Annotated in this window: 862 protein-coding genes, 11 tRNA genes, 1 other RNA gene, 6 pseudogenes, 2 riboswitches and 1 other annotated feature (2 of these 883 only partly in view); of the genes and pseudogenes, 409 read left to right on the top strand and 471 right to left on the bottom strand. The window is 56.1% G+C overall.

The window, feature by feature from the left end:
• The 5 genes from urtC to KGP22_RS10620 form a co-directional block, all read right to left on the bottom strand.
• Positions 1-452, bottom strand: partial view of an urea ABC transporter permease subunit UrtC gene (gene urtC / locus KGP22_RS10640; protein WP_149366893.1) — the 5' portion only. 622 nt of this gene lie to the left of the window's left edge; only the first 452 of its 1,074 coding nucleotides appear in the window; the start codon lies at positions 450-452; the stop codon falls past the left edge of the window.
• Positions 452-2,026 (bottom strand): urea ABC transporter permease subunit UrtB, encoded by a 1,575-nt coding sequence (urtB, locus tag KGP22_RS10635; RefSeq protein ID WP_223582250.1) that lies wholly within the window; start codon positions 2,024-2,026, stop codon positions 452-454. The genes urtC and urtB overlap by 1 nt, the downstream gene beginning before the upstream one ends.
• Before the next feature lie 24 nt (positions 2,027-2,050).
• Positions 2,051-3,322: an urea ABC transporter substrate-binding protein gene (urtA, locus tag KGP22_RS10630; RefSeq protein WP_047958573.1), complete on the bottom strand. Its 1,272-nt coding sequence runs from the start codon at positions 3,320-3,322 to the stop codon at positions 2,051-2,053.
• A 203-nt stretch (positions 3,323-3,525) separates the two neighbouring features.
• Positions 3,526-4,629: a cobalamin-independent methionine synthase II family protein gene (locus KGP22_RS10625; protein WP_111964617.1), complete on the bottom strand. Its 1,104-nt coding sequence runs from the start codon at positions 4,627-4,629 to the stop codon at positions 3,526-3,528.
• A 156-nt stretch (positions 4,630-4,785) separates the two neighbouring features.
• A complete protein-coding gene (locus KGP22_RS10620) occupies positions 4,786-5,199 on the bottom strand; it encodes a rhodanese-like domain-containing protein (RefSeq protein ID WP_127730844.1) in 414 nt (137 codons plus the stop codon).
• Between the two features lie 73 nt (positions 5,200-5,272).
• Here KGP22_RS10620 and ftrA point away from each other — a divergent pair, with 73 nt between their 5' ends.
• Together ftrA and KGP22_RS10610 are read left to right on the top strand one after the other, a co-directional pair.
• A complete protein-coding gene (ftrA, locus tag KGP22_RS10615; protein WP_111964736.1) occupies positions 5,273-6,280 on the top strand; it encodes a transcriptional regulator FtrA in 1,008 nt (335 codons plus the stop codon).
• Between the two features lie 40 nt (positions 6,281-6,320).
• A complete protein-coding gene (locus KGP22_RS10610) occupies positions 6,321-6,857 on the top strand; it encodes a dihydrofolate reductase family protein (RefSeq protein ID WP_223582247.1) in 537 nt (178 codons plus the stop codon).
• 162 nt (positions 6,858-7,019) lie between these two features.
• Here KGP22_RS10610 and KGP22_RS10605 read toward each other — a convergent pair whose 3' ends face one another.
• Positions 7,020-7,382 (bottom strand): hypothetical protein, encoded by a 363-nt coding sequence (locus tag KGP22_RS10605; RefSeq protein WP_115875040.1) that lies wholly within the window; start codon positions 7,380-7,382, stop codon positions 7,020-7,022.
• A gap of 244 nt (positions 7,383-7,626) precedes the next feature.
• Here KGP22_RS10605 and KGP22_RS10600 point away from each other — a divergent pair, with 244 nt between their 5' ends.
• Entirely contained in the window at positions 7,627-7,857 is a 231-nt protein-coding gene (locus KGP22_RS10600; RefSeq protein WP_223582245.1) for a DUF2554 family protein, read from the top strand.
• Here KGP22_RS10600 and KGP22_RS10595 read toward each other — a convergent pair whose 3' ends face one another.
• The gene (locus KGP22_RS10595; RefSeq protein WP_223582243.1) at positions 7,858-9,822 is read right to left on the bottom strand and encodes a U32 family peptidase; all 1,965 of its coding nucleotides are present in this window, start codon (positions 9,820-9,822) and stop codon (positions 7,858-7,860) included.
• Positions 9,823-9,902: 80 nt separating this feature from the next.
• Entirely contained in the window at positions 9,903-10,430 is a 528-nt protein-coding gene (locus KGP22_RS10590; protein WP_149366887.1) for an XRE family transcriptional regulator, read from the bottom strand.
• 92 nt (positions 10,431-10,522) lie between these two features.
• Between KGP22_RS10590 and KGP22_RS10585 the strand changes: the two genes are divergently transcribed.
• On the top strand, positions 10,523-11,689 hold the full coding sequence (locus KGP22_RS10585) for a benzoate/H(+) symporter BenE family transporter (RefSeq protein ID WP_223582241.1): 1,167 nt from the start codon (positions 10,523-10,525) through the stop codon (positions 11,687-11,689).
• Here KGP22_RS10585 and KGP22_RS10580 read toward each other — a convergent pair.
• Positions 11,669-12,541, bottom strand: a complete 873-nt coding sequence (locus tag KGP22_RS10580) for a response regulator transcription factor (protein ID WP_111964624.1) — start codon at positions 12,539-12,541, stop codon at positions 11,669-11,671. The two genes, KGP22_RS10585 and KGP22_RS10580, sit on opposite strands and share 21 nt — an antisense overlap.
• Positions 12,542-12,715: 174 nt before the next feature.
• Here KGP22_RS10580 and KGP22_RS10575 point away from each other — a divergent pair, with 174 nt between their 5' ends.
• Positions 12,716-13,612, top strand: a complete 897-nt coding sequence (locus KGP22_RS10575) for an EamA family transporter (RefSeq protein WP_223582239.1) — start codon at positions 12,716-12,718, stop codon at positions 13,610-13,612.
• Positions 13,613-13,646: 34 nt separating this feature from the next.
• Here the strand turns inward: KGP22_RS10575 and KGP22_RS10570 are convergent, their stop codons facing one another.
• A complete protein-coding gene (locus KGP22_RS10570; RefSeq protein ID WP_111964626.1) occupies positions 13,647-14,321 on the bottom strand; it encodes a DUF3313 domain-containing protein in 675 nt (224 codons plus the stop codon).
• Positions 14,322-14,456: 135 nt separating this feature from the next.
• On the bottom strand, positions 14,457-16,052 hold the full coding sequence (locus KGP22_RS10565) for an ABC transporter substrate-binding protein (protein ID WP_223582424.1): 1,596 nt from the start codon (positions 16,050-16,052) through the stop codon (positions 14,457-14,459).
• Positions 16,053-16,163: 111 nt separating this feature from the next.
• On the opposite strand from KGP22_RS10565, the gene pepT (KGP22_RS10560) reads away from it, so the two are divergent.
• Positions 16,164-17,393, top strand: coding sequence for a peptidase T (pepT, locus tag KGP22_RS10560; protein WP_223582236.1), 1,230 nt, complete (start codon positions 16,164-16,166; stop codon positions 17,391-17,393).
• Here the strand turns inward: pepT (KGP22_RS10560) and tehB are convergent.
• A complete protein-coding gene (tehB, locus tag KGP22_RS10555) occupies positions 17,390-17,983 on the bottom strand; it encodes a tellurite resistance methyltransferase TehB (RefSeq protein WP_223582234.1) in 594 nt (197 codons plus the stop codon). The two genes, pepT (KGP22_RS10560) and tehB, sit on opposite strands and share 4 nt — an antisense overlap.
• Positions 17,984-18,116: 133 nt before the next feature.
• Between tehB and ydcK the strand changes: the two genes are divergently transcribed.
• Positions 18,117-19,097, top strand: coding sequence for a YdcK family protein (ydcK, locus tag KGP22_RS10550; RefSeq protein WP_223582232.1), 981 nt, complete (start codon positions 18,117-18,119; stop codon positions 19,095-19,097).
• Here the strand turns inward: ydcK and rimL are convergent.
• From rimL to KGP22_RS10530, 4 genes are all read right to left on the bottom strand, one after another.
• Positions 19,092-19,640 (bottom strand): 50S ribosomal protein L7/L12-serine acetyltransferase, encoded by a 549-nt coding sequence (rimL, locus tag KGP22_RS10545; RefSeq protein ID WP_223582230.1) that lies wholly within the window; start codon positions 19,638-19,640, stop codon positions 19,092-19,094. The genes ydcK and rimL overlap by 6 nt on opposite strands.
• 45 nt (positions 19,641-19,685) lie before the next feature.
• Positions 19,686-21,341: a glucan biosynthesis protein gene (locus KGP22_RS10540; RefSeq protein WP_111964632.1), complete on the bottom strand. Its 1,656-nt coding sequence runs from the start codon at positions 21,339-21,341 to the stop codon at positions 19,686-19,688.
• Positions 21,342-21,583: 242 nt separating this feature from the next.
• Positions 21,584-22,357, bottom strand: coding sequence for a transporter substrate-binding domain-containing protein (locus KGP22_RS10535; RefSeq protein ID WP_021242531.1), 774 nt, complete (start codon positions 22,355-22,357; stop codon positions 21,584-21,586).
• A 22-nt stretch (positions 22,358-22,379) separates the two neighbouring features.
• Positions 22,380-23,549: a pyridoxal phosphate-dependent aminotransferase gene (locus KGP22_RS10530; protein ID WP_111964634.1), complete on the bottom strand. Its 1,170-nt coding sequence runs from the start codon at positions 23,547-23,549 to the stop codon at positions 22,380-22,382.
• A 114-nt stretch (positions 23,550-23,663) separates the two neighbouring features.
• Between KGP22_RS10530 and KGP22_RS10525 the strand changes: the two genes are divergently transcribed.
• Complete coding sequence (locus KGP22_RS10525; protein WP_223582228.1) at positions 23,664-24,506, top strand: LysR family transcriptional regulator; 843 nt, start codon at positions 23,664-23,666, stop codon at positions 24,504-24,506.
• On the opposite strand, the gene KGP22_RS10520 is transcribed toward KGP22_RS10525, so the two are convergent.
• On the bottom strand, positions 24,493-25,998 hold the full coding sequence (locus tag KGP22_RS10520) for a carboxylesterase/lipase family protein (RefSeq protein WP_223582226.1): 1,506 nt from the start codon (positions 25,996-25,998) through the stop codon (positions 24,493-24,495). The two genes, KGP22_RS10525 and KGP22_RS10520, sit on opposite strands and share 14 nt — an antisense overlap.
• A gap of 43 nt (positions 25,999-26,041) precedes the next feature.
• Positions 26,042-27,385 (bottom strand): VOC family protein, encoded by a 1,344-nt coding sequence (locus KGP22_RS10515; protein ID WP_111964637.1) that lies wholly within the window; start codon positions 27,383-27,385, stop codon positions 26,042-26,044.
• A gap of 530 nt (positions 27,386-27,915) precedes the next feature.
• On the opposite strand from KGP22_RS10515, the gene KGP22_RS10510 reads away from it, so the two are divergent.
• From KGP22_RS10510 to KGP22_RS10475, 8 genes are all read left to right on the top strand, one after another.
• Positions 27,916-28,101, top strand: a complete 186-nt coding sequence (locus KGP22_RS10510; protein WP_004150795.1) for a general stress protein — start codon at positions 27,916-27,918, stop codon at positions 28,099-28,101.
• A 94-nt stretch (positions 28,102-28,195) separates the two neighbouring features.
• A complete protein-coding gene (locus KGP22_RS10505) occupies positions 28,196-28,690 on the top strand; it encodes a ferritin-like domain-containing protein (protein WP_111964638.1) in 495 nt (164 codons plus the stop codon).
• A 23-nt stretch (positions 28,691-28,713) separates the two neighbouring features.
• A complete protein-coding gene (locus tag KGP22_RS10500) occupies positions 28,714-28,917 on the top strand; it encodes a hypothetical protein (protein ID WP_111964639.1) in 204 nt (67 codons plus the stop codon).
• A gap of 25 nt (positions 28,918-28,942) precedes the next feature.
• Entirely contained in the window at positions 28,943-29,449 is a 507-nt protein-coding gene (locus tag KGP22_RS10495; protein ID WP_014883791.1) for a ferritin-like domain-containing protein, read from the top strand.
• 17 nt (positions 29,450-29,466) lie between these two features.
• A complete protein-coding gene (locus KGP22_RS10490) occupies positions 29,467-30,339 on the top strand; it encodes a manganese catalase family protein (protein WP_008502274.1) in 873 nt (290 codons plus the stop codon).
• Between the two features lie 67 nt (positions 30,340-30,406).
• Positions 30,407-31,810, top strand: a complete 1,404-nt coding sequence (locus KGP22_RS10485) for a cytochrome ubiquinol oxidase subunit I (protein ID WP_143345098.1) — start codon at positions 30,407-30,409, stop codon at positions 31,808-31,810.
• The gene (gene cydB / locus KGP22_RS10480; RefSeq protein ID WP_111964641.1) at positions 31,810-32,820 is read left to right on the top strand and encodes a cytochrome d ubiquinol oxidase subunit II; all 1,011 of its coding nucleotides are present in this window, start codon (positions 31,810-31,812) and stop codon (positions 32,818-32,820) included. Before KGP22_RS10485 ends, cydB (KGP22_RS10480) begins: the two co-directional genes overlap by 1 nt.
• A gap of 8 nt (positions 32,821-32,828) precedes the next feature.
• Positions 32,829-34,454, top strand: coding sequence for an alpha-amylase family protein (locus KGP22_RS10475; protein ID WP_111964642.1), 1,626 nt, complete (start codon positions 32,829-32,831; stop codon positions 34,452-34,454).
• On the opposite strand, the gene KGP22_RS10470 is transcribed toward KGP22_RS10475, so the two are convergent.
• The 4 genes from KGP22_RS10470 to KGP22_RS10455 are packed head-to-tail and all read right to left on the bottom strand — an operon-like array spanning position 34,455 to position 36,948.
• A complete protein-coding gene (locus tag KGP22_RS10470) occupies positions 34,455-35,441 on the bottom strand; it encodes an SDR family oxidoreductase (RefSeq protein WP_223582224.1) in 987 nt (328 codons plus the stop codon). It abuts the gene before it with no gap.
• 17 nt (positions 35,442-35,458) lie between these two features.
• Entirely contained in the window at positions 35,459-35,977 is a 519-nt protein-coding gene (locus KGP22_RS10465; protein ID WP_111964644.1) for a 2-oxo-tetronate isomerase, read from the bottom strand.
• 11 nt (positions 35,978-35,988) lie between these two features.
• The gene (locus KGP22_RS10460; protein WP_223582222.1) at positions 35,989-36,435 is read right to left on the bottom strand and encodes a YetF domain-containing protein; all 447 of its coding nucleotides are present in this window, start codon (positions 36,433-36,435) and stop codon (positions 35,989-35,991) included.
• A 9-nt stretch (positions 36,436-36,444) separates the two neighbouring features.
• Complete coding sequence (locus tag KGP22_RS10455) at positions 36,445-36,948, bottom strand: hypothetical protein (protein ID WP_111964738.1); 504 nt, start codon at positions 36,946-36,948, stop codon at positions 36,445-36,447.
• A 138-nt stretch (positions 36,949-37,086) separates the two neighbouring features.
• Between KGP22_RS10455 and KGP22_RS10450 the strand changes: the two genes are divergently transcribed.
• The 4 genes from KGP22_RS10450 (at position 37,087) to KGP22_RS10435 (ending at position 42,167) form a co-directional block, all read left to right on the top strand.
• Complete coding sequence (locus KGP22_RS10450) at positions 37,087-37,476, top strand: YdeI family stress tolerance OB fold protein (RefSeq protein WP_045910503.1); 390 nt, start codon at positions 37,087-37,089, stop codon at positions 37,474-37,476.
• 64 nt (positions 37,477-37,540) lie between these two features.
• On the top strand, positions 37,541-38,425 hold the full coding sequence (locus KGP22_RS10445) for an SDR family oxidoreductase (RefSeq protein ID WP_021242539.1): 885 nt from the start codon (positions 37,541-37,543) through the stop codon (positions 38,423-38,425).
• Positions 38,426-38,605: 180 nt separating this feature from the next.
• Positions 38,606-39,529 carry a LysR substrate-binding domain-containing protein gene (locus KGP22_RS10440; protein WP_111964646.1) on the top strand — a complete coding sequence of 308 codons (924 nt, stop codon included), beginning with the start codon at positions 38,606-38,608 and terminating at the stop codon, positions 39,527-39,529.
• Between the two features lie 256 nt (positions 39,530-39,785).
• Entirely contained in the window at positions 39,786-42,167 is a 2,382-nt protein-coding gene (locus tag KGP22_RS10435) for a glucose/quinate/shikimate family membrane-bound PQQ-dependent dehydrogenase (protein WP_223582220.1), read from the top strand.
• Between the two features lie 89 nt (positions 42,168-42,256).
• On the opposite strand, the gene KGP22_RS10430 is transcribed toward KGP22_RS10435, so the two are convergent.
• The 6 genes from KGP22_RS10430 to KGP22_RS10405 all read right to left on the bottom strand — a co-directional run bounded on the left by KGP22_RS10430 (position 42,257) and on the right by KGP22_RS10405 (position 49,050).
• Complete coding sequence (locus KGP22_RS10430; protein ID WP_223582217.1) at positions 42,257-43,951, bottom strand: methyl-accepting chemotaxis protein; 1,695 nt, start codon at positions 43,949-43,951, stop codon at positions 42,257-42,259.
• A 160-nt stretch (positions 43,952-44,111) separates the two neighbouring features.
• Positions 44,112-45,230: an S-(hydroxymethyl)glutathione dehydrogenase/class III alcohol dehydrogenase gene (locus KGP22_RS10425; RefSeq protein ID WP_021242543.1), complete on the bottom strand. Its 1,119-nt coding sequence runs from the start codon at positions 45,228-45,230 to the stop codon at positions 44,112-44,114.
• A gap of 30 nt (positions 45,231-45,260) precedes the next feature.
• Positions 45,261-45,536 carry a metal/formaldehyde-sensitive transcriptional repressor gene (locus KGP22_RS10420; protein ID WP_111964649.1) on the bottom strand — a complete coding sequence of 92 codons (276 nt, stop codon included), beginning with the start codon at positions 45,534-45,536 and terminating at the stop codon, positions 45,261-45,263.
• Positions 45,537-45,636: 100 nt separating this feature from the next.
• A complete protein-coding gene (locus KGP22_RS10415) occupies positions 45,637-46,407 on the bottom strand; it encodes an SDR family NAD(P)-dependent oxidoreductase (protein ID WP_223582216.1) in 771 nt (256 codons plus the stop codon).
• A gap of 55 nt (positions 46,408-46,462) precedes the next feature.
• Entirely contained in the window at positions 46,463-47,614 is a 1,152-nt protein-coding gene (locus KGP22_RS10410; protein WP_223582215.1) for an arabinose transporter, read from the bottom strand.
• Positions 47,615-47,727: 113 nt separating this feature from the next.
• A complete protein-coding gene (locus KGP22_RS10405) occupies positions 47,728-49,050 on the bottom strand; it encodes an amidohydrolase family protein (protein ID WP_223582213.1) in 1,323 nt (440 codons plus the stop codon).
• A gap of 169 nt (positions 49,051-49,219) precedes the next feature.
• Between KGP22_RS10405 and KGP22_RS10400 the strand changes: the two genes are divergently transcribed.
• The gene (locus KGP22_RS10400) at positions 49,220-50,125 is read left to right on the top strand and encodes a LysR family transcriptional regulator (protein ID WP_223582211.1); all 906 of its coding nucleotides are present in this window, start codon (positions 49,220-49,222) and stop codon (positions 50,123-50,125) included.
• Here the strand turns inward: KGP22_RS10400 and KGP22_RS10395 are convergent.
• Positions 50,038-51,009 carry a LysR family transcriptional regulator gene (locus tag KGP22_RS10395; protein ID WP_223582209.1) on the bottom strand — a complete coding sequence of 324 codons (972 nt, stop codon included), beginning with the start codon at positions 51,007-51,009 and terminating at the stop codon, positions 50,038-50,040. The two genes, KGP22_RS10400 and KGP22_RS10395, sit on opposite strands and share 88 nt — an antisense overlap.
• 90 nt (positions 51,010-51,099) lie before the next feature.
• On the opposite strand from KGP22_RS10395, the gene KGP22_RS10390 reads away from it, so the two are divergent.
• The 3 genes from KGP22_RS10390 (at position 51,100) to KGP22_RS10380 (ending at position 52,761) form a co-directional block, all read left to right on the top strand.
• On the top strand, positions 51,100-51,576 hold the full coding sequence (locus tag KGP22_RS10390) for a GNAT family N-acetyltransferase (RefSeq protein ID WP_223582207.1): 477 nt from the start codon (positions 51,100-51,102) through the stop codon (positions 51,574-51,576).
• 124 nt (positions 51,577-51,700) lie between these two features.
• Complete coding sequence (locus tag KGP22_RS10385; RefSeq protein WP_223582205.1) at positions 51,701-52,369, top strand: epoxyqueuosine reductase QueH; 669 nt, start codon at positions 51,701-51,703, stop codon at positions 52,367-52,369.
• 119 nt (positions 52,370-52,488) lie between these two features.
• Positions 52,489-52,761 (top strand): CsbD family protein, encoded by a 273-nt coding sequence (locus KGP22_RS10380; RefSeq protein WP_023311651.1) that lies wholly within the window; start codon positions 52,489-52,491, stop codon positions 52,759-52,761.
• Between the two features lie 29 nt (positions 52,762-52,790).
• Here KGP22_RS10380 and KGP22_RS10375 read toward each other — a convergent pair whose 3' ends face one another.
• Entirely contained in the window at positions 52,791-54,254 is a 1,464-nt protein-coding gene (locus KGP22_RS10375) for an EAL domain-containing protein (RefSeq protein WP_223582204.1), read from the bottom strand.
• 276 nt (positions 54,255-54,530) lie between these two features.
• Here KGP22_RS10375 and KGP22_RS10370 point away from each other — a divergent pair, with 276 nt between their 5' ends.
• Positions 54,531-55,415, top strand: a complete 885-nt coding sequence (locus KGP22_RS10370) for a MarR family transcriptional regulator (RefSeq protein ID WP_111964658.1) — start codon at positions 54,531-54,533, stop codon at positions 55,413-55,415.
• A 35-nt stretch (positions 55,416-55,450) separates the two neighbouring features.
• On the opposite strand, the gene KGP22_RS10365 is transcribed toward KGP22_RS10370, so the two are convergent.
• From KGP22_RS10365 to KGP22_RS10350, 4 genes and pseudogenes are all read right to left on the bottom strand, one after another.
• On the bottom strand, positions 55,451-56,626 hold the full coding sequence (locus KGP22_RS10365; protein WP_223582203.1) for an HlyD family type I secretion periplasmic adaptor subunit: 1,176 nt from the start codon (positions 56,624-56,626) through the stop codon (positions 55,451-55,453).
• The gene (locus KGP22_RS10360) at positions 56,623-58,803 is read right to left on the bottom strand and encodes a type I secretion system permease/ATPase (RefSeq protein ID WP_143345089.1); all 2,181 of its coding nucleotides are present in this window, start codon (positions 58,801-58,803) and stop codon (positions 56,623-56,625) included. The genes KGP22_RS10365 and KGP22_RS10360 overlap by 4 nt, the downstream gene beginning before the upstream one ends.
• A 177-nt stretch (positions 58,804-58,980) precedes the next feature.
• Positions 58,981-75,189, bottom strand: a pseudogene (locus KGP22_RS10355) (Ig-like domain-containing protein).
• A 121-nt stretch (positions 75,190-75,310) separates the two neighbouring features.
• Positions 75,311-76,648, bottom strand: coding sequence for a TolC family outer membrane protein (locus tag KGP22_RS10350; RefSeq protein WP_133294365.1), 1,338 nt, complete (start codon positions 76,646-76,648; stop codon positions 75,311-75,313).
• A gap of 742 nt (positions 76,649-77,390) precedes the next feature.
• Between KGP22_RS10350 and KGP22_RS10345 the strand changes: the two genes are divergently transcribed.
• The gene (locus KGP22_RS10345) at positions 77,391-78,134 is read left to right on the top strand and encodes a DeoR/GlpR family DNA-binding transcription regulator (RefSeq protein WP_111964663.1); all 744 of its coding nucleotides are present in this window, start codon (positions 77,391-77,393) and stop codon (positions 78,132-78,134) included.
• A 13-nt stretch (positions 78,135-78,147) separates the two neighbouring features.
• Positions 78,148-79,215 carry an oxidoreductase gene (locus KGP22_RS10340; RefSeq protein WP_223582202.1) on the top strand — a complete coding sequence of 356 codons (1,068 nt, stop codon included), beginning with the start codon at positions 78,148-78,150 and terminating at the stop codon, positions 79,213-79,215.
• A 44-nt stretch (positions 79,216-79,259) separates the two neighbouring features.
• On the opposite strand, the gene cybB is transcribed toward KGP22_RS10340, so the two are convergent.
• Positions 79,260-79,790: a cytochrome b561 gene (gene cybB, locus KGP22_RS10335; protein WP_111964665.1), complete on the bottom strand. Its 531-nt coding sequence runs from the start codon at positions 79,788-79,790 to the stop codon at positions 79,260-79,262.
• 189 nt (positions 79,791-79,979) lie between these two features.
• Here cybB and gap point away from each other — a divergent pair, with 189 nt between their 5' ends.
• Positions 79,980-80,981, top strand: a complete 1,002-nt coding sequence (gene gap / locus KGP22_RS10330) for a type I glyceraldehyde-3-phosphate dehydrogenase (RefSeq protein ID WP_023311641.1) — start codon at positions 79,980-79,982, stop codon at positions 80,979-80,981.
• Positions 80,982-81,036: 55 nt separating this feature from the next.
• Here gap and KGP22_RS10325 read toward each other — a convergent pair whose 3' ends face one another.
• Positions 81,037-81,831 (bottom strand): YdcF family protein, encoded by a 795-nt coding sequence (locus tag KGP22_RS10325; protein ID WP_282443089.1) that lies wholly within the window; start codon positions 81,829-81,831, stop codon positions 81,037-81,039.
• 328 nt (positions 81,832-82,159) lie between these two features.
• On the opposite strand from KGP22_RS10325, the gene KGP22_RS10320 reads away from it, so the two are divergent.
• From KGP22_RS10320 to KGP22_RS10300, 5 genes are all read left to right on the top strand, one after another.
• On the top strand, positions 82,160-83,479 hold the full coding sequence (locus KGP22_RS10320; protein ID WP_223582201.1) for an MFS transporter: 1,320 nt from the start codon (positions 82,160-82,162) through the stop codon (positions 83,477-83,479).
• Between the two features lie 158 nt (positions 83,480-83,637).
• Positions 83,638-85,290: an MFS transporter gene (locus KGP22_RS10315; RefSeq protein WP_064790983.1), complete on the top strand. Its 1,653-nt coding sequence runs from the start codon at positions 83,638-83,640 to the stop codon at positions 85,288-85,290.
• 22 nt (positions 85,291-85,312) lie between these two features.
• On the top strand, positions 85,313-86,392 hold the full coding sequence (locus KGP22_RS10310; RefSeq protein ID WP_111964667.1) for an HlyD family secretion protein: 1,080 nt from the start codon (positions 85,313-85,315) through the stop codon (positions 86,390-86,392).
• On the top strand, positions 86,392-87,771 hold the full coding sequence (locus KGP22_RS10305) for an efflux transporter outer membrane subunit (protein ID WP_223582200.1): 1,380 nt from the start codon (positions 86,392-86,394) through the stop codon (positions 87,769-87,771). Before KGP22_RS10310 ends, KGP22_RS10305 begins: the two co-directional genes overlap by 1 nt.
• A 75-nt stretch (positions 87,772-87,846) precedes the next feature.
• Positions 87,847-88,506 carry an O-methyltransferase gene (locus KGP22_RS10300; RefSeq protein ID WP_127730755.1) on the top strand — a complete coding sequence of 220 codons (660 nt, stop codon included), beginning with the start codon at positions 87,847-87,849 and terminating at the stop codon, positions 88,504-88,506.
• A gap of 70 nt (positions 88,507-88,576) precedes the next feature.
• Here the strand turns inward: KGP22_RS10300 and hrpA are convergent, their stop codons facing one another.
• Positions 88,577-92,479, bottom strand: a complete 3,903-nt coding sequence (gene hrpA / locus KGP22_RS10295) for an ATP-dependent RNA helicase HrpA (RefSeq protein ID WP_223582199.1) — start codon at positions 92,477-92,479, stop codon at positions 88,577-88,579.
• 205 nt (positions 92,480-92,684) lie between these two features.
• Here hrpA and azoR point away from each other — a divergent pair, with 205 nt between their 5' ends.
• Positions 92,685-93,290 (top strand): FMN-dependent NADH-azoreductase, encoded by a 606-nt coding sequence (gene azoR / locus KGP22_RS10290; protein ID WP_008502313.1) that lies wholly within the window; start codon positions 92,685-92,687, stop codon positions 93,288-93,290.
• Between the two features lie 90 nt (positions 93,291-93,380).
• On the top strand, positions 93,381-94,067 hold the full coding sequence (locus tag KGP22_RS10285; protein WP_223582197.1) for an RluA family pseudouridine synthase: 687 nt from the start codon (positions 93,381-93,383) through the stop codon (positions 94,065-94,067).
• 7 nt (positions 94,068-94,074) lie between these two features.
• On the opposite strand, the gene KGP22_RS10280 is transcribed toward KGP22_RS10285, so the two are convergent.
• Entirely contained in the window at positions 94,075-94,614 is a 540-nt protein-coding gene (locus KGP22_RS10280) for a DUF2058 domain-containing protein (RefSeq protein ID WP_111964672.1), read from the bottom strand.
• Positions 94,615-94,882: 268 nt separating this feature from the next.
• Here KGP22_RS10280 and KGP22_RS10275 point away from each other — a divergent pair, with 268 nt between their 5' ends.
• The 4 genes from KGP22_RS10275 to KGP22_RS10260 all read left to right on the top strand — a co-directional run bounded on the left by KGP22_RS10275 (position 94,883) and on the right by KGP22_RS10260 (position 98,349).
• Positions 94,883-95,404, top strand: coding sequence for a DUF2778 domain-containing protein (locus tag KGP22_RS10275; protein WP_111964673.1), 522 nt, complete (start codon positions 94,883-94,885; stop codon positions 95,402-95,404).
• A 253-nt stretch (positions 95,405-95,657) separates the two neighbouring features.
• On the top strand, positions 95,658-96,149 hold the full coding sequence (gene tssD, locus KGP22_RS10270) for a type VI secretion system tube protein TssD (RefSeq protein ID WP_111964675.1): 492 nt from the start codon (positions 95,658-95,660) through the stop codon (positions 96,147-96,149).
• A 173-nt stretch (positions 96,150-96,322) separates the two neighbouring features.
• On the top strand, positions 96,323-97,297 hold the full coding sequence (locus KGP22_RS10265) for a DUF1852 domain-containing protein (RefSeq protein ID WP_223582195.1): 975 nt from the start codon (positions 96,323-96,325) through the stop codon (positions 97,295-97,297).
• 23 nt (positions 97,298-97,320) lie between these two features.
• A complete protein-coding gene (locus KGP22_RS10260; RefSeq protein ID WP_223582193.1) occupies positions 97,321-98,349 on the top strand; it encodes a methionine synthase in 1,029 nt (342 codons plus the stop codon).
• A gap of 5 nt (positions 98,350-98,354) precedes the next feature.
• Here KGP22_RS10260 and KGP22_RS10255 read toward each other — a convergent pair whose 3' ends face one another.
• Positions 98,355-99,287 (bottom strand): LysR family transcriptional regulator, encoded by a 933-nt coding sequence (locus KGP22_RS10255; RefSeq protein ID WP_223582191.1) that lies wholly within the window; start codon positions 99,285-99,287, stop codon positions 98,355-98,357.
• Positions 99,288-99,382: 95 nt separating this feature from the next.
• Here KGP22_RS10255 and KGP22_RS10250 point away from each other — a divergent pair, with 95 nt between their 5' ends.
• Positions 99,383-99,817, top strand: a complete 435-nt coding sequence (locus tag KGP22_RS10250) for a DMT family transporter (RefSeq protein ID WP_143345074.1) — start codon at positions 99,383-99,385, stop codon at positions 99,815-99,817.
• A 3-nt stretch (positions 99,818-99,820) separates the two neighbouring features.
• Positions 99,821-100,279 carry a DMT family transporter gene (locus KGP22_RS10245; protein WP_223582189.1) on the top strand — a complete coding sequence of 153 codons (459 nt, stop codon included), beginning with the start codon at positions 99,821-99,823 and terminating at the stop codon, positions 100,277-100,279.
• Positions 100,280-100,281: 2 nt separating this feature from the next.
• On the opposite strand, the gene KGP22_RS10240 is transcribed toward KGP22_RS10245, so the two are convergent.
• Genes KGP22_RS10240 through KGP22_RS10205 form a run of 8 tightly spaced genes read right to left on the bottom strand, consistent with a single transcriptional unit; the run spans position 100,282 to position 106,156 of the window.
• The gene (locus KGP22_RS10240; RefSeq protein WP_111964680.1) at positions 100,282-100,809 is read right to left on the bottom strand and encodes a DUF3833 domain-containing protein; all 528 of its coding nucleotides are present in this window, start codon (positions 100,807-100,809) and stop codon (positions 100,282-100,284) included.
• Positions 100,806-101,330, bottom strand: a complete 525-nt coding sequence (locus KGP22_RS10235; protein WP_111964681.1) for a hypothetical protein — start codon at positions 101,328-101,330, stop codon at positions 100,806-100,808. Before KGP22_RS10235 ends, KGP22_RS10240 begins: the two co-directional genes overlap by 4 nt.
• Positions 101,327-101,812 (bottom strand): DUF2878 domain-containing protein, encoded by a 486-nt coding sequence (locus tag KGP22_RS10230; protein ID WP_008502325.1) that lies wholly within the window; start codon positions 101,810-101,812, stop codon positions 101,327-101,329. Before KGP22_RS10230 ends, KGP22_RS10235 begins: the two co-directional genes overlap by 4 nt.
• Entirely contained in the window at positions 101,809-103,029 is a 1,221-nt protein-coding gene (locus tag KGP22_RS10225; RefSeq protein WP_223582187.1) for a cyclopropane-fatty-acyl-phospholipid synthase family protein, read from the bottom strand. The genes KGP22_RS10230 and KGP22_RS10225 overlap by 4 nt, the downstream gene beginning before the upstream one ends.
• A complete protein-coding gene (locus KGP22_RS10220; protein WP_223582185.1) occupies positions 103,026-103,748 on the bottom strand; it encodes a DUF1365 domain-containing protein in 723 nt (240 codons plus the stop codon). Before KGP22_RS10220 ends, KGP22_RS10225 begins: the two co-directional genes overlap by 4 nt.
• 1 nt (position 103,749) lies before the next feature.
• Positions 103,750-105,009 carry an FAD-dependent oxidoreductase gene (locus KGP22_RS10215; protein ID WP_223582183.1) on the bottom strand — a complete coding sequence of 420 codons (1,260 nt, stop codon included), beginning with the start codon at positions 105,007-105,009 and terminating at the stop codon, positions 103,750-103,752.
• Positions 105,006-105,725: an SDR family NAD(P)-dependent oxidoreductase gene (locus KGP22_RS10210; RefSeq protein ID WP_223582181.1), complete on the bottom strand. Its 720-nt coding sequence runs from the start codon at positions 105,723-105,725 to the stop codon at positions 105,006-105,008. The genes KGP22_RS10215 and KGP22_RS10210 overlap by 4 nt, the downstream gene beginning before the upstream one ends.
• Positions 105,722-106,156, bottom strand: a complete 435-nt coding sequence (locus KGP22_RS10205) for a nuclear transport factor 2 family protein (protein ID WP_008502330.1) — start codon at positions 106,154-106,156, stop codon at positions 105,722-105,724. The genes KGP22_RS10210 and KGP22_RS10205 overlap by 4 nt, the downstream gene beginning before the upstream one ends.
• 257 nt (positions 106,157-106,413) lie before the next feature.
• Between KGP22_RS10205 and KGP22_RS10200 the strand changes: the two genes are divergently transcribed.
• Together KGP22_RS10200 and KGP22_RS10195 are read left to right on the top strand one after the other, a co-directional pair.
• Entirely contained in the window at positions 106,414-106,611 is a 198-nt protein-coding gene (locus tag KGP22_RS10200; protein ID WP_023311615.1) for a hypothetical protein, read from the top strand.
• A gap of 1 nt (position 106,612) precedes the next feature.
• On the top strand, positions 106,613-107,401 hold the full coding sequence (locus KGP22_RS10195) for a hypothetical protein (protein ID WP_223582179.1): 789 nt from the start codon (positions 106,613-106,615) through the stop codon (positions 107,399-107,401).
• A 67-nt stretch (positions 107,402-107,468) separates the two neighbouring features.
• Here KGP22_RS10195 and KGP22_RS10190 read toward each other — a convergent pair whose 3' ends face one another.
• Both KGP22_RS10190 and KGP22_RS10185 read right to left on the bottom strand, forming a co-directional pair.
• Positions 107,469-107,870: a VOC family protein gene (locus tag KGP22_RS10190; protein ID WP_223582177.1), complete on the bottom strand. Its 402-nt coding sequence runs from the start codon at positions 107,868-107,870 to the stop codon at positions 107,469-107,471.
• Positions 107,871-107,940: 70 nt separating this feature from the next.
• Entirely contained in the window at positions 107,941-108,279 is a 339-nt protein-coding gene (locus KGP22_RS10185; protein WP_115874985.1) for a winged helix-turn-helix transcriptional regulator, read from the bottom strand.
• Positions 108,280-108,369: 90 nt separating this feature from the next.
• Here KGP22_RS10185 and KGP22_RS10180 point away from each other — a divergent pair, with 90 nt between their 5' ends.
• A complete protein-coding gene (locus tag KGP22_RS10180) occupies positions 108,370-109,149 on the top strand; it encodes an SDR family oxidoreductase (RefSeq protein WP_223582175.1) in 780 nt (259 codons plus the stop codon).
• A gap of 49 nt (positions 109,150-109,198) precedes the next feature.
• Here KGP22_RS10180 and KGP22_RS10175 read toward each other — a convergent pair whose 3' ends face one another.
• Positions 109,199-109,777, bottom strand: a complete 579-nt coding sequence (locus KGP22_RS10175) for a TetR/AcrR family transcriptional regulator (protein WP_136194816.1) — start codon at positions 109,775-109,777, stop codon at positions 109,199-109,201.
• A gap of 103 nt (positions 109,778-109,880) precedes the next feature.
• Here KGP22_RS10175 and KGP22_RS10170 point away from each other — a divergent pair, with 103 nt between their 5' ends.
• A complete protein-coding gene (locus tag KGP22_RS10170) occupies positions 109,881-110,348 on the top strand; it encodes a nuclear transport factor 2 family protein (RefSeq protein WP_111964691.1) in 468 nt (155 codons plus the stop codon).
• A 39-nt stretch (positions 110,349-110,387) separates the two neighbouring features.
• Here the strand turns inward: KGP22_RS10170 and KGP22_RS10165 are convergent, their stop codons facing one another.
• The 3 genes from KGP22_RS10165 to KGP22_RS10155 form a co-directional block, all read right to left on the bottom strand.
• Positions 110,388-110,927: an ester cyclase gene (locus KGP22_RS10165; protein ID WP_223582420.1), complete on the bottom strand. Its 540-nt coding sequence runs from the start codon at positions 110,925-110,927 to the stop codon at positions 110,388-110,390.
• A 64-nt stretch (positions 110,928-110,991) separates the two neighbouring features.
• The gene (locus KGP22_RS10160; RefSeq protein WP_223582173.1) at positions 110,992-111,711 is read right to left on the bottom strand and encodes an SDR family oxidoreductase; all 720 of its coding nucleotides are present in this window, start codon (positions 111,709-111,711) and stop codon (positions 110,992-110,994) included.
• Positions 111,708-112,823 (bottom strand): alkene reductase, encoded by a 1,116-nt coding sequence (locus tag KGP22_RS10155; protein WP_223582171.1) that lies wholly within the window; start codon positions 112,821-112,823, stop codon positions 111,708-111,710. The genes KGP22_RS10160 and KGP22_RS10155 overlap by 4 nt, the downstream gene beginning before the upstream one ends.
• 99 nt (positions 112,824-112,922) lie before the next feature.
• Here KGP22_RS10155 and KGP22_RS10150 point away from each other — a divergent pair, with 99 nt between their 5' ends.
• From KGP22_RS10150 to KGP22_RS10125, 6 genes are all read left to right on the top strand, one after another.
• Positions 112,923-113,834, top strand: a complete 912-nt coding sequence (locus KGP22_RS10150) for a LysR family transcriptional regulator (RefSeq protein ID WP_223582169.1) — start codon at positions 112,923-112,925, stop codon at positions 113,832-113,834.
• Between the two features lie 133 nt (positions 113,835-113,967).
• The gene (locus tag KGP22_RS10145) at positions 113,968-114,582 is read left to right on the top strand and encodes a TetR/AcrR family transcriptional regulator (RefSeq protein ID WP_223582167.1); all 615 of its coding nucleotides are present in this window, start codon (positions 113,968-113,970) and stop codon (positions 114,580-114,582) included.
• Positions 114,583-114,656: 74 nt separating this feature from the next.
• Positions 114,657-115,766: an efflux RND transporter periplasmic adaptor subunit gene (locus tag KGP22_RS10140; protein WP_223582164.1), complete on the top strand. Its 1,110-nt coding sequence runs from the start codon at positions 114,657-114,659 to the stop codon at positions 115,764-115,766.
• Positions 115,763-118,852, top strand: coding sequence for an efflux RND transporter permease subunit (locus tag KGP22_RS10135; RefSeq protein ID WP_223582162.1), 3,090 nt, complete (start codon positions 115,763-115,765; stop codon positions 118,850-118,852). Before KGP22_RS10140 ends, KGP22_RS10135 begins: the two co-directional genes overlap by 4 nt.
• A gap of 34 nt (positions 118,853-118,886) precedes the next feature.
• Entirely contained in the window at positions 118,887-119,480 is a 594-nt protein-coding gene (locus KGP22_RS10130) for a TetR/AcrR family transcriptional regulator (protein ID WP_223582161.1), read from the top strand.
• A gap of 74 nt (positions 119,481-119,554) precedes the next feature.
• Complete coding sequence (locus KGP22_RS10125; protein WP_111964700.1) at positions 119,555-120,154, top strand: NAD(P)H-dependent oxidoreductase; 600 nt, start codon at positions 119,555-119,557, stop codon at positions 120,152-120,154.
• 114 nt (positions 120,155-120,268) lie between these two features.
• On the opposite strand, the gene KGP22_RS10120 is transcribed toward KGP22_RS10125, so the two are convergent.
• Positions 120,269-120,571 (bottom strand): hypothetical protein, encoded by a 303-nt coding sequence (locus KGP22_RS10120; protein WP_032651739.1) that lies wholly within the window; start codon positions 120,569-120,571, stop codon positions 120,269-120,271.
• A gap of 400 nt (positions 120,572-120,971) precedes the next feature.
• Between KGP22_RS10120 and KGP22_RS10115 the strand changes: the two genes are divergently transcribed.
• Positions 120,972-121,514, top strand: coding sequence for a cysteine hydrolase family protein (locus tag KGP22_RS10115; protein WP_223582159.1), 543 nt, complete (start codon positions 120,972-120,974; stop codon positions 121,512-121,514).
• A gap of 65 nt (positions 121,515-121,579) precedes the next feature.
• Here KGP22_RS10115 and KGP22_RS10110 read toward each other — a convergent pair whose 3' ends face one another.
• The 5 genes from KGP22_RS10110 to KGP22_RS10090 form a co-directional block, all read right to left on the bottom strand.
• Positions 121,580-122,056, bottom strand: a complete 477-nt coding sequence (locus KGP22_RS10110; protein WP_223582157.1) for a WbuC family cupin fold metalloprotein — start codon at positions 122,054-122,056, stop codon at positions 121,580-121,582.
• A gap of 140 nt (positions 122,057-122,196) precedes the next feature.
• Positions 122,197-122,874, bottom strand: a complete 678-nt coding sequence (locus tag KGP22_RS10105) for a DUF1963 domain-containing protein (RefSeq protein ID WP_149366831.1) — start codon at positions 122,872-122,874, stop codon at positions 122,197-122,199.
• 115 nt (positions 122,875-122,989) lie between these two features.
• A complete protein-coding gene (locus KGP22_RS10100; RefSeq protein ID WP_223579781.1) occupies positions 122,990-124,528 on the bottom strand; it encodes an IS66 family transposase in 1,539 nt (512 codons plus the stop codon).
• Between the two features lie 49 nt (positions 124,529-124,577).
• On the bottom strand, positions 124,578-124,925 hold the full coding sequence (gene tnpB / locus KGP22_RS10095) for an IS66 family insertion sequence element accessory protein TnpB (RefSeq protein ID WP_073001021.1): 348 nt from the start codon (positions 124,923-124,925) through the stop codon (positions 124,578-124,580).
• Positions 124,922-125,302, bottom strand: coding sequence for a transposase (locus KGP22_RS10090; RefSeq protein ID WP_073001090.1), 381 nt, complete (start codon positions 125,300-125,302; stop codon positions 124,922-124,924). Before KGP22_RS10090 ends, tnpB begins: the two co-directional genes overlap by 4 nt.
• Positions 125,303-125,574: 272 nt before the next feature.
• On the opposite strand from KGP22_RS10090, the gene KGP22_RS10085 reads away from it, so the two are divergent.
• Positions 125,575-126,045 (top strand): hypothetical protein, encoded by a 471-nt coding sequence (locus tag KGP22_RS10085; protein ID WP_149366830.1) that lies wholly within the window; start codon positions 125,575-125,577, stop codon positions 126,043-126,045.
• Positions 126,046-126,092: 47 nt separating this feature from the next.
• Here the strand turns inward: KGP22_RS10085 and KGP22_RS10080 are convergent, their stop codons facing one another.
• Both KGP22_RS10080 and KGP22_RS10075 read right to left on the bottom strand, forming a co-directional pair.
• Complete coding sequence (locus KGP22_RS10080; RefSeq protein ID WP_127730698.1) at positions 126,093-127,016, bottom strand: LysR substrate-binding domain-containing protein; 924 nt, start codon at positions 127,014-127,016, stop codon at positions 126,093-126,095.
• A gap of 24 nt (positions 127,017-127,040) precedes the next feature.
• On the bottom strand, positions 127,041-127,577 hold the full coding sequence (locus KGP22_RS10075; protein WP_223582155.1) for a MarR family transcriptional regulator: 537 nt from the start codon (positions 127,575-127,577) through the stop codon (positions 127,041-127,043).
• A 130-nt stretch (positions 127,578-127,707) separates the two neighbouring features.
• Here KGP22_RS10075 and KGP22_RS10070 point away from each other — a divergent pair, with 130 nt between their 5' ends.
• Both KGP22_RS10070 and KGP22_RS10065 read left to right on the top strand, forming a co-directional pair.
• A complete protein-coding gene (locus KGP22_RS10070) occupies positions 127,708-128,868 on the top strand; it encodes an MFS transporter (RefSeq protein WP_223582154.1) in 1,161 nt (386 codons plus the stop codon).
• A gap of 82 nt (positions 128,869-128,950) precedes the next feature.
• On the top strand, positions 128,951-129,388 hold the full coding sequence (locus KGP22_RS10065) for a VOC family protein (protein WP_149366826.1): 438 nt from the start codon (positions 128,951-128,953) through the stop codon (positions 129,386-129,388).
• A 119-nt stretch (positions 129,389-129,507) separates the two neighbouring features.
• Here the strand turns inward: KGP22_RS10065 and KGP22_RS10060 are convergent, their stop codons facing one another.
• The 5 genes from KGP22_RS10060 to KGP22_RS10040 all read right to left on the bottom strand — a co-directional run bounded on the left by KGP22_RS10060 (position 129,508) and on the right by KGP22_RS10040 (position 135,585).
• Positions 129,508-130,374, bottom strand: coding sequence for a hypothetical protein (locus KGP22_RS10060; protein ID WP_223582153.1), 867 nt, complete (start codon positions 130,372-130,374; stop codon positions 129,508-129,510).
• Positions 130,375-130,564: 190 nt separating this feature from the next.
• Positions 130,565-131,419 carry an ETEC_3214 domain-containing protein gene (locus KGP22_RS10055; RefSeq protein ID WP_223582152.1) on the bottom strand — a complete coding sequence of 285 codons (855 nt, stop codon included), beginning with the start codon at positions 131,417-131,419 and terminating at the stop codon, positions 130,565-130,567.
• Between the two features lie 174 nt (positions 131,420-131,593).
• Positions 131,594-133,084: a hypothetical protein gene (locus tag KGP22_RS10050; RefSeq protein ID WP_223582151.1), complete on the bottom strand. Its 1,491-nt coding sequence runs from the start codon at positions 133,082-133,084 to the stop codon at positions 131,594-131,596.
• Positions 133,084-134,736 (bottom strand): hypothetical protein, encoded by a 1,653-nt coding sequence (locus KGP22_RS10045; RefSeq protein ID WP_223582150.1) that lies wholly within the window; start codon positions 134,734-134,736, stop codon positions 133,084-133,086. The genes KGP22_RS10050 and KGP22_RS10045 overlap by 1 nt, the downstream gene beginning before the upstream one ends.
• A 366-nt stretch (positions 134,737-135,102) precedes the next feature.
• Positions 135,103-135,585: a glutathione peroxidase gene (locus KGP22_RS10040; RefSeq protein ID WP_223582149.1), complete on the bottom strand. Its 483-nt coding sequence runs from the start codon at positions 135,583-135,585 to the stop codon at positions 135,103-135,105.
• 137 nt (positions 135,586-135,722) lie between these two features.
• On the opposite strand from KGP22_RS10040, the gene KGP22_RS10035 reads away from it, so the two are divergent.
• Positions 135,723-136,964, top strand: coding sequence for a serine hydrolase domain-containing protein (locus tag KGP22_RS10035; protein WP_223582147.1), 1,242 nt, complete (start codon positions 135,723-135,725; stop codon positions 136,962-136,964).
• Positions 136,965-136,980: 16 nt separating this feature from the next.
• On the opposite strand, the gene KGP22_RS10030 is transcribed toward KGP22_RS10035, so the two are convergent.
• From KGP22_RS10030 to paaA, 14 genes are all read right to left on the bottom strand, one after another.
• Positions 136,981-137,724 carry an SDR family oxidoreductase gene (locus KGP22_RS10030; RefSeq protein WP_111964713.1) on the bottom strand — a complete coding sequence of 248 codons (744 nt, stop codon included), beginning with the start codon at positions 137,722-137,724 and terminating at the stop codon, positions 136,981-136,983.
• 102 nt (positions 137,725-137,826) lie between these two features.
• The gene (gene paaY, locus KGP22_RS10025; RefSeq protein ID WP_223582145.1) at positions 137,827-138,423 is read right to left on the bottom strand and encodes a phenylacetic acid degradation protein PaaY; all 597 of its coding nucleotides are present in this window, start codon (positions 138,421-138,423) and stop codon (positions 137,827-137,829) included.
• Positions 138,424-138,432: 9 nt separating this feature from the next.
• Positions 138,433-139,368, bottom strand: a complete 936-nt coding sequence (paaX, locus tag KGP22_RS10020) for a phenylacetic acid degradation operon negative regulatory protein PaaX (RefSeq protein ID WP_223582141.1) — start codon at positions 139,366-139,368, stop codon at positions 138,433-138,435.
• A gap of 102 nt (positions 139,369-139,470) precedes the next feature.
• On the bottom strand, positions 139,471-140,787 hold the full coding sequence (paaK, locus tag KGP22_RS10015) for a phenylacetate--CoA ligase PaaK (RefSeq protein ID WP_223582139.1): 1,317 nt from the start codon (positions 140,785-140,787) through the stop codon (positions 139,471-139,473).
• A gap of 27 nt (positions 140,788-140,814) precedes the next feature.
• A complete protein-coding gene (gene pcaF / locus KGP22_RS10010) occupies positions 140,815-142,020 on the bottom strand; it encodes a 3-oxoadipyl-CoA thiolase (protein WP_223582129.1) in 1,206 nt (401 codons plus the stop codon).
• On the bottom strand, positions 142,020-142,442 hold the full coding sequence (gene paaI, locus KGP22_RS10005; RefSeq protein WP_008502373.1) for a hydroxyphenylacetyl-CoA thioesterase PaaI: 423 nt from the start codon (positions 142,440-142,442) through the stop codon (positions 142,020-142,022). Before paaI ends, pcaF begins: the two co-directional genes overlap by 1 nt.
• Positions 142,432-143,856, bottom strand: a complete 1,425-nt coding sequence (gene paaH / locus KGP22_RS10000; protein WP_223582126.1) for a 3-hydroxyacyl-CoA dehydrogenase PaaH — start codon at positions 143,854-143,856, stop codon at positions 142,432-142,434. Before paaH ends, paaI begins: the two co-directional genes overlap by 11 nt.
• Position 143,857: 1 nt before the next feature.
• Entirely contained in the window at positions 143,858-144,646 is a 789-nt protein-coding gene (paaG, locus tag KGP22_RS09995; RefSeq protein WP_223582418.1) for a 2-(1,2-epoxy-1,2-dihydrophenyl)acetyl-CoA isomerase PaaG, read from the bottom strand.
• Positions 144,646-145,413 (bottom strand): 2,3-dehydroadipyl-CoA hydratase PaaF, encoded by a 768-nt coding sequence (paaF, locus tag KGP22_RS09990; RefSeq protein WP_223582124.1) that lies wholly within the window; start codon positions 145,411-145,413, stop codon positions 144,646-144,648. The genes paaG and paaF overlap by 1 nt, the downstream gene beginning before the upstream one ends.
• The gene (gene paaE / locus KGP22_RS09985) at positions 145,410-146,480 is read right to left on the bottom strand and encodes a 1,2-phenylacetyl-CoA epoxidase subunit PaaE (RefSeq protein ID WP_223582122.1); all 1,071 of its coding nucleotides are present in this window, start codon (positions 146,478-146,480) and stop codon (positions 145,410-145,412) included. Before paaE ends, paaF begins: the two co-directional genes overlap by 4 nt.
• A 7-nt stretch (positions 146,481-146,487) precedes the next feature.
• Positions 146,488-146,985 carry a 1,2-phenylacetyl-CoA epoxidase subunit PaaD gene (paaD, locus tag KGP22_RS09980; protein ID WP_223582116.1) on the bottom strand — a complete coding sequence of 166 codons (498 nt, stop codon included), beginning with the start codon at positions 146,983-146,985 and terminating at the stop codon, positions 146,488-146,490.
• An 11-nt stretch (positions 146,986-146,996) separates the two neighbouring features.
• Positions 146,997-147,743 carry a 1,2-phenylacetyl-CoA epoxidase subunit PaaC gene (paaC, locus tag KGP22_RS09975; protein WP_223582111.1) on the bottom strand — a complete coding sequence of 249 codons (747 nt, stop codon included), beginning with the start codon at positions 147,741-147,743 and terminating at the stop codon, positions 146,997-146,999.
• Positions 147,744-147,751: 8 nt separating this feature from the next.
• Entirely contained in the window at positions 147,752-148,039 is a 288-nt protein-coding gene (gene paaB, locus KGP22_RS09970; RefSeq protein ID WP_003857353.1) for a 1,2-phenylacetyl-CoA epoxidase subunit PaaB, read from the bottom strand.
• Between the two features lie 12 nt (positions 148,040-148,051).
• The gene (paaA, locus tag KGP22_RS09965) at positions 148,052-148,981 is read right to left on the bottom strand and encodes a 1,2-phenylacetyl-CoA epoxidase subunit PaaA (protein WP_245405365.1); all 930 of its coding nucleotides are present in this window, start codon (positions 148,979-148,981) and stop codon (positions 148,052-148,054) included.
• A gap of 285 nt (positions 148,982-149,266) precedes the next feature.
• Here paaA and paaZ point away from each other — a divergent pair, with 285 nt between their 5' ends.
• From paaZ to KGP22_RS09950, 3 genes are all read left to right on the top strand, one after another.
• On the top strand, positions 149,267-151,309 hold the full coding sequence (paaZ, locus tag KGP22_RS09960) for a phenylacetic acid degradation bifunctional protein PaaZ (protein ID WP_223582101.1): 2,043 nt from the start codon (positions 149,267-149,269) through the stop codon (positions 151,307-151,309).
• A gap of 608 nt (positions 151,310-151,917) precedes the next feature.
• Complete coding sequence (tynA, locus tag KGP22_RS09955) at positions 151,918-154,191, top strand: primary-amine oxidase (protein ID WP_223582099.1); 2,274 nt, start codon at positions 151,918-151,920, stop codon at positions 154,189-154,191.
• Between the two features lie 118 nt (positions 154,192-154,309).
• Positions 154,310-155,416 carry a GGDEF domain-containing protein gene (locus KGP22_RS09950; RefSeq protein WP_223582097.1) on the top strand — a complete coding sequence of 369 codons (1,107 nt, stop codon included), beginning with the start codon at positions 154,310-154,312 and terminating at the stop codon, positions 155,414-155,416.
• Positions 155,417-155,455: 39 nt separating this feature from the next.
• Here the strand turns inward: KGP22_RS09950 and KGP22_RS09945 are convergent, their stop codons facing one another.
• Positions 155,456-156,955, bottom strand: a complete 1,500-nt coding sequence (locus tag KGP22_RS09945) for an aldehyde dehydrogenase family protein (RefSeq protein ID WP_223582095.1) — start codon at positions 156,953-156,955, stop codon at positions 155,456-155,458.
• 241 nt (positions 156,956-157,196) lie between these two features.
• On the opposite strand from KGP22_RS09945, the gene feaR reads away from it, so the two are divergent.
• A complete protein-coding gene (feaR, locus tag KGP22_RS09940; protein ID WP_223582093.1) occupies positions 157,197-158,105 on the top strand; it encodes a transcriptional regulator FeaR in 909 nt (302 codons plus the stop codon).
• Here feaR and KGP22_RS09935 read toward each other — a convergent pair whose 3' ends face one another.
• The 4 genes from KGP22_RS09935 to KGP22_RS09920 all read right to left on the bottom strand — a co-directional run bounded on the left by KGP22_RS09935 (position 158,106) and on the right by KGP22_RS09920 (position 161,798).
• Positions 158,106-158,423: a YdbL family protein gene (locus KGP22_RS09935; protein WP_115874948.1), complete on the bottom strand. Its 318-nt coding sequence runs from the start codon at positions 158,421-158,423 to the stop codon at positions 158,106-158,108. It lies immediately after the preceding gene.
• Positions 158,424-158,430: 7 nt separating this feature from the next.
• Positions 158,431-158,622 (bottom strand): YnbE family lipoprotein, encoded by a 192-nt coding sequence (locus KGP22_RS09930; protein WP_014169918.1) that lies wholly within the window; start codon positions 158,620-158,622, stop codon positions 158,431-158,433.
• Positions 158,619-161,258, bottom strand: coding sequence for a YdbH family protein (locus KGP22_RS09925; protein WP_223582091.1), 2,640 nt, complete (start codon positions 161,256-161,258; stop codon positions 158,619-158,621). Before KGP22_RS09925 ends, KGP22_RS09930 begins: the two co-directional genes overlap by 4 nt.
• A gap of 216 nt (positions 161,259-161,474) precedes the next feature.
• Positions 161,475-161,798, bottom strand: a complete 324-nt coding sequence (locus tag KGP22_RS09920) for a hypothetical protein (RefSeq protein WP_223582089.1) — start codon at positions 161,796-161,798, stop codon at positions 161,475-161,477.
• Positions 161,799-162,124: 326 nt separating this feature from the next.
• Here KGP22_RS09920 and KGP22_RS09915 point away from each other — a divergent pair, with 326 nt between their 5' ends.
• Positions 162,125-163,114: a 2-hydroxyacid dehydrogenase gene (locus tag KGP22_RS09915; RefSeq protein ID WP_149366810.1), complete on the top strand. Its 990-nt coding sequence runs from the start codon at positions 162,125-162,127 to the stop codon at positions 163,112-163,114.
• Positions 163,115-163,133: 19 nt separating this feature from the next.
• On the opposite strand, the gene KGP22_RS09910 is transcribed toward KGP22_RS09915, so the two are convergent.
• The gene (locus tag KGP22_RS09910) at positions 163,134-164,342 is read right to left on the bottom strand and encodes an MFS transporter (protein WP_223582087.1); all 1,209 of its coding nucleotides are present in this window, start codon (positions 164,340-164,342) and stop codon (positions 163,134-163,136) included.
• A 456-nt stretch (positions 164,343-164,798) separates the two neighbouring features.
• On the opposite strand from KGP22_RS09910, the gene KGP22_RS09905 reads away from it, so the two are divergent.
• Positions 164,799-165,470, top strand: coding sequence for an MgtC family protein (locus KGP22_RS09905; RefSeq protein ID WP_111964732.1), 672 nt, complete (start codon positions 164,799-164,801; stop codon positions 165,468-165,470).
• A 245-nt stretch (positions 165,471-165,715) separates the two neighbouring features.
• Complete coding sequence (uspF, locus tag KGP22_RS09900; RefSeq protein WP_023292544.1) at positions 165,716-166,150, top strand: universal stress protein UspF; 435 nt, start codon at positions 165,716-165,718, stop codon at positions 166,148-166,150.
• 101 nt (positions 166,151-166,251) lie between these two features.
• Here uspF and KGP22_RS09895 read toward each other — a convergent pair whose 3' ends face one another.
• Together KGP22_RS09895 and dcp are read right to left on the bottom strand one after the other, a co-directional pair.
• Positions 166,252-168,834 (bottom strand): EAL domain-containing protein, encoded by a 2,583-nt coding sequence (locus KGP22_RS09895; RefSeq protein ID WP_223582085.1) that lies wholly within the window; start codon positions 168,832-168,834, stop codon positions 166,252-166,254.
• Positions 168,835-169,152: 318 nt separating this feature from the next.
• The gene (dcp, locus tag KGP22_RS09890) at positions 169,153-171,186 is read right to left on the bottom strand and encodes a peptidyl-dipeptidase Dcp (RefSeq protein ID WP_223582083.1); all 2,034 of its coding nucleotides are present in this window, start codon (positions 171,184-171,186) and stop codon (positions 169,153-169,155) included.
• A gap of 142 nt (positions 171,187-171,328) precedes the next feature.
• On the opposite strand from dcp, the gene ydfG reads away from it, so the two are divergent.
• Together ydfG and KGP22_RS09880 are read left to right on the top strand one after the other, a co-directional pair.
• Positions 171,329-172,075 carry a bifunctional NADP-dependent 3-hydroxy acid dehydrogenase/3-hydroxypropionate dehydrogenase YdfG gene (gene ydfG / locus KGP22_RS09885; RefSeq protein WP_023292548.1) on the top strand — a complete coding sequence of 249 codons (747 nt, stop codon included), beginning with the start codon at positions 171,329-171,331 and terminating at the stop codon, positions 172,073-172,075.
• Positions 172,076-172,166: 91 nt separating this feature from the next.
• On the top strand, positions 172,167-172,853 hold the full coding sequence (locus tag KGP22_RS09880) for a GntR family transcriptional regulator (RefSeq protein ID WP_014883681.1): 687 nt from the start codon (positions 172,167-172,169) through the stop codon (positions 172,851-172,853).
• A gap of 33 nt (positions 172,854-172,886) precedes the next feature.
• On the opposite strand, the gene KGP22_RS09875 is transcribed toward KGP22_RS09880, so the two are convergent.
• Positions 172,887-173,318: a universal stress protein gene (locus tag KGP22_RS09875; protein WP_111965759.1), complete on the bottom strand. Its 432-nt coding sequence runs from the start codon at positions 173,316-173,318 to the stop codon at positions 172,887-172,889.
• A gap of 287 nt (positions 173,319-173,605) precedes the next feature.
• On the opposite strand from KGP22_RS09875, the gene ydfZ reads away from it, so the two are divergent.
• Positions 173,606-173,809 carry a putative selenium delivery protein YdfZ gene (gene ydfZ, locus KGP22_RS09870; protein ID WP_014883679.1) on the top strand — a complete coding sequence of 68 codons (204 nt, stop codon included), beginning with the start codon at positions 173,606-173,608 and terminating at the stop codon, positions 173,807-173,809.
• Between the two features lie 43 nt (positions 173,810-173,852).
• Here ydfZ and KGP22_RS09865 read toward each other — a convergent pair whose 3' ends face one another.
• From KGP22_RS09865 to KGP22_RS09845, 5 genes are all read right to left on the bottom strand, one after another.
• On the bottom strand, positions 173,853-175,316 hold the full coding sequence (locus KGP22_RS09865; RefSeq protein ID WP_223582081.1) for a mannitol dehydrogenase family protein: 1,464 nt from the start codon (positions 175,314-175,316) through the stop codon (positions 173,853-173,855).
• 220 nt (positions 175,317-175,536) lie between these two features.
• Complete coding sequence (locus tag KGP22_RS09860) at positions 175,537-176,904, bottom strand: MFS transporter (RefSeq protein WP_149366805.1); 1,368 nt, start codon at positions 176,902-176,904, stop codon at positions 175,537-175,539.
• Between the two features lie 72 nt (positions 176,905-176,976).
• Positions 176,977-177,996 carry a Zn-dependent oxidoreductase gene (locus KGP22_RS09855; RefSeq protein WP_111965755.1) on the bottom strand — a complete coding sequence of 340 codons (1,020 nt, stop codon included), beginning with the start codon at positions 177,994-177,996 and terminating at the stop codon, positions 176,977-176,979.
• A gap of 14 nt (positions 177,997-178,010) precedes the next feature.
• A complete protein-coding gene (manD, locus tag KGP22_RS09850; RefSeq protein WP_149366804.1) occupies positions 178,011-179,225 on the bottom strand; it encodes a D-mannonate dehydratase ManD in 1,215 nt (404 codons plus the stop codon).
• A gap of 111 nt (positions 179,226-179,336) precedes the next feature.
• A complete protein-coding gene (locus KGP22_RS09845) occupies positions 179,337-179,663 on the bottom strand; it encodes a YnfA family protein (RefSeq protein WP_111965753.1) in 327 nt (108 codons plus the stop codon).
• Positions 179,664-179,815: 152 nt separating this feature from the next.
• Here KGP22_RS09845 and KGP22_RS09840 point away from each other — a divergent pair, with 152 nt between their 5' ends.
• Positions 179,816-180,154 (top strand): DUF1283 family protein, encoded by a 339-nt coding sequence (locus KGP22_RS09840; RefSeq protein WP_008502414.1) that lies wholly within the window; start codon positions 179,816-179,818, stop codon positions 180,152-180,154.
• On the top strand, positions 180,154-180,714 hold the full coding sequence (gene speG, locus KGP22_RS09835) for a spermidine N1-acetyltransferase (RefSeq protein ID WP_048030664.1): 561 nt from the start codon (positions 180,154-180,156) through the stop codon (positions 180,712-180,714). Before KGP22_RS09840 ends, speG begins: the two co-directional genes overlap by 1 nt.
• Before the next feature lie 17 nt (positions 180,715-180,731).
• Here speG and KGP22_RS09830 read toward each other — a convergent pair whose 3' ends face one another.
• Positions 180,732-181,442, bottom strand: a complete 711-nt coding sequence (locus KGP22_RS09830) for a YnfC family lipoprotein (RefSeq protein ID WP_111965770.1) — start codon at positions 181,440-181,442, stop codon at positions 180,732-180,734.
• 63 nt (positions 181,443-181,505) lie between these two features.
• Here KGP22_RS09830 and KGP22_RS09825 point away from each other — a divergent pair, with 63 nt between their 5' ends.
• The 4 genes from KGP22_RS09825 (at position 181,506) to dmsD (ending at position 185,973) form a co-directional block, all read left to right on the top strand.
• On the top strand, positions 181,506-182,294 hold the full coding sequence (locus KGP22_RS09825; protein WP_149366803.1) for a hypothetical protein: 789 nt from the start codon (positions 181,506-181,508) through the stop codon (positions 182,292-182,294).
• A gap of 131 nt (positions 182,295-182,425) precedes the next feature.
• Complete coding sequence (locus KGP22_RS09820) at positions 182,426-182,695, top strand: DUF1161 domain-containing protein (RefSeq protein WP_021241220.1); 270 nt, start codon at positions 182,426-182,428, stop codon at positions 182,693-182,695.
• Positions 182,696-182,826: 131 nt separating this feature from the next.
• Positions 182,827-185,265 (top strand): selenate/tellurate reductase subunit YnfE, encoded by a 2,439-nt coding sequence (ynfE, locus tag KGP22_RS09815; protein WP_223582079.1) that lies wholly within the window; start codon positions 182,827-182,829, stop codon positions 185,263-185,265.
• Between the two features lie 93 nt (positions 185,266-185,358).
• On the top strand, positions 185,359-185,973 hold the full coding sequence (gene dmsD, locus KGP22_RS09810; protein ID WP_223582077.1) for a Tat proofreading chaperone DmsD: 615 nt from the start codon (positions 185,359-185,361) through the stop codon (positions 185,971-185,973).
• Positions 185,974-186,015: 42 nt separating this feature from the next.
• On the opposite strand, the gene KGP22_RS09805 is transcribed toward dmsD, so the two are convergent.
• Positions 186,016-187,731, bottom strand: a complete 1,716-nt coding sequence (locus tag KGP22_RS09805) for a SulP family inorganic anion transporter (protein WP_223582075.1) — start codon at positions 187,729-187,731, stop codon at positions 186,016-186,018.
• Between the two features lie 478 nt (positions 187,732-188,209).
• Entirely contained in the window at positions 188,210-188,635 is a 426-nt protein-coding gene (locus KGP22_RS09800; protein WP_223582073.1) for a VOC family protein, read from the bottom strand.
• Positions 188,636-188,892: 257 nt separating this feature from the next.
• Here KGP22_RS09800 and KGP22_RS09795 point away from each other — a divergent pair, with 257 nt between their 5' ends.
• Positions 188,893-189,441: a hypothetical protein gene (locus KGP22_RS09795; protein WP_223582071.1), complete on the top strand. Its 549-nt coding sequence runs from the start codon at positions 188,893-188,895 to the stop codon at positions 189,439-189,441.
• Between the two features lie 107 nt (positions 189,442-189,548).
• Here KGP22_RS09795 and KGP22_RS09790 read toward each other — a convergent pair whose 3' ends face one another.
• The gene (locus KGP22_RS09790) at positions 189,549-190,385 is read right to left on the bottom strand and encodes a MipA/OmpV family protein (protein ID WP_223582068.1); all 837 of its coding nucleotides are present in this window, start codon (positions 190,383-190,385) and stop codon (positions 189,549-189,551) included.
• Positions 190,386-190,588: 203 nt separating this feature from the next.
• Here KGP22_RS09790 and KGP22_RS09785 point away from each other — a divergent pair, with 203 nt between their 5' ends.
• From KGP22_RS09785 to KGP22_RS09775, 3 genes are all read left to right on the top strand, one after another.
• The gene (locus KGP22_RS09785; RefSeq protein WP_223582066.1) at positions 190,589-191,266 is read left to right on the top strand and encodes a response regulator transcription factor; all 678 of its coding nucleotides are present in this window, start codon (positions 190,589-190,591) and stop codon (positions 191,264-191,266) included.
• Entirely contained in the window at positions 191,266-192,654 is a 1,389-nt protein-coding gene (locus tag KGP22_RS09780) for an ATP-binding protein (protein ID WP_223582064.1), read from the top strand. The genes KGP22_RS09785 and KGP22_RS09780 overlap by 1 nt, the downstream gene beginning before the upstream one ends.
• A gap of 137 nt (positions 192,655-192,791) precedes the next feature.
• Complete coding sequence (locus KGP22_RS09775) at positions 192,792-193,271, top strand: Rrf2 family transcriptional regulator (protein ID WP_029739386.1); 480 nt, start codon at positions 192,792-192,794, stop codon at positions 193,269-193,271.
• A 68-nt stretch (positions 193,272-193,339) separates the two neighbouring features.
• On the opposite strand, the gene oqxB is transcribed toward KGP22_RS09775, so the two are convergent.
• Together oqxB and KGP22_RS09765 are read right to left on the bottom strand one after the other, a co-directional pair.
• A complete protein-coding gene (oqxB, locus tag KGP22_RS09770; protein WP_223582062.1) occupies positions 193,340-196,495 on the bottom strand; it encodes a multidrug efflux RND transporter permease subunit OqxB in 3,156 nt (1,051 codons plus the stop codon).
• Between the two features lie 24 nt (positions 196,496-196,519).
• Positions 196,520-197,695: an efflux RND transporter periplasmic adaptor subunit gene (locus KGP22_RS09765; protein ID WP_115874927.1), complete on the bottom strand. Its 1,176-nt coding sequence runs from the start codon at positions 197,693-197,695 to the stop codon at positions 196,520-196,522.
• Positions 197,696-198,032: 337 nt separating this feature from the next.
• Here KGP22_RS09765 and KGP22_RS09760 point away from each other — a divergent pair, with 337 nt between their 5' ends.
• From KGP22_RS09760 to KGP22_RS09750, 3 genes are all read left to right on the top strand, one after another.
• On the top strand, positions 198,033-198,386 hold the full coding sequence (locus KGP22_RS09760) for a helix-turn-helix domain-containing protein (RefSeq protein ID WP_133294301.1): 354 nt from the start codon (positions 198,033-198,035) through the stop codon (positions 198,384-198,386).
• Positions 198,387-198,456: 70 nt separating this feature from the next.
• Complete coding sequence (locus KGP22_RS09755; RefSeq protein ID WP_059365166.1) at positions 198,457-198,774, top strand: YebG family protein; 318 nt, start codon at positions 198,457-198,459, stop codon at positions 198,772-198,774.
• Positions 198,775-198,869: 95 nt separating this feature from the next.
• On the top strand, positions 198,870-199,085 hold the full coding sequence (locus KGP22_RS09750; protein ID WP_223582053.1) for a DUF6500 family protein: 216 nt from the start codon (positions 198,870-198,872) through the stop codon (positions 199,083-199,085).
• 223 nt (positions 199,086-199,308) lie between these two features.
• Here the strand turns inward: KGP22_RS09750 and KGP22_RS09745 are convergent, their stop codons facing one another.
• The gene (locus KGP22_RS09745; RefSeq protein ID WP_223582051.1) at positions 199,309-200,205 is read right to left on the bottom strand and encodes a LysR family transcriptional regulator; all 897 of its coding nucleotides are present in this window, start codon (positions 200,203-200,205) and stop codon (positions 199,309-199,311) included.
• A gap of 129 nt (positions 200,206-200,334) precedes the next feature.
• Between KGP22_RS09745 and KGP22_RS09740 the strand changes: the two genes are divergently transcribed.
• Together KGP22_RS09740 and KGP22_RS09735 are read left to right on the top strand one after the other, a co-directional pair.
• Entirely contained in the window at positions 200,335-200,907 is a 573-nt protein-coding gene (locus KGP22_RS09740; protein WP_047174584.1) for a flavin reductase, read from the top strand.
• Positions 200,908-201,125: 218 nt separating this feature from the next.
• Entirely contained in the window at positions 201,126-201,536 is a 411-nt protein-coding gene (locus KGP22_RS09735; protein WP_223582050.1) for an SgcJ/EcaC family oxidoreductase, read from the top strand.
• Here the strand turns inward: KGP22_RS09735 and KGP22_RS09730 are convergent, their stop codons facing one another.
• Complete coding sequence (locus tag KGP22_RS09730) at positions 201,537-202,025, bottom strand: hypothetical protein (RefSeq protein WP_223582048.1); 489 nt, start codon at positions 202,023-202,025, stop codon at positions 201,537-201,539.
• A 426-nt stretch (positions 202,026-202,451) separates the two neighbouring features.
• Between KGP22_RS09730 and KGP22_RS09725 the strand changes: the two genes are divergently transcribed.
• The 7 genes from KGP22_RS09725 (at position 202,452) to clcB (ending at position 209,094) form a co-directional block, all read left to right on the top strand.
• The gene (locus tag KGP22_RS09725) at positions 202,452-203,075 is read left to right on the top strand and encodes a glutathione S-transferase family protein (RefSeq protein ID WP_039025385.1); all 624 of its coding nucleotides are present in this window, start codon (positions 202,452-202,454) and stop codon (positions 203,073-203,075) included.
• A gap of 159 nt (positions 203,076-203,234) precedes the next feature.
• Entirely contained in the window at positions 203,235-203,972 is a 738-nt protein-coding gene (locus KGP22_RS09720) for a YoaK family protein (RefSeq protein WP_223582046.1), read from the top strand.
• Positions 203,973-204,248: 276 nt separating this feature from the next.
• Positions 204,249-204,959, top strand: a complete 711-nt coding sequence (gene osmY / locus KGP22_RS09715; protein WP_223582044.1) for an osmoprotectant ABC transporter permease OsmY — start codon at positions 204,249-204,251, stop codon at positions 204,957-204,959.
• An 18-nt stretch (positions 204,960-204,977) separates the two neighbouring features.
• Positions 204,978-205,877, top strand: coding sequence for an osmoprotectant ABC transporter substrate-binding protein OsmX (osmX, locus tag KGP22_RS09710; RefSeq protein ID WP_223582042.1), 900 nt, complete (start codon positions 204,978-204,980; stop codon positions 205,875-205,877).
• Positions 205,878-205,885: 8 nt separating this feature from the next.
• Complete coding sequence (gene osmW, locus KGP22_RS09705; RefSeq protein WP_023311514.1) at positions 205,886-206,533, top strand: osmoprotectant ABC transporter permease OsmW; 648 nt, start codon at positions 205,886-205,888, stop codon at positions 206,531-206,533.
• Entirely contained in the window at positions 206,533-207,681 is a 1,149-nt protein-coding gene (gene osmV, locus KGP22_RS09700) for an osmoprotectant ABC transporter ATP-binding protein OsmV (RefSeq protein ID WP_223582040.1), read from the top strand. The genes osmW and osmV overlap by 1 nt, the downstream gene beginning before the upstream one ends.
• Before the next feature lie 102 nt (positions 207,682-207,783).
• A complete protein-coding gene (gene clcB, locus KGP22_RS09695) occupies positions 207,784-209,094 on the top strand; it encodes a voltage-gated ClC-type chloride channel ClcB (protein WP_223582038.1) in 1,311 nt (436 codons plus the stop codon).
• Here clcB and bioD (KGP22_RS09690) read toward each other — a convergent pair.
• From bioD (KGP22_RS09690) to KGP22_RS09680, 3 genes are all read right to left on the bottom strand, one after another.
• Positions 209,029-209,724, bottom strand: coding sequence for a dethiobiotin synthase (bioD, locus tag KGP22_RS09690; RefSeq protein WP_223582036.1), 696 nt, complete (start codon positions 209,722-209,724; stop codon positions 209,029-209,031). The genes clcB and bioD (KGP22_RS09690) overlap by 66 nt on opposite strands.
• A gap of 130 nt (positions 209,725-209,854) precedes the next feature.
• Positions 209,855-211,075 (bottom strand): sugar metabolism global transcriptional regulator Mlc, encoded by a 1,221-nt coding sequence (mlc, locus tag KGP22_RS09685; RefSeq protein ID WP_111965729.1) that lies wholly within the window; start codon positions 211,073-211,075, stop codon positions 209,855-209,857.
• Between the two features lie 94 nt (positions 211,076-211,169).
• Positions 211,170-212,102, bottom strand: a complete 933-nt coding sequence (locus KGP22_RS09680; protein ID WP_223582034.1) for a LysR family transcriptional regulator — start codon at positions 212,100-212,102, stop codon at positions 211,170-211,172.
• A 121-nt stretch (positions 212,103-212,223) separates the two neighbouring features.
• Here KGP22_RS09680 and KGP22_RS09675 point away from each other — a divergent pair, with 121 nt between their 5' ends.
• Positions 212,224-213,477 (top strand): MFS transporter, encoded by a 1,254-nt coding sequence (locus tag KGP22_RS09675; RefSeq protein WP_111965727.1) that lies wholly within the window; start codon positions 212,224-212,226, stop codon positions 213,475-213,477.
• Between the two features lie 75 nt (positions 213,478-213,552).
• Here the strand turns inward: KGP22_RS09675 and KGP22_RS09670 are convergent, their stop codons facing one another.
• Both KGP22_RS09670 and KGP22_RS09665 read right to left on the bottom strand, forming a co-directional pair.
• Positions 213,553-214,944, bottom strand: coding sequence for an APC family permease (locus KGP22_RS09670; RefSeq protein ID WP_045284883.1), 1,392 nt, complete (start codon positions 214,942-214,944; stop codon positions 213,553-213,555).
• Positions 214,945-215,300: 356 nt separating this feature from the next.
• A complete protein-coding gene (locus KGP22_RS09665) occupies positions 215,301-216,719 on the bottom strand; it encodes a glutamine synthetase family protein (protein ID WP_047075214.1) in 1,419 nt (472 codons plus the stop codon).
• A 214-nt stretch (positions 216,720-216,933) separates the two neighbouring features.
• On the opposite strand from KGP22_RS09665, the gene puuD reads away from it, so the two are divergent.
• The 8 genes from puuD to KGP22_RS09625 all read left to right on the top strand — a co-directional run bounded on the left by puuD (position 216,934) and on the right by KGP22_RS09625 (position 226,231).
• Entirely contained in the window at positions 216,934-217,698 is a 765-nt protein-coding gene (puuD, locus tag KGP22_RS09660; RefSeq protein WP_115876060.1) for a gamma-glutamyl-gamma-aminobutyrate hydrolase, read from the top strand.
• Between the two features lie 25 nt (positions 217,699-217,723).
• Positions 217,724-218,281 carry an HTH-type transcriptional regulator PuuR gene (puuR, locus tag KGP22_RS09655; protein ID WP_111965724.1) on the top strand — a complete coding sequence of 186 codons (558 nt, stop codon included), beginning with the start codon at positions 217,724-217,726 and terminating at the stop codon, positions 218,279-218,281.
• Between the two features lie 157 nt (positions 218,282-218,438).
• Positions 218,439-219,932, top strand: coding sequence for an aldehyde dehydrogenase PuuC (gene puuC / locus KGP22_RS09650; protein ID WP_111965723.1), 1,494 nt, complete (start codon positions 218,439-218,441; stop codon positions 219,930-219,932).
• Positions 219,929-221,209 (top strand): FAD-binding oxidoreductase, encoded by a 1,281-nt coding sequence (locus KGP22_RS09645; RefSeq protein WP_223582032.1) that lies wholly within the window; start codon positions 219,929-219,931, stop codon positions 221,207-221,209. Before puuC ends, KGP22_RS09645 begins: the two co-directional genes overlap by 4 nt.
• Before the next feature lie 25 nt (positions 221,210-221,234).
• On the top strand, positions 221,235-222,506 hold the full coding sequence (puuE, locus tag KGP22_RS09640) for a 4-aminobutyrate transaminase (protein ID WP_223582030.1): 1,272 nt from the start codon (positions 221,235-221,237) through the stop codon (positions 222,504-222,506).
• Between the two features lie 151 nt (positions 222,507-222,657).
• On the top strand, positions 222,658-224,145 hold the full coding sequence (locus tag KGP22_RS09635; RefSeq protein ID WP_223582028.1) for a carboxypeptidase M32: 1,488 nt from the start codon (positions 222,658-222,660) through the stop codon (positions 224,143-224,145).
• 610 nt (positions 224,146-224,755) lie between these two features.
• Complete coding sequence (gene asr / locus KGP22_RS09630) at positions 224,756-225,130, top strand: acid resistance repetitive basic protein Asr (RefSeq protein ID WP_032668244.1); 375 nt, start codon at positions 224,756-224,758, stop codon at positions 225,128-225,130.
• 279 nt (positions 225,131-225,409) lie between these two features.
• Entirely contained in the window at positions 225,410-226,231 is an 822-nt protein-coding gene (locus KGP22_RS09625) for a serine protease (RefSeq protein ID WP_223582026.1), read from the top strand.
• 1 nt (position 226,232) lies between these two features.
• Here KGP22_RS09625 and KGP22_RS09620 read toward each other — a convergent pair whose 3' ends face one another.
• The 3 genes from KGP22_RS09620 to mdtJ all read right to left on the bottom strand — a co-directional run bounded on the left by KGP22_RS09620 (position 226,233) and on the right by mdtJ (position 229,157).
• Positions 226,233-228,395, bottom strand: coding sequence for a bifunctional diguanylate cyclase/phosphodiesterase (locus KGP22_RS09620; RefSeq protein ID WP_149366785.1), 2,163 nt, complete (start codon positions 228,393-228,395; stop codon positions 226,233-226,235).
• Positions 228,396-228,478: 83 nt separating this feature from the next.
• Positions 228,479-228,808, bottom strand: a complete 330-nt coding sequence (gene mdtI, locus KGP22_RS09615) for a multidrug/spermidine efflux SMR transporter subunit MdtI (RefSeq protein ID WP_045910373.1) — start codon at positions 228,806-228,808, stop codon at positions 228,479-228,481.
• Positions 228,795-229,157 carry a multidrug/spermidine efflux SMR transporter subunit MdtJ gene (gene mdtJ / locus KGP22_RS09610; RefSeq protein WP_029739354.1) on the bottom strand — a complete coding sequence of 121 codons (363 nt, stop codon included), beginning with the start codon at positions 229,155-229,157 and terminating at the stop codon, positions 228,795-228,797. The genes mdtI and mdtJ overlap by 14 nt, the downstream gene beginning before the upstream one ends.
• 421 nt (positions 229,158-229,578) lie before the next feature.
• Here mdtJ and KGP22_RS09605 point away from each other — a divergent pair, with 421 nt between their 5' ends.
• A complete protein-coding gene (locus KGP22_RS09605; protein ID WP_111965717.1) occupies positions 229,579-230,613 on the top strand; it encodes an AI-2E family transporter in 1,035 nt (344 codons plus the stop codon).
• A gap of 3 nt (positions 230,614-230,616) precedes the next feature.
• Here the strand turns inward: KGP22_RS09605 and KGP22_RS09600 are convergent, their stop codons facing one another.
• Both KGP22_RS09600 and KGP22_RS09595 read right to left on the bottom strand, forming a co-directional pair.
• The gene (locus KGP22_RS09600; RefSeq protein WP_223582024.1) at positions 230,617-231,564 is read right to left on the bottom strand and encodes a zinc-dependent alcohol dehydrogenase family protein; all 948 of its coding nucleotides are present in this window, start codon (positions 231,562-231,564) and stop codon (positions 230,617-230,619) included.
• A 25-nt stretch (positions 231,565-231,589) separates the two neighbouring features.
• On the bottom strand, positions 231,590-232,615 hold the full coding sequence (locus tag KGP22_RS09595) for an LLM class flavin-dependent oxidoreductase (RefSeq protein ID WP_032651088.1): 1,026 nt from the start codon (positions 232,613-232,615) through the stop codon (positions 231,590-231,592).
• 178 nt (positions 232,616-232,793) lie between these two features.
• Between KGP22_RS09595 and yajD the strand changes: the two genes are divergently transcribed.
• Positions 232,794-233,141, top strand: coding sequence for an HNH nuclease YajD (gene yajD, locus KGP22_RS09590; RefSeq protein WP_023617218.1), 348 nt, complete (start codon positions 232,794-232,796; stop codon positions 233,139-233,141).
• Between the two features lie 35 nt (positions 233,142-233,176).
• Here yajD and KGP22_RS09585 read toward each other — a convergent pair whose 3' ends face one another.
• Positions 233,177-233,962: a MipA/OmpV family protein gene (locus KGP22_RS09585; protein ID WP_223582022.1), complete on the bottom strand. Its 786-nt coding sequence runs from the start codon at positions 233,960-233,962 to the stop codon at positions 233,177-233,179.
• Positions 233,963-234,085: 123 nt separating this feature from the next.
• On the opposite strand from KGP22_RS09585, the gene KGP22_RS09580 reads away from it, so the two are divergent.
• The 4 genes from KGP22_RS09580 to KGP22_RS09565 all read left to right on the top strand — a co-directional run bounded on the left by KGP22_RS09580 (position 234,086) and on the right by KGP22_RS09565 (position 240,275).
• A complete protein-coding gene (locus KGP22_RS09580) occupies positions 234,086-234,781 on the top strand; it encodes a response regulator (RefSeq protein WP_223582019.1) in 696 nt (231 codons plus the stop codon).
• Positions 234,778-235,974: an ATP-binding protein gene (locus KGP22_RS09575; RefSeq protein WP_223582017.1), complete on the top strand. Its 1,197-nt coding sequence runs from the start codon at positions 234,778-234,780 to the stop codon at positions 235,972-235,974. The genes KGP22_RS09580 and KGP22_RS09575 overlap by 4 nt, the downstream gene beginning before the upstream one ends.
• A 78-nt stretch (positions 235,975-236,052) precedes the next feature.
• Positions 236,053-237,201 carry an efflux RND transporter periplasmic adaptor subunit gene (locus KGP22_RS09570; protein WP_223582015.1) on the top strand — a complete coding sequence of 383 codons (1,149 nt, stop codon included), beginning with the start codon at positions 236,053-236,055 and terminating at the stop codon, positions 237,199-237,201.
• Positions 237,198-240,275, top strand: a complete 3,078-nt coding sequence (locus tag KGP22_RS09565; protein WP_223582014.1) for an efflux RND transporter permease subunit — start codon at positions 237,198-237,200, stop codon at positions 240,273-240,275. Before KGP22_RS09570 ends, KGP22_RS09565 begins: the two co-directional genes overlap by 4 nt.
• 22 nt (positions 240,276-240,297) lie before the next feature.
• Here KGP22_RS09565 and KGP22_RS09560 read toward each other — a convergent pair whose 3' ends face one another.
• Positions 240,298-241,065: an arylamine N-acetyltransferase gene (locus KGP22_RS09560; RefSeq protein ID WP_223582013.1), complete on the bottom strand. Its 768-nt coding sequence runs from the start codon at positions 241,063-241,065 to the stop codon at positions 240,298-240,300.
• A gap of 96 nt (positions 241,066-241,161) precedes the next feature.
• On the opposite strand from KGP22_RS09560, the gene KGP22_RS09555 reads away from it, so the two are divergent.
• Positions 241,162-242,616 (top strand): PLP-dependent aminotransferase family protein, encoded by a 1,455-nt coding sequence (locus KGP22_RS09555; RefSeq protein WP_149366777.1) that lies wholly within the window; start codon positions 241,162-241,164, stop codon positions 242,614-242,616.
• Here the strand turns inward: KGP22_RS09555 and KGP22_RS09550 are convergent.
• Positions 242,588-243,472 (bottom strand): LysR family transcriptional regulator, encoded by an 885-nt coding sequence (locus KGP22_RS09550; protein WP_223582012.1) that lies wholly within the window; start codon positions 243,470-243,472, stop codon positions 242,588-242,590. The two genes, KGP22_RS09555 and KGP22_RS09550, sit on opposite strands and share 29 nt — an antisense overlap.
• 135 nt (positions 243,473-243,607) lie before the next feature.
• Between KGP22_RS09550 and KGP22_RS09545 the strand changes: the two genes are divergently transcribed.
• The gene (locus KGP22_RS09545) at positions 243,608-244,588 is read left to right on the top strand and encodes a nitronate monooxygenase (protein WP_149366776.1); all 981 of its coding nucleotides are present in this window, start codon (positions 243,608-243,610) and stop codon (positions 244,586-244,588) included.
• Positions 244,589-244,628: 40 nt separating this feature from the next.
• On the opposite strand, the gene KGP22_RS09540 is transcribed toward KGP22_RS09545, so the two are convergent.
• Positions 244,629-245,684: an SDR family oxidoreductase gene (locus KGP22_RS09540; protein WP_223582011.1), complete on the bottom strand. Its 1,056-nt coding sequence runs from the start codon at positions 245,682-245,684 to the stop codon at positions 244,629-244,631.
• A 97-nt stretch (positions 245,685-245,781) separates the two neighbouring features.
• Between KGP22_RS09540 and KGP22_RS09535 the strand changes: the two genes are divergently transcribed.
• Both KGP22_RS09535 and KGP22_RS09530 read left to right on the top strand, forming a co-directional pair.
• A complete protein-coding gene (locus KGP22_RS09535) occupies positions 245,782-246,669 on the top strand; it encodes a LysR family transcriptional regulator (RefSeq protein WP_223582010.1) in 888 nt (295 codons plus the stop codon).
• Positions 246,670-246,752: 83 nt separating this feature from the next.
• Positions 246,753-247,022 (top strand): hypothetical protein, encoded by a 270-nt coding sequence (locus KGP22_RS09530; RefSeq protein WP_149366774.1) that lies wholly within the window; start codon positions 246,753-246,755, stop codon positions 247,020-247,022.
• A gap of 12 nt (positions 247,023-247,034) precedes the next feature.
• Here KGP22_RS09530 and umuC read toward each other — a convergent pair whose 3' ends face one another.
• The 3 genes from umuC to KGP22_RS09515 form a co-directional block, all read right to left on the bottom strand.
• Positions 247,035-248,297 carry a translesion error-prone DNA polymerase V subunit UmuC gene (gene umuC, locus KGP22_RS09525; RefSeq protein WP_115874895.1) on the bottom strand — a complete coding sequence of 421 codons (1,263 nt, stop codon included), beginning with the start codon at positions 248,295-248,297 and terminating at the stop codon, positions 247,035-247,037.
• Complete coding sequence (gene umuD, locus KGP22_RS09520) at positions 248,281-248,715, bottom strand: translesion error-prone DNA polymerase V autoproteolytic subunit (RefSeq protein WP_111965702.1); 435 nt, start codon at positions 248,713-248,715, stop codon at positions 248,281-248,283. The genes umuC and umuD overlap by 17 nt, the downstream gene beginning before the upstream one ends.
• Positions 248,716-248,874: 159 nt before the next feature.
• Positions 248,875-249,741 carry an aldo/keto reductase family oxidoreductase gene (locus KGP22_RS09515; RefSeq protein WP_223582009.1) on the bottom strand — a complete coding sequence of 289 codons (867 nt, stop codon included), beginning with the start codon at positions 249,739-249,741 and terminating at the stop codon, positions 248,875-248,877.
• A 144-nt stretch (positions 249,742-249,885) separates the two neighbouring features.
• On the opposite strand from KGP22_RS09515, the gene KGP22_RS09510 reads away from it, so the two are divergent.
• Positions 249,886-251,547: a methyl-accepting chemotaxis protein gene (locus tag KGP22_RS09510; RefSeq protein ID WP_115874892.1), complete on the top strand. Its 1,662-nt coding sequence runs from the start codon at positions 249,886-249,888 to the stop codon at positions 251,545-251,547.
• A 27-nt stretch (positions 251,548-251,574) separates the two neighbouring features.
• Here KGP22_RS09510 and smrA read toward each other — a convergent pair whose 3' ends face one another.
• The gene (smrA, locus tag KGP22_RS09505; protein WP_223582008.1) at positions 251,575-252,138 is read right to left on the bottom strand and encodes a DNA endonuclease SmrA; all 564 of its coding nucleotides are present in this window, start codon (positions 252,136-252,138) and stop codon (positions 251,575-251,577) included.
• Positions 252,139-252,494: 356 nt separating this feature from the next.
• Positions 252,495-253,406: a LysR family transcriptional regulator gene (locus tag KGP22_RS09500; RefSeq protein ID WP_223582006.1), complete on the bottom strand. Its 912-nt coding sequence runs from the start codon at positions 253,404-253,406 to the stop codon at positions 252,495-252,497.
• Positions 253,407-253,581: 175 nt separating this feature from the next.
• On the opposite strand from KGP22_RS09500, the gene KGP22_RS09495 reads away from it, so the two are divergent.
• The 8 genes and pseudogenes from KGP22_RS09495 (at position 253,582) to KGP22_RS09460 (ending at position 261,266) form a co-directional block, all read left to right on the top strand.
• A complete protein-coding gene (locus KGP22_RS09495; protein WP_223582004.1) occupies positions 253,582-254,892 on the top strand; it encodes a M20 family metallo-hydrolase in 1,311 nt (436 codons plus the stop codon).
• The gene (locus KGP22_RS09490; protein ID WP_223582002.1) at positions 254,892-256,337 is read left to right on the top strand and encodes a M20 family metallopeptidase; all 1,446 of its coding nucleotides are present in this window, start codon (positions 254,892-254,894) and stop codon (positions 256,335-256,337) included. Before KGP22_RS09495 ends, KGP22_RS09490 begins: the two co-directional genes overlap by 1 nt.
• A gap of 36 nt (positions 256,338-256,373) precedes the next feature.
• On the top strand, positions 256,374-257,900 hold the full coding sequence (abgT, locus tag KGP22_RS09485) for a p-aminobenzoyl-glutamate transporter (RefSeq protein WP_223582000.1): 1,527 nt from the start codon (positions 256,374-256,376) through the stop codon (positions 257,898-257,900).
• A gap of 10 nt (positions 257,901-257,910) precedes the next feature.
• A complete protein-coding gene (gene ogt, locus KGP22_RS09480) occupies positions 257,911-258,426 on the top strand; it encodes a methylated-DNA--[protein]-cysteine S-methyltransferase (protein WP_045401311.1) in 516 nt (171 codons plus the stop codon).
• A 183-nt stretch (positions 258,427-258,609) separates the two neighbouring features.
• Positions 258,610-259,362 (top strand): fumarate/nitrate reduction transcriptional regulator Fnr, encoded by a 753-nt coding sequence (fnr, locus tag KGP22_RS09475; RefSeq protein WP_006174991.1) that lies wholly within the window; start codon positions 258,610-258,612, stop codon positions 259,360-259,362.
• A gap of 146 nt (positions 259,363-259,508) precedes the next feature.
• Positions 259,509-259,691 (top strand): hypothetical protein, encoded by a 183-nt coding sequence (locus tag KGP22_RS09470; RefSeq protein ID WP_014883604.1) that lies wholly within the window; start codon positions 259,509-259,511, stop codon positions 259,689-259,691.
• Between the two features lie 322 nt (positions 259,692-260,013).
• Positions 260,014-260,685 (top strand): annotated as a pseudogene (locus KGP22_RS09465) (SOS response-associated peptidase).
• 275 nt (positions 260,686-260,960) lie between these two features.
• Positions 260,961-261,266 carry a transposase gene (locus KGP22_RS09460; protein ID WP_111965693.1) on the top strand — a complete coding sequence of 102 codons (306 nt, stop codon included), beginning with the start codon at positions 260,961-260,963 and terminating at the stop codon, positions 261,264-261,266.
• Positions 261,267-261,697: 431 nt separating this feature from the next.
• Here KGP22_RS09460 and KGP22_RS09455 read toward each other — a convergent pair whose 3' ends face one another.
• Positions 261,698-262,036, bottom strand: coding sequence for a hypothetical protein (locus tag KGP22_RS09455; RefSeq protein WP_111965692.1), 339 nt, complete (start codon positions 262,034-262,036; stop codon positions 261,698-261,700).
• 819 nt (positions 262,037-262,855) lie between these two features.
• Here KGP22_RS09455 and uspE point away from each other — a divergent pair.
• Positions 262,856-263,806 (top strand): universal stress protein UspE, encoded by a 951-nt coding sequence (gene uspE, locus KGP22_RS09450; protein WP_032640084.1) that lies wholly within the window; start codon positions 262,856-262,858, stop codon positions 263,804-263,806.
• Positions 263,807-263,870: 64 nt separating this feature from the next.
• Here uspE and pntB read toward each other — a convergent pair whose 3' ends face one another.
• Together pntB and pntA are read right to left on the bottom strand one after the other, a co-directional pair.
• Positions 263,871-265,259: a Re/Si-specific NAD(P)(+) transhydrogenase subunit beta gene (gene pntB / locus KGP22_RS09445; RefSeq protein WP_032668239.1), complete on the bottom strand. Its 1,389-nt coding sequence runs from the start codon at positions 265,257-265,259 to the stop codon at positions 263,871-263,873.
• A gap of 10 nt (positions 265,260-265,269) precedes the next feature.
• Positions 265,270-266,799 carry a Re/Si-specific NAD(P)(+) transhydrogenase subunit alpha gene (gene pntA, locus KGP22_RS09440; RefSeq protein ID WP_115874887.1) on the bottom strand — a complete coding sequence of 510 codons (1,530 nt, stop codon included), beginning with the start codon at positions 266,797-266,799 and terminating at the stop codon, positions 265,270-265,272.
• A 535-nt stretch (positions 266,800-267,334) separates the two neighbouring features.
• Between pntA and ydgH the strand changes: the two genes are divergently transcribed.
• From ydgH to folM, 3 genes are all read left to right on the top strand, one after another.
• A complete protein-coding gene (gene ydgH / locus KGP22_RS09435; protein ID WP_223581999.1) occupies positions 267,335-268,279 on the top strand; it encodes a DUF1471 family protein YdgH in 945 nt (314 codons plus the stop codon).
• Positions 268,280-268,465: 186 nt separating this feature from the next.
• The gene (locus tag KGP22_RS09430) at positions 268,466-269,848 is read left to right on the top strand and encodes an amino acid permease (protein WP_115874886.1); all 1,383 of its coding nucleotides are present in this window, start codon (positions 268,466-268,468) and stop codon (positions 269,846-269,848) included.
• A gap of 39 nt (positions 269,849-269,887) precedes the next feature.
• Entirely contained in the window at positions 269,888-270,610 is a 723-nt protein-coding gene (folM, locus tag KGP22_RS09425) for a dihydromonapterin reductase (protein ID WP_111965687.1), read from the top strand.
• Here folM and KGP22_RS09420 read toward each other — a convergent pair.
• The gene (locus KGP22_RS09420; protein ID WP_223581998.1) at positions 270,607-270,942 is read right to left on the bottom strand and encodes a GlpM family protein; all 336 of its coding nucleotides are present in this window, start codon (positions 270,940-270,942) and stop codon (positions 270,607-270,609) included. The two genes, folM and KGP22_RS09420, sit on opposite strands and share 4 nt — an antisense overlap.
• Positions 270,943-271,070: 128 nt before the next feature.
• On the opposite strand from KGP22_RS09420, the gene rstA reads away from it, so the two are divergent.
• The 4 genes from rstA to tus all read left to right on the top strand — a co-directional run bounded on the left by rstA (position 271,071) and on the right by tus (position 274,662).
• Positions 271,071-271,787 (top strand): two-component system response regulator RstA, encoded by a 717-nt coding sequence (gene rstA, locus KGP22_RS09415; RefSeq protein ID WP_111965768.1) that lies wholly within the window; start codon positions 271,071-271,073, stop codon positions 271,785-271,787.
• Positions 271,788-272,024: 237 nt separating this feature from the next.
• Entirely contained in the window at positions 272,025-272,285 is a 261-nt protein-coding gene (locus KGP22_RS09410) for a hypothetical protein (RefSeq protein WP_111965686.1), read from the top strand.
• Between the two features lie 75 nt (positions 272,286-272,360).
• Complete coding sequence (rstB, locus tag KGP22_RS09405; protein ID WP_111965685.1) at positions 272,361-273,659, top strand: two-component system sensor histidine kinase RstB; 1,299 nt, start codon at positions 272,361-272,363, stop codon at positions 273,657-273,659.
• A gap of 73 nt (positions 273,660-273,732) precedes the next feature.
• The gene (tus, locus tag KGP22_RS09400) at positions 273,733-274,662 is read left to right on the top strand and encodes a DNA replication terminus site-binding protein (protein WP_223581997.1); all 930 of its coding nucleotides are present in this window, start codon (positions 273,733-273,735) and stop codon (positions 274,660-274,662) included.
• On the opposite strand, the gene fumC is transcribed toward tus, so the two are convergent.
• Both fumC and fumA read right to left on the bottom strand, forming a co-directional pair.
• Complete coding sequence (gene fumC / locus KGP22_RS09395) at positions 274,663-276,057, bottom strand: class II fumarate hydratase (RefSeq protein WP_223581996.1); 1,395 nt, start codon at positions 276,055-276,057, stop codon at positions 274,663-274,665. It abuts the gene before it with no gap.
• Positions 276,058-276,194: 137 nt separating this feature from the next.
• Positions 276,195-277,841, bottom strand: coding sequence for a class I fumarate hydratase FumA (gene fumA, locus KGP22_RS09390; protein ID WP_024909338.1), 1,647 nt, complete (start codon positions 277,839-277,841; stop codon positions 276,195-276,197).
• A gap of 199 nt (positions 277,842-278,040) precedes the next feature.
• On the opposite strand from fumA, the gene manA reads away from it, so the two are divergent.
• Together manA and KGP22_RS09380 are read left to right on the top strand one after the other, a co-directional pair.
• Positions 278,041-279,216, top strand: a complete 1,176-nt coding sequence (manA, locus tag KGP22_RS09385) for a mannose-6-phosphate isomerase (protein ID WP_223581995.1) — start codon at positions 278,041-278,043, stop codon at positions 279,214-279,216.
• A 99-nt stretch (positions 279,217-279,315) separates the two neighbouring features.
• Positions 279,316-280,848: a YdgA family protein gene (locus KGP22_RS09380; RefSeq protein ID WP_223581993.1), complete on the top strand. Its 1,533-nt coding sequence runs from the start codon at positions 279,316-279,318 to the stop codon at positions 280,846-280,848.
• A 38-nt stretch (positions 280,849-280,886) separates the two neighbouring features.
• Here KGP22_RS09380 and KGP22_RS09375 read toward each other — a convergent pair whose 3' ends face one another.
• A complete protein-coding gene (locus KGP22_RS09375) occupies positions 280,887-281,741 on the bottom strand; it encodes an alpha/beta hydrolase (RefSeq protein ID WP_223581991.1) in 855 nt (284 codons plus the stop codon).
• A 15-nt stretch (positions 281,742-281,756) separates the two neighbouring features.
• Positions 281,757-282,737, bottom strand: coding sequence for an MBL fold metallo-hydrolase (locus KGP22_RS09370; RefSeq protein ID WP_223581989.1), 981 nt, complete (start codon positions 282,735-282,737; stop codon positions 281,757-281,759).
• A gap of 108 nt (positions 282,738-282,845) precedes the next feature.
• Here KGP22_RS09370 and KGP22_RS09365 point away from each other — a divergent pair, with 108 nt between their 5' ends.
• On the top strand, positions 282,846-283,742 hold the full coding sequence (locus KGP22_RS09365) for a LysR family transcriptional regulator (protein WP_223581987.1): 897 nt from the start codon (positions 282,846-282,848) through the stop codon (positions 283,740-283,742).
• A 2-nt stretch (positions 283,743-283,744) separates the two neighbouring features.
• Here the strand turns inward: KGP22_RS09365 and KGP22_RS09360 are convergent, their stop codons facing one another.
• On the bottom strand, positions 283,745-284,773 hold the full coding sequence (locus KGP22_RS09360) for a Mal regulon transcriptional regulator MalI (protein ID WP_111965676.1): 1,029 nt from the start codon (positions 284,771-284,773) through the stop codon (positions 283,745-283,747).
• Between the two features lie 178 nt (positions 284,774-284,951).
• Here KGP22_RS09360 and malX point away from each other — a divergent pair, with 178 nt between their 5' ends.
• The 3 genes from malX (at position 284,952) to add (ending at position 288,863) form a co-directional block, all read left to right on the top strand.
• Positions 284,952-286,544, top strand: a complete 1,593-nt coding sequence (gene malX / locus KGP22_RS09355) for a maltose/glucose-specific PTS transporter subunit IIBC (RefSeq protein ID WP_111965675.1) — start codon at positions 284,952-284,954, stop codon at positions 286,542-286,544.
• Between the two features lie 48 nt (positions 286,545-286,592).
• A complete protein-coding gene (locus tag KGP22_RS09350) occupies positions 286,593-287,765 on the top strand; it encodes a MalY/PatB family protein (RefSeq protein ID WP_149366759.1) in 1,173 nt (390 codons plus the stop codon).
• Positions 287,766-287,861: 96 nt separating this feature from the next.
• On the top strand, positions 287,862-288,863 hold the full coding sequence (add, locus tag KGP22_RS09345) for an adenosine deaminase (protein WP_223581985.1): 1,002 nt from the start codon (positions 287,862-287,864) through the stop codon (positions 288,861-288,863).
• 53 nt (positions 288,864-288,916) lie between these two features.
• On the opposite strand, the gene KGP22_RS09340 is transcribed toward add, so the two are convergent.
• Complete coding sequence (locus tag KGP22_RS09340; RefSeq protein ID WP_223581983.1) at positions 288,917-289,957, bottom strand: oxidoreductase; 1,041 nt, start codon at positions 289,955-289,957, stop codon at positions 288,917-288,919.
• 243 nt (positions 289,958-290,200) lie between these two features.
• Between KGP22_RS09340 and blr the strand changes: the two genes are divergently transcribed.
• The 12 genes from blr to gstA all read left to right on the top strand — a co-directional run bounded on the left by blr (position 290,201) and on the right by gstA (position 300,366).
• Positions 290,201-290,326, top strand: a complete 126-nt coding sequence (gene blr, locus KGP22_RS09335; protein WP_168112406.1) for a division septum protein Blr — start codon at positions 290,201-290,203, stop codon at positions 290,324-290,326.
• 231 nt (positions 290,327-290,557) lie between these two features.
• Positions 290,558-290,773 (top strand): transcription modulator YdgT, encoded by a 216-nt coding sequence (ydgT, locus tag KGP22_RS09330; protein WP_013096896.1) that lies wholly within the window; start codon positions 290,558-290,560, stop codon positions 290,771-290,773.
• Between the two features lie 86 nt (positions 290,774-290,859).
• Positions 290,860-291,300, top strand: coding sequence for a DUF2569 domain-containing protein (locus tag KGP22_RS09325; RefSeq protein ID WP_115874872.1), 441 nt, complete (start codon positions 290,860-290,862; stop codon positions 291,298-291,300).
• 76 nt (positions 291,301-291,376) lie between these two features.
• On the top strand, positions 291,377-291,958 hold the full coding sequence (rsxA, locus tag KGP22_RS09320) for an electron transport complex subunit RsxA (protein WP_063438368.1): 582 nt from the start codon (positions 291,377-291,379) through the stop codon (positions 291,956-291,958).
• Entirely contained in the window at positions 291,958-292,536 is a 579-nt protein-coding gene (rsxB, locus tag KGP22_RS09315) for an electron transport complex subunit RsxB (protein WP_149366757.1), read from the top strand. The genes rsxA and rsxB overlap by 1 nt, the downstream gene beginning before the upstream one ends.
• Positions 292,529-294,550 carry an electron transport complex subunit RsxC gene (gene rsxC / locus KGP22_RS09310; protein WP_223581980.1) on the top strand — a complete coding sequence of 674 codons (2,022 nt, stop codon included), beginning with the start codon at positions 292,529-292,531 and terminating at the stop codon, positions 294,548-294,550. The genes rsxB and rsxC overlap by 8 nt, the downstream gene beginning before the upstream one ends.
• Positions 294,551-295,603 (top strand): electron transport complex subunit RsxD, encoded by a 1,053-nt coding sequence (gene rsxD / locus KGP22_RS09305; RefSeq protein ID WP_032651036.1) that lies wholly within the window; start codon positions 294,551-294,553, stop codon positions 295,601-295,603.
• Positions 295,604-295,613: 10 nt separating this feature from the next.
• Entirely contained in the window at positions 295,614-296,234 is a 621-nt protein-coding gene (gene rsxG / locus KGP22_RS09300) for an electron transport complex subunit RsxG (RefSeq protein WP_111965668.1), read from the top strand.
• A gap of 2 nt (positions 296,235-296,236) precedes the next feature.
• Positions 296,237-296,923: an electron transport complex subunit E gene (locus KGP22_RS09295; RefSeq protein ID WP_023617347.1), complete on the top strand. Its 687-nt coding sequence runs from the start codon at positions 296,237-296,239 to the stop codon at positions 296,921-296,923.
• The gene (nth, locus tag KGP22_RS09290; RefSeq protein ID WP_008500570.1) at positions 296,920-297,555 is read left to right on the top strand and encodes an endonuclease III; all 636 of its coding nucleotides are present in this window, start codon (positions 296,920-296,922) and stop codon (positions 297,553-297,555) included. The genes KGP22_RS09295 and nth overlap by 4 nt, the downstream gene beginning before the upstream one ends.
• Before the next feature lie 591 nt (positions 297,556-298,146).
• The gene (dtpA, locus tag KGP22_RS09285; RefSeq protein ID WP_223581978.1) at positions 298,147-299,655 is read left to right on the top strand and encodes a dipeptide/tripeptide permease DtpA; all 1,509 of its coding nucleotides are present in this window, start codon (positions 298,147-298,149) and stop codon (positions 299,653-299,655) included.
• A 105-nt stretch (positions 299,656-299,760) separates the two neighbouring features.
• A complete protein-coding gene (gene gstA, locus KGP22_RS09280) occupies positions 299,761-300,366 on the top strand; it encodes a glutathione transferase GstA (RefSeq protein ID WP_223581976.1) in 606 nt (201 codons plus the stop codon).
• Between the two features lie 87 nt (positions 300,367-300,453).
• On the opposite strand, the gene pdxY is transcribed toward gstA, so the two are convergent.
• The 5 genes from pdxY to anmK form a co-directional block, all read right to left on the bottom strand.
• A complete protein-coding gene (gene pdxY, locus KGP22_RS09275; protein ID WP_149366754.1) occupies positions 300,454-301,314 on the bottom strand; it encodes a pyridoxal kinase PdxY in 861 nt (286 codons plus the stop codon).
• A 66-nt stretch (positions 301,315-301,380) separates the two neighbouring features.
• Positions 301,381-302,655 carry a tyrosine--tRNA ligase gene (gene tyrS / locus KGP22_RS09270; protein ID WP_080327312.1) on the bottom strand — a complete coding sequence of 425 codons (1,275 nt, stop codon included), beginning with the start codon at positions 302,653-302,655 and terminating at the stop codon, positions 301,381-301,383.
• A gap of 126 nt (positions 302,656-302,781) precedes the next feature.
• Positions 302,782-303,438: a pyridoxamine 5'-phosphate oxidase gene (pdxH, locus tag KGP22_RS09265; RefSeq protein WP_111965664.1), complete on the bottom strand. Its 657-nt coding sequence runs from the start codon at positions 303,436-303,438 to the stop codon at positions 302,782-302,784.
• Positions 303,439-303,495: 57 nt separating this feature from the next.
• Positions 303,496-303,819 carry a C-type lysozyme inhibitor gene (gene mliC, locus KGP22_RS09260; RefSeq protein ID WP_008500576.1) on the bottom strand — a complete coding sequence of 108 codons (324 nt, stop codon included), beginning with the start codon at positions 303,817-303,819 and terminating at the stop codon, positions 303,496-303,498.
• Positions 303,820-303,912: 93 nt separating this feature from the next.
• Positions 303,913-305,037, bottom strand: coding sequence for an anhydro-N-acetylmuramic acid kinase (gene anmK / locus KGP22_RS09255; RefSeq protein WP_223581974.1), 1,125 nt, complete (start codon positions 305,035-305,037; stop codon positions 303,913-303,915).
• A 254-nt stretch (positions 305,038-305,291) separates the two neighbouring features.
• Here anmK and slyB point away from each other — a divergent pair, with 254 nt between their 5' ends.
• Both slyB and KGP22_RS09245 read left to right on the top strand, forming a co-directional pair.
• A complete protein-coding gene (slyB, locus tag KGP22_RS09250; RefSeq protein WP_047348789.1) occupies positions 305,292-305,759 on the top strand; it encodes an outer membrane lipoprotein SlyB in 468 nt (155 codons plus the stop codon).
• Between the two features lie 198 nt (positions 305,760-305,957).
• The gene (locus KGP22_RS09245; RefSeq protein WP_223581972.1) at positions 305,958-307,319 is read left to right on the top strand and encodes a GGDEF domain-containing protein; all 1,362 of its coding nucleotides are present in this window, start codon (positions 305,958-305,960) and stop codon (positions 307,317-307,319) included.
• A 34-nt stretch (positions 307,320-307,353) separates the two neighbouring features.
• Here KGP22_RS09245 and slyA read toward each other — a convergent pair whose 3' ends face one another.
• Entirely contained in the window at positions 307,354-307,794 is a 441-nt protein-coding gene (gene slyA, locus KGP22_RS09240) for a transcriptional regulator SlyA (RefSeq protein ID WP_111965661.1), read from the bottom strand.
• A gap of 186 nt (positions 307,795-307,980) precedes the next feature.
• Between slyA and KGP22_RS09235 the strand changes: the two genes are divergently transcribed.
• From KGP22_RS09235 to KGP22_RS09225, 3 genes are read left to right on the top strand one after another with little or no spacing between them, the layout of a single operon-like run.
• Positions 307,981-308,217 (top strand): DUF1656 domain-containing protein, encoded by a 237-nt coding sequence (locus KGP22_RS09235; RefSeq protein WP_111965660.1) that lies wholly within the window; start codon positions 307,981-307,983, stop codon positions 308,215-308,217.
• A 2-nt stretch (positions 308,218-308,219) separates the two neighbouring features.
• The gene (locus KGP22_RS09230; RefSeq protein ID WP_223581970.1) at positions 308,220-309,080 is read left to right on the top strand and encodes an HlyD family secretion protein; all 861 of its coding nucleotides are present in this window, start codon (positions 308,220-308,222) and stop codon (positions 309,078-309,080) included.
• Positions 309,080-311,113, top strand: a complete 2,034-nt coding sequence (locus tag KGP22_RS09225; protein ID WP_149366751.1) for an FUSC family protein — start codon at positions 309,080-309,082, stop codon at positions 311,111-311,113. The genes KGP22_RS09230 and KGP22_RS09225 overlap by 1 nt, the downstream gene beginning before the upstream one ends.
• Here the strand turns inward: KGP22_RS09225 and sodC are convergent.
• The 3 genes from sodC to KGP22_RS09210 form a co-directional block, all read right to left on the bottom strand.
• A complete protein-coding gene (gene sodC, locus KGP22_RS09220; protein WP_223581968.1) occupies positions 311,092-311,610 on the bottom strand; it encodes a superoxide dismutase [Cu-Zn] SodC in 519 nt (172 codons plus the stop codon). The two genes, KGP22_RS09225 and sodC, sit on opposite strands and share 22 nt — an antisense overlap.
• 80 nt (positions 311,611-311,690) lie before the next feature.
• Complete coding sequence (locus KGP22_RS09215; protein WP_223581966.1) at positions 311,691-312,587, bottom strand: aldo/keto reductase family oxidoreductase; 897 nt, start codon at positions 312,585-312,587, stop codon at positions 311,691-311,693.
• 48 nt (positions 312,588-312,635) lie between these two features.
• Positions 312,636-312,875, bottom strand: coding sequence for a DUF1289 domain-containing protein (locus KGP22_RS09210; RefSeq protein ID WP_008500587.1), 240 nt, complete (start codon positions 312,873-312,875; stop codon positions 312,636-312,638).
• A 149-nt stretch (positions 312,876-313,024) separates the two neighbouring features.
• On the opposite strand from KGP22_RS09210, the gene eptA reads away from it, so the two are divergent.
• The 5 genes from eptA to rnt all read left to right on the top strand — a co-directional run bounded on the left by eptA (position 313,025) and on the right by rnt (position 317,698).
• Complete coding sequence (eptA, locus tag KGP22_RS09205) at positions 313,025-314,650, top strand: phosphoethanolamine transferase EptA (protein ID WP_149366749.1); 1,626 nt, start codon at positions 313,025-313,027, stop codon at positions 314,648-314,650.
• Between the two features lie 41 nt (positions 314,651-314,691).
• Positions 314,692-315,291 carry a TetR/AcrR family transcriptional regulator gene (locus KGP22_RS09200; protein ID WP_149366748.1) on the top strand — a complete coding sequence of 200 codons (600 nt, stop codon included), beginning with the start codon at positions 314,692-314,694 and terminating at the stop codon, positions 315,289-315,291.
• 54 nt (positions 315,292-315,345) lie between these two features.
• Positions 315,346-316,443, top strand: a complete 1,098-nt coding sequence (locus KGP22_RS09195) for an alkene reductase (protein ID WP_115874861.1) — start codon at positions 315,346-315,348, stop codon at positions 316,441-316,443.
• A 100-nt stretch (positions 316,444-316,543) separates the two neighbouring features.
• Positions 316,544-316,951, top strand: coding sequence for a lactoylglutathione lyase (gene gloA / locus KGP22_RS09190; protein WP_008500591.1), 408 nt, complete (start codon positions 316,544-316,546; stop codon positions 316,949-316,951).
• Between the two features lie 96 nt (positions 316,952-317,047).
• Complete coding sequence (rnt, locus tag KGP22_RS09185) at positions 317,048-317,698, top strand: ribonuclease T (protein ID WP_061098432.1); 651 nt, start codon at positions 317,048-317,050, stop codon at positions 317,696-317,698.
• A 44-nt stretch (positions 317,699-317,742) separates the two neighbouring features.
• On the opposite strand, the gene grxD is transcribed toward rnt, so the two are convergent.
• On the bottom strand, positions 317,743-318,090 hold the full coding sequence (grxD, locus tag KGP22_RS09180; protein ID WP_003832760.1) for a monothiol glutaredoxin 4: 348 nt from the start codon (positions 318,088-318,090) through the stop codon (positions 317,743-317,745).
• A 338-nt stretch (positions 318,091-318,428) separates the two neighbouring features.
• On the opposite strand from grxD, the gene KGP22_RS09175 reads away from it, so the two are divergent.
• Positions 318,429-319,202 carry a C40 family peptidase gene (locus KGP22_RS09175; RefSeq protein ID WP_133294243.1) on the top strand — a complete coding sequence of 258 codons (774 nt, stop codon included), beginning with the start codon at positions 318,429-318,431 and terminating at the stop codon, positions 319,200-319,202.
• A gap of 122 nt (positions 319,203-319,324) precedes the next feature.
• A complete protein-coding gene (gene sodB / locus KGP22_RS09170; RefSeq protein WP_223581964.1) occupies positions 319,325-319,906 on the top strand; it encodes a superoxide dismutase [Fe] in 582 nt (193 codons plus the stop codon).
• 38 nt (positions 319,907-319,944) lie between these two features.
• On the opposite strand, the gene KGP22_RS09165 is transcribed toward sodB, so the two are convergent.
• Positions 319,945-321,111, bottom strand: coding sequence for an MFS transporter (locus KGP22_RS09165; RefSeq protein WP_223581962.1), 1,167 nt, complete (start codon positions 321,109-321,111; stop codon positions 319,945-319,947).
• A gap of 163 nt (positions 321,112-321,274) precedes the next feature.
• A complete protein-coding gene (locus KGP22_RS09160) occupies positions 321,275-321,364 on the bottom strand; it encodes a YnhF family membrane protein (RefSeq protein ID WP_008500596.1) in 90 nt (29 codons plus the stop codon).
• A gap of 297 nt (positions 321,365-321,661) precedes the next feature.
• On the opposite strand from KGP22_RS09160, the gene purR reads away from it, so the two are divergent.
• Positions 321,662-322,687 (top strand): HTH-type transcriptional repressor PurR, encoded by a 1,026-nt coding sequence (purR, locus tag KGP22_RS09155; RefSeq protein WP_008500597.1) that lies wholly within the window; start codon positions 321,662-321,664, stop codon positions 322,685-322,687.
• A 17-nt stretch (positions 322,688-322,704) separates the two neighbouring features.
• On the opposite strand, the gene punR is transcribed toward purR, so the two are convergent.
• Entirely contained in the window at positions 322,705-323,616 is a 912-nt protein-coding gene (gene punR / locus KGP22_RS09150; RefSeq protein ID WP_045910323.1) for a DNA-binding transcriptional activator PunR, read from the bottom strand.
• A gap of 114 nt (positions 323,617-323,730) precedes the next feature.
• Here punR and punC point away from each other — a divergent pair, with 114 nt between their 5' ends.
• Both punC and cfa read left to right on the top strand, forming a co-directional pair.
• Positions 323,731-324,930 carry a purine nucleoside transporter PunC gene (gene punC, locus KGP22_RS09145; protein ID WP_149366744.1) on the top strand — a complete coding sequence of 400 codons (1,200 nt, stop codon included), beginning with the start codon at positions 323,731-323,733 and terminating at the stop codon, positions 324,928-324,930.
• Positions 324,931-325,228: 298 nt separating this feature from the next.
• A complete protein-coding gene (cfa, locus tag KGP22_RS09140; protein ID WP_111965647.1) occupies positions 325,229-326,377 on the top strand; it encodes a cyclopropane fatty acyl phospholipid synthase in 1,149 nt (382 codons plus the stop codon).
• A 33-nt stretch (positions 326,378-326,410) separates the two neighbouring features.
• Here the strand turns inward: cfa and KGP22_RS09135 are convergent, their stop codons facing one another.
• The gene (locus KGP22_RS09135) at positions 326,411-327,052 is read right to left on the bottom strand and encodes a riboflavin synthase subunit alpha (protein WP_095442481.1); all 642 of its coding nucleotides are present in this window, start codon (positions 327,050-327,052) and stop codon (positions 326,411-326,413) included.
• Between the two features lie 225 nt (positions 327,053-327,277).
• Here KGP22_RS09135 and mdtK point away from each other — a divergent pair, with 225 nt between their 5' ends.
• The 4 genes from mdtK (at position 327,278) to KGP22_RS09115 (ending at position 330,677) form a co-directional block, all read left to right on the top strand.
• Entirely contained in the window at positions 327,278-328,651 is a 1,374-nt protein-coding gene (mdtK, locus tag KGP22_RS09130) for an MdtK family multidrug efflux MATE transporter (RefSeq protein ID WP_111965646.1), read from the top strand.
• A gap of 153 nt (positions 328,652-328,804) precedes the next feature.
• Positions 328,805-328,881: transfer RNA gene (locus tag KGP22_RS09125), tRNA-Val, on the top strand.
• A gap of 4 nt (positions 328,882-328,885) precedes the next feature.
• Positions 328,886-328,962 (top strand) — tRNA-Val (locus KGP22_RS09120).
• Between the two features lie 119 nt (positions 328,963-329,081).
• Positions 329,082-330,677, top strand: a complete 1,596-nt coding sequence (locus tag KGP22_RS09115; protein ID WP_149366742.1) for an FAD-NAD(P)-binding protein — start codon at positions 329,082-329,084, stop codon at positions 330,675-330,677.
• 28 nt (positions 330,678-330,705) lie between these two features.
• On the opposite strand, the gene KGP22_RS09110 is transcribed toward KGP22_RS09115, so the two are convergent.
• Together KGP22_RS09110 and KGP22_RS09105 are read right to left on the bottom strand one after the other, a co-directional pair.
• Entirely contained in the window at positions 330,706-331,341 is a 636-nt protein-coding gene (locus KGP22_RS09110) for a carbonic anhydrase (protein WP_109844381.1), read from the bottom strand.
• Between the two features lie 72 nt (positions 331,342-331,413).
• Positions 331,414-332,196, bottom strand: a complete 783-nt coding sequence (locus KGP22_RS09105) for an MBL fold metallo-hydrolase (RefSeq protein ID WP_149366741.1) — start codon at positions 332,194-332,196, stop codon at positions 331,414-331,416.
• Between the two features lie 125 nt (positions 332,197-332,321).
• Between KGP22_RS09105 and KGP22_RS09100 the strand changes: the two genes are divergently transcribed.
• Entirely contained in the window at positions 332,322-332,462 is a 141-nt protein-coding gene (locus tag KGP22_RS09100) for a hypothetical protein (protein ID WP_003857665.1), read from the top strand.
• A 92-nt stretch (positions 332,463-332,554) separates the two neighbouring features.
• Here the strand turns inward: KGP22_RS09100 and KGP22_RS09095 are convergent, their stop codons facing one another.
• On the bottom strand, positions 332,555-332,722 hold the full coding sequence (locus tag KGP22_RS09095) for a hypothetical protein (protein WP_038419198.1): 168 nt from the start codon (positions 332,720-332,722) through the stop codon (positions 332,555-332,557).
• A 245-nt stretch (positions 332,723-332,967) separates the two neighbouring features.
• On the opposite strand from KGP22_RS09095, the gene KGP22_RS09090 reads away from it, so the two are divergent.
• From KGP22_RS09090 to KGP22_RS09075, 4 genes are read left to right on the top strand one after another with little or no spacing between them, the layout of a single operon-like run.
• On the top strand, positions 332,968-333,798 hold the full coding sequence (locus KGP22_RS09090) for an ABC transporter substrate-binding protein (protein ID WP_188035102.1): 831 nt from the start codon (positions 332,968-332,970) through the stop codon (positions 333,796-333,798).
• A 2-nt stretch (positions 333,799-333,800) separates the two neighbouring features.
• Positions 333,801-334,616, top strand: coding sequence for an amino acid ABC transporter ATP-binding protein (locus tag KGP22_RS09085; RefSeq protein WP_111965643.1), 816 nt, complete (start codon positions 333,801-333,803; stop codon positions 334,614-334,616).
• Positions 334,616-335,392, top strand: a complete 777-nt coding sequence (locus tag KGP22_RS09080; RefSeq protein WP_149366740.1) for an amino acid ABC transporter permease — start codon at positions 334,616-334,618, stop codon at positions 335,390-335,392. Before KGP22_RS09085 ends, KGP22_RS09080 begins: the two co-directional genes overlap by 1 nt.
• Entirely contained in the window at positions 335,376-336,062 is a 687-nt protein-coding gene (locus KGP22_RS09075; RefSeq protein WP_149366739.1) for an amino acid ABC transporter permease, read from the top strand. Before KGP22_RS09080 ends, KGP22_RS09075 begins: the two co-directional genes overlap by 17 nt.
• Here the strand turns inward: KGP22_RS09075 and fumD are convergent.
• From fumD to KGP22_RS09055, 4 genes are all read right to left on the bottom strand, one after another.
• Positions 336,043-336,252 carry a fumarate hydratase FumD gene (fumD, locus tag KGP22_RS09070; protein ID WP_008500615.1) on the bottom strand — a complete coding sequence of 70 codons (210 nt, stop codon included), beginning with the start codon at positions 336,250-336,252 and terminating at the stop codon, positions 336,043-336,045. The two genes, KGP22_RS09075 and fumD, sit on opposite strands and share 20 nt — an antisense overlap.
• Positions 336,253-336,362: 110 nt before the next feature.
• Entirely contained in the window at positions 336,363-337,175 is an 813-nt protein-coding gene (locus tag KGP22_RS09065) for a MetQ/NlpA family ABC transporter substrate-binding protein (RefSeq protein ID WP_008500616.1), read from the bottom strand.
• Positions 337,176-337,198: 23 nt separating this feature from the next.
• Positions 337,199-337,867, bottom strand: a complete 669-nt coding sequence (locus KGP22_RS09060; RefSeq protein ID WP_149366738.1) for a methionine ABC transporter permease — start codon at positions 337,865-337,867, stop codon at positions 337,199-337,201.
• Positions 337,860-338,882 carry an ATP-binding cassette domain-containing protein gene (locus KGP22_RS09055; RefSeq protein ID WP_045910313.1) on the bottom strand — a complete coding sequence of 341 codons (1,023 nt, stop codon included), beginning with the start codon at positions 338,880-338,882 and terminating at the stop codon, positions 337,860-337,862. The genes KGP22_RS09060 and KGP22_RS09055 overlap by 8 nt, the downstream gene beginning before the upstream one ends.
• A 400-nt stretch (positions 338,883-339,282) precedes the next feature.
• Between KGP22_RS09055 and KGP22_RS09050 the strand changes: the two genes are divergently transcribed.
• The 4 genes from KGP22_RS09050 (at position 339,283) to lpp (ending at position 344,155) form a co-directional block, all read left to right on the top strand.
• Positions 339,283-340,653 (top strand): cystathionine beta-synthase, encoded by a 1,371-nt coding sequence (locus KGP22_RS09050; RefSeq protein ID WP_133294231.1) that lies wholly within the window; start codon positions 339,283-339,285, stop codon positions 340,651-340,653.
• Positions 340,654-340,664: 11 nt separating this feature from the next.
• Positions 340,665-341,810 (top strand): PLP-dependent aspartate aminotransferase family protein, encoded by a 1,146-nt coding sequence (locus KGP22_RS09045; protein ID WP_149367123.1) that lies wholly within the window; start codon positions 340,665-340,667, stop codon positions 341,808-341,810.
• A 377-nt stretch (positions 341,811-342,187) separates the two neighbouring features.
• A complete protein-coding gene (gene pykF, locus KGP22_RS09040) occupies positions 342,188-343,609 on the top strand; it encodes a pyruvate kinase PykF (RefSeq protein WP_029739779.1) in 1,422 nt (473 codons plus the stop codon).
• Positions 343,610-343,918: 309 nt separating this feature from the next.
• A complete protein-coding gene (gene lpp, locus KGP22_RS09035) occupies positions 343,919-344,155 on the top strand; it encodes a murein lipoprotein Lpp (RefSeq protein WP_010430241.1) in 237 nt (78 codons plus the stop codon).
• 60 nt (positions 344,156-344,215) lie between these two features.
• Here lpp and KGP22_RS09030 read toward each other — a convergent pair whose 3' ends face one another.
• The 9 genes from KGP22_RS09030 to KGP22_RS08990 all read right to left on the bottom strand — a co-directional run bounded on the left by KGP22_RS09030 (position 344,216) and on the right by KGP22_RS08990 (position 353,295).
• Positions 344,216-345,229, bottom strand: coding sequence for a L,D-transpeptidase family protein (locus tag KGP22_RS09030; protein ID WP_223581960.1), 1,014 nt, complete (start codon positions 345,227-345,229; stop codon positions 344,216-344,218).
• 97 nt (positions 345,230-345,326) lie between these two features.
• Positions 345,327-345,743, bottom strand: a complete 417-nt coding sequence (sufE, locus tag KGP22_RS09025; RefSeq protein ID WP_111965637.1) for a cysteine desulfuration protein SufE — start codon at positions 345,741-345,743, stop codon at positions 345,327-345,329.
• A 14-nt stretch (positions 345,744-345,757) separates the two neighbouring features.
• Positions 345,758-346,978: a cysteine desulfurase SufS gene (gene sufS, locus KGP22_RS09020; protein ID WP_223581958.1), complete on the bottom strand. Its 1,221-nt coding sequence runs from the start codon at positions 346,976-346,978 to the stop codon at positions 345,758-345,760.
• Positions 346,975-348,246: a Fe-S cluster assembly protein SufD gene (gene sufD / locus KGP22_RS09015; protein ID WP_223581956.1), complete on the bottom strand. Its 1,272-nt coding sequence runs from the start codon at positions 348,244-348,246 to the stop codon at positions 346,975-346,977. The genes sufS and sufD overlap by 4 nt, the downstream gene beginning before the upstream one ends.
• Positions 348,221-348,967, bottom strand: a complete 747-nt coding sequence (sufC, locus tag KGP22_RS09010) for a Fe-S cluster assembly ATPase SufC (protein WP_029739774.1) — start codon at positions 348,965-348,967, stop codon at positions 348,221-348,223. The genes sufD and sufC overlap by 26 nt, the downstream gene beginning before the upstream one ends.
• A 9-nt stretch (positions 348,968-348,976) precedes the next feature.
• Positions 348,977-350,467 (bottom strand): Fe-S cluster assembly protein SufB, encoded by a 1,491-nt coding sequence (gene sufB / locus KGP22_RS09005; protein WP_111965634.1) that lies wholly within the window; start codon positions 350,465-350,467, stop codon positions 348,977-348,979.
• 8 nt (positions 350,468-350,475) lie between these two features.
• Positions 350,476-350,844: a Fe-S cluster assembly scaffold SufA gene (sufA, locus tag KGP22_RS09000; RefSeq protein WP_008500631.1), complete on the bottom strand. Its 369-nt coding sequence runs from the start codon at positions 350,842-350,844 to the stop codon at positions 350,476-350,478.
• 313 nt (positions 350,845-351,157) lie between these two features.
• Positions 351,158-351,886, bottom strand: coding sequence for a MerR family transcriptional regulator (locus tag KGP22_RS08995; RefSeq protein WP_127730503.1), 729 nt, complete (start codon positions 351,884-351,886; stop codon positions 351,158-351,160).
• 188 nt (positions 351,887-352,074) lie between these two features.
• Positions 352,075-353,295 (bottom strand): diguanylate phosphodiesterase, encoded by a 1,221-nt coding sequence (locus tag KGP22_RS08990; RefSeq protein ID WP_111965631.1) that lies wholly within the window; start codon positions 353,293-353,295, stop codon positions 352,075-352,077.
• Between the two features lie 337 nt (positions 353,296-353,632).
• Between KGP22_RS08990 and ycgZ the strand changes: the two genes are divergently transcribed.
• The 5 genes from ycgZ to KGP22_RS08965 all read left to right on the top strand — a co-directional run bounded on the left by ycgZ (position 353,633) and on the right by KGP22_RS08965 (position 357,704).
• Positions 353,633-353,872, top strand: a complete 240-nt coding sequence (gene ycgZ, locus KGP22_RS08985) for a regulatory protein YcgZ (RefSeq protein WP_029739771.1) — start codon at positions 353,633-353,635, stop codon at positions 353,870-353,872.
• A gap of 4 nt (positions 353,873-353,876) precedes the next feature.
• The gene (locus tag KGP22_RS08980) at positions 353,877-354,197 is read left to right on the top strand and encodes a hypothetical protein (protein ID WP_127730500.1); all 321 of its coding nucleotides are present in this window, start codon (positions 353,877-353,879) and stop codon (positions 354,195-354,197) included.
• Positions 354,198-354,226: 29 nt separating this feature from the next.
• Positions 354,227-354,505, top strand: a complete 279-nt coding sequence (locus tag KGP22_RS08975; RefSeq protein WP_023311323.1) for a biofilm/acid-resistance regulator YmgB/AriR — start codon at positions 354,227-354,229, stop codon at positions 354,503-354,505.
• A 191-nt stretch (positions 354,506-354,696) separates the two neighbouring features.
• On the top strand, positions 354,697-356,847 hold the full coding sequence (gene fdhF / locus KGP22_RS08970; RefSeq protein WP_223581954.1) for a formate dehydrogenase subunit alpha: 2,151 nt from the start codon (positions 354,697-354,699) through the stop codon (positions 356,845-356,847).
• 218 nt (positions 356,848-357,065) lie between these two features.
• Positions 357,066-357,704 carry a winged helix-turn-helix transcriptional regulator gene (locus KGP22_RS08965; RefSeq protein ID WP_149366732.1) on the top strand — a complete coding sequence of 213 codons (639 nt, stop codon included), beginning with the start codon at positions 357,066-357,068 and terminating at the stop codon, positions 357,702-357,704.
• Positions 357,705-357,840: 136 nt separating this feature from the next.
• Here KGP22_RS08965 and KGP22_RS08960 read toward each other — a convergent pair whose 3' ends face one another.
• From KGP22_RS08960 to KGP22_RS08950, 3 genes are all read right to left on the bottom strand, one after another.
• Complete coding sequence (locus tag KGP22_RS08960) at positions 357,841-358,035, bottom strand: YdiH family protein (protein WP_003857766.1); 195 nt, start codon at positions 358,033-358,035, stop codon at positions 357,841-357,843.
• Positions 358,036-358,120: 85 nt separating this feature from the next.
• Positions 358,121-358,531 carry a 1,4-dihydroxy-2-naphthoyl-CoA hydrolase gene (gene menI / locus KGP22_RS08955; protein ID WP_023311321.1) on the bottom strand — a complete coding sequence of 137 codons (411 nt, stop codon included), beginning with the start codon at positions 358,529-358,531 and terminating at the stop codon, positions 358,121-358,123.
• Positions 358,528-361,584, bottom strand: a complete 3,057-nt coding sequence (locus KGP22_RS08950) for an FAD-binding and (Fe-S)-binding domain-containing protein (protein WP_223581952.1) — start codon at positions 361,582-361,584, stop codon at positions 358,528-358,530. Before KGP22_RS08950 ends, menI begins: the two co-directional genes overlap by 4 nt.
• A 199-nt stretch (positions 361,585-361,783) precedes the next feature.
• Between KGP22_RS08950 and ydiK the strand changes: the two genes are divergently transcribed.
• Positions 361,784-362,899 (top strand): AI-2E family transporter YdiK, encoded by a 1,116-nt coding sequence (ydiK, locus tag KGP22_RS08945; RefSeq protein ID WP_223581950.1) that lies wholly within the window; start codon positions 361,784-361,786, stop codon positions 362,897-362,899.
• 208 nt (positions 362,900-363,107) lie between these two features.
• Positions 363,108-363,215: antisense sRNA RprA (gene rprA, locus KGP22_RS08940), an RNA gene on the top strand.
• A gap of 4 nt (positions 363,216-363,219) precedes the next feature.
• On the opposite strand, the gene KGP22_RS08935 is transcribed toward rprA, so the two are convergent.
• The 3 genes from KGP22_RS08935 to ppsA all read right to left on the bottom strand — a co-directional run bounded on the left by KGP22_RS08935 (position 363,220) and on the right by ppsA (position 369,611).
• Positions 363,220-365,595, bottom strand: coding sequence for a glycoside hydrolase family 3 N-terminal domain-containing protein (locus KGP22_RS08935; RefSeq protein WP_223581948.1), 2,376 nt, complete (start codon positions 365,593-365,595; stop codon positions 363,220-363,222).
• 3 nt (positions 365,596-365,598) lie between these two features.
• The gene (locus tag KGP22_RS08930) at positions 365,599-366,999 is read right to left on the bottom strand and encodes an MFS transporter (RefSeq protein ID WP_223581946.1); all 1,401 of its coding nucleotides are present in this window, start codon (positions 366,997-366,999) and stop codon (positions 365,599-365,601) included.
• Positions 367,000-367,232: 233 nt separating this feature from the next.
• On the bottom strand, positions 367,233-369,611 hold the full coding sequence (gene ppsA, locus KGP22_RS08925) for a phosphoenolpyruvate synthase (RefSeq protein ID WP_223581944.1): 2,379 nt from the start codon (positions 369,609-369,611) through the stop codon (positions 367,233-367,235).
• Positions 369,612-369,946: 335 nt separating this feature from the next.
• Between ppsA and KGP22_RS08920 the strand changes: the two genes are divergently transcribed.
• Positions 369,947-370,780: a pyruvate, water dikinase regulatory protein gene (locus KGP22_RS08920; RefSeq protein WP_023311315.1), complete on the top strand. Its 834-nt coding sequence runs from the start codon at positions 369,947-369,949 to the stop codon at positions 370,778-370,780.
• A 152-nt stretch (positions 370,781-370,932) separates the two neighbouring features.
• On the top strand, positions 370,933-371,979 hold the full coding sequence (gene aroH / locus KGP22_RS08915; protein WP_008500645.1) for a 3-deoxy-7-phosphoheptulonate synthase AroH: 1,047 nt from the start codon (positions 370,933-370,935) through the stop codon (positions 371,977-371,979).
• A gap of 19 nt (positions 371,980-371,998) precedes the next feature.
• Here aroH and KGP22_RS08910 read toward each other — a convergent pair whose 3' ends face one another.
• Complete coding sequence (locus KGP22_RS08910; protein WP_188035094.1) at positions 371,999-372,901, bottom strand: LysR family transcriptional regulator; 903 nt, start codon at positions 372,899-372,901, stop codon at positions 371,999-372,001.
• 140 nt (positions 372,902-373,041) lie between these two features.
• Between KGP22_RS08910 and KGP22_RS08905 the strand changes: the two genes are divergently transcribed.
• The 5 genes from KGP22_RS08905 to KGP22_RS08885 are packed head-to-tail and all read left to right on the top strand — an operon-like array spanning position 373,042 to position 377,816.
• On the top strand, positions 373,042-373,749 hold the full coding sequence (locus KGP22_RS08905; RefSeq protein WP_223581942.1) for a CoA transferase subunit A: 708 nt from the start codon (positions 373,042-373,044) through the stop codon (positions 373,747-373,749).
• Positions 373,750-373,751: 2 nt separating this feature from the next.
• A complete protein-coding gene (locus KGP22_RS08900; RefSeq protein ID WP_149366726.1) occupies positions 373,752-374,408 on the top strand; it encodes a CoA transferase subunit B in 657 nt (218 codons plus the stop codon).
• Between the two features lie 9 nt (positions 374,409-374,417).
• Positions 374,418-375,599, top strand: coding sequence for an acetyl-CoA C-acetyltransferase (locus KGP22_RS08895; RefSeq protein WP_223581939.1), 1,182 nt, complete (start codon positions 374,418-374,420; stop codon positions 375,597-375,599).
• Positions 375,600-375,643: 44 nt separating this feature from the next.
• The gene (locus KGP22_RS08890) at positions 375,644-377,035 is read left to right on the top strand and encodes a GntP family permease (RefSeq protein ID WP_223581937.1); all 1,392 of its coding nucleotides are present in this window, start codon (positions 375,644-375,646) and stop codon (positions 377,033-377,035) included.
• A gap of 10 nt (positions 377,036-377,045) precedes the next feature.
• A complete protein-coding gene (locus KGP22_RS08885; protein WP_136194717.1) occupies positions 377,046-377,816 on the top strand; it encodes a 3-hydroxybutyrate dehydrogenase in 771 nt (256 codons plus the stop codon).
• Positions 377,817-377,860: 44 nt separating this feature from the next.
• Here the strand turns inward: KGP22_RS08885 and selO are convergent, their stop codons facing one another.
• The 14 genes from selO to thrS form a co-directional block, all read right to left on the bottom strand.
• Positions 377,861-379,303, bottom strand: a complete 1,443-nt coding sequence (selO, locus tag KGP22_RS08880) for a protein adenylyltransferase SelO (RefSeq protein ID WP_223581935.1) — start codon at positions 379,301-379,303, stop codon at positions 377,861-377,863.
• Positions 379,304-379,364: 61 nt separating this feature from the next.
• A complete protein-coding gene (locus KGP22_RS08875; RefSeq protein ID WP_111965617.1) occupies positions 379,365-380,081 on the bottom strand; it encodes an EAL domain-containing protein in 717 nt (238 codons plus the stop codon).
• Positions 380,082-380,375: 294 nt separating this feature from the next.
• A complete protein-coding gene (locus tag KGP22_RS08870) occupies positions 380,376-380,840 on the bottom strand; it encodes an NlpC/P60 family protein (RefSeq protein WP_223581933.1) in 465 nt (154 codons plus the stop codon).
• A 74-nt stretch (positions 380,841-380,914) separates the two neighbouring features.
• The gene (btuD, locus tag KGP22_RS08865) at positions 380,915-381,670 is read right to left on the bottom strand and encodes a vitamin B12 ABC transporter ATP-binding protein BtuD (protein ID WP_127730480.1); all 756 of its coding nucleotides are present in this window, start codon (positions 381,668-381,670) and stop codon (positions 380,915-380,917) included.
• Complete coding sequence (locus tag KGP22_RS08860) at positions 381,670-382,221, bottom strand: glutathione peroxidase (RefSeq protein ID WP_111965614.1); 552 nt, start codon at positions 382,219-382,221, stop codon at positions 381,670-381,672. Before KGP22_RS08860 ends, btuD begins: the two co-directional genes overlap by 1 nt.
• A 22-nt stretch (positions 382,222-382,243) precedes the next feature.
• On the bottom strand, positions 382,244-383,224 hold the full coding sequence (gene btuC, locus KGP22_RS08855; protein ID WP_111965766.1) for a vitamin B12 ABC transporter permease BtuC: 981 nt from the start codon (positions 383,222-383,224) through the stop codon (positions 382,244-382,246).
• Positions 383,225-383,327: 103 nt separating this feature from the next.
• Entirely contained in the window at positions 383,328-383,627 is a 300-nt protein-coding gene (gene ihfA / locus KGP22_RS08850) for an integration host factor subunit alpha (protein WP_003857805.1), read from the bottom strand.
• A gap of 4 nt (positions 383,628-383,631) precedes the next feature.
• Positions 383,632-386,019 carry a phenylalanine--tRNA ligase subunit beta gene (gene pheT / locus KGP22_RS08845; protein WP_223581931.1) on the bottom strand — a complete coding sequence of 796 codons (2,388 nt, stop codon included), beginning with the start codon at positions 386,017-386,019 and terminating at the stop codon, positions 383,632-383,634.
• A 15-nt stretch (positions 386,020-386,034) separates the two neighbouring features.
• Positions 386,035-387,018 carry a phenylalanine--tRNA ligase subunit alpha gene (gene pheS, locus KGP22_RS08840; RefSeq protein ID WP_020884406.1) on the bottom strand — a complete coding sequence of 328 codons (984 nt, stop codon included), beginning with the start codon at positions 387,016-387,018 and terminating at the stop codon, positions 386,035-386,037.
• A gap of 62 nt (positions 387,019-387,080) precedes the next feature.
• Positions 387,081-387,205, bottom strand: a sequence feature (Phe leader region).
• Positions 387,156-387,200: a pheST operon leader peptide PheM gene (gene pheM, locus KGP22_RS08835; RefSeq protein WP_001386830.1), complete on the bottom strand. Its 45-nt coding sequence runs from the start codon at positions 387,198-387,200 to the stop codon at positions 387,156-387,158. (Overlaps the previous feature by 45 nt.)
• 117 nt (positions 387,206-387,322) lie before the next feature.
• On the bottom strand, positions 387,323-387,679 hold the full coding sequence (gene rplT / locus KGP22_RS08830; protein ID WP_000124850.1) for a 50S ribosomal protein L20: 357 nt from the start codon (positions 387,677-387,679) through the stop codon (positions 387,323-387,325).
• Positions 387,680-387,729: 50 nt separating this feature from the next.
• Complete coding sequence (gene rpmI, locus KGP22_RS08825; protein WP_003030583.1) at positions 387,730-387,927, bottom strand: 50S ribosomal protein L35; 198 nt, start codon at positions 387,925-387,927, stop codon at positions 387,730-387,732.
• Positions 387,928-388,024: 97 nt separating this feature from the next.
• A complete protein-coding gene (gene infC, locus KGP22_RS08820) occupies positions 388,025-388,567 on the bottom strand; it encodes a translation initiation factor IF-3 (protein WP_014069901.1) in 543 nt (180 codons plus the stop codon).
• A gap of 3 nt (positions 388,568-388,570) precedes the next feature.
• Positions 388,571-390,499, bottom strand: coding sequence for a threonine--tRNA ligase (gene thrS, locus KGP22_RS08815; RefSeq protein ID WP_008500657.1), 1,929 nt, complete (start codon positions 390,497-390,499; stop codon positions 388,571-388,573).
• A 322-nt stretch (positions 390,500-390,821) separates the two neighbouring features.
• On the opposite strand from thrS, the gene yncL reads away from it, so the two are divergent.
• Positions 390,822-390,914 carry a stress response membrane protein YncL gene (gene yncL, locus KGP22_RS08810; protein ID WP_021241082.1) on the top strand — a complete coding sequence of 31 codons (93 nt, stop codon included), beginning with the start codon at positions 390,822-390,824 and terminating at the stop codon, positions 390,912-390,914.
• A 98-nt stretch (positions 390,915-391,012) separates the two neighbouring features.
• Positions 391,013-391,120, top strand: a complete 108-nt coding sequence (gene yniD / locus KGP22_RS08805) for a small membrane protein YniD (protein WP_008500658.1) — start codon at positions 391,013-391,015, stop codon at positions 391,118-391,120.
• A gap of 80 nt (positions 391,121-391,200) precedes the next feature.
• Here the strand turns inward: yniD and KGP22_RS08800 are convergent, their stop codons facing one another.
• Positions 391,201-391,959, bottom strand: a complete 759-nt coding sequence (locus KGP22_RS08800; protein WP_111965612.1) for a YdiY family protein — start codon at positions 391,957-391,959, stop codon at positions 391,201-391,203.
• A gap of 295 nt (positions 391,960-392,254) precedes the next feature.
• Between KGP22_RS08800 and pfkB the strand changes: the two genes are divergently transcribed.
• The 3 genes from pfkB to KGP22_RS08785 all read left to right on the top strand — a co-directional run bounded on the left by pfkB (position 392,255) and on the right by KGP22_RS08785 (position 394,550).
• Positions 392,255-393,187, top strand: a complete 933-nt coding sequence (pfkB, locus tag KGP22_RS08795) for a 6-phosphofructokinase II (protein WP_127732767.1) — start codon at positions 392,255-392,257, stop codon at positions 393,185-393,187.
• A gap of 106 nt (positions 393,188-393,293) precedes the next feature.
• Positions 393,294-393,584, top strand: a complete 291-nt coding sequence (ghoS, locus tag KGP22_RS08790; protein ID WP_223581929.1) for a type V toxin-antitoxin system endoribonuclease antitoxin GhoS — start codon at positions 393,294-393,296, stop codon at positions 393,582-393,584.
• Positions 393,585-393,689: 105 nt separating this feature from the next.
• The gene (locus KGP22_RS08785) at positions 393,690-394,550 is read left to right on the top strand and encodes a fructosamine kinase family protein (protein ID WP_024909435.1); all 861 of its coding nucleotides are present in this window, start codon (positions 393,690-393,692) and stop codon (positions 394,548-394,550) included.
• A 36-nt stretch (positions 394,551-394,586) separates the two neighbouring features.
• On the opposite strand, the gene KGP22_RS08780 is transcribed toward KGP22_RS08785, so the two are convergent.
• Positions 394,587-395,123, bottom strand: a complete 537-nt coding sequence (locus KGP22_RS08780) for a YniB family protein (protein ID WP_023311291.1) — start codon at positions 395,121-395,123, stop codon at positions 394,587-394,589.
• A gap of 148 nt (positions 395,124-395,271) precedes the next feature.
• On the opposite strand from KGP22_RS08780, the gene hxpB reads away from it, so the two are divergent.
• The 3 genes from hxpB (at position 395,272) to KGP22_RS08765 (ending at position 398,154) form a co-directional block, all read left to right on the top strand.
• A complete protein-coding gene (gene hxpB / locus KGP22_RS08775; protein WP_223581927.1) occupies positions 395,272-395,943 on the top strand; it encodes a hexitol phosphatase HxpB in 672 nt (223 codons plus the stop codon).
• Between the two features lie 101 nt (positions 395,944-396,044).
• Positions 396,045-396,635: a metal-dependent hydrolase gene (locus KGP22_RS08770; RefSeq protein WP_014883483.1), complete on the top strand. Its 591-nt coding sequence runs from the start codon at positions 396,045-396,047 to the stop codon at positions 396,633-396,635.
• Between the two features lie 127 nt (positions 396,636-396,762).
• Complete coding sequence (locus tag KGP22_RS08765; RefSeq protein ID WP_111965608.1) at positions 396,763-398,154, top strand: L-cystine transporter; 1,392 nt, start codon at positions 396,763-396,765, stop codon at positions 398,152-398,154.
• Between the two features lie 49 nt (positions 398,155-398,203).
• Here KGP22_RS08765 and cedA read toward each other — a convergent pair whose 3' ends face one another.
• Positions 398,204-398,443, bottom strand: coding sequence for a cell division activator CedA (cedA, locus tag KGP22_RS08760; protein WP_024909438.1), 240 nt, complete (start codon positions 398,441-398,443; stop codon positions 398,204-398,206).
• A 203-nt stretch (positions 398,444-398,646) separates the two neighbouring features.
• Here cedA and katE point away from each other — a divergent pair, with 203 nt between their 5' ends.
• A complete protein-coding gene (gene katE, locus KGP22_RS08755; protein WP_111965607.1) occupies positions 398,647-400,896 on the top strand; it encodes a catalase HPII in 2,250 nt (749 codons plus the stop codon).
• An 87-nt stretch (positions 400,897-400,983) separates the two neighbouring features.
• Here katE and chbG read toward each other — a convergent pair whose 3' ends face one another.
• From chbG to osmE, 7 genes are all read right to left on the bottom strand, one after another.
• Positions 400,984-401,733, bottom strand: a complete 750-nt coding sequence (chbG, locus tag KGP22_RS08750) for a chitin disaccharide deacetylase (RefSeq protein WP_111965606.1) — start codon at positions 401,731-401,733, stop codon at positions 400,984-400,986.
• A gap of 11 nt (positions 401,734-401,744) precedes the next feature.
• A complete protein-coding gene (locus tag KGP22_RS08745) occupies positions 401,745-403,100 on the bottom strand; it encodes a 6-phospho-beta-glucosidase (RefSeq protein ID WP_223581926.1) in 1,356 nt (451 codons plus the stop codon).
• A 109-nt stretch (positions 403,101-403,209) separates the two neighbouring features.
• A complete protein-coding gene (gene chbR / locus KGP22_RS08740) occupies positions 403,210-404,028 on the bottom strand; it encodes a transcriptional regulator ChbR (RefSeq protein WP_029740446.1) in 819 nt (272 codons plus the stop codon).
• Between the two features lie 29 nt (positions 404,029-404,057).
• Positions 404,058-404,405 (bottom strand): PTS N,N'-diacetylchitobiose transporter subunit IIA, encoded by a 348-nt coding sequence (gene chbA, locus KGP22_RS08735; RefSeq protein ID WP_223581924.1) that lies wholly within the window; start codon positions 404,403-404,405, stop codon positions 404,058-404,060.
• Positions 404,406-404,452: 47 nt separating this feature from the next.
• A complete protein-coding gene (gene chbC / locus KGP22_RS08730; protein WP_032657878.1) occupies positions 404,453-405,811 on the bottom strand; it encodes a PTS N,N'-diacetylchitobiose transporter subunit IIC in 1,359 nt (452 codons plus the stop codon).
• A 79-nt stretch (positions 405,812-405,890) separates the two neighbouring features.
• Complete coding sequence (gene chbB / locus KGP22_RS08725) at positions 405,891-406,208, bottom strand: PTS N,N'-diacetylchitobiose transporter subunit IIB (protein ID WP_111965603.1); 318 nt, start codon at positions 406,206-406,208, stop codon at positions 405,891-405,893.
• 281 nt (positions 406,209-406,489) lie between these two features.
• On the bottom strand, positions 406,490-406,834 hold the full coding sequence (gene osmE / locus KGP22_RS08720; RefSeq protein ID WP_010430142.1) for an osmotically-inducible lipoprotein OsmE: 345 nt from the start codon (positions 406,832-406,834) through the stop codon (positions 406,490-406,492).
• 232 nt (positions 406,835-407,066) lie between these two features.
• Between osmE and nadE the strand changes: the two genes are divergently transcribed.
• Together nadE and cho are read left to right on the top strand one after the other, a co-directional pair.
• Positions 407,067-407,891 (top strand): ammonia-dependent NAD(+) synthetase, encoded by an 825-nt coding sequence (gene nadE, locus KGP22_RS08715; protein WP_149366713.1) that lies wholly within the window; start codon positions 407,067-407,069, stop codon positions 407,889-407,891.
• 180 nt (positions 407,892-408,071) lie between these two features.
• Positions 408,072-408,950, top strand: coding sequence for an excinuclease Cho (cho, locus tag KGP22_RS08710; protein WP_223581922.1), 879 nt, complete (start codon positions 408,072-408,074; stop codon positions 408,948-408,950).
• On the opposite strand, the gene ves is transcribed toward cho, so the two are convergent.
• From ves to KGP22_RS08675, 7 genes are all read right to left on the bottom strand, one after another.
• Entirely contained in the window at positions 408,928-409,485 is a 558-nt protein-coding gene (ves, locus tag KGP22_RS08705; protein ID WP_133294206.1) for an environmental stress-induced protein Ves, read from the bottom strand. The two genes, cho and ves, sit on opposite strands and share 23 nt — an antisense overlap.
• Positions 409,486-409,782: 297 nt before the next feature.
• Complete coding sequence (spy, locus tag KGP22_RS08700) at positions 409,783-410,277, bottom strand: ATP-independent periplasmic protein-refolding chaperone Spy (RefSeq protein WP_047651943.1); 495 nt, start codon at positions 410,275-410,277, stop codon at positions 409,783-409,785.
• A gap of 338 nt (positions 410,278-410,615) precedes the next feature.
• A complete protein-coding gene (gene astE, locus KGP22_RS08695; RefSeq protein WP_223581920.1) occupies positions 410,616-411,581 on the bottom strand; it encodes a succinylglutamate desuccinylase in 966 nt (321 codons plus the stop codon).
• Positions 411,582-411,591: 10 nt separating this feature from the next.
• Positions 411,592-412,917: an N-succinylarginine dihydrolase gene (astB, locus tag KGP22_RS08690; RefSeq protein WP_223581918.1), complete on the bottom strand. Its 1,326-nt coding sequence runs from the start codon at positions 412,915-412,917 to the stop codon at positions 411,592-411,594.
• Entirely contained in the window at positions 412,904-414,391 is a 1,488-nt protein-coding gene (gene astD, locus KGP22_RS08685; protein ID WP_223581916.1) for a succinylglutamate-semialdehyde dehydrogenase, read from the bottom strand. Before astD ends, astB begins: the two co-directional genes overlap by 14 nt.
• On the bottom strand, positions 414,388-415,422 hold the full coding sequence (gene astA, locus KGP22_RS08680) for an arginine N-succinyltransferase (RefSeq protein ID WP_223581914.1): 1,035 nt from the start codon (positions 415,420-415,422) through the stop codon (positions 414,388-414,390). The genes astD and astA overlap by 4 nt, the downstream gene beginning before the upstream one ends.
• Positions 415,419-416,639 (bottom strand): aspartate aminotransferase family protein, encoded by a 1,221-nt coding sequence (locus KGP22_RS08675; protein WP_111965596.1) that lies wholly within the window; start codon positions 416,637-416,639, stop codon positions 415,419-415,421. Before KGP22_RS08675 ends, astA begins: the two co-directional genes overlap by 4 nt.
• 433 nt (positions 416,640-417,072) lie before the next feature.
• Here KGP22_RS08675 and xthA point away from each other — a divergent pair, with 433 nt between their 5' ends.
• The 6 genes and pseudogenes from xthA (at position 417,073) to KGP22_RS08645 (ending at position 423,248) form a co-directional block, all read left to right on the top strand.
• Positions 417,073-417,879 carry an exodeoxyribonuclease III gene (gene xthA, locus KGP22_RS08670; protein ID WP_111965595.1) on the top strand — a complete coding sequence of 269 codons (807 nt, stop codon included), beginning with the start codon at positions 417,073-417,075 and terminating at the stop codon, positions 417,877-417,879.
• A gap of 6 nt (positions 417,880-417,885) precedes the next feature.
• The gene (locus KGP22_RS08665) at positions 417,886-418,569 is read left to right on the top strand and encodes a TVP38/TMEM64 family protein (protein ID WP_223581912.1); all 684 of its coding nucleotides are present in this window, start codon (positions 417,886-417,888) and stop codon (positions 418,567-418,569) included.
• 6 nt (positions 418,570-418,575) lie between these two features.
• Positions 418,576-419,745, top strand: coding sequence for an ABC transporter substrate-binding protein (locus tag KGP22_RS08660; protein ID WP_223581910.1), 1,170 nt, complete (start codon positions 418,576-418,578; stop codon positions 419,743-419,745).
• Positions 419,718-421,247 carry a thiamine ABC transporter permease gene (locus KGP22_RS08655; protein WP_223581901.1) on the top strand — a complete coding sequence of 510 codons (1,530 nt, stop codon included), beginning with the start codon at positions 419,718-419,720 and terminating at the stop codon, positions 421,245-421,247. The genes KGP22_RS08660 and KGP22_RS08655 overlap by 28 nt, the downstream gene beginning before the upstream one ends.
• Positions 421,247-421,867 carry an ATP-binding cassette domain-containing protein gene (locus KGP22_RS08650; protein ID WP_223581899.1) on the top strand — a complete coding sequence of 207 codons (621 nt, stop codon included), beginning with the start codon at positions 421,247-421,249 and terminating at the stop codon, positions 421,865-421,867. Before KGP22_RS08655 ends, KGP22_RS08650 begins: the two co-directional genes overlap by 1 nt.
• Before the next feature lie 73 nt (positions 421,868-421,940).
• Positions 421,941-423,248 (top strand): annotated as a pseudogene (locus KGP22_RS08645) (sulfurtransferase).
• Here KGP22_RS08645 and KGP22_RS08640 read toward each other — a convergent pair.
• Positions 423,245-423,862: a CDP-alcohol phosphatidyltransferase family protein gene (locus KGP22_RS08640; RefSeq protein WP_223581897.1), complete on the bottom strand. Its 618-nt coding sequence runs from the start codon at positions 423,860-423,862 to the stop codon at positions 423,245-423,247. The pseudogene KGP22_RS08645 and the gene KGP22_RS08640 overlap by 4 nt on opposite strands.
• Positions 423,855-424,424, bottom strand: a complete 570-nt coding sequence (locus tag KGP22_RS08635) for a carboxymuconolactone decarboxylase family protein (RefSeq protein WP_223581895.1) — start codon at positions 424,422-424,424, stop codon at positions 423,855-423,857. The genes KGP22_RS08640 and KGP22_RS08635 overlap by 8 nt, the downstream gene beginning before the upstream one ends.
• A gap of 75 nt (positions 424,425-424,499) precedes the next feature.
• On the opposite strand from KGP22_RS08635, the gene KGP22_RS08630 reads away from it, so the two are divergent.
• The gene (locus tag KGP22_RS08630; RefSeq protein ID WP_023292696.1) at positions 424,500-424,916 is read left to right on the top strand and encodes a pyrimidine (deoxy)nucleoside triphosphate diphosphatase; all 417 of its coding nucleotides are present in this window, start codon (positions 424,500-424,502) and stop codon (positions 424,914-424,916) included.
• Here the strand turns inward: KGP22_RS08630 and KGP22_RS08625 are convergent.
• Positions 424,876-425,154, bottom strand: coding sequence for a DUF1496 domain-containing protein (locus tag KGP22_RS08625; RefSeq protein ID WP_115874800.1), 279 nt, complete (start codon positions 425,152-425,154; stop codon positions 424,876-424,878). The genes KGP22_RS08630 and KGP22_RS08625 overlap by 41 nt on opposite strands.
• A 229-nt stretch (positions 425,155-425,383) precedes the next feature.
• Between KGP22_RS08625 and gdhA the strand changes: the two genes are divergently transcribed.
• Positions 425,384-426,727 carry an NADP-specific glutamate dehydrogenase gene (gdhA, locus tag KGP22_RS08620; protein WP_223581893.1) on the top strand — a complete coding sequence of 448 codons (1,344 nt, stop codon included), beginning with the start codon at positions 425,384-425,386 and terminating at the stop codon, positions 426,725-426,727.
• Between the two features lie 71 nt (positions 426,728-426,798).
• Here the strand turns inward: gdhA and KGP22_RS08615 are convergent, their stop codons facing one another.
• The 3 genes from KGP22_RS08615 to KGP22_RS08605 all read right to left on the bottom strand — a co-directional run bounded on the left by KGP22_RS08615 (position 426,799) and on the right by KGP22_RS08605 (position 430,422).
• Positions 426,799-428,706 (bottom strand): DNA topoisomerase III, encoded by a 1,908-nt coding sequence (locus tag KGP22_RS08615; protein WP_111965584.1) that lies wholly within the window; start codon positions 428,704-428,706, stop codon positions 426,799-426,801.
• 4 nt (positions 428,707-428,710) lie between these two features.
• The gene (selD, locus tag KGP22_RS08610; RefSeq protein ID WP_008500702.1) at positions 428,711-429,754 is read right to left on the bottom strand and encodes a selenide, water dikinase SelD; all 1,044 of its coding nucleotides are present in this window, start codon (positions 429,752-429,754) and stop codon (positions 428,711-428,713) included.
• Between the two features lie 116 nt (positions 429,755-429,870).
• Positions 429,871-430,422 (bottom strand): NAD(P)H nitroreductase, encoded by a 552-nt coding sequence (locus tag KGP22_RS08605; RefSeq protein WP_149366697.1) that lies wholly within the window; start codon positions 430,420-430,422, stop codon positions 429,871-429,873.
• A gap of 167 nt (positions 430,423-430,589) precedes the next feature.
• Between KGP22_RS08605 and sppA the strand changes: the two genes are divergently transcribed.
• The 3 genes from sppA to pncA all read left to right on the top strand — a co-directional run bounded on the left by sppA (position 430,590) and on the right by pncA (position 434,176).
• Positions 430,590-432,446 (top strand): signal peptide peptidase SppA, encoded by a 1,857-nt coding sequence (sppA, locus tag KGP22_RS08600; RefSeq protein WP_223581890.1) that lies wholly within the window; start codon positions 430,590-430,592, stop codon positions 432,444-432,446.
• Positions 432,447-432,508: 62 nt separating this feature from the next.
• Complete coding sequence (ansA, locus tag KGP22_RS08595; RefSeq protein ID WP_008500705.1) at positions 432,509-433,525, top strand: asparaginase; 1,017 nt, start codon at positions 432,509-432,511, stop codon at positions 433,523-433,525.
• Positions 433,526-433,534: 9 nt separating this feature from the next.
• Positions 433,535-434,176 (top strand): bifunctional nicotinamidase/pyrazinamidase, encoded by a 642-nt coding sequence (gene pncA, locus KGP22_RS08590; protein ID WP_223581888.1) that lies wholly within the window; start codon positions 433,535-433,537, stop codon positions 434,174-434,176.
• 45 nt (positions 434,177-434,221) lie between these two features.
• Here pncA and KGP22_RS08585 read toward each other — a convergent pair whose 3' ends face one another.
• On the bottom strand, positions 434,222-434,500 hold the full coding sequence (locus KGP22_RS08585) for a YeaC family protein (RefSeq protein ID WP_223581886.1): 279 nt from the start codon (positions 434,498-434,500) through the stop codon (positions 434,222-434,224).
• Between the two features lie 41 nt (positions 434,501-434,541).
• Positions 434,542-434,955, bottom strand: coding sequence for a peptide-methionine (R)-S-oxide reductase MsrB (gene msrB / locus KGP22_RS08580; RefSeq protein WP_008500710.1), 414 nt, complete (start codon positions 434,953-434,955; stop codon positions 434,542-434,544).
• Positions 434,956-435,295: 340 nt separating this feature from the next.
• Here msrB and gapA point away from each other — a divergent pair, with 340 nt between their 5' ends.
• A complete protein-coding gene (gapA, locus tag KGP22_RS08575) occupies positions 435,296-436,291 on the top strand; it encodes a glyceraldehyde-3-phosphate dehydrogenase (protein ID WP_014831506.1) in 996 nt (331 codons plus the stop codon).
• 73 nt (positions 436,292-436,364) lie between these two features.
• Positions 436,365-437,249, top strand: coding sequence for a D-hexose-6-phosphate mutarotase (locus KGP22_RS08570; protein WP_115874792.1), 885 nt, complete (start codon positions 436,365-436,367; stop codon positions 437,247-437,249).
• Positions 437,250-437,327: 78 nt separating this feature from the next.
• Here the strand turns inward: KGP22_RS08570 and KGP22_RS08565 are convergent, their stop codons facing one another.
• Positions 437,328-438,074 (bottom strand): MipA/OmpV family protein, encoded by a 747-nt coding sequence (locus tag KGP22_RS08565; RefSeq protein WP_115874791.1) that lies wholly within the window; start codon positions 438,072-438,074, stop codon positions 437,328-437,330.
• 431 nt (positions 438,075-438,505) lie between these two features.
• Between KGP22_RS08565 and yeaG the strand changes: the two genes are divergently transcribed.
• The 3 genes from yeaG to KGP22_RS08550 all read left to right on the top strand — a co-directional run bounded on the left by yeaG (position 438,506) and on the right by KGP22_RS08550 (position 442,397).
• Entirely contained in the window at positions 438,506-440,440 is a 1,935-nt protein-coding gene (gene yeaG / locus KGP22_RS08560; RefSeq protein WP_008500713.1) for a protein kinase YeaG, read from the top strand.
• Between the two features lie 74 nt (positions 440,441-440,514).
• Positions 440,515-441,798, top strand: a complete 1,284-nt coding sequence (locus KGP22_RS08555) for a YeaH/YhbH family protein (protein WP_032651499.1) — start codon at positions 440,515-440,517, stop codon at positions 441,796-441,798.
• Between the two features lie 98 nt (positions 441,799-441,896).
• Positions 441,897-442,397, top strand: coding sequence for a YbaK/prolyl-tRNA synthetase associated domain-containing protein (locus KGP22_RS08550; protein WP_111965576.1), 501 nt, complete (start codon positions 441,897-441,899; stop codon positions 442,395-442,397).
• Between the two features lie 20 nt (positions 442,398-442,417).
• Here KGP22_RS08550 and yoaI read toward each other — a convergent pair whose 3' ends face one another.
• Positions 442,418-442,522 carry a small membrane protein YoaI gene (gene yoaI / locus KGP22_RS08545; protein WP_111965575.1) on the bottom strand — a complete coding sequence of 35 codons (105 nt, stop codon included), beginning with the start codon at positions 442,520-442,522 and terminating at the stop codon, positions 442,418-442,420.
• Between the two features lie 144 nt (positions 442,523-442,666).
• Here yoaI and KGP22_RS08540 point away from each other — a divergent pair, with 144 nt between their 5' ends.
• Positions 442,667-443,113, top strand: a complete 447-nt coding sequence (locus KGP22_RS08540; RefSeq protein ID WP_024908579.1) for a DUF441 domain-containing protein — start codon at positions 442,667-442,669, stop codon at positions 443,111-443,113.
• Here the strand turns inward: KGP22_RS08540 and KGP22_RS08535 are convergent.
• Positions 443,097-443,888: a helix-turn-helix transcriptional regulator gene (locus KGP22_RS08535; protein ID WP_149367499.1), complete on the bottom strand. Its 792-nt coding sequence runs from the start codon at positions 443,886-443,888 to the stop codon at positions 443,097-443,099. The two genes, KGP22_RS08540 and KGP22_RS08535, sit on opposite strands and share 17 nt — an antisense overlap.
• A 99-nt stretch (positions 443,889-443,987) precedes the next feature.
• Between KGP22_RS08535 and KGP22_RS08530 the strand changes: the two genes are divergently transcribed.
• Positions 443,988-445,175 (top strand): CynX/NimT family MFS transporter, encoded by a 1,188-nt coding sequence (locus tag KGP22_RS08530; protein ID WP_223581884.1) that lies wholly within the window; start codon positions 443,988-443,990, stop codon positions 445,173-445,175.
• Positions 445,176-445,206: 31 nt separating this feature from the next.
• Here KGP22_RS08530 and KGP22_RS08525 read toward each other — a convergent pair whose 3' ends face one another.
• A complete protein-coding gene (locus KGP22_RS08525; protein ID WP_133294187.1) occupies positions 445,207-445,914 on the bottom strand; it encodes a CTP synthase in 708 nt (235 codons plus the stop codon).
• Positions 445,915-446,015: 101 nt separating this feature from the next.
• Here KGP22_RS08525 and KGP22_RS08520 point away from each other — a divergent pair, with 101 nt between their 5' ends.
• Positions 446,016-446,360, top strand: a complete 345-nt coding sequence (locus KGP22_RS08520) for a DUF488 domain-containing protein (protein ID WP_223581883.1) — start codon at positions 446,016-446,018, stop codon at positions 446,358-446,360.
• Here the strand turns inward: KGP22_RS08520 and KGP22_RS08515 are convergent, their stop codons facing one another.
• Both KGP22_RS08515 and KGP22_RS08510 read right to left on the bottom strand, forming a co-directional pair.
• Positions 446,361-446,666 (bottom strand): periplasmic protein, encoded by a 306-nt coding sequence (locus tag KGP22_RS08515; protein WP_045401563.1) that lies wholly within the window; start codon positions 446,664-446,666, stop codon positions 446,361-446,363.
• 80 nt (positions 446,667-446,746) lie between these two features.
• Positions 446,747-447,001, bottom strand: coding sequence for a DUF333 domain-containing protein (locus tag KGP22_RS08510; protein ID WP_223581882.1), 255 nt, complete (start codon positions 446,999-447,001; stop codon positions 446,747-446,749).
• A gap of 309 nt (positions 447,002-447,310) precedes the next feature.
• On the opposite strand from KGP22_RS08510, the gene KGP22_RS08505 reads away from it, so the two are divergent.
• Both KGP22_RS08505 and KGP22_RS08500 read left to right on the top strand, forming a co-directional pair.
• Positions 447,311-448,339, top strand: a complete 1,029-nt coding sequence (locus tag KGP22_RS08505) for a sensor domain-containing diguanylate cyclase (RefSeq protein ID WP_149367497.1) — start codon at positions 447,311-447,313, stop codon at positions 448,337-448,339.
• A gap of 45 nt (positions 448,340-448,384) precedes the next feature.
• Positions 448,385-448,483, top strand: a complete 99-nt coding sequence (locus KGP22_RS08500; protein ID WP_029739841.1) for a YoaK family small membrane protein — start codon at positions 448,385-448,387, stop codon at positions 448,481-448,483.
• Positions 448,484-448,614: 131 nt separating this feature from the next.
• Here the strand turns inward: KGP22_RS08500 and KGP22_RS08495 are convergent, their stop codons facing one another.
• The 3 genes from KGP22_RS08495 to KGP22_RS08485 all read right to left on the bottom strand — a co-directional run bounded on the left by KGP22_RS08495 (position 448,615) and on the right by KGP22_RS08485 (position 452,267).
• On the bottom strand, positions 448,615-448,863 hold the full coding sequence (locus tag KGP22_RS08495; RefSeq protein ID WP_008500746.1) for a GlsB/YeaQ/YmgE family stress response membrane protein: 249 nt from the start codon (positions 448,861-448,863) through the stop codon (positions 448,615-448,617).
• Positions 448,864-449,148: 285 nt separating this feature from the next.
• The gene (locus KGP22_RS08490) at positions 449,149-450,621 is read right to left on the bottom strand and encodes a sensor domain-containing diguanylate cyclase (protein WP_149367509.1); all 1,473 of its coding nucleotides are present in this window, start codon (positions 450,619-450,621) and stop codon (positions 449,149-449,151) included.
• A gap of 125 nt (positions 450,622-450,746) precedes the next feature.
• The gene (locus tag KGP22_RS08485; RefSeq protein ID WP_149367496.1) at positions 450,747-452,267 is read right to left on the bottom strand and encodes a cyclic diguanylate phosphodiesterase; all 1,521 of its coding nucleotides are present in this window, start codon (positions 452,265-452,267) and stop codon (positions 450,747-450,749) included.
• Between the two features lie 235 nt (positions 452,268-452,502).
• On the opposite strand from KGP22_RS08485, the gene KGP22_RS08480 reads away from it, so the two are divergent.
• Positions 452,503-454,002 carry a cyclic diguanylate phosphodiesterase gene (locus tag KGP22_RS08480; RefSeq protein WP_111965568.1) on the top strand — a complete coding sequence of 500 codons (1,500 nt, stop codon included), beginning with the start codon at positions 452,503-452,505 and terminating at the stop codon, positions 454,000-454,002.
• 288 nt (positions 454,003-454,290) lie between these two features.
• Here the strand turns inward: KGP22_RS08480 and KGP22_RS08475 are convergent, their stop codons facing one another.
• The 3 genes from KGP22_RS08475 to icd all read right to left on the bottom strand — a co-directional run bounded on the left by KGP22_RS08475 (position 454,291) and on the right by icd (position 456,286).
• The gene (locus KGP22_RS08475; RefSeq protein ID WP_223581881.1) at positions 454,291-454,536 is read right to left on the bottom strand and encodes a DUF2543 family protein; all 246 of its coding nucleotides are present in this window, start codon (positions 454,534-454,536) and stop codon (positions 454,291-454,293) included.
• A 74-nt stretch (positions 454,537-454,610) separates the two neighbouring features.
• Positions 454,611-454,958, bottom strand: a complete 348-nt coding sequence (locus tag KGP22_RS08470) for a DUF1304 domain-containing protein (RefSeq protein WP_111965566.1) — start codon at positions 454,956-454,958, stop codon at positions 454,611-454,613.
• 77 nt (positions 454,959-455,035) lie between these two features.
• Positions 455,036-456,286: an NADP-dependent isocitrate dehydrogenase gene (gene icd, locus KGP22_RS08465; RefSeq protein WP_045327001.1), complete on the bottom strand. Its 1,251-nt coding sequence runs from the start codon at positions 456,284-456,286 to the stop codon at positions 455,036-455,038.
• 117 nt (positions 456,287-456,403) lie between these two features.
• Here icd and rluE point away from each other — a divergent pair, with 117 nt between their 5' ends.
• From rluE to KGP22_RS08425, 8 genes are all read left to right on the top strand, one after another.
• Entirely contained in the window at positions 456,404-457,057 is a 654-nt protein-coding gene (rluE, locus tag KGP22_RS08460; RefSeq protein WP_111965565.1) for a 23S rRNA pseudouridine(2457) synthase RluE, read from the top strand.
• A gap of 9 nt (positions 457,058-457,066) precedes the next feature.
• Positions 457,067-457,540: an NUDIX hydrolase gene (locus KGP22_RS08455; RefSeq protein WP_111965564.1), complete on the top strand. Its 474-nt coding sequence runs from the start codon at positions 457,067-457,069 to the stop codon at positions 457,538-457,540.
• Between the two features lie 40 nt (positions 457,541-457,580).
• Positions 457,581-458,693 (top strand): tRNA 2-thiouridine(34) synthase MnmA, encoded by a 1,113-nt coding sequence (gene mnmA / locus KGP22_RS08450; RefSeq protein WP_021241033.1) that lies wholly within the window; start codon positions 457,581-457,583, stop codon positions 458,691-458,693.
• Between the two features lie 27 nt (positions 458,694-458,720).
• The gene (hflD, locus tag KGP22_RS08445) at positions 458,721-459,350 is read left to right on the top strand and encodes a high frequency lysogenization protein HflD (protein WP_013097081.1); all 630 of its coding nucleotides are present in this window, start codon (positions 458,721-458,723) and stop codon (positions 459,348-459,350) included.
• Positions 459,351-459,369: 19 nt separating this feature from the next.
• A complete protein-coding gene (purB, locus tag KGP22_RS08440) occupies positions 459,370-460,740 on the top strand; it encodes an adenylosuccinate lyase (protein WP_111965563.1) in 1,371 nt (456 codons plus the stop codon).
• 123 nt (positions 460,741-460,863) lie between these two features.
• Positions 460,864-461,535 (top strand): two-component system response regulator PhoP, encoded by a 672-nt coding sequence (gene phoP / locus KGP22_RS08435; RefSeq protein ID WP_028019015.1) that lies wholly within the window; start codon positions 460,864-460,866, stop codon positions 461,533-461,535.
• Positions 461,536-462,999: a two-component system sensor histidine kinase PhoQ gene (gene phoQ / locus KGP22_RS08430; RefSeq protein WP_223581880.1), complete on the top strand. Its 1,464-nt coding sequence runs from the start codon at positions 461,536-461,538 to the stop codon at positions 462,997-462,999. It abuts the gene before it with no gap.
• A 92-nt stretch (positions 463,000-463,091) separates the two neighbouring features.
• The gene (locus KGP22_RS08425; RefSeq protein WP_115874750.1) at positions 463,092-464,213 is read left to right on the top strand and encodes a cupin domain-containing protein; all 1,122 of its coding nucleotides are present in this window, start codon (positions 463,092-463,094) and stop codon (positions 464,211-464,213) included.
• Between the two features lie 41 nt (positions 464,214-464,254).
• Here KGP22_RS08425 and pepT (KGP22_RS08420) read toward each other — a convergent pair whose 3' ends face one another.
• Positions 464,255-465,478: a peptidase T gene (gene pepT, locus KGP22_RS08420; protein ID WP_133294179.1), complete on the bottom strand. Its 1,224-nt coding sequence runs from the start codon at positions 465,476-465,478 to the stop codon at positions 464,255-464,257.
• A 237-nt stretch (positions 465,479-465,715) separates the two neighbouring features.
• On the opposite strand from pepT (KGP22_RS08420), the gene potA reads away from it, so the two are divergent.
• The 4 genes from potA to potD are packed head-to-tail and all read left to right on the top strand — an operon-like array spanning position 465,716 to position 469,518.
• Positions 465,716-466,858, top strand: a complete 1,143-nt coding sequence (gene potA, locus KGP22_RS08415; RefSeq protein ID WP_181574049.1) for a spermidine/putrescine ABC transporter ATP-binding protein PotA — start codon at positions 465,716-465,718, stop codon at positions 466,856-466,858.
• Positions 466,842-467,699 (top strand): spermidine/putrescine ABC transporter permease PotB, encoded by an 858-nt coding sequence (potB, locus tag KGP22_RS08410; protein WP_045401925.1) that lies wholly within the window; start codon positions 466,842-466,844, stop codon positions 467,697-467,699. Before potA ends, potB begins: the two co-directional genes overlap by 17 nt.
• Positions 467,696-468,487 (top strand): spermidine/putrescine ABC transporter permease PotC, encoded by a 792-nt coding sequence (gene potC, locus KGP22_RS08405; protein ID WP_033145228.1) that lies wholly within the window; start codon positions 467,696-467,698, stop codon positions 468,485-468,487. Before potB ends, potC begins: the two co-directional genes overlap by 4 nt.
• Entirely contained in the window at positions 468,484-469,518 is a 1,035-nt protein-coding gene (potD, locus tag KGP22_RS08400) for a spermidine/putrescine ABC transporter substrate-binding protein PotD (protein WP_111965558.1), read from the top strand. Before potC ends, potD begins: the two co-directional genes overlap by 4 nt.
• A 46-nt stretch (positions 469,519-469,564) precedes the next feature.
• Here the strand turns inward: potD and KGP22_RS08395 are convergent, their stop codons facing one another.
• Positions 469,565-470,794 (bottom strand): HDOD domain-containing protein, encoded by a 1,230-nt coding sequence (locus tag KGP22_RS08395; protein ID WP_223581879.1) that lies wholly within the window; start codon positions 470,792-470,794, stop codon positions 469,565-469,567.
• A 237-nt stretch (positions 470,795-471,031) separates the two neighbouring features.
• On the opposite strand from KGP22_RS08395, the gene KGP22_RS08390 reads away from it, so the two are divergent.
• Positions 471,032-472,963 (top strand): methyl-accepting chemotaxis protein, encoded by a 1,932-nt coding sequence (locus KGP22_RS08390; RefSeq protein ID WP_223581878.1) that lies wholly within the window; start codon positions 471,032-471,034, stop codon positions 472,961-472,963.
• Positions 472,964-473,008: 45 nt separating this feature from the next.
• On the opposite strand, the gene cobB is transcribed toward KGP22_RS08390, so the two are convergent.
• Genes cobB through lolC form a run of 5 tightly spaced genes read right to left on the bottom strand, consistent with a single transcriptional unit; the run spans position 473,009 to position 477,947 of the window.
• Positions 473,009-473,830, bottom strand: coding sequence for a Sir2 family NAD+-dependent deacetylase (gene cobB / locus KGP22_RS08385; RefSeq protein ID WP_021240739.1), 822 nt, complete (start codon positions 473,828-473,830; stop codon positions 473,009-473,011).
• Between the two features lie 14 nt (positions 473,831-473,844).
• Positions 473,845-474,756 (bottom strand): N-acetylglucosamine kinase, encoded by a 912-nt coding sequence (gene nagK / locus KGP22_RS08380; protein ID WP_115874745.1) that lies wholly within the window; start codon positions 474,754-474,756, stop codon positions 473,845-473,847.
• Between the two features lie 53 nt (positions 474,757-474,809).
• Positions 474,810-476,054, bottom strand: a complete 1,245-nt coding sequence (gene lolE, locus KGP22_RS08375; protein ID WP_111965554.1) for a lipoprotein-releasing ABC transporter permease subunit LolE — start codon at positions 476,052-476,054, stop codon at positions 474,810-474,812.
• Positions 476,054-476,755, bottom strand: coding sequence for a lipoprotein-releasing ABC transporter ATP-binding protein LolD (lolD, locus tag KGP22_RS08370; RefSeq protein ID WP_008500772.1), 702 nt, complete (start codon positions 476,753-476,755; stop codon positions 476,054-476,056). Before lolD ends, lolE begins: the two co-directional genes overlap by 1 nt.
• On the bottom strand, positions 476,748-477,947 hold the full coding sequence (gene lolC, locus KGP22_RS08365) for a lipoprotein-releasing ABC transporter permease subunit LolC (RefSeq protein WP_024908607.1): 1,200 nt from the start codon (positions 477,945-477,947) through the stop codon (positions 476,748-476,750). Before lolC ends, lolD begins: the two co-directional genes overlap by 8 nt.
• A 256-nt stretch (positions 477,948-478,203) precedes the next feature.
• Here lolC and KGP22_RS08360 point away from each other — a divergent pair, with 256 nt between their 5' ends.
• The 3 genes from KGP22_RS08360 (at position 478,204) to KGP22_RS08350 (ending at position 483,986) form a co-directional block, all read left to right on the top strand.
• Positions 478,204-479,277 carry an acyltransferase family protein gene (locus tag KGP22_RS08360; protein ID WP_111965552.1) on the top strand — a complete coding sequence of 358 codons (1,074 nt, stop codon included), beginning with the start codon at positions 478,204-478,206 and terminating at the stop codon, positions 479,275-479,277.
• Positions 479,278-479,426: 149 nt separating this feature from the next.
• Complete coding sequence (gene mfd, locus KGP22_RS08355; RefSeq protein WP_223581877.1) at positions 479,427-482,873, top strand: transcription-repair coupling factor; 3,447 nt, start codon at positions 479,427-479,429, stop codon at positions 482,871-482,873.
• 147 nt (positions 482,874-483,020) lie between these two features.
• Complete coding sequence (locus tag KGP22_RS08350) at positions 483,021-483,986, top strand: L,D-transpeptidase family protein (protein WP_223581876.1); 966 nt, start codon at positions 483,021-483,023, stop codon at positions 483,984-483,986.
• A 74-nt stretch (positions 483,987-484,060) separates the two neighbouring features.
• Here KGP22_RS08350 and bhsA read toward each other — a convergent pair whose 3' ends face one another.
• Positions 484,061-484,318, bottom strand: coding sequence for a multiple stress resistance protein BhsA (gene bhsA, locus KGP22_RS08345; protein WP_023616599.1), 258 nt, complete (start codon positions 484,316-484,318; stop codon positions 484,061-484,063).
• A 244-nt stretch (positions 484,319-484,562) separates the two neighbouring features.
• Between bhsA and KGP22_RS08340 the strand changes: the two genes are divergently transcribed.
• Positions 484,563-485,198 (top strand): TetR/AcrR family transcriptional regulator, encoded by a 636-nt coding sequence (locus tag KGP22_RS08340; RefSeq protein WP_024909039.1) that lies wholly within the window; start codon positions 484,563-484,565, stop codon positions 485,196-485,198.
• 58 nt (positions 485,199-485,256) lie between these two features.
• Here KGP22_RS08340 and KGP22_RS08335 read toward each other — a convergent pair whose 3' ends face one another.
• The 22 genes from KGP22_RS08335 to yceD form a co-directional block, all read right to left on the bottom strand.
• A complete protein-coding gene (locus tag KGP22_RS08335) occupies positions 485,257-485,796 on the bottom strand; it encodes a glycine zipper 2TM domain-containing protein (protein ID WP_008500779.1) in 540 nt (179 codons plus the stop codon).
• Between the two features lie 192 nt (positions 485,797-485,988).
• Complete coding sequence (locus KGP22_RS08330; RefSeq protein ID WP_008500780.1) at positions 485,989-487,293, bottom strand: NAD(P)/FAD-dependent oxidoreductase; 1,305 nt, start codon at positions 487,291-487,293, stop codon at positions 485,989-485,991.
• A gap of 238 nt (positions 487,294-487,531) precedes the next feature.
• A complete protein-coding gene (gene ycfP, locus KGP22_RS08325; protein ID WP_008500781.1) occupies positions 487,532-488,074 on the bottom strand; it encodes an alpha/beta hydrolase YcfP in 543 nt (180 codons plus the stop codon).
• 34 nt (positions 488,075-488,108) lie between these two features.
• Positions 488,109-489,134: a beta-N-acetylhexosaminidase gene (gene nagZ, locus KGP22_RS08320; RefSeq protein ID WP_111965761.1), complete on the bottom strand. Its 1,026-nt coding sequence runs from the start codon at positions 489,132-489,134 to the stop codon at positions 488,109-488,111.
• Between the two features lie 11 nt (positions 489,135-489,145).
• Positions 489,146-489,970, bottom strand: coding sequence for a thiamine kinase (gene thiK, locus KGP22_RS08315; RefSeq protein ID WP_111965548.1), 825 nt, complete (start codon positions 489,968-489,970; stop codon positions 489,146-489,148).
• Positions 489,951-490,598 (bottom strand): penicillin-binding protein activator LpoB, encoded by a 648-nt coding sequence (gene lpoB / locus KGP22_RS08310; protein WP_047650878.1) that lies wholly within the window; start codon positions 490,596-490,598, stop codon positions 489,951-489,953. The genes thiK and lpoB overlap by 20 nt, the downstream gene beginning before the upstream one ends.
• Positions 490,599-490,608: 10 nt before the next feature.
• On the bottom strand, positions 490,609-490,983 hold the full coding sequence (locus KGP22_RS08305) for a YcfL family protein (RefSeq protein WP_111965547.1): 375 nt from the start codon (positions 490,981-490,983) through the stop codon (positions 490,609-490,611).
• 1 nt (position 490,984) lies between these two features.
• Positions 490,985-491,344: a purine nucleoside phosphoramidase gene (hinT, locus tag KGP22_RS08300; protein WP_014069796.1), complete on the bottom strand. Its 360-nt coding sequence runs from the start codon at positions 491,342-491,344 to the stop codon at positions 490,985-490,987.
• A gap of 247 nt (positions 491,345-491,591) precedes the next feature.
• Positions 491,592-493,025, bottom strand: a complete 1,434-nt coding sequence (gene ptsG, locus KGP22_RS08295; protein WP_023311158.1) for a PTS glucose transporter subunit IIBC — start codon at positions 493,023-493,025, stop codon at positions 491,592-491,594.
• Between the two features lie 297 nt (positions 493,026-493,322).
• The gene (locus tag KGP22_RS08290; RefSeq protein WP_111965546.1) at positions 493,323-494,117 is read right to left on the bottom strand and encodes a metal-dependent hydrolase; all 795 of its coding nucleotides are present in this window, start codon (positions 494,115-494,117) and stop codon (positions 493,323-493,325) included.
• Between the two features lie 10 nt (positions 494,118-494,127).
• A complete protein-coding gene (holB, locus tag KGP22_RS08285; RefSeq protein WP_111965545.1) occupies positions 494,128-495,132 on the bottom strand; it encodes a DNA polymerase III subunit delta' in 1,005 nt (334 codons plus the stop codon).
• On the bottom strand, positions 495,129-495,770 hold the full coding sequence (gene tmk / locus KGP22_RS08280; protein WP_111965544.1) for a dTMP kinase: 642 nt from the start codon (positions 495,768-495,770) through the stop codon (positions 495,129-495,131). Before tmk ends, holB begins: the two co-directional genes overlap by 4 nt.
• Positions 495,760-496,782 (bottom strand): cell division protein YceG, encoded by a 1,023-nt coding sequence (yceG, locus tag KGP22_RS08275; RefSeq protein WP_111965543.1) that lies wholly within the window; start codon positions 496,780-496,782, stop codon positions 495,760-495,762. The genes tmk and yceG overlap by 11 nt, the downstream gene beginning before the upstream one ends.
• 2 nt (positions 496,783-496,784) lie before the next feature.
• Positions 496,785-497,594, bottom strand: coding sequence for an aminodeoxychorismate lyase (pabC, locus tag KGP22_RS08270; RefSeq protein WP_111965542.1), 810 nt, complete (start codon positions 497,592-497,594; stop codon positions 496,785-496,787).
• 120 nt (positions 497,595-497,714) lie between these two features.
• Positions 497,715-498,956: a beta-ketoacyl-ACP synthase II gene (gene fabF / locus KGP22_RS08265; RefSeq protein ID WP_032639670.1), complete on the bottom strand. Its 1,242-nt coding sequence runs from the start codon at positions 498,954-498,956 to the stop codon at positions 497,715-497,717.
• 91 nt (positions 498,957-499,047) lie between these two features.
• The gene (acpP, locus tag KGP22_RS08260) at positions 499,048-499,284 is read right to left on the bottom strand and encodes an acyl carrier protein (RefSeq protein WP_003857954.1); all 237 of its coding nucleotides are present in this window, start codon (positions 499,282-499,284) and stop codon (positions 499,048-499,050) included.
• A 153-nt stretch (positions 499,285-499,437) separates the two neighbouring features.
• Positions 499,438-500,172 (bottom strand): 3-oxoacyl-ACP reductase FabG, encoded by a 735-nt coding sequence (fabG, locus tag KGP22_RS08255; protein WP_008500795.1) that lies wholly within the window; start codon positions 500,170-500,172, stop codon positions 499,438-499,440.
• A 12-nt stretch (positions 500,173-500,184) separates the two neighbouring features.
• Positions 500,185-501,114, bottom strand: coding sequence for an ACP S-malonyltransferase (fabD, locus tag KGP22_RS08250; protein WP_223581875.1), 930 nt, complete (start codon positions 501,112-501,114; stop codon positions 500,185-500,187).
• A 15-nt stretch (positions 501,115-501,129) separates the two neighbouring features.
• Positions 501,130-502,083: a beta-ketoacyl-ACP synthase III gene (locus tag KGP22_RS08245; RefSeq protein ID WP_115874729.1), complete on the bottom strand. Its 954-nt coding sequence runs from the start codon at positions 502,081-502,083 to the stop codon at positions 501,130-501,132.
• A gap of 6 nt (positions 502,084-502,089) precedes the next feature.
• The gene (gene plsX, locus KGP22_RS08240; RefSeq protein WP_223581874.1) at positions 502,090-503,124 is read right to left on the bottom strand and encodes a phosphate acyltransferase PlsX; all 1,035 of its coding nucleotides are present in this window, start codon (positions 503,122-503,124) and stop codon (positions 502,090-502,092) included.
• An 80-nt stretch (positions 503,125-503,204) separates the two neighbouring features.
• Positions 503,205-503,378: a 50S ribosomal protein L32 gene (gene rpmF, locus KGP22_RS08235; protein WP_003857964.1), complete on the bottom strand. Its 174-nt coding sequence runs from the start codon at positions 503,376-503,378 to the stop codon at positions 503,205-503,207.
• 16 nt (positions 503,379-503,394) lie between these two features.
• Positions 503,395-503,916: a 23S rRNA accumulation protein YceD gene (gene yceD, locus KGP22_RS08230; protein WP_223581864.1), complete on the bottom strand. Its 522-nt coding sequence runs from the start codon at positions 503,914-503,916 to the stop codon at positions 503,395-503,397.
• A 140-nt stretch (positions 503,917-504,056) separates the two neighbouring features.
• Between yceD and KGP22_RS08225 the strand changes: the two genes are divergently transcribed.
• Positions 504,057-504,641, top strand: a complete 585-nt coding sequence (locus KGP22_RS08225; RefSeq protein WP_111965540.1) for a nucleoside triphosphate pyrophosphatase — start codon at positions 504,057-504,059, stop codon at positions 504,639-504,641.
• A 64-nt stretch (positions 504,642-504,705) separates the two neighbouring features.
• Here KGP22_RS08225 and rluC read toward each other — a convergent pair whose 3' ends face one another.
• The gene (gene rluC / locus KGP22_RS08220) at positions 504,706-505,653 is read right to left on the bottom strand and encodes a 23S rRNA pseudouridine(955/2504/2580) synthase RluC (RefSeq protein ID WP_021240761.1); all 948 of its coding nucleotides are present in this window, start codon (positions 505,651-505,653) and stop codon (positions 504,706-504,708) included.
• A gap of 572 nt (positions 505,654-506,225) precedes the next feature.
• On the opposite strand from rluC, the gene rne reads away from it, so the two are divergent.
• Entirely contained in the window at positions 506,226-509,345 is a 3,120-nt protein-coding gene (gene rne, locus KGP22_RS08215) for a ribonuclease E (protein WP_223581862.1), read from the top strand.
• Positions 509,346-509,393: 48 nt separating this feature from the next.
• Here the strand turns inward: rne and KGP22_RS08210 are convergent, their stop codons facing one another.
• Positions 509,394-510,332 carry a LysR family transcriptional regulator gene (locus tag KGP22_RS08210; protein ID WP_223581860.1) on the bottom strand — a complete coding sequence of 313 codons (939 nt, stop codon included), beginning with the start codon at positions 510,330-510,332 and terminating at the stop codon, positions 509,394-509,396.
• Positions 510,333-510,441: 109 nt separating this feature from the next.
• Between KGP22_RS08210 and KGP22_RS08205 the strand changes: the two genes are divergently transcribed.
• Positions 510,442-511,656 (top strand): MFS transporter, encoded by a 1,215-nt coding sequence (locus KGP22_RS08205; protein ID WP_111965537.1) that lies wholly within the window; start codon positions 510,442-510,444, stop codon positions 511,654-511,656.
• A 75-nt stretch (positions 511,657-511,731) separates the two neighbouring features.
• On the opposite strand, the gene flgL is transcribed toward KGP22_RS08205, so the two are convergent.
• The 11 genes from flgL to flgB all read right to left on the bottom strand — a co-directional run bounded on the left by flgL (position 511,732) and on the right by flgB (position 521,628).
• Positions 511,732-512,685 carry a flagellar hook-associated protein FlgL gene (gene flgL, locus KGP22_RS08200; protein WP_033145208.1) on the bottom strand — a complete coding sequence of 318 codons (954 nt, stop codon included), beginning with the start codon at positions 512,683-512,685 and terminating at the stop codon, positions 511,732-511,734.
• Positions 512,686-512,699: 14 nt separating this feature from the next.
• Positions 512,700-514,340, bottom strand: a complete 1,641-nt coding sequence (flgK, locus tag KGP22_RS08195; protein ID WP_111965536.1) for a flagellar hook-associated protein FlgK — start codon at positions 514,338-514,340, stop codon at positions 512,700-512,702.
• A gap of 75 nt (positions 514,341-514,415) precedes the next feature.
• Positions 514,416-515,369, bottom strand: a complete 954-nt coding sequence (gene flgJ / locus KGP22_RS08190; RefSeq protein WP_111965535.1) for a flagellar assembly peptidoglycan hydrolase FlgJ — start codon at positions 515,367-515,369, stop codon at positions 514,416-514,418.
• Positions 515,369-516,466 carry a flagellar basal body P-ring protein FlgI gene (locus tag KGP22_RS08185; RefSeq protein ID WP_029740346.1) on the bottom strand — a complete coding sequence of 366 codons (1,098 nt, stop codon included), beginning with the start codon at positions 516,464-516,466 and terminating at the stop codon, positions 515,369-515,371. Before KGP22_RS08185 ends, flgJ begins: the two co-directional genes overlap by 1 nt.
• A 12-nt stretch (positions 516,467-516,478) precedes the next feature.
• Complete coding sequence (gene flgH / locus KGP22_RS08180) at positions 516,479-517,177, bottom strand: flagellar basal body L-ring protein FlgH (protein WP_023311139.1); 699 nt, start codon at positions 517,175-517,177, stop codon at positions 516,479-516,481.
• Between the two features lie 57 nt (positions 517,178-517,234).
• Positions 517,235-518,017: a flagellar basal-body rod protein FlgG gene (flgG, locus tag KGP22_RS08175; protein WP_008500810.1), complete on the bottom strand. Its 783-nt coding sequence runs from the start codon at positions 518,015-518,017 to the stop codon at positions 517,235-517,237.
• Positions 518,018-518,028: 11 nt separating this feature from the next.
• Positions 518,029-518,784 carry a flagellar basal body rod protein FlgF gene (locus KGP22_RS08170; protein ID WP_033145205.1) on the bottom strand — a complete coding sequence of 252 codons (756 nt, stop codon included), beginning with the start codon at positions 518,782-518,784 and terminating at the stop codon, positions 518,029-518,031.
• Between the two features lie 20 nt (positions 518,785-518,804).
• Positions 518,805-520,055, bottom strand: a complete 1,251-nt coding sequence (gene flgE / locus KGP22_RS08165; protein WP_111965534.1) for a flagellar hook protein FlgE — start codon at positions 520,053-520,055, stop codon at positions 518,805-518,807.
• 26 nt (positions 520,056-520,081) lie between these two features.
• A complete protein-coding gene (flgD, locus tag KGP22_RS08160) occupies positions 520,082-520,792 on the bottom strand; it encodes a flagellar hook assembly protein FlgD (RefSeq protein ID WP_111965533.1) in 711 nt (236 codons plus the stop codon).
• Positions 520,793-520,803: 11 nt separating this feature from the next.
• Positions 520,804-521,208 carry a flagellar basal body rod protein FlgC gene (flgC, locus tag KGP22_RS08155; protein ID WP_223581858.1) on the bottom strand — a complete coding sequence of 135 codons (405 nt, stop codon included), beginning with the start codon at positions 521,206-521,208 and terminating at the stop codon, positions 520,804-520,806.
• 3 nt (positions 521,209-521,211) lie between these two features.
• Positions 521,212-521,628: a flagellar basal body rod protein FlgB gene (gene flgB, locus KGP22_RS08150; protein WP_023311135.1), complete on the bottom strand. Its 417-nt coding sequence runs from the start codon at positions 521,626-521,628 to the stop codon at positions 521,212-521,214.
• A 157-nt stretch (positions 521,629-521,785) separates the two neighbouring features.
• Here flgB and flgA point away from each other — a divergent pair, with 157 nt between their 5' ends.
• The 3 genes from flgA (at position 521,786) to flgN (ending at position 523,262) form a co-directional block, all read left to right on the top strand.
• The gene (gene flgA, locus KGP22_RS08145; protein ID WP_111965532.1) at positions 521,786-522,445 is read left to right on the top strand and encodes a flagellar basal body P-ring formation chaperone FlgA; all 660 of its coding nucleotides are present in this window, start codon (positions 521,786-521,788) and stop codon (positions 522,443-522,445) included.
• A gap of 93 nt (positions 522,446-522,538) precedes the next feature.
• Positions 522,539-522,832, top strand: coding sequence for a flagellar biosynthesis anti-sigma factor FlgM (gene flgM, locus KGP22_RS08140; RefSeq protein ID WP_023311133.1), 294 nt, complete (start codon positions 522,539-522,541; stop codon positions 522,830-522,832).
• Positions 522,833-522,836: 4 nt separating this feature from the next.
• Positions 522,837-523,262, top strand: a complete 426-nt coding sequence (gene flgN, locus KGP22_RS08135) for a flagella biosynthesis chaperone FlgN (protein ID WP_008500818.1) — start codon at positions 522,837-522,839, stop codon at positions 523,260-523,262.
• A 59-nt stretch (positions 523,263-523,321) separates the two neighbouring features.
• Here the strand turns inward: flgN and murJ are convergent, their stop codons facing one another.
• The 4 genes from murJ to rimJ all read right to left on the bottom strand — a co-directional run bounded on the left by murJ (position 523,322) and on the right by rimJ (position 527,157).
• Positions 523,322-524,857, bottom strand: a complete 1,536-nt coding sequence (gene murJ, locus KGP22_RS08130; RefSeq protein WP_223581856.1) for a murein biosynthesis integral membrane protein MurJ — start codon at positions 524,855-524,857, stop codon at positions 523,322-523,324.
• 129 nt (positions 524,858-524,986) lie between these two features.
• The gene (locus KGP22_RS08125) at positions 524,987-525,910 is read right to left on the bottom strand and encodes a Gfo/Idh/MocA family oxidoreductase (RefSeq protein ID WP_223581854.1); all 924 of its coding nucleotides are present in this window, start codon (positions 525,908-525,910) and stop codon (positions 524,987-524,989) included.
• A gap of 2 nt (positions 525,911-525,912) precedes the next feature.
• Positions 525,913-526,563 (bottom strand): YceH family protein, encoded by a 651-nt coding sequence (locus KGP22_RS08120; RefSeq protein WP_223581852.1) that lies wholly within the window; start codon positions 526,561-526,563, stop codon positions 525,913-525,915.
• A gap of 9 nt (positions 526,564-526,572) precedes the next feature.
• Positions 526,573-527,157, bottom strand: coding sequence for a ribosomal protein S5-alanine N-acetyltransferase (gene rimJ / locus KGP22_RS08115; RefSeq protein WP_008500822.1), 585 nt, complete (start codon positions 527,155-527,157; stop codon positions 526,573-526,575).
• A gap of 236 nt (positions 527,158-527,393) precedes the next feature.
• On the opposite strand from rimJ, the gene mdtH reads away from it, so the two are divergent.
• The 9 genes from mdtH (at position 527,394) to KGP22_RS08070 (ending at position 534,070) form a co-directional block, all read left to right on the top strand.
• Complete coding sequence (gene mdtH, locus KGP22_RS08110; protein WP_149366324.1) at positions 527,394-528,602, top strand: multidrug efflux MFS transporter MdtH; 1,209 nt, start codon at positions 527,394-527,396, stop codon at positions 528,600-528,602.
• Between the two features lie 122 nt (positions 528,603-528,724).
• Positions 528,725-529,285, top strand: a complete 561-nt coding sequence (locus tag KGP22_RS08105; protein WP_223581850.1) for a lipoprotein — start codon at positions 528,725-528,727, stop codon at positions 529,283-529,285.
• A 127-nt stretch (positions 529,286-529,412) separates the two neighbouring features.
• Positions 529,413-530,459 carry a dihydroorotase gene (gene pyrC, locus KGP22_RS08100; protein WP_023311125.1) on the top strand — a complete coding sequence of 349 codons (1,047 nt, stop codon included), beginning with the start codon at positions 529,413-529,415 and terminating at the stop codon, positions 530,457-530,459.
• A 74-nt stretch (positions 530,460-530,533) separates the two neighbouring features.
• Positions 530,534-530,779 carry a DNA damage-inducible protein I gene (gene dinI, locus KGP22_RS08095; RefSeq protein ID WP_008500826.1) on the top strand — a complete coding sequence of 82 codons (246 nt, stop codon included), beginning with the start codon at positions 530,534-530,536 and terminating at the stop codon, positions 530,777-530,779.
• Positions 530,780-531,052: 273 nt separating this feature from the next.
• Positions 531,053-531,307, top strand: a complete 255-nt coding sequence (bssS, locus tag KGP22_RS08090) for a biofilm formation regulator BssS (protein WP_008500827.1) — start codon at positions 531,053-531,055, stop codon at positions 531,305-531,307.
• 116 nt (positions 531,308-531,423) lie between these two features.
• Positions 531,424-532,542: an N-methyl-L-tryptophan oxidase gene (gene solA / locus KGP22_RS08085; RefSeq protein ID WP_223581847.1), complete on the top strand. Its 1,119-nt coding sequence runs from the start codon at positions 531,424-531,426 to the stop codon at positions 532,540-532,542.
• Between the two features lie 60 nt (positions 532,543-532,602).
• Positions 532,603-532,716, top strand: a complete 114-nt coding sequence (locus tag KGP22_RS08080) for a YceO family protein (protein WP_032639612.1) — start codon at positions 532,603-532,605, stop codon at positions 532,714-532,716.
• A gap of 207 nt (positions 532,717-532,923) precedes the next feature.
• Positions 532,924-533,490: a cytochrome b gene (locus KGP22_RS08075; RefSeq protein WP_223581845.1), complete on the top strand. Its 567-nt coding sequence runs from the start codon at positions 532,924-532,926 to the stop codon at positions 533,488-533,490.
• 1 nt (position 533,491) lies between these two features.
• Positions 533,492-534,070, top strand: coding sequence for a YceI family protein (locus tag KGP22_RS08070; protein ID WP_149366323.1), 579 nt, complete (start codon positions 533,492-533,494; stop codon positions 534,068-534,070).
• 41 nt (positions 534,071-534,111) lie between these two features.
• Here the strand turns inward: KGP22_RS08070 and KGP22_RS08065 are convergent, their stop codons facing one another.
• Complete coding sequence (locus KGP22_RS08065) at positions 534,112-535,161, bottom strand: rhodanese-related sulfurtransferase (RefSeq protein WP_111965842.1); 1,050 nt, start codon at positions 535,159-535,161, stop codon at positions 534,112-534,114.
• A 221-nt stretch (positions 535,162-535,382) separates the two neighbouring features.
• Here KGP22_RS08065 and KGP22_RS08060 point away from each other — a divergent pair, with 221 nt between their 5' ends.
• From KGP22_RS08060 to KGP22_RS08050, 3 genes are all read left to right on the top strand, one after another.
• Positions 535,383-536,309 (top strand): Kdo(2)-lipid IV(A) acyltransferase, encoded by a 927-nt coding sequence (locus tag KGP22_RS08060; protein ID WP_223581843.1) that lies wholly within the window; start codon positions 535,383-535,385, stop codon positions 536,307-536,309.
• 140 nt (positions 536,310-536,449) lie between these two features.
• A complete protein-coding gene (mdtG, locus tag KGP22_RS08055) occupies positions 536,450-537,667 on the top strand; it encodes a multidrug efflux MFS transporter MdtG (RefSeq protein WP_223581836.1) in 1,218 nt (405 codons plus the stop codon).
• A gap of 97 nt (positions 537,668-537,764) precedes the next feature.
• A complete protein-coding gene (locus tag KGP22_RS08050) occupies positions 537,765-538,139 on the top strand; it encodes a MysB family protein (RefSeq protein WP_023311118.1) in 375 nt (124 codons plus the stop codon).
• Between the two features lie 6 nt (positions 538,140-538,145).
• On the opposite strand, the gene KGP22_RS08045 is transcribed toward KGP22_RS08050, so the two are convergent.
• The 3 genes from KGP22_RS08045 to mdoG form a co-directional block, all read right to left on the bottom strand.
• Positions 538,146-538,373: a YceK/YidQ family lipoprotein gene (locus tag KGP22_RS08045; RefSeq protein WP_032650824.1), complete on the bottom strand. Its 228-nt coding sequence runs from the start codon at positions 538,371-538,373 to the stop codon at positions 538,146-538,148.
• Positions 538,374-538,457: 84 nt separating this feature from the next.
• On the bottom strand, positions 538,458-540,986 hold the full coding sequence (gene mdoH / locus KGP22_RS08040; protein WP_223581835.1) for a glucans biosynthesis glucosyltransferase MdoH: 2,529 nt from the start codon (positions 540,984-540,986) through the stop codon (positions 538,458-538,460).
• On the bottom strand, positions 540,979-542,532 hold the full coding sequence (gene mdoG, locus KGP22_RS08035) for a glucans biosynthesis protein MdoG (RefSeq protein WP_223581834.1): 1,554 nt from the start codon (positions 542,530-542,532) through the stop codon (positions 540,979-540,981). The genes mdoH and mdoG overlap by 8 nt, the downstream gene beginning before the upstream one ends.
• Positions 542,533-542,786: 254 nt before the next feature.
• Here mdoG and mdoC point away from each other — a divergent pair, with 254 nt between their 5' ends.
• Positions 542,787-543,926: a glucans biosynthesis protein MdoC gene (gene mdoC / locus KGP22_RS08030; protein WP_115874712.1), complete on the top strand. Its 1,140-nt coding sequence runs from the start codon at positions 542,787-542,789 to the stop codon at positions 543,924-543,926.
• Positions 543,927-543,959: 33 nt separating this feature from the next.
• On the opposite strand, the gene ymdB is transcribed toward mdoC, so the two are convergent.
• The 5 genes from ymdB to csgB form a co-directional block, all read right to left on the bottom strand.
• The gene (ymdB, locus tag KGP22_RS08025; protein WP_111966170.1) at positions 543,960-544,502 is read right to left on the bottom strand and encodes an O-acetyl-ADP-ribose deacetylase; all 543 of its coding nucleotides are present in this window, start codon (positions 544,500-544,502) and stop codon (positions 543,960-543,962) included.
• 104 nt (positions 544,503-544,606) lie between these two features.
• A complete protein-coding gene (locus tag KGP22_RS08020) occupies positions 544,607-544,927 on the bottom strand; it encodes a type 1 fimbrial protein (RefSeq protein WP_111966171.1) in 321 nt (106 codons plus the stop codon).
• Between the two features lie 164 nt (positions 544,928-545,091).
• Positions 545,092-545,424 (bottom strand): curli assembly chaperone CsgC, encoded by a 333-nt coding sequence (gene csgC, locus KGP22_RS08015; RefSeq protein ID WP_111966172.1) that lies wholly within the window; start codon positions 545,422-545,424, stop codon positions 545,092-545,094.
• Between the two features lie 61 nt (positions 545,425-545,485).
• The gene (gene csgA, locus KGP22_RS08010) at positions 545,486-545,938 is read right to left on the bottom strand and encodes a curli major subunit CsgA (protein ID WP_008500842.1); all 453 of its coding nucleotides are present in this window, start codon (positions 545,936-545,938) and stop codon (positions 545,486-545,488) included.
• A gap of 41 nt (positions 545,939-545,979) precedes the next feature.
• Positions 545,980-546,435, bottom strand: coding sequence for a curli minor subunit CsgB (csgB, locus tag KGP22_RS08005; RefSeq protein ID WP_111966173.1), 456 nt, complete (start codon positions 546,433-546,435; stop codon positions 545,980-545,982).
• Positions 546,436-547,199: 764 nt separating this feature from the next.
• Between csgB and csgD the strand changes: the two genes are divergently transcribed.
• From csgD to csgG, 4 genes are read left to right on the top strand one after another with little or no spacing between them, the layout of a single operon-like run.
• Positions 547,200-547,850 (top strand): biofilm master transcriptional regulator CsgD, encoded by a 651-nt coding sequence (csgD, locus tag KGP22_RS08000; RefSeq protein WP_149366320.1) that lies wholly within the window; start codon positions 547,200-547,202, stop codon positions 547,848-547,850.
• Positions 547,851-547,854: 4 nt separating this feature from the next.
• A complete protein-coding gene (csgE, locus tag KGP22_RS07995) occupies positions 547,855-548,244 on the top strand; it encodes a curli production assembly/transport protein CsgE (protein ID WP_008500845.1) in 390 nt (129 codons plus the stop codon).
• A gap of 23 nt (positions 548,245-548,267) precedes the next feature.
• On the top strand, positions 548,268-548,681 hold the full coding sequence (csgF, locus tag KGP22_RS07990; protein WP_023311106.1) for a curli production assembly/transport protein CsgF: 414 nt from the start codon (positions 548,268-548,270) through the stop codon (positions 548,679-548,681).
• A 26-nt stretch (positions 548,682-548,707) separates the two neighbouring features.
• A complete protein-coding gene (gene csgG / locus KGP22_RS07985) occupies positions 548,708-549,541 on the top strand; it encodes a curli production assembly/transport protein CsgG (protein WP_021240792.1) in 834 nt (277 codons plus the stop codon).
• Between the two features lie 43 nt (positions 549,542-549,584).
• On the opposite strand, the gene KGP22_RS07980 is transcribed toward csgG, so the two are convergent.
• From KGP22_RS07980 to ghrA, 4 genes are all read right to left on the bottom strand, one after another.
• Positions 549,585-550,067: a DUF1097 domain-containing protein gene (locus KGP22_RS07980; protein ID WP_223581833.1), complete on the bottom strand. Its 483-nt coding sequence runs from the start codon at positions 550,065-550,067 to the stop codon at positions 549,585-549,587.
• Positions 550,068-550,163: 96 nt separating this feature from the next.
• Entirely contained in the window at positions 550,164-550,718 is a 555-nt protein-coding gene (locus KGP22_RS07975; protein WP_223581832.1) for a molecular chaperone, read from the bottom strand.
• A gap of 21 nt (positions 550,719-550,739) precedes the next feature.
• Positions 550,740-551,477, bottom strand: coding sequence for a phosphatase (locus KGP22_RS07970; protein ID WP_008500850.1), 738 nt, complete (start codon positions 551,475-551,477; stop codon positions 550,740-550,742).
• An 84-nt stretch (positions 551,478-551,561) separates the two neighbouring features.
• Complete coding sequence (ghrA, locus tag KGP22_RS07965; RefSeq protein WP_223581831.1) at positions 551,562-552,500, bottom strand: glyoxylate/hydroxypyruvate reductase GhrA; 939 nt, start codon at positions 552,498-552,500, stop codon at positions 551,562-551,564.
• 232 nt (positions 552,501-552,732) lie between these two features.
• On the opposite strand from ghrA, the gene KGP22_RS07960 reads away from it, so the two are divergent.
• Positions 552,733-552,820, top strand: a tRNA-Ser gene (locus KGP22_RS07960).
• Positions 552,821-552,954: 134 nt separating this feature from the next.
• Here KGP22_RS07960 and KGP22_RS07955 read toward each other — a convergent pair.
• A complete protein-coding gene (locus KGP22_RS07955) occupies positions 552,955-553,860 on the bottom strand; it encodes a LysR family transcriptional regulator (RefSeq protein ID WP_223581830.1) in 906 nt (301 codons plus the stop codon).
• Positions 553,861-553,969: 109 nt separating this feature from the next.
• On the opposite strand from KGP22_RS07955, the gene KGP22_RS07950 reads away from it, so the two are divergent.
• Together KGP22_RS07950 and KGP22_RS07945 are read left to right on the top strand one after the other, a co-directional pair.
• On the top strand, positions 553,970-554,830 hold the full coding sequence (locus tag KGP22_RS07950) for a pirin family protein (RefSeq protein ID WP_149366317.1): 861 nt from the start codon (positions 553,970-553,972) through the stop codon (positions 554,828-554,830).
• 228 nt (positions 554,831-555,058) lie between these two features.
• Positions 555,059-555,146, top strand: a tRNA-Ser gene (locus KGP22_RS07945).
• Between the two features lie 190 nt (positions 555,147-555,336).
• Here the strand turns inward: KGP22_RS07945 and phoH are convergent.
• From phoH to efeU, 4 genes and pseudogenes are all read right to left on the bottom strand, one after another.
• Positions 555,337-556,125 (bottom strand): phosphate starvation-inducible protein PhoH, encoded by a 789-nt coding sequence (phoH, locus tag KGP22_RS07940; RefSeq protein WP_024908976.1) that lies wholly within the window; start codon positions 556,123-556,125, stop codon positions 555,337-555,339.
• Between the two features lie 500 nt (positions 556,126-556,625).
• The gene (efeB, locus tag KGP22_RS07935; protein ID WP_149366316.1) at positions 556,626-557,909 is read right to left on the bottom strand and encodes an iron uptake transporter deferrochelatase/peroxidase subunit; all 1,284 of its coding nucleotides are present in this window, start codon (positions 557,907-557,909) and stop codon (positions 556,626-556,628) included.
• A 5-nt stretch (positions 557,910-557,914) separates the two neighbouring features.
• On the bottom strand, positions 557,915-559,042 hold the full coding sequence (gene efeO / locus KGP22_RS07930; protein ID WP_223581829.1) for an iron uptake system protein EfeO: 1,128 nt from the start codon (positions 559,040-559,042) through the stop codon (positions 557,915-557,917).
• Between the two features lie 41 nt (positions 559,043-559,083).
• Positions 559,084-559,916, bottom strand: a pseudogene (gene efeU / locus KGP22_RS07925) (iron uptake transporter permease EfeU).
• A 251-nt stretch (positions 559,917-560,167) separates the two neighbouring features.
• Between efeU and KGP22_RS07920 the strand changes: the two are divergent.
• Positions 560,168-561,352 (top strand): nucleoside transporter C-terminal domain-containing protein, encoded by a 1,185-nt coding sequence (locus KGP22_RS07920; protein WP_127730349.1) that lies wholly within the window; start codon positions 560,168-560,170, stop codon positions 561,350-561,352.
• Between the two features lie 72 nt (positions 561,353-561,424).
• Here the strand turns inward: KGP22_RS07920 and KGP22_RS07915 are convergent, their stop codons facing one another.
• A complete protein-coding gene (locus KGP22_RS07915; protein ID WP_032648964.1) occupies positions 561,425-561,844 on the bottom strand; it encodes a DUF3574 domain-containing protein in 420 nt (139 codons plus the stop codon).
• Between the two features lie 116 nt (positions 561,845-561,960).
• Positions 561,961-563,469, bottom strand: coding sequence for a sodium/proline symporter PutP (gene putP, locus KGP22_RS07910; protein WP_223581828.1), 1,509 nt, complete (start codon positions 563,467-563,469; stop codon positions 561,961-561,963).
• Positions 563,470-563,892: 423 nt separating this feature from the next.
• Here putP and putA point away from each other — a divergent pair, with 423 nt between their 5' ends.
• Complete coding sequence (putA, locus tag KGP22_RS07905; protein WP_223581827.1) at positions 563,893-567,855, top strand: trifunctional transcriptional regulator/proline dehydrogenase/L-glutamate gamma-semialdehyde dehydrogenase; 3,963 nt, start codon at positions 563,893-563,895, stop codon at positions 567,853-567,855.
• A 51-nt stretch (positions 567,856-567,906) separates the two neighbouring features.
• A complete protein-coding gene (locus KGP22_RS07900; protein ID WP_149366313.1) occupies positions 567,907-568,302 on the top strand; it encodes a lysozyme inhibitor LprI family protein in 396 nt (131 codons plus the stop codon).
• Here KGP22_RS07900 and rutR read toward each other — a convergent pair.
• Entirely contained in the window at positions 568,299-568,937 is a 639-nt protein-coding gene (rutR, locus tag KGP22_RS07895; RefSeq protein WP_008499819.1) for an HTH-type transcriptional regulator RutR, read from the bottom strand. The two genes, KGP22_RS07900 and rutR, sit on opposite strands and share 4 nt — an antisense overlap.
• A gap of 245 nt (positions 568,938-569,182) precedes the next feature.
• Here rutR and rutA point away from each other — a divergent pair, with 245 nt between their 5' ends.
• The 7 genes from rutA to rutG are packed head-to-tail and all read left to right on the top strand — an operon-like array spanning position 569,183 to position 574,617.
• Positions 569,183-570,274 (top strand): pyrimidine utilization protein A, encoded by a 1,092-nt coding sequence (gene rutA, locus KGP22_RS07890; RefSeq protein ID WP_223581825.1) that lies wholly within the window; start codon positions 569,183-569,185, stop codon positions 570,272-570,274.
• Complete coding sequence (gene rutB, locus KGP22_RS07885; protein WP_223581823.1) at positions 570,274-570,963, top strand: pyrimidine utilization protein B; 690 nt, start codon at positions 570,274-570,276, stop codon at positions 570,961-570,963. The genes rutA and rutB overlap by 1 nt, the downstream gene beginning before the upstream one ends.
• A gap of 11 nt (positions 570,964-570,974) precedes the next feature.
• Positions 570,975-571,361 (top strand): pyrimidine utilization protein C, encoded by a 387-nt coding sequence (rutC, locus tag KGP22_RS07880; RefSeq protein WP_010429508.1) that lies wholly within the window; start codon positions 570,975-570,977, stop codon positions 571,359-571,361.
• Between the two features lie 7 nt (positions 571,362-571,368).
• Positions 571,369-572,169 (top strand): pyrimidine utilization protein D, encoded by an 801-nt coding sequence (gene rutD / locus KGP22_RS07875; protein ID WP_223581821.1) that lies wholly within the window; start codon positions 571,369-571,371, stop codon positions 572,167-572,169.
• Positions 572,170-572,178: 9 nt separating this feature from the next.
• Complete coding sequence (locus KGP22_RS07870) at positions 572,179-572,769, top strand: malonic semialdehyde reductase (protein ID WP_223581819.1); 591 nt, start codon at positions 572,179-572,181, stop codon at positions 572,767-572,769.
• 9 nt (positions 572,770-572,778) lie between these two features.
• Complete coding sequence (gene rutF, locus KGP22_RS07865) at positions 572,779-573,273, top strand: NADH-dependent FMN reductase RutF (protein WP_111964498.1); 495 nt, start codon at positions 572,779-572,781, stop codon at positions 573,271-573,273.
• A gap of 21 nt (positions 573,274-573,294) precedes the next feature.
• Positions 573,295-574,617, top strand: a complete 1,323-nt coding sequence (gene rutG, locus KGP22_RS07860; protein WP_149366310.1) for a pyrimidine utilization transport protein G — start codon at positions 573,295-573,297, stop codon at positions 574,615-574,617.
• On the opposite strand, the gene KGP22_RS07855 is transcribed toward rutG, so the two are convergent.
• Both KGP22_RS07855 and KGP22_RS07850 read right to left on the bottom strand, forming a co-directional pair.
• Positions 574,605-575,528, bottom strand: a complete 924-nt coding sequence (locus KGP22_RS07855; protein ID WP_149366309.1) for a DMT family transporter — start codon at positions 575,526-575,528, stop codon at positions 574,605-574,607. The genes rutG and KGP22_RS07855 overlap by 13 nt on opposite strands.
• 116 nt (positions 575,529-575,644) lie before the next feature.
• Positions 575,645-575,815 (bottom strand): general stress protein, encoded by a 171-nt coding sequence (locus tag KGP22_RS07850; protein ID WP_023311077.1) that lies wholly within the window; start codon positions 575,813-575,815, stop codon positions 575,645-575,647.
• 391 nt (positions 575,816-576,206) lie between these two features.
• Here KGP22_RS07850 and wrbA point away from each other — a divergent pair, with 391 nt between their 5' ends.
• Together wrbA and KGP22_RS07840 are read left to right on the top strand one after the other, a co-directional pair.
• The gene (gene wrbA / locus KGP22_RS07845) at positions 576,207-576,803 is read left to right on the top strand and encodes an NAD(P)H:quinone oxidoreductase (RefSeq protein ID WP_023311076.1); all 597 of its coding nucleotides are present in this window, start codon (positions 576,207-576,209) and stop codon (positions 576,801-576,803) included.
• A gap of 20 nt (positions 576,804-576,823) precedes the next feature.
• Complete coding sequence (locus KGP22_RS07840; protein WP_008499832.1) at positions 576,824-577,051, top strand: YccJ family protein; 228 nt, start codon at positions 576,824-576,826, stop codon at positions 577,049-577,051.
• 33 nt (positions 577,052-577,084) lie between these two features.
• On the opposite strand, the gene agp is transcribed toward KGP22_RS07840, so the two are convergent.
• On the bottom strand, positions 577,085-578,326 hold the full coding sequence (gene agp / locus KGP22_RS07835; RefSeq protein WP_223581817.1) for a bifunctional glucose-1-phosphatase/inositol phosphatase: 1,242 nt from the start codon (positions 578,324-578,326) through the stop codon (positions 577,085-577,087).
• 152 nt (positions 578,327-578,478) lie between these two features.
• Between agp and KGP22_RS07830 the strand changes: the two genes are divergently transcribed.
• Complete coding sequence (locus tag KGP22_RS07830; RefSeq protein ID WP_223581815.1) at positions 578,479-578,922, top strand: helix-turn-helix domain-containing protein; 444 nt, start codon at positions 578,479-578,481, stop codon at positions 578,920-578,922.
• A 125-nt stretch (positions 578,923-579,047) separates the two neighbouring features.
• A complete protein-coding gene (locus KGP22_RS07825) occupies positions 579,048-579,842 on the top strand; it encodes an SDR family oxidoreductase (RefSeq protein WP_223581813.1) in 795 nt (264 codons plus the stop codon).
• Position 579,843: 1 nt separating this feature from the next.
• On the opposite strand, the gene KGP22_RS07820 is transcribed toward KGP22_RS07825, so the two are convergent.
• Positions 579,844-580,203: a helix-turn-helix domain-containing protein gene (locus tag KGP22_RS07820; protein ID WP_223581811.1), complete on the bottom strand. Its 360-nt coding sequence runs from the start codon at positions 580,201-580,203 to the stop codon at positions 579,844-579,846.
• 100 nt (positions 580,204-580,303) lie between these two features.
• Here KGP22_RS07820 and KGP22_RS07815 point away from each other — a divergent pair, with 100 nt between their 5' ends.
• Entirely contained in the window at positions 580,304-581,053 is a 750-nt protein-coding gene (locus KGP22_RS07815) for an SDR family oxidoreductase (RefSeq protein ID WP_111964504.1), read from the top strand.
• Position 581,054: 1 nt separating this feature from the next.
• On the opposite strand, the gene KGP22_RS07810 is transcribed toward KGP22_RS07815, so the two are convergent.
• A complete protein-coding gene (locus KGP22_RS07810) occupies positions 581,055-581,558 on the bottom strand; it encodes a DedA family protein (RefSeq protein WP_136194661.1) in 504 nt (167 codons plus the stop codon).
• 158 nt (positions 581,559-581,716) lie between these two features.
• Positions 581,717-581,886, top strand: a riboswitch (M-box (ykoK) riboswitch).
• Between the two features lie 60 nt (positions 581,887-581,946).
• Between KGP22_RS07810 and KGP22_RS07805 the strand changes: the two genes are divergently transcribed.
• Positions 581,947-582,948 carry a magnesium transporter gene (locus KGP22_RS07805; RefSeq protein WP_111964506.1) on the top strand — a complete coding sequence of 334 codons (1,002 nt, stop codon included), beginning with the start codon at positions 581,947-581,949 and terminating at the stop codon, positions 582,946-582,948.
• Here KGP22_RS07805 and hpxK read toward each other — a convergent pair.
• From hpxK to hpxU, 7 genes are all read right to left on the bottom strand, one after another.
• Positions 582,914-584,206, bottom strand: coding sequence for an allantoate amidohydrolase (hpxK, locus tag KGP22_RS07800; protein ID WP_223581809.1), 1,293 nt, complete (start codon positions 584,204-584,206; stop codon positions 582,914-582,916). The two genes, KGP22_RS07805 and hpxK, sit on opposite strands and share 35 nt — an antisense overlap.
• Complete coding sequence (locus KGP22_RS07795; RefSeq protein WP_115874686.1) at positions 584,173-585,414, bottom strand: alanine--glyoxylate aminotransferase family protein; 1,242 nt, start codon at positions 585,412-585,414, stop codon at positions 584,173-584,175. Before KGP22_RS07795 ends, hpxK begins: the two co-directional genes overlap by 34 nt.
• A gap of 13 nt (positions 585,415-585,427) precedes the next feature.
• A complete protein-coding gene (locus tag KGP22_RS07790; protein WP_008499843.1) occupies positions 585,428-586,165 on the bottom strand; it encodes an amino acid ABC transporter ATP-binding protein in 738 nt (245 codons plus the stop codon).
• Positions 586,146-586,802: an amino acid ABC transporter permease gene (locus KGP22_RS07785; RefSeq protein ID WP_164850651.1), complete on the bottom strand. Its 657-nt coding sequence runs from the start codon at positions 586,800-586,802 to the stop codon at positions 586,146-586,148. Before KGP22_RS07785 ends, KGP22_RS07790 begins: the two co-directional genes overlap by 20 nt.
• Positions 586,802-587,467 (bottom strand): amino acid ABC transporter permease, encoded by a 666-nt coding sequence (locus KGP22_RS07780; RefSeq protein WP_111964571.1) that lies wholly within the window; start codon positions 587,465-587,467, stop codon positions 586,802-586,804. The genes KGP22_RS07785 and KGP22_RS07780 overlap by 1 nt, the downstream gene beginning before the upstream one ends.
• A gap of 4 nt (positions 587,468-587,471) precedes the next feature.
• Entirely contained in the window at positions 587,472-588,254 is a 783-nt protein-coding gene (locus KGP22_RS07775; protein ID WP_023311064.1) for a transporter substrate-binding domain-containing protein, read from the bottom strand.
• Between the two features lie 191 nt (positions 588,255-588,445).
• The gene (gene hpxU, locus KGP22_RS07770; RefSeq protein WP_045334720.1) at positions 588,446-589,285 is read right to left on the bottom strand and encodes a MurR/RpiR family transcriptional regulator HpxU; all 840 of its coding nucleotides are present in this window, start codon (positions 589,283-589,285) and stop codon (positions 588,446-588,448) included.
• A 142-nt stretch (positions 589,286-589,427) separates the two neighbouring features.
• Between hpxU and hpxW the strand changes: the two genes are divergently transcribed.
• The 4 genes from hpxW to hpxZ are packed head-to-tail and all read left to right on the top strand — an operon-like array spanning position 589,428 to position 592,987.
• Positions 589,428-591,011, top strand: coding sequence for an oxamate amidohydrolase (hpxW, locus tag KGP22_RS07765; protein ID WP_223581806.1), 1,584 nt, complete (start codon positions 589,428-589,430; stop codon positions 591,009-591,011).
• A gap of 10 nt (positions 591,012-591,021) precedes the next feature.
• Positions 591,022-591,210, top strand: a complete 189-nt coding sequence (gene hpxX / locus KGP22_RS07760; protein WP_045334723.1) for an oxalurate catabolism protein HpxX — start codon at positions 591,022-591,024, stop codon at positions 591,208-591,210.
• Positions 591,207-592,604: an AtzE family amidohydrolase gene (locus KGP22_RS07755; RefSeq protein WP_223581804.1), complete on the top strand. Its 1,398-nt coding sequence runs from the start codon at positions 591,207-591,209 to the stop codon at positions 592,602-592,604. The genes hpxX and KGP22_RS07755 overlap by 4 nt, the downstream gene beginning before the upstream one ends.
• Positions 592,601-592,987 carry an oxalurate catabolism protein HpxZ gene (hpxZ, locus tag KGP22_RS07750; protein ID WP_032649007.1) on the top strand — a complete coding sequence of 129 codons (387 nt, stop codon included), beginning with the start codon at positions 592,601-592,603 and terminating at the stop codon, positions 592,985-592,987. Before KGP22_RS07755 ends, hpxZ begins: the two co-directional genes overlap by 4 nt.
• A gap of 48 nt (positions 592,988-593,035) precedes the next feature.
• Here hpxZ and puuE (KGP22_RS07745) read toward each other — a convergent pair whose 3' ends face one another.
• The 3 genes and pseudogenes from puuE (KGP22_RS07745) to KGP22_RS07735 form a co-directional block, all read right to left on the bottom strand.
• The gene (puuE, locus tag KGP22_RS07745) at positions 593,036-593,935 is read right to left on the bottom strand and encodes an allantoinase PuuE (protein WP_223582415.1); all 900 of its coding nucleotides are present in this window, start codon (positions 593,933-593,935) and stop codon (positions 593,036-593,038) included.
• A pseudogene (gene hpxA / locus KGP22_RS07740) lies at positions 593,853-594,724 on the bottom strand (allantoin racemase). Before hpxA ends, puuE (KGP22_RS07745) begins: the two are co-directional and overlap by 83 nt.
• Positions 594,724-595,440 (bottom strand): GntR family transcriptional regulator, encoded by a 717-nt coding sequence (locus KGP22_RS07735; protein ID WP_111964516.1) that lies wholly within the window; start codon positions 595,438-595,440, stop codon positions 594,724-594,726. Before KGP22_RS07735 ends, hpxA begins: the two are co-directional and overlap by 1 nt.
• Before the next feature lie 144 nt (positions 595,441-595,584).
• Between KGP22_RS07735 and KGP22_RS07730 the strand changes: the two genes are divergently transcribed.
• Together KGP22_RS07730 and guaD are read left to right on the top strand one after the other, a co-directional pair.
• The gene (locus tag KGP22_RS07730; protein ID WP_223581802.1) at positions 595,585-597,081 is read left to right on the top strand and encodes an NCS1 family nucleobase:cation symporter-1; all 1,497 of its coding nucleotides are present in this window, start codon (positions 595,585-595,587) and stop codon (positions 597,079-597,081) included.
• A 100-nt stretch (positions 597,082-597,181) separates the two neighbouring features.
• Positions 597,182-598,501 carry a guanine deaminase gene (gene guaD, locus KGP22_RS07725; RefSeq protein ID WP_111964518.1) on the top strand — a complete coding sequence of 440 codons (1,320 nt, stop codon included), beginning with the start codon at positions 597,182-597,184 and terminating at the stop codon, positions 598,499-598,501.
• On the opposite strand, the gene uraH is transcribed toward guaD, so the two are convergent.
• The gene (gene uraH / locus KGP22_RS07720) at positions 598,481-598,804 is read right to left on the bottom strand and encodes a hydroxyisourate hydrolase (protein ID WP_039266100.1); all 324 of its coding nucleotides are present in this window, start codon (positions 598,802-598,804) and stop codon (positions 598,481-598,483) included. The genes guaD and uraH overlap by 21 nt on opposite strands.
• Positions 598,801-599,301 (bottom strand): 2-oxo-4-hydroxy-4-carboxy-5-ureidoimidazoline decarboxylase, encoded by a 501-nt coding sequence (uraD, locus tag KGP22_RS07715; protein ID WP_039266099.1) that lies wholly within the window; start codon positions 599,299-599,301, stop codon positions 598,801-598,803. Before uraD ends, uraH begins: the two co-directional genes overlap by 4 nt.
• A 239-nt stretch (positions 599,302-599,540) precedes the next feature.
• Between uraD and hpxO the strand changes: the two genes are divergently transcribed.
• The 3 genes from hpxO to KGP22_RS07700 are packed head-to-tail and all read left to right on the top strand — an operon-like array spanning position 599,541 to position 602,694.
• Complete coding sequence (gene hpxO / locus KGP22_RS07710; protein ID WP_223581800.1) at positions 599,541-600,695, top strand: FAD-dependent urate hydroxylase HpxO; 1,155 nt, start codon at positions 599,541-599,543, stop codon at positions 600,693-600,695.
• A 14-nt stretch (positions 600,696-600,709) separates the two neighbouring features.
• Positions 600,710-601,747, top strand: coding sequence for a molybdenum cofactor-independent xanthine hydroxylase subunit HpxD (gene hpxD / locus KGP22_RS07705; RefSeq protein WP_181574024.1), 1,038 nt, complete (start codon positions 600,710-600,712; stop codon positions 601,745-601,747).
• An 11-nt stretch (positions 601,748-601,758) separates the two neighbouring features.
• Positions 601,759-602,694, top strand: a complete 936-nt coding sequence (locus KGP22_RS07700; protein WP_223581798.1) for a PDR/VanB family oxidoreductase — start codon at positions 601,759-601,761, stop codon at positions 602,692-602,694.
• A gap of 45 nt (positions 602,695-602,739) precedes the next feature.
• On the opposite strand, the gene KGP22_RS07695 is transcribed toward KGP22_RS07700, so the two are convergent.
• A tRNA-Ser gene (locus KGP22_RS07695) sits at positions 602,740-602,827 on the bottom strand.
• 277 nt (positions 602,828-603,104) lie between these two features.
• Here KGP22_RS07695 and KGP22_RS07690 point away from each other — a divergent pair.
• From KGP22_RS07690 to KGP22_RS07670, 6 genes are all read left to right on the top strand, one after another.
• Positions 603,105-604,241, top strand: coding sequence for a D-alanyl-lipoteichoic acid biosynthesis protein DltD (locus KGP22_RS07690; RefSeq protein ID WP_223582413.1), 1,137 nt, complete (start codon positions 603,105-603,107; stop codon positions 604,239-604,241).
• The gene (locus KGP22_RS24230) at positions 604,238-604,360 is read left to right on the top strand and encodes a hypothetical protein (protein ID WP_256371422.1); all 123 of its coding nucleotides are present in this window, start codon (positions 604,238-604,240) and stop codon (positions 604,358-604,360) included. The genes KGP22_RS07690 and KGP22_RS24230 overlap by 4 nt, the downstream gene beginning before the upstream one ends.
• 9 nt (positions 604,361-604,369) lie before the next feature.
• Positions 604,370-605,488, top strand: coding sequence for an MBOAT family O-acyltransferase (locus KGP22_RS07685; RefSeq protein ID WP_149366357.1), 1,119 nt, complete (start codon positions 604,370-604,372; stop codon positions 605,486-605,488).
• Positions 605,485-606,918, top strand: coding sequence for an AMP-binding protein (locus KGP22_RS07680; protein WP_223581795.1), 1,434 nt, complete (start codon positions 605,485-605,487; stop codon positions 606,916-606,918). The genes KGP22_RS07685 and KGP22_RS07680 overlap by 4 nt, the downstream gene beginning before the upstream one ends.
• A gap of 17 nt (positions 606,919-606,935) precedes the next feature.
• A complete protein-coding gene (locus KGP22_RS07675) occupies positions 606,936-607,154 on the top strand; it encodes an acyl carrier protein (protein WP_008499867.1) in 219 nt (72 codons plus the stop codon).
• 252 nt (positions 607,155-607,406) lie between these two features.
• Positions 607,407-608,243 (top strand): alpha/beta hydrolase, encoded by an 837-nt coding sequence (locus KGP22_RS07670; RefSeq protein ID WP_111964524.1) that lies wholly within the window; start codon positions 607,407-607,409, stop codon positions 608,241-608,243.
• Positions 608,244-608,349: 106 nt separating this feature from the next.
• Here the strand turns inward: KGP22_RS07670 and KGP22_RS07665 are convergent, their stop codons facing one another.
• The 3 genes from KGP22_RS07665 to KGP22_RS07655 all read right to left on the bottom strand — a co-directional run bounded on the left by KGP22_RS07665 (position 608,350) and on the right by KGP22_RS07655 (position 610,758).
• A complete protein-coding gene (locus KGP22_RS07665) occupies positions 608,350-608,607 on the bottom strand; it encodes a YjhX family toxin (protein WP_115874665.1) in 258 nt (85 codons plus the stop codon).
• Between the two features lie 290 nt (positions 608,608-608,897).
• Positions 608,898-608,985 (bottom strand) — tRNA-Ser (locus KGP22_RS07660).
• Between the two features lie 144 nt (positions 608,986-609,129).
• Positions 609,130-610,758, bottom strand: a complete 1,629-nt coding sequence (locus KGP22_RS07655; protein WP_133294121.1) for an ABC transporter substrate-binding protein — start codon at positions 610,756-610,758, stop codon at positions 609,130-609,132.
• Positions 610,759-611,028: 270 nt separating this feature from the next.
• Between KGP22_RS07655 and yccA the strand changes: the two genes are divergently transcribed.
• Positions 611,029-611,688 carry an FtsH protease modulator YccA gene (gene yccA, locus KGP22_RS07650; RefSeq protein WP_023335168.1) on the top strand — a complete coding sequence of 220 codons (660 nt, stop codon included), beginning with the start codon at positions 611,029-611,031 and terminating at the stop codon, positions 611,686-611,688.
• Between the two features lie 54 nt (positions 611,689-611,742).
• Here the strand turns inward: yccA and KGP22_RS07645 are convergent, their stop codons facing one another.
• Entirely contained in the window at positions 611,743-612,219 is a 477-nt protein-coding gene (locus KGP22_RS07645) for a hypothetical protein (RefSeq protein WP_111964528.1), read from the bottom strand.
• Positions 612,216-612,971 (bottom strand): winged helix-turn-helix domain-containing protein, encoded by a 756-nt coding sequence (locus tag KGP22_RS07640; protein WP_223581793.1) that lies wholly within the window; start codon positions 612,969-612,971, stop codon positions 612,216-612,218. The genes KGP22_RS07645 and KGP22_RS07640 overlap by 4 nt, the downstream gene beginning before the upstream one ends.
• Before the next feature lie 308 nt (positions 612,972-613,279).
• Between KGP22_RS07640 and KGP22_RS07635 the strand changes: the two genes are divergently transcribed.
• From KGP22_RS07635 to tusE, 6 genes are all read left to right on the top strand, one after another.
• Positions 613,280-614,023 (top strand): fimbrial protein, encoded by a 744-nt coding sequence (locus tag KGP22_RS07635; RefSeq protein ID WP_111964530.1) that lies wholly within the window; start codon positions 613,280-613,282, stop codon positions 614,021-614,023.
• Positions 614,024-614,098: 75 nt separating this feature from the next.
• On the top strand, positions 614,099-614,605 hold the full coding sequence (locus tag KGP22_RS07630) for a CS1 type fimbrial major subunit (protein WP_021240847.1): 507 nt from the start codon (positions 614,099-614,101) through the stop codon (positions 614,603-614,605).
• A 72-nt stretch (positions 614,606-614,677) separates the two neighbouring features.
• Positions 614,678-617,395: a TcfC E-set like domain-containing protein gene (locus KGP22_RS07625; RefSeq protein ID WP_223581792.1), complete on the top strand. Its 2,718-nt coding sequence runs from the start codon at positions 614,678-614,680 to the stop codon at positions 617,393-617,395.
• Position 617,396: 1 nt separating this feature from the next.
• Positions 617,397-618,554: a CfaE/CblD family pilus tip adhesin gene (locus KGP22_RS07620; RefSeq protein WP_223581791.1), complete on the top strand. Its 1,158-nt coding sequence runs from the start codon at positions 617,397-617,399 to the stop codon at positions 618,552-618,554.
• Between the two features lie 10 nt (positions 618,555-618,564).
• Complete coding sequence (locus tag KGP22_RS07615) at positions 618,565-619,116, top strand: LuxR C-terminal-related transcriptional regulator (protein WP_111964533.1); 552 nt, start codon at positions 618,565-618,567, stop codon at positions 619,114-619,116.
• A 69-nt stretch (positions 619,117-619,185) separates the two neighbouring features.
• Positions 619,186-619,515 carry a sulfurtransferase TusE gene (gene tusE, locus KGP22_RS07610; RefSeq protein WP_111964534.1) on the top strand — a complete coding sequence of 110 codons (330 nt, stop codon included), beginning with the start codon at positions 619,186-619,188 and terminating at the stop codon, positions 619,513-619,515.
• Here the strand turns inward: tusE and yccX are convergent.
• The 3 genes from yccX to KGP22_RS07595 are packed head-to-tail and all read right to left on the bottom strand — an operon-like array spanning position 619,512 to position 621,161.
• Positions 619,512-619,793, bottom strand: coding sequence for an acylphosphatase (gene yccX / locus KGP22_RS07605; protein WP_029739909.1), 282 nt, complete (start codon positions 619,791-619,793; stop codon positions 619,512-619,514). The genes tusE and yccX overlap by 4 nt on opposite strands.
• An 11-nt stretch (positions 619,794-619,804) precedes the next feature.
• The gene (locus KGP22_RS07600) at positions 619,805-620,593 is read right to left on the bottom strand and encodes an AraC family transcriptional regulator (protein ID WP_149366291.1); all 789 of its coding nucleotides are present in this window, start codon (positions 620,591-620,593) and stop codon (positions 619,805-619,807) included.
• Between the two features lie 10 nt (positions 620,594-620,603).
• A complete protein-coding gene (locus KGP22_RS07595; protein WP_223581790.1) occupies positions 620,604-621,161 on the bottom strand; it encodes a kinase inhibitor in 558 nt (185 codons plus the stop codon).
• Positions 621,162-621,334: 173 nt separating this feature from the next.
• On the opposite strand from KGP22_RS07595, the gene rlmI reads away from it, so the two are divergent.
• Both rlmI and hspQ read left to right on the top strand, forming a co-directional pair.
• Positions 621,335-622,525 (top strand): 23S rRNA (cytosine(1962)-C(5))-methyltransferase RlmI, encoded by a 1,191-nt coding sequence (rlmI, locus tag KGP22_RS07590; RefSeq protein WP_014883260.1) that lies wholly within the window; start codon positions 621,335-621,337, stop codon positions 622,523-622,525.
• A 60-nt stretch (positions 622,526-622,585) separates the two neighbouring features.
• On the top strand, positions 622,586-622,903 hold the full coding sequence (gene hspQ / locus KGP22_RS07585; protein WP_008499919.1) for a heat shock protein HspQ: 318 nt from the start codon (positions 622,586-622,588) through the stop codon (positions 622,901-622,903).
• Between the two features lie 36 nt (positions 622,904-622,939).
• Here hspQ and KGP22_RS07580 read toward each other — a convergent pair whose 3' ends face one another.
• Entirely contained in the window at positions 622,940-623,353 is a 414-nt protein-coding gene (locus KGP22_RS07580) for a CoA-binding protein (protein WP_008499920.1), read from the bottom strand.
• A 173-nt stretch (positions 623,354-623,526) separates the two neighbouring features.
• Between KGP22_RS07580 and KGP22_RS07575 the strand changes: the two genes are divergently transcribed.
• Together KGP22_RS07575 and mgsA are read left to right on the top strand one after the other, a co-directional pair.
• Positions 623,527-624,189 (top strand): DUF2057 family protein, encoded by a 663-nt coding sequence (locus KGP22_RS07575; protein WP_127730303.1) that lies wholly within the window; start codon positions 623,527-623,529, stop codon positions 624,187-624,189.
• An 80-nt stretch (positions 624,190-624,269) separates the two neighbouring features.
• Positions 624,270-624,728, top strand: coding sequence for a methylglyoxal synthase (mgsA, locus tag KGP22_RS07570; RefSeq protein ID WP_045330803.1), 459 nt, complete (start codon positions 624,270-624,272; stop codon positions 624,726-624,728).
• 59 nt (positions 624,729-624,787) lie between these two features.
• On the opposite strand, the gene helD is transcribed toward mgsA, so the two are convergent.
• The gene (gene helD, locus KGP22_RS07565) at positions 624,788-626,842 is read right to left on the bottom strand and encodes a DNA helicase IV (protein ID WP_111964539.1); all 2,055 of its coding nucleotides are present in this window, start codon (positions 626,840-626,842) and stop codon (positions 624,788-624,790) included.
• 123 nt (positions 626,843-626,965) lie between these two features.
• Here helD and KGP22_RS07560 point away from each other — a divergent pair, with 123 nt between their 5' ends.
• A complete protein-coding gene (locus KGP22_RS07560) occupies positions 626,966-627,412 on the top strand; it encodes a YccF domain-containing protein (RefSeq protein ID WP_149366288.1) in 447 nt (148 codons plus the stop codon).
• A 19-nt stretch (positions 627,413-627,431) separates the two neighbouring features.
• Complete coding sequence (gene yccS / locus KGP22_RS07555; RefSeq protein WP_223581789.1) at positions 627,432-629,594, top strand: YccS family putative transporter; 2,163 nt, start codon at positions 627,432-627,434, stop codon at positions 629,592-629,594.
• Here the strand turns inward: yccS and KGP22_RS07550 are convergent.
• Positions 629,551-630,177 carry a TfoX/Sxy family DNA transformation protein gene (locus KGP22_RS07550; protein WP_111964542.1) on the bottom strand — a complete coding sequence of 209 codons (627 nt, stop codon included), beginning with the start codon at positions 630,175-630,177 and terminating at the stop codon, positions 629,551-629,553. The two genes, yccS and KGP22_RS07550, sit on opposite strands and share 44 nt — an antisense overlap.
• 217 nt (positions 630,178-630,394) lie before the next feature.
• On the opposite strand from KGP22_RS07550, the gene sulA reads away from it, so the two are divergent.
• On the top strand, positions 630,395-630,904 hold the full coding sequence (gene sulA / locus KGP22_RS07545; protein WP_111964573.1) for an SOS-induced cell division inhibitor SulA: 510 nt from the start codon (positions 630,395-630,397) through the stop codon (positions 630,902-630,904).
• A gap of 354 nt (positions 630,905-631,258) precedes the next feature.
• Positions 631,259-632,314 carry a porin OmpA gene (ompA, locus tag KGP22_RS07540; RefSeq protein ID WP_023311028.1) on the top strand — a complete coding sequence of 352 codons (1,056 nt, stop codon included), beginning with the start codon at positions 631,259-631,261 and terminating at the stop codon, positions 632,312-632,314.
• A 65-nt stretch (positions 632,315-632,379) separates the two neighbouring features.
• Here ompA and matP read toward each other — a convergent pair whose 3' ends face one another.
• The gene (matP, locus tag KGP22_RS07535; RefSeq protein WP_008499929.1) at positions 632,380-632,832 is read right to left on the bottom strand and encodes a macrodomain Ter protein MatP; all 453 of its coding nucleotides are present in this window, start codon (positions 632,830-632,832) and stop codon (positions 632,380-632,382) included.
• 186 nt (positions 632,833-633,018) lie between these two features.
• Between matP and KGP22_RS07530 the strand changes: the two genes are divergently transcribed.
• Both KGP22_RS07530 and fabA read left to right on the top strand, forming a co-directional pair.
• Positions 633,019-634,779, top strand: coding sequence for a Lon protease family protein (locus tag KGP22_RS07530; protein WP_111964543.1), 1,761 nt, complete (start codon positions 633,019-633,021; stop codon positions 634,777-634,779).
• A gap of 68 nt (positions 634,780-634,847) precedes the next feature.
• Positions 634,848-635,366: a 3-hydroxyacyl-[acyl-carrier-protein] dehydratase FabA gene (gene fabA / locus KGP22_RS07525; RefSeq protein ID WP_008499931.1), complete on the top strand. Its 519-nt coding sequence runs from the start codon at positions 634,848-634,850 to the stop codon at positions 635,364-635,366.
• A 70-nt stretch (positions 635,367-635,436) separates the two neighbouring features.
• Here fabA and rmf read toward each other — a convergent pair whose 3' ends face one another.
• The 6 genes from rmf to rlmKL all read right to left on the bottom strand — a co-directional run bounded on the left by rmf (position 635,437) and on the right by rlmKL (position 643,362).
• Positions 635,437-635,604 (bottom strand): ribosome modulation factor, encoded by a 168-nt coding sequence (rmf, locus tag KGP22_RS07520; RefSeq protein ID WP_013097261.1) that lies wholly within the window; start codon positions 635,602-635,604, stop codon positions 635,437-635,439.
• Positions 635,605-635,858: 254 nt separating this feature from the next.
• Positions 635,859-636,425, bottom strand: a complete 567-nt coding sequence (gene pqiC, locus KGP22_RS07515; protein ID WP_008499932.1) for a membrane integrity-associated transporter subunit PqiC — start codon at positions 636,423-636,425, stop codon at positions 635,859-635,861.
• A complete protein-coding gene (gene pqiB, locus KGP22_RS07510) occupies positions 636,422-638,062 on the bottom strand; it encodes an intermembrane transport protein PqiB (protein WP_111964544.1) in 1,641 nt (546 codons plus the stop codon). The genes pqiC and pqiB overlap by 4 nt, the downstream gene beginning before the upstream one ends.
• 4 nt (positions 638,063-638,066) lie before the next feature.
• On the bottom strand, positions 638,067-639,320 hold the full coding sequence (gene pqiA, locus KGP22_RS07505) for a membrane integrity-associated transporter subunit PqiA (RefSeq protein WP_023335152.1): 1,254 nt from the start codon (positions 639,318-639,320) through the stop codon (positions 638,067-638,069).
• Between the two features lie 13 nt (positions 639,321-639,333).
• Positions 639,334-641,241 carry an ABC transporter ATP-binding protein gene (locus KGP22_RS07500; protein ID WP_223581788.1) on the bottom strand — a complete coding sequence of 636 codons (1,908 nt, stop codon included), beginning with the start codon at positions 641,239-641,241 and terminating at the stop codon, positions 639,334-639,336.
• A gap of 12 nt (positions 641,242-641,253) precedes the next feature.
• Positions 641,254-643,362: a bifunctional 23S rRNA (guanine(2069)-N(7))-methyltransferase RlmK/23S rRNA (guanine(2445)-N(2))-methyltransferase RlmL gene (rlmKL, locus tag KGP22_RS07495; RefSeq protein WP_223581787.1), complete on the bottom strand. Its 2,109-nt coding sequence runs from the start codon at positions 643,360-643,362 to the stop codon at positions 641,254-641,256.
• A gap of 98 nt (positions 643,363-643,460) precedes the next feature.
• Between rlmKL and KGP22_RS07490 the strand changes: the two genes are divergently transcribed.
• A complete protein-coding gene (locus KGP22_RS07490) occupies positions 643,461-644,570 on the top strand; it encodes a YcbX family protein (RefSeq protein WP_111964547.1) in 1,110 nt (369 codons plus the stop codon).
• On the opposite strand, the gene zapC is transcribed toward KGP22_RS07490, so the two are convergent.
• Both zapC and pyrD read right to left on the bottom strand, forming a co-directional pair.
• Positions 644,567-645,109, bottom strand: coding sequence for a cell division protein ZapC (gene zapC, locus KGP22_RS07485; protein WP_032651189.1), 543 nt, complete (start codon positions 645,107-645,109; stop codon positions 644,567-644,569). The genes KGP22_RS07490 and zapC overlap by 4 nt on opposite strands.
• Positions 645,110-645,274: 165 nt before the next feature.
• Positions 645,275-646,285: a quinone-dependent dihydroorotate dehydrogenase gene (gene pyrD, locus KGP22_RS07480; protein ID WP_111964548.1), complete on the bottom strand. Its 1,011-nt coding sequence runs from the start codon at positions 646,283-646,285 to the stop codon at positions 645,275-645,277.
• Between the two features lie 248 nt (positions 646,286-646,533).
• On the opposite strand from pyrD, the gene ssuE reads away from it, so the two are divergent.
• Genes ssuE through ssuB form a run of 5 tightly spaced genes read left to right on the top strand, consistent with a single transcriptional unit; the run spans position 646,534 to position 650,774 of the window.
• Positions 646,534-647,109 (top strand): NADPH-dependent FMN reductase, encoded by a 576-nt coding sequence (gene ssuE / locus KGP22_RS07475; protein WP_045352017.1) that lies wholly within the window; start codon positions 646,534-646,536, stop codon positions 647,107-647,109.
• Positions 647,102-648,064: a sulfonate ABC transporter substrate-binding protein gene (locus KGP22_RS07470; RefSeq protein WP_223581785.1), complete on the top strand. Its 963-nt coding sequence runs from the start codon at positions 647,102-647,104 to the stop codon at positions 648,062-648,064. Before ssuE ends, KGP22_RS07470 begins: the two co-directional genes overlap by 8 nt.
• Positions 648,061-649,206, top strand: a complete 1,146-nt coding sequence (gene ssuD / locus KGP22_RS07465; protein WP_223581784.1) for an FMNH2-dependent alkanesulfonate monooxygenase — start codon at positions 648,061-648,063, stop codon at positions 649,204-649,206. Before KGP22_RS07470 ends, ssuD begins: the two co-directional genes overlap by 4 nt.
• Before the next feature lie 9 nt (positions 649,207-649,215).
• Positions 649,216-650,007 (top strand): aliphatic sulfonate ABC transporter permease SsuC, encoded by a 792-nt coding sequence (ssuC, locus tag KGP22_RS07460; protein WP_115874645.1) that lies wholly within the window; start codon positions 649,216-649,218, stop codon positions 650,005-650,007.
• On the top strand, positions 650,004-650,774 hold the full coding sequence (gene ssuB / locus KGP22_RS07455) for an aliphatic sulfonates ABC transporter ATP-binding protein (protein ID WP_223581783.1): 771 nt from the start codon (positions 650,004-650,006) through the stop codon (positions 650,772-650,774). Before ssuC ends, ssuB begins: the two co-directional genes overlap by 4 nt.
• Positions 650,775-650,824: 50 nt before the next feature.
• Here the strand turns inward: ssuB and pepN are convergent, their stop codons facing one another.
• The gene (gene pepN / locus KGP22_RS07450) at positions 650,825-653,437 is read right to left on the bottom strand and encodes an aminopeptidase N (protein ID WP_223581782.1); all 2,613 of its coding nucleotides are present in this window, start codon (positions 653,435-653,437) and stop codon (positions 650,825-650,827) included.
• 254 nt (positions 653,438-653,691) lie between these two features.
• Here pepN and pncB point away from each other — a divergent pair, with 254 nt between their 5' ends.
• From pncB to aspC, 4 genes and pseudogenes are all read left to right on the top strand, one after another.
• Positions 653,692-654,894: a nicotinate phosphoribosyltransferase gene (pncB, locus tag KGP22_RS07445; protein ID WP_223581781.1), complete on the top strand. Its 1,203-nt coding sequence runs from the start codon at positions 653,692-653,694 to the stop codon at positions 654,892-654,894.
• Between the two features lie 165 nt (positions 654,895-655,059).
• On the top strand, positions 655,060-656,460 hold the full coding sequence (gene asnS, locus KGP22_RS07440; RefSeq protein WP_223581780.1) for an asparagine--tRNA ligase: 1,401 nt from the start codon (positions 655,060-655,062) through the stop codon (positions 656,458-656,460).
• Between the two features lie 606 nt (positions 656,461-657,066).
• Positions 657,067-658,169 (top strand): annotated as a pseudogene (locus tag KGP22_RS07435) (porin).
• 184 nt (positions 658,170-658,353) lie between these two features.
• A complete protein-coding gene (gene aspC, locus KGP22_RS07430) occupies positions 658,354-659,544 on the top strand; it encodes an aspartate transaminase (protein WP_033145106.1) in 1,191 nt (396 codons plus the stop codon).
• A 48-nt stretch (positions 659,545-659,592) separates the two neighbouring features.
• Here the strand turns inward: aspC and KGP22_RS07425 are convergent, their stop codons facing one another.
• The 7 genes from KGP22_RS07425 to cmoM all read right to left on the bottom strand — a co-directional run bounded on the left by KGP22_RS07425 (position 659,593) and on the right by cmoM (position 670,229).
• A complete protein-coding gene (locus KGP22_RS07425; protein WP_008499950.1) occupies positions 659,593-660,240 on the bottom strand; it encodes an MBL fold metallo-hydrolase in 648 nt (215 codons plus the stop codon).
• Between the two features lie 20 nt (positions 660,241-660,260).
• A complete protein-coding gene (locus KGP22_RS07420) occupies positions 660,261-660,812 on the bottom strand; it encodes a YcbK family protein (RefSeq protein ID WP_032639289.1) in 552 nt (183 codons plus the stop codon).
• 174 nt (positions 660,813-660,986) lie between these two features.
• Positions 660,987-662,810, bottom strand: a complete 1,824-nt coding sequence (gene ldtD / locus KGP22_RS07415; protein ID WP_223581778.1) for a L,D-transpeptidase — start codon at positions 662,808-662,810, stop codon at positions 660,987-660,989.
• 177 nt (positions 662,811-662,987) lie between these two features.
• Complete coding sequence (gene mukB / locus KGP22_RS07410) at positions 662,988-667,439, bottom strand: chromosome partition protein MukB (protein WP_223581777.1); 4,452 nt, start codon at positions 667,437-667,439, stop codon at positions 662,988-662,990.
• Positions 667,439-668,143: a chromosome partition protein MukE gene (mukE, locus tag KGP22_RS07405; protein ID WP_008499954.1), complete on the bottom strand. Its 705-nt coding sequence runs from the start codon at positions 668,141-668,143 to the stop codon at positions 667,439-667,441. Before mukE ends, mukB begins: the two co-directional genes overlap by 1 nt.
• The gene (gene mukF, locus KGP22_RS07400) at positions 668,124-669,446 is read right to left on the bottom strand and encodes a chromosome partition protein MukF (protein ID WP_041910621.1); all 1,323 of its coding nucleotides are present in this window, start codon (positions 669,444-669,446) and stop codon (positions 668,124-668,126) included. The genes mukE and mukF overlap by 20 nt, the downstream gene beginning before the upstream one ends.
• Positions 669,447-669,449: 3 nt before the next feature.
• Positions 669,450-670,229: a tRNA uridine 5-oxyacetic acid(34) methyltransferase CmoM gene (cmoM, locus tag KGP22_RS07395; protein ID WP_023311004.1), complete on the bottom strand. Its 780-nt coding sequence runs from the start codon at positions 670,227-670,229 to the stop codon at positions 669,450-669,452.
• 124 nt (positions 670,230-670,353) lie between these two features.
• On the opposite strand from cmoM, the gene elyC reads away from it, so the two are divergent.
• Positions 670,354-671,130, top strand: coding sequence for an envelope biogenesis factor ElyC (gene elyC, locus KGP22_RS07390; RefSeq protein ID WP_223581775.1), 777 nt, complete (start codon positions 670,354-670,356; stop codon positions 671,128-671,130).
• On the opposite strand, the gene KGP22_RS07385 is transcribed toward elyC, so the two are convergent.
• From KGP22_RS07385 to KGP22_RS07325, 13 genes are all read right to left on the bottom strand, one after another.
• Positions 671,110-672,003 carry a YcbJ family phosphotransferase gene (locus KGP22_RS07385; protein WP_111964561.1) on the bottom strand — a complete coding sequence of 298 codons (894 nt, stop codon included), beginning with the start codon at positions 672,001-672,003 and terminating at the stop codon, positions 671,110-671,112. The two genes, elyC and KGP22_RS07385, sit on opposite strands and share 21 nt — an antisense overlap.
• A 142-nt stretch (positions 672,004-672,145) precedes the next feature.
• Complete coding sequence (gene kdsB, locus KGP22_RS07380) at positions 672,146-672,892, bottom strand: 3-deoxy-manno-octulosonate cytidylyltransferase (protein ID WP_008499959.1); 747 nt, start codon at positions 672,890-672,892, stop codon at positions 672,146-672,148.
• Positions 672,889-673,071, bottom strand: a complete 183-nt coding sequence (gene ycaR / locus KGP22_RS07375; protein WP_014069589.1) for a protein YcaR — start codon at positions 673,069-673,071, stop codon at positions 672,889-672,891. The genes kdsB and ycaR overlap by 4 nt, the downstream gene beginning before the upstream one ends.
• 45 nt (positions 673,072-673,116) lie before the next feature.
• Complete coding sequence (locus KGP22_RS07370; protein ID WP_223581774.1) at positions 673,117-674,346, bottom strand: winged helix-turn-helix domain-containing protein; 1,230 nt, start codon at positions 674,344-674,346, stop codon at positions 673,117-673,119.
• Between the two features lie 44 nt (positions 674,347-674,390).
• Entirely contained in the window at positions 674,391-675,368 is a 978-nt protein-coding gene (gene lpxK / locus KGP22_RS07365; protein WP_223581773.1) for a tetraacyldisaccharide 4'-kinase, read from the bottom strand.
• Entirely contained in the window at positions 675,365-677,113 is a 1,749-nt protein-coding gene (gene msbA, locus KGP22_RS07360; protein WP_223581772.1) for a lipid A ABC transporter ATP-binding protein/permease MsbA, read from the bottom strand. The genes lpxK and msbA overlap by 4 nt, the downstream gene beginning before the upstream one ends.
• A 36-nt stretch (positions 677,114-677,149) precedes the next feature.
• Positions 677,150-679,414 carry a ComEC family protein gene (locus tag KGP22_RS07355; protein WP_223581771.1) on the bottom strand — a complete coding sequence of 755 codons (2,265 nt, stop codon included), beginning with the start codon at positions 679,412-679,414 and terminating at the stop codon, positions 677,150-677,152.
• Between the two features lie 214 nt (positions 679,415-679,628).
• Positions 679,629-679,916 carry an integration host factor subunit beta gene (gene ihfB / locus KGP22_RS07350; RefSeq protein WP_008499965.1) on the bottom strand — a complete coding sequence of 96 codons (288 nt, stop codon included), beginning with the start codon at positions 679,914-679,916 and terminating at the stop codon, positions 679,629-679,631.
• 170 nt (positions 679,917-680,086) lie between these two features.
• Positions 680,087-681,760, bottom strand: coding sequence for a 30S ribosomal protein S1 (gene rpsA, locus KGP22_RS07345; protein ID WP_008499966.1), 1,674 nt, complete (start codon positions 681,758-681,760; stop codon positions 680,087-680,089).
• A 110-nt stretch (positions 681,761-681,870) separates the two neighbouring features.
• A complete protein-coding gene (cmk, locus tag KGP22_RS07340; RefSeq protein ID WP_024907794.1) occupies positions 681,871-682,554 on the bottom strand; it encodes a (d)CMP kinase in 684 nt (227 codons plus the stop codon).
• A 185-nt stretch (positions 682,555-682,739) separates the two neighbouring features.
• Positions 682,740-684,023, bottom strand: coding sequence for a 3-phosphoshikimate 1-carboxyvinyltransferase (gene aroA, locus KGP22_RS07335; RefSeq protein ID WP_111964567.1), 1,284 nt, complete (start codon positions 684,021-684,023; stop codon positions 682,740-682,742).
• Between the two features lie 69 nt (positions 684,024-684,092).
• Complete coding sequence (gene serC / locus KGP22_RS07330) at positions 684,093-685,181, bottom strand: 3-phosphoserine/phosphohydroxythreonine transaminase (protein ID WP_111964568.1); 1,089 nt, start codon at positions 685,179-685,181, stop codon at positions 684,093-684,095.
• Positions 685,182-685,343: 162 nt separating this feature from the next.
• Positions 685,344-686,036 (bottom strand): DUF421 domain-containing protein, encoded by a 693-nt coding sequence (locus KGP22_RS07325; protein ID WP_111964569.1) that lies wholly within the window; start codon positions 686,034-686,036, stop codon positions 685,344-685,346.
• 127 nt (positions 686,037-686,163) lie between these two features.
• Here KGP22_RS07325 and ycaO point away from each other — a divergent pair, with 127 nt between their 5' ends.
• The 4 genes from ycaO (at position 686,164) to pflA (ending at position 692,466) form a co-directional block, all read left to right on the top strand.
• A complete protein-coding gene (gene ycaO, locus KGP22_RS07320; protein WP_111964570.1) occupies positions 686,164-687,924 on the top strand; it encodes a 30S ribosomal protein S12 methylthiotransferase accessory factor YcaO in 1,761 nt (586 codons plus the stop codon).
• 406 nt (positions 687,925-688,330) lie between these two features.
• Entirely contained in the window at positions 688,331-689,188 is an 858-nt protein-coding gene (focA, locus tag KGP22_RS07315; RefSeq protein WP_008499974.1) for a formate transporter FocA, read from the top strand.
• A 51-nt stretch (positions 689,189-689,239) separates the two neighbouring features.
• Entirely contained in the window at positions 689,240-691,522 is a 2,283-nt protein-coding gene (pflB, locus tag KGP22_RS07310) for a formate C-acetyltransferase (protein WP_023310992.1), read from the top strand.
• Positions 691,523-691,725: 203 nt separating this feature from the next.
• Positions 691,726-692,466 carry a pyruvate formate lyase 1-activating protein gene (gene pflA, locus KGP22_RS07305; protein WP_045630022.1) on the top strand — a complete coding sequence of 247 codons (741 nt, stop codon included), beginning with the start codon at positions 691,726-691,728 and terminating at the stop codon, positions 692,464-692,466.
• A 36-nt stretch (positions 692,467-692,502) separates the two neighbouring features.
• Here pflA and KGP22_RS07300 read toward each other — a convergent pair whose 3' ends face one another.
• The 10 genes from KGP22_RS07300 to lrp all read right to left on the bottom strand — a co-directional run bounded on the left by KGP22_RS07300 (position 692,503) and on the right by lrp (position 706,572).
• Positions 692,503-693,033 (bottom strand): anti-virulence regulator CigR family protein, encoded by a 531-nt coding sequence (locus KGP22_RS07300; RefSeq protein WP_111963925.1) that lies wholly within the window; start codon positions 693,031-693,033, stop codon positions 692,503-692,505.
• A 123-nt stretch (positions 693,034-693,156) separates the two neighbouring features.
• A complete protein-coding gene (locus tag KGP22_RS07295; RefSeq protein WP_111963924.1) occupies positions 693,157-694,305 on the bottom strand; it encodes an MFS transporter in 1,149 nt (382 codons plus the stop codon).
• Positions 694,306-694,581: 276 nt separating this feature from the next.
• Complete coding sequence (locus KGP22_RS07290) at positions 694,582-695,445, bottom strand: dimethyl sulfoxide reductase anchor subunit family protein (RefSeq protein WP_223581770.1); 864 nt, start codon at positions 695,443-695,445, stop codon at positions 694,582-694,584.
• Between the two features lies 1 nt (position 695,446).
• Positions 695,447-696,064 (bottom strand): DMSO/selenate family reductase complex B subunit, encoded by a 618-nt coding sequence (locus KGP22_RS07285; protein WP_021240882.1) that lies wholly within the window; start codon positions 696,062-696,064, stop codon positions 695,447-695,449.
• A 10-nt stretch (positions 696,065-696,074) separates the two neighbouring features.
• Positions 696,075-698,519 carry a dimethylsulfoxide reductase subunit A gene (gene dmsA / locus KGP22_RS07280; RefSeq protein ID WP_046092255.1) on the bottom strand — a complete coding sequence of 815 codons (2,445 nt, stop codon included), beginning with the start codon at positions 698,517-698,519 and terminating at the stop codon, positions 696,075-696,077.
• A 210-nt stretch (positions 698,520-698,729) separates the two neighbouring features.
• Positions 698,730-700,022: a serine--tRNA ligase gene (serS, locus tag KGP22_RS07275; RefSeq protein ID WP_008499983.1), complete on the bottom strand. Its 1,293-nt coding sequence runs from the start codon at positions 700,020-700,022 to the stop codon at positions 698,730-698,732.
• 92 nt (positions 700,023-700,114) lie between these two features.
• Positions 700,115-701,458 carry a replication-associated recombination protein RarA gene (rarA, locus tag KGP22_RS07270; RefSeq protein ID WP_111963921.1) on the bottom strand — a complete coding sequence of 448 codons (1,344 nt, stop codon included), beginning with the start codon at positions 701,456-701,458 and terminating at the stop codon, positions 700,115-700,117.
• A 9-nt stretch (positions 701,459-701,467) separates the two neighbouring features.
• Entirely contained in the window at positions 701,468-702,082 is a 615-nt protein-coding gene (gene lolA / locus KGP22_RS07265; RefSeq protein ID WP_223581769.1) for an outer membrane lipoprotein chaperone LolA, read from the bottom strand.
• A 128-nt stretch (positions 702,083-702,210) separates the two neighbouring features.
• Positions 702,211-705,942 (bottom strand): DNA translocase FtsK, encoded by a 3,732-nt coding sequence (gene ftsK / locus KGP22_RS07260; protein ID WP_149366265.1) that lies wholly within the window; start codon positions 705,940-705,942, stop codon positions 702,211-702,213.
• Between the two features lie 135 nt (positions 705,943-706,077).
• On the bottom strand, positions 706,078-706,572 hold the full coding sequence (gene lrp, locus KGP22_RS07255; protein ID WP_000228469.1) for a leucine-responsive transcriptional regulator Lrp: 495 nt from the start codon (positions 706,570-706,572) through the stop codon (positions 706,078-706,080).
• A 544-nt stretch (positions 706,573-707,116) separates the two neighbouring features.
• Here lrp and trxB point away from each other — a divergent pair.
• From trxB to infA, 5 genes are all read left to right on the top strand, one after another.
• Positions 707,117-708,085 carry a thioredoxin-disulfide reductase gene (trxB, locus tag KGP22_RS07250; RefSeq protein ID WP_032638969.1) on the top strand — a complete coding sequence of 323 codons (969 nt, stop codon included), beginning with the start codon at positions 707,117-707,119 and terminating at the stop codon, positions 708,083-708,085.
• 114 nt (positions 708,086-708,199) lie between these two features.
• Positions 708,200-709,966: a cysteine/glutathione ABC transporter permease/ATP-binding protein CydD gene (gene cydD / locus KGP22_RS07245; RefSeq protein WP_111963919.1), complete on the top strand. Its 1,767-nt coding sequence runs from the start codon at positions 708,200-708,202 to the stop codon at positions 709,964-709,966.
• Entirely contained in the window at positions 709,966-711,687 is a 1,722-nt protein-coding gene (cydC, locus tag KGP22_RS07240) for a cysteine/glutathione ABC transporter ATP-binding protein/permease CydC (protein WP_111963918.1), read from the top strand. Before cydD ends, cydC begins: the two co-directional genes overlap by 1 nt.
• A 45-nt stretch (positions 711,688-711,732) precedes the next feature.
• On the top strand, positions 711,733-712,437 hold the full coding sequence (aat, locus tag KGP22_RS07235) for a leucyl/phenylalanyl-tRNA--protein transferase (RefSeq protein WP_111963917.1): 705 nt from the start codon (positions 711,733-711,735) through the stop codon (positions 712,435-712,437).
• 284 nt (positions 712,438-712,721) lie between these two features.
• The gene (infA, locus tag KGP22_RS07230) at positions 712,722-712,940 is read left to right on the top strand and encodes a translation initiation factor IF-1 (RefSeq protein WP_002211347.1); all 219 of its coding nucleotides are present in this window, start codon (positions 712,722-712,724) and stop codon (positions 712,938-712,940) included.
• A gap of 195 nt (positions 712,941-713,135) precedes the next feature.
• Here the strand turns inward: infA and KGP22_RS07225 are convergent, their stop codons facing one another.
• Both KGP22_RS07225 and KGP22_RS07220 read right to left on the bottom strand, forming a co-directional pair.
• Complete coding sequence (locus tag KGP22_RS07225) at positions 713,136-714,662, bottom strand: aryl-sulfate sulfotransferase (RefSeq protein ID WP_111963916.1); 1,527 nt, start codon at positions 714,660-714,662, stop codon at positions 713,136-713,138.
• A gap of 22 nt (positions 714,663-714,684) precedes the next feature.
• Positions 714,685-716,238 (bottom strand): bifunctional UDP-sugar hydrolase/5'-nucleotidase, encoded by a 1,554-nt coding sequence (locus tag KGP22_RS07220; protein ID WP_111963915.1) that lies wholly within the window; start codon positions 716,236-716,238, stop codon positions 714,685-714,687.
• A 92-nt stretch (positions 716,239-716,330) separates the two neighbouring features.
• Between KGP22_RS07220 and KGP22_RS07215 the strand changes: the two genes are divergently transcribed.
• The gene (locus KGP22_RS07215; protein WP_146749028.1) at positions 716,331-717,623 is read left to right on the top strand and encodes a hypothetical protein; all 1,293 of its coding nucleotides are present in this window, start codon (positions 716,331-716,333) and stop codon (positions 717,621-717,623) included.
• Positions 717,624-717,925: 302 nt separating this feature from the next.
• Here the strand turns inward: KGP22_RS07215 and clpA are convergent, their stop codons facing one another.
• Positions 717,926-720,205, bottom strand: coding sequence for an ATP-dependent Clp protease ATP-binding subunit ClpA (clpA, locus tag KGP22_RS07210; RefSeq protein WP_223581768.1), 2,280 nt, complete (start codon positions 720,203-720,205; stop codon positions 717,926-717,928).
• A gap of 27 nt (positions 720,206-720,232) precedes the next feature.
• Positions 720,233-720,553 (bottom strand): ATP-dependent Clp protease adapter ClpS, encoded by a 321-nt coding sequence (gene clpS / locus KGP22_RS07205; protein ID WP_006174393.1) that lies wholly within the window; start codon positions 720,551-720,553, stop codon positions 720,233-720,235.
• A 267-nt stretch (positions 720,554-720,820) separates the two neighbouring features.
• Between clpS and cspD the strand changes: the two genes are divergently transcribed.
• The gene (cspD, locus tag KGP22_RS07200) at positions 720,821-721,042 is read left to right on the top strand and encodes a cold shock-like protein CspD (protein WP_008499993.1); all 222 of its coding nucleotides are present in this window, start codon (positions 720,821-720,823) and stop codon (positions 721,040-721,042) included.
• Between the two features lie 70 nt (positions 721,043-721,112).
• On the opposite strand, the gene macB is transcribed toward cspD, so the two are convergent.
• Complete coding sequence (macB, locus tag KGP22_RS07195) at positions 721,113-723,053, bottom strand: macrolide ABC transporter ATP-binding protein/permease MacB (protein WP_111963911.1); 1,941 nt, start codon at positions 723,051-723,053, stop codon at positions 721,113-721,115.
• On the bottom strand, positions 723,050-724,165 hold the full coding sequence (gene macA, locus KGP22_RS07190; RefSeq protein WP_111963910.1) for a macrolide transporter subunit MacA: 1,116 nt from the start codon (positions 724,163-724,165) through the stop codon (positions 723,050-723,052). Before macA ends, macB begins: the two co-directional genes overlap by 4 nt.
• Positions 724,166-724,324: 159 nt before the next feature.
• Here macA and KGP22_RS07185 point away from each other — a divergent pair, with 159 nt between their 5' ends.
• The gene (locus KGP22_RS07185; RefSeq protein ID WP_111963909.1) at positions 724,325-725,281 is read left to right on the top strand and encodes a VirK/YbjX family protein; all 957 of its coding nucleotides are present in this window, start codon (positions 724,325-724,327) and stop codon (positions 725,279-725,281) included.
• Here KGP22_RS07185 and KGP22_RS07180 read toward each other — a convergent pair.
• Positions 725,278-726,936 carry an ATP-dependent endonuclease gene (locus tag KGP22_RS07180; protein WP_111963908.1) on the bottom strand — a complete coding sequence of 553 codons (1,659 nt, stop codon included), beginning with the start codon at positions 726,934-726,936 and terminating at the stop codon, positions 725,278-725,280. The genes KGP22_RS07185 and KGP22_RS07180 overlap by 4 nt on opposite strands.
• A 288-nt stretch (positions 726,937-727,224) precedes the next feature.
• Here KGP22_RS07180 and aqpZ point away from each other — a divergent pair, with 288 nt between their 5' ends.
• From aqpZ to hcr, 4 genes are all read left to right on the top strand, one after another.
• On the top strand, positions 727,225-727,920 hold the full coding sequence (gene aqpZ / locus KGP22_RS07175) for an aquaporin Z (protein WP_223581765.1): 696 nt from the start codon (positions 727,225-727,227) through the stop codon (positions 727,918-727,920).
• A gap of 170 nt (positions 727,921-728,090) precedes the next feature.
• Complete coding sequence (locus KGP22_RS07170) at positions 728,091-728,990, top strand: lysine exporter LysO family protein (RefSeq protein ID WP_111963907.1); 900 nt, start codon at positions 728,091-728,093, stop codon at positions 728,988-728,990.
• Positions 728,991-729,134: 144 nt separating this feature from the next.
• Positions 729,135-730,787, top strand: coding sequence for a hydroxylamine reductase (gene hcp / locus KGP22_RS07165; protein ID WP_033145071.1), 1,653 nt, complete (start codon positions 729,135-729,137; stop codon positions 730,785-730,787).
• Positions 730,788-730,797: 10 nt separating this feature from the next.
• Positions 730,798-731,766, top strand: a complete 969-nt coding sequence (hcr, locus tag KGP22_RS07160; RefSeq protein ID WP_111963906.1) for an NADH oxidoreductase — start codon at positions 730,798-730,800, stop codon at positions 731,764-731,766.
• An 88-nt stretch (positions 731,767-731,854) separates the two neighbouring features.
• On the opposite strand, the gene KGP22_RS07155 is transcribed toward hcr, so the two are convergent.
• On the bottom strand, positions 731,855-732,289 hold the full coding sequence (locus KGP22_RS07155; protein WP_111963905.1) for a DoxX family protein: 435 nt from the start codon (positions 732,287-732,289) through the stop codon (positions 731,855-731,857).
• A gap of 151 nt (positions 732,290-732,440) precedes the next feature.
• Here KGP22_RS07155 and poxB point away from each other — a divergent pair, with 151 nt between their 5' ends.
• From poxB to KGP22_RS07135, 4 genes are all read left to right on the top strand, one after another.
• The gene (gene poxB / locus KGP22_RS07150; protein ID WP_041910648.1) at positions 732,441-734,159 is read left to right on the top strand and encodes a ubiquinone-dependent pyruvate dehydrogenase; all 1,719 of its coding nucleotides are present in this window, start codon (positions 732,441-732,443) and stop codon (positions 734,157-734,159) included.
• Positions 734,160-734,197: 38 nt separating this feature from the next.
• On the top strand, positions 734,198-735,199 hold the full coding sequence (ltaE, locus tag KGP22_RS07145; RefSeq protein ID WP_223581763.1) for a low-specificity L-threonine aldolase: 1,002 nt from the start codon (positions 734,198-734,200) through the stop codon (positions 735,197-735,199).
• Positions 735,200-735,209: 10 nt separating this feature from the next.
• Positions 735,210-736,646 (top strand): SDR family oxidoreductase, encoded by a 1,437-nt coding sequence (locus KGP22_RS07140; RefSeq protein ID WP_111963903.1) that lies wholly within the window; start codon positions 735,210-735,212, stop codon positions 736,644-736,646.
• Between the two features lie 92 nt (positions 736,647-736,738).
• On the top strand, positions 736,739-737,752 hold the full coding sequence (locus KGP22_RS07135) for an NAD(P)-dependent oxidoreductase (RefSeq protein WP_111963931.1): 1,014 nt from the start codon (positions 736,739-736,741) through the stop codon (positions 737,750-737,752).
• A 67-nt stretch (positions 737,753-737,819) separates the two neighbouring features.
• On the opposite strand, the gene KGP22_RS07130 is transcribed toward KGP22_RS07135, so the two are convergent.
• From KGP22_RS07130 to gspC, 15 genes are all read right to left on the bottom strand, one after another.
• Complete coding sequence (locus KGP22_RS07130) at positions 737,820-739,640, bottom strand: chitinase (RefSeq protein WP_223581761.1); 1,821 nt, start codon at positions 739,638-739,640, stop codon at positions 737,820-737,822.
• A 140-nt stretch (positions 739,641-739,780) separates the two neighbouring features.
• Positions 739,781-740,233, bottom strand: coding sequence for a type III secretion system invasion protein IagB (gene iagB, locus KGP22_RS07125; protein WP_111963901.1), 453 nt, complete (start codon positions 740,231-740,233; stop codon positions 739,781-739,783).
• Between the two features lie 132 nt (positions 740,234-740,365).
• A complete protein-coding gene (locus KGP22_RS07120; RefSeq protein ID WP_223581759.1) occupies positions 740,366-743,134 on the bottom strand; it encodes a glycosyl hydrolase family 18 protein in 2,769 nt (922 codons plus the stop codon).
• A 259-nt stretch (positions 743,135-743,393) separates the two neighbouring features.
• Positions 743,394-744,191, bottom strand: coding sequence for an A24 family peptidase (locus tag KGP22_RS07115; RefSeq protein WP_223581757.1), 798 nt, complete (start codon positions 744,189-744,191; stop codon positions 743,394-743,396).
• Positions 744,188-744,673 (bottom strand): type II secretion system protein M, encoded by a 486-nt coding sequence (locus tag KGP22_RS07110; RefSeq protein ID WP_223581755.1) that lies wholly within the window; start codon positions 744,671-744,673, stop codon positions 744,188-744,190. The genes KGP22_RS07115 and KGP22_RS07110 overlap by 4 nt, the downstream gene beginning before the upstream one ends.
• Entirely contained in the window at positions 744,670-745,815 is a 1,146-nt protein-coding gene (gspL, locus tag KGP22_RS07105; protein WP_223582411.1) for a type II secretion system protein GspL, read from the bottom strand. Before gspL ends, KGP22_RS07110 begins: the two co-directional genes overlap by 4 nt.
• A 15-nt stretch (positions 745,816-745,830) precedes the next feature.
• A complete protein-coding gene (gene gspK / locus KGP22_RS07100) occupies positions 745,831-746,850 on the bottom strand; it encodes a type II secretion system minor pseudopilin GspK (RefSeq protein WP_223581753.1) in 1,020 nt (339 codons plus the stop codon).
• Entirely contained in the window at positions 746,847-747,527 is a 681-nt protein-coding gene (gene gspJ, locus KGP22_RS07095; protein WP_127730217.1) for a type II secretion system minor pseudopilin GspJ, read from the bottom strand. The genes gspK and gspJ overlap by 4 nt, the downstream gene beginning before the upstream one ends.
• Entirely contained in the window at positions 747,520-747,903 is a 384-nt protein-coding gene (gene gspI, locus KGP22_RS07090) for a type II secretion system minor pseudopilin GspI (RefSeq protein ID WP_223581751.1), read from the bottom strand. The genes gspJ and gspI overlap by 8 nt, the downstream gene beginning before the upstream one ends.
• Positions 747,896-748,381 (bottom strand): type II secretion system minor pseudopilin GspH, encoded by a 486-nt coding sequence (gene gspH / locus KGP22_RS07085; protein WP_149366246.1) that lies wholly within the window; start codon positions 748,379-748,381, stop codon positions 747,896-747,898. The genes gspI and gspH overlap by 8 nt, the downstream gene beginning before the upstream one ends.
• A complete protein-coding gene (gene gspG, locus KGP22_RS07080) occupies positions 748,381-748,830 on the bottom strand; it encodes a type II secretion system major pseudopilin GspG (RefSeq protein ID WP_111963893.1) in 450 nt (149 codons plus the stop codon). The genes gspH and gspG overlap by 1 nt, the downstream gene beginning before the upstream one ends.
• 2 nt (positions 748,831-748,832) lie before the next feature.
• Positions 748,833-750,041, bottom strand: a complete 1,209-nt coding sequence (gene gspF / locus KGP22_RS07075; protein ID WP_149366245.1) for a type II secretion system inner membrane protein GspF — start codon at positions 750,039-750,041, stop codon at positions 748,833-748,835.
• Positions 750,041-751,519, bottom strand: a complete 1,479-nt coding sequence (gspE, locus tag KGP22_RS07070; RefSeq protein ID WP_223581750.1) for a type II secretion system ATPase GspE — start codon at positions 751,517-751,519, stop codon at positions 750,041-750,043. Before gspE ends, gspF begins: the two co-directional genes overlap by 1 nt.
• 12 nt (positions 751,520-751,531) lie before the next feature.
• Positions 751,532-753,457 (bottom strand): type II secretion system secretin GspD, encoded by a 1,926-nt coding sequence (gene gspD / locus KGP22_RS07065; RefSeq protein WP_223581749.1) that lies wholly within the window; start codon positions 753,455-753,457, stop codon positions 751,532-751,534.
• 13 nt (positions 753,458-753,470) lie between these two features.
• On the bottom strand, positions 753,471-754,202 hold the full coding sequence (gene gspC / locus KGP22_RS07060) for a type II secretion system protein GspC (RefSeq protein WP_223582409.1): 732 nt from the start codon (positions 754,200-754,202) through the stop codon (positions 753,471-753,473).
• Positions 754,203-754,502: 300 nt separating this feature from the next.
• Between gspC and KGP22_RS07055 the strand changes: the two genes are divergently transcribed.
• Entirely contained in the window at positions 754,503-756,077 is a 1,575-nt protein-coding gene (locus KGP22_RS07055; protein WP_223581748.1) for an ExeA family protein, read from the top strand.
• Complete coding sequence (locus KGP22_RS07050; RefSeq protein ID WP_223581747.1) at positions 756,077-756,691, top strand: hypothetical protein; 615 nt, start codon at positions 756,077-756,079, stop codon at positions 756,689-756,691. The genes KGP22_RS07055 and KGP22_RS07050 overlap by 1 nt, the downstream gene beginning before the upstream one ends.
• A 19-nt stretch (positions 756,692-756,710) precedes the next feature.
• Here the strand turns inward: KGP22_RS07050 and KGP22_RS07045 are convergent, their stop codons facing one another.
• The 3 genes from KGP22_RS07045 to KGP22_RS07035 form a co-directional block, all read right to left on the bottom strand.
• Positions 756,711-757,334: a helix-turn-helix domain-containing protein gene (locus KGP22_RS07045; RefSeq protein WP_111963886.1), complete on the bottom strand. Its 624-nt coding sequence runs from the start codon at positions 757,332-757,334 to the stop codon at positions 756,711-756,713.
• A 258-nt stretch (positions 757,335-757,592) separates the two neighbouring features.
• Positions 757,593-758,423, bottom strand: a complete 831-nt coding sequence (locus KGP22_RS07040) for an N-acetylmuramoyl-L-alanine amidase (RefSeq protein ID WP_149366241.1) — start codon at positions 758,421-758,423, stop codon at positions 757,593-757,595.
• Entirely contained in the window at positions 758,420-758,743 is a 324-nt protein-coding gene (locus tag KGP22_RS07035) for a heavy metal-binding domain-containing protein (RefSeq protein WP_008500028.1), read from the bottom strand. The genes KGP22_RS07040 and KGP22_RS07035 overlap by 4 nt, the downstream gene beginning before the upstream one ends.
• 97 nt (positions 758,744-758,840) lie before the next feature.
• On the opposite strand from KGP22_RS07035, the gene KGP22_RS07030 reads away from it, so the two are divergent.
• The 6 genes from KGP22_RS07030 to artJ all read left to right on the top strand — a co-directional run bounded on the left by KGP22_RS07030 (position 758,841) and on the right by artJ (position 763,361).
• Positions 758,841-759,359 (top strand): lipoprotein, encoded by a 519-nt coding sequence (locus tag KGP22_RS07030; RefSeq protein ID WP_059445567.1) that lies wholly within the window; start codon positions 758,841-758,843, stop codon positions 759,357-759,359.
• A 226-nt stretch (positions 759,360-759,585) separates the two neighbouring features.
• Positions 759,586-760,314: an arginine ABC transporter ATP-binding protein ArtP gene (artP, locus tag KGP22_RS07025; RefSeq protein WP_023310942.1), complete on the top strand. Its 729-nt coding sequence runs from the start codon at positions 759,586-759,588 to the stop codon at positions 760,312-760,314.
• Positions 760,315-760,333: 19 nt separating this feature from the next.
• Entirely contained in the window at positions 760,334-761,065 is a 732-nt protein-coding gene (gene artI / locus KGP22_RS07020; RefSeq protein ID WP_223581746.1) for an arginine ABC transporter substrate-binding protein ArtI, read from the top strand.
• Positions 761,066-761,071: 6 nt separating this feature from the next.
• Entirely contained in the window at positions 761,072-761,788 is a 717-nt protein-coding gene (artQ, locus tag KGP22_RS07015) for an arginine ABC transporter permease ArtQ (RefSeq protein ID WP_023310941.1), read from the top strand.
• Positions 761,788-762,456 carry an arginine ABC transporter permease ArtM gene (gene artM, locus KGP22_RS07010; RefSeq protein WP_023310940.1) on the top strand — a complete coding sequence of 223 codons (669 nt, stop codon included), beginning with the start codon at positions 761,788-761,790 and terminating at the stop codon, positions 762,454-762,456. Before artQ ends, artM begins: the two co-directional genes overlap by 1 nt.
• Before the next feature lie 173 nt (positions 762,457-762,629).
• Positions 762,630-763,361: an arginine ABC transporter substrate-binding protein ArtJ gene (gene artJ, locus KGP22_RS07005; protein WP_021240923.1), complete on the top strand. Its 732-nt coding sequence runs from the start codon at positions 762,630-762,632 to the stop codon at positions 763,359-763,361.
• Positions 763,362-763,441: 80 nt separating this feature from the next.
• On the opposite strand, the gene KGP22_RS07000 is transcribed toward artJ, so the two are convergent.
• From KGP22_RS07000 to nfsA, 11 genes are all read right to left on the bottom strand, one after another.
• A complete protein-coding gene (locus tag KGP22_RS07000) occupies positions 763,442-764,911 on the bottom strand; it encodes an ATP-binding protein (protein WP_223581745.1) in 1,470 nt (489 codons plus the stop codon).
• Positions 764,895-765,602: a response regulator transcription factor gene (locus KGP22_RS06995; protein WP_111963881.1), complete on the bottom strand. Its 708-nt coding sequence runs from the start codon at positions 765,600-765,602 to the stop codon at positions 764,895-764,897. Before KGP22_RS06995 ends, KGP22_RS07000 begins: the two co-directional genes overlap by 17 nt.
• Before the next feature lie 72 nt (positions 765,603-765,674).
• Complete coding sequence (rlmC, locus tag KGP22_RS06990) at positions 765,675-766,802, bottom strand: 23S rRNA (uracil(747)-C(5))-methyltransferase RlmC (RefSeq protein ID WP_149366239.1); 1,128 nt, start codon at positions 766,800-766,802, stop codon at positions 765,675-765,677.
• A 40-nt stretch (positions 766,803-766,842) separates the two neighbouring features.
• A complete protein-coding gene (locus KGP22_RS06985; RefSeq protein ID WP_024907853.1) occupies positions 766,843-767,316 on the bottom strand; it encodes a YbjO family protein in 474 nt (157 codons plus the stop codon).
• Positions 767,317-767,381: 65 nt separating this feature from the next.
• Positions 767,382-768,227, bottom strand: a complete 846-nt coding sequence (gene potI, locus KGP22_RS06980; protein WP_023310934.1) for a putrescine ABC transporter permease PotI — start codon at positions 768,225-768,227, stop codon at positions 767,382-767,384.
• Positions 768,224-769,177 carry a putrescine ABC transporter permease PotH gene (potH, locus tag KGP22_RS06975; RefSeq protein ID WP_115874590.1) on the bottom strand — a complete coding sequence of 318 codons (954 nt, stop codon included), beginning with the start codon at positions 769,175-769,177 and terminating at the stop codon, positions 768,224-768,226. The genes potI and potH overlap by 4 nt, the downstream gene beginning before the upstream one ends.
• Before the next feature lie 10 nt (positions 769,178-769,187).
• The gene (gene potG / locus KGP22_RS06970) at positions 769,188-770,321 is read right to left on the bottom strand and encodes a putrescine ABC transporter ATP-binding subunit PotG (protein WP_024907855.1); all 1,134 of its coding nucleotides are present in this window, start codon (positions 770,319-770,321) and stop codon (positions 769,188-769,190) included.
• Between the two features lie 98 nt (positions 770,322-770,419).
• Entirely contained in the window at positions 770,420-771,532 is a 1,113-nt protein-coding gene (potF, locus tag KGP22_RS06965) for a spermidine/putrescine ABC transporter substrate-binding protein PotF (protein WP_008503444.1), read from the bottom strand.
• Positions 771,533-771,883: 351 nt separating this feature from the next.
• Positions 771,884-772,360, bottom strand: coding sequence for a YbjN domain-containing protein (locus tag KGP22_RS06960; RefSeq protein ID WP_014169308.1), 477 nt, complete (start codon positions 772,358-772,360; stop codon positions 771,884-771,886).
• Between the two features lie 63 nt (positions 772,361-772,423).
• Positions 772,424-773,326 (bottom strand): 30S ribosomal protein S6--L-glutamate ligase, encoded by a 903-nt coding sequence (gene rimK, locus KGP22_RS06955; RefSeq protein ID WP_111963877.1) that lies wholly within the window; start codon positions 773,324-773,326, stop codon positions 772,424-772,426.
• 69 nt (positions 773,327-773,395) lie between these two features.
• A complete protein-coding gene (gene nfsA, locus KGP22_RS06950; protein WP_111963876.1) occupies positions 773,396-774,118 on the bottom strand; it encodes a nitroreductase NfsA in 723 nt (240 codons plus the stop codon).
• A gap of 184 nt (positions 774,119-774,302) precedes the next feature.
• On the opposite strand from nfsA, the gene KGP22_RS06945 reads away from it, so the two are divergent.
• Complete coding sequence (locus KGP22_RS06945; RefSeq protein WP_006809455.1) at positions 774,303-774,572, top strand: GrxA family glutaredoxin; 270 nt, start codon at positions 774,303-774,305, stop codon at positions 774,570-774,572.
• A gap of 30 nt (positions 774,573-774,602) precedes the next feature.
• Here the strand turns inward: KGP22_RS06945 and KGP22_RS06940 are convergent, their stop codons facing one another.
• On the bottom strand, positions 774,603-774,977 hold the full coding sequence (locus KGP22_RS06940; RefSeq protein WP_223581743.1) for an inner membrane protein YbjM: 375 nt from the start codon (positions 774,975-774,977) through the stop codon (positions 774,603-774,605).
• Positions 774,978-775,250: 273 nt separating this feature from the next.
• Here KGP22_RS06940 and KGP22_RS06935 point away from each other — a divergent pair, with 273 nt between their 5' ends.
• The 4 genes from KGP22_RS06935 to arsC all read left to right on the top strand — a co-directional run bounded on the left by KGP22_RS06935 (position 775,251) and on the right by arsC (position 779,282).
• A complete protein-coding gene (locus KGP22_RS06935; protein ID WP_111963874.1) occupies positions 775,251-776,936 on the top strand; it encodes an aspartate:alanine antiporter in 1,686 nt (561 codons plus the stop codon).
• A gap of 251 nt (positions 776,937-777,187) precedes the next feature.
• The gene (locus KGP22_RS06930) at positions 777,188-777,508 is read left to right on the top strand and encodes a metalloregulator ArsR/SmtB family transcription factor (protein ID WP_111963873.1); all 321 of its coding nucleotides are present in this window, start codon (positions 777,188-777,190) and stop codon (positions 777,506-777,508) included.
• A 40-nt stretch (positions 777,509-777,548) separates the two neighbouring features.
• Positions 777,549-778,838, top strand: a complete 1,290-nt coding sequence (locus KGP22_RS06925; protein WP_149366236.1) for an arsenic transporter — start codon at positions 777,549-777,551, stop codon at positions 778,836-778,838.
• Between the two features lie 12 nt (positions 778,839-778,850).
• A complete protein-coding gene (gene arsC / locus KGP22_RS06920; RefSeq protein ID WP_111963871.1) occupies positions 778,851-779,282 on the top strand; it encodes a glutaredoxin-dependent arsenate reductase in 432 nt (143 codons plus the stop codon).
• Positions 779,283-779,303: 21 nt separating this feature from the next.
• On the opposite strand, the gene KGP22_RS06915 is transcribed toward arsC, so the two are convergent.
• Entirely contained in the window at positions 779,304-779,855 is a 552-nt protein-coding gene (locus KGP22_RS06915) for a TetR family transcriptional regulator (RefSeq protein WP_111963929.1), read from the bottom strand.
• Between the two features lie 81 nt (positions 779,856-779,936).
• Here KGP22_RS06915 and KGP22_RS06910 point away from each other — a divergent pair, with 81 nt between their 5' ends.
• Positions 779,937-781,151: an MFS transporter gene (locus tag KGP22_RS06910; protein ID WP_149366234.1), complete on the top strand. Its 1,215-nt coding sequence runs from the start codon at positions 779,937-779,939 to the stop codon at positions 781,149-781,151.
• Positions 781,141-781,953, top strand: a complete 813-nt coding sequence (locus KGP22_RS06905; RefSeq protein ID WP_111963869.1) for a Cof-type HAD-IIB family hydrolase — start codon at positions 781,141-781,143, stop codon at positions 781,951-781,953. The genes KGP22_RS06910 and KGP22_RS06905 overlap by 11 nt, the downstream gene beginning before the upstream one ends.
• Positions 781,954-782,020: 67 nt before the next feature.
• Here the strand turns inward: KGP22_RS06905 and KGP22_RS06900 are convergent, their stop codons facing one another.
• Complete coding sequence (locus KGP22_RS06900) at positions 782,021-783,253, bottom strand: MFS transporter (RefSeq protein ID WP_111963868.1); 1,233 nt, start codon at positions 783,251-783,253, stop codon at positions 782,021-782,023.
• A 168-nt stretch (positions 783,254-783,421) separates the two neighbouring features.
• Here KGP22_RS06900 and KGP22_RS06895 point away from each other — a divergent pair, with 168 nt between their 5' ends.
• The 3 genes from KGP22_RS06895 to deoR all read left to right on the top strand — a co-directional run bounded on the left by KGP22_RS06895 (position 783,422) and on the right by deoR (position 785,592).
• Entirely contained in the window at positions 783,422-784,150 is a 729-nt protein-coding gene (locus KGP22_RS06895) for a phosphatase PAP2 family protein (protein ID WP_223581741.1), read from the top strand.
• 7 nt (positions 784,151-784,157) lie between these two features.
• Positions 784,158-784,766 (top strand): undecaprenyl-diphosphate phosphatase, encoded by a 609-nt coding sequence (ybjG, locus tag KGP22_RS06890; RefSeq protein WP_111963866.1) that lies wholly within the window; start codon positions 784,158-784,160, stop codon positions 784,764-784,766.
• A gap of 67 nt (positions 784,767-784,833) precedes the next feature.
• Complete coding sequence (gene deoR / locus KGP22_RS06885; RefSeq protein WP_008503427.1) at positions 784,834-785,592, top strand: DNA-binding transcriptional repressor DeoR; 759 nt, start codon at positions 784,834-784,836, stop codon at positions 785,590-785,592.
• Positions 785,593-785,659: 67 nt separating this feature from the next.
• On the opposite strand, the gene dacC is transcribed toward deoR, so the two are convergent.
• Positions 785,660-786,865, bottom strand: a complete 1,206-nt coding sequence (gene dacC / locus KGP22_RS06880; RefSeq protein WP_047653218.1) for a serine-type D-Ala-D-Ala carboxypeptidase — start codon at positions 786,863-786,865, stop codon at positions 785,660-785,662.
• 240 nt (positions 786,866-787,105) lie between these two features.
• On the opposite strand from dacC, the gene KGP22_RS06875 reads away from it, so the two are divergent.
• Positions 787,106-787,732 (top strand): glutathione S-transferase family protein, encoded by a 627-nt coding sequence (locus tag KGP22_RS06875; RefSeq protein ID WP_223581739.1) that lies wholly within the window; start codon positions 787,106-787,108, stop codon positions 787,730-787,732.
• Here KGP22_RS06875 and KGP22_RS06870 read toward each other — a convergent pair whose 3' ends face one another.
• Together KGP22_RS06870 and bssR are read right to left on the bottom strand one after the other, a co-directional pair.
• Positions 787,733-788,851 (bottom strand): PQQ-dependent sugar dehydrogenase, encoded by a 1,119-nt coding sequence (locus KGP22_RS06870; protein WP_136194584.1) that lies wholly within the window; start codon positions 788,849-788,851, stop codon positions 787,733-787,735.
• Between the two features lie 106 nt (positions 788,852-788,957).
• Positions 788,958-789,341, bottom strand: a complete 384-nt coding sequence (gene bssR / locus KGP22_RS06865) for a biofilm formation regulator BssR (protein ID WP_223581737.1) — start codon at positions 789,339-789,341, stop codon at positions 788,958-788,960.
• A 216-nt stretch (positions 789,342-789,557) separates the two neighbouring features.
• Here bssR and rimO point away from each other — a divergent pair, with 216 nt between their 5' ends.
• On the top strand, positions 789,558-790,883 hold the full coding sequence (gene rimO / locus KGP22_RS06860; RefSeq protein WP_008501203.1) for a 30S ribosomal protein S12 methylthiotransferase RimO: 1,326 nt from the start codon (positions 789,558-789,560) through the stop codon (positions 790,881-790,883).
• A gap of 63 nt (positions 790,884-790,946) precedes the next feature.
• Here rimO and gsiD read toward each other — a convergent pair whose 3' ends face one another.
• The 5 genes from gsiD to iaaA are packed head-to-tail and all read right to left on the bottom strand — an operon-like array spanning position 790,947 to position 797,169.
• Entirely contained in the window at positions 790,947-791,858 is a 912-nt protein-coding gene (gene gsiD, locus KGP22_RS06855) for a glutathione ABC transporter permease GsiD (RefSeq protein ID WP_223581735.1), read from the bottom strand.
• Between the two features lies 1 nt (position 791,859).
• Positions 791,860-792,780 (bottom strand): glutathione ABC transporter permease GsiC, encoded by a 921-nt coding sequence (gene gsiC / locus KGP22_RS06850; protein WP_111963862.1) that lies wholly within the window; start codon positions 792,778-792,780, stop codon positions 791,860-791,862.
• Between the two features lie 5 nt (positions 792,781-792,785).
• The gene (gene gsiB, locus KGP22_RS06845; RefSeq protein ID WP_149366230.1) at positions 792,786-794,324 is read right to left on the bottom strand and encodes a glutathione ABC transporter substrate-binding protein GsiB; all 1,539 of its coding nucleotides are present in this window, start codon (positions 794,322-794,324) and stop codon (positions 792,786-792,788) included.
• 23 nt (positions 794,325-794,347) lie between these two features.
• Positions 794,348-796,219, bottom strand: coding sequence for a glutathione ABC transporter ATP-binding protein GsiA (gsiA, locus tag KGP22_RS06840; RefSeq protein WP_223581733.1), 1,872 nt, complete (start codon positions 796,217-796,219; stop codon positions 794,348-794,350).
• Positions 796,220-796,230: 11 nt separating this feature from the next.
• The gene (iaaA, locus tag KGP22_RS06835; protein ID WP_115876043.1) at positions 796,231-797,169 is read right to left on the bottom strand and encodes a beta-aspartyl-peptidase; all 939 of its coding nucleotides are present in this window, start codon (positions 797,167-797,169) and stop codon (positions 796,231-796,233) included.
• Positions 797,170-797,356: 187 nt separating this feature from the next.
• Between iaaA and moeA the strand changes: the two genes are divergently transcribed.
• Both moeA and moeB read left to right on the top strand, forming a co-directional pair.
• On the top strand, positions 797,357-798,589 hold the full coding sequence (gene moeA / locus KGP22_RS06830; protein ID WP_223581731.1) for a molybdopterin molybdotransferase MoeA: 1,233 nt from the start codon (positions 797,357-797,359) through the stop codon (positions 798,587-798,589).
• A gap of 1 nt (position 798,590) precedes the next feature.
• Complete coding sequence (gene moeB / locus KGP22_RS06825; RefSeq protein ID WP_223581729.1) at positions 798,591-799,343, top strand: molybdopterin-synthase adenylyltransferase MoeB; 753 nt, start codon at positions 798,591-798,593, stop codon at positions 799,341-799,343.
• Positions 799,344-799,432: 89 nt separating this feature from the next.
• On the opposite strand, the gene fsa is transcribed toward moeB, so the two are convergent.
• Positions 799,433-800,095, bottom strand: coding sequence for a fructose-6-phosphate aldolase (gene fsa / locus KGP22_RS06820; protein ID WP_111963857.1), 663 nt, complete (start codon positions 800,093-800,095; stop codon positions 799,433-799,435).
• A gap of 128 nt (positions 800,096-800,223) precedes the next feature.
• Between fsa and KGP22_RS06815 the strand changes: the two genes are divergently transcribed.
• The 4 genes from KGP22_RS06815 (at position 800,224) to KGP22_RS06800 (ending at position 805,976) form a co-directional block, all read left to right on the top strand.
• On the top strand, positions 800,224-801,123 hold the full coding sequence (locus KGP22_RS06815; protein ID WP_223581727.1) for a glycyl-radical enzyme activating protein: 900 nt from the start codon (positions 800,224-800,226) through the stop codon (positions 801,121-801,123).
• 4 nt (positions 801,124-801,127) lie between these two features.
• Positions 801,128-803,560, top strand: coding sequence for a formate C-acetyltransferase/glycerol dehydratase family glycyl radical enzyme (locus KGP22_RS06810; RefSeq protein ID WP_223581724.1), 2,433 nt, complete (start codon positions 801,128-801,130; stop codon positions 803,558-803,560).
• Positions 803,561-803,753: 193 nt separating this feature from the next.
• A complete protein-coding gene (locus KGP22_RS06805; RefSeq protein WP_045417410.1) occupies positions 803,754-804,569 on the top strand; it encodes a Cof-type HAD-IIB family hydrolase in 816 nt (271 codons plus the stop codon).
• A 150-nt stretch (positions 804,570-804,719) separates the two neighbouring features.
• The gene (locus KGP22_RS06800) at positions 804,720-805,976 is read left to right on the top strand and encodes a DUF1479 domain-containing protein (RefSeq protein ID WP_149366222.1); all 1,257 of its coding nucleotides are present in this window, start codon (positions 804,720-804,722) and stop codon (positions 805,974-805,976) included.
• Here KGP22_RS06800 and KGP22_RS06795 read toward each other — a convergent pair.
• A complete protein-coding gene (locus KGP22_RS06795) occupies positions 805,973-807,046 on the bottom strand; it encodes a LacI family DNA-binding transcriptional regulator (protein ID WP_223581722.1) in 1,074 nt (357 codons plus the stop codon). The genes KGP22_RS06800 and KGP22_RS06795 overlap by 4 nt on opposite strands.
• Positions 807,047-807,334: 288 nt before the next feature.
• On the opposite strand from KGP22_RS06795, the gene KGP22_RS06790 reads away from it, so the two are divergent.
• Both KGP22_RS06790 and KGP22_RS06785 read left to right on the top strand, forming a co-directional pair.
• The gene (locus KGP22_RS06790; RefSeq protein ID WP_223581720.1) at positions 807,335-808,636 is read left to right on the top strand and encodes an MFS transporter; all 1,302 of its coding nucleotides are present in this window, start codon (positions 807,335-807,337) and stop codon (positions 808,634-808,636) included.
• Positions 808,637-808,653: 17 nt separating this feature from the next.
• Positions 808,654-811,017, top strand: a complete 2,364-nt coding sequence (locus KGP22_RS06785) for a glycoside hydrolase family 31 protein (protein WP_223581718.1) — start codon at positions 808,654-808,656, stop codon at positions 811,015-811,017.
• A gap of 89 nt (positions 811,018-811,106) precedes the next feature.
• Here the strand turns inward: KGP22_RS06785 and KGP22_RS06780 are convergent, their stop codons facing one another.
• Positions 811,107-812,702 carry an ABC-F family ATPase gene (locus KGP22_RS06780; protein WP_024908697.1) on the bottom strand — a complete coding sequence of 532 codons (1,596 nt, stop codon included), beginning with the start codon at positions 812,700-812,702 and terminating at the stop codon, positions 811,107-811,109.
• 222 nt (positions 812,703-812,924) lie between these two features.
• On the opposite strand from KGP22_RS06780, the gene ldtB reads away from it, so the two are divergent.
• Entirely contained in the window at positions 812,925-813,845 is a 921-nt protein-coding gene (ldtB, locus tag KGP22_RS06775; RefSeq protein ID WP_023335026.1) for a L,D-transpeptidase, read from the top strand.
• Between the two features lie 42 nt (positions 813,846-813,887).
• Here ldtB and KGP22_RS06770 read toward each other — a convergent pair whose 3' ends face one another.
• The 3 genes from KGP22_RS06770 to KGP22_RS06760 are packed head-to-tail and all read right to left on the bottom strand — an operon-like array spanning position 813,888 to position 817,370.
• On the bottom strand, positions 813,888-814,604 hold the full coding sequence (locus KGP22_RS06770) for a GntR family transcriptional regulator (protein WP_115874566.1): 717 nt from the start codon (positions 814,602-814,604) through the stop codon (positions 813,888-813,890).
• A 15-nt stretch (positions 814,605-814,619) separates the two neighbouring features.
• Positions 814,620-815,942: a PTS transporter subunit EIIC gene (locus KGP22_RS06765; RefSeq protein ID WP_223581716.1), complete on the bottom strand. Its 1,323-nt coding sequence runs from the start codon at positions 815,940-815,942 to the stop codon at positions 814,620-814,622.
• Positions 815,943-815,993: 51 nt separating this feature from the next.
• Positions 815,994-817,370 carry a glycoside hydrolase family 1 protein gene (locus KGP22_RS06760; RefSeq protein WP_223581714.1) on the bottom strand — a complete coding sequence of 459 codons (1,377 nt, stop codon included), beginning with the start codon at positions 817,368-817,370 and terminating at the stop codon, positions 815,994-815,996.
• A gap of 298 nt (positions 817,371-817,668) precedes the next feature.
• Between KGP22_RS06760 and KGP22_RS06755 the strand changes: the two genes are divergently transcribed.
• Positions 817,669-818,772, top strand: a complete 1,104-nt coding sequence (locus KGP22_RS06755; RefSeq protein ID WP_223581712.1) for a succinylglutamate desuccinylase/aspartoacylase family protein — start codon at positions 817,669-817,671, stop codon at positions 818,770-818,772.
• A 113-nt stretch (positions 818,773-818,885) separates the two neighbouring features.
• Here KGP22_RS06755 and KGP22_RS06750 read toward each other — a convergent pair whose 3' ends face one another.
• The 6 genes from KGP22_RS06750 to mntR form a co-directional block, all read right to left on the bottom strand.
• Complete coding sequence (locus KGP22_RS06750; RefSeq protein WP_223581710.1) at positions 818,886-819,926, bottom strand: aldo/keto reductase; 1,041 nt, start codon at positions 819,924-819,926, stop codon at positions 818,886-818,888.
• 102 nt (positions 819,927-820,028) lie between these two features.
• On the bottom strand, positions 820,029-821,552 hold the full coding sequence (locus tag KGP22_RS06745; RefSeq protein ID WP_223581708.1) for an efflux transporter outer membrane subunit: 1,524 nt from the start codon (positions 821,550-821,552) through the stop codon (positions 820,029-820,031).
• Positions 821,552-823,123: a DHA2 family efflux MFS transporter permease subunit gene (locus KGP22_RS06740; protein ID WP_111963845.1), complete on the bottom strand. Its 1,572-nt coding sequence runs from the start codon at positions 823,121-823,123 to the stop codon at positions 821,552-821,554. Before KGP22_RS06740 ends, KGP22_RS06745 begins: the two co-directional genes overlap by 1 nt.
• Entirely contained in the window at positions 823,120-824,214 is a 1,095-nt protein-coding gene (locus tag KGP22_RS06735) for an HlyD family secretion protein (protein WP_047742414.1), read from the bottom strand. The genes KGP22_RS06740 and KGP22_RS06735 overlap by 4 nt, the downstream gene beginning before the upstream one ends.
• Positions 824,215-824,315: 101 nt before the next feature.
• On the bottom strand, positions 824,316-825,425 hold the full coding sequence (locus KGP22_RS06730) for an anion transporter (RefSeq protein ID WP_223581706.1): 1,110 nt from the start codon (positions 825,423-825,425) through the stop codon (positions 824,316-824,318).
• Complete coding sequence (mntR, locus tag KGP22_RS06725) at positions 825,422-825,895, bottom strand: manganese-binding transcriptional regulator MntR (protein WP_023310887.1); 474 nt, start codon at positions 825,893-825,895, stop codon at positions 825,422-825,424. The genes KGP22_RS06730 and mntR overlap by 4 nt, the downstream gene beginning before the upstream one ends.
• Before the next feature lie 183 nt (positions 825,896-826,078).
• Between mntR and mntS the strand changes: the two genes are divergently transcribed.
• Positions 826,079-826,207 (top strand): manganase accumulation protein MntS, encoded by a 129-nt coding sequence (gene mntS / locus KGP22_RS06720; protein ID WP_111963843.1) that lies wholly within the window; start codon positions 826,079-826,081, stop codon positions 826,205-826,207.
• A 283-nt stretch (positions 826,208-826,490) separates the two neighbouring features.
• A complete protein-coding gene (locus KGP22_RS06715; RefSeq protein ID WP_115874560.1) occupies positions 826,491-828,074 on the top strand; it encodes a phosphoethanolamine transferase in 1,584 nt (527 codons plus the stop codon).
• A 94-nt stretch (positions 828,075-828,168) separates the two neighbouring features.
• Here KGP22_RS06715 and ompX read toward each other — a convergent pair whose 3' ends face one another.
• Positions 828,169-828,687 carry an outer membrane protein OmpX gene (ompX, locus tag KGP22_RS06710; protein ID WP_023310884.1) on the bottom strand — a complete coding sequence of 173 codons (519 nt, stop codon included), beginning with the start codon at positions 828,685-828,687 and terminating at the stop codon, positions 828,169-828,171.
• A gap of 354 nt (positions 828,688-829,041) precedes the next feature.
• Between ompX and rhtA the strand changes: the two genes are divergently transcribed.
• From rhtA to ybiO, 6 genes are all read left to right on the top strand, one after another.
• A complete protein-coding gene (gene rhtA / locus KGP22_RS06705) occupies positions 829,042-829,929 on the top strand; it encodes a threonine/homoserine exporter RhtA (RefSeq protein WP_223581704.1) in 888 nt (295 codons plus the stop codon).
• Positions 829,930-830,228: 299 nt separating this feature from the next.
• On the top strand, positions 830,229-830,732 hold the full coding sequence (dps, locus tag KGP22_RS06700; RefSeq protein ID WP_063408106.1) for a DNA starvation/stationary phase protection protein Dps: 504 nt from the start codon (positions 830,229-830,231) through the stop codon (positions 830,730-830,732).
• Positions 830,733-831,094: 362 nt separating this feature from the next.
• Positions 831,095-831,838 (top strand): glutamine ABC transporter substrate-binding protein GlnH, encoded by a 744-nt coding sequence (gene glnH, locus KGP22_RS06695; protein WP_013097464.1) that lies wholly within the window; start codon positions 831,095-831,097, stop codon positions 831,836-831,838.
• 83 nt (positions 831,839-831,921) lie between these two features.
• Positions 831,922-832,581 (top strand): glutamine ABC transporter permease GlnP, encoded by a 660-nt coding sequence (gene glnP / locus KGP22_RS06690; RefSeq protein WP_014169254.1) that lies wholly within the window; start codon positions 831,922-831,924, stop codon positions 832,579-832,581.
• A complete protein-coding gene (gene glnQ / locus KGP22_RS06685; RefSeq protein ID WP_014069454.1) occupies positions 832,578-833,300 on the top strand; it encodes a glutamine ABC transporter ATP-binding protein GlnQ in 723 nt (240 codons plus the stop codon). The genes glnP and glnQ overlap by 4 nt, the downstream gene beginning before the upstream one ends.
• A 125-nt stretch (positions 833,301-833,425) precedes the next feature.
• On the top strand, positions 833,426-835,639 hold the full coding sequence (gene ybiO, locus KGP22_RS06680; RefSeq protein WP_223581702.1) for a mechanosensitive channel protein: 2,214 nt from the start codon (positions 833,426-833,428) through the stop codon (positions 835,637-835,639).
• A 48-nt stretch (positions 835,640-835,687) separates the two neighbouring features.
• Here ybiO and rlmF read toward each other — a convergent pair whose 3' ends face one another.
• On the bottom strand, positions 835,688-836,599 hold the full coding sequence (rlmF, locus tag KGP22_RS06675) for a 23S rRNA (adenine(1618)-N(6))-methyltransferase RlmF (RefSeq protein WP_223581700.1): 912 nt from the start codon (positions 836,597-836,599) through the stop codon (positions 835,688-835,690).
• Between the two features lie 243 nt (positions 836,600-836,842).
• Here rlmF and mcbA point away from each other — a divergent pair, with 243 nt between their 5' ends.
• The 3 genes from mcbA to ybiJ all read left to right on the top strand — a co-directional run bounded on the left by mcbA (position 836,843) and on the right by ybiJ (position 838,044).
• On the top strand, positions 836,843-837,109 hold the full coding sequence (gene mcbA / locus KGP22_RS06670; protein ID WP_111963837.1) for a DUF1471 family periplasmic protein McbA: 267 nt from the start codon (positions 836,843-836,845) through the stop codon (positions 837,107-837,109).
• A gap of 122 nt (positions 837,110-837,231) precedes the next feature.
• On the top strand, positions 837,232-837,498 hold the full coding sequence (locus KGP22_RS06665) for a DksA/TraR family C4-type zinc finger protein (RefSeq protein ID WP_115874557.1): 267 nt from the start codon (positions 837,232-837,234) through the stop codon (positions 837,496-837,498).
• A 285-nt stretch (positions 837,499-837,783) separates the two neighbouring features.
• Positions 837,784-838,044: a DUF1471 family protein YbiJ gene (gene ybiJ, locus KGP22_RS06660; RefSeq protein ID WP_023310874.1), complete on the top strand. Its 261-nt coding sequence runs from the start codon at positions 837,784-837,786 to the stop codon at positions 838,042-838,044.
• 116 nt (positions 838,045-838,160) lie between these two features.
• Here ybiJ and ybiB read toward each other — a convergent pair whose 3' ends face one another.
• Entirely contained in the window at positions 838,161-839,123 is a 963-nt protein-coding gene (gene ybiB, locus KGP22_RS06655) for a DNA-binding protein YbiB (protein WP_111963835.1), read from the bottom strand.
• Positions 839,124-839,389: 266 nt separating this feature from the next.
• Between ybiB and KGP22_RS06650 the strand changes: the two genes are divergently transcribed.
• The 5 genes from KGP22_RS06650 to KGP22_RS06630 all read left to right on the top strand — a co-directional run bounded on the left by KGP22_RS06650 (position 839,390) and on the right by KGP22_RS06630 (position 844,750).
• On the top strand, positions 839,390-839,926 hold the full coding sequence (locus KGP22_RS06650) for a fimbrial protein (protein ID WP_111963834.1): 537 nt from the start codon (positions 839,390-839,392) through the stop codon (positions 839,924-839,926).
• 68 nt (positions 839,927-839,994) lie between these two features.
• Positions 839,995-840,669: a molecular chaperone gene (locus KGP22_RS06645; RefSeq protein ID WP_111963833.1), complete on the top strand. Its 675-nt coding sequence runs from the start codon at positions 839,995-839,997 to the stop codon at positions 840,667-840,669.
• Positions 840,670-840,735: 66 nt separating this feature from the next.
• Positions 840,736-843,237, top strand: a complete 2,502-nt coding sequence (locus tag KGP22_RS06640; protein WP_223582407.1) for a fimbria/pilus outer membrane usher protein — start codon at positions 840,736-840,738, stop codon at positions 843,235-843,237.
• 20 nt (positions 843,238-843,257) lie between these two features.
• The gene (locus tag KGP22_RS06635; protein WP_223582405.1) at positions 843,258-844,250 is read left to right on the top strand and encodes a fimbrial protein; all 993 of its coding nucleotides are present in this window, start codon (positions 843,258-843,260) and stop codon (positions 844,248-844,250) included.
• The gene (locus tag KGP22_RS06630) at positions 844,247-844,750 is read left to right on the top strand and encodes a fimbrial protein (protein ID WP_149366206.1); all 504 of its coding nucleotides are present in this window, start codon (positions 844,247-844,249) and stop codon (positions 844,748-844,750) included. The genes KGP22_RS06635 and KGP22_RS06630 overlap by 4 nt, the downstream gene beginning before the upstream one ends.
• Here KGP22_RS06630 and dinG read toward each other — a convergent pair.
• Positions 844,737-846,914: an ATP-dependent DNA helicase DinG gene (gene dinG, locus KGP22_RS06625; protein WP_111963830.1), complete on the bottom strand. Its 2,178-nt coding sequence runs from the start codon at positions 846,912-846,914 to the stop codon at positions 844,737-844,739. The genes KGP22_RS06630 and dinG overlap by 14 nt on opposite strands.
• A gap of 97 nt (positions 846,915-847,011) precedes the next feature.
• A complete protein-coding gene (rhlE, locus tag KGP22_RS06620; protein ID WP_133294033.1) occupies positions 847,012-848,391 on the bottom strand; it encodes an ATP-dependent RNA helicase RhlE in 1,380 nt (459 codons plus the stop codon).
• Positions 848,392-848,596: 205 nt separating this feature from the next.
• Here rhlE and cecR point away from each other — a divergent pair, with 205 nt between their 5' ends.
• From cecR to KGP22_RS06595, 5 genes are read left to right on the top strand one after another with little or no spacing between them, the layout of a single operon-like run.
• Positions 848,597-849,274: a transcriptional regulator CecR gene (gene cecR / locus KGP22_RS06615; RefSeq protein ID WP_223581698.1), complete on the top strand. Its 678-nt coding sequence runs from the start codon at positions 848,597-848,599 to the stop codon at positions 849,272-849,274.
• Positions 849,271-850,266 (top strand): secretion protein HlyD, encoded by a 996-nt coding sequence (gene hlyD / locus KGP22_RS06610; RefSeq protein WP_223581696.1) that lies wholly within the window; start codon positions 849,271-849,273, stop codon positions 850,264-850,266. The genes cecR and hlyD overlap by 4 nt, the downstream gene beginning before the upstream one ends.
• Positions 850,259-851,998, top strand: a complete 1,740-nt coding sequence (locus KGP22_RS06605; protein ID WP_223581694.1) for an ATP-binding cassette domain-containing protein — start codon at positions 850,259-850,261, stop codon at positions 851,996-851,998. Before hlyD ends, KGP22_RS06605 begins: the two co-directional genes overlap by 8 nt.
• On the top strand, positions 851,988-853,121 hold the full coding sequence (locus KGP22_RS06600; protein ID WP_223581692.1) for an ABC transporter permease: 1,134 nt from the start codon (positions 851,988-851,990) through the stop codon (positions 853,119-853,121). The genes KGP22_RS06605 and KGP22_RS06600 overlap by 11 nt, the downstream gene beginning before the upstream one ends.
• 9 nt (positions 853,122-853,130) lie before the next feature.
• On the top strand, positions 853,131-854,237 hold the full coding sequence (locus tag KGP22_RS06595; protein WP_039261395.1) for an ABC transporter permease: 1,107 nt from the start codon (positions 853,131-853,133) through the stop codon (positions 854,235-854,237).
• On the opposite strand, the gene KGP22_RS06590 is transcribed toward KGP22_RS06595, so the two are convergent.
• The gene (locus tag KGP22_RS06590; RefSeq protein ID WP_014883088.1) at positions 854,199-854,609 is read right to left on the bottom strand and encodes a YbhQ family protein; all 411 of its coding nucleotides are present in this window, start codon (positions 854,607-854,609) and stop codon (positions 854,199-854,201) included. The genes KGP22_RS06595 and KGP22_RS06590 overlap by 39 nt on opposite strands.
• A gap of 133 nt (positions 854,610-854,742) precedes the next feature.
• On the opposite strand from KGP22_RS06590, the gene KGP22_RS06585 reads away from it, so the two are divergent.
• Genes KGP22_RS06585 through KGP22_RS06575 form a run of 3 tightly spaced genes read left to right on the top strand, consistent with a single transcriptional unit; the run spans position 854,743 to position 857,701 of the window.
• Complete coding sequence (locus KGP22_RS06585; RefSeq protein WP_111963824.1) at positions 854,743-855,504, top strand: endonuclease/exonuclease/phosphatase family protein; 762 nt, start codon at positions 854,743-854,745, stop codon at positions 855,502-855,504.
• Entirely contained in the window at positions 855,501-856,739 is a 1,239-nt protein-coding gene (gene clsB / locus KGP22_RS06580) for a cardiolipin synthase ClsB (protein WP_111963823.1), read from the top strand. Before KGP22_RS06585 ends, clsB begins: the two co-directional genes overlap by 4 nt.
• Positions 856,739-857,701, top strand: coding sequence for a YbhN family protein (locus KGP22_RS06575; RefSeq protein ID WP_111963822.1), 963 nt, complete (start codon positions 856,739-856,741; stop codon positions 857,699-857,701). The genes clsB and KGP22_RS06575 overlap by 1 nt, the downstream gene beginning before the upstream one ends.
• Positions 857,702-857,805: 104 nt before the next feature.
• Here KGP22_RS06575 and KGP22_RS06570 read toward each other — a convergent pair whose 3' ends face one another.
• The 6 genes from KGP22_RS06570 to moaA all read right to left on the bottom strand — a co-directional run bounded on the left by KGP22_RS06570 (position 857,806) and on the right by moaA (position 861,285).
• Entirely contained in the window at positions 857,806-858,513 is a 708-nt protein-coding gene (locus KGP22_RS06570; RefSeq protein WP_069719576.1) for a Bax inhibitor-1/YccA family protein, read from the bottom strand.
• 64 nt (positions 858,514-858,577) lie between these two features.
• The gene (gene moaE, locus KGP22_RS06565) at positions 858,578-859,030 is read right to left on the bottom strand and encodes a molybdopterin synthase catalytic subunit MoaE (RefSeq protein WP_111963821.1); all 453 of its coding nucleotides are present in this window, start codon (positions 859,028-859,030) and stop codon (positions 858,578-858,580) included.
• 1 nt (position 859,031) lies between these two features.
• Positions 859,032-859,277, bottom strand: a complete 246-nt coding sequence (moaD, locus tag KGP22_RS06560; RefSeq protein ID WP_111963820.1) for a molybdopterin synthase sulfur carrier subunit — start codon at positions 859,275-859,277, stop codon at positions 859,032-859,034.
• Positions 859,270-859,755 carry a cyclic pyranopterin monophosphate synthase MoaC gene (moaC, locus tag KGP22_RS06555; RefSeq protein WP_223581690.1) on the bottom strand — a complete coding sequence of 162 codons (486 nt, stop codon included), beginning with the start codon at positions 859,753-859,755 and terminating at the stop codon, positions 859,270-859,272. Before moaC ends, moaD begins: the two co-directional genes overlap by 8 nt.
• A 3-nt stretch (positions 859,756-859,758) precedes the next feature.
• Positions 859,759-860,271 carry a molybdenum cofactor biosynthesis protein B gene (gene moaB, locus KGP22_RS06550; protein ID WP_115874539.1) on the bottom strand — a complete coding sequence of 171 codons (513 nt, stop codon included), beginning with the start codon at positions 860,269-860,271 and terminating at the stop codon, positions 859,759-859,761.
• Positions 860,272-860,295: 24 nt separating this feature from the next.
• Positions 860,296-861,285, bottom strand: coding sequence for a GTP 3',8-cyclase MoaA (gene moaA, locus KGP22_RS06545; RefSeq protein ID WP_223581688.1), 990 nt, complete (start codon positions 861,283-861,285; stop codon positions 860,296-860,298).
• Positions 861,273-861,406, bottom strand: a riboswitch (molybdenum cofactor riboswitch). (Overlaps the previous gene by 13 nt.)
• A 225-nt stretch (positions 861,407-861,631) precedes the next feature.
• Between moaA and yvcK the strand changes: the two genes are divergently transcribed.
• Positions 861,632-862,540, top strand: coding sequence for a uridine diphosphate-N-acetylglucosamine-binding protein YvcK (gene yvcK, locus KGP22_RS06540; RefSeq protein WP_223581686.1), 909 nt, complete (start codon positions 861,632-861,634; stop codon positions 862,538-862,540).
• 92 nt (positions 862,541-862,632) lie between these two features.
• On the opposite strand, the gene uvrB is transcribed toward yvcK, so the two are convergent.
• On the bottom strand, positions 862,633-864,648 hold the full coding sequence (uvrB, locus tag KGP22_RS06535; protein ID WP_008501138.1) for an excinuclease ABC subunit UvrB: 2,016 nt from the start codon (positions 864,646-864,648) through the stop codon (positions 862,633-862,635).
• 752 nt (positions 864,649-865,400) lie between these two features.
• Here uvrB and KGP22_RS06530 point away from each other — a divergent pair.
• Complete coding sequence (locus tag KGP22_RS06530) at positions 865,401-866,123, top strand: ATP-binding cassette domain-containing protein (protein ID WP_127730105.1); 723 nt, start codon at positions 865,401-865,403, stop codon at positions 866,121-866,123.
• On the opposite strand, the gene bioD (KGP22_RS06525) is transcribed toward KGP22_RS06530, so the two are convergent.
• From bioD (KGP22_RS06525) to bioB, 4 genes are read right to left on the bottom strand one after another with little or no spacing between them, the layout of a single operon-like run.
• The gene (bioD, locus tag KGP22_RS06525) at positions 866,086-866,787 is read right to left on the bottom strand and encodes a dethiobiotin synthase (protein ID WP_223581676.1); all 702 of its coding nucleotides are present in this window, start codon (positions 866,785-866,787) and stop codon (positions 866,086-866,088) included. The two genes, KGP22_RS06530 and bioD (KGP22_RS06525), sit on opposite strands and share 38 nt — an antisense overlap.
• Complete coding sequence (gene bioC, locus KGP22_RS06520) at positions 866,780-867,535, bottom strand: malonyl-ACP O-methyltransferase BioC (RefSeq protein WP_223581674.1); 756 nt, start codon at positions 867,533-867,535, stop codon at positions 866,780-866,782. Before bioC ends, bioD (KGP22_RS06525) begins: the two co-directional genes overlap by 8 nt.
• A complete protein-coding gene (gene bioF / locus KGP22_RS06515) occupies positions 867,519-868,676 on the bottom strand; it encodes an 8-amino-7-oxononanoate synthase (RefSeq protein WP_223581672.1) in 1,158 nt (385 codons plus the stop codon). Before bioF ends, bioC begins: the two co-directional genes overlap by 17 nt.
• A complete protein-coding gene (gene bioB, locus KGP22_RS06510; protein WP_223581670.1) occupies positions 868,673-869,713 on the bottom strand; it encodes a biotin synthase BioB in 1,041 nt (346 codons plus the stop codon). The genes bioF and bioB overlap by 4 nt, the downstream gene beginning before the upstream one ends.
• A gap of 68 nt (positions 869,714-869,781) precedes the next feature.
• Here bioB and bioA point away from each other — a divergent pair, with 68 nt between their 5' ends.
• Positions 869,782-871,089 (top strand): adenosylmethionine--8-amino-7-oxononanoate transaminase, encoded by a 1,308-nt coding sequence (gene bioA, locus KGP22_RS06505; protein ID WP_223581668.1) that lies wholly within the window; start codon positions 869,782-869,784, stop codon positions 871,087-871,089.
• 48 nt (positions 871,090-871,137) lie between these two features.
• Entirely contained in the window at positions 871,138-871,614 is a 477-nt protein-coding gene (locus tag KGP22_RS06500; protein WP_063143124.1) for a kinase inhibitor, read from the top strand.
• Positions 871,615-871,717: 103 nt separating this feature from the next.
• Here the strand turns inward: KGP22_RS06500 and hutH are convergent, their stop codons facing one another.
• From hutH to hutI, 5 genes are all read right to left on the bottom strand, one after another.
• Complete coding sequence (gene hutH / locus KGP22_RS06495) at positions 871,718-873,238, bottom strand: histidine ammonia-lyase (RefSeq protein WP_223581666.1); 1,521 nt, start codon at positions 873,236-873,238, stop codon at positions 871,718-871,720.
• Positions 873,238-874,923: a urocanate hydratase gene (gene hutU, locus KGP22_RS06490; protein WP_223581664.1), complete on the bottom strand. Its 1,686-nt coding sequence runs from the start codon at positions 874,921-874,923 to the stop codon at positions 873,238-873,240. The genes hutH and hutU overlap by 1 nt, the downstream gene beginning before the upstream one ends.
• Before the next feature lie 127 nt (positions 874,924-875,050).
• A complete protein-coding gene (locus tag KGP22_RS06485; RefSeq protein ID WP_223581662.1) occupies positions 875,051-875,785 on the bottom strand; it encodes a histidine utilization repressor in 735 nt (244 codons plus the stop codon).
• A gap of 19 nt (positions 875,786-875,804) precedes the next feature.
• Positions 875,805-876,743 (bottom strand): formimidoylglutamase, encoded by a 939-nt coding sequence (gene hutG / locus KGP22_RS06480; RefSeq protein WP_111963807.1) that lies wholly within the window; start codon positions 876,741-876,743, stop codon positions 875,805-875,807.
• Positions 876,740-877,963, bottom strand: a complete 1,224-nt coding sequence (gene hutI / locus KGP22_RS06475) for an imidazolonepropionase (protein WP_111963806.1) — start codon at positions 877,961-877,963, stop codon at positions 876,740-876,742. The genes hutG and hutI overlap by 4 nt, the downstream gene beginning before the upstream one ends.
• A gap of 224 nt (positions 877,964-878,187) precedes the next feature.
• Here hutI and KGP22_RS06470 point away from each other — a divergent pair, with 224 nt between their 5' ends.
• Positions 878,188-879,471 carry a putative acyl-CoA thioester hydrolase gene (locus KGP22_RS06470; protein ID WP_111963805.1) on the top strand — a complete coding sequence of 428 codons (1,284 nt, stop codon included), beginning with the start codon at positions 878,188-878,190 and terminating at the stop codon, positions 879,469-879,471.
• Positions 879,472-879,558: 87 nt separating this feature from the next.
• On the opposite strand, the gene pgl is transcribed toward KGP22_RS06470, so the two are convergent.
• Entirely contained in the window at positions 879,559-880,554 is a 996-nt protein-coding gene (gene pgl, locus KGP22_RS06465; protein WP_045909472.1) for a 6-phosphogluconolactonase, read from the bottom strand.
• Between the two features lie 140 nt (positions 880,555-880,694).
• Here pgl and KGP22_RS06460 point away from each other — a divergent pair, with 140 nt between their 5' ends.
• Positions 880,695-881,513: a pyridoxal phosphatase gene (locus KGP22_RS06460; RefSeq protein WP_223581647.1), complete on the top strand. Its 819-nt coding sequence runs from the start codon at positions 880,695-880,697 to the stop codon at positions 881,511-881,513.
• Here the strand turns inward: KGP22_RS06460 and modC are convergent, their stop codons facing one another.
• The 4 genes from modC to KGP22_RS06440 form a co-directional block, all read right to left on the bottom strand.
• Positions 881,514-882,572 carry a molybdenum ABC transporter ATP-binding protein ModC gene (modC, locus tag KGP22_RS06455; protein WP_223581645.1) on the bottom strand — a complete coding sequence of 353 codons (1,059 nt, stop codon included), beginning with the start codon at positions 882,570-882,572 and terminating at the stop codon, positions 881,514-881,516.
• A gap of 2 nt (positions 882,573-882,574) precedes the next feature.
• Complete coding sequence (gene modB, locus KGP22_RS06450; RefSeq protein ID WP_033144966.1) at positions 882,575-883,264, bottom strand: molybdate ABC transporter permease subunit; 690 nt, start codon at positions 883,262-883,264, stop codon at positions 882,575-882,577.
• Entirely contained in the window at positions 883,264-884,037 is a 774-nt protein-coding gene (gene modA, locus KGP22_RS06445) for a molybdate ABC transporter substrate-binding protein (RefSeq protein ID WP_111963802.1), read from the bottom strand. The genes modB and modA overlap by 1 nt, the downstream gene beginning before the upstream one ends.
• A gap of 178 nt (positions 884,038-884,215) precedes the next feature.
• Positions 884,216-884,365, bottom strand: a complete 150-nt coding sequence (locus KGP22_RS06440; RefSeq protein ID WP_008501118.1) for an AcrZ family multidrug efflux pump-associated protein — start codon at positions 884,363-884,365, stop codon at positions 884,216-884,218.
• 127 nt (positions 884,366-884,492) lie between these two features.
• Between KGP22_RS06440 and modE the strand changes: the two genes are divergently transcribed.
• The 7 genes from modE to gpmA all read left to right on the top strand — a co-directional run bounded on the left by modE (position 884,493) and on the right by gpmA (position 892,240).
• Positions 884,493-885,281, top strand: a complete 789-nt coding sequence (modE, locus tag KGP22_RS06435; RefSeq protein ID WP_223581643.1) for a molybdenum-dependent transcriptional regulator — start codon at positions 884,493-884,495, stop codon at positions 885,279-885,281.
• 67 nt (positions 885,282-885,348) lie between these two features.
• Positions 885,349-886,821, top strand: coding sequence for a molybdate ABC transporter ATP-binding protein ModF (modF, locus tag KGP22_RS06430; RefSeq protein WP_223581641.1), 1,473 nt, complete (start codon positions 885,349-885,351; stop codon positions 886,819-886,821).
• A gap of 201 nt (positions 886,822-887,022) precedes the next feature.
• On the top strand, positions 887,023-888,039 hold the full coding sequence (galE, locus tag KGP22_RS06425) for a UDP-glucose 4-epimerase GalE (RefSeq protein WP_048026980.1): 1,017 nt from the start codon (positions 887,023-887,025) through the stop codon (positions 888,037-888,039).
• Between the two features lie 9 nt (positions 888,040-888,048).
• Positions 888,049-889,095 carry a galactose-1-phosphate uridylyltransferase gene (gene galT, locus KGP22_RS06420; protein ID WP_223581639.1) on the top strand — a complete coding sequence of 349 codons (1,047 nt, stop codon included), beginning with the start codon at positions 888,049-888,051 and terminating at the stop codon, positions 889,093-889,095.
• Positions 889,096-889,098: 3 nt separating this feature from the next.
• Entirely contained in the window at positions 889,099-890,247 is a 1,149-nt protein-coding gene (gene galK, locus KGP22_RS06415) for a galactokinase (protein ID WP_223581637.1), read from the top strand.
• Entirely contained in the window at positions 890,241-891,281 is a 1,041-nt protein-coding gene (gene galM / locus KGP22_RS06410; RefSeq protein ID WP_223581635.1) for a galactose-1-epimerase, read from the top strand. The genes galK and galM overlap by 7 nt, the downstream gene beginning before the upstream one ends.
• A 206-nt stretch (positions 891,282-891,487) precedes the next feature.
• Positions 891,488-892,240 (top strand): 2,3-diphosphoglycerate-dependent phosphoglycerate mutase, encoded by a 753-nt coding sequence (gene gpmA, locus KGP22_RS06405; RefSeq protein WP_023310804.1) that lies wholly within the window; start codon positions 891,488-891,490, stop codon positions 892,238-892,240.
• A 61-nt stretch (positions 892,241-892,301) separates the two neighbouring features.
• Here the strand turns inward: gpmA and aroG are convergent, their stop codons facing one another.
• Positions 892,302-893,354: a 3-deoxy-7-phosphoheptulonate synthase AroG gene (gene aroG / locus KGP22_RS06400; protein WP_223581633.1), complete on the bottom strand. Its 1,053-nt coding sequence runs from the start codon at positions 893,352-893,354 to the stop codon at positions 892,302-892,304.
• 305 nt (positions 893,355-893,659) lie between these two features.
• Here aroG and KGP22_RS06395 point away from each other — a divergent pair, with 305 nt between their 5' ends.
• Together KGP22_RS06395 and zitB are read left to right on the top strand one after the other, a co-directional pair.
• Positions 893,660-894,040 carry a protein YbgS gene (locus KGP22_RS06395; RefSeq protein WP_133295411.1) on the top strand — a complete coding sequence of 127 codons (381 nt, stop codon included), beginning with the start codon at positions 893,660-893,662 and terminating at the stop codon, positions 894,038-894,040.
• Between the two features lie 105 nt (positions 894,041-894,145).
• Positions 894,146-895,084 (top strand): CDF family zinc transporter ZitB, encoded by a 939-nt coding sequence (zitB, locus tag KGP22_RS06390; protein ID WP_149366180.1) that lies wholly within the window; start codon positions 894,146-894,148, stop codon positions 895,082-895,084.
• Here zitB and pnuC read toward each other — a convergent pair.
• From pnuC to sdhC, 26 genes are all read right to left on the bottom strand, one after another.
• Positions 895,081-895,800, bottom strand: a complete 720-nt coding sequence (gene pnuC, locus KGP22_RS06385; protein WP_111963794.1) for a nicotinamide riboside transporter PnuC — start codon at positions 895,798-895,800, stop codon at positions 895,081-895,083. The genes zitB and pnuC overlap by 4 nt on opposite strands.
• A gap of 22 nt (positions 895,801-895,822) precedes the next feature.
• A complete protein-coding gene (nadA, locus tag KGP22_RS06380; RefSeq protein ID WP_008501105.1) occupies positions 895,823-896,866 on the bottom strand; it encodes a quinolinate synthase NadA in 1,044 nt (347 codons plus the stop codon).
• A gap of 191 nt (positions 896,867-897,057) precedes the next feature.
• Positions 897,058-897,133 (bottom strand) — tRNA-Lys (locus KGP22_RS06375).
• 31 nt (positions 897,134-897,164) lie between these two features.
• A tRNA-Lys gene (locus tag KGP22_RS06370) sits at positions 897,165-897,240 on the bottom strand.
• A 41-nt stretch (positions 897,241-897,281) separates the two neighbouring features.
• Positions 897,282-897,357 (bottom strand) — tRNA-Lys (locus tag KGP22_RS06365).
• A 3-nt stretch (positions 897,358-897,360) separates the two neighbouring features.
• Positions 897,361-897,436 (bottom strand) — tRNA-Val (locus KGP22_RS06360).
• 27 nt (positions 897,437-897,463) lie between these two features.
• Positions 897,464-897,539: transfer RNA gene (locus KGP22_RS06355), tRNA-Lys, on the bottom strand.
• 161 nt (positions 897,540-897,700) lie between these two features.
• Positions 897,701-898,495 (bottom strand): cell division protein CpoB, encoded by a 795-nt coding sequence (gene cpoB, locus KGP22_RS06350; RefSeq protein WP_111964366.1) that lies wholly within the window; start codon positions 898,493-898,495, stop codon positions 897,701-897,703.
• A gap of 9 nt (positions 898,496-898,504) precedes the next feature.
• Positions 898,505-899,026 (bottom strand): peptidoglycan-associated lipoprotein Pal, encoded by a 522-nt coding sequence (gene pal / locus KGP22_RS06345; RefSeq protein ID WP_003858578.1) that lies wholly within the window; start codon positions 899,024-899,026, stop codon positions 898,505-898,507.
• 35 nt (positions 899,027-899,061) lie between these two features.
• Entirely contained in the window at positions 899,062-900,354 is a 1,293-nt protein-coding gene (gene tolB, locus KGP22_RS06340; RefSeq protein ID WP_008501103.1) for a Tol-Pal system beta propeller repeat protein TolB, read from the bottom strand.
• A gap of 134 nt (positions 900,355-900,488) precedes the next feature.
• Positions 900,489-901,757 (bottom strand): cell envelope integrity protein TolA, encoded by a 1,269-nt coding sequence (gene tolA / locus KGP22_RS06335; RefSeq protein ID WP_223581631.1) that lies wholly within the window; start codon positions 901,755-901,757, stop codon positions 900,489-900,491.
• Positions 901,758-901,785: 28 nt separating this feature from the next.
• Entirely contained in the window at positions 901,786-902,214 is a 429-nt protein-coding gene (gene tolR, locus KGP22_RS06330; RefSeq protein ID WP_003858589.1) for a colicin uptake protein TolR, read from the bottom strand.
• Between the two features lie 3 nt (positions 902,215-902,217).
• On the bottom strand, positions 902,218-902,910 hold the full coding sequence (gene tolQ, locus KGP22_RS06325; protein WP_008501101.1) for a Tol-Pal system protein TolQ: 693 nt from the start codon (positions 902,908-902,910) through the stop codon (positions 902,218-902,220).
• A complete protein-coding gene (ybgC, locus tag KGP22_RS06320) occupies positions 902,907-903,311 on the bottom strand; it encodes a tol-pal system-associated acyl-CoA thioesterase (RefSeq protein WP_003858593.1) in 405 nt (134 codons plus the stop codon). The genes tolQ and ybgC overlap by 4 nt, the downstream gene beginning before the upstream one ends.
• 148 nt (positions 903,312-903,459) lie before the next feature.
• Complete coding sequence (ybgE, locus tag KGP22_RS06315) at positions 903,460-903,750, bottom strand: cyd operon protein YbgE (protein ID WP_014831116.1); 291 nt, start codon at positions 903,748-903,750, stop codon at positions 903,460-903,462.
• The gene (gene cydX / locus KGP22_RS06310) at positions 903,750-903,863 is read right to left on the bottom strand and encodes a cytochrome bd-I oxidase subunit CydX (protein WP_003858598.1); all 114 of its coding nucleotides are present in this window, start codon (positions 903,861-903,863) and stop codon (positions 903,750-903,752) included. The genes ybgE and cydX overlap by 1 nt, the downstream gene beginning before the upstream one ends.
• Positions 903,864-903,877: 14 nt before the next feature.
• Positions 903,878-905,017: a cytochrome d ubiquinol oxidase subunit II gene (cydB, locus tag KGP22_RS06305; protein WP_048226125.1), complete on the bottom strand. Its 1,140-nt coding sequence runs from the start codon at positions 905,015-905,017 to the stop codon at positions 903,878-903,880.
• A gap of 15 nt (positions 905,018-905,032) precedes the next feature.
• The gene (gene cydA / locus KGP22_RS06300) at positions 905,033-906,601 is read right to left on the bottom strand and encodes a cytochrome ubiquinol oxidase subunit I (protein ID WP_223582403.1); all 1,569 of its coding nucleotides are present in this window, start codon (positions 906,599-906,601) and stop codon (positions 905,033-905,035) included.
• A 732-nt stretch (positions 906,602-907,333) separates the two neighbouring features.
• Positions 907,334-908,203, bottom strand: coding sequence for a succinate--CoA ligase subunit alpha (sucD, locus tag KGP22_RS06295; RefSeq protein WP_008501094.1), 870 nt, complete (start codon positions 908,201-908,203; stop codon positions 907,334-907,336).
• The gene (gene sucC, locus KGP22_RS06290) at positions 908,203-909,369 is read right to left on the bottom strand and encodes an ADP-forming succinate--CoA ligase subunit beta (protein ID WP_006809579.1); all 1,167 of its coding nucleotides are present in this window, start codon (positions 909,367-909,369) and stop codon (positions 908,203-908,205) included. Before sucC ends, sucD begins: the two co-directional genes overlap by 1 nt.
• 83 nt (positions 909,370-909,452) lie before the next feature.
• Complete coding sequence (gene odhB, locus KGP22_RS06285) at positions 909,453-910,673, bottom strand: 2-oxoglutarate dehydrogenase complex dihydrolipoyllysine-residue succinyltransferase (protein ID WP_008501093.1); 1,221 nt, start codon at positions 910,671-910,673, stop codon at positions 909,453-909,455.
• A 14-nt stretch (positions 910,674-910,687) separates the two neighbouring features.
• The gene (sucA, locus tag KGP22_RS06280) at positions 910,688-913,495 is read right to left on the bottom strand and encodes a 2-oxoglutarate dehydrogenase E1 component (protein WP_115874512.1); all 2,808 of its coding nucleotides are present in this window, start codon (positions 913,493-913,495) and stop codon (positions 910,688-910,690) included.
• A 219-nt stretch (positions 913,496-913,714) separates the two neighbouring features.
• The gene (gene sdhB, locus KGP22_RS06275; protein WP_008501090.1) at positions 913,715-914,431 is read right to left on the bottom strand and encodes a succinate dehydrogenase iron-sulfur subunit SdhB; all 717 of its coding nucleotides are present in this window, start codon (positions 914,429-914,431) and stop codon (positions 913,715-913,717) included.
• Between the two features lie 15 nt (positions 914,432-914,446).
• On the bottom strand, positions 914,447-916,213 hold the full coding sequence (gene sdhA, locus KGP22_RS06270) for a succinate dehydrogenase flavoprotein subunit (protein WP_223581622.1): 1,767 nt from the start codon (positions 916,211-916,213) through the stop codon (positions 914,447-914,449).
• Positions 916,213-916,560 (bottom strand): succinate dehydrogenase membrane anchor subunit, encoded by a 348-nt coding sequence (gene sdhD / locus KGP22_RS06265; protein WP_008501088.1) that lies wholly within the window; start codon positions 916,558-916,560, stop codon positions 916,213-916,215. The genes sdhA and sdhD overlap by 1 nt, the downstream gene beginning before the upstream one ends.
• On the bottom strand, positions 916,554-916,958 hold the full coding sequence (sdhC, locus tag KGP22_RS06260; RefSeq protein WP_020684965.1) for a succinate dehydrogenase cytochrome b556 subunit: 405 nt from the start codon (positions 916,956-916,958) through the stop codon (positions 916,554-916,556). Before sdhC ends, sdhD begins: the two co-directional genes overlap by 7 nt.
• Positions 916,959-917,597: 639 nt before the next feature.
• Between sdhC and KGP22_RS06255 the strand changes: the two genes are divergently transcribed.
• Positions 917,598-918,881, top strand: a complete 1,284-nt coding sequence (locus KGP22_RS06255; protein WP_045909567.1) for a citrate synthase — start codon at positions 917,598-917,600, stop codon at positions 918,879-918,881.
• Between the two features lie 98 nt (positions 918,882-918,979).
• On the opposite strand, the gene nei is transcribed toward KGP22_RS06255, so the two are convergent.
• On the bottom strand, positions 918,980-919,591 hold the 3' portion of the coding sequence (nei, locus tag KGP22_RS06250) for an endonuclease VIII (RefSeq protein ID WP_223581620.1). It continues 180 nt past the right edge of the window; 612 of the gene's 792 nt are visible here — the last part of the coding sequence; its start codon lies off the right edge, out of view; the stop codon is at positions 918,980-918,982.

Genomic DNA, 919,591 nt, shown 5'->3' with positions numbered 1-919,591 from the left:
GAGCGGAAGGCAAACCAGCCAAACACCAGCGCCAGTAGCCCCGGCACCAGCACAATTAGCACCAGCGCCCAGGCAAAATGCTGGGTTCCCCACCAGAACCACGGCAGCTCGCTCCAGGAAAGAAACGACATAAACGCAGGCAGACCGTCACCCGCGGCCTGGCGCATCAGGTACATGCCCATCGCGTAGCCGCCCAGGGCGAAAAAAATGCCGTGCCCGAGAGAGAGCATCCCGGCGTAGCCCCATACCAGATCCAGCGCCACCGCAACGATGGCATAGCAGAGGATCTTGCCAGTCAGCGTCAGCATCCAGGTTGACAGCGCCAGCGGATGCGTTGCAGGCAGTAAGGCGAAAAACGGCAATATCAGCAAGCACACCACCAGAAGGCTGCCTACAATCAGCGTTGTGCGTGGCGCTTTGCGCGCCAGCGTTAAGGTCAGCGGCTGGCTCATCAGTCAATCACCCTCCCTTTCAGCGCAAACAGCCCCTGCGGGCGTTTCTGAATAAACAGCACGATCGCCACCAGAATCACGATCTTGCCCAGCACCGCCCCCATCTGGGGTTCAAGGATTTTATTAAAAATCCCCAGACCAAACGCCGCGGCCACGCTGCCTGCCAGCTGGCCTACGCCTCCGAGCACCACCACAAGGAAGGAGTCGATGATATAGCCCTGGCCCAGCTCCGGCCCGACGTTACCGAGCTGCGATAACGCCACGCCGCCTAACCCCGCAATTCCGGAGCCAAGCCCGAACGCCAGCATATCGACGCGCCCTGTCGGTACCCCGCAGCAGGCGGCCATGCTGCGGTTTTGCGTCACCGCCCGCACGTTAAGCCCCAGACGAGTTTTATTCAGAATGAGCCAGGTAAAGAACAGCACCAGCAGCACGAAGCCCAGCACCACGATGCGGTTCCACGGCAGCGTCAGGTTGGCAAAAACCTGCACACCGCCGGAGAGCCAGGCTGGGTTAGCCACCTCCAGGTTCTGGGCGCCAAAGGTCATGCGCACCAGCTGGATGAGCATCAGGCTGATCCCCCACGTTGCCAGCAGCGTTTCCAGCGGACGACCGTACAGATGACGGATCACCGTGCGCTCCAGCACCATTCCAATGCCCGCCGTCAGGCAGAACGCGACCGGCAAGGCGATAACGGGATAGAGCGCCAGCCACTGGGGCGCAAGCCCGGCCATCGCCTGCTGCACCATCCAGGTGGCATATGCCCCTAGCATCAGCATCTCGCCGTGGGCCATGTTAATCACCCCCAGCAGGCCGTAGGTGATAGCCAGCCCCAGCGCGGCCAGCAGCAGCACCGACCCGAGGGAGAGCCCCATAAACGCCTGGCCCAGTAGATCGCCCCACATCAGCCGATGCTGGATCTGGCTAAGACTCTCTTCTGCGGCCGCGCGCACGCCGCTATTTGGCTCAGTGTCTGGCTGGGTAAACGGAGTGAGCCTGGACTGTACGTCCGGATCGTCGGACTGACCTAATAGTTCGACGGCCTTGCGGCGCACTTCTGCCTGCGGGCTTGCCAGCTGGAGGTTCGCGACCGCCAGCAGCAGCGCCTGACGCGCCACGGCGTCCGTTTCATCGTTCACACGTTTTTCCAGAAAAGCGAGCATACCGGGCTGGGCATCGCGCTGCAGCTGACGCGCAGCCGCCCGCCGCTCGGTGACACTGTCACTCACCAGCTGATGGGTGGCGATGGCGGTCGCAGCCAGCACGCGCAGCCGGTTCGTCAGACGAACGGCTTTGGTTGGCCCTTCTGCCGCACGGGCGTCCCCAAGCGACACCATTTGCCCGTTACGCTGCGCAAAGGCGTGCTTTTGACTGTCGGCATACAGATTTTCCTTCTGCAGGGACTGAAGCAGCGGAAGCCTGGCGGCATCCGGCGCGGCGGCCCACTGCGTCAACAAATCCGCCTGCTGGCTGCGGCTGGCGGCAACAAAAAGATCGGCATCCGATGCCTGCACCATCCCTGGCAGCAGTCCGGAAAGCCATACAAGAGCGATGAACAGGCGCATGGCGTTCATGACGTTTCTCCCTGCGGTGATGGCTTAGTTGCTGGCGGTTTTCATCGGCTGGTCGGGCTTTTTGTCATTCCCGGCGATGAACGGGCTCCACGGCTGGGCGCGTACCGGCTGCTCCGTCTGCCACACCACGTTGAACTGGCCGTTACCTTCGATTTCACCGATCATGACCGGCTTATGCAGATGATGGTTGGTGGCATCCATAGTGAGCGTAAAGCCTGATGGCGCCTTAAAGGACTGGCCGGCCATCGCCGCACGCACTTTGTCCACATCGGTAGTACCGGCTTTTTCCACCGCCTGCGCCCACATGTGAATGCCCACGTAGGTCGCCTCCATCGGGTCGTTGGTGACTACGGTGTCGGCGTTCGGCAGCTTGTGCGCCTTCGCATAGGCTTTGTAATCCGCCACGAACGCCTGGTTAGTCGGGTTATCGACGGACTCAAAGTAGTTCCAGGCCGCCAGGTTACCCACCAGCGGTTTGGTGTCGATCCCGCGCAGCTCTTCTTCGCCGACGGAGAACGCCACCACCGGCACGTCGGTCGCCTTCAGACCCTGGTTAGCCAGCTCTTTGTAGAACGGCACGTTGGAGTCGCCGTTGATGGTCGACACCACGGCGGTTTTGCCGCCCGCTGAGAATTTTTTGATGTTGGCAACGATGGTCTGGTAGTCGCTGTGGCCAAACGGGGTGTAAACCTCTTCGATATCCTTATCCTCCACCCCTTTCGAATGCAGGAACGCGCGCAGGATCTTGTTGGTGGTGCGCGGATAAACGTAGTCCGTGCCCAGCAGGAAGAAGCGTTTCGCCGCGCCGCCGTCTTCGCTCATCAGATATTCAACCGCCGGGATGGCCTGCTGGTTCGGCGCCGCGCCGGTATAGAAGACGTTTGGCGACATTTCCTCGCCTTCATACTGCACCGGATAGAACAGCAGGCCGTTCAGCTCCTCAAAGACCGGCAGTACGGATTTGCGCGAAACCGAGGTCCAGCAGCCGAATACCACCGCCACTTTATCCTGGCTCAGCAGCTGGCGCGCCTTCTCGGCAAACAGCGGCCAGTTTGAGGCCGGATCCACCACTACCGGCTCCAGTTTCTTGCCCAGCACGCCGCCTTTGGCGTTGATCTCATCGATGGTCATCAGGGCGACATCTTTAAGCGGGGTCTCGGAAATGGCCATCGTGCCGGAGAGAGAATGCATGATCCCCACTTTGATGGTATCGGCCGCCTGCACGCCAAAACTCATTCCCATCGCCACGACGGACGCGGATAACGCAAAGGCTTTTAATAAGGTACGACGGTGCATATTTTCACTCCTGAAAAAGAACGCTGTGCGAAAACGTCCGTTACGGCGTGGACGCGGAAATAAATGTGTCAGCGAAGCAGGAGCAAAAAGAATGCCAGAATGGAGATAGCGCTATTTCCGGGAGGAGAGCGCAGGATGTAAAGAGAACGTCTCAGAATGGCACAGCGCTGCACTTTTATAATGCAGCGCTGAGGAGGAAGGTTTTACCAGACTTCGCTGGCGATCTGCGTGACCAGACGGACTTTGTCCCACTGCTGGGTTTCGCTCAGGCTGTTGCCCTCTTCGGTAGAGGCAAAGCCGCACTGCGGGCTGAGGCAAATTTGCTCTTTCGCCACGTATTTCGCCGCTTCTTCCAGACGGGCTTTGATTCCCTCCGGGTTCTCCAGCTCGCCGTTTTTCGTGGTGATAAGACCCAGCACCACCTGCTGCTTGCCCGGGCGAACAAAGCGCAACGGCGCGAAATCCCCGCTGCGGTCGTTATCGTATTCCAGGAAGAAGGCATCAACGTTGACCGTTCCGAAAAGCACTTCCGCCACCGGCTCGTAGCCGCCTTCGGAAATCCAGGTGGAGCGGAAGTTACCGCGGCAGACGTGCAGCCCGATGGTCAGATCGTCCGGCTTGCCCTCCAGCGCCTTGTTCAGGACGCGGGCATAGATACGTGCAAGCTCATCGGCATCGTCGCCGCGCTCGCGGATCTGACGACGCTGATCGTCCGAACAGAGGTAGGCCCATACGGTATCGTCCAGCTGCAGGTAACGGCAGCCTGCATCATAGAATGCGCGAATCGCGTCGCGCCAGGTGGTCGCCAGATCGTCGAAATAGACGTTCAGGTCCGGATACACCGTCGCATCAATGTCTTTGCGACCGCCGCGGAAATGCAGCACGCTCGGGCTGGGAATGGTCATTTTTGGCTGGGCGTTACCGCTGATGCTTTTCAGATAGCGGAAATCGTCCAGCATCGGGTGCTCGCCAAAGCCCAGTTTGCCGGTGACGCGCACGCCGTGGGCTTTGGTTTGCACGCCGTTAAACTGGATGCCCTGCTGGGAATCGTAACGCTCAACGCCCTGCAGACCGTCGAAGAAGTCGAAGTGCCACCAGGCACGGCGAAACTCACCGTCGGTCACGACATGCAGGCCGCACGCGCACTGCTGCTCAACGACGTGGCGAATGGCTTCGTCCTCCACCGCGCGAAGCTGTCTCGCGTCAATCTCGCCGCTGGCAAATTGCAGGCGAGCCTGCTTGATGGCATCCGGACGTAAAAAACTGCCGACTACGTCGGCGCGGTACGGTGCGTGGTGTCGTTGCATGGAAATCTCCTCTGTCTGCCGGCGATAATTGCCCGCAGTGATAATTCATCATATGAACTTTTAGACTTCTGGATGTCTAAATGTCCAAAAACAATGTCATACCTCCCCGGTGCCGGCAAACGAGAAAATTTCACGGGTGTTGAAAAAAATTCATCTTCACAGCGCGGCAGTGGTTTCGCTGCTGGCAAACGCGTAGCGTTCATCTTCCCAGCCGGTGACCCCACCGAGCATGATTTTGACCGGCAGCCCGAGACGCGCCAGCTTCAGCGCGGCTCTGTCCGCGCCGTTACAGTGCGGCCCCGCGCAGTAGACGACGAACAGCGTCCCTTCAGGCCATTGGGCCATGCGCTCAGCGGTCATCTGGCTCCACGGCATATGCAGAGCGCCCGGCACATGGCGACGGGCAAACTGCTCCGGGCTCCCCACCACGTGCAGCAAAACAAAGTCCTGCTCATTATTGGCGATGGCGTGATGCACATCGGCGCAGTCGGTTTCTACGCTCAGGCGACGCAGAAAATGGGTGACGGCTTCCTGCGGCTCGGCAGCCGGAAATTCAGTAACATAGCTCATGATCCTTCCTCATCTTTGGCGTTTGTGTTAACACTACTCTATCCAGAAATTCAGCACGTGAATGCGCTCGCTTATGCCAGAAAACAGCAAAAAGATGACAAACTTAAGACAAATTGCCCGCCCACAAGTGGTGGTGCTGGCCTATGACGGCCTGTGTACCTTTGAGTTTGGCGTAGCGGTGGAGATCTTCGGTCTGCCACGTCCCGAGCTGGGCGATGAATGGTATCGTTTTGCGGTGGCGAGCGTGGATAGCGGTGAACTTCGGGCAACAGGCGGGATCCGTATCGTCACCGATGGGGATTTAAGCCTGCTTGCGTCTGCGGACCTGATTGTGGTTCCCGGCTGGCGTGGGCTGGACTCGCCGGTTCCGGACGCGCTCTGCAACGCATTACGTCAGGCCAGCGCGCGAGGATGCCAGCTGCTGTCCATCTGTTCGGGCGTATTTGTGCTGGCCGCTACGGGGCTGCTCAACGGGCGCAAAGCCACGACGCACTGGCGCTACATTGAGACGCTTAAAGCCCGCTACCCTGACATCGACGTTGTTGAGGATGTGCTCTACCAGGACGAAGGCGATATCCTGACTTCTGCAGGCAGCGCGGCGGGGATCGATCTCTGCCTTCACGTTGTACGAAGGGATTATGGAATGGAAACCGCTAACAGCGTGGCGCGGCGGCTGGTCATTCCCCCACACCGGGATGGCTCTCAGCCGCAACAGCTGAGCCGCCCGGTGGCACAGCTGCGGGAAAGCCAGCGCCTCGGCCAGCTGTTTGATTTTCTGCACACGCATCTTACCGAGCCGCACAGCGTCGACTCGCTGGCGCGTCGTGTCGGTATGAGTCAGCGCACGTTTCTTCGTCGCTTCGAGGCGGCAACAGGAACGACGCCTGCCCGCTGGTTACTCAATGAGCGCCTGCTGCGGGCGAAAGATTATCTGGAAAGCAGTCGTTTAAGTATCGACAGCATCGCGGAACAGACCGGGTTTGGCCAGGCATCGACGCTGCGTCATCACTTTCGCCAGCAGTTCGCGATTTCCCCGGCCCAGTACCGCAAACAATTTTCTCATTCCGCTACAGCCCGCTGAGGCGTCAGTCTTTTGGTTTCGCAGGAATACGGAGAACCTTATGGTCACCACACACGTTTTTATCGCAACCAGTCTTGATGGTTACATCGCCCGACACAATGATGATATCGACTGGCTCCTGCAGCGCGATGATCCGACTGAAGATCATGGCTATGCGGCGTTCATCGCGGACAAAGACTGGATAGTGATGGGCAGAGGCAGCTATGAGAAAGTGCTGGTCTTTGACGCATGGCCTTATGACCGGCCCGTGCTGGTGCTCTCCAGACAGCTGGCCGACACGCCCGTGCCCGACGCGCTGAAGGGAAAAGTACAATTTTCAGGGCACACGCCTAAAGAGGTGCTCGACTACCTGGCGTTGCAGAACGTCCATCGCGTCTATCTCGATGGTGGGCAGGTGATACAGTCGTTCCTGCGAGAAGGACTGGTGGCCGATATGGTGATCACGACCGTTCCTGTCCTGCTCGGTTCGGGAAAATCGCTGTTTGGCGCCCTGCCAGAGGATATCGATTTGACGCTGGTATCCAGCCGCAGCTTCCCTTCGGGTCTGGTACAGTCGCACTATCGACTGCTGTCATAAAACGACGGTAAACACTGCGCAAAAAAAAACCGCCAAAAATGGCGGTAAATGCTTGCATGGATAGATTTGTATTTTGGTCTCTACGTCCCGACACTCCATGGCCGGGCTGCGGATCCCATACAACCTAACACCCGTTGTCTTAACGAAGGTTAAACAGTCTTATTAACCTGCATGAGTATTGATCTGTAAATAACGCATAAGGCCCTGTTCAGCGCTCTGTTTTGCGTCATCATTTATGGCTTCAAGATAAAATGACCGCGCCACTCCATAAGGTGCTTTATCAGAGGGGTACGCCGCAAACTGGAATGTTTTTCCTATCGTCTGCTGGGTGCAGTCTAATTCCCAACGCACATCGTTAATTTTTTTACTGTTACAGGTAACGGCTCCATAATCGCTGGTCAAATAGGAACCAACGCGAATTTCTGCTGATTGTATATATTCTGGTTTGTTATCACCAGCATAACGAATCCCTGCAACGGCCCCAACAGCAACCGCCAGAAGCGCAAGCGCAATTATTTTTTTCATTTATTAATGACCCGTTCCTTAGCCAGAGATTAACTATTATATAAGATTTATCCTTAATGCAAATATCCGATTATGGACCAGAAATGGCACTTTACAAACATTCATAACTTTTTAGGAAATGTCCTGGACAATTTTCCGGGCACACATTATTTGACAATCTCTTTTCACGAGTTTGAATTATTAAATAATAACACTAAAAAATAATCGGCATGATTACCCCGCAATGTCATTCGGCGGCTATCTCATGATTAAAAAAGGCTTATCTCTCGTCATGCTTATCTGTGCACTCTTTTCAGGCCAGCTTATGGCCGGGCACAAAGGACACGAATATTTATGGGTCAAGAATGTGGCGCATCAGCTTCGTCATGAAGCCGACAGCGATGAGTTACGAAGCGCTGCGGAAGAGTCGGCGGAGGGTTTGCGCGAACACCACCTGTGGCAGAAATCGCGCAAACCTAATACGCACGTTCGGTAATTAACTGCCCTTGCGTTTAGGCAGAGTTTTCATCAGATCGTCCGGACTGACGGACGCCACAATACTGCCCGGCTGCGGCATTTTGAAGATGTGGTTTTTCATCTTACCAATCACATGCATTTCGCAAGGACGGCAGTCGAACTTGAGAGTAAGAACTTCATCACCGTTTACAAGCTGCATGGGGGTTGCCTTCCAGCTCTTAATATTCCCTTTCGCCTGCTTAGGGCAAAGGTTAAACGCAAAGCGCAGGCAGTGCTTGGTGATCATCACCGGCACATCGCCCTTCTCTTCATGCGCTTCATAAGCCGCGTCGATCAGCTGCACGCCGTGGCGATGATAGAATTCACGCGCTTTATGGTTATAGACGTTGGCCAGGAAGGATAAATGTGTCTCCGGGTATACGGGTGCAGGTACGGCTTCCGCTTTACGGCTAGCGCGCGGATACTGCGCCAGGCGCGCGGCATCCAGCATCTCTGCCGTTTCACGACGGAACTGGTTAAGCAGGCTGTTCGGCACGAACAGGGCATCCGGCAGACTGACCTCAACGTTACGGGCGTAGTAAATCGTCTGGCCAAGCTTCGCCACCCCATCCTTCAGGCTGTTGAGCGCTTTTTCCGCGTTGTTTGCCACCTCGAAAAGGCCATCGAGCGTATGCGTTACGCTGATGCCGTCTTCACAGGTCATGGTCAGAATCAGCTGCTCTTCCCAACCGCCCAGCTCAATGTCCACAGCGATACGACGTTCGCTGGAGGTTTTCAGCAGCGCCTGCTGCCAGTTATGATCGAGGTTACGGTTAAGCGCCGCGTTCGGCCGCGCCTTGTAGAGATCGGCCGGCATCTCATTCGGCCAGACGCGGTAGCGGTTCTCGCCGGTTTTCTCGACCGTATTAGCCCGGAAGCCCACGACCTCACGCTTAATCATCACGTTAAGGCCATCGCCGTTCGCCAGCGGTTCCGTCACCTGGACATCAAGATGATCTTTCGCCACTTTCAGCACTTCACCCACCGGTAAACCGATAAACTTCGGTGAGTCAAACGCGCCGACATCCCCTTTACGGGCATTCACAAAATAGTCCGTGCTGCCGCGGTGGAACGTTTTGTCCGTAGACGGAATAAAGAAATGTTCGGTGCGCCCGGCCGACGCGCGTGCCAGGTCGCCGCGATCTTCAATGATGGCGTCCAGCATCTGGCGATAGTGCGCGGTGATGTTCTTCACGTAGCTCATATCTTTGTAGCGCCCTTCAATCTTGAAGGAACGCACGCCCGCGTCGATCAGCGCGCCCAGGTTGGCCGTCTGATCGTTATCCTTCATGGAGAGCAGGTGCTTTTCGAACGCCACGACGCGGCCCTGATCGTCTTTCAGGGTATACGGCAGACGGCAGGCCTGAGAACAGTCGCCGCGGTTGGCGCTGCGGCCCGTCTGCGCGTGGGAAATATTGCACTGACCGGAATAGGCGACGCACAGCGCGCCGTGGATAAAGAATTCAATCGTCGCGTCTGTCGCCTGGTGAATATCGCGGATCTGATTCAGGTTCAGCTCACGCGCCAGAACGATCTGCGAAAAGCCGACGTCAGAGAGAAACTTCGCCTTCTCTACCGTGCGGATATCACACTGGGTACTGGCATGCAGTTCAATGGGAGGAATATCCAGCTCCAGCACACCCATATCCTGAACAATCAGGGCATCCACCCCGGCCTGGTAGAGATCGGTAATCAGACGTTGCGCAGGCTCCAGCTCATCATCATGAAGAATGGTGTTCAGGGTCACGAACACTTTCGCCCCGAAACGGTGGGCGAACGGCACCAGTTCAGCAATATCGCTCAGGCTGTTGCTGGCGTTATGGCGGGCACCGAAGCCTGGGCCACCAATGTAGACGGCATCTGCGCCATGAAGGATCGCTTCACGGGCAATGGCGGCGTCGCGGGCCGGGCTTAAAAGTTCAAGATGATGGGATTGCAGGCGCATACTTCGTCGTTATCCGTTATGGTCAAAATGGCGGCTATTGTAGTCAGAAGTATGCGTCAGCGAAACAGTTTTGCGCAGCGTCAGCGGGGATAATGAATCAGGGAGTGAAAATGCACCGTCCGGTCGCTGCTGTTGCGGTAGGCGTGGGGTTTATCACCGGCAAAACGGATGCCCGAATCGGCAGAAATCATCTGCCATTTGCCGCCAAGCTTCATCTCCAGCTCGCCGCTTATTACGACGACATGTTCAATTACTCCGGCCTCATGCGGCGTGGATTCGCTCAGCGCGCCGGGTGCCAGCGTGATGGAGAAATAATCAAACCCGAGCGTCTCGTCCCACGGAAAGAGCGGCTTGACGACCATCGCCTGCTGCTGGGGGTCAAATACCGCCTGCCGGTCCGCCTCTGGGGTGATGAACGTGGAAAACGGCACGTTCAGCCCGGTGGCAATTTTCCACAGCGTCGACACCGTCGGGCTGGATTCATTGCGCTCGATTTGACCGAGCATGGCTTTTGACACGCCGGTCTCGTCCGCGAGCTTCGACAAACTCCAGCCGCGCGCCTGGCGCAGCGTTTTCAGCGTTGTTGCAAGGTGTAGTGTGATATCCATGTTCCCTCCTGGTGACGATCAGCATACCACTTGTACGCTATAGCGCACAGTGCTACCTTACTCCGGACGTTATAACGCACAATGGAGTTTTCATGCGCCCTTCCTCTCACTTTATTCCGGTCGCACTGGCTGGATTTGTCGCCGTTCTGGTTGGTTACGCCAGCTCGGCCGCCATCATCTGGCAGGCCGCCGCCGCGGCAGGCGCCAGCGCACAGCAGATTGCGGGCTGGATGACCGCGCTGGGAATTGGGATGGGGGTCAGCACGCTGGCGCTTTCCTGGTGGTACAAAGCGCCCGTACTGACCGCCTGGTCGACGCCCGGCGCGGCGCTGCTCGCCTCCAGCCTGCACGGCGTCACGCTGGCAGAAACCATCGGCGTGTTTATCTTTGCTAACGCGCTTATTTTGCTCTGCGGCATTACCGGGCTTTTCGCCCGTCTGATGAAGCTGATCCCTCATTCGCTTGCTGCCGCCATGCTGGCAGGGGTATTGCTGCAGTTTGGCCTCCACGCGTTTGCGCATCTTGAGGGGCACTTTCTGCTGTGCGGCAGCATGATTGCGGCTTGGCTAATCGCAAAAGCGCTGTCGCCGCGCTATGCCATCGTGGTCACGCTGCTGGTGGGCGGGATTGTGGCATGGGCGGCAGGTGACGTTGTCACGGATAAACTCACCCTTTCTCTGGTAATGCCCGAATTTATTGCACCCGCCTTCACCTTCACCAGCCTGGTGAGTATTGGCTTGCCCTTCTTCCTCGTGACCATGGCTTCGCAAAACGCGCCGGGGTTCGCCACGATGAAAGCCTCCGGTTACCCGCTGGCGGTCTCACCGCTCATCATCGTCACGGGAGGGCTGGCGCTGCTGTTTTCTCCGTTTGGCGTCTTTTCCATCTGCATTGCGGCTATAACCGCCGCCATTTGTCAAAGCCCGGATGCACACCCGGATGCGGGTAAACGCTGGCTGGCGGCCATCGCAGCGGGAGGATTTTACCTGCTGGCGGGAATTTTCGGTGGCTCCATTACCGGGCTGATGGCCGCACTGCCGCTCAGCTGGATCCAGACGCTGGCCGGTCTGGCGCTGCTGGGCACCATCAGCGGGAGTTTATATCAGGCGCTGAGTAACGAAGCGGAGCGCGACGCGGCTATCGTCACGTTTCTGATGACCGCAAGCGGCGTGACAATCCTGGGCATCGGTTCGGCATTCTGGGGACTGGTGCTGGGCGGGATGTGCTACGCCCTGTTTTCACGCGCTCGCCGCACGTAGCTGCGAAGGCGTCATGCCCGTCGCGCTGCGAAAGCGGTTGCTGAAGTGGCTGGCGGAGTTGAACCCGCAGGCAAGGGCGATGTCAGTCAGCGGCGTCGTCGTATGCTGAACGAGAGCCTTAGCTTTATCCATTCGCCTCTGCATCACGTACTGATGCGGCGCCAGCCCCGTCGACTGGCGGAACATGCGGGCAAAGTGGTATTCGCTGAGCGCGGCCTGCGCCGCCAGCTCGGCCAGCGTCAAGGGCTGGCCCAGGTTCTCTTCAATAAAGGCCAGCACGTTGCGCAGCACGAATGGCGATAGCCCTCCGGTGACGACCGGCAGCTTCCACTGCACGTTAGAGTAGTTTTGCAGCAGATGGGTCAGCAGCAGCGTAGAGGCCGTGCTCAGGGTGAGCTGGTTGGCGTGCTGCTGCCAGTCGCAGCCGAGCAAAAACTGCCGATACAGCGCGGTGATCTTCGGATCGCTACCAAAAATGCGCTCGTCAAGGGTCAGCGAAAGCGGACGCTTGTCCCAAATCTTTTCCCCCACGTCGCGCAGGTGTTCGTCGGTGCAGTAGAGATGCACAAACGACAGGTCATCGCGGATATCCCACGTCGATTCGCTCTCTTTGGGCATCAGACAGAAACGGTCCGGTCCCCCGCCGTTCTTCCAGCCGCCCGGCGTTTTTTGATAGCTTTCGTAACCGTCCGCCACGTACAGGCTGAGGGTATGATGGTTACTTTTTACCGTTATCGTATCGTGCTTGTTGTACCATGCTGCCAGCTGAATACCCGAATTCAGCGAGACGGTTTCCCGCAGAACTGCATTCTGTTGGCAAAGCGTTTCAAAGGTATCGTAAGCGTGAGACATAACCGTTAGCGCATAATTGATGGGAATATCAGTCTAAGAAGAGTTGCCCCCCGTTGCCAGTCCCGCCGGAAGAAAAAAGCGCAAGATTTTGCAAGTCACCCGCAACCCGGTGAAAGCCCGTCGCGAATTTCAGCGCCATACTGCGGGCTTCCGTGATTTGAGAAGAGAAAAAGTATGAACGCTATATTATACGGACTGGTGGTGGTCATCTGGGGAACCACCTGGATTGCGATTTTCCTGCAGCAGGGTCCCGTAGCGGCGCCGGTGTCGATTTTCTGGCGCTTCGCCGTCGCCAGCCTCACGATGATGGCGGTGTTAATCGCCCTGCGCCGCCTGCGCAAGCTGGCGCTGCGAGATCACCTTTTTTGCCTGCTTCAGGGATGCTGCGTTTTCTGCTTTAACTTCTGGTGTTTTTACACCGCAGCCTCGCACATTAATACTGGGCTGGAGTCGGTGATCTTCTCCATGGCCGTGCTCTATAACGCCATCAACAGCTTTATCTTCTTCGGGCAGCGCCCGCCCGCGCGTTTTTGGACGGCGGCGGCACTGGGCCTGATCGGGATCGTCACCCTCTTCTGGGACGATCTGCTTGCCAGCGGCTGGAGCGCGTCGCTCCTGACCGGGATTGGCCTCTCCGCGCTCGGCACCTACGGCTTCTCGCTGGGCAATATGATCAGCATGCGCCATCAGCGCAGAGGCCTGGAAACCATGACCACCAACGCCTGGGCGATGCTCTATGGCACGCTGGTGATGGGCTGCATTGCGCTGTTCATAGGCGATAGCTTCGCGCCAGAGTGGACCATCAGCTACATTGGCGCGCTGCTCTATCTGGCTGTATTTGGTTCGGTGATTGCCTTTGGCGCCTACTTCACGCTGGTGGGACGTATCGGTCCGGGCAAAGCGGCCTACAGTACGCTGCTCTTCCCGCTGGTGGCGCTGTCCATCTCTACGGTGTATGAAGGCTACGTCTGGCATATCAATGGTATAGTGGGGTTATTGCTGATTCTGGGGGGAAATATGGTGATGTTTACCAAACCAGAAACCTGGTTCAGACGCATACGAATGGCGTAAATAAAAAGGCCTGCATTACGCAGGCCTTTTTATTTTATTTCGCGGTCTTTTTCACATCAAACATGGTGGCGTCCGTCGCCATGTCATCAACAACCTGCTTCAGGGTTGCAAAGGTCATCGGCGTACTTTCGTTGTTCAGATCTTTACCTTCGCCTTTGCGCACCACCTTCATGACCGGTTTGTTGGTAGCCGCATCGATCAGTTCGCCTTCAAAGAAGAGATGCGTATCCATGGTGCGATGCCCGGTTGCCATCTGCGTACCTGCTACCACCAGCGCGACCGGCACCACTTCATAGAACTGCAGACCTTCTTTCTGCGAACTCACCCCGGTAATCGCGCCGCGGAAAATCAGGCTATGTTTACCCGGCGTGGTCACAATCGGCTTACGCGTGCCAATCGCCGTTTTCATTTTGGTATTGGTGTAGTTCAACAGCTCATCAAGCGTTTTTTGCCCAATTTGCGTGGTTGGTTTTGGCGTTGGATAATACGTAATCGGTGTCCAGAGAATACTGTCGTAATTAGCTTCGTTATAGGAAGGATCAACCCAACGCAGCGTTGGTTTACCCGTCGCAGACGTTGTCTGCTGCAATCCTGAATAGTCTTTTAAAAAGCCAGAATATTGTTCGGGAGCCGCGACTTTTGAAGAACAGCCCGCTAACGCCAACAGACCAGTAAGCACTGCAACTTTAAAAAAAGTTTGAGTACGCATGATAGTTTTCCATGTTATCTGCAAGTATGCATTTGAAGTTATAGCAAAAGACCGGCGGGTTTGTTGTGACAAAAAATGATGCGGAGAGCACAAATTGCGAAAAGACTGCCCGGAAGCGTGCCGGGCAGTGAAAAATTACTGATTTATATCCAGTTGCCAGAACAGATGTTTGCCAAACGGGTCAATTTCATAGCCCGTCACCTCCTTGCGCACCGGTTCGAAAATGGTTGAATGCGCAATCATCACCGCGGGCATCTGGTCATGCATCATCTGCTGCGCCTCTTTATACAGCGCCACGCGCTTATCGCGATCGGTCGTTGATTTTGCTTCCGCAATAATTTTATCAAAGGGCTTATAGCACCATTTCGCCGAATTTGACCCACCGTTTGCCGAGGTGCAGGTAAATAGCGGGCCGAAGAAGTTGTCCGGATCACCCGTTGCCGTCGTCCAGCCCATCAGCGCGGCCTGATGTTCACCGCCCTTCACACGCTTAAGGTATTCGCCCCACTCATAGGTAACGATTTTGGTCTGCACGCCTATTTTCGCCCAGTCCGCCTGAATCATCTCAGCCATGCGTTTCGCATTCGGGTTATAGGGACGCTGCACCGGCATCGCCCACAGGTCGACGTTCACGCCGCTGGCGAAACCGGCCTCTTTCAGCAGCGCTTTGGCTTTTTCAGGGTCGTAGTCGTAATCCTTAAGCTCGCTGTCTGCGCTCCATACGCCCGGCGGCAGCAGGTTCTTCGCAGCGGTGCCGGTACCGTGGAACACCGCATCAATAATGGCTGGTTTATTGATGGCCATCGCCAGCGCCTGACGGACCTTCACGTTATCCAGCGGCGGCTTTTGGGTATTGAAAGCCAGAAAACCGGTATTCAGCCCGGCTTTGCTCATCAGGTTGATGTCTTTGTTCGCCTTCATGCGCGGCAGATCCGCCGGGTTCGGGAACGGCATCACCTGACATTCGTTCTTCTCAATTTTGGCAAACCGCACGGAGGCATCCGGTGTGATGCTAAACACCAGCCGATCCAGCTTCGATTTCCCCTGCCAGTAGTCGGCAAACGCCGTAAACAGGATCCGCGAATCCTTCTGATACTGCGCCAGCTTAAACGGCCCGGTGCCTATAGGCTCCATATCCACCTTCTCCGGCGTGCCCGCTTTGAGCATCGCGTCGGCATATTCCGCGGACAGGATCGAGGCAAAATACCATGCCAGATCGGCGACAAACGGCGCTTCCGGGTGCGCCAGGGTAAAGCGCACGGTGTGGTCATCAACTTTATCAATGCTCGTTATCAGGCTGCCAAACTCCAGACTTTCAAAGTTGGAGTAGCTGCCGTTAGAGACGTTGTGGTAGGGATGATTCACGTCTTTCTGCCGCATAAACGAGAAGATCACGTCGTCGGCGTTAAAGTCGCGGGTTGGCGTGAAGGATTTATTGCTCTGGAACTTAACGCCCTTACGCAGAAAGAAGGTGTAGACCTTGCCGTCGTCGCTCACCTCCCAGCGCTCCGCAAGGCTTGGCACCAGCTCCGTGGTGCCAGGCTTGAAATCGACCAGACGGTTATAGACCGGCACGGCGCTGGCGTCGACGCTGGTTCCCGAGGTGTATAGCTGAGGGTTAAAGTTTTCCGGCGATCCTTCGGAGCAATACACCAGCGTTTTCGCAGCGACAGCGGAACTGACCGTGAGTGCCGCGAGCGCCAATGTGAAAGTTGTGAGTTTGCTTGTCATCATTTATTCCTGTCTTTTTAATTCGACGGCTAATTAATTCTTTTGCCATTTCATAAATAACATTAAAGTGATGTGGCAAACACCTGAAAAATAAATAAGGAATAAATCACTATGGGCTCGCCGCTTTCCAGACAATTAACGCACCGTTTTTTCCGCTATCTCGCTATCACCAGCCAGAGCGATCCCAAAGTCAAAATCCTTCCCTCAACGCCGGGCCAGCATGACATGGCGCGCGAGCTGGCGCAGGAGCTGGCACAGCTGGGGTTAGACGACATTGTGATTGATGAATTCGCCACGGTGACGGCGGTAAAAAAAGGCAACGTGCCCGGTGCGCCGCGCATCGGCTTTATTACCCATATTGATACCGTCGACGTGGGACTTTCACCGGATATTCATCCACAAATATTAACGTTTACCGGTGAAGATCTCTGTCTGAATAAAGAGAAAGACATCTGGCTGCGGGTTAACGAGCACCCTGAAATTCTGGCTTATCCGAATGAGGAGATTATTTTCAGCGACGGAACCAGCGTATTGGGCGCGGATAATAAATCGGCGGTCACGGTGGTCATGACGGTGCTGGAAAACCTCACGGCCGAGCATCGGCATGGGGATATCGTCGTGGCGTTTGTGCCTGACGAAGAGATCGGCCTGAACGGTGCCAAGGCGCTTGATCTTAAGCGCTTCGACGTCGACTTTGCCTGGACCATCGACTGCTGCGAGCTGGGTGAAATTGTTTACGAGAATTTTAATGCGGCAGCCGCGGAGATCCGCTTTACCGGCGTGACGGCGCACCCGATGTCCGCCAAAGGCGTGCTGGTGAATCCCCTGCTGATGGCGACTGATTACATCAGCCATTTTGACCGCCAGCAAACGCCGGAGTGCACCGAGGGACGTGAAGGCTATATCTGGTTTAACGGCATTCAGGCCGGACAGAACGAGGCCGTTCTTAAGGCCAATATCCGCGACTTTGACAAGGAGAGCTTTGCCGCGCGCAAGCAGCAGATTGCCGACGTGGCCGCACTGATTGCCGCCCAATATCCGACGGCCAGAGTGGACTATCGCATTGAAGATACCTACAGCAATATCAGCAATGCGATTGGTGAAGACCGGCGCGCTATCGATCTGATGTTCGAGGCGATGGAATCGCTCGGCATCACGCCGAAACCGACGCCGATGCGCGGCGGCACCGACGGCGCGGCGCTATCGGCAAAAGGCCTACTCACCCCGAACTTCTTCACCGGGGCGCATAACTTCCACTCGAAGTTTGAATTCCTGCCGCTCTCCTCGTTCGAGGCGTCTTACAACACGGCCCTGCAGATCTGCCTGCTGGCCGCCCGTTAAGCGGGCTTGCGTGCCAGCATCGTGGCAAAGCGCAGCCTGATGCGGTTGCCGTGTTCATCGGTGCGGTGCAGTTCGCCAACGTCTTCGTTGTATTTGAGCAACTCCCAACCTTCGTAGTAGTTGCTCAGCTCGCCGCTCATGAACGCAAACGGGAAGCCGACCGTGCAGGGGTAGTCTGACGTATCCATGGCGGCAACGATCAGATTGTAACCGCCCGGCTTCGTACAGCGCTGCATGTTGGCGATAAGACCCGGGATGGTTTTTGCCTCGAGGAACATCAGCACCACGGTGGAGAGAATAAAATCATACTCGCCGTCAAAACTCAGGTTGTTGAGATCTTTAATCGCCGCGTGGAGGTTATCGATCCCTTCTTCCGCCTTAATGCGCTCGATATTATCGATGCTCATCGGGTTCTTGTCCCACGCGGTGACATCGTGGCCGTTAGCTGCAAGATAGAGGCTGTTACGGCCGTTGCCGCAGCCCAGATCCAGCGTTTTACCGGGCTTCACAATCTCCGCGCTGTACAGCACTTCTGAATGGGTACGGGTTAAGCCATATTTCTCTGTGAAGTAATTCTCATCGACAGTCATTGTTTTTCTGCGTTCTCATAAAGTGAAAGTGCATCCTGGATGCTATTTTAAGGCGTTTACCGTCTGGTTGCCAGCCGCTCGAAAATCGAAAAATTTGCTACGTTTAGTTAAGACGCTTATCAGAGAAATAAAGATGAACAAATATCGCCTTAGCGACGAGACCCGCCTCTGGCAATGGAAAAATGGCGAAACCACCCACTCCGCTACGCTGCGGCAGATTATCGCCACGGCGGACTTTAACGACGTGACTGTCGGGACGAGAGGCGGCTGGATTGACGATGAGCGCGCCCTCGCGCAGGACGGCCACTGCTGGATCTACGATGAAAACAGCGTGGTGTTCGCCGGAGCGACCGTGTCCGGCAACGCGCGTCTTACCCTGCCGTGCGTCCTGAGCCATGATGCCCGTATCGGTGACAGCTGCTGGCTGGACGGCGCAGAGGTCAGCCACGGGGCGCGAATAAGTGACAACGTCACCATTCAGCAATCCTGCGTGCGGGGCGAGTGTCATATCTACGGCGAAGCGCGCGTGCTGCACCACAGCGTGGTCATTGCTGCCAAAGGGCTGACGCCGGACCATGAACAGATCCTGCAAATCTACGATAAGGCAACGGTGAGCCAGTCGAGGATTGTGCACCAGGCGCAAATCTACGGCGAGGCGATGGTTAATTTTGCCTTTGTTGAACACCGGGCCGAAGTCTTCGACAACGCGATCCTCGAGGGAAACGAACTCAACAACGTGTGGGTGTGCGACTGTGCAAAAGTCTATGGTAACGCCCGCGTGATTGCCGGCTTTGATGAAGATGCCATCCCAACGGTGCGCTACAGCTCGCAGATTGCGGAGAATGCCGTGGTCGAGGGAAACTGCGTCATCAAGCATCACGTCCTGATTGGCGGTCAGGCCTGGCTGCGCGGCGGGCCGATCATGCTGGATGATAAAGTTGTGATTCAGGGGCGCGCGCGCATCATCGGGGATGTGCTGATCGAACATCGGGTTGAAATCACCGGCGATGCGGTTATTGAAGCATTTGCCGGCGAGAGCATTCACCTGCGCGGCGAAAAAGTGATTAACGGCGACCAGCGCATCACCCGTACGCCGCTGCTGGGTGCGTTATAGGGTATAAATCCTGCCGTAGATATTCACGTCGTCAAAGCGGTCATTCAGGTATTCCGCTTCCCGCAGGCACCCTTCCAGCGTAAAACCGTTGCGCACCGCAACGCTGTTGCTGTGCTGATTCGCCACCCGACACTTGATCACAAAACGACGGATTTGACCGCGCTCAGCGTAGTAGCGCATAAACGCCTGCAGTGACCGGGAGAGGATACCCTGCCCCTGGTGGGCTTCATCCAGCCAGTAGCCGATGTACCCAGCCTTGTTGGTCGGTTCAATCGTGTTGAACGACAGTACTCCAACCAGCGCATCATCCTTGAAGATCAAAAACATTTTGGCGTAGCCGCGCTGGTGCAGCATCTGGTTACTTTGCACATTGCGGCGGGTATCCTCTTCGCTGCCTACGTGCTGCGCCCAGTCAAAGGCGGTTTGCAGAAAGATTCTGTTTTTGACGACGAGATTGTGCAGGTCGGCGGTATAGCGCTCTTCGACGGCGCGAAGCTCGAGAGCGTCAGATACCGGGATAATTTCGGATTTTACTACGGTCATTGCCCCTCACCCTAACCCTCTCCCGGAGGGAGAGGGAATCGATCGTTAACGCATTACCCTGTCGTCAACGTAGTTACGTTTATCCGGCGCCGGTGGGAAATACTGGTACAGCCAGGTTTCACTGATGGCGTCGCCCTGGCAGCGCAGGAACAGACGCATATCCACCGGCTCCGTCGAATCCGACGTCGGGTACCAGTCAAAGAGAATGCGATAGCCGTCAAACGGCTCAACGTAGAGGATCTCCACCTGCTTCGCTTCACCGCTGGAGAGCGTAATCACCGGCTCGATGCCTTTTGGCGCAGCGGCCTTCAGATCGCCGCCGACAAAATCTATCGCAAAGCGACGGGCCCACACTTTCGGGTAATTTTCGCCCGGCGCCCAGCCTTCCGGGAACCCGCCCATGCCGGTACGGGTGGCGAAGACGTTGGCCAGCGGAGAACGCACCGGCGGCATAGCGCTCCAGTAGAGGCGATATTTGAAGTCCAGCTCGTCGCCCGCTTTGACTGCTTTTTCCGGCTGCCAGAAGCAGACCACGTTATCCAGCGTTTCACCGGTGGTCGGGATCTCCATCAGGCCAACCGCGCCTTTCCCCCAGTCGTTACGCGGTTCCACCCACAGGCTTGGACGCTTGTTGTACCACCCCATCACGTCCTGATAGTGGGAGAAATCGCGATCGAGCTGCAGCAGACCGAACCCTTTCGGGTTTTTGTCCATATAGGCATTAAACTGCAGCTTCTGCGGGTTGTTCAGCGGACGACAAATCCACTCCCCGTTGCCGCGCCACATCGCCAGGCGGTCGGAGTCATGAATTTGCGGGTGAATGGTGTCACACATGCGGCGTTCGTTATTACCGCAGCTGAACATGCTGGTCATCGGCGCAATGCCGAGCTGCTTGATGTCCTTACGCGCGTAGAGGTGGTTTTCCACCTCCATGATCACCTGGCTCTTCTCGCAGTGGATCACGAATTTATAGGCACCCGTGATGCTCGGGCTGTCGAGCAGCGTATAAACGGTAAAGGTCGTGTCGCCTGGCTTGACGGTTTCAAACCAGAAGGAGGTAAAGTCCGGGAACTCTTCCGGCGTGTCGGTGAAGGTGTCTACCGCCAGGCCGCGGGCGGAAAGGCCGTACTGGTAGGTGTCGTCCACCGCGCGGAAGTAGCTCGCGCCCAGGAAGGAGACGATATCGCGACGCGCTAGCTCCGGCGCCTTAAACGCGCGGAAGCCCGCAAAGCCGAGATCGCTTTGCCCTTCCAGCTGTTTGGTATCCACACCCGTTTCACCGTAGCTGAACAGCTCCGGACGGAAGTGGATCTCGCGCGCCATAGAGGTCGACTGGTCCAGCGAGAACATCCGCACGCGACGGCGGAACCCCATTCCCATATGGAAGAACTGCACGTCCAGCTGACGCCCTTCAATGTTGTTCCACAGAGACTGTTTTTCATCGTAGCGGATGGCGTTGTAGGCCTGCGGGGTCATGGTGGCCAGCGTCTCCGGCAGCGGGCGCGGCGCGCCACCCCACGGGGTTTTTGCCAGGTCATGCGCCATGGATTGCAGTACGGAGAAGTCAAAACGACGGCTCTGGCCGTCAGCAATGTCAGAGTCGGCGGCGTATGCCGCTTTGGAAAACAGGGAGGCAAGGCCGGATGTGCCGCTCAGGGCTGCCACTGCCAGCGAGCCTTTTAGAAAACGTCTGCGATTCATGCCTGGAAAAACGTCCTTATGGTCGTGTGAATGTGTTCCGCGCTCGGCGAAATGACGGCAAGAAAGAACGCACAGCCTAAACAAAAATGGTTAAGAATCCAATTGTTGGCCGGTGATTATATGAACAAAGTGAGAAATATTTTCTGTCGACCAGAACGGCCCGAAAGTGGTGTAAAGAAAGCCTGGAAAATGTGTAGAAAAATGCCCCGGCGCGACATCGTTCACCGGGGCCAATGAGGCGGTTATTTTACGCTGACATCGATACCCGGGAAGTACTTATCAGCGAGTTTGGCGATCGTGCCGTCGGCACGTACTTTATCAATTGCGGCATCAAGCTGCTTTTTGGTGGCCTCGTCACCTTTACGCAACCCAAAGCCGATCCCACTGCCGAGGATAGTGTCGTCAGACACCGGCTTGCCGATGAAGCCAAACCCTTTCCCCTGCGGCTTGCTGAGGAAACCTGCCTGCCCGGCCGCGGACATGACCAGCGAGGCGTCGATACGGCCATTCAGCAGATCGCCCCAGGCCATATTCTGATCTTTATAAGACACCACGGTGACACCCTGCTTTTCCCAGTGCTCTTTGGCATAGGTTTCCTGAATGGAGCCCTGCAGCACGCCGATGGTTTTCCCCTTCAGCCCTTCAGGCGTCGCCTCTACCGCCGTACCGGCCTTGCCCACCAGCTGGGACGGAATACGGTAGATAGGCTGGGTAAAATCAATGCTCTTGCGGCGCTGCTCGGTGATATTCATCGCCGAGTTAATGGCGTCGAATTTCTTCGCCACCAGGCCCGGGATCAGCGCATCAAACGAGGTTTCCACCCAGCTGCACTTCAGCGCTGCCGCTTTGCAGATGGCATTCCCCAGCTCAACGTCAAACCCTTCCAGTTCGCCTGCCGCATTGCGGCTTTCAAACGGCGGATATTCTGCTTCCAGACCGTAACGCAGCTCGGACGCCGCGAAGGAGGAAAAGGTACACAGCAATCCCATGCCGACAACTAACGCGCGTAATTTCATCTCATACTCCTCAGAGCCTATCTCAGCGTGGTTTAACCCGACACAGGGCTTGAGCTCCTGCCCGTAACGTCGCCTCATCTTTCGCAAAAGAGAGACGAATCAATTTATTATCCGTACCGTCCGCATAAAACGCCGACAGCGGAATGGTGGCAACACCGTACTCAACGATCAGCCGTTTCACCAGATCGCTGTCGCGCTCGTCGCTGAACTGGCTGTAGTCCGCCAGCATGAAGAACGATCCGGCGCTGGGCAGCAGCGTAAACGGAGAATCGGCCAGCAGACTGTGCAGCAGATCGCGCTTGCGCTGGTAAAACGCCGACAGCGACAGCCAGGTTTGCGGGTCGACCATATGTTCAGCAAACGCGTGCTGCATTGGCGTATCGGCAGAGAACATTAAAAATTGATGGACTTTACAAATCTCGTCCATCAGCACCGCCGGTGCAACACAGTAACCCACGCGCCAGCCGGTGACGTGATAGGTTTTTCCGAAAGAAGAAATAATCACGCTACGCTCCGCCAGCTGCGGGTGCGTGGCCATCCCGTGGTGCGGCTCACCGTCAAACACAACGTGTTCATACACTTCGTCAGACAAAATAATGATGTCGGTATTGCGGGTCAGCGCCGCCAGCTGCTGCAGGTCGTTGGCCGAAAAGACCTGACCGCTCGGGTTGTGCGGCGTATTGATGATAATCATGCGCGTGCGCGGGGTGATAGCAGCACGGACCTCATCCCAGTTGACGGCAAAATCCGGCACGGTCAGCTTGATGGCAATTGGGGTTGCACCCTGCAGACGGACAATCGGCGCGTAGCTGTCAAATGACGGCTCAAAGTAAATCACCTCATCACCCGGGTGCACCAGCCCGCTAATCGCCGAATAGAGACCTTCGCTGGCGCTGGCGGTCACCAGGACCTCGCCGGCCGGGTCATAGCGCGTGCCGTAAAGCGTGGCAATTTTATCGGCAATGCGCTCTTTAAGCGGCTGCAGGCCGGTCATCGCCGCATACTGGTTATGCCCCGACTCCATTGCGCGGGTGACGCCCGCAATCAGCTTCGGGTCGCAGGAAAAATTCGGTGCGCCCTGAGAAAGGTTAATCGCGTTATGCTGCGCCGAGAGCTGGCCGATAACGGTAAAAATGGTGGTGCCCACATCGGGCAGTTTGGAGCGCGTCTGCACTGGCGTTCGTAAAGTCATCCTCTTTCCCTTCTCATGGACATTGCATAACTATTCAAACAACATCTCTGTTGTCGGGACAATCGAATTGTTGTCATAATAGCCATGAGAAAAATGCATAGCTGAGGGTTTTCCATGTCGCGCCGTTCGCTCCCGCTCAATGCCATCGACGCATTTTTAGTCACCGCGCGTCACCTGAATCTGACCCATGCTGCCGCAGAACTTTGCCTGACGCAGGGGGCCGTGAGCCGCAAGATCGCGTCCCTTGAAGCGTGGTTTGGCTTTCCGCTTTTTGAACGCCACGCGCGCGGCCTGCGCCTCTCTTCGCAGGGCAGCGCCCTGCTTCCGGAGCTGCAGTCTGCTTTTGAACAATTGCTGACCGTGGCCGACCAGGCCCGCAGCCAGCAGACCGTGATCCGGCTCAAGGCACCCACCTGCGCCATGCGCTGGCTGGTGCCGCGCCTGCTGGAGGTGGAGCGTGAGCAGCCGGATCTGCAGATCGCCCTGACCACCACTACCGATCACAACGTCAATTTCAAAACCGAATCTTACGACGCGGCCATCGTGTTCGGGACGCACATGAGCGCAGGCGACCTGCTGTTCGAAGAGGCGCTCACCCCGGTGATAAGCCCGGTGCGGTCGTGCGCAATGCTGGGATCGCTGACGTTCCTGCACCCCACAAGAGATAAGACAGACTGGTCGCTGTGGCTGACGAAACAGGAAGGTCCGGGCTTTGCTATGCACAAAAATCAACACTTCGACACGATGGATCTGGCCATCACGGCCGCCATTCAGGGGCTGGGCGTTGCCATTGCCGACGAAACGCTGGTGGCCGAAGATGTCCGCGCGGGGAGACTGATGCGGCCTTATGAAACCAGCATAAAAACCGGCGCCAGCTACCGGCTGGTGCTGCGCGAAACGCCAGGCGAGGAAAACGGACTGGCGGCGTTTCGCGCCTGTTTGCTTAATCGAGGCTGACGTGGTGCTTCATCACCCGTTTGAAGAGGCTCATGCGGGCGCGCATAAAGCGGTTTTCAAGCCGAAAACCTGCATGTTTATTCACGCCAATGCGTAACAAAACGTCCCGCCCTTTTCGGCATGCGGGCCAGTGCGTCGGCCCGGGCAGGATCTCGCGAGGACCAGCGTCACGCGCAAAGCTCACCCAGTAATCGGCCACGTGGGCAGCAAACTGCAGATCCCGTTCGTTGACGTACTGACGTGAAGGCTCTACCTGACCTAACGTATCAAAGACGTAGGGAACCTCGTTGCCGTGCCAGGCACCGTTGATATAGGTGGCATGTTCCGCTTCCGCGACATAGTCAAACCAGTAGCGCCAGCACAATCCGCCGACGCGCTGCTGAGCCTGCATCACGACGTAGCCCATCGTGGTGAACGCCATGTCGCGGCACACCTGCCTCCCCAGCTCTTCATCGCCTTTGACGCCAGGGTAGAGCAGCTTAATCAGCCCCAGTCCGAAGCGCCGCTCCCGGCGGAGCTTCTGGATTTGCCCGGCGAGATCGATGCCAAACACCGCCATTACGCTGGCCTCATCGCTGTTCGACCCAATCATCACCGGTACGGGATGCTGGCGGGCAGCGAAAAAGACGTCCAGCATCGCTTCGGGCAGAACGCAGTCCCCGACGATGGGCGCCGGTGCGACGTTCAGCGGCGCGGTTAACGGCCAGAACGCCTCGGGAGGAATGGCGCGCAGCTGCTCAGCAGTCGCCTTCTCCAGGCCAAAATGGGCGGCCAGCGCCTCCCCTTTTTGCAGCGCCTGCTCGCGCGGCGTGTCCGGCAAGGTGTACCCGCTTTGCACAATAGCCTTATGGAACAAGCCAGCCGCCAGGGGCGATGCCAGCAGAGAAAGCACGCTGCGCGCACCGGCGGATTCGCCAAACAGGGTCACGTTAGCGGGGTCGCCACCAAATGCGGTGATATTGTCCCTAACCCATTCGAGCGCGGCGATCTGATCCAGCAATGCAAAATTATGCACCACGCGATCTTCCTCGCCCTCCAGCGCGGGATGGGCGAAAAAGCCGAGATGGCCGAGACGGTAGTTGATCGTCACGACAACAACGCCTCGCGTAGCCAGCGCTTTACCGCTATAGGGCGGTAACCCCCCCGCGCCAATGGTAAAGCCACCACCGTGCAGCCAGACCATAACCGGAAGCGCCCCGGCGCGCTCTTTGGGGGACCAGACGTTCAGATAAAGACAGTCTTCCGAGAACTGACCGGGATCGCCCCCGCCCAGCTCCTGACAATATTCGCTGCTTTGCCAGCTTGAGGCCGAAAAGGCGGTGGCCTCGCGAACGCCATCCCACGGCTCAGGGGGCCGCGGGGAGCGCCAGCGCCACTCGCCCACGGGCGGTGCAGCATAAGGAATACCGCACCAGACGTGGACATTTTCATCGGTTAAACCAGAGAGTGCGCCCTGGCGCGTTTCAACCACAGGGGCGGAAGGATTTTGCATAACGACCTTATTTTTTCCATCACACCCCAGCAGAGTAACGATTTCAGAGCAAACCGCAACGCTGTTTGCTGCGCGTTTCAGCCTCCTGGTAGAGGGTAAACTCGTCATACACCGGGCAGCCCAGCGCGTCTTCAAACGCATCGCGGCTGGCGTTACCGTGGCTGCGGGCCTGTGTTTCATTCCCGAGATTGGACTGGAAAATCCCCGCGGCGCTAACCGGGAGGAAATCTTCGTAGGTGATCGGCTGGGCAACCACCCATCCGCGCTCGATCAGCGGCTGCGGATCGTCTCCCGGCCGGAACGCATGGCGATGCGCTTCACCCGCAGGCGTCAGGCGATAGCGGAAATACGCCAGCTCCTGACGGCGCATCAACAGTTCGCTGTCCGGGAAGGCGCTAAAGATCTCCTGCAGATGCAGCTGGTGGGTCAGGTTATCTTTGCCGGTGCCTGCCTGGGCAAGCAGGCTATCGTACAGTTCCCGGCCTTTCGGGGTCAGCGCCACGCCGCGCTGTTCAATCTCACCGAAGCGCGCGGTGTGGGTGCCCTTATGTTCCCCGGCAAACAGCACCGGCTCTTCCAGCGCCTTGAAGCTGGTTTGACGCAGCAGGACGGGCACCTCGCGACGCGGCGGGCCTTCTATCAGAATTTTCGGCTCGATACCGTACTTCGGCATCAGCTCCTGCACCCGATCAATATCCAGCGTGCGCGGCGTGAGGTGGTTAATGTGGCAGCCGGGGAAGCAGACCACGTCGGCAATCAGCCGGTGCTCGTTGTGGAGCGCAAGATAGGTTTCCTGATCGACCGTCGCGTGACGGTGCCAGCGGAAGGTTTCCAGCGCTTCCTGCACAAACTCGTGCGCCTGCTCGTCAGTAAAGTGCCCTTCTGATTCATACAGATCGAGAAGCGCCAGACAGCGCGGGGTGAAGATGTTCCGGTGAGACAGGATTTCCGCCGCCCGTTCGCGCAGCGCGACGTTTTCAATCAGCTCAAGGCGCAGCAGCGAAGTAAAGATGCGGAACGGATTACGGCACAGCGCCGCATCATCGATCGGGCGAAACGCCGTTGAGTGAACCGGCACCCCCGCCTGGGAGAGATCGTAATAGCTGACCGGGTACATGCCCATGATGGCAAACATACGGCGCAGGGTTGAAAGCTCTTGCGCACTGCCAACGCGAATTGCCCCGTGACGCTCCACGTTCAGGCGCGCAAGCTCATCGGCGTTTGCCAGTTGTTCATGTAATAGTGGGTTATTTTCCAGCACCGCCAGGTTTACGTCCGCTACCAGTTCAAGCAAGGTGCCGTACTGCGGAACTTCCTGCTGGTACATCGCCGACATAGCCTGCGAAAAGTGTTCCCGAATGTCATCAGCCGTGATGGTGTTCGCCATGATGTCATGCCTCCAGTGAATATTACCTGGAGTGTAGAGAAACCCGTTCCTTCCGGGGGGAAAGATTTCTGATTTGTGATCTTAAGACGACAGTGGTCAAACCGTGTGCGACTGGCCTCTTAACAAGCCTCAACGAAACCGCCATTTCGTGCCCGACGCTTTTTATCCAGGATTTTCCTTATAATTATTTAGGGTTTCGCTTTCTAGCTATAAAGGAGTATTTTTTTATTTTCCTCTGACGGCAAATCAACCAATTTTAACGCGTCATTATTTTTATCCTCAGCTTTCAAATTTTTAGCTCAAAGTTAGGAATAATCTGAACAGTTGTTTACAAGTCCTTCCTGTCTATCCATATTTCCAGCTCAAGCGAAGCGCAAATTTACAAATATTTAAAAATAACGCAACCGCAAATAGCCAAATGCATTTGACGGATGCCGCACAGCGACTAGAGTTATTACTCGAACGACGAGTGATACGGAAATATTTTCGTATCGTACTGACATAACCAATATATGACTATGAGGTTTAATATGGCAGAGCATCGTGGTGGTTCCGGTAATTTCGCTGAAGACCGTGAAAAAGCATCAGAAGCTGGACGTAAAGGTGGCCAGCATAGCGGTGGTAATTTTAAAAACGATCCGCAACGCGCATCTGAAGCGGGTAAGAAAGGGGGACAGAACAGTCACGGCGGAGGCCGTAAATCTGATAACTCCTGATCTTATTTAGTACTCTTTTAATAAAACCAGAGAGCATGCTGCGGGCTGAAAAGCTCGCAGTACCCATTCTTTATTTTACCGGAGCGTAATTATTATGAATATGAAAAGTGTTGAGGATGTATTTATTCATCTTCTCTCGGACACCTACAGTGCGGAAAAGCAGCTGACTCGCGCGCTTAGCAAGCTTGCCCGCGCCGCGTCCAGCGAGAAGCTGAGCGCAGCCTTTACCGCGCACCTTGAGGAGACGCAGGGTCAGATCGAACGTATCGACCAGATCGTCGAACAGGAAGAAGGAATTAAGATTAAACGCATGAAGTGCGTGGCGATGGAAGGCTTAATTGAAGAAGCCAACGAAGTTATCGAAAGTACGGAAAAAAATGAAGTGCGTGATGCTGCCTTAATTGCCGCTGCGCAAAAAGTCGAGCATTATGAAATAGCCAGCTACGGCACCCTTGCCACATTAGCAGAACAACTGGGCTATAAAAAAGCCGTTAAGCTTCTTGCCGAAACCCTGGAAGAAGAAAAAGAGACCGACCTGAAACTCACCGATCTGGCCGTAGGCAATATTAACCAAAAAGCGCAAAAATGACGCTATAACACAGGTTAAATAAAATGAGCATCAGTCCCAGGACAATTAAACGGTGCCATTTAGCGGCAGCAATAATATGGTTCATTCTCGCTATTCCTTCCGTAATATGGTGGAAGAACAGCGTGCTATGGGTCATTATCATCAGTATTTATGCCAATATTGTCGGCCATTTATCTGGCTACAGTGCCGCACGTGCCGATCAGGCTGCTGAAAGTGAGAACAAATAAGCGAACCCCTAATGAGGATACAATCATGAATCACGTAGAACACTACCATGACTGGCTACGCGATGCCCATGCAATGGAAAAGCAAGCCGAATCAATGCTGGAATCCATGGCCAGCCGTATCGATAATTATCCTGATGTTCGCGCCAGAATTGAGCAACATATTAATGAGACAAAACGGCAAATCACATTGCTGGAGGAAATCCTCGACCGTAATGATATTTCTCGTTCGGTCTTAAAAGACTCGATGAGCAAAATGGCGGCGCTGGGACAATCCATCGGCGGCATGTTCCCTTCCGACGAAATCGTGAAGGGCTCAATCAGCGGCTATGTTTTTGAACAGTTTGAAATCGCCTGCTATACCTCCCTGCTCGCGGCGGCGAAAAAAGCGGGCGATACCGCTTCAATACCCGCTATTGAGACGATCCTAGCCGAAGAGCGCGAAATGGCCGACTGGCTGATTCGTCATATCCCGCAAACGACGGAACAGTTCCTGCTGCGTTCAGACGCGTCGGGTGTCGAAGCGAAAAAATAACCCACAGGAGAGTGAGCATGTTTCGACACGTCAAACAGCTGCAATACACGGTTCGCGTCGCCGAACCTAATCCCGGCCTTGCCAACCTTTTACTGGAACAATTTGGCGGGCCGCAGGGTGAACTGGCCGCCGCCTGTAGGTACTTTACGCAAGGGTTGAGCGATGACGATCCGGGCCGTAAGGATATGCTGATGGATATCGCAACCGAGGAGTTAAGCCACCTCGAAATTATCGGCACCCTGGTCGGCATGCTGAATAAAGGTGCCAAGGGCGCGCTGGCGGAAGGGGTGGAAAATGAGGCCGAGCTGTATCGCTCCATGACCGAAAACGGGAATGACAGCCACATCACCTCCCTGCTCTACGGCGGCGGTACGCCGCTCACCAACTCAGCGGGCGTGCCCTGGACGGCGGCCTACGTCGACACCATTGGCGAGCCGACGGCGGATCTGCGTTCGAACGTGGCGGCCGAAGCCAGAGCCAAAATCATCTATGAACGGCTGATCAACGTGACCGACGATCCCGGCGTTAAGGACGCGCTGGCGTTTCTGATGACGCGTGAGGCGGCGCATCAGCTCTCCTTTGAAAAGGCGCTGCAGTCCATCCGTAATAATTTCCCGCCGGGAAAACTGCCGCCAATCGAGGAATTCACCAACAAGTACTACAATATGTCTGAAGGTGGAGAGGTTCGCGGAAGCTGGAACAGCGATAAACATTTCGATTACGTTGAGTCCCCCCAGCCTGCGGTTGACGGCGGCGATGGCAGTGCCAGCGTGACGCTCACAACCGAGCAGGCAACCCTGGTTAAGGCGATGTCTGCCCGCACGAAGTCCGATCCACATTCCGACCCGCTGACCGGTGCCGAGCTGGGTGCCGGTAAGACTAAACCGTAATCGGTTTGCCGGGCAGTCCTGAACTGCCCGGCAAGTCGCGTGCCCCATCGTCTCAGAGGTACGGACCATGTTCGAACTCGATGCATTTCATCTGGCCAGAATTCAGTTCGCTTTTACCGTCTCGTTCCATATCCTTTTTCCCGCGATCACCATCGGCCTCGCCAGCTATCTGGTGGTGCTGGAAGGCATGTGGCTGCGCACCAAAAACGACGTCTGGCGATCGCTATACCACTTCTGGCTAAAGATATTTGCCGTTAACTTCGGCATGGGCGTCGTTTCCGGGCTGGTTATGGCGTATCAGTTTGGCACCAACTGGAGCGGGTTCTCCCAGTTCGCGGGCAGCATTACCGGCCCGCTTCTGACCTATGAGGTGTTAACCGCCTTCTTCCTGGAGGCCGGATTCCTCGGCGTTATGATGTTCGGCTGGAACAAGGTCGGGCCGGGCCTGCACTTCTTTTCGACCTGCATGGTGGCGCTCGGCACGCTAATGTCGACCTTCTGGATCCTCGCCTCCAACAGCTGGATGCATACGCCGCAGGGTTTCACTATCGAAAATGGGCAGGTTATCCCGCAGGACTGGCTGGCCATCGTTTTTAACCCATCCTTCCCTTACCGTCTTATTCATATGGCTATCGCCGCGTTCCTGAGCAGCGCGCTGTTTGTCGGCGCGTCGGGCGCCTGGCACCTGCTGCGCGGGAACGATACGCCAGCCGTTCGCACCATGTTTTCGATGGCGATGTGGATGGCGCTGCTGGTCGCGCCCATTCAGGCGGTGGTGGGCGATATGCACGGCCTGAACACGCTTGAGCATCAGCCGGCGAAAATTGCCGCCATTGAGGGTCACTGGGAAAATCCCCCCGGTGAGGCCACCCCGCTGCTGCTGTTTGGCCTGCCGGATATGGAGGAAGAGCGCACCAAATACGGCCTGGAAATCCCCGCACTCGGCAGCCTGATCCTGACGCACAGTCTGGATAAACAGGTCCCCGCGCTGAAAGACTTCCCGAAAGAGGATCGCCCAAACTCGACCATCGTTTTCTGGTCGTTCCGCGTGATGGTCGGGATGGGGCTGCTGATGATTACCCTCGGTCTGGTCAGCCTCTGGCTGCGCTATCGTCATCGACTTTACCACTCGCGTCCGTTCCACTGGTTTGCCCTCTGCATGGGGCCTGCCGGGCTGCTGGCGCTGCTCGCCGGCTGGGTGACCACCGAAGTGGGCCGTCAGCCGTGGGTCGTCTATGGCTACCTGCGCACCATCGACGCGGTATCGCTGCACAGCACCCTGCAGATGAGCATCAGCCTGCTTGCGTTCTTCGTCGTCTACTCATCCGTATTTGGCGTGGGCTATGTTTATCTTATCCGGCTGATTAAGAAAGGTCCTCAGCCCGTCGATACGCTGACGTCAAACACCTCGGGCACGCCAGCCCGTCCGCTGTCTGCAGCGGAGTCTGTTCCGGAAGAGGAGAGAATCTGATGGGCGTCGATATCTCGGTGATTTGGTTTGCCATCATCGTGTTTGCCACGCTGATGTATATCATTATGGACGGCTTCGACCTGGGGATTGGCCTGCTGTTTAACTTCGTGGGCGATGCGAAAGAGCGCGATGTGATGGTCAACAGCGTGGCGCCCGTCTGGGACGGCAACGAGACCTGGCTTGTCCTCGGCGGCGCGGGGCTTTTCGGCGCGTTTCCGCTGGCCTATGCGGTCATTATTGATGCGCTGACGATCCCGCTCACCGCAATGCTGATCGGCCTCATCTTTCGCGGCGTCGCCTTTGAGTTCCGATTCAAAGCCACCCCCTCACACCGCAAATTCTGGGACTACTCCTTCGCCGGCGGCTCCCTGCTCGCTACCTTCAGCCAGGGCGTGGTGGTGGGCGCCGTGATCAACGGCTTTGACGTGGAGGGCCGACGTTTTGTCGGCTCGGCGCTGGACTGGTTCACGCCCTTTAACCTCTTCTGCGGCATCGGTCTGGTCGTCGCCTACACGCTGCTGGGCACCACCTGGCTCATTATGAAAAGCGAAGGCGCGCTGCAACAACGCATGCGCGAACTGACCCGCCACGTGCTGCTGGCGCTGATGGTGGTTATCGCGGTGGTCAGCGTCTGGACCCCGCTCGGCTGGCAGTACGTCGCCGACCGCTGGTTTAGCCTGCCCAACTTCTTCTGGTTCCTGCCGGTTCCGCTGCTGGTCGGCATTTTCAGCGTGCTGATCTGGCGCCTGACCCGCAATCCGGACAGCCACGCGCGCCCTTTCCTGCTGACGCTGGGGCTGATCTTCCTCGGGTTCAGCGGGCTGGGTATCAGCCTCTGGCCGAACATTATCCCGCCGCGCATCACCCTGTGGGAGGCCGCAGCTCCGCCTGCCAGCCAGCTGTTTATGCTGGTTGGGACGTTACTGATTATTCCGGTGATCCTGGTATACACCGCCTGGAGCTACTACGTTTTCCGGGGCAAGGTTTCGGATACTGAAGGCTATCACTGAGGCACGCTATGACGGACTGGCATACACGGGCCATTATTTACCAGATTGATACCGCACTCTTTTATGATCTGAACGGCGATGGCTGCGGGGACATCGCCGGGATAGCGGCCAAGCTGCGGTACATTCGCCGCATGGGGGCGACGGTTATCTGGATCACACCGTTTTACCTCACGCCCTTTCTCGATGAAGGCTATGACGTCAGCGACCATCTACAGGTGGACCCCCGCTTCGGAAAGCTGGCCGATATCATCGCCTTTATCGAACAGGCCCGCGAGCTGGGCATGCAGGTCATTATCGAGCTGCTGATCCAGCACACCTCCGACGCGCATCCCTGGTTCCAGCAGGCACGCCGCAACCCGGCATCACCCTACCGGGATTACTACCTCTGGTCAGATAACGACGAGGACGATACGCCCCCCATGTTTCCCGGCGTCGAAAAGAGCATCTGGAGCTGGGACGACGAGGCGGGACAATACTACCGGCACATGTTCTATCGCCACGAACCGGATCTGAATCTGACCTCGCCCGTGGTGCTGAAAGAGATTGAGAACATCATCCTCTTCTGGCTCAAGCTGGGCGTGTCGGGATTTCGACTGGATGCCGCATCTCACCTGACCACCCAGGCGGGAAACGGTGATGAAAAAAAGGGCCTGTGGATCCTCGAGCATATGCGTCGTCTTATCGAGCAACACAACCCGGACGCGATCCTGCTGGGTGAGGTCGACGTTGAGGTGGAGGCCTATCAGGACTACTTTGGCAATAATGACCGCCTGAATCTGGTGCTCAACTTCTGGCTCAACAAATATTTTTACGTCAGCCTGGCCCGCAAAAGCGCCCGTCCGCTGCGCAACGCGGTGAAGAAGATGATCGTCCCGCCCGATTCATGCTGTTTTGCCAACTGGCTGCGCAATCACGACGAGCTGGATCTGGAGGGCATCAGCCAGAAAGACAAACAGTTTGTCCTCGATACCTTCGCCCCTGAAGAGGAGATGAACGTCTATCAGCGCGGGATCCGCCGCCGCCTGGCGCCGATGCTAAACGGCGATCTGAAGCGACTGGCGTTCTGCCATGCGGTGCTTTTTTCCCTGCCCGGCGTTCCGGTGATGCGCTACGGTGATGAGATCGGCATGGGGGATGACCTCGAGCTGGAGGAGCGCTACGCTGTGCGCACCCCGATGCAGTGGGCGGGATCGCAAGGCGGCGGTTTTTCGGCAGCCGACCCGAAAGAATTTATCGCGCCGATTATCGACCGCGGCCCTTATCGCTATCAGAAAATCAACGTCGCCGATTCGCTCCTCCACCGCAACTCGCTTCTGCACCGGATCATTGATATCGCCAATACCCGCTCGGAGTTCCCCGAAATCGCCGTTGCGCCCTTTCGGCTCCTCACGATCGATCGTGACGCGGTACTGGGGATCTATTACGAGACCGAAGAACGCAGCATCCTGACCTTTGTTAACTTCAGCGACCAGCCGGTGCAGTTCACCGTGAAGGGGATCCGCAACGCCACCTGGACCGCCTGTCTTGCGGACAAACGCTACGATGACGCGCTGGTTTGCGGTAAAACCGTTGAGCTCAGCCTTGGCGGCTACGGCTATCGCTGGTTCTGGACGCACCGCAGCGCGCTGCGCTGATTACGGTTTCCGGCGGGTGAGTAAACGCGTCAACACAATACCCGCCACCGCAAGGGCCCCTAACGCCACTTTGCCCGGCATACCGGAGGTCACGGACGACGCGCGAGTTTTCGCTTCATCAGTGAAACGGCCATGGATTTTGTGCAGGTCGTTAACCGGCTGGTCGAGATAATCCCGACGGTCCGGCGCGTTCAGATCGTCGGTCATCTGGCCTTCCCAGGCTTTCTTGACCATCAGCCTGTCCAGAAAACCCGGGAAGAGGAACTGCCCGACAATCGACTGAATGGTGCTGCTGCCAACCCACAGCTCGCGCACCGGTTTTTGCGCCGCCCTGAAGATGGCGCTGGCGGCGACTTCAGGCTCGAACACCGGCGGTACCGGGCGCATCGCCCAGGCGAACTTGTTCCTTGCCCATTCGAACTGCGGCGTATTGAGCCCCGGCATCTGCACCATCGAAAGCTGAACCCGGCTGTTCTCATGCATCAGCTCGGTACGCACCGCATCGGTGAACCCGCGGATCGCCGCTTTGGCACCGCAGTAGGCGGACTGCAGCGGAATGGAACGGTAGGCCAGCGCAGACCCTACCTGGATAATCACGCCCCTGTCGCGCGGAACCATGAGCTCGAGAGCTGCGCGGGTGCCGTTCACGTAGCCGAGGTATGTCACCTCTGTCACGCGCCGAAACTCGTCCGGCGTAAGGGTACGAAACGGCGCCAGCACGGCCCCCATGGCGTTGTTCACCCAGACATCAATCGCGCCGAGGCGATACTCAATCTCGTTAGCCGCATCCACCACCGCCTGACTGTCGGCGACGTCCGCCTGCACGGCGTGCGCATTCACGCCGAAGCGGCGCAGCTCTTCCTGGGTTGAGTGCAGGCTGGCCTCATCGCGGGCGATAAGGCCGACATCGTAACCTGCTTTTGCGAAGCGCAGCGCCGTGGCTTTTCCCACGCCCGCCGTCCCACCGGTAATGACTATGACAGCCATAGAACCTCCACGTGAGTTTATCCGTTATTTCCGTCCGACAATGCTGTCACCAGCTCGGCCAGCGAAAAATGCACCGCTTTTTCCACCACGTCCTGACAGTCTCCGGAGAAAAGTACGGTGCGGGTTTGCGTCTCGCCGCGGATGTTCCACGCAAAGCAGACCGTCCCCGCCGCCGTGCCATCGTCACCCCCTTCAGGGCCTGCATAGCCGCTGATGGCGATGCTGATATCCGCCTGGGCGATGTCGCGGATGCTGGCAGCCATCTCGGTAACCGTCTGCTCACTGACGGCGGTGTAGCGCGCGAGCGTCTCAGGACGAACGCCAAGGATCCGCGCTTTGGCTTCGTCGCTGAAAACGACCAGGCCAACATCATAAAAATCGGCCGTGTTCTCTTCGGCACAGAGCGCTACCGATAGCTTTCCGCCGGTGCAGGATTCCGCCGTGGTTAAGCGAAGCCCGAGATCGGTTAATTTGCTCGCCAGTTTTTTCGTCAGTTCACCCACGGTATAATTGTTGTCGTGAAAAAGATTGCTCATCTTTGCGCCTCTTATTTCTCGAAGGGAATAATTGAAATATGTCCATTGCGCTCAAGTATGGCATATTTAATTTGGCTTATTTCGGTAATACCATTATTTTGACGCGCTGACACCAGAATATCATCGCAAGAGACATCGACCTTTTTGAGTTTATCAGCCAGGGGTACGCCGTTTTCCACCAGAATCACGGGAGTGCCGTCCAGAATATTCTCCACCGGGGTGGAATACTTCTTCATAAGTCCAAAAATAATATCCACCACCACCAGGGTGGTAATCGTAATCATCGCGCCGGTGACGGAAAAATCTTGTCCCAGTAGCGCCTGTTGCGTGGCTTCACTAATTATCAGGAGCAGAATGAGATCGAAGCTAGTCATCTGCAGCAGCGCACGCCGCCCGGCCACTTTGAAAACCACCACGAGGAACAGATAAATCGCCAGCGCACGAAAGACCATATCCATATCAGCCTCCTAGGGGTAAATAAATTGCCAGAAGGTTATCTCCGGCTCGCTGTTAATACGGATGGTTGTGTTCCATTTACCGGCTCTCGAAGGCGTGGTGAAGAATAACACAGAGAAGTTGTCTGATTTTTTCAAGTTGTTATAAACAAAATAGAGGGTCTTGCCCCGGCTGAACATGCTGTCAGGCTGCGGCCAGACGCTGCCAGGCTCGTAAACATCGCTGCTCTCGCTGGTCATGCTGAGAACATACTTACCCTCTGATTGCACCGGGAACGCCAGCTCCATTCGCGTCTCCGTCTCCCGTCGGCCAAACCGTTCATAGCTTATGGTCAGTGATTTTGCGGAATTGGTTTTGACCGTATCGCTGACCCACCCGCTTGAAAACAGACCGGCGATAGCCGCGATGATAATAGCCAGCAGAACAATAAAACCCACCTGACGAAACGCGTATTCAAACGTCAGCAAGCGAAAACTCTCATCTATCCCGGGCAACTTTTCATTTTCACGCTTCATGGTCATCGTCACCGTTTCGCTTATTATCCGATAAGTTTGATTTCCCAAGCGAATGTTTTTAGGACTTATCACATTTGCCACATAAAGGAATAGCAACAATACTTAATAAGTCAAGACACCCAAAATGAAGGATATCCGATGAAATTATCGCTTATTTCCGCTTTTATGATATTTCTTGTTCCGGCCGCCTTCGCAGATAATAACGGCGGGTTACAAAAAGGTGAAGCTCCGCCGCCACCCCATGCGCTGGATAGCGGATATCGCGGAACCGATGATGCGCGTATTATGACCATCGATCAGGCAAAACAACTGCACGACGGTGCGACCATTTCACTGCGCGGTAATCTTATTGACGGTAGCGGCGATAAGTTTGTATTTCAGGATAAAACCGGAAAAATCGACGTTATTATTCCCCAGGCAGTCTTTGACGGCAGAACGGTAAAACCCGATCAGATGATCAGCATCAACGGTTCGCTTGATAAAAAATCATCTCCTGCCGTCGTCCGCGTCGATCGTTTGCAGAAATAATTCAGCGAAGCGTTAACGCTGCAGTTATCCATCAAATCTCACCCCTTGGCTTAAGGAGTCAGCTATGAGTGATACCCAACAACGTACGAACGCTTATCCGCAGCCCCCGTTCCCGGAACAGCCACAAACGCCACCGGGACTGGCATCCGAAATGCAGCCTGTACCCGACCACGGGGAAACCAGCTACAAAGGGCATGGCCGCCTGGCCGGTAAAAAAGCGCTGATCACCGGCGGTGACTCGGGTATCGGTCGCGCAGTGGCCATCGCCTATGCCCGTGAAGGCGCTGACGTGGCGATTAACTATCTGCCTGAAGAGGAAAAAGACGCCGCGGAGGTCATCGACCTGATCAAAGCCGAAGGCCGGAACGCCGTCGCGCTGCCGGGGGACGTTCGGGACGAAACCTTCTGCCAGAACCTGGTCGAAGAAGCCGTCTCGAAGCTGGGCGGGCTGGATATTCTGGTCAACAACGCCGGTCGCCAGCAGTTCCGTGAATCCCTTGAAGAGCTGACTACCGAAGATTTTGACGCGACGTTTAAAACCAACGTATATGCCCCTTTCTGGATCACGAAGGCGGCCCTGCGGCACCTGAAGGCCTCGTCCGTTATCATTAATACCTCCTCCGTTCAGGCCGTGAAGCCAAGCCCAGTGCTGCTGGACTACGCCCAGACCAAAGCCTGTCTGGCGGTATTTACCAAATCCTTAGCCAAGCAGCTGGGTCCGAAAGGCATTCGCGTCAACGCGGTCGCTCCCGGCCCATACTGGACGGTGCTGCAGTCCAGCGGCGGCCAGCCGATGGAAAAAGTGAAGGAGTTTGGCGGAGATACGCCGCTGGGACGTCCGGGTCAGCCCGTCGAGATCGCCCCGCTGTACGTCACGCTGGCCTCGGATGAATGTTCGTTTACGTCCGGCCAGGTGTGGTGTTCTGACGGCGGTGACGGCGTAATCTAAACGCTTAACCCTTTCCCCTCAGCAATCAGCAATAAATGAACAAGGACGTTCGCTCTTATTCCCCGCCGAAAAACATGTTGTAACTCAAACAGATCAAATGTTAAAAATATTTTGCTATCAGGTTATCAAAATTAAATAACTTAACTTGTCACCCGCATCGCTCTGTTTTTAACATCGCCTATGGAAAAAAATGGTCTGTTCAGTCAGCGCATACGCTTGCGCCATTTGCATACATTTGTGGCCGTCGCTCAACAGGGAACGCTGGGGCGTGCGGCTGAAACCCTTAACCTGAGCCAGCCTGCGCTATCTAAAACACTCAACGAGCTGGAACAGCTGACCGGCGCCCGTCTTTTTGACCGCGGTCGGCTGGGGGCGCAGCTTACCATCGTGGGCGAACAGTTCCTTACACACGCCGTTAAGGTGCTGGATGCGCTAAATACCGCAGGCCAGTCCCTGCACCGTAAAGAAGAACACACCAGCGAGGTCGTCCGCGTCGGGGCACTGCCTACCGCCGCGCTGGGCATTCTTCCGCCGGTGATTGGCCAGTTCCACAAGCAGCAACGGCATACCACGATTCAGGTTGCCACCATGAATAACACCATGCTGCTCGCGGGGCTGAAATCGGGCGAGCTGGATATCGGTATCGGCCGCATGTCCGACCCCGAACTGATGGGGGGTCTCAATTACGAACTGCTGTTCCTGGAGTCTCTGAAGCTTGTGGTTCGTCCCGATCATCCGCTGCTGCAGGACACGGTGACGTTAAGCCGCGTCATGGAGTGGCCGGTGGTGGTGTGCCCGAAAGGGACCGTCCCGCGCCAGACCGCCGAAACCTTGCTGCAAATGCAGGGGTGTACGCTGCCCTCAGGGTGTATCGAAACGCTGTCAGCCTCGCTTTCACGCCAGCTTACGCTGGATTATGACTACGTCTGGTTCGTCCCTTCCGGGGCGGTAAAAGATGATTTACGCCAGGGAACGCTGATCGCGCTGCCGATTACCTCCCCTGGCCCCGGTGAACCTATCGGCATATTGACCCGCGTCGACACCCCACTCTCAACGGGTGCGCAGACGCTGCTGAGCGCCATCCGTAAATCAATGCCGGTTTAGAACCTTTTTGCCCCTCGCCCTGACCCTCTCCCCTTAGGGGCGAGGGGGTTGACCTGTGCGTTAATCAAATAATGCGGAATAAATCATTAACAATTGCTTAAAACAATTTAACAGTTTTATCATAGCGGCGAATTCACCAAATGGTTCGCAAATTATTTGATATAAACGAATTCACCGGTATCAACCATCAATCCCACCGCATTTATTACCCAACTGGTACATACCCGACACAGCGGGGGGAGCTAAGGAGACAGAAATGGCATTTGGCAGCGCGCCGCGCGGGATACCTCGTATTCTGCAGTGGCTTCTTGCCGGACTGATGATGCTCATCGGTCTGGCCGTCGGCGGGTTGGGCTTTAAGCTCGCCACCGTGGGCGGAAGTAGTTACTTCCTGATAATGGGCGTGGTAATGGTGATTGCCGCGATCCTGATTTTCCTCAACCGCACCAGCGGGATCGTGCTCTATAGCATTGGATTTATTGCCTCGCTGTTCTGGGCGGTAAGCGATGCGGGCTGGGATTTCTGGCCGCTCTTCTCCCGCCTGTTTACCTTTGCCGTACTGGCGTTCCTGTGCGCCATCGTCTGGCCCTTCCTGCGCACTGCAAACTACGCTGCACCGAACAAGACGCCCGCCTTTGGCGTCGCGGCCCTGCTCGCGGTGGCCATGCTGGTCAGCCTGGGCTGGATGTTTAAGCCTCAGACCCTCGTGGCTGCCAACGAGCCCGTTCCGGTGAAACCCGTCGCCCCTGGCGAGCAGCAAAAGAACTGGGAGCACTGGGGCAATACCACCCACGGCGACCGTTTCGCCGCGCTGGACCAGATTAACAAGCAAAACGTCAGCTCGCTGAAAGTCGCGTGGGTTGCACACACCGGCGATATTCCGCAGAGCAACGGCTCGGGTGCGGAAGATCAGAACACGCCTCTGCAGATTGGCGACACGCTGTACGTCTGTACCCCATACAGTAAAGTGCTGGCGCTGGACGTGGATTCCGGTAAAGAAAAATGGCGCTACGATTCCAAAGCCACGGCCCCTAACTGGCAGCGCTGTCGCGGTCTGGGCTATTTTGAAGACCACTCCAGCGTGACAACGTCACAGGCAGAAACACAGCCTGCGGCATGCCCTCGCCGCCTGTTCCTGCCCACTACCGATGCCCGTCTGATTGCCATCAACGCGGATACCGGCAAGGTCTGCGACGACTTCGGCGACCATGGCACCGTGGATCTGAGCGTCGGCATGGGTGAGATTAAGCCCGGATATTATCAGCAAACCTCCACGCCGCTGGTTGCCGGGAACGTTGTCGTCGTCGGCGGTCGCGTCGCGGATAACTACTCAACCGGCGAGCCGCCGGGCGTGGTGCGCGCCTACGACGTTCACACCGGTAAGCTGGCCTGGGCGTGGGATCCGGGTAATCCGAACCTGACCGGCCTGCCGCCGGAAGGCCAGACCTACACCCGCGGTACACCGAACGTCTGGTCAGCAATGTCTTACGACGCCAGGCTGAACCTGATCTACCTGCCAACCGGCAACGCCACGCCAGACTTCTGGGCGGGAGAGCGTACCGCGCTGGACGATAAGTACAGTTCATCCATCGTCGCCGTCGACGCGGCCTCCGGTCAGGTTCGCTGGCATTTCCAGACTACCCACCACGACCTGTGGGACTTCGACCTGCCTTCCCAGCCGCTGCTGTACGACCTGCCTGACGGTAAGGGCGGCACCACGCCTGTGCTGGTGCAGACCAGCAAGCAGGGCATGATCTTCATGCTTAACCGCGAAACCGGTAAGCCGGTCGCGAAGGTAGAGGAACGCCCTGTCCCGGCGGGTAATGTTGAAGGTGAACGCTATTCCCCGACCCAGCCGTACTCCGTCGGCATGCCGATGATTGGCAACCAGACGCTGACCGAATCCGACATGTGGGGCGCGACGCCTGTCGACCTGCTGCTGTGCCGCATTCAGTTTAAAGAGATGCGTCATCAGGGCGTCTTCACCCCACCGGGTCTCGATCGTTCCCTGCAGTTCCCTGGCTCACTCGGCGGGATGAACTGGGGCAGCGTCTCCGTTGACCCGAACAACAGCCTGATGTTCGTCAACGATATGCGCCTGGGCCTGGCAAACTATATGGTGCCGCGCGCGAACGTGGCGAAAAATGCCAGCGGCATCGAGATGGGGATTGTCCCAATGGACGGCACGCCGTTCGGCGCGATGCGCGAACGCTTCCTGTCACCGCTGGGTATTCCGTGCCAGAAGCCGCCGTTTGGCACCATGTCAGCCGTTGACCTGAAAACCGGCAAGCTGGTGTGGCAGGTCCCTGTCGGCACGGTGGAAGATACCGGCCCGCTGGGCATACGTATGCACATGCCAATCCCAATCGGCATGCCGACCCTGGGCGCGTCGCTCTCTACCCAGTCCGGCCTGCTGTTCTTTGCCGGCACCCAGGATTTCTACCTGCGCGCGTTTGATACCGCCACCGGGAAAGAGATCTGGAAAGACCGCCTGCCGGTCGGCAGCCAGTCCGGACCGATGACCTACGTGTCGCCGAAAACCGGTAAGCAGTACATCATCATTAACGCCGGTGGCGCCCGCCAGTCGCCGGATCGCGGTGATTACGTTATCGCGTACGCGTTACCCGATAAGAAATAAGATGTGAAAAAGGGACCGAAAGGTCCCTTTTTTGTAGGTCAGTTTTTGTAGGTCGGGTAAGCAAAGCGCCACCCGACGCGGCTGTCGACTCAGAACGTCTCCCAGTTATCCCCGCTATCTGCTACCGCCGGACGTAGTGCAGCCGGTTTTACCGCTGCGGAGTTCTGTGGTTGAGTGCGCCCCTGTGTCTTGCTGCTCAACCGAAATGCGCCGACCGCCTCGGTCAGACGCGCGCCCTGTTCTTCCAGAGACGCCGCCGCCGCGGAGGCTTCCTCCACCAGCGAGGCGTTCTGCTGGGTCACTTTATCCATCTCGGAAATCGCCTGGCTCACCTGCACAATACCGCGGCTCTGCTCATCGGACGCTGCGGCAATCTCCAGCATGATGTCGGTCACGCGTTTAACCGCTTCAACGATTTCATTCATAGTGTTACCGGCGGCGACAACTTCACCGGAACCCTGGTCGATCAGCGAAACGGATTCGTTGATCAGGCTTTCGATCTCTTTTGCGGCATTCGCACTGCGGCTTGCCAGAGTGCGCACTTCACTTGCCACCACGGCAAATCCGCGCCCCTGCTCGCCCGCCCGCGCCGCTTCTACCGCCGCGTTAAGCGCCAGGATATTGGTCTGGAAGGCAATGCTGTTAATCACGGCGGTGATTTCAGAGATCTTCTTCGAGCTGCTGGAGATATTGCCCATGGTTTTCACCACGCCGGAGACCATCTGGCCGCCGCGGGTGGCTTTACCGGAGGCATCTTCCGCCAGCTTGCTGGCGTGATGGGCGTTATCGGCGTTCTGCTTCACCGTCGCGGTGAGCTGTTCCATGCTCGCGGCAGTTTGCTCAATGGCTGCGGCCTGCTGCTCGGTACGTGAAGAGAGGTCGGTGTTACCGGCTGAAATCTCGCTGGTGCCGCGGTAGATCTCCTCCGCCCCCTGACGTACGGTGCCTACGGTGTTTTCAAGCGAGTGCTGCATGGTTTGCAGATCGCGCGTCAGGCGGCCAATCTCGCTGCGCCCCGCCACGTCGTCCGGCATCGTCAGATCGCCCTTAGCGATATTCTCGATACGTTTCGCTGCACGCTGCAGCGGATTGATTACAGTGCGGCGCAGCACGACAAAGGTCATCGCCGTCAGCACCAGCGCCAGCGCAAACGCGCCCACCATAAACATCAGGCCCAGCTGCGTGCGGCTGTGCGCCTGCGCCGTTAGCGCATTGGCACGGTCAGTACGGATTTTAATTGCCTTCAGCAGTACGGCGTTGTAAGCGTCGTCCAGCGGACGCGCCGTTTCGTTTTCATGGTTGATAATCGCCTCGAACATGCCGTTTTTGGCGAATTTCACCATCGGCTGCATGCCCGCGATATAGGCGTCATACCGGGTCTTAAGCTCCGCATCCAGCGCTGCGCCCTCGGCGGTACGCACGGCGCGATTCATGTAGGCGGTAAAGCTATCCTGAGACTGCTTAATGCGTGTTTCCGCCTCGCCGATGTTCTGCTTCATCGCATCCATCTCTGCGATACGGCTTGCCGCACCGGCGTGGATCAGATTGATACGCGCGGTTCGCAGATGGTTTGAGCTGTTCGACAGCCCCATACGCACCTGAATTTCGGATGTGACATCCTGCTGATCGTTATCGGCCTGCAGCAGGAAATACCCTGCCAGACCCGAGCTCAAGGCAAACAGAAGAATAATGCCACCGAGAATGGAGGAAAACAGCGGAACCAGCCTGATGTGATGCAAGAAGCCCAGCTTGCGCTGCGCCAGCATCGAAGTAGTGTTGTCCATGACCGTCGACTCTCTTGTAGGTAAGATGCGTAAAAACACGCCTGTTAAATAGTCATCGGCACGGCAGAGATTTAGATTACGGCTAAAAACGCCGCACTGGTCACACTTTCGAGAAGATTATTAAAGAAATGCCAGCGGCTAAAAACCGCTGGCAGAAGAGTTACTTGTCGCCGAAATGGATAACGGTACGGATGGATTTTCCTTCGTGCATCAAATCAAACGCCTCGTTAATCTGCTCCAGCGGTAAGCGGTGGGTAATGAACGGATCGAGCTGAATCTTGCCTACCATAGCATCTTCAACCATACCCGGAAGCTGGGTACGCCCCTTCACGCCGCCAAACGCGGAACCGCGCCATACGCGCCCGGTGACCAGCTGGAATGGACGGGTTTTAATTTCCTGGCCCGCTCCGGCCACGCCAATAATGATGCTCTCGCCCCAGCCTTTGTGGCAGCACTCCAGCGCGGAACGCATCACGTTGACGTTGCCGATACACTCGAAGCTGAAGTCCACGCCGCCGTCGGTCATCTCAACGATGACGTCCTGAATCGGCTTCTCGTGATCTTTCGGGTTCACGAAATCGGTCGCGCCCATTTCACCCGCCAGCCTGAATTTCTCCGGGTTGGTGTCGACCGCGATGATACGACCGGCTTTCGCCTGCACCGCGCCCTGAATCACCGCCAGACCAATGCCGCCGAGACCGAACACCGCCACGGTATCGCCCTCTTTAACTTTTGCCGTGTTGTGCACCGCGCCGATGCCGGTGGTCACGCCGCAGCCCAGCAGGCAGACTTTGTCCAGCGGAGCCTGCGGGTTCACCTTCGCCAGTGAGATCTCCGCGCAAACGGTGTATTCACTGAAGGTGCTGGTGCCCATGTAGTGATAAACCGGCTCGCCGTTATACGAGAAACGGGTGGTACCGTCCGGCATCAGCCCTTTCCCCTGGGTGGCGCGCACCGCCTGGCAGAGGTTAGTTTTGCCGGATTTACAGAACTTACACTCGCCGCATTCCGCGGTGTACAGCGGGATCACGTGATCCCCTGGCTTCAGGCTGGTCACACCCTCGCCCACTTCCACCACAATCCCGCCGCCTTCATGGCCGAGTACCGCCGGGAAAACGCCTTCCGGATCGTCGCCCGAGAGCGTAAACGCATCGGTATGACATACGCCGGTATGGGTAATTTTGATCAGCACTTCACCTTTCTTTGGCGGTGCCACGTCAATTTCAACGATTTTGAGCGGCTGGCCGGGGCCAAATGCAACTGCAGCGCGAGATTTCATATGTCTTCCCTTCTTGTCAGGTATGTGGATTTATTTTAGATAAGAGCGCAGTAAATGGCCGACTTCCGCCATGCGTACGGCACGCTGATCCGGCGTGGTTTCCCCCGCTACCAGCTCATCTTTGAGGTGAATTTCAACCATTTCGCCCATCAGGCCATTGGCAGCCCCGCGCACGGCGGCAATTTGCTGCAGGATCGCCAGACAGGGATCGCCCGCCTCCAGCGCGCGTTCAAGGGCATCAACCTGGCCGCGAATGCGCCGGACGCGGGTAAGAATACGTTTTTTATCTTCGGGTGAATGCGGCATACGCCCTCCTGATACTATAGGGGGGTATGGTACATTTATTATTGATATAATGTAAACACTCTGTTTTTATAGTTAACACACATTTTGTTAACGTTACGTATTACTCCGGCAGCGTTATCCCTGAAATCTCAGTACATATATCAATGAGACGATCCTGCAATGCCGCATTGAGAGCCTGTGGATTAGCGGCAATGCGCTTCATGTGGTAGAAATATTTGCCCGTCACATCAGCCGCAGAATCATGGCTGGCTGCGAGCCATGCCTGAGTGAGATGTGCCAGGTCCATATCGTCCGGAGCGTGCGGCCCACCCATTTTTGTCGGCACCCAGCCAGGCTCCAGGCTGTTGATCCGCACATTACGCCAGCGACGCGCCAGAGCAAAAGCCAGCATAGCGTCATGTAATTTGCTCTCAGCATAAGCGTCAGCACCATTCCAGCGACGTTTTTGCCAGAGAATATCATCCAGGTTTGCCCGGGCATGATGATGCATACCCGAACTCAGATAGACGAGGCGCTGCGGACGTTCAATCAACGCGGTAAGTATGTAAGCCGAGAGCGTGTTGATCGCGAAAACATGCGGCAGCCCGTCGCGGGTCACGCGATACGCTTCGTTGTAGCCAACGGCAGCATTGTGGATGACGGCATCGAAATGCCCCAGTTCGTTGACGCATAAAGCCGTTTCCCTGGCACCGGCAATGGTCTCCAGGTCACCTACAACGACAGCTTCAGCCTGGGGTAAGGTGCGCAGGGCATCTTCAGCACGGTTGGCATTACGCGCGTGCAATACAACCTGATGTCCTTGTTGAACCAGCAGTTCGGCTGCCATCAGGCCGAGGCCTGTAGACGAACCGGAGATGAAAATGCGTGACATATAATTTCTCCAGATTATTAAACCGACAGCAAGGGCTACCGGCTCGGATGTTTATTCAGGATTGCTGCATGCGAGACGCGCTCGCAATCAGCGCCCCCAGCAGCGCACAGACTGCACCAGACAGATATACAGCGGCATAACTAAACTGGCCGGCGATCAGGCCAGCTACAGGCCCGGCGATTCCATAAGCGACATCCAGAAAGGCAACGAATGCGCCCATTGCACTGCCGCGGTTGGCTTGTGGAACGCGTCTTAAGGCTTCAACGCCCAGCGCGGGGAATACCAGCGCACAGCCCAACCCGGTGACCAAAGCGCCGGCAAGCGCCACCCCTTCGTTTGATCCCAGCCACAACATTGCCTGACCGAGAGCTTCAACCACCAGGGACCATACCGCAACGCGGTAGCCGCCCAGCCGATCTGGCAGATGCCCGAAGGCGAGGCGAACAAAAATAAAACCGAGGCCAAAGGCAGTCATTACCAGTCCAGCGTTCTGCCAGTGATGTGATGCAAAGTACAATGAGGCAAAAGCGGTAAGCCCGGAAAGCCCGACCCCCTGCAGCATCAATCCCAGACCTTCGCGCCAGATGCGCCCTACTACGCGATGGAATGGCAGCCGCGGACCTCCAGGCGATCTATATGATGTAGCACCTAATGCAATCAGCGTGGCCAATAGCGGTGAAGCAATACAGGCAATCATCGCCGTCGCGAGGCTGTAATGCTGATATAACACCATTCCAACAGGAGCACCGATTGAAAGTGCCGCAAACATTGCGATGCCAGTCCACGACATAGACATCCCGGCGCGCTGAGGGCCAACGGAGGCAATTGCCCATGACACGCATCCCGTCACGAACTGGCTTTCGCCAAACCCTGCCATCAGACGCCCTGCTATAACAATGCAAAGTGTGGCTGTGGGTGAAAGGTCCGTTGCTGAAGCGACCAGATAGAGTCCTCCAGCCAGCGCCGAAAGGATCGCGCCCTGAAGCGCGGAACGTTTGCCGCCCTGCTGGTCGGTAACCCGTCCGGCGTAGCCGCGAGTGAGCACCGTTGCCAGGAACTGGATGCCTATTACCAGTCCCACCACGACGTTGCTAAAGCCGAGATGGCCATGGATGAACAAAGGAATCACCGGTAACGGCAGTCCGACGGCCAGATAGCCAAAAAATAGCGCGGCGATAACGCCCGTTGCCGGGCGGGGAAGAAGCACGGGCAGAGTATTATCCTCCGCTAGCCGCTTTATGACGTGGGCTTCCATCAAATTCTCCTTGATGATACAGGCGTGAGAGAGTTGAACGGCCGGAGTGTCGGGCCGCTCAGTTATCAAGATGCTGTAAAGAGATCGGCGTGATAGCCGCTGGCTTTGAGCAGGTAATCGCGAGAGCGGATGATATCCGCACTCAGCGACGCCAGATCGATGCCCGTTAATTTGCCCGCACGCTTGCGCAGCTGGCCAGCCACCATCACGGTATCCACATCAGACCGTTCAATCGCCTGCACAACAGTGCCGATCGCGTTGGTCACGGGGAAAACGGCGACGCCGTTAGTACGAATCATGATAATGTCGGCCTGCTTTCCTGGCGTAAGGGTCCCAATCTGGTTCTCAAGTCCAGCCGCTCGCGCACCATTCACAGTTGCCGCCTTAAGGACCGCCTCTGCCGTAATGGGAGATGGCACGTTCTCCTCGCCACGGAAGCGACGGTAGCGCATAGCCGATCGCTGCTGACCGAACAGCGCGTGCATTTCTCCGAACATATCGCTGCCAAACGCAGTATCCAGGTCGATGCCCAGCGCCGGGGTTAAGCCGTTATCAACAGCCTGCTGGTAAGCAAAGGTTTCATCGTCGAAACCAAATAACGCATCCGAACGTGGATTGACCGTGACGTTGACCCGTGCATCGGCCAGCAGCTTCCACGTATCCTGAGGAACTCTTGAGCAGTGATTGAAGATGTTATCCGTGCCCAGTACGCCCGGTCTGGCAAACTCAGGGCCGAGGTTAGCGAGATCGCCGATGAATTCAGTCAGAATGCGCATGTCGAGCTTGCGTGCGATCTCCCACAAGTCAAGATTGAGCTGACCAAACAGACCAACCCGCACAAGGCTGTCATTTGTATTCCAGCTTCGCGACAGTCGCTCCAAATCGGCAGGCAAATGCGCCGATGAAGCTTCTTTATCCATTGCCGCACCAACCATATGTAACGCCCGGATGCCGCTCTCCTTTAGAGCATCTAGTGCTGCATCAGTGTGCTCGGGGCTGCGCGAGTTGTGGCAGGCATCAATAATGGTCGTGATACCAGCGTCCAGTGAGGCAAGTGCCGTGAGCATGGTACTCAGGTACATGTCCAGTGGACGATAGTGTTTGCCCAGTTTCTCTGCGACGACATCAATGTAAGCAAAAAGATCGTCGACGTCCGGCATCATGCGGCGCATAACCCCAAGCCACGCGTGGTGATGGGCATCAATCAGGCCAGGCATAACAATATGATCGGTGGCGTCAATCACATGGGCTTCATCCGCATGCAGATCCGGGCCGATAGCCGCTATCCGGTCGTCCTGCACAAGCACATCGCCCACGGAGAGATTGGGTACGTCAGCATCCAGGGTCAGGATGATGCCGCCTTTAAAAAGTGTGCGCGTCGTTGTCATTTCATGTTCCTCAGGGTTAAGTGGTGCCGTTCGTTGCGCGGTTCGCCAGGACGACGATCGTGAAAATTGCTCTTCGCAACGAATTGGCTGACACAATAGGTTGCGCGCCATCTTTGATAAAGGTAGCTTTATTCAAATTATATTTGCATAAAGTCAAAGGTGAGCGGGAATGAGTTTTGACGGACGGTTACTGTCAGGATTAAGCGTGTTGGCCGCGGTGGTAGAGGCGGGCAGCTTCAGCCGCGCTGGCGAGGTACTGGGGCTGTCAGCGTCTGGCGTCAGCAGATCGATAGACAGGCTTGAAGAGAGGCTAGGCGTGCGCTTGCTGAACCGGACTACGCGTACCTTGAACCTGACGAATGAAGGTCGGGCTTTGTATGAGCGCGCCGCGCCACATCTGGAAGGTATCGAAGTTGCAGCAAGCTACGTCTCCGGTGCCGCCGTGGCTGTTCGGGGTACATTAAGGGTCAGCCTTAATCCAATATTTGCCCGACATATTTTGGCGCCGAACCTGCCGCTGTTACGCGAACGTCATCCGGAACTGGAACTGACAGTGGTCCAGCAACCGGACGTCGGGGATTTAGTGACGGAGGGAATTGATGTTGCGGTGCGTTTTGGGCCGCAACTCCCCTCGACTATTACGTCAAAATTGTTGTTAAAGACGCGCGTACTGACGGTAGCATCACCGGCCTATCTGGAACGGCACGGGCGACCAGGGCATCCTGAAGCGTTGAAGAGTCATGAGTGCATCCAGTTTATCGATCCTCGCCGCGGTAAGCCGTTCGAATGGGAATTCCGCCGTGGTCGGGAAGTTCTGACGGTTGAAACCCGTGGCCATCTCACCACAACCGATGTCGATCTGATGGTTCAGTCCTGCGTAAGTGGCGTTGGCATTGCCCAGGTGCTTTCACTCAGCGTTGAACAGCTGATCGCTGACGGAATGCTGGTCGAAATTTTTCCGGAATGGCCGGGCGAAACCTATCCTCTCTATATCACGCGGCCTTCACGTCGACTTCCTCCCGCCGCAGTCGAAGCCTTTATGGAATTTTGCGCCAGCATTTGCAGCTCGTCCTGAAGCCAGCGCGTTGCGCCCCGCTGGCCGCTGCGTTTATGCGAGTAAATTTTCACTTCAAACGTGCGTATCGAAAACGGTAAAGCAAAAATCCTCAGGTCTGCTGCCGCAACCAGCTTCTCAGCGGCGTAACGAGGGATCGCCATCAGCAGGTCGCTTTCCGCTACGATAAACGGTGCGCTGAGCATTGACGGCGTTTTGATCGCGATTTGCCGGGTATAGCCCAGCTGCTCAAGCCGTACGTCAAGAACGCCCTGCTTCTCATTCCATGGGGTCACCACCAGATGTCGGGCCGCGAGATAATCCTCCAGCGTCAGACGCGTCCGCCGCGCGTTGCTGATGACCACATACTCATCTTCAAACCAGTCGATCTCTTCCAGTTCCGGGTATCGGATATCATCCTGAGAGCTGAAGCCCAGCGCCAGATCCACCTCGCCCGCCAGCAGTTCCGTCAGCGCCGGACTGTGCGGCAGATAGCGCAATTCAAAGCGTAACCCCGGGGCAGTAAGCTGCAGCCTGTGCATCAGAGCCGGAAAAATGCAAAGCGCGGTAAAGTCCGTTATCGCAATCTGCAGGCTCTCCGTACTGCTGGCTGCATCAAACTCCGGCTGCGGGGTCAGTTCATGATTAAGGAACGAGAGTGCGGAAGCAATCGAAGGTGCGAGCTGAGAGGCATAAACGCTGGGGGACATACGATGCCCTTCGCGGAAAAACAGCGGGTCATTCAGGCTGGCGCGCAGGCGCGACAGCGCATGGCTGAGCGCGGATGTGCTCATCGCCAGCTCGTCAGCGGCCAGCCGAACGGAACGGTGGCGGTAGATCGCGTCGAAAACGGGCAGCAGGTTTAAATCAAGCCGTCTCAGGACCGGATGCATAATATTCATCATATGTTGATTTCATTGCACTTAATTCTTCGGACAATACTCCGTATGCTTAACGCCATCAATCAAGACGCACGCTAAAAAGCAGGAAAAACAATGAGCATCACCCTTCGTCAGGCCCGCCCCGAAGATGCGGCGGCCATTTACGCCATGATTTACGAGCTGGCGGTGTATGAAAAAGCCCCGGAAGAAGTAGTTACCACGCCGGAGGAGATCCGGGAAACGCTCTTTGGCGCAGGTACAAAAACCGAAGCGTTGATCGCGGAGTGTGAAGGCAAGATCGCCGGCTATGCCGTATTCTTCACCAGCTATTCAACCTGGCTTGGCCGCAACGGGATTTATATGGAAGACCTTTACGTTTCCCCGGAATATCGCGGTAAAGGCGCGGGAAGAGCGCTGCTGAAACATATTGCTCAGCTCGCGGTAAAACGGCATTGTGGCCGCCTTGAATGGAGCGTGCTGGACTGGAACCAGCCCGCCATCGATTTTTATCTGAGCATTGGCGCGCTGCCGCAGTCCGAATGGGTGCGATACCGTCTTGACGGAGAAGCGTTGCTCAAATTTGCCGAATAGCGGCACGTCATACCCGAGAAGATCCCGCCCCGCGGGATCGCTCTTTCTCGCGTCGATCCCGTCTCAACAGATTCTGAATTTATGCTACCCTTCCATAAATTTCATAAACATAGTGCAGAACGCCATGACGACAGCCCCTTTTATCCGCCCTCAACTCACCTTGCCAAACGGCGCTGACAAACTGCTGCTGCACTCCTGCTGCGCCCCCTGCTCGGGTGAAGTGATGGAGGCCATCCAGGCGTCGGGCATTGAGTACACCATTTTCTTCTATAACCCCAATATCCATCCGCAAAAGGAATACCTCATTCGTAAAGAGGAGAATATTCGCTTTGCGGAAAAACACGGCGTGCCGTTTGTTGATGCCGATTACGACACCGATAACTGGTTTGAGCGCGCGAAAGGCATGGAATGGGAACCCGAGCGCGGCGTCCGCTGCACCATGTGCTTCGATATGCGTTTCGAGCGTACGGCGCTCTATGCGGCAGAGAATGGATTCAGCGTCATCAGCAGCTCGCTCGGGATCTCCCGCTGGAAGAACATGCAGCAGATAAACGACTGCGGCCAGCGTGCGGCCGAGCGCTATCCGGGTATGGTTTACTGGGACTATAATTGGCGCAAACAGGGCGGCTCTTCACGCATGATTGAGATCAGCAAGCGGGAACAGTTTTACCAGCAGGAATACTGCGGCTGCGTTTATTCGCTCAGAGACAGTAACCTGCACCGTAAGTCACAGGGCCGCCCTCTGATCCGCATCGGGAAACTGTTTTACGGTCAGGATGACAATGAGAAATAACGGGTTCCGGATATAGAGATATATCCGAAAACCGCCCTTTCAGGTGCCGAATTTAGCCTTGCGTCTCCCGTATCCACAAAGAGCGGCTATCCTTTAATTATCAACAAAAGGAGGCAAAAATGTCTGATTTCGGTACTGATAAAAACACCCAGTTTGCTGAAGATAAAGCAAAAAATAAATTTGATGAACTAGCAGGCTCAGCGCAGCAGCAGTTTGGTGAATTCGTTGATTCACCAAAGCATCAGGTAAAAGGTGCAGCCAAAAAATATGCCGCGCAGGCCAGCGATGCCGTTTCCGATGTAACAGAAGCGGTCAGAAATAATCCCCTCACCGGCCTCGTCGCCGCGGGTGCTGTCGGTATTGTTCTCGGTCTGTTGCTGGGTCGAAAATAATAAAAGCCCCTTCGGGGCTTTATTTTTACCTAACTAAACAATCTTACCATACGGTCTAACTCATCCTCTTTCACAGCCCGCGATAAATAATACCCCTGAAAATTCTTGACGCCTAGCGCGACTAATTTCTCAAACTTTTCTTCACTATCAACCCCCTCTGCAATACAGTCCGTTCCGGTCATATCGCTATAAAGCTGTATCGCTTTAATCAGGTTATAGTCATTATCATTTGCCACAAAATGCTCAACGATGTCCCGATCCAGCTTAAGTCCATCAAAATGCACCTGGCGCACCGGGAACATAGTTTGATGATTTGAGAAGCAGTCATCCAGATACAATCGACACCCTGTATTACGTAAATGCCGCATGGTTTCAGGGATCCTTTTGTCCTTCGTCACGTCAATATCCTCCGCAAATTCAAAGACCAGCTTTTCGGCCCACTGCGGTTTGAGTAGCATATCGATGGCTTTGCGTGCCATATCAGGCAATGCATTCCCGGAAGCCAGGCGAGGCGGGATGTTCACAGAAAAATAATATTTCCCGTTATACTTATTAATACCCGAAACGGCGGCATGGATGACTAACGCTGTTATTTTTAACCATATCTCATGATTTGAGATGTCCGTGAGAAAACTGGCTGGCTTGACAATTTTACCATTTTTATTCCAGCGAATAAGTATTTCAAAACCTACGCCCTTTTTGTCACGATCGGTAATAATCTGATAGGCAGGGAAGATCTCTCTTTTAAGTAGCGCATTAAATATTTCTGTTTCCTTATCCGTGAATTCTGTTTTCTGGCTCTGATGTTTAATTCGCCCTTCCGCTTTTAAATTATGCGGATCGTGTAGCCATCGCTTAATTAAGTTTAATTTGAGCACACCCTCCTTCCGATGGGTATAAACCGTTTTATTCGATAAGCCCATTCTTTCGCACATTTCTTTTACTGACATGCCGCGATAGAAATTTAATAAAACATCAATCTCTCTTTTTGTTAGCCACTTTACGTTTTCCTGGGAAGAGTTATCCCGGTAACGATCGCGTAATAAGTACGAACGGTCCTTAAATACATTATGGTGCGTATGAATAAAGGTTATAATATCTGAAACGCGGGCTATACGAATCAATGATAACTGATAACTATTATTTAAAAGACTGCCCAGGGTGCGATACAGCCAGCCATCCGGTATGTCACCATACAGGGTGACGCGTCGAATAACGGGAAGTGTATTGAGCACGGATGCCAGACGCTTCAGGCTTTCCAGGAGATTCACGACCCCCTTACCAAGAAAGGCAACGATATGAGCATTTTGATTTATAAGGATATTTTCCATATCCCGCTCGGATATCTCATCCCCCTCAAAGTGCAGATGCGAAGCCTCTATTCCGTACTGGCTTAGGATCAGACGATATCCCTGGAACGTAAAACCGCAGGCTGAAATGACAAATTTTTGTTCATCGCACGCCCCATTTCTGTGAGAAATTTTGTGGGTCATAAACTGCTCCTGGGCACTAACGCACCTTTTCCATTTGTGAATACGTAAAATCTAACGCACCTTTTATAATCATTAATTTTACAATACAGCCACAGGGTACGAAACATTTATCAGTTGAACTTACAGGAACATCTTTGCGTTAATCACCGCGGTTTAAATATACTTTTCTTTTCAAATAACCCCGACAAAAATCTCATTCTCAGGGTATAATGAAAATTCCGAAAAAGAAGACTGGATACTTCATCTATCGGTTCATTCAAATACGAGAAAAATGCTATGGATAATCATATCTCATCCAGGGCCTTGCTACATCGAAGGGATGTTATAAAGAGCAATCCGCGATTCGGTGAGGCAATATCAGAGCACTACACAATTAATGACACCATCTACAAAAAACAACCTTTGTTCTACAAGACAATGCTGCAGGAATCACGATTCAATATTATTCTCTCCATGTGTTGCTTTATTTTTGGAAATCAGGCCGAGTCAGTTTCAGAGATTAAAGAGTTATGTTCTCGCTATAAGATAGCCAGCCCTAACAGCGTTATTGCGATCATTACGATACTTAGAACCACCGGGCGCATCAGGACCTGGCGCTGCACGGAAGACCGGCGTAAGACGAGAATCGCGCCAACTGAAAAAGGTCTCAATGAACTTAAGCGTTATATGTCCGGTGCTTTTTTGCCCGTCAGCATTCTTTACCCAGCATTTAACATTAATGTTAACCTGCTGGATAATGATATTTTGAGAAACAACTTTTTTCGCCGTGCGGCTGAATATCTTTTTCGGGGATTAACGTTCCGAAAGGTGCTGCCAGAAGTGGGATTATTTATCGATAAAGATGGCGGGCGTATGATTATGCTTTATCTTTACCTGCAGGCCATGAAAAACAAATCAGCCCATGGTGCCGTCATTGAATATTCAGCAAGCACGCTAGCAAAAGAATTTTTTGTTTCGCGCATTCACGTCAACCGAATTATTAAATCGGCACAAGAGGCGGGTTATCTTAAAGATCGTGGTGATGGTCGAATGTCGATATACCCGGCGTTTCTCGAACTTGTCGAAAATTATGCCGGATTATATTTTGCGTATGTTACCCATTACATCAACGTTGTACCTAAAGAGCGACGCCACGCTCAAAACATGACGTCAACCGTATAATTCACCAGGCGTTCGGTGTTCCGAACGCCCTTAACCTATCGTTCCCGCAGCGCCTCTTTTGCCTTGTTCAGCGGTTTCAACAGATAATCCAGAATGGTTTTGCTGCCGGTTTTAATGTCTACGGTAGCAATCATGCCCGGAAAGACCGGGAATTCCTGACCTTGCTTATTGGTCAGATGGTTACTGTCGGTACGGATATAGACGCGATAGTAATAAACATCTCTTTTCACCTCATCCTGCAGGGTGTCCGGCGAAATCATGGTCACTTCCCCTTCCAGCCCGCCGTAAATGGAGTAGTCATAGGCCGTCACTTTTACCAGCGCCTTCTGTCCGGGATGGATAAACGCCACATCGCGCGGCGAAATTTTCGCTTCAATCACCATCTGATCGTCAAGCGGAACCAGACTCATCAGCTTGCCGTTCGGCGGGATGACGCCTCCCACGGTCGTAACGTCGATATCCTTCACGATCCCGCGAACCGGGGCATTGAAGGTCAGCCGGGTCAGAGAGTCTTCCCGACCCTTCATCACCGAACGCTGGGCTTCAATCTCCACATTGGCTTTCGCCAGCTCTTCACGGGCGCGAACGTAATACTGGTTTTTCATCTCGGTGATTTTGTTCTCAAGCTCATTTTTCTGACGCTCAAGACGTAGCACCTCCACCTTGCTGGCCGCTCCCTGTGTCACCAGCGGACGGGTTAACGACAGTTCGCGCTGCACCAGCTCGGCCCCCTGACGCAAACCGGCCAGTCCTTTTTCGAGGCTTTCACGACGGGACTGGTAGAGCGCCGTTTCCTGTTTGACCAGCTCAACGTCGTCATCCAGTTCTTCCGGAAACGCGAGTTCCGTGTCGTTCACCTCGGCCTTCAGGCGCGCCGCCGTTGCCAGCGCCGCATTCAGACGAGACTCGCTCTCCAGCACGCTCGACTCGGTTTTCGTCCGGTCAAGCTGCGCGAGCTGCTGGCCGCGTTCCACAATGTCGCCTTCGCGCACCATCAGGCTATGGATAATGCCGCCTTCCAGGGACTGAATGACCTGCTCATGCGAAGACGGTATCACCTTACCGCTGCCGGTGGTCACCTCATCCAGATGGAACAGGCTTGCCCAGGCGATAAACACCGCAAGCAGGGCAAACAGCGACCATGCCACCAGGGTAGAGCGCGGCAGGCGAGGCTCCTTCAGCCGGCTATTGAAACGAGACAAATCATTCATGCCGCGCCCTCCTCTGCAACCGCCGCCGGCTTCATGGTCACGGTGCGCTGTGCTGCTTTTTGCGGTGCCATACCGTGCTGGTGCAGGATAGCGTCGCGCGGTCCGTCCATCACCACCTTGCCGTTTTCCAGCACGATGATGCGGTCGACCAGGTCCAGAATCGGCAGGCGATGCGTCGCCACGACCAGCGTCCGGCGTTTACCCAGCCATTTGTGAAGATGCTGAATAAACTGCTTCTCGCTCATTTCGTCCAGCCAGGCGGTAGGTTCGTCCAGCAGCAGGATATTTGGCGAGGTGATCAGGGCGCGCGCAAGCAGCAGCGCCTGACGCTGTCCGCCGGAGAGGCCCGTTCCGCCCTCGTTGATGACGGTGTTCAGCCCCATTTTCTGCTTGCGCACAAACTCCAGCGCGCCGCTGTTGACCAGCGCCTGATGAATTTCGTCATCGGTGGCGAGCGGGTTCCCCATCAGGATGTTGTCCCGCACGGAGCCAAAGAACAGCCGGGCCTGCTGGCTCAGCAGCTGCATGTCCCGACGCACGTCGGCCGGGTCGAGGTGATTGAGCGCAATATCGTCCAGCAGAATGCTGCCCTGCTGCGGCTCCTGCATGCCCGCCAGAAGCTGTAACAGCGTGCTTTTCCCGGAACCATTGCGTCCAAGCACCGCCACGCGCTCCCCGGCGCGGATCTGCAGCTTGCTGATGTTGAGCACGGTGAGTTTCTCTTCCTCGTCGTAGTAAAACCCAACGTCCTCAAGCGAATAGTCGCCGCGCAGGTGGGCCTTGTGCACCTTCTTGCCGTGCTGCGGATCGTCAATCGGACGCTGCATCAGATCGTCCAGCCCCTTGCGGGCCACTTTCGCCGACTGCCAGCGCGAGAGCACGCCTGAGATCTGCGACAGCGGCGCAATGGTCCGCGACGCCAGAATCGAAGTCCCGACCAGCGCACCGGTGGTCATATCGCCGCTGATGACCAGATAACACCCCACCAGCAGCACTACCGCATAAACGATGGACTGCACCTCCTGCGTCCAGGTGAGCAGCAGGCCCGTCAGCCAGCGCTGCTTCATGCCGACGCTGGCGGCGACGTCGTTGGTGTTATTCCACTGGTTCTGGAAACGCTGTTCGGCGCGCATCAGCTTGATGTCTTCAATGCCCTGCACCGCTTCCACCAGCGTAGCGTTACGGATGGCGGATTCGCGCATCCCTTCGCTGGAGAGTTTCCCCAGCGGGCGCTGTACCAGCAGGCCCGGGATGAGCAGCAGCGGCACGGCGAGCAGAACCACCAGCACCAGCGGACCGCCAATCATCCACAGAATGAAGACGAACAGCAGGAAGAACGGCAGATCGGAAATCGCCGCAATGGTGGTGGAAGTGATCAGCTCGCGCACCGACTCCAGCTCGCGGATCTGCGCGATAAACGATCCGGTTGATTTCGATCGCGCGCCGTTTTTAATCCGCAGCGCGTGGGCAAAAACGCGTTCAGAGATACGCAGGTCGGCGCGCTTGCCCACTACATCAGAAATATGCACCCGCAGCATACGCATGATGAATTCGAACACGATGGCAATCATCACGCCGCCAAACAGCACCCACAGCGTGGCCTCCGACTGCGACGGCACCACCCTGTCGTATACCTGCATGGAGAAGACCATGCCTGAGAGCGCCAGCACGTTAGCCACCAGCGCCACAAGCATAATGTCGCTGTAGCGTCGCCAGTCCTTCAGCGCCAGCTGCCAGAACCAGTTTTTCTCATACGGTTTGATGTAGTCATCCACGCGGGCATCCGGCGTGGATTCAAGCGGGCGCAGTACCATCAGGCCCTTTAACCGCGACCCGATCTCCTCGCGCGTCAGCGTCGTCTCCAGCCCCGCATCGCCGCTGAACTGCAGGCTGACGTTGCCTTCGTTGTCCATGCGGTTGATCACCGCAATCTGCCCGCCGGTAAATTCCGCCAGCAGCGGCAGACGCCACGGATCGAGGGATACCGCTTCCGCCGCCACCACACGCATCCCCAGCCCAAGCTGGCGCGCCATCTCCTCCAGCACCAGCTGGCGCGGAGACTGGCTTTCATGGTTAATTGTGACCCGAACATGCTCCGCGGAAAAATCCAGCCGGTAGTGCTTCGCGATGATGAGCATGCCCTGCAGCCAGGGTTCGTACAGTGGATGTGTCTTCATAAGGCTACGTCCTGTCCAGAGCGGTAATTCCGCCCTGAAATGATACCTTTACGGGATGATTAAAAAACGAACGCTTTCTAAACGAGCCCGCAAAATAATCTTGTGAAATATAGGGTTATGACTATTCGTGTAAAGAAATGCCAAAAGGCCGCGAGGATCGCTCCCCGCGGCGTTGTTTTACGCAATTAACAGCTGATGGTTCGCCAGCAGCGTCGCCAGATCCGTCTGCACGCCGTTCAGCGTCACCAGAGTGGTCGGCGAGAACTGGCCGCCCGTACCGTCCAGGTCAACCTGGATCTCGGTATTGCTGCCGTTCTGCACCACGCGGATGTAATCGCTGATATTGCCCGCGCTGCTGTCCAGCGTGGCCACGCCGTTCACATAGCTCGCCGAGCCCGTGCCGGTATAGCCGCTGCCGGAGAGCAGATCGCGCAGGTCAATACGATCCGTGTCCGCTGTCCCTTCCCAGGTCCCGACCGTAAAGCCGTTCACCACGTCGTGACCGTTACCGCCCGTCGCATCCGACGCGTTGATCAGCTTGTAGAGCAACGTATCGTGACCGCCGCTGCCAATGTTGAAGGTGTCATTTCCGCCGCGGCCTTCGAACTGGTTATCACCGCTGTTGCCGGTGATGACGTCGTCGAAATCCGAACCGTTAATCCCTTCAATGTTCAGCAGACGCGTGGTGCCGAACCCGGTGTCCTGCGCGGTTGAGAGGCGCAGGTCAACGGTTACGCCGGAGGTCGCATTGCGGTAATCCACCACGTCCATCCCACCGGTGTTGCTCCAGGTGTCATAGTCGGAATGGGTATTCCAGCCGCCGGAACCGTTGTAGGTATAGGTGCCGTTTTCCGCGATAAAGGTGTCGTTATACCCGGTCCCGGTGATAGTCCCGCTGTGGCCGCCGGTGGCGGCTTCGGCCGTCAGGACATAGCCCTCCTTGCCGTTGCCTGCTTCCAGACCGCTCCAGGTGACGTTATCCGACACGCCGTTGGTGATCTTCAGGATCTCAGCCGAATAGGTTTCATTCGGATCCAGCCCGTAGAAGCTCACCAGCGCAGAGGTATCGTTCGAACCGATACCGGACTGGGCGTTGATGATCTGCGAGGCCACCAGCACGCCCGCGGCGTTGTACAGATTGACCGTGTTGCCGTAGTAGGCGTTGATGCCCTCGCTGTCGACAATGTGCAGATGCATCGCGGTGCCGTCAGCAATGGTTTTGCTGTTTTGCACCAGCACCACCTTGCCGTTCTGCTGAGAAACCAGCAGGTCCTGCGCGCCGTCCCAGTTGTAGTCGACAGCCGCCACGCCGGTGACGTTCGCCAGGCCTGAAGCCAGCTGGCTTGAGGTCCAGGTAGAGCCGTAACCGTTGTTGGTGAACAGGGTCGCCGTTTGCGAGCCGCTGTAGGTGCTGAGCTTGACGATGTCCATCTGTCCGTCGCCGTTCCAGTCCACCGCCACAGACAAATAGCCCGCCGCTGCGTTAGAGGCTTCTACCGCGCTCTTGGTGGCCGAGAGCTTCCCGGTACCGTCGTTGTAGTAGATCACCCCGCCGTTGTTGTTGTAGCTGCTGCCCAGGTACAGATCCATGTAGCCATCGCCGTTGAAGTCCGCCCACGTCATGGATGCCGCCGTGGTGGTATTTGAAGCGTTTGCCACAAACACGTTCGTCAGGTTCTGACCGATGGAGAGCGTGCCGTTACCGTTGTTGTTGATCACGGTTAACGAGTACGCGCCGCTGCGGTTAGTGTGCTGGACAATATCTACCGTGCCGTCGTTGTTCAGATCGACGCCGGAGATTTCACGCATGGTGGTGAATTGCCCCCAGAAACCTGCTCCGCCATTGGTCCCATCCGGCGACAGTACGCCGTTCTTGTTGATCAGGTACGTAATGGAGTCCGCGCCGGAGTCACCGTAGGCCAGATCCAGATAGCCATCGCCGGTTTTATCGTACGCAATCACGCCGCCGTACCAGATGGTAGTGCCCATTGCCAGCTGGCTGGCGTTATAGGTGCTGCCATCGTAGGTCCACATCACCTGCGTTGACCCGGCGTAGGTATTTTCCGTCGCGAAAATGTCCTGCGTGCCGTTACGGTCAAAGTCGGCGGTGGTCTGGCTCACCACGTAGTAGTTACGGGTATTGGTCAGCGTATTGCCGGCATAGGTCGAGCTATCGCTGCTGGAGTATGACTGACCGTTAGCGATGATATTCCACAGACCGCTGCTGTTCATGCCGAGAGTCATGGTGGAGTTGTTGCTGTTCCCCGCCGCGGTTGCCCAGTCGGTATTCACCGAGGTGGTATCAATCACCAGGCTGCCGGTCGCCGTACCCGTGGTATTGCCGTTACCCGCGCTGCTCTTCACCTGCGCGGTCACGCTGTAGCTCGCCACGCTCAGCGCATCGCCGTCCGGGATCTGCAGATACCAGGTGTTGTGATCCGGGTCGACCACCACCGCACCGCCCGTCTGGGAGGTGTAGGTTTTGCCGTTCACCGTCACCACCAGATATTCGCCGTTCACCAGGTCAGCGGAGACGGTACCGCTGACGATCGGCGTAGTGTCCGACGTGGTCTGCGCGGTAATCGCCGCCGTGGTGGTCGGGATGCTGGTATCGACGTTCAGCACAAAGCCGTCGGATTCAGTGTAGTTTCCGGCCCTGTCGGTGACGCGCACGATGTAGGTGTGATTCCCGTCGCTCAGGCCGTTGTCCTGGAAGGACCAGCTCGCGCTGCCGTTCATGGTCACCTGGCCGAGCAGAACCCCGTCACGGTAGAGCTGCACGATCTCGCCGTCATCCGGGGCACGGTTCAGCGTCCCGTTGATCAGCGGCGAGTTATCGTCCGTTGCCACCGCGCTGCCAAAGGTGCCCTGACGCTCGCCTTCGCCGTCGGTGTAGCTCACGACCGTGCCAACCGTGGTCGGCGGCGTGGTGTCTACCGTGACGATCTGAGACGCGGTGGAACCCACGTTGCCCGCCTGGTCGATAATCCGCACCTGGTAGGTGTAGTCCCCGTCAGGCAGATCGCGGGTATCGGTGTAGCTCCAGCGCTGGTTGGTGACCGTGGTATCGAGCCAGGTATTCCCGCCGTCCAGGCTGATCTGTACGCGCTCGTCGCTGGCCAGCGCGCTGCCCAGCGAACCATTGATGGTCAGCGTGGTGTCCATGGTGATGAAATCACTGCCGGACTGGCCGGTATCTTCGCTGATGCTGTCGATGGTGACGCCGTACTGCGGCGCCTGGGTATCCACCGTCACCGCCTGCGAGGTGGTTGTCCCAACGTTCCCCGCCAGATCGACGACCCGTACCTGATAGTTATGGCTGCCGTCGGTCAGGGTACGCGTGTCGCTGTAGCTCCACTGCGTGCCGCTTACGGTGGCGTATACCCAGGTGCTGCCGCCGTCCATGCTCACCTGCACGAATTCACCCGCGCCGAGTTCTGCGCCGAGCGTTCCGTGCAGCGTGTACGAGGTCGAACTGGTCAGGAAGTCGTTATTGTCGAAGCCGGTATCCACGGTGATGTTATCCACGGTCACCGTAATCGCCGCATCCGGGGCGACCGTATCGACGGTCACCTGCTGATGGGCGCTGGCGCCCACGTTACCGGCCGCATCCACCACGCGAACGTAGTAGTCATAGGTCTGGTTACCCAGCGTGCGGCCGTCCACGTAGTACCAGCTGTTGCCGGTGACAATCACGTTCTGCCAGGTGACGCCGCCGTCGATGCTGATCTGCGCGTATTCGCCGTCGGCCAGCGTCGCGCCGAGCGAGCCGTGCAGCGTCAGGGACGTGTCGCGAGTGATAAAGTCGCTGCTGCTCAGGCCGGTATCGTCGCTGATGCTGTCGATGGCGATCGTTTTGCTGGCGTCCGGCGCAACGGTATCAATGGTCACCACCTGGCTGGCGGTGGCGCTGATGTTGCCCGCATCGTCAATCACGCGCAGCTGGTAGTTGTAATCCCCGTCGGCCAGCGTGCGGCCATCGACGTACGTCCAGCTCAGGCCGCTGACGCTGACGTCGGTCCAGGTGACGCCGCCGTCAAGGCTGATCTGCGCGTGGTCGCCGCTGCCCAGCGCCGCACCGAGCGTGCCTTTAAGGCTGATCTGGTTGTCGCTGGTGATAAAGTCGCTGCCGGACAGGCCGGTATCCTGCGTAATGGAATCCACGGTAATGGTGGTTGCCGCAGGCTTCGTCAGATCAATCACCACGTCCTGGCTGTCCGTTGCCCCCACGTTGCCCGCGTTATCAATCACCCGCACCTGGTACTGATACGTACCGTCCGTCAGGGTGCGGCCATCGGCGTAGCGCCAGATGGTGCCGGTCACGGTCAGGTCAATCCAGGTGACGCCGCCGTCGAGGCTGATCTGCGCCTTCTCGTTATTGCCGAGCTGCGCGGTCAGCGAGCCGTTGACGACGACCTGACTGTCGTTGGTAATGAAATCCGTTGCGCTCAGGCCGGTATCGTTTTGCAGCGAATCAATACTTATCCCCATCGACGGCGCGGTGAGATCCACCGTGACGGTATGGTTATCGCTGGCGCTGTTGCCGATGGTGTTGCTCACCTGCGCATTGATGACGTACGAGCCGCCGTCTGCCAGCGCGGTCACGTCAGCGCTGCCCACCGTATAGCTCCAGGTACCGTCATTCTGGACGGTAGCCGCATAGGTTTTACCGTTCAGCGTGATGGTTACCGTCTGGCCTGCAGGCGCGTCGGTGGTACCGCTGATAACCAGCGGCGTGCCGTGCTCGGCGGCGTTGACGATATCATCCTGCGCAAAGGTGTTGATGGTGATGGTTGGCACATCGCCGTTCAGCGTCACGTCGTGCGTTGCGCTGCCCGGGTTGCCCGCCTTATCGTTCACCGAAGCGGTGATGGTGTACTGCCCGTCGCTCAGGCCGAGGAAATCACGGCCCGGCACGAAGACCGACCACGATCCGTCCGCCTCGACGGTCGCCTGATAGCTGTGCCCGTTGAAGGAGACGGTCACCGTCTGGCCCTGTTCCGCCGTGGTCGTACCACGGATCGTCTGGCCCGCCAGCTGCTCCGCGTTGTTGACGATATCGTCATCGGCCACGGTGCTGATGGTCACGGTTGGCGCAACGGTGTCTACCGTTAAGGTGTGCGTGGTCTGGCCGTTATTACCGGCTTTATCGTTGACCGAGGCGGTCACCGTCAGCGCGCCCTGGCTCAGGACGGCCAGATCTGCCGCCGGCACGTCGAGCGTCCAGGTGCCGTCGCTGCCGACAAGCGCAGTATAGGTTTTGCCGCCCAGCGTCACGGTAACGGTCTGACCCGCCTCCGCGCTGGAAGAACCGTGCACGGTCAGCGGCTGCTGCGCTTCCGCGGCGTTCAGCATGTCGTCAACCGACAGCGTCCCAATGCTCACCACCGGCGCAGTGGTATCCACGCTGATAGTATGCGTTGCGGAGGCGCTGTTGCCCGCGCTGTCCTGTGCCGATACGGACACCTGATAGCTGGCGCCATCGGCCAGGGCGCTGACGTCTGCAACCGGTACGGTAGTCGTCCAGGTGCCGTCGCTCTGAATGGTGGCCGTATAGCTCTTGCCGTTCAGGGTCACGGTGACCTGAGTCCCGCTGGCGAACTGCGCGCTGGAGCCGTTAATCACCAGTGACGAACCGGCTTCAGCCGCGTTGATCACGTCGTCACCGCTAAGGGTGTTCACCGTCAGCGCCACGGAGGCGGTGTTGACCACCACGTCATGGGTCTGGGTGCTGCTGTTACCCGCGCTGTCGGTAATGGTCGCGCTGAGGGTCACGGTGCCGTCGGTCAGGGCGGAAATCACGCTGACCGGAACGCCCACGCTCCAGTTGCCGCTGGCGTCAACGGTGGTGGTGTACTGGTGCGAACCGAGGGTAATAACCACTTTATCCCCGACGTTCGCGCCGGTTGCCGACCCGCTGACGATCTGCGCCTGGCCGTGCTCCACGCTGTTAATGACGTCATCGCCCGCGACAACGTTAAAGCTGACGGTCGGCGGCGTGGTATCAAGCGTAATTGTTTTGCCCGCGCTGCCCGGGTTACCCGAGGCGTCGCTCACGCTAACCTGCACGGTGTAGCCGTTATCCGCCAGCGTGGAGAGGTCGCTGCCCGGAACGTTAACGCTCCAGATGCCGCCCTGCAGCACCTGCGCGGTATAGCTCTTACCGCCCAGCGTCACGGTGACCGTCTGACCGACTTCCGCCGTAGTGGTGCCGGAGATGGCAACGCCCGCAGCCGCTTCGCTGCCGTTAATCACGTTATCGCCTGCAACCGTATCAATGGTCACGGTTGGCGCAGTCGCGTCCACGCTGTACTCACGCCCCGCCGACGCGCTGTTGCCGTGCGCGTTGGTGACGTTCACCTGCACGCTGGCATCGCCGTCCTTCAGGCCCGCGAGATCCGCAGACGGCACGGTGGCCGTCCAGTTACCGTCAGCATCCACCTTCGCGGTGTACGTCCTGCCGCCAAAGGTAACAGTAACGGTCTGGTTTTCCTCCACGTTCGAAGTGCTGCCGGAGAGCACCAGATCCGCGCCTTTTTCCGCCGCGTTAATCACGTCGTCGGTGGCAATCGCATCGATGCTGATAGCCACCGACGCCAGGTCGACGGTCACGTCATGGCTGATGGTCACCGGGTTGCCCGCCGCGCTCTGGCCTGCAACGGTCACGGTGACCGTACCTGCTGCGAAGGCCGCGACGTCTGCCGCCGGGATCGCCGCGCTCCAGGAGCCGTCTGCCAGCACGGAGGCCGCATAGGTTTTGCCATTGACGGTCACGGTGAGCGTTGTGCCTGCCGCCAGCCCGTCGCTGGTGCCGGAGACGATCAGGTTTTGAGTATGTTCGATGCTGTTGATCACATCGTCGCCCGCTACCGTATCGACGCGCAGGCCCGGCAGGCTGGCGTCTATAACGACTTCGCGCTCGCCCGTTCCCGTGTTGCCATGACCGTTGGTGACGGATGCAGACACCGTCAGGTCACCGTTGCCCAGCGCCGTCAGGACGGACTCCGGCACGCTCACGGACCAGGTCAGATCGCTCTGCACCGTCGCGGTGTAGGTGTTGCCACCAATGGTCACGGTGACGGTATTGCCCGCCTCCGCGTTCGTTACCTTGCCGCTGAGGGTCTGGCCCGCGGCCACTTCCGCCGCGTTGATGACGTTATCGCCCGCCACGGTGTTGATGGTGACGGTCGGCAGCGCGGTATCCACCAGCAGGTTCGCGGTGTTGCTCACGCTGTTGCCCACGCCGTTGGTCGCGCTCGCGCTCAGGGTGTAATTCGCTTCGCCCAGACCCGCCAGATCCGCTGCCGGAACGGTCAGGCTCCAGGTGCCGTCTGCCGCCGTCGTGGCCGCGTAGTTTTTACCGTTCAGGGTCACGGTCACCACGGTACCTTCCGCCAGGTTGGCGCTGGTGCCGCTGACGCTCAGGTCCTGACCTTTCTCCACCGCGTTCAGCACGTTATCGCCGCTGATGGCGTTGAAGGCCACGGATGGCAGGCCGGTATCGACGGTCACGTTATGGCTGCCGGTACCGGTGTTGCCCGCCGCGTCGGTAACCGACGCGGTGACGGTCACGGTGCCGTCGCTGAGGCCGGAAATCACGCTCGCCGGGACGCCCACGCTCCAGTTCCCCGCCGCGTCAAGCACGGTGGTGTACGTCTGGCCGCCGATGGTGACGGTGACCTTATCGCCCGCTGCCGCGCCGGTGGCGGTGCCGCTGATAACGTGTGCCTGACTGTGTTCAGCCACGTTAATCACATCGTCACCCGCGATGGTGTTGATAGTGACTGCAGGAACGGTCACATCCACCGTCAGGTTGTGGTCCACGGACGCCGGGTTACCCGCCTTGTCGCTGACTGATGCGGTAACGGTGACGCTGCCGTCGGTTAATCCTGCCAGATCGGCCGCCGGAACGTTCAGCGTCCAGCTGCCGTCCGCGCTGACGGTTGTGGTGTAGTCTTTGCCGTTCAGCGATACGGTGACCGTTTGGCCCGCTTCGGCGGTGCTGGTGCCGGAAACCGTCAGATCGCTCTTCGCTTCGGTGGCATTGAGAATGTCGTCCGTCGCCAGGGTATTGATGGTCACGGACGGTGCGGTCGCATCCACGCTGTATTCGCGGCCCGCCGAGGCGCTGTTGCCGTTCACGTTGGTGACGCTCACCTGCACGCTGGCGTCGCCGTCTTTCAGACCCGCCAGATCGGCCGCTGGCACCGTGGTCGTCCACTTGCCGTCGGCGCCTACGGTCGCGGTGTAGCTCTTGCCGCCGAAGGTGATGGTGACGGTCTGATTTTCTTCGACGTTTGAGGTAGTGCCTGAGAGCACCAGATCCGCGCCCTTCTCGGCCGCGTTAATCACGTCATCGGCGGCGATGGCGTCAATGCTGATGGCAACGCTCGCCAGATCCACCGTTACATCGTGGCTGATGGAAACCGGGTTACCGGCGCTGCTCTGGCCCGCAACGGTCACGGTAACCGTGCCAGCACTCAATGCGCCGACGTCCGCGGCCGGGATCGCCGCGCTCTAGGTGCCGTCCGCCAGCACGGTCGCCGGATAGGTCTTGCCGTTTACGGTCACGTTCAGCGCCGCGCCTGCCATCAGCCCGTCGCTGGAACCGGTGATAATCAGGTTCTGCCCGTGTTCGATGCTGTTGATCACGTCGTCACCCGCCACGGTATCCACGCGCAGGCCCGGCAGGTTAGCGTCGATCGTGATATCGCGCTCAGCGGATCCGCTGTTGCCGACGCCGTTGGTCACGCTGGCTGACACCGTCAAATCGCCGTTGCCCAGCGCCGTCAGAACAGATTCAGGCACATCGACGGACCAGGTGAGATCGCTCTGCACCGTTGCGGTGTAGATGTTACCGCCAATGGTCACGGTCACGGTGTTGCCCGCTTCGGCATTCACCACCTTACCGCTGATGGTCTGACCGGCTGCCAGCTCTGCCGCGTTAATGACGTCGTCGCCCGCAATGGTGTTAACGATCACGCCCGGCAGAACGGACTCCACGTTCACGGTGTGAGACGCGCTGGTGCTGTTACCGACGCCGTCCGTCGCCGAGGCGGTGACGGTGTAAAGCGCCTCGCCCAGCTGACCGACTTCGCTCGCCGGAACGGTGGTGGTCCATTTTCCGTTATCGTCCACCTGCGCACTGTACGCTTTGCCGTTGAGCATCACGGTCACCACCGCGCCTGCCGCCAGGCCGGAAGCCGTACCGGAGAGGGTCAGATCCTGGGTTTTCTCAGTATTGTTGATTACATCGTCACCGGAAACGGTGTCAATGGTCAGCCCCGGCGCGGTCAGGTTCACCTCTACGCCGTGCGTGGCGCTGTTGCTGTTGCCGGCTTTATCGGTCAGCGCCGCGGTGATGGTGTAATCCCCGGCGGCCAGCGCGGTTACGTCCGCCGCAGGCACGCCAACGCTCCAGTTGCCGGAGGCGTCAAGAGTGGCGGTGTACGATTTGGCGTTGAGGGTGACGGTGACCACATCGCCCGCCGCCGCGCCGGTCACGGAACCGGTGACAATCAGGGCCTGCGCATGCTCGGCGCTGTTGATCACGTCGTCGTCGGAAACGGTGTGAATGGTCAGCTGTGGAACGGTGGTATCAACCAGCACGTCGCGATCCGCGGAGGCTGGGTTGCCCGCTTTATCCGATACGGCGGCGCTGACGGTGTAGTTTCCGTCGGCAATCGCGCCCAGATCGGCGGACGGTACGGTCACGCTCCAGCTGCCGTTAGCCTCAACGGTGGTGGTGTAGTCCACGCCGTTCAGGGTCACGGTGACGGTCTGACCCGCTTCGGCGTTGGTGACGCCGTTAATCACCAGATCCTGCTGCGCTTCGGCCGCATTGATAATGTTGTTGTCGCTGATGATTTCAATAGACACCGTCGGCGCGGTAGCGTCCACGCTGTACTCGCGGCCCGCGGACGCGCTGTTGCCGTTCACGTTGGTGACGCTCACCTGCACGCTGGCATCGCCGTCCTTCAGGCTGCCCAAATCGGCAGACGGCACGGTGGTTGTCCAGTTGCCGTCGGCATCGACCGTCGCGGTGTACGACTTACCGCCGAAGGTGATGGTGACGGTCTGGTTTTCTTCCACGTTGGTGGTGGAGCCGGACAGCACCAGGTCCGCGCCTTTCTCCGCCGCGTTAATCACGTCGTCAGAGGCAATCGGGTTAATGCTGATGGCGACTGCCGCCAGATCCACCTTCACGTCATGGCTAATAGAAACCGGATTGCCCGCCGCGCTCTGGCCGTCCACGGTCACGGTGACCGTGCCCGCATTCAGCGCGCTGACGTCTGCCGCCGGAATGGCCGCCGTCCAGGTCCCGTCCGCCAGCACGGTTGCGGCGTAGGTTTTACCATTGACGGTCACCGTTAACGCCGCGCCCGCTGCCAGGCCTTCGCTGGAGCCGGTGATAATCAGGTTTTGAGCGTGCTCGATGCTGTTGATGACATCGTCGCCTGCCACGGTATCGACGCGCAGGCCAGGCAGGTTAGCGTCTATCACGATTTCGCGCTCGCCGGTGCCGGTGTTGCCGTGGCCGTTGGTGACGCTGGCTGACACGGTCAGATCGCCGTTCCCGATGGCGGTTAAGATCGTGGACGGCACGTTGACCGACCAGCTCAGATCGTCCTGAACCGTCGCCGTATAAGTATTGCCGCCGATGGTAACGGTGACAGTGTCACCGCTCGCCGCGCCGCTCACTTTCCCGCTCAGGGTCTGTCCGGCAGCCACTTCCGCCGCGTTAATAACGTCGTCCGTGGCGACCGGGTTGATGGTGACCTGCGGCAGCGCGCTGTCGACCAGCACGCTGTGACCGGTGCTCGCGCTGTTGCCCGCGGTGTCGGTTACGCTCGCCGTCACCACATAGCTCGCTTCGCCTAGCGCCGAGACGTTTGCCGCCGGAACGGTCACGCTCCAGTTCCCGCTCGCGTCGGCGGTGGCCGTATAGTTGATGCCGTTCAGCGTCACCGTAATGGCGGTTCCTTCCGGCTGGTTGCTGGTGCCGGACACCTGCAGATCCTGGCCTTTCTCGGTCGCGTTGATCACGTCGTCAGCCGCCAGGGTATTGATGGCAATCACCGGCGCGGTGAGGGAGACGTCAAACTCGTGCGTCGCGCTGGTGCTGTTACCGGCTTTGTCGGTGAGGGTCGCGGAGATCGTCTGCTCGCCGTTTGCCAGCGCGCCCACGTCCGCCGCCGGAACGCCCACGCTCCAGCTGCCGGACGCGTCCAGCATGGCGCTGTAGTCTTTCCCGTTCAGGGTCACGGTAATCACGTCGCCCGCCTGCGCGCCCGTCACCTTACCGGAGACGATCAGCGCCTGGCCGTGCTCGGCAATATTCACGACGTCGTCGCCCGCAACGATGTTGAACGAAATCTGCGGTACGGTGGTATCGACCAGCACTGAAGAGCCCGCGCTGGCCGGGTTGCCTGCCTTATCTGACACGGTCGCCGTTACCGCGGCGCTGCCGTCGGTGATGCCCGCCAGATCCGCCGCAGGCACGTCCAGCGTCCAGCTGCCGTCCGCCTGCACCTGCGCGCTATATTGGTTGCCGTTGAAGGTCACGGTGACCGTCTGGCCCGCTTCGGCAGTAGAGGTCCCGCTCAGGGTCAGATCCTGCGCCGCCTCTGCCGCATTCAGCATGTTATCGCCGCTGATGGTGTTGATGGTAACCGTCGGCGCGGTGGTGTCGACGCTGAATGCCTGCGCCGAAGACGCGGCGTTGCCGTTCACGTTGATGACGCTGACCTGAACGCTGGCGTCGCCGTCTTTCAGGCCGCTCAGATCGGCAGCCGGAACGGTCCAGGTCCAGTCGCCGTTGCCATCCACCGTCGTGGTGTAGGTTTTCCCTGCGAAGGTGATGGTTACGGTCTGGCCCGCTTCAACACTGGAAGTGGTGCCGGACAGCACCAAATCCTGGCCTTTTTCCGCCGCGTTAAGCACGTTGTCGTCGGTCACGCTGTTGATGGTGATGGCGACCGGCGCGAGATCGACGTCCACGACGCTCCCGATGGTTACCGGGTTGCCAGAAGCATCCTGCGCGCTTGCCTTGATATCCAGCGAGCCATCCGCCCACTGGGACACGTCCGCAGCAGGTACCGCTGCCTGCCAGGTGCCGTCCGCCAGCACCGTTGCGGAATAGGCTTTGCCGTTGATGGTCACGGTCACGGCGCTGCCCGCCGCCAGATCGGTGCTGGTTCCGGATACAATCAGGTTCTGCGCGTGTTCAATCACGTTGATCACGTCGTCGCCTGCGACCGTATCAATACGCAGTCCCGGAAGCTGGGCGTCGATGGTGAAGTCGAGCGAAGAGGAACCGGTATTGCCGTGCGCGTTGGTGACGCTGGCCGATACGGTGAGATCCCCGTTGCCGAGCGCGGTGAACTGGCTCTCGCTTAACGGCAGGCTCCAGGTCAGATCGTCCTGTACGGTAGCCGTGTATGTCTGGCCGCCAAGGATAATCGTGACAGTGTCACCTGGCGCCGCGTTCGTGACTTTGCCGGACAGGGTTTGCCCTGCCGCCACTTCCGCCGCGTTAACGATATTGTCGCCCGCCAGCGTGTTAATCGTCACCACCGGCAGCGAGCTGTCTACCAGCACATCGTGTGAGGCTGAGGCGCTGTTGCCTACGCTATCGGTGACGTTCGCCGTCACGGTGTAATTCGCTTCGCCCAGCGCCAGCACGTTTGCCGCCGGTACGGTCACGCTCCAGTTGCCGCTGGCGTCAGCGGTGGCCGTGTACTGAATGCCGTTCAGGGTCACCGTAATAGTCGTGCCTTCCGGCTGGTTGCTGGTGCCGGAAATCTGCAGATCTTCGCCTTTCTCGGTCGCGTTAATCACGTCGTCCGCCGCCAGCGTGTTGATACCGATGACGGGCGTCACGGTATTCACCACCACATCCAGCGAACTGCTTCCGGTATTGCCGGATCTGTCGGTCACGGAGACGTCAACTGTCCAGGTGCCGTCAGCCAGCCCCTGCACGACGGACGCCGGCAGGCCAAGGCTCCAGTTGCCCGCCGCATCCACCACGGTGGTGTAATCGACGCTGTTAATGGTGATGGTCACCAGATCGCCCGCTGCCGCGCCGGTGACGGAGCCGCTCAGGACCTGCGCCTGTGAATGGGCGAGCTGGTTAACGGTGTTGGTGTCGGTGACAAAGCTGTTGATGGTCACCTGCGGCACGGTCGCGTCCACCAGACCCACGCGGTCGGCGCTGCTGGTGTTGCCCGCCACGTCGCTCACGGTGGCCGTCACGGTAACGATGCCATCGTTGAGGGCACCGACATCAGCCGCCGGGACGCTCAGTTGCCAGGTACCGTCCGTCTGGACCGTAGTCTGATACGTTTTGCCGTTCAGCGTCACGGTAACCGTCTGGCCGGGTTCCGCACTGCTGCTACCGCTTAACAGTAAATCCTGCTGCGCTTCAGCCGCGTTGATGATGTTATCGGCGGTCAGGTTATCGAGCGTAATCGCCGGTGGCTGCGTATCCACCGTGACTACGCGCGACGCGTCGGCACTGTTGCCGTTGACGTTAGTGACGCTGACGCTCACCTGCGCGCGCCCGTCGATGAGTGTTTCCATGGCGCTGGCGGGCACGGTCAGGCTCCAGGAGCCGTCCTGCTGCACCTGCGCGGTGAAGGTCTGGTCGGCGAATTTCACCACCACGGTCTGCCCCGCCTCCACGCCCTGCGTCTGGCCGGAAATTGTTAAATCGGCGCCTTTTTCTGCCGCATTCAGCAGGTCGTCGCCGGAGACGGTATCAATGGTGACCGCCACGGCGTTCAGATCCAGTTCAATCGGGTGTTCAGCCGCAACGGTGTTGCCCCAGGCATCTACCGCGCTGACGCTAACCGTGATGCCTCCCGCGCTCCAGGCCTGCAGGTCCGCCGCCGGGACGCCGATCTGCCAGTTGCCGCTGGCGTTAACCGCGGTAACGTAATCAACGTTGTTGATGGTAACGGTAATCTGCGTGCCGGCAGCCAGATGGGTGCTGGAGCCGGTGACGCTCAGATCCTGCTGCTGTTCGATCGCGTTGATGACGTCATCGCCGGAAATGGTGTTTACGCGCAGGCCCGGCAGTTCAGCATTGATATTGATATCGCGCTCGCCGGTGCCGGTATTGCCGTGCCCGTTGGTCACCGACGCGGTAAAGGTTAAATCCCCGTCGCCAAAGGCCTGAAGATCCGCTGACGGAATTTTCACGCTCCAGGTCAGGTCGCTGCCAACCGTTGCGGTGTAGCTCTTGCCGCCCACGGTGACAGATACGGTATCGCCCGCCGCCGCGCCGGTAACGCGACCGCTGAGGGTTTGATCGACGCCCGCTTCGGCGTTATTGACCAGGTTGTCGCCCGCAAAGGTATTGATAATGACCTGCGGAAGTACGGTATCCACCAGCAGCGTCGCCCCGGCAGAGCCGCTGTTACCCACGCTGTCGGTACCGCTGACGCTGACGGTGTAAAGGGTGTTCGCCAGATTCAGCACGTCGGAAACCGGCACCTGGACCGCCCAGATACCGTTTTCAACGGTGGCCTGATAGCTGACGTTGTTCAGCGTCAGGGTGATAGCGCTGCCGTCAGGCAGGTTGCTGGTGCCGGTGAGGCTCAGCGGCTGCATTGCCTCCTGAGCATTCAGCACGTTGTCCTGGCTGATGGCGTCAATCGTAAATTCTGGCGGGTTTCCGCTCAGCGTAATATCGTGCGTGGCGCTGCCGGTGTTGCCTGCCGCGTCGGTCACGGAAACTGAAATTGTATGGTTACCTTCTCCCAACGCGCCCAGCACGGACGCCGGAACGCCTACGCTCCAGCTGCCGTCCGCCAGCACCACGCCGGTGAAGGACTGTCCGCCAACGGTCACGGTGACCACATCGCCTGCCGACGCGCCGCTCGCCTGCCCGGAAATAATCTGCGCCTGCCCCTGCTCGCTGATATTGAGGGTATCGTCGCCCGCCACGGTATCGATAGTGACGACCGGCGCGGTGGTATCAACCGTGAAATCTCCCGTCACGGACGTACCGTTGCCCGCTTTGTCGCTAACGTTAACCGTCAGACTGTGATTGCCCTCGTTGAGCGCCTGCACGTCGTTCGCTGCAAGCGTGACGGACCAGGTGCCGTCGCTACCCACCGTAGCGTTATAGTTTTTACCGTTCAGCGTGACCGTGACGATCTGACCGGCTTCCGCATTCGTTTTACCGGTCAGGGTCAGCGGCTGATTGTGCTCAGCCGCATTAATGATGTTGTCCTGCGCGAGGGTATCGACAGAGAGGGTTGGCGCGGTGGTATCCACGCCAATCGTCTGGCTGCCGCTCACGGTATTACCCGCCGCGTCTTTACCGCTGACGTTAACCGTCCAGGTGCCGTCGCCCAGCGCCTGCGCGTCTGCTGCAGGCACGTTCACGCTCCACGCGCCGTCTGCCCCGACTTCAGCCGCGTAGGTTTTGCCGTTCAGCGTTACGGTAAGTAAGGTACCCTGCGCCAGGTTTTTGCTGGCTCCGGAAACCGTAAAGCCCGCGGATTGTTCGCTGGCGTTCAGCACGTTATCGCCCGCCGTGGTGGCAAGCGTAATGGCGGCATCGGCGGTTGAAACCGTCACGGTGATACTACCCGCAGAGGTGGTTTTACTGCCGTCGATCTGCACGACCGACCAGGTATGCTCCCCGTCCGTTTGCGTCGGTAACATTACCGTCCACGTGCCGTCTTTGCCGACCATCGTGCTCGCAATGGTGCTGCCGCTACTGTCTTTGACCTGGATGGTCGCGCCCGGCTGACCGGTACCGCTAAAGGTTGGGTTGCTGTCGTCCGTGATCTCGTTTGCGCTCAGCACGCCCTGCTTGTCACCCGCTTTATCCGACAGCAGGAAGGTTGGCGTGGCGCTTTCCACCTCTTTCGTATTATCAATAACTTTTGTCTTAGTTTCGCCGTCGCCGCCGTTTGCCAGCAGTGCCCCGATGGCACCGCCACCTAATGCAGCTCCCGCAATCCAGCCCCACGGCGCGTCGCTTAAGACGCTTTCCTGTTCAAGGAAAGGTTGAATGCTGCTAATCGGTGTGGCCTGCGCGGTTAACTCGGTCACCGCAGCGCCTGACGCGTCCCCGGCATCGGCAAAAGAAATATGCGTCAGTTCCTGACGATCGTTGAATACCAGCTCTGACTGAGTATGCGTTTCAGGATCTTCAACAAAATAGTTATTGCAGCGAATAACGCTGCCATCTTTCATATAAATAAGGAGGTCTTTACCCTGGCGGACATAGCGCACCACATCCTGAGCAGAACCCTGGATTTCAATCACGCTCGGGGATGAAATAGAGACCGACAGATTTCCTTCGCCGGTTAATTTCGTTTTCTCCGCCGTTTTGCGAATGATGACATCAACAACTTTTATGTTACTCATATTCTTCTCCTTGCAGGTGTACGGATTCCTGTGGATATGTCCACCAGATGGATGTAGCTATCCCTGGGAAAAAACACCCATTATTTTCAGTCTTACTTTGCGCAACACTGCGCGTCTTTTATTAACTCAAATCGGGTAATTTTGCGGCAGCGTTTTTCTCTATTCCAATAAGCGGCATTAAATTATCAACCGCGGAAGCATAATTAATTGCCGAACTCCAGCCATCATACTCAGCGATTATTTTCGCCGAAGTAGCCTGCCAGACATCCTGCTCAACGCTGAGCAGATCGTTAATGCTCCGCTTGCTCAGGGTGTACTCATTTTTATAAACATCCCGGGCGCGCAGGGCATTTTCCAGCTGCTGCTTCCCGGCCTCCATTCTTCCCCGTGCGCCGGTCCAGTCCGCCTGCGCGACGGAGGCTTTTTGCAGGACGTCGAAACGCGCCTGATCGACCTGAGAGGAGGCCATCGCCCGTGCTCCTTCAGCCTGCCGCACTCGTGCGGAAACTGCGCCCCCCTGATAAAGCGGTGCGTCAATATTGAGCTGGATCTGGTCGTCCCAGTACGAACGGTTGTCCGATTCATAACGGGTGCGCCCGCCCTTCAGGCTTAACGTCGGCCAGTGCTGGGACTTCGCCGTTTCCACGCCGTACTGGGCAGAGCGCTCCATGTTTTGCGCGGCCATAACCGCCGGTATCAGCGAGTAATCAATGCGGTTGAGCGAATCAGGTTCAACCGCGAGGTTTGCGGGTACAGGCGAATAGTTTTCTGCCTGCATACCGGTTAATACCGCAAGCCGCGCGCGGGCGCTGTTTAAGGCGGCCTGATACTGTGCGACCGTCGCCTGCATGCCGGCAATACGCGTGCGGGTCTGGAGCTCATCGGAGGTCGAACTCACGCCCGCGTCGGCACGCAGCTTTGCCAGCTGCTCAACGTTTTTCAGCGCCTGAACGTTCTCCTTTGCCGCCTGCAGCAGATCGGCATAGCGTTTGACCTCGACGTAGCTCAGCGCCGTTTTTTCCGCCACGTCAGAGAGCGTGCCCATCAGCTGATAGCGATAGCTATCGCGCTGGGCCGAAGACTGGCTGATGCTGTTATTGGTCTTGCCAAAATCGTACAGCAGCTGCGTCAGGCTCAGCCCCCAGGCGGCCGAATTCTTCAGCGACCCGCTGGAATCGGTGGTCTGGCTGTGCCCTGTACTCCCGTTCAACGATATTTGCGGCATCCAGCCGCTGCGCGCTTCATCTATTTGTGCCTGGCCAATACCTAATTGTGCGGCCTGCTGACTAATAGACGGATCGCGATCGATAGCAAAAAGAATGCTTTCTTTTAAGGTTGTCGTGGCAACCGGGGCAATGCCCACCTGACTGCTATTGGCGTACGCAGTATTTATGGCTAATGAAATGAATGCCAGTGCTGCTGTAAATCGGCGTAACATAGGCTTTCGTAATATCGTCATTGTTATCTCCCTGACTCTGAGTGACACTGAAGCAATTACCCAAAAAGAGGTATAGATAATTAGACAAATATCTTATTTAGCATCCTTGCCGTATTTTAGGTAAAACTCCCCCATACCCATTTCCTCTGGAGATGAGATCTGCCTGCGTCTTATTTAAATTAAGAATTTACTTATTTCCTAAAGTGGTTAGCAGCATAACAAAATGTGTTATAGGCCACTACACCCCCAATGTTAAGGCGGTGTTACAATTAAGAAAAAACATGGGGTTTCTGGACAAAACTCTTAAAATGACCTTTCAGATGAAACATATAAACCGACTGTTATTTAAGGAAAATTCTTAATTTGCTCCCTGTACATTTTTGCGTTAATTTCCGCGCGGGTCAGACACAAAGATTTTCAAAGAAGTGTCAATTTAAGTAGCCAAACAGGCTGAATTAAACTTTAATGCTATTAATAAACTAATTAAAGCAATTAAAAACCACACTAAAACGATTTAACAGAATTAAAACCCATTCAATGGTAGTGCAGTGGTTACATAACCCAAACCGTTAAATAAAACATAACAATAACATTGTGATTAACATTCAAAACGGCTTTCTTATACCTGTTTAATAAAATTTTAATAATCACACAACTGAATCATCCCGCTACTTCCCCCACATCAAAACGACATTGCCCTTCTCTCTGCGTTAAAATGCTGTATTATGCAAACTATTGCGACATTTTGCAGGAATGTACCCCCATGCACAAAACCGCTCGTCAACGCTACGTTCTGGATATCCTGAGCGAGCAAGGCCAGGCCAGCATCACCGAGCTGGCCGAAAAGCTGCAGGTTTCAGCCGATACCATCCGTCGGGATCTGACCGACCTGGAGAACCAGGGGCTGGCGCAGAAGAACCACGGCGGAGCCATCGCGTTGAATCTCTCCGCCATGAACCGTCAGGGCCGCAATACGCTGCTGCCGGAGACCAAACAGCGCCTGGGTAAGCAGGTCGCACAGCAGGTTCCACCGGGCTCCACCCTGTTTCTGGATGCCGGGAGCACGGTGATGGCCGTCGCCACCTTTCTTCAGGGGCCGCTCACCGTCATTACCACGTCACTGGATATCGCCCAGCACTTTAGCGACCGGGAAGACGTTGAGCTGATCCTGCTCGGGGGGAAATGGGACCACCAGCAGCGCCTGTTTGCCGGAAGCGCCACGTTATCTTTGCTGTCCCGCTATCGGGCAGATATTGCTATCCTCGGGGCGTGCGCCATTCATGCCGAACTTGGGTTGAGCGCCGGTAAAGAAGCGGATGCCGAGGTTAAACGCGCAATGCTGGACGCAAGCCACGTGCACTGGATTGTCGCCGATCATCTGAAAATTAACCGCTGCGAGCCGTATCTGGTTTCCGGGTTATCCAACATTCAACAACTCTTTTTAGATCGTCCCTGGCCTGAGCTTGGGGACTCTGGCGCATTGCAGGTCACGGTGTGCGCGAATTAACGTGGAGAAGGTCATGAGTAAAGTTCAAACAATCAACATTGCGCTGATCGGGTATGGATTTGTCGGGAAAACCTTCCATGCCCCGCTGATCCAGTCTGTGAACGGGCTTAAGCTGGCAGTTGTCTCTTCTCGCGATGAAGAGAAGGTAAAACGCGATCTGCCGGACGTACAGGTGGTCGCCACCCCTGAAGAGGCTATTCAGCATCCTGATGTTGACCTGGTGGTGATTGCCTCCCCCAACGCCACGCACGCCCCGCTAGCGACGTTGGCTCTGAACTCTGGTAAACACGTGGTCGTGGATAAGCCTTTCACCCTCGACATGCAGGAAGCCCGCGACCTGATTGCGCTGGCGGAGGAAAAGCAGCTGCTGCTCTCCGTCTTCCACAACCGCCGCTGGGACAGCGATTTCCTCGGCATTAAGCAGGTTATTGAGCAAGGCACGCTCGGCAAGGTCAAACACCTTGAATCGCACATTGACCGCTTCCGCCCGGAAGTGCGCGTGCGCTGGCGCGAGCAGAATGTCCCTGGGAGTGGCCTGTGGTTTGACCTGGGGCCTCATCTTATCGACCAGACGCTACAGCTCTTTGGCCTGCCGCAGTCGGTTCAGGGGAATATCGCGACGCTGCGCGACGGCGCAGAAATTAACGACTGGGCGCACGTGGTCTTAAACTACCCGGAGCATAAGGTGATTCTGCACGCCAGCATGCTGGTGGCAGGCGGTACGGCGCGCTTTGCCGTTCACGGGGACAAGGGCAGCGTGGTGAAGGCCAGAATCGATCAGCAGGAAGCACAGCTGCTCTCTGGGGTGATCCCAGGCAGTGAGTCCTGGGGCGAAGACAGCGACAGTATGGTGTTCTTCGGCGCTGACGGCGCGCCGCAGACGATCCCTACCCCAAAAGGCGATCAGCGACAGTACTATATTAACGTGCTTGATGCGCTACGCGGGGAAATCGCCAATCCTGTCCATCCTGTTGAGGCATTAGCGGTGATGGCCGTCCTGGAAGCGGCGGTGAAGTCGTCGGAGACGGGGTCAACTCAGGGGCTGGCGTTAACTGCCGAAGAGCGTGCTTTGCTGGGTTAAAAAACAAGCCGGGTGGCGCATCGCCACCCGGCAAGCGTTTAAGACTACGAACGCTTTTTCGGCATCATGCGCAGAAGGGTATTATCTTTCCAGAAATAGTGGTGCATCAGCGCCGCCGCGGCGTGCAGGCCAATCACAAAATAGCCCAGATTTGCCAGCGTTTCGTGCCACTCTTTCAGCACATCAACCAGGTCAAAATTTGACTCTGCCGCATGCGGCATCGCCAGGCCAAAAGCAAACCAGTCGCTGCCCCGGTTATACATCATCACAATTCCAATCAGCGGCAGCGCAATAAACAGCAGATACACCACCAGATGCCCCAGATGGGACATCCCCGTCACCATCGCTTTTGGCTTCGGTTGAATCGGTGGCGCGCGGAACTTCAGACGAACCAGAAGACGGGTCACCATCAGCACCAGGATACTGATACCGCATGAGACGTGGATCATGTTGATCGCCGGGCGCGCGGTGCGCGGGAAGAAACCTCTGAACTCCATGGCGCAGTAGGCGACGATGATTAACAGAAACACCAGCCAGTGGATGCCGATTTGCAGGCTTGTATATTTAGTGCGCATGTGATTTCTCGATTAAAAACAGTTACCGCGCCAACATAATCCCCTTTCCTTAAAAATTCATTAACTTTTCTGTATGGTTTTTCAAATACTTCCTCCCGCATGAAGCATCTTCAATTGCCGCCCTGCCCGTGATGGTCTAAGCCTGGATGAGTTCAAACTGTCGCATCGACACGTTTACAGGAGAACACCATGAGTAAAATTGGCATTAACGGCTTTGGACGCATTGGGCGCCTTGTACTGCGTCGCCTTCTTGAAACCCAGGACAGTAATACCGTCGTCGCCATCAACGACCTCACCTCCCCGAAAGTGCTGGCCTACCTGCTAAGGCATGATTCCAACTACGGTGGCTTCCCGTGGAGCGTGGACTTCACCGAGGATGCGCTGATTGTGGACGGTAAAACCATTGCGGTGTACGCCGAGAAAGAGGCGAAGCATATTCCGTGGAAAGCCGCAGGCGTGGATATCGTCGTGGAGTGCACCGGCTTTTATACTTCTGAAGAGAAATCACGGGCGCACCTGGACGCCGGCGCGAAGAAAGTGCTGATTTCTGCGCCTGCGGGTGACATGAAAACTATCGTCTACAGCGTTAATGACGACACCATTGACGCCAGTGATACCATCATCTCCGTCGCCTCCTGCACCACCAACTGCCTCGCTCCGCTGGCGAAAGCCCTGAACGATGCGTTTGAAATTAAGGTGGGCACCATGACCACCATTCACGCCTATACCGGTACGCAGGCGCTGGTAGATGGCCCGCGCGGGAAAGACCTTCGCGCCTCCCGAGCGGCGGCAGAGAACATTATTCCGCACACCACGGGTGCCGCCAAAGCCATTGGCCTGGTGATCCCTGCGCTCAGCGGCAAACTTAAGGGCCACGCGCAGCGCGTGCCGGTAAAAACAGGTTCGGTAACCGAGCTGGTGGCCATTCTGGGCAAGAAAGTCACCGTTGAGGAGATCAACGCCGCGCTGAAAAAGGCGACGCAGGGCAATAAATCGTTTGGGTATACCGACGAAGAAATTGTGTCGTCAGATGTGATTGGCTCGCACTATGGTTCGGTGTTTGACGCCACGCAGACGGAGGTGTCAGAGGCGGGAGAACTTCAGCTGGTGAAAGCCGTTGCCTGGTATGACAACGAATACGGTTTCGTCACTCAACTGGTGCGGACGCTGGATAAGTTTGCGGCGCTGTGATTTTTTCCCCTCATCCTAACCCTCTCCCCATTGGGGCGAGGGAATTGTTCCGTGCTCAGATGATTTTTCGCGTCACCTTCAGGACCGGATCCTGCTGCAGCTGTTTCCATGCGGCCATGACGGCCTCGGGGAATTCAACGTGAGCAATATAATCCCGCCCGGCCGGGCCATAGCCGTTGGCGTCATCATACATGCGCGGCAGTTCCCCAAGAACCAGAGAAAGATAGCGGTCAACGGGCCACAGCCCGGTGTTGCCCTCACCGAATTCCACGCCCTCTTTTCCGTTTTGCAGCGTTGGCGTAAACCCGGGATGGCTTGTCCACTCCGGTGACTCGGACTCATCCCGACAAACGCGGGCAAACGTCGCCATCGTGCGGCGCTGCATCGTCGGATCCTGCACCACCAGCACCCGCCCGGTCGTTCGATGACGCTGTTTCAGCATGTTCCAGCTAAAGCGCGCGTTTTCACCGCAGTTGGTGGATTGATCCTCAACCCACAGATGCCCCTGCGGGATCTGCCAGAACTCCCGCGCAATGTCGGCAAGAATGCTTGCTTCGGCCCGCCCTGCGACCGGTACGGTGTGGTAACGCGGATGACTGGCGATGGCAGCATATAAAAAGGTGGTCGAATGCCCGATGCCGCCGCTAATCAGGAGCGGGATTTCTCTCTGAGCGGCAATACGGCAGGCCGCGTCAATGGTTGGGATCACCGCGTTTCCAGCCAGAATCACCGCATCTATCTCCGGGGCCTGACGCGTCACGCTCAGTTCGTCCTGCGCCAGCCATACGCCGACAGTATTGATGGCCGCCAGCGTGGCATCCGCCAGAAGGGGAAAATGGGGCTGAACCATGATGAACTCCTCACGTTGTTGAAGCGCCGAATTTATCATTTTCTGAAATAACCAGAAACATCCAAAAATCATCGGGTTGCACCTGCCTATTATGCTTTTGATTTCCAGCCTTACAAAACATTGTATTGTGCAGACGTTATGTAAAAGCACCCGGCGCTGCTTATTTCACCGTGATCTGACCAGTTTTATCCCCCCTTCGATTGCCAAAAACAACATCCAAACCTAAGTTGCTTAACAATTTCACAACCTTTTTCATCATCACAGGTTGCACCTGAAGCGCGCCAGGTGACACCTCTCTCTCATCATCAACGTGGCGGGGTTTCAGGTCATGACAGAACATGAAAGTACGACGACGGTATTACGAAAAAATAAAAAGGTATTAATTGCCAGCCTTACCGGGAGCGCCATTGAATGGTTTGACTATTTTCTCTACGGTACGGCGGCCGCGCTGGTCTTCAATAAGATCTTTTTCCCGATGGTCGATCCGGTGATCGGTCTCATTCTCTCGTATCTCTCTTTCTCATTAACCTTTTTTATTCGCCCCATTGGCGGGGTACTTTTCGCCCATATTGGCGACCGCATCGGACGTAAAAAAACCCTCGTTCTAACCCTCTCACTAATGGGAGGTGCAACCGTCATGATTGGTCTGCTGCCCACGTATGAGATGATTGGCCTGTGGGCTCCCGCTCTGCTGATCCTGATGCGTATCATTCAGGGGATGGGCATCGGCGGTGAATGGGGCGGCGCGCTGCTGCTGGCCTATGAATACGCGCCAGAAAAACGTAAAGGCTTCTTCGGCAGCATTCCGCAGGCGGGCGTCACCATCGGCATGCTGATGGCAACCTTTATCGTTTCGCTGATGACCCTGTTCAGCGAGGAGGATTTTCTCTCCTGGGGCTGGCGTATCCCGTTCCTGCTGAGTTCGGTTCTGGTGTTGCTCGGCCTGTGGATCCGCAAGGATATTGATGAAACGCCCGATTTTAAGAGAGTCAAAGCGTCCGGTCAGGTGGCTAAGGCCCCGCTGCGCGATACGCTGAAGCATCACTGGCGTGAAGTGCTGATCGCCGCCGGTCTGAAGGTGGTTGAAACCGCCCCCTTCTACATCTTCTCTACGTTTGTTGTGAGCTATGCCACCAGCACGCTGACCTATCAAAAATCACAGGCGCTTGAGGCCGTGACGCTGGGAGCCCTGGTGGCGACCATTATGATCCCGCTGATGGGGCTGCTCTCCGATAAAATAGGCCGTCAGCGCATGTACGCAATCAGCGTCTTCTTGCTTGGCCTGTTTATCGTACCGTGGTTTATGCTGCTCAATACCGGTACAACCTGGGGCATCGTGCTCGCGACGGTCATCGCCTTTGGCGTGCTGTGGGCCCCTGTCACGGCGGTACTCGGCACGCTGTGCTCTGAAATTTTTAGTGCAAACGTGCGCTACACCGGCATTACACTCGGCTATCAGCTGGGTGCCGCGCTGGCCGGCGGTACCGCCCCGCTGATTGCCACCGGCCTGCTGGCAAAATATGACGGCGACTGGGTGCCGGTGGCCTGGTATCTTGCCGTCACGGTAACCATTTCCTTAATCGCGATTTTCTGCGCCTGCCGCGTTAAGCGTGCAACACTCATCCAGGCGCAGCCCGAACGTCTCTGACCGTTCCTGGCCCGTCCTGCGGGCCGCTCTTTTTCCTTAAATTTCCCTTCACCATTTGATTAACATGCGTAAATCATATTCACTTGAATTATCATTTGCGGCAGACGTAGAATCGCTAGCCCGCTAATTATTCAATCATTTCTAAGGTAAACGACGTTATGCGCCTGCCCGAACGCGACCCTTATGCTCCTCGCGAGTGGCAGCCACATGAGAAACCCGCCCTGCTGGGTTCGCCCTCCACGCCCGAACACAGTACGCCAAAACGCATTGCCTACGGCGTCGTGGGCCTGCTGGTCTGCCTGACGGGGGCGCTGGGGAATGCGGTGGTGACCGCCAACCTGCAAAATTTGCAGGGGACATTCGGCGCCTGGTCGACCGAAATCGCATGGCTGCCCGCGGTCTATGTGATGACCAACATCTCCATTAACCTGCTGCTGGTCAAATTCCGCCAGCAGTACGGTTTGCGCGCCTTCACCGAAGGTTTTCTGGTGCTGTACGTGCTGGTCACCTTTTTCCACCTGTTCGTTAACGATCTCAGCTCGGCGCTGATGGTTCGCGCCGCGCACGGCATGGTGGCCGCCGCGCTCAGCTCGCTGGGGATTTATTACCAGATCCAGGCCTGGCCTGCGAAGCACCGCCTGAAGGCGCTGACCATTGGTATCACCGGGTCGTCGCTCGCCATCCCGCTGGCGCGCCTGTTTTCAACCGAGCTGCTGCAGCTGGACGAGTGGCGCGGGCTCTATTTCTTCGAGCTGGGGCTGGCGCTGATCTCCCTGGCCTGCGTGATAGCCTTAAAACTGCCGCCGGGCGACCGGCGCAAGGTATTTGAGAAAAAAGACTTTATCACCTTCTTTTTAATGGCCCCCGGGATGGCCCTGCTCTGCGCCGTACTCTCGTTAGGCCGCCTTGACTGGTGGTTCGAAGCGCCGTGGATTGGCTGGTCGCTGGCGCTATCGCTGGTGCTGATTGTGGCGGCCATCGTCTTTGAACATAACCGCACTAACCCGCTGCTGAACACCCGCTGGCTGTCGAGCGGCAGCATCGTCCGCCTGGGGCTGATTATGCTGCTGATCCGTATCGTGCTGGCCGAACAAAACACCGGCGTCATCGGCTGGCTGCAGTACGTAGGCTTACAGAACGAGCAGATGACGCACCTGGCGTGGTCTATTTTCGCCGGGATCGTCTGCGGGATCGTCACCAGCTGTCTCACCATCAAGCCGACGAAACTGGCGTGGCCAATCATCACGTCTCTGGCGCTGATGATTGTTGCCTCGCTGCTGGACAGCCAGTCCAACAACCTGACCCGCCCGGATCAGCTGATGGTAAGCCAGTTCCTGCTGGGATTCGGCAGCGCCTTCTTCCTGGCGCCCGCCATGCTGGCAGCCATTGGCGGCGTGATCGCCGACCCGCGCAACCTGGTCAGCTTCTCGGTGATGTTTGGCATGAGCCAGAACCTCGGCGGCCTGCTGGGCTCCGCGATCCTCGGCACCTTCCAGACCTGGCGCGAGAAGTACCACTCCAGCCTGCTGGCGGACCAGCTCACCACGCTCAACCCGCTGGTCAACGAGCGAATTCAGCTTTATACCCAGATGTATAAAAGCCTGATTGGCGACAGCGCGCTGCTGGGAACGCAGGCGATAACGCAGCTGCAAACGGTCACAACGCTGGAGGCGAATATTCTGGCTTATAACGATACTTATCTGCTGACGGCGAGCATCGCTGCCGCCACGCTGGTCTGGATTTTATGGCGCTTGCTGCGCCTGCGCATCACTGCCCGTCTGGCGCTGAAGAACGCCACCGGCAACAAATAATTGAAAGAGTTCTGGAGAGTTTATGAGTCAGCAGGATGCCGCCAAAGAGCAGGCCAACACCCGCAAAAATGTGCGCATTGTTTCCGTTTTTACCGCCGCCGCCATCGGTATTGTTGGCGTGCTGGTGATCCTTTACGCGTGGCAGTTGCCGCCGTTCACCCGCCACGCACAGTTTACCGATAATGCCTACGTGCGCGGTCAGACGACGTTTATAAGCCCGCAGGTAAACGGCTATATCACTGAGGTCAAGGTTCAGGACTTTGAGCAGGTCAAAAAAGGCGACCTGCTGGTGCAGATCGATGACCGAATCTATCGGCAGCGCGTGCATCAGGCCGAGGCGCAGCTGGCGATGAAAATTGCCGCCCTGAATAACAACCTGCAGCAGCGTAAAAGCGCCGAAGCCGTCATCGCCAAAAATGACGCCGCGCTGAAAAATGCCCGCGCCCAGAGCCTGAAAAGCCAGGCGGATTTAAAGCGGGTGAAAGAGCTGACGTCCGACGGCTCGCTTTCCATTCGCGAGCGCGACGCGGCGCTTGCCAGTGCCGCCCAGGGCAGCGCCGACATCGACCAGGCGAAAGCCGCCCTTGAGATGTCGCGTCAGGATCTGCAGACGGTGATTGTGAACCGCGGCGCGCTGGAGGCGGATGTCGAAAACGCGAAAGCGGCGCTTGAGCTGGCGCAGATTGACCTGCAAAACACCCGCATCATCGCCCCGCGCGACGGCCAGCTCGGCCAGATCGCCGTGCGTCTCGGGGCGTACGTGACCGCCGGAACCCATCTCACCACCCTGGTGCCGCCTCAGCACTGGGTCATTGCGAATATTAAAGAGACTCAGCTCGCGGAGCTGCGCGTCGGCCAGCCGGTGAAGTTCACCGTTGATGCCCTGAACAACAAAGCGTATCAGGGCCGCGTCGAGAGCATCTCCCCGGCGACCGGCGTGGAGTTCAGCGCCATCACGCCGGACAACGCCACCGGCAACTTTGTCAAAATCGCCCAGCGTATTCCGGTGCGTATTGAGGTGCTCGGTAAGCCTGAGGACTCCGCCCTGCTGCGTCCGGGCATGTCGGTACAGGTGACCATTGATACGCGGGAGGCGAAGTAATGATCCTTCGTCCGATTGCCGCGCTGGCGGCGGCGGTCATGCTGGCCGGATGCCAGTCCGCAGACGTAAAACCGGCGCAGCCGACGCTGCAAATTCCTGCGCAGTGGCGCAACGTCTCCGGCCCTGCCAGCCCGGCGGAGCAGCTCTGGTGGCGCAATTTTCATGACAACCACCTCAACCGCTATGTGGATCAGGCGCTTAAGAATAACAGCGACGTGCTGATCGCCCGCGAACGAATTAACGAGTATCAGGCGCGGGTCTATGCAGCTGACGGGAGCCTGTTTCCTTCGCTTGACGCGGGCGTAACCGGGACGCGCGCCCGTTCGCAGTCCGCCGCGACCGGGCTGCCGGTCTACGGCACGCTGTACAGAGGTAGCCTGACGGCGAGCTATGACGTGGATATCTGGGGCGTCAACCGCAGCACGGCCAATGCCGCCGAGGCTTCGCTGGCGGCGCAAAAAGCCGCCGCCGCGGCCGCGGATTTGACCGTAGCCTCCTCCGTTGCATCCGGCTACGTCACCCTGCTCTCGCTTGACGAACAGCTGCGCGTGACCGAATCCACCCTGAAATCGCGCGAAGAGGCGTTTAACCTCGCGAAACGTCAGTTTGAGACGGGCTACAGCTCGCGCCTGGAGCTGATGCAGTCGGATTCCGAACTGCGCTCAACGCGGGCGCAGGTGCCCGTGCTGCAGCACCAGATCGCACAGCAGGAGAATGCCCTAAGCCTGCTGCTGGGAAGCAACCCCGGCGACGTGGCGCGCAGCGAAAACTTCGCGGCGCTGACGCCGCTGACGCTGCCGTCGCAGCTACCTTCTGCGCTCCTGAACCGCCGCCCGGATATCGTCCAGGCCGAACGCCAGCTGGTGGCGGCTGACGCCTCGCTCGCGGCGTCGCGCGCCAGCCTGCTGCCGTCGATCAACCTGACCGCCAGCGGATCGGTTCAGGATCGCACTCTTTCCGGCCTGCTGGACAACCCGCTTCAGCTCTGGAGCGTCGGGGGCAGTATTCTCGCCCCGCTGCTGAACCGCCAGGCGCTGAATGCGCAGGTGGATATTTCTCAGTCCCAGCGTAACCAGGTGCTCTACGCCTATGAAAAAACCGTGCGTAACGCGTTTGCCGAAGTGAACAACAGCCTTGATGCGATAAGTCGCTATCAGGAACAGCTGACGGAGCTGCTTGCCCAGCAGGAGGTGGCCCAGGAGACGCTGCGCATTGCGCAGAACCGCAATCGCAACGGCTACTCCTCGTATCTTGACGTGCTGGACGCCCAGCGCACGCTGTACTCGGTTCAGACCAGCGTCGTGCAGGTGAAAAACAACCTGCTGCTGGCGCAGATTGATTTGTATAAAGCGCTGGGCGGCGGCTGGAATAGCGCGTAAACCCGGTTTGGGCGCTTATGCCCTCACCCCGGCCCTCTCCCATAGGGCGAGGAAGAAAACCCAAGGAGTCAATCTATGCAACAAAAATGGTCTGCCGTAGATAATTACATGATTTCTTCTCTTATCCCTGACGATGACGTACTGAATCAGGTTCTGGAAAACAACAAACGCGCCGGGCTCCCCGAGCACGACGTAGCGGCCAATCAGGGGCAGCTGCTGGCGCTGTTCGTGCGCATGACGCAGGCAAGACGTGTTCTTGAGATCGGGACGCTGGGTGCCTATAGCTCAATCTGGATGGCGCGCGCCCTGCCGCCGGACGGTAAGCTGATTACGCTTGAGGCCGATCCCACGCATGCCCGCGTTGCGCGCGAGAATATTCAGCTTTCGGGGTTAAACGAACGCATTGAATTAATTGAGGGCCCGGCGCTGAGTTCGCTGGAGAATTTCGGCGACGTTCCCCCGTTCGACCTGATCTTTATTGATGCCGATAAGCCAAACAATCCCGGCTATCTGGAGTGGGCGCTGCACTATTCCCGCCCCGGTACGGTGATTATCGGCGATAACGTGGTGCGCGATGGCGAGGTCATTAACGGGCAAAGCGACGACGCGCGCGTGCTGGGGGTGCGGCGTTTTATTGAGATGATAGGGGATAATCCGCGTTTAACCGCCACCGCGCTGCAAACGGTGGGGGTTAAGGGATGGGATGGGTTTACGCTGGCGATTGTGAACGGGTGAAAATTGTGCGGGCTGATGCCCTCACCCCGACCCTCTCCCACAGGGAGAGGGAGAAAACCGGGCAAGGGTTTTAAGCTGAAATCTGCTCCATCGCCTGCAGGATACGCTTATCCGAAATCGGATACGGCGTACCGAGCTGCTGGGCAAAGAAGCTGACGCGCAGCTCCTCGATCATCCAGCGGATCGCCTGCACGTCTTCATCGTCGCGGCGGGCAGGCGGCAGTTTGTTGAGCCACTGCTGCCACGCCTGCTGCACGCTCTCCACTTTCAGCATCTGCGCGCGATCGCGGTGCGGATCGATGGCCATCTTCTCCAGACGTTTTTCAATCGCCTGCAGATAGCGCAGCGTATCGCCGAGACGATTGAAGCCGTTGCCGGTCACAAAGCCGCGGTAAACCAGGCCGGCCATCTGCGCCTTCACGTCTGACAGCCCGAGCGCCATGGTCATATCCACGCGCCCCTTCAGGCGCTTGTTGATATTGAACACGGTGGTGAGGATCTGCTCCACCTGCTTCGCGATGTCCACCACGGTGTCGTTCAGCTCCGCGCGCACCTTTTCATGAAGCTGGGCAAAGCCCTCTTCCGTCCAGACCGGACCGCCCGCCTCGTGGATCAGCTTGTCCACGCCGCAGGAGATGCAGTCGTCAATCAGATCCAGCACCTTGCCGTACGGGTTAAAGTAGAGCCCCAGCTTGGCCTTGTTCGGCAGCTTCTCGTGCAGATATTTAATCGGCGACGGGATATTAAGCAGCAGCAGGCGACGCAGCCCGCGCCACATCATCTGCTGCTGTTCCTGCGGGTTATCAAACAGTTTGATTGCCACGCTGTCGCGCTCGTCCACCAGCGCAGGCCAGGCTTTGACCTTATAGTTGCCGCGCTTCTGCTCGTAGCTTTCCGGCAGCTGACCAAAGCTCCAGATATGCAGCCCGCTCTGCTCGATGCCGTCGTCGGCCACCGCAGAGAGCGTCTCCTGGACTTTGCCTTTCAGCGCATCTTTCAGCTCGCTCAGGGAACGCCCTTCCAGCAGCTTTTTATTTTTATCGTCCACCACGCGGAAGCTGATTTTCAGGTGATCGGGCACCTGATCCCAGTTCCAGTCGTCGCGGTCGATGGTCGTCCCGGTCATGCGGCGGAATTCACGCTCCAGCGCGTCCAGCAGCGGCAGATCCAGCGGCGTGACGCGGCCCAAAAACGCTTCCGCGTAGTTTGGCGCAGGCACAAAATTGCGGCGCACCGGTTTCGGCAGGGATTTGATCAGCGCAATCACCAGCTCGCGGCGCAGGCCGGGGATTTGCCACTCGAACCCGCTCTCGTCCACCTGGTTTAACAGCGGCAGCGGAATGTGGACGGTCACGCCGTCCGCGTCTGCCCCTGGCTCAAACTGATAGGTCAGACGCAGCTTGAGGTTGCCCTGATGCCAGAAGTTCGGGTAGTCGAGCTTGCTGACCGACTCCGCGCCCTCTTTAATCAGCATGCTCTTTTCAAAGTTGAGCAGGTCCGGCATCTCTTTGCTGGCCTTCTTCCACCAGCTGTCGAAATGGCGGGCGGAAATCACATCATGGCTGATGCGCTGGTCATAAAACTCGAACAGCGCTTCATCATCCACCAGAATGTCGCGGCGGCGGGACTTGTGCTCAAGCTCCTCCACTTCCGCGCGCAGCTTCAGGTTTTCGCGGAAGAAGGCGTGGCGCGTCTGCCAGTAACCCTCCACCAGCGCGTGGCGGATAAACAGCTCGCGGCACAGGGCCGGATCGATCTGGCTGTAGTTGACCTTACGCGCGGCGACCACCGGCAGGCCGTAAACGGTCACTTTCTCGGTCGCCATCACCGCGCCCTGCGCGCGCTCCCAGTGCGGTTCACTGTACGAGCGCTTAAGCAGATGCTGCGCCACCGGCTCCACCCATTCCGGATCGATACGGGCGGCAATGCGTCCCCACAGGCGGCTGGTTTCCACCAGCTCCGCGACCATGGTCCACTTCGGCGGCTTCTTGAAAAGGCCAGAACCCGGGAAGATGGCGAAACGGGCGTTGCGCGCGCCGGTATACTCCTGCTTCTCGGCGTCCTTCATTCCAATGTGGGACAGCAGGCCGGTCAGCAGCGCGATATGGATTTCGCGGTACTCCGCCGGTTCGCTGTTCACCGGAATGCCCAGCTCTTTCACCACCTGGCGCAGCTGGGTGTAGATATCCTGCCACTCGCGCACGCGCAGGTAGTTGAGGAAATCCACGCGGCACTGGCGGCGGAACTGGTTCGAGGAGAGCGCTTTCTGCTGCTCGCCGAGGTAGTTCCACAGGTTCACGAAGGCGAGGAAATCGGACTCTTTGTCGTGGAAGCGTCGGTGCTTTTCGTCAGACGCCTGCTGTTTGTCCATCGGACGCTCGCGCGGGTCCTGAATGGAGAGCGCAGAGGTGATGATCATCGCCTCGCGCACGCAGCCGTGCTTTTGCGCTTCCAGAACCATGCGCGCCAGACGCGGGTCGACCGGGAGCTGGCTGAGCTGGCGGCCCAGCGGCGTCAGCTTATAAACCGCCGCCTGCTCGTCGGTGGTAATCGCCCCGAGCTCTTCCAGCAGACGCACGCCGTCCTGAATGTTGCGTTTGTCCGGCGCTTCGACGAACGGGAACGCCGCGATGTCGCCCAGCCCCAGGGCGGTCATCTGCAGGATAACGGACGCCAGGTTGGTGCGCAGAATTTCCGGGTCGGTAAACTCCGGGCGCGACAGGAAATCGTCTTCGGAATAGAGACGAATACAGATCCCTTCCGACACGCGGCCGCAGCGGCCTTTACGCTGGTTTGCGGACGCCTGAGAGACCGGCTCAATCGGCAGCCGCTGGACCTTGGTGCGGTAGCTGTAGCGGCTGATGCGCGCCGTGCCCGGGTCGATCACGTATTTAATTCCCGGCACGGTCAGCGATGTTTCCGCCACGTTGGTCGCCAGGACGATGCGGCGTCCGCCGTGCGGCTGGAAGACGCGGTTCTGCTCGCTGTTCGACAGGCGGGCGTAAAGCGGCAGGATCTCGGTATGGCGCAGGTCGCGCTTGCTGAGCGCATCGGCGGTATCGCGGATTTCGCGCTCGCCGCTCATGAAGATCAGAATGTCGCCCGCGCTTTCGTTACCCAGCTCGTCAACGGCATCGAAGATGGCCTGCAGCTGGTCGCGCTCGGTATCATCCGCCTCTTCCACAATCGGGCGATAGCGCACTTCCACGGGATACGTGCGACCTGACACCTCGATAATCGGCGCATTGTTGAAGTGCTTCGAGAAGCGCTCCGGATCGATGGTCGCGGAGGTGATGATGATTTTCAGATCCGGGCGGCGCGGCAGCAGCTCTTTCAGGTAGCCGAGCAGGAAATCGATGTTCAGGCTGCGCTCGTGCGCTTCGTCAATGATGATGGTGTCGTACTGCATCAGCAGGCGATCCTGCTGGATTTCCGCCAGCAGAATACCGTCGGTCATCAGCTTGACCATGGTGTTATCGCTAACGTGGTCGCTGAAACGGACCTTGTAGCCGATGCAGCCGCCCGGCTCCGTCTGCAGCTCTTCGGCAATACGGTTGGCAACGGTGCGCGCCGCCAGACGACGCGGCTGGGTGTGGCCAATCAGGCCTTTGATCCCGCGGCCCAGCTCCATACAGATTTTCGGCAGCTGGGTGGTTTTCCCCGAACCGGTTTCACCCGCGACAATCACCACCTGGTGGTCGCGGACGGCCTCAAGGATGTCCTGTTTTTTCTGGCTGACGGGCAGGTTTTCCGGGTAGGTAATCGCCGGTCGCGCGGCTTCGCGCAGCAAGACTTTCCCTGCCTCCTGTGCAATCTCTTTCGCCATCTCCTGGTAAATGGCCTGCTGAGCATCAGGATTTTTAACCTTCTTAACGCCGTGCAGACGACGGGCGAAACGCTGTTTGTCGCGCAGCATCAGAGAATCGAGCTGTTGCAGGAGCATCGGGAAGGTGAATTTTTGTTGTTCTGTCATAGCGTTAAAGGGCAGTACACGCCCTGATAAATTCTCTTTTTAATGATTGCTATAGAGTACCACACTGACGCCTTTCGCGCCTTATTCAAAAAATTCGAACATAGGCTTCGATATATTGCGCTATCTCTATGGCAGGATTGTGAATAGAGTGTCAATAAGCAACGGGGCAACCCCCTTCAATCAAATGCAAAAACAGGAATCACCCATGAGCAAAGTATTAGTTTTGAAATCCAGTATTCTGGCAGGGTACTCTCAGTCTGGTCAGCTGTCTGATTACTTCGTTGAACAGTGGCGTGAACAGCATTCTGCTGACGAAATCACCGTGCGTGACCTGGCTGCAAACCCAATTCCTGTGCTGGATGGCGAGCTGGTTGGCGCGCTGCGCCCAAGCGATGCGCCGCTGAGCCCACGTCAGCAGGAAGCCCTGGCGCTCTCTGACGAGCTGATTGCCGAGCTGCAGGCGCACGACGTTATCGTCATCAACGCCCCAATGTACAACTTCAACATCCCTACCCAGCTGAAGAACTACTTCGACCTGGTGGCACGCGCTGGCGTAACCTTCCGTTACACCGAGAATGGCCCTGAAGGTCTGGTGAAAGGCAAACGTGCGATCGTACTGACCAGCCGTGGCGGCATCCATAAAGACACCCCAACCGACCTGGTTGCGCCGTACCTGAGCCTGTTCCTGGGCTTCATCGGCATCACTGACGTGAACTTCGTGTTCGCGGAAGGCATCGCCTACGGTCCGGAAGTGGCGACCAAAGCGCAGACCGATGCGAAAGCCGCCATCGACAGCCTGGTAGCAGCGTAAGATTTTGCCCTCTCACCGCCCGGTGGGAGGGTTTTTCTTTTCTCCCGCATTTCGTTATCATCCGCTCCCACTCTCCAGCCGGGCGGCCTGATGTCTGCGATTATTGATTCTTTTATTGCCCCACCGTGTCACGATGACATTCAGATCCTCTGGCAGGATGAACATCTGCTGCTGATCGATAAGCCTTCCGGCCTGCTCAGCCTCTCGGGCAAAAATCCGCAAAACCTTGATTCCGTTCACTATCGTCTGGCCCAGACCTTCCCCGGCTGCACGCTGGTACACCGCCTGGACTTCGGCACGTCCGGGCTGATGGTGGTTGCGCGCAATAAGGCCATCAACGCGGCACTGTGCCAGCAGTTCAGCCAGCGTAGCGTGGAGAAAGTCTACAGCGCCCTGCTTTGCGGACATGTGGAAAATGACGAAGGTGTAATCGATGCGCCGATTGCCAAAGACCCGGCGCTGTTCCCGCTGATGTCGATCTGCGCCATCACCGGGAAACCCGCCCGCTCCCGCTATCGGGTGGTGGAACGGTTTTATCAGGAGACGGGACTGCCGTTAACGCGGGTTGAACTTACTCCGGAGACCGGGCGAACCCATCAGCTGCGTATTCACTGCCAGCGGCTGGGGCACCCGATTCTGGGCTGCGATCTGTATGGTGGTCTTGACGTACCGGGCGCTGAAGGAACGCCCCGGCTGATGCTGCATGCCAGCGAGCTGAATTTTATTCATCCCATGAGCGGAGAGCCGGTTAACGCCCGTCACGCCGCCCCGTTCTGAACGCGTTTTACCACATCAAATCGTCAGGGATTTTGAAGTCCGCGTACGGATCGTCTTCGTCCTGCTCTTCCTGGCTGAGCGCGCTGTTTAACACGATGCTGTCGGCATCGCGCTGGGCAATTTTATCGGCCACCACCGCCGGGATAATTGCGTATTCGCAGTCGCCGCTGGCGTTAATCACCAGACGGGCAATCGCCAGACGACCGTTGATCAGCTGAGCCTGGGTTTGCTTGTCGACTTCGATTTTTTTGATCAGATTACCGTCGGTGAAGTTAAAGGTGATGTTGCCTTTCGCCACGGTGATGCGATTCATCTCAATCAGCTGCTTCACCTGCGCCTTAAACTCTTTCGCCATCACGGCCTGCTTCTGCTGCTCGCTCAGCAGCTTGTCACGCTCGATCTGCGCCTTCTTGTTCTCTTCTACCGCTTCCCGAGCCTCACGCGCCTGAACGCGTGATTTCTTTGCCGTGCGCTGCACTTTCGCCGCTTTCTTGCTGCTGACCAGGCCCGCTTTCAGCATCTGCTCTTGTAAGGTGAGTTTTGTCATGATTGTTTCTAAACCGGTTGGAAATTTTGGGGATTATAGCGGGAATTGCGGAGCGTGTGCCAGAGAAGTAGGCATGGCGTTTTGTTGCCTGACCCTTGTTTATTATTTATTCAGCGTTTACTAACGTTACAGCCGCAAAAGAGATTAAAAATTGTCAGGTCATTATCTTAAAAAAAATTAGCAGCGCAGAAATATGATGTGAGTTGAATATCTGTACCCACATCAGGCGTAGGCTGCCTTTGTCTAATTAAAAGACTAAGGAGAAAATATGGCCTTAAAAGGAACAATGCTGCTTAACGGTGCTGACTATGCGCCTTTTAACCTGCACGGCGTTGGCGTGTTTATGGCGCATTCCGGGCAGGGAATTTACAGAAACAATGGATTATGTGGTGCTGTTAAAGGCTCAGGTCCAATTCCTCCAGGGAAATACTGGATTGTTGACAGAGGGACTGGAGGTTTCTTTTCAGGGTTAAAAGCGAAGGTTCAGGATCGGTGGAACAAGGTTAGATCCGGGGCAGAATTTGGCCGCGATGAGTGGTTTGCTTTATACAAGGATGACTGGGGAATCGATGATGGCACCTGGATTGATAACGTCTATCGGGGTTTATTTCGGCTGCATCCGGGTACGCTATCTGAGGGATGTATCACGATTGCCCATGATTCTGATTACGCATTGATCCGCAATGCTCTGATGAGTACGGACCTTATTCAGGTTCCCTGTATGCGTTCACTGATGGCACGCGGCTGGGTTGAGGTGATTGAAAGTGGCTACACCAACACTTGTCCGTAAATGGGGCATCAGGCTATTCAAAACGGTCTGGTTTCTATGCATCAGCATTATAGTAGGCCGCATATTGGGGCCCGCTGAACGCTATCTTGATCATGACGTGGCCTCATTTATATGTGATTTTATTTATGGCGACGTGAATGCTGAAACAATATATGACACATATGCCAATATCGATATTTTAATTGTACTGACCCTCGCGACTATTATTTATCGCTTAACAACACTGCTACTCAATAAAACAAGAAAATAAAGAATGCCAATTCCTCCCTACATGTGGCTAAAAGACGATGGTGGAGCAGATATTAAAGGTTCCGTTGATGTTCAGGACCGTGAAGGTAGCATTGAGATCATAGGGCTGAGTCATGGCCTTAACCTACCGGTAGACAGCGCTAACGGCAAGATCACCGGCACGCGACAACACTCATCCATGCGGATTGAAAAGGAGGTTGATAGCTCCACGCCCTATCTCTATAAAGCAGCATCTACCGGTCAGGCGCTTAAAAGCGCTGAAATCAAGTTCTATCATATTAATGATGCCGGACAGGAAGTCTGTTATTACACCGTGTTGATGGAGAACCTAAAGGTTACTGGTGTTAACTGCAGCGTGCCGAACGTGAAGATCGCTTCTAACGATAAAATAAACCATGTTGAAAGCGTAAGTCTGCAGTACGAAAAAATCACCTGGCGCATTGTCGATGGCAACATCATGCACAGTGACGCCTGGAACGAACGTCCTACAGCATAACGCTAAGGGGCGCGATGCCCCTTATTCTTACTATGCCAGCCTTTGCGCAATCCTGTTCATGAACTTCCCTCATGTTGCAGTGAAATTAAGTCACTTCCCCTGCGCCGCGGGCTCAGGCATAAATTATGCATTGGTAACTTCTTAGCAACATGAACTTAGGATGCATAACCACAATGAGCAAAGCTTTCACATATACCCTTAAGCGCAGTTGCTTCGATGAGAATTACAACCCGTCTGTAAATACGCGTACGACCACCAACTTTGCCAACCTGGCGCGCGGGGAAAAACGTCAGGAAAACTTGCGCAATACGCTGGTGATGATAAACAACCGCTTCAACGCCCTGGCGCGCTGGGATAACCCAAACGCCGATCGCTATGCGGTTGAGCTTGAAATCATCTCTGTCGATTTGAACATTGGCGCGGAAAAGCCATTCCCGGCTATTGAGATACTGCAAACCACTATTGTCGACAAGAAAAACAACCTGCGCATCCCTGGCATCGTCGGGAATAACTTCTCGTCTTACGTGCGGGATTATGATTTCAGCGTCCTGCTGCTGGAGCACAACAAGAACCAGCAGCACTTCAGCATCCCGGAAAAGTTTGGCGAACTGCACGGTAATATTTTCCGCCATTTTGTGCGTTCACCGGAATACAAAGAGAACTTCACAAAAGGACCGGTGATTTGCCTGAGCGTCTCCAGCAAAGATACCTATCGCCGCACCGGCAACCAGCACCCCGTGCTGGGCGTTGAGTATCAGCCGGACGGCGAATCGCTAACGGAGCAGTACTTCGCGAAGATGGGCCTGAGCGTGCGCTACTTTATGCCGGAACACAGCGTGGCGCCGTTCGCCTTCTTCTTCACCGGGGATTTGCTGAGCGACTACACCGATCTCGAACTGATCGCCACCATCAGCACGATGGAGACGTTCCAGAAGATCTATCGCCCGGAGATTTATAACGCCAACTCGGCGGCCGGGCTGTGCTACCGACCGGATCTGAACCAGCAGGATCACTCCTTAACCAAAATTGTGTATGACCGGGAAGAGCGAAGCCGTCTGGCGATTGAACAGGGTCGATTTACCGAAGAATACTTTATTAAGCCTTACAAACACATTCTTGAGCAGTGGTCTGATAACTACACGCTTTAATACATTAAAAAAGGTCTTTTATTATGAAAACATTGCTCCCGACTTCTACCGCTGGCAGCCTGCCAAAGCCGACCTGGCTTGCGCAACCTGAAACGCTGTGGTCACCCTGGAAATTACAGGATCAGGAACTGCTGGCGGGCAAGCAGGATGCGCTGCGCCTGTCTCTGGATGAGCAGATCCGTGCGGGAATCGATATCGTCAGCGACGGGGAACAGACCCGCCAGCACTTCGTCACCACCTTTATTGAACACCTGAGCGGCGTGGATTTTGAGAACCGCCAGACGGTGCGCATTCGTAACCGCTATGACGCCAGCGTGCCGACCGTAGTTTCTGCGGTTGCGCGCCAGAAACCGGTCTTCGTCGACGATGCCAGGTACCTGCGCCAGCTTACGGACAAGCCGATCAAATGGGCCTTGCCGGGGCCGATGACCATGATCGACACCCTTTACGACGCGCACTATAAAAGCCGCGAAAAGCTGGCCTGGGAATTCGCCAAAATCCTCAACCAGGAAGCGCGTGAGTTAGAGGCCGCGGGCGTGGATATTATCCAGTTCGACGAACCGGCGTTTAACGTCTTTTTTGACGAGGTCAACGACTGGGGCATCGCCGCGCTGGAGCGCGCCATTGAAGGGCTGAAGTGCGAGACCGCGGTACACATCTGCTACGGCTACGGCATCAAGGCCAATACCGACTGGAAAAAGACGCTCGGATCCGAGTGGCGCCAGTACGAAGAGGCCTTCCCTAAGCTGCAGACCTCTAACATCGACATCATCTCCCTGGAGTGCCACAACTCACGTGTGCCGATGGATCTGCTGGAGCTGATCCGCGGTAAAAAAGTGATGGTTGGCGCGATTGACGTAGCAACCAACACGGTTGAAACGCCGGAGGAAGTGGCCGATACGCTGCGAAAAGCGCTGCAGTTTGTCGATGCGGACAAGCTTTATCCGTCAACCAACTGCGGCATGGCTCCCCTCTCCCGTCAGGTGGCTAACGGCAAGCTGAAAGCGCTCAGCGCTGGCGCAGAGATTATCCGCAAAGAGCTTGGCGCGTAATCCCCTTACCTTTGCCAGTAAAGCGGCGTGCCAAAACGCTCAACGTAATAATCAATTACCGCCCTGACGTTCAGGGGCGGATGTCGGGCATCAGGATAGATCGCCGCGATCGCCTGCTGTTCCGTATTGATGGCACACTCCAGCGCGGGCAGGAGCGGAATCAGCTCACCGCGCTGGAGCGGCTCGCTCACCAGCCAGTCCGGGAACAGCACGATCCCCATCCCGCCAAGCGCCGCAGCCAGCAGCGCTTCCGCATTATTCGAGGTCATCAAAGGCGTTACGGGATAGTGTCTCCACGCCTCGCCCGCCCTGCGCAACAGCCAGCGGTTAGGCCCTGACGATCCGCGATAGACAAGACAGTGATGGCGATTCAGATCGTCCGGCCCTTCAGGCGCACCGTACTTACGCACGTAGCCAGGCGACGCGGCCAGATGATACACCTGCTGCCCGAACACCCGCGCGTGAAAAGATGAGTCCGTTAGCACGCCAATCCGGAAGATCACGTCGGCGGCATCGCGGTGCGGGTCGATAAAATCATCGGTCAGCGTCAGCTCTACGCTCAGGCGGGGATAGCGTTCCGACAGGCCGGGAAGTCCTGGGGCGATGTGCTTCTGGCCGAAAAACACCGGTCCGTTAATGCGGATCGCACCGGACGGTTCCACCGCACGCGCGTCCAGCTCCCGTCGCGCCTCTTCCAGGTTTTCCGCCATTGACCGGGCGTAGCGGACAAACAGATGACCGCTTTCCGTGGGAATGACGGCCCGCGTATTGCGATAGAAAAGCTGCTGCCCGAGCGCATCCTCAAGCTGGTGGATCACGCGCGATATCTGCGAGGCCGAAATGCCCTGCCGCCGCGCCACGACGGAGAAATTCTGCGCTTCATACACGTCGATGAAGATCAGCAGCGTGCGAATGTTGATATTGCTGGCGTCAACCATTAATGCATGTCCTGCAAAGGTGTTTCCAGCATTATGGCATTTTTCTCATTGCACAACCCACGTAATCTTCTTCGCCTGAAAACGGAGGAAGAAGAATGCAGTTGGTTTTGATTTTACTGGTGATTGCTGGCGGGATGGGCCTCTCCGTCGAGGCGGGGCTGCTGGGACCGCTGGGGGGAAAAGTCGGAGATTTATGGGCGACGTTCAGCATTTTTGGCGTCGGTGCCGCGCTAACCTTTCTGCTGATGCTGTTTTTCAGCCCGCGCAACAGCCCGTCATTTTTCGCACAGCCCGGCTGGCAGCTGCTCGGCGGCGTGCTCGGTCCGGTATACGTGGTCATCCTGACCGTGGCGACACCCACCATCGGCATCGCCATGACGATGATTGGCATTCTGGCCGGCCAGGTCTTTAAAAGCCTGATCATTGACCACTATGGTCTGCTGGGTTCGCCGCACAGGAAGATAAACGCAAAGCGCATTATTGCACTGGGGTTCATTATTGCGGCACTGGTTCTGGTCGCACAGGGGTAACGTATGACACTGATTATGATTCTTCTGGCCGTCTGCGGCGGCGCAACGCTGAGCATTCAGGCCGCCATTAACGGCCAGCTCGGCAGCAGCGTGGGGGTATTTAAAAGCGCGTTTCTGACCTTCTCCGTCGGCGCGCTGGTGACCGCCCTGCTGATTTTCTTCTTTGAGCCTAAGCAGGCCGTCAGCCTGCTGGACGTGCCGAAATGGCAGCTTCTCGGGGCAATGTTTGGCGTGCCTTATATTGTGATTATGGTCGTGGCGGTGCAGCGCATCGGCACCGCCGTCGCCACGGTGGCGGTCATATTCGGCCAGCTCACCATGAGCATGTTGATTGATAACTTTGGCTGGCTGGGTAATGCCGCTATTCCCTTTTCGCCGAGCCGTCTGGGGGCGGTAGTCTGCCTGGGGATTGCTCTCTGGTTCATCTACTCGAGCAGTAAAATTCACAGCCCCCGCGACTAGACTCATGTCTTACGGGTAAAGAACAGCGTTACCGTGGCGACGGTGACGCCCAGCTTCTTCATCTCGGTTTTATTAAACAGATGGTTCTCATCCTGCAGGTACATCCAGTCGTCAAAGTTCAGTAGCCAGGTGCTGCCGTTGGCCTTCACGTTCATGCTGTAATGCCAGTTGAACGCGTTGCCTGCGGCCTGCCCCGTCGCCACCCCTTCGATATCCCCCGCCGTGCCCTCGTAGCGATCGTTCCCCAGGCGCCGGATATGCCAGACCCGTTGCTGCTTCTCACCGTCGTCATAAACGAAGTGCTCGTTGAGCGTCAGCGTATCGCCAATCACATCCCCGGCAATCTCAACGTGAAAGCGACGGATCTGCTTGCCGCTGCGATCCTGCACCATCCCCCACGCTTCAGTTTTACCCTGGAAGTAGTGGAAGATATCCAGCCGCGGCTGCTGCTGGCGGTACTCGGTCACCTCCGTGCTACAGCCCGCCAGAAGCATCGTCAATGCCAGCGCCATCATCAGGAAACGTTTCATTTTTGGCCTCCGATTAACTGCTGACGCAGTTTAGGGTATTGCGTGCGGGGATCGAGCCAGATGGCCAGAAAGCGGGTGCTGAACGCTTCTGACTGGCGTGGTCCCAGGGGAATAAAGGTTTTCTGAAGGGTCGGATCGCGATACCAGAACTGCCCCTGCTTATCGTTGAGAACAAACGCCAGCTGTGAGCCCTGTCGGACATCAGGCCACAGCGCCTGGAGCATCCGCAGCCAGGCTTCGCTTTGCGCTTCCTGCGCCAGGATACCCTGCGCCTGCCACTGGTCGCGGGTCGCCTCGACCAGTTCATCGCGATCGATGTCGCGCGCATAGGTAATAATCAGCGCCTGATCCTGGTCCTCCCGACCGTAACGCCCATCCGGAGTACGCAACTGGGAGGTATAGACCGTGAACGGCCCCCAGGTAAGCGTGGCGTCGCCCACCTTCCGCCACGCCAGCCAGTCGGCGGCCTGGGCAACGGGAACAACCAGCGTCAGACAAAGCAGCAAAAATGCAGCTCTCATTTTTGTCTCCCCATCAGCAGGTGGAAAAACAGCATCAATACCAGCCACCCCGGCGCCATCCAGCTGACGACGATAAAGGTTGGCTCCAGAAACGTTATGGCACCCAGCCGCTCGCCAATCAGGTACGCCACCGGCCCTCCCACGGCGGCCAGCAGGGTGAGCAGCCAGCCGGGCAACGTGGTGGTGCGCGTAAGCTGCGTCCAGACGGTGGCGAACATCAGCCATAATGCCACCATCCATAGCGGCATCAGGGCATCACCCGTGAAGGCGATCAGCCCCGTCAGCGCCCAGAGCGTATCCAGCAAACTGCCCGCCGCGGCCAGCCCAATGGCGTAAAAACGATATACAGACGGCAAGAGCAGGCACGCCAGGATCGCCAGCCCGAGCCAGATAATCAGGCCCTGTTCGCGAAAGAGCACCACCAGCGCCCAGTAGAGATCGAACGCGACGGCCAGCAGGAAGACCTGAAGATATCGTCTCATACGCGCTCTGCGGTCAGCTGCACCACGCTAATGGTGCGGGCGTTAAACCCGGCTTCACAGTAGCCAAAGTAATAAAGCCACATGCGGCGGAACCGGTCATCAAAGCCGAGCTTTTCAATCTCCTGCCAGGCGTGGACAAAGCGCTGCCGCCAGTGCGCCAGCGTGCGGGCGTAGTCCGGCCCCATGTCGAAGAGATTGCGCACCACGAAATCGGTGTGGCGCGTCATCAGCTCGTTCATCGCGGTGATGCTCGGCAGGAAGCCGCCGGGGAAAATGTAGCGCTGAATAAAATCGACGCTTTTGCTGTAGTCGCGATAGCGCTGGTCCTGAATGGTGATGGCCTGAATCGCCATTCGTCCCCCCGGGCGCAGCCGCGCCTGACAGGTCCGGAAGAATGTAGGCAGATAGCGTTGCCCGACGGCTTCAATCATCTCTATTGAGACCAGCTTGTCGTACTGCCCGGTGAGGTCGCGATAGTCGCAGAGCAGCACCTCAACACGATCCTGCAACCCGGCGCGGGCGATCCGCTCGGTTGCCCAGACGTATTGCTCCTGCGACAGCGTGGTGGTAGTCACCCGACAGCCATAATGACGGGCCGCGTATTCCGCCATCGCCCCCCAGCCGGTGCCGATTTCCAGCAGGTGGTCGGCCTCGCTAAGCGCCAGCTGGTCGCACAGGCGCGCCATTTTGGCCTGCTGAGCCGTCGTGAGATCCTGCTCGTCTGCGGTAAAGAGCGCGCTGGAGTAAAGCAGTTCCCTGTCCAGAAAATGGGCATAGAAGGTGTTGCCCAGGTCGTAGTGGGCGGCAATATTTTCACGCGCCTGCGCGCGGGAGTTACGCCGCGTCCAGTGGCGCAAACGCTCCAGCGGTCGGCCAAGCAGCCGGAACCCTTTCTCAAGACGGCCAAGCACCTCGCCGTTGAGCGCCAGCAGTTCCAGAAGCGGCGTAAGGTGGGTGGTTTCCCATTCGCCGTCCATCCAGGCTTCTGCGGCAGCAAGGCTACCGCCCGTTAAGACGCGCCAGTATACGCCGGGCGTGAGGATTTGTACGTCGGCGTGCAGCGCGGAGGATGTCTCGCCAAAATGGAAGGTCTGCGCCCCTTCACGCAGGGTGAGCGAGCCGCCGCGGATACCGCTTAACAGACGAAAAAGCAGCCAGCGCGCGATGCGCACGTTGCGCGGGATATCGGGTTCTAACGCAAAGACGGGATCGGTCATGAGCGTTCACTCCTGCTGACGGGGTGGTTATACAGCGGCACGCGCTTGAGCCAGAGCCGCAGCGCCTGCCAGTAAATGGCAAAAACGGTTTTCAGGGTCATGAGCGGGATACGCACCAAAAGCCCACGCAGCGCGGGGCGCGTCAAAGGCTCCCGGCGCAGCGCCAGCGTGGCGTCAAAGACCTTCGCTTCCTGATGATTTTCAATGTGCATATGCAGCGTGTTATCCGGGTCGTTAAAGCGCCAGTGGTAGATCATGTCCATTGGATTGAAGGGGGAAACGTGAAACGCTTTTTCCGTGGGCTGTACATTCTGTCCGTTGACGGCATAGTAATGACGTTCATTCCACGGCGTGTTGCGGACCTCCGCCAGCACCCAGCGCAGCGTCTCCTTCTCGTCATAGCAGTAGTAAAAGTTGACCGGATTGAAATGAAAGCCGAAATAGCGCAGCTGCGTCAGGAGCATGACCCGCCCGTCCGGACGTTCTCCGGTCAGGCTCTCCAGCCTGCTGAGCACGTTCTCCTTAAGCGGCGTGCCGAGCGGATAGTCCGAGTCGTGGAACGAGGCGGCGGCAAAGCGATTGTGCCGTACGCCGACGGACGGCAGCAGCGGCAGTTCATCGAGATCCAGCCAGGCCATAAAGACGCTGTAGCTGAATTCGTGTTTTTTCGGCTGGAGGCGGCGGTGGCGTAATACGCCGTGGTAGAGGCAGCTGTTCATCTCACTTCCCCTCTCCGGCCGCTATCGCATTGACCACGTCCAGCGCACTGCGCACGCCATCCTCATGAAAACCGTTGTACCAGTAGGCCCCGCAGTACCAGCTCCGGTTATGACCGTTGATCTCGCCGCGCCGCGCCTGCGCCCGCCAGCTTTGCGGATTAAACAGCGGATGTTCATAAACGAAGCGTTGCAGAACGAAGCGTTCATCTACCGGCACGTCAGGGTTCAGGGTGACGCAGAAAAGCGGGCTGCCCGCAGGCAGCCCCTGCAGAATGTTCATGTTGTAGGTAACACAGGCGCTCGCCTGCTCCTGCGCGCTCAGGCGGTAGTTCCAGCTCGCCCACGCGCGCGGCCGCACCGGCAGCCAGCGCGGGTCGCTGTGCAACACGACCTCGTTGCGCTGCCAGCCGATATCGCCCAGCACCTCGCGCTCTGCGGTGGTCGGGTCGTCAAGCATGGCCAGCGCCTGAGCGGAGTGGCAGGCAAATATCACCCGATCGAAAGTATGGCTGCCGTTTTCGAGCTGGAGCGTGACCCCGCGCTCGTGGCGGCTCACCCGCTGAACCGGCGTATTGAGATGCAGCGTCAGCCGATCGCCCAGTTTGTCCAGCATCGCGCGGATATACTCTCGCGAGCCGCCCGGCACCACGTACCACTGCGGGCGATGGGTGATATCCAGCAGCCCGTGATTCTGGAAGAAACGTAAGAAAAGCGGCAGCGGGAAGCGCTTCATCTCCTGCAGCGAGGATGACCAGATGGCGGCTCCCATCGGCAAAATATAGTGGCGCGCAAAAAACGGCGTAAAGCCGTGCTGGTCCAGAAAGGTCTGCAGCGTGGCGTTCGGGTCCACCATCCCGTCCAGCGCCTGTTTTGCCAGACGATTGAAGCGGACGATCTCGCCAAGCAGACGCCAGAACGCCGGATTCACCAGGTTGCGGCGCTGGGCAAACAGCGACGTCAGGGTGTGACCGTTGTACTCCAGCCCCGTTTCGGGGTTGTGTACCGAAAAGCTCATCTGCGTTTTTTGCCCGCTGATGCCCAGCTCGCTGAGCAGGCCCATAAAGCGCGGATAGGTGCGGTCGTTGTAGACGATAAAACCGGTATCGATCGCGTATGTGCCCTGGGGCGTCGTCACGTCAACCGTTGCGGTATGGCCGCCCGGTGTGGATCCCGCTTCAAACAGGGTCACCTGATGATGCCCGGCCAGGCGCCAGGCGCAGGTCAGCCCGGCAATGCCGCTGCCGATAATCGCAATGTTCATGAACGCACCATCCTGCGCAGCAGCGCGCGCTGTAGAAACGCAGGCAGCCCGGAGAGCAGCCGCAAAATGAAGCCAAACCCGGACGGAAACGCGATGTGCATTTTCCCGGCCGCCAGACCGATACGGATCGCCTTCACCGCCTCGTCGACGGTCACCCTGCCCGGCATGGCAAAATCGTTTTTTTGCGTCAGGGGCGTATCGACAAAGCCCGGGGAAACAACCGTCACGGCAATGCCTTTTGGCTCCCAGTCCAGGCGCAGGCTTTCGGCAAACCAGCTCAGCGCGACTTTGGACGCGCCATAGGCCTCTGCACGCGGGAAGGGAAGCCAGTGGGCTATCGAGCTCACCAGCACCACGCGGTTACCGGCAACCAGCTGCGGCTGTAGCGCCTCAAGGCAGTTCACCGGCCCGAGGAAATTAGTGTTCATGACCCGCTCTACCAGCGCCGCGTCCACCACGCCCTGGTCGAGATATTCGCAGGTACCGGCGCAGAGAATAATCAGATCGGCGTAACTGCCGGTCAGCGCCTGGCGACAGGCGTCCCGGTCCGTCATATCGAACAGACGAACGGTGAGATTGGGGCAGGTCTGATGCAGTGCTTCCAGACGCGCCGGATCGCGCCCGCAGGCAATCACATGGTAGCCGTCAGCGGCAAAGGATTTTGCCAGCCCGGCGCCAATGCCCGAGCTTGCGCCGGTAATCAACACCGTCTTCATGATTTAACTCTCCGCTTCACGCCGCGTACCGCCCAGCCCAGCAGAGGGAGATGTTCGTAGATCATCTCTCCCGCATCGTAGTAGTCGCGCTGGTGCGTGATGAGATCGTTTTCCGTCTCCACCACCGAGCACCCCGGCAGATCGAGCGGCTCACCTCCGGCAATGCGCGGATGCGACCAGTGCATCACCCAGGTGACAACAAACCGGTTCCCACTGCACAGCGGCGGATCGATAGAAAAACGGCAATTCTCGACGTTGGCCAGCAAATGGGTGAAATAGCGCTGAAGCGCAAAGATACCGTCATGCTCGCCGAACGGATCTACAAGCGTGGCATTTGAATGGTAAAGCCCGACCAGCGCGGACGGCGGCTGGCTATCCAGTGCGGCGTAGTACTCAACAAACCGACTCACGACAGAGGGCAAAGTGCTCATGGGTCACATCCTGGCTGTAAACAACGTGGCGTAATCGCATACTTAAAACTTACACAATTAACGTTATTTGTCCAAGTTTGTGCAAAATTATTTTCTATTACTTATAAATATCAACAATTTGATAACTCAATCATTTGACGTTTTTGTATGCCGGGTAAGGCGTAGCCGCCACCCGGCTTTCACTTTCAGGTTATCCTTAAGGCAAATTCAGCGGCCATCTTCCAGGCTTATCCTTTTTATTCATAAGGATGCCTGACATGAAACGTTTCTTTCTCTCCCTTTTCTCCAGCCCGGAATCCTTACTGCAGGTGATGAGCCAGCAGGAAATTATTGAAGCCGTCGAAGATGGCGACCGCATCATTATCGACCAGGACGGAAACGCCTCCGTGAACTACAAAAGCAACGAGGTGCGGCAGGATTTTCTGCGTCACGTCAACATGCTGAAGAGGGCCTGATATGGGAACGGCGATATTTATGGTGCTGATGGTCTGCGGGTACTGGTACACCAGCCGCGACCTGTCGACCCGCTTTAAAATCAAGCGTTCCTTTGGCTGGGACGTCTATTTTCTTGTGGCGCTGTACGGCTGTATTTTCGTTCTGCAGGGGGTGATTGCCACGAGTCTGCTCTGGCTGCTGCTACTCGCCCTTTCCGCCGCCAATAACGCTTTTCACTTTGCCTCACCGAAATATACCGACTGGCAAATCGACTTTATGAACTGGAGTTTTTTAGGCATTCAGGCGCCGGTGGTCGTGATGCTGGCGTTCGCCATCCTGTTTTGCCTCTACCGCTCTAACTGGGCGGGCAGCGCCAGGCTGGACGGCGAAAGCCGGAAAAAGCTCTACAAACGGCTTGCGCAGGCGAGCGGGATTGAACAACTGCTCTATCAGTGTATGGAACAAGGCGAGCTGGCGCAGGTCACGCTCCGCTCGAGACGGATTTACATCGGCATGATCCACACCGCGACTCTTGAATATGAAAAAACGGCCAATATCGTGCTGATCCCGATGTTGAGCGGGTACCGGGATGCGAAGACGATGAACCTGCGCATCGAGAATAATTACAGCAGGTGGTATGCGGAGCATGACATTACGCTCGACTCGGAACCCCGCAGCGCCATGTCATTCCGCAAGGTGATTTTACTCAATCAGATTGAGAGCATCTCGCTGTTCGATCCCGCCAGCGCCAGCGCGCTGTCGCTGGCACAGCGGGACGAGGGCTCTGGCCCTAAAGAGACATCCCCATAATTTTGAGTACGCTCTGCTGGGAAGCGTACAGGACAAAAGGCGAATGACACATCATTTGCGGTGGTATTCACGGTTGCGCAGTCTGATAAAGATCCCAGCGGTTGCCGTAAATATCTTCAAACACCACCACCGTACCGTACTCTTCCTCACGAGGTTCTTCGCAGAAATGAACGCCTTTTGCCTTCATGGCATGGTAATCGCGCCAAAAATCATCAGTCTGAAGGAACAGGAAAACTCTGCCGCCGCATTGATTACCGATAAAACCTTCCTGCCTCTCGTTAGACGCACGAGCCAGCAAAATATTACAGTCGCTTTCCGGGTTGGGTGAGACGACTACCCAGCGTTTCCCCGGTTGCGGCGTATCCTCTACAAGGGTAAACCCCAGCTTATCTGTGTAGTACTCAATGGCGCGATCGTAGTCATCAACCACAATAGCTACGCAGCCAAGGCATCGTTTCTGTGTTCTCATTTTTTTCGTTTCCTTTGCACAAATGGGTTACGGATAACGCTATTCCATTGAAGCGTGCTGACCGCCAGGCTTACAGGCTTGCGTAAGCCTCACGTTTTTCTGCCCATTTCAGCATGGCATCAAGCGCCGGACATAATGCCTGCCCCCAATCGGTGAGGCGATACTCTACTTTCGGTGGCACTTGAGGGTAAACCATCCGCGAAACGATACCGTCGGACTCGAGTTGTCGAAGTTGCTGCGCCAGCATCTTTTGGGAAATACCGGGGATCAATTTTTCGAAATCAGAATAGCGCTGCACTTTTCCGTCGAAAAGATGAAAAAGAATAATTAATTTCCAGCGCCCTTCCAGCAACCGTAATACTTGCTCCACGCCGCTTGCGGCAGATTCCGGACTATATAACTTACTCATAATTTAGTAACTCACTTTTTCGTGCGTACTTGTCAATTACTCAGTCTATGTTGAATATACCTGTACTGTAAATAATGGGAGCGAAAGTCCATGTCATTAGATATTGATTTTAAAGGCAAGCGCGTGCTTGTTACCGCTGGCACGAAAGGGCTCGGCAAAGCAGTCGTCGGACTTTTAAAACAACTCGGTGCAACGGTATTTACCACGGCGCGCCACGATCCAGACGTAAATATCGCGGATACTTTCGTAGCCGCTGATCTTACTACGGTCGCTGGATGTGCCTCAGTCGCATCCGCAGTGCAGGAACAGATGGGAGGTGTCGACGTAATTATCCATGTTGCAGGCGGTTCAACCTCACCCGGTGGCGGTTTTGCTGCACTTGGCGAAGACGAGTGGCAGCAGGAGCTCAATCTTAATTTGTTACCTGCAGTACGCTTAGATCGCGCCCTGCTTCCCGGAATGCTTGAGCAGGGAAATGGGGTGATTATTCACGTGACGTCTATCCAGCGCGAACTGCCTTTACCGGATTCAACAACGGGTTATGCAACGGCTAAGGCAGCCCTCTCAACCTACAGTAAAAGTCTTTCAAAGGAAGTCTCGCCGAAAGGTGTTCGGGTGGTGCGCGTTGCCCCCGGCTGGATCGAAACTGAAGCGGCGGTGGCACTTGCGGAGAGACTGGCAAAGCAAGCAGGAACAGACTACGAAGGTGGCAAACAGATCATTATGAAGGCGTTAGGTGGAATACCGCTCGGACGCCCTGCCCGCCCGATTGAGGTTGCCAACCTCATCGTCTTCCTCGCTTCATCGCATGCTGCGAGTATCACAGGTACTGAATTTGTGATTGATGGCGGCACCATTCCAACAGTGTAACGCGGATGCTTAATCGACTTGGTGCAAGAGTTGATTAAGCACCGGAATCTCACTGGCCGGTCAGTTCCGCTAAGACCCTTTTTAACGCATTTATTATCGTTTCTGTATCCATGCCCATTTGCGCATGAATAATTGCGCCGTCAATGAGCAACATGATTTCATTGACGACGCGCTCATCAGCAATCTTCGTCAGCAACGCAATAATCTTCTTTGTTTCGATTTTATGATCGCGGCAAATCTCTTTTATTTCGCTTTCAATCTCTTCGGATTTGGCTTCCGCGCTGGCGTTAATAAACGCGCAGCCGTGGAACTCGGGCGAAATAAACCATTCATAAAGGGTTGCCGATAGAGCGTCCGCAGGCGTCTGGCCTTCAACGAGATGTCGACGAAGCGTGGCCTCAAACCAGTTAATCCATATTTCATGTCGATAGTGTAAATAGGCGAGAATAAGCAAGCTCTTACTCGGAAAATGGCGATAAAACGTCACCTTAGTCACTTTCGATGCTTTAATCAGCGTGTCCACCCCCGTCGCCCTGAAGCCAGTGGAATAAAAAAGATCGTGCGCCGTGAGTAATATTTTATCTCTGACGCTGATTTTTGTCTCGTTACCTGCGGGTTCGGTTTTCATTTTTTCGACAGCCTCAAAAAGAGTGTTGACAGCGTTATTTTTCAGGCATAGATTACCGCAAGTAGACAGACCTGTCTACATAAATCACACTGAGGTAATCGCCATGAACACTCGTCCTCCTTTACCGCCCTTCACTCGTGAAAGCGCCATCGAAAAAGTCAGGCTGGCAGAAGATGGCTGGAACAGCCGCGATCCGGCGAAAGTCGCGCTTGCCTATACGCTGGACACCCAATGGCGTAACCGCGCCGAGTTCGCCACCAACCGTGAAGAAGCCCAGGCGTTTCTGGAGCGGAAATGGAAAAAAGAGCTTGAATATCGTCTGATTAAAGAGCTCTGGGCATTTACGGATAACCGGATCGCGGTGCGCTATGCCTATGAATGGCATGATGATTCCGGCAACTGGTTCCGCTCTTACGGCAATGAAAACTGGGAGTTCGAGCCGGACGGCCTGATGAAGCGCCGCTTTGCCTGCGTAAACGATATGCCGATAAAAGAATCCGAGCGGCTGTTCCACTGGCCGCTGGGCAGACGCCCGGACGATCACCCTTCGCTGAGCGATCTTGGCTTATAGGGTTTTCGCATCACTCCGGGCCACCCCGGAGTGGTGACTTTACAGCGCGCCGAGCTGTTTCATCAGCGTCAGGTTGTCCTCAATGTGCCAGTTTGCCGCAATCTTACCGTCAGCGACTTCATAAATATCGGTGGCGATAAAATCTATTTTCTGCCCCTGTCCTTTCAGCTTGCCAAATGTCCCGGTGAAGGTGCCGTGAAAATGTAGATGCGAAACCACGCGATCGCCTGAAATAATCATTTGCTCAACGTCACAACGCAAATCAGGCACGGCTGTCCGAAACGCCCTGGAAGCTAGAATAGCGCCCTCGGGACCTTGCTTACGTCCTTCCGGGGGCGTTTTATCAATAAAGTTAACTGCCAGGGCATCACGCGCCAGAGTTTCATTACCGGTGTTCCAGAACGTGGCATATTTTCTGGCAGCAGCTTCATTCGCCTTTAATTGTGCCTTTGACAGACTGTTGTCCACAATAAGCTGTTTCGGCTGCAGCCATTTCCCCTGCGAGGAAATAGCATTGCCCGACAGACCAGCAAAAATAAGCGCCGCGATAGCGGGACGAAAACACGTCGTATATTTCATGTTGTTTCTCAATAGAGTATTACGCCACCCGCAGACGATGCCCTGCGGATCAAATTAATGAGGGTCAGTTAATTAACGCCCCGCCCTCAATATCAATAATCGATCCCGTGACAAAGGGATTATCAATGGCGAAAAGATACCCCTGCGCGATGTCCTCCGCCCTTCCCCAGGCCTTGGCTGGCAGGGTTTCCGCCGCGCCGACGAGCATTTTTTCCCGCGCGGCGGCGTCCATCCCCGCATACGCTTCCGTGTCGGTCAGCCCCGGACTGACGACGTTGACGCGCAGCGGTGAAAGCTCTTTCGCCAGCACTTTTGTCGCAGCCTCAATGGCGGCATTCATCGTTGTTTTTACGATGGCGCCCGCCACGGTGCGGCGCGCCACGAAACCGCTGGTGAACGTCAACGTACCGCGGGGGGCAATATTCCCGCTGAGATAGCGAGCGACATTGAGGCTTCCCCAGAATTTTGTATCAAAGGCCTGCCTTGCCGCACGGAGATCCAGTCCGGAAAGCAACCCGCCCGGCGCCTGTGAACCCGCCGTGACGACAATATTATTGACCTCGCCCAGCGTTTCACCGAGCGCAACAAGCTCTTCCTCACGGCTGATGTCCAGCACGAGGGTGTGAACGGACGCGGCGTGGGCGCTCAGCCGCTGTCGCGCGGCGTCCAGTTTTGCGCCGTCGCGTCCCGCAAGAATAATCTCCTCACCGCGCCCGGCAAGCAGGCTGCCCAAGGCGAAACCGATGCCGGAACCGCCGCCGATAATTAAAGTTTTACGGGTCATAATGTTTCCTCCTGTAGAGCGTACGTTGGGTAATCGGTGTATCCCGTGCCGGTACCGCCAAACAGCGTGGCGGGGTCGCGCACCTGGGCAAGAGGCAGCTGGTTTGCCAGCCGGTGGGGCAAATCGGGGTTGGCAATAAACGGTCGGCCGAAGGCAATCAAATCGGCATAGCCGGCAGCAAGGATCTTTTCTGCTTTATCAAGGTCATAGTTACCCGCGACGATAAGAGTTCCGCTAAAGGTCTCGCGAAGGGACTGACGGAAACGCTCGGGTACCTGAGGGGCATCATCCCAGTCGGCTTCCGCCAGGTGGATGAATGCAATATCTTTTTGTTCACACCAGGCCGCAAGCGCAAGTATGGCCTCCGAAACCTGCGGGTCGTTCATCCCGCGCTGGGTAATAAATGGGGAAAGGCGGATGCCCGTGCGCTCGTGACCAATGGCCTCGGCAATGGCGCTTAACACCTCCTGGGCAAAACGGATGCGGTTCACCAGCGTACCGCCGTACTCATCCGTGCGTTTATTGGAGGTTTGGCGCAGGAACTGGTCTATCAGATACCCGTTTCCGCCGTGGACCTCGACACCATCAAACCCGGCCTGAACGGCATTCAAAGCGGCCTGGCGATAGTCCGCGACGATGTTCTGAATGTCCTTGCGCGAGAGTGTTCTCGGCTGCGGGCAGTCAACCATCTGGCCTTCCCCACGCTCATTCACCACCCACACCTGCGCATCCGGGGCCAGCGCTGACGGGGCGACGGGCTGACCATCCTGGTGAAAACTGGCGTGCGACATTCGCCCGACGTGCCAGAGTTGCGAAAAAATCACTCCGCCCGCCTGATGCACGGCGCCCGTCGTGAGTTGCCATCCCGAAACCTGTTCAGGCGAATGGATGCCGGGTGTCCATGAGTATCCCTGGCCCTGAGGCGAAATCTGCGTGGCTTCCGTGATGATTAATCCCGCGCTGGCACGCTGCCGGTAATACTCTGCCATCAGCGCGGAGGGGATATTTCCCGGCTGAAGGGAGCGTGCGCGGGTCATCGGCGCCATGACGATACGATTTTTCAGGTCCAGCGAACCCAGCCTGTAGCGTTCAAAAAGTGAGGTACGTTGCATGATTTTATCCCTTATGGTTTGGATAAAATCACTTTACAGCCGGCATCTGATTTTGATAATTACGCTAAAAGCAGATGCACTTTTCGGAAAATATGAATAATGGGCAAACTCGAAGACATGGCTTTACTGGTGGAAGTTGCCGAGGCCGGAAGTCTTTCCGCCGCCGGACGACGCCTGTCGCTTTCCCCCGCTACCATGACGGCCAGGCTGAAGGCGATTGAGGAGCGTTACCAGACGCGCCTGTTTCACCGCTCAACGCGATCCCTCACCCTGACCCGCGCCGGGGAAGAGTTTTACCATGCCGCGCTGCGCGTGCTGGAAGAGATGCATCATGCCGAGTCGTTACTGACGCAAAAAGAGGGCGTGCTCAGCGGCAATATTCGCCTTTCCGCGCCCTCGGATTTTGGCAGACAGTATCTTAGCCCCGCCGTCATTGATTTTTCCCGGCGCCATCCTGACGTTAAATTTTTCATTTCGTTAAGAGAACACGTTGAGGATCTGGTCGCTAACCGGCTGGATATGAGCGTGCGTTTTGGCAACCTGCCGGACAGCAGTCTTGTTGTCAGAAACATCCGCCCGAACCGTCGGGTGCTGGTTGCCTCCGGGGCGTATCTTAACGACCACGGCGTCCCCGCCACGTTTGCCGATTTAGCCCGGCACCGGTGCCTGGCGCTGGAATCGCAGGGCGTGGTGATGAATGAATGGCGCTTTGAAACTAATGGTGAGGAAAGCATTGTTCGCGTTGAGCCCGCCATGGTGTGCGACGACGGAGCATTGCTTCGTCAGTGGGCGCTCAGCGGAGCGGGCATCGCGGGGAAATCGTGGTGGGACGTCAAAGACGACGTTGAAACCGGAAGGCTCACGGTGCTGTTTGCCGACAGCTTCACCGGGTTTAGCCGATACGATCGCAAAGATGTCGGGCTGCAGCTTGTTTACCCCCAGTGCAAACTGCAGCCGCTTCAGGTAACGGCGTTTAGCCAGTTTTTTCTCGACTGGCTTAAAAAACATTAACGTAAAAAACAGTGATACACTTACTCCACCTAGCCGATTGTCCCGTCTTTACGGCGTAAGGTAGCACAACTGTAACCAAAATACAAAATGGTCACTCGTTGCCAACCATGGCCCGTCACGCTAAGCTTACATAATGACTAAAACTATGAACGCCCCATCAATACGTGGTCCACTTGACCATTCTGTCAGAGAGCAAATCGTCGAAGCGGCCTTTGAGCACTTCGGTCACTACGGCTATGAAAAAACCACCGTCGCCGAACTGGCTAAATCCATTGGTTTTTCAAAATCCTACATTTATAAGTTCTTCGATTCCAAACAGGCTATTGGCGAAGTGATCTGCGCTAACCGCCTGGAGCTGATCATGGCGACAGTGCTTTCCGCCATTGAGGATGCGCCGTCAGCAAGCGAAAAACTCCGCCGTCTTTTCAAGGCGCTCACCGAGGCCGGAAGCGAGCTGTTTTTCCACGATCGTAAGCTTTACGACATCGCCGCCGTCGCCGCGCGCGAGCAGTGGCCGTCGACAGAGCGGTATGCAGAAAGTCTGATGAAGCTGATTGAGAGCATCATTATCGAAGGCAGGCAGGCCGGAGAGTTTGAAAGAAAAACGCCGCTGGATGAGGTCACTCAGGCTATCCACATGGTGATGTGTCCTTTTATTAATCCCGTTCAGCTGCAGTACAATCTCGAAATGGCTCCCACCGCGGCGGTGCTTCTCTCTTCACTCATTTTAAGAAGCCTTGCCCCCTAATCTGTGACCATTGACATTTTTAGTCACTAGTCAGAGAATGCGGAAACCGTCCTGTTACGTCGAAAAGGTTTCCCATGCTCAGGCTCACTTCAGCCCGCGTTGCCGTTTGTCTCCTGCCGTTTGCCCTGGTGGCATGCGGCGATATTTCCGCAAGTGACGATCCGCGTACAAAGCCACCGCTTGTCCGATCCGCATCCGTCGAGCTTGCGAACAATAGCGCCCGCGCCTTCACGGGCGTGGTGGTCGCAAGAACGCAAAGCGATTTAGGTTTCAGAGTTCAGGGCAAAATCCTTGAGCGACTGGTTGATACGGGCCAGACCGTCAAACAGGGTCAGCCCTTGCTGCGCCTGGATCCGGTTGACCTGAAATTACAGGCACAGGCGCAGCAGCGTGCGGTGGATGCGGCTCAGGCGCGCGCGCGAAAAGCCTCCAGCGATGAGGCGCGCTATCGCGGACTTGTGGCGTCCGGCGCCGTTTCTGCCTCGGAGTATGACCAGATCAAAGCGGCAGCCGATACGGCCAGGGCCGATCTCAGCGCCGCCCGCGCGCAGGCCAACGTGGCGCAAAACGCCACAGGATATGCCGTCCTGCTGGCGGATTCAGACGGCGTGGTCATGGAGACGCTCGCCGAGCCGGGTCAGGTCGTCAGTGCCGGACAGGTGACGATCAGGCTCGCCAGAGCGGGACAGCGTGAAGCGCTCGTGCAGCTTCCGGAAACATTGCGCCCTGCCGTCGGCAGCGAAGCGCAGGCCACGCTTTATGGCAATGAAAAACACCCGGTCACCGCAACGCTTCGCCTGCTGTCTGACTCGGCCGATGCCGCGACCCGCACGTATGAAGCCCGCTACGTGCTGGATGGCCTGCTGGCGAACGCGCCGCTGGGGGCGACCGTCACGCTGAACATTCAGGACAATAAAGCGGAAGGTCAGGTCATGCAGGTCCCGCTGGCTTCACTCTATGATGCAGGAAAAGGTCCCGGCGTCTGGCGCATTTCCGCCCAGCCGGCAAAGGTCGCATGGACGCCCGTCAAGGTGCTGAGCGTGGGTGAAGATGCCGTGCTGGTCACGGGCGGCGTGAAGCCCGGTGAGAAGATTGTTGCGCTAGGCGCACATCTTCTGCACGAAGGTGAGGTCGTCAGGCTCGCGAAACAACGCAATAACGCCCTGGCGGAGAACACGCCATGAGCAGAAGCCGCTTCAACCTGTCCGCGCTGGCCGTCCGCGAACGTTCCATCACGCTGTTTCTGATCGTTCTGGTCACGATTGCCGGAATTTACGCCTTCTTTGGGCTCGGGCGCGCGGAAGATCCGCCCTTCACGGTGAAGCAAATGACGGTGATAACCGTCTGGCCGGGTGCGACCGCGCAGGAGATCCAGGATCAGGTCGCGGAGCCGCTGGAAAAGCGCCTGCAGGAACTCAAATGGTATGACCGTACCGAAACTTATACCCGTCCCGGCATGGCATTCATCACGCTGTCGTTGCAGGACAAGACCCCGCCAGCCGAAGTGCAGGAGGAGTTCTATCAGGCGCGTAAAAAGCTTGGAGATGAATCGCAGCGTCTCCCGGCGGGCGTCATCGGCCCGATGATCAATGACGAATTCTCGGATGTCACCTTTGCTCTCTTTGCCCTGAAAGCAAAAGGCGAACCGCAGCGGCAGCTGGTACGCGATGCCGAAGGCCTGCGCCAGCAGCTTCTGCACGTTCCCGGCGTGAAGAAAGTGAACATTATCGGCGAACAGGCCGAGCGGATTTATGTCGCCTTCTCCCACGACCGTCTGGCGACGATAGGGCTCTCACCCCAGGATATTTTCAATGCCCTCAACAGCCAAAACGCGTTGACCGCGGCGGGTTCGATTGAGACCCGAGGAGCGCAGATTTTTATCCGCCTTGACGGCGCGTTCGATGAACTGCAGAAAATCCGCGATACGCCTTTTGTCGCTCAGGGCAAAACCCTCAAGCTGTCAGATGTGGCAACGGTTGAACGTGGCTACGAAGATCCCCCGACGATGCTGATACGCAATCAGCATGAACCCGCCCTTCTGCTGGGCATCGTAATGCGCGAAGGCTGGAACGGTCTGGCGCTGGGTAAAGCGCTGGATGCGGAAACGGCAAAAATTAATGATAGCCTGCCGCTTGGCATGTCCCTGACCAAAGTCACCGATCAGTCCGTCAATATTCGCTCGTCGGTCGATGAGTTTATGATCAAATTCTTTGTCGCACTGCTTGTGGTCATGGTGGTTTGTTTTGTCAGCATGGGCTGGCGCGTGGGGGTAGTCGTTGCGGCGGCGGTCCCGCTGACGCTGGCGGTCGTCTTCGTGGTGATGGAGGCCGCGGGAATAAACTTTGACCGCGTCACGCTGGGCTCCCTGATACTCGCCCTCGGCCTGCTGGTTGACGATGCCATTATCGCCATCGAAATGATGGTGGTGAAGATGGAGGAAGGTTACGACAGAATCAAAGCCTCAGCCTACGCCTGGAGCCATACCGCCGCGCCCATGCTGGCCGGAACCCTGGTGACGGCCATTGGCTTTATGCCGAATGGGTTTGCCCAGTCGACCGCCGGGGAATACACCAGCAATATGTTCTGGATTGTCGGCCTCGCCCTGATTGCATCGTGGTTTGTCGCGGTAGTGTTCACGCCCTATCTTGGGGTGAAGATCCTGCCGGCGATCCCCAAAGTAGAAGGGGGTCATGCCGCCATCTATAACACGCCTCGCTATAACCGTTTTCGCCAGCTGCTTGGCCGCGTTATCGCCAGAAAGTGGCGCGTGGCCGGGTCCGTGGTCGCCATTCTCATTCTGGCCGTGCTCGGCATGGGGCTGGTAAAAAAACAGTTTTTCCCGACCTCCGATCGCCCGGAAGTGCTGGTTGAAGTACAAATGCCCTACGGCACCTCGATTGCGCAAACCAGCGCCGCCACCGCAAAAATAGAAGCGTGGCTGGGCCAGCAGCCGGAAGCCAAAATCGTCACTGCCTATATTGGTCAGGGGTCGCCCCGTTTTTATCTGGCAATGGCGCCTGAACTGCCCGATCCCTCTTTTGCGAAAATCGTGATCCTGACGGACAGCGAGACGTCACGCGAGGCGCTCAAGTTCAGGCTCAGGGAGGCCGTCGCCAGCGGTCTTGTGCCCGAAGCCCGCGTGCGGGTGACGCAGCTGGTATTCGGCCCTTACTCGCCCTTCCCGGTTGCCTGGCGCGTGTCGGGCCCGGATGTCGAACAGGTGCATGACATCGCTGATAAGGTGAAAGCCGTGCTCCAGGCAAGCCCGATGATGCGAACCGTCAACACCGACTGGGGGTCACGCGTTCCCGTCCTGCATTTCACTCTCGATCAAAACCGCCTGCAGGCGACCGGCTTAACCTCCAGCGCCGTTGCCGATCAGCTTCAGTTTCTGCTTTCAGGCGTGCCAGTCACCTCCGTGCGGGAAGATATTCGATCGGTAGACGTCATTGCCCGCGCGGCGGGCGATATCCGTCTTGACCCGGCAAAAATCGAAGGCTTTACCCTGGTCGGCAATGCGGGACAGCGCGTGCCGCTGTCTCAAATCGGCAAGATAGAGGTCGGCATGGAAGACCCGGTCCTTCGCCGTCGCGATCGCACCCCGACAATTACCGTGCGGGGCGATATTGCCGACAATCTTCAGCCACCGGACGTGTCGGTCGCCATCATGAAGCAGCTCCAGCCGATCGTTGATGCGCTGCCGGCCGGATACCGTATTGACATGGCGGGTTCGATTGAGGAATCGGGCAAAGCGACGCAGGCGATGTTACCGCTGTTCCCGATCATGATAGCCCTGACGCTGCTGATCATCATTTTGCAGGTGCGCTCACTCTCCGCGATGGTGATGGTGTTCTTAACCGCGCCGCTGGGGCTGATTGGCGTCGTGCCGACCCTGCTGATATTTAATCAGCCGTTTGGCATTAACGCGCTGGTCGGTCTGATCGCCCTCTCCGGCATTCTGATGCGCAATACGCTGATTCTGATCGGTCAAATCGATCATAACCAGAAGGACGGCCTCGATCCGTTCCAGGCGGTGGTTGAAGCGACTGTCCAGCGCGCACGCCCGGTCTTACTGACCGCCATGGCGGCCGTGCTGGCGTTCATTCCCCTGACGCATTCGGTATTCTGGGGCACGCTGGCCTGGACGTTGATCGGCGGAACGCTGGGCGGGACGATTATTACGCTCGTCTTCCTGCCCGCGATGTATGCGATCTGGTTTCGGATCCGCCCCGCGGAACAACGCGTGCAGCACGTTGCTGAAAACGTGTAAACTACCATGAGTAGATAACATTTCTGAGGAAAGCATGGTTGTTAAGCGCTTAAGAAAAGAGGATCGCCGCGTGCAGCTGCTGGAGGTTGCGCGAGGGATCGTGCGTCAGCAAGGCACGGAGGCGCTGACGCTTGGCTACCTGGCCGAGCGGGCCAACGTGACCAAACCTATCCCCTACGACCACTTTGGCGATCGTGAAGGGTTGCTGATGGCGCTGTACAAGGATTATAGCGATCGGCAGCTGGCGAAATTCCGCGAGACGCTGGCGGTCGACAGCAAAACGCTGGAGAAGACGATCCGCTTTTTCAGTGCCGCCTATATCGACTGCGCCATTACTGCCGGGCCTGAAACCGGGCCAATCGCCGCGGCGCTGTCCGGTTCTCGCGCGCTGCAGACGTTTCGGGAAGCATGCGTGGCCGAATGTGCCGACTGCCTGCGCACCGCGCTTTCCCCTTTTATCGTCTTAAAAGGCGTTCAGGGGGAAGCGGTACTGACGGCTATTATTGGCGCGGCGGAGGCGCTCAGCACCGCGGCGGGCAACGGCGTGCTCGCCCGGAACGTGGCGGAAGATACGCTCAGCGGCGCTATGACCGGGGTGCTGGAGACCTACGCGAATAGCACAAAATGATCGCCGGGGGCGGATTGACACCTAAGTTACCAATAGTAATATAGGCGTTACTTCTCCCCCATCTGGAGGTCGCTATGTCTGCAACACATGCCATTAAAAACGCGCTGATCGTGACGGCACACCCGATCGACAATTCGTTATCCCATACGCTGGCAGCCCGTATTGCCGGGAAATTACGCGAGGAAGGTACGCAGGTTGAGTTCGCCGATCTGCATGCTGAAGGGTTTAATCCGGCGATGACCCGCGCCGATCTCGATTTGTATCACGGCAATCCGAGCGCCCTCCCCGACGATATTCTGCGCGAGCAGCAGCGCGTCGAGCGCGCGGATATGCTGGTATTCGTCTTCCCGGTGTACTGGTGGTCGGTTCCCGCGCTGTTGAAAGGCTGGTTCGATCGCGTGTTAACCCTGAACTGGGCGTATAAGGTGGCCGAAGACGGCCGGATTGTGGGCAACTTAAGGGATGTTCCCGTCCGCCTGATTGCCACTGGCGGTAGCGATCTGACCGGATTTGATAAACACGGCTATTCGACGGCGATTCAGACGCAGATTATCGAAGGCGTGTTTGGCTTCTGCGGGTTGAAGAACGTCAAGCTCGATATCCTTTACCAGGCAGACACGGCGACGCCCGAGCAGGTTGACGAATTCCTGAGCGAGATCGGCAACCTAAAATAATATCGGCTATCCAGCCAGCAACGGCGTGCCTCCTTCGCCATAAGGAGGCACGAGTTCTCGATGTTACTAACCGTCAGGGATCCTGCTGGCAAACCGGAACTCTCTTTCTTGTGATTATTCAAAAAATAACGAGAAAAGGCCAATCGTCATCACTACACTCATAATCACCTGAATCAAGATAATAAAAAAAGCGATCCCACCCAATACCGTGATTTTTCGACGCAGAATGAAAGTTATGCCGGAAAGTACAGCACTGAACAGAATGGCTTTTAGTATATAGGAAAGCGGCACCATGGCCGGGTGACCGGTCTGCACTCCAGCAAGCCCAATGAGACCCAGTAGAAAATTACCGCAAATTCCCCATCCCCAGAAAGTCATCGGTAAGCTCATCTGTCCCGCGACTAATCTTTTCAACATATGCACATCCTTTTTGTGATTTTTTATCGAAACACAACGGTTTTTATCCAGTCTCTCGCACAGTTGGATTGTGCAATAAGTCGAGCCGACAAATACGCAACTACCAAATATGCTGATATGATTTTGTTCATCTTTACATGCATATTGATGGTATTGAAAAGAACTATCGGCAGCAAATTTTTAAAGTTTAACGGCTCGTCCGGATATGATTTAAAAGATATATCAGCGAAGGTCATAACATGTTTACGTCAGTTCAGCCAACAACCATCCTCACCACCACCGGAACCTTCGGCGGTGCGAGCGTATCTGTAGTGAACGACTGACAAACAGAACCTCAATCCCCGCCGACATGGACGGGGAAATCTCTCTCCGTTCACCACCCTCTGAATGGAGAAAGAAAATGGTTTCATCTGACAGTGCTCTCTTGATTATCGACATGCAGCAGGGCCTCTTTCGGGGCCCAGTTTCCCCCAGTTCCGCCGATGCCGTTCTGGCCAATATCCGTCTGTTAATCACCAACGCGCGACACGCTCAGGCGCCCGTCTTTTTTGCCCGCCATATTGGACCAGATGATTCACCGCTCTCAGAAAATGGGCCGTTAACACAGCTCATACCCGAGCTGGACGTCCAGGAGCAGGATATGGTTTTCACCAAGCGCTATCCCAGCTGTTTTCGGGATACGGTATTGCTGCGAGAACTTAATCAGAGAGGCATCAAACAGCTGGTCATTGCCGGGATGAAAACAGAGTTTTGTGTCGATACGACCTGCCGGGCCGCACCGGGGCTGGTTTTCAGGACGGTATTGATTTCAGATGCGCATACCACAATGGATAATGACTATTTATCCGCCAGCGATATTATCGCCCATCACAACAGCACGCTGTCAGGCCCGTTTGTGACGCTGTCGACTGCTCGTGACTGGCTTTTTAGTACGGTGAGTTGACTCAGGTGATCGCTTACCTCATTACCCGGCTCGCCTTTCCGCGCGCCGGGCACATAAGAGAATAATTACAGGGTGAAACCACCGTCACCCACCTGTGCCTGAGCGTACCATTTCATCAGCTTCCCGGTGCCGGGCTCGTTTTCTGCAGGTGACCATGGGGCGGTATCGTGCTCGGGCACGGGCTGATAACCCCCGTGCTTAACCTCAAAAATGACGCCGCCTTTATCCAGCGACAGCACGGCATGCCAGATACCGGCATCCATCTCCAGCACCTTGCACTCTTCGCCTAATACGACGCGCCGGGTCACGCTACCGCTGTCATCAAAGTTCAGCACCAGAAAGCGACCGCTCAGCGCCGTCAGCAGTTCAAAGGTGTGTGGATGGCGATGGGGACGAACATAGGTGCCGGGCTCCATTGCAATGGCCAGGCGCTGCACCGGGTCGCTAAGCTCAGGATGTAAATTGCGATGCGCGCGTAAGCGAGGGGAATTAGCCGCCTGCTCGCTTTGCTGCTGCAGGTCACTGAAAGTAATCTGTTTCATATACGCCTTTAGTTATGTGGGCTGTCTGCGGCAACCCGGTTGCCGCAGGACGTTATACCATCCTGAACGGTCGAGGAGCGATGGGATTTGTGAAACAAATCACTGCCGGGCGAGTGGTCGATCCCCCGGCAGGAAGCTCATCAGTAGAACTGACATGAAAACCGCCATTCCCCTTCTGATGACCGGTGAAAGTAACCGATACCGTTATCCGCCCACATCCAGTTTACTTTTTCTTCGGACCCAACCTGAAAAACAAACTCTTCGATTCCCACACCGTGTTGTATCTCAGTCGGAAATCCCCCTACCTTGGTTCCCCTGTAGCGATTGAAATCTTCAAAAAAACTCTCACTGGCCTGCTCATCATCATTTACGCAAGAGAGATCAATAATATCCCAGGCATCTTCCCATCCAGGAGCATCGTCAATGACACTCAGCCATTGAACTGGAAACGGCCGATACGGCGTGTCCAATTCAGGCAATGGCTGAAGCCCTTCGAGGCTGGCATACTCGCGAATTAACCATCCTTCACCGTGCGGTTCGTCAAAGGGATGTTGTTCCACATTGTGAAACAACACCAGAAGGGCTATGCCCTTCAACTGGTCAGGAATAACAGGAAGCTCGTCGACCCTGATCTGAAGAAGTGGAAACATGGGTTTGCCCTTCCAGGTGGGTAATCCTTCATCTGCGCGAGAAACGCCCTTCAGAAACCATGACGTAATGGGGTCTTCAGGCGGCCGGAACCCACCGACCTGCGCGACCGATGCGGGTCTTAGCCTGGTCCGGAGTTCTTCTAAAACTGACGCACTCTCTAATCTCATGTCTGCTCGCCTCTGTAGACGGTTGTCGGACAGATATTCTGCTGATCATTGTAAGTTAATCATCACATCTGGAGAATCGTAAGCGTCCAGCGAGAACCGTATTGACGGGGATGTGTTATTCAGTTGGCAGTGCGACGCGCCAGGGGAGTAGTTCGCTGACCCGGTTTATCGGCCAGTCAGCAATGACGTCAAGGACATAACGGAGGTAGCTTTCTGGCTCCACGCCGTTCAGTTTGCACGTTCCGATCAGGCTGTACAGCAGCGCTCCCCGCTCACCACCATGGTCAGAGCCGAAGAACAGGAAGTTTTTACGACCCAGACTGACCGTCCGCAGGGCATTTTCAGCGATGTTGTTGTCTGCTTCGGCCCAGCCATCGTCCGCATAGTACGTCAGTGCCGGCCACTGGTTAAGTGCGTACGCGAACGCTTTTGTCAGTTCTGAGTGTCGCGACAGAGTCTTCATCTTTTCACGCAACCAGCTTTCCAGGGATCTCAACAGCGGTTTCGTTTTTCGCTGACGTTCAGCAAGCCGCTGCTCTGACGGCATTCCCCTTATATCCGCCTCTATGGCGTACAACTGACCGATCTGCCTCAGGGCTTCTTCCGTCAGGGCTGACGGGGTGCGGATGTGCACATCGTGGATCTTTCGGCGGGCATGAGCCCAGCAGGCGGCTTCCGTTATCCGGCCATTGCGGTACAGCTCGTTGAACCCGGCGTACGCATCTGCCTGCAACACACCGCTGAAGCCGGCAAGATGGGTCTGCGGATGGATGCCTTTTCTGTCCGGGCTGTAAGCGAACCACGCGGCAGGTGCCAGCTCTGACCCGGCATTGCGGTCATCACGAACATACGTCCACAACCGCCCGGTCTTCGTCTTCTTATTGCCCGGCAACAGCACCGGGACGGGCGTGTCATCGGCGTGGAGCTTGCCGTCAGTCAGCACATAGTTCCGAAGTGCCTCTTCCAGCGGTGACAGCAGCCGGCAACATGCATCCACCCAGCCCGACAGCAGTGAGCGACTCAGCTCCACACCCTGGCGGCCGTATATTTCAGACTGGCGATACAGCGGGGTGTGCTCTGCATACTTAGAGGTTAGTACGCGGGCCAGCAACCCCGGTCCTGCTATACCCCGTTCGATGGGCCGCGAAGGCGCGGGGGCCTGCACAATGGCATCGCACTGAGTACAGGCGTGTTTTTCGCGTACAGTCCGGATAACCCGGAAGGCACTGCGCATCATCTCCAGCTGTTCGGCGGCATCCTCACCCAGATAACTCAGCAAGCCACCACACTCCGGGCAGCAGGGTTCTGCGGGTAATAGCCGTTTTTCATCGCGGGGAAGTGATTCGGGGAACGGTCTGCGGGTGCGGGTCTGACGCAGCGGGCGCTGCACGGCCGGATCATCCACCCGCCCCGTCAGCGTATCGCTTTCTTTCTGAAGCCGGTTCAAGTCAGCTTCCATCTGTGCGATACGGCGGGATACCTTTTCGGAACGACTGCCGAAGTTCATTCGGCGGAGTTTATCCAGCTGCGCCTGCAGATGGTCTATTTCACGCTCCCGGTTGCTCAGCTTTTCCTGAAGGGCGTGGATCAACGCTTCCTGTTCGGCCAGGCGCTGTTTTAGCAGAAGGATATCGTCAGAAGAGGTGTCATTCATAGGCCCGTATTTTACCAGGCTTATTCTGCGACAACCAGGATAAAGAGGCCTACAGCATGGTCAGGGATGTCAGCAGCCGCTTTGGCTGTCTCCAGTCGATACCTTCCATCAGCATTGCCAGCTGCGCCGGTGTCAGGAACACTTTGCCATCGCGAGCTGACGGCCAGGCGAAGCGCCCGCGCTCCAGCCGTTTGGTCAGCAGGCACAGCCCGTCACCGGTAGACCACAGCAGTTTGATCTGACTGCCGCTTCGGCCCCGGAAGATGAAGACATGCCCGGACATCGGATCGTCTTTCAGCGTCATCTGCACCTTTGCGGCGAGGCCATTGAAGCCGTTACGCATGTCGGTGATACCGGCAACCAGCCAGATTTTGGTGCCTGTTGGTAACGGGATCACCGTTTGAGCTCCTGTATCAGCACGGTCAGGAGCTTTTCGCTGACAGTACCGTTGAGGCGGAGCGTTCCGTGCCGGAACGTTACCTCACAGCTGATACTGAGGGTTTCCGGGTCCTCTGCGAGTGGCTCTGACTGTACGGCAGCTGCATCGAGAGTCACAGGAAGTAGCTGAGGACTCTCTGAAGAAGGTAATAGCAGCTTTCCCTCACGCCATTGTTGACGCCATTTGAACAACAGATTGGCGTTAATGCCATTTTGAAGCGCCAGCTTTGAGATGGATATCCCGGGTTCGCAGGAGGCAGCAACGAGCTGCTGTTTAAACTCAGGAGAATAATTAGGGCAGCCTTTACGCCTGCCGGGAGTCATATTTTTCTGCATATCTGACACTTTGGTTCCCACTACTTATTTGGTGGACACCACTTTGTCGGATGCTTCAGATTATGACCAGACGGTTCACGCTGTACGCTTACGGAGAATCTCATTGAATAATAAAACCTATGTTGAGTAAAACTCACATTAATTCCCACTATTTCTCGTTTTTCAAACGTAATCTCATTGAAATACCATCCCTTCATTCCCGGTCTCTTCCTGACCTGGAACAGAGAGCGAAACTCAAATAATAAATACACCTGCATGCATATGGAGTACGTATGACACTCGATGTTTTATTTCATCTAATGAAAATGATCTCACCTGAAAAAAACATCGCGGGTGAAAATATTCATGCGTTAATAACGTTACTTTCGTCAGAAAACGATAGCGCTGAGATGCTTTCGCCCTTTATTCATCGACTGCATCTTCTGTCTTTCGCCCAAAGCAATCCGGGTAACGCTGAAGAGTTGCTCTCTGCGCATTTACCCAAAGACGACGGGATCCTTCCGCTGCTTGACTTTGCGGACTGGCCAAGGGTGCATTACGCCGCGTCAGGCGAAGTTCAGACGGCTGAATCTGAGGAGTACTTCCGTGAAATGACATCGGCTGCCAATCTGTTACGCTCTGCGCTGATCGACGCTGAACGCGCAAAGGGAACGCCTGCGCTTTATATACTGGATAAATTACTCAACCTGAACAGCGCCCTGCCGGATAGATATAAAAAGATGGCAAATATCCCCTACGCATAAACACGTTCAATATGCGGAATATCTCGCAATTAATATTCCGCTATTTATTAAACCCGCTTTTCATTGAAATCAAGACAGACGATATCCAAAGAAGGCACCACAGGCGCATTAAGGTTAAGCCAGGCCAGCAACCGTTCAATGCTCTCTCCTCTGAGCGAATTTTTGGGCCAGACAAGATAGTAGCCGTCACCGGTTGCGATGGCTTCCCTGAAGGGCAATGCGAGCAGCCCGCTTTTCAGGGCTTCAAGCGTGAGTCGAAGATCGGCTATAGCAACACCATGTCCGTGCATGGCCGCAAGGCTTCCCTGCTCCAGGGTGTCGAACACGATCCCGCCGCTCATGTCGAGTCCGGGGAATAAGCCCGTCCTTTTAAGCCAGCGTCGCCAGTCTCGTCGGTCCGGTGAGGGGTGGATAAGCTCGCACTGGGCAAGCTGATGCCGCGCAGACTCCAGCAAAGACGGGGTACAAACCGGAATAAGCCATTCACTGAAGAGCAGCCTGCTTTCTGTTGACTCGCCGAAATAGCCATTACCGAGGAGGATCGCACAATCGTAAGGTTCCCGGCTGAAGTCAACCGTGTCGAAGTCCATCCAGACGCTGGCAATTTCGATTTTCGGCTTCGCATGGTTCTCGCGAAAAGATTTAAGCACATTCAGAAGCCATCGCATCGTCAGGGAGCTTGGTGCTTTGAGTCGCAGAAGGTGGTTTTCACTTTTAAATGCGCGACAGGCCCACTCAATATTCGAGAAACTCTCGCTAAGCTGACCGGCCAGAATACGCCCGGCGTCGCTGACCTCCACTCTCGGCCCCTGTCGTTTAAACAGCTCGCAGTCGAACCACATTTCAAGCGTCTGGACATGCCTGCTGACCGCTCCCGGCGTGATATTCAGGACTTCAGCCGCTTTACTGAAGGAGTTCAGCCGTGCGGCAACTTCAAACGCGCGCAGCGCATACAGTGGCGGTAAAGACATACGTTCCCTTTCTGTAAGGTGTAATCATGCAGTTTTTGTATTATCGGCACACGGTGACGTTTCATCCCATTCCTCAGCCGGAAACGCCAGCAGCAATTCCCTCAGCAGGGACTCAAGCTGCGCGCGTTGCGCCTCAGAGAGGTTTCTTAGCAGAGCATTTTGCGTCTGTGTATGCACGAGCAGCGCCTGTTCGATACGAGCCTGCCCGCGCGGCGTCAGGCTGACGAGCGAGCTGCGCTTGTCATCGGGATCGGCAATCCGCGTGATAAGCCCTTGTTGTTCAAGACGGTTGAGCCGGTTCGTTATCGCCCCTGAGGTGATCAACAGCGATGTATACAGCTGCGTGGGCGAAAGGCAGTACGGCTCCCCGGCGCGACGCAGCGTGGCGAGCACGTCAAACTCGCCCTCGCGAAAGCCAAACTGCGCCATCGCCTCCGCCCATTCTTTTCCAAGATGCTTCATCAGCCGGAGCATTCGGCCAAAAATTTTCATCGACGAGGCGTCCAGCTCCGGCATGGCGCGGCCCCACTGGCCGACGACGAAATCTACATGGTCTTTCATTTTCACCTCTAATGGGGTGGGTATTTATCCTGTTGTGCGGTACATCTTACGCAAAAACACATTTTATCTTAACGTTAAGATAAATGCTCGCGGCGATTTGCCCGGGCAATTCACACCCGAAAAGGATTCCATGTTGAAACGCACATCGCCATTACTCTTCGCCATTATCGTTTTTATCGTCGGGCTGAACCTTCGCCCCATTCTGGCCTCGGTTGGACCACTGTTCTCCGTGCTGCAGCGCGAAGCGGGGCTGACCGCGACGCAATTTAGCCTGCAGACCACCCTGCCGGTGGCGATGATGGGACTCGCCGCCCTGTGTGGTCCCTGGCTTTTGGCCACACTCGGAGCAATCAGGGGAATTATGCTCGGGCTCTTCATCCTTCTTGCGGCCTGTTTGTTACGCGGGTTTAGCGCTTCACCGGCGAATCTTATGGGCACCGCGTTACTCGGCGGGGCCAGCATCGGCACTATCCAGGCGTTAATGCCTGCCCTGGTAAAAAAGGAGTATACGCAAACGGCCAGCACGATAATGTCGCTATTCAGCACGGGCATTATGGCCGGTGCGGCTGTCGCCGCCGCCAGCGCTGAGCCGTTGTTTTCATGGCTAACGCTGAAGCCCGCGCTGGCAATGGCAGGGCTGTTAGCGCTGCTGGCGCTGATGCTCTGGATAACGCTGGTGAAGCATCCTGGCGGGGAAAAAACAGCCCACGAAACCGTTACGCTCTCGTCCTCCCGTACGGCACTACTGTTGCTCTTTTTCGGCGTGGGAACAGGAGCCTATACGCTGGTACTGGCCTGGCTGCCCCCGCTCTATATTCAGGCGGGATGGACCGCACGCAGCAGCGGCTACATGCTGGCCTGGCTGACGTTAACCGAGGTTGTCGCCGGGTTTGTCGTCTCCGCGCTGATTGGTAAATTCCCCGATCGCCGCGTGCCGCTGATCGCCGTATTGTTGCTGCTGCTGGCGGGATTACTGTGCCTGGTCTTTTCGCCGGGTACAACGCCCGTCTTATCCACGCTGCTGCTTGGCACTGGGATCGGCGCCCTCTTCCCGCTGTCGCTTATCGTCACGTTCGATCATGCGCGAACGCCCGCGCAGGCCGGGAAGTTACTGTCTAAAGTTCAGGGAGGTGGATATATGATTGCCGCGCTTATGCCGTTAATTGCAGGGATCGTTCGCGACAGTTCGGTCTCGCTGACCAGCGCATGGTTAATCATGAGTGCGGGAGTCGTGCTGCTGATCGTCATCGCGCTGAATTTTAAACCCGTCATGGACGTTCAGGCACGGTGAATGCGATACCAGAATTGAGAGTCGTATTTCAGCCGATCGTGAGATAATTTCAGGGTGAATTTCACCTCATTCAGGAGTGGATATGTTGCAGACGTTACCGGGTATTAATGTCTTGTTCGTCGCCGGGTTCGGGCCCATATCGCGGGATACGGAGTCCAGCGCCGCGTTTTATGTCCAGACACTCGGCCTTCCGCTGAAGCCGATGGAGGGGAATAGCGAATATCTGCTCACTGAAGCGGGCCAGCTGGAAGGCGTGAAGCATTTTGCCGTCTGGCCGCTCGCACAGGCGGCTGCGTCCTGTTTTGGAGAAGAACAGTGGCTCACGGAGCACCCGATACCACAGGGATGGATTGAGTACGAAGTACAGGATCTGGACTCGGCTACCCGCGTTCTGAGCGAAAAAGGCTATCGGTTGCTGGTGGCTAACCGTATAGAGCCGTGGGGGCAAACCGTCACTCGCCTGCTCAGCCCGGAAGGTTTGCTTACCGGGCTGACGATTACGCCGTGGCTGCGGGGGTAATGGGGGTTTGCTTTGGGCGGATTTATTTAGGGGAATGTCTGCTTTGAGCAAGGAGCAGACATTATTAACTTCATTAGGTATGAATTAGCATTAGCAACTCAGCAGACGAATCATGGCGATCAGAATGACAAGGTCAGGTTTTCATTTTTCACGATAATTTTTTTGTTGTTGATAATCAGCAGAGAAGATGTTCCTACACCAGTAAATAGTGCGTCCCCTTTAAAGAAGGTCTGATCTTGTTTGCCGGTTAAATGTCTTGCCATTTCCAGATCGCTTCCTTTCAGAAGGATTGTCACATTGATTTTGCGCACGCCGATATACTTCATGCCTGCATCGCTAAGCACAGGCGCCATATCTGAAAGCATAAAAAATAGAACAAAAATTAAAACTAAAATTGATATAACGGTACTTCTTTTATCTTCTTTTTTTACCATTTTATCAATGCAAGTATAGATAATCAGTGTAATAAAAAATGCGGTGAATAGTAACGACAATAAAACAAACTTCCCATCAAACATTCCATTAGCGCCACCAATAAAAAGAATAACGCCACCCACAAAAGCAATAATTAAATGGGCATACAAAGCAACATAAACCCTCATTATCCTCCCCGCTTTGAGGGTTGCTTTCAGTTTTCCACGCCATTCTTTACGCTTTATTTTTTTATTGGGTGCAAGGAGTAAAATAAACATCGAGCAGTAATAAGAGGTTACAACCGACATTGAATACCATATTGCAAGAGAGAATGTAAGAAAAATTGAAAAAGAGATAATGACAAGAAGAAAAAATATGACATCAGAAAGTGATAATCCTGTAGGTAAGAAGCCAATTCTCATAGAGTAAATCATAAACACCACCACACCGCCCCCTATCAGGGAAAGGTAGATGTTTTTTGCTATGTTCATATTTAGAATGTTCTTTATAGAAATCACTTCCTGACTCCATTTATATGCCAAAGGTGTATAAAAATGAAAACTGTCGACCATCAGCAGATTCATGAACCCATTTGCTATGGATGAATACTTACAACTTACGCTCCTGTCACCATGCTGCTGAAGAAATGGATCGTGAGTCTGCTTCAAGCGAAAAGTGGACATCTGAACTGAATGGCTAATCTAATGATGATAGCCTACATTCAAGCGAAATAAAAAATTATACAATGTTTGATTACCACCACTAATCCTTATCTGGAATATCTCTCGCATCGTAATAATCAATCCCAAGTCTAAAGCTTAACTCAAGACCCTCGGGACCTCCGTTTATATCGCCTACACCAAATGTATTAGGAGCATTTTTGCTTCTGAACACTTCAACATCTTTTTTATTTGGAGAAAGCTCATCGTTATTATAAAAATCAGGGAGCGACTGCAACTCAACGTAATCAACGCCAGCAGGATTATAAGCGAGGTAAAAGTTTCTATAGTTACCAGGATTTCCTAAATAGTGCCCTTCTTCATATTGATAGAATTTCGAAGAATGGTCAAAATGCAAATAGTTAATATGATTTCCAAAGTCTTTAAACTTATGGCCAAGGGTTTTACCCAGATAAGGCACTTCAGGATGAAAGTCCTTATCCTTGCTGGTTACAGAATAGAGTATCACAGTATTCTTATTATCATAAACCACTTGTAGATAGAACTTCCTGAACGAGTAAATATACTCATTAACCTTGCCATCCTCAGAATGTTCTTCTTTCACAGGTGCGCCAAAAATTGATTCGATGTATTTTATCGATGCCCCGGTATAAATTACGTGGAGATTATCTTCCGCTTGTTTTTGGAAAAATTTATCTGCGATATTCTGATACAAGTCAAACACTGTATTTAGCGCTCCAAAGTATCCAGAAATGGCAAGAACACCGCTCAAAACAACAGCAATAAATGATTTTTTAAGTGTTTTTCCCGGGGTCATCAGTTTTAGTCGCTCATTCCATTTTTTTACTATTGTACGTATTGCTGACCATAAAGTAAAACAATGCGGCGTAAAAAAGCAATTATCAATGATGATTAAATTGAAACTTATCTTACGCATGATTTTAACTTTTAATATTAGAGCACCTTAAGTTGCTGGCACTGGCCTGCTTTTAGCAGTCATGCACCACAAAGGATATTTCTGCCTTGCAATGAAGGTCCTTTTTCTGCTTTGCATAGACAGATTCGCAAAGCTATGCACCCAGGCTTTGCGATATTCAATGAGGTCGTAACGTTAACCCGCTTTTAGCATTCGTCGAAGTTCATGTTCCATATATTCATCGACAGCACTGGCATCAATTCCACCGGCTTTATACCAGACATGGAGTTCTTTAATCGCCAGAGTTCCAAACCTTGCCCAGCCGATGAGGTTCGTTCTCAGGAGGAACTGAATAATTTCTCCTCCTGAACGAAGTGCCGCATCACCTGCATCCATCAAACACAAGGTTCCATGTGCAACCAGCAACATTCGCCTGAGTTCTGGGTTATTCGCAGAAGGGACACATTCACCCCAGCCCTTCTTATGGTAGCAACGTTGTTTCACCGTCCAGGTGATCCTCACAAGCAGTTCAGTAATCAGAACAGGGATCGCCATGGCTAATCCATGCCGTAAGTCGTATCCTTTCTCAAAAACCTGGACGGCGACGGTCGCGAAAGACTGGCGATGCTGACCAAATTCACCCACGTTTATAAACTGAAGTAATGAAAAGAAAGGTATAGGGATACCAGAGCCTCTCCCTTCAGCACCGGAAGAGCCTGCCATATCAGAGAAAAGATGGCCCATCCAGTTTACGAAACCACTGAATACCTTAGAGACAAGGTTATTCCCTTTAAGCTCAAAAGTTTCGGTATCTACGGAAATCAGTTTTCCGTCTGCCACAAAATGTGCCGTACTGGTAAATTGATCAAGGATCGAGAAAAATAAACCGACTAAGTCCGGAGAGTGGGCAAGATTTTTAATATGGTGATTCTTCGTGTTCATCCTGAACAGACCATCAACATCACCACCATGCCGATGGTCATAGTTAACCTTGAATTTTCTCTCCAGAAAACCGATAGCGCTTTTTGTGGGATCACTTCCTTCTGCGCCCCCTTTCCACCCAAAGGCAGAGGCGAATTTCTCGACTGCACCGTCCACCGCATTATCTGCAAGCTGGGTCAGCTTACCTTCACCCGGAGCACCTACCAGAAAAATATCGATAAGCCCGCCAATAACGCCACAGGTGCCAGCGATCATGTAATCATACTTGTCGCAGCGGGCAGTCTTTAAGGTGAAGTCTTCCTGAATGCGTTTCTCCAGAGCAATTTTCTGAGTTGGCGACATCAGGGCGCTAAACGGATCGACCGTTAAATCGATATTGTGCTTATGGGCATAGTGCGATACGGACTGGGAATAAGTTTCCCAGTCCGTATCGCTGGTGAACGCTATCGTTTCTATCATCGATAGTTTACTGATACTGGACAATGACGGGGTCAAACTGGATTCAAGGTAATCGCTGAATTCACTGGAAACCGTTATGTGGAAATTATCATCAAAAGTGATACCTGCGTGTTCCAGAACACCATCCATCGCAAGAATCATTTCATCTAAAGCAGCATCGGTATCAGTTTGCAAAGCGTTAAGGGCGTCAAGAGCGGCATCAAGGTCACTCAATTGTCTCTCGCTTTGTTCAAGCTGGTGCTTCTGCACCAGCAAGGCCGATACCTGAGTATCCGGTTTTTTCATTATGAGAACAACCCAGTCAGTTTGCCTTTGATAACGTCCCCCGCTCTGAAATAGCCGATGCCTTCAAAGATGGCGGCAAGCTTCTCTAATTGCTGAGTCGCTGTATCTTCTTTAATTTTACGTTTTTTCACTTCAACGATCTTACCATCGTGTTGCTCTTCGACAATACATTCTTCATAGAATGAAAGAACAATATCGTAGAATTGTTTTTTGATGGGTTCTCGGGTCAGAGAACTGAGTTTGGCCTCATCAAGATAGACAGGACACTTAAGTTTGAGTGCACTGTTTTGCATTTTATTCGATTTTTTATTTAATTCATCCGCCGCACCGGTCAATGCATTCATCATCTTCTGGAGCTTTTGAATTTTTTCACCTTGCCGGTTGTGCGCATCCAGAGCGTCGTTAAACTTGCCAGAAATATAATTGAGATCATTGATTAACGCGGACAATGTGGATTGTGTCTGCTTGATGACTTCATTGAGCATGAGTTCCCGGCGCTTGGATTTATCCAGTTCATTAGCACCCGTAAGATGACGAATCCCTTTATAGGCCCCGACACCTAATAACACCGCAACACCAATACCCGTTGCCATACTTGAAAAACCAAGCACACCGCCAAGTCCAAGCGTTGCGAGGCCTGAAGTGATGCCTGCAGCGGACATACCGATGACAGAACCAGAAAGATAGACTGCAGCGAGCGGCACACCTACCGCACCGGCTTTCGCCGTAAGTTCTTTCATGCTGCGTTTCAGTGCATCGTCAGAAAAATCTTCTCGTAACATCTTGAAGTCTTGCTGAATAGCCATCACCGCGAGCTCTATTTCTTCGTCAGTTACACCCAGCAAGGGTTGCATTTGCTGAAGAAATGGAAATTTTATATATTCACCATCATTAACGCTCATGAAAATGCTAATCAGGTCCTTAACAAGAGAGATCTTTATTGACTTGTTATGGCTAGGCACGCATTCACGATCAATTATCGCAATTAACTCTTCAACCGGTATCAGACTGGAATCAGTACCGATGTAACTTCGCAGTATAAATCGGGATTCGGTCGTTAACTCAAGTCGCGTCATCAGCAGGAGAATTTCGGCAAACTCTTTTTTATCAACCTGACCGTCATCTGAGAACGCCATGTTAACAATGGTTTTGACGTAAGCCACTTTCAGAGCTTCTGACATTTCAGCAAGGGTAATGAGCTGATCTTCTTCTTTAAACTCATCAAAGTCACTGATGGCATGCTCAAGAATGTCGCTCAGTTTCTTATAGTTGCACTCCATCAAACTTTTGAGTGGCTTTACCTCGCCATTTTTTAGTTTGAGTGAGACAAATTCTGTTCGTTTCTCCTTCCCTTTATCATTCACTGTAACGTCTTCTATATATTCTACGGCTTCAATATTGTTGTAGTACACGTCATAAGGACTTTCAAAAGCTTCTTTTATAACCAGTTTTTCGCCGGTAAAAACGATGCCATCTTTTGCACTACCAAATACCGTATTGTCATAAATGGCCAACACAGCATTCAGGTTGTCAGCGACATTGAATGCTTTAGCGACGTTATTTAGTTTTTTTTCAGGGATACCTGGAGCAACAAAAACATTCTTACTTACTGAAGATAAATTTTCCTTAAGGAAGGTATTGACGTTATTCACAACTTTCTCCTTATTCGTTGCAACGAATCGACGAACTATCGACCCCGTATTTTTACAAAGTGTGATTATCTCAACCTGGAGTGTCACATTTTGTCATTAGCTCATGGGATATGAGTAAAAATATAAAGAGGAGTATGCCATCCGGGCAAGTTAATCATTCACGAAATAGTCAAAAGTTTATGCTACTGTTCTACCGTTTGGGTGGCACCAAATGATAACATGCTATTAAATAAGTGACTTAAGTAAAACCTTATGTAGTCAACACAAGATGCAGCGTCTGCATTTGCGCATTCTACAGGTGTATTTAAGTGACATGTTGTTTATGCAGGGAACAGAGGTGCTCGATAATTCCTGTCACCAAAACTCTCACCTCCGCAAAGCCTCAACAATCGCCCCCTCCATTTTCTCTGGGGTAGTCATCGGAGCAAAGCGCTTCAGTGGTTTACCGTCGCGTCCGATAAGAAACTTAGTAAAGTTCCACTTAATTCGCTCACCCAGCACGCCGGGTAATTCGTTTTTCAGATAACGAAACAGCGGATGCGCTGCGCTACCGTTAACCTCAACCTTCTCGAACATCGGGAAACTCACGCCGTAGTTGATGTAACAGGTTTTCGAGATTTCGTCGGCGCCGCCGGGTTCCTGTTTACCAAACTGGTTGCAGGGGAAGCCCAGCACCACTAACCCCCGATCGGCGTACTTCTTGTACAGCGCTTCAAGACCAGCATATTGCGGCGTGAAGCCACACTGGCTGGCGGTATTCACGACCAAAACCACCTTTCCGGCATAGTCGGCCATAGAGGTAAGCTGTCCATCCAGACGGGTGGCGGTAAGTTGATAAAAGCGAGTCATACTAAAATCCCTCAAAGCTGGCCGAAAAGTCACGTTGACCACCCACAGGGCCGTCACCGTGTAGAAAGTTTACATTCAAGCAGGCTATTTGTGATACATTCCTGGCGCGCCAATGACCACCACACTCGCTATCAGGTATGCAGAACATAACAAAAAAAATTCGCTGGCTTCTGCTTACTCTCCCACTCCTCAGCGGTTGTGGCACACTTTCACAAATGTCCTCCCCGGAAGGTACTCAGGAACTTCTCACTCATGATTCGCTGGATGGCGACGTTGACAGCGTGGTGCGTCACTACATGGCGCAAAAATCCGTTCCAGGAATGACGGTCGCGGTCATTCATAATCACGGCTCACCGCAGTTTTACACCTGGGGCGTAACCGATGCGGTCAATCGTTATCCGGTCAGGCCCGACACCCTGTTTGCACTCGGCTCGCTCAGCAAAGGGATCACGGCGGAAGTGGTGGCTTGTCTGGTCAATGAAGGGCAACTGAACTGGAACGATAGCCTGGCAACATTGTTACCGCCGGGTACGCCGCTTAGCGTGGATGCACAAAAAATCACCCTGCTTGAACTGGTAACCCACACCTCCGGCCTGCCGCGTCAGAATATGGATGTTCCGATGCTTGGAAAATTCATCAGCTATTTAAGCACGGGCGATAATTTCTACGGCGAGCTGGATAGCGATAACGTGCTGCATTACCTCGCCGACTGGCAAGCGCCAAAGAGTAAAGTGCCGCAATACTCCAATACCGGCTACGCGCTGATCGGCTATATCCTGAAACACAAAACAGGCGTAGATATCCAGAGTTTAGCCTCGCGCTATATTTTCCAGCCGCTGCAGATGGCTAACAGCAGCTTTACGCCACAGCAGCTAAAAGGATACCCGCAGCGCGCCCTCGGCCACGCGGGCGATCAGCCGAAATTCATCCCGCGCGGACAGCTCACGCCGGACTGGCATTTTTCCAACAACATGGTGGCGGCAGCGAGCTTATACAGCAACGCCGAAGATCTGGCGGCCTATGCGCGCTATCACGTATCGACGACCCACAATCCCTTGCTGGACAGCGTCTTCGCCGAAGTCAGAAATACCGATATTCAACGTCCCGACGGGGTACAGGGTATTGCCTGGACCACCGACTTTATCGGTCTGGAAAAAATCACCTATCAGGTCGGCTATATCGGCGGCTACTCCAGCTTTATCGGTTATGACAAAGAAAAAGGCAATGCGGTGGTGGTGCTGCAAAATACCTTTAACTGGAGTAATTACATTGGCATCGCGCTGTTGATGGATATGGCGAAAAAAGACAGCCTTATTATCTCTGGCAACCGTTTTGCGAATAATGGGATGCCTGAACGCGTTTATCAGCAATTACGGTGAGCGCCCGCCGTCAGATTCAGGCCTGATGCGCCAGATCTTCACGAGTCGGCCCCTGAAAGTAGATGGTACTAATATGGCAACTTCGAGGCTGAGTCAGCACAAAACGCATCGTTTCCCAGATGGACCGTCCATTCACCAGACGCTCCCCCATTCTTGTTTGACGATCGACATGCGCATCTAAACCGGTCAGTTCAAAATCAGGCGGATATAACCCGGTTACCCGAATATTTTCTTTGGATAAGTGTGCTGACAGTTTCGTTAGAAAGCCGCTTAGCCCGTGTTTACTGGCAAAAAAAGCGGGATGGGCAATGGAATCTGTAAAGTTCGGAATACCGCATGCGGATATAATCGCAATGATGTCTGCGCCGTCTGAGCGTCGCAATCCTGAAAGCAGCGTCTGGGTGAGCAGGATTGAACCTGTCAGGCCTGAACTGACGGTATTGACGATTTCAGAGCTCGATTGTTCGTCTATTGTTCCTGACAGCCACTGAGCAGCATTCAGTATTAAAATATCGATTGGCCTGTCTGAATGTAAGACTTGCGAAGAGAACTGAGAAACGGATTCCGGCTGGGCTAAATCACAGAGATACCCTCTTGCCACACCCCCTTCAGCCGCGATGAGGGCGCAAGTTTTTTCTATATCCTCCTCGCGACGGGCGCTAAAATCAACGTCAACGCCCTCTCGCGCCAGCCAGACGCAAAGCGCCTGACCAAATCCCCCGCCGCCGCCCGTGATAACAGCGCGTTTTCCTCTCAGCATAACTCTGCGTCCTTTATCGTGATGAGTCTGTGTCGGAGGATTTATAGCATGATGAGGCGGGGTCACATCTTCCCGTTAGTGCCCTGGCGCAGACTTCCCGTCCTACACCGCCGACTTCGGCCTTAAATTCTCATCAAACGCCAGCCGCTTTCGTTCAGGCTCAACCTCGCGCAGCGGTTCAACCTGATGCATCGTCAGCTTGCAGCGCTCAACCAGCACCTGGTATTCCCGCGTGCCCTGCTGCTTCCAGGCGAGCTCCTGCTCGCTCAGCTCGCGAATCGCTTTGGCCGGGCTGCCGATAATCAAATGGTTGGCGGGCATCTCCGCTTTCGCCTTCACGAACGCAGCCGCGCCGACGATGCTGTTTTCACCAATGACCGCCCCGTCCATCACCACCGCGTTCATGCCCACCAGCGCATTGCGGCGGATCACGCAGCCGTGAAGAATGGCGCTGTGGCCGATATGCCCGTCCTCTTCCACCACCGTGTCCTGCTCCGGGAAGCCGTGCATCACGCAATTATCCTGAATGTTCGCCCCGTCTTTCACCACGATACGGCCAAAATCACCGCGCAGGCTGGCGTTAGGACCGACATAAACGCCTTTGCCCAGAATCACGTCGCCAATCAGCACCGCCGTTGGGTGAACGTAGCTCTCGTCAGGTACCACCGGCGTCAGGCCGTCAATTTGATAAACAGGCATCTTCCCTCCTTATGCGCTTGTAAGACCACCAAAGCGCTGATAGTAGAGCGTGCCGGGCACGGGCAGTTCGCCGACGGAGGTTTCGCCCTTCTCGCTGACAAACGTCAGCGCTCCCGGCGCGACACGCTGATAGATATTTATGCAGAGCTGTCGGGCGCTTTGCCCCGCCCAGTGCGCGGGCAGTAACTCTTCCGGCAGCAGCGGATCCTTCAGCACCACGCGACGATAAAAGTGAATCAGCAGCAGCTGGATCTGGAAGCAGCGTTCCGGCGTCAGCTCCTCGGGCGCGGCCTCTTTCAGCAGCGGCAGCAGCGGCCGGAACGAGCTGATAAACGACTCGTACATCGCGTTTTGCTCGGTTAACTGCCAGCACTCTTCCACGCGTGAACGCAGCGCGGCGCGGGAGAGCGCCAGCGGCGAGTGGGCTTCAAAGAAAATCACGTTTTCCGCCACCCCAGCATCGTGAAGCAGGGACTGCACGTCCGCAAGATGCTGCGACGGCGAGGCCATCAGGCTCGGCGCCAGCGTGCCAAACCCCTGCCAGATCAGCTGTTTTTTGACGTCGGCAAGGGTGGTTTTGTCCAGCCCTTCTGAGAGCAGCAATAGCCATTTTCCGTCCCAGGCGGGCAGTTCCGCGCGGTAGATCTTATTCTCCGCGCGACGCGTCAGGCGAAGCCCTTTATCGCTCAGGCGGTAAAAGCTACGTCGTCCGATGCGCGAGACGTCCAGCCAGCCCTCTTTGTTGAGGCGAAACAGCGCGGTACGCACGAACCGTTCGCCAAACCCCATGCCTTCCAGTAAGGCAGCCAGGCTGCCGAGCCAAATCTCACCGCCGCGATGGGAAAGCGCGTCACCGTATAACGAGGAGATAAGCGAGGTCCCGCTGACGGGAACGGAGCTGACCGCGTGCTGGATAAAGGCGTCGAGTTTATTCATGTGATTCATTCTGTTGTTATTTTTGTCCTGGATGAATCATAGCATAGGATTCTGGGATAGCCCTTCACCCTAACCCCCTCCCTTTGGAAGAGGGCCGGGGTGAGAGGAAACTTAACCGTTGGCCGCCGCTTTACGCAGGTCAAACACCCGGCAGGCTTTTCCCTCCGAGCGCGGGATGCTGCCGCAGTTAACGATCGTCACGTCGGTGGAAATCCCCACCATCGACTTAATGCGGTGGCGCAGCTGGTGGCACACCTGGCAACGCTGCTCGTGGGTCAGCGTGAGGCTGCTCTCTTTTAGCTCCACCTTCACGGAAAGTGAATCAAGATGCCCGCGACGGTTCACCTCCAGCTGGTAGTGCGGCGAAAGATGTTCGAACTTTACGATCTCCTCTTCCAGCTGCGACGGGAAGACGTTGACGCCGCGGATGATCAGCATATCGTCGCTGCGGCCGCTGATCCGGTCCATACGGCGCATGCTGCGCGCGGTGGCCGGGAGCAGGCGCGTCAGGTCGCGGGTGCGGTAGCGGATCACCGGCAGCGCCTCTTTGGTCAGCGTGGTGAACAGCAGCTCGCCCTGCTGACCGTCATCCAGCGGCGTGCCGTCGTTCGGGTTGACGATCTCAGGGTAGAAATGATCTTCCCAGATGGTCGGGCCGTCGACGGTTTCGATACACTCCATCGCCACGCCCGGCCCCATCACTTCGGAGAGGCCATAGATGTCCAGCGCCGTAATGCCTAAGCGTTTTTCAATTTCCCGGCGCATGGCCTGCGTCCACGGCTCGGCGCCGAAGACGCCCACGCGCAGGGAACAGGTGCTGGCATCGCCGCCCATCTGGCGTTCCAGCTCTTCAATCAGGTTGAGGCAGTAGGATGGCGTCACCATGATCATGTCCGGCTGGAAATCGCGGATCAGCTGCGCCTGTTTCTCCGTCTGGCCGCCGGACATCGGGATCACCGTCGCGCCTAAACGCTCGGCCCCGTAGTGCGCCCCCAGCCCGCCGGTAAACAGGCCGTAGCCATACGCCACGTGAATTTTGTCCTTCGCGCTGCCGCCCGCCGCGCGCAGGGAGCGGGCCACCAGATTGGCCCAGTTGTCGATGTCGCCCTGCGTATAGCCGACAACGGTCGGTTTGCCGGTGGTGCCGGAAGACGCGTGAATGCGCACCACCTGCTCCATCGGCACGGCAAAGGTATCGAACGGATAGTTATCCCGCAGGTCCTGCTTGGTGGTGCACGGGAATTTGCGGATATCCGCCAGCTCTTTGAAATCGTCAGGGTGAACGCCCGCTGCATCAAACTTGCGTTTGTACATCGGCACGTTGCTGTAGGCGTGATGCAGCGTACATTTCAGACGCGCGGTCTGCAGCGCCTGTAACTCGTCAAGAGAGGCCGTTTCAATCGGATCAAGCTTTGTTGTATTTGTCATTGTAGGGTACTCACATTGTTTTTATGCTCAAACACGCTCAAGGATCATGGCAATGCCCTGACCCACACCGATGCACATCGTACACAGCGCGTAGCGCCCGCCGCGTCGGTGCAGTTCATTACTCGCGGCCAGCGCCAGCCTGGCGCCGCTCATGCCCAGCGGGTGGCCCAGCGCAATCGCGCCACCGTTCGGGTTAACGTGCGCGGCATCGTCCGGCAGGCCCAGCTGACGCAGCACGCCCAGCGCCTGCGCGGCGAAAGCTTCGTTAAGTTCGATCACGTCCATATCGTTAATGCTGAGCCCGGCGCGCTCCAGCACCTTCCGGGTGGCGGGTACCGGGCCAAGCCCCATCAGACGTGGCTCCACGCCTGCCGTCGCCATCGCCACGATCCGCGTGCGCGGGACTAACCCCTGCGCCAGCGCCATCTTCTCGCTGGCGACGATCAGCGCCGCAGCGCCGTCGTTGACCCCGGAGGCATTTCCCGCCGTGACCACCCCGTTCTTACGGAACGGCGTTTTTAGCCCGGCAAGCTGTTCAAGAGTAGTGTCCGCGCGCGGATGTTCATCCACGCTGAACGCTGTGACCGCCCCTTTTTTACCCGGCACCGGCACCGGCACGATCTCCTGCGCCAGAATGCCGTTCTGCTGGGCCAGCGCGGTACGCTGCTGGCTGCGCAGGGCGAACGCGTCCTGATCGGCACGGCTGATATTTAACAATTCAGCTACATTCTCTGCCGTTTCCGGCATACTGTCAGTTCCGAATTGCTGATGCATGAGCGGATTCACAAATCGCCAGCCGATGGTGGTATCAAAGATCTCCGCCTGACGCTGAAAGGCGGCGGTGGCTTTGCCCATCACGAACGGCGCGCGGGACATCGACTCCACGCCGCCCGCGATCAGCAGGTCGCCGTCGCCCGCTTTAATGGTGCGGGCGGCAAAACCAATCGCGTCCAGCCCGGAACCGCACAGGCGGTTAATGGTGGTTCCGGATACCGTCTGCGGCAGCCCGGCCAGCAGCGACGACATGCGCGCTACGTTGCGGTTATCTTCCCCCGCCTGGTTGGCGCAGCCGAAAATCACGTCGTCGATCCGCTCCAGGTCGAGCTGCGGGTAGCGGGCCAGCAGCGCGCGCAGCGGAACGGCACCCAGATCGTCGGTTCGGACTGCGGAAAGCGCTCCGCCGTAGCGACCCACCGGGGTTCGAACGCCATCACAAATAAATGCGTCACGCATCAGGCTTCTCCTGTCACGCTGCCGCCGATGCGGTGAGATTTTCCGCGAAAAAGGGCGACTGTTTTCTGTTGTTGGTTCTGGATTTCAATGTCGTACACGCCGGTCAGCTTGCCCTGATGCTTCACCCGCGCGGTGGCGGTGAGCGTGTCCCCGGCGAAGCCCGGACGCAGGAAATCAATCGAGCAGCCGGAGGCCACCGCCGCCAGCCCCTGGCTGTTGCAGGCGTAGGCAAAAGCGGTGTCAGCCAGCGAAAACAGCTGGCCGCCGTGGCAGGTTTTGTGGCCGTTCAACATCTGCGGGGTGATGGTCATGGTGACAACCGCGTAGCCCTCGTCCATCTCGACAATGTCCATCCCCATCGCCTGAGCGCAGGCGTCCCGTTCGTACATGGTGCGGGCGTTATGCCAGGCGTTATGACTCATAGCTACTCTCCAGAAGCGCGCGCTGGCGCAACAGTGAACAGGGGCGATAGCGCTCTTCGCCGTAATGACGCTGCAGGTTCTCCAGCAGCGTCAGCAGGCGCTGCCAGCCCAGGCGCTCGCCCCATGCGATCGGCCCGCTCGGGTAGTTCACGCCCAGGCGCATGGCCGTGTCGATATCCTTCTCGCTGGCGACCCCTTTTTGCAGGGCATCCAGCGCCTCGTTGGCAATCATCGCCAGCGTCCGCCAGATCAGCAGGCCGGGATAATCGGCAATTCGCACCACCCTGTGTCCCTGCTGCTGCAGGTAGCGGATGGCTTTTTGCGTCGCGGTATGCGGGTTGCTGGCGGCGGCGGCAATGACCGCTACGTCACGCTCGATGCGGTCGACAACCACCACCGGGCCGTTAAGCCGCAGCGCCAGCGCCTGCGCGGTCTCTCCCTGCGTTTCAATCAGGTACACATCATCAATTTCCGTGACACCGTCACGTCTTTTTTCCACGCGCATCGGGCTATAGCTGTCGTTCACCGACTCAACCCACTGCACGTCAGGTTTGTCGCCCTGCCAGTCGTAAACGCCCTTCCCGCTTTTCTTGCCCAGCCTTCCAGCCAGCACCAGCTCCTGCTGCACCAGCGAAGGCAGAAAACGACGCTCCTGCCAGAAGGCGTTAAATACCGAGCAGGTCACCGCAAAGTTCACGTCCTGACCAATCATGTCGGTCAGCTCCAGCGGCCCCATCGGGAAGCCGCCGCCTTCACGCAGGGCGGCGTCAATCACCTCCGGCGGAGCGACCTGCTCTTCCAGCGCGCGCCAGGCTTCGGAATAGAACGGACGCGCGACGCGGTTGACGATGAACCCCGGCGTTGACTGGCAGCGAACGGGCTGTTTGCCCCAGTTCAGCGCCAGCTCGCACAGCGCGTCGGCCACTTCCGGGGAGGTCCCCAGCCCGCTGACCACCTCCACCAGCTTCATCACCGGCGCCGGGTTAAAGAAATGCAGGCCTGCGACGCGCTCCGGGTGGTGGACGTCCGCCGCAATCGCCGTGACGGAGATGGAGGAGGTATTGCTGGTCAGCACCGTCTGCGGCGGGCAGATCTCAGCCAGCTGGGCAAACAGCGTCTTTTTCACCTCCAGCCGTTCTGAGGCCGCTTCAATCACCAGATCGGCCGCGGAGAGCGCGTCGATCTCCGTGACGGGAACAAGCCGGGCAAGGGTCTGGCTCCCGGCATCGGCGGAGAGTTTTCCGCGCGTCACACGGGAGGCCAGACGCTGGCGGATCCCGTCGATGGCGCGTGATATCGCATCGCTGGAGATGTCATAGAGCAGCACCTGATGCCCGTGGCTGGCCGCCACTTCGGCAATCCCGGCACCCATCGTGCCGCTGCCAATCACGGCGACCGTACGTATGTTCAGCATCTTATTTCCCCGTAAAGTTCGGCGCGCGCTTCGCGAGGAAGGCGCTGACGCCCTCGCGGTAGTCGTCGCTGCGCCCGGCCAGCCGCTGATAGTCACGCTCCAGATCGAGCTGGGCGTCCAGGGTATTGGTTTCCGCAGCATTGATCGCCTGCTTGATCAGCCCCAGGCCGAAGGTCGGCTGCGACGCAAAATGCAGGGCCATCTGCTGCGCCGTAGTGGAGAGCTCTTCGTCATCGACCACCTGCCAGATCATGCCCCACGCTTGCGCCTGTTCGGCGCTGAGCTTGTCGCCGAGCAGCGCCAGCCCCATGGCGCGGGCGCGTCCGGCCACGCGCGGCAGCAGCCAGGTGCCGCCGCAGTCCGGCACCAGGCCGAGCTTGCTGAAGGCCATCACGAAGCTGGCGGAGCGCGCCGCAATCACCATGTCGCACCCGAGCGCCAGCGTGGCGCCCGCGCCCGCCGCCACGCCGTTAACGGCACAGATGACCGGCTTCGGCAGCTTTGCCAGGCGGCGCACGAGCGGGTTGTAGAAGGTTTCAACGGACATGCCCAGATCCGGCGCCGGGCCGTTAGGGTCGACGTTGCGGTCGTTGAGGTCCTGACCGGCGCAAAAGCCGCGTCCTGCCCCGGTGATCAGCAGGCAGCGAACGGTGTCATCGCGCTCGGCCTGTTTCAGGCACTCGGCCAGCTGCCGGTGCATGACGTCGTTAAAGCTGTTCAGATGCTCCGGACGGTTCAGCGTAATGGTCATCACGCCCTGTTCTACATGACTGAGAATAAATTCCACAATTAGCGTCCTTTAAAGTCGGGAGTGCGTTTTTGTAGGAAGGCGTTGATGCCTTCCCGGCGGTCTTCGGTGGCAGAAAGCAGCGTAAACAGCTGGCGCTCCTGGGCCAGACCGGCCTGAAGCGGCACCTCCTGAGACTGGCGCAGCGCCTGTTTGGCTGCCTGTAAAGCCAGCGGCGAGTGGCGCCCCATCAGGGCCGCCTGCTTCAGGGCATACTCCAGCGTCAGCGCCGCCGGGAAAACATCGCTCACCAGCCCGGCGCTCAGCGCCTGCTCTGCGGTAATGCTCTCACCGGTCAGCACCATTTTGCTGGCCAGCGATTTCCCGACGCTGCGGATAAGACGCTGGGTGCCGCCCGCGCCGGGCATGATGCCGAGCGTGATTTCCGGCAGGCCGAAACGGGCGTTGTCACCGGCAATCACCACGTCGCACAGCAGCGCCAGCTCGCAGCCTGCGCCCAGCGCGAAGCCGTTCACGGCGGCGATCAGCGGTTTACTGAACGTATTGATGCGTGACCACAGCTGCGGGCGAATATCGTTTAGCGTGGCGGGCAGGTCTTTCTCCGCCATTTCGTTGAGATCGGCCCCGGCGGCAAAGCAGCGCTCGCTGCCGTAAATCACGCAGACGGAAATCTCGGCATCCACGGCGGCGGCCTCAAGCTGTTCCGCAAGCTGGGTCAACAGCGCGTTGTTGAGAGCGTTGCGCGCCGCCGGACGGTTTAGCGTCAGCTGCAGCACGCGGCCATGACGGGTAACAATCAGTTCGCTCATGCCATCCCCTTCGCGTCGAAGTCGACGATCACGTCGGCGGTTAACGGCAGCGACTGGCAGCTCAGGACATACCCGGCGGCCAGCTCGTCCGGCTCCAGGCTATAGTTGGTCGCCATGTCCACCTTCCCGCGCAGCACTTTGCATTTACAGGTGGCGCAGACGCCGCCCTTACAGGCATAAGGCAGATCCGCCCCCTGACGCAGGGCGGCATCGAGAATGCTTTCGTCGTCCGCCGTCAGGGTGATTTCACGGTCGCGCCCGTCCTGGCGAACGGTCACTTTTTGTCCATCCACCTGCACGTGCGCCGCGCGCTTAACGGTGATACCGGAGGTGTTAAAGCGCTCAAGGTGAATGGATTTGTCCGGCATCCCCAGCGCCTTCAGCGTGGCTTCCGCGTCGTCCATCATTGCGGACGGGCCGCAGATAAACGCCTCGTCGTACTGGCGGAAGTTGATCAGGTTTTTCGCCAGCGCCTGCAGCTTTTCCCCGTCGATGCGGCCATAAAGCAGGTCGCTGTCCAGCCGCTCCTGGCTGAAGATGGAGACCAGCTGCAGGCGCTGCGGGTATTTGTCCTTCAGGTCCGCCAGCGCCTGGCGGAACATCATGCTCTGGCTGCTGCGGTTGCCGTAGATTAGGGTGAAATGGCTGTTCGGTTCGGTCTTAAGCGTCGCGGAGATAATTGCCAGCATCGGGGTGATCCCGGAGCCTGCCGCAATTGCCAGATAGTGGCCTTCGCGTTCGGCCCGCGGCTGGTAGCCAAACTGCCCCTGAGGAACCATTACCTCCAGCGCCATGCCCGCTTTGATCTCATCCCGGGCATAGCGGGAGAAGCGCCCGCCTTCAATCGCCTTGACCGCCACGCTGATTTCGCCCGGGGCGGCACTCCGGCAGATGGAGTAGCAGCGGCGCAGCTCGTCCCCGCCAAGCTTCGTTTTTAACGTCAGGTGCTGGCCGGGACGGAAGCGGTAGGCCTCCTGCAGCGCCTGCGGCACCGCAAAGGTGATGGTTACCGCGTCGCGGGTTTCGGGTTCCACTTTTGCCACTGTTAATGAATGAAACGTTGTCATGGCAGCCTCAAATGCATTTGAAATAGTCGAAGGGCTCGCGGCAGGTGTTGCAGCGATAGAGCGCTTTGCAGGCCGTCGAGCCAAATTCACTGATAAGGGAGGTGTCGGTGCTGGCGCAGCGCGGGCAGCTCACCTCCACCGGCGCGTGCGCGTGACAGCTATGCCCCACCGGCGGGCTGATGCCGTACGCCCGCAGGCGCTCGCGCGCGTCGGCGGTCATCCAGTCGGTGGTCCAGGCGGGTTCAAGCTGGAGCACGATATGCACGGGGGTGAAGCCGCGTTTAGTCATCGCCTCACGGATCGCCCCCAGCAGGTGCTCCGTCGCCGGACAGCCCGAGTAGGTGGGCGTGAAGCCGATGACCCAGCCTTCCCCCTGCGCCTTTACGCTGCGCACCATGCCTAAATCGGTGATGGTTAACACCGGCACTTCCGGATCGGGGATCTGGCCTAACAGCGCCCAGATCTGCGGGATTTGCGCAGGCGCGATGTCGACGAGGCGTTGCATAGCGTTCTCCTTTACCACTGCTGACCGGGATACGCGCGCTGGAGATACTGCATTTCCGCCAGCATCGGGCCCAGATGTTCGGTATGCAGCCCCCTCTTGCCCCCGGTGCGGTACGCCACCTCGGCGGGCACCTGCAGGCAGGCTTCATTCAGACCGGCAAAGACTTCGCTTTCCCACGGCTGGCGCAGGAGGCGCGGGTCAACCGCCACGCCGGGCTCAATCAGCGCCAGCTCGACGTCATCGGCTTCAAACAGCTCGGCCGTAAAACGCCACAGGCTGTCGATGGCCTGCTGCATTTTTTGCGCGGACGTTTCGGTCCCGTCGCCCAGACGCACCAGCCAGCCGCGGCTGAAGCGCAGGTGGTAGCGCGCCTCTTTAATTGCCTTGGCGGCAATGGCGGCAAGCTGGCCGTCGCGGCTATGGGTCAGGCGTTCGTACAGCGCCACGTTCCAGGCATCCATCAGGTACTGGCGGGCAATCGTGTCGGCGAAGCTGCCGTTCGGCTGCTCCACCAGCAGAACGTTGCGGAACTGGCGCTCGTCTCGGCCAAACGCCAGCGTGTCTTCATCGCCCTGGCCTTCCAGCTCCGCGGCATAGGTCAGGAAATTGCGCGCCTGCCCCAGCAGGTCGAGACCGATATTGGCGAGCGCGAGGTCGATTTCCAGCTCCGGCGCGTGGCCGCACCAGGCGCCGAGACGCTGGGAAAGCACCAGACCGTTGTCGCCCAGACGCAGGGCATAGGCAGTCACTGAATTCATTCTTTGCCTCACATATGCTCGATGCCGTCGGGAATGGTGTAGAACGTCGGATGGCGGTAAACCTTGCTCTCCGCCGGGTCGAAGAACTCGCCGCTCTCTTCCGGCTGGGAGGCGACAATCTCGCTCGCCTTAACCACCCAGATAGAACAGCCTTCGCTGCGGCGGGTGTAGGCATCACGCGCGTTTTCCAGCGCCATGCGATCGTCGGCGGCATGCAGACTGCCAACGTGACGGTGGGATAACCCCTGTTTGCTGCGTACGAACACTTCGTACAGCGGCCAGTAGACATTGCTCATGGTTGTTTCCTCTTACGCGGCCTGACGGGCGCGCTGTTTTTCGGCGTGCGCCAGCGCGGCTTCCCGCACCCACGCGCCCTCTTCCCAGGCTTTACGTTTCGCAGCCAGGCGTTCGTGGTTGCAGATGCCGCGCCCGTTAATGACCTCGTCAAACTCCTGCCAGTCGATCTCGCCGAAGCGGTAATGACCGCTCTCTTCATCAAAACGCAGGTCGGGATCGGGCACCGTCATGCCCAGCATTTCCACCTGCGGCACCGTGTTGTCGACAAAGCGCTGGCGCAGCTCGTCATTGCCGAAGCGTTTGATTTTCCACGCCAGGCTGCGGGCGCTGTTCGGCGAGTTGTCGTCGTTCGGCCCGAACATCATCAGCGCCGGCCACCAGAAGCGGTTGATGGCATCCTGCAACATCTGGCGCTGAGCCTCGCTCCCCTGCGCCAGCGCCATGCAGGCCTCAAAGCCCTGACGCTGGTGGAAGCTCTCTTCTTTACAGATTTTCAACATCGCGCGGGCATACGGACCGTAGGAAGTGCGGCACAGCGCCACCTGGTTGACGATGGCCGCGCCGTCCACCAGCCAGCCGATCACGCCGATATCGGCCCAGCTCAGGGTCGGATAGTTGAAGATGGAGGAGTATTTCATCTTGCCGTCGAGCATCTTCTGGTAGATGTCTTCCCGCGCGCAGCCCAGCGTTTCCGCCGCGCTGTAGAGGTAAAGCCCGTGTCCGGCTTCGTCCTGCACCTTCGCCAGCAGGATCGCTTTTCGGCGCAGCGTCGGGGCGCGGGCGATCCAGTTCCCTTCCGGCAGCATGCCGACAATTTCGGAGTGCGCATGCTGGCCAATCTGACGGATCAACGTCTTACGGTAGGCGTCAGGCATCCAGTCCTGAGGCTCAATCGCCGTCTCCTGCGCTATGCGCTGCTCAAACCGTTGTTCTTGCGTCACGTCATCACCTTTATGATTCGTTAGTTTGCAAATTAAAGCGTAATGTTGAATCATTTTGTTTTTTAAAAGTTACACAAAGGTTAAATACAACCCCAAGAATTGTTTCCTGATTCTGTGACGTTGCTCGCAGGCCTTTTGCTGAAAGCCTTGATAAGCGGACCTTCGTATTCTGTAATTCATCCAGTCAGATCACATCATTAACAATTCATTAAAAACGCCGCTTGATTTTTATGATTCATGATTAAACTATTAATGAGTAAATTACGTAACATTTGGAGATAAGCGATGCAGCAGTTAGCCAGCTTCTTGTCCGGTTCCTGGCAGTCTGGCCGGGGCCGCGAACGCACTATTCATCACGCCATCAGTGGCGAAGCGCTGTGGAGCGTGACCAGCGAAGGGCTGGATATGGCGGCCGCCCGCCGCTATGCGATTGATCGCGGCGGCGAAGCGCTTCACTCGATGACCTTTATCGAACGCGCAGCCATGCTGAAGGCGGTGGCAAAGCACCTGCTTAGCGAAAAAGAGACGTTTTATGCCCTGTCCGCACAGACCGGGGCGACTAAAGCGGACAGCTGGGTGGACATTGAAGGCGGGATCGGCACCCTTTTCACTTACGCCAGCCTGGGCAGCCGCGAGCTGCCGGATGACACCGTGTGGCCGGAAGACGAGTTAATTCCGCTGTCAAAAGAAGGCGGCTTTGCCGCGCGTCACGTCCTGACCTCGAAGTCCGGCGTGGCGGTGCACATCAACGCCTTTAACTTCCCCTGTTGGGGAATGCTGGAAAAGCTGGCCCCGACCTGGCTTGCCGGCATGCCCGCCATCATCAAACCCGCCACCGCCACCGCGCAGGTGACGCAGGCGATGGTGAAATCCATCGTCGACAGCGGGCTGGTGCCGGACGGCGCCATCAGCCTGATCTGCGGCGGCGCGGGGGATCTGCTCGACCAGCTCGACAGCCAGGACGTGGTCACCTTTACCGGCTCCGCCAGCACCGGGCAAAGCCTGCGCGTGCACCCGAATATCGTGGCGAATTCGATTCCGTTCACGATGGAAGCCGACTCCCTGAACTGCTGCGTGCTGGGGGAAGACGTCACCCCTGAGCAGCCGGAATTTGCCCTGTTCATCCGGGAAGTGGTCCGCGAGATGACCGCCAAAGCCGGGCAAAAATGTACGGCCATTCGCCGCATTATCGTCCCGCAGTGCCAGATTGACGCCGTGAGCCAGGCGCTGATTGCCCGCCTGGAAAAGGTGTTGGTGGGCGATCCGGCTCAGGAAGGGGTAAAGATGGGTGCGCTGGTCAACGCCGAACAGCGTGCGGACGTGCAGGAGAAAGTGGATCACCTGATCGCCGCAGGCTGCCAGGTCCGCCTGGGTGGCAAAGCGGATTTGCAGGCCGCGGGCGCGTTCTTCCCGCCGACGCTGCTGTTCTGCCCGCAGCCGGATGAAACTCCGGCAGTCCACTCAACCGAAGCCTTTGGCCCGGTTGCGACGCTGATGCCGTATCGCAATGCACAGCACGCGATGCAGCTTGCCCGCGCGGGCGGCGGCAGCCTGGCGGGCACGCTGGTCACCGCAGACCTGGACATTGCCCGCGAGTTTATTATCGGCGCGGCGCGCGCCCACGGGCGTATTCAGATCCTCAACGAGGAAGCCTCGAAAGAGTCCACCGGCCACGGCTCCCCGCTTCCTCAGCTGGTGCACGGCGGCCCGGGTCGCGCGGGCGGCGGCGAAGAGCTGGGCGGCCTGCGCGCGGTGAAGCACTACCTGCAGCGCACCGCGATTCAGGGCAGCCCGACGATGCTGGCCGCCATCGGCAAGCAGTGGGTGCGTGGCGCAGCGGTGCAGGAAGATCGCGTGCATCCGTTCCGCAAATACTTTGAGGAGCTGCAGCCGGGCGACAGCCTGCTGACGCCGCGCCGCACCCTGACGGAAGCGGACATCGTGAACTTTGCCTGCCTGAGCGGCGATCACTTTTACGCCCATATGGACAAGATCGGCGCGGCAGAGTCGATCTTTGGCGAGCGCGTGGTGCACGGCTACTTCCTGATCTCCGCCGCGGCGGGACTGTTCGTTGATGCGGGCGTCGGGCCGGTGATTGCCAACTACGGCATGGAAAACCTGCGCTTTATCGAGCCGGTCAAACCGGGCGATACCATTCAGGTACGTCTGACCTGCAAGCGTAAAACGCTGAAGAAACAGCGCAGTGCCGAGGAAAAACCGACCGGCGTGGTGGAATGGGCGGTTGAGATCTTCAACCAGCACCAGCAGGCCGTGGCGCTTTACTCCATCCTGACGCTGGTGGCGCGCCAGCAGGGAGATTTCAGCTAAGGTCCCCTCACCCTGACCCTCTCCCCAAGGGGAGAGGAATCCCTGTAATTTTTTTAACCAGAAGCGATAAATTGCTTCAGGAAAATTAATGGCTTACAGCGATACCCTGGTCCGGCTGTAAATCGCCGAAGCGTTTCCGTAAGGCCGGGGCGAGGCGCAGGGATGCGCCGAGAGGGCGTGGCCTGCAGGGATGCAGGCTCATGCCCGACCCGATAGCCTGAAGGAATAAGCTGAGGGCACCGCGAAGCGGCGATTTACCGCCGGGAGCCCGGGTCGCCAGGGCGGCGGCGACTGAGCCGCCCTGGCACGTTCACTGGTCATGTCGTGACAGAGTAGCAAGGAACATGAAGTGAACGGAATGACCACTACAGCCGTATGTTCCCCCTCACCCCAGCCCTCTCCCTCAAGGGAGAGGGGGTCGCCTGTGTTGACATCATTTGTGGGGAGAGGAAATGGCCCGGCATGTGATGTATCCCCGCTCTTTTTTTAACCTGGCAAGGCTGACAAATAATCTGGCAGATGCAGGCAAACGCTTTTCTCAGGCGCCTGTCAGGATAAGGCTGTCACAACACAATATACCCAAAAATCACAACAAGATGAGGTCTACGATGGGAAGCAATTCTTCTTTTTCTGCCCGTAGAACGGCGCTGGCTATAGCCGTTGCGCTGTGTTGCGCCTGGCAATCCCCTGTTTTCGCCCACGGCAGCGAGGCGCATATGGTCCCGATGGACAAAACGCTGCAGGACTTTGGCGCTGACGTGCAGTGGGATGATTACGCACAGATGTTCACCATTGCGAAAGACGGTGCCTTTGTGAAGGTCAAACCGGGTGCCAAAACCGCCATCGTCAACGGCAAAACCCTCAAGCTCGAGGTGCCGGTGGTGATGAAAGGCAAGAAAGCCTTTATCTCTGACAGCTTCATCAATGATGTTTTCCAGTCCGGTCTTGACCAGACCTTCCAGGTTGAAAAACGCCCTCACCCGCTAAACGCGCTGACGGCGGACGAAATTAAGCAGGCCGTTGAGATTGTGAAAGCCTCGGCGGACTTTAAGCCTAATACCCGCTTTACCCAGATTGCCCTTGCAGAGCCAGAGAAAGCCAAAGTGTGGGACTTTGTGCTTAACGGTACGGCGGTGGATGCCCCGCGTCAGGCAAAGATTGTGATGCTCGATGGAAAGCACGTTATCGAAAGCCTGGTGGATCTGAAGGATAAAAAAATCCTGCGCTGGGAGCCGGTGAAAGACGCGCACGGCATGGTGCTGCTGGATGATTTCACCGCGTTACAGCAGATCGTTAACGAGAGTACGGAATTTGCCGAGGTGCTTAAAAAACACGGCATCACCGACCCGAAAAAAGTGATTACCACGCCGCTGACCGTCGGCTATTTCGACGGTAAAGACGGCCTGAAGCAGGAAGATCGCCTGCTGAAGGTGGTGAGCTATCTGGATGTAGGCGACGGCAACTACTGGGCGCACCCGATTGAGAACCTGGTTGCCGTGGTCGATCTTGAGCAGAAAAAGATCCAGAAGATTGAAGAAGGCGCCGTTGTTCCGGTCCCTATGACGCCGCGCCCCTACGATGGCCGAGATCGTATAGAAACGCCGAAAAAACCGCTCGACATCATCGAGCCGGAAGGTAAGAACTACACCATTACCGGCGATATGGTGCACTGGCAGAACTGGGATTTCCACCTGAGCCTGGACTCGCGCGTCGGCCCGATGATTTCAACCGTCACGTATAACGACAACGGCAAAAAGCGTCAGATTATGTATCAGGGGTCGCTCGGCGGGATGATCGTCCCTTACGGCGATCCGGACGTGGGCTGGTACTTCAAGGCCTATCTTGATTCCGGCGACTACGGCATGGGCACCCTGACCTCCCCTCTGGTGCGCGGGAAAGACGTGCCGTCCAACGCGGTGATGCTCAACGAAACCATCCCGGATTACACCGGCGCGCCGATGGAGATCCCGCGCGCGATCGCCATTTTCGAACGCTACGCGGGGCCGGAATATAAGCATCAGGAGATGGGCCAGCCTAACGTCAGCACCGAGCGCCGCGAGCTGGTGGTGCGCTGGGTGAGTACCGTGGGCAATTACGATTACATCTTCGACTGGGTGTTCCATGAAAATGGCACCATCGGCATTGACGCCGGTGCGACGGGTATCGAAGCGGTGAAAGGCGTGCAGGCGAAAACCATGCACGATGCCACCGCCAAAGACGATACAAAATACGGCACGCTGATCGACCACAACATCGTGGGCACCACGCACCAGCACATCTACAACTTCCGTCTTGATATGGACGTGGACGGCATCAACAACAAGCTGGTGGCGATGGATCCGGAAGTGAAGCCGAATACCGCCGGGGGTCCGCGCACCAGCACCATGCAGATCAATCAGTATGATATTGATACCGAGCAGCAGGCGGCGCAGAAGTTCGACCCGGGCACGATTCGCCTGCTGAGCAACACAAGTAAAGAGAACCGCATGGGTAACCCGGTCTCGTACCAGATCATCCCTTATGCGGGCGGTACGCACCCGGTAGCGACCGGCGCGAAATTTGCCCCGGACGAGTGGATCTACCATCGCCTGAGCTTTATGGACAAACAGCTGTGGGTGACCCGCTACCACCCTGATGAGCTCTACCCGGAAGGTAAATTCCCTAACCGCTCCGTACACGACACGGGCCTCGGGCAGTACAGCAAGGATAACGAGTCGCTCAACGATCGGGACGACGTAGTCTGGATGACCACCGGCACCACCCACGTGGCGCGCGCGGAAGAGTGGCCGATCATGCCAACGGAATGGGTGCATACCCTGCTTAAGCCGTGGAACTTCTTCGACGAGACGCCAACGCTCGGGAAGAAAAAAGACGAAAAATAACCACCCGCCGGGCAATAGCCCGGTTTTTTTTGCCCTGGCGTTTGAGGATCGTCCTGGCTTGCTTATAGTTACAGATATCTCATCGACATGATTTATCCCCCGGACGGGAAAGGGCTTTATGGAAAAAAGAAAAAAACCGTCGCTGGAGCGGGCGACCTGGCCAACGCGCCATGCCATGGTCATGCACGGGCTGGCGATGAACCTGCCGTGGCTGGCCTTCGTCAATATCAGCTTTGCGGTGATGATTCTGCTGCGACACGTTCTGCTTAAGCCCAGCGATCCCCTTTATCCCCACTCGCCCCAGCTGACGAGAATGGTTGATGCCTCCATGCTCGGTATTATCATCCTCTCGGCCGCGCTGATCCTCATGGCCTGGCGGCGAATCGCCGGTATCAGCGTGGTGTTGTTTATCTGTAGCGCCATCTGGTCGGTCTCCTGCTTCTGGTTTATCACCGAGCTGCTGCTCCCGCACGTCTGGCCGCTGTGCGTTATTCTGTTACTCGCCGGTTTGACGGCGCTCTATTTTTACCCTGAAGGGCTGCTCGCCTTTGTGCTCCCGCTCTGGATCACCCTGCCGATAGCAAGCTGGATACGAAACGATGGCCTCAACCTACACTTCGTTGTTATCTGGAGCGTGTTTACGCTGATCCTTATCTGCGGGCGTTTCATTCTGCTGAGCTGGTTTGACGAAGCCTGGCGACGTAACCAGCAAAATCAGCTGCTGATTTCGCGGCTGGACGCGCTGGCGCATCAGGACCCGTTAACCAAAACCGCCAATCGCCGGAAAATGGAGGTGGTGCTGGAGAACGCGGTTGAGCAGAAAAAAACCTTCTCGGTGATCATGCTGGATATCGACTACTTCAAGCGCTACAACGATACCTACGGGCACCAGGCGGGCGACGACTGTCTGACGCGCGTGGCGCGCGTGCTGAAGCAGTCCGTGCGCACGCCTGACGATGTGGTGTCACGCTACGGTGGTGAGGAGTTCGTGGTCATCCTCTTCAATTGCCCGGCAAACATTGCGGAAAAGGTTGCCCTGCGTATTCAGGACGGCCTGCGTACGGAAGCCATCCCGCACGGCGCCTCGACGGTCAGCGACCATGTCACCGTGAGCATGGGGATTGCGAGCATGGCCGAGGGATTAGCGGGCACCGAGATCATCGCCCGCGCCGATGCGGCGCTGTATCGGGCGAAGGAGGCCGGGCGGGATCGGTGGTCGCTGTAGATAAAAGCCGGGTGGCGCTGCGCTTACCCGGCTTGCTTTTTAATACCGCACGCACACCGACTTGGTTTCACACCAGCCGTCCAGCCAGTCCGGGCCAAAATCGCGTCCGGTACCGGACTGCTTCATGCCGCCGAACGGCAGGTTGGCGTCGATCAGCGTATGGCTATTCACCCACACGGTGCCCGCCTGCAGCCGGTCGGTATACTCCAGCGCCTTGCTGATATTCTGCGTCCAGACGCTGGCCGTCAGGCCATATTCGGTGTCGTTTGCCAGCTGGAGCGCCTCTTCCCCGTCGGCGACGCGCACAAGGTTGACCACCGGGCCAAACACCTCTTCGCGGGTCAGGCGCAGCGAGGCATCCGGGTTGACCACCAGCGTAGGTGAAACGTAATAGCCTTTGCCTTCCGGCCCCCGGTTACCGACGATCAGCTCCGCGTGGCGCGACTTCGCCTCATCGAGGAAGGTCTGCACCTTGTCGCAATGCGCGCGCGACACCAGCGGGTTAATAAACGCCTCCGGCGACATGCCTGGCCCGACGCTCAGGGATTTCACCGCCTGCTCAAACCCGCTGACCAGCGTGTCAAACAGCGGCGCCTCAATGTAGATGCGCGAGCTCGCCGCGCACACCTGCCCCTGGTTCAGGAAGCTGCCGGTCATCAGGCCTTCGATCACCCACGCGGGGTCCGCATCCTTGAGCACAATTGCCGGGTTTTTCCCGCCCAGCTCCAGGGTCACGCCGGTTAGCGTGTCCGCCGCCGCGCGGGCAATTTGCTTACCCGTCGCCGTTGAGCCGGTGAAGCTCACCTTCGCGATATGCGGATGCGAGGTCAGCGCCGCGCCACACACCGCGCCGCTCCCGGTCACCACGTTGAACACCCCATCCGGGATGCCCGCTTCACTGGCCAGTTCCGCCACGCGCAGCATGGTCAGCGGCGTGGTTTCAGACGGCTTAATGACGATAGAGCAGCCAGCTGCCAGCGCTGGCATCACTTTCCACATGCCGATCATCAGCGGGAAGTTCCACGGCACAATCCCGGCCACCACGCCAACCGGCTCTTTACGCGTCCACGCCTGATAGCGGGCACCCTGCGGCAGCGGGATAGAAAGATCGAGAGTCTTACCCGAAATTTTGGTGGTCAGCCCGGCGGTATAGCGCATCCAGTTCAGGGTGCAGCCGACTTCAAACATACGGGAAATGTTGATGGATTTGCCCTGCTCCAGCGTTTCAAGCTGGGCCAGCTCCTCGCTGTGCTGTTCCACCAGATCGGCGAAATGGAGCAGGATCCGCTCGCGCTCCGCCGGAAGTTTTCCGGCCCAGGTGCGGGCCACAAAGGCGCGCCAGCCGGACATGACGGCACGATCAACGTCGTCGACGCTGGCATCGGCAGTTGAGGCAATGACCTCGCCCGTGGCCGGGTTGAAGACGTTCAGCCGCTTTTCACTGTCCGACGCGGCCTGACGCCCTTCAATCCACAAGCCATGCTGTCGGTCTAAAAACTGCTGCACGGCAGGCTGAATAGCCACCTGTGATTCAGACATAGGATACTCCTTCGTTATTCTTCGCAGGGTGTTCATCCAGTCTAAGAGGGGTTTTGCATTCTCGCTTTTGTCTCTGTGACATTCGCTTTGCCACCTGTGACAGGCTCCGCAAATCGCGATAATTGCCGCTTATATCGCTGTTACCGGTGAGTGTTCTTTCCTATAGTCAGCCTCATAGCTCTGACAAAATGCAACACAAATGCAACAATGCGAAAACGTTGATGGTGCAGTGAGAGAAACGATGGCGTGTGCAAGCGAGCAGGAACAGTATCAGCATTGGCTGGCGCAAATTAACCAGGTTTGCGGGCGTTTTAACGCGCAGCCCACCGGGGCTAAATTCTACGGCGAGCTGGAGACCAGCTATGCGCGCAGCCTGAAGCTCAGTACCGTGACCGCGGGTGGCGTTAACCTGTTCCGCTCCCGCCAGGAGATCAAACAGAGTAACGATGCCTGGTTCTATACCGTGTTCCAGCTCGACGGGAGTGCGGAAATTGAGCAGGATGACCGTCGCGCGCTGCTCAAAACCGGTGATATCACGCTGATTGACGCGTCGCGTCCCTGTTCAATCAACTGGCAGGAAAAATCCCGCCAGATTTCGCTCCTGGTTCCGCGTCAGATTATTGAGCAGCAGTGTCGTTTCCAGGAGATAAGGTGCGCGACCGCCCTTTCCCGCACCTTACCCACGGTGCAGCTGAGCCATCGCCTGTTGATGGAGAGTATGAGCAATGCCGACCTGAGCGATCGTGAAAGTGAAGCCGCGCTCGAAGCGATGATCTGCCTGCTGCGCCCCGCTTTCCAGCAGCGTGAAATCATTCAGCCGCGCAAGGAGCGCCAGTTCCAGCATGTGGTGGCGCTGATTGACGACCATATTCAGTCTGAATCGCTGCGTCCTGAATGGATTGCCGCCGAGAGCGGTATGTCCGTGCGCAGCCTCTACCGCATGTTTGCCGAAAAGGGGCTGGTGGTCGCGCAGTACATTAAAAACCGTCGCCTGGATCTCTGCGCGCAGGTACTGCGCACTGCTGGCGATGATGAAAAGCTGGCGGGCATTGGCTACAGCTGGGGCTTTACCGACCATAGCCATTTTTCAACGGCGTTTAAGCAGCGTTTTGGCGTCTCGCCGGGTGAATACCGCAGGCGCTACCGCTAGCTACTTTCTCAGCCATTTTCCGTTAATACCCTTCACGTACTCGCCCGGCTGCGCGCGGGCAACCAGTTTTTGCCCAGCCATTTTGGCCACTTCATCGACCGGCAAATTATTGCTGTCAGCCAGCTTCTGGTAGCTTTCCGTGCGCGCCGCGTTGATGCGATTGACCAGCGCCAGCGTTTCGGCATCCTGTTGAATCGGGGCCAGATAACCGCTGAGGGTTTCCCCCACGCGCCCCTGGGCCCGGGCATCGTTGAGGGTGAGCGTAGCCGCCTGTACGTTCATCCCCAGCGCCAGCAAAATCAGAGCTACTCGTTTCATGGCGTCCTCAGAACAGATCGCTGCGCGATTTCAGCAGGGTTTCGACGTCTTTATCGACCTTAATGTGGATCTCATGTTCGATTTTGACATTCATATTGATGGTAATCGGCTCCTTTGGCGCAGCGACTTCAATACGCGGCGTACAGCCGGTCAGTAGCGCGGCAACGGCAACGGTGAGCACACCAGCCATCTTTTTCATTGTTGTTCCTCACTTTCCTTGCCGGTCAAACTGCGGGGAGCAGGTATCGCCGCATGTTGCTCAAACCAGGTTTGCAGGTTGTCCCCAAAGCGCAGGCTACGCCAGAGGGTAAAGACATTCTCGTCATGGGTATAGTTCAGGTTGACGGAGCTGCTTTTGCCATCCACCCGGCTGTTCCCCTTGATGGTCGCCTGCATGGTCAACTCACCCAGATTATCTAAATTGATTCTCGTCCACGAACGCGAAATTTCCATATAGCGGAGCCAGTTAATCGCGGCACCCGCGACCATATTATCTTTGACGATGGCGTCGGCCGTATCTTTGTCGATGCGCAGCGTCATTGGGCCCGGGTTGGTGAGCCAGCCATCTTCAATGATCCATTTTTCATTGTCCAGCCAGAACGGCAGCGCCCCGCTGACTGGCCCCGACATGGCAAACTGTTTCGGATTAACGGCGCTAATCAGCTCGCTCGAAGAGATATTGTCCACCCGCAGCAGGGCCGGATCGTGCTGCGGCATCCGCAGCTGCTGCATGGTGATCTTCCCGCCGAGGGTTTCCACCTTCACGTTGGTGAGCAGCAGCGGATTGTCCTCCGTCCAGGGATAGTCCCCCTGTAGATCGGCAGTAATGTTTCGTGCGGTCACCAGGTTTACCACTTCGCCAATGCGCAGCGTCACCGGTCCGCGCGTGCCCAGAGACCAGGTTCCGTCGCTGAAGCGGAACGGCAGCACAAAATCGACGCCGTTAATCTGGTTATCCGGCATCCAGGCGCTGCCGGATTTCAGCACGCCATGCCCGCCCGCTTCAAAACCCTGATCGGCCGCCGCCGAGAAGGCGACCTGCGCATACAGTTCCCCGTCGCGCAGCGTCATTTTCCAGTCCGGCGGGATCAGCGGCTGGAATACGGTGAGAGACTGTTTCGGCCACCAGGCCTGCCCGCGAAGGCGCACGCCATCCCAGCGTCCGTTTACCTGTACCGGACCGATTTTGTCCGCGTGGAGGTCGCCCTTAAACTGAAAAATAGTCGGGTCGCTGCCGTCGACGCTAAAGGTCAGGACCGATGGCGGCAACACGCTGCCGCCGGAGAAACGGGTTTGCCCGGCGTTAAGTGAGAGCGCACCGCTGAAGGTCGGTTTTTCGGGGTCACGCAACCATCGCACCGGTTGTTCCAGCACCAGGCGAGGCTTGCTGACCTCCATCGTACCGTACTGGAGCTTGTCAAAACCGGTGGAGAGCGCCGTCAGCTCAATAAGGTTGTCGCGCCATTCGCCTTTCCCGGCGACATCCCAGCGGGCATGCATCGGCGTAAAACCGCCTTTCCCCCAGTAGCGCCACTGCCACAGGCCGTTATCGGGTAAGAAGTCGCTGGCCTGACCGTCCAGGTGGAGTTCAAAATCGCCCATCTCGTTTTCATGGGCGCGCAGGATAGCCTGCAGACGGCCATCCACGCCCTTCTGGGTGAGCTTCACGCCCGCCAGCGGCCAGCGGATTTCATCGATATCGAGTGAATCAATGATGCGCCCGCGCGAGCGGAGCAGCGCGCCCGGCTCAAAGGCCAGCTGCGGTTCATACAGGCTGCCGGTCAGCGTTGCGGGCAATTTAGCGTAAAGAATGAGATCGTTTTGCTTTGCCTCGCCGCTCAGGTGCAGAGGCATGTCGCTGTTTTCCATGCTGAGCCTGCCTGGCCCGATATTCAGTACCGCGTTCCCTTTCCCCGCATCACCGTGGGTAAGCACATTCAGCCGTCCGGTCAGGGTGGTTTTCTCCAGCCCCTGCTGCCAGTTGTCGGCGCGAAGGGACACCCGCCCGCTCAGCGGCATACCCGAGAGATCCCAGTTCCAGCGCCCGTCGCTGATGTTCAGCTGTTCCGCCGTGATCTGCCACGGCAGGTCGAGCAGCGGATCGGGATTGTCCCGCGCCATCACCACCAGCTGTCCCTGATTGTCTTCCCAGTCCAGATCGGCATCGACCAGAGACGTCAACTGTGGCACGTAAAAGGTCGCGACCGCGTGGCCTTTCACCGGTACGCCATCCGGTACCAGCGGCAGGGTAAATTCGCCCACCAGCTTAATCGGCTGCGGCTGGTCCGGGAGCTGTACATCGAACTGGCTGACCGAGAGCGTCTGACCGCGAAGCGTGCCTTTAATGCTGACCTGCTCGCCTTTATAGGCGATCTCCTGACTGGACGGGGTCAGCGACGCACGCAGCTCGCCCTGCCACTGCTGCCAGGGAGAGAGCGTCAGACGGTGAATCGTGAGCCAGGTATTGGGTAATACTGCCTGCCATTGCGCGAGCGTTTTCGGGGCGACCGTTGAAGGCGCTGACTGAGGAATTTTGCTCAGACAGACGGAATTTAAATCCAGCGCGCCGATATCCAGCTTCCAGCGGCTCGGATGTGACAGCGTCACGTTATCGATGCGGGCAATTTCGCAGTCTTCAACCAGATAGCGAAGATTGGGGATCACCAGCGCGTGGCGGGTCAGTTTCGGGCTCTCTTCGAACGCGATGCGCGTCCCCACGGGCAGCCAGATCCCGGCGAGCGTCGGAACCCACTGGGCAAGCGTCATCAGCAGCGTCAGCGGCAACAGTATGAACAGCAGTAAAAGCGCAAGAGCGGCTTTGTATTTACCCTTCATGGGCAGTTAATATCCTGATTTAGCGAAAGAATTAAGCCGGCAGTGCCGAGCATTGTCGCATGTTTAGCGGTTGAGTTGAAGTTAACGCCAGGATTAAGGATAGATGCTGGAAATAGTATGAGGTAACTTTTTTGCTATGCGTAACCTAAAGAACACATTTTATATTCAGTGGGTTACGCATCATTTCAGGCGTAAAAAAGGGAAAACACTGCGAAACTAATACCTGTTCCTGGGCATTGCCAGCAGGTAAAGCATAGCGAATATCAATGACCCCCAGTACACCGAATCGTACCGCCAGGGATCAAAATCGATATGTAAAAAACCGCGAACAAACTCATAGCCGTTGGCAAAAACGTTAATCTGGATGGCTGCAATGGCTATCACAAACAGCGTATAGGCTATGAACAGTGGGTATTTTCGTAGCCAGTTAACCTTCTGTTTCCCGATATATAACAAGAAAAAAACTACTATAGATACAATGAAATAGTACAAAGCGGGCAGCATTGGCGGAGATAAGGACAACCCCAGCTGTTGCGACATGCATCATTCTCCCTCTTTATCAGAAACTCACCCGGTTCCTGATATCGTCCCATCACATCCAAAAGGATTGCAGTTTTCACACCCTCTTGCCATTCTTTAACGTAATTCAGACAGGCTTTTTTCGCATCCTCAACCCACTGCATTTTTCTCTACATGCCCTGAGCAGATTCAAGCCAAAGATTCCTCGTAGCAACAATATCATGGAGTTAGGATGTAGATATGCTCTAAAATAATTCATAGAACTTATTGAATTCAATAATATTTTAGAAATTGTAAGATAATTTTAATCATGCTAACGTGAATGCAAAATCACTGGAGAAAGTCTTATGAAACTCGCGGTATATAGCACAAAGCAGTACGACAAAAAGTATCTGCAACATGTTAACGAGGCTTACGGGTTTGAGCTTGAATTTTTCGACTTTCTGCTGTCCGAAAAAACCGCCAAAACGGCGCACGGCTGTGAAGCCGTCTGCATTTTCGTAAACGATGACGGCAGTCGCCCGGTGCTGGAAGAGTTGAAAAGACAAGGGGTGAAGTACATCGCCCTGCGCTGTGCGGGCTTTAACAATGTGGATCTCGATGCGGCGAAAGAGCTGGGTCTGAAGGTGGTGCGCGTTCCGGCGTACTCCCCGGAAGCGGTCGCGGAACATGCGATTGGCATGATGATGTCGCTCAACCGTCGTATTCACCGCGCTTATCAGCGCACCCGTGACGCCAACTTCTCGCTGGAAGGGCTGACCGGCTTTACTATGTACGGCAAAACCGCGGGCGTGATCGGCACCGGTAAAATCGGCGTCGCCGCCCTGCGGATTCTGAAAGGCTTCGGCATGCGTCTGCTGGCGTTCGATCCGTACCCGAGCGCCGCTGCGCTGGAGCTGGGCGTGGAATACGTCGACCTGCCGACCCTGTTCTCCCAGTCTGACGTGATCTCCCTGCACTGCCCGCTGACGCCGGAGAACTACCACCTGCTAAACCAGGCGGCGTTTGACCAGATGAAGGATGGCGTGATGATCATCAACACCAGCCGCGGCGGGCTGGTTGACTCTCAGGCCGCTATCGAAGCGCTGAAAACCCAGAAAATTGGCGCGCTGGGAATGGACGTGTACGAGAACGAACGCGATCTGTTCTTTGAAGACAAGTCGAATGATGTGATCCAGGACGACGTGTTCCGCCGCCTGTCAGCCTGCCATAACGTGCTGTTTACCGGACACCAGGCGTTTCTGACTGCCGAAGCGCTGATCAGCATTTCGGAAACCACGCTGGGTAACCTGCAGCAGCTGGAAAAGGGCGAAGCGTGCCCTAACGAACTGGCGTAAGCGTGACGCCGGGTGGCGGCTATGCCCCACCCGGCGTACTGTCTGTTTCCCAGGTCCGGTGCGCAAAGCACCACCAGAGCAGGACGGCCACCAGCGCAATCGCGCTCAGGACACTGAATGCCGTGGCAAATGAGTAATGACCGGCAATCGTGCCGGTTAACGCCGGGCTCATGGATGCCCCAATCCCCTGCATCAGCATCACCACACTCTGCCCGGCATTGACGTGCCCGCTACCGCGCAGCAGCACCACGATAAACGACGGTACCACGACGCCCAGGATCCCTGCGGCCAGCCCGTCGAGAATTTGTACCGGGATCATCATGAGCGGCGCGTCCGTAGACGCCGCCAGCGCGGCGCGCACCGGCATCACCAGCAGCGCCAGCATAATCAAGCGCCAGTAGCCGTAGCGGTCTATTCGGTGGGCGACCCAGATGGCGACGGGGATCATCACGGCCTGAGAGATGATAACGGTGCCCGCCGCGTACAAACCGGGGTTGATCGATGCGGGTGCCGCAGCCACCCTCATGCTCAGCATCGGCAGCAGCGCGGCGTTCGCCAGATGAAACAGCAGCAGCGTCAGGCCTGTCACAAACAGCGCCCGTTTTTTAATCAGCACGGCAAAACCGGGAACCGGCAGGCTCTCCGAAGAGGACAGTCCTCTCGCCGCGTCGTTATCAATATCCCGGTTGCGAATGGCAAGCAGCGCGCAGAGCGTTAACAGCGTGGTACAGGTCATCAGCAGGAAAATCCCGCCGACGCCCCAGTACCAGGCAATGCCGCCTGCAATCAGTGCGGTAACAAAGTTGCCGCCGTGATTGAACGCTTCGTTTCTACCCATCTGCGCGCTGAACCCGCTCTGGCCGGTCAGACCCAGCGTAATCCCGGCGATCAGCGGGCCGACAAACGCCGCACAGATACCGGTGACGATTTGCGACACGGCGACAACAGCGCTCTGCTGGCTAAACCAGAGCAGGAGCGTGCTAAGGGTGATGAGCAGGCACACCAGCGCCAGCACGGTACGCTTGCTGCGTGAGGTGTCGGTGATGAATCCCGCCGGCAGCGTGGCCAGTAATCCCGCCAGCCCACCGGCCGTCATCAGGATGCCGATATCATCAGGGGTCCAGTGGCGTTCGGTCAGGAAAATACCGAGAAAAGGCCCCAGGCCATCGCGGACATCCGCGATGAAAAAACTTGTCAGGCACAATGCCCGCAGCGAACGAAGAGACATACTTCCTGCCTTTGTCTGTTATCGCCTGTAAAAAAGGAAATGTAGTATAGCGGGTATTTTTTAAAATCAGATGACGTCTTAAAAAATATGCCTTGCGAACTTAAACAATTCATAACGGAGGCTGTTTTTTCGCTTTACTCATTATTTCGCCTGACTATACTGGCAATAAATTTTCACAGGAGACCTTCGTTGGAAAGTCATTTTATCGTCGATACGAAGGTAAGCTAGCGCAATTTTCTCGCTGCTTACCTGAAAGGGTGGGCAGCAATCCTCTTTAAGCGATTGTATCCCGAAATAGTAAAACCACTCATTTTGTGGGGCATCGCATGTTCATGTTTACACATTCACTCTTTCCGCCACCGTTGTCCTGACACGTTTAGCATTTAAACGGCGTTATGATGTGCTTAGCAAAGCACTGACGCTTATTATTTAATAACGTTAACAGGCGACAGGCTGATGTTCCCTTATATCTCTCATCTGCTCGCAGCGATGCTGCTGGGCGCAATTATTGGCGCGGAAAGACAGTGGCGCCAGCGTATGGCCGGACTTCGTACCAATGCACTGGTTGCCACGGGTGCCGCAGTGTTCATTTTAAGTTCGGTATCGACTTCTCCTGATAGCCCGGGGCGTATCGCAGCGCAGATCGTCTCCGGTATCGGCTTTCTTGGCGCAGGCGTCATTATGCGTGAAGGAATGAATATTCGTGGTCTGAACACCGCCGCCACGCTGTGGTGCTCGGCCGGAATTGGCGTGCTATGTGGTTTAGGCCAGTTCTGGAATGCCGCCATGGCCAGCTTAATTATTCTCTGCGCCAACATATTGCTTCGCGAAGCCGCGCAGCGGATTAATCAGCTGCCCGTGCTCCATGAAGGCGAAAAAAGCTATGTTCTGAAAATCACCTGTGCTGACGAGCATGAAGATGCGGTGCGGCAGAGCATCGTTAATATGGCGAAAGAGTTGACGTTAAGTCTGAAAGCGATTTATTCCGCCACGGCTCAGGCTGAGGGAAAAACCGAAATTCGGGCTGAGGTGATGACCCGTGAAGAATACCGAAAATTACTCGAACTGATTATGGGCAATATGGGCGGGAATAAAATTATCGCGTCCGTCAGCTGTCACGCAATATGAACAAGGTACCGGGCATTGCGCCCGGTTGAGGCTTTGGCGTTTTGCAGAAAACGGACCGTGACGCGGAGAGATTCATCCCCGGATGTCCCTGTTCGTTGTCACGCCACGTTGGCAAGGTCACGGACAGGTTCGACTGTACGCCTATCACATAACCGAAATTTGTCCCCGTTATGACACCCTGCTCTCTGTTTTCCTGAAATTAACGGTCTACCCTGAATTGTGTGAAAAACACTCAGGAGGGACAAATGTACAACTCAATTTTAGTTCCAATTGACATTTCGGAGGATAGCCTGACGCACATGGTTATCCCCTTCGTTCAGGCACATACAGCACTTAACACAGCTAAAGTTCACTTTCTTACTGTCATTCCATCGCTTCCGTATTATTCATCATTAGGCCTGGCCTACTCGGTCGAAATGCCGAAGCTGAAAGAGTTCCAGCACGCGGCCTTAGCAAAGCTGGATGAAATCGTTAAGCAATTCAAAATTCCTCCAGACAAGATACAGACTCACGCCGTGACGGGCTCTCCAAAGGATCAAATCCTTAAGCTCGCTGACACGATCGATGCCGACCTGATTATCATCGCTTCCCACAAACCTGACATATCTACTTATCTGTTGGGTTCGAACGCTGCGGCAGTGGTTCGGCATGCGAAATGCCCTGTCCTGGTCGTAAGATAGAAAGCGGCGTTTACGATCGTGGATACGAACGGAGAGCGAATAACAAAAACCGGGCGAGAAGCCCGGTTTTTCATTTACGCTTCCCTGAGTGAAAACGCGATTTAGAGATTTACTCTGCTTGCGTTTAAATTTAAGTCCGTAATGGCGACCGGTTTTCCAAGCAGGTAGCCCTGAACCTCATCACATTTATTTTCTTTAAGAAAAGCGAGCTGTTCGACGGTCTCCACCCCTTCTGCGGTTACCGCCATGGAATAGGCTTTCCCCAGGTCAATAATTTTCTCCACGACTGACTGGTTCTGCGGCGAGTCACCCAGGGTAAAAATAAAGCTCTTGTCGAGCTTAAGCCCATCAAACTGAAACTTCCGCAGATAGCTCAGAGAGGCGTAGCCGGTTCCGAAATCGTCAATCAGAATGCGGACGCCCATTTTTTTGAGAGACTTCATGGTCTGCAGCGTTTTTTCAGGATCGGAAAGCGTGACGTTTTCCGTCACTTCTATTTCCAGCCGGTTGGATTCAAGCCCTGTTTCGTGAAGTAACTCTTTTATCCTTTCAGCAAGATCGCTTGCCTGGAATTCGATAGCAGAAATATTTACGGATACCGATAATCCCGGCAATTTATCTTTCGTTTCCGCACACGCTTTGCGTATGACCCAGTTGCTCAGGCTAATAATAAGCCCGGTTTCTTCTGCCAGCGGAATAAACTGGTCGGGCATTATGGTCCCCCGAGTCGGGTGCTGCCAGCGTACCAGCGCTTCGACGGCCTCTATTTTAGAATACCGGAGGTTATAACGGGGTTGGTAAACCAGGTAGAGTTGTTCTTCGCGAATCGCAGTCTTCAGCTCTAATTCCAGTTTCCTGCGTTCGGTCAGCTTTTCCGACATATCCGGGCGATAATAGACCCATCGGTTTCTGCCGGATTGCTTTGCCTGATACAGCGCAATATCTGCATAGCGTAGAAGATCGTTTGCGCTGATGCTATCCCGGGGAGCCTGTGCAATGCCCATGCTTACGCCTATCGCTACCTCATTTCCTTCAATGGAAAAAGGTCGGTTCAGTTCTTGCACGATGCGGCGACACACCTCTTCAATCTGGTCTTGCTGGCTGGTGTTGCCGAGGAGAATCATAAATTCATCCCCTCCCTGCCGTGCGACAAAATCACCTCGTCGAACGCAATATTTAAGACGTGAAGCGACCTCACCGAGCAGAGCATCCCCAGTAGAGTGCCCAAAAATATCATTGACGGGTTTAAACTTGTCTAAATCGAGACAAATCATGGCAAAGGGATAATGGTTAAGGTCTTCTTTAGCCAGCTGGCCTGCCAGAAATTCCTTAATATGATAGCGGTTCGGCAGACCGGTTAATTCATCATGACGTGACAGAAACTCCACACGTTTTGTTGCTTCAACTTCCTGAGAGACATCGGTTGCCGCGCCTCGCAAAACCACCGTTCCATCAGGCTGAGCAGAAAATTTTGCCAGGAGCGTGCAATATGACGTGGTTTGATGCGCGTGAGTATAAGGACAGTTTTTAAATTCAAAGCGCTCAGTTAAGTCCCGCTGGCTGGCACAGGCATGTGATAACCCGCTTGTCGACGGAAAGAGTTCATCCAGGCTGCGGCCTATCCATTTGCTATTTTCATATCCCGTTATTGTAGTAAAACGACCTGACAGCCATGTTATCTTTAACGATAAATCTGTTTCCCAGAACCAGTCGCTGGTTGTTTCACTGACGTCCCGGAATCGTTTTTCACTCGTAATTAGATTTAATCGCGCCTGCTCAAGGAGAAAGCTATTTTCGTCAAGCATTCTCGCCTTGTGCATAATATGACGCATTAATATTAGCGTCATCGATACCGTCAGAACGACTGAAAGAATGAGTAATGGCAAAAAATAAATTATCAACGCCTGGCCGGGATTTTCACCGTCCCAGATAATTTGCACATCACCATTCTGGGTGCTTAAGGTAAATTCCGTCTGATTATTTATTTGAGAAGTCACTGTAGCCGGTGAGGTACGAACATTCAGAATGCCGGCATCCTGCCCAATCGTGAGGAGTTTTTTAGCCGTTAACTTATCTATAAACACCATTGTCGAAGATTTCCCCGGTAAGGGTTGCACGCTCGTATCATCACCGGTCGTTATCCATTCAGCAGAAACAATGGCCGGGACCGAATTGATAAGCGTTAGCACAGAAACCGGCAATCCATTTTTAATGCTTATCTCACGCAGTAAACGGTCTTTGGTTGATTTGTCTAACCAGCGCTCCAGATCCTGAAGCTTCAGTTTCCCGTCAACCACGCTGTATCGCGTGCTCCCTTCAGGAGAGAGAACAAACACCCCTTCGTAGCCAAAGTTGTCATACAGGGACTTGCCCAGATTCTGCTTATCCCATACCCAGTGAACGTCTGTGGTCAGATGAAGATGTTTGTAGGCATCTCCCCACTCGGCATTGTCTTTCAAATGACTTCGCATGTTTTCCTGGCGGGTATCCAGGGCCTTCCTTAACAAAAATTCATCGTGCTTGTCGCTGATTTTATTAACATTATCTTTTATTATGAGCAGGGAAATTATTGCTGCAATAAAAATACTTATCAACAACGTTACTATATAGGTAAAAGTTTTATTTATCAGGCCTTTAGAAGGCTCGGTATCCGTGAAGCCCGGATTGTTCAAAGGTAGGGTCATCTTTCGCCTTCTTGACTGCTACTGCGTCGATTCTTATGCCATTTTCATTTATCGGCACAAAATAATAAAAATTTATAGCTAAAAATTGGCAGTTAAAAGATTTTTTATTTTTACAATCCAGATCAAAGTATTAATTACTCACTCATTTACAGACTACTCTCGGTAAATTATATATACCGGTAGAAGCGCGTTTTAATCTCACATTTTTTATTTATAAAGAACGCCTGTAAAAATTTTTTTTTGCTGAAGCATTTACCAGCAAGATGAAATTAAAAAACCGGGCGTAAAGCCCGGCTCTTTTTTCTGACGAAACTGTCGCTATTCGCTCAACCCGCGATTCTCCAGCATCGGTTCAATCTTCGGATCGCGCCCGCGCCAGCTGCGATAAAGTTCAGCCAGATCCGTGCTGTTACCACGAGACAAAATCGCCTCGCGGAATTTTTGCCCGTTTTCACGAGTTAAGCCGCCCTGCTCGACAAACCATTGATAGCCATCATCCGCCAGCATCTGCGTCCACAGGTAGGCGTAATACCCCGCCGCGTACCCGCCGCCGAAAATATGGGCAAAATAGCTGCTGCGGTAGCGCGGCGGTACGGCGGGCAGATCCAGCCCCTCTTTTTTCAACGCTGCCGCTTCAAAGCCTTCAACGTCCGAAACGGCCTCGCCGATGCCGTGCCAGTTCATGTCCAGCAGCGCGGCAGCCAGCAGCTCCGTCATGTCATAACCCTTGTTGAAATGGGTAGCGTTGAGCATGCTTTCCCGCAGCGCGTCCGGCATCGGCTCCCCGGTTTCGTAATGGCGCGCATAATGGGTAAACACCTGTGGATGGCTGGCCCAGTGCTCGTTGATTTGCGACGGGAACTCAACGAAATCACGCGGCGTATTGGTGCCGGAAAGGGTGGCGAAACGCTGGCTGGCAAAAAGACCGTGCAGCGTATGGCCAAACTCGTGGAACAGGGTGATCACGTCATCCCACGAGAGAAGCGCGATCCCGCCATTCGTCGGTTTTTGGTAGTTACAGACGTTGTAGATAACCGGACGGGAAGCAAACTCGAAGGATTGTTCGACGAAATTCCCCATCCATGCCCCGCCCTGCTTGGAATCACGGGCAAAGAAGTCGCCGTAAAACAGCGCCATGCCCTCACCGGTGTGGTCGAAAATTTCCCATACGCGGACGTCCGGATGATACACCGGGATATCAAAGCGCTCGACGAAGCGAATGCCAAACAGCTGGCTGGCGGCCCAGAAAACGCCATCCTGCAGCACGGTATTGAGCGCAAAGTAGGGCCTGATCTGCGACTCATCAAGGGCATATTTTGCCTGGCGCACGCGCTCGGCATAAAACGCCCAGTCCCAGGCCTGGACGGTGAAACCGCCCTGTTCGTCGTCAATGACTTTCTGAATATCGGCCTGCTCGCGTTCCGCGCGGGCACGGGCGGCAGGCACAATGCCGCGCATAAATTCCAGCGCGGCGGCCGGGGTTTTCGCCATCTGATCGGCGATACTCCAGCTGGCGTAATCCTCAAAGCCCAGCAGGCTGGCCTGCCGGGCGCGCAGCGCCGTCAGACGAAGGATCAGCTCGCGAGTGTCGTTTTCATCCCCTTTCTGGGTGCGCGTCCAGCCTGCGTTGAAAAGGTTTTCGCGGGTCTGACGATTGCGCAGCGCGGAAAGCGCGGGCTGCTGGGTGGTGTTCAGAAGCGGGATCAGCCAGCGATCTTTTAGCCCTCGCTCCGCGGCAGCCTGCGCGGCGTCCGCGATTTCACCGGCGCTGAGCCCGTCAAGCTGGTGCGCGTAATCCACCACCAGCCCACCCGTCTTATCGGCAGCCAGCAGGCGCTGGTTAAACTGGCTGGTCAGGGAGGCAGCCTCGGTATTCAGTGCCTTCAGCTCGGCCTTTTCTGTCTCATTCAGACGCGCACCGGCCAGAATAAACCGCTGATACGTCTCCTCGACCAGACGACGGGATTCGGCATCCAGCGCGGCACGATCCTGCCAGACGCTTTCCACGCGGGCGAACAGCACGTCATTCAGCCAGATATCGTTTGCCAGCGCGGCAAGCTCGGTGGAGAACTGTTCTTCCAGTTCCTGTAAATACGGATTGGTGTGAGCGGAAGTCATAGCGAAGAACACGCTGCTGACGCGCGCGAGCAAAGCGCCGCTTTTCTCCAGCGCCAGCACGGTGTTCGTGAAGTCAGGCGCAGCGGCCTGAGAGACAATCGCGTTAATGTCCGCCCGCTTCTGGCGAAGGGCTTCATCGAAAGCTGGACGATAGTGACTGTCGTCGATCTTATCAAAAGGGGGTGCCTGGTAAGGAAGCAGGCTGATTTCAAAAAAAGGATTCGTTGCCGTCATCTTTCACTCCTGAGTACGGGTATCCTCCCAGAGTAGGCCAGGCCGCCATCCCCTGCAACGCCGTCATACAAATGTTGCCTTAACGCACCCTCTGCCGCCGTGCTATGTTAGTAAAACACAAAAAGCGTTGAGGAACAGTGAGATGATTATTTTAGTTACCGGGGCAACGGCAGGTTTTGGTGAAAGCATCACGCGTCGCTTCGTCGCCAACGGACACAAGGTTATTGCGACCGGCCGTCGTCAGGAACGTCTGCAGGAGCTGAAGGACGAATTAGGCGACAGCATCCTGACCGCGCAGCTGGACGTGCGTAACCGCGCGGCGATTGAAGAGATGATTGCTAACCTGCCCGCCGAGTGGCGCGCCATCGACGTGCTGGTCAACAATGCCGGTCTGGCGCTGGGCATGGAGCCCGCGCACAAAGCCAGCGTTGAAGACTGGGAAAACATGATCGACACCAACAATAAAGGGCTGGTCTATATGACCCGCGCGGTGCTGCCGGGCATGGTTGAACGTAATCGCGGCCACATTATCAATATCGGCTCCACCGCCGGAAGCTGGCCTTATGCGGGCGGCAACGTCTACGGCGCGACGAAAGCGTTTGTGCGCCAGTTCAGCCTTAACCTGCGGACCGATCTGCACGGCACCGCCATTCGCGTCACCGACATCGAGCCGGGCCTCGTGGGCGGCACCGAGTTTTCCAACGTGCGCTTCAAGGGCGATGACGCGAAAGCAGACAAAACCTACGAAAACGCTAACGCCCTGACGCCGGAAGATGTCACCGAAACGGTCTGGTGGGTGGCGACGCTGCCAAAACACGTCAACATCAATACCGTAGAAATGATGCCGGTCAGCCAAAGTTTTGCCGGACTTAGCGTCCATCGTGGCTAAATCTGCCCTTCCCGGCCTGCGGGCCGGGTCTGTTTTGGTCTATAAAAGAATGGTAGTATGTTCAGGCTAACTCTCTGAGAAATGACAACTCATGGCCGCTGAATCGCAACTCAACCCCACCCAGCCCGTAAACCAGCAAATCTATCGCATTTTGCGACGTGATATTGTCCATTGCCTGATCCCACCAGGAACGCCGCTTTCTGAAAAAGAGGTGTCCGTGCGTTTTGACGTTTCCCGTCAGCCGGTGCGTGAAGCGTTTATTAAGCTTGCAGAAAACGGTCTAATTCAGATCCGCCCGCAGCGCGGCAGCTACGTGAACAAAATTTCTCTCTCTCAGGTGCGCAACGGCTGTTTTGTTCGCCAGGCCATTGAATGCGCGGTGGCGCGTCGTGCCGCAACGCTCATCAACGACAACCAGTGTTATCTGCTGGAGCAAAACCTGCATCAGCAGCGAATTGCGATTGACCGTAAGCAGCTGAATGATTTCTTCCAGCTTGATGATGAATTCCATCAGAAACTGGCGCAGATTGCGGATTGCCAGCTTGCCTGGGACACCATCGAAAACATCAAGGCCACCATCGACCGCGTGCGCTACATGAGCCTCGATCACGTCTCCCCGCCGGAAATGCTGCTCCGACAGCATCATGATATTTTCAGCGCGCTGGAAAAACGCGACCCGGACGGCGTGGAAAAAGCGATGACGCTGCATCTGCAGGAAATTAGCGAATCCGTGCAGCTGATTCGTCAGGAAAATAGCGAGTGGTTTAGCGAAGAGTAATATTCGCCGCCCCTTTCGGACGCGGCGATGGGTTTAGCGAACGACTAACACCGGAATAGTGGCGTAGCGCAGGATAGATTCCGCATTTGACCCCAGCAGATGGGTGCTGATGCCCGGATTTTTCGACCCGATGACGATCGCGTCATATTCCCCTTCTTTGCTCAGTCTGATAATTTCATCGCGGACGTTGCCAAAGCGAACAAGGCTGTCAATTTTCTCCGGCGAAATATCGAAAAGTCTTTTTAACGCGTTCATTTTCTTACCGGATTCCTCCGTCATATACTCTTCGAACTTTTTAATATCGGCGTTAAATCCACGCAGCAGGGATCGGCTGCTGGCCGGCAGAATATTGACCAGGGTAATCGAGGCGCCCTCAGCCTTCGCAAGGTTTGCCGCGTGGCGAACCGCTTTGTCGCTCAAATCCATTTCAAACACATCAACAGGCATCAAAATCTTCTTATACATAAGCCTGACTCCTTATTCCGATGAAAGGGTTATTTCCTGTACCCAGAATGGCATCAGGAATATAAACCAACCCTCAACGCTTCCCTGCTGAAACTATCAGCTAATGAAAATAACGGTCTGCTTTGTAAATTGCTGTAGTGAACCGTCAGCGCCCGACACAATAAAGAAAAAAGTGTGAGTTTGATCAAAAACAAAAACATGTGATGCAGACAGGCGTATTTATATGCTCCGTGAACGGCAACCCTGGAATAACGCCGTAACGAACAGGTTAGAGAGGAGAAAATACCATGATGACATACGACCGTAACCGCAATGCAATCACCACCGGCAGCCGCGTCATGATTAGCGGCACGGGCAAAACTGGCGTGATTAAAGCAATCCACAGCGACGGGCTGGATGCCGCGCAGGTGCGCCGCAGCAAAACGGTTGAAGTGGAAGGATGCGAAGGTAAGTTCGAACCGATTGAGCTGATTCGCCTGGGTATGCACTAAGCGGTGCGCGGACATGCCGCCGCGAACGGCGGCATGTGCTGAATTACCGTTGAGACACGTACTGCTCCACGGTCGCTTTCGCTCCCTTTTGCAGCAGCGTCAGGTAGGCCTTCATCACCGCATCAACAAAGACGGCTTCACGCGGTAACTCCTTGCCAAAGATGGCTTCAATGCCGAGAAGCGCCCTGACCCGGCTTTCCCCTTCCGCACTGCCCTTCACCGCCGCCTGAATCACCGCCAGCTGCGGGTCGCTTACGTCAATCGCGTTACCCTGCTCGTCCACGCCGCCGACATAGCGCATCCAGCCTGCCACGCCCAGCGCAAGCAGCGGGAAAGGCTTCTGATGCACCAGGTGCCAGCGCACGGAATCCAGCATGCGCTGCGGAAGCTTCTGGCTGCCGTCCATCGCAATTTGCCAGGTCCGATGGCGCAGGGCCGGGTTACTGTAGCGGGCAATCAGGAGATCGGCATAGCGCCCTAAATCGACGCCTTTGACCTTCAGCGTGGGCGCCTGCTCGTTGAGCATCAGCGCGTGCGCGGCAAGACGGTAATTCTTATCTTCCATGCAGTCGTTGATATGCTGATAGCCCGCCAGATAACCCAGGTACGCCAGGAACGAGTGGCTGCCGTTGAGCATGCGCAGCTTCATCTCTTCAAAAGGGATCACGTCCGACACCAGCTCGGCTCCGGCTTTTTCCCACGCAGGACGACCCGCCACAAAGTTATCTTCGATCACCCACTGACGGAACGGTTCACAGGCCACCGCCGCCGGATCGCGCACGCCGGTCAGCCGTTCGATTTTATCCAGCGTATCGGGAGTGACCGCGGGCACGATGCGATCCACCATAGTTGACGGGAAGGTGACGTGGGATTCAATCCAGTCCGCCAGTTCACCGTTTACCGCTCGGGCGTACGCGCAGGTGACATTGCGCATCACGTGACCGTTCTCTGGCATGTTGTCGCAGGACATCACGCTAAACGCCGGCAGACCCGCCGCCTTACGGCGCGCGAGCGCTTCCACGACGACACCCGGCGCGGATTTTGGCTGGTGCGGGTTTTGCAGGTCTGCGACGATAAACGGATGATCGAGCATCAGTTGCCCGGTCGCCGGTGAGTGACAGTACCCTTTCTCGGTGATGGTCAGCGAGACAATCGCCACCTGCGGTTCGCACATCGCCGCCAGCACCGTTTCCAGCCCGTCAACCTGCGCATGCAGCGCCTTTTTGACTACGCCAACTACGCGGGAAGTCCACGCATCGGCAGACATCTCCGCCACGGTATAGAGATTATCCTGGGCCTTCAGATCGGCAATCTGCTGCTCGCCGCCAATCAGGTTAACTTCACAGTAGCCCCAGTCGCTGCCGTGTTCAGCGGCAAGGATGTCGGCGTACACCGCCTGGTGCGCCCGGTGAAATGCGCCGAAGCCTAAATGTACAATGCGTGCTTTGAGGCTGTCGCGATCGTACTGAGGCAGCGTCGCGTTGGCCTGTAATAACGTGTTTTCCATGATTAAGACTCGTTAATTAGAAAGCTGTGGATCGCTGCCGCTCTTTCTGAAGCGGCAGCGCCTGCTGACTACACCAACTAGAATGGCAGCTGGAGTAAAAAGAGAACTGCCATCAACCATACCGATACTGCCGTTTGATTTTTTGATATATATTAACTTTTGCTCATCTGGTGTGACATAAAAATAAAGTTGTGTGACAGGTCACGCAGGCTGTAAACCACTAGCGTCGCGAAGAGACAGCGCCGTAACCCACACTCTCTTCTGGCGCAGACTCGGCTGCGTCATGCGCCGCGCTCAAATCACGGTCGCGCACTTCCGGCATCAGGATCGCCGAGACCAGTCCAATCGCGGAATAGGCCACCAGCATGGCAACAATGGGCCACCAGGAGCCGGTCATATTGCAGAAGATCCCTGCCAGCACCGGACCAAAGCCCACCGCCACCAGACCGCCCGCCTCTTTGGAGATGGCCATACGCGTAAAGCGATTTCGCGAGCCAAACATCTCCGCCATAGTGATATTTTCCAGCGCGAAGAGCCCCAGCACGGCGAAGTTATGGATAACGATGATAGAGAGCATGATCGTCCCCGGCGCATAGCTCTTATCGACGATGATCGACAGCATCGGGTAGGCGAGCAGAATGGCGGAGATGTTGAGGATAATATACGGCAGACGGCGCCCCACTTTATCGGAAAGCCAGCCCAGCAGCGGGATGGAGATAAACCCGAGAATGGAGCTGATCATCAGCGCATCGGTCGGGATGGCCTTATCGAACAGCAGCGTCTGGACCAGATACCCGGCAAGGAACGTCTGGATCAGACCCGAATTACCCGCCTGACCAAACCGCAGGCCGGTCGCCAGCCAGAAGGATTTGTTCTTCACCATGGAACCCAGCGAGGTATCCGGCTGCACGCTTTGTGCATCGTTTACTTTCTCAAAGACCGGGCTCTCCTTGAGATTCATACGCAGCCAGATGGCGAAGATCATCACCACGACGCTGGCGAGGAACGGCACGCGCCAGCCCCAGGCAATCAGCTCTTCACGATCGAGAGCAAAGAACATCACTGCCCAGATCGCCGTGGCGCTGAGCGTTCCGCAGTTCGTGCCCATCGCCACCAGCGAGGAGATGATGCCGCGTTTCCCTTTCGGCGCGTACTCCGCCAGCATGGTCCCCGCCCCGGAGATCTCAGCCCCAGCGCCCAGGCCCTGAATGATGCGCAGCGTCACCAGCAGAACCGGGGCAAAAATCCCGATCTGCGCGTAGGTCGGCAGGACGCCAATCAGCGTGGTGCAGATCCCCATCATGGTGATGGTGATGAACAGCACCTTCTTACGACCAATGCTGTCGCCCATTCTGCCGAAGATAAAGGCGCCGACAATGCGTGCGATATAGCCTGCGCCGTAGGTCCCCATCGCCAGAATCAGCGCCATCGCGGCAGACTGTTCGGGGAAGAAGATCTCATGAAAGACCAGGGCGGCCCCCAGCGAGTAAAGCTGAAAGTCCATAAACTCCAGAGCGGTGCCCAGCCAGCCGGAAACGGCGGCTTTCACCAGATCGGAGGTGGTTCTTTGAGGTTGTGCTTGCGTCATAATGGCTATCTCTGAAAGGTAAGATGCGTACCACCAGAGCCTGTCTGCGCAGGCTCTTAACCGCGTATTTAATTATTGACCGAACGTCAGTAAGACTTTGCAGCACTGCCGCTGGTCTTTTTCAAACAGTTCGATGGCGTCTGTTACATGGTGATAGTCAAAGGTATGGGTGATCAGTTTTTCCGGGTCGATCAGCCCTTTCTTCAGCCAGTCGATGACGACCGGGAATTTATTGGCATTGAGGCGGGAGGAGAATATCGCCAGCTCTTTGCCGGTGATGCCCTGCTGAACAATCTGGCTCGGCTCGCTGGAAAAGCCCATCAGCACGATGCGCGCCGCCGGAGAGGCCAGGGTTATCGCTTCCTGCAAAATAGCTGGATGGCAGGCGGCATCAATGATTAACGTCGGTTTGATGCCCTTTTCGTCCAGCGCGGCCTGCAGCGACTGCTCGCCGTTATTAAAGACCCAATCCGCGCCGCTGCGCCGGGCCATCGCCAGGCGCTCGTCTATGCGGTCAACCACGATAACCTGCTTCACCTGATAGACGCCTTTCAGCGCCTGCACGGTGACCAGCCCCATCGGGCCTGCGCCGTAAATCAGCGCGACGTCCTGCCCGGTGGGACTGGCCTGCCCCGTCACGTTGGCGGCGATGGTGAAGGGCTCCACCATAACGGCGTGTTTATCAGGAATGTCATCCGGAATGGGCCAGGCATTTTGTGCAGGTACTGCCGCATATTCGCTGAAGCCGCCGTCACGGTGAACGCCCAGCACCACCAGCGAGGTACAGACGTTCGGTTTTCCCACCGAGCACGGGTAGCAGTGCCCGCAGCTGATCACCGGGTCAACCGAGACGCGCTGGCCCAGGCGGGCAGCATCAACGCCCTCACCCACGGCGTCGATCGCGCCAAAAAACTCGTGGCCAATGACGCGTGGGTACTTAGCAAACGGGTTATGCCCGCGGTAGATGTGGCTGTCTGAACCGCAAATCCCGGCCAGTTTAATCTTGACGCGCACTTCGCCTGCGCCTGGTTCCGGGCGTGGCCGCTCTTCAATCACCAGTTCGTTCGGCTGCTGAATCACTACGCTTTTCATCGTTCTCTCCTCGCTTACCAGTTCCACAGCGTGCCGTCTTCGAGACGGGCCACCGGCAGATAGGCCGGATCGTACGGGTATTTCGCCGCCAGCTTTTCATCAAACTCGATGCCCAGCCCCGGCTTATCCCCAGGATGCATATAGCCGTTATCAAAGCGCCAGCTGTGCGGGAAGACCTCCAGCATCTGTTCGGAGTAGCCCATAAATTCCTGCACGCCAAAGTTCGGCACCCACAGGTCGAAATGCAGCGCGGCGGCGTGGCACACGGGCGAGAGATCAGACGGACCGTGCGAACCGGTACGCACCTGGTAGAGCGAGGCGAAGTCCGCGATGCGACGCATCCCGGTGATCCCGCCCGCGTGGGTAATGGTGGTGCGGATATAGTCGATGAGCTGCTCTTCGATGAGCTGCTTGCAGTCCCAGATGCTGTTAAACACTTCCCCCACGGCAATCGGCGTGACGGTGTGCTGGCGGATCAGTCGGAAGCAAGCCTGGTTTTCCGCAGGCGTTGGGTCTTCCATCCAAAACATGCGGAATTCCTCGATGCTCTTGCCGAAGCGCGCCGCTTCAATGGGCGTCAGGCGGTGGTGCATGTCGTGCAGGAGATGCTCATTGAACCCGAATTTACTGCGCACCGCGTCGAACAGCTTCGGCGTGAAATCGAGGTATTTTTCGGTGGACCAGAGCTGTTCTTCCGGCCAGTCGCCTTTGGTCGCAGGCTCGTAGGCCAGCCCCTTCCCTTTGGCCATGCCGTAGGTGGTTTTCATGCCCGGCACGCCGCACTGCACGCGGATCGCCTTGAAGCCCATCTCTTTATGGCGAGCGTAATCTTCCAGCACGTCGTCAATGGTATGGCCGGTGGTATGGCAATAGACCATCACTCCTTCCCGGGAGGCGCCGCCCAGCAGCTGGTAGAGCGGCATGTTGGCCGCTTTGGCTTTGATATCCCACAGCGCCATATCTACGGCGGAGATGGCCGACATGGTAACCGGGCCGCGACGCCAGTAGGCGCCTTTATAGAAAAACTGCCAGATGTCTTCGATGCGGTGCGCATCGCGGCCAGTCAGCTGCGGGCAAAGGTGATCCTTCAGGTATGAGGCCACGGAGAGCTCGCGTCCGTTTAGCGTAGCGTCACCAAGACCGACAAGCCCCTCATCGGTGGTGATTTTAAGGGTGACAAAGTTCCGCCCCGGGCAGGTAACAAACACGTCAGCCGCGACAATCTTCATAATTCTTTTCCTTACATCGCTCGTTGTGATGCTGGAAATTTACGCAACTACACTACTACCATACAAGTATAAAGATCGCGAAATCAGCTAGCGATCACAAAAACCGGGGGCTCAGGCGCGCCCCCATCCCACCACAATAATCAGCATACCGCACAGGGCAATCAGCGCCCCGGCCCAGTCGTATGCGCTGAGTTTGACCCCGTCCACGACGCGCAACCACAGCAGCGCTGTACACACATAAACACCACCGTAAGCCGCGTAAACGCGACCACTGGCCGCCGGATGCAGCGTTAGCAGCCAGACAAACAGGGCAAGCGCGACGCCCGCAGGGATCAGCAGCAGTGCGCTTCCCCCCTTCTTCAGCCAGAGCCAGGGCAGGAAGCAGCCGATGATTTCGCATAGCGCGGTGGCAAAAAAAAGCAGCGTCGTTTTAAGCATATTTCACGTCAGGTGAGGATTTATTTAACCATCATACCTGATGATGCCCTTTACTTTTCCATACTTGCCCCGCGGGTATGCCGTCATTTCGCATTAGTGTAGAATCTGTACGGGGTAACCTGATTACCTGCACCCATTTAAAAGGAAACGCTATGACCACATTAAGCAAACGCCTTTGTCTGACAGCCCTGCTGGCGCTGTCATCGTTCGCCTTTGCCGCCTCTGCGACAGCGGAAACCAGCAAGCTCATTATTGAGTCTGGTGACAGCGCGCAAAGCCGCCAGAACGCCGCTATGGACAAAGAACAATGGAATGACACCCGTAGCCTTCGCCAGAAGGTCAACAAACGTGCCGAAAAAGAGTGGGACAAAGAAGATGTTGCTTTTGACGCACGCGATAAGTGTCAGCAAAGTGCAAACGTCAATGCATACTGGGAGCCAAACACCCTGCGCTGCCTGGATCGCCGCACTGGCCGCACGGTAGCCCCGTAATGTCGGTGTCCTGCGACGTCAAACTCCGTCCGCTGGAGCGTGAAGACCTGCGCTTTGTGCACCAGCTCGACAACAATGCCAGCGTGATGCGCTACTGGTTCGAAGAGCCTTACGAGGCGTTTGTCGAGCTGTCCGATCTCTACGATAAACACATTCACGATCAGAGTGAACGTCGTTTTGTGGTGGAGTGTGAAGGTGAAAAAGCCGGGCTGGTGGAGCTGGTTGAGATCAACCACGTTCACCGTCGGGCGGAGTTCCAGATCATCATCTCCCCTGAGCATCAGGGAAAAGGCCTTGCGTCACGGGCGGCTAAGCTGGCAATGGATTACGGATTCAACGTTCTGAATCTCTACAAGCTTTACCTGATTGTGGATAAAGAGAACGAGAAAGCGATCCATATCTATCGCAAGCTGGGCTTTATGGTGGAAGGCGAGCTGATTCACGAGTTCTTTATTAACGGTGAATACCGCAATACCATTCGCATGTGCATTTTCCAGCATCAGCACCTGGCCGGACATAAACCGTCTGGCGCCAGCCTGCTGAAACCGACCGCGCAGTAACCTGCGCGGTTTTATTCTCAGTAGTATTCAATCGTATTTTTGATGGTGTACTTGCGCTCAACGGCGGGTTTGACGCTGTCGTCCGTGATGGTCAAATCGCAGCTCACCGGGTTATTGTGGCGGTCGTAATCGCAGCTCTGCTTCACGTTGCCCAGCGGCTTGTCGTTCAACATGCTCACGGCCGAGTAATCCATTCTTTTGCGAAGATCTTTAGACGGCGTCGACTGAACGGACAGGTGCTGATCCCCGGAAACGGTGGTTTTGCCCAGCGGGTAGCCATCCGCGTCGTAGCGATACTTCACTTCCATCTCTTTGCCGTGCGCCGCCACCACAAAACCGTTGTCGTCGGTATCCCACGTTATCCCGGCTGACGGCAGTTCGGCCAGCTGGCATTTCCCCTGCAGCTTCACTTTGCGCTGCTGGGTTTCAGCGTCAAGATAGTAATTGGCATCCAGCACCAGCGCCACGCCGGTGTTGGCCTCCAGGTCGTGCAGCTCCAGCGTATCGAAACACCCTTCCGACGAGACGGTGCCGGTGACCCGTTTGGACACTTCGCCCTTCTCGTTGAACAGCGTCTGGGTAAAGTCTTTGACCGGGCCGCGCAGCGGGTCAAAATCAAACTCGTTTGAAAAACTCGCCATCTCGGGCGTAAACGACAGCGGCGCGGAGCTGTTGTCGCACCCCACCAGTGTTGCTGCCAGTAGCGTTATCGCTGCGTATATCTTCACATTCATTTCCGTACAGGGAGATTATTCCCAATCATATTAGCAAATACAGCGGCTTACGCGATAGTGAAAACGAATCATCTGAACGTGGAGAAAACCGGCTTCGCCCACGCAGACGGGAAACCAGGCTATATTTTATGGGGAACGGTCAACGCTAAAGGATATATTATGACGGGCATTTCAAAAGAGATTGAATATCACAAAATGAACTTCCTGAATCATCCGTTATTTAATTATCTCAATGACGATACATTATCTCTTGATGAGCGCCTGAGGTTTTTACCCTATATTTCACATTTTGTCATGAGCTTTGCCGATATTAATAAATATATTTTGCCGTTTGCGACGCCCGCCAATGCGCTGGAACGGGCAGTGAATACCCATGCGAGGGAGGATGCCGAACACTGGCCCTGGTTTCTAAACGATCTGCAGACCAGCGGGCAAAATTCCGCCGCTAGCCTCACAGAACACCTGAGCTTTCTGTGGTCTGATAACCTGATTAACAGCCGAAAGCTGACTTACCATTTAATTCAGACCCTTCACAATCAAAGCGCCAAAATGCGTTTAATCGTAATTGAAGTCATGGAGGCAACCGGCAATGCGACATTTGATACGTTGGCATCCATAACAAAGGGCACGGATAAACAGCTGGAATACTGCGGTCATTTACATTTGAGTCATGAGACTGGACATTCAATGGGGAGCGAGGATGAGATTGTAGATACCCTGTATTTAACGGAAGAGGAAAGAAATAAAGCCAGCCAGATGATTGCTGAGTGCTTTAATGCGTTTCATCGTTTTTTTGATGAAATATTTGAGAATGTCTCACCAGAGCATTCTCGTTCGATTACATGATAGCGGCTCGCCGCGCGAGGGAGCCAGCTACGCGTGGCAGCATTAAGATTAATCAGAAAATTACAGATAAAAACATAGACTTACGCCTCCCCTGCTACACTAACTTAACACACAGAGAAAAGGAGCTACAGATGAAACGGTTACCCTGGATTACCGCCCTGCTGTTAATGAGTGCCTCGACGGCCGCGCTGGCGGCACCGGATTCCTGCGAGCGAGTGAAAAGCGACATTCAGCAGAAGATCGTCAACAACGGCGTGCCTGAGTCAGGTTTTACGCTGAATATCGTGCCAAACGACCAGGCCGACCAGCCGGGCACGCAGGTGGTAGGCCACTGCGCTAACGACACGTTTAAGATTTTGTACACCCGCACAGGCAGCGGTGCGGCAGCTGAACCTCAGTAATTGAGCTTCAATCCACTTTGATTTGATAAGGATTAATATTTAGTCTCCCCAAATTAGTGACACTCACCCCATCATTAGCCCGGATATCATTTCGGGAAAAATAATACGCAATTATAATGATGGGGTGAGCCATGTCCGATGCTGAACATCACGGCGGAATTAGCCGTCGAACTCTCGTGAAATCTACGGCGATAGGTTCTCTGGCGCTTGCCGCTGGTGGGATCTCGCTTCCATTTGGTCTTAAAAGCGCTGCAGCCGCGGTGAAGGGCGCCGTCCAGCCCCCTGAAGATACCGTCGTGTGGGGCGCCTGCTCTGTCAACTGCGGCAGCCGCTGTGCGCTGCGTCTGCACGTGCGCGACAACGAAGTGTACTGGGTCGAAACGGACAACACCGGCGAGGATGTATATGGCGATCACCAGGTGCGTGCCTGCCTGCGCGGACGTTCAATCCGCCGCCGCATCAATCACCCTGACCGTCTGAACTACCCGATGAAGCGCGTGGGCAAACGCGGCGAAGGCAGGTTTGAACGCATCACGTGGGATGAAGCGCTCGACACTATCACCGCCAGCCTGAAAGACGTGGTGGCCAAATACGGCAACGAAGCGGTGTATATCAACTACTCTTCCGGAATTGTCGGCGGCAATATCACCCGCTCTTCCCCTTACGCTTCGCTGGTGGCGCGCCTGATGAACTGCTACGGCGGTTTCCTGAGCCACTACGGCACCTACAGCACGGCGCAAATTGCCTGCGCGATGCCCTACACCTATGGCAGCAACGACGGCAACAGCACCTCGGATATCGAAAACACTAAACTGGTGGTGATGTTCGGCAATAACCCGGCGGAAACGCGCATGAGCGGCGGCGGGATTACGTACTATCTTGAGCAGGCCCGCGAGCGGTCCAACGCGCGCATGATTGTTATCGACCCGCGCTACACCGACACGGCAGCCGGACGCGAAGATGAATGGATCCCGATCCGTCCTGGAACCGATGCCGCGCTGGTGGCGGGTATTGCCTGGGTATTAATCGACGAAAATCTGGTCGACCAGCCGTTCCTGGACAAATACTGCGTTGGCTACGACGAAAAAACGCTGCCGGAAAGCGCGCCCGCTAACGGTCACTACAAAGCGTATATTCTCGGCCAGGGCGATGACCACATGGCTAAAACGCCGGAGTGGGCCTCACGCATCACCGGCATTCCCGCAGAACGCATCATTAAGCTTGCCCGGGAAATTGGCTCCGCGAAGCCGGCCTATATCTGTCAGGGCTGGGGACCCCAGCGTCAGGCGAACGGCGAGCTGACCTCGCGCGCCATCGCGATGCTGCCGATCCTCACCGGAAACGTGGGGATCAACGGCGGGAACAGCGGCGCGCGAGAGTCGACCTACACCATCACCATTGAACGTATGCCGCTGCCGGATAACCCGGTCAAAACGCAAATCTCCTGCTTCAGCTGGACGGACGCCATCGCCCGCGGGCCGGAAATGACCGCCCTGCGCGACGGCGTACGAGGAAAGGATAAGCTGGACGTGCCGATTAAGTTCATATGGAACTACGCGGGCAATACCATCATCAACCAGCACTCCGATATCAATAAAACCCACGATATCCTGCAAGATGAAAGCAAGTGCGAGATGGTTGTGGTCATCGATAACTTCATGACGTCGTCCGCGAAATACGCCGATATCATCTTGCCGGACCTGATGACCGTCGAGCAGGAAGACATCATTCCTAACGATTATGCGGGCAATATGGGCTACCTGATTTTCCTCCAGCCCGTGACTGCGCCGAAGTTTGAGCGCAAGCCCATCTACTGGATCATGAGCGAAGTGGCGAAACGCCTCGGGCCGGATATCCATCAGAAATTTACGGAAGGACGCACGCAGGAGCAGTGGCTGCAGTATCTGTATGCCAAAATGCTCGAAAAAGACCCTCAGCTGCCGTCCTATGACGAACTGAAAAAAATGGGCATTTACAAGCGTAAAGATCCGAACGGACACTTTGTGGCCTATAAAAAGTTCCGCGAAAACCCGAATGCCAATCCGCTGAAAACGCCTTCGGGCAAGATTGAGATTTACTCCAGCAAGCTGGCGGAGATTGCGGCCACCTGGGAGCTTGAAAAAGATGAGACCATCAGTCCTCTGCCCGTCTACGCCTCGACCTTTGACGGCTGGGATGCGCCCGAGCGCGCGCGGTTCCCGCTGCAGCTGTTTGGCTTCCACTTCAAAGCCCGTACCCACTCAAGCTACGGTAACGTCGACGTGCTTAAAGCGGCCTGCCGCCAGGAGGTCTGGCTTAATCCTGTTGATGCCGAAAAACGCGGTATTAAGAACGGGGATACAGTGCGCGTCTTTAACGATCGCGGTGAGGTGAGAATTGAAGCGAAAGTCACGCCGCGCATCATGCCCGGAGTGAGCGCCATGGGCCAGGGTGCCTGGCACGACGCCAACATGAACGGCGATCGTATCGACCACGGCTCATGCATCAACACGCTGACCACGCACCGCCCGTCGCCGCTGGCAAAAGGCAACCCGCAGCACACCAATCTGGTGCAGATCGAGAAGGTCTAGAAAGTGAAGCGCATGACCGTGGTTTATTCTATGGTCTATAAATTGGTTTAACACAGTCGCGCGGGCGAAATCCGCGCGAGCAAGGAAGATGTAATGAAAGACGTCTCACAGCGTGAATCGTTCGCGTTTAGCGCCCGCGTACTGGGCGCGCTGTTTTATTTTGCACCCGACAGCGAGCAGGCTGCTCCGCTAGTTCAGGCCCTAACCGCGGGCGACTGGGTTCAGGACTGGCCTCTGCCGCCGGAAACGCTGCAGCCCATTGCCGAATCCTTTGCCTCGCCTGCCGACGAGCCGCTGACGGACGCGTGGCAACGGCTGTTTATTGGCCCTTACGCCCTGCCCGCTCCACCGTGGGGCTCCGTCTGGCTCGACCGCGAATCCGTGCTGTTCGGCGACTCGACCCTCGCCCTGCGTCAGTGGATGCGGGAGAACAATATCGCGTTTGAGATGCAGCAGAACGAACCGGAAGACCACTTTGGGACATTGCTGCTGCTGGCAGCGTGGCTGGCCGAGAATGGTCGCGATGCTGAGTGCGATCGGCTTCTGGCGTGGCACCTGCTGCCGTGGAGCACCCGCTTCCTGTCCGTGTTTGTCGACAACGCCAGGCATCCGTTTTATACCGCGCTGGGTAAGCTCGCGCAGCTGACGCTCACGGACTGGCGATCGAGGCTGCTTATTCCGGTTGCGGAAAAGACGCTGTATCGCTAAGGGGTGTGGCTTGCTCGCGGATGGCGGGCAAGCCAGGATGGTTTAAACCTCTCCTCCTGATTCACTCGCGCTCTCTTTACTTTGAATGAACCGAAGTGCCAGGTAGAGGTCTGGTGCCAGAATCATGTCATCATCATTCATTGTTGGTCGACTCTCTTTAAACCAGCGGGTTAACTCTGTTTTCCTGCCCGCAAGGATTAACTTAATTTGTCGACCTTTCAGATCGCGCTTTAACTCATTAATGGTTGCCAGAACGCTGATGTCTGAATAGGTGAAGCAGGCAACGGCATCAATGACCACCCATTTAGGCTGTAAGGCTGCCCCATCAACCAGGTTTAATACCCGGCGTTTAAAATAAGCCACGTTAAAATAGGTCAACGGTGAGTTAAATCGATACATCAGTACGCCCGGGACCATTTTAATATCGTTCGTATTTCCTAATGAGTGAATCATTCCATCGTCGTCAGTGCCCAGTAAGTGCTCAGAGGGACGAAACACTGTACGAAGGAACTGTAACAGGCCAAGCAACACCGCAAGGCCAATCCCCTGGATAACGCCGATAATTAAAACGCAGCCAAACGTGAAGAAGGCCAGACGAAATGCCTGCTTATTTCTGCGCCTCAGGTTCCATAATCCACGTAAATCGATTAATGACCACGAGGCATACATTAGAACTATACCTAACGCAGATACCGGAATGTATTGTAATGGCTGAGTGAAAAACACCACGACGATACCAATGATCAAGGCTGCGACCACCGAAACCAGCTGGCTTTTCCCCCCAACCGAATCATTAACTGCGGTCCGGGAATCGGCGCCACTGATAGCAAACCCCTGAGATAACCCCGACATAATGTTCGCAATACCCAGCGCGCGGAACTCTGCATCAGCATTAATTTCATAGCCATTTTTCGCGGCGAAACTGCGGGCGGTCAGCATCAGGCTGACAAAACTGACCAACGCCAGGTTCAGCGCCGGGATCACTAAATCACGCATCGGACCTGGCTGGAACGCCCCCCAGTTAACGACGGGTAAACCTGGCTGGAAGCCTTCTCCCCCAATCGTGGCAATTCCATACTGTTGCGCAGAGGTCACCCATACCAGCGCCGTTGTTATCACAATAGCAATTAAAGGTGCTGGCCACTGGCTGCGATACGTTTTAATCGCCATTAAAATAATTAACGTAAAAAGGGATATCCCTACGGTTAATAAATGGCTATCTGAAAGTCGGCCTGGCAAGGCGATTATTTTTTCAATAACCTGCGCCTCATCAAGCTTAATCCCCAACACCTTGCCTAGTTGCCCGACAATAATCGTCACCGCTACGCCGTTAAGCAGGCCGGTAAGAATGGGATGAGAAAGCAGATCGGCAAGTGCGCCCAGGCGGAATTTACTGGCCAGCAGGCACCACCCGCCCATCATCAATGTCATGATAATTGTCAGCTGCCAGTGCAGTTCGGGATTCCCCGCAGAAAGCGGAAACACGACGGCCGCAATCACCGCGCATGTCGTTGCATCTGGGCCCACAATAAGCTGGCGTGAAGAGCCAAACAGTGCGTAAGCTATCATTGGTAAAACGCAGGAATAGAGCCCTACAATTGCCCCAACACCCGCCAGCTCAGCGTAAGCAATCGCAACGGGTAGCGCTACAGCCGCAACGGATAACCCGGCTTTAACATCATGTTTTAGCCAGCTTTTATCGTAGGCTAACAAATTTTGTAAACCTGGCATGTAGTTTAACAATAGTTTTCCGAACACATTCTTCTCCGGACAGGGATATTTGCCACGTCATGCTGGCACACTTCTCAGTGAGGTTCTGGCTTTCAAATGCTCCGGACTGAGGCCGCCGACTCTCAGTTCCTGATAAACTACAGCCATCGTACTATTCTGACGGATATTAAACATAGTTCATAAACTACCCCTTAGCCGGGGTTGGCCTGGCCGGACGCTGCAGTGCTGCACGCTGGCAATCTCACCTTCTCTCATATCGTCTGGAATAGCGATGTCATAGAGTCGAGAAAACTATAGTCATGAGCCTATGAATCTATGATACATACGTCAGACAGATCGGCGAGTATGAAAGGCCAGCGTCCACTCCTCGCTCAAAACTGCTTCAGCAACTATGGAACAACAGCGTTATTTTCACAATTTGCGGTAGACACCTTTATTGATATAACTTTATTGCACGGCTGATTTCGTCACCGCTAAACATCCTAAAATTTCATCCATGGAGTAACTATTGTTCCTTTAAATTTTCATCTGCTTCCGGCGAATAGTGCTGAAAAACACATGCCAGCTTATTCCCGTCAGGATCGCGAAGATAGGCAACATAAAAATCGGGGCCGTACGCGGTTCGTGTCCCTGGCGCGCCTTCATTTTTCCCTCCCGCAAGAAGTCCTGCTGCATGGAAACGTCTGACAAGGTCCGCGTTATCTGCTCGGAATGCGAACATTGTCCCGTTTCCCGCCGTTGCGGGATGCCCGTCAAAAGGAGGGCAAATACAGAAGCTGAATCCCTCATCCGGATTATTTTCATCTCCCCACATTGCCCAGCTCTCTGTCCAGGCAGGCAAACGTGAATAGCCAAGCACGTTAAAAACAGCGTCATAAAACGCCACGGAGCGCTGAAGGTCATTTGTACCTATGGTGATATATGTCAGCATCTTATCACATCCTCTTTGCCGTTTATCTGAGCAGACATTATACCTGGGGCTATGAATTAAGGGGCCATAAAAAAGCGGATTTTGAGCATTGTAAGCGTGTGGGCGAAATGGTTTGCTGAACATGTTCTGTAAGGCGATCTCTGCCCCCGCCCCATTACGTGAGTATCTCAAGTTTCCGTATATATGCTAAAATTTTTGCAGCTGCAGGTCGAAAATCCCCCTTTAAAATTTCAGTACGTTAGCCAAAGCGAGCGAATATGGATAATATTCCACATAAGCAGATAGTCCTGAAAAGATACCCCGCATGGCTTTGGTGCGGAAGTTTTTATCTGGCGACATTGAATTGCTCTGCAGATGAAATAAATCTGTATTCAATTAACACTGGCTCATACGTTTATCATCTGACAAATAATCACGGACAATACACGGAGAACTTTGAAAACAAGTTTATATCCGTGGAGCGGAAATTCTCAGATACGTCGAAATATAGTGTTGTGCTAGGCACAATGAAAAACAGCTTTAATGACAGATGTCTGGCCGCCGGTGTAAGAAGAGACTGGGCTGGATGGAATAACGGTTGGGTTTTTAAGGGAATCTATGGATATGTAGGCGAATTTTTCTTTGATACTTTCGATGATTGTGGCGACCATGGTTCATACCATGATTTTAAAAAAGTAACAGGGATAGGTTTTTCTCCCTACATATATCATGGATTTCAGTATAATTTTACGTCTTATTTTGGTATGGATGTGGGTATTATCATCCCCTCCGTTTTTGTCATCACGGCCCAATGGAGCTTTAGATAAATCCGTCAACCATGTGTGCAGTGCTGTAACTGTCTGTAAGGGAAACCGCCCCACCGTCTCAACCGGAGGGGCTTAAATTACCGCTGGTGCACGCTCAAAACCACAAGCTAAAAACTATACGTCACCTTCAAACCCCCCGTGGGTGACTTTTTGCGTTGCACGATCGGGCTGTCCGCTGCATCCCCCGTCAGCTGCGTCACACCCGCTGAGGCAAGTACGCTCCAGCGCGAGGTGAGCTTGTGGGTCCAGTCAAGGTTCATCGACCAGGCATAAATCCCGGCCCCGGCGTCATGTCGGGCAAAACCCGATGCGGCCGATTGGGCGGCGTTTACCCCGTAGTACGTCTGCATATACTTGTCCGATCCCCAACTGCCGGTCAGCGCCAGCGCCACCTCATTTTTTGGTGAGGTGTAGAACGGGCTGGAAATGCCAAAATGTACCGCTTCACCGTTGTCTCTTTCAGAAACCGGTACCTCAGCCTGCAGCTGCAGGTGAAGCCAGTCGGTCACCTTGTACTCAAGCCCGGGCACCACGATAGCCGAGCCTTTAATCTCCCCCATTCCTCGCAGCTCGTCGCTGCCGGTGCCGATCGAATCGCTGCTCACGTCTTTTTCCTTACGGCCAATTCGATAGCTCAGCGCGGCGCTGTAGTCCAGGTTGCCGATGTTGTTACCGTAACCGATCCCTCGCGTGGTGCCGATGAAGAAGCCATTTTCCATGGAATAATCCACTACCTGAGCCGCTGAGACGCGGGTTTTATCTGAACCCGAATAGCGTGGCCCTACGTCCACGCCGCCCCCCAGGGTTAAGACGTTACCCTGCCGCTGTTCTTCCGCCAGCACAGGCGTAGCCAGTAACGCCAGAACGACGCCCGGCACGATGGTTTTCAGGCAGCGGCCCGAAAGTAAATGAGGGAACGTATGACGCAGTTCGATGTTTCTCATTAAGGAAGTCCTTATGGATTCAAATGATGACGATGCATGCGGTTAACCGCCAGAACGCCCATTTTGAATACTCACCCTAAGGTTCTTATGAGCCGAAAATGAAGAAACGCTGAAGCGCAAGCAGGTGCTGTAAACCAGGCTGATTTCCTGATACCGTTTTTTTCTTAAGATGTTCTTCATTCACGGTTGATACCGTTACCAATGTGAAAATTCTACTAATCGAAGACGACCTGGATCTCGGCAATGGCGTACGTATCGCTCTCTCAGATCAAGGGTTTGACGTCATATGGGTTCGCCGTAAAGAGGATGCGCTGCATCAGCTTGACGTCTGCGTGCCGGAACTTATTTTGCTCGACCTCGGGCTGCCCGACGGAGATGGCATGAGCCTGATGACGCGTTTGCGTCAGCAGCTCAAGGGGATCCCGGTCATCATCCTGACGGCGCGAGGGACATTGCAGGATCGCCTGCGGGGGTTGGATGCCGGCGCGGACGACTATCTCGTCAAACCTTTTATTCTCGCCGAGCTGCTGGCGCGAGTGAGGGCTCTTGCACGGCGCAGCTACGGTTTTGAGAATGAGGCGATAGAAATTCGCGGGCTCTCTCTTCATATACCGACGCGTCGCGTGACGGTGAGCGCGCGCCATGTCGATTTAACGGCCAGTGAATACGCGCTGCTGGAGACGTTGATGCTGCGCGCGGACCGCGTGCTGACCCGGCGGTTTCTGGAAGAAAGGATATTCGGCAACAAAGAGAATCTCAGCAATGCGCTCGACGTGCATATGGGCAATTTGCGGCGAAAAATCGGCGACGGCTATGTGCGAACGGTCCGGGGCGTCGGGTACGTTATTGATACCGTCTCAATACAGAAGGTGACCGGGTGATGCAAAACGTCTGGTATCACCTGAGGCGGCCGACGCTGGTACGGCGAATTATCATCGCCCAGATGCTGCTGCTTACCCTGCTGTGGTGTCTTTTTTTAACCTTCATTCTGTGGGAGGACCTGCGTAGCCCTCCTATCATCACGGGCAGCAAAACGTACGAAACCGTTTTTACCCTGGCTGAGCGTATGGACGGGCGCCCGCAGGACCGTACCGCCGTGCTGGAGGCCTTCAGCAAGGCGCTGCGTGAAGGTTACGGCGGAGGGGAAGATCCCCTGCTGTCGATTAACCTCATCGTTCGCAAAAATAATAACGTTATTTTTTCATCCGACGGAGCACCCGCGGGGATAACAAATACCCGACAAGGCGAAATGGAGCACGTTCAAAGTGAAGGTCGCATCTGGACCAGCCGAACACTGAAATCGCCCCACTCCGACGTGGAGGTAACCCTTTTCACCCCTGCCAGCGGCTGGAACTTCTTTATCTACCTGAACTCGCGCGGATACTACATTCTGCCGCTTCTGGTTTGTTTCCCTTTTCTGCTGTTTCCCGCATGGCTCTCCATCCGCATTGCGATGCGTCCGTGGAATAAGGTGGTCAATGAAATTACGTTACGCACGCCGGACGATCTCTCTCCTTTAAAAGCCGTACCGAAGCACAGAGAGCTTCGCCAGATGGTGGACGCGATCAATGACTTCCTTGCCCGGGTGCGTGAAAGCGCGGAAAGGGAGCGGGTTTTCATCGCGGATGCCGCACACGAGCTGCGTACGCCCCTCGCGGCGATGCGCATCAACGTGGAGGCGCTGCAGTCCTGGGTCATCAGCGAAAGCCAGCAGGAGCTGCTTGCCGGCGTGATCCGCAGCAACAGCCGCGCCGCGCGTCTCGTCAATCAGCTTCTGCTGATGATGCACAGTGAAGCGAGTATTGATACGGTCATGGAGCCCGTGCCGCTGACGACGCTCGTCCAGGAGCGCATGGCCGAGCTGGAACCCTTAGCGTCTGCGCGCAGGATCGAGCTGGAATTCTTTGCCGAGGATGAAGTCTGGATCCCCGGCGCCAGGGAACGCCTGGTGTCGCTGATTGATAATCTCATTGAGAATGCGGTGAAGTACAGCCCCGAGGGCGGGCGGATTCAGGTCGACGTGCGGGCGGGCGATCGCGTCGTCCAGCTGCGCGTCTCCGATGCGGGCCCGGGTATTCCGGTCGAGCTGCAGGAGCGCGTGTTCGACCGCTTTTTCCGCGATCCCAATCAGGTGCAGAGCGGCAGCGGGCTGGGGCTTGCCATCGTTAAAGCGGTGGCGCAGCAACACAACAGCAGCGTAAACCTGACAACTTCTGCAGAAGGTGGCCTTCTGGTGACGGTGGACTTCCCGAACCGCACGTTTAGCTAAAGCAGAACAGGGGGTTTGATCGCAAATGCCGCAGATTGCTTCAAAAAAATTACCGTGTTTGTTATATTGTTGTTTATTGCTTATTCACCTCTGCGGTGCCAAAAAGAACAAGATTCACCGCAACCCAGGACAGAGAAATGTTAGATTACCGCTTCCCGACAGCTTTGCAGATGGTTCTCAGCGTAGCGATGGCGGAGCAATTGGGTGAACGTTCGACGAGTGCGATTCTGGCCTACGGTCTGGAAGCGAACCCGAGCTTCATCCGCAAATTGATGGTTCCGCTGACGCGAGACGGCATTATCGTCTCAACGCTTGGCCGTAACGGCTCCATTCATCTTGGTCGCCCGCCGGAAGAGATCACCCTGCGCGACATCTACCTTTCGGTCATCGAAGATAAAAAGCTGTGGGCATCCCGCCCTGACGTGCCGGCCCGCTGCGTGGTCAGCGCCAACGCCTGCTGGTACTTCAAATCAATTTCTGAAGAAGCCGAAGAGGCTTCGTTAGCAGTACTGGCCCGCCATACCGTGGCAAGCGCCCTGGAAGCGGTGAAAAACGCCGACAGCAGCGGATGGGATCCACTCCCCGACCTCATTGCCCAGTATCAAAAAACGTCATAACGTTTTACCTGATGCGAAAAAAAAACCGCCTTCACTATGAAGGCGGTTTTTTATTATCGGCAACGTCCTTATGCGGGCAGAACGTCCCTTTCCTCTTTTTTCCCGCGCGTCACGAACTTACGCAGCGTCACGTAGAACACCGGCGTCAGGAACAGACCAAACAGCGTCACCCCAAGCATGCCGGAGAATACCGTGATCCCCGTGACGCCGCGCACTTCTGCGCCAGCGCCGTGACCGAGGATCAGTGGAATGGTCCCGGCGATAAAGGCGATGGAGGTCATCACAATCGGGCGTAAACGCAGGCGGCAAGCCTCCAGCGCGGCCTCCATGATGCCTTTGCCCTGAATTTCAAGCTCGCGGGCAAACTCCACGATAAGAATGGCGTTTTTACAGGCCAGCCCCATCAGCACCACCAGCCCCACCTGCACGAAGACGTTGTTATCGCCCCCGGTCAGCCAGACGCCAAACAGTGCGGAGAGCATTGTCATCGGCACGATGAGGATCACCGCCAGCGGCAGCGTCCAGCTTTCATACAGCGCCGCCAGCACCAGGAACGCCAGCAGCACCGCCACCGGGAAGACGATCAGCGCCGTATTGCCCTGAGTGGCCTGCTGGAAGCTCAGATCCGTCCATTCAATGTTCATCCCGTTTGGCAGGATCTGCTTAGACATCGCGTCCAGCTGCGTCATCGCCTGCGCAGATGAGAGCACGCGCGGGTCGGCATCGCCAATCAGGTCCGCCGCCGGGTAGCCGTTGTAACGGATCACCGGATCCGGCCCGTAGGTGGTCGTGATTTTCACCATACTGCCAATCGGCACCATTTCGCCCTGGCTGTTGCGGGTGCGCAGATTCGCAATATCTTCCACGCTGTCGCGGAACTGCCCGTCGGCCTGCGCCATCACGCGCCAGGTTCGTCCGAACTGGTTGAAGTCATTGACGTACGACGAGCCCAGATAGGTTTGCAGCGTCCCGAAAAGATCGGTCAGCGACACGCCCTGCGCTTTCGCCTTATCGCGGTCAACCTGGACGTCCAGCTGCGGAACGTTAGCCTGATAGGTTGAGATCGGGAAATGCATTCCCGGGGTCTGCATAATCGCACCGGACATGGTGTTCACCGCGTTTTGCAGCGCGCCATAGCCCAGACCACCGCGATCCTGAATATACAGAGAATAGCCCGACCCCTGACCCAGCCCTAAAATCGGCGGCGGCAGAATGGAGAAGCCAAAGCCTTCCTGGATTTGCGCGATTTTCGCATTAATCTCCGCATTAATTTCCGCAGCGGAATGTTTACGCTGATCGAACGGCTTCAGGCCAAAGAACACCGTACCGGTATTCGGCGTATTGGTGAACTGCAGCGCGTTCAGCCCCGGAAACGCGACCGCATAGTCCACGCCTTCGGTATTCATCCCGATTTCGCTCATTTTGCGGATCACCGCGTCGGTACGCGCCAGAGAAGAGCCTTCCGGCATCTTCACACCGCCAATCAGGTAAAGCTTGTCCTGCGTCGGAATAAACCCGCCGGGCACCGCTTTAAACATGACGCCTGCGGCACAAAGCAGCAGCAGATAAACCACGAATACCGCACCGCGCCGTCCCAGCGTTTTACCCACCAGCCCCTGATAGCCGTTTGAGCTGCGGAGGAAAAAGCGGTTAAACGGACGGAAAATCCAGCCGAACAGACGATCGATAAGCCGGGTCGGGAAATCCTTCGGCGCGCCGTGCGGCTTTAAAAGCAGTGCCGCCAGCGCCGGAGAGAGCGTCAGCGAGTTAATAGCGGAGATCACCGTCGAAATCGCGATCGTCACCGCAAACTGCTTGTAGAACTGACCGGTAACGCCCGACAGAAACGCCATCGGCACAAATACCGCGCACAGCACCAGCGCGATCGCGATAATCGGCCCGGACACTTCACGCATCGCCTGGTGCGCTGCCGCAAGCGGCGCAAGCCCCTCTTCTATGTTTCGCTCTACGTTTTCCACCACCACGATGGCGTCGTCCACCACGATACCGATGGCGAGCACCAGCCCGAACAGGCTGAGGCTATTCAGCGAGAAGCCGAGCAGGTAAAGAATGCTGAAGGTACCCACCACCGACACCGGCACCGCGATCAGCGGAATGATCGACGCGCGCCAGGTTTGCAGGAACAGAATGACCACCAGCACGACCAGCACCACGGCTTCCAGCAGCGTTTGCACCACCGCACGGATCGAATCGCGCACAAAGACCGTCGGATCGTAAGGTGCCGCCCACTTCATGTCCGCCGGGAAGCGCGTCGACAGTTCGTCCATTTTCGCGCGCACCGCGTTAGACAGATCGATAGCGTTCGCCCCCGGCGACTGGAAGATACCAATCCCGACCGCGTCTTTATTGTTCAGCTGGGAACGCAGGGCATAGCTCCCGGACCCCATTTCAATCCGCGCCACGTCGCGCAGGCGGACGACCGTACCGTCCTCCGTCGTTTTCAGGACAATATTGCCAAACTCTTCTTCGGTGTGCAGACGCCCCTGGGCGTTAATGGAGATCAGGAAGTCGCTCTCTTTCGGCAGCGGCTCGGCGCCAAGCTGACCGGCGGAAACCTGTACGTTTTGCTCCTGCATCGCCGTGACCACGTCCGAGGCAGTCAGCCCGCGCGCCGCCACTTTATTAGGGTCCAGCCAGACGCGCATCGCGTACTCGCCGGAGCCGAAAATCTGGATCTGGCCGACGCCGGGCAGGCGCGCCAGCTCATCCTTCACCTTCAGCGTGGCGTAGTTGCGCATATACAGCGAATCGTACTTACCGTTTGGCGAAAACAGATGCACCACCAGCGTCAGCGTGGGCGACTGCTTCTGGGTGGTAATGCCCAGACGCCGCACGTCCTCCGGCAGACGCGCCTCGGCCTGCGCGACGCGGTTCTGCACCTGAACCTGCGCCTGATCCGGGTCAGTACCCGGACGGAAGGTGACGGTGGTAACCAGCACGCCGTCCGAGCCCGCGACGGATTTCATGTACATCATGTTCTCGACGCCGTTAATCGCCTCTTCCAGCGGCGTCGCCACGGTCTCGGCAATCACTTTCGGGTTAGCGCCCGGGTACTCCGCACGCACCTGCACGCTTGGCGGCACGACGTCAGGGTATTCGCTCACCGGCAGCAGCGGGATGGCGATTAACCCTGTGATAAAAATCAGAATCGACAGGACGGCAGCAAAGATCGGCCTGTCGATGAAAAAGCGGGAAAAGTCCATGGGTTGGATTCTCAGGTCAAGGGATCAGTTGAGGGCGCTGGTGGCGGTCATGGCAACGGTTTTGGCGTTAACCGGCATACCCGGCATAAACACTTTCTGTAAACCCTCGACGATGACTTTGTCGCCAGGATTCAGCCCCTGCCGCACGATGCGTAAACCGTCTGCCAGACGACCCGGCGTAATGTCGCGACGCTGTGCTTTCCCCTCTTTATCGACGATATAAACGTATTTACGATCCTGATCGGTCAGCACCGCCTTGTCGTCAATCAGCGTGGCTTTGAATTCCGCGCTGCCCGGCAGGCGTACGCGGGCAAACAGCCCCGGCGTGAACTGACGCTGTGAGTTATCCAGCAGCGCGCGCATGCGGATTGTCCCGGTGCTCGGCGTGAGCTGGTTATCCAGGAAATCCACTTTGCCCTGATGGGGATAACCCTCCTCGCCCGTCAGGCCAATCTCAACCGGCAGCGCCGTGTGATTGCTGGACGCCCCCTGCCCGCTGCGGGCCAGATTTTGATAGTGAAGATAGGTTGACTCGTCCACGTCAAAGTAGACGTACACCGTCTTCTGCGAGACCAGCGTGGTGAGGACGCTGGCGGTATCGCCCGCAGTCACCAGGTTCCCGCTGGTGATCAGCGCCCGGCTGGCGCGACCGTCAATAGGCGCGGTCACTTTGGTGAAGTCCAGGTTGAGCTGGGCTGCGTCAACCGCCGCCTGCGCGGCGCGAATGTCGGCCTGCGCCTGAACGGCAGCCGAACGTCGCTGCTCCCACTCTTCCCGTGAGACCAGATGGGTATTGATCAGCTTATCGGTACGGTTAGCCTCACTTTGCGCCAGGCTGGCCTGCGTTTTGGCTCTTGCCAGGTTCGCCTGCGCCTGTTCCAGCGCGGCGCGATAGGTACGGTCATCAATGGTGAACAGCACCTCGCCCTTCTTCACTTCCTGGCCGTCGGTGTAATTCACCTTATCAATGTAGCCGGAAACGCGCGGGCGCAGCTGAACGCTCTCCACCGCTTCAATCCGGCCGTTAAAGCTATCCCACTGGCTAATCGATTTCACCACCACGTCAGCGGCACTCACGGCAGGCGCAGGTGGCGCGGCATTTTGCGCGACGCTGTTATCGCATCCGACGAGCAGCACGGAGAGCAATATTGCCCCCAGCGCGCTCAGAGGAGAGTTACCCCAGGTTTTTTGCAGGCTCATTATTTTTATTCCAGTAATTGTCGCCACCGGGCAAGACGCAGCAGGAGGCACCGCGCCACTTCCTTTGTCCAGGGGCTGTCTTCAGGCCATTTGTGTCGTTCATCGCCACAAAACTGTAACAGTTGCGAATACACTATTCGCGGCGATTGTAGGAAGGCGCTTAACTAAGTGCAAGAATAATTGTTGCACTTTATGTGCTATTTGAGAGGATGTGAAAAGACCCGTTTCGGTCAGGGATTTAAATGCAACAATAAAACTTGCAATTACTGAAAAAATGCGCCACCTTTAAATGCAACAGACAAAGATACTTTTTCATCCGCTACGTGGGGGTAACCAGATGAACACTGGCGCATTTATGCATGATTTACTCGACTGGATCGACAACAACCTGGACAGTCGCCTGGACATTGAGACCGTCGCCAGGCGTTCCGGCTACTCGAAATGGCACCTCCAGCGCCTGTTCAAAGAGCATACGGGCTATCCCCTCGCCGGGTATATTCGCGCGCAAAAGCTGCAAAAATCGGTTGAGCGGTTATCCCACAGCGACGAACCGATTCTGAATGTGGCGATCGCGCTGGGCTTTGATTCCCAGCAGTCCTTCAACCGCAGCTTCAAGCGTCAGTATGGTCAGGCGCCTGGGGCATGGCGGCGCAGTATGGGTAGCCCGGAAACACAGCAGCTTCGCCAGTAATGCATATTTTGCTGCAACATCGATCCGTTGCTGATATTCTGTATATAAATACAGTATAGCGAGGTGCACGATGGCTGTTGAAACAAAATTTGTTGTCGTAAGAAAAGGTGAAGAGAAAATGACATTTGCCAGTAAGAAAGAGGCTGACGCTCACGACAAGCTGCTCGATATGGCCGACGCGTTCACCGACTGGCTGTTGCAAAGCGGAATGCAGATGGATGAAACGCAGGCTGAAAACCTTGGCCTGTATCTCGCCGAGCAGAAAGAGACCGTGCAGCATATTCTTCGTACCAGCAAGCTTCCCGATCTCACTGCTCCAGCGGTAGCGGATAAAACAGAATCCGATGCGGCTGACACGAAAAAAATCAGGGCTGTGAAGGCGGCCTGATTGCCAGAAAACGTTATTAACGATCCTGTAGCCGTAAGCAGACTTCTGCTTGCGGCTTTTTTTATCCTGAACATGAAAAGAGTAAAGGAGATGGCGTGCAGCAAGGAGTGAAGGAAAAGATCATCAGGATCTGTGATTCAAAAATTGCCTCTAAGGGAAGCGATGTTGGGCTTTCGTTTTATGCTTTTTTTGCTAATAAAAATGACGATCCGGAACTGCTTATGGAAGTGGCGCACTGGTGGATTATGGAGATGAAGCTGGACCATTTTGAAAAGGCTGAAAAGATCAGAAAGCTCTTTTCTGCGATGTAACGCTGTAAAGCGAGATGCCGGTAACATTGCGGGATTGGATTGCTCTGCCCGTCGCATAACTGCTATGAGACCACTTTGCCAATCGTCGCTGCGTGCGTAAGCCTACTTCTTCTCGCGCGTTGTGCAGCATCCGCTGTTTCTTTGACGTTGGCGCTAACAGGTTAATTTTTGTTCGTTGTGCGGTCCGCTTTGTGCCAGCAGCGGACGTTGCGCGGTATGTTAGTTATGATACGAAATGTTTGCGTAAGATTTTTTCTAATAGTGAAAAAATTACTGTGACCCTTTTTGGAGTAATCGTCTGATAAGGCCGATATAAATAAAATTGCCATTTCTCCTGTCGCAGTTCTGGCAGGGGTTTTATGAGTTGACCATTTGCTAAGCACTCTCTACAGATAAAATCGCTGGACTGTACAACCGTTTTGCCAGCCAAAGCGGCCTGAATTTCTGCGTATGGGTCCGTAGTATAAAATTCAATATGACGAGGGACAAAGGTATTCACTGCGTCACTCATAAATTCAAAGATTTTTCCCGTTTCAGGATTAAGTAAACCACTGAATGGATAACGTTGCCGAAGATCTTCTAAATCCGTTGGAGCTCCCAGGCGCGCAACGAGTTCTGGGGATGTTACCAAAATATGTTCCACCTGCGTGATATTTTTAATGATAAAGTTTGGATTAGGTTCTCGCCCGACGCGTATACCTATATCGATACGATGCTCGACAGTATCAAGTTTCATCATGTCTAAACGCCAGTCGATAAATAATTCAGGATATGGGCGTAGCGCAGTCAATAGTTCATATAATACTTGTTCATGCTTTGGAAATCGAAGCGACGTGATACGGACAATGCCCTTCATTTCATTATCATCTTTCGCCGTCTGAAATAGTTTTTCCGAATCCTCAAGCAGTCGCCTGGCTTGAGGTAAAAAAAGCTCACCGAAGCTTGTGAGAAAGATCGAGCGAGTATTGCGTCTGAAAAGGGGTTCATCAAGCTGTTTCTCCAGCTCAGCGATTGTTCGTGTTACAACCGATGGTGAAACCGAAAGCTTTATAGAGGCTTCGCGGAAGTTGAGGGTCTCAGCGGCGATGATAAAAAACTTCAGAGCATCAAGTTTGTTCATGATTGTTGTGAAAGTTGCAATAATGTTTTTTGATATTAGCAATTAACTTGCAATTATTCCAGTCGTATAATCAAACCATCAAACAAGTAATCTATCGTATCCTTTTATCAGAACTTTGAAGAGTAATTTATGGCAATACAACCAGTAGAATTAAACAAAGCCTATCGTTTATTGCAGGTAGGGCCAACGACGATGATATCGGCTAAAAATAATGGTATTGAAAATGTCATGGCAGCTGCCTGGGTGGGATTAGTAGGCAATAACAAAGTGATGGCTTTTATAGGTCCACAGGCATTTACACGCGGCCTTGTCGAAAAAAGTGGATATTACGTTGTCCAGGTCCCAGTAGTAAATCAGATGGAAATGGTTTTATATGCAGGCGGTCACAGTTATTCTGACACACCCGAAAAAAACAATAAAATCCCACTTTTTTATCAGAAAGAGTTTGATCTGCCTTTAGTTGTAGGTTGCGCTGGCTGGCTAGTCTGTAAGGTTATACCCAATGAAGAAAATGAAAAGCAGCACAACTTGTTCATGGGGGAAATTGTCGGAGCATGGAGTGATGACCGCGTTTTCAGGAATGGGCACTGGATTTTTGATGATGCGCCTGATGAACTACGTACTGTCCATTACGTAGCTGGCGGACAGTTTTACGCCATTGGCAAAGGTACAAAATTTAATTATGGTCCGGGAAAAGACTAATCCTTACTTCTGTATAAATGTAGCCATAGAAAATGGCTCCATAGAGGTAAGAACACCAAAATCAACCCATTAAAGATGTCCGCTCTTCGCTCTTAGCAGACCTAACGTTACCTCCCCCACCTCTTCCCCCAACGCTACCAGCCATAAAACCTGGTAGCTATACAAACACGCCAGACTGTTACGTTAATACGTGTTTACCCTTTAACGAGGAATCGTGCATGACCCCACATCCGCTACGCCAGATAATCGAATCCTGCGACCACGCCATTACCACCAAAAACTATGACGCGCTGATGGAATACTACGCCGAAGACGCGGCTCTGGTAGTTAAGCCCGGCATGACGGTGAAAGGCAAAGAAAACATCCGCAACGCGTTTATTGCCATCTCGGATTATTTCCTGGACCAATTGATTGTGGAACAAGGAGAGATGCAGGTGATCGAAGGTGGCGGCAATGCCCTCGTTATCATGGAAACCGTTCTGCGTTTTCCTGATGGTCAGGGTGGAATTACGGAAATGTCGCGCCGCGCGACCTATGTTTTTCGGCTGGAAAGCGACGGTCGCTGGCTTTGTACTATCGACAACTCCTACGGTACGTCGCTTCTGGATACCGGGAACCGATCGCGCTAATCACGGTTTCAAAGGGGCGCTGCCGCCCCTCCACGCCAGCCACTTAATGCGCAGTACCTTCACAAACTCAGCCAGCAGCCACACCATATCGTGCAGCAGGCCCGTCAGCTCTTTCGCTACGTGAGCGGGCAGCGTTCCACCCATCACCGCCTGTGTCAGCGCCAGAACATAGTCCACCTGAGTCAGCGTGTCCTGCCAGCAGTCCGGCACGCAGGAGTTTATTTTCTCACCCATGATCAACTGTTCAATCAGGTATGGCGGAAGCTCGACATCACAGAGTTCACGCAGCCTGCGCAGAGCCTGAAGGAGACGCTCGTACAGCGCAGTACGGCTCGCGACATCATCGGTTTCGACCAGCACGCTTACCAGCGCGGCGCAGTTGTCGGCGACGTCAAAGAGATCGGCATCGGCCGGAAGCGGTCGGGAGATACGTTGCAGAATGACGTTTTTGTCAGACGGGAGATAAGTCAGAGTTGGGATAGTCGCCATACAAGGCTTCCTTCTATATGGAGTTTATTTACCACCCTTTGAGTTCCTACGCTCGGGGGGTAGCGCTGACAGAGGTAGGAATACCGCCCATATAGAAAACGGCCAGCCTAACGGCTGCTCCGTCAGCGCCACCGTTATTGTAACGAGATCGGCACTGCTGCGACATACGTAATGTCACTATATGGTTGACGGGTTCCTACGCCCGATTGCGGATGTGCCGCAACGCAGGCACTTTACGACCGCGACCCGTTGAGGAAAAGACATAACGCTGAATTTCATAAGGTTACTTTGCGGTTTGCGAGGCGCCTTCCAGAAACATTCACCGGGGCCACACAGAGCACACCCCACCAAATTTTGCCCCAACCTCTCTGGCACATCTGGTGTATTGTTTTTAAACAATAACATCCATTAAAGGACACCTGCGCAATGATCAGCATCCTCGGCAAAACCACTTCCATCAACGTTCGTAAAGTGCTCTGGACCTGCGAAGAAGCGGGCATAGCCTATCAGCAGGAAGATTACGGCAGCGGTTTTGCCTCGACGGAAACGGATGCCTTCCGCGCACTGAACCCCAACGCCATGGTGCCGGTGCTGATTGACGGTGATTTCGTGCTGTGGGAGTCCAATTCCATCTGCCGTTATCTGGCGCGCAAGGCCGAACGTCACGATCTGCTGCCCGCAGAACCGCAGGCCTGCGCCAACGTTGAGCGCTGGATGGACTGGCAGGCCACTGAATTTAACAACGCCTGGCGCTATGTCTTCCCGGCGCTGGGGCGTAAAAACCCGGACTTTAACGACCCTGAGCGCATTGCGGCGGGAATCAAAGAGTGGAACCACTGCATCACCATTCTGGAAAACCAGCTGCAGCGCACCGGGGCCTTTGCGGCGGGCGAGACGTTTACCCTCGCGGACGTGGTGCTTGGGCTGTCGGTGAATCGCTGGAAAATGACGCCGTTTGATAAGCCAGACGTGCCCGCCATTGAGGCCTGGTTCGAGCGCCTTAACCAGCGTCCGGCATTTTTGCGTCACGGCAATAACGGCATGATATAAAACTTAATGCCTGAATGAATACCGCAACAAGGCTGTTTTATTTAATTACGAAACCCTGATTGTCGTCAGAGGGAATAATAATTAAGCCATATCCTGGACAGCCCATTGCACCGCTTTGCTAGCCTGAATAGTCAGGCAAAGCTCAACCCGGAGGTATTCTTGCTGATAAGACTCAAGAAAGAACGAACGCATAAGGAGGATCGCCGGCTTGCTCTCTGGCTGGCGACCTCGGCAGGTTTGCTTAACGCCATCGCCCTTGGGGCATTTGGTTTTTTTCCCTCACACATGACCGGCAACACCTCACAGTTATCCAGCGAAGTTTCTTCTACCGATCTGAGCGATATTATTTTCTTCGGCTCGATTATTCTCTCATTTGTGGCTGGCGCCATTATTGCGCGCACAATTGTCATATGGGGTATTATCCATAACGTCAGGCTGGTTTTTTGCCAGATCCTTTTTGTCGAGGGGATATTACTGACCGGCGTTTCCTTCTACGAAATGTATTTCCATGCGCTCACCAGCAACCGCGAAATTATTCTTTTTCTCTGCTTTCTGATGGGCATTCATAATTCCACCTCCACGCAGCTTTCCGGCGGACGGGTGAGATCGACGCACATTACCGGCACGCTAACGGACGCGGGGATTTCTCTGGCCTCCGTCATGGTGGCGATGCTGCGCAGGGATTACTCCAAAGATACGGCGGCGCAAAAAAGTCAGCTAAAAACCCACTTAACCACCCTGTTTTCGTTCATTACGGGCGGTATCGCGGGGCTGCTGCTGTTCAGATGGATTGGCTTTAACGCCATGCTAGCGCTGGGGTTGATGCTTGCGGTTGTCGCCGTGGTATCAATTATCACCGTCTCGTCGCGGGTTCGACGAGTGCGTGCCACTCTATGAAGATAATGCCATGTTTTCAGTGTAAGAGCTCTTTAGATGTGACGTTGTCACATCTAAAGATTCGCTTTAGGACTATTCTGCCCGCCACTCAATCAGGCCTTACGCCGTAAGGCCTGGCTTAAGGTTGTCACTGTTTTCATAGGGTTACTGATTTTACCCCTTCGCTGGAACCCTTCCCAAACGCTTGCTATAGGTGAAATACCCCTGCCGAAACATGGCATAACAACAGGCAACCGGTGGTTGCTATAACGCATGCGCACAGGGAGACACACCGCAATGCACCCATTACTCAAACGTTCGCTGCTGTTTGTCGGTGCCATTATCGTGGTCCTCGCCCTCCTCGTCTGGGGCATTGGGCTTGAGACGATAAGAGCGCGCCAGGTTGACCTGGTCTACCTCGGGCAACAGCACATGATTCTGGTTTTCTCATCAATGTTCTTTGCCCTGATGGTGGGTATTCCGGCCGGTATTCTGCTGAGCCGCCCGGCCGCGCGGGGAATCGCCGAATATGTGATGCAAATCTTCAACGTAGGCAACACGCTGCCGCCGCTGGCCGTGCTGGCCCTGGCGATGGTGGTGATTGGCATTGGCGATACGCCCGCCATTATCGCCCTGTTCCTCGCCTCGCTGCTGCCGATCGTCCGCAATACCTATGCCGGGCTGTGCTCGGTCCCGCCGTCGCTGCTGGAAGCGGCAAACGGCATCGGGATGACCAAATGGCAGCGTCTGCGTCAGGTTGAGCTGCCAGCCGCCTGGCCGGTGATGCTCTCCGGCATTCGCATTGCGACCGCCATTAACGTTGGTACCGCGCCGCTGGCGTTCCTTATTGGCGCCAGCAGCTACGGCGAGCTAATTTTCCCCGGCATTTATCTGAACGATTTCCCGACCCTGATCCTCGGCGCGGCGGCCACCGCCCTGTTCGCCCTGATCCTCGATACCCTGCTGGCGGCGCTGGGTCGCGTGATGAGTCCCCATCTCCCCCGATAACAATAACAAGGAGCTTTTATGAGACTGATATCCGGCCTGGCGACGCTGTGTGCCGCGGCGCTGTTCACCAGCCAGTCGATAGCGGCCCCGCTGATTCTGGCGACCAAGAGCTTTACCGAGCAGCACATTCTCTCGGCGATGACCGTGCAGTACCTGCAGAAGAAAGGATTCCAGGTACAGCCGCAAACCAATATCGCCACGGTGATCTCCCGCAACGCGATGATCAACAAGCAGATTGATATGACCTGGGAGTACACCGGCACGTCATTAATCATCTTTAACCACATCAACAAGCGCATGTCGCCCCAAGAGTCTTACGAGACGGTGAAACGCCTGGACGCGAAGCACGGTCTGGTCTGGCTCAAGCCCGCCGACATGAACAACACCTATGCGTTCGCCATGCAGCGCAAGCGCGCCGAGGCGGAACATATCAACACCATGTCGGAGATGGTGGCGAAGATTGAGCAGATCCGTAAAACCAACCCGGACAAAAACTGGCTGCTGGGCTTAGACCTGGAATTCGCCGGGCGTAGCGACGGTATGAAGCCGCTTCAGGCCGCCTATAAGATGGACCTGGACCGCCCGCAGATCCGTCAGATGGACCCCGGACTGGTCTATAACGCGGTGCGCGACGGCTTCGTCGACGCCGGGCTGATTTATACCACCGACGGCCGCGTGAAGGGCTTCGACCTCAAGGTGCTGGAAGACGATAAAGGCTTCTTCCCGAGCTATGCGGTCACCCCGGTGGTCCGTAAGGACACGCTGGAGGCCAACCCCGGCCTGGAAGAGGCGCTCAACACCCTCTCGGCCCAGCTCAACAACGACGTTATCACCGAGCTAAACAAAAAGGTGGATATCGACCATCAGTCACCGCAGCAGGTCGCCCGCGATTTCCTGCGTAGCAAACAGCTGCTGTAGGAGGCACTATGGAGACGATTCACTACATTCTGGACAACTGGGATTACCTCTTAACCCTGACGCTGCAGCACCTGTGGCTGGTGGCGCTGGCCGTAGGTTTAGCCATCATCATCGGCGTACCGCTGGGCATTCTGATTGTCCGCCACAGGTGGCTGGCGACGCCGGTGCTGGGGATTGCCACCATCGTGCTGACCATCCCGTCCATTGCGCTGTTTGGCCTGATGATCCCGTTGTTTTCGCTGATCGGTCAGGGAATTGGCGCCCTGCCCGCCATTACGGCGGTGTTTCTCTACTCGCTGCTGCCGATTGTGCGTAACACCCATACGGCGCTGGACAGCCTGCCGCCGGGCCTGCGTGAAGCCGGACGCGGCATCGGCATGACCTTCTGGCAGCGCCTGCGCTGGGTCGAAATCCCGATGGCGCTGCCGGTGATTTTCGGCGGGATCCGCACCGCCGTGGTGATGAACATCGGCGTGATGGCGATTGCCGCGGTGATCGGCGCGGGCGGTTTGGGCCTGCTGCTGCTCAACGGCATCGGCGGAAGTGATATCCGCATGTTGATTGCGGGCGCGCTGATGATTTGTCTTTTAGCGATTGTGCTCGACTGGCTGCTGCACCGTCTGCAGGTGGTTCTGACTCCGAAGGGGATTCGATAATGATAAAACTGGAAAACCTCACCAAACAATTTTCACAGAAGCACGGCCAGACCTTTAAGGCCGTCGACAACGTCAACCTGAACGTGCCTGAAGGGGAAATGTGTGTGCTGCTGGGCCCGTCCGGCTGCGGGAAGACCACCACACTGAAGATGATTAACCGCCTCATTATCCCAAGCAGCGGGACGATCCTGATCAACGGCGAAGACACCAGCGGGATGGACACCGTCACCCTGCGCCGCAACATAGGCTACGTGATCCAGCAGATTGGCCTGTTCCCGAACATGACCATCGAAGAGAACATTACCGTCGTGCCGCGCATGCTGGGCTGGGATAAAGCGCGCTGTAAAACCCGCGCCGAAGAGCTAATGGATATGGTGGCGCTGGATCCGCATAAGTTCCTGAATCGCTATCCGCGCGAGATGTCCGGCGGCCAGCAGCAGCGCATCGGCGTGATCCGCGCCCTGGCGGCGGATCCTCCGGTACTGCTGATGGATGAACCTTTCGGCGCGGTGGACCCGATCAACCGCGAGGTGATCCAGAACCAGTTCCTGGAGATGCAGCGCAAGCTGAAAAAAACCGTCATGCTGGTGAGCCACGATATCGACGAAGCCCTGAAGCTCGGCGACCGTATCGCGGTGTTCCGTCAGGGGAAAATCGTGCAGTGCGCCAGCCCGGACGAACTGCTGGCGAAACCAGCAAACGAGTTTGTCGGCTCGTTTGTCGGTCAGGACCGCACCCTGAAGCGCCTGCTGCTGGTATCGGCGGGCGACGTCACCGACCAGCAGCCGACCATTACGGTGCGGGGCTCTACTCCGCTTTCCGAAGCCTTTGCGACCATGGATGATAATGATATTCGCGCAATTACCGTAGTCGACGAGCACGGCAAGCCGCTGGGCTTTGTGAAGCGTCGCGAAGCGCGTAACGCCAGCGGGACCTGCGCCGACATCCTGCATCCGTTCCGCATGACCGGCAAGGCGGAAGACAACCTCCGCGTGGTGCTGTCACGCCTGTATGAGAGCAACACCAGCTGGATGCCGATCGTAGATGAGGACGGGCGCTACAACGGCGAGATTTCTCAGGACTATATTGCCGAGTATCTGAGTTCAGGTCGTACGCGCCGGGCGCTGAATATTCACACCGACAGCTAACCTTTCTGGCCGGGCATTGCCCGGCTTTTCCGCACGCATACCTTTTGCTAACCCCGCGATTTCCCGCCACAATATTGTATCTTTCCCGTTTACTCGCGACTCATGCAACGTCTTCATACTTACCCCGACATCCGCGCGATGTTTCGTCGACTGCTGATTGCTACCGTCACCGGCGTGCTGGCCGCGCTGGCCGTTGCGGTGTTCCGCCACAGCATGTATCTGCTGGAGTGGCTGCTTCTCAGTAACGACAGCGGCAGCCTGGTGAATGCCGCCGCGTCGCTCTCACCCTGGCGGCGCGCGCTGACGCCCGCGCTAGGCGGGCTGGCTGCCGGGCTACTGCTCTGGGGATGGCAGCGCCTGACCGCTCAGCGGCCACATGCCCCTACCGATTACATGGAAGCGCTGGAGACGGGCGACGGTCAGTTTGACTACGGCGCCAGCCTGGTTAAATCCCTTGCCTCTCTGCTTGTCGTTGCCAGCGGAAGCGCAATCGGGCGTGAAGGGGCGATGATCCTGCTTGCTGCCCTCGCCGCCTCCTTTTTTGCCCGGCGCTTTACGCCCAAGTCCGAATGGAAGTTATGGATCGCCTGCGGCGCAGCGGCCGGGATGGCCAGCGCCTACCATGCTCCATTAGCCGGAAGCCTGTTTATTGCGGAGATTCTGTTTGGCACCCTGATGCTGGCCTCGCTCGGCCCCGTCATTATCGCGGCGGTGGTGGCGCTGCTCACCACGCAGCTCCTGGCGCCGGGTACCGGCACGCTCTACGCGGTCCATTTGAGCGGCACACTCACCGCAGCCGATTATGCCCTGCTGGTCGCCATGGGGCTGCTGGCAGGGCTTTGCGGACCGCTGCTGATGTGGTTGATGGCATTCAGCCACGGTCTTTTCCTGCACTTAAAACTCTCGCCTCCGTGGCAATTAGCGCTGGGCGGTGCGATCGTTGGGCTGCTGTCTCTTCTGACGCCGAAGGTGTGGGGGAATGGCTACAGCGTGGTTCAGGCTTTTCTGCTCGCGCCGCCGCTGCTGTCGGTGATTGCCGGAGTGTTCATCTGTAAGCTGCTGGCTGTACTGGCGAGCAGCGGATTGGGTGCGCCGGGCGGGGTGTTCACGCCCACGCTGTTTGTCGGCATGGCAACAGGCATGCTATTCGCGCAGTTTTTCGCGCTGTGGCTGCCGGGTTCTGAAACGGCTATTTTGCTGGGGCTGGCAGGGATGGCAACGCTACTCGCCGCGACCACGCATGCGCCCATTATGTCGGCGCTGATGGTCTGTGAAATGACCGGACAGTATTTTTTACTGCCCGGTTTGCTGGTCGCCTGCGTGGTGGCGTCCGTATTGTCGCGGACGTTACGCCACGACTCGATCTACGGTCAGCACGCCACCGAGGGCAGAGAGATCGATGTACTGCGCTAGCTCGCGCTGCTCGGCGCGTGGCAAATAAGGCAGCTCGCCGACTAATGGGCCAGGCAGTTTGGTGCTCAGCACGTCAATAATCTCGGCGTAGTGCGCCAGGCCCGGGTTGATGCGGTTTGCCACCCAGCCAATCAGCGGCAGGCCGTCATTGGCAATCGCCTGCGCCGTCAGCAGCGCGTGGTTGATGCACCCTTCCTGGATCCCTACCACCACTACCACCGGAAGCTGCTCCTGCACAACCCATTCAGACAGCGGGCGCAAATCATTCATCAGGCTGCGCCAGCCGCCCGTCCCTTCAACCACTACGTGGTCAACCTTCTCGCTCAGGTTCGCCAGTCCGTCGGACAACAGGGGATAATTAATCAGGCCGCTGTGCGCTACGCTGCTCTCCTCTTCGCTTAACGCAATGGGATTGACCGCGTGATAAGGCAGTTCCAGTGACGAGACGCTTTGCAGCACCAGGGCGTCTTTATTACGCAATCCTTCTGGCGTCTCTTTACTGCCTTTTGCGACCGGTTTGTACCCTGCCACGCGTTTACCGCTTGCTGCCAGCGCCTGCAGCAATGCGCGGGATACGACGGTCTTGCCGACAGAGGTATCTGTACCAGTAACAAAGAAACGCTTAAGCATGACTCACTCCACCTCTTGGGTATGCTTCGAAAATATAAACCAGGTAAATAATTCAGTGGAGGAAGTCTACGGGATGCATGCGCTACCCGGCTTGAGATAGCGCAATTTTTCTTACATCAGCGGAAAAGAGTTAACCCTGTAGCAGGCGGATCAACAGCGAGCCGTTATACATGGCATCTTTGACCAGCGCCGCGCCTGCCATCGTGCCCTGGTTGGAAAACTGGGTGCTTTCTACCGCAATATTTTTGCTGTAGGCGGGAAGCGACTGCTGATGGATACAGGCCGAGATCGCCGGGAAGAGGATTTCCGCCGCCTGGCTCAGCGGTGAGCCAATGAGGATTTTTTGCGGGTTGAAGAGGTTCACCATAATGGCCAGAATGCGGCCAACGTTGTTCCCTACTCCAGTAATAATGTCCTTCGCCAGCAGATCGCCCTGGCGCGCGGCGGCGCAGAGAGAATCCACCGTTAAGGGTTGTCCGTGCAGCGAGGAGCTCATGGACTGGCTGAGCCGGACCTGCGCCAGTTCCAGCACGCTTTCCACGCTGGCAATGGTCTCGAGACAGCCGTGGTTCCCGCAGTAGCAGCGCTTGCCGTACGGGTCGACCTGGGTGTGGCCGATTTCCACCAGGCTGCTGCTTCCGGCGTGGAGAAGTCGTCCATCGGTAATCACCCCCGCGCCGACGTTATGGTCGATAACCACCTGAATCACATCCCGCGCGCCCCGGGACGCGCCGAACAGCGCTTCCGCCATCGTCCAGGCGCTGATGTCATGCTGAATATAGACCGGCACGCCGGTATGGTTTTTCAGCACCTCTCCCAGCGGCATCTCTTTCACATCGTCGTAGAACGGCATGCGGTGAACAATACCATTTTCGGTATCAATAATACCCGGCATGGTGATGGCGATCGCCGTTAAGCGTTCAAGGCGCTGCTGATGGCGGATAAAGAAGCGATCGATGTGCGAGACTATCGCCTCAAGGAGCGACTCCTCGGCGTTGAGCGGCAGTTCAAGACGGTCTTCCACCACCAGCTTGCTGCTCAGGTCGCGCAGCGCAAGGAAGATCTCCCCCCGGCTGATGCGCAGCGACAGATAGTGCCAGGCCTCCGTCTCCACCACCAGCCCAACGGCCGGACGGCCACGGCTGCCCGGCTCCTGAATTTCCGTCTCCTGAACCAGGTGTGCTTCCAGCATCTCGCGGACTATCTTGGTGATACTGGCAGGTGCCAGCTGTGCCAGGCGCGAAAGATCGATACGCGAAACCGGACCAAGCTGATCAATCAGGCGATACACCGCGCCAGCGTTGGTCTGCTTAATCTGATCAATATGCCCTGGCTGACTATCCGCGACCACCTCGTACTCCCTTATTTTCGAGCTTCGAAATAAACTGTTGGCTATGGTGAAGCACTTGTATGGCTGCCGTCAAATATTTACTTAGCCATGTGATTTACCGCACATTTTTGCCCACTTTTGCCTGAAAATGCTGCCCGGCAGAGGCGTTCATCAACTGCTGTTTGAAGCGCTGCGCGGCGTGGCTCTGTTCTCGATGTTTTGACCAGACCAGCCACATCTCTGAAACGGCATCCTCTTCGGCAATGGTTACCCAGCGCATTTCGCGCAGTTGTACCCGTTTAAAGGAGGCTGGAAGAATAGAGACGCCCAGCCCGGCGGCGACCAGGCCGATAATCGTCATCGCTTCCCCGACTTCCTGGGTGATGACCGGGGCAAGATCGTAGCGGCGCATCAGCCCCAGAATATCGTCATACAGACCTGTTCCAACCTGCGGGTCAAAAAAGACAAACGGCTCTTTTGCCAGCTCAGCCAGCGAAACCGTCGGACGCGACGCCAGCGGGTGATCGTGCGGGATCATGGCCATCAGCGGCTCGCGCAGGATCACCTCCCACTCCAGCGAGTCCGGCAGCTGGGTATTGCGCATCAGCCCCAGATCCAGCGAGCCTTCATTCAGCGGCGCGATCTGCTCGCGGGTGTTGATCTCGCGCGTTTGAATGTGAACATCCGGGAAATGGCGGCGGAATGACGACAGGGTTTCCGAGACGGCGCTGATAAACGGCGCGGACGAGGTAAACCCGATGCGCAACTCTCCGGCTTCCCCGAGATAGAGCCGTTCTGCCCGAGCGGCGGCGTCATCGACCATGCTCAGAATTTGTCGGCTGTCGTTCAGAAACTGCTTACCCGCCGCCGTCAGGCTCACGCTGCGGTTGGTGCGGGCCAGAAGGCGCGCCCCGACCTGCTGCTCCAGGATCTGTATCTGCTGGCTTAACGGTGGCTGAGAGATATTTAGCCGTGCCGCCGCGCGGCCAAAATGCAGCTCTTCGGCGACGGCGACAAAGTAGCGGAGATGACGCAGCTCGATATTCATATTTCTAAAGTATCATTTGAGATTATTAATATATTAGACAGAATATTTACATTTTCCTACCCTTAACAGGTGGTCATACCCGTCACCAGAAATCACGGGGATGTTTAAGCAAGGAAACTGTGTGAGTCGTACAACTACTATTGATATCGATCCGGCCAGAGATATCAATGATTTACCCGCAGCATCGCAGCCGGTTCAGTTCATTAAACGTGGTACTCCCCAATTTATGCGCGTCACGCTGGCGCTCTTTTCCGCCGGTCTGGCAACCTTCGCCCTGCTCTATTGCGTACAGCCGATCCTGCCCGTTCTCTCCCATGAGTTTGGCGTATCGCCTGCCAGCAGCAGCGTTTCACTCTCTATTTCTACCGGCATGCTGGCGATTGGCCTGCTCTTTACCGGGCCGCTGTCCGACGCCATTGGCCGTAAACCGGTGATGGTAACCGCGCTGATGCTGGCCTCGGTTTGTACGTTACTCTCGACCATGATGACCAGCTGGCACGGTATTCTGGTGATGCGCGCGCTGATTGGGCTCTCGCTTAGCGGCGTGGCGGCGGTCGGGATGACCTATCTCAGCGAGGAGATCCACCCGAGCTTTGTTGCCTTCTCTATGGGGCTTTACATCAGCGGGAACTCGATTGGCGGAATGAGCGGACGTCTGCTGAGCGGGGTATTCACGGACTTCTTTAACTGGCGTATTGCGCTGGCAGTCATCGGGTGTTTTGCGCTGGCATCTGCCCTGATGTTCTGGAAAATTCTGCCGGAATCGCGTCATTTCCGCCCGACCTCGTTGCGCCCGAAAACGCTGTTTATCAATTTCCGTCTGCACTGGCGCGACAAGGGGCTGCCGCGCCTGTTCCTGACCGGCTTCCTGCTGATGGGCTCGTTCGTCACGCTGTTTAACTATATTGGCTACCGCCTGATGCTCTCGCCGTGGCATCTGAGCCAGGCGGTGGTCGGCCTGCTTTCCGTGGCTTACCTTACCGGCACCTGGAGCTCGCCGAAGGCCGGGGCGATGACCGCACGCTATGGCCGCGGCCCGGTCATGCTGTTCTTCACGGCGATGATGCTGGTCGGCCTGTTGCTGACGCTCTTCTCCTCCCTGTGGCTGATTTTTGCCGGCATGCTGCTCTTCTCCGCGGGGTTCTTCGCCGCGCATTCGGTCGCCAGCAGCTGGATTGGACCGCGCGCCCGTCGCGCCAAAGGTCAGGCATCGTCGCTGTATCTGTTTAGCTATTACCTGGGGTCCAGCATCGCCGGGACCCTCGGCGGTGTCTTCTGGCATAACTATGGCTGGAACGGCGTGGGCGGGTTTATCGCGCTGATGCTGTGCGCCGCGCTGCTGGTGGGCGCAAGCCTTCATAAACGTCTGAGATAATACGCCTGCGGGCTGATGTCCGTTAAGGCGCGCCATCCAGAAAAACGGCACCAGCGTACTGGTGCCGTTTCACGTTCAGGAATCCCAGGCCTGCTCTATCTTACCGGCTTCAAACTGCGGAGGCGGTTTGCGGAAACGGCGCGTGAGCCACGTCAGGTAAAGGATCCCCAGTGCCGCCCAGATGAGGCCAAGCGTCAGGGACGTCGCTTCGAGGTTTATCCACAGCACGCCGACCGTGACGGCACCGATGAGCGGCAGCAGGAGATAGTGGAAACGATCTTTCCACGTTTTGTTCAGCCCCTTACGCCGCCAGAAATGGTTGTACACCGAGAGATTAACAAACGTAAACGCCACCAGCGCGCCGAAATTGATCAGCGCCGTCGCGGTCACGAGATCGAAGTACAGGGCCGACAGCGCCACTATCCCAACCATAATGACGTTCAGGGCCGGCGTACGCCATTTCGGATGCACGTAGCCAAACACCCGCTCCGGAAACACGTTGTCACGCCCCATCACATACAGTAAGCGCGAGACGCTGGCGTGCGAGGCCAGGCCTGAAGCGAGCGTATTCACAAACGTGGTACACAGAAACACCGACTGGAAGAGCTTGCCGCCCACGTACAGCGCTATTTCCGGCAGCGCGGCGTCCGGGTTCTTGAAGCGCGCGATCGTCGGGAAAAAGAGTTGCATGAAAAACGAGGCAACAATGAATATCAGCCCGCCATACAGAGCGGTGAGGAAAATCGCTTTGGGGATCACCCGCGCCGCGTTTGGCGTCTCTTCCGACAGCGTGGTGACCGCGTCAAAGCCGAGGAAAGAGAAGCAGACGATAGTCGCGCCGGTAATAATCGGGATCAGGTGTGCGTTCTCGCTGATAAACGGCTGGAGCGACCAGACGGTGCCGACGCCCTCCCCCTTGTGCAGACCGTGCACCACGAGTATGACAAACACCACCATGATGGCGATCTGCACCAGCACAAACAGGGTGTTAAAGTTGGCGACCAGATTCACACTCTTGAGGTTCGCCAGCGTCAGGATCGTTACAAACCCCACCACCCAAACCCACGGCGGGACTTCAGGGAACAACGCGGAAAGGTAGATCTTCGCCAGCAGCACGTTGATCATCGGCAGGAAGAGATAATCCAGCAGCGATGACCAGCCGACCATAAAGCCTAAGTGGGGTCCGATCGATTTCTGCGTGTAGGTATACGCAGAGCCTGCTTCCGGGAACTGTCGTACCAGTTTACCGTAGCTGATGGCGGTAAACATGACGCCAGCCAGCGCCAGGAGATACGAGGCGGGCACGTGGCCGTTGCTGATACCGGACACAATGCCGAAGGTATCAAACACGGTCATGGGGGTGAGATAAGCCAGCCCCATCATGACCACCTGCCAGAGCTTGAGGGAACTGCGCAGCCGGGTTCTTCCGGCCATGCCCGGTGAGTCAAGAGAGGTGTTAGTCGCCATAAACCGTCCCCCCCATGCTTACCGTGGTTTGCAATCGCGCTGTCCTTAACGCAAACCTGCTTAGCAAAGGGGGAAGTTGTAAAGAACACACGCGATCGTACCAGCGCACCGTCTCTGGCTCGCACTCACAGCAGGCGCCTGACTGGCCCCCTTCGCCCTGTGGATAGTTGAACATCTGCATCATTTCCTACCTCGTCACACAGTGTCGTTAAGAAAATCCCTGTGCCGCCTGCGCTCCATAACGCGACTCCCGGGAGATAGCTGGCGTGCCAGCAAACAGTTAGGCCAGGCTCCGCGCAGGCCGTTTGGTGTTACGTATGAGATGAAACAAAGCGGCCCCTTACCGGGGCACGTCATCAGGCGTTTTTCAGCATCCACTCAATTTCCGTTTCGGTAATCAGGCGTTCAAACTGCAGTAATTCATCGTTTTTGCAGGCGTGATAGACGTGGCAGAAGCGTTCGCCCAGCCGCTCGCGCAGGCTATCGTTTTGCATAAATTCCCACAGCGCATCGCTCTGGCGGATCGGGAACGGCAGTCCGTCCTGCTCCAGACCATTTCCTTCCACTTCTTCCTGCAGCGGTAAATCGTTATCCAGGCCATGTAAAATGCCGGCAAAAATAGCCGCCATCACCAGATACGGATTCGCGTCAGCGCCCGCTACCCGGTACTCGACCCGATGGTTATGGCGATCGCCGCAGGGGATACGCAGGGCAACGGTGCGATTATTGTGTCCCCATGACGCCTGCGTCGGCACGTACATTCCCGGCTGGAAACGGCGGTAGGAGTTGACGTTCGGTGCCAGCAGCGCCATGGACGCAGGCATCAGGTCGATCATCCCGGCCAGCGCGCGTTTCAGCAGCGCGGAATCCTCGCCGCTGGCGTCTGCGAGCACGTTTTCGCCTCGGTTGTTTTGCATGCTGATATGGATGTGCATCCCGCTGCCCGCATGTTCTTCATACGGCTTTGCCATAAACGTGGCGTGCATCTTATGTTTTTCTGCCATCTGCCTGACGAGACGTTTTAGCGCCAGCGCATCATCGCAGGCATCGAGCACGTTTTCCGTATGGTGCAGGTTTATCTCAAACTGGCCCGGAGAGGCCTCAGCCACTGCCCCGTCGGCGGGGATCAGCTGCAGCTGCGCCAGTTCGTCAATGTCGTTCAGTACGTCAGCAAAGTGGTTCAGATTATCAACCGAGTAGACCTGACTCTGCGTGTTGCGCACGTCGGTCCCCGGCGCGCAGGGTGGCTGCAGATAGCCGTCGGCATCGCGTTTACGGTCAAGTAAATAGAACTCCAGCTCTACCGCTACCACGGGGAACAGGCCGCGCTGGCGCAGCTGCTGCCAGAGTCGGTTGAGTACGTTCCGCGGCTCAACGTCAAAGGGAGCGCCATCTTCATCGACCATGGTGAGCTGCACCTGACCAATGTATTCCGGGTCGGCGGCGGACGGCGTCAGGGTGCCCGGTACCGGCACGCAGATACAGTCCGGCTCGCCGAGCTCCTGTCCCAGGCCCGCCTCTTCCACGACGTTACCCAAAATGTCCATGGCGAAAACCGATGCCGGGAAATAGCAGCCTTTTTCAAGCTTGCTCAGTCCGGCAACCGGGATGCGTTTACCGCGAAAACAGCCGTTCAGGTCGGTCAGGAGGACATCAATAAACTGGGTGTCAGGATACTTTTCTAAATAGCGCTTCACTTCCTGCGTAAAGGCGCTGCCCCGCCTCTCATCCGTGTGCTGAACAAAGTTCTCAACTTCTACGATATTGGTTTCCATGATTTACCACCGTTTTTGGGATTTGCGTTCGCTGCTCTGGACTGTCAAATATAATGTCCACCCTATCGAATCTGTATGCAAATAAATTGTTTGTCAAATGTTAAATTAAGTTTGCAAAAGGCAGATCTCGTTGCTAGATTGAGAAAATATTGAACGAAAAGGCCGTTTTGCAGGCGAAAATGGCCTAAATTTAGTCCACTTTGTGAGGGCGATCATGGAAAATATAATGAACAAGCCAGTTATTGGCGTGGTGATGTGTAGAAACAGGCTTAAGGGTCATGAGACCCAGACACTGCAAGAAAAGTACCTGAATGCCATTATTAACGCGGGGGGTTTACCGATTGCCTTACCGCATGCGCTGGCTGAGCCAGAGCTGCTCACCGCTCTGCTGCCCACCCTGGACGGGATTTACCTGCCGGGCAGCCCAAGTAACGTGCAGCCGCACCTTTATGGTGAAAACGGCGATGAGCCTAACGCCGATCCCGGGCGAGATCTTCTGAGTATGGCGCTGATTGCCGCCGCGCTCGAAAGGCGCATCCCCATTTTCGCCATCTGCCGGGGGCTGCAGGAGCTGGTTGTTGCGACGGGGGGGACGCTGTATCGCCGCCTGTTCGAGCAGAACGACCTGCTCGAGCACCGGGAAGATCCTGAACTGCCGGTTGAGCTACAATACGCTCCGTCCCATGAAGTTCAGGTTCAGGAGGGAGGACTGCTGTCTCAATTAATACCAGGCTGTAACACATTTTGGGTAAACTCGTTACACGGGCAAGGTGCACGAACGTTAGGAGCACGGCTTCGCGTGGAGGCCCGCTCGACGGATGGGCTGGTCGAGGCGGTCAGCGTTCATGACCACCCTTTTGCCCTCGGCGTGCAATGGCACCCCGAATGGAACAGCAGCGAGTACGCCCTGTCCCGTATGTTGTTTGAAGGTTTTATCACCGCCTGTCAAAGCCACATTGCCGAGAAGCAGCGGCTTTGACCACTACCGTAAAGGAAATGCAACTATGAGCGATGACGGACTGGCGCCAGGGAAACGTCTGTCTGAGATCCGCCAGCAGCTGGGTCTCTCGCAGCGGCGTGCCGCCGAACTGTCTGGGTTAACACACAGTGCCATCAGCACCATTGAGCAGGACAAAGTCAGTCCTGCTATCAGTACGCTGCAAAAGCTGCTGAAAGTCTATGGGCTGTCGCTCTCGGAATTCTTTTCGGAACCGGAAAAACCTGATGAACCGCAGGTGGTTATTAATCAGGAAGACCTTATCGAAATAGGCAGTCAGGGAGTTTCGATGAAGCTGGTTCATAACGGAAATCCGAACCGTACGCTGGCGATGATTTTTGAAACTTACCAGCCTGGAACCACGACCGGAGAGAGGATCAAACATCAGGGTGAGGAGATCGGTACGATACTGGAAGGTGAAATATTGTTGACCATTAATGGCCAGCAATATCACCTGGTTGCGGGGCAAAGCTATGCCATCAATACCGGCATACCGCACAGCTTCAGCAACACCTCGGCAGGCGTCTGCCGCATTATCAGTGCCCACACCCCCACCACGTTCTAATTACCACTCAGTCCCGGCGTAAGCGCGCTTACGCCGGGAAATATAAAAACGATCGCTGTCGGCATTTAACGGGTTAATTCCCGGGATGCCCCACGGCTTCGTATTGCCTGAAACGGCCATGCCTTTATTTATCTGATTGCGAAAGAAAGGAGTGAATATGCATTTTCAGCACCTGACTTACTGGCAGGATAAAGCAAAAAACAGCGCCATTGAGACCCGGTTATTTATTAACGGTGCCTATTGTGACGCCGCCGATAACACCACGTTTGCAACCGTCAATCCCGCGACCCAGCAGACGCTGGCGAACGTCGCCCGGGGCAAGCAGGCGGACGTGGACCGCGCGGTTCAGGCCGCGCGTGAGGTATTTGAGCGCGGTGACTGGTCGCAGGCGTCTCCGGCGCAGCGCAAGGCCGTGCTAAATACGCTCGCCGATTTAATGGAACGCCACGGCGAAGAGCTGGCATTACTGGAAACGCTGGACACAGGTAAACCCATCCGCCACAGCCTGCGCGACGATATTCCCGGCGCGGCGCGCGCCATTCGCTGGTACGCCGAAGCAGCGGATAAAGTCTACGGCGAAGTGGCGCCTACGGGTCCGGGCGAGCTGGCGATGATCGTGCGCGAGCCAATCGGAGTTGTTGCGGCCATCGTCCCCTGGAACTTCCCGCTGCTGCTGGCCTGCTGGAAGCTGGGCCCGGCGCTGATCGCGGGCAACAGCGTGATACTGAAACCGTCGGAGAAATCGCCCCTCACCGCCCTGCGGCTGGCCGGACTGGCGAAAGAGGCGGGCCTGCCTGACGGCGTGCTGAACGTGATAAGCGGTTACGGCCACGAAGCGGGCCAGGCGCTGGCATTGCATCCGGAGGTCGAGGTGCTGACGTTTACCGGCTCTACCCGTACCGGCAAGCAGCTGTTGAAGGACGCGGGAGAAAGCAACATGAAGCGCGTCTGGCTGGAGGCGGGCGGCAAAAGCGCCAACATTATCTTTGCCGACTGTCCGGACCTGGACAAGGCCGTGAGCGCGACCGCCGCCGGGATTTTTTATAACCAGGGGCAAGTCTGTATCGCCGGTACCCGTCTGCTGCTCGAAGACAGCATCGCCGATGAGTTCCTGGCCAGGCTAAAAGCGCAGGCTCGTCACTGGCAGCCGGGCGATCCGCTCGACCCGGACAGCACGATGGGCATGCTCATCGACGCTGCGCACGCCGATACCGTCCACACGTTCATTCGCGAGGGAACCCGGAAAGGCACGCTGCTGCTGGACGGGCGGGAACAATCATGGCCTTCCGCAGTCGGTCCAACCATTTTTGTCGACATTGACCCCGCCTCCCCGCTGTGCCGGGAAGAAATTTTCGGACCGGTGCTGGTCGTCACCCGTTTTAAATCCGAAGAGGAAGCCTTAACGCTGGCCAACGACAGTGAATACGGGCTTGGCGCAGCGGTATGGACCCGCGATCTTTCCCGCGCGCACCGCATGAGCCGCCGCCTGAAGGCCGGCTCGGTCTTCGTCAATAACTATAACGACGGTGATATGACCGTTCCCTTTGGCGGCTATAAGCAGAGCGGCAACGGTCGCGATAAGTCCCTGCACGCGCTGGAAAAATTTACCGAACTGAAAACCATCTGGATTGCCCTGGAGCCTCAATCATGACCGAACATACCACCAGCTACTACGCGGCCAGCGCGAACGCTTACGAACCCTTCCCGACGCTTAACGAGTCGATCAGCTGTGACGTGTGCGTGGTGGGCGGCGGCTATACCGGCCTCTCCTCCGCGCTGCATCTCGCCGAAATGGGCTATGACGTGGTGCTCCTTGAAGGGGCGCGCATCGGCTTCGGCGCCAGCGGACGCAACGGCGGCCAGCTGGTTAACTCCTACAGCCGCGATATCGACGTGATCGAGAAAAACTACGGGCCCGATGCCGCCAGAATGCTCGGGAGCATGATGTTTGAAGGCGGGGAAATCATCCGGGAACGCATCCAGCGCTATCAGATCCAGTGCGACTATCGTCCCGGCGGGCTGTTTGTGGCGCTTAACCATAAGCAGCTGGAGACGCTGGAGGAGCAAAAAGCCAACTGGGAACGCTACGGCAACACGCAGCTGGAGTTGCTGGACGCCAGCGCCATTCGCCGGGAAGTCGACAGCGAACGCTATACCGGCGCGCTGCTGGACCGCAGCGGTGGGCATATTCATCCGCTGAACCTGGCGATCGGCGAAGCGGACGCCATTCGCCTGAACGGCGGGCGGGTATATGAGCAGTCCCCGGTGACCTCCATTCAGCACACCAGCCCGGCCGTGGTGAGCACGCAGCATGGCCAGGTGACGGCCCGCTACGTGATCGTCGCCGGGAATGCCTATCTCGGCGATAAGATCGAACCGGAACTGGCAAAACGCAGCATGCCCTGCGGCACCCAGGTTGTAACCACCGCCCCGCTGCCGGAAGAGGTCGCCCGCACGCTGATCCCCAATAACTACTGCGTGGAAGATTGTAACTACCTGCTGGATTACTACCGTCTCACCGCCGACAACCGCCTGCTGTACGGCGGTGGCGTAGTGTATGGCGCGCGCGATCCGGACGATGTCGAGCGCCTGGTGATGCCAAAGCTGCTGAAAACCTTCCCTCAGCTGGCAGGCGTCAAAATCGACTACCGCTGGACGGGCAACTTCCTGCTGACCCTGTCCCGTATGCCGCAGTTTGGTCGTCTGGATAAAAACATCTATTACATGCAGGGCTACAGCGGCCACGGCGTGACCTGCACCCACCTGGCCGGACGGCTGATCTCGGAACTGTTGCGCGGCGACGCCGAGCGCTTTGATGCGTTTGCTAACCTCCCGCACTACCCCTTCCCGGGCGGCCGCAGCCTGCGGATTCCATTTACGGCGATGGGCGCGGCGTACTACAGCCTGCGCGATCGTCTTGGCGTATGATCGTTTCGACAAAAGGGTATCTGACATGAGTAACCAGGAATTTCATCAGCGCAGACTTTCTGCCACCCCGCGCGGCGTAGGCGTAATGTGTAATTTCTTTGCCCGCTCGGCGGAGAATGCCACGCTTACCGACGTGGAAGGCAACGACTATATTGATTTCGCCGCCGGGATCGCGGTACTGAATACCGGCCATCGTCATCCTGAACTGGTAGCCGCAGTAGAAAAACAGCTTCACCAGTTCACCCACACGGCCTACCAGATTGTGCCGTATGAAAGCTACGTTTCATTAGCTGAAAAACTTAACGAGCTGGCCCCGGTGCAGAGCCCGGCCAAAACGGCGTTCTTCACAACGGGCGCGGAAGCGGTGGAAAACGCCGTTAAAATCGCCCGGGCCCACACCGGCAGACCGGGCGTGATTGCCTTCGGGGGAGGCTTTCACGGCCGCACCTATATGACCATGGCGTTAACCGGCAAGGTCGCGCCTTACAAGCTGGGATTTGGTCCCTTCCCGGGGTCGGTTTATCACGTGCCGTATCCCTCCGAGCTGCACGGCATCACGACGCAGGATGCCATCACGGCGATAGAACGCCTGTTCAAAGCGGATATTGAGGCGAAACAGGTGGCGGCGATTATTTTTGAACCCATCCAGGGTGAAGGCGGATTCAACGTCGCCCCACCCGAGCTGGTGTCCGCCATCCGCCGCATCTGTGATGAGCACGGGATCGTGATGATTGCCGACGAAGTGCAGAGCGGCTTCGCCCGAACGGGTAAGCTGTTTGCCATGGAACACTACGCGGACAAACCCGACCTGATGACGATGGCTAAAAGCCTGGCAGGCGGAATGCCGCTGTCCGGCGTGGTGGGCCGCGCCGAAATCATGGACGCGCCGGCTCCCGGCGGTCTGGGGGGGACCTATGCAGGCAACCCGCTTGCGGTGGCCGCCGCGCACGCGGTGCTGAAGATTATCGACAACGAGTCGCTATGCGCGCGCGCCCGTCAGCTTGGCGATCGGCTGAAAGCCACGCTGGAGGAGATTCAGGGCACCTTCCCTGCGCTCGTGGCGATAAGGGGAAGAGGATCGATGATCGCGGCGGAGTTTTTTGATCCCGAGAGCCGTGAACCGTCGGCCGCCATCGCGCAGGCGATCCAGCAAAAGGCGCTCGCCCAGGGCCTGCTGCTGTTGATCTGCGGCCAGTACGGCAACGTGATCCGCTTCCTTTATCCGCTGACCATTCCGGATGCTCAGTTCAGCCAGGCGCTGGCAATCCTGCAACAGGTTATGCGCGATAAGTCCTGAGTGCCCACCGAAAACCGTCTCCCGGAATGTCGGGGACGGTTTTCTACGGAGGAGATCGGCATAGATTTCCTCCGTGTGGGAAATGTTGGGGAATTTGCTCGGTTTCATTGTATGCTCCCTGAAACACATCCCCGGCATGAGGAAATAAGAATTGCAAAAAACATCAGCCTATCAGTCACTTGTGAAAACCTTCCAGCGTCTCTCCCGCTTCTCGCACCTCTCCTCCATCGCCAGCTGGGACATGTTCACCATGATGCCGCCCGGCGGCAGCGCCGCGCGCGGTGAGGCGCTGGCAGAGATGAGCGTCCTGCAGCACCAGCTCCTGACCGATAAAAAAGTCGGCGACCTGTTAGCGGCGGCGGCAGGAGAAGATCTGAATGACGTCGAACAGGCCAACCTGCGCGAAATGACGCGCCAGTACCAGCAGGCGACCCTGCTGCCGGAATCGCTGGTGGAAGCCAAATCTCTGGCGGGCAGCAGGTGTGAACACGCCTGGCGTACTCAGCGCCCCGCCAACGACTGGCAGGGCTTTTCCGCCAACCTGAAAGAGGTGGTTAAACTCAGCCGCGAAGAGGCTCGCCTGCGGGCTGAAGCAAAAGGCTGTACGCCTTACGACGCGCTGCTGGACATTTTTGAACCCGACATGACCAGCGCGCGTCTGGACGTTCTGTTCGGCGACATGAAGTCCTGGCTACCGGACCTGCTGGCAAGCGTGGTGGAAAAACAGGCTCAGCGGTCGTTTATTCCCCCGCAGGGCCCCTTCCCGACGGCAACACAGCGTGAGCTGGGCTTGGAGGCCATGAAGATGCTCGGCTTCGATTTTAACGGCGGTCGCCTCGACGTGAGTGCGCACCCCTTCTGCGGCGGCGTACCGGAAGACGTGCGCATCACCACGCGCTACGACGAGGATGAACTGCTCAGCGCGCTGTTTGGCGTGATCCACGAAACCGGACACGCGCGCTACGAACAAAACCTGCCGCGCGCGTGGGCAGGACAGCCGATTGCGCTGGCCCGCTCAACCGCGATCCATGAATCGCAGAGCCTGTTCTTTGAGATGCAGCTGGGGCGCAGTGAAGCTTTCCTCAGGCATCTCCTCCCCGCGGTACGCGCCCGTTTTGGCAGCCAGGCGGCGTTCAGCGAAGAGAACTTTATTGCCTGGAACCAGCGCGTGAAGCCGGGCTATATCCGCGTCGATGCGGACGAAGTGAGCTACCCGGCACACGTGGTGCTGCGCTATGAGATTGAGCGGGCGCTGATCAACGGCGAGATTGAAGTGGACGATATTCCCGCCCTGTGGGACGAGAAAATGCAGGCCTGGCTCGGGTTGTCCACCAAAGACAACTACCGCAACGGCTGCATGCAGGATATCCACTGGACCGACGGCGGTTTTGGTTACTTCCCGTCGTACACGCTGGGGGCTATGTATGCCGCACAGCTGTTCCACGCCGCGAAAACTGCGCTTCCGGGTCTGCAGGCCTCCATCGCTGAGGGCGATTTTTCCGCACTCTTTGAGTGGCTGCGCCAGAACATCTGGCAGCACGGTAGCCGCTTCAGCACGTCGCAATTAATCACCCAGGCGACGGGTGAAGATCTGAATATCCGTTACTTCCGCGAGCATCTGACCTCCCGCTATTTGTAATCTGTTTGGCCGGGGCTGAGGGACCTCAGGTAAAAGAGCCGTATGTTACCCCTCACCCCAGCCCTCTCCCTCATGGGCTGAGGAATCCCCAGTAATTCTTTACCTGAAGCGATGAACGTTGCTTCGTCAAAATTAATGACTTACAGCGACAACCTGGTCCGGCTGTAAATCGCCGAAGCGTTTCCGTAAGGCCGGGGCGAGGCGCAGGGATGCGTCGAGAGGGCGTGGCCTGCAGGGATGCAGGCTCATGCCCGACCCGATAGCCTGAAGGAATAAGCTGAGGGCACCGCGAAGCGGCGATTTACCGCCGGGAGCCCGGGTCGCCAGGGTGGTGGCGATTGAGCCACCCTGGCACGTTCACCGGTCATGTCGTTACAGAGTAGCAAGGAACATGAAGTGAACGGAATGACCACTACAGCCGTATGTTCCCCCTCACCCCAGCCCGTACCCCCTCATGGGAGAGGGAGCCGTCTGTGCAGGACCCCGGCAATGTACATATGGTTACACGCCGATACCAATCACTCACGGAAACCCCGAATTTACAGGGATATAGTTATTTCAACGGCCCCGCAGTGGGGTTAAATGAAAAACCAAATTCGAGGGTATGAACATGAAAAAAGTATTAGCTCTGGTTGTTGCCGCTGCTATGGGTCTGTCTTCTGCTGCGTTCGCTGCTGAAACCACTGCTGCACCGGCTGCTGCGGCACCTGCTGCAACGACCACCGCGGCGCCAGCAAAAACTGTCCATCACAAGAAACATCATAAAGCCGCTAAACCGGCTGTAGAGCAGAAAGCTCAGGCTGCTAAAAAGCACCACAAAAAAGCGACCAAACCGGCTGTAGAACAGAAAGCTCAGGCTGCTAAAAAGCACCACAAAAAAGCGACCAAACCGGCTGTAGAACAGAAAGCTCAGGCTGCTAAAAAGCATCACAAAAAAGCAGTAAAACACGAAGCTGCTAAACCAGCTGCACAGCCAGCTGCGTAAGAGTACAAGCTTAACCGTGCCTTTCGGGGCACGTTGGTAAACCGGCGCTGAACCGGACAGGTTCCGCGCCGTTTTTTTTATCCGGAGGGCGTATGCTGCGACGCTATCGGTTTGAGCTGATTCTGATCCTGCTTATTTTATGCGCGCTCATTGCCAGCCATTTTTATCTTTCCTGATTGTAGCACGCTGATTTTACTCCCACTTTAGCGCTGTCCCGTCTATAGTATTTTCATAGGGTTCACTTTTAATAATCATAATTACCCCCCACCAGAGTGAGATATGCGTAAATCTGTTGTGTTGTTACTGGGAACGTTTGGTCTTTTTTCTGGATTCTCACATGCGGATGATGGCGGTGATGACACCATTAGCGCGAAAGAGCTAAAGACGCTTTTTTTCAATCATGACGACCGCACGCGCGTCGCCGATCCCACCCAGGCGCCCTGGGATGCTATAGGTCAACTGGAAACCGCCAGCGGTAACTTATGTACTGCGACGTTGATCACCCCTCAGCTTGCCCTGACGGCAGGCCACTGTCTGTTAACGCCGCCAAACGGCAAGCCGGATAAAGCGGTGGCCTTGCGGTTTGTGTCGCAAAAAGGGACCTGGCGCTATGAAATCCACGGCATTGAAGGCCGTGTCGATCCGTCTCTCGGCAAACGCCTGAAGCCGGATGGTGACGGCTGGATCGTGCCACCGGCGGCCGCCTCATGGGACTTTGGCCTGATCGTTTTACGCTACCCCCCTTCCGGCATTACGCCGCTGCCGTTATTTGACGGCGATAAAGACGCACTCACCGCCGCCCTGAAAGCCGCCGACCGAAAGGTGACGCAGTCCGGCTATCCTGTCGACCATCTGGATACGCTTTACACCCACACCGACTGTATTGTGACGGGCTGGGCGCAAAACAGCGTACTTTCGCACCAGTGCGATACGTTGCCGGGTGACAGTGGTTCACCGCTGATGCTGAAAACAGATAACGGCTGGCAGTTGATTGGCGTGCAGAGCTCTGCACCGGCGGCGAAAGATCGCTGGCGCGCAGATAACCGGGCCTTGTCCGTGACCGGTTTTCGCGACAAGCTGGAAGCGCTGGCACAGCAATAAATCAGCATCGTCTGACCTGATGCAGTGCCCTGATTGACTCAATCGGCATCGGCTGGCTGAACCAAAAACCCTGCAGTTGATCGCAGCCAGCCAGCCGCAGCAGTTTCATTTGCTTCTCGGTTTCCACCCCTTCGGCGACCACCGCCATCCCCAGCGCGTTGGCGATCCGCACCGTGCCGCTCACCAGCGCGGCTGCCTGTTCATCGTTGTCCACCAGCCCGGCCAGGGATTTATCGATCTTGATGGTGTCGAAGTTAAAACGCCGCAAATAGCCAATGCTGGAATAGCCGGTGCCAAAGTCATCCAGCGCCACCGCAGTACCCAGCGCTTTAAGATTGGCTATTGCCATGCGGGCACGATCCGGATTTTCCAGCACATAGCTCTCCGTTACCTCAAGCTGCAGCCGGTGGGCCGGGAAACGGGTACTCTCCAGCACGCTGGCCACTTTGTCTTCGAAGGCGGGATCGCGAAATTGCGCGGGAGAGATATTAACGGAAAGCTTTAAGTCACCGTATGGCTGGAGATCCTGACAGGCGCGCTGCAACACAAACTGGCCCAGTTTGTAAATCAGACCGCTGGTCTCCGCGATGGCGATGAAGGTATCCGGGCCCAGCGGCCCTTCCGGGCGACGCGGCCAGCGGACCAACGCTTCGACGCTGCTCATCGTCTGAGTGCGGGCGTCTACGATCGGCTGATACCAGACCTCAAACTCATCGCGCTCCAGACCGCTACGGATCTGATTTTCAATCGCCAGCTTGCGTTCCCGGACGCTGTTCAGCTCCGCATCGTAGTGGGTAATCCGCCCTTTCCCACTCATTTTGGCGTGATACATGGCAATATCGGCGCGGCGAAACAGTTCTGAGCTGGTGCATTCAATCAGAGTTCCGCTGGCGATACCGATGCTGGCCCCGATATGGATCGTGCGTTCCCCCAGCTGAACCGGGGTGGCGAGGAAATCCAGCACCGAAACGGCAAAGGCGGTGGCTCGGGCCTCTGCATCATCACCGCCGATTGTCATGGCAAACTCATCCCCGCCCATGCGGGCCAGCATCCCGCCCGGCGGCACCCGTTCACTCAGCGTTTTCGCAATCGCTACGATGAGATCGTCCCCCACGCTGTGGCCGTAGATATCATTCACATCTTTAAAACCATCCAGATCGATAAACACCACGCTTTTGACGTCGATATCTCCGCGTAAGCTCACCCGATCCAGCGCCTCGATAAGCGCTCGCCGGTTCGGCAGATGGCTTAACCAGTCCGTTCTGGCCACCAGACGTGCCTGGCTTTCTCCTCGTGCAAGCTTGTACAGCCCCACGCTGCTCACCAGAATAAAGAGCAGGATCAGGGCCGATGCCAGCACAACAATCTGCGTGATATCAGAGGATGCCGCCCGGGCGGCCTGCGCCCCCGGAAGCCGCGCCTGCCAGTTCAGATAGCCCAGCAGCTCCCCAGCCGAACTGCGCAGCGGCATACTCATCTCGTTAACTTTATCTGGCGTAAAGTGAAGGTTATCGATCTGAAAGGTCGCCCCCAGGTCGGATAAGATTCTGGCGTTCAGATGACGGGTGATCACCAGATAGCGGCGCGTTCCGTCGGTAACCTGTAATCTCCCGACCATTGGGCGAATCAGCCCAATGCCCACAAAGGCGACGCCGCTTCGCGTTTTGCTGATCCCGGCATAGATATTTTTATCGCTTGATAAGGCGCGCGCATGCTGAGCAATAAGGGCTTTCAGCCCCTCACCGAAAAAATCGAGATTCGTCTCCTGAAAAGGCTGACTTTTAAACGATCCCCAGAGGACGTTGAAATGTTCATCCAGCACGAAGGTGCCGTCATAGAGGTTATTAATTTTAAAGCCGGTGCCCCAGGTGTCGTACAGCCAGTCGGTATTAAGCGTGGGACGGTAGGCTTCCCGCACAGCATCGTCCCAGACGGCGTTGTCAAGCACCAGAGATGAGACGCGGTTAACCGATGTCTGAATAGCCCCCTGCACGGAAAGCGCCGTGCGGTGTTCATCAATTTCATTAGTTTTGGTGCTGATAAGATTCAGGGAAAGATAGAGGAGTGCGACGACGGAGATGATTAAGCCGATGCCCGCCATAAAGACCATGGCAAACAACGTTCTCGCATTGGGAATATTGCGCCAGCTTAATGTGCGATACATCAGCCATCCTCTTCATGTTTTGCTTTTCTAAGCGTAATACAGGCAGCGAATTTCGCTGCCTGTAAATCATGGATTGAGGACTGTCAGGCGAGTTTTATCATGATCATGCCGGCAAGCAGCAGGATGAGCCCCATCCAGCCCTTGTTATTTAAGCGCTGGCCAAAGAGCACCCAGCCTGCAGCCAGCGTGGCGGCGATACCAAAACCGCCCCACAACGCATAGGCGACCGAAAGATCGATACCTTTTACCGCCTGGGACAGCGCGCTGAACGCCCCCAGAACCGCCGCAATCGACATCAGGCCGTAGAATTTACGACGAAAACCATCGGAGAATTTCAGCAGAACGTTCGCCAGGATCTCAAGCACGATGGCGAACCCCAGCCAGGCCGCATGAACCCACTCAAACTGTTGCATGGTTCTGCTCCTTCTGCTGTTTGCCAGGTTTACGGGTACCGGACTTAATCAGCACAATACCCGCGACCAGCGTCGTTAAACCGGCGACCTTCATTGTTGTTAATGTTTCGTCAAATATCAGCACGCTGAACAGCGTAATCAACAAAATACCGATCCCCTCCCACAGGGCATACGCGACGCCCAGCGCAATTTTTTTCACTGCAAACGAGAGGAAAATATAAGACAGTGAAATCATCACCAGCATCAAAATAAAACCGGTGTTGCCATCGCTGACGCTAGCCCACTTCATAGACAGCGTGCCGGTAATTTCAGCGATAATAGCCAGCGCTAATAAAATCCAGTAAAACATGTTTTTCTCCTGCTTGAGAATATAATCCATCGTGGCCCGCTGCGTGCAGCAAACCCAAAAATACGAATTGAAATCAGACAGCTAAGCGCTTAGCGCCAGCTCAGGCAGAAGAAATGACTATAGTGCGGTGCGCCAGTGTTGCTCACCAGAAAGCAGGCAGAAAGAAGTGGAGTATACAGCAGTATTGTTTGAAGAGTACGTCCTGAACATATTGTCCATAAAATTACAATTATCCGCGTTGTTGCTTCTCGTCTTTGCGGATGAAAATTGTCCTCGGTAGTTAAACACACCGAATTTGTACCATAAGCCAGGATTTTACTCAAAGTCTTTGCAATTCTTTACCCACTCCGTTTGATTTTGGTTAGTTTATTGCAAAGCCTTTCACCTTTATTATAAATATAAAGAAAATTTCGGAGTCACCATGGCTAAACCCATCATTACCCTGAACGGGTTAAAAATTGTCATCATGCTGGGCATGCTGGTGATCATATTGACAGGCGTGCGCTTCGCCGCCGACATTATTGTGCCCTTTATTCTGGCCCTGTTTATTGCGGTGATCCTCAACCCGCTGGTGCAGCGCATGACGCGGCTACGCATTCCGCGCGTGCTGGCTATCACGCTGCTTATCAGCATCATTATTGTGGCGATGGTGCTGCTGGTGGCTTATCTGGGTACCTCGCTCAATGAACTGGCGCGAACGCTGCCAAAATACCGATCTTCGCTCGCTATCCCCCTGCTGCAGCTAGAACCCTGGCTGCAGCGGGCGGGTATCGAAGTCTCGGTGGAAGAACTGCTGAAATATATCGACCCCAACGCGGCGATGACGATCGTCACCAGCCTGCTGGCGCAGCTTTCCAATGCCATGACCTCCATTTTTCTGCTGTTTTTAACGGTGGTGTTCATGCTGCTGGAGGTGCCGCAGCTGCCAGCAAAGCTGCAGCAAATGATGGTCCGTCCGGTCGAAGGAATGGGGGCGATTCAACGCGCGCTGGACAGCGTTTCCCGCTATCTGGTACTGAAAACCGCCATTAGCCTGGTGACGGGCGTTGTCGTCTGGTTGATGCTTCTGGCGCTGGACGTTCGCTTTGCGTTTGTCTGGGGGTTGCTGGCGTTTGCGCTCAACTACATTCCCAACATTGGCTCCGTGCTGGCGGCGATCCCCCCTATCCTCCAGGTGCTGGTTTTCAGCGGGCTTTATGACGCGCTGATCCTGCTTGCCGGATACCTGGTCATCAATCTTGTGTTCGGTAACATTCTTGAGCCACGCATGATGGGTCGTGGCCTGGGGCTCTCCACGCTGGTGGTCTTTTTGTCCCTGATTTTCTGGGGCTGGCTGCTCGGGCCCGTTGGGATGCTGCTCTCCGTCCCGCTAACCATTATCGTCAAGATTGGTCTGGAACAGACGGCAGGCGGGCAAAGTATCGCCGTGCTGCTGAGCGATATGAGCCATAAATAGCGCTCAGTCCTCCATCGACAGGAGGGGCTTGCGGGTCCTTCCACCTTCACGATAAGCGCTGAGCGCCCTCTGCCAATCCGCCAGCGGGTAAACCGTAACGTCGCTGTACTCACTGTCGGGCAACATCCGCCAGATGCGATCGAACTCCGCGCGCCACGCCTCAACGCCGAGCGCATCCAGACCGTTTCGGATATGGAACCACGCCACGCGCGGCGCAGGGCGCCGCTGTGTGAAGGCTTGCCCGGAGAGCAGCCCATAGCAGACAAACGTACCCTGCTCGGGCATCACGCTGAGGATCGCTTCCGCAAGCGGTCCGCCGGTGGCATCGTAGACGATATCGCTACGGGCGGCGACGATGCCGATTCTGTTTGCGTCATGCTGCGCGACAGGCGTAATGCCCATCGCCTCCAGCCGTTCAGCATGCACGGCAGAACGGTGAATGCCGTACACCGCTTCCGCCCCCGCCTGACGCGCCCACTGCCCCAGCAGAATGGCGCAATCCGATCCGGCAGCCGTGAGCAAGACCCGCTTTCCGCGCGGCGGGTAGCGGGTCAGCATCATCTGCGCCGCCAGCGGGTTGATATAGGCCCGCGCGGCCAGCTGTGCGTCGACGGTATCCGGAACGGGTATCGCATACTCTGCCGGGCAATCAACATAGCGCTGCCAGGTTCCCTGACCGCGCAGCGGCAGGACGTGCTGACCCACCAGATGCTTAAACGAGGCGGGCGCCTCGATGACAACCCCAACACCTTCATACCCCGCGATCGCCGGTAACGGGGTTCGGTGGCGATAGGCGCCGGTGATGGGAATAAGATCGGACGCGTTCACCGGAGAAAACAGCATCCGCACGCGGAGCTGTCCCGGCGCAAGCGCGCCCGGGGGCGTGGTTTCAGGTTGCAGAACGGTTTCTGGCTCGCCAAAACGGCGATACCAGAGGGCCAGATTTTCCATTACGATCTCAAGGCTGATAGCGGAACTACTCGCGCCAGCCCATTGCCGGTGCGACATGCTTGAGAATAGACTCAATCACGTGCGCATTATAATCCACACCCAGCTGGTTCGGTACGGTCAGTAAGAGCGTGTCCGCCTCGGCAATTGCCTCGTCTTTTTTCAGCTGTTCAACCAGCTTGTCCGGCTCCGCGGCATAGCTGCGCCCGAAGATGGCGCGCGTTTTCTCATCAAGGTAACCCACGCTATCGCTGTCGTTGCGGCTGGCACCGAAATACATCCGGTCACGGTCGTCCATCAGCGCAAAAATACTGCGGCTGACCGACACCCGCGGCTCGCGCGTATGCCCTGCCTCTTTCCAGGCCTGACGGTACGCGCGAATCTGTTTTGCCTGCTGAATATGGAACGGCTCACCGGTTTCATCGTCCTTCAGGGTTGAACTTTGCAGATTCATTCCAAGCTTTGCGGCCCATACGGCCGTCGCATTGGAACCTGCGCCCCACCAGATACGCTCGCGCAGCCCTTCAGAATACGGCTCCAGGCGCAGCAGCCCCGGCGGATTCGGGAACATTGGCTGCGGGTTCGGTTTGGCAAACCCTTCCCCACGCAGCACCTCAAGCAGCACCTCGGTATGACGGCGCGCCATGTCCGACTCGTTTTCCCCTTCCTGCGGGACATAGCCGAAATGACGCCAGCCATCAATAACCTGCTCCGGGGAGCCGCGGCTGATGCCGAGCTGCAGGCGACCGCCGGAAATCAAATCCGCCGCGCCCGCATCCTCGGCCATGTACATCGGGTTTTCGTAACGCATGTCGATCACGCCGGTGCCGATTTCGATGGTTTTCGTTTTTGCGCCAATAGCGGCCAGCAGAGGGAACGGCGAGCTAAGCTGTCGGGCGAAGTGGTGCACGCGGAAATAGGCGCCGTCTGCCCCCAGCTCCTCAGCCGCCACGGCTAAATCAATGGACTGCAGCAGCGTGTCTGCCGCCGAGCGCGTGCCCGACTGTGGCGAAGGCGTCCAGTGACCAAAGGATAAAAATCCGATCTTTTTCATAACCATTTTTCCTGATAATACGTTGCGTTCTGTCCACTTTACGCATTACCCGATAAGAATAAATGCCGTTTATTTAACGGAAAGCATCAAATAAATTGACAGAATAGCGTGGTTCTTCATTCCGCCCCATAATGGGATATAATCTTCCCCACTCTTTTCATGGCAGGTAAAACCGGCAATGGCTTTGATCCCCAAAAACTACGCGCGGCTGGAAAGCGGCTATCGCGAAAAAGCATTAAAAATCTATCCATGGGTGTGTGGACGCTGCTCGCGCGAGTTTGTCTATTCCAATCTTCGCGAACTCACGGTGCACCATATCGATCACGATCATACCAACAACCCGGAAGATGGCAGCAACTGGGAGCTGTTGTGCCTGTTTTGCCACGATCACGAGCATTCAAAATACACCGAAGCGGATCGGTACGGCACCACCGTGGTCGCCGGGGAAGACGCGCAAAAAGACGTGGGCGTCGCCACGTTTAACCCGTTTGCCGATTTAAAGGCGATGATGGATAAGAAGAAGTAATCCTCTCCCTCTCGCTCACATCGTGATCCACGAATTTAGAATGTCCAGGTGATAGCGGCGGTTGCAGACCCCTCATTACGCCGCAGCACTATCGGGCTGTCATTTGCATGGTCGCCAAGCCAGGTATAGTCCGCGCTCAGGACCGTCCCCCAGTGGGCATCGAACTGATGGCTCCAGGTCAGGCTGGTGTCGACGCCGTAAAATCCACCCGGCGCAGCATAGCGGCGATAGCCGGTGCGGCGGCTCTGCTGCTCGCTGACCCCATACCAGGTATTCAGGTAACGGCTGTCGCCAAACAGGGCCGCAGACTGCAAGGCGATCGTGTCCTGGTTATTTTGTACCGGGATCAGCGTAACGGAGGCCTGATAGCTTGCCCCCTGGCTGTCGGTTAACGGCAGCGTCGCTTTGCCTTCCATACTCAGCCATGCCGCGGCCTCCCAGCCGACGGCAAGGCCGGTATTCAGGGTGGCATCAATGTCCCCCATCCCTTTCAGGTTGTTTGCACCCTCACGCCAGCCTGAATTTTTATCAGCCCTTCCGGGGTCGTAGCCCAGCGTGTGTTCGAAATACCAGCCGCTGTCGTTTTGCAGGTCATATCCCACCCCTTTTTGCGCATCAACAAAGAAAGCGCCTTTGCGTCCCTGCAGCACAGGAACCACCTGCCACACCTGCTTGTCTGAGCCTGAGTAACGCGGGGCGTATTGCCCTCCCAGCCCGACGGTTAGGGAATCGGAAGCGGTGCCATCATCCGCCTGCACGTCGGAAGTCACGACCATCAGAAGCGGGACGGACATATACAGGACTTTATTTATCGCTATCATACTGCTCTCCATACAGACGCTGGCGTCTCCTGATACAGGACGGCCACACAATGTTGGCGCAGTATGATTTGGCTGAATCAATGAATCGTCGGGATAGTGTTAAGAAATGGTCAAGGTGAACGGATGTTGTCCAGAAGAGTGCTGATTATTGAAGATGACGCCGATGCGGCTGGCGTGCTCGAAGCCTATTTAAGGCGGGAAAATTACGACGTGACCATTACCGGGGACGGTCATTCCGGGCTGGATATGGCACAGCGGTGGAAGCCAGACCTCATTCTGCTGGACGTGATGCTGCCGGGGCTTAACGGCACCGAAGTGCTGGCTGGCCTGCGTCGTAAAAGCGATGTGCCGGTGATTATGGTCACGGCCATGGGGGATACTCCCGATCGCATTGGCGCCCTGCGGTACGGTGCCGATGATTACGTTGTGAAGCCTTATCATCCGGGCGAAGTGGTGGCGCGGGTGCAGGCGGTGCTGCGGCGCAGCAGTAAAAAAGAGACAGACGACGAGATCCTTCGCTGGCAAACGCTGGCGGTGGATGTCGCCGCCATTGTGGCGAGCGTGGATAACGGCGGCGACGCGCCCGTGATGCTCGATCTTACGCCAACGGAATTCTCGCTTCTGGCAACGCTGCTGCGCTCGCCTGCACACCCGTTTTCCCGCCAGTATTTACTGGAACACTGTTTGCCGGAAAGCGAGGCGCTGGAGCGCGTTGTCGACACCCATATTTATAACCTGCGTAGAAAACTCGAAGCGGTGGGCATCTCCGGCGTGCTGATCAACGTTCGCGGCGTGGGTTACAGGTTCAGACAGCCATGATAAAAAACCGGCACTCCTCTCTGTGGCGCTGGATTTGCGCGCGCATCCTGGCGCTGGCTATCGGCAGCGTGATCGTCATTGCCACCTGCATGTGGCTGCGCTATGCGGTCCAGAACTACTGGATCATGGGCAGGATGCCACCGGCGGTCCGGCAGGAGTTTCTGACGCTCAGCCAGAACCCACAGGCCGATCCGGCCCGCTTCCACAGCATTGTGGATACCTGGTGGGGGCTGAGCTATTCCACGCCATCCATCGCCTCAGCGGACTGGGTCACGGTGGCCCTGCTGGTGCTGGTGATGATCCCGTTTATCGTGGTGATGGGGCTCAAACACGCCCGACCGCTGGCGCTGCAGTTCAGCCGCCTTCGCGATGCCGCCAAAGATGTCGCCGACGGGCAGTTTGGCCGTCAGGCTGAACTCGTCAAGGATGCGCCAGCGGAAATGGTCATCTTTGCAAACGACTTTAACTCCATGACGGGGCAACTCGCCCGCTATGAAAAAGAGCTCCGCGCCTCGCACGTCGCGATGGCGCACGAGCTGCGCTCGCCCCTGACGGCCGCCATTGGTCGTCTGCAGGGCATGTTGGACGGCGTGTTTGATGCCAGCCCGGCACAGCTGGGCATGGTGATGAAACAGCTTCAGCATCTTAATCGCCTGACCGATGAGCTTCACCTTCTCTCGTTAGCGGACGCGGGAAATCTGGTGCTGGAAGAGCAGGCCTTTTCTCTGGATGAGCTTATTCAGGAGCGGGCGGCCTGGATCATGCCGCAGGCCGAAGCGAATCATTTTACGATTACGCTGCGTAACCCGCGTACGTGCCCGTTCAGAGGCGACGCGTTCCGTATGGGACAGGTTGTTACCATCCTCATGGAAAATGCGCTACGTTACGGGCGCGAGGGCGGACATCTTGATGTGGCGCTGCGTTACGCCAGCGGGCGTTACACTCTCGACTTTACCGATGACGGGCCGGGCGTTTCGCCCCAGTTTTTACCGGAAATGTTTAAACGCTTTAGCCGCGAGGAGCAGTCCCGCGCGCGGCATTCCGGCGGTAGCGGCCTCGGATTGTCCATCGCCCGGGCGATTTGCGAGGCGCATGGGGGGGAGATTAACGCGTCATTACCCGAAACCGGCGGCCTCGCCGTGCGCATTTTATTGCCCTGGCACCCGTCCGGTAATGAAAATTTCCACTCTTGATACAGCCTTGACAGAACATCGAATCTTTCTCGACGTAGCGCGCATTTAATAACGCCATTCCCTTTATGGAGCGGCGTTATGTCAGACGAATTTTTTCTCTCCCTCCGCCACTGCCTGCATCATTTGTACGGCGTGGCGCGCACCCTTTCCTGGCTGCATTTTCTTCCCCTGGCCCTGCTTGCGCTGGCGATTTTTCCGCTGACCGGCTGCGGTGATGAACACGAAAACAAACCTGACCCAGTGCGTAAGGTACGCTACGTTGTCGTTGGCACCCCCCAAACCCTTCCCGCGCTGGAAAGAACCGGTGAGATCCATGCCCACGATGAAACGACCCTGAGCTTTCGTACCGGAGGCCGGGTACTGACGCGCAGCGTTGATATTGGCGACCGGGTCACTGCCGGACAGCTACTGGCCACGCTTGACGATACGACCGGGAAAAACCAGCTCGACAGCGCCGCGGCCGACTATGAAAGCGCCAAAGCCTCTGCCCAGATCGCCGCGCTTAACGTTAGTCGAATGCAAAAGCTCATGCCAACGGGTGCTATCGCCCGCACGCAGCTCGACAGCGCCCGTGCGGACTGGCTTGTCGCCCGCGCGCGCTTAAAAAGCAGCGAGGCCGCGTGGCGAAATGCTCGCGAAAGCCTCGGCTGGACGCGCCTGATCGCCCCACAAGCGGGCGTCATCACGGCCGTGAGCGCCTCAGCGGGGCAGGTTGTCAGCGACGGCCAGTCCGTGCTGACTCTGGCGACCGGGGAAGCCCGCGACGTGGCGTTTGATATTGCCACGCCCGATGCGATTCCGCCTCTGGATAAGACAGCATTGCGGGTTTCCCTCCTCAGCGACCCGTCGGTACAGGCCTCTGCCGTACTGCGGGATATTACCCCGCAGGCCGATCCTCAGACCCGCACCTGGCGCGTCAGAGCGACCCTGCAAAACCCGCCGGAGGCCATGGCGCTTGGTGCCAGCGTCACCGTGACGTTGCCCTCCGCCGCCCCGCACGGGTACGCGCTTCCCGCGTCGGCGCTGACCCGCGTCGGCGACAAACCGGCCGTTTTTGTGATCGCTTCACAGTCGCGGGCGCAGCTGCGCGCGGTGGTGCCCGCGAGCTATACGGCCACCTCCGTCATGATTGCCTCCGGCCTTGAGCCCGGCGACAGGGTGATTACGGCGGGCGTGAGCACATTACGATCCGGCGAGCCGGTGATGGCCGGAGAGGTTCAGCCATGAACACAGGATCGGAAACCAAATTTAACCTCTCCGCCTGGGCGCTGAAGAACCAGCAGATGGTCAGCTTTTTCATGCTGCTGGTGATTGCGATGGGCGTGTTCTGCTATGAGAAGCTGCCGCGTAACGAAGATCCGGCATTCACCATTAAAACGGCCGTCGTCTCCGCGCAGTGGCCGGGAGCCTCCGTGACGGATACCACCCGCCTGCTGACCGATACGCTTGAAAAAAAGCTGCAGGAAACGCCCTGGCTGGATTATCTCGAAAGTGAAACCCGTGCCGGACGCACCGTTATCCACGTCAACCTCCGTGACGATACGCCCCCGCAACGCGTGCCCGATATCTGGTATCAGGTTCGCAAAAAAATGCAGGACATCGCGCCGTCCCTGCCTGAAGGGGTGCAGGGCCCTGCCGTGGACGACGAGTTTGACGACACGTTCGGCACTATTTATGCCTTTATTCCCGACGGTTTTACCCTGCGGGAGGTGCGGGATCGCGCAGAGACAATACGTCGCGAGCTCATGTCCCTGCCGGATATGGGTAAGACCACCCTGCTGGGCGAACAGCAGGAGCAGTGGGTCCTCGCCTTTTCTCCGGCACGTCTGGCCGGTATGGGGCTCGATATTCAGGAAGTTGCCGACGCCCTCCGGGCGCAAAACGCGGTTGTCCCGGCTGGCGTTATGCGAACCGGGCAGGAGAACATGGCGATAAAGGTCAGCGGAGCGCTCACCACCGAAGAGAGCTTACGCGCCGTCACGCTGCACGTTAACAATCGCTATATTCCGCTGACCGATATTGCCACCGTCACCCGTGAAATCGCCGAGCCACCGGCTCCGGCCTACCGGGTGAACGGCAAGCCGGCTATCGGGCTGGCGGTGTCGATGGCGCCGACAGGCAACATGCTTCGTTTCGGCGCTGCGCTGAACGCAAAAATGGCGACCCTCAGCGCCGGGCTGCCGCACGGTATCGAGATGGTGAAAGTTGCCGATCAGTCCGCGGTGGTGAGTGACGCGGTAAGCGGGTTTATCCGGGTGCTTATCGAAGCCGTTGTTATCGTGCTGGCGGTTTCATTTGTCTCGCTGGGTTTACGGGCCGGACTGGTGGTGGCGACGGCCATTCCGCTGGTGCTCGCCATGACGTTTGCCGGCATGATGCTCGCAGGTATTGGCCTTCAGCGTATCTCGCTCGGGGCGCTGATCATCGCCCTGGGCCTGCTGGTGGATGACGCCATGATCGCCGTCGAAACGATGGTCTCCCGGCTGGAAGCGGGGGATTCCCGTCGGCACGCGGCCACCTATGCATTCAAAACGACGGCCTTCCCGATGCTCACCGGGACTCTGGTAATGATTGCCGGTTTTATTCCCGTTGGTTTTGCGGCCTCCAGCGCCGGTGAATACTGTTTTTCCCTCTTTGCGGTGGTGCTCATTGCCCTGCTCTGCTCCTGGGTTGTCGCGATCTTGTTTTCGCCGCTAACGGGTACGTGGCTGCTGCCGGAAACAGTCAGACATCACGCGGCAGAACCCGGAAGGATCGCGCGCGGGTACGGACGGCTTTTACGCCTGGCATTGCGTCACCGAGTCGCTACCGTGCTGCTCGCCCTTTCCGCGCTGGGGCTGTCAGCGTACGGCACGACGTTTATGCAGGGCGAGTTTTTCCCCGCCTCGGACCGGCCCGAGCTGCTGGTCAGCCTGACGCTTCCGGCCAACGCGTCGCAGCCGGAAACGCTCAGAGAGGTGGAAAAGCTGGAAAAAGCGCTGGCCGACAACAGCAATATCGATCGCTTTTCGACGTACGTTGGCTCAGGCGCCATCCGTTTTTACCTGCCGATGGACGTGCTGCTGGAAAATGAAAATATCGCCCAGATGGTTGTGGTCGCGAAGGATCTTGCGGCGCGGGATCGTCTGCACGCACAGCTCAACACGATCCTGGCGACGCAGTTTAGCGACATCATCACGCGCGTGTCGCCCCTTGAGCTGGGGCCTCCCGTCGGCTGGCCCATCAAATACCGGGTGAGCGGGCCGGATTATCTGCAGGTCCGGGCGTTTGCGAACCTTCTCACGGACGCGATTGGCCGGTCTTCGTTCTCACGCGACGTTAACCAGACGGCCGGAGAGCCTGAAAGGGTCATCACCCTTAAGGTGAATCAGACGGCGGCCAGGGCGGCGGGAATATCGTCCGAAAGCCTCGCCCGCACGCTGAATACCGTCTGGTCCGGCAGCGTCATCACCTCGGTCAGGGATAATGACCGTCTTGTCGACGTGGTGCTGCGGGCCGAGGACAGCGCCCGCCACAGCACCGCCACCCTCTCCTCGCTCACGATTCAGGGGAATGACGGTAAAAAAATTCCGCTCAGCGCCGTCGCGACGCCGGTCTGGGGCGTGGACGATCCGGTCATCTGGCGCCGCCAGCGCGTGCCCTTTATCACGGTGCAAACCGACCTTGCCCCGGGGCTGAAGGCTGAAGCGGTATCCGCCGCGCTGCGTCCGACGGTGGATAAACTGCGCGCGAGCCTGCCCGCAGGTTACAGCATTGAAGAAGGCGGCGCGGTCGCCGAATCGGATAAGGGTAACAGCTCCGTCTTTACCGTTCTTCCGGTGACGCTGGTCATCATGCTGTTGCTGCTGATGCTCCAGCTGCGGCGATACTCCCGGATGCTGCTGGCGCTCCTGATGGCCCCGTTTGGTTTACCGGGGATCGTGCTGGCTATGCTGCCCGGCGGCACGCCGATGGGGTTTGTCGCGCTGCTGGGCGTCATCGCCCTCGCGGGGATGATCGTACGTAACGCGGTGATATTGATTAGCGAGGTTGACAGCAATCTGGCTCAGGGGATGGCAAATGATGCCGCAATTATGGCAGCGGCGGAGCACCGGGCCAGACCCATCTGTCTGACCGCCTGCGCCGCCATTCTGGGCATGATCCCGATCTCTCACCAGGTTTTCTGGGGTCCAATGGCCTATGCCATTATCGGCGGGCTGCTGGCTGCGACGCTGGTGACGCTGACCGTGTTACCCGCGTCGTTTAGCCTGCTGTTACAGCGGGGAGCTCAGCGCAAAGCCGCAGAAGACGGACCGCGCTGAGGCCCTACCTTTCACCGGCAGATTACGCGGCGGTTAGCGCAAAACGGTCTTTCAGGACATGGCGGATTTCATCCTCCGCCAGTTTCCGCGTTTCAGTGCCGTTCGCCGTAATGGTTTTCAGCATATCGCCCAGTAAAATCTGGCGTCCCTCCGGGCTGTGCTGCACCACCACCCGCTTCTGCACAAAGATGGCATCCGGGTGCGTGGAGTTAAGGTAGTTGGCCGGAACGAAGTCAATCCATTCCTGAGGGGTGAGATCAAAGCCGTACTGCCGGGCCCACTCTCCCTCAACCTTCGCCTCAAGCCGATACTCTCCCTCCGCACTGCGGCTCAGGCGAAACGTGTCGAAATCCTGGGTGATTTCCACGTCAAGCGTGTCCAGCGCCATTGGCGCGCGGATGCCGTAGCTGCCGAACCCGAGATCGCAAAGCCACTGGCGGCTCTCCACCTCGGCGATGAGCGCCATATGGGTTTTCGGCCGCCGCGCGGGGTAGAACATCGGGCGCGCCGCCACAAAACGGTAAGGTATCCCTAACGCCTCCAGCGCCATCGCAAAAAGCCCGTTTACCTCATAGCAGTAGCCGCCGCGCCCTTTCTTTAACACCTTATCGGCAATCTCGTCTGGCGCCAGCGAGACAATTTTGCCCGCCTGCACGTCCAGATTTTCGAAGGGAACGGAAAAGAGCTGATGACGCATCAGCGCATGCAGGGTGGCCGTATCAGCAGCCGCCGGTCCGGTGTAGTTTATGCGCTTGAAATAGGTGGAAATGTTGAAATTATCGCTGTGCATAATGCCTCCTTGTCCTGAACATGCCGGACACTATAGATGGCACACATCATTGGCTGTATAGTCAGTTTCATCGAAAATTAGCCTGAACAGTTATCCATGTCTGCGCCGTACCACTCCTCTCCTCACTATCGCCGTATTGCGGATATGCTGCGTCTTACCATTACGTCCGGCGCGCTGCGCGCCGGTGACAGGATGATCTCCGCGCGCAAACTGGCCGAACGCGAGCGCGTTAGCCTCCCGACGGCGCTGGAGGCCCTTCGCTGCCTTGAGGCTGAAGGGCTGATCGTTGCGCGTCCGCGTTCAGGCTATTACATCCGCCAGACCAGCCTCCCTCCGCGCGTGGAGCCCGCGCGTTCCTCACCCGGCCCGGTCCCCGTCACGATGTCCGCCGTGGCCCGGTCGCTGTTCAGCAGTGCAGAAGCCCGGCTGATCCCGCTGGGCGCCGCCCTGCCCGATCCCACGTGGCTGCCGGGAGATGCGCTGCAGCGGGCGTTACACTCTGCGGGCCGTCGTCTGGACGCACATGGACAGAGCTACAGCCTGCCTCCGGGAAGGCGGGATTTGCGAAGTAAAATTGCCGCGCGCTCTGCGCAGTGGGGAGCCCGTTTCAGTGCGGACGATCTCATTATTACCGCAGGCGCGACGCAGGCGCTCCGCCTGGCCCTTCGGGCCGTATGCCAGCCGGGAGATGTGGTGGCGATTGAGCAGCCCGCCTACTTTGGTACGCTCCTGCTGCTGGAGGATTTAGGCCTGAAGGCCTTAGCGGTCCCCACCGACCCTGCAGAAGGCCTGCTGCTGGAACCGCTGGCGGACGCCATCCGCTGCCACCGCCCCGCGGCCGTTCTGGCCTCGCCCACCGTGCAAAACCCGTTGGGTGCCAGCATGCCCGTCGCGCGCAAGCAGGAACTGGTTGCTCTGCTTGAAGAAGCCGGTATTCCTCTGATTGAGGACGACGTTTACGGTGACCTGGTCGGCGAGGGGCAACGCCCTCCGGCCTGCAAGGCATTCGACCAGAGCGGAAATGTGATCTACTGCAGCTCCCTGTCTAAAACGCTTGCGCCGGGGTGGCGAATCGGCTGGATTGCCGCCGGACGCTACTCCCCGCAGGTCTTGCAGGCCCGCATGGCCGGAGATTGGGCCGGTGCGCCGCTGCTGGAAGCGGCGACGAGCGACGTCCTGGCGAGCGGCGACTACGATCGTCACCTGCGGCGGCTGAAGCGGCGGATCGCAGAGGGCGTTCGCGCCGTCGTGGCACAGGTCAAGGCGAGCTTTCCACCCGGTACACACGTTAACGTGCCCGCTGCCGGTTTCCTGCTGTGGGTCGAACTTCCTCCGCAGGTCAACGCGCTGGAGGTGCATCGTCGCGCGCTGGCGCTGGGTATAGGCGTCAGCCCTGGCCCCCTGTTTTCCCCTGCCGCCGAATTAACGCACTTTCTGCGGCTGAACTGCGCAAACGAACCCACGCCCCGCCTGCTGAACGCCGTGGAACAAATTGGTGCGCTGTGCCACGAGCTGGCCGTTTTCACACAAGACTCTCCAGCCACTCGGTAAAAACCCGCACCTTGCGGGATAGGTGACGGTGTGGATAGAGCAGTGACAGCTTGCGGTCCGGCGAGCGATAGCCTGGCAAGACCTCAACAAGCAGGCCGCGGTCTATATAAGGCTGGAGAAAAAGATTCATCCCCTGCATTAACCCCAGCCCGGCCAGGCCTGCCGCGATGTAGGCCTCGGAGTTATCCACGACAAGCTTACCGGCCAGGGTAATCTCCGCGACGCCTTCTGGCGTGGTAAACGTCCACGGATGAATGTGTCTGCTGCGGTTATTAATCCAGTTGATGGCCTGATGCTTGCGTAAATCATCCGGCGTTTCTGGCACACCGTGTTTTGCCAGCCAGGCCGGGCTGGCGCAGGTCGTGATTTTGATATTCCCGATTTTACGCGCAATATAATCGCCGTCCTCCAGCTCACCCACCCGCAGCACGCAGTCCAGTCCATCCCGCAGCATATCCCGACGGCGGTCAGAGCTGCTCAGAATGATGTCGATCCCGGGATGCTGACGATAAAAGTCAGGCAGATTGGGTATCACCCGCAGCGTTGCAAACGAGACCGGCATATCGACTCTAAGCTGGCCATGTATTGCCCGATCCGTACCAAACGACTCCAGTAATTCGTCCGCCTGCGCCAGCAGAGGCTTACTCCGGCGATAAAAGGCTTCTCCATCCGGCGTCAGGCTAATCCGACGCGTGGTGCGCTGCAGGAGCCGCGTGCCGCTGTGTTGCTCAAGAAGCTGCAGCGCTTTGGTGACCGCCGGGCGATGGACCTGCAGATTCTCCGCCGCCTGGGTAAGACTGCCTGACTCGACAATTTCAATAAAAATTCGAATAGATTCAAAGAGGTTTATTTGCATAAGGGATGTTTTTGCCGCGAGCAGGATAAGGTGATTGTTATTAATTTTATAACAGTGATGAATATTTTTGGCTATTTTTCCTAACAATACTGCGCCCTACACTCTTCCCCATTCAAACGTAAGGGAGAGTCTGCTATGAAAAATAACCGTATTTGTCAGATCCTGGGTATCGAAAAACCTGTTATTCAGGGACCATTATCCTGGCTTACTGACGCCCGCCTGGTCGCTGCGGTCAGCAATGCCGGAGGGCTCGGCGTGCTGGGGCCCAACGCTGGGTTAACCGCCGATACCGCGGTTTCCACGCCGGAAGAGACCGCCGAAAAAATGCGTGAAGAAATACGAAAAACCAAACGGCTGACCGAAAAACCGTTTGGTGTGAACCTGATCCCTACCGCCGTTAATGACGTCTGGACAGGGCCTATTCTTAAGGTGGTAAAAGAGGAAGGCGTCAGGGTCGTGGTGTATACGGGTTATGGGGAAGGCAGCATTATTCCCTCGCTGTTCAATGAGTTAAAAGAGGCAGGTATCGCCATTGTCTACCGCGACATCAACCCAACGCCGGAAAACACCCGTCTCGCAGAAGAAATGGGGGCAGACATTATCGTCGCCACCGGTTTTGACGAGGGCGGAACATTGCCCGCAACGGTGCTTGGCACCTTTTCCATCGTGCCGCTGATTGCCGATGCCGTGAAGCATATCCCGGTGATGGCCGCGGGCGGCATTACCGATAATCGCACCGCCAGAGCGGCGCATGCGTTAGGCGCTGAAGGCGTGTTTGCCGGTTCGGTCTTTATCAGCAGCGAAGAAAGCCGCGTGCCGCAGGGAGTCAAAGAGAAAATTGTTGCCGCCAACGGCCTGGACCTGCTGCTTTTCCGGACCGTGCCCCATTACTACCGCTCTCTACCCGGCAAGCTGGCGGAAAAACTGGCGGCGATGGATAAAGCAGGCGCAAGCAACGAAGCGCTGGGCAAGGCGATGGGAGGATTACGGGGCCTGCGCCTGGGCATGCTGGAAGATAACACCGATGAAGGCTATATTGCGCTCGGCACGGGGATTGGGAACATCCACAGCGTGAAAAGCGTGGCCGAGATCGTCAATATGTTAGCGGTTGAGTAAGCCCCAGGCGTCCTGACGGTTATCAGGACGCCCTGTGTTCTCAGGGAATAATCCGCGCGGCTCTCAGCTGCGCAAACAGGCGGAAAAACATCTCATCGGTCGCCTGCATTTGCGTAAAGCCCGTCCTGCGCAGCTTGCTCCCGTCACCAAACATGTCGTAATTCCAGCTAAAGACAAAATCGGCAAAATGGCCGTCGCTCAGCTGCAAAATATCCGCTTCCGCCAGCCGCTCTTCGGCAAGCTCGCGCCATACGCCGCGATAGTCGTTAAACAGCTGATGAAATGACAGCCTCACCGGCGGCGCAGAGTCCAGTTCAAACCAGCGTGCGATGCGTGGCCACAGCTCGCTCCAGCGCCAGATATCACCATTGTTTACGTTGAAGGCCTGATTCTGTGCCGCAGATGACGCGGCGGCCCACAGCGTGGCCTCGGCCAGCAGCCCGGCGTCGGTATGATCCACAATGCTGTGCCAGGTCTGTTCTGAACCGGGAAAACGCAGCGGTAAACCCAACGCCTTGCACAGGGAGGCGTACAGGGCGATGCTCAACGCAAGGTTCATGGCATTGCCCGGCACCGCGCTCCCCACCACGCCCGGCCTGATGGCATTCCAGTGCCAGCGTTTTCCCCGCTGAAACTGGCTGAGCCACGTGAGCTGTGCGGCGTTAAACTCGGCCCCCGGCACGCCGGGATCGCTTTCCCGCGCCGGGGTTTTAAACGGCCCCAGATGCGCGCCGTAGACCTTGTACCCCTGCATCAGGCTTATCGTCTGCAAAGGTGCCGCTGTTTCGAGGGTGCTGACCAGATTGCGCAGCATGGTGACGTTCGGCTCAACCATGTCCGTCCAGTTCGCCGCGTTCGCCCAGGCGCTGTAAAAGATGTGGGTGACACCGTTCAGGGAGCGCAGCGCCCGGGCGCTGTCCTGTTCATCCAGTAAATCGACCTTGACCATCGGAATGCCGTCAGGATGCAACCCGGCATGACGGCTAAGGCCAATCACCTCCCACTGATGGTTCAGGAGCGTGTTGACCAGCTGCCTGCCGACAATGCCGCTGGCGCCCGCGACCAGGGCGACGTTGTGTTGCTGCCTCTTACTCATGGTGTTTCTCCGTAAAGGGTGACAGCCACAGTGTGATATATTATTTTTTCTGCAAATACTCCCTGAAATCGATGGCACTTATAAGCAGAATCATTAAATGAATAACAAGCTCACCGCCATTTCTACCTTTCTACGCGTCGCTGAAGCGGGCTCGTTCTCAGCGGCCGCCCGTCAGACCGGGATTAAGCAGTCCGCCGTCAGTCAACAGATCGCGGCGCTTGAGGAAGCGCTTGGTGTGGTATTGCTGCACCGAACGACGCGTACGATGAAGCTGACCGAACAGGGTGAACGTTACCGGCGTGATATGCAGCTTGTGCTGGACGCCATGGGGGAAGCGGAGAGGCGTTTACATCCTGCCGATCATAGCGTTCAGGGACGCGTCCATGTCCAGTTACCGAGCGGCCTGGGTCAGATCTTTTTACCGCATCTGCAGGCGCTGCAGCGCCTGCATCCCGAACTGCAGCTGATGATTTCTCTCGATGACCGCCTTGCCGATCTGGTGACGGAGGGCGTGGATATCGCGATACGGCTGGGCAGCGAGCCTCCGCAGGCGCATGCGGCTCGCGTGCTGGGGCGTATTGAGGCGGCGCTGTTTGCCGCTCCCGATTTTCAGGCGGTACACGCCGTCAGCGAGCTGGCGACGCTCCCACACGTGCGGTTCAGCGGCATTCCGCTGGATGCCCCCCTGCGCCTGATTTCTGACGAGGAAACGGTCGAGGTCAACGTGAATACCGTTTTCCGTGCCAACACCAGCGACGCGCTGCTGCAGGCGCTGGAATCCGGCATGGGTATCGGCGGCATGCAGCGACCGCTCGTGGCCAGAGCGCTGCAGGTGGGCACGCTGGTACCGGTGCTGCCCGACTGGCGGTTACCCGATCGCTTCCTCTATGCCGTTTATCCTGATGCCCGCTTTATTCCGCAGCGCGTCAGAAAGGTCGTCAGCGTGATTGAGCAGTTACTGCCTGAAATAATAAAGAAATGCTGATGATTCCCCCCCGTAAATTACGTGCATTTTTCAACCGCCAGGAATAGAGTATTTTTACCGTATCCCCTTTTTCTGGAGCTCTTATGCCGGAGTACTGTTTTTTCCAAAAAGGCCCAAACCTCATAGCAATCGAAAGCGCAAACACCGATGCGGCTGCACAGCTCATCGCCCAGGGGTTCGAAAAACAGTTCGAGGAGATCGGCGCCGCGGATGAAAAAGAGGCGCTTACCCGCCTTGCCGATATCCGTAAAAATAACGAGATCGATCGCCATAACTTCCTGGCCGGTGCGGGCGAAATGCCGCTGATCGGCGCGCTGGCGGCTGCGGCAACCTGGTTGATTCAAAAGAAATAACGCAACGATACTCTACCTCGCCACCGGCAAATCGGCGTACCGCGTTGTATAGGCCGGTGACAACATTTCCCGCTTCATCGCCCACGGTTTCTCAATACCCTGCCCGGCAAACCATATCTTCCCTTTGCCGGAATGATTCAGGCTGTCGATCGTTTCCATCAGCGCCGCGCTGTTGGCGCGCAGGCGATTATCGTCAAACAGGTTAAGCTGGGCGACGCCGCTGCTGAAAAAGTCCGCCAGCATGACCCCGGCCTTCATATAGCGATACCCGTCGAGCCATATCCGCCCCAGCGCTTCCGTGGCGGCGCGGATGATATCGCGCGAGTCATTGGTGGGCGTCATCAGGGTGACCGAAGCCTGATTGCCGTAATAAATTTCGTTGTCCGCATGCGGGCTGGTGCGCACAAACACGCTGATAAAACGACAGTATTGATGCTCGCCGCGCAGTTTCTCTGCGGCGCGTTCCGCGTAGGCGCAAATCGCCTGGTGCATTTCCTCGTACTGCGTAATACGGTGTCCAAACGAACGGCTACAGATAATTTGCTGCTTCGTGGGGGTGAACTCCTCCAGGTCAAGGCAGGGCTCACCGCGAAGCTCGCGGGCCGTACGCTCCAGCACCACGTTAAAATGTTTGCGAATGACCCACGAGGAGGCCTCCGCCAGCTCCAGTGCCGTGGTGATCCCCATCGCGTTGAGCTTTTTCGTGATGCGTCGGCCTACCCCCCACACCTCCTCTACCGGAACCTTTTCCAGCAGTTTACGCTGCCGCTCGCGGCCTGAGAGATCGACCACGCCGCCGGTGCCGGACCACCGTTTCGCCGCATAGTTGGCCAGCTTCGCCAGCGTTTTGGTCGGGGCAATACCGACGCCAACGGTTAAGCCCGTATTTTTAAAGACCTGCGAGCGCATCTGGTGACCAAACGCTTCCAGTGACAGGCAGTGACTGACCCCTGAAACGTTCACGAACGCCTCATCAATGGAGTAAATCTCTATTGCCGGGGCGAGATCGGTCAGCGTCTGCATTACCCGACTGCTGAGATCGGCATACAGCGCATAATTCGAGCTAAAGACGTAAATTTTTGACGGATATAGCTTTTCTTTGAATTTAAAATACGGCTCACCCATTTTTATGCCGAACTGCTTTGCCTCCCGCGACAGTGAAATAATGCAGCCGTCGTTATTGGAAACCACCACGATGGGCTTCCCCTCCAGATCGGGGCGGAAGACCCGCTCGCAGGAGGCGTAGAAGCTGTTCACATCAACCAGCGCGAACATGTTTATGCGTTTTAAGCGTGTGGGTGACGACGCCGAAGATCTGCAGCTCCTCTTCGGACTGAAAGGTAATCGGCTGATAGCGGACATTATGTGGCAACAGTCTCAGAACCGGGCGCGTCTGTAGCTCCTTCACCGTAAACTCACCGGCGACCGACGCCACGACGATATCTCCGTGTTCGGCATTTAACGAGCGGTCAACCACCAGCAGATCGCCGTCGCCGATACCCGCCCCAATCATGGAGTCTCCACTCACCTTAATAAAATAGGTCGCACTGGGGTGCCTTACTGCCAGCCGGTTAAGATCGAGACGATCCTCCACATAATCCTGTGCCGGGCTGGGGAACCCACAGGCAACACGTTCTAAAAATAAAGGTAATTCAATGATTTGTTTTGGTTGATAAGAAAAGAGAGTGTCCATAATGCCTTTCTCGCCGAATGCTGTATATAAATACAGTATTACGGATTGTGGACAAGGATCAAGGTCATTTCCGGAAGCGAACCCAAACGCATTGAAGTGTCAGAAGATTTAAAACGCGCAAAGCCCGGAAGCGCATGTCGGGCTTTGCGCGTGTGACGATCAGTCCATCAGCGTATTCAATGTTTCCAGCGCGTCAGGCGGCAGCTGCAGTTCCCCCGCCGCGAGGTTTTGCCGCAGATGCGCCACGGAAGAGGTGCCCGGGATCAGCAGAATATTCGAAGAACGCTGCAGCAGCCATGCCAGCGCAACCTGCATTGCCGTGACGCCCAGTGAATCCGCGACAGCCTTCAGCCCGGAAGATTGCAGCGGCGTAAAGCCTCCCAGTGGGAAGAACGGCACATACGCAATCCCCTGCTGCGCGAGCAGATCCACCAGCGCGTCGTCACCCCGGTTCACAATGTTGTACATGTTCTGCACGCACACCACCGGCACCATCTTCTGCGCTTCTGCAACCTGGGTGGCCGTGACGTTGCTCAGGCCAATATGCCGCACCAGCCCCTGCTGCTGTAATTCTGCCAGTGTGGAGAGCGGTTCAGCAATCGACCCTTCCGCAGGCCCGTGTGCGCTAAACATGATCCGCAGATTCACCACGTCCAGCACGTCCAGCTGCAGATTACGCAGGTTGTCATGCACCGCCTGCGTCAGCTCCTGCGCGGAAAAGGCCGACAGCCAGGCGCCTTTGTCGTTGCGACGGGCGCCAATCTTGGTGACGATCGTCAGATCGTCCCGGTAAGGATGAAGCGCCTCGCGGATCAGCTGGTTGGTGATATGAGGACCATAAAAATCACTGGTATCAATATGGTTCACCCCCGCCGCCACCGCTTCGCGCAGCACGTCCAGCGCGGCCTGCTTATCCTTCGGTGGGCCAAAGACGCCCGGCCCGGCGAGCTGCATCGCACCGTAGCCCAGCCGATTAACCGTCCGCGTCCCGAGCGCGTATGTCCCGCTTTTATCAATGCTGATCATGTTAACCTTCCTCATAAAAATGATCCGGATTTACAACAGGTTCCTCACCGGAGCCCTTAGTTAAGCGCGAGTTAAATTAAAGTTTAAATTCTATACGACGATAGTATTGGTGTACCTCTGCATCCTTTCTAACGGACGACCGCTATGCTGAAAAATCTGCACGTGATTACCGGAATTATCTTTGCCCTCACCATATTCTGTCTGCTGCAAGTTGTCACGGGAGGGTTGTTCTACTCTGCCGTCAGCAACGATCGCCATAACTTCCAGAATTCCGGCGTGCTCAACGCCCAGCAGGAAAGCCTGAGCGACAGCGTGAACACGCTGGTGAAAACGCGCGTCACCGTCACCCGCGTGGCGATCCGCTACCTGAAAAACCAGCGTGACCCGGCTTCCCTTGCGGCGATCAATAAACTGCTGGGCACCGCAGGCGACTCGCTGGCAAAAGCCGAAGCCTATAACAAAGAGTGGCAGAAACTGCCGCAGGTTAAGGGCCAGGAGGCGGCATTGACCGACGAGATGCAGAAATCCTGGAACCAGATGCACGAAGTCATGCGTTTATCAATTGAGTATCTGCGCGCCGACAACTATCAGGCCTATGGCGATCTGGACGCCCAGCAGGCACAGGACGAGATGGAAGCGGTCTATAACCGCTGGCGCGCCGAAAACAATACCCTGCTGAAGGCGGCAACCGAAGAGAACCAGAGCAGCTTCACGCAGATGCAGTGGACGCTGGCGGCTATTCTGCTGGCCGTGATCGCGGTTCTGGTGGTCATCTGGCAGGGGTTACAGCACCTGCTGTTAAAACCACTCCACTCCATTATGAACCATATTCGCGCCATTGCAGGGGGCGACCTGACGCAGGAGATCGCTATCTCGGGTCGCAATGAGATGGGTCAGCTGGCCGCCGGCCTGCATGAGATGCAACAGTCGCTGGTGACCACCGTCAGCGCCGTACGCGGAAGTACCGATTCCATCTACACCGGCGCAGGTGAAATTGCCGCAGGGAGCAACGATCTTTCCGCTCGCACCGAACAGCAGGCCGCCTCGCTCGAAGAGACCGCTGCCAGCATGGAAGAGCTGACCGCGACGGTTAAGCAGAACTCCGATAACGCCCGTCAGGCCACGCTGCTGGCGAAAAACGCCTCTGAAACGGCCGCGCGCGGCGGTCACGTCGTGGATAACGTGGTTCGCACCATGAACGAAATTGCCGACAGTTCGCAGCAAATTGCGCATATTACCGGCGTGATCGACAGCATCGCGTTCCAGACCAACATTCTGGCGCTAAACGCCGCGGTGGAAGCGGCACGCGCCGGGGAACAGGGCCGTGGTTTTGCGGTCGTTGCAGGTGAAGTCCGTACCCTGGCGAGCCGCAGCGCGCAGGCGGCGAAAGAGATCAAAGGGCTTATCGAGAACTCCGTCAGCCGGGTGAATACCGGTTCTGAGCAGGTCAGCGAGGCGGGTTCCACCATGAAGGAAATTGTCGCCGCCGTCACCCGCGTGACCGATATTATGGGCGAGATTTCCTCTGCCTCTGACGAGCAGAGCCGCGGCATTGAGCAGGTGAGCCTGGCCGTTTCGCAGATGGACAGCGTGACGCAGCAAAACGCCGCGCTGGTGCAGGAATCCGCCACGGCGGCGGCGGCGCTGGAAGATCAGTCCGAGCAGCTGCGCCAGGCGGTAGCCGCGTTTCGTCTGAACGGCAAAGAAAAAGCGGTAGCCCCGCGCCCGGCCAGCGTGAAAACGCCCCAGCTGTTGCGCCCGGCAACCGCAAACGCCTCCACCGACAGCAACTGGGAAACCTTCTGAGTTTCAGGCGGGCGAGAATATCGCCCGCTAGCGGCTGCGCTTGGCGTGCCGCTCCCAGTTATCCTGTTTTGCTTCATCGGATTTACGCAGTGAAACGTAGCATGCCCCGCTGCCGCCGTGATGCGGCAGCGCCACGCAGAAGGCCTGCACTTCCTCAAATTCGGTTAACCAGCGCGCCAGATAGCTGCGCACCACATTGGGATGCGAGTTTTGCTCGCACCCTTTCCCGTGAATGATAATCAGATTGCGTAACCCGTCTCGTCCGGCCTGGCGAATAAAAGAATAGAGCATCTGACGGCAGCGTTCGGCAGGCTGACGCAGGAGGTTTAAGCTGGCCTGGCGGGCATATTTACCCGAGTGCAGCTTATCAATAACGCCCTGCTGTACCCCTTCGCGCTGGAACGCCAGCGGCTCTTCCAGGGGAAGTAGGTCAAGAAAATCCAGCGTAAGGAAGTTATCCAGCTGTTCGCTATCCACCTCCTGGCGCGTCCGCGTATTGCGGCTGGGCTGCCAGTGAATATCCGGGCCACGCTTCAGCGGCTGGACATCTTCCATGGCGTCAAGAAAAAAGGATTTGTCGTCAGGGTTCATGGATATCCTCCGGCTACAACTGAGGACGGTACTATACCTGCGCCAGAGACAGGCCTCAATCACCGTTACAGGCCGCCGTGGGCCATAAATATTAACCTGATGAATATATATAGTATTTATAAAATGGATTTAAATCGGACTTAACTAAAATTTCAGCAAGAATGAAATAAGTGATTTGTGTTAAATTTTCGTAAAATCAAACACTCAACACCCTTCCATTTTGCGGAAAAGGTGTTATACCTAAATATACCTGCTTCATGGATATAATACTCAGGATTGGCGAAAGGACGCACTGCTGTGTGTACTGGAGGATCTGTCTGATGTCGGGCAGATCCTGTTTTTTTATTATCTCACTTTCACGCCACGATTATTTTTCTCGCTTCTCTCCTGAATTGCGTAATTAATGATTCAGCAAGGGGCGTCTGACGTGAATCACGGCGCTGAATTAAATAATATGCTGCTTTGGGAAGCGATTCGACAACCGGCAGCATGACCAGGCGGTGCGCCAGAAGCGGGTCACAGCCTAACTCCTGCGGCAATATGCTTAAAAAATCACTTTGCGCGACCAGGCTAATACAGGAAGAAAATGTTTCGCAGACCACACCAATTCGCGGTATTTGCGAGCGATGGCTAAATACCTCTTCTAACTGCTTATAATAACTTCCCCGCGGCGTCGGCATTGTCCAGTTATAATGCAGAAGTTCATTAATCGACGTTGCCCCCATTGCCGGATGCCCTTCGCGACAAAATACCGCAAACGGCTTCTCGAAGAGTTTTTCAAACGTAAATTCCTGGTCGTAAGGTCCCTGATAATAGGTGTTAATGGTGAAGTCCAGCTCGCCCTGGCGTAATTCATTGATCATCGACACCAGCTGCCCTTCCATTATCCGCACCTTGACCTGCGGATGCTGCGCATGGAAGCGTGTGATAACGGCGGGCATAAGCGTGCGCGAAACGCTGGCCCCCATTCCGATGTTGATCTGCCCGGCCAGCTCACCCTGCCGCTGACGGATGTCATCCTGCGCGGCACGCAGCTCTTCCAGAATCAACCGGGCGCGCTGGTAAAAGCCCTCACCGCATTCGGTCAACGCGACGCCCTTACTCCTGCGCACAAAAAGCTGCGCCGCCATGCCCTCCTCCAGCTCTTTGATGGATTTGGTCAGCGCCGGTTGCGAAAGATTCAGCGTCCTGCTGGCACCGCGAATGCTGCCCTGACGCGCAACCTCAACAAACGCCCGGATTTGATGAAATTTAATCTGGAATGTCATAGCCCGACCGATAACCGTTGTTTATCAGAGTAAAGAAACTGTCATCTACTTTAATGGAAAGGGATGTGCGAGGGTAATTCCTGATCGGTTAAAACTGTGAAAAATCGGTTAGTGATAAGTAAAAACTATCACAGCGTGAAGCAGTTCACATATTTTAATGATGACAGGAACAGATATGGACACACTGGCGCAGTACATCCAGACGTTAACGCCGCAGCTGAGCGCGTGGCGTCGCGATTTTCACCATTTTGCGGAATCCGGCTGGGTAGAGTTTCGTACCGCCGCGAAAGTCGCGGAAATACTGGACTCGCTGGGTTACGCACTGGCGATGGGCCGCGACGTGGTCGATGCCGAAAGCCGGATGGGGTTACCCGATGACACAACCCTGGCGCGAGAGTTTGCCCGCGCGCGGGCGCAGGGCGCGCCTGAGAAATGGCTGGTGCCGTTTGAAGGCGGGTTCACCGGCATTGTCGCCACCCTGAATACCGGCCGCCCGGGCCCAACCCTGGCATTTCGCGTCGACATGGACGCCCTTGATTTAAGCGAAGCGCTTGACGACAGCCATCGCCCGTTCCGCGACGGGTTTGCCTCCTGCAATCCGGGCATGATGCACGCCTGCGCGCACGACGGCCACACCACGATTGGTCTGGGACTGGCACAGGTGCTTAAGCAGAATGAAGCCCGGCTCAACGGCACCATTAAGCTGATCTTCCAACCTGCCGAAGAAGGAACGCGCGGCGCGCGCGCCATGGTTGCCGCCGGGGCGCTGGATGACGTGGACTATTTCACAGCCATTCACATTGGCACCGGCATACCTGCCGGGACGGTAATCTGCGGCAGCGATAACTTTATGGCCACCACCAAGTTCGACGTGAGCTTCACCGGCGTGGCCGCGCACGCGGGCGGTAAGCCGGAGGACGGTCGTAACGCCCTGCTCGCCGCCGCGCAGGCCGCCCTCGCCCTGCACAGCATCGCCCCGCACAGCGACGGCGCATCCCGGGTGAACGTCGGGGTGATGCAGGCGGGCAGCGGGCGCAACGTGGTCCCCGCGAATGCGCTGATGAAGGTTGAAACCCGCGGCGAAAGCGAAGCGATTAATCAGTACGTCTTTGAACGCGCGAAGGCGGTGATTACCGGCGCGGCGGCGCTCTACGGCGTGAGCGCGGAGATGCGCCTGATGGGGGCTGCCACCTCCAGCGCGCCGACGCCGGCCTGGGTTGATTATCTGCGCGAACAGGCGAGCCGGGTTTCCGGGGTTGTTCACGCCATCAATAAGGTGAAAGCGCCAGCGGGTTCCGAAGACGCCACGCTGATGATGGCCCGCGTGCAGCAGAACGGCGGTATGGCGTCCTATATGGTGTTTGGCACGGATTTGAGCGCCGGACATCACAACGAAAAATTCGACTTCGATGAGCAGGTGATGCCTGTCGCCATCGAAACGCTGGCGCGAACTGCGCTCAATTTCCCGTGGACGCGAGGTGTGTAATGCAGGAGAACTACGCTTTTATTGCCGATGCGATCGACACGCGATGTCGGACGTTAACCGATATTGCCGACGCGATCTGGGATCGTCCCGAAACCCGCTTTGAAGAGTTCTGGTCCGCCGAACGGTTGGCCAGCGAGCTGGAAGCAGAAGGCTTCACGCTGACCCGCGAGGCAGGCGGTATTCCAAATGCCTTTATCGCCAGCTTCGGCAGCGGAAAACCGGTTATCGCCCTGCTGGGCGAGTACGACGCGCTGGCCGGGTTAAGCCAGCAGGCACACTGCGCGACCGCGCAAACCGCCACGCCGGGGGCTAACGGCCACGGCTGCGGGCATAACCTCTTAGGCACCGCAGCACTTGCGGGCGCGGTGGCGGTGAAAAGCTGGCTGGAGCAGCACGGCGGCAGCGGAACGGTGCGTTTTTACGGCTGTCCCGGCGAGGAAGGCGGCTCCGGGAAAACCTTTATGGTGCGCGAAGGGCTGTTTGATGACGTCGATGCCGCCGTCACCTGGCACCCGGAAGCCTTTGCCGGGATGTTTAACGTCAGCACGCTGGCGAATATTCAGGCCGCCTGGCGTTTTCACGGCGTGGCGGCGCACGCGGCCAACTCCCCCCATTTGGGACGCAGCGCTCTGGACGCCGTGACGCTGATGACCACCGGCACCAACTTCCTCAACGAACACATCATTGAGAAAGCGCGCGTCCATTACGCCATCACCGACACCGGCGGGATTTCCCCCAACGTGGTACAGGCGCAGGCCGAAGTGCTGTACCTGATCCGCGCCCCGGAGATGGCCGATGCGCAGCAGATCTACGAACGCATCGAGAAAATTGCCCAGGGCGCGGCGATGATGACCGAAACCACCGTCGAGTGTCGCTTTGATAAAGCCTGCTCAAGCTACCTGCCGAACCGCACGCTCGAGGCGGCGATGTATCGCGCCCTGCAGCACTACGGCACGCCGCAGTGGACCGAAGAAGAGCGAAAATTTGCCCGCGAGATCCGCGCCACGCTGACGCCCAACGATCTGCAAAACAGCCTGAAAAATATGGCCGCCACGGGTGGCGACGCGGGTAAAGCCTTTGCCCGTCGTCATCAGGCGACGCTGCTGGTAGATGAAGTCGCGCCTTACGCCGTCACCGGCAACGTGCTGGCGGGTTCAACCGACGTGGGCGACGTCAGCTGGAAAATGCCGGTGGCCCAGTGCTTCAGCCCCTGCTTTACCGTCGGCACGCCGCTGCACACCTGGCAGCTGGTGTCTCAGGGGCGAACCTCTATTGCCCACAAAGGCATGCTGCTGGCCGGAAAAGTGATGGGCGCAACCGCGCTCAATCTGCTGCAGGACGCATCGCTGCTGAAAAAATGCCGTGAAGAGTTTGAACAGCAAATACAAGAAAAACCGTACGCGTGTCCGATCCCACGGGGCGTGACACCGTCACCTTTAAAATAAAAAAACACAACACAACAACACTCCCGAGGAACGCCCATGAGTATGTCATCCATACCTTCGCATTCCCCATCCGGTAAGCTCTATGGCTGGGTTGAAAGGATCGGCAATAAAGTGCCGCACCCTTTCCTGCTGTTTATCTATCTGATTGTGATTTTGATGGTCGCCACCGCCGTGCTCTCCGCCTTTGACGTGAGCGTGCGCAGTCCGGCCGACGGCAGCCTGGTGGCGGTGAAAAACCTGCTCAGCGTTGAGGGGCTGCACTGGTTTTTACCCAACGTGATTAAAAACTTCAGCGGCTTCGCCCCGCTGGGCGCCATTCTGGCGCTGGTGCTGGGTGCCGGACTGGCCGAACGCGTGGGCCTGCTGCCCGCATTGATGGTAAAGATGGCTTCTCACGTCAGCGCGCGGTACGCCAGCTACATGGTGCTGTTTATCGCCTTCTTTAGCCATATCTCCTCCGACGCCGCGCTGGTGATCATGCCGCCGATGGGGGCGCTGATCTTTCTCGCCGTCGGGCGCCACCCCGTGGCGGGCCTGCTGTCGGCGATTGCGGGCGTGGGCTGTGGATTCACCGCCAACCTGCTGATCGTCACCACCGACGTGCTGCTCTCGGGCATCAGTACGGAGGCGGCGAAAACCATTGATGCGGCCATGCACGTCAGCGTGATCGACAACTGGTACTTTATGGCAAGCTCGGTCATTGTCCTGACGATTGTCGGCGGGCTGATTACCGATAAGATCGTCGAGCCGCGCCTGGGCAAATGGGAAGGCCGCAGTGATGAAAAGCTGGAGACGCTGAGCGAAACGCAGCGCTTTGGCCTGCGCGTGGCGGGCGTGGTCTCGCTGGCCTTTATCGCGCTGGTGGCGCTGATGGTGGTGCCGGAAAACGGCATATTGCGCGATCCGGTTAAACATACGGTCCTGCCTTCGCCGTTTATTCAGGGCATCGTGCCGCTGATTATTCTGTTTTTCTTTGTCGTCTCGCTCGCCTACGGTATCGCCACCGGTAAAATCCGCCGCCAGGGCGATCTGCCGCAGCTGATGATCGAGCCGATGAAGGAGATGGCGGGTTTTATCGTGATGGTGTTCCCGCTGGCCCAGTTTGTGGCGATGTTTAACTGGAGCAACATGGGCAAGTTTATGGCCGTGGGCCTGACCGACGCGCTGGAGGCTGCCGGGCTAAGCGGCGTACCGGCGTTTGTCGGCCTGGCGCTGCTGTCATCCCTGCTGTGCATGTTTATCGCCAGCGGCTCCGCCATCTGGTCGATTCTGGCCCCGATCTTCGTGCCGATGTTTATGATGCTGGGTTTTCACCCGGCGTTTGCCCAGATCCTGTTCCGTATCGCGGACTCCTCGGTGATACCGCTGGCGCCGGTCTCGCCGTTTGTTCCGCTGTTTTTAGGCTTCCTCCAGCGCTATAAACCCGAGGCCAAACTGGGTACCTACTATTCGCTGGTTTTACCCTACCCGCTTATCTTTTTAGGGGTATGGCTGGTGATGCTGGTGGCATGGTATCTTGTCGGCCTGCCGATTGGGCCGGGAATATACCCGAGGCTGAACTGAAGGAATGAGGATGCTGAGATTACTCGAAGATAAGATTGCGACGCCGCTTGGACCGCTGTGGGTTATCGCGGATGAGACGTTCAATCTGCGCGCCGTTGAGTGGGAAGAGCACAGCGACCGCATGGAAGAGCTGCTCAATATTCATTACCGCCTGCAGGGTTATGAACGTATCAGCGCAACCAACCCGGGTGGGCTGAGCGACAAGCTTGCGGCGTACTTCGAAGGCGATCTCAGCATCATTGATACTCTGCCGACCGCCACGGCTGGCACGCCTTTTCAGCGCGAAGTGTGGCAGGCGCTGCGGTCGATTCCGTGCGGGCAGGTCATGCATTACGGCCAGCTCGCGGAGCAGTTAGGTCGCGCAGGCGCTGCACGCGCGGTGGGTGCCGCTAACGGCTCTAACCCGGTCAGCATCGTGGTGCCCTGCCATCGCGTCATTGGCCGCAACGGTACCATGACAGGCTATGCCGGTGGCGTGCAGCGAAAAGAGTGGTTGCTGCGTCACGAAGGGTATCTCTTGCTCTAGTTCCCAGGCTTTTTGTGCTTAATTTTCTACCGGTTAGGCTAAAAATCCATAATCAAGCTGTGGAATTTCAAGAAGATGGCGACGCATTGTCGTCTCTTGTCCTTATTGAGGGTTTGTCAGGCTTACGTACTTACCAAAAAGATGTTAAAATTGACCAATATCAATTAAGGCTTGAGCAAACCTATGATCCCGGAAAAGCGAATTATACGACGCATTCAGTCTGGCGGTTGTGCTATCCATTGCCAGGATTGCAGCATCAGCCAGCTCTGTATCCCGTTTACCCTGAATGAGCATGAACTCGATCAGCTTGATAATATTATCGAGCGTAAGAAGCCTATTCAGAAAGGGCAGACGCTGTTTAAAGCGGGAGACGAACTGAAATCGCTCTATGCTATCCGTTCTGGCACCATCAAGAGCTACACCATCACCGAACAGGGCGATGAGCAGATCACCGGCTTCCATCTGGCGGGTGACCTGGTAGGCTTTGATGCCATCGGTACGGGCCACCACCCGAGCTTTGCTCAGGCACTCGAAACCTCGATGGTTTGCGAAATTCCGTTTGAAACCCTGGACGATCTGTCCGGCAAGATGCCTAACCTGCGTCAGCAGATGATGCGTCTGATGAGCGGTGAGATCAAAGGCGATCAGGACATGATCCTGCTGCTTTCTAAAAAGAATGCCGAAGAGCGCCTGGCCGCGTTTATCTACAACCTCTCCCGCCGCTTCGCCGAGCGTGGCTTCTCGCCGCGTGAATTCCGTCTGACGATGACGCGTGGCGATATCGGCAACTACCTGGGTCTGACCGTGGAAACCATCAGCCGTCTGCTGGGTCGTTTCCAGAAAAGCGGGATGCTGGCCGTTAAGGGTAAATACATCACTATCGAAAACGGTGAAGCGCTGGCCGTTCTTGCCGGGCACGCCCGTAACGTGGCGTAACACTCCGCATATTGATGACCAGACTGATAAATTCTTGTGATTTATTGGTCTGGTGTAATCACTTCCGTTTCAAGATATTTTCACCGTAGTACGTCCCCACACAGCGCCCGAAAGGTTCTCGTTGAGGTTATGAATTGAGAGAAAGTTTGTTTTTCGTTTCAGTCGTGATTGCCTCAGTGACCTTTATCTTCATCTGGATCATGCTTGTCGGCCCAATGAAGGGGGAAGAAAAAACCTACGTCCAGGACTCCACGACCTTTGCGATAGCAGTGATGGTGCTGCTGTTTATTGCGTTTATCGCGGTGACGACCACGGTGCTTTTCCTCTGATAAATTTTCATGACTTATAAATATGGTATGTAGACCCTTCAACATTCAATAATGTTATCAAAGAAAAATGACATTTTGGTTCGTTATCAGACGATAACGGAGAATGTAGGATAATCAAACGCCCTAAAAACTCCCCCCAGCAGCTCATTTCGCCGCCCAACATCCTCCAATTTTGCGTAGCTACTTCCCGTTTCGCAACGTGTCGCTTTACCTTCTCTCCCCTCAAGAGCATATTCCCCACCGATCCGTTTGTAAGACTTTACCAGCGCGCGACTTTTTCTCCCTGCCCTTTACTTTCATTCTGACTGACTGGAGTTTTTTTATGTGTGGAAGTTTTGCACAAGTCCAACCCCGTGAAGAATACCTGCTATATCTTGCCGACGAAGACGACCATGACATCGTATACGACCCGGAGCCGATTGGCCGGTACAACGTCGCGCCCGGTACTAAAATTCTGTTGCTGAGCGAACGCGACGAGCAGCTGCATCTTGACCCGGTCCTGTGATCCTACGCGCCAGGCTGGCGGGACAAAGCACCATTGATAAACGCGCGCGTCGAAACGGTCGCCACCAGCAGAATGTTTAAACCTCTGTGGCAGTATGGCCGGGCAATCTGCTTTGCAGACGGTTGGTTTGAGTGGAAAAAGGAAGGCGATAAGAAGCAGCCCCATTTCATTCATCGGGCAGGTGGCCAGCCGATATTCATGGCAGCGGTCGGCAGCACGCCATTTGAGCGTGGTGATGAATCAGAGGGATTTCTTATCGTGATGTCTGCAGCGGATAAAGGCCTGGTCGACATTCACGACCGTCGTCCTCTGGTTCTGCGATCAGAAGCTGCCCGCAAGTGGATGCGGCAGGATATAGGCGGGAAAGAAGCTGAAGAGATTGCTGCCAACGGAGCAGTACCCGCCGACGAGTTCATCTGGAACACCGTGACGCGCACCGCGGATAATGTGAAAAATCAGGGGCCGGAGTTAATCGACGTGATCCTATAAAGAAACAAGAGAGCCACATGACTTCCGAAATGAGAGAACAGCAGGTGTTCGGAATGCATGCGTACATAACGGTTTCATGAGTCATAGGACGTAGGTCACGTCAGCTGGCAATAAGGCTGGTAAACGATTCGATTTTTGCATGCGCTTTATAATATTACGCAAATAATTCAATGTATTACACGTCATGTTAGGCTATTTTAGATTTCCCTATTTATTTGTATTGTATCTCCTATCTTCGGTTTGTATATTCATGCAGACAAACCAGGAGAATCGCCATGATTTACATTGAACGCCTTGAATTTATTCATAAAAGTGGAGACGTACTGTATCCCGTGAAAATAACCAGAAAATCATCGGGGAAAACAGCCTTCCACCTTGTGCCATTCGGTCTGGATAAGACTGTGGATCTTGTTGAGGTAGAAGATCCTTTAGAAGCCATTAGGCTGGTTATTGATGAGAGTCATTCCATTCGCTGCAGCACCCTAACCGCTACTATTACGGATAAAAATGGCAAGCGGATTAAGCGAACAGGCATATATAGCATTAACGGGGCTAACATTAGAGAATACAACGTCAGGTAATGGCGCAAAACGGGCCAGGGCATTAGCAAATTTTACCGAACCTTTAGCAGATCTGTATATTTTGTCGTATACAGCGGCGACAGCATTTATCGCTTCATCTGCCACTGCAGCTGAATGCCCTGCCCTCCAAAGTAGAGCATCCCTTTCTCTTGCTGCGTTAGTGCACGACCAGATTCCCGTTCTTTTGCAACCAAGATAGCTATCAATGCGGGGATGAAAACAATTGTCATTTGTAGTTTGTCACTGCCATTTCGATGTAATGGGGATCGCTAACTTCGGTTAATTTATCGACGTATCATGATAAAAGTTCAAGTACGTCCAAAAGTTATATGGTACGGCCTGTAAACGTTAGCCTGTCGAGCATCTCGTAAAGATACACACCATACCATTTAAATTTAATTAGCTTGGCTTAAGCTCTGGTCAGTTCGTTTTTAAAGCGGATGTTTTTTACGGTATTTTTCAATGACGTTTGGTTTACACGCGTCAACATTTTTAGGGTCGACTACGATTTTCTCAATCCCCGGATGTTCCTTCACTACTTCCTGATAAGCTTTCAGAACGTCTTCATTGAAAGGAGTAGGATCAGTTGCGTTAATCAATCCTTTTTTAATCTTAAAGTCTGGTTTTGCGGCTTCTTCTCTGAATTTAGGACTGCAAATTAGTTCGGCTTGATATGATAACACCTCATCAGACAAGGATTTCGTGTTATCAGTGGCATGAACTGAAAGGCTTACTGTAGTGATAAATAATGCAAGTACGATCTTTTTCATGAATTTTACTCGATTAAATGTGTCAGATAACTTCTATCATAAAAAGAAACATCAGACTAAGGCTGATCACCCTACTAAAATTTGGTATCATTATGATAATTATTCCTTGCACATCCTGCCCATGCGCCCTCTCCCTAGCTTACTGGGCAACGACACCAGGAAATGCCGACGAATAAAAGCGGCTAAATTTATTTCGCTGCCACAAACCTTGGCTCGTAAACGGTTTCTCTTCCCAGCAAGCGATTGCTACATAAAGTGATGCTCTGAAAGAGCAGAACTCTTGTACAACCTATCTAAGATAAAACAGTAACCTGAAAATCGCCGCGAACATAGAAAAACCGAAACGCAGCGCCTCAGGACAGTATTGGTAACCGACCAGCGCTCGACAACAAAGGCAGGTTCTCTGTCCTACGGATGGAAGAATGGATTACGTAGGGCAGGAATCAGAGAACTGTCCCCATCAGTCGAGACACACCATGCCTGCTGGTCACTTTATGCATGTGCACATCCTTCGTTTGTAGCGACACCGAGGGGACATGAGGATTCACGGATGGTTTATGAGGTCGGTGCAAAGTGGAACGGTGATATGGATAGGGACCAGGTTGCTGTTATTAACAGGAGGATTCTTGTCAATATGCCCCTGACGCGCCCACATAACGATTTGAAGCCCAAGAAAATCTTTACATTCATCATGCAGCAGTACGAACCAATAAATTTGCATGATTTATTGATCTGGCAAAACCTCCCCTCTGTTTCATTCAGGATATATAGGTTACTCTTTTAATTACAGACTGTGGTGACAGTAGTAAGGAGACCTGTATGGCCAAGTATCAAAACATGCTGGTAGCTATCGATCCGAACCAGGACGATCAGCCGGCATTACGACGTGCTGTGTATTTACATCAACGGATTGGTGGCAAAATCAAAGCGTTTTTGCCGATCTATGACTTCTCGTATGAGATGACCACCCTTCTGTCGCCTGACGAGCGCACCGCTATGCGTCAGGGCGTCATCAGCCAGCGTACCGCGTGGATCCGAGAACAGGCGAAGTATTACCTGGAAGCGGGTGTTCCCATTGATATTAAAGTGGTCTGGCACAACCGACCTTTCGAAGCCATCATCCAGGAAGTTGTCGCCGGTGGGCACGATCTGCTGCTGAAGATGGCGCACCAGCACGACAAGCTGGAATCCGTGATCTTCACCCCGACCGACTGGCATCTGCTGCGCAAATGCCCTTGCCCGGTCTGGATGGTTAAAGACCAGCCGTGGCCTGAAGGCGGGAAAGCCGTTGTGGCGGTAAACCTCGCTAGCGAAGAGGATTACCACAACTCCCTGAACGAGAAGCTGGTGAAGGAGACCATCCAGCTTGCCGACCAGGTCAATCATACTGAAGTGCACCTGGTAGGTGCCTATCCGGTCACCCCGATTAACATTGCCATTGAGCTACCTGAATTTGACCCGAGCGTGTATAACGACGCGATCCGCGGTCAGCATCTGCTGGCCATGAAAGCCCTGCGCCAGAAATTCAGCATTGATGAGAAAATGACCCACGTGGAAAAAGGGCTGCCTGAAGAGGTGATCCCGGACCTGGCGGAACACCTGCAGGCGGGGATTGTGGTGCTGGGTACTATCGGCCGGACCGGTATTTCTGCCGCCTTCCTCGGCAATACCGCCGAACAGGTGATCGACCATCTGCGCTGCGACCTGCTGGTCATTAAGCCGGATGAGTACCAGACGCCGGTTGAGCTGGACGATCCGGAAGACGATTAACACCTGACGCCGCCCGACAATAAAAAAACCGCCAAATTCGGCGGTTTTTTCGTTTCAGCGCAACTTACAGCGCTTTCAGAATCGCATCCACGCTGGCTTTAGCATCGCCAAACAGCATGTGGGTATTCTCTTTGAAGAACAGCGGGTTCTGCACCCCGGCATAACCGGTATTCATAGAGCGTTTGAAGACGATTACGTTCTGCGCCTTCCACACTTCCAGAACCGGCATACCGGCGATTGGGCTACCCGGATCGTCCTGTGCAGCAGGGTTAACGGTATCGTTGGCACCAATGACCAGCACGGTGTCGGTGTCGGCGAAATCATCGTTGATCTCATCCATTTCCAGCACGATGTCGTAAGGCACTTTCGCTTCCGCCAGCAGCACGTTCATGTGGCCCGGCAGACGCCCTGCCACCGGGTGAATACCAAAGCGAACCTTGATGCCCCGCGCGCGCAGCTTCTCGGTGATTTCCGCAACCGGATACTGCGCCTGCGCCACCGCCATGCCGTAGCCAGGGGTGATGATAACGGAATGCGAGTTTTTCAGCATGTCTGCGGTATCTTCCGCAGAAATTTCACGGTGCTCACCCACTTCTTCATCAGCACTGGAAGAAGAGCCATCTGTCCCGAAACCACCGGCGATTACGCTAATGAACGAACGGTTCATCGCCTTACACATGATATAAGACAGGATCGCGCCGGAAGAACCCACCAGCGCACCGGTGACGATCAGCAGGTCGTTGCTCAGCATAAAGCCTGCCGCCGCTGCAGCCCAACCGGAGTAGGAGTTCAGCATTGAGACAACAACCGGCATATCCGCACCACCGATGGACGCCACCAGGTGCCAGCCGAATGCCAGCGCGATGATGGTCATTACCAGCAACGCCAGCACCTGCAGACCGACGCTTTCGGTACGCACGAAGACCACCAGCAGAACAAATGACACCACCAGCGCCGCCAGGTTCAGCTTATGACGGTTTGGCAGCATCAGCGGTTTAGAGGAGATCTTCCCGCGCAGTTTACCGAACGCGACAATGGAGCCCGTGAAGGTCACCGCACCGATGAAGATACCCAGGAACACTTCAGTCAGGTGGATATTGACCAGAATCGGTTCCAGACCCGGTTCGTGATACAGGTAGCTGTTGAAGCCCACCAGCACCGCGGCCAGACCCACAAAGCTGTGCAGAATGGCAACCAGCTCCGGCATCTCGGTCATTTCAACGCGTTTTGCCAGACGAATACCAATCGCGCCGCCGATGATCATCGCCACCAGGATCCACGCTACGTTGCCGGTATCCGGCCCGAAGATGGTGGCAATCAGCGCAATCGCCATCCCGGCGATACCAAAGTTATTCCCCTGCTGAGACGTTTCGTGTTTGGAAAGCCCCGCCAGACTGAAAATAAACAGGATTGCAGCAACAATGTATGCGGCTGTCACTAATCCTCCAGACATATGCTACCCCTTAGCCTTTACGAAACATTTTCAGCATGCGCTGAGTCACGGTGAAACCACCGAAAATATTGATACTGGCGATCAGCACCGCGATAAAGCTCAGGAAGCTGATCCAGCCGCCGTGACCAATCTGCAGTAACGCCCCCACCACGATGATCCCGGAGATGGCGTTGGTTACCGACATCAGCGGGGTATGCAGCGCATGGGAGACGTTCCACACCACGTAGTAGCCTACGACGCAGGAGAGCGCGAAGACGGTAAAATGGCCGAGGAACTCTTTTGGCGCGACGTCAGCCAGCCAACCGAACAGAATAATTACCAGCGCCATGATCGCGTATTTACGCCACGGTGAAGCCGGTTTAGCAGGTTCTTTTGGCTCAGGCGCCGCTTTTGGTGCCGCCTGAGGCTGAGCAGAAACCTGAATAGGCGGCGCAGGCCAGGTAATTTCACCTTCACGGACCACGGTCACACCTCGCACCACCACATCGTCGAAATCAACGGTGACGTTGCCGTCTTTCTCTTTGCAGAGCAGCTTAAGCAGGTTGACGAGGTTAGTGCCGTACAGCTGAGAAGACTGCGTTGGCAGACGGCCCGGCAGATCGGTATAGCCGATCACCTTCACGCCGTTAGCGGTCGTGGTCACCTGATTCGGTACGGTATATTCACAGTTACCGCCGTTTTGGGCGGCCAGGTCGACAATCACGCTGCCCGGCTTCATGGAATCAACCATCTCACGGGTAATCAGCTTTGGCGCAGGTTTACCCGGGATAAGCGCGGTGGTGACAATAATGTCGACATCTTTCGCCTGAGCGGCGAAGAGTTCCATTTCGGCTTTGATAAAGGCTTCGGACATCACCTTCGCGTAACCATCGCCGCTGCCGGCTTCTTCCTTGAAGTCCAGCTCAAGGAATTCGGCCCCCATACTCTGAACCTGTTCCTTTACTTCAGGACGGGTGTCAAAGGCGCGTACGATAGCGCCCAGGCTATTTGCCGCACCGATTGCAGCAAGGCCCGCCACGCCCGCGCCAATCACCATGACTTTCGCCGGAGGGACTTTACCCGCGGCGGTGATTTGACCGGTAAAGAAGCGACCAAACTCGTGGGCTGCTTCAACAATGGCGCGGTAGCCAGCGATGTTTGCCATGGAGCTTAAGGCATCCAGCGACTGCGCGCGCGAAATGCGCGGCACGGAGTCCATCGCCATTACGGTCACGCCACGGGCTGCCAGCTTCTCCATCAGCTCCGGGTTTTGTGCAGGCCAGATGAAGCTCACCAGGGTTGTCCCCGGATTCAACAGCGCAATCTCACCCTCTTCCGGTGCATTGACCTTCAGAATCACCTGAGACTGCCAGACGTCAGCACCGTCGACCACTTCCGCGCCAGCCTGGATAAAGGCCTCGTCATCGAAACTCGCCAGTTTGCCCGCGCCGCTTTCAACCGCGACCGTAAAACCCAGCTTAAGCAGTTGCTCCACCGTTTTCGGTGTTGCCGCTACGCGGGTTTCATTGGCTAACCGTTCTTTTGGTACCCCAATACGCATAGTTTTCCCTTCCATCGGTTCTTGATGATGGTTTATCGATAAATGCCCGCGATTTGTATCAATTTTCACCATCGCACCAGCGACGAGATATGATTAACCCCGGAAAATAAAACAGTAACAAACTGTCTATAACCTACTGAAAATAGCGCCCGTGATCTACCGCCAGAAAACACTATTTCTTACTTTATCTGTGAAAAATAAGCGATCGGCGTCACTGACAGTGATATTTACCTTAAATTCATCGCCGGAACCGATAAATCGCGCAAGCGAAGCGGTAAAAACATGATATAGCGCCGTAAGAGAACAACTTATTAACATTAAATTAACTTGTAAAAGTCATATGCTTTATCAGTTTTACTTGTCAAACGCCTGTTTTTTCAACATATCACTAAATGTTATCGAATAAGGTGATTTAGTGAGCACAGGCAGTGAAAAATGGCGCAGACAGCGACGGGTTTTAAATGCAATAATCGGGACCGTCTCAAATTAACAACAATACCAGTACATGGTTTGCGCAAGGCGAAGGATCATTTTTATGAAGCTTAAGAACACACTCCTGGCGTCCGCACTTCTTTCCGCGACCGCCCTGTCTGCGAATGCCGCAACAGAGTTAACGCCGGAGCAAGCGGCAGCGTTAAAACCTTTTGACCATACGGTCATTGTGGGTCGTTATAATTCTATTGGCGACGCCGTCGCCGCTGCATCAAAAGCTGCTGATAAAAACGGGGCGGCCTCGTTTTATGTCGTTGACCAGTCCGATTACGGCAACAGCGGTAACCTGCGCGTGACCATCGCGCTATTCAAAGACAATGCGCCAAAAGCTGACGCAGCGAAAAACCGCGTGATCAACGGTGTTGTTGAACTGCCGAAAGATCAGGCGATTGAGCTGGAACCCTACGACACCGTCACCGTTCAGGGTTTTTACCGCAGCCAGCCTGAAGTGAACGATGCCATCACCAAAGCCGCGAAAGAGAAAGGGGCCTATTCTTTCTACATCGTGCGTCAGGTCGATGCTAACCAGGGCGGCAACCAGCGCATTACCGCGTTCATCTATAAAAAAGATGCGAAAAAACGTGTTCTGCAAAGCCCGGATGCCATCCCGGCGAATTCAGAAGCGGGTCGCGCGGCGATAGCGAAAGGCGGCGAAGCAGCGAAGAAAGTTGAAATTCCTGGCGTCGCAACGACGGCGGCCCCAAGCGCTGAAGTGGGTCGTTTCTTTGAAACGCAGTCCACGAAAGGTGGCCGTTACTCCGTTACGTTGCCGGACGGTACCAAAATTGAAGAGCTGAACAACGCCACTGCAGCACAGATGGTGCCGTTCGACAGCATCAAATTTACCGGCAACTACGGCAACATGACGGAAGTCTCTTACCAGGTCGCGAAGCGTGCGGCGAAGAAAGGGGCGAAGTACTACCACATCACCCGCCAGTGGCAGGAACGTGGTAACAACGTGACCATCAGCGCCGATCTGTACAAGTAACAAAAATCGTTTACGAAAGGCGGCGCAATGCCGCCTTTTTTTGTTACTTTTTTTGAATTTCTGCCTCACGTCATTGCATGCTTTCGTTACACTCCGTAAAATCCCGCGCCTTAGTGTGATCCACCATTTTTATGCGCCTGAGCGAAATAATTATTCTGGATTTTGACCTTTCATAACAGGAAGCCAATGGAAAAGAAACTTGGCCTGAGTGCTCTGACTGCACTCGTTTTAAGCTCAATGCTGGGTGCGGGCGTATTCAGTTTGCCGCAAAATATGGCGGCAGTCGCGAGCCCTTCTGCGCTCATCATTGGCTGGGGCATTACGGGTGTCGGAATATTGCTGCTGGCCTTCGCTATGCTGCTGCTCACCCGCATTCGCCCGGATCTGGACGGCGGCATTTTCACCTATGCGCGTGAAGGTTTCGGCGAGCTGATTGGCTTCTGTTCCGCGTGGGGATACTGGCTGTGTGCCGTTATCGCCAACGTCTCCTATCTGGTAATCGTCTTCTCGGCGCTCAGTTTCTTTACCGATACGCCTGAGCTGCGCCTCTTTGGCGACGGAAATACCTGGCAGTCTATTGTGGGCGCCTCGGTGTTATTGTGGTTCGTCCACTGGCTGGTGTTACGTGGCGTACAAACGGCCGCCAGCATCAATCTGGTGGCGACGCTCGCGAAGCTGGTTCCGCTCGGCCTGTTTATCGTTCTGGCCTTCATTGCGTTCCGTATGGACGTGTTTAAGCTTGATTTCAGCGGCGTTGCGCTGGGCGTCCCCGTCTGGGAGCAGGTGAAAAACACGATGCTAATTACCCTGTGGGTGTTCATCGGTGTAGAAGGCGCGGTCGTGGTTTCTGCCCGAGCCCGAAATAAACGCGATGTGGGCCGCGCCACGCTGCTGGCCGTACTCGCTGCGCTCGGGGTCTATCTGCTGGTAACGCTGCTGTCGCTGGGCGTGGTGGCGCGTCCTGAACTGGCTGAAATGCGTAACCCGTCAATGGCAGGGCTGATGGTGAAAATGCTCGGCCCCTGGGGCGACGTGGTGATTGCGGCTGGCCTTATCATATCCGTCTGCGGCGCGTATCTGAGCTGGACCATCATGGCGGCAGAAGTGCCTTTCCTGGCCGCGACGCACAAAGCGTTTCCACGCCTGTTCGCCCGTCAAAACCAAAACAGTGCGCCGTCGGCATCGCTCTGGCTGACCAACATCAGCGTTCAGGTCTGTCTGGTGCTGATCTGGCTCACAGGTTCAGACTATAACACCCTGCTGACCATCGCCTCGGAGATGATTCTGGTACCCTATTTCTTAGTGGGTGCGTATCTGTTAAAAATTGCCACACGCCCGGCGCATTATGTTGTGGGTGTCGGAGCCTGTATTTACGGCCTTTGGTTGTTGTATGCTTCCGGTCCTATGCATCTGCTACTGTCGGTAGTGCTGTACGCACCGGGTCTGCTGGTGTTTATCTATGCCCGCCGCACGCATCAGCTGGAGAATGCGCTGAAACGCCGTGAGATGGCATTGATTGGACTACTACTGGTTGCTGCCCTACCGGCAACCTGGATGTTAATGGGATAGCATCGCCTTTCCCATTGTTGAACTGTAAAGGAGAATACGATGGGAAATGCACCGCTTCGCCCAATACTGATTACCGGTGGAGGCCGCCGTATCGGCCTCGCCCTCGCCCATCACTTTCTCAACCTTCGCCATCCGGTCATTGTCAGCTACCGTACGGAATACCCGTCGATTGAAGGGTTACGCAAAGCGGGGGCGGTCTGCATTCAGGCTGATTTTTCAACCGATGAAGGCATTCTGGCTTTCGCGGAAACGGTAAAAGCCACCACGACGGGGCTGCGCGCCGTGATCCATAACGCCAGCGCATGGCGTGCCGAAAAACCCGGTACGTCACTTAGCGAAACGCTCTCCTCCATGCTGCAGATCCACGTCAATGCCCCTTATCTGCTTAACCACGCTCTGCAGGACCTGCTGCGCGGCCACGGGCACGCTGCGGGCGACATCATTCACTTCACCGATTATGTAGTGGAGCGCGGCAGCGACAAGCACATCGCCTACGCGGCCAGTAAAGCCGCGCTGGATAACATGACCCGCTCGTTTGCCCGCAAGCTCGCCCCGGAGGTGAAGGTGAACGCCATCGCCCCGGCGATGATTTTGTTTAACGAAAACGATGATGCAGAGTATCGCCAGCAGGCGCTGAATAAGTCGCTCATGAAAATCGCCCCCGGCGAGAAAGAGGTCATCGACCTCGTGGATTACCTGCTCACCAGCTGCTACGTCACCGGCAGAACCTTTGCCGTGGACGGTGGCCGACCGCTGCGCTAGTGAAAGCGGCTCCAGCAGAAAATTAGCACCCAGGCGCTGAGTCCCCAGCAGACCACCGCCCCGCTCAGCGCCAGGGGAAGACGCAGAAAACCGGTGAAATACCACAGAGAAAGCAGGTAGAGAAAATACGGGATAATAGACCACATGCCAAACACGATGGTCGTGCGTAATGCTTCAATGCCCCGTTCAGAAGCCACAATATAGTGAGCAATCAGCGCAAAGGTCGGGAAGAGAGGAATGAGCCCGGCAATGTAGTAGTTTTTCGTTTTCGCCAGCATGCCAATCAGCAACACCACCAGCGCGCCCAGCCCGGCTTTGATCACCAGCCCCATCGTTTTCCCTATAATAATCAACTCTCAATATGAGCCAGAATAGCGGAACCGGCGTTAATTTTGAAAGATTAATGGAAGGTTAAGGTTTCGCGGTGTATGTTGGCTTTTTTCACGAAAACAGACGCTGTATGAATAAGATTGTTTATGTTGAAGACGAACCCGAAGTCGGGCAGCTGATCGCCGCCTATCTGGGTAAACATGATATGGACGTCATTGTTGAACCTCGCGGCGATCGTGCCGAAGAGGTGGTCGTCCGTGAAAACCCGGATCTGGTGCTGCTGGATATCATGTTGCCAGGCAAAGACGGCATGACGCTCTGCCGTGACCTGCGCTCCCGTTGGGAGGGCCCTATTGTCCTGCTCACCTCGCTGGACAGCGATATGAACCACATTTTGTCGCTGGAGATGGGTGCCAATGACTACATTCTGAAAACCACACCGCCTGCCGTCCTGCTCGCTCGCCTGCGCCTCCATTTACGCCAGCACGCCAGCATCGAACGCGAAGCACCGGCGCCGTCTCTGACGCCGCACAAAGCGATGCGCTTCGGGACGCTGTCTATTGATCCGATTAATCGTCAGGTGCTGCTCTCTGGCGAACTTATCGCCCTTTCTACCGCAGATTTTGACCTGCTGTGGGAGCTGGCAACGCATGCCGGACAGATTATGGACCGTGACGCGCTGCTGAAAAACCTGCGTGGCGTGAGCTATGACGGAATGGACCGCAGCGTTGACGTGGCGATTTCGCGTCTGCGCAAAAAACTGCAGGATAACGCCACCGAGCCCTACCGCATTAAAACCGTGCGTAATAAGGGTTATCTGTTTGCCCCACATGCATGGGAAACCTGAGAAGATAACCTGACAGAAATGAAGGCATTGCGCGATGATGCCTTCTCTTTCGTACGTTTATTTTTACGTTTGCGCAACAATTTACTTGCTAAGCACGCGAACTATTCCATAATTACCTTCTCGACTCTCCTTTCTTCAGCTCGCCCCGCTATTGCGATCGTTTTACTCATTTTCGCCGTGAAGCTTTCACGACATCTCTCCAATAAATCTTGAAATGAGGATTTAAGCCCATGACATATGTATAGCTACGGTCAGGTAGAAGCGATAAAAACCAATCTTGAGTGGATTGTTAATCAGGCAACCCTTAACCACGTCACCCCCTCAAGAACCGATCAAAAAGCGCTCTTTGACCTGCTGGAACTCATCCAGTCTTACGAAATACTGCTGGACCTCATCAGCGAATACGGGACGGATGTGATTGATACGCATATTGCTGAAGGACTGGCGATGACCGAAAAACTCATCGCCAAGGTAAAAAACAGCGCGAAAGCCATATAACACGCTCGACAGACGTGAAAAACTCGAAGGGTTTTCATGTATATTCTGCACATAGCGTTTTTGCGGTGAGATCCAATGAAAAAGCTGTTTGTGCAGTTTTATCTTTTACTGTTTGTCTGCTTCCTGGTGATGACCATGCTGGTCGGGCTGGTTTATAAATTTACCGCCGAACGTGCGGGCAGGCAGTCGCTGGACGATCTGATGAAAAGCTCGCTCTATCTGATGCGCAGCGAGCTAAGAGAGATCCCGCCACACGACTGGGCGAAAACCCTGAAAGAGCTGGATCTGAATCTGTCATTCGATTTACGCATCGAGCCGTTGAAAGATTTCGATCTGGACCCGCCTGCCATGCAACGTCTGCGCGACGGGGACATCGTCGCGCTGGATGAGAAATACACCTTTATCCAGCGTATTCCTCGCAGCCATTACGTGCTTGCCGTCGGGCCGGTGCCCTATCTCTATTATCTGCACCAGATGCGTCTGCTGGACATGGCGCTGATGGCCTTTATCGCCATTTCGCTCGCGTTTCCGGTCTTTATCTGGATGCGCCCCCACTGGCAGGACATGCTGAAACTGGAATCCGCCGCGCAGCGTTTTGGCGAAGGGCATTTCACCGAACGCATTCACTTCGACAGCGGTTCCAGCTTTGAACGCCTTGGCGTGGCCTTTAACCAGATGGCCGATAACATTAATGCCCTGATAGCCAGTAAGAAGCAGCTGATCGACGGGATTGCACATGAACTGCGCACGCCGCTGGTTCGCCTGCGCTATCGTCTGGAGATGAGCGAGAATCTGACGGAAGCGGAGTCTCAGGCCCTGAACCGCGATATTGGCCAACTCGAAGCACTGATTGAAGAGCTGCTGACCTACGCGCGCCTCGATCGCCCGCAAAACGAACTGAACCTCAGCACGCCGGATCTGCCCGCGTGGCTGCAAACCCATATTGACGATGTTCAGAGCGTAAACCCGCAGCGCACGCTGTTGACGCGCGTCACGCCGGGTGATTACGGCGCGCTTGATATGCGCCTGATGGAGCGCGTTCTGGACAACCTGATGAATAACGCCATGCGCTACAGCGAAAGTACGCTGCAAATTGGGCTGGATTTGCAGGGAAACCAGGCCAGCCTGACTGTAGAGGATGACGGACCGGGGATTGCCCCGGAAGCACGCGAAACCGTGTTTGAACCGTTTGTCCGCCTCGATCCCAGCCGCGATCGCGCCACCGGAGGATGTGGCCTGGGGCTGGCAATTGTCTACTCTATCGCCCAGGCCATGGGCGGTACGGTGCATTGCGAGGAGAGCGAGCTCGGCGGCGCGCGCTTCTGCTTTAACTGGCCGGTGTACCATAACATCGCCCTTCCCGTCCCTGCCTGACTTCAAGCGCACGCTGGCCTGACCCGGCGTGCTGTGCTATATGATAAGTATGTTGTAACTAATGAGAGTGTATATGGCGACCTACGATCTCATCGAACGGCTGAACAGCACGTTTCGGGAAATAGAACACGAGCTGCTAACCCTGACAGAACGTTTGCAGACCTGCCGCCTGCTGGCCGCGCGCGTCTTCACCCTGCCCGAGGTGGTCAAAGGGGCCGAGCACGATCCGCTGGATACCATCGACGTGAAGCAGCACATCGGCAATGCCGCACTGGAGCTGGCGATGAAGCACTATCGCCATCTTTTTATCCAGCAGCAGTCTGAACAGCGCAGCAGCAAGGCGGCGGTGCGGCTGCCCGGCGTGATCTGCCTGCAAACCGATGCCGCAGCGCGCGAAGCGCTGGAAAGCCAGATTACCCATATCAACAGCCTGAAAGCTGCATTTGAGAAAATCGTTACCGAAGAGTCGGGCCTGGCCCCCGCCGCCCGGTTTGAGTGGGTGCACCGTCAGCTTCCGGGGTTAATTACCCTGAATGCCTATCGCACGCTGACGGTACTACGTCATCCCGCCACGCTGCGCTTCGGCTGGGCGAATAAGCACATCATTAAAAACTTCACCCGGGATGAAATTCTGGCGCAGCTGGAAAAAAGCCTGAAGACGCCGCGCACCGTCGCGCCGTGGTCGCGTGAGCAATGGATTGAGCGCCTGGAACAGGAGTACCACAGCATCGCCTCGCTGCCGGCGGATACGCGCCTCAAAATTAAGCGCCCGGTGAAGGTTCAGCCTATCGCCCGCGTCTGGTATTCCGGCCAGCAAAAACAGGTGCAGTATGCCTGCCCAACGCCGCTGATTGCGCTCTATGATGACGAAAGGGGGGCCATAGTGCCGGATATTGGTGAATTGCTGAATTACGATGCTGAAAATGTCCAGCACCGTTACCGACCTCAGGCGCAGCCGCTTCAGCTGATTATTCCGCGGCTGCACCTGTACGTAGCGAGGTAATTATTTCAGGCTGCCAACCATCGCCTCGGGACGTACCCAGGCATCGAACTCCGCCTCCGTCAGATATCCCAGCGCCAGGGCGGAGGCTTTCAGCGTCAGCCCCTCCTTATGCGCTTTTTTGGCGATCTCGGCGGCTTTGTCATAGCCAATATGGGTATTGAGCGCGGTCACCAGCATCAGCGATTCGTTCAACAGCTGGCTGATGCGCTCGCGGTTTGGCTCGATCCCCACCGCGCAGTGTTCGTTAAAGCTCTCCATGCCGTCCGCCAGCAGACGAATCGATTGCAGAACGTTGTGGATCACCATCGGGCGATAGACGTTCAGCTCGAAGTTGCCTGATGCACCGCCCAGGTTAACGGCCACGTCGTTACCCAGTACCTGGCAGCAGAGCATGGTCATGGCTTCGCACTGGGTCGGGTTGACTTTACCCGGCATGATGGAGCTGCCCGGCTCGTTTTCCGGAATGCTGATTTCACCGATGCCGCAGCGCGGGCCCGAGGCCAGCCAGCGCACGTCGTTGGCGATTTTCATCAGCGACGCCGCCAGCCCTTTCAGCGCGCCGTGGGTGTGGACCAGCGCATCGCAGGTCGCCAGCGCCTCGAACTTGTTGGGCGCCGTGACGAACGGCTGCCCGGTGATGTTTGCCAGCTCCTCCGCCACGCGCACCGCATACTCCGGATGCGTGTTTAACCCGGTCCCAACCGCCGTCCCGCCGAGCGCGAGCTCCGCCAGATGCGGCAGGCTGTTCTGAATATGCTTCAGATTGTGTTCCAGCATCGCCACCCAGCCGGAAATCTCCTGGCCGAGCGTCAGCGGCGTGGCGTCCTGCAGGTGCGTACGGCCAATTTTGACGATATCGCGAAAGGACTGCGCCTTCTCGTTGAGCGTCGATTTCAGGACGTTGAGCTGCGGGATAAGCTGCTCGCGGATAGCAATCACCGCCGCCACGTGCATGGCCGTCGGGAAGACGTCGTTAGAACTCTGGCTCTTGTTGACGTCATCGTTCGGGTGAACCTTACGCTCCATGCCGCGCACGCCGCCTAGAAGTTCGCTTGCCCGGTTCGCCAGCACTTCGTTCATGTTCATGTTGCTTTGGGTGCCTGAACCGGTCTGCCAGATAGCGAGGGGAAATTCGTCGGGATGCTTGCCCGCCAGCACTTCGTCGGCGGCGTTGATGATGGCGGTCGCTTTGTCTGCCGTCAGCAGGCCTAAATCCTGGTTCACTTTCGCGGCTGCACGTTTGGTGAGCGCCAGCGCCTGAATCAGCGAGACGGGCATTTTTTCAGTCGAGATACGGAAATGCTCCAGCGAACGCTGGGTTTGCGCGCCCCATAGCTTGTCGGCCGGGACGTCGATGGCGCCCATCGAGTCTTTCTCATGGCGTACCGTGGTCATTACTTTCTCCTTGATAACAAAAGAGGGATAGCTCACATGCTTAAGGGATAAGTATTGATGACTTCTGAGAAACGTTATGGCGCTTTGTGCGCTCTTTTTGGTGTCGGGTGGCGGCTACGCCACCCGGTTTTTTCAATTTACTTCACACACGCCGAACACTGGGACGACTGGATCTGCTTGAAGAAGTCGTTGCCTTTGTCATCCACGAGGATGAACGCCGGGAAATCTTCCACCTCAATTTTCCAGATCGCTTCCATACCCAGTTCCGGGTATTCCACGCACTCCAGGCTCTTGATGCTGCCCTGCGCCAGAACCGCAGCCGGGCCGCCGATGCTGCCGAGGTAGAAGCCGCCGTGCTTGTGGCAGGCGTCCGTCACCTGCTGGCTGCGGTTGCCTTTCGCGAGCATGATCATGCTGCCGCCGTTGGCCTGCAGCTGGTCAACGTACGAGTCCATACGGCCCGCCGTGGTTGGGCCTAACGAGCCAGAGGCGTAGCCTTCAGGCGTTTTCGCCGGGCCGGCGTAGTAGATCGGGTGATCTTTAATGTACTGCGGCAGCCCTTCGCCGTTGTCCAGGCGCTCTTTCAGCTTCGCGTGCGCGATGTCGCGGCCCACGATGATCGTGCCGTTCAGGGAGAGACGGGTCGAGACCGGATACTGCGAAAGTTGCGCCAGAATCTCTTTCATCGGACGGTTCAGGTCAACGCGGACCGCTTCCCCCTCGCCCGCTTTGCGCAGCTCTTCCGGAATGTATTTGCCCGGATTGTTTTCCAGTTTTTCGATCCACACGCCTTCGCGGTTGATCTTCGCCTTGATGTTGCGATCCGCAGAGCAGGAGACGCCCATCCCGACCGGACAGGAAGCACCGTGACGTGGCAGACGGATCACGCGCACGTCGTGGGCAAAGTATTTGCCGCCAAACTGCGCGCCAAGACCCAGGTTACGCGCTTCTTCCAGAAGCTCCTGCTCAAGCTGAACGTCGCGGAACGCCTGGCCGTGCTCGTTACCTTCGGTTGGCAGGCCGTCGTAGTATTTGGTTGAGGCCAGCTTCACGGTCTTCAGCGTGCTTTCAGCCGACGTGCCGCCAATCACAAACGCGATATGGTAAGGCGGGCACGCCGCGGTGCCGAGGGTGCGCATCTTCTCAACCAGGTAGTTCTTCAGCTTACCCGGGGTGAGCAGCGCTTTGGTTTCCTGATAGAGATAGGTTTTGTTGGCCGAACCGCCGCCTTTGGCGATACAGAGGAATTTGTACTCGTCCCCGTCGACGCTGTAGAGGTCAATCTGTGCAGGCAGGTTGGTGCCGGTGTTGACCTCTTTATACATGTCCAGCGCCGCGTTTTGCGAATAGCGCAGGTTATCTTCGGTGTAGGTGTTATAAACGCCGTGTGCCAGCGCCGCTTCGTCACCGCCGCCGGTCCAGACGCGCTGCCCTTTTTTACCGACGATGATCGCCGTGCCGGTATCCTGACAGGTTGGCAGAATGCCTTTCGCCGCGATATCGGAGTTACGCAGAAACTGCAGGGCAACGTACTTATCGTTTTCGCTGGCTTCCGGGTCGCTCAGAATATCGGCCACCTGCTGCTGATGCGCAGGACGGAGCATAAACGAGGCGTCGTGGAAAGCGTGCTGCGCCAGCAGCGTCAGCGCCTGCGGATCCACCTTGAGGATCTCTTGTCCTTCAAATTCAGAGACGGAGACGTGATCGCGGGTTAACAGGTAATACTCGGTCTGATCCTTACTGAGGGGGAAAGGATCCTGATAATGGAAGGGTTTATTCGACATTGGTCTCTCACTTACTGCTTCGGTCTGTTTATTCAGGGCAGATGTTCCGCTGCCCGGCTTAAAAGCGAGTCAGCTTATCCTACACAATTTTTTAACAAAAACTGAGACTAGTACGACTTTTTACATCCACAGGTTACTTCCATGAGGTTTATTGCTTTAATACCCAGAGTTAATTCCACAATTGAATCAGGGCTTGATAATGCAAAAACTCATTAACTCAGTGCAAAACTACGCCTGGGGAAGTAAAACTGCGTTAACGGATCTCTACGGTATCGCGAACCCGAACAACCTGCCGATGGCGGAACTGTGGATGGGTGCGCACCCGAAGAGCAGCTCAAAAATTGAAGACGCCAGCGGCCAGGTACGCAGCCTGCGAGACGTAATTGATGCCGATAAAGCCGCGCTGCTAGGTGACAAAGTCGCTCAGCGCTTTGGCGAACTGCCGTTCCTGTTTAAAGTTTTGTGCGCTGACCAGCCGCTCTCCATCCAGGTTCATCCGAACAAGAAAGCCTCAGAAATCGGGTTTGCGAAAGAGAACGCGGCAGGTATTCCGTTAGATGCTGCCGAGCGTAACTACAAAGATCCTAACCACAAGCCGGAACTGGTGTTCGCGCTGACGCCTTTCCTTGCGATGAACGCGTTCCGCGAGTTTTCAGAAATTATCTCCCTGCTGCAGCCGGTCGCGGGTGCCCATAAAGCCATCGCGCATTTCCTTGAAAACCCGAACGCCGATGCGCTGAGCCAGCTGTTTGCCAGCCTGCTGAATATGCAGGATGAAGAGAAAACCCACGCCCTGGCGGTGCTGAAAGCCGCCCTGGACAGCCAGCAAGGTGAACCGTGGGAGACCATCCGTCTGATTTCCGAATTCTATCCGGACGACAGCGGCCTGTTCTCCCCTCTGCTGCTGAACGTGGTGAAGCTCAATCCGGGTGAAGCGATGTTCCTCTTCGCGGAAACCCCGCACGCCTACCTTCAGGGCGTGGCGCTGGAGGTGATGGCCAACTCCGATAACGTGTTGCGCGCGGGCCTGACGCCAAAATACATCGACATCCCTGAACTGGTAGCCAACGTGAAGTTCGTGGCGAAACCTGCCGCGGAGCTGCTGACTCAGCCGGTGAAAAACGGCGCAGAGCTGGACTTCCCGATTCCGGTTGAAGATTTTGCCTTTTCCCTGCACGACCTGAGCCAGGCCGAAACCACCATCGCACAGGAAAGCGCGGCGATTCTGTTCTGCGTGGAAGGCGAAGCGACGCTGCACAAAGGCGAACAGCGTCTGGTGCTTAAGCCCGGTGAGTCAGCATTCGTTGCAGCCAATGAGTCTCCGGTTAGCGTAAGCGGCACCGGTCGTCTGGCGCGCGTTTTCAATAAGCTTTAACCACTTACTGAATTTTTTAACAACTCTTGCTAAGCTAGTTGCAGGCTTAATATCTCCAGGCGGTTTTTACCGCCTGGTTTCATTTTAGGGATAGTCGCAATGAAAAAATCGGTCGTAGCGGTTGGAGTGATTGTAGCGTTAGGCGTGATCTGGACGGGTGCTTCCTGGTTTACCGGGAAACAGCTGGAAGGCCGTCTGGCTGAGATGGTGGCGCAGGCTAACGGAGAGATTAAGCGCAGCGCGCCGGAGGCGGGCCTTGAGCTGAGCTACCAGAACTATCACCGCGGCGTGTTTACCAGCCGCATGCAGCTGGTAGTGAAGCCGGTTGCCGGTGCTGCAAACGGCTGGCTGAAACCGGGCCAGAGCGTGGTGCTGGACGAGGTGGTGAGCCACGGTCCCCTGCCGCTGGCGCAGCTGAAGTCCTTTAACCTGATCCCGTCGATGGCGTCCGTTCATACCGTGCTGGTGAATAACGACGTCACCAAACCGCTTTTTGACCTGGCGAAGAATGAATCGCCTTTCGACATTAATACCCGCATTAGCTATTCCGGTGACACGAGTTCCGATATTGCTCTGAAAGCGCTGAACTACGAGAAAGAGAATGAGAAAGTCGCCTTCAGCGGCGGTCACTTCAAACTCGATGCTGACCGCGACGGGAACGTGTTCTCCCTGACGGGTGAAGCGGAAAGCGGCCTGGTCAATGCCGTGAACGAATATAACCAAAAAGTTCAGCTCACCTTCAATAACCTGAAAGCCGACGGCAACAGCCGCATGACCGATTTCCAGGAGCGTATCGGCGATCAGAAACTGTCTCTCGACAAAGTCGCCATTGCTGTTGAAGGCAAAGAGATGGCCGTGCTGGAAGGCATGGACGTCAACGGAAAATCCGACGTTTCTAAAGACGGTAAGAGCATCAATACCCAGCTGGATTACACGCTGAAGAGCCTGAAAGTGCAGAATCAGGATCTGGGCACCGGCAAACTGTCGCTGAAGATCGGCAATATCGACGGCCAGGCGTGGCACGAGTTTAGCCAGAAATACAGCAAAGAGAGCCAGGCGCTGCTGACCGATGCCGCGCTGCAGCAGAACCCGGAAGTCTACCAGCAGCAGGCGATGGCGGTGCTGTTCAACAACCTGCCGATCCTGCTGAAAGGCGAGCCGGTGGTCACCGTTGCGCCGCTGAGCTGGAAAAACAGCAAAGGCGAAACCAGCTTCAACCTGTCGCTGTTCCTGAAAGATCCGGCCACCGCCACGGGTGAACCGCAGACGCTGGCGCAGGAAGTGGATCGCAGCGTGAAGTCGCTCGACAGCAAGCTGACCATTCCAATGGATATGGCAACCGAGTTTATGACCCAGATTGCGAAGCTGGAAGGCTACGGCGATGAAGACGCCGGCAAGCTGGCGAACCAGCAGGTGAAAGGTCTGGCGGCAATGGGCCAGATGTTCCGCATCACGAAGGTGGACAACAACACGATTTCCACCAGCCTGCAGTACGCCAATGGCCAGGTCACGCTCAACGGCGACAAAATGCCGCTGGAAGACTTCGTCGGCATGTTTGGTATGCCTGCTCTGGGAATGCCGGAACCGGCTGAACCGGCAGCGCAAGCCGAACCGGCGGCACCGCAGCAGTAAACAGCAAAACCCCTCGCATGAGGGGTTTTTATTGCCCGCTAGCTTTTCCATCCCGCCAGGAAATCCAGCAGAAGCGCGTTCACTTTCTCTGGCTGCTCCTCCTGCGGAAGGTGGCCGCACTCATCGATACCATGCGCCCGCAGGTTCTCCGCCATTTCGGCCCAGACGCTTTCCATATCGAAAAGCTTGCCGACCGCATGAAAATCATTACCCCACAGCGACATTACCGGGCAGGTGATTTTCACCTCAGCGTCTGCCATATCCTGCGCAATATCCTCTGCGTTGGCGCGATAGTCAGCCATAGCGCCTCGCACGGCCCCCGGTGCCTGATACGCCCGAACATAGGTATCAAACGCCTCACCGCTGATGGTAGACGGATCGTAGGTCCAGTCCGAGAAAAAGTGGCGCAGCCAGATATTCTCCCGACCCGCAATCAGCGCTTCCGGCAGGTCTGGTACAAGATGAAACAGAAAGAACCAGTATGCACGCGCAATCGACGCATTCAGATCGCGCGCCACAATGCGCGTTGGAACGTTATCCATCACCACCAGTCGTTCCACCAGTTCAGGGTAATCTTTTGCAAACCGCGTCGCGACGCGCGCGCCGCGATCGTGCCCCACCAGTACCACTTTCTGTAAGCCAAGCGCACGCATCAGTTCCCGGATGTCCCGCGCCATGTTGCGTTTATCATAGCCAGACGCAGGTTTATCCGTTTCGCCATACCCGCGTAAATCCGGCGCAATCACTCGGTAGTGCCGGGACAATACGGGTATCTGGTAGCGCCAGGCATAGTTTGTTTCAGGGAAACCATGCAGGAGAATAACCGGTGCGCCTTCACCCTCTTCGACCACATACTGACGGATACCGTTTGCCGTTACGGTGTAACTTTTCATGTTCATAACCTCATATTATTTCAGCAGAGGCACGTTGGCCGCACGTTGATAAGGACCGTAATTTACCGGGTTCCAGCTAAAACCCTGCTGCCCGGCGGTAATATGCCCGATACCGGGGAATGGCAGATGCGCTGCGGCCATCCACTCACCGTCTTTCGCCAGCGCGTTAAATTCCTGCGTCCGGGACGAGATGGCTTTTTTCGGATCGACATCGAAGCGAATAGACACTTCAGGGTGCGGGAACTGGACGGCAGGCGCATGAATCAAATCCCCAATGAAGTTGATAGCCGTACCCTGCGACGCAAAGCGATAAACGGTACTGCCAGGCGTATGACCAGTGGCATAGGTCGTCTGGACTTCCGGGATCGGCGAAGCTGGCGGGACGAAGGTTTTAAGATGCCCGGCGGCTTTATAGGCAGAAAGAGCATTCCTGGCGATAGCGAAATACTCCTTCGCGTTAGCCGGTGCGCTCGCTTCTTTTGCAGGGTCAAGCCAGTAGTCGGCTTCCCCCTGCGGAACGTAGACGGTGGCATTGGGGAACAGCGCCTTACCGTCTGCATCGCTCAGGCCACACACGTGGTCAAGGTGCAGGTGGGTCAGGAAAATGGTATCAACCTGATCGGGACGATACCCTGATGCGTTCATATTGCTGACCAGCTGGCCAGCCGTTTCCGACATGCAGTGGCCGCCCCCGCTGTCAATCATCACCAGGTGTTTACCGGTATTCACCAGGAAGGCGTTGAAGGCAGTAGGCATGCGTTCGGCATCAATTTTGTGTTGAGCCAGCAGTTCGCGAACCTTGTCGCCTGAGAGCCCGTGTAGCAAGGCAGGCGAAAGATCGTTATAGCCGTCGAAAAGCGCCGTCACCTCATATTCCCCGACCGCCAGACGATAATACCCCGGGACCTGCTGTTTCACCTGCGCGGGGGCATCTGCCCACGATGAGCTTGCAAAGAGCAGGCCGCTGAACGCCAGAACCGTTTTCAACTTTTTCATCTTCACTCCAGACTGATATTTTTTCAGGTTGTGAAGAGACTATGGCAGCGTAACGATTAATAATGTAGACATGTACTTTGATAGGTCAGCATAACGAAAAGCGATACAATGAAGCTGGAAGACGTTGAAGTGTTTGTCGAAGCCGTCAAGGCGGGTAGCCTGGCGGGCGCCGCGCGTCGGCTCTCTGTGAGCCCTATGGCGGCATCACGGTCTCTTAATAATCTTGAGGCGGAACTGGGGGTCAGGCTGGTGCATCGCACCACGCGTTCCCTCTCACCCACCAGCGATGGGGACGTTTTTTTACCCCATGCGCAGGCGCTGCTGGAAGACAAAAATAATGCGCTGGCCGATCTGTTTCCCGAGGGGACGCATCTTACCGGACGCCTGCGCATTACCGCCTCAGCGGGGTTTGGCCGTAAGATCGTTGCTCCTATGCTGACCCGGTTCATGCAGCAGCATCCCGCCCTGCAGGTCGATTTACTCGCAACCGACGAACAGGTGGATATTGTCGGAAAAGGCATAGACGTGGCGTTACGCATTGCGCCGCTGCGCGACAACCGATTAGTTGCCCATCGCCTGTGTCACAACCCACGGGATCTCTGGGCCAGCGCGGCGTATCTTGCCGCAAATGGCTATCCAAAATCGTTTAACGATCTGGCGGCACATAGCTGTCTGACCACGTCAGATACCGTCCACTGGTCATTCGAACAGGGCGAACAGCGCTACAGGCAAAAGGTGTCGGGTCGATTCTCCGCGAACTCTGTTGAGGCAATTTTCGAAGCCTGCCTTGGAGGATTGGGCATCGCCAATTTATCTCGCTGGTACGTAGAACCGGCCTTCAGAGAGGGGAAACTCGAGCGGATCGTCCTGGAAGATGCCCGGCCGGAATCGCTGGCCGTTTGGGCGGTTTATCCGACCTCCAGGCTGATCCCGGCAAAAGTACGAAAATTTGTGGAAGCACTGGAAGCCGAACTGTTGCTCAGTCCGCTAACGCAACTCACCTGATACTATTTTACCGGCACCAGGCGCGCCGCCACAATCTGGTGCCCGGCCTGCACATCCGTATTTTCGATACGCTGCATGATTCTGTCCGCCAGGGTGTAACCCATCTCCCGCGCGGGGGTAGTGGCCCAGACGATCGGCAGATCGTCCAGCGCGTTTTCACCGACGTCGGCGAACGCCCCCAGCGCCACCTGGTGGCCGAAGAAGGTTTCCACCCCGCCCTCGCCGCTCTGACGCCCGGCGCGGATCAGGCCAAACCAGGCGCCCATAGCGATCACATCGTTATAGCAAATCACGGCGCTGATCGTCGGGCTGCTTCGCAGCAGCGCGCCTATCGCTTCCGCCGCCATCTTCTGGCTGGACTCACACTCCACGACCCACTCGCTGTGGAACGGCAGGCCGTATTTAATCAGCGTCGCACAGTAGCCGCCGACCCGCTCGGCGCGGGTCAGGGACGAGCTTTTTCCGCCCAGCCAGGCAATGCGCTGATGACCGCGACGAATAAGATGCTCGGTCAGCATTTGCGCGGCCTGCATGTTATCCGGACGCAGCGTATCGGCTTCGTCGAGGTAGCTGGCGCGCGAGGCAAACACCAGCGGCACGCCCTTTTCGGCGGCACGCTCGCACAGCTCGCTGCCCACGCCCGACGCCCCTGCGACGATCACCCCGTCCACCCCCTGGTTCAACAGCATATCGAGCCGGGAAAGCAGCTGATCGGCTTCGCGGCCGCCGTGAAGCAGAAAGACCATCCGCCCCTGCGCTTCAAGCGCTTCGGTTAACCCGGCCGTCAACTCCGCATAGAAAGGTGACGTCAGGTCACGAACGATCAGGCCAATCACCCCGCTTTGCCCCCCGCGCAGCGCCGACGCCTGGCGGTTACGCACAAAGCCCAACTGTTCAACCGCCTCGTTCACCCGCTGACCGGTCGCGGGAGAGATGCGCCCTTTTCCGCTCAGTACCAGAGAAACGGTGCTGACGGAAACCCCCGCCGCCAACGCGACATCGTTGATGGTGACTTTTTTCACTACGGCCATGTGTTGGCGTGACTCCCTGAAAATGAGATCGGTAAAACGTTTTATCAATACGTTATCTTTATACTACCAGTCAAAGCCTGAGAATGTGATTTAGCGCGCACTAAACTTTGATAAAACGTTTTATCTTCTCGCAGCATTGAGGCAGACAAACTGATTTTAACAATAAAGGAGTCGTTTTATGACGGCGAAAGCAGCACAAAAAATATCGCTGTGGGAATTTTTCCAGCAACTGGGTAAAACCTTTATGCTGCCCGTGGCACTTCTCTCGTTCTGCGGGATCATGCTCGGGATCGGCAGCTCGCTCAGCAGTAAAGATGTCATCACGCTGATCCCGTTCCTCGGTACTCCCGTGCTGCAGGCGATCTTTATCTGGATGAGTAAAGTCGGCTCCTTTGCGTTTAGCTTCCTGCCCGTCATGTTCTGTATCGCTATCCCGCTGGGCCTGGCCCGCGAGAACAAAGGCGTCGCGGCGTTTGCCGGTTTTGTGGGTTACGCGGTGATGAACCTGGCGGTTAACTTCTGGCTGACCGCGAAAGGCATTCTGCCGACCACCGACGCTGCCGTGCTGAAAGCTAACAACATTCAGAGCGTGATCGGTATCCAGTCTATTGATACCGGGATCCTCGGTGCAGTGATCGCGGGCGTGATTATCTGGATGCTGCACGAGCGCTTCCACAATATTCGTCTGCCGGATGCCCTGGCCTTCTTCGGCGGTACCCGCTTTGTGCCGATTGTGACCCTGGTGGTCATGGGTCTGTTTGGTTTGATCATTCCGCTGATCTGGCCGGTCTTTGCGCTGGGCATTAACGGTATTGGCCGCATCATCAACGGCGCGGGAGATTTTGGTCCGATGATCTTCGGCACCGGCGAGCGTCTGCTCCTGCCGTTTGGCCTGCAGCATATCCTGGTGGCTCTGATTCGCTTCACCGAAGCGGGCGGCACCATGGAGGTGTGCGGTCACGATGTGAGCGGCGCGCTGACCATCTTCCAGGCGCAGCTGAGCTGCCCGACCACCCACGGCTTCTCCGAAAGCGCAACCCGCTTCCTGTCTCAGGGTAAAATGCCTGCCTTCCTCGGCGGCCTGCCGGGTGCCGCGCTGGCGATGTACCACTGCGCGCGCCCGGAAAACCGTCATAAAATTAAAGGTCTGCTGATTTCCGGCGTGATCGCCTGCGTCGTGGGCGGTACCACCGAGCCAATCGAATTCCTGTTCCTGTTCGTCGCACCGGTGCTGTACCTCATCCACGCGGTGCTGACCGGTCTGGGCTTTACCGTTATGGCGGTGCTGGGCGTTACCATCGGCAACACCGACGGCAACGTGATTGACTTCGTAGTCTTCGGGATCCTGCACGGCCTCTCCACCAAGTGGTATCTGGTCCCGGTCGTGGCGGCGATCTGGTTCGTGGTGTACTACGGCATCTTCCGCTTCGCCATCACCCGCTTTAACCTGAAAACGCCAGGCCGCGATACCGATACGGCCACCAGCGTCGAGCAGGCGGTAGCCGGTACCGTGGGCAAATCCGGCTATAACACCCCAGCAATTCTGGCAGCGCTGGGCGGTGCGGATAACATTACCTCGCTGGATAACTGCATTACCCGCCTGCGTTTGTCGGTGGCGGATATGTCAAAAGTGGACACCAACGCCCTGAAAGCCAACCGGGCCATCGGCGTGGTACAGTTAAATCAGCACAATTTGCAGGTGGTTATCGGCCCGCAGGTACAGTCAGTGAAAGATGAGCTGGCTACCCTGATGCGAACAGTAGAAGCCTGATGCCTCAGCCCCCTCTCCATGAGGGGGTTTTACGTTAAGGATTAAAGCATGTTTGATTTCTCAACCGTCGTGGATCGACACGGCACCTGGTGTACGCAGTGGGACTACGTCGCCGACCGTTTTGGCGCGGACGATCTGCTGCCCTTCACCATCTCGGATATGGATTTCGCCACCGCCCCCTGCATTACCGACGCGCTGCATCAGCGCATTCAACACGGCGTGTTCGGTTACAGCCGCTGGAAAAACGACGAGTTTCTCGCCGCCGTCGCGCACTGGTTCCAGCAGCGTTTTAACAGCCGGATTGATACCGAAACCGTGGTTTATGGCCCCTCCGTCATCTACATGGTCTCTGAACTGATACGTCTCTGGTCAAACCCCGGCGACGGCGTGGTGGTACACACCCCGGCATACGATGCGTTTTATAAGGCCATAGAGGGTAACGCGCGTCGTGTTGTGGCGGTTGAGATGGAAAAGCAGGCAGCAGGCTGGCAGGGCAATATGGCGGCCCTCGAAGCGGCGCTTGCGAAACCGGAAAACAAAATTTTGCTGCTGTGCAGCCCGCAGAATCCGACCGGCAAGGTCTGGACGCGGGATGAGCTGACGCACATGGCGGAACTGTGCGCACGCTATGACGTGGCGGTGATCAGCGATGAAATTCATATGGATATGGTGTGGGGAGAGCATCGTCACACGCCGTGGATCGCGGTGGCGCGCGGGAAATGGGCGCTTCTCACCTCCGGCTCGAAAAGCTTTAATATTCCAGCGCTGACGGGCGCTTACGGCATGGTTGGCGATGAAGAGAGCCGTAACGGTTATCTCAGCGCACTAAAAGGACGGGACGGACTCTCTTCCCCTTCCGTGCTGGCGCTGACGGCGCATATCGCCGCCTATCAGCAGGGGGAGCCGTGGCTGGATGCCCTGCGGGGTTATCTCGAAGCAAATTTGTCGTATATCGCGCAGGAAGTAAACCACGCTTTTCCGAAACTGAACTGGCAGCCGCCGGAAGCGACCTATCTGGCCTGGATCGATCTGCGCCCGCTGAACATTGACGATCGGGCGCTGCAAAAAGTGCTGATCGAGCAGCAAAAAGTCGCCATCATGCCGGGATATACCTATGGAAAAGAGGGAAATGGCTTCGTACGCCTGAATGCGGGCAGCCCGCGAAGCAAGCTTGAGCAAGGGGTTCAACGCCTGATTGCCGGGATTAATACGCTCCTGTAATCAATTTGCGCAACGGAATATTCCCTTGCGCAAATAGCTTTTTACCCCGTTTTGTTTTTATAATATGGCGCACTTTAACCAGAAAAGAGTGCGACCATGATTGATACACGCCTGCCTTTAACTGATATTCATCGTCACCTTGACGGTAACATTCGTGCCCAAACCATCCTCGATCTTGGCCGCCAGTTCAATTTAACGCTTCCTGCTCAGACCCTTGAGTCCCTGATCCCTCACGTACAGGTGACCTCTAATGAACCGGACCTGGTCAGCTTCCTGAGCAAACTCGACTGGGGCGTAAAGATGCTGGCGTCGCTGGATGCCTGCCGCCGCGTGGCGTTTGAGAACATCGAAGATGCCGCCCGCAACGGCCTGCACTACGTCGAGCTGCGCTTCTCGCCGGGCTACATGGCGATGACCCACAGCCTGCCCGTTGCAGGCGTGGTGGAAGCCGTCATTGAAGGCGTGCGCGAAGGGTGTAAAACCTTCGACGTTCAGGCTCGCCTGATCGGCATCATGAGCCGTACCTTCGGTGAAGCCGCCTGCCTGCAGGAGCTGGAGGCGCTGCTGGCCCATCGCGATGCCATCACCGCCGTCGATCTCGCCGGTGACGAGCTGGGCTTCCCGGGCAGCCTGTTCCTCTCCCAATTCAACCGCGCGCGCGATGCCGGCTGGCACATTACCGTGCATGCGGGCGAAGCGGCTGGCCCCGAAAGCATCTGGCAGGCCATCCGCGAGCTGGGCGCCGAGCGTATCGGTCACGGCGTGAAGGCGGTAGAAGATCGCGCGCTGATGGATTTCCTGGCGGAGCAGCGTATCGGGATTGAGTCGTGCCTGACGTCTAACATTCAGACCAGCACCGTCGCATCGCTGTCGCAGCACCCGCTGAAAACGTTCCTTGAGCACGGCGTGCTGGCCTCTCTGAACACTGACGATCCGGCGGTACAGGGCGTGGATATCATCCATGAGTACAACATCGCCGCACCGCAGGCGGGTCTGAGCCGCGAGCAGATCCGTCAGGCGCAGATCAACGGGCTGGAGAGTGCCTTCCTGACGCCTGCAGAGAAGCAGGCGCTGAAAGATAAAGTGGCTCGCGGTTAACTCCGCTGCCGGGTGGCGCTAACGCTTACCCGGCCTACTAAAATATTTAAAAATTATGCCAGACAGAGCGTCGCGCGATGTTTGGCAGATTCAATACCCAGCTCAATCAGCTCCATAATCTGTATCGCCTGGCTGGCCGGAACCGGATTCTCTCCCGTGCCGTTCAGCGCATCGCGGATGCCCGCATAATAGGCCGGATAGTTACCCGGTATCGTCAGAAAGGTCTCCTCGACCATCTCCTCGCCTTCCACCCGCGTCACTACGCCGTCGCGCATATCATAGCCCCAGTCTTCCTGCGGTAAACGTTCACCGCTTTTCAGCCGGTCTTCCTGCGGATCGAGACCAAACTTCACGTAGCTCCCGCGCGTGCCGTGCATAATATAGCGGGCCGATTCCGCGGCCGCGACCATCGTACCGTGGAGCACAATCCGCCGCTGCGGGTAACTCAGCACCGCGTGGAAGTAATCGGTCGTCTGTGCTCCGGGCCTGAGCTGGGCCAGATCGACCGTCATGCTCACCGGCAGACCAAAAAGATTGACGGCCTGATCCAGCAGATGCGGGGCTAAATCGTACCAGATGCCGCTGCCCGGACCGGCCTGCTCGCGCCAGCGGTTTCGTACCTGCGGACGGAAGCGGTCAAAGTGCGATTCAAAAAAGAGGATCTCCCCTAATGAGCCCTCACTGAGAAGCCTTTTTACCGTTAAAAAGTCGCTGTCCCAGCGGCGGTTATGGAACACCGACAGCAACCTGCCCAGACTCTTTGCCAGCGCATCCAACTCGCGCGCCTGAGACAACGTAACGGTAAAGGGCTTATCGACAACCACGTGCTTGCCGGCTTCCAGCGCGGCCTTTGCCAGTGGAAAGTGGGTGTCGTTCGGCGTGGGGATAACGATTAAATCAATATTCGGATCGTTGAAAAGGTGTTTTGGCTCAGAGACAACCGGCACGGAAGGCCAGTCTGTATGGACTTTAGCGGCATCGCTGCTGGATACCGCTGCCAGCGCCATCCCCGGCGTCCCGGCTATCAGAGGCGCATGAAACGTTTTGCTTGCATACCCGTAGCCGATAAGCCCAACGCGGATATTATCACTCATAGTGCCATCCTCTTTTATGACGTTCTTATTTCACACTGGCTAGCCTGGCATTACCACAGATTAATAATGTGCCATATGACTTAAAATAGCAGGTCGTACGGGTTGTTTTTGTTACATAGTATTAACCTACTGATTTTGTTTAAGGGAACCGTTCCCAAAGCGCTTGCGGCCGGGGAAACGTCGCTGTAACATTTGCACCCTGTATTTAAGGATAAAGTACAACTACGAATCATGACGTCAATTATTAATCGAATCATTGAATTAGCGGGATGGATTGTCCTTGGGGTTTCGGTCATTTTGCTGGGCGTTGCCAGCCATATCGATAACTACCAGCCGCCGGAGCCTGTCACAGTCGCCCAACCCAAGTAACCGGTTACCGCACTAAAGAGTGACATAATATGTCAGTTACTTATTGCCAGCCCTGGTGAACACGGTTAACCTTCTCTTCCAGGCATCGTCTGATGCCTGAATTTCAGCAAAGAAAACTCCTAATTTCGTCGCGTTACCTGAGTGGGCTGTTTACGTCTTTATTAATCCGTTTATTATTCGAACGAATTACCTTAACTGGTATTACTCACTTTTATATGGAAACTTATTAATATGACAGTTCAGGACTATTTATTAAAATTTCGCAAGATCAATTCGCTTGAGAGCCTGGAAAAACTGTTTGACCATCTGAACTACACCCTGTCTGATAATCAGGACATCATTAATATGTATCGTGCCGCTGACCATCGCCGTGCGGAGCTGGTTTCCGGCGGTCGTTTGTTCAACGTGGGTGAAGTGCCTAAGTCAGTATGGCGCTACGTTTTATAAGAAAGTAGCCATCCGCGCGAAATGTTATATACTCTCCGCCCTGCCAACTGGCTGTAAAACATTTCGCGCAGATTATGGGAGAGTTCATGACCGCAACGCCTGGAGAACGCATTGGAGGCTGGTTAATCGCCCCACTGGCATGGCTGCTGGTTGCCTTATTAAGCGCATCACTTGCGCTGCTGCTTTATACCACCGCACTGATTACCCCTCACGCCATCCAGACCCTGATGTCGCAAAACGTGCTGAATATTGCTTTGTGGTTTGTGTCATTCGTTTTCGCGATCGGGATGTGGTACTACACGCTGTGGCTGACCATCGCCTTCTTTAAGCGCCGTAAGAATGTGCCTAAGCACTACATTATCTGGCTGCTGGTTTCGGTCCTGCTGGCGGTGAAGGCATTTGCTTTTTCGCCCGTTTCAGACGCGCTGGCCGTTCGTCAGCTGCTTTTCCCGTTGCTGGCCGCGGCGCTGCTGGTACCCTACTTCAAGCGTTCGACACGGGTGAAAAACACCTTCGTGAACCCGTAATAACCCTACAGATAACCTGTTGTCGCCTGCGTGTGTTTGTCCGATAATAGGCGGCTTTTTTATTTCAGGCTAAATAATGACCGATTACTTACTGCTCTTTGTCGGCACCGTGCTGGTTAACAACTTCGTTCTGGTGAAGTTCCTTGGCCTGTGTCCGTTTATGGGCGTTTCCAAAAAGCTGGAAACGGCAATGGGCATGGGGCTGGCGACGACCTTCGTCATGACGCTGGCGTCCATCTGCGCGTGGTGGATTGATACCTGGATCCTCATTCCGCTGGGGTTAACCTATCTCCGTACGCTGGCCTTTATTTTGGTTATCGCGGTGGTAGTGCAATTTACCGAAATGGTGGTGCGCAAAACCAGCCCGGCGCTCTATCGCCTGCTGGGTATCTTCCTGCCGCTGATCACTACCAACTGCGCCGTTCTCGGCGTGGCGCTGCTGAATATCAACCTTGGCCATAACTTTATGCAGTCGGCGCTGTACGGTTTTTCCGCTGCAGTCGGTTTCTCATTTGTTATGGTTCTCTTCGCGTCGATTCGCGAGCGTCTGGCGGCAGCGGATATCCCCGCCCCTTTCCGCGGTAACGCGATTGCGCTGGTGACCGCAGGTTTAATGTCTCTGGCCTTTATGGGCTTTAGTGGTCTGGTGAAGTTGTAATGAGTGCTATCTGGATTGCCATCGCCTCTATTAGCGTTCTGGGGTTGGTGTTTGGCCTTATCCTGGGTTACGCCTCCCGCCGCTTCGCGGTAGAGGACGATCCTGTTGTTGAGAAAATTGATGAGCTCCTGCCGCAAAGCCAGTGCGGGCAGTGCGGCTACCCGGGCTGCCGTCCCTACGCGGAAGCGGTAGGCATTCAGGGTGAAAAAATTAACCGCTGTGCGCCCGGCGGCGAAGCGGTGATGTTGAAAATTGCGGCCCTGCTTAACGTTGATCCGCAGCCCGTTGACGGCGATGCGGAGGTGCTGGAGCCGGTCCGCGCGCTGGCCGTGATCGACGAAGCGAACTGCATCGGCTGCACCAAATGTATTCAGGCCTGCCCGGTCGACGCCATTGTTGGCGCAACGCGCGCCATGCACACCGTGGTGGCAGACCTGTGCACCGGCTGTAACCTCTGCGTAGCACCTTGCCCGACGCAATGTATCGAGCTGCGCCCGGTTGAAACGACTACCGAAAGCTGGAAGTGGGATCTTCAAACCATTCCGGTTCGCAATATTCCTGTGGAACAACATGCTTAAGTTATTTTCTGCTTTCAGAAAAGAGAAGATTTGGGATTTTGACGGGGGTATTCACCCACCGGAAATGAAAACCCAGTCTAGCGGCACGCCGCTGCGTCAAATTCCGCTGGCGACCCGTTTCGTTATGCCGCTCAAGCAGCACATTGGCGCTGAGGGTGAGCTGTGCGTCAAAGAAGGCGATACGGTCCTTCGCGGTCAGCCGCTGACCTTTGGCCGCGGACGTATGCTGCCGGTGCACGCTCCCACCTCCGGTAAGGTGGTCGCCATCGCGCCCCATACGGTGGCCCATCCGTCAGCACTTTCAGAGCTGAGCGTGATTATTGAAGCCGACGGTGAAGACCGCTGGATCGACCGTGATGGCTGGAGCGATTACCGCAGCCAGAGCCGCGAAGCACTTATTGAACGTATTCATCAGTTCGGCGTTGCCGGCCTCGGCGGCGCAGGCTTCCCGACAGGCGTCAAGCTGCGCGGCGGTGGCGATAATATTCAGACGCTGATTATCAACGCCGCCGAATGCGAACCGTACATTACCGCTGACGATCGTCTGATGCAGGACTGCGCCGCCCAGGTGGTGGAAGGCATCCGCATCCTGGCGCACATTCTGCAGCCGCGGGAAGTGCTGATCGGTATCGAAGACAATAAACCGCAGGCTATCTCGATGCTGCGCGCCGTGCTGGCCGGTAGCCACGATATCAGCCTGCGCGTCATCCCGACCAAGTACCCCTCTGGCGGTGCTAAACAGCTGACGCAAATCCTTACCGGTAAGCAGGTGCCGCACGGCGGACGCTCTTCGGATATCGGCGTGCTGATGCAGAACGTCGGCACCGCTTACGCCGTGAAGCGCGCGGTGATCGACGGCGAGCCGCTGACCGAGCGCGTGGTAACGCTGACCGGGGAATCGGTCTCTCGTCCGGGCAACGTCTGGGCACGTCTGGGTACGCCGGTGCGTCACCTGCTGGAGCAGGCTGAGTTTTGCCCGGGCAGCGACCAGATGGTGATCATGGGAGGCCCGCTGATGGGCTTTACCCTGCCGTGGCTCGATGTCCCTGTAGTGAAAATTACCAACTGTCTGCTCGCCCCTTCCCCGACCGAGATGGGCGAAGAGCAGGAAGAGAAAGGCTGCATCCGCTGCAGCGCCTGCGCCGATGCCTGCCCGGCGGATCTGCTTCCGCAGCAGCTGTACTGGTACAGCAAAGGCCAGCTGCACGACAAGGCAAAAGCCCATAACCTGGCCGACTGCATCGAATGCGGCGCCTGCGCCTGGGTCTGCCCAAGCAACATCCCGCTGGTGCAGTATTTCCGCCAGGAGAAAGCTGAGATTTATGCTATCTCCATGGAAGAAAAACGCGCCGCGGAAGCTAAGGCACGTTTCGAAGCGCGCCAGGCGCGACTGGAGCGCGAAAAAATCGCCCGTCAGGAGCGCCATAAGCAGGCCGCGGTTCAGCCCGGCGAGAAAGATCAGGATGCGATTAACGCCGCACTGGCGCGCGTTCGTGAGAAAAAAGCGACAGCGGCGCAGCCTGTGGTGATCCCGGCCGGCGAGAAGCCTGACAACAGTGAAGCCATCGCGGCGCGTGAAGCTCGCAAAGCCCAGGCTCGCGCCCGTCAGGCTGAAAAAGCGCAAACGGTCCAGACGGATGCAGAGGTTGACCCGCGCAAAGCCGCAGTTGAAGCGGCAATAGCCCGCGCCAAAGCGCGCAAAGCCGGCGAGCAGAACGTGGTGGTTGAGCAGGAAGCGGTCGACCCTCGCAAAGCGGCCGTCGAAGCGGCGATTGCCCGGGCCAAAGCGCGCAAGGCGGCGCAGCAGACGCCAGCTGCAGAAACAAAAGCACCGGTCGACCCGCGTAAAGCCGCCGTCGAAGCGGCGATTGCCCGCGCTAAAGCGCGCAAAGCGGCGCAGCAGGATGAACAACCTCAGGCCGCCAACGATGACCCGCGCAAAGCCGCCGTGGCCGCCGCCATCGCGCGCGTTCAGGCGAAGAAAGCCGCACAGCAAGCAGTTAACGAGGATTAAATGGTTTTCAGAATCGCAAGCTCCCCTTACACCCACAATCAGCGCCAGACGTCGCGCATTATGATGCTGGTCTGCCTGGCGGCGCTGCCGGGCATTGCCGTTCAGTGCTGGTTTTTCGGCTGGGGAACCCTGTTCCAGATAATCCTGGGCTGTGCCAGCGCCTTAGCGGCGGAAGCCCTTGTGCTTAAGCTGCGCAAGGCGGCTGTCTCCCGTATTCTTGCCGACAACTCCGCGCTGCTGACCGGCCTGCTTCTCGCCATCAGTATTCCGCCGTTTGCCCCGTGGTGGATGGTAGTGCTCGGCACCGTGTTTGCCGTGATCATTGCCAAACAGCTGTATGGTGGACTGGGCCATAACCCGTTTAACCCGGCGATGATTGGCTACGTGGTGCTGCTGATCTCCTTCCCGGTGCAGATGACCAGCTGGCTGCCACCGCACGAGATTGCGGCCACGGTTCCGGGCTTTATGGATGCCCTGCACGTCATCTTTACCGGCCATACGGCACTCGGTGCGGATATGAACGCGCTGCGCATGGGCGTGGACGGTATCAGCCAGGCGACGCCTCTCGATACCTTTAAAACATCCCTGCATGCCGGGCACAGCGTTGAGCAGATCATGAAGTCCGCGATCTACAGCGGCATGCTGGCGGGCGCGGGCTGGCAGTGGGTCAACCTGGCGTATCTGCTGGGCGGCCTGTTCCTGCTGCAGCAGAAAGCCATCCGCTGGCATATTCCGGTCAGCTTTCTCGTGACGCTGGCGGTGTGCGCCACGCTGGGATGGGTCTTTTCTCCTGAATCACTGGCCAGCCCGCAGATGCATTTGCTCTCCGGTGCCACTATGTTAGGAGCCTTCTTTATCCTGACGGATCCGGTGACGGCGTCAACGACTAACCGCGGCCGCCTGATCTTCGGCGCGCTGGCGGGCCTGCTGGTCTGGCTCATCCGCAGCTTTGGCGGGTATCCGGACGGTGTGGCCTTTGCCGTCCTGCTTGCCAACATTACCGTTCCGCTCATCGACTACTACACGCGCCCTCGCGTGTATGGCCATCGCTAGGGGTTTCGCCATGTTAAAAACGATGCAAAAACACGGCGTCACGCTGGCTGTCTTCGCCGCGGTCCTGACGGGGCTAACGGCACTGGTTAATGCGCTGACCAAAACGACCATCGAAGAACAGGCCTCGAAGCAGCAAAAGGCGCTGTTCGATCAGGTGATCCCGTCCGATTTCTACGATAATGACCTGCAAAAAAGCTGCTTTGTGGTAGACGCGCCGCAGCTTGGGAAAGGCCCGCACCGCCTCTTTATCGCCCGCAAAGGGGATAAACCGGTCGGCGCGGTGATGGAAGCGACCGCGCCTGACGGCTATTCCGGCGCCATTCAGCTGCTCGTGGGCAGCGATTTCTCCGGTACCATCCTGGGCACCCGCGTGACGGAACATCATGAAACGCCGGGTCTTGGCGACAAAATTGAAACCCGTCTGAGCGACTGGATTTTGCACTTCGCCGGGAAAGTTATCCATGGCGAAGGTGACACCGCGTTTGCGGTGAAGAAAGACGGCGGCGAGTTCGACCAGTTCACCGGCGCGACCATCACGCCGCGCGCCGTGGTAAACGCCGTAAAACGAGCCGGGCTGTACGCTGAAACGCTGCCCGCGCAGATCAACAATCTTCCGGTCTGTGAGGAGTAATCATGAGCCAGGTTAAAGAGGTTATTGTCCAGGGGTTGTGGAAGAACAACTCCGCGCTGGTGCAGCTTCTGGGGATGTGCCCACTGCTGGCGGTAACGTCCACCGCCACCAACGCGCTCGGTCTGGGTCTGGCAACCACCCTGGTATTGACCCTGACCAACCTCTCCATCTCTGCGCTGCGACGCTGGACGCCGTCGGAAATTCGTATTCCGATTTACGTCATGATCATTGCGTCGGTGGTCAGTATTGTTCAGATGCTGATTAACGCCTACGCGTTCGGCCTGTACCAGTCGCTCGGGATCTTTATTCCTCTTATCGTCACCAACTGTATCGTGGTCGGGCGTGCGGAAGCGTTCGCGGTGAAAAATAGCCCCGCCATGTCGGCGCTGGACGGTTTTTCCATAGGCATGGGCGCCACCTGCGCCATGTTCGTGCTGGGCTCTCTGCGCGAAATCCTCGGCAACGGTACGCTGTTCGACGGCGCAGATGCCCTGCTGGGCGGCTGGGCCAAAGCCCTGCGCGTTGAAGTGTTCCACACCGATACGCCGTTCCTGCTGGCGATGCTGCCGCCCGGCGCGTTTATTGGCCTTGGCATGATGCTGGCGATAAAATACCTGATTGATGAGAAACGTAAGCGCCGCGCGGCTGAGCGCAGCGTTCTGGAAGGGACACCCGAGAAGGCTTCATGAATAAAGAAAAGCGGATTGCGATCCTGACCCGTCTGCGGGACGAGAACCCGCACCCGACGACGGAGCTGAATTTTACCTCCCCGTTTGAGCTGCTGATCGCGGTGTTGCTCTCTGCACAGGCTACCGACGTGAGCGTCAATAAAGCCACCGCCCTGCTCTATCCGGTCGCCAATACGCCGAAGGCCATGCTGGAGCTGGGCGTGGAAGGCGTGAAGTCGTATATCAAAACCATCGGCCTGTTTAACAGCAAAGCCGAGAACGTCATTAAGACCTGCCGGATCCTGCTGGAACAGCATGGAGGCGAAGTGCCGGAAGATCGCGCCGCGCTGGAAGCCTTACCGGGCGTGGGGCGTAAGACTGCCAACGTGGTGCTCAACACCGCGTTTGGCTGGCCCACTATTGCCGTAGATACGCATATTTTTCGCGTGTCTAACCGGACCAACTTCGCGCCGGGGAAAAATGTCGAGCAGGTCGAAGAGAAGCTGCTTAAAGTGGTTCCGGCTGAGTTTAAGGTTGATTGCCATCACTGGCTGATTCTGCACGGTCGTTACACGTGTATTGCCCGTAAGCCTCGCTGCGGCTCCTGTATTATTGAAGATCTCTGCGAATACAAAGAAAAAGTGTATCCCTGAACGTCACAATCCCTTACCAAAAGAAGGGCTACCAGAAGCTCTTCTTTTGCCCGCTATTTGTCCGCCTTTCGTTTACCCTCACCTGTCACTTCTTCGGATGTTTAACGCTCAAACAGGTTAATAGTTTTTTCATAGCCAAAAATTTCTATACATCTGTGATCGCGATCACCCTGATAACTTCATGTTGTATTTTTGTTGTCAAAATCAGCCTAAACCCTTTATCTGACAAGACACTCTTCTTTTTTGGCCGACGATAAGACCAGCTATTTTTCAGAATATGGGCTATATCACTGCCAGAAGCAGTAAATAGCAGAACATATCGCCAAACACCGGTCCTGACGGGGCTTTGCCAGTCGAAAAAACTACCTTTATACATCGTATAAAATTTAACGCTGAATAACATTTGCATGAACCGACGATTATACCACTTCAGATATATGTAACAGATTATTGCAAACGTATTGCCAGATGGGGCAGGATAGTGAACATTACCCGCCGTTTCTCCTCCCAATATAACTATAAGGCGTATGGACTACGGCCATCACGCTATGAACACCCCCGTTAATATGGGATGTAAAAAAAGAGGTATATGTGTCTACTGCAAACAATAAACCAACAGATGAAAGCGTGAGTCTTAACGCTTTTAAACAGCCTAAAGCGTTCTATCTCATCTTCTCTATCGAGTTATGGGAGCGTTTTGGTTATTACGGCCTGCAAGGGATCATGGCGGTTTACCTGGTCAAACAGCTGGGTATGTCTGAAGCTGATTCCATCACGCTGTTCTCCTCCTTCAGTGCCCTTGTCTATGGTCTGGTTGCTATCGGCGGCTGGCTGGGTGATAAAGTTCTGGGTACTAAGCGCGTCATTATGCTGGGCGCTATTGTACTGGCAATTGGCTATGGTCTGGTTGCATGGTCAGGGCACGATGCCGCTGTCGTGTATATGGGCATGGCGACGATCGCCGTGGGTAACGGTCTGTTCAAAGCGAACCCGTCTTCCCTGCTTTCTACCTGCTACAGCAAAGATGACCCGCGTCTGGACGGTGCATTTACCATGTACTACATGTCCATCAACATCGGTTCATTCTTCTCGATGCTGGCAACCCCATGGCTCGCCGCGCAATTCGGCTGGAGCGTGGCGTTTGCGCTGAGCTTCGTGGGTATGCTGATCACCGTTGTGAACTTCCTGTTCTGCCGCAGCTGGGTCAAAGACTACGGTTCAAAACCTGACTTCGAGCCTGTACACATGGGCAAACTGCTGGCGACTATCGTGGGCGTTGTTGTCCTCGCGGCAATCGCCACCTGGCTACTGCACAACCAGGGTATTGCTCGCGCCGTTCTGGGCGTGGTTGCGCTGGGTATCGTGGTTATCTTTGCGAAAGAAGCGTTCGCCATGCAGGGTGCTGCCCGCCGCAAGATGATTGTGGCGTTCATTCTGATGCTGGAAGCGATTATCTTCTTCGTGCTGTACAGCCAGATGCCAACCTCTCTGAACTTCTTCGCCATTCGTAACGTTGAGCACTCTATTCTGGGCATCGCGTTCGAGCCGGAGCAGTATCAGGCGCTGAACCCGTTCTGGATCATGATTGGTAGCCCGATTCTGGCCGCTATCTATAACAAGATGGGTGACCGTCTGCCAATGCCGCACAAGTTCGCAATCGGTATGGTACTGTGTTCCGGCGCTTTCCTGGTGCTGCCGCTGGGTACCAAGTTTGCCACTGACGCAGGCATCGTCTCCGTTAACTGGCTGATCCTGAGCTACGCGCTGCAGTCTATCGGCGAACTGATGATCTCCGGTCTGGGCCTGGCGATGGTTGCACAGCTGGTGCCACAGCGTCTGATGGGCTTCATTATGGGTAGCTGGTTCCTGACCACTGCCGGTGCGGCAATCATTGCGGGTAAAATTGCGAACCTGATGGCTGTGCCTGAAAACGTCACTGACCCACTGGTCTCCCTGAACGTCTACGGTACCGTATTCATGCAGATTGGTATTGCGACAGCGGTGATTGCGGCGCTGATGCTGCTGACCGCGCCGAAACTGAATCGTATGACTCAGGACGACGACAAGACGGCTGAAGCGACCAAAACCGCTACTGCGTAAGATTATTGAGAAACGACTGAACAGAAGCCGCTAATGCATTAGCGGCTTTTTTTTTGCCCGTTCGCGCACTAACATAGCTGAAACCTCAGCAAAAAGGAGTTACCGATGAAACTGTTCTACAAACCGGGCGCGTGCTCTCTTGCTTCCCATATCACCCTGCGCGAGAGCGGCAAAGATTTCACGCTGGATGGCGTTGATCTGATGAAAAAGCGCCTGGAAAATGGCGATGACTTTCTTGCCATTAACCCGAAAGGACAAGTTCCGGCGCTCCTGCTGGATGACGGTACTCTGCTGACCGAAGGCGTGGCGATTATGCAGTTCCTGGCCGATAGCGTGCCCGATCGCCAGCTGCTGGCACCGGTCAGTACCATTTCTCGCTATAAAACGCTGGAGTGGCTGAACTACATTGCCACCGAGCTGCACAAAGGCTTTACCCCCCTGTTCCGCCCGGATACGCCGGAAGAGTTTAAGCCTACCCTGCGCGCCCTGCTGGAGAAAAAGCTGCAGTACGTTAACGAATCGCTGAAAGACGAACAGTGGATTGGCGGGTCGCGCTTCACGATTGCCGATGCGTATCTGTTCACCGTGCTGCGCTGGGCTCGTGCGGTTAAGCTGAATCTGGAAGGGTTAGACCACATTGCATCGTATATGAAACGCGTGTCAGAGCGTCCTGCGGTGGCTGCGGCGCTGAAAGCGGAAGGGTTGAACTAACCGAGCGGCCTGTGTTGCCGGGTGGCGCTGTGCTTACCCGGCCTACAAAATCCACAGTCCCCCACGCGCAGCGCCACCCGGCATCTTTTAAAGCCTTGTGGCGCTGAAATAGTGCTCCGGCTTCGCGATACGATCCTGTGCCGCGACCACCTGCAGTTCATATTCCTGCATCTCTTTCGTCGCCATCATAATTTCGTACACTGCCGCAGTCACATGCTCCAGCGCATCGCGCAGCGTTGCACCCTGAAGCAATTTCACCAGCAGCAGGCCGCTGGTCACATCCCCCACGCCCACCGGCTGGCGCAGGCCAAAATCCACCAGCGGACGGCTGATGTGCCAGGCATCATCTTTCGTCACCAGCAGCATCTCAAAGCGATCCTGACTTAGCCCTGCGCGTGCGAGATGTTTTACCAGCACAACCTCAGGCCCCTGCGCGATCAGCTCGCGAGATGCAGTTACTGCCTCTTCTACGCTGTTAACCGGATGCTCGCAGAGGATCTCCAGTTCCACCAGGTTTGGCGCAATGATATCGCTAGCGGGCAGAGCGTGGCGGACGTGGAACTCCGCAACGCCTGGCGCCACGATGCAGCCTTTTTCCGGATGCCCCATAACCGGGTCGCAGAAGTATTTTGCCGACGGATTTGCGGCTTTCACCTGGCGTACGATGCCGAGGATATGCTCCCCCTGCTCCGCTGAGCCAAGATAACCGCTCAGTACGGCATCACAGCGCTTGAGCTGGTCGATATCGGCAATGCCCTGCACAACCTCGGTAAGGTGCGAAGGCGGCATCACGCAGCCGGTCCATTTGCCGTACTGCGTGTGATTGGAAAACTGGACGGTATTGAGGGGCCAGACGTTGGCGCCGAGGCGACGCATAGGGAATTCCGCTGCGCTATTGCCAGCATGTCCAAAAACGACGTGGGACTGAATGGCGAGGATGTTCTTCATTATTTTCTTACCAAACCCTGAAAAAACAAAAGGGGCGTGGTTTCCCACGCCCCTGGAGACTGTTAATTACTTCCAGCAGACAAGGCAGTAGTTTTTCTTGCCACGACGCAGCAGCGTGTAGCGGCCATACAGACGATCGCCGTCAACGAAGGTGTATTCCGGGTCGGCCTGTTTCTCACCGTTAATGGTGATCGCGTTAGACGCGATGGTTTTACGCGCCTGACCGCGGGAAGGCTGCAGTTCAGAGTCCACCAGCGCCTGCATCAGGTCAGCCCCTTTCTCCATTTCAACCATTGGCACGCCGTCCTGCGCCAGCTGTTCGAAGTCCGCTTCACTCAGATCGCTCAGGGTGCCGTTAAACAGGCTAGCGGTAATGCGTTTTGCCGCGGCCAGACCTTCTTCACCGTGAACCAGTTTGGTCACTTCATCCGCCAGCACGTACTGCGCGCGTGGCGCTTTACCGCTGTTCTTGTCTTCTTCTTCCAGCGCGTTGATCTCTGCGATATCCATGAAGGTGAAGAACTTCAGGAAGCGATAAACATCGGCATCCGCCGTGTTGATCCAGAACTGGTAGAATTTGTACGGACTGGTTTTCTTCGGATCAAGCCATACCGCGCCGCCCTCAGTCTTACCAAATTTGGTGCCGTCTGCTTTGGTAATCAGCGGAACGGTCAGACCAAACACCTGGTTCTGGTGCAGGCGACGGGTCAGATCGATACCGGAGGTGATGTTGCCCCACTGGTCAGAACCACCAATCTGCAGGGAAACGCCGTGCAGTTTGTTCAGGCAGGCAAAGTCATACCCCTGCAGCAGGTTGTAGGAGAACTCGGTAAAGGAGATACCCTGGTCGTCACGGTTAAGACGCTGCTTCACGGCCTCTTTGTTAATCATCTGGTTAACAGAGAAGTGCTTGCCGATGTCACGCAGGAAGGTCAGCACGTTCATGCTGCCAAACCAGTCGTAGTTGTTCGCGGCAATCGCGGCGTTATCGCCACAGTTGAAGTCGAGGAACGGCGCAACCTGTTTGCGGATCTTATCCACCCACTCTTGCACGGTATCTTCGGTGTTCAGTTTACGCTCAGCGGCTTTAAAGCTTGGGTCACCAATCAGACCGGTAGCGCCGCCCACCAGGGCAACAGGCTTATGGCCCGCCATCTGGAAGCGTTTCAGGCATAACAATGGAACAAGATGCCCCAAATGCAAGCTGTCAGCGGTGGGATCGAAGCCGCAATAGAGCGCGATCGGGCCTTGCGCCAGTCGCTCTGCTAACGCTTCCTCGTCCGTCACCTGGGCCACGAGGCCCCGCTCTTGCAATTGTTTAATCAAGTTACTGCTTGCCATCAAATTCTCCATGTATAAACGACTGCACCTTTGCCGGTACACGACTTTTCGCCTGATGCGAAAGGACCCATAGAATAAAGCGCAAGCGCGGCGTGCGCTAGCGCTTAAATCAACAAATTTCGGGGATTACGGTGCCAGTCTGTCGATTTTCCAGCCGCCATTCTCGCGCTGGTATAAAAAGCGGTCGTGCAGGCGATGTTCGCCCCCCTGCCAGAACTCAATCTGATCTATCGGGATGCGGAAACCACCCCAGAAGCTCGGCAGCGGGATTTCACCCTGCTGGAACTTCTGCTTCAGCTCCAGGAATTTACTTTCCAGCACGCCGCGGGCAGAAATGCGGCTCGACTGTTTTGATACCCAGGCGCCAATCTGGCTGTCACGCGGGCGGCTGTGGAAATACTTCACTACTTCCAGCGTCGAAAGACGTTCCGCTTTGCCGGTCACCATGACCTGACGTTCCAGCATGTGCCACGGGAACAGCAGGCTGATACGCGGATTGTTTTCCAGATGGTGCGCTTTGCGGCTGCCAAGGTTGGTATAGAACACCAGCCCTTTCTCGTCATAATGCTTGAGCAATACGATGCGCTGATAGGGTTGACCGTTTTCATCCACCGTCGCGACAACCATGGCCGTGGGGTCGGCAAGTTTCGCTTCGCAGGCCTGTTTCAGCCAGCGTTCAAAAAGCACGAGGGGTTCAGCGGGAAGATCCTGGCGACGCAGGCCGCCTTTGGTGTATTCACGGCGCAGATGCGCAATTTGCTGCAGTTCGTCGTTATCTGACATGGCGTTAGCTGACATTGAGAGTGGGTGGCGCTATTGTGCGCCGCCCCTGTAAAAATCTCAACGCTTCGGATTTTCGAGCTGGCAATTGTTCAGCACAATACGGTCGCGTTTGTAGACCGTGGCGCTGTCGCCTTTCGACCAGAAGACATAGATACCGTCGGTGTAGCGGGCGCCCGAGGCCGAAATGCCCTGCTTCAGCGTCAGCAATTTATTGTCGTAAACAAAACTGGCTTCCTGGCGCGGATTGTTCAGCTTCACGGTCAGCGGTTTTTCGTCGCAGCGATACTCCAGCGTATCGGTCTGCATGCGCTCAACGAGCTGGTTGTAGACGCTGCATCCTGACAGCAGCAAAGGAGCGGCAATAAGAAGAAGTTTTTTCATGGGCGTATTCCGAAGACTTTCCTGGTCCTGGAGGGCATGGCCGCCCTCCTGTTTCGTTCCATTCTAACGGCGACGCACCGCGTTGAATTTCAGTTAACTCTGATTATGGCGCGGATTTGCCGGGAAAATCGCCCCAAGAACGCTCGCCTCGCGAGCGCCGGTTACCGACGGCAAATTGCCCGGCAGCCCGGCAATGGTGCGCCAGGCAAGCCAGGCGAAGGCCAACGCCTCCATGTCATCCCCGCTGATGCCAGCCTCATCGGTCGTAGACACTTCGGTACCCGGCAGTAGCCCCGCAAGACGCGCCATCACCAGCGGGTTACGGCTTCCCCCGCCGCACACCAGCAGGCGGTCGCATCCGCCGCTGAGGAGCACCTGTTCGGAAATCGACACGGCCGTGAGCTCGGCAAGCGTCGCCTGGACATCCTGCGGTGCAAGCGCCGGGAATGACGCCAGCTGGCGCTCAAGCCAGCCAAAGTTGAAGTATTCACGCCCCGTACTTTTCGGTGCCGGTAAGGCAAAATAAGGGTCGCTCAGCATGGACTGCAGCAGCGGGATAATTACCTTACCCTCGCTCGCCCACTCCGCGTTTTTATCATACGGTTGACCGCACTGACGCCAGATCCAGGCGTCCATCAGCATATTGCCCGGGCCGGTATCGTAGCCACGCACCGGCTGTCCCGGGATCAGCATTGACAGATTGGCGATCCCACCAATGTTGAGCACCATACGACGTTCTGAAGGGTGTGCCAGTAGCGCCTGATGGAACGCAGGTACCAGCGGCGCGCCCTGTCCGCCAAGGGCGATATCGCGACGACGGAAATCGCCAACCACCGTCACGCCCGTCTTCGCCACAATCTGGTTGTTATCACCGATTTGCAGCGTATGCGGGGCATCTCCTCCGGGCTCATGCCAGACCGTTTGTCCATGACACCCGATGGCCACCACATCCTGCGGGCGAAGATGTTCCTTCTGCATTAATGCCAAAACCGCATCCGCAAACAGCGCCCCCAGGCGCACATCAAGCTGTCCTAGCTGGGAGAGGGTCAGCTGCTGCCCCTGACAAATACTCAGAATATCCTCTTTCAGTGAAATGGGGATTGGCCAGGTCAGGCTCGCCTGCTGTGCCACCATGTTTTCGTCAATAGCGGCCAGAACGACATCTACCCCATCCAGACTGGTGCCTGACATCACACCAATGTAGCGACCCGATTTCATGCGCTTTCCTTACGTTGCGTGGGCTAAGGATACCCACTCAACCATAAACGGCGCAGCATTGCCATCGGGTGATAATATTTTTTAACAATGTCAGACGCCTAACTCGGGCGGCTCCTGTTTATCTCTCGTTAAGTCAAATTCAAGTACAATTTTCTTATTGTTAGTGCAAAGATATGAACTATGGCCCCTTATGCCATATAATTTAGCCATAACGGATGCCCCAATCGGGCGTTTTTGGTGAACAGGAGATTCAAATGATTTTACGTGTACTGGGCGTTTCGCTGATTGGTTTAACTCTGGCTGGCTGTGTGAATGACAGTTCACTCTCTGGCGACGTTTACAGCGCTTCTGAAGCGAAACAGGTTCAGAACGTAACTTACGGTACCGTTGTTAACGCACGCCCTGTACAGATCCAGGGTGGTGATGAAAACAACGTGATGGGCGCAATCGGTGGTGCCGTCCTGGGTGGTTTCCTGGGTAATACCGTCGGCGGTGGCACTGGCCGCTCGCTGGCGACGGCCGCAGGCGCCGTTGCAGGTGGTGTAGCAGGCCAGGGCGTACAGGGCGCGATGAACAAAACTCAGGGCGTAGAGCTGGAAATTCGTAAAGACGATGGCAGCACTATCATGGTTGTCCAGAAACAAGGCAACACTCGCTTCTCTGCAGGCCAGCGCGTCGTTCTGGCAAGCAACGGAAGCCAGGTGACCGTTTCTCCACGTTAATTAAAAATGGATGTGGTCATCGGACCACATCCATTTACAATATATATCACTCCCACAAATATATTTACAAAATAGATTCATCCCACCAATTTTTAACCACATCATATATTGTTTTTGCGCAAAGTATTTCTCAGGCTAATTGAATAAACTCTCGCAATTACCTCACCCTAATTCATTATAAAGCCATTAAAAACGTATATGTTTTCGAATCATCGTTCTGTAAAGGGTCGTTATACCTCGTTCTGTCTGGGTTGTATTGTTGTCATTGGCATATTGCACGCCCTGTTTTCAAAAATTGCCGAATGGGTACCTAGCTTCTCGTCTCATTTGTTCCCTACGCTCACCATTTTTTTGCTGGTGTTTAACCTGTTTATTGCCTTCTTTATGGCAATGAAATACTGGTGCGACCGAAAACGGTTGTATCTGGTAGCGATCGCTTTTGCCTTTGCCGGGTCGGCATCGCTGATGGTCGGGACGTTGTCCTGCTTTCCCGCCTGGCTGGACCTCTATCAGTTCAACGCTGTGAACTATAACGATGCGATGATCTTCTATATGTTCCGCCATCTTTTAATGGCGGTGCTAATAATCGTTTCGGCAATACTCTATACCACGCGCAATTGTCCCCTTTCACGGCTGGCGCATATCCTTATTGTGGGCGGCGAGTTTCTCTTTACCGTCTTTGCAGTAGGGTTGGCCTGGATGTATTCCAGTCACTCTTCCTTTTTATCCATTGATCTGGTGGATAATGAAACCCGTGAATTTATGGTTCTCTGGAGCCACTTCATTAATATTGCATTAATTGCACTCTGGGTGGTGACATTAGGAACGCTGATGTTTATTACGCGCATACGCAATTTATTCTGGGTGGGTGGTAATTTTCTGTGCGTCTGCTATATCGTCACGCTTACAATGCTGTTAGCGGGTGGAAATGTCGAAGATGTCTCCTGGTATCGCGCCCGCTTATTTGAAACTGTCGCCACGCTGCTGATCATTTTTGTTCTGCTCTACGATGTTTTCAGGCTGTATCGCGACTCGCACGTCAAGTATCAGCAGTCCTACCAGAACTCAATTCGCGACCCGCTCACGCGCCTTTATAACCGCAGCTATTTTTATGAAACATTGAAGCAGGCGCTGGATATCGCCAAACCCAGCCGGCCTGTTTCCGTCATCGTAAGCGATCTCGATCGCTTCAAGCGCATCAACGACACCTACGGGCATCTTCAGGGCGACAAAGTCCTGCAGTTTGTCGCTAACCTGCTGATGGATTCCGTACGCCCGCAGGACATCGCGGCCCGTATCGGTGGTGAGGAGTTTGTTCTGATGCTGGCCAACACATCTTCAGAAGCAGCGCACCAGGTAGCGGAGCGCATACGGTTAAATCTGAGCAGCTTCGATAACACCAGCAGCGGCGGTCAACTACCGGAGCCAGTCACTATCAGCATGGGGGTGTATACGGCGACGTCACCCGCGATAGCCGCAGAAACGTGCGTGGAAAATGCAGACAAAGCGATGTATGAAGCGAAGGAGACGGGACGTAATCGTGTGGTCGTATTTAAGTAAAAAAGGCCTTGCTGCTGCAAGGCCTTCGTGTTTATTAGTCGCGAGAATGCAGCTCATGGATGTTTTGCTCAAGGCGAGCAATGAGGCTGATGAGCATCTCCAGCTCCGCGGGTGAAACGCCTGACAGGATTTCACCGCGCGTCCTGGTGATCACGGCTTCCATTTCCGTGATGATAGGCGCCGCTTTCTCGGTGAGTTTAATCCGCTTGGCACGGCGATCGCTGGCGCAGGTTTGCCGCGAGATCAACCCCTTCTCTTCCAGCTGGTCGAGCGTACGCACCAGCGACGGTTGCTCAATCCCTATCGCTTTTGCCAGCTGAATTTGCGACTGATCGGGCGGCAGCTGATGGATGTTGTGCAGCGTGACCCAATGCGTCTGTGTGAGTTCCAGAGGTTTCAGGCGATGGTCAATCAGAGCACGCCAGACGCGTACCAACCTTGCCAGATCAGAACCTAATGGCGATTCCAATTTCATCTCCTTATAATTAGCTTGCTAAGTTATTATACTGATTTTAGAATAGTGTGCAGCATTTGTATTGCCAAAACAAATGCAATACTGCATTCATCGAACTTAAAAGTATGACTTACACTGAATTGTGATGCTTCATCATACTAAGACAAGCCAACGCGGCATTCTGTTCACTGCAAAGGATTTCTGCCCGTGACGTTTTTTCATCGCTCAGAGGGGTTGCCCCTTCAGGACCTGATCTTCGGTGCGTCAGTCTATTTTCCTCCGCTGTTTAAGGCCGTTCTGGTGGGTTTTCTGCTCTGGCTCATCGCGCATCGTCTGCTTCGCGACTGGATGTACTCCGGTGAAATCTGGCATCCCATGTTGATGGATCTTTCCCTGTTTGCCCTTTCCGTGTGCCTGGGCCTTGCCGTTTTGACTGTGTGGTGAATATGTCCCTGAAAACGCTAAAGTACTTTTCCACCCTGTTTGTCCTTGCCCTCGCGCTGGTTGCGGGGTGGTGGATGTGGAATTTTTATATGCAGTCGCCCTGGACGCGTGACGGCAAAGTTCGCGCTGAACAGGTCAGCATTACTCCTCAGGTGTCGGGAAGTATCACGACGCTGTTGGTTAAGGATAATCAGTTTGTTAAAAAGGGGGACGTTTTATTCCGTATCGACGATACCCCATACCACATTGCGATTCTGAACGCCCAGGCCCAGCTGGCAAAAGCCCAGTCGGATCTGGCAAAGGCCAACAACGAGGCCAATCGCCGCCGCCATCTGTCGCAAAACTACATTTCAGCGGAAGATTTAGATACCGCCAATATCAACGTTAAGGCGATGCAGGCTAACGTCAACGTGGCGGAGGCGACGCTGAAGCAGGCGCAGTGGCAGCTGACCCAAACTGTGATTACAGCACCTGTCGATGGATGGGTGACCAACCTCTCCGCCCGCGTGGGGAATTATGCCACCACGGGACAACCAATATTCGCCCTTGTCGACAGTCACTCCTTCTACGTTGTGGGCTATTTCGAAGAGACTAAGCTTCGGCATATTCGCGAGGGCTCGCCAGCCGCTATAACGCTTTACAGCGGCTCTCAGAGGTTACAGGGTCATGTATCCAGCGTTGGCCGAGCCATTTACGATCAAAGCGTTGAAACGGATTCAGGTCTTGTGCCGGACATTAAGCCAAACGTACCGTGGGTACGTCTGGCCCAGCGCGTTCCGGTTCGCGTGGAGTTTGACCATTTACCGCGAGACATTACGCTGGTGTCTGGCACCACCTGCACAGTCTCCATCGGAACCCGTTAATGAAGCTGCAGGGGATCGCCTGGCAAAACACGCCGTGGATGAAAGCGACGCGTCCACAGTGGCGCTACGCCCTACGTAACGGCATTGCCATGTGTCTGGCGCTGACCGTTGCCTATTACCTGAACCTGGATGAGCCCTACTGGGCGATGACGTCTGCGGCGGTGGTTAGTTTCCCAACGGTAGGCGGGGTGATCAGTAAAAGCCTTGGCCGTATCGCAGGCAGCCTGCTGGGCGCCACCGCAGCGTTAATTATCGCCGGGCATACGCTGAACGATCCGTGGCTGTTCCTGCTCAGTATGGCGGCATGGCTGGGGGGCTGTACCTGGGCCTGCGCCCATTTTACCAATAACGTCGCCTACGCTTTTCAGCTGGCGGGCTATACCGCCGCCATTATCGCCTTTCCGGTAGTTAACGTGCTCGACACCACCGAACTGTGGAATATCGCCCAGGCGCGCGTCTGTGAAGTGATTGTCGGGATCCTTAGCGGCGGCTTCATGATGATGATCCTCCCCAGCACATCCGACGGCACAACGCTTATCACTGCGCTAAAAACCATGCACACCCGGCTACTGGAACACGCGAGCCTGCTGTGGCAACCGGATAACAGCGACGATATCCGCCTCGCGCATGAAAAGGTTATCGGACAGATTCTGACGATGAATCTGTTGCGTATTCAGGCGTTCTGGAGTCACTACCGCTTTCGCCGCCAGAACACCCTGCTTAACTATTTGCTGCATCAGCAGTTGCGTATGACCAGCGCCATCTCCAGCCTGCGCAGGATGCTGCTCAACTGGCCGACGCCGCCTGAAAATACCCGTGCCGTCATCGAAACGCTGCTCGCGGCACTTTCGCGCCCGGATGCGGACATCTACACCGTTGCGAAGATCATCGCCCCGCTCGCCCCGGTTGATGAGTACGACTACCGCCATCGCGCCTTCTGGCAGCGCCTGAATTACTTCTGCCGTCTGTACCTGCGCAGCAGTCGCTGGATTATGGCCGTCGAGAATGCAACCCCATTGACGGAGTTCAACGTCCCCGGCAGCCCGGCACTTGCACGCCATACCGACTATCTTGAAGCGTTGTGGAGCGGTTTTCGCACCTTCTGCGCGCTGATGCTGGTGGGAGCATGGAGCATTACCACGCAGTGGGAGTCCGGTACGGCGGCCCTGACGCTTGCCGCCATCAGCTGCGTGCTTTACTCCGTCGCGGCCTCGCCGTTCAACTCACTTACTCTCCTGTTGCGCACGCTGGTGCTGCTATCGCTCTTCAGCTTCGTGGTGAAATTTGGCCTGATGGTGCAGATAAGCGATCTTTGGCAGTTCCTGCTGTTCCTGTTTCCCCTGTTGACCACCATGCAGCTTCTGAAGCTGCAGATGCCAAAGCTGGCGGGCCTTTGGGGACAGCTGATTGTCTTTATGGGCTCGTTTATCTCCGTAACGAATCCGCCGGTTTATGATTACGCAGACTTTCTCAATGACAACCTGGCGAAGATCCTTGGCGTGGGGCTGGCGTGGCTGGCTTTCGCGGTGTTACGTCCCGGCTCCGATGCACGCAAGAGCCGCAGGCATATCCGGGAGTTACGCAGAGGGTTTGTCGACCAGCTCAGCCGTAAACCACACATGAGTGAAAACGAATATGAATCGCTGGTTTATCATCACGTCAGCCAGCTGAACAGCAGCCAGGACGCACTTTCCCGGCGCTGGCTGCTGCGCTGGGGCGTAGTGCTGTTGAACTGCTCGCACGTGGTCTGGCAGCTTCGCGGGTGGGAAACACGTTCCGACCCGCTGTCGCAGGTTCGTGATGTTTGCATATCCCTGCTGCGCGATGTGATGAACGAGAGCGGTGTCCAGCAGCGACCGCTGGAAACCATGCTGAATGAACTGCAGCGGATCTGCGATACGCTTGCACAGCATCATCTGCCCGCAGCCCGTGATTTAGCCTCGATAATCTGGCGCCTGCACTGCTCGCTATCGCAGCTGGAACAGGCACCGCCACCGGGAACGATTGGGGATCAGATCACGCCGCACGCATAGCGTGCCCCTCCGCCGCCAAGCGGTTTAGGCTGATCGGACATATTGTCGCCACCGACATGGATCATCAGCGCTCTGCCTTTCACCTCATCCAGCTTTTTCAGACGCGGCGCGACGACGGGTTCGGTAGCTTTACCGTCGTTATTGACCACAAGCACGGGCAGATCGCCTAAATGCCCCATTCCATCCGGGCCTTCATGCTTACCGGAATGCTGGGGATCGAGGTGCCCCCCTGCCGCTTCCGCCGCCGACGGTTTACCTTCTTTTAAAGCGGGCTGACAGCTGCCTTTGGCATGAACATGGAAACCATGCTCACCGGGCGGGAGTGCTTTGAGGCTGGGAGCAAACTCCAGTCCTTTATCGGTTTCCGTGATTTTCACCGTTCCGATGGACTGACCCACTCCTTGTGGGGTGACGAGATTCATTTCCACTTCGTCGCTGGCTGCCTGCGCCCCTGCGCAAACAACCAGCGTGATCAGTGCCAGAGCAAAACGCTTCATATGACCTCCGCGGGTTATTTTTTGCCCCTTAAGTGTATACCAGGGGCAAAGATTTCACCGGAAAGTCACCTTCTGGCGGTTTATGGCACGTCGTAACCCAGAGCGGCTTTGCGGACGCGGAACCACTGCTGGCGGGTCATCTGCAGCTCTTCAGCGGCCAGTGCAGAACGCACGCGTTCTATTTTGCCGGAACCGATAATGGGCAGCGGTTTTGACGGCAGGCGCAGGATCCACGCGTAAACCACCTGTTCGATGCTTTCCGCGTTCAGTTCGCGGGCGATCGTCTCAAGCTCGTTGCGCAGCGGCTGGAATTCATCATCATTAAACAGGCGTCCGCCCCCCAGGCAGGACCAGGCCATCGGGCGAATGCGCAGCTGTTGTAGCTGATCGAGGGTACCATCCAGCAGCAGCGGCTGGTGAACCGGGGAGATCTCAACCTGGTTTGTGGCCAGGGTAAACGGCAGACGAGACTGAAGAAGCGCAAACTGCGCCGGGGTAAAGTTAGAAACGCCGAAATGACGCACTTTCCCATTCTGATGCAGGTTCAGGAAAGCTTCGGCCACCTCGTCAGCATCCATCAGCGGGTCGGGGCGGTGGATTAACAGCAGGTCGATACGATCGGTCGCCAGATTGACCAGCGACTGCTCGGCGCTCTTGATGATATGCGCGCTGTCGGTGATGTAATGACCGAGGGCGTGTTCAGGTTTTGCCGTGGTGGCAATCCCACACTTCGTGACAATTTCCATGCGATCGCGCAGTGCCGGAACCAGCTTAAGCGCCTCGCCGAACGCGGCCTCGCACTGGTAGCCACCGTAAATATCAGCATGATCGACCGTGGAGATGCCTAAATCGAGGTGCTCTTCAATAAAGCTCGCCAGCTGGAGCGGAGACATATTCCAGTCCATCAGGCGCCAGTAGCCCATCACAAAACGGGAGAATTCTGGCCCCTGGGGGGCAAGGGTAATTCGCTGAACCATAACATTTTCCTCAAGGACGTGATGTCATGAGTATACGCAATTACCGTGTTAAAAAAGTGAAGGTTGCTGGGGTTCTTCGGTCTCACCCGCTTTGTTTGCGCGTATTTTGCGCAGAAGGCGCTGTCGACAGAGGCGTAGTACCTCCTGCTTTTGCGTGTCGCTAAAGTTTTGCCAGTTGAAACGCTCGTCACGGGTACGCATGCATCCACGGCAATATCCGCGTTCATCAACCTGACAAATACCCCGGCACGGGCTCTGGATGGGGAAAAACTCCAGCTGCTCTGCCACTCTCACCTCCAGATAGCCACTCTCACCTACAGTGAAGACGCTAAACGCGCCACGTGCAAGGCCTATATCACAGATTTGTGGCATTAAGGTTTCACTAATCTTCCCTCTCTATACTCGGCCCATCATGACAATAACAGGTTTACCGATCGATGTGGTCAATCAAAAAGTTACACTGTAACGACATTAAATTTACTCTGGGTTGTGCTCTCTTCTTTACGCTAATCAACGGGCTGTTTATCCAGCGCAGCTGGGCCATTATCGGCCCAGTCCATCTGCACGACTTCCTCTTTGCCGCCTCCGTACCGCTGGTGCTGTTTTGCGGCTGGGTGATTGTTTTTAGCCTGCTTAATATCCCGTATATCCGTAAACCGCTGCTGATTGTTTTAACCATCGGTTGCGCCGCTGCGACGTATTTTATGTACACCTACGGTGCGGTGATCGATCAGAATATGATTGTGAACGTCTTCGAAACCAACTCTCAGGAAGCGACCGCCCTGGTGACCCCGCAGATGATTCTGTGGATTGTTATCGCAGGCCTCATTCCCTCGGTGGTGCTGGCTCTTACCCGCATTCGTACCGGGAAATGGTGGTATGCCCTGCTGACGCGGGTTGCCGCGATGCTCGGCGCTCTGCTGGTGATTATCCTGGTGGCCGCGCTGTTTTATAAAGATTACGCGTCGCTTTTCCGCAATAACAAAAGCATCGTCAAAATGGTCACTCCGGCGAACTATGTCAGCGCCGTGGTGAAGTACAGCAAGATGCGCTGGTTTGCCGGCGATCAGACGCTTGTGCGGATTGGCGAAGATGCCCATAAAGGGCCACTGATTTCCGGTCAACAAAAGAAAACCGTTCTGGTGCTTGTCGTCGGCGAAGCGTCTCGCGCGGCAAACTACTCCCTGAACGGTTACGATCGTGAAACCAACCCGGAGCTAAAAAAGCAGGATGTGATTAACTTCCCGCAGGCCTCCTCATGCGGCACTGAAACCGCGGTTTCCGTTCCGTGCATGTTCTCCGGCATGACGCGCAGCAAGTACGATGCCGACCTTGCGCACCATCAGGAAGGTCTGCTCGATGTGCTGAAGCATGCGGGAATCAATCTGCTGTGGCGCGACAACGACGGCGGGTGTAAAGGTGCCTGCGATCGCATCCCCCATACCGATATGACGCAGTGGAATCTGGATCAGTTCTGCAAAGATAAATCCTGTATTGACGACGTGAACTTCTACCGTCTGGACAACGTGCTGGATGGCGTGAAGCAAGATACGGTGCTGGTTATCCACCTGATGGGGAGTCATGGACCGGCGTACTATCGCCGTTACCCGGACAATTTCCGGAAATTCACCCCAACCTGCGACACCAATGAAATTCAGGATTGCGACCATCAGGCGCTGGTAAACACCTATGACAACACTATCCTCTATACCGACAGCATGGTCAGCAAAACCATTGATGCGCTGAAAGCGCGACAGGCAAGCATGAACACCGCGCTGATTTACCTTTCGGATCACGGTGAATCACTGGGTGAAAGCGGCATTTATCTGCATGGTACGCCGTACATGCTGGCGCCGGAGCAGCAAACGCATATTCCGTTTATGTTCTGGCTGTCACCGGATTATGCAAAAAACTTTGGCATCAACGGACAGTGTTTGCGTGACCAGGCAGCAAAAAATGCGGTTTCCCAGGACAATTTATTCTCAACCGTATTGGGTATGATGGACGTGAAATCAACGGTTTATCAACCGCAGCTGGATATACTGAGTGCATGTCGGCAGTAAACTCGCTTGCATTAGACCGAACGGTCTATTAGAGTGCGGCCATGAGCAGAAATACTGAACACGATACCCGCGAACATCTACTGGCAACCGGCGAGCAGCTTTGCATGCATCGCGGGTTTACCGGTATGGGGCTGAGCGAGTTATTAAAAACCGCTGAGGTACCGAAGGGGTCGTTTTATCACTACTTCCGGTCCAAAGAGGCCTTTGGCGTGGCGATGCTGGAGCGTCATTATGCTGGCTACCACCAGCGTCTGGCGACCCACTTTGCGTCGGGTGAGGGAAACTATCGGGATCGTGTTCTGAATTACTATCAGGAAACGCTGAACCAGTTCTGTCAGCAGGGCATTATCAGCGGATGCCTGACGGTCAAACTGTCTGCCGAAGTGTGCGATCTTTCCGAAGATATGCGCTCGGCGATGGATAAGGGTGCCCGCGGCGTAATCGCCCTGCTGGCCCAGGCGCTGGAAAAAGGCCGCGAAGAAAAAACGCTGGCCTTTTCCGGCGACCCCTTAATGCAGTCTCAGGTGCTCTACTCCCTCTGGTTAGGAGCCAACCTGCAGGCAAAAATTTCGCGCAGTGCCCTGCCGCTGGAAAGCGCGCTGGCACATGTGAGAAACAGTATTACTGCGCCAGGCGTATAACGGGCGCTTTTTATTTACTTTGTTACTAGTCGACTGGTCTACTCAGGAGTCTTTATGTCAGCTGAAAAACTGTTTACCCCATTGAAAGTGGGTGCCGTCACGGCGCCAAACCGCGTGTTTATGGCTCCGCTGACCCGTCTGCGCAGCATTGAGCCGGGTGACATCCCCACCCCCCTGATGGGCGAATACTATCGTCAGCGCGCAAGCTCTGGCCTGATCATTACGGAAGCCACACAGATTTCTGCTCAAGCGAAGGGTTATGCGGGCGCGCCGGGCCTTCACAGCCCGGAACAGATCGCCGCATGGCAGAAAATTACCGCAGGCGTTCACGCTGAAGAGGGTCGCATTGCGGTCCAGCTGTGGCATACCGGTCGTATCTCTCACAGCAGCATTCAGCCTGGCGGCCAGGCTCCGGTCTCCGCTTCGGCCCTCAGTGCAAATACCCGCACTTCCCTGCGTGATGAAAACGGTAATGCGATCCGCGTGGATACCTCTATGCCACGTGCCCTGGAGCTGGATGAAATCCCGGGTATCGTTAACGACTTCCGCCAGGCAGTGGCCAACGCTCGTGAAGCCGGTTTTGACCTGATTGAGCTGCACTCCGCGCACGGCTACCTGCTGCACCAGTTCCTGTCACCGTCGTCTAACCATCGCACCGACCAGTACGGCGGCAGCGTCGAAAATCGCGCTCGCCTGGTACTGGAAGTGGTTGATGCCGTATGTCAGGAGTGGAGCCCGGATCGTATCGGGATCCGCGTTTCCCCAATCGGTTCTTTCCAGAACGTCGACAACGGTCCGAACGAAGAAGCCGATGCACTGTACCTGATCGAAGAACTGGCTAAACGTGGCATCGCTTATCTGCACATGTCCGAGCCGGACTGGGCCGGCGGCAAGCCATACACTGAGGCTTTCCGTCAGAAAGTGCGCGAACGTTTCCACGGGGTGATCATCGGTGCAGGGGCGTATACGCCGGAGAAAGCCGAAGATCTGATTAATAAAGGGCTGATTGATGCCGTCGCGTTTGGCCGTGACTACATCGCCAACCCGGATCTGGTTGCTCGTCTGCAGAAAAAAGCAGCGCTCAACCCGCAGCGTCCGGAAAGCTTCTACGGCGGCGGCGCGGAAGGCTACACCGACTACCCTTCACTGTAATCTCGCCATTGTTCATTGATAGCGGCGACAGTTCGCCGCTATACTAAAACATCGTTCCTGATCAAAAAGCTTTTTTATTCCATTGGTTAATGAGGAAATTATGCGCCTACTTCACACCATGCTGCGCGTTGGCGACCTGCAACGTTCTATCGATTTCTACACTAACGTCCTGGGCATGAAGCTGCTGCGCACCAGCGAAAACCCGGAATACAAATACTCGCTGGCGTTCGTGGGTTACGGCCCGGAAACGGATGAAGCGGTGATAGAGCTTACCTACAACTGGGGCGTTGACAGCTATGAGCTGGGCACGGCCTACGGCCATATCGCACTGGAAGTGGATAACGCGGCCGATGCGTGCGAACGCATTCGCAAAAATGGCGGTAACGTCACGCGCGAAGCGGGCCCGGTAAAAGGCGGCACCACCGTGATTGCGTTTGTGGAAGATCCGGACGGTTACAAAATCGAGCTGATTGAAGCCAAAGACGCCGGTCGCGGTCTGGGCAACTGATCCCTCAGGGCGCAACGTGCGCCCGTAGTTTTACTGCATCACCCCGCAAAATTTGCCATAATGCGCTCTGCTTTTTCCCCCATGTAAGAGACCCTGATGTCCGATAACGCTCAATTTAGCGGTCTGTGCGACCGTTTTCGTGGTTTTTATCCCGTTGTCATTGATGTAGAAACAGCCGGATTTAACGCTAAAACCGATGCGCTGCTCGAAATTGCCGCCATCACGCTGAAGATGGATGAACAGGGCTGGCTTACACCGGACACCACGCTGCATTTCCACGTTGAACCTTTCGAAGGGGCAAACTTACAGCCGGAAGCGCTGGCGTTTAACGGTATCGATCCGCATAACCCGCTGCGCGGTGCCGTCAGTGAATATGATGCGCTGCACGCCATTTTTAAAATGGTGCGTAAAGGCATGAAAGAGAGCAACTGCAGCCGCGCCATTATGGTGGCCCATAACGCCACCTTCGATCACAGCTTTACCATGGCTGCCGCGGAGCGCGCGTCGCTCAAACGCAACCCCTTCCACCCTTTTGTCACCTTCGACACCGCCGCATTGAGCGGCCTGGCGCTGGGACAAACGGTGTTATCTAAAGCCTGCATTACGGCTGGCATTCCGTTCGACGGAACGCAGGCGCACTCCGCTCTATACGATACGGAGCGCACCGCAGAGCTGTTCTGTGAGATCGTCAACCGCTGGAAGCGTCTTGGCGGCTGGCCGCTGCCGATGGGTGACAGCGAAGAATAAAAAAAAGCGACCTTATCTGGTCGCTTTTTTATTTGCGCAGAAAATTACTCTGCGTCCGGCTCTTCCGTTTTATACTTCGCCGCCGTCTCTTTGATCAGCTGCTGCAGTTCGCCGCGCTGATACATTTCAATCAGGATATCGCAGCCGCCAACCAGTTCGCCGTCAACCCACAGCTGTGGGAAAGTCGGCCAGTTAGCGTACTTAGGCAGCTCAGCGCGGATGTCCGGATTCTGCAGGATATCAACGTAAGCAAAACGCTCACCACAGGCTGACAGCGCCTGAACCGCTTGTGCGGAGAAGCCGCAGCTTGGCAGCTTCGGAGAACCTTTCATATACAGCAGAATCGGGTTTTCAGCGATCTGGCGCTGGATTTTTTCAATAGTGGTGCTCATGTCTTGCTTCCTTTAACTTCTGTTACGGCATTCGTCTGACATTGTAGCGGTTCAGACTGGCATCGGAAAATAACATTTTTGTCACGTTTATACATTCTACCCCGAGTCACGAAAAGTTGCATTGCAAATGGTGTTTACCCCTGCCGCATTCAGGGTTTTGCTTAGGGAGCGGGCAAATGTGCGACAGAACGATGAATTTTTTTGCACTTGCTAACGAAACACGATTGTAGATTGAAAAATGCTATTAACTTTCTGGCTTTTTATAGATTAGAATCGACGGGCTTTGTAAATCACACGCGGGTATTATTGATGACCTGCATTTATCAGGGGACTGCCCAGTGGCGCGGATAAATAAAATCTCGATCACGCTCTGTGCTTTACTGTTTACTTCACTCACTTTCACGCCAGTGGCAAACGCCTCTCAGCAGGCGCGGCATTCTGCTGTACAAAAAAACCATCTGGTGAAAGCCACAGAACGTAAGAAAAAAACCACCGCTAAGAACGACAAGAAAAAAACACCGGCTCAGACGAAACAGACCGCTTCCAGCAAAACAAAAACAAAACCTTCCCGCACTGCCCACTCTGCCAAAAGTAAAGCTTCGCAAACCGCCTCTAACCTCGTTACTGAAAAATGCATCACGCGTAAAGGCCATAAGGCGAAATGCACGAAGGTCACGAAAATTGCTGAAGTGCATAAAGTGCGCGTACAGAAAGCGCAAAAAACCGCAATGAATAAGCTGATGGGGCAGATTGGCAAACCTTATCACTGGGGTGGAACTTCGCCGCGTACCGGTTTTGACTGCAGCGGCCTCGTCTATTACGCCTATAAAGATCTGGTCAAGTTCCGCATTCCGCGCACCGCCAACGAAATGTACCACCTGCGCGATGCCTCACCGGTTGACCGCGGTGAGCTGGAAAATGGCGATCTGGTGTTCTTCCGCACCCAGGGCCGCGGGACGGCTGACCACGTTGGCGTCTATGTCGGCAACGGGAAATTCATCCAGTCTCCACGTAGCGGTCAGGATATTCAGATCACCTCTCTCAGTGAAGACTACTGGGTACGCCACTACGTCGGCGCGCGTCGCGTGATGACGCCGAAAACCATTCGCTAACCCCTGCCCTGCCACACCCGTGGCAGGGTAAGTTCCTCTTTTGCATACCCTTTCAATTTGCTATCCTGTCCATGTTGTCTGTGTGGTTATTGGCAACACAAAATACAATAAGGAGAGAAGCAATGTCGTTCGAATTACCTGCACTACCGTATGCAAAAGACGCCCTGGCCCCGCACATTTCTGCGGAAACCCTGGAATATCACTACGGCAAACATCACCAGACTTACGTCACCAACCTGAACAACCTGATCAAGGGCACCGATTTTGAAGGCAAAACGCTGGAAGAGATCGTCCGCAGCTCTGAGGGTGGCGTATTCAACAACGCAGCTCAGGTGTGGAACCACACCTTCTACTGGTACTGCCTGGCGCCGAATGCCGGCGGTGAACCTGTCGGTGAACTGGCTACCGCTATCAACGCCGCATTTGGCAGCTTCGCGGACTTCAAGGCGAAATTCACCGATGCCGCCATCAAGAACTTCGGTTCAGGCTGGACGTGGCTGGTTAAAGAGGCGGATGGCAAACTGGCTATCGTATCCACCTCTAACGCGGGCACCCCGCTGACCACCAGCGCGAAGCCGCTGATGACCGTGGACGTATGGGAACACGCTTACTACATCGATTACCGTAACGCGCGCCCGAACTACCTGGAACACTTCTGGGCATTGGTTAACTGGGACTTTGTGGCGAAGAACTTCGCCGCGTAAAAGACACGCAGAAGGGTTCGCCCTTCTGCGTTTTTGGTTTATTCCGCAGCGCAGGCTGCTTCTGGCTGTTTACGCCCCGACATCATCACCAACAGCAGGCCGAGCGCGGCAATGATTGCCCCCATCACCGGCACAAAGCTGTATCCCAGACCACCTGAAATCACGACCCCACCGGCCGCCGCACCGAGCGCATTGCCCAGGTTAAAGGCACCGATATTGACCGAGGATGAGAGGCCCGGCGCTTCATGCGCAACACGCATCACGCGCATCTGCAGCGGTGGCACCACGGCGAACGTTGCTGCACCCCAGACGACCATCGCCACCGCGGCGCCAAACTCGTTTCGCGCCAGCCACGGAATGGCAATCATGATGACAATCAGCAGAGTTAAGAAGCCCTTCAGCGTCCCGCTCACGGAACGGTCGGCAAATTTCCCACCGAGATAGTTACCGATCGAGAAGCCCACGCCAATCAGCACCAGCATCGCGGTCACAAAGAGAGGCGTTGCGTGGGTAATGTCATGCAGTACCGGTGAAATATAGGTATAGAGGGTAAACATCGCCCCTGCCCCGAGAACGGTGGTAAGCAGCGCGGAAAGCACCTGCGGGCGCATCAGCACCGCCAGCTCCTTACGCACTTCCGGACGTTCTCCGGCGCTGCCTTTCGGCAGGGAGAAGAACAATGCCACCATCGCGACCACGCCCAGCCCGGCCGTCGCCAGGAAAGACATACGCCAGCCGATCGCTTCTCCCAGCCAGGTTGCCGCAGGAACACCGCCGATGTTAGCGATGGTCAGCCCCATAAACATGGTGGCCACGGCGCTCGCCTGCTTGTGTTTTGGCACCACGCTTGCCGCCACGACCGACCCCAGCCCAAAGAACGCGCCGTGGTTGAGGCTTGTCAGAATACGCGACAGCATCAGCGTGGTGTAGTCCGGCGAAATGGCCGAAAGCACGTTGCCGAGGGTGAAAATCGCCATCAGGAAAATCAGCGCATTGCGGCGCGCGCGATGAGAAAGCAGAAGCGTCATCAGCGGCGCTCCCACCATCACGCCGATAGCGTAGGCGCTGATCAACATGCCTGCCGCAGGGATCGAGACGTCCACGCCGCGGGCGATGACGGGCAGTAACCCCATCGGGGAGAATTCAGTGGTGCCAATCCCAAAAGCGCCAATCGCCAGGGCCAGCAGGGGAAAATTGATTTTCATGCGTCAACTCCGGATGCCGTGTCATGTGGTGACACAGAACAAAGAAGCGGAAAGCATGACATCAATCACAAAAAATGAGAAGTTAACAAAATGGCAAAAGATTTTTGCCAGAGAAGTAACAATCCGGGGAGTCGGGAGGGAGTAGGCTCTCCCTCCGCGTAAATCAGTGCAGCGCAGCCGTCAGACCGGCCGCAACAATCAGAGCCAGCACAACAACGGTGGTGAACAGCGAAAACTTAAGATCGGAACTCATCAATTTTTCTCCTTTTAATCCCCACACGAAAAGTGAGCTTGCTCATTTTTGCACAGATTACGTCAAAAATCTTCCTGGATTTATACTGATAACCACTTTACCTCTTCCCCTTTTCATCAAGATAGGACAAAATTCCACGCTAAATTTATTAGCGTACCGGCCATTGACCCCCTCCTGACGTCCCGTGTCGTTTTCCCGGCGTGCCGCAATTCAAGATTGCGTGATAAGGGTGAGAGAAGGCAAACGTTTACCTTCAAGTTTTTCAGGAGTTTAGGATATGGTCTGGAGTGACATTTAATGGCAACAATTAAAGACGTAGCAAAACGCGCAAACGTTTCCACTACAACCGTATCACATGTAATTAACAAAACCCGCTTTGTGGCGGAAGAGACGCGCAACGCCGTCTGGGCAGCGATCAAGGAGCTGCACTATTCGCCAAGCGCGGTCGCGCGTAGCCTCAAGGTTAATCACACCAAGTCCATTGGATTGCTGGCGACCAGCAGTGAAGCGGCCTATTTTGCCGAGATCATTGAAGCGGTTGAAAAAAACTGCTTTCAGAAAGGCTATACCCTGATTCTGGGCAACGCGTGGAACAGCATTGAAAAACAGCGTGCTTACCTGTCGATGATGGCGCAGAAGCGCGTTGACGGCCTGCTGGTAATGTGTTCCGAGTATCCGGAATCCGTGCTGTCGATGCTCGAAGAGTATCGCCACATCCCCATGGTCGTTATGGACTGGGGCGAAGCGCGTGCGGATTTCACCGACTCCGTTATCGACAATGCCTTTGAAGGCGGTTACATGGCCGGCCGTTACCTGATCGAACGCGGTCACCGCGAGATTGGCGTGATCCCGGGTCCGCTGGAGCGCAACACCGGGGCGGGCCGTCTTGCCGGTTTTATGAAAGCGATGGAAGAAGCGCTGATCACCGTGCCGGAAAACTGGATCGTGCAGGGCGACTTTGAGCCGGAATCAGGCTACCGCGCGATGCAGCAGATCGTTTCCCAGCCGCACCGTCCGACCGCCGTTTTCTGCGGGGGTGACATCATGGCCATGGGCGCGCTTTGCGCCGCCGATGAGCTGGGTCTGCGCGTACCGCAGGATATTTCCGTGATCGGGTATGACAACGTGCGTAACGCGCGCTTCTTCACCCCAGCGCTGACCACCATTCACCAGCCGAAAGATTCGCTGGGCGAAACGGCCTTCAATATGCTGCTCGACAGGATCGTCAACAAGCGCGAAGAGTCGCAGTCCATTGAAGTTCACCCGCGCCTGATTGAACGCCGTTCCGTTGCGGACGGTCCGTTCCGCGACTACCGTCGTTAATCCCTTTACGGGGCCAGCTACGCTGGCTCCCGTAACCATTCCCGGTTCAGCGTTTCGCTGTCCCCCAGATAATCCAGCAGCCAGGCCATGGCGGGCGAGACATCATTTTGTTGCCAGGTCAGGCAGCAGGCCGCGTCCGGGAACGGATTTTCCAGCGTCAGTTCAACCCATTCGCCGGTATCGATGCGCGGACGCGCAAAATGAACGGGCACCATCGCGACGCACAGTCCGGCACTGAGGCACGTCGCCGACGATTCCCAGTCCGGAGCCACCACCCGCCGCTGGTTGTCCAGAAGCCAGGTGATACGCTTGGGCAATGAACGGGACGTATCCTCCAGCACCAGCGAGGGCCAGTTGCGCAGCGTATCGTCGCTAAGCGGCCCGTCCATCGCCGCCAGGGGATGATCGCGTGCCACCACGCATTTCCAGCTCAGCATCCCCATATCGCGAAAGGCGTAACGTCCCCCGACCGGGATCGCCTGCGTGGCGCCAATCGCCATCTCCGCCCTGCCGTCCGCCAGCGCATCCCAAACGCCGTTGAACACCTCCTGCGAGACCCGCAGCTCAACGTCAGAGAAGTGACGATAGAAATCGACAATCATCTGTCGGGTGCGTTCCGGCTTCACGATGTTATCCACCGCGATAGAAAGATGTCCCCGCCAGCCGTTGGCGATCTGCTGGCACTGTTCGCGGGTGATCTGCATTTTTTTGATAACAGAACGCCCTTCCTTCAAAAACCACGCCCCGGCGGGCGTCAATTCCACATCACGATGCCGCCGCTCAAACAGCGGAACCGCCAGCCACTCCTCCAGTTGACGCACCGTGTAGCTGATGGCCGAAGGGACGCGGTGCAGCTCCTGCGCCGCACCGCTAAAGCTGCCGTTACGCGCGACAGCATCGACCACTTCAAGAGAATAATCTGACCACATTTTCTGCCTGCAAAAATTTTGAATGCACCCGCCAAATATTAGCGTTTCACAAGCGGCTTTGCACTCCCTACACTCAGCGCCAATGTACACCTGCCTCCTCAGGAGAATAAAATAATGCAACCCAGGAACGGTTTTTTAGTCTGGCTCGGCGGCTTAAGCGTGCTGGGCTTTTTGGCCACCGATATGTACCTGCCGGCTTTTGCCGCGATGCAGGAAGATTTGCAAACCCCCGCTGCCGCCATCAGCGCCAGCCTGAGTTTGTTCCTCGCCGGTTTTGCTTTTGCACAGCTGCTCTGGGGACCGCTCTCGGATCGCTTTGGTCGTAAACCGGTACTGCTGCTGGGTCTGGCCATTTTTGCCGTGGGCTGCCTGGGGATGTTATGGGTACGCGACGCCACCTGGCTGCTGGTGCTGCGCTTCGTTCAGGCCGTGGGCGTCTGTGCCGCGGCCGTGACCTGGCAGGCGCTGGTGACCGACTACTACCCGGCTAACCGCACAAACCGTATTTTCGCCACCATTATGCCGCTGGTGGGCCTCTCCCCTGCCCTGGCTCCGCTGCTGGGCAGCTGGATCCTCGCGCACTTTGACTGGCAGGCCATCTTCGCCACGCTGTTTGCCATCACGCTGGTGTTGATGCTGCCGGCGTTCGCCCTCAAGCCTGCGCATAAAAAAGAGGCGCATGCCGACGCGAAGCCGATTACCTTCACCTCACTGTTGAGCGCCAAAGCGTATCGCGGGAATGTCCTGATCTATGCCGCCTGCTCGGCAAGCTTCTTCGCATGGCTCACCGGCTCGCCGTTCATTCTGCACGATATGGGCTACAGTCCGGCAGCCATCGGCCTGAGCTATGTTCCGCAGACAATAGCGTTCCTTGTGGGCGGGTACGGCTGTCGCGCGGCGCTGCAAAAATGGGAAGGCCAGCAGATGCTGCCGTGGCTGCTGGTGCTGTATGCGCTAAGCGTCATCGGGACCTGGGCCGTTGGCTTTATTCCGGGCGCGGGCCTGGCTGAAATTTTGATCCCGTTCTGCGTGATGGCCATTGCGAACGGGGCGATTTACCCTATCGTTGTGGCACAGGCCCTGCAACCGTTCCCGCAGGCAACAGGCCGCGCCGCCGCGCTGCAGAACACCCTGCAGCTGGGTTTGTGCTTCCTGGCAAGCCTGGTGGTCTCGGCGCTGATTGCTACGCCGCTTTTGACCACCACCAGCGTGATGCTGTTCACCGTAGCGCTGGCGGCATTGGGCTATCGCATGCAGGCCTCCGCGCAGCGTGAGCAGGATAACGGTGCTCAGGTGGAAACCTCGCATGCCTGATTGCGCCAGAAATCATGTTATATTTCAGTGATTAGGTTGCTAACAATTTTCTATTGAATCACCAAATTTTGAAGCCTATACTAAATTTGGTTCGATTAAATACGATAAATATTAAGTGTTAACGGGAGCCGGAGTGCTCCCGTTTTACCATGGAAGGCATTTCGGCAAGGGTTATCTCCCTTCCTCTGTTCTACGTCGGATACTAGCCTCGCGGTATTTACCGTGAGATTTCTCACAAACCAAAAAAAGCGTCTACGCTGTTTTAAGGTTCTGATCACAGTAGGGTGATGGAGAAGCTATGAGTTCATCGTGTATAGAAGAAGTCAGCGTTCCGGACGATAACTGGTCCCGGATCGTCAGTGAACTGTTAGGTCGAGCAGGCATCACTATCAATGGATCATCGCCATCCGATCCTCAGGTTAAACATCCCGACTTTTTTAAACGCGTGTTGCGGGAAGGGTCGTTAGGCCTGGGAGAAAGCTACATGGACGGCTGGTGGGAGTGTGAACGTCTGGATACCTTTTTCGCCAGCGTGTTGCGTGCCGGTCTTGAAAATCAACTCCCTCGCAACCTGAAAGACACCCTGCGCGTCGCCTCTGCCCGACTTTTCAATCTCCAGAGTAAAAAACGCGCGTGGATCGTTGGCAAAGAACATTACGATCTTGGCAACGATTTGTTCAGCCGTATGCTGGACCCTTTCATGCAATACTCCTGCGCCTACTGGAAAGAGGCCTCGACGCTTGAAGAGGCTCAGCAGGCGAAGCTGCGTCTGATTAGCGAGAAGCTGCAGCTACAGCCCGGCATGCGCGTGTTGGATATCGGCTGCGGCTGGGGTGGGCTGGCATATTTTATGGCTAAGCATTATGGCGTCAGCGTGGTCGGCGTGACGATCTCAGCGGAACAGCAAAAAATGGCGCGGGAGCGCTGCCAGGATCTCGATGTGGATATCAGGCTGCAGGACTACCGTGACCTGAATGAACAGTTTGACCGGATTGTTTCCGTCGGCATGTTCGAGCACGTGGGGCCAAAAAACTACGATACCTATTTTGAGGTGGTGGACCGGAATCTGAAACCGGACGGCATCTTCCTGCTGCACACCATCGGCTCTAAGCGGACCGACAACAACGTTGACCCGTGGATCAACAAATACATCTTTCCGAATGGCTGTTTACCGTCCGTTCGCCAGATTGCCAACGCCAGTGAACCCCATTTCGTGATGGAAGACTGGCATAACTTTGGCGCGGACTACGACACCACCTTAATGGCATGGCATGAACGTTTCCAGAAAGCCTGGCCAGAGATTGCGGACAACTATTCTGAACGATTCAAACGAATGTTTAGCTATTATCTGAATGCCTGCGCGGGGGCGTTTCGCGCACGGGATATTCAGCTCTGGCAGGTGGTATTCAGCCGTGGGATAGAACACGGACTGCGTGTCGCACGCTAAAAAAAATAACCCCGGATATCCGGGGTTATTTTTTTATTCTTCTTCGGCGGTCTTTATTATTGCGGCTTCTTTTGCTGCCAGCACGCGCTCAACCGTATCCACCACAGCCTGGGTCTGCGGATCGATTTCGATATTCACGCGATGCCCCAGTTTTTTCGCGCCCAGCGTGGTGCGCTGCAGCGTTTCAGGAATTAAATGCACGCAAAAACGCGTTGGCGTCACTTCCCCTACCGTCAGGCTAATCCCGTCAATGCCAATAAATCCTTTATAGAGGATGTATTTCATTAATGACGGGTCCTGCATTTTAAACCAGATTTGACGGTTATTTTCCGAGGTCACGATTTTCGCCACTTCGGCGGTGGTCATGATGTGCCCCGACATAAGATGACCGCCAATCTCATCGCTGAACTTCGCCGCGCGCTCAACGTTGATGGTATCGCCTACCACCAGCTCGCCCAGGTTAGTGATCCGCAGCGTCTCTTTCATTAAATCAAAGCTAATCTGGTTGCCGTTAATTTCGGTAACGGTCAGGCAGCAGCCGTTATGGGCAATCGACGCGCCGGTTTCAATGCCCTCAAGCATATATTCCGGCAGCTCAACAACATGAGTACGGAAATTAGGTTTTTCATCAATGGACACCACTTTGGCGGTGCCCTGCACAATACCAGTAAACATGCTTACAACTCCTGTTTTTTCCGAACGGTGATGGCACCGTTTAATCCCACCACAATAACAGTTGGAAAAACAGGTTGCCAGCGGGGCGCATATTCTGGCGATTTTTTCACTAGATAAATAGCTAAAGCCCGCTACAATAGCTGGCACCCCCCTGCATTTTCTTCTTGCTGCCCGTTTCGGCGGCTTTTTTAGTCTCTCATATAACTACAAAATAAAGGTGTTCACGTGCAGAAGTACATGAATGAAGCGCGCCAGCTATTGGCACTGGCTATACCAGTGATCGTCGCGCAGGTGGCCCAGACCGCAATGGGATTTGTGGATACGGTAATGGCGGGTGGCTACAGCGCCACCGACATGGCGGCCGTAGCTATCGGTACGTCAATCTGGCTTCCGGCCATCCTGTTCGGCCACGGTCTGCTGCTCGCGCTCACGCCTGTTATCGCTCAGCTCAATGGTTCGGGGCGCCGCGAGCGCATTGCCCATCAGGTCCGCCAGGGCTTCTGGCTGGCAGGATTTGTCTCGGTGCTGATTATGGTCGTGCTCTGGAACGCGGGCCATATCATTCGCGCTATGCATAACATTGACCCGGCACTGGCGGACAAAGCCGTGGGTTATTTGCGCGCGCTGCTCTGGGGTGCGCCTGGCTACCTCTTCTTCCAGGTGGCGCGTAACCAGTGTGAAGGCCTGGCGAAAACTAAGCCCGGCATGGTGATGGGCTTTATCGGGCTGCTGGTCAACATTCCCGTTAACTATGTCTTTATTTACGGTCATTTCGGGATGCCGGAGCTGGGCGGCGTCGGCTGCGGCGTGGCGACGGCCGCCGTTTACTGGGTAATGTTCTTCTCGATGCTTACCTTCGTGAAGCGCGCCCGCTCCATGCGCGATATTCGTAACGAGCACAGATTCAGCACGCCGGACTGGAACATCATGACGCGTCTGGTGCAGTTAGGGTTGCCGATTGCCCTCGCGCTATTCTTTGAGGTGACCCTGTTTGCCGTGGTCGCCCTGCTGGTCTCCCCGCTGGGCATTGTGAACGTCGCCGGGCACCAGATCGCGCTGAACTTTAGCTCCCTGATGTTCGTCCTGCCGATGTCGCTGGCGGCGGCGGTGACGATTCGCGTGGGCTTCCGCCTGGGCCAGGGCTCAACGCTCGATGCGCAAACGGCCGCCCGAACCGGGCTGGGCGTCGGCGTCTGCATGGCGATCTGTACTGCGCTCTTTACCGTCGCATTACGCGAGCAGATCGCCCTGCTCTACAACGACAATCCGGAAGTCGTCACACTGGCATCGCACCTGATGCTACTGGCCGCGATTTACCAGATTTCTGACTCCATTCAGGTGATTGGCAGCGGCGTGCTGCGCGGCTATAAAGACACGCGTTCCATCTTCTTTATCACTTTCATCGCCTACTGGGTGCTGGGTCTGCCGTGTGGCTATATTCTGGCCCTGACCGACCTGGTGGTTGAGCGCATGGGACCGGCAGGGTTCTGGATGGGCTTTATCATCGGCCTGACCTCGGCGGCGATTATGATGATGATGCGCATGCGCTTCCTGCAGCGCCAGCCATCAACGGTCATTTTGCAACGCGCTGCACGTTAACGACGCAGTAGCCGCCGCCTGGCGGCTACTTTCTCTTCACTTTGCGCGGTAATACAGCAATCGCGTGAAATCATAGAGAAAATTGCATTTTCCCTCTTGCCACCTCGATGCTGTGCCGCTAATATTCGTTCCCGTTGTCACCGACAACACGTTGCGTTCATAGCTCAGTTGGTTAGAGCACCACCTTGACATGGTGGGGGTCGTTGGTTCGAGTCCAATTGAACGCACCATTCTGCGTCCGTAGCTCAGTTGGTTAGAGCACCACCTTGACATGGTGGGGGTCGGTGGTTCGAGTCCACTCGGACGCACCATTTCAGTCCTGAAATGGTGCAACTCCTATTCTGATATCCTGAATTTTCCTAATCCCTTATTTTCTTCATTGTTCTCCTGCTACGCTTTTCCTATGGAAAAAAACACAGGAAACGTGTTGATGAAGAAGATCGCGATTATCGGCTCCGGCCCCACTGGGATTTACACCTTTTATCACCTGCTTAAGAACAGCACGCCGCTCTCCGTTTCCGTTTTCGAACAGGCCGATGAAGCCGGCGTGGGAATGCCCTATAACGACGACGATAATTCCCGGCTGATGCTGGCGAACATTGCGAGCATTGAAATCCCGCCCATTTTTATGACCTACCTCGACTGGCTCAAGGAACAGAGCGACGCCCATCTGTTGCGTTTTAAGGTTGATAAAGCCCGCCTGCACGATCGGCAGTTCCTGCCGAGGATCCTGCTGGGGGAGTATTTTCGCGACAGCTTTCGATCAATCGTAAAAGAGGCGAAAAAGCTGGGGTTCCAGGTTGAGATCCATGAATCAGCGAAGGTCACCGACATCAACCCTTCGACAACCGGCGTGACGATTTCGGTCAACGACCGCGCCCTACCGGATAAATTCGACCTGGCGGTTATCGCCACCGGCCACGTCTGGCCAGACGAGGATGAAGCCACGCGCACATTCTTCCCAAGCCCGTGGTCCGGCCTGATGGATGCCAGCATTCCCCCTTGCCGCGTGGGCATTATGGGCACCTCGTTGAGCGGTCTCGACGCGGCTATGGCGGTGGTGATGCAGCACGGTGAGTTTAGTAACGGTAAATTCATCCTCGACAACGGCAGCGAAGGGTTACACATTACGCTGATGTCCCGGACGGGCATTCTGCCGGAAGCCGATTTTTACTGCCCTATTCCTTACGAACCGCTGTCGGTTTTGACCGAATTCGTGGTGGAAAGCGAGATAGCCAAAGGACCGGATGGCCTGCTTGACCGCATTTTTGCCCTGATGGTCAAAGAGCTTCAGCTTGCCGATCCGGCATGGTGCGAGAAAATGTCTCTGCATACGCTGAATGCGGACACTATTCGTGAGGCCTGGTTTGAGGATCGTAAACGCCACGGCCCCTTTACCTGGGCGGAAGAGAATCTCAACGAGGTTGAACGCAACAAACGGGAACGCCGTACCGTGGCCTGGCGCTATACCGTGCTTCGGCTGCATGAAGTGGTTCAGGAGATCGTCCCCCATCTCGATGAGCAAGACGGTGAACGCTTCAGTCAGGGGCTGGCTCGGGTATTTATCGACAATTATGCCGCCATTCCTCCGCAGTCTATCCGCAGGCTGCTCGCACTTCGCGAAGCCGGCATCATCAGCGTGGCCGCGCTCGGTGACGACTACACGCTCGACGTTGGCAGCGATCGAACGGTGATAACCACAAAAGAGACCGTCTATCGTTTCAACGTATTTATTGACGCACGCGGACAAAAGCCGCTCAAAACGAAAGATCTGCCCTTCCCGACGCTGCGAAAACAGCTGGAAGCAACGGGAGATCGGATACCCGATATCGGCGAGGATTACACCTTAAAAGCGCCTGACACCGTGCGCGGACGCATCGCCTTCGGCGCGATACCGTGGCTGATGCACGACCGTCCCTTCGTTCAGGGGCTGGCGGAATGTGCTGAGATTGCAGAAGCGATGGCGAAGGCGGCTGAAAAACCCGCGTCGGGATCGCGGAGAAGGTTACCGTATATTGAGATGTGACAGGGCTTCCATGCCCTGCTGTCGGTAATTACTCGAAGAAGACTTCCGGGTTTTCCGACAGCGAAACGAAACTTTTCGTCGCTTTATCCAGCGCGAGGATTTCGCCGCTTTCAATATCGTACACCCAGCCGTGCAGTCGGATGGAGTTATTACGCAGGCCCACCGCAACGGACGGATGGGTCTTGATGTTGCTCAGCTGCGCAAACACGTTTTCCTGCACCATCGCATTGACCTTATCGATCGGCTTATCCCAGGTTTTCTTCTCAACCACGGCTTTCGCCGCGTCGGAATAGCGCAGCCAGTGTGACACCGCAGGCATCGGCTCCAGGTTCGCGTTATCGGCAATCGCCTTCATTGCGCCACAGTTGGAGTGACCACAAATCACGATATCCGTGACGCCCAGCGCCACCACGGCGTATTCGATGGTTGCGGACACACCGCCTGGCTCCGGTCCGAACGGCGGCACGATGTTGCCAGCATTACGAATGACAAAGAGTTGTCCTGGCTCTTGCTGGGTGACCAGTTCCGGGACCAGACGGCTGTCGGAGCATGAGATGAACAGCGCTTTGGGATTCTGGCTGGACGCTAAACTGCGGAAGAGTTCTTTACGTTGCGGGAAAATCTCTTTTTGAAAGCTGAGAAAACCTTCAATGATATGTTGCATAGCAATGTCTCTTTTATCTGTTTTAGTTTAGGCATGATCGAGATCACACTCGTAAAGTTTACCCATCGTGGTTTACTTCAGACAAGCAATATATTTCTGGCCCGACCGCTGCACGATCTCGTCCGCACTGGTCAGGATGTTCTGCCCTTCGAACGCGCCGTAAAGACGTTCAAAGGTTTTGCCTTCGAGATGACTCACCACCGACGCCACCGTTCGGGCCGGCAGCGGGAGATAATTCGGGTAGCTCCACATAAACGAGACGGCGTCTTTACCCGGCGTGACCTGCAGAATATCGCCAACCAGCAATACCCCGTCCCCCTCCTGCCAGTGCAGCACCGTTCCCCCGGCAAAATGCCCACCCAGACGCAGCAGGGTAACCGACGGGAAAATCTCCAGCGTATCCCCCTCCCAGAAATGAATGGCCGGGCTGTCGCGCATCACCCACTCTTTGTCGCTGGCGTGCAGGTACACCGGCGCATCAAACGCCGCAGCCCACTCCTGCATCGTGGTGTAATAGTGCGGATGTGAAATCGCAATCGCGCTGATGCCGCCAAGGGCGGCGATGAGGGTTTGGGTTGCGGGATCGAGGTTGGCGATGCAGTCCCAGAGGATATTGCCGTGGGGCGTTTGCAGGAGCAGCGCCCGCTGGTTAATCGCAAACGCAGGAACCGTTTTGATACCGAATAATCGCGGCTCCAGCTGCTGCCATTTGTTGCTGTGCGCCGCGGTGATGGTATCGAGATCGGTCCACGCCTGCCCCGTGATGGGCACATACTGGCGTTCATCCTCACAAATCGGGCATCTGTCCGGCTGCGTATCGTAGGCGGTTCCACAGGTTTTACAGAGTGTAATCATGTGCTCTCCTCAGCGATAAAGCACTGAGTATGGCAGGGATTATCCTTATGTGCTGCGAGGTACATTGCTGGCTTTTTTTGCCCTATACTGTGCCAGTATCGAAAACTGAACAGAGCAGGTGCAACATGGAAATTGATCTCGATAACTTAGTCTTTAACGGTCTGGATGAAGCTGAAGAGCGTAATGCGGAACGTCTGGACGATGCAGACAAAAAAGCGCAGGCGATTGTCGCCGACGATGACTGCGGCGACGCCTGCAAGATCTAATAAAAAAGCACCGGGAAACCGGTGCTTTTTTATTTCACTCGTTAAACGTCACGCACACCTCGTTCCAGTAGGTTTCGCGCGTGCGGCGCAGTTCAGCGTGACGTTTTATCATGGAACCACTCCGGGTCAATGTTGGCAACGTCTACGCCATACAGGCTGGCGACAGGAAGTATCGACTCAAGAACACGTTGCGCGCTGTTCTCCGCATTCGCTGGCCGGGCCGCAAAAAACCGCCGTAACGTGCTGATCCACTTTTTCATCGTCTTACCCTCTCTCGCCGTGTCTGACCTCAGTTAAGCACCCAAATCCCGTGCAGGGGAAATACCAAAATCCACTGTCTATGTGCAGGATCTGCAAATAGCACCCCGTCCTTTTCACGCTTCATTAACACCTTGTTCACTAATGCTTTTTTGCTCATAGCAAAGAACGATTTCTTATTTGGCGATAGCTTTCCCTTATGGGAGCGTAACGGGGTAAAACAAAAACAACGGGATGGCGAATGACTATGGCAGCAAATATGAAAGGGTTTACCAAACGGACACTGGTTCTGGGATTACTGGCGGCGGGGAGCCTGCTTTCAGCGCAGGCACAGGCCGATCAGCTGGCGGATATTAAGGCCGCAGGGGTGGTGAAAGTGGCCACGTTTGACGCCAACCCGCCGTTTGGCTCGATTGATGCCAAAACGCATGAGATCGTGGGTTATGACGTGGACTTTGCCAAAGCGCTGGCAAAATCGCTCGGCGTGAAGCTTGAACTGGTTGCCACCAATCCGGCCAACCGCATTCCGCTGCTGCAGTCCGGCAAAGCCGACCTGATCGTGGCGGATATCACCATCACCCCGGAACGCGCGCAGGTCATTGATTTTTCTACGCCTTACTTCGTTACCGGCCAGCAGTTCCTCGTTCCGGCAAAATCACCGGACAAGCTTGATGACTATAGCCGGGCGCGCATCGGCGCAGTCAAAGGAACGACGGGCGAGCAGGCGCTGCACCAGCGTTTCCCGCAGTCCCGCGTCCTCTCTTATGACGACATCCCGCTGGCGTTGACCGCACTGCGCAATGGCAACGTCCAGGCCATTACCCAGGACAGCACCATTCTGGCCGGCCTGCTGGCGCAGGCGCCGGACAAAGCCAACTTCAAAATCCTGCCCGACCTGCTCAGTAAAGAAGAGATTGGCGTGGGGGTGAAGAAAGGTGAAACGGCGCTGCTGAAGGCCGTTAACGACGAACTGGTTAATCTCGAGAAGACCGGTCAGGCGGCAAAAATCTATGATGCCTGGTTTGGTCCTGGCACCCCTGCTCCACAGCCGCGCGCCTTTAAAATAGAAGTCAGGTAATTATGCTCTCAGGTTTATTTTCACACTCCGCGGCCGGTGCCGCGGATTTTTCACATCTGGAACAGGCCAGCGTCGAGTTTCTTCATGTGGACAAACGCTACGGTGACCATCAGGTTTTAAACGATATTAACCTCACCATCACGCCCGGAGAAGTGGTTGCCATCCTCGGCCCTTCAGGCTCCGGTAAATCCACCCTGATCCGTCTTATCAACCAGCTTGAAACCCTGAGCGGCGGGGAGATTCTGGTCGACAACAAGCCTACCGGAAAGCTCTCCGGTACCGGGCTGCGTCAGCTGCGAAGCCGCGTGGGGTTTGTGTTCCAACAGTTCAATCTCTATGCCCATCTCACCGCCAGCCAGAACATCACCCTGGCACTGGAGCACGTTCACGGCTGGAAGCCGCATCCTGCTCAGGAGCGCGCGCTGGCCCTGCTGGAGAAAGTCGGGATGCTGGAAAAAGCCCACCATTACCCGGCGGAGCTTTCCGGCGGGCAGCAGCAGCGCGTGGCGATAGCCCGCGCCCTCGCCTCTTCACCGCAAATCATTCTGTTTGATGAACCCACCTCCGCGCTGGATCCGGAGATGATTGGTGAAGTGCTGTTCGTGATGAAAGCCCTCGCCCACAGCGGGATCACGATGATCGTGGTGACTCATGAGATGCAGTTTGCCCGGGAAATCGCCGACCGGATTGTCTTTATCGACGGCGGGCAAATTCTGGAAACCGCGCCGCCGGCGCAGTTTTTCAGCCAGCCAGCGCATCCGCGCGCGCAGCGCTTCCTGCAAAAGGTGCTCAACCCGCTGCATCAGGAGCATCTGTAATGCCCGCGCTCGACTGGCAGGGGGTACTGACCGGACAGCCTCTGCAGTGGATACTCTCCGGATTCCTCACCACCCTGTGGGTGACGCTGGCGGGGATCGTGCTGGCCAGCCTGCTCGCACTGCTCTTTATGCTTCTGCGCCTGTCCGGCGGACGCGTCGGGAAAGCGATCGTCAGCGGCTGGGTATCACTCTTTCGCAATACCCCGCTGCTGGTGCAGCTACTGTTCTGGTATTTTGCCGCCTGGAACGGGCTGCCTCAGGCGTTTCGCGACGCGGTCAACGCCGATCACAGCTGGTCGATTCTGCCCGGCGACGTCTGGTGGTTTACGCCCGAATTTTTATGCTCTGCCTGGGGGTTGGGCGTTTTTACCTCGGCGTTTTTAATCGAAGAGGTGGAAGCAGGATTGCGTTCCGTGCCCGCCGGGCAGCGGGAGGCGGCGCTCGCCCAGGGATTCTCCACGTGGCGCTTGTTTCGCTTCATCCTTCTGCCGCAGGGCCTGGCTAACGCCTGGCAGCCCGTTGTGGGCCAGTATCTCAATCTGATGAAGCTCTCCTCGCTCGCCAGCGGGATTGGCTTCGCCGAGCTCACCTATCAGGTCAGGCAGATCGAAAGCTATAACGCGCACGCGCTGGAGGCGTTTACCCTCGGTACCGTGCTCTATCTGCTGACCGGCCTGGTCATGGGGATGGTGCTGGTACGCCTTGGGCCACAGGCGAAACGTAAACGCCCGAACGTCGTCATCGCAGGGAGTGAAAAACATGATTGCCGGACTTAATGTCATCACCGATAACCTCGATTATCTGCTGTGGGGACGCGCGGCAACGGGTGAACCGGGAGGCGTACTGCTTTCGTTAATGATGGCAGCAGGCGCTGCGGTTATCGCTCTGCCCGGAGGGATACTGCTCGCGTGCCTGGCCTGGCGCTTTACCGGGCTCGTGCGAAAAGTCCTCTTTTTATGGGCAGAACTGATTCGCGGTATCCCGCTTATCTTCGTGATTTTCTGGATGTGGTATCTCCTGCCGCTCATCACCGGGGGCGATCTGCCCGGGGCGCTGACCGTCATGCTGGCGCTGGCCTGGTTTACGGCGGCCACCGTGATGCACTCGGTGCTGGCCGGGCTGAGCGCGCTGCCGACCGGGCAGTACGAGGCCGCGCTGTCTCAGGGCTTCAGCACCCAACAAACCCTGTTGCGCGTGCTGCTGCCGCAGGCGCTGAGGAATATTCTGCCGTCGCTGGTGGGGATTTTTATTAGCCTGCTGAAGGATACGTCGCTGGCGTTTATCGTGAACGTCCCGGAACTGACCACGGTGGCGGGACAGGTCAACAACCGGGTGCAAATCTACCCGGCGGCCATTTTTATCTTTACGGGCGTGGTTTACTACCTGCTCTGCTGCTCGCTCGAGCAGCTTGCGAAGCGCTGGCGCCTTACCCGGCCAGCGCTTTAACCACCGTTTCCATTGCTTCGGTTGTCAATTCACTGCGTTTAACGCGCTGGTTCGCCAGCGCGGTACGCAGGACTCCGGCAATGACAATATGCTTTGGCTCCTGCCCTAAATCACGCATCTCGAGCACCACCTTTCCGACCACCCGGCACATCTCCTGGTACAGCGCTTCATCTTTGGTCACGTTACCCATCGTCATCACTCCATTGCCTTTTAAACGTTGAGCTTAAATGATTCTCCAGCCGGATACAAAAAAGAAGCCCGGCGATAGACTCGCCGGGCTTCATCAGTAAAATCAGTAAATTAGTTGTTTACAGGAATAACCGCGCCTTTGTACTTGGTGCGGATCCAGTCCTGAATCTCTTTCGAGTGCAGCACGTTCACCAGCGCGACGATATCTTTCTTCTTCTCGTCACCGCGGTGTACGGTAATGATGTTGGCGTACGGGTTGTTTTCACCGCTCTCAACCGCAATCGGGTCGTGAACCGGATCCAGACCGGCGTCAATCGCGTAGTTGGCGTTGATCACCACCGCATCGCCTTCGTTGTTGTTGTACATCTGCGGCAGCAGAGACGCTTCAACGTTAGGCGTGAACTTCAGCTTTTTCGGGTTCTCGACGATGTCGCTGATGCGCGCAGTCACTTTATCGATGCCCGGCTTCAGCTTGATCACGCCCTCTTTCTCGAAGATGGAAAGAATACGCCCCTCTTCAGAAACCGCGTCACGCATGATGATCTTGCCGCCTTCCGGCAGGTCTTTCAGCGACTTGTATTTTTTGGAGTAGATGCCGATTGGCTCAATGTGGATCGCGCCCGCACTGACAAAATCGTAGTCCTTATCGCCCGCATGATCTTTCAGCACGCTGTTCAGGTAAGGAATATGCTGGAAATAGTTCGCGTCGATGTCATGACCCGCCAGCGCGGTATTCGGCAGAATGTAGTCCTGGAACGGTTTAATCTCCAGGTCGATACCCTGCTTCGCCAGAATCGGCTTTGCCTGCTCCAGAATTTCCGCATGCGGCGTGTTGGACGCGCCCACGGTCAGGGTGTCGGCCCAGGAGGCGAAGCTCAGGGCGCTCAGGGTTGCTGCGGCGATCAGTGTCAGTGTCTTTTTCATGATGTGGTTCCTGTGTGTATTTATTAGCGTTTATCTAACAGTGAAGTAATGACATCGCCGCAGAACTGGATAATGAAAACGATGATCAGAATGGTCACCGTTGCCACCAGCGTGACGTCACCATGGTTGCGCTGGAATCCTTCCAGATAAGCCAGATTTCCCAAACCACCGGCGCCAATCACCCCCGCCATTGCGCTGTAGCTCACCAGCGCAATCAGCGTCACCGTAATACCTGATACCAGTGCGGGTGATGATTCCGGCAGTAAAACCCGAAACACGAGCGTGCTCAGTCGTGCGCCCATCGAGCGCGTCGCTTCAATCACGCCTTTATCCACTTCACGCAGGGCGATCTCCACCAGGCGTGCGTAGAACGGTGCGGCACCCACTATCAGGGCCGGCAGCGCCGCGTTGGCGCCAAGAATGGTGCCGACGACGGTCTTGGTGAACGGGATCAGCAGCACAATCAAAATGATGAACGGAATCGAGCGGAACACGTTCACCACGATCGAAATCACGCTGTAGACCGTGCGGTTATGGAACAGACCGCCGCGCGCGGTTAAAAACAGCGCCAGACCCAGCACGATGCCCAGCACAAAGGTCGCCACGCCGGACAGCGCGGTCATGTACAGCGTCTCAAGCGTCGCCGCCCAGAGCTGATCCCACTCGAGATGCGGAAAGAGATTCTCAGCCATGTTTAATCACCTCGCCTTCAATATCGCTGTGCTGCAGGTCGGCGAGGATATTGTTCAGTTGTTCGTCAGATGCCACGACGTGCACCCAGAGTTGACCAAACACGCCGTGAGCGGTTTGGGTCATTTTTCCGTGCAGGATGTTAAACGGCAGGCCGTAGCGCAGCGTCAGTTCGCCCACAATAGGCTTATGCGTGCTGTGCCCGGTAAAGGTCAGCCTGATGACCGTCCCTTCCAGATCGTTTGCCAGTTCGGTATTGAACGTTTCTTCTTCAGCGTACTGGCTCACCTGACGCACAAACTGCTGCGTAATCGGCTGCTGCGGATGGGTAAAGACGCTCAGCACGTCTCCCTCTTCCACCACCTTACCGTTCTCCATTACCGCCACGCGGTCGCAGATTTTGCGCACCACGTGCATCTCGTGCGTGATGAGCACGATGGTCAGCTTAAAGCGGCGGTTAATATCCAGCAGCAGATCGAGGATCTGATCGGTGGTCTGCGGGTCAAGCGCGGAGGTGGCTTCATCGCAGAGCAGCACATCCGGGCGATTAGCCAGCGCACGCGCAATACCCACGCGCTGCTTTTGACCACCGCTCAGCTGCGACGGATAGGCATGCTCGCGGCCTTTCAGGCCAACGAGTTCAATAAGCTCGGCCACGCGGGCCTTAATTTCGGCTTTCGGTACGCCGGCAATTTGCATCGAGAACGCAATATTCTCGCTGACCGTGCGCGACCACAGCAGGTTAAAGTGTTGAAACACCATGCTGATCTTCAGACGCGCCTGGCGCAGCGCTTCACCTTTTGCGGCAGAAATGTTCTGCCCGTTGATGGTTACGCTGCCGCTGCTCGGTTTTTCCAGCCCGTTGAGCAGGCGGATAAGCGTACTTTTACCTGCGCCGCTGTAACCAATGATCCCGTATATCTGTCCCTGTGCTATCGTCAAATTGACGTTATCAACGGCTGTGAGTGCCACCTTTCCGTTGTCAAAAACTTTCGAAATATTGCTCAGTACAATCATTCTTATTCATTATCCGTGCCGCCCGTGGCGGTTTAGCAGTATGGATGTCCAAACGATAGTAAACAGCCGTTACCAGCTTTTAAATGAACAAAAAAGAATGTGTTATAACTTTCCGAAATAAACAGCGGATTTACCGGGTGGGCAGCATTTAGACCAATTTCAGCAATGATTATCTGCCGGATGCATATCTGCTGGCGGACGGGCGCAAAAAACGGTCATTTTTGCAGCATTTTATCCCGATATAGCCATCCTCACATCCAGACAACTTTACGTCTTGCTGTCCTGCCATCCAGAAATGGCATTTATATTCCTTTCTGTTCTAAACGGCAGTGAATGGTTCTTTATTGAGAAAATTTCACCGCCCTATCATCCCGTCATGACATCCAGAAAGGAAAACATCATGACGATTTATCACTCCGTCACCGAACTGATTGGTCGTACCCCGCTGATCCAGCTGCATAAGCTTGATACCGGTCCCTGCTCGCTCTTTCTGAAGCTGGAAAACCAGAACCCGGGCGGTTCGATTAAGGATCGCGTTGCGCTGTCGATGATTAACGAAGCGGAACGTACCGGTAAGCTGAAGCCTGGCGGCACGATAATTGAGGCTACGGCGGGCAATACCGGTCTCGGCCTGGCCCTAATCGCCGCCCAGAAAGGCTACTCGCTGATTCTGGTGGTGCCGGACAAAATGAGCCGCGAGAAGATTTTCCACCTGCGCGCGCTGGGTGCCCAGGTGGTGCTGACCCGCTCCGACGTCAATAAGGGCCACCCGGCCTATTACCAGGATTACGCCCAGCGCCTGGCTAACGAACTTCCCGGCGCGTTTTACATCGACCAGTTCAACAACGAAGCCAACCCGCTGGCGCACCGCACAACCACGGCGCCGGAACTGTACGAGCAGCTTGACGGCAGGATCGACGCCATCGTCGTGGGCGTCGGCTCAGGCGGCACGCTGGGCGGCCTGCAGGCGTGGTTCGCCGAGCACTCTCCGCATACTGAATTTGTCCTGGCAGACCCGGCCGGATCCGTTCTGGCCGACCAGGTGGAAACCGGACGCTACCACGACGCGGGCTCCTGGCTGGTTGAGGGAATTGGCGAAGACTTTATTCCTCCGCTGGCCCACATTGAAGGGGTGAATCGCGCCTGGCGCATCACCGACCGCGAAGCCTTCACCACCGCGCGCGAGCTGCTGAAAACGGAGGGCATTCTGGCGGGCTCCTCCAGCGGCACGCTGCTTGCGGCCGCGCTGAAGTATTGCCAGGCGCAGACCACGCCGAAGCGCGTGGTGACCTTCGCCTGCGACAGCGGCAATAAGTATCTTTCGAAGATGTTCAACGACGACTGGATGCGACAGCAGGGGCTCATCACGCGTCCTCAGGCCGGCGACCTCTCTGACTACATCGCCCTGCGCCACGATGAAGGCGCCACCGTTACCGCGGCCCCGGACGACACGCTTTCCACCGTTCTGGCACGCATGCGTCTGTATGACATCTCCCAGCTGCCGGTGCTGGAGAACGGCAAGGTGGTGGGCATTATCGACGAGTGGGATCTCCTGCGGCATATCGGCGGCGACGGCGATCGCTTCGCGCTGCCGGTGACGGCAGCCATGACGCGTCAGGTGGAGTTTCTTGATAAACACGCACCGGAAAGCGCCCTGCACGCCATCTTCGACCGCGGCCTGGTGGCCGTCATTAATGACAACGACCGTTTTCTCGGTCTGATTACGCGCAGCGACGTTCTGACCGCCTGGCGCAACCGTCTTCAGCAATAAAGGAACTGATGATGAAAAACCTGGCTACCCTGAGCGTCCACAGCGGCGAGTTCAACGACCAGCACGGCGCCGTCATGCCGCCGATTTACGCCACCTCGACGTTTGCGCAACCGTCACCCGGCGAGCATACCGGCTATGAGTATTCGCGCAGCGGCAACCCTACCCGCCACGCGCTGGAAACCGCGATTGCCGAACTGGAGGGCGGTACGCGCGGCTACGCCTTCGCCTCCGGCCTGGCGGCCATCTCCACGGTGCTCGAACTGCTGGATAAAGACAGCCATATCGTCGCCATTGATGACGTTTACGGCGGGACGTACCGCCTGATCGAAAACGTGCGCAAGCGCAGCACCGGCCTGCAGGTCAGCTGGGTTAAACCGGACGACCTCGCCGGGCTCGAGGCCGCCATCCGCCCGGATACGCGTATGGTGTGGGTCGAGACGCCGACCAACCCGCTGCTGAAGCTGGCGGATCTGGCGGCCATCGCGGCAATCGCCCGTCGTCATAACGTCATCAGCGTGGCGGATAACACCTTCGCGTCGCCGGTGATCCACCGTCCGCTGGAGTCGGGCTTCGATATCGTGGTTCACTCTGCCACCAAATACCTTAACGGCCACTCTGACGTGGTCGCCGGGCTGGCGATTGTCGGGGATAACAAGGAACTGGCGGATAAGCTGGGCTACCTGCAAAACGCGGTGGGCGGCGTCCTGGATCCGTTCAGCAGTTTCCTGACGCTGCGCGGTATTCGCACGCTCGCGCTGAGGGTCGAAAAGCACAGCACCAACGCGCTGGCGATTGCGCAATGGCTGGAGCAACACCCTCTGGTCGAAAAGGTGTTCTATCCCGGCCTGGAGTCGCATCCGCAATATCAGCTTGCCCGCACCCAGATGGCCCTGCCCGGCGGGATGATTTCCGTCGTGGTAAAAGGCGATGCGCAACGCGCCGCCGAGGTGATTCGCAACCTGAAGTTGTTCACCCTCGCAGAAAGCCTGGGCGGCGTGGAAAGTCTGGTGAGCCAGCCTTACAGCATGACGCACGCGTCGATTCCGCTCGAGCAACGCCTGGCAAACGGCATTGTGCCGCAGCTGATCCGCCTGTCAGTCGGGATTGAAGATCCGAAAGACCTGATTGCCGACCTCAGCCAGGCGCTGCAAAAATAAGCAAAATGCGGCAGGTCCCTCACCTGCCGCTATAAGTTGTCATCATGGCTTAACGCCTTGATAACAATATTATGTGAAACTGCATAGATTATTTTTGAAACACCGTTTCCATTTTCCTTTTATCTTCAAATCAGCGTATAATGCGCGCCTAATCCTTGGTGAATGGTTTCAGCGCTTGGAATACAAAAAACAACGTACAACTTCTCCTCTCCTTCGTTGGGCTGTCACTCAGGCACACTTTCTTCTGCACGCTCATTTGATGTCTCCTATCCTTAGTGCGTGTCATATACTCTTTTGCAACACAGGTTTGACTCCGCGGCGGTGCGCCCCCGGAGCGAGATTTCCATATCCTTCCCAACTTAAAGACTAAGACTGTCATGAAAAAGACGAAAATTGTTTGTACTATCGGCCCGAAAACCGAATCTGAAGAGATGCTGACCAAAATGCTGGATGCCGGCATGAACGTGATGCGTCTGAACTTCTCCCACGGTGACTACGCAGAACACGGTCAGCGTATCCAGAACTTGCGCAACGTGATGAGCAAGACCGGTAAAAAAGCCGCGATCCTGCTGGATACCAAAGGTCCAGAAATCCGTACTATCAAACTGGAAGGCGGTAACGACGTCTCTCTGAAAGCTGGCCAGACCTTCACCTTCACCACCGACAAATCCGTTGTCGGCAACAGCGAAATCGTTGCAGTGACCTATGAAGGCTTCACCAACGATCTGTCCGTTGGTAACACCGTGCTGGTAGACGATGGTCTGATCGGTATGGAAGTTACCGCTATCGAAGGCAACAAGGTTATCTGTAAAGTACTGAACAACGGCGACCTGGGCGAAAACAAAGGCGTTAACCTGCCGGGCGTTTCTATCGCACTGCCAGCGCTGGCTGAAAAAGACAAACAGGACCTGATCTTCGGTTGCGAACAAGGCGTTGACTTTGTTGCGGCATCCTTCATCCGTAAGCGTTCTGACGTAGTTGAAATTCGTGAGCACCTGAAAGCGCACGGCGGCGAGAAGATCCAGATCATCTCCAAAATTGAAAACCAGGAAGGCCTGAACAACTTCGACGAAATCCTCGAAGCGTCTGACGGCATCATGGTTGCACGTGGCGACCTGGGTGTAGAAATCCCGGTTGAAGAAGTGATCTTCGCGCAGAAGATGATGATCGAGAAATGCGTGCGCGCGCGTAAAGTGGTTATCACCGCAACGCAGATGCTGGACTCCATGATCAAAAACCCACGCCCTACCCGCGCTGAAGCAGGCGACGTGGCAAACGCCATCCTCGACGGTACCGATGCCGTTATGCTGTCCGGCGAATCCGCGAAAGGTAAATATCCGCTGGAAGCGGTGTCCATCATGGCCACCATCTGCGAACGTACCGATCGCGTGATGAAAAGCCGTCTGGACTACAACAACGACAGCCGCAAGCTGCGCATCACCGAAGCGGTATGCCGCGGTGCGGTAGAAACGGCTGAGAAACTGGAAGCCCCACTGATCGTGGTTGCCACCCAGGGCGGTAAATCTGCTCGCGCCGTGCGTAAATACTTCCCGGATGCGACTATCCTTGCGCTGACCACCAACGAAACCACTGCCCGTCAGCTGGTGCTGAGCAAAGGCGTGATCCCACACCTGGTGAAAGAGATCGCGTCTACGGATGATTTCTACCGTCTGGGTAAAGAAGTGGCTCTGGAGCTGGTTGATCGTGGTCTGGCACAGAAAGGTGACGTTGTGGTCATGGTTTCTGGCGCACTGGTACCAAGCGGCACTACCAATACCGCATCTGTTCACGTGCTGTAATAATTCCTGAACGAATTAATTTGGATAAAAAGCGCCCTCCGGGCGCTTTTTTTATTCCTGGCATTAGCCAAACGCATTCAAAATGCAAATCGGGTTTTTCTATTTAATTGCGAATTATCTAAGATGAATCCGATGATAAATGCCTTTTTTTCCTTAGATTTTTGCCCGAAAAGGGCTGATTCGATGCTTCTTTGAGCGAACGATCAAAAATAGGTGTATTCCCATCAAAAAAATATTCTCAACCCAAAAAACTTTGTGTAATACTTGTAACGCTACATGGAGATTAACTCAATCTAGAGGGTATTAATAATGAATCGTACTAAACTGGTACTGGGCGCGGTAATCCTGGGTTCTACTCTGCTGGCTGGTTGCTCCAGCAACGCTAAAATCGATCAGCTGTCTTCTGACGTTCAGACTCTGAACGCTAAAGTTGACCAGCTGAGCAACGACGTGAACGCAATCCGTTCCGACGTTCAGGCTGCTAAAGACGACGCAGCTCGCGCTAACCAGCGTCTGGACAACCAGGCTACTAAATACCGTAAGTAATAGTACCTGTTAATAAAATGGCGCACATTGTGCGCCATTTTTTTTGCCTGCGTCAAACGGCTACTGCGTCACCTTCTCTCTTTCATCTTCCGCTACCGCAGCAGATACCCGGCTGTTCTGCACCGACAACACGCTATTGCTGGCTGACGGGCCGCTACCGGACGATACGATAACCGGGATCCCGGCACGACGTGACAGGGCTTTATCAATCAGCGCCTTATCGCTTCCCGCCTGAGAAACAAAGGTCGCAAACTCGGAGGAATGGGTAATGGGCGAGACCTGCGGATTCTCCCCTTCTACCTGCGCAAGCGGACGGTGGACTTCAATATAGCGTTTACCATCCGGCTCAACGGAGAATTTCACGGGTTCATTAATAATCTGCACCCGCGTGCCCACCCGCACCTGTTCGAACAGGGCCTTAATGTCCGGGGCGTTCATCCGCATACAGCCGGAGCTGACCCGCAGGCCGACGCTGTCCGGCGCGCTGGTGCCGTGGATGAGATATTCCCCGTTGCCCACGCCTAAACGCAGCGCGAAGCGTCCTAGGGGGTTATTTGGCCCGGCAGGAACCACCGGAGGCAATTTGATGCCCTGCTCCAGAGAACGCGCTCTGATGCCCGGCGTGGGCGTCCAGGTGGGATTAGGGATCTTCTGGCTCACCCGCGTGGTCGTCACCGGCGTTTCCAGCCCCAGCTGACCAATGCCCAGCGGGAAAACCTGAACAATGTTTTGACCCGGCGGGAAGTAGTAGAGCCGAAGCTCAGCGAGATTCACCACAATCCCCTCGCGCGGCGTATCCGGCAACAGCATTTGCGACGGAATGGTAATGACGGTTCCCGGCGCAGGGTTAACCGGCGCAATGGTATTGTTGGTTTCAAGGATCACCTGCGCCGCCGTATTAAACCGACGGGCGATGGTCTGCAGCTTATTATCCCCTTCCTGTATCGTGTAGGTTTGATTTTGCCCAATCAGACGACTGCCTGCGGGCGGCAACGGATAGTCCATCGCACGGGCCAAGTTGAGGGCACCGAGCGAACTGAGGAGTAATAGAGTTATGAGAGACGCGCGCTTCATGCTGAGATTCCTTATTCACTGACAGAACGCCAGAAAGCTGAAAAACCAGCGAGGCGGGAACCACCTCGCGAAACAGAATGAATGCTGTTCTGTAAGTCTAGCTAAGGATTGAAGCTTTGGCGCGGATGGCGCGAATCATCGCTTCCAGTCCCTGAGAACGGGACGGGGTGAGGTGTTGGGTTAAGGCCATTTTTTCAAACCACGGGCGGACATCGAACGCGACAATATCCTGCGCCGACATCTGCTGATAAAGGCTAAAGACGACCGCAATAAGCCCTTTTACAATGGCGGCATCGCTGTCGCCGCGCAATTCTATCGTGCCGTCATCAGACTGCGTCATCACAATCCAGACCTGGCTCTGACAGCCCTGAATAATATTTTCCGGGCTATGCGCCTCTTCACCGAGCGGTGGCAGACGCTGCCCCAGCTCGATGATATAAAGGTACTTCTCTTCCCAGTTTGCGCAACGCCCAAAGTTGCGCAGCAATTTGTCTCTGTCCGGCAGTTCTGCCATCGTTTGCCTCTCCGTTAGCCCAGCAGCTGGTGAATGCGCTTAAGCCCCGCCACCAGCCTGTCGACCTCTTCCGTCGTGTTGTACATCACCAGAGATGCGCGGCACATTGCCGGCACCTGGTAAAACGCCATCAGCGGCATGGCGCAGTGGTGCCCGGTGCGGACAGCCACGCCGTAGTTATCAAGGAAACTGCCCACGTCATAGGCGTGGTGTTTCCCGAGATTGAACGCGATCACCCCCTGACGATCGGCAGGCCCGTAGAGGGTCAAATCCGGCACGCTGGCAAGCTCCGCAAGCGCATAGTGCATCAGCAGCCGTTCATACTCCTGAATGGCATCAAGACCGATGGCAGAGACGTAAGAGACCGCCGCCCCCAGACCGATAATCCCACCGGTGTTGGGCGTGCCCGCTTCAAAACGCCACGGCGCGCGCGCGTAGGTCGTGCCTTCCGTCAGGCTGACGGTGGCGATCATCGACCCGCCTCCTTCCCACGGCGGCATCGCCTGCAGAATGTCTTCTTTTACATACAGCACGCCTATCCCGGTCGGCCCATAGAGCTTGTGGCCTGAAAAGACGTAGAAATCACAGTCCAGCGCCTGAACGTCAACCGCGTGGTGCATCACCGCCTGAGCGCCGTCAATCAGGACTTTTGCGCCCACCTGACGGGCTTTTTCGACAATCGCTGCCACCGGGTTTTCAGTCCCCAGCACGTTGGAGACCTGGGTAACCGCCACCAGCCGCGTGCGGTCATCCAGCAAGACGTCAAGCTGCTCAAGCTGAAGCGTCCCGTCAACGTTGAGCGGAATGACCCGCAATTGCGCACCAACGCGCTCGCAGAGCATCTGCCACGGCACGATATTGGCGTGATGCTCCATCTGGGTGATGATGATGTTATCCCCCGCGTGGACCTGTGCGTTGCCCCAGCTGTTAGCGACAAGGTTGATCCCTTCGGTGGTTCCGCGCACGAAGACCAGCTCTTCCGGCGAACGTGCATTGAGGAAGGCGGCAAGCTGCGTGCGTACGTTTTCCATCCGCTGGGTCGCCTCGGCGCTCAGGGTATGAATACCTCGATGCACGGCGGCATAGCCATGGCGATAAAACTCGGCTTCGGCATCCACCACCTGATTCGGCTTCTGCGCGCTGGCCGCGCTGTCCAGATAGGCCAGAGGAAGACCGTTCACTTCACGGGTCAGAACCGGGAAATCTGCCCGTACTTTCTCGACGGGAAAACTCATGCTTCGCCTCCAGGCAGACGCTGACCGATACGCGCCAGCACCTGCTGTTTTAACTGACCATCGTGCAGCGCTTCCGTCAGTTCGGCGGCAAACGCATAGATAATCATTTTCTGCGCCGCCTGCTGGTCGATGCCGCGGGAACGCAGGTAGAACATCTGCTCGTCGTCGATTCGCCCGACCGTCGCACCGTGGCTGCACTTCACGTCGTCGGCGTAGATCTCCAGCTGCGGTTTGGTGTCTACCTCCGCCAGTCGGCCCAACAGCAGATTGTTGTTGGTCATCTGCCCGTCGGTTTTAATGGCGTGCTGCGCCACGTTAATCAGACCGTTAAACACCGCTCGCCCTTTATCACTCACGATGGTTTTGTGCAGCTGGCGGCTGTTGCAGTAGCCTTTGTTGTGCTCCAGCCACGTGCGCGTGTCGCACACCTCAGATTTAACCGGCATCGCCAGGCTGTTGATGCGCAGCGTGGTGTTTTCACCGTTAAGCTGCGTGCTGGTGTTGTGGCGCAGCACCGACCCGCCGAGCAGGAAGCTATGGCTGTACGCCGCCGCATCCTGGCCCAGGACAATGTCGTTATGGGCAAAGTGGTGGCTCTGCGCATTCTCAAACGCCAGCTTGATATGGTGTAGCTGGGCATTGCCCGCCACGTTCATCGTCAGACGCGCCCCGGTAAAGTGACGCGTCTCATTGAGGCTGACGTAATGTTCGATGATCGTGGCCTCGGCGCCCTCCGCCAGCTCAAGATGGTGACGATAGTGCGCGGTATTGATTTCGTCGCCGTTCAGACCCTGAGTGATGTGCATCAGCAGCAGCGGCTTAGGCGGACGCTGGTTACGCTTCACGCCGATATGCGTCACGCTGCGGGCCAGGCTTTCGGTCAGGTGCAGAAAGACCTCAGGCTGAACCGGGGCGCTCAGGGGCTGGCGATCGTCGTTTATCTCAATCTCAAATCCGCTCGCCTGAAGAGCGTCGCTCAGCTCCGGACGGAACTGACCGTCGACAAACACCAGGCGCACGGCATCCACGTGCACTGCCAGCGCGTCACGCTGCTCAGGAGTCAGATCCGCCAGACGGGTCACAAACTCGGCGTTCAGCAGGCCATCGAGCGGGGTATATTTCCAGTTCTCATGCTTACGCGTCGGCAGACCAAGACGCAGCATCTGCTGCAGATGCTGCTGCGCCTGCGCCGAGCGCGTGCCGCCCTGGGCTTCAAACAGCCGGTGCCACTGCTGGAGCGCATTACTGCTGTTCTGTAAGCCAGCCATAGCCCTGCTCCTCCAGTTGTTTAACCAGCGTGAAATCACCGGATTTGACAATACGCCCCTGATAAAGCACGTGAACGTAATCCGGCTTGATGTAGTCCAGAATGCGCTGATAGTGGGTGACGATGATGAATGAACGCTTGCCGTCGCGCAGGGAGTTCACTCCGTCAGCGACAATCTTCAGGGCGTCGATGTCCAGACCGGAGTCGGTCTCATCCAGAATGCACAGCTCGGGCTCCAGCACCGCCATCTGCAGAATGTCGTTACGCTTTTTCTCGCCGCCGGAAAAACCGACGTTCACCGAGCGGGTCAGCAGATCTTCCGGCATTTTCAGCAGCTTGATCTTCTCTTCCATCAGGTCCTGGAAGTCGAAGCGGTCCAGCGCCTCCAGGCCACGGTATTTGCGCACCGCGTTGAGCGCAGTTTGCAGGAAGAACTGATTACTGACGCCCGGAATTTCGACCGGGTACTGGAAGGCCATAAAAATGCCCTCTCCCGCACGATCTTCCGGCGACATCTCCAGCAGATTCTTGCCGTTAAACTCGACCGAGCCGTGGGTCACTTCATAATCTTCGCGTCCGGCCAGCGTGGCAGAAAGCGTACTTTTCCCGGAACCGTTCGGCCCCATGATGGCGTGGACTTCGCCCGGCTTGACGTCAAAATTGAGGCCACGCAGGATGGCTTTGTCTTCTACGCTGACCTGTAAATCTTTAATGCTTAACATGTGCTTTCCTTAACCGACGCTGTGTTCAAGACTAATGGCGAGGAGTTTCTGGGCTTCAACGGCAAATTCCAGCGGCAGTTCAGAGAACACGTCCTTACAGAAGCCGTTAACGATCATCGAGATGGCGTCTTCTTCGCTGATCCCGCGCTGCAGGCAATAGAAGAGCTGATCTTCCCCAATCCGTGACGTCGTCGCCTCGTGCTCAAGCTGGGCCGTATTGTTGCGGCACTCAACGTACGGGAAGGTATGCGCCCCGCAGTCTGCGCCAATCAGCATCGAGTCACACTGGGTAAAGTTTCGTGCATTGGTGGCCGTCGGCATGATTTTCACCAGCCCGCGATAGCTGTTCTGGCTGTGCCCGGCAGAGATCCCTTTCGAGATGATGGTTGACCTGGTGTTTTTACCAATGTGAATCATCTTGGTGCCGGTATCCGCCTGCTGATGGCCGCTGGTGAGCGCCACCGAGTAAAACTCGCCTATGGAGTTATCGCCGCGCAGGATACAGCTCGGGTATTTCCAGGTGATGGCCGAGCCGGTTTCGGACTGGGTCCACGACATCTTGCTGTTTTCGCCTTCGCACAGCGCACGCTTGGTTACGAAGTTCAGGATGCCGCCGGTATTGCCGTCGCCCGGGAACCAGTTTTGCACCGTCGAGTATTTCACCTCGGCGTCTTTATGGATAATGACCTCCACCACCGCCGCGTGCAGCTGATAGCTGTCGCGGACCGGGGCCGAGCATCCTTCGATGTAGCTGACGTAGCTGCCTTCATCCGCGACCAGAATCGTACGTTCGAACTGACCGGTTTTTTCGGCATTGATGCGGAAATAGGTCGAGAGCTCCATCGGACAGCGCACGCCTTTCGGCACGTAAATAAAGGTGCCGTCCGAGGCTACCGCCGCGTTGAGCGCCGCAAAGAAGTTGTCGTTAGAGGGCACCACGGTCCCGATGTACTTTTTCACCAGTTCCGGATGATCGTGAATCGCTTCGCCAAAGGAGCAGAAAATGATCCCCTGCTCTGCCAGCTTCTCGCGGTAGGTGGTCGCCACCGAGACGGAGTCGAAAATGGCGTCCACCGCTACCTCTTTCCCCTCACGCACGGGCACGCCCAGCTGGTTAAAGGCTTCTTCAACCTCTTTGCTGAGGAAGCTGTTTTCCGCGCCGGTTTGCTGCACCGCGCCGGGCTGTGAGGCGCAGGTGTCATCGCAGCTACCGCATGAGGGCGCGGAGTAGTAGCTATAGTCCTGATAGTTCAGCTTGTCATAATGCGCTTTCAGCCAGTGCGGCTCTTCCATCTCCAGCCAGGCGCGGAATGCGCTCAGACGAAACTCCAGCATCCACTCGGGCTCGTTACGTTTCGCCGAGATCGCCCGCACGACATCTTCGTTAATGCCTTTTGCCAGCTCATCGGTCTGCAGCTGGGTGAAGAACCCCTCTTTATAGTTGAGGTGCCCACCGCTCCAGGTATTTACTTCACTCGTTGCTTCAGTATTACGAGACATAGTACCGCCTATACCCCAAAGCTTTCGCCGCAGCCGCATTCATTCTGGGCTTTCGGGTTATGAAATTTGAATAACTGGTTTAAGCCTTCGCGGACGTAGTCCACCTCGGTGCCGTCAATAAACGGCATAGCCTGCAGCGCAACGTACAATTTCGCACCGTCAGTCTCGAACACCAGGTCATCTTTTTCGGGTTCGGTGACGGTATCGAGCACATAGCCGAAACCTGCGCAACCTGTCTGTTTGACACCTAAACGCACGCCGAGGATCTCGGGCTTTTTCGCCACCAGCTCGTGAATATGTGCCGCCGCCGCCGGCGTGAGCGTTAAACCGCGCCAGGCGAAATCGGCAGGATTAAAGGTTTCTGAATGCAGTTCCATAGGTCCACCTCATCGGATAAGCCATCAGGGCATAACACCATGTTAGTGATAACGATTATCACTTCAACCCTCTGTCAGCAGGGGCATTCGGCTAAACCGCCCTTTTTGCCTACTTTTATTAAGCATAGACCCTGTGAGAGGATGCAGTCAGGATGGATGTATTTGTTCAATGCATTGATTAATAATGCATTTCGTCGCAACGTTTATAACGCAGAGGAGAAAAGTAAAATATGCATCGGAAATGCCTATTTTTGAGATAGCTTTTGCTCAGAAAATGACAAAAACAAAAAAAGGCCCTTAAGGCCTCAGACAATTAGTGATGAAATGAGACAGCAAACCCCTGTTCACGCCAGTGGTCGAGCTGTTCCTGCTGGCGAGGCGTTGGGGATTTCCCCGTCCAGACGAAGATTTTTTGTCCCGGGAAGAGTTCAGGGCGCGGCGAATCAATAGGTTCCGCCAGGACGTCTATGTGCCAGCCCTTCTGCGATAAGCGCGCGGCTTCCAGCCACAGGTGAGTGCGGTCATCGCATTCCCAGCCAATAAGAAGCGCGTCTTTACCGGCTTTTTTGCGGGATTCCGCCAGGCTTGCTATCGCGAATTCGATCAGGACGCCGTCAAACAGGCTCGCCATGTGACGCACGGTGTTTTGATCCTGATTCATGCGCTGCCGGACGGGAGAGAGAATATTGTCAATCAACGCATCTATCGCGTGATCGCGGCGGAATTCGCCGATTTTGGCGCGCAGCTTTGCCGGGCTGGCATAGCGCAGAACGGTCATCATCTCTTCCTGGAACGAGACCCAGTTGCCCTGAGTCAATACTTCTTTGTTTTCCAGCAAGGCTTTAACTTTTCCGACCGAGACGCCGCTTTTCATCAGGCGTTTGATCTCTTCAATACGCAGGATATCTTCATCGTCAAACTGACGATGGCCCCCTTCGCTGCGCTGCGGCTTCAACAATCCATAACGGCGCTGCCAGGCACGCAGCGTAACGGGGTTGATACCGCATCGTTCGGCCACTTCGCCGATACTGTAATAGGCCATTAACTCCCTCACGCTCAGAACTTCCATACCTAACTGCACCAACCTTATCAGATTGTACACACCATTTGTATAGCTAAGACCGCATTTTGAACGGGCGAACGGGCTGCTCCTCCGTTCACCTGTTAATACATTGTTGTATAAAATTTGCCGTTCGTACAGCTAACTCTGTCCGATTGTGTACAGCTTTATCAGAACTCGAATTTTTTCTCCGGCCACGCTATAGCCGGAATACCGCCGTGTCGCGGGCTGGCAAAAAGATGTCCCTGGAACTGGGAAATACCCGCGGATTCCAGCCACATCCACTCTTCAGCCTTCTCTACTCCTACCGCGCAGAACTGGATCTCAAGCGAGGAACAGCATTTGATAATCGCCTGAATAATGGCCTGTCGGGGGCCACTTTTATGCACGTTCGCCACCAGATCGCGATTAATCTTAATTCTGTCAGGCTGGAAGTGGGCCAGCAGCTGCAGTCCGGCAAAACCGGCGCCAAAGTGATCGATCGTCACGCTGATACCCGCGCTTTTTAACTGCCTGACCGAATCCGTGAATTCATCAAAACGGGAAATGGCTTCGCTCTCGGTGAACTCAACCACGATTTGCTCGGGTACAAACCCATTTGCTTCAATCGCGGTGAGCAGAAAGTCCACGGCGTTGGGAATGTTAACCAGCGTCATAGGCAGCAGGTTCAGGGATAACGTCTGGTCCTGTAACCCCAGCGCGCTGGCCATGGAGAGCGCCACCTGCTTGCTTTGCAAATCAGACGCGTACACTTCCTCATTCGGAAGGCTGGCGAAATAAGCCCCTGGCGAGTCGCCGGACGGGGTGCGCAAAAGCGCCTCCCAGGAGACAACCTGCTGCATAAACGGATCGACTATCGGCTGGAACGCGAAGCTGCAATCCGCCCCCTTCGCGACCACCTCAGGCTGTGCAGACAAACGCGTTTCCTCGCGAACGAACTCCCAGGAATCCGCAGGCGGCAATTCAAAATAGTTCGCTTTTTCCGTGGCCTCGACAAAGGTGCGGAAAAACTGCAGCGGGCGGTCGTTATACGTCAGCTGATAGCGTGTCGTCCCCCTGTTGAGCACCTGCTGCAGCACTTCGTCCCTGTCGAAGTGGCGCAAATCAAAAAGCTCCATGCCCACGTTGCCAAAACGCCGGACAGGTCCGTGATCGCGCATCAGCTCCACCACGTTATGGTGGCGCGGGTCGTTGCAGATCTGCTCATAGATAGCAGAGACGTGTTCCACTGGCCCTTCAAGCAGCTGAAAAAAATGTGTGCCGTTAAACAGCAGGATCCCCGTGACGTTGGATTGCCGGTTTTTACTATTTGCTGCAGCGACCATGGCTTCCAGCGCTTTCACTGGAACGTCCTCGCAGATATGGCTGCGGTAAATGATGGTTGTGAGCATGCGATTCCTGGGGTTAGGGTTTTGGCCACAAAAAAGGTGGATAAGTATCATTTATAGCACATTCATTGCCTGACAAATAATTTACATCTCAATCATTTACGGCAGTTAATGAAATATTTTTCTGCGCTGTACAACTTACCAGTGCCAGACCTTTTTGTACAATATATCCTGTAACATTACCGGTTCATGCTAGCCAGTCAACTAACTAAAAATAAAGGATTTTATAAAATATATCATAAAAATATTAAAAATTTGTACATTTTATATGTACAGATTTAGGAATTGTGTATACCTTAATTGTAACGTTAGTGATTACAAAATTTTACAGGAGCGAAACATGCAGCAGAAAGGTTACGCCACAGATTCCGCAGCAGCGATCGCACAGTACTTCGAAAAGGCTGCCCTACCTACTCAACAAGAGACGCTGGGCCAGGTAGTTGTCGAAATCCTCAGCGACGGGCGAAACCTCAATCGCAAATCGCTCTGTACCAAACTGCTCAGCCGTCTCGAAAGAGCCGATGGGCCAGAAGAGGAAGAGCATTACCACATGCTGCTTGGTCTGCTCTTCGAACGGTAAGGTTATGAATAGCAGTGACGCAAACCGACTGATTGACACGCTTATCGGTGAAGCCGTTCTTTCTCTTCTGAAAGAGCGGGGGCCAGTGACAACCGAAGGCTTGCTGCAGCGTCTGCGGAGCATGAAAGAACATGAAAAGGATCCCCGGCGGCGGGAGACACTTGAGGCGGTGATTGCCGAAATTGGCTCAAACAGCATCGCCTTTACACGTCGCAGAACCGCGCAAGGACGAACGAAAAGAGAGGGACCTCTCAACGATAACAGAGACAATGTAGTGCCGTTATTTGGAAGTGGAAAACCGTCCGACCCCAAAAAAATACATTGACTGCAATTTTACAGCTACGGTGAGAACAAATGAGACAAAATATTCAGCTTCAACCCGAATACCACTCTGCTTTTTTAGACAGTGCGCTGTCGGAATACTTCCGTCACGCAGGCGATCGTTTTGCTGAAGAGTCCGCTGTTTTTTCTACTGCAGTACGCTGTGTTCTGGCCTCCGAGGGGCATCTGTCTAATAAGGCGATCATCCTCTGGCTCATTCAGACGCTGGAAGCCACTCACGACGTGGTTCAGGCGGATGTGATTCGCAAGACGCTGGAAATCGTGGTGGGTTACACGATGGACGATCTCTAAGTTCCAGCTCGCCGCGCCTCCTGACGTGTCATCGTCAAAACTGACGAACAGCTTGACGATGACACGTGCCCTCCCCGCATAACTCCCTGTAATACACGCAAAGACAACCTGGCACGCTTCCTGCTTACCTCCGCATACGGGACTGGGTTTTCCAGTCAACTTTGCTTCATTTCTTAACAGGTCTGTTATTGATGAAAAAGATCGCCAGCGTCTGCCCGTACTGCGGTGCAGGCTGTAAATTGAACCTTGTCGTTGAAAATAACCGTATCATCCGTGCCGAAGCGGCAGAGGGCGTCACAAACCAGGGCACCTTATGTCTGAAAGGCTTTTACGGCTGGGACTTCCTCAACGATACCCGTCTGCTCACCCCTCGCCTCACCCAGCCCATGATCCGCTACCGCAAAGGCGAAGCATTCACCCCCGTTACCTGGGAAGAGGCGATCCGCTACACCGCCCACAGGCTCAGCAGTATTAAAGCGCAGCACGGGCCGAGGTCGATCATGACCACCGGTTCCTCTCGCGGCACCGGCAATGAAACCAACTACGTGATGCAGAAATTTGCCCGCGCGGTGCTGAACACCAACAACGTGGACTGCTGTGCGCGCGTCTGTCATGGCCCGTCCATCGCCGGTTTACAGGAAACGCTCGGCAATGGCGCAATGAGCAACTCAATCAATGATATTGAAAACTCAAAATGCCTGCTGGTGTTTGGCTATAACTGCGCGGACTCCCACCCTATCGTTGCCCGCCGCGTGCTGAAAGCACGTGAGAACGGCGCAAAAATTATCGTCTGCGATCCGCGGCGCATTGAAACGGCACGCATTGCCGACCAACATCTGCAGCTGAAAAACGGCAGCAACATGGCGCTGGTTAACGCCTTTGGCTATGTGTTGCTTGAAGAGGAGCTATATGACAAAAGCTACGTGGCGCGCTTTACGGAAGGGCTTGAGGCCTACCGACAAACGGTAAAAGACTATGCGCCGGAGAAGGTCGAACATATCACTGGCATCCCCGCCCGTGACGTCCGCCAGGCGATGCGCACCTTCGCGGCGGCCCCTTCCGCAACCGTGATGTGGGGAATGGGCGTGACCCAGTTTGGTCAGGCCGTTGATGTGGTCAAAGGGCTTTCCAGCCTGGCGCTGCTGACCGGCAACCTCGGCCGCCCTGCCGTCGGCGTCGGGCCGGTACGCGGTCAAAACAACGTCCAGGGCGCCTGCGACATGGGCGTTCTGCCGAATATGTTCCCCGGCTATCAGGATGTGACCGATCCTGCGGTCAGGCAGAAATTCGCCGATGCCTGGGGGATTGACGTCAACAAAATGGACGATCGGGTCGGGACGCGCATTACCGAGGTGCCCCATCTGGCGCTGGAAGGCAAGGTCAAGGCCTACTACATCATGGGGGAAGATCCGCTTCAGACCGAGGCCGCTCTCGGTCTCGTTCGCAGCGGTTTTGAGGCGCTCGACTTTGTTGTGGTTCAGGACATCTTTATGACCAAAACGGCAGAAGTGGCGGACGTTCTGCTACCGGCCACATCCTGGGGTGAGCACGGCGGCGTTTTTACCTGTGCCGATCGCGGCTTCCAGCGTTTTGGCAAAGCCATCGAGGCCAGCGGCAACGTGAAGCGCGACTGGGAAATCATCAGCCTGCTCGCCACCGAGATGGGCTACCCGATGCGTTATGACTCCAACCAGCAGATCTGGGATGAGATGCGCGAGCTGTGCCCGCTTTTCTACGGCGTGACGTATGAAAAAATGGGCGAGATGGGCCACGTGCAGTGGCCCTGCCCGACCCTGGATCACCCCGGCACGCCGTACCTGTACAAAGACAATCAGTTCGACACCCCGAGCGGTAAAGGGCAACTCTTTGCCGCACCGTGGCGCGCGCCGGCTGAAACCCCGGATGCAGATTTCCCGCTGGTGCTGTGTACGGTACGCGAGGTGGGACATTATTCCTGTCGCTCCATGACCGGGAACTGCGCCGCGCTGCAAAGCCTGGCCGACGAGCCGGGCCGGGTGCAAATGAACCCTGCCGATGCAGAAAAGCTGGGCATTACTGACGGGCAGCTGGTCTGGGTACGTTCACGCCGCGGCAAAGTGATTACCCGCGCCAGCATCAGCGAGCGTATCAACGCCGGGGCCGTTTACATGACCTATCAGTGGTGGATTGGCGCCTGCAACGAGCTGACCCAGGATAACCTCGATCCCATCTCCAAAACGCCGGAAACGAAGTACTGCGCGGTGCAGCTGGAGGCGATAGAGGATCAGCGTTGGGCGGAGGACTATGCAGCGTCTGCATATCAGTCCATGAAGTCTCGGTTGATGAGTGCGGCGAACGTCTGAGGAAAATGCCGGGTGCGCTATGCGTACCCGGTAATAGTTAACGCATCTCTCACTATCTCCAGCATTTCGAAATACTTTGTTTTTTCATGCTGTGACATCCTGCATATCCGCCGTGCCGCTGAAATACTTAGCAGCAGGGCTGCTTGAAACAGACTCAGCAGGATCCACGCTATACTGAGCCGCATCACTATTGACAGGTTTAATGGATAGGCGTGCACATGGCTGATGAGATGTCCCAGACGTTAATATTCGATTGTTCTTCATCCACACAACTACTGATCGATTATCTAAAACAGGGTGCAAATCTGAAGAAAGTGCTCCCCCGCCGTCGATTAAATTTTGTAGCTGGCGACGAACGCCTCTGTTATATCCTCCTCAACGGTCGCGTCATGATTCACCGTAACAACGACGATTTAGCCATGGCAACGGTTAAGGCGCCCGCTTTGCTCGGTCTCAGTAATCTGCATTACGCTCAGATGTTCGGTTACATCAAAACCTTTAATCACTGTGAGATCGTAACCCTTAAAATGGATTCTGTTTATGACATTATCAAGCATCATGGACTATGGGAGCCGCTGGCTTATCACCTGATGGGCCTTGCAGGTAAGCTATTTCATAGCTACGAAGATATAACCGGACCTTCCGCATACAATATTGTCCGCGCCCAGCTTTATGCACTCTCAAACGAAGAAGAATCATTCAGGCAGAACATTACTGCAGAAAGGTATATCCGGGATAAAACCCACCTGTCCCGTAGCGGCGTCATGCGTATTCTTTCAGCTTTAAAAGAAGGGGGTTATATCGAAGTTGAAAGAGGTGTGCTAATCAATATGGGGAAATTGCCTGAAAGATTTTAATCTCACCGGCATGTGATGGTCCGGACGGAAAATGAGCTGACCCGGACACTATAGCCGTCTTTTAACAACGAGTCCCCCGATACTGAATTTCAGACACAAAAAAGGCCGCACTCGCGGCCCTTTTATTCTTAAGTGCTCAATGGACGTGAACGCCCAACCGCCAGGCAAAGTAGATCTCTTCTTTTAGTTCATTCGAAGAGAGCGCCAGCAAATCTGTAAACTCCAGCTCAAGCTGTTTCAGCTTTTTCAGGTACTGCGCCGGAGACAGGTTGCTCTTATCGCGACGTAAATATTCAATTGCCAGCTGCGTTGGGGTTATTTCAGTATCCATGATGTCCTCGCTTATGTACAAAACCTGACCAGTATATCACAACCATCTGGCTAGTTTTTGACCAAAGGCAAAACATCTGAAAACTTTACACAACCGCCGTGGTCAGCCGCGACGAGCAGCACAGGCGATCCTGCTCATCGAGAATATCTATCTGCCACACCTGATGGCGGCTACCGGCGTGCAGCGCGCGGCATACACCGCGCACGCGCCCGCTGCGCACCGAGCGGATATGGTTAGCATTCACCTCGAGTCCGACAACCTTCTGCTCCCCTTCGGTACAGAGATAGCCCGCCACCGAGCCCAGCGTTTCGGCCAGCACGACGGACGCTCCGCCGTGCAATAAACCAAACGGCTGATGGGTGCGACTATCGACGGGCATGGTGGCTTCAATCTCATCGTCGCCAATGCGGATGAACTGGATATCCAGCAGCCCCACCATATTTCCCTCGCCCATGGCGTTCAGCGCCTGCAGCGTCACGGCACGTTTCCAGATCATCCAATTATCTCCAGTAAAGCCTGCAGTGGGTGACGTACACCGTTACCTTCTACTCGTTTCACCTGGCTGCGACAGGAGTAGCCCGTCGCCAGACAGCGGTTTCGCGGTAAACGCTGCATCGCCTGATGCCAGGACAGCTCATAGATGCCGAGCGAGTTGGCGTGGTTTTTCACTTCGTGTCCGTAGGTGCCGGCCATTCCACAGCAGCCGACGCTGACGCTCTCCAGCTTCGCGCCGAAGCGGGCAAAGACGGACGCCCACTGCGCGGGCGCGCCCGGCAGCGCGGTGACTTCCGTGCAGTGTCCGAACAGATACCATGGTTCCCCGCTGACATCCTGAACCGCCTTATCTTCCAGCGCCACCGGCAGCCACTCGTGCACCAGCATCACGTTGAAATCACCGCGCTTGTCGCCGAGCGTCTGCTTATATTCATCGCGATAGCAAAGCACCAGCGCCGGATCGACGCCGACCATCGGTATCCCGAGTTGCGCCACGCGGTTTAAGAAGTCAGCCGTTTTCTGCGCGGTCTTTGCAAAGCGCGTCAGGAAGCCCTTGATGTGCTGCGCCTTGCCGTTGGGTGAGAACGGCAGAACCACCGGCTGATACCCCAGCTTTTCCGACAGGCGGATGAAATCCGCGACCACCTGCGCATCGTAGTAGCTGGTAAACGGATCCTGCACCACCAGCACCACCTTCGCTTTTTGCTCTGGGGTGAGCGCCTCGAGCTGTTCCAGGGTCATATTTGCCGAGCGGTGACCGACGAGCTGGCGCTGCAGAGACGGTACCGACAGCAGCGGCAGATCGATCATACCGATATGTTTTTCGGAGAGCTTGCGCACCAGCGGCTGGTTGATAAAGAAGTTGAAGGTCTTTGGCGCGCGCGCCATCAGCGGCGCGTAGCTTTCTACCGTTGCCACCAGATGGTCGCGCACCGGGCGGAGGTAGCGGGTGTGATACAGCTGCAGGAAGCGCGAGCGGAATTCCGGCACGTCGATTTTAATCGGGCACTGGGTGGAGCAGGCTTTACAGGCCAGACAGCCGGACATCGCCTCTTTCACCTCATGGGAGAAATCATACTCGCCCTTATTCGCATGCCAGCTGTTGCGGGTGCGCTCAATCAGCGAGCGCAGGCTGGCCCGTTTTTCCGGGAGCTGCTGCTCCAGCCTGAGCGGATCCACCCCGCGATCGGCCAGCAGACGCAGCCATTCCCGCACCAGCGTCGCCCGCCCTTTCGGCGAGTGGATGCGGTTGCTGGTGATTTTCATCGACGGGCACATCGGGCTTTTCACATCAAAGTTAAAGCACAGTCCGTTGCCGTTGCACTCCATCGCGCCGCGCCAGGAGGAGCGCACCGCAATCGGGATCTGTCTGTCGTACGTGCCGCGCTTGACGGCATCCACCTGCAGCATTGGCGCGTCCACGCCTTCAGGAGGGCAGATTTTGCCCGGGTTGAGGCGGTTATGCGGGTCAAACGCCGCTTTCACCTTGCGCAGCTCCGCGTAGAGCTGTTCGCCGAAGAATGCCGGGCTGTATTCCGCGCGGAACCCTTTCCCGTGCTCCCCCCAGAGCAGGCCGCCGTATTTGGCGGTTAAGGCCACCACATCGTCGGAGATCTGCTTCATCAGGATCTCCTGCTGCGGGTCGCACATATCCAGCGCCGGACGCACGTGCAGTACCCCGGCGTCGACGTGGCCGAACATGCCATAGCTCAGGCCGTGGCTGTCCAGCAGGGCGCGGAACTCGACGATATAATCCGCCAGATGCTCAGGCGGCACGCAGGTATCTTCGGCAAAAGGAATCGGCTTCGCCGCCCCTTTCGCATTGCCGAGCAGACCCACAGCTTTTTTACGCATCGCATAGATACGCTCAATCCCGGCCAGATCGTTACAGAGCTGCCAGCCGATCACGCCGCCTTCCCCCTGCGCAATCAGCTCATCCAGCCGCTGGCAGAGCGTGGTGACCTGGCGCTCAATCAGCTCCGCGTCGTCGCCGGCAAATTCCACGATGTTGAGACCGAGCATCTCTTTATCCGGCACGTCGGTAATGAGATCGCTGACGGAATGCCAGACAATATCTTCCCGGGCCAGGTTGAGCACTTTGGAGTCGACCGTCTCCACCGAGAGCGCTTTAGCTTGCACCATAAACGGCGCATTGCGCAGCGCAGAGTCGAAGGAGTCATATTTGACGTTCACCAGACGACGTACTTTCGGCAGGCGGGTAATATCCAGCCGCGCCTCGGTGATAAACGCCAGCGTCCCTTCGGAACCGGTCAGCACGCGGGTTAAATCGAACTGGGTCAGGTCGTCGTTAAAGACGTGACGCAGGTCGTATCCGGTCAGGAAGCGGTTTAGTTTGGGGAACTTATCAAGAATAAGCTGGCGGTTGTCGCGGCAGCGCTCCAGTACGGTACGATAGATGCGTCCGCTGGCGGTGTTATCTTTGCCAAGGGTTTCCGCGAGTTCGACCGGCATCGGCTGCGTATCGAGAATATCGCCGCCCAGAAGAACAGCACGCACGCCCAGCACGTGATCGGAGGTTTTACCGTAGACCAGCGAGCCCTGACCGGAGGCATCCGTGTTGATCATCCCGCCGAGGGTCGCGCGGTTACTGGTGGAAAGCTCCGGGGCAAAAAAGTAACCGTAAGGCTTGAGGTACTGGTTAAGCTGATCTTTGATAACGCCCGCTTCGACCCGCACCCACCCCTCTTCCGGGTTGATTTCAATGATGCGGTTCATATAACGCGACATATCAACAATGATGCCCTGGTTCAGCGCCTGACCGTTGGTCCCGGTGCCGCCGCCGCGCGGCGTAAAGACCAGCGAGGCAAAGCGCTCCTGTGTGGCCAGCCGGGCAATCAGCGCCACGTCAGCCGTTGAACGAGGGAAAACCACGGCATCGGGAAGAAGCTGGTAAATACTGTTATCGGTCGCCATCGTCAGCCTGTCGGCATAGTTCGTGGCGGTATCACCTGTAAAACCCTGTTGCTCCAGTGCTTGCAAAAAATTAAGCACCAGCTGAACGACGCCAGGTGCCTGAGAAATCTGTGGGATCATGACTGTCGACCCTAATTAGAGTTGTATGAAATCGTTTGCGTGTATCTTAAAAGTTTTATCACATTTTTTTCTTATAATCTCTGCTGAATTACAGGCAAAATCCGCCTGTCAAAAACCGCTGAGATCATTAATGATTAAAGAGACGCGGTTTTCCGTTCCCGCCAGTTGTACTGGCGTTCTTTTAAGGAAAGTTTCATTTATGGTCAATCTTCGCCAGCCCAGGGATGTTGCGCAAATTTTGCTGTCGGTGCTGTTTCTTGCCCTCATGATTATTGCGTGTCTGTGGATTGTTCAACCCTTTATTCTCGGCTTCGCGTGGGCTGCGACCGTTGTCGTTGCCACGTGGCCTTTGCTGCTGCGCTTGCAGAAGCTGCTGTTTGGCCGCCGCGGGTTAGCCGTGCTGGTCATGACGCTCCTGCTGTTCCTGCTGTTTATTATTCCGATTGCCCTGCTGGTCAATAGCCTGGTGGATTCCAGTGGCCCCGTTATTCGCGCCATTAGCAGCGGTGACCTGACGCTGCCGGATCTCGCCTGGCTGAACAGCATTCCGGTGGTGGGCGCTAAGCTCTACAGCGGCTGGCATAGCCTGCTGGAGATGGGCGGCAGCGCGCTAATGGCAAAAGTCCGCCCGTATATTGGCACCACTACCACCTGGTTTGTGGGTCAGGCGGCGCATATCGGCCGATTTATGATGCACTGTACCCTGATGCTGCTCTTCAGCGCCCTGCTCTACTGGCGCGGCGAGCAGGTGGCTTTAGGCGTTCGTCACTTCGCCACCCGCCTGGCGGGCAAACGCGGTGACGCTGCGGTACTGCTGGCTGCGCAGGCCGTGCGCGCGGTTGCGCTGGGCGTGGTGGTGACCGCGCTGGTACAGGCGGTGCTGGGCGGTATTGGTCTGGCGATTTCCGGCGTACCGTACGCCACCGTGTTCACCGTTGTCATGCTGATGACCTGTCTTGCGCAACTGGGACCGCTGCTGGTGCTGGTCCCTAGTATTATCTGGCTCTACTGGACGGGTGATACCACGTGGGGAACGGTGCTGCTGGTCTGGAGCTGCGTGGTCGGCACCATGGATAACGTCATTCGTCCGATCCTCATCCGCATGGGTGCAGACCTGCCGCTGATCCTGATCCTCTCCGGAGTCATTGGCGGACTGATTGCCTTTGGCATGATCGGCCTGTTTATTGGCCCGGTGCTGCTCGCCGTCACATGGCGTCTGTTCTCCGCCTGGGTGCATGAAATTCCGCCGCCGGGAACCGACCCGGACGTGATTCTGAGCGAACTGGAAGAGCTGGAAGAGAAAAACACCAATTAAGTTTTTTGCCGGGTGGCGCTAACGCGCACCCGGTCTACATTCTCCCTCACAATACTTTAGCAGCGTTAAAGTATTTATTCGTTGCACACTGGTCAGACCCGCTATTCATGCACTCATTCTGCTCTTAACCTCAAGAAATCTTTACGTCTCTTTAACTATTGAGACGAATCCGATCGACGCTCAAAGATGACATGCCTACTATTAGCACACGGTTATAAATCAACACCTTGATTTATAAGCATGGAAATCCCCTGAGTGAAACAACGAATTGCTGTGTGTAGTCTTTGCCCATCTCCCACGATGGGCTTTTTTTATCCTGACTACGCGCGCTTAACCTCACAGGCACTGAGCATCCGCCACTCCGCTGGCAGCACCCGCGTTTCCCCGGTCACATTGACCGTCACCGCCTCGCGGATATCCGCCGACGATGCGCCAACCTGCAGTTCAAACTCGCCCGGCTCAACGATGCGCTTCCCGTCCCGGCGGGTAAAGTTGAACATCTCTACCGGTAGCGTAAAGCTGAGCGTGGCGGATTCGCCCGGCGAGAGCGTGACGCGCTGGAAGGCTTTCAGCTCCTGAAGAGGTCGTACCTGGGTGGCGACCTTATCCCTGACGTAAACCTGCACCACCTCGCTGCCGCTGCGTTCCCCGGTATTGGCAATATCTACGCTCAGCGTCACCTCGCCGTCAACCGGCACGCTGCTTTCGGCGAGGCGGGCTGCGCCCCATCTAAAGGTCGTCCAGCCGAGGCCGAAGCCAAACGGATAACGTGAACCGAAGTGGAACGCAAACGGCGTGCCGCCGCTTTTGAGCTTGTGATTGTAGTAATACGGCATGGCCCCGGCGCTTTTCGGCACGCTCACCACCAGACGGCCCTGCGGCTCTGCGCGTCCCGTTAGCACGTCCGCAATCGCCCAGCCCCCTTCCTGCCCCGGCGCCCACGCCACCAGCAGCGCCGCGACCTTATCCTCCAGCCTCTGAAGGTTGTACGGGCGCCCGCCGGTCATCACGACGATCACCGGTTTGCCCGTCGCCACCAGCGCTTCCAGCAGCTGTTGCTGCACGCCCGGCAGGTTCAGGGAATCGGTATCGGAACCTTCCCCCACGGTTCCGCTCTGGAACAGCCCGGCAAGATCGCCCACGCAGGCCACCACCACGTCACTCTCCTGCGCCGCGTTCACGGCCTCGGGGATCAGGGCGGTACTCTGCGAGACCGGCGACTGCTGCATCGGCTTGCCGCCGCTGTCGCCCGGGAAGACCGGCGCACCCGCCATCCGTTTCTCGATGATGTGGCACCCTTTGGCATAGCGGACGTTCGATGCACCGAGATACTGTTCCAGCGCCGCGCGCGGGGTCGTGACCTGCGAGGTCTCTTCCACCATATCGCTGATGATCAGATGCACCGGGAAGCTGTAGCCGCTGAGTAACGCCAGCGGATCGTCTGCCGTCGGCCCCACCACCGCCACGCGGGGCTTACCGCCCAGGGGGAAAATACCTTTATTTTCCAGCAGCGTGAGCGATTTCGTCGCCACCTCCCGCGCGATCTGGCGGGTCATGTTGTTTTGCAGATCGATACCGTTCTCATCCGCGTACGGCTTTTCAAACAGGCCCAGGCGGAATTTTTCCGTCAGCACGCGCGCCACGATCTCATCCACTTTCGCCATAGAGATCAGCCCGCGCTCCACGGCGTCTGCCAGATGCCGCGCGCAGTCATCTTTCGGCAGCTCAACGTCCAGCCCCGCGTTGAACGCCAGCGCGGCGGATTCCGCCGCATCGTGGGAAATCCCGTGATGCTGGTGCAGCAGGCTGATGCCGCCGTAGTCCGCGACAATAATCCCATCGAATCCCCACTGTTCGCGCAGGAGGGTAGTCAGCAGGAAGCTGTCGCTGTGCCCCGGCTGATTGTCGATATCGTGATAGGCGGGCATCACCGACCCGGCATTGGCCAGCTTCACCGCCATTTCAAACGGCAGCAGGAAGGTGTCATTCAGCTCGCTGAACCCCAGGTGTACCGGCGCGTGGTTGCGCGCCCCTTCGCTGAACGAGTGGCCCACGTAGTGCTTGAGCGTCGCCAGCAGGTCGCGATTATCGCCCTGTAAGCCTTTCACGTAGGCGGTTGCCATCACCCCCACCAGCCACGGATCTTCCCCAAAGGTTTCCTCGGTTCGCCCCCAGCGCACGTCGCGGGAAACGTCCAGCACCGGCGCCAGCCCCTGCTGACAGCCGACGGAACGCGCCTCTTTACCGATCTGCTCCGCCGCGCGCTGTACCAGTTCAGGATCCCAGGTCGAACCGTAGTTCAGCGACGACGGGAACAGCGTAGCGTCTTTGCACAGTAGCCCCACCAGGCACTCTTCATGGAACAAGGCCGGAATGCCGAGACGCGTCTCCTCCATCATCATCCGCTGCAGGCGGTTCGCGGCGCGGACGCCGGTTTTCGCGTCAACGATATGGGTACCGAGCGGACGGGTGATCTGCCCGACGCCCAGCTTTAACCGTTCGCCTAGCGCTGCCTGCTCGCTCACGCCGGCGAATTCATCGCTGAGATCGCTGCGCTCGCGGTGGTTACCGTTTTCATCGAGGATCAGCCAGTACGCGTGCATCTGGGCGAACTTCTCTTCCGGGGTCATACGCGCCAGTAAATCGGCGACGCGCTCGTGCACGGGACGTCCCGCGTCCTTATAGATAGCTGTCATGTTTTACTCCTGTAGTGCGGAAGGGGTTGACGGGCTGAGCTGCCCCGCTTCGGGTCTGACTTCACGTTTGCTGGCTAGCTCACGGGCGATGGAATCCACCAGCCGGCTGTTAAGCTTGTAGATGGCCAGCAGCGCGACCATGCAGAGGAACAGCGCGCAAGGGATGAGGGTGAACAGCGCGTTGATGGTCGAGAGAACGCCCGGCGCCTGGGTTGCCTGTCCCGGGGCGTAATCCACCATGCCAAGCACCCAGCCGACGACCGCGCCGCCCAGCGCCAGGCCAAATTTGATGGCAAACAGCGCGGTGGAGAAGACCAGCCCGTCCAGGCGGCGACCGCTGCGATGCTCCTCGTAGTCGACCACATCGGAGAACATGGTCCACTGCAGCGGCGTGGTGAGGTTTTGAATAAAGCTAAAGACGATGTTGAGGCCAAAGATCAGCCACACCTGCGAAGGCGGCAGGAAGAAAATCAGCGCACCAAAAATCACGAAGGAAATTATCGTCCACTGATAGGCGCGCACGCGGTCAAATTTTCCCAGCAGCCGTTCAGATAATAATGCGCCGCTTAGGGAGGCCACCATGCCGGAAACAATAAAGGCAAAAACCAGATCCGGGCGCAACAGCACATAGTTCACGTAATACATCGTGGCGGAACCGCGCGTCACCACCGCCGTTAACAGCAAAATATTAAACAGGAACACAATACGCCACTGGCTGTTCCCGGCCAGCAGTTTTAAATCGGTGAGCATCGAGCCGGAGGTATCATTGCGCGGCGAATAACGCTCGCGGGTCATCAGGAAACAGCAGAAGAACAGAACGATTCCCAGCAGGCCCATCAGACTCATGGCATAGAAATAGCCTTTCTGCACGTTGCCCTGGCCTAACAATGAGACCAGCGGCAGGGCAATAACCGTCACAATCAACCCGCCGATAAACGACAGGCCAAAACGCCACGACTGCAGAGAATGACGCTCGCGCGGGTCCAGCGTCAGCGCGCCGGGCATGGCGCAGTAAGGCACGTTAATCGCGGAGTAAATCAGGCTTAAAATTGCGTAGGTCACGCAGGCATAGACGATTTTTGCCGTTGGACCAACGTCCGGCACATAGAAGGTGATCAGGCAGCTCACGCCAAACGGGATCGCAAACCACAGCAGCCAGGGACGGAAACGTCCGTGACGCGTCTGTGTGCGGTCAACCAGCGCGCCAATGCACGGGTCGACAAACGCATCGACCACGCGCACCACTAAAAACATGGTACCCATAATCGCGGCGGGAAGCCCAAAAACGTCTGTATAAAAATAAGCGAGAAATAACGTTGCCGTTTGCCAGACCAGCGCGCTGGCCATATCACCTAGGCCATAACCTATTTTATCTTTGGTACGCAATACAGAGGAGAGTGTCATTGTTATTTGCCTTTTTATCAGGTTAAAACGTATTTCAACCAGTTGCGCATCATTGAAAGAGAAATGCGCAGTAAGGCTCAAGTATTAGCAACGCATTGCGCGCTAACAATTGTCTAAATTAACAGGCAAATTATGATATTTAGTTTTTTACTTTATTTGTGATGGGGAGCAAATAACAAATGAAATAAAAAAGGCGAGGAATAATATCCTCGCCTTTTCGGGTCAGCGTGGCGTTACTTGTTCAGTTCCGCCAGGCTCAGCCAGGTTTGCACCACGGTATCCGGGTTCAGGGACAGGCTATCGATCCCCTCTTCCATCAGCCAGGCGGCAAAGTCTTCATGGTCGGATGGACCCTGACCGCAAATCCCGACGTATTTGCCCTGCTTCTTCGCCGCGCGGATGGACATAGAAAGCAGCGCTTTCACCGCCTCGTTGCGCTCGTCGAACAGCTCAGAGACCACGCCGGAGTCACGGTCCAGACCCAGCGTCAGCTGCGTCATGTCGTTCGAGCCGATAGAGAAGCCGTCGAAATGTTCCAGGAACTGCTCGGCCAACAGGGCGTTGGACGGGATTTCGCACATCATGATGATCTTCAGCCCGTTCTCGCCGCGCTTCAGACCCTGACGCGCCAGCTCGTCAACAACGGCTTTCGCCTGATCGACGGTACGCACAAACGGGATCATGATTTCGACGTTGGTCAGCCCCATGTCGTTGCGCACGCGCTTCACCGCCTCGCACTCCAGCGCGAAACAGTCGCGGAAGCTGTCGGACACGTAGCGTCCGGCCCCGCGGAAGCCCAGCATCGGGTTCTCTTCTTCCGGCTCGTAACGCTCGCCGCCTACCAGGTTGGCGTATTCGTTAGACTTAAAGTCAGACAGACGCACAATCACGCGTTTCGGATAGAAAGCGGCACCCAGCGTCGCGATCCCTTCGGTCAGACGGCCGACGTAGAACTCTTTCGGCGAGTCGTAGCCTTTCATCATCTCGCGGATTTCGTTCTGCAGCTTCGGATCCTGGTCGTCAAACTCCAGCAGCGCACGCGGGTGGACGCCGATCATACGGTTGATGATAAATTCCAGGCGCGCCAGGCCTACACCTTCGTTCGGCAGGCAGGCGAAGTCGAACGCGCGGTCCGGGTTGCCGACGTTCATCATGATCTTCAGCGGCAGGTCCGGCATATTGTCCACGCTGGAGCTCTTCACGCTGAAGTCGAGGATATCGGCATACACGTAGCCGGTATCGCCTTCGGCACAGGAAACGGTCACGTTCTGGCCGTCCTTCATGCGCTCGGTGGCATCACCGCAGCCGACAACCGCAGGAATACCCAGCTCGCGGGCAATGATCGCCGCATGACAGGTACGACCGCCGCGGTTGGTGACGATAGCCGCCGCTTTCTTCATGATCGGTTCCCAGTCCGGATCGGTCATGTCGGTCACCAGCACGTCGCCTGGCTCAATACGGTTCATCTCACTGATGTCGTGGATCACTTTGACCGGACCGGCACCGATGCGGTGACCGATAGCACGGCCTTCCGCCACGATTTTGCCCTGGGCATGCAGCGTATAACGCTCCATCACCTGGCCGCGAGAGCGGACGGTTTCCGGACGCGCCTGCACGATAAACAGCTTGCCGGTGTTACCGTCTTTCGCCCATTCGATGTCCATCGGACGGCCGTAGTGTTTTTCAATCTGCACCGCCTGCTTCGCCAGCTCCTGAACTTCAGCGTCGGTCAGGGAGAAGCGGTCGCGCTGTTCCTGCGGTACGTCTTCAATTTTAACCTGCTTGCCATGCTCCTGCGTCGGGGCATAGATCATGCGGATTTTCTTTGAACCCATGGTGCGGCGCACTACCGCCGGACGGCCAGCGGCCAGCGTAGGCTTATGAACATAGAATTCGTCAGGATTTACCGCACCCTGCACGACCATCTCACCCAGGCCCCACGCGGAGGTGATAAACACCACCTGGTCGAAGCCGGATTCAGTATCAATGGAGAACATCACGCCGGATGAGCCCACGTCCGAGCGCACCATGCGCTGTACGCCAGCGGAGAGCGCCACGCCGCGATGGTCGTAGCCCTGATGCACGCGATAGGAGATGGCACGGTCGTTGAACAGGGAAGCAAACACGTGCTTCACCGCCACCAGCACCGCATCGTAACCCTGGACGTTCAGGAAGGTTTCCTGCTGTCCGGCAAACGAGGCGTCCGGCATATCTTCCGCGGTCGCAGAGGAACGTACGGCAAAGGAAGCCTGCGCATCGTCAGCGGAGAGCTGGTTGTACGCGTCGTGAATGGCTTTTTCCAGTTCCGGCTGGAAAGGTGTGTCGATGATCCACTGGCGGATCTGCGCCCCGGCTTTGGCAAGCTCGGTGACGTCATCAATATCCGTTTTATCCAGCAGGTCGTAAATGCGCTGGTTAACACCGCTCTGGTCTAAAAACAGGTTAAAGGCATCGGCGGTGGTGGCAAACCCGTTCGGTACGGAGACACCCATACCCGAGAGGTTTGTAATCATTTCACCCAGGGAGGCATTTTTGCCCCCAACTCTGTCTACATCATTCATGCCGAGTTGGTTATACCAAAGCACCAGCGGTGACGAGCCATTGTTGGACATCGAAACAATCCTTTTGTGATATTTGATCGGAGTAAGTAACACCTGACTACGTTTTTATACTGGCATATTTATTTCCGCTAAAAAAACGGTGAATCGTGTAAGCAATTTAAAATTTCAACTTTTCGGATACTTTCCCATCAACGATTAACCCGATGATTCCTCTATATTCAGCCAGAAACCCCAAAAATAAAGTCGCTATTTGAAAAATGAAATCCACTTTTCAGGAAAATCAAAAACAGTGTTTCACTCATAATTAGGATAAGTTCTTTGCTGTGTAAATTACTTTTTTAATTTATGCTTTCAGACAATTACGTCTGATATTCAGGGTGGGTAAAATGGATAGTGCTGTCGATCGTCACGTTTTTTATATTTCTGATGGTACGGCGATCACCGCCGAGGTGCTGGGACACGCGGTGATGTCGCAGTTTCCCGTATCGATCAACAGCATTACGCTGCCGTTTGTCGAAAATGAGAGTCGCGCCAAAGCGGTAAAGGACCAGATCGACGCCATTTACCAGCAGACCGGCGTCCGCCCGCTGGTGTTCTACTCCATCGTGATCCCCGAGATTCGCTCCATCATTCTGCAGAGTGAAGGCTTCTGCCAGGATATCGTGCAGGCACTGGTGGCTCCGCTGCAAAGCGAGCTGAAGCTCGACCCGACGCCTATCGCCCACCGTACCCACGGGCTGAACCCCGGCAACCTGACCAAGTACGACGCGCGTATTGCCGCCATCGATTACACCCTCGCGCACGACGACGGTATCTCGCTGCGCAATCTCGACCAGGCGCAGGTGATCCTGCTTGGCGTGTCGCGCTGCGGCAAAACGCCGACCAGCCTCTACCTGGCGATGCAGTTCGGCATTCGCGCCGCCAACTACCCGTTTATCGCTGACGATATGGATAACCTGGTGCTGCCCGCTGCCCTCAAGCCGCTGCAGCACAAGCTGTTCGGGCTGACCATTAATCCGGAGCGCCTTGCCGCTATCCGCGAAGAGCGCCGCGAGAACAGCCGCTACGCCTCCATGCGCCAGTGCCGGATGGAGGTCTCCGAAGTGGAAGCCCTGTACCGCAAAAATCAGATCCCATGGCTGAACAGCACCAACTATTCGGTGGAAGAAATTGCCACAAAAATTCTCGACATCATGGGGCTAAACCGCCGCATGTACTAATATGCTAGTACATTAACTCAGATTCAGGTATCATCATCGGCAACCACGGGGCGGTGTCGCCCCGAACTTGAAATCAGCAGGGATTGGTTTAAGGTGATGCCCATCACTTCCCGGTAGTCTGCCGATGAAGCAAAAATTTTCTGAGACATTCCATGAATAAAACCGATGAACTCCGCACTGCGCGCATTGACAGCCTGGTTACGCCGGCTGAACTGGCCCAGCGGCATCCTGTTTCCGCTGCCGTTGCGGAACACGTGACGGCCTCCCGCCGCCGCATTGAAAAAATCCTCAATGGTGAAGACAAGCGTCTTCTGGTGGTGATTGGTCCCTGCTCCATCCACGACCTGGATGCCGCGATGGATTATGCAAAACGGCTTCAGGGCCTGCGGGATAAGTATCAGCACCGCCTTGAGATTGTTATGCGCACCTACTTTGAAAAACCGCGGACCGTGGTGGGCTGGAAAGGGCTGATCTCCGATCCTGACCTCAACGGCAGCTATCGCGTGAACCACGGCATCGAGCTGGCGCGTAAGCTGCTTTTGCAGGTCAACGAGCTGGGCGTGCCGACGGCAACCGAGTTTCTCGATATGGTGACCGGGCAGTTTATCGCCGATCTGATCAGCTGGGGCGCAATTGGCGCACGCACCACCGAAAGCCAAATCCACCGCGAGATGGCCTCCGCCCTCTCCTGCCCGGTCGGCTTTAAAAACGGGACCGATGGCAACACCCGTATTGCGGTTGATGCCATCCGCGCGGCCCGTGCCAGCCATATGTTCCTGTCGCCGGATAAAAGCGGTCATATGACCATCTACCAGACCAGCGGTAACCCTTACGGGCACATCATTATGCGCGGCGGGAAGAAACCGAATTACCATGCACAAGATATTGCGGCGGCCTGTGAAACCCTGGCCGAATTCGACCTGCCGGAACATCTGGTAGTGGATTTCAGCCACGGCAACTGCCAGAAGCAGCATCGCCGCCAGCTGGACGTCTGCGATGAGATCTGCCAGCAGATCCGCAGCGGCTCGACCGCCGTTGCCGGGATTATGGCCGAGAGCTTCATCAAGGAAGGCACGCAGAAAATCGTTGCCGGACAGCAGATGGTTTACGGCCAGTCGATCACCGACCCGTGCCTGAGCTGGGAAGACAGCGAGCTGCTGCTGGAGAAGCTGGCTGCAGCAGTAGATACCCGCTTCTGAAGCATGCGGGTCAGCCGGGTCACACCGCCTGACCCGGCTGATAAAAATCCTTCAGCGTTTCCAGCAGGGCATGCGCCGCTTTTGAGAGCTGCGTGTGCCCGGGATGGATCGCCCCAATGCACTTTTCAATCGGCGGGTTATCCAGCGGAATACAGACCGCGCCCAGCGCCGTCATCTGCGCCTCGCAGAGCGCCGGAACGGCGCTGCCGCCCAGCCCGCACGCGACCATTCGCCCGACCGTAACCAGCTGATGGCTCTCCAGCGCCACGTCCAGCTTTCTGCCGCTTCGCGCCAGCTCCTCCTCCATCATCAGACGTACCGCCGAGGGGCGCTGCAGGGTGATGAAATCCAGCGTCAGCAGCGCTTCCCATGTAAGGCGCTTCTTGCCCGCCAGCAAGGAATCTTTCGGCACAATGGCAACAAAGCGGTCGAGACCCAGCGGGGTAAACAGCAGGTTGTGCGTGGGCGCGGGCTCAAAGGCGATGCCCATCTCCACGCGCCCTTCCCGCACCATCTCTATCACCTGCTCGTTGATAACGTCATGCACGGTGACGTTAATCCCGGCATGACGATCGCGAAACGCTTTCAGCACCTCGGGCAGGACGTTCGCGGCAAACGACGGCATGGCCGCAACCGAAATTTTACCGCGCTGCAGGGTAAAGCATTGGTGCATCGCCTCTTCGACGTTATCCCAGTCGGCAAGCAGCTGGCGCGCCATCGGCAAAAACGTCTCGCCCTCCTGCGTCAGCGCGACCTTGCGCGTGCTCCGCTGCAGCAGCGGTCCGCCGAGCGCGTCCTCCAGCGCTTTAATCGTCAGGCTCAGGGCCGGCTGGGAAAGATTCAGTCGTTCGCTGGCGTGCGCGAAATTGAGAGTGTGAGCTACCGCTAAAAACGCGCGTAACTGTTTGACACTCATTCTCATTTTTCACCTTGTTAACTAATTGAAAAAATTTAGTTAACAGGAAATTAATAAAAAAACCAAATGAGTGGGTCACAAATTCAAAATTAACAAATGAGTCGCCGCCCCTAATGATACCGCCACGGTTAAGAGGAGGAATGACGATGGCGGGACTGGATAAGCGCGTCGACAGCTATGCGCAGGCGCTGGATGGGCTGACGGACGGAATGACTTTGCTGGCGGGCGGCTTCGGCCTGTGCGGTATTCCGGAGAACCTGATTGCAGAGGTCAGACGCCGTCAGGTGAAAGATCTGACGGTGGTATCAAACAACTGCGGCGTGGACGGCTTCGGTCTCGGGCTTCTGCTTGAGACGCGGCAGGTTCGCAAAGTGGTGGCCTCTTACGTCGGCGAAAACGCGCTGTTCGAGCAGCAGGTGCTGAGCGGCGAACTGGAGATTGAACTCACGCCTCAGGGCACGCTGGCGGAAAAGGTGCGCGCGGGCGGTGCGGGTATCCCGGCATTTTACACGGCCACAGGCTACGGCACGCCCGTGGCTACCGGCAAAGACGTGTGCCAGTTTGCCGGTAAGCACTACATCCTCGAAGAAGCCATTACCGGTGATTTCGCGCTGATCAAGGGCTGGAAAGCGGACTGGTACGGTAACGTCGTCTACCGGCATACCGCGCAAAATTTTAATCCGCTGATGGCAACGGCGGGCCGGATAACGGTCGTCGAGGTGGAAGAGATTGTTCCCCCGGGCGAGCTGCCCCCGTCGGCCATTCATACCCCGGGCATTTACGTCGACAGGCTGATTGTCGGCCAGTTTGAAAAACGTATTGAACAGCGCACCCTGCGCGCGGAAGGAGTGTGACGATGTTAACCCGTGAACAGATGGCCATGCGCGTCGCCCGCGAGCTGCGCGACGGATATTACGTCAACCTGGGGATCGGTATTCCTACCCTGGTGGCGAACTACATTCCGCAAGGAATGGACGTGATGCTTCAGTCGGAAAACGGACTGCTGGGGATGGGCGCGTTTCCTGACGAACAGAGCCTTGATGCGGACATGATCAACGCCGGTAAACAGACCGTGACCGCACGGACGGGCGCGGCCATTTTCGACTCGGCCCAGTCGTTTGCCATGATCCGTGGCGGCCATGTTGACCTGACTGTGCTGGGCGCGTTTGAGGTGGATGTCGAAGGCAATATCGCCTCGTGGATGATCCCCGGAAAGATGGTGAAGGGTATGGGCGGCGCGATGGATCTCGTCGCCGGAGCGCAGAACATCATTGTGGTGATGACCCACGCGTCGAAAAGCGGTGAGTCAAAGCTACTGTCGCGCTGCACGCTGCCGCTCACGGGGGCGGGCTGTATCCGCCGGGTCTTAACCGACCTCGCGCTGCTCGAGATCGCGGACGGCGCGTTCATCCTGCGGGAATACGCCCCCGGCGTCAGTATCGACGAAATAGCGGCTAAGACGGCCGGAAAAATGATTGTGGCGGACGACGTTCGCGAGATGCGCTTTAGCTGAGGACTCACCATGAAAGAGGTCATGATTGTCGGGGCCACGCGAACCCCCATTGGCAGTTTTCGCGGATCGCTCGCGCCCCTCTCTGCGGCCGAGCTGGGAGCCGTCGCGGTTCATCGTCTGCTTGAAAGCAGCGGTCTTCCAGCAGAGACGATAGACGAGGTGATTTTCGGCCAGGTGCTGACGGCGGGATGCGGACAAAACCCTGCGCGCCAGACGGCCATCGCCGCCGGATTGCCCGTCAGCACGCCGGCGACAACGGTCAACCTGGTCTGCGGCGCGGGCTTGAAAGTGGTTCAGCTCGCCGCGCAGGCGATCCGCTGCGGCGACGCGGACGCGATTATCGCAGGCGGTCAGGAGAGCATGAGCAACGCCCCCTATCTACTGGACGGCGCGCGTTCAGGGCTGCGTTTTGGCCATACGGGCCTGCAGGACAGCATGATTACGGACGGCCTGTGGGATGCGTTCAACGATTACCACATGGGGATCACCGCTGAAAACGTCGCCCGGCAGTTTGGCGTTTCACGCGAAGAGCAGGACGCCTTCGCTGCCCGGTCGCAGCAGAAAGCGGCTTCCGCCGCCGAAGCGGGTCGTTTTGCCCCGGAGATTGCGCCGGTGACGGTGAAACAGGGTAAAAAGCCTCCGCTTATTGTCAGCCGTGACGAGCAGCCCCGGCCAGGCACCACCGCTGAGCAGCTTGCGCAGCTGCGCCCCGCCTTTTTGCAGGAGGAAGGCACGGTCACGGCCGGAAATGCCTCCACGCTCAACGACGGTGCCGCTGCGGTGCTGCTGATGAGCGGCGAAAACGCACGGGCGAGCGGACTGCCGATCCTGGGCCGCATCGTGAGTTACGCCGTGACGGGCGTTGATCCGTCGGTGATGGGCATCGGTCCGGTCAGCGCCTGCCAGACCGCGCTGGCACGAGCGGGCTGGACGCTCGATGACGTGGACCTCATTGAAGCCAATGAAGCCTTTGCCGCGCAGGCGCTGGCGGTGGGCAAGCAGCTCGGCTGGGATGAGCGAAAGGTGAACGTTAACGGCGGCGCTATCGCCCTGGGCCATCCGATTGGCGCCTCCGGCTGCCGCATCCTCGTGACGCTGCTATACGAAATGCAGCGCCGTGACGTTAAAAAAGGACTCGTCACCCTGTGCGTAGGCGGCGGGCAAGGCATCGCCCTCACCGTTGAACGTTAAGCATCTCGTTGGTACCCGAATAATAATTAAAGTGAGGAGTCGTAATGAGCGTGTTAATTGCCCTGGCGGCGCTGGGGCTGCTGATGCTGGCGGCCTATCGCGGATATAGCGTGATTTTGTTTGCGCCAATTGCGGCGCTCGGTGCCGTACTGCTGACCGACCCGGGCGCCGTCGGCCCGACCTTTACCGGCCTGTTCATGGAAAAGATGGTGGGCTTCGTCAAGCTCTACTTCCCGGTGTTCCTGCTGGGGGCGGTGTTTGGCAAACTGATTGAGCTTTCCGGCTTCTCGCGCTCCATCGTCGCCGCCGCGATTCAGATCCTGGGCCGTCGCCACGCCATCCCGGTGATTGTTCTGGTGTGCGCGCTGTTAACCTACGGCGGCGTGTCGCTGTTCGTGGTGGCATTTGCGGTTTATCCGTTTGCCGCCGAACTGTTCCGCCAGAGCGGCATCCCTAAACGGCTGATCCCGGCCACCGTGGCGCTCGGGGCCTTCTCGTTTACCATGGATGCCCTGCCCGGTACGCCGCAGATCCAGAACATCATCCCCACAAGCTTCTTTGGTACCAACGCCTGGGCCGCACCGTGGCTGGGGCTTATCGGCTCTCTGTTTATTATCGTCTTTGGCCTGCTCTGGCTGGAGCGCCAGCGTCGTAAGGCGTTCAATAACAAAGAAGGTTACGGCACGGATCTGAAAAATGAGCCCGAGACGCCGGACAACATTAACCTTCCTCACCCGCTTATTGCTATCTCCCCGCTGCTGGTGGTGGGCATACTGAACCTGCTGTTTACCCGCTGGATCCCCGTCTGGTACGGCACGACCCACGAGCTGACCCTGCCCGGTCTGGCGAAACCGATTGTGACCGAGGTGGGCAAGATCACCGCCATCTGGGCCGTGGAAGTGGCGCTGATCGCCGGTATTTTGCTGGTGCTGATTTTTGGCTTTCGCAATATTCAGGGGCGCCTGGCGGAAGGCAGCCGGACGGCGGTGAGCGGCGCCATTCTGGCGGCGATGAATACCGCCTCGGAGTATGGTTTCGGCGCGGTTATCGCCGCCCTGCCCGGTTTTCTGGTGTTATCCCACGCGCTGGCGGCTATTCCGAATCCGCTGCTGAATGAAGCCATCAGCGTGACCGTTCTCGCGGGGATCACCGGCTCGGCGTCCGGCGGGATGAGTATTGCACTCGCCGCTATGTCCGACACGTTTATTGCCGCCGCCCATGCCGCCAATATCCCGCTAGAGGTGTTGCACCGCGTGGCTTCAATGGCGAGCGGGGGGATGGATACCCTTCCCCATAACGGCGCGGTGATTACCCTGCTGGCTATTACAGGCCTGAGCCATCGCCAGGCCTACGGCGGCATTTTCGCTATCACTATCATTAAAAGTCTGGCAGTGCTTTTTGTCATTGCCGTGTTTTATCTGACCGGCATTGTGTAAGGAGAGAAAGATGAATCTGAACGGTAAAACCGCCCTGGTCACCGGCTCGACCAGCGGCATTGGCCTTGGGATCGCCCGCGTACTGGCGAAGGCCGGGGCGCAGCTTATCCTCAACGGTTTCGGCGATAGCGACTCAGCAAGAGAAGCTATTGCGCACCTGGGCAAAAAGCCGGGCTATCACGATGCGGACCTGCGTGACGTGCTGCAAATTGAAGCCATGATGCGCTATGCCGAATCGCAGTTTGGCGGCGTGGACATTCTTGTCAACAACGCGGGCATACAGCACGTGGCGCCGGTTGACGCGTTTCCGGTAGAGAAATGGAACGACATTATCGCCATTAACCTCTCGTCGGTGTTTCACACCAGCCGGCTGGCGCTCCCTGCCATGCGCGAGAAAAACTGGGGGCGCATCATTAATATCGCCTCCGTTCACGGGCTGGTCGCGTCAAAAGAGAAGTCGGCCTACGTGGCTGCCAAGCATGGCGTAGTGGGCTTTACGAAATCGCTGGCGCTGGAAACCGCGCGCACCGGCATTACCGCCAATACGATCTGTCCCGGCTGGGTACTGACGCCGCTGGTGCAACAGCAAATCGACAAGCGTATCGCCGACGGCATTCCGCCGGAGCAGGCTCGGGAACAGCTTCTGGCGGAGAAACAGCCTTCGGGCGAGTTTGTTACCCCGGAGCAGCTGGGCGAACTGGCGCTGTTTTTGTGCAGCGACAGCGCCGTTAACGTTCGCGGCGCCGCGTGGAATATGGATGGCGGCTGGGTCGCGCAGTGATGTTCAGGCCGGGTAAGGCAAAGCCGCCTCCCGGCAAAAAATCTCTAGCTTGAGCAACTGACCTCCAGCCGCTTGCCCCAGTCAGGCGGGCGGCTGACGTAATCATCATCCCGGTCGGCAAACGGCGTGCGCAGCGCCACGTGCAGACGGTGTAACTCGTCGTACTCGCCCTGCTCCGCCTGCTCAATCGCCCGCTGCGCCAGCCAGTTGCGCAACACCATCGCCGGGTTCGTGGCGTTCATCTGCGTCTGGCGAGTCGCATCATCTACCTGTTCCTGCTGCAGCCGCGCGCGGTACGATGCAAACCAGTCGTCAAACGCCTGTCTGTCAATAAACTCATCGCGCAGCGGGGAGGCGGCGCTGTGCTGCTCCGTCTGCCCCAGCATCCGGAAGGTGCGCGTGTAATCGCTGCCCTCGCGCGCCATCAGGGCAAACAGGCCATTGAGGATGTCGTTATCGCCCCTCTCCTGCGTCACCAGCCCCAGCTTGTTGCGCATCAGCGTGCCATATTCCCGCAGTAATATGTCCTGATAGCTGTCGAGCGCATCATTTAGGGCATCAACGTCGATAAACGGCGACAGGGTTTGCGCAAGCCGCTGCAGGTTCCACAGGCCCACCGCGGGCTGATTGTCAAAACTGTAGCGCCCCTGATAGTCGGAGTGGTTGCAGATATACCCCGGCTGATAATCGTCCAGGAAACCAAACGGGCCGTAGTCGAAGGTCAACCCGAGAAGCGACATGTTGTCCGTATTCATAACGCCATGGGCAAAGCCTACCGTTTGCCAGCGGGCAATCAGGGTTGCGGTACGGGCCACCACATCCCTGAACCAGAGAACGTATTTATCCGCCTCGTCCATCAGATGCGCCCAGTGGTGGCGAATGGCAAAGTCTGCCAGCTGGCGCACCTTTTCCGGCTCGCGACGATAGTAAAAGTGCTCAAAATGACCGAAGCGCAGATGGCTTTGCGCGATACGCATCAGCATTGCGCCCTTTTCCACGGTTTCGCGCACAACCGGCGTATCGCTGGTAACGATCGACAGCGCGCGGGTGGTGGGGATCCCCAGGGCATGCATCGCTTCGGAGCCCAGGCATTCGCGGATCGTTGAACGCAGAACCGCACGCCCGTCGCCCATTCGCGAATAGGGCGTCAGGCCCGCGCCTTTCAGGTGCCAGTCAACCGTCTCTCCGTTGGGAAGCCGTTGTTCACCGAGCAGGATCCCCCTGCCGTCGCCCAGTTGACCCGCCCAGACGCCAAACTGATGTCCGCTATAAACCTGCGCCAGTGGTTGCATTCCGGCGAGTAACGTTTCACCTCCCCAGACGCCAGCGCCCTCTGAACGCTGAAACAGCTCAGGCGGAATGGCCAGTTCTTCTGCCAGCAAATCGTTATGCCAGATAAGGCGTGAATTTTGTAACGGTGTTGGTTTGAGTGCGGTGTAAAAGCCGGGCAACTCATCATGCCATTGAGCAGTAAAAGACAGGGTCATAGGTCCTCCTGCTTTTAGTGTAGAGGGTTTACCCGGACTTAAACACGGGCGAAAGCAAGGGTTATCGCTGCTGAACCAGCGTTGTAACGTGCTCGGCAGAGACGGCTGGCCAAAGTGCGCCCTGCATGGCGCCAAAATTGAAGGACAACACGCGTTGCAACAGGCTGTGATCGTCAATGCCCGAGACGATCACTGACTGGCAATGCGGTGTGATTTGCCAGAGGATGGCGCGCATAAAAGGCTCAAAAGAGAGCTCCGGTGCGCGCTGCTGAATGAATCCTTTATCGAGGATTACCCGTTTAAATAATCCATCATAGACAGCTTTGAGCGAGGCGGCGCCTGCGCCAAAGTTTGCCAGCACCAACGGGAAATGGATTGCCATTCTCGCCAGCTGCAGATCGTCCTTGCCGTTATTTAAACCTGGATAATTCTCATTAACAGTAAACTCAAGAAACGGATAACGCTCAAGAATTGAAACAGCGTTTCCATTACTTAATAAAAATTCAACTATTGCAGGTGTAATATTGATCCATGCAATTAACTGATGCTGAATAAAAAACAGTTTACAGGTATCAAGCAATTGCAGTTTTTCGTTAAAAAGCACTAACTCTTCAGCTGCTGAAAGCCGAGGGATAACGAGTTCAGTGGGGATCCTCACATCGCTGCCGACGCCAGTAAAGTTAACCAGAACCTCTAAACCTTTAAGCTCCCCTGCGCTATTACGGGCGGGCAGAAGCAGCAGTTCAGACTGGTAAGCATTATCTAGCGTAATAATCATTGCACTCGCTCCGCATTAAAGATGAGAGAGGACATCCTGGAGCAATTGCCGACACAATTCCACTGTCGTGATTTTAATAAGAATAATTTCATTAGTTCCGTATTTATTTTCAGATTTATCCCTGAATCTAAAATAATTTTATCCTGGTTGCAAAATAATAGCCAGTTTTAGATAAAACAGACACATGCAGGATTCGATAATTTTAGATAAATTTAACTTTAAGCATCTTATTTGAGAAAAAACGGCATGATTTATTAGTTACCATGCCGCCATAAGAGAAGTTTCTGACAAAGACTATATACGTCGTGCCTGCCAGAAATTTTTACGCCAGTAAACATTATCAAGAGAAGAACGCATCACGCCGCGGCTGGTCGAGGCGTGAATGAACTGATTGTCTGTATCATAAATGCCCACGTGCAGACCACTTTCACCCGAGCCGATTTTGAAGAAAACCAGGTCCCCGGGCAGTAGATCGTCTTTATCAATTTCAGTACCAATTTCGGCCTGCTTGCGCGTTTCGCGAGGAAGCTGTAAATCAAACTTGTCGCGAAACGTCATCAGAACGAAGCCGGAGCAATCTACGCCGCCGCGGCTCATGCCACCGTAGCGATAAGGCGTACCGCGCCAGTTGCTCAGCTGGTCGTTGAGGCTGGCAATGACGGTGATCGAATCTGAAAGCCGTGGGTTAGGCGGCGGCGCACGATGGCTACTGCATCCCGCAAGAAAGAGTGCGGCCATCAGGATAAACCAGAATCGCATTTTCAGACGAATCCTCTGCTCTTTTTGTTCTTTTCGTAATTTAGCGTGCAATTGTGCTAAGAGGCAAGAAACGGTTACGTTTGCCCGGTAGAAATCAGCATCTTATGTCCCTCTATATCCAGCCTTCGGAACGACATGTTGTATGCGCGGGCAAGATGGGGCGGCGTAAGCACCTGATCCCGAGTACCGCTGGCGACCATCTTTCCCTGCGACAGTAGCCACACCCGGTGGGCATGACGCAGCGTGTGGTTGAGGTCATGACTGCTCATCACCACGGCGATGCCTTGTCGGCTCAGGGCGCTTAAAAGCGTATCCAGTGCTGCCTGCTGCGCCACATCCAGACCGCTCATGGGTTCATCGAGAAGCAGCATCCGCCCGTGAGGATTGCCTGCCGGGTGGATCTGAAGGATGACAGCCGCCAGTCGCACCCGCTGCCACTCTCCGCCGGAAAGCTGGCTGGCGTGCCGGGATAGTTTATCTTCCAGCCCGAGGGCCGCGGCCACGTCAGTCAGCAGTGCTGTATGTTGTTTGTCGTGCAAATGCAGCATCAGATAATGCCAGACCGGCATCGCAAAGGGCGGCACCTGCTGCTGCACGAGGTAACTGCGCCGATGCGCCAGCGAGACCGGTGACCAGTCGGCGAGCGTATGCTCAAGCAGCGTTATCTGCCCTTCTCCGTCAGTCATGCCTGCCATCCGTGCCAGCAGCGTGCTCTTTCCTGCGCCGTTCGGCCCGACAAGATGCAGGATTTCTCCCGCATTGACGGCGCCGGTCATCGGCTCAAGACGTCCCCTCTCGGCAACGTCCATGAGCTGCATCAGCAAAGACATTATTTCGCCAGCGCCAGCTTGATCGATTCCATGACGATCGGATCTTCTGGGGTCATATCGGGCGAAAAACGCTGAACGACCTGGCCATCGCGACCAATCAGGAATTTTTCAAAATTCCACAGGATATCGTCCGGGTAAAGCGGCGCGCGTCCTTTGCTGGCCATGCGTTCATAAAAACCGCTTCCTTCAGGCGCAACGGCCTTCGGCGCGGCAGCGATCAGCTTCGCATACAGCGGATGGCGGTCTTCCCCATTGACATCGATTTTGCTGAACATCGGGAACGTCACGCCATAGGTGGTGCTGCAGAAGGTTTTAATCTCTTCTTCGCTGCCCGGCTCCTGGCCCAGGAACTGGTTGCACGGGAATCCCAGCACGGTAAAACCGTCTTTCTCCCAGGCCTTCTGAATATTTTCCAGCTGCTCGTACTGCGGCGTCAGGCCACATTTGGATGCCACGTTGACGATAAGCAGCACGTTGCCTTTGTAGCGTTCCAGCGTGGTTTTATCGCCATCAATGGTGGTCACTTCAGTATTCAGGATATCTGACTGCATAGCATTTCCTCAGGTTGTCGATTTAACGTCCAGCTTTTAATAGTAGCCAGATAAATACCGGCGCGCCCAGCGTGGCGGTCACCACACCAATGGGCAGCTCTGCGGCCGTCAGGGCAAGCCGGGCGATGACGTCGGCCACCAGCAGCGTAACGGCCCCGGCAACCGCCGAGGCCGGAAGCAGGGTTCTGTGGTCCGTGAGGCCACACAGACGCAGCATGTGCGGGATCACCAGCCCGATAAAACCGATCGCGCCCGCCAGAGCCACGCTGACGCCGACCAGCCAGCCAATGGCTATTACCAGCACATTGCGCCAGAATCCAATCGGCATACCGAGCTGGCGGGCAGAGGTTTCACCTAGCGCGAGCATATTCAGCGGCTGCGCCTGCAGGGCAGCCCACACGATGACCGGTACCAGCAGCGCCATCAGCCAGCCCTGGTGCCAGTCAACGCCGCCAAAACCGCCCATCATCCAGTACATGAGCTGTCGCAGGTCAAAGGATGTTGAGAAGTAGACCGCCCAGGTCATCAACGCGCTACAGATGATCCCCAGCGCCACGCCGGCAAGCAGCAGACGGCTGGTCGATAAGTGCCGTCTGGCGAAACGAAGAAGTATCGCTGTGATCAGCAGTGCACCGAGAATAGCGCTCAGGCTAATACGCCATCCCGAGAGTTCTCCTCCTCCCAGCATTACCGCCGCAATCAGGCCTACGCCCGCTCCGTTCGACACGCCGAGCAGCCCCGGCTCCGCCAGAGGGTTATCAAACAACGCCTGCATTATGGTGCCGCATAGCGCCAGCGCGGCACCGACCAGAACCACCGCGACGGTGCGCGGCAGGCGAATTTGCCAGACGAAGAGCTGCCCGTCAGGCCCCCACCAGCTTTCAGGCCCAATCCATCTGTCGCCCGCGCAGAGGCTCACGCCCGCGGAGGCAATGAGCAGCAGCACCAGCAAAAGCAGGTGACGCCGATCGGAACGGTGCTGGTGATGGGCATAATCAAGCATGTGTACGGTTTTAGTAGCGTGAGATGTAATTGATTTTACGGCGGGTTTGCCGAAGAGCGCAAAGAAAAAAGGCCGCATGGGCGGCCTTTTTAGTTAGTTCATATTACTCTGCTTTAGGCGTTGCGTTTTCGACACGGCTTTTTAACTTCTGGCCGGGTCTGAAGGTCACCACGCGGCGGGCTGTAATGGGAATATCTTCCCCCGTCTTCGGGTTGCGGCCCGGACGTTGGTTTTTGTCTCGCAAATCAAAATTGCCAAAACCGGAGAGTTTTACCTGCTCACCATTTTCCAGAGCACGACGGATCTCTTCGAAAAACAGCTCTACCAGCTCTTTGGCATCCCGTTTGCTAAGCCCAAGCTTATCAAACAGATATTCTGACATTTCAGCTTTTGTAAGCGCCATAGGTTCAATCCCTCAATGATGCCTGGAATCGCTCTTTTAATGCCTCTACACATTTGGCGACGGTAGCGGCAATCTCCTCTTCTTCGAGTGTACGGCTGGTATCCTGAAGGATAAGGCTAATAGCGAGGCTCTTGAAACCTTCTGCTACGCCCTTGCCGCGGTACACGTCAAATAAGTTTACGCCAACTACCTGATTTACGCCAACTTTCTTACATTCGGCCAAAATATCTGCTGCAGGCACATTTTCCGCGACCACAACCGCGATATCACGGCGGTTTGCCGGGAAGCGGGAGACGTCCTGAGCCTGAGGAATCACGCGGTCAGCCACCGGGTTCCATTCCAGCTCGAACACGATGGTACGGCCGTTCAGATCCAGTTTACGCTCCAGCTCAGGGTGAACAACCCCAATAAAACCAACGCGTTTGCCGTCTAAATAGATGGCAGCGCTCTGGCCCGGATGCAGGGCCGGGATGGCTTCTGCGCGGAATTCAATTTCAGATAATTTACCGGTCAGATCCAGAATCGCTTCCAGATCGCCCTTCATATCGTAGAAATCAACCGTCCCTTTTGCCAGGTCCCAGTGCTCTTCATAGCGGTTACCGCTGATGGCGCCGGCCAGCATGAGATCCTGACGGATGCCTAAATTTGCCTGATTATCCGGTACAAAGCGCAAACCGCTTTCGAAAATGCGCACGCGGTTTTGCTGACGATTCTGGTTATAAACGATAGTACCCAGCAGGCCCGCCCACAGGGACAGACGCATCGCGGACATTTCGCTGGAGATTGGGCTTGGCAGGATCAGCGCTTCCTTGCCCGGATGGATCAGTTGCTGCAGTTTTGGATCAACAAAGCTGTAGGTGATCACTTCCTGGTAGCCTTTGTCGTTCAGCATGGTTTTCACACGCTTCAGGGACAGGTCGGCTTCACGGTGGGTGCCCATCACCAGACCTGCCTGCACAGGCTCGTCAGGGATGTTGTTGTAGCCATAAACACGGGCCACTTCTTCCACCAGATCTTCTTCAATTTCCATGTCGAAACGCCATGACGGCGCAACGGCTTTCCATTCGTCCTGGCCTTCGGTTACTTCACAGCCCAGACGCTTCAGGATATCGGTCACCTGCGCATCGGCAACGTGGTGACCAATCAGACGATCCAGCTTGCTGCGGCGCAGGGTGATGGTCGCACGCTTCGGCAGCGTCGCCTCGTTGGTGACGTCGATGACCGGGCCCGCTTCACCGCCGCAGATGTCGATCAGCAGGCGGGTCGCACGTTCCATCGCTTTATACTGCAGCGCCGGGTCAACACCGCGCTCGTAGCGGTGAGAGGCATCGGTATGCAGGCCGTGACGGCGTGCGCGACCGGTGATGGAGAGCGGGCTGAAGAACGCACATTCCAGCAGCACGTTTTGCGTCTCGTCGTTGACGCCCGAATGCTCGCCTCCGAAAATACCGCCCATTGCCAGCGCCTTGCTGTGGTCAGCAATCACCAAAGTGTCGGCGTTCAGTTTCGCTTCGCTGCCGTCCAGCAGAACCAGGGTTTCGCCCTCTTTCGCCATGCGCACAACGATGCCGCCGTCGATACGATCTTTATCGAACGCGTGCATTGGCTGGCCCAGCTCCAGCAGGACGTAGTTGGTCACGTCGACCACGGCGTCGATAGAGCGAATACCGCAGCGGCGCAGCTTCTCTTTCATCCACAGCGGAGTTGGCGCTTTCACGTTGATGCCTTTCACCACGCGACCGAGGTAGCGCGGGCAGGCATCCGCAGCGTCAACCTGAATAGGCAGCACGTCACTGATGGTCGCTTCAACCGGCGCGATCTCCGGCGCGTTCAGTTCGGTCTGGTTCAGCACGGCCACGTCGCGCGCCACGCCGATGATACCTAAGCAGTCGGCACGGTTTGGCGTGACGCTGATTTCAATAGTGTTGTCGTCAAGCTTCAGGTATTCACGGATATCGGTGCCGATTGGCGCATCCAGCGGCAGCTCGATGATGCCGTTGTGATCGTCGGAAATACCCAGCTCGGAGAAGGAGCACAGCATGCCTTCAGACGGCTCGCCGCGCAGCTTAGCCGCTTTAATTTTGAAATCGCCCGGCAGTACCGCCCCGACGGTCGCCACGGCCACCTTCAGGCCCTGACGGCAGTTTGGCGCACCGCAGACGATATCCAGCAGACGGTCACCGCCCACGTTCACTTTTGTCACGCGCAGTTTGTCAGCGTTAGGGTGCTGGCCGCACTCTACCACTTCGCCGACGACCACGCCGTTGAAGGCACCGGAAACCGGCTCAACGCCGTCTACTTCCAGACCCGCCATGGTGATCTGGTTAGAAAGCGCGTCGCTGTCCAGCGTGGTGTTCACCCACTCGCGTAACCACAGTTCACTGAATTTCATTGTTCTGTCCTGCCCTTATTTAAACTGTTTGAGGAAACGCAGATCGTTTTCGAAGAATGCCCGTAAATCGGTCACACCGTAGCGCAGCATGGTCAGACGCTCCATGCCCATACCGAAGGCAAAGCCGGAGTAGACTTCCGGATCGATACCTACGTTGCGCAGCACGTTTGGATGCACCATGCCGCAGCCCAGCACTTCCAGCCACTTGCCGTTTTTGCCCATCACGTCAACTTCCGCAGACGGTTCGGTGAACGGGAAGTAGGACGGACGGAAACGAACCTGCAGATCTTCCTCAAAGAAGTTGTTCAGAAAATCGTGCAGCGTGCCCTTCAGGTTGGTGAAGCTGATGTTTTTATCAACAATCAGGCCTTCCATCTGGTGGAACATTGGGGTGTGGGTCTGATCGTAGTCGTTACGATAGACGCGGCCCGGCGCGATAATACGGATTGGTGGCTCTTGCTCCTTCATGGTACGGATCTGAACGCCGGAGGTCTGAGTACGCAGCAGACGCGTTGCGTCGAACCAGAAAGTGTCGTGGTCAGCGCGTGCCGGATGATGGCCAGGAATGTTCAGGGCGTCGAAGTTATGGTAATCATCTTCGATTTCCGGGCCAGTCGCCACGGTAAAGCCGAGCTCACCGAAGAAACTTTCAATGCGATCGATGGTGCGGGTAACCGGGTGCAGACCGCCGTTCTCGATGCGGCGACCCGGCAGAGAGACGTCGATCGTCTCTGCGGCCAGACGCGCATTCAGCACAGCGCTTTCCAGCTCGGCTTTACGTGCGTTAAGCGCCTGCTGTACCTGCTCCTTGGCTTCGTTAATCACCGCTCCCGCTGCCGGACGTTCTTCTGGCGGCAGCTCACGCAGGGTTGTCATCTGAAGGGTCAGGTGCCCTTTCTTCCCAAGATATTCGACGCGGACATTGTCTAACGCGGCAACATCTGAGGCCTGATTAATGGCGGCTGTTGCACTGGCAACCAGCTCTGCGAGATGTGACATGATTTTCCTCATTATGTCGGTGCAGACACCGATTTGGTGGAGTTATTCTCTCAAATTCAGGCACAAAAAAAGCCTCCATCGGGAGGCTTATCTGGCGCTGTTTTTCGTTTCATCTTTCACGCGCTAGCCTCCTGAAATCAGGTGCTAAAGTAAAAGAAGAAGCGGAAAATAGCAGCATTCATGCTTGCGTTACCTTGTCTGGTAAAAACCGTTAAGACCTTATTGAAAAGCCTGCACGGGTAAATGTCAATCTTCTTACAGGGTTATATGAAAAGAGGGAGCCAGGCCCCCTCTCTCAACTGGCTTATGCCAGTGCTGCTTTCGCTTTTTCGACCAGAGCGGTGAACGCTACTTTGTCGAATACTGCGATGTCAGCCAGGATCTTACGGTCGATTTCAACAGAGGCTTTTTTCAGGCCGTTGATGAATTTGCTGTAAGAAATACCGTTCTGACGTGCTGCTGCGTTGATACGCGCAATCCACAGTTGACGGAACTGACGCTTACGCTGACGACGGTCACGGTAAGCGTACTGACCTGCTTTGATAACAGCCTGGAAGGCAACGCGGTAAACGCGTGAACGCGCACCGTAGTAGCCTTTAGCTTGTTTCAAAATTTTCTTGTGACGTGCACGTGCAATTACACCACGTTTTACGCGAGCCATATGTGCTCTCCTGTATCTATATTCTTAGTAAAAAATTAAACGTTAACGGCTTATGCGTACGGCAGGCACGCGATAACCAGACCCAGATCGCCTTTAGAAACGAGGCCTTTTGGACGCAGGTGACGTTTACGCTTAGTAGATTTTTTGGTCAGAATATGACGCAGGTTTGCGTGCTTACGCTTAAATCCACCACCACCGGTTTTTTTGAAGCGCTTAGCAGCACCGCGTACGGTCTTAATTTTTGGCATCTTAATAACTTCCACTTCGCATTGTTAAATAAACGAAACATAGGCGAACAAAACCTATGAAACCCGAAGGCTCCACAGATTTTGCTGCTTGAAGGCCTTACTGTTTCTTCTTAGGAGCGAGCACCATGATCATCTGGCGGCCTTCGATCTTCGTAGGGAAGGATTCGACTACTGCCAGTTCACTCAGATCGTCACGGACGCGGTTAAGCACTTCCATACCAATCTGTTGGTGGGCCATCTCACGACCACGGAAACGCAGTGTGATCTTGGCCTTATCGCCATCTTCCAGAAAGCGAATCAGGCTGCGGAGTTTTACCTGATAATCGCCATCGTCGGTACCAGGACGGAATTTGATTTCCTTAACCTGGATAACTTTTTGCTTCTTCTTCTGTTCCTTAGAAGACTTACTCTTTTCATAAAGGAACTTGCCGTAGTCCATGATACGACAAACTGGCGGTTCGGCGTTAGGGCTGATTTCAACTAAATCTACTCCAGCTTCTTCAGCTTTTTCGATCGCTTCTCTCAGACTCACAATCCCCAGTGGTTCACCTTCAAGATCTGTTAAGCGAACTTCCTGGGCGCGAATCTCGCCATTGATACGATTCGGACGTGCCGTTTGAACTCGTTTTCCGCCTTTAATACCTTATTCCTCCAGTTGTTGAAGACTGCGGCTGCGAATCTCTTGTTGCAGCTTCTCAATCACTTCACTTACGTCCAGGCTGCCCAGGTCTTTACCACGGCGGGTGCGAACGGCAACTTTGCCTGCTTCCACCTCTTTATCACCACAGACCAACATATACGGGACACGACGTAAAGTGTGCTCGCGGATTTTAAAGCCAATCTTCTCATTTCTCAAGTCTGCTTTTACGCGAATGCCCGCATTTTGTAGTTTCTGCGTCAATTCTTTAACGTAATCCGCCTGAGAATCGGTAATGTTCATCACCACGACCTGCACTGGCGCAAGCCAGGTTGGGAAGAAGCCAGCGAACTCTTCGGTCAGGATGCCGATGAAGCGCTCCAGAGAACCGAGAATAGCACGGTGAATCATTACTGGTACCTGACGTTCGTTGTCTTCGCCAACATAAGAGGCGCTTAAACGCTGCGGCAGGGAGAAGTCCAGCTGTACAGTACCGCACTGCCATGCGCGATCGAGGCAGTCATACAGGGTAAATTCAATTTTCGGACCGTAGAATGCGCCCTCACCCAGCTGGTATTCGAACGGAATGCCGTTCTCTTCCAGCGCCACGGCGAGATCCGCTTCTGCGCGATCCCAGGTCTCATCGCTGCCGATACGTTTTTCCGGACGCGTTGAGAGTTTGACCACGATCTTCTCGAAGCCAAAGGTGCTGTACATATCGTAGACCATACGAATACAGGCGTTAACTTCGTCACGGACCTGATCTTCAGTACAGAAGATATGCGCATCATCCTGAGTAAAGCCACGCACACGCATCAGGCCGTGCAGCGCACCTGATGGTTCGTTACGGTGGCAGCTACCGAACTCCGCCATACGCAGCGGCAGGTCGCGGTAGGATTTTAGACCCTGGTTAAAGATCTGAACGTGACCCGGGCAGTTCATTGGCTTGATGCAGTATTCACGGTTCTCAGACGAGGTGGTGAACATCGCATCTTTGTAGTTGTCCCAGTGGCCGGTTTTTTCCCACAGCACACGGTCCATCATGAACGGGCCTTTTACTTCCTGATACTGGTACTCTTTCAGCTTGGAGCGTACGAACGTTTCCAGCTCACGGAAAATGGTCCAGCCATCGTTATGCCAGAACACCATACCCGGCGCTTCTTCCTGCATGTGGTACAGGTCAAGCTGCTTGCCGATTTTACGATGGTCACGCTTCGCCGCCTCTTCCAGACGCAGCAGGTACGCGTTCAGGGCTTTTTTATCGGCCCACGCGGTACCATAGATACGCTGCAACATCTTGTTGTTGCTGTCGCCACGCCAGTAGGCGCCGGCGATCTTCATCAGCTTAAAGTGATGACAGAAGCGCATGTTCGGCACGTGCGGTCCACGGCACATGTCGACGTATTCTTCGTGATGGTACAAGCCAGGCTTGTCATCATGGGAAATATTTTCGTCAAGAATAGAGACTTTATAGCTCTCGCCGCGCTTCACGAAGGTTTCACGCGCTTCGTGCCAGCTGACTTTCTTCTTGATGACGTCATAGTTCGTTTCGGCGAGCTCGTGCATACGTTTTTCGAGCGCGTCGATATCTTCCTGAGTCAGAGTATGGTCAAGGTCAACGTCGTAGTAGAAACCATTGTCGATAACCGGACCGATCGCCATTTTGGTGTTCGGCCACAGCTGCTTGATGGCATGACCTAACAGGTGCGCGCAGGAGTGACGAATGATCTCCAGACCTTCTTCGTCTTTCGCGGTGATGATGGCAAGCGTCGCATCGTTTTCAATCAGGTCGGAGGCATCCACCAGCTCACCGTTAACACGGCCAGCAATAGTCGCTTTCGCGAGACCAGGACCAATGTCCAGGGCAACATCCATTGGGCTAACAGCACGGTCGAAATGGCGTTGGCTGCCATCAGGAAGAGTAATTACAGGCATTTTATATCCTTATTTGCAGTGATGCCCCACACATAAGAGCATATACAAAGAAAATAATCGTGATTTGACAATAGATTACGACACCATCTGACCAACAATCGTCAAATTGGTTCGTCATCATTCACCTGCCGAATTCAGATTAATTCGGATTTACGGCAAGCGACGTAATGTTAACACTAACAGAAAGGAGATTGCACCCTCTGCGGCCAGATTGATGGGCTGACACTTTCGCACGAATTTGCAGGTTGCTTCTCCCCTGCGCTCGCATTTCGATGATGCTGGGCTACTCTTGAACAGGTCCTTAAACCCAAAGGTGCATACCATGAACGTATCCAGTAGAACGGTTGTGATATTGAACATCCTTTCCGCCACAGGTTTATTGTTGATTCTCGCCGAACGATTCCACTGGTTCTGAGCCAGACCCTTCGCTGGCATAACCCAATCGATCCTGAAAAGGGGCATATTTCGGCCCTGTTTGGTAGACTGTGGATATTAACGAACAAGGATTAGGTTATGCCAACAAAACGATTTGCCGTAAAACACTGGAAAATGGTGCTGGTGTTGATTGCCATCTGCGGCGCAATGCTGCTACTCCGTTGGGCGGCAATGATTTGGGGCTAGGGGCGAATGCAGGTCATCAGAAGGGACATCAAAAAGTCACAGACAATAAACGGGCCGACATCATCATCGGCCCGCTTTTATTACATTCTATAACCCAGTGAAACCGTGGTTCTGCGGTCGGTATGATCCGGCGCAGATTCTGGTGGTGAAGAGTTCCAGGTCACGTTGTAGGCGAGTTTCAGACCAAAGTGTTCGTTGATAGCCACGTTAAGCGCCGTCTCAGAGTTCAACGTCGTATCGTCGGCACCAAATACAGAAACACCCTGGGTAAATTTGGTGTTGTCAGTCATCTGCCAGGCATAGGTACCGGAAGCGTAACCGAGCGGTTGAGTTTTGGTATCGCCATTGGTGTATTCGTCATAACGCACACCCGGACCGAATTCAAAACGGAAGCTGTGCACCGGTCCGTTCAGGAACTGACGACCATAACCGGCGGTGAAGACATCGCGCTGGCGATAACCGTTGTAACGGTCAGTTAACCAGCTCCCCTGACCAAACAGATAGTCATAGTCGGTCATGTTGTAACGGCTACGTCCGCCTACCGCATATTTCTCGGAAGAGCGTTCGTCGTTAGCGGAAGTGTTGCTGGCATTACCCCACAGAGACCAGGCGGTAGTATTACCGTACCATGTGAGCGTACTGTCCGCCGTCAGAGAAGAGCTTTTCGTGTTACCGGATTGTGCCAGGTACCCAGCATTCAGGTTACCTTCAAACGGTTTTTTCGCGGTGGATGGATCGTCCATGACAGTAAAAACGGAATCATCGGCGGTCGCGTTCATAGCCGCAAACACGCCACCCGCCAGCATCAGTGCAGCGGGCACTGTCTTTAAAAGCTTCATTTTATTAAGGAGTCCGTACAACAAAAAAAGAGACCACACGGTCCCGGAATCTTTCTTGAGGATCAATGACAAGGCGTCCAGAGAAAGGTAACAAATTATAAAAAGCCGCAAATAACATAGCAATGTTTTCTTATTTCATTTTTTGAATAAGAACGATCTCAAAAAGCGTTTTATTTTATATATCTCCGGCCTGACTTTTATTCAGTATTCATATTTAAAATCATACTGTTATTTACATTGCCTTCCTGACAAATGGTGCCAGACTAAAAGGAACCCATGCTAAAAGGAGGTAATGATGGTTTCTATCTACACCCTGACGCTCTCCCCTTCCCTTGATTCCGCCACCCTGACGCCGCAGATTTACCCGGAAGGTAAATTGCGCTGTAGCGCCCCGGTCTTTGAGCCTGGCGGCGGCGGGATCAACGTGGCACGCGCCATTACCCATCTCGGCGGCAAAGCCACGGCCATTTTTCCCGCAGGTGGTGCTACCGGTGAACACCTGGTCTCTCTGCTGGCCGATGAACAGGTGGCCGTAGACACCGTCGAGGCGAAAGACTGGACGCGGCAAAACCTGCATGTCCACGTGGGATCCAGCGGCGAACAGTACCGTTTTGTCATGCCGGGCGCGAAACTTACCGATGACGAGTTTCGTCAGCTTGAAGAGAAAGTGCTGACGATAGAAAGCGGCGCGCTGCTGGTGGTAAGCGGCAGCCTGCCGCCTGGCGTCAGCACGGAAAAATTGACGGCGCTGATTCAGGCTGCACAGCAACGCGGTATCCGCTGCATCGTTGACAGCAGCGGTGAGGCCCTGCAGGCGGCACTGGTGCCGGGCAATCTTGAACTGGTCAAACCCAACCAGAAAGAGTTAAGCGCGCTGGTCAACCGCGAACTGACGCAGCCTGACGATGTTCGCACCGCCGCGCAGGAGCTGGTGCGCAGCGGCAAAGCGCGGCGCGTGGTGGTTTCCCTTGGCCCTCAGGGGGCGCTTGCAGTTGATGAATCGTCATCCGTTCAGGTTGTTCCGCCGCCGATGAAGAGTCAGAGCACGGTTGGCGCGGGTGACAGCATGGTGGGCGCGATGACGCTCAAACTGGCGCAGGGCGCGTCTCTGCTCGAAATGACACGCTACGGCGTAGCGGCGGGTAGCGCCGCCACCATCAACCAGGGCACACGTCTCTGTTCACTTGCCGATACGCAAAAAATCGTCGATTACCTGTCCCGAAATTAACGCCTGTTCCCCTTCGTCTTTACGGAGGGGAATGTCATCACCGAGTCGCCAAACGCAAACTATCGACTATGCTAAGAAAACTTCCATGATAACAATGAGGTGAATTATGAGCAGTGGTGACATCACACGCTACGTCGTGTCCATCAACCTTCATGAGGCATCGCTGACCGAGCTGAATGAGCTCAACAATGCGTTTACCCGGGCTAATTTTCTCCTCACGCTGACGGATGACGAGGGCAATATTCATGATTTAGGCACCCTGACATTTGGTCTGATCGGCGCCCTTAGTCAGGAAGAGGTTCAAGCGCTGGCCGCCAGTCTGGTGGAGAGCGTGACCGACAAGCCTAGCGAAATTAACGTGGATACATGGGAAAACTGGCGAAAAAAAGAACAATAAGTGCGCTGCATGAATTTAAACCGCTCAGGTGTGCGTTAGTTCGTATTTTTTTACCGCAATTATGCGCTAACTTTATGATCTGGCAGACAACATGGGAGAGTGAACATGTGGCAGGCTATCAGTCATCTTTTACGTGAGCAGCTGGGTGAAGGTGAAATTGAACTGCGTAACGAACTGCCAGGCGGTGAGATCCACGCCGCGTGGCATTTACGCTACGCAGGGCGCGATCTTTTCGTTAAATGCGATGAACGAGAGCTGCTTCCGATATTTACCGCCGAAGCCGATCAGCTGGAGCTGTTGTCGCGCAGTAAAACGGTGACGGTCCCACAGGTTCTGGCCGTAGGTAGCGACCGCGATTACAGTTTCCTGGTGATGGAGTACCTCCCCGCCCGTCCTCTGGATGCGCATAATGCATTCATTCTTGGCCAGCAGCTAGCGCGCCTCCATCAGTGGAGCGACCAGCCGCAGTTTGGGCTCGATTTTGACAACGACCTCTCCACCACGCCACAACCCAATGCCTGGCAGCGTCGCTGGTCGACTTTTTTTGCCGAGCAGCGCATTGGCTGGCAGCTTGAGCTTGCCGCCGAGAAAGGGCTGGAATTTGGCAATATTGATGCCATCGTCGAGCATGTTCAGCAGCGTCTGGCCTCCCACCAGCCTCAGGCGTCTCTGCTTCACGGCGACTTATGGTCCGATAACTGCGCGCTGGGTCCAAACGGCCCCTACATCTTCGACCCGGCCTGCTACTGGGGTGACAGAGAGTGCGATCTTGCCATGCTGCCGCTTCATCCGGAGCAGCCGCCGCAAATATATGACGGATACCAGTCTGTTTCCCCCCTGCCGCCCGGTTTCCTCGACCGCCAGCCGGTGTATCAGCTTTATACCCTGATGAACCGAGCCATTCTTTTTGGCGGAGAACACCTTGTTAACGCGCAGCGGGCACTTGAGCGTATGCTTGCCGCCTGAGACGCGAACGGGTGGCTATGCAGCCACCCGTGTCGCTTACAGAAAACCGAGCAGTGAGAAGAAGAAATATCCCGCCACAATGATAATCACGGGAAGAATATAGAGCGGGAAAATTTGCAGGAAAATGGTGTGACGCGGCACAACAATGCGGGATTCAATCTGCTCCCGACTCATGCCTTCCGGGCCTTTAGCCTGCTCCAGAATCAACTGATCCTCAACGCCTTCACGTAAAAAGCGCGTCTGACGGCTCATTCGCGCCCCAGAGGCCTGCAGTGCCAGCGCGACAAAGATCAGGGCGTATATCACCCAAAAGCCGATATTCAGCTGTTGATGAAAATCCGGGGTGGGTGAGTTGAACCAGAAGACATTCAAAAATGGCGTATTGAAACGCATCATCTCAATCATAACATGCGCAAAATCAAGCATTACCGCATTGATACCCGGCTGTTTTTCGCTGTGGTCGTACATAAATTTGAGTACAGAAATCAGCGTAGAAATGACGGCAGGAATAAAAATCACCCAGCCTGCAATACGTTTTAAGACCGCAATGCGTCCAGCTTGTTGATACGTCATCAGTTCCTCTTCATAAAGACGCGTTATTTGTGCCTAAGTCTACCTGCTGGTCATCAATTTCGCCCGCTCTTTAAAAGCAATATGCTAAATTGCAGATTGTGCTTAGCACTTATCGTCTGTCGTACACCCTGGATAAGGAGACGTTGTGATGTCGACACCGCGCCAAATTCTTGCCGCAATTTTTGACATGGATGGATTACTGATCGATTCCGAACCGCTGTGGGATCGCGCCGAACTGGACGTTATGGCCAGCCTGGGTGTGGATATCAGCCGCCGTAATGAACTACCCGATACGCTGGGCCTGCGCATCGACATGGTGGTTGACCTGTGGTTTGCCCAACAGCCGTGGGTGGGTCCAAGTCGTGATGAAGTGACCGCGCGCATTATCAGCCGCGCCATTTCGCTGGTGGAAGAGAATAGACCACTGCTGCCCGGCGTACGTGAGGCCGTCGCGCTGTGTAAAGCCCAGGGGCTGAAGGTCGGACTGGCCTCGGCTTCACCGCTGCATATGCTGGAAAAAGTGCTCGTCATGTTTGAACTGCGCGACAGTTTCGACGCGCTGGCGTCCGCTGAAAAATTGCCTTACAGCAAGCCGCACCCGCAGGTCTATCTGGACTGCGCCGCTAAGCTCGGCCTGGATCCCCTCAACTGCGTTGCGCTGGAAGACTCCGTTAACGGCATGGTCGCCTCTAAAGCCGCGCGGATGCGCTCCATTGTGGTGCCTGCGGAAGAAGGCCGCCACGATCCCCGGTTTGCCCTCGCCGATGTGAAGCTAAATTCACTGGCAGAACTCACGGCGCATCATCTGCAGGGCGGTTAACGCCCTCCTCCGGTTTGTGACAAACAGTTACACCGTCACCTCTTCCGCCTACTGTATAAAAACCCTATACTGTATGAATTGACAGTTTTGTGGGTTTTATCATGACGGCGGAAGGCCACCTGCTTTTTTCAATCGCGTGCGCGGTATTTGCCAAAAACGCTGAGCTCACCCCCGTGCTGGCACAGGGGGACTGGTGGCATATTGTTCCTTCCGCCGTATTGACCTGTCTGCTGCCCGACATCGACCACCCCAAGTCCTTCCTCGGACAGCGCCTGAAGTGGGTATCTAAACCCATCGCCCGCGCGTTCGGCCACCGGGGGTTTACGCACAGCCTGCTGGCCGTGTTTGGCCTGCTGACGCTTTTCTATTTAAAAGTGCCTGAAAGCTGGATAGTCCCCGCTGATGCCATTCAGGGGATGGTGCTGGGCTATTTAAGCCATATCCTTGCCGATATGCTGACGCCTGCGGGCGTGCCGCTACTTTGGCCCTGCCGCTGGCGTTTCCGTTTTCCCATCCTGGCGCCGCAAAAAGGTAACCAGCTTGAGCGGGTATTGTGCATGGCGCTGTTTGCTTACGCCGTCTGGATGCCGCAAACGTTGCCCGAAAACAGTGCAGTCCGCTGGTCATCCCAGATGATTAATTCGCTGCAATTTCAGTTCAATCGCTTTATTCATCACCAGATTGAACAGTAAACCAACAAAATTATCCCATTTGTCATAACCAATTCCATTTGGATATAAGCGCTACATCACACTTCTGCTAACCTTCCGCCAACAGGATCGGTAAAAACCGACCCGATAATAAATCAGGAGAACGGGGATGAATTTTCCACTCATCGCGAACGTCGTTGTGTTCGCTGTATTGCTGTTGCTTCTCGCGCAGGCGCGCCACAAACAGTGGAGCCTGGCGAAAAAGGTGCTGGTTGGTCTGGCCATGGGTGTCGTATTTGGTCTGGCATTACAGGCAATTTATGGCTCCGATAATCCAGTTCTTAAAGATTCCATTCAGTGGTTCAACATCGTCGGTAACGGCTATGTCCAGCTGCTGCAGATGATCGTTATGCCGCTGGTGTTCGCCTCTATTCTGAGCGCCGTTGCCCGCCTGCATAACGCGACCCAGTTGGGAAAAATCAGCTTCCTGACCATTGGTACGCTGCTGTTCACCACGCTGATTGCCGCGCTGGTGGGTGTGCTGGTCACTAACCTGTTTGGCCTGACCGCAGAAGGTCTGGTTCAGGGTACCGCTGAAACGGCGCGTCTGACCGCGATTCAGACCAACTACGTTGGAAAAGTGGCTGACCTGACCGTGCCGCAGATGGTGCTCTCCTTCATTCCGAAGAACCCGTTTGCAGACCTGACCGGTGCGAGCCCAACCTCGATCATCAGCGTGGTTATTTTCGCCGCGTTCCTGGGCGTAGCGGCGCTGAAGCTGCTGAAAGACGACGCGCCAAAAGGCGAACGCGTGCTGACCGCGATTGACACCCTGCAAAGCTGGGTGATGAAGCTGGTTCGTCTGGTCATGCAGCTCACCCCCTACGGCGTGCTGGCGCTGATGACCAAAGTGGTTGCCGGCTCTAACCTGCAGGACATCATTAAGCTGGGCAGCTTCGTTGTCGCCTCTTATCTGGGCCTGGGCATTATGTTCGTGGTGCACGGCATCCTGCTGGGCGTGAACGGCGTCAGCCCGCTGAAGTACTTCCGTAAAGTCTGGCCGGTACTGACCTTTGCCTTCACCAGCCGCTCCAGCGCCGCGTCTATCCCGCTGAACGTGGAAGCGCAGACCCGTCGTCTGGGCGTGCCTGAATCCATCGCCAGCTTCTCTGCCTCCTTTGGTGCTACCATTGGTCAGAACGGATGTGCGGGTCTTTACCCGGCGATGCTGGCGGTGATGGTTGCTCCTACAGTCGGCATCAACCCACTTGATCCGGTCTGGATCGCCACGCTGGTCGGGATTGTTACCGTAAGCTCCGCAGGCGTTGCGGGTGTTGGCGGTGGCGCAACCTTCGCCGCGCTGATTGTGCTGCCTGCGCTGGGTCTGCCCGTGACGCTGGTCGCCCTGCTGATCTCCGTTGAACCGCTGATCGACATGGGTCGTACCGCGCTGAACGTGAGCGGCTCCATGACCGCCGGCACGCTGACCAGCCAGTGGCTGAAGCAGACCGACAAAACGATTCTGGAAAGTGAAGACGACGCCGAGCTGGCGCACCGTTAATCACCGTCTGAAATAAAAAAACCGCCTGATGGCGGTTTTTTTATGGCTGTTATTCCTCAACCTCTTCATCCTGGCGGATCTGCATCGCCCATCGCTGCGCTGACTCCGGCACCGTAAAGGTGGGTGAGCGACGGAAATGTTCGCCGATCAGCACAAAGGCCACGTATTTCCCCCGCAGCAGCCAGACATCGCGAAAACCCTCCACTTTCAGGGCATGGTCAGGCGGCGCGGGCTCAACGCGGGGCACATAGCTAATTACCTGGCGGTTTTGTTGACGAAGAGGTTTCATAAGCGACTGGTTCACTAAAGCAAATTCTTGAAGCAGGAAAACTCTATGATAGCCGATCCTGCTGCCTTCCGTCGCGCCCCGAGTGGGTGAGAGGGCTCCTTTCGTTAATCACGTCATATGAAAACTCTTAGTTCGCGAACCATGTCGCGACATTGTTCTATCCTTAATAGGGTTTTTAGCAATGGATAAAGGAGAAGCGTGCAATGTCGAACAAAGATAAAACACATCAATCACCGATTCATGGCACTGAAGAATCTCAACCGGGTATGGACTCTCTCGCCCCTGCTGACGGCTCTCACCGCCCCTCGCCTGGCCCTTCCGCGCCGGGAGAACAGCCTACCGCACCGGGAAGCATGAAATCGCCGGATACGGGAAACGAGAAGCTGAAATCTCTTGAGCCACACCGTAAAGGCGGCGAAGGTTTTGCGCTCACCACCAATCAGGGCGTACGCATTGCTGACGATCAGAACTCCCTTCGCGCAGGCGCGCGCGGGCCTACCCTGCTGGAAGACTTTATCCTGCGGGAAAAAATTACCCACTTCGACCACGAGCGGATACCGGAACGTATCGTCCACGCGCGCGGTTCCGCTGCGCACGGCTACTTCCAGCCCTATAAGAGTCTGAAAGCGATCACTAAAGCGGATTTCCTCTCCGACCCGGATAAAATCACCCCGGTGTTTGTGCGTTTCTCCACCGTGCAGGGCGGTGCGGGGTCGGCAGATACCGTCCGGGATATCCGCGGCTTTGCCACCAAATTTTATACCGAAGAGGGGATTTTCGATCTGGTCGGCAACAACACCCCGGTGTTCTTCATTCAGGATGCGCATAAATTTCCTGACTTTGTCCATGCGGTAAAACCGGAGCCCCACTGGGCCATACCGCAGGGACAAAGCGCGCACGACACCTTCTGGGACTATGTCTCCCTGCAGCCTGAAACCTTACACAACGTGATGTGGGCGATGTCAGACCGAGGCATCCCCCGCAGCTACCGCACTATGGAAGGGTTTGGCATCCACACCTTCCGGATGATCAACGCCGAGGGGAAAGCCACGTTTGTCCGTTTCCACTGGAAGCCGGTGGCGGGTAAAGCCTCGCTGGTATGGGACGAGGCGCAGAAGCTGACCGGGCGCGATCCAGACTTCCATCGCCGCGAGCTGTGGGAGTCCATTGAAGCGGGCGACTTCCCGGAGTACGAGCTGGGTCTGCAGCTCATTCCGGAAGAGGACGAATTTAAGTTCGATTTCGATCTTCTGGACCCGACGAAGCTGATCCCTGAAGAGCTGGTACCGGTGCAGCTGGTAGGTAAAATGGTGCTCAACCGCAACCCGGATAACTTCTTTGCCGAAAACGAGCAGGCCGCGTTCCACCCGGGGCATATCGTGCCGGGAATGGACTTCACCAACGATCCGCTTTTGCAGGGTCGCCTGTTCTCCTATACCGATACGCAGATCAGCCGTCTTGGCGGGCCGAACTTCCACGAAATTCCGATTAACCGCCCAACATGCCCGTACCACAACTTCCAGCGCGACGGTATGCACCGTCAGGATATTGATACCAATCCGGCTAACTATGAGCCGAACTCCATCAACGATAACTGGCCGCGTGAAACCCCTCCCGGGCCGAAACGCGGTGGCTTCGAATCGTACCAGGAGCGTATCGATGGCAACAAAATTCGCGAGCGTAGCCCCTCGTTCGGCGAATATTACGCCCACCCTCGCCTGTTCTGGAACAGCCAGACGCCGATTGAGCAACAGCACATCATCGGCGGCTTCAGCTTTGAGCTGAGTAAAGTGGTGCGCACCTACATCCGCGAGCGGGTAGTCGATCAGCTGGCGCATATTGATATTCAGCTAGCCCAGAGCGTTGCGGATAACCTGGGCATTACGCTGACCGACGAGCAGCGCAATCTTGCCCCGCCGAAAGAGGTTAACGGGGTGAAGAAAGATCCGTCTCTGAGCCTGTATGCGGTGCCGGGCGGCTCGATTAAAGGCCGCGTGGTCGCCGTTCTGCTGAACGACAAAACCCGCGCCAGCGACGTGCTGGGAATTATGCAGGCGCTTAAAACCCAGGGCGTGCATGCCAAACTGCTCTATTCCCGCATGGGTGAAGTGACGGCCGACGATGGTTCTGTGCTGCCGGTCGCGGCGACCTTTGCCGGTGCGCCATCGCTGACCGTCGATGCGGTAATTGTGCCGGGCGGGGATATTGCCAGCCTGCTGACCAACGGCGACGCCGTCTATTATCTGCTGGAAGCCTATAAGCACCTGAAGCCGATCGCGCTGTCCGGCGACGCGCGACAGTTTAAGGCGCAGCTGAAGGTAGCCGATCAGGGTGAGGACGGCATTGTCGAGGGAGATAACGTTGACGATGCCTTTATGACGAAGCTGTTTGATTTGCTCGCCGCGCACCGAGTCTGGTCGCGAAGCAGCAAGATTGACCAGATACCGGCGTAAAAAAGCCGGGTGGCGCTTGCGCTTACCCGGCCTACATTCGATTGGTTTTGTAGGCCCGGTAAGGCAAAGCCGCCACCGGGCTTTATTTCAAAGATCCCCGAACGTCCCCAAACGATACCCTCGCTCGGCAATCGCGTATTTCAACGACGGCGACGTCAGGACATCCAGCTCCGCCAGGCGCGGCCAGCAGTAGGCGCTTTTATGCACGGTATGATCGACAAAAGCAGGATGCGCCATGACCTCCAGCGACCGTTCCCCTCGCGCGGCGGAATCATCCAGCACCGTCAGGAACAGCGCGTCGCTGATCTCTTCTCCGTAAAATGCGCTGCTGAACCCCTCTGTGGTGGTGACAGCGCAGTCCGGCAATCCGCGCACCTCCCGATCCACGCGCATCGCGACGCCGTTGCGCTTTGCGAAATCAGCGACAATCGGGAAAATCGCCGGGATCATATGCACGTGGTGATGGCTATCGATGTGCGTCGGCGCCCTACCAAACACATCAACAAAGCGGTTGAACTGACTCTCCAGCTCGCGGGCAATCTCTTCGAGCGGCAGAGCACCCTGCTCCGCCAGTTCCCAAATCCATTTGCCCAGCTGGCCGTCGCGCGTCAGGCCCGGCATTGGAGAAAGCGGCATCCCGAGCGTCAGTACAAAATGCATGCCGACGCCCAGCTCAGGCACCTCGCGGCTCAGCTGCGCCGCGTGTTCAACCGCCTCACCATTAACCAGCGCCGTGGTAGAGGTCACCACACCCCGGCGACAGGCTTCAATAATGCCGTAGTTCTGGCCTTTCGAGAGGCCAAAATCATCAGCATTAACGATCAGCAGGTTTTCCATTGTGCGTCCTCTTATTGCTGTTTGAACTTCAGCTTCTCGATCGTAGCGGCAAAGTTTGGCAACCATTTCTCATGCGCCAGGATCATCTCGCTGGCCAGCTGCTCCGCGTCGCGGTCGGAATGCACCAGCGGGCTAAGGTTCAACGCCAGCAGCACGTCATTGAGTTCGCCGCTTAGCGCCGCATTGCTTGCTGCCACTTCAAAGCCTTTGATGGTATGAATCAGGCCCATGACCTTGTCATCGAAGCGGGTGATACGGGGATGCGGTTTAGCACCATCGCGTCCTAGGATGCAGGTCATCTCAACCGCCCAGTCAGCCGGAATATTGTCGATATGGCCATGATGCGGCACATTCACATAGTGCTCCGCCTGCTTGTCGTTGTAGATGGCGTTGATCACTTCGCACGCCGCATCGGAGTAGTAGGCCCCGCCGCGCTGCTCCAGCTCTTTCGGTTTGACGTTCAGGTTCGGATCTTTATACAAATCGAACAGCTGCTTCTCGACCTTCTGAACGATCTGCGCACGCGCGCCGCCCTTATAGTACTCGCCCATTTCGATGGCCAGCATCTCTTTCTGCTTGAAGTAGTAAAGCAAATACGAGCAAGGCAGCAGATTCAGCGAGCGGATCAACCCTTCGCTGAACGGCAGGTCAAAGATGTTTTTCACCGATGCCGCCGTCAGGCGACCGGAAGCCACGCCGTCCAGCAGTTCGGCAAACCGCGATTTACCGTTCACGATAACGTCTTTAATGAACACCATGTGGTTCAGGCCGAACAAATCGATGGAGAGGTCGTCGCTGTCGGTCAGCTCCAGCACGTCGCGGATGAACATCTTCATGCCGATCGGAATATTACAGACGCCGATAAAACGTTTGAAGTTCGTATGCCGATAGACCGCCTCGGTCACCATCCCGGCCGGGTTGGTGAAGTTAATCACCCACGCGTTCGGGCAGATCTCCTGCACGTCTTTGACGATGTCGAAAATGACCGGGATGGTACGCAGGCCTTTAAAAAGGCCGCCCGCGCCGTTGGTCTCCTGCCCCAGATAGCCATGGCTCAGGGGAATACGCTCGTCCAGCTCACGCGCTTTCAGCTGGCCGACGCGCAGCTGGGTAGTCACGAAATCCGCATCTTTCAGCGCCAGACGACGGTCCAGGGTTTTATGCACGGTCAGAGGCACGCCGGCTTTTTCCACCATGCGCTTGCACAGGTCGAAAATAATATTCAGCTTTTCCTGACCTTCCTCAACGTCCACCAGCCATAATTCGCTGACCGGTAATTCATGATAACGTTTAAGAAAGCCTTCCAGTAATTCCGGGGTATAGCTGCTGCCGCCACCAATGGTTACGACTTTTAATTTCTTCTGCATAATATCTCCCTTAGCGTATCAGGTTAATCGCCTGCAAGGTATAGCGTGCTCTTCCCGCTATTTGGGCAAGCCATTAAAGCAATATTCGTGGCGGGTAATCCGCCGACAGTTAATTAATTACCGTTAAATTTTTCCGGTAACTGTTCGGTGTGAATGACGTCAATTTCTTAAAGGTTTTAATAAACAGGCTGGGGCTGCTGTATCCTGACTCGTATGCAATATCGGTGACAGAATAGTTGGTAATTTCCAGCTGTTTTTTAGCAAAATTAATGCGGATTTCATTAATAATTTGCACGGGCGTTTTACGATAATAGCGCTGCGTCGCGCGGGTCAGATATTCCTGGGATTTCCCCGACAGGGAGACCATATTTTCCAGCGCATTTTCGCTGAACTGGCCTTTATCGTGCATCAGCTCAACGGTGCTGCGCAGCCACTGTGGAATATCATCCGTTACCTGCTGCTCTTCCCGATGGTGGCGCAGCCGGTTCATCACGTAGAAGGTCACCGTTTCAATAAACTCATCAAATTCATTGTCGCGGAAGTTAAGCGAGGCGATAACCGTTTCAATCCAGGTCATGAACTCGTTTTTGACCCGATAGACCTGAGAGGCCACAAAGCAGAACGGCACCAGCGGCAGATAGTGCTTCTCGAAGAATCGTCTGCTGACGCCCACGTTCAGAATACGGGTGGCACCAAATTCGTAAAAGCTCTGGTGATAAGACCCCATCGGCAGGAAGACAAAATCCCCTCGTTCAAGCAGGACACGCTTACCGTTGATCTCCTGGTAGTAGCGACCGGTCAGAACAATCGTGAACTCGTAGTAGTCATGCTGGTGCAGACCGCTGGCGCTCTCCGTTTTGTTGTAGATAACCACGTGAAAATTTTTGCCGTTAAACAGCTGCTGTTCAAGCGCGGTTTTGATTTCCATCGTGCTGACCTCCTGCTACTCAGTCTGACTTACTGCATCTTTTCGTGAAGCTCAATGAGCTCCGACACCAGCTCACGCGCCAGCATCGAGGTCATCAGGTGATCCTGCGCGTGAACCAGCACCAGGCTGACCTTCATCTTTCCTTCGCCCTGATCGCTTTCAATCAGCTTTGTTTGCACCAGATGCGCTTCGTTAAGCGCCGTGCGGGACTGTTCCATCATGGTTTTTGCCGCGGCGAAATCCCCCTGCTTGGCCTGCTTCAGTGCGCCATAGGCCAGGCTGCGGGCCTGCCCGGAGTTGATGATAAGCCCCATCACCACTTCTTCGAGATCGTTCTCAACGCCTTCGTCTGCGACAATACTATCCAAATCTAACATGTTTAAGCTCCTTGTGGCTGGCGCGGGTTTCCCCGCGCCGGTCAATCTTAGAATTTCAGTGAGAGGGCAATATCCTCTTCGCTCTCTTCTTCATCAATGATGGTGGCGGCTTTGTTGGCAATCGCCACGAACGGCATGTACAGCAGGGTGGCAACTCCGAGGTTGAATATCGCCAGCAGGAAGGCCGCGACGCTGCCGTTGGTGTTGAAGAAGGCACCCAGACCCGCCGGCATGGTCCACGGCGCAATGTTGGTGACCGGTGGGATGATGCCCATGTAATACGCCGTCAGGGTGATAGCGGCCAGCAGCGGCTGAATCAGGATGAACGGAATGAACATTACCGGGTTCATGATGATTGGCAGACCGAACAGAATCGGTTCGTTAATCTGGAAGATGCCTGATGGCAGCGCCAGCTTCGCGACCTGACGGTAGTCAGCACGGCGAGAGACAATAAAGACCGCGATGATCAGACCCAAGGTCGCCCCGGTACCGCCCAGGAAGATATAGGAGTCAAGCATCGGCTTCGCCCACACATGGAAGGTTTTACCCGCTGCCAGCGCCGCGTCAACGGAGCCGTACTGTTGGTAAAGCGCAACGTTTTCCAGTGCCCATGGGGTCATAATTCCGCTGTCCAGCGCGGCCAGTGCCAGTGAACCATGCACGCCAAAGAACCACAGCAGAGAGGTGAAAATCACATACGCCCAACCGACCACGCCACCCATCGACGCCAGCGGCGTAGAGATAGAGTCCATGATGATCTGGTGGAAGTTTGTGCCCCAGTGGGAGAGCGCCCAGGCGATAATCCCCATGATGGAGAGAATAATGAAGCCCGGAATCAACGCGGAAAATGAACGAGAAACAGAAGCCGGTACGCTATCCGGCAGGCGGATAACCCAGTTGCGGCGGATAATAAAGGTGAACATCTCTGCCACCACCAGACCGATAACAATACCGGAGATGATGTTGGCCCCGCCCAGCCAGTTGGCGCCGACGGCATAGGCTTCACCCACGCTGTATGGCGTTACGGTCATAAAGGCGGCGACGGATAATAACCCGGCGGCCAGCGGATCCACCTTACGCTCTTCTGCCAGTGCCATCCCAATAAAGAAAGGTGCCATCAGCGACATAATCCCCAACGTACCGTTATAGACGTTGCCGCCGATGGCTTTAAAACCATTAAGGGTTTCAATAGTAGAAGCGTCTAACCGAATTCCTAATGAATAAAAGAAGGAACCTTCACCAAAGCTCAGAAAAACGTTGTTAATTAAAACGAACATGGCCCCGGCCAGCGTCAACGGCATTAATTTAATAAAGCCGTTTTTGATGGCATTAACGTGAGGCTGCTTTCCTATTTTAACAGCAAAAGGAAGGAGTACCTTTTCAAGTGAAGCGATGACTTTACTCATAGGAAAATACCCTTAAATGCCGTAACGCATGTTACGGCGTATTGTGTGTGAAATAACTCTTTGACGGGAAAAATAAAAATTAATTAGCAGCTTTTTTAATGGCTGCCACAGCAGCTTTAAGAACACCTAAACCATCAATTTTGCCGTACAGCCCCGAGTCGATCACTTCGACCGGTTTATTCGGTAACAGTCGTTGAATTTCGGGCAACATATAGGCGATTTGCGGTCCCAGTAAAACGACATCGGCTCTCTGACCTTTTTCGCCCGCCAGCGTCTCGGGGAACGCTTCAATCACCACAGGGACTTCATACTTTTCAGCCTGCGCACGCATTTTTGAAACCAGAAGCGAGGTTGACATGCCCGCTGAGCAGAACAGGTAGATATGTTTCTTTTCCATCGTGATTTCCCTCTTGTATGACTACCCGCCATCGCGCTATCACTCGACTCGCTGTCCCAGCAGACAGGTAGCTTGCGTACTGTTGTTTATCGTTGGAGTGAGTATACGCAATGGTACAGACAGGGGATAATTCTGGATAGACTCAAATTGTCTCTCATTGACCTGGCTTGTTGACTCCCTTCACATTTCGGGTAAATAATTCGCGCAAAGAAATAAGATTTTCTGATGCATAAAAAAACCGGCCCTGGGGGCCGGTTTTTTACATCCTCAGGCAAGCAGGGTTACTGCGCCTTAGGTGCCTGCGGATCGGTATCGTATTCAGCACAGGTCTGATAGCCGGAGTTAATCACATGGCCGGTATCATCCAGGGCGACAAAGTAGGTTTCTGCCTTACCATCACGTTGACCCAGGATATAGGTCTGGCAGGTCCCTTTCGCATGAATCATGGTCACTTCAGAAGAAGGTTTACCGGCAATCGCAGCCACCTGCGAACGGGTCATCCCTTTTTTAACGTCTTTTACTACGGGCTGCGTAAACTGATCCTTAGTGCGATCGTAAGCCGTACACCCTGCCAGCATAGTCAGTACCGCCGCTGCGCTAAGAATTCCTGCTACGTTCTTGTTCATATTCCGTCCTCTTGTTTATCAGCGTGTTATCTAAGCATGGGATAAAAAGTACTATTGTTCAACTTTGTGAGTTACGCCAGACGAATTTCGGAAAATTCTAATAAAACAACGATAAGCTGCTAAATCGGCGCAAATTAGCGCACTCGAAACTGTGATCCTTGTCGTTTCTCGTCCAAAAGGTTAGTTTTAACAGTTAACACATTCTGTTTATGTACTGCATATGGAGGGCGTGATGGCTCTGCAACAAGAGATTATTCAGGCACTGGGCGCGAAGCCTACGGTAGATGCACATGAAGAGATCCGCCGCAGCGTGGATTTTTTAAAATCGTACTTAAAAAAGAACGCTTTCCTGAAATCCCTGGTGCTGGGTATCAGCGGCGGCCAGGATTCTACCCTGACCGGTAAACTCTGCCAGATGGCGATTTCAGAGCTTCGCGAAGAGACGGGCGATGAGACGCTGCAGTTTATCGCTGTGCGCCTTCCTTACGGCGTACAGGCGGACGAGCAGGATTGCCAGGATGCCATTGCCTTCATTCAGCCTGACCGCGTGCTCACCGTGAATATTAAGGGCTCGGTGCTGGCAAGCGAGCAGGCGCTTCGCGAAGCGGGCATTGAGCTGAGCGATTTTGTTCGCGGCAACGAGAAAGCCCGCGAACGTATGAAAGCACAGTACAGCATCGCAGGGATGACCAAAGGCGTCGTGGTCGGCACCGACCATGCGGCAGAAGCGATCACCGGTTTCTTCACCAAATACGGCGACGGCGGCACCGACATTAACCCTATCTTCCGTCTCAACAAGCGTCAGGGTAAGCAGCTGCTTGCCGCGCTGGGCTGTCCTGAGCATTTGTATAAGAAAGCGCCGACAGCCGATCTGGAGGACGATCGCCCTTCCCTGCCGGATGAAGCAGCGCTTGGCGTCACCTATGACAACATTGATGATTATCTGGAAGGCAAAAAGCTGGATGAACGTACCGCGAAAATCATCGAAGGCTGGTATCTGAAAACCGAGCACAAGCGCCACACGCCCATTACGGTGTTTGACGACTTCTGGAAATAAACGCAAAACGGTAACCCGGGTTACCGTTTTTTGTGTTTGCGCCCTCTCCCGTGGGAGAGGGTTGGGGTGAGGGCATCAGGCCGCGCGTCCTGGCCGGGTAAGGCGTCGCCGCCACCCGGCTCTTTTTTAACCACCACACTCCTGCTACACTGTATACCTGAACAGTATATGGAGCAGTATGTGAGCAGGCGTCAATCCGCCCCGCGTCTTGAGTTTGAAGCGGCGGCTATCTACGAATATCCCGAGCACCTTCGCCCCTGGCTTGAAGCATTGCCTAAACAGCCGGGCGTGTACATCTTTCACGGTGAAAGCGACACGCTGCCGCTCTACATCGGCAAGAGCGTTAACATTCGCAGTCGGGTGTTATCCCATCTGCGTACCCCGGACGAGGCCGCCATGCTGCGCCAGTCGCGACGCATTACCTGGTTCCAGACTGCCGGAGAAATGGGCGCGCTATTGCTGGAAGCGCGTTTGATTAAAGAGCAGCAGCCGCTGTTCAACAAGCGCCTGCGCCGCAACCGTCAGCTATGCTCCCTGCAGATCAACGATGGCAAGCCGCAGGTCGTCTACGCGCGCGACGTCGATTTCTCACATGCCCCCAATCTCTATGGGCTGTTCGCCAATAAACGAGCCGCGCTCCAGGCGCTGCAGACGCTGGCGGACGAGCTGCAGCTTTGCTACAGCCTTTTAGGTCTGGAGGCAACCACCCGCGGACGCGCCTGTTTCCGATCCTCGCTGAAGCGCTGCGCCGGTGCCTGCTGTGGGAAAGAGAGCATTGAGGCGCACCACGCCCGGCTCCTCTCCGGTCTGGCGGCCATCAGCGTGAACTGCTGGCCCTGGGAAAGCGCCGTTGCGCTAAAAGAAGTGGGTGAGGCGATGACCCAGTATCACATCGTCAACAACTGGCTCTGGCTGGGCGCTGTCGACGACATCAACGACGCGGCAACCCTGCTGCGCACGCCCGCCGGATTTGACCACGATGGCTATAAAATTCTCTGTAAGCCGGTATTAGCCGGTAAATTTGAGATCATTGTGCTCAATGACCTGGCAGCCACGTGATTTCGCTGAACAATAAGGTGCCCTGAGCCTCCAGCAGACGCAGCGTATGGGTACCCTCCTCCCAGCTGGCGCCCTGATCGGCCGTCAGCAATTTATCACCCAGCTGCCACGCCCCGGTTAACACAAATACCACGCCCCCGCGTGAGCCAAAGGTGGTAAAGGTACGGTCAGCCACGCGCACCTTCGCCCGGCAGCAGTCGCGCCGGGTCATGATGTTGAAGTCCATCGCCATCCGCCCATCGGACAGCAGCGCTTTCACCGGCAGATCGCCGGCAAAGCTGTAGGGCTGATGGTGCTTGAGGGTATGGAAGAATGCCTGACCGGCATCCAGCGTCACCTCCCCTCCTTCCAGTAACGTGATCACCCGGTCGACGCCGGGAAACGAGGAAAATTCGCCGTTGCTGGCAATAGTCGCGATACTGGCACGCCATTGAAAATCCCGCGTCGCGGGAGGGAAACAACAAATTTCACGCGTTTCACCCGCACCATTTCGCCAGAGGCTGACCGGCATCTTACGGATATCAAAGAACTCCATCACCACTCCTGAATGGCACAACCCGTGCCAGGGCAAGGATATCGCTATCGTTGCTGTCTTGTTTGTTATCGTTGGGTATTCACAGAAACAGTATCGGCAGCAGAGCGGGCAGGCCTTAGCGGAACGTTAATAAAAATTCTAACGCCATGACTCTACAAACATTCTCTGATGCGACTACAGGAGCATACCGCGCTGGCGGCGGCAGACAAGAGGGCAGGAAAGAAAAACCGCCGGTCCTGTCCACAGCGATTGCGCTTTTGTGGACAGGATCCCGGCGGTCTTAAGAGAGTGAACCGATTATTCGGTTGGTGCTGGCATTTTACCTTCCATCGCCGGACGTTCTGTCAGACGCTTCTCAAAATTCGCATTAAATTGTTTTTTCTGTTCCGGGGTCAGAATGTTGTAGATCTTGTTCTGGGTTTCCATGTGAGCCAGCATGCGGGCTTTGTGCTGCTCGGCCATTTTGTCGATCTGCGCTTCGGCTTTCGCCTTATCGAAGCTGTCGCTGGCGATGATGTCATGCATCGCGCGACGCTCTTCAAGCGGTGGACGTTTCATCTGGTCGCGTTCGCCTTTTCTGATATCGCGGATCTGCTGCTTCTGCGCATCCGTCAGGTTGAGATCCTTGAACATCATCATCTCGTTGTGCATACCCGGACCTTTATGATGCATCATCATTTTGCCTTCAGCAGGCGCGGCAGGTGCAGTGGTCGCAGTATCTGCGGCGAACGCCATGCTGGTAGCGCCCAGAGCCAGGGTAGAAGCAACAAACAGTGCAGTAAACTTACGCATAATTTATTTCCTTTCTTTCAGTTATTCTTCGGCGCTATGCCGTGTTGACGAGATTAACTTTACGGGGTTTATCGTCAATTAGTCAGAGCAACGGTAAAACAATGAAAGTGTAAAAAACAAATTTTCGCCAAATGTGAAGGAAATAAGGATAAAGCGTGGAGAGTTGCAACGAAAAATATTTAATACGATGATTTAAAAGCGATTTAGCAGAAGTATAACGGAGTGAAGATGAATAATAAAGCAATTCACCAGGAATATTCTGCAAAACACGCACAGGCGCTTTAATTGTTAAGAAAAGGTATTTTACTTCCCCTCCCGGATGAAGAGAGGGGAAAGGTTCAGGATATTTTTTCCAGCATCAGTCCGGCACGCAGGCCAAACGCCACGCTCGGGTTAGGGAATAAAACATACTCGGTGGTTTTCTGCACCTCATAACGCTCCTCGCCATCCTCGGCCAGCAGCGCCCCTTTGCGAAACGGCGTGAAGTTCAGGGTATGCGCGGCCATATGGAGCAGGAAGGCGTCGCTGCGGCGCGTGATCTGCTGTACGACCCGATACCGCTCGACGGGCAGATGCGTATGCTCGGGACTCGTTCCGCCCAGCAGCGCCCGAAGGGCGAGATGCGTTGGCGCAAAGCGGGTAAGATCGTTTTGCCCAAACGGCAGCGCTTTCCCCAGCTCCAGCGTACAGGACAACGCCCCAAAGTGCTCACAGGTGAAGTGCGTAAAGGTTCCGCCCGGCGACTGGTGAAACACCAGCGCCTCCAGCCCGGCGTCTCCCAGCCAGCCCAGGAAATCTTCCTCCCACGGCTGATTACGCTGCGGCAGAACGCCGAAGCGAACGTGGTAGGACGCGCGAATTGCCGTGTGCAGATCCAGATGCCAGCGCACGGGTCCCGCAGCGGCAAAAAACGGGGTCACGATGTTCTCCAGCCACTGTGCCCGCGCCGTTTCGTCACTCTGCGGAAACTGCGACCAGCGCCCGCCGAACATGCGGTTAATGTCGCTCACCAGATACCGTTTATTTTGCGCCAGCGCAGGGGGATTGCCGAGCACCACCAGCACGCGGCACTTCAGGGCAATTTCATTGCGATACAGCGCGCGCAGCAGCAGATCGACAATCTCAACGGGCGCCGTTTCATTCCCGTGGATACCCGTTGAAAGCAGCAGCGAGAGATCGCTTTTTGCGGTCGGCGTCAGCTCAAGCACCCCGCGGCCCAGCCACCGCCAGCGAAATGAGGGGCCCTCCCCCTCTTTCTGTTCCGGTGTCTCATCGGCCAGGGTCAGCGCCAGTAAATTTTCCATATCCACTCCTTCAGCGCTGGAACGGGTAAACCGATCCCAGCTGCAGGATTGCCGATAACGCGTCCAGCGCCTCGCGTCCTTCACGCAGAAGCTGCGGGTCAACCAGATCCGCCTGCGTTAACCGATCGCGATAGTAGCGATCGACCCAGTCATTCAGCCGCGTAAAGAGCGTATCGTTCATCATGACCGCCGGATTCACCGCCTGCATTTCGTCCTGGGTCAAGACCACGCGCAGACGTAAACAGGCGGGACCACCGCCGTTGGCCATGCTTTCGCGCAGGTCAAACACGCGCAGTTCGGAAATGGGGTTATCGGCCTTCACCAGCTCGGTCAGATAGCGCCACACGCCCTGATGATCCCGGGACTCCTGCGGCAGAACCAGCATCATGCTGCCGTCATCGCGGCTGAGCAGTTGGCTATTGAACAGATACGTTTCTACCGCATCCTGCACGCTCACCGCCTCCGTTGGCACCTGGACTGGCGTGAAGCCACGCACGCGCTCATGCAGCGTGGCGAGCAGTTTCTCCTGATGGGCAAACGCCTGCTCGTGGCAGAACAGCACCTGGCGGTTAGAAACGGCGATCACGTCGTTATGGAATACGCCCTGGTCAATCACATGCGGGTTCTGCTGGGCAAAAACCACCTGGGAAGGATTTACCTGATTCAGGCGGGCAACCGCCTGGCTGGCCGCCAGCGTCTGACGCGCAGGGTAACGAGTTGGCGCGGCGTGGCCCCCCTCTTCTCGCCCGTAGATAAACAGCTGCAGGCCCGGGTCACCATAATCGCCCCCCAGGCGGTTATGGTTGGCCGCGCCTTCGTCGCCAAACATCGCCACCTGCGGCAGGGCCTGATGCACCGCAAAATGGGCGTCCTGGTTGAAAATGGCGCGCAGCACGCGCTCGGTGGTTTCCGCTTCGGTGGCGCGATGAAACTTGTTATTCAGGTTCGCCACCGTCAGGTGGACTTTGCCATCCAGCGTATCGGCTGACGGCGCGACGGTTGCCGCGTTGGCGACCCACATCGAAGAGGCGGAGCTTGCCGCCGAGAGCAGGTGCGGCGTCTGCGTACCCGCTTTTTCAACCACCTGCTCATCGGTGCCGCTAAAGCCGAGCTGACGCAGCACCGCCACGTTCGGACGCTCCTGCGGCGGGATCACCGCCTGCGGGAAACCGGCATCCGCCAGCGCTTTCATCTTCAGCAGCCCCTGTTTTGCCGCCAGCTTCGGGTTGGAAACCTGAAAGCGGTGCTTCGTCGAGGCTTCATTACCAAAAGAGAGACCGGCGTAGTGGTGCGTCAGCCCCACCAGCCCGTCAAAGTTGACTTCACGCGCTTTCATGGCGATCCCCTCCGGTAAAGTCCAGCCCCGGATTAAGCGTCTCCGGCAGCGTCAGCGCCGGGGTTTCCAGGCTCGCCATCGGCCATGCACAATAATCGGCGGCATACCACGCGCTGGCGCGATGGTTGCCCGACGCGCCCACGCCGCCGAACGGCGCGGTGCTCGCGGCCCCGGTCAGCGGTTTATTCCAGTTCACGATCCCGGCGCGCGCTTCCAGCAGCAGCCGATCAAACTTCTCGCGATGCGGCGAAATCAGCCCGCTCGACAGGCCGTAGCGGGTGTCATTGGCCATCGCAATCGCCGCATCAAAATCGTCGTAACGCCAGACGCACAGCAGCGGACCAAAGACCTCTTCATCCGGGACGTTGCTCGCGCCGCTCATCTCTACGATGCCCGGCGTCAGCAGCGAGGTTCCCGGCTGAACCGGCTTCGGCTCCAGCAGGGTTTTCGCGCCGCGCGCGACGTGGTCCTGCCAGGCCTTAAGCACGTTCAGCGCGGCCTGTTCGGAAATCAGCCCGCCGATAAACGGCTGCGGATCGGCATCCCACGCGGCTGGGACCAGGCGCGCGCTTACCTCTACCAGACGTTTCAGGAAAGCATCACCCTGCGCGCCTCTTTTCACCAGCAGACGGCGGGCACAGGTGCAGCGCTGTCCTGCGGTTATAAAGGCGGACTGAATCGTCAGGTGCACCGCGGCGTCGATATCGTCAGGGTCTTCCACAATCAGCGGGTTGTTGCCGCCCATCTCCAGCGCCAGGATTTTCTCCGGCTGCCCCGCCAGCTGGCGGTGCAGCTGATAGCCCGTCCCGGCGCTGCCGGTAAACAGAAGGCCGTCGATATCGCTCAGCGCGCTCAGCGCCTGACCGGTTTCCCGTCCGCCCTGCACCAGGTTCAGCACGCCCGGCGGCAGGCCTGCCTGTTCCCATAGCTTAACCACCGCTTCGCCGGTTAGTGGCGTGAGCTCGCTCGGTTTGAAGATGACGGTATTGCCCGCCAGCAGCGCGGGCACAATGTGGCCATTCGGCAGATGCCCCGGGAAGTTGTACGGGCCAAACACCGCCAGCACGCCGTGCGGACGGTGGCGCAGCGTGGCCGCGCCGTCCGGCATCTCGGTGTGCTGTTCGCCGGTTCGGGTGTGGTATGCCTTCACCGAAATGGCGATTTTATTGATCATCGCCGTCACTTCGGTTGTCGCTTCCCAGCGCGGTTTGCTGGTTTCAGACGCGATGATGCGCGTCAGCTCAGCCTTGTTTGCCTCCAGCAGCCCGGCAAACTTTTCAACAATTTCCTGACGCACGGCGAAAGGCTGTTTTGCCCACGCCGGAAACGCGCGGCGAGCGGCATGACAGGCTTGCTCCACCTGCGCGGCGCTGGCGTCGTTCCCCTTCCAGAGCGCCTCTTTTCCTACCGGATTGGTCTTTACGCGCTGTTCGCCTTCGCCCGTGACCCAGTCACCGTTAATCCATAATGTCATGCTGTTTTCTCCTCAGGGCAGAGACGCACAAGGCGAACCTTATCGCCGGCGTTACATTTCAGGGCATCCAGTTCTGCAGCCGTCAGCACCAGACGTTCGCATTTCGGGTTGGTCCGCACCAGCATCGCACGGAAGTTGGCATAATTTTCGTTCGCCACCAGGCATGCCGGCCAGTCGCCCGGCGCGGGCTGGCCTTCAGAGACCTCAACCAGACGGCTTTTACGGATCGCGCGCACGCGGTCGATATCGCACTCAAGCGTAGGCCCACCGTCAAAAATGTCGACATAGTTGCGGTAGCGGAAGCCTTCTTTCTCCAGCACCGCGCGGGCGGGTGCGGTTTGCGGATGCACTTCGCCGATCACCGCCTGTGCTTCCGGGCTGAGGAAATGGGTATAGATAGGATGCTTCGGCATCAGTTCGGCAATAAAGGCTTTCTGGCCGGTGCCGCAGAGATAGTCCGCCCGGCTGAACTCCATCGAGAAGAAGCGCTCGCCCAGGCTCTCCCAGAACGGCGAGTAGCCGGTGTCGTCGATTACGCCGCGCATCTCCGCAACCACTTTTTCGTTAAAGCGATCGCGGAAGGCAGCCATAAACATAAAGCGCGACTTGGAGAGCAGATAACCGTTGCCCTCTTTTCGCCACGCCGGGTCGAGGAACAGCGTGCAAAGCTCGCTGGCGCCCGTGTGGTCATTGCAGAGAAACAGCGTGGGCAGCGCGTTATAGACGTTAAGCTCTTTCGAGGCGTGAACCATGGTGCCGACGCGGTAGTTGTACCACGGGTCGTTAAGCCCGACGGCCACTTCAATGGCGCAGATCCCGGCTACGGTCCCCGTGTCGGTGTCTTCCAGCACGAACACATACCCCTGTTCGCTTTTTGGCAACGTCCCCTGCCAGGTTTGCAGGGCGCGCTCAATGCGCGCCGACAGCGTATTTTCATCGGCAGGAAGCGAGGTCAGCCCGCCTCCCGTCTTACCGGCAAGCTGCATGAGCCCGGCGAGGTCGCCGCACTCAACGGGACGGATGACCATCATGATGACACCCCGGATTTCACTTTTTCACACGCCAGCGCAAAGCGGTCCAGACCGGTTTGCACCTCTTCCTCGCTGACGATCAGCGCGGGAGCAAAACGCACTACGTTGGCACCGGCAATCAGCACCATCACGCCCACTTTTGCCGCTTCCTGTGAAATAAGTTTAGCTTTCCCGGCAAACTCAGCTGTGAGCTCGCAGCCGATTAACAGCCCCAGGCCGCGGATCTCTTTAAATAGCCCCGTTTTGCCGTTGATGGCGTTCAGACGCTCAACAAACCAGTCGTGACGCTGCTTAACGCCCTTCAGCACCTCAGGGGTGTTAATGATGTCGAGCACCTGTCCGGCGACGGCGGTGGCCAGCGGGTTACCGCCGTAGGTGGTGCCGTGGGTGCCGACGGTCATCACGCTGGCGAATTTATCGGTGGTCAGCGTCGCGCCAATCGGGAAGCCGCCGCCCAGCGCTTTGGCGGTCGAAAGCACGTCCGGCGTGACGCCGTAGTGCATATAGGCATACAGCTCGCCGGTGCGGCCCACTCCGGTCTGCACTTCGTCGAAAATCAGCACCGCGTTATGACGATCGCACAGCTCGCGCAGCCCTTGCAGGAATTCCTTTTTCGCCGGAAGCACGCCGCCCTCGCCCTGCATCGGCTCGACGATCACCGCGCAGGTGGTGTCGTTAATCAGCTCGCTGGCGGACTGCAGATCGTTATAAATACCGTGACGGATATCCGGCGGCAGCGGGGCGAAATCCTGCGAGTAGGAAGGCTGGCCGCCCGCGCTGACGGTAAAGAGCGTGCGCCCGTGGAAGGCATTTTTAAACGCCACGATGCCGCTCTTGTGGGTACCAAATTTATCGTGCGCATATTTGCGCGCCAGCTTCAGCGCAGCCTCGTTGGCTTCCGCCCCCGAGTTACAGAAAAAGACCTTCTCCGCAAACGTCGCGTCGATCAGTTTTTTGGCCAGGCGCAGCGCGGGCTCGTTGGTAAAGCCGTTGCCGGTATGCCAGAACTTCGCCGCCTGGTCATTGAGCGCCTGACGCAGCGCCGGGTGCGCATGACCCAGCGCGTTGACCGCAATCCCACCTGCAAAGTCGATATACTCTTTACCCTGCTGATCCCACAGGCGCGAGCCTTCCCCACGAACCGGAATAAAAGCCGCCGGAGCGTAAACCGGCATCATCCATTCATCGAAATTTTCACGCGTAATTGACAGAGACATAGCGACCTCATCCGGTAAATAAAAGGTTATTTGAATGTTAAATAATTGAGTGTTTGCACTGTGAATGTAGATTGCAGCCTTCGTGCCAGCCAGCGATAAAATTGCATAAACGGGTTGAGGTAACAGAATATCAATAAGTTACAATATGGAGTTATTCACCTTTAGTGCATAAAAAGTGAATATTTTTACGACAAGCGGCGCTTTGCCGCATGAAAATCAGAAAGAGTATGCACAGGCCAAATATAATTCTGGAATTGTGATCGCTCGCGAAATTTATCGGTCATTTACGCCCTGTTTGAGGGCGAGGCGCGTCAGAATGGTGCAAATATTGCACCACCGGCATTATCTGTTGCAGTTATTGGCCGAAGCCGGTAACAGTTGACGCAAATTCTGCTACCATCCTTGCACTATTCACCTTGCACTGGCAGCGACTATGAAATTTGTCTCTTTTAATATCAACGGCCTGCGTGCCCGCCCTCATCAGCTTGAAGCTATCGTTGAGCAACATCAGCCAGATGTGATCGGCCTGCAGGAGACAAAGGTTCACGACGACATGTTCCCCCTCGAAGAGGTGGCGAAACTCGGCTACAACGTCTTCTATCACGGCCAGAAAGGTCACTATGGCGTCGCGCTGCTGACCAAAGCGCCGCCGGTTTCCGTGCGTCGCGGCTTCCCCGGCGACGGTGAAGAAGCGCAGCGCCGCATCATCATGGCGGAAGTCCCTTCCGCGCTCGGAAATATCACGGTCATTAACGGCTATTTCCCGCAGGGTGAGAGCCGTGACCATGAAACAAAATTCCCGGCAAAAGCCAAGTTTTATCAGGATCTGCAGGACTACCTGACCACCGAACTCAAAAAAGAGAATCCGGTGCTGATCATGGGCGATATGAATATTAGCCCGACGGATCTGGATATCGGTATCGGCGAAGAGAACCGCAAACGCTGGCTGCGCACCGGCAAATGCTCCTTCCTGCCGGAAGAGCGTGAGTGGATGGAGCGCCTGCTGGGCTGGGGCCTGGTGGACACGTTCCGCAACGCCAACCCGGAAACGCAGGATCGCTTCTCCTGGTTTGACTACCGCTCTAAAGGCTTTGACGACAACCGCGGCCTGCGTATCGATCTTCTGCTCGCCAGTTCGCCGCTGGCAGAGCGCTGCATCGAAACCGGGATCGACTACGACATCCGCAGCATGGAAAAACCGTCTGACCACGCGCCGGTGTGGGCTAAATTCAAGCTGTAATGACGCGTGAACATTCGAAAAACACTCTTCCTGTGCGCCCTTCTGGGCGCATTTATTCTGACGTTTGTCATGCTTTCCCAGGGAACCCTCTCCCTGGAAGGGATTAAAACCCACCAGCAGGCACTCCTCTCCCATGTTCACCACGCGCCGCTGCGCAGCGCGCTGACCTTTTTTGCGATCTATATGGCGGTCTCCGCCCTCTCGATTCCCGGCGCGGCGATCCTTACCCTGCTGGGCGGGGCGTTGTTTAGCCTGTGGGAAGGCACCGTGCTGGTCTCGTTTGCCTCCACCCTCGGGGCGACGCTTGCGATGCTCGCAAGCCGTTATCTGCTGCGCGACTGGGTTCAGCAGCGGTTTGCTCAGCAGATGAAAACGGTAAACGCTGGCATGGCGCGCGACGGAGCGGGCTATCTTTTTGCCCTGCGCCTGATGCCGCTGTTCCCGTTTTTCCTGGTGAATTTGCTTATGGGTCTGACCCGCATTGGCGTCTGCCGCTACTGGTGGGTCAGCCAGGCAGCCATGCTGCCCGCCACGATTATCTTTCTGAACGCCGGGCGCGAGCTGGGGAAAGTGACCTCGCTGCGCGATATTTTGTCGCCTGGCATGGTATTCGCCTTTACACTACTGGGGTTATTACCGCTGGTCACCCGCCGGCTGTTTTCCCGTTTTCTCCCGTCTGCTAAAAAGTGAGGCATTATGCGCCGTGCGCGTTTTTGCACGTTTCTGACCGGTCTGCTGCTAACCGCTCCTCTGTGTGCCGCCGAAAGCTGGCACGCTATACAACAACAAGCCAAAGGCCAGACCGTCTGGTTTAACGCCTGGGGCGGCGATCCGGCGGTCAACCGCTATCTGGAATGGGTCAGCGGCGAGATGCAAACGCACTATGCCATTACCCTAAAAATCGTCCCGCTGGCGGATGCTGCCGACGCCGTAAAACGTATTCAGACCGAATCCGCCTCGGGGCGTAAGACCAACGGCTCGGTTGACCTGCTGTGGATTAACGGCGAAAACTTCCGCACGCTGAAAGAGGCGAACCTGCTGCAAACCGGATGGGCGCAGACGCTGCCAAACTGGCGCTATGTTGATACCCGCAAACCGGTCACGGAAGATTTTGCCGTCCCAACCGACGGGGCGGAAGCGCCATGGGGCGGCGCGCAGCTGACCTTTATCGCCCGCAAGGCAAGCATGCCGACGCCGCCTGTGGATCCTCAGGCGCTGCTGGCTTACGCGCAGCAGCACCCCGGCAAGATCAGCTATCCTCGCCCGCCCGATTTTACCGGCACGGCATTTCTTGAGCAGCTGCTGCTAACGCTCACCGATCGTCCTGAGGCTTTACAAAAAGCACCCGATGAAACGTTTACGCACGTTACGGCGCCGCTCTGGGCCTACCTCGATAAGCTGCACCCGCTACTGTGGCGTGAAGGCAAAGACTTTCCCCCTTCCCCTGCACGGATGGATGCCCTGCTTGCCAGCGGCAGTCTGAACCTGTCGCTGACCTTTAACCCGGCCCATGGTCAGCAAAAAATAGCGAGCGGCGAACTGCCTGCCGACAGCTACAGCTTTGGTTTTCAGGGCGGGATGCTCGGCAACGTCCATTTTGTGGCGATTCCGGCCAACGCCAGCGCGAGCGCGGGGGCGAAAATGGTCGCCAATTTCCTGCTGTCGCCGCAGGCGCAGATCCGCAAAGCTGACCCGGCCATCTGGGGCGATCCGAGCGTGCTGGATGCGAAAACGCTGCCCGAAGAAGAAGCCAGACAGCTGCTGGCTCACACGCCTCAGGGGCTGCCGAAGGTGCTTGCAGAGCCGCAGTCCGCCTGGGTGAACGCGCTGGAGCAGGAATGGCTGCGTCGTTACGGCACCCGCTGAGCGGGCTTGTCTGGCTGGCGATGGCGGTAATTTATCTACCGCTCCTGCCCGCCGGCGCCATGCTGCTGGCACCGGCGTTTTCGGTGACAAACTGGCGGCGGCTGCTGAACGATCCGCAGCTCCCGCAGGCGGCCATCGCTACGCTGGTCTCAACGCTCATCGCCACGCTCGGGGCGTTGCTGATTGCCCTTTTCCTCGTCAGCCTTTTATGGCCCGGTAAGCGCTGGCGCCGTCTCATTACCCGCCTGCCGTGGCTGCTGGCGATCCCCCATGTGGCGTTCGCCACCGGCGCGCTACTGCTGTTTGCCGAGGGCGGTCTGTTTTATCAGATCTGCACCGTCTGTTCGCCGCCGTTTGACCGATACGGCGCCGGACTGGGCCTGACGCTCGCGGTCAAAGAGAGCGCGTTTGTGCTGTGGGCGATTTACGCCGTGCTGCCGGAAAAGCGGCTCGCGCAGCAGAAGATCGTCCTGCAAACCTTTGGCTACGGGCGTTTTCAGACGCTCAGCTGGCTGATCATTCCGGCTATCGCCCCTGTCCTCGGGGCAGTAATGCTGGCGGTGCTGGCGTGGTCGCTGTCGGTCGTCGATGTGGCGATCGTTCTCGGGCCCGGCAACCCGCCTACCCTGGCCGTGCTGGCCTGGCAGTGGCTGAGCCAGGGCGACGCGCATCAGCAGGCAAAAGGGACGCTGCTGTGCCTGCTTCTCCTTCTGCTGCTGTCCGCGCTTGCCGCCCTCGGGTACGGCCTCTGGAAAGCATGGCGTCGCACAATTCCGGAACTCGCGGGGACGCGTCCCCGGTCTCAGCGCCTCCTGCCTGAGCGAGCACTGAGCGGGTTGCTCCCCGCGTGCGGCGTGCTGTGCGCCGTGGTGCTGTTGATGCTGGCGCAAAGGAATGACGTTGGCCCGGTGGGAAGCAGCCTTTCCTTCGGTCTGCTTTCAGCCCTGATTGCCCTGGTCGTCGGCTTGCTCTGGCTGGAATGGGGTCCGCAGCGTGGCACGCTGTGGGTATGGTTACCGCTCGCCCTTCCGGCCCTCCCGCTCGTCACCGGCCAGTATGCGATTGCGTTGCACCTGGGCATCGACGGGCACTACGCCGCCGTGCTCTGGAGCCACCTTCTGTGGGTATTGCCGTGGACGCTGCTGGTGCTGCAACCCGCCTGGCGCCGGATCGATCCCCGGCTGCTCCTCACCGCCAGAACCCTCGGCTGGCGACGGACCAAAGTCTTCTGCCTGGTGAAATGCCCCCTGCTGGTGCGCCCTGCGCTACTGGCCTTTGCCACCGGCTTTTCCGTCAGCATGGCGCAATACATGCCGACGCTGTGGCTTGGCGCGGGGCGTTTCGCCATGCTGACCACCGAAACCGTCGCGCTCAGCAGCGGAGGCTGCATCCCGATTCTCGCTAACCGGGCGCTGGGATTACTGCTGGTCACGGGCACGGTGTTTGGTCTTGCCGCCCTTTTATCCCGGCTCGCGGGCCGCTACCGTCAAGGATTACGATAATGCTGAAGGTAAAAGATCTCACCATCGAACCGCTTTTCCGCGAGGTCAGTTTTTGCGTGCCCCGCGGGGAGATCGTCACCCTGATGGGGCCGTCCGGCAGCGGCAAATCGACCCTTTTTGCCTGGATGGTCGGCGCGCTGTCAGACGATTTCCAGGCGCGGGGCGAACTGTGGCTCGACGCGCGTCGCTGCGACGGTCTTCCCGTGGAGTCCCGCGGGCTGGGTATTCTCTTTCTGGACGCGCTGCTGTTCGAACAGTTCAGCGTCGGGCAGAATTTGCTGCTGGCGCTGCCCGAGCGCATCGCCGGACGCGCGCGTCGGGAAGCGGTCGAGCAGGCTCTGAATTCCGCGGGGCTGAGCGGTCATTACGCCAGCGACCCGGCCACCCTTTCCGGCGGGGAGCGCGCCCGGGTTAGCCTGCTGCGCGCCCTGCTCGCGGAGCCGCAGGCGCTGCTGCTGGATGAACCGTTCAGCCGCCTCGATAAAGCGTTGCGGGCCTCGTTTCGGGCATGGGTTTTTGACGCCGTCCGCTCGCGCAATATCCCGGTGGTGCTGGTCACGCACGATGAGGAAGATATTCCGCCCGGCGGCAAGCTGATTGAGATTTCTCGCTGGCAATAATGTGCTAACGCAATGTTTTCCGTTTCGGGAGAGACGACAATGCCCCCCTCTTTTATTGACGTCAGGTTATTCGATGAAACGTGTTTCTCAACTGACCGCGCTGGCTCTGCTCTGCGGCCTCGCGTCCTTTTCCTCTCTGGCGGCTGATATGCCCAACGCGATGACGCTGTCTCAGCTTCAGGCGCAGCACGGCACGCCTGTCGATACCCGGCCCAGCGCCTTCTATAACGGCTGGCCAAAGACTTTTCGCGCGCCTTCCGGGCATGAACCCGCCGCACTCAACCTGGCTGCCGCCTGGCTTGACAGCATGAGCGACGAGCAGCTTGCGCTCTGGGCAAAAAATCATCAATTGCCCCCTGCGACGGCCATCGCCCTGTACGGTGACGATAGGGATAACCAGGCGGTGAAAGCCCGTCTGGAGAAAGCAGGATATCGCCACGTTTCGCTGCTCAGCGACGCTCTGCAGACGCCCGAGCGCCTTCAGCGCCTGCCGCACTTTGAACAGCTGGTTTACCCGGAGTGGATCCATCGCCTCCAGCAGGGTAAACCCATCACCGCTGCGCCGTCAGGTGACTGGAAAGTGATTGAGGCCGCCTGGGGCGCACCGAAGTTTTACCTGCTGAACCACATTCCCGGCGCGGGCTATATCGACACCAACGAGGTGGAAAGCGAGCCGCTGTGGAATAAGGTCTCCGACGACAAGCTCAAAGCGATGCTGGCGAAGCACGGGATCCGTCACGATACCACCGTCATTTTGTATGGCCGCGACGTCTACGCCGCCGCGCGCGTGGCGCAGATTATGCTGTATGCGGGCGTGAAGGATGTGCGTATTCTCGACGGCGGCTGGAAGGCGTGGTCAGATGCAGGCCTGCCGGTTGAGCGCGGCACGCCCGGTAAAGTGATGCCCGCCCCCGATTTTGGCGCGCCGATCCCCGGTCAGCCGTAGCTGATGGTGGATATGGAACAGGCGCGCGGCATGCTGCACCGTCAGGATGCCTCCCTGGTCAGCATTCGCTCGTGGCCGGAGTTCATCGGCGAAACCAGCGGCTACAGCTACATCAAACCAAAAGGTGAAATTGCCGGTGCCCGCTGGGGCCACGCGGGCAGTGATGCGACCCACATGGAGGATTTCCATAACCCGGATGGCACCATGCGCAGCGCGGACGATATCGCCGCCCAGTGGAAGCGCTGGAATATTCTGCCGGAACAGCACGTCGCGTTTTACTGCGGCACCGGCTGGCGGGCGTCCGAAACCTTTATGTACGCCCGGGCGATGGGCTGGAAGAATGTCGCCGTCTATGACGGCGGCTGGTACGAATGGAGCAGTCATCCGCAGAACCCGGTCACCAGCGGAGAGCGCGGGCCAGAGAGCGCTCTCTAAGGGTTGAGTGACTTCAGCGTCACATAGCCGCTCCAGACGCGCGTTGTGGTGGTCAGCCAGCACAGCGCGCCGAATACCCACGCGAACAGCGTAAAGTGCGCCGGGAAGAGGCAGCACAGCACGAACAGCGCGATGGTCTCCGTTCCTTCCGTTAACCCACCGATGTAATAAAACGACTTATGCGCATAGCCGGGGTTGTCGATGTCGTGCTTTGCGGCCAGCGCCGCAAACGCCAGAAAACTGCTGCCGGTCCCGATAAACGCAAACAGCAGCCATGCGGCCGCCAGCGCATTCTCTGCCGGAGCAGCGAGCGCAAAGCCAAACGGCACCAGGGCGTAGAAAAGAAAATCGAGCGCGATATCGAGAAATCCCCCCGCATCGCTCAGCCCTCTGCGGCGCGCCAGCGCCCCGTCCAGACCATCCAGCAGGCGGTTCAGCACGATGGCGACCAGCGCCGCCGGATACCAGCTGAGGGCCAGAAACGGCAGCGCCAGCACGCCGATGGCAAACCCTGTCAGGGTCAATCCGTCGGGCGTAATGCCCGGTCGGTCCAGCACAGAGACCATACGATTCAGAGCGGGTTTTATCCGCGGGTGAAGATGGCGATCAAGCATGAGGCGTCTCGTTAAATGTGGCGCACAGCCCCTGCGCCGGGATGTCCAGCGCGGCGTTAAAGCGGGCAGAGAGATTCTGAAAGGCAATAAGCGCCGTCATCTCGGTGATGGCGTCATCCGTAAAGTGGCGCTTCAGCGCCGTTCTGATGGCCTCATCCGCCCGGGGCGGCGTGGCGGTCACCGCCTCGGCGTAGGCCAGCGCCGCGCGCTCCTGCTCCGTGAACAAGGCGGAACCCTGCCAGTCGCTCACGGCCTGCACCTTATCCAGCGCCCCGCAGCGCTCGGCCAGCCGCAGGCTGTTGGCATCAATACAGAAAGCGCAGTGGCAGAGCTGGGATACCCGCGTCATGAGCAGCGAACGAAGAACGGGCGTCAGGCGCGCACGACGACGCTCCAGAAAACCGACGAACAGCGCCACCAGCCAGAACAGACGCGGCATGCGCCCCCACCAGCGCGTGGGATTCAGCACGGCGCCAAAATGCTTTTTTTGCATCACGGCAATGGGTTTAAGGCTGGCGGGAAGGGATTCGATAGGGGCAACCCAGGCGGTAGTCTCTTTCACCTGATTCTCCTGATAGCTGGACTCTGAGAAAGGGCACGATAATATGTCTTTTTTCGCCATCAATTATTGACGACCATGCTGAAAACACTCGATGTCGTTGCCGCCATCATCGAAAAAGACGACAAAATTTTACTGGCACAGCGCCCTGCCCACGCCGACCAGCCGGGCATGTGGGAATTTGCAGGCGGCAAAGTCGAGGCGGGTGAAACCCAGCCCGAGGCGCTTATCCGCGAGCTGCGTGAAGAGTTGGGTATTGAAGCGCTGCCCGCTCAATACGTGGCAAGCCACCAGCGTGTAGTCTCGCAGCGGTTAATCAACCTGCACGCCTGGCACGTTCCTGCGTTTAGCGGTGCGCTCACGGCGCACTACCACAGCGCGCTGGCGTGGTGTACGCCGGAAGAGGCGTTCGGCTACGCCTTAGCCCCCGCGGATATTCCCCTGCTGGAAGCGTTTATTGTTTTACGCGACGCCAGACCAGCGGGTTCGTGCTGATGGCGCGCTCGTCGCGCTGGCACTGCAGCAGAATGCCGTCCGCTTTCACCACGGCGCCTTCCGAGTAGTTCTGATTCTGATAGATGCAACACTGATTACAGGGCTGCACCGTTTGATTCTGGCCGCTGGAGCTAAACACTTCCGGCGGCACATTCACTTCCACGTCCGGACGAATGCGGTCAGCCTGCGCGCCAGCGGTGAAGATCAGACATAACGCGGTTAATAGATAACGTTTCATAGACACATCTTCCTGTTGTTCCCTTGATAATGACTATAACGGTAAACCCGCGCGGAACCTTTAATTTATCTCGTCATCGCTTTTGGTTATGACGCCCGCGCTCTCATTAATTTCCCTTTCGCCCTAAATTTCTGCTTGCCAGACAAAGCAGTACGGGTGGTATAGTCAAAAAAACAACACAAATCGCATAAGTCATATACAAACATTATTATAAGAGGTTCTTATATCTATGGATCAGACACGCTCTCTGGAAAGCTTCCTTGCCCACGTTCAGCAGCGCGACCCGCACCAAAGCGAGTTCGCGCAGGCCGTGCGTGAAGTGATGACCACCCTGTGGCCCTTCCTTGAACAAAACCCGCGCTATCGCCAGATGTCTTTGCTCGAACGCCTGGTCGAGCCAGAGCGCGTGATCCAGTTCCGCGTGACGTGGGTTGACGATCGCAATCAGGTGCAGGTTAACCGCGCGTGGCGCGTACAGTTCAACTCGGCCATCGGCCCGTTTAAGGGCGGCATGCGTTTCCATCCGTCCGTGAACCTGTCGATTCTGAAATTCCTCGGCTTCGAGCAGACCTTTAAAAACGCCCTCACCACGCTGCCCATGGGCGGCGGGAAAGGCGGCAGCGATTTCGACCCGAAAGGCAAAAGCGAAGGTGAAATCATGCGTTTCTGCCAGGCGCTGATGACCGAACTCTATCGCCATCTTGGTCCTGACACCGACGTGCCTGCCGGTGATATCGGCGTGGGCGGGCGTGAAGTAGGCTTTATGGCCGGGATGATGAAAAAGCTCTCCAACAACAGCGCCTGCGTCTTTACCGGTAAGGGGCTGTCGTTTGGCGGGAGCCTGATCCGCCCGGAAGCGACCGGGTACGGCCTGGTTTACTTCACCGAGGCCATGCTCAAGCGCCACGGTTTAGGCTTTGAAGGCATGCGCGTCGCGGTGTCCGGCTCCGGTAACGTGGCGCAGTACGCGATTGAGAAAGCGATGCAGTTTGGCGCTCGCGTGGTAACCGCCTCTGACTCCAGCGGAACGGTGGTGGATGAAGCGGGCTTTACGAAGGAGAAGCTGGCACGCCTGTGTGAAATAAAAGCCAGCCGCGATGGCCGTCTTGCAGATTATGCCCGGGAGTTTGGCTTGACCTATCTTGAAGGCAAACAGCCGTGGGGCGTGCCGGTGGATATCGCTTTGCCGTGCGCCACTCAGAATGAGCTGGACGTGGACGCCGCGCGTACGCTGATTAGCAATGGCGTGAAGGCGATAGCCGAAGGGGCGAATATGCCGACCACAATCGAAGCGACGGATCTGTTCCTGGAAGCGGGCGTACTGTTTGCACCGGGCAAGGCTGCCAACGCGGGCGGCGTGGCGACGTCCGGCCTGGAGATGGCGCAAAACGCCGCGCGTCTCGGCTGGAAGGCGGAAAAAGTGGATGCCCGCCTGCATCACATCATGCTGGATATTCACCATGCCTGCGTGGAGTACGGCGGCGAGGCATCGCAAACCAACTACGTGCGCGGGGCGAATATCGCCGGATTCGTGAAGGTGGCGGATGCGATGATTGGGCAGGGCGTGATTTAAGGTTTATAGCGTGCGGCCGGGTGCCCTCACCCCAGCCCTCTCCCACAGGGAGAGGGGGTAAACCGGGCGTATCAGGCCGCGCTCTTTTTCTTTTTAAACGGTTTCTTCGCGCCACCACCGGGTGCAACCATCCCTCTGAACGTTTTCACCGGCGTGCTGCGCGCCTGATCGATTAGCTGGTAAAGCGTCCCGACCAGCGGCTGCATAAAGTCCTGATAGCGACACTGTTTCTCGCTGATCTGCGTCAGCACCGATTCCCAGTGCGCGGTCATGTCCGGCCTGGCGGCCAGCTCCGGCAGGGAATGAATTAGCGCGCGTCCCGGCTCGGTCGAATGGATATAGCGCCCCTTCTTCTCAAGAAAACCGCGCTTAAAGAGCAGCTCGATGATCCCCGCGCGGGTTGCTTCCGTACCCAGACCGTCGGTAGCGCGCAGGATCTTCTTCAGATCTTTATCCTGCACGAACCGGGCGATCCCGGTCATCGCCGACAGCAGCGTCGCATCGGTGAAATGGCGCGGCGGCTGGGTCTGGCGTTCCACCACTTCCCCTTTTTCACACAGCAGCTCGTCGTCTTTAGCGACGACGGGCAGCGGCGTGCCGTCGTTCTCCTCGTCACGCTCTTTGTTCCCCAGCAGGGTACGCCAGCCTGCTTCCGCGAGGAAACGGGCTTTGGCGATAAACTTTCCTTTCGCGATTTCCAGCTCGATCACGCATTTGCGGAACACCGCGTCCGGGCAGAACTGCATCAGGTACTGACGGGCGATCAGATTGTAGACCTTCGCTTCGTTATCCGTCAGGTTGACGCTGCTGGCGCGCGCCGTCGGGATAATCGCGTGGTGGGCATCGACTTTTTTATCGTCCCAGCAGCGGTTATGGGTATCCGGATTCACCGCCGGCTGCGGCAGCAGATCCGGCGCGTGCACGCTGATGGCGTTCATCACCGAATGACGTCCGGCAAAGTGCTCTTCCGGCAGGTAGCGGCTGTCCGAACGCGGATAGGTGATCAGCTTGTGGGTTTCGTAGAGCTTCTGGCAGATATCCAGGACGTTCTGCGCGCTGAGGCCAAAGCGCTTCGCGGCCTCAATCTGCAGGGCCGACAGCGAGAACGGCAGAGGCGCGGGTTCTGATTCCCGTTTATCGTTATAGCTGGTGACGATAGCGGGCTGTCCGGTAATGCGGTTAACCACGTGCTCCGCCAGCGGACGGTGCAGCAGACGCCCCTCTTCATCCTGATACGATTCGCAGGCATCGCTCGGCTGCCAGACGGCGGTAAAACGCTCGTCTTCAGGCGTAACGATATGCGCTTTGACCTCAAAGAAATCTTTGGCGACGAAGTTTTCAATCTCTTCATCGCGACGCACGACCAGCCCCAGCACCGGCGTCTGCACGCGCCCCACGGAGAGCACGCCCTGATAGCCCGCGTTGCGCCCGAGGATGGTGTAGGCACGGGTCATGTTGATACCGTACAGCCAGTCCGCGCGCGCGCGGGCCAGCGCGGAGACGCACAGCGGGATAAATTCGCTGTTGGCGCGCAGGCGCGAGATCGCACGCTCCACCGCCTGCGGGTTGAGGTCGTTGATCAGGCAGCGCTGCACCTGCTGACGCTTTTCCGGCGCGAGCTCCAGATAGTCCAGCACCTCATCCACCAGCAGCTGTCCTTCCCTGTCCGGGTCACCCGCGTGCACGATTTCATCGGCTTCATGCAGGAAGCGCTTGATCACGTTGAGCTGTTTGGTCACCGAAGGTCGGGGCTGCAGGCGCCATTTTTCAGGCACGATGGGCAGATCGTTCAAATTCCAGCGGGCGTAGCGGCTGTCATAGACATCCGGCTGCGCCTGCTCAAGCAGGTGACCAATACACCATGTAACCACCTGCCCGTTACCGCATTCGATAAAGCCGTCGCCTTTGCGATGCGGCTTAGGCAGCACGTCGGCGATGGCACGGGCCAGGCTCGGCTTTTCGGCAATAAACAACCGCATCGAATTAACGGATCTCAATCATCGGTCGGCCACCGCGCGCGGTCACCAGCTCGCCGATCGCCGTCAGGGTAATGCCAAACTCGGCGGCCGTAGCCTGAACCTCGGCTTCGGATTCCGGCGTCACCGCCAGCAGCAGACCGCCGGAGGTTTGCGGATCGCACAGCAGGTTGCGCCACTCCTCAGGCATTTCGCCCATCAGGTGACCGTAGCTGGCGAAGTTACGCTGGGTACCGCCCGGAACTGCGCCCTGAGCAATATACTCTTCCACGCCCGGCAGCTTCGGCACGTCCTGATACCAGACCTGCGCCTGCACGCCCGCGCCCTGACACACTTCGGAGAGGTGCCCCAGCAGGCCAAAACCGGTCACGTCGGTCATCGCCTTCACGCCGTCGATATTGGCGAACGCCGCACCGGCGAGGTTCATCTGGCACATGACTTCGGTTGCCAGCCCTTTGTGCTCCGGTTTCAGCAGGGACTTTTTCTCGGCGGTGGTCAGCACGCCAATGCCCAGAGGCTTGGTGAGGAACAGCTTGCAGCCCGCCTGCGCGGTGCTGTTGCGCTTCACGCGTTCGGTCGGCACCACGCCGGTAACGGCCAGGCCGAAGATTGGCTCCGGCGCATCAATAGAGTGACCGCCGGCCAGCGCAATTCCCGCCTGCTGGCAGGCAAAACGGCCGCCATCAATCACTTCACGGGCCACTTCCGGCGGGATGGTGTTGATCGGCCAGCCCAGAATGGCGATCGCCATAATCGGCTTGCCGCCCATTGCGAAGATATCGCTGATGGCGTTGGTGGCCGCAATGCGTCCGAAGTCGAACGGGTTGTCGACAATCGGCATAAAGAAGTCGGTGGTACTGATAATGCTGGTGCCGTTACCTAAGTCATAAACCGCTGCATCGTCACGCGTTTCGTTGCCGACAAGCAGGTTCGGGTCGACAAACTTCGCCTGTTCGCTGTGCAGGATGGTCTCCAGCACTTTCGGGGAAATTTTACAACCGCAACCGGCTCCGTGGCTGTACTGCGTTAAACGAATGGTTTGCTCGCTCATGGACGTCTCCTGTCATCTCAATCGCGCTATGGTAGCGCTCATTCCATAAAGAGGTAAGTATGACTGTCTGAATTCTGCGGCAGATGCTCAGAATCCAGACAGTTTAGCGCGCGTTATCAGAAACGGCTGACGAAAGGCGTGGTGTCCGGCACGCTGGTGGTGCTGGAGGCTTTAAGCTGCGGAGTACCGAGATAGAGGAAGCCGACAATTTTGTCATGCTCGCCACAGGAGAATCCTTCCCGTACGGCTACGCTCTCCGTCAGCGGCCCGGTGCGCCAGATGCCGTTGAAGCCCTGCGCGACGGCGGCCATTTGCATCGCCATTACCGCACAGCCAGCGGACATTTCCTGCTCCCAGACCGGGACCTTATGGTCGGCCTGACATTTCGCCACGACAGCAATAATCATCGGTGCACGGAACGGGGCATTGCGCGCCTTGTCGATGCCCTTCTCATCCTGCCCGGCGGCAACCGCGCCCTGCTCCAGCAGCTGACTGAAACGATCGCGGCCTTCGCCTTCAATTACAAAGAAGTGCCACGGCTGCAGTGTGCCATGATCGGGGGCACGCATGCCGGCACGCAGAATGTTCTCCAGCTGCTCGCCTGCCGGGGCAGGTTCGGCCAGACGGGAAGCGCTACGGCGGTTAACAAGCAGTTCGAGTGCGTCCATTGGTTAACTCCTTTCTTGAAATTTACTCACAAAATTAACACGACGGCAGATTTTGTTACAGCCTGGCAGGCGATTCCTGCTGACAAGTGGCGGTTGGGTCATTACGATAACCCAACATTACCGTCCAGTGGCGACGGAAACAGTCATTTTCTGGTTAGGGAGAATACATGCGAACCCTTTGGCGAATCATTGCCGGTTTCTTTAAATGGACGTGGCGACTGCTCAACTTCGTCCGCAACCTGGTGATGAACATCTTCTTCATTTTTCTGGTTCTGGTTTGCGCGGGAATCTGGATGCACATCAGTAACGCAAATCAGGCGCAGCATTCGACCCGCGGGGCGCTGTTACTCGATATCACCGGCGTTATTGTTGATAAACCTTCCGCCAGCAGCCGTCTGGGCGTAATCAGCCGCCAGCTGTTTGGCGCGACATCAGACCGCCTGCAGGAAAATTCCCTGTTCGATATCGTCGATACCATCCGTCAGGCCAAAGACGACCGCAACATCACCGGTATCGTGCTGGATCTGAAAGATTTTGCCGGTGGCGATCAGCCGTCTATGCAGTACATCGGTAAAGCGCTGCGCGAGTTCCGCGACAGCGGCAAGCCGGTGATTGCCGTGGGCGACAGCTACAGCCAGGGGCAATATTATCTGGTGAGCTTCGCCAATAAGATCTGGCTCTCCCCGCAGGGCACGGTCGATCTGCACGGCTTTGCCACCAATGGCCTGTACTATAAATCGCTGCTCGACAAGCTGAAGGTCACCACCCACGTCTTCCGCGTCGGCACGTATAAATCCGCCGTGGAGCCGTTTATCCGCGACGATATGTCCCCTGCCGCCCGCGAAGCGGACAGCCGCTGGATTGGCGAGCTGTGGCAAAACTATCTCGGCACCGTTGCCGCTAACCGTCAGATTACGCCTGAGCAGGTGTTCCCTGGCGCGCAGGGCGTGCTCGAAGGCCTGCGTAAGGTTGACGGTGATACCGCAAAATATGCGCTCGATAACAAACTGGTTGATGCCCTGGGCACCAGCGCCGAGATTGAAAAATCCCTGAGCAAACAGTTTGGCTGGAGCAAAGAGGACAAAAATTACAGCGCCATCAGCATGTATGATTACTCGACGAAAAAACCGGATGAGAACGGTGACAGCGTCGCGGTGGTCTTTGCCAACGGTGCGATCATGGACGGTCAGGAGACCCCGGGGAACGTGGGCGGCGATACTACCGCGTCGCAAATCCGCGATGCTCGCCTCGATCCGAAAGTGAAGGCAATTGTCCTGCGGGTCAACAGCCCTGGCGGCAGCGTCAGCGCCTCTGAGGTGATCCGCGCTGAACTTGCCGCGGCCCGCGCCGCAGGCAAGCCGGTCGTCGTCTCAATGGGCGGAATGGCCGCCTCCGGAGGTTACTGGATCTCCACGCCAGCCAACTATATCGTGGCTAATCCAAGCACGCTGACCGGCTCGATTGGCATCTTCGGGGTGATCAACACCGTGGAAAACAGCCTGGATTCTCTGGGCGTGCATACCGATGGTGTAGCAACCTCTCCGCTGGCGGATGTGTCGGTGACCAAATCCCTGCCGCCGGAAGTTTCTGAGATGATGCAGCTCAGCATTGAGAACGGCTATAAACGCTTTATCACCCTGGTCGCGGACTCGCGTAAAAAGACGCCTGAGCAGATCGACCAGATTGCACAGGGCCACGTCTGGACCGGCCAGGATGCGAAGAGCAACGGGCTGGTGGACAGCCTGGGTGACTTCGATGACGCGGTGAAGAAAGCCGCCGAACTGGCGAAGCTTAAGCAGTGGCATATCGAGTATTACCAGGACGAACCGTCGTTCTTCGAGATGGTCATGGACAGCATGTCCGGCTCGGTACGTGCCATGCTGCCGGAGGCGCTGCAGGCTTACCTGCCTGCGCCTGTCGCCACGGCGGCAAAAGCGATGAAGGCGGAAAGCGATAAGCTTGCGGCCTTTAACGATCCACAGAGTCGTTACGCGTTTTGCCTGACCTGCGCGAACGTCCGTTAAAACCGTCCCCTCTTCTCGCGAAGAGGGGATTTTTTTCTTTTGAAGAACAAGAACTCACTACCATGCAGAAGAAATCGATTTATGTAGCCTACACTGGCGGTACCATCGGTATGCAGCGCTCCGAAAACGGCTATATCCCCGTCTCCGGCCACCTGCAGCGTCAGCTTGCGCTGATGCCAGAATTCCACCGTCCGGAAATGCCTGACTTTACGATCCATGAATACGAGCCGCTGATGGACTCCTCCGACATGACGCCGGAAGACTGGCAGCATATCGCGGATGACATTAAAGCCCATTACGACCAGTACGACGGCTTCGTGATCCTGCACGGCACCGACACCATGGCGTTTACCGCCTCGGCGCTCTCCTTCATGCTGGAGAACCTGAGCAAGCCGGTTATCGTCACCGGGTCGCAAATTCCGCTGGCGGAGCTGCGCTCGGACGGGCAGATCAACCTGCTGAACTCCCTGTACGTGGCGGCGAATTACCCGATTAACGAAGTGTCGCTGTTCTTTAACAACCGTCTGTATCGCGGTAACCGCACCACCAAAGCCCATGCCGACGGCTTTGACGCCTTCGCCTCCCCAAACCTGCAGCCGCTGCTTGAGGCCGGTATTCATATCCGTCGTCTGGGAACCCCTCCTGCGCCGAACACAGCGGGCGAGCTGATTGTGCATCCGATTACTCCGCAACCGATTGGCGTGGTCACCATCTATCCGGGTATCTCTGCGGACGTGGTGCGTAACTTCCTGCGCCAGCCGGTGAAGGCGCTAATCCTGCGCTCCTACGGCGTGGGCAATGCGCCGCAGAATGGCGAATTTCTGAAAGAGCTTCAGGAAGCCAGCGAGCGCGGAATTGTGGTAGTGAACCTGACCCAGTGTATGTCCGGTAAAGTGAATATGGGCGGCTATGCCACCGGCAACGCGCTGGCGCATGCTGGTGTGATCAGCGGCTTCGATATGACCGTTGAGGCAACGCTGACTAAACTTCACTATTTACTGAGTCAGGATCTGGACATTCAGTCCATTCGCAGCGCGATGATGCAAAACCTGCGCGGCGAACTGACCCCGGACGAATAAGGAGTGCTCATGAAGCAACGCGCCCTGCTACTGGTCGATTTGCAAAATGATTTCTGCGCGGGCGGTGCGCTGGCCGTCGCCGAAGGTGACAGCACCGTTGACGTGGCAAACACGCTGATTGACTGGTGCAAAGCCCGTGGTGAAGCGGTTGTCGCAAGCCAGGACTGGCACCCTGCGAATCACGGCAGCTTTGCCAGCCAGCACAACGTAGAGCCCTTCACCCAGGGTGAACTCGACGGGCTGGCGCAAACTTTCTGGCCGGATCACTGCGTACAGCAGACGGAAGGCGCGGAGTTACATCCGCTCCTGAACCAGAAAGCCGTCGACGCAGTGTTCCATAAAGGTGAAAACCCTGCTATCGACAGCTATAGCGCGTTTTTTGATAACGGGCATCGCCAGAAAACGGCGCTGGACGCCTGGTTGCGTCACCACGAAATCACGGAGCTGATCGTACTGGGCCTGGCGACGGACTACTGCGTGAAGTTCACCGTGCTGGATGCGCTTCAGCTTGGCTACACCGTCAGCGTCATCACCGACGGCTGCCGCGGGGTGAACATTCAACCACAGGACAGCGCTCAGGCGTTTATGGATATGGCTGCGGAAGGCGCAACCCTGTATACGCTCGAAGACTGGCTGGAAACGCAGGCATAGTCTTTTACGCCCTCTCCCTGTTGGAGAGGGCATCAACCCGCACCGTTATTGCATTTTAATCGTCGCAATCGGCTTCGGCGTGATACCGAAGTCCTCTTTCAGCTCGCGCTTGCTCTTCATCACCATCTGGCCTTTGGTGTCGATCGTCATGTGCTGTGCGTCGGAGTTGTTGCGCGCCTGCCACAGCATCACCAGCTGCAAACTGTTCTCTTTTTGCTCCGGCGTCAGCGCAACGCCGTCGGGCCATTTTCCCAGCTCCACGGCGGTCACCAGACGCTGATAAATCTCCGGCGTCATGCCGCTAATCATGTCATCAATATTCACACTCGCGCCCTTTCAAAGGAATAATTTGCTGAATCGTTTTTTCAACCCTTAATCTGGTCACCGTTTTCATCATCGGTGAAGCTCATTGAGGCTGAATTTACGCAGAAACGTTCGCCGGTAGGCTGAGGTCCATCCGGGAAAACGTGCCCAAGGTGCGCATCGCAGTTGCCGCAGCGAATTTCCGTACGCACCATGCCGTGCGACGAGTCGGTCAGATAGCGGATTGCCTCATCGCTCACCGGCTCATAGAAACTCGGCCAGCCGCAGCCAGAATCAAATTTCGTTTGTGAATTAAACAGCGGGGCATCACAGACCAGGCAGTGGTAGACGCCGTCCCGCTTGTTGTGCAGTAAACGCCCGGTGAACGGCGGTTCCGTTCCGTGATTCTGCGTCACGTAAAACTGCATTTCTGTGAGGTTTTTTTTCAAATCGTCAGGGTTACGTTGGTTCGACATATGCTTACATCTCGCTGTAGAAACAGACATCTTTCAACCCGGATTCTAACAAAACATTAACACCCTTGCGTGCACTTTTGATCTAAACTTATGTGTCGCGAATAAGCGGTCAGGCAATTGTGATCACGTTCACATTTTTATCCTGCGAGGACTTTAAAATCCCGGCGCAGCCCCCATATGGGTGCAAGCTCAAAGGGAAAGTGAGGCGAGTCAGTCGCACAAACGTTAGTCACAGGATTGATTTGTCGCAATGATTGACACGATTCCGCTTGACGCTGCGTAAGGTTTTTGTAATTTTACAGGCAACCTTTTATTCACTAACAAATAGCTGGTGGAATATATGACTATCAAAGTAGGTATCAACGGTTTTGGCCGTATCGGCCGTATTGTTTTCCGTGCTGCTCAGAAACGTTCTGACATCGAAATCGTTGGTATCAACGATCTCCTGGACGCTGAATACATGGCGTACATGCTGAAGTACGACTCAACTCACGGTCGTTTCGACGGCACCGTTGAAGTGAAAGACGGCCACCTGGTTGTTAATGGCAAAACCATCCGCGTTACTGCTGAAAAAGACCCAGCTAACCTGAAATGGAACGAAATCGGTGTTGACGTTGTTGCTGAAGCAACCGGTATCTTCCTGACCGACGAAACTGCGCGTAAACACATCACCGCTGGTGCGAAGAAAGTTGTTCTGACTGGTCCTTCCAAAGACAACACCCCAATGTTCGTTCGTGGTGCAAACTTCGAAACTTACGCTGGCCAAGATATCGTCTCTAACGCATCCTGCACCACCAACTGCCTGGCACCGCTGGCTAAAGTTATCAACGACAACTTCGGCATCATCGAAGGTCTGATGACTACCGTTCACGCGACCACCGCTACTCAGAAAACCGTTGATGGCCCGTCTCACAAAGACTGGCGCGGCGGCCGTGGCGCGGCTCAGAACATCATCCCATCCTCTACCGGTGCTGCTAAAGCTGTAGGTAAAGTACTGCCAGAACTGAATGGCAAACTGACTGGTATGGCGTTCCGCGTTCCAACTCCAAACGTATCTGTTGTTGACCTGACCGTTCGTCTGGAAAAAGCTGCTTCTTATGAAGAAATTAAGAAAGCAATCAAAGCTGCTTCCGAAGGCGCAATGAAAGGCGTTCTGGGCTACACCGAAGACGACGTTGTTTCTACCGACTTCAACGGCGAAGTATGCACTTCCGTGTTCGATGCTAAAGCAGGTATCGCACTGAACGACAACTTCGTTAAACTGGTTTCCTGGTACGACAACGAAACTGGCTACTCTAACAAAGTACTGGACCTGATCGCTCACATCTCCAAATAAGTTGAGATGAGTGCTTGATCCAAAAAGGCGACTTCGGTCGCCTTTTTTTATTTATAAGACAGAGGATTGCTTAATGATTAATAAAATTTTTGCACTTCCGGTAGTCGAACAGCTTACCCCTGTGCTCTCCCGCCGTCAGATTGACGGTGCTGATATCATCGTCGTTGACCATCCGCGTGTTAAAGCGTCCGTGGCGCTGAACGGCGCTCACCTGCTCTCCTGGAAACCGGAAGGCGAAGCTGAAGGTTTGTGGCTGAGCGATGCGACCTCCTTCAAAAAAGGGGCCGCAATCCGCGGTGGCGTGCCTATCTGCTGGCCGTGGTTTGGCCCGTCCGCCCAGCAGGGTTTGCCTTCTCACGGTTTTGCCCGTAACCAGCAGTGGACCCTGAAAGCGCACAACGAAGACGATAACGGCGCCGTGCTGACCTTTGAGCTGCAGGCTAATGATGAAACCCGCGCCCTGTGGCCGCACGATTTCACCCTGTATGCCCGCTTCAAGCTGGGTAAAACCTGCGAAATCGAACTGGAAGCTCACGGCGAGTTCGAAACCACCTCTGCCCTGCACACCTATTTCAACGTGGGTGATATCAGCGCAGTGAAGGTGAGCGGCCTGGGCGATACCTATATCGATAAAGTCGATAACGCGAAAGAAGGCAAACTGAGCGACGGCGTTCAGGCATTCCCTGACCGTACCGACCGCGTCTACCTGCACCCGGAAGCGTGTAGCGTGATCCACGACGGCGCCCTGAACCGCGGCATTGAAGTGGTCCATCATCATCACAGCGATGTGGTGGGCTGGAACCCGGGTCCTGCGCTGTCCGTCAGCATGGCCGACATGACGGATGAGGGTTATAAAACGTTTGTCTGCGTGGAAACGGCTCGCGTGACCAACCCGCAGAAAGCGAGTGAAGAAAAACCGTCTCGTTTAGGGCAGACGATTCGCATTGTGAAGCGATAATTTCTCTGCACCACGCTAAAGCAAACGGGGCGCAAGCGCCCCGTTTTGATGCATAGATTGCACTAAATTAATGCACAATCAGAACTTGTAGCTCACACCCACAGAGAAGATACCTGCCCAGGACTTATCGACCATCGGGCTATCCTTCACTTCGTCGCTCAGACGCTCGTAGCGGCCGGTACCGTACACGCTCCAGTCGCCAAGGAAGTTGTAGCTCGCTGTCAGCTCCAGGTAAGGATCCCAGCCGTCATCTGCACTATAACTTTTCAGACCACTGCGGCGGGACTCATTTTTAGAGACGCCGTAGTAATAGTCGTTGTAGTTCTCGCTGTTGTACTGCACACCGATACCCGGCGTCAGGGTCAGCCCACCGTTGGTATAGCGGTACAGCCACGCCAGGTCCCAGATAAAGCCGTTGCTGTTATCCAGCGTGTCACCCGCCAGGGCCGTACGCAGGAAGCCATACTGGGTGTTATGCACGTATGAGAGGCCGGCCATCATCGAGCTTTTACGCTTGTCGAGCTGGCGAAGCGCGTGGCTGTCACTGTCACCCGGCTTGAAGTGCGTTGGATCGTAGTAGGCCATTATGGAGAGCTTATCGGCCTTGTCGTTCCAGAGATAGTAGCCGCCGCCGAGCCCGCGGAACCAGACGTTATCCCCTTCATAGGTGATAACCGGAACAGGATACACATCACGGTCATACTGTTTGTACGGGCTGTTAATGACGCCAACACCCGCGCCAAGCGTCCACTGACTTTCCGCCTGTGCGGTGCTTACTGCGGTCGCGGCAAGGATGCCTAATGCCAGAAGTTTGAGTTTGGTCACAATCCATTCTTTCCTGTAGTCAAATAATCAGCGGGTGAAGTGTAACCGCCATTCCCGTACATCCCAAAATTTTTTGCCTGCTAATCAGTCTGATTAACCCGTTATTTTTAACTTTTCAGATGACAACACGCTTTCATTTATATGACCGCTGAATGAAAAACGTGCATTTGTCTTATAACGACAGTGGAAATTTTTGGATGAGTTATTGATATGTCATTGAAAGTAGATTTTATGGGCATGCAAGTTTTGCAAATGCCATCTACGCTTTAATTTAAGAAGAGTTTTCCTGAACACCCTGCGGTTCTTAGCGTCTGACCTGGCACACAGGTTGCTGCTCTGGCAGTGAGGTGCGAGAGATTCTCTTCCGGGAGCCTCCACTACTCATACGAACGGCTCTTATCCTGTGCTAAAAAACGAAAGGACGGCATGCCATGAATATATTCGATCACTATCGCCAGCGCTATGAAGCTGCCAAGGACGAAGAGTTCACACTGCAGGAGTTTCTTACCATCTGTCGGCAAGATCGCAGTGCCTATGCCAATGCGGCAGAACGGCTATTGATGGCTATTGGTGAGCCAAACATGGTTGACACTGCCCTGGAACCCCGGCTTTCCCGTCTCTTTTCGAATCGGGTGGTCGCCCGATATCCGGCGTTTGAAGAGTTCTATGGTATGGAAGATGCCATCGAACAGATTGTCTCCTATCTGAAGCATGCCGCTCAGGGTCTGGAAGAGAAGAAACAGATCCTCTATTTACTCGGCCCCGTGGGCGGCGGTAAATCCTCGCTGGCGGAACGCCTGAAGTCGCTGATGCAGCGCGTGCCTATCTATGTGCTGAGCGCCAACGGCGAGCGCAGCCCGGTGAATGACCATCCGCTGTGCCTGTTCAATCCGCAGGAAGATGCGCAGATTCTGGATAAAGAATACGGTATACCGCGTCGCTACCTCGGCACCATCATGTCGCCGTGGGCGGCAAAACGCCTGCACGAGTTTGGTGGCGATATCACCAAATTCCGCGTGGTGAAGGTCTGGCCATCTATCCTTGAACAGATCGCCATCGCCAAAACTGAACCCGGCGATGAGAACAACCAGGACATCTCGGCGCTGGTGGGTAAAGTTGACATCCGCAAGCTGGAAAACTTCGCGCAAAACGATCCGGATGCCTACGGTTACTCAGGCGCGCTGTGCCGGGCTAACCAGGGGATCATGGAATTCGTCGAGATGTTTAAAGCACCGATTAAAGTGCTGCATCCTCTGCTGACGGCTACCCAGGAAGGCAACTACAACGGGACGGAAGGTATCTCCGCCCTGCCGTTTAACGGGATCATTCTTGCTCACTCGAACGAATCTGAATGGGTGACCTTCCGTAACAATAAAAACAATGAGGCCTTCCTTGACCGCGTGTACATCGTCAAGGTGCCTTATTGCCTGCGGATCTCTGAAGAGATCAAAATTTACGAGAAACTGCTTAACCACAGTGAGCTGGTGCATGCGCCGTGCGCACCGGGCACCCTGGAAACGCTGTCTCGCTTCTCCATCCTTTCGCGCCTGAAAGAGCCGGAAAACTCCAGCATCTACTCGAAAATGCGCGTGTATGACGGTGAGAGCCTGAAGGATACCGATCCGAAAGCGAAATCGTATCAGGAATACCGCGACTACGCCGGGGTCGATGAAGGGATGAACGGTCTGTCCACGCGCTTCGCGTTTAAGATCCTCTCCCGCGTCTTTAACTTCGACCATGCGGAAGTGGCGGCCAACCCGGTTCATCTGTTCTACGTGCTGGAACAGCAAATCGAACGCGAACAGTTCCCGCAGGAGCAGGCTGAACGCTATCTTGAGTTCCTGAAAGGTTACCTGATCCCGAAATACGCCGAGTTCATCGGCAAAGAGATCCAGACGGCCTACCTGGAATCCTATTCAGAGTACGGGCAGAACATTTTTGACCGTTACGTCACCTACGCTGACTTCTGGATCCAGGATCAGGAGTACCGCGACCCGGATACCGGCCAGCTGTTTGACCGTGAATCCCTGAACGCGGAGCTGGAAAAAATCGAGAAGCCTGCCGGGATCAGCAACCCGAAAGACTTCCGTAATGAGATTGTGAACTTCGTCCTGCGCGCCAGAGCGCATAACAACGGGCGCAATCCGAACTGGACCAGCTACGAGAAGCTGCGCACGGTCATTGAGAAGAAAATGTTCTCCAATACCGAAGAGCTGCTGCCGGTGATCTCGTTTAACGCCAAAACCTCAACCGATGAACAGAAAAAACACGACGATTTTGTCGACCGTATGATGGAAAAAGGCTACACCCGCAAACAGGTGCGCCTGCTCTGCGAATGGTACCTGCGCGTGCGTAAATCGTCTTAAAACAAGTGCCCGGCGGCGCTTAGAGCCTGCCGGGCCTACAAAATGCAAGTTGGCAAATGCAGTACGGGGGGTATATGACCTGGTTTATTGACCGGCGTCTTAACGGCAAAAACAAGAGCACGGTGAACCGCCAGCGCTTCTTGCGTCGTTATAAAGCGCAAATTAAACAGTCTATCTCCGAGGCCATCAACAAACGCTCGGTGACCGACGTCGACAGCGGCGAGTCTGTCTCCATCCCCACCGATGACATCAGCGAACCGATGTTTCATCAGGGGCGAGGCGGCCTGCGCCATCGCGTACACCCAGGTAATGACCACTTCGTTCAGAACGACAGAATTGAGCGCCCTCAGGGCGGCGGAGGTGGTTCAGGAAGCGGTCAGGGACAGGCCAGCCAGGACGGTGAAGGTCAGGACGAATTTGTCTTCCAGATTTCGAAAGATGAATATCTCGACCTGCTGTTCGAAGACCTGGCGCTGCCGAATCTGAAAAAGAATCAGCATCGTCAGCTTAATGAATATAAAACCCACCGCGCGGGCTACACCGCCAACGGCGTACCCGCCAACATCAGCGTCGTACGTTCGCTGCAGAATTCGCTGGCGCGACGCACGGCCATGACGGCAGGAAAACGTCGCGAGCTGCGCGAGCTGGAGAGCAGCCTGAAGGTGGTGGAAAACACGGAACCGGCGCAACTGCTGGAAGAGGAGCGCCTGCGTAAAGAGATTGCAGAGCTGAGGGCGAAGATCGAACGGGTACCGTTTATCGACACCTTTGACCTGCGCTACAAGAACTACGAAAAACGCCCTGAGCCCTCCAGCCAGGCGGTGATGTTCTGTCTGATGGACGTGTCCGGCTCGATGGACCAGGCAACCAAGGATATGGCGAAGCGTTTTTATATTTTGCTCTACCTTTTCCTGAGCAGAACCTATAAGAACGTGGAGGTGGTCTATATCCGCCACCACACCCAGGCGAAGGAGGTGGATGAACATGAGTTCTTCTACTCTCAGGAAACCGGGGGGACCATCGTCTCGAGCGCGCTGAAGCTGATGGATGAAGTGGTCAAAGAGCGCTACGATCCGGCGCAGTGGAATATTTATGCTGCGCAGGCGTCGGACGGCGATAACTGGGCCGACGACTCGCCGCTGTGTCACGAGATTCTGGCGAAGAAAATTCTGCCTGTGGTGCGTTACTACAGCTATATCGAAATCACCCGCCGCGCGCACCAGACTCTGTGGCGAGAATATGAGCATCTGCAGGCGATGTTCGACAATTTTGCCATGCAGCATATCCGTGACCAGGATGATATTTATCCGGTGTTCAGAGAGCTGTTCCACAAACAGTCTGCTACCAGCAACGCATAATCCAACAGCCAGCGAGCCCGCTGGCTGTTTTCTTTCGACCCCGCTCATCCCGTGCTAATGTAGAACGCTGCATACTGGATTATCACCGGGAAATCGTTATGACTGATGACGTTATTGGGGCAGGAACCCACCAGCAACTGATTACCTTACTCACCGAGCAGGGCGCGCGGTTTCGCGTCATGGAGCACGAGGCTGTCGGGAAATGTGAAGCGGTAAGTGAAATTCGCGGGACCGACCTGCGGCAAGGCGCAAAAGCCCTGGTCTGCAAGGTGAAGGGAAACGGCGTAAAAAAACACGTTCTGGCGATCCTCGCCGCCGATCTGCAGGCTGACCTGAGCCAGCTTGCAAGCCATTTTGGCGGGCTAAAAGCCTCCCTCGCCAGCCCGGCGGAAGTCGATGCCCTGACCGCCTGCGTTTTCGGCGCTATCCCGCCCTTTAGCTTCCATCCTGATTTGGCACTGGTTGCCGACCCGCTGCTGTTCGAGCGTTTTGACGAAATCGCGTTTAACGCCGGCCTGCTGGAGAAATCCGTGATTATGGATACCCAGGATTACCTGCGCATCGCCCGTCCTGAGCTTGTCACCTTCCATAAAGCGTAACTGCGATGGCTGACGCCCTGTCAGCCTTTTCGTTCCAGAAACAGCACGGAGGCAACGAGAATAGCGGCAATAGCGAAAAACGATGAGGAGATAATCAGCGTTTCAACAAACATGTGATCGTTCATGATGGCGACCCTTTTGCGATATCTGCTTTCGTTTTAATCCGCGTAAATGACAAGGTAATGACAACGATAAAATCTTTTTAAAACTGTTCTCTGCCGCGTTTGCGCGTACAGTAAACAGAACAATTTTTCTGGCAAGGATTCCCTATGTTTGACCCTACTCTGCTCATTCTTCTGGCACTGGCCGCGCTCGGCTTTGTCAGCCATAACACCACCGTCGCCATCTCGATTCTGGTGCTGATTATTGTGCGCGTGACCCCGTTAAATACCTTTTTTCCGTGGATAGAAAAACAAGGCCTCACCATCGGGATCATCATCTTAACCATCGGGGTAATGGCGCCCATCGCCAGCGGTACGCTTCCTGCATCAACCCTGCTGCACTCGTTCGTAAACTGGAAATCGCTGGTGGCGATCGCGGTGGGGATTTTTGTTTCGTGGCTGGGGGGACGCGGCGTTACGCTGATGAGCAGCCAGCCCTCGCTGGTGGCGGGTCTGCTGGTGGGCACCGTGCTGGGCGTGGCGCTCTTTCGTGGCGTACCGGTCGGCCCGCTCATTGCGGCAGGCCTTGTCTCTCTGTTTATCGGGAAGTCGTAGTCAGGCTGGCCATATAACGCGCTGGCGTCTGGCCCAGTCCCTTTCTGAACATGGTGATAAACGCGGTGGTAGAGTCATAGCCCAGTGACTGGGCCACCTGCTGTACCGATTTCCCGCCGATCAGGTGCTGTAATGCCACAATTAGCTGCAGCTGGTGACGCCAGCGGCGAAAGCTTAAGCCGGTCTCTTTCACCACCAGCCGCGCCAGGCTGCGTTCGCTCATGGCGAAGTGGCTCGCCCATTGCGCCAGCGTCTGCCAGGCGGCGGGCTCTTCCGCCATTTTCTCGCTCATCAGCCTAATTTTGGGATGGGGCGAGACGGGCAGCTGCAGATGCTCCTGACGCTGGAGCGGCAGCTCATCAAACAGGACGTCCACCAGACGCGAGGTGGCCGCGAGCTGCAGCTGTTCACGAGATTTTTCCGCGAGCGATAAAATCAGCTCCCGCACCAGGGGGGAGATTTTCAGGGTACAGCAGCGCTCGGGCAGGCTGACGGCCCCCGGCTCAATAAACAAAAAGCAGAGCTGCGCGCCCGGCGTGGCCCTGTTGCTATGCGGCATTTGCCCGGGGATCCAGACGGCGTATTGAGGCGGCACCATCAGCATCGCATTTTCCACTTCACAGGTGATTGCGCCGCCGAGGGCCAGAATCAGCTGCCCCTTACGGTGATGATGTCGGGGAATATACTGTTCCTCCGCCACCACGCGGATGCGAAATGCGACGGCCGCATCGTACTGGCTATCTGGATCGTAGCCTTCCAGTCCCAGACCAATCATCAGTTTGTCCGATATTAGCGATAAACTGTCATTTTAGCCTGATTTCAACCGCTGATAAAATGGGTATTGTGTGCGCTCGCTTGAACGTATGAGAACATAATGACTACTGCTATTCGCACCTCAGGAAAACACGGCGCGCTGTTGATTGCAGGCATCCTGATGATTGCCACTACGCTTCGCGTCACCTTTACCGGCGCAGCGCCGCTGCTCGATACAATTCGTCTTGATTATGGCTTAAGTACGGCGCAAACCGGTCTGCTGACCACCCTGCCCCTGCTGGCTTTCGCCCTCGTCTCGCCGCTCGCCGCGGGCGTTGCCCGGCGTATCGGCATGGAGCGCAGCCTGTTTATCGCCCTGCTGCTGATTTGCGTCGGGATTGCCGTTCGCTCCCTGCCTTCCGCCGCTTTGCTTTTCACCGGAACGGCGATCGTCGGCTGCGGTATTGCGCTCGGGAACGTGCTGTTACCCGGATTAATTAAGCGTGATTTTCCCGGCCAGGTGGCGAAGCTCACCGGAGCCTATTCCCTGACGATGGGCGTCTCGGCGGCGTTTGGCTCAGCGATGATTGTTCCCCTGGCACAGGGTAGCGCTGGCTGGCATGGCGCGCTGCTGATGCTGATGGCGTTTCCGCTGGTCGCGCTGCTGCTCTGGCTGCCCCAGTGGCGTCAGAAACACGTCGCAACGGTAACGGCCGCAGGCGCGCTGCATAACCGCGCGATCTGGCGCTCGGCCCTCGCCTGGCAGGTCACGCTCTTTTTGGGGATAAACTCGCTGATTTACTACGTCATCATCGGCTGGCTGCCGGCGATACTGCTGAGCCACGGCTACAGCGAAGCGCAGGCTGGCTCGGTGCACGGTCTGTTGCAGCTGGCTACGGCCGTGCCGGGACTCGCCGTTCCGCTGATCCTTCACCGTCTGAAAGACCAGCGGGCGATCGCAGGCACGGTGGCGCTGATGTGCGCGATAAGCGCGGCGGGATTATGGTTTATGCCGGGCATGGCGGTGATGTGGACGCTGGTGTTTGGCTTTGGCACAGGGGCAACGATGATCCTCGGCCTGACGTTCATCGGTCTGCGCGCCAGTTCTGCACACCAGGCGGCGGCGTTGTCCGGCATGGCGCAGTCGATTGGCTATCTGCTCGCCGCCTGCGGTCCCCCGCTGATGGGAAAAATTCACGATAGCGCGGGAGACTGGCAAATCCCGCTTCTGGGCTGCGCCCTGGCCGCCGTGATAATGGCCCTCTGCGGCATCTTAGCCGGGCGAGACCGGGAGATCGCGCCCCGTTAAACAGTGTGGCAGACCCTCGGGTCTGCCTTTTTTACCCGCGAGCGGCGCGCAGCATCGCCTGCACCAGCACGACCGGACGCCCTTCGAGCGCGGCACGCTCGTGCTGGAATAAGGTGATCACGAAGAACGGGTGCGTAACCAGCTCCGCGGCGCGAATTTCACCCTGATCGTCCCAGCCCGTTACATGCATATCACCGCTTTCCAGCGCCTGCGCAAACGCCGGCGACACGCCATAGTTACAGTGATACCCCTCTTCAATTTCCGGTTTGCCGTACGCTTTGGCGATCAGCGTATTTTTGCGCAGTTCAATCGCATCGGTTTTTTCCACCAGCGAGCAGGTCAGCGGCGCAATCACCATGGTGCCTTCGGTATCCGTCTCAGCGTGTGCCGCATCGGCCCAGCCCAGCACGTTTCGGGCATACTCAATCAGCGCGTGCTGGAACCCGCCGCAGGTGCCCAGGAACGGGATGCTGTTTTCACGGGCGTAGCGCGCGGCAATAAAAGCGGCCTCGGTGTTTTTGTAGGGGCTGGCAGGAACCAGCCAGATGGCATCGTAGCCCACCAGATCTTCAGGGCTAGTCAGCTCCGTGGTGGCCAGCCAGTCGTAATCGGCGGTGAGGTCAAGGACTGCGGCGGCGTCGTCAATGGCCAACGGGATCGCCTGATGCGCAATAACATTGGGATTGTAGTCGCCAACCAGCGCAATGCGCAGCGTCGTTTTAACCGGGAGGTGTTCCATGAAAGGTTCCTTATGCCAGAGTATTATCAGATAACATAAGGAACCTCAGACTACCGATCTTTTGCAATTATCACAATACCTTAAATTGGGAGGGTGAAATCATGATTCAGTGCAAACGCGTTTACGAACAGGCAGTTCCGGACGACGGCTATCGGGTGCTGGTGGACAGGCTCTGGCCTCGCGGGGTTAAAAAAACGGACCTCGTTTATGACGAATGGTGTAAAGCGCTCACGCCCTCGAATGAACTACGCAAGGCCTTTCATAGCGAAACCATTGATTTCACCGCCTTCAGTAAGGCCTATCGGGAAGAGCTTGCGCAGCATGCTAACGAGGGAGTGCGTCTGGCGACGCTGGCGCGCAGGCAGACCGTCACCCTGCTCTTTGCTGCCAAAAACACGGAGCAAAATCACGCCCTGATCTTAGCCGACTGGCTGCGTCATCTGTGATCAGCCGATCGTCAGTTCATCCAGAATTTGCGGCGCTTCATCCGGGGTGAGCGGCATCAGATGTTCGGCGCGTACAAACGCAAAGCCGTGCTGGTTGTCAAAGGCGTAGACATCACCCGTCACCAGCCAAAGCGCGCGATCTGCGGTGGCCGGTAATTGCGTCATCACGCCGTTGACCGGGTTAACAAAACGCAGGCCAGGCTGGCAGAGGCCAAATAGCTCAACAGATTTACCAATATTGCGACGGCCTGACGCCGTGCGGGCACCCACGATCATCGCCATGCTGCCCGGTTTTAGCTGAAACATACTTCTCTCGCGGAAACGAATGCCAGAAACTGGCTAAGATTAATCCTAAAGAGAAGTGTATCGCAGGTGGTATCCGTCTGTCACCTGATGGGTTGCGGATGATCGCGACGATAGAGCGTCCATTCATCGAGCACTTCGCCGCCCGGTAATTTGCACTCGGTGCGAACGCCCTGCGGGCTTTGAACCGGGATCTGTTCCCCGCCTTTCTCCAGGCAGTAGACGGAGGCCGGGTTCGCCATACCAATAACGTGCGGCGGTTTCGGCGCATCGGGTGGCGTGGGTTTTGCGGTACAGGCGGTCAGGGGAAGCGCCAGCGCCAGAAGCAGAAATCTCATCTCATTGATCCTTTTGACGTCATTACACCCTAAGGGTAACGGGTCATCGCCGCGTTCTCCATGATTTCTCCATTTTAACTGCACTTTTCAGCACTATAGTGTGGCATGTTCTCGATTTGACCAGAGAACATCATTCCGTAATCAAGATGTCTTTGCCCCGGTCTCAACAACGGGGCTTTTTTTCTCGCCTGCTCCCCGCTTCCTGCATATATTAAATTTTCTGTATTCATGTTTTACTATGCCTGAAGCCTAAAAACTCAGCATAACATGCAGATGCAGACGTCTTCTGCCAGGGAGTCATTCTACGTCATGTCGGATCTTATCCTCGCTCGCGTTTCAGAAACCCTTGCCACCGAGCAGTCCCTTGAAAGCCTCGTTCGCCAGCTGCTGGAGATGCTGGAGATTGTCACCGACATGGAGTCGACCTACCTGACGAAGGTCGATATCGAGGCGCGGCTGCAGCACATCCTCTACGCCCGCAACAGCAAGCAGATGACGATCCCGGAGGGTCTGAGCGTCCCATGGGACGAGACGCTGTGCAAGCGTGCGCTGGACAGTGACACGTTATTCAGCAATGACGTACCCGAACGTTGGCCCGAGTGTGAAGCCGCAAAAGCGCTTGGCATTACGACCTACATGAGTATACCTGTCCATCTTGCGGATGGTTCACTCTACGGTACGCTCTGCGCCACCAGCACGGCCAGAAAGCCGCTTAGCGAGCGCGGGGAACAGGTTCTGAAGCTCTTCGCCGGGCTGATCGCCCAGTCCATTCAGAAAGAGTCGCTGGTAACCCAGCTTCGCGAAGCCAATGCGGCCCTCATCGCGCACTCCTACACGGATGCCCTTACCGGTTTACCCAACCGTCGCGCCATTTTTGAAGATCTGACCACGCTGTTTTCTCTGGCCCGGCACCTTAAGCGTAACGCCATCATCGCGTTCATCGATCTGAATGATTTCAAACTGATTAACGATCGTTACGGCCATGAGGCTGGCGACCAGTTCCTGATAGAAGTGGGCAAGCGTTTGAAGGAAGAGAAACAGCAGGACGATATTATCGGTCGACTGGGTGGTGATGAATTTCTGGTCGCATCGCTGAGCCAGCTCCACGAGGACGGAGATAACGCGCAGGTTACGCTGCTCAAAACGCGCCTCAGCGCCTGCATCGCAGGCGAATACTGGCTGGGCAGCGTTCATATTATTTATCCGGGCGCCAGCCTCGGCGTTATCGAAGTGGACCCTGCCGCAACCGATCCTGACAGCGCATTACGCGACGCGGATGTCGCGATGTATCAGGATAAGAAAGGAAAAAGCAAAACACGCTTTCTCACTATGGATTAACCCCGTACACTCTACGGCGTTACAAAAACCGAAACAGGTGATGATATGAGAATAGGGATCCTCTTCCCGGTCGTTATTTTTATAACGGCGGTGATTTTTTTAGCGTGGTTTTTTGTCGGTGGTTACGCGGCGCCTGGGGCATAAATGAGAAAAACGACCCTCATTATGCTGATCGTTGCCATCGCGGCGTTTGCCGGCACCCAGCTTGGCTGGTGGTAAACGCCAATACGTAAAAAGGCCGCCATCTGGCAGCCTTTTTTCAACGCTTTTAAGCCTTAGCTTTTGATTTTTCTGTAGATAAACAGAACAACCAGCGCACCAATCACCGCGACGGCGAAACTGCCGAAGTTAAAGCCATCGACTTTGCCAAAACCGAACAGCGTACTGATCCAGCCGCCGACTACTGCGCCGACAATACCCAGTATTACGGTGACGATAAACCCACCGCCATCTTTGCCCGGCATGATCCACTTCGCCAGAATACCCGCAATAAGCCCAAAGATAATCCAGGATAAAATTCCCATAACTTTCCTCTCTGTATGGTTTTTGTCATTAAATCAACGACACAAAAAAGAATAGCACAGGATTTCAGAAAGGAAATTTGTGATAGGCGTCACAATGAGAGAGTGAGTGATTATTCATCAACAAAAAGAGCGTGCCACATAAACTGTGGGGTTGCATCTTTTGTTGAGAAAGATTATCTTTCTCAACACTGAATAGTTGAGCGAAATACTCAGGTATTCAGTACGACATTGCTCACATTGCTTCCAGTTTTTCTTGCCCACTCCTGAGTGGGCTTTTTTTTCTGCTCATACCCCAACAAACGCGTAACGGTTACGTCCTGCGCGCTTTGCCTGATAGAGGGCCTGGTCAGCGGCAATAATGATATTTTGCTGGCTGCCAGCGATGTCGACGGCACGTGCGGTAGAAATCCCGACGCTGACCGTTACCCGTCCGAAGGGGCTAAAAGCATGCGCGATTTGCAGGGAAAACACATTTCGAATAATCGTCTGCGCCAGTCGGAGCGCATCCTGAATATCCGTATCCGGCAATATCAGCGCAAATTCCTCTCCGCCGTATCGCGCCACAATCTGATTATCACGCGTAAGGCTCTCCCTGAGGCTGTTTCCGAGCATTGCCAGACACCGGTCCCCTTCCGGATGACCGTAGTTATCGTTGTATTTTTTGAAGTAGTCCACGTCCACGATCAGTATCGAAATCGGTGCGTCATGCTCAGCACACATAGTGATTTCCGAGAGGATTTTTTCATCAAAGAAGCGGCGGTTGTACAGCCCGGTCAACGCATCTTCTGAGGCAATAATCTTCAGCGCTTTGTTATCCCTTGTTTTTCGGGACAGGTCGGAATACAGGAAGTATGACGCCACGATGAGGATCGCCGTGAACACGAAAATGAGCACCGCCAGCTGAATGGCCTGTTTGCGCCAGGCTGCAAGGGCTTCATCAATGCTAACGGCCACGGTGGTGACCAGTCCGTAGCGTCTGTTTTTCTCGTAGGCATAAATGCGCTCGATTTTATCAAACCGTGAGATGGAGCTGGCTATCCCCGAATTTTGTACCTTGAGATATTTCCTGAATAGCGGTGAATCAGAAACAATCGTGCCGATATAAGTATTTTTAAAGGGATAACGGACCAGCAGCACGCCTGATTGCGTCGTTAAGCCGATGACGCCCGAGTGACCGATATTAATCTGCCCGTAGAGTGCCAGAAAATTTTCGATACCCAGCGTCACCACCACCACTCCGTTAAATGCCCCGCTCTCGGTTTCAAGGCGTCGACTGATGGTGATAACCCATTTGCCATTGGTTCTGCTTACCACCGGCTCCCCAATAAAAATCTGCTGAGTTTTATTTTCTTTGTGATAGATAAAAAACTCTCTGTCCGAGCCTTTGCGTGACCCGGTAAAACTTTCATGCAGTGCGGTGAAGATATCGCCCTGAGCGTTGTAAACAACCACATTATTAATCTGGGTAAGAAGGTTATCCTGATTATTGATCATGTGCTGAATATTGGTCGCCTGCTGCGGGGTCATACCATAAATTTCGATTATGTCGGAAACGGTAGTAATTAACATTTCACTCTGGCGCATGATCCCCTCGGTGTAGACATCAAGGGTATGGCTCAGGTTAGCAACGCTGGTATTAATTTGCTGGATTGACTGCTGTCTGGACGTGGCTATTTGGACGGCGAGCGACAGCGAGAGGATCAATGAAACAATGATGACGGTAATGGTTGTTGTGTAAAAAGTATTTTTCACATGCACGAGCTTTTCCACCTTATCACGCCTGACATCCCTGGCTGACAACTCTTGTCACTGTAACAAAGCTCGGGATAAGAGGAAAATGAATTGCACTTAAGCAGACAACGGAAGCTTGCCTTTATTTTGATTTACAAACTTACGATCTCCCTGGGTTTAGATAAAATGACTTTAATAAAATCGATATAGGAGACGGGCTTACCAAAATAATATCCCTGTAACAGGGTAATCTCATTACGGTTGAGATACTCCAGCTGCTCTTTTGTTTCTACTCCTTCAGCTACAATGCGCAATGAGAGTTTTTTCGCCAGATCAATGACGCAGTCCAGCAGGATCGTTGAGTCCTTTTCCTCTGAAACCCGGTTCACAAAGCTTTTATCAATTTTAATATAATCAATGGCAAGCGCATTAAGACATGACAGCCCGGAATAACCCGTACCAAAATCATCAAGGGCAATAACAAAACCGGCGTTATGCAGCATGTTGAGGTTTTCCACCAGGTGAGGATTATCGATCAGCGGTTCACGCTCGGTCACCTCGAGAACCAGTTTGACCTCTTTACCCTGAAACCCCTTCCCGAAGAGGCGACAGTCCCCGATAAAGGAAGGTGCATTGATGTGTCTGGCGCTGATGTTCACCCCGATATGAAACCCGTCCGGTAGCTTAGGCAACAGTGGTTTAAGCTGTGCGACCACTTTCGCCATCAACCCTTTGGTTAACGGGATAATTAAACCGCTACGTTCGGCAATCGGAATAAAGACATCCGGCGGGATAAAGCCTGACTTTGGATGTTTCCATCTCGCCAGGACCTCAACGCCGTACAACCCGCCGGTATCCCCGTTCACGATCGGCTGATAATAAGGCTCGATCTCCCCCTGCAAAATGGCTTTGCGCAAATCGTCTTCGAATGAGGTGCTTTTCCCCTTGTAACGACGGATCAAAATGCCCACCGCCACGGATAATGCAAGAATAAGCAGTATCAGGCTCCATCCCTGGTGCAGTAGCCGCGTCAGGCTAAAAAAGGCAGGAGGCTGCCAGGCCAGGCTAAAGGGGAAGTGCGAAGAGGTCGTCAGTGACCCCGCCCACGAGGCCGCTTTCCAGCCGGTCACATCACCGCTGCGGGTAAACATTCTTTCGCCGACAACCAGTCCCAGGCCAACGCTATTTGATGCGCTCGTAATGGCATCCTGCAAATGCGCGTCGCTGATGCTGACCATGACGCGCCCTCCCGCAACGGGCATCTGAAAGACAAGCACCGGCATGCCGTTCACCAGCCGATTGCCGGGTAGCAGCATCAACTTTTCGGCAGGTAAGGTCTCAGGGTGAATAATCAATACGCCATTCCCGGGAAGGGAAGTACAGATGATTCTGCCCTGCTGCTGGATCATGATGGCGCGCAGATGCGGTTTTAGCGCGGCTTCCGTCCCCAGCGCCAGCTGTCCGCTACTGGTACATCCCTGCTCCGCAACGCGCTTCGCCGTGTTGGCCGCACTGACTGCTTCAGCCAGAATACTTTCTATTTTTTGGGTGCCTGCCATCGCGGCATGACTATTACTCAGCTTCGCCATCTGCCATAGCTGCCAGTTAATAATCAGAATGCCGCTCAGAAAAAGAAACAGGGCACTCATAATAGGGATCATCACGTTGCGCACGATTTTTTCCTTAATAGAAAAAACAAGCATGGATGTTCTGGAAGAAAAGCCTGTGCTAATCCGGCGTTGCTTATGGCAATGAAAATAGCTTAGCTGAGAATTGTCTTAAAAAACTGATGCTTTCGTATGAGTTCACCTGCCCGAATTTGCTCACATGACGTGACTATCAGGCTTGTTCCTTGCCCAGGCTGTGTTAAGCTTTGTGAAATCAGGGAGCGGACTGGATATCTGGAAAATGAAAAAGCTCATTGCCGTTGCTATCGTTTCAACGCTTCTGGTCTTCCTGTCTCTTTATGCCGTCAATGCTGTCATCACAGGACAGCAGAAGAGCAAACAGCTCGAAATATCCCGAACCCTTTTACATTATTCAGAAGACCTGTCCCAAAACGTTGCGCTGGGCCTAAAAAGCATAACGACGCAGGGATGTGATAAAGCCAGCCTTGATAGCTACAGACAAATCAAGCTTAATAATCTTTATTTTGGCGATATAGGTTTTATCGAAAAGGGAAAAATAGTCTGTACCGCTTTTTGGGGGAAACTCGCAACGCCCGTTGCACTTCCTGCAGAACTGCATAAAACGCCGAGAGGCTTTCTCCTGGCCCAGTTTTCGCGAAAAGACTTTTTCACGGGCAACGCGGCAATTTATAACAATATTATTATCTTCACCTCCCGCTATGCTTACGATAAATTCAGCCCGGTTACCGCAAGTTATTCGCTAAGTGCTACCACGAAAGACTTCGGCAGAGTCTTTTTTTCGGCCGCTCCGGAGCTAAATCAGCAGAGCTGGCTGCATTCGACGTTGTTTACCCTGACCCTGACGCAGTGCAGCGCCTTCTGGGACCTGTGCGTCATCGTGAAGCATCATGACGCTGGGCTGGCCTCGTTACCTCCGTTTATCTTTGCGCTTCTTGCGGTCATTCTCTGTTTGATCTGGATCGCGATTACGTTGTTTATCTTCCGAATCTATGAAGATCGTTTTTCTCTGGAACGCACGCTGATCAAAGCCGTCATCACGAATACCATCTGCGTTAACTATCAGCCCATTATCCGTATTCGCGATCAAAAAATCGTGGGCGTCGAAGTTCTGTCGAGATGGCGCGATCAAAAGCACGGGGACGTCTCTCCGGAGCTTTTTATTCCATTAATTAAGAAGATTGGTCTGTATAAAAAATATTATAGTAATATTATCGAAAAATCCCTTTCCGAAATTGCCCCACTGGCAATAAAACACCAGCTGATAGTATCAATAAACGTTGGGCGGAAGGAAATTGAAGATGGACAGTTCATTACCATTTTGCGTCGTGCGTGTTTTGCCAATCACCTTCCCCTTTCCCTGATGAAGGTCGAACTCTCTGAGAAAGCCGTTTCCACGGCAGATATCCTGGAGGGATTCTGTCGGGAGCTCAAATCGCTCGGCGTTAAAATATCAATAGATGATTTTGGCGTGCAAAACTCGAACCTCGCACGCCTGTCGCTGCTTGAATATGATGAAATCAAAATTGATAAGTCGCTGGTGGACGGCATCAGCGAGCATTATAAACAAAACATCTTCGCTATCTTCAGCGATGCTCTTGCAAGATTGAATAAAACGCTTGTATTCGAGGGCGTGGAAAATGAAATTCAATATCGCTTTATTGCGGACAGATATCCCGATGCCCTGATCCAGGGATGGTATTTTTCAAAAGCACTCACCCGCAGCGAACTGGCGAAGCAACTCACCGGCGTCACACCGTAATCCAAAACTGGCGTGCCCGTTTTTTCCCGTCGGGCATTTCAATTTTTTACGCAAAAACATATAGTCGTCACAATCAGACGGTAGATTACCCTGAAGCACACTCATATTTTGGTTAAAAACGTGAAATTATCCTTACTATTCCCAGTGGTACTCTTTTGCCTGACCGTTATTTTCGCGCTGTTTATCGACGCCCCCGCTTCGCATATTCTGCGGAAAAAGTGCATGTGGTCCGATAGCGTGATGCTGAGCTGTATCGCAAAGCATCAGCATAACGGTTTTTGAAGCAGGCTATTCATTTCCCCACTGATTGAGGAAGTTCGCAATATCATCAATGCGCCCCGCACGGATCCCGGCCTCTGCGGCCATCTCCTGCTGGGCTTCCTCGCTAATCTCCTCGTTATTCGATAAACGGGTAAGCAGCAGCTCGAAATAATGCGCAAGCGCGTCGAGCTCTGACTCAGCGACGGACTCTGCGGCTTCCGTCGCGTACTCATCGGCAATGTCATAATATTTCAGTGGGATATCGTTGTTCATAACTGTCTCGTAGCAAACCTGTAAGGGTGAAGCCATCAGTATATCGGACGCCTTATCTCAACCAAAGCATTGCGTCAGATGAGCAACGCAAGCAGCGCCGCGAGAGCGGGTACGGCCTGTACATACAAAATTTTCCGGCTGGCGGTGGCTGCGCCAAACAGTCCGGCGATCAGTACACAGGTCAGGAAGAAGATGGCTACCTGGATCCCCTTTTCGCCGAGCCAGAGGCTCCAGAGCAGACCTGCCGCCAGAAAACCGTTATACAGCCCCTGATTCGCGGCCAGTACGCGGGTATCGCGCGCAAAATCAGGACGCAGATTAAAGGCCTTGTGCCCTGTTTTGGTATTCCACAGGAACATTTCCAGCACAAGAATGTAGAGATGGATGAATGCAACGACAGCGATAAGAATAGTAGCTAGCATCGTGGTGTCTCCCGCAGGCAGAGGCAAAAAAAACGGGAACCCTCAGGCCCCCGCTCTTGTTTAACCCAGAATCTGGATTACATGTTCGCGATAATCGCGTCGCCAAACTCTGAGCATTTCAGCAGCTTAGCGCCTTCCATCAGACGTTCGAAATCGTAAGTTACGGTTTTCGCGTTGATCGCGCCTTCCATACCTTTAACGATCAGGTCTGCGGCTTCGAACCATTCCATATGACGCAGCATCATTTCTGCAGACAGGATGATAGAGCCCGGGTTCACTTTGTCCTGACCCGCGTATTTTGGTGCAGTACCGTGTGTCGCTTCGAACAGGGCGCATTCGTCACCGATGTTCGCGCCAGGGGCGATACCGATACCGCCAACCTGCGCTGCCAGGGCGTCAGAAATGTAGTCACCGTTCAGGTTCATACAGGCAATCACGTCGTATTCTGCAGGACGCAGCAGGATCTGCTGCAGGAACGCATCGGCGATCACATCTTTAATGACGATTTCTTTGCCGGTGTTCGGGTTTTTGATCTTCTGCCATGGGCCGCCGTCGATCAGCTCACCGCCGAACTCTTCGGTCGCCAGCTGGTAGCCCCAGTCTTTGAACGCGCCTTCGGTGAACTTCATGATGTTGCCTTTGTGAACCAGGGTCACAGAGTCGCGGTCGTTGGTGATAGCGTATTCAATCGCCGCACGCACCAGACGCTTGGTCCCTTCTTCGGAACATGGCTTGATGCCGATACCACAATGCTCAGGGAAGCGAATTTTCTTCACGCCCATCTCTTCGCGCAGGAATTTAATCACTTTTTCTGCGTCAGCAGAGTCCGCTTTCCATTCGATACCCGCGTAGATGTCTTCTGAGTTTTCGCGGAAGATAACCATATCGGTCAGTTCAGGGTGCTTAACCGGGCTTGGGGTGCCCTGATAGTAACGAACCGGACGCAGGCACACGTACAGGTCCAGCTCCTGACGCAGTGCCACGTTCAGGGAACGGATACCGCCGCCAACTGGCGTCGTCAGTGGGCCTTTAATAGCAACGCGGTAGTCGCGGATCAGGTCCAGCGTTTCTGCTGGCAGCCAGACGTCCTGGCCATAAACTTGAGTAGATTTCTCACCGGTGTAAATTTCCATCCAGGAAATTTTACGCTCGCCTTTGTAGGCTTTCTCAACAGCGGCATCAACCACTTTCAGCATTGCCGGGGTAACGTCTACACCGATTCCGTCACCTTCGATGAACGGGATAATCGGATTGTGAGGAACGTTAATCTTGCCGTTTTGCAGGGTGATCTTTTTACCTTCCGCCGGAACAACTACTTTGCTTTCCATTAACCTCTCCTTCGAGCGCTTCTGGTTGTTACTGATCTTATGTTAATAAATTGTAATGAGCCCTTCGATAGTACCTGATTGTCCTGCGCCATGAAAGGTCTTCGTTATTAGGCTATAATGCGGCAATTGATAACGCCTGAAAATACCATGAAGAAAACTTCTTTTACAAAACACCGGGTTGAGCGATTCAGCTCACGACAAGCCGCCAGAAGACCGCAAGAAACCCAGCCAAAGCGGGTTATTTTGTTCAATAAACCCTACGATGTTTTGCCGCAGTTTACCGATGAAGCCGGGCGCAGCACGCTGAAGGATTTTATTCCCGTTCAGGGCGTCTACGCAGCCGGGCGTCTGGACCGCGACAGCGAAGGCCTGCTGGTCTTAACCAACGACGGAGCGCTGCAGGCGAGGCTCACGCAGCCGGGCAAACGCACCGGCAAAATCTACTTCGTCCAGGTCGAAGGCGAGCCGGACGAACAAACGCTGGAAAAATTGCGCAAAGGCGTCACGCTGAACGACGGCCCAACACTGCCCGCAGGTATTGAACGCGTGAATGAACCGGAGTGGCTGTGGCCGCGCAATCCGCCGATTCGTGAACGCAAATCCATCCCGACCAGCTGGCTCAAAATCACCCTTTACGAAGGCCGCAACCGTCAGGTTCGCCGCATGACCGCACATGTCGGCTTCCCTACCCTGCGTCTGATTCGCTACGCCATGGGCAGCTACACCCTGGATACGCTGGCAAACGGCGAATGGCGCGACGCTGCCCCTTAAGGAGAAATGATGTTTAAACCTCATGTTACGGTTGCCTGCGTGGTCCACGCCCGGGGTAAATTCCTGGTTGTCGAAGAGAGCATTAACGGCAAAGCGCTGTGGAACCAGCCTGCCGGACACCTTGAAGCCAATGAAACTCTGCTGGAGGCAGCAAAACGCGAGCTGTGGGAAGAGACAGGCATTCACGCTGAACCCCAGCACTTCATCCGTATGCACCAGTGGATTGCGCCCGACAGCACCCCGTTCCTGCGCTTTTTATTCGCCGTTGAGCTTAGCGAAACGTGCGCCACTGAGCCGCACGATGACGATATAGACCGCTGTCTGTGGGTCACCGCCGACGAGATCCAGAACGCGCCAAACCTGCGCTCCCCGCTGGTTGCGGAAAGCATTCGCTGCTGGCAGTCAGGCGCACGCCTGCCGCTGGATGTCATCGGCGCATTTAACTGGCCGTTTACAGAGGGTGCCAATGGTGGGGGGGCGTGATAGAATACGCCGCCTTGAAGTTCAATGTCGTGAGTATTCCATGTCAGATAACAGCCAGAAAAAAGTGATCGTCGGCATGTCCGGCGGTGTCGATTCCTCCGTTTCCGCCTACCTGTTACAGCAACAGGGCTATAAGGTGGAGGGCCTGTTCATGAAGAACTGGGAGGAAGATGACGGCGAGGAATACTGCACTGCCGCAGCGGATCTTGCCGACGCGCAGGCCGTATGCGATAAGCTCGGCATTGAACTGCACACCGTTAACTTTGCCGCAGAATACTGGGACAACGTTTTTGAACTGTTCCTGGAAGAGTACAAAGCGGGCCGCACGCCGAACCCGGATATTCTGTGCAACAAAGAGATCAAATTTAAGGCCTTCCTGGAATTCGCCGCGGAAGATCTGGGCGCTGACTACATCGCGACCGGCCACTATGTGCGTCGTGCAGACGTGAATGGTAAAAGCCAGCTGCTGCGCGGTCTGGACGGCAACAAAGATCAAAGCTATTTCCTCTATACGCTGAGCCACGAGCAGATCGCCCAGAGCCTGTTCCCGGTCGGCGAGCTGGAAAAGCCGCAGGTGCGTAAAATCGCCGAAGAGCTGGACCTGATCACCGCGAAGAAAAAAGACTCTACCGGCATCTGCTTCATCGGCGAGCGTAAATTCCGCGATTTCCTGGGGCGCTACCTGCCCGCACAGCCGGGTAAGATCGTCACCGTCGACGGTGAAGAGATTGGCCAGCATCAGGGGCTGATGTACCACACGCTCGGCCAGCGTAAAGGCCTGGGTATCGGCGGAACGAAAGAAGGTAGCGAAGATCCGTGGTACGTAGTCGACAAAGATGTCGAAAACAATATTCTGGTTGTTGCTCAGGGTCACGACCATCCGCGTCTGATGTCCGTTGGCCTGATCGCGCAACAGCTGCACTGGGTCGATCGTGAGCCGCTGAAAGGCACGCTGCGCTGCACGGTGAAAACACGCTACCGTCAGACCGATATTCCTTGCACCGTTACCGCGCTCGATGACGATCGCATTGACGTGCGCTTCGACGAGCCGGTTGCCGCCGTCACCCCAGGTCAGTCTGCTGTCTTCTACAGCGGTGAGATCTGCCTGGGCGGCGGGATCATTGAACAGCGCCTGCCGCTGCCTGCTGTTTAATACGATTGCACACATAAAGGAGACCGTGTGGCGAAGAACTATTATGACATCACCCTGGCGCTGGCGGGAATTTGCCAGTCAGCCCGTCTGGTGCAACAGCTCGCGCATCAGGGTCATTGCGACGCTGATGCCCTGCACGTTTCACTGAACAGCGTTATCGATCTTAACCCCGGCTCGACCCTGGGTGTGTTCGGCGGCAGTGAAACCAATCTTCGTCTCGGTCTTGAAACCCTGCTTGGCGTGCTTAACGCCAGCAGCCGTCAGGGATTAAACGCAGAGCTGACCCGCTACACGTTGAGCCTGATGGTGCTGGAGCGTAAGCTGAGTGCAGCAAAAGGCGCGCTTAATACCCTGGGCGATCGCATTGCCGGGCTACAGCGTCAGCTCGATCATTTTGACCTGCAGTCCGAAACGCTGCTCAGCGCGATGGCCGGCATTTATGTTGACGTCATCAGCCCGCTGGGCCCGCGTATTCAGGTCACCGGATCCCCTGCCGTGCTGCAAAGCCCGCAGGTACAGGCAAAAGTGCGCGCGTCCCTGCTGGCTGGGATCCGCGCCGCCGTGCTGTGGCACCAGGTCGGTGGTGGCCGCCTGCAGCTAATGTTTTCTCGTAATCGCCTGACCACTCAGGCAAAACAAATTCTTGCTCATTGTTAACCTCCCGGAGTTGCGAATTATGGAATTATCCTCACTGACCGCCGTATCCCCTGTCGATGGACGCTACGGCGATAAAGTCAGCGCGCTGCGCGGGATCTTCAGCGAATATGGTTTGCTGAAGTTCCGTGTTCAGGTTGAAGTACGCTGGCTGCAAAAGCTGGCCGCCCAGGCAGCAATCAAGGAAGTTCCTGCTTTTGACGAAAAGGCAAACGATTACCTTGATAAAATCGTTGCCGAGTTTAGCGAACAAGACGCCGCGCGCATTAAAACCATTGAACGCACCACCAACCACGATGTTAAGGCGGTTGAGTATTTCCTGAAAGAGAAAGTGGAAAGCGTTCCTGCGCTGCACGCCGTGTCTGAGTTCATCCACTTCGCCTGTACCTCTGAAGACATCAACAACCTGTCCCATGCGCTGATGCTCTCCACCGCGCGCAAAGAGGTGGTGCTGCCTTACTGGCGTAAAATCATCGACGCGGTGAAAGCGCTGTCCGTGGAATACCGCGACATTCCGCTGCTCTCCCGTACCCACGGCCAGCCAGCCACCCCGTCCACGATGGGTAAAGAGATGGCCAACGTAGCGTATCGTATGGAACGCCAGTACCGTCAGCTGGAGCAGGTTGAGATCCTCGGCAAAATCAACGGCGCGGTCGGTAACTATAACGCCCACATCGCCGCGTATCCGGAAGTGGACTGGCACCAGTTCAGCGAAGAGTTCGTGACCTCGCTGGGCATTCAGTGGAACCCGTACACCACCCAGATTGAGCCGCACGACTATATTGCGGAGCTGTTTGACTGCATCGCGCGCTTTAACACCATCCTGATCGACTTCGATCGTGACGTGTGGGGCTACATCGCCCTGAACCACTTCAAGCAGAAAACCATCGCCGGTGAAATCGGCTCTTCCACCATGCCGCACAAAGTGAACCCGATCGACTTCGAAAACTCCGAAGGTAACCTGGGCCTGGCGAACGCCGTGCTGCAGCATATGGCGAGCAAACTGCCGGTATCCCGCTGGCAGCGCGACCTGACCGACTCCACCGTACTGCGTAACCTGGGCGTGGGCATTGGCTATGCGCTGATCGCGTATCAGTCCACCCTGAAAGGCGTGAGCAAGCTGGAAGTGAACCGTGACCGTCTGTTGGACGAGCTGGATCACAACTGGGAAGTTCTGGCGGAGCCAATCCAGACCGTGATGCGCCGTTACGGTATCGAAAAACCGTATGAGAAGCTGAAAGAGCTGACCCGCGGCAAACGCGTTGACGCCGAAGGCATGAAGCATTTTATCGACGGTCTGGCGCTGCCGGAAGAAGAGAAAACGCGCCTGAAGGCGATGACCCCGGCGAACTACATTGGCCGTGCCATCACCATGGTTGACGAGCTGAAATAACGCCCCTCTCCCCCTTTTCGCCCGAAAAGGGGGATGCTTTTCCCCGGTTTACTCAATGTTTATCCCCAAAACAACATAATCAGCGTTAAACTATTCATACCAATTATTTAGGGAGAAGAGATGATGCGCGTACTGGTTGTTGAGGATAACGCATTGCTACGTCATCACCTGAAGGTTCAGCTTCAGGAGATGGGACATCAGGTGGACGATGCTGAAGACGCAAAAGAAGCCGATTATTATCTCAATGAACACCTGCCGGATATCGCCATTGTCGATTTAGGGCTGCCTGACGAAGACGGTCTGTCGTTGATTCGCCGCTGGCGCAGCCATGATGTCTCCCTACCGGTTCTGGTTCTGACCGCCCGTGAAGGCTGGCAGGATAAGGTCGAAGTGCTCAGCGCGGGTGCGGATGATTACGTCACCAAGCCGTTTCATATTGAAGAGGTGGCGGCGCGCATGCAGGCGCTGTTACGCCGCAATAGCGGGCTGGCTTCACAGGTTATTTCCATCCCGCCTTTCCAGGTCGATCTCTCCCGTCGGGAGTTAGCGATCAATGATGAAGTGATCAAGCTTACCGCCTTCGAATACACCATTATGGAAACGCTGATCCGTAACAACGGCAAAGTGGTAAGCAAAGATTCCTTAATGCTCCAGCTTTACCCTGATGCGGAACTGCGCGAGAGCCATACCATTGACGTGCTGATGGGGCGTTTGCGCAAGAAAATTCAGGCGCAGTATCCGCAGGATGTGATTACCACCGTCCGTGGCCAGGGCTACCTGTTCGAATTACGCTAAATGAGACGGATTTTACGCCATATTCTGCCCCTCTCCCTGAGGGTTCGTTTCTTACTGGCAACGGCCGCCGTCGTGCTGGTGCTGTCACTCTCCTACGGCATGGTCGCCCTGGTGGGCTATAGCGTCAGCTTTGATAAAACCACCTTTCGGCTGCTGCGTGGCGAAAGCAATCTTTTTTATACCCTGGCGAAGTGGGAAAACAACCAAATCACCGTCGAAATGCCGGAAAACCTCAACCAGCAGAGTCCAACGCTGGCCCTGATTTATGACGAAAAGGGCAAGCTACTGTGGGCGCAGCGTGACATCCCATGGCTGGTCAAAAGCATTCGTCCGGACTGGCTCAGAACCAACGGGTTTCATGAAATTGAAGCCGATCTCAACACCACCAGCTCGCTGATACGTGAAGATCGCTCCCTGCAGCAAAAGCTGAACGAGATCCGCGCCGACAATGCCGAAACGGAGATGACGCACTCCGTCGCGATTAACCTCTATCCGGCGACGCTAAACATGCCGCAGCTGACCATTGTGGTGATCGACACCATTCCGGTCGAGCTGAAGCGTTCTTATATGGTCTGGAGCTGGTTCATCTATGTTCTGGCTGCGAATCTCCTGCTGGTGATCCCGCTGCTGTGGGTGGCGGCATGGTGGAGCTTGCGCCCCATTGAATCACTGGCGAAAGAGGTTCGCGAGCTGGAGGAACATCATCGCGAGAAGCTGAACCCGGAAACCACGCGCGAGCTCACCAGCCTGGTGCGAAACCTCAACCGCCTGCTGAAAAGCGAACGCGAACGCTATGATAAATACCGTACGACGCTTACCGACCTGACCCACAGCCTGAAAACCCCGCTCGCGGTCATGCAAAGTACCCTCCGTTCAATGCGCAGTTCGAAGCTGAGCGTCGACGATGCCGAGCCGGTGATGCTGGAACAGATCAGCCGTATTTCACAGCAAATTGGCTATTACCTGCATCGCGCCAGCATGCGTTCCGGCAGCGCGCTGCTGAGCCGTGAACTGCACCCGGTTGCCCCGCTTCTGGATAACCTCACGTCCGCCCTTAACAAGGTGTATCAGCGTAAAGGGGTGAATATCAGCCTCGATATCTCGCCAGAGATAAGCTTTGTGGGTGAACAAAATGACTTCATGGAAGTGATGGGTAACCTGCTGGATAACGCCTGCAAATACTGCCTGGAGTTCGTGGAAGTTTCTGCGCGCCAGACGGAAACCGAACTGCATATTATCGTTGAGGATGATGGCCCGGGGATCCCGCGCAATAAGCGTGACGTGGTGTTCGATCGCGGTCAGCGCGCCGATACGTTACGTCCAGGACAGGGCGTAGGATTAGCCGTCGCGCGCGAGATTGTCGACCAGTACGACGGGAAAATCGAAACCAGCGAGAGCCTGCTGGGCGGCGCCAGAATGGAGGTCATTTTTGGTCGCCAGCAGCCCACATCGAACGATAGTTAACCCGTTATGTGAAAAATGCGAGGATCTCGCAGCCGGGGGGCTGAGCTTCCGTTATAATCCGAGTCAGTAAGAGCCTGCGGAATAAAAAAATTATGGATTATCACTTAACGCTTAACTGGCCCGAGTTTATTGAACGTTACTGGCAAAAACGCCCGGTGGTTCTGAAACGCGGGTTCAGCAATTTTGTCGACCCCATCTCGCCTGACGAGCTGGCCGGTCTGGCCATGGAAAACGAAGTCGACAGCCGTCTGGTCAGCCACCAGGACGGGAAATGGCAGGTTAGCCACGGTCCTTTCGAAAGCTACGATCACCTCGGTGAAAACAACTGGTCGCTGCTGGTGCAGGCGGTCAACCACTGGCACGAGCCAACTGCCGCCTTAATGCGTCCGTTCCGCGCCCTGCCCGACTGGCGCATGGACGATCTGATGATCTCCTTCTCCGTGCCTGGCGGCGGCGTGGGTCCGCATCTGGACCAGTACGACGTATTCATCATTCAGGGTACGGGCCGCCGCCGCTGGCGCGTGGGCGAAAAAGTACCTATGAAGCAGCACTGCCCGCATCCGGACCTGCTGCAGGTTGATCCGTTTGAAGGGATTATCGACGAAGAGCTGGAGCCGGGCGATATCCTCTACATTCCGCCTGGATTCCCTCACGAGGGTTACTCGCTGGAAAACTCCCTCAACTACTCCGTGGGGTTCCGCGCGCCAAGCGGCCGCGAGATGATCAGCGGATTTGCCGACTACGTTCTGCAACGCGAGCTGGGCAGCTATCGTTACAGCGACCCCGATGTGCCTGCACGCGAGCATCCGGCCGATATCCTGCCTGCAGAGCTGGATAAGCTGCGCGGCATGATGCTGGATTTGATCAACGAACCGGAACATTTCCGTCAGTGGTTTGGCGAGTTTATCAGCCAGTCTCGTCATGAGCTGGACGTTGCGCCACCGGAGCCGCCTTATCAGGCTGACGAGATTTATGATGCGCTCCAGCAGGGCGACAAGCTGGTACGTCTGGGCGGGTTGCGCGTGCTGCGCATTGGCGAGGAGGTATTCGTCAACGGCGAGAAGCTGGACTCTCCGCACCGTCCAGCGCTCGATTCCATTGCCAGCCATCTGGTGCTGACTGCCGATACCTTTGGCGATGCGCTGGAAGACCCGTCTTTCCTCGCAATGCTGGCCGCATTGGTTAACAGCGGGTACTGGTTCTTTGAGGACTGAGTCGCCTTAATGCCCGGTGGCGCTTCGCCACCGGGCTTTTCTTACCGCTTCGCGGTCAACTCCGCTATCCGCACTATCACCTTCACCGCTTTTTCCATTCCTTCCAGCGTCACAAACTCATGCTTGCCATGGTAGTTGTAGCCACCGGTAAACAGGTTCGGGCACGGTAGCCCCATGAATGACAGCTGAGAGCCGTCGGTGCCGCCACGAATCGGTTTTAATGTCGGTTCAATATCGCAGTCGCGCATCGCCTGCTGGGCGATATCGAGAATATGCGGATGCGCCATCACCTTCTCGCGCATATTGTAATAGCTGTCTTCGATGATGAGCTCAATATAGCAGTCGGGATGCAGGCCCTTACCCACCTTCTTGGCGATCTCCATCATCTTACGCTTGCGTGCCTCGAAGGCTTTACGGTCGAAATCGCGGATGATGTAGTGCATCTGCGCGCTGTCCACGGTGCCTTTGATGCTGGTCAGGTGATAGAAACCTTCATACCCCTCGGTCTGTTCGGGGCTCTCTTCCGCCGGGACTTCCGCATGAATTCGCGACGCCAGCGACAGCGCGTTCACCATGACGCCTTTCGCCGAACCGGGGTGAACGTTGTTGCCGACAATTTTGATCGTGACGGACGCGGCATTGAAGTTTTCATATTCCAGCTCACCGACGCCGCCACCGTCGACAGTGTAGGCCCACTGGGCGTTAAAGGCGTCCACGTCGAAGTGCTTCGCGCCCTTGCCGACCTCTTCATCCGGCGTAAAGGCCACGCGGATGTCGCCGTGCGGAATATCTTTGCCCTTCAGCACCGCCAGCGCCGTCATGATTTCCGCGATCCCCGCTTTGTCATCCGCCCCCAGCAGGGTTTTCCCGTCGGTGGTGATCAGCGTCTGGCCCAGCAGCTGATGCAGCACCGGGAACATCACGGGCGAGAGCACTTCGTCGCCAATGCCCAGCGCAATGTCGCCGCCGCGGTAATTTTCCACAATCTGCGGATTCACATTTTTACCGCTAAAATCAGGAGAGGTGTCGACATGGGAGATAAAGCCAATCGCCGGAATGTCACCCGGGACATTCGCCGGCAGCGTTCCCATCACAGTGCCTTTCTCGCTTAACGTGACGTTGACCAGCCCCATGGCGTCAAGCTGCTCTTTCAGCAGGTTTAATAACTTCCACTGGCCTTCGGTGCTCGGCACCTGGCGAACACCCGGTTTAGATTGGGTATCCAGCGAAACGTACTGTAAAAAACGCTCAAGTAATTTATCCATGCAGTCACCCTCACTTTTTGTGACAACATTATCAATAAGCAGCAAAACGCAAATATTGCGTCAGGTCACTTTTATCCCGCAAACGAGAATATTTTCCGTTTATATCGTTATGCGTTAGTAAATGTAGCTTATGAATCAGTGACAAGGATTGGCGATTACCGGGGATTGCCGTAGAATGTCCGCCCTCATTACGAGTCACCAAGGTGGTTACACACAAACCCCGCTTCAGTCTGCTGCCTGAGGCGTCTATATGGGACAGCGCAAAAATTGAATACACAAACCCGTTCACCGCTGGTGAAACTGGAACGAATTCGTAAAAGTTTTGATGGCAAAGACGTTATTTCCGACCTCACTCTCACCATCAATGACGGTGAGTTTCTGACGCTGCTTGGCCCCTCCGGCTGCGGCAAAACAACCGTACTGCGCCTTATCGCCGGGCTGGAAAGCGTCGATAACGGCCATATCCATCTAGAGAACCAGGACATTACCCGGGTTCCTGCCGAAGATCGCCACGTTAATACCGTCTTTCAGAGCTATGCCCTGTTCCCGCACATGACCGTTTTTGAAAACGTGGCGTTTGGCCTGCGGATGCAAAAAACCCCGGCGCATGAGATCGAACCGCGCGTCACCGATGCCCTGCGCATGGTACAGCTTGAGACGTTTGCCCAGCGTAAACCCCATCAGCTTTCCGGCGGCCAGCAGCAGCGCGTGGCCATCGCCCGCGCCGTGGTTAACAAGCCGCGTCTGCTTCTGCTGGATGAATCCCTCTCCGCGCTGGATTACAAGCTGCGCAAACAGATGCAGAACGAGCTCAAAGCCCTGCAGCGCAAGCTCGGCATTACCTTTGTCTTCGTCACCCACGATCAGGAAGAAGCCCTGACCATGTCAGACCGCATCGTGGTGATGCGCGACGGCAAAATCGAGCAGGACGGCACGCCGCGCGAAATCTACGAAGAGCCGAAGAACCTGTTTGTCGCCAGCTTCATTGGCGAGATCAATATCTTTGACGCCACGGTGATTGAACGTCTGGACGACCAGCGCGTGCTCGCCAGCGTCGAAGGACGCGAATGCAATATCACGGTGAATTTCCCCGTCGAGAAGGGACAAAAGCTCAACGTTCTGCTGCGCCCGGAAGATCTGCGCGTCGATGAAATCCACGGCAATACCGAGGCCGAAGGGTTAATCGGCTATATCCGCGAGCGCAACTACAAAGGGATGACCCTGGAGTCTGTCGTCGAGCTTGAGAACGGCAAAATGGTGATGGTCAGCGAGTTCTTTAACGAGGACGACCCTGACTTCGACCACTCGCTCGACCAGAAAATGGTTGTCAACTGGGTAGAAAGCTGGGAGGTTGTGCTGGCTGATGAAGAACACAAGTAAGTTCCAGAATGTGGTGATTGCCACGATCGTCGGTTGGCTTGTGTTGTTTGTCTTTTTACCCAACCTGATGATCATCGCCACCAGCTTCCTGACCCGCGACGACGCAAACTTCGTTTCGCTGGTCTTTACGCTGGATAACTACGCGCGCCTGCTCGATCCGCTCTATTTTGACGTGCTGCTGCACTCGCTCAATATGGCGCTAATTGCCACCGTTGCCTGCCTGGTGCTCGGGTATCCCTTCGCATGGTTCCTCGCGGGCCTGCCGCAAAAGGTGCGGCCCCTGCTGCTGTTTTTACTGATTGTTCCATTCTGGACCAACTCGTTAATCCGCATCTACGGGCTGAAAATCTTCCTCAGCACCAAAGGCTACCTCAATGAGTTTCTACTGTGGCTGGGGGTGATTGATACGCCGATCCGCATCATGTTTACCCCGAGCGCGGTCATTATCGGCCTGGTCTATATCCTGCTGCCGTTTATGGTAATGCCGCTTTACTCCAGCATTGAGAAGCTGGATAAACCGCTGCTGGAAGCGGCAAGAGATCTGGGAGCCAACAAGCTCCAGACCTTTATCCGCATTATCATCCCGTTGACCATGCCCGGCATTATCGCGGGCTGTTTGCTGGTAATGCTTCCGGCCATGGGTCTGTTCTACGTTTCTGACCTGATGGGTGGCGCGAAAAACCTGCTGATTGGGAATGTGATCAAGAGTCAGTTCCTGAACATTCGCGACTGGCCGTTCGGGTCCGCCACCAGCATCACGCTGACGGTGGTGATGGGTCTGATGCTGCTGGTCTACTGGCGCGCTTCACGGCTGCTGAACAAGAAGGTGGAACTCGAATGATCGGTCGACTGCTTCGCGGCGGTTTTATGACCGCCATTTACGCTTACCTGTATATCCCGATCGTTATTTTGATCGTGAACTCGTTTAACAGCTCACGCTTCGGGATTAACTGGCAGGGCTTTACCACCAGCTGGTACAGCCTGCTGATGAACAACGACAGCCTGCTGCAGGCCGCTCAGCACTCGCTGACGATGGCGATCTTCTCCGCCACCTTCGCCACGCTAATTGGTTCACTGACCGCCGTGGCGCTCTACCGCTACCGCTTTCGCGGTAAACCGTTCGTCAGCGGCATGCTGTTTGTGGTGATGATGTCGCCGGATATCGTGATGGCGATTTCGCTGCTGGTGCTGTTTATGCTGCTGGGCGTACAGCTTGGCTTCTGGTCGCTGCTGTTTTCCCATATCACCTTCTGCCTGCCGTTTGTGGTGGTGACCGTCTTTGCGCGCCTGAAAGGGTTCGACGTGCGCATGCTGGAGGCGGCGAAAGATCTGGGCGCCAGCGAGATGACCATCCTGCGCAAAATCATCCTGCCGCTGGCGATGCCCGCCGTGGCGGCCGGATGGCTGCTGAGCTTTACCCTGTCGATGGATGACGTGGTGGTCTCCTCCTTCGTGACCGGGCCGAGCTATGAAATTCTGCCGTTGAAAATCTATTCGATGGTGAAAGTCGGCGTTTCACCCGAGGTGAACGCGCTGGCAACCATTCTGCTGGTATTTTCGCTGGTTCTGGTGATCGCCAGCCAGGTTATTGCTCGTGATAAAACAAAATCTCAGGGGACAATGAAATGAAAAAAATGCTCGCCGCTGCGGCGCTGGTGCTCGGCATGGGTTCCGCGCACGCTGATGACAGCAAAACGCTCTACTTCTACAACTGGACCGAGTACGTGCCGCCGGGCCTGCTGGAACAGTTCACAAAGGAGACGGGCATCAAAGTGATCTACTCGACCTACGAGTCGAATGAAACCATGTACGCCAAGCTGAAAACTTACAAAGATGGCGCGTACGATCTGGTGGTTCCTTCCACCTACTTTGTCGACAAAATGCGCAAAGAGGGCATGATTCAGAAGATCGATAAAACGAAGCTAACCCATTTTTCAAACCTCGATCCTGAGATGCTCAACAAGCCGTTCGACCCGAATAACGACTACTCCATTCCGTATATCTGGGGGGCAACCGCGATTGGCGTTAACAGCGAGGCCGTCGATCCGAAATCGGTGACAAGCTGGGCCGATCTGTGGAAACCGGAATACAAGGGCAGCCTGCTGTTGACAGACGACGCGCGCGAAGTGTTCCAGGTGGCACTGCGCAAGCTGGGCTACTCGGGCAATACGACGGATCCTAAAGAGATTGAAGCGGCGTATGCCGAGCTGAAAAAGCTGATGCCTAACGTGGCGGCATTCAACTCTGATAACCCGGCAAACCCGTATATGGAAGGCGAAGTGAATCTGGGGATGGTCTGGAACGGCTCCGCGTATGTTGCCCGTCAGGCCGGTACGCCGCTTGAGGTGGTCTGGCCGAAAGAAGGTGGGATCTTCTGGATGGACAGCCTGTCTATTCCGGCCAATGCGAAAAACGTTGAAGGGGCGCATAAGCTGATTAACTTCCTGCTGCGCCCGGACGTGGCGAAACAGGTTGCCGAGACTATTGGCTACCCGACGCCAAACCTCGCCGCACGCAAGCTGCTGAAGCCTGAAGTGGCTAACGATAAATCGCTCTATCCGGATGCCGAAACCATCAGCAAAGGCGAATGGCAGAACGATGTCGGCGACGCCAGCCGCCTCTACGAAGAGTATTACCAGAAGTTAAAAGCGGGCCGGTAACGGTATCGCGTTCTTCCTCACGCCGCCTGTACGGCGTGAGGAAGGATTAACTGACCGCATTCTCTCCTGCCCAGATCGTCGCCTTTCGCATCGCCTCAACCACTTCTTCATCCGACAGCCCCAGCCTCTGGCGTACTCTGGTCGCTTCGCCCCACTGCTGCTGTTCATAGTAACGGCAAAGGTTAATCATATCGGCTAACCGTCCCTCCTGATGACAAAGCGCGTTGCTCACGCTCTGCGGGACCGCAATTTGCTTCATCAACTCTGCCATCGGCAGCTCAAGGAGGGTATCCAGAAGAGAAAACAGGCCGCACATGAACGCATTTTCAGCCAGAATCGGTTCGTTCATCGTCTCTGCGATCAGCTCGCAGAACTTACCGCGCATCATGCTCAGCGGATAAAGCTCGCTGACGGTATCATTGCCCGCACTGGCGAGGACCACGACGGCAACAAACCGTCGGAGCTGATTTTCGCCAAGATACCTGAGCACCTCGCTCAGGGTTAACTTGCTGAAATTACAGGCGCCGACATGCTTAAACGCCGTATGCTTCATATAGCGCATGATTTTATAAGAGAGCGTAAGATCGGTTTTTATCAACGACTCGATAATTCGAAAATCAGGCTTATTGCGTCCGACCTCCATTTGCAGTCGAAAAATCGCCAGCTGATTTTGCGACAGCCGTTTATATTTAATGACCTCCGGGCGGCAGAAAAAATAGCCCTGAAAAAGGGAAAACCCCTCGTCCCTGTATTGGTTGAATTCCTCTTTAGTCTCAATTTTTTCAGCGAGATATTTAATATGACCGGTCAGATGTTTACGCGTTTTCAGATACTGTTTAATTTGCGCTAAGGTGTAATTTCTGACGTCAAATTTCAGTATTGAAATATAGGGTAAAAAAGCATCCCATTCTGGTGCAAGGGTGAAATCATCAAGCGCAAACTGATAACCATGCGCATTCATCTCCCTGACGGCCTGCAGCAGTTCCGCTCCCGGCACAGCATCTTCAAGGATCTCAATGACCACGCTCTCTTTATCCAGCGCTTCTCCACTGCGGTCTATGACCATTCGCGAAGGGAAATTAATAAACGACGTATTTGCCCCGGCGATGCGCTGGGACGGCACGCATAAAAACTGATCGGATATCATTCTGGAGGTGGCATATTCCGCCGACACATCCGGAAAACGGTTTGTCATCCCGTCTCTGAAGAGCAGCTCATAGGCCACCGTCTTCATCTCAGGGTTAAAAATGGGTTGTCGCGCAATAAATCCGTACATATCCCATCCTCCTTTACCACTTAATATTTATTAGCATCCTCTTTCTACACGATGATAACGAGCATTATCGAGCGCTATTTTGATTGAATGCACAAAATAAAAGCATCCACACTAATTAACGGGATTAAATATTCTGGAATTTAAATTAAATATATCCGGCGCTCTACAGAAAGAGGATGAAATATCCGATAAGTACTGTGTGCCTGCCCGACATGCACAACATTACGGGAGATGAGAATGAAAGACGCCATGGTCCGAAAACAAAAAATAAGAGTCAAGACGTTGATGCTATTGTCCATTTTCCTCACCGTGACGGTGGGCTTTACGGCAACGATCGGGTTTATGATGTGGCAGTGGATGGCGCAGCAGGAGGTGCTGGCCAAAAAACATATCCGCCAGATAGCCGAGGTACAGGCTTTACAGGTCAGCAAACAGCTGGATTCCGCCCTGACTGCCGCCCGGGATATGGGCAACAGCGCCCTGGCGCTGCGCGAGGCGGGCGTATCCGACCGCCAGAGCCTGAACCAGCTGCTTATCCACTACCTCTCGGCTCACCCACAGTTTCTCTCCATGTCGATGGCCTTTGAGCCCAACGCGTTCGACGATAAAGATGCCGCCTTTGCCGGTCAGAGTGGTGAAGATCCTGCCGGACGCTACGCCCGCTACGTCGACCGCGATGCCACCGGCAAACCGGCATTACACCTGCTGACTGACATCGAAACCCCCGGCAGCGGTGATTATTACCTGCTGCCGAAACAGCGGCATAAAGATGTGATCATCGAGCCCTATATTTACCCCTACAACGGCGTGGACGTGATGCTCACCTCGATTGCCGCACCCATCATGCGTGACGGCCAGTTTCTGGGCTCGGTCACCTCTGACTTCTCCCTCGCCACGCTGCAGTCCACGATCGGCGCGATTAAACCGTGGAACGGCACAGGCTACGCCCTGCTTCTCTCAGCGGGTAATAACGTGGTGTCCAGCCCGGACAAACAGGCGGCAGGCAAGCCATACGCGGGTCAGATTGCCGGTCATGACGTCACTCGGGTAAACGATCCGCTGCTGATGGAGGACGTGTTCATCACCTGGCAGGACATCGCCGTCGGTAACAGCCAGACGCCGTGGAAGCTGGCCATTATTACTCCGGTTAGCGAAGTGATGGCCGAAGCGCGGGCATTTTTACTGAAAGCCATCATCATGATGATGTTAAGCATCGTTGCGGTCAGCCTGGTGATGGCCCAGATCTTTACCCGCAAGGTTGACCGTCCGGTTGGAGGGGAACCTTCGGAGGCCGCCGGGATCGCCCTGGCCGTTGCCCGGGGAGAGCTGAACAACACCATCCCGGTTCGTTCCGGGGATACCCACAGCATTTTTTATGCCCTGCACACCATGCAGACGCAGCTCAAGCGCATCGTCGACAACATCAGCGAAGCCAGCCACTCCGTGCACGGCGGCACCAGCGAAATTTCGGCGGGCAACCTTGACCTCGCCTCACGTACCGAAGAACAGGCGGCGGCGATTGTTGAAACAGCAGCCAGCATGGAAGAGATTTCGGTCACGGTGAAAAATAATGCCGACAACGCCCACAAGGCGACCACGCTGACCGATCGCGCCGCGAGCCTCGCCGGGCATGGCGAAACGCTGGTAAACGACGTGGTGATGGTGATCGGAGAGATTGACGAGAGCGCGCGTAAGATCGGTGAGATTAACAGCATCGTCGACGGCATCGCCTTCCAGACCAATATCCTGGCGCTGAATGCGGCCGTTGAAGCGGCGCGCGCGGGCGAACAGGGGCGCGGTTTCGCAGTGGTCTCAGGTGAAGTGCGCAACCTGGCCCAGCGAAGCGCCAACGCGGCAAAAGAGATCTCTCAGCTGATTGCCGAGTCCTCAGGCCGCGTCAGCAAAGGCGTTGAGCTGGTCAATGAAACCGGCGTAATGATGAAACAGGTGATTGAGGCGGTTTCGCACGTGCATCTGGTCATCAACGACATTGTTCAGGCGCTGGACGAGCAGAACCGCGGGATAAGCCAGGTCAGTACCGCCGTTAACCAGATGGACAGCACCACCCAGCAGAACGCCTCTCTGGTTCAGCAGATCTCCGCTGCGGCGCTCTCGCTGGATGAGCAGGCTAAATCGCTGGAGAAGACGCTGGCGTTCTTCCATTCATAAATAAAAAGGCACCCGCTGGACGGGTGCCTTTTCAGGCGATTGCCGTTACAGCCCTTTCAGCAGCTTGTCGACAAACTCCGGGACGACCGTGCTTGCCAGGCCGTAGTGTTTCTCTTCAAACTCGCTGCCCACCTGGCTTGGCTCAAGGTTGAGTTCTACCGTATGCGCACCGTGCAATCGCGCTTCGTGGACAAACCCTGCCGCAGGGTAAACGTGGCCGGATGTTCCGATGGCGATAAACACGTCTGCCATCGCCAGCGCGCTGTAGATCTCATCCATTCCCAGCGGCATTTCGCCGAACCAGACCACGTGCGGACGCAGGCGCGACGGGAACTGGCAGCAGTGGCACTTATCCTCTGGCAGCACGTCCTCTTTCCAGTCCAGCACCTGACCGCTCCAGGCGCAGCGAACCTTGAGCAGCTCGCCGTGCATGTGGATGATGTTCTTGTTACCGGCCCGTTCGTGGAGGTTGTCGATATTCTGCGTCACCAGCAGAAAACGATCGCCCAGCGCCTCTTCCAGCTTCGCCAGCGCCAGATGCGCTGCATTCGGCGCGACGTCAGGCTGCTGAAGCTGACGACGGCGTGCGTTGTAAAACGCCTGCACGAGATCCGGGTCGCGGGCAAAGCCTTCCGGCGTGGCGACATCCTCCACGCGGTGCTCTTCCCACAGCCCGTCCGCCGCGCGGAAGGTTCGAATTCCTGACTCGGCCGAGATCCCCGCTCCGGTCAGCACCACCACTCTGGGTTTATCCATCGCTTCTGGCATCATTCTGTCTCTGAAAAAGATCCGCTGGCGCAAGCGCTCACGCAAGCGGCGTTTGTTTTTGCGAAAACGGCTGAGTCGACCCTGGCGACGCGACAGCATAGAAACCTCGTAAACTAATCGGTGAGATGAAGGAATGCGGCTCCGCGCATGCCTCCTGCGTCCCCGTGTCGCGCGCGTTCAATACGCGGCACGCGGGCAACCGGCAATAAATGTCGGGGCAAACGCCCGGACAACCGTTCCGTAATCGCGGTAAAGTTTGAAAGCCCTCCCCCGATCACCAGCAGATCCGGGTCGACGATGGTGAGAATATTTCCCAGACACACCGCCAGCAGATCCAGATAGCGCTCGACGTGCTCACGCGCCTGCGCATCCCCTTGCTCCCACAGGGTAATGATTTGAGGGGCCTCAAGTTTCTGATGATAGAAGTGTTCGTAAAGCCATGCAAACCCGCGGCCTGACAGGTAGTTCTCAATACAGCCGTGCTGCCCGCAGCCACAGCGGGTCAGCGGGAAATCACGGCCGACGACCTCCAGCGCATCCACCGGCAGGCGGATATGACCAAACTCGCCGGTGATGTAGCTGCGGCCGGTGATGGGCTTACCGTTGATGACGATTCCTCCGCCGACGCCGGTACCGAGGATCAGCCCCATCACCAGCGGATATTGACGGAACTCATCATCCCAGGCTTCGGAGAGCGCAAAGCAGTTGGCGTCGTTATCTAAACGCACGTCGCGTTCAAGGAGCACGGAGAGATCGGCGCGCAGCGGTTTACCGCTAGCGGCAGGCACGTTGGCCGCGTAAAGCGTACCGTCGTCGGTTTCGGGCATGCCCGGAATGCCAATGCCGACGCTGCCTTTGACCCCAAAGCGTTCATCCGCCTGAGCCACCAGCGCGGCAATGGCGGTTAAAAATTCGTCATAACTTTCGCGCGGGGTGGGAACGCGGGTTTCCCACTGCAGTTTGAGGTTTTTATCAAATACGCCGAGCGCAATCTTGGTGCCGCCAATATCAAATCCGTAATACATAACGCATTCCTCTTTTAACCTGGCGGCCCGAAAGCCGCTAGATCATGACGTAATTACTGGCCACTTAATACCCTCGCCGGATCAATTCGGCTTGCGCGACGCGCCGGATACCAGCTTGCCAGCAGACTCAGTAAAAGTGCTGTAAGCAGCACATAAAAAACATCCAGCCAGTGCAGTTCAGACGGCAGGAAGTCAATAAAATAGATGTCACCCGACAGGAACTGGTGGCCAATAAGCTTTTCAATCCCGTTGATAATCGGCGTCAGCTGCAGGGAAACCACCACGCCAATCACTACGCCGCACAGGCTGCCAAACAGCCCTGCCAGCAAACCGTACCAGACGAAAATGGCGCGAATAAGACCGTCTTTCGCCCCCAGCGTACGCAGCACGGCGATGTCGCCGCTCTTGTCCTTGACCGCCATCACCAGCGTCGAAACGATATTAAAGCACGCCACGCCAATCACCAGCACCATCGCCAGATACATGATGGCGCGGATCATCTGGATATCACGGTACATATACCCGTAAGTACCGATCCAGCTTTTGATGTAGACATAGTTATTGGTCACGCTGCCCGCGTCGCGTACCAGTTTGTTGGCGTTAAAGACGTCGTTCACCTTAATGGCAATGCCCGTCACGCTGTCGCCCATGTCGAGATACTGCCGCGCATCCTCCATCGGCACCATCGCAAAGCTGTGGTCAAGCTGACCGCTCAGCTGAAGAATACCGGTAACGTGCAGGCGCACGCGTTTTGGCTGCTGCAGTTTGTGGTCGGTGCTGGCGTTCGGGATCATGATTGACACCCAGTCGCCCTGCTTCACCTTCAGAGCATCGGCAACGCCTTTACCCATGATGATCTGCTGCTCGCCAGCTTTAAAGTTGGCCCAAGCGCCGTTCTGCACATAGTTCGGCAGCGCGCTGAGACGCGCTTCCTGTGCCGGGTTGACCCCTTTCACCTGAATGGCGCGCAGGTTTACCCCGCTTTCCACCAGCCCGGTAAAGTTAATGTAGGGCGCGGCCGCGGCGATGCCCGGCACTTTTTCAACTTTGGCGAGCGCATCGCTCCAGTTCGTCCACGGCTGGTTAACCGGCTCGATCTCCCCGTGCGGCACCACCGCCAGAATGCGGTTATTCAGCTCACGCTCGAAGCCGTTCATGGCGCTTAAGCCCACAATCAGCACCGCCACACCCAGCGCAATACCGATGGTCGAGATAACAGAGATCAGCGACACCATGCCGCCGCGACGGCGGCCGCGGCTAAAACGTAAACCGATGAGTAACGATAACGGTGACGCCATTACTCTGCTCCCATCAGGGTCAGTTCCGCGTTCAGATGGCCGTCGCGCATTTCAAGCTGACGCCCCATACGTTTTGCCAGCTGCAGATCGTGGGTTACGACCAGAAACGCGGTGCCCTGCGAGGCGTTCAGCTCGCCCAGAAGCTGGAAAATACTGTCCGCATTGCGCGCGTCCAGGTTCCCGGTGGGCTCATCCGCCAGCACCAGACGCGGGTTGTTGACCAGCGCACGGGCAATCGCCACGCGCTGGCGCTCGCCGCCGGAGAGCTCCGACGGACGGTGGTTACCGCGATGACCCAGCCCTACCGCCTTCAGCATGTCGCTGGCGCGAGCGTTAATCTCTGCCGGTTTCTTTTTGCCAATCAGCAGCGGCATCGCGACGTTTTCCAGCGCCGTGAAGTCCGGCAGCAGATGGTGGAACTGGTAGATAAAGCCCAGCTCGCGGTTGCGCAGCTCGGCCTTCGCCGCCGAGGACATTTTGCTCATCGGCTGGCCGGAGAAAATCACGTCGCCGTTGGTTGGCGTATCCAGCCCGCCCAGCAGATGCAGCAGCGTACTTTTGCCCGAGCCGGAGCTGCCGACAATCGCCATCATCTCGCCTTCGCCCACGCTGAAGCTCACATTGTGCAGCACGTCGGTTTGCACAGTGCCTTCCTGATAGCGTTTGGACAGGTTGTCGCATTGCAACAGGATCTTATTCATAACGTAAAGCCTCAGCGGGTTGAGTGGCGGCGGCGCGCCAGGAAGGATAAAGCGTAGAAAGCAGCGCAATGGCCATCGCGGCCAGCGCAATACCGACCACCTGCAGCGGCTCGATAGCCACCGGCAGCGCCGCGCCGTCGAGCAGCGCGCCGATGATCGGCATTAAATTGTTAAGCTGGCTGGCAAGCAGCGCCCCCAGCACCGCCCCGAGCAGCGCGCCGATGATACCGGCGCTGGCGCCCTGCACCATAAACACGGCCATGATCTGGCGCGGCGTCAGCCCCTGGGTTTGCAGGATAGCAACCTCGCCCTGCTTCTCCATCACCATCAGGCCCAGCGAGGTGATGATGTTAAATGCCGCCACGGCGACGATCAGGCTCAGCAGCAGCCCCATCATGTTTTTCTCCATCCGCACGGCCTGGAACAGCTCGCCTTTACGCTCGCGCCAGTCCTGCCATTTGGTGCCGTCCGGCAGTTTTTGCTGGCTGAGAGTATCGACCTTCAGCGGCGCGTCGAGCCACAGTCGCCAGCCGGTGATATTTCCTGCCGGGTAGCGCATCAGGCGTGACGCGTCCTGAATGTTAACCAGCATCTGGTAGCCATCGACTTCGCTGTTGGCAGCAAAAGTACCAATCACGTTAAACAGACGCTGGCTTGGCAGGCGCCCCATCGGCGTAAACTGGCTGGCAGAAGGGACCATTACGCGCAGCTGATCGCCACGGTTGACGCCAAGCTGTCCGGCAAGCTGCTCGCCCAGAATCACGTTGTATTTCCCGGCTTCCAGGTCGGTCTGCTTTACGTTAACGAGATACGGCGTCAGCGGATCGTTTTGCGCCGGGTCGATACCCAGCATCACGCCGACCGCCACGCTGCGGGCGCTTTGCAGCACCACGTCGCCGGTGGTCAACGGCGCTACGCGCGTGACGCCCTGTAACTTCGCCGCGCTTTCCGGCAGCTGCTGCGGGTTAACCGAGCCGTTAGTCGATGAGAGAACGGCCTGCGGCATCAGCCCCAGGATGTTGTTTTGCAGCTCGCGCTCAAAGCCATTCATGACGGAAAGTACCGTCACCAGTGCCATCACGCCAAGCGTAATGCCAATAGTCGATAGCCAGGAGACAAAGCGACCGAAGCGGTCCGCGGCGCGCCCACGCATGTAGCGTAAGCCTATGAAGAGTGCGACAGGTTGATACATGAAGTCCGTCTGTTTGCTGATAGCAGACCCACGAGTATATAAGCGAATCCGTTAAGCGTAAATGACTGAAACCGTAAGCTTTGGTAATCATTTTTCCAAAAAATTCAGATAAATCAGGATACTAATATCTGAAACCGCACCTCGCAACCTCCACCTTTTCCGAAAAACCTCCTGATACAGACTGTTACCCATTACAGCACGGTTTCGTTTAACAACAATTGCTCGTTCGTCTATGGCAATAAGGTAGTTGCGAACAATGAAGCAAAAAGCATTATGGATTAACCAGATAAAAGGGCTGTGTATCTGCCTGGTGGTTATCTATCATTCGGTTATCACGTTTTATCCGCACCTGATCGGGCTGCAACACCCGCTCTCCGGCCTTCTCGCCAAATGCTGGGTCTATTTTAATCTCTATCTTGCCCCCTTCCGTATGCCGGTCTTTTTCTTTATCTCCGGCTATCTGATCCGTCGTTATATTGACGAAGTGGACTGGCGAACCAGTCTCGACAAGCGAATCTGGAGCATTGTCTGGGTGCTGGCGCTGTGGGGGATTCTGCAATGGCAGGCGCTGACCCACCTGAATGCCTGGCTGGCGCCCGATCGCGAGCTTGCCACCTCGTCGAACGCGGCCTACGCCGACTCGCTCTCGGGATTTGTGCAAGGCATGCTCACTGCCAGTACCAGCCTGTGGTATCTGTATGCCCTGGTCGTGTACTTCACGCTGTGTAAACTGCTGAGCCGCTGGAAGCTGCCGATGCTGGGACTGCTGGCGCTGGCAAGCATCGCGATCAACTTCCTGCCGCTACCGTGGTGGGGAATGAACAGCGTGGTCCGCAACATGATCTACTACAGCCTCGGGGCGTGGTATGGCGCGACGCTGATGGCGTGGATGAAAAGCGTCAGCCTGCGCCGCCTCTGGCTGGCAACCGTCGCTTTCGCCGCCGTCTCCGTGGTGCTGTGGTTTGCTAACGTTCCGCTGCTGCTCTCATTGCTGTCGATTGTGCTGATTATGAAGCTATTCTACAGCTTTGAGCAGCGCTATGCCGTTCACCCTGACAACCTGTTGAACGTGATTGGCTCCAATACCATTGCGATTTATACCACCCACCGCATCTTAATTGAGGCCTTCAGCCTGTTCCTGATTGGCGAGATGAATGCCGCTTACTGGCCGGTCTGGGCTGAACTCACCTTAATTCTGGTCTACCCGTTTGCCAGCCTGCTGATCTGTACCCTGGCCGGACTCGGGGTCCGTAAGATCTCCACCGCGCTGTTTGGCGACGTTTTCTTCTCTCCTCCGTCTACGCTGACCCTGTCCCCCTCAACGCGTTAATTCCCTCTCCGCCCCCGCTACGGGGGCGTTTAGCCCTGCCGTGCGGTTACGATTTGCTTATGCAAAACGATCGAGGATAATAAAGACATTGCGTATCAGTGATATGCCCCAATACTGTTGGTATATCCATAAGAGACTCTGACATAGCCATGCCTGAACACTATCGTTATTCCTTGCCTGTCAAAGCGGGCGACCAGCGCCAGCTGGGTGAACTCACGGGCGCGGCGTGCGCCACGCTGGTGGCGGAAATCGCCGAGCGTCATCAAGGGCCGGTGATCCTGGTTGCCCCGGATATGCAAAACGCCCTTCGCCTGCACGATGAAATTCGCCAGTTCACCGATAATCTGGTGTTCAGCCTGGCCGACTGGGAAACGCTGCCCTATGACAGCTTCTCTCCGCACCAGGAGATCATCTCCTCGCGCCTGTCGACGCTCTACCAGCTTCCGACCATGCAGCGCGGCGTGCTGATTGTACCGGTGAACACCCTGATGCAGCGCGTCTGTCCGCACAGCTACCTGCACGGCCACGCGCTGGTGATGAAAAAAGGCCAGCGCCTGTCCCGTGATGCCCTGCGGGCGCAGCTTGACGGGGCCGGCTATCGCCACGTCGATCAGGTCATGGAACATGGGGAATACGCGACCCGCGGCGCGCTGCTCGACCTTTACCCGATGGGCAGCGACCAGCCGTATCGTCTGGACTTCTTTGATGATGAAATCGACAGCCTGCGCGTCTTTGACGCCGACACGCAGCGCACGCTGGAGGAAGTGGAGTCCATCAATTTACTGCCCGCGCATGAGTTCCCCACGGACAAAACCGCTATCGAACTGTTCCGCAGCCAGTGGCGCGATAGGTTCGAGGTGAAGCGCGACGCGGAACATATTTATCAGCAGGTCAGCAAAGGCACGCTGCCTGCCGGGATCGAATACTGGCAGCCGCTATTCTTTAACGAGCCGCTGCCTGCCCTGTTCAGCTACTTCCCGGCGAATACGCTGATTGTTAACACCGGCGATATCGACGCCAGCGCCAGCCGCTTTGAAAGCGAAACCCGCGCCCGCTTTGAAAACCGGGGCGTTGACCCGATGCGTCCGCTGCTGCCGCCGGAAGCGCTGTGGCTGCGTACCGACGAGCTCAACGCCGAGCTGAAGCGCTGGCCGCGCATGCAGCTGAAAACCGATTCGCTTGCCGACAAGGCCGCCAACACCAACCTCGCCTTCCGGACGCTGCCGGACCTGGCCGTCCAGGCGCAGCAGAAATCCCCGCTGGATAATCTGCGCAAGTTCCTGGAGTCGTTTACCGGCCCGGTGGTGTTCTCCGTTGAGAGTGAAGGCCGCCGCGAAGCTTTGGGTGAGCTGCTGGGACGCATTAAGGTGGCGCCGAAGCGCATCCTGCGCCTGAGCGAAGCAACCGGAAACGGTCGTTACCTGATGATTGGCGCCGCCGAGCACGGGTTCATCGACACGCTCAACAACCTGGCGCTGATTTGCGAAAGCGACCTGCTGGGCGAGCGCGTCGCGCGCCGCCGTCAGGACAGCCGTCGAACCATCAACCCGGACACGCTGATCCGCAACCTGGCCGAGCTGCATCCGGGCCAGCCGATTGTGCACCTGGAGCATGGTGTTGGGCGCTATCAGGGGATGACCACGCTGGAAGCGGGCGGCATTAAAGGTGAATACCTGATGCTGACCTACGCGAACGACGCAAAACTGTATGTCCCGGTGTCGTCCCTGCATCTGATCAGCCGCTACGCGGGCGGTGCCGAAGAGAACGCGCCGCTGCACAAGCTGGGCGGCGATGCCTGGGCGCGCGCGCGCCAGAAGGCCGCGGAAAAAGTGCGCGACGTGGCCGCCGAGCTGCTGGATATCTACGCCCAGCGCGCGGCCAAAGAGGGCTTCGCCTTTAAGCATGATAAGGAACAGTATCAACTGTTCTGCGACAGCTTCCCGTTTGAAACCACGCCGGATCAGGCTCAGGCTATCAACGCCGTGCTGAGCGACATGTGCCAGCCGCTGGCGATGGACCGCTTAGTTTGCGGCGACGTCGGCTTCGGCAAAACCGAAGTGGCGATGCGCGCCGCCTTCCTTGCGGTGGAAAACAACAAGCAGGTGGCGGTGCTGGTGCCGACCACCCTGCTCGCTCAGCAGCACTTCGACAACTTCCGCGACCGCTTCGCCAACTGGCCGGTACGAATCGAGATGCTGTCGCGTTTTCGCAGCACCAAAGAACAGACGCAGATCCTCGAACAGGCAAGCGAAGGCAAAATCGATATTCTGATCGGCACCCATAAGCTGCTGCAAAGCGACGTGAAGTGGAAAGATTTGGGGCTGCTGATCGTCGACGAAGAGCATCGCTTCGGGGTGCGCCATAAAGAGCGCATCAAAGCGATGCGCGCCGACGTCGACATACTGACCCTGACCGCAACGCCGATCCCGCGAACCCTGAACATGGCGATGAGCGGCATGCGCGATCTGTCAATTATTGCCACGCCGCCGGCGCGCCGTCTGGCGGTGAAAACCTTCGTCCGTGAGTACGATAATCTGGTTGTGCGTGAGGCAATACTGCGTGAAGTGCTGCGCGGGGGTCAGGTCTATTACCTGTACAACGACGTGGAAAACATCCAGAAAGCGGCGGACAGGCTGGCGGAGCTGGTGCCGGAAGCGCGCATTGCTATCGGTCACGGGCAGATGCGCGAGCGCGAGCTGGAACGGGTGATGAACGACTTCCACCACCAGCGCTTTAACGTGCTGGTGTGCACTACCATCATCGAAACGGGGATCGACATTCCGACGGCGAACACCATCATCATTGAACGTGCGGATCACTTTGGCCTGGCGCAGCTTCACCAGCTGCGCGGCCGCGTCGGGCGTTCGCACCATCAGGCCTACGCCTGGCTGCTGACGCCGCACCCGAAAGCGATGACCACCGACGCGCAGAAGCGTCTGGAAGCCATCGCCTCGCTGGAAGACCTCGGCGCAGGCTTCGCGCTGGCCACGCACGATCTCGAGATCCGCGGCGCCGGCGAGCTGCTGGGTGAGGACCAGAGCGGCTCCATGGAGACCATCGGCTTCTCGCTCTATATGGAGCTGCTTGAGAACGCGGTTGATGCCCTGAAGGCCGGTCGCGAGCCGTCGCTGGAAGATCTCACCAGCCAGCAGACCGAGGTCGAGTTGCGTATGCCTTCCCTGCTGCCGGACGATTTCATTCCGGACGTGAATACCCGACTGTCGTTCTACAAGCGCATCGCCAGTGCGAAGACGGAAAACGAGCTGGAAGAGATTAAGGTTGAGCTGATCGACCGCTTTGGTCTGCTGCCCGATGCGGCGCGAAATCTGCTGGATATCGCGCGCCTGCGCCAGCAGGCGCAGGCGCTGGGCATTCGTAAGCTCGAAGGCAACGAAAAAGGCGGCGTGATTGAGTTCGCGGAGAAGAACCACGTCAACCCGATGTGGCTGATCGGCCTGCTGCAAAAACAGCCGCAGCATTTCCGTCTGGATGGCCCAACGCGTCTGAAATTTACCCAGGAGCTGACGGAGCGCAAAACCCGCATGGACTGGGTGCGTAACTTTATGCGCCAGCTGGAAGAGAACGCGATCGCCTGACCTCCCTTCCCCCGTTAGCCCAGCGCTAACGGGGGACAATTTACAAACTCTTTGCACTTCACCCGATCTTCCCGACACACCCATTCGCCATAATTATCGTTAACGCCTTATAAAACAATAACCTTATTATTTACATGGATTATGGTGATGATGACCTCTTCGCGTTTTACTCGCTGGTTAACCCTGATTGCGCTGGCAGCCACAGTCGCGGTGGCGCTTCCCGCTCGCGCAAATACCTGGCCCCTTCCTCCGCCCGGCAGCAAGGTGGTGGGTGAAAACCGCTTTCATGTGGTTGAAAATAATGGCGGTTCGCTGGAAGCCATTGCCAAAAAATATAACGTCGGTTTTCTGGCTCTGCTGCAGGCGAACCCCGGCGTCGACCCGTACGTCCCGCGCGCGGGCAGCGTATTGACAATCCCGTTACAGACTATCCTTCCGGACGCTCCGCGCGAGGGGATCGTCATAAATCTGGCGGAGCTGCGTCTGTACTATTATCCGCCGGGTAAAAATGAGGTGACCGTTTACCCGATTGGTATTGGTCAGCTGGGCGGCGACACCCTGACGCCGACGATGGTCACAACCGTCTCGGATAAACGCGCGAATCCAACCTGGACCCCGACGGCCAATATTCGTGCCCGTTATAAAGCTCAGGGCATCGATCTTCCAGCCGTGGTGCCAGCAGGACCGGATAACCCGATGGGTCACCACGCAATCCGTCTGGCGGCCTACGGCGGCGTTTACCTGCTGCACGGAACGAACGCGGACTTTGGCATCGGCATGCGCGTCAGCTCCGGCTGCATTCGTCTGCGCGATGACGATATCAAAACGCTGTTTAACGTCGTTAAGCCGGGTACCAAAGTGAATATTATCAATACGCCGATTAAGGTTTCTGAGGAGCCGGGCGGCGTGCGGCTGGTTGAAATTCATCAGCCGCTATCGAAAAACATTGGCGACGATCCGCAGACGCTGCCCATTAACCTGAATGCCGCGATGGTAAGCTTCAAAACGAATGCGAATACCAACAGCGTGGTGATGGAGCGTGCGATGGAAGCGCGGTCAGGCATGCCGACCGATGTCACCCGGCATCACAATGTTGCCCAGCAGTCGATGTAAATCAGAAATAAAAAACGCCCTGCTCAGCAGGGCGTTTTTTATTGCAGTGGCATAAATGAGGGTTTATGCCCGGCTTATTTGTAGATGACGGCGGTGCCGTGCAGGGTGTTAGGACCGGTCACAGAGGTGATGCGGTAAGATTTTGCACCCATCTCTTGCGCTTTTTGTGCCAGCTGATCTTCCAGGGAACCCAGGTTAGTACCGGCAGACGCAGAAATGGTCCCGACTTTATGCTGGTCAGCAGGGGTGGATTGCACCTGTACAGCAGCAAAGCTTGCGAAAGAGAGTGAACTCAGGACAGCGGCAGCGATGAGGGTTTTTACGTTTTTCATGATGTTTACCTTTAGCAGATGAATTTGGAGGTCGTTAATCATTTAGTTAACGATCGATAGGTAAATAATAAATGTGATCCAGGTCACGCGTCAACATAATTTTATAATGACCATTAACTTAATTTTAAAGTCGTTATTTTTCATACTTATATGATTAATTTATTTTTAAGCATTCAGCGCTGGTGGTGACTTGCGTTTATTTTTATAATGGTCATTCAACAAACCAACAGAGGACCAACGGCACATGACAACCGACGTCACGAGTTGTGCGAAGAAAAGCCGTGGCCGACCAAAAGTGTTTGACAGGGATGCAGCGCTTGATAAGGCCATGACTCTCTTCTGGCAACATGGGTATGAAGCAACCTCGCTTTCCGATCTGGTAGAAGCTACCGGAGCAAAAGCGCCGACGCTGTATGCCGAATTTACCAATAAAGAGGGGCTGTTCAGGGCGGTGCTGGACAGATACATTTCGCGCTTTGCGGCGAAACACGAAGCCCAGCTGTTTTGTGAAGAGAAAAGCGTCGAACAGGCGCTTCGGGATTATTTCACCGCCGTCGCGACCTGCTTCACCAGTAAAGAGACGCCTGCGGGCTGCTTTATGATTAATACCTCTGCCACCCTGGCGGCGTCCTCTAAAGAGATTGCCAATACGGTGAAATCGCGGCATGCCATGCAGGAGGAGACGCTTAGCGCATTTCTGGCTCAGCGCCAGCAGCGCGGTGAAATCCCTGCCCAGTGCAACCCACAGCTGCTGGCGCAATACCTGAGCTGTATTTTGCAGGGGATGTCGATCAGCGCCCGTGAAGGGGCTACGCTGGAAAAACTGCAGAATATAAGCGAAACCACGCTGCGGCTGTGGCCTGAGCTACTGAAAATCTGAAGCAAAAAAAGCTCCTCAGCCTGAGCGCATGAGGAGCTAAATTCAGAGAACATCTTTTTTACACTTTGTTATTCAGAACCAGCTGGCCATTTCCATCCAGTGGAATTTGCGTGCCCGGGTCTTTATCCATGCGGATTTTGCCCTGCTGATCGCCAATTTTGTACGTCACGTCATAGCCCAGCATTTTTTCCGACTTGTCATAGACGGTTTTGCAGCGCTGCTGAGTCGTGGTGTAGGTATCGTTATCCTGCATCGCACCCTGCACCTGGTTACCGGCATAGCCGCCACCCAGCGCGCCGACCACGGTCGCCACATCTTTACCCCGGCCGCCGCCGAACTGGTGACCAATCACGCCACCCGCTACCGCGCCCAGAACAGAACCGGCAATGCGGTTTTCATCCTGCACCGGACGACGATGCGTCACGGAGACGTTACGGCACTCCTGACGAGGCGTTTTTACCGTTTCTTTAATCGGTGTAGCAGAAACCACCTGCGCATACTGCGGGCCGCGATCTAATACGTTGAGACTGGCAACGGCAGCCACACCTAACGCAGCCGCGACGCCAATCCCTATACCCGCCAACATTGATTTATTCACGGGACTTCCTCCTTTGTTGCTATTGGTAACAATTTTGCAATGGAGGCACGGCTTCGCCAATCAGATAAAGGATCAAAAAAGGACGTTCAGAGGAGATATATTGTATTTAGGAGAATTCTTAAGCACTCGATCTGTGATCTACAGCATGAAATGCTAAAAACTCCCTCCGGAGAGCCCGGAGGGAGTGAAAGATTAGTGCAGCTTCAGACGCGGACGGATCACGCGGTTGATTCTGCCGACCAGCATCATCAGCCCGGTTTTGAAATAGCCGTGCAGCGCAATCTGGTGCATACGATACAGGGAGATATACACGAAGCGGGCAATGCGCCCTTCTACCATCATCGAGCCGCGCATCAGGTTACCCATCAGGCTGCCGACGGTAGAGAAGTTTGACAGAGATACCAGAGAACCATGGTCTTTGTAGACATAGGCCTTCATTGGCTTGCCTTTGTACTGCGCCAGAATGTTGTGCAGGACCAGGCTTGCCATCTGGTGAGCGGCCTGCGCGCGCGGCGGCACAAATCCACCTTCAGGACGCGCGCAGGAGGCACAGTCACCGATAGCAAAGATTTCAGGGTCACGCGTGGTTTGCAGCGTTGGCTCGGTTACCAGCTGGTTAATGCGGTTGGTTTCCAGGCCGCCGATATCTTTCATAAAGTCAGGCGCTTTGATGCCGGCCGCCCAGACCATTAGATCCGCTTTGATATACTCGCCGTCTTTGGTGTGCAGGCCGCCTTCGTCGGCGCTGGTCACCATGGTCTGCGTCAGCACCCGCACGCCCAGCTTGGTGAGTTCATTGTGCGCCGCACCGGAAATACGCGGAGGCAGCGCGGGCAGAATGCGTTCACCGGCTTCGACCAGCGTGACGTTCAGCGCTTCATTCGTTAATCCTTTGTAACCGTAGCTGTGCAGCTGCTTCACCGCATTGTGCAGCTCCGCAGACAGCTCAACGCCCGTCGCACCGCCGCCGACAATGGCGATATTTACCTTACCGTTCGCACCCATATTGCTGGTGTACTTCAGGAACAGGTTCAGCATTTCCTGATGGAAACGACGCGCCTGGTGCGGGTTATCGAGGAAGATACAGTGCTCTTTCACACCCGGCGTGTTGAAGTCGTTGGAGGTACTGCCGAGCGCCATGACCAGCGTGTCATACGGCAGTTTGCGCTCAGGAACCAGCAGCTCCCCTTTTTCATCACGCAGTTCTGCCAGAGTGATGGTTTTGCTTTCACGGTTGATGTCAACCACCGAGCCCAGCTGGAACTGGAAATGGTGGTTGCGCGCGTGCGCCAGATAGCTGAGCGCGTCCACGCCCTCATCCAGAGAGCCGGTCGCCACTTCGTGCAGCAGCGGTTTCCACAGGTGGCTGTGGTTACGATCCACAAGCGTAATTTTGGCTTTTTTACCGCGACCCAGCTTCTTGCCCAACTGTGTCGCCAGCTCCAGCCCGCCAGCACCACCGCCTACAATCACTATCTTTTTCAATGGCGTAGTCAACGTGACCCCCTCAAATTATTAACCAATTGTTAATTAAACGTTATAAAAATAACCCTTAATTAACAACAGGTTACAGCACTGAAACCATTCAGGTGCATTGAGAATACCACGTCAGGCGCATTGGTCATACCAAAATTGATATGCATCAAGTTTTGATGGCTTAAAAGTAGACAATTCTGGTCAAAAAGAAAGCCCGGCACGCTTTCACGGCCGGGCTTCGACGCCTGCAGGTAAGAAATTAACCCAGCGTTTTAAATGCTTTGATACGCTGCAGGTGCGGGGAGATGTTTTTGAACTTGTGGGTCTGTTCTTCGTCCCAGACAATTTCGTAATAATGATGCAGCAGCTCTGCCGCCCGGTGGCTGTTGAGCGCCTCATCGTTACGCGACAGGATCACCAGACAGCGGTCACGGTTTTTCTCACGAAAATTGCTCACGCACTTGGTCGCAATATCGACATACTCTTCCGGGCGGTCAATTTTGCCTTCCATGTTCTCGTTCGGGAACAGGTTAGGATTGAATACCACCTGACGGATGTCGCACAGGAAGCCAATGCGCTCCGCCCAGTAGCCGCCCAGCCCCACGCCGCAGATCAACGGGCGATCGTCGACGTTGAGCTGCAACATCTTGTCCACCTCTTTGAGCAGATGCTGCATATCGTGCTTCGGATGGCGCGTGCTGTAGCTGATCAACCGTACATCCGGATCGATAAACTGCAGCTGCAGCACCTTCTCATGATTACCAGGGCTGTTTGAGTCAAAACCGTGTAAATAGATGATCATCGTCTTCTCACCACGCTACGCCTTCCGGGAGGGTTTACAGGCTGGCTTTATGTGCCTGCCAGCGCTCATTCAGGTCTTCAAGCCGGGCGTTGACCGTCTTCCAGCGCGCCGAGTCCATCAGCTCCTGACGGCTAAATGAACCTTTATGATACAATTGTGTAACACGCTCAGCATTGATCGGCGACAGGTTATCCAGCACGCTAACGGCACCTTTACGATTATTGCAGACCAGGATCATATCGCAACCTGCATCCAGCGACGCCTGACCGCGCTCAGCGTAGCTGCCCATGATCGCCGCCCCTTCCATCGATAAATCATCAGAGAAGATCACGCCATTGAAGCCCAGCTCCTGACGCAAAACGGTTTTCAGCCAGTGCGGAGAGCCGCTGGCAGGACGCGGGTCAACGTCGCTATAAATCACGTGCGCAGGCATGATGGAATCAAGCTTGTTGTCGGTGATAAGCGACCTGAACACCGACATATCTTTGGCGCGAATTTCCGCTTCCGGGCGCGGATCGCGCGGGGTCTCTTTATGCGAGTCCGCCGTAACCGCCCCATGGCCCGGGAAGTGCTTCCCGGTGGTTTTCATCCCGGCATCGTGCATGCCGTCGATGAACCGGGTCGCCATGGCCAGCGCAATGCGCGGATCGTCATGGTACGAGCGCTCGCCAATGGCGGCGCTGATATGCCCCACGTCCAGAACCGGGGCAAAACTGATGTCGATATCCATGGCAATCATTTCACTGGCCATCAGCCAGCCGGCCTCCTGCGCCAGTTTCCCGCCCTCTTCCGTGCCGAGCAACGCGGCAAAAGACTGGGCTGCCGGCAGGCGGGTAAACCCTTCGCGAAAACGCTGCACGCGTCCGCCTTCCTGATCGACGGCCACAACCAGATGGTTGCGCGACGCGGCGCGGATCTGACGCACCAGCTCACGCAGCTGCGCCGGATCGTGATAGTTGCGGGTAAACAGGATAAGCCCCCCCACCAGCGGATGCGCCAGAATTTCACGCTCCTCCGCATCCAGCTCAAACCCTTCTACATCCAACATGACTGGACCCACATCCACCTCTCTTATCCTTTAGTTTGTAACTGACGCCAGGCATCGTCTGCCAGCGCAATAAATTGTTTGTCTCTGGACTGCCGATAGCGGATTTCAAACCAGCCAGCCATTAACATGACGACCCAGGGCCGCCAGCGTTTGACCTGACGCTTCAGCGCGTCGGCGTTAATGTGTGCCACCTGGGCGTAATCCATGATGAGCATCTGCCGCGCGGCTTCACTCTCCGTCCAGACGGCCGCCAGCTCCAGCGCGACATCGCCATCTCCGGCATATTCCCAGTCGATGAGCCTGATGCCCGCTGACGTATGCACAATATTTCCGGCATGAACATCCATGTGCAGCGGCGAGAGCCGAATCGGCTGCGGCTCGCCCGTTTTATGCAGCCGCTTGAGATGCGCCAGCCACACTGGAGTGCGTCTGTCAGGCGCGGCCTGCAGCCAGTAGCGTTCCAGCAGCGGGTATAACGTGATTCGCCATCCCAGATGTGGCTGCCGGTGCAGATGATACAGCATCGCCGCGAGCACAGGCGTGTCCGGCAGCGCGCTTTTAACATCACCTTCCAGATAGTCGACGGCCATCCAGCCCTGTCTGAAAAAACGAGGGGCAGGCACGAGATCTGACGGTAGACGCCTCAGGGCGCGAAACTGACGACGGAAATGGGAGGCAGGCGCATCGGGGTCATGGTTTTGCCGCAAGACCAGACGTTGTTCGCCCTGCGCTATAATGCAACTCGCGCCGCCAAGCCCGGAATGGGCCTGCGGCGCGATAAGGCGGTACTGAGGAAAATAGCGCGTCAGAATCTCTTCACGCGTGCTGTCATTGTTGCGTAACCGCACCTTTACCTGACCAGATAATTTCGCCTGTCTGAACCAGCATCAGCTGCATCTGCAGGGCCGGAGTATTCACGTTACCGGTGGCGTTAGAGTAAAGCACATACTGTGCGCCAACGTTACGGGCAATACCGATCGCCTTGCTGCGGGTACCGAGGCTATCCTGCGGCGAAAGGCCCAGCTGCTGTTTGGCTACCGCGAGCTGTTGAGCTGAGACCAGCGTAAACTTACCGTTGTTTGCCAGGGCATTGCGCAGAGTTTCCGTCGCTTCACCCGCATTCAGCGAACCGTTGGTACGGTTGTTCACGCTATCGACCAGCAACACGCTACCTGCCGTCACGCCCTGTGCCTGCAGCATTTTGCCGACCATGGGCTGCATTGCGCCGTTCCAGTCGTAATGACGCACGCGCGGCGTGGGTTGCGACGTCTGGTCCGGATGTTCAATCGGGCCTGGCTGTGACGGAATAGACGGCACAGACGGCACGGTTGGCTGCTGCTGCGTTGGCGGCGTCGGCTGTTCAGTGCCCGGTTTCGCCTCTTCCACAGGCGCTGGCTGTTCAGTTCGGGTCACACACCCTGCCAGGAACAGAGCGAAAGCTGTCACGAGCGCATAGCGGCTCAAATTTTTAATCAAGGTTCACCCCTCAGAGATAAAGATAAAGTCTCACCTTATGTGCACCCAGATAGTTGGCGCTGCCATAGAGCGTTACCGACGACCTGGCCGGAATCGTGACGCTGCGAGGCGCCTCCAGCGGATGCATTTCAAGACCTCTTACGTCATACCAGAAAAAACGGTAGTGGACCGTCACAGGTTCATGTCTTTCATTAAAGAGCGTAGAGGAGGCAGATGAGTTGATTTCACTGATAGTCAACGCGGGCTGTTGCGCAGTGATGCCCGCGGCAAGCACGGAGGATTCCATGACCAGCGTCTGTTCATCATTCACGGGGATCGCCGGGCGTGAGCTACACCCAACAATCATCATCGTCATTATCAGCGCTGCAATACGCCCTTTAAGCATGTCAAAGACCTTTATGTGCCAGCATCGGTCCCAGAGGACGTCCACCCAGCAGATGCATGTGAATATGATAAACTTCCTGGCCACCGTGACGGTTGCAGTTCATGATCAGACGATAACCGTCTTGTGCAATGCCTTCCTGTTCAGCGATTTTCGCGGCCACCGTCAGCATACGACCTAACGCCACTTCATGCTCGGTTTTTACGTCGTTTACAGTCGGAATCAGAATATTGGGAATAATAAGGATGTGCGTCGGGGCCTGAGGGGAAATGTCCCGGAAAGCCGTCACCAGTTCATCCTGATAGACGATATCCGACGGAATTTCGCGGCGGATAATTTTACTGAAAATCGTTTCTTCAGCCATGACCTTTTCCTTTTTTGTTTAATCTGGCGCAATGCGTCCGCTGTAAACACACTCCCGGGATCGGTGTGTGACACAATGCAAGAGTATGAGCGAGTTTCTCTTGTCCTTTCAACCTCCTCCCTCGATTTCTTTCCTGAATGTTCATCAGCTGACTGAAGAGTGACCGCTCTTGTGCCTCAGTGGCGTTTTTTAAGACACAAATAAAAAAGGCAGCCATTCGGCTGCCTTAGTCTCCCCAGGTCACAACTTAGTTGCTGCGGATGTACTCATCCATTTCGGTTTTCAGGTTATCGGATTTGGTACCGAAGATTGCCTGAACACCAGAACCTGCAACAACTACGCCCGCTGCGCCCAGTTTTTTCAGACCCGGCTGGTCTACTTTCGCTACGTCGGCAACGCTCACACGCAGACGAGTGATGCACGCGTCCAGGTTAGTGATGTTCTCTTTACCGCCGAACGCTGCGACCAGTGCCGGAGCCATTTCGCTGGTAGCGCCAGCTTTGCTGTCTTCTGTCGCATCTTCACGACCCGGAGTTTTCAGGTCCAGTGCTTTAATCAGCACGCGGAAGATGGTGTAGTAAACAACGGCATAGCACGCACCCACGATTGGGAACAGCCACAGTTTGCTGCTGTTACCGGACAGAACGATGAAGTCGATCAGGCCGTGAGAGAAGGACGTACCGTCACGCATACCCAGCAGGATACAGATTGGGAACGCCAGGCCCGCCAGAATCGCGTGGATAACGTACAAGATCGGCGCAACGAACATGAAGGAGAACTCGATCGGCTCGGTGATACCGGTCAGGAACGAGGTCAGCGCTGCGGAGATCATGATACCGCCCACTTTTGCACGGTTCTCTGGCTTAGCAGAGTGCCAGATAGCAATCGCCGCTGCTGGCAGACCGTACATTTTGAACAGGAAGCCACCAGACAGTTTACCTGCAGTTGGGTCGCCCGCCATGTAACGTGGGATATCGCCGTGGAATACCTGGCCTGCTGCGTTGGTGAATTCACCAATCTGCATCTGGAAAGGAACGTTCCAGATGTGGTGCAGACCGAATGGCACCAGGCAACGCTCGATGAAGCCGTAGATACCAAACGCCACGACCGGGTTCTGGTAAGCAGCCCACTGAGAGAAGGTCTGGATAGCAGAGCCAATTGGTGGCCAGATGAAGGACAGGATCACGCCAGTGAAAATCGCTGCCAGACCAGAAATGATCGGAACGAAACGCTTGCCCGCAAAGAAGCCCAGATACTCAGGCAGCTTGATGCGATAGAAGCGGTTAAACATATACGCTGCAATCGCACCGGAGATGATACCGCCCAGAACACCGGTGTCTGCCAGGTGTTTCGCGGCGATCTCTTCTGCCGGTAAATGCAGAACCAGCGGCGCAACAACAGCCATGGTTTTCACCATGATGCCGTAGGCAACCACTGCAGCCAGCGCAGAAACGCCGTCGTTATTGGTGAAGCCCAGAGCCACACCGATCGCGAAGATCAGTGGCATGTTAGCAAAGACAGAACCGCCTGCTTCGGCCATCACGTGGGACACTACGGCTGGCAGCCAGCTGAAGTTAGCAGAACCGACACCCAGCAGGATACCTGCGATAGGCAGTACGGATACTGGCAGCATCAGCGATTTACCGACCTTTTGCAGGTTAGCAAATGCATTCTTAAACATAATTGAGAGTGCTCCTGAGTATTTGTGCTTTTTTTACGCTTTCACGCATTGGCCCGGGGGGAGTACCGTGCCGTGGACAGGACATCTAAGCGCCCTTTATTTATTACACAGAGTAAAATAATTCCCTCTGAGTTTGTTTGACGGCTATCACGTTTCAGCTTAAGGCGGTCGAAAAACTTTCAGTTATTTACAAAAAGCATGTCCGGATGTGTCTAAAAACACCCTCACCGCCCCAAATGAGGCGGTGAACTTTACTCGCTTTACTTATTAATTACGAGCCTAAAAAAAACAGGTGTATCAGACAGATTGCAGGCGGGCGGGGTCAATATGGAACAGCGCGGAGAAGTTTTCCGTCGTCACGCGGGCCAGCTCATCGATGCTGACGCCCTTCAGAACGGCCATGTACTCAGCCACATCTCTGGTCATTGCGGGCTGGTTCTCTTTACCGCGATGCGGTACCGGTGCCAGGTACGGAGAATCTGTCTCCACCAGAATGCGATCGAGCGGAACATAACGTGCAGCATCACGCAGCTGCTCAGCGTTACGGAACGTCACGATCCCCGAAAACGAGATATAAAACCCCAAATCAAGCAGTTTACCCGCCGTTTCTCTGTCTTCTGTGAAACAGTGTAGTACGCCACCGCAATCCGTCACGTTTTCTTCCCGGAGGATCGCCAGCGTATCCGCACGTGCATCGCGAGTGTGGACGATAACCGGCTTATTCAGTTCACGGCCAATGCGAATATGGTTGCGGAAGGACTCCTGCTGGCGAGATTTGGTTTCCGGAGTGTAAAAATAGTCCAGCCCGGTTTCGCCCATCGCCACCACGCCCTCTTCTGCTGCCAGGCGGCGAAGATCCTCAACGTCGTAGGCCTCGTCCTGATTCAACGGGTGCACGCCGCAGGAGAACACCACGTTATCGCGAACGCCCACCAGCTCACGCATGGAGCGATAGCCCGGCAGCGTCGTCGCCACCGCAAGGCAAAATTTCACATCGCGGGCAGCGGCTTTTGCCAGCACGTCATCCACGTTTTTATGCAGGGATTGATAATCCAGGCCATCAAGATGGCAGTGTGAGTCGACTAAAAACATAATGTCTCTCTCAGAGATGGGAAACAGGCGGTGTGACGCCTGGTTGCAGGTAATGTTCGATACGCAGTAACTGGTCGGTCAGTAAAAGCTCGCGATTAAGCCCCGTCACGGTTAAAAGCTGTTCACGGCTTTGGCAAATTTCATGAAGCATAGCGTGAAGAACCGTCCCTGAGAGGCGGTTCGCCAGCGTATTCACCAGCGCCCACGCATCCGGGTTGGTTAGAAGCGTTGCCCCTTGCTGGATTTTGAGCGCATCCAGCAGCAAGGAGGCCAGCCAGTGCAGCCGATCAACGGCCCGCTCGCTGTTAAGCGCAGGCAGTAAACTTAGCCAGTCGTGGTTATTCAGTGCCGTTTCGATGGCACGGCAGAGCGTTTCTCGCTCTGACCAGACGTCAGGCTGCAGTAATGCCAGCGCCGCCGCAGGCGCGCCGCTGCTCAGGCGCAAGGCGGACAGCGCGCTCTCAGGTGACGTTGTCACCTCTCGTTCCAGCCAGCTCAGCGCCCACGATTCCTGAGGAACCGCAAGGTGATGAAGACGACAGCGGCTACGCAGCGTCGCCAGTAATCGTCCCGGATCGCGGCACGAGAGGAAAAACCACGTTTTCACCGGTGGCTCTTCCAGGGTTTTCAGCAGGGCATTAGCGGCCGCCTCGGTCAGCTGCGTGGCGTCTTTAAGCCAGACCACTTTAGCGCCGCCCAGCCGCGCGTGTTCATACAATTTTTCACTGACTTCCCGCACGGCATCGATACCCAGCGCGCTTTTACCCTTCTCAGGCTCAAGGGTGTAGTAGTCAGGATGTGTACCCGCCTGCATCAGCTGGCAGCCGCGGCATTTGCCGCAGCTCTTATGCCCTTCCGGCTGCTGGCACATCAGAAAACGGGTGATGGCATAAATCAACGCGTCATCGCCCATTCCCGGCAATGCCTGAATCAGTAACGCATGATGCCCCCGCCCCGCCTGATAGCTGCCGATCAGCTGTTCAAAGTGCGGGCGCAACCATGGATACCATTTCATGCCTGCTGCTCCTGCACCCACTGCGTCACGGTTTGCTGAATGTCACGCGTGACGTCGTCCAGGGATTGCGTCGCATCGATGGTACAAATTGAGCTGTCCTGTGCGGCCAGTTCAAGATAGCGCGCACGGGTGCGGTTAAAGAAATCAAACGACTCTTGTTCTATGCGGTCCAGCTCGCCGCGCGCGCGGGCACGCTTGAGGCCCACTTCCGGGGTTACATCCAGATAGAGCGTCAGGTCGGGGCGAAAATCTCCCAGTACGGCATTACGCAGCGTTGCCAGCATGGTCTGGTCGATGCCGCGTCCGCCGCCCTGATACGCCTGAGTCGACAGATCGTGACGGTCACCGATCACCCACTTACCCTCGGCCAGGGCGGGTTTGATCACCGTCTCAACCAGCTGCACGCGCGCCGCGTAGAACATCAGCACTTCGGCTTTGTCAGTGATAACTTCGTCGCCGACGGATTTAATATCCAGCACCAGGCAGCGCAGCTTTTCAGCCAGCTGCGTGCCGCCCGGCTCACGGGTAAACACCATGTCCGCCACGCCAAGTGATTTGAGCGTATCCACTACCACGTTGCGGGCAGTGGTTTTACCCGCCCCTTCAAGTCCCTCAATGACAATGTATTTACTGCGCATTTTTTTCCTTAAGTGCCTTCAGATAGTCCTGAACAGAGCGGTTGTGGCTGGCAAGGTTGGTGTTAAAGGTGTGCCCCCCTTTTCCATCAGCCACAAAATAGAGATACGGTGTTTTAGCCGGATGCGCGGCTGCTTTTAGCGACGCCTCGCTCGGCGTGGCAATCGGGCCTGGCGGTAAACCGCTAATCACGTAGGTATTATACGCCGTTGGCGTCTCCAGATCTTTTCGTGAGATCTTGCCGGCGTAGCTCTCGCCCATGCCGTAGATAACGGTAGGATCGGTTTGCAGACGCATGCCGATACGCAGGCGGTTGATAAACACCGACGCCACCCGATCGCGCTCGGCGGCAACGGCGGTCTCTTTCTCAATGATCGAGGCCATGGTTACGAACTGGTTCTGATCGCTGTAAGGCAATCCTTCCATTCGCCCCTGCCAGGCGGCATCCACTGCGGCGACCATTTTTTTGTGCGCCCGCTTAAGGATGGCCACATCGGTCGTGCCTGCCGTGTACATCCAGGTGTCTGGCCAGAACCAGCCTTCCACCCATTCCGGATGTTCAAGCTTCAGCGCTTCTGCCACCGTCTGATAGCTATCGTCTTTTAACGTATGTTTGATATACGGCGCGTCACGCAGCTGTTTGAGGTAATCACTCAGGCGCATCCCTTCCACAAACCGCAGAGGGAACTGGGCTTCTTTGCCGCTTTCCAGCAGCTGCAGCATCTCCCTGACGGTCATTCCTGGCGTAAAGCGATAGGTGCCGGCTTTGAAATGTGACAGCTCAGGCTCCACGCGCAATAGCCACTGGAATACCCGTGGACGATTAATAATCTTGTCGCCATAGAGCTGTTCCCCAAGCGCCTGACGGCCGGTTCCCGCTTTCAGGGTAAAGATCGTTTCGTCTTTAACCAGGATCTTACTATCAGCCAGCTGGCGAACTTTCCATACGCCTGCTCCGCCAGCGATGCCCAGCGCGACGATGAGGATAAGGACAAAGCGCAACATTTTTTTCATGACTATCTGATTTGCTCACATATCGGGGCTAAAAACTGAAACAGTTCGCGCGAAGACCAGTGTTGTTGACCATACGCACGGACGGGCACAACAGGCATCAGCGCATTGCAGATGATGACTTCATCTGCGGCCTTTAGCGCGGCTTCTCCTGCACTAACTTCGACAACGCGAAAGTCAGAGCGTGCCAGCTGTTCCAGACAAAACTGACGCATTAACCCATTTACGCCAGCGTGTTCCAGCGACGGAGTGAACACCTCTCCCCCCTGCCGCCAGAATAAATTAGCCGCACAGCATTCCGTAATGAACCCTTCGCTGTCAAGAACCAGCGCCTCATCGGCGTCCGTCTGTTCAAGATGAGTACGAATGAGCACCTGCTCCAGGCGATTGAGATGCTTAAGCCCGGCCAGCATCGGGTTTCGTCCCAGTCGCACCGGGCTCAGCGTCAGCGTGACGCCGTCTTCTTGCCAGCGAGAATAATGCGCGGGATAAGCAGAAACGGAGAGGATACGCGTTGGGTTGAGATACGATGCAGCGCTATAACCCCGGCCACCACTGCCGCGGCTAATGATGACTTTGAGTACGCCGCTGTCCTTCCCCGTAGCCAGCTGGCACATTTCCTGGCGCAGCATGTCCCAGTGCGTAAAAGGGATCATTAGCTTTTCACAGCCATGCTGCAGGCGTCGAATATGCGCCTCCAGCAGGCAGACATCGCCATCCAGAATTCGCGCCGTCGTAAAGCAACCATCACCGAACTGTATCGCCCTGTCGCTGGCAGGCAGCGTGTCCTGCTCAAGGCCATTGATTAAAAACATGGTGGCTCCTTATGCGTGGGCGTTTAGTCTGGCAGGATGTCATGCAGCCGACAAGAAGATTAGCCTTAATAAAAAAGGCCCGGCAAGCGGACCTTTTTAAAAGCTATCGGGACGTCAGGATCAGATCTTTTTGAAGATCAGAGAACCGTTGGTGCCGCCGAAGCCGAAGGAGTTACACAGGGTGTACTCCATACCGCTAACCTGACGCGCTTCGTGAGGAACGAAGTCCAGATCGCAACCTTCATCCGGGTTATCCAGGTTGATGGTTGGCGGAACAGCCTGATCGCGCAGCGCAAGGATAGAGTAGATAGACTCTACTGCACCCGCCGCGCCCAGCAGGTGACCGGTCATGGACTTCGTGGAGCTCACCAGTACGCGGCTGGCAGACTCGCCGAAGATAGACTTAACCGCCTGAGCTTCAGCTTTATCGCCTGCAGGAGTAGACGTGCCGTGCGCGTTAACATAGCCAATCTGAGCCGGGGTAATACCCGCATCACGGATTGCGTTTTCCATCGCCAGCGCAGCACCTGCACCGTTCTCCGGAGGAGACGTCATGTGGTACGCATCGCTGCTCATACCAAAGCCAACGACTTCAGCATAAATTTTCGCACCGCGTTTTTTCGCGTGTTCGTACTCTTCCAGTACGATCATGCCCGCCCCGTCGCCCAGCACGAAGCCGTCACGGTCTTTATCCCACGGACGGCTTGCCGCCTGCGGGTTATCATTACGGGTAGACAGCGCACGGGCTGCGCCGAAACCGCCAACACCCAGCGGGGTACTGGCTTTTTCAGCACCGCCGGCAACCATAGCATCTGCATCGCCGTACGCAATAATGCGCGCGGCCTGGCCGATGTTATGTACGCCAGACGTACAGGCGGTCGCGATAGAAATGCTTGGCCCACGCAGGCCGAACATGATGGTCAGGTGACCTGCCACCATATTAACAATCGTGGACGGAACGAAGAACGGGCTGATCTTACGCGGGCCGCCATTCATCAGAGATGTATGATTTTCCTCGATCAGGCCAAGACCGCCAATGCCGGAGCCGATAGCGGCGCCGATACGGGTTGCGTTCTCTTCCGTAATCTCAAGGCCAGAATCCTGCATGGCCTGAACGCCAGCGACAATTCCATATTGAATGAAGGCATCCATCTTGCGCTGTTCTTTGCGCGAGATGATCTCTTCACAGTTAAAATCCTTTACTAAGCCAGCAAATTTCGTTGCATAGGCGCTAGTATCGAAATGGTCGATTAGGCTGATGCCGCTCTGACCGGCAAGGAGAGCTTTCCAGGTGGACTCTACGGTATTGCCGACAGGAGACAACATGCCAAGTCCGGTCACAACTACACGACGCTTAGACACGTTTGTCCTCCAGGGAGGGATAAAAAAAGAGATTCGTGGGACTAAAAAAGATAAAACTCAGGCGGTCGAATGACCGCCTGGAGATGTTCACTTACGCCTGGTGACCGTTGATGTAATCAATGGCAGCCTGAACGGTGGTGATCTTCTCAGCTTCTTCGTCCGGAATCTCAGTATCAAACTCTTCTTCCAGAGCCATTACCAGCTCAACGGTGTCAAGAGAATCTGCGCCCAGGTCTTCAACGAAGGAAGCGGAGTTCACAACTTCTTCCTGCTTAACGCCCAGCTGTTCGCCGATAATTTTCTTAACGCGTTCTTCGATAGTGCTCATACTCTTAAATTTCCTATCAAAACTCGCTTTCGCGATGGTTTTCGTAGTGTATAAAATGTTGAAAAATTTGCAACTAAATCCCGGCAGTTCTTACCACGATTTTACGTTATTTTGAGGCCTTTTACCCAAATAACGCAAATTTTTTTATCGTGGTTAAACCATATACATCCCGCCGTTGACGTGGAGGGTCTCACCAGTGATGTAACCCGCTTCGTCAGAGGCTAAAAATGCAACCGCACTGGCGATTTCTTTAGGGTCGCCAAGACGACCCGCCGGAACTGCCGCCAGCGTACCCGCACGCTGCTCATCAGTCAGCGCACGCGTCATGTCCGTTTCAATAAAGCCCGGAGCAACAACGTTTACCGTAATACCGCGGGACGCAACTTCACGCGCCAGCGACTTACTGAAACCAATCAGACCTGCTTTCGCCGCAGCGTAGTTAGCCTGACCAGCATTTCCCATGGTACCTACCACAGAACCGACAGTGATAATACGACCATGACGCTTTTTCATCATAGCGCGCATTACCGCTTTTGACAGACGGAATACAGATGACAGGTTGGTTTCGATGATATCGTTCCACTCGTCGTCTTTCATTCGCATTAACAGGTTATCGCGAGTGATCCCGGCATTGTTTACCAGAATATCCACTTCGCCAAACTCTGCGCGAATATTTTCCAGAACAGATTCGATAGATGCAGGTTCAGTCACATTCAGTACCAGACCTTTACCGTTTGCACCCAGATACTCGCTGATGGCCTGAGCGCCATTCTCGCTGGTTGCTGTACCAATCACCTTCGCGCCGCGCGCAACCAGTGTTTCAGCAATTGCACGCCCGATACCGCGGCTTGCGCCAGTGACCAGGGCGATTTTTCCTTCAAAACTCATGGTATTCCTCTTTTATTGCGAGAGTGCCGCTGACATCGCTTCCGGCTCGTTAATCGCCGAGGCTGTAAGGGTGTCAACAATACGTTTTGTCAGACCGGTGAGGACTTTACCTGGGCCGACTTCATACAGATGCTCAACGCCCTGTGCGGCCATAAACTCAACGGTTTTGGTCCACTGTACCGGGCTATAGAGCTGGCGAACCAGCGCGTCACGGATAGCTTCCGGCGCGGTTTCGCATTTCACATCGACGTTGTTCACGACAGAAATCGTCGGTGCGTTAAAGTTAATTTTTTCCAGCTCAACCGCCAGCTTCTCGGCAGCAGGCTTCATCAGCGCGCAGTGAGACGGCACGCTGACAGGCAGCGGCAGCGCACGCTTAGCGCCCGCTGCTTTACAGGCCGCACCGGCACGCTCAACCGCTTCTTTATGGCCTGCGATAACCACCTGACCCGGCGAGTTGAAGTTCACCGGCGAGACAACCTGGCCTTCAGCAGATTCTTCACACGCTTTTGCAATTGCAGCATCATCCAGACCGATAATGGCAGACATGCCGCCCGTGCCTTCCGGCACCGCTTCCTGCATGAATTTACCACGCAGTTCCACCAGACGTACCGCGTCAGCAAACGCGATCACGCCGGCGCACACCAGCGCAGAGTATTCACCCAGGCTATGGCCTGCAAGCAGCGCTGGCGCTTTACCGCCCTGCTGCTGCCAGACGCGCCACAGCGCAACAGATGCGGTCAGCAGCGCTGGCTGGGTCTGCCAGGTTTTGTTCAGCTCTTCGGCTGGCCCCTGCTGGGTCAGCACCCATAAATCATAACCCAGTGCATCAGAAGCTTCACGGAAAGTCTCTTCAATGACCGGATAGTTTGCTGCCATTTCAGACAACATCCCAACGGTTTGAGAGCCCTGGCCCGGGAACACAAAAGCAAATTGCGTCATTTTTTATTCCTTATCCTAGAAACGAACCAGCGCGGAACCCCAGGTGAACCCGCCACCGAAGGCTTCAAGCAAGACCAGCTGGCCCCGTTTGATTCGTCCATCGCGTACCGCTTCATCAAATGCGCACGGTACCGACGCCGCAGAAGTGTTGCCGTGACGATCCAGGGTCACAACAACGTTATCCATCGACATGCCCAGCTTTTTCGCGGTCGCGCTGATGATGCGCAGGTTCGCCTGATGCGGCACCAGCCAGTCGAGCGAGGAACGCTCAAGGTTATTCGCTTCCAGCGTTTCATCAACGATGTGTGCCAGCTCAGTCACCGCCACCTTGAACACCTCGTTCCCTGCCATGGTCAGGTAAATCGAGTTGTCCGGATTAACGCGATCGGCGTTAGGCAGAGTCAGCAGCTCGCCGTAGCTGCCATCAGCATGCAGATGCGTAGAGATGATACCCGGCTCTTCGGACTGCCCCAGCAGCACCGCGCCTGCGCCATCACCAAAAATAATGATCGTTCCGCGATCGGTTGGATCGCAGGTGCGCGCCAGCACGTCAGCACCGATCACCAGCGCATATTTAACGGCACCGGATTTCACGTACTGATCGGCAACGCTCAGCGCATAGGTGAAGCCTGCGCACGCTGCAGCGACGTCAAACGCCGGACAGCCTTTAATGCCGAGCATGTTTTGCACCTGGCACGCTGCACTTGGGAATGCATGCGTGGCAGACGTCGTGGCGACCACGATCAAACCAATCTGTTCTTTATCAATGCCCGCCATTTCGATAGCACGCTGTGCGGCTTCGTAACCCATGGTCGACACGGTTTCGTCTGGCGCGGCAATACGACGTTCACGGATACCTGTGCGCGTGACAATCCACTCGTCAGACGTATCTACCATTTTTTCCAGATCGGCGTTGGTACGCACTTGTTTTGGCAGGTAGCTGCCGGTACCTAAAATCTTCGTATACATGTACGCTCAGTCACTTTTAGCTAATACAGATTCCAGGCGAGCGGCAATCCGCTGAGGGACTTGTCGCTGCACCGCCTGCACTGCCTGTTCAATCGCGACAGCAAATGCTCGCTGATTGGCGGCGCCATGACTCTTAATCACGATGCCGCGCAATCCTAACAGACAGGCGCCATTATACTGGTCGGGGTTGAGGTGACTGAATCGCCGCGTCAGGCTCTTTTGTAGCCAACGCTTCAATAAAATGAGCCACCAGGCGCTTTTATTGCCTTCTCCCTGAGATTTCAGCAGAGAAAGAAACATGCGCACGACCCCTTCCATGGTCTTCAACGTGACGTTTCCGGTGAAGCCATCGCACACCAGAACATCCGTTTTCCCCGTCAACAACTCATTGGCTTCGAGATAACCAATATAGTTGATGGAGGGAACCTGTTTGAGCAATTCAGCCGCTTCGCGAATGCTGTCCAGGCCTTTGGTCTCTTCTTCACCAATGTTCAGTAACGCAACACGGGGAGTGTTGATCCCGACAACTTCTTCTGCCAGCACCGATCCCATCACGGCAAACTGTGCCAGCATAGTACTATCACAGTCGACGTTAGCGCCTAAATCGAGCACCACCGTCTTGCCCTTCTGCTGATGCGGTAATACCGTCACCAGCGCGGGGCGCTCAATACCTTCAATAGGTTTGAGCAGTAATTTCGACAGCCCCATCAGCGCGCCGGTATTCCCCGCGCTAACGCAAGCCTGGGCTCGCCCTTCTTTCACCAACTCCAGCGCTATCCGCATAGAGCTGCCACGACTATTGCGAATAGCCTGCGAGGGTCGGGCATCACTGGCAATAACTGACTGCGCAGGAATAATCTGCAGACGCGAACGTTGTTCAAAGTCAGCTTTTGCGAGTAATGGCGTGATTGCGTCGGGATTGCCGACTAAAAGAAGTGTGAGTTGCAAATTAGAATTCAGTGCCTGCAATGCTGCAGGCACTGTCACGGAAGGGCCAAAATCTCCCCCCATGACATCTAACGCCAGGGTTAGACGTGTCAAGGTATCGTCGCAGCCTGGTTCGGTAAATTCCCCGTTTACACGGGGAAATCCTCACTAAGCCTAATCACGCTTGCGCGTGATTACTTAGTGATAACCTTGCGGCCGCGGTAGAAACCGTCAGCGGTGATGTGGTGACGCAGGTGTTTCTCACCAGAAGTCTTGTCTACAGACAGGCTGGTAACTGCGGTCAGCGCGTCATGGGAACGACGCATGCCACGTTTGGAACGGGTTGGTTTATTCTGTTGTACGGCCATGGACCTTACTCCTCAATTACTTACGCTTTAAGCTGGCTAATACGGCAAATGGGTTTGGTTTTTGCGCTTCATCAGGCAGTTCCCCAAAGACCATGTCCGCCTCGGACACTTCACAGTGTTCAGAATCATGCACCGGAACTACTGGCAAGGTGAGGATGATTTCATCTTCAACCAGAGCCAGAAGATCGATTTCACCGAATTCGTTAACCTCAATCGGCTCATACGCTTCCGGGAGTGCTTCAGCCTGTTCCTCAGAACGGACCGGACTGAAACAATACGTTGTGTGAACATGCTGTACAAACGGTTTCCCGCAACGCTGACACTCGAGCGTTACCGTTACCTTCGCATCACCGGTTAAAACGGCGAGACGCTGGTTGTCGATAGCGAACGACATGGAGCATTCTACATCACTGTCCACACTGACTACGGATTCGGCAATACGCTCAGCCTGATCGGAAGTATAGATACCTTCATAATCGAGGCGTTTTTGAGCCGTACGAACCGGATCAAGAGTCAGGGGTAATTTTACCTTTTGCATAGGGCGCGCATATTAACTTTGTAACGTCATAGAGTCAAAGAAAAAGGCAACCAGAGCTGCCTTTTGCCAATTATTCGCACACATTGCGGCCTGTAGTTTAAAATGGCTGGCATCGATACGCTATATCTGGTGATAAAAATATGCCAAATCTCGTCCTTGCTTCCACGTCTCCCTATCGCCGAATGTTGCTGGAAAAGCTCGGGATCCCGTTTGAATGCGCCGCGCCAGAGGTTGATGAGACGCCACAGCCGGGTGAATCACCGCGTCATCTGGTGACGCGTCTCGCTAAAGAGAAAGCGCAGTCGCTGGCCGCACGTTACCCCGCACATTTGATTATAGGCTCCGATCAGGTTTGCGTACTGGACGGCGAAATCACCGGCAAGCCCCATACGGAGGAGAACGCCTGCCAGCAACTTCTGCGTGCACGAGGCAGTATCGTGACCTTTTATACCGGCCTGGCGCTTTACAACTCCGCTTCCGGTCATCTGCAAACTGAATGCGAACCGTTCGACGTGCACTTCCGCCATCTCAGCGAGCAGGAGATTATGGATTACGTGCGCCGCGAACGTCCGCTGAACTGCGCAGGAAGCTTTAAAAGTGAAGGCTTGGGGATTGCGCTTTTCGACAAGCTGGACGGTCGGGATCCCAACACCCTGGTGGGGTTACCGCTAATTGCCCTGTGTCAGATGTTACGACGAGAAGAGAGTAATCCGCTGACGATGTGACTGGAACGTTGCGGCCTGATGCCCTCACCCGCCCCTCTCCCACTGGGAGAGGGAGGAAGGCAAATCAGCCGCGCAGAACCTTAAGACAGCGTTTCAGCTGCTCATCCAGCGGCGCTTCAATACGGATCACTTCACCCGTATTAGGATGGGTAAACTTCAGCGCTGCCGCATGCAGGAACAGACGCGACAGCCCCGTTCCCGCCAGCTGCTTATCAAACTCGCGGTCGCCATAGCGGTCATCAAACGCAATTGGATGCCCTGCAAACTGCGTATGCACGCGGATCTGGTGGGTGCGGCCGGTCACCGGACTACAGCGCACCAGCGTGGCAAACTCATAGCGCTCTTCAACCTTAAAGCGCGTCTCAGACGGTTTCCCTTCCTGGCTCACGCGGACAATACGCTCACCGCTTTGCAGAATGTTCTTTAGCAGCGGCGCCTGCACCACTTTTACATGGGACTGCCACTGGCCGCGCACCAGCGCCAGATAGTCTTTCTGCATCCCTTTTTCACGCAGCTGTTCATGCAGAGAACGCAGCGCGGAACGCTTTTTCGCCACCAGCAGTACGCCAGAAGTATCGCGGTCAAGACGATGCACCAGTTCAAGGAAGCGCGCTTCCGGGCGCAGGGCACGCAGCCCTTCAATCACGCCGAAGCTCAGACCGCTACCGCCATGAACAGCCGTCCCTGACGGTTTATTCAGCACCAGAATGTGGTCGTCTTCATAAAGGATCACATCGCTCAGGGCCGCCACTTTCTGTAGCTTCGGTGATACGGTCTCTTCTTCACGCTCTGCCACACGCACCGGTGGAATACGCACTTCGTCACCGGCTTCGAGTTTGTACTCGGGCTTCACGCGTTTTTTGTTAACCCGCACCTCGCCCTTACGCAGGATGCGGTAAATCATGCTCTTTGGCACCCCTTTTAGCTGGGTGCGCAAAAAGTTATCGATACGCTGCCCCGCTTCATCTTCGGCGATGGCAACCATTTTTACGGCTGGAGTCTCTGTTTTCATGGTTGGCGATTCTAAATATCGCCAGCCATTAGCGCCACTCATTTTTCTATGCTTATATTTACTTTTATCCGGCCTGCTACCCGTTTCGCGCAACCGATTTGGTGGTTATTAAACCAATCTCCATTCTGAAGTGAAGAAACTGTGAGTAACCGGGTGATAATTGGTAAAAGTCATCTTGCTATAACCCGGCGAGCAGTGGAATAATGAGGCTGTTTTCCGTGTTAAATCCTGGTTAAGTAAGGATGTTGACGGAATGACCAATTTTGTCTGACCGATCATCCACGCAGCAATGGCGTAAGACGTATTGATCTTTCAGGCAGTTAGCGGGCTGCGGGTTGCAGTACTTCCCGGTATAAGGATTGTTCTCTGGAGAGTTCTACCCAGACAATTCCCCTGATAATTGCGCTGTGTTTCCGTATGAAATACAGGCAACCGACACTCTGCGCCTCTTAAGCGAGCGACAACCGTGAGGTTGGCGACGTGAACAGACACGAGGCCATCGGTTCATACCCCGGAAAGCGTCACCTTGCCCGCAGCTTTGTCGTCAATGTAAGAATAACGAGTAAGTTACGATGAAAAGAATGTTAATCAACGCAACTCAGCAAGAAGAGTTGCGTGTCGCCCTTGTGGATGGGCAGCGCCTGTACGATCTGGATATCGAAAGTCCTGGACACGAACAGAAAAAAGCGAACATTTACAAAGGTAAAATCACCCGCATTGAACCAAGCCTTGAAGCTGCATTTGTCGATTACGGTGCTGAGCGTCATGGTTTCCTCCCTCTGAAAGAAATTGCCCGCGAATATTTCCCTGCAAACTACAACGCCCATGGCCGCCCAAACATCAAAGATGTGCTGCGTGAAGGTCAGGAAGTTATCGTTCAGATTGATAAAGAAGAGCGTGGCAACAAAGGTGCCGCACTAACAACCTTTATCAGCCTGGCAGGGAGCTATCTGGTTCTGATGCCAAACAACCCGCGTGCGGGTGGCATCTCTCGCCGTATCGAAGGTGATGACCGTACCGAGCTGAAAGAAGCGCTGGCAAGCCTCGAGCTGCCTGATGGCATGGGGCTTATCGTGCGTACCGCAGGCGTTGGCAAATCCGCCGAAGCGCTGCAGTGGGACCTGAGCTTCCGTCTGAAGCACTGGGAAGCCATCCAGAAAGCAGCGGAAAGCCGCCCTGCTCCGTTCCTGATCCACCAGGAAAGCAACGTTATCGTGCGTGCCTTCCGTGACTACCTGCGTCAGGACATCGGTGAGATTCTGATCGATAACCCGAAAGTGCTTGAGCTGGCTCGCCAGCACATTGCCGCGCTGGGTCGTCCGGATTTCACCAGCAAAATTAAACTGTACACCGGCGAAATCCCACTGTTCAGCCACTATCAGATCGAATCCCAGATTGAGTCCGCCTTCCAGCGCGAAGTACGTCTGCCATCCGGCGGTTCTATCGTTATTGATACCACTGAAGCGCTGACCGCTATCGACATCAACTCCGCGCGTGCAACTCGCGGTGGCGATATCGAAGAGACTGCTTTCAACACTAACCTCGAAGCCGCTGATGAGATCGCCCGCCAGCTCCGCCTGCGCGACCTGGGTGGTCTGATTGTTATCGACTTCATCGACATGACCCCTGTTCGCCACCAGCGTGCGGTTGAAAACCGTCTGCGCGAAGCGGTGCGTCAGGACAGAGCGCGTATCCAGATTAGCCATATATCACGCTTTGGCCTGCTGGAGATGTCCCGTCAGCGCCTGAGCCCGTCCCTCGGTGAGTCCAGCCATCACGTTTGTCCGCGCTGCTCCGGCACCGGTACCGTGCGTGATAACGAATCTCTGTCCCTCTCTATTCTGCGTCTGATTGAAGAAGAAGCGCTGAAAGAGAACACCAAAGAGGTTCACGCGATTGTTCCTGTGCCAATTGCCTCCTACCTGCTGAACGAAAAACGTGCAGCAGTAAGTGCGATTGAAGCTCGCCAGGGTGGCGTTCGCTGCATTATCGTACCAAACGATCAGATGGAAACCCCGCACTACCACGTGCTGCGTGTCCGTAAAGGCGAAGAGACGTCAACGCTCAGCTACCTGCTGCCGAAGCTGCATGAAGAAGAGATGGCCCTGCCGTCCGATGAAGAGCCAGCCGAGCGCAAGCTGCCTGAGCAGCCTGCGTTAGCGACCTTCATTATGCCTGAAGCACCGCCTGAAGCAGCCCTGGAAAAACCGGCGGCCAAACCTGCGGCGCAGAAACCTGAAGCTGCGGTAGCAAAAGCCCAGCCGGCGCAGCCGGGTCTGCTGAGCCGCTTCTTCGGCGCGCTGAAGAAGATGTTTGCCGGTGAGGAAGTTCAGCCTGAGCAGCCGAAAGAAGAGCCAAAAGCGGCCAAGCCTGAGCGTCAGCAGGACCGCCGTAAGCGTCAGAACAACCGCCGCGACCGTAACGACCGCAGCGAGCGCAATGACCGCAGCGAGCGTCGTGACAACCGTGATAACCGCTCTGAGAATAACGAAGGCCGTGAGCAACGCGAAGACAACCGTCGCAACCGTCGCGAGAAACAGCAGCAGAATGTTGAAGATCGTGAAATTCGCCAGCAGGCGGGCGATGAGTCTGAGAAGAGCAAACAGCGTGACGACCAGCAGCCGCGCCGTGAACGCAACCGTCGCCGTAACGACGAGAAGCGTCAGGCACAGCAGGAAGTCAAAAACCTGAACCGCGAAGAGCCTGTTGAACAGCAGGACGGCGAGCAGGAAGAACGTACTCAGGTAATGCCACGTCGTAAGCAGCGCCAGCTTGCTCAGAAAGTTCGTTTCGCCTCCGAAGCAACCGAAGAGTCAGCAATTGTCCCGGTTGAAACCCGCGAGAGCGCAGCCGGTACTCAGCTTGCAAAAGTTGACCTGCCAGCCGTCGTTGATAACAACGTTGAGCAGGATGATAACGGTGAAAACCGTGATAACGCCGGCATGCCGCGCCGTTCACGTCGTTCCCCACGTCATCTGCGCGTCAGCGGCCAGCGCCGTCGTCGCTATCGTGACGAGCGTTACCCAACTCAGTCGCCAATGCCGCTGACCATAGCCTGTGCTTCACCAGAAATGGCCTCCGGCAAAGTCTGGATCCGCTACCCGGTAGCGCGTCCGGAGCAGGTTGTTGAAGAACAGCCAGTAACCGAAGAGGTTATTGCACCTGCGGCAGCGGTAGAAGAGGTCGTGACTGAAGCGGCAACCGTGGTGGAACCTCAGGCTGTTGAAACTGCAGCCCCTCAGGTAGCTGAAGTCGAAACCACGCATCCGGAAGTGATTGCAGCGCCGGTTGATGCCGCACCGCAGCTTATTGCTGAAGAAGATGTCGTGGTGGCTGAGGAAATCGCTGAAGAGGCTGAATCTGTAGCCGCAGTGGAAGACACCGCTGAAGCCATTGTCGAAACTACCACTGAAGAAGTCATTCAGGACGTTGAGATTCAGGTTGAGCCGGTTGTTGAAGAACCGAAAGCGCCTGAAGTGAAACCAGAGCCGGTTGTTTCTGCGCCAGCCGCTGCCCACGTGGCGACAGCACCAATGACGCGCGCTCCGGCGCCGGATTACGTGCCTGAAGCACCGCGTCACAGCGACTGGGTTCGCCCGGCCTTCAGCTTCGAAGGTAAAGGCGCAGCCGGTGGCCACAGTGCAACGCATCAGGCGACTGCACCGGCAACGCGTCCACAGTCTGTCGAATAACGACAAACGACGCTGAAAGTAAAAAGCCGACCCTCTGGTCGGCTTTTTTTATGGCTGCTGCACAGGCTTCCTCATCCCGGTCACCTCCGGCATGACCTGCCGCATCAACTCCAGAAAACGCCGCAAGCGTGCCGGATAATAACGGGACCAGGGATAAACCAGATGCACCGGTAGCGCCGCTGGCTGCCACTCCGGCAGCAAGTGCACCAGCCGCCCTTCCTGAATATCGTCCTGTACCGTCCAGCTGGAGACCACCGCTACGCCAAGCCCGGTGAGTGCAGTGTTACGTGCGACATAAAGGCTGTCGGTGCTGAGGCGTGGCGTAATAGCAATCCGCGCGGTGGCGGGCGAGGCATCGTGAAAAAGCTCCACATGGCGCTGGTAGAAAGAGCTGATGGCTATCCAGGGAAACTGCTGCAAATCCTCCGGCGCGTTAACCGTTGGAAAACGGGCCAGCAGTGCCGGTGAAGCCACCACCGAGCGCGGCACCTCCGCCAGCAGTACGGACACGGTCGCCGGATCGACCTCCACACCTACCCGAATAGCACAGTCCAGGTTGTCACCGAGGAAATCCGCCGACCGATCGTTGAGCATCCACTCAATCGAAAGCTGCGGATAGCGTTGCAAAAATTCGGTTACGGGTTTAAGAAGCTGATCCTGACCAAACGCGTGGGGAGCGCGCACCCGCAGCACGCCTACCGGCTCATCTTCCGTCTGCCCCACCTCATCTTCCAGCGCCAGCCAGCTGTCAATCACCCGACGGGCGTGCTGATAGCAGCGCTCGCCGTCATCCGTCAGCCGCGTCGTGTGGGTGGTGCGCAATATCAGGCGTACGCCCAGCATGGTCTCAAGCGACTGTAACCGTCTGCTCACAGTGGCCTGGGTGGTGGCCAGCTGCCGTGCCGCCGCAGAGAGAGAACCCGCCTCCACGATGCGAACAAACGTCCGCATTAACTCCACCCTGTCTATACGCTCAGCTCTTTTCATTGCTTTTTCACTTATACGTTCAACGTATAAGCGTTTTACCACCGTGCCCGCTACCGTCGCAAGGCGTACTGATAAAAAATATCCTCACACGACGAATGAGGAACTTCTTATGAACACAACAACCGCCGCCCATGCCGTGAGCCGCTGGGTGATTTTAATGCTGGCGATCGGTGCAGGTTTCAGCGTGGCATCAATCTATTATGCCCAGCCTCTGCTGCCGCTGATGGGCGCAGACCTTCATCTGAGTATCGAAGGAATGGGCATGGTCCCGACGCTCACCCAGGCGGGATATGCCCTGGGGATCCTGTTCCTGCTTCCGCTCGGCGATCGCCACGACCGCAGGACGTTAATCCTGATAAAGAGTGCGGCGCTGGCGCTGTTTCTTCTCGGCTGTAGCCTGACCGGGCAGATCCACTCTCTGCTGCTGGCAAGCCTGCTCATCGGCATGGCCGCCACCATGGCACAGGATATCGTCCCTGCCGCGGCCATCCTTGCGCCGGAAGGTAAACAGGGGAAAACCGTGGGCACGGTAATGACCGGGCTGCTGATGGGTATCTTATTATCAAGAACCGTGAGCGGCGTGGTGGGTGAAGCGTTTGGCTGGCGCGTCATGTACCAGTTGGCTGCGGCGAGCATTGCGTTCATCGGGGTGATGATGTGGTTTGTGCTTCCCCGTTTTGCCATTCACTCCACGCTGAGCTACCCCGCGCTGATGCGCTCAATGGAACACCTGTGGCGTCGCTATCCGGCGCTGCGCCGTGCGGCGCTGGCTCAGGGCTTTCTGTCGATTGCCTTTAGTGCCTTCTGGTCTACGCTTGCGGTCATGCTGCTTGAGCACTATCACCTGGGCAGTGCCGTAGCGGGTGGTTTTGGTATTGCAGGTGCCGCCGGTGCGTTAGCTGCCCCGCTGGCAGGAGGTCTGGCGGATAAACTGGGTGCAGGAAAAGTCACGCAGCTTGGTGCCGTTCTTGTGACCGTCTCATTTGCCCTGATGTTCCTGATGCCCGCGCTGGGCGTTCATGGACAGCTGATTCTGATCGCCATCTCTGCCGTCGGGTTCGACCTGGGTCTGCAGTCAAGCCTGGTCGCTCACCAGAACCTGGTATACAGCCTTGAACCACAGGCTCGAGGTCGTCTCAACGCCCTGCTCTTTACGGTGGTCTTTATCGGGATGGCGCTGGGTTCCGCGTTAGGCAGCAATATCTACTCGCTGGCTGGCTGGACGGGTGTGGTCGCGCTGGCGACAGCCTGTGGTGTCATTGCACTGGCAATTCGTCTGATTGAAAGCGCACGTGTCGCCTCCGCATCAGCAGAAGTTGCATAAAAAAAATGCCCAATCCAGGCGGATTGGGCAGTAAAACATGCCCAGTTTCAAGACATGTTCCAAGAGGTCAAGATGTTATTTGTTCAGCTGGAACAGAGACATGCCCTGCATATCGCTAAACGCTTTATAAGACGCCTGCAAGGCCGCCTGCTGCATGGTGTAAGAGGAAATCGCTTCGTTCCAGTCAACATCAACCAGGTCACTCATCTGCTTGGTCTGACCCAGCGCGCGGTCATCACCCAGCGTATCGAGTTTTTCCAGCTCGTTCATCTTGGTTCCCACATCCGCAACGACCGTCAGGACATTGTTCTGGGAGTTTTTGATGCCGATTTGCGCATTGGCAATCACCTGGCTTTGCGCCGTTGCAGCAGCCGGATCGTTTTCAATCGGTGTCTTCAGCGAGGCAATGGCAGAATCCAGGATTTTGAACATGTTTGTCTGGCCATATCCACCGCCCGGCAGCTGTTCTGCATTACTGGTAATGCTTTCGAAAATTTGCTGGCCGGTATGGCTAATCGTCATATTTCGCGCCGTATCAACCTGCTGCGTGATGGCCTCTGCGCCGCCGTTATAATCCCCGGTCGCGGCATCAAACGGTGCGCTTTCGGTTTTGTATCCCGCAAAGATAAAGCGACCATTACCATCCGTCGTGTTGGCCAGGTTCATAAGCTGATCGCGGATCCCCTGAATATCGGTCGCCAGAGAGAGACGGTCGTCATCGCTTAACGTGCCGTTAGACGCGTAAACGAGCTTCTCGCGCACGCTCGAGATCGCGGTGTTGACCTGGGTTAACACGTTATCTTCCAGCGAGACCTTCTGCGTTGCAAAGGTACGCGCGAGCGCAAACTGGCTGTTTTGCGACTGAGACTGTGACAGAACGATGGCCTGCGATGCGGCGATAGGATCGTCCGAAGGACGATTGACGCGCTTGCCGGTGGACATCTGCTCACCGTAGCTCAGCCATCTGCTCTGGGAATCGGTGATCCCACGCATGTTCTGCTCGTACATCATCTGGGTGCTAATACGCATTGTTCACCTCAACCTTAACGAATGTTGATAATTGCATCGAAGAGCGTACTGGCAGTCTGGAGAACCTGGGCGTTCGCCAGGTAATACTGCTGATAACGCTGCAAATTGCCATACTCTTCGTCGAGGTTTACCCCAGAGATGGTCTGCTGCTGCTTGATTAACTGCGTCTCCACGTTGGCTTTCGTCTGGCTGCTCACCTTCAGTGACGCCGTTGAGCTACCGACGGTACTGACGAGAGAGGCATACGCATCGTTGAAGGTTTTGTTTCCACCCACCACTTTGCCGTTTTGCAGATCGAGCAGTTTTTGGCCATTACGGTTATCACTCTCGCCGCCGTTCTGCACCGATGCCATCGCCAGCTTGGACTCGTCGCTGATCGCGAGTTCCATGTTCATGATGACGTTGGAAACAGGCTTCACGGTAAAGCTGTCTTTGGTGTTTGCCGTACCGCTCACGTTGACGTTAAGGCCATCAAACGACAGATTGCCGCTGGCATCCGGGCTCATCGTAAAGCTGGTTTTGTCTGAAGTACGGGTAACCGTCCAGTCAGTGCCGTTAAACTGCAGCTTATAGTCTGTCGCCTGGACCTGCTTGCTGTCCGCTACAGAAGCCGTAACAACCGCCGAACCGCCGTTCTTGCTGCTGGACAGGACCGCCGGAGAGCCGAAGTTGAACAGCTTACCGCCCGCATCACCGTTCGCATCAAAGCCGGCTTCATGCTGCGTGTTCATTGAATCTGCAAAGGCCAGCGCCATCTGGTTCAGGGTGTTACGAGCTTTATCAAGATCTTCCGTGCGGAAGGTCAGTAAACCGCCCAAAGAACCGGTGGTAATCATCTTCTCCGGGATCTCGACATTACCCGCTACGTCGTCGACATAGGCCACGGTGGTACGAGCCGGATCTGCACTCGACTTCACGGCAGCCAGCTGGTTGGCTTTGCTGCCCTGAACCAGGCTGTAACCATTGCCGAAAGAGATGTTAAACGTACCGCTATCCTGAACAGACACTTCCACGCCGACGATTTTGTTCAGCTCATTGACGAGCTGATCGCGCTGGTCGAGCAGATCGTTAGGCGATGCGCCCGCACCGACGCCGGTCAGACGAGAGATCTGATCGTTCAGGTTCGCAATCTGTTTGGCATAGTTGTTGATCTGAGACACGCTGGTCCCAATGGCGGTATTGACCTGCGTATCCTGATCGCGCAGATACTGATCGTTGGTTTTGAACTGATTGACCAGACCACCCGCTTTACCCAGCACCGTCTGACGTGCAGCCGGGTCTTCCGCGTTGCTCACCAGCGTTTGCAGGCTTTTGAAGAAATCCTGCAGGGTGGTGGAGAGCGAGTTGGTGGTATCAGAGAGCACATCGTCGATTTTTGACATCTGCTGATAGCGCGTCGTCAGACCGCTGCTCTGCGTCTGCGCGGCGCGCAGCTGGTTGGTGATGAAGGCGTCATACTCACGCTGGACACCGGAGACATACACCCCGTTACCCACCCAGCCACCGCCGGTCAGCGTGCTGTTAGATGCGCCCAGCACCGTGGTCTGGCGGGTGTAACCTGCCACGTTATAGCTTGAAATATTATTACTGACGGTATTGAGTGCCGACTGCGCAGCACTGAGGCCACTCATGGCGCTGTTAATCAAACTGGACATGGGGGTTCCTTTTATACGTTCAGACACGAGTCCTGATGAAGGTTATCGGCAACCTCCACCGGGACTTGAGAACTTTCAGAACAGATTTTCAATATCTGTGCTATAGGCTTTGCTGACTTTCTCGCCCATGGATTTCAGCTGCTGGATCATGCTGGTGAGCTTGCGTGCATAGTTCGGGTCAGTCGCGTAGCCCGCGTTTTGTAAGGCCTGAGCGCCCTGCTCCGCCGTCGCCGCCTGCGTAACGGCGGTATAACGCGGATTTCGGCTCAGCAGGCCAACGTAGTCGGACAATGCTTCCAGATAAGAGCTGTAGACGCGGAATTTTGCTTTGACCTTCACCGCCGCACCGTTCTCGTATTCGGTGGTCGTGATCTCCGTTGTTGGCCCCTTCCAGCTGGAGGTGGCCTTCACGCCGAAGATGTTGAAGCTCGGCTCGCCGTTTTCCTTGCGGATCTGGCGCTGGCCCCAGCCCGACTCCAGCGCGGCCTGCGCCAGAATCAGATGATGCGGCACGCCGCTCTGTTCGCTGGCAAGGCGCGCGGGCAGAGAAAGCTGCGCCAGGAAGTCTTTGCTGTCACCGGAGAGCGGCTCATCGCCGCTGCCCGTGGCTTTTGGCATCGCTTTACGCACCATTTGCGTCAGAGCCTGGTTCTGATAACTGGTCACCGTTTCCAGGTCGAACTTCATCGGCACCTGCTGCGTCTGTTCCTGAGGCTGAATGCCCTGCGCGGCTTCGGTCTGTTTCACAATCATGTCAGCCAGACCGAGGCCTTTACCGGCGGTCATCTGCTGCGCAATCTGCTGGTCATACATGCTGGTGTAGAGACGCGTTGAATCACTGCTGAACATCCCGTCTTTCGGCAGGGTTTCACGCATGCTTTTCAGCATCATCTGTACAAACATCCCTTCCACCTGGCGGGCGACCGGGCGGATGTTCGCCGCCGGGTCTTTTCCTGCTTTGGTTTTCAGTTCGTTGAGCGACTGGGCATCCCAGGCTGCACTGGTCAACAGTTTGCTATCGGTCAGCATTAGATGATTTCCAGTTTGGCGCGCAGGCAGCCCGCGCTTTGCATGGATTGCAGAATGGACATCAGATCCATCGGCGTTGCACCCAGGGCGTTCAGGGCTCGCACCACGCTGTTCAGGTTGGCACTGGAGCGAACGCTCTGCAGCGACCCGCCGCTCTGACGCATATCAATCTGCGTTTGCGGCGTCACCACCGTCTGACCGCCACCAAATGGCGTATTCGGCTGGCTCACGTTCGCGGAGCGGTTTACCGTTACGGAGAGGTTGCCCTGCGCTACGGCACAGCTGTCCAGCGACACTTCCCGGTTCATGACCACCGAGCCGGTACGGGAGTTGATGATCACCTTGGCATCCTGAACCGGAACGTTCACTTCCATATTCTGGATATCTGCCAGCATGCGCACCTGGTTGCTGCTGCCGGTAGAGGTACGGATCTGCACGGTGCGCGCATCGAGTGCCGTTGCATTACCGTAGCCTCGGCTGCGGTTGATGGTATCGGCAATTTGCTGCGCCATGGTGAAGTCTTCATTATTGAGCTGCAGGTTGATGGTGTTGCCCGCGCCAAACTGGGTCGGCAGTTCACGCTCAATGATCGCCCCGTTGGTGATACGTCCACCGTTAAGCTGGTTCACCTGCACGCTGCTTCCGCCTGCGGAAGCGCCCGCACCGCCAACCAGAATGTTCCCCTGCGCCAGCGCATAGACCTGGCTGTCGACGCCTTTCAGCGGGGTCATCAGCAGCGTACCGCCGCGCAGGCTTTTGGCGTTACCCATTGAGGAGACCACCACGTCAATGGTCTGCCCCTGACGAGCAAACGCCGGGTAGGACGCGGTGACCATTACCGCGGCCACGTTTTTCAGCTGCATGTTAGTTCCCGCCGGCACGGTAATGCCGAGCTGGGAAAGCATGTTGTTCAGACTTTGGGTAGTGAACGGCGTCTGGGTGGTCTGGTCACCGGTACCATCCAGGCCAACCACCAGGCCATAGCCAATCAGGGAGTTTTCACGTACTCCCTGAACGCTGGTGAGGTCGCGAATACGGTCAGCCTGGGCAAATGTTGCCACCAGCGCGAGCGCCACGGCGAAGATCGATTTAAACATGGGTCACCTCGCTTACATTGGCGATAAATTAAGGAAGAAGCGCTGCAGCCAACCCATATTTTGCGCTTCATTGATATAGCCGTTCCCGACGTACTCAATGCGCGCATCCGCCACCTGGGTAGATGGAACGGTGTTGGTGCCGCTGATGGTGCGAGGGTTAACCACGCCCGAGAAGCGAATGAATTCAGTGCCCTGGTTGATGGCGATCTGTTTTTCACCCACAACGTGCAGGTTGCCGTTAACCAGTACCTGGTCAACCGTGACCGTCAGCGTGCCGCTGAAGGTGTTGCTGGCGTTGGCACCGCCTTTACCGTTAAAGGTGTTGCCGCCGGAGGCCTCAACATCCGCACGGGCATTGCCGAACAGGCCCTGCAGATAGCGTGGCACGGTATCGAAGCCAAAATTGGTTTTGCCATCGCGGCTGGCGTTCGCCGACGAGCTCTTGCTCGCGCTGACATTTTCCTGCAGCACAATGGTCAATGTATCGCCGACGTTACGCGGGCGGCGATCTTCAAACAGCGGCTGATAGCCGTAATTAATCGGCTGCGCGGTCTGGAAAATGGAGCCGTTTACCACTGGCGCGGGGCCAGGAACGGGTTGGGCAGTCGTCGCACCCTGGACCAATGGTTTAGACGGGATCAAAGCACACCCGCTAAGGGTGACAGCCAGAACAGTCAGTATCGGATAACGAAACGCCGCGTTTTTTTGCATTGCCTTCATCTTCGAAAACAGGGAGCCGGCGCGGCGTTTACCGCACCGGGCTACACCTTAGAGTTGCGTCAGTTTCTGCAGCATCTGGTCGGTCGTCGACACTGCTTTACTGTTAATTTCATACGCGCGCTGGACCTGGATCATATTCACCAGCTCTTCCGCCACGTTCACGTTGGACGTTTCAACATAACCCTGGTACAGCAGACCCGCGCCGTTCAGACCCGGGGTGCTCTCATTCGGCGTACCGGAGGATTGCGTTTCGGTGTAGAGGTTCTCACCAATGCTTTCCAGACCGGTATCGTTCATGAAGGTGGTCAGGTTGAGCTGCCCGACCTGAACCGGCGCGGCCTGTCCCTGCTGGGTCACGCTGACCACACCGTCACGTCCAATGGTGATGCTCAGGGCGTTCGCCGGGATGGTAATCGCAGGCTGAACCTGGAAACCGCCCGCCGTCACCAGTTGGCCGTTCTGATCGACCTGGAACGAACCGTCGCGGGTGTAGGCAGAGGTCCCGTCAGGCAGCTGCACCTGGAAGAAGCCCTGGCCTTTGATTGCCACGTCTTTACTGTTGTTGGTCTGAGACAGGTTGCCCTGGCTGTGCAGACGTTCGGTGGCCACCGGACGAACACCGGTACCGATCTGCAGGCCCGAAGGCAGCGTCGTCTGTTCAGAAGACTGCGCGCCCGGCTGGCGGATGGTTTGATAAAGCAAATCTTCGAAAACGGCACGCTGACGCTTGAAACCATTGGTGCTCACGTTTGCCAGGTTGTTGGCAATCACGTCCATATTGGTTTGCTGGGCGTCCAGGCCAGTTTTCGCGATCCATAAAGAACTGATCATAAGGAGTCCTGTTAACTCATAGCCAGAAGTTGGTTAGCCTTGCCCGCGTTTTCATCCACGCTGCTGATGATCTTCATCTGCATTTCAAAACGACGGGCGCTGGCGATCATGTCGGTCATGGCTTCGACCGGCTTGACGTTACTGCCTTCCAGAACGCCGGACATCACGCGGATGCTCGGATCGGCCTGTAACGTGGCGCCACGCGTCGCCTGAGCCGCCTGGGTCAGACGGAACATGCCATCGTCGCCACGCTGCACGTCTTTGGCTTCCGCCTTCACCAGCTTCAGACGTCCGACGGGCGCAACGGTGTTGGCCGGGTCGCCCGGGTTCAGCGCCGAAATGGTGCCGTCCGCAGCGATAGTGAGCTCAGAGCCTTCCGGCACGGTCAGCGGACCCGCTTCCCCCATCACCGGATGCCCCTGAATCGTCAGCTGGCCCGTCGCGCTCACCTGAATGTTGCCGTTACGGGTATAGCCTTCGCTGCCGTCCGCCGTTTGCACCGCCAGCCAGCCGTCCTGCTGCAGGGCAACGTCCAGCGGGCGTGAGGTGTAATCCATCTGCCCTGGCGTCATATCGGCGCCAGGGGTTGATGCTGTCACCAGCGTACGGGTCGGCAGGGAAAGCCCTTCTACCGGCACCGCGCGCAGCGCATTAAGCTGGGCGCGAAAGCCCGGCGTTGAGGCGTTTGCCAGGTTGCTGGCGGTAACGGCCTGCTGATTGAGCGTCTGACTTGCCGCGCCCATCGCGGTATATATTGCGTGATCCATTGCGCTTTCCTGTTAGCCGCTTAACGCAGGTTAACCAGCGTGTTGAGGATCTGGTCCTGGGTTTTGATGGTCTGCGCGTTCGACTGATAGTTACGCTGCGCGACGATCATGTTCACCAGTTCTTTACTCATATCCACGTTGGAGGCTTCCAGCGCGCCGTTGGTCAGCTTGCCGAAGTTACCGGTGCCCGCGGTACCCAGCAGCGCCACGCCGGAAGACTGTGTGGCAGACCAGACGTTGTCGCCTTCAGACTTCAGGCCTTCGTTGTTGGCGAAGTTTGCCAGCACGATCTGACCCAGAACCTGAGACTGTTCGTTAGAGTAGCTTCCCACCACGGTGCCATCGTCGTTGATCTGGTAGCTCACCAGGTCGCCAGGCTTGTAGCCGTTCTGATTGGTTGCCACCACGCTGTTTGCACCGGTGTTCTGCTGCATGGAGTTCTGGAAACTCAGGGAGAAGGTCGCCGCCGTCGCACCGCTGACAGAACCCGTGGTGATGTTAATGGCCGGCGTGGCGTTTGGCGCTGCGCTCAGCACGCCCGCTGCGTCGTAGTTATAGACACCCGCCAGGTTACCGTTCGCATCAAAGTTCATCTGCGCCGCTTTCGTCGCAGCAGAACCCGCAACGCTGCCGTCCTGAGTGTAAAGATCCCATTTATTGTTGGCCGTCTTAACGTAGTAGACGTACATGTTATGGGCGTTACCCTGGCTGTCGAATACGGTCACGGTACCTTTTTTGTTATAGGTATCCGGGTTGGTCGCATCGAAGGGGGCGGTTTGAACAGGATCGGTTGAGTTCAGGTTGATCTGCTGCGTGGCGGTGGTGGTTGATTTCGCCGCCATCAGGGTATTCGGGATAGTAATCGCCTGAGGATTCGCACCGGTCTGAACGGTTGGAGGCGTTCCTGCTGCCGGGTAGCCCGTCAGCTGCATGCCCTGCATGTTAACCAGCGTACGGTTTTCATCCAGTTTGAACTGGCCGTTACGGCTGTAGAACACAGAACCGTTAGAATCGACCATACGGAAGAACCCGTTCTGGCTGATGGCAACGTCCAGGCCACGGCCGGTGTTGGTGGTGGTGCCGTCGCTAAAGTCCTGAGTGATGCCTGCAACTTTTACGCCCAGACCCACTTTGGAACCGGCAAACATGTCTGCAAAAGAAGCAGAACCGGATTTAAAACCATAGGTCGCGGAGTTGGCGATGTTGTTGCCAATGACGTCCAGGTTGGTGGCCGCAGCATTCAGGCCGCTGACCGCTTGAGAAAAGGCCATGACTTACTCCTGATAAGTGTTAAGGCTTAGATAATCTGCCGAACTTCGTCGAGTGTGGTGGAACCAGAGGTTCCCAAATCCAGTTTGTTGCCGTCGCTTCCTTTAATCACGCCCTGGACCAGCGCGAACTGCAGCGGCTGCGCCACCAGCTGGGTCGTCCCGTTGCTGGCGCTGATCGCTACTTTGTAAGAACCGTTTGGTGCTTTAGTGCCGTCGGTCAGGCTGCCATCCCACGTAAAGGTGTGAACGCCCGCCTTCAGCTCACCGATATCAATGGTGCGCACGACCGTGCCGTTGCTGTCGGTAATGGTTGCGGTAACTTTCTCCGCCGCCTGCTGCAGCTCAACGCCAAACGGCGTGGTGGTCGTTGTGGTGTTCCCTTCAGTGGTGCTGGTGCCCGCCAGAATCGTGGTTCCAGGGATCATCACCCCGTGACCAATCAGGCTCGCTGCCTGCAGAGACTGGCTGCTGCCAATCTGGCCGGAAACGGCACCGAGGGTAGTGTTGAGCTTCTCAATGCCGCTCACGGTGCTGATCTGCGCAAGCTGCGTGGTCAGTTCGTTATTCTGCATTGGGTTGGTGGGATCCTGGTTCTTAAGCTGCGCCACCAGCAGCGTCAGAAAGCTGCCCTGAAGATCGGAGGCATTGCTCCCGGTCAGGGAGTTAGAACCCGTCGTACTCTTCGTGTTATTAACACCCGAGTTCGTAGGATCATTCACATTTACGGCGATGGACATGCATGTCTCCTTTACTGGCCGAGAGTGAGTGTTTTGAGCATCATGCTCTTCACGGTATTAAGCACTTCGACGTTGGCCTGGTAGCTACGGGACGCCGACATGGAGTTCACCATCTCACCCACCACATCCACGTTTGGCATTTTCACGTATCCGCTGGCATCCGCGAGCGGATTACCCGGCTCATACATCAGCCTGTCCGGCGCCTGGCTCTCTACCACATCAGACACCTTCACACCGCCCGTCGCAGCGCCTGGCGCCGCATCGACCTGAAAGACAACCTGTTTGGCACGATAAGGCTGGCCGTCGGGTCCGGTTACGCTGTCGGCGTTCGCCAGGTTACTGGCGGCCACGTTCAGGCGTTTGGACTGCGCGGTTAACGCCGAACCGGCAATATCAAAAATATTCAACAAGGCCATCTATCAGTTCCCCCCCTGCAGGACGTTCATCATGCCTTTGATTTGTCCGCCGAGTACGGTCAGGCCCGTCTGGTATTTCAGGCTGTTATCGGCAAACTGTGTACGCTCCCGGTCCATATCCACGGTGTTACCGTCGAGTGAGGGCTGATCGGGAATGCGGTAAAGTAAATCGGTCGCTGGCGCGGTCATCGCCTGAGCAGGAATATGGCGAGAGGATGTCATGGCGAGTGCAACACCCGTTCCTTCGGCACGTCCACGCTCCATCACCTTTTTGAGTTCACTGGAAAAATCAATATCGCGCGCCTGAAACCCCGGGGTATCGGCGTTAGCGATGTTGGCGGCTAAAATCTCCTGCCGCTGGGCGCGTAAGTTGAGCGCTTCCTGCTGAAAACGTAACGCGGCGTCGAGTTTATCGAGCATGTCTCCTCCGCTGATGGCAAAATTTCAGTTCACAGCTTAAATCTCACCCGGTCTCACCTATCGACGGAATAAGCGCAAAATGCGTCGCTATTTATTGCGTTGATGCAAAACCACTGCAGGTAGAATTCATTCAATTCTGGAAACGGTGGAACTTGCGATGCAAACGTTAAAACGTGGCCTGGTGGCAACTTTCTTGCTGTTTAGCCCTCTGGTGCAGGCTGATGGCTTACAGGATCGGCTGACGGCTTTTTTTGCTGAAAAGCTGGCGGGCTTTTCCGATGAGGTTAACGTTACCGTGCGCACCCCACCGAATCTGTACCCAACCTGTGACCAACCGTCATTCAGCGTGACAGGGACTACCAGGCTGTGGGGGAATGTGAACGTGCTGGCACGCTGCGCGAACGAAAAACGCTATTTACAGGTTGCAGTTCAGGCGACGGGCAATTATGTTGTCGCCGCCGTGCCCATTGCGCGCGGCAGCGTCCTGCAGACGAACAGCGTGACGTTAAAACGCGGGCGTCTGGATCAGCTGCCGCCACGCACCATGCTTGAAATGAACCAGGCACAGGACGCCGTCAGCCTGCGTGATGTCGCCCCCGGCCAGCCGATACAGCTTTCAATGCTGCGTCAATCGTGGCGGGTAAAAGCGGGTCAACAGGTGATGGTGGTGGCCAACGGAGATGGCTTTAGCATCAACAGTGAAGGGAAAGCGTTAAACAATGCCGCGGTTGCGCAAAACGCCCGCGTCAGAATGTCCTCAGGCCAGGTGGTGAGCGGAACCGTCGATTCTGATGGGAATATTCTGATTAACCTATAATCTTTTTAAAGATTTCGCGGCGCGTGCCGATAAATATTCCACTAATGATGATATCAGGCGCAAACGCCGCGAACCCTCGATGAGGACAACACTATGAGCATTGATCGTACATCAGCCCTGAAGCCGGTAAGCGCTGTACAACCTCGCGAAACGAATGACGCTCCTGCGCAGAAAACGCGTCTGGAAAAACCGTCAACGTCCAACAGCACCAGCGTTACCCTGAGCGACGCGCAGGCAAAACTGATGCAGCCAGGCAGCAACGATATCAATATGGAACGTGTTGAAGCGCTGAAAACGGCTATTCGTAACGGTGAGCTGAAAATGGACACCAGCAAAATCGCTGACGCCCTGATTCAGGAAGCACAGAGTTTCTTACAGAGTAACTAACCGTATGAGTCGACTGTCAGAAATACTGGATCAAATGACGGTTGTTCTTAACGACCTGAAAACGGTAATGGACGCTGAACAACAGCATCTCTCTTCCGGTCACATCAACGGCAGTGCGCTGCAGCGTATTACTGAAGATAAGAGTTCACTCCTGGCGACGCTGGATTATCTGGAGCAGCAGCGCCGCGCTGAGCAGGATCCTAAGCGTAGCGCCAATGACGATATTATTGAGCGCTGGCAAACCATTACCGAAAAAACCCAGCATCTGCGCGATCTTAACCAGCACAACGGCTGGCTACTGGAAGGTCAGATTGAGCGTAACCAGCAGGCGCTTGAGGTATTGAAACCGCATAAAGAAACCGGACTGTACGGTGCGGATGGTCAGACAGCGACTGCGCGTATTGCGGGAGTTAAAAAGATTTCGATTTGACGCCTGAGCGACAAATCATGCAGCGGGGAGCACCATAAGGTGAACTCCCCTTTTGGTGTTTATGCCGTACGGCGGGCAAACTCTTTCACTTTGAACCCCAGCACCGCGAGCGTGGCAAAATAAGCCACCACCCCGACGCCTACCACGGCCATCAGCCGCATCAGACGGTAAGGCATGGTGCCCAGGGACCATTCCGGCATCACGTACATCATGCCAAGCAGCGCGGCAGACATTACCAGTACCGCAACGATCAGACGCGCCAGGAAACTCCCCCAGCCCGGCTGCGGCGTAAAAATATCCTGCTTGCGCAGCTGCCAGTATAACAGCCCGGCATTCAGACAGGCCGCCAGACCAATCGATAATGACAGGCCTGCATGCTTCAGCGGACCAATAAACGCCAGGTTCATCAGCTGCGTCATAATCAGCGTCACGATGGCAATTTTCACCGGCGTTTTGATGTCCTGACGCGAGTAGAACCCTGGCGCCAGCACCTTGACGACGATCAGCCCCATCAATCCGACCGAGTAGGCAATCAGCGCGCGCTGGGTCATGGCAGCATCAAAAGCGGTGAATTTCCCGTACTGGAAGAGCGACACCGTTAAGGGTTTAGCCAGAATACCCAGCGCCACCGCGCTTGGCAGGGCCAGCAGGAAGCAGAGACGTAATCCCCAGTCCATCAGGCGACAATATTCATCGTGATTGCCGCTGGCAAAACTTTTCGACAGCGACGGCAGCAGAATGGTCCCCAGCGCCACGCCCAGCACCCCGGACGGAAATTCCATGAGGCGGTCGGCGTAGTACATCCAGGAAACCGAGCCGGACACGAGGAAAGAGGCAAAGATGGTGTTGATGATAAGCGAGATCTGGCTGACTGAGACGCCGAGAATGGCGGGCCCCATCTGCTTGATCACGCGCATCGCCCCGGCATCTTTGAGATTGATGCGCGGCAGCACCAGCATGCCGATTTTTTTCAGATGCGGCAGCTGATACGCCAGCTGCAGCACGCCGCCGACGGTGACCGCCCAGGCCAGCGCCAGCACCGGCGGGTTGAAGTGCGGCGCGGCGAAGAGGGCAAAACCGATCATGCTGACGTTGAGAAACGTCGGCGCAAACGCCGGTACAGAGAAGCGGTTCCAGGTATTCAGGACAGCCCCCACCAGCGAAGCCAGCGAGATGAGCAGAATATAGGGGAAAGTAATGCGCAAAAGCTGCGAGGTCAGGGCAAATTTGTCAGCCGTATCGGCAAACCCGGGCGCGGTCACCATAATTACCCAGGGCGCGGTCAGCATCCCGAGTACGGTCACCACAGCTAAAGCCAGCGTCAGCAATCCGGAGACATAAGAAACAAAGACGCGCGTCGCGTCTTCACCCTGCTTGCTTTTATATTCCGCCAGAATGGGCACGAATGCCTGGGAAAACGCCCCTTCAGCAAAAATACGACGCAGCAGGTTCGGCAATTTGAAGGCGACGAAAAAGGCGTCCGTGGCCATCCCTGCACCAAATACCCTTGCCACAATGGCGTCGCGTGCAAAACCCAGCACGCGGGAAAACATGGTCATCGAGCTGACGGCCGCCAGCGATTTTAATAAGTTCATTAACGTGAATTTCCAGAACCATACGGATTTCCAGGACGGGCAAGCGTAAGCGCCACCCGGCAAAGCCTACAAGCGGCGCTTAGTCTACCCGGATTTCAACGAATTACTATCCGCAGATGTTACAGCGAGTTATTCACTCATGGCATCGCGCCAGAGCCTTTCTACAATGCGCTGCGCCATAATGGCCTGCTCGCCGGACGTTTCAGGAACCGTCTGATTTTGCACGCAGGAGATAAAGTGGCGGGCGCATCCTGCGAAACCGCGCTGCTCTAGGGTGCTCTGCCAGCCTGGCGCCGGGAGCGTCACCACGCCGCTGCCCTTCTCTTCCCGCCACTCGCGCATGTCCGTAATGTCGTACAGCGCGCCGTCGGTCACCGCCTGCACGGATTCACGCTGGCTACCCGCCCGGCGGTGCATGCTGGTGGTAATCTGAAGATGCTCAACGGAAAAGTGGTGTTCAGCGTAGACCATTTGCCCCTGATCGTTTGTCACGAGGGTGCCGCTTTTCAGCTGCGCATTACCGTTGGTCAGCCACAGCGCCGTATCCACCACATGCAGGTAATCATCCAGAAGGGTGAACCGCAGATCGTTTGGCCCAATGCTGTCGGTACGGTGCTTATCCATTCGCAGCGAGGAAAGCGTGCCCGACTGCGCCTTAAGCTGCTGGTAAAGCGGCGCGAAGCGGCGGTTGAAACCCACCATCAGCGTCAGTTTTTTGCGTGCCGCCAGCTCGATCAGACGTTCCGCGTCCGGAACATTTTCCGCCAGCGGTTTATCCACGCAGACGTGAACCCCCGCATTGAGCAGCTCGCTCACCACCTGATAGTGGGTTGCCGTTGAGGTATGCACAAAAACCGCATCACACTCGCGGGCCAGAACCTGCAGGGAGGCAGCGTACGGAATGCGCCAGGTTTCGCAGATACGTTCTGCCTTTTCTCGCGTGGGTGACCATGCCCCTTGCAGGGTCCAGTCCGTCGCCGCACCTAAAACAGGCAGCCAGGATTTTTGCGCGATGCCGCCCAGCCCCACCACGCCTACGCGTAATTTTTTCACCGTCAGTCTCCCAGATGTGCCAGCAAGGTATCCAGACGCTGTTTCAGCCCGGCGACCTCTTCTTCCAGCGCTTCTACGCGCGCGACAAGAGTGTCAGTGCCTGCTGAGGATACCGCGTCGCTCTCCACGGTAGCGACATCGACGTCGCCGCTGAACAGATGCATATAGCGGCTTTCACGTTTGCCTGGCTCGCGCGCCAGACGCACCACGTACGGGCCGTCTTCACGAGAAGCCAGCCCTTCCAGGGTCTGCTCGACCTCCTGCATATCGCTGAACTCATGCATACGGGAAGCGCGCGTGCGCAGTTCCCCCGGCGTCTGCGCCCCGCGCAGCAGCAGCGTGGTGATGACCGCCACTTCCGCGCTGCTCAACTTCAGGTCGCCAAATTCGGAGTTACAAAAGCGCTGTTCGTACTTGGTCACGCGGTTGCCGAAGCCGCTGACGGTGCGCAGATAGTGCCGTTTTACCAGCGCATCCAGCACGTCCTGAACGCCATGCTCGCTGAGGTTCATCACCGGCTCGCGGTTGGTTTTCTGGTTGCAGGCCATGGTCACGGCGTTGACGGAGAGCGGATACTGCTCCGGCGTGGTGACCTGTTTTTCGAGTAAGCACCCAATCACGCGCGCTTCTGTACCGTTTAGCTGATACTTCATCTTTTCTCCTTAACGACCTGCGGTCCAGTCCCGGGTGGTTAACGCCGTCAGAACGTGGTCGCGCCACTCTCCGTCAATCAGCAGATAGTCTTTGGCGTAACCCTCTTTCTCGAACCCTAAACGCGCCAGCAAATTGCCGCTGCGCTGATTATGCGGCATATAGTTCGCCATGATGCGATGGATATGCTGCGTGCGTTGCATATAGCGGATCGCCACCGTTAACGCCTCGTACATCAGCCCCTGCCCCTGCCATTTCTGGCCGATGGAGTAGCCAAGGTAGCAGGCGTGAAACGACCCGCGCACCACGTTTGAAAAATTGGCGATCCCGATAATCTCTTTCTCTTCGGGATCCAGCAGCGCGAAATAAAACGCGCTGCCCTGCTTGTGAAATTCCGTAATCATGCTGAGGCGCGCCTGCCAGCCGGAAGGGTAACAATGGCTCTCATCCCGAACGGGTTCCCAGGGTTTTAAAAACTGGCGATTCTCGGCGTAATAATCCGCCAGACGCCAGGCATCACGCTCATGCACCAGACGAACGACCAGCCTGTCCGTTGTCAGACGCACTTTTGGCACATTACTGCGATAGCCAAACATCGATCCCACTCCTTCCCGTCACTTCTGCTTACCCATTAGCTTTACTATACCTGCGCCTGCGCCGTCTGTGAAAACAGTGACATACCATTTTGGTCGCTTTTCACTATTTTCGATGAGAACTCTCTATCAAAGCACCCTTTTGATAAAAAAATATTGTCACGCCCGGGGGTGGGAAAAAACGCGGCGACACCGCAGAATGTTAGCGTGCTCACCATCTTATTTTCCCTGGAGGGAAAATGTCCCGCGTATCACAGGCCAGGAGCCTGGGTAAATATTTCCTGCTCGTCGATAACATGCTGGTCGTGCTCGGCTTTTTTGTCGTTTTCCCCCTTATATCGATCCGCTTTGTCGATCAAATGGGCTGGGCGGCATTAATGGTTGGCATTGCCCTGGGGCTACGCCAGTTTGTCCAGCAGGGTCTGGGCGTCTTTGGCGGGGCTATCGCCGACCGCTTTGGCGCTAAACCGATGATCGTTACCGGTATGCTGCTGCGCGCGGCAGGGTTTGCCACGATGGCGGTCGCCCAGGAGCCCTGGCTGCTCTGGTTCTCCTGCTTTCTCTCCGGCATCGGGGGCACGCTGTTCGATCCGCCACGTACCGCGCTGGTGGTGAAGCTTATTCGCCCTCAGCACCGCGGCCGTTTCTTCTCGATTCTGATGATGCAGGACAGTGCCGGGGCGGTTGTCGGCGCCCTGCTGGGAAGCTGGCTGCTGCAGTATGACTTCCGTCTGGTCTGTGCGGCTGGGGCGGTGCTCTTTATTCTGTGCGCGCTGTTTAATGGCCTGTTCCTGCCCGCCTGGAAGCTGTCGACGGTCAAAGCGCCGGTCCGGGAAGGGCTTGGCCGGGTCCTGCGCGACAGGCGTTTTGTCACCTATGTGCTGACCCTGACGGGCTACTACATGCTGGCCGTACAGGTCATGCTGATGCTGCCGATCATGGTTAACGATATTGCGGGCACTCCTGCAGCCGTAAAATGGATGTACGCCATTGAAGCCTGCCTGTCGTTAACGCTGCTCTATCCGATTGCCCGCTGGAGCGAGCGGCGTTTTCGTCTGGAGCATCGCCTGATGGCCGGACTTTTCCTGATGACGCTGAGCATGATGCCGATCGGCCTGGTGAACTCTCTCCAGCAGCTGTTTACGCTGATTTGCACGTTCTATATTGGCTCAATCATCGCCGAGCCTGCCCGCGAAACGCTGAGCGCCTCGCTTGCGGATGCGCGTGCGCGCGGCAGCTATATGGGGTTCAGCCGCCTGGGGCTGGCGCTCGGCGGTGCATTAGGTTACGCCGGGGGCGGCTGGTTGTTTGATGCCGGCAAAGCGCTAAACCAGCCCGAGCTACCATGGATGATGCTCGGCGTGGTGGGCTTTATGACGCTACTGGCCCTGTGGTGGCAGTTCAGCCAAAAACGCAGCGCGAGCGGCATGCTCGAGCCTGGCGCGTAGCCTTTCCCTCGGGCGGGAGCGCCTCCCGCCCCACTTCTCAGTTTTTTCTGCTGGTTTCTGCCCATTCACGCTGACATACTGGCGTAACAGGACAGAAGCGCCGATTTTCGTTGAGGAACACTATGAAGAAAATTGTCTTTGCCGCTGCATTAGTTTTCAGCGGCCTGCTGGTTGGCTGTAACCAGCTCACGCAATATACCGTCAGTGAACAGGAAATTAATCAGGCGCTGGAAAAACATAACAATTTCTCTAAAGACATTGGCGTGCCGGGACTGGCGGACGCGCATATCGTGCTCACAAACCTGAGTAGCCAGATCGGACGTGAAGAGCCAAACAAAGTCACCCTGGCCGGTGATGCGGACCTCGATATGTCCTCCCTGTTTGGCAATCAGAAAGCCAACATCAAGCTCAAGCTGAAGGCACTCCCTGTTTTCAACAAAGAGAAAGGGGCGATTTTCCTGCAGGAGATGGAAGTGGTCGATGCGAAGGTGTCTCCGGACAAGATGGCACCGGTTCTGCAAACCCTGATGCCCTATCTGAATCAGTCGCTGCGTAATTATTTTAACCAGCAGCCCGCGTACGTCTTAAGTGCAGACAAAAGCAAGGGTGAAGCCCTGGCGAAAAAATACGCAAAAGGCATAGAGGTAAAACCGGGCGAAATTATCATTCCTTTCACCGATTAACCTGAAGGGCGCTGCGGCGCCCTTTTTTTTCACGGAAAAGTGTGCAAACGAAAACGTTTCCGCTTATGATTTGTGTCCGGCAAAAACAGCCATCCTTATGACTGATTCCTGACAAGCCGGAGCTTCCATGACTGCACAACCCCAGGTTCTTAAAATCCGCCGCCCTGACGACTGGCATATCCATCTGCGCGATGGCGATATGCTGAAAACCGTCGTGCCTTATACCAGCGAAATTTATGGCCGCGCGATTGTCATGCCTAACCTGGTTCCACCAGTCACCACCGTCGATGCCGCGATAGCCTATCGCCAGCGCATCCTGGATGCCGTGCCTGCGGGACACGATTTTACCCCGCTGATGACCTGCTATCTGACCGACTCGCTGGACCCGAACGAAGTGGAGCGTGGGTTTAACGAAGGCGTCTTTACGGCAGCGAAACTCTACCCGGCGAACGCCACCACCAACTCCAGCCACGGCGTCACCAGCATTGATGCCATCATGCCGGTTCTGGAACGCATGCAGAAACTGGGTATGCCGCTGCTGGTCCATGGTGAAGTCACGCACGCGGAGATTGATATCTTCGACCGTGAAGCCCGTTTTATCGAGACCGTGATGGAGCCTTTGCGCCAGCGCCTGCCCGCCCTAAAGGTGGTATTTGAGCATATCACCACCAAAGACGCGGCAGAGTACGTGCGTGACGGCAACGATCTTATCGCTGCCACCATTACGCCACAGCACCTGATGTTTAACCGTAACCACATGCTGGTGGGCGGGGTGCGCCCTCACCTCTACTGTCTGCCTATCCTCAAACGCAACATCCACCAGCAGGCGCTGCGCGAGCTGGTCGCCAGCGGGTTCTCCCGCGCGTTCCTCGGTACCGACTCCGCACCTCACGCCCGCCATCGTAAAGAGGCGAGCTGCGGCTGTGCAGGCTGCTTCAACGCCCCAACGGCGCTTGCCAGCTACGCAACAGTATTTGAAGAAATGAACGCGCTGGAACATTTCGAAGCATTCTGCTCCCTTAACGGCCCGCGCTTCTACGGCCTGCCGGTCAACGACACCTTCATCGAGCTGGAGCGGAAAGCGAGCCACGTTGAGGAGTCCATTGCCCTGACGGATGATACGCTGATCCCATTCCTGGCGGGTGAAACCGTTAACTGGACGGTAAAACGTTAAAAAATCAATCCCCCTTGTTGTCAAAAAGATAATATACCTGTATAAATAAACAGTATATTACACAGGGGGCATTTATGCGTATTGAAGTCACCATAGCCAAAACTACCGTTCTGCCTGCCGGCGCGCTTGATGCACTGGCAGGCGAATTATCCCGCCGTATTAACAACACCTTTCCCGATAACGCGGGTGCCGTAACGGTGCGTTACGCCGCGGCGAACAACCTCTCCGTCATTGGTGCTGCGAAAGAAGATAAAGATCGCATCAGCGAAATCCTGCAGGAAACGTGGGAAAGCGCAGACGACTGGTTTATCACAGATTAACACTGCTCCCTCATTGTGTTTTTTGCCGGGTCGCCCCGGCTTTTTTTTGTCTAAAAATCCTGCAAGTTCAAATTAATTCGGCATCTTCTTTAAGAATCGTGAACAAGATGGTGTTTTATTGTTCGAACAATCCTAAAAAGCAGAAAAATGTGTTGCCAGCTGTTTATTTTTCCCGTCGGAACCCTTATTACTTGGTATACTGAAGATGCTTTCAGAAAAACATGCATTGAACCTCAAAGCCGTTGTCTTCTAACACGCATTAAGGGGGTTATAATGGAAAAGAATAGTGAAGTGATCCAGACCCATCCACTGGTTGGTTGGGATATCAGTACCGTAGATAGCTACGATGCGCTGATGCTGCGTTTGCACTACCAGACCCCGAATCAACTCAACCGTGAAGAAGCGGAAGTTGGACAGACGCTGTGGCTAACAACAGACGTCGCCCGTCAGTTTATTTCTATTTTAGAAGCAGGTATTGCAAAAATAGAATCTGGCGACTATCAGGAAAATGAGTATAAACGGCACTAAGCTTATGCCCACTTTTCTCTCTACAGGCACCCTCGCGGTGCCTTATTTATTTCTCCCTTGTCTAACCCCGCGTTGTTAATTACTCTGCTAACAAAACGTCAGTTTATGAGATGCATATGAAATACGACTTAATCATTATTGGTAGCGGCTCCGTGGGTTCCGCCGCCGGTTATTACGCAACACAGGCAGGCCTGAAGGTCCTGATGATCGATGCCCACCTTCCTCCTCATTCGGAGGGCAGCCATCATGGCGATACCCGCCTCATGCGCCATGCGTATGGAGAAGGCGAGCGCTATGTACCGCTGGTGCTTCGCGCCCAGACGCTGTGGGACGAGCTGGCGAAGCAGACCGAAGAGCGTATTTTCGAGCGTACCGGCGTTATCAACCTTGGCCCTGCTAATTCTGATTTTCTCGCCAGCGTCGAGCGCAGCGCAAAAGCCTTTAATCTTGATGTCGAGAAGCTGGACGCGACGGGCATTACCGCGCGCTGGCCTGAAATTACCGTCCCCGACGATTACATTGGCCTCTTTGAAGCCCACTCCGGCGTGCTGCACTGTGAAACAGCGATCAAAACCTGGATCGATCTTGCCGCGAAAGCCGGCTGCGCGCAGCTGTTTAACTGTCCGGTAGAGGCTATCACCCATGACGAGAATGGCGTCACGGTAACGACTATTGACGGCGACTATTCAGCGTCCCGCCTGCTCGTCAGCGCAGGAACCTGGGTCACGCGCCTGCTGCCGGAACTGCCTGTCCAGCCGGTGCGTAAGGTCTTCTCCTGGTTCCAGTCGGATGGGCGCTACAGCGCGCAGAATAAATTCCCGGCCTTTACCGGCGAATTGCCGAATGGCGATCAGTTCTACGGTTTCCCTTCCGAGAAAGACGCGCTGAAAATCGGTAAACACAACGGTGGCCAGGCTATCGCCTCTCCTGACGAGCGTAAGCCCTTCGGCGCCTTCCCACAGGATGGTTCAGAGGCCTTCTCGTTCCTGCGCAATATTCTTCCAGGCGTCGGTGGCTTGCTGTATGGCGCGGCCTGTACCTACGACAACACGCCGGATGAAGACTTTATCATTGACACCCTGCCGGGGCATGACAACGTCCTGCTGATTACCGGGCTGAGCGGCCACGGCTTTAAGTTTGCTTCCGTGCTGGGTGAAATCGCCGCGCAGTTTGCCCAGGGCATCACGCCGCAGTTTGATCTGACGCCCTTCTCCCTCTCGCGATTTAACGGATAATCCGCCACGGGCTCCGGACGTCCCGGAGCCCGTTTCATTTACACTGCATGTTGGGGCGTTATGCGCAGGATCGTTAACTTTCTTATGAATAATATTCGCGAGCATTTTATGCTCTATATCTTACTGTGGGCGCTGCTGGCCATTATTGATTTTGTTTACATCGTATTTTATTGAAAACCATGATTGACAATAATTGACGTTTATTTAGCTTTGCTGAAACTCTCAATTTCATCTTGCACGAAGACATTGAATTACATTTATTGATCCTGTTCAAAAATGCTGAAATAAATAAAATAAAAATCAATAGACAATTATTTCAGTTGCAATATCAACTCTTCCCGTTCATTTTTACCCTTCGGTTTATTTGAAATGGACATTCTTATGCAATTGCGTAACTCCTCCCGGCGCTACGGAATAATATCCATAAGTTTGCACTGGATATTTGCTCTTGCCGTCTACGGTATGTTTGGACTTGGGCTCTGGATGGTCACGCTCAGCTATTACGATGGCTGGTATCACCAGGCGCCAGAGTTGCATAAAAGTATTGGTGTCCTGCTGATGCTGGGGCTGGTCTTCCGAGTGATCTGGCGACATATCTCCCCGCCGCCCGCCGCGCCAACGTCTCACAGCAAATTTACCCGCGTTAGTGCAGTCGCCGCGCATATTGCCCTCTATGCGCTGCTGTTTGTCATCCTGATTAGCGGCTATCTCATTTCGACGGCTGACGGTAAGCCGATTAACGTTTTTGGCCTGTTCGAGGTTCCGGCAACGCTTAGCGATGCCGGGGCGCAGGCCGATACGGCGGGGGTAGTTCACCTCTGGCTTGCCTGGAGCGTGGTGATCCTGTCCGTACTTCACGGGCTTGCCGCCCTCAAGCACCATTTTATTGATAAAGACGATACGCTAAAGCGCATGCTTGGCCGCTCGTCAGTTGACTCTGGAGCATAAAATGAAAAAACACCTGCTGGGTATCGCCCTGGGTTCTCTGTTATTCACCGCCGGTAATGCCGTGGCGGCGGAGTATAAAATTGATAAAGAGGGCCAGCACGCTTTCGTCAATTTCCGTATTCAGCACCTGGGCTACAGCTGGCTGTACGGCACCTTTAAGGATTTTGACGGCACGTTCACCTTTGACGAGAAAAATCCCGCGGCCGATAAAGTCAATGTGACGATTAATACGAACAGCGTCGACACGAACCACGCAGAGCGCGATAAACACCTGCGAAGTGGGGAGTTCCTCAACGTCGCGAAATTCCCGCAGGCGACCTTCACTTCTACTGAGGTGAAGAAAGACGGTGATAAGCTGAATATTACCGGCAACCTGACGCTTAACGGCGTAACCAAACCGGTCACGCTTGATGCTAAATTACTGGGCCAGGGTGACGATCCGTGGGGCGGTAAACGCGCAGGCTTTGAAGCGGCAGGGAAAATTCACCTGAAAGATTTTAATATCACAACGGATTTAGGCCCGGCGTCTCAGGACGTGGAGCTGATTATTTCCGTTGAAGGGGTACAGCAGAAATCATAATAACTTCGCCCGGTAGGTTTTCACCGTGCCGGGCGTTATTATCATTCCGGGTCAGGGATACCCAGTTTGGTATTCAGACGACCACGTGATTTATTAAAAATCTTGTTGCCGTTTTCACGTCCTGCGCGACGGCGACGTTGCTCTTCTTCCGGCAGGATGCTCTCTTCACTGCACAGCTCGCTACAGCAGCCGTTAAACTTCTCGGCACAGGCCGGGCACTGAATGAACAGCAGATGGCAGCCGTCGTTTTTGCAGTTGGTGTGGGTATCGCACGGCGCGCCGCACTGGTGGCACTGGGCAATAACGTCTTCAGAGATACGCTCACCCATCCGCTCGTCAAAGACAAAGTTTTTCCCGATAAAGCGTACCGGCAACCCCTGCTCACGGGCGCGACGAGCGTACTCAATAATGCCGCCTTCAATGTGCCAGACCTTATTGAAGCCGTTGTGCTTCATCCACGCGCTGGCTTTCTCGCAGCGGATACCGCCGGTGCAGTACATAACGATCTTTTTATCTTTATGCTCCTGCATCATCTCAACCGCTTTGGGCAATTGCTCGCGGAAGGTATCAGCCGGGATTTCCATCGCGTTCTCGAAATGCCCCACTTCGTACTCATAGTGGTTACGCATATCAATGAATACGGCATCCGGATCGTCCAGCATCGCATTCACTTCCGCCGCCTTGAGGTATTCACCGACGTCCGACGGGTTAAACTCAGGATCGTCGATACCGTCTGCCACGATGCGTTCACGCACCTTCATGCGCAGCACCCAGAAGGATTTCCCGTCATCATCCAGGGCAATATTCAGGCGTAAGCCGTCGAGTGCAGGGTCAAACTGATAAAGTACGTCACGGAAGGCGCTGACTTTGCTTTCCGGTACGCTAATCTGCGCGTTGATACCTTCACGGGCAAGGTAGACGCGGCCGAAGACGTTAAGCGCCGTGAACGCCTGATAAAGCGCATCGCGGGTCGCCTGCGGATCGTCGATCGTGAAGTATTTATAGAATGAGATGGTTGTGCGCGGTTCGGTTTCAGCCAACATACGCGCTTTTAACATCTCATTCGAAACGCGGTTGTGTAACACTGGCATGGTGTACAGTCCTGGAATCGTTAGAGAGAATGAAAAATCGGTCGGCATCATATAGCAAACAAAACCAATTTACATCCACACAATTTACGCTACATTTCACACACCCTGATTAATCAGGCTTAACAATTGCTGTATTCGTGCACGCTTCGAAAGCAGATATTTTGGCTACGTCTCAAAAAATGAGACACTAGCAAAACAGGACGTTTGAACACAGGAAAGACATGACCCAGTTACCAAAATTTACTGCCGCCCTTTTGCATCCCCGCTATTGGTTGACCTGGCTTGGCATCGGCTTTTTATGGCTTCTGGTACAGCTTCCCTACCCTGTTATTTTTCGGTTGGGTAAATTTCTGGGCCGCTTCGCGCAACTGTTTATGAAACGTCGAGCCAGAATCGCGTACCGCAATCTTGAGCTGTGTTTTCCGCAGATGAGCGAGTCAGAGCGTCACGATATGGTCGCGAAGAATTTCGAATCCGTCGGGATGGGCCTTATGGAAACCGGCATGGCGTGGTTCTGGCCGGACAAACGCATGGCTCGCTGGAGCGAGGTGACGGGCACCGGCATGGATCCGGTGCATTCGCTTCAGGCCAACCAGACGGGCGTTCTGCTGATTGGCGTCCATTTCCTGACGCTTGAAATCGGGGCGCGCATGTTCGGCATGCAGGCGCCGGGCATTGGCGTTTATCGCCCTAACGATAACCCGGTCATCGATTTAATCCAGACCAATGGCCGCATGCGCTCCAACAAAAGCATGATCGACCGTAAAGATCTGAAGGGAATGATCCGCGCGCTGAAATCCGGTGAAGTGGTCTGGTACGCCCCCGACCACGACTATGGCCCGCAGGCCAGCGTATTTGTCCCCTTCTTCGCCGTTGAAGAGGCCGCCACAACGACCGGAACCTGGATGCTGGCGCGGATGTCCAAAGCCGCCATCGTGCCTTTTGTTCCCCGCCGTAAGCCGGATGGTTCAGGCTACGAGCTGATGATGCTGGAGCCGGAACTCGCGCCGCCGCTCGACGATGCGGAAACGACCGCGCGCTGGATGAACAGCGTTGTGGAGAAGTGCATTATGCTGGCGCCCGAGCAGTACATGTGGTTGCACCGCCGCTTTAAAACGCGGCCACAAGGCACGCCGTCTCGCTATTAATCCTCATGCGGCCCTCAGGGCCGCATGCTGTTTTAGCTTTAAAAGCTCCCCCTCATTGCGGCATTCATAACCCAGGCGCATAATTAGCAGGCTTATTACTTCAAGCTTCAGGTGCTCAGCACCTCATTATGCGGATTGTTATGTCACCCTCAGATGCCCCCATAAACTGGAAGCGTAACCTCACGGTTGCGTGGCTTGGCTGTTTTCTTACCGGCGCGGCCTTTAGCCTGGTCATGCCCTTCCTGCCGCTCTACGTCGAACAGCTTGGCGTAACGGGCCACAGCGCGCTCAATATGTGGTCTGGCCTGGTATTCAGCATCACGTTTCTCTTTTCCGCGATGGCCTCACCCTTCTGGGGCGGCCTTGCAGACCGCAAGGGGCGAAAAATCATGCTGCTGCGCTCGGCGCTGGGGATGGCCATCATCATGGCGCTGATGGGCGTGGCGCAAAACGTCTGGCAGTTTCTAATACTGCGCGCGCTGCTGGGCCTGCTGGGAGGATTTATTCCCAACGCGAATGCCCTGATTGCCACACAAATTCCCCGCCATAAAAGCGGCTGGGCGCTGGGCACGCTCTCAACCGGCGGCGTGAGCGGTGCCCTGCTGGGGCCACTGGCCGGCGGACTCCTGGCCGATAGCTATGGACTGCGGCCGGTTTTCTTTATCACCGCCAGCGTGTTGTTCCTGTGCTTCATCCTCACCCTGCTCTGTATTCGGGAAAACTTCACGCCTGTCGCCAAAAAAGAGATGCTCCACGCCAGGGAAGTGCTGACCTCGCTCAAAAACCCCAGGCTGGTGCTGAGCTTGTTCGTAACAACACTGATTATTCAGGTAGCCACCGGGTCGATTGCCCCTATTCTGACGCTTTACGTTCGCGATCTGGCGGGTAACGTCAGCAACATTGCGTTCATCAGCGGGCTGATTGCCTCCGTACCCGGCGTGGCAGCGCTGCTGAGCGCCCCGAGGCTCGGAAAACTGGGGGACCGGGTGGGTCCGGAAAAAATACTGATCTGCGCGCTGGTGATTTCCGTCCTGCTGCTTATCCCGATGTCGATGGTGCAAACGCCATGGCAGCTGGGCGTCCTGCGCTTTTTACTGGGAGCCGCCGACGGCGCGTTACTGCCCGCCGTTCAGACCCTGCTGGTCTACAACTCTACAAACCAGATTGCCGGGCGTATTTTCAGCTATAACCAGTCGTTCCGGGACATCGGTAACGTCACCGGACCGCTGCTCGGGGCTGGGGTCTCCGCCAGCTTCGGTTTTCGCGCCGTCTTTATCGTGACGGCGGGCGTCGTGTTGTTCAATGCCATTTATTCATGGTTCAGTTTATCCCGCGCGTTACGGCCGGTGACGGAATAAGACGAACGCCTGACAGCTTATTTTCGTATTCATACTTGCAGAATCGGATATTCAGCTATTCTTTCCCTGAAACCTTCTGGAAAACAGGGAGACACCAATGACCATGTACGCCACGCTGGAAGAAGCTATTGATGCCGCTCGTGAAGAGTTCCTCGCCGACAACCCCGGCGTTGAAGAAGAAGATGCTGACGTGCAACAGCTTAATATCCAGAAATACGTTCTGCAGGATGGGGATATTATGTGGCAGGCCGAATTCTTTGCCGATGAAGGTGAAGAAGGGGAATGTTTGCCGATATTAAGTGGTGAAGGTGCGCAGGCAGTCTTTGACGGCGACTATGACGAAATCGAACTGCGGCAGGAATGGCTGGAAGAGAACACCCTGCACGAGTGGGATGAGGGTGAGTTTCAGCTTGAGCCGCCGCTTGATACGGAAGAAGGTCAAACCGCAGCCGATGAGTGGGACGAACGTTAATTTAGGTTATTCGTAAGGGCCGTGGCTGGCATCAATCGGCAGCAGCAGCGTGTCGAAAATCAGCGAGAACGGCAGATCGAGCACGGTCAGGTAGCGCCATGCGGAATCACGGAGATCCCATTTCACGCCAGGGTAATACTGATTCCCGTGGCCTTGCCCTGGAATGGTGCGACTGATGATACTGCCGCAGCCGCTGAGCAGGCATGCCATCAGTACGACGATGATTATTTTCATGAGTAACCTCTAAAAAAATACCGGCGATTAAGCCGGTATTTTATTTGGCGGGAGGCGCTTCGCTTGCCCACCCTACTTAACAACTTACTTCGCCTTCAACGCCAGCGGGTTAAGTTTCAGTTCCTTATAGTAGTTTACCCACGAAGAGTATCTCTCCGGAGCGGACCACACGCGGTAGTGAAGACGCGCCATCGTGACCGGGTCGCTCAGCAGGACCAGACGACGGTCGCGGTTAAGTTTTTCCGGAGTCTCGTTAAGCGCCTGCTCAACGTGACGATCGCGGGCAATCTCCAGCACCTGGCTTGCGCGGTGACGCGCCGTCGCCATAGCCGTTGCCAGGGCGTTGAATGACGGGTTAAACACGGCGTGCATGAAGCCGTCATCCAGCGTGCGATTGCGGTTCTGCTCCAGGTAACGATCGGTATCCACCAGCACCTGCGGCGGGGAATACTCTTCCGGGATCAGGAATAGCTTCCAGCGTTTGGTCCGCAGCCCCACCGTCGAACGGCTGGAGATCACGGAGACAAACGGCGACAGGATTAGCGAGAAGACAATCGGCGCCAGCCAGAACAGGAAGCGCAGATCCAGCCACGCCATCCCGGCCGCCCACACCAGACCCAGCAGCAGCTGTGAACCATGGCGCATAAAGGCTTCGCTCCACGGCGTGGAGTCGTCATCACGCTGCGGTGAGTTCCAGACCACTTCCCAGCCCAGGAATGCGCTGACCACGAACACGGTGTGGAACAGCATACGCACCGGCGCCAGCAGCACGGAGAACAGGACTTCCAGCAGCAGTGAAAGGGTCACGCGGAAGAAACCGCCGTACTCTTTCGAGCCTTTGCACCAGATCAGGATGATGCTGAGCAGCTTAGGCAAGAACAGCAGCACCATGGTCGAGGCAAACAGCGCGATCGCCAGCTCCGGACGCCACTGCGGCCAAACCGGGAACAGCTGCCGCGGTTGCAGGAAGTATTGCGGCTCCGTCAGGGCATGGACGACCTGCAGCGCAGTGGAGAGCGCAAGGAACATAAACCACAGCGGTGCGGAGAGATACGACATCACGCCCGTCAGGAACACCGCACGGTGAACCGGGTGCATTCCTTTAACAAGGAACAGGCGGAAGTTCATCAGGTTACCATGACACCAGCGGCGGTCACGCTTGAGCTCGTCCAGCAGGTTCGGCGGCAGCTCTTCGTACGATCCCGGCAGGTCGTAGGCAATCCAGACGCCCCAGCCAGCACGACGCATCAGCGCCGCTTCTACGAAGTCGTGCGACAGAATAGAGCCGGCAAACGAACCCTCGCCCGGCAGCGGCGCCAGCGCACAGTGCTCAATGAACGGCTTCACGCGGATAATGGCGTTGTGACCCCAGTAGTGCGATTCACCCAGTTGCCAGAAGTGCAGACCTGCCGTAAACAGCGGCCCGTAAACACGGGTGGCGAACTGCTGGCAGCGTGCATAAAGGGTGTCCATTCCGGACGCTTTTGGGGAGGACTGGATAATACCCGCGTTCGGGTTGGCTTCCATCAGACGCACCAGACCACTCAGGCAATCTCCGCTCATGACGGAGTCAGCATCCAGCACCACCATGTAGCTGTACTGGTTACCCCAGCGACGGCAGAAGTCATCAATGTTACCGCTTTTACGCTTCACCCGACGACGACGGCGGCGGTAGAAGATCTGACCTTCGCCCTGCACTTCTGCAATCAGCTCCATCCACGCTTTTTGTTCTGCAACGCAGATATCGGGGTTGTAGCTGTCGCTCAGGATGTAAACGTCGAAATGCTCCGCGTTGCCGGTGGCCTTTACGGACTCCCAGGTTGCACGCAGGCCCGCGAATACGCGGTCAACGTCTTCGTTACAGATAGGCATAATCAGCGCGGTACGGTGCTCAGGATTGAGGGGTTCATCCCCGACCGTTGACGCCGAAATGCTGTATTTGTCACGCCCCATCAGCAGCTGCAGGAAGCCCATCAGCGCGGTCCAGAAGCCGGCTGAGACCCAGCAGAAGAGAACCGCGAACAGCAGAAGGATGCCGCTCTGCAGGATGTACGGCAGCAGCTGCATGAAGGAGACCCAGAGATCCTGGCCCATCATGTCCGTCGGGTTTATGAATGCCCAGCCCTGATACGGCAGGATGGTTTTCATATACCAGGTCGCGACGACCGTCTGCGCAAGCGTCAGAAGCAGCAGGATATAGCGACGGATTGTCCCCACGGTACGCCATTTCTGTTCAGACGCCTGCTCTTCTTTCGTCAGGCGTGACAGATAGCGCGGCGTCACATCACGTCCACGCAGGCGATCCCAGAAGCGACCCACCGGGTTGGTGCGCCACGGATCGGGGAACATAGAGGAACGCGTGGCCTTCGGCATCGCCTGAAGCTGATCGCGTCCTTCATCGTCTTTAATCAACTGCCCTTCCGCCAGCGAGTCCGGCCAGGACTGCTCCAGACGCGCCTTGACTGACCCAAGCGGCGTATCATCATCACGGGAAAACTGACGATGTTCACCATCCAGCGCGGTGTGAACCGCGCGGATGTCGCTCTTAGGCAGTGCCGCTTTTTCGATATCCGTCAGCGGCATGGCATCAATATATTCAGATGTATTATTCATTGGCAGGTAGCTGATAGCTCCAGGTTTCACTCAGCGGCTGATCGTTACTGACCAGCGCAGCACGCATTTCAGTGGTCTGTTTCGGATCTTTCACTTTCACGCGCAGGGTCAGACGCCAGCCTTTGGTTACCGGGTTGTAACGCACGGTATTCTCAACGATTTCACCGTTATCACCAATGCTGGCCTGAGCGGCAACGGCGGTGTCCGGTGCCAGTTTCTTCATATTCTGGCCTGTGAAGTCCACGACAAACGCCACGGTGCCGTCAGGCTGACGAATCAGATTAGACTGCTTCACATCACCCGTTGAGCGGCGAGTCTGCATCACATACGCGTTATCCGGCGCATGCAGCTTATCTTCGTCCCGGCTGAAGGTAATGGTGTACTTGAAGTTCATCTCTTTACCGGCTTCCGGCAGCTGATCCGGCGTCCAGTAAGCAACGATGTTATCGTTGGTTTCGTCGTTGGTTGGAATTTCTACCAGCTCGACCTTACCTTTACCCCAGTCACCGTTTGGCGTGACCCAGGCGCTTGGACGCTGGTCATAGCGATCGTCCAAATCTTCAAAACGGGAGAACTGACGACCACGCTGCAGCAGGCCAAAACCTTGTGGGTTTTCCATCGCGAAGCTGCTCACCGCCAGATGTTTCGGGTTATTCAGCGGACGCCAGATCCACTCACCGTTACCGGCATGAATCGACAGACCGTTGGAGTCGTGCAGTTCCGGGCGGAAGTTAGTTGCCGGTGACGGCTGGTTCGGCCCAAACAGGAACATGCTGGTCAGCGGCGCAACGCCCAGTTTGCCCACTTTATCACGCAGGTAAACCTTAGACTGTACGTCAACCACCGTGTCGCGGCCCGGCATAATCACAAAGCGATAGGCCCCGGTCGCACGCGGCGAATCCAGCAGCGCGTAAATAGTCAGACGTTTATCCGTTGGTTTTGGACGTTCAATCCAGAACTCACGGAAACGTGGGAACTCTTCACCTGATGGTAGCGCGGTATCAATAGCCAGTCCGCGCGCAGAAAGCCCGTATACCTGCCCCGCGCCAATCACGCGGAAGTAGCTGGCACCAAGCATACTGACGATTTCGTCGTTTTTATCTTTGCTGTTGATCGGGTAAAGCACCTTAAAGCCTGCGAAGCCCAGGTCTTTCACCGTATCTTTGTCGTGTTGCACATTGCCAAAATTGAAGTAATCCGGGCTGTACTTGATCTTACGTACCGCTGTTGCCGTCACTTCATTGATGGCAACAGGCGTGTCGAAGTACATACCCTGATGATAAAACTCAAGCTTGAACGGGGTTTTAATATTGCTCCAGTACGCTTTGTCGTGATTGAACTGGATCTGCTGATAGTCCGCATACTTCATGTCGCGGAAAACGGAGGGCAAGTTACTTTTCGGCGCTTCGTAGCTCTTGCCTGCCATCGATTTTGCCTGTTTTGCGACATCGTCGATGTTAAAGGCCAGTGCCGATGAGGTATACAGTGATAACACCACTGCAGCACCCAACCAACGCATTTTCATCATCTGTGGTTTATGTTTCATAATAAGTAAGCACTTCCCCCTTTGTGTGCTTATATCGATCCGATCCATTTTAATGGAAACTCAGGCAATCCGACAACATTATCACTGCTTTGTTCAGCTGCTGGCTCATGGATTAAGCAAATGAAAGAACCCGCTATTCACTTTGCGTGCTTATCCTGGAGACAGGGTGTCGGTCTTGGTGTAGGGTTGGCTTCGAATGTAACCATTATGAGTCTTAGGGATAAGACGAAAAGTCTGAGAATGCACAACGTTATATGAGCACAACACCAACAGAACGTGAATATTTCCTCGACTCGATCAGGGCCTGGCTGATGCTATTGGGGATCCCCTTTCACATTTCACTGATTTACTCCAGCCACACCTGGCACGTGAATAGCCAGATGCCCTCCTGGTGGCTGACGCTGTTTAATGACTTTATTCACGCCTTTCGAATGCAGGTTTTCTTCGTCATATCCGGCTATTTTTCTTACATGCTGTTTCTGCGATACCCGCTTAAGCGATGGTGGAAAGTACGCGTGGAGCGCGTGGGCATCCCGATGCTGACCGCAATTCCGCTGCTGACGCTGCCTCAGTTCATTATGCTGCAATACGTCAAAGGCAAAGCGGAGAACTGGCCGAATCTGACGCTCTATGAAAAGTACAATACGCTGGTCTGGGAGCTGGTGTCTCACCTGTGGTTCCTGCTGGTCCTTGTGGTGCTCACAACGGTAAGTCTGTTGATTTTTAGCCGCCTGCGCCACCATCTGAGCACAAAAGCCGACACCTTCTTCGCCAACGTTACGATGGGCAAACTGTCAGTGCTATTCTTGCTGTTGGGGATCGCTTATGCCGCCGTGCGACGGACGCTGCTTATCGTCTATCCGCCTATTTTGAGCGACGGGTTATTTAATTTCGTGGTGATGCAGTCACTGTTCTACATTCCGTTCTTTTTAATCGGCGCGCTGGCTTTTATTCATCCAAAGCTTAAATCGCTGTTTGTCACCCCGTCACCGTGGTGCGCGCTGGGGGCAACCTTCGCGTTCGCTGCATATCTGCTGAATCAGCGCTACGGCAGCGGCGACGCCTGGATGTATGAAACGGAAAGCGTGATCACGATGCTGCTGGGCCTGTGGATGGTGAACGTGGTATTCGCGCTGGGCCATCGCTTGCTGAACTTTAAGTCCAGCCGCGTGACTTACTTCGTTAATGCATCACTGTTTATCTATCTGGTGCATCATCCGTTGACGCTTTTCTTCGGGGCTTACATCACACCACACATCGCCTCCAACACGTTGGGCTTCTTTACCGGGCTGGTTTTTGTGGTAGGGGTGGCGATCGTACTTTACGAAATCCATCTGCGGATCCCGCTCCTGCGTTTCCTCTTTTCAGGAAAACCGCAGGCAAAAGCCTCATAAACCACGCGGCGCACCAGATGCGCCGCGTTTGCTTCAGCTTTCCAGCTCTTGTCTGCGCTGAGTCAGAAGCCGCTGATAAAGATGCGTGGTGTCGTCGTCAAAACAGACAAAAATCACCTTCTCTGGCAGCGGTTTTAACGACAGATAGCGGTAAACGGTTTCTACAGCGATCGTTGCGGCTGCCGCTTTAGGATAACCATACACGCCGGTGCTGATAGCCGGGAACGCCATCGTTTTATAACCGTTGTCGGCGGCCAGTCGCAGACAGTTCCGGTAAGCCTCTTCCAGAATACTCGCTTCGTGCCGATCGCCACCGTGCCAGACGGGCCCAACGGCATGAATAACCGCTCTGGCGGGCAAATTGCCCGCCAGCGTAATTACCGCATGACCGGGAGGACATTCGCCCTGCTGTTGCCGCACGGTTTTACAGGCTTCGAGCAGCTGCGGTCCGGCAGCACGGTGAATCGCCCCGTCTACACCGCCTCCCCCCATGAGGGAAGGATTGGCCGCATTGACGATGACGTCGACGTGCATTGTCGTAATATCGCCTTGAATAATTTCAATTTGCGGTTTCATAAAGCCCCTCTGCAATCCGCCTTTTTCTTAAGTGTATCGCAGAGGTGACCGGGAGAAAAAACTAGAAAAAATCCTCTTCCTCCGCAGGGCGGGGAGAACGCGCATTAGCGATACTGGATTTCAATAACTGCAAGCGTTTTTTCAGGATTAAGGTATTTCATATTGAGCGTTGCCAGGTTTGAGTCGCTCACTTTCCCGTTAAGCGCCTCTTCATAGCTGACCATACGCGTTTGCATACGGTTATTATTTGGACATGACATTGCAAATTGTTGCTTCTGCGGAGTGATTTCACAAGGGTCGGCGACGATAGCACCGCGAAAATGAATGACACCGCCGTCAACAACTGTGGCCGAATAAGCCGGGATACTCAAAGCAGAAACGACCAGACCCAGACCTGCTACGAGTCGAGCAAAATAGTTGTTCATTATAGGTACTCCTCAATGAAAATCGTCCATGAGGGGTAAACGCGCTTCATTTATTACGGCAAACGAAGTTTCACGTTACGGAACATAACGACCTGGTCCCTGATATCAGCATAGCTCAACGTCACAGACCCGCCACATTCACAACGTATTGATTTAATACATTTTTATAGCGAACGTTCCGCTGGCGACCACTGTTGTGATAAATGAAGCGATTTTCCATCTGTAACGGTGACAACGATTTTTACCGTGTCTCCTGCATTAATATTTAAACTCAGGCGCATTAAATCAATCGTCTGATTAGCGGGTATAAAAAGTGTGTTTTGCTGCCGGGAAGAACTTTGCCCCCCCTGCCCTTCTCGTAAAGAAACAATCTGAACCTGACAATCACACGACTGTGCCAGAGTGACCTGAGGAATAATGGTGGTCATATTTTCCTGCTGCGACGTTTTGAAGGTGATCTGACTGGAAAGCGCGGCCAGGAGAATTAAGGTATTCATGATGAACTCCCGAAAAAAAACAGGGCTGATGCCCTGTTTTTTTGTAGCACAGATTTCAGTATCAGTACTGATGAGCTGTCGCGTGGTTACCAAAGCCGATCTGGGTAACGTTGACAGTAGAGTTAGAGGCAGTCTGGTCAACGAGTGCGCCGTTAAAGCCGCCGGACTGGCTAACGTTCATAACAGATTTTTTACTGTTCCACTGATCAAGTGTTGCACTGTTGCCGAATCCTTTCTGGGTCAGGTTGATTTTACTGTCATCAGAACCCTGACCAACGTCAGCGCCGTTACCGCCACCTTTCTGGGTAATATTCAGCACGGAATTTCTGGCGTCTGTCTGCAGAGCAACCGCGGAGTTACCGCCACCGTCCTGATAAATATTCAGGGTTGAATTTGGACCACTGTATCCGCCATGACCATGCCCATGACCCCAGCCGCCCTGATTAATAGAACCCGCCATAGCACTACCAGAAACTACGATTGCTGCAAGCGCTGCCACTTTGAGAAATTTCATGGTAAACCCCCATCGGATTGATTAAAGTCGTCGCGAAAGCGCTAATGTTGAATAACGTTAATCGCCATTTGCGACTGTTTCTGCACTACAACTGCGGTTTTCTGCGTACCGTACTGCGTAATATTTGCTCTATTACCCGACCCTTTCTGGATAATTTTCGCGCTATTACCGTATCCATCTTGCGTAATACCTGCATCATTAGCGTTTCCGCTCTGATCGATCCAGGCTATATTGTAACTCCCTGATTGATCAACTCTCGCTCTGTTGCCTGCCCCATCCTGGGAAACAATGGACAATAGTTTCGAACCTTCCTGGCGAACCTGAGCGTCATTGAAAACACCCTGTTGACCAATAATGGCTGCCTGATTGAGTGATGAAAGACTTAATTCGTTAACCGCAAAGTTATATTCAGCATTTGCTAAATCTGAATTCGCTGCGGTTACAAATCCAGGCGCACCCAGTAATGTAAACATCATAAATAACGATGTGTATTTCATGTTGTCACCCTGGACCTGGTTATTGAATAACTCCATAACCCTATAACAGTGTCACATGTAAAAACGATTCGTATTGTGTTAACGCGTCGTTACGGTGAAGAGTATGTCCGCTGAAACATTTTAAATATCTCACCCGCGCGGCTTATTTTTATTTTTCAGATCACCACAAAGTCGTAATTTACATCAAAAACCACTTTATTCAGGCCAGCTTATATTTTTTATTAAATGCGTTTTTCGAAAAGGTTGTACAGCAAGACAAAAGCTGTCCACGCCTCCCCCCGGGGTGTTTAAACGTAACGGCATGAGAACATTTTTTCTCAGCACGTGACACGAAGCTTCTTTTCTTAAGCCAGACTCATGCTCATTCGTGGACTTAGAAACAACCTGTAACTCATACTAAATTATCGCTTTATAAAAATAATAAATACCAATACAAATCAAACAATTGGAAATATTTGTATGATTTTTAAAATCTGTGCATCTCTATTTATGTGTACAACTTTCTCATCAATTCTCGCCATTCAAAACAACCGAATTTCACAAATTAATATTGATTTTTACATTATGTTACATGTTTAACACTTGCTTTAAACTTCGTAAAAGCTAGATTGAAATTAGATGTACGAAATTGGTTTTATATTTACCTCCCCGTGGAGGTTATGGTCTGATTCTACACACAGCAGTGCAACATCTGTCAGTACTTCTGGTGTCCTCTTTTAAACAGGAGGGCAGCTGCCAGGTGCCAAAAAAAGTGGGGTTTCATCATGTATAATGAAGTCCATAGTTTACATGGTCATACATTACTGTTGATCACAAAACCTTCTCTGCAAGCGACAGCATTATTACAACATTTAAAGCAATCTTTATCACTGAACGGGAAATTGCATAATATTCAACGTTCTTTTGATGATATTGCACCTGGCAGCATCATTCTTTTCGATATGATGGAAGCAGATAAAAAACTTGTCCATTACTGGCAAGATATTTTAAGCAGGAAAAACAACAATATCCGAGTGCTATTGTTGAATACGCCTGACGAATATCCTTTCAGAGATATTGAAAGCTGGCCGCATATCAATGGCGTGTTCTACGTCACAGAAGAAGAAGACCGGGTAGTTGAGGGTCTGCAAGGTATATTGCGCGGAGAGTGTTATTTTTCGCAAAAGCTTGCCAGTTATCTCATCACGCACTCCGGAAATTATCGTTATAACAGCTCAGAGTCAGCACTGCTCACGCACCGTGAGAAAGAGATCCTGAATAAGTTACGCATTGGTGCTTCAAATATTGAAATCGCCCGTTCGTTATTTATCAGCGAAAATACGGTAAAGACGCACCTTTATAATCTTTTCAAGAAGATAGCTGTAAAAAACAGAACTCAGGCTGTTTCGTGGGCAAACGATAACCTCAGGCGTTAATCACATGAAGCGCACGTTGAGTTGGATCGCCGCAGCGAGTTTCCTGCTCGCTGCCGGGAATCTGAAGGCCGTCGAGGTCGAAGTTCCCGGATTGTTAACAGACCACACTGTCTCATCGGTCGGGCACAGTTTTTACCGTGCCTTTAGTGATAAATGGGACAGTACTTATACCGGAAATATAACAATCAACGAGCGGCCCAGTGCACGATGGGGAAGTTGGATAACAATAACGGCTAATCAGTACGTTATTTATCAAACGTTTTTATTCCCCACAAAAATGGACTTCGATAAAAACGTAGCCCTGGCACTGGCACAATCAGAAGACGCTATTAATCGCCTGCAAATAGATAAAGCCCTATTAAGCACCAGCGATTTAGCAAAAGACGAGTTCTAGCGAACCGATATGCGGAGGCTGTCATGCGTATTGCATATGCAGTTGTTTCGATAATGCTGATAACACCCATAAGCTGGGCCGGAAACATGACGTTTCAGTTCCGTAACCCTAACTTTGGCGGTAACCCTAACAACGGCGCGTTCCTGCTGAATGAAGCTCAGGCGCAAAACTCCTATAAGGATCCCAGCTTAAAGGATTTTAGCATTGATACCCCGTCCGCACTGGACAACTTCACTCAAGCTATTCAGTCGCAGATTTTAGGTGGGTTACTAACCAACATTAATACCGGTAAACCCGGCCGGATGGTGACCAACGACTTTATCGTTGATATCGCCAACACTGACGGACAGCTTCAGTTGAACGTGACCGATCGTAAAACCGGAAGAATCTCCACCATTCAGGTTTCCGGTCTACAAAGTAATTCAACTGACTTTTAAACAATAGCTAAATAAGGACAACGATCATGCAGCGCTTCCTGATTTTTGTTGCAGTGTGCTTATTGAGCGGTTGTTTAACTGCTCCACCTAAAGAAGCTGCAAAACCTACATTAATGCCTCGGGCCCAGAGTTATCGTGATTTAACGCATTTACCTGCTCCAACGGGGAAAATATTTGTCTCCGTATACAACATTCAGGATGAAACCGGGCAATTCAAACCTTACCCGGCAAGTAACTTCTCCACGGCCGTGCCGCAAAGCGCCACCGCGATGCTGGTTACCGCGCTCAAGGATTCGCACTGGTTTATTCCCCTGGAACGTCAGGGTCTCCAGAACCTGTTGAATGAACGTAAAATCATTCGTGCAGCACAGGAAAATGGTACCGTCGCGGCCAATAACCGTACGCCTCTGGAATCTCTGGCGGCAGCGAACGTGATGATTGAAGGATCGATTATTGGCTACGAAAGTAACGTTAAATCGGGTGGAGCGGGCGCGCGGTATTTCGGTATCGGCGCGGATACCCAATACCAGCTCGACCAAATTGCCGTGAACCTGCGTGTGGTCAACGTCAGTACAGGCGAAGTGCTCTCTTCGGTGAACACCAGCAAAACCATACTGTCCTATGAAGTTCAGGCAGGGGTATTCCGCTTCATCGATTACCAGCGTTTGCTGGAGGGTGAAATTGGCTACACCTCCAACGAGCCGGTCATGATGTGTCTGATGTCAGCCATTGAAACCGGCGTGATCTTCTTAATCAACGACGGTATTGACCGCGGGCTGTGGGATCTGCAAAACAAAGCAGACGTGCAGAACCCGATACTGGTGAAATACCGCGATATGTCAGTCCCTCCGGAATCCTGACAGGAAGCGAATAAAAAAGGCGAGATGATTATCTCGCCTTTTTTTATTCGCTCACTGCCGTGACGTTTTGCGCTTTTTCCCGCCGCGACGCCAGCCAAAGACCGCTGTTTTTCATGGCATAGCCAAACAGCAACCCCAGCGCCAGTGAGGGGACCACCAGCTTCCAGTCACCCTGCCCTGCAAAGGTCGCACACGCCCCCATAAAGGTTCCAGGAACAAATGAAAGCAGCAGATGCTTAGCCTGGATGCACATTAAAAAGGCAACAACGCCCGTCATCACGTATCCCAGCATCTCCAGATGCGGCGCCAGCGCGCTGCCTTTCATGATCACCAACGCCCAGATAACGCCGCTCATCAGGGTGCAGCCAGAGATAAAGAGCCCTTTGACGCCCCCCTGCGGGCAGGCGAAATAGGCCGTACAGCCAAGGAATCCGGCCCAGCTGAGTAATCCGAGAGACATGGCCACCCATCCCCAAAGCCCGGAGAGAATGCCCGTCGTTATTGCGATACAAAGTAATATGTTCATGGCGCGCATCTTAGCAGAAGCGCACCATAGAAATGCGATCAGAAGCACATTATTTGCAAATTGAAATGCGTAGTTGCAGAATTTATGTGATCTAAATCACTCTTCATTCTCTTCTTCCAGCTCATCCCACATCGCCGCGATCGCGTCGCGGGTCAGCGGTGCCAGCGTTCTCCAGAATGGCGAGGTGGCATGCGCTTCAACTTTACCAAGGAATGTTCCGACCCACGGCAGCAGGTACGTTTCGAACAGGGTTTCGATAGCTTCTTTCTCATCATCCCCGGCGTTGTCTTCGATCCAGGAGGCAGCAAGCAGCAGCGTACCGATATGATCCGCCGGCGTATCGCTCAGCGGCATACCGCGGGTTGAGAGGAAAGCGCGGACTTCCGCTTCCGTCGCCCCTTCCTGCCAGGCAGAACGGTATGGCGAAACGCGGCACTCATCGCCGACAAACAGCGCATTGTAGTCCGTCGCAATCTGCTGCATGTCGCAGCTTTTTTGCAGACGTTCCAGTAAATCATCCTGTTCCAGCGGCCAGTTCTGCGCCAGTTTGCCTTCACGAATCAACGTAAAAAGCGGAACCAACAGCGGGTCTTGCGGCTGGCGATAATAGAGCGTACCCAGCACGCGGCAGAGGATGGAAAACTCGTTCATTTTTATTATTCCATTACACAATTAAAGATCGGCAAATTCGGCAATCGGCTCCATTCCGCGGGACTCAAGGAAATCGAGCATGCGGCGTGGGGTCACGTTCAGGATTTGCGCTTCCGGGAAGTTAACATCATTCAGCACTTTCAGGCACTCGCTGAAATCACCCAGCGTAAACGCGGTATGAGAATCTGAGCCCAACGCCACCATGCCGCCCGCATCGCGGACGGCGGCCGCCACTTCGCGACAGTTGGCTTCACTGCCCTTACGCGAGTGAACAAAAGAGGAGTTATTAATCTCCAGCGCCACGCGGTGCTTCGCTGCCGCCTGCGCGACAGCCTGAATATCAATCGGATATTTTGGGTTACCGGGATGACTGATAATGTGCACATTGCCGCTGGCAATGGTGGCAATCATCGCCGCGGTATTGGTCTCTTTATCCTGAGGAGCAAAAACCGGCTCATGGAAGCCGGCGAGGATAAGGTCAAGAGACGTCAGCATCGGGCCGGTGCAGTCGATCTCACCGTCGGTATTTTTGATGTTTGCCTCAATGCCGCGCAGTATCCCAATGCCGTCCACCAGACGTGGCCAGATCCGCATATTCACAAAATGCCAGTAGTGCGGCGCATCAGCCATATCCGGGCCATGATCGGTGATCGCGAACAGCTTGATGCCTTTAAGCTTCGCCTGGGCGATATAATCATGGAGGTTGCTATAAGCGTGGGTACTGGCGACGGTGTGCATATGCAGGTCAACGGGATACATCTCTCTCTCCTCTGCGGTTTTTCCAAAGGATAGCAGTTATCAGCGGCGAATATTAGCAAAAACCCGGCGAACGCCGGGTTTATCTCAGTAGCCGCGCTGTCTGTCGACCTGGCCGGTGACCGGGTTACCCTTTTCCATTTCGCTGATGGTATGTGATATATACGCCACCGCTTCTGCCGGACGCGTCACGGCGGCCACGTGAGGGGTCATCGCGACGCGCGGGTGCGCCCAAAGCGGGCTTTCCGCGGGTAGCGGCTCACGGCTATAGACATCCAGCATGGCACCTTTAAGCTTTCCACTGTCCAGCGCCTTCAGCAGATCGGGCTCGACCAGATGCACCCCGCGCGCCAGGTTCATCAGGTAGCTCCGATCGACGAGCTGATTGAGCAACGCTTCATTGATGATACCGACCGTTTCCGCCGTATTGGGCAGCAGGTTGATGAGCACGCGCGTCCCGTTCAGAAAGGCCGGGAGTTCATCCGTCCCGGCAAAGCTCTCTACGCCCGGATAATCTTTGCGGCTGCGACTCCAGCAGCGCAGCGGAAAGCCCCACGGAGCAAGGGCTTCAGCCACTTTTGAGCCAAGCACGCCCGCGCCGAGGATGCCGATGGTAAAGTCTTCACGACGATAATCCGGCAGCGGCTCCCAGCGGGCCTGCTCTTTAAATGCCTGATAGTCATCAAAGCGGCGGAACCAGTGCAGAACCTGGCTCACGGCATATTCCTGCATCTGCTGGCCCATTCCGGTATCTTCCAGGCGGAACAGTGGAACGTCTTCCGGCAGCATTTCAGGGTGTGCCTTAAGTTTGCTCAGAATGGAATCCACGCCGGCTCCCAGGGCAAAAACGGCCTTCAGCTTGCGGCCCTGGAGCATTTCTACCGGAGGATGCCAGACCAGCGCATAGTCAGCATGTTCATTATCGCCGCGCTTCCACTCGCGTACGCGTGCGCCGGGCAGCGCCGCCGAAAGTGCGTCAATCCAGTAAGCGTTATCAAATGTAGGGTGATAGAAGAGAATATCCATGGTCATTCCTGCCTTTTATTGCGCTGTTTTGCTTTCATTTTCAAGTGGATTGTCAGCATAACAAATTTATCAGGAAACCGCGTTGCTGATAAAAGAGGCATTTTATGCACATTTAAGAATCATGTTGCCTGAAGTTTGTCTAAACGCGCTAAATTACTGAAAAAGTGAGTTGACGGCAGTTCGGCTTTTCCTTACATTAGCGCCCGTCCCGTCAACAACGGGATGACAATATGGTGAGGTGTCCGAGTGGCTGAAGGAGCACGCCTGGAAAGTGTGTATACGGCAACGTATCGGGGGTTCGAATCCCCCCCTCACCGCCATATTTAAAGAAGAGCTCGCATGAAAATGCGTGCTTTTTTTTCGCATATTGTACGCATGCAGGGGGGATTCGAACCTTGTGGCTCTGTGCGAAACTCATGTCGGGTGGCGCTGCGCTTACCCGACCTGGAAAAAACTAGTCTTCCACCATCTTCGCATACTCTTCGGTCAGAAAATCCACCAGCGCCCTAACGGAGGGCAGCAAACCGCGTCTTGAAGGATAAACGGCATGAATCACTTCCCGTCTGGGTTCCCATGCCTCAAGCACCCGGACCAGCTCACCGGACGCAAGCTGATCCTTCACCATCAAAATCGGCAACTGCACCACGCCAATGCCTGCCATGGCGGCTTCACGCAGCGCGAGCATATCCGTACTGATCAAACGGGGATGGTAATGGATCTCCGCTTTCGCCCCGTCGGGTCCGGAAAGTGCCCACTTATGGTTGTGCTTTCCCTCTCCCATACTTAATCCAGGCCAGGCGCTGAGTTCAGACGGCATTGACGGTTCCCCCAGACGGGCAATCAACGCCGGGCTTGCCACCAGGCAATGCCCCCGGTCAGCCAGCACCCTTAACACCAGGTCACTGTCATCAAACGGACGCGGGCGTACGCGGATCGCGATATCCACGCCCTCTCCCACCAGATCTACCCGCCGGTTAGTCGCCTCAAGCTGAAGATTGATCCCGGGGTAGCGCGCCATAAAACTTGCCAGCATCGGACCAACGTGGACATGCAGTAAGGTTATCGGACACGTGATCCTGACGATACCGCGCGGTTCGGCCTGCAGTGCCGCCACGGCTTCCTCGGCAGCCTCGGCCTCCACCATCATCGCTTTGCAGTGCTGATAGAACGTCTGGCCGACCTCGGTCACCGTAAAATGCCGGGTTGTTCTATGGATGAGCCGTACGCCAAGCCGCTCTTCCAGCTGCGCAATCCGGCGGCTTAGCCTGGACTTCGGTAAATCAAGCGCCCTTCCCGCCGCAGCAAAGCCACCGTAGTCCACCACCTTCACAAACCAGACAAAGTCATTGAGATCCTGCATAAAACCTCATCGTTCTATTTTCAGAACAGTGAATGCCATTTTCACTATCTACCGGGATATTGACCCTGAATATAAGCTAATTACATCAACAGAACATCAGGAGTTAATCATGAAAAACGTAACAGGCGTTTATACCGCTCCCCGCCAGCACTGGGTTGGCGATGGTTTCCCGGTCCGTTCAATGTTTTCTTATCAGACGCACGGCGAGCCGCTCAGCCCGTTCCTGCTGCTGGACTACGCGGGCCCATATACCTTTCCGGCTGACGGTGCGAAACGTGGGGTGGGTCAACACCCTCACCGGGGTTTTGAAACGGTCACTATCGTCTATGCCGGTGAAGTGGAGCATCGCGACTCCACGGGTAAAGGCGGCGTCATTGGTCCCGGCGACGTGCAGTGGATGACCGCAGGGGCAGGCATTTTGCACGAGGAGTTCCACTCCAGCGCGTTCTCACAGAAAGGCGGGGAACTGAAAATGATGCAGCTTTGGGTCAACCTGCCGGCGAAAGACAAGATGGCGGCACCGGGCTACCAGAGCATCACGAAAGCCGACATCCCGGTGGTGACGCTGCCGGATAACAGCGGTTCGCTGCGAGTTATTGCCGGTCGCTACGACACGGTGACCGGCCCGGCGCACACCTTCTCGCCGCTTAACGTCTGGGACATCGCTCTGAACCAGGGAAGCCATCTGACGCTCAATCAGCCTGAAGGCTGGAGCACGGCGCTGGTCGTGCTTGAAGGCAGCATCACGGTGAACGGTGCAACTCAGGCGGGTGAAGCCCAGCTGGTCGTATTGAGTCAGGAAGGTGACAAACTGCACCAGGAGGCGAACAGCGATGCAAAAGTGCTGCTGATGGCCGGCGAGCCGCTGAATGAACCGATCGTGGGCTATGGCCCGTTTGTGATGAACACTAAGAGTGAAATCAACGAAGCCATTCGTGATTTCAATTCCGGCCGCTTCGGCCAGATCTGAACGTAATAAAGGAGGACTGCCGCTGTGATCTCCGAGATCCAGCGCCCGCTTAAACCGTTAAGTTCTCGATTCGCAGCGTTAATCCCCTGCTCCACGGCGAAAAACCGTGGAGCTGATTATTGCTTAACCGAACAGGCACTAAAGCTGAAAATCTGCTTGACCGTGTCAGCGCAACTCCCTATAGTAGCGCCCCGTTGCCCCCCAAGCTGTGAGGCAGCAAAACAATATGGTGAGGTGTCCGAGTGGCTGAAGGAGCACGCCTGGAAAGTGTGTATACGGCAACGTATCGGGGGTTCGAATCCCCCCCTCACCGCCATATTTAAGATGAGAGCTCGTACGAAAGTACGGGCTTTTTTCTTTTATATTCTCCGAAAAGGGGGGATGAGAATCCCCGACCGGGGTTCGACAACTGGCGCAGCCAGTTGGACAGACTGTGAGCGCAGCGAACAGGCTGCCCGCACAAAAAACAAAGCCCGGTTTCCCGGGCCTTGAACGCAACAGCAAACTCAGTAATACGCTTGCAGCGTGCGCTGGCAGAGCGCCGATCGCACGCAGTCCTCTTTAGTGAAACGTACCACCCCAATCATCTCATCTTCCTCAAAACGTGACATGGCGTCGCTCAGTCCGGATTTCACGCCGGACGGCAGGTCACACTGGGTAATATCGCCGTTAACGATAACCGTCACGTTCTCCCCGAGGCGCGTTAAAAACATCTTCATTTGCGCAGCGGTCACGTTCTGAGCCTCGTCAAGAATGACGACCGCATTTTCAAATGTACGTCCGCGCATATAGGCGAACGGCGCGATTTCCACCTTGCCAATCTCTGGCCGCAGGCAGTACTGCATGAAGGATGCACCCAGCCGCTTCACCAGCACGTCATAGACGGGCCTGAAGTACGGGGCAAACTTCTCCGAAATATCACCGGGCAAGAAGCCGAGATCTTCATCAGCCTGCAGTACCGGACGGGTAACAATGATTCTTTCCACGTCCTTATGGATCAGCGCTTCCGCCGCTTTGGCTGCACTGATCCAGGTTTTCCCGCATCCGGCTTCACCGGTTGCAAAGATGAGCTGTTTACTCTCGATAGCATTCAGGTAGTGCGCCTGAGCCTCATTGCGCGCCACAATTGGAGAATTATCACGGCTGTCTCGGGCCATGCCAATTGCTTCTACGCCACTCATCTGCACAAGCGAGGTGACCGATTCTTCTTCACGCTGTTTATGGCTACGTGAATCCCGTCTCAGCACACGTTTTGCTTCGCGACGAGCTTTGATCACTGCTTTTTGTCTTCCCATGGATAGCACCTTGAGTTGTTGGTATTCATCACACGCGCCAGCGTCGGCACGATTATGCGCACGAACATCAGAGGGTTGGCTTCCTTGTAAGCCATTGCTTGCACTATCGGATGACGATACGGAACAGCTACGCGCACCGTTCTGCACGTCGGTCGAATCAGATTCTTGAGGGAGGGGGGAAAATTTAGTGGTGAGGAAATCGCTGCCGGAGTCTGAGCCTCCGCGCCGGGTGCTGCGGTTGTTATGTTTACCTTGTCCAGTACAGGACGCAACCATTCGCGATCTCCATAGTGATTCAGCATCACTGCCGGGAACTACCGCTGTCTTATCTTAAGTACATCAGGAGTTATCATAAATGCAACATTTATTTTACCTGAATGCAACTTTTAGGACTGTCCCTACAGTTGAAATCAGTCTCATATAGAAATATTACAGAAATATAACAGCAGGATAGTCATATGAAAAAATAATGTCCCCGCGAACGGTTGCGGGGACAATTATCAGGCTTCAATAAGACCCTGAGCGAGATACGCGCCGCTGTCGCGCACGCCCGGCAGGGCAAAGAAATAGCCTCCGCCGATAGGTTTAATGTACTCTTCCAGCGCCTCTCCGTTTAAGCGCTTCTGCACGGTGAGGAAGCCCTTTTCCAGATCGTGCTGGTAGCAGACGAACAGCAGCCCCATATCGAGCTGACCGGAGTTAGTCACGCCGAGCGAGTAGCTGTATCCCCGACGCATCATCAGACTGGACTGCGTCTCTTTGGTGCGCGGATTGGCCAGACGAATGTGGCTGTCCAGCGCAATCACATCGCCATTAGGATCGCTGGCGTAGTCGGGCACGTCATGCTCGTTCTTCATGCCGAGCGGCGCGCCGCTTTGCTTATCGCGGCCGAAGATCGTCTGCTGCTCTTTGAGCGGCGTGCGGTCCCAGAACTCCACGTGGAACTGGATAATCCTCACCGCCTGGTAGCTGCCGCCCACCGCCCATGCCGGTTCGCCCTGATCGGCAGTGACCCACACCACCTCCTTCATGAGCGCACCATCGTGGCTGTCCGGGTTGGCCGTGCCGTCCTTGAAGCCCAGCAGGTTCACCGGGGTCTCTTTCCCCTTGCTGCGGGCGGCGTGGTCCGAGATAAACCCTTCCCGCTTCCAGCGCACGCTTAGCAGATCCGGCGTGTGCTTGATGATGTCGCGCAGGGCGTGGATCACCGTATCCTGGGTGTTGGCACAAATTTGCAGAAGCAGGTCGCCATGACACAGCGCAGCGTCCAACGAGTCATTCGGGAAACGCGTCATTTTCTGCAGCGCTTTCGGCTTCTGTTTTGCCAGCCCATAGCGTGTATCAAACAGCGATTCCCCCAGCGAAACGGTAATGGTCAGGTTGTCAGGGGCGATAAACGGCCCCAGAATGCCGGAGTCCATTGGCGGCAGACGCGGGTTCGGCGTATCGGGCGCCGGTCCACCGGCGGTGAGAAACGCGATGCGCGTCGTCAGCAGGCGGAACAGACGTTCCAGATCGGCTTTATCGCTGGCCAGCGAATCAAAGGCCACCAGCATCATCGACGCCTGCTGCGGCGTCAGGATGCCCGCCTGATGCTCGCCATAAAACGGCTGCGTCTCCATGCGGGCATTGGGTGACAGCGTGCCGGGCGCGCTTTGCGGTTTTGCCGCATGCGCTACCGGACACCCGCCAGCCAGAGCAAGCGCGCCCCCCAGCGCCCCTACCCCTTTTAACAACCGACGACGTGAAGGCTCAACCACGTCGTTCTCGCTATGCTTATTCATCGTGCTTAGTCCAGACCCAGTACGCCACGCAGCAGGGAGAGATCTTCCGCCAGGGCGGTAATCGGGCCTTTCAGCGCGTTACGATCGGCGTCGGTCAGCTTGTCGTAGGTCTCAAACCCGTCTTTGGTGCGGTACTTCGCCAGAATAGTGTCGACTTTTTTGAAGTTGGCATCCACCTTGCCCAGCAGCTCGCCGTTCTCTTTCTGCAGCTGAGGACGCAGGAGGTTAACGATTTTCTGCGCGCCGTCGACGTTGGCCTGGAAGTCCCACAGATCGGTATGGCTATAGCGATCTTCTTCGCCGCTGATTTTGCTCGCGGCCACTTCTTCAATCAGGCCGGCCGCGCCGCCCACCACTTTTGACGGCGGGAAGGCCAGCTCGCTGATGCGCTTTTGCAGCTCCAGCACGTCGCCGTTCAGCTGCTCAGCGTATTTCTCCATCCCTTTGGTGGAGTTGTCGCCAAACAGGGCTTTTTCCAGACGGTGGAAACCGGTGAATTTCGGATCGGCGGCCTTCTGCTCGAAATCATCTTCGCGGGCGTCGATGCTGCCATCAAGGTCAGAGAACAGCTCGGCGATCGGCTCGATACGCTCGTAGTGCTGACGTGTTGGCGCATAGAGGGATTTCGCTTTTTCGATGTCACCGGCCTTCACCGCATCGGTAAAGGCTTTGGTTGCCGCCGCCAGATCCGCCGTCTCTTTCGTGACATAGGTTTTATACGCGGTAATCGCATCGCCCAGGCTCAGTACCGCAGCGCCTTTCGCCGCATCGGCCGTCGCTTCACCTTTGACGATCAGCTTCCCTTTAGGGTTGGTCAGCAGGCCGCAGGTCATCTCATACTCGCCCGGCTGCAGGTTGGCGGTCATCTTCTGGCTGAAGCCAGGAGCGATATTTTCACGCTCTTCCACCACCAGAACGCCTTTCAGGATCTCCCATTCCAGCGCCTTCTGGCTGTGGTTCTGAATAATAAACTGGGTTTTGCCGCTGTTCACCGTGAGGGTCATCGGCTCACACTGCTTATCATTAACGGTGACTTTAACCTGAGGAACATCCGCGCCCCAGGCGGAGAATGCAGAAGCGAACAGCGCGGCAATGCCTGCGCATAACGCACTACGACGGAACTGAATTGCCATGACTCTTCCCTTTAAAAAGTATGTTGTAACTAAACCAACTATTATGGCGTAACGCGAGACGCCTGCGTGCCGGTACGCGGCGGCATTGCGAACAGCACCAGCGCCGGAACCAGATAGATAAAGTAAATCGCCACTTCGCTGACGCTCGGCGTTTCCTGATAGCCGAAGATACCTTCGAGCAGGGTGCCGGTCAGAGAGTGCGTGGAGAGCACGTTGCTAAGGTCGAACGCGACGTCCTGGAAGTGGTTCCACAGGCCCGCTTCATGGAAGGCGCGAATCGCCCCTGCCGCCAGACCCGCCGCCACCAGCAGAATAAACAGACTGGTCCACTTGAAGAACGCGCCCAGGTTCAGGCGGATACCGCCCCAGTACAGCAGGAAACCAAGCACCACGGCCGTGGCGAGACCCAGCATGGCCCCGAGCGGCGGCCAGATCCCCACATCCTGCTGAAACGCCGCCAGCAGGAAGAAAACAGACTCCAGGCCTTCACGCGCGACGGCGAAAAAGACCATCATAATGAGCGCCCAGCCGTGGTTGTTCCCCTTCTGCAGGGCATTGTCCACCGCCTGCTCCAGCTGCACCTTCACGTTACGCGAGACTTTACGCATCCAGAACACCATCCAGGTGAGGATCACCACCGCAATCACGGCGACGATACCTTAAACAGCTCCTGCTCTTTCTGCGGGAACTCGCCGGTGGTTTCGTTGATGAGGATACCGAGGCCCAGGCAGAGCGCCGCGGCAAGGAATACCCCGACCCACATGACGCCAATCCAGCGTCCGCGCTGGGTTCGCTTCAGATAACTGGCGATGAGGCTCACGATAAGGGCGGCTTCGAGCCCTTCACGTAACATAATGAGAAATGGAACAAACATGCCGACACCTTAAATGTTTATCGCGGTCAACTGATGCAAAGAAAGGTAAATTCTTGTGATAGTGATTATCATTACGGCGAAAAGAAAAACAAGCGAAATGTGCGGTGTTTTGATGACGAGTTGTAAACGCCCAGCCTGATAATAGTTACATACGTTACGTTCAACTTTATAAGTTATAACGAAAATGCCCATTTACGCTGATTCAGGGCTGTGGCTAAATATCCGCCTCAAACACCTGGTGAAAATAAATTATGTTTAAAATTGTCCATTTCCTGCTGGCGCTGGTTATTATTCTCGCGCTTGCCTGGCTGGTAAGTTTCGACCGCCGAAAAATTCGCATTCGTTTTGTTTTACAGCTGATTGTCATTGAAATTGCCCTGGCGTTCTTTTTCCTGCACGCCGAAAGCGGGTTATTCCTGATTAAATACGTCTCGGGATTTTTTGAGTCACTGCTCAAATTTGCTGGCGAAGGCACCAATTTCGTCTTTGGCGGTATGGGTGAAAAAGGGCTGGCGTTCATTTTCCTCGGCGTGCTTTGCCCAATTATTTTTATTTCCGCGCTGATTGGTATTCTTCAGCACTGGCGGATCCTGCCGATTTTTATTCGGGTGATCGGTACGCTGCTGTCGAAACTGAACGGCATGGGTAAGCTGGAATCCTTTAACGCGGTTAGCTCGCTGATACTCGGCCAGTCGGAAAACTTCATTGCCTACAAGGGCGTGCTGGGGGATCTCTCTTCCCGTCGTCTCTTCACCATGGCAGCCACGGCGATGTCGACGGTCTCCCTGTCGATTGTCGGGGCGTATATGACCATGCTCGATGCTAAATTTGTCGTCGCGGCGCTGATTCTGAACATGTTCAGCACCTTTATTATTCTTTCGGTCATCAACCCGGCACGCCCGGAAGCGGAGCCGGATATCAAGCTGGAAAAACTGCATGAATCGCAGAGCTTCTTCGAAATGCTCGGCGAGTATATTCTGGCCGGTTTTAAAGTGGCGATGATTATTCTGGCGATGCTGATTGGCTTTATCGCGCTTATTAGCGCCGTTAATGCCCTCTTCTCCAGCGTATTTGGCATGAGTTTCCAGCAGATTCTGGGCTATGTATTTTATCCCCTGGCGTGGCTGGTGGGTATTCCGCTGGGTGACGCCCTGAACGCGGGCAGTATTATGGCGACCAAGCTGGTGGCGAATGAATTTGTGGCGATGATTGAGCTGCAAAAAATCGCTCATCAGATGTCCCCGCGCGGGCTAGGGATTTTATCCGTCTTCCTGGTGTCGTTCGCGAACTTCGCATCCATCGGCATTGTGGCCGGAGCGATTAAGGGTCTTAACGAGCAGCAGGGGAACGTGGTGTCGCGTTTCGGTCTGCGTCTGGTGTATGGAGCAACGCTGGTAAGTTTACTGTCGGCGAGCTTTGCGGGGTTGGTGTTGTAAGTGTTTTTGCCGGGTGGCGCTTCGCTTACACGGCCTACAAAACAACAACGGCGGGAATTCCCGCCGTTTTCATTAAAACTGCACGCACACCGGCTGGTCGACACGCATCACCGACTCCTGCGCGAAGCGTGACTTATAAATCCCGCGCAACGCTTCGATGTTCTTCTCGCTCTGCGCATCTTTTCCATGGATCAGCATCAGCGCCTTGCTCGGCTCGCGCGCCACTTTCCCGTCGTTGCCCAGCCACTGCCCGCGCGCGTCAAACACCGTTAAGCCATCGCGAAAGCGCGGCGTCACGTCCTGGTCAACAAACTGCTGCCACTCGTTGCTGGTTATCTGGGCCCCGGCAGGACGATTTAAGCCGAAATAGAGCGTGGTTTGCTGCATCTGGTTATCCGCTTTGCAGGTCTCCACCGCAGCGTGCTGCGATGGCGCGTTGCAGCCCGCCAGCATCAATAATGCCGCCGCCATTAACCCTGTTTTGATTGTCATGCTTCGCTATCCTCATTGTTATAAGCACATGGATATCACAGGAAATTACGGATTTTGGCAAGAAAAAAGCCGGGTGCGCTTACGCTCACCCGGCCTGTATTGTGCAGCGAGAAAAGTTATTCTGCCTGAAGCTTAGACGGCGGCGCAGTGTGGTAATGCGCGTCGGCTTCCGCAAAGCGTTTCTGCATGGAGGCAGACGGCGCTTTACCCAGCAGGCTAAACACCACGATACCGATGCTGCCGAAGATGAAGCCAGGAATGATTTCGTACAGGCCCAGCCAGGCGAACTGTTTCCATACGATAACGGTCACCGCACCGATAATCATCCCCGCCAGCGCGCCGTTACGGGTCATACGGGACCACATGACGGAGAACAGGACGACCGGACCAAATGCCGCACCGAAGCCCGCCCACGCGTAGCTAACAAGACCCAGCACGCGGTTCTCCGGGTTAGCCGCCAGCGCAATCGCCACCAGCGCAACCGCCAGCACCATGAAGCGCCCGACCCACACCAGCTCTTTCTGGCTTGCGTTTTTACGCAGGAAGGCCTTATAGAGGTCTTCGGTGATCGCACTGGAGCAAACCAGCAGCTGGCAGCTCAGGGTGGACATCACCGCCGCCAGGATCGCGGAGAGCAGAATACCGGCAATCCACGGGTTAAACAGAATCTGCGCCAGCTCGATAAACACGCGTTCGGCGTTCTGGTTCACCGCGCCCGCCTGCGCCGGGTTGTTGTTGAAGTAGGCGATACCGAAGAAGCCAACAGCGCACGCACCCGCCAGACACAGGATCATCCACGTCATACTGATGCGACGGGCATGTACGATGGTGTGGTGAGAATCCGCCGCCATAAAGCGCGCCAGAATGTGCGGCTGACCGAAGTAGCCCAGACCCCAGCCCATCAGAGAGACGATGGCCACGAAGTTCAGCCCTTTCAGCATGTCGACGTTTTCAATGCTCTTCTGCTTGATCACTTCCAGCGATTCGCCAAAGCCGCCAACGGTGAAAATCACAATCACCGGGGTCAGGATCAGGGCGAAGATCATCAGGCTCGCCTGCACGGTGTCGGTCCAGCTTACCGCCAGGAACCCGCCCACGAAGGTATAGAGAATGGTCGCCGCGGCACCGGCCCACAGGGCGGTTTCGTAGCTCATGCCGAAGGTGCTTTCGAACAGGCGCGCGCCGGCCACGATGCCGGAGGCGCAGTAGATGGTGAAGAACAGCAGGATAACCACCGCAGAGATAATACGCAGGATGCGGCTGTTATCTTCAAAACGTCCGGTGAAGTAATCCGGCAGCGTCAGGGCGTTGTTGTTGGCTTCGGTATGCACGCGCAGACGGCCTGCCACCAGCTTCCAGTTGATCCACGCGCCGACGGTCAAACCGATGGCGATCCAGCTTTCCGAGATACCGGAGATGAAAATCGCACCGGGCAGCCCCATCAGCAGCCAGCCGCTCATGTCGGATGCGCCCGCAGAGAGTGCGGTCACCATCGGGCCTAAACTGCGTCCGCCCAGAATGTAGTCGTCAAAGTTCTTTGTAGAACGCCACGCCAAAAACCCTATCAGGATCATGCCAAAAATATAAACGAGAAATGTCACCAGCATCGGTGTGCTAATAGCCATTCAAATTCTCCAAAAGTGTCGAGCGACAACCGTCCGGGTTGCCTTGTTATATGATCACCGGAACGAGGTGACGGTATCTTGTGTTTCGGTTGGGCGCGCTATCCTGCCGTATGCGCCCTCCGCTGACAAACGATTTAACACTGCATTTACATCAATTTCATCCCCGGTTTGATACGAGTTTCCTATAGGTTGCACTCGCTCACGCTTTTACGGGTTGCACCTTTGAAAAGTGTTAACTTCCGCATAAAACCAGGCTTTCCGCTACAAAGCCAGCACGTTTTTCCAGCTAACCATTCGTTAACAATCCATTCATTTTCTGGGTTGCAAACCAGGTCACATTTAACACGGTTGCACAAAGTTGCAACATGGAGGATATTTCACGCTATCTACAGAACGCTATTACAGAACAACAGGAGCTTTGGCATGGGTATGACCACCATGGGGGTTAAGCTGGATGACGCGACCCGCGAACGGATTAAGACCGCAGCAACCCGCATTGACCGCACGCCGCACTGGTTAATTAAGCAGGCGATTTTTAACTATCTCGAAAGACTCGAGAGCGACGAGGGCCTGCCGGAGCTGCCTGCCCTGCTCGCCGGCGCCGCCAATGAAAGCGAGGACGCGCCGGCCGCTGGCGACGAAAGCCATCAGCCGTTCCTTGAATTTGCCGAGCAGATCCTGCCGCAGTCCGTCAGCCGCGCCGCCATTACCGGCGCCTACCGCCGCGCCGAAACCGACGCCGTGCCGATGCTGCTGGAGCAGGCTCGCCTGCCGGAAGCCATTGCCGCACAGGCGCACAGCCTGGCGTATCAGTTAGCCGACAAGCTGCGCAACCAGAAAACCGCCACCGGCCGCGCCGGAATGGTTCAGGGTTTGCTGCAGGAGTTCTCCCTCTCCTCTCAGGAAGGCGTGGCGCTGATGTGCCTGGCGGAAGCGCTGCTGCGTATTCCGGATAAAGCCACCCGCGACGCGCTGATCCGCGACAAGATCAGCAACGGCAACTGGCATTCGCACATTGGCCGCAGCCCGTCGCTGTTCGTTAACGCGGCAACCTGGGGCCTGCTGTTTACCGGCAAACTGGTTTCGACCCATAACGAAGCCAACCTGTCACGCTCCCTGAACCGCATCATCGGCAAGAGCGGCGAGCCGCTGATTCGCAAAGGCGTGGACATGGCGATGCGTCTGATGGGCGAACAGTTTGTGACCGGAGAAACTATTGCCGAAGCGCTGGCGAACGCCCGCAAGCTGGAAGAAAAAGGTTTCCGCTATTCGTACGACATGCTCGGTGAAGCGGCCCTGACCGCCGCCGACGCGCAGGCCTACATGGTTTCTTACCAGCAGGCGATCCACGCCATCGGTAAAGCGTCCAACGGTCGCGGTATTTATGAAGGCCCGGGCATCTCGATAAAGCTCTCCGCACTGCACCCGCGCTACAGCCGCGCGCAGTATGACCGGGTGATGGAAGAGCTCTATCCGCGCCTGAAGTCACTGACCCTGCTGGCGCGCCAGTATGACATCGGCATTAACATCGACGCCGAAGAGGCCGACCGTCTGGAGATCTCCCTCGATCTGCTGGAAAAACTGTGCTTCGAGCCGGAGCTGGCAGGCTGGAACGGGATTGGCTTCGTTATCCAGGCCTACCAGAAGCGTTGTCCGTTCGTCATTGATTACCTGATTGACCTGGCCAGCCGCAGCCGTCGTCGCCTGATGATCCGCCTGGTGAAAGGCGCCTACTGGGATAGCGAAATCAAACGCGCCCAGATGGAAGGGCTGGAAGGCTATCCGGTCTATACCCGTAAGGTTTACACCGACGTCTCTTACCTCGCCTGCGCGAAAAAGCTGCTCGGCGTGCCGAACCTGATTTATCCGCAGTTCGCTACCCACAACGCACACACCCTGGCGGCGATCTACAGTCTTGCCGGGCAAAACTACTATCCGGGCCAGTACGAGTTCCAGTGTCTGCACGGCATGGGTGAACCGCTTTACGAGCAGGTGACCGGTAAAGTGGCGGACGGCAAGCTGAACCGCCCGTGCCGTATCTATGCTCCGGTGGGCACGCACGAAACCCTGCTGGCGTACCTGGTTCGTCGTCTGCTGGAAAACGGCGCGAACACCTCCTTTGTTAACCGCATCGCCGACACCACGCTGCCGCTGGACGAGCTGGTGGCCGACCCGGTACAGGCCGTTGAGAAGATGGCCGCGCAGGAAGGCCAGATTGGTCTGCCGCATCCGAAAATTGCCCTGCCGCGCGAGCTATACGGCAAAGGCCGGGTCAACTCGGCGGGTCTGGATCTCGCCAACGAACACCGTCTGGCGTCCCTCTCCTCTGCCCTGCTCAACAGCGCGCTGCAGAAGTGGCAGGCCAAACCGATGCTGGAACAGCCCGTTGATGACGGCGACATGCAGCCGGTCATCAACCCGGCAGAGCCAAAAGATATCGTCGGCTACGTGCGTGAAGCGACAGAAGCGGAAGTGGATCAGGCGCTGGACAGCGCGGTGAATAACGCCCCTATCTGGTTCGCCACGCCGCCGCAGGAGCGCGCCGCCATTCTGGAACGCGCGGCGGTGCTGATGGAAGATCAGATGCAGTCGCTCATCGGCATTCTGGTGCGCGAAGCGGGTAAAACCTTCAGCAACGCCATCGCCGAAGTACGCGAGGCCGTCGACTTCCTGCACTACTACGCCGGTCAGGTGCGCGATGATTTCGATAACGAAACCCACCGTCCGCTGGGTCCGGTCGTCTGTATCAGCCCGTGGAACTTCCCGCTGGCGATCTTCACCGGCCAGATTGCCGCCGCCCTGGCCGCAGGCAACAGCGTGCTGGCAAAACCGGCGGAGCAGACCCCGCTGATTGCCGCGCAGGGCATCAACATTCTTCTGGAGGCAGGCGTACCGGCGGGCGTGGTCCAGCTGCTGCCGGGCCGCGGTGAAACCGTGGGCGCCAAACTGACCTCCGATAACCGCGTACGCGGCGTGATGTTTACTGGTTCGACCGAAGTGGCCTCGCTGCTGCAGCGCAACATTGCCACCCGTCTGGATGCGCAGGGTCGTCCTACTCCGCTCATCGCGGAAACCGGCGGCATGAACGCCATGATCGTTGACTCCTCCGCCCTCACCGAGCAGGTGGTGGTTGACGTACTGGCCTCCGCCTTCGACAGCGCCGGTCAGCGCTGCTCCGCCCTGCGCGTGCTGTGCCTGCAGGATGACGTGGCGGACCACACGCTGAAGATGCTGCGCGGCGCGATGGCCGAATGCCGCATGGGCAACCCGGGCCGTCTCACCACCGACATCGGGCCGGTGATCGACGCGGAAGCCAAAGCCAATATTGAAAACCACATTCAGGCCATGCGCGCGAAAGGCCGCCCGGTGTTCCAGGCGGTGCGAGACAACAGCGAAGACGCCCGCGAGTGGCGGACCGGCACCTTTGTGCCACCAACGCTGATTGAGCTGGCAAGCTTCGACGAGCTGAAAAAAGAGGTCTTCGGTCCGGTACTGCACGTGGTGCGCTACAACCGTAACAACCTCAACGAGCTGGTTGAGCAGATCAACGCCTCCGGCTATGGCCTGACGCTCGGCGTGCATACCCGTATCGACGAGACCATCGCGCAGGTGACCGGCAGCGCCAAAGTGGGCAACCTGTACGTTAACCGCAACATGGTTGGCGCGGTCGTGGGCGTACAGCCGTTCGGCGGTGAAGGCCTTTCCGGCACTGGTCCGAAAGCGGGCGGTCCGCTCTACCTGTACCGTCTGCTGGCGAACCGTCCGGAGAACGCGCTGGGCGTCACCCTGGCTCGCCAGGATGCGGAGTATCCGGTCGATGCACAGCTGAAAACCGTACTGACCCAGCCGCTGGAGGCGCTGATCGCCTGGGCGGAAAAACGTCCTGAACTGCGTGCTGTCGCACAGCAGTACGGCGAGCTGGCGCAGGCCGGTACGCAGCGTCTGCTTCCGGGACCAACCGGCGAGCGCAACACCTGGACGCTGATGCCGCGCGAGCGCGTGCTGTGCGTGGCGGATAACGAGCAGGACGCGCTGGTACAGCTGGCCGCCGCCATGGCAACCGGCTGTGAAGTGCTGTGGCCGGAAGATGCTCTGCATCGCGATCTCGCCAAACAGCTGCCGAAGGCGGTCTCGGCCCGCATTCGCTTTGCGAAAGCCGATATCCTGCTGACCCAGCCGTTTGATGCGGTGATCTACCACGGTGATTCCGATCAGCTCCGCGAGCTGTGCGAGCAGGTTGCGGCCCGCAGCGGGGCGATTGTTTCGGTGCAGGGCTTTGCGCGCGGGGAAACCAACCTGCTGCTGGAGCGTCTGTACGTGGAGCGCTCGCTCAGCGTCAACACCGCGGCGGCGGGCGGTAACGCCAGTCTGATGACAATAGGTTAACGCTGTGCTAATAAGGCTCCGGAGACGGAGCCTTATTTTATTGGGGAATATATGAAACGATATCTTATCGCCTGTGCAGCGCTGCTGCTGAGCGCCAGCGCGCTGGCCGACGAGTGCGACAAAGCGACCACCCAGCTTGAACTGAATACCTGTAGCGCGCAGCAGTACCAGGCTGCCGATAAAAAGCTCAACCAGACGTACCAGGCGGCCGTTAAGCGTGCGGCAGACCCTCAGCGAGATCTGCTGAAAAAAGCGCAGCAGGCGTGGATTACCCTGCGCGATGCGGACTGCGCGTTTATCGGTTCGGGTACGGAAGGCGGGAGCGTTCAGCCAATGATTGTTAACCAGTGCCTGGCGGAAAAAACCGTGGAGCGCGAAGCGTTTCTGGCCTCGCTGATGCAGTGTGAAGAGGGCGACTTAAGCTGCCCTCTCCCGCCGGCAAACTAACGTAAGCGGATCCCTTCAATAATCATCCGCTGCACGTTTTCCAGGGTGCTGTGGAAAAACGCTTCGTCCTGGAGCGTTTTTCCGGTCACCGCCTCGACCTGGGCCGCAAAGTCAGCGTAATGCTGGGTGGAGGCCCAAATCATAAAGATCAAATGATGCGGATCTACCGGGGCCAGCTTTCCGCTGGCAACCCATCCGGCGATAATGGCCGACTTGTCGTCCACCAGCTGTTTTAAATCTCCGGTCAGCTCCGCCTGCAACAGCGGCGCGCCCTGCAGCATCTCAAGACAAAACAGCCTTGATGCCTGCGGGTAATCGCGCGACACCTCCAGCTTCAGGCGAATGTACTCCTTGATCGCTACCAGCGGGGCCAGCTCTTCGCGAAACGCTTTCAGCGGCGCCAGCCAGATATCGAGGATCTGCTGCATCACCGCGACATACAGCGCCTCTTTCGACGGGTAATAGTAGAGCAGATTGGTTTTGGATACCCCGGACTGCTCCGCCACCTGCTCCAGGCGCGTGCCGTGAATGCCAAACTGCGAAAACGTCTCCAGCGCCGCGCTGAGGATCGCCTGCTTCTTGGCGCTCACCGCCTGCGAACGTTTACCTGGTGTTTTCACTGCGCCTTGTGTCATTCCCGCTCTCCTTATTCTGCGTTGCCCTCAGCATAGCAAAACCCCCGTCTCACCACGACATCCTGCACTCCGATCGCGCATGAATGCCTGTTTTCTGTGCAATGTTTTTGACCAGTTAGTCCACATTTAGCTGCATCAATCCACCAACTTCTGATTAACACACTAATAACACTGCCATTTTCAAAACTGGCACTGCCTTTGCAAAATCACCGTTACACCTGCGACGTAATGAAGAGAGGTTCGTGATGAAAATTGGCATATTTGTACCCATCGGCAACAACGGCTGGCTTATCTCGACCACTGCACCGCAATACATGCCGACCTTTGAGCTCAATAAAGCCATCGTGCAGAAAGCGGAGCACTACCATTTCGACTTTGCGCTTTCGATGATCAAGCTGCGCGGCTTTGGCGGCAAAACCGAATTCTGGGATCACAACCTGGAGTCCTTCACCCTGATGGCCGGACTGGCCGCGGTCACCTCGCGGATCCAGATCTACGCCACCGCCGCCACGCTTACCCTGCCCCCGGCGATCGTCGCGCGCATGGCCTCCACCATTGACTCCATCTCAGGCGGACGCTTTGGCGTCAACCTGGTTACCGGCTGGCAAAAACCCGAGTACGAGCAGATGGGGCTCTGGCCGGGTGACGATTACTTCTCGCGTCGCTACGACTACCTGACCGAATACGTGCAGGTTCTGCGCGATCTGTGGGGTACCGGCAAAAGCGATTTTAAGGGTGACTTCTTCACCATGAACGACTGTCGCGTCAGCCCGCAGCCGTCGGTGCCGATGAAGGTGATTTGCGCCGGACAGAGCGACGCGGGGATGGAATTCTCCGCCAAATATGCCGACTTCAACTTCTGCTTCGGTAAAGGCGTTAACACGCCTGCCGCATTCGCCCCGACCGCCGCTCGCATGAAAGAGGCCGCCGACAAAACCGGGCGCGACGTGGGCTCCTACGTGCTGTTCATGGTGATAGCAGACGAAACCGACGACGCCGCGCGCGCGAAATGGGAGCGCTATAAGGACGGCGCCGACGAGGAGGCCCTGAGCTGGCTTACCGAGCAGAGCCAGAAGGATACCCGCTCCGGCGCAGACACAAACGTGCGCCAGATGGCCGACCCGACCTCTGCCGTCAATATCAACATGGGCACGCTGGTCGGCTCGTACGCCAGCGTTGCCAGAATGCTCGACGAAGTGGCGGCCGTCCCCGGCGCGGAAGGCGTCCTGCTGACCTTCGATGACTTCCTCACCGGCGTGGAAACCTTCGGCGAGCGCATCCAGCCGCTGATGCAGTGCCGCGCCCACATTCCTGCCGTCACGAAGGAGGTGGCGTAATGACGACCCTTAACGCACGCCCGGAAGCCATCACCTTTGCGCCGGAGCAGAGCGCGCTGATCGTGGTGGACATGCAAAACGCCTACGCCAGCCCCGGTGGTTATCTTGATCTGGCGGGCTTCGACGTCTCCGCGACCAGACCGGTTATCGAGAACATTAAAACCGCCGTCGCCGCCGCGCGCGCCGCGGGCATGCTCATCATCTGGTTCCAGAACGGCTGGGACGAGCAGTACGTCGAGGCCGGCGGCCCCGGCTCGCCCAACTTCCACAAGTCGAACGCCTTGAAAACCATGCGTAAACGGCCCGAACTGCAGGGCAAGCTGCTGACGAAAGGCGGCTGGGATTATCAGCTGGTGGATGAGCTGGTCCCGCAGGCGGGTGATATCGTCCTGCCCAAACCGCGCTACAGCGGCTTTTTCAACACGCCGCTCGACAGCCTGCTGCGCAGCCGGGGCATTCGCCACCTGGTCTTCACCGGCATTGCCACCAACGTCTGCGTGGAGTCGACCCTGCGCGACGGCTTTTTCCTCGAGTATTTTGGCGTGGTGCTGGAAGACGCGACCCATCAGGCCGGGCCGGAATTCGCCCAGAAGGCGGCCCTGTTCAATATCGAAACCTTTTTTGGCTGGGTCAGCAGCGTCGCCGAGTTCTGCGACGCCCTGAATCCCCCGCTCGCCCGTATCGCCTGAGGAGACATCTGATGCCGAAATCCGTAATCATCCCGCCGGGCACCAGCACGCCCATCGCCCCGTTTGTCCCCGGCACCCTTGCCGACGGCGTGGTGTATGTCTCAGGCACGCTGCCGTTTGATAAAGACAACAACGTGGTGTTTATCAACGACCCAAAGGCGCAAACCCGCCACGTGCTGGAGACGATCAAAACCGTGATCGAAACGGCGGGTGGCACGATGGAGGATGTGACCTTCAACAGCATCTTTATCACCGACTGGAAAAACTACGCCGCGATTAACGAAATCTACGCGGAGTTCTTCCCCGGCGATAAGCCGGCCCGGTTCTGCATTCAGTGCGGCCTGGTGAAGCCGGAGGCGCTGGTTGAGATCGCCACCGTTGCGCACATCGCGAAGTGAGGCGGCCATGAAACTCTCCGTCTCACAGTCCCCGTATGAGGGTGCACCCGTGGTGGTCCTTATTGCCGGTCTCGGCGGCAGCGGCAGCTACTGGCTGCCACAGCTGGCCGCGCTGGAGCCGGAATATCAGGTGGTGTGCTATGACCAGCGTGGAACGGGCAATAACCCCGACGTCCTGCCGGAAGGGTACAGCCTTGCAGAGATGGCGGACGAACTGGACCAGGCGCTGGCTGAGGCCGGAATTGCACGCTACAGCGTCGTCGGCCACGCGTTGGGGGCGCTGGTCGGCCTGCAGCTGGCCCTCGACAGGCCCGACGCCCTCACCGCGCTGGTGTGCGTCAACGGCTGGCTGACCCTCAATGCCCACACCCGCCGCTGCTTTCAGATCCGCGAGCGCCTGCTGCATTACGGTGGCCCACAGGCGTGGGTTGAGGCGCAGCCGCTGTTTCTCTACCCGGCAGACTGGATGGCCGCTCGCGCGCCCCGCCTGGAGGCCGAAGAAGCGCTGGCGCTGGCCCATTTTCAGGGAAAAGCCAACCTGCTGCACAGGCTCAGCGCTCTGAAAAAGGCCGACTTCAGCCGCCATGCGGCGCGCATCCGCTGCCCGGTCCAGATCATCTGTTCCGCCGACGACATGCTGGTGCCCTCTGTCTGCTCGTCTGAGCTGCAGGCAGCGATCCCGAACAGCCACAGCGCGGTGATGCGCCAGGGCGGGCATGCCTGCAACGTCACCGAGCCGGACGCCTTTAACACCCTGCTGCTGAACGGGCTGGCCAGCCTGCTGCACAGCCCTGAACCCGCTTTATAAGGAGCTTTAATGAGCGAAGCCATTACCCCCGCCGCGCTGGAAACGCTGTTCACCAGCGCCCGCACCCATAACGGCTGGCAGGATATTGCCGTCAGCGACGAGACGCTGCGCGAAATCTACGACCTGATGAAATGGGGGCCCACGTCCGCCAACTGCTCCCCGGCGCGGATTGTGTTTGTGCGAAGCGCTGAGGGAAAAGAGAAGCTGCGCCCGGCGCTCTCCAGCGGCAACCTGGAGAAAACGCTTACCGCTCCGGTCACGGCGATTGTCGCCTGGGACGGTGAATTCTACGAGCGCCTGCCTGAACTGTTCCCGCACGGCGATGCCCGAAGCTGGTTTACCGCAAGCCCCGCGCTGGCGGAAGAGACCGCCTTTCGCAACAGCTCGCTGCAGGCCGCCTACATGATTTTCGCCTGTCGCGCGCTGGGGCTGGATACCGGCCCGATGTCGGGCTTTGACCGCCAAAAGGTCGACGAGGCTTTTTTCACCGGCACGACGCTTAAAAGCAACCTGCTGATCAACATTGGCTACGGCGACCCGGGCAAACTTTACGGGCGCCTGCCGCGCCTGACCTTCGACGATGCCTGCGGGCTGGCGTAAGGAGCGATGATGACGACACCGGATAAACAAACCTTTCGCGATGCTATGGCCTGCGTTGGCGCGGCGGTGAATATCATCACCACCGACGGCCCGGCGGGGATGGCAGGCTTCACCGCCAGCGCGGTGTGCAGCGTCACGGATTCACCGCCCACCCTGCTGGTGTGCCTGAACCGCGGCGCGTCCGTCTGGCCGACGTTCAGCGAGAACCGCACCCTGTGCGTCAATACCCTCAGCGCCGGACAGGAGCCGCTCTCAAACCTGTTTGGCGGCAAAACGCCGATGGAAGAACGCTTCGCCGCCGCCCGCTGGCAAACGGGCGACACGGGCTGTCCGCGCCTGGAGGAGGCGCTGGCCTCGTTTGACTGCCGGATCAGCCAGGTGGTGAGCGTCGGTACGCACGACATTCTTTTTTGCGACATCGTTTCGATTATTCGCCACCCCGCGCCGCAAGGCCTGGTGTGGTTTGACCGCGGCTACCACGCGCTTATGCGACCCGCCTGTTAACCCGCTTTAAGGAGACAGACCATGTTCGGATTTCCCCACTGGCAGTTGAAATCGACCTCCACAGAAGCTGGCGTGGTCGCGCCGGATGAACGACTCCCGCTCGGGCAGACGATGGTGATGGGCGTCCAGCACGCGGTCGCCATGTTTGGCGCCACGGTATTGATGCCGATGCTGATGGGACTGGATCCCAACCTCTCTATTCTGATGTCGGGTATCGGTACCCTGCTGTTCTTTTTTGTCACCGGCGGGCGCGTGCCCAGCTATCTGGGATCAAGCGCCGCCTTTGTCGGCGTGGTGATCGCCACCACCGGGTTTAACGGCCAGGGAATCAACCCCAACCTGAGCGTGGCCCTCGGCGGCATCATCGCCTGCGGTCTGGTGTATACCCTGATAGGTCTGGTGGTAATGAAGATCGGCACGCGGTGGATCGAACGCATGATGCCTCCAGTTGTCACCGGCGCGGTGGTGATGGCGATTGGCCTCAACCTTGCGCCGATTGCGGTGAAAAGCGTCTCCGGCTCGCCGTTTGAAAGCTGGATGGCCGTCGTGACCGTGCTGTGCATCGGCCTGGTGGCGGTGTTTACGCGAGGCATGATCCAGCGGCTGCTGATCCTGGTCGGGCTGATTGTTGCCTGTCTGGTGTATGCCCTGCTGGCGAACGTTTTTGGTCTCGGCAAGCCGGTTGATTTTACGCTGCTGCATCAGGCCGCCTGGTTCGGTCTGCCGAAGGTGACCTCGCCCACCTTTAACACCCAGGCGATGATGCTTATCGCACCGGTGGCGGTGATCCTGGTGGCGGAAAATCTGGGCCACCTGAAGGCGGTCGCGGGGATGACCGGGCGCAGTATGGATCCGTACATGGGCCGCGCTTTCGTCGGCGACGGGCTGGCGACCATGCTCTCCGGTTCCGTGGGCGGCAGCGGCGTCACCACCTATGCCGAAAACATCGGCGTGATGGCGGTAACCAAAGTCTATTCGACGCTGGTTTTCGTGGCGGCGGCGGTGATGGCGATGCTGCTCGGCTTCTCGCCGAAGTTCGGCGCGCTGATCCACACCATTCCGTCACCGGTCATCGGCGGGGCCTCAATCGTGGTGTTTGGGCTGATCGCCGTGGCTGGCGCGCGTATCTGGGTGCAGCATCGGGTCGATCTCAGCCAGAACGGCAACCTGATTATGGTGGCCGTCACGCTGGTGCTGGGCGCAGGCGATTTTGCCCTGACGCTGGGCGGGTTTACGATCGGCGGGATTGGCACCGCGACCTTCGGCGCGATCCTGCTTAACGCCCTGCTGAGCCGCCGGATGGCCGCTGCGCCGCAGGGCGAGGTTGTACATCAGGATTCGTGATTTAACGTCGCGCTGTCATCTTCTGGCAGCGCGTTTTTCTTCCGCTTGAGCTTCAGCTCGCTCACCAGCACCCCGGCGACAATAAACGCCGCGCCCACCAGGGCCAGCAGCGGCAAACGCTCGCCGGCGAGTCGCCCGAAAATGCCTGCCCAGACCGGCTCACCGGTGTAGATCACCGTTGCCCGCGTCGGCGAGACACTGCGCTGCGCCCAGTTCATGGTGACCTGGATAATGGCGCTGAAGATACCCAGTCCCAGTGCGACTACCACCAGACCGGTGGACATCTGCGGCACGGACTCCCCTGCCGGAACCATCGTCGCAAAGGCCACCAGAGACGCCGTCGCGAGCTGCACCACCGTTACGCGTTTGACGTCGACCTTGCCCGCCCAGGCGCTAATCAGAATAATTTCCGCCGCAATGGCGATCGCCCCAATCAGGGTAATGATTTCGCCCGGCCCCAGCGCCAGAAGATTGTTTTCCGGCCCGGCCAGCAAAATCAGACCGATAAACGCCAGCACGATGCCAATACAGGACATCATCCCCGGCAGCCGACCCAGGCACAGCCACTGCAGCAGCGGCACCAGGGGCACATACATGGCGGTGATAAATGCGGATTTGCTGCTGGAGATGGTCTGCAATCCCCACGTCTGGAGGCTGTAGCCCATCGCTATCGCCACCCCAATCGCCACGCCGGCCTTAAGCTCTTTCAGCGTCAGCCCCCTAAGCGTTTTAAGCGAAATTAGCCCCACGGCAAGCGCCGCCGTCGCAAAGCGCAGACCAACAAAAAAGAACGGATCGCTGAGTGTCACCGCGTACTGAACGGCCAGAAACGTCCCACCCCAGAACATGGTGATGAGAATGAGGATGGCTTCCTGCGGTTTAACGGAGAATTTGAAGCGTGAGACAGACATGCGGCACCAGAAAGAGAAAACAATTCTGTAGTGTGCGTTGCCTTTAGTTACAGTTCAATGTTGCAGAAATAAAAAACCGCCGGGAGATCCCGGCGGCAGAGGTTCAACCCGGCGTATTACTTACTGCTGCCGTGGCTGTTTTTCCCCCCTTTTTTACCAGCTTCTGATGCGCGCTGAGGGTCATTTTTAAAATTGCCCCCGCTGTGCTGGCCACCTTTACGACCTGCTTCTGATGCTCTTTCACGGTCTTCAGCGAAATTACCTGAACCACCACGATGGTTTGCCATCTCTAACCTCCAGAGTGTGAAACATTAGACATCATATTGCATTCAGTAAAAGAGGATTCTTTCACCTCGCGGCGCAAGGACAACGCCTGTATCTGTGCCGCGTGAAACTAAGCTTAGTGGACTGAGGCTGTCCGGCAAGCCAGAGGTAATATCCTGCAACATGATCTCAGTCTTTAGGGTGAGATGACGCGGCGTGGATGCATAAGCCATTCTTATCATTTTAAAAATCCGCGCCTGGAAAGTTGTATCATTTTGCTACAAAGCCATTTTTCTACTCATGTTGTTATAAATCAAATAAATGGCGTTCATTTTTGCAGTCTGGCCGTGATGGCATATCTTTAAAAGAGCGCAGCGATCCGCTGTCAGAGAAACCAACGAGGAGTGAAGCAAAATGGCAAAAGTTCTGGTGCTCTATTATTCCATGTATGGACACATTGAAACCATGGCTCACGCGGTAGCAGAAGGTGCAAACAGGGTTGACGGCGTTGAGGTTGTGGTGAAACGCGTACCGGAAACCATGCAGGCGGAAGCCTTCCTGAAAGCCGGGGGGAAAACGCAAAACGCCCCGGTCGCCACCCCGCAGGAGCTGGCGGATTATGATGCCATTATCTTCGGCACCCCGACCCGCTTCGGCAACATGTCAGGCCAGATGCGCACCTTCCTCGATCAAACCGGCGGACTTTGGGCATCCGGGGCGCTCTACGGCAAACTCGCCAGCGTGTTCAGCTCTACCGGCACCGGCGGCGGTCAGGAGCAGACGATTACCTCAACCTGGACTACCCTTGCTCATCACGGGATGGTGATTGTGCCGATTGGCTACGGCGCGCAGGAGCTGTTTGACATTTCCCAGGTGCGTGGCGGTACGCCGTACGGCGCAACCACCATTGCCGGTGGGGATGGCTCACGTCAGCCAAGCAATGAAGAACTGTCTATCGCCCGCTATCAGGGTGAATACGTCGCGGGTCTGGCCAAAAAACTGAACGGCTAACACCCAACAGGAGGACAAGCATGCCAACTCAAGAATCCAAAGCTCACCACGTGGGCGAATGGGCAAGTTTACGCAACACCTCTCCGGAGATTGCCGAAGCTATCTTTGAAGTCGCGAAATACGATGAAAAGCTGGCCGAGCAGATTTGGGAGGAAGGTAACGATGAGGTGCTGGTGCGCGCCTTCGAAAAAACGGATAAAGACTCGCTCTTCTGGGGCGAGCAAACCATCGAACGTAAAAACGTCTAAGCGTTTCCCCCCGCCGCAGCGGGGGGTTCTCTTTTACTTCGCCGCGTTATTCATCACCGCATTGAATTTGTCGACAGGACAGAAGCCGTTCGCATCTACCGGGCAGCCTTTCAGCTCCAGCGTCACGCGCTGTGCAGGCGACTGCAGCGACAGCACGCTGGCGTTGCGCAGCTGCTCTGAGCTCTGATAGACATACTCAATTTTCATCAACTCCTGGTTGGCATTTTTGTCATGCCAGCGCTGGAAGACAATCTTGCCGCCAATCGGGGTGCGTTCCTGCTGGTCGTGCAGCTGATACGGTTTGAAATCCAGGGCCGTCAGCAGGGAAGCAATGTTCGAATCATGTCCCACCAGCAGGGTGATCTTAGGCGCTTTAGCCTGGTCGGTGACCAGCGTTTTATCGATATATTTCACCAGCGGCTTCGCTACGTTTTGCGCCACCTCGGTTGAGGTAAACAGCGAGTCCTGATAGCCGTTCTTCAGCTTCGACAGCACGCGCCACTGCTGGTCGGTTTTGATTTCTCCCCAGGCCACCTGGTCAACCGGGAAGCCTTCGTAATACTGCAGCGTAAACGCGTCCACCAGCGAGTTACCCACCTTCAGCGGCCCGGATACGCCAGGCTCTTTTTCATAGTCGGCGCTGAAGGTATCTTTTGCGTCCGCAAGAGAGCAGACTTTTTTCTCTTTGCAGGACGGCGAATCGGCGTAGTTCGTCATCTGCTCAAGCAGCTTATAGCTTTCGCCAAGCTGCATTTTCTGCCGCTCGGTCTCCATCGCCTTGAGCGCTTTTTCACGGAATTCCGGCGAGTTATCGGTAATCACCGGGTTAAAGGTCGGGTCCATGGTGCCCATTTTTTCCTGATGGTGCACGGGCACATCGCAGCCCGGGAACGCGCCGGTAATGAAGAACTGCGCGGTAGCGACGGTACGCTGCAGGCTGTTGGCGTAAGCATAAACGCTATCCGCCGCTGGACATTCTCCCGTCTTCACCATCCCCTGCTGCGCCAGCCACTCGCGCATATAATGGCCCATATAGACTTCCAGCACGCCACCCTTGGTGGTGAGCTGACCGCCCGGCACCTCCCACTCCGGCCACTGCTTCGGCGTGGACTGCTCCAGCACGCTGCCGTTATTAGCGAGCGGCGCGCGCAGGTTATGGCGACTCATGATTAAAACTTGCTCCAGCTGATACCCTTCCGGCGTCTCTTGCGCCTGCACGCCAAACGTTGCCGAAATGGAACCGGCGACTGCCAGCGCGAGTAGTGCTTTTCTCATCCCTAATTCCTCACTCGTTTTAAAATGTCGCGTTCAGTGTGACAGATTCGTGACAATTTTCCGGGAAGCATTTCTCAAACTGATGATTAACATGCTTACGACGCGTGCAGATTAGTTTTATAATAAAACCACACCCCACCGGAGAATTCGCTGTGAAACGTACCCGCCTTGAAGAGAGCACCTGCCCCGTCGCCCGTTCGCTGGATATTATAGGCGACTGGTGGTCGCTGCTGATTGTTCGCGACGCGCTACGCGGGATTAAACGCTTCGGCGAGTTCCAGAAAAGCCTCGGTATCGCAAAAAATATGCTGACTACGCGGCTAAAACTGCTGGTCGACGAGGGCATCCTCCGGCTTCAGCCTGCGTCTGAGGGCAGCGCCTGGCAGGAGTATGTCCTGACCGATAAAGGGCGCGCCCTGCAAACGGTGCTGGTTGCCCTCTCCCAGTGGGGCAACGAGTTTTTGTTCGCGGAAAACGAATGCGGCACCGTGTTGGTCGATACCGAACAGCGCAAACCCCTGCGTAAACTGGCGCTTATCGCCGACGACGGGCGCGAACTGACGCCTGAAGAGATCGTGGCTAAACTCCCCTCCTGACCGTTCCCGACGGCAAAAGCACAAAATGCTCGCAAATATGGTTGCATTATAAAACCAAATAGCAGAGAGTTTATTCAGTTTCATATTGAAACCAAATAACCCACTTTGCTTTGAGGTAACACACGATGACTACGCAAATCACCACAGCCCTGATTACGGGTGCCTCTTCCGGGATCGGTGCCGTCTATGCTGACCGCCTTGCCGCGCGCGGCGCTAACCTGGTGCTGGTCGCCCGTCGCGAGGATCGCCTGAAAATCCTCGCCGCCGACCTGCGCGCGCGCTATGGCGTGGCCGTTGATATTCTGGTTGCCGATCTCACCGATGAAGCCGGGATCCGCGCAGTGGAAGAAGAGCTGCGCAGCAATATCGCCATTGATACGCTCGTTAACAACGCGGGCACCGCGCAGATGGCACCGTTCCTCGCGGGCGAGGTGGCGCAGCATCAGGCTATTAACACCCTGAACACCACGGCGCTGATGCGTCTGACCTACGCCATCCTGCCCCGCCTGGCGCAGAACAATCGCGGCACGCTGATCAATATCGCGTCCGTGCTGGCCCTGCACGTCCGGGCGGGCAGCGCGCTCTACAGCGCCACCAAGGCGTGGGTTCTGAGCTTTACCCGTGGGTTACAGGAAGAGTTTGCCGACAGCAGCGTGCGCATTCAGGCCGTGCTGCCCGCCGCCACGGCGACTGAAATCTGGAGCCATTCAGGCGTCACGGTGGACGATCTGCCGGAAGGATCGGTGATGACCACCGACAACATGGTGGATGCGTCGCTGGCGGGTCTGGATCAGGGTGAACCGATCACCATCCCGCCGATGCATGACGCCGCCCTGTGGGATCGCTACGAAGCGGCGCGTCTTGAGCTGTTCAACAGCGCGCGCACCGGCATTCCGGCGCCGCGCTACGTAAAACAGTAGCCTAACGCTGAAGCTGGTCGCCGTACTCGCTCATCCAGGCGGCCAGCGGGGAGAGTGCGTCCTGCAGGGTTAACCCCAGCGCGGTGATCTGATACTCCACGCGCGGCGGGATCTCCGGGTAGACCGTCCGCGTCACCAGCCCGCGCTGCTCAAACAGGCGCAGCTGCTTAGTCAGCTCTTTCTGCGTGATGGGGGCAGCCGCCCGCAGCAGATCGCCAAAGCGTACGGGCGTATTAAAGACAATCAGGCGATAGAGAATGGGGATCGCCCACTTACCGGAAATCAGGTTCACAAACTGCGTCATCGGGCAGGTATACGCCTCAGATTTTTTTTCACAGCACACCTCCAGCATTTCTGCCATAGCACACCTCTTGCCTCTTTAGTATCCATTTGGTACCTGGTTTCCTTTCGATACTAACGTTTCTATAGTGCTTTCTCCAGTGACATTTCAGGAGAAGAATATGGGTCGTTTAACAGATAAATATACGCTGATTACCGGCGGCACCAGCGGCATCGGCCTCGCCACCGCGCAGGCGTTTATCGCCGAAGGCGCGCGCGTCGCCGTGACCGGGCGTAACCCGGACACCCTCGCCGAAGCAGAACGTATTCTTGGCGATAAGGCCTGGGTGATCCCAACCGATGCGGGCGATATCTCGTCGCAAAAAGCCCTGGCGGAAACCCTCGCCGCCCGCTGGCCGCGCCTGGACGCGGTGTTTCTCAACGCCGGCGACGTAACGCACGCGCCGCTGGAAGAGTGGCGGGAAGAGACCTGGGATCGCCTGATGGGCATCAACCTGAAGGGACCGTTCTTTTTGATTCAGGCGCTGCTGCCACTGCTGAATAATCCGTCGTCGGTGATCCTCTGCGGCTCCGTGAGCGCGCGCATCGGCCTGCCCACCAGCAGCGTGTATGCCGCGAGCAAGGCCGCCCTGCTGTCGCTGGCGCGCACGCTCTCGGCGGAACTGCTGCCGCGCGGGATACGCGTCAACGGCCTGAGCCCCGGTCCGGTGGAGACCCCGGCGTTTACGAAAACGGGCTTAAGCGACGAGGCGCTTAACGCGATGATGGCGGAAATCATCAAGCTGGTGCCGCTCGGCAGAATGGGCTCAACGGCGGAGCTGGCAAAAGCTGCGCTCTATCTGGCGTCCGACGAGTCGAGCTACACGGTAGGAACGGAGCTTCTGGTGGATGGTGGAATGGGGAGCCTGTAACTCAAAAGGCGCTGATGCCGGTGACCGCGCCGACATACAGCGCCGCCCACGCGCAGGCGGAAAGCAGGCTGACGGCGTAGACCTTTGCTGCATTCAGCCTGAGCATACCCGCTGCCAGCGGCACGATGTAACGCAGCACCGCCAGAAAGCGCGACGTAAACAGTGCGATGACGCCGTTCTTTTGCAGCTGATGCTGTACCCGTAAAAACGTAGCGGCATGCTTCGACGTAAATCGCGTGACCAGCCGGGTGTGCCCCATCAGCTGCCCTAAGTGGTAGTTCAGCACCGATCCCGCCGTTGCCCCCATCACTACAGCCAGCCATGCCAACGCAGGATGCATGCTCCCCTGGCTGACGGTAATGCCCGCCAGCAGCATCACCGACGCGGGCGGCAGCACGGAGGAGATCAGCACCGTCGATTTACTCAGCGCCATCACAAATAACAGCGCGAAAAGATGTGCCGGATACAGCGCAAAATGATTCAGCAGATTATCAAGCCACGCCATTTTCTCTCCTCCGTTAATTATTTAATCCTCCATTTAAAATGAATAAACCTAAATAAACCCTCAACGCTTTATTAATAATATTTATCTAAACCGTTCTTAAACATTATTTAATTTCCTGAGCGGTAAATTTAAACAGGCGTATTATTTCCCTCGTTTTACAACGATCTCGTTATGGCGAGGCTCCTGTACAAATACACGTTATCGCTCTGGTAGGTTCGAGAGAACCGGCACAGGGTAAAACAGGCACTGTCGAATCAAGGCTTTGTCAGTATAACTTCCCTCACGGGATACGGTGTACAGTGCTGAACCCAGGACGTGGGGATCTCCTCTTCGACATGCCCTGTCTTGCTCGCCCCTGAGAGATGTTATTATTCAAAGGGAATTCACTATGTCTTACGCTATTCACAACCAAAACCTGGCATTCAATGACAGCGCTGTCGCGCAATATATGAATACCGATTTTATTGTCCTTGATATTTCATTATGCGTGGCGCTGGCGCGCGAGCAATTCTTCGAAAAATTAAAAGACGACGATATTCCGTCTCATATTTTTATTGAAGACAATGGTCGCCTGGCGGGCATGATTGCCGTGCGTAAATTGCTGCAAACCGCCGACACGGTCCAGCCGGTGAAATCGCTGATGATTTCGCAGTTTTTGCAGGTCAAACCGGAGGATGAACGTGCCGACGTTGCCGGACTGCTGGCGCACGGCGGCGCGGATGTGGTGCCTGTGGTCACCCACGGTAAGCTCGTCGGCTGCCTGACGGAGCGCGAAATCGCCCATCTGCTGGAAGATGACGTCACTGAAGACGCCCAGCTTCAGGGGGCGACGCTACCGCTGGAGAAGCCCTATCTGGATACCAGTCCGTATAGCCTGTGGAAGAAACGCTCCGTCTGGCTGCTGCTGCTTTTTGTCGCAGAAGCCTACACCAGCTCGGTGATCCAGCATTTCGAAGAGGCGCTGGAGTCCGCCATCGCGCTGGCGTTCTTTATTCCGCTGCTGATCGGCACGGGCGGCAACAGCGGGACGCAGATCACCTCCACGCTGGTGCGCGCCATGGCGCTGGGAGAAGTCCGTCTGCGCGACGTTGGCCGCGTGCTGCGTAAAGAGATGACCACCTCGCTGATGATTGCCGCCACGCTCGGTATCGCAGGGTGTATCCGCGCCTGGATGATGGGGATTGGGCTGGAGATTACGCTCATCGTCAGCCTGACGCTGGTGTGCATTACGCTCTGGAGTGCGATTGTCTCGTCGGTCATTCCGATGGTGCTCAAGCGCTGCGGCATTGACCCGGCTGTCGTCTCCGCGCCGTTTATTGCGACGCTTATCGACGGTACCGGGCTGATTATCTACTTTAAGATCGCGCAATATACGCTGGGGCTGGAGTAACGCGGTCCGCCAGCTGGATCACCGCTCGCGAAAACGCCTCAATCGCCAGGGCGACATCTTCAGCCATCACCGATTCCGCCGGATGGTGGCTGACGCCCCCTTTGCAGCGCACAAACAGCATGCCGACCGGCCAGCGTTCCGCGATGGCAATCGCATCGTGGCCCGCACCGCTGGGCAGCGATAGCGAGCGCCCCTGTACCGATTTGACCGCCTCCCCCAGCACGTTTTGCAGGTGGATATCGCACGGCGTGGCGGCAATGCGGTAAAACTCCTCGGCGCTGAAGTCCAGATTGCGGCGCGATGCGATCGCCTGCGCATGCTCCAGCAGCTCGTTAAGCAACCGATCCAGCGGCGCATCCTGCGGGCCGCGAATATCCAGCGAGAGCTGAACATCGCCGGGGATCACGTTCACCGCCCCCGGCAGGCAGCGCAGTTCGCCAACCGTCGCCACCAGGTTTCCGCCCTGCTGTCGGGTAGCGTTTTCAATGATGACCATCCACTCGGCGGCGGCGGCCAGCGCATCCCTGCGGTGGTGCATCGGCACGGTTCCCGCGTGCCCGGCCTCGCCGGTAAAGCGGCAGTTCAGACGACGCGCGCCGTTAATGGCTTGCACCACGCCCAGGGCGAGCGCCTCCTGCTCAAGGCACGGCCCCTGCTCAATATGCAGCTCCAGATAGGCGCTGAAATCCTCCTGACGGCGCGCGGCATGCAACACGCGTGCAGGATCGAGCCCCACCAGGGTCATCGCCTGCGCCACGCTGATTCCGCTGGCGTCGGCTTTCTCCAGCCAGCCCTGCGGCCAGGTGCCGGTGATGCCCCGGCTGCCTAACAGCGTAATGCCGAAGCGGGTACCCTCTTCGTCGCAAAAGCCGACAATCTCGATGGCCTGCGCCAGATGCACACCCTGCTGGTGCAGGCTGTCCACCACCTCAATGGCGGCAAGCACGCCGAGCATGCCGTCGTAGCGCCCGGCATTGCGCACGGTATCGAGATGCGAGCCGAGCAGCACCGCCTGCGCCCCCTCCTGCTGGCCTTCATAGCGTCCGCAGATATTGCCCACGCTGTCCTGCCAGACGGTCATGCCCGCCTGGCGCATCCACTCTCCGACCAGCTGGTTAGCCTGCAGATGCTGCGTGGAGAGATAGACCCGCGTCAGGCCGTCCGGGGTTTCGCTGATGGCGGCCAGCGCGTCGGCGCGCGCCATCACCCGCTCTGCCGCCGGGCTCATTGCGGCGTCTCGCGGCGATAGTGGTCCCATGCGGCCTGCATGGCGGCCCCCTGCGTGGTGGAGAATTTCAGGTAGTTGAGCACCGACTCCAGCGCGCTCAGGGTGGTCATCACGCAGTCCTTGCGTGCGTTGTAGCCCATGGTGCCAATGCGCCAAACTTTGCCGTGCAGCGGGCCAAACGAGGTGCCGATTTCAATCCCGAAATCCTCCAGCATCAGCTTACGCACCTGGTCACCGTTGATGCCCTGCGGGATCACCACGCCCAGCACGTTGTTCATCTTGTGCTTCAGGTCGCCGAAGGTCTCCAGCCCCATCGCCTGAATGCCCTTCAGCAGCGCATCGCCGTGCAGCCTGTGGCGAGCGATGCCGTTATCCAGCCCCTCCTGCAGGATCAGACGCGCGCACTCGCGGGCGCCAAACAGCGCGGTGGTGGCTTCGGTGTGGTGGTTAAGACGTTCCGGCCCCCAGTAGTCCATCACCATGCCGAGATCGAAGTAGTTGGAGTAGATCATCTCCTCGTCGCCGTCGCGGTGGGCGTCGGTGCGTATGCCTTCCTCAACGCATTTGCGGCGGCGGATCGCCTCCTCCATGCGCGCGCTCAGGGTGATCGGCGAGGTGCCCGACGGGCCGCCGAGGCATTTCTGCATCCCTGCAGAGACGGCATCCAGCCCCCAGGCATCGGTTTCCAGCGCGTTACCGCCGAGCGACGCGGTGGCATCGGTGTAAAACAGCACGTCGTAGCGGCGGCAGATCGCGCCCAGCTCGGCGAGCGGCTGCAGCATGGTGGTGGAGGTGTCGCCCTGCACGGTCAGCAGCAGGCGCGGACGAATACGCTTAATCGCATCCTCGACCTGATCCGGGGTAAACACCTCGCCCCACGGCACCTCGATGGTATGCACCTCCGCGCGGCAGCGGCGGGCAATTTCGCACAGCAGGTGGCCAAAGCGGCCAAAGACCGGCACCAGCACCTTATCTCCCGGGCGGATGGCGGAGACCAGAATGGCTTCAATCCCCGCGCGGGAGGTACCGTCCACCAGCATCGTCCAGCGGTTTTCGGTGCGGAATACCCCGCGATAAAGCGCCATCACCTCGTTCATGTAATGGGTCATGGCCGGGTCGTACTGCCCGATCAGCTGGCTCGACATGGCGCGCAGCACGCGCGGGTCGGCGTTGATCGGGCCCGGCCCCATCAGCAGGCGCTGCGGCGGGTTGATTTGCGGAAAGTGTGCGATATCCATTGTTAAGTCCTTATCAGTTGAGGCCGCGCACGGAGGAGATGAACTGCTTCAGTTCCGTGGTCTGCGGGTTGGCGAACAGCGTTTTGCTGTCGCCCTGCTCCCAGACTTTCCCCTGGTGCATAAACACCACGCGGTCGCCCACTTCGCGGGCAAAATTCATTTCATGGGTAACCAGTATGAGCGTCATCCCCTCGGCCGCCAGCTGCTCCAGCACTTTGAGCACTTCGCCCACCAGCTCCGGGTCGAGCGCGGAGGTGATCTCGTCGCAGAGCAATACTTTCGGCGACATGGCCAGCGCGCGGGCAATCGCCACGCGCTGCTGCTGGCCGCCGGAGAGGCTCGACGGGTAGTAATCCAGACGATCGCCGAGGCCAACCTTCTCCAGCATGCGCTGCGCCAGCTCGCGGCATTCGGCGGCGCTTTTCTTCAGCACCCGACGCGGGGCGAGCATCACGTTTTCCAGCGCCGTCATGTGCGGGAACAGGTTGAAGCTCTGGAACACCATCCCCACCGAGCGGCTGATTTCACGCGCCTGGGAATCCCGGTCGGTAATGGTCATGCCGCCCAGCTTGATGCTGCCGTCCTGATAGCCTTCCAGACCGTTAATGCAGCGCAGCAGCGTGCTTTTGCCCGATCCGCTGCGCCCGATAATGGAGATTACCTGGCCCATGTCGATATCCAGATCGACGCCCTTGAGCACGTGGTTATCGCCGTAGTACTTCTGCACCTGATTAATGGTGATGAGAGGCATTGAATTTCGTCTCCAGATAGCGGCTGTAGCGCGACAGCGGATAACACAGAATAAAGTAGCCCAGCGCCACCAGCGCAAAGACCTTAAACGGCTGATAGGTCACGTTGGTCAGCATGGTTCCGGCCTTGGTCAGCTCGATAAAGCCGATAATCGACGCCAGCGCGGTGCCTTTGATCACCTGCACGGCAAAGCCGACCGTCGGCGCAATGCCGATGCGCAGCGCCTGCGGGGCGACGACGCGAAACAGGGTCTGGCCGAAGGTCAGCCCCAGGCAGCGCGACGCTTCCCACTGCCCCTTCGGTAAAGCGCGAATGCAGCCGTTCCAGATATCGAGCAGAAACGCGCTGGTGTAAAACGTCAGCGCCAGCGAGGCGGCGGTCCACGGCGAGACGTCGATGCCGAACAGCGCCACGCCGAAGAAGGCCAGGAACAGCTGCATCAGCAGCGGCGTGCCCTGAAACAGCTCAATATAGCCGCGGATAATGCGCTTCACCGTGCGCCCGCCCGTCAGGCGCAGCAGCAGGAGCGGCAGCGTTACCACCGCCCCGCCGACGAACGCCACCAGCGACAGCAGCACCGTCCAGCGTCCGGCCAGCAGCAGGTTGCGAATAATGTCCCAGTCGGTAAAGGTGGTCATCATGCCTGCACCCCCAGCCATTTGCGTCCTGCCGCCATCATCAGCTGGCGCAGGGTAATCGACAGCGCCAGGTAAATCCCGGTTGTCACCAGATAAACCTCAAAGCTCAAAAACGTTCTGGACTGGATCAGGTTGGCGGCGAAGGTCAGCTCTTCATAGGAGACCTGCGACACCACCGACGAGCCGAGCATCACGATGATGCACTGGCTCACCAGCGCCGGGTAAATGCGCTGCAGCGCGGGCGGCAGCACCACGCGAATAAAGGTCTGCAGGCGGGTGAGCCCCAGCACGCGTCCGGCTTCCCACTGCCCTTTCGGCGTGACCTGAATGCCCGCGCGGATAATCTCGGTGCTGTAGGCGCCCAGGTTTACCACCATGGCCAGCAGCGCCGCTTCACCCGCCGTCATCTTCAGGCCAAGATTTGGCAGGCCGAAGACAATGAAAAACAGCTGTACCACAAACGGCGTGTTGCGGATGATCTCCACGTAGCCGCCCCAGATCCGGCTGAACCAGGTCGTGCGTCCGCTGCGGATCGCCGCCCCGAAAATCCCTATCGCCAGCCCGCCGACGGTCGCCATCACCGTCAGTTGAACGGTGACCCACAGCCCTGCCAGCAGCTCCGGCCAGTGCGGCCAGAGCGCGGAGAAATCAAGTTGCTCAGTCATCGGCTCAGGCGCCAAGGTTTGCCGGCAGCGGGGCCTTCAGCCATTGCTCAGACAGGCCGTTCAGCGTGCCGTCCTTGATGCCCTGCTCAATCAGCGCATCCACTTTTGCCTTCAGAGCCGGTTCGTTTTTCTTCAGGCCAATAAAGCACGGCGAATCTTTCAGCATAAAGCTCGGCACCGGGGCTTTATCCGCGTTCTGGCGCGAAATGGCCGCCACCACGAGGTTACCGGTTGCCACGTACTGCACCTGCCCCGACAGGTAAGCGGAGAGCGTGGTGTTATTGTCTTCGTAGCGTTTCACGTCCGCGTCTTTCGGCGCCAGTCCAGTCAGCACCATGTCCTCCACCGCCCCGCGCGTCACGCCGATGGTTTTTCCGCTCAGCGCGGCGGCGTCCTTCAGCTCGGCCCCTTTTGGACCAAACACGCCAAGGAAGAACGGCGCATAGGCGCGGCTGAAGTCGATCACCTTCTCGCGCTCCGGGTTTTTACCGAGGCTGGAAATGACCAGGTCCACCTTATCAGTTTGCAGGTACGGCACGCGGTTGGCGCTGGTCACCGGCACCAGCTGCAGCTTGAGCTTCATCTGTTTGGCGAGATAGCGCGCCATATCGATGTCGTACCCCTGGGGCTGCAGATCGGTCCCCACCGAGCCAAACGGCGGGAAGTCCTGCGGAACGGCAATACGGATAGTACCGCGCTTCTCGATATCCTGTAGCTGGTCAGCCTTTGCCGGCAGCTGCGTGAAGAGGCATGCTGCCCCGGCCAGTGCAATCAACAATTTTTTCATGGTGCTTCCCCGTAACGTTAACATGAAACAAAAGATTCTTTGAATGTGATTTTGCAACTAATGTGCCAGATAAGGCGAAGCGGGAAATATTCTTGTAAAGCCTGATAAAACGCGGACGGGGCGGAAATGCTCTCCATTTTCGCCCCGCCATTACGCACCATTTTAATGCAAAGCACCAGCCTGATGCCCCATTATCGTTGTTCGAGCTCGTCCAGCTGCTGATAGAGGGAGGCAATCTCGTGAATGCGCGGGCGGCCTTTATCGAGAATGTCATGCAGGAAGGCGTTCGCCAGCAGGTTGATCAGACTGTTGACCGACGAATAGCTGTCATAGGCGGAGACGCTGTCCAGCGGAGTGCAGAGCTGCCAGCTCGCCAGCGGGAACAGGCTGTGGGCCTGCGGCTCGCACATCAGCAGCACCGGAATACCGCTGCTCTGAAGCTGCTGCATCAGCGGGCGAATGATGCGCGGGCGACGGCGAAAGGCCATCATCACCACCAGATCGTCCGGCGTTAAGTCCACCAGCTCCTCGCTCAGGCTCTGCCCCGGCTGCGGCAGAACCAGCACCTGACCGCGCGCCTGCAGCAGCTGCTGGCGCAGGTGCAGCGCCGCCGGATAGGCGTTACGCATGCCGATAATCACGATCCGCCGCGCCCTGACCATGCAGGCCATGGCGTCGGCAAACTGCTGCGCGTCGAGGGCATTGACCCACTGGGTCAGGTTTGCCATCTCCTGCTTATAGTGGCGCGCCAGCAGCGTATTGCCCTGCACCGCATCGCGATTGTCGGTGAGCGGCATCCCGCTCTGGCGCAGGGTGCGCAGCTCGTCGCGCATGTCCTTATATTTCTCATAGCCCAGACGCTTAAACAGACGGCTCACCGTGGCTTTCGACACCCCGCTCAGCTGCGCCAGCTCGGCGCTGTTGTAGCTAATCAGATCGTCAAAATGGTCGAATATAAAGTCCGCCACCCGCTGCTCCTGCGGCGACAGCGACGGGTATTGTGCTTTCAGACGTTCATCTAACTGTTCCATAGCGCCTCTGTAACTTTTGTTTCATTACATTTTAGTTTTCATTCTACCTTTCATTATACGTGCCAGTTTACTGAAACTTTTCTTTCAGAACTGGAACAGCTTTTGCAGCGCCTTGTGACTTTCAGGGTTACGAGGACTCTTCATGCAAAGTAATATCTCCACACACGGTATGGCGGTTGCGCCGCACCACCTCGCCAGCCAGAGCGCGCTGACGGTGCTACGCGAAGGCGGCAGCGCGATAGAAGCGATGGTCGCGGCGGCGGCCACCATCGCCGTGGTTTACCCGCATATGAACGGGCTGGGCGGCGATGGCTTCTGGCTTATCGTGCCGCCGGAAGGCGACCCCATCGCCATTGACGCCAGCGGCGCGGCGGGATCGCACGCGACGCTGGCCGCCTACGATGGGCTCACGCAGATCCCCCATCGCGGACCGCAGGCGGCGCTAACCGTCGCCGGCACGGTCAGCGGCTGGGACGAGGCGCTGAAGGTTTCCCGTGAGATGACCGGCAAGTCGCTGCCGCTGGCCCGCCTGCTGGCCGACGCCATTGACTACGCGCAGAACGGCACGCCGGTCACGGCCTCTCAGGCTCACGCCACCGCCAGCAAGTTCGACGAGCTGAAGGATGTGCCGGGCTTCGCGGAAACCTGGCTGGTCGACGGCAAGCCGCCGCAGGCCGGGAGCCGCTTTTACCAGCCCGCCATGGCTACAACCCTGAGGCGCCTGGCGGAAGACGGTCTGGACAGTTTTTATCGCGGCCCGCTGGCGGACGTGCTGGCGCACGGCATGGAGACGCTGGGCCTGCCCGTTACGCTGGCCGATTTACACGCCCACGCAGCCCGACGCACCGCGCCGCTTAAGCTGCAGCATCAGCAGGGAGAGATCTTTAACCACGCCCCGCCGACGCAGGGGCTGGTCTCGCTGGCGATACTCGGCATCACCGACCGACTGAACATGGCGGAGGCCGACGACGCCGAAACCCTTCACCGCATCGTTGAAGCCACCAAGCTGGCCTTTGGCCTGCGTGATGCCCACATCACCGACCCGCGCGAGCTGAAAATCGATATTCAGGATCTGCTTGATCCCGCCGCCCTGCAGGCGCTTGCCAACAGGGTTGACGACGGCCGGGCCGCACCGTGGGGAACCGGAAAAGGCCCCGGCGATACGGTGTGGATGGGGGTGATGGACAGCAGCGGGCTTGCCGTGTCGTTTATCCAGAGCATTTATCACGAGTTCGGCAGCGGCGTGGTGCTGCCCGATACCGGCATCGTCTGGCAGAACCGAGGGGCATCATTCAGCCTCGATCCCGCCCATCTTCTGGCCCTCGCGCCGGGCAAACAGCCGTTCCACACCCTGAACCCGGCGGCGGCGCGTCTGAAGGACGGTCGCGTGATGGTCTACGGATCGATGGGCGGCGACGGACAGCCGCAGACCCAGGCCGCGATCTTTACCCGCTACGCGATTCAGGACGTGCCTTTACAGGAGAGCATTTCCCGCCCGCGCTGGCTGCTGGGGCGCACCTGGGGACAAACCTCGGACACCTTAAAGCTTGAAGGACGTTTTTCACCCGAGACGGTCGTGCGCCTGCGGGCACTCGGTCACGAGGTGGAGCTTTTCCCTGACTTTAGTGAAGCCATGGGCCACGCGGGCGCGATTGTCCGCCACCCCAACGGGCTGTTCGAAGGGGCATTTGACCCGCGCAGCAACGGCGCGGCCGCCGGATTCTGAGGAGAAAAAAATGACGACACACCAACCCGACTGGCAGGCATACCTGGCGCAAATGGAAACTGTACTCGGCGTGACGCTGGATGACGCCCGCCGCGCCGAGCTGCAGCTGCAGTTCAGCCGCATAGCCACCATGGCCGCCCCGCTGATGGCGCTGCCGCTCGACGACCGTCTGGAGATTGCAGGAGTGTATAAAGCATGACGCTACACGAGATGAGTATCAGCGACATTCAGCAGGCGCTGAGCGCGGGCGAGCTGAGCGCCCATGAGATTGCCCGCCAGACGCTGGAGGCCATTGCGCGCGTGAATCCGCAGATCGGCGCCTGGACCGCCGTGACGGAAGCACGCATGCTCGCCGAAGCCGACAATATCGATACCCTGCGACGGGAAAAGCGTCCCCTGCCGCCGCTGGCGGGCGTGCCCTACGCGGTAAAAAATCTGTTCGACGTTGCCGGTCACACCACCCTCGCCGGGGCCGAGCTGTTCAGCCAGCGCCCCGCTGCCGCCGCCGACAGCTTCGCCGTGCGCCAGCTGCGCAGCGCGGGCGGGCTGCTGACCGGGATGGTCAATATGGACGCCTACGCCTACGGCTTTACCACCGAGAACAGCCACTACGGTGCGACGCGTAACCCGCACGATCTGACGCGCATTGCGGGCGGGTCGTCCGGCGGTTCAGCCGCCGCGGTGGCCGCCGGGCTGGTGCACTTTTCGCTCGGCACCGACACCAACGGCTCGATTCGCGTTCCGGCCTCCCTGTGCGGCATCTACGGCCTGAAGCCCACCTTTGGCCGCCTGTCGCGATCCGGCAGCCATCCGTTTGTCGCGAGCCTGGATCATATCGGGCCCTTTGCGCGCCGCGTATGCGACCTGGCGTCCGTGTACGACGCGCTGCAGGGCCGGGACACCAGCGACGGTTTTCAGGCAGAGAGCTCGCGGGAACAGACGCGCCCCCTGCTTGACCGCGGGCTTGACGGCCTGCGCTGCGCGGTGCTCGGCGGCTACTTCACCACCTGGTGCGACGCGGACGCCAGAGACGCCGTGGCGCGGGTGGCGAAGGCGCTCGACGTGCAGGATGAGCTTCAGTTTCCTGACGCCGAGCTGGCGCGTTCCGCTGCGTTTATCATCAGCGCCTCCGAAGGGGGAAATCAGTACCTGCCCGCGCTTCGCCGGGAGCCCGAGCGTTTTGAGCCGCACTCCCGCGAACGCCTGCTGGCCGGGGCGATGATCCCCTCTGCCTGGTACATTCAGGCCCAGCGGTTTCGCGCGCAGGCACGGCAGGCGTTTCACGCGCTGTTTGCACGAGCCGACGTGCTGATTGCCGCGGCAACGCCGCGCAGCGCCACGCGGATCGGCGAGCAAACCATGGAGATTAACGGTCAGCCGCTTCCCATCCGCGCCAGCATGGGGATGCTGACCCAGCCGATTTCGTTTTTAGGCCTGCCCGTGACCACCGTTCCGCTGCGCACCGCGCAGGGCGCGCCCATTGGCCTGCAGCTGATTGCCGCGCCGTTTAACGAGCAGGCCTGCCTGCGCGTCGCGCGGGTTCTGGAAGAGAGCGGCATCACCGATGCCCGCCCGGCGGAGATAGCAGCATGATGAATCACGATGACATTAACCTCCCGTGGGTGGTTGCCGAGGTGACGGCCGCGTTTTACCGCTATGAGGACGCGCTGGTGAGCAACAACGTTGCGGTGCTGGACGAGCTGTTCTGGCACGACAAAAACACGGTGCGGCTGGGGGCGGGGGAAAACCTGTACGGGATCGATGAAATCCGCGCCTTTCGTGCGGCGCGCCCCGCCGCCGGGCTGCAGCGGACGCTGCGGCACACCGTCATTACCACCTTCGGGGAGGATTATGCCGTGTGCAGCACCGAGTTTACCCGCGAGAGCACAGAACGCATTGGCCGCCAGCAGCAGACGTGGGTGCGGTTTGCCTACGGGTGGCGCATCGTGGCGGCGCAGGTGAGTTTGATGTCGTAGTCGTAGGCCGGGTAAGGCGCAGCCGCCACCCGGCTAAAGACGGCTCAGTTATTTCTGAAACGGATGCACCTCCCGCCAGTGGTCGGCAATCTGCTGGCGGGTACAGACCCATACCCGCTCGTGCTGCTGCACATAATCCAGGAACTTCTGCAGCGCGCGAAAACGCCCCGGTCTCCCCAGCAGGCGACAGTGCATGCCGATGGACATCATCTTCGGCGCGCTTTCTCCCTCTTCGTACAGCACGTCAAAACTGTCCTTCAGGTAGGTATAGAACTGCTCGGCCGTGTTAAACCCCTGCGCGGTCGCGAAGCGCATGTCGTTCGCATCCAGCGTATACGGCACAATCAGGTGCGGCTTATGGGTGCCGTCGCTGCAGGCTACTTCCGTCCAGAAGGGCAAATCGTCGCCGTAGTAGTCGCTGTCGTAGTCAAAACCACCGTGCTCCACCACCAGCTGGCGCGTGTTGGGGCTGTCTCGTCCGGTGTACCAGCCCGCTGGCGGCTTGCCGAACAGGTCGGTCAGAACGTGCACCGCCTTATGCAGGTGTTCGCGCTCCTGGCTGATGTCCATGTTTTGATAGTGGATCCAGCGCCAGCCGTGGCTGACCACGTCGTAATCTGCGGCTTTGATCGCCTCAACGATCTCCGGGTGACGCGCCAGCGCCATCGCCACGCCAAAGACCGTTAGCGGCAGGCCGCGCTTTTGAAATTCATTGTGGATCCTCCAGAACCCGGCGCGGCTGCCGTATTCGTAGAGGGAGTCCATCGACATGTGTTTATCCGGGTAGCTGGCCGCGCCGATAATGTCCGACAGGAACTGCTCGGATCCGGCATCGCCGTGCAGAACGTGGTTTTCCGCCCCTTCCTCATAGTTGAGCACAAACTGCACGGCGATGCGCGCCTGATTCGGCCACCGCGCGTGCGGCGGGTTGCCCGCGTAGCCGCGCAGATCCCGCGGATAATCCTGTTCAAAAAGCCCCATTGCCACCCCCAAAAATTAAAATGGATTCAATGCCTGAAAATGCCCGCTTAACGGTTTGTTCTCCGGGAATGCCAGATCCCCGTGCTTGCTGGTCGACAGCCCCAGCGCCACCAGCGATTCCACCATCTTCACCGCCGCGCTGACGCCGTCGATCACCGGCACGCGCAGCTCGCGGGTCAGCTCCTGCGCCAGCGTTGCCATGCCGCCGCAGCCCAGCACGATGGCGCCACAGCCATCCTCTTTCAGCGCCTGTATACAGCGCGCGCGCACTTTTTCCTGCGCCAGACCGCTGCCATCCTCCAGCGCGAGCACCGGAAGGTCGATGGCGTGCAGCGGCGCGCAATGGTCCTGAAAGCCATACTGGTGCAACAGATGACGGGCAATAATCAGCGTGCGCGACAGCGTGGTAACCACCGAAAAACGCGTCGCCACCAGCGTCGCCATGTGCATCGCGGCTTCGGCAATGCCGATAACCGGCCCCTGGGCCAGCTCGCGCGCCGCCAGCAGGCCCGGATCGCCAAAGCAGGCAATCACGTGACCCGACACGCCCTGTTCCCTGCCTTTTTTGATCTGTTCCAGGACACCGACGGCGGCGATGGCCTCATCAAAGTGGCCTTCTATAGACGGCACGCCCGCGCTCGGGCAGACCGCGAGGATCTCCGTCCCCGGCGCCGCCACCGCGCGCGCCGCCGCGCCGATGGTTTCCGTCATGGCGAGGCTGGTGTTGGGGTTGATCACTTGTATACAGACAGACATTACGACTCCTTGTGGCCGGCAAACAGCCGGGCAAAATCAGGCAGGCACTCGCCCGCCCGCTCGAAGCAGAGGCTGGCGACGATATGTTCAAAATGGTGCATGAGGGCATCGCTTAATGGCTCAAGCGCCTTCTGACGCAGCAGATCCACAAGCTGTTCGTGATCGTTGCAGCGGCAGCCCTGACGCCACGGCGCGCCCCAGGTGGCAATCACCAGCGAAGAACGCTGGCTCAGGCTGGTCACCATCTCAGTGAGCACCTGGTTGCCGGAGATGGCCTGCAGCTGAATGTGGAAATTGGCGGAGTGGCGAATCGCCGCCGGGCCGTCATAGGCCTCGTGCGCCTGCTGCTCCTGGCGAATAATGGTCTCCAGCGCGGCAAGGTGCGGCGGCTGGCAGTGCGCCAGCACGTCCGGAAGGTTAGCGACCTCCAGCAGCGCGCGGGTGCGAAAGATGTGTCGCGCCTCTTCCACCGTCGGGCTGGCGACGTGTGCACCACGCTTGGGCGTCAGGGTGACCATTTGCACAGCGGCGAGTCGTTGAAGCACCTTGCGGATGCCCGTGCGGCTTACGCCAAACACCTCGGCCAGCGCCTCTTCCGGCAATTTGCTCCCCGGCAGCAGCTGATGTTCGACAATCGCGGTCATCAGCGCCTGAAAGATCGATTCGTCTTTGTCATGCAGGTCTGGCGCGGTCTGCAGGGCGTTTATGTTGTTCATTCACCACTCCGTCTTTTACTCTTCGTTATCGAATCGTATACATAAAAATAAAATATTGCATACAAGAATTATTATTTTGGCCTGGATCCTGCAACACCGTTTGCACTCCCGCTTAACGGGTTTTCATTCACAGGAGCAGGTTTCATGCCAAACAGTCAAAACGCACAGCAAGGTACGGCCGCTGATTCCGGTGCGGTTTACAGCCCACGTCTTTGCAATGAGGATCTGGCACCGACGCGTGACCAGAACTGGAGCTGGTACAACATCTTTTCGTTCTGGATGTCGGACGTTCACAGCATGGGGGGTTATGTTGTCGCCGCGAGCTTCTTTACGCTCGGGCTGGCAAGCTGGCAGGTGCTGCTCTGCCTGCTGGTGGGGATTTGCATCGTGCAGCTGTGCGCCAATCTGGTGGCCAAACCGAGCCAGATGGCGGGCGTGCCCTACGCGGTGATCAGCCGTCAGGCGTTCGGCGTCTTCGGGGCCAATATTCCGGCGGTGATCCGCGGGCTGATCGCTTTTGCGTGGTACGGGATTCAGACCTATCTGGCCGCCAACGCCCTGATGCTGGTGGTGCTGAAGTTCTGGCCATCGCTCTCTTCGCTCACCGCCGGCGCGTTCCTGGGCCTGTCTCATCTGGGCTGGATCTGCTTCGCTATTATGTGGGTCCTGCAGGCGATGGTCTTCTGGCACGGCATGAGCGCCATCAAGCGCTTTATTGATATCGCCGGTCCGGCGGTCTACGTGGTGATGCTTGCCCTCGCAGGCTGGATTGTATACAAGACCGGTTTTGACGGGATCTCCTTTACCCTCGCCAGCAAATCCCTGAGCGCGGGCGAGCAGACCTGGCAGATGATCACCGCGACCGCGCTGGTGGTCTCCTACTTCTCCGGCCCGCTGCTCAACTTTGGCGACTTCTCCCGCTACGGCAAAAGCATGGGCGAGATCCGCCGCGGCAACCGCTGGGGCCTGCCGTTTAACTTCCTGCTGTTTTCCATCGTCACGGTGGTCATTGTCTCCGGCACCCAGTCGCTGTTTGGCCGCATGATCACCGACCCGATCGAAACCGTCAGCCGCGTGGGCAACGATCTGGCCGTGGCGATTGGCCTGCTGACGATGATCACCGCCACCATAGGGATCAACATCGTGGCAAACTTCGTCTCGCCGGCGTTTGATTTCTCTAACTGCTCGCCGCAGAAAATCAGCTTCCGCACCGGAGGGATGATTGCCGCCGTCGGCTCGATCCTGCTCACCCCGTGGAACCTGTTCAACTCGCCGGAGCTTATCCACTACACCCTGGACGTGCTCGGGGCGTTCATCGGCCCGCTGTTCGGCATTCTGATTACCGACTTCTACCTGATTAAGCGCGGCAAGGTGTCGGTTGACGATCTGTTCGACGACACGCCAAAGGGTAAATACTGGTACCGCAACGGCTTTAACCCGAAAGCTATTGGCGCACTGATCCCGTCCGTTGCCGTGGGCCTGGTGATTAGCTTTATCCCGGCCCTGCATGAGGTGGCGAACTTCAGCTGGTTTATCGGCGTCTTCCTCGGCGGCGTGACCTACCGCTGGCTGGCGCGGGAAGATCGTGAGACGGCGGGCGCGACGTCGTTCAGCTCCCGCGTGGCAACGCAAAAAGAGTAACCCCCTCCCTCCGGCCGCAGCTTATCTGCGGCCCTTTCATTCTGGCACCGTTCTTGCTGAGCCCTCTCACCCCCGCTACGCAAACACGAAGGCAGGAATCATGATGGAATACCAGACTGCGATACGCGGTGCATTTTTTGATATTGCCCGGGTCTGCGACAGCGCAGACGCCATTGCTCAACACGCGCGCTACCTTGAGGACGGGCTGCTGTTTATACAGAGCGGAAAAATTCTGGCGCAGATGCCGTGGCAGGAGGGCGAGCAGTATCTTGACCCCCACAAGGGCTACACCGACCTGCGCGGCAGGCTGCTGCTGCCCGGTTTTGTCGACACCCACGTCCATTACCCGCAAACGGAGATGATCGGCGCCTTTGGCGAACAGCTGCTGGAGTGGCTGACCACCTACACCTTCCCGGTGGAAAGCCAGTTTGCCGATGAGGCCTACGCGAAAGAGATCGCCGAATTTTTCATACAGCAACTGGTTAGCAACGGCACCACCACCGCGCTGGTGTTTTGCACGCTGCATCCGGAATCGGTCGAAGCGCTGTTTACCGAGGCCCTGCGCCTCAACATGCGCCTTATCGCCGGAAAAGTGATGATGGACAGACACGCGCCGGACTACCTGAGCGAAGACGCGAAGCAGAGCTACCGGCAGACGCGGGCGCTAATCCAGCGCTGGCACCACCGGGGACGGCTGGGCTATGCCATTACGCCGCGCTTTGCCCCGACGTCATCCCCCGAGCTGCTTGCGGCGGTCAGCCTGCTCAGAGAGGAGTTCCCGGACACCTGGCTGCAGACCCACCTGAGCGAAAACCCCAACGAAGTGGCCTGGGTAAGCGACCTCTGGCCGGAGCATGAGCGCTATCTCGACGTGTATCACCACTACGGCCTGACCGGCGAGCGCAGCGTGTTTGCCCACGCGATCCATCTGCACCACAGCGAGTGGCAGTGCCTGCATGACACCGGCTCGGCGGTGGCGTTTTGCCCTACCTCTAACCTGTTTCTCGGCAGCGGGCTGTTTCGCCTGCCCGCCTGCTGGCAGCACAGGGTGCGGATGGGCATCGGCACCGACGTTGGGGCGGGCACGACCTTCAGCATGCTGCGCACGCTGGGGGAAGCCTACAAGGTCGGCCAGCTTCAGAGCTACCGCCTGCGCGCCAGCGAGGCGTTTTACCACGCCACGCTGGGCGGCGCGCACGCCCTCCGGCTGGACGATAAGATTGGCAACTTCACACCCGGCAAAGAGGCTGATTTTGTGGTCATCGATCCCGACGTGACGCCGCTGCAGCGCCTGCGCAATCGCCGCTGTCAGGATATCTACGAGCAGCTTTTTGTGCTGATGACCCTCGGAGACGAGCGCAACATCAGCGAGACCTGGGTCAACGGCGAGCGGGTGTGGTCAACTGCCCCGGTAGGTTGACCATCCGCCGGGGGCAATCACAAACGGCAGATGGAAATGCTCGTCTGCCGTTTCTCCCGTCACAAAATCAATTTGCGCACTGGGATAGAGCGTGTCGCGACCGGTTTCGCTAAACCACGCCCCGATCTCCGCCACCAGCCGATAGCGACCTGCGGGCAGAGAGGGAACGAACGCGGCAATGCGCCCTTGGGCGTTGGTCACGCCCGTGGCCAGCGTGCTCCCGTCCTGTTGCAGATGAACCGTTACGCCCTCCGCGGGCTTGCCCGTTGAGATATCGAGAATATGGGTGCTGAGTGTGCTCATTCGCTAATAACTCCTTCCAGCCGAAGCAGCGTAATTTCCCGCAGCTGTTCCAGCGCGGCACGGACTTCCTGCGCGTCGCTGTTCTCCAGCCGCGCGTGCAGGGCCCGCAATATCTCCTCGCCGCTGCGGCCCTTCGCGCGGATCAGAAACACGCGTCCGAAGCGGGCCTCATAGCGGGCGTTGCCCTCGCGCAGCGCCTGGGCAAGGTCAGCATCGCGATCGTTCACAGCGCCCTGCTCCTGACGCGACAGCGCCGCCTCTGCCGCTGAACCCGCGGGCTTTTCCCCGATGCGCGGATGGGCGCTCAGGGCCTGCGCCAGCTCCGCTTCGTCCCAGTTTTGCGTCAGCGCGTTTGCCGTACTGAGTAATTCGTCCCGGCTGGCGTATGGCCGCCCCAGAGCCAGCGCGTCGGCCCAGCCGGGTATCGCCACGCAGGGCAGAAGCAGCGTAAGAGCATCTTTCTCAGGAAGCTGATTGAAGTCGTGCAGTGCGATCATAGTGTCTCCTTTATTATCCTTCTCCAGGCTATTGCACAAACCACGCCACCCTGAACGCGGGCGTGAAACAGTCGATTCCGTATAGCTCAACTGGAAATTTTTGATTCATAAAAAGGCACGCTCACCGCGTTTACGCACCTTAGCAGTGCAAACGTCTCCCTTACAACGCCGTTTTCGCCATGCTGCAGCCTGGTACGCAAATTGCTGAATGTCTTTACACCCTGCAAAAGGAGAGAAGCATGAAAGCAATCGTGATTGGCGCGGGCATTGGTGGCCTGAGCGCTGCCGTGGCGCTGAAGAAAGCGGGCATCGACTGTACCGTGTTTGAAGCCGTAAAGGAGATCAGGCCCGTCGGGGCGGCCATCTCCATCTGGCCTAACGGCGTGAAATGCATGCAGCACCTCGGCATGGGCGACATCATCGAGACCTATGGCGGGCCGATGCGTTTTATGGCCTACAAGGATTACCGGCGCGGCGATACCCTGACCCGCTTTAGCCTTGCCCCGCTGGTTGAGCGTACCGGCGGGCGTCCCTGCCCCGTCTCGCGCGCTGAACTCCAGCGCGAAATGCTGGACTTCTGGGGGCGCGACAGGGTGCAGTTCGGCAAGCGCGTGGAACACGTCCATGAAGACGACGCGGGCGTGAACGTCACCTTCACCGATGGCACCACGGCAACTGGCGATTTTCTGATTGCCGCCGACGGCAGCCACTCGGCGGTTCGCCCGTACGTGCTGGGATACACGCCGGAGCGCCGATACGCCGGGTACGTAAACTGGAACGGGCTGGTGAAGATTGACGAAGAGATCGCCCCGGCGCACCAGTGGACCACGTTCGTTGGCGAAGGCAAACGCGTGTCGCTGATGCCCGTCTCCGGCGGACGCTTCTACTTCTTTTTTGACGTGCCGCTGCCCGCAGGCCTGGCGGAAGATCGCACCACCCTGCGCGCCGATCTCACTGGCTACTTCCGCGGCTGGGCGCCGCCGGTGCAGAAGCTTATCGCGGCGCTGGATCCTGAAACGACCAACCGCATCGAAATCCACGATATCGAGCCGTTCGACAGCCTGGTGCGCGGCAACGTCGCGCTGCTCGGCGATGCCGCGCACAGCACCACGCCGGATATCGGCCAGGGCGGCTGCGCGGCTATGGAAGATGCCGTAGTGCTGGGGGAATGCCTGCGTGAAAACCATAATATTACGCTGGCGCTGCGGCAGTACGAGGCGCTGCGCTGCGACCGGGTGCGCGACCTGGTGCTGAAGGCGCGTAAGCGCTGCGACGTCACCCACGGGAAAGACATGGCGCTGACGCAGGCCTGGTATCAGGAGCTTAGCGAAGAGACCGGAGAGCGCATCATCAACGGTCTGTGCGAGACCATTCAGGGCGGCCCGTTAGGCTGAACGTAAGAGGGATAATGATGAAAAGAGAACCAACTCCACCCGCCCACTGTACGTTTGAGCCAGAGGACTGGCTGCGTCTGGCGAAATGCTGGCATCCGGTCGCGCGCGCCTGCGACGTCGGTCCGGCGCCGGTCAAAGCGACGCTGCTGGATGAACAGCTGGTGATTTACCGGATAAACGACCAGGTTGTGGTCGCCCGTGACGTTTGCCCGCACCGCGGCGTGCCGCTGACGCTCGGCTTTCACGATGAGCTCGGGATTATCTGCCCCTATCATGGTTTACGCTTTGGGGAGGACGGGCGCTGCAACCGTATTCCCTCCAGCCCCGACCAGCCCGTTCCGGCGAAGCTGAACCTGATTAACTACGCCGTGGAAGAGCGGTACGGGCTGATCTGGACCTGCCTGGCCTTTGATCCGGATAACCCCGCGCCGCTGCCCGCCATGCCGCACTGGGATGACGACGGATTTCAGCAGATTAACTGCCCGGCGTTTGAGGTAAACGGCTTTGCCGGACGTCAGGTAGAGGGTTTTCTGGACGTGGCGCACTTTGCGTGGATCCACACCGAAACCTTTGCCGACCCCAATAATCAGCTTGTACCTGCCTATCAGCCGCAGGAGACGCCGTTCGGCTTCGTGGCGGATTACTGGAGCTCCGTGAGCAACTATCCCGCCAGTTCGGACGTGCAGGCACCAGAAGGGTTCCAGTGGCTGCGCCATTTTGAAATGCACCTGCCGTTTACCGCTACCCTGACAATTCATTTTCCGGGTGAATCGCGGCTGGTGATCATGAACGCCGCGTCGCCCGTGTCGTCGCGCGTGACCCGCATGTTCGCCCCTATCGCCCGCAACTTTGACCTGCATATTCCGGTGGAGGATGTGCATGCCTTTAACCTGCGCATTTTTGAAGAGGATCGCCTGATGGTCGAAACCCAGCGCCCGGAAAGCCTGCCGCTGGATCTGACGCTGGAAGCCCATATTCCCGCAGATAAAAGCTCAATTGCCTACCGTCGGGGGCTGAAGAAGATGGGCTTTGGCGAATTTTTCCTGGTATGACGGAGGCCGATATGCTGAGCGTAATTGTTGACGGGCTGTGGCGTGAGGGCGACAAAAGCCTCGCCGTCAGGCTGGTGGCTGAAAACGGCGAAGCGCTGCCGGCGTGGCAGGCCGGCGCGCACGTTGATGTCCACCTGCCCTGCGGCGTGGTGCGCCAGTATTCACTGACCGGAGCATGTGGGGACGAGAGCTATCTTATTTGCGTGGGGCGTGAAACCGCCTCGCGCGGCGGGTCGCGCTACGTTCACGAGACGCTGCGTCCCGGGCAGAAGCTGATAATATCGGCCCCGCGCAACCTGTTTCCGCTTCAGCAGGCAGAGCGGGTTTTGCTGCTGGCGGCGGGCATTGGCATTACGCCGCTGTATGCGATGGCCCTGCAGTTGAAGGCAACCGGAACGCCATTCACGCTGCACTACTACGTCAGAAACCGCGAAAGCGCGGCGTTTACGCGTGAACTCTCCCGGTTCGACGAGTGCCTCATTCATACCGCCAGCCCGCGCATAACGCTGGCAGATCATCTCCCCGCGCCCGAGGCGGGGCTTCACGCCTGGATATGCGGACCGGCAGGATTTATGGAAAAAGTGTGTGAGGTCGCCACTGCAAAGGGATGGGATGACGCCCACCTTCACAGCGAGGCGTTTCAACCCGTTGCGCCCGCCGCAGGCGGTGAAACCGGGGAGATTTTCACGGTCAAACTGGCCTCCACCGGTGAGCGCTGGCCGGTGCCTGCGGATAAGACCATCGCCCAGGTATTACAGGAAAACGGGGTGGACATTCCGCTGTCATGCGAAATGGGAATCTGCGGCGCGTGCCTGACGCCGGTGATTGACGGCGTGGTGGATCACCGGGATAGCGTGCAGTCGGAGGCGGAAAAAAGCGCGACAAACCAGCAGGTGGCGCTGTGCTGTTCGCGAAGCCATTCCGGGGAGCTGGTGATTGGGCTGTAAAACGAAAAAAACCCTGCGATATTGCTATCGCAGGGTTTTCGAATTTGGCGGAAGCGTAGAGATTCGAACTCTAGAACCCTTTCGGGTCGCCGGTTTTCAAGACCGGTGCCTTCAACCGCTCGGCCACGCTTCCAAAGTGAGGCGCACTATAAACATCTATTAGCGCCTTGTAAAGCAGGAATTTTTCTATTTTTCCCCACAGGCGTTTGACTGCGCAAAAAGTCACCCAAACGCTGATTTCACATCACTCTCCGCGACCTTGTACATACCGTAACATAGCAACGCTCATCGTTTTAAAACGCTCTGGTATAGAATGCCACAAAAATAAACGGTCATTTGTTGTGTAATTGTTATAAATCTGAGTAGCTACAGATTTAGAAATTACTGCCATGCAGTGTTACTGGTTGATGATGAAAATCAAAAATTCGCTTTGCTTACATATCCTGATGGCGACGCTGGCCATTTTGTTTCTCTGTGTTCACCCGCTGGTGACGAGTTTCGATCCGCCGCTCACTTTCCAGCCGCTGATTAAATCAATGGCGGGTACGCCTAAAGAACAGGCGGAAAAAATTGCCACTATTTCTCATGCCTTAGAAGGGAATGCTATTTTCTTCATTGGCGCGTCTGAGGTTGCCACCTCAGAAGATGAACATTACGCTGTATATAATTACTTTAATAAGCAATTACACAAACCCGTCGTGGCGTATGGCGATGCGTTTGTCGATGATGAAACGCAATTTTTACTATTCTCACGTTTTAAAAATAGCCTTAACGCAAACAGTAAAGTTGTTTTGCTGCTGGCGCCTGACAGCTTTTACTCAAAAGGGCTGCCACCGGCTATTTATGCCGATAATTTCCCCGGCTCTATTTTTAATCCACTGATGAAGGATCCGCAGGCGCGCCCGCTGCTGGTTAATTATTTAAAGCATATTGATAGTAAAGAAATAAGCCATTTAACCTTCGGCCAAATGCACGTCTTTGGCTGGCATCCCGATCTGATCTGGGAGGAGCTGAGCTTCCAGTTTGCGAACGTCTGTACCATGATAAAAAACGACTGGCTGTCGCTGCTCAACATTAGGCCCCAGACGGTTCAGACCTGGCCGCCGCAGCCAGCCACCCGCATTATCCCTGACTGGGATAAAGAGCTGGCGAATGCCCGCGAGTTAAATAAAAAACGCCAGCAGAGCGCGGCCACCCTGTGGATGGACAAAACGATTTACGAAGAGGACGGTACGCGGCAACAGTGGGACGACACGCCGGTCGTGCCTGCGCAAATCACCGCTTTCAGTAAAACCGTCCAGCTGCTGAAAGAACATCACGTGCAGGTGATTGCTATCGTCGACCCGGTTAACCCCTGGGCGCTTTACAACACCGATACCTTCCGCCCGGTTGATAAGCAAATTAAAACCATTCTGGAAAAGAACCAGATCCCCTATTTAGATATGTACGCCATGCCTTATCAGAATGGCTGGAACTGGGATCGTTTGCACCCTTCCGAACTGGCCTGGGTTCCTATGATTCGCTTTATTGCACAGAGTTTTAAATGATGAAAATTGCGATCCGTCTTTTTTTCCTTTATCTCCTGCTGGCGATTACCGTCGTCGCGTGGACCTCTGTCGATGACAGCATGAGTATGCAGCTGCATTTTGAATATCAAAAATTCTGAGGCCGAATGATGTATAGCTCAGGAATGTTTTTTGTTTATTTGTTTTCATCCGCGCTGGCGTTTGCGCTGGTCAATCGCGTATTACGCCATCGCCTGACTTATTTATCGGCCTTATCCGTCCTGGCCGCATTAGGCTGGGGCTATATTTTTCAGGGTGATTACCGTGTTCCCGCGGTCGTTTTTTTTAGTTTTTACCTTGTCGCCGCGTTAAAAGAAAAAGGATGGTTAAAAACCTGGCAGGCGATTGTGTTAACGCTGCTTCCTTTATTTTTGGTGAAACTGCACGTTAATCACCATCTCGGCATGATCGGCCTCTCTTTTATGACGTTCCGCGCGGTGGACGTGCTGCTCTATCGCAGTAAAAAAGAAGGGCAGAATTTCCTGCACTATTTCTGCTATCTGTTTATGCCCTTTATTATTCTGGCGGGCCCAATGTACCGCTGGCGGACATGGATGAGCGACGTCAGCAAGCCCGTCTTTGCCCTTACTCGCGAACAGTTTTTAGTGGCGCTGGAGCAAATCATTACCGGCATTATCCAGAAGTTCCTGTTTGCGATGCTGGTTGACTCACTTGTCGTGCAGCCCTGGAGCCATAAGCCGTTTACGCTGACCGTGGGCGTGGTGATGTCGATTGCCTATAGCGCCTATCTGTACTTTGATTTTGCGGGCTACAGCAATATGGCCATCGGCGCAGGCCGCCTGTTTGGACTCAACATTCCGGCAAACTTCAATATGCCGCTTCTGGCAAAGAACCCGCAGGATTTCTGGCGCCGCTTCCACATCAGCCTGTCTGAATGGCTGCGCGATGTGGTCTTTATGCCCGTTTATATGAACCTGATGAAGTTCAACTTTTTCCGTCAGAACAAAACGCTGGCGCAAAATATCGGTATTTTTTGCACCCTGTTCTGCATGGGGGCATGGAATGGCCTGGAACGCCATTACGTCATCAGCGGCGCGCTGTTTGGCGCGATTTCCGTCACTCATAACATGCTGCTGTGGTTAGCCAAACGCAGCCCGGCATTGCACCGGGGCTTGCAGTATCCGGCCGTTGCATTTTTGGGACGCATTCTGACGCTGGGAAGCGCCGCGGGCTCCCTTTACATCTTTAGTGGAATGTCACCTCTATGAAAAATCACTCCGATCTTCAGGAAATGCACGATTTCTTGCGTGCGGCATTATGCGATCCCGCCTCCCCGCAGCAGCTGGCCATCAGCGGCAGCGACGAAGCCTTAAGCTGGCTGCAGCTTTCCGCGGCCGTGACGGACTGGGCGCAGCGCTATCAGCGTTGCCAGCCTGTTGCCGGTACGCCGGTCGTCTTGTACGGACACCAGCAGGCCGAGTTCGCCGTGGCGATTTATAGCTGCCTGCTGCACAACATTCCGTACATTCCGGTGGACTGCATTTACCCGCAGGAGCGCCTGCGGGAGATCTGCCATCTGGCCAGCGCCCCTTACTATTACGACGTCGCGACCCGGCAGTTTATCGCCACCGGTGAACCGGGCAAGGTGCTGGAGGAGCAGGATTTGGCCTATATCATGTTTACCTCAGGCAGCACCGGCAAGCCTAAAGGGGTGCAGATTGGGCGTGAAAGCGTATGGCACTTCATGAAATGGGTCAGCCAGGACTTTTCGCTGCCGGAAAAACCGGTGCTGATGAACCACGCGGTGTTCAGTTTTGACCTCTCCCTGATCCCTTTGCTGGCGAATCTGGCGATGGGTGGACACATCGTGCTGAACGCCAAAGAAGACATTCAAAAAGAGAACTGGCTGGAGCGACTGAAAAGCAACGCCGTCTCCGCCTGGGTTTCGACCCCCTCTTTTGCTTACCAGCAGCTGCTTTCCCCGCAGTTTAACAGCGAGTATTTACCTGAACTCAACGTCTTTATCTTCATTGGTGAAGTGTTGAATAAAGCGCTGGTTAAACAGCTTCGCCGCCGCTTCCCGCAGGCAAAAATCATTAACTCCTATGGTCCAACGGAAGCGACCATCGCGACCACCGTGGTTGAAATCACGGATGAGATCCTGAACAGCGACAGCGCCGTGCTGCCGGTGGGGGTCATGATGCCTGAGAGCAGAATGGAAATTTCCGCTGAAGGCGAGCTGATTATCTGGGGTAAAAACGTCATGCGCGGCTACCTGGGCCTACCGCAGGAGAACGCAGAAAAATTACTCCGTCGGGAAAATGAAGCATTTCGCGGCTACCGGACCGGCGATCTGGGCTATGAAGCGGGACTTATCTACTGCCAGGGCCGCAACGATAGCCAGGTCAAACTGAATGGCTACCGTATTGAAATTAACGAGATTGAAAACCGCCTGCTGGCCATGTCCGGCATCAACGAAGCGGTGGTTCTGCCGCTGATGAAATCCTGCGGCAGCGTGCTGCGCATTGCAGCGTTCTGCGTGACCGATATGGCGCCGGACACCATCAAAACGTCGCTTTCTAAGGTGGTTCCGCACTATATGGTGCCTTCACAAATTATCGTAAAAGACGCTTTGCCGCTGAATCCCAACGGCAAAATTGACCGCAAGCTGCTGGACGCTTACGCCCGAACAAATTAATGACTCCAGGAAAAATTATGGAACAAGAAATTCTCGCCCTGTTCGAAAAAGTGTTATCCCGTAAGGTGGGCTTTCACGATGAACTGATTGAATCCGACATTCTCGACTCCATCCTGGCGGTCGATATGGTGCTGGAAGTGCAGGACGTTTACGGCTGTATGATCCCGCCAACTGACGTAGCGACGGTGCTGAAAACCCCGGCTGACCTGGCCCGCTATATTGAAGAAAACCGCTAAACGCCCCTGTAGTTAATGCTGCCCTGAAGGCTCTGGAGGATCTCCCCAGAGCCTTTTTCCGTTCCCCCCTCCCGCCTGAAAGCAAAACGCTGCCTTTCACAGGAATGAAACCCACTGCTTTTACTATTTCACCTACACTTTAGGGGTACTGTCGGTACGGGAAATAGAAAAAAGCCAACTTAATTAAGGCATTAATGATTCGCTCTCCACCCGGGTTGCGATCGTTTTGCCTTTAACAGAGGAGTCTGCAGTATGGCATTCGTAACCACGAAAGACGGCGTCAACATTTACTACAAAGACTGGGGCCCCAAAGAGGCCCAGCCCATTGTCTTCCACCACGGTTGGCCGTTGAGTGCCGATGACTGGGATAACCAGATGCTCTTCTTCCTTGCTGAAGGCTATCGCGTTATCGCTATCGATCGCCGCGGTCACGGGCGTTCGGACCAGGTGAGTGAAGGACACGATATGGATCATTATGCGGCCGATGCGTCAGCCGTGGTTGAAAGCCTGGATCTGCGTAATGCCGTGCACGTCGGTCACTCCACCGGCGGCGGCCAGGTCGCCCGCTATGTTGCCCGGTACGGCCAACCGCAGGGGCGCGTTGCCAAAGCGGTGCTCGTCAGCTCTGTTCCGCCTCTCATGGTCAAAACGGAGACTAACCCCGGCGGAACGCCGATCGAGGTTTTCGATGGCTTCCGCAAAGCGCTGGCGGCTAACCGCGCCCAGTTTTACCTCGACGTCGCCAGCGGTCCTTTCTATGGTTTTAACCGTGAGGGAGCCGAGATTTCACAGGGTACGATTCAGAACTGGTGGCGTCAGGGCATGATCGGCAGCGCCAAGGCCCACTATGAGGGGATTAAGGCGTTTTCTGAAACCGATCAGACGGAAGATTTAAAAACCATCACGGTTCCCGTTCTGGTGATGCAGGGCGACGACGATCAGGTCGTGCCGTATAAGAATGCCGCCCTGCTGCAGGACAAGCTGCTGGCGAACAGCGTGCTGAAAATTTATCCGGGGTTCCCGCACGGGATGCATACCACCCATGCGGATACTATCAACGCGGACATTCTGGCTTTCATTCGCTCATAACGCTGCGTTTCTTGCCGGGTGGCGCTGCGCTTACCCGGCCTACATTCCGCCACAATATTCAGTTTAATGCATGAACGCCACCCGAGGGTGGCGTTGTCTATTCCGCTTAGCGATTATCCAGCTGGGCGCGAACGTTGTTCAGCCCGGTAGTGTTGATGCGGTAAGGCTGCCCGTTCACGGATCGGATCAGCTTTTTAGAGCGGAGTTTTTTGAAGACGTTCAGCGTGCAGTCGCTCAGCACCAGCCCTTCACGGGTGTAGCACTCAACGGACGTGACGCGGCCGGAACTGTCGCGGACGTGCACAATACGCCCACCTTTGGCGAGAACGTGTAAGGTACGTTGTTCCTGACGGGATAAATTCATACTGGAAAACCTGTGTAATCATCATGCGTAAAAACGAGCCCACACCCGCAGGTGCGTGCGTAAGGTTTAAGCGCAGCGATAACCAGTCCGTCCTGAAAAGGTCGGGAAACTGATTATCTGATGAAAACATTCTCCAGCATCAAAGCCTCGATGAGAGATGAAAAGGTATTTACGGGGTGAATAATAGCGCCTGATTTTTGCGGGGAAATAACGGGGTCTTGAAAGTGTGAGGCGGATCGGCCAATCCAAAACAAAAACCCCAGGTTCACGAGTAACCTGGGGTTTATATCTGGCGGAAGCGCAGAGATTCGAACTCTGGAACCCTTTCGGGTCGCCGGTTTTCAAGACCGGTGCCTTCAACCGCTCGGCCACACTTCCTAAGTGAGGCGAACTATAAACACCTCACCGCGTGCTGTAAAGAGTGGCTGCACTCGTTCGCTGTAAAAATAGTCAAAACGTGTTTAATCGGTTGAACTGACGACACATCGACGATTTTATCAGCACAGTCTCCCGCGCTCAGGCTTAGTGTTTTTTGATGTACATATCTTTGGTGTAATAGTACCCCAGCTTATCCGGCGTAAACCCACCCACCCACGGTTTCACCAGGTGCGTGCGAACGTAGTGATAAACCGGAATGGCCGGCACATCACGACCCAGAAGATCTTCCGCCTGCTGGTAGAACTTACCCCGCTCTTCCGTTGTTTTGGCTTTTGCGGCATTCACCAGCGCCTGGTCGTATTCCGGATTGCTGTACTGGCTGGTGTTTTCGCTGTCGCCGGTGCGGAAGGTGTTCAGGAAGGTCGCCGCATCGTCGTAATCGGCAATCCACGCGTACCGCACCGCGTCAAAGTTGTGGGTGTGCATGGTATCCAGCATGGTTTTCCACTCCTGATTTTGCAGCTTCGCCTCCACGCCGAGGTTCTTTTTCCACATGGAACTGGCCGCAATCGCGATACGCTGGTGCGATTCAGAGGTGTTATAGAGCAGGTTGAAGCTCAGAGGGTGGCTTTCGTTGTACCCGGCCTCGTTGAGCAGTTTTTTCGCCTCAGCGATGCGCTTGTCCTGCGGCCAGCTGGCGTAGTCCGGGTTCTGAAGCTTAACGCCGCCGATATCCGGCTGGCTGATGAGCCACGCCGGGCGCTGCCCCTGCCCTAACACTTTCCCGGCAATGATGTCTTTATCGAGCGCCATGTTCAGCGCCTTGCGCACCCGGGCGTCGTTGAACGGCGGTCGGGTGGTATTGAATTCGTAGTAATAGGTCGCCAGCTGCGGAGAGACATCCAGCTGGCTGCCCAGAGTCTTCTTAAGCTGGGCAAACTGGTTGATCGGCACCGTGTACACGATATCAATTTCACCCGCTTTATAGCGGTTCACATCCGCGGCTTCGGAGGTGATAGGCAGATACGTCACCTTGTTGATCACGGTATGAGCATTATCCCAGTAGCGCGGGTTGCGCTCCGCCACAATGCGTTCGTTGACCACCCACTGTGAAAGCTTATACGCCCCACTGGTGACGATATGTTCAGGCTTGGTCCACTTGTCGCCAAAGCGGCCAATCAGCACTTTATCCACAGGCACCAGTGACGGGTGCGCCAGCATTGCCAGGAATGCCGCATTAGGCTGAGTCAATGTCACTTCCAGCGTGGTGTCGTTAATGGCTTTCACGCCCAGCGTATCGGGGGCTTTTTTCCCCTGAGCGATATCCGCACCATTTACGATGTGCATGTTGCCTGGATAGCTGGCATACGGTGAAGCGGTTTTAGGATCAACCAGACGCTGCCAGCTCCAGACCACATCTTCCGCGGTGATGGCAGTTCCGTCGCTCCAGGTGATGCCCGGGCGCAGATGGAACGTCCAGACGGTGTTGTCCTTGTTCTCCCATTTTTCCGCCAGTCGGGGCTGAACTTCACCCGACGGGGAAACGCTGACCAGCCCGTCGAATAAATCACTGATAATATTGAATTCGACGTCGCTTTCGACTTTATGCGGGTCGAGCGAAGCGGGCTCATTACCGTTGTTCCTGACCAGTTCCTGCTTATCGGCCAGCTGCGTTCCTGCCGGCACGTTAGCCGCCCAGGTAGCCGTGCTGGCGCACAGGATCCCTGCGGTAAGTAAAGAGAGCGTAAAGCGCGTGCGTGTTTGTGGTTTCATTTCCTTCGCCTTATTGTCTGTTTTTGTGACGATCCGGAAATAACTCTTAGCGGCCTTATGGTAATAACGCAATAATTTTCAGTAACCTATAAGAGGTTGATCTGATTAATCGCGTCAAACCGCTGTTCATACTGGTGAAATGTATTTATGCAGAAGAAACAACCAGCTCCAGCGCTAACCTGCTGAGTAAAGATGGGTAAAACCACTTTGAGACTGGCGCCCCGTTTCCTATTCTTTCCGTTAATTACATCTGTCATAAGAGAGTGACTCATGGATCGTATAATTACTTCCTCACGCGACCGCACATCGCTACTCAGCACCCACAAGGTGCTGCGCAATACCTATTTCATGCTCAGCCTTACGCTGGCGTTTTCGGCGATCACCGCCACCGCCAGCACCGTGCTGATGCTGCCGTCTCCGGGGCTGATCCTGACGCTGGTGGGTATGTATGGTCTGATGTTCCTGACCTACAAAACCGCTGACAAACCGGTCGGTATTCTGTCGGCCTTTGCCTTCACCGGCTTCCTGGGCTACATCCTGGGACCGATGCTGAACGCGTATCTGTCTGCCGGTATGGGCGACCTTATCGGCATGGCGCTGGGCGGTACCGCGCTGGTATTCTTCTGCTGCTCGGCCTACGTGCTGACCACCCGTAAGGACATGTCCTTCCTCGGCGGTATGCTGATGGCGGGTGTTGTTGTGGTGCTGGTGGGCATGGTGGCTAACATCTTCCTGCAGCTGCCTGCCCTGCACCTGGCGATCAGCGCCGTGTTTATTCTGATTTCTTCCGGCGCGATCCTGTTTGAAACCAGCAACATCATTCGCGGCGGTGAGACGAACTATATCCGCGCCACCGTCAGCCTTTACGTGTCGCTGTACAACATCTTCGTCAGCCTGTTGAGCATCCTGGGCTTCGCCAGCCGCGATTAAGCACAACGGATATTAAAAAGGAGAATGCCTCTGGCATTCTCCTTTTTTTATGCCCTACTCACCCCGGCAAATATAGGTGGGGTAACGCCGGTCCTGAATCAGCCACACGGATGGCGAGAGTTCAGAGATCGTGAGGTAATAACGTGCGGTAGGACTGGCAAAGCTCCCCCACTGTGCGTCAGGCGTATTGTCATTGTGCCGACGCCAGGTTTCGGTGTAGCTCAATACAATGACCTTATCGTCGTCCCGCTGCTGCCAGGTAAAGTCCACGTCCCTGTCAACGATCATATTTTGCCCGTCAGCCCTTGCCGCGCCTTTATAGGTAGTTACCCCTGTACCATCCCGGTGAAAATAGAACTGAGCAACGGTATTGACCTTTACTTCGCTGGCTTTTCCCTCATTGCGCGTGAAGTTAAATTCAGTGCTGCAGGCCAGCACATCCTTTTTAAACACACAGCCGGAATAGTAAAATAGCGCCAGGGCACTGCCGACCAATGCGCCACCCAGCCCAAAAAGAAGTTTTATTTTCATTTTTGTGCCCCACTTTTATAACGGATGGTTTTGCACAGGCTGGATTTACTGACCGGGCAAGCGCCAATGAACACCTCATCTGCAGTGGCAATAGCAAAACGGGCGCTGAAATAATAAATGTCGTATTCCTCACGTTCGCACGCCACGTTATTGGCCGTCAGCCGCTCCGCTAATTTCGATAACACCAGCGGTCTTCCGTGATCGTTGATAATCCAGATGCTGCAACGCGCGATTTTCTCCTTAACCGGCATGAGTTTCGCCGGGACGAATATCCCCTGCTGTCGGCTAAAGCAGAAGCTCGCTCCCAATACAGCGACAATCAATACGGCAGGAATCCCCCACCTTTTCAGGGAAGCGGGTCGCCGCTTTTCCTGTTGCGGTGCAGACGGAGGCTGCGGCTCGGCGGTTTGAATATTCTCTCCAGGCTGAAAAATCACATCGGCCTCAAAGCGAAACCCATAACGGGGCACGGTTACGATAAATTCATACCTCTCTCCCAGCGCCTGGAAGCTTTTCCGTAATTCGCTCACCGCTTTATTGAGATTATTTCCCGATGGCGTAAAGCCAAACTCCTCCCACACGCGGGTAATCAATTCCTCCCGACTCAGGTCGTGCCCTTTGTGTTTAATAAATTCCTGTAAGAGGCGAACGGCGGGTGCCGAAAGCGTTAATACAGATTCCGGTTGTCCAACAAGACTTATTGCATGTGCTTCAGGATCAAATAACAACGAATTATTGCATATAAAAAACATCTTTTATTCTCGGCTGTTACCGCATGCTTTTTAATCCCTGGTACATCGACATGAAAATCGCCTCCCGATCTGCTTATTTTTTCATCAGAAGGAATTTTCTCTCCATCCCTGGTCGCGGTATTTTCGCTTAACTATACAACCTTAAAGCCAGAAAAGCAGGATAAAAAACTGTATGTAACGAGTTAATTAATACAAATTTTCACAAACCGCTGTTCTGGTTAAAGTTTCCCTGCCCTGAAGCGATACGTTAGCAGAGGGTGTCCCGTTGTGAATGCTCCGGGAATGAACTCAACGCAGGCGGACCGAAAGTGAAACAGAAAAAAAATGTGAATAAGACAACTGCCTTTTATATCGCTGCGCTGTCACTGCCATTTTTCTCAGAAATGGCACTCGCCAATATGAGCGTGTATCCCATGGAACTTAACGTGGATAAGTCCGGTGCGGCGCAAATTAAGGTGGCGTCAAAAACGGATGATATTCAGTTCATTCGGGTGAGGCAAAAGAAAATTCTTAATCCCGGCACGGCCCAGGAAAAAGAGATTGATGTGGCCTCGTGGAAAGAAGGCGGTGTTGTTGTCACACCGGAAAAATTCGCCCTTGCGGCAGGTGCAATGCGAGTGGTTCGTCTGGTATCGCTTACGCCCCCGGAAAAAGAGACGACCTGGCGCGTCTATTTTGAAGGAGTAAAGCAGCCTGACAGCATTATTCCGGGCAAGGCAGAAAGCCCTGCGGCGACGGCAAGACTGGGCGTCAATGTGATCTGGGGCGCCCTGATCCATCTCGCACCGGAAAAAAGTGTGGTTTCACTGACGATAGACCCTCGCAGGGGCACGTTAAAAAACAACGGCACGTTGCGCGTGCCGCTGAGAGAGATCGGTATTTGTAACGCAGATTCGTCGTGTAAATGGGTTAAAGAAGACGCGACGATTTATCCGGACACCGAACGGAAATTAAAAACGCTCACAAAGACACAAGGCCAGAAATATAAATTCCGCTACTTCAACTGGGTGAATAAAACCGCTGAAGAAGCTGATTTACCCGTCGTGCAATAACACGACGTCACCGTAAAGACCCCAAAGGGTTTGTTTAAAGAGCCAGGGTGCTCATTTGTAAATATGGAGATATCAATGCGTAAGTACTTTAAACCTCTAATGATTGTTGCCGCGATGACCACGTCCGTTAGCGCGCTGGCGATTCAAAAAGATATTACCGTCAACGCCAGCGTTGATTCACAGCTGGATATGACCCAGGCCGATAACACGCCGCTGCCGGCAAGCATCGATATGCAGTACCTGCCTGGCCGCGGTCTGGAAAGCTATCGTCTGAATACCAAGGTGTGGTCTAACTCCGCCACCAGCAACGTGAAAGTCCGTCTGGTGAGCGCCGCGAAGCTGGCGAATGCCGACGGCGCTGAGACCATCCCAATGACGGTGAAGCTGGGCGATAAAACCCTCTCTACCGCAGATGTTGAATACACCGGTACCGAACTGTTCCCGGGAAGCATCGAAAACGGTTCAGCGGTACTTCCGCTGACCATTTCCCAGACCACCAAAGGCATTCTGAAAACCGGTCAGTACAGCGGCGTTGTCAGCCTGATGCTGACGCAGGCGACTACCACGGAAGGCGGTGCGTAACACCACAGCACCTAAGGAATAACGTCAGAGGGTGCCCACCCTCTGACGTCAGGATGATGTCGAGGCTCGTTCATGGCGTTTCACAGAAATACCCTCCTCTTTGTTGCTTTGTTACCCGCTTCCATCCAACTCGCCTGCGCCGGGATGGCCGTCCCGGCAGGTTTTGAAGATCTGGCGAAAACGCAGCGCCTGTGGACAGAGGTCAACCTCTACGGCGAGTCGCTTGGACTTTTTGAAACGGATATCACCCTTGAAACGGTGAGCTTTGTCGCACCTGAAACCGTGGTTGCGGCCATCAAACGACGGTTCAATGACGCCCCTGCACTCGTTGCCACCGTGTCTGCCGCGCTGGCCGTTCCGCTTGCCCGTAACGGCAACCTGGCCTGCAGCAGCAACGGCTCCGCAGCAGGCTGCGATTACATTGATACCGACCGCGCGGCCATTATCTATGACGAGAATAACGCCCGCATTAGCCTGTTTTTGGACAAGAAATTTCTGCCTAAAGCCATCGCGGAAAATCAGTGGTATCAGCCCACGCAGGACACTGAAAATGCGCTGATCCATCAGCAGAACATTAACTTCGTTGCCGACAGGGATTATCAGTCGGCTACCGTGCAGGGCAACGGCGCGCTGGCGCTCACGCAGGACGGCTATGTTAATCTCGACTGGACCTGGCTGGGACAGCGTTCACGGCGTCAGCAGCAGCAGGAGATAACCGTCAACAACGCCTGGTTCCGCCAGGATATCTTGCGTCAGTACTATGTCCAGCTAGGCGAGATGGATACCCGCGATCTGTTCAGTAATGCTGGCGGAAATATTAACCTCAGCCAGCTGCCGCTGGGCAAAATTCGCGGCCTGCGCATGGGATCGACAAGGGCGTGGATAAATCCGGTTCAGCAGTCGAAGGGAACCCCTGTTACCGTGCTACTTTCCCATGACGCGCGTATCGACGCCCGCCGGGGCAATCAGCTTCTGGCGAGCTTTTATCTGAATGCCGGGGCGCAAACCCTGGACACGCGATCGTTCCCGGACGGGAGCTACACCGTGACGCTCTCCATCTATGAAAATAACCGGCTGACGCGCACCGAGCAGGTGCCGTTTACCCGAACCGGCATTACGCCATTCGACCGCGTCGAGTGGTTCCTGCAGGCGGGCGAAACCGACAACAGCGAACAAAACGAAGAACGCCGTGCGGTTGCGCAGGCGGGCGTACGCCTGCCCCTGACCCCGTCGCTGGCGCTAACCAGCGGCGCAACGTTCAAGAAAAACCAGCGTTTCCTGGAAAATGCGATCGACTGGAGCCGGGGCTTCAACGCGGGCCCGATCGATGGCGTGCTGAGTACCCGGTTTAGCTACCTTTACGGCAGCGAAGGCCAGCGAGGCAATATCCAGCAAATCAGCTACAACGACGGTTTTTCACTTAGCCTCTATCGCAACGCGCTATCAGCGGAAAACTGCAACACCCGAAGTACAGGGTTTGATGCCGTGAACGGCTGTTATCGCACCCTCTCGGTGATGTTCTCCGTCCCGGTCGGCGCCTGGTATGCGAGCCTGGGGTATTCGGATAACCGCAACGAAGGACGGTACGTTTCACGTCGGGAGCTCCCGGACAGCGACGATCGCCACGATGCGGGTTTGCCGTGGGAATCAGTCTACATGACCCGCTCGCGTACGCGGGCCTGGCAGGGTGGCCTGAGCAAGGCCTTCAGCACCCATGGTCTGAACATTAACAGCAGCATTAACCTGTTCATGCGTAACGATGACTCACGCGAAGGCAGGGATAAAGGCGGCTACCTGAGCGTGAGCCTGTCCATGACGCATAACCGTCAGGGCGATGCATCAAGCTACACCTCTCTGGGCGCGACATGGCAGCACCAGCAACGTGAAAAAAACCAGCTGAGCTACAGCGTGGCGCATAACTGGTATGCCGATGCCCGCGGCGAAAATGAGTACGGCCTTAGCGCGTCGGGCATTAACAGCGACTCGCTGAATACCTCAGCCTATACGCGCCAGGGCGGGCGATATGGCAACGGCAGTCTTACCGTCAGCGACGCCTGGGATCGTCAGGATCGGCGCCATACGCTGAGCAGCAGCGGCAACTACAGCTCGACCCTTGCGCTGTCGCGTTCTGGCCTGTGGCTGGGCCGCTGGAGCGACGGTCGCCCTGCTTCCGCCGTCGCGGTGAACGTGACCACGCCGGAAGATGCTCAGGATCCGCGCGTGGCCGTGTCGCTGGATAACGGCGGCAGCGCAGATATTCCGGGCAATAGCCGCGCCCTCTTCGCGGTGCCGGGCTATCAGCAGACAACGTTGACGGTTAACGAATCGCTGGATGTCTCACGAGGAGCCAGCAGTGAAATCACGCAAGGATCGGGCAGCAGAACGCTGTTTATGGTGCCTGGCAAACTGCTGCGCCGGGACGTGCAAACCACCGCAAGCTACACCTGGCTCGGCCAGTTAACCGACGAGCGTCATTCGCCGTTTATCGGCGGCGTGCCGCTGAACGTGAACGGCTGGAGCGACCTTGGCAACGGCGGGTTTAGCGCCCAAAGCGACGCCCTGCTGCATAACCTCTACCTGGTGCGTCAGCAGCAGTTTTATCAGTGTGCGCTGAACGTGAAGAGTATGCGCGACGTGGTGCGTTATGTCGGGTCGATCCCCTGTAAGGAGTTAACCTTCTCCGCCCTGCCGGATGCCGTCCAGCAGCAGGCACAGCTGATGCTGGCCGGACGGTCGGTTCCTGCTGGCCCGACTGCCATGAACACCGATAGCCTCACTAAAGGGAAATGATGTGATTAAGTGCCTCTTTATTTTACTGTTCATAAGCCTGTGGGCCAGCCAGACGCTGGCAGGCTCTCCCGCGGGACGAAACACCAGCGTAGGGATCAGCTTCGATCGCACCGCGCCGCCCGCGCGTTTTGACATCTGGTTTCATGAATCGGGCGGCTTTGACGCCGCAGATCCGCAAAAGTGGGGACGCAATACCCTGACCTGTCAGTCCCGTACCGATACCACGAACGGCGCCTGCATGAACTCACCGGTCTGGTTCTCGGCAAACCCGGCCGCGCCCTATGCCATCAATTTACGTTTCACGCATACCCTCACCGGCAAGACGGCGGATATCAAGGTGTATGGCGATCACTACATGTTTATCAACAACAAAGTGTTTACCTTTGCCAGCTTCGTGACAGGGGGAACGGCCACCATCGCTGACTGGAACAGAGAGCCTTATTTCGATTTCTATATCGTGAAAAGCGAACTGGATAAGCTCGCCCTGCCGGGGATCTGGACCGCCACGCTGAAGCAGAACCTGCGTCAGTGGGGAAGCGCCGACTGCGGCGGCAACTTCAATGACGTAAATGTCGGTTGTCCTGGCTATCTCACCATCGCCAAATGGCAGGCAAATATTCGCATTGAGGTGGTCGACCCGGGAAACCAGCAGATATATCTGCCAGCCTTTCCGCACTCAACGCCCATCGTTAACCTCAACCTGACCAACTTCCCGGGGCGACCGGGAGGCAGTGAGATCCAGGGTGAGAACTCGCTGGATATGTGCCTGTACGACGGCAATAACAGTACCAGCACCCGCGCCTACCTTCGGTTTGAGGACGACGGACTTACGTCAGCGGGCCGTGCAGATGGCGCGTTTTCTATCAGGCGACGTGGCGGTAGCCAGACCGATGCGCGGGATCGTCTCGATTATCGGGTCTCCGTCACCAATCCAATAACAGGCGCAACCGAAACCGTCTCGAACGGTAAAACCCTTGTCTGGCAAGGCACAAACGATCCGCAGTATCTGCGTAAGGTCGTGCTGCCCGGCGGACGCGAGAGCGTACTGTGCATTCCTGCACCGATTATCCTGAAAACCCCCGCGTTTGCTGCCAGCAGCAAAAACGCGGGCGACTACACCGGCACGCTGCGCGTTATCTATACGCCCAGCACGTTATAACGAGGTCACCGTGAGTTACGCCATTCTCGACAACAATCGATTTTACGCCGAAGGGTTGCGCTATGCGCTGCTGCGTCGGGGCGTCCAGCCAGAGGTCATAAGCGATACCGTACAATGGCAGCCAACTCTGCTTTCCCGCCGCGTGGTTGTCGTACGCTGTCGTTTTTCCGTTGCGGGTACGCATCAGGCACTGATTAACATTTTACTCAGACTGGAAGCCGCCCGCTGGCAAGGCAGCCTTTATCTGGTCTGCAATGAAAAAGGGTGGGCGCTGGCGACGCATTTACGCAAGCGTTTCGGTACGCTAACGCTTTATATCATCGACGACAGGATCGCCGTTGCCGATGCGGCGTATTTGCTGGCAAAAGAGCCCCGTCGCGTTCGAAGTCTTGACTGCTGTCTTACCGGCCTTGAATTCAACGTGCTCGATCTGATGCTTACCGGGTTGCCGGTACGCCACATTGCCATCATGACGCGTATGTCTGAGAAACAGGTTTCGACCCATAAATGCAACGCGCTGAAAAAGCTTAATGCCAATAATCTGCTGCAGCTCCTCCTGTAGGGCACGGTTTATCCTGCGGCCTCTTTTTTGCTACACTGTCGCCGGTTTTTTCACACACGACAGAAAATTATGTTCATTTTTGCAGGCCAGGAAATTGAGACCGATAGCGAAGGCTATCTGAAAGATACGACGATCTGGAGCGAACCGCTGGCGGAGAAAATTGCGGAAAACGAAGGGATAACCCTCTCTCCAGAACACTGGGAAGTGGTGCGTTTTGTTCGCGAGTTCTATCTTGAATTCAACACCTCTCCGGCCATCCGCATGCTGGTCAAGGCGATGGCCAATAAGTTCGGTGAAGAGAAAGGCAACAGCCGCTATCTGTATCGTCTGTTCCCGAAAGGCCCGGCAAAACAGGCCACCAAAATTGCTGGCCTGCCTAAGCCGGTGAAGTGCATTTAATACCGAATACCGAAGTTTACGTATTCGCGCCCCGGTTGATGGGGTTCAGTTAAGACCTTATCAACCCGCGCGCTGCGCGGCCCACCCGCTTTCAGCCACGCCACCAGCTTGTCGACCTGCTCCGCTTCGCCGCAGGCGACCACTTCGACGCTTCCGTCGTCCATGTTGCGCGCGTATCCCGTTAGCCCAAGCTCAACCGCTTCGCGCTGGGTGCTGTAGCGGAACCCGACGCCCTGAACAACGCCGTGAACCCAGGCAATAGTGCAGACTTTAGACATTCTTCTTCTCCTTAACGTAGCGTTTTCGGTAAGCAGCCATAGTGTTGCCGGAAACGGGCAGTGAAACGAGAGCTGGAAAGATATCCACATTGTAATGCGATTTCGCCGATCGGTAATCGTGTTGACTGTAGCTGTGACAAAGCCACGGCCATCCTCACCTCCTCCACAATCTGGCGAAAACTCTGCGACTCTTCACGCAACCGCCTGCGCAGCGTCGGCACGCTTAATGCGAGACGGCTGGCAACGTCCTGCGCGGTCCAGTCTCTGGCGGGCGACAGCATAATGAACTGCCGCACCTGCTCGGTCAGGTTACTGTTTCGCTCAACAAGCAGCGGACCCGCCACGCCATCATGTAGCAAGGCCAGCAACAGACCGAAGGCCTGATGCTTTTGTAGCGCTTCCGGTAACTCCTGACGCACGGCGTGCAGCAGGTTGTCCCACATAAATGCCAGCCCCTCGCTCAGCGGAGCACAGAGCGAATGCAGCGTCGTGCGCGGCCAGGATTTCAGGTAATGCGCTTTAAACTCGGCAACAATTTCCGGCGATAACATTAGCAAATCCGAGTGAAACAGCCCGTTTACAGGCTGATTAATAATTTCCATCGACGTATTGGCAGGGATAATGATGAGCTCATCCCGTGTCGCCTCCAGGCGGTTATCATCCTGAACAATCACCTTACTGCCGTGAGTGATATGACAAATAGCCGGAAAAAAAAGTTTAACCTGGTGCAGGCGATGCATTTTGCTGGCAGTCACTTCACCCGCTGTAAGATGTTTATGTCGAAAATGAAACTCCTGCACCCTGCCATCCTTATCTGCTATAGGTTGCTGTTAACTGAGCCTTTGCCAGAGCGTGACTATTGAGCATAAAACCGACCAGCGCGCCGCTGGCATTTTTATCGGCGGGCAGTTTATCCACGTCCAGCGCCCAGACGGTAATCTGATAGCGGTGAGGCTTATCCCCGGCGGGTGGACATGCGCCGCCGAATCCAGAATAGCCGAAATCATTACGCCCCTGCACAGTGCCGGCAGGTAATTTCTCGCCGTTTGGATTACCGGCATCAGCGGGCAGCGTCATTGTCTTCGCCGGAATATTGGCTACTGTCCAGTGCCACCAGCCGCTGCCGGTAGGTGCATCCGGGTCATATACCGTAACGGCAAAACTTTTCGTACCGGCGGGGGGATTCTTCCATGCCAGCTGTGGTGAGGTATTTCCACCGTGGCAGCCGAACCCCTCAAACACCTGCCGTTGCGCTAACCGTCGTTCGCCGGAAATATCCCGGCTGGTGATACCGAAAGGCGTTGCCGCTAAAACCTGAGAACTCATTGCCGCCAGAGCGGCTATGGCTATTACACTGCGCTTTTTCATGGGTGCTCCCTTTTCTGTACCGGAAGCCCCACTCTAAAGCCAGCTGCAATATCGTAATGTGCCTAAGCGATTTGATTTTGTGCCGAAACGCTCAACGGCATCCGCAGATGATTGCGCCTTGCTGAATGTGGTAATCTACGCGCCATTTCCTGAAATCGACAGAACAGCAAATTATGAGTGTACGTTTAGTGTTAGCCAAAGGGCGCGAGAAATCATTACTGCGCCGTCATCCCTGGGTCTTTTCCGGCGCGGTTGCCCGTATGGAAGGCAAAGCCAGCCTCGGTGAAACCATTGATATCGTTGACCATCAGGGGAAATGGTTAGCGCGAGGCGCTTACTCGCCAGCGTCCCAGATCCGTGCCCGCGTCTGGACCTTCGATAAAGATGAAACCATCGATATCGACTTCTTCGTCCGCCGCCTGCAGCAGGCGCAGCAGTGGCGCGAATGGCTGGCAAAACGCGACGGGCTGGACAGCTACCGCCTGATTGCCGGTGAGTCCGACGGGCTGCCAGGTGTAACCATCGATCGCTTCGGCAACTTCCTGGTGCTGCAACTTCTGAGCGCCGGGGCGGAATACCAGCGTGCCGCGCTGATTAGCGCCCTGCAAACCCTGTTCCCGCAGTGTGCCATTTACGACCGCAGCGATGTGGCGGTGCGCAAAAAAGAGGGCATGGAGCTGACGCAAGGCCCAGTGACAGGCGAACTGCCGCCTGCCCTGCTGCCGATTGAAGAGCACGGCATGAAGCTGCTAGTGGATATTCAGGGCGGGCACAAAACGGGTTATTACCTCGACCAGCGCGACAGTCGTCTGGCTACGCGTCAGTACGTTGCCGACAAACGCGTGCTGAACTGCTTCTCCTATACCGGCGGTTTTGCCGTTTCAGCTCTGATGGGCGGCTGTGCCCAGGTTGTCAGCGTGGACACCTCGCAGGAAGCGCTGGACGTGGCAAAACAGAACGTCGAGCTGAACAAGCTGGATCTGAGCAAAGCGGAATTTGTACGCGATGACGTGTTCAAGCTGCTGCGTAAATATCGCGATCAGGGCGAGAAGTTCGACGTCATCGTGATGGATCCGCCAAAGTTTGTGGAAAACAAAAGCCAGCTGATGGGCGCCTGCCGCGGGTATAAAGATATCAACATGCTGGCCATCCAGCTGCTGAACCCGGGCGGGGTTCTGCTCACGTTCTCTTGCTCCGGCCTGATGACCACAGATTTATTTCAGAAAATCATCGCCGACGCCGCAATAGATGCTGGCCGTGATGTACAATTTATAGAGCAGTTCCGTCAGGCAGCCGATCATCCCGTGATTGCTACCTACCCGGAAGGACTGTATCTGAAAGGGTTTGCCTGTCGCGTCATGTAACTTGAAAAGAGAAATATTGCCCGCACATAACGTGTAAGTCGTATTTCCCGGGAGGTGACTATGATTGCCAGCAAATTCGGTATCGGCCAGCAGGTCCGCCACACTTTGCTCGGGTATTTGGGTGTGGTCGTGGATATCGACCCGGAGTATTCCCTTGATGAACCGTCAGCAGACGAGCTGGCGGTGAACGCAGAGCTTCGCGCCGCGCCCTGGTACCATGTGGTGATGGAAGGTGATGACGGGCAACCCGTCCACACCTACCTTGCCGAAGCGCAGCTGAGTAGCGAGCTGCAGGAAGAGCATCCGGAGCAACCCACTATGGATGAACTTGCTCAGACTATCCGCAAACAGTTACAGGCTCCGCGCCTGCGGAACTAAGCGTGTAAAAAAAGCCCGATGAACGGGCTTTTTTTATTACTTCGCCAGCCCCAGACGGGGGATATCGATCGCCGGACAGCGGTCCATGACGACGTTCAGCCCCGCATCCCGCGCCAGCACCGCAGCCTGCTCGTTAATCACGCCCAGCTGCATCCACAGCGTTTTCGCCCCGACGGCAATAGCGTCCTGCGCCACTTCCCACGCTGCCTCGGAGTTTCGAAAGACATCAACCATATCAATTTTTTCCGGCACGTCAGCGAGCGTGGCATACCCCTGCTGACCCAGTAAGGTTTTTCCCGCCACTTTTGGCGAGACCGGGATGACGTGATAGCCCTGATCGAGAAGGTATTTCATTACCCGATAGCTTGGACGATCGGGTTTATCGCTCGCGCCCACCAGCGCAATGGTACGCGTAGATGTCAGAATCTCGGCAATATCGTTCTCTTTCATGGTTTTTCTCCTGGCTTTTTTAAAAGTGTACGCCAAACCGCACATCTCAACCATCCATCCCATACAGATGCATGAGGGCAAAACGGCGAAATATGTCTATATGTTAGTAAACGTGATTATCGAAAAATTTAGATACATTAATGCGGCGACAGGATTTCTGACGGGAGCCTTTTATGAAAACCGGTATTGCCACGGCTCTGATTGCGTTAGTGATGCCGGTCTGGGTTTTTGCTACCACGCTCCGGCTCTCTACCGACATTGATCTCCTTGTACTGGACGGAAAAAAGGTCTCCAGCTCGTTATTGCGCGGTGCAGACAGCATCGAGTTAGATAACGGGCCTCATCAGCTGGTCTTCCGGGTGGAAAAATCGATCGGGCTTGCGAATCACGAGCAAAGGATGTACATCTCGCCGCCGCTGATCGTCAGCTTTAACACCCGGCAAATCAGTCAGGTGAACATCACTCTGCCTCGCCTTGAAACGGAGAAAGAGTCTGCGGCCTTCGACGCTTCACCCCGCGTTGAACTGCTGGACGGGGATGCGATGCCGATTCCGGTGAAGCTGGATATTCTGGCGCTGACGACCTCACCGAAAGGCCCGGATTACGAGGCAGCGACCCAGACCTATAACAAAGCGGGTAAACGCGCCTCTCTTCCGCAGTTTGCGACCATGATGGCGGACGACAGTACGCTTTTGTCCGGCGTCTCTGAACTGGACGTCATTCCTCCTCAGTCCCAGACACTGACGGAACAGCGCCTTAAATTCTGGTTCCAGCAGGCCGATCCCGACACGCGGGCCCGTTTTTTACAGTGGGCAAAACAACAACCTTCATCATAAACCACATTTTTTACGCCTTTCTCTTGCAGCGTCAGACGGTTCCCGTCATCGTGTAGTCAGTTAACCTGATGGATATGATTATGGAACTGACAACACGCACGCTACCTGAGCGCAAACACATTGCTCTCGTGGCGCACGATCACTGTAAACAAATGCTGCTTAACTGGGTTCGCCGCCATCAGTCTTTGCTGGAAAAACACGCCCTGTCGGCGACCGGTACAACCGGTAACCTGATCCAGCGCGAAACGGGTCTGCAGGTGAATGCGATGCTGAGCGGCCCGATGGGCGGCGATCAGCAGGTCGGCGCGCAGATTTCCGAAGGGAAAATTGATGTGCTGATCTTCTTCTGGGACCCGCTGAACGCGGTTCCGCACGATCCGGATGTCAAAGCGCTGCTGCGCCTGGCGACGGTGTGGAATATTCCAGTGGCGACAAACCTCTCGACGGCGGATTTCATCATCGAATCGCCGCAGTTTAACTCACCGGTAGATATCCTTATTCCGGACTATCAGCGTTATCTTTCAGAGAGATTGAAGTAGCTTTTTTTTGCCGGGTGCGGCTACGCCTTACCCGGCCTACCCATCCTTGCCCGGCGGCGTTATGGCTTCCGCGCCACCGGCACATCTATACTCTTCAAAATATCGACAAACGCGGATGGCTCCTCTTTATTGAACAGCAGCCACACGCGATGGCGCGCGCGGGTCATTGCCACATACAGCAAACGCCGCTCTTCGGCATCCGGGAAATCTTCCGGCTCCGGCAGCAGGGCCTGTTCCATCACCGACTCGCGGGCCGGGGCCGGGAAACCGTCGCTCCCCTCTTTCAGCCCCACCACGATCACATAATCGGCCTGCTGCCCTTTGCTGGCATGAATCGTCATAAATTCAAGCTGCAGTTTCGGCCAGCGGGTGGCGGCTTTTTCCAGCGCCTCAGGTTTAAGGTGATGGTAGCGTGCCAGCACCAGGATACGCTCATCGGGCTTCGCGTAGCCGCTGAGCTTGTCCAGCAGCGGTTCCAGCTGATCGTCCGCCAGCAGGGTCACTGCTTTTTTATCCCCAGGCCGCAGGCTATTGAGCGGTTTTGCCAGCTGATGCGGGTTCTGCTGGATAAAGCGGTTGGCGATTTCACCAATCCGTGAATTGAAGCGGTAGGTCGTATCCAGATCGCTGCGATCGCCTTCGCCAAAATAGTGGTGGAATGCGGTCGTCAGCGAAAGCTGTGCCCCGCTGAAGCGATAGATGGCCTGCCAGTCATCCCCCACCGCAAACAGAGAGGTATGTTTATTTTGTGCCCGCAGCGCCGAGAGCAGAGCCGCACGCTGTGGAGAAATATCCTGGAACTCATCCACCAGAATATGTTTCCACGGGCTGACAAAACGTCCCTTTTCAAGAATGATGATGGCTTGATGGATCAAACCGGAGAAATCGACCGCATTTTCTTCTTTCAATGCTGTTTTCCAGGCCTTCAGCAGCGGCGCCATCAGCTTGACCCGCTTCGAAAACAGCTCGCGGATTGCCTCCGGCGCGCTTTCAATCATCTCAGCCTGCGATCCACCGTGCATTCGCATCAGGCTGACCCAACGGTCAAGTCGCGAACCCAGCCGACGCGCCAGTTTGTCATCCTGCCAGAAGCTGCCCTCAGGCACCTCCCAGTTGAGTTCCTCTTCCAGCCACTGACGCCACCCTTTCGCCTGCGCCTTTTTCTCACTGCACTGCTGGCGCCACGTTTTGATGAACAGCTCCTGACGCGCCTGCGCGTCGTTTTCCAGCTTACTGATGGAAGGCACTTTTTTACTGCCCTGCTGAATAATATGCAGCGCAAGAGCATGGAATGTTCTGGCCGTGATATCCCGGGTGTGCAGGCGCTCCTGGATCCGTTCGTCCATTTCCTGCGCGGCCTTACGGCCAAAGGCCAGAAGCAGAATTTGATCGGCGACCGCTTCCCCGGTCGTCAGCAGCCAGCCGGCACGCGCGACTAGCACCGACGTTTTACCGCTACCGGCTCCCGCCAGCACCAGCAGCGACTGCTCGCCGTTGACCACCGCTCGCGCCTGAGCCGGATTGAGCGGTGAAGATTCCACCGTACTGAAAAAATCGGCGTATTGGGTAAGCATGGCATCCGTCCAGGCCTGGTTATGGGCGAGACGGCTTTTATCCTTATCATTCAGCCAGGCCTGACACTGGCGCCAGGCGTCGCGACAGTTGTCAAACTCGTCGAGACGCGTCACGGAGAGCGGCAGAGCCGAGAGTGCCTGCCGGATCTTTTGCTGCAGCCCGGCAGTCTGCTGACGGGTCAGCCACGCTTGCTGCGCGTTGCTCTGGGCGATATCGTCCAGCACCTGCTGCAGCACCTGGGCGGCAATCACGCTCATATCCTGGCTCCACTGCTGCCAGAGTGCGTTCAGATGATGATGGAAACGCTGGGTTTCCGCCCACTCGGTACCATGAAGGCGCACGACTTTATCGTCAGGCAGAACGAACTCCAGCTCGCCCCACACCAGACCGCGTTTGCAATGAATAGCCAGAAGCTGATTAAACGGAATAAGGTATTCGTGGCGTTCCCCGGAGACTTTCACCCCGGCATTAAGGAGAACAACCCTGTCGTAAGGGTGTTGTGCCAGGCGTTTGCCCAGCGACGTTGCTTTCAGTTCCATGTTCCGCCAAATCCACGAAGAGATAATTTACCTGACAGTTTAACTGCCAGTTTTAAGGTGCTCCAGCCTAAAAAAACGTTACAATCATTGGGCGTTAATTATATCGAAAGGAAGTGAGCGTTTATGCGTACCGTTCTGAATGTGTTGAATTTTGTGCTGGGCGGTTTTGCCACCACCCTTTCCTGGCTTTTTGCCACGCTGGTGAGCATCGTCCTGATTTTCACGCTTCCCCTGACCCGTTCCTGCTGGGAAATCACAAAACTCTCCTTAATCCCCTACGGGAATGAAGCTATCCACGTTGACGAGCTGAATCCGGAGAGCAAAAACGCCCTGCTGAATACGGGCGGAACCCTGCTTAACATTCTGTGGCTGATTTTCTTTGGCTGGTGGCTGTGCATCATGCATATTTTTGCCGGTATTGCACAGTGCATCACGATTATTGGTATTCCTGTGGGGATCGCAAACTTCAAGATCGCCACTATCGCCCTTTGGCCCGTTGGTCGCAGGGTTGTTCCGGTAGAAGTGGCCAGAGCGGCGCGCGAAGCAAACGCTCGTCGTCGTTTTCAGTAAATAAGGACTGGCCGCGTTTATGCTAAGCCCACTGCTTCGCCGTTATACCTGGAACAGCACCTGGCTTTATAACGTCAGGATATTTATCGCGCTTTGCGGCACGGTTGCCCTGCCCTGGTGGCTGAATGATGTCAAGCTCACCATTCCGCTCACGCTGGGGGTGGTGGCCGGGGCGCTGGCGGATCTGGACGACCGTCTGGCCGGGCGTTTACGTAACCTGGTCATTACGCTCGTCTGCTTTTTTATTGCGTCAGCTTCCGTTGAGCTGCTTTTCCCGTGGCCCTGGCTGTTTGCCCTGGGCCTTACGCTCTCAACCAGCGGGTTTATTTTGCTGGGCGGGCTTGGGCAGCGCTATGCCACCATCGCTTTTGGTGCATTGCTGATCGCTATCTACACCATGCTGGGCGTTTCCCTGTACGACCAGTGGTACCAGCAGCCGGTTCTGCTGTTGCTGGGCGCCATCTGGTATAACCTGCTTACGCTAACCGGTCATCTGATTTTCCCGGTTCGCCCGCTGCAGGATAACCTTGCCCGCAGCTTTGAGCAGCTAGCCCGCTATCTGGAACTGAAATCCCGGCTGTTCGACCCGGACATCGAGGAAGAAAGCCAGGCGCCGCTCTACGATCTGGCCCTGGCAAATGGCCAGCTGGTCGCCACCCTTAATCAGACAAAAGCTTCCCTGCTTACCCGTCTGCGCGGCGATCGCGGTCAGCGCGGAACACGACGGACGCTTCACTACTATTTTGCAGCCCAGGACATTCATGAACGCGCCAGCTCCTCGCACGTTCAGTATGCCGCCCTGCGCGAGAAGTTCCGCTACAGCGACGTGATGTTCCGTTTCCAGCGTCTGCTGTCCATGCAATCCCAGGCGTGCCAACAGCTCTCGCACTCCATTCTGCTGCGAACGCCCTATCAGCATGACCCCCGCTTTGAACGCGTATTCAGCCATCTTGATGCGGCACTCGACCGCGTTCGGGCCAGCGGAACGTCACCGGAACACATCAAAGCGCTGGGTTTTCTGCTTAACAACCTGCGTGCGATTGATGCCCAGCTGGCAACCATTGAGTCCGAACAAGCGATGGCGCTGCCAGGCAGTGAGGTGGAAAACCAGCTTGCTGATGACAGCGTACACAGCGTTAGCGATATGTGGCTACGGCTGAGCCGCAACTTTACGCCGGAGTCGGCTCTCTTTCGGCACGCCGTGCGAATGTCGCTGGTGCTGTGCGTGGGGTATGCCTTTATCCAGATTACCGGGCTGCATCACGGCTACTGGATCCTGCTGACCAGCCTGTTTGTCTGCCAGCCGAACTATAATGCCACCCGACATCGTCTTGCGCTGCGTATTATCGGCACGCTGGTTGGCGTCGCGATTGGCCTTCCGGTGCTCTATTTCGTGCCCTCCGTTGAAGGTCAATTGATCCTGATCGTGATCACCGGCGTGTTGTTCTTCGCGTTTCGCAACGTGCAGTACGCCCATGCCACCATGTTCATCACGCTGCTGGTGCTGCTCTGCTTTAACCTGCTGGGTGAAGGGTTTGAAGTCGCCCTGCCCCGAGTGATCGATACGCTGATTGGCTGTGCGATTGCCTGGGCCGCGGTCAGCTTTATCTGGCCGGACTGGCGTTTCCGAAATTTGCCGCGCGTGGTAGACAGGGCGATGAACGCCAACTGTCGATACCTTGACGCAATCCTGGAGCAATATCATCAGGGCCGCGATAACCGCCTGGCTTACCGGATAGCCCGCCGCGACGCGCACAACAGTGATGCGGAACTGGCCTCCGTAGTCTCTAACATGTCGACGGAGCCTCGCGCCACGGCGGATATTCGAGAGACCGCGTTCCGCCTGCTCTGCCTGAACCATACGTTCACCAGCTATATTTCGACGCTGGGTGCTCACCGTGAGAAACTCACCAACTCGGGTATTCTCAACCTGCTTGATGACGCCGTCTGTTATGTCGATGACGCGCTTCATCATCGACCAGCCGATGAGCCGCGCGTTCAACAGGCGCTGGATGAACTGGCTCAACGCATTGCGCATCTAGACCCGGGAAACGACAGTAAAGCACCTCTGGTGCTTCAGCAGATAGGCCTGCTTATCGCTCTGCTGCCTGAAATTTGCCGGCTGCAACAACACATCGCTACCTGGAGGAGTGATTCTCCAGTGGCTCAGTCAACGCATTAAACCACTCCGTGAGCTCCCGGCGAATGTCTGCCGGGAGTGCCGCTTCATGCAGCCCCTCGATAGCCCCTTCCAGCGCGAAGAGAACTTTTATACTCAGCGCTTTGTTTTTTGCCCGCATCTTTAGCCAGCTCGCCCTGGCACCAAGCTCCCGCAACATTTCCTCATTGGTGATGCCAGCTTCAAAGAGCAAGACTTCAAGCTGAAAGGTCAGGTTTGGCAGATCTTTGAGTCGGTTTCGTTGATGGCGCTGATAACGCTCTTTTCTTGCCGCACTGAGTGCAAACGAGGAGAGCTGAAGTAACCGCTCCCTGTCCTGCCATAATCCGTCATCCACACGATAATAGTTGAGCAGCACCGGGCGGCCTCGCTTCATCAACGTCAAAAAAGAGGAGGCATTTTTTACACAGTATTTCGCACTTTCCTCACAGGCGCGAAGATAAAGCTCGCCGTCTGAGACCATGGCAAAAACCGCATCATCCACCGCGAGGGTATAGCCTCCAAACAACGCGCGGTGATGAATCTCACCCAACGGGGAGAGGTATTCCTGAGATTTATAAATCCGTTCATAAGATATCTTTTTCATGATATTTCCCTTCAAAATCATAAAGTAACAACCAAATTTCTTACTAGCGGATCCGTTAGCAGGAAAATAGGCAACTTATCGTCGTTGAGCAAGATGATTTTTCGAGGAGCATCAAGATTGAATGAATTTTGCGAGTCGCTTTCCGAAAATGAGGTTGATCTTTGGGCATACAGGAGTTACTGTATATCCATACAGTAACTACAGAGCTGGAATGAATATGCACACTTCAGGCTATGCAAATCGCGCTACCTCTCTCTCTTCTGCTGCAGGCAATGTCTCGCAGAATTCCATCGAGCGTGTTTCCACGGGGCTTATCAGTGAAGTGGTTTATCGTGAAGACCAGCCCTTGTTAACGCAACTTCTGTTACTGCCGTTATTACAACAGCTCGGTCAGCAATCGCGCTGGCAGCTTTGGCTCACGCCTCAGCAAAAGCTGAGCCGTGAGTGGGTTCAGTCCGCCGGCCTGCCGCTGACGAAAGTCATGCAAATTAATCAACTCTCGCCTTGCGATACCGTTGAGTCGATGATCCGCGCGTTACGCACAGGGAATTACAGCGTGGTGATTGGATGGTTACCGGAAGAATTGACTGAAGAAGAACATTTCCGTCTGACTGAAGCCGCTGAAGAGGGGAATGCGATCGGGTTCATTATGCGTCCAGTTCGATCGGATTCTTACCGCAGAGGACAACTTTCTGGGTTAAAAATTCACTCAAATTTGTATCATTGAGTGAAATTAAGATTTTTCCTGGAATTTTTTTTGACCGCAAGATGGGATTTAAGTTCCCGACCAGAAAATTGCGGCAAGGCTTGTCTGGTGCGGTTCTCCTTAATTTTATTGCACAAAATTCGTTCGAAAAATGTTAAATAATCGGTATACGGAACTTTTTTTTTCATATGCCTGACGGACTTCACACTTGTAAGTTTTCAGCTACGTTGTAGACTTTACATCGCCAGGGGTGCTCGGCCTAAGCCGAAGATATCGGTAGATTTATATTTGACCACGCCCCCCGGTGAAGGATTTAACCGTGATTCTCTCTTGAGACTTTCATGGCGAATTTTGGATGATAACGAGGCGCAAAAAATGAAAAAGACAGCTATCGCGATTGCAGTGGCACTGGCTGGCTTCGCTACCGTAGCGCAGGCCGCTCCGAAAGATAATACCTGGTATGCAGGTGGTAAACTGGGCTGGTCTCAGTTCCACGACACTGGCTGGTACAACAGCAGCCTGAACAATGATGGCCCAACTCACGAGAGCCAGCTTGGTGCAGGTGCGTTCGGTGGCTATCAGGTTAACCCGTATGTTGGTTTTGAAATGGGTTACGACTGGTTAGGTCGTATGCCATACAAAGGCGACACCATCAACGGCGCTTTCAAAGCACAGGGCGTTCAACTGACCGCTAAACTGGGCTACCCAATCACTGACGATCTGGACGTGTACACCCGTCTGGGCGGCATGGTATGGCGTGCTGACTCCAGCAACAACATTTCTGGCGACAACCATGACACCGGTGTTTCCCCAGTATTCGCTGGTGGCGTTGAGTGGGCTATGACCCGTGACATCGCTACCCGTCTGGAATACCAGTGGGTTAACAACATCGGCGACGGCAACACCGTTGGTGTTCGTCCAGACAACGGCATGCTGAGCGTAGGTGTTTCCTACCGTTTCGGCCAGCAGGAAGAAGCAGCACCAGTTGTTGCTCCAGCGCCGGCTCCAGCTCCAGAAGTACAGACCAAGCACTTCACTCTGAAGTCTGACGTTCTGTTCAACTTCAACAAAGCGACTCTGAAACCAGAAGGTCAGCAGGCACTGGATCAGCTGTACACCCAGCTGAGCAACCTGGATCCTAAAGACGGTTCTGTAGTGGTTCTGGGCTTCACCGACCGTATCGGTTCTGACGCTTACAACCAGAAACTGTCTGAGAAACGTGCTCAGTCTGTTGTTGATTACCTGATCTCTAAAGGTATCCCAGCTAACAAGATCTCCCCACGTGGTATGGGCGAATCTAACCCAGTTACTGGCAACACCTGTGACAACGTGAAAGCTCGCGCTGCACTGATCGACTGCCTGGCTCCAGATCGTCGCGTAGAGATCGAAGTTAAAGGCATCAAAGACGTTGTAACTCAGCCAGCGGCATAAGTTATCGTCTTATAAAAAAACCCCGCCATGCGGGGTTTTTTATTGTCTGAAGAAAAGTAAAAAATCTACTTTTTACCCAACAGAGCCTGAAGGTCGTTCTTCAGCGTCGACATCTGGTTAGCGTACTTCTCTTTATGTTCTGCATCCTCAATCAGCTGCACGATGGTTTCCGACAGCGTTTTACCCCGTCGTTGTGCCAGCCCGGCCAGGCGCTGCCAGACAACGAACTCAAGGTCGATTGATTTTTTGCGAGTGTGCTGATGCTCAGCATTAAAATGCCGTTTGCGTCGCGCGCGGATAGTTTGCTTCATCCGGTTTAACAACGCAGGATTGATATGTTTCTCAATCCACCCGTTAACCTGTACCGGTTCATTTTCGAGGGTCAGCAAAATATCCACGGCTTCTTGCGCAGCGCTGGCTTCGATGTAGCAGGTGATCAGCTCCCCTTCACGGTGCTTTTTGACCAGGTATTTCCATTTCCAGCCGCTTTCGAGATTTTCCAGTTGTTGATATTTCATTGCGATCTCAGTGTTACCACGTAACTCTGTTCAGAATATCAGTTTTTTAGCAATCTGCTGAAAAGAAATCATATCCTGTGAGTGAATGCAGGCATTCGCCCTGTCGAAATCCCCAATCCTGCTTGGGTACAGCCCCCCGCTTACGGTATACTCCACGCTTTTACATCTGACTAAAAAACATCAACTTTGACCATTACGAAACTTGCATGGCGTGACCTTGTTCCGGATACCGAAAGTTACCAGGAACTGTTTGCACAGCCCGAACTCGCAAAAGAACACGAATTCATCCTTAGCGATACGCAGCCTCGTTTGCATTACGCGCTGGAGCAGGTGTTAAGCCCATGGGCAACAGCACCCTTCATGCTGCTCAAAGCCCCGGAAGAAGCGGAATACCTGACGCTGCTCGGAGATGCTGTGCGTCAGCTGAAGCCGGAAGCGAACGCCGTTTTTGGCGGGCAGTATCGTATTGCGGGACATGATGTCACTTTCGAACCTGCGGCGCAGGCCGATGGCGCTTTTGCCGCTAAGGGCGAGGTGGTTACCGCTAACTGGGTCGAGGCGGAACAACTCTTTGGTTGTCTGCGCCAGTTTAACGGCGAACTTTCGCTGCAGCCGGGGCTGGTACATCGCGCAAATGGCGGTGTTCTCATCATCTCACTGCGTACCCTGCTCTCGCAGCCGCTGCTGTGGATGCGTCTGAAAACCATCGTGCATCAGCAGCGTTTCGACTGGATCGGCTACGATGAGTCTCGTCCCCTGCCTGTCTCGGTTCCGTCTATGCCGCTGTCGTTAACCGTCGTGCTGACAGGCGACCGTGAGTCGCTGGCGGACTTCCAGGAAATGGAGCCTGAACTGGCTGAGCAGGCGGTATATAGCGAATACGAAGATAATATCCAGATTGCCGATGCCGACGATATGGCGCAGTGGTGCCAGTGGGTGATGGCCGTTGCAGAACGTTTTGCGCTGCCAACGCCTGCGGCTGACGCGTGGCCAGGCCTGATCCGCGAAGCGGTGCGCTATACCGGTGACCAGGAAACGCTGCCACTCTGCCCGCTCTGGATCGGCAAACAGCTGCGTGAAGTGGGTGTAATTAGCGGTAACGGTGCGTTCACCGGAGAGCAGCTCACCCAGATGCTGGCTCAGCGAGAGTGGCGAGAAGGCTATCTTGCTGACCGTATGCAGGATGAAATTCTGCTGGAACAAATTCTGGTGGAAACCGAAGGCGAACGCGTCGGGCAGATCAACGCCCTGTCGGTGATTGAATTTCCTGGCCATCCGCGCGCATTCGGGGAACCGTCCCGTATCAGCTGCGTTGTGCATATTGGCGATGGCGAATTTACCGACATCGAACGCAAAGCCGAGCTGGGTGGAAACATTCACGCCAAAGGCATGATGATCATGCAGGCGTTTTTGATGTCTGAGCTGCAGCTTGAGCAACAGATCCCCTTCTCGGCCTCGCTGACGTTTGAGCAGTCCTACAGCGAAGTGGATGGCGATAGCGCCTCTATGGCTGAACTGTGCGCCTTAATCAGCGCCCTGGCGGAAGTGCCCATCAATCAGAACATCGCGATCACCGGCTCGGTGGACCAATTCGGTCGTGCCCAGCCTGTCGGCGGCCTCAACGAAAAAATTGAAGGCTTCTTCTCTATCTGCCAGCAGCGCGGTTTAAACGGCAAGCAGGGTGTAATTATTCCTGCTCCTAACGCACGCCATTTAAGCCTTAGCCAGGAGATTCTGGATGCGGTTGAACAAGAGCAGTTCGCCATCTGGGCCATCGAAGGGATTGAGGATGCACTACCCTTACTGACAAACCTGGTATGGGATGGCGAAGGGCAAACCACCCTGATGCAGACTATCCAGGAGCGCATTGCTCAGGCAACACAGCAGGATGCTCGTCACCGTTATCCATGGCCGTTACGCTGGCTGGGCTGGTTTAGTTCGAACTGATCGGACTTGTTCAGCGTACACGTGTTAGCTATCCTGCGTCCTTCACTAAAATAAGGCTTACTGAGAACATGGTAGATAAACGCGAATCCTATACAAAAGAAGATCTTCTTGCCTCTGGTCGCGGCGAACTGTTTGGCGCAAAAGGCCCACAGTTGCCGGCCCCGAACATGCTGATGATGGACCGTGTCGTGAAAATGACCGAAACCGGCGGCAACTTCGATAAGGGTTACGTAGAAGCAGAACTCGATATCAACCCGGACCTGTGGTTCTTCGGTTGCCACTTTATTGGCGATCCAGTAATGCCTGGTTGTCTGGGCCTGGATGCTATGTGGCAGCTGGTTGGCTTCTATCTGGGCTGGCTGGGTGGCGAAGGTAAAGGCCGCGCACTGGGCGTGGGCGAAGTGAAATTCACTGGTCAGGTTCTGCCTACAGCGAAGAAAGTGACCTATCGTATTCACTTCAAGCGCATCGTAAACCGCCGCCTGATTATGGGCCTGGCAGATGGTGAAGTACTGGTCGATGGTCGTCTGATCTATAGCGCAAGCGACCTGAAGGTTGGCCTGTTCCAGGACACTTCTGCGTTCTGATCGTGCTTTTCGCCCCCCTGAAAGGCGAAACCTCCGCAATGCGGAGGTTTCTTTTTTGAAAGAGACGTTATCAGGCTATGAGTGCCCTGTCGCCGATGGCTTCTCGCCAGCCTCCAAGCCATTGTGACCTTTGATTTATCGTCTGATAAGGACACATTTCTTTAGAACGTCCAGCGATGCCGGCCTGATAACCACGTTGATGAGCCCGTTCCAGGCGATCTCGTTTCTGTCTCTTCATGCCTCGTTTCCCTCATTCTTTTGTCTGGTGGAAAGAAAACAGTGTCTGCGCTATCTGCACAGGCACAGATAACGAATACCCCGAATTAGTCGCATCGTCAATGTTCAAAATTCATACGGGTGTCATATCTGTGAGCTATATGGAAGTTCATTTGTACAAAAATTGTGACGTGGCACAAGTAACAACCTGAGTTGAAAACGAAAAAAAACCGCAATCAGCGACAGGCCAACTGCGGTTTTAATGATGAATTTTACTTATGGCAGCCGGGAAATCTCCCTCGCGATACTGGCCGACTCCTGCGCCCAACCCTGAGCCAGGACTTTCACCATTTCGTCATAGCCATCCTTCTGCTGCTTCAGCTCCAGATGGAAAGGACGCTTAATCAGCTGCCCCTGATGGTTCAGCAACCACTCCCCGCTGATCACCACCGCACCGTCATAGCGGCCGTGGAAGCCCGTTACGGTGACGTTCAGCGTATCCTGATCGTTACCCAGCGGCTGCGACGCGACTACCCAGCCCGGAAGCTGGCTGCCCAGGTTAGCCACCAGCGTGTTGCGCAGCTGCTGATCCAGCGGGCTGGCCCACAGGTTGTTGGTCGCAATCACGTATTTAACGTCGCTGGTCTGATAGACCACGCCGTTCCCTGCCAGATAATCCGGCACGGCGACCTGCTCAACCCACAGCTGGCGGTTTCCCTGACTCGCCGTGCTTTGCCCACCGCTGTGGGTTGCCACAGGCAGCTGATAATAACTTTTATTATCTCCCCCTGAACTGCACGCCGTTAACAGCAGAGCGCCAACCATCAATAGCCATTTTTTCATTCTTTTGCCCTCTTCGGCTCAGGATCCTTTTTATCTTTCGCTTCGAATACCAGCGCATTGCTCTTCTCGTTGAGCGTTTTCAGCACCGGCTGCAGTTCACGCAGGACCTGATCAAGACGCTGCATATCTGCCACCATCTTGTTATAGGCCGCAGAGCCCGGCTGGAAGCCCTGCATACTGCGGTTCAGCTCACGCAGCGTTTTCTGCATGTCCTGCGGCAGCTGCTGCATGCTCTGGCTCGCCGTGATCTTGTTGATGTTATCCAGCGTGGTTTGCAGACGGCGCATCGTTGCCTGGCTTTCGCTCAGCGAGTTTGTCGCCGCTTCAATCATCGGATTCAGTGGCAGATTGTTGATCTTATCCAGCGTCTCCATCAGACGCTGCTGGATCTGCGCCAGACCGCTGCTCACCGTTGGGATGATCTTGTAGCCGCCGAATTCACGGATACCGGTAATCGGCGGTGCTTTCGGGTAGAAGTCCATATCCACATACAGCGCGCCGGTTACCAGGTTGCCGGTTTTCAGCGACCCGCGTAGACCGCGTTCCATCAGTTGGGTGATGTGGGTAGCGATATCCTGGTTTTCACCAATCTGGTTAAGCAGACGCTCTGGTTCAATGCGGATCAGCACCGGAATGCGATAGTCATCATCCAGCATCTGGCTCAGACCCGGGACGAAGAACGGCACTTGTCCAACCGTACCGAGGCGAATACCGCGGAACTCAACGGGCGCCCCCGGCTGCAGGCCGCGAACGGAGTCTTTGAAGAACATCAGGAAGTCAACGTGATCGGTATAGAGCGCGTCCTGAATGCTTTTTTGATCGTCAAAGAGGCGGAAAGCGGTGTTCTCTGCAACCGGCTGCCCCAAATCCAGGCCTTCCGGCACGTCAAAACTCACGCCGCCGCCAAACAGCGTAGTCAGCGAACCCATTTCAACGCGCATGCCTGCCGAGGTCAGATCCACCGCGATCCCGCTGTCTTTCCAGAAACGGACGTTGCTGGTGACCAGACGATCGTTTGGCGCATTGATGAAGAGCTGATAGCTAATTGCGCGTTTCTGCGGATCGAACGTGCTTTTCTCAACCGACCCGACGCGGTAGCCGCGAAACAGTACCGGGTCGCCCGCCGTGAGCTGACCTGCTTTTTTGCTGTCGAGGATCACGCGGATGCCCTTGGCATCAGGCGGCGCAAGCGGCGGTGAATCCAGAAGCTGGTATTTGGCAGGCTGGTTACCCTTAGCGCCGGGCTGCAGCTCTATGTAGGCGCCCGAAAGCAGCGTTCCTAAGCCGCTGATCCCTTCACGCCCCACCTGCGGTTTAACGACCCAGAAAACGGAATCGCCGTGCAGCAGTTTCTCCATGCCGGCATTAAGGCGCGCCTTAATCTCCACATGGGTTAAATCGTCGGTCAGGGTTGCGCTTTCGACCACGCCCACATCCACGCTACGGCTTTTGATGGTCGTTTTACCGCCCTCAATCCCCTCGGCATTGGTGGTTATCAGCGTGACTTCCGGTCCCTGATGGCTGTAATGATAAAACAGGATCCATGCACCGATCAGCGCGGTCACGATGGGAAAAATCCACACCGGTGACCAGTTTTTGACCTTCTGCACTTTCGCCTCTCCACTCTTATTTTCCATGCTCTTACTCTTCCTCATGGCTTGATTCAGGCTCACGATCCCACGATAAACGAGGGTCGAAGGTCATGGCCGCAAACATGGTCATGATCACGACCAGTGCAAACATTAAAGCCCCCATCGCGGGATAAATACTCATCAAACCGCCCATCCGCACCAGCGCAGAGAGAACGGCGATGACAAACACGTCTATCATTGACCAGCGTCCGACAAACTCGACCACCTCATAAATCAGGTGCATGCGTTCGCTGTCGCGTTTTCCATGGCCTTTCGCATCCCAACAGAGCCAAGCGATGGCGATCATTTTTAAGGTTGGCACCATAATACTGGCGATAAAGATGACGCCAGCGACCGGATAGGAACCCTCGCCCCAAAGCAGTATCACCCCGGCCAGGATCGTTGAGGGCATTTTGTCACCGAGCAAATCGGTGATCATAATTGGCAGAATATTGGCAGGCAGATACAGCATGATGGACGTGACCAGCAGCGCCATCGTCCACTGAAGACTATTTTTACGCCGCACATGCCCTTTCGTTTCGCAGCGCGGACAAACGTCGAGATCGGCGGGCAGCACGGCGGTGCAGCACGGGCAAGAACGTAACCCCTGACGAATTCCGGGCACGCCGACCTTCACCGTCTGTGCAAGCGTCGGTGCCGGGGCGATATCGTCCCACGCCCAGCGCCTGTCAACGCACTGGAATGCACGCAGCTGGAGGACACAGTACAGACACCACGGAATAAAGCTGCTGCCGATCCCCACGTCGCCGTATGCCATGAGCTTCACGAAACTGACCAGAATGCCCGCCAGAAAGATCTCGGCCATGCCCCAGCTTTTGAGCTGAAAAAGGATACGCGCAAGCCGGATTTTCAGTGATGCGGGCATCCTGACGCGGTTGACCAACAAAAGGATTACGACCAGGCAAAAAGCCGGGACTATCTGGACAAACAGGAGAAAAAAGGTGCCGAGGCTGGCGTAATCTTCTGAGAACATCACGCCCGGGATCTCAAGCAAATCCACCTGGCTGGTTATCCCACCCACCTTCATATAGATGAAGGGGAAGAGATTGGAGAGCAGCAGCATAAAAAGTGCTGCAAGAGCGTAAGCAGTGGGACGCTGCCGCGGCGCGTCCCACTCGGTTGTCAACGTCGCTCCGCAACGTGGACACAGGGCTTTATGTCCGTGACCAAGCTCTGGCAACGCCACGAGCATATCGCATTGCGAGCATAAAATATGCCTGTCGGCATGGTGCTGGTCACACATATGTTATCCCTGTTTATGCGCCGTTTTTCAGAGACTCAAGGTACTCCCAGCGCTCAAATGCTTCTTCCAGAGCTTTTTCAGCCGCGGACATTTCTGACAGTACTTTCTGAGTATAGTCATGCGATTGGGTAAAGAATGACGCATCAGCAACCTGTTTTTGCAGATCCTCAAGCGCGGCCTCCAGCTCTTCAAGACGCTGCGGCAGTCCCTCCAGTTCGCGCTGCAGGTTATAGCTTAGTTTAGCCGAGGTTTTCTTGACAGTTTCTGCTTTTGTTACAGTAGCTTCAGGACCAATTTTGGACTTTGACTGCTTCGTCGCCAGCGACTGTGCCTGCTGCCCTTTTGCATCGTGATAACCGCCTACGTATTGACCAATTCGCCCTTCACCTTCGAAGATCCAGCACTCGGTCACGGTGTTGTCAACGAACTGACGATCGTGGCTAACCAGCAACACGGTACCCTGATAGCCGTCGATCAGCTCTTCGAGTAATTCCAGCGTTTCGACATCCAGGTCGTTCGTTGGTTCATCGAGAATCAGCAGGTTACTTGGCTTCAGGAACAGGCGCGCCAGCAGAAGACGGTTGCGCTCACCGCCGGACAGCGCGCGCACCGGCGTCATGGCGCGCTTCGGATGGAACAGGAAGTCCTGCAGGTAGCCCAGCACGTGGCGCGGCTTGCCGTTTACCATCACCTCTTGCTTACCTTCAGCGAGGTTATCCATCACCGTACGGTCCGGATCCAGCTCCGCGCGGTGCTGGTCGAAGTAGGCGACCTCCAGCTTGGTCCCGCAGTGAATGCGGCCGCTGTCAGCCTGCAGCTGGCCAAGCATCAGCTTCAGCAGCGTGGTTTTACCGCAGCCGTTCGGGCCAATCAGGGCGATTTTGTCGCCGCGCTGGACCTGTGCGGAGAAGTCTTTCACCAGTACTTTACCGTCAACCTGGTAGTTGACGTTTTCCATTTCGAAGACAATCTTGCCGGAGCGGGACGCCTCTTCCACCTGCATTTTGGCGCTGCCCATCACTTCGCGACGTTCGCTGCGCTCGCGACGCATCGCCTTCAGGGCGCGCACGCGGCCTTCGTTACGGGTACGGCGGGCTTTGATGCCCTGGCGGATCCAGACCTCTTCCTGCGCCAGCTTACGGTCGAACTCGGCATTCTGCAGCTCTTCCACGCGCAGGTTTTCTTCTTTCTCCAGCAGATAGGTGTCGTAATCGCCGGGATAGGTGACCAGCTTGCCGCGGTCGAGATCGACAATACGCGTCGCCATATTGCGGATAAACGAACGGTCGTGTGAGATGAAAATAATGGTGCCGCTGAAGGTTTTCAGGAAGCCTTCCAGCCAGTCGATCGCTTCGATATCCAGGTGGTTAGTCGGTTCGTCCAGCAGCAGCACCTTCGGCCCGCTAACCAGCGCGCGGCCCAGGGCCGCCTTACGCAGCCAGCCGCCGGAGAGCGCCGACAGCTCCATATCGGGTTCCAGACCGAGCTGGGCCAGCACTTCATTAATACGGTTTTCAAGCTGCCACAGACCGTGGTGATCGAGCATCTCCTGCACTTTTGCAAGTTCGTTGAGGTTTTTGTCGCTCGGATCGGTCATCACCAGATGTGAAATCTCGTGATATCGCTTCAGGTATTCGGCCTGCTCAGAGATCCCTTCCGCAACGAAATCGTAAACGCTGCCGGTCACGTGACGCGGCGGGTCCTGCTGGAGGCGGGAGACGATCAGATCCTGTTCATAAACAATGCGTCCGTCATCCAGGCCCTGTTCACGGTTAAGGATTTTCATCAGCGTGGATTTACCCGCGCCGTTACGGCCCACCAGACAGACGCGCTCGTTATCTTCGATGTGCAGCTCTGCATTATCGAGAAGCGGTGAGTCGCTGAAAGAGAGCCACGCGCCGTGCATACTAATTAAAGACATTTATTTTTCCTTTCAGACCGCGGTAATCAACCAGCAGTTATGGATTTGACGGTTACGGGCAAAGTCCTGAGACAGCGTTTTTTGGCTGATTTCTTGTGCTTTCAGTCCCAGGGCTGCTAAGCCGTCATGATCCATACGGAAGCCGCGTTTGTTGTTCGAGAACATAATGGTGCCGCCTTTGCGCAGCAGGCGCTTCAGGTCGGTCATCAGGCGCAGGTGATCGCGTTGAACGTCAAAGCTATCTTCCATACGCTTGGAGTTGGAGAAGGTCGGAGGATCGATAAAGATCAGGTCGAACTGCTCGTCGGTATCGCGCAGCCAGCCCAGCACGTCGGCCTGCATCAGGCGATGCTGACGTCCGGTTAAGCCGTTAAGGCGCAGGTTGCGCTCCGCCCACTCCAGATAGGTACGGGACATATCTACCGTGGTAGTGCTGCGCGCGCCGCCCAGACCGGCATGCACGCTGGCGCTGCCGGTGTAGGAGAAGAGATTCAGGAAGTCCTTGCCTTTACTCATCTGGCCCAGCATGCGGCGGGCGATACGGTGATCGAGGAACAGACCGGTATCCAGATAGTCGGTCAGGTTGACCCACAGGCGCGCATTGTATTCGCCCACTTCGATAAAGTCGCCCTTCTCGCCCATCTTCTGGTACTGATTTTTGCCTTTCTGACGTTCACGCGTTTTCAGCACCAGCTTGTTTGGCGCAATACCCAGCACGGCGATGGTGGCGGCAATGACGTCCAGCATGCGCTGACGCGCTTTTTGCGCATCAATGGTTTTCGGCGGCGCATATTCCTGAATCACCACCCAGTCCGCGTAGCGGTCAACCGCCACGTTGTACTCCGGCAGGTCGGCATCATACAGGCGGTAGCATTCAATGCCCTCCTGCTTCGCCCACTTCTCAAATTTCTTCAGGTTCTTGCGCAGACGGTTAGCGTAATCTTCCGCCACGCCGGACGGCTTGCTGTCGGCCGCCTTCTCCGCCAGATGGTAGTTTTTCTGCACGCAGTCCAGCGGGCCGTTTTTCGCCTTAAACTGGCGATCGGCACGCAGCTGCAGGCAGCTCAGCAGTTCCGGCGAGGCGCTGAACAGAGACAGGTTCCAGCCGCCAAAGTGGTCCTTCATGTTGCGGCCCAGCAGGCTGTGCAGGGCAATCAGCGCCGGTTCGCTGTCGAGACGTTCGCCGTATGGCGGGTTGCTGATCACGGTACCGTACGGGCCTTTTGGCAGCGGGTTGGTCAGGTTTGCCACGTCTTTTACTTCGAAGGTGACCAGCTCGCCGATACCGGCACGGCGGGCGTTGCTGCGCGCGCGCTCAATGACGCGAGGGTCGCTATCGGAGCCGTAGAAATGAGAGGTATATTCCGCCAGCCCCTTACGTGCGCGGGTCTGCGCGTCGTCTTTGACCTCTTTCCAGAGCGCTTCATCGTGCTGCGCCCAGCCTTTGAAGCCCCACTGGCCGCGGTGCAGTCCCGGCGCGCGGTCGGTGGCCAGCATGGCCGCTTCAATCAGCAACGTACCGGAACCACACATCGGATCGAGCAGCGGCGTGCCCGGCAGCCAGCCGGAGCGCATCACAATGGCGGCCGCCAGGGTCTCTTTGATGGGTGCCATGCCGGTACGATCGCGGTAGCCGCGCAGGTGCAGGCCCGCGCCGCTCAGATCGAGAGAGATGCTTGCCGTGTCGCCGTTCAGCCAGACGTTAATACGCAGATCGGGGTTTTCACGATCGACGTTCGGACGTTCCTTATTTTTACGGGTGAAGCAGTCCACAATGGCGTCTTTTACGCGCAGGGCACCGTACTGGCTGTTGCGGATCTCGTCGTTCACGCCGTTGAAATGCACCGCAAAGGTAGCATTCGGGGTGAAGATCTCTGTCCAGTCGATCATCTGTACGCCGGTATAGAGGTCAAGATCGCTATAAACCTTGCACTCCTTCATCGGCAGCATGATGCGCGACGCCAGGCGGCTCCACATCAGGCTCTGGTAAATAAGCCGCGTGTCGCCCTCAAAATGGACACCACCCTGAACCACCTGGCACTCTTGCGCGCCCAGGCTTTCCAGTTCAGTTTTTAACAGCTCTTCCAGCCCACGGGCCGTACTGGCAAACAGAGAATTCATATCGTCACTTTTACTCTTAGAAAATTGTCGCGCATTATAGCTAATATGACGTGTATGTCATAAAGTTGAAGGCTTATTTTCATTCGAGGGAGTGTGCAGTGGCGACGTTATCCAGGCTTTTTATTCATCCGGTGAAATCCATGCGCGGCATCGGCGTCTCTCACGCGCTTGCCGACATGAGCGGATTTGCCTTCGATCGTATTTTTATGGTCACCGAGCCTGACGGAACGTTCATTACCGCACGCCACTTCCCTCAGATGGTTCGCTTTACCCCTTCCCCGCTTCATGACGGTTTGCACCTTACCGCGCCGGACGGTTCCAGCGCGATAATTCGCTTTGCTGATTTTGCGCCTGTCGATGCGCCGACGGAAGTGTGGGGCAATTATTTTACCGCGCGCATCGCCCCGGATGAGATCAACCGCTGGCTGAGCGGCTTCTTCTCCCGCGACGTGCAGCTGCGCTGGGTTGGGCCTGAACTGACGCGTCGCGTGAAGCGCCACGACGCCGTTCCTCTCTCCTTCGCCGATGGCTTCCCGTTCCTGCTGACTAACGAAGCTTCACTGCGTGATTTGCAAGGCCGCTGTAAAGCCAGCGTTCAGATGGAACAGTTCCGTCCAAACCTGGTAGTGACGGGCGCCGACGCCTGGGATGAAGACACCTGGAAAGTGATCCGCATTGGCAGCGTCATTTTTGACGTGGTGAAGCCGTGCAGCCGCTGCATTTTCACGACGGTTAGCCCGGAGAAAGGCCAGAAGCACCCTTCCGGCGAACCGTTGAAGACATTGCAGTCATTCCGCACCGCGCAGGACAACGGCGATGTGGATTTCGGCCAGAACCTCATCCCGCGCTCCAGCGGCGCTATCCGCGTCGGTGATGAGGTAGAGATTCTTGCCAGAGGGCCTGCAAGGGTGTACGGCTCAGGGCAGGAAGAAGAAATGGTCGACGTTGTGACGAATGTCGCCTCCGCGATAGATATTCACTGGCAGGGCAACGTCATCCGTGGCAACAACCAGCAGGTATTACTGGAGCAACTGGAGCAGGCTGGTATTCGTGTACCGTATTCCTGTCGCGCAGGCATTTGCGGATGCTGCCGCATCAGGCTGGTGGATGGCGAAGTGAGTGCGTTGAAAAAATCAGCAATTGGAAATGACGGCACAATTCTGTGCTGTAGCTGCGTCCCGAAAACGTCCGTACAGCTGGAAGCTTAAACCGCCTGCTCGAGGCTGAAGGCATCCACGCGAAGCTGGGGCTTCAGCCTGTCGTTCATGACCTTAATAGCATCCCCAAGCTGCATCGTCCGCCCGGCAATCGTTACGCCGGGCTGCGCCAGCAGACAGAGTGCAGCATTTTCGCCAGGCTCAACCACCAGCAGGCTCACCTCTTCTGCGGTATCGCTCAGATTTACGCTCGCCGCATCGCCCGTTGCCGGGGTCCAGTTCATGCCGTGGGGCAGAAAATGCCAGCTCTTTGGCATTTGCGGTTTCAGGAAACGGATAGCCACCAGCGCATTTAATACCAGCTCGGCGCGCTGCTCTTTAGAGAGCACCAGATCGCGGCATTTTTCCTCAAAGGAGAAATAAAGCGCTGCATCGTCAACGCAAAAGCCCGACGGGGAAAACGCATCCGGGGTTAACATTCGGCGGGCAAAACGAGAACGAAACAACATGCCATTGGCTAAGTCGAGCATCATTCGGTCATGCTCGTCGCAAAAATACCAGCGCCAGTTATCGTCAGGTTTAATTCGCATGTGTCTCTCCCGTCCCCAAACGTCCTGTACTAAAAATGTCCTGTTTGCCGCCTCGTTTATAACACCATTAATAAAAGACTATAATGACTAAATAAGCAACAGTGACGGAATATAAAACAACCAGGGCTGGAAATAAAGCCCTGGTTGTCTGATTAAGAGAAAAGATTAGATATGAGTAACGATTTCTTTAATCAGCGGCGGTCCTTTAAAAATAAAGCCGGAATAGATCTGCACCAGCGACGCACCCGCCGCCATTTTCTCGCGCGCAGCAATCACGGAGTCAATGCCGCCGACGCCAATAATCGGCAGACGACCTTTTAATTCCGCAGACAGGGCGCGAATAATTTCGGTGCTTTTTAATTGTACCGGACGGCCACTTAACCCACCCGCTTCGTCACAGTTTTTCATTCCCTGCACGAGGGAACGATCGAGGGTGGTATTGGTTGCAATCACACCATCAATATTATGGCGAACCAAACTGTCGGCAACCTGGATCAATTCTTCGGGAGAAAGATCCGGGGCGATCTTAACCGCGACCGGAACATATTTATGGTGGATCGACTGAAGCTCATTTTGTTTATTTTTAATGGCACTCAGAAGATCGTCCAGCGCTTCGCCATATTGTAAAGAGCGCAGCCCCGGGGTATTGGGTGAAGAAATATTCACCGCAATATAACCGGCATAGGCGTAGACTTTTTCCATACAAATCAGATAGTCATCTTTACCCTGCTCTACCGGCGTGTCTTTATTTTTGCCGATATTGATGCCTAATATCCCGTCAAAATGGGCTTTTTTTACATTCTCAACCAGGTGATCAACACCGAGATTATTAAAGCCCATGCGGTTGATCAGCCCTTCGGCTTCCACCAGTCGGAACAGGCGCGGCTTGTCATTTCCCGGCTGCGGGCGCGGGGTGACGGTACCGATTTCAATGGAGCCAAAGCCCATCGCGCCCAGGGCATCAATGCACTCGCCATTTTTGTCCAGACCGGCCGCCAGACCCAGCGGATTTTTAAAGGTCAGCCCCATGCACTGCACAGGTTTTACCGGCACATTCTGACGTACCAGAGCGGCCAGCGGCGTTCCGGTAATACGACGTAATTGCTGGAATGTAAATTCATGAGCGCGCTCAGGGTCGAGCTGGAAAAGGGCTTTACGAACGAAGGGGTAGTACATGAACTCTCCTGGATTCCCGGTGTGCAAACCGGGAGGGGATTATGGGCGATCCCATCGCGAAAGGGAATTGACCTGCGGCAAAAAACCCGCGTAAAACGCAATCGTTTACCTCCCCGTCCATTTCTTATGCACTTTTTTGCATTTTAATTGCAGATAAATCATTTAGTGGAATAAACGCGCGGTGTCACACTCCTGAAAATTGTTATGAATGTTAGATAAAAGCAAACAATTAGTTATAAGGAGGAAGTATGCGCGTCATTACCCTGGCCGGAAGTCCACGATTCCCTTCGCGCTCCAGTGCCCTGCTGGAATATGCCCGTGAAAAACTGAATGCTCTGGATGTGGAAGTGTGCCACTGGAACCTGCATAACTTCGAACCTGAAGATTTGCTCTACGCCCGTTTCGACAGCCCTGCGCTGAAAACCCTCATTGAGCAACTTAACGGCGCGGACGGCCTGATCGTAGCAACGCCCATCTATAAGGCCTCCTTTTCCGGGGCGCTGAAAACCCTGCTCGATCTGCTTCCGGAACGTGCGCTGGACGGCAAGGTGGTGCTGCCGCTGGCAACGGGCGGTACGGTTGCCCATTTACTGGCCGTGGATTATGCCCTGAAGCCGGTGCTGAACGCGTTGAAAGCGCAGGAGATCCTCCACGGCGTTTTCGCCGATGACTCGCAGGTCATCGACTATCAACACAAACCCCACTTTACGCCTAACCTGCAAACCCGCCTCGATAACGCTCTGGAAACGTTCTGGCATGCCCTGCATCGCCGGGATATCCAGGCCCCGGCGTTTAGTCAGCCTCAAGGAGTCGCACATGTTTAAAACGTTAACCCGCATCGGACTGGCCGGTTTGATGGCGCTTACCCCGCTGGCCCATGCCGCAGAAACGGCTCCGGAAAGTTTACGCATCGGGTATCAGAAAGGCAGCGTCAGCATGGTGCTGGCAAAAAGCCACCAGCTCCTGGAAAAACGCTTCCCGGACACCAAATTCTCCTGGGTGGAGTTCCCGGCCGGCCCGCAGATGCTGGAGGCCCTGAACGTGGGCAGTATCGATCTCGGCAGCACGGGCGATATCCCACCTATATTCGCCCAGGCCGCAGGAGCGGACCTCGTCTACGTTGGCGTTGAGCCGCCCAAGCCTAAGGCCGAAGTCATTCTGGTGCCTGAAAACAGCGACATTAAAAGCGTCGCCGATCTTAAAGGCCATAAGGTCGCTTTCCAGAAAGGTTCCAGCTCACACAACCTTTTGCTGCGCGCTCTGCAAGAGGCCGGGCTTAAGTTCACCGACATTCAGCCCGTTTACCTGACACCTGCCGACGCGCGCGCCGCGTTCCAGCAGAAGAACGTTGATGCCTGGGCCATCTGGGACCCGTACTACTCCGCCGCATTGCTGCAGGGTGGCGTTCGCGTGCTGAAAGACGGTACCACGCTGAAGCAGACCGGCTCGTTCTATCTGGCCGCGCGCCCTTATGCGGAAAAGAACGGCGCATTTATTCAGGGCGTGCTGGATACCTTTACCCAGGCCGATGCCCTGACTCAGAGCCAGCGTCAGGAGAGCATTGCCCTGCTGGCGAAAACCATGGGCTTACCTGAGCCGGTGATCGCGAGCTATCTCAACCACCGTCCGCCGACCACCATTACGCCGGTGGACGCACACGTCGCCGCGCTTCAGCAACAAACGGCTGACCTTTTCTATCAAAACCACCTGGTGCCAAAACAGGTCACTATTCGCGAACGCATCTGGCAGCCCGCAGGCAAAGAAGGAGCTAAATCATGAGTCTGAATCTTTTCTGGTTTTTACCCACCCACGGTGATGGACACTATCTTGGTACAGAAGAGGGCTCGCGCCCGGTTGACCACGGCTACCTGCAGCAGATTGCGCAGGCGGCGGACCGAATCGGTTTCACTGGGGTGCTCATCCCGACCGGACGTTCATGTGAAGATGCCTGGCTGGTCGCCGCATCAATGATTCCGGTCACCCAACGTCTGAAGTTCCTGGTTGCGTTACGTCCAAGCGTCGTCTCCCCTACCGTGGCGGCACGCCAGGCGGCAACGCTGGACAGACTATCCAACGGCCGCGCCCTGTTTAACCTGGTGACGGGCAGCGATCCGCAGGAGCTGGCAGGCGACGGCGTGTTCCTCGACCATACCGAACGCTATGAAGCTTCCGCCGAGTTCACCCGCGTCTGGCGACGCCTGCTGGAAGGTGAAACCGTTACCTTTGAAGGCAAGCATATCCACGTTCGTGACGCGAAACTCTACTTCCCGCCGGTACAGCAGCCGCGACCGCCGCTCTATTTTGGCGGATCGTCGGATGTAGCCCAGGATCTGGCGGCAGAACAGGTCGATCTCTATCTGACCTGGGGCGAACCGCCTGAGCTGGTGAAAGAAAAAATTGCCCAGGTACGCGCTAAGGCGGCCGCCCATGGCCGCAAGGTGCGCTTCGGCATTCGCCTGCATGTGATTGTGCGCGAAACCAGTGAAGAAGCCTGGCAGGCGGCGGACCGCCTGATCTCCCATCTGGATGATGAAACGATCGCCAGAGCCCAGGCCGCATTTGCCAAAACCGACTCCGTCGGGCAGCACCGGATGGCCTCCCTGCACAACGGCAAGCGCGAGAATCTGGAGATCAGCCCGAACCTGTGGGCGGGCGTCGGTCTGGTGCGCGGCGGTGCGGGGACGGCGCTGGTCGGCGACGGCCCGACCGTGGCCGCGCGCATCAATGAATACGCCGAACTGGGTATCGACAGCTTTATTCTCTCCGGTTATCCGCACCTGGAAGAGGCGTACAAGGTCGGCGAGCTGTTGTTCCCGCATCTTGATGTCGCCATTCCGGAGGTTCCGCAGCCGCAGCGGCTCCAGCTGCAGGGCGAAGCCGTGGCGAACGAATTCATTCCACGCAAAGCCGCGCAGAGCTAAGGAGCGACCATGTCTGCCACCTCACAAAAATGGCTGCTGCGCGCCGCGCCGTGGTTTTTACCCGTCGGCATTGTGGCTCTCTGGCAGCTCGCGTCGTCCACCGGCTGGCTGTCGAGCCGCATTCTGCCCTCTCCGGAGGGTGTTGTAGAAGCGTTCTGGTCGCTGAGCGTCAGCGGTGAGCTGTGGCAGCACCTGGCGATCAGCTCCTGGCGCGCGGCGATCGGGTTTTCCATCGGCGGCAGCATCGGTCTGGTTCTGGGCCTAATCAGCGGTCTTTCACGCTGGGGCGAGCGGCTGCTGGACACCTCCATCCAGATGCTGCGCAACGTGCCGCATCTGGCGCTGATCCCGCTGGTTATCCTGTGGTTTGGCATTGATGAGAGCGCCAAGATTTTCCTCGTGGCGCTGGGCACATTGTTCCCGATCTACATCAACACCTGGCACGGCATCCGCAATATCGATCGCGGTCTGGTCGAGATGGCACGCAGCTACGGCTTATCGGGTTTTTCTCTCTTTATACACGTAATCCTGCCGGGCGCCCTGCCCTCCATTATGGTCGGGGTGCGTTTCGCGCTCGGCCTGATGTGGCTAACGCTGATTGTGGCGGAAACCATCTCGGCCAACTCCGGGATTGGCTACCTGGCGATGAACGCCCGTGAATTCCTGCAAACGGACGTGGTGGTGGTTGCCATTATCCTTTATGCCCTGCTCGGCAAACTCGCTGACGTTAGCGCCCAGTGGCTGGAGCGCAGCTGGCTGCGCTGGAACCCGGCCTATACCCTTCAGGAGGCGAAAGCATGAATACTGCACGACTGAATCAGGGGACACCGCTACTGCTGAACGGCGTCACCAAACGCTACGGCGATAACACCATTCTTAACGGGCTGGATCTGCATATTCCCGCCGGACAGTTTGTGGCCGTTGTCGGGCGCAGCGGCGGAGGAAAGAGTACCCTGCTACGGCTTCTGGCCGGACTGGAAGCCCCCAACGGCGGCGACATTCTGGCAGGGACAACGCCGCTTTCGAATATCCAGGACGATACCCGCATGATGTTTCAGGATGCGCGCCTGCTGCCGTGGAAATCGGTTATCGATAATGTCGGGCTCGGTCTTAAGGGCAACTGGCGGGATGAAGCCCGCCAGGCGCTGGCCGCCGTTGGGCTGGAAAATCGCGCCGATGAATGGCCTGCAGCCCTTTCGGGTGGGCAGAAGCAGCGCGTGGCGCTGGCGCGCGCGTTAATTCACCGTCCGGGCCTGCTGTTGCTTGATGAACCGCTGGGCGCGCTCGACGCCCTGACGCGAATCGAAATGCAGGATTTGATTGGATCTCTCTGGCAGGCACACGGCTTTACGGTACTGCTGGTGACGCATGACGTGAGCGAAGCCGTCGCAATGGCCGACCGGGTGCTTTTAATAGAAGATGGCAAAATAGGTCTGGATCTGACGGTAGATCTTCCGCGGCCTCGTCGCGTGGGCTCGGCAAGACTGGCGGAGCTGGAAGCGGAAGTGCTGGATCGGGTGATGAAGCGTGGAGGTACGGAGTTACAGCAAGCTAAGGCTAATGCCTGATGCCCTCACCCCGGCCCTCTCCCACAGGGAGAGGGCCGGGTTAACTTTTATTACGCTAAGGCTTTAGCAATCTTCTCGTACAGATCGCCAGACAGGTTTTCCAGCCCTTTCAGCTGCTCAAGCGCGGCACGCATTTTCGCCTGACGCTTCGCATCGTAGCGTTTCAGACGGATCAGCGGCTCAATCAGGCGCGACGCCACCTGCGGGTTACGGCTGTTCAGCTCGGTCAGCATTTCCACCATGAACTGATAACCGCTGCCGTCTTCGGCGTGGAACGCGGCCGGGTTGCTGCTTGCAAACGCGCCAATCAGCGAACGCACGCGGTTTGGGTTGCTCAGTGTAAAGGAACGATGCTTCAGCAGGCTGCGCACGTTGCTGAGCGCATCGGCCGCCGGGCTGGTCGCCTGCAGGATGAACCACTTGTCCATCACCAGGCCATCCTGATGCCACTTGTCGTCGTACTCCTGCATCAGCGCGTCGCGGCACGGCAGCTCAGCGGCAACGCTTGCACCCAGCGCTGCCAGCGCGTCGGTCATGTTATCCGCTTCATGATACTGCTTGCTCACAAGAGTGTTCGCCAGCTCGGTTTCACCAAACGCCAGGTAGCGCAGGCAGGTATTACGCAGAGAACGTTTACCAATGTCCGCGTGCTCAACGCGATAAGCGTCAAGCTTGTTGGCGTTATAAATGGCGAGGAACTCGTCCGCCAGCTCAGCAGCCAGCGTACGGGTCAGCGCTTCACGCACTGCCACGATCGCGATCGGATCGATAATCTCGAACAACTCCGCGATTTCCGTTGCTGACGGCAGGGTCAGGATTTCAGCGGCGAGCGCCGGGTCAATCTTCTCATCAAGCAGGATCGCGCGGAACGCGTCAGCCACGTGCACAGGCAGCGACAGCGGCTGGCCCTGCTGGTGACGGTTTACGTTGATCTTGATGTAGGTCGCCAGCAGGCTTTGCGCCGCATCCCAGCGGGAGAAATCGTTGCGCGCGTGACGCATCAGGAACGTCAGCTGCTGATCGCTCCACTTGTACTCCAGCTTCACCGGCGCGGAGAATTCGCACAGCAGAGCAGGCACCGGCTGGAAGTAGACGTTATCAAAGATAAAGGTCTGCTCGGCCTGGGTCACGTTCAATACGTGGTGTACCGGGTGGCCGCCCTTCTGCAGTGGGATGACTTTGCCTTCGTTATCGTACAGCTCAATGCTGAACGGAATATGCAGCGGGTATTTCTCTTCCTGCTCTGCCGTCGGCGGCGTGCGCTGACTGATGGTCAGCGTGTACTGCTCGGTTTCCGGATTGTAGTCGTCTTTGACGGTAACAATTGGCGTACCGGCCTGGCTGTACCAGCGGCGGAAGTGGGAAAGATCGACATTAGAAGCATCTTCCATTGCCTGCACAAAATCGTCGCAGGTGGCCGCGCTGCCGTCATGACGCTCGAAGTAGAGCTGCATCCCTTTCTGGAAGTTCTCTTCCCCCAGCAGGGTGTGGATCATGCGGATAATTTCTGCGCCTTTTTCGTACACCGTCAGGGTGTAGAAGTTGTTCATCTCAATGACTTTATCCGGGCGGATCGGATGCGCCATTGGGCTGGCATCTTCTGCAAACTGCAGGCCGCGCATGGTTCGCACGTTGTTGATGCGGTTCACCGCGCGTGACCCCAGATCGGAGCTGAACTCCTGGTCGCGGAAGACAGTCAGACCCTCTTTCAGGCTCAGCTGGAACCAGTCGCGACAGGTGACGCGGTTACCGGTCCAGTTGTGGAAATATTCGTGGCCGATGACGCGTTCGATATCGAGATAATCTTTATCGGTAGCGGTATCGGTTCGCGCCAGCACGTATTTGGAGTTAAAGACGTTCAGCCCTTTATTCTCCATTGCGCCCATGTTGAAGAAATCAACGGCGACGATCATATAGATGTCGAGGTCATATTCGAGGCCGAAGCGCTCTTCGTCCCACTTCATGGAGTTGATGAGCGAGGTCATCGCCCACGGCGCGCGGTCAAGGTTACCGCGGTCTACGAACAGCTCCAGCGCCACCTCGCGCCCTGAGCGCGTTTTGAAGGTGTCGCGCAGCACGTCGAAGTCCCCCGCCACCAGCGCAAACAGGTAGCACGGTTTCGGGAACGGATCCTGCCACTGAACCCAGTGACGGCCATTCTCCAGCTCGCCTTCGCCCACGCGGTTGCCGTTGGAGAGCAGGAAGGGATACAGGGTTTTATCGGCGATGATTTTGGTGGTGAAGCGCGCCAGGACGTCCGGGCGATCGAGATACCAGGTAATGTGGCGGAACCCTTCCGCTTCACACTGGGTACACAGCGCCACGTCAGACTGGTAAAGCCCTTCCAGCGCGGTGTTGGCGGCCGGGCTGATTTCATTCACGATGCGCAGCGTAAACTGTTCCGGCAGGTTGTCGATGACCAGCTGGTTGTTTTCTTCTTTATAGTCCGACCAGGCTTCATCGTTAATATGCAGGGAGACCAGCGTCAGGTCTTCGCCATCCAGACGCAGCGGCACGGCAGTTGCGCTGTGGCGCGTCACCTGACTCACCGCCGTAACAACGGTTTTAGTGGCATCCAGGTCAAAAGTCAGATCGATTTCGCTAATCAGATAATCCGGCGCACGGTAGTCGTGGCGGTATTTGGCTTGTGGCTGTTGTGTCATAGAAAACCTTATGCATCGTTTGTCGAGTAACGTTTCAATATATTCCTGTTGCGCAAAACGCGCTATGCAGAATGTTCATCTTTTCAGGGTCAACACCCTTTTTTGCTACATTTGTATAACACGGGGCACAAAATGCCCTCGACCATAAAACGCGCTTATGTTGTGATCGGGGTTCAATAAATCACTAAACAAGGTATACTCCGGAGTTGTTTATTGTACTAAACGCTCCTGTGAGAGGATGCTACTGCGCACCTATGACTCAATTCGCTTCTCCAGTTCTGCATACGTTGCTGGATACCGACGCGTATAAACTGCATATGCAGCAAGCCGTTTTCCACCATTACTATGACGTTCACGTCGCGGCGGAATTCCGCTGCCGTGGCGACGACTTGCTCGGTATCTATGCTGACGCCATTCGTGAACAGGTCAATGCTATGCAGCATCTGACGCTGCAGGACGAGGAATATCAGTGGCTTTCTGGCCTGCCTTTCTTCAAAGCCAACTACCTGAACTGGCTGCGCGATTTCCGCTATAAGCCGGAGCAGGTCACCGTGCTTAACGATAACGGCAAGCTGGATATTCGCCTTGAAGGTCCGTGGCGGGAAGTGATCATGTGGGAAGTGCCGCTTCTGGCGGTGATCAGTGAACTGGCTCACCGCTACCGTTCGTCGGAAAAAGGCGTCGAGCAGGCGGTCGCCGCGCTGGAAAATAAACTCGCAGCCTTCTCCGCGCTGACCGCAGGGCTGGACATGTCCCGCTTCCGCCTGATGGACTTTGGTACGCGGCGCCGTTTTTCGCGCGACGTACAGGAGGCCATCGTTAAACGTCTGCAGCAGGAGCCGTGGTTCGTGGGCACCAGTAACTACGATCTGGCCCGTCGCCTCAACCTGACGCCAATGGGTACCCAGGCGCACGAGTGGTTCCAGGCGCATCAGCAGATCAGCCCTGACCTGGCCAATAGCCAGCGCGCGGCGCTGGCCGCATGGCTTGAGGAGTACCCGAATCAACTCGGGATCGCCCTCACCGACTGCATTACGATGGATGCCTTCCTTCGCGACTTTGGACCTGAATTTGCAGAGCGATATCAGGGGTTACGCCACGATTCAGGGGATCCGATCGAGTGGGGCGAGAAAGCGATTGCCCATTACGAGAAACTTGGCATTGACCCGATGAGCAAAGTGCTCGTCTTCTCGGATAATCTCGACCTGGCGAAAGCGGTCGAACTCTATCGTCATTTCAACACCAGAGTGAACCTGAGTTTCGGGATTGGTACCCGGTTGACCTGCGACATTCCTCAGGTAAAACCTCTGAATATTGTGATAAAGCTGGTGGAATGTAACGGCAAGCCTGTGGCGAAACTCTCCGACAGCCCGGGTAAAACCATCTGCCATGACAAAGCGTTTGTCCGCGCATTGCGCAAAGCGTTCGATCTCCCCTTGATTAAAAAAGCCAGTTAAGCGCTTACGGGAGCCTTTATGGCTCCCTTCCCTTATTTATTTCTCAATTCTTCTCTTTTGACTGCGAAATTTACTTGTCTGATAGCGGATGGCAGGTAACATAGATATCCCCCCATAAGGGTGGACAAGTGTTTATTTTTTCCGACTATTAACAGAGAGAATATTATGAGCGTTGTGCCTGTAGCCGACGTACTCCAGGGCCGTGTCGCCGTTGACCAGGAAGTCACCGTGCGCGGATGGGTGCGTACCCGCCGAGATTCTAAAGCTGGCATCTCCTTCCTCGCCGTTTATGACGGTTCCTGCTTTGATCCTGTACAGGCCGTCATTAATAATTCTCTGCCCAATTACAATGATGACGTTCTGCACCTGACAACGGGCTGTTCCGTTATTGTCACCGGCGTGGTTGTAGCATCACCGGGTCAGGGCCAGAGCTTCGAAATTCAGGCTTCTGCCATTGAAGTCACCGGCTGGGTTGAAGATCCGGACACCTATCCGATGGCGGCTAAACGTCACAGCATCGAATATCTGCGTGAAGTGGCCCACCTGCGTCCACGTACCAACCTGATTGGTGCGGTGGCGCGCGTGCGTCATACGCTGGCGCAGGCGCTGCATCGTTTCTTCGATGAACAGGGTTACTTCTGGGTGTCTACCCCGCTGATCACTGCGTCCGACACAGAAGGTGCCGGTGAGATGTTCCGTGTCTCAACGCTGGATCTCGAAAACCTGCCGCGCACGCCGGAAGGTAAAGTGGACTATGACAAAGACTTCTTTGGTAAAGAGGCCTTCCTGACCGTTTCCGGTCAGCTCAACGGCGAAACGTACGCCTGTGCGCTGTCTAAGATCTACACCTTCGGCCCTACCTTCCGCGCAGAAAACTCCAACACCAGCCGTCACCTGGCGGAATTCTGGATGCTGGAGCCGGAAGTGGCGTTCGCCGACCTGGACGATGTTGCGGGCCTGGCGGAAGCGATGCTCAAGTACGTCTTCAAAGCGGTGCTGGAAGAGCGTCCTGACGACATGAAATTCTTTGCAGAACGCGTAGACAGCGATGCAGTAGCGCGTCTGGAGCGTTTTGTGTCTGCCGACTTTGCGCAGGTGGACTACACCGACGCGGTGGCGATCCTCGAGAAATGCGGTGAGAAGTTCGAGAACCCGGTTTACTGGGGCGTAGACCTGGCGTCTGAGCACGAGCGCTATCTGGCCGAGAAGCATTTCAAAGCGCCGGTTGTCGTTAAAAACTACCCGAAAGACATTAAGGCCTTCTATATGCGCCTTAACGAAGACGGTAAAACCGTGGCAGCGATGGACGTCCTGGCGCCGGGCATTGGTGAAATCATCGGTGGCTCTCAGCGTGAAGAGCGTCTTAACGTGCTGGACGCGCGTATGGAAGAGATGGGGCTCAACCCAGCTGATTACAGCTGGTACCGCGATCTGCGCCGTTACGGTACCGTACCGCACGCCGGTTTTGGTCTCGGCTTCGAGCGTCTGATTGCCTACGTTACCGGCGTTCAGAACGTTCGTGACGTGATTCCGTTCCCACGTACTCCGCGTAACGCCAGCTTCTAATCGGTAAAAGACTAAAATGGCCAGCAGATGCTGGCCATTATTTTATTCTGTATTGTCAGTTTTCGTCAGCTTAAAGTCAGCGTCTTTAAACCTTCGCCCCGTCACAACCACTACCTGTTACGTTTTGTTTCCGCGAAACATCCAGCCACAAAAAATAAACCCTATTCTTATTGCGATTATTTCACCATCGGGCAATAGCACAAATTTCAACCATTTTTACAGCCATCCAGAAGGCTTTCAGGAGTCATAAGAAAAAACGGGTCGTTTAGCGTCTGTTTATATGAATTGCCTTTATCCAAATTAATCATAAGGAATTCATATATATAGGATATGCTCTGTTGTTTAATTCGCCAGGGCACTCTGAAGTTTGAGGTGGTTCACAAAGTTCCCAAAAATACATATTTAGTTACACATATTTTCTTTCTGTTACTCAATCTTGAGAATTGTAGCACTTTCAGGCTAGCGAAACGCTTCGGCGAATGGAAAGATGCCTGTCAGATACATAAAGACACCTAACTCTCATCAATAGTTCCGGAAATATTTATTGACAGAATTTATTGACGGCAGTGGCGAGTGTCATAAAAAAACCAATGAGGGTAATAAATAATGATGAAGCGCAATATTCTGGCAGTGGTAATCCCTGCCCTGCTGGTAGCCGGTGCAGCTAACGCTGCAGAAATCTATAACAAGAACGGCAACAAGCTGGACTTCTACGGTAAAGTTGTGGGTGAACACGGCTTCACCACTTCTGGCGTACACAAAAACGCTGACTCCTCTTATGGTCAGATCGGCTTCAAAGGCGAAACTCAGATCAATGATCAGCTGACCGGTTACGGCCAGTGGGAATATCGTGCACGCGCCGGTGCAGCTGAAGGTGACCAGACTAACGTAACCCGTCTGGCTTTCGCTGGCCTGAAAATCGCTGACGCGGGTTCTCTGGACTACGGTCGTAACTACGGTATCGTGTATGACGTAGAATCCTACACCGATATGGCTCCATCCTTCTCTGGCGAAACCTGGGGTGGCGGTTATGTTGATAACTACATGACCAGCCGTTCTACTGGCCTGCTGACCTACCGTAACAACAACTTCTTCGGTCTGGTTGATGGTCTGAACTTTGGCGTTCAATACCAGGGTAAAAACGATCGTAAAAACCTGAATGAAGCAAACGGCGACGGCGTTGGTCTGTCACTGGGTTACGAGTTCGGTGAAGGCTTCGGTCTGATCGGTGCCTACAGCACCGCTAACCGTACGCTTGAGCAGAAAAAAGATGGTAAAGGGATAAAGCTGAATCCTGGGCTGTTGGCGCGAAATACGACGCAAACAACATCTACCTCGCGACCGTTTATGCAGAGACTCGCAACATGAGCCGCCTGGGTAACAGCGGCGAAAACTATGTTCCGAATGATGATGGTAATGTTTATAACATTGCTAACAAGACTCAGAACTTCGAAGTTATCGCTCAGTACCAGTTCGACTTCGGCCTGCGTCCTTCCGTTTCTTACGTTCAGTCCAAAGGTAAAGACCTGAACGGCATCGGCGACCGTGACCTGGCGAAATACATCACCACTGGTGCGACTTACTACTTCAACAAGAACTTCAACGTGTACGGTGACTACCGCTTCAACCTGCTGGACGACAAAGATGCGTCCACCAGCTGGGTTGGCTCTGACAACCAGGCTACCGTTGGCGTAACCTACCAGTTCTAATCAGAACACCACTTTGTTATATGCTTAATGAACAGGGCTTCGGCCCTGTTTTTTTATGCCTGACAGAAAATAATGGCGACTTTTGAAAAGCCGCACGCTTTTCGTCGCAAACGGTTGGCATTTTGTAAATCTACCGTTAACCTGATAGCGGATTTCACTTCTGTAATCACAATGGAACTTCGTCATGTTTGAGAACATTACCGCCGCTCCTGCCGACCCGATTCTGGGCCTGGCCGATCTGTTTCGTGCCGACGACCGCCCTGGCAAAATCAACCTGGGTATTGGTGTATATAAAGATGAAACCGGCAAAACTCCGGTACTGACCAGCGTTAAGAAAGCTGAGCAGTATCTGCTGGAAAACGAAACCACCAAAAACTACCTCGGTATTGATGGTATCCCTGAATTTGGTCGCTGCACCCAGGAGCTGCTGTTCGGTAAAGGCAGTGCAATTGTGAGTGACAAACGTGCCCGCACAGCACAGACCCCAGGCGGTACCGGTGCGCTGCGCGTGGCGGCGGATTTCCTTGCGAAAAACACCTCTGTTAAGCGCGTTTGGGTAAGCAACCCAAGCTGGCCTAACCACAAGAGCGTGTTTAACTCTGCGGGTCTGGAAGTGCGTGAATACGCCTACTACGACGCGGCAAACCACTCTCTCGACTTTGACGGCCTGCTGGCGAGCCTGAGCGAGGCGCAGGCAGGTGACGTGGTGCTGTTCCACGGCTGCTGCCATAACCCAACCGGCATCGACCCGACGCTTGAGCAGTGGCAACACCTGGCGAAGCTGTCCGTAGAGAAAGGCTGGCTGCCGCTGTTTGACTTTGCCTACCAGGGCTTCGCCCGTGGCCTGGAAGAAGATGCCGAAGGCCTGCGCGCGTTCGCAGCCGTGCACCAGGAGCTGATTGTCGCAAGCTCATATTCCAAGAACTTCGGTCTGTACAATGAGCGCGTGGGTGCCTGTACGCTGGTTGCCGCTAACGAAGAGACCGTCGATCGTGCGTTCAGCCAGATGAAATCGGTTATCCGCGCTAACTACTCTAACCCACCGGCACACGGTGCGTCTGTTGTTGCGACTATCCTGAGCAACGATGCGCTGCGCGCTATCTGGGAACAAGAGCTGAACGATATGCGTCAGCGTATTCAGCGCATGCGCCTGCTGTTTGTGAACACCCTGGCTGAGAAAGGCGCGGATCGCGACTTCAGCTTTATCATCAAACAGAACGGTATGTTCTCGTTCAGCGGTCTGACCAAAGAGCAGGTTCTGCGTCTGCGTGAAGAGTTTGGCGTGTACGCCGTGGCCTCTGGCCGCGTGAACGTTGCAGGCATGACGCCTGACAACATGGCGCCACTGTGCGAAGCGATTGTCGCCGTACTGTAATTTGCGCCCATAAAAAAGCCTGCGTTATGCAGGCTTTTTTTATTCGGGTTACCAGACAGGCATTTCATCCTGAAGGAACGGGTTATGGAGCCGTTCATAGCCCAGCGTCGACATCGGACCGTGTCCAGGGATAAACGTTACATCATCACCCAGCGGCAATAACTTCTGTTTAATCGACTGAATCAGTTGACCGTGATCGCCGCGCGGAAAATCGCTGCGTCCTACGCCACCTTTGAAAATCACATCGCCGGAAATCAGCAGACGGGACTGGTCATCAAAGAAGACGATATGGCCTGGCGTATGCCCAGGACAATGCAACACCTGTAAAGTCACATTCCCTATGCTAACGCGCTCTCCTTCGTTCAGCCAGCGATCGGGCGTCAAAGGCTGACACTCATCCAGGCCAAACATGCGGCTTTGGGCGGGTAACCCCTGCAGCCAGAACTCATCTTCTTTTTCCGGACCAACTATCGGCACGCCGTAGTGTTCAGCCAGTTCAGCCGCTGCACCCACATGGTCGAGGTGACCATGCGTCAGTAAAATCTGCATGAGCGTCACGCCGCTGTCGGCGACTTCCTGCTTGATCTTCTCAGCGTCACCGCCGGGATCGACAAGCGCGGCCAGTTTAGTCTGTTCGCACCAGATGAGAGAACAATTCTGGGAGAACGCGGTAACCGGAATAATACGATAGTTCATACTGCTCCTGTGTTTCGTTATTACCAGTGCCGAACCGGACCGGTATCAATATGCACAAAGTTGCTGCTGGGGTAATATCCTACACCACCTGCGCGCATAGATAACGCAGCTTTGCGAATATTGGCTAACGAAACGCCTTCAATATGGAAGTCCATTGCCTGTCCCTTCGTGTGATAGCTTTTTTTCGCTACCCCGCGACTGTGGGCGCGCAGTTCATTATTGGTATCAATCGAGCGATAGCCAGAAATGAGCTGAACCGGCTTGCTGGTGCCCAGCAGGCCCTGAAGGCGGAAAAGCTGATCAAACAGTCCTGGATCGATGGCTTTTATTTTATTCGCGCGGAAATCACGGAAAAAATGGTTAAGTCTTGCTAATTCATCCTGAATATAGCCTCTGCCATCGAAAAACTCCGCTTTTAGCGACTCACCGGTATGCAGGTTGTTGAGCGTTAAAACTCGCGGACGAGGTGTCGAGAGGGTGGCAAATGCTGGCGTCGGCAAGATGGCCGCTGCGCCAAGCGCAACACCACCTAACGCCAGCAGTTTGCGGCGATTAGCGTCAAATTTGTCCATGATAATCAGGTCTACAGGTAAAAGAAATCGTAATATGCTTAGCGCACGAAGGGCACCTTAACTGGCAAAACCGGGTACGTCAAGGCGCCCAACCCCAGTGAATACGCGGCTTACAGCGATATTGCCCCTTATTCACCCTAACTTACGACAATCATTTTTCCCGAACTGCTTCATTTACCTGATTAATTGTTCCGCTTTTGGCAAAATTTGTGCGCCGGATCGCGCGGTGAGATCATAATTGTAAATATCTGTACGGTACTGAGTACGCCCGTCTTCGCCAACAAACGCCGTCAGATAGTAGAGATTGACCGGAATGTTGTGTCGAATATTAACGTAACGCGTATCCCCCTGCTTCAGGGCATCGGAAATGCGCGTATCGTTCCAGCCCGCATCTTGCAATAGCATATTGGCCAGCTCCGAGGCTTTGTTCACGCGTACGCAGCCAGAACTCAGCGCGCGAGTATCTTTCTGGAACAGGTTGTGGTTCGGCGTATCGTGCAGATAGATAGCGTCTGAACTCGGCATATTGAACTTGTAACGCCCTAAAGAGTTATGCGCCCCGGGTGCCTGCTGGAAACGGAACGGCAGATTAGAAGCCGTAATTGTCGACCAGTCGACCATATAAGGATCGATGGCCTCTTTACTGTTCCATCCGCGCATCACCGTATAGCCATGACGTTCCAGATACCCCGGATCGTTCCAGACCTTCGGCAGAATGTCTTTTCTCGCCAGCGTCGGCGGCACGTTCCACGGTGGGTTAACCACCACGTTATTCAGCGCGCTGCTCATCATCGGTGTTTTACGATCCGGACGTCCGACAATCACGCGCGACGCCAGTTTTTCGCTACCGTCCTGATAATAGACCAGGGAATAAGCCGGAATGTTAACCATAATTCCGGTAGAGAGTGTTCCAGGCAGCAGGCGCAAACGCTGGATATTGAGCGCCAGCACCCCTGCCCGCTGCGCAGGCGATACGTTCAGCCAGTCTCGCGTCGTCTGGCCAATGACGCCATCGGCCCCCAGCCCCTGTGCGGTCTGGAATTGCTTCACTGCCGCAACCAGCTCGCGATCGTATGCTGCGGGTTTATTGCTGACGGCAATCGTTTTTTTCTCTTTCACGGGAGCTGACGGGCTGACCGCCGCGTTTTGCGGATCGTCGCCTGGCAACGCAATATGTGGCCCGCCATCAAGAAGACCGGAGCGAGTCAGGATCTCGCGCAGGGCAGGCACATCGCTGCTCCACTGCCCCGGACGCAGCGTCGCGGTGCCGCGCATCTGAGGCCATGGGCGCGAGTCACCCACCAGCGCGAGGAGCGACTGGTGCAGAGTGGCATATTGTGGGTGCGCCGGTGCGAGGCTGGCGATAAAGCGCGGCAGTTCGCCGTTATCCAGCGCTAACTGCCATTGGTTAATCACCGACAGTGCCGGCGTCGCCAGCTTGTACGGCTTATCGCTGTAAAGCCAACGGTTGCCGTTGACCGGAATACCCGCCACGAACTGCAGGTAGCCCATCATGGCATCGGAAAGCACCACGTCCCGCGCCTGCCCGATGACGGCAGGATCGGTTAACAGCTCAACCCATTTTGTAAACTGCGGCTGAAACCCTGCAATCGCGACCTCCGCGAGCTGTTGCTGGAAGGCGCGCACGGCATCGCGGTTTTCCCACATCGGTTTCATATCGCGGGCAGCATAAAGGAGCGTGAGCTGATTGAGATAGACAGGCGCGTACCCGGACGGCAGCCCCGACTGCAGCTGCTGGCTGAGCGATTCGGCGTCGATACCTTCCGGCAGCGGCTTAATACCGGCCATGATAGCTGTTGCCGGAGACTGGTCCAGCGGTTGGGACAACGACGTTGGCTGCGCGCCTGTCGTTGCCGAGCTGTCAGTCGGCACAATTTCAGGCTCGTCGGCCTGGGCGGTTAACAGCGGAGCAAACATCACTGCCAGGCATAAACTCAGCGCCGACAGCTGACGACCACATTCTTTCTTAAGCAACATCCCTTGCCCCCTGTTTTCACGACATGCCCATCACGTTGGGGCTTTCTTTCATTATAGGTAGACGGCTAAGCTGTTGCCTTACCTTATGTAAAGAAGTTTAAAGATAACGCAGCCCTAAGCACAAGTTAAGTTTAAAAAAAAGCGGCGCCAGGGCGCCGCTTCGGGTCAGAAGACGCTTCAGGAAGCGTCCGCCGTGGTTTCAGGCAATGATTCTGGCGGCTGCGGCGCAAAGCCACGCAGCCCAACAACGTGCACGTGTTCGCTGTTCTGGAACACTTTACGCACCAGCTTGTAGGTTGTCCCTTTTTCGGGACTGATGTTCTCAGGTGCCGCAATGATGAGCTGCATATCGAGACGTTCGCAAAGCTCAAAAAGCGTAGCAATGGAGCGCGCATCAAGACGCGCAGCCTCATCAAGGAACAGCAGTCGGCATGGGGAGATGTCTTTGCCGCGCAGGCGGCGCGCTTCGTCTTCCCAGCTCTGTACCACCATCACCAGAATTGACATACCGGTACCGATCGCTTCACCGGTAGAGAGCGCTCCGGATTCCGCACGCAGCCAGCCGTCTGAGCCACGGTTTACCTCAACTTCCATTTCCAGATAGTTTCGGTAGTCCAGCAGCTCTTCACCGATGGTTTGCGGCGTACGCTGTCCCATATCAATCTGCGGGTTCAGGCGCTGATATAGCTTCGCCAGCGCTTCGGAGAAGGTCAGACGGTTACTGTTAAACAGATCCTGATGCTGCTCGTGCTGCTCAGAAAGCACTTCCAGCAGGGTGGCATGCGCTTCACGCACGTTAACATTGAGGCGCACGCTGTTCACCTGACCAAACGACACGCTCTGCAGCCCCTGGTTGAGCTGGCGGATACGGTTCTGCTCGCGCTGAATGGTTTTACGAATAATGTTCGCCACGCTGCGGGAGCTGATTGCCAGCTTCTGCTCGCGGGAGGTCAGCTCTTCCGTCAGACGGCCCAGCTCGATTTCCATCTGTTCGATGGCTTCGACCGGATCGTCAGTACGGATGATGTCCTGGCGAATACGCTCGCGCAGATGCTGGTAAACCGCCACGAAGAACTGGATTTTACGTTCAGGACGTTTCGGATCCTCAGACATACGCAGGACATCGCGCAGGTGTTCGTTATCCGCCACCGCCAGACGCAGCGCACCCAACGCCTTATCCGACATAGAACGCAGCTCATCGGCGGAGAGATATGCCAGCTCGCGACGGTGCAGACGACGCTCGACGTTATTGTCTTTCACCATGCGCATCACCGCGCACCAGCCCGCCTTGGCGGTCACGACCTGCTCACGCATTTCATGATAATCGCGTTCCAGCTTGCGCAGGCGACGGGTCAGGTTATCCATTTCGGCTTCGCAGAAGGTCAGCGCTTTTTCCAGCTGATTACGACGCGCACGGTTATTGCTGAGCTGCGAATGCAGTTCGTCACGACGGATACGCGCGCGCTCTTCTGCCCCGCTGTCGGCACGAACGCCGATGTCCTGAAGCTCTTTCTGCAGATCGTTTAACAGCTCTTTCTTGGTGTCGAAGGAGCTTTTCAGCGAGGCCAGCACCTGGTTGTACTGGTTCAGCTGAGCGGAGTGGCTGCGCATTGCTTCGCGGGCGCGAGTACGTTCCGCTTCAGCCTGCTCAAGGCGCTGACGCAGCTTTTCGTTCAGGTCACTGTTACCGCTCAGCATTTCCGCCGAATCGGAGTAGCCGAAGTGGGCGCGACGCTGCACCACCTCCGTCAGGGCAAACGCCTGCTGACGCGCCTCGCGCTGCACCTGCTGCGACCAGGCATAATCTTCTTTTAACTGCTCATACTGTTCCGGGTCGCTCTGCAGGACAGAGACTACCGGCTCGAGCTTCGCCAGCTGATTGCCGTGCTGCTGCACGAAGCGCGCGGCTTCCTGCGCTTCATCCAGACGCTCCTGGATCTCGTCCACGCGATCGGCCAGCGTGTCATCCGCCAGCAGATTCAGGCGCGGCAGAATACGGTTAAGGGCCGCGACGCCCTCTTTCGCCTGCTCGAACTGGACGCGGCTCTGCTGGTTGTCGCTTTCATGACTGGCAATCGCCCGCTCCAGCTCGCCGCGACGGGTATTGAGCTTGCGGATTTCGGCTTCCGGGTCCGCGTCAAACGCTACGGCGAGATGGCTGCCGATAAAGCGGCTGAAAGACTGGTGCAGACGCTGGGTTTTCTGCACGTCAAACGACAGCGTCGCAAAACGTTCAGACAGCGTTTCACGCTCGGCGTGCAGGCTTTCGATGCGGCTTTCGCGCGCGGCGCGGCCAAACAGCGGCAGCTCAGGGAAGCGGGAATAGCGCCACTGACGGTCGGCGATTTTCACCACCACCGCTTTTTCCAGCTCGTCGACGCTGAATACGCTGTCATCGAACGACTGCGGATCCCCTTCGATCAGGTAGAGATCTTCCGGACAATCTTCCAGGCCGGCAAGCTGCTCAGAAATCAGCGACAGATCCGGGACCACTATCGCGTTGCGGGATGGACCGTACAGCGCGGAGAAGTACGGGGCATCATCAAGACCTACATCGTCATAAATCTCGGACAGCAGCACGCCGCCAAAACGCTCGGCGAGTGCATTCAGGCGCGGATCTTCTGACCCGCCCGGCTGGCTTAAGCGTTCAATTTCTTCGTCGACGTCACGCTTGCGCGCGCCCACTTCATCACGCTCAACAATGGCTTCGCGCTCGCGCTCCAGCAGCTGCTGCAGGTATTCTGTCACTTCCTGACTGGATTCGAACTGCTCGCCGCACTGTTCGCTGAGCTGGTTCAGGCTGCTTTGAGCCGCCAGCCAGACCGGCGCCCGCTCCAGAAGCGTCTTCGAACGGGACTGAAGCTGCTCCAGCTCCTGACGCAGAGTCATACGCTGTTCGCTGGCGCTGGAGACCGTGTCTGAAAGCGCAGCGATACGCGCTTCCAGCTCCTGATGCAGGGCCTCAAGCTCGTCGAAATCGTAATTTTTTCCCTGACGCTTGCAGAATTCCGCCAGCAGACGCTCGGCTTCCTGCTGCTCGCGCAGACGCTGCTCCAGCTCGTTCAGACGCATACGCAGCGGCTGAACCTGCTCGGCCAGATGGCGCTGGTTCACGCCGTCGCGCAGCAGCTCACGGGCAACGTCCCAGGCTTCGCTACGCGCCAGCGGGCCGTTAATCGCAACGACTAACTGATAAGCCTGCTCAAACTGGCTGTGCGCCGTTTGCGCGACGCTCATTTTTTGTTCGAGGGACAGCAGTTTCTCGGTGGCTTCCTGCTCTTTGGCCTGGAAGGTATCCAGCCACTCGTCGGCGCTTTCCGGCGTCAGGTCAGGCAGATGGCACAGCTCTTTCGCGCGCTGCAATGCCTGCAATGCCTGGGTGTACTGAATCGCACGCGTCTGCTGCACGTCCAGCGCCTGCTGGTAATCGGCAAGCTGGCTTTTCAGCTCATCCACTTCCAGCTCGGCGGCTTCGGCGCGGGCTTCGTTCTCTTCCTGCATGTCGGCGGCTTCGGCCACCACTTCATTTTGCTCTTCGAGACGGATCTGCAGCTCGTCGAGGTCCGCTTCATAGCGCTCGATTTTTTCCTGCTGACGGAGCGCAGTTTGCACCAGGTTCAGGTGATCGCTGGCGGCCTGGTAGTCGGCTTCCAGGTCGCCCTCGGCACCGTTGTGCTCACCGAGTTCGCGCGCCATTTCGACGTGCTTGTACTGCTCGGCCACCAGCTGTTTACGGGAGGTAAACAGCTCGCGACGGTATTCTAATGCCTGATCGAGATGCACGCGGCGCTCGTTGGCGTGGCGCATGTAGTCCGCCGCCACGTAGTTGGTGGCTTCGCTGATCAGGTGTTTAAACAGGTCACGATCGGACTGGGTAACGCGAATCGCTTCCAGCGTCATACGGTTTTCACGCAGCGCCGCTTCCATATCCTGGAAGGCCTTACGCACCCCGCTGTTTTCCGGCAGCAGGTAGTCGCGCAGGGAGCGGGTAATCGCGCTGGAGATACCGCCGTACAGAGACGCTTCGATCAGGCGGTAGTATTTGCTACGGTCTGATGCGGTGCGCAGACGACGCGCCACCACGCCCAGATCGAACATGAGCGAGTGGTAGTCGGTAATCGAGTTGAACTGCTTGAACTGGACGCCTTCAATGGCTTCCAGTTTATCCTTCAGCTCCTGCAGCGTCAGCACGCGCGCCTGGCGTTCATTCAGGGTTTCCGTCAGCAGCGCCGTCGGCTGCACGGAGGTCGGCAAGCCCTGAATCGCAAACGGCTTGATATCCACTTTACGGTCACGGCCAGCGACCTGCTGCAGGCGCACGCCCACGACTACACGCTGATGGCGGGAGTTAATGACGTCCAGAACCGAATAACAGACGCCGGCCTTCAGCTTACCGTGCAGACCTTTATCACGGGAGCCGCTTGTTGCTCCCGCTTCGGTGGTGTTACGGAAGTGAAGCAGCGTCAGGTCAGGGATCAGCGCCGTGACAAAGGCCGCCATGGTGGTGGATTTACCCGCCCCGTTACCGCCGGAGAGCGTCGTGACCAGCTCATCCAGATCGAACGTTCGGGCAAAGAAGCCGTTCCAGTTAATCAGCGTCAGTGAGCGAAATTTACCGCGTTCAATCATTACTCTTCCTCCCCGCTATCCGGCAGATTCTCTTCATGCTCATCATTGAGCTGCAAATGGTTTTCCACCGGCATCGCTTCACCGTCGCGGATCATGCGAAGCTGCGCTTCACGCGCGTCATCGCCCGCACGCACGTCGGCGCCGAAGCGGAAGACAGATTCCGTAATGCGGAATTTGCTGCTGTCGTGGCCCATAAACCAGACCATCCCCAGACGACGCAGACGGTTCAGGGAAGAGCGAACCTTTTCCTGTAATTTCTGACGGTCAAGATCCGAACCCGTGGAACGGTTGTTCACCAGCTTGAGCAGCTTGCTTTCATCTGCCAGCGTCAACAGCTCGTCGTAAAGTTCCTGCTGGGTGAAGATCCCTTCATTCGCCAGACGTTCCGGGCTGAGGTAGAGGTAGCAAAGAATTTTGCCGACCATCATATCCAGCTCGGAGAGCACGGAACGCGGAATCAGCGTCGTGGAGCGCGGGCGCAGGTAGAAAAATCCTTCCGGCGCGCGGATAAGCTCCACGTTGTAGCGCGCGTAAAACTCTTCCAGGTACTCCTGAAAGTCCATCAAAAAGGCGTGATTATCCAGCTCGTCTAAGCCAATGTGACGACCGGCACGCAGCTGGCTGTCCAGCGCCGGAAATAACGGATTCGCCAGCGCCTGTGCCAGCTTAACCGGCATCACTTGTTCAATATTTGTCAATGACATGCGCCTGTACCTTGGCTCCGTAATCGTTAATTGGCTGCCACTTCGGCGGCAGTCCGGTGAAATCTGCTTGCGCGATACCCAGGCGCACCGCCTGGTCTACCACAATGCGGGCAACGTCGAAGTGGCGCGCACGAGGATATTGCGCCAGATAGTCGCGCACCACGAGTCCAAGATCCAGCGGAGCTTGTCTGGTTTTGTAGACCGCGAGCTGTTCTTCGATCATCGCCGCAAGCTGCTCGCGAATTTCGTTAAATTCTTCGTATTCCAGATCCGGCGGCAGTTCACCGGTCACCTCTTCATCGCGCAGCGCCATCTCTTCGTCACGCATATCCAGCAGACGATCGGCATTGGCATAGGTCAACGCCCACGGCGCATCGAAATAGGTCTGTACCGACTGACGCAGACGCTGAGCAAAGACGCGGTTTTTATCCATATCGATCGCGGTACGGATAAATTTATGCACGTGTCGGTCATAGCCGATCCACAGGTCGATCGACTGCTGGCCCCAGCTGATAATACGGTCGAGTTTGCTCTGCAGGTCGAACACCAGACGGTCAATAAAGTGCAGATCGTCGTGCGCCAGGGTCGCATCCTGGATGCGCAGAAGGTTCGCCTGAAGCTTATCCCCTGCGGCTTCCAGCGTATCCTGGAGCTCACGCAGCGTGCCGGAGGTTTCTGACAGCAGAAGTTCGCAGCTGGAGATGGCCGCTCGCCAGTCTTTATTCAGCAGCTGCGCGATATCGTCTTTCACCTGCTGCTGCTGCTCGTCCATCAGTCGCTGGGTGAGATCGATACTATCGAAAATCTCGGCCACCGAATATTTCAGCGGCGCGTAGACGTTACGGTGCCAGTGGAATTCGTCACCGTTTTCATCCGCCGCGTCGGCGGCGCGCTTAAGCTCACCCGCCACGATCGAGAGCTGCATGGAAAGACGCAGCGTGGAAAATTCACGCTGGCGGATATAATAATCGGTGATGCCGATGCCCAGTGGCGTCAGACGATAGATGGCGTTTCCTTCCGCCTGCTCGCTGGTAAAGCGGTTCAGCAGACGTTGACGCACCATATCGTTGATTGCGTTGTTGGCACGCACGCTAATGGTTTCGCTGGTTTGCTCAAACGCATCACTGACATGGCGGAACGCATCCACCAGTTCACCCTCGCTCATTTCACCATCCAGCCGTTCGCCGTTCAGCGTGGCAACCGCCAGCAGGAAAGAGAGTCTGTCTACCGGCAGCGAGATGGAGAAATCGTTTTTCCTGGCCCAGGCAACCAGTTCGGGGACTGTCTGGGAAAATTCACTCATAGGTTATCCTTGCATCTGCGGCTTGTGCGCGGTGACGTGAATATAGCGGCCAAGGCTGATAAAAGGCTCCTGACGGCAATACCGCGTTTCTAATTCTGTTAAGGTGTCAAAACAGTCACGCTGTTTGTGTTTTTCACGCAGATAATCATGAAACACCCTGACGCCCGTCTTCCCGACTATCTGCCAGCCAATCGCTTCCAGCCAGCCATAAACCTGCTGTGGATCGCGCGGATAGTCCGGGGAAAGCGTGCGCTTTTTCTTTTTGGGCATCCCGACCTGAACATAGTCGAAGTTTCCTGCAACCATGTTGTGCATCAGAAAGCCGTTAGCATTGTAGAACATCAGCGACAGCGTGCCGCCCGGGCGCAACATCGACCACAGGGTTTGTAACACGCTTTGCGGATCGGCAACCCACTCCAGCACCGCATGAAACAATATCAGATCAACCTGGGTTTCCAAATGCTGTGCGATGTCCTGAGCGGCGCATTGTATAAAATGCATGTTGTCGCTCACACCTTTCTCTTCTGCAGCACGCGTCGCCCGGGCGACCATTTCAGCAGAAAGATCGCAAAGCGTGACGTGATGACCGCGTTCAGCCATTTTTATGGCCGTCTGCCCTTCACCGCCACCGGCGTCCAGCACGCGCAACGTTTGACCACCGAACGTAGCCAGAATGGTGTCCAGATCCTGCCAGAGGATCGTCTGACGGAGCTGCCCTTTCGTGGTGCCATAAATGTTGCGCGAAAACTTTTCCGCGATGTCATCAAAATTGCGATCCCGCATTGGGAGAGTTCCACTCGCTAACTGCAAAACCGCTATTTTGTCACACCCGCGCGGAGAATGAACCTCTCTGGTGTAATATCACGGGTAATCACCTGCTATATGGTCAAAAAAGGAACCAAAAAGGATGCTTTTTACCCTTAAGAAATACATTGGAGGGATGATGCTTCCCCTTCCGCTGCTGCTCATCATCATCGCGCTGGGGCTGGCGCTGGTGTGGTTCAGTCGCTTTCAGAAAAGTGGCAAAACGCTTATCACGCTCGGCTGGTTAGTCTTGCTGCTGTTAAGCCTGCAACCGGTCGCGGATGGTCTGCTACGCCCCATCGAAAACAAGTACCCGACATGGCAGGGAAAGCAGAAAGTGGCGTACATCGTGGTGCTGGGCGGCGGATATACCTGGGATCCTGACTGGGCCCCCAGTTCAAACCTGATCAACAACAGCCTGCCGCGGCTGAACGAAGGTATTCGCCTCTGGCTGGCGAATCCGGGATCAAGAATGATCTTCACCGGCGCGGCGGCCAAAACGAACCCGGTGAGCACGGCTGAAGCGGGCGCCAGGGTCGCGGAATCGCTCGGCGTACCGCGTTCTTCAATAATCACTCTCGACAGCCCAAAAGATACCGAAGAAGAGGCTGCCGCTGTGAAGCAGGCGATTGGCGATGCCCCGTTCTTACTGGTGACCTCCGCCTCACACCTGCCGCGCGCGATGATTTTCTTTGAGAAGCAAGGCCTGCACCCGCTTCCCGCGCCGGCAAACCAGATGGCCATCGACGCGCCGCTCAACCCATGGGAGCGAGCTATCCCCTCCCCGGCGTGGCTGATGCATAGCGACCGCGTCGGCTATGAGACGCTTGGACGCCTCTGGCAGTGGCTGAAAGGATCGTCAGGCGAGCCAGGGCAATAATGATTTTGTTGCCAGATCGAAGTTTGCGCGATTAAAACGTCCGGTGTTCACCAGCTGCGCGACTTCGTCCCAGAGCAGGTAGAGCCAGCGCCGCCAGAGGAATGCTTCAGCAACAGGGGCGCGTTGAAGGTAATGCCACAGTAAACCTTCCGCCGCCCCGCTGTCGCTGAGCCTGAAGAGTTCATATTCGCGCGGAGCCCAGAGCATGATCCCCGGCCCGAGCATCGCCAGAAGCTGATCGCTTCGGGCGTCTTTGAGCATGCTGCGCAGGGTGAAATTACCGTGGATCAAAACGCAGTTGTCATTAAAACCGTCGAACAATGCCGGTAGGCACTCGCGGGTGCGAAACAGAATGCGTTTGTCCTGCATGGTTAAACCGGTATTGTTGAACTGGTTAAGCGTCCCCCAGAGCACTTCCACCCGCTGGCGGTACCACTGCGGCCACAGGTTTTCCTGAGTGCTGTCGACCGGACCGACAAGTCCGCGGCTATCCTGACGGTGCCAGGCCAGCAGCGCCTCGACAATCTGGTCTTTTAACTGCTCCCAACGTTCCGGCGTGCGCGCAGGCGCTTCAACGGACACACCTCGTAAACGCTCAATCAGCAGCACGTCCGGGCCGGGGTGTTCCTCGTGGGTCATTACGCCGTACACCGTCGGCATACGGACGGTCCCCTCCCGCGCCAGCATCGACATTTTCCATGCAAGCTGCCTGGCAACTCCCGGCGAGGTGAAACTTCTGGCCATCAGCGGCATTGGGTTGCCCTGACTGTCATACAATGACCAAAGCGCGGTATCGGCCTTTTCACTCACGCATTCGACCCGGCTTAATTTCTCACCCAGCAGATGGCTAAGTTCGGCACGCAGCTGTTCCATATGAGATTACCCCCATTAAGACTACTGCTTTTATAATGAGCGTCCTTAATGAAGTTGTCACCCGGAAGAGATCAATCAGGAAAAAGAAAGTGAAAAATAAAGCGGAGAGTGCATCCCTCACTGAGGAGAGATGCCGATAAGATTAACGCAATTCGGCTCGAACGCGCTCAAGATCTTCAGGGGTGTCTACGCCCGTGCCGGGAACTTCCTCAGCAACGGCAACGTGAATTTTCTCGCCATACCAGAGCACGCGAAGCTGTTCCAGCATTTCGATATGCTCCAGCGGGCTCGGCGCCCAGGCCACATAGCGACGAATAAAGCCGGCGCGATAGCCGTAGATCCCTATATGGCGCAGGAAAGTATCACCAATGGTCTCTTTAGAAAGCGCAAAGCGATCGCGATCCCACGGAATCGTAGCTCGGGAGAAATAGAGCGCATAGCCTTCCGCATCCATGACCACCTTCACCGCATTCGGATTGAATGCCTCTTCAGCGTGGTGAATGGGTACCGCCAGCGTGGCCATTCCGACCTGACGCTGGGCCAGGTTTTCGGCCACCTGACGGATAATCACCGCTGGGATCATCGGCTCGTCACCCTGCACGTTTACGATGACCGTATCATCACTGAAACCACATTTCTCAACCACTTCCGCCAGACGTTCGGTGCCGGACTGGTGATCGGCGCGGGTCATGCATACCTCACCGCCTGCTGCCTCAACCGCACGGGCGACGTCAGGATGGTCGGTAGCAACAATCACGCGATCGGCACCGGATTCACGCGCGCGTTCAAGAACATGCACAATCATCGGCTTGCCGTTGATATCCACCAGCGGTTTACCCGGCAGACGCGTTGAGGCATAACGCGCAGGGATAATGACAACAAAACTCATGGTTTGCTCTCTTCTGCTACCAGGGAGCGGGATTCATTTTCCAGCAGTACCGGAATGCCGTCACGCAGCGGGAAAGCCAGGCTGTCCAGCTTGCAAATCAGCTCCTGTTTGTCCTGGCTATAGTAGAGTTTGCCGTTGCATACCGGGCAGGCAATAATTTCAAGTAAACGGTGATCCATAGTTCCTCCGTATGGGTAATAGCTAAAGCTTAACACATTCCCTTTTCAGGGCGTGCCTGTTTCCCAGCCACTTCGACAGGATGTAAACAATCCATCAGGTACCCGGCCCAGCGTCACGTCGCGGGCACCCTGCCAGCGCGCGAATTCGCTAATGGCGGACGTTAACCCTTTTTCCAGGCTCGCCGTCACCCTGACGCCTTCTTGCAGATAAAGCGCAATGATTTCAAGCGTTCCGGTCTTGCGGTGCATTTTGGCATCCATACGCCCGACCAGTTGCCCCTTGTGCAGCAGCGGTAAAACAAAATAGCCGTACTGGCGCTTTGGAGCCGGGGTATAACATTCCAGCCGGTAGCTAAAATCGAACAGCTGCTCGGCACGTTTTCTGTCCCAGACGACCGGGTCGAAAGGCGACAGCACCGCACTGTGGGTTGCCTGAAGTTTCCCCTCCAGGGCCAGAGGCAGTAGCGGGAGGAGATCCGCATGCAGCCACATTTCGCCCAGCGTTTCCACCGTGACGGGGATGATGCACTGTTCGCGTTGCCAGATGTCCAGCAGCGGTTTCAGCGCGGGCTGGCGAAGGCGGTAATAATCTGCCAGCCATTGGGGGCGGAAAATCCCCAGGCTGCGGGCGCTGTTCTCCAGCATGATGGCCTCGGCAGTCTCCTGGGTAAGCAGGTCACGCTCGTCGTCCCAGTGCGGCATCACGCGATGCGTCAGGTCGTAGACGCGCTGAAAATTACGCCGCTCAATCACCATGACTTTACCTGAGGTGAACAGCCCTTCGAGATGACGTTTGTGCGGCTTCCACTCCCACCAGCCGCTGATGCCCTTGCGCGGGTGTTCAAAATCGGCGGAACGTACGGGACCGTTATCCTGAATATGCGCGATGAGCTGCTCAATTTCAGCCGCATGTTCCTGCATCCACGCCTGTCGGTATTTCCAGCCCATATTTTCCGGCGCGAGCATGCGGTGACGAACCAGGGCAAAATCGCTGCGGGGCAGAAAACAGGCTTCGTGCGCCCAGTACTCCATTAACTCCCCCTTGCTTAGCGCTTCATCCAGCCACTGCAAAGGATAATTCCCCAGTCGACTAAAAAGGACCAGGTAAGGGCTACGGGCCACAATGTTAATGGTGTCGATTTGAAGCAGCGACATGCGCTGGACGGTAGAGAGAATATCGGCAGGCTGTGCGCGGCGGCGGGGCTTTTTGAGCAGCCCCTGCGCGGCAAGGTGTAAATGACGTGCGGCTGAAAGCGAGAGTTGCGGTAATGACATGCGTTTTCCTGTCAGTCTAAGCGCCACCGGAACCGCGTAAGCCTTTACTGCACCAACGCAATCAGTTCCTGGAGCAAGTGTTCCGGCTGCTCGCCGCTGAGTTCAGCGTCAACCGGCAGATACCACCAGTTATCTTTCGCAAAGGCACGGCATTTTACCGCATCTTTTTCGGTCATGATCAGCGACTGTCCGGGCACAGTCAGGGCGTCAACCTGCCCTTCCACCAGCGCCTGGTGGTCGGCCAGCGGAACGCGTTTTTCAAGCCGGGCACCACACTGTTCCAGCGTCGCGAAGAAGCGCGGGGGATGACCAATTCCCGCCATCGCCACCGGTGAAGGTAGCTCAGCAACCGACCGGCGTTCACCCGTCGCCAGGTTGACCGCCAGACCCGGCTGCAGGTGCATCGGGATTTCACCCGATTTTGCCTCTCCACCGTTCACAATCACCGCATCAACGGACTTCAGTCGCGAAGCACGTTCACGCATAGGGCCGGCAGGCAACCACCAGCCGTTACCGAAACGGCGAACACCGTCGATGACCACGATCTCTTTATCACGCGCCAGGGCATAGTGCTGCAAGCCATCGTCAGTGATGATGATTTGTACCGCCTGTTCGACAAGCAGCGCCTGAACGGCGTCGCTGCGCACCGGAGAGACCGCAACCGGCGCGCCGGTACGCTGGAAAATCAATACCGGTTCATCACCCGCTTCGGCTGTCGTGGTTTCCGCCGTCAGCAGCAGCGGATAACGCGCCGCTTTGCCACCATATCCGCGCGATACCACCCCTGGGCGGATACCGCGTTTTTGCAATTGCTCCACCAGCCAAATCACCACCGGCGTTTTACCGTTGCCGCCTGCCGTAAGATTACCGACAACCACAACCGGCACCGGCGCGCGCCAGGCACGCTTCAGCCCCAGACGGTAAAGCAGACGGATAATGCCGCTCACCAGGCCGTATAGCCAGGAGAGCGGCAAAAGCAGCAGCCACAGCGGGTTCTCACCGGACCAGATACGTGCAATCATTCGCCAAACTGCATCTTATGAAGCTGGGCGTAAACGCCGCGGTGCTCCAGCAGGTCAGCATGGCTTCCGCGTTCAACAATGATACCGTCCTCAACCACGACGATTTCGTCAGCCTGCTCGATAGTCGACAGACGGTGTGCAATCACCAGCGAGGTACGGTTTTTTTGCAGCTCATCCAGCGCAGACTGAATAGCACGTTCAGATTCCGTATCCAGCGCAGAGGTCGCTTCGTCCAGAATCAGAATCGGGCTATCGCGCAGTAGAGCACGCGCAATGGCAATACGCTGACGCTGACCGCCGGAAAGAAGTACCCCGTTCTCACCGATTATCGTATCCAGGCCGTTATCCATCTTATTGATAAAGTCCATTGCGTAGGCCATACGCGCGGCGTTCTCAATCTGCTCGCGGCTGTACTCATCAGTGCGCGCGTAAGCGATGTTGTTGGCGACCGTATCGTTAAACAGATGCACGTTCTGAGAAACCAGAGCAACCTGGTTACGCAGCGACTGAAGGGTATACTCTCGCAGGTCATGCCCGTCTAACAGAATCTCACCTTCGTTAATATCGTAAAAACGGGTGATCAGACTGGCAATGGTCGATTTACCCGAGCCGGAACGGCCTACCAGCGCCACGGTTTTCCCCGCCGGAATGGTCAGGTTGATATTGCGCAAAGCCGGTGTTTCACGACCAGGATAGGTAAAGGTCACATTGCGAAACTCAACGTCGCCGTTTGCACGCTCAATGACGCGCTTACCTTCATCTTTTTCCTGCTCGGAATCCAGAATGCTGAACAGGGTCTGACAGGCCGCCATCCCACGCTGGAACTGGGCGTTGACGTTTGTCAGGGATTTCAGCGGACGCATCAGGGCGATCATTGAGGAGAAGACCACGGTGATGGTACCCGCCGTCAGCGTCTCCATGACGCTCGGGAAGCTTGCCGCATACAGGACGAATGCCAGCGCCAGTGACGCAATCAGCTGAATAATCGGGTCAGAGATGGAAGAGGCTGAGACCATTTTCATCCCCTGAAGACGCATTTTGTTGCTGACTTTATCAAAGCGTTTTGTTTCGACTTCCTGACCGCCGAATATCAACACTTCCTTATGCCCTTTCAGCATCTGTTCCGCGCTAGTGGTCACCTGCCCCATCGTGTTCTGCATATTCTTACTAATATTGCGGAAGCGCTTTGAGACGACGCGGATGGCAATAGAAACTACCGGCGCCAGAACGATAAGGATGAGCGACAGCTGCCAGCTGTAATAGAACATCATCACGAACAGGCCGATGATTGAAGCACCCTCACGCACAACGGTGATCAGTGCGCTTGAGGACGAGGAGGCAACCTGCTCGGAGTCGTAGGTAATACGCGATAGCAGCGTCCCGGTAGACTGCTTGTCAAAGAACGAGACCGGCATGCCCATCATGTGGCTGAACAGGCGACGGCGCATGGTCATCACCACTTTCCCGGATACCCAGGAAATGCAGTAGCTGGAGATGTAGCTGGTGATACCGCGTAAGATCATCAGTCCGATAACCACCAGAGGCATCCATAGCAGCACTGAGCGATCCGTTTTACCAAAACCGTCGTCCAGTAACGGTTTGAGAAGCGATAGCATAAAAGTATCGCTGGCTGCGTTGAGGATTAACGCTACTCCCGCCACGATCAGGCCTGTTTTAAAGGGCGCAATCATCGGCCAGAGACGGCGGAAGGTTTGCCACGTGGAGAGATCTTTGTCGTTATGCATTCAAAAAACCAGCATTCGTTGAAATAGCCGCATATTCTACCCGTTATCGACGGGCGCGCCAAACCACTGATGATACCAAACGGGTAAAAATTGCTCTCGCAAGCGCCGGATTTGCCAGTGATGTTGCGAGAATGTCACCGATATTTGTCCAGAATGAGGGGTATCGTGCCAGATATACCCCTCTTTTCGATAGCGTCGGACAACTTTTGCTGACGGGAATCGCCATGCGTTATAGCGGGCCGCTGAATCCAGGGCGATTTTACCTTCCACGCGCTGTACCAGCGGCAAGGAAGAAGAAGTAATGCTGCCATGATGGGGCACCTGTATGAGGGTAGAGGTCAGATAACGCCAGTAATGGCTAAGCATAGCCTGTTCCGCCTGCGCTTCAATATCTCCTGTTAGCAGAACACTCTGCTCACCGTCGTCGATTTTTACCACGCAGGAATGGTTGTTTCCCTGAGCCGGGTAATTTTCAGGGGGCCAGTGTACGGTGAAGGAGAGCCCCTGCCATCTCCATCTCTGCCCACGAAAACAGGGGTGATGTCCCGCCAGGTGCAATGGGCTTCTTACCCATACTTCAGGCCACGCTTTTTGCAACGATGCGAGGCCTCCCGCATGGTCGAGGTGCTCATGACTGAGAATAACGCCTTCAGGCCGCAGGTGATGCCAGCGAAGCCACGGGATTATTAACCGCTGTCCGCTGTCCCCGCCCGGCCAGGCGAGCCCGGTATCATAGAGAATGGCTTTCCCCTGCCGTTCAATGACTATTGCCAGCCCCTGCCCCACATCCAGCATATGCAAAGTCCAGCTCTCGCTTTTTTCCGTTCTCCAGAGAGGAAATGTCAGTAAGACACTTCCTGCAAAACAAACGGCGGGAAGGGTTTTCCAGGCACGAAAACGCCAGCCAATGATGATAAGCCAGGGCAGTAGTGTCATGTACTGCCAGCGTTGATCTACACTCTGCCAGCCATCAGGCAGGCGCATGAGGAGCCAGAATAGCCCCTCAAGTGACTTATCGGCTGCAAACCAGACAACGCTTTCCAGTGCTTCCAGCGGCAGCAGATGAAGCAGCATGCCGAGCAGGATCAGCGGTACGGAGACAAACGTCACCAGAGGAACGGCAAAGAGATTCGCAACCAGTGATGTGAAGCTGAAGCCATGGAAAATCAGAACCTGTAATGGCATCAGCAGCATCAGCATACCGACCTGCAGATAGAGCAGGTTCAGCAGCGGCCGTATACGTCGGGCCCGTAGCCAGTCAGGAAGAGGCAGCCACTGAAACCAGAAAATCAGCGCGGCGACGGCAAATGCAGACAGGGCAAGACTCTGCGAAAGTACGGCTAAGGGATCGCTTATCAGGATCGCTGCGATACAGCATCCCCATACCTGCCAGGGAGACCATTGGCGGGCAGCGATCCGCAACATTGCAAGCACAGAAAGCGCGATGACCGTTCGTAGCGCAGGAGGTTGCAGACCGGTAAGCCAGGCATAGAAGGCGGCAAAGCATAACCCAGCCAGGAGAGGCATTTGCCAGTGGACCCGATGGCTGGGTAATAAAAACTGGAGTCCACGTGCAAGTAACCAGACGAGAGAGGCTGCCAGCGCGATATGCAGGCCCGAAATCGCCATCAAATGCAGCGTCCCGGTTTCACGCATCAGGTCTTTTATTTCCCGGGGAACATCCAGACGTTCACCCATCCCAAGTCCGAGGATAACCGCACCCCAGCGGTAAGCAGAAAGTCGGTTTTGCAGTGACATCAGGTATTGCGCTCGCAGGCTGCAGCGCCCATCGACGAGTTCAGCACGGGTGAAGCGCCCACTCAGCGTTTGATGTTGGGCAAAGGCGCTGCGCTGAGAATCATAACCGCCGTCGTTCAGTTCGCCATGGGCAGGCCTGAGCCTGAGCGTCATGGTCCAGCGCTGACCGGCACACGCTTTCTGTGGCAGATAGTTGCCATACAGCGTTACGCCGGTTGAAGCCCACCAGCGCTTGCCATCAATGCTGCGAATGTTTCCCTGATGCAAAGTAGCGCCGTCGGTCGATGTGAGCTCTACCTCAGCCTGCACGGCCCCCGTGGTTAAATGCTGCATCGGCCAGACGCTCTCCTGCTCGGCCAGAATGCCCCACGCACAAAATAACAACGTAATACCAGCATACTTCACTCGATGGTTTTGCCATGCTGCAAGCACTATCCCGCCAGCCACCATGACCCACACGGTGTAAGGTGATGGCAGTTCAGGTAACCAGAGTAACGGGGCTATCGCCAGAATGGCGCAGATACTAAGCGTGGGAATTCCCATTGCTACCTCCCTGTTTCAGAGCGGCAGTATGTATGCAAGCAGTGCGAAATGTCAGATGAGAAGAATGCGTTTTACAGCGCGCGCTGTGTTGTTTTTATCGGCTTACAGAAAACGAAACTGAAAATGCGGGACATCTTCAGAATAAAAGCGACAGACACAAAAAAAGCACCCGCAGGTGCTTTCTTTCGAACCCAGTTTAACCGGCTGGCTAAACTCAGTTACCGTAAATATTGGCGCGATCGCGCAGTTCTTTACCCGGCTTAAAGTGTGGAACGTACTTACCTTCCAGCTCGACTTTATCGCCAGTTTTCGGGTTACGCCCGGTACGTGGAGCACGATAGTGCAGAGAAAAACTACCGAAACCGCGGATTTCAATGCGCTCGCCCTGGGCAAGAGTGGAGGCCATATGCTCCAGCATCTCTTTTACGGCATCTTCCACTGCCTTGGCAGGGATATGCGGTTGCTGACTGGCAAGTCTTTCAATCAATTCTGACTTGGTCATGATTCCTCCGGTTCCTTTCAAACCAATTAGCTGAACAGCTCATTAAACAAGGGCGGCCGTAGCCGCCCTTTGTTATTGATTACAGGACGAATCCTGCAATCTGTCAAGTTTGCTCCTCATCCTTCACGCTGTAAATGCGTTACAGCGCAAATGATGCTGAGAACCTGATATTACTCGCCTTTAGCTGCTTTGAAAGCTTCAGCCATTGCGTTGTTAGAGAAGTTTGCATCTTCCTGTTTGTTAACAGTTGCGATTGCATCTTTCTCATCAGCTTCGTCTTTAGCACGAACAGACAGGCTGATTGCACGGTTCTTACGGTCAACACCGGTGAACTTAGCTTCAACGTCGTCGCCTACGTTCAGAACCAGAGTGGCATCTTCAACGCGGTCACGGGAAGCTTCAGAAGCGCGCAGGTAACCCTCAACGCCGTCAGCCAGTTCTACGGTTGCGCCTTTAGCGTCAACTGCAGTTACTTTACCGTTTACGATTGCGCCTTTCTTGTTCAGTGCAACCCAGTTGTTGAACGGATCTTCTGCGAGCTGTTTGACGCCCAGGGAGATACGCTCACGCTCTGCGTCAACCTGCAGAACAACTGCAGCGATTTCGTCGCCTTTTTTGTATTCACGAACTGCTTCTTCGCCTGCAACGTTCCAGGAGATGTCAGACAGGTGAACCAGGCCATCGATGCCGCCGTCCAGGCCGATGAAGATACCGAAGTCAGTGATAGACTTGATTTTACCTTCAACACGGTCGCCCTTGTTGTGGGTTTCCGCGAACTGCTGCCATGGGTTGTTTTTGCACTGTTTCAGGCCCAGGGAGATACGACGACGTTCTTCGTCGATATCCAGAACCATTACTTCCACTACATCACCAACGTTAACAACTTTGGATGGGTGGATGTTTTTGTTGGTCCAGTCCATTTCGGAAACGTGCACCAGACCTTCAACGCCTTCTTCGATTTCAACGAAGCAGCCGTAGTCAGTCAGGTTGGTTACGCGACCAGTCAGTTTAGTACCTTCTGGGTAACGCTTAGCGATAGCTACCCATGGATCTTCGCCCAGCTGTTTCAGGCCGAGGGAAACACGAGTACGCTCGCGGTCGAACTTCAGCACTTTAACAGTGATTTCGTCGCCCACGTTCACGATTTCGCTTGGGTGCTTAACGCGTTTCCACGCCATGTCGGTGATGTGCAGCAGGCCATCAACGCCGCCCAGGTCAACGAATGCGCCGTAGTCAGTGAGGTTCTTAACGATACCTTTGACTTCCATGCCTTCCTGCAGGTTTTCCAGCAGCTGATCGCGTTCTGCGCTGTTTTCAGATTCGATAACGGCACGACGGGAAACAACAACGTTGTTACGCTTCTGGTCCAGCTTGATTACTTTGAACTCAAGCTCTTTGCCTTCCAGGTGCAGGGTGTCACGGACTGGACGAACGTCTACCAGAGAACCTGGCAGGAACGCACGAATACCATTCAGCTCAACAGTGAAGCCACCTTTAACTTTGCCGTTGATAACACCGACCACAGTTTCAGCTTCTTCGTAAGCTTTTTCCAGCGTGATCCAAGCTTCGTGACGTTTCGCTTTCTCACGAGAAAGCAGGGTTTCACCGAAGCCGTCTTCTACTGCGTCCAGAGCAACGTCAACTTCGTCGCCAACCTGGATTTCCAGCTCGCCCTGGGCGTTTTTGAACTGCTCTGCCGGAATGGCGGACTCAGATTTCAGACCGGCGTCAACCAGTACTACGTCTTTGTCGATAGCAACAACAACACCGCGAACGATGGAACCCGGGCGGGTTTCGATTTCTTTTAAGGATTCTTCAAACAGTTGAGCAAAAGATTCAGTCATGTTTAATCTTCAGGTTAATATTAACGTCCACCTGGCTCCGTGCCGGATGGGGTTGTTTCACATACCCGCCGTCAATCCATTGCAGCGGGGTACTGCTAAATCGGTCGCGATTACGCGAGTGCCAGTTTTTGGCGCGCATATTGTAGCGCTTTTTCAATCACTTGCTCAATAGTTAAACTGGTTGAATCCAGAACTAATGCATCTTCTGCTGGAACAAGTGGAGCGACGGCGCGGTTACGATCGCGGTCATCGCGCTCTTTTATCTCGGATAAAAGGCGATCAAAGTTAACACTAAACCCCTTTTCCTGCAACTGAAGCATGCGGCGCTGAGCGCGTTCTTCTGAAGAGGCGTCAAGGAAAATTTTCACAGGTGCATCAGGAAATACCACGGTTCCCATATCGCGTCCGTCCGCGATCAAACCCGGGGCTTCACGAAACGCGCGCTGACGACGTAACAACGCCTCACGAACGCGCGGGAAGGCCGCTACCTGAGAGGCCGCATTCGCCACTTCCTGAGTACGGATTTCCCCGCTCACGTCTTCCCCTTCAAGGATCACTTCCAGGTTGCCATCGGTCGACACGAAACGCACATCAAGATGCGCGGCCAGCGGAACCAGCGCTTCTTCTGACGCCACGTCCACGTGATGATGTAGCGCAGCCAGAGCCAGCACGCGATAGATTGCTCCCGAATCTAAAAGATGCCATTGCAATGCTTCCGCCATCGCTTTGCACAGAGTCCCTTTCCCTGCGCCACTCGGCCCATCAATGGTGATTACCGGGGCAATTGCCGTCATCTTTTTCTCCTTAAATAAGGCATACCGTTTACATGAACGCCGCGCATTATACGCGTCAACGTGCGCAACTGTTACCTTTGCGTGCAAATTACGGATTGATTGAAGCAGAGTGTAGAAGAAATGAACGGAAGTGTTCGTCAGGAAGCGTAAGGAAATGCCGCATCAGGCGATGCGGCAAGGTGTTATCAGGCCAGCGTGCTAATGCGTGCCAGCTGTTCGAAGTAGTCCGGGAACGTTTTCGCCGTACATTTCGGGTCAAGGATGGTCACAGGCGTGTCTGACAACGCCACCAGCGAGAAGCACATCGCCATACGGTGATCGTTGTAGGTTCCGATCTCGGCAACCTGCAGTTTTGCAGGAGGCGTGATGCGAATGTAGTCTTCGCCCTCTTCCACCTCAGCGCCGACCTTACGCAGCTCAGTCGCCATCGCGAACAGACGGTCAGTCTCTTTTACGCGCCAGTTGTAGATATTACGCAGCGTGGTGGTGCCTTTTGCAAACAGCGCCGCAGTGGCAATGGTCATCGCCGCATCCGGAATATGGTTCATGTCCATGTCGATGGCCTTCAGATCGCCATGGGTACAGGCGATGAAGTCATCACCCCAGGTCACAACCGCGCCCATTTTTTCCAGCACGTCCGCAAAACGGATGTCGCCCTGCACGCTATTGCGACCAATACCGGTGACCTTCACGGTACCGCCTTTGATCGCGCCCGCAGCCAGGAAGTAAGAAGCCGACGAAGCGTCGCCTTCAACCAGATAGCTGCCCGGAGACTGGTACTGCTGTGCCCCACGCACCACGAAGCGCTGATAAGACTGGTTTTCCACCTCGACACCGAAGGTTTTCATCAGGTGCAGGGTGATATCAATATAAGGTTTGGAGACCAGCTCGCCTTTAATCGTAATAACCGTATCCTGCGGTGCCAGCGGCGCGGTCATCAGCAGTGCCGTCAGGAACTGGCTGGAGACGCTGCCGTCAACCTCGACGTGACCGCCGTTAAAACCACCGCGCAGACGCAGTGGCGGATAGTTTTCCTGCTCCAGATACTCAACCTGCGCGCCGCCCTGACGCAGGGCATCCACCAGATGACCAATCGGACGCTCTTTCATGCGAGGTTCGCCGGTCAGCACAATGTTGTTGCGCCCAAGACACAGGGCCGCCGCCAGCGGACGCATCGCGGTACCCGCATTGCCCAGAAACAGCTCAAGCTCTTCATCCGTCTGCAGCGCGCCGCCGCTGCCAGTCACTTCGCAGCGGGTACGATCGTCGGAGAGAATGTAATGAACACCCAACGCTTTCAGCGCATTGAGCATATGGCGTACGTCATCGCTGTCCAGCAGGTTTGTAAGGACGGTGGTGCCGTTTGCCAGTGCTGCCAGCAGCAGAGCGCGGTTCGAGACACTTTTTGAACCAGGCAGATTAATGGTGCCATCTACCCGCGCGATAGGTTGTAACGTCAGGGATTCCATGAAAACTTAACTCTCAACTCAACATAATAAAAACCCCGCAGCAGGGCTACGGGGGTGAAAACAGCGCTATTAACCGTGGCGACGTTCGAAGTCGATCATGAAATCCGTCAGAGCTTTAACGCCTTCCAGCGGCATCGCGTTATAGATGGAGGCACGCATGCCGCCAACGACACGGTGACCTTTGAGCGCATGCAGGCCTGCCGCGAAGGACTCTTCCAGGAATACTTTATCCAGGCTGCTGTCCGCCAGCTGGAACGGCACATTCATCCGGGAACGGTTAGCTTTCGCCACATCGTTGCGATAGAAATCGCTTTTGTCGATCACGCCATACAGCAGTTCAGCTTTCTGCTGATTCACCTTGTCCATCTGCGCCACGCCGCCGTTTTGCTTCAGCCATTTGAAGACCAGGCCGGAAAGGTACCAGGCAAACGTCGGTGGGGTGTTGAACATAGAATCGTTGTCGTTCAGCACGGTGTAATCAAGAATCGACGGGCAGGATGTATGTGCTTTACCCAGCAGGTCTTCACGCACGACGACGATAGTCAAACCGGCCGGACCGATATTTTTCTGCGCGCCCGCATAGATAACGCCGTAGCGGCTGACATCAATTGGCGCAGACAGAATGGTGGAGGAGAAGTCGGCGGCAACCACGACATCGCTGCCGAAGTTTGGCGTCTCGTCGATGGCAATCCCGTCAATGGTTTCGTTCGGGCAGTAGTGCAGGTACGCTGCGTTATCAGAAAGCTGCCACTCGCTCATTGGCTTCACGGCGCGCAGGCCATCAACGGTCACTTTTGCGTCGATCACATTCGGCGTGCAGTATTTATGCGCTTCTTTAACGGCGCTTGCCGCCCAGTATCCTGCATCAACGTAGTCTGCCGTCGTTTTGTCACCGAGGATATTCAGCGGAACGCCTGCAAACTGGCCGCGTCCACCGCCGTGGCAGAACAATACTTTGTAGTTCGAGGGAATATTCAGCAGATCGCGAAAATCCTTTTCTGCCTCTTCGGCCACCTGAATAAACTCTTTACCACGGTGGCTGATTTCCATCACCGACGTACCGAGACCGTTCCAGTCACAGAGTTCCTGTTGAGCCTGTTTAAGCACGTCTGCCGGTAACATTGCCGGACCTGAACTGAAATTAAAGACTTGAGCCATTTCCCCTCACCACGCTAAAAGCCATAAGTTATAACTGTGGATATCGGTTTTATCATTCAGTGACACGCGCCGCAATGTCTAAAACTTATGACCCGTGAAATGTGCCCCGCGTCACACAAAACAATCTGCCGCCTCGCCATGACAAAACCGACAAAATGGCTGTCAGGTGATGCGTTTGGCCCGGCTAACCTTCGTCCATTCCGGATTTGCACAGCGGGGGCATAATTGACGATCCCCCGGCTGCATCGCGAGCACATGGCTACATCTCACGCAGGCATACTCGCCTGACTCAGGTACGGTTCTGAAACGCTCGATCAGCATATCCGGCAGGATACACAGTCCCGGCTTCACCTCGTCGTCAGAATAGTAATAGACGCTGATCTGCCCGTTGGTTTCCATGATCGCCAGACGCACCTGCCCGAGCTGTTCAACGCTATTCAGTCGTAGCTCCATAAAGAACTCGAACTCGGTCATATTGGCGCTTTGTACATTTTCCCAGGCCAACTGCCCGTCCTCGACGATAACGACCGGCTTCCCCTCAAGCAGATCTTCCAGCTTTTCGCTTTTCGACATCAGCCACATGACAAGGCGATAAAGAAGCGCCAGTGAAACAAAAACGATAAACACCGGCACCATCGGCACATCGTCATAGAAGGCGACATCCCCCGCCGCTGAACCCAGCGTCAGGATGATCAACACCTCAAAGAGCGACATCTGCCGTACGCCGCGACGGCCGGTGATTTTAAGAAACAGGAAGACAAGTACGAAGGTATACAGGCTGCGCAGCGCCACTTCGCCCAGAAATTCAGGAGGAACTTTATCAAACGCCATCCGCTGGAGATCAAATGCTTTCATTTTTCTATGCCTTAACAGTCAGTTACTGCCACTAAGCATAGCCCAGCCATTTATTTTCGCCGAAGATAGCACCCGTCACGCAAAACCCGTATCATTGCGCGCTTTACGTACGATAAAAGTGAACGCCATGACTCAAACGTTTATCCCCGGCAAAGATGCCGCTCTGGAAGATTCCATCGCTCGCTTCCAGCAGAAACTGACCGACCTGGGTTTTAACATCGAAGAAGCCTCCTGGCTCAATCCGGTGCCTCACGTCTGGTCCGTGCATATTCGCGATAAAGACTGTGCCCTGTGCTTTACCAACGGTAAAGGCGCGACAAAAAAAGCGGCACTGGCCTCTGCGCTGGGTGAGTATTTTGAGCGTCTGTCCACCAACTATTTCTTCGCTGACTTCTGGCTGGGCGAGACTATCGCTAACGGCCCGTTCGTTCACTATCCAAATGAAAAATGGTTCCCGCTGACCGAAGACGACGAACTGCCGGAAGGTATTCTCGACTCACGCCTGCGTGCCTTCTACGATCCAGACAACGAACTGACCGCCAGCATGCTGATCGATCTGCAGTCTGGCAATGAAGACCGTGGGATCTGCGCCCTGCCGTTCACCCGCCAGTCTGACGAGCAGACCGTTTATATTCCGATGAACATCGTCGGCAACCTGTATGTGTCCAACGGTATGTCCGCCGGTAACACCCGCAATGAAGCGCGCGTGCAGGGTCTGTCCGAAGTCTTTGAACGCCACATTAAAAACCGCATCATCGCCGAATCCATTAGCCTGCCTGAAATTCCGGCCGACGTGCTGGCGCGCTACCCGGGCGTAGTGGAGTCCATCGCTAAGCTGGAAGCAGAAGGTTTCCCAATCTTTGCCTATGACGGCTCGCTGGGCGGTAAGTACCCGGTTATCTGCGTCGTGCTGTTCAACCCGACAAACGGCACCTGTTTCGCCTCCTTCGGCGCGCACCCTGACTTCGGCGTGGCGCTGGAACGCACCGTCACCGAGCTGCTGCAGGGCCGTAGCCTGAAAGATCTCGACGTATTCACCCCGCCAACGTTTGACGATGAAGAGGTGGCTGAACATACCAACCTCGAAACTCACTTTATTGACTCCAGCGGTTTGATCTCCTGGGATATGTTCAAACAGGACGCAGACTATCCGTTCGTGGACTGGAGCTTTGCCGGTACAACCGAAGAAGAGTTCGCTACGCTGATGGCGATTTTCAAAGCCGAAGACCAGGACGTCTATATCGCCGACTACGAGCACCTGGGCGTCTATGCATGCCGCATTATTGTTCCCGGCATGTCCGACATCTACCCTGCAGAAGATCTGTGGCTGGCGAATAACAGCATGGGTGCACATCTGCGCGAAACGCTGCTGGCTCTTCCGGGCAGCGAGTGGGAGAAAGAAGATTATCTGAACCTGATCGCCCAACTGGACGAGGAAGGCCACGACGACTTCACCCGCGTACGCGAACTGCTGGGTCTCGCGACCGGTAAAGACAACGGCTGGTACACCCTGCGTATTGGTGAGCTGAAAGCGATGCTGGCCCTGGCGGGTGGCGACCTGGATCAGGCCCTGGCCTGGACCGAGTGGACCATGGAATTCAACCAGTCGGTCTTCTCTGCCGAGCGCACCAACTATTACCGTTGCCTGCAAACCCTGCTCCTGCTGGCACAGGAAGAGGATCGCGAGCCGCTGCAATACCTGAATGCTTTCGTGCGCATGTACGGTGCTGAGGCTGTAGAAGCAGCCAGCGCGGCCCTGAGCGGTGAAGCGCCGTTCTATGGCCTGCAGGCTGTTGATAGCGATTTGAAAGCCTTCCCGGCGCACCAGTCGCTGCTGAAGGCCTACGAAAAACTGCAGAAAGCAAAAGCCGCTTACTGGTCAAAATAAGCGCACATAACATTACCAGCAGTAGGCGTATTCAATCGTCTGGGCTATATTACGGGGCAATTTCATTGCCCCGTTTTTTATTTTCTTCGGCAATGACTGTTGATTGTAATAATAAAGTTAAACATGGGTAAATATAATAATATTTACCTGGGCTTTACTGTTACTTTTTATGGTAAATACTCCATATTAATTAACTGTCTCCGAGGTGGCTGAACGAAAAAATTCAACTCTTTTCATAACTTTTAAAATTTATTTTTATACGGATAATCAAATACTTACTCCGCATTTGTTGTAAAACCATACACACTGCGGGCCTATAAGCCAGGCGAGATATGATCTATATCAATTTCTCTTCTATAATGCTTTGTTAGTATCTCGTCGCCGACTTAATAAAGAGAGAGTTAGTGTGAAAGCTGACAACCCTTTTGATCTTTTACTCCCCGCTGCGATGGCCAAAGTTGCCGAAGAAGCGGGTGTCTATAAAGCAACGAAACACCCGATGAAGACGTTCTATCTGGCAATCACGGCTGGTGTGTTCATCTCTATCGCTTTCGTCTTCTACATCACCGCCACCACCGGTACTGCCGGAATGCCTTTCGGCATGGCCAAACTGATTGGCGGCATTTGTTTCTCACTGGGTCTGATTCTCTGCGTCATCTGCGGCGCCGACCTCTTCACCTCAACGGTGCTGATTGTCGTGGCAAAGGCCAGCGGAAGAATTACCTGGGGTCAGCTGGCACGTAACTGGCTTAACGTCTACGTGGGTAACCTGGTTGGGTGTTTGCTCTTTGTTTTGTTGATGTGGCTTTCTGGCGAGTACATGACCGCCAACGGTGGCTGGGGCCTCAACGTCCTGCAAACCGCCGACCACAAAATGCACCACACATTTATCGAAGCCGTTGCTCTCGGCATCCTCGCTAACCTGATGGTTTGCCTGGCTGTATGGATGAGCTACTCGGGTCGTAGCCTGATGGACAAAGCCTTAATTATGGTTCTGCCGGTTGCGATGTTTGTTGCCAGCGGCTTTGAGCACAGTATCGCGAATATGTTCATGATCCCAATGGGCATTGTCATCCGCGACTTTGCGAGCCCGGAGTTCTGGACCGCAGTTGGTTCATCCCCGGAAAGTTTCTCACACCTGACTATTATGAATTTCATTACTGATAACCTGATCCCTGTCACTATCGGGAACATTATCGGTGGGGGTCTGTTAGTTGGGTTGACATACTGGGTCATTTACCTGCGTGGCGACGATCATCATTGATGGTTTTCTCAGGCAGTAAATAAAAAATCCACTTAAGAAGGTAGGTGTTACATGTCCGAGCTTAATGAAAAGTTAGCCACAGCCTGGGAAGGTTTTGCGAAAGGTGACTGGCAGAATGAAGTAAACGTACGTGACTTCATTCAGAAAAACTATACCCCGTATGAAGGTGACGAATCCTTCCTGGCTGGCGCAACTGACGCGACAACCAAGCTGTGGGACAGCGTAATGGAAGGCGTTAAACTGGAAAACCGCACTCACGCGCCAGTTGATTTTGACACCTCCGTTGCTTCCACCATCACTTCTCACGATGCTGGCTATATCAACAAAGCCCTTGAGAAAATCGTTGGTCTGCAGACTGAAGCACCACTGAAACGCGCAATCATCCCGTTTGGTGGTATTAAAATGGTTGAAGGTTCCTGCAAAGCGTATAACCGCGAGCTGGACCCAATGCTGAAAAAAATCTTCACCGAATACCGCAAAACCCACAACCAGGGCGTATTCGATGTTTACACCAAAGACATTCTGAACTGCCGTAAATCTGGCGTTCTGACTGGTCTGCCAGATGCGTATGGCCGTGGCCGTATCATCGGTGACTACCGTCGCGTTGCGCTGTACGGTATCGACTTCCTGATGAAAGACAAGTACGCGCAGTTTGTTTCCCTGCAGTCCGATCTGGAAAACGGCGTAAACCTGGAAGCGACTATCCGTCTGCGTGAAGAGATCGCTGAACAGCACCGCGCGCTGGGTCAGATCAAAGAGATGGCTGCTAAATACGGCTGCGATATCTCTGGTCCTGCTACCAACGCTCAGGAAGCTATCCAGTGGACCTACTTCGGCTACCTGGCCGCAGTTAAGTCTCAGAACGGCGCAGCAATGTCCTTCGGTCGCGTATCCACCTTCCTGGATGCTTACATCGAACGTGACCTGAAAGCAGGCAAAATCACCGAGCAAGACGCTCAGGAAATGATTGACCACCTGGTCATGAAACTGCGTATGGTTCGCTTCCTGCGTACTCCTGAATATGATGAACTGTTCTCTGGTGACCCAATCTGGGCAACAGAATCTATCGGCGGTATGGGCGTTGACGGCCGTACTCTGGTGACCAAAAACAGCTTCCGCTTCCTGAACACCCTGTACACCATGGGTCCTTCTCCGGAGCCGAACATCACCGTTCTGTGGTCTGAAAAACTGCCTCTGAACTTCAAGAAATTCGCCGCTAAAGTGTCCATCGATACCTCTTCTCTGCAGTACGAGAACGATGACCTGATGCGTCCGGACTTCAACAACGACGATTACGCTATCGCTTGCTGCGTAAGCCCAATGGTTGTTGGTAAACAAATGCAGTTCTTCGGTGCGCGTGCAAACCTGGCGAAAACCATGCTGTACGCTATCAACGGCGGCGTTGATGAAAAACTGAAAATGCAGGTTGGTCCTAAATCTGAGCCGATCAAAGGCGACGTTCTGAACTTCGACGAAGTCATGGACCGCATGGATCACTTCATGGACTGGCTGGCTAAGCAGTACGTCACTGCACTGAACGTTATCCACTACATGCACGACAAGTACAGCTACGAAGCCTCTCTGATGGCGCTGCACGACCGTGACGTTATCCGCACCATGGCGTGTGGTATTGCTGGTCTGTCCGTTGCTGCTGACTCCCTGTCTGCAATCAAATATGCGAAAGTTAAACCAATTCGTGACGAAGACGGTCTGGCTATCGACTTCGAAATCGAAGGCGAATATCCTCAGTTTGGTAACAACGACTCTCGCGTTGATGACATGGCGGTTGACCTGGTAGAACGTTTCATGAAGAAAATTCAGAAACTGACTACCTACCGTAACGCTATCCCGACTCAGTCTGTTCTGACCATCACCTCTAACGTTGTGTATGGTAAGAAAACCGGTAACACCCCAGACGGTCGTCGTGCTGGCGCGCCGTTCGGCCCAGGTGCTAACCCAATGCACGGTCGTGACCAGAAAGGTGCTGTTGCCTCTCTGACTTCCGTAGCTAAACTGCCGTTTGCCTACGCGAAAGATGGTATCTCTTACACCTTCTCTATCGTGCCAAACGCGCTGGGTAAAGACGACGAAGTGCGTAAAACCAACCTCGCGGGTCTGATGGATGGTTACTTCCACCACGAAGCGTCCATCGAAGGTGGTCAGCACCTGAACGTGAACGTAATGAACCGTGAAATGCTGCTCGACGCGATGGAACACCCTGAGAAATATCCTCAGCTGACCATCCGCGTATCTGGCTACGCAGTACGTTTTAACTCCCTGACTAAAGAACAGCAGCAGGACGTTATCACCCGTACTTTCACTCAGTCCATGTAAGTGGAATTGACTGAAATCACGCGTTAACAAGCGTACAATAAAGGCTCCACGTCAGTGGGGCCTTTTTAGCACCCTCTCCACCTCAGTCTCTTTTGCCCGCTATCTATACTTGATGGATAACAGCCAAAACAGACTTAACACAGCCGGCTTTGAGCTGTGCATACACAGGCCCGGGACGGGCCGATGATGGAGATATCACCGCAATGTCAACTATTGGTCGTATTCACTCCTTTGAATCCTGTGGCACCGTTGATGGCCCGGGCATCCGCTTTATCACCTTTTTCCAGGGCTGCCTGATGCGCTGCCTGTACTGCCATAACCGCGATACCTGGGACACGCACGGCGGCAAAGAAGTGACCGTTGAAGACTTGATGAAAGAGGTGGTGACCTACCGCCACTTTATGAACGCGTCCGGTGGCGGCGTCACCGCATCCGGCGGTGAAGCCATTCTTCAGGCTGAATTTGTCCGTGACTGGTTCCGCGCCTGCCACAAAGAAGGCATTCATACCTGCCTGGATACCAATGGCTTTGTACGTCGCTACGATCCGGTGATTGATGAACTGCTTGAAGTGACCGATCTGGTGATGCTCGATCTCAAACAGATGAACGATGAGATCCATCAGAACCTCGTTGGTGTCTCAAACCACCGCACGCTGGAGTTTGCCAAATACATAGCCGACAAAGGCATCAAAACCTGGATCCGCTACGTGGTTGTTCCTGGCTGGTCAGACGACGACGACTCCGCGCACCGCCTGGGGGAATTCACCCGTGACATGGGCAACGTCGAGAAAATCGAGCTTCTGCCCTATCACGAGCTGGGTAAACATAAATGGGTGGCCATGGGCGAAGAGTACAAACTCGATGGCGTGAAGCCGCCGAAAAAAGAGACGATGGAACGCGTGAAAGGTATTCTTGAGCAGTACGGTCACAAGGTCATGTATTAACGAAAAGGCCCGGTAAAACCGGGCCTTTTTTATATTCTATTTAAATACACCGTTAATAACGGACGTCACAATGGCTGTGCTCAGCGCAATTAAGACCAGGTCGTCCCCGACCACGCGCCATTCATAGCCTGGGTAGGAAGGAAGCTGGTCCAGCATAGAGGCTGGCACGGTTTTCTTCGCAATGCCCGGAGGAAGCGGTTTACCACGGGCGAGGTTTTTCGCGATGCCCGGAGGCAGAGAGTCATAGCCCGTTAAGCCATAATTCAGCGCCAGGTGGCGCGCATGATCGAAACTCACGCGAGCATCAACATCATTACCGACATCTTTGCTATTTTTGAAGCTCTTATTCGATTTTCCAGGGTTATCCTGTCCGCTATTTTGCTTATTTCCATGGTTGCCGGAGTTACCTGAATTCCCGTTACCATGATTACCGCCATTACCTTGTCCGCCACCGTTTCCGTGACCACCGCCGTTCCCGTTTCCAGGATTAGCCATGACCGGAGCAGTTGCAAACGTTAAAGACAACACTACGGCAAGTGCGGTAGTGGAAAAACGACGAATAGACATGATTGCTGCCTTATAGTGTTAGGACTCACATGAATTATCGCCTGGCGCAATAAACAAACAATAAGTAAAACTCTTAGTTGTGATGGGGACAAAAAAGCCTGTCATCGACAGGCTTTAATTTAATCAGGCATGTGCCACAGGCGTTGGATGCTCACCTGCTTTACGCAGCAGCATTAAGAGATATATAAACGACACGCTGGCAATCATGATAAACAGTAAATTGTCGGAGTAATTCTGCATCAGCATCGCTGTAAACGTCGGCCCTAATAAGCTGCCGATGGTATAGCTCAGTAACAGCGCCTGGTTCATTGCCACCAGCTGGTGATGCTCAACTTTCTCACAGGCCCAGGCCATCGCCACCGGATAGAGCGTAAAGCCGGCGGCCCCGAGAATGAACAGCGCAGGCGCCATTGCGGCGTTGCTGAGCATGGCAAGACATCCCATGATGACCACGAAGACCTGAACGCGTAGCACCAGCAAACGACCAAAGCGGTCCGCCAGACGACCAATCGGCCACTGCCCGACGATCCCCGCACTCACCATGACCGCCATCCAGAATCCAATTCCGGAATCGCTGACGCCCTGATGATTCAGATAGAGCGGCATCAGGCCATAGAGCGAGCCCAGTACAATCCCCGATATAATGCAGCCGTTAACGCCCAGACGCGCATGACGCAGTCTGAGCATTGGCCAGACGTGGGTTGCTTCCTGGTGTTCGCTGTTCTGGTTCACGATGCGCGTGAAGAGCAAAGGCAAGATCGCGGCCAGCACCATACCCGTTACCCACGGCAGAACGCTCATGAGGTCGGTTGGCAGCTTGCTGACCATCAGTTGCCCCAGCACGGTGCCGACGTAATAAACCATCATATAGGCTGCCAGCAGGCGTCCACGATTACGGGAGGTGCCGCTGCACATCAGCGCACTTTCAACCACCACCCAAATCATCGCGCAGCCTACACCGGCTATGAAGCGCCATGCCATCCAGCTCCAGAAGCCGACCATCAGGCCCAGCCCAGCACACCCGGCAGCGAAAATCAGCGAAGCCAGATAATAGCTGCGGTTAAAGCCAAAGCGCTTAATCAGGCTCCCGGTCACCAGGGTACCAAGAAGGTTGCCGGTAAAAAAGGACGAGCTGACCATACCCACCTGCCAGGTCGGTAAGTTCTCATGGGCGAGCCACAGCGGGACGAGCGTATTTAACACTGCGATCGCCAGGGTCAACAGAAGCAGGCCACAGAGCAACAGCAGCACTGGCCGGGTATAGGTGGTCATGGATTAAAAAGCCGTGAGGAAGTTCAGATTTCGTGCGCATCATGCCACTGGCAAAAACAAAGTCAATCCACTGATTTAGCCGCCTCGCACAATATGTTCCCTGTCGATTTAAAAAACTTATCCTGCTAATGCCACGCCTGCTATAGATATTAATTATGTCTCTGTTTTCATTTATTAATGGGCAAAATTAAAACAAAACGACAGTCGAAAAATTTCATGATCGAAAAAAGAAAAAGCCGGGCGCTCAGGCCCGGCTTGATATAACCAAATACAATGTTAACTGGCGATAGCCATACCTACAGTCATATGCAACCCGTAGAACACGCCGCGACCAATCAGTTCACCCGCCAGTACCAGCACAAAAGCCAGTGACAGCAGCGGCAGCGCGGGCTGATAACCTTTGAGCTGAGGAGCAATCCAGAATACCAACGCGGCGACCAGCAGAACGATGCGCCAGGCCATCAGAGCACCGTAGTCCGGTACCAGGGCAGAAGCCTGCTGGATAGAGCTGTGAATGGTTGCCAGTTCTGCACCCTGCATCAGGGCGACCATCGCACTCACCACCAGCGCCAGCAGCGAAACAGCGGGCAACAAACGCATTGCCCACCCGTCTACGCCCGCCACTCGCAGCAGCAGGTAGCCCAGCAGCGGTCCGCCGATAAACATCGTCAGGAAGAAGCTCATTGGCGTCCAGACGCTGTACCAGGTTGGAACGGTATCGATGGTGTTATAGACGCGCACCATCATCCACACGAACACCACGCCCAACACCATGGTCACGATTAGCCACAGGCTGCGCAGACCCGCAGGCAATTTTTTCATGGCGGCCAGCAGCCAGCCCAGCCCACCGACGGCAAAGAAAATTGCTCCGCTGGCAATCTCATTACTGAGGGATGAGGCACCCACGCGGTTCAGGGAGTTAAACGCGCGCATAGGCGACCCCAGGTGAAGCGTAGAGGCGATAAACCCAATCCCCATCAGCACCCATAGGCCAAACATGCTCAACACTAAACGCTGCTGCTGTTCAGCATTAAGGCGACCTTTCAACAGCGCCAGCGCGAGCACAATGAAACCACCCGCCACGCACTGACCAAAGACCGTGAAGATCATCAGCGGCCATTCATGCCATCCACTTCCCATCTCACACCTCCTTCGGATTTGCCAGGTAGCCGGTGGTGTCCCCTGTAGGACGGCTGTTGGCGTTAGGTTTAATTACAATGCTCGGCTTCGTGAAGTGCGCAGACGGCAGCGGCGCCACGGCAGCGAGCTGCCCGTGTTTTTGACGCAGCTCTTCAATCGGACCGAAGTCCAGCGCGCGCAGCGGGCAGGACTCGACGCAAATCGGCTTTTTGCCGTCCGCTACGCGGGTGTGGCAGCCATCGCATTTGGTCATATGACCTTTGGCGGCATTGTACTGCGGCGCGCCGTACGGGCACGCCATATGGCAGTACCGACAGCCGATGCAGACATCTTCGTCCACCACCACAAAACCGTCTTCACGCTTGTGCATCGCCCCGCTCGGGCAGACCTTAGTACAGGCCGGATCTTCACAGTGGTTACAGGCAATTGACAGGTAATAGGCAAAAACGTTCTGATGCCAGACGCCGTTATCTTCCTGCCAGTCCCCCCCGGCGTATTCATAAATACGGCGGAAGCTGACGTCAGGGGTCAGGTCTTTGTAATCTTTACAGGCCAGCTCGCAGGTTTTGCACCCGGTGCAACGGCTGGAATCAATAAAAAATCCATACTGGGTTGTCATCGGCTACTCCTTAAACCTTTTCAACCTGGACAAGGTTTGTGTGGGATGGGTTGCCTTTCGCCAGCGGCGACGGACGCTGCGTGGTCAGTACGTTAATACTGCCAGCCTGGTCGATGCGGTTTGCATCAGGGCTATACCAGGCACCTTCACCCAGCGCCACTACTCCGGGCATCATGCGCGGCGTCACTTTGGCTTCAATGTGAACCTCGCCGCGACCGTTGAAGATCCGCACGCGATCCCCATTGCTGATACCTCGCGCTTTGGCATCCATCGGGTTGATCCACATCTCCTGTCGGCAGGCGGCTTTCAGCACGTCGACGTTACCGTAGGTAGAGTGAACACGCGCTTTGTAGTGGAAGCCGGTCAGCTGCAGCGGGAATTTCGCCGTCAGCGGATCGTTGTAGTTTTCAAAGCCCGGCGTGTAGATCGGCAGCGGATCGATAACGTCCCCTTCCGGCAGTTCCCAGGTTGACGCAATTTTTGCCAACTCTTCGGAATAGATTTCGATTTTGCCCGACGGCGTGGTCAGCGGGTTCGCCTGCGGATCTTCACGGAACGCTTTGTACGCCACGTGGTGCCCTTCCGGATCGCGCTGTTTGTACATCCCCTGCTTGCGGAAGGTGTCAAAGTCCGGCAGGTCAGGAATGGCCTTACGGGAGAGTTCATGCAGATGGCGCATCCACCCTTCCTGAGTCCGCCCCTCGGTAAACTGCTGCTCAACGCCAAGACGTTTCGCCAGCTCGGAGGTCATCTCATAAATGGTTTTGCACTCAAAGCGCGGTTTAATCGCCTGGTCGGTAAAAATCACGTAGGACATGTTGCCGCAGGATGCATCCAGCGCGAAATCCATCTGCTCAGAGGCGGTGCAGTCCGGCAGCAGGATATCGGCATATTTCGCCGAAGAGGTCATGTGGCAGTCGATCACCACAATCATCTCGCACTTCTTGTCGTCCTGCAGGATTTCATGGGTACGGTTGATTTCTGAATGCTGGTTGATGAGGCAGTTACCGGCATAATTCCAGATCATCTTGATCGGCACGTCCAGCTTGTCCTTGCCGCGCACGCCGTCGCGCAGGGCGGTCATTTCCGGGCCGCGTTCAATCGCATCGGTCCACATAAACATGGAGATGCTGGTCTGAACCGGGTTATCCAGCGTCGGCATACGTTCGAACGGCACTTCATATGAACCTTCACGCGCGCCGGTGTTACCGCCGTGAATGCCGACGTTGCCGGTCAGAATGGAGAGCATGGAGATGGCACGGGTCGCGATTTCGCCGTTCGCATGACGCTGCGGACCCCAGCCCTGGCTGATATAGGCCGGTTTGGCTGAACCAATTTCACGCGCCAGCTGAACGATACGCTCAGCCGGGATGCCGGTGATGGTGGACGCCCACTCCGGCGTTTTCGCCACGCCGTCGCTGCCCTGTCCGAGAATATACGCCTTGTAGTGACCGTTTGCCGGCGCGCTGGCTGGCAGAGTTTTCTCGTCATAGCCGACGCAGTATTTATCCAGGAAAGGCTGATCGACAAGATTCTCAGTGATCATCACCCACGCCAGGGCGGAGACCAGCGCCGCGTCGGTCCCCGGACGAATGGGAATCCACTCGTCTTCACGTCCGGCGCCGGTGTCGGTGTAGCGTGGGTCGATGATGATCATGCGGGCATTGGATTTGGCGCGGGCCTGTTCGAGGTAGTAGGTTACCCCACCGCCGCTCATGCGGGTTTCACCCGGGTTATTGCCGAACAGCACCACCAGCTTACTATTTTCGATATCAGACGGGCTGTTTCCGTCCGCCCAGCCGCCATAGGTGTAGTTCAGGCCAGCAGCAATCTGCGCCGATGAGTAGTCACCATAGTGATTGAGATAACCGCCGCAGCAGTTCATCAGGCGCGCCACCAGCGTTTTACCCGGTGGCCAGGAACGGGTCAGCGTGCCGCCAAGCGTCCCGGTACCGTAGTTCAGGTAGATGGATTCGTTGCCGTACTCTTTAATCAAACGCTGCATGTTGGTGGCAATGATGTCGTAGGCTTCATCCCAGCTAATCCGCTCGAACTTCCCTTCCCCACGCTTACCGACGCGCTTCATCGGGTATTTCAGGCGGTCCGGATTATAGACGCGACGACGCATGGAGCGACCACGCAGGCAGGCACGGACCTGATGTAACCCTTCGTAGTTATCGTCCCCGGTATTATCGGTTTCGACATATTTAATTTCGCCATCCACTACATGCATACGCAGCGGACAACGGCTACCGCAGTTGACGGTACAGGCACTCCACACCACTTTTTCCGGGGAAGTGGCCGGAGACAGAGCATCAGCCGCCGACGCCAGTCGGGTAAAGGGGAGCGTGAAGGCACTGCTGGCTACGGCCAGGCCGCCTATGGCCGTGGTTTTCATCAAACCACGGCGAGTGACCTCGGCAGCCATTAATGCTTCAGGCGCGTTGATTTTCATAGAGACTCACTTTGGTTGCTCACAAAGAAAAGAGAGGCGGCGCAAACCGCTATGTAGTTTTATATATAACGAATATTTTCGTTATCAGCGTTTTATGCTGACTTTCATTCGGAGGAGTATTACTACTTTAGAGGGAGGGGGTATTGCGTCGTATCAATTCATAAGCATAAAAAAAGCGCCCTGAGGCGCTTTTTTGTTTTAAGACAAATATTAACCGATGTACTGCTGGCCTTTCATGTATGGACGCAGCACTTCAGGGATCTCGATACGACCGTCTGCCTGCTGATAGTTTTCCAGCACGGCAACCAGGGTACGCCCCACAGCCAGACCAGAACCGTTCAGGGTATGTACCAGACGGGTTTTCTTGTCAGATTTGCTGCGGCAGCGTGCCTGCATGCGGCGCGCCTGGAAATCCCAGACGTTAGAACAGGAGGAGATTTCACGGTAGGTGTTCTGCGCAGGCACCCACACTTCCAGATCGAAGGTTTTGCAGGCGCCAAAGCCCATATCACCGGTACACAGAGCCATACGACGGTACGGCAGACCCAGCAGCTCCAGAACCTTCTCCGCGTGGCCGGTCATCTCTTCCAGCGCGTCCATAGATTCTTCTGGACGAACGATCTGCACCATCTCAACTTTGTCGAACTGGTGCATACGGATCAGACCGCGCGTGTCGCGACCGTAAGAACCGGCTTCAGAACGGAAGCACGGTGAATGTGCCGTCAGTTTGATCGGCAGATCGTCTTCGTCGATGATCTCATCACGCACGAGGTTAGTCAGCGGCACTTCCGCGGTTGGGATCAGCGCGTAGTTGCTACTGTCTGCTTCTTCGTCCAGCGGGCGGGTATGGAACAGGTCGCCGGCAAATTTCGGCAACTGGCCCGTACCGTACAGCGTATCGTGGTTGACCAGATACGGCACGTAGGTTTCGCTGTAGCCATGCTGCTCGGTGTGCAGATCCAGCATGAACTGCGCCAGCGCGCGGTGCAGATGGGCAATCTGGCCTTTCATCACCACGAAGCGAGAACCTGTCAGCTTAACCGCTGCCGCAAAGTCCAGGCCCGCGTGCATTTCGCCCAGCGTCACGTGATCGCGTACTTCGAAGTCAAACTCACGAGGCGTACCCCAGCGCTTCACTTCAACGTTGTCGTTTTCATCTTTGCCGACAGGCACGCTGTCGTCAGGAATATTCGGGATAGCCAGGGCAATATCACGAATCTCGGCCTGAAGAACGTCCAGCTCAGCTTTCGCCTGATCCAGTTCTTCACCCAGCTTGTTCACTTCCAGGCGTAATGGCTCAATATCTTCCCCGCGCGCTTTCGCCTGGCCGATGGATTTCGATCGAGAGTTACGCTCTGCCTGCAGATTTTCAGTTTGTACCTGCAGTACTTTACGACGCTCTTCAAGAGCGCGTAGCTTATCTACATCCAGCTTAAAGCCCCGGCGTGCCAGTTTTTCAGCGACTGCGTCTGGCTCATTACGCAGCAGATTGGGATCGAGCATGCTTATCCTGTGCTTATCGAATTAAAATAGGGAAATGTGACCACAGCCTGCGGCCACAAGGATACTACGCCAACATTACCGCAACGATTGAACTAACGGTAGCGTTTTATAGGGCTATTTTGATCCTGTCCGGCGAGCCAGGTGAGCTTTTCACCAATCTTGCCTTCAAGACCTCTGTTTGTGGGGCGATAATAGCGCGTTTGTGCCATCTCCTGCGGGAAATATTCCTCCCCTGCGGCGTAGGCATTGGGTTCATCATGAGCGTAGCGGTACTCCTGCCCATACCCCATCTCTTTCATCAGTTTGGTCGGTGCATTACGCAGATGAACCGGCACATCGTAGTCCGGGCGTTCACGCGCATCCGACATTGCCGCTTTAAACGCGGTATAAACCGCATTGCTTTTCGGCGCGCAGGCCAAATAAACAATCGCCTGCGCAATGGCACGTTCGCCCTCCGCGGGTCCAACGCGGGTGAAGCAGTCCCAGGCCGACAGCGCGACCTGCATAGCGCGTGGATCGGCATTGCCAACATCTTCAGACGCAATCGCCAGACAGCGGCGCGCGACATACAACGGATCGCCGCCCGCAGTGATAATGCGCGCGTACCAGTAAAGCGCCGCATCCGGCGCGCTGCCGCGTACCGACTTATGCAGCGCCGAGATCAGGTCGTAAAAACGGTCGCCTTTATTGTCGAAACGGGCGCTGCGTTCACCAGCAATTTCGGTGAGCAATTCCGGTTTAAGCACCCGCTTCCCGGCATCGTCGACTTCGGCCATATCGGCCATCATTTCCAGCGTATTCAGCGCCCGACGCGCATCGCCGTTGACCAGCTCCGCAATCGCACGACGCGTGTCGTCGGGCAGAACGATATCCTGCCCGCCGTAGCCGCGCGCTTTGTCGTCCATCGCCTGGGTGAGAACCTTTTCAATATCCTCGGTGGTCAGCGATTTGAGCAGATAAACGCGCGCGCGGGAGAGTAGCGCCGAGTTCAATTCAAACGACGGATTCTCGGTGGTCGCGCCGATGAAGAAGATCGTGCCGTCTTCAATATGCGGCAGGAAGGCATCCTGCTGGCTCTTGTTGAAGCGGTGGACTTCGTCCACGAAGAGGATGGTGCGCCGCCCGGCATTGCGGTTCTGCCGCGCACGCTCGATCGCCTCACGGATCTCCTTCACGCCGGAGGTCACCGCCGAGATGCGTTCAACGTCCGCGTTGGCATAGCGGGCGATCACTTCTGCAAGCGTGGTCTTGCCGGTGCCAGGGGGCCCCCAGAGGATCATGGAGTGAAGATGCCCGGCCTCAATGGCGCGTGGCAATGGCTTACCGGCAGCCAGCAGGTGCTGCTGGCCGATGTACTGCGCTAAATTTTCTGGCCGCATACGGGCGGCCAGAGGTTGAAACGCGTTATCTGAAAAATCGAGCGACAGATTGCCCACTCACGCCTCTTACTTATTGCGTTGGTCGTCCACCGTCACGCCCTTCGGCGGGGTAAAGGTGAATTTCGATGCATCAACGGCGCCGTTCTGCTGAGATTTAAGCTGGTAGCTGCTGCGCTGATCGTCCTGCTCAACCGCGCCGAACTGATTAATGGTACCGTTGGTGCTCACGTTAATGGTGAACTGCTTCAGGTTGCCGTTGCTGTCTTTCGGCGTCAGGACGAACTCGTCACCCGTCTGTTTAATATTGTACTGCTGCCAGTCGCTGGCCTGGTTTCGGGCAATCAGCATAAACGGCGTATTGCTGGTGGCATCTTTCAGCCAGGTCGCAGTAGCCTGCTCAACGAACGGGTTGTAGAACCATAAGGTTTTACCGTCAGACACCAGGATGCTCTCATCCGGCTGGGTCATGTGCCAGTTGAACAGATTTGGGCGTTTTACCCACAAATCTCCCTGGCCTTCCTGCACCGCGTTGCCGCTGCCGTCCGTCACTTTTTGCGTGAAGCTGGCGTGGAAGCTGCTTACTTTATCCAGTCGGCTTTTAAGGTCGCTGGCTGCATCAGCCCAGACGCTGCTGGCAACAAAACTGGTGAGTAATGCACAGGCGATGGCGATTTTTTTCATTGTTATTCCTTAAAATACGTCTTCCCGATATGGGATTTCCGTCTTCTATTCTGGACCTGCCCGAAGGCAGGCGACAGAAGAAAATGCTTAATTTTGGCTGATTTACCCTTCTTTGCAAACGCTGAAGGTTAATCAAACGGCGGCGGCGCCAGCACCTCGCGGTTACCGTTATGCCCCTGCTCGCTCACAATGCCCTGCGCTTCCATCTGCTCGATGATACGCGCTGCGCGGTTATAGCCGATGCGGAATTGACGCTGCACGCCTGAGATGGACGCTTTGCGTTTTTCGGTAACGAAGTTAACCGCCTGATCGAATAACGGATCCAGCTCTTCACCACCGTCGAAGCCACCGCCGCCGCCTTCGCTTTCCGTATCGCTGGTAATGCCGTCAATATATTGTGGACGACCGCGCGCTTTCCAGTCCTGCACGACAGCGTGAACTTCCTCGTCGCGGACAAACGCACCGTGAACACGCACCGGAGAAGTGGAGTTCGGGCCGGAATAGAGCATGTCCCCCATTCCCAGCAGCGACTCTGCGCCGCCCTGATCAAGAATGGTACGGGAGTCAATTTTGCTTGATACGGTAAAGGCGATACGCGTCGGAATGTTCGCTTTGATAAGACCAGTGATAACGTCCACGGAAGGACGCTGGGTCGCCAGCACAAGGTGAATACCAGCCGCACGCGCTTTCTGCGCCAGACGGGCAATCAACTCTTCCACTTTCTTACCAACGGTCATCATCAGGTCAGCGAATTCATCGACCAGCACGACGATATAAGGCAGTTTTTCCAGCACCGGATGCTGGGCATCCATGCTGTCACCTGGCTTCCAGTAAGGATCCGGGATCGGACGTCCCATACGCATAGCCTGGGCGATTTTCTCGTTATAACCGGCCAGATTACGTACGCCCAACGCAGACATCAGCTTGTAGCGGCGTTCCATCTCATTGACGCTCCAGCGCAGGGCGTTGGCGGCGTCTTTCATGTCGGTGACCACTTCGGTCAGCAGATGCGGGATGCCTTCGTAGACCGAAAGTTCGAGCATTTTCGGGTCGATCATGATGAAACGCACATCTTCCGGCTGCGCTTTATAGAGCATGCTGAGGATCATGGCGTTCACACCGACAGACTTACCGGAACCGGTAGTACCCGCGACCAGCAGGTGAGGCATTTTTGCGAGGTCTGCCACCACCGGATCGCCAGCGATATCTTTACCCAGCACCACTGTCAGCGGGGATGGGTTATCGCGGAATTTGGTGTTATCCAGCACTTCACGCAGGTAGACGGTCTGACGTTTCTTGTTCGGCAGCTCAAGACCAACGTAAGGTTTGCCCGGTATCACTTCCACCACACGTACCGCAACGGTCGACAAGGAACGCGCCAGGTCGCGGGACAGGTTAGAAATACGCGCGGCTTTAACGCCTGGCGCCAGGTTCAGTTCAAAACGGGTGATAACAGGGCCCGGCGAGTAGTTCACCACGTCAGCCTTGATACGGAAGTCGGCCAGACGGGCTTCCACCAGACGCGCCATCTGCTCCAGCGCGAAGGTATCGACGGGTTCCACTTCCGACGGCGGCGGCGTTAACAGATCAAGAGACGGCAGCGGCGTGCTTGGACGCTGCAGCGGACGGCTGTCACCGTTACGCATCAGCAGCGGGTGAATCAGGCTCTCTTGCTGCTGAGGCGCAGGCTGCTGGAACTGCGGCGGCTGCGGTTGCTGAACTGGTTGTTGCGGTTGCGCATATGGCTGCTGAACGGGCTGCTGCGGCTGCGCATACGGCTGATGAACAGGTTGTTGCGGCTGTGCATAGGCCTGTGGTGCTGGCTGCTGGCGCACAGGCTCAACTTCCGGCATCACGCTCGGGGTAAATAAAGGCTCGCTCGGGCCATCATCCACCAGATCCTTCATCGGCGAGAATTCAAAATCAGACAGTGAGAACGGATTTGCACCAGCCGGTTGTTCACCGGAATAACGCTGCTGCTGGGTGGCGGCGAACTGGCGCGCTAATTCCGCTTCTGCAGCGTCATCTTCGTCTTCAGGCACAGGTTCACCGTGCTGATATTCTTCACCGTAGCGTTGATTCTGCTGCGCGGCGAACTGGCGGGCCAGCTCGTCCTGTTGCATCTCATCGGCGTCATCTTCGTACTCTGGCTCGCGCGCTTTCTCTTCTGCCATGCGCTGGGAAGGCAGCTTGATACCATAAGAGGCAAGTTCACGACGGGTTGGTACGCGAACGCGGTTAGGACGAGGCAGTTGCGGACCAATCCCCTCCTTCACCTGAGGACGTGGCGCGCCCCCTGTTGCCAGGCTAAAGACAGGTGCAGCCACGGCAGCGGCCGCGGTAGCCTGCTTCACGCTTTCCGCTACGGGTGCAACTACAGGTGTCGAGTCGACCGGTGGAACTGGGACAGAAGGCGCTTTCGTCACCGGCTCCTGCACCGGTTCAGGCACAGGCTGATACCAGGCGGCCAGCTGTTCGCGTTCACGCGCGCGGCGCTCTTCGACTTCTTCAAAATAGTACAGCGGTGGACGGGCAGGCTTCACCTCTTCCACGATTTCAGGTTCAGGCTGCGGCGCTACATGAGGCTGCACAGGTTCAACCGGTTCTGGCACATACTCCTGATACGGCTGGGCCACAGGCTGTTCAAAGTGAGGGTAATCTTGCGGTTCATACGCAGGCTGCGGCGGCTGATATGGCTGCTGCCACTGCTCCTGCTGCACAGGGACATAGCTCTCTGGTTCAGGCGCGATAACGGGCTCCGGCGTGTGAACACCGGGAGCAGTCTGCCAGTCAACCTGAGGTTGCTGAATAACGGATTCCGGCGGCGAAACCGGCGCGGATGGCATCACGGCGTCGACAGGCGCGGCATACGCCTGCGCTGCGGTTGTCGCGGCTGCGGCTGCCGCAACCGGTTCAGTGACCGAGTGACCGTTTAACAGCGGGTCGTATTCGTCAAAGTCCCCGGGCGTGGCCCGGCTGCCAGAGAAGAGCACATCGTCAGGATCGACTGCGACACCCGCAGCGCGATACGCCACCTGCTCGTCTTCATCCATGCGTTTACCGGAGAAGAGCGCCTCATCGGTTTTACGACCTAGCGGGTTGGCAAATTTCTCAGCAACACGCTGACGACGCGCCAGCGCGCCGCGCAGAATACGCGCGCGACGAGATTCGCGACGCTGCACAGGCGCGTCATCTTCCTCTTCATCTTCGTACTCGTCTTCATCAACCCACGTATCGTCACGGCGGGTACGGTTGCTGGCGAAGGTCAGAATGGTGAGGATAAAACTACCAATTTTCTCGGCAATGCTCACCCAGGACCAGCCGGTAAATAGCGTTAGCCCGGCCGCCCAAATGCACAGCAGCGCCAGCGTGCCGCCGCTGCTGTGCAGCATCGGCTGTAGCGCAGAACTGAGTAAGCTGCCGATTACACCGCCAGAGGCGAAGTACCAGATATCATCCGCATTGATTGCCGCTAGCCCGCACGAAGTAAGGATCAGCGCCAGCGCGCCAATCAGGCGCAGCGACACGGCGAAATAGTCGATGTAATCATCGTTCTGACGATGACGCCACGCAAACCAGCAGCCGCCAATGATAATAACGGGGAGGGTGTAGGCCATCACACCGAAAATGAAAAACAGCGTATCCGCCAGCCAGGCACCAGGGACACCGCCTAAATTATGGATAGGCTCATGCCATGCAGTTTGTGACCAGCTGGGATCTGAAGGATTGAAACTGAATAAGGCTGCCATCAGCCAGACGGCAAAAAGGGCAATAACAATCAGCAAAGCCTCGAGGAGACGACGTCCGCTGCTTAGCTTCGATAGTGTGACTTCTTTGTCTTCAGTGTATTCCTGGCTCAAAAAAGGCTCTCCAGGTATCAGGCATATCCTGCCTTTTTGCTAAAACGGACAACAGCGCCGGGACTCCCCGGCACTGTTGCTGTATGGATTAACAGGAGTGTAATCAAACTACGCTGATTTTGCACCTGTTCCGTGTTAGCGCGTCTTAATAACCAGACGATTGCTCTGTTTGACCTCTTCCATCACCACATATGTACGGGTGTCGTTCACGCCTGGCAGACGCAGCAGGGTTTCCCCCAGCAGCTTACGGTAGGCGGACATATCAGGCACTCGGGTTTTCAACAGGTAGTCGAAATCACCGGACACCAGATGACACTCTTGAATTTCTTCAAGTTTTTGTACAGCGGCGTTGAATTGTTCAAACACATCCGGCGCACCACGATTCAGAGTAATCTCAACAAATACCAGAAGTGAGGCATCCAGATAATGCGGGTTCAACAGAGCAGTGTAGCCCTGAATGAAACCCTGTCTTTCCAGTCGGCGCACACGCTCAAGGCACGGCGTCGGGGAAAGTCCCACACGTTTTGAAAGCTCGACGTTGGAAATACGCCCATCCTTTTGCAATTCATTAAGAATGTTACGATCGATACGGTCGAGATCTTTGCCAGGGCGCTTCTTGCTATCTACCATTATTATTGTCTCTCTGTATTCCTTCCCTACTCCTGCCTGGACCCTGTGCACATCACTGTTCAGAGCCTGTACCCGTTAGTCATCACATCGCCTGATTATGTAATAGACGCGATGCGGATTCGGGTTCTGTTGGTAAGAAGACCGTTGCCCGAAGGCTGTCACCGACATCACGTATGGCGTCTGTCCACGCCATGCGTAGATTTCACTGACCCGGTAAAAATGGCATTTACGTGCATGCCTATGCGGCATACGGTTAACGCGGTTTTTTTTCTTCCTTGAATGTTTTCGCAAAAGCGCAGGGGATTGTCAAAGCAAAACATCGTTTTTTAGTACAACATGCCGGATATTCATTACGGCAGGGTATTAATCCTCATTTTATTGCCTTAGAAACGACCGCTTTTATCGAGAAAGCGTGAGGTTATCGCGCGCTATTCATCGTCCATGGCTATTACACAGATTGATATCAAAATTGCTGCGCTCTTTTTTTACGGCAACAAATTCCCTACAATCCAGCCAAATGTCTGCCAACAACAATGGGGATCTCATGGGCACGGCCAAACACAGTAAGCTGCTAATCCTTGGTTCTGGACCTGCGGGATATACCGCAGCGGTCTATGCTGCACGCGCTAACCTGCACCCGGTACTCATTACCGGTATGGAAAAAGGCGGTCAGCTGACCACCACCACCGAAGTGGAAAACTGGCCAGGGGACCCGAACGACCTGACCGGGCCGCTGCTGATGGAACGTATGCACGAGCATGCCGCTAAATTCGAAACCGAAATTTTGTTCGACCACATCAATAAGGTCGATCTTCAGAACCGTCCGTTCCGCCTGACGGGCGACAGCGGCGAATACACCTGCGACGCGCTGATCATCGCCACGGGTGCTTCTGCCCGTTACCTCGGTCTGCCATCCGAAGAAGCGTTCAAAGGCCGCGGCGTCTCTGCCTGCGCAACCTGCGACGGTTTCTTCTACCGTAATCAGAAAGTCGCGGTCATCGGCGGCGGCAACACCGCAGTGGAAGAAGCGCTCTATCTGGCAAACATTGCCTCTGAGGTGCACCTGATCCACCGTCGCGAAACCTTCCGCGCGGAGAAGATCCTGATCAAACGTCTGATGGATAAAGTAGCAAGTGGCAACATCGTGCTGCATACCAACCGTACCCTGGAAGAGGTGACGGGAGACCAGATGGGCGTTGCCGGTCTGCGTATCCGTGATACCCAGAACACTGATAACGTTGAAACGCTGGAAGTGGCGGGCCTGTTTGTGGCGATCGGTCACAGTCCGAACACCGCGATTTTCGACGGTCAGCTGGAGTTGGAAAACGGCTACATCAAAGTGCAGTCCGGCATTCACGGTAATGCGACCCAGACCAGCATCCCGGGTGTGTTCGCGGCCGGCGACGTGATGGACCATATTTATCGTCAGGCGATTACTTCTGCGGGCACCGGCTGTATGGCCGCGCTGGACGCTGAACGCTACCTCGATGGACTGGCTGAACAAGGTAAATAATCTTTACAAGTCAGTAACAAACGTAAATAAAGGCGGCGATAAGTCGCCTTTATTGTCTCCCCGTTGTAACATTGCGCTGCCCAACTTCTAATAACGTCACCTGCAAAGTACGCAATGGAAAAAACCCGTCAACAAGAGTTAACACGCTGGCTGAAACAGCAAAGCGTTATTTCCCGCCGCTGGCTTACGATTTCCCGCCTTTTGGGGTTCGTTAGCGGTCTGTTGATTGTTGCCCAGGCATGGCTGCTGGCCCGCATTCTAAATCACATGATCATGGAGAACATCCCGCGCGAAGCGCTCCTGCTGCCCTTTATTGTCCTGATCCTGATTTTTGTTCTGCGCGCCTGGGTGGTATGGCTGCGTGAGCGCGTCGGTTTTCACGCCGGACAGCACATCCGTTACGAGATCCGCCGTCAGGTGCTCGATCGTCTTCAGGAAGCCGGGCCCGCCTGGATCCAGGGTAAACCGGCCGGTAGCTGGGCGACGCTGATCCTTGAGCAGATTGACGATATGCACGACTATTACGCGCGCTATCTGCCGCAGATGGCCCTTGCCGTCTTCGTTCCGCTGCTGATCGTTATCGCTATCTTCCCGGTGAACTGGATGGCGGCGCTGATTCTGATGGGAACCGCCCCGCTGATCCCACTGTTTATGGCGCTGGTCGGGATGGGGGCAGCGGATGCCAACCGCCGTAACTTCCTGGCATTGGGTCGCCTGAGTGGCCATTTCCTCGATCGTCTTCGCGGCATGGAGACATTGCGCATTTTTGGCCGCGGTGAAGCGGAAACCGAAAATATTCGCAAGGCGTCACAGGACTTCCGTCAGCGCACCATGGAAGTCTTACGCCTCGCCTTCTTATCTTCCGGCGTACTGGAATTCTTTACCTCTCTGTCGATTGCCCTCGTGGCGGTCTACTTCGGCTTCTCCTACCTTGGCGCGCTGGATTTTGGCCATTACGGCACGGCGGTGACCCTTTCTGCCGGTTTCCTGGCGCTGATACTGGCGCCGGAATTTTTCCAGCCGCTTCGCGATCTGGGAACCTTCTATCACGCCAAAGCGCAGGCGGTTGGCGCCGCCGATAGCCTGAAAACGTTTCTGGAAACGCCGCTGGCCCACCCGGAGCGGGGTGACGTAACGCTGAATGCTAAAGATCCGGTGACGATTGAAGCGCAGGACTTTTCCATTCTGTCGCCCGAAGGCAAAGTCCTCGCCGGTCCGCTGAACTTTACCTTACCTGCCGGACAACGCGTGGTGCTCGTCGGCACCAGCGGTTCCGGGAAAAGCTCTCTACTGAACGCGCTATCCGGTTTTATGGCCTACACGGGTTCACTGCGGATCAACAAAACCGAACTGCGCAACCTCGAGCCTGACGCCTGGCGTAAACAGCTCAGTTGGGTAGGACAAAACCCGCAGCTCCCGGCTTCTACGCTGCGTGAAAACGTGCTTCTGGCGCGCCCGGACGCGCGTGAAGATGAGCTGCAATCGGTTCTCGACCGCGCCTGGGTCAGCGAATTTCTGCCGCTGCTGCCGAAAGGGGTGGATACCGTGGTCGGCGATCAGTCCGCCGGGCTGTCGGTCGGGCAGGCGCAGCGCGTGGCCGTTGCCCGAGCGCTGCTTAACCCATGCCAGCTGATGCTGCTGGACGAGCCCGCAGCAAGCCTGGATGCCCACAGCGAGCAGCGCGTAATGGAGGCCCTGAACGCTGCCTCCCGGCAGCAAACCACGCTGATGGTTACCCACCAGCTGGAAGGCATTGCCGACTGGGACCAGATCTGGGTCATGGAGAACGGTCGTATTGTTGAGCAAGGCGATTACGCCTCTCTCGTTGCAGCCCAGGGACCATTTGCCGCTCTGCTGGCGAACCGTCAGGAGGATATCTGATGCGCGCTCTGCTGCCTTATCTTGCGCTCTATAAACGCCATAAATGGATGCTGACGCTGGGGATTGTGCTGGCGATTGTCACGCTGCTCGCCAGCATTGGCCTGCTCACGCTTTCTGGCTGGTTTCTGTCGGCCTCGGCCGTCGCGGGGTTCGCCGGATTATACAGCTTCAACTATATGCTTCCGGCGGCCGGGGTTCGCGGTACCGCCATCACCCGTACTGCCGGACGCTATTTCGAACGCCTGGTGAGCCACGACGCCACCTTCCGCGTGCTGCAGCACCTGCGTATCTACACCTTCAGCAAACTGCTGCCCCTCTCCCCTGCCGGGCTGGCGCGTTTTCGTCAGGGCGAGTTGCTTAACCGCGTGGTGGCGGATGTCGACACGCTGGATCACCTTTATCTGCGCGTAATTTCCCCTATCGTGGGCGCGTTTGTGGTGATTCTGGTGGTCACGCTGGGGCTGTCTGTTCTGGATGTTCCCGTTGCGCTGACGCTGGGCGGGATAATGCTGTTAACGCTTATCGTTCTGCCGCCGCTGTTTTACCGCGCCGGGAAATCCACCGGGGAAAACCTGACTCGTCTGCGTGGGGACTATCGACAGCAGCTGACCTCCTGGCTTCAGGGCCAGGCAGAGCTGACCATTTTTGGTGCCAGCAAGTGCTACCGCGCCCGCATGGAAAGTACGGAGCTAAACTGGCATGAAGCCCAGCGCCGCCAGTCGGAACTGACGGCCTTTTCTCAGGCGCTAATGATGCTAATCGGCGGTGTGGCGGTGATTGCCATGCTGTGGCTGGCTTCCGGCGATATCGGGGGAAATACACAGCCGGGTCCTCTTATTGCCCTTTTCGTTTTCTGTGCGCTGGCCGCATTTGAAGCGCTGGCCCCGGTGACGGGCGCCTTCCAGCACCTGGGTCAGGTTATCGCCTCTGCCCTGCGCATCACCCAGATTGCCGAGCAGGAGCCTGAAGTCACGTTCAGTGCCGGACAGACCGCGGTACCAGAGCAGGTTGCGCTGACGCTTGACGATGTCACCTTCAGCTATGACAAACAGGCACAGAACGCGCTGGAGGGTATCACCCTTTCTGTTAATGCCGGACAGCGGATTGCGATCCTCGGCCGTACCGGCTGCGGTAAATCGACGCTGCTGCAGCTGCTGACCCGCGCCTGGGATCCGCAGCGCGGTCAGATTCGTTTTAATAACACGTCGCTGATCGATTTTAGCGAGCAAGCCCTGCGCAAAACCGTCAGCGTCGTTCCGCAGCGCGTGCATTTGTTTAGCGCCACACTGCGCGATAACCTGCTGCTGGCAGCCCCAGAGGCCACTGATGATACGCTTCGCGCCGTGCTGGAACAGGTCGGGCTGCATAAGCTACTTGAGGACGATGGATTGAACAGCTGGCTGGGTGAAGGCGGCCGTCAGCTTTCCGGCGGTGAGCTGCGCCGCCTGGCGATTGCGCGCGCGCTGCTGCACGATGCTCCGCTGATGCTGCTTGACGAGCCCACCGAAGGGCTGGACGCCACGACCGAGAGTCAAATCCTTGATTTGCTGGCCAATGTCATGACCGGTAAAACCGTCCTGATGGTCACGCACCGCCTGCGCGGACTGGCGAGTTTTGATCGGATAATTGTGATGGACAACGGACACATTATTGAGCAAGGTAGTCACGCAGAGCTGTTGGCGAAACAGGGTCGCTACTACCAGTTTAAACAGCGTCTGTAGACTATATTTGTAGCGTCCTCACTCGCGTACTGGAGTTTTGCTGTCATGCGCCTGGTCCAGCTTTCTCGTCATAACATCGCGTTCCCTTCTCCGGAAGGGGCGCTGCGTGAGCCCAATGGGCTGCTGGCCCTTGGCGGTGACCTCAGTCCTGCTCGACTATTGATGGCATACCAGCGCGGTATCTTCCCCTGGTTTTCTCCCGGCGATCCGATTTTATGGTGGTCTCCCGATCCGCGCGCCGTGCTGTGGCCAGATCAGTTTCACCTGAGCCGCAGCATGAAGCGTTTCCATGCAAAATCACCGTACCGCGTCACCCTTAATCACGCCTTTGGTCAGGTCATTGAAGGCTGTGCCGAAGACCGCTTTGAGGGAACATGGATAACCCGAGATATTATTACCGCCTACCACCAGCTTCATGAGCTTGGCTACGCCCACTCAATCGAGGTGTGGGACGGCGGAGCACTCGTCGGCGGCATGTATGGCGTGGCGCAGGGTACGCTGTTTTGCGGCGAGTCGATGTTCTCCCGCGCGGTTAACGCCTCGAAAACGGCGCTGCTGGTCTTCTGCCAGGCATTTGCCCAGCGCGGCGGACGCCTGATCGATTGTCAGGTGCTCAACGAGCACACGGCCTCTCTCGGTGCCGTTGAGATCCCGCGACGCCAGTACATTGAGCATCTGGATGCCAGCCGTCAGGAGAAGCTCCCCCGCGACTTCTGGATACCGAGAACGCTCTTTATGCCCAATGCCTAAATGTTTTCCGCATATTTTTTGTGAGGGTGTTATAATTATGCCGCAGAGTAGCTTCTGCCTGTTGCCCCGCCGCCGTTTGGGACCCTCGCTTCAGATAACGTTCTGACGTTTATCCTGTTGTCTCCCCTTTACGAATGCGTTTCCTGTTCGGTTGTACCGTGACGCTTGGGCAATGCGCCGAAACTGTTTTGCTGCGTTTTAATCGCGCAATTCTTTACTTAATTGATGAATTTCGGCATTATCTTGCCGGTTCAAAACTTGGTAGTGATACCCCAGAGGATTAGATGGCCAAAGAAGACAATATTGAAATGCAGGGTACCGTACTTGATACGTTGCCTAATACCATGTTTCGCGTAGAGCTGGAAAACGGTCACGTGGTAACTGCGCACATCTCCGGTAAAATGCGCAAAAACTACATCCGCATTTTGACGGGCGACAAAGTGACTGTTGAACTGACCCCGTACGACCTGAGCAAAGGCCGCATTGTCTTCCGTAGTCGCTAATTGTTTTCGCCTGTAATGGCAGATGAATATTAAATAAGGCCGGGATTTTCCCGGCCTTACTTTTTTGTGCTGCAGGCGATTATTTGAGCATTCGATTCTGCCTCAGGGCTGTCTGTTCGACAGCAATGCCAGCCACTGAAAGTGACCGACATTAGCAGCCGCAATGTCCTTTAATGGCTGTGTCTCGCTATGCTTTCAGCCGTTTGCCACCTGGTAACCTATATTTATCAAAGCATCAAGCTCGTCTTTCGCAAACAACCTTGCCCGATAGCACTCGCCTGGGAACTCGGGATAGCCATCCAGAGTACAAATCAGATCGTAGATTGTGGCAATAATATGGCCTGTCGCATCACTGATAAAGAAAGAGCGAGCGTGGTTGGTGTAGATACCATAGTAGTCACCATAATCGATTGCAGCCCCCATAAAATCAGTGATTTGAGGAACGCGAGAGGAAGGTAACTGGATAATGCTACCTGTCTGAGTTGCTGTTTTGGCAACCAGATCAACAGCATAGAACATGACCCTTGCAGGATCGGTTTTGTAAACATCAGCCGTTGGATCAAGAGTAATATCACGAGTAACCGCGTTTCCTTCATTATCAACGCAGGAGCGATTATCAAATAGCGAAAGAACGAATTTGCCTTCGGCCTCATTGTTTAACCCAGCAAAAGCGCTATTTTTAGTGACGAATACGGTATGAGCACCATTTTCAAAATTCGTAATACCGGAAGTTTCTATCTGCGTAACGCCCTGCCCCGCTGCGAAACCAGGGTTAAATCCACCGGTATTAATACTCCATAATATCGTACCATCGGCAGGAGAAATACCAAACGTCAGGCCTGCAGAGCGAGTATGGACAACAATCGCTTCAGAGTTTGCTTCACCCTCGGGGATCCAGGAAAGCGAGTTAAGGTGAGCATCGTTTGTAGGGCTATTATTCAGGATCTGCGTATTATCGAATGCACGCGTATAATTTTTTGCCCACAGCATCATGCCTGTCTTTTCATCAAATTTTAAAATTGATGCATCCTGCCTCATCGTATTGGTCGAACGATCCGGGTTATCATTACCAATCATGAAGAGATTACCGGCTGAATCCCAGATCAGATCGTGGGTATTAGCATAGCGGTTGCCATCGCGGTCACGTAAATCAAATTCCAGAATCTCATTGCCTAAAATATCAATTTTAAAAAAACGTCGGCCATACCAGTGTTCATCTTCATCACTGCCGATATAGAAATAACCATTATGCGTTTTTAGCATCTGATTACGATAGGGCTGAGCATAATAGCAACGAAGATCGCCATTTTGGTCGTAACCATCACAATTGGTGGTCATTAACCAACTGTTTCCCCATACGGCCGCAAACTTAGTGGGATCCGTTTGCTCAATATCGATATGGAATATTGTCGCATCGCGATAGACTTGTTCCTGTGTGCTTACCTGAATGGTTTGATTAAAAATTTCCACTCCGCTAAGGTTTTTAAAAACAACCTGCACTTGATTAAGATAGTTTGCGTACAGTCCAATAACCGGAATTTTTATCTCAGATAGAGAGATAATGTCATTTGATGAATACGTAAAATCTAAACTTGATGCGCTAGTTAATCTTCCAAGAACTGTATAGGAATATGTTACCGCTTCATCAATTATAAACTTCAGATATACTGCAAGCTGGTTATTTGCAGGCGCGAGATCCATTCCAAGATAGGTAATTGCCATGTTGTTCACCTGTTATTAAGTATTACTGTTCAACTTCTTTTACACGCATTTCTTTCACCTGTTGGGGAATGATCTTATTTCCTTTTACCAGATAATCAATAACCGCATCAGAAAGGTTATACCCACCTTTTACCTGTTTGTTCTGACCATCGATAAATGCGGTAAAACCATCGCCCCCAGGAGCAAGGAAACTATTTGTCGCTACGCGATAGGTATCAGTATCTACAATCGGCTTGCCATTAAGCGTAAATAGCACAACGCGGTGTCCAGCAGGTTTATGTTGGTCGTATCGCATTTCCAGTCCTTTCGACATCTGCAAAACACCATTTGTAAGTGACGCACCGTGTTCCATAAGATTGCGTAAGGATTTCCCTTTCAAATCCATGACAGTTAGCTCATTTGGAAACGGAAAAGCGCTGATAACATCGCCAAGGGTTATCGGACCGGCATTCAAGTCTGCGCGAAGACCACCTGAATTAGTGAGCGCCAGCTGCGCATCAGGCGCTGCAGCAAGCATTGCATCGGTAAATAAATTTCCAAGTGAAGATGACTCACCATAGGCGCGCGTAAGCGTAACAGGAGTCTCACCAACTTTTTGGCGAACCGTTTCGGACAGTTTTTTATTCCAGGTATCAATAACGCTCTGAGTTGCCGGATCGGGTTTCCATTCATCGGCATACAGGGTTTTAAGTTCGAAGCTTTTTATTTTATGGTGATGCGTTTTTAGATCCACATCGAGAACCAGCTTACCGATATCAATCCCCCCACTGTCAGTCGAAAGTACCAACGTGTTGCCTACTTTGAGCGGCTCCACTGTTCCAACATGCGCATGTCCGGTAATCAGAATATCCAAGCCCTTCACCTGCTTCGCCGTCTGAATATCCTTATCAAGGGCGCGCTTCACGTCTGCATTGCCGATACTGGACTGGCGTGCAGGGAAACCTTCATGCATAAGTGCAACGGTAATATCCACTTTTCCACGGAGTTCATCCAGATAATGCTGGAGATATTTCACCTCGTCACGCGCTTCAATCCCCTGACGCATTGACGAAGAAACGGTATCATCGAATGCAAACACGCCGTGCAACCCAATAACCCCAATTTTAATGCCATCCTTTTCGATGATGGTATAAGGGTTATTCCAGAAGAGGACATTACTGTTTTTATAAAAGACGTTCCCTAACAGTATCGGGAATTTAGCCTGACTGAGCTGTATAAGGGTATTATCCCAACCATGATCGAACTCATGATTGCCGATAGACGCAGCATCAAATGACATTGTATTCATAATATCTATGATTGCCTTCCCTTTTGTCAGGCTACTGATATACGGGCCGGTAAAATAATCCCCAGCATCGAAATAAAAAGTAGCCTTATTGTTTTTCTTTTCTTGCTTAACGTATGTTGCAATATTTGCAAAGCCACCCACAGCTCTTTTTCCCTCTGCAACATAGGGGAGTTTATAAGGCTCAACATGGGCATGCAGATCATTAGTATAAATGACGGTAACGTCCTGCGCTGGACTTAGCGAAGCATATCCCGACAATAATAAAACTGCGATTACTGTTTTTTTCATATTTCAACTCTCTAATTAAAAGAAGAGTTTCATTATCGATTAGCAAAAAACAGATTTTGTGAACTTTCTCACGGCATATAAAAAAGAGAGGCGTGAAAATCATCGACTCACAGAATCAGTTGGTGATATGCATGGAATGCGCTCCAAAAATAGACCTGAATGTTTGTAAAAGCTGGTCATGCCCTAATCTTGGAATACCCGATGCGAGTGATTATGTTGTTCCTGTTTATCGTCTCGGCTACGCTGCTCTTGAATGTCAAAAATGTGGCAGCCTTCCGCCCTTGTTTAATAAAAAAGAATGTGACGAGTGGTTCAGACACTTCATGCAACAAAAATTGGGAAATACAGGACAAGGTTGTCCTCGCTGTTTTACAACTCGCATCATTCACTATGGATACACAAAAGCCAGAACCCCACGCCTTCAATGTTGTACCTGCCGCTATGTGTTTACTCCACACTATGACAATGCTCAATGCCAGGATAAAAATATCGCCCTTCTTTCCCGGCTCGAACAAGGGGTGCACTCTGGTGAAACGACAAATCAAAGGGTCCTTGCGCAAGCGGTTAACGGGTTCGAGCACGATCTGCATGTTTCATTCCCTGCGCTAACAAGGGTGTCAACGACCACAATAGTTCTACCGTTTCAGGGTCATTCTGCGAGGCAAAAACTGTATGTTGTGATCAGTGCCGATGCTGACTCCGGCAAAATTATTCAAATAACAACCAACTATTGCGACTGGAAGGCAGGCGATTCGTTGCTCTATAAAAGCTCACAGCCCAACCCTTCTGCGATATTACCGTCGAGCGATGTTGATCTTATTCGTGAGCAAGAGAAGCAATTTCTGACGCGGAGTCAGTTTGATGAAATTCAGTACGGTAGCGCCGAACTTAAGCGAAACGACCGGGGAAGCATAGTCCGTCCTGTCATAACCATACACAGTCATTTTCAGCGATTAAAACGACGATTCCCGGGTGTAACCGATCATTATCTCGCGCATGAGTGCGTCTTGCGTGGCGGTGCAATTACGGCCTGGTCAACAGAGGTTCGCCGCGGAAAAACCAATCTGTGGTTTGTGTCTGAAAAGCCTGAAAACGCCATGCTCTCTGAAAAGTCATTTTACCTGACTGGCAGCTGGAAAATGGGATGGTGGAAGAATGTATGGGAGCGCTGGGATAATGGCGAGAGATGCAAGATGATTGGCCTACTAACCGGACAGCAAAGTACAGCGGAACCTGCTTTGATTACGCTTGCACCCTGCACTGCATTTGGTGCCTGGCTGAAAGCCCATCCATGGTCATTACAGTGTCATAACTATGGGGCCCGGGTAGTAAGCCAGCATTTAGTGGGTCTTGGCTGTATTTATAACCAAAAATTGATTCTGTGAGCCCGTATTTTACGTCTTATAAACCGGCTCCAGGCAATAACACATGTTCAGGTGAGCACGTAAGATTGTCAATTCATACACTTACAGGATGCCAGTCCTGACACCTGATTTGCAGGTTCGCCTCCACTTTATTACTGTGGATTTATCCAGAATCCAACGTCGAACAAAAGTGGAAAGCGCCTCGCAAAATTCCTCTGCGGCCTGATGCCGTCATCCCGGCCCTCTCCCACTGTAAGAGGGAGAAAAGCAGGAACAAAAAAACCGGGCAAATGCCCGGTTTTTAACATTAGCCTTCAACTCACTCAGTGAGCCGCTTCCGGCTTGTGCTTCGCCGCACTCTGGAAATCGTACGTCAGTTCGTTCTTCGTCTGATCCAGCGCCACGGTCACCTGGCCGCCGTCCACCAACGAGCCAAACAGCAGCTCGTTCGCCAGCGGTTTCTTCAGGTTGTCCTGAATTACACGCGCCATTGGACGGGCGCCCATCGCACGGTCGTAGCCTTTCTCGGCCAGCCAGTTTCGGGCCTCCTGGCTCACTTCCAGCGACACGCCTTTCTGATCCAGCTGAACCTGCAGCTCGACGATGAACTTATCCACGACCTGATGGATCACCTCGGTAGACAGGTGATCGAACCAGATAATGTTGTCCAGACGGTTACGGAACTCCGGCGTGAAGATCTTCTTGATCTCCTCCATCGCATCGGTGCTGTTATCCTGGTGGATCAGGCCGATGGACTTACGCTCGGTTTCTCGCACCCCGGCGTTAGTGGTCATTACCAGCACCACGTTGCGGAAGTCAGCTTTGCGCCCGTTGTTGTCGGTCAGCGTCCCGTTGTCCATCACCTGCAGCAGGATGTTGAACACGTCCGGGTGCGCTTTCTCGATTTCATCGAGCAGCAGTACCGCGTGCGGGTGCTTGATCACCGCGTCGGTGAGCAGGCCGCCCTGGTCAAAGCCCACGTAGCCAGGAGGCGCACCAATCAAACGGCTGACGGTGTGACGCTCCATATACTCGGACATATCAAAGCGCAGCAGCTCAATGCCCAGCGCTTTGGAGAGCTGAACCGTTACCTCGGTTTTCCCCACGCCGGTCGGGCCGGCAAACAGGAAGGAACCAACAGGCTTGTGCTCATGCCCCAGCCCGGCACGGGCCATCTTGATCGCTTCGGTTAAGGCTTCAATGGCTTTATCCTGACCAAAGACCAGCATTTTCAGGCGATTACCGAGGGTGCGCAGCGTGTCGCGGTCGCTCTGAGAAACACTCTTCTCGGGGATACGCGCGATGCGGGCCACCACGGACTCAATATCCGCCACGTTAACGGTTTTCTTACGCTTGCTGGCCGGCATCAGGCGCGCACGCGCCCCGGCCTCATCAATCACATCAATCGCCTTATCCGGCAGATGACGGTCGTTGATGTATTTCACCGCCAGCTCCACCGCCGCACGTACCGCTTTCGCGGTGTAACGCACGTCGTGGTGCGCTTCGTACTTCGGCTTCAGGCCGTTGATGATCTGCACCGTTTCCTCGACGGACGGTTCGGTCACGTCGATTTTCTGGAAGCGGCGCGCCAGCGCACGGTCTTTCTCAAAGATGTTGCTGAACTCCTGGTAGGTCGTGGAGCCAATCACGCGGATCTTGCCGCTGGAGAGCAACGGTTTGATCAGGTTAGCCGCATCCACCTGGCCACCGGAGGCCGCACCTGCCCCGATGATGGTGTGAATTTCATCGATAAACAGGATGCTGGTGGTGTCCTGCTCCAGCTGTTTCAACAGCGCCTTGAAGCGTTTTTCAAAATCACCGCGGTATTTCGTACCCGCCAGCAGCGAGCCGATATCCAGCGAGTAGATAGTGCAGTCGGCAATCACTTCCGGCACGTCGCCCTGGACAATGCGCCAGGCAAGCCCTTCGGCAATCGCGGTTTTACCCACGCCTGACTCCCCCACCAGCAGCGGGTTGTTCTTGCGGCGACGGCACAGCACCTGGATCGCGCGCTCCAGCTCTTTATCGCGACCAATCAGCGGGTCGATACCGCCAACGCGAGCAAGCTGGTTAAGGTTGGTGGTGAAGTTTTCCATACGATCCTCCCCGCCTGCTTGCTCTTCATTGTTATTGACCTGATTGCTGGAATCCGATGCCTGGTTAGGCTCGTCTTTGCGCGTTCCGTGAGAGATAAAGTTAACCACGTCGAGGCGGCTGACTTCGTGTTTGCGCAGCAGATAGGCAGCCTGTGACTCCTGCTCGCTGAAGATGGCGACCAAGACGTTTGCGCCAGTCACTTCGCTACGCCCGGAAGACTGGACGTGGAATACCGCGCGCTGCAGCACGCGCTGGAAGCTGAGCGTCGGCTGCGTGTCGCGCTCTTCTTCACTGGCTGGCAGCACCGGTGTGGTTTGTTCGATGAAGGCTTCGAGTTCCTGACGTAGCGCCACCAGATCCACGGAGCAGGCTTCCAGCGCTTCGCGGGCAGATGGGTTGCTAAGCAGTGCGAGCAGTAAATGCTCGACGGTCATAAACTCATGTCGGTGCTCACGCGCTCTGGCGAAAGCCATGTTTAAACTGAGTTCCAGTTCTTGATTGAGCATAGGCACCTCCCCCAATTTTATGCCTTATCAGGCCTTTTCCAGCGTACACAGCAACGGATGCTCGTTCTCCCTCGCATAGTCGTTCACCATCGCCACTTTGGTTTCCGCCACTTCGGCTGTGAAGATGCCGCAGATAGCTTTGCCACGATAATGAACGGTAAGCATCAGTTGCGTTGCACGTTCTACATCATAAGAAAAGAACTTTTGTAGCACGTCAATAACAAATTCCATCGGCGTGTAATCATCGTTCATTAACATAACTTTATACATAGATGGCGGTTTTAGCGCGTCGCGCACTTTGTCTTCCGCCAGCTGGTCAAAATCCAGCCAATCGTTGGTCTTACCCATTATGCATAACCACTTTGAATCTACCTCAGATGTTAGATAACAATCATCTATTACTGTCATCCGCGATGTCTGTCACAAACTGTTGCAATAGCGTTAACTGCTTCAAACTTTGGTTGATTATTGTCCCATCTCCAGCGCCAAACGCTTGACGACTTCTTTCGTTTCTCTAAATTGTACAAGCGTGAGATGGCGAGGTTTTGAACAGCCCCCACTCCACCACCGGTTCATTCCATCTTAACTTATAAGATTTACGAAGGATGTCGAAGCATGGAAATGGGTACTGTTAAGTGGTTCAACAACGCCAAAGGGTTTGGCTTCATCTGCCCCGAAGGCGGCGGCGAGGATATCTTCGCTCACTATTCCACCATTCAGATGGATGGTTACAGAACGCTCAAAGCCGGGCAGTCCGTCCGGTTCGATGTTCACCAGGGACCAAAAGGCAATCATGCCAGCCTTATCGTCCCCATTGAAGCTGAGACGGTTGCATAGCTCTCTGTTTTATTGTGTACATCCCGCAGTCAAAATGCCAGCCCGATCGGCTGGCATTTTTATTTTCGGGTTATTCCCGAGCCAGCGCGTCCACCGGATCCAGCCGCGCCGCGTTGCGGGCGGGCAACCAGCCAAACAAAATGCCGGTAAAGGTTGAACACAAGAATGCGGTAATAATGGCCACCGGCGAGAAGCCAATTTCCCAGCCGGGTAAAAAGAGCTGGAGCGCGAAGGCGATCATCATCGAGAGCGCAATCCCCATCGCACCGCCGACCAGACACACCAGCACGGCTTCAATCAAAAACTGCTGCAGCACGTCGCTGGCCCGGGCCCCGACCGCCATGCGGATGCCAATCTCCCGGGTACGTTCGGTTACCGACACCAGCATGATGTTCATCACCCCGATACCGCCGACGACCAGCGAAATCACCGCCACCAGCGTGAGGAACAGCTGAAGAGTACGTGTGGTCTTTTCCGCCGTTTTCAAGAGGCCGTCCATATTCCAGGTGAAGAAATCTTTCTTCCCGTGGCGCAGGGTTAACAGCCGCTCAAGCTGCTGTTCGGCCAGCGCGCTGTCGTAGCCCTCCTTCACGCGCACGGTGATGGAGTTGAGCCAGGACTGCCCCATAATCCGCCCGGAGATGGTGGTATAGGGCAGCCAGACGCGCAGGATCTTGCTGCTGCCAAACATCGACTGCTTCTCTTCCGCCACGCCGATAACCGTGGCAGGCATGTTGCCGACCAGGATCACTTCGCCCACCACGTTGGCTTTATTGGGGAAGAGCTGTCTGCGCGAATTCGCGTCCAGCACCACCACCTGCGCCCTGCCCGCCAGCTGCTCGGCGTTGAAGGTGGCGCCTTCGCTGAAGGTCATACCGTAGACGTTGAAGTAGTCTCCGCTCACGCCGTTCGCGCTGGCTGCCATGTCAACATTACCCACGCGCAGACGCAGGTTCTGCGACACCGCAGGCGTGGCGGAGTTGACCCATGGCTGCTTCTGAATGGCCGCCAGGTCGTCGTATTTCAGTGCCTGTTGATACTGCGGCTCGTCGTCGCCAAAGTCTTTGCCGGGATAGACGTCAATGGTATTGGTGCCAATAGCGCGGATATCTGCCAGCACCAGCTGCTTGGCCGCGTCGCCCACCACCACGATCGACACCACCGAGGCGATACCGATAATGATGCCGAGCATCGTCAGCAGGGTACGCATTTTGTTGGCCGCCATCGCCAGCCAGGCCATGGTCAGCGCTTCGCAAAAGCCGCTGGAGAACTGCCCCCAGCCGGTTGATGCCGGCAGCGCTTCTTTCGGCGCCGCAGCCCTGGGCTCACGCGGCGGCGGGTTGCTGACCAGCTCGCCGTCGCGGATCTCAATTATGCGCTCCGCCTGCGCCGCCACCTGCGGATCGTGGGTCACGATGATGACGGTGTGCCCCCGATCGCGAAGCTGGTGCAGGATCGCCATCACCTCTTCGCCGGAATGGCTGTCGAGCGCCCCGGTCGGCTCATCCGCGAGGATCACCTGCCCGCCGTTCATCAGGGCACGGGCAATACTCACGCGCTGCTGCTGGCCGCCGGACAGCTGCGAGGGCTGGTATTCCACCCGCTCCGCCAGCCCCAGACGCGTCAGCAGCATCTGCGCGCGTTCAAGTCGCTTTTTCCGCTCGACGCCCGCATACACCGCGGGCACTTCAACGTTCTGCGCCGCATTAAGATGAGAAAGCAGATGGTAACGCTGGAAGATAAAGCCGAAATGTTCCCGGCGCAGCTTCGCCAGCGCGTCGCCGTCCAGCGTGGAGACATCCGTTCCGGCCACGCGGTACGTGCCGCTGGTGGGTTTATCCAGACAGCCGAGAATGTTCATCAGCGTCGATTTACCGGAACCCGATGCCCCGACAATCGCCACCATCTCGCCCGCCTCCACGCGCAGGGAGATGCCCTTCAGCACCTCCACCGGGCCGTCGCCCGACGGATAGCTGCGACGAATGTCCTTCAGCTCAAGCAGCGCCGTCATTTGGCGGCTCCGGGCAGGCTTTCGCTGACAACAACCTCCTCGCCCTCTTCCAGTCCTTTCACCACCACCACGTCGGTGTCGTTGCGCGCGCCTATCACAACCTCACGCTCGCGCGTTTCGCCGTTGCGCAGCACTTTCACTTTATAACGGCTATCCCCGGCGGATTCGCCGAGCGCGGAGAGCGGAATGGTCAGCACGTTCTTCACGCCGGTCAGCTGGATATGCACCTGTGCGGTCATGTCCAGACGCAGCACGCCCTGCGGGTTTGGCACCTCAAAGCGGGCATAGTAAAAAATAGCGTCGTTAACTTTTTCCGGCGTCGGCAGAATGTCTTTCAGCACGCCTTCGTAGCGCGTCTGCGGATCGCCCAGCACCGTAAACCAGGCGTTCTGTCCCGGCTTAAGATGGATAACATCCGCCTCTGAAACCTGGGCTTTGACCAGCATAGTGCTCATGTCCGCCAGCGTCAGAATGTTTGGCGCCTGCTGCGCGGCAATCACCGTCTGGCCCTGCAGCGTAGTGATCTGGGTCACTTCACCCGCCATCGGCGCAACGATTTTGGTGTAGTCGAGGTTGGTTTTCGCCGTATCCAGCGAGGCCTGATTGCGCTTGATTTGCGCGTCAATCGTGCCAATCTGCGCCTGTTTCACCGCCAGTTCCGTGGTGGCCGTGTCTAAATCCTGCTTCGAAATCGCCTGGGTTTTGGCCAGCGCCTGCTGTCGGGTCAGCGTCACCTGCGCCAGGTTACGTTCTGCCAGCGCCTGCGCACGCTGCGCGCGCAGCTCCATCAGCGTGGCTTCCACCTCGCGGATCTGGTTCTCAGCCTGCTCAGGGTCGATAACGCCGAGCAGCTGGCCTTTTTTCACCTTATCGCCAATCTCAACCGACAGCGTTTTCAGCTGGCCGCTAACCTGCGCGCCGACGTCAACCTTGCGCAAAGCGTCAAGCTTGCCCGTCGCAAGGACGTTTTGCTGCAGTTCCCCCGGGCGAACAATCAGTGTCTGATACTGCGGCACCGGCGCATTCAGCACCTGCCATAGCCAGTACCCACCGGCTAAAACCACGACCGCCAGCAGCAGAAACAGCGTTCTGCGTTTTCCCTTGATATTCATAAATATTCCAAATAAATGTTCTGGCAATTATAAATGTTGATTCTATCTAAACGACTCCTCAACGAAACCCCTGTTCTCTGAAATCGCCCTAATTTGTTTACGAGACGTTGACATTTCTCCTGTTGAAATAGCGATATTCCAAAAGGATCAGGATCTACCATGTCTTCTATCGTCGACACATCACTTTCAAACCTGCCGCAGCCTAAATCCGGCTGGCAACTCTTCAAAAAACTGGCTTTCGGTGAGATCGCGCCCGGGCTGGCATGGGAAAAAACCGCCTACAGACGTAAGTTCATGCTGCGTTCACTGGCGACACCGCTCAGCACCGCTCGCCTGCTGTCTGACCTTGCAGAACATCCGCACCTGATGCAAATGCTCCAGGTTCAGCCGGGACTGCCCTGCCGCCTTCATCGTCCGTGGTTGACGGTCAATATGGATAGACAGCGTACGCTGGAATCGCTGTCATGGCACTATCAGATGATGTGTCGCCAGCTGCCGGCAAAGCTGACCAGTGGTTATCTTTCAAAGCAGGGCGTGACTCTGCTGACCTTAACCGGAAAAGATGAACAGCAATTTACCGTCCGTCTGTGTGCCGATGCGTTTATGGATAAAGAGGGAGAAGCTACCCTCGTTTTCTGTGACGGTCAAAATACGGCGCTGGCGGAGATGACCTTTACCCTCTGCCAGTTTGAGGGAAAATCGACGCTGTTCATTGGCGGTTTGCAGGGCGCAAAAGCGCATGTTCCGCATGAGCTGATCCAGGGTGCGACGAAAGCCTGCCATGGCCTGTTCCCGAAACGTCTGCTGGTCGAGGCCGCCATGACCCTCGGCGCCGCGTTCCCGGTAGAGCAAATTGTCGCCGTCAGTAACGATACGCACATTTATCGCAGCTGGCGCTACCGCAAGAAAAAAGAGGGGAAACTGTTGGCCGATTACGACAGTTTCTGGATCTCCATCGGCGGTGAAAAGCAGGACAGCGGTAACTTTATGCTGCCGCTCGTCATGCCGCGTAAACCGATGGAAGAGATCGCCAGCAAAAAGCGTTCCGAATATCGCCGCCGCTACGAGCTGCTGGATAGCCTGATTCAGCAGGTGAAACAGGCGACCCAACGTTAATCTGCTCTCCCGCGAGCCAGCCACAGCACGCGGGAGAACATCTTCCGCAACAGGGTCGGTACAGCCTCCACGCCCCGCCTCCCCGCCTCCGTCGCCACTTCAATGGCTAAATCCGGTTTTGAGGAACGATGAATAGCTTTGGCGATCACGCGCCGCATATTCATCGGGACATCGACCGGCACCATGGCAATTCGGTGGAATACGTCGTCAAACCCCTGACGATACATAAAGTGTTCCATGTCCATGGCGGGCAGCATAGTTAAATGGTCGCGCTCTTCCTCTCGCTCGTTACTCAGCAGGCTTCGCACGGTCGAGGCATATTTTTTGCCAGCCTCATCGCCGTCGACCAGAACGTGCCACTCGATCCCCATCCGGCGGGCAAATTTTATCAGTGGCTTTAATCCCGACTGGGCGAACTCGATAACCTTGATGCCTTCCGCATCAAAATGGTGGCCGCACTGGCGCGCCAGTTCGTTGATGACCCAGGTTTCCGTTTCCCCCTCAACCAGCAGCCAGCAGCGGGCAAAGAGCGACGACGCCCGGTTAAAGCGAATATGGAAAGCGATGCGCCGCCCGTCTTCCGCGTTCAAACCGCCCGGCCCAAGCCGGAAAGCGGAGACGCGGGAGGATTCACGCACCAGGCGACAGACGTGTTCTACCGGCGTCAGCGATAATAGCTCCCCGGAATTGGTGGTCGTGACACGCTGCAGCGGCAGCAGATTCAGCAGATGCCATGCCACGGAGAGCATGATGGGATGGAGGCGCGTTTCCGGGTCTTCCACCAGCAGCAGCGGCCGGGCGTCCCGGTCAAGACGAACGGTGCCTTTGGCCTGCAGAAGCGTTGAAAACAGCCCCAGCAGAATCACCCGATGGGTACGACCTCCGGGCCGGTCGATCATCCGGTTAATGATGTCGAGATAACGCCAGCTTCGCTGCTCATCATGAGAGCGGCGGCGCATCAGGCGATGGCGCGACTCAGACGTTCCCTGTTCGGAAAAATAGTGCTCCAGAAGCTGTACCATTGCGGACAACCCCTGACGAATTTGGCCATCAGTAAGATTCTGCGGACGCGACACCAGCTCTCTTGCCAGAAAATCCAGCTCGCGGGCGGTGACTTCCACTTCCGGCATATTGGGTACGGTACCGTTACGAATACGCCGCATAAAACGCGCATCGCGCAGGCGTAACACAGGCGTCAGACGGATCAGGTGACGGGCCAGATCGTCGATATTGTCCAGCGGGATGGGGTTAGCTTTCTCATCGAGAAAATCACGCAGGGTGAGTACCCCCTCGTTCTCCGCCATCTCACCTTCCAGCCGGTAGAAAATCCGTTGAAAACCGTCATCGCACGGCACCCAACAGGGTGACAGCGGGCGGAAGCGACGCACGCGGTGACGTCCGGGCTCGGATTCGCGGAACGTCAGGATGATGTGCAGGTGCTTCTCGCGCCCCGTCACGTCGCCGGGTGGAAACCAGAAATCGTCGCGGACAAAGTGATACAGATCGTCCTCGGGCGAAAGCAGTAGCGTCAATGCATCCAGCAGGCTGGACTTGCCCCACGCGTTCTCGCCGATCAGGACGTTGTTTTGCTCCAGCTGCAGTGACAGGCGGTTAATACCGCGAAACCCGACAATTTCCACACGTTCGAGAAGCATAAATCCCCCGACAAATGATCACTTTTTCCTTCAAGTTATCAGCAGTATAGCGGGAGGTGCTCTGTCACGACAGCATAACATTCACCCTTACAAGAATTGGTCTATGCTCTATTTACCGCTGATTTGAACAAGGATTGACATCACATTGCCTTAAATCAAATTAATCGAATTTATTTAAGTGGCGAAGGGATGTTGTTGGTTTCTAAAATACGGGCTCTTCGAGTCGTCATCCCTTTATGGCGATATATCCCGCGCGCGGGAAAGCGTGCGGAAATTTTTGAGGTGGTTATGTTTAGAAAATTGGCAGCAGAATGCTTTGGTACATTCTGGCTGGTATTTGGTGGCTGCGGTAGTGCCGTTCTGGCAGCAGCATTCCCGGAATTAGGCATTGGTTTTGTCGGCGTCGCGCTGGCTTTTGGTTTAACCGTGTTAACCATGGCGTTTGCCGTCGGGCATATTTCCGGCGGTCATTTTAACCCGGCCGTGACATTAGGTTTATGGGCCGGCGGTCGTTTTCCGGCGAAAGAGGTAATTGGTTATATTGTGGCGCAGGTGGTTGGCGGTATTATTGCGGCTGGCGTTCTGTACGTAATTGCCAGCGGTAAAGCCGGGTTCGACGCGGCGGCCAGCGGCTTTGCCTCTAACGGCTTCGGCGAGCATTCTCCGGGCGGCTACTCCATGTTGTCTGCCATCGTGATTGAAATTGTGCTGACCGCCGGCTTCCTGCTGGTGATCCACGGCGCAACCGACAAACATGCGCCAGCTGGTTTTGCCCCGATTGCCATTGGTCTGGCGCTGACGCTTATCCACCTGATTTCTATTCCGGTCACCAACACCTCCGTTAACCCGGCACGCAGTACCGCCGTCGCCATCTTCCAGGGCGGCTGGGCGCTTGAGCAGCTGTGGCTGTTCTGGGTGATGCCAATTATCGGTGGTATCCTGGGCGGCGTGCTGTACCGCACCCTGCTGGAAAAACTCGATTAATTGCTCGCGGTGTCGGGTGGCGCTAACGCTTACCCGACCTACGTGAGAATGCACTTGTAGGCCGGGTAAGGCGCAGCCGCTACCCGGCTCTCTTTTGCCGCTTTACTGAACAGCCTTTATTGGGTAGTGTCACTGGCGCTTAACCGATACTCAAAAAGGACCGGCTGTTCATGTTTTCAGGACTCCTCATCATTTTGTTGCCCTTGATCGTGGGCTATCTTATTCCGCTCCATCGTGAATCCGCATTAAGGCTCATTAATCGATTCCTCAGCTGGATTGTCTACGTGATACTTTTCTTTATGGGGATTAGCCTGGCATTTCTGGACAACCTGTCAGCGAATTTACTCTCAATTCTCCATTATTCTGTCGTCACCGTAGTCGTTATTTTGCTGTGCAATATTGCCGCGCTGCTGTGGCTGGAACGCACTATTCCATGGAAAAATCACCATCATCAGGAAAAGCTTCCTTCTCGAATTGCAATGGCGCTTGAATCGTTAAAATTATGCGGCGTGGTGGTGCTCGGTTTTCTTCTTGGGCTGACCGGTTGGGCTTTTTTGCAGCACGCAACTGAGGCCAGCGAATATACGCTGATCTTCCTGCTGTTCCTTATTGGTATTCAGCTGCGAAATAATGGCATGACCCTGAGGCAAATTGTCCTGAACCGTCGGGGAATGATGGTTGCCGTCATTGTTGTCGCCAGTTCAATGGTGGCGGGCGTCATTAATGCCTTTGTGCTCGATCTGCCGCTGAAAACCGGCCTGGCGATGGCATCAGGTTTTGGCTGGTACTCCCTCTCCGGTATTCTGCTTACTGAATCATTCGGCCCGGTGATCGGCAGCGCTGCCTTCTTTAACGATCTGGCGCGAGAGCTGATCGCCATCATGCTGATCCCGAGCCTGGTTCGCCGCAGTCGTTCTACCGCGCTGGGCCTGTGCGGTGCGACGTCGATGGACTTTACCCTGCCGGTATTACAACGCTCCGGCGGGCTGGAGATGGTGCCCGCGGCTATCGTTCACGGCTTCATTTTAAGCCTCCTGGTTCCGGTTCTGATGGCCTTTTTCTCAGCCTGATACTTCTTTGGCGGTAGGTTTCCTGCCGCCAAAATTGCGCTAAATCAATCTCCCTCTATTTTGTAGCAGAAAGCCCTTTTCACCGTTCCGGCACGAGCATAACCTTAAACATGTATATCAAATATAACTTTAACAGGTGTGATTATGTTTTGTGTGCAATGTGAACAAACCATCCGTACCCCGGCAGGCAACGGCTGCTCCTACGCACAGGGTATGTGCGGCAAAACCGCAGAAACATCTGACCTGCAGGACCTGCTGATTGCGGCTCTGCAAGGCCTTTCCGCCTGGGCGTTCAAAGCCCGCGAATACGGCATAGTCGACCACTACGTCGACAGCTTCGCCCCGCGCGCGTTTTTCTCCACGCTGACCAACGTTAACTTCGACTCTCCGCGCATTGTCGGCTACGCCCGCGAAGCGATTGCCCTGCGTGAAGCGCTGAAGGCACAGTGTCTGAAGGCGGATGCCAGCGCCCGCGTGGAAAACCCGATGTCAGAACTTCAGCTGGTCAGCGACGATCTCGGCGACCTCCAGCGCCAGGCGGCAGAATTCACCCCGAACAAAGACAAAGCGGCGATTGGGGAGAACATTCTCGGCCTGCGCCTGCTGTGCCTGTACGGCCTGAAAGGCGCTGCGGCGTATATGGAGCACGCGCACGTTCTGGGTCAGTACGACAATGAGATTTATGCGCAGTACCACAAAATCATGGCGTGGCTGGGCACCTGGCCTGCCGATATGAATGCCCTGCTTGAGTGCTCAATGGAAATCGGCCAGATGAACTTCAGGGTGATGAGCATTCTGGACGCCGGTGAAACCAGCACCTACGGCCACCCGACGCCAACGCAGGTCAACGTCAAGGCTACCGAAGGCAAGTGCATCCTGATCTCCGGTCACGACCTGAAAGATCTCTACAACCTGCTGAAGCAAACCGAAGGCACCGGCGTTAACGTTTATACCCACGGTGAAATGCTGCCCGCGCACGGCTACCCGGAGCTGCGTAAATTTAAGCATCTGATCGGTAACTACGGCAGCGGCTGGCAGAATCAGCAGGTTGAGTTCGCCCGCTTCCCGGGCCCTATCGTGATGACATCTAACTGCATCATCGACCCTACCGTCGGCGCGTACGATGACCGCATCTGGACCCGCAGCATCGTCGGCTGGCCGGGCGTGAGCCATCTTGAAGGTGATGATTTCGGTCCGGTTATCGCCCAGGCGCAGCAGATGGCGGGCTTCCCGTACAGCGAGATCCCGCACCTGATCACCGTCGGCTTCGGTCGCGAGACGCTTCTCGGCGCCGCCGATTCACTGATCGATCTCGTCAGCCGTGAAAAGCTGCGCCACATCTTCCTCGTCGGCGGCTGCGACGGCGCGCGCGGCGAGCGTAACTACTTCACCGATTTCGCCACCAGCGTGCCGGAAGACTGCCTGATCCTGACCCTGGCGTGCGGTAAATACCGATTCAACAAGCTGGACTTCGGCGATATCGAAGGCCTGCCGCGCCTGATTGATGCGGGCCAGTGTAACGATGCTTACTCGGCCATCATTCTGGCGGTCACCCTGGCGGAGAAACTGGGCTGCGGCGTGAACGATCTGCCTCTGTCCCTGGTGCTGTCATGGTTTGAGCAGAAAGCGATTGTCATCCTGCTGACCCTGCTCTCTCTTGGCGTCACCAACATCGTGACCGGACCGACCGCGCCAGGCTTCCTGACGCCGGACCTGCTGGCCGTGCTGAACGAGAAATTCGGTCTGCGTTCCGTGACCAACGTTGAAGACGATATGAAGCAGCTGCTGAGCGCGTAAGGAGGGATTCATGACCATGCCAACCTCACTATGCCCGTGGCGGATGCAGGTTCATCACATCCATCAGGAGACGCCGGATGTGTGGACTCTGTCGCTGTTGTGCCATGACTACTATCCATATCGTGCAGGCCAGTATGCGCTGGTCAGCATTCGCAATTCGGCGGACACCCTGCGCGCCTACACGATCTCCTCGACGCCGGGCGTGAGCGAATACATTACGCTCACCGTCCGCCGCATTGACGACGGCGCGGGCTCCCAGTGGCTGACGCAGGACGTGAAACGCGGGGATTACATCTGGCTGTCCGACGCGCAGGGGGAATTCACCTGTGACGACAAAGCTGACGATAAATTCCTGCTGCTGGCGGCGGGCTGTGGCGTAACGCCGATTATGTCAATGCGCCGCTGGCTGGCGAAGAACCGCCCCCAGGCCGACGTGCAGACGATCTTCAGCGTCCGTTCCCCGGAAGATGTGATTTTTGCCGAGGAGTGGCGTGAATACCCGGTGACGCTGGTGGCTGAGCACAACGCGACCCACGGTTTTGTGCCTGGTCGCCTGAGCCGCGAGCTGCTGCAAAGCGTGCCGGATGTTGCGAACCGAACGGTGATGACCTGCGGCCCGGCGCCGTACATGGCTATCGTGGAAGAAGAAGTGAAAGCGCTTGGCGTAACCCGTTTCTTCAAAGAGCAGTTCTTCACGCCGGTGGCGGAAGCGGCAAGCAGCGGCGTTAGGTTCACCAAACTGCAGCCTGCCCAGACCTTCTTTGGCCGCGTGGGGACCACGCTGCTGGAGGCGCTGGAAAGCAACAAGGTGCCGGTAGCGGCTGCCTGTCGTGCTGGCGTGTGTGGCTGCTGTAAAACCAAAGTGGTTTCCGGTGAGTACACCGTCACCAGCACCATGACGCTGTCCGACGCGGAAATTGCCGAGGGTTACGTGCTGGCGTGCTCGTGCCATCCGCAGGGGGATTTGATCCTCGCATAAACGATAAACGTTCGTTCGTAGGCCCGGTAAGCGTCAGCGCCACCGGGCTTTTTTGCCGGGCGGTACTGCGTTTACCCGACCAACAATTTTACCGCCACGCGGGCGCTTTACCCAGCGCAAACCGCCCTGCCCCTAAAAACGCGACAGCCAGCGAGCCGATAAAGAAGTACACCAGGCTTTCAATCGCCCATGCCCCAACCTTATCAAGGGCGAACGTTTCACCCATTCCCACCATCAGCCACGCCACAATCATCGTAAACGCCAGTACCAGCGCGGCCGGCCGCGTAAACAACCCGACAATAATCAGGATCGGCGCCACGACTTCGCCAACCAACACGCCGTAGGCGATAAATCCCGGCAGCCCTTTTTCCACCAGCATGCCGCTGATAAACCCCACGCCGCCAAAAAGCTTGTGCAAACCGTGAAAAAGCATCAGCCCGCCGACGGCAAGTCGTAACAAGAGTTTGCCAAGATCGTCGCAAGATAGCTTTTCATTAACAGCAATTAACAATGATTTAAACATTTGAAATTATTCCTGTTTTAACTGAGACACTGCCAGATTATGCCGAATAATTGCGCGTGAAAAGCACCTTTTAATTGTGGGGATACGACGGGCAATACGGAGACTTTCTTCTAAGCTTGTAAGCGTTATCACAAAAAGGAGACGGACAACCATGAAACAAACCGTGGCTGCATATATAGCGAAAACGCTCGAACAGGCTGGCGTAAAACGTATCTGGGGCGTCACCGGCGACTCCCTGAACGGACTCAGCGACAGCCTTAACAAGATGAAGACCATCGAATGGATGCCGACCCGCCATGAAGAGGTTGCCGCCTTCGCCGCAGGCGCTGAAGCGCAGCTTACGGGTGAACTGGCCGTGTGTGCGGGCTCGTGCGGACCGGGTAACCTTCATCTGATCAACGGTCTCTTCGACTGTCACCGCAATCACGTGCCGGTGCTGGCGATTGCCGCCCACATCCCCTCGTCCGAAATCGGCAGCGGCTATTTTCAGGAGACGCATCCGCAGGAGCTGTTCCGTGAATGCAGCCACTATTGCGAACTGGTTTCATCCCCGGAGCAGATCCCTCAGGTGCTGGCGATCGCCATGCGTAAAGCCGTGCTGAATCGCGGCGTTTCTGTGGTCGTTATTCCGGGCGATGTGGCCCTCAAGGCTGCGCCGGAAGGGGCCAGCACTCACTGGTATCACGCCCCGCAGCCCGTCGTCACACCAGCAGAAGAGGAGCTGAAAAAGCTGGCGCAGCTGCTGCGTTACTCCAGCAATATCGCCCTGATGTGCGGCAGCGGCTGCGCTGGCGCGCACAAGGAGCTGCTGGAATTTGCCGGAAAGCTGAAAGCCCCGATTGTCCACGCCCTGCGCGGCAAAGAGCACGTCGAGTACGACAACCCCTACGATGTTGGCATGACCGGACTGATCGGTTTTTCCAGCGGCTTCCATACCATGATGAACGCCGACACGCTGATCCTGCTTGGTACCCAGTTCCCGTATCGCGCGTTCTACCCGACGGATGCCAAAATCATTCAGATTGATATCAACCCTGCCAGTATCGGCGCGCACAGCAAGGTCGATATGGCGCTGGTGGGCGATATCAAATCTACCCTTGCAGCCCTGCTGCCGCTGCTGGAAGAGAAAACCGACCGCAAGTTCCTTGATAAGGCGCTAAGCGACTATCGCGATGCCCGCAAGGGGCTGGACGACCTCGCAAAACCAAGCGACAAAGCCATTCACCCGCAGTACCTGGCGCAGCAAATCAGCCATTTCGCGGACGACGACGCCATTTTTACCTGCGACGTGGGCACGCCAACCGTCTGGGCGGCACGCTATCTGAAGATGAACGGCAAGCGTCGCCTGCTCGGCTCGTTCAACCACGGCTCGATGGCCAACGCCATGCCGCAGGCGCTGGGCGCAAAAGCCACGGCGCCGGAGCGTCAGGTGGTGGCGATGTGCGGCGACGGCGGGTTCAGCATGCTGATGGGGGATTTCCTGTCGGTGGTACAGATGAAGCTCCCGCTAAAAATCGTGGTATTTAACAACAGCGTGCTGGGCTTCGTAGCGATGGAGATGAAGGCCGGAGGCTATCTCACGGACGGTACCGAGCTGCACGACACCAACTTCGCGCGCATCGCCGAGGCATGCGGCATCACCGGTATTCGCGTGGAGAAAGCCTCCGAGGTGGATGAAGCCCTGCAGCGCGCCTTCTCCATCGACGGCCCGGTGCTGGTGGATGTCGTCGTCGCCAAAGAAGAGCTGGCGATCCCGCCGCAGATCAAGCTTGAGCAGGCCAAAGGCTTTAGCCTGTACATGCTGCGCGCGATCATCAGCGGCCGAGGCGACGAGGTGATCGAACTGGCAAAAACCAACTGGCTCAGGTAAAACATTTCGCATGACCTCTTAAATTAAAGGGATGTGAAATGATTGATTTACGCAGTGATACCGTTACCCGCCCGAGTCGGGCCATGCTCGAAGAGATGATGGCCGCTCCGGTCGGGGACGACGTCTACGGTGACGATCCGACGGTAAACGAACTGCAGCGCTATGCGGCAGAACTGAGCGGCAAGGAGGCCGCCCTGTTTATGCCGACAGGCACACAGGCGAACCTGGTCGCGCTACTCAGCCACTGCGAGCGAGGTGAAGAGTATATCGTCGGCCAGGGCGCGCATAACTATCTCTACGAAGCCGGCGGTGCGGCCGTGCTCGGCAGCATTCAGCCGCAGCCGATTGACGCCGCGCCGGACGGCTCCCTGCCGCTCGATAAAGTCGCGGCGAAAATCAAAGCCGACGATATTCACTTCGCCCGCACTAAACTGCTCAGCCTCGAAAACACCCACAACGGCAAAGTGCTGCCGCGCGAGTACCTGAAGGCGGCGTGGGAATTTACCCGCGAGCGTAAACTCGGCCTGCACGCGGACGGCGCGCGTATCTTTAACGCCGTAGTGGAGTATGGCTGCGAGCTGAAAGAGATTACGCAATACTGCGACTCGTTCACTATCTGCCTGTCAAAAGGACTGGGCACGCCTGTAGGTTCACTGCTGGTTGGCAATACGGACTACATCAAGCGCGCCAACCGCTGGCGCAAAATGACCGGCGGCGGGATGCGTCAGGCGGGTATTCTGGCGGCTGCTGGGCTGTATGCCCTGAAAAACAACGTGGCGCGTCTGAAGGACGATCACGACAACGCCGCGTGGATGGCGGCGCAGCTGCGCGAGATTGGCGCCGACGTGATGCGCCACGACACCAACATGCTGTTCGTCCGCGTGGGCGAGGATCGCGCCGCTGCGCTTGGCGAATTTATGAAAACACGTGGCGTGCTGATCAACGCCTCGCCTGTCGTGCGCCTGGTCATGCATCTCGACGTGAGCCGCGAACAGCTGGCGGACGTGGTGAAACACTGGCAGGCGTTTTTACAGCGATAAGGAGCATCACGTGCCGCAACGCATTCTGGTGCTCGGCGCCAGCGGGTATATCGGTCAGCATCTCACCGCGGCGTTAAGCCAGCAGGGACATCAGGTGCTGGCTGCGGCACGCAACACCGAACGCCTGCAAAAACTCGGTTTGCCTGGCGTTACCTGCCACAGCGTTGACCTCAACTGGCCGAAGGAACTTCCCGCCCTGCTGGAAGGGGTCGACACGCTTTACTACCTGGTGCACAGCATGGGCGAAGGCGGGGATTTCATCGCCCATGAGCGACAGGTGGCGATGAACGTCCGCGATGCACTGCTGCAAACCCCGGTTAAGCAGGTGATTTTTTTAAGCTCGCTTCAGGCTCCCGAGCATGAGCAATCCGATCATCTGCGTGCCCGCCATCTGACGGCCGAGACCCTGCGCGGCGCCAATATTCCCGTCACCGAACTGCGCGCCGGGATCATCGTTGGCGCAGGCTCCGCCGCCTTCGAAGTGATGCGCGATATGGTCTACAACCTGCCGGTACTCACGCCGCCGCGCTGGGTGCGTTCGCGCACCACGCCGATTGCGCTGGAGAACCTGCTGCATTATCTGGTAGCCCTGCTGGATCGCCCGGCGGAGCAGCACCGCGTGCTGGAGGCGGCAGGCCCGGAAGTGCTGAGCTATCAGGAGCAGTTCGAACACTTCATGCGCGTCAGCGGCCGCCGCCGCTGGCTGATCCCCATTCCCTTCCCGACCCGCTGGATTTCGGTGTGGTTTTTGAATGTGATCACCTCCGTGCCGCCGACGACCGCCAAAGCGCTGATCCAGGGGCTGAAGCACGATTTACTGGCGGACGATCGCGAACTGCGGGCACTCATTCCCCAGGAGCTGATCCGCTTTGACGATGCCGTGCGCAAAACGCTCAAGGAAGAAGAACAGCTGGTGAACTCCAGCGACTGGGGTTACGACGCTCAGGCGTTTGCCCGCTGGCGCCCGGAATACGGCTATTACCCGAAACAGGCGGGCTGCACGGTGAAAACCAATGCCAGCCTGGCCGCGCTGTGGGAAGTGGTGAACCAGATTGGCGGCAAAGATCGGTATTTCTTCGGTAATATCCTCTGGCAAACGCGCGGGGCGATGGACCTGCTGGTGGGCCACAGGCTGGCAAAAGGCCGCCCGGCAAACCCGTATCTTGCGGTGGGCGACACGGTAGACAGCTGGAAGGTGATCATCGTCGAGCCGGAAAAACAGCTGGCGCTGCTGTTCGGCATGAAAGCCCCGGGGCTGGGTCGACTCTGCTTTACCCTGAAAGACAAAGGGGATTATCGTGAACTGGACGTGCGCGCCTGGTGGCATCCGCACGGAATGCCGGGTCTGTTCTACTGGCTGTTGATGATCCCTGCCCACCTGTTTATCTTCCGTGGGATGGCGAAACGCATTGCGCAACTGGCAGAACAAAAGACGGAAAAGATCTAAATAAAACTCTCTTTCTTTCACCTTTCCCATTGCATAGCGCCGTAATTCACGAAAGAATGCGCACGAAATTCTTTTCAACACAGTGGATTGATATGAAGGTACTGGTTACCGGGGCGACCAGCGGCTTAGGCCGAAATGCGGTCGAATTTCTGCGCAACAAGGGCATCAGCGTCAGGGCTACCGGTCGCAACGAAGCGATGGGAAAACTGCTGCAAAAAATGGGCGCAGAGTTCGTCCATGCCGACCTGACGGAGCTGGTCTCCTCGCAGGCGAAAGTGATGCTCGCCGGTATCGACACGCTGTGGCACTGCTCCAGTTTTACCTCCCCGTGGGGAACCCAGGAAGCCTTCGATCTCGCCAACGTGCGGGCTACCCGCCGTCTGGGTGAATGGGCCGTTGCCTGGGGCGTGCGTAACTTTATTCATATCTCGTCACCGTCACTCTATTTCGACTATCACCACCATCGTGACGTGCAGGAAGATTTCCGCCCTGCTCGCTTTGCCTGCGAGTTTGCCCGCAGCAAGGCGGCCAGCGAAGAGGTCATCGACCTGCTGGCGCAGTCAAACCCGCATACCCGCTTTACGGTCCTGCGTCCGCAGAGCCTGTTCGGGCCGCACGATAAGGTGTTTATTCCGCGTCTGGCGCAGATGATGCACCACTACGGCAGCGTGCTGCTGCCGCGCGGCGGCGATGCGCTGGTCGATATGACCTATTACGAAAATGCCGTTCACGCCATGTGGCTGGCAAGCCAGCCGGACTGCGATAAGCTTACCTCCGGTCGCGCCTACAACATCACTAACGGCGAACCCTGCACGCTGCGCAGCATTGTGCAGCGCTTAATTGACGAGCTGCAGATCGACTGCCGTATCCGTTCTGTTCCCTATCCAATGCTGGATATGATTGCCCGCAGCATGGAGCGCTTTGGCAGTAAATCAGCCAAAGAGCCTGCGCTGACGCATTACGGCGTCTCTAAACTTAACTTTGACTTCACGCTGGATATTTCGCGTGCGGAGAATGAGCTAGGGTATAAACCGATTGTGACGCTGGATGAAGGGATTATGCGCACCGCGGCGTGGCTGCGGGATCACGGGAAACTTCCTCGGTAGATCGGGTCCGGCATTTTTACGATGAAAAAAGCGGCAACCCCAAGGTTGCCGTTTGTCATTTTGCTGATTACAGCGCAGTCCACGCGTCCTGCCATGCAATCCCTTTACCAGGCTCGTAGTAGGATGGCGCGTTATTGCACCAGCCGCTGTATGGGTAAGGTTTGCACTGGAACAGCTGGCCGCGGTTGTTAACGATATCGCCTGCTTTCCATTTGGTTTTGGACGTCCAGGTCGGGTAAGTCCCGGTCTGGCCGCCGCTGGCCTGTTTAGGCTGTACGTTCAGCATATAGCTGGTGGTGCTGCTCAGCTCGCCGTCACTGACGGTCAGGTTGATCTGGTACTGCGTCGCCGCTGCCACTTCTGGTGCATTGAAGGTAATAATGGCTTTATCTTCGCCGCTTACGGTCTGGCCGTTCGGAGCCGTCCAGGTATAAGTCAGGTGGTTACCGTCTTCGTCAGTCGAGCCAGACGCGTTCAGAGAAACTGATTTACCCGCTTCAACCGCTCCCACCGGGCCGGAGATTTTTGCTACTGGCGCATGGTTTACAGGCGCTGGCGTATTATCGTCTGGCACCGGCGTGGTGTTGCCTTCGTCCGTTGGGTCGACAGGGGTCGGGGTAGGTGTTGGCGCCGGGGTTGGCGTGACGTTACCGCCGTCGGAAGTCCCGTCTTCACCCACCACGTTCACATTGAAGTAATGCTTCACGCATTTGGTGTAGTCCCCCTCTTTAAAGGCGCTGAATGGCGTCTGGTAACCCACCAGCTGGCAAGAGTAGGTCTGGCCTGATGGAGTATCCGCACTCCATCCCCAGTCCTGTTCCCAGTAGATCTTCAGCGCGCCGGCACCGCCTTCGTCGAACTGTTTCATGTTGGCGCAGCCCAGCACTTCGTTAGAAGGAACTGGTACTTTCAGGTAGTTGGCGAACTCTTTGTAATATTTGATACGGTTTTGAGACTGGGCGATCTCAGTCGGGCCGCCACACTCCACGCCGCCGTTGATGATCTGCGTGGTCACGCCGAAGCCTGGTACCAGACCATTCGCCTTATCGTGATCGTTCGGCTGCCATGTGCCGTCGATAACCTGCAGCATGCTCGGTTTTGGCGGCTGCGGGTAGGCGAAGAAGAAGATCGCGGAAGCAAGGTTCAGCCAGGTGTCCGCCACCAGCTCAGGTTTGTCCAGCAGTACACGTACGTCGCCGTACATCGCTTCAGAGAACGGGCCGTAGTTGTAGTTATAGGAGAGCTGTTTCGCACCGCGACCAAAGTAGCTAACGAAATCGCCATCTTTGTCTTTACCGCACGGCCAGGTCTGACCCTGCCAGACATCCGGGTTACATTCACCGTTGTAGCCGCCCTTCTGACCTTCGCTCCAGCCCATCTCACGCACGTAGACCAGCGCCTGACGCCACTCGGGTTCCGGACGCCAGGACTCGTGGCCTCCGGTTTCCTGCGCGAAGTGCGCGAACATGGTTGCCAGAGACTTACGGCAGATGGCATCGCTGTTACGACCATCGGTATAGGTCTGGCACAGTGCAGGGAATTTACCGACCGCTTTCAGGAAGTTGCTGTAAGTATATTCCGGCGCACGCAGTGGGAAGAGGTAATCCCAGTCGCTGGCCTTGATAATCCCTTCCACGCGCTTGACGTTTTCCGGGTTTGTCGATTTCCCCGGCTCAATTTGTTCCACCAGGCTGTTGTCCAGCGTGCGGATGGTTGACTTCACTGAAGCCATAAGCGGGAAGTTGGTCAACTCCTGCTCTTTCTTCTGCAGATCGCTGGCCTTAACGGTGTAAGGTTCGCTGCTGGCCTGCAGCAGGGTTGCCTGAGCCATAAACGGTGCAACGCATGCGCCCGCGATAAGAACACTGAGTAATGTCCTTTTGTTCATGTCAATAGTCCTCTTAATTATATTAAGGGTCAATAAAAGTTAATTTTTTCGCGGTTTATTTATTAATCATTTAATAAATAAACCCGGGAGCAGTTTCGTTTTATGAAGAACACCAGTCGGTACTCTTCAAAAAACAAAAATCAATAATAATAACGGTTGCGGGTGCTACGTTTTAACTTCTGATATTTATTCCAGACCTTGCGGGCATAGACCATGCGCTGCGCGAAATTCTCTTTTTTCAGGCCCGCGTTATAGGCGCCGACCGCCTCCCAGTTATAGCCATAAATTTTAATCATTCCGGATAATATCGATGCGCCAACCATAATCGAGGTGCAGGGCTCGGTAATTAACCGGTACTCATTAATGCCTTTTCGCTCCAGATCGGAAAAATGTGAACTGTTAATCTGCATCAGGCCGACATCACGCGTGCCATCGTGATTCAATCCAATCGCATTCGGATTCATTCCCGATTCAACATTAGCAATGGCATATAACAGATAAGGATCCACATGATAATAACTGGCGGCTTTATCCCAGCAGTTGGCAAAGACGCTATGGCTTATTACCAGCAACAATAAAAATAACGTTTTCATTTTCAGTCCGGCTCTTTTTCATTGTCTCCTTACGCGGTTATTACTCTTTTCCTGATTTACGGCCCACGTCCGTCTCGGGACGTGGACCGTAATAGCGGGCAAGTTTCTTACCCGCATCGTGATGGCAGTGACTTACTGGCAGTCAGTCGCCGGGCCTTTTTTCACCCATACATCGCTGCTACCTGGTTTATCACCCTTCGTCCACCATTTGGCGGTGTAGGTGTAACCGTTGTAGGTAGTAGTGTCGCCGCCGTTATAAACCACGTCGGAGCGCCAGTTGAATTTCACCTGACTTACCAGCTCCCATGCATCCACACCGAAGCCCGGCTGGTTGCCCTGAGTCCAGTATTTTGCTTTCCAGACCAGGTTGTCGAAGCTGACGGTATTCCCCGCGTTGTAAACCTTGCTTGCGCTCCAGGCAGCATATTTACTGGCGTTAGCGTCAACAGGCTTATCGCAGCTATTGGTGGCAGAGCCTTCGTCAGACGGCGTGTTGCCTTCATCGGATGGGGTGTTACCTTCGTCAGATGGCGTGTTGCCTTCATCGGAAGGGGTGTTGCCTTCGTCAGACGGCGTGTTGCCTTCATCAGATGGGGTGTTGCCTTCGTCAGACGGCGTTTCCGCCGCTTTAGGCGTTACCGTCACCTGTACGTTAGTCTGTACGCTGGACTTGCCATCGCTTACCAGCACGCTCAGCGTGTAAGTTGATTCCGTGTCCACGTCCGGCGCGGTGATGTTCAGGTTCGCGGTATCTGCGCCTGTCGCCTGCATATTCGCAGGAACGCTCCAGGAGTAGGTCAGCGCGTCGCCATCAGGATCGTTAGCCTGAGCGTGCAGAGAGTAGCTCTGGCCCGCTTCCAGCGTCACGGCTTCCATCTGGTTCACAACCGGCGCCTGGTTTGCTTTCGGCGCTTTGTTCACGACCTGGACGTCAGCAGTGCTGCTCAACCCTTTCGCGTCAGTAACCGTCAGGCGGAACGCCAGAGTCTGATTACTGGTGACAGCAGCAACGTTGAAGGTCGCTTTCGCTTTGGTGCTGTTGGTGATAGTCACCGACGGGCCAGAGATCTGCGTCCACTTGTAGGTGATGGCATCGCCATCCGGATCGGTGGAAGCCGAGCCATCCAGGGTCACCGTCGCCGGACCGGTTACGCTCTGGTCAGCGGCAGTCGCCACAGGCGCATGGTTGGTCACTACCGGATCAACCGGCGCAGCGCCGCCGCCTGTCAGGCTTTCATTCATCGCGTTCAGAATGTCTCCGGTATCGGAGTCGATAGACCAGGCAAACAGACCGCCCAGATTTTTCGCCAGCACATACTGACCTTTCGCCGTTGCGGAACGGGCATCTTCATAGGTGATCAGATCGCCGGTGGTTTTGTTAAACAGATACGGCGCTTCAGCGGTAGTATCATAGTTATATTCCCAGCCCGCTTTGCCTTTGTACTCGTTAACGATCTGACGATAGTCAACCACGCCCGGTTCCCAGGTCCCTTTCACCATGCCCGTTGCCGTGCCGGTGAACGGGTTGTTATTGCTGTAACCGTGAACGCCGGTCCAGCCGCGACCATACATGGCCGTCCCCACGACAATTTTGCCAGGCTGTACACCCTGCGCGAGCAGCGCATTCACGCCGTTTTCGGTGGTGTAATTAGTATCCGGTTTGTTCGCCGGCGCACGCAGTGCCGCCTGGTGACCCAGATCGGTGTTGCTCCAGCCGCCGTAGAAGTCGTAGCTCATCAGGAAGATGTGATCCATGTACTGCTGTGCAGTGGTGTAATCAACGTCTTCAATTTTGTCGCTGCCTGAGCCGATTGCTGAGGTCAGTTCAAAGGTACGGCCGGTTTCGGCTGACAGTTCATTCATCATGGCGCGCAGTTCGCGCATCAGTGCGGTATAAGTCTCTTTATCCTGCTGCGGGTTGCCCAGCGTTTCGTTCTGACCGCCGCCGCCCGGGAATTCCCAGTCGATATCCACACCGTCGAAGAATTTCCAGGTTTTCAGGAAATCTTTAACGGAAGCCACGAAGCGATCGCGGATCGCTTTGTCATGCATTTTGAAGAACGGATCGGAAAGGGTCCAGCCACCGATCGACGGCAGCACTTTCAGGCCAGGGTTGGCTTTCTTCATTGCCATCAACTGGCCGAAGTTACCTTTGTAGGGATCGTCCCAGCCGCTTACGCCAGCCTGAGGCTTCTGCAGTGCGGCCCACGGGTCGTGGATCGCCACCTGGAAGTCCTGACGGCCAGCACAGGCGCGCTTAAGCGCTTCGAAGCTGTTACCGCCTTCGATGGTTTTCAGGCTGTCGTTGATGCCGTCGCCGCCGCAGATTGGAATGAAGCCATAAAGAATGTGGTTAAGGTTAGCCGCCGGGATTTTGTCTACAGGGAAGTTACGGTCGTAAACACCCCACTCAGGGAAATAAGCACCCACTACTTTATCGGTGTGCTTAGAGAGGGTTTTGTTATTTTCCTGCATGGTGGTGTTGAGTGGCAGCAGATGGCTACCGTCGGTATCCGCGACGATAATCAGTTTGCTGGCGCTGGTGCTGCAGCCGCTGGCATTGCAGAGCTCAACCGTTTCCTGATAACGACCACCTTTCTTCACTTTAAACGTAGCCGTGCCGGACATACTGCCTGCGCCGGTCCAGACGGTTTTGCCATCGAGCAGCACTTTCGCTGAAGTCGGCGCAGCGCCGCTCCAGACGTCCCACTGCACTTTAACATCGGCGCCATCATGGACTTTGACCAAGCTATTGTAAGCAGAAGCAGACTGATCAACTTCGACAATGGCAAATTTATCATTACCACTGGCGATAGTTGCTTTACCGGGCACTGCTGCGAACACCGGGCTTGCAGCCGCTGCAACGAAGAGTGCCAGATATTTAGGCTTCAGAAATTTCATTATTTGATCCTGATAATACGATTTGTGAAATTAAATACCCATGCTTTTCCATTAAACATGGACGAACGTTATTTACTGATAAATTAATCGTGAACGCTTCTGGTTCACCAAAGACCTGCTTATTATTACGCCGTACCTTCCTCCATTCATAAAACATTCAACAAATCTTTTATTGTGGAGAAGAGAATACAATGAGGAATTTATTTTCTCCTTTCCTTCCCTCAATGAAAAAACCTCAAAAAAAACTTGACTGCATTATTTAAAAAATGAGATAGGGGATTTGAGAAATAAATACAGCCAGCCCGGAAAACGCAATATATGGGCCAAAGGAAATAAGGTTATTTTTATTCTCAAAGGGTTTTAACAGGCAATGCATAATAATGCCCCCCAGCGCCGCGATCAGCAAAATAGAGGGTAACGCCTGCCATCCGCACCACGCGCCTAGCGCTGCCAGCAGCTTAAAATCACCATAGCCTAACCCTTCCCGACCGGTCAGCAGACGGAATGCCCAGTAAACCAGCCAGAGCGACAGATACCCTGCCACCGCGCCAAAGATAGCATCGGTCAGCGGTAGCGTCCGGAACAGGGCATGGAACATCAGCCCCGTCCACAGCAGCGGCTGGGTCAGGCAGTCCGGCAGCAGCATATGGTGCGCATCGATCACCGACAGCGGCAGCAGAAAACTCCACATCACCCACAGCGCGATTAGCGCCGAAAACGACGGTGCCAGCGCCGCGCTGGCGGCAAAGAAGACGGCGCTACAGACTTCCACCAGCAGCAACCGCAGCGGAATCGCGCTATGGCAGTGACGGCAGCGACCGCGCAGCGCACACCAGCTAATGATGGGAATATTTTCCCACGCGCTCAGGGTATGGTGGCATTCCGGGCAGTGAGAGGCGGGAAACAGCAGATTGCCTGCCCCCTCTTCTTCCATTACCAGCGGCGGAATACGCTCCCCGACTACGCCCAGGAAACTGCCGAGGATTGCCCCCAGCGCTCCGCTCATCACGCACAGTCCCGGCAGATTCGCTTGCTGCAACAGCATTAGCGGGTTCATGCGCTTTTCGCCCAGCTCAGCGTAATGTGCGCTTTCACTTCACTCTGACGATCCACCGGCGTTAACGCGAGTTTTTCCAGATGTATACCGGAAGAGACGTTCATCTCACGCAGCCAGTTTTGCAGGGCAGAAATGTTGACGCGTTCGACAACAAAGGTTAGCGACTGCTCTTCCTGACGCACGTCTGTCAACGCGACGTGCACGACTTTGGCACTTTCTTCCACCACGCTGCGTGGATTCGGGGTATTGACTATTCTGGACTGGAGATGGTTTTTATCAATTTCCTGGCGCATCCAGTTCAGCGTCTGCTTCTGCTTAAATAACACGGCCTCGTTATTTTTGATCAGAGTATCAAGCGGCATCATCGCGCCGTAATAAACCATCGCACAGCAGAGTGCCCCACCGCAGAGTTTAAATAAATTACGCTCGCGTGGACTATAATTTTGCCAGCGGTTTTTTAACTGGGCTATTTGCGTTTTCATTTATAGCTCCCGGTAATAATGGCGGTATAAGGCGCCTCGCCGGAAATCGGCTGCATCGCAAATTCAAAGGTTTCGGCGCTGCGGGCGACAAAATCCTGCAGTGTCTGTTTATCCATGGATTTCACATTCAACGTCAGCTGATTTTGCGTTTCGTCATATTCCACGTTGTTGATCTCCAGAGACGGCAGTGACTGCTTGATTTGATTCAGCGCTTCGAGTTGCAGGAAGATCCCTTTCTTCGCCTTGCTGATATTCTGCCCGATGTAATACTTCATGTTGCTGGTCTGGCGCAGGGTCGGGAAATAGTGCTGCGCTACGGTGGTCATCTCGCGGTGGATCTCGTTTTGCTGGTGAGTGAGCATCAACGCCATACCAACGCGGGGGCCGATCAGCAGGCCGACACAAACCAGCGCCGCCGCAGCGAGGGCCGTTTTCGCGTGGCGAAAACGCGGGCCGCTGGCGCTGCGCCCGGAAAACTCCCCGTGCAGCATGTTGATACGACAGCCCTGCCACTGGGGCTGGATCAACACCAGCGGATGCTGCCACGCCAGCAGTTCATCCACCTGTACCTCCTGCGGCGCATCGCCATAGCAGCACACCTCACCCGTCGGGCATTTACTCAACAGCAGCGGCAGCAGGACCGCATCGGCTTCGCCAGCGCTGCTGGGAGAAAAACGCAGCCAGTAGCTCTCTTCCAGGCTCACCAGCGTAGTACCCCCTTCGCTCACCGGCAGCAGCCAGGCATCCGGCAGCGCCTGGACCACCGTGAGCCCCGCCTGAGCGAACAGCTCAAGCCAGTGGCGCAGACGTTCAGCGTCGATGGCCACGGCATCCACTTCTGGCCCCTTTTTGTTCAGCACCGTCCAGTGCAGCGTCTCCACCTCGCCGAGCAATGTCTCTTCCGCCATCCACGAGAACTGCGCCGTCTGGGCTGAAAGTCCTTTTTTCGGCAGGGTAAAATGACGAAAGATCGTCTCGCTCGCCGGCAGCAAAAGGCACACCTGCTGAGAAAGCGGATGGCAGGAAAGTTCGCTCAGTGCGCTCCAGCCCGTCAGATATTCCACCCGATCGTTACCGGATTCACACCACCAAATTTTGCCGTCCTCACGGGTATCGGGACGAATAAAAAGCACCTTTTTCATCATCTTCTACTTATCTTATTCAACCATTCGGTAGCGGCGTTGCCAGGTAACGACCTTGCCCGCCTCACTGTCAACGTGAAGCTGGCTGACGACGCGCAGCGTTAAATCATCGGTATTGCCGGTGGTATCCACCCGAAAATAGCGACTGTTGACCGCAACCCTGTCCTGAATCTGCGCCAGGATATCTTTGGTCTGCGGATAGTTGCTCTCCAGCACTTTGCTGAATGCCTCCAGCGACTCCCAGCCCTCTTCCGGGCGTGAATCGATCAGGCGGGCAGCATCGTCCGTGTTTAACACGCCGGTAAAAACCGCCGCCAGCAGCGGCGACTGTTCTCGTGTTAAGGTATTCACATTTATGGTGCCATCCGTATCCGGCAAGGCGCACAGCAGTTTGCTGACCTTCGGCCATGCGGCCTGCGGAAAGGCGGGCAGCAGTCTGATTTCATTGATGGTGCGCATCATTTGATTCGCCGGACCACGGGCGGGCGTCACGCTCGCCCAGGCATCGGCCTCCTGGCCCTGTTTCGCCGTCACGTCGTCGGCGTCAAGATAATCCACCAGTTGCTGGTAAATCTCTTCTGCCGCCAGCGTACCGACTCCGCTTTCTGTCAGCAGCTGTTCGACAATCTGCTCTTTGACCGGTTTTTCCGGCAGCGCAGTGGCGTCAGCCGGGGCCGCTGGCGCCTCGTCAACGGCCAGCAGACTATTGACGTTAAAGCAGGTCCGGGCATCCTCCACCTGACTCACCACGGTGTAATTATCCCCGTGGGTTTCCAGGGGCTGGGCCCAGTCACCTCGCAGCGAAAGCCCCGCCCCTTCTGAACTGGCCGCTTTCTGCAATACGTTTTCCAGTACCTTCTGTTGACGGGCAATGGCCCAGCGCAGCGTCTGCTGGCTGACCTGATAATGCGTTTTTTGCAGGTGGCGGCAGAACTGCTGACTGATTTTCGCCGCCAGGGCGGACATCATTACCAGCAGGATCAGCACCACCAGTAGCGCCACGCCACGCTCTTTCCGCGCAGGTTTGCCGCTCATGAACTCACTCCTGGTTGTGCTGCCGTATCGGGCTGCGGGTTGGTTACGGGTTGCGCCGCATTCTCCGCTGCCGGCTGCGCCGGGTCCGCATTCGTCTCTTTTGGCGCGGTCTGGATCTCGGGCATATCGCCGGGAGTGATAAAAACCCAGCGCCAGGTTTCGCCGTTTTCCATAGTCAGATTCAGCTCAACGCCATCAGGCTGATGGGCGATGTCGGTCCATTTCTCCTGCCAGCCTTCGTGCCAGAAACGCCATTTCATCGCTTTCACATCGTTCAGAATCGGTACTTCTTCCGGCTGCGCGCTGGCGGGACCGTCGATAGCAGCCCAGACGTTGCGCCACAGGCGCTTGTCCTTTAACGTCCAGCTCACCCGCTCTAGCTGCACCTGACCGCTGATGCCGTTAAGGGTTGTCATTTCCAGACCATTCTGCTGCTGAACGAACACCTCGCCGCTGTTGCGCGGCGCGCGCGCCTGCTGCTGATAAAAGTCACGCGAGAGCAGATTGTACGTGCGCTGAAGCGCCGTCACTTTTGTCGCCGCCTCGTCGCTGGCCGTCGAGGTGCGCATCGCACCGTCAAGAATTTGCCAGGCGAGAATGCTGATCACCGCGAAGATGGCCAGCGCAATCATAATTTCCAGCAGGGTAAAGCCCTGCTGACGCTGCGCCTTACTCACGATCCACCTCCGGTTCGTCTAGCTGAAGTGCCACCACCGGTTGCGCATCGCTTCCTTCGCTGTAAACCCGTACCTCATCGGCAAAGGTATTTTCGGCGGTTTTTACCCGCTGGATATGCCAGGTCCAGGTTTGTCCGCCCATGGTTTCGGTACCCACCTGCTCGTCATCCGGAAAATCGGTCTGGGCAAGCTGAGCTTGTGCCAGTAGATTTTCCGCCACCCAGCCGGCCAGCAGTGTTTCCGACAGGCTGTGGGTAAAGCGCACGTTCAGGGTGACGGAGTTCATTAGCGCCAGCGCCGCGGTGGAGAAAATCACCAGCGCCACCATCACTTCCAGCAGGGTCATCCCCTGCTCTTTGGTTTTGCGTTTAGTCATCGTTTTCCACCACCACGGGAACAGAGCCCTGTGACGTCACGTGAAAGCGCTGCTTTTTATCGAGGCTTTCGAAGCTGAGCGTGAAGCGGCTCAGCTCGCCGTCCGGCAAAAAAATGATTTGCGGTTCATCGTCCAGCGTGGCCGCCAGCGTTCGCGGCGAGAGGGAGACGTGCATCTCCTCAGGAAACTCGCCGCGGGTCGCGATCCGTCCCGCCTTTAGCGGTGCCCAGTGGCTTTCGCCGTTATTTCCAACCTGTGTCACCAGTTCAAATTCTGACGAGGTCATCACCAGCCCGACAATATTTCCGTCCATTACCGCACGGTCAGAACCATATTCAACGAGGGATTTTAGCTGCTGACCAAATGTATCTGCGCCGCTGCGTGATGGAATGGTGGTGACCACCATCATGGCGCTCAGGGCGAATATCACCAGCGCCACGATAATTTCCAGCAGGGTAAATCCACGTTGCTTATTCATTACTTATCTTTTTTATCAAAAGACCAGTTGCTGATATCGTCGGCAGTATTCGCTTCTCCATCCGGACCGGCTGAGAAAATATCGACAGCGCCATGCTCTCCCGGGCTGACCAGAATATAGTCATTGCCCCATGGATCCTGCGGCAGGCGGCGAATATAGCCGTCGTCACGGTAGCCTTTCGGAATGGGCGCAATTTCAGGTTTGGTCACCAGCGCCTGCAACCCCTGCTCGGTGGTCGGATAGCGATGGTTGTCGAGCTTGTACATATCTAGCGAACCTTCCAGCGCCACAATATCGCTGGTCGCTTTCTGAATATCGGCTTTTTCTTTATTGCCCATTAAATTAGGCACGACCATACTGGCCAGCACACCGAGAATAACGATAACCACCATTAATTCGAGCAGCGTGAATCCCGCCTGACGCTTCAGGCTATTCTTTTTCAAAGACATGATTAACCCACCATATTATTAAGTTGAAGAAGCGGTTGTAATATTGAAAGAACGATAAATAGAACAACGGTCGCCATAGTTACTACCAGTGCCGGCTCAAATACCGACAGCGTTAAAGTAATTCGATGCTGTAATGCAGATTCCTGGTTTTCCGCCGCGCGATCCATCAACGAGCCCAGCTCGCCGCTCTCCTCCCCGGAGGCCACCATGTAAAGCATGGTGGGTGGGAAGATTTTCGCCTGTTCCAGCGCGTTGTAGAGAGATGCCCCCTGGCGCACGGTGTCCGCCGCCTGCTCAAGCACCTGCCGGGCATAAAGGTTTTCAATTCCGTCCATCGCGATATACATCCCTTCCAGCAACGGAACGCTGCTGGCCTGCAAAATACTCAGCGTGCGGATGTAGCGCGCGCTGTTGATGGCGCAGACCAGTTTTTTCAGCGGTGAATTTAGCAACAGCCACCGATGATAAACAAATCGGTTCTTTTCTTTTTTTATCCAAAATTTAAAGCTCGCCGACGCCCCGAACAGGCCGCCGGCGATAACGATGCCCCATGCCTGTAAAAAGTCGCTCACCGCAATCAGCGTGCGGGTGGTCATCGGCAGCTCTTGTTTCATATGGGTGAACTGGTCGATGACCTGCGGCACCACGGCGACCAGCAGAATGGAGATCACCGCGATCGCCACTACCGTCAGGGTGATGGGGTACACCATCGCCTGGGTGAGCTTGCTTTTCATCTTCTGGCGCTGCTCGTTGTATTCGGCGAGCTTTTCCAGCACGCCCCCGAGATGACCGGTCTTTTCACCGGCCATCACCAGGGTGCAATAGAGCTTATCGAAGCTGCGCGGAAACTGGCTGAAGGCGTCGAACAGCGTGTGGCCTTCCACGATCTTGTCGCGGATCTCGGTCACCATCGCCGCCAGGGTTTTATCTTCCGTCTGCTTCGCAATCGCCTTTAGCGCACTCTCCAGCGGCAGCGCGGCATTGACCAGCGTCGCAAGCTGTCGGGTAAACATCGACAGCACCGGAATCGACAGTTTTGCCCCTTTACGGGCGTTTTTCCCCGCCGCCGGATCGCTGGTTGGGGAGATATTCACCGGTATCAGCTTTTGTTCGCGCAGCATCTGGCGCACCTGCTTTGGCCCTTCGGCCTGCAGGTTGCCGCGCTGGGTTTTTCCGGCGGCGTCCGTCGCGGACCACGCATACCAGGCCATTACGCATCCCCTCCGCGCTCGGCGGTGACGCGCATCACCTCTTCCAGCGAGGTCACGCCGGAGATCACCTTCAGCAGACCGTTTTCACGCAGGCTGTAGGCCTCTTTGAAAAGCTGCGTTTCGATGGACATCTCATCTTTATCTTCATGGATCGCACGGCGCATGGCGCTGTCGACCACCAGAAATTCATGGATGCCTGCGCGTCCCTGGTAGCCGCTCTGGCGACACTGTTCGCAGCCCACGGCGCGATAAATCGCTTTGGGCGGCGTTTCCATAAAGGTGAAAAGCGCTTTCTCATTGTCATCCAGCGGACTGGTCGTGCGGCAGTGCGTACACAGCCGACGCACCAGACGCTGGGCAATGACGCCAAGCAGCGACGAACCAATTAAAAATGGCTCCAGCCCCATATCACGCAGACGGGTAATGGCGCCCGCCGCACTGTTGGTGTGCAGGGTAGACATTACCAGGTGACCGGTGAGGGACGCCTGCACCGCGATTTGCGCGGTTTCACCGTCACGAATTTCCCCGATCATTACCACGTCCGGATCCTGGCGCAGAATGGCGCGCAGCCCGCGTGCAAAGGTCATATCCACGCGCGGGTTGACCTGGGTCTGTCCTACACCTTCCAGTTCATACTCGATCGGATCTTCCACGGTCAGAATGTTGCGTTCATGACCGTTAAGCGCCGACAGCAGCGCGTACAAGGTGGTACTTTTCCCCGAACCGGTCGGGCCGGTCACCAGGATGATGCCGTGCGGACGTTCAATCAGTCCCTTTAACTTCACCAGCTCTTCGTCAATCAGACCGAGCTTGTTGATGTCCGGCTTAAGGTTGCTCTTATCCAGCAGACGCATCACCACGCGTTCTCCGTACTGAGACGGAATAGTGGAAACACGCACGTCAATAGCCTTACGACCAATGCGCAGCGAAATACGACCGTCCTGGGGGAGACGTTTTTCGGCGATATCCAGTTTGGACATCACTTTGATACGCGACACCAGCAGCGGCGCGAGCTTGCGCGCCGGCTGCAGCACCGGACGCAGCACGCCGTCAACGCGAAAACGAATGCTCAGGGTGCGCTCGAAGGTCTCGATATGAATATCGGAGGCCCCCTCTTTCACCGCTTCGCCCATAATGGCGTTGATCAGGCGGATCACCGGCGAGTTCTCGTCGTTATCGAGCAGATCTTCGTTGTCAGGGATCTCCTCGGTTAACGCCATCAGGTCAATATCGGCATCCATGTCGTCCACCAGCTGCTGCGAGACGCCGCTGTTCTGCTGCCAGATTTTGGTCAGCAGTTCGTCAAACGCTTCCGCCGTCAAGATCGTCGGGGCATAGGAGCGCCCCAGCACGCGGCGCATCTCCAGCAGGGCATACGCCTGCGCATCCTCGCGGATATAAACCTCATCGTTATAGAACAGGACCCCGTTCTCTTTCGCCCAGGTGCTGGTACAGAGCGCATTACTTATCTCGGTCATGTCGCGTCCGCCTTACTCTTTGAACGGGTTGCGGGACGGCACCGGCGCACTGGCGCTCACCGGCGCGGCGTGGCTCTGGGACGGATAGGCCGGCAGCATCGGGGAATCAGAATTCTCTACAATGCCCAGCTTGTGCTCTTCCATACGCTGCTGCTGACGCGCCTGGATCTGATCGTATTTCTCTTTCGACGCCGCGCTGTAGTTGTCGTCGTCGCGCAGTACGGTGGTGTGGATAAACACCATCAGATTACGTTTGGCGCTGTCCTGCGAGGTATAGCGGAACAACTGCCCCACGACCGGAATATCGCCCAACAACGGTACTTTCGAGACCGACTGTTTAGTGACGTTTTCCATCAAACCTCCCAGTACCACCGTCTGTCCGCTGTGGACCATCACTTCGTTATTGATGGTGCGGGTGTTGAACGTTGGGCCCAGGCTGGCATCGGCCGTCGAGGTGTTATCCACGCTGGAAACTTCCTGCTCAATCTTCAGATGGATCATGTCGCCATCGTTGATCTGCGGTACGATTTTCAGCTTAGTACCGACGGTTTTACGTTCCACCGAGTTAAACACGTTATCGCCGCTGGTGGTCTGCGAACCGGAGAGTACCGGTACATCCTGACCGACGTTGAACGACGCCTCTTTGTTATCCAGCGTCACCACGCTCGGTGTCGACAAAATATCGTTTTTGCCGTTAGTGGACAGCGCCGTCATCAGCGCACCAAAATCGCCGTTAAAGAAACCGGTCGCCAGGCCCGTATAGCTGCCAATGACTTTTGACTTCTTGATCTGGCTGATCGGCAGGCCGGTCGAACCAAACTGAACCCCACCGTGTTTACCGGTCCACTGCACGCCCAGATCCAGGCCGTTACCGTCCTGAACTTCGGCGATGATCGCCTCCACCAGCACCTGTGGACGGCGGATATCCAGCTTGTCGATCACTTTCTCCAGCGAATTCATGACGTTTGGCTGGGCGGTGATCACCAGCGAATTGGTAGACTCGTCGGCAGTAATATTCAGGTCGCCTGCCATCGGCGCGGCTTTGCTCTTACCGCCGCCCGCTTTATCTTTCAATTGCTCTCCGATCCCCGTCAGCACCGGCACCACTTTGCTGGCATTGGCGTATTTCAGGTAGAAGACGCGGGTGTTGCCTTCGTTGTTCTGCTCGCGATCGAGCTGGGAGATCAGCATCCGGGTGCGCTGACGCGCGTCCGGGCTGCCGCTAATCACCAGGCTGTTGGTTTCATCGTCGGCGACCACTTTGGTCGCCAGCTGCGGGGCGTTTTGCCCTTTCTGCTCTTCGTTGTTGAGATTGTTCAACATGTCAGAAAGATCTTTGGCCGAGGCAAAACGCAGTGGCACGATTTCACGGCGCTGGACGCCGCTTTGATCCACTCGCTGCACCAGATCGACCAGGCGGTTTACCACCGAGGCTTTGCCGGTTAACAACAGCACGTTTGACGGTTCAAAATGAACCACGTTGCCGATGCCGGAGGCGTCGTTCAACTGACGCAAAAGGGGGGCCAGCTCACGTACCGGGACGTTCTCCATCCGCACCACGCGGGTGATGATTTCGTCGCCTTTGCCGGGGTTTTTGCTGTCGGCAATCGGTGCGCCCGACATGCGGGCCACCGAAGAGCGCACGACTTTCACCATCCCGTTATCCATCGGGATCACCGACAGACCATAGAGATCCAGCACGCTCAGGAAGAACTGATAATATTCCTCTTCCGTCAGCACGTTGTAGGTACGGACCGACACCGTTCCCTGAACGGAAGGATCGACCAGAATGGTTTTATTGAGGTTACGCCCGACGGTATCGATAAATTCGCGGACATCGGTATTTTTAAAACTGGCGCTAAAGTTCGCCGCGAACAGCGAACCGGAATATAATGACAATGCGGTCAGCGCTACGCACGCCCATGGAAATTTCTTCATGTCTGTACACTTATTAATTGTTTAGAACATTGACCCGAATATTTTCAAGGTGAGCGTGACGCCGAATAATGACATCCGCCTCTTTCATTTTTGACCAGCGGGCAACGATCTCTTTTGCCTGCGCCTCTTTAGTCATATCCACATCGTCAACTTTTACCACTACATCACCTTTTTCCAGGCCAGCATGGCTGTAGAAAGGAGACGCATTGCGTGGATTAATGTTGTAGCCTTCCAGCTGGCCTTTCTCGATTAATGGTTTTAACACCAGATAATCATCCAGATGCAGATTATCCAATCCTGCATCTTTCTTCGATTTGGTTACCGGGCTGCTGTCAACGCCGCCTTTAAAATAGTCTGGTTTTTTAAGTGAAATAACCTGCGGTGCGCCTTCATAATTCACCACCACATTATCGGGATGAATTTCGGCAATATAGGCATTGTCAAAACCGGCGAGCATTTCGCCCTCGCGATAGCTCTTTTGTCCGGAGGGGGTTTTTATCACCGCAAAGGACAGCCAGGCTTCGTCGCTGCTGAGAATACCTTCGATTTCCGCACTGAGCGGCTTTTTCAACGCCGCTGGCTGTTTCGCTGGCATCACCGCCGGCGTAAAAAGTACAAACTGAGTTTCATCATGACTTTTTTTTTGCATCTTCTGCTTTGGATCAGACAATCTGTTCGTAACTTTCTTATAATCTTTATAAACCATATACCCTTGCTGGCCGCAGAAAATGAGCAGCACAAACATGACGCAGGGCATAATCAATTGATTAACAAATGACATCCGCATTTTTTAACGAGCCTTTCTGCCAGTCAGTAATTCACAGCACAGGGCTGTATGAGTAAGTGGCGTAAATACTAATGAGTTCCCTATCCCCCGCCCATTTATACTTCCGCCAACAATAATTTAGAAAAAGATTGAACGTTAAATAAACCTATGCTAAAAGCGCAGGCCGAATATTTTTATCCTGCATTCAAATTGCCCCTTCCGCCCGTATCCTTTACTTTTCCGTCTCCTTGTTATGAATGAAAGAGACGGTAATACGCTATGTATATGCGCCATTTTAATTTCACTACCCAGCCTTTCCGGACTATCAGCCGGATGCCAGGTGATTTTTTTGTTCCGTATCATCAGGATGTGTTCGGTTTGCTGAAAGAGAAGTGCCAGACAACAGGCGTTACTGCGCTCTTTAGCGACGACAGCTATCTCACCTCGCAGTTTTGCGATGCGCTTAAAAAGCATGACGGCACGCTGATTGCCATTAACGCCTTCCCGAAACTCAGCGCCAGCGGCCTGCTCTATAAACTCAACACCACCACTAAAGAGAGCAAAACCCGGATCCAGGCTATTGATGCTGTGCTGCGTCAGTTGCAGGACGAGATGTTGTCCCGCAAAACCTCACGTAAAGTGCTGGTCATCTCGCATATTCAGTCGATGAAAGCGAATTGCCATGACGCACTGTCCGTTTTGTTAACCCGCGCGCAGGAGCTGGATGTGCCTCTGTCGGTTGTGCTGATGGGATCGGCCGACCAGGAAGCCGCCCTCCAGCAGTCCGGGTTGCGTGAATCTCTTCATACGCATCACATGCTCCGGCCTCTCACCTGCCGCGAGTCCATGAGCTATGTTCAGGCCCAGTGTGAAGCGCATGGCAGCGACGCGACGCCGTTCACCCGGGCCCGCGTGCGCAAGATGCATGTTCTGACCAAAGGACAGGTAAGTAAACTCAACGAGCTGGCGCACCTTGCGATGCTCGCCGCCTGGACCGAACGTTCAGCGCAGGTATCGCCGCGCCATCTGCGACTCGCCGCAGGAGAAGTTCTGCCGGCAAAACCGAAGGGCAAACGCCTTGCCGTTATGGGCCTTTTTGCCTCTGTACTGTTTGCCGCCTGCGGCTGGACATTGATGCCCGCCATTACCGCCAGACTGCCGGTACAGCTGCCCGTGATGGCAAGCTGGAAACCGCAGACCCCAAAAACCGACGCCCCAGTGGTGCCGGTTATTGAGAATGAAGTGGTGAATAAGCCCGATGCGATGAATCAGCTCTATACCATGTGGGGTTATGACGCCACGATGGAAGAGGCGCTCTGCCAGAACGCCGGGCGGGTCAACCTGATGTGTAAGGAGGGCAGCGCTCCGCTCGAGGAGCTGGCAAAAGAGGGTTACCCGTGGATCGGCGAGATCAGAACAGGCGATCACCTGAACTATGCCGTGGTGGCCAGAGTAGATGATAACTCGCTGGATCTGCTGATGAATAATCGCACCTGGCAGGTGAGCCGCAAATGGTTTAACCAGCATGCAACGGGCAATTACACCCTATTGCACCGCCTTACGCCGCAGGGGAAAGATGCCGTGAGCGCTGAAAGCAGCGCCAAAGATCTGGGCTGGATGGATCAGCAGCTCAGCCTGGCGATGAATCTGCCCGAAACCCACGCAAAAGTGTGGACGGCGGAACTGATGCAACGTACCCGCGAGTTTCAGCAGAAAATGCATCTGCATGTGGACGGGATTGCGGGTGAAGAGACATTGATGCAGTTAATGCGTGAAACCAGGACTACGCCAAGCGTGCTTATTCAGTCCGCAAATATATCTGCGACCCCCACCGCGCAGGAGAAGCATTTATAATGTCGACGATTACTCTGGCTGCCCAGCGCAGCTATACCCTGAACGCACCGGTCTGGTTTTCTTACCGGCGCCCCTCGCTGAAAAAAATGGTCAGTGCCACCCTGATCTGGGTGGTGGGAATAGTGATGACGATCGCTGCGGGACTCTATGCTCATCTTTACTGGGATCTGCGCCATCCGGCACCAGAGCCAATAAAAACGAGCGCCGTTAAGCCAGAAACGAAGCTATCGGACATGCATTATGTCTATGTCAGTAAACCGTTCCCGCAGCCTGAAGCAAAGCAAGAACCGATGACAAAAGAGATGCCGCCGCTGCAGGAGATGCCAATTGATAGCGGCGATACCGACTGGCAGCAGGCGCCAGACGGTGAATTACCGCATGATATATCCCGAGATACATTGCCAGGGACCGAAATGAACGTTTCTGCTACTCCCGAACAGGATAATACCAGTCACACACTTGATGATGGGGCAATCAAGGCATTATTGATGAAGGCGTTAAAAGAGCAGGAAAAAGATTATTCGCAAGGGAAAATACCCACGTCCCCCGTGGAAGAAACCACGGCAGGAACGCAGGCAAATAATTCACTGACACATAGTCCCTCTTCCAGTTAAAAGGGGAGGTAAAAAGCGATTAATATTTCTCTGGCAGTGTCGACAAATACATCAGACGACCTTTATCAACCTGAATATAATTACCTTTTTTCAGGTCAGCGAGGATTTTAATAATGGTGCTGCGGGCAAGGCTGGTATATTCCTGAATATAGTCGTAAATATTAATATCGTGCTGATGGTGCACCATCAGTTCGTTAATTTCCAGCAAGAACTCGCGAACAATCGAGTACGCGCTGCGGGCGACGAGCACTTCGTCACGTTTGCTGAGCATGCAAATATACCAGGAGAGGACTTTGCTCAAGGCTTCCCACAGGTTTTTTTCGCTCATCAGACGGAAAAAATCATCTTTTTTAATAGTGCGCACCACGGTATTGGCACGAACCAGGCCGTACATATGCGCTGAATTGTAATAAATAGAGGAGAGACCGAAAATACATTTATTATGTAAGGTGAATACACACAGTTCATCCGACTTGCGGCGGAATTCAACTTCACCGCTAATGATAAAATGAATATCTTCGTTATTCTCGGTACTGATACGCTGCCATTTGCGTAAGGTTCTTTCTTCAAAACCTTCAGTTGCCGCGATAATGGCGTCAAGTTCTTCTTGTGGACGGCTATTTTTACTGTAGATACTTAACATAGTTATACCCATTAATATTAAATTGAAAAAGGTGAACGTGTGCAATCACAGCGCATAAATGCGTAGTCCATTTAATAAATGTAAATAAAGCTAAGACGTCAGCACATCAGTATTTCTGATTTCGCGTGCTGATATATTGTCAAACACGTTAGCGAGTAATTTCGACTGAGGAAACTATAAACATTTACTCCGCGAATGTGATTAGAAAATTAGTCCAAAAGGAGACCGTATAGAAGTGGAGTCGGGTAACCCGAAGGATTAACCCTGCCCGTAGCGCTCTAACAGCGCCTCCGCGATAGCCAGCGTTTCGCGATCGGCCACGCCGTCCCAGCGCGCCGGGCGAAAATGCATCTGAAACGCGACGATCACGCGCTTCTGCTGTGCGTTCGTCATCTTATCGGTCACCTCATAGCCGTAGCGCGCCAGCAGATCGAGCAGCACCTTCGGCTCCACAAGCTCATCTCGCGGCTTGCCGTTCAGGTAAAACGCCACCCGCGCCGGGTCGGGCCATGCGCCAATCCCCTGCAGCGCCAGCTGACGCCAGGGGAACAGCGGGCCGGGATCGTCTTTGCGCTGCGGGGCGATATCAGAATGGGCCACCACATTTTCAGGTTTGATGTTGTAGCGGGTGATAATGTCTTTGGCGAGCGGCACCAGCGCCGCAATCTGCGCTGGCTCAAAAGGGGTAAAGCGCTTAACGCCCGACGTTTTTTGCCAGCCACGGTTCTCCAGCTCAATGCCGACAGACGTATCATTGATGCGGTTGGTGCCGCGCCAGAAGCTGATGCCCGCATGCCAGGCTAGTTCGCTCTCGGGTACCAGCTGCCAGATGCGCGGCTTACCGTCCGGTGCGGGAGGCCTGGCAGGGATCAAATAGTGAGAGCTGACGTTTTTATCCGTCAGCGTGGCCAGCGAGCTGTCAAAATCATCCGCGGTGTAGTGGATCACCAGCACCTTGATGCGCGGATAAGCCGCCTGAGCCTGATGACGCGTATCCAGCTCGTAGGCGCCTTTGTCGATAACCCCTTTTTCCGTGGCGCATCCTGCCAGCAGCAGCGCCAGCAGCAGCGCGGCAAACGAACGCCTCATCTCAGGGTTTTCACCGCCGTACCGCTTACGCTCACCATCAGCATGCTGCCATCTTTCCCGACCGTTTCGTAATCGATATCAATCCCCACGACCGCATCAGCGCCGAGGGCTTCCGCCTGCTCGCCAAGCTCTTTAAAGGCGATTTCACGCGCTTTACGCAGCTCTTTTTCATATGCGCCCGAGCGGCCGCCAACGATATCGCGGATGCCGGCAAAAAAGTCACGGAAGATATTCGCGCCGAGAATCGCTTCGCCGGTGACCACGCCGCAGTACTCGGTGATAGTCTGCCCTTCCAGGGTTGGCGTTGTTGAAAACTGCATGGTTTCTCTCCTTCTTTAGCGTTCAATGCCTTAGGCACAGCATTATCGGTTCGTTACGCTATGATTGAAAGGATAGTTAATAAATAAGGAAATCAACATGCGCTATTCAGCTTTAACACTTTTAGTGCCCTGCGCGCTGGTGCTCAGCGCCTGTACTACCACGGTCACGCCTGCCTTTAAGGATATCGGTACCCGCAGCGGCCCCTGCATTGAGGGCGGCCCGGACACCGTGGCGCAGCAGTTCTATGATTATCGCATTCAGCACCGCAGCAACGATCTCACCGGCCTGCGCCCGTATCTGAGCGATGGTCTGGCAAAACTGCTTAACGATGCCACCCGCGATCCTCAGCATAACGCCCTACTGAAATCCGATCCGTTCTCCAGCCGCGCCACGCTGCCGGACAGCGCCGAAGTGGCGAGCGCGTCAACCATTCCGAACACGGATGCCCGCAATATTCCGCTGCGCGTGAAGCTGACGCAGGGAACCCAAACCTGGCAGGATGAAGTGCTGATGATCCGTGAAGGACAGTGCTGGGCGGTAGACGACGTGCGCTACGTGGGCGGCAGCGTTCATGCCCCGGCAGGCACGCTGCGCCAGTCGATTGAAAATCGCTAAACCCGCCGATATAACCTGGTAACCCCCGTAAAATGTGCGGCATTTCTTGCGGAATGCCGACATTTATACTCGCCGACCTTGCCGTTCGCTATTTTGTGCTATGTTTAAGAGGAAATACGGGTTATATTTAACTTTTAACGCAGAAATATTGCATAACTATTCTGTCAACGGTACTATCTGCGGCCTCAATTGCTATAGATTGCCTGGATGAGTAAAGACTGCCCCGATGAGTATTAAACTAAACGGCATTAACTGCTTCTACGGCGCACACCAGGCGCTGTTTGACATCACGCTGAACTGCCCGGAAGGCGAAACGCTGGTTTTGCTTGGCCCAAGCGGTGCAGGCAAAAGCTCCCTTCTGCGCGTCCTTAATCTGCTTGAAATGCCCCGTTCAGGTACGCTGGCGATTGCCGGTAACCACTTTGATTTCGCAAAGACGCCGTCTGATAAAGCGATTCGCGAGCTGCGTCAAAACGTCGGCATGGTCTTCCAGCAATACAATCTCTGGCCGCACCTGACCGTGCTGCAGAACCTGATTGAAGCCCCGTGCCGCGTGCTGGGGTTAAGCAAGGATCAGGCGATCGCCCGTGCTGAAAAGCTGCTGGATCGTCTGCGCCTTAAGCCCTACAGCGACCGCTACCCGCTGCACCTGTCCGGCGGTCAGCAGCAGCGTGTGGCCATTGCCCGTGCGCTGATGATGGAGCCCGCGGTACTGCTGTTTGATGAACCGACCGCGGCGCTGGATCCGGAAATCACCGCCCAGATCGTGAGCATCATTCGCGAGCTGGCGGAAACCAACATTACGCAGGTTATCGTCACCCATGAAGTGGAAGTGGCGCGCAAAACCGCCAGCCGTGTGGTCTACATGGAAAACGGGTATATCGTTGAGCAAGGTGATGCGAGCTGCTTCGCTAACCCGCAAACCGATGCCTTCAAAAACTATTTATCTCATTGATTGTGTCAGGGGAAATATAATGAAAAAAGTATTACTTGCCGTGCTGCTTGCTGGCGTTACCCTTTCCGCTACCGCAGCTCAGACCATTCGTTTTGCTACGGAAGCCTCTTACCCTCCGTTTGAGTCCATCGATGCGAACAACAAAATTGTTGGCTTCGACGTGGACCTGGCTAACGCCCTGTGTAAAGAGATCGATGCAACCTGTACCTTCAGCAACCAGGCGTTCGACAGCCTGATCCCAAGCCTGAAGTTCCGCCGTATCGACGCCGTAATGGCCGGTATAGACATCACCCCTGAGCGTGAAAAGCAGGTGCTGTTCACCACCCCTTACTACGACAACTCCGCCCTGTTTATTGGTCAGAAAGGCAAATTCACCTCTGTCGATCAGCTGAAAGGCAAAAAAGTGGGCGTGCAGAACGGTACCACCCACCAGAAATTCATCATGGATAAGCATCCGGAAATCACCACCGTTCCGTATGACAGCTACCAGAACGCCAAGCTGGATCTGCAGAATGGCCGTATCGACGGCGTTTTCGGTGATACCGCGGTAGTGACCGAGTGGCTGAAAGCTAACGACAAGCTGGCGCCAGTGGGCGACAAAGTGACCGATAAGGATTATTTCGGTACCGGTCTGGGGATTGCCGTTCGTCAGGGCAACACTGAGCTACAGCAGAAATTCAACGCTGCGCTGGAAAAAGTGAAGAAAGACGGCACCTACGAAACCATCTACAAAAAATGGTTCCAGAAGTAATTCCTGATGAATGAAATTTTTCCTTTAGCAAGCGCCGCCGGGATGACCGTCGGCCTTGCCGTTTGCGCACTGATTATCGGCCTCGTGCTGGCGATGTTCTTTGCGGTGTGGGAATCCGCGAAATGGTTCCCCGTCGCCTGGACAGGCTCCGCGCTGGTCACCGTGCTGCGTGGGCTACCGGAAATTCTGGTGGTCCTGTTCATCTATTTCGGCTCCTCGCAGCTGCTGCTCACGCTGTCGGACGGCTTCACGATTAATCTCGGCTTTGCGCAGATCCCGGTGCAGATGCAGATCGAAAACTTCGACGTCAGCCCGTTCCTGTGCGGCGTGATTGCCCTCTCCCTGCTCTACTCCGCGTACGCGTCGCAAACCCTGCGCGGTGCGCTGAAAGCCGTGCCGCAGGGTCAATGGGAGTCGGGTCAGGCGTTAGGTCTGTCGAAATCAGCCATCTTCTTCCGTCTGGTGATGCCGCAGATGTGGCGTCATGCCCTGCCGGGTCTCGGCAACCAGTGGCTGGTGCTGCTGAAAGATACCGCGCTGGTGAGCCTGATTAGCGTCAATGATTTAATGCTGCAAACCAAAAGCATCGCCACCCGTACTCAGGAGCCCTTTACCTGGTACATTGTGGCGGCGGCGATCTACCTGGTGATCACGTTGCTCAGTCAGTACATCCTCAAGCGTATTGACCTGCGTGCGACGCGCTTTGAACGGAGACCAGGCTGATGCTTGAATATTTCCCCGAGTTGATGAAAGGGCTGCATACCAGCCTGACGCTGACCGTGGCGTCCATTATCGTGGCGCTGATCCTGGCCCTTATCTTCACCATCATCCTGACGCTGAAAACGCCGGTGCTGGTGTGGATTGTGCGCGGGTACATCACCCTGTTTACCGGTACGCCGCTGCTGGTGCAGATCTTCCTGATTTACTACGGCCCGGGCCAGTTCCCGTCGCTGCAGGAGTATCCGGTTATCTGGCATCTGCTCTCTGAGCCGTGGCTGTGTGCCCTGATTGCCCTTTCGCTGAACAGCGCGGCCTATACCACCCAGCTGTTCTACGGAGCGATCCGCGCCATCCCGGAAGGCCAGTGGCAGTCCTGCGGGGCGCTGGGCATGAGCAAGAAAGACACGCTGGCGATCCTGCTGCCGTACGCCTTTAAGCGCGCCCTCTCCTCCTATTCCAACGAAGTGGTGCTGGTATTCAAGAGTACCTCGCTGGCCTACACCATCACCCTGATGGAAGTGATGGGTCACGGACAGCTGCTGTACGGACGCACCTATGACGTGATGGTGTTCGGCGCGGCGGGCGTGGTCTATCTGGTGGTGAACGGTCTGCTGACGCTGATGATGCGCCTGATCGAGCGTAAAGCGCTGGCGTTTGAGCGCAGAAATTAACCACGAAAATGCATAAAACGGTATTCATGAAGCGGGTAACCTGATGGGTTATCCGCTTTTTTTTGCGATAAAGATAATACTTAATCATTTTTATTGCATATAAATTCATTAACTGGCATTGTACATCCATGCCGCAGACACGGCGCATCAATAAGACAGACGGGAGCATTACAATGAAAAAGTTAGTTCTGGCCGCATTACTCGCCACCTTCGCCGCTGGCGCATCCGCAGCTGATAAAATCAATTTCGGCGTGTCCGCCACCTATCCACCGTTTGAATCGCTGGATGCCAGCAACCAGATCGTCGGTTTCGATATCGATCTGGCGAAAGCGCTGTGCAAACAGATGCAGGCCGACTGCACCTTTACTAACCATGCTTTTGACAGCCTGATCCCGTCGCTGAAGTTCAAAAAATACGACGCGGTGATCTCCGGGATGGACATCACGCCTGAGCGCAGCAAGCAGGTCGCGTTCACCGACCCGTACTACGCCAACTCGGCGGTGGTGATTGCGAAGAAAGGCGCTTATACCTCTTTCGATCAGCTGAAAGGCAAACGCATCGGGATGGAAAACGGCACCACGCATCAGAAATACCTGCAGGACAAACATCCTGAAGTGAAGACCGTGGCCTATGACAGCTACCAGAACGCGATTATCGACCTGAAAAATGGCCGTATCGACGGCGTCTTCGGCGATACCGCCGTGGTGAACGAGTGGCTGAAAACCAATCCGCAGCTGGGCACGGCTACCGAGAAAGTGACCGATCCACAGTACTTCGGCACGGGTCTGGGTATCGCGGTACGTCCGGATAACAAAGCCCTGCTGGAAAAACTGAACGGTGCGCTGAAAGCGATTAAAGCAGACGGTACTTACCAGAAAATTAGCGAGCAGTGGTTCCCGCAGTAAGATTTTTTTGCCGGGTGGCTCGGCCTACGGGGGTGGTAGTCTGTAGGCCGGGTAAGGCGAAGCCGCCACCCGGCAATTTCTCAGAGTGGCACAAAGAACCTGAACCGTGCTCCGCTCGCCGACTCCATCAGCCTGATCCCACCCCCGTGCAGCTCCAGCATCCGTTTAACAATCAGCAGCCCTAACCCGCCGCGATTCTCTCTCGACGCCTGAGTATTGAGCGCCGACGGCCGCTGGAACAGATCGTCACGCAGCGCGGCATCCACGCCCGCTCCGCTATCGGACACTTCGACCTGCAGCCGTTCATTTTCCTGCCACACCGCCAGACGAATTTCCCCGCCGCCAGGCGTATGGCGCATCGCGTTATCCAGCAGGTTGGTTACTACGCGCTCGATCATCGACACATCGGCGTTTATCAGCGGCAACGGCCCCGGCACGTCAATATGCAGGTTGACCTCTCGCGTACGGGCGGTGAGCTCAAACTTCTGCGCCACGTCGGAAATCAGCTCTCCCATCGCGAACCGCTCGCGCTGGGGTTTAATACCGCCGTACTCCAGGCGTGCCAGCTCAAACAGCTGCTGCGAAAGATGACGGACCTTTTGTCCCTGGCGCAGCGCGGTGGCGAGATACTGCTGGTGCTCCTGCGGCGTCAGCGTGGCGGATTTGAGCGACAGGGTTTCGAGATAGCCCAGCAGCGAGGTCAGCGGCGTACGGAGATCGTGCGAAATATTGGCGATAAACTCCCGGCGCTGGCGATCGCTGTCGGCCAGCCGATCCCACTGCTGGGTGATTTTGCGCGCCAGCTCGATAAAACTGTTGCGCAGGATCGCCACCTCATCTTTTGCCGCCGCGTCCGGCGTCTGTGCCGCCAGCTGTCTGATAGCGCTTATGCTGTCCTGCTCCAGCCCGGCGACTTCCACCGTCAGCTGTTTAACCGGGCGCGTGACCCAGTACCAGACCAGTAAACCGGCCAGCAGGCCAAACAGCGCGACCCACAGCAGTGACCACAGGACGGTACTCCACAGCGCCTTATGCCAGGCCATCTCCGCAAGAGCATTTGACTCCTCGCCCTGCAAAATAATGTACAGATAGCCTTTTAGCTCGCCGTCCTGCCGCAGCGGCGTGGCGCTAAAGACTTTTTGATTTTGACTGCGCGGATCGTCGCCCAGCACCGGCATGGCGGTGCCGCTGAGGAAGCTCTGCACCGGAGCCAGATCGATTTTTTGCCGCTGAATATGGCCCGGCGGTGCGGCATCGGCGAGGATATCGCCGTCAGGAGAGATAACGTACAGCTCAACGCTCGGATTAAAGGTCATCAGCCGGCCAAACAGCGGTTTCAGCGCGCTGCTGTCGACCCTGCCCTGCGCGTCCAGAATTGGTTCGCGCTGAACGATCTGCTGCGCCAGCCCGCCCGACAAACGCTGCACCATCGCATTACCGTACTGCATGCTGCTGTAGAGCTGTACCGCGCAGGCAACGGCGGCGCAGAGCATCATCAGCAGGATGAAGAGCAGCGTCAGGCGCTGGCTCAGGCTAAAGCGGCGCATCATGATTTGGCTCCGCAAATTTATAGCCCTTGCCCCAGACGGTGCGAATAATCTCCGGCTCGGCGGCGTCCTTCTCAATCTTGATGCGCAGGCGGTTGATATGGGTGTTGACGGTGTGCTCATAGCCTTCGTGCTGGTAGCCCCAGACCTGCTCCAGCAGCGCCAGACGGGAGAACACCTCGCCGGGATGACGGGCAAAGAAGTAGAGCAGTTCGAACTCGCGCGGGGTGAGATCCACCACCTGGCCGTGAAGCAGCACGCTGCGCGCCAGCGGATCGATGGTCAGTCCGTGAGCCTGAATTTGACCGTCGGTTTGCGCCTGCCCCATCGCCTGCTGGCGACGGAACAGCGCTTTGATGCGCGCAATCAGCTCCTGCACGGAGAACGGTTTTGCCAGATAGTCATCGGCGCCGGTTTCCAGCCCGGTGATGCGGTCGGTTTCGCTGCTACGGGCGCTGATGATGATCACCGGCAGGTAGCGCGTCATCTGACGGATGCGGCGGCAAATCTCCAGGCCGTCAACGCTGGGCAGCATCAGGTCGAGGATCACCGCGTCCCACGTCTGGACTTCAAGACGCTGCAGGGCTTTGCCCCCGTCGGGTTCGTGGGTGATGGCGTAGCCTTCGTCTTCTAAATTGAGTCGCAGAAGCGCCGCGATATCGTGGTCGTCTTCCACCAGCAGGATCTGCTTCATGGGTAAGCCTTCATTCATTTCTTATGACGTAAGCTTACCTGATTTCGCCGGGATGAAGAGTTCACATTTTGTTTAAGATTTTACGAGCAACGTCAGCACTTCATAGTGCGCGGTGTGCGGGAACATATCAAAAAGCTGAACGCGTTCAACGCGATAGCCCGGTAGTTGCGCAATGTCTTTTGCCATGGTCTGCGCGTTGCAGCTGGAATAGATGATGTACTCTGGCGCCATCTGGCTCAGGTAGTCGCACAGCGCATTGCCGATGCCGCGGCGCGGCGGGTTGACCAGCACCAGCTCAGGCACGTTGCCCTGGCCGGTCGCGAACCGCGTGGAGTCGAGCGCCTGGAAGTGCAGATTCGTTAACCCAAGTTCGGCGGCGGACTGCTTCGCGCAGGCAATCGCTTCGGCAGAGATCTCAATGCCGGTGAGCTGCATCTCCGGCGTGGCGCAGTGCAGGCCAAAACCGCCCACGCCGCAGAAGAGATCCCACATGTGGTGAACGTTCAACGCACGAACCCAGTCGCGGGCGGCGGCGTACAGGCTGCTTGCCACGGTCGGGTTGGTCTGGAAGAAGCTTTGCGGGCGGATCCACAGCGGCACCCCGTTGAAGCTTTCGGCCAGCGCGTGCTGGTCGGTGAAGAAAATCTCTTTCTCCCCTTCCATGATTGCCATATGCACGGGCTGAATGTTTGCCGTAATGACCTTCAGCTGCGGAAGCTGCGCCTGCAGCCACGGCAGCGCCGCGCGCAGCTGCTCCAGCTTGGTTTCAGAGCGCAGCACGAAGCGCAGCATCATGCCGCCGTCTTTCTGGCTTTCCGTCAGCAGAAGGTATTTCAGCTCGCCGCGCTTGCGGGCAACGCTGTAGGGCGTTAAGCCCGCCCGCGCGATAAACGGTTTCAGTGCGGCAAAGACAGGCTCAAACGAGTCGGGATACAGCGGGCAGTCGGTTAAGTCTTCCGGCGTGCCGTCGCGGTGCAGCATCCCCAGCAGCGGTTTTTCTACGCTGCCGCTGACCACCATTTTGGCTTTATTGCGAAACCCCTGTTCGGGGCCGCTGACGGGTGCGCACCACTCGCCCACCGCGTGTTCTGCCAGCAGCTGTTGCAGGTCGGCCATTTTGGCGGTGAGCTGTTGAGGGACCGGCTGTTCTATCCACTGACAGGAGCGGCAGCGTCCGGCGTCATAGAGTGCGCACTGCATATGAAAACCTTAAAAATCACGAGGGCTGCGATTATACACATTATTGCAGGCGGAAGAATCTCCGACTGGAAGCCGGAACGAAGAGTAGAAAGAGCACCAGCATGTCCGGCAGTTTTTGCATAAACAGCGCGCGCAGGATCTCGCGTTTGGATTCACCGGCGATGCTGAACAGCTCCGGGTAGCCATACCCCAGCGAGGCGGCCCACAGATAGCTTGCGGCGGTAATTTGCGTCAGCAGATAGACCCATCGCGCCCAGTTGCGCCCTTTAACCAGCGAAAACGCGCAGTAGATCTCGATAAACACCAGCACCAGGCTGCTCAAAAAGACCAGCGTCAGATTCCACGTCTGCACGCTGCGGTGAATGAATTCACCGATGCCGCGCACGCCCAGGGTGTTGAGAATCATCAGCACGTCCAGGCAGCGGATCATAATAATGGCGAGCGCCGCCACCTGAACCAGCGCAGGTACGTTAGGACGCGCGTGCGTAATACGTGATTTTTTTAATAATCCCAATGTTTTACTTCCCTGAAAAACAGTGCCGCGTCATGCGCGGCACATCACTGGAAATTTTAAATCCTTCAGCCGCGTCTTGCACGCTGGATATCGCGCACGCGCTGTTTTTCCGCGCGCGCCATCAAATACCAGGCGATAAATCCGACAATTCCGACCACGCCGAGGATGATAGAAGCCAGGGCGTTGATCTCCGGGTTGACCCCCATGCGTACGCTGGAGAAGACCAGCATCGGCAGCGTGGTCGCCCCCGGGCCGGAAACAAAGCTGGCGATCACCAGATCGTCGAGCGACAGGGTAAACGCCAGCAGCCAGCCGGAGATCACCGCCGGCATAATCATCGGCAGGGTGATGATGAAAAAGACCTTCAGCGGCGTCGCGCCGAGATCCATCGCCGCCTCTTCAATGGAGCGATCCAGCTCGCGCAGGCGCGAGGAGATCACTACCGCTACGTAGGCCGTACAGAAAGTGACGTGCGCCAGCCAGATGGTGAGCATGCCGCGATCTGCCGGCCAGCCGATGGCGTGCGCCAGGGCCACGAACAGCAGCAGTAGCGCGAGACCGGTGATCACGTCCGGCATCACCAGCGGGGCGGTAATCATAAAGGCAAAGCCGTTCGAACCGCGAAAACGCCCGAAGCGCACCATCACCAGCGCGGCGATCGTGCCCAGCACGGACGCCATGGTCGCCGCCAGCGCCGCAATGGTCAGGCTCAGCCCCACCGCGCTCATCATTGCATCATCGTGGAACAACTCGCTGTACCAGCGCGTCGACCAGCCTGCCCAGACCGTCACCAGTTTGGAGCTGTTAAACGAATAGATCACCAGCATAAGCATCGGCGCATACAGGAAGGTAAAGCCGATCACCAGGATCGCGATTCGCCACGGGGAGCGCACTACCGGTAAGTTGTTCATCCGCGATCTCCCATCTGTTTCTGCTGATGCTTGTGGAACCACATGATCGGCACGATCAGCAGCAGTAACATGATAATCGCCACCGCTGACGCCACCGGCCAGTCGCGGTTATTGAAAAACTCCTGCCACAACACGCGGCCAATCATGATGCTATCAGGCCCGCCGAGCAGTTCCGGGATCACAAACTCCCCCACCGCCGGGATAAAGACCAGCATCGACCCGGCGATAATGCCGCCTTTAGTCAGCGGGACAATGACGCTGAAGAAGGTTTTTAGCGGACGGGCACCGAGATCGAGCGACGCTTCCACCAGCGAGTAGTCGATACGGGTCAGCGCCGTGTAGATTGGCAGCACCATAAACGGCAGATAGGCGTACACAATACCGATATAGACCGCGAGGTTGGTGTGCAGGATCGTCAGGGGCTGATCGATAACCCCGAGCCACATCAGGAAGTTGTTCAGCACGCCGTTGTTTTTCAGGATCCCCATCCAGGCGTAAACGCGGATCAGGAACGAGGTCCACGACGGTAAAATTACCAGCAGCAGCAGGATATTCCGGGTCGACGGCTTGCTGTGCGCCACCGCCCACGCCAGCGGGTAACCCATCACCAGACAGCAGAGCGTCGAGATGGCGGCCACCTGCAGCGACTGCAGATAGGCTTCGAAATAGAGCGGGTCGTCGGTGAGCTGCAGGAAGTTACCCAGGTTTAAGGTCAGCGTCAGCTGCCCGTCGGCCCAGTCCAGCAGGTTGGTGTAAGGCGGGATTGCCCGCGCCATTTCCGCCAGGCTTATCTTGAAAACAATCAGGAACGGCAGCAGGAACAGCAGGATCAGCCACACGTACGGCATGGCGATCACCAGCTTGCGGCCGTGTTTCATCTGCATTCGCGTCAGCCACTGGGCAAAACCGCCCGGTTTGCCTGCGCGGGCTGGAGGTTCAAGTGTACTCATTGGCCGCTCCTTATACCGTCAGCACAACGCAACTGTCTGCATCCCAACACAGGCGCACTTCGTCGCCCCAGGTCGGCTGCCCCTTGCGGTAGCGATGTTCGTTCTGTAACTGCGCGCTGAGCATCTGCCCGCTTTTCAGGCGCACGTGATAGATGGAGAGGTCGCCAAGATAGGCAATGTGCACCACTTCACCGACGGCAAAGTTATAGCCATCGGCAGGCGGATCCTCACAGAGCATGATCTTCTCCGGACGCAGCGCGACGTAGACAGGCACGTTATCCACCACGGAGTTATCCGGGTCGACCTTCAGCGGATGCTGCAGCCCCGGCGATTCGATGACCAGACCATCTTCCTGACGATCTTTCAGCAGCCCTTCGAAGACGTTGACCGAGCCGATGAACTCCGCGCTGTAGCGGGTGGTTGGATGCTCATAAATCTCTTCCGGCTCGCCAATCTGCACGAACTTCCCGCGGTTCATGATGGCGATACGTCCGGCCATGGTCATGGCTTCTTCCTGGTCGTGGGTAACCATCACGCAGGTCACGCCCACGCGCTCGAGGATATCGACCACTTCAAGCTGCATACGGTCGCGCAGCTTTTTATCCAGAGCCCCCATCGGCTCATCAAGCAGCAGCAGTTTCGGGCGTTTTGCCAGGCTGCGAGCCAGGGCCACGCGCTGGCGCTGGCCGCCGGACAGCTGATGCGGCTTACGCTTCGCGAACTCCTGCATGTGTACCAGGCTCAGCATCTCGGCCACGCGCGCGGTAATTTCGGCCTTCGGCAGCTTGTCCTGCTTCAGGCCAAAGGCGATGTTCTGCTCCACCGTCATGTGCGGGAACAGCGCGTAGGACTGGAACATCATGTTAATCGGGCGCTGATACGGCGGCACGCTGGACAGATCCACGCCATCGAGCATGATCTGCCCGGCGGTGGGTTGTTCAAAACCGGCCAGCATACGCAGCAGGGTCGATTTACCGCAGCCAGAAGCTCCCAGAAGAGCAAAAATCTCGCCTTTATAAATCGTCAGGCTGACGTCGTCCACGGCATGCTGGCCATCGAAAGATTTGGTGAGGTTACGAATTTCAAGAAGCGGGGTCAGCGCTTTACGGACTTTCGCCTGCGGGCGGGGGATCGCGTCATTCACGGGGTGCTCTCCGGCAGAAATCAAATCATGGTGCAGGCGCACCAGAACGGTGCGCCTGTTGCCGGGGGCACTTCGCTTGCCCGGCCTGTAACAAAGGGTTATTTACCGCTTTTCACCTTGGTCCACGCACGGGTACGTACGCGGTCAATTTTTGGATCCTGGACTTTCAGGGTGAAGAGCTTGGCGAACACATCCGCTGGCGGATAGATAGCCGGGTTATTACGGATTTCTTCGCTCACCAGCGGCACGGAGGCCTTGTTACCGTTCGCGTAGTAAACGTGGTCGCTGATGTGGGCGATCACCTCAGGACGCATCAGGTAGTTGAGGAACTGATACGCTTCATCTTTGTTTTTCGCATCAGCCGGCATCGCGAAGACGTCGAAGAAGGCCAGCGCCCCCTCTTTCGGAATGAAGTAGGAGACGTTCACACCGTTTTTCGCCTCTTTCGCGCGGTTAGCCGCCTGCCATACGTCCCCTGCCCAGCCGATCGCGACGCAGATGTCGCCGTTCGCCAGGTCGTTGATGTACTGAGATGAGTGGAAGTAACGAATGTTTGGACGCAGCTTCAGCAGCAGATCGGTCGCCGGGCCAGTGTAATCATCGGCTTTATTGCTGTTCGGATCTTTGCCCAGGTAGTTCAGCACGGTTGCGAAAATCTCTTCCGGCGCATCTAGGAAGGAGACGCCGCAGCTTTTCAGCTTCTCAAGGTTTTCCGGCTTCAGCACCACGTCCCAGCTGTCCAGCTTGACGTCCGGGCCCAGCGCGGCTTTGACTTTATCGACGTTGTAGCCGATACCGGTAGTCGCCCACAGGTAAGGCATGGCGTATTTGTTGTCCGGATCATGCTTGGCCACCAGCTTCAGCACTTCCGGATCGAGATTTTTCCAGTTTGGTAACTTGCTCTTATCCAGCGGCTGGAAGACGCCTGCCGTCAGCTGACGCTCGAGGAAGCTTGCGGAAGGCACCACGAGGTCAAACCCGGTGCTGCCCGCCATCAGTTTTCCTTCCAGCACTTCGTTGGAATCGAACACATCGTAGACGACTTTAATGCCGGTCTCTTTTTCAAAATTCGCCACCGTGTCCGGCGCAATATAGTCAGACCAGTTATAAACGTGCAGCGTTTTTTGTTCCGCAGCGAGCGTGCCGGCAGAGACGGCCATCAGAGCACCCGCAACCAGACCCGATAACCATTTTTTATTCAAGGCGATCATAGTGTTATTCCTTCTGAAAGCTCGTTAACAAACGAACTAAAACTGTGCAATCTGAATGTATGCAAAAATCATGCATAGTTTGTCGCTCTGCTCAAAATAAAAAGAAACCTCTTTACCCGGCAGCTTCCGCTCGCTTTTTGAAGCATCGCAAGAATAACTGTAGCCCGTGTCCCCGGCTATAGCCCAGACGAAAAAACGCCTTTTATCAATTTTTTATGCAGGTTAAGTCTACGTGATAAGCCGAAACGGCCTTCAGGGAGGTGAATAATTCTTTAAAGAAAGGTTAAAAGCAGCAGAAAAAATGGCCTTCTGCAGCCGCTATGGCAGCGACTGCGCAAAAGTCAGACAGGCTTAGTGAAGAAAATTGGGAGATGCATCATTATTCTCTGCATCATCTTCCGCGCTATACAGCAGATGGTGTGCATTGGCTTCCATCATGACCATCGAAATTTGCTCTTCGCTCAGGCGCATAAACCATGAGAACTGCTTGAACGACAGCCCGGCACCGGAGAATAAAGACTGGCAAACGACCAGTTTTGGCAGATTATCATCCTGTATGTCGAGAAATGCTTTCACCGTCAAAGAACTGGCGTTAATCGCTGACAGATCGGAAGCCAGCGCCAGCAGCGCAGAGGGCTTCACTTCGGCCAGCGCGGAGAAAAGGATCACGTCGTTAATCAGATCGATTTTGGCATCGAAAATGCCGTCGAAATTCTGCATATGAGGCAGATGCAGCGCCTGGCAGGAATCGCATTCGAAAAACGTAATTCCGGCATCATCAAGCCATTGACGTAACGTATCCAGTGTAGGTACGACCTGTAAATCCATCGCGTTGCAGCCTCTTTAATAAAAACTTCGCATAGGGTACTTAAAAAGCGCGCGGTAATCCATTTAACCACCCGTTTTCAGACAGTAGCCCGGCGTCGCATGACGCTCGATCCATAAGATCATTTTACCCGCAATATCGACCCCTGTGGTTTTTTCCACGCCTTCAAGCCCCGGCGAGGCGTTCACTTCCATAACCAGTGGCCCTCGCGTCGCCCGTAGCAGGTCTACGCCTGCCACGTCCAGCCCCAAAGTCTGCGCCGCTTTGACGGCAATTTCCCGCTCCTGGTCGCTGATATCGGCGATTCTGGCAATGCCGCCGCGGTGAAGGTTAGAGCGGAAATCGCCCTCTTTGGCCTGGCGCTCGATGGCCGCCACCACCTCGTTTCCCACCACGAAACACCGGATGTCGCGCCCTTTGGCCTCTTCAATGTACTCCTGCACCAGAATATGGGCATTCAGCCCGCGGAAGGCGTCAATCACGCTCTCCGCTGCCTGACGCGTCTCCGCCAGCACCACGCCGATGCCCTGTGTGCCTTCCACCAGCTTGATCACCAAAGGGGCACCGCCCACCATGTCGATCAGATCGCTGGTGTCGTCCGGTGAATGGGCAATCCCGGTGACGGGAAGATCGATCCCCTGGCGCGCGAGCAGCTGCAGCGAGCGCAGCTTGTCGCGGGCGCGTGAAATGGCGACGGATTCGTTGAGCGGATAGCTGCCCAGCATCTCGAACTGGCGCAATGCAGCGGTGCCGTAAAAGGTTATCTGGGAGCCGATGCGGGGGATCACCGCATCAAAGTGAGGCAGCTTGCGGCCTTTGTAGTGAATCGACGAGGCGGCAGGGTCAATGTTCATATAGCAGGACATCGGGTCGAGGATCTCAACCTGATGTCCGCGTTTCGCCGCCGCTTCCCGAAGACGCTTACATGAATAGAGCGTTCCATCCCGGGACAATATGGCAATTTTCACCCTGCACCTCTCTGAAGACATGGAAAAAGCCTGCGTATCATATACGCAGGCAGGCGCAGGATAAATGGACTATCGCGTAGCCCAGCCCTGTTTGTGCAGATAATCAAGAATAAACGGGCGATTTTCTTTAATGATGGTGCGGCGAATATGGTCAGTCCAGGTGTCGCGACGGTTATTGCTGCCGCGCGTCAGGTAGTAGTTCGCCAGCTCTTCATCGTATTGATTCAGGACGTCCTGATCGACCGGCTGGTAGTGGTTTTCGTGCACCAGCATCGCCGCGGGAATACGCGGCTTCAGATCCGGGTTATCCGCCGGCCAGCCGAGACACAGGCCAAACAGCGGCAGCACGTGTTTTGGCAGCTTCAGCAGGTCGGTCACGCTTTGAATGTTGTTACGCAGGCCTCCGATGTAGACGCCGCCTAATCCCAGCGACTCCGCCGCAGTAAAGGCGTTTTGCGCCATCAGCGCGGTATCCACCACGCCCAACAGCAGCTGTTCGGCCAGCCCGAGCTCGGCCTCAGGGCAGATCTGCAGGTGGCGGTTAAAGTCGGCGCAGAATACCCAGAACTCGGCTGCCTGAGCCACATGCTTCTGCCCGCCGGTCAGCGTCACCAGTTGTTCACGCATGGCCGGGTCGGTAATGCGGATAATGGAGCTGCACTGCAGGAAGCTGGAACTTGAAGTCGCCCTTGCGCTGTTAATAATCGCTTCGCGCTGCGCATCGGTAATCGGCTCATCGGTGAAGTGGCGAATGGAACGATGGGAAAGGAGCAGGTCTATGGTTGGCGTCATCTTGTCTCTCTTTGTCTTGCTTAATACGTATGGCAGCCAGTATAGGCAATGATATGCGCGGTGTAATTGGCGAAACATAGCTCATAGATATTATAACGACAGGCGAAACCTTCTTTAATGACGACAGGTTATGGGGCACTATACGTGTCATTCGCCGCCAGGCTTGTTTTTTGAGGAGAGAGAAATGTTTGCAGTAATTTTTGGTCGTCCAGGGTGCCCTTACTGTGTGCGCGCGAAAGAGCTGGCTGAGAAACTGACCGAAGAGCGCGATGACTTCAACTTCCGCTACGTGGATATCCACGCGGAAGGCATCACGAAAGCGGATCTCGAAAAAACCGTCGGTAAGCCGGTTGAAACCGTACCGCAGATCTTCCTCGATCAGAAACACATCGGCGGCTGCACCGACTTCGAAGCTTACGCCAAAGAGCACCTGGGCCTGTTTGCTGCCCAGTAATGAAAGGACGCCCTCACCGAGAGGGCGTTTTTATTTGTGGTGCCGTCGGCGTTGAAGCAGACTGCGCACAAATAAGTAGCAGAGCGCGCCAAGGGCGCACCAGAATACGGCGCTCATCAACCACGCCAGCTCCTGCCAGAAACTTCGCGTTGAAACATACAGCATGCGCATCAGCAGCAGACACAGCGGTGCCGCCAGCATGGCGCCAATTAGCGGCTTGACCACTTCCCCTTTACGGGAAAGAAAACTGGCTGCCGCTCCCGGCAGGGTAAAAAAGAGCAGCCCCAGCTCCGGGTGTCCGGCAGCCCTGAATGCCCCTTTCAGATTAAAAGCGAGCGACATGCACACGAAGGTAAACAGCAAAAAGCAGCTGATCACCCCCGCCCAGTTTCGTTTAATGTTCAAACTATCCTCCTGACTTATCTCTATCAAATACAGCTTCGTCGGGTAGACGCCCAGTCAGATAAAGCAATGCGGCAATCCTTGCCAAAGTACGCACAGGGTGATGCGATAATAGGTAGCTGTCAGTAGCTAATGCGATTAAACTACACGCCAGCTAATGTTTTAGGGAATAAAGCAGGAAACAGGGAGCGTTAACGCCTTTCCCTGACCCAGAAAACAGTAGCCCAAATAGTCCTTTCATTCAACAACTTACTGGTAAACAAGAAGTTAGCCTCCGTGAATATAAACGTCGCAGACTTGTTAAATGGGAATTACATCCTGTTATTATTTGTGGTACTGGCGCTGGGCCTTTGCCTGGGTAAATTGCGCCTGGGTTCAGTTCAACTTGGTAATTCCATTGGCGTTTTAGTCGTCTCCTTATTATTAGGTCAGCAGCACTTCAGCATTAACACGGACGCGCTTAACTTAGGTTTTATGCTGTTTATTTTTTGTGTTGGCGTGGAAGCGGGACCGAACTTTTTTTCAATTTTCTTCCGCGACGGCAAAAATTATCTGATGCTGGCGCTGGTGATGGTCGGCAGCGCGCTGCTGATCGCGTTAGGACTGGGTAAACTGTTTGGCTGGGATATCGGGTTAACGGCCGGTATGCTGGCAGGCTCCATGACCTCCACTCCCGTGCTCGTGGGTGCCGGTGATACCCTGCGTCATTCCGGCATGGCCGGCGCACAGCTTTCTGCCGCACTCGACCACCTGAGCCTGGGCTATGCCCTGACCTATCTGATTGGTCTGGTGAGCCTGATCGTTGGCGCACGCTATCTGCCAAAACTGCAGCACCAGGATCTACAGACCAGCGCCCAGCAAATCGCCCGCGAGCGCGGTCTGGATACCGATTCCAAACGTAAAGTCTATCTCCCGGTGATCCGCGCCTATCGCGTCGGGCCAGAGCTGGTGGCATGGGCAGACGGCAAAAATCTGCGCGAACTGGGGATTTACCGCCAGACGGGCTGCTATATCGAACGTATCCGCCGCAACGGCATTCTGGCGAACCCGGACGGCGACGCGGTTCTGCAGATGGGCGACGACATCGCGCTGGTGGGTTACCCGGACGCCCACGCCCGTCTCGACCCGAGCTTCCGTAACGGCAAAGAGGTGTTCGACCGCGACCTGCTCGACATGCGTATCGTCACCGAAGAGATCGTGGTGAAAAACCATAACGCCGTTGGCCGCCGCCTGGCGCAGCTGAAGCTGACGGACCACGGCTGCTTCCTCAACCGCGTGATCCGCAGCCAGATTGAGATGCCTATCGACGACAACGTGGTGCTCAACAAAGGCGACGTGCTGCAGGTCAGCGGCGACGCCCGACGCGTGAAAACCGTGGCCGACCGCATCGGCTTTATCTCCATTCACAGCCAGGTCACCGACCTGCTGGCCTTCTGCGCTTTCTTTATCGTTGGCCTGATGATCGGCATGATCACCTTCCAGTTCAGCAACTTTAGCTTCGGCATCGGTAACGCCGCCGGGCTGCTGTTCGCCGGGATCATGCTAGGCTTCCTGCGAGCGAACCATCCTACCTTCGGCTACATTCCGCAGGGCGCGCTGAACATGGTGAAAGAGTTCGGTCTGATGGTCTTTATGGCGGGCGTGGGCCTAAGCGCGGGCAGCGGCATTGGCCACAGCCTGGGCGCCGTCGGCTGGCAAATGTTGGTTTCCGGACTTATCGTCAGCCTGGTGCCGGTGGTGATCTGCTTCCTGTTCGGCGCCTACGTGCTGCGCATGAACCGCGCCCTGCTCTTCGGGGCAATGATGGGCGCGCGTACCTGTGCGCCTGCGATGGAAATCATCAGCGATACCGCGCGCAGCAACATCCCGGCGCTGGGGTATGCAGGCACGTACGCTATCGCTAACGTACTGCTTACGCTGGCGGGTACGCTGATCATTATCATCTGGCCGGGACTCGGATAACTCCTAAGTTTGCGCGTGGTGAAATTATTTTCGTTACGCGCAGAACTTTTTTATCAGGGGGCAGTCATAACTAGTGCCACTGCTTTTCTTTGATGTCCCCAATTTGTGGAGCCCATCAACCCCGCCGTTTTGGTTCAAGGTTGATGGGTTTTTTGTTGCCTGAAATTCCCCTTACTCAATTTCACCTTTTCTCCAACCATTAAAACATATATGATTAAACGCATATAAAAGCCACGCCGACAGGAACCCTCATGCTCCACCCGCTCCAGCTCTTCAAAACCCTCTCTGACGAAACGCGGCTCGCCATCGCCATGCTGCTCCGCGAAGCGGGCGAGCTGTGCGTCTGCGATCTCTGCGCCGCAACAGCCGAATCGCAGCCGAAGGTCTCCCGCCATATGGCGCTGCTGCGCGAGTCCGGGCTGGTTATCGACCGTCGTGAGGGTAAGTGGGTTTATTACCGTCTCTCTCCCAACATGCCCGCGTGGGCGGCAACGATTATCGACAACAGCTGGAACTGCCTGCGGGAAGAGACGCGCATGAAGCTGAAAAACCGACTTCCGGGCTTGTGCTAAGCAAAACACATTCACAAAAACAGATATAATGGAGTAAAGGATGTTTCTGGCAGGGGCTATTTTTCTGTTTACGCTGGTACTGGTCATCTGGCAGCCCAGAGGGCTCAGCATCGGCTGGAGCGCGACTATTGGTGCCGTACTGGCGCTCGCCAGCGGCGTTATTCACGTAAACGATATTCCGGTTGTGTGGAATATCGTCTGGAACGCCACGGCAACGTTTATCGCCGTCATCATCATCAGCCTGCTGCTGGATGAGTCCGGCTTTTTCGAGTGGGCGGCACTGCACGTTGCCCGCTGGGGGAACGGCCGCGGAAGATTGCTGTTTACGTATATCGTGCTGCTGGGCGCAGCCGTGGCGGCGCTGTTTGCCAATGACGGTGCGGCTCTGATCCTAACCCCTATCGTTATCGCCATGCTGCTGGCGCTGGGATTCAGCAAGCAGGCTACGCTGGCATTTGTGATGGCGGCAGGTTTTATCGCCGATACCGCCAGCCTGCCGCTGATTGTGTCGAACCTGGTCAACATCGTCTCGGCAGACTTCTTCACGCTGGGGTTCAGCGAATACGCTTCGGTGATGATTCCCGTTGATGTCGCCGCGATTGCCGCAACGCTGGCCATGCTCCATCTGTTCTTCCGCAAGGAAATTCCCCCGGAATATGACCTGGCAAAACTGCGTGAGCCCGCGCGGGCCATTCACGACCTCCCGACCTTCAGAACGGGCTGGATCGTGCTGCTCCTTCTTCTCGTCGGTTTCTTTGTGCTAGAACCGCTGGGTATTCCGGTCAGCGCCATTGCGACTGCGGGCGCGCTGGTTTTGTTTGCCGTTGCAAAACGCGGACATGCGATAAATACCGGAAAAGTGCTGCGCGGCGCACCGTGGCAGATCGTGATCTTCTCGCTGGGGATGTATCTGGTGGTGTATGGCCTGCGCAATGCCGGGCTGACGGAATATCTCTCAGGCGTACTGAATAACCTGGCCGGGCAAGGGCTGTGGGCCACCACGCTGGGAACCGGGTTCATCACCGCGTTTCTGTCATCCATAATGAACAATATGCCCACGGTGCTGATTGGCGCGCTCTCCATTGAGGGCAGTACGGCGACAGGACTGATCAAGGAAGCAATGATTTACGCCAACGTGATTGGCTGCGATTTGGGGCCGAAAATCACGCCTATCGGCAGCCTTGCCACCCTGCTCTGGCTTCACGTGCTGGCGCAGAAAAACATGACGATTAGCTGGGGCTACTATTTCCGGACGGGCATCATTATGACGCTGCCGGTCCTGTTTGTGACGCTCGCCGCGCTGGCGCTACGTCTCTCCTTCACACTGTAATGAGCCACTGATATGAGCCACATCACTATCTACCACAACCCCGCCTGCGGCACGTCGCGCAACACGCTGGAGATGATCCGCAACAGCGGCACGGAGCCAGAGATTATCCTCTATCTGGAAACCCCGCCGTCGCGCGATAAGCTGACAACCCTGATTGCCGATATGGGGATCTCGGTGCGGGATCTGCTGCGTAAAAACGTGGAGCCCTACGAACAGCTCGGCCTGGCCGAAGACAGCTTCACCGACGACCAGCTTATCGATTTTATGCTGCAATACCCGATCCTGATTAACCGTCCGATCGTCGTGACGCCGCTGGGCACTCGCCTGTGCCGCCCGTCTGAAGTCGTCCTCGACATCCTGCCGGACGCACAGAAAGGGGCATTTACGAAAGAAGATGGCGAAGCGGTGGTTGACGCCAGCGGGAATAAAATCGAGCGCAGGTAAAAATGGCAGGGCGAGCGATACCTAAGGGTTCCCCTCGCCCGCAATTCTCCCCACCATCGCCCGGATCTCTTCGCGGGATAGCGGCGCCCGGTCGGTGACGTAGTGCAGCGTCATTCCTTCAATAAAGGCATCCAGCGCGCGGGTGGTGACCGGGTCGAACCACTGCTCGAGCGTTGTCTGGCTCATCTTCATCCAGTCCTGCATCACCGTTTTGAGCGCCGCGCTGCGGTGCATAAAAGCGTAAAGCTGATACATCAGCGCCATGTTGTGCGGCGTCGTCACCTGCGAGCTGTGGATCAGAGTGGTAATGGATTCGCACGCCATTTCCGGCCCGGTGACGCCCGCGAAGAAATCCCGGTACTGCTGCGACATCTGGCGGGTAAACCACGTGAAGGCCTCCTCCAGCAGCGGCTCCATACCGTCGAAATAGTAGGTCATCGACCCCAGCGGCACGCCCGCGCAGGTGGCGATTTTCCGGTGCGTGACGGCGTGAATACCGTGTTCAGCAATGGTGTCGAGGGTCGCCTGCAGGATTTTCTCCCGGCGATGCGGATCGTTGGGTGGTCTGCTCATCATTTCCTCACCTGGTTTGTGTACAAATGTACACAAACTTGCTAGTGTTGTCGCTATTGTTGTACTTCTGGTGCTACCCCAATGACGCTGACCTCTTCCCGCAAAGCCCTGCAGCTCCGCATGTGGGCGCTGTTTATGTTCTTCTTTATTCCCGGTCTGCTGATGGCCTCCTGGGCCACGCGCACCCCCGCCATTCGCGACATTTTGTCCGTCTCTACAGCTGAGATGGGTATCGTGCTGTTTGGCCTGTCGATAGGCTCCATGAGCGGCATCCTCTGCTCCGCGTGGCTGGTGAAGCGCTTCGGTACGCGGGCGGTGATCCGCACCACCATGTGCTTCGCGGTATTCGGGATGATCGTGCTCAGCGTCGCGCTGTGGTTTGCCTCACCGGTGCTGTTTGCGCTGGGGCTGACGGTATTTGGCGGCAGCTTCGGTTCGGCGGAAGTTGCCATCAACGTTGAAGGAGCGGCTGTCGAGCGTGAGATGAACAAAACCGTGCTGCCGATGATGCACGGTTTTTACAGCCTCGGCACGCTGGCCGGTGCGGGCGTGGGAATGGCGCTGACGGCCACTGGCGTGAGCGCCAATCTGCATATCCTGCTGGCAGCGCTGGTGTGTATCATTCCGATTCTGACCGGCATCCGGGCGATCCCGGACGGCACAGGTAAGAACTCCGCTGACGAACAGCACTCGGCCGAAAAAGGGCTGCCCTTCTACCGCGACTTCCAGTTGATGCTGATCGGCGTGGTGGTGCTGGCTATGGCCTTCGCCGAAGGGTCCGCCAACGACTGGCTGCCGCTGCTGATGGTAGACGGTCACGGCTTTAGCCCGACCTCCGGCTCGCTGATCTACGCCGGGTTTACGCTGGGGATGACCATCGGGCGCTTCACCGGCGGCTGGTTTATCGACCGCTACAGCCGTGTAGCGGTGGTGCGCGCCAGCGCCCTGCTGGGCGGCCTGGGTATCGCGATGATCATATTTGTCGATGTGGACTGGATTGCCGGGGTCTCGGTGATCCTCTGGGGACTGGGCGCGTCGCTCGGCTTTCCGCTTACCATTTCAGCCGCCAGCGATACCGGCCCGGATGCCCCGACGCGCGTCAGCGTGGTGGCAACCACGGGCTATCTCGCCTTCCTGGTCGGGCCGCCGCTGCTTGGCTTCCTCGGCGAGCACTACGGGCTGCGCAGCGCCATGCTGGTGGTGTTAGGGTTGGTCATCATCGCGGCGCTGGTGGCGCGCGCGGTGGCAAAGCCGGAAACGAATCAAACGACACTGGAGAAGGGATATGAGCGTTAAACTGATTGCCGTCGACATGGATGGCACATTCCTCAGCGATGCCAAGACCTACAATCGTCCGCGCTTTCTGGCGCAGTACGCCCGCATGAAGGCGCAAGGCATTCGCTTCGTGGTCGCCAGCGGCAACCAGTTCTACCAGCTGATCTCCTTTTTCCCGGAGATTGCGCATGAAATTTCATTCGTCGCCGAAAACGGCGGCTGGGTCGTAAGTGAGGGTGAAGACGTCTTTAACGGTGAACTGTCGAAAGCCCATTTCGAGACCGTTGCGAACGTGTTAAGCGACGTTCCCGGCATTGAGATTATCGCCTGCGGGAAGAGCAGCGCCTACACGCTGAAGTGCTATGACGAAGGCTTTAAGGGTATCGCGGCGAAGTACTATCACCGTCTGGAAATGGTCAGCGATTTCGACAACCTGAACGATATTTTCTTCAAGTTCGGGCTCAACGTGTCTGACGATGAAATTCCGCGTATTCAGGCGCTGCTGCATGAAAAGCTGAGTGACATCATGGTGCCCGTCACCACCGGTCACGGCAGTATCGACCTGATCATCCCCGGCGTGCACAAAGCAAACGGCCTGCGGATCCTGCAAAAGCGCTGGGGCATAGCCGATAGCGAAGTGGTGGCCTTCGGCGACAGCGGCAACGACGTGGAGATGCTGCGCCAGTCCGGGTTCAGCTTTGCGATGGCTAATGCCAGACCGCATATCAAAGCGGCGGCGCGTTTTGAAGCGCCGCACAATAACGATGAAGGCGTGTTGGATGTGATTGATAAGGTGCTGGATGGGGAGGCGCCGTTTAATTGACCGCGAGCGGTCTGGCGGCCTCGCCCCTCACCCTGGCCCTCTCCCCAAAGGGGAGAGGGAAAAAAGATTAAGGTTGCAGGGCGTTTCCAACGCGTTTGTCTTTCAGGAACACCACCATCAGGGCAACCCACAGCACGCCGTTGGCGAGGTTAAACAGGCTGAACAGCCCGTTGCCGCCCATCGCGTAGGCATGCTTGCTCACCTCGATACCTACGGTAAAAATCAGCATCTGGAGCATCCCCATCGCCGCGGAGACCGTGCCTTTACTCATCTCGCTGGCGAACAGCGTCAGGCGCACCAGACCGGCGTTGGCCACGCCAATCCCGAAGGCGTAGATGCTCAGTCCCGCCGTCATCCACAGATAAGCGTGTGATGACGCGACGGTCGCCACCGCCGCCAGAATCAACCCTGCCGCAATCGGCCAGCCGCCCATGATAATTAGCGAACGCACGGTGCGGCGTGACGTCAAACGTGCCAGCACCAGGTTCCCGATAATCAGCGCGCCAAAGATCGGCACCTGCAGCAGACCATACTCATAGCTGCTGAGCTTTTCGCCGCTGATGATAATAACCGGAGACTGGGCGATCCACGCCAGCAGCGGCAGGCTAACGAACCCGGTCGCCAGCGCGCCCGCCACAAAGCGGCCATTCTTCAGCACTTCTTTATAATCCCGACCCAGCTCTTTCAGCGAGAGTTTCTCGCCGATGCGGGTGGCCGTTTCCGGCATCGCCCGGTGCAGACCAAAGAACGCGATGGCGGCGAGAACGGCAAACAGCACAAACATCCCTTCCCATGGCGCCATATGCACCCACGCGGCACCCACCAGCGGCCCGAGTAATGGGGCAATCAGCGCCACGTTCGCCATCAGCGCGGTAATTTTGATACACACCGCCTCTTCAAACGATTCCTGAATGGCGGCATACCCCACGGCGCCGATAAAGCACAGGCTCACCCCCTGCAGGAAGCGCAGCAGGGTAAATTGTTCAATGTTTTGCGCCAGCAGCGTGGCAAGACAGGTGACGATAAACCACACCACGCCCGTCAGCATCACAGGACGGCGGCCAATACGATCCGACAGCGGGCCTAACAGCCACTGCAAAAACATGCCGCCGGCCAGATAGGCGGTCATGGAGGTCGGTACCCACTCGATTCCGGCGTTGTACTGCGCCACCACGGCCAGCATACCGGGCTGGATCATATCGTTGCCGATATAGGTAGAAAATTCGTAGAGCACCAGACACAGAGGGAAAAGCAACGCCTGACGACCCAGACGTGAACCAGAAGAAGAACGGTTTAACATGCAATCTCTTTATAATGACAAAATCGCGACGAGTGTAATGAAATGCCGCAGCCCGAGATAGTGATTTATCGAGGATAAACAGAAATAAAGCACATATCGTCTTCGTTTAAGGTTTCCTTAAGTTGACACTTTTATGATAGCCCCATTACTCGTCAACGACCCCAAATCATGGCACTTACCTCCAGCCGTTCAGAATTGTCTAAGTTACAGACAAATAAGACAAAACGCCTTTACCGCTTACCGTCCCGCTTTTATGGTTATCAGCTTTTCATACTGATTGCCCTTGCCGTGGTATTTACGTGGCTATCGCGCAATGAAGCGCTCGACAGATGGATTACCGGCTTTTGGTATGACGCGGCGACGCAGAGCTTTCCGCTGCAGAAAGACCACCTGCTGGATCTGCTCAACCACCGACTGGCGAAGTACATTGCCATCGCCTCAGGCGCCGTGGCGCTGTTTTACGGCGCCTACAAGCGTAACGCAAGGCTGGTTACGGCAGCGCTGCTGATGGGCGTTGGCGCGCTGGTGGTAGGCCTGCTGAAGAGCATGAGCCATCACAGCTGTCCGTGGGACCTGGTGGAATATGGCGGGAAGGCCGTGTCCTACCCCCTGTTCAGCGCCATTCCTGCTGACAGCGGTCCGGGGCGCTGTTTCCCCGGTGGTCATGCCTCCAGCGGCTTTATGGTGATGGGGCTGTTTTTTGCCTTCTGGCGCGAACGTCCGCGTCTCGCCTGGTTCTTCGTCGCGCTGGGCGTGGTGTTAGGTCTGGCGATGGGCTTCGGTCAGGTCATGCGCGGGGCGCATTTTTTCTCTCACAACCTGTGGGCCGGGTGGTGGGTCTGGTTTTCCCAGGTGGTGGTCTACGGGCTGATTTCCACCCGGTTTGCTAAAGAGTGATAACGCTATGCTAGAGAATCTGAATTATCAGCTGTTTTATCTGATCAACGCCACACCGGCCTCGCCCGAGTGGATGATCGACTTTGCCACCTTTCTGGCAAAAGACCTGATCGGTATCGTGCCCGCGCTGGCAGCCATTCTCTGGCTGTGGGGGCCTCGTAGCCAGGTAAAAGCACAGCGCAAGCTGGTAATCAAAGTGGCGATGGCTCTCGGCGTAAGCGTCCTGGTGAGCTACATTCTGGGCCACGCGTTCCCGCACGATCGTCCGTTTGTCGATCACGTCGGCTATACCTTCCTGCATCATGCGCCGGATGACTCGTTCCCGAGCGATCACGGTACGGTGATCTTCACCTTTGCGCTAGCCTTCCTGTTCTGGCATCGCCTGTGGTCTGGTGCGGTGCTGATGGTGGTCGCCGTGGCCATCGCCTGGTCTCGCGTTTACCTGGGCGTCCACTGGCCGCTGGATATGGTGGGCGGCTTCCTGGTCGGGCTGATTGGCTGCGTGAGCGCGGCTATCCTGTGGAGCCTCTTTGGTGAAGCGCTCTACCGCACGCTGTCATCACTCTATCGCGCCATTTTCGCTATCCCGATCCGCAAAGGCTGGATACGTGACTAACCCCAACCTGACAGGTTACACTTGAACCCCCGCCCTGCGGGGGTTCACTTTTTTATCCCGAGGAACTATGGAAACACGTCGCGATGACCGCATTGCTCAGCTGCTACAGGCGCTGAAGCGCAGCGATAAGCTGCATCTTAAGGAAGCCGCCAACCTCCTCGGCGTCTCAGAGATGACCATTCGTCGGGATCTTAACAGCGAAAGCGCGCCCGTCGTGCTGCTGGGCGGGTATATTGTGCTTGAGCCGCGTAGCGCCAGCCATTATCTGATCAGCGACCAGAAGACGCGCCTGGTGGAAGAGAAACGCAAAGCCGCCCGGCTTGCAGCCTCGCTGGTACAGCCGCACCAGACGCTATTTTTTGACTGCGGCACCACCACGCCGTGGATTATCGAGGCCATCGACAGCAGCATTCCTTTTACTGCCGTGTGCTACTCCCTGAACACCTTTCTGGCGCTTCAGGAGAAACCCGAGTGCCGGGTGATCCTGTGCGGCGGCGAGTTTCACGCCAGCAACGCCATCTTTAAGCCGCTCAACCTGCAGGACACGCTCAGCAATCTCTGCCCGGATATCGCGTTTTATTCCGCGGCGGGCGTCAACGTGCGCCAGGGCGCGACCTGCTTTAACCTGGAAGAGCTACCGGTGAAGCACTGGGCATTAAGCGCCGCGCAGTACCATGTGCTGGTGGTCGATCACAGCAAGTTTGGTAAGGTCCGTTCGGCAAGAATGGGCGAGCTGGCGCAGTTCGACGCCATCGTTAGCGACTGCCGCCCGGACGACGAGATTGTGGCCCACGCGAAGGCGCAGCAGGTGAAATTGATGTATTAAGAGGGGTGCGGTCTGATGCCCTCACCCCAGCCCTCTCCCACAGGGAGAGGGAGAAAACCCATCAGGTTTAGCTGAACCAGCTGCCGAACCACCCGTGGAATTTCATCATCACGAAATCCCACATCCGGCTGAAGAAGCCGCCCTCTTCGACCGCTTCCATTACAATTAACGGACGCTGTTCAATTGATTTACCGTTTAGCTGGAAATCAATCGTCCCGACTACCTGACCTTTTTTCAGTGGCGCGGTGAGCTGCGGGTCGGTCAGGGTGTAGCTGGCCTTCAGGTTTTTCAGCTGACCACGCGGAATGGTCACCGAGCCCGCCTCACCCGCGCCCAGGTTCACTTCGCTCTTGTCACCAAACCAGACGCGCTGGCTGACGAACGTGGCATCCGGTTTAATCGGCGTCACGGTTTCATAGAAGCGGAAGCCCCACGTCAGCAGTTTTTCTGACTCATTAAAGCGAATACGGTCGGTTTTGGTGCCCAGCACTACCGAAATCAGGCGCATGTCGCCCTGGGTCGCGGAGGCCACCAGGTTATAGCCCGCGCCCGCCGTGGTGCCGGTTTTCATTCCGTCCACGTTAACGTTGCTGCTCCACAACAGTCGGTTGCGGTTCGGCTGACGGATTTTATTGAAGGTAAACTCTTTCTCTTTATGGATGGCGTATTCATCCGGCACGTCGTGGATCAGCGCTTTCCCCAGCAGCGCCATGTCGCGCGCGGTACTGAACTGTCCCGGCGAATCCAGACCGTGAACCGTTTTGAACGTGGTGTTGGTTAAGCCCAGTTTCTGCGCATAGCCATTCATCAAGCCAATGAAAGAATCCTGGCTGCCGGCAACATAATCGGCCAGCGCGATGCATGCATCATTTCCCGACTGAATAATTACCCCTTTGTTCAGATCGGAAACGGAGACCTGATCCCCAGGCTTCAGGAACATCACCGAAGAGCCCCGCAGCGCCGGGTTGCCGGTCGCCCAGGCATCCTTCCCGATGGTGACCATATCGTCCAGCTTGATCTTGCCCGCTTTTAACGCCTGGCCGACCACATAGCTGGTCATGATTTTGGTCAGGCTTGCCGGATCGAGTTTCTCATCTGCATTACCTTCCGCCAGCACTTTACCGCTGGAATAATCCATCAGGATCCAGGCGCGCGCGTCCACAGGCGGCGCTTCGGGCGCAGCCTGCTCAGCTGCGTAGAGAGTTGGTGCAAACAGGAAAAGGAGCGCAGAGCCTGTCGCAAGGCTGCGCAGAGAAGTCATTTTACGCGTCATAAATGCCACCCGAGTGTCCATTCAAAAATTACGTCACATCACCGTGTCGCAAGAAGCGATGAGTAATAGCGCACTAAAACGGTTAAAGAAACCCAACGAGGGTAAAGTTATTAAAGTTTATGCAATGACATTCAGATACGCTTTGATTCTGACGATTTTTTTGTCTTCTGTTGCGTAATTGTTAGGTTTATCTCACCATGGCAAAAGCTGACCCGGATTCACATCTCATCAGGAGTAAATATGATTACGCTTTGGGGCAGGAACAACTCGACCAACGTTAAGAAAGTGCTCTGGACGCTCGAGGAGCTGGATTTACCGTTCAACCAAATTATGGCCGGTATGTCGTTCGGCGTGAACAAAGAGGCCGACTATCTGGCCATGAACCCGAACGGCCTGGTGCCGCTGCTGCGCGATGATGAAACAGACGCGACGCTTTGGGAGTCCAACACCATTGTGCGTTACCTCGCCGCGCAGTACGGTCAGGGCCGCCTGTGGGTTGAGAATCCCGCCCGGCGCGCTCAGGGCGAAAAGTGGATGGACTGGGCGAACCAGACGCTGTCCCCGACCCACCGCGTGATCCTGATGGGGCTTATCCGCACGCCGGAAGCCGAACGCGATTATCCCGCAATTCACGCCGCCCAGGATGCCTGCGAAAATCTGTTTGCGATGATGGATGACGAGCTGGCGAAGCACGCCTGGTTCTCCGGCGAGGCGTTCGGCGTGGGCGATATTGCCGTGGCGCCGTTCGTCTGGAACCTGACCAATATGGGCCTGAAGTGGACGCCGCGCCCTCACCTGGAGCGCTGGCTTAAACAGCTGAGCGATCGCCCGGCTTACCGCAACTTGGTAATGATCCCGGTCACCTGATTACGCGCCGGACGGGCTGACTTTCAACAGTTGCCCGTCCGTCTCGTCGGTCAGGACATACAGATACCCATCCGGCCCCACCCGCACGTCGCGAATACGCTGGTCCCGGTCGCCCAGAATGCGCCCGTCCTCCGTCACCTTATTGCCGTCCACGCTCAGCACGATCACGTCCTTCTCCTTCAGCGCGCCGATAAACAGCTTGTTTTTCCACTGCGGGAAAACGTCGCTGTTGTAAAACGCCATGCCGCTCACCGCGGGTGAGACTTTCCAGAAGAACAGCGGTTTTTCGGTTCCCTCAACGTGCTCGCCTTTGGCTTCCGGGATTTTCAGGCCGCTGTAGTTAATGCCGTGCGTCGCCAGCGGCCAGCCGTAGTTTTTTCCTTTCTCCGGAATGTTGATCTCATCCCCGCCTCGCGGGCCGTGCTCGTTCAGCCAGAGCGTGTCGCTCCAGGGGTTCATCGCCATCCCCTGCGGGTTGCGAATGCCGTAAGACCAGATTTCGGGTCGCGCACCGGGGGTATTCACAAAGGGGTTATCCGGCGGGACTTTTCCGTCTTCGGTAAGGCGCACCACTTTACCCTGCAATTTATCCAGATCCTGCGCCGTCGGACGCTGATTATTCTCGCCGAGTCCAATAAAGAGAGAGCCTTTGCCGTCGAACACCAGCCGCCCGCCAAAATGGTTACCGGTTGAGAGTTTCGGCATCTGGCGAAACGCCACCTGGAATCCCTCGATGCGGGAATAGTCGTCGCTCAGGCGGCCATAGCCTACCGCCGTGCCGGCTTTGCCGTCATGCCCGGCCTCGGCGTAGCTCAGCCAGACGCGGCGCGACTTCTCAAAATCCGGGGCAAGCACCACATCCAGCAACCCTCCCTGACCGTTTGCCCAGACCTTCGGCACGCCTACAATCGGATCGGAGAGCCCTTTTCCGGTCTGCCAGCGTTTGAGCTGACCACCCTTCAGGGTCACCAGCAGCCCGTCATTATCCGGCAGGAACGCCAGGGACCAGGGGTGATCGAGTCTGTTTTGCAGCACCTCGACCTTCACCGCCTCTGGCGCAGCAAGAAGTGAAAACGGAATAAATAATACAGGCAGGGAAATCAGCGAGGATCGAGGCATAACGCACTCCTTTATCGGCATATGGCATAAAGATTAGCCACTGCGTCCGGGCGCGTTAGCACTTTTACAAAAGCTTAAGCAGAAGGGGGAGTTGCCTCCCCCTGGATCAGTGCTGTTCAAGCTTCTCGTGCTCGTTCAGGCACATGATGCAAAGAGAGAGCGTTGTCAGGCAGTTTTCAAGCTTCTCCGCGTTTACGGCGATAAAGTTCGGGCAGTCGTGGCGTCCGTTCATCAGACATACCCCGGCGATGGAGAGCACCTCAGCGGCGCGGCGCAGCGTGATCAGCTCACTTTCGCCGTAATTCGCCTTCAGGGTCGGTGCTTTTTCACGCATGAAATTACACAGTTCAAACAGGTTATCACGCAGATGTTCGCTTTCGCTGACTGACATATACCCTTTTGCCTTCCTCAACTGCAGGTACGCGGCCAGGTCGATTCGGGCGTTGATCAGCTTGTTAAGCAGATCGCGTTTTAGTCTGTCAACGGTCATGCTCTTTCCTCCTCTGTCAGCCATGGTGCATAGTCAGGATAAGTACATTTTTTGTACAGTTTAATACCTGGGATCAATTTTTATTAACTGATTAACATTATTTACAATGTTACAACGTCAGCCCGACGCATCCACCTTGCAAAGAGTGTATAAATCCCCCGCGATACGCTGTAAAATCCCGCCCTGATAACTCCATAATTGATGAATTTTTAACCTATGAGCAATGTTACGCACCAGCCGAAAATCGGCTTCGTCTCCCTGGGCTGCCCGAAAAACCTGGTGGATTCAGAACGCATCCTGACCGAACTGCGCACCGAGGGCTATGACGTGGTGCCAAGCTACGACAACGCCGATATGGTGATCGTTAACACCTGCGGGTTTATCGACAGCGCGGTCCAGGAATCACTGGAAGCCATCGGTGAAGCCCTGACGGAAAACGGTAAAGTGATCGTGACCGGCTGTCTGGGCGCGAAAGAAGACCAGATCCGCGAAGTGCACCCGAAGGTGCTGGAGATCACCGGCCCGCACAGCTACGAGCAGGTGCTGCAACATGTTCATCACTACGTGCCAAAACCAAAGCATAACCCGTTCCTGAGCCTGGTGCCGGAACAGGGCGTGAAGCTGACGCCGCGCCACTACGCGTACCTGAAAATTTCCGAAGGCTGTAACCATCGCTGCACCTTCTGCATCATCCCATCCATGCGTGGCGATCTGGTGAGCCGTCCGATTGGCGAAGTGCTGGCGGAAGCCAAACGTCTGGCCGACGCGGGCGTGAAGGAGCTGCTGGTCATCTCCCAGGACACCTCTGCCTACGGCGTGGACGTGAAGCACCGCTCCGGTTTCCACAACGGCGAGCCGGTGAAAACCAGCATGGTTGGCCTGTGCGAGCAGCTGTCCAAACTCGGTATCTGGACGCGCCTGCACTACGTCTACCCGTACCCGCACGTTGACGATGTCATCCCACTGATGGCGGAAGGCAAAATTCTGCCCTACCTGGACATCCCGCTGCAGCACGCGAGCCCGCGTATCCTGAAGCTGATGAAGCGCCCTGGCTCCGTTGACCGCCAGCTGGCCCGCATCAAGCAGTGGCGTGAGATCTGCCCTGACCTGACCCTGCGCTCCACCTTCATCGTCGGCTTCCCGGGTGAAACCGAAGAAGACTTCCAGATGCTGCTCGACTTCCTGAAAGAAGCGCGTCTGGACCGCGTCGGCTGCTTCAAGTACAGCCCGGTAGAAGGCGCAACCGCCAACGAGCTGGCGGACCAGGTGCCGGAAGAGGTGAAAGAAGAACGCTGGAACCGCTTCATGCAGCTGCAGCAGCAGATTTCTGCCGAGCGTCTGCAGGAAAAAGTGGGCCGCGAGATCATGGTTATCATCGACGAAGTTGACGAAGAAGGCGCGATTGGCCGCAGCATGGCGGACGCCCCTGAAATCGACGGCGCGGTGTACCTGAATGGCGAAACCAACGTTAAGCCAGGTGATATTATTCGCGTGAAGGTTGAAAACGCCGACGAGTATGACCTGTGGGGTAGCCGGGTTTAATCTTCCTGCTCCTCTTTTGTAGGCCGGGTAAGGCGTAGCCGCCACCCGGCACATTTCACTGCGCTATCCCTTAATCCTCGGATCCAGCGCGTCGCGCAGACCGTCACCCAGCAGGTTAAACGCCAGCACGGTCAGAAAAATTGCCAGGCTCGGGAAGATCGCCACGTGCGGTGCAATCACCATATCCGCCCTCGCCTCGTTCAGCATCGCGCCCCACTCCGGCGTTGGAGGCTGAGCCCCCAACCCTAAAAACGACAGGCTGGCCGCCGAGATAATCGACACGCCGATACGCATGGTGAAATAGACCACGATGGACGACACCGTACCCGGCAGAATATGGCTGAACAGGATGGTGACGTCGCTGGCCCCCATGCTGCGGGCAGATTCTATAAAGGTCTGCTGTTTCAGCACCAGCGTGTTGCCGCGCACCAGGCGCGCAAACGCCGGAATCGAAAACACCGCGACCGCAATGATGACGTTGGCCATGCCGCTGCCCATGATCGCCACCACGGCAATCGCCAGCAGAATGCCGGGAAAAGCAAACAGCACGTCGCAGATGCGCATGATGATGCGGTCCCACCAGCCTTCGTAATATCCGGCAACGAGCCCCAGCACGGTACCGATGGCCGCGCCGATCAGCACCGCGAACACCCCGGCGGCAAGCGAGATTTGCGCCCCGACCAGCACGCGGCTAAAGATATCGCGCCCGAGGGAGTCCACGCCGAACCAGTGCAGCATCGACGGTCCGTCGTTCAGACGGTCGTAGTCAAAATAGTTTTCCGCATCAAATGGCGCCACCCACGGCGCAATCACCGCCACTGCAATAAGCAGCAGCACAAACAGCCCCGCGGTCATCGCGACCGGCTGACGGCGAAAACGCCGCCAGAATTCAGACCACGGGGTGCGGACGTGGTCCGGTTTGAGCCCCGGCATCGCGTTTAAAACGGCCTGACGTCGCCAGTTCAATAATCGCATCTTACTTATACCTGATGGCCGGGTTAATGGCGGCGTAGAGCACGTCCACCACTAAGTTGATAAGAATAAATTCCAGCGAGAAAAGCAGGACTTCCGCCTGAATCACCGGGTAGTCGCGCATCTCGACGGAATCGACCAGCAGGCGTCCCAGCCCCGGCCAGTTGAAGACCTTTTCCACCACGATAGAGCCGCCCAGCAGGAAGCCAAACTGCAGCCCCATCATCGTCACCACCGGGATCATCGCGTTGCGGAACCCGTGCTTGAGAATGACCCACTTCTCGCTGACCCCTTTCGCCCGCGCGGTGCGAATATAATCTTCGCTCAGCACGTCAACGAACGAGGCGCGGGTAAAGCGGGCCATCACGGCCGACACGGCAGCACCAAGCGTCATGGAAGGCAGGATGTAATGCTTCCAGGTATCGGCCCCGACGGTGGGCAGCCAGCCCAGCTCAACGGAGAAGATCTGCATCAGCAGCATCCCCAGCGCGAACGCCGGGAAAGAGATGCCGGTGACCGCCAGCGCCATGCCGAGCTTGTCCGGCCAGCGGTTGCGCCAGACGGCTGCGACAATACCGGCGCCAAGCCCAAACACGACTGCCCAGCTCATGCTGGCAATCGTCAACCAGAACGTCGGCATAAAGCGGGTGGCGATCTCCTCCGACACCGGACGGCGCGACACCATCGAAATACCAAAGTCACCCTGAAGAACGTTGCCAATATAGTGCAGAAACTGCATATACAGAGGCTGGTCAAGACCCAGCTGTTTACGCACCAGCTCAATGACCGTGGCATCCGCTTCGGGCCCGGCAACCAGACGCGCCGGATCGCCCGGCAGCATATGGACAAACAAAAACACCAGCACCGCCACAATCAGCAGCGTCGGAATAAGCCCCAGCAGGCGTTTACAAACATAATTCAGCATGGGCGTTATTTTAAATCCGCATCGTCAAAGCTAAAGCCCGTATCAGGCATGATGTAGAACCCGGTCAACGCTTTGTTATGGGCTGACACCAGCTTCTCCACCACCAGCGGCACCCACGGCGACTCTTTCCAGATGATGTCCTGTGCGTCCTTATAGAGACGAGCTTTCTCGTCCGGTTTAGTGGTTTTCAGCGCATCGGCCAGGTCTTTGTCCACCTGCGGATTGCTGTAAAACGCGGTGTTGAACAGGGTTGGCGGCCAGTTCTGCGAGGCAAACAGCGGCGACAGCGCCCAGTCGGCTTCACCAGTCGATGCCGACCAGCCGGTGTAGAACATCCGCACGCCGCTCTCTTTCTGCCCTTTCCCCTCCACTTCTGCCGCACGCTGTCCGGCATCCATTGCCGTGACCTGTACCTTGATACCCACCTGCGCCAGCTGCTGCTGGGTAAACTGCAGCACCTTCTGGGCGGTGCTGTGATTATGCGACGACCACAGCGTGGTGCTAAAACCGTTCGGGAAGCCCGCCTCTTTCAGCAGCTCGCGCGCTTTAGCCGGATCGTACGGCCACGGCTGATAGCTTTGCGCATAGGCGATAGCCGGCGGCAGCACGCCGGTGGCCGGGGTGGCATAGCCCGCAAAAGCGACCTTCACCAGCGCCTGACGGTTAATGGCATAGTTAATAGCTTCGCGCACCTTCGGGTTATCGAACGGCTTTTGCGTGACGTTCATGCTGATGTAGCGCTGCATGATCGACGGGCTGGCGACCAGCTCCAGCTTGCTGTTTTTCTGCAAAATGGCGGCCTGCTCATACGGGATCGGGAAGGCAAACTGCGCCTCGCCGGTTTGCAGCATCGCAGCGCGGGTGTTGTTGTCCACCACCGGGCGCCAGGTGATGGTATCCAGCTTCGGCAGCCCCTGCTGCCAGTATCCCGCGAACTTCTTCACCTTCACAAAATCGGTCTGGTTCCAGGTGAGCAGTTCGTAAGGGCCGGTGCCAACAGGGTGGAAACCGATCTCTTTGCCGTATTTCTGCAGCGCGGCAGGGGAAATCATCGCCGTTGCCGGATGCGCCAGAATATTGATAAACGCGGAGAACGGCTCTTTCAGGGTGATTTTTACCGTCGCCGGGTCGACCACCTCGGTTTTGGCGATGTTTTTATAAAGGTTATAGCGCTTGAGGCTGTTTTCAGGATTGCTGGCGCGATCGAGGTTAATCTTCACCGCCTCCGCATTGAAGTCTGTCCCGTCCTGGAACTTCACGCCGGTTCTGAGCTTGATGGTGTAGACCAGCCCGTCGTCGGACACGGTGTACCCCTCCGCCAGCACGTTTTTGAGCTTCATCTCTTTATCCAGGCCGAACAGGCCCTGGTAGAACGATTTCGCCACCGCCTGAGAGAGCGTGTCGTTGGCGTCATACGGATCGAGCGTGGTGAAATTGGAGCCGACGGCAACCACCACATCTTTGGCAGCGAACGCGGGGGCAGCGGCCAGGGCTGCCGTCACGCTCGCGGCTAACAACCATCTACGCGCTACAAATGTAACCATTGTGTTCTCCTGCCTGTTGTAAGTTATAACCGCGAAAAAGCATTGTCCTGACGCGGGGGAGCGACGAAATGACCCGGCTCGACCTCGCGAAGCGTCACGCGCTCCACGGCCTCGCCGAGTTTATGAATATTACCCGGCATATCATCCTGCAGCAGCACGCGCTGGCCGTGACGATGCGCGGGATCGGCAACCGGAACCGCCGCAATAAGCTTGCGGGTGTACGGGTGCTGCGGGTTCTCGAACACTGCCCTTCGCGGCCCAATCTCCACGATCTGCCCCATAAACATCACCGCCACGCGATGGCTGATGCGCTCGACCACCGCCATGTCGTGCGAGATAAACAGAAAGGCGATACCCATATCCCGCTGTAAATCCAGCAACAGATTGATGATTTGCGCCCGAATAGAGACATCCAGCGCAGAGACGGATTCATCCGCAATCACCACTTTCGGGTTCAGCGCCAGCGCGCGGGCGATGCAGATACGCTGCCGCTGCCCGCCGGAAAACTCGTGCGGATAACGCCAGGCGTGTTCCGGCTTCAGGCCAACGCGCTCCAGCAGCCACGCCACGCGACGCTGCGCCGCCTCGCCGTCGAGCAGGTTATGCACCCGCAGCGGCTCCATGATCGAATATCCCACCGTATGGCGCGGATCGAGGGAGGCATACGGATCCTGAAAAATAAACTGAATATCCCGCCGCACCGCCTGCAGCCTGCTGTCCGGAAGGGTATCAATGCGCTCGCCGTTAAAGGTAATGCTGCCCTCCTGAGATTCCACCAGACGGAGCAACGCGCGCCCGGTCGTGGATTTACCGCAGCCGGACTCCCCCACCAGCGCCAGCGTTTCGCCCGGCCAGAGGTCGAAGCTGACGTTTTCCACCGCGTGCACTTCGCGCTTCACCCGGTTCAACACGCCGCTGCGCAGCGGAAACCGAGTGACCAGATTTCGTACTTCCAGAATGGGCTTGCCCGGCACCACGGTGTCCTGCTCGCGCTCATCCTCCTGCAGCTCAGACGCCTCGAGGGAAATCAGCGGAAAACGGCGCGGCAGATCGCTGCCGTTCATCGCCCCCAGGCGCGGGACCGCCGCCAGCAGTGCTTTGGTGTAAGGATGCGCGGGCGCGTGAAAAATCTGCTCGACCGGGCCGGTTTCTACCGCGCAGCCCTTATGCATCACCAGTACGCGATCGGCGATATCGGCAACCACGCCCATATCGTGGGTGATAAAGATCACCCCCATCTCCATCTCCTGCTGCAGCACGTTGATGAGCTGCAGGATCTGCGCCTGAATGGTCACGTCCAGCGCCGTTGTCGGCTCGTCGGCAATGAGCACCGCCGGACGGCAGGAGAGCGCCATGGCAATCATCACCCGCTGGCGCATGCCGCCGGAAAGCTGATGCGGATAGCGGCCCAGAATGGCCTGCGCCTCCGGAATGCGCACCAGCTCAAGCATCCGTCGGGCCTCTTTGAGCGCTTCGTCGCCGCTCAGCCCTTGATGCAGGCGGATAGACTCGGCAATTTGCTCCCCGACCGGGAACACCGGGTTCAGAGAGGTCATCGGCTCCTGGAAAATCATCGCAATATCCGCCCCGCGCACGCCCTGCATCTGCGCACCGCTCAGCTCATTTAAATCAATGACCTGACGGTTACGGCGGCGCAGGAGCATTTTCTCGCTGCTGATTTGCCCGCCCGTCTGTTCCAGCAGGCGCATCAGCGCCAGCGCGGTGACCGATTTCCCGGAACCGGATTCGCCAACAATCGCCAGCGTCTCGCCGCGCCTGAGCGTGAACGATAAATTCTGTACTGCGGGGAAGAACTGCCGCTCTTCCTGAAACGCAATATTCAGCTGATGGACAGCCAATACTTCGCGGTTGTCCAGCTCTTCACTGTGCGGCACGCGCTGCCCCCTTATTCACGATAGATCCCCGTGCTCGGCTCATCACCGGCATAGCCCCAGGCGCGATACATGCCTTCGCTGTTGAACGGCAGGGCCACGTTGCCCTCACGATCCACCGCAATGAGTCCGCCGACGCCGCCCAGGGCAGGCAGTTTCTCCATCACCACGCGCTCGCAGGCCTCGCTCAGGCTTAAGCCGCCGTAATCCATCAGCGCGGTAATGTCGTAGGCCGCGAGGGCGCGAATAAAAACTTCCCCGGTGCCGGTACACGACACCGCCGCCGTCGCGTTATTGGCATAGCAGCCGGCGCCCGGCAGCGGGCTGTCGCCGACGCGTCCAGGCAGCTTGTTGGTCATCCCGCCCGTTGACGTCGCCGCCGCGAGGTTTCCGGCTTTATCAAGTGCCACCGCGCCGACCGTGCCCATTTTGCTGCGCTCATCCAGCGGCGCAGTATGGTCAAGCTGCGTCATGCCCGCCGAACGAGCTTCCAGTAACTGCTGATAGCGCGCTTCCGTGGAAAACAGATCGGGCGATACCGGCTCCATCCCGTGCTCAAAGGCAAAGGTCTCCGCCCCGGCCCCCGTCAGCAGCACGTGCGGACTCTCTTCCATCACCAGACGCGCGGCCAGCACCGGGTTACGCAGGTGACTGACGCCCGCCACGGCGCCCGCTTTCAGGGTAATACCGTCCATCACGCAGGCATCCAGCTCGTGCGTTTCATTCCGGGTAAAGACCGAACCGATCCCCGCATTAAATAACGGGCACTCTTCCAGCAGGCGCACCGCCTCGGTGACCACGTCCAGCGCGCTTTCGCCCGCTTCCAGCATTCTCTGGCCCGTTTCCACAATGGCGTACAGCGCGTCGATGTAGCGCTTTTCCTGCTCGGGACTGAGCTGTGCTCGGGTGATTGCCCCGGCGCCACCATGAATTGCGATTACCGCATTAACCATTCGCATCACCCGTTAGCCTGTTTTGCGGCTTTTTCTATAAATATCATTATCGTCGACGAAACTTCAGATGATTTTTGAATATAGAAAGACGTAACAGTGATGTAAAGCGTGCACCCTTCGGTCATACAGTTAGCCGCACTTTTCTGCCATAATGGACGCTTTCGTTGTTACTCCGCAGGAGCCCACCATGGATTTTACCGCCGGACTGATGCCGCTTGAGACGGCACTCACGCAGATGCTTGACCGAGTTTCCCCGTTGCATGACGTAGAGACGTTGCCCCTCGTGCGCTGTTTTGGCCGTATTGCCGCGCGCGATATCGTCTCTCCGCTTAACGTGCCGGGGTTTGATAACTCAGCGATGGACGGTTACGCGGTACGCCTGGCGGATCTCAAGACGGGTAACGCCCTGCCGGTGGCGGGTAAAGCCTTTGCGGGTCAGCCGTTTAGCGGTGAATGGCCTGCGGGCACCTGCGTGCGCATCATGACCGGCGCGCCGGTTCCGGCCGGCTGCGACGCCGTGGTAATGCAGGAAGAGACCGAACAGACCGACGACGGCGTGCGTTTTACCGCCAGCGTCAAAGCAGGCCAGAACATCCGCCGTACCGGCGAGGACATTACCCTCGGCGCGACCGTTTTTACCGCCGGGCAAAGGCTGACGGTGGCGGAGCTGCCGGTGCTGGCCTCGCTCGGCATCGCGGAAGTCGACGTTATTCGCAAAGTGCGCGTCGCCGTCTTCTCCACCGGCGACGAGCTGCAGCTTCCGGGCCAGCCGCTGCAGGACGGCCAGATTTACGATACCAACCGCCTGGCGGTACACCTGATGCTGGAGCAGCTGGGCTGCGAGGTGATTAACCTCGGCATTATTCCAGACGATCCGGAAAAACTGCGCGCGGCGTTTATCGAGGCGGATAAATCCGCCGATGTGGTCGTCAGCTCCGGCGGCGTCTCCGTGGGCGAAGCGGATTACACCAAAACCCTTCTTGAAGAGCTGGGCGAAATCGCCTTCTGGAAGCTGGCGATCAAGCCGGGCAAGCCGTTTGCGTTTGGCAAGCTTTCACACAGCTGGTTCTGCGGCCTGCCGGGTAACCCGGTCTCGGCGGCACTCACCTTCTACCAGTTGGCGATCCCGCTGCTGGCGAAGCTTTCCGGCAACAAGGCCAGCCCGCTGCCGGAACGCGTGCGCGTGCGTGCCGCCACGCGGTTGAAAAAATCACCGGGTCGTCTCGATTTTCAGCGCGGCATTCTGGCGCGCAACGCGGACGGCGAGCTCGAAGTGAGTACCACCGGGCACCAGGGCTCACACATTTTCAGCTCCTTCAGCCTGGGCAACTGCTTTATCGTGCTGGAGCGCGAGCGCGGCAACGTGGAAGCCGGCGAATGGGTTGAGATAGAACGCTTTAACCACCTGTTCGGAGGTTGATATGACGGTGGAGCTGAGCGATCCGGAGATGATGCGCTACAACCGCCAGATCGTGCTGCGCGGGTTTGATTTCGAAGGTCAGGAAGCGCTCAAGGCGGCCAGCGTGCTGGTCGTCGGGCTGGGCGGGCTGGGCTGCGCCGCCGCGCAGTACCTTGCCGCGGCGGGCGTGGGCAGGATGACGCTGCTGGATTTCGATACCGTGTCGGTGTCCAACCTGCAGCGCCAGACGCTGCACAGTGACGCGACGGTGGGCCAGCCGAAAGTGGAATCCGCAAGGGCTGCGCTGGCGCGCATCAACCCCCACGTTCAGTTCACGCTGATTGACGCAATGCTGGATGACGACGCGCTCTCCGCGCAGATTGCCCGGCACGATCTGGTGCTGGACTGCACCGATAACGTCACCGTCCGTAACCAGCTCAACGCGGGCTGTTTTGCCCATAAAACGCCGCTGGTTTCCGGCGCGGCTATCCGCATGGAGGGGCAAATCAGCGTCTTCACGTACGCCGAGGGTGAACCCTGCTACCGCTGCCTGAGCCGTCTGTTTGGCGAGAATGCGCTGACCTGCGTTGAGGCGGGCGTGATGGCGCCGCTCGTCGGCGTGATTGGTTCATTGCAGGCAATGGAAGCCATCAAGGTGCTGGCGCACTACGGCACGCCCGTAGCGGGGAAAATCGTGATGTATGACGCGATGACCTGCCAGTTCCGAGAGATGAAGCTGATGCGTAACCCGGGATGTGAGGTGTGCGGAGGTTAAAGCAAACGGCAACCTTCAGGTTGCCGTTTTAGTGTTTGCTCCCTCTCCCTGTGGGAGAGGGTTGGGGTGAGGGCATCAGGCCGCACCCGTCAAATCGACGTCCTGCCAAACGCCCCCAGCCAGTCCTGCTCAAACTTCACAATTGCCGCATCTACCGCAGGAGAGGCAATAAACTGCTGCGCCACGTCCAGCGGCAGCGTGATGGACTTGCACCCTGCCAGCAGGCAGTCCAGCGCCTGACGCGGGGTTTTAAAGCTCGCGGCCAGCACCTTTGACTGCGGCGCGTGCAGCGTCAGCAGCTGTTGCAGCTCAATTACGGTCTGGATCCCGTCCCCGCCCTGCGCGTCCACGCGGTTAACGTAAGGGGCCACATACTCCGCCCCCGCCAGCGCGGACAACATCCCCTGCGCAGCACCGTATACCGCCGTGCCCAGCGTCGGGATCCCTTCCGCTTTTAGCATCTTGATCGCCGCCAGCCCTTCTGCGGTTACCGGCACTTTCACCACCAGATCGTTAATGATGGCGCGAAGCTTACGCGCGTCTTCCACCATCCCTTCGGCGGAGGTCGCCATCACCTGTGCGAACAGACGACCTTTACCACCAAGCGCGTCGTGCAGCGCGGGCAGCAGTTCATCGAGCGGCGTTTTACCGGCTGCTACGATGCTTGGATTGGTGGTCACGCCCGCCAGCGGGAAGATACGCGCCAGCTTTTTGACTGCCGCAACGTCAGATGTGTCGAGATAAAGTTCCATGATGTCACCCTCAAAATTAGCCTGCACTTACCCTATCACGACAAACCCTGCTGAAGAGTTGACCTGCATCAAGATACCTTTCATTCGAAAGTAATTTAATCTTCATATGCAATATGAGAGGCAAAAACATGATCTTCAATATTCAGCGTTACTCTACCCACGACGGCCCCGGTATTCGTACCGTGGTGTTCCTGAAAGGCTGCTCGCTGGGCTGTCGCTGGTGCCAGAACCCGGAAAGCCGCTCCCGCAGCCGGGACGTGCTGTTTGATGCACGTCTGTGCCTGGACGGCTGCGACCTGTGCCAGCAGGCTGCGCCGGGCTGCATCGAACGCGCGCTGAATGGCCCGATCATCCACCGCGAAAAGCTGAGTGAAGAGACGCTTAATGCTCTCACCGACTGCTGCCCGACGCAGGCGCTGACCGTCTGTGGCGAAGAACAGCAGGTCGAGGAGATCATGGCGACCGTACTGCGCGACAAGCCCTTCTACGACCGCAGCGGTGGCGGGATCACCCTCTCCGGTGGCGAGCCGTTTATGAACCCGGATCTGGCGCACGCCCTGTTTAAAGCCACCCATGACCAGGGGATCCACACCGCCGTCGAAACCTGCCTTCATGTGCCGTGGCACTATATCGAGCCGTCATTACCGTACGTCGATCTGTTCCTCGCCGACCTGAAGCATGTCGACGGTGACGTTTTCAAGCAGTGGACGGACGGTTCGGCTAAGCGCATCCTGGATAACCTGAAACGCCTGGCAGCCGCAGGGAAGAACATCACCATCCGCGTACCGCTCATCCAGGGCTTCAACGCAGATGAAGCCTCCATAACCGCCATTACCAACTTCGCTGCCGATGAACTCGGCGTCGACGATATTCATTTTCTGCCGTATCACACGCTGGGCATGAACAAATACACCCTGCTCGGCCAACCCTACTCTGCCCCTGACAAACCGCTGGATAACCCTGCTCTGCTGGACTTTGCGCAGCAGTACGCCCGCCAGAAAGGGTTAACCGCGACCTTACGAGGATAAACTTATGACCACCCTGAATCTCAATACCCTCAGCGAACGCATTAAGGCGCACAAAACGGCCCTGGTGCATATCGTCAAGCCGCCAGTCTGTACCGAGCGCGCGCAGCATTACACCGAAATGTACCAGCAGCACATGGACAAGCCGATCCCGGTGCGTCGCGCTCTGGCGCTGGCGCATCACCTGGCCGAACGTACCATCTGGATCAAACACGACGAGCTGATTATCGGTAACCAGGCAAGCGAGGTGCGCGCCGCGCCGATCTTCCCGGAATACACCGTCTCCTGGATTGAGAAAGAGATCGACGACCTGGCAGACCGCCCGGGCGCGGGCTTTGCGGTGAGCGAACAGAACAAGCGTGTGCTGCACGAGATCTGCCCGTGGTGGCGCGGCCAGACGGTGCAGGACCGCTGCTACGGCATGTTCACCGACGAGCAGAAAGGCCTGCTGGAAACCGGCATTATCAAAGCCGAAGGCAACATGACCTCAGGCGACGCGCACCTGGCGGTGAACTTCCCGCTGGTGCTGGAGAAAGGTCTCGACGGCCTGCGCGCCAAAGTGGCCGAACGCCGCTCGCGCATCAACCTGACGGTGCTGGAAGACCTGCACGGCGATCAGTTCCTGAAGGCGATCGATATCGTGCTGGAAGCGGTAAGCCTGCACATCAAACGTTTTGCCGACCTGGCGCGTGAAATGGCCTCGACCGAAACCCGCGAAAGCCGCCGCGACGAGCTGCTGGCCATGGCGGAAAACTGCGACGTGATTGCCCACGAGCCGCCAAAAACCTTCTGGCAGGCGCTGCAGCTGTGCTACTTCATTCAGTTGATCCTGCAGATTGAGTCCAACGGCCACTCCGTGTCGTTTGCGCGGATGGACCAGTATCTCTATCCGTACTACCGCCGCGACGTGGAGCTGGACCAGAGCCTGGATCGCGAGCACGCCATCGAGCTGCTGCACAGCTGCTGGCTGAAGCTGCTGGAAGTGAACAAGATCCGCTCCGGCTCGCACTCCAAGGCCTCCGCCGGTAGCCCGCTGTACCAGAACGTCACCATTGGTGGTCAGAAGCTGGTTAACGGCGAGCCGATGGACGCGGTGAACCCGCTCTCCTACGCGATCCTGGAGTCCTGCGGCCGTCTGCGCTCCACCCAGCCGAACCTGAGCGTGCGCTATCACGCGGGCATGAGCAACGACTTCCTCGATGCGTGCGTGCAGGTGATCCGCTGCGGCTTCGGGATGCCGGCGTTCAACAACGATGAAATCGTCATTCCGGAATTCATCAAGCTCGGCGTTGAGCGCGACGACGCCTACGACTACGCGGCCATTGGCTGTATCGAAACCGCAGTGGGCGGCAAGTGGGGCTATCGCTGCACCGGCATGAGCTTCATCAACTTCGCCCGCGTGATGCTGGCTGCGCTGGAAGGCGGCCGCGATGCCACCAGCGGCAAGGTATTCCTGCCGCAGGAGAAAGCGCTCTCTGCAGGTAACTTCGATAATTTCGAGGAGGTGATGGCAGCCTGGGATAGCCAGATCCGCTACTACACCCGCAAATCCATTGAGATTGAGTACGTGGTGGACACCATGCTGGAAGAGAACGTCCACGATATTCTCTGCTCGGCGCTGGTGGACGACTGCATCGAGCGCGCGAAAAGCATCAAGCAGGGCGGCGCGAAGTATGACTGGGTCTCCGGCCTGCAGGTGGGTATCGCCAACCTCGGCAACAGCCTGGCGGCGGTGAAAAAGCTGGTGTTCGAACAGGGCACTATCGGCCAACAGCAGCTGGCGGCGGCACTGGCGGATGACTTCGACGGGCTGACTCACGAGCAGCTGCGTCAACGTCTGATTAACGGCGCGCCGAAGTACGGTAACGACGATGACAGCGTGGATATGCTGCTGACCCGTGCTTATCAGACCTACATTGAAGAGCTTAAGCAGTATCACAACCCTCGCTACGGCCGCGGCCCGATTGGCGGTAACTACTACGCGGGCACGTCGTCCATCTCCGCAAACGTGCCGTTTGGCGCTGCGACGATGGCAACGCCGGACGGACGTAAGGCGCATACGCCGCTGGCGGAAGGGGCTAGCCCGGCTTCCGGTACCGACCACCTTGGCCCGACGGCGGTAATTGGCTCGGTGGGCAAACTGCCGACCGCAGCGATTCTCGGCGGCGTGCTGCTGAACCAGAAGCTGAATCCGTCAACGCTGGAAAACGACAGCGATCGCCAGAAGCTGATGGTGCTGCTGCGGACCTTCTTCGAGGTGCATAAGGGCTGGCATATTCAGTACAACATTGTCTCCCGCGAAACGCTGCTGGAGGCGAAGAAACACCCTGACCAGTATCGTGACCTGGTGGTGCGCGTCGCGGGTTACTCGGCGTTCTTCACCGCCCTGTCGCCGGATGCGCAGGACGATATTATTGCCCGTACTGAGCATACGCTGTAACGGGGCATCACCTCAGGGGAAAAGCGCACGCTGATGCCCTCACCCCTCCCCTCTCCCACGGGGAGAGGGAGAAAACACTAAAAACGGCAACCTCGGTTGCCGTTTTGCTTTTACTTTCGAATGAAATTAAATTTGTGCTCCCCGTCACCTTGTTATTAGAATGTTTCAAAACGCAGTGACCCAGGAGCACAGTATGACCGTTAAAGTTATCGTCACCGATATGGACGGAACTTTCCTTGATGATGCCAAGCAGTACGATCGTGACCGCTTCCAGGCACAGTTTGAACAGCTTAAAGCCCGCGATATTGAATTCGTTGTCGCCAGCGGCAACCAGTATTACCAGCTCATCTCCTTCTTTCCAGAGCTAAAAGATCGGATCTCCTTCGTGGCGGAAAACGGCGCGCTGGTGTTCGACCGCGGAGAACAGATTTTTCACGGCGAGCTGACGCGCCATGAATCGCAGATCGTGATTGGCGAACTGCTGAAAGACAAAGGCCTGAACTTCGTGGCCTGCGGGCTGGAGAGCGCCTACGTCAGCGACAAAGCCCCGGACGCCTTCGTGGCGCTGATGTCAAAGCACTACCACCGCTTAAAGCGCATCAGCGATTACCGCGACATTGACGACGTGCTGTTCAAGTTCTCCCTTAACCTGCCGGATAGCGATATCCCGAATCTGGTGGATAAGCTGCACGTCTCCCTGGACGGCATCATGAAGCCGGTCACCAGCGGCTTTGGGTTTGTCGATTTGATTATCCCCGGCCTGCACAAAGCCAACGGCATCAGCCGTCTGCTGAAGCGCTGGAAAATCTCCCCTCAGGAGTGCGTGGCCATTGGCGACAGCGGCAATGATGCCGAGATGCTGAAGCTGGTAAAATATTCCTTTGCGATGGGTAACGCGGCGGAAAGCATCAAAGAAATCAGCCGCTACAGCACCGACGACAACAACCATCAGGGCGCGCTGAACGTCATTCAGGCCGTGCTCGACAACCATTCCCCGTTCGACGCCTGATCTTCTCCTCGCCGGAGCCTTGCTCCGGCAGCCTGACTCTTTTCCCGTCCTGTGGCTTGCGTCAAGTTTTTAAACTTGCATTAACTTAATTTTAACTTAAAGTATCACTTGTAGACATTTTGACTTTCGAATGAAAGATGCGAGGCAGTTATGACCTTTACCAGTGAAACTTTGCCGGCAGATCACAAAGCGGCAATCCGTCAGTTGAAACGTGAGCTACGCGCGCAGATCGGCGACGTGCAGGCGGTGTTTAATAAGCTCAGCGATAAAATTGCCACCCGCGTGGCGGAAATCAACGCTCTTAAGAACAAAGGCGAATCCGTCTGGCCGGTGATTCCGTTTGCGGATGTGAAAAACGGCACGATTACCAACGCACAGCGCGAGGCCGTTAAACGCCGCGGCTGCGCGGTGATTAAAGGTCACTTCCCCCGCGAGCAGGCGCTGGCGTGGGATCAGTCGATGCTCGACTACCTCGATCTGAACAAGTTTGACGAAGTGTACAAAGGGCCTGGCGATAACTTCTTCGGCACCTTAACGGCCTCCCGTCCGGAGATTTACCCGATCTACTGGTCGCAGGCGCAAATGCAGGCGCGTCAGAGCGAAGAGATGGCGCAGGTGCAGTCGTTCCTGAACCGTTTATGGACGTTCGAGAGCAACGGCAAGCAGTGGTTCGACCCGGACGTGAGCGTGATTTATCCGGACCGTATTCGCCGCCGTCCGCCGGGAACCACCTCGAAAGGACTCGGCGCCCATACCGACTCCGGCGCGCTGGAGCGCTGGCTGCTGCCGGCCTATCAGCAGGTCTTTGCCCGCGTGTTTGACGGCAACGTCGAGAAATACGATCCGTGGAACGCCGCGCACCGTACCGAAGTGGAAGAGTATACCGTCGATAACACCACCAAATGCTCGGTATTCCGCACCTTCCAGGGCTGGACGGCGCTGTCGGACATGATCCCCGGTCAGGGGCTGCTGCACGTAGTGCCAATCCCGGAAGCGATGGCCTATATCCTGCTGCGCCCGCTGCTGGACGACGTGCCGGAAGACGAGCTGTGCGGCGTAGCGCCGGGGCGCGTGCTGCCGGTTTCCGAGAAGTGGCACCCGCTGCTCATCGAAGCATTAAGCAGCATTCCGGCGCTCGACGCGGGCGATTCCGTGTGGTGGCACTGCGATGTGATCCACTCCGTCGCGCCGGTGGAAAATCAGCAGGGCTGGGGCAACGTGATGTACATTCCTGCCGCGCCGATGTGCGAGAAGAACCTTGCGTACGCCAAAAAGGTCAAGGAAGCGCTTGAAACCGGCGCGTCACCGGGAGATTTCCCGCGCGAAGATTATGAAAAGAGCTGGCAGGACCGCTTTACCGTGAACGATCTCAACATCCACGGCAAGCGCGCGCTGGGCATGGTTTAACTGTCATACAAACCTTCCCGCTCAACGGCGGTGCGTCGTTTCCCCTGACGTATCCGCCGTACCGATTCCCGAACGGCCAGCGTGCCGTTAAGCAGTAACGTCCCCACCGGCGCGTCCGGGCGCATGAGCCGCTGCTGGAGCATATAAACCGCTTCCGTTCCCAGCTCATCGCGAGGAACGTGCACGGCCGTTAATGGAACATCCTGGATTGCCGCCAGGTTAAACCCGTCAATGCTCATCACCGACACGTCCTGCGGCACGCGCAATCCTCTTTTTTGCAATGCGCTGATGGTGCCCGCCGCCATAAAATCGCCGCCAACCAAAAATGCGGTTGGCAAATCCTTGCCCTGCATTTCGCTGAGCCAGCTGCTGACTGCCTGTTCACTTTCGCGTGCGCTGAAGCTGGGCACCACCAGCAGATCGCGCTTGTCGTTGAATTTCAGGTTGTGAGACTGCCACGCGTCGCGGATCCCCGTCAGGCGAAGCTCCATGGTATAGCGGCGCAGGCACAGCACACTCATTACCTCACGGTGTCCCATCTCAAACAGATATTCCGCCGCCCGCTCGCCAATGGCGCGATGATCCGGCGCGACGGCAGGCAGGCACATGTGGCGGTCACGGCAGTTAATCAGCATGCAGGGTTTGCCGACATCCACAGCCAGATCGTGGATATGCGGGTCGTCGATGCCAAGAAGGATTGCCGCCTGGGTATCCGCCTCGTTCATGCGCGCCAGAAACAGCTGGGCATCGCTATCGTTCTCTTCCAGCGCGCAGTAGCGCAAGCGCACATCGTGGGATGCAAGGCCTTTACTCACGCTCTGGATCACACGGTAGTAAAAGATGTCGGACCGCTCGTCGAACGCACGCTGAGGGGCAAAAACCACCAGGCTATTGAGCAGCAGCCGTCCCGCCGCCATACCCTCCATCACCCCCAGCTCCCGCGCGCACGCCAGCACCTTTGCGCGCGCCTTTTCGCTGGTATTCGCTTTTCCCGCCAGCACCCGCGACACGGTGCTGATCGAGAGCTGCGTGCGGGCCGCGATCTCGGTGATTTTTAGCCTTTTGTCCATTTTGTGATCTGGCTCCATTTGCGAAATGAAAAAATTTTCATAGCGTATTCGTCAGGCAATTACTGACATAAATACCATCTTGCCAGAGACTTTTCGTCAGTTATGAGAAATTTTGCACAAAATCCACTTTTGCCCACTCATTTTCTTCCTTAAGGTGAACTTGTCACACAACTTCCATACTAGTTGTATACCAGATTAAGAATTTTAAACGGATAAAAATCAAAGACATAAAAATCCGTGTGACACCTGAACCTCCGTCCCCTTACCGTCCGTCTTGTGGAGAGTAAAATGAGTCAGGACATCAATAACACCGTTGCGACAAGCAAAACCCGTCGCGTCATCAAGAACCTGCGCTGGTACGTGCTGGTGCTGTTCTTACTTGGCGTTACCGTTAACTACATCACCCGAAACTCGCTCGGGATCCTCGCCCCGGAACTGAAAGAGAGCCTCGGGATCACCACCGAGCAGTACTCCTGGATCGTAGGAGCCTTCCAGATCGCCTACACCATTTTCCAGCCCCTGTGCGGCTGGCTGATTGACGTCATTGGCCTGAAGATTGGCTTTATGGTCTGCGCCGGGATCTGGGCTCTGATGTGTATTTTCCACGCAGGTGCCGGAAGCTGGCTGCACCTGGCCATTCTACGCTTCTTTATGGGTGCCTCTGAGGCCGCCGCTACCCCGGCGAACGCCAAAACCATCGGCGAATGGTTCCCGAAATCAGAGCGTCCCGTTGCTGCCGGCTGGGCGGGCGTGGGCTTCTCCATTGGCGCGATGCTGGCTCCGCCTATCATCTACTTCGCTCACGCCTCGCTCGGCTGGCAGGGCGCGTTTATGTTTACCGGCGTGCTGGCGCTGCTGTGGGTGATCCTGTGGTGGGCGTTCTACCACAACCCGGAGCAGCACCCGAACCTGAGCAAGGACGAGCTGGCGTTTATCAAGCAGGATAACGAACCGCCTGCCGTCAAACTGCCCTTCCTGACCGCGCTGAAAACCGTCTCGAAAAACAAACGCTTCTACGGTATCGCCATCCCGGCCTTTATGGCGGAACCCGCCTGGGCTGTGCTGAGCTTCTGGGTACCGCTGTACCTCGCCAAAGAGCACGGTATGGACCTGAAGCAGATTGCGATGTTTGCCTGGCTGCCGTTCCTCGCCGCCGACCTCGGCAGCGTGGCGAGCGGCTACCTGACGCGTCTGTACACCCGTCTGTTCGGCTGCTCCCGCGTTAACTCGGTCGTCGCCAGCTCCGTGACCGGCGCGTTCCTGATGATCTCGCTGGCCATCGTGGCCATTACCCGCGACCCGTATATCACCATTGTGCTGATCTCCATCGGCGGCTTCGGGCATCAGATCATCTCCTGCATGCTTAGCGCCCTGGTCGTGGAGTCCTTCGACAAAGGTCAGATGGCGACCGTCAACGGCATGCGCGGCTCGGCGGCGTGGATCGCCAGCTTCCTGTTCTCGCTGTTAATCGGTGTGACCGCCGACAAAATCGGCTTTAACCCGCTCTTTATCGCCATGGGCTTCTTTGACCTGATTGGCGCCGTCTTCCTGGTAGCATTTATTGCTGAACGTCGCGCCAAGCGCGCCTGATAGTGGATGTATTGCATATGAAAACCCTGAAAAACTGGACCGTTGATATACAGTCGGCAAACCATCTGGAACTGCTGGTCGATAACCAGCACCGCCTGTGCCTGTATGTGCTGGAAGAGAACCTGTTCCGCGTGCTGATCAAACGCAAGGGCGAGCTGGCGCTGGACCGCACCTGGAGTATCGCTCCGGAAAAAGACGTGCCCTGGGAAGGCCGCCGTCGTGACGACATAAGCGGCTTCACCTGCCCGACCTGGACGCTGACTCAGCAGGGTGAGACGCTGACCGTGGCAACCGAACAGCTGCGCGTCACCGTGCACCAGCCGCTGTGGCTGGAGTGGCACTATCGCAATGACGCGGGCGAGTGGCAGCCGCTGGTCAACGACCGCCCCACCAGCGCCTACCTGCTGAACGCCCACGGCGACGGCGTGGCGCACTACCTGAGCCGCCGCAAGGACGAGCGCTTCTACGGCCTGGGCGAGAAAGCGGGCGATCTGCAGCGCAACGGTAAACGCTATGAGATGCGCAACCTCGACGCCATGGGCTATAACGCCGCCAGCACCGACCCGCTCTACAAGCATATTCCTTTCACTATCACCCGCCGCGACGACGTGAGCTACGGCCTGTTCTACGACAACCTGAGCAGCTGCTGGCTGGATTTGGGCAACGAGATCGACAACTACCATACCGCCTATCGCCGCTGGCAGGCGGAAGCGGGCGATATCGACTACTACATCTTTACCGGCAAACGCGTGCTGGACGTTACCAAAGCCTTTGTTCGCCTCACCGGGAAAACGCTGTTCGGACCGAAATGGAGCCTGGGCTACAGCGGTTCGACCATGCACTACACCGACGCGCCGGACGCGCAAAACCAGCTGATGAACTTCATCCGCCTGTGCGAAGAGCACGCCATTCCGTGCGACTCGTTCCAGCTCTCCTCCGGCTATACCTCCATCAACGGCAAGCGCTACGTCTTCAACTGGAACTACGACAAGGTGCCGCAGCCGAAGGTAATGAGCCAGGTGTTCCACGACGCGGGACTGAAGCTTGCGGCTAACATCAAGCCGTGCCTGCTGCAGGACCATCCGCGCTACAACGAAGTGGCGGAGCGTGGCCTGTTCATTCGCGATTCAGAAACCGATGCACCCGAGCGCTCCAGCTTCTGGGATGACGAAGGCTCGCACCTCGACTTTACCAATCCGCAGACGGTGCAGTGGTGGCAGAACGGCGTCACCACGCAGCTGCTGGAGATGGGCATCGACTCTACCTGGAACGACAACAACGAGTACGAAGTGTGGGACGGAGAAGCCCGCTGCTTTGGCTTCGGCAAGGAGATCGCCATCAAGCATATTCGCCCGGTCATGCCGCTGCTGATGATGCGCGCCTCGCTGGAAGCCCAGCAGCGCTTTGCGCCAGAAAAACGCCCATACCTCATCTCCCGCTCCGGATGCGCCGGGATGCAGCGCTACGTTCAGACCTGGAGCGGCGACAACCGCACCAGCTGGGACACGCTGCGCTATAACATCCGCATGGGGCTGGGCATGAGCCTGTCCGGGCTGTTCAACGTCGGCCACGACGTCGGCGGTTTCTCCGGCGACAAGCCGGACGCCGAGCTGTTCGTGCGCTGGGTGCAGAACGGCGTGATGCACCCGCGCTTTACCATTCACTCGTGGAACGATGACCACACCGTCAACGAGCCGTGGATGTATCCGGGCGTCACGCCTGCCATTCGCGGCGCGATTGAGCTGCGCTACCGCCTGCTGCCGTATCTCTACACCCTGCTCTGGCAGGCGCACGCCGACGACGAGCCGATGCTGCGCCCGACCTTCCTCGACCACGAGCGCGATGCGCAGACCTTCGAAGAGTGCGACGACTTCCTGCTTGGCCGCGACCTGCTGGTCGCCAGCGTGGTCGAAGCCGGGCAGCGCGAGCGCCGGGTTTGGCTGCCGGATAACGAAACGGGCTGGTACGATTTTTACACCCACGCGTGGTATGCGGGCGGACAATCGATCGTCCTCGATGCGCCGCTGGAAAAACTGCCGCTGCTGGTGCGCGCCGGAGCCGGTCTGCCGCTGAGCGAGCGCATCACGCATGTGAGTGCCGAAAAAGATACGACCCGCGAGCTGAAGCTGTTCCCGGTGAAAGGCGTCGGCACAAGCTCGGGGCTGCTGTTTGAAGACGACGGTGAAGGCTGGGGCTACCAGAACGGCAATGCGCTGTGGGTGGAATGGGAGATGGCGTGCGACGGCGCAACCATCAACCTGAAGGTGAACGCGCGTGGGGATTATCGTCCAGCGTGGAAAGCGATGAAAGTGTCGTTACCGGCGGGGGAAAAACGCAAACTGCTGGTGAATGGGGCTGAAGGGAGTGAGTGGGTGGTATAGTGCGGGCGGATGCCCTCACCCTAACCCTCTCCCACAGGGAGAGGGGATAGAACGTAGGCCGGGTAAGGCGAAGCCGCCACCCGGCGTTTTTAGTTCTCGATACCTTTGCTGCGCAGGTAATCTTCGTAGTTACCGGTGAAGTCCACCACGCGCTCTGGCGTAATTTCGATCACGCGGGTCGCCAGCGAGCTGACGAACTCACGGTCGTGAGAGACGAAGATCAGGGTGCCCTGATACATCTCCAGCGCCATGTTCAGGGATTCGATCGATTCCATATCCAGGTGGTTAGTCGGTTCGTCCATCACCAGGATGTTTGGTTTTTCCATCATCAGCTTGCCGAACAGCATGCGTCCCTTCTCGCCACCGGAAAGCACTTTAGCCGGCTTCTTGATGTCGTCCTGGCTGAACAACAGACGACCCAGAATGCTGCGCACCGCCTGCTCGTCGTCGCCTTCCTGCTTCCACTGGCTCATCCAGTCGAAGACGGTCAGGTCATTCTCGAACTCATATTCATGGTCCTGCGCGTAGTAACCAATCTGCGCGTTTTCGGACCATTTCACGGTGCCGTTGTCCGGCTGCAGTTCGCCGACCAGGGTTTTCAGCATGGTGGATTTACCCACGCCGTTGGCGCCCAGAATGGCAATCTTCTCGCCCACTTCCAGCAGCAGGTTGAAGTTTTTAAACAGCGGGCCTTCATCGAAGCCTTTGGTAAGAGCTTCCACTTCCAGCGCGTTACGGAACAGCTTCTTGTCCTGCTCGAAGCGGATGAACGGGTTCTGACGGCTGGAGGCTTTAACCTCTTCCAGCTTGATTTTATCAATCTGACGCGCACGCGAGGTTGCCTGACGCGATTTAGAGGCGTTAGCGCTGAAGCGGCTGACGAAGGACTGCAGGTCGGCAATCTGCGCTTTCTTCTTGGCGTTATCCGCCAGCAGACGCTCGCGCGCCTGGGTGGCCGCGGTCATGTACTCGTCGTAGTTGCCCGGATACACGCGCAGCTCGCCGTAGTCGAGATCCGCCATGTGCGTACAGACCATGTTCAGGAAGTGACGGTCGTGCGAGATGATGATCATGGTGCTGTCGCGATCGTTCAGCGTCTGCTCCAGCCAGCGGATGGTGTCGATGTCCAGGTTGTTCGTCGGTTCGTCGAGCAGCAGGATGTCCGGGTTAGAGAACAGCGCCTGTGCCAGCAGCACACGCAGCTTCCAGCCAGGGGCAACTTCGCTCATCGGGCCGTAATGCTGTTCAACGGGGATCCCCACGCCCAGCAGCAGCTCGCCCGCACGCGCTTCCGCAGAATAACCGTCCATCTCGCCGTACTGCGTTTCCAGATCGGCCACCTTATAGCCATCTTCTTCGCTCATTTCGGCCAGCGCGTAGATGCGATCGCGCTCCTGCTTCACTTCCCACAGCTCCGCGTGCCCCATGATCACGGTGTCGAGCACGGTGAACTCTTCGAAGGCGAACTGATCCTGACGCAGCTTACCGATGCGCTCGTTCGGGTCGAGCGAGACGTTGCCGAGGGTCGGCTCCAGATCGCCGCCGAGGATCTTCATGAAGGTGGATTTTCCGCTACCGTTGGCACCAATCAGGCCGTAACGGTTGCCGCCGCCAAATTTGACGGAAATGTTTTCGAACAGCGGCTTACTGCCAAACTGCATAGTGACGTTGCTGGTAACTAACACGGGGAGATTCCTGCGAAAAGTGTGATAAACACGGCATTATGCCACAATTCCGAATTGAGATCCCGTGTTGCGGCAATCCACTAAACTTTAACAAAATCGAAAAAAATGTGATTTCGTACACATCTGAATTCCCTGTTAGCGGGAATGCACATATAATGCGCTCCCATCACAGATTCAGACTTATCAACTCATCGCCAGAATGGCTTAGATACCTCGCACAACATGAACATGAAATTAACAACGCTTTTTGCGGCGGCGTTAGCCGTAGTAGGTTTTTGTAAGACCGCGTCTGCGGTGACGTATCCCCTGCCGACCGACGGAAGCCGTCTGGTGGGTCAAAACCAAGTAGTGACGGTACCAGAAGGTAACTCTCAGCCGCTGGAGTATTTCGCTGCGCAGTACCAGCTGGGCCTGTCTAACATGCTGGAAGCAAACCCGGGCGTTGACCCGTATCTGCCAAAAGCGGGTACCGTGCTGAATATTCCTCAGCAGCTGATCCTGCCGGATACCGTTCATGAAGGTATCGTGATTAACAGCGCCGAAATGCGTCTGTATTACTACCCGAAAGGCACCAACACCGTTATCGTGCTGCCAATCGGTATCGGCCAGCTGGGTAAAGACACCCCGATGAACTGGACCACGAAAGTTGAGCGTAAGAAAGCGGGTCCAACCTGGACGCCTACCGCCAAAATGCACGCGGAATACATCGCTGCGGGCGAACCGCTGCCAGCCGTAGTACCGGCAGGCCCGGATAACCCGATGGGTCTGTATGCTCTGTACATTGGTCGCCTGTACGCTATCCACGGTACTAACGCCAACTTCGGTATCGGCCTGCGCGTGAGCCACGGCTGCGTGCGCCTGCGTAACGATGACATTAAATTCCTGTTCGAAAACGTGCCGGTCGGTACGCGCGTGCAGTTCATCAATGAACCGGTGAAAGCGACCTCTGAGCCAGACGGCAGCCGCTACATCGAAGTGCACAACCCGCTGTCCACCAGCGAAGACCAGATCAACAACAACGAAGTCGTCCCTGTTACGCTGAACAGCGCGGTACAGGCGGTGACTTCTCAGCCTGACGTAGAAACGGCGATTGTTGACCAGGCCGTGCAGAACCGCTCCGGTATGCCGGTGCGTTTGAACTGATAGAGAAGCATTAAAAAAGCGGGCCTCTTTGCCCGCTTTTTTTTACCCGTTATTCACGATCACAATCCCGCCGTGGTCGTACCGATAGTGACAGTGGGCATACTCCAGCGCTGTGCCATCTTCCAGATAAATGACCTGCTCCACCTCCAGAACCGGATCGGTTTCCTCGCAGACCAGATGCTCCCTGTCCAGCGCGCTGGGCTTAAGCGCCCGCACCACCCGATACGACCCCATAATTTTCAGCCCCAGCGTCTCCTGCACGTACTGGAACACTGAACCTTCAAGATGGTTTTTCGTCAGGCCCGGCACCAGATTCATCGGCATCACCGTGGAATCCAGCGACATAGGTTCACCGTTCAGCAAACGCAGGCGAATGAAGTCATAGATCGGCGCATCGGCATTGATCATCAGCGACGCCTGCTCTTTCTCGTTCGGGAAGCGCAGCTCAAAATGCACCACCTGGCTGGTTACCTTGCCCAGGTGTTCCCAGGTTTTAGTCGCGCCGAAGTAGTCGCTGCCGGAGAGATCCCACTGCGAGAGCTGGAGGAAGTTTTTGCGGATAAATGTGCCCTGGCCCTGACGTGTATAGACCAGACCTTCGACGATCAGCTGGCGCATCGCCTGCTGAATGGTCATCCGGCTGGTGCTGAACTCCGCCGCCAGCGCAAACTGGTCCGGGAGCGGTTCATTGGCGGCGTACTGCTGGCTGATAATGCGTTTCTTGATTTCCCGCGCTATGGTGATGTACTTCGCCGCCATCGTCCTTCCTTTCAGTTAGTTTTCTATCCCGCTGTTTTTCAAGGCCACTCGCTCGGCAATTTTGAGGAAAGGCAGGTAGAAGAATACACCAAATACGATGATTGCCAACTGCACCACTACCGCCCGCCAGTCCCCTGCCGTCGCCAGCCAGGCGCTGAGAATCGGGGGCGTGGTCCACGGGATCATCACCACGCAGCGCGACATTAACCCCAGCGTGGTACAGAGCCAGGCGACGTAAATGCCTATCGCGGGCAGCAGCACAAACGGGATCATCAGCGGCAGGTTAAACACAATCGGCAGGCCAAAAATCACCGGTTCATTGATGTTAAACAGGCCCGGCGCCAGCGACAGACGCGCCACCTGCTTCGCCGACTTTTGTCGGGAGAAGATAAAGATGGCAATCAGCAGCGAGATGGTGCTGCCCGTACCGCCCACCATGCCAAAGGTCGGCACGAAGATGTTGTTGATGATATGCGGGATCGGCTGGCCGTTGGCGAAGGCCAGCATGTTCTCGTTGGTGTTGATCAGCAGGAACGGCTCCAGCACCACGCTGTTAACGACAGATTGATGAATACCGAGCGTGAACAGGAAGTTACCGAAACTGTAGATAAAAATCGTCCCCGGCAGGCTGGTGTTGATCAGCCGCAGCGGCTGCTGGATAAAGGTCGTAATGAGATGGATCAGGTCCGTATGCAGCACGTTTGCCAGTATCGCCGCCAGCACCGCAAACAAAGAGAGCGTGAGGATCGTCGGGATCAGCGCGGTAAAAGATTTGCTCACCGCTGGAGGCACGTTTTCACCGAGTGAAATGTTAAGCGCCTTCAGGCGCGAAATAGCGATGAACACTTCCGTTGAGAGCAGCCCAATCAGCACCCCGGCGAAAATGCCGGTTGAGCCGATATTGGCGAACGTCAGCACCTGCGTGACGTTCACCGCAGCGTCGCTGCCAACGGGCGTAACCTGTAAGCGCATCGGCATCATGATGATAAAACTGCTGACGGCGATAACCACTGCCGAGACCGGATTGTCGAAATCTTTGTTGCGCGCCAGCGACCAGGCAATCATCGGGGCTAGCAGCAGCGCGGCGATGTTCAGCGTGCCGTTGATAATCGCCTCGCCCCACACCTTACACTGCGCGAGCGTGTCGCCGTGAAAAATCCACGGAAACACCACGTTGTTCACCAGCACCGCCAGACCGGCGAGGATGAAAATGGGCATCACCGTGGCGAAGGCGTCGCGCAGGGAGCGAAGGTGCACCTGGTTTGCCAGGCGCGCCGAGAACTCTACAAATTTATCGACAAAAGACTGCATGTGCGGTGTTATTTTTGTTTCAGACATAGCGGATATTTCCCATCAATCAGTCACAAAAACGGCCCGGCAGCGTACGGCTTACATCTCGCGTCCGTTGGTATGGATAACCTGTTTTAACCACGCGTAGCTCTTCTTCGGCACGCGCTTCAGGTCTTTCAGGTCGTGGTTTTCACGGTTGACATAGACCACGCCGTAGCGCTTACGCATGTCGCCCTGGGAGCTGAGAATGTCGATTAACCCCCAGCCGAGGTAGCCGATAACTTCTGCTCCGTCTTCGAACATCGCCTCTTTCATGGCATTGATATGCGCCCGGTGGTAGTCAATGCGGTAGGTGTCCTCAATCGGGTTCACGCCGTCCCAGGACTCAATCACCCCGATGCCGTTCTCGATCGGGAATACCGGCAGGCGCCAGTCGTTGTAATAGCGGGTAATGATGGTGCGAAAACCGAGCGGGTCGATCTGCCAGTTCCACTCGGTGGCTTTCAGGTACGGGTTATTTTTCTCGCCGTGCAGCAGGTAATAGTTCACGGGCGTGCCTTCCGGGATCGCATCGCTATCCAGCGTTTTACTGGCGTAGTAGCTGAAGGCCATATAGTCGTTTTTAGTGCGCGCCAGCAGCGCTAAATCTTCAGCGCGGTAGATATCGCCGAAGCCCTCCTGCTCCACCACCGCCATCACCGCCGGGCTGTAGCCCTGCCCGGCAAAGACGCGCAGCAGGTTCTGGTTAAGAAATTCGTCATACTGCTGGGCGCAGAAAATATCGCGCGGTTTGCAGGTGGCCGGGTAGATCAGCTGGTGCGCCAGCATGCCGCCCATCAGCTGGCCCGGTTTGGTCTGGTGCAGGTATTCGGTCAGCGACATGTGCGCCACCATGGTGTGGTGCTGCAGCTCGTACAGCTCGCGCAGGGTTTTCTCGCCTTTCATGTAGCCAGAAATGCGAAACGCTTCCGGCATATGGAAGATGTTCTGCTCGTTGAAGGTCAGCCAGTACTTCACGCGATCGCCATAGCAGTCGATCATCTTTTTGCCGTAGCGGATAAAGGCGTCCATCACGCGGCGGTCGTTGAAGCCGTTGTACTCCTGCGCCAGCGCCAGCGGCATATCGAAGTGGTACAGGCAGATCATCGGCTCGATGCCGCGGGCGATGAGATCGTCGATAAAGCGGTCGTAAAACGCGATGCCTTCGTCGTTGAACGGGCCGTCACCCAGCGGGCAGACGCGGCTCCATGAGATCTGGAAGCGGTAGCAGTTCATCCCCAGATCCTGCATCAGGTCGAAATCTTCCCGGTAGCGGTGATAGGAGTCGGTCGCCACTTTCCAGTCGGAGACATTCTCCCCGGCTTCACGAATGTCGTACACCGACATCCCCTTTCCGCCCTCATTCCAGGCACCTTCCGTCTGCATGCTAGATACCGAGTTGCCCCATAAAAAATTGGCCGGCAGTGATTTGTTCATGCTCCCTCCCTATATGACTAGTCATTTAAATATTCATGACTAGTCATATAGGTGAAGATGGCATGTCGATCAAAGCGGAGGATCGTTTTTTGTGAGGCATGTCGGAAAGAAAACGTCGGGCAGGAAATGAATCGCGCAAACCCTGTTATTGAAGCCGGAGCCTTAGCCTATGCAAAATCACATTTCCCGCTCGTGCCACTGGCTGGCCTCATAAAATCACTATTAACTTAATGAGCACGAACCACGGCCCAGGCCGGAAAATAAAAATCTTAACTCTATCAAATGGAAAATGACGCTCATGAAGATATCTACTGGCCGTATCGCATTCGCTCTCAGCTTAGCGCTGCCATGCTCAATGACTTACGCGGCAACGGTGTATACGGGTGATAAGGTACAGGGAGTGCCGGTCATCTCGACTCTGGATGTATCAGACCTGACAGCAGGACAACATCGCTTCATGTTCGAGGGGGTTGAGACAGGAACGGGACAGCGCTGGTATGTACCCATCATGGTGGCAAAAGGGAAAACGGACGGGAAGAAAGTTCTGCTGCAGGCGGGCGTCCATGGAGATGAGCTAAACGGAGTGCGCATCGTACAAAAAGTGATGGAACAACTGGACCCTGCAAAAATGAACGGCAGCGTTATTGCCATTATTGGTCCAAACCGTTCTGGCCTTGAAAGGGTCTCCCGGACATGGTCCGTTTCAACCGATGGGGGTGAGACGATCGACTACAACCGCGTGCATCCGGGAAAAGAAACGGGTAACCCTGCCGAGCGTCAGGCATGGATGATGTGGAATAACGTTTACAAGGGAAATGTCGACCTGGCGATTGACTATCACACCCAGTCTACCGGAACGGCTTATCCGCTGTTCATTTATGCCGACTACCGCAATGCGGATGCCCGGACTATTGCAGAACTTTTTCCGGCAGATCAAATTAAGAAAGATCCCGGTGAAGCCGGCTCAATGGAAACCACCTTTATTCAAAATGGTATCCCGGCGATAACGGCCGAGACGGGAGAGCCGAGGATTTACCAGCAGGATATGATTGCCCGGGGTGTAGAAGGTGCCCGTAATGTACTGATCCATTATAAGGTGATTGAAGGCAAAATCGGCGCAACCGCCAGCAGCAATAAAACGTATATTGGTAATGCTATCAGTTCAATACGAGCGACCACGGGTGGGTTTGCGGAAGTATTCGTTAAGCCCGGCGATACGGTAAAAGCAGGACAAGAAGTCGCCCTGCAGCGAAATGCATTCGGTGATGTTGTCGCGAAGTATTCAGCAGAGCGGGACGGCAAAGTACTGTCAGTTGGAACGGATGTAGTAAGAGAACCCCGAGCCCTACTGGTAAGAGTTCTTGAGCAAAATCCAGCGGCAACCTGCAAAGACGGTTGCTGATTTCCGCCAGAGCCCATCGTTGAATCGGCAAAAGCATGCTCAGTGAAATAAGCCGCTTTCGCCGATTGCTGTAACGATGGGCAAAGAAATTTAAAATCACCTGATGAAAAAGGTTACTGTTGCGCCAGCTGATTGCGGCGATATTCCCCCTGACGCTCCAGCATCCAGCCAGGGTATTCCCGCGGCAGCGCGCTCACCGCATCCAGCTGTTTGAGCTCGTCTTCGCTTAAGCGGATCCCGGTGGCGGCAATGTTGTCGTCCAGCTGTTCGACGCGTTTGGCCCCGATAATCACGCTGGTCACGGCTTTTTGATGCAGCAGCCAGGCCAGCGCGATTTGCGCGACGGAGACGCCCTTGCTTTCGGCAATCACGCGCATCACGTCCACGCAGTCAAAGGCGCGCTCTTTGTTCACCGGCGGGAAGTCAAACTCCAGACGGCGGCTACCGGCTTCGCTCTGCCCGTCGCGACCATATTTTCCGCTCAGCAGGCCGCCTGCCAGCGGGCTCCATACCATCAACCCAACGCCTTCGCTCTGCATCATCGGCACCAGCTCGCGCTCCAGGTCGCGCCCGGAAATGGTGTAATACGCCTGCAATGACGCAAAACGCGCCAGCCCAAGACGTTCAGAAATACCGAGCGCTTTGGCAATCTGCCACGCCGCCCAGTTCGAGACGCCGATGTAGCGCACGTGGCCGTGCTGCACCAGGTTATCCAGCGCATACAGTGTCTCTTCAATCGGCGTGGCCGGGTCGAAGCCGTGCAGCTGATAGAGATCGATATGATCGAGCTGCAGGCGGCGCAGGCTCTCCTTCACGCTGCTGCTGATGTGATAGCGCGAGCTGCCGCGCGAGTTCACCCCTGCCGTTCCGGTTTCGCCGAACACTTTGGTCGCGACCACCACGTTCTCGCGAGGGATTTTCAGGTTTTTCAGCGCCTGGCCGACGATCTCCTCCGAACGCCCTTCCGAGTAAACGTCCGCGGTATCGATAAAGTTGATCCCGGCATCCAGCGCGCGGCCCACCAGCTGTTCTGCTTCGCTTTGCTGGAGCTGGCCAATCTTGCCCCACATGCCGCCTTCACCGCCGAAGGTCATGGTGCCGAGGCACAGTTCTGAAACAAACAGACCGGTGTTGCCCAGTTTTTGATAACGCATAAGTTATTCCTCGCATGTCGATTGGGTACCCGATAGTTATACCCGCCCCTCAGCCATCGCGAATGTGGTGTTCCTGTCCGTTTCTTGCCCAATCCTCTGAATTTATCCGCGCGGGGCGTCGCCAAAGACGCTGTAGTCCGGTAATTGCACCTGCTGATACGGTTCCCAGCCGCCGCCGAGCGCCTTGTAGAGCGCCACCAGATCGAGGGCGCTTTGCACCTGCGCCTGCGCGCGCTGCTGCTGGGCCTGCGCCAGCTGCCGCTGGGCGTCCAGCACGTCAATAAAGCTGGCGATCCCCTGGCGGTAGCTATCGCTGGCTAAATCGAAGGCGTTTTGCAGGGCATCAATGGTTTTCGCCAGGCCCGCTTCACGCTGCTGGTCGGTGCGATAGCTCACCAGCGCATTTTCGACATCGCCAAGCGCGGTGAGCACCGTCTGACGATAGTCCAGCACCGCCGCCCCCTGCTGCGCGCGCGCCACCTTCACGCTGGAGACCAGCCTCCCGCCCTGGAAGATGGGAATGGAGACCTGCGGGCCAAAGCTGTAGAAGTGGCTGCTCCAGTCGGTCAGCCAGTTGGTTTCGCTGTTGCGCAGGCCAAACTGCCCGGAGAGGGTAAAGCTCGGGAACAGCTCCGCCACCGAGACGCCAATCTGCGCCGTGGCGGCATGAAGATTCGCCTCCGCTTCGCGCACGTCCGGACGGCGTCGCGCGAGCGTAGACGGAATGCCGGTCTGCACGATATCCGGCAATGCGGGCATCGGCTGCACGCTTTGTAACTCCGCATCGAGCGCACCCGGCGGCTTGCCGAGGAGGATCGCCAGGCCGTTCATCGCCTGCCGCTCCTGCGCCTGATACTGCGGCAGTTGCGCCTCCAGGTTACCCAGTTGCGCCCGCGCATTTTCTACATCCATCTGCGGCGACAGCCCGCCCCGCTGGCGGCTTTCGGTCAGATCCAGCGTCTGCTGCGCGCTTTTAATCTGGGTGTTCAGCGTGGCGATAATGCTCTGCGCCCCGCGCAGCTGGAGCCACGCGCGCGCCACTTCCGCCTCCAGCGACACCAGCGCGTCGTTACGCTGCTCGATAGCGGCTTTCTGCTGCGCTTCGGCGGCTTCCACCTGCCGGCGCACCTTGCCCCAGAGGTCAATTTCCCACTGAGCGTCGAAGCTGCCCTGGTAGAGGTTGATCGGCTGCGTCAGGGGGCCTAACGCGCCCCGCAGCTCAGGATCGACATTATCCAGCTGGTCGTACACGCCGTGGGACTTCAGCTCCCCTTCCAGCCCGAGCTGCTGGCGCGTCGCCTGCAGATTGCCGTTTACCGACGGGTAAAACGCCCCGCCCGCCTGGTTAATCTGCTCACGCGCTCCGGCGATGCGCAGCACCGTCTGCTGCAGCGTCAGGTTCCCGGCGATGGCGCGCTCAACCAGGCTATCTAACTGCGGCGAACCAAAGGTTTTCCACCAGCGCGGGTTTGTCGCGGCGGAGGTCGTCTGCGATTTTACCCCGCTGTCGCCCTTATCGTTCCAGTGCGTGACGGCAGGCGGCGCGGGCGGCAGATAGTCCGGCCCGACGGCGCAGCCTGCCAGCAGCATCATTATCATCAGGGGGTGTAAACGTCTGTGTATCATCAATGTGCTCCTGCACTCCCCTCGCTCTTAACCGGCGAGAGCAACAAACAAAACGGAATCAATAACAAGGCCACGGCGCTCAGGATGGTGAAGACGTCGATGTAGGCCAAAAAGCGCGACTGCTCAATCATGGTCTGGTACATACGCCCGGTAGCGATGCCGGTGGGGTCCCCTACCTGGGTGGTGAAGTTCTGGATTGCCTGGGCGCTTTCGCGTATTGCCAGCTGGAACTGCTCGTTAAACGGCGAGGCGTGGTACGCAAGGTGCGCACTGTGCGCCTGAGACCGTTCGGTGATGGCCGCCGTCGACAGCGAGATCCCGACCGAGCCAGCCACGTTGCGGAACATGGTAAACAGCGCCGCCGCATCGGCATTCAGCCGTCTTGGGATCGAAATAAAGGCAATGGTGGTCAGGGGCACAAACAGGAATCCCAGTCCCAGCGACTGGGCGCTGCGGAACAGTACCAGCGTCTCGAAGTCGATATCCGGGGTCAGCGTGCGCGACCAGAAGAACGACACCGCCAGACAGGTAAAGCCAAAGGCGATAATCCAGCGCGTCTGTACAACCGGCATCAGCTTCAGCACCAGCGGAATAGTCAGCACAATCAGCACCGCACCGGGCGACAGCACCAGCCCGGACCAGGTGGCGGTATAGCCCAGGTCCTGCTGCGCCAGCTGCGGGATCACCACGGAACTGCCGTACAAAATCATCGCCATCCCCGCCATCAGCAGGCTGGAGATGGCAAAGTTGCGGTCCTTCATGCAGTGCAGATCCACCACCGGCTTTTTGGCATACACCAGCCAGTAAATGGCACCGATAATGCCGATTAGCGTTAACACCGCGAAGGTACGGATAAAGTTCGAGTAGAACCAGTCCTCATCCTCTCCCCGGTCAAGCATCACCTGCAGGCAGCCAAGCCCTAACGCGATCAGGCCGATCCCCGTCCAGTCGATACTCAGCTTCTCTTTTGATTTGCTCTCCCACGGCGGATCTTCCAGCAGCTGGTAGATCGCCAGCACCGTGACAATCCCCACCGGAATATTGATAAAGAACACCCAGCGCCAGGAGTAGTTGTCGGTGATCCAACCGCCCAGCGTCGGGCCGAGGACCGGTGCAACGATAATCGCGATGGATGAGAGCCCAAACGCTTTGCCCCTGTCCTCCGGCTTGAAGTAGTCGAGCAGCACCGACTGCTGCGTGGGCTGCAGCCCGCCGCCAAAAAAGCCCTGCATCACGCGGAACAGGATGATCTGCCACAGCTCGGTGGCAATCCCGCACAGAAACGAGCAGACGGTAAACATGACGATGCAGATCAGGAAGAACTGCTTGCGGCCGAACACGCGGCTCAGAAACGCCGAGATGGGCAACACGATGCCGTTCGCGACCAGGTAACTGGTTAACACCCAGGTAGATTCGTCATAGCTGGACGAGAGCGAACCCGCCACGTGGGGCAGCGCCACGTTGACGATGGTGGTGTCCAAAATTTCCATAAACACCGCCAGGGTGACGACAATCGCCACCGCCCACGGATTGCTGGCGGGCTTCCAGCTGTCGTGGCTGTGATCCGTCATTCCACCGTCACCTTCGGTGCAACCGACAGCCCCAGCGGCAGCGGTTTGTTCGGATCGAGGCCTTTATCAATCACGATTTTGACCGGCACGCGCTGCACAATTTTGACGAAGTTACCGGTAGCATTTTCTGCCGGGAAGGCGGAGAAGCGCGAGCCACTGCCCTGCTGGATACTGTCTACGTGCCCCTCAAGCTCCATATCCGGCCACGCGTCGACTGACACGGTGACCTTATCGCCCGGCTTCATGCGCTCAAGCTGGGACTCTTTGAAGTTCGCCACCACCCACACGTTCGGCGAAACCAGGGAGAACAGCGCCGTACCCGCCTGCACCAGCGTGCCGGGCTGCACGTTGCGTTTGGTGACAAATCCGTCGAACGGGGCGCGGACTTCGGTGTAAGAGAGGTTCAGATTGGCCGTTTCAAGCTGCGCTTTCGCCTGATCGACCTGACGCTCGCGCGCTTCAACGTTGGTTTCCTGCTGGCGGATTTGCAGCTGTACCTGCTCTGCCACTTCCAGCTGCGCCTGAGCGCTGGCCAGCCCTGCCTGGGCGCTACGCAGCTGAGCGTTCGCGGAATCAATGCTTTGCTGGGTGGTTGCCCGCGGGTCGACGCCGCGCTGGCGACGGTACTCCGCCTGTGCGTTAGCCAGATCGGCCTGCGCTTTCAGCACCTGCGCTTTGGCTTCGTCACGCTGGGCGGGATACTGGACTTTTGAAAGCGCCAGCTGCGCCTGGGCCTGATGCAGCTGCGCGATAGCCAACCCAAGCTGGGCCTGGGCCTGATCGCGCTGCGCGGTGGTATCCCGCGGATCGATGACCACCAGCAGATCGCCCTTTTTCACGCGCTGGTTATCACGCACGCGCAGCTCGGTGACGTAGCCCGCCGTTTTCGGGGCAATCGTCACCACGTCGCCGTCGGTAAAGGCGTCGTCGGTCGTCTCTTCGTTACGGGTTAAAAACCACCAGACCAGCGCCACGACGACCATTACCACGACGACAATGCCGAGGATAATTAACGGTTTCTTGCCCGGGCGCTTACGCTCATTATTGTTTTTGTCCTGCTCGTCAGCAGGCGGGTTTTGATCTTCAGCCATAGTTCAGCAACGGTCCTGTCAGTGAGCGGCATCACACTATGCCGTTCACTAAAGCTAGGACGTTGCTATACGTTTGCCAGGAAAAACTGACAAATTGCGCACTATATGAGAAGGAATATTCCGAAACCGATCGCCGCGGCCCAAACCAGCATCGGGATTGACCAGAGATGGAAGCGCCACCAGATACGACGATCGTTGGCCATACGCAGGGCAATCAGGTTTGCCAGCGAGCCGGGCAGCAGCCCAAACCCGCCGATGTTCACCGCCCAGGCCAGCAGCGTGTCCGGCGGAACATAGTTGAGCAGCAGAATGGTGGAAGGCACGTTGCTGATAAACTGCGACAGGCCAATCGCCGTCAGCCACAGCCCTGCCAGCGGCAGACTGCTGACGCTGTGCAGGACGGTTTGCAGTACCGGGAGCTGAATAAGCAGATGCACGTCGATGAACATCGCCATAAAGACCAGCAGCAGCGTCCAGTCCACGCTGACCAGCACGCGTCGCGCCAGTACGACAAAGCCTGCGGCAACGAGCAGGACGCCCGCCAGCTCATACTTCAGCTCCAGCGCAAAGAGAAAGACAATATATAACCCGAGGCAGCTCCACACCAGACGCGGCTGCCACTGCGGGCCCGTTGTGCCGCTGTGGTACTGCAGTTTTTTATCAGGAAACGCAAACCAGCATACCGCCAGCAGCGACAGCATCATCACCAGCGCCAGAGGGGCCATCTGCCAGGTAAAGGCGGCGAACGACAGCCCGGAACGTCCCCAGAGAAGGATATTTTGCGGATTGCCGATTGGCGTCAGAAGTGAGCCTGCATTGACGGCGAGCGCTTCAAAGATGATCAAACGGCTGACCGGGATCTCGCACAGCTTACGCAGCGTAAGCGTGAGGGGCACGATGATAAACAGCGCCACATCGTTGGTCAGAAACGTCGACAGCACCGCGGCAGAAAACACCATAAACAGGGACAGCCTGCGTTCGGTGGCAAAGCGGCGCACCATTTTACGGCCAAGAACGTCAAAGTAGCCGCTCAGCTCAACCCCTTTGGTGAGCATCATCAGGCCGCTCAGGGTAATGATGGTGCGCCAGTCAATCGCGGCGGGCCAGGCCTGCGGCGTAAACGGCACAAAGAGGCTTAACCCTGCGCCAATGAGTAATAGGAGATGGAAGAAACGATCGCGTGCCAGGGCCTGCAGTCCAGGGATTTTCATTCAGCGGAGGGACCATATTTAAGGGTAAATTCGCGAAACTTCACCAGCGTCTCTTCGCTGACGTGGTGTTCCATGCCTTCCGCATCCCGGCGGGCAATCTCCGGGCTGACGCCCAGCACCAGTAAAAAATTCTCGACAAGCTGATGGCGCTCGCGGCTCTCCTGCGCGAGTTTCTCCCCCTCCGGCGTCAGAAAAACACCGCGCCAGGGGATCATTTCAATTAAGCCCACGGAGGCCAGGCGTTTTAACATTTTAGCGACAGTTGGCTGTGAAACCCCCAGCCTGGCGGCCATATCGACCTGGCGCGCTTCACCAACCTCACGAATCAGATCGGAAATGAGTTCAACATAATCATCAATCAGTTCACGCCGGTGCGCTTCACGGACCTGGCGAAAACCTTCGACATGTTCTTCAACATTCACCAGTTGCGTCGTTTTCCTCATTGTCGGATGACCTGCGCGACGGTTCATTGTACTTCCTCAGTGGGGTGACGCTTCCAGCGCCCGGTTTCGAGAGCGCACATTGTAAACCATAGCTCTGCAAGCACAAAAAATTAACGAAATAGCCATAGCTATACAATATAGCCTGTGCTATATCTGTATGTAATGCAGTCACCCTTCATGGATCGAAGGGATCAAAACTCAGGAGGTCTTATGAATGAATTCAAGAGGTGCATGACCGTGTTTACCCACTCCCCCTTTAAAGTGCGCTTAATGCTGCTGAACATGCTGTGCGATATGTTTAACAACAAACCGCATCAGGACGATAAACCTTCCAACTAAGCGGCGTTGCGGTACGCCGCTTCATTTTCCCGTCACATTCTCGCTGTAAACTGGCTTTCAGCCGCCTTATTCCCGATCTTTTTTACGGATTTGCAATCCCCTTCGCAAAACATCTGCTTAGCAACTGTTGATATTCTTTAGCGCTCGCACTATCTTCTTGCAGCCCTGCACAATTTGCGGCTCGCTGAAGCGGACCCTCATTCCCTCTCCACGCACTGTCAGGCAGGTTATGACCCTTGACGCCAGGGTGAGCACATGGCGTTTTCATCCATGATAGTGACCTATGAATGTAACCCTGATAGATACCGTTGTTACCCGCAGCCGGGCCTTAAGCCCGTGGACGGGTTTTTACTTTTTGCAGTCATTACTGATTAACTTTGCGCTGGGTTATCCCTTTAGTCTGCTCTACGCGGTAGCCTTCACCTGCATTCTGCATGTGCTGTGGCGAGCCGCCCCGCGCGTGCAAAAAACAGTAATCGGGATCTGTTCGCTGGTTGCTGCACTCTATTTCCCGTTCGGTCAGGCTTACGGCTCGCCAAACTTTAATACCCTGCTGGCGCTGCACTCGACCAATATGGAAGAGTCGACCGAGATCCTGACGATCTTCCCGTGGTACAGCTATGTGGTCGGGCTTTTTATCTTCGCGTTGGGCGTTATTGCCATCCGCCGTCAGTCGGGCGAGAAAAAATCCTGGGGTAAGATCGAAATACTCTGTCTGGTGTTCAGCATTGCCGTGGCGTTTGTCGCGCCCATCCAGAATATTCCCTGGGACGGTAAGTTAAGGCTCATCAATATCGGCTATCCGGTTTTCCGCTTCGTTAAAGACGTTGTTGTAAATAATAAAGAGGTTCTCGACGAACAGGCGCGCATGGCTGAGCTTTCCAATATGAAAGACACCTGGAACGTGCTGGCCGTTAAGCCGAAATATCACACCTATGTGGTGGTGATTGGCGAAAGCGCGCGTCGCGATGCAATGGGGGCGTTTGGCGGCCACTGGGACAACACCCCGTTTGCGAGTTCGGTCAAAGGCACTCTGTTTACCGATTATGTCGCGGCCAGCGGCTCAACGCAGAAATCGCTCGGTCTGACCCTTAACCGAGTGGTGGATGGTAAACCGCAGTATCAGGATAATTTTGTCACTCTGGCAAACCGCGCAGGTTATCAGACCTGGTGGTTCTCCAATCAGGGGCAAATTGGCGAATACGATACGGCCATCGCCAGCATCGCCAAACGGGCTGACGAAGTGCAGTTCCTGAAAAACGGCGATTTTGAAGCCGACAAAAACACCAAAGACGAAGCGCTGCTGAAAATGACGGCACAGGTCTTCGCCACCCCGCGCACGCAGCCTCAGCTGATCGTCCTGCACCTGATGGGGTCGCATCCGCAGGCCTGCGATCGGACTGGCGGGAAGTACGCGGAGTTCGTGCAGTCCAAAGAGACCTCGTGCTACCTCTACACCATGACGCAAACCGACGATCTGCTGAGCAAGCTGTACGATCAGCTACGCAATACGGGCGACAGCTTCTCTATGGTCTATTTCTCGGATCACGGGCTGGCGTTTAAAGAGCGTGGTAAAGAGGTGCAGTATCTGGCGCACGATGACAAGTTCCAGCAGAACTTCCAGGTGCCGTTTATGGTGCTGTCGAGTGATGATAAAACGCATCGCGTCATTAAAGCGCGCCGTTCGGCAAATGATTTCCTGCAGTTCTTCTCGCAGTGGACGGGGATTACAGCCGAACAGATAAAAACGGCTTACCCGTTTGTCTCTAACAAGAAAGCTCCCCCAGTGTACGTTACCAACTTCAAGTTACAGAAAGTTGACTACAACCATCTGGGTACGGATATTTTTGATATTAAGAGTAAGTAGCGGTTCGATGCTCTCACCTTGGCCTACGGGGGAGGGGAAAAGACAAAAAAAATCCGCCACAGTGGGCGGATTTTTTATTTAATCACCGAAGTGATTAGAAGCGGTAACCTACGCCCGCGATCCAGGTGCCAACGTCAACGTTGCGGATACGGCTCTGCTCATAGGAGAAGTCCAGAGCAACGTCCTGGATTGGGTTGAACTGCAGGCCTGCGCCATAGGAGAAGCCGTAGTCGCTGTTGCTTGCAGTGCGGCTTTCGCTCTGGTTTTCAGTCTGCTGGAATTTACCGTAGCCAACACCTACAACACCGTAGATGCTCGCCCAGTCATTCAGACGGTAAGCTGGACCAGCGGTGATACCGTAGTACTGGCCTTTGTTATATGCGCCGTTTTCAGAACGATCTTTCTCGGTGTAGGTGAAAGAACCGATCACGCCCAGTGGGTTGTTATCCTGCTCGTAGCGATACTTCAGGTTGAAGCCGTTAGCTTTGTTCATCACGCCCTGATAGTCGCTCTGAGCGTAACCACCAGTAACAGTAGAAGTAGCAGCTACAGCGGTACCTGCGGAAACAGCCAGTACAGCGGCCAGTGCTGAAAGACATGCAATTTTTTTCATAACCACCTCAAATGTGCTTCAAGTAAGTCCGTAAGTTTTAAATATATCAAAAAAATTTGCGAAACTCTTTGTGATTCGTGATGTCTAATGAAACCTTTCCTGTAACAGAACGTTTCCAGCCTAAGCTATCTCTTTCAAATCACATGCAATTTTCACTACTAAATGCGCATAGTGCGCGTCTGCGCCGTTACATTCATCCAGATTATTCCTAATCTGACAGGCGATAAATCCACCAGCGCTTAACCATTTTACGGATTTCACGTGGTTTTTTTTCAACAGCGCCTCAACCGTTGCCGCATATTTCCTTTACACTGCAACCTTTACCTCATTTGACATAAGCTGACAGGAGAAAGGATGCCTGGGTTATCCCGCACATCGTCGGTCTGGTTGCCAGTCGCAGTGATACTCATTGCCATGTTGTCTATTCAAAGCGGTGCTTCGCTTGCAAAATCACTTTTTCCTCTGGTCGGTGCGCCCGGGGTAACAGCCCTGCGTATCGTGCTGGGCACGGCGATACTGGTGGTCATTTTCAAACCCTGGCGTCTGCGCTTCAAAAAGGAGCAGCGTTTACCCCTGCTGTTTTATGGACTCTCCCTGGGGGCGATGAACTATCTGTTCTACCTCTCTATACAGACGATACCGCTCGGGATCGCCGTCGCGCTGGAGTTTACCGGTCCGCTGGCGGTGGCGCTTTTCTCCTCGCGACGTCCGGTCGATTTTATCTGGGTCGTGCTAGCCGTTCTGGGCTTATGGTTCCTGCTTCCCCTGGGCCAGAGTGTCGCTGAGATTGATCTGACGGGCGCCTCGCTGGCGCTGGGTGCAGGCGCCTGCTGGGCTGTCTATATTCTCACGGGACAGCGTGCAGGCGAAGAGCACGGTCCGGCAACGGTGGCGTTGGGTTCTCTGATTGCGGCCATCGTATTTGTGCCCATCGGCATGGCGCAGGCGACGGAATCTATCTGGCAATGGTCCGTCATGCCCATCGGGCTGGCAGTCGCGATTCTCTCTACCGCACTCCCCTATTCTCTGGAGATGATTGCCCTTACGCGTCTGCCGACACGTATATTTGGCACCCTGATGAGCATGGAGCCTGCCCTTGCCGCCATTTCCGGGATGGTGTTTCTCGGCGAAACCCTCACGTTGACCCAGACGCTGGCGCTCTGCTCGATTATCGCGGCTTCAATGGGCTCTACACTCACTATGCGCCCGGAACCTAAAGTTGAAAAGGTGGATATCAACTAAGGCCATATATTCTGCATGGCTTCCACGCCATGCAGAATAAAGGCCAGAAAGACAGACGTTATAATTTCTTACACACTATGCTCTATTTTCGAAATATCCCTCTACGTTTGTGTCCCCATCCAGCAATTAAGATTGATCTGTATAAATTTAAAAATTACCCATTAATTTCAATAAGTTAAATTCTCAACCCACTTCTCGCTATTAAACCGATAGGCACAGCCAAACCGCAGGGAAAAAATCCGGTGCTATACTTAGTTTCGTAATTACCTGGGACATAAACATCAAGAGGATATGAGATTATGAGTACCGCTAAACTGGTGAAAACGAAAGCGTCTAATCTGCTTTATACCCGTAACGATGTACCGGACAGCGACAAAAAAGCGACCATTGAGTTGCTGAATCGCCAGGTGATCCAGTTCATCGATCTTTCGCTGATCACCAAACAGGCCCACTGGAATATGCGCGGTGCAAACTTTATTGCCGTTCATGAAATGCTGGATGGCTTCCGCACAGCACTGGTTACCCACCTCGATACGATGGCTGAGCGTGCCGTTCAGCTAGGCGGCGTGGCGCTGGGCACCACGCAGGTGATCAACAGCAAAACGCCTCTGAAGAGTTATCCGCTGGATATCCATACCGTTCAGGATCACCTGAAAGAGCTGGCGGACCGCTACGCAATTGTGGCAAACGATGTACGCAAAGCGATTGGCGAAGCCAAAGATGAAGATACTGCAGATATCTTTACCGCCGCGTCCCGCGACCTGGATCAATTCCTGTGGTTCATCGAATCTAACATCGAATAATTCATACGAAATTTCTATCCAACCCTCGCCTTCCGGTGAGGGTTTTGCACATCTATGGTGCACATTTTTTGCCTGAGACAGTGCAAAAGTGAAAAAATTGTAATAATCACCTCACACAACCGTTAACGGAAGATTGTTTTTTCGTCAGAATTTACGCTAAATATCTCCCCGTCAGTTGAGCCAAACGAAGCGCACCAAAACAGTGCTTCACTTTGGTGCAATAAAACCTCATTGCCCCATTAATTGTGCAATGCATGACATCATCCCCTTTGCAAAACAATAGCTTGTAAAGTTGGCACGATTTTTTCATTGTGCCAGCTGTTCTCGCAGGGGATCGCCCCGTGGATATAAAAGGAAATGCTATGAAGTCTGTATTAAAAGTTTCACTGGCTGCACTTACCCTGGCTTTTGCAGTGTCCTCTCAGGCTGCCGACAAACTGGTTGTGGCGACCGACACGGCGTTCGTTCCGTTTGAATTCAAACAGGGTGATAAATACGTTGGTTTTGATGTGGATCTGTGGGCCGCTATCGCAAAAGAACTCAAACTGGATTACACCCTGAAGCCTATGGACTTCAGCGGCATTATCCCAGCACTGCAAACCAAGAATGTTGATCTGGCGCTGGCAGGTATCACCATTACCGATGAACGTAAAAAAGCGATCGACTTCTCTGACGGCTACTACAAAAGCGGCCTGCTGGTCATGGTCAAAGCCGATAATAACGACGTAAAAAGCGTGAAAGATCTCGACGGCAAAGTGGTTGCGGTGAAGAGCGGCACCGGTTCTGTTGATTACGCGAAAGCAAATATCAAAACCAAAGACCTGCGCCAGTTCCCGAACATCGACAACGCGTACATGGAACTCGGCACCAACCGTGCTGACGCGGTACTTCACGACACGCCTAACATCCTGTACTTCATCAAAACAGCCGGTAACGGTAAGTTCAAAGCCGTTGGCGAGTCTCTGGAAGCACAGCAGTATGGTATCGCGTTCCCGAAAGGCAGCGACGACCTGCGCACGAAAGTTAACGGCGCGTTGAAAACGCTGAAAGAGAACGGCACCTATAACGAAATCTACAAAAAATGGTTCGGTACCGAGCCTAAATAATAAGACGTAAAACTGACGTTCACTCGGGGCGAGCTTTCGCCCCTGCTATTTTTGAAACACGGTAACAGTAACAGGAAATTATCATGCAGTTTGACTGGAGCGCCATCTGGCCTGCCATTCCTATCTTGCTTGAAGGCGCTAAAATGACTCTGTGGATTTCGGTCCTGGGTCTGGTTGGTGGGTTGATTATCGGTCTTGTCGCCGGTTTCGCTCGCACCTACGGCGGCTGGATCGCAAACCACATCGCACTGGTTTTCATCGAAGTGATCCGCGGCACCCCTATTGTCGTGCAGGTCATGTTCATCTACTTCGCCCTGCCAATGGCATTCACCGACCTGCGCATCGACCCGTTCAGCGCAGCCGTCGTCACCATTATGATCAACTCAGGTGCCTATATTGCGGAAATCACCCGCGGTGCGGTGCTGTCGATTCATAAAGGTTTCAGTGAAGCCGGTCTGGCATTAGGCCTTTCACGTCGCGAAACGATCCGCCACGTTATTCTGCCGCTGGCGCTGCGTCGCATGCTGCCACCGCTCGGCAACCAGTGGATCATCAGCATTAAAGATACGTCGCTGTTCATTGTTATCGGCGTGGCCGAGCTGACCCGTCAGGGTCAGGAGATCATTGCTGGCAACTTCCGCGCGCTGGAAATCTGGAGTGCGGTAGCCGTTGTCTACCTGATCATTACTCTGGTTCTGAGCTTCGTTCTGCGTCGTCTTGAAAGAAGGATGAAAATCCTGTGATTGAATTTAAAAACGTTTCCAAGCACTTTGGCCCAACCCAGGTGCTGCACAATATCGATCTGAACATTAAACAGGGTGAAGTGGTGGTGATTATTGGGCCATCCGGCTCCGGTAAATCCACCCTGCTGCGCTGCATCAACAAGCTGGAAGAGATCACCAGCGGCGATCTGATCGTCGACGGCCTGAAGGTGAACGACCCGAAAGTGGATGACCGTCTGATTCGTCAGGAAGCGGGCATGGTGTTCCAGCAGTTCTACCTGTTCCCGCACCTGACGGCGCTGGAGAACGTGATGTTTGGCCCACTGCGCGTGCGCGGTGCCAACAAAGCGGCAGCGGAAGCGCTGGCAAAAGACCTGCTGGCGAAAGTCGGTCTGGCTGAACGCGCGCACCACTACCCTTCCGAGCTGTCCGGTGGTCAACAGCAGCGCGTGGCGATTGCCCGCGCCCTGGCGGTCAAACCGAAAATGATGCTGTTTGATGAGCCTACGTCCGCACTCGACCCGGAGCTGCGCCACGAGGTGCTGAAAGTCATGCAGGATCTGGCGGAAGAAGGGATGACGATGGTGATCGTGACCCACGAAATCGGCTTCGCTGAGAAAGTGGCGTCCCGCCTGATCTTTATTGATAAAGGCCGTATAGCGGAAGACGGTAACCCGCAGGAATTGATTGCAAACCCGCCGAGTCAGCGTTTGCAGGAATTCCTGCAGCACGTATCCTGATCTCTCGCTTTACACGTAAGCCGGGCATGCCCGGCTTTTTTACGCCAGATTGTTCCCAAAAATCCCCCACCTCGCCTCGACTTCTATACTTATCATTTTGTTCGACATTTTCACCGGAGGACGCCGTGCCGTGGATCCTGTTGCTGTTGATTAGCCTGTTTAGTGCGCCATCGTTCGCCGTCGCGATCCCCGGCGTGACCACCGGAACAACCGCCAGCCAGCAAAATACTCCCCCGCCGGAACCGGATGTCGAACAGAAAAAAGCCGCCTACAGCGCCCTCGCCGACGTCCTCGAAAACGACACCTCCCGGCAGGAACTCATCAGCCAACTGAGGAAAGTGGCCGCCACGCCACCGCAGGAGCCGGTGCCTGTCATCACCCCTCCCCAGGTGGAGGAGCAAAAAACGGTGCTGGAAAATGTCACCGACTTAAGCCGCCACTATGGGGAAGCCCTCTCCTCGCGCTTTGCTCAGCTCTACCGCAACCTGATTGGATCACCGCATAAGCCGTTTAATCCACATACGTTTACCGCCGCCGCCACGCAGTTCCTGATGCTGGCCGGTGCGGTATTTCTTTTTTACTGGCTGGTGCGCCTGTGCGCGTGGCCGCTGTACCGCGAAATGGGACAATGGGGACGAAGGAAGAATCAGCATAAAAGCAGCTGGCTGCACCTGCCGCTGATGATCGCCTCAGCGTTTATCATCGATTTACTGCTGCTGGCCTTGACGCTGTTTTTAGGCCAGATGCTCGCCGACAGGCTGAACGCGGGCAATAAAACCATCGCCTTTCAGCAGTCGCTTTTCCTGAATGCCTTTGCCCTGATCGAGTTCTTCAAGGCGCTGCTGCGGTTACTCTTTTGTCCGCACGTACCGGAGCTACGTCCCTTCTCAATTCGCGATGCGAGCGCCAGGTACTGGGCGCTGCGTCTGAGCGTGCTCAGCGGGTTGATTGGCTACGGTCTGCTGGTTGCCGTGCCAATCATTTCCAACCAGGTGAACGTCCAGTTTGGCGCGCTGGCAAACGTCATTATCATGATCTGCATTACCGTCTGGTCGCTGTATCTTATCTTCCACAACAAAAAAACCATTACCCAAAGCCTGCTGAATCTGGCCGATCGCTCCCTTTCGTTCTTTAGCCTCTTTATCCGCGCTTTCGCCCTGGTGTGGCACTGGCTGGCAAGCGCCTACTTCATCGTATTGTGCTTCTTCTCGCTGTTCGACCCGGGCAATAGCCTGAAATTTATGATGGGGGCGACGTTCAAAAGCCTCGCCATTATCGGCATCGCGGCGTTTGTGTCGGGGCTGCTGTCACGCTGGATTTCGAAAACCATCACCCTGTCGCCGCAGGTACAGCGTAATTACCCGGAACTGCAAAAACGGGTAAACGGCTGGATGTCGGTATCGCTGAAGGTGGCGCGCATCCTCACCGTCTGCGTGGCGATCATGCTGCTCCTGAATGCCTGGAGCCTGTTTGATTTCTGGAACTGGCTGCACAACGGTGCGGGTGAGAAAACGGTCGACATCCTGATTCGCATCGCGTTGATTTTGTTCTTCTCTGCCGTCGGCTGGACGCTGCTGGCGAGCCTTATCGAGAACCGTCTGGTGTCGGATATTCACGGCCGTCCCCTGCCCAGCGCTCGGGCAAGAACGCTGTTAACGTTGTTCCGTAACGCGCTGGCGGTCATTATCAGTACCATCACCATCATGATTGTGCTGTCGGAAATCGGGGTGAATATCGCCCCGCTGCTGGCCGGTGCCGGTGCCCTGGGCCTGGCGATCTCCTTCGGGTCGCAAACGCTGGTGAAGGATATTATTACCGGCATCTTTATCCAGTTTGAGAACGGGATGAACACGGGCGATCTGGTAACCATCGGGTCGTTAACCGGCACCGTTGAGAGGATGTCCATCCGTTCAGTTGGCGTGCGCCAGGACACCGGGGCGTACCACATCATTCCCTGGTCCTCGATAACCACCTTCGCCAACTTTGTGCGCGGCATTGGCTCCGTGGTGGCGAACTACGATGTGGATCGTCATGAGGATGCCGATAAAGCGAAGCAGGCGCTGCGCGATGCGGTAGAAGAGCTGATGCAGATGGAGGATATTCGCGGACTGGTGATTGGCGAGCCGTCATTTGCCGGCATTGTCGGGCTGACGAACACGGCGTTTACCCTGCGCGTGTCGTTCACCACCCAGCCGCTGAAGCAGTGGACGGTGCGCTTTGCCCTCGACAGCATGGTGAAAAAACACTTCGATCTGGCGAACGTGCGGATGCCCGTGCAGACGTATCAGGTATTGCCGCCGCCCGCATCGCCGCTCCCTCCGCAGGAGCCGACGCTGTAGCCTGGTTGCCGGGTGGCGGCTTCGCCTTACCCGGCCTACGACGGAGTACTATTTGCGACGTTTGTTATTGTCCATAAACGACCAGGCGATAAAGCGGCTTTGCTTCTGGCCCTGCGCCATCTCTTTTTTCACCACTTTTACGGCGCCCGCCTCGGTCAGGGCGCGGTAAAGTGGCGGCAGGTTATCTCCGCGGGATACCAGCGTCGTGAACCACTTAACCTGACGGCCAAACTGTTTGCTTTCCGCAATCATGCGCAGGATGAACGCCACTTCGCCCCCTTCACACCAGAGCTCCTGCTGCTGACCACCGAAATTCAGCGCGGCATCCTCAGCCTGACCCAGGTTGCGGCGCTTGCGCTCGCTGCCCGCGCGGGCCGATGCCGCCGAATCATGGAAAGGTGGATTGCACATCGTGGCGTCATAGCTTTCGTTTTTGTGAATAATGCCGTTGAAGATGGAAGCCTTATCTTTCTGACGACGCAGGCGAATGGCGCGGCTTAATCCCGGGTTAGCGTTGATAATCGCCTGGGCGCTGGCAAAGGCCTCGTCACCGATTTCACTTCCGGTAAAGCGCCACTGGTATTCATGCGCGCCAATCAGCGGGTAAATCAGGTTTGCCCCGGTGCCAATATCCAGAATAGTGGCCTGCTGTGGAACAACACCGTCATTACCTTCGGCAAGAAGGTCGGCAAGGTGGTGAACGTAATCAGCCCGGCCCGGTACGGGTGGACAGAGAAAGCCTTCCGGAATATCCCAGTTCGCCACACCGTAAAAATGCGCCAGCAGGGCTTTGTTCAGCATTTTCACCGCCTGCGGGTCAGCAAAGTTGACCGAGGGCTCACCCGCTGGGGTCTGAACAAGGTAGTCCTGCAGCGGCGGGCAGCTCAGGCATAACGCGTTCATGTCGTAGCGGCTGCGGTGGCGATTTCGCGGGTGTAATCCCGGCTTTTGGGCAGTCATGGCATTCTCCTTTAAACAGCGGCGTAAGATACCCTGTGCTGGCTCAACGGTAAATCTTTCTCTGCAGCGCTTAGAAACTCGCCATAAATCAAGCACCTTTATGTCTATGATCCGTCAGCGAATTGTCAACTTATATCGTTCAAAAAATAAGCAGATCATCATCAAATATTTGCGCTAAGTCACACTCGTCAGGCTTCTAAACTTAAGGGGAATCACCTGTTGTTTCCTCATGAGGATGTGATTATGAAAAAGTACCTGACCCTTGCTGTTATCGCAGCCGCCCTGACGACCGCGTCATTTTCTGCCATGGCCGTTCAGTCGCTGACCCAGAGTACCGACACCAGCCAGCTTCGTCCTGCGGGCACCGTTTCGGTTAGCCGCGCCAGTAACCTTGACGATCTACAGGCTAAACTTGCTGAAAAAGCCCGCCAGGAGGGTGCAAAAGGATTCGTGGTGAACTCCGCTGGCGGTGACAACCATATGTACGGCACCGCGACCATCTATAAATAATCTTTCTCTTCCACAAGACTGCATCTGCCCAACGGGTGCAGTTCTCTTCTCCCTTCACCTTGATTGTTCATTTTTTAACCCCATAGTGAACGTATAGCTTAAACCGATTTCAGGAGGGCGCTATGGCTTCCGGCTGGGCAAATGACGACGCTGTTAACGAACAGATCAACAGTACTATTGAAGATGCGGTTGCGCGTGCCCGCGGTGAAATTCCGCGCGGCGAAAGCCTAACTGAATGTGAAGAATGCGGAGACCCCATTCCGGAAGCGCGCCGAAAAGCCATTCCCGGCGTAAGGCTTTGTATTACCTGTCAGCAGCATAAAGATTCGAAAAACTCATCGCACTCGGGATATAATCGCAGAGGTTCGAAAGACAGCCAGCTACGTTGACTTTCCTTTACCTAAGCTAACCGCGCACTCCCCTAGCTTTACGCTCACGATTTTTAGCGAACCGCGTAGCAAAATGTGCCCTTAATTTCACTTCTGTAAAGCGTATCCGCAAGAAGTGTAAAGCGGTGATTTGATTTTATTAATATTCAATAAGTTATTTGTCATTCAATTTTTTTGAGCAACCACGTCAATTCTCTTCGATTTTATCTCTCGAAAAAAACCGTGATACTTATCACATCGACGGAACATCGTCCCCTTAACAGAAACACCTGCGAGAGATTAATTATGAAAACCATCAAATATGCTGTAGCTGCTGTTGCCCTGTCCGCTCTGTCTTTCGGCGCTTTCGCTGTCGAGCCTGTCTCTTCTACTCAGGCACAGAACATGAATAAAGTCGGTGTGGTCAGTGCTGATGGCGCCACCACGCTGGACGGCCTGGAAGCCAAACTGGCTGAAAAAGCTGCTGCTGCTGGTGCAAGTGGATACACCATTACTTCCGCTAACGGTAATAACAAGCTGAGCGGTACCGCGGTTATCTACAAGTAATCGACTGAATGAATGCTGTCCCCTCGCCATACCCTCTGGTGAGCTGCTCCACCCTCATTGACCCTGTTGTTGTTCCCCTTGCTTGCCCGTCCGCCACTGGACGGGCTTTTTTTTGTCTAAAACGCCTGCGCCACACGTTCAAGCCCGGCCTGGACAGATTCCACTTCGCCGGTTGCCAGCAAACAGCAGGCCATTTGCAGCTTAATCGAATGCGGAACAGGAACATTTCCGGCGAGGCACTGCTCAATCCAGTGGGCTGTAGTATGGGGATCTTTTGCCTCAGGCAATATCACGCCGGTATTCTCTTCCCCACGCTCAAGAATGGCGCGCGTACCTGAAGAATCAATCAGCATGACCTGCGGGCAGCGCTGCGGGTTCGCATAAACCTCGCCTTCCGTGCCGTGCATCAATAGCGCCCTTGCGCCAATTGCCTCAAAGAATTGCCCCACACGCGCCACGTATTCCGGGTGCGAGACGCTGGAGAGACGCAGGGCGGCATCTTCGCCAAACGGCGTGGCCAGTTTTGCCAGCGTATGCGCGCTGTTGCGCACGCCCATGCGCCAGCGCATATCGAGTTGCTTCTCCAGCGGCGGGCAGAGCGTGCCGACCGGGATATAAACAGGCTGATGGCCATCCAGCTTAGCCTGCGCCTGACCGGCATGACGCGTTGGTTCAATCCCCAACATCCCGAAAATGGTCTCCGTCAGCACGCGGGTGGGATCTTCGCTTACGCCGTGCACCACCACCGGGAATCCCAGCTTGTGTAATAAGATAGCGAGCAGCGGAGTTAAATTTGCCTGCTTGCGCGCACCGTTGTAGCTCGGGATCACGATCGGCATAGGTTTTGCCACCGGCGGCGTTAAGCGCAGCGTTTGTGCCTGCATGGCTTCATAGAAGCCATGCATCTCCGCTTCACCTTCGCCTTTAATACGCAGCGCAATAAGGATACCGCCCAACTCAAGCTCCGGAACCTCGCCGTTAAGCATACGGGTGTAAAGCGCGCGAGCAGTTTCATGGTCCAGGTCGCGGGCATGGTGCTTCCCACGCCCTACCTCTTTGATAATTTTACGATAATCCACGACATTTCTCCTTACAGCAGGTTATCAACAATATAGCCCTGATAATGACTCCGCCGTTAGTTTTTTTGGCCGCCCTGCTGAATTTTATAATTAATTGTTTTGTTGAGGAAATTTATTTTGCAAGAATTAATTGAATTATTTGGAAGCCGCGCGGGACCTTTCCCGGTCCGAGTTTTCTGATTAAATAACCAGCGGTGAGTAGTTGAGACATAACTTCGAATAATGCGTGATGCAGAAGTCGAAAGGAGAAATATACAGGTTTAAATATGAAAAAAGTCACTTTAGGTTTATTCATTACTGCCGCGCTGGGATGCTCTGCATCTTCGTTCGCAGCATCCACCGGTGAAGGGCAAATTAACTTCACAGGTGAAATTATCGATTCCGCCTGTCAGGTCGTTAACGGCTTAAGCAGTCCGCTGAATGTTGCGCTGGGCAAAGTATCCAAAACAACATTTACTGGTGTAGGCTCTACCAGCACCTTAACGAAATTTGATATTCAGTTAAAAGACTGCCCGGAAACGGTCACGTCTGCAGCCATTAATTTCGGTGGTACGCCAGATGCGGACAATAACACCACGCTGTCTTTGACCCCGGGTGCGACGACTGCAACTGGCGTGGCGATTCAGCTGGTTGATTCTTCCGAACAGCCTGTCAGTTTATATACGCCTTCAAAGCAGTATCCTTTAGCTGCTGGAACGACGGTAAATAATCTGGAGTTTGGCGCGCGTTATATTCAGACTCAGGCATCGATCACTGCTGGCCAGGCTAACTCAGCCTCTACTTTTACAGTTATTTATAACTGATACGATCAATGAGGAGATATTCGTCTTCATGCGAAGGCTAATATTTCCTCTTTCATTGAGACAGATTTATGCGACACAGTTATTTATTAAGCGCACTTTTACTGACCGCAGTAACAGCCCATGCAGGTGTGATTATTAATGGCACTCGACTGGTTTATCAGGGAGAGAAAAAAGAGTCTTCGATTGGGATTTCCAATCCGGATGAGATTAACTATCTGGTACAGTCCTGGGTGGATACCGGTTTGAAAAAAGGCGGTAAAGCGCCATTTCTGATTACTCCACCTCTGTTCCGTCTGAACGCTAAAGAAGATAACGTGTTGCGTGTGGTTCGTACCGGCGGAAATATGCCAGAAGACCGCGAGTCGTTGTACTGGTTAAATATTAAAGCCATTCCTTCTTCAAGCCATGAAGAGGGCATTAATACATTACAAATAGCCATTAATACCCGAATTAAATTGCTGTATCGCCCTGCATCGATTAAAGGCAAACCCGAAGAAGTTGCTGACAAACTGGAATGGCACCGCGAAGGCAATGCTCTGGTAGTAAACAACCCCACGCCTTTCTATATGAATTTCCAGAGCGTTACGCTGAACGGCCAAAAAGTGGCAAAAGCGACCTGGGCTGTGCCAAATACCTCTACCCGCTTTGCTCTTCCGACAAATATGAGCGGTAACACCGTAAGCTGGTCGGTCATTACCGATTACGGAAGCATCAGTAAAACCTGGTCTGCATCCGTTCGTTAATACTCTGTTGACGCCTGAATAATCATGTACAGCACAAATAAGCCGCTATTACGTCGACTGCGTGAAATGCTGCCCACTTTTTTTGGAATAGCGGTGACATGCTGCGCGCTGCAGGCCCACGCTGATGATTATTTTAACCCTGCCCTGCTGGATATTGATAATCCAGAACAGGCAAAGACCGATCTCTCTGTTTATGAAAAAGGTCCCGGTCAGGCGCCAGGTAAATACCAGGTCACGGTGTTCGTCAATAACAATAAAATCGACACACGTGACGTCCTTTTTACATTACAAAAAGATGCCCAGGGAGATGATTCACTGCAGCCTTGCCTGAGTCTGGATGAATTAACGCGTCTGGGCATCAAAACCAAAGATTATCCAAAGCTGGCGGCAAAAGGGGAATGCGCGGACCTCAGCGCCATTCCTTCGGCCTCGGCAACTTTCCGCATCAAAAACCAGCAACTACTGCTGAGTATTCCCCAGTCGGCTCTGGGCCAGGTGCCTCGCGGCTACATCGATCCGAAAGAGTATGACGAAGGGATCACCGCGGGCATCCTGAACTATAGCGTTAACGCCAGCCAAAGCCGCGCTCGCCAGCAAGGGGAAGCGGACAACAGCAGCCAGTTTATTAACCTGCGCCCCGGTTTTAACATTGGTGCCTGGCGCGTGCGTAATTACAGCACCTGGAACCACAATTCGGATGGCGGTCAGGACGACGGCAAGCTGAACACGGTCTATACCTATGCCCAGCGCGATATCGTGGGGCTGAAGAGCGAGCTGACCGTGGGACAGAGCAGCACCCAGGCCGACGTTTTCGACAGTGTCTCTTACACTGGCGCACAGCTGGCTACCGAAAGCGACATGCTGCCGGACAGCGAGCGCGGGTATGCCCCGGTGGTACGCGGTACGGCGCACAGTAACGCCCAGGTGGTGGTTCGCCAGAATGGCTACGTTATCTACCAAAACACCGTCGCCCCAGGCGCGTTTGAGATTAACGATCTCTACCCTACCGGCAGCAGCGGCGATCTGAACGTCACGGTAAAAGAGACCGACGGCAGCGAGAGTCATTTCGTGGTGCCGTTTGCCTCCGTGCCTGTGCTGCAGCGGGAAAAACACCTGAAGTACAGCGTCGCTGCGGGGCGCTACCGTTCATACGATAAAGAGGTTGAGAAGACCCCTTTCACCCAGGGCAGCGCCATCTATGGCCTGTCACACGGCGTCACCGTTTACGGCGGTACGCAACAGAGTTCGCATTACCACTCCGCCGCGCTCGGCGCAGGGAAAAACTTTGGCGACCTCGGAGCGTTCTCCCTGGACGTTACCCGCGCCAAAGCGTTACTGAAAAAGCGCAAAACCAGCAAAGGGCAATCCCTTCGTCTGCGCTATAGCAAAAATTTTACCGCGACCGGCACTAACTTTTCGCTGGCGGGTTATCGCTACAACAGCAAAGGCTTTTATACCCTGCAGGACACCATGGAGTCCTGGACCAGTGCAAACGACTGGTCCGCTCCACAGCAGCGCCGCTCGCGGGCGGAGGCCACCATCGACCAGACCCTGGGCGACAAGTGGGGTTCGGTGACGCTAAGCCTGGTGAAAGAGCGTTACTGGAGCCAGAGTCAGGATATGACCTCCCTGAGCGTTAACTACAACAACAGCTGGCACGGCGTGAGCTATAGCCTGAGCTACAGCGTCAATAAAAACAGCAACGACACGGACGAGGACGGTAAATCCATCAGCTATGACCGACAAATCGGCCTCAACGTGTCGGTTCCACTCGACCGCTGGCTGCCTAACACCTGGGCAAACTACAGCCTGAACAACAGTAAAGACGGCACCACCCACAACCTGGGCCTGAATGGTACCGCGCTGGAGGGAGACAAGCTGAGCTGGAACGTTCAGCAGGGGCTGGACAGCGCCAATAACAACACCGCCACCAGTATGAATGCGGATTACAAAGGCACCTACGGTGAAGTGCACGGCGGCGTAAGTCAGGACAGCCATCAGCACACCGTGAACGCCGGGATCCAGGGCGGCATTGTCGCCCACTCTGACGGCATCACCTTCGGTCAGACCCTGGGAGAAACCGTGGTGCTGATTAAAACGCCGGGCACGCATGGCACACACGTTGCCAACCAGACGGGCGTGGAAACGGACTATCGCGGCTATACGCTGGTGCCGTTTGTCACTCCGTGGCATCACACCCCAATTTCGCTGGACACGGAGACACTGCCAGAAGATGCCGACGTGACGCACGCCTCGCAGACGGTTACGCCAACACGCGGCGCGATAGTTCGCGCCAGCTTCGATACTCGCGTGGGCAACCGCGTCTTAATGACGCTGGCCTGGAAAGACAAACCGCTGCCCTTCGGCGCAACGGTCACCACGGAAGATAAGAGCAGTGAATTTATCGTCGGTAACGATGGACTGGTGTATCTCACCGGACTGCCGCAGCACGGACGCCTTTTCGTTTCCTGGGGCAAGGAGCGGAGCGAGCATTGCGTCGCCGATTACGCCCTGATGCAAGAGAAGGAAAACACCAACATTATTAACGCTGCCGCGCAGTGTCACTGATTAACACCGGACCGATCATGATGCAGATAGCAAAATCATTTTTCTTACTTTTAGTTCTGGCGACGGCAGCACTCTTTATGCCGCACGCGAAAGCTTCTTGCCAATCGCCGAGCCTGCCCGCGCTGCTATCATTAACGTCGATTTCAGTCTCCACCAGCCTGCCCGTGGGTTCGACCATTCCGGGAACTGAACGCACCGTGCACATATCGGGAAACTGTTACTACGCGCCGGATGCGGGTCAGCCAATCATCGCGTGCTACAACGGCTTCGGCAAAGAGATCCCCGGGCTCCCTGGCGTCTATGAAACAGGCGTTGCTGGTATCGGCATCTCGCTAAGAAATGATAAAGGACAGCGCGTGACTGGCGCGGCGGACCAGATTTGTTCGGCGAACGTGCCCGTAGGCCAGGTGTCCGGTACGATAAACAGCGACTCAACCATCCCCTTTAGCTTTGACGTGATGCTGGAACTGGTAAAAACCAGCGAAACCGTGGCTTCAGGCGCACTGACGATGAGCAATACGCAATTCAACCTTGAAGTTGGACGCAATGAGGCCCTGGGTGACCCTAATACCCTCTCTTACTCAGGTAATGTTCAGGTAAAAGCAGTGACCTGTTCGGTGTCACCTAAATCCCTGACCGTAACGCTGGGTGATTTTCCGGTGAGCCGTTTTACCGGTCCGGGAACCCTGGTCTCACAGTCGGTATTCAATATCGGCATGCTCTGCGATCGGGATGTACAGCCGGAAATGATGATCACCAGTGCCAATGGCTATGAAACGAATTTTCCCGGCGTGATCAAATTAACGCCGGAAAGCGGCGTCGCCACCGGCGTGGGGGTGAAAATGCTCTTTAACGGTCAGATACCTGTTTTCGGGCAATATATGAATACCTTTACCGCCTATGCCAATGTCCAGTCGCAATATCCCTTCAGCGTCTCTTACGAACAAACCAGTTCGGAGGTGACGCCCGGAACGGCGAATGCCGTCGCAACCATTACGGTAGCCTACAAATGAAAACGATAATAACCCTTTTACTGCTTGGAGTGGCCAGCCAGAGCCTGGCGGAAGAAATTCAACTCGATGTTCGCGGAAACATTTACGCCAACGCCTGCCAGGTGGACAGCGCCAGCCAGAACCTGACGGTCAATCTGGGCAACGCGAATACCGGCGATTTTAAGGATGTGGGCGATACCGGACAATGGAAATCATTCGACTTAACCCTGTCAAAATGCCCAACCACTTCCGTGCTGGCCACGGCCACCTTTCACGGTCAGCCAGACAGCCTTCATCCGACTAAATTCGCCAGCACCGGAACCGCGAAAGGACTGGCGCTGGAGCTTGCCGACCCGCAGGATCAGATCTCGCTTGCCCCGGACGCCAGCTTCAGCGTGCTGATCAACCAGAACAATCACACGGCGGATTTCCCGCTGGCCGCTCGCTATTACGCCACCTCATTGCCGGTCACGGCAGGAACGTTCAGCAGCGTGGTACAGGTAACCTTCATTTACCAGTAGGACTGCGCCCCTTAGCACGGATGCTTTTCTTGCGCCCGGCGGCTGGCTTTGCCGGGCGTTTTTTTATCTCGGGCACCTCCGGCTGTTCGATCGGGAAGATCGGCAGAGCGTTCAGTAGCCGTTGGCCGTAATTTTTGGTGAGCAGACGTTTGTCATAAATCACCACCTCCCCCCAGCAGCCGTGGCTACGAATCAAGCGACCGACCTGCTGAATCAGGTTAAACGATGCCGCAGGTAAACTCTGCACCTCAAACGGATAGCGGTTGAGGCTTTTCAGCCACTCCCCTTCGGTGATCACCACCGGGCTGTCGATAGGCGGGAAGGCGATTTTATGGATATGCACCTGCGTCAGGTAATCGCCCTTCAAATCCAGACCTTCCGCGAAGGACTGTAATCCCACCAGCACGCTGCGCTCGCCGTTATCAATGCGTTTGCGGTGCGTTTCCACCAGCCGGTAGCGCGGCTGATCGCCCTGGACCAGCAGCAATAAACGCAGATCGGTGACGTGCTCCAGGAAGCGCTGCATCGCGCGTCCGCTGGCAAACAGCACCAGCATGCCAGGGTATTTCCTGCTCTCAACCTGTTCGCGGAAGTAGGCCGCCATTTCCGCAATGTGCTGCTCTTCATTGTCGATGAGCGGCTCGAATTTCATGCGCGGGATCACCAGCTTACCCTGCTCGCAGTGGTTAAACGGCGAGTCCAGCGCGACAAAACGATCGCCCGCTTTCTCTTTCAGGCCGCTCATCTCCTGCAGCCGCGAGAAGCTGTTCAGGGAGCGCAGCGTGGCGGAGGTCACCACCACATGCGGCACGCTGCGCCAGATGAGCTTTTCCAGCTGATCGGCCACGCGGATGCCCACGCAGTGGAAAAAGAGATGCACCTGGCCGTCCCGCACTTCACGGGTGGCCCATTTGGTGACCGGCGCGCCCGACGCCTGCGCCATCGAGGCCAGCCGCCAGAGCTTGCTCTGCGCTTCGAACATCCCCAGCGCACGGTTCATTTGCAGAAGGATACGGTGCAGGCGAACAACGTCATGGGTGCCGGTTTTCTCGCTGAGATCGTTTAAGAACATCTCCGCCAGCCCGCGCAGCTTTTCGAGGTGCTTCGCCAGCTGCTGGCAGATCTCCATCACCTCGTCCGGCAGTTCGCCCATAGCAAAGCGGTGTTCGGCCTCCTGGGTTGCCGGAAGATAAAGATTCAGGATGTTGTTCAGAGACGAGATAAGGCTGTATACCTCTTCACAGTGGTCGCTCAGACGCTCCGGTACCGCCAGCGGCGGCGTGGTTTTCGGGCGGAACTGCTCCATGCAGGTGGCGACAAGCTTGCAGAAGAGATCCAGCTGCAGGCGGAACCAGGGCGCGGTAATTTCCGCGCTCATCTCCAGCGCGTCGCGCGCCACGTCGGGCAGATGGTGTCCTTCGTCGAGCACCAGCAGCAGGTTTTTCGGCTCCGGCAGCACCGCTTCGCTCTCCAGCGCCGCCATCACCAGGGCGTGGTTAGCCACCACCACTTCGGCTTCCTGAATTTCGCGCCGCGCGACGAAGAACGGGCATTCGCGGTAGTAGTGACAGTTGCGGTTCAGACAGCTGGCTTTGTCGGTGCTGAGCCTGCGCCACAGATCGTCGCTGATGGCTTTATCGGTGTGATCGCGCAGGCCGTCCCACTTATAGCCATCAAGATCGCCTTTAAGCGTTGCGCAGAGCTCCTGCTCGGCTTTGTTGTTTGGCGTGAGATCGTCGTCGAGGAACGCCAACAAATCCTGTTGCGACGCCTCGCTGCTGGCAAGCCCTGCCAGATTACGCGGGCAGACGTAGCGCCCACGGCCGAAGGCGGCCGTAAACCGCAGGTCGGGGATGATTTTGCGCAGCAGCGGTAAATCTTTACTAAAGATCTGGTCCTGCAAGGCCACGTTGGCGGTGCTGACCACCAGCGTTTTGTCCTCCTCCCGCGCGATGGCGATGCCGGGAATGAGATACGACAGGGTTTTCCCGACGCCGGTCGGGGCTTCAATCGCCAGATGTCGCCCGTCGTCCCCGGCGAGCGTTTTTGCCACGTCAGCAATCATCTGCCGCTGCGGCGCTCGGGGGATAAAGTCGGGGATCTGCTGTTGTAGCGCCTTATACCATGCGCCAATTTGCGCTTTCAGCGCAGCGGTTAAAGCCATCGGAAAACCTGAAACACTGTATAAACAGCCACTATTGTGGCACTTTCTCTTCTCTGCCGCAAAAAGAAAAGCCCGGCTTTACGACCGGGCTTCCATATTACTGCGGGTTAGCAGGCTTGCGCGGGCGGCGTCGACGCTGCCCTTCCCCTGCCGGCTTGCCTTCGCCGCTGCGCCAAGGGTTTTCGCCGGCCGGTTTGCCGTCGTTGCTACGACGCGGCGGTTTGCCGGATGACTTCGGCGCGCCACCTTCGGCACGACGCGGCTGCTGGCCGCGACCGCCGCCGCCCTGACCGCGACCGCCCTGGCGACCGTTCTGAATCGGCTCGGCTTTGATTGACGGGTCCACTTCATAGCCCGGGGTTTCGATACGCGGAATCTCTTTCTTCAGCAGGCGTTCGATATCACGCAGCAGCTTGTGCTCGTCAACGCAAACCAGAGAGAGCGCTTCACCGGTGGCCGCCGCACGGCCGGTACGGCCGATACGGTGCACGTAATCTTCCGGCACGTTTGGCAGCTCGTAGTTCACCACGTGCGGCAGCTCTTCAATGTCGAGGCCACGGGCAGCGATGTCGGTGGCCACCAGCACGCGGATGTCGCCGGACTTGAAGTCCGCCAGCGCACGGGTACGCGCACCCTGGCTCTTGTTACCGTGGATCGCAGCGCTGCGGATGCCGTCTTTGTTCAGCTGTTCAGCCAGGTGGTTGGCACCGTGCTTGGTGCGGGTAAAGACCAGCACCTGCTGCCAGTTGCCCTGGCCTATCATCTGGGAGAGCAGTTCCCGCTTGCGCTTTTTATCAACAAAGTGAACGTGCTGCGTCACCTGCTCGGAGGCGGTGTTGCGGCGCGCCACTTCCACTTCCAGCGGGTTATGCAGCAGCTTTTCCGCCAGCGCCTTGATCTCGTCGGAGAAGGTGGCGGAGAAGAGCAGGTTCTGACGACGCGCAGGCAGCTTGGCCAGCACGCGACGAATATCATGGATGAAGCCCATGTCGAGCATGCGGTCGGCTTCGTCCAGCACCAGAATTTCAATGCTATCGAGCTTCACCGCGTTCTGGTGTTCGAGATCAAGCAGACGGCCCGGCGTTGCTATGAGCACGTCCACGCCGCCGCGCAGCTTCATCATCTGCGGGTTGATGCTGACGCCACCGAAAACCACCAGCGAGCGAATGTTGAGATAGCGGCTATAGTCACGCACGTTCTCGCCAATCTGCGCGGCCAGCTCGCGGGTTGGGGTGAGGATCAGGGCACGAACCGGACGACGGCCTTTGGCGTGCGGCTGATTTTTTACCAGAAGCTCTAACAGCGGCAGGGTAAAGCCCGCGGTTTTACCGGTGCCGGTCTGGGCGCTGGCCATCAGATCACGTCCCTGAAGAACGGCGGGGATCGCCTGCTGCTGGATTGGGGTTGGCTCAACGTAGCCCTGCTCTGCGATCGCGCGCAGAATTTCCGGGTTCAGGCCAAGGGAATCAAAAGACATAAAAACTCCGAACCGCCCCGACCATCACAGGTGTAGTTTTCAGGGAGATATAACAATTGAGAGGACAAAAACCACAATGTCGCGAAGGAGCGGAGTGTAGCAGCTTTTGTGACGTGGCGCATAAAATATCCCTCCGCATTCCCTCGACGTTAGCGGGAATCAGGCATAATCTTAATCAATCGATTGATTAATTCTTAATGACGCCATGAATACCACACCCACAACAACCAAAGGTGAACAGGCCAAAAACCAGCTTATCGCCGCCGCGCTGGCGCAGTTTGGTGAGTACGGCCTGCATGCAACCACACGCGATATCGCGGCGTTGGCCGGGCAGAACATTGCGGCTATTACCTACTATTTTGGTTCAAAAGAAGATTTATATCTCGCCTGCGCCGAGTGGATTGCCGATTTTATCGGCACGCAGTTTCACCCACACGTAGAGGAAGCCACCGCGCTGCTCGGCCAGCCCTCGCCCGATCGCGAGGCCATCCGCCAGCTGATCCTCAAAGCCTGCCACAACATGATCCGCCTGCTGACGCACGACGATACGCTCAACCTGAGCAAGTTTATCTCCCGCGAGCAGCTCTCCCCCACTGCCGCCTACCAGCGGGTACACGATCGGGTCCTTGCTCCGATGCATACCCACCTGACCCGGCTGATCGCCGCCTATACCGGGCGGGACGCCAGTGATACCGAGACAATTTTGCATACCCACGCCCTGCTGGGTGAAATTCTGGCCTTCCGTCTGGGCAGGGAAACCATCCTGTTACGCACCGGCTGGACACAATTTGATGAGGATAAAGCCGCGCAGATAGGCGAAGTGATCGCCTGTCATCTCGATCTGATCCTGCAAGGCTTAACGCAAAGGAGCCCGAAGTCATGAAAAAACCTGTCGCCATCATTCTGGTGGTCGTTGTTTTGCTTGCCGCAGGCGTCGGTGGATGGCTGTGGTATCAAGGCCATCAGGATAAAGGCCTGACGCTGTACGGTAACGTGGATATTCGCACGGTGAACATGAGCTTCCGCGTAGGCGGTCGTCTCGCCTCGCTGAACGTGGACGAAGGCGATGCCATTAAAAGCGGGCAGACGCTGGGGATGCTGGACAAAGCGCCCTATGAGAATGCGCTGCTGCAGGCCAAAGCAGGCGTGTCCGTCGCCCAGGCACAGTATGACCTGATGCTGGCAGGCTATCGCGACGAAGAGATTGCCCAGGCCGCCGCCGCCGTTAAGCAGGCGCAAGCCGCCTATGACTACGCGCAAAACTTCTACGCGCGCCAGCAGGGGCTGTGGAAAAGCCGCACCATTTCCGCCAACGATCTGGAAAATGCGCGCTCGTCCCGCGACCAGGCGCAGGCAACGCTAAAATCCGCGCAGGATAAGTTAAGCCAGTACCACACCGGTAACCGCCCGCAGGATATCGCCCAGGCGAAAGCCAGCCTTGAACAGGCGCAGGCGCAGCTGGCGCATGCAGAGCTCGATCTGCACGACACCACCTTAATCGCACCGTCTGACGGTACGCTGATGACCCGCGCCGTGGAGCCGGGCAGCATGCTCAGCGCGGGCAGCACCGTCTTAACGCTCTCTCTGACTCGCCCGGTCTGGGTGCGCGCCTACATTGATGAACCCAATCTCGGCCAGATGCAGCCGGGCCGCGAGCTGCTGCTCTATACCGACGGTCGCCCGGACAAGCCGTATCACGGCAAAGTGGGCTTTGTCTCCCCTACCGCTGAATTCACGCCGAAAACCGTTGAAACACCGGACCTGCGTACCGACCTGGTGTATCGCCTGCGCATCATCGTGACCGATGCGGACGACGCGCTGCGCCAGGGCATGCCCGTCACCGTAAAAGTAGACAACGGGGAACGACATGAATGACGCGGTTATTCAGCTCAACAATCTGGTTAAACGCTTCGCGGGAATGGACAAACCGGCCGTCGCGCCGCTGAACTGCACTATCCGGAAAGGCTATGTGACCGGGCTGGTCGGCCCGGACGGCGCGGGGAAAACCACGCTGATGCGGATGCTGGCGGGACTGCTGAAGCCGGATGAAGGCTCGGCCAGCGTGCTGGGCCTGGATCCGATTAAAGACGACGGCGCGCTCCACGCCATGCTCGGCTATATGCCGCAGAAGTTTGGCCTGTATGAAGATCTGACGGTGATGGAAAACCTGAACCTGTACGCCGACCTGCGCAGCGTCACCGGCGAAACCCGGGAGAAAACCTTCGCCCGCCTGCTGGAGTTTACCTCCCTCGGCCCGTTCACCGACCGGCTGGCGGGCAAGCTCTCCGGTGGGATGAAGCAGAAGCTGGGGCTTGCCTGCACGCTGGTCGGCGAGCCAAAGGTGCTGCTGCTGGATGAACCCGGCGTCGGCGTGGACCCGATTTCGCGACGAGAACTGTGGCAGATGGTGCACGAGCTGGCGGGTGACGGGATGCTGATCCTCTGGAGCACCTCCTACCTCGACGAAGCGGAGCAGTGCCGTGACGTGCTGCTGATGAACGAAGGCGAACTGCTTTATCAGGGCGAGCCTACGACGCTGACGCAGAGCATGTCCGGGCGCAGCTTCCTGCTACACAGCCCGCAGGAGTCCAACCGCAGGCTGCTGCAGCGGGTGCTCAAACTGCCGCAGGTCAGCGACGGGATGATTCAGGGCCGCTCGGTACGGGTGATCCTCAAAAAAGAGACCACAGTCGACGATATTCGCCATGCGCCCGGCATGCCGACGATAGAGATGGAAGAGACCGCGCCGCGCTTTGAGGACGCGTTTATCGACCTGCTGGGCGGCGCGGGCACGTCAGAATCGCCGCTTGGGGCGATTCTGCACACGGTGGAAGGCACGCCGGGCGAAACGGTGATCGAAGCCAAATCCCTCACCAAAAAGTTCGGGGATTTCGCCGCCACCGATAACGTGAATTTTGCCGTGAAGCGCGGCGAGATTTTTGGTCTGCTCGGGCCGAACGGTGCGGGAAAATCGACCACATTTAAGATGATGTGCGGCCTGCTGGTGCCGACGTCCGGCAAGGCGCTGGTGCTGGACATGGACCTGAAGGTCAGCTCCGGCAAGGCGCGCCAGCACCTGGGCTACATGGCGCAGAAATTCTCCCTGTATGGCAACCTGACGGTCGAGCAGAATCTGCGCTTTTTCTCCGGCGTGTATGGCCTGCGCGGGCGGGCGCAGAACGACAAAATCCGCCGCATGAGCGATGCCTTCGGGTTAACGAACATTGCTTCACACGCCACCGACGAGCTGCCGCTCGGCTTTAAGCAGCGGCTGGCGCTGGCCTGCTCGCTGATGCACGAGCCGGATATTCTGTTTCTGGATGAACCCACGTCTGGCGTTGATCCCATTACCCGCCGCGAGTTCTGGCTGCATATCAACAGCATGGTGGAAAAAGGCGTGACCGTGATGGTGACCACCCACTTCATGGACGAGGCGGAGTACTGCGACCGCATCGGGCTGGTGTATCGCGGCAAGCTGATTGCCCACGGCACGCCGGACGACCTGAAAAACCAGGCCGCCGACGATGAGGTACCGGACCCGACCATGGAGCAGGCGTTTATCACCCTCATCCACGACTGGGATAAGGAGAATGCCCATGCGCAGTAAGGCCATTTCCTGGCGCAGGGTGCGCGCGCTGTGCATTAAAGAGACGCGGCAGATCGTGCGTGACCCCAGCAGTTGGCTGATTGCGGTAGTGATCCCCCTGCTGCTGCTGTTTATCTTTGGCTACGGCATTAACCTGGATTCCAGCAAGCTGCGGGTCGGGATTTTGCTGGAGCAGCAGAGCAAAGAGGCGCTGGACTTTACCCACGCCATGACCGGTTCGCCCTACATTGACGCCACCATCAGCGACAATCGTCAGGAACTGATCCAGAAGATGCAGGCCGGGAAGATTCGCGGTCTGATCGTCATTCCGGTGGATTTTGCCGCCAACATGGCGCGGGCAAATACCGATGCGCCGATCCAGGTGATTACCGACGGCAGCGAGCCAAACACCGCGAACTTCGTGCAGGGCTACGCGGAGGGGATCTGGCAGCTGTGGCAAATGCAGCGGGCGGAAGATCGGGGTGAAGAATTTAAACCGCTGATCGACGTACAGACCCGCTACTGGTTTAACCCCGCAGCCATCAGCCAGCACTTTATTATTCCGGGCGCGGTGACGATTATCATGACGGTGATTGGCGCGATCCTAACCTCGCTGGTGATCGCCCGCGAGTGGGAGCGCGGCACCATGGAGGCGCTGCTTTCAACCGAAGTGACGCGCGTCGAGCTGCTGCTGTGCAAACTTATTCCCTACTACTTCCTCGGCATGCTGGCGATGCTGCTCTGCATGCTGGTGTCCGTCTTTATCCTCGGCGTGCCGTATCGCGGCTCGCTGGTGGTGCTGTTCTTTATCACCAGCCTGTTTTTACTCAGCACGCTTGGCATGGGGTTACTCATCTCCACCATCACCCGCAACCAGTTTAACGCCGCGCAGGTGGCGCTGAACGCCGCTTTCCTGCCGTCAATAATGCTCTCAGGGTTTATCTTCCAGATAGACAGTATGCCTGCCGTCATCCGCGCCGTGACCTATATTATCCCGGCGCGCTACTTCGTGAGCACGCTGCAAAGCCTGTTCCTGGCGGGGAATATTCCGGTAGTGCTGATTATCAACACGCTGTTTTTAATGGCGTCGGCGGTGATGTTTATCGGTTTGACGTGGATGAAAACCAAACGGCGGTTAGATTAAGGAGTGCGCATGTTTCACCGTTTATGGACGTTAATACGCAAAGAGCTGCAATCCCTGCTGCGCGAGCCGCAAACCCGCGCCATTCTGGTGTTGCCGGTGCTGATCCAGGTATTACTGTTCCCGTTTGCCGCCACGCTGGAGGTGACCAACGCCACCATTGCCATTTACAACGAAGACAACGGCAAACACTCCGTCGAGCTAACGCAGCGCTTTGCGCGTGCGAAAGCCTTTACCCACATCCTGCTGCTGAAAAGCCCGCAGGAGATCCAGCCCACCATCGACACGCAAAAAGCGCTGCTGCTGGTGCGGTTCCCGGCGGATTTTTCCCGTAATCTGGATACCTTCCAGACTGCGCCGATGCAGCTGATCCTCGACGGGCGTAACTCCAACAGCGCCCAGATAGCCGCCAACTATCTGCAGCAGGTGGTGAAGGATTACCAGCAGGAGCTGATGGACGGCAAACCGAAGCCCAACAACAGCGAGCTGGTGGTGCGCAACTGGTATAACCCGAATCTGGACTACAAGTGGTTCGTGGTGCCGTCGCTGATCGCCATGATCACCACCATCGGGGTAATGATTGTGACCTCTCTCTCCGTCGCCCGCGAGCGTGAACAGGGCACGCTGGATCAGCTGCTGGTCTCCCCGCTCGCCACCTGGCAAATTTTCGTCGGCAAAGCGGTGCCGGCGCTGATCGTCGCGACGTTCCAGGCCACCATCGTGCTGGGAGTTGGTATTTGGGCCTATCAGATCCCGTTCGCAGGTTCGCTGGCGCTGTTTTACTTCACGATGGTGATTTACGGGCTGTCGCTGGTGGGGTTTGGGCTGCTGATCTCGGCGCTCTGCTCGACGCAGCAGCAGGCGTTTATCGGGGTATTCGTCTTTATGATGCCCGCGATTTTGCTCTCGGGCTATGTTTCTCCCGTCGAGAACATGCCGGTATGGCTACAGGATCTGACGTGGGTAAATCCGATTCGACACTTTACGGACATCACCAAGCAAATCTATCTGAAGGATGCGAGTCTGGATATCGTCTGGGGAAGTTTGTGGCCGCTACTGGTCATCGCGGCCACGACGGGCTCAGTGGCGTACGCGATGTTTAGACGCAACATTGCGTAGCTTTTTCTCTTTGGTCAGCAACGAGACCACCGCGGGCCCTGCGAGGATTGCCAGACCCGCCAGGGCCAGCAGCAGGTTGTTTTGCAGCACGCGTGACAGCAGCCACAGAACAATCATCGCCGCACCAAAGTACCAGGTGGTGGTGAGCTCTTCGAGCACGTCACCCACCTCGCGCCAGCGCGCTTCATGGTGTCGCTGTAAGAACAGCATCGATAGCACGGTGACGCCGTAAAGGACGCATAGCCCCAGGCCAACGCGCACCAGCGTGCCGCTCATCCAGCCCATCACCAGTACGGCCACGACCAGTAAATGCAACATTATCTGCCAGCAACTCAGGCCAGTTGCGACACGAACACGTTGTTGCCACTTCATGGCTTCTCTCCTGAAGGATTTTTCTCTGCTTAATCAGACTACCGCACTTTACGGAAAATTCCGTAACGCCGCATCTTTTTGTGACGCCGACTACACTTTATTTTCATTGGGATAGTCACTCAGGAAGGAGCTTATGACGAAAAAAATGCAGCATTTCTCGCTTAAGGTGCTGACGATAAACATTCATAAGGGCTTCACAGCATTTAACCGCCGCTTCATTTTACCGGAGCTGCGCGACGCGGTGCGCACCGTCAGCGCGGATATTGTCTGCCTGCAGGAGGTGATGGGCGCACATGAAGTGCATCCGCTTCACTTTGAGAACTGGCCCGACACGCCGCACTATGAATTTCTGGCCGACACCATGTGGAGTGATTACGCCTACGGCCGCAACGCGGTCTATCCGGAAGGGCATCACGGCAACGCGGTGCTGTCGCGTTATCCCATTGAACATTATGAAAACCGCGACGTTTCCGTCGGGGAGAGTGAAAAACGCGGCCTGCTCTACTGCCGCATTACCCCGCCCGACCTTGAGCTGCCCATCCACGTGGGCTGTGTTCATCTTGGCCTGCGCGAAGCCCATCGTCAGGCGCAGCTGAAAATGCTGGCCGAATGGACCAATGCGCTTCCCGAAGGTGAACCGGTGGTGGTCGCGGGCGACTTCAACGACTGGCGACAGCGGGCAAACCATCCGCTGAAGGTGGAGGCCGGACTGGAGGAGATTTTTACGCGCGCCAACGGCAGGCCTGCGCGCACGTTTCCGGTCCGTTTCCCGCTGCTGCGGCTTGACCGCATCTATGTGAAAAATGCCCACGCCAGCAGCCCAACCGCCCTGGCGCTACTCAACTGGCGGCATCTTTCCGACCATGCGCCGCTCAGCGCGGAGATCCACCTATGAAATGTTCCTGGCAGGAAGGCAACCGGATCACGCTGCTGGTCAACGGGGACGAGTATTACCCGGCCGTGTTTAAGGCGATTGATAACGCTCAGCAGAAGGTGATCCTCGAAACCTTTATCTGGTTCGAAGACAACGTCGGCAAGCAGCTGCACAGCGTGCTGCTGCGCGCCGCCCAGCGCGGCGTCAAAATTGAAGTGCTGCTGGATGGCTATGGCTCGCCGGACCTCAGCGATGCGTTCGTCAACGAACTGACCACCGCGGGGGTGGTGTTCCGCTACTACGATCCCGGCCCTCGCCTTTTCGGCATGCGGACCAACCTTTTCCGCAGGATGCACCGCAAAATTGTGGTGGTGGATGAGACGGTGGCGTTTGTCGGCGGCATTAACTACTCCGCGGAGCATATGTCCGACTACGGCCCGGAAGCGAAGCAGGATTACGCCATTCGCATTGAAGGCCCGGTAGTGCAGGACATTTTGCTGTTTGAGCTGGAGAACCTGCCGGGGAAAGAGGCCGTTCGCCGCTGGTGGCGACGACGTCATCGCCCGGAAGAGAACCGAAAGCCCGGCGAAGCGCAGGCCCTTTTCGTCTGGCGTGATAACGGCGAGCACCGGGACGATATCGAACGTCATTATCTCAAGATGCTCGCCAACGCGAAGCGCGAAGTGATTATTGCTAACGCCTACTTTTTCCCCGGCTATCGCCTGCTGCACGCCATGCGCAATGCGGCCAGGCGCGGGGTACGCGTGAAGCTGATTGTGCAGGGCGAACCGGATATGCCGATCGTCAAAGTCGGGGCGCGGCTGCTTTATAACTATCTGGTGAAGGGCGGCGTACAGATCTACGAATACCGCCGTCGGCCGCTGCACGGCAAAGTCGCGCTGATGGACGATCACTGGGCCACCGTGGGCTCCAGCAATCTCGATCCGCTGAGCTTATCGCTTAACCTTGAAGCTAACCTGATCATTCACGATCGTCAGTTTAATCAGACCCTGCGGGATAACCTGCAGGCGCTAATCGTCAATGACTGCGTGCGTGTGGATGAGTCCATGGTTCCCAAACGCACCTGGTGGAACCTGGGCATCAGCGTGGTGGTGTTCCACTTCCTGCGGCATTTCCCGGCGATGGTCGGCTGGCTGCCGGCGCATACGCCGAAGCTGGCGCAGGTGGACCCGCCGGTACAACCCGAAATGGAAACCCAGGACCGCATAGAAGCGGAAGATGGAGGCAAACCCTGATGTCGAAATCGCATCCACGCTGGCGGCTGGCAAAAAAGATCCTGACATGGCTGTTTTTTATTGCGGTCGCGGTTCTGCTGGTGGTCTACGCGCAGAAAGTTGACTGGGAAGAGGTGTGGAAGGTTATCCGCAACTATAACCGGATGGTGCTGCTGGGCGCGACGGGGCTGGTTATCGTAAGCTACCTGATGTACGGCTGCTATGACCTGCTGGGTCGCGCCTACTGCGGCCACAAGCTGGCCAAACGTCAGGTGATGCTGGTGTCGTTTATCTGCTACGCCTTTAACCTGACGCTGAGCACCTGGGTCGGCGGGATTGGCATGCGCTATCGCCTCTACTCGCGGCTCGGCCTGCCGGGCGGGACCATCACGCGCATTTTCTCGTTAAGCATCACCACCAACTGGCTGGGCTATATTCTGCTCGGCGGGGTGATCTTCACCATCGGCGTGGTGCAGCTACCCGCGCACTGGTATATCGATGAGGCCACGCTGCGCATTCTGGGCATCGTACTCCTGCTGATTATCGCCGTTTATCTGTGGGCCTGCGCGTTTGCTAAACGCCGCCATATGACCATCAAGGGGCAAAAGCTGGTGCTGCCCTCGTGGAAGTTTGCGGTGCTGCAGATGGCGGTCTCCAGCGCCAACTGGATGGCGATGGGGGCCATTATCTGGCTGCTAATCGGCGAGGACGTGAACTACTTCTTCGTGCTGGGCGTGCTGCTGGTGAGCAGCATTGCCGGGGTGATTGTGCATATTCCGGCGGGGATCGGCGTGCTGGAAGCGGTATTTATTGCCCTGCTGGCCGGGGAGCATGTCTCTCAGGGAACGATTATTGCGGCCCTGCTGGCGTACCGCATGCTGTATTACTTCCTGCCGCTGGCGCTGGCAACGGTCTGCTATCTGGTGCTGGAGAGCCGGGCGAAGAAGTTACGGGCGAAGAACGAGAAGGCGCTGGCGAAATAAAAGCAAAACGGCAACCTTGTTGCCGTTTTTAGTGTTTGTTCCCTCACCCGTGGGAGAGGGTCAGGGTGAGGGCACCAAACCGCACCGCACCCGGCAAAACAACCTTAGCGACGGTTGCCTAAAATCCGCAGCAGCATCAGGAACAGGTTGATGAAGTCCAGATAGAGCGTCAGTGCGCCCAGAATCGAGTATTTGCGCAGGTTGGAACTGTCGCGCACGTCGATCTGCTCACCGATGTTTTTCAGCTTCTGGGTATCATAGGCCGTTAACCCCACGAAGAGCACCACCCCGATATAGGTCACAGCCCACATCAGCGCTTCGCTCTTCAGCCACAGGTTCACCAGCGACGCCAGCACAATCCCGATCAGCCCCATAAACAGCATGCTGCCGAAGCCGCTCAGATCGCGCTTCGTGGTGTAACCGTACAGGCTCATCGCACCAAACATCCCGCCGGTCACCACGAAGGTGCTGGCGATGGATGAATAGGTGTAAACGATGAAAATGCTGGAAAGCGTCAGGCCCGTTAGCGCCGAATAGAGCATAAACAAGGTCGTTGCCATGCCGGCACTCAGCTTGTGCACCAGACCAGAAAGCACAAACACCAGCGCCAGCTGCGCGATAATCAGCCCAAAGAAGGTGATTTTGCTGGAGAAGATAAACATCATCAGCTCCGGCGTGTTCGCTGCATACCACGCGATAAACGCGGTAAGCAGCAGGCCAACCGTCATCCAGCCATACACCTGAGCCATATACGTCTGCAGGCCGCTACGGGTCTGCTGTACTATTGAATCGGAACGCGGAAATCGGTCCATGATTCACTCCTGATTAAGATTAAGTAGACACACTCGTTAAGAGTAACACATCCACGTAAACCAACTACCAACGGCTGGCGGCCTGCTTATCGCTGTCGCGAGATTCTACCCAGCGATCCCCTTCCGGCGTGGCTTCGCGCTTCCAGAATGGAGCTTTGGTTTTGAGAAAATCCATAATGAACTCCCCTGCCGCAAACGCGCTGCCTCGGTGGGCGCTGGTAACGCCGACGAAGACAATCTCCTCGCCGGGCCACATCTCGCCGATGCGGTGAATAACCGTGACTCGCCCGAGCGGCCAGCGGCCTCGCGCCTCGTCGACAATCTCCGCCAGCGATTTCTCGGTCATCCCCGGATAGTGCTCCAGCGTCAGTGCCTTCACGCTGTCGCCGAGGTTGTGGTTGCGCACCTTGCCGGTAAAGGTCACGACCGCGCCGTCTTCATCGCGTTCCGCCAGCCAGCCGTATTCGGTCCCGACGTTAAAACGCTCATGACTCACCAGAATTCGGGTTTCAGCCATCTTAGCCCCCTGTCACCGGCGGGAAGAAGGCCACTTCATCCCCTGCGTTAAGCGGATGGGTGAATTCCACCAGTGTCTGGTTAACGGCGGCCAGCAGCTTGCCTTCGTCGAGCGCCAGCGCCCAGCGGTCGCTTTGTGCCGCCAGATGCGCGCGCAGGGCAGCGACGTTATCAAAAGACGCGTCCAGCGTCAGGCTGTCGGTATTCACCAGCTCGCGCACCTGCGCAAAAAAGAGCACCTTAATCATGGCTGTCCACCTTAAAATCACCGGATTTGCCGCCGCTTTTTGCCAGCAGACGCACCGGGCCAATCACCATATCTTTCTGCACCGCTTTGCACATGTCGTAGATGGTCAGCGCGGCAACGGAGGCCGCCGTCAGCGCCTCCATCTCCACGCCGGTTTTGCCGGTTAAGCGGCAGAGTGACTCAATGCGCACGCGATTATGCTCCGGCTGCGCCTGCAGGTTCACTTCCACCTTGCTCAGCATCAGCGGATGGCACAGCGGAATAAGATCCCAGGTCCGTTTGGCGGCCTGAATTCCCGCAATGCGCGCGGTTGCAAAGACATCACCCTTGTGATGGCTGCCGTCGATAATCATCGTCAGCGTTTCCGGCAGCATGGTGACGTACGCTTCGGCGCGCGCCTCGCGCACCGTTTCCGCTTTGGCGGAGACGTCCACCATATGCGCTTCGCCAGCGGCGTTAATGTGGGTCAGTTGTGACATAGCTTATTTCTTTAAATGGGGATGGAAATTACACGGACGGGTACGGGCATCCAGCTGCGGGGCGATGATGTTTTCCCACGCGGTGCGGCAGGCTTTGGTCGAGCCCGGCATGGCGAAAATCAGGGTTTTGTTAGCCACGCCCGCCACGGCGCGCGACTGAAGCGTGGAGGTACCAATCTCTTCAAAGGAGAGCATGCGGAACACTTCGCCGAAGCCTTCCACCTCGCGGTCGAACAGCGGGATTAGCGCTTCGGGGGCCTGATCTCCTGCGGTAAAGCCGGTGCCGCCGGTGATCAGCACCACCTGCACCTCATCGCTGGCGATCCACTGAGAGACCTGCGCGCGAATGGCGTAGCGGTTCTCCTTCACGATCGCTTTATCAACGATGTTATGTCCTGCGTCATGGGCCGCATCGCGCAGCCAGTGGCCGGAGGTATCATCCTCTTCGCCACGGCGGTCGGAAACGGTAAGAATAGCAATGCGTGTCGGGATAAATTCTGCGCTTACCTGACTCATCTTCTGATTCCTTCTTAAGCCTGATTACCCGCCGATGTAGGACAGGTTCTGAGTAATGCCGGTATTGCCCTGATGCAGGAAGTGGGTCTGTTTTTTATGCGTCAGCGCTTCAGAAATGCGTGCTTCAAGCGCGTCCTGCTGCGCATCGTCTTCCAGCAGATCGCGAAGGTCTACGCCGCCGTCGCCGAACAGGCAGAGATGGAGCTTGCCCACGGAGGAGACGCGCAGGCGGTTGCAGCTGGCACAGAAGTCTTTCTCGTAAGGCATGATAAGCCCAATTTCGCCTTCGTAATCAGGATGGCAGAAGACCTGCGCCGGACCGTCGCTGCGCTGGCGGATCTGGTGGATCCAGCCGCGTTTCAGCAGCTCGTCGCGCAGCACCATGCCGGAGATGTGGCGGCGGCGAAACAGCTCGCTGCCCTCGCCGGTTTCCATTAGCTCAATAAAACGCAGTTGAATGGGACGGGATTGGATCCACGCCAGGAAAGTATCGAGCTGGTGATGGTTTACATCACGCATCAGCACCGTGTTGACTTTGACTTTTTCGAAGCCGGCCGCAAATGCCGCATCGATACCGTCCATGACCTGCTGGAATTTATCCTGGCCGGTGATGGCGTGGAACTGACGGGCGTCCAGGCTATCCACGCTGACGTTGATCGCCGTCAGCCCCGCATCGCGCCAGTTCGCCACGTCGCGCGCCATACGGTAACCGTTGGTGGTCACCGCAATCTGGCGGATACGTTCGTTTTCACGCACGGCGGCAATGATGTCGGGGAAATCGCGGCGCAGCGAGGGTTCACCGCCGGTAAGGCGCACTTTTTCGGTGCCGAGCTCAGTGAAGGCGCGCGTGACGCGACGCACTTCATCCACGGAGAGAAAGCCATTATTGGTAACGCTGCCCGGTTTATAGCCGTCGGGCAGGCAGTAAGTGCAACGGAAGTTGCACACATCGGTAATCGACAGACGTAAGTAATAAAACTTACGCGCGAAAGCATCAGTAAGTTGTGAAGCCATGTACACCTTTCCAGATCGGGAGGCACAGTCATTTCTTTCTGTACCCTGGTGGCAAATTCGCCACGGCCAGAGCGCCATATCTTTCGACACAGGCACAAGGGCTAGAGTGTATGTTTTCATTTTTGAAAACGTGGTTAGGGCGATAGTAGCGCGGAAATTCTCACGGCGCCATTGTCGCTTTTCGCTATATAATTATGTATATAGCGAATCAATCCTGCATTTTCGCTACAGAATACCTAAAAACCGCATTTTCACATTGATATACGTCATTTTGTATCGGGTGAGGCATCGTCTTTTAGGGGTAGTTAGGTTACTGTTACGCGATCGAACGTGATAAGGAATACGTATGCGCAATCGCACTTTTGCGGATCTTGACCGAGTGGTCGCTCTTGGCGGAGGACACGGCTTAGGCCGGGTTATGTCCTCTTTGTCGTCGCTCGGCTCAAGGCTGACAGGGATAGTGACTACCACCGATAACGGCGGCTCAACCGGGCGCATTCGTCGTGCCGAAGGCGGCATTGCCTGGGGAGATATGCGCAACTGCCTGAACCAGTTAATTACCGAGCCGAGCGTCGCATCGGCGATGTTCGAGTACCGTTTTGGCGGAAATGGCGAACTTTCCGGGCATAACCTCGGAAATCTGATGTTAAAGGCATTGGATCACCTGAGCGTACGGCCTCTGGAAGCCATCAACTTGATCCGTAATCTGCTGAAAGTGGACGCATTCCTGATCCCCATGTCTGAACAACCGGTTGACTTGATGGCAATCGACGCCGAAGGGCATGAAGTTTACGGCGAGGTGAATATCGACCAGCTCATCCTGCCGCCAGCGGAGTTGATGACCTATCCGAGCGTGCCCGCCACGCGAGAAGCGGTGGAGGCCATCGGGGAAGCGGATCTTATCCTGATCGGTCCGGGAAGTTTTTACACCAGCCTGATGCCCATTCTGCTGGTGAAAGAGCTGGCGCAGGCGCTGCGCCGCACCCCAGCGCCAATGGTTTACATCGGTAACCTCGGGCGAGAGCTGAGCCCGGCAGCCGCAAGCCTGTCGCTGGCGGATAAACTCAATTTGATGGAGCATTACGTCGGTAAGAAGATCATTGACGGCGTGGTGGTTGGGCCGAAGGTAGATGTGTCCGGCATCGGCGATCGTGTGGTGATTCAGGAGCAGCTGGAGGCCTCAGACATCAAGTATCGCCATGACCGCCATCTGCTGCGCGAGGCGCTGGAGAAGGCGATTCAGGCGCTGGGCTGACAATAAAACCCGGTGGCGCTTCACTTAGCGGGGCGACAAAAGGCGCGAATCCCGCAGGCCCGGAAAGCGCAGCGCCACCGGGCAAAACCAACTCACGATGCCGCGATAAACAGATCCCGCAGCTGATGAAGCTGGTCGCGGATCTGCGCCGCCTCTTCGAACTCCAGGTTCTGGGCGTGCTGCATCATCTGCCCTTCCAGCTCGTGGATTTTCTGCTGCAGCGCTTTCGGCGTCAGCACGACGGTATCTTCTTCCACCACTGAACGCGCCTTGCCGCGGCCTTTCGCTTTGGTTTTGGCAATGTTCTGACCCAGCGCCAGAATATCCACCACCTTCTTGTTCAGCCCCTGCGGAGTAATGCCGTGCTCTTCGTTGTAGCGCTGCTGTTTCTCGCGGCGGCGCTCCGTCTCGCCAATCGCTTTCGCCATCGACGGGGTAATTTTGTCACCGTACAGAATCGCTTTACCGTTGACGTTACGCGCGGCGCGGCCAATAGTCTGGATCAGCGAACGCTCGGAACGCAGGAAACCCTCTTTGTCCGCATCCAGAATCGCCACCAGCGAGACTTCCGGCATGTCCAGACCTTCTCGCAGCAGGTTGATCCCCACCAGCACGTCAAACTCGCCCAGACGCAGATCGCGGATAATCTCCATGCGCTCCACGGTGTCGATATCCGAATGCAGATAACGCACCTTCTCGCCGTGCTCTTCGAGATACTCGGTGAGGTCTTCCGCCATACGCTTGGTGAGCGTGGTCACCAGCACGCGCTCGTTAATGGCGGAACGGGCGCGGATCTCAGAGAGCAGGTCGTCCACCTGCGTCGCCACCGGACGCACCTCGATAATCGGGTCCAGCAATCCAGTCGGACGCACCACCTGGTCCACCACTTCATCGCCGGATTTTTCCAGCTCGTAGTTGCCCGGCGTGGCCGAGACGTAGATGGTTTGCGGCGCCAGCGCCTCAAATTCTTCAAACTTCATCGGACGGTTATCCAGCGCTGACGGCAGGCGGAAACCGTACTCCACCAGCGTCTCTTTACGCGCCCGGTCGCCGCGGTACATCCCGCCGATCTGCGGGATCGTGACGTGGGATTCGTCGATCACCAGCAAACCGTCGGCCGGAAGGTAATCAAACAGCGTCGGCGGCGGCTCGCCGGGCCCGCGCCCGGAGAGGAAGCGCGAGTAGTTTTCGATGCCGGAGCAGTAGCCCAGCTCGTTCATCATCTCAAGATCAAACTGGGTACGCTGGCTCAGGCGCTGCTCTTCGAGCAGCTTATTGTTCGCCAGCAGAACCTTACGGCGTTCCGCCAGCTCCACTTTGATCTCTTCCATCGCCTGTACGATACGCTCGCGCGGCGTCACGTAGTGCGTTTTCGGGTAGATAGTGAAGCGCTGGATCACTGACTCAACGTGTCCGGTCAGCGGGTCGAAGAGCGACAGGCGCTCGACCTCCTCGTCAAACAGCTCGACGCGCAGCGCCATATCGTCCGATTCTGCCGGGAAGATGTCGATCACTTCGCCGCGCACGCGGAAGGTGCCGCGCTGGAAGGCCTGATCGTTGCGGGTGTACTGCAGCTCCGCCAGACGACGCAAAATCGCACGCTGGTCGATGATCATCCCCTGCGTCAGGTGCAGCATCATCTTGAGATAGAGATCCGGATCGCCAAGACCGTAGATCGCGGAAACCGAGGCGACGACCACCACATCACGACGCTCAAGAAGCGCCTTTGTGGCCGACAGTCGCATCTGCTCGATGTGTTCGTTCACCGAGGCATCCTTCTCGATGAAGGTGTCAGAGCTCGGCACATAGGCTTCAGGCTGGTAGTAATCGTAGTAGGAGACGAAATACTCCACCGCGTTTTCCGGGAAGAACTCTTTCATTTCGCCGTATAGCTGCGCCGCCAGGGTTTTATTGGGTGCCAGCACCATCGTTGGGCGCTGGAGATCCGCAATCACGTTGGCGATGGTGAACGTTTTACCCGAGCCGGTTACCCCCAGCAGCGTCTGGTGCGCCAGCCCATCTTCCAGCCCCTCTTCCAGACGACGGATCGCCTCAGGCTGATCGCCTGATGGACGGAAAGCAGAATTCAATTTGAACGGTTTACTCATGGGCGACAACCTGATGACGTTATAAGCGGCAGGTGTGTAATTTTACTCCTTGTTGCCAGGAATGCCAGTAAAAAACACTGGATGAAAAACCAGTGGCATGTCAGGATATTTATCATAGCGCCTGAATGATTAGCGCGATAGCGGCCAAAATTTGGACAGTGGCAACATAAAACACCAGTCAGGTCAGGTTATCCCCAGAACTTTTTCTTTTTTAACATTTGTCAAGCCAGGTAATGATAGTTTTGTGGCAAGGGGTGACACTTTCATGACGGGAATTGCTTTTATTTAAGCAATTAAAAAATAAACGATATTTTCTAAAGCCGCGTTTCGCGTCAATTTGGGCGAAAGCCGCGTCTTCTCTCGCTTATCGCGTGTTTTCTAACTCTAATGCACATGGTTATCCACAGGAATAGTGGATAACTGCTTCCAGCCCATACAGACTGGCGCTCTGCAAATTCCCGGATTTTCCCACGAGACGGCGACAAAAAATTTTTATAGCTATTTTTTGCTGATTAACAGTTGCGTCATTCATAACCAACCGATGGGATCTTGCTCACATTTTCATCATTTCGGGTTCTGCACCACAACTCATCACCGGCGGCACCGTCAATGTGCAATCCGGTTTTTTATAAACCGCTTTCCGGTGACTTATTCCTAAAAAAGTCGCTTTTTTAATCACTTTCCGCTTTATGGCAGGGGTTTTGCAGAATCAACAGCGAGCCTCACCTACACACATTTTTAAGGAGAGAAAGATGTTGAGTCTGCGTGCTGTGAATCAGTTTTACGGAAGTCAACATACGCTATGGAATGTGGATTTAGATTTTCCGCAAGGGATGTGTACAGGCGTCGTTGGCCTGCCGGGCATGGGGAAAACCACCCTAATGAATTGCATCGCCGGGAAGGTGCCTGTCGAAAGCGGCAGCATCATCTGGTATGAGGCGGGTGCGCCGCCGCGTGATTTGCTAAACCCGCCGCCAGAACAGCGTTCCGGCCCGGAGATTGGCTATGTCTCGCAGGACAGGCGGATCTTCTCCCAGCTAACGATTGAGGAGAACCTGCATATCGCCATGCGCGCGACGGGGAAACCTAACCCGAACGCAAAAAATGACGTTTACGACCTGTTTCCGGCGCTCTATGGGGTGCGACAGACCCGTGCCAACACGCTCTCTCCGGACGACCAGTATCAGCTGGCGCTGGCTAATGCGCTGGTGAACCGTCCACACCTGCTGATCCTCGATGAGCCCCTGCACGGCGCGGGGCACAGCTTCGCCCAGAAGCTGGGACAGCTGTTGGTGCGCTTAAACCGGGAGTTAGGCATGACGGTGCTGTTAGCAGAGCAGCAGATGTCGTTTATCCGCCGGGTGGCTGACCGTTTCTGTATGCTCTATCGCGGGCGTAACGTGGCGCAGGGCCACGTTAACGAACTGGATGACGAGCTTATTGCTCACTGGATGTCGCGGGAAGCAAGACGCTGAGATCGAGATAACGCCCGGTTTCGGCATTTTCCGCGCCGTCAGCAAGCCAGGGGATCTCCCCGATGCACGGCGCGGGAAGGACGCGCCTGAGCGTCGCCAGATACTCCTGATGGCGTTTACCCGGCGCAACCACGTCGTTGGCTATCCAGCCCGCCAGACGCAGTCCGGCCTGCTGTACGGCCTGCGCGGTCAACATGGCGTGATTGATGCAGCCCAGCCTGACGCCGACGACCAGAATCACCGGAAGCTGCTCGGCCTGCACCCAGTCAGCAAACGTCTGCTTGTCCGAAAGCGGCGTAAACCAGCCGCCAGCCCCTTCCACCAGCACCCAGTCGGCCTGATTTTCCAGCGTCCGCAATCCGGCGGACAGCACGGCGAAATCAATCGGACGACCTTCATCGGCGCTGATAATGTGCGGCGAGGTCGGCTCGGCAAAGGTGTACGGATTCACCGCGGAATAGGCGAGTTCACGCGTGCTGTTACGCTGGAGCGCCAGCGCGTCGGTGTTGCGTAACCCTTCCGCCGTCATCTCGCTGCCGGACGCCACGGGCTTATACCCGGCGGTGTTTTTCCCGAGCAGCCGTGCCGCCTGCAGCAGCGCCGAGCTGGCCACCGTTTTACCCACTTCTGTGTCCGTGCCGGTGACAAAATAACGTTCAGTCACGTTCGATAATCCCATGAAAAAGTTGATAGGAGAGCGGGAATTGACCCCGCTGCTGCGGCCAGGCCAGCTCAAGGCGCTGCAGCTGACCGCGGGTGAGCGGTTTTTTCTCGCGTCCGGTATGCAGGTGCGTGGCGCCTATGCCCTTCAGCGAACGCATGGCGCTGAACGCATCGCTAAAATTGAGCGTGATGGTCTGCATCACGCTGCGTGAGCGCCAGCCTGCCAGCGCCTGCGTCACCTGGTCATGCGATAAAAACCGGTTAGCGTGCGGCTGTTCATCGACTGCCTGCCAGGCCTGATTCAGCTCCGGCAGCGAACTTTCCAGCAGGGTGGTAAACGCCACCTTCCCGCCCGGTCGCGCCACGCGATAAAGCTCGCGCAAGGCCTGCGGCAGGCTGCTGCACCACTGAACCGCCAGATGGCTCCAGACCAGATCAAACTGCGCGTCAGCCAGCGGGATCGCCTCGATATCGGCCAGCAGATAGCGATGCGCCGCCTGCTGCTGGCGCGCCTCGTCCAGCATCGGGGCTGAAAGATCGATAGCCGTCACCTGGCTTCCCGCCCCGCGCCAGTAGCGGCTGTTGCTGCCGGGACCACAGCCGGCGTCCAGCACCTGTGGAAAACGGTTCTCGCCAAGCGCGGCCAGAAGCCCCTGCGCGCTCAGACGCTGCAGCTCATCATGCTGCGAATAGCTCTGCGCGGCGCGGCCAAATGCCGCCGCGATGGCCTGCTTATTCACCGGCATCATGGAGCGCCTCCAGCAACGTCTCAATATCCTGTCGTTCATGCGCCGCCGTCAGGGTTAAGCGCAGACGCGCCGTGCCCGGTGGGACGGTTGGCGGTCGGATGGCGGTGACCCACATGCCGCGCTGGCGCAGCGCCTGTGCCAGCGCCAGCGCGCGGCCGTTTTCTCCGACAATCACCGGCTGGATAGCGCTCTGCGAATCGGGACTGTGGAAAGGAAGCGCCGCTAATCCCTGACGGAAGCGGGCAACATGCTCTGCCAGCCGCTGGCGACGTTCATCCCCTTCCGCGCTTCGTATCACAGCCAGCGACGCAGACAGCGCAACGGCCTGCGCCGGGGGCATGCTGGTGCTGTAAATCAAATGCCGGGCAAACTGCAGCAGATAGTCGGCGACGGATTCGCTGCACAGCACGGCGGCGCCGCTAACGCCAAAGCCCTTGCCAAAGGTGACAATCAGCAGTTCAGGCTTCACGTTTTGCTGATACGCGCTTCCGCGCCCTTCGTCGCCCATCACGCCGGTGCCGTGGGCATCGTCCACCAGCAGCCAGGCATTCTGTCGCTTTGCGGCCTCGTGCAGCGCGGCAAGCGGCGCGCTGTCGCCGTCCATGCTGAACACTCCTTCGGTGACAGCCAGCTGTTGTCCTTCGCAGGGTTTATCCAGCAGCGCTGCGAGCTGTCCCGCATCGTTATGGGCAAAACGCCGCAGCTGAGCCGGGCTTAAATTTGCCGCCTCCAGCAGCGAGGCGTGGCTCAGGCGGTCGGCGACAATGCGGTCCTCTTTTTCCATCAGGGCCGTAATCACCGCCTGGTTGGCGGCAAAGCCGGAGATAAACAGCAGCGCACGCGGGTAGCCGAGCCAGTCAGCCAGCTCCTCTTCCAGCGCATGATGCGCTGTGGTGTATCCGCTGACGTGCCCCGATCCGCCGCTGCCCACGCCAAATCGCTCCGCGCCCTGCTGCCAGGCGCGGATAATGGCCGGATGCTGGCTCAGCCCGAGATAGTCGTTGCTGGAGAAATTGCAGAACCGCTGGCCTTCACGGGTAAGAAAACGGCCCGCGCCGTTTTCCACCACCCTGCGAACGCGAAATGCCTCTGCCGCCCGACGGTCGTCAAGCGCAGAGTTGATACGCGCCTGCCAGGTCATACGGCTGCCGCGTTGTAGAACTGTTCGGTGTCGGCGTTGAAAATCTGCTGCTCCAGCTGCTGCTGTTGCTCGTTATCGCCCGTCAGCACCTCGGTCTGATGCGGGTTCAGCCCCAGCTTGCGGAACAGCTGAACGTCTTTGTCCTCTTCCGGATTCGGTGTGGTCAGCAGCTTGCAGCCGTAGAAGATGGAGTTGGCTCCGGCCATAAAGCACATCGCCTGGGTCTGCTCGTTCATCTGCTCGCGACCCGCTGAGAGGCGAACGTAAGACGTTGGCATCATGATGCGCGCCACCGCGATGGTGCGGATAAAATCAAACGCATCCACGTCCTCGTTATCCGCCAGCGGCGTGCCCTTGACCTTCACCAGCATGTTGATCGGCACGCTTTCCGGCGGGGTCGGCAGGTTCGCCAGCTGCAGCAGCAGGCCCGCGCGGTCTTTCACGGTTTCGCCTAAGCCCACGATGCCGCCGGAGCAGACCTTAATCCCCGCGTCACGCACTTTATCCAGCGTATCCAGACGCTCCTGGTAGGTACGCGTGGTGATGATGTTGCCGTAAAATTCCGGCGAGGTGTCGAGGTTGTGGTTGTAGTAATCCAGTCCCGCAGCCGAGAGGCGCTGCGCCTGCTCCTCGTTGAGCGTACCCAGGGTCATGCAGGCTTCGAGGCCCATCTCCTTCACGCCCTTCACCATCTGCTCCAGATACGGCATGTCGCGATCGTGCGGGTTCTTCCACGCCGCGCCCATGCAGAAGCGGGTTGATCCAGCGTTTTTCGCCTTGCGCGCGGAGTCAAGGACCTGCTCCACTTCCATCAGGCGCTCTGACTCCAGACCGGTTTTGTAGCGCGCGCTCTGCGGGCAATATTTGCAGTCTTCGGGGCAGGCGCCGGTCTTGATCGACAGCAGCGTGCTGACCTGAACATGGCGAGGATCGAAATGCTGACGATGCACCTGTTGGGCTTCGAACATCAGCTCAAGGAAAGGTTTGTTGAATAATTCAGTAACTTGCGACATCGTCCAGCGTGCGTGGTGAACCATCGGGCTTCTCCAAAGGGTTTTGTTAATTTTCGGTTCGGTTTATACTCGTAAACCTAAAACTTTTCAAAATGGTTTACAAGTCGATTATGACCCAGGACGATCTCGCCTTCGACAAGCAGCATATTTGGCACCCTTACACCTCCACCACCCGCCCCCTTCCCGTCTATCCGGTAGCCTCCGCCCACGGCTGCGAGCTGCACCTCGCCAGCGGCGAGCGGCTCGTTGACGGCATGTCTTCGTGGTGGGCGGCGATTCACGGGTACAACCACCCGCGCCTGAATGCGGCGATGAAGGCCCAGATTGACCAGATGTCGCACGTGATGTTTGGCGGGATCACCCATCAGCCCGCGGTGGATTTATGCCGTCGTCTGGTGGCGATGACACCTGAATCGCTGGAGTGCGTATTCCTGGCAGATTCCGGCTCCGTGGCGGTGGAAGTGGCGATGAAAATGGCGCTGCAGTACTGGCACGCCAGAGGCGAAACGCGCCAGCGGTTCCTCACCTTCCGCAACGGCTATCACGGGGATACCTTCGGAGCGATGTCGGTTTGCGATCCGGACAACTCCATGCACAGCCTGTGGAAGGGGTATCTGCCGGAAAACCTGTTTGCCCCTGCGCCGCAGAGCCGCTTCGACGGCGAGTGGAACGAGATGGACATGGTCGGCTTCGCGCGGCTGATGGCGGCGCATCGTCATGAGATTGCCGCCGTGATCCTTGAGCCTATTGTGCAAGGCGCGGGCGGAATGAGGATGTACCACCCGGAATGGCTGAGGCGTATTCGCAGGATGTGCGACCGCGAGGGCATTCTGCTGATTGCCGATGAGATCGCCACCGGCTTTGGCCGCACCGGCAAGCTGTTTGCCTGCGAACATGCGGGTATCACTCCGGATATTCTGTGTCTGGGTAAAGCGCTGACTGGCGGCACCATGACGCTCTCCGCCACGCTCACGACCCGCCAGGTGGCCGACACCATCAGCGACGGTGAAGCCGGCTGCTTTATGCACGGCCCGACGTTTATGGGTAACCCGCTGGCCTGCGCGGTCGCAAGCGAAAGCCTCGCCATTCTGGAGAGCGGCGAGTGGCAGACGCAGGTTGCGGCGATTGAGGCGCAGCTGAAAACGGAGCTGAGCGCCGCCTCGGGCGCGAATTTCGTGGCGGACGTGCGCGTGCTGGGCGCCATCGGGGTGATTGAAGCCACCCATCCGGTGAATATGGCGGCGCTGCAGCGTTTCTTCGTGGATCAGGGCGTGTGGGTCCGGCCTTTCGGCAAGCTTATCTACCTGATGCCGCCGTACAGCATTACGCCTGAGCAGCTTCAAAAATTAACCGACGCGGTTGTAACAGCCGTTAACATTCCCGCGCATTTCACGATTTAACCCAATGCATTACACTTGCTGAACGAGCGATCAACGAGGGTAAACCGTATGAAAATCATCAGTAAAGATCTGCGCGACGGTGAAAAGCTGCCGGAACGGCACGTTTTCAACGGCATGGGGTATCAGGGCGATAACATCTCCCCGCACCTGGCGTGGGACGAGGTTCCGGCAGGCACCAAAAGCTTTGTCGTGACCTGCTACGACCCGGATGCGCCAACCGGTTCCGGATGGTGGCACTGGATCGTGGCGAACCTGCCAGCCGACACGCGCGTCCTGCCGCAGGGTTCGGGTTCAGACCTGGTTGCCCTGCCTGAAGGTGCCATTCAGACGCGCACTGACTTCGGTAAAGCGGGCTACGGCGGCGCGGCGCCACCAAAAGGGGAAACCCACCGCTATATCTTCACGGTGCACGCGCTGGATGTGGACAAGATTGAGGTCGATGAAGGCGCGAGCGGCGCAATGGTCGGGTTTAACGTGCATTTCCATTCGCTGGGGAGCGCGTCGATTACGGCGATGTATTCATAATAGTGCGGGCTGACGCCCTCACCCCGGCCCTCTCCCACAGGGAGAGGGAGAAAACCGGGCAATTCCCTCTCCCTGTGGGAGAGGGTTAGGGTGAGGGTAAAAATTACAGCACCGAAGGTAGCAGTCCTACAAGGCTTCCCTCTTCCAGAAGCTGCATCGCCTTATCAATATCCGGGGCAAAGAAGCGGTCGTCATCGTAATGCGTGACGTGCTCGCGCAGCACCTGACGCGCCTGCTCCAGCAGCGGGCTGGATTTGAGCCCTTCACGCAGATCGATACCCTGACTCGCCGCCAGCCATTCCACCGCCAGCACGCCGCGGGTGTTGGAGGCCATTTCCCAGAGACGACGCCCGGCAGCCGGTGCCATCGAAACGTGATCTTCCTGATTCGCCGAGGTAGGCAGGCTGTCCACGCTGTGCGGATGCGACAGCGCCTTGTTTTCGCTTGCCAGCGCTGCGGCCGTTACCTGAGCGATCATAAAGCCCGAGTTGACCCCGCCGTTACGCACCAGGAACGGTGGCAGCTGGGACATGTGTTTATCCATCATCAGCGCGATACGGCGCTCGGCCAACGCGCCGACTTCGGCAATCGCCAGCGCGATATTATCCGCCGCCATGGCCACCGGCTCGGCGTGGAAGTTACCGCCGGAGACCACCTCGTTTTCCTGGGCGAACACCAGCGGGTTATCGGACACCGCGTTGGCCTCCACCAGCAGCACCTCCGCCGCCTGGCGCAGCTGCGTCAGACACGCGCCCATCACCTGCGGCTGGCAGCGTAGGGAATAGGGATCCTGCACCTTTTCACAGTTGTGGTGTGAATCCGCGATCTCGCTGGTGTCGGTAAGCACGTGACGGTACATCGCGGCGGCATCGATCTGCCCGCGCTGACCGCGCACCTCGTGGATGCGGGCATCGAACGGGCGACGCGAGCCCAGCACCGCTTCGGTGGTCAGCGCGCCGCACACCACCGCCGAGGCAAACAGATCTTCCGCTTCAAACAGGCCGCGCAGCGCAAAGGCGGTTGAAGCCTGGGTGCCGTTCAGCAGCGCCAGACCCTCTTTCGCCGCCAGCGTGATCGGCGTTAACCCGGCTTTTTTCAGCGCCTCTTTCGCCGGAAGCCACTCGCCCTGCCAGCGCGCTTTGCCTTCACCCAGCAGCAGCAGCGACATGTGCGCCAGCGGCGCGAGATCGCCGGAGGCCCCGACGGAGCCCTTCGCCGGGATCCACGGATAGACCTCCGCATTCACCAGCGCCATCAGCGCCTGGATCACGCTCAGGCGAATGCCGGAGAAACCGCGCGCCAGGCTGTTGATTTTGAGTACCATCATCAGACGGACAATCTCATCATCAAGCGGCTGGCCAACGCCCGCCGCATGCGACAGCACCAGCGAACGCTGCAGGTTTTCCAGATCGTGCGTCGCGATGCGGGTCTGCGCCAGCAGCCCAAAGCCGGTGTTAATCCCGTAAGCCGTGCGCCCTTCGGCAACGATGGCTTCAACGCAGGCGACGCTGTCGTTAATGGCGGCGTGGGCACTTTCATCAAGCGAAAGGGTGACCGGCTGACGCCAGACGTTACGCAGCTGTTTAAGCGTCAGCGAGCCGGGAGTGAGTGTTAACGCGTTCATTAATGCTTTCCTTGTGTGGCAGGGATCATCGGCAGGTTAAGGCCCTGCTCTTTGGCACAGTCAATGGCAATCTCGTAACCCGCATCCGCGTGACGCATCACGCCGGTTGCCGGGTCGTTGTGCAGCACGCGAGCGATACGCGCGGCGGCTTCATCCGTTCCGTCACAGACAATAACCATCCCGGAATGCTGGGAGAAGCCCATCCCCACGCCACCGCCGTGGTGCAGTGACACCCAGGTCGCGCCGCTGGCGGTATTCAGCAGAGCGTTCAGGAGCGGCCAGTCGGAGACCGCATCCGAGCCGTCGCGCATGGCTTCCGTTTCGCGGTTCGGGCTGGCAACGGAGCCGGAGTCCAGGTGGTCGCGGCCAATGACGATCGGCGCGGAAACTTCACCGCTGCGCACCATTTCGTTAAAGGCCAGACCCAGCTTTTGCCGCCACTCCAGCCCTACCCAGCAGATACGCGCCGGCAGGCCCTGGAAGTTAATGCGCTCGCGGGCCATGTCCAGCCAGTGGTGCAGATGTTCGTCATCGGCGACGATCTCCTTCACTTTGGCGTCAGTTTTGTAGATATCCTCCGGGTCACCGGACAGGGCAACCCAGCGGAACGGACCGATACCGCGGCAGAACAGCGGACGGATATAGGCCGGAACGAAGCCGGGGAAGTCGAAGGCGTTATTTACGCCCATCTCTTTCGCCATCTGGCGAATGTTGTTGCCGTAATCAAAGGTCGGAATGCCCATCTGGCTGAAAGCCAGCATGGCGGAGACGTGCTCGGCCATGGAGCGCTTCGCGGCAAGCACCGTACCTTCCGGATCGGTTTCCGCTTTTTGCTGATAGGCTTCCCACGTCCAGCCTTTCGGCAGGTAACCGTGCAGCGGGTCATGGGCGCTGGTCTGGTCGGTGACCAGATCCGGACGCACGCCGCGGGCGACGAGTTCAGGAAGAATGTCCGCCGCGTTGCCGCACAGGGCAATCGACACCGCTTTGCCTTCGGACGTGTATTTTTTGATGCGCGCCAGCGCGTCATCGAGATTCTCGGCCTGTTCGTCGACGTAACGGGTGCGCAGACGGAAATCAATGCGGCTCTGCTGGCACTCAATATTCAGCGAACACGCACCGGCCAGCGTGGCGGCCAGCGGCTGCGCGCCGCCCATGCCGCCGAGACCTGCTGTGAGCACCCAGCGGCCTTTCAGCGAGCCGTTGTAGTGCTGGCGACCGGCTTCCACGAAGGTCTCGTAGGTGCCCTGCACAATCCCCTGGCTGCCGATGTAGATCCAGCTCCCGGCGGTCATCTGGCCATACATCGCCAGCCCTTTCGCGTCCAGTTCGTTGAAGTGTTCCCAGGTGGCCCAGTGCGGCACGAGGTTAGAGTTGGCGATCAGCACGCGCGGGGCGTTTTTGTGGGTTTTAAACACGCCAACCGGCTTGCCGGACTGCACCAGCAGGGTTTCGTCGTGTTCGAGTTCGGTCAGGGATTTTACAATTGCGTCATAGCATTCCCAGTTGCGCGCGGCGCGGCCTATGCCGCCGTACACCACCAGCTCGTGGGGGTTTTCCGCCACCTCAGGATCAAGGTTGTTCATCAACATGCGCAGCGGGGCTTCGGTGAGCCAGCTTTTGGCGGTAAGCGTGGTGCCACGCGCGGCGCGGACATCCTGCTGGCGGTATTTACCTGACGACATTGTGTGCTCCTCATACGGGACAGATGATGCATTTAGATATACTTGTATAGACAAGCACACACAAGGCCGGATTTAACAAAAAAGATACAATTTTGTTATATTGCGTTAGCGATCACGCTTATAAAACTTATGACATAAAGTGGCCCTGCAGCCGGTAACGGTTCCCCGGGAAAAGCAGCCGGGCATGCGACACAATGTGCGACGAGGACCAGGTTCGACGGCGGATCAGCAGGCACGGGTCGTGCTCTTTAATCCGCAGCCGCTCGCACTCCTGCGGCGTCGCGCGCACGGCTTCCACAATGTGCTCCCCTTCCGTCAGCGGTGCGACGAGCGAGAGATAGGCGTGCGGCGTGGTCTGGGTGTAATCCTGATTCAGATAGTCCGGTATCCGTTCAGCGTTCACGCAGCGATCTTCAATCTGCACCGGAATGTCGTTCTCAAAATGCACCATCACCGAGTGGAAGATCCGACTGCCTTCTTTAACATTCAGCTCTACCGCCTGCTCGGCGCTGGCCTTGGTCTCTTCGAGCACCAGTACCTCACAGCGGTGCTGATGATTACGCGCGGCAATTTCGTCCGCAATACTGCGGATTTCAAACAGGGCAGATTGCCCTTTCGGTTCCGCCACAAACGTCCCCACGCCCTGCAGGCGCACCAGAAGCCCTTCGTCAGTCAGCTCGCGCAGCGCCCGGTTGATGGTCATCCGGCTAAAGCCAAACTGCGCCACCAGATCGGCCTCCGAGGGAATGCGGTCGTGCGGCCGCCAGACGCCGGTGGCGATTTTTTCGCTGATCGCCTGCTTCACCTTTTCGTAGAAAGGCGCGGGAGGGCTCGACTGCGGCAGGGGTGAGCGTGAAAACATCGTGACTCCTTGAATAGTGTTATGCCCACCAGTGAGCAATTTGCCAGGCCAGACGGGCGGCAAGCTTTGCGCCCTGCCCGTCCCGATCGAACTGCGGGTTAAACTCTACCAGATCGGCGGCCTGTAGCTTACCGCTGCGGCAGATTTGTTCGATAACCGGGAGAAGATCCAGCGCCGGTATGCCTAACGCGGCCGGCGCGGACACGGCAGGCATTTCGCTGGCGGGCAGGACGTCCAGATCGATCGTCAGATAGATACGATCGGCCTGGGCCAGCACCTTTTCCAGCGCGGATAGCGCATCGCGCCTGAAATGGAGATCTTCCACCAGCGTGACGTTCAGGCGTTCGGCCTCATCCCACAACGCCTGCGTGTTGGCCGCCCGGCTCACGCCAAAGCAGGCGTACTGAAATGCCCGCCCGCGCTCATCGCAGTAGTGCGCCAGCTGGCGAAACGGCGTGCCGGACGTCGCCCGCTCGGCCTTGCGCAGATCGAGATGGGCATCAAGATTGATAATGACAACCCGCTCGTCCGGAAAGGCGTCCAGAACGCCGCGACCGTGCGCCCACGCGGTTTCGTGTCCGCCGCCAAAGATCAGCGTGCGCATCCCGGACCGCTGGCATGACGTCACGGCATCGCTTAACGCCTGCTGTGCCGCCTCAAGCTCGTCACCTTCAACGTAAACCGACCCCATATCCGCCAGCCGATCGTGTCCCTCATGGCTGGCCATATTCGCCAGCGCCTTACGCAGCATATCCGGAGCCTGCACGGCACCGGGCCTGCCCAGATTGCGTTTTACGCCCGCATCACATTCAAAGCCTATCAGCGCAATGCCGGATGCCAGCGGCGTGAACTCTCCCTGCTGCTTTATCGTCTGGAAAATGCGCGTTGCGTTGCTGGCCTCGGCGCTGTCGTCGCGCCCCTGCCAGACCGTTTCTGCAACGGGCCGCCATAACTTCATACTGCCTCCCCACGGAAAATACGTTGATACAGCGGGTTGCGTCCCGGCTCGTAGACCATCTCTACCGGATGGTGAGCATCCCAGACGATGAAATCAGCGACAAACCCGGCCCGCAGCTGACCGTGGGTTGCACCACGGCCCAGCGCCTGCGCGGCATGGCGCGTGACGCCAGCCCAGGCTTCCTCGGGCGTCAGGCCAAACTGGACGCAGGCCATGTTCATCGCCAGATGCAGGCTGGCAAACGGGCTGGTGCCGGGGTTATAGTCGGTGGCGACCGCCATCGGCACACCCTGTTTTCTGAGCTGTTCAACCGGCGGACGCTGGCGTTCCTGCAGAAAATAGAACGCGCCCGGCAACAGGACCGCAACCGTGCCGCTTTGCGCCATCGCCTGAACGCCTGCGTCGTCAAGATATTCGATATGATCGGCAGAGAGTCCTTTATACCGGCTGACCAATGCCGCCCCCCCCTGATTCGACAGCTGCTCGACGTGCCCTTTCACCGGAATACCGAGCGCGGTTGCCGACTTGAAGAGGCGCTCGGTTTGCGACGGGGTAAAGCCGACGTTTTCACAGAACACGTCTACTGCTTCATATAACTCTTTTTGCCACAGCGTGGGCAATATCTCCTCACAGACCAGCGTGAGGTAGGCATCCGGATCCTGTCGGTATTCCGGCGGAACCGCATGGGCCGCCAGCAGCGTTGGGCTGATATCGATCGGATTATTGAGGCCCAGTTGGCGCGCGACCAGCAGCATCTTCTCTTCGGCCTCGGGGTTTAGACCGTATCCCGACTTGATTTCAACCGTAGTGACGCCTTCATTCATCAGTCGCTGAAGCCGCTGCTGCGCCAGCTTAAGCAGGGTTTCGGGCGAGCTGCTGCGGGTCGCCGTCACGGTAGCGTTAATTCCGCCCCCCTGGGCGCTGATGGTTTGATAAGAGACGCCGTTCAGACGCTGCTCCCACTCCGCCGCGCGATCGCCGCCAAATACAAGGTGGGTATGGCAGTCAATCAGGCCAGGCGTGACCAGACGCCCCTGGAGATCGACGCTGTGACGGTGTCCGGCCGGAATGTCAGATTCAGGGATCACGGCCAGGATAGTTTGACCCCTTACGACCAGGGCATGTTGCTCTTTCAGTCCATAGGGCGCAGATACGTCCGGCACCATCGTAGCCAGTCGCGCATTTCGCCATATCACATCGTCGGGATGAATCTGCTGCATGGGCATTCCACTTGTCATAGGTTGTATAGACATTTATTTGCATCCACCGTCTACTGTCAACCGCCTTGAAGGAAAATGTTAGTTATTTGTGATCACTTACTTGCCGCTCTCGGGCTAAAAATGGAACTTTTACCCTTTTTATCTTCCCGTTTCGCTCAACTTAGTATAAAAAAGCAGGCTATTTCGTCTGTCCCGTAAAGACTTGCATACCCAGGAGCTCTACCTTGAACATTTCCAGGATTTCCCGTCTGGCGTTAGCACTCGCCTTTGGCGTGACCTTATCCGCTTGCAGTTCAACACCACCGGATCAGCGACCTTCTGAGCAGGTTGCGCCCGGTACCGCCTCCCGCCCGATTTTGTCCGCTGATGAAGCGAAAAACTTCGACCGTGCACACTACTTCTCAGCGATGGATCCTAACGCTGCGCCGTGGACCCCGTCGTCTATTAATCTGCCGAAACAGCCTGACTTCGTGGTTGGCCCGGCGGGTGCGCAGGGCGTAACGCATACCTCAATTCAGGCTGCGGTTGATGCTGCCATCACTAAACACAGCGCGTCTCGCCAGTACATCGCGATTCTGCCTGGTGAATATGAAGGCACCGTGTATGTTCCGGCGGCCCCTGGCAGCATTACGCTTTACGGTCTGGGCGAAAAAGCGATTGACGTAAAAATTGGCCTGGCGATTGATTCCGAAATCGACAGCAACACCTGGCGTCACCTGGTGAACCCGGCCGGTAAATATATGCCGGGCAAACCGGCGTGGTATATGTTTGATAACTGCCAGAGCAAGCGTTCCGCCACCATTGGCGTAATGTGCTCGGCGGTATTCTGGTCTCAGAATAACGGTCTGCAGCTGCAGAACCTGACCATTCAGAATACCCTGGGTGACAGCGTTGACGCCGGTAACCACCAGGCCGTTGCGCTGCGTAGCGATGGCGATAAGGTGCAGATTAACAACGTCAACATTCTGGGCCGTCAGAACACCTTCTTCGTGACCAACAGCGGCGTGCAGAACACCCTGCAGAATAACCGTCTGACCCGTACCCTTGTGACCAACAGCTACGTTGAAGGTGACGTGGACCTGGTGTCTGGTCGCGGCGCGGTGGTGTTTGATAATACCGATTTCCGCGTGGTGAACTCACGTACTCAGCAGGAAGGTTACGTGTTTGCTCCGGCAACCCAGTCGAACCTCTTCTTCGGCTTCCTGGCCGTGAACAGCCGCTTTAATGCTGCCGGTGACGGCGTGGCGCAGCTGGGACGCTCCCTGGACGTGGACTCAGCCACCAACGGTCAGGTTGTGATCCGCGACAGCGTGATCAACGAAGGCTTCAACATGGCGAAACCGTGGGCGGATGCCGCGATCTCCAAACGTCCGTTCTCCGGCAACACCGGTGCGGTGGATGATAAAGGGAACGTGCAGCGCAACCTGAACGACGCTAACTTCAACCGCATGTGGGAATACAACAACCGCGGTCTGGGTAGCAAAGTGGTTGCTGAGCCGAAGCAGTAAGCTGTTTTGCCGGGTGCCGGCTTCGCCTTACCCGGCACACAGAGATAAAAAAACCTCGCATTCGCGAGGTTTTTTGTTTTAAGCCGCTTAGTGAGCGTTAACCACCACCCACATTGGCCCCTGGCCTACGGCGTAGCGCCCTTTTTCTTCCAGCAGTCCCTGCTCGCCTTTAATTTCGTACAGCGCAATGTGGTGGGATTTCTGCCCCGCCGCAATCAGGTATTTGCCGCTGTGATCGATATTAAAGCCGCGCGGCTGGGTTTCCGTTGGCTGGAAGCCTTCAACCGCCAGCACGCTGCCATCTTCAGAAACGCTAAACACGGTAATCAGGCTGGAGGTACGGTCGCAGGCGTACAGATGGCGGCCATCTGGCGTAATGTGGATATCCGCCGCCCAGCGGGTGTCGGAGAAATCAGACGGCATCATGTCCAGCGTCTGCACGCACTCAATCTGACCGTTTGGATCTTTCAGTTCCCATACGTCCACGGAGCTGTTCAGTTCGTTGACCACGTAGGCATACTGCTGGTTCGGGTGGAAGACCATATGACGCGGACCAGCGCCTTCAACAGTCGTAACTTCAGCTGGATTCTGCGCCACGAGGTGACCATCGTCGCTCAGGGTAAACAGGCAGATACGATCCTGCTTCAGCGCAGGTACCCACAGCGTGCGGTTATCCGGAGAGATATTCGCCGAGTGGCAGCCTTCCAGCCCTTCCACCACATCCACGGTTTCGACCGGAATACCATCTTCCAGACGCGTTACGCTGACGCAGCCCGCGTTATACGAGCCGCTGAAGACAAAGTTGCCTTTGCGATCGGTAGAGATATGGGTTGGGCTGCCCGGCAACGGGGCTTCAGCAGTGTACGTCAGCGCACCGTCGTCCGGAGAAATGCGATAGGCCAGCACGCGAAACTCCGGACGCACACCCACGTACAAGAAACGTTTATCCGGGCTGATGACCATCGGTTGCACCTGGCCTGGCACATCAACAACCTGAACCAGCGTGAGTGTCCCTTCGGTATTTAAACGCCAGACGTGGATCTGCTGGCTTTCAGGACTGGCGGTATAAACGGTTTGTTTCATGAATATTCACTCCTCACTGCGCATGAAAGTAGTTAACTTTTGACGGTGAATGCTGAATTGTCGACAGGAATTTTGAAGCGTTCGCCTCTCGGTGTACCATCCCATCAAAACGTAAATTCAATATTAACCCGGGAAAACAGATGACCTCGCGTGTGATTGCTCTGGATTTAGACAGTACCTTACTGACGCCGCAAAAAACCCTTCTCCCCTCTTCTCTGGAAGCGCTTAAACGCGCGCAGGAAGCGGGATATCAACTCCTTATCGTAACGGGTCGACATCACGTTGCCATTCACCCTTTTTATCAGGCACTGGCGTTAGATACACCTGCAATTTGTTGTAATGGCACTTATTTGTATGATTATCAGGCAAAAAAGGTTTTAGAATCCGACCCGCTGCCGGCTCCCCAGGCGCTGCAACTGATTGATCTGCTGGATGAGCATGCCGTTCACGGCCTGATGTATGTGGATAACGCGATGGTCTACGAGCGCCCTACCGGCCACGTGGTGCGCACCAGCAACTGGGCGTTGTCCCTGCCTGAAGCGCAGCGTCCCGTCTTTACCCAGGTTTCCTCCCTGCGTCAGGCGGCCCAGGACGTTGAGGCTATCTGGAAATTCGCCCTGACGGATGAAGACACAACCAAGCTGAATGCCTTCGCGAAACACGTGGAACAGACGCTGGGTCTGGAGTGCGAATGGTCCTGGCACGATCAGGTGGATATTGCCCGCAAAGGCAACAGCAAAGGCAAACGCCTGACGCAGTATGTGGAATCAAAAGGCTGGTCGATGCAGGACGCGATCGCCTTCGGCGACAACTACAACGACATAAGCATGCTGGAAGCCGCCGGTACCGGTGTGGCGATGGGCAATGCAGACGACGCGGTAAAAGCGCGCGCTAACGTGGTCATTGGCGACAACACCACCGACAGCATCGCGCAGTACATTTATACCCACCTGCTGTAATCAGGCGGTGATCGAGACGCTCTTGATTTGCGCGTAGAGCCACAGGCCGGGTCTGATCCCTAACTCATCCCTGGCCCACGGGCTGATGCGCGCCCAGAGCGTCCTGCTGCCGACCTCGAGCTTCACTTCCACTTGGCCGTTATCATCAAAACACTCCGCGACTTTGGCGCGCAGGATATTTCGAATACTGGTTTGCAGCGGCGGCTGCAGCACCAGCGAGACGTCAGATGCCTGAATACGAATACGCAGCGCGGACTGTAACGGCTTGTCGATCTTATTGACCCAAAGATGCTGGTCACCCAACGCCAGGGCGGTCATCGCGTAGTGCGGATGGTGTTCCAGCACGCTCACCTTCAGGATGCTGCTCTGCTGCTCCCTGGGTAACCACGGATGCATGACGCTGCTGCCCCACACCTCTTCCAGGTTGCCAAACGCCTTAACGCTGCCCTCTTCCAGCACCAGCACCTTGTCGGCCAGATGGAGGATTTCGTCCAGCGAATGGCTGACGTAGAGCATCGGAATATTAATTTCCCGCGTCAGGCGCTGCAGGTAGGGCAGGAGCTCACGTTTACGCGGAATATCCAGCGAGGCCAACGGTTCGTCGAGCAGCAGCAGTTCGGGTGCGGTCAGCAACGCGCGGCCAATGGCCACGCGCTGTTTTTCACCACCGGAGAGCGAGGATGGCAGCCTGTCGAGCAATGGCTCAATACCTAAAAGCGTCACCAGCTTATCAAACTGCCCGGCCATGCTTTTCGCCATGCCGTAACGCAGGTTGCCGCGCACGCTGTAGTGCGGGAACAAGCGCGCGTCCTGGAAAACATAGCCGATGCGGCGTTTATCCGGCGAGAGGTAAATTTTGTTCTCCACGTCATTCAGGACGCGGTCATTCAGAACAATACGGCCTGACTGCGGGTGGGTCAGACCGCTGATGGCATTAATCAGCGACGTTTTTCCCGCCCCCGACACGCCAAAGATGGCGGTGATTCCGCTTGCCGGCAGCGTCTCGTTAAGCGTCAGGGTATGGTTTCCCAGCGTCTGGGTGAAATGGAGTTCCAGCATGCTTATTTCCCCATCCGCTCGCGGCTGAGCCGCGCCAGCCATTCAGACACCATTAGCGACACCAGCGCCAGCACAATTGAAATGATACACAGCCGCGCCGCCGCGCCTTCACCGCCCGGCGTTTGAATCAGCGTATACATGGCCGACGGAATCGTCCGCGTCTCGCCGGGTATGTTCGACACAAAGGTGATCGTGGCGCCAAACTCGCCGAGCGAGCGGGCGAAGGCGAGCACCGTCCCGACAATAATGCCGGGTAACGTCAGGGGCAGCGTGATGGTGAAAAAGACGCGCCAGCGCCCGGCGCCCAGCGTGCGGGCCGCCTGTTCAAGCTTCATGTCCACCCCTTCCAGCGCGAGACGTATCGCCCGCACCATCAGCGGGAATGACATCACCGCTGCCGCCAGTACCGCACCGCGCCAGCTAAAAGCGAACGTCAGCCCAAACCAGTCGTAGAGCTTCTCGCCGATAAAACCGCGTCGCCCCATCGAAATCAGCAGCAGGTAACCGACCACTACGGGCGGCAACACGAGCGGAAGATGAAGCACGCTGTCGAGCAGCGTTTTGCCGGGAAACTGACAGCGAACCAGTAGCCAGGCAAAGAAGATCCCAAAGGGCAAACTCAGCGCAACCGCCAGGGAAGAGACTTTAAGGCTCAGCAGAACAGCCTGCCATTCAGGATCGGTCAATATCATCAGTGAGTCGTAAATCCGTAACGTTTAAAGATAGCGGACGCTTCAGGCCCCTTCAGATAATCGCGGAAAGCCGTCACGGTCGCATTTTTATGTCCATCAACAATCGCAACAGGATATTCCACTTTCTTGTGGGAGTCTTCCGGGAACGTTGCCACCACTTTCACCCCCTTACTGGCTACGGCATCAGAGCCATACACAATGCCCAGCGGGGCTTCGTTGCGTTCCACCAGCGCCAGCGCGCCGCGCACGTCTTCGGCCGGGGCCAGCTTCGGCGACAACGTCTCCCATGCGCCCAGCTTTTGCAGCGCTTCTTTGGCATAAATCCCGGCCGGAACGTGCGCCGGGTCGCCCACCGCCAGACGGCCACCGTTCAGCAGGCTCGTCCAGTTGGTCTGTTTGTTGATAGTGATGTCCGCCTGCGCGCTGCCTTTTGGCGCCACGACAACCAGGCTATTCCCCAGCAGCGTTTCGCGGGTTGTCGCATCAATTGATTTCTTCTCCGCCGCGTAATCCATCCACTTCTGATCCGCCGAGATGAACAGATCCGCCGGTGCGCCCGCTTCTATCTGGCGAGCCAGCGTCGAGGAAGAGGCAAAAGAGGAGACCACCTCGACGTTTTTCTCTTTTTTATACGCCGCCGCAATATCCTGCAGCGCGTTAGTCAGCGACGCCGCCGCAAAGACCGTGATTTTACCCTCGTCCGCCAGCGCGTGTCCGGTAAGGGAAAGCGTCAATGTTGCCCCTGCAAAAAGGCGTACCCATGAACGTGCCATCTGTAACTCCTGTGAGTAGCGTTATATACACATTAATATAACGATAACGTCAGGGAGATCCCAGCGTTTAATCGTACCGCTGAATGGGTAAACCGGTGTGATGCGTTAAATTATATCGGCGAAAACGGGAAAATCTTGAGAGCAAAACGCCCGGACAAGCCGGGCGTTTTGAGGGGAATCAATGCTGCTTTTTAGCCTGGTCTCTGTGACCAATGTTCGAAAAGACGTTGAACACTTCACCCAGGCCGTAGATGGCACCGAGGATGATGGCCATCACTACTGGTACCATGATCACGGCGAATACCAGACTTTTCAACAACTCTAACATGGTTTTCTCCAGATATTGTGAATGACTCATTCTACCCTGAATAGTGAGAAAAACATCCCCTTTTGTGCGGTACCCTTTGCGCCCTGCACCATTTGGGTCACAATACTCTTTTTGCCAGGACACTGTTATGCAGGCCGAAATTCTCCTCACTCTACGACTTCAGCAAAAGCTTTTCGCCGATCCGCGACGTATCGCCCTGCTTAAACAAATAGAACAAACGGGCTCGATTAGCCAGGGGGCGAAAAACGCGGGAATCAGCTATAAAAGCGCCTGGGACGCCATCAACGAGATGAACACCCTGAGCGAACACCCGCTGGTGGACAGAGCCACGGGCGGCAAAGGCGGCGGCGGTGCGATCGTGACGCGTTATGGCCAGCGCCTTATTCAGCTTTACGATCTGCTGGCGCAGATCCAGCAAAAAGCGTTTGATGTGTTGAGCGATGACGATAACGTTCCGCTGGACAGTTTGCTGGCCGCCATTTCCCGCTTCTCTTTACAAACCAGCGCCCGCAACCAGTGGTTTGGTACGGTGACGGCGCGCGACGATCTCCAGGTACAGCAGCATATTGAGATCCTGCTTGCCGATGGCACCACCCGTCTGAAGGCCGCCATAACGGCGCAAAGCGCGGAACGTCTTGAACTGAATGAAGGTAAAGAGGTGCTGGTGCTGCTGAAAGCGCCGTGGGTCAATATCACGCGCGATCCCGACGCGGCAAAGGCAGCAGATAACCAGCTGCCGGGCACAATCAGCCATATCGAACGCGGCCAGGCGCAATGCGAAGTGCTTATGACCCTGGCAGATGGGCAACCGCTTTGTGCGACCATACCGCTCAGCGAGTCGGACGACTTAGAAGAAGGTGCTGTCGTCACCGCTTATTTCAACGCGGACCGGGTGATTATCGCCACTTTGTGCTGAGCACATTGACAATCGTACCGACAGTGCGTATCCCTGATATCTGGCGCTGCAAAAACAGGGATAAATCATGTCATCATTGCATATTTCGCAAGGCACGTTTCGTCTTAGCGATACCCGAACACTAACGATTGCTGATTTGACGATTCGCGCGGGTGAAAGCTGGGCGTTTGTCGGCACTAACGGCAGCGGTAAATCCGCGCTGGCCCGCGCGCTGGCGGGAGAGCTCAACCTCCTCAAAGGCGAATACCAGAGCGACTTTACGCGCCTGACGCGCCTGTCGTTTGAACAACTGCAAAAGCTGGTCAGCGACGAGTGGCAGCGCAACAACACCGATTTACTCAGCCCTGGCGAAGACGATACCGGCCGTACGACGGCGGAAATTATTCAGGATGAAGTGAAGGATCCCGCCCGCTGCCGGCGCCTGGCAGAACAGTTCGGTATTACCCCTCTGCTGGACCGGCGCTTTAAATACCTTTCTACCGGCGAGACGCGAAAAACGCTGCTTTGTCAGGCGCTGATGAGCCAACCTGAACTGCTTATTCTGGACGAACCGTTCGACGGTCTTGACGTGCAGTCCCGGGCGCAGCTGGCGTCCCTGCTAGCATCTCTTAATCAGCAGGGATATACCCTCGTGCTGGTGCTTAACCGCTTCGATGAAATTCCGGACTTTATCCAGCACGCGGGCGTCCTGACCGACTGTAACCTGACCGAAACCGGAGAAAAAACAGCGCTGCTCAAGCAGGCGCTGATTGCCCAGCTCGCGCACAGTGAACAACTCGACGGAATTACCCTTCCGGAACCTGACGCCCCTTCGGCCCGCCACGCGCTCGATCCCCACCAGCCGCGCATCGTGCTGCGGGATGGCGTGGTCTCTTATGACGATCGCCCGATCCTTAACCGCCTCAGCTGGACGGTCAATCCGGGCGAGCACTGGCAGATTGTCGGCCCCAACGGCGCGGGAAAATCGACGCTGCTGAGCCTGATCACCGGCGATCATCCGCAGGGCTACAGCAACGACCTCACGCTGTTTGGTCGGCGTCGCGGCAGCGGAGAAACCATCTGGGATATCAAAAAGCATATCGGCTACGTCAGCAGCAGCCTGCATCTGGATTACCGGGTCAGTACCACGGTACGCAACGTGATCCTCTCCGGGTATTTTGATTCCATCGGAATTTATCAGGCGGTGTCGGACAAACAACATAAGCTCGCCCAGCAGTGGCTGGACATTCTGGGCATGGATAACCGGGTGGCTGACGCGCCGTTTCATAGTCTTTCGTGGGGGCAGCAGCGTCTGGCCCTGATCGTTCGCGCGCTGGTGAAACACCCTACGCTGCTGATCCTCGACGAACCGCTGCAGGGACTCGACCCGTTGAACCGCCAGCTTATCCGCCGCTTTGTGGACGTGCTGATTAGCGAAGGTGAAACGCAGCTGCTTTTCGTTTCACATCATGCCGAAGATGCCCCCGCCTGCATCACGCATCGCCTGGAGTTTGTTCCGGACGGTGAGGGTTATCGCTACCTTCTCAGCAACGTTGATTAACCGCGGAGGGCTCTGCCCTCCTCTTTTTCAGATAACTTGCATCAATACATCGCTATCTCTTTGATCTAGAATGCTCTCAGTCATGAAAAAAGTGAGTGTGAAAACGAGTGTAAACGATTCCACTATTTTATCCCATGTCACACTTTTCGCGTCTCTGTTATGCTATGGTTATTACATACCATAAGCCCAATGGAGCGAAATATGCGAGTTCTGGTAACAGGTGGTAGCGGTTACATAGGTAGTCATACCTGCGTGCAACTGCTGCAAAACGGCCATGACGTCATCATTCTCGACAACCTGTGCAACAGTAAGCGCAGCGTGCTGCCTGTGATTGAACGTCTTGGCGGTAAACAACCGACTTTTGTGGAAGGCGACATCCGCAACGAAGCGCTGATGACCGAGATCCTTCACGACCACGCCATAGAAGCGGTGATCCACTTCGCGGGTCTGAAAGCGGTCGGTGAATCCGTTGCGAAGCCGCTCGAGTATTACGACAACAACGTCAACGGCACTCTGCGTCTCATCTCCGCCATGCGCGCGGCGAACGTCAAAAACTTCATCTTTAGCTCCTCCGCCACCGTCTACGGCGATCAACCGAAAATTCCTTACGTTGAAAGCTTCCCGACCGGTACCCCGCAAAGCCCGTACGGCAAAAGCAAGCTGATGGTGGAGCAGATCCTGACCGACCTGCAAAAAGCCCAGCCGGAGTGGAGCATCGCGCTGCTGCGCTACTTCAACCCGGTCGGCGCGCATCCGTCTGGCGATATGGGTGAAGATCCCCAGGGCATCCCAAACAACCTGATGCCGTATATCGCCCAGGTTGCCGTTGGCCGTCGCGACTCGCTGGCGATTTTTGGCAATGACTATCCGACCGAAGACGGCACCGGCGTGCGCGACTACATCCACGTAATGGATCTGGCCGACGGTCACGTTGCGGCCATGCAGCAGCTGGCTGACAAACCGGGCGTGCATATTTACAACCTCGGCGCCGGAGTCGGCAGCAGCGTGCTGGACGTGGTTAACGCCTTCAGCAAAGCCTGCGGCAAGCCGGTGAACTACCACTTCGCACCGCGTCGCGAGGGCGATCTGCCTGCTTACTGGGCCGATGCCACCAAAGCCGACAAAGAGCTTAACTGGCGTGTGACGCGCACGCTTGATGAAATGGCACAGGATACCTGGCACTGGCAGTCACGCCACCCGCAAGGCTATCCGGACTAAGGATCCGTCATGACGCAATTTAATCCCGTCGATCATCCGCATCGTCGTTTTAACCCGTTAAGCGGGCAATGGATTTTAGTTTCTCCGCATCGCGCTAAGCGCCCCTGGCAGGGGGCGCAGGAGACGCCTGCAAAACAGACCCTGCCGCAGCACGACCCGGACTGCTTCCTCTGTCCGGGCAACACGCGCGTTACCGGGGATAAAAACCCGGACTACAAAGGCACCTTCGTGTTCACAAACGATTTTGCCGCCCTGATGACCGACACGCCGGACGCGCCTGAAAGCCACGATCCGCTGATGCGCTGCGAAAGCGCGCGCGGAACCAGCCGCGTGATCTGCTTCTCTCCCGATCACAGCAAGACGCTGCCGGAGCTGAGCGTGGACGCGCTGAAAGAGGTCGTCAGCACCTGGCAGGCACAAACCGCAGAGCTGGGGCAGAGCTATCCGTGGGTGCAGGTGTTCGAAAACAAAGGCGCGGCCATGGGCTGCTCGAACCCCCATCCGCACGGCCAGGTCTGGGCGAACAGCTTCCTGCCTAACGAAGCCGAGCGTGAAGACCGTCTGCAGAAAGCGTATTACGCGGAAAACGGCTCGCCGATGCTGGTGGATTACGCGCAGCGTGAACAGGCCAACGGCAGCCGTACCGTGGTGGAAACCGAACACTGGCTGGCCGTCGTGCCTTACTGGGCCGCGTGGCCGTTTGAGACGCTGCTGCTGCCGAAAGCACATGTTCTGCGTATTACCGATCTCAGCGACGCGCAGCGCGACGACCTTGCCCTGGCGCTGAAAAAGCTGACCAGCCGTTACGACAATCTGTTCCAGTGCTCCTTCCCGTACTCCATGGGCTGGCACGGCGCGCCGTTCAACGGGGAAGAGAATCAGCACTGGCAATTGCATGCCCATTTCTATCCGCCGCTGCTGCGCTCTGCGACGGTACGTAAATTTATGGTGGGCTACGAAATGCTGGCAGAAACCCAGCGTGACCTGACGGCGGAACAGGCGGCAGAACGTCTGCGTGCCGTTAGCGACGTCCACTATCGCGAATCAGGAGTCTAAAAAATGAGTCTGAAAGATAAAACACAATCCCTGTTTGCTGAGAAATTTGGCTACCCTGCCACCCACGTTATCCAGGCGCCAGGCCGCGTTAACCTGATCGGTGAACACACCGACTATAACGATGGTTTCGTGCTGCCGTGCGCCATCGATTATCAGACCGTTATTAGCTGTGCGAAACGCGACGACCGTAAAGTCCGCGTGATTGCGGCTGATTACGGTAATGAGACGGACGAATTTTCCCTCGATGGCTCGATTGTGACGCACGACAGCCAGCAGTGGTCTAACTACGTGCGCGGCGTCGTCAAACACCTTCAGAAGCGTAACAAGAACTTCGGCGGTGCGGATTTAGTCATCAGCGGCAACGTGCCGCAGGGTGCGGGCTTAAGCTCCTCTGCGTCTCTGGAAGTTGCCGTCGGCACCGTATTCCAGCAGCTTTACCATCTGCCGCTGGATGGCGCGCAAATCGCCCTGAATGGTCAGGAAGCAGAAAACCAGTTCGTGGGCTGTAACTGCGGCATTATGGACCAGCTGATTTCCGCGCTCGGGAAAAAAGAGCATGCCCTGTTAATTGATTGCCGTTCGCTGGGAACCAAAGCCGTTCCCCTGCCAAAAGGCGCGGCCGTGGTGATCGTTAACAGCAACTTTAAGCGCACGCTGGTGGGCAGCGAATACAACACCCGCCGCCAACAATGTGAAACCGGCGCCCGTTTCTTCCAGCAGCCAGCCCTGCGCGACGTGACGCTCAATGAATTTAACAAAGTGGCGCACGAGCTGGATCCGGTTGTCGCCAAACGCGTTCGTCACGTGCTGACGGAAAATGCCCGTACGGTTGAAGCCGCGTCCGCGCTGGCGAAAGGTGACCTGAAACGCATGGGTGAGCTGATGGCGGAATCTCATGCCTCCATGCGCGATGATTTTGAAATCACCGTTCCGCAGATCGACACCCTGGTGGAAATCATCAAAGCGACCATTGGCGACAAAGGCGGCGTGCGCATGACGGGCGGCGGTTTTGGCGGCTGTATCGTTGCGCTGGTGCCAGAAGCGTTGGTCCCTGCCATACAGGATGCCGTGGCGAAGCAGTACGAAGCCAAAACAGGCATCAAAGAAACCTTCTATGTTTGTAAAGCATCACAAGGAGCCGGACAGTGCTAAACGAAACACCTACACTCGCACCGGATGGTCTGCCGTATCGCCTGTTAACCCTGCGCAACAGCGCTGGGATGGTCGTTACGCTGATGGACTGGGGTGCTACCCTTCTTTCTGCCCGCGTACCGATGCCGGACGGCAGCGTGCGCGAGACCCTGCTCGGCTGCGCCTCACCTGAGCAGTACGTCAATCAGTCCGCCTATCTGGGCGCGTCCGTTGGGCGATATGCTAACCGCATCGCGAAAAGCCGTTTTGAACTCAACGGCGAGCAGTACACCCTGCTTCCAAGCCAGGGTGAGAACCAGCTGCACGGCGGGCCGGACGGGTTTGATAAACGCCGCTGGAAGATTGTTCGTCAAAACGACGGTGAAGTGCTGTTCTCACTGGATTCGCCTGATGGCGATCAGGGCTTCCCGGGGAACCTTACCGCGTCCGCGCGCTTTACGCTGACCGATGACAACCGTATCGCCATTGAATACCGCGCGAAGGTCGACAGGCCGTGTCCGGTCAACCTGACCAATCACGCGTACTTTAATCTGGATGGTAGCCAGTGCGACGTGCGTGAGCACAAGCTGCAGATCCTGGCGGATGCGTATCTGCCGGTTGACGAGATGGGCATTCCATATCAGGGCCTTAAAGACGTGAGCGGCACCAGCTTTGACTTCCGCAGCGCGAAAACCATCGCCCGGGATTTCCTGAGCGATGACGATCAGCGTAAGGTGAAAGGCTACGATCACGCTTTCCTGCTGCAGGCCAAAGGTGATGTGAAGCAGCCTGCCGCGCAGGTCTGGTCTGCGGATGACAAGCTGCAGATGACGGTTTATACCACTGCCCCTGCCCTGCAGTTTTACTCAGGCAACTACCTCGGCGGCACGACGGCGCGCGAACACGATGAGTACAGCGACTGGCAAGGCCTGGCGCTGGAGAGCGAGTTCCTGCCGGACAGCCCGAACCATCCGGAATGGCCGCAGCCAGGCTGCGTGCTGCACCCGGGTGAAGAGTACGTGAGCGTGACGGAATACCATTTTATTCCACATTAATATTCAGCCCTCCCTCCGGAGGGCTTTTTTCTGCACGCCTTGCTGAAAATAGCGCCGATCGCAGACAAAATCATAACCCTGGATTCACAAGCATCTTACACTCAGAGACTATTTTCGCTATGGTTAGGGTTAAGCGTTGCTGCTGGCACGGCCACGGCAATATAATGAGAATTGTTATCATTCTAAAAATGCTTGAGGAGTAAGAGATGGCTATTACTAAGCTGGTCCTGGTGCGTCACGGCGAAAGCCAGTGGAACAACGAAAACCGCTTTACCGGTTGGTACGACGTTGATCTGTCCGAGAAAGGCGTAAGCGAAGCAAAAGCAGCAGGTAAACTGCTTAAGGAAGAAGGCTTCAGCTTTGATTTTGCTTACACCTCTGTGCTGAAACGTGCCATCCACACCCTGTGGAACGTGCTGGACGAACTGGATCAGGCCTGGCTGCCGGTTGAGAAGTCCTGGAAATTGAACGAACGTCACTACGGTGCGCTGCAGGGCCTGAACAAAGCGGAAACCGCTGAGAAATATGGCGACGAGCAGGTTAAACAGTGGCGTCGCGGCTTCGCAATCACCCCGCCAGAGCTGACCAAAGATGACGAGCGCTACCCGGGCCACGACCCACGTTACGCGAAGCTGACCGACGCTGAGCTGCCAACCACCGAGAGCCTGGCGCTGACCATCGACCGCGTTGTGCCTTACTGGAACGAAACCATTCTGCCACGCCTGAAAAGCGGCGAGCGCGTGATCATCGCGGCTCACGGTAACTCTCTGCGTGCGCTGGTGAAATACCTGGACAACATGGGAGAAGACGAAATCCTCGAACTGAACATCCCAACCGGCGTACCGCTGGTGTATGAGTTCGACGAAAACTTCAAGCCAATCAAACACTACTATCTGGGTAACGCAGAAGAGATCGCGGCGAAAGCAGCGGCAGTTGCGAACCAGGGTAAAGCGAAGTAATTTTCGCCAGACATAAAAAAAGCGCGGAGCCTTCCGCGCTTTTTTATTTGAGCCGTCAGAATTAACCGCGACGCGCTTTTACCGCATTTGCCAGCTGGCGCAGGATAGCGTCGGTATCGTCCCAGCCGATGCAGGCATCGGTCACGCTTTTGCCGTACACCAGCGGCTCGCTGCCTTCCTGGTTCTGGTTACCTTCAACCAGATGGCTTTCGATCATCACCCCAATCACCGCCTTCTCACCGCCGGCAATCTGCTGGCAGACGTCTGCTCCCACTTCCATCTGCTTTTTAAACTGCTTGCTGGAGTTGGCATGGCTGAAATCGATCATCACCTGCGGCGGCAGTCCGGCTTTTTCCAGCCCGACTTTCACTTCTGCCACGTGTTTCGCGCTGTAGTTCGGCTCTTTACCGCCGCGCAGAATGATGTGGCAGTCACCGTTCCCGCTGGTGTTAACGATGGCGGAGTGACCCCATTTTGTCACGGACAGGAAGCAGTGCGGCGCACCAGCGGCGTTGATGGCATCAATAGCCACCTTAATGGTGCCGTCAGTGCCATTTTTGAAACCCACCGGGCAAGAAAGACCGGACGCCAGCTCGCGGTGGACCTGAGATTCAGTCGTGCGCGCACCAATTGCGCCCCAGCTCATCAGGTCTGCAAGGTATTGTGGCGTAATCATGTCCAGGAATTCACCGGCCGCAGGCAGGCCGCTGTCGTTGATCTCAAGCAGCAGCTTGCGCGCAATGCGCAGGCCGTCGTTGATCTGGAAGCTGTTATCCATGTGCGGATCGTTAATCAATCCTTTCCAGCCAACGGTGGTGCGCGGTTTTTCAAAATAGACGCGCATGACGATTTCCAGCTCATCCTTTAGCTCTTCACGGAGGGTGAGCAGACGGGCGGCGTATTCTTTCGCGGCAGCCGGATCGTGAATGGAGCACGGACCAATCACCACCAGAAGACGATCGTCATTACCTTTCAGGATCTTATGGATCGCTTTACGAGCATGAGAAACCGTGTTTGCGGCATTTTCAGTGGCGGGGAATTTCTCAAGGAGCGCTACAGGAGGTAATAACTCATTGATCTCTTTAATGCGTAAATCGTCGTTCTGATAATTCATCTTCGTTCCAGCTCTGCCATATCTTTAGTAATGAAAGCAATCCTTTCAATCTATCTTGTCGACAAGGAAGTGTAAACACGGTTTTACACTTCACGCAGATAATTCCTGGAATTCGCCTAAAAATCGCCACAAAATAGCGAAAAACGAGATCTAACCTAAGCTTTTTAACTGTAACAACCAATTTTTACACGCTTAAACGCGATTCCCTACTGACGTAAGTCCGTAAGGCGGGATCTTTCGCCTCTGAAAAAGATGCACTGTTGGAGAATGTTATCCAGCGTAACGACAAGAACAGGAGCACCATGATGAAAATGACAAAACTGGCAACTCTCTTCCTGACCGCTACACTCACTCTGGCCAGCGGCAGCGTCCTGGCTGCGGAAACGGGCACCTCAGACAGCAATGGTGACGCCAATGCGGCTGCGGCAGCAGGTCAGCCTGCGCCTGATGCGAAACAGAATATCGCCCCGAATAATGTCGACAACAGCCAGATCAATACCGGCAACACCAACACCGGCGGCACCATGCTGCATCCAGACGGTAGCGGTTCCGGCACTATGAACCATGACAATATGAGTTCAGATGAAGTCCATAAGAACTCAATGTGCAAGGACGGCAAATGCCCGGACCCTAACGACAAAGTGGGTAGCGACGCCAATACCAAAACCGATGGCACCACCCAGTAATTTGTTATGAACCGTCAGAAAAAGGAGAGCTCAGGCTCTCCTTTCTTTTGGAGTAACCTATTAAAAACGCTACACTAAAAACAATAACACATCAGGAAAGCAGACATGGCGCACTCCCATTCACACTCGCACTCATCCGGCAACGACAACGCTAAACGACTGATGTTGGCCTTTGGCGTCACAGCAACGTTTATGGTTATCGAGGTCATTGGCGGCCTGATTTCCGGCTCTCTGGCACTTCTGGCTGATGCCGGACACATGCTGACCGATGCAGCCGCCCTGCTCTTCGCCCTGATGGCCGTGCAGTTTGCGCGTCGTCCTCCAAATGCGCGCCATACCTTCGGCTGGCTGAGACTGACCACACTGGCCGCGTTTGTTAACGCTATTGCACTGGTAGTCATTACCATTCTTATCGTCTGGGAGGCAATACAGCGCTTCAGACACCCGCAGCCGATCGCCGGGGCAACCATGATGGTGATTGCCGTAGCAGGGCTGCTGGCGAATATTCTGGCCTTCTGGATTTTGCACCGCGGCAGCGGGGAGAAGAACCTGAACGTACGCGCTGCGGCTCTGCATGTTATGGGTGATTTGCTCGGCTCAGTCGGGGCGATTGTCGCCGCGCTGGTGATTCTCTACACCGGCTGGACGCCTGTCGATCCGATTCTGTCCGTTCTTGTGTCGTGTCTGGTCTTGCGCAGCGCCTGGCGGCTGCTGAAGGAGAGCGTGAATGAACTGCTTGAAGGGGCGCCAGCTTCCATGGATATCGACGAGCTGAAGCGCAACCTGCGCCGTTCAGTCCCGGAAGTACGCAACGTTCATCATGTTCATGTCTGGCTGGTGGGAGAGAAACCGGTCATGACGCTGCACGTCCAGGTGATCCCTCCTCACGATCACGATGCGCTGCTCGATCGCATCCAGCACTTCCTGGAACATCACTACGACATTAGCCATGCCACCGTTCAGATGGAGTATCAGCCCTGTAGCGGACCGGACTGCCACCTTAACGAGGCGCAGTCCGGCCATTCACATCATCATGACCACTAGCCGGAAAGCGCGTGAGAGCCTCGCTCGCGCGCGCTGTTAATCCACATCCGGCTGCCGTTCAGCGCGATGAAGGTCAGCAGCAGATATTCCAGCGACATCGCATAGACGCCCTGCAGGGCGAAGATCGCCACGCTGATCACGTTGATGATGACCCACAACAGCCAGTTCTCAACGTATTTACGGGTCATCAGAATCATCGCCGCAATCGACAGCACCATCATGCAGGAATCCCAAAACGGGAAGGCATCCGGCTGGAGTTCAGGCATCGTCACGTTCAGGCCGATGCCGGACATGGCCGAAACGGCAACGCGGGTCAGGAACGCAAAAACCGGGTTGATGTAAACGGTCATTAAGCCAATGGCCACCACGCAGGCGACGAACCAGGCGATGGCTTTCGGCAGGGGCAGCCAGCGGATCTGCAGCTCGGCCTCCTGCTGGCTGTTCTGACGCGACCAGGCGTACCAGCCGTAAATATTGGCGGCAAAGAAGAACAGCTGCAAAAGCAGGCTGGCGTACAGCTGGATCTGGAAGAAGATAATCGCAAACAGCGTGACGTTAATCAGCCCGAACGCGTAGTTGCTGATCTTCTCCAGGCTTGCCAGCCAGATACAGAGTAATCCCGCCAGCGTGCCAACGGCCTCGATCCATGACAGGTCATAGCCACCTGCACCAATCGGTATATGAACCAGAATGTTATGTGTGCTAAAAAAATCCATCTTTTCCCCGGGGCGTTTTGAATTAAGTACGTAGTGTAGCCGCAAAATCCAGCATGCGGTTAAGCGGAATTAACGCGCCTTCACGCAGGGCGGCATCCACATGGATTTCATGCGCCGCACCACCGGTTTCTAACCCCTCGGCAATCGCTTTCAGGCCGTTCATCGCCATCCACGGGCAATGTGCACAGCTGCGACATGTTGCGCCCTCGCCTGCCGTTGGCGCTTCAAGAAGCTCTTTCTCCGGTACGGCCTGCTGCATCTTGTAAAAGATACCGCGATCGGTCGCCACGATAAGCTGCTTGTGAGGCAACGTTCTGGCAGCGTTGATAAGCTGGCTGGTTGAACCCACGGCATCCGCCATGTCGACAATCGACTGCGGAGATTCAGGGTGAACAAGAATGGCTGCGTCAGGATAAAGCGCCTTCATGCGGGCCAGCGCCTGAGTCTTGAACTCGTCATGAACGATACAGGCGCCCTGCCAGCAGAGAACGTCAGCTCCCGTCTGCTTCTGGACATAATTGCCGAGATGGCGATCGGGCGCCCAGATAATTTTCTCGCCCAGGCTATCCAGATGTTCAATCAGTTCAACGGCGATGCTCGATGTGACCACCCAGTCTGCACGCGCTTTTACGGCCGCAGAGGTGTTAGCGTAGACCACCACGGTCCGGTCAGGATGGGCATCACAGAAGGCCGTGAATTCGTCAATCGGGCAGCCGAGATCCAGTGAACACTCCGCGTTAAGCGTGGGCATCAGAATGGTTTTTTCCGGGCTCAGGATCTTTGCCGTTTCGCCCATAAAACGCACGCCGGCAACCAGCAGCGTGGAAGCGGGATGTCGTGCACCGAAGCGCGCCATCTCCAGTGAGTCAGAAATGCAGCCCCCGGTCTCTTCAGCCAGCTGCTGTATTTCCGGGTCGGTGTAGTAATGGGCCACCATTACTGCATCGCGCTCTTTAAGAAGACGTTTGATCTTCTCGCGGTAGAACTGCTTTTCGTCCTGGCTTAGCGGGACAGGCTTTGGCGGAAACGGATAGATTGCGGCTTCAGGATCAAACATCACACTCATTATGGCTTCTCGTTTTACGGGCTTAACAATATTGCCTTTCATTTGCCTGACATAGCAAAACGCGTGGCAATTGTGTTTTGTATACTAAACAAGATAGCGAATCTGGAGTGAAAAGTCACCGGGAATAGATGGGCGGAGCATTTGTTGTACCGCAGATAGCAAAAAGGCGCCTTTAGGGCGCCTTTCTACACTGGTGGGTCGTGCAGGATTCGAACCTGCGACCAATTGATTAAAAGTCAACTGCTCTACCAACTGAGCTAACGACCCCTTGCGGGATGTACTGCAAATTTATTCAGGCTGGTGGGTCGTGCAGGATTCGAACCTGCGACCAATTGATTAAAAGTCAACTGCTCTACCAACTGAGCTAACGACCCATTCGGGTGTTGCCTGAATTATCACTCGGCACCAATAAAATTGGTGGGTCGTGCAGGATTCGAACCTGCGACCAATTGATTAAAAGTCAACTGCTCTACCAACTGAGCTAACGACCCGAGTGGTGGGTGATGACGGGCTCGAACCGCCGACCCCCTCCGTGTAAAGGAGATGCTCTACCAACTGAGCTAATCACCCACTCTGTACTGCCGGAACTGCGTTAATTGGTGGGTCGTGCAGGATTCGAACCTGCGACCAATTGATTAAAAGTCAACTGCTCTACCAACTGAGCTAACGACCCACTTTTATGCTGTTTTCACGTTGTTTGATATCCCGTGGCAACGGCGGCATATATTACTGATTTAAGAATTCTGCGCAACAAAAATTTCGATGAAGATCACTTAACTGCTTAGTAATCATGCTGCACGACCAGAAATAACGCGATTTCTGGTCATGCGATAATCATCCCATCGAATTCAGACGTTTTTGCGCCTGCTTAGCACCTTCGGTGCCCGGGAATTTAGAGACCACCTGCTGATAAACCGCTTTGGCTTTCGCAGTGTCGCCTTTGTCCTGCATGATGACGCCCACTTTGTACATCGCATCAGGCGCTTTTGGCGATTTCGGGTAGTTTTTTACCACGGAGGCAAAATAAAACGCCGCATCGTCCTTTTTACCCTTGTTGTAATTCAACTGACCGAGCCAGTAATTGGCATTTGGCTGATAAGTGGAATCAGGGTATTTCTTAACAAAGTTCTGAAACGCAGTAATCGCGTCATCCTGACGAGATTGATCCTGCACCAGGGCAATAGCCGCATTGTAGTCAGTATTCGCGTCACCGCTCTGTACAGGCGCGCCTGTTGAGGCTGAAGCATCAGCAGATGGCGCTGGCGCAGACGTCGCAGCACCGCTCTGATCGCCTGCGGCTGGCTGTGCTGCTGCACCACCGCTGCTCAGGCTATCTATCTGCAACAAGATTTGCTTCTGACGTTCCACAACCTGGTTAAGCTGATACTGGCTTTCCTGAATCTGACCGCGGAGAGAGTCAATATCATTCTGGTTATCGGAAAGCTGTTGCTGGAGTTGGGTTAAAAGCTGGCTATGAGCGTTAGAAATACGCTCGAGTTGAGTGACCCGGTCTTCTACCGAGCCTGAGCCGACACTACTGATTGGTGCCTGAGCAAAAGCGGCCCAGGGGGCCGCTATTCCAACCAGTAACGACAGACTCAACAGATGATGTCTGAAGTTACTGCTCATGCAATTCTCTTAGTAAACCAGTACGGCACGACGGTTTTTGGAGTAAGCCGCTTCGTCGTGACCCAGTACTGCAGGTTTTTCTTTACCGTAAGAAACGATGGAGATCTGGTCAGCAGAAACGCCTTTACCCTGCAGGTACATTTTAACAGCGTTAGCACGACGTTCACCCAGGGAGATGTTGTACTCTGGGGTACCACGTTCGTCCGCGTGACCTTCTACGGTGACTTTGTAAGATGGGTTGCTACGCAGGAAGTTAGCGTGCGCATCCAGCATCGCAGCGAAGTCAGAACGGATGTCGTATTTATCCAGATCGAAGTAAACGATGTTGTTCTGCTGCAGCTGCTGCATCTGAAGACGCGCTTGCTCTTCAGAAGACATGTTGCCATTGCCGTTCGCGTCCATACCGGTGCCGGCACCCATCATGCCTTCGCCGCTCTGGTCATTGCTGGCGTTCTTGTTAGAAGAACACGCTGCGATTGCCATTACAGGCAGAGCGATCATCAGCCCCTTCAGCACTTTGTTCAGTTGCATTTCTATGATTCCTTTAGTAATCAATTAATTATTATTTACAGATACGGCGACCAGGCAGGTGATTTTACCTGTCCATCAGTTGCCGGAATACGCGCTTTGAAACGCCCATCTGTAGAAACCAGATTCAGCACAGATCCCATCCCCTGAGAAGAGCTGTAGATTACCATCGTGCCGTTAGGTGCCAGACTTGGCGTTTCATCCAGGAACGTTGACGACAGAACTTGAACGCCACCCGCTACCAGATCTTGTTTGGCAATGTGCTGCTGCCCACCGTTGGAGCTCACCATTACCATAAATTTACCGTCGCTGCTCACGTCTGAGTTCTGGTTCTGCGAACCTTCCCAGGTAATACGCTGCGGAGCACCGCCGTTGATGTTGACTTTATAGATTTGTGGACGGCCGGCCTGGTCAGAAGTAAACGCCAGGTTTTGGCTGTCCGGGAACCATGAAGGTTCAGTGTTGTTGCTGCGACCGTCGGTAACCTGACGGATCTGACCAGAGCCAATATCCATCACGTACAGGTTCAGGCTACCGGTTTTTGACAGCGCAAAGGCCAGTTTAGAGCCGTCCGGAGAGAACGAAGGCGCACCGTTGTGACGTGGGAACGACGCTACCTGACGAACAGCACCGTTTGCCAGCGTCTGGATAACCAGCGCTGAGCGGCCGCTTTCGAAGGTTACATAGGCCAGTTTAGAACCGTCCGGAGACCAGGCTGGAGACATCAGCGGCTGTGAAGAACGTTTCACCAGGAACTGGTTGTAGCCGTCGTAGTCAGATACGCGCAGTTCGTACGGGAACTGACCACCGTTGGTCTGCACCACGTACGCGATACGGGTACGGAACGCACCTTTAATGCCGGTCAGTTTTTCAAATACCGCATCGCTGGCAGCATGTGCAGCATAGCGCAGGTATTGCTTAGTGACCTTGTAAGAGTTCTGTGCCAGAACGGTACCCGGTGCACCGCCGGTATCCACCAGCTGCCAGGCAACGTTGTAAGAGCCGTCCGGGTTAGGCGTAACCTGCCCCACAACCACGGCATCAATACCCAGCGCAGACCATGCTGCAGGCTGTACTTCCTGCGCGCTACCCGGCTGCTGAGGCAGACGAGAACGATCTAACGGGTTGAATTTACCGCTGTTACGCAGGTCAGCCGCCACGATGCCACCGGCATCTTCAGGTGCAGCGCCAGGACCGGCCCACTGGAACGGAACAACCCCGATTGGGCGTGCCGAGTCCACCCCCTGGGTGATCTCGATACGTACTTCTGCGTGCAGTACTGCTGCCCACAGCATTAAAAAACTAAATGCTACACGTAATGCCTGCTTCATCATATCTCCCTTATCCGGGTAACCTTACCCACGATAATTTAGCAGAATGTTAACAAACTCAAATAGACAAAACTACCAGAACCCTGTGACTAAACCTGGTCTATTTTTCCCCGTTTGCACGGAGAAAATGTAACTTAAGGTTTGAAGTCCAGCGGCGCATTTTTGAAGACTTCGTAAACAGCCTGAGACGGCGGTTTAGGCATCTTCGCCTGACGCGCTGCAGCCAGGGCCGCAGTACATAAAGCCGGGTCGCCACCTTCAGACTTGATATCCAGCAGCATGCCGTCCGGAGCCAGTTTTATACGCAACGTACACGTTTTACCGGTATAGGAAGACGCATCATAGAATCGGCTTTCAATAGCAGATTTAATCTGCGCGGCATAACCGTTGATTTCAGCCCCTGTCGCACCGTTACTCTTAGTGTTACCACTTCCCGTCGGCGCTGCGTTGTTTCCTTTCGCCCCACCGCCCGTTTTCGGTGCATTCTTACCTGAGCTCAAATCGCCCAGCAGATCGTCAACCCCTGCGGCGGCAGCGGCTTTTTCAGCGGCGGCAGCCTTTTTAGCTGCCGCTTTTTCAGCAGCAGCTTTCTTATCGGCAGCGGCCTTCTCAGCTGCAGCTTTTTTGTCCGCAGCGGCTTTTTCAGCGGCTGCAGCTTTTTCTGCCGCGGCTTTTTCTGCAGCCGCTTTCTCAGCAGCAGCCGCTTTCTTCGCAGCCTCGGCAGCAGCTTTCTTCTCTGCTTCCTGAGCGGCTTTCTTCGCGGCTTCCGCTTCGGCTTTCTTCTGAGCATCGGCAGCGGCTTTCTTCGCGGCTTCCGCTTCAGCTTTCTTCTGGGCATCAGCAGCGGCTTTCTTCGCGGCTTCCGCTTCAGCTTTCTTCTGAGCATCAGCAGCGGCTTTCTTCGCCGCTTCTGCCGCTAATTTTGCCTGGGCATCAGCCTGTGCTTTCGCGTCCGCTGCGGCTTTAGCTGCCGCCTCTTCCGCCTGCTTTTGCTGTTCCTGTGCTTTCTTCGCGGCCTCTTCGGCTTGTTTCTGCTGCTCTGCCTGCGCTTTCGCGGCTTCCTGCGCCTGCAAACGTTCCTTCTCAAGCTGCTTCAGACGCTCCTGCTCTGCGGCCTGCTTTTCACGCAGCTCTTCCGCCTGCTGTTGCGACTGTTTTTCACGCTGCTCTTCAGCCCGTTTGGCACTCGCCTTCTGCTGTTGTTCGCGATTATAGTTCTGTACTACCGCACCGGGATCCACCATCACGGCGTCAATGGAAGACCCTCCACCGCCGCCGGCTGATGCATCAATATGCTCGTCGAACGAACTCCATATCAGCGCTGCAAAGAGAATCACGTGCAGCACTGCGGAGACGATTATCGCTCGCTTAAGCTTGTCGTTCTGTTCGGTTGCCTTTGACACTATCGGTTCCCAAAAACTACGCGGATGATCAAATTGGTTGGGTCATTAAGCCAACTGACTTAACACCCGCACTATGTAGCAAGTTCAGCGCTTTAATAATTTCATCGTAGGGTACGTCTTTTGCGCCACCGATTAAGAAGACCGTTTTCGGATTTGACTCCAGACGACGCTGCGCTTCAGCAATAACCTGCTCAGGCGGCAGCTGATCCATACGATCTTTCTCTACTACGACGCTGTATTGCCCTACGCCGGAAACCTCAATGATAACCGGAGGATCGTCATTGGTGCTCACCGCCTGTGATTCTGTCGCATCCGGCAGATCCACTTCCACGCTCTGGGTAATGATTGGCGCTGTTGCCATGAAGATCAGCAGCAGTACCAGCAGGACATCCAGCAGTGGAACGATATTGATTTCGGACTTGAGCTCGCGACGACCTCGTCCACGCGATCTGGCCATGGTTTACCCCTTGTTGCTCTCGGTGCTGGTAAACGCCTGACGGTGCAGAATCGCAGTGAACTCTTCCATAAAGTTGTCATAGTTCAGTTCCAGTTTGTTCACGCGCTGGTTCAGACGGTTGTAAGCCATAACCGCAGGAATTGCCGCAAACAGACCGATAGCGGTCGCAATCAGTGCTTCAGCGATACCCGGTGCAACCATCTGCAACGTCGCCTGCTTCACCGCGCCCAGCGCGATAAAGGCGTGCATGATCCCCCACACGGTACCAAACAGGCCGATATACGGGCTGATGGAGCCGACAGTGCCGAGGAAAGGAATGTGCGTTTCAAGGTTTTCCAGTTCACGGTTCATAGAGATACGCATCGCACGCGAGGCACCTTCCACCACCGCTTCCGGCGCATGATTGTTTGCACGATGCAGACGAGCAAACTCTTTGAAACCGCTATAGAAAATTTGCTCGGAGCCGGTCAGGTTTTCACGGCGTCCCTGGCTCTCCTGGTACAGACGAGAAAGCTCAATACCCGACCAGAACTTATCTTCAAACGCTTCAGCTTCACGGCCGGCGGCATTGAGGATACGCGTTCTCTGGATAATGATGGCCCAGGATGCGATTGAAAAACCAATCAAAATCAACATGATAAGTTTAACCAGAAGGCTTGCCTTCAGGAACAAATCAAGGATATTCATGTCAGTCACTGCTTAAACTCCGCGACAATAGACTTAGGAAGCGCACGAGGCTTCATTATGGTTGGATCAACACAAACAATCAGTACTTCAGCTGAGTTCAGTACGGTATTCTCTGCGTTGACTATCCGCTGCGTGAAAACCAGTGAGGTCCCACGCATTGATGTAATTTCAGTTTGGACTTCGAGCATATCGTCGAGTCTGGCAGGCGCAAAATACTCAAGCGTCATCTTGCGTACCACGAAGGCAACTCGCTCAGCCAACAGAACCTGTTGACTAAAGTGATGATGGCGCAGCATCTCTGTGCGTGCCCGTTCATAAAAAGCAACGTAGCTGGCGTGGTAAACCACACCACCGGCATCGGTATCTTCGTAATAGACACGAACCGGCCATCGAAACAGCGTTGTATTCACTTTACATCCCGGTAATGCAACAAAAGTTAGAGCTTTTAAACTTCGCTACTATACGCGCGGGAAAGAGGGTTGGGAATGGGGGAAAGTAAACGGAGAGTAAATTTTTATGGGCTCGGGTAAGCCCATAACGTTAACGGACATTTCTTATTCAGAAGAAGAAGAAAATCAAACCGGCGAGAAGCACCAGATCGGCAATTAGCGGGCAAAAAATTCCCTGCCAGTGAATGGCCTTCGGACGAAAGCCCACGCCGTGGATCACACCTGCGCACACCGCCCACATAATGAGGAAGCCATGCCAGATTTCAAGCTCGCTGGTTTTCGCTGCAAAGCGCGAAGGGTCCCAGAAGATACAACCTGCCAGCAGTAATGCCATCACTAAAGAAAGCGCCCGTAGCGGGCGCTTATCCATTACCGCGTAAAGCGTCGCGATAATATTCATCAGTGTTTTTCTTCACCCGCTTTGGTCGCTTCTACGTGCTCAAGCGCCAGGGCAGTGATGACACCAAATGCACAGGCAAGAAGCGTCCCTAAAATCCATGCGAAATACCACATATTCAGCTCCTTACTTAGTACATAGAGTGGGTGTTGCTTTCGATATGTTCTTTAGTGATACGACCGAACATTTTCCAGTAACACCAGATGGTGTAAGCCAGAACAATCGGAACGAACACGCAAGCAACATACGTCATCAGGTTCAGCGTCATATGGCTGGATGTCGCATCCCACATGGTCAGGCTAGCATTCAGCATGGTGCTAGATGGCATGACAAATGGGAACATCGCAATACCCGCCGTCAGGATGATGCACGCCAGGGTCAGTGATGAGAACACGAACGCCAGAGCGCCTTTCTCCAGACGAGACGTCAACACGGTCAGCAGCGGCAACAGCACGCCCAGAGCCGGGATCGCCCACAGCACAGGGGTATTGTTGAAGTTCACAAGCCAAGCGCCAGCCTGACGAGCCACCTCTTTGGTCAGCGGGTTAGACGGTGCAGTGTGGTTGATTGCAGAGGTCACCACGTAGCCATCAATGCCGTACACCACCCACACGCCGGCCAGCGCGAAGCAAACCAGCGTTACCAGCGCAGCAACCTGAGCCGTCGCGCGAGAACGCAGGTGCAACTCACCCACAGTACGCATCTGCAGATAGGTTGCGCCCTGAGTAATGATCATCGCCACGCTCACTACGCCGGCCAGCAGACCAAACGGATTCAGCAGCTGGAAGAAGTTACCGGTGTAGTAAAGACGCATGTATTCGTCCAGGTGGAACGGTACGCCCTGCAGCAGGTTACCAAACGCCACGCCGATCACCAGCGGTGGAACGAAGCTACCGATGAAGATGCCCCAGTCCCACATGTTGCGCCAGCGGGTATCTTCAATCTTCGAACGGTAGTCGAAACCGACCGGACGGAAGAATAAAGAGGCCAGCACCAGAATCATCGCCACATAGAAACCGGAGAACGCAGCCGCGTAGACCATCGGCCAGGCAGCGAACAGCGCGCCGCCTGCGGTGATCAGCCACACCTGGTTACCGTCCCAGTGCGGAGCGATGGAGTTGATCATGATTCGACGCTCGGTGTCATTACGACCGAGGAAACGGGTGAGCATCCCCACCCCCATGTCGAAACCATCCGTGACGGCGAAACCGATCAGCAGAACGCCGACCAGCAGCCACCAGATAAAACGCAATACTTCATAATCGATCATTTGATGACTCCTGTCTTAGCGTGCCGGCTGAGTAGTCGCAGTGGACTGCTCGTAGTGATAGCGACCGGTTTTCAGGCTGCTTGGGCCAAGGCGCGCGAACTTGAACATCAGGAACAGTTCAGCCACCAGGAACAGGGTGTACAGACCACAAATCAGCAGCATGGAGAAGATCAGGTCGCCTGCGGTCAGGGACGAGTTCGCCACCGCCGTTGGCAGGACCTCACCGATCGCCCATGGCTGACGGCCATACTCCGCAACAAACCAGCCGGACTCAATTGCGATCCACGGCAGTGGAATACCGTAAAGCGCGGTGCGCAGCAGCCATTTTTTCTCACCGATGCGGTTGCGAATCACAGACCAGAAGGACGCCGCAATGATCAGCAGCATGATGATGCCGCAGCCCACCATGATACGGAATGCGAAGTACAGAGGCGCAACGCGTGGAATCGAGTCTTTGGTTGCCATCTGGATCTGCGCTTCCGTCGCATCAGAAACGTTCGGGGTATAACGCTTCAGCAGCAGGCCATAACCCAGATCTTTCTTCACGTCGTTAAACTGGTCGCGGACGGTCTGGTCTGTAGAGCCAGAACGCAGCTGTTCCAGCAGCGAGTAGGCTTTCATACCGTTACGAATACGCTCTTCGTGCTGAACCATCAGCTCTTTCAGACCCGTCACCTGCTTATCAACAGAACGAGTGGCAATGATACCCAGCGCGTAAGGAATCTGAATGGCAAAGCGGTTTTCCTGCGCGTCCTGATCGGGAATACCGAACAGCGTAAAGGCAGCAGGCGCCGGCTGGGTTTCCCATTCGGCTTCGATGGCAGCCAGTTTGGTTTTCTGCACGTCACCCATTTCGTAACCGGATTCATCACCCAGAACGATAACAGAGAGGATTGCAGCCATACCGAAGCTTGCAGCGATAGCAAAGGAGCGCTTAGCAAACGCGAAGTCACGACCGCGCAGCATATAGTAAGAACTGATGCCCAGCACAAACATCGCGCCGCACACGTAGCCAGAAGCGACGGTGTGAACGAATTTAACCTGAGCAACCGGGTTCAGGACCAGCTCGGCAAAGCTGACCATCTCCATACGCATGGTTTCGAAGTTGAAATCAGACGCGATAGGGTTCTGCATCCAGCCGTTCGCCACCAGGATCCACAGCGCGGACAGGTTCGAACCTAATGCCACAAGCCATGTCACCGCCATATGCTGGACTTTACCCAGACGATCCCAACCGAAGAAGAACAGACCTACAAAGGTGGATTCGAGGAAGAATGCCATCAGACCTTCAATGGCCAGCGGCGCACCGAAGATATCCCCTACATAGTGGGAATAGTAAGACCAGTTAGTCCCGAACTGGAACTCCATGGTCAAACCGGTTGCCACGCCCAGTGCGAAGTTGATACCAAACAACTTGCCCCAGAACTTGGTCATATCTTTATAAATCTGTTTGCCGGAGAGAACGTATACCGTTTCCATAATGGCCAGCAGGAACGCCATACCGAGCGTCAGTGGCACAAACAGGAAGTGGTACATCGCGGTCAAGGCAAACTGTAAGCGCGACAGTTCGACTATATCTAACATCATGACTCCTTGCTCATCGCATGAAGACTCCGAGAGTGGACCCCGTCAGAAAGAGATCCACACGCATGCCCCAATACAAATTATTCGCATCCTTGTCGTCGTTATTACCCTGAGGGAGGATAAAAACGATGACGTGAGGTTACAAATACGTTAATAAAAAACTCAAATTGATCCCGCAAATATAATACGCTGCAAAACCCTTACAATAAACAGGTTTTTATTGAATCACATTTACGTTTTTCGACGGCGATCAATTTATAGCAAAATTACCACTTTTCGGCCATTTTGATCGGGAACAATTTAGCGCTTTTCAGCGCCTTTTTCCAAGGATTAAACATTGATTTAAATCAAAAACAATTCTTAATGTTAATTGTGTTTTGATGTGGTGAACATGGTAAAAACCATGTTAAAGATATGTATATGAAATACAATTAAGGTTATCGAATCGACGGATGAATATAAACAGAAGTGATTTTTATTAACTCAGCTACGCTTAATGACTGATTTATTCAGGACATAAATTTTAGTGCGTTTTTTATTTTTTTCCATCTGCTCTCTTAAAGGCAAATAAATAACAATTATTTTACTTTTACATCCTCTCTAATTAACACCCAATTGTGACTATTGCATGACGCCCGGCAGGCAATAAAAAAGGCCGCTTTACAGCGGCCAACCATGTCGAAACGGACATTTTTATACTGCAACGCCCCCCTTTCGGGGAGCAGAGAGGACTTACTTAATGATGGATTTCAGTGCTTCGCCGATATCCGCCAGGCTGCGAACGGTTTTCACGCCTGCGGCTTCCAGCGCTGCGAATTTCTCATCAGCCGTACCCTTACCACCGGCGATGATCGCGCCTGCGTGACCCATACGCTTGCCTTTCGGCGCAGTCACACCCGCGATGTAGCCCACAACTGGCTTGGTCACGTGTTCTTTGATGTAAGCAGCCGCTTCTTCTTCCGCGCTACCACCGATCTCACCGATCATCACGATCGCTTCGGTCTGTGGATCTTCCTGGAACAGCTTCAGGATGTCGATGAAGTTAGAGCCCGGGATCGGGTCACCGCCGATGCCCACGCAGGTGGACTGGCCGAAACCGTAGTCGGTGGTCTGCTTAACCGCTTCATAGGTCAGGGTACCGGAACGGGACACGATGCCCACTTTACCCGGTTTGTGAATGTGGCCCGGCATGATGCCGATTTTGCATTCGCCCGGGGTGATAACGCCTGGGCAGTTCGGGCCAATCATACGCACGCCAGCTTCATCCAGCTTCACCTTCACGGTCAGCATATCCAGCGTCGGGATGCCTTCGGTGATGGTGATGATCAGTTTGATGCCTGCGTCGATCGCTTCCAGAATAGAGTCTTTGCAGAACGGTGCCGGAACGTAGATCACGGTCGCGGTGGCGCCCGTCGCTTCTACGGCTTCACGCACGGTGTTAAACACAGGCAGGCCCAGGTGGGTGGTGCCGCCTTTACCTGGCGTAACACCGCCAACCATCTGCGTACCGTAGGCAATTGCCTGTTCGGAGTGGAAAGTCCCCTGGCTACCGGTGAAGCCCTGGCAGATAACCTTGGTATCTTTATTAATTAAAACTGACATTATTTCCCCTCCACTGCGGCAACAACCTGCTGAGCTGCATCCGTCAGACTTTTCGCTGCAATAATATTCAGGCCGCTGTCAGCCAGTTTTTTCGCGCCGAGTTCAGCGTTGTTACCTTCCAGACGCACAACCACCGGAACGTTAACACCCACTTCTTCTACCGCACCGATGATACCGTCGGCGATCAGGTCGCAACGTACGATGCCGCCGAAGATGTTAACCAGAACGGCCTTCACGTTGTCGTCAGAGAGAATGATTTTGAACGCTTCGGTTACGCGCTCTTTGGTTGCGCCACCGCCTACGTCGAGGAAGTTTGCTGGCTCACCGCCGTGCAGCTTAACGATGTCCATGGTGCCCATTGCCAGGCCCGCACCGTTAACCATGCAGCCGATGTTGCCGTCCAGCGCCACGTAGTTCAGTTCCCACTGCGCAGCCTGTGCTTCACGCGGGTCTTCCTGAGACTGGTCGCGCATTTCGCGCAGATCCGGCTGGCGGAACAGCGCGTTGCCGTCAGCGCCCAGCTTGCCGTCGAGGCAGATCAGATCGCCCTGGGTGGTGATCACCAGTGGGTTGATCTCGATCAGCGCCAGATCGCGCTCCAGGAAGATAGTTGCCAGACCCATGAAGATCTTGGTGAACTGCTGAACCAGTTTACCTTCCAGGCCCAGCTTGAACGCCAGCTCGCGACCCTGGTAAGGCATTGGGCCTGCCAGCGGATCGATAGCCACTTTGTGGATCAGGTGCGGGGTTTCTTCCGCCACTTTTTCGATTTCCACGCCGCCTTCGGTAGACGCCATGAACACCACGCGACGGGAGCTACGGTCAACAACCGCGCCCAGATAAAGTTCTTTCGCGATATCGGTCGCCGCTTCCACCAGGATCTGGTTAACCGGCTGGCCGTTCGCATCTGTCTGGTACGTTACCAGACGCTTGCCGAGCCAATGTTCAGCAAACGCACGAATCTCTTCTTTGCTCTTAACAACCTTCACACCGCCCGCTTTACCACGGCCACCAGCGTGAACCTGACACTTAACTACCCAAGGGCCGGAACCGATTTTAGATGCGGCTTCTTCTGCTTCACGCGGGGTAGTACAGGCATAACCCACCGGAGCCGGTAAGCCATACCGGGCAAACAGCTGTTTGGCCTGATATTCATGTAAGTTCATGTGTTCTATCCATCCTTCAGGTAATCGTTAGGTCGTGCTTTTATTGGCCCGGCAGCCATACGCCGCCGGGCAAGACTGCAAAACTAGACGTCCAGCAGCAGACGGGTTGGATCTTCCAGCAGCTCTTTAATCGCAACCAGGAAGCCCACGGACTCGCGGCCGTCGATCAGGCGGTGATCGTAAGAGAGCGCCAGGTACATCATTGGCAGGATCTCAACTTTACCGTCTACCGCCATAGGGCGATCTTTGATGGCATGCATACCCAGGATCGCGCTCTGCGGCGGGTTAATGATCGGGGTAGACATCAGCGAGCCGAATACGCCGCCGTTGGTAATGGTGAAGTTACCGCCGGTCAGGTCGTCTACGGTCAGCTTGCCGTCGCGGCCTTTCACGGCCAGCTCTTTAATGTTCTTCTCGATGTCAGCCATACCCAGGGTATCCACATCACGCAGAACCGGCGTTACCAGGCCGCGTGGAGTAGAAACCGCCATGCTGACGTCGAAATAGTTGTGGTAAACCACGTCATCGCCATCGATGGACGCGTTCACTTCCGGATAGCGTTTCAGCGCTTCAACCACCGCCTTCACGTAGAAGGACATAAAGCCCAGACGGATACCGTGACGTTTTTCAAACGCGTCACCGTACTGCTTGCGCAGGTCCATGATTGGCTTCATGTTCACTTCGTTGAAGGTGGTCAGCATCGCGGTAGAGTTTTTCGCTTCCAGCAGACGCTCGGCAACGCGCTTACGCAGGCGGGTCATCGGCACGCGTTTTTCGCTGCGGGCACCCAGCGCAGGCTGAGCTGCTGGCGCCGCCGCAGGAGCTTTCGCTTCGGCCTGAGCAGGCGCTTTCGCCAGATGCTTGTCGATGTCTTCACGGGTCAGACGACCGCCCACACCGGTGCCTTTAATGGCTGCCGGGTCGAGGCTGTGTTCCGCCAGCAGGCGACGGATCGCCGGGCTGAGGGCGTCGTTAGACTGTTCTTCCAGAGACGCCTGCTGGCGCTGAGCCGGCGTAGAGGCTTTCTCTTCAGATTTTGCGCTGGACTCTTTGCCCGCGCTGTTGCCTTCACGCAGGCGACCCAGGATCTGACGAGACGTGACGGTAGTACCTTCATCTTCCAGCACCGCGTCCAGAACGCCATCCGCCGAAGCCGGTACTTCCAGTACCACTTTGTCAGTTTCGATTTCTACCAGCACTTCATCGCGCTTAACGGCATCGCCTGGTTTTTTGTGCCAGGTAGCGACGGTCGCATCTGCTACGGATTCAGGCAGGTCGGGAACAAGAATATCTACGCTACTCATTATGTATCCTTTAATTAATCGACGTTCAGCGCGTCATTGACCAGATCTTGTTGCTGCTTCTGGTGAACGGACATATACCCTACCGCCGGAGAGGCGGAGGCCGGGCGACCTGCATAGCGCAGGGCTGACCCAAATGGAATCACTTCACGGAAATGATGCTGGCTGCAGTACCATGCGCCCTGGTTAAGCGGCTCTTCCTGGCACCAGACAAAATCATGAACGTGAGCGTACGGTTTCAGCGCTTCCTGCACCGCCTGGTGCGGGAACGGATAAAGCTGTTCGATACGCACGATGGCGACATCTTTCTGATCGTTCTTACGGCGCTGTTCCAGCAGGTCGTAATAAACCTTACCAGAACACATCACCACACGCTTCACGGCCTGCGGATCCAGCTCGTCAATTTCACCGATGGCCGGCAGGAAGGTGCCATTTGCCAGCTCATCCAGGCTCGACACCGCCAGCGGGTGACGCAGCAGGGACTTCGGCGACATCACCACCAGCGGACGACGCATACCGCGCAGCGCCTGACGACGCAGCATGTGGTACACCTGAGCCGGAGTAGACGGTACACAGACCTGCATGTTCTGCTCGGCGCAGAGCTGCAGATAACGTTCCAGACGCGCGGAAGAGTGCTCCGGACCCTGACCTTCATAACCGTGCGGCAGCAGCATTACCAGGCCACACATACGGCCCCACTTCTGCTCGCCGGAGGAGATGAACTGGTCGATAACCACCTGCGCACCGTTAGCGAAGTCACCGAACTGCGCTTCCCAGATGGTCAGGGTTCGTGGTTCAGCGGTGGCATAACCGTATTCGAAGGCCAGAACCGCTTCTTCAGACAGCACGGAGTCCCAGACCTTGAACTGGCCCTGACCGTTGTGCACGTGCTGCAGCGGGGTGTAGGTTGAACCGTTGGACTGGTTGTGAACAACCGCGTGACGGTGGAAGAAGGTTCCACGGCCCGCATCTTCACCGGACAGACGAACAGGAATGCCTTCGTCAACCAGCGTTGCGTAGGCCAGCGTTTCCGCACCGCCCCAGTCGAAGAGCTTCTCGCCTGCCGCCATGGACTGACGGTCAGCATAAATTTTCGCCACGCGCGACTGCATCTCGATAGCGTCCGGCACGGTGCTGATGCGTTTAGCCAGCTCCTGCAGGCGCTTCATCTCAACCTTATTCGGGTAGCTCTCATCCCACTCGTGGTTGAGGTATGGCGACCAGGTAAAGGAGTGCATGTTCATCGGACGCAGTTCTTTCACTACGCATTCGCCCGCATCCAGCGCGTCGCGGTAGAGGTTGACCATTTCGGTCGCATCTTCCAGCGTCGCCACTTTGTCGCCTTCCAGCTTGTCAGCATAGATTTTGCGCGGAGTCGGGTGTTTTTTGATTTTCTGATACATCAGCGGCTGGGTTGCACTTGGCTCATCCGCTTCGTTGTGGCCGTGACGGCGGTAGCAGAAGAGGTCAATGAACACATCGCGTTTGAAGGTATTACGGAAGTCCAGCGCCAGACGGGTAACGAAAGCCACGGCTTCCGGGTCATCCGCGTTAACGTGGAAGATCGGCGCCTGCACCATCTTACCGATGTCGGTGCAGTACGGGGTAGAACGCGCGTCCAGCGGGTTAGAGGTGGTGAAGCCCACCTGGTTGTTGATCACGATGCGAACGGTACCGCCCACTTCATAACCACGCGCTTTCGACATGTTCAGGGTTTCCTGAACCACGCCCTGCCCTGTTACCGCCGCATCACCGTGGATGGTGATTGGCAGAACTTTGTTGCTGCTCGGCTCGTCCAGACGATCCAGACGCGCGCGCACGGAACCGATAACCACCGGGCTGACGATTTCCAGGTGTGACGGGTTAAACGCCAGCGCCAGGTGAACCAGACCACCTTCGGTTTCGATATCAGACGAGAAGCCCATGTGGTACTTCACGTCGCCGGTGCCGAGGTGTTCTTTATGTTTGCCCGCGAATTCGTCGAACAGGTCCTGCGGTTTTTTACCCAGCACGTTGACCAGCACGTTCAGACGACCACGGTGCGCCATGCCCAGCACAACTTCACGGGTGCCGCTCTTGCCTGCATGACGAATCAGCTCTTTCAGCATCGGCACCAGGGCGTCACCGCCTTCCAGCGAGAAGCGTTTTGCGCCCGGGAACTTCGCGCCCAGATAGCGCTCAAGGCCTTCCGCTGCGGTCAGTTCGCTGAGGAAGCGTTTTTTCTCGTCAGCCGAGAAGGTCGCGTGGCCCGCTACGGATTCGATGCGCTGCTGGATCCAGCGCTTCTCTTCGGTAGAGGTAATGTGCATGTATTCCGCGCCGATGGAGCCGCAGTAGGTTTGCTTGAGCGCGTCAATCAGATCGCCCAGCTTCATCGTGTCTTTGCCGATGGCAAAGGAACCTACGTTAAAGCTTTCCTGGAAATCGGCCTCGGTCAGATCGTGATACGCCGGATCGAGATCGGCCACACGGTCTTGTTTCCACAGTCCCAGCGGATCGAGATTCGCATGCTGGTGACCACGGAAGCGATAAGCGTTGATAAGCTGCAGGACTTTAACCTGCTTCGCATTGGTGTCAGGGTCGGAAATCGCAGAAGAGTAACGTGAGGCATCCTTCGCCAGACGACGGAAATAATCACGTGTTTTGGAATGGAATTGATCCGGTTTGACCCCTGTACCAGGCAACTGCTGGAACATGGAACGCCAGTTTGCGTCCACTGAGTCAGGATCGGTTAAGAAGTCTTCATAGAGCTGTTCTATCCAGCTCTGGTTGGCACCAGAGAGGTAAGAAGAGTCCAGCCAGGCTTTCATTGCGCCGTTCTGCATCGTGATCCCTTAAGCATTTTTATGCTTACTTTCGCCGTAGAAACTACCACGCACACCACGTGTACGTGCCGGGGTTCACCTGCGAGCTCTTTGTGGCCCGCGAAGGAACCTTTAGAAACTGTCTAGACTTCAGGGCAGTTTTTAAAGGTTTCTGCAATCTATGCCCTCTCCCTGTGGGAGAGGGTTAAGGTGAGGGGAACAGCACTCCCCTCTTACTACTTACGCACTGCGCTGCAGCAGCATCGACTTAATATGGCCGATGGCGCGCGTCGGGTTTAGCCCCTTCGGACACACACTGACGCAGTTCATGATGCTATGGCAGCGGAATACGCTGAAAGCGTCACTCAGTCCTTCCAGACGGCTGTCGGTTTCGGTGTCGCGGCTGTCGATCAGGAAGCGATAGGCAGCCAGCAGACCGGCCGGACCGATAAACTTGTCCGGGTTCCACCAGAACGACGGGCAGGACGTAGAACAGCATGCGCAGAGAATACACTCGTACAAACCGTCGAGTTTTTCACGCTGCTCAGGAGACTGTAAGTGCTCGCGAGCCGGTGGATTTTGCCCATTATTCAATAAGTAAGGCTTAATCTTCTCATATTGTGCATAGAATTGCCCCATGTCTACCACCAAATCACGCACGACCGGCAGGCCTGGCAGAGGACGGATAACAATTTTCTGACCAGGACGCTGCAACGCTGATATTGGCGTGATGCAGGCCAGGCCATTTTTGCCGTTCATGTTCACACCGTCAGAGCCACAAACCCCTTCACGGCAGGAGCGGCGGAACGACAGGGTTGGATCTTTTTCTTTCAGCTGGATTAAGGCATCCAGCAGCATCATGTCGCGACCTTCTTCCGCTTCCAGGGTGTAGTCCTGCATGCGCGGAGCGTCATCAACATCCGGGTTATAACGATAAACTGAGAATTCGAGTTTCATTATCCTGTCTCCGCATTAGTAAGTACGAATCTTCGGCGGGAACGCCGGACGCAGTTTCGGTTCCATGTTGACGCTACGACGCGTCATGGTTTCCGACTCTGGCAGATACAGGGAATGACACAGCCAGTTTTCGTCATCACGCTCCGGGAAGTCGAAGCGGCTATGGGCGCCACGGCTTTCGGTACGGAAGTTTGCCGACATCGCGGTCGCGAACGCGGTTTCCATCAGGTTATCCAGCTCCAGGCACTCAACGCGCTGGGTGTTAAACTCGCTGGAAGTGTCATCCAGACGGGCATTTTTCAGACGCTCGCGGATCGCTTTCAGCTGCTCAAGACCTTTGGCCATCGCGTCGCCTTCACGGAATACCGAGAAGTTGTGCTGCATACATTCCTGCAGCGCTTTACGGATTTCCACCGGATCTTCGCCGTTACGGTTGCCGTTCCAGCGGTTGAGGCGCTCAAGAGAGGCATCAATTTCGTCGTCGGTTGCGTCACGCAGCGCACCCTGCTCGGCAATGGATTCCTGCAGATGCAGACCCACTGCGCGACCAAACACCACCAGATCCAGCAGGGAGTTGCCGCCCAGACGGTTTGCACCGTGTACGGATACGCAGGCGATTTCGCCCACCGCGAACAGGCCAGGAATGACCACGTCTTCGCCCTGCTCGTTCACGGTCAGCGCCTGACCGGTCACTTTGGTCGGAATACCGCCCATCATGTAGTGGCAGGTTGGGATAACCGGAATCGGCTCTTTCACCGGGTCGACGTGTGCGAAGGTGCGGGACAGTTCCAGGATACCCGGCAGACGGGACTCCAGAACTTCTTTACCCAGATGGTCGAGTTTCAGCTTCGCGTGCGGACCCCATGGGCCGTCGCAGCCGCGGCCTTCACGGATTTCGATCATGATGGAACGCGCCACCACGTCACGACCCGCCAGGTCTTTCGCATTCGGGGCATAACGCTCCATGAAGCGCTCACCGTGTTTGTTCAGCAGGTAGCCACCTTCACCGCGGCAGCCTTCTGTTACCAGAACGCCTGCACCGGCGATACCGGTTGGGTGGAACTGCCACATCTCCATATCCTGCACCGGCACGCCCGCGCGGATAGCCATACCGACACCGTCACCGGTGTTGATGTGGGCGTTGGTGGTGGACTGATAGATACGGCCTGCACCGCCGGTCGCCAGCACGGTAGCGCGCGCTTTGAAGTAAACCACTTCACCGGTTTCGATGCACAGCGCGGTACAGCCAACAATTGCGCCATCGGTGTTTTTCACCAGATCCAGCGCATACCATTCGGAGAAGATGGTGGTGTGGTTTTTCAGGTTCTGCTGATACAGGGTGTGCAGCAGCGCGTGACCGGTACGGTCAGCCGCCGCCGCGGTGCGTGCCGCCTGCTCGCCGCCGAAGTTTTTCGACTGGCCGCCAAACGGACGCTGATAGATAGTGCCATTTTCCAGACGGGAGAACGGCAGACCCATGTGGTCCAGCTCCAGAATCGCTTCCGGGCCGGTTTTACACATATATTCGATGGCATCCTGGTCGCCGATGTAATCGGAACCTTTTACCGTGTCATACATGTGCCATTCCCAGTTATCTTCATGGGAGTTACCCAGCGCAACGGTAATACCGCCCTGCGCGGACACAGTATGGGAACGGGTCGGGAAAACTTTAGAGAGCAGCGCACAGGTTTGGCCGCTCTGGGAAATTTGCAGTGCGGCACGCATACCTGCGCCACCGGCACCAATTACAACAGCATCAAATTCTCTGACTGGCAGTTTCATTACACACCCCACACCACAACGAATCCATAAATAACGTAAACCACCAGTGCAACCACAATGGCCAGCTGCAGTGGGAGGCGAATCGCCAGCGGTTTAACGTAATCGGTCAACACCTGCCACATGCCAATCCATGCATGAATAAGGATAGAGAACAGGGCCAGCAGGGTGAACACTTTGGTGAAGGCGGATCCGAAGAACCCACTCCAGATTTCCCACGTCAGCGTGCCGCTGGTCGCGAAGAAACCGATCATATAGATGATGTAAAGAGTGAGAACGATGGCGGTAGCACGGACCAGAATGAAGTCATGTACGCCGTTGCGTCCTAATGCGGAGGCGTTGCTTACCATACGAGAACTCCTGCGAGAAGTGAAAGCACGACAGTAATCACAAATGAAATGTTAGCGGAGCGTTTCCCGGCTTCGAAAGTCTCTTCCAGGTAGCCAAAGTCCATCAGCATATGGCGAACACCCACAACGACGTGGTACGCCAGCGCGGTCAGAATGCCCCACATGATGAATTTCACGAAGAAGCTGTTCATGATGGCAGAGGCCTGGAGGAATCCTTCAGGGGAAGAGAGGCTGGTGCCCAGTAACCACAGCAGAATACCGACCGCCACAAACGTAATCACACCAGAAACACGGTGCAGAATGGACGCTATTGCTGTTACGGGGAACCGGATCGTTTTGAGATCCAGATTGACAGGTCTTTGTTTTTTCACATTTCTTATCATGAATAACGCCCACATGCTGTTCTTATTGTTTCCTTCCTCCGGACTGCGATGCGGGTCAAGCAGCGTTCCTTTTCTATAACTGCGCGTCATGCAAAACACTGCTTCCAGATGCTTAAACGACACGTTACAACGCTGGGTGGCTCGGGATTGCAGGGTGTTCCGGAGACCTGGCGGCAGTATAGGCCGTTCACAAAATCATTACAATTAACCTACATACAGTTTGTCGGGTTTTCTCTGGAACAGTGATCAGGGTCACGATAACAACATCTTTTTAATTTTTAATCATCTGATTTGACAAATGTTAAACAATATTGTTACAAACGTCATCAGAAAAGGCATATAATGCGCAAAAGTTATGAGGTCTCTCTTTCACCTGACAAATAGTTATGTAACAGTGTGATGGTATTGACCGAAGTTATCAGGACAGTTATTAGTGATATACAGGTTTGAATAATTCGGACTGCAAAAACGCTGATTTGCTGTTGTTTCACTGATATTTCATTCGTTTACCTGCAAGGCGCCATAGCTCTGTACCCTGGTTTGTCCTCGTGAGCTGAGCGGTAAGCCAAATAACAATCTGGTAACGGTGATTAACAGCTGAAAGCAAATCCGGTAAAGCGCAGTCTTAAGCATAAGGCGCTAAGGAGACCGTAAATGGCTGATACAAAGGCAACGCTCACCCTAAATGGTGACACTGCTATTGAACTGGATGTGCTAAAAGGCACGCTCGGTCAGGATGTTATTGATATCCGTACGCTGGGTTCCAAAGGGATGTTCACCTTTGACCCTGGATTTACCTCTACCGCATCTTGCGAATCCAAAATCACCTTTATCGACGGTGACGAAGGTATCCTGCTCCATCGCGGCTTCCCTATCGATCAGTTAGCCACCGAATCCAACTACCTGGAAGTGTGCTATATCCTGCTGAACGGCGAAAAACCGACGCAGGCCCAGTTCGATGAATTTAAAACCACCGTGACCCGTCACACCATGATCCATGAGCAGATTACCCGTCTGTTCCATGCGTTCCGTCGTGACTCTCACCCAATGGCGGTGATGTGCGGTATTACCGGTGCGCTGGCAGCGTTCTACCACGACTCCCTTGACGTGAATAACCCGCGTCACCGTGAAATCGCCGCTTACCGTCTGCTGTCCAAAATGCCTACCATGGCGGCGATGTGCTACAAATACTCCATCGGCCAGCCGTTTGTGTATCCGCGCAACGACCTCTCCTACGCGGGTAACTTCCTGCGCATGATGTTCTCCACGCCGTGCGAAGAGTACGAAGTGAACCCGGTTCTGGAACGCGCCATGGACCGTATTCTGATCCTGCACGCTGACCACGAACAGAACGCCTCTACCTCTACCGTCCGTACCGCGGGCTCTTCAGGCGCGAACCCGTTCGCCTGTATCGCTGCGGGCATCGCCTCCCTGTGGGGACCGGCGCACGGCGGCGCGAACGAAGCGGCACTGAAGATGCTGGAAGAGATCAGCACCGTTGAGCACATTCCTGAGTTCGTGCGTCGCGCGAAAGACAAGAATGATTCCTTCCGCCTGATGGGCTTCGGTCACCGTGTTTACAAAAACTACGACCCGCGCGCCACTGTGATGCGTGAGACCTGCCACGAAGTGCTGAAAGAGCTGGGCACCAAAGATGATCTGCTGGAAGTGGCGATGGAGCTGGAACACATCGCGCTGAACGACCCGTACTTCATCGAGAAGAAACTCTACCCGAACGTTGATTTCTACTCTGGCATTATTCTGAAAGCGATGGGCATTCCGTCTTCCATGTTCACCGTGATCTTCGCCATGGCGCGTACCGTAGGCTGGATTGCGCACTGGAACGAAATGCACAGCGAAGGCATGAAGATCGCGCGTCCTCGTCAACTGTATACCGGCTACGAGCAGCGTGATTTTAAGTCTGACCTGAAGCGCTAAAAGATGTTGGGTGCGGCCTGATGCCCTCACCCCGGACCTCTCCCACAGGGAGAGGGTGAAACATTAAAAACGGTAACCCAAGGGTTACCGTTTTACTTTTATTTCTGGCAGTGCGGGCACCAGTAGAAGGGTCTTGAAGAGAGCATCATCCTGTCGATAATCCCACCGCACCGCTCGCACTTTTTCCCCGCCCGATGAAACACCTTAAAGCGGAACAGCGCCCCGTGATGCTTGTTTTCATCCACTACGCCACGCGTGTTGTACGACAGCCGCGGGATGTCCAGCAGCGCGTGGGACAGCGCCTCCAGCTGTTCATCGCTCAGCTGAGAGGCTTTATGCTGCGGCGCCAGCCCGACTTCCCAGAGGATTTCCACCCGCAGGTAGTTGCCAAGCCCGGCCAGAAAGGCTTGGTCAAGAAACAGGCCGGAAAACTGCCGGTTGCGGAATGCAGGCGATAACAGCCGGGCCTTCACATCGCTCGCCGTCAGGGGCATATCCAGCACGTCCGGCCCAACCCGCTGTAAGAAGGGGTGCGTGAGCAACTGCTCCGGCGTTAACATTTCGATATCAGAGGCGCTATAGAGCAGGATCGCCTTATCCGCCGTTTGCAGCCTGACGCGCAGCACGCGGGTCGTTTGCGGCTGTTCACCCGCCTCCACCACGCGCCAGACGCCGTAAAGCTGGTTATGGCTGTATAACGTCAGGTTATG

The sequence above is a fragment of the Enterobacter sp. JBIWA005 genome (assembly GCF_019968805.1).
Classification (GTDB): Bacteria; Pseudomonadota; Gammaproteobacteria; order Enterobacterales; family Enterobacteriaceae; genus Enterobacter; species Enterobacter vonholyi.
This window is presented reverse-complemented; position numbering and strand designations above follow the sequence as displayed.

Excerpts from the sequence above, each read along its gene's own strand:
- pgl (WP_045909472.1), bottom strand. The coding sequence starts at position 880,554 with ATGAAACAAACCGTTTATACCGCCAGTCCTGAAAGCCAGCAGATCCAC.
- fnr (WP_006174991.1), top strand. The coding sequence starts at position 258,610 with ATGATCCCGGAAAAGCGAATTATACGACGCATTCAGTCTGGCGGTTGT.
- malX (WP_111965675.1), top strand. The coding sequence starts at position 284,952 with ATGACGGCGAAAGCAGCACAAAAAATATCGCTGTGGGAATTTTTCCAG.
- KGP22_RS10180 (WP_223582175.1), top strand. The coding sequence starts at position 108,370 with ATGTCATTAGATATTGATTTTAAAGGCAAGCGCGTGCTTGTTACCGCT.
- grxD (WP_003832760.1), bottom strand. The coding sequence starts at position 318,090 with ATGAGCACCACTATTGAAAAAATCCAGCGCCAGATCGCTGAAAACCCG.
- KGP22_RS07640 (WP_223581793.1), bottom strand. The coding sequence starts at position 612,971 with ATGTTTTTTATATGCAATAATTCGTTGTTATTTGATCCTGAAGCACAT.
- KGP22_RS09670 (WP_045284883.1), bottom strand. The coding sequence starts at position 214,944 with ATGGCGACTAACACCTCTCTTGACTCACCGGGCATGGCCGGAAGAACC.
- KGP22_RS07680 (WP_223581795.1), top strand. The coding sequence starts at position 605,485 with ATGAAAAATCACTCCGATCTTCAGGAAATGCACGATTTCTTGCGTGCG.
- mdtI (WP_045910373.1), bottom strand. The coding sequence starts at position 228,808 with ATGCAACAGTTTGAGTGGGTTCATGCGGCCTGGCTGGGGTTCGCCATC.
- KGP22_RS10440 (WP_111964646.1), top strand. The coding sequence starts at position 38,606 with ATGGAAAAAAATGGTCTGTTCAGTCAGCGCATACGCTTGCGCCATTTG.
- KGP22_RS07730 (WP_223581802.1), top strand. The coding sequence starts at position 595,585 with ATGCCAAACAGTCAAAACGCACAGCAAGGTACGGCCGCTGATTCCGGT.
- paaI (WP_008502373.1), bottom strand. The coding sequence starts at position 142,442 with ATGAGTCATAACGCCTGGCATAACGCCCGCACCATGTACGAACGGGAC.
- KGP22_RS09740 (WP_047174584.1), top strand. The coding sequence starts at position 200,335 with ATGGCAATACAACCAGTAGAATTAAACAAAGCCTATCGTTTATTGCAG.
- sucD (WP_008501094.1), bottom strand. The coding sequence starts at position 908,203 with ATGTCAGTTTTAATTAATAAAGATACCAAGGTTATCTGCCAGGGCTTC.
- clsB (WP_111963823.1), top strand. The coding sequence starts at position 855,501 with ATGAAATGTTCCTGGCAGGAAGGCAACCGGATCACGCTGCTGGTCAAC.
- anmK (WP_223581974.1), bottom strand. The coding sequence starts at position 305,037 with ATGAAATCGGGTCGCTACATTGGTGTGATGTCAGGCACCAGTCTGGAT.
- KGP22_RS06665 (WP_115874557.1), top strand. The coding sequence starts at position 837,232 with ATGGCTTCCGGCTGGGCAAATGACGACGCTGTTAACGAACAGATCAAC.
- ompX (WP_023310884.1), bottom strand. The coding sequence starts at position 828,687 with ATGAAAAAAATTGCATGTCTTTCAGCACTGGCCGCTGTACTGGCTGTT.
- tolR (WP_003858589.1), bottom strand. The coding sequence starts at position 902,214 with ATGGCCAGATCGCGTGGACGAGGTCGTCGCGAGCTCAAGTCCGAAATC.
- osmV (WP_223582040.1), top strand. The coding sequence starts at position 206,533 with ATGATAAAACTGGAAAACCTCACCAAACAATTTTCACAGAAGCACGGC.
- KGP22_RS08470 (WP_111965566.1), bottom strand. The coding sequence starts at position 454,958 with ATGCTAGCTACTATTCTTATCGCTGTCGTTGCATTCATCCATCTCTAC.
- msbA (WP_223581772.1), bottom strand. The coding sequence starts at position 677,113 with ATGCATAACGACAAAGATCTCTCCACGTGGCAAACCTTCCGCCGTCTC.
- rstB (WP_111965685.1), top strand. The coding sequence starts at position 272,361 with ATGAAAAAGCTGTTTGTGCAGTTTTATCTTTTACTGTTTGTCTGCTTC.
- KGP22_RS10585 (WP_223582241.1), top strand. The coding sequence starts at position 10,523 with ATGCGCCCTTCCTCTCACTTTATTCCGGTCGCACTGGCTGGATTTGTC.
- pdxY (WP_149366754.1), bottom strand. The coding sequence starts at position 301,314 with ATGAAGAACATCCTCGCCATTCAGTCCCACGTCGTTTTTGGACATGCT.
- rutB (WP_223581823.1), top strand. The coding sequence starts at position 570,274 with ATGACGACCCTTAACGCACGCCCGGAAGCCATCACCTTTGCGCCGGAG.
- KGP22_RS08535 (WP_149367499.1), bottom strand. The coding sequence starts at position 443,888 with ATGATTGGTCTGGGACTGGAAGGCTACGATCCAGATAGCCAGTACGAT.
- astA (WP_223581914.1), bottom strand. The coding sequence starts at position 415,422 with ATGATGGTCATCCGTCCCGTTGAGTGCGGCGACCTCGCCGGGCTCATG.
- tmk (WP_111965544.1), bottom strand. The coding sequence starts at position 495,770 with ATGCGCAGTAAATACATTGTCATTGAGGGACTTGAAGGGGCGGGTAAA.
- KGP22_RS08960 (WP_003857766.1), bottom strand. The coding sequence starts at position 358,035 with ATGGATACTGAAATAACCCCAACGCAGCTGGCAATTGAATATTTACGT.
- KGP22_RS06735 (WP_047742414.1), bottom strand. The coding sequence starts at position 824,214 with ATGGCTGAAGATCAAAACCCGCCTGCTGACGAGCAGGACAAAAACAAT.
- KGP22_RS08305 (WP_111965547.1), bottom strand. The coding sequence starts at position 490,983 with ATGCTTAAAGGGCGTATTGCAGCGCTGATAATGACGATGATGATTGTT.
- yvcK (WP_223581686.1), top strand. The coding sequence starts at position 861,632 with ATGCGCAATCGCACTTTTGCGGATCTTGACCGAGTGGTCGCTCTTGGC.
- ycgZ (WP_029739771.1), top strand. The coding sequence starts at position 353,633 with ATGCAGCAGAAAGGTTACGCCACAGATTCCGCAGCAGCGATCGCACAG.
- KGP22_RS07805 (WP_111964506.1), top strand. The coding sequence starts at position 581,947 with ATGTCTTACGCTATTCACAACCAAAACCTGGCATTCAATGACAGCGCT.
- KGP22_RS09065 (WP_008500616.1), bottom strand. The coding sequence starts at position 337,175 with ATGAAAAAGACACTGACACTGATCGCCGCAGCAACCCTGAGCGCCCTG.
- dmsD (WP_223582077.1), top strand. The coding sequence starts at position 185,359 with ATGAAAGACGTCTCACAGCGTGAATCGTTCGCGTTTAGCGCCCGCGTA.
- KGP22_RS06740 (WP_111963845.1), bottom strand. The coding sequence starts at position 823,123 with ATGACGGATCACAGCCACGACAGCTGGAAGCCCGCCAGCAATCCGTGG.
- KGP22_RS07580 (WP_008499920.1), bottom strand. The coding sequence starts at position 623,353 with ATGAAAGAGAACGATATTGCCGAGATTCTGACATCTACGCGTACCATT.
- umuD (WP_111965702.1), bottom strand. The coding sequence starts at position 248,715 with ATGGACACTCTCTTTTCTTATCAACCAAAACAAATCATTGAATTACCT.
- gspL (WP_223582411.1), bottom strand. The coding sequence starts at position 745,815 with ATGAAAAAGGTGCTTTTTATTCGTCCCGATACCCGTGAGGACGGCAAA.
- clpS (WP_006174393.1), bottom strand. The coding sequence starts at position 720,553 with ATGGGTAAGACCAACGATTGGCTGGATTTTGACCAGCTGGCGGAAGAC.
- add (WP_223581985.1), top strand. The coding sequence starts at position 287,862 with ATGATTGATACACGCCTGCCTTTAACTGATATTCATCGTCACCTTGAC.
- KGP22_RS06575 (WP_111963822.1), top strand. The coding sequence starts at position 856,739 with ATGTCGAAATCGCATCCACGCTGGCGGCTGGCAAAAAAGATCCTGACA.
- ybgE (WP_014831116.1), bottom strand. The coding sequence starts at position 903,750 with ATGAATATTATCGCGACGCTTTACGCGGTAATGGATAAGCGCCCGCTA.
- KGP22_RS06810 (WP_223581724.1), top strand. The coding sequence starts at position 801,128 with ATGACCACCCTGAATCTCAATACCCTCAGCGAACGCATTAAGGCGCAC.
- cpoB (WP_111964366.1), bottom strand. The coding sequence starts at position 898,495 with ATGAGCAGTAACTTCAGACATCATCTGTTGAGTCTGTCGTTACTGGTT.
- KGP22_RS10230 (WP_008502325.1), bottom strand. The coding sequence starts at position 101,812 with ATGAGACGATATCTTCAGGTCTTCCTGCTGGCCGTCGCGTTCGATCTC.
- KGP22_RS09540 (WP_223582011.1), bottom strand. The coding sequence starts at position 245,684 with ATGAGTAAGAGGCAGCAACACAACGTCGCCCTGGTCGCGGGCGCCAGC.
- KGP22_RS10090 (WP_073001090.1), bottom strand. The coding sequence starts at position 125,302 with ATGCAGAAAAATATGACTCCCGGCAGGCGTAAAGGCTGCCCTAATTAT.
- ssuE (WP_045352017.1), top strand. The coding sequence starts at position 646,534 with ATGCGCGTCATTACCCTGGCCGGAAGTCCACGATTCCCTTCGCGCTCC.
- KGP22_RS09160 (WP_008500596.1), bottom strand. The coding sequence starts at position 321,364 with ATGAGTTCCGATCTTAAGTTTTCGCTGTTCACCACCGTTGTTGTGCTG.
- KGP22_RS06590 (WP_014883088.1), bottom strand. The coding sequence starts at position 854,609 with ATGAAGTGGCAACAACGTGTTCGTGTCGCAACTGGCCTGAGTTGCTGG.
- KGP22_RS10115 (WP_223582159.1), top strand. The coding sequence starts at position 120,972 with ATGGTTTCATCTGACAGTGCTCTCTTGATTATCGACATGCAGCAGGGC.
- KGP22_RS10170 (WP_111964691.1), top strand. The coding sequence starts at position 109,881 with ATGAACACTCGTCCTCCTTTACCGCCCTTCACTCGTGAAAGCGCCATC.
- KGP22_RS08350 (WP_223581876.1), top strand. The coding sequence starts at position 483,021 with ATGATGACCTCTTCGCGTTTTACTCGCTGGTTAACCCTGATTGCGCTG.
- KGP22_RS08290 (WP_111965546.1), bottom strand. The coding sequence starts at position 494,117 with ATGTTTTTAGTCGACTCACACTGCCATCTTGATGGCCTGGATTATCAA.
- KGP22_RS09595 (WP_032651088.1), bottom strand. The coding sequence starts at position 232,615 with ATGAAAAAGATCGGATTTTTATCCTTTGGTCACTGGACGCCTTCGCCA.
- moeA (WP_223581731.1), top strand. The coding sequence starts at position 797,357 with ATGGATTTTACCGCCGGACTGATGCCGCTTGAGACGGCACTCACGCAG.
- pntB (WP_032668239.1), bottom strand. The coding sequence starts at position 265,259 with ATGTCTGGAGGATTAGTGACAGCCGCATACATTGTTGCTGCAATCCTG.
- KGP22_RS10350 (WP_133294365.1), bottom strand. The coding sequence starts at position 76,648 with ATGACGATATTACGAAAGCCTATGTTACGCCGATTTACAGCAGCACTG.
- KGP22_RS07975 (WP_223581832.1), bottom strand. The coding sequence starts at position 550,718 with ATGAACGAGTTTTCCATCCTCTGCCGCGTGCTGGGTACGCTCTATTAT.
- mliC (WP_008500576.1), bottom strand. The coding sequence starts at position 303,819 with ATGAAAAAACTTCTTCTTATTGCCGCTCCTTTGCTGCTGTCAGGATGC.
- KGP22_RS09165 (WP_223581962.1), bottom strand. The coding sequence starts at position 321,111 with ATGAAAATCAATTTTCCCCTGCTGGCCCTGGCGATTGGCGCTTTTGGG.
- paaX (WP_223582141.1), bottom strand. The coding sequence starts at position 139,368 with ATGAATCACATGAATAAACTCGACGCCTTTATCCAGCACGCGGTCAGC.
- purR (WP_008500597.1), top strand. The coding sequence starts at position 321,662 with ATGGCAACAATTAAAGACGTAGCAAAACGCGCAAACGTTTCCACTACA.
- KGP22_RS08505 (WP_149367497.1), top strand. The coding sequence starts at position 447,311 with ATGTCGGATCTTATCCTCGCTCGCGTTTCAGAAACCCTTGCCACCGAG.
- modB (WP_033144966.1), bottom strand. The coding sequence starts at position 883,264 with ATGATATTGACCGATCCTGAATGGCAGGCTGTTCTGCTGAGCCTTAAA.
- rsxG (WP_111965668.1), top strand. The coding sequence starts at position 295,614 with ATGTTAAAAACGATGCAAAAACACGGCGTCACGCTGGCTGTCTTCGCC.
- pncA (WP_223581888.1), top strand. The coding sequence starts at position 433,535 with ATGAAGCAACGCGCCCTGCTACTGGTCGATTTGCAAAATGATTTCTGC.
- KGP22_RS07780 (WP_111964571.1), bottom strand. The coding sequence starts at position 587,467 with ATGACTGAGCAACTTGATTTCTCCGCGCTCTGGCCGCACTGGCCGGAG.
- KGP22_RS07595 (WP_223581790.1), bottom strand. The coding sequence starts at position 621,161 with ATGAAAAAGCGCAGTGTAATAGCCATAGCCGCTCTGGCGGCAATGAGT.
- KGP22_RS07670 (WP_111964524.1), top strand. The coding sequence starts at position 607,407 with ATGGCATTCGTAACCACGAAAGACGGCGTCAACATTTACTACAAAGAC.
- KGP22_RS08660 (WP_223581910.1), top strand. The coding sequence starts at position 418,576 with ATGCGCCGTGCGCGTTTTTGCACGTTTCTGACCGGTCTGCTGCTAACC.
- flgJ (WP_111965535.1), bottom strand. The coding sequence starts at position 515,369 with ATGCTGACCGATAGCAAACTGTTGACCAGTGCAGCCTGGGATGCCCAG.
- pyrC (WP_023311125.1), top strand. The coding sequence starts at position 529,413 with ATGACTGCACAACCCCAGGTTCTTAAAATCCGCCGCCCTGACGACTGG.
- galE (WP_048026980.1), top strand. The coding sequence starts at position 887,023 with ATGCGAGTTCTGGTAACAGGTGGTAGCGGTTACATAGGTAGTCATACC.
- KGP22_RS09575 (WP_223582017.1), top strand. The coding sequence starts at position 234,778 with ATGATAAAAAACCGGCACTCCTCTCTGTGGCGCTGGATTTGCGCGCGC.
- zapC (WP_032651189.1), bottom strand. The coding sequence starts at position 645,109 with ATGCGAATTAAACCTGACGATAACTGGCGCTGGTATTTTTGCGACGAG.
- KGP22_RS10235 (WP_111964681.1), bottom strand. The coding sequence starts at position 101,330 with ATGAGAGCTGCATTTTTGCTGCTTTGTCTGACGCTGGTTGTTCCCGTT.
- nadE (WP_149366713.1), top strand. The coding sequence starts at position 407,067 with ATGGCTCTGCAACAAGAGATTATTCAGGCACTGGGCGCGAAGCCTACG.
- KGP22_RS10070 (WP_223582154.1), top strand. The coding sequence starts at position 127,708 with ATGTTGAAACGCACATCGCCATTACTCTTCGCCATTATCGTTTTTATC.
- flgK (WP_111965536.1), bottom strand. The coding sequence starts at position 514,340 with ATGTCCAGTTTGATTAACAGCGCCATGAGTGGCCTCAGTGCTGCGCAG.
- KGP22_RS10380 (WP_023311651.1), top strand. The coding sequence starts at position 52,489 with ATGTCTGATTTCGGTACTGATAAAAACACCCAGTTTGCTGAAGATAAA.
- yniD (WP_008500658.1), top strand. The coding sequence starts at position 391,013 with ATGCCAACAAAACGATTTGCCGTAAAACACTGGAAAATGGTGCTGGTG.
- eptA (WP_149366749.1), top strand. The coding sequence starts at position 313,025 with ATGTGGTCAATCAAAAAGTTACACTGTAACGACATTAAATTTACTCTG.
- nadA (WP_008501105.1), bottom strand. The coding sequence starts at position 896,866 with ATGAGTGTGATGTTTGATCCTGAAGCCGCAATCTATCCGTTTCCGCCA.
- gspG (WP_111963893.1), bottom strand. The coding sequence starts at position 748,830 with ATGTCTTTGAAAAAGAATAGCCTGAAGCGTCAGGCGGGATTCACGCTG.
- ydgH (WP_223581999.1), top strand. The coding sequence starts at position 267,335 with ATGAAGCTTAAGAACACACTCCTGGCGTCCGCACTTCTTTCCGCGACC.
- KGP22_RS08765 (WP_111965608.1), top strand. The coding sequence starts at position 396,763 with ATGAATTTTCCACTCATCGCGAACGTCGTTGTGTTCGCTGTATTGCTG.
- KGP22_RS08895 (WP_223581939.1), top strand. The coding sequence starts at position 374,418 with ATGAAAGAGGTCATGATTGTCGGGGCCACGCGAACCCCCATTGGCAGT.
- paaZ (WP_223582101.1), top strand. The coding sequence starts at position 149,267 with ATGCAGCAGTTAGCCAGCTTCTTGTCCGGTTCCTGGCAGTCTGGCCGG.
- chbA (WP_223581924.1), bottom strand. The coding sequence starts at position 404,405 with ATGTTAGATTTGGATAGTATTGTCGCAGACGAAGGCGTTGAGAACGAT.
- sulA (WP_111964573.1), top strand. The coding sequence starts at position 630,395 with ATGCACACTTCAGGCTATGCAAATCGCGCTACCTCTCTCTCTTCTGCT.
- elyC (WP_223581775.1), top strand. The coding sequence starts at position 670,354 with ATGCTTTTTACCCTTAAGAAATACATTGGAGGGATGATGCTTCCCCTT.
- KGP22_RS10490 (WP_008502274.1), top strand. The coding sequence starts at position 29,467 with ATGTTTCGACACGTCAAACAGCTGCAATACACGGTTCGCGTCGCCGAA.
- hutU (WP_223581664.1), bottom strand. The coding sequence starts at position 874,923 with ATGTCGTCAGGTAAATACCGCCAGCAGGATGTCCGCGCCGCGCGTGGC.
- KGP22_RS10345 (WP_111964663.1), top strand. The coding sequence starts at position 77,391 with ATGCACAAAACCGCTCGTCAACGCTACGTTCTGGATATCCTGAGCGAG.
- mgsA (WP_045330803.1), top strand. The coding sequence starts at position 624,270 with ATGGAACTGACAACACGCACGCTACCTGAGCGCAAACACATTGCTCTC.
- pepT (WP_223582236.1), top strand. The coding sequence starts at position 16,164 with ATGGGCTCGCCGCTTTCCAGACAATTAACGCACCGTTTTTTCCGCTAT.
- gapA (WP_014831506.1), top strand. The coding sequence starts at position 435,296 with ATGACTATCAAAGTAGGTATCAACGGTTTTGGCCGTATCGGCCGTATT.
- clcB (WP_223582038.1), top strand. The coding sequence starts at position 207,784 with ATGCAACGTCTTCATACTTACCCCGACATCCGCGCGATGTTTCGTCGA.
- KGP22_RS10275 (WP_111964673.1), top strand. The coding sequence starts at position 94,883 with ATGGCCTTAAAAGGAACAATGCTGCTTAACGGTGCTGACTATGCGCCT.
- putP (WP_223581828.1), bottom strand. The coding sequence starts at position 563,469 with ATGGCTATTAGCACACCGATGCTGGTGACATTTCTCGTTTATATTTTT.
- KGP22_RS09545 (WP_149366776.1), top strand. The coding sequence starts at position 243,608 with ATGAAAAATAACCGTATTTGTCAGATCCTGGGTATCGAAAAACCTGTT.
- asnS (WP_223581780.1), top strand. The coding sequence starts at position 655,060 with ATGAGCGTTGTGCCTGTAGCCGACGTACTCCAGGGCCGTGTCGCCGTT.
- KGP22_RS06770 (WP_115874566.1), bottom strand. The coding sequence starts at position 814,604 with ATGGCGGCGAAGTACATCACCATAGCGCGGGAAATCAAGAAACGCATT.
- gspK (WP_223581753.1), bottom strand. The coding sequence starts at position 746,850 with ATGAGCGGCAAACCTGCGCGGAAAGAGCGTGGCGTGGCGCTACTGGTG.
- gspF (WP_149366245.1), bottom strand. The coding sequence starts at position 750,041 with ATGGCCTGGTATGCGTGGTCCGCGACGGACGCCGCCGGAAAAACCCAG.
- slyA (WP_111965661.1), bottom strand. The coding sequence starts at position 307,794 with ATGAAATTGGAATCGCCATTAGGTTCTGATCTGGCAAGGTTGGTACGC.
- KGP22_RS09580 (WP_223582019.1), top strand. The coding sequence starts at position 234,086 with ATGTTGTCCAGAAGAGTGCTGATTATTGAAGATGACGCCGATGCGGCT.
- moeB (WP_223581729.1), top strand. The coding sequence starts at position 798,591 with ATGACGGTGGAGCTGAGCGATCCGGAGATGATGCGCTACAACCGCCAG.
- thrS (WP_008500657.1), bottom strand. The coding sequence starts at position 390,499 with ATGCCTGTAATTACTCTTCCTGATGGCAGCCAACGCCATTTCGACCGT.
- KGP22_RS09490 (WP_223582002.1), top strand. The coding sequence starts at position 254,892 with ATGCAGGAGAACTACGCTTTTATTGCCGATGCGATCGACACGCGATGT.
- KGP22_RS09105 (WP_149366741.1), bottom strand. The coding sequence starts at position 332,196 with ATGATTACACTCTGTAAAACCTGTGGAACCGCCTACGATACGCAGCCG.
- poxB (WP_041910648.1), top strand. The coding sequence starts at position 732,441 with ATGAAACAAACCGTGGCTGCATATATAGCGAAAACGCTCGAACAGGCT.
- uraH (WP_039266100.1), bottom strand. The coding sequence starts at position 598,804 with ATGAGCACACTCAGCACCCATATTCTCGATATCTCAACGGGCAAGCCC.
- KGP22_RS08990 (WP_111965631.1), bottom strand. The coding sequence starts at position 353,295 with ATGCTCACAACCATCATTTACCGCAGCCATATCTGCGAGGACGTTCCA.
- KGP22_RS09790 (WP_223582068.1), bottom strand. The coding sequence starts at position 190,385 with ATGAGAAACATCGAACTGCGTCATACGTTCCCTCATTTACTTTCGGGC.
- KGP22_RS06650 (WP_111963834.1), top strand. The coding sequence starts at position 839,390 with ATGAAAAAAGTCACTTTAGGTTTATTCATTACTGCCGCGCTGGGATGC.
- KGP22_RS08060 (WP_223581843.1), top strand. The coding sequence starts at position 535,383 with ATGACCCAGTTACCAAAATTTACTGCCGCCCTTTTGCATCCCCGCTAT.
- KGP22_RS07950 (WP_149366317.1), top strand. The coding sequence starts at position 553,970 with ATGAAAAACGTAACAGGCGTTTATACCGCTCCCCGCCAGCACTGGGTT.
- cydB (WP_048226125.1), bottom strand. The coding sequence starts at position 905,017 with ATGATCGATTATGAAGTATTGCGTTTTATCTGGTGGCTGCTGGTCGGC.
- KGP22_RS09780 (WP_223582064.1), top strand. The coding sequence starts at position 191,266 with ATGCAAAACGTCTGGTATCACCTGAGGCGGCCGACGCTGGTACGGCGA.
- ghrA (WP_223581831.1), bottom strand. The coding sequence starts at position 552,500 with ATGGATATTCTCTTCTATCACCCTACATTTGATAACGCTTACTGGATT.
- rutF (WP_111964498.1), top strand. The coding sequence starts at position 572,779 with ATGACGACACCGGATAAACAAACCTTTCGCGATGCTATGGCCTGCGTT.
- KGP22_RS08655 (WP_223581901.1), top strand. The coding sequence starts at position 419,718 with ATGGCTGCGTCGTTACGGCACCCGCTGAGCGGGCTTGTCTGGCTGGCG.
- yccX (WP_029739909.1), bottom strand. The coding sequence starts at position 619,793 with ATGTCTAAAGTCTGCACTATTGCCTGGGTTCACGGCGTTGTTCAGGGC.
- ogt (WP_045401311.1), top strand. The coding sequence starts at position 257,911 with ATGCTGAGATTACTCGAAGATAAGATTGCGACGCCGCTTGGACCGCTG.
- KGP22_RS10580 (WP_111964624.1), bottom strand. The coding sequence starts at position 12,541 with ATGTCTCACGCTTACGATACCTTTGAAACGCTTTGCCAACAGAATGCA.
- KGP22_RS07915 (WP_032648964.1), bottom strand. The coding sequence starts at position 561,844 with ATGACAATCAAAACAGGGTTAATGGCGGCGGCATTATTGATGCTGGCG.
- flgN (WP_008500818.1), top strand. The coding sequence starts at position 522,837 with ATGAGTCGACTGTCAGAAATACTGGATCAAATGACGGTTGTTCTTAAC.
- puuD (WP_115876060.1), top strand. The coding sequence starts at position 216,934 with ATGGAAAATATAATGAACAAGCCAGTTATTGGCGTGGTGATGTGTAGA.
- ltaE (WP_223581763.1), top strand. The coding sequence starts at position 734,198 with ATGATTGATTTACGCAGTGATACCGTTACCCGCCCGAGTCGGGCCATG.
- KGP22_RS10525 (WP_223582228.1), top strand. The coding sequence starts at position 23,664 with ATGTCGCGCCGTTCGCTCCCGCTCAATGCCATCGACGCATTTTTAGTC.
- KGP22_RS06255 (WP_045909567.1), top strand. The coding sequence starts at position 917,598 with ATGGCTGATACAAAGGCAACGCTCACCCTAAATGGTGACACTGCTATT.
- KGP22_RS08920 (WP_023311315.1), top strand. The coding sequence starts at position 369,947 with ATGGATAGTGCTGTCGATCGTCACGTTTTTTATATTTCTGATGGTACG.
- KGP22_RS08425 (WP_115874750.1), top strand. The coding sequence starts at position 463,092 with ATGGATTATCACTTAACGCTTAACTGGCCCGAGTTTATTGAACGTTAC.
- rhtA (WP_223581704.1), top strand. The coding sequence starts at position 829,042 with ATGCCTGGGTTATCCCGCACATCGTCGGTCTGGTTGCCAGTCGCAGTG.
- KGP22_RS06645 (WP_111963833.1), top strand. The coding sequence starts at position 839,995 with ATGCGACACAGTTATTTATTAAGCGCACTTTTACTGACCGCAGTAACA.
- rpmF (WP_003857964.1), bottom strand. The coding sequence starts at position 503,378 with ATGGCCGTACAACAGAATAAACCAACCCGTTCCAAACGTGGCATGCGT.
- aqpZ (WP_223581765.1), top strand. The coding sequence starts at position 727,225 with ATGTTTAGAAAATTGGCAGCAGAATGCTTTGGTACATTCTGGCTGGTA.
- folM (WP_111965687.1), top strand. The coding sequence starts at position 269,888 with ATGGGAAATGCACCGCTTCGCCCAATACTGATTACCGGTGGAGGCCGC.
- hpxW (WP_223581806.1), top strand. The coding sequence starts at position 589,428 with ATGCAAAGTAATATCTCCACACACGGTATGGCGGTTGCGCCGCACCAC.
- KGP22_RS08875 (WP_111965617.1), bottom strand. The coding sequence starts at position 380,081 with ATGATTATTACGCTAGATAATGCTTACCAGTCTGAACTGCTGCTTCTG.
- moaD (WP_111963820.1), bottom strand. The coding sequence starts at position 859,277 with ATGATTAAGGTGCTCTTTTTTGCGCAGGTGCGCGAGCTGGTGAATACC.
- urtB (WP_223582250.1), bottom strand. The coding sequence starts at position 2,026 with ATGAACGCCATGCGCCTGTTCATCGCTCTTGTATGGCTTTCCGGACTG.
- osmX (WP_223582042.1), top strand. The coding sequence starts at position 204,978 with ATGAGACTGATATCCGGCCTGGCGACGCTGTGTGCCGCGGCGCTGTTC.
- KGP22_RS08935 (WP_223581948.1), bottom strand. The coding sequence starts at position 365,595 with ATGACAGCTATCTATAAGGACGCGGGACGTCCCGTGCACGAGCGCGTC.
- sucA (WP_115874512.1), bottom strand. The coding sequence starts at position 913,495 with ATGCAGAACGGCGCAATGAAAGCCTGGCTGGACTCTTCTTACCTCTCT.
- pheS (WP_020884406.1), bottom strand. The coding sequence starts at position 387,018 with ATGTCACATCTCGCAGAGCTGGTTGCCAGTGCAACAGCCGCCATTAAT.
- helD (WP_111964539.1), bottom strand. The coding sequence starts at position 626,842 with ATGGAACTGAAAGCAACGTCGCTGGGCAAACGCCTGGCACAACACCCT.
- hutH (WP_223581666.1), bottom strand. The coding sequence starts at position 873,238 with ATGAACGCGTTAACACTCACTCCCGGCTCGCTGACGCTTAAACAGCTG.
- fumA (WP_024909338.1), bottom strand. The coding sequence starts at position 277,841 with ATGTCGAATAAACCCTTCCATTATCAGGATCCTTTCCCCCTCAGTAAG.
- KGP22_RS08185 (WP_029740346.1), bottom strand. The coding sequence starts at position 516,466 with ATGTTTAAATCGATCTTCGCCGTGGCGCTCGCGCTGGTGGCAACATTT.
- hutG (WP_111963807.1), bottom strand. The coding sequence starts at position 876,743 with ATGAAGTTATGGCGGCCCGTTGCAGAAACGGTCTGGCAGGGGCGCGAC.
- KGP22_RS09515 (WP_223582009.1), bottom strand. The coding sequence starts at position 249,741 with ATGATCAGCATTGATAAAAGCGGGACATACGCGCTCGGGACGCGGACG.
- KGP22_RS08050 (WP_023311118.1), top strand. The coding sequence starts at position 537,765 with ATGACCATGTACGCCACGCTGGAAGAAGCTATTGATGCCGCTCGTGAA.
- galK (WP_223581637.1), top strand. The coding sequence starts at position 889,099 with ATGAGTCTGAAAGATAAAACACAATCCCTGTTTGCTGAGAAATTTGGC.
- KGP22_RS06630 (WP_149366206.1), top strand. The coding sequence starts at position 844,247 with ATGAAAACGATAATAACCCTTTTACTGCTTGGAGTGGCCAGCCAGAGC.
- KGP22_RS07135 (WP_111963931.1), top strand. The coding sequence starts at position 736,739 with ATGAAGGTACTGGTTACCGGGGCGACCAGCGGCTTAGGCCGAAATGCG.
- wrbA (WP_023311076.1), top strand. The coding sequence starts at position 576,207 with ATGGCAAAAGTTCTGGTGCTCTATTATTCCATGTATGGACACATTGAA.
- KGP22_RS10200 (WP_023311615.1), top strand. The coding sequence starts at position 106,414 with ATGAAACGTTTCTTTCTCTCCCTTTTCTCCAGCCCGGAATCCTTACTG.
- urtA (WP_047958573.1), bottom strand. The coding sequence starts at position 3,322 with ATGCACCGTCGTACCTTATTAAAAGCCTTTGCGTTATCCGCGTCCGTC.
- dacC (WP_047653218.1), bottom strand. The coding sequence starts at position 786,865 with ATGACGCGTAAAATGACTTCTCTGCGCAGCCTTGCGACAGGCTCTGCG.
- KGP22_RS09765 (WP_115874927.1), bottom strand. The coding sequence starts at position 197,695 with ATGAGCCTGCAAAAAACCTGGGGTAACTCTCCTCTGAGCGCGCTGGGG.
- moaB (WP_115874539.1), bottom strand. The coding sequence starts at position 860,271 with ATGAGTCAGGTAAGCGCAGAATTTATCCCGACACGCATTGCTATTCTT.
- flgL (WP_033145208.1), bottom strand. The coding sequence starts at position 512,685 with ATGCGTATTAGCACCCAGATGATGTACGAGCAGAACATGCGTGGGATC.
- potB (WP_045401925.1), top strand. The coding sequence starts at position 466,842 with ATGAAGAACACAAGTAAGTTCCAGAATGTGGTGATTGCCACGATCGTC.
- nagK (WP_115874745.1), bottom strand. The coding sequence starts at position 474,756 with ATGTATTACGGATTTGATATTGGCGGCACCAAGATTGCGCTCGGCGTA.
- ftrA (WP_111964736.1), top strand. The coding sequence starts at position 5,273 with ATGCCAGAAAACAGCAAAAAGATGACAAACTTAAGACAAATTGCCCGC.
- KGP22_RS09865 (WP_223582081.1), bottom strand. The coding sequence starts at position 175,316 with ATGGAAAACACGTTATTACAGGCCAACGCGACGCTGCCTCAGTACGAT.
- artM (WP_023310940.1), top strand. The coding sequence starts at position 761,788 with ATGCTTGAATATTTCCCCGAGTTGATGAAAGGGCTGCATACCAGCCTG.
- KGP22_RS07870 (WP_223581819.1), top strand. The coding sequence starts at position 572,179 with ATGAGCGAAGCCATTACCCCCGCCGCGCTGGAAACGCTGTTCACCAGC.
- KGP22_RS09665 (WP_047075214.1), bottom strand. The coding sequence starts at position 216,719 with ATGGAAACCAATATCGTAGAAGTTGAGAACTTTGTTCAGCACACGGAT.
- KGP22_RS09560 (WP_223582013.1), bottom strand. The coding sequence starts at position 241,065 with ATGCACAGCGATAATTTCAACATTTCCACCTATTTCAAGCGCATAAAC.
- gspD (WP_223581749.1), bottom strand. The coding sequence starts at position 753,457 with ATGAAGAAATTTCCATGGGCGTGCGTAGCGCTGACCGCATTGTCATTA.
- KGP22_RS06870 (WP_136194584.1), bottom strand. The coding sequence starts at position 788,851 with ATGCCTCGATCCTCGCTGATTTCCCTGCCTGTATTATTTATTCCGTTT.
- gloA (WP_008500591.1), top strand. The coding sequence starts at position 316,544 with ATGCGCCTACTTCACACCATGCTGCGCGTTGGCGACCTGCAACGTTCT.
- KGP22_RS07665 (WP_115874665.1), bottom strand. The coding sequence starts at position 608,607 with ATGAATTTATCCCGTCAGGAACAACGTACCTTACACGTTCTCGCCAAA.
- macA (WP_111963910.1), bottom strand. The coding sequence starts at position 724,165 with ATGAATATCAAGGGAAAACGCAGAACGCTGTTTCTGCTGCTGGCGGTC.
- KGP22_RS07325 (WP_111964569.1), bottom strand. The coding sequence starts at position 686,036 with ATGAAAGCATTTGATCTCCAGCGGATGGCGTTTGATAAAGTTCCTCCT.
- spy (WP_047651943.1), bottom strand. The coding sequence starts at position 410,277 with ATGCGTAAGTTTACTGCACTGTTTGTTGCTTCTACCCTGGCTCTGGGC.
- KGP22_RS10165 (WP_223582420.1), bottom strand. The coding sequence starts at position 110,927 with ATGAAATATACGACGTGTTTTCGTCCCGCTATCGCGGCGCTTATTTTT.
- selD (WP_008500702.1), bottom strand. The coding sequence starts at position 429,754 with ATGAGCGAGCAAACCATTCGTTTAACGCAGTACAGCCACGGAGCCGGT.
- KGP22_RS06750 (WP_223581710.1), bottom strand. The coding sequence starts at position 819,926 with ATGCGTTATCAAAAACTGGGCAACACCGGTCTGTTTGTTTCAGAACTG.
- KGP22_RS10455 (WP_111964738.1), bottom strand. The coding sequence starts at position 36,948 with ATGAAGCGTGAAAATGAAAAGTTGCCCGGGATAGATGAGAGTTTTCGC.
- KGP22_RS10175 (WP_136194816.1), bottom strand. The coding sequence starts at position 109,777 with ATGAAAACCGAACCCGCAGGTAACGAGACAAAAATCAGCGTCAGAGAT.
- cydD (WP_111963919.1), top strand. The coding sequence starts at position 708,200 with ATGGAAAAAACCCGTCAACAAGAGTTAACACGCTGGCTGAAACAGCAA.
- flgG (WP_008500810.1), bottom strand. The coding sequence starts at position 518,017 with ATGATCAGTTCTTTATGGATCGCGAAAACTGGCCTGGACGCCCAGCAA.
- ydiK (WP_223581950.1), top strand. The coding sequence starts at position 361,784 with ATGGTCAATCTTCGCCAGCCCAGGGATGTTGCGCAAATTTTGCTGTCG.
- rutG (WP_149366310.1), top strand. The coding sequence starts at position 573,295 with ATGTTCGGATTTCCCCACTGGCAGTTGAAATCGACCTCCACAGAAGCT.
- clpA (WP_223581768.1), bottom strand. The coding sequence starts at position 720,205 with ATGCTCAATCAAGAACTGGAACTCAGTTTAAACATGGCTTTCGCCAGA.
- tyrS (WP_080327312.1), bottom strand. The coding sequence starts at position 302,655 with ATGGCAAGCAGTAACTTGATTAAACAATTGCAAGAGCGGGGCCTCGTG.
- mukF (WP_041910621.1), bottom strand. The coding sequence starts at position 669,446 with ATGAGTGAATTTTCCCAGACAGTCCCCGAACTGGTTGCCTGGGCCAGG.
- KGP22_RS06910 (WP_149366234.1), top strand. The coding sequence starts at position 779,937 with ATGACGCTGACCTCTTCCCGCAAAGCCCTGCAGCTCCGCATGTGGGCG.
- lolE (WP_111965554.1), bottom strand. The coding sequence starts at position 476,054 with ATGGCGTCACCGTTATCGTTACTCATCGGTTTACGTTTTAGCCGCGGC.
- artI (WP_223581746.1), top strand. The coding sequence starts at position 760,334 with ATGAAAAAAGTATTACTTGCCGTGCTGCTTGCTGGCGTTACCCTTTCC.
- KGP22_RS08975 (WP_023311323.1), top strand. The coding sequence starts at position 354,227 with ATGAGACAAAATATTCAGCTTCAACCCGAATACCACTCTGCTTTTTTA.
- KGP22_RS07285 (WP_021240882.1), bottom strand. The coding sequence starts at position 696,064 with ATGACAACCCAGTATGGATTTTTTATTGATTCCAGCCGTTGCACCGGG.
- KGP22_RS10520 (WP_223582226.1), bottom strand. The coding sequence starts at position 25,998 with ATGCAAAATCCTTCCGCCCCTGTGGTTGAAACGCGCCAGGGCGCACTC.
- KGP22_RS06930 (WP_111963873.1), top strand. The coding sequence starts at position 777,188 with ATGCTCCACCCGCTCCAGCTCTTCAAAACCCTCTCTGACGAAACGCGG.
- rluE (WP_111965565.1), top strand. The coding sequence starts at position 456,404 with ATGCGGCAATTGATAACGCCTGAAAATACCATGAAGAAAACTTCTTTT.
- KGP22_RS09295 (WP_023617347.1), top strand. The coding sequence starts at position 296,237 with ATGAGCCAGGTTAAAGAGGTTATTGTCCAGGGGTTGTGGAAGAACAAC.
- KGP22_RS10495 (WP_014883791.1), top strand. The coding sequence starts at position 28,943 with ATGAATCACGTAGAACACTACCATGACTGGCTACGCGATGCCCATGCA.
- serS (WP_008499983.1), bottom strand. The coding sequence starts at position 700,022 with ATGCTCGATCCCAATCTGCTGCGTAATGAGCCAGACGCAGTCGCTGAA.
- KGP22_RS24230 (WP_256371422.1), top strand. The coding sequence starts at position 604,238 with ATGATGAAAATTGCGATCCGTCTTTTTTTCCTTTATCTCCTGCTGGCG.
- KGP22_RS09570 (WP_223582015.1), top strand. The coding sequence starts at position 236,053 with ATGTCAGACGAATTTTTTCTCTCCCTCCGCCACTGCCTGCATCATTTG.
- KGP22_RS09080 (WP_149366740.1), top strand. The coding sequence starts at position 334,616 with ATGCCCGCGCTCGACTGGCAGGGGGTACTGACCGGACAGCCTCTGCAG.
- pntA (WP_115874887.1), bottom strand. The coding sequence starts at position 266,799 with ATGCGTATTGGGGTACCAAAAGAACGGTTAGCCAATGAAACCCGCGTA.
- KGP22_RS08245 (WP_115874729.1), bottom strand. The coding sequence starts at position 502,083 with ATGTATACGAAGATTTTAGGTACCGGCAGCTACCTGCCAAAACAAGTG.
- KGP22_RS08390 (WP_223581878.1), top strand. The coding sequence starts at position 471,032 with ATGAAAGACGCCATGGTCCGAAAACAAAAAATAAGAGTCAAGACGTTG.
- KGP22_RS08340 (WP_024909039.1), top strand. The coding sequence starts at position 484,563 with ATGACAACCGACGTCACGAGTTGTGCGAAGAAAAGCCGTGGCCGACCA.
- KGP22_RS09230 (WP_223581970.1), top strand. The coding sequence starts at position 308,220 with ATGTCCCTGAAAACGCTAAAGTACTTTTCCACCCTGTTTGTCCTTGCC.
- KGP22_RS08930 (WP_223581946.1), bottom strand. The coding sequence starts at position 366,999 with ATGACACTCTCCTCTGTATTGCGTACCAAAGATAAAATAGGTTATGGC.
- KGP22_RS09090 (WP_188035102.1), top strand. The coding sequence starts at position 332,968 with ATGGCAGCAAATATGAAAGGGTTTACCAAACGGACACTGGTTCTGGGA.
- astB (WP_223581918.1), bottom strand. The coding sequence starts at position 412,917 with ATGAAAGCGCGTGAAGTCAACTTTGACGGGCTGGTGGGGCTGACGCAC.
- ppsA (WP_223581944.1), bottom strand. The coding sequence starts at position 369,611 with ATGTCCAACAATGGCTCGTCACCGCTGGTGCTTTGGTATAACCAACTC.
- KGP22_RS08780 (WP_023311291.1), bottom strand. The coding sequence starts at position 395,123 with ATGACGTATCAACAAGCTGGACGCATTGCGGTCTTAAAACGTATTGCA.
- KGP22_RS07815 (WP_111964504.1), top strand. The coding sequence starts at position 580,304 with ATGGGTCGTTTAACAGATAAATATACGCTGATTACCGGCGGCACCAGC.
- KGP22_RS10100 (WP_223579781.1), bottom strand. The coding sequence starts at position 124,528 with ATGAATGACACCTCTTCTGACGATATCCTTCTGCTAAAACAGCGCCTG.
- KGP22_RS08550 (WP_111965576.1), top strand. The coding sequence starts at position 441,897 with ATGACTGATGACGTTATTGGGGCAGGAACCCACCAGCAACTGATTACC.
- sufD (WP_223581956.1), bottom strand. The coding sequence starts at position 348,246 with ATGGCTGGCTTACAGAACAGCAGTAATGCGCTCCAGCAGTGGCACCGG.
- KGP22_RS10385 (WP_223582205.1), top strand. The coding sequence starts at position 51,701 with ATGACGACAGCCCCTTTTATCCGCCCTCAACTCACCTTGCCAAACGGC.
- KGP22_RS10435 (WP_223582220.1), top strand. The coding sequence starts at position 39,786 with ATGGCATTTGGCAGCGCGCCGCGCGGGATACCTCGTATTCTGCAGTGG.
- pepT (WP_133294179.1), bottom strand. The coding sequence starts at position 465,478 with ATGGATAAATTACTTGAGCGTTTTTTACAGTACGTTTCGCTGGATACC.
- KGP22_RS07050 (WP_223581747.1), top strand. The coding sequence starts at position 756,077 with ATGTCGACGATTACTCTGGCTGCCCAGCGCAGCTATACCCTGAACGCA.
- KGP22_RS07810 (WP_136194661.1), bottom strand. The coding sequence starts at position 581,558 with ATGGCGTGGCTTGATAATCTGCTGAATCATTTTGCGCTGTATCCGGCA.
- KGP22_RS08900 (WP_149366726.1), top strand. The coding sequence starts at position 373,752 with ATGTTAACCCGTGAACAGATGGCCATGCGCGTCGCCCGCGAGCTGCGC.
- uvrB (WP_008501138.1), bottom strand. The coding sequence starts at position 864,648 with ATGAGTAAACCGTTCAAATTGAATTCTGCTTTCCGTCCATCAGGCGAT.
- hxpB (WP_223581927.1), top strand. The coding sequence starts at position 395,272 with ATGTCGACACCGCGCCAAATTCTTGCCGCAATTTTTGACATGGATGGA.
- flgE (WP_111965534.1), bottom strand. The coding sequence starts at position 520,055 with ATGGCCTTTTCTCAAGCGGTCAGCGGCCTGAATGCTGCGGCCACCAAC.
- KGP22_RS10360 (WP_143345089.1), bottom strand. The coding sequence starts at position 58,803 with ATGAAGACACATCCACTGTACGAACCCTGGCTGCAGGGCATGCTCATC.
- KGP22_RS10265 (WP_223582195.1), top strand. The coding sequence starts at position 96,323 with ATGAGCAAAGCTTTCACATATACCCTTAAGCGCAGTTGCTTCGATGAG.
- KGP22_RS09795 (WP_223582071.1), top strand. The coding sequence starts at position 188,893 with ATGGATAATATTCCACATAAGCAGATAGTCCTGAAAAGATACCCCGCA.
- ydfG (WP_023292548.1), top strand. The coding sequence starts at position 171,329 with ATGATTATTTTAGTTACCGGGGCAACGGCAGGTTTTGGTGAAAGCATC.
- KGP22_RS10340 (WP_223582202.1), top strand. The coding sequence starts at position 78,148 with ATGAGTAAAGTTCAAACAATCAACATTGCGCTGATCGGGTATGGATTT.
- efeB (WP_149366316.1), bottom strand. The coding sequence starts at position 557,909 with ATGAATAAGCATAGCGAGAACGACGTGGTTGAGCCTTCACGTCGTCGG.
- hpxX (WP_045334723.1), top strand. The coding sequence starts at position 591,022 with ATGACGACACACCAACCCGACTGGCAGGCATACCTGGCGCAAATGGAA.
- KGP22_RS09620 (WP_149366785.1), bottom strand. The coding sequence starts at position 228,395 with ATGTATCGCACATTAAGCTGGCGCAATATTCCCAATGCGAGAACGTTG.
- KGP22_RS06640 (WP_223582407.1), top strand. The coding sequence starts at position 840,736 with ATGCTGCCCACTTTTTTTGGAATAGCGGTGACATGCTGCGCGCTGCAG.
- pykF (WP_029739779.1), top strand. The coding sequence starts at position 342,188 with ATGAAAAAGACGAAAATTGTTTGTACTATCGGCCCGAAAACCGAATCT.
- rutA (WP_223581825.1), top strand. The coding sequence starts at position 569,183 with ATGAAAATTGGCATATTTGTACCCATCGGCAACAACGGCTGGCTTATC.
- KGP22_RS09880 (WP_014883681.1), top strand. The coding sequence starts at position 172,167 with ATGGCCGCTGAATCGCAACTCAACCCCACCCAGCCCGTAAACCAGCAA.
- KGP22_RS06530 (WP_127730105.1), top strand. The coding sequence starts at position 865,401 with ATGTTGAGTCTGCGTGCTGTGAATCAGTTTTACGGAAGTCAACATACG.
- KGP22_RS06905 (WP_111963869.1), top strand. The coding sequence starts at position 781,141 with ATGAGCGTTAAACTGATTGCCGTCGACATGGATGGCACATTCCTCAGC.
- KGP22_RS08625 (WP_115874800.1), bottom strand. The coding sequence starts at position 425,154 with ATGAAACGTTATCTATTAACCGCGTTATGTCTGATCTTCACCGCTGGC.
- KGP22_RS07290 (WP_223581770.1), bottom strand. The coding sequence starts at position 695,445 with ATGGGAAGTGGATGGCATGAATGGCCGCTGATGATCTTCACGGTCTTT.
- KGP22_RS07500 (WP_223581788.1), bottom strand. The coding sequence starts at position 641,241 with ATGTCTTTAATTAGTATGCACGGCGCGTGGCTCTCTTTCAGCGACTCA.
- moaE (WP_111963821.1), bottom strand. The coding sequence starts at position 859,030 with ATGGCTGAAACCCGAATTCTGGTGAGTCATGAGCGTTTTAACGTCGGG.
- cydC (WP_111963918.1), top strand. The coding sequence starts at position 709,966 with ATGCGCGCTCTGCTGCCTTATCTTGCGCTCTATAAACGCCATAAATGG.
- efeO (WP_223581829.1), bottom strand. The coding sequence starts at position 559,042 with ATGGCAATTCAGTTCCGTCGTAGTGCGTTATGCGCAGGCATTGCCGCG.
- KGP22_RS09100 (WP_003857665.1), top strand. The coding sequence starts at position 332,322 with ATGGAAATTGATCTCGATAACTTAGTCTTTAACGGTCTGGATGAAGCT.
- KGP22_RS09745 (WP_223582051.1), bottom strand. The coding sequence starts at position 200,205 with ATGAACAAACTTGATGCTCTGAAGTTTTTTATCATCGCCGCTGAGACC.
- dinG (WP_111963830.1), bottom strand. The coding sequence starts at position 846,914 with ATGGCTTTAACCGCTGCGCTGAAAGCGCAAATTGGCGCATGGTATAAG.
- modC (WP_223581645.1), bottom strand. The coding sequence starts at position 882,572 with ATGCTGGAACTCCATTTCACCCAGACGCTGGGAAACCATACCCTGACG.
- potF (WP_008503444.1), bottom strand. The coding sequence starts at position 771,532 with ATGATCGCCTTGAATAAAAAATGGTTATCGGGTCTGGTTGCGGGTGCT.
- KGP22_RS10475 (WP_111964642.1), top strand. The coding sequence starts at position 32,829 with ATGACGGACTGGCATACACGGGCCATTATTTACCAGATTGATACCGCA.
- gpmA (WP_023310804.1), top strand. The coding sequence starts at position 891,488 with ATGGCTATTACTAAGCTGGTCCTGGTGCGTCACGGCGAAAGCCAGTGG.
- KGP22_RS08885 (WP_136194717.1), top strand. The coding sequence starts at position 377,046 with ATGAATCTGAACGGTAAAACCGCCCTGGTCACCGGCTCGACCAGCGGC.
- cybB (WP_111964665.1), bottom strand. The coding sequence starts at position 79,790 with ATGCGCACTAAATATACAAGCCTGCAAATCGGCATCCACTGGCTGGTG.
- hpxD (WP_181574024.1), top strand. The coding sequence starts at position 600,710 with ATGATGAAAAGAGAACCAACTCCACCCGCCCACTGTACGTTTGAGCCA.
- KGP22_RS07155 (WP_111963905.1), bottom strand. The coding sequence starts at position 732,289 with ATGTTTAAATCATTGTTAATTGCTGTTAATGAAAAGCTATCTTGCGAC.
- KGP22_RS06915 (WP_111963929.1), bottom strand. The coding sequence starts at position 779,855 with ATGAGCAGACCACCCAACGATCCGCATCGCCGGGAGAAAATCCTGCAG.
- lolA (WP_223581769.1), bottom strand. The coding sequence starts at position 702,082 with ATGAAAAAAATCGCCATCGCCTGTGCATTACTCACCAGTTTTGTTGCC.
- KGP22_RS08045 (WP_032650824.1), bottom strand. The coding sequence starts at position 538,373 with ATGAAAATAATCATCGTCGTACTGATGGCATGCCTGCTCAGCGGCTGC.
- cydA (WP_223582403.1), bottom strand. The coding sequence starts at position 906,601 with ATGTTAGATATAGTCGAACTGTCGCGCTTACAGTTTGCCTTGACCGCG.
- KGP22_RS10155 (WP_223582171.1), bottom strand. The coding sequence starts at position 112,823 with ATGCAACGTACCTCACTTTTTGAACGCTACAGGCTGGGTTCGCTGGAC.
- KGP22_RS07425 (WP_008499950.1), bottom strand. The coding sequence starts at position 660,240 with ATGAACTATCGTATTATTCCGGTTACCGCGTTCTCCCAGAATTGTTCT.
- pyrD (WP_111964548.1), bottom strand. The coding sequence starts at position 646,285 with ATGTACTACCCCTTCGTTCGTAAAGCCCTTTTCCAGCTCGACCCTGAG.
- aroG (WP_223581633.1), bottom strand. The coding sequence starts at position 893,354 with ATGAATTATCAGAACGACGATTTACGCATTAAAGAGATCAATGAGTTA.
- KGP22_RS07675 (WP_008499867.1), top strand. The coding sequence starts at position 606,936 with ATGGAACAAGAAATTCTCGCCCTGTTCGAAAAAGTGTTATCCCGTAAG.
- csgG (WP_021240792.1), top strand. The coding sequence starts at position 548,708 with ATGCAGCGCTTCCTGATTTTTGTTGCAGTGTGCTTATTGAGCGGTTGT.
- KGP22_RS07575 (WP_127730303.1), top strand. The coding sequence starts at position 623,527 with ATGAAAACCGGTATTGCCACGGCTCTGATTGCGTTAGTGATGCCGGTC.
- pqiB (WP_111964544.1), bottom strand. The coding sequence starts at position 638,062 with ATGGAAAATAAGAGTGGAGAGGCGAAAGTGCAGAAGGTCAAAAACTGG.
- KGP22_RS07735 (WP_111964516.1), bottom strand. The coding sequence starts at position 595,440 with ATGAACAACATAAACGCCCTGCAGACCGCGCCAGACCTGCATGACAAA.
- KGP22_RS09410 (WP_111965686.1), top strand. The coding sequence starts at position 272,025 with ATGTATAGCTACGGTCAGGTAGAAGCGATAAAAACCAATCTTGAGTGG.
- KGP22_RS10430 (WP_223582217.1), bottom strand. The coding sequence starts at position 43,951 with ATGGACAACACTACTTCGATGCTGGCGCAGCGCAAGCTGGGCTTCTTG.
- rnt (WP_061098432.1), top strand. The coding sequence starts at position 317,048 with ATGTCCGATAACGCTCAATTTAGCGGTCTGTGCGACCGTTTTCGTGGT.
- xthA (WP_111965595.1), top strand. The coding sequence starts at position 417,073 with ATGAAATTTGTCTCTTTTAATATCAACGGCCTGCGTGCCCGCCCTCAT.
- KGP22_RS07355 (WP_223581771.1), bottom strand. The coding sequence starts at position 679,414 with ATGGGAATTCCCACGCTTAGTATCTGCGCCATTCTGGCGATAGCCCCG.
- bioB (WP_223581670.1), bottom strand. The coding sequence starts at position 869,713 with ATGGTTCACCACGCACGCTGGACGATGTCGCAAGTTACTGAATTATTC.
- pqiC (WP_008499932.1), bottom strand. The coding sequence starts at position 636,425 with ATGAAAAAATGGCTATTGATGGTTGGCGCTCTGCTGTTAACGGCGTGC.
- pcaF (WP_223582129.1), bottom strand. The coding sequence starts at position 142,020 with ATGCGTGACGCATTTATTTGTGATGGCGTTCGAACCCCGGTGGGTCGC.
- KGP22_RS10470 (WP_223582224.1), bottom strand. The coding sequence starts at position 35,441 with ATGGCTGTCATAGTCATTACCGGTGGGACGGCGGGCGTGGGAAAAGCC.
- KGP22_RS06945 (WP_006809455.1), top strand. The coding sequence starts at position 774,303 with ATGTTTGCAGTAATTTTTGGTCGTCCAGGGTGCCCTTACTGTGTGCGC.
- KGP22_RS07170 (WP_111963907.1), top strand. The coding sequence starts at position 728,091 with ATGTTTTCAGGACTCCTCATCATTTTGTTGCCCTTGATCGTGGGCTAT.
- agp (WP_223581817.1), bottom strand. The coding sequence starts at position 578,326 with ATGAGAAAAGCACTACTCGCGCTGGCAGTCGCCGGTTCCATTTCGGCA.
- glnP (WP_014169254.1), top strand. The coding sequence starts at position 831,922 with ATGCAGTTTGACTGGAGCGCCATCTGGCCTGCCATTCCTATCTTGCTT.
- flgM (WP_023311133.1), top strand. The coding sequence starts at position 522,539 with ATGAGCATTGATCGTACATCAGCCCTGAAGCCGGTAAGCGCTGTACAA.
- csgE (WP_008500845.1), top strand. The coding sequence starts at position 547,855 with ATGAAGCGCACGTTGAGTTGGATCGCCGCAGCGAGTTTCCTGCTCGCT.
- KGP22_RS07980 (WP_223581833.1), bottom strand. The coding sequence starts at position 550,067 with ATGAACATATTACTTTGTATCGCAATAACGACGGGCATTCTCTCCGGG.
- artP (WP_023310942.1), top strand. The coding sequence starts at position 759,586 with ATGAGTATTAAACTAAACGGCATTAACTGCTTCTACGGCGCACACCAG.
- ihfA (WP_003857805.1), bottom strand. The coding sequence starts at position 383,627 with ATGGCGCTTACAAAAGCTGAAATGTCAGAATATCTGTTTGATAAGCTT.
- gsiC (WP_111963862.1), bottom strand. The coding sequence starts at position 792,780 with ATGCTGAATTATGTTTGTAAACGCCTGCTGGGGCTTATTCCGACGCTG.
- KGP22_RS08770 (WP_014883483.1), top strand. The coding sequence starts at position 396,045 with ATGACGGCGGAAGGCCACCTGCTTTTTTCAATCGCGTGCGCGGTATTT.
- btuC (WP_111965766.1), bottom strand. The coding sequence starts at position 383,224 with ATGCTTGATTATGCCCATCACCAGCACCGTTCCGATCGGCGTCACCTG.
- sodB (WP_223581964.1), top strand. The coding sequence starts at position 319,325 with ATGTCGTTCGAATTACCTGCACTACCGTATGCAAAAGACGCCCTGGCC.
- deoR (WP_008503427.1), top strand. The coding sequence starts at position 784,834 with ATGGAAACACGTCGCGATGACCGCATTGCTCAGCTGCTACAGGCGCTG.
- modA (WP_111963802.1), bottom strand. The coding sequence starts at position 884,037 with ATGGCACGTTCATGGGTACGCCTTTTTGCAGGGGCAACATTGACGCTT.
- KGP22_RS06795 (WP_223581722.1), bottom strand. The coding sequence starts at position 807,046 with ATGGACAAAAGGCTAAAAATCACCGAGATCGCGGCCCGCACGCAGCTC.
- fumD (WP_008500615.1), bottom strand. The coding sequence starts at position 336,252 with ATGGGTAACGTGACCAAAGATGAAGCGCTGTACCAGGAGATGTGCCGG.
- ycaO (WP_111964570.1), top strand. The coding sequence starts at position 686,164 with ATGACTCAAACGTTTATCCCCGGCAAAGATGCCGCTCTGGAAGATTCC.
- KGP22_RS10600 (WP_223582245.1), top strand. The coding sequence starts at position 7,627 with ATGATTAAAAAAGGCTTATCTCTCGTCATGCTTATCTGTGCACTCTTT.
- KGP22_RS09840 (WP_008502414.1), top strand. The coding sequence starts at position 179,816 with ATGACCACATTAAGCAAACGCCTTTGTCTGACAGCCCTGCTGGCGCTG.
- KGP22_RS09510 (WP_115874892.1), top strand. The coding sequence starts at position 249,886 with ATGCTGAAAAATCTGCACGTGATTACCGGAATTATCTTTGCCCTCACC.
- csgF (WP_023311106.1), top strand. The coding sequence starts at position 548,268 with ATGCGTATTGCATATGCAGTTGTTTCGATAATGCTGATAACACCCATA.
- KGP22_RS07855 (WP_149366309.1), bottom strand. The coding sequence starts at position 575,528 with ATGTCTGTCTCACGCTTCAAATTCTCCGTTAAACCGCAGGAAGCCATC.
- ydcK (WP_223582232.1), top strand. The coding sequence starts at position 18,117 with ATGAACAAATATCGCCTTAGCGACGAGACCCGCCTCTGGCAATGGAAA.
- KGP22_RS07110 (WP_223581755.1), bottom strand. The coding sequence starts at position 744,673 with ATGAAAACGCAAATAGCCCAGTTAAAAAACCGCTGGCAAAATTATAGT.
- lolC (WP_024908607.1), bottom strand. The coding sequence starts at position 477,947 with ATGTATCAACCTGTCGCACTCTTCATAGGCTTACGCTACATGCGTGGG.
- galT (WP_223581639.1), top strand. The coding sequence starts at position 888,049 with ATGACGCAATTTAATCCCGTCGATCATCCGCATCGTCGTTTTAACCCG.
- KGP22_RS07955 (WP_223581830.1), bottom strand. The coding sequence starts at position 553,860 with ATGCAGGATCTCAATGACTTTGTCTGGTTTGTGAAGGTGGTGGACTAC.
- KGP22_RS07690 (WP_223582413.1), top strand. The coding sequence starts at position 603,105 with ATGAAAATCAAAAATTCGCTTTGCTTACATATCCTGATGGCGACGCTG.
- dmsA (WP_046092255.1), bottom strand. The coding sequence starts at position 698,519 with ATGAAAATCAACGCGCCTGAAGCATTAATGGCTGCCGAGGTCACTCGC.
- KGP22_RS10510 (WP_004150795.1), top strand. The coding sequence starts at position 27,916 with ATGGCAGAGCATCGTGGTGGTTCCGGTAATTTCGCTGAAGACCGTGAA.
- ymdB (WP_111966170.1), bottom strand. The coding sequence starts at position 544,502 with ATGAAACCGCAAATTGAAATTATTCAAGGCGATATTACGACAATGCAC.
- gspE (WP_223581750.1), bottom strand. The coding sequence starts at position 751,519 with ATGACCGAGATAAGTAATGCGCTCTGTACCAGCACCTGGGCGAAAGAG.
- sufS (WP_223581958.1), bottom strand. The coding sequence starts at position 346,978 with ATGAGTTTTCCCGTCGAGAAAGTACGGGCAGATTTCCCGGTTCTGACC.
- mdtH (WP_149366324.1), top strand. The coding sequence starts at position 527,394 with ATGTCCCGCGTATCACAGGCCAGGAGCCTGGGTAAATATTTCCTGCTC.
- rlmI (WP_014883260.1), top strand. The coding sequence starts at position 621,335 with ATGAGTGTACGTTTAGTGTTAGCCAAAGGGCGCGAGAAATCATTACTG.
- KGP22_RS09325 (WP_115874872.1), top strand. The coding sequence starts at position 290,860 with ATGACCGCAACGCCTGGAGAACGCATTGGAGGCTGGTTAATCGCCCCA.
- sdhC (WP_020684965.1), bottom strand. The coding sequence starts at position 916,958 with ATGTGGGCGTTATTCATGATAAGAAATGTGAAAAAACAAAGACCTGTC.
- KGP22_RS08870 (WP_223581933.1), bottom strand. The coding sequence starts at position 380,840 with ATGCGATTCTGGTTTATCCTGATGGCCGCACTCTTTCTTGCGGGATGC.
- KGP22_RS07185 (WP_111963909.1), top strand. The coding sequence starts at position 724,325 with ATGTCTTCTATCGTCGACACATCACTTTCAAACCTGCCGCAGCCTAAA.
- KGP22_RS09895 (WP_223582085.1), bottom strand. The coding sequence starts at position 168,834 with ATGACCCTACCTTTGAACAATCCGGGCTTCACGGATACCGAGCCTTCT.
- bioF (WP_223581672.1), bottom strand. The coding sequence starts at position 868,676 with ATGACCTGGCAGGCGCGTATCAACTCTGCGCTTGACGACCGTCGGGCG.
- KGP22_RS08525 (WP_133294187.1), bottom strand. The coding sequence starts at position 445,914 with ATGGAACACCTCCCGGTTAAAACGACGCTGCGCATTGCGCTGGTTGGC.
- rimO (WP_008501203.1), top strand. The coding sequence starts at position 789,558 with ATGAGCAATGTTACGCACCAGCCGAAAATCGGCTTCGTCTCCCTGGGC.
- rmf (WP_013097261.1), bottom strand. The coding sequence starts at position 635,604 with ATGAAGAGACAGAAACGAGATCGCCTGGAACGGGCTCATCAACGTGGT.
- ydgT (WP_013096896.1), top strand. The coding sequence starts at position 290,558 with ATGACAGTTCAGGACTATTTATTAAAATTTCGCAAGATCAATTCGCTT.
- KGP22_RS06800 (WP_149366222.1), top strand. The coding sequence starts at position 804,720 with ATGACCTTTACCAGTGAAACTTTGCCGGCAGATCACAAAGCGGCAATC.
- rplT (WP_000124850.1), bottom strand. The coding sequence starts at position 387,679 with ATGGCTCGCGTAAAACGTGGTGTAATTGCACGTGCACGTCACAAGAAA.
- KGP22_RS08475 (WP_223581881.1), bottom strand. The coding sequence starts at position 454,536 with ATGAACAACGATATCCCACTGAAATATTATGACATTGCCGATGAGTAC.
- KGP22_RS07295 (WP_111963924.1), bottom strand. The coding sequence starts at position 694,305 with ATGACCACCTATACCCGGCCAGTGCTGCTGTTGCTCTGTGGCCTGCTT.
- KGP22_RS06395 (WP_133295411.1), top strand. The coding sequence starts at position 893,660 with ATGAAAATGACAAAACTGGCAACTCTCTTCCTGACCGCTACACTCACT.
- azoR (WP_008502313.1), top strand. The coding sequence starts at position 92,685 with ATGAGCAAAGTATTAGTTTTGAAATCCAGTATTCTGGCAGGGTACTCT.
- KGP22_RS09245 (WP_223581972.1), top strand. The coding sequence starts at position 305,958 with ATGTTTTCGAATCATCGTTCTGTAAAGGGTCGTTATACCTCGTTCTGT.
- KGP22_RS09495 (WP_223582004.1), top strand. The coding sequence starts at position 253,582 with ATGGACACACTGGCGCAGTACATCCAGACGTTAACGCCGCAGCTGAGC.
- KGP22_RS07790 (WP_008499843.1), bottom strand. The coding sequence starts at position 586,165 with ATGCCTCTCATCACCATTAATCAGGTGCAGAAGTACTACGGCGATAAC.
- KGP22_RS10300 (WP_127730755.1), top strand. The coding sequence starts at position 87,847 with ATGCAACAAAAATGGTCTGCCGTAGATAATTACATGATTTCTTCTCTT.
- iaaA (WP_115876043.1), bottom strand. The coding sequence starts at position 797,169 with ATGGTTAATGCGGTAATCGCAATTCATGGTGGCGCCGGGGCAATCACC.
- KGP22_RS08480 (WP_111965568.1), top strand. The coding sequence starts at position 452,503 with ATGAAAAAGCTCATTGCCGTTGCTATCGTTTCAACGCTTCTGGTCTTC.
- hlyD (WP_223581696.1), top strand. The coding sequence starts at position 849,271 with ATGAAAAAACCTGTCGCCATCATTCTGGTGGTCGTTGTTTTGCTTGCC.
- purB (WP_111965563.1), top strand. The coding sequence starts at position 459,370 with ATGGAATTATCCTCACTGACCGCCGTATCCCCTGTCGATGGACGCTAC.
- KGP22_RS10130 (WP_223582161.1), top strand. The coding sequence starts at position 118,887 with ATGGTTGTTAAGCGCTTAAGAAAAGAGGATCGCCGCGTGCAGCTGCTG.
- potI (WP_023310934.1), bottom strand. The coding sequence starts at position 768,227 with ATGAACAACTTACCGGTAGTGCGCTCCCCGTGGCGAATCGCGATCCTG.
- puuR (WP_111965724.1), top strand. The coding sequence starts at position 217,724 with ATGAGCGATGACGGACTGGCGCCAGGGAAACGTCTGTCTGAGATCCGC.
- KGP22_RS09370 (WP_223581989.1), bottom strand. The coding sequence starts at position 282,737 with ATGAAAAAGTTGAAAACGGTTCTGGCGTTCAGCGGCCTGCTCTTTGCA.
- aspC (WP_033145106.1), top strand. The coding sequence starts at position 658,354 with ATGTTTGAGAACATTACCGCCGCTCCTGCCGACCCGATTCTGGGCCTG.
- KGP22_RS10280 (WP_111964672.1), bottom strand. The coding sequence starts at position 94,614 with ATGACAAAACTCACCTTACAAGAGCAGATGCTGAAAGCGGGCCTGGTC.
- dinI (WP_008500826.1), top strand. The coding sequence starts at position 530,534 with ATGCGTATTGAAGTCACCATAGCCAAAACTACCGTTCTGCCTGCCGGC.
- ptsG (WP_023311158.1), bottom strand. The coding sequence starts at position 493,025 with ATGTTTAAGAATGCATTTGCTAACCTGCAAAAGGTCGGTAAATCGCTG.
- KGP22_RS06995 (WP_111963881.1), bottom strand. The coding sequence starts at position 765,602 with ATGAAGCAGATCCTGCTGGTGGAAGACGACCACGATATCGCGGCGCTT.
- smrA (WP_223582008.1), bottom strand. The coding sequence starts at position 252,138 with ATGAACCCTGACGACAAATCCTTTTTTCTTGACGCCATGGAAGATGTC.
- hrpA (WP_223582199.1), bottom strand. The coding sequence starts at position 92,479 with ATGACAGAACAACAAAAATTCACCTTCCCGATGCTCCTGCAACAGCTC.
- KGP22_RS09225 (WP_149366751.1), top strand. The coding sequence starts at position 309,080 with ATGAAGCTGCAGGGGATCGCCTGGCAAAACACGCCGTGGATGAAAGCG.
- dcp (WP_223582083.1), bottom strand. The coding sequence starts at position 171,186 with ATGACGGCAACGAATCCTTTTTTTGAAATCAGCCTGCTTCCTTACCAG.
- potC (WP_033145228.1), top strand. The coding sequence starts at position 467,696 with ATGATCGGTCGACTGCTTCGCGGCGGTTTTATGACCGCCATTTACGCT.
- KGP22_RS09800 (WP_223582073.1), bottom strand. The coding sequence starts at position 188,635 with ATGCTGACATATATCACCATAGGTACAAATGACCTTCAGCGCTCCGTG.
- btuD (WP_127730480.1), bottom strand. The coding sequence starts at position 381,670 with ATGTCTTTGCTGATGCAGCTCATGGACGTTGCCGAGAGGGGACGTCTT.
- KGP22_RS08615 (WP_111965584.1), bottom strand. The coding sequence starts at position 428,706 with ATGCGGTTGTTTATTGCCGAAAAGCCGAGCCTGGCCCGTGCCATCGCC.
- uspF (WP_023292544.1), top strand. The coding sequence starts at position 165,716 with ATGTACAACTCAATTTTAGTTCCAATTGACATTTCGGAGGATAGCCTG.
- KGP22_RS10215 (WP_223582183.1), bottom strand. The coding sequence starts at position 105,009 with ATGAACATTGCGATTATCGGCAGCGGCATTGCCGGGCTGACCTGCGCC.
- lpp (WP_010430241.1), top strand. The coding sequence starts at position 343,919 with ATGAATCGTACTAAACTGGTACTGGGCGCGGTAATCCTGGGTTCTACT.
- cydB (WP_111964641.1), top strand. The coding sequence starts at position 31,810 with ATGGGCGTCGATATCTCGGTGATTTGGTTTGCCATCATCGTGTTTGCC.
- rpsA (WP_008499966.1), bottom strand. The coding sequence starts at position 681,760 with ATGACTGAATCTTTTGCTCAACTGTTTGAAGAATCCTTAAAAGAAATC.
- KGP22_RS10370 (WP_111964658.1), top strand. The coding sequence starts at position 54,531 with ATGGATAATCATATCTCATCCAGGGCCTTGCTACATCGAAGGGATGTT.
- KGP22_RS07225 (WP_111963916.1), bottom strand. The coding sequence starts at position 714,662 with ATGGCAATTACCTATCTTGGAATGGATCTCGCGCCTGCAAATAACCAG.
- sucC (WP_006809579.1), bottom strand. The coding sequence starts at position 909,369 with ATGAACTTACATGAATATCAGGCCAAACAGCTGTTTGCCCGGTATGGC.
- KGP22_RS10310 (WP_111964667.1), top strand. The coding sequence starts at position 85,313 with ATGAGTCAGCAGGATGCCGCCAAAGAGCAGGCCAACACCCGCAAAAAT.
- KGP22_RS06485 (WP_223581662.1), bottom strand. The coding sequence starts at position 875,785 with ATGTTTTCACGCTCACCCCTGCCGCAGTCGAGCCCTCCCGCGCCTTTC.
- fabG (WP_008500795.1), bottom strand. The coding sequence starts at position 500,172 with ATGAGTTTTGAAGGAAAAATCGCCCTGGTCACTGGCGCAAGCCGCGGT.
- pepN (WP_223581782.1), bottom strand. The coding sequence starts at position 653,437 with ATGACACAACAGCCACAAGCCAAATACCGCCACGACTACCGTGCGCCG.
- KGP22_RS10125 (WP_111964700.1), top strand. The coding sequence starts at position 119,555 with ATGTCTGCAACACATGCCATTAAAAACGCGCTGATCGTGACGGCACAC.
- yoaI (WP_111965575.1), bottom strand. The coding sequence starts at position 442,522 with ATGAACGATCACATGTTTGTTGAAACGCTGATTATCTCCTCATCGTTT.
- KGP22_RS10145 (WP_223582167.1), top strand. The coding sequence starts at position 113,968 with ATGACTAAAACTATGAACGCCCCATCAATACGTGGTCCACTTGACCAT.
- KGP22_RS10110 (WP_223582157.1), bottom strand. The coding sequence starts at position 122,056 with ATGAAACAGATTACTTTCAGTGACCTGCAGCAGCAAAGCGAGCAGGCG.
- KGP22_RS07825 (WP_223581813.1), top strand. The coding sequence starts at position 579,048 with ATGACTACGCAAATCACCACAGCCCTGATTACGGGTGCCTCTTCCGGG.
- KGP22_RS10260 (WP_223582193.1), top strand. The coding sequence starts at position 97,321 with ATGAAAACATTGCTCCCGACTTCTACCGCTGGCAGCCTGCCAAAGCCG.
- hinT (WP_014069796.1), bottom strand. The coding sequence starts at position 491,344 with ATGGCTGAAGAAACGATTTTCAGTAAAATTATCCGCCGCGAAATTCCG.
- rsxA (WP_063438368.1), top strand. The coding sequence starts at position 291,377 with ATGACCGATTACTTACTGCTCTTTGTCGGCACCGTGCTGGTTAACAAC.
- paaY (WP_223582145.1), bottom strand. The coding sequence starts at position 138,423 with ATGCCTGTTTATCAAATTGACGGCCTGACGCCGGTGGTACCTGACGAG.
- KGP22_RS09915 (WP_149366810.1), top strand. The coding sequence starts at position 162,125 with ATGAAACTCGCGGTATATAGCACAAAGCAGTACGACAAAAAGTATCTG.
- KGP22_RS06635 (WP_223582405.1), top strand. The coding sequence starts at position 843,258 with ATGCAGATAGCAAAATCATTTTTCTTACTTTTAGTTCTGGCGACGGCA.
- KGP22_RS09550 (WP_223582012.1), bottom strand. The coding sequence starts at position 243,472 with ATGCAAATAAACCTCTTTGAATCTATTCGAATTTTTATTGAAATTGTC.
- KGP22_RS10055 (WP_223582152.1), bottom strand. The coding sequence starts at position 131,419 with ATGCGTAAGATAAGTTTCAATTTAATCATCATTGATAATTGCTTTTTT.
- chbG (WP_111965606.1), bottom strand. The coding sequence starts at position 401,733 with ATGGAAAACCTGCTGATCGTTAATGCTGATGATTTTGGCCTCTCGAAA.
- KGP22_RS07560 (WP_149366288.1), top strand. The coding sequence starts at position 626,966 with ATGCGTACCGTTCTGAATGTGTTGAATTTTGTGCTGGGCGGTTTTGCC.
- gdhA (WP_223581893.1), top strand. The coding sequence starts at position 425,384 with ATGGATCAGACACGCTCTCTGGAAAGCTTCCTTGCCCACGTTCAGCAG.
- KGP22_RS06500 (WP_063143124.1), top strand. The coding sequence starts at position 871,138 with ATGAAAATCATCAGTAAAGATCTGCGCGACGGTGAAAAGCTGCCGGAA.
- KGP22_RS06900 (WP_111963868.1), bottom strand. The coding sequence starts at position 783,253 with ATGTTAAACCGTTCTTCTTCTGGTTCACGTCTGGGTCGTCAGGCGTTG.
- KGP22_RS09030 (WP_223581960.1), bottom strand. The coding sequence starts at position 345,229 with ATGAAGCGCGCGTCTCTCATAACTCTATTACTCCTCAGTTCGCTCGGT.
- pfkB (WP_127732767.1), top strand. The coding sequence starts at position 392,255 with ATGGTTTCTATCTACACCCTGACGCTCTCCCCTTCCCTTGATTCCGCC.
- gsiD (WP_223581735.1), bottom strand. The coding sequence starts at position 791,858 with ATGCGATTATTGAACTGGCGACGTCAGGCCGTTTTAAACGCGATGCCG.
- menI (WP_023311321.1), bottom strand. The coding sequence starts at position 358,531 with ATGATCTGGAAACGTGCCGTGACGCTGCAGGCGCTGAACGCCATGGGC.
- KGP22_RS09760 (WP_133294301.1), top strand. The coding sequence starts at position 198,033 with ATGAACACTGGCGCATTTATGCATGATTTACTCGACTGGATCGACAAC.
- KGP22_RS10450 (WP_045910503.1), top strand. The coding sequence starts at position 37,087 with ATGAAATTATCGCTTATTTCCGCTTTTATGATATTTCTTGTTCCGGCC.
- KGP22_RS10210 (WP_223582181.1), bottom strand. The coding sequence starts at position 105,725 with ATGAAGACGGTGTTGATTACCGGCGCAAGCTCGGGCATTGGCGCCGGG.
- osmW (WP_023311514.1), top strand. The coding sequence starts at position 205,886 with ATGGAGACGATTCACTACATTCTGGACAACTGGGATTACCTCTTAACC.
- KGP22_RS10080 (WP_127730698.1), bottom strand. The coding sequence starts at position 127,016 with ATGTCTTTACCGCCACTGTATGCGCTGCGCGCGTTTGAAGTTGCCGCA.
- fumC (WP_223581996.1), bottom strand. The coding sequence starts at position 276,057 with ATGACCACGGTACGCCATGAGAAAGACTCGATGGGCGCCATCGACGTC.
- gspH (WP_149366246.1), bottom strand. The coding sequence starts at position 748,381 with ATGAATAAGCAACGTGGATTTACCCTGCTGGAAATTATCGTGGCGCTG.
- csgB (WP_111966173.1), bottom strand. The coding sequence starts at position 546,435 with ATGAAATACACATCGTTATTTATGATGTTTACATTACTGGGTGCGCCT.
- hutI (WP_111963806.1), bottom strand. The coding sequence starts at position 877,963 with ATGCAGCAGATTCATCCCGACGATGTGATATGGCGAAATGCGCGACTG.
- hcr (WP_111963906.1), top strand. The coding sequence starts at position 730,798 with ATGACCATGCCAACCTCACTATGCCCGTGGCGGATGCAGGTTCATCAC.
- fabA (WP_008499931.1), top strand. The coding sequence starts at position 634,848 with ATGGTAGATAAACGCGAATCCTATACAAAAGAAGATCTTCTTGCCTCT.
- KGP22_RS09600 (WP_223582024.1), bottom strand. The coding sequence starts at position 231,564 with ATGGAAAATCTGGCCCTCTGGTATCGCCGTTTTGGCGAGCCAGAAACC.
- KGP22_RS08980 (WP_127730500.1), top strand. The coding sequence starts at position 353,877 with ATGAATAGCAGTGACGCAAACCGACTGATTGACACGCTTATCGGTGAA.
- katE (WP_111965607.1), top strand. The coding sequence starts at position 398,647 with ATGTCGAACAAAGATAAAACACATCAATCACCGATTCATGGCACTGAA.
- KGP22_RS09430 (WP_115874886.1), top strand. The coding sequence starts at position 268,466 with ATGGAAAAGAAACTTGGCCTGAGTGCTCTGACTGCACTCGTTTTAAGC.
- KGP22_RS10505 (WP_111964638.1), top strand. The coding sequence starts at position 28,196 with ATGAATATGAAAAGTGTTGAGGATGTATTTATTCATCTTCTCTCGGAC.
- KGP22_RS06785 (WP_223581718.1), top strand. The coding sequence starts at position 808,654 with ATGAAAACCCTGAAAAACTGGACCGTTGATATACAGTCGGCAAACCAT.
- KGP22_RS10195 (WP_223582179.1), top strand. The coding sequence starts at position 106,613 with ATGGGAACGGCGATATTTATGGTGCTGATGGTCTGCGGGTACTGGTAC.
- KGP22_RS07385 (WP_111964561.1), bottom strand. The coding sequence starts at position 672,003 with ATGGAACAGCTGCGTGCCGAACTTAGCCATCTGCTGGGTGAGAAATTA.
- flgA (WP_111965532.1), top strand. The coding sequence starts at position 521,786 with ATGCAAACGTTAAAACGTGGCCTGGTGGCAACTTTCTTGCTGTTTAGC.
- KGP22_RS10285 (WP_223582197.1), top strand. The coding sequence starts at position 93,381 with ATGTCTGCGATTATTGATTCTTTTATTGCCCCACCGTGTCACGATGAC.
- punR (WP_045910323.1), bottom strand. The coding sequence starts at position 323,616 with ATGTGGTCAGATTATTCTCTTGAAGTGGTCGATGCTGTCGCGCGTAAC.
- yajD (WP_023617218.1), top strand. The coding sequence starts at position 232,794 with ATGGCTTTGATCCCCAAAAACTACGCGCGGCTGGAAAGCGGCTATCGC.
- KGP22_RS08225 (WP_111965540.1), top strand. The coding sequence starts at position 504,057 with ATGCCAAATCTCGTCCTTGCTTCCACGTCTCCCTATCGCCGAATGTTG.
- cydX (WP_003858598.1), bottom strand. The coding sequence starts at position 903,863 with ATGTGGTATTTCGCATGGATTTTAGGGACGCTTCTTGCCTGTGCATTT.
- pabC (WP_111965542.1), bottom strand. The coding sequence starts at position 497,594 with ATGTTTTTAATCAATGGCCTTGAGCAGGACACGCTGCCTGCCAGCGAC.
- holB (WP_111965545.1), bottom strand. The coding sequence starts at position 495,132 with ATGAAATGGTATCCATGGTTGCGCCCGCACTTTGAACAGCTGATCGGC.
- KGP22_RS08530 (WP_223581884.1), top strand. The coding sequence starts at position 443,988 with ATGACTACTGCTATTCGCACCTCAGGAAAACACGGCGCGCTGTTGATT.
- uspE (WP_032640084.1), top strand. The coding sequence starts at position 262,856 with ATGGCCAAGTATCAAAACATGCTGGTAGCTATCGATCCGAACCAGGAC.
- KGP22_RS08640 (WP_223581897.1), bottom strand. The coding sequence starts at position 423,862 with ATGCTTGATCGCCATCTTCACCCGCGGATAAAACCCGCTCTGAATCGT.
- KGP22_RS10220 (WP_223582185.1), bottom strand. The coding sequence starts at position 103,748 with ATGAACAGCTGCCTCTACCACGGCGTATTACGCCACCGCCGCCTCCAG.
- KGP22_RS06585 (WP_111963824.1), top strand. The coding sequence starts at position 854,743 with ATGACGAAAAAAATGCAGCATTTCTCGCTTAAGGTGCTGACGATAAAC.
- KGP22_RS10035 (WP_223582147.1), top strand. The coding sequence starts at position 135,723 with ATGCAGAACATAACAAAAAAAATTCGCTGGCTTCTGCTTACTCTCCCA.
- KGP22_RS07370 (WP_223581774.1), bottom strand. The coding sequence starts at position 674,346 with ATGTCATTACCGCAACTCTCGCTTTCAGCCGCACGTCATTTACACCTT.
- ssuD (WP_223581784.1), top strand. The coding sequence starts at position 648,061 with ATGAGTCTGAATCTTTTCTGGTTTTTACCCACCCACGGTGATGGACAC.
- KGP22_RS10085 (WP_149366830.1), top strand. The coding sequence starts at position 125,575 with ATGACACTCGATGTTTTATTTCATCTAATGAAAATGATCTCACCTGAA.
- yceG (WP_111965543.1), bottom strand. The coding sequence starts at position 496,782 with ATGAAAAAAATGTTGCGCTTTGTCCTTATCCTCATCGTCGCGCTGGGC.
- KGP22_RS09500 (WP_223582006.1), bottom strand. The coding sequence starts at position 253,406 with ATGACATTCCAGATTAAATTTCATCAAATCCGGGCGTTTGTTGAGGTT.
- KGP22_RS10160 (WP_223582173.1), bottom strand. The coding sequence starts at position 111,711 with ATGACCCGTAAAACTTTAATTATCGGCGGCGGTTCCGGCATCGGTTTC.
- lrp (WP_000228469.1), bottom strand. The coding sequence starts at position 706,572 with ATGGTAGATAGCAAGAAGCGCCCTGGCAAAGATCTCGACCGTATCGAT.
- KGP22_RS10610 (WP_223582247.1), top strand. The coding sequence starts at position 6,321 with ATGGTCACCACACACGTTTTTATCGCAACCAGTCTTGATGGTTACATC.
- yeaG (WP_008500713.1), top strand. The coding sequence starts at position 438,506 with ATGAATATATTCGATCACTATCGCCAGCGCTATGAAGCTGCCAAGGAC.
- KGP22_RS09085 (WP_111965643.1), top strand. The coding sequence starts at position 333,801 with ATGCTCTCAGGTTTATTTTCACACTCCGCGGCCGGTGCCGCGGATTTT.
- pflA (WP_045630022.1), top strand. The coding sequence starts at position 691,726 with ATGTCAACTATTGGTCGTATTCACTCCTTTGAATCCTGTGGCACCGTT.
- ynfE (WP_223582079.1), top strand. The coding sequence starts at position 182,827 with ATGTCCGATGCTGAACATCACGGCGGAATTAGCCGTCGAACTCTCGTG.
- paaK (WP_223582139.1), bottom strand. The coding sequence starts at position 140,787 with ATGACAAATACAACAAAGCTTGATCCGATTGAAACGGCCTCTCTTGAC.
- solA (WP_223581847.1), top strand. The coding sequence starts at position 531,424 with ATGAAATACGACTTAATCATTATTGGTAGCGGCTCCGTGGGTTCCGCC.
- KGP22_RS08070 (WP_149366323.1), top strand. The coding sequence starts at position 533,492 with ATGAAAAAACACCTGCTGGGTATCGCCCTGGGTTCTCTGTTATTCACC.
- KGP22_RS10120 (WP_032651739.1), bottom strand. The coding sequence starts at position 120,571 with ATGTTGAAAAGATTAGTCGCGGGACAGATGAGCTTACCGATGACTTTC.
- KGP22_RS09215 (WP_223581966.1), bottom strand. The coding sequence starts at position 312,587 with ATGGTTCAGCGAATTACCCTTGCCCCCCAGGGGCCAGAATTCTCCCGT.
- KGP22_RS10250 (WP_143345074.1), top strand. The coding sequence starts at position 99,383 with ATGCAGTTGGTTTTGATTTTACTGGTGATTGCTGGCGGGATGGGCCTC.
- KGP22_RS07045 (WP_111963886.1), bottom strand. The coding sequence starts at position 757,334 with ATGTTAAGTATCTACAGTAAAAATAGCCGTCCACAAGAAGAACTTGAC.
- KGP22_RS08650 (WP_223581899.1), top strand. The coding sequence starts at position 421,247 with ATGCTGAAGGTAAAAGATCTCACCATCGAACCGCTTTTCCGCGAGGTC.
- ssuB (WP_223581783.1), top strand. The coding sequence starts at position 650,004 with ATGAATACTGCACGACTGAATCAGGGGACACCGCTACTGCTGAACGGC.
- KGP22_RS06760 (WP_223581714.1), bottom strand. The coding sequence starts at position 817,370 with ATGAACAAATCACTGCCGGCCAATTTTTTATGGGGCAACTCGGTATCT.
- macB (WP_111963911.1), bottom strand. The coding sequence starts at position 723,053 with ATGACGGCGCTGCTTGAGCTGAAGGACATTCGTCGCAGCTATCCGTCG.
- fdhF (WP_223581954.1), top strand. The coding sequence starts at position 354,697 with ATGAAAAAGATCGCCAGCGTCTGCCCGTACTGCGGTGCAGGCTGTAAA.
- zitB (WP_149366180.1), top strand. The coding sequence starts at position 894,146 with ATGGCGCACTCCCATTCACACTCGCACTCATCCGGCAACGACAACGCT.
- bssR (WP_223581737.1), bottom strand. The coding sequence starts at position 789,341 with ATGACCGTTGACAGACTAAAACGCGATCTGCTTAACAAGCTGATCAAC.
- KGP22_RS08860 (WP_111965614.1), bottom strand. The coding sequence starts at position 382,221 with ATGCAGTCAGATATCCTGAATACTGAAGTGACCACCATTGATGGCGAT.
- KGP22_RS06925 (WP_149366236.1), top strand. The coding sequence starts at position 777,549 with ATGTTTCTGGCAGGGGCTATTTTTCTGTTTACGCTGGTACTGGTCATC.
- KGP22_RS09860 (WP_149366805.1), bottom strand. The coding sequence starts at position 176,904 with ATGACGCAAGCACAACCTCAAAGAACCACCTCCGATCTGGTGAAAGCC.
- guaD (WP_111964518.1), top strand. The coding sequence starts at position 597,182 with ATGATGGAATACCAGACTGCGATACGCGGTGCATTTTTTGATATTGCC.
- ybjG (WP_111963866.1), top strand. The coding sequence starts at position 784,158 with ATGCTAGAGAATCTGAATTATCAGCTGTTTTATCTGATCAACGCCACA.
- cfa (WP_111965647.1), top strand. The coding sequence starts at position 325,229 with ATGAGTTCATCGTGTATAGAAGAAGTCAGCGTTCCGGACGATAACTGG.
- sppA (WP_223581890.1), top strand. The coding sequence starts at position 430,590 with ATGCGAACCCTTTGGCGAATCATTGCCGGTTTCTTTAAATGGACGTGG.
- KGP22_RS10190 (WP_223582177.1), bottom strand. The coding sequence starts at position 107,870 with ATGAGAACACAGAAACGATGCCTTGGCTGCGTAGCTATTGTGGTTGAT.
- KGP22_RS08800 (WP_111965612.1), bottom strand. The coding sequence starts at position 391,959 with ATGAAGCTTTTAAAGACAGTGCCCGCTGCACTGATGCTGGCGGGTGGC.
- lpxK (WP_223581773.1), bottom strand. The coding sequence starts at position 675,368 with ATGATTGCACGTATCTGGTCCGGTGAGAACCCGCTGTGGCTGCTGCTT.
- KGP22_RS06815 (WP_223581727.1), top strand. The coding sequence starts at position 800,224 with ATGATCTTCAATATTCAGCGTTACTCTACCCACGACGGCCCCGGTATT.
- KGP22_RS09910 (WP_223582087.1), bottom strand. The coding sequence starts at position 164,342 with ATGTCTCTTCGTTCGCTGCGGGCATTGTGCCTGACAAGTTTTTTCATC.
- ihfB (WP_008499965.1), bottom strand. The coding sequence starts at position 679,916 with ATGACCAAGTCAGAATTGATTGAAAGACTTGCCAGTCAGCAACCGCAT.
- mntR (WP_023310887.1), bottom strand. The coding sequence starts at position 825,895 with ATGAACCGTCGCGCAGGTCATCCGACAATGAGGAAAACGACGCAACTG.
- iagB (WP_111963901.1), bottom strand. The coding sequence starts at position 740,233 with ATGAAAACGTTATTTTTATTGTTGCTGGTAATAAGCCATAGCGTCTTT.
- tolB (WP_008501103.1), bottom strand. The coding sequence starts at position 900,354 with ATGAAGCAGGCATTACGTGTAGCATTTAGTTTTTTAATGCTGTGGGCA.
- ldtD (WP_223581778.1), bottom strand. The coding sequence starts at position 662,810 with ATGTTGCTTAAGAAAGAATGTGGTCGTCAGCTGTCGGCGCTGAGTTTA.
- msrB (WP_008500710.1), bottom strand. The coding sequence starts at position 434,955 with ATGTCGAACCAACGTAACCCTGACGATTTGAAAAAAAACCTCACAGAA.
- KGP22_RS08455 (WP_111965564.1), top strand. The coding sequence starts at position 457,067 with ATGTTTAAACCTCATGTTACGGTTGCCTGCGTGGTCCACGCCCGGGGT.
- KGP22_RS07755 (WP_223581804.1), top strand. The coding sequence starts at position 591,207 with ATGACGCTACACGAGATGAGTATCAGCGACATTCAGCAGGCGCTGAGC.
- moaC (WP_223581690.1), bottom strand. The coding sequence starts at position 859,755 with ATGTCACAACTGACCCACATTAACGCCGCTGGCGAAGCGCATATGGTG.
- KGP22_RS08785 (WP_024909435.1), top strand. The coding sequence starts at position 393,690 with ATGTGGCAGGCTATCAGTCATCTTTTACGTGAGCAGCTGGGTGAAGGT.
- KGP22_RS06595 (WP_039261395.1), top strand. The coding sequence starts at position 853,131 with ATGTTTCACCGTTTATGGACGTTAATACGCAAAGAGCTGCAATCCCTG.
- murJ (WP_223581856.1), bottom strand. The coding sequence starts at position 524,857 with ATGAACTTATTAAAATCGCTGGCGGCCGTCAGCTCGATGACCATGTTT.
- KGP22_RS06875 (WP_223581739.1), top strand. The coding sequence starts at position 787,106 with ATGATTACGCTTTGGGGCAGGAACAACTCGACCAACGTTAAGAAAGTG.
- KGP22_RS10530 (WP_111964634.1), bottom strand. The coding sequence starts at position 23,549 with ATGACTTTACGAACGCCAGTGCAGACGCGCTCCAAACTGCCCGATGTG.
- rlmC (WP_149366239.1), bottom strand. The coding sequence starts at position 766,802 with ATGCAGTGCGCACTCTATGACGCCGGACGCTGCCGCTCCTGTCAGTGG.
- csgC (WP_111966172.1), bottom strand. The coding sequence starts at position 545,424 with ATGAATACCTTAATTCTCCTGGCCGCGCTTTCCAGTCAGATCACCTTC.
- asr (WP_032668244.1), top strand. The coding sequence starts at position 224,756 with ATGAAAAAAGTATTAGCTCTGGTTGTTGCCGCTGCTATGGGTCTGTCT.
- KGP22_RS10425 (WP_021242543.1), bottom strand. The coding sequence starts at position 45,230 with ATGAAATCTCGCGCTGCAGTTGCATTTGGCCCCGGCCAGCCGCTCAAA.
- KGP22_RS06755 (WP_223581712.1), top strand. The coding sequence starts at position 817,669 with ATGAAGATATCTACTGGCCGTATCGCATTCGCTCTCAGCTTAGCGCTG.
- KGP22_RS09365 (WP_223581987.1), top strand. The coding sequence starts at position 282,846 with ATGAAGCTGGAAGACGTTGAAGTGTTTGTCGAAGCCGTCAAGGCGGGT.
- KGP22_RS10325 (WP_282443089.1), bottom strand. The coding sequence starts at position 81,831 with ATGGTTCAGCCCCATTTTCCCCTTCTGGCGGATGCCACGCTGGCGGCC.
- KGP22_RS10140 (WP_223582164.1), top strand. The coding sequence starts at position 114,657 with ATGCTCAGGCTCACTTCAGCCCGCGTTGCCGTTTGTCTCCTGCCGTTT.
- pdxH (WP_111965664.1), bottom strand. The coding sequence starts at position 303,438 with ATGTCAGATAACGACGAACTGCAGCAAATTGCGCATCTGCGCCGTGAA.
- KGP22_RS07120 (WP_223581759.1), bottom strand. The coding sequence starts at position 743,134 with ATGAAATTTCTGAAGCCTAAATATCTGGCACTCTTCGTTGCAGCGGCT.
- KGP22_RS07420 (WP_032639289.1), bottom strand. The coding sequence starts at position 660,812 with ATGGACAAATTTGACGCTAATCGCCGCAAACTGCTGGCGTTAGGTGGT.
- puuC (WP_111965723.1), top strand. The coding sequence starts at position 218,439 with ATGCATTTTCAGCACCTGACTTACTGGCAGGATAAAGCAAAAAACAGC.
- gap (WP_023311641.1), top strand. The coding sequence starts at position 79,980 with ATGAGTAAAATTGGCATTAACGGCTTTGGACGCATTGGGCGCCTTGTA.
- KGP22_RS07970 (WP_008500850.1), bottom strand. The coding sequence starts at position 551,477 with ATGTATCCCGTTGACCTGCATATGCACACCGTCGCCAGTACCCACGCT.
- KGP22_RS07030 (WP_059445567.1), top strand. The coding sequence starts at position 758,841 with ATGCGCTATTCAGCTTTAACACTTTTAGTGCCCTGCGCGCTGGTGCTC.
- manD (WP_149366804.1), bottom strand. The coding sequence starts at position 179,225 with ATGAAGATTGTCGCGGCTGACGTGTTTGTTACCTGCCCGGGGCGGAAC.
- KGP22_RS08515 (WP_045401563.1), bottom strand. The coding sequence starts at position 446,666 with ATGTTTCAGCTAAAACCGGGCAGCATGGCGATGATCGTGGGTGCCCGC.
- potD (WP_111965558.1), top strand. The coding sequence starts at position 468,484 with ATGAAAAAAATGCTCGCCGCTGCGGCGCTGGTGCTCGGCATGGGTTCC.
- KGP22_RS10535 (WP_021242531.1), bottom strand. The coding sequence starts at position 22,357 with ATGAAATTACGCGCGTTAGTTGTCGGCATGGGATTGCTGTGTACCTTT.
- tusE (WP_111964534.1), top strand. The coding sequence starts at position 619,186 with ATGTTCATTTTTGCAGGCCAGGAAATTGAGACCGATAGCGAAGGCTAT.
- KGP22_RS10060 (WP_223582153.1), bottom strand. The coding sequence starts at position 130,374 with ATGGTCGACAGTTTTCATTTTTATACACCTTTGGCATATAAATGGAGT.
- KGP22_RS06600 (WP_223581692.1), top strand. The coding sequence starts at position 851,988 with ATGCGCAGTAAGGCCATTTCCTGGCGCAGGGTGCGCGCGCTGTGCATT.
- KGP22_RS10605 (WP_115875040.1), bottom strand. The coding sequence starts at position 7,382 with ATGAAAAAAATAATTGCGCTTGCGCTTCTGGCGGTTGCTGTTGGGGCC.
- dps (WP_063408106.1), top strand. The coding sequence starts at position 830,229 with ATGAGTACCGCTAAACTGGTGAAAACGAAAGCGTCTAATCTGCTTTAT.
- KGP22_RS10150 (WP_223582169.1), top strand. The coding sequence starts at position 112,923 with ATGGGCAAACTCGAAGACATGGCTTTACTGGTGGAAGTTGCCGAGGCC.
- KGP22_RS08745 (WP_223581926.1), bottom strand. The coding sequence starts at position 403,100 with ATGCAGAAGAAATTAAAAGTCGTAACCATTGGTGGCGGCAGCAGCTAT.
- rlmKL (WP_223581787.1), bottom strand. The coding sequence starts at position 643,362 with ATGAATTCTCTGTTTGCCAGTACGGCCCGTGGGCTGGAAGAGCTGTTA.
- rlmF (WP_223581700.1), bottom strand. The coding sequence starts at position 836,599 with ATGACTGCCCAAAAGCCGGGATTACACCCGCGAAATCGCCACCGCAGC.
- KGP22_RS07220 (WP_111963915.1), bottom strand. The coding sequence starts at position 716,238 with ATGAAAAAAACAGTAATCGCAGTTTTATTATTGTCGGGATATGCTTCG.
- trxB (WP_032638969.1), top strand. The coding sequence starts at position 707,117 with ATGGGCACGGCCAAACACAGTAAGCTGCTAATCCTTGGTTCTGGACCT.
- mdtJ (WP_029739354.1), bottom strand. The coding sequence starts at position 229,157 with ATGTTTTACTGGATTTTATTAGCGCTGGCTATTATCGCTGAAATTACC.
- rutR (WP_008499819.1), bottom strand. The coding sequence starts at position 568,937 with ATGACACAAGGCGCAGTGAAAACACCAGGTAAACGTTCGCAGGCGGTG.
- gspC (WP_223582409.1), bottom strand. The coding sequence starts at position 754,202 with ATGTTTGTGCTGCTCATTTTCTGCGGCCAGCAAGGGTATATGGTTTAT.
- pqiA (WP_023335152.1), bottom strand. The coding sequence starts at position 639,320 with ATGTGTGACCAGCACCATGCCGACAGGCATATTTTATGCTCGCAATGC.
- hpxZ (WP_032649007.1), top strand. The coding sequence starts at position 592,601 with ATGATGAATCACGATGACATTAACCTCCCGTGGGTGGTTGCCGAGGTG.
- KGP22_RS07470 (WP_223581785.1), top strand. The coding sequence starts at position 647,102 with ATGTTTAAAACGTTAACCCGCATCGGACTGGCCGGTTTGATGGCGCTT.
- KGP22_RS10105 (WP_149366831.1), bottom strand. The coding sequence starts at position 122,874 with ATGAGATTAGAGAGTGCGTCAGTTTTAGAAGAACTCCGGACCAGGCTA.
- KGP22_RS08205 (WP_111965537.1), top strand. The coding sequence starts at position 510,442 with ATGAACACAACAACCGCCGCCCATGCCGTGAGCCGCTGGGTGATTTTA.
- paaD (WP_223582116.1), bottom strand. The coding sequence starts at position 146,985 with ATGCAACGCCTCGTCGACATCGCGCCTGCGCAAATCCCGCAGATCTGG.
- cobB (WP_021240739.1), bottom strand. The coding sequence starts at position 473,830 with ATGCTGTCGCGTCGCCAGGGTCGACTCAGCCGTTTTCGCAAAAACAAA.
- osmE (WP_010430142.1), bottom strand. The coding sequence starts at position 406,834 with ATGAACAAGAACGTAGCAGGAATTCTTAGCGCAGCGGCGGTACTGACT.
- KGP22_RS08170 (WP_033145205.1), bottom strand. The coding sequence starts at position 518,784 with ATGGATCACGCAATATATACCGCGATGGGCGCGGCAAGTCAGACGCTC.
- KGP22_RS08510 (WP_223581882.1), bottom strand. The coding sequence starts at position 447,001 with ATGAGATTTCTGCTTCTGGCGCTGGCGCTTCCCCTGACCGCCTGTACC.
- KGP22_RS10400 (WP_223582211.1), top strand. The coding sequence starts at position 49,220 with ATGAGTTTTGACGGACGGTTACTGTCAGGATTAAGCGTGTTGGCCGCG.
- KGP22_RS07180 (WP_111963908.1), bottom strand. The coding sequence starts at position 726,936 with ATGCTTCTCGAACGTGTGGAAATTGTCGGGTTTCGCGGTATTAACCGC.
- rimJ (WP_008500822.1), bottom strand. The coding sequence starts at position 527,157 with ATGTTTGGCTATCGCAGTAATGTGCCAAAAGTGCGTCTGACAACGGAC.
- ydfZ (WP_014883679.1), top strand. The coding sequence starts at position 173,606 with ATGATGACATACGACCGTAACCGCAATGCAATCACCACCGGCAGCCGC.
- rstA (WP_111965768.1), top strand. The coding sequence starts at position 271,071 with ATGAATAAGATTGTTTATGTTGAAGACGAACCCGAAGTCGGGCAGCTG.
- cspD (WP_008499993.1), top strand. The coding sequence starts at position 720,821 with ATGGAAATGGGTACTGTTAAGTGGTTCAACAACGCCAAAGGGTTTGGC.
- KGP22_RS10515 (WP_111964637.1), bottom strand. The coding sequence starts at position 27,385 with ATGGCGAACACCATCACGGCTGATGACATTCGGGAACACTTTTCGCAG.
- rluC (WP_021240761.1), bottom strand. The coding sequence starts at position 505,653 with ATGAAAACAGAGACTCCAGCCGTAAAAATGGTTGCCATCGCCGAAGAT.
- KGP22_RS08540 (WP_024908579.1), top strand. The coding sequence starts at position 442,667 with ATGTTTGACCCTACTCTGCTCATTCTTCTGGCACTGGCCGCGCTCGGC.
- yccA (WP_023335168.1), top strand. The coding sequence starts at position 611,029 with ATGGATCGTATAATTACTTCCTCACGCGACCGCACATCGCTACTCAGC.
- KGP22_RS08965 (WP_149366732.1), top strand. The coding sequence starts at position 357,066 with ATGGCTGATGAGATGTCCCAGACGTTAATATTCGATTGTTCTTCATCC.
- KGP22_RS09935 (WP_115874948.1), bottom strand. The coding sequence starts at position 158,423 with ATGAAACGAGTAGCTCTGATTTTGCTGGCGCTGGGGATGAACGTACAG.
- osmY (WP_223582044.1), top strand. The coding sequence starts at position 204,249 with ATGCACCCATTACTCAAACGTTCGCTGCTGTTTGTCGGTGCCATTATC.
- paaH (WP_223582126.1), bottom strand. The coding sequence starts at position 143,856 with ATGCTGAACATACGTACGGTCGCCGTGATTGGCAGCGGCACGATGGGT.
- slyB (WP_047348789.1), top strand. The coding sequence starts at position 305,292 with ATGATTTTACGTGTACTGGGCGTTTCGCTGATTGGTTTAACTCTGGCT.
- paaF (WP_223582124.1), bottom strand. The coding sequence starts at position 145,413 with ATGAGCGAACTGATTGTTACCCGTCATGGCCGCGTGCTGCAGCTGACG.
- KGP22_RS07040 (WP_149366241.1), bottom strand. The coding sequence starts at position 758,423 with ATGAGGCGTTCGTTTGCCGCGCTGCTGCTGGCGCTGCTGCTGGCAGGA.
- cmoM (WP_023311004.1), bottom strand. The coding sequence starts at position 670,229 with ATGCGGGATCGCAATTTTGATGACATCGCGGAAAAGTTTTCGCGCAAC.
- ycfP (WP_008500781.1), bottom strand. The coding sequence starts at position 488,074 with ATGATCATCTATTTACACGGTTTTGACTCAAACAGCCCTGGTAATCAT.
- KGP22_RS08080 (WP_032639612.1), top strand. The coding sequence starts at position 532,603 with ATGCGCAGGATCGTTAACTTTCTTATGAATAATATTCGCGAGCATTTT.
- KGP22_RS09115 (WP_149366742.1), top strand. The coding sequence starts at position 329,082 with ATGAAGAAGATCGCGATTATCGGCTCCGGCCCCACTGGGATTTACACC.
- KGP22_RS09535 (WP_223582010.1), top strand. The coding sequence starts at position 245,782 with ATGAATAACAAGCTCACCGCCATTTCTACCTTTCTACGCGTCGCTGAA.
- icd (WP_045327001.1), bottom strand. The coding sequence starts at position 456,286 with ATGGAAAGCAAAGTAGTTGTTCCGGCGGAAGGTAAAAAGATCACCCTG.
- KGP22_RS07820 (WP_223581811.1), bottom strand. The coding sequence starts at position 580,203 with ATGGCAGAAATGCTGGAGGTGTGCTGTGAAAAAAAATCTGAGGCGTAT.
- sufC (WP_029739774.1), bottom strand. The coding sequence starts at position 348,967 with ATGTTAAGCATTAAAGATTTACAGGTCAGCGTAGAAGACAAAGCCATC.
- ansA (WP_008500705.1), top strand. The coding sequence starts at position 432,509 with ATGCAGAAGAAATCGATTTATGTAGCCTACACTGGCGGTACCATCGGT.
- KGP22_RS10565 (WP_223582424.1), bottom strand. The coding sequence starts at position 16,052 with ATGACAAGCAAACTCACAACTTTCACATTGGCGCTCGCGGCACTCACG.
- mcbA (WP_111963837.1), top strand. The coding sequence starts at position 836,843 with ATGAAAAAGTACCTGACCCTTGCTGTTATCGCAGCCGCCCTGACGACC.
- KGP22_RS07130 (WP_223581761.1), bottom strand. The coding sequence starts at position 739,640 with ATGAACAAAAGGACATTACTCAGTGTTCTTATCGCGGGCGCATGCGTT.
- pflB (WP_023310992.1), top strand. The coding sequence starts at position 689,240 with ATGTCCGAGCTTAATGAAAAGTTAGCCACAGCCTGGGAAGGTTTTGCG.
- KGP22_RS09050 (WP_133294231.1), top strand. The coding sequence starts at position 339,283 with ATGACGATTTATCACTCCGTCACCGAACTGATTGGTCGTACCCCGCTG.
- KGP22_RS10625 (WP_111964617.1), bottom strand. The coding sequence starts at position 4,629 with ATGCAACGACACCACGCACCGTACCGCGCCGACGTAGTCGGCAGTTTT.
- KGP22_RS09195 (WP_115874861.1), top strand. The coding sequence starts at position 315,346 with ATGTCAGCTGAAAAACTGTTTACCCCATTGAAAGTGGGTGCCGTCACG.
- mntS (WP_111963843.1), top strand. The coding sequence starts at position 826,079 with ATGAATGAATTCAAGAGGTGCATGACCGTGTTTACCCACTCCCCCTTT.
- lolD (WP_008500772.1), bottom strand. The coding sequence starts at position 476,755 with ATGAATAAGATCCTGTTGCAATGCGACAACCTGTCCAAACGCTATCAG.
- flgB (WP_023311135.1), bottom strand. The coding sequence starts at position 521,628 with ATGCTCGATAAACTCGACGCCGCGTTACGTTTTCAGCAGGAAGCGCTC.
- KGP22_RS07840 (WP_008499832.1), top strand. The coding sequence starts at position 576,824 with ATGCCAACTCAAGAATCCAAAGCTCACCACGTGGGCGAATGGGCAAGT.
- rimL (WP_223582230.1), bottom strand. The coding sequence starts at position 19,640 with ATGACCGTAGTAAAATCCGAAATTATCCCGGTATCTGACGCTCTCGAG.
- KGP22_RS07795 (WP_115874686.1), bottom strand. The coding sequence starts at position 585,414 with ATGGATATCGCACACTTTCCGCAAATCAACCCGCCGCAGCGCCTGCTG.
- KGP22_RS08500 (WP_029739841.1), top strand. The coding sequence starts at position 448,385 with ATGAGAATAGGGATCCTCTTCCCGGTCGTTATTTTTATAACGGCGGTG.
- KGP22_RS06765 (WP_223581716.1), bottom strand. The coding sequence starts at position 815,942 with ATGTCTGAAACAAAAATAACACCGCACATGCAGTCTTTTGTCGATAAA.
- KGP22_RS07035 (WP_008500028.1), bottom strand. The coding sequence starts at position 758,743 with ATGCAGTTTTCAACAACGCCAACCCTGGAAGGGCAGACTATCACCGAG.
- acpP (WP_003857954.1), bottom strand. The coding sequence starts at position 499,284 with ATGAGCACTATCGAAGAACGCGTTAAGAAAATTATCGGCGAACAGCTG.
- KGP22_RS06460 (WP_223581647.1), top strand. The coding sequence starts at position 880,695 with ATGACCTCGCGTGTGATTGCTCTGGATTTAGACAGTACCTTACTGACG.
- KGP22_RS09530 (WP_149366774.1), top strand. The coding sequence starts at position 246,753 with ATGCCGGAGTACTGTTTTTTCCAAAAAGGCCCAAACCTCATAGCAATC.
- KGP22_RS09055 (WP_045910313.1), bottom strand. The coding sequence starts at position 338,882 with ATGATTGTACTGAGCAATATTTCGAAAGTTTTTGACAACGGAAAGGTG.
- rutD (WP_223581821.1), top strand. The coding sequence starts at position 571,369 with ATGAAACTCTCCGTCTCACAGTCCCCGTATGAGGGTGCACCCGTGGTG.
- phoQ (WP_223581880.1), top strand. The coding sequence starts at position 461,536 with ATGAGACGGATTTTACGCCATATTCTGCCCCTCTCCCTGAGGGTTCGT.
- KGP22_RS10595 (WP_223582243.1), bottom strand. The coding sequence starts at position 9,822 with ATGCGCCTGCAATCCCATCATCTTGAACTTTTAAGCCCGGCCCGCGAC.
- sdhB (WP_008501090.1), bottom strand. The coding sequence starts at position 914,431 with ATGAAACTCGAATTCTCAGTTTATCGTTATAACCCGGATGTTGATGAC.
- KGP22_RS06960 (WP_014169308.1), bottom strand. The coding sequence starts at position 772,360 with ATGGATTTACAGGTCGTACCTACACTGGATACGTTACGTCAATGGCTT.
- KGP22_RS10205 (WP_008502330.1), bottom strand. The coding sequence starts at position 106,156 with ATGAGCACTTTGCCCTCTGTCGTGAGTCGGTTTGTTGAGTACTACGCC.
- KGP22_RS10445 (WP_021242539.1), top strand. The coding sequence starts at position 37,541 with ATGAGTGATACCCAACAACGTACGAACGCTTATCCGCAGCCCCCGTTC.
- KGP22_RS07550 (WP_111964542.1), bottom strand. The coding sequence starts at position 630,177 with ATGAAAAAGATATCTTATGAACGGATTTATAAATCTCAGGAATACCTC.
- mdoH (WP_223581835.1), bottom strand. The coding sequence starts at position 540,986 with ATGAATAATACATCTGAATATATTGATGCCATGCCGCTGACGGATATC.
- KGP22_RS08120 (WP_223581852.1), bottom strand. The coding sequence starts at position 526,563 with ATGAAGTATCAGCTAAACGGTACAGAAGCGCGCGTGATTGGGTGCTTA.
- abgT (WP_223582000.1), top strand. The coding sequence starts at position 256,374 with ATGAGTATGTCATCCATACCTTCGCATTCCCCATCCGGTAAGCTCTAT.
- glnH (WP_013097464.1), top strand. The coding sequence starts at position 831,095 with ATGAAGTCTGTATTAAAAGTTTCACTGGCTGCACTTACCCTGGCTTTT.
- KGP22_RS09950 (WP_223582097.1), top strand. The coding sequence starts at position 154,310 with ATGGAAAAAAGAAAAAAACCGTCGCTGGAGCGGGCGACCTGGCCAACG.
- KGP22_RS10485 (WP_143345098.1), top strand. The coding sequence starts at position 30,407 with ATGTTCGAACTCGATGCATTTCATCTGGCCAGAATTCAGTTCGCTTTT.
- KGP22_RS07625 (WP_223581792.1), top strand. The coding sequence starts at position 614,678 with ATGGCGTTTCACAGAAATACCCTCCTCTTTGTTGCTTTGTTACCCGCT.
- KGP22_RS08630 (WP_023292696.1), top strand. The coding sequence starts at position 424,500 with ATGCTGAAAACACTCGATGTCGTTGCCGCCATCATCGAAAAAGACGAC.
- KGP22_RS08555 (WP_032651499.1), top strand. The coding sequence starts at position 440,515 with ATGACCTGGTTTATTGACCGGCGTCTTAACGGCAAAAACAAGAGCACG.
- astE (WP_223581920.1), bottom strand. The coding sequence starts at position 411,581 with ATGGAAAATTTACTGGCGCTGACCCTGGCCGATGAGACACCGGAACAG.
- KGP22_RS09775 (WP_029739386.1), top strand. The coding sequence starts at position 192,792 with ATGTTAGATTACCGCTTCCCGACAGCTTTGCAGATGGTTCTCAGCGTA.
- KGP22_RS10570 (WP_111964626.1), bottom strand. The coding sequence starts at position 14,321 with ATGCGTACTCAAACTTTTTTTAAAGTTGCAGTGCTTACTGGTCTGTTG.
- pnuC (WP_111963794.1), bottom strand. The coding sequence starts at position 895,800 with ATGGATTTTTTTAGCACACATAACATTCTGGTTCATATACCGATTGGT.
- KGP22_RS09555 (WP_149366777.1), top strand. The coding sequence starts at position 241,162 with ATGTCTGCGCCGTACCACTCCTCTCCTCACTATCGCCGTATTGCGGAT.
- KGP22_RS09075 (WP_149366739.1), top strand. The coding sequence starts at position 335,376 with ATGATTGCCGGACTTAATGTCATCACCGATAACCTCGATTATCTGCTG.
- KGP22_RS09820 (WP_021241220.1), top strand. The coding sequence starts at position 182,426 with ATGAAACGGTTACCCTGGATTACCGCCCTGCTGTTAATGAGTGCCTCG.
- KGP22_RS08075 (WP_223581845.1), top strand. The coding sequence starts at position 532,924 with ATGCAATTGCGTAACTCCTCCCGGCGCTACGGAATAATATCCATAAGT.
- KGP22_RS10225 (WP_223582187.1), bottom strand. The coding sequence starts at position 103,029 with ATGACCGATCCCGTCTTTGCGTTAGAACCCGATATCCCGCGCAACGTG.
- KGP22_RS10460 (WP_223582222.1), bottom strand. The coding sequence starts at position 36,435 with ATGGATATGGTCTTTCGTGCGCTGGCGATTTATCTGTTCCTCGTGGTG.
- KGP22_RS07775 (WP_023311064.1), bottom strand. The coding sequence starts at position 588,254 with ATGAAAAAATTGTTGATTGCACTGGCCGGGGCAGCATGCCTCTTCACG.
- KGP22_RS09605 (WP_111965717.1), top strand. The coding sequence starts at position 229,579 with ATGGCTAAACCCATCATTACCCTGAACGGGTTAAAAATTGTCATCATG.
- pal (WP_003858578.1), bottom strand. The coding sequence starts at position 899,026 with ATGCAACTGAACAAAGTGCTGAAGGGGCTGATGATCGCTCTGCCTGTA.
- puuE (WP_223582030.1), top strand. The coding sequence starts at position 221,235 with ATGAGTAACCAGGAATTTCATCAGCGCAGACTTTCTGCCACCCCGCGC.
- KGP22_RS10590 (WP_149366887.1), bottom strand. The coding sequence starts at position 10,430 with ATGGATATCACACTACACCTTGCAACAACGCTGAAAACGCTGCGCCAG.
- KGP22_RS10315 (WP_064790983.1), top strand. The coding sequence starts at position 83,638 with ATGCGCCTGCCCGAACGCGACCCTTATGCTCCTCGCGAGTGGCAGCCA.
- aroA (WP_111964567.1), bottom strand. The coding sequence starts at position 684,023 with ATGGAATCCCTGACGTTACAACCTATCGCGCGGGTAGATGGCACCATT.
- tssD (WP_111964675.1), top strand. The coding sequence starts at position 95,658 with ATGCCAATTCCTCCCTACATGTGGCTAAAAGACGATGGTGGAGCAGAT.
- KGP22_RS08105 (WP_223581850.1), top strand. The coding sequence starts at position 528,725 with ATGAAGAAAATTGTCTTTGCCGCTGCATTAGTTTTCAGCGGCCTGCTG.
- oqxB (WP_223582062.1), bottom strand. The coding sequence starts at position 196,495 with ATGGACTTTTCCCGCTTTTTCATCGACAGGCCGATCTTTGCTGCCGTC.
- bioA (WP_223581668.1), top strand. The coding sequence starts at position 869,782 with ATGGTTTACAAGTCGATTATGACCCAGGACGATCTCGCCTTCGACAAG.
- KGP22_RS06605 (WP_223581694.1), top strand. The coding sequence starts at position 850,259 with ATGAATGACGCGGTTATTCAGCTCAACAATCTGGTTAAACGCTTCGCG.
- KGP22_RS08020 (WP_111966171.1), bottom strand. The coding sequence starts at position 544,927 with ATGAACAACTATTTTGCTCGACTCGTAGCAGGTCTGGGTCTGGTCGTT.
- mukB (WP_223581777.1), bottom strand. The coding sequence starts at position 667,439 with ATGATTGAACGCGGTAAATTTCGCTCACTGACGCTGATTAACTGGAAC.
- KGP22_RS10065 (WP_149366826.1), top strand. The coding sequence starts at position 128,951 with ATGTTGCAGACGTTACCGGGTATTAATGTCTTGTTCGTCGCCGGGTTC.
- moaA (WP_223581688.1), bottom strand. The coding sequence starts at position 861,285 with ATGGCTTCACAACTTACTGATGCTTTCGCGCGTAAGTTTTATTACTTA.
- KGP22_RS09565 (WP_223582014.1), top strand. The coding sequence starts at position 237,198 with ATGAACACAGGATCGGAAACCAAATTTAACCTCTCCGCCTGGGCGCTG.
- KGP22_RS08520 (WP_223581883.1), top strand. The coding sequence starts at position 446,016 with ATGATTCAGTGCAAACGCGTTTACGAACAGGCAGTTCCGGACGACGGC.
- rutC (WP_010429508.1), top strand. The coding sequence starts at position 570,975 with ATGCCGAAATCCGTAATCATCCCGCCGGGCACCAGCACGCCCATCGCC.
- KGP22_RS10040 (WP_223582149.1), bottom strand. The coding sequence starts at position 135,585 with ATGACTCGCTTTTATCAACTTACCGCCACCCGTCTGGATGGACAGCTT.
- sdhA (WP_223581622.1), bottom strand. The coding sequence starts at position 916,213 with ATGAAACTGCCAGTCAGAGAATTTGATGCTGTTGTAATTGGTGCCGGT.
- KGP22_RS07685 (WP_149366357.1), top strand. The coding sequence starts at position 604,370 with ATGTATAGCTCAGGAATGTTTTTTGTTTATTTGTTTTCATCCGCGCTG.
- hpxO (WP_223581800.1), top strand. The coding sequence starts at position 599,541 with ATGAAAGCAATCGTGATTGGCGCGGGCATTGGTGGCCTGAGCGCTGCC.
- KGP22_RS10240 (WP_111964680.1), bottom strand. The coding sequence starts at position 100,809 with ATGAAACGTTTCCTGATGATGGCGCTGGCATTGACGATGCTTCTGGCG.
- KGP22_RS06570 (WP_069719576.1), bottom strand. The coding sequence starts at position 858,513 with ATGGACCGATTTCCGCGTTCCGATTCAATAGTACAGCAGACCCGTAGC.
- KGP22_RS09875 (WP_111965759.1), bottom strand. The coding sequence starts at position 173,318 with ATGTATAAGAAGATTTTGATGCCTGTTGATGTGTTTGAAATGGATTTG.
- cecR (WP_223581698.1), top strand. The coding sequence starts at position 848,597 with ATGAATACCACACCCACAACAACCAAAGGTGAACAGGCCAAAAACCAG.
- hpxK (WP_223581809.1), bottom strand. The coding sequence starts at position 584,206 with ATGGGACCACTATCGCCGCGAGACGCCGCAATGAGCCCGGCGGCAGAG.
- chbB (WP_111965603.1), bottom strand. The coding sequence starts at position 406,208 with ATGGAAAAGAAACATATCTACCTGTTCTGCTCAGCGGGCATGTCAACC.
- feaR (WP_223582093.1), top strand. The coding sequence starts at position 157,197 with ATGGCGTGTGCAAGCGAGCAGGAACAGTATCAGCATTGGCTGGCGCAA.
- KGP22_RS06895 (WP_223581741.1), top strand. The coding sequence starts at position 783,422 with ATGGCACTTACCTCCAGCCGTTCAGAATTGTCTAAGTTACAGACAAAT.
- manA (WP_223581995.1), top strand. The coding sequence starts at position 278,041 with ATGCAAAAACTCATTAACTCAGTGCAAAACTACGCCTGGGGAAGTAAA.
- sodC (WP_223581968.1), bottom strand. The coding sequence starts at position 311,610 with ATGAAGCGTTTTGCTCTGGCACTGATCACGCTGGTTGTTTGCGCAGGG.
- paaC (WP_223582111.1), bottom strand. The coding sequence starts at position 147,743 with ATGAATTCAGTGACTGCCTATGCCCTGCGTCTGGGCGACAACGGTCTG.
- KGP22_RS10305 (WP_223582200.1), top strand. The coding sequence starts at position 86,392 with ATGATCCTTCGTCCGATTGCCGCGCTGGCGGCGGCGGTCATGCTGGCC.
- KGP22_RS09945 (WP_223582095.1), bottom strand. The coding sequence starts at position 156,955 with ATGTCTGAATCACAGGTGGCTATTCAGCCTGCCGTGCAGCAGTTTTTA.
- ompA (WP_023311028.1), top strand. The coding sequence starts at position 631,259 with ATGAAAAAGACAGCTATCGCGATTGCAGTGGCACTGGCTGGCTTCGCT.
- KGP22_RS07920 (WP_127730349.1), top strand. The coding sequence starts at position 560,168 with ATGTTTAAAATTGTCCATTTCCTGCTGGCGCTGGTTATTATTCTCGCG.
- KGP22_RS07300 (WP_111963925.1), bottom strand. The coding sequence starts at position 693,033 with ATGTCTATTCGTCGTTTTTCCACTACCGCACTTGCCGTAGTGTTGTCT.
- rpmI (WP_003030583.1), bottom strand. The coding sequence starts at position 387,927 with ATGCCAAAAATTAAGACCGTACGCGGTGCTGCTAAGCGCTTCAAAAAA.
- mukE (WP_008499954.1), bottom strand. The coding sequence starts at position 668,143 with ATGTCATTGACAAATATTGAACAAGTGATGCCGGTTAAGCTGGCACAG.
- punC (WP_149366744.1), top strand. The coding sequence starts at position 323,731 with ATGCAACCCAGGAACGGTTTTTTAGTCTGGCTCGGCGGCTTAAGCGTG.
- gsiB (WP_149366230.1), bottom strand. The coding sequence starts at position 794,324 with ATGGTTACATTTGTAGCGCGTAGATGGTTGTTAGCCGCGAGCGTGACG.
- rsxD (WP_032651036.1), top strand. The coding sequence starts at position 294,551 with ATGGTTTTCAGAATCGCAAGCTCCCCTTACACCCACAATCAGCGCCAG.
- KGP22_RS10420 (WP_111964649.1), bottom strand. The coding sequence starts at position 45,536 with ATGCCGCATTCACCCGAAGATAAAAAACGTATTCTTACCCGCGTCCGG.
- KGP22_RS10185 (WP_115874985.1), bottom strand. The coding sequence starts at position 108,279 with ATGAGTAAGTTATATAGTCCGGAATCTGCCGCAAGCGGCGTGGAGCAA.
- yccS (WP_223581789.1), top strand. The coding sequence starts at position 627,432 with ATGCTAAGCCCACTGCTTCGCCGTTATACCTGGAACAGCACCTGGCTT.
- KGP22_RS07115 (WP_223581757.1), bottom strand. The coding sequence starts at position 744,191 with ATGAACCCGCTAATGCTGTTGCAGCAAGCGAATCTGCCGGGACTGTGC.
- cmk (WP_024907794.1), bottom strand. The coding sequence starts at position 682,554 with ATGACGGCAATTGCCCCGGTAATCACCATTGATGGGCCGAGTGGCGCA.
- aat (WP_111963917.1), top strand. The coding sequence starts at position 711,733 with ATGCGCCTGGTCCAGCTTTCTCGTCATAACATCGCGTTCCCTTCTCCG.
- matP (WP_008499929.1), bottom strand. The coding sequence starts at position 632,832 with ATGAAATATCAACAACTGGAAAATCTCGAAAGCGGCTGGAAATGGAAA.
- umuC (WP_115874895.1), bottom strand. The coding sequence starts at position 248,297 with ATGTTCGCGCTGGTTGATGTGAACAGCTTCTACGCCTCCTGCGAGCGG.
- KGP22_RS09855 (WP_111965755.1), bottom strand. The coding sequence starts at position 177,996 with ATGAAAAGCGTAGTGATTCAGCAGCCGAACGAACTGGTGATTGAAGAG.
- yceD (WP_223581864.1), bottom strand. The coding sequence starts at position 503,916 with ATGCAAAAGGTAAAATTACCCCTGACTCTTGATCCGGTTCGTACGGCT.
- KGP22_RS09375 (WP_223581991.1), bottom strand. The coding sequence starts at position 281,741 with ATGAAAAGTTACACCGTAACGGCAAACGGTATCCGTCAGTATGTGGTC.
- KGP22_RS09135 (WP_095442481.1), bottom strand. The coding sequence starts at position 327,052 with ATGTTTACTGGTATTGTGCAGGGCACCGCCAAAGTGGTGTCCATTGAT.
- KGP22_RS10255 (WP_223582191.1), bottom strand. The coding sequence starts at position 99,287 with ATGGTTGACGCCAGCAATATCAACATTCGCACGCTGCTGATCTTCATC.
- KGP22_RS07850 (WP_023311077.1), bottom strand. The coding sequence starts at position 575,815 with ATGGCAAACCATCGTGGTGGTTCAGGTAATTTCGCTGAAGACCGTGAA.
- tus (WP_223581997.1), top strand. The coding sequence starts at position 273,733 with ATGGCGACCTACGATCTCATCGAACGGCTGAACAGCACGTTTCGGGAA.
- KGP22_RS07655 (WP_133294121.1), bottom strand. The coding sequence starts at position 610,758 with ATGAAACCACAAACACGCACGCGCTTTACGCTCTCTTTACTTACCGCA.
- ybiJ (WP_023310874.1), top strand. The coding sequence starts at position 837,784 with ATGAAAACCATCAAATATGCTGTAGCTGCTGTTGCCCTGTCCGCTCTG.
- sdhD (WP_008501088.1), bottom strand. The coding sequence starts at position 916,560 with ATGGTAAGCAACGCCTCCGCATTAGGACGCAACGGCGTACATGACTTC.
- cedA (WP_024909438.1), bottom strand. The coding sequence starts at position 398,443 with ATGAAACCTCTTCGTCAACAAAACCGCCAGGTAATTAGCTATGTGCCC.
- KGP22_RS07700 (WP_223581798.1), top strand. The coding sequence starts at position 601,759 with ATGCTGAGCGTAATTGTTGACGGGCTGTGGCGTGAGGGCGACAAAAGC.
- potH (WP_115874590.1), bottom strand. The coding sequence starts at position 769,177 with ATGAGTACACTTGAACCTCCAGCCCGCGCAGGCAAACCGGGCGGTTTT.
- KGP22_RS07055 (WP_223581748.1), top strand. The coding sequence starts at position 754,503 with ATGTATATGCGCCATTTTAATTTCACTACCCAGCCTTTCCGGACTATC.
- sufE (WP_111965637.1), bottom strand. The coding sequence starts at position 345,743 with ATGGCAGAACTGCCGGACAGAGACAAATTGCTGCGCAACTTTGGGCGT.
- flgC (WP_223581858.1), bottom strand. The coding sequence starts at position 521,208 with ATGGCCTTGTTGAATATTTTTGATATTGCCGGTTCGGCGTTAACCGCG.
- KGP22_RS09420 (WP_223581998.1), bottom strand. The coding sequence starts at position 270,942 with ATGGGGCTGGTGATCAAAGCCGGGCTGGGCGCGCTGGTGGTGTTGCTG.
- flgH (WP_023311139.1), bottom strand. The coding sequence starts at position 517,177 with ATGCAAAAAAACGCGGCGTTTCGTTATCCGATACTGACTGTTCTGGCT.
- rhlE (WP_133294033.1), bottom strand. The coding sequence starts at position 848,391 with ATGTCTTTTGATTCCCTTGGCCTGAACCCGGAAATTCTGCGCGCGATC.
- modE (WP_223581643.1), top strand. The coding sequence starts at position 884,493 with ATGCAGGCCGAAATTCTCCTCACTCTACGACTTCAGCAAAAGCTTTTC.
- hspQ (WP_008499919.1), top strand. The coding sequence starts at position 622,586 with ATGATTGCCAGCAAATTCGGTATCGGCCAGCAGGTCCGCCACACTTTG.
- bhsA (WP_023616599.1), bottom strand. The coding sequence starts at position 484,318 with ATGAAAAACGTAAAAACCCTCATCGCTGCCGCTGTCCTGAGTTCACTC.
- ghoS (WP_223581929.1), top strand. The coding sequence starts at position 393,294 with ATGAGCAGTGGTGACATCACACGCTACGTCGTGTCCATCAACCTTCAT.
- csgA (WP_008500842.1), bottom strand. The coding sequence starts at position 545,938 with ATGAAATTTCTCAAAGTGGCAGCGCTTGCAGCAATCGTAGTTTCTGGT.
- KGP22_RS09360 (WP_111965676.1), bottom strand. The coding sequence starts at position 284,773 with ATGGCCGTAGTGAAAAAAGTCACCATCAACGATGTCGCGTTGGCGGCG.
- KGP22_RS09725 (WP_039025385.1), top strand. The coding sequence starts at position 202,452 with ATGATCAGCATCCTCGGCAAAACCACTTCCATCAACGTTCGTAAAGTG.
- KGP22_RS08495 (WP_008500746.1), bottom strand. The coding sequence starts at position 448,863 with ATGGGAATTTTATCCTGGATTATCTTTGGGCTTATTGCGGGTATTCTG.
- KGP22_RS09730 (WP_223582048.1), bottom strand. The coding sequence starts at position 202,025 with ATGGCGACTATCCCAACTCTGACTTATCTCCCGTCTGACAAAAACGTC.
- KGP22_RS09625 (WP_223582026.1), top strand. The coding sequence starts at position 225,410 with ATGCGTAAATCTGTTGTGTTGTTACTGGGAACGTTTGGTCTTTTTTCT.
- KGP22_RS10030 (WP_111964713.1), bottom strand. The coding sequence starts at position 137,724 with ATGCTGAGAGGAAAACGCGCTGTTATCACGGGCGGCGGCGGGGGATTT.
- KGP22_RS10395 (WP_223582209.1), bottom strand. The coding sequence starts at position 51,009 with ATGATGAATATTATGCATCCGGTCCTGAGACGGCTTGATTTAAACCTG.
- ves (WP_133294206.1), bottom strand. The coding sequence starts at position 409,485 with ATGGAGTTCTTTGATATCCGTAAGATGCCGGTCAGCCTCTGGCGAAAT.
- KGP22_RS07900 (WP_149366313.1), top strand. The coding sequence starts at position 567,907 with ATGAAACGATATCTTATCGCCTGTGCAGCGCTGCTGCTGAGCGCCAGC.
- serC (WP_111964568.1), bottom strand. The coding sequence starts at position 685,181 with ATGGCTCAAGTCTTTAATTTCAGTTCAGGTCCGGCAATGTTACCGGCA.
- KGP22_RS08905 (WP_223581942.1), top strand. The coding sequence starts at position 373,042 with ATGGCGGGACTGGATAAGCGCGTCGACAGCTATGCGCAGGCGCTGGAT.
- chbR (WP_029740446.1), bottom strand. The coding sequence starts at position 404,028 with ATGGAAATCAAAACCGCGCTTGAACAGCAGCTGTTTAACGGCAAAAAT.
- KGP22_RS09905 (WP_111964732.1), top strand. The coding sequence starts at position 164,799 with ATGTTCCCTTATATCTCTCATCTGCTCGCAGCGATGCTGCTGGGCGCA.
- KGP22_RS10375 (WP_223582204.1), bottom strand. The coding sequence starts at position 54,254 with ATGACCCACAAAATTTCTCACAGAAATGGGGCGTGCGATGAACAAAAA.
- KGP22_RS06730 (WP_223581706.1), bottom strand. The coding sequence starts at position 825,425 with ATGAAAATCCCTGGACTGCAGGCCCTGGCACGCGATCGTTTCTTCCAT.
- KGP22_RS06790 (WP_223581720.1), top strand. The coding sequence starts at position 807,335 with ATGAGTCAGGACATCAATAACACCGTTGCGACAAGCAAAACCCGTCGC.
- phoH (WP_024908976.1), bottom strand. The coding sequence starts at position 556,125 with ATGGGAAGACAAAAAGCAGTGATCAAAGCTCGTCGCGAAGCAAAACGT.
- KGP22_RS08210 (WP_223581860.1), bottom strand. The coding sequence starts at position 510,332 with ATGAAAAGAGCTGAGCGTATAGACAGGGTGGAGTTAATGCGGACGTTT.
- KGP22_RS07645 (WP_111964528.1), bottom strand. The coding sequence starts at position 612,219 with ATGAAAATAAAACTTCTTTTTGGGCTGGGTGGCGCATTGGTCGGCAGT.
- aroH (WP_008500645.1), top strand. The coding sequence starts at position 370,933 with ATGAATAAAACCGATGAACTCCGCACTGCGCGCATTGACAGCCTGGTT.
- KGP22_RS07630 (WP_021240847.1), top strand. The coding sequence starts at position 614,099 with ATGCGTAAGTACTTTAAACCTCTAATGATTGTTGCCGCGATGACCACG.
- KGP22_RS10540 (WP_111964632.1), bottom strand. The coding sequence starts at position 21,341 with ATGAATCGCAGACGTTTTCTAAAAGGCTCGCTGGCAGTGGCAGCCCTG.
- KGP22_RS09200 (WP_149366748.1), top strand. The coding sequence starts at position 314,692 with ATGAGCAGAAATACTGAACACGATACCCGCGAACATCTACTGGCAACC.
- chbC (WP_032657878.1), bottom strand. The coding sequence starts at position 405,811 with ATGAGTAAAGTCATCGCTTCACTTGAAAAGGTACTCCTTCCTTTTGCT.
- selO (WP_223581935.1), bottom strand. The coding sequence starts at position 379,303 with ATGACCCTGTCTTTTACTGCTCAATGGCATGATGAGTTGCCCGGCTTT.
- KGP22_RS09045 (WP_149367123.1), top strand. The coding sequence starts at position 340,665 with ATGAAAAACCTGGCTACCCTGAGCGTCCACAGCGGCGAGTTCAACGAC.
- modF (WP_223581641.1), top strand. The coding sequence starts at position 885,349 with ATGTCATCATTGCATATTTCGCAAGGCACGTTTCGTCTTAGCGATACC.
- uraD (WP_039266099.1), bottom strand. The coding sequence starts at position 599,301 with ATGATCGCACTGCACGACTTCAATCAGCTTCCTGAGAAAGATGCTCTT.
- mnmA (WP_021241033.1), top strand. The coding sequence starts at position 457,581 with ATGTCAGATAACAGCCAGAAAAAAGTGATCGTCGGCATGTCCGGCGGT.
- KGP22_RS09755 (WP_059365166.1), top strand. The coding sequence starts at position 198,457 with ATGGCTGTTGAAACAAAATTTGTTGTCGTAAGAAAAGGTGAAGAGAAA.
- KGP22_RS09340 (WP_223581983.1), bottom strand. The coding sequence starts at position 289,957 with ATGAGTGATAATATCCGCGTTGGGCTTATCGGCTACGGGTATGCAAGC.
- infA (WP_002211347.1), top strand. The coding sequence starts at position 712,722 with ATGGCCAAAGAAGACAATATTGAAATGCAGGGTACCGTACTTGATACG.
- speG (WP_048030664.1), top strand. The coding sequence starts at position 180,154 with ATGTCGGTGTCCTGCGACGTCAAACTCCGTCCGCTGGAGCGTGAAGAC.
- KGP22_RS09380 (WP_223581993.1), top strand. The coding sequence starts at position 279,316 with ATGAAAAAATCGGTCGTAGCGGTTGGAGTGATTGTAGCGTTAGGCGTG.
- bioD (WP_223582036.1), bottom strand. The coding sequence starts at position 209,724 with ATGCTTAAGCGTTTCTTTGTTACTGGTACAGATACCTCTGTCGGCAAG.
- KGP22_RS07000 (WP_223581745.1), bottom strand. The coding sequence starts at position 764,911 with ATGATGCGCCGCTTTAGCCTGAGCCAGCGCCTGACGCTGCTCTTCATC.
- bioC (WP_223581674.1), bottom strand. The coding sequence starts at position 867,535 with ATGATGCCGGTGAATAAGCAGGCCATCGCGGCGGCATTTGGCCGCGCC.
- KGP22_RS10620 (WP_127730844.1), bottom strand. The coding sequence starts at position 5,199 with ATGAGCTATGTTACTGAATTTCCGGCTGCCGAGCCGCAGGAAGCCGTC.
- KGP22_RS08395 (WP_223581879.1), bottom strand. The coding sequence starts at position 470,794 with ATGTACGGATTTATTGCGCGACAACCCATTTTTAACCCTGAGATGAAG.
- KGP22_RS09930 (WP_014169918.1), bottom strand. The coding sequence starts at position 158,622 with ATGAAAAAGATGGCTGGTGTGCTCACCGTTGCCGTTGCCGCGCTACTG.
- KGP22_RS09110 (WP_109844381.1), bottom strand. The coding sequence starts at position 331,341 with ATGCAACATATCATTGAAGGTTTTCTCAGCTTTCAAAAAGAGATTTTC.
- KGP22_RS10575 (WP_223582239.1), top strand. The coding sequence starts at position 12,716 with ATGAACGCTATATTATACGGACTGGTGGTGGTCATCTGGGGAACCACC.
- KGP22_RS06745 (WP_223581708.1), bottom strand. The coding sequence starts at position 821,552 with ATGATACACAGACGTTTACACCCCCTGATGATAATGATGCTGCTGGCA.
- csgD (WP_149366320.1), top strand. The coding sequence starts at position 547,200 with ATGTATAATGAAGTCCATAGTTTACATGGTCATACATTACTGTTGATC.
- mdtG (WP_223581836.1), top strand. The coding sequence starts at position 536,450 with ATGTCACCCTCAGATGCCCCCATAAACTGGAAGCGTAACCTCACGGTT.
- nfsA (WP_111963876.1), bottom strand. The coding sequence starts at position 774,118 with ATGACGCCAACCATAGACCTGCTCCTTTCCCATCGTTCCATTCGCCAC.
- astD (WP_223581916.1), bottom strand. The coding sequence starts at position 414,391 with ATGACATTATGGATTAACGGTGACTGGGTCACGGGCGAAGGCGAACAG.
- hpxU (WP_045334720.1), bottom strand. The coding sequence starts at position 589,285 with ATGGAACAGTTAGATGAACGTCTGAAAGCACAATACCCGTCGCTGTCG.
- phoP (WP_028019015.1), top strand. The coding sequence starts at position 460,864 with ATGCGCGTACTGGTTGTTGAGGATAACGCATTGCTACGTCATCACCTG.
- KGP22_RS09920 (WP_223582089.1), bottom strand. The coding sequence starts at position 161,798 with ATGTCGCAACAGCTGGGGTTGTCCTTATCTCCGCCAATGCTGCCCGCT.
- KGP22_RS10500 (WP_111964639.1), top strand. The coding sequence starts at position 28,714 with ATGAGCATCAGTCCCAGGACAATTAAACGGTGCCATTTAGCGGCAGCA.
- artJ (WP_021240923.1), top strand. The coding sequence starts at position 762,630 with ATGAAAAAGTTAGTTCTGGCCGCATTACTCGCCACCTTCGCCGCTGGC.
- tynA (WP_223582099.1), top strand. The coding sequence starts at position 151,918 with ATGGGAAGCAATTCTTCTTTTTCTGCCCGTAGAACGGCGCTGGCTATA.
- arsC (WP_111963871.1), top strand. The coding sequence starts at position 778,851 with ATGAGCCACATCACTATCTACCACAACCCCGCCTGCGGCACGTCGCGC.
- artQ (WP_023310941.1), top strand. The coding sequence starts at position 761,072 with ATGAATGAAATTTTTCCTTTAGCAAGCGCCGCCGGGATGACCGTCGGC.
- KGP22_RS08950 (WP_223581952.1), bottom strand. The coding sequence starts at position 361,584 with ATGATCCCACAGATTTCTCAGGCACCTGGCGTCGTTCAGCTGGTGCTT.
- KGP22_RS08360 (WP_111965552.1), top strand. The coding sequence starts at position 478,204 with ATGAAGCAAAAAGCATTATGGATTAACCAGATAAAAGGGCTGTGTATC.
- KGP22_RS09925 (WP_223582091.1), bottom strand. The coding sequence starts at position 161,258 with ATGAAGGGTAAATACAAAGCCGCTCTTGCGCTTTTACTGCTGTTCATA.
- KGP22_RS06440 (WP_008501118.1), bottom strand. The coding sequence starts at position 884,365 with ATGTTAGAGTTGTTGAAAAGTCTGGTATTCGCCGTGATCATGGTACCA.
- KGP22_RS06805 (WP_045417410.1), top strand. The coding sequence starts at position 803,754 with ATGACCGTTAAAGTTATCGTCACCGATATGGACGGAACTTTCCTTGAT.
- KGP22_RS10050 (WP_223582151.1), bottom strand. The coding sequence starts at position 133,084 with ATGAAAAAACCGGATACTCAGGTATCGGCCTTGCTGGTGCAGAAGCAC.
- rne (WP_223581862.1), top strand. The coding sequence starts at position 506,226 with ATGAAAAGAATGTTAATCAACGCAACTCAGCAAGAAGAGTTGCGTGTC.
- paaB (WP_003857353.1), bottom strand. The coding sequence starts at position 148,039 with ATGAGCAATGTCTACTGGCCGCTGTACGAAGTGTTCGTACGCAGCAAA.
- KGP22_RS10365 (WP_223582203.1), bottom strand. The coding sequence starts at position 56,626 with ATGAATGATTTGTCTCGTTTCAATAGCCGGCTGAAGGAGCCTCGCCTG.
- KGP22_RS09095 (WP_038419198.1), bottom strand. The coding sequence starts at position 332,722 with ATGAAAAAGTGGATCAGCACGTTACGGCGGTTTTTTGCGGCCCGGCCA.
- mfd (WP_223581877.1), top strand. The coding sequence starts at position 479,427 with ATGCCTGAACACTATCGTTATTCCTTGCCTGTCAAAGCGGGCGACCAG.
- paaE (WP_223582122.1), bottom strand. The coding sequence starts at position 146,480 with ATGACAACGTTTCATTCATTAACAGTGGCAAAAGTGGAACCCGAAACC.
- KGP22_RS09455 (WP_111965692.1), bottom strand. The coding sequence starts at position 262,036 with ATGAAAAAGATCGTACTTGCATTATTTATCACTACAGTAAGCCTTTCA.
- KGP22_RS10320 (WP_223582201.1), top strand. The coding sequence starts at position 82,160 with ATGACAGAACATGAAAGTACGACGACGGTATTACGAAAAAATAAAAAG.
- rsxC (WP_223581980.1), top strand. The coding sequence starts at position 292,529 with ATGCTTAAGTTATTTTCTGCTTTCAGAAAAGAGAAGATTTGGGATTTT.
- gspI (WP_223581751.1), bottom strand. The coding sequence starts at position 747,903 with ATGACTAAACGCAAAACCAAAGAGCAGGGGATGACCCTGCTGGAAGTG.
- ycaR (WP_014069589.1), bottom strand. The coding sequence starts at position 673,071 with ATGGATCACCGTTTACTTGAAATTATTGCCTGCCCGGTATGCAACGGC.
- KGP22_RS09735 (WP_223582050.1), top strand. The coding sequence starts at position 201,126 with ATGACCCCACATCCGCTACGCCAGATAATCGAATCCTGCGACCACGCC.
- KGP22_RS10075 (WP_223582155.1), bottom strand. The coding sequence starts at position 127,577 with ATGAAAGACCATGTAGATTTCGTCGTCGGCCAGTGGGGCCGCGCCATG.
- KGP22_RS10390 (WP_223582207.1), top strand. The coding sequence starts at position 51,100 with ATGAGCATCACCCTTCGTCAGGCCCGCCCCGAAGATGCGGCGGCCATT.
- KGP22_RS08065 (WP_111965842.1), bottom strand. The coding sequence starts at position 535,161 with ATGCCAGTGTTACACAACCGCGTTTCGAATGAGATGTTAAAAGCGCGT.
- hcp (WP_033145071.1), top strand. The coding sequence starts at position 729,135 with ATGTTTTGTGTGCAATGTGAACAAACCATCCGTACCCCGGCAGGCAAC.
- sufB (WP_111965634.1), bottom strand. The coding sequence starts at position 350,467 with ATGTCTCGTAATACTGAAGCAACGAGTGAAGTAAATACCTGGAGCGGT.
- kdsB (WP_008499959.1), bottom strand. The coding sequence starts at position 672,892 with ATGAGTTTTGTTGTCATTATCCCTGCGCGTTATGCCTCAACGCGTCTG.
- putA (WP_223581827.1), top strand. The coding sequence starts at position 563,893 with ATGGGTATGACCACCATGGGGGTTAAGCTGGATGACGCGACCCGCGAA.
- KGP22_RS10135 (WP_223582162.1), top strand. The coding sequence starts at position 115,763 with ATGAGCAGAAGCCGCTTCAACCTGTCCGCGCTGGCCGTCCGCGAACGT.
- KGP22_RS10245 (WP_223582189.1), top strand. The coding sequence starts at position 99,821 with ATGACACTGATTATGATTCTTCTGGCCGTCTGCGGCGGCGCAACGCTG.
- KGP22_RS10405 (WP_223582213.1), bottom strand. The coding sequence starts at position 49,050 with ATGACAACGACGCGCACACTTTTTAAAGGCGGCATCATCCTGACCCTG.
- mdoC (WP_115874712.1), top strand. The coding sequence starts at position 542,787 with ATGAGCACAACACCAACAGAACGTGAATATTTCCTCGACTCGATCAGG.
- bssS (WP_008500827.1), top strand. The coding sequence starts at position 531,053 with ATGGAAAAGAATAGTGAAGTGATCCAGACCCATCCACTGGTTGGTTGG.
- KGP22_RS06715 (WP_115874560.1), top strand. The coding sequence starts at position 826,491 with ATGAATGTAACCCTGATAGATACCGTTGTTACCCGCAGCCGGGCCTTA.
- KGP22_RS09350 (WP_149366759.1), top strand. The coding sequence starts at position 286,593 with ATGTTTGATTTCTCAACCGTCGTGGATCGACACGGCACCTGGTGTACG.
- KGP22_RS08570 (WP_115874792.1), top strand. The coding sequence starts at position 436,365 with ATGATTAATAAAATTTTTGCACTTCCGGTAGTCGAACAGCTTACCCCT.
- pncB (WP_223581781.1), top strand. The coding sequence starts at position 653,692 with ATGACTCAATTCGCTTCTCCAGTTCTGCATACGTTGCTGGATACCGAC.
- KGP22_RS09680 (WP_223582034.1), bottom strand. The coding sequence starts at position 212,102 with ATGAATATCGAGCTGCGTCATCTCCGCTACTTTGTCGCCGTCGCCGAA.
- KGP22_RS07785 (WP_164850651.1), bottom strand. The coding sequence starts at position 586,802 with ATGACCACCTTTACCGACTGGGACATTATTCGCAACCTGCTGCTGGCC.
- fsa (WP_111963857.1), bottom strand. The coding sequence starts at position 800,095 with ATGGAACTTTATCTCGACACATCTGACGTTGCGGCAGTCAAAAAGCTG.
- ldtB (WP_023335026.1), top strand. The coding sequence starts at position 812,925 with ATGAACATGAAATTAACAACGCTTTTTGCGGCGGCGTTAGCCGTAGTA.
- sufA (WP_008500631.1), bottom strand. The coding sequence starts at position 350,844 with ATGGAACTGCATTCAGAAACCTTTAATCCTGCCGATTTCGCCTGGCGC.
- KGP22_RS08675 (WP_111965596.1), bottom strand. The coding sequence starts at position 416,639 with ATGTCTCTGTCAATTACGCGTGAAAATTTCGATGAATGGATGATGCCG.
- tehB (WP_223582234.1), bottom strand. The coding sequence starts at position 17,983 with ATGACTGTCGATGAGAATTACTTCACAGAGAAATATGGCTTAACCCGT.
- KGP22_RS08890 (WP_223581937.1), top strand. The coding sequence starts at position 375,644 with ATGAGCGTGTTAATTGCCCTGGCGGCGCTGGGGCTGCTGATGCTGGCG.
- KGP22_RS08910 (WP_188035094.1), bottom strand. The coding sequence starts at position 372,901 with ATGAGAATGAGTGTCAAACAGTTACGCGCGTTTTTAGCGGTAGCTCAC.
- fabD (WP_223581875.1), bottom strand. The coding sequence starts at position 501,114 with ATGACGCAATTTGCTTTTGTGTTCCCGGGCCAGGGCTCTCAAACCGTT.
- gstA (WP_223581976.1), top strand. The coding sequence starts at position 299,761 with ATGAAACTGTTCTACAAACCGGGCGCGTGCTCTCTTGCTTCCCATATC.
- KGP22_RS09060 (WP_149366738.1), bottom strand. The coding sequence starts at position 337,867 with ATGGCTGAGAATCTCTTTCCGCATCTCGAGTGGGATCAGCTCTGGGCG.
- yncL (WP_021241082.1), top strand. The coding sequence starts at position 390,822 with ATGAACGTATCCAGTAGAACGGTTGTGATATTGAACATCCTTTCCGCC.
- KGP22_RS08995 (WP_127730503.1), bottom strand. The coding sequence starts at position 351,886 with ATGGCCTATTACAGTATCGGCGAAGTGGCCGAACGATGCGGTATCAAC.
- ssuC (WP_115874645.1), top strand. The coding sequence starts at position 649,216 with ATGTCTGCCACCTCACAAAAATGGCTGCTGCGCGCCGCGCCGTGGTTT.
- KGP22_RS10415 (WP_223582216.1), bottom strand. The coding sequence starts at position 46,407 with ATGTCACGCATTTTCATCTCCGGTTCGTCTACAGGCCTCGGCCTGATG.
- mdoG (WP_223581834.1), bottom strand. The coding sequence starts at position 542,532 with ATGAAACATAAACCACAGATGATGAAAATGCGTTGGTTGGGTGCTGCA.
- KGP22_RS09585 (WP_223582022.1), bottom strand. The coding sequence starts at position 233,962 with ATGATAGCGATAAATAAAGTCCTGTATATGTCCGTCCCGCTTCTGATG.
- nth (WP_008500570.1), top strand. The coding sequence starts at position 296,920 with ATGAATAAAGAAAAGCGGATTGCGATCCTGACCCGTCTGCGGGACGAG.
- odhB (WP_008501093.1), bottom strand. The coding sequence starts at position 910,673 with ATGAGTAGCGTAGATATTCTTGTTCCCGACCTGCCTGAATCCGTAGCA.
- KGP22_RS09460 (WP_111965693.1), top strand. The coding sequence starts at position 260,961 with ATGATTTACATTGAACGCCTTGAATTTATTCATAAAAGTGGAGACGTA.
- flgD (WP_111965533.1), bottom strand. The coding sequence starts at position 520,792 with ATGTCCATCGCCGTAAATGTGAATGATCCTACGAACTCGGGTGTTAAT.
- KGP22_RS10465 (WP_111964644.1), bottom strand. The coding sequence starts at position 35,977 with ATGAGCAATCTTTTTCACGACAACAATTATACCGTGGGTGAACTGACG.
- KGP22_RS09845 (WP_111965753.1), bottom strand. The coding sequence starts at position 179,663 with ATGCTTAAAACGACGCTGCTTTTTTTTGCCACCGCGCTATGCGAAATC.
- rsxB (WP_149366757.1), top strand. The coding sequence starts at position 291,958 with ATGAGTGCTATCTGGATTGCCATCGCCTCTATTAGCGTTCTGGGGTTG.
- pheT (WP_223581931.1), bottom strand. The coding sequence starts at position 386,019 with ATGAAATTCAGTGAACTGTGGTTACGCGAGTGGGTGAACACCACGCTG.
- KGP22_RS09645 (WP_223582032.1), top strand. The coding sequence starts at position 219,929 with ATGACCGAACATACCACCAGCTACTACGCGGCCAGCGCGAACGCTTAC.
- KGP22_RS08605 (WP_149366697.1), bottom strand. The coding sequence starts at position 430,422 with ATGGACGCACTCGAACTGCTTGTTAACCGCCGTAGCGCTTCCCGTCTG.